Here is a 922,746-nt window from a genome sequence, read left to right as displayed (position 1 = left end):
AGCTGGTCGAAGGCGGTGGGGCCCGGGCCGAGGATGCCGACCAGGGGTTCGAGCAGCGAGAGGTCGATGACCTGCCCTTGCCCGTTTCCTTCGGGGCTGTTGCGGTGCAGCAGTGCCGTGACCACGCCGAAGGCGCCGGTGATGCCGGCGACACCGTCGGCGAGACCGAACGGGGGCAGCGTCGGCGGTCCGTCCTCCTCACCGGTCTGGTGTGCGAATCCGCTCATCGCCTCGGCGAGGGTACCGAAGGCGCGACGTTGGGCGTAGGGTCCGTCCTGCCCGAAGCCGGTGACCCGCAACGCGATCAAGCCTGGATTGAGCAGCATCAGCCGGTCGGGTCCGAGTCCCCACTTCTCCAGCACTCCGGGTCGGAAGTTCTCCACGAGCACATCGACGTCGACGACCAGATCCCGCAGGATCTGCTGGCCCTCGGGGGTGCCGAGGTCGAGGGTGATGCACTTCTTGTTGCGCGCAATGACTTTCCACCACAGTCCGTGGCCGTCCTTGTTCGCCCCATGAGATCGGGCGGGGTCGCCCGTCGGGTGCTCGACCTTGATCACCTCGGCTCCGAAGTCGCCGAGCAGCATCGCGGTGATCGGTGCGGCGTACACGGTGCTGATGTCGAGAACTCGAACTCCGTGCAGCGGGCCGCGGTTCGCCTCCCTCGGCGAACTCGCGGTCGGGGTGTCATCGTGTGGATTCACGCTCATGGGCAGTCCTCGGCATTGTCGAGAGGCGATTGAAGCGGGACGGTGGTGATGGCGCCTGCGTGGAAGTCGGGCGGCACGTTTCCCGCGTGTGCGGACTCCAATCTGTCACTCGCCCGAGTGAAGTACAATCGCGAGTATCTTGACTCCCTTTAAATTCTTCTAAAGGCAGGTGGCCGAAGTGCTCGACACGACGCGGATGTTCACGCTGTGCGAGGTCGCGAAGCACGGCTCCATCACCGCGGCTGCGGCGGCGCTCGGGTACACCACTTCGGCGGTTTCGCAGCAGATCGCCAAGCTCGAGAAGGAGGCCGGGCAACCGCTGCTGGAACGGCATGCCCGCGGCATCATGCTCACCGACGCCGGCCGCTCCATCGTCAAACACACCGAACGGATCCTCATCGAACTCGAGGCCGCGGACGCCGAACTCGCGGAGATCCAGGGACTACGTGCGGGAGAACTGGCGATCGGAACCTTCCCCACGGCCGGATCCTCGCTGCTGCCACTGGTGATCAAGGAATTCAAGACCCACCACCCCGGCATCGACCTGCGCGTCCTCAGTGGACGATTCGCCCAGCTCGTCGATTCGCTTCGCCGCCGGGAGACGGAGCTGTCCCTGTTGTGGGACTACGAGTGGAACCGGATCGACGACCCACTGCTGACGTACCACCACCTGATGAACGATCCGACGCTGCTCCTGGTGTCGGAGAAACACCGCCTCGCCGACCGGGAGTCGATCAGGATCACCGAACTCCGCGACGAGTCGTGGGTGGTGCGCGCCGACGATCACCCGGTTGCCCACACCCTCGAACGGCTCTGTCAGCAAGGCGGATTCACGCCCCGGACAAGTTTCCTCGCCCACGATTACGGGGAGGTTCAGGCCATGGTGGGGGTCGAGTTGGGGGTGTCGATCGCGCCGCGGCTGGCGGTCCTCAATCCCCGCCCCGACGTCCGGTCCATCCCGCTCGCCACCCGCTCGCCGCAGCGCCGGATCCTCGTCGCACACCTGACCGAGCGCCGGCTGAGCCCGGCCGCTCAAGCGGCCATCACGCTGTGCATGGCGGCAGCGCGGCGCCTCGAGGAAGGTTTCGCCGACACGTAGGCTCAGGTCGACACGATGATCGCCGGCTACGAGGGGCAGCTGGTGAAGGCGTCGGCGAGATGTGCGATCTTCTCGGCCCTACCGAGCCGCGGCAGGTCGCTGCCGTCCCGGATGACCCGACCGCGCGCATCGAAGTCGGCGAGAAATTCGCGCGCCCAGATGACGTCGGACGGTGCCGGGCTGATGGCCTCGTTGATCACGGGCAGCTGCCCGGTGTCCAGGCACAGTTTGCCGGTCAGACCGAGGGATACCGCGACCGCGGACTGCTCGCGCAGAACGGTGTGGCTGTTGCTGACAGTCGGTCCGTCGATCGGTCCCGGGAGGTCCCCGACCCGGCTCGCGACGACGAGCCGCGATCGCGGATAGACCATGGCGAGATCGTCCGCGCTGGTGCCGGTGTCGCGGCGGTAATCGCCGCTTCCGAAGGCGAGCCGGAAGGCGCCGCGGGCGCGGGCGATGGCGGGCGCTTCCTCGATGCCCACGGCCGATTCGACGAGGGCGAGGACCGGAACGGTGCCGCCCAGTCGATCGAAGGTGTCGGTGACGTGGCCGGCCGCCTCGGTCTTGGCGAGCATCACCCCGGCCAGTCCGGGAAGTCCCGCGAGGCGGTCGACGTCGTCCGACCAGTAGGGGGTGGTGTGATCGTTGATCCGGACCCAGGCCGAATGCTCCTCCAGCCACGTCGCGACGCCCTCGCGGGCGTGCGGTTTCCGTTTCGGGTCCACGGCGTCCTCGATGTCGAGGACGATCTGGTCCGCGGGAGATTGGCGGGCCTGCTCGAAGGTCTCGACGCGGGTCCCGTTCACCAGCAGCCACGAACGCGCGATCCCCGCGAGGTGCTGTGGCCGGGTCACCGTGCGGATCCCGCCAGCACGGCGGCCGGGGAGGCGACGAACAGTTCGGCGGCCGCGATGCGCCGTGCCGCGCGGTGCAGTGAGACCGTCTCGATCACCCCGTCGGGGGAGGTGGTGAGGTCGATGTCGAGGACACCAGCGGCCGTTCCCAGTCGCAGCGAGCCGGGCCACCGCACCCGGGCGTTGTCGGCCACCACTCCCCCTTTCACCGTGGCGGCCGCGGCGACGGCGACGGCCGATGTCAGGCCGATCGCCGGATGCGGGGCGAGCATGGACAGCATGCGGACCGAGACGTCGTAGTCCGCACCGGCGATGTCGATGCCCGCGCTGGTGCGATAGTCCCGCGGTGGGCCGATCACACCGACCTTCGGAATGGCATGCGAGATGGGGTCACCAGGCTTGCTCAGTCCCATCCGCAGCGACGATTCGCGCCGCAAGGCCACGAGAACGGAGAGGTGGTCGGCGATCACCGAATTGTCCTCCGCCCCACTCAAGCCCAGATCGGCGGCGTCGAACAACGCAGCCGGTGCCCCGGCAGCCACCATCGTGCCCCGGTAGCGGCAATCACCGAGCGTGATCGAATCGGACGCCGAGCCGGTGGGCAGGATCGCCGTGCCGGAGGCCAGGCCGGTGAAGGTCAGGGCGACCGGAACGCCGAGCGCACTGGTCCCCGGCACGGCGGCATCTCCCTCGGTGGGGATCACCCCGCCCGGGGTGGCGATCTCGGCGGTGAGGATCGCACCGGTGTTGGTGTTGCGCATCCGCACGATCGTCGTCGCACTGTCGACCGCGACGAGTCCGGACTGCAGCGCATACAACCCGATCCCGGTGGCGCAGTTTCCGCAGTTGCTGCCCCACTCGACCCGGCGATCACCGATCGCGACCTGCGCGAACAGGTATTCGACGTCGATGCCCGGCTCGGCGGATCGGCGCACGATCGCGGCCTTGGATGTTGTCGAGCTGCCACCGCCCACGCCGTCGAGCTGACGGGGATCACCCGACCCGAAGGCCGAGGTGAGTATGGCGTCGAGCCCGCCCGCCTGCTCGACCAGAGGGTCGACATCAACCGCGTTGAAGAGCCAGCACTTGCTGGTGCCCCCTCGCATCCAGGATCCACGGAGTGTGAACACCGCCCGGCCGCCTTTCGTTCGTGACGAAGTCTGAGGCACCGCCGAAGGCTCTGATCGGGGTAAGGGAACTGAATCTCCAGCGGTGACACCATCAACCCTGCGCCCCACCTGGGTGGAGCACAATTTCGAATATGAGGACGACCCTTAAGAGTGGCTTACATTGCCGGGTCGAGCGCCTTCGTAGGACGGCGCACCCACCCACCGGCGGCGCGGTGTGACCTCGGGCGCCACCGTTCGTCGAGGTCGACGACCCACAGCGACGCCACCAGCACGACGATCACCTGGGCACGAAGCCGTCGGCATGACTTAAGCAGAACTGAACCCCCGGGTAGAAACGTGACATTGTTCTGAACATCTGTCGTCTCTAACGTGATGTAGGACATGATCGACGAGAGGATGTGACATGCGAACCACGAGCCCGCTACCCCCAAGCGAAGACGTTCCCGCCGACCGGGACCGGGCCTGGAAGCTGTCCACCGAACTGGTCGATTCCACCGCGCCCGTTCTGACCCCGCACCGTGACCCCGTCACAAGTCGGGAGACGCCGCACACGCACCCCCTGGCACCGCCATTCAGTGCCCTCGGACGCGTCGAGGCCCCCATTGTTCACGCAACCGGAACAGCCGACGACCAGGCAGGCGACCCTGCCGGACAGCAAGCGAAAGAACGACCATGACCTCCATCGAAATACTCCCCCTGATCGCCTTGGTCGCGATGTTCGTGATCGCCACCATCTTCCCCATCAACATCGGCATCCTGGGCTTCATCGGAGCCTTCCTCGTCGGCGCCTTCGCCCTCGGATACGACGACAAGGAAATCCTCGCCGCATTCCCGAGTTCGATCGTGCTGACGATCATCGGCGTCACCTACTTCTTCGGCATGGCCAAGAGGAACGGCACCATCGACCTCCTCGTCAACGCCTGCATCCGCGCCGTCGGCGGCCGGACGGTGATCGTTCCCTGGGTGTTCTTCTTCTCCGCCTCGGTGCTGACGGCACTGGGCACCTTCAGCCCCGCAGCGGTCGCGCTGATCTCGCCCGCGGCGATGTCCTTCGCCGCGCGCACCCGGATGAGTCCGCTCGTGATGGGCATCATGACGATCAACGGCGCCCATGCCGGCGCGTTCTCGCCGATCTCGGTCTCCGGTGTCCTCGTCACCGACATCGTCAACTCCAGCGGCCTGACCATCGCACCCTGGACACTGTTCTTCGCCAGCTACGGCATCAACCTGCTGCTGTCGGTACTGACCGTGGTCGGCTACTCGGTCCTCGCCCGAGTCCGCGACCTCGAGTACACCGCCACCGGGACCAGCGACGAAACCGGCAGCGGTACACCGCGTCCCGCCGCCGTTGGGGCACCGGATCGGACGCCGACCACCGGCGGTGCAGGCTCGTCGGGCGGGACGCAGGTACTCACTCGCGCGCAGACGGCGACCAGCGTCGTGCCCGACGCACACCCCGTGACCCGGGTCCAGAAGCTCACCCTGTTCCTCATCGCCACCGTGCTCGTACTCGTGCTGGTGCTGCATCTGCCGATCAGCTTCGTCGCCATCGCCGCCGGCGCGGTCCTCGCCTTCACCGATCTGTCGAAGCAGAACGAAGCCATCGCCGGCATCAGCTGGTCCACCGTCCTACTCGTCGCCGGCATGGTCACCTACATCTCGATCATGGAGGAAATGGGCACCATCGACCACCTCGCCGAAATGGCCATCACCGTCGGCGCACCACTGCTGGTCGCGTTCGTCCTGTGCTACGTCATCGGCGTCACGTCCGCGTTCGCATCCTCGACCGCACTGCTCACCGCGATCATCCCGCTCGCCCTGCCCCTGCTGCAGACCGGCGCACTCCCCGTCGTCGGAGTCGTCGCGGCGCTGGCGATCTCGGCGACCGTCGTCGACGTGTCCCCGTTCTCCACGAACGGCGCCCTCGTCCTCGCCAACGCACAGAACATCGAACGCCCCGCGTTCTACCGCCAGCTTCTCCTCAACGCAGGCATCGTCGTCGCAGTCGCACCTGCACTGTGCTGGTTCATCCTGGTAGCCGCCCCCGCACTGTTCTGAGCACGCCAGACAAGGGCCGCGACCGCCACCTCATCCGAGGTGGCGGTCGCGCTCGTAGCACCCGCGTGCCGGCGGCCACCTCGGCAGCCCCGGTCACCGGCCTGTCGGACTGAATGGTGCTGTACACACTTCAGCCACATCCTCGCCGGTGGGTCCAGGTACTGACCGGCTCCCGAGCACTCCCTACCCCTGCGCGCACAGGGCGGCGATGATCGTTCGCGTCATCCAGTCCGAGTATCGGTCGAGTGTCCATCCCCGTTCCAGGACGAGTCGCTCGTAAGTGTCTATCGCGAGGTAGTTCCACAGCACGTCGCGTACCTCGTCGAGTTCGATGCCGGCACGAAGTTGGCCTGTCCCCGCGAGGTGGCCTCCGATCATCGTCATCGCAGTCAATCCCTCCTCGCTCAGTTGCCGCCAGACCGGGATGAGCGAGTCGTCCACGTGCCGTCCGTCGCGAATGAGAATTTGCACCTTGGCCGACCCTTGCTGCCGCCGCGCCAGTGCGTGGATGAACATCTCGATCTTGCGGCGCACGTCCGGCTCGTCGAGCATCGCCCGCTGCTCCGGGCGGTCGGCGACCGACACCGGCTCGTCGTCACCGGCGATCACGAAATCGAACACCGCCTTCGCCAGGGCCGCCTTGCTACCGAAACTCTTGTACAGGCCCTTCACCGAGACACCGCCCCGATCGGCGACCGCCGCGAGTGTCGTGGCCCGGAAGCCGTCGCGCTCGAACAACTCCTTCGCAGCCACGACCACGGCACGCCGTCTCGCGCGCGCCCGCTCCTGCCTGCCGGACACGTCGTAGCGCCTCTTGACTTCGACCATCGCCGCTCCGATAATTTAAGTACAACCTGATTGAACCCAATGTATCAGGGCTGACGCCACAGCACCGCAGTCGCAACCGGGTGCACAGCAGGCGGCCGAATCGGGACGGATATGCGACATACCTGTCGGCCGAATCGAGAGAGTGCGTCCAGCCCTGTCGAAACCGCGTAAGTCGTTGGTCGGCAAAACGATGCGGTACAACGTGATCGCGCGGTGCGGACGAGGGAAGGGAAAGGGACATGGAAAACCTGCATGAGCCCGCCGATACACGAAGCATGGGGATCGTCCACAGCGCTCTGCGCCGTGACTTGGAACGAACCCGATTGGTGCTCGCGTCTCCGCCGTATCCGGACGGCAGACGTCGTCGAGCGCTCGCAGGGCACGTCGTGTGGATGATGCACGTCCTGCACATGCACCACACCGCCGAGGACGCCGGACTCTGGCCACTGATCCGGGCCAGGAATCCGTCTGCGAGTGGCCTGCTCGACCAGATGGATGCCGACCACCAGCGGATCGCCCCAGCCATCACCACCGTCGAGGAGGCCGCACGAGCCTACCGTCACAGTGAGTGCGCACGTGAACGGTTGCGCAATGCGATCGCTGGACTCAACGACGTCTTGTTGCCGCACCTGCAGCGTGAAGAATTTGAGATGATGCCGGTCGTCGGCGCTACCATCACCACCGCCGAGTACCTCGCCGTCGAGAACGAGTACTTCGTCAAACCAAAGAGTTTCACCGAGCTGGGCGCCGAGGGACCGTGGATCATCGATGGGGCTTGCCCCGACGACCGCGACGTGATCTTGCATGTGATTCCTGCGGTCCCACGTTTCGTACTTCTGCACACCTTCGGCCGGAGCTACCGCCGTAAGGCCACCCTATTGTGGGAGGACGGGCCGGCCGCTGCTGTACCGCCGCTGAAAGCCTCCGTGAGGGACGCGGGTATCCCACCAGCCGAGCCCACCACGAGACGGAACCAGGCGGATCGGTATCCACAGATTGGACCTGCGCCAATGTGAAGCTGGGCCTACCTACCGATGGAGCCGGGACTTAGGGTTGACATGAAACAACCATGCGGTCTGTAAATCCGAGGAGGGCGCGGTGACCTGTCGTGGTGGTGCTCGTATGACTTGTTGCGGTGACCGGCGCAGACCGAAGTGGTTCCTCCGTCATCGTTGATGCCCAGGTCGAGAAATTGAGATAACCCATGTCCGAGGACGACCCGCTGGCAACCCAGCGTGATCCCGTTTCGGGGTTCACGGCCGACTTGGTTGCAGACGGGTTCACAGATGCAATCGAGATCGGACGGGGTGGCTTCGGCATCGTGTATCGGTGCCGGCAGCCTTCTCTGGACCGCATGGTCGCGATCAAGGTGTTCACCGCCGACGTAGATCCGGACGACCGCGAGAGGTTTATCCGCGAACAGCATGCGATGGGCAAACTGTCGGGCCACCCGAACATCGTCGACATCTATCAGGTCGGGGCTACCCGGAGCGGCCGACCCTACATCGTGATGCAGTACCACCCCGGCGGTTCGGTAGAGGAGAGAATCCAGCAGGTCGGCCCGTTCGAGTGGGGTGATGCGATGGGCCTCGGGATCAAGCTGGCCGGTGCACTCGAGGCTGCGCACCGGAACGGGATACTCCACCGCGACGTCAAGCCCGCAAATATCCTGCTCACCGACTACGAAGAACCACAGTTGACCGACTTCGGTATCGCGCGCATCGCCGGAGGCTTCGAGACGTCCACCGGCACGGTCACGGGTTCGCCCGCATTCACAGCCCCGGAGCTACTCGAGGGTGAGCCGTCCACACCGTCATCGGACGTCTACGGACTGGGCGCGACGTTGTTCTGCGCAATCACAGGTCACGCCGCTTTCGAACGCCGGAGCGGCGAGCAGTTGATTGCCCAGTTCCTGAGAATCACCACGCAGCCGATTCCAGACATTCGTGTGGCGGGTATTCCGCCGAAGATGTGCGCTGCCATCGAACGGGCCATGGCCACCAGTCCCGTCGATCGTCCCGACACTGCCGCTGAGTTCGGGGCCGAACTCCAAGAGATTCAGCGTGGGTGCGGGCTCAACGTCGACAAGATGATCGTGCCCGGCACAACTGCTACTCCTTCGCCCGCAGGTGAGGTCCTTCGACGGGCGACGCCCTCGGGCGACACGCGGTGCCGTCGCGCGGTCGACGACCTGGAACGCGGTCGAGCAGCCTACCGAGCACAGGTGTGGGACGAGGCGTATTCGCGGCTCAGCCGCGCAGACGAAACGGCGGCCTTGGATCCGGACGATCTCGAGGCCCTCGCCGAGGCCGCCCACCTCACCGGCCGGCCCGAGAGCAGCGTCGAGGCACGGAGCCGGATCTACACCTACCGGGTGGACAACGGCGACAACCCCGGCGCCGCCATGTGCGCGATCCGAATCCACCTGGTATCGATGCTGCACGGCGACATATCCCCGGCCATGGGATGGCTCTCCCGTGCACAACGGCTGCTGCAACGGGAGCCGGAGTGCGCGGTGCACGGCTATCTGTCCCTAGCTCAGGCCGAGGGTGCGTTCCATACCGGCAACCCGGACAGTTCACTCGAGCTGGCGTGCCGCGCAACGACAATCGGCACACAGTTCACCGATCCCGATCTGGTCAACGTCGGCCTGCACCAGGCAGGTCGCGCCCTCGTCGCGCTCGGTGACATCTCAGGAGGCACCGCACTACTGGACGAGGCCATGATCGCCGTGGCCGGCCACGAGGTGAAACCAGTGAGCTCCTGGTGGATCTACTGCAGCTCGATCAACACCGCCGAATACATGTCGGACTTCGGCCGCGCCAGCACGTGGACATCCGCATTCGAGAAATGGCTGGGAACCCAGCACGGTGCCACGGCCGTCTCCGGCTCGTGCCGGATGCACCGATCCCGGATCCTGCGCCTGCACGGATCCTGGGCCGACGCCGAACACGAAGCACGGCAGGCCTGCGCGGAGCAGAACGGAACCGTCGCCATGGATGCGGGCCAGGCCTGGTACCAGATCGGCGAGATCCGGCGGTTGGTCGGTGACCTCACCGCAGCGGAGGAAGCGTTCGGGCACGCCGGCGCCTACGGCTGGGACGTGCAGCCCGGCATGGCACTGCTGCGAGCCGCGCAGGGCCGCACCGACGCAGCCGCCGCCGGTCTCGCCCGTGCATTGGTCGAACATCCCTCGGACCGCCTCGCGAGGGCGAAACTGCTCCCCGCACAAGCAGAGATCGCGATCTCTGCGGGCGACCTCGACCGCGCACGCGCCACCGCGGAGGAACTTGCCGCCCTGGCGGACGGCGCCCCGCCAGCCGTCCGCGCCGCAGCAGAACAGGTTGTCGGTGCCGTCCGCCTCGCCGACGGCGACCCAGCGGGTGCTCTACCCGAGTTGCGCGGCGCCGTGCAGATCTGGGCGGACCTCGACATGCCCTACGAGGCCGCACGCAGCCACCGGCTGATCGGACTCGCGTGCGGCGCAATCGGCGACGAGGACACTGCACGACTCGAATGGGACGCCTGTCGTGCGGTGTTCGACCGCCTCGGTGCGATGCCGGATCTTCAGCGCACCGACGAACTGCTCGGGTCGGCGCCACCACCGGCACAACTCCCCGACGGTCTCAGCGCGCGAGAGGTCGAGGTGCTACGACTAGTCGCGTCCGGAATGACTAATCAAGATGTGGCAGAACACCTGTCGCTGAGCAAGAAGACCGTCGCACGGCACTTGAGCAACATCTTCGCCAAGATCGGCGTCACCTCACGCGCCGCCGCGACCGCCTACGCATACCAACACGGCCTGAACTAAGGGATCGCGAGGAATTAACGTCGCTTTTAATGATGATGGCGTTACCGTTGTGGCATGGCGGATGCGGCAGAGGCGCTGGGATGGCGTTACGAGACTATTCGTGGGCACTTGAACGAGCGCCAACGTCGGGTGTGGCTGGGGGTCGAGGCCGCGCAGCTCGGTCCCGGTGGTGTGGCGATCGTGGCCTCCGCGACGGGTGTGGCCGCCGATACCGTGCGCCGTGGCCGCGCGGAAGCCGAGGAGGTGACATCCGCGGTGCCGGTGGAACGTTCACGTAAACCCGGCGGCGGCCGTAAACGTGCGGAGGCCCATGAGCCCGAGTTGGTGGCCACGCTGGAGGCGCTGATCGATCCCGACACCCGTGGCGACCCGGAGTCACCGCTGCGGTGGACCTGCAAGTCAACCCGTGCCCTCGCGCGAGCGCTGACCGAAAATGGCTATCAAGTCAGCGATTTCGTGGTTCGGCGACTGCTCAAGGAACTCGGCTACAGCCTGCAGGCCAACGCCAAGACCACTGAGGGCCGCCAGCATCCCGACCGCGACGCCCAGTTCCGGTATCTGCACGAGCGGACCGAAGAGCACATGGCGTCGGGGGATCCCGTGATCAGCGTGGACACCAAAAAGAAGGAGCTGGTCGGCAGCTACAAGAACGGCGGCCGGGAATGGGCCGCGGCCGGGCAACCCGAGCACGTCAAGGTTCACGACTTCGTCGATCCCGCACTGGGCAAGGCCAACCCGTACGGTGTCTACGACCTCGCCGCCGACGCCGGATGGGTGTCGGTCGGCACCGATCACGACACCGCCGCGTTCGCGGTCGCGACCATCGGCCGTTGGTGGGACGCGGTCGGCTCGGGCACCTACCCGCACGCCGGTCGTCTGCTGATCTGCGCCGACGGCGGCGGATCCAACGGCTACCGCACCCGGGCGTGGAAGACCGAGCTGGCCGCGCTCGCCGCCCGCACCGGACTGACGATCACCGTCTCTCACCTGCCGCCCGGCACCAGCAAATGGAACAAGATCGAGCACCGGCTGTTCTCCCACATCTCGATGAACTGGCGCGGACGCCCACTGGAGAGTCACGAGGTCATTGTCGAGACCATCGCAGCCACCACCACCCGCACCGGCCTGCGCGTGCGCGCCGAACTGGACACCGCCGAATATCCCACCGGCGTCAAGATTCCCGACCGCGACATGGCCGCCCTCACCGACACCGGAACCCTCACCCGCCACGACTTCCACGGCGAATGGAACTACACCCTCCACCCGAACCCCGACACGCCCGAACCTGACTAAGTTAATTCATCGCAGGCCCTAACCCAGTCGCGATTCATGTTCGTGCCGGAAGCAGACCGGTACTTCCTGTTGTCCGGACGGCACTCCATGTCCGATGCCTGATCGAGCGCGCCAATGGGTCGAAATGCCCATCGGGGCGGATTCGCGCGACACCGAATACAGCGAACGCCCGATGCGGTGGTGGCGACGCACGAACTAGCCTCAAACCAGTTGCCTGACAGCGAGGCAACGATGACGGACAAGGGCACCACGATGGCCGACCTCGACTTCGCGCCACGAGACATTCTCATCACGAGTCGCGCCGGAATGCGCGCAGGCAAGACGTCAGTTCCGGGGCGATGAGCCGGCCCAGCCCCGGGATCGTGCGTCCGGACTGGCAGTTCGAAGCGTCCTCATGGAGGAGGAACTCATGAATAACGACAAGCACCTCCAGCACCTCGGCGAGCTGGCGGTGGCAGTGGGCATCGGGCTTGCGGTCGGAGCGCCGGCCGGCATGGCGGTGGCAGCACCGTCCGTCGGCGACTCGTCCACGTCGTCCGGTTCCGATTCGTCCGACCGGACATCGTCCGACCAGGGATCCACGGACCGTTCCACGGACAGGACTTCGTCGGACCGGACGTCATCCGATACATCGGGTACCGACTCGGACTCGTCGAGCGACAGATCCGGATCGTCGACGACCGGCGACTCGAACACGGATTCACAATCCACGTCCGGCACGGATTCACAATCCACGTCCAGCACGGATTCACAATCCACGTCCAGCACGGATTCGCAATCCACCTCCGGCACCGACACCCAATCCACTACGGGCACCGAATCCACGTCCTCGGACAACGACGTGAACGGGTCCGACGTGACGACTCCCGACCCCGCCACGGCACCCGACCCCACGGCACCCGACAGTTCGTCAACTGTGAGCCGCGGTGGCGTGCCGGATTCGGGCACGGCAGCAGACGAGCCCGGTGCCGCGACAGCGCCGGCCGGCCGGCCTCCGGAACGAGCAGTCACCGAGCGATCGGATTCGCCGGTGTCCTCGACATCCTCGCAGGGTGACGACCGCGCACCTGCGGGCGACGCCAGTGTGCCGAACCTGTCGACAGCACCGGCGACGGACGGATCCGGCGCGGCCCTCGACCCGGCCGCCGCGGCCAAGGCCGCGGCAGTGCGCGAACTCGTCCCGGACTTGCCGGCAGCAGTTGCGGCAGCGATTCCGGAAGCAGTGCCGGCGACGGCTCCCGCGATCACCACGATCGACGGGACGGCAGCCCTGACGCGTGCCGATGCGCCGCAGATCGGGACGCAGGCATCGGGACCGTCTCTCCCCGCCCCGGCGGTAGAAGTTGCATCCAGCGTCGTGTCGAAGGTGCTCGGCGCCCTCGGGCTACGCCCGTTCCTGTCGAATGACCCACAGGTACCGATCGAGTCGCCGACGTTCTGGGCGCTGGCCGCGGCATGGTGCCGTCGACAGGAGAAGGCAGTCATCACCGACGCGAGCCGGGCGCTGGCTGCCGCCCCCGTCACGACCAGCGAGCCGATCGAATCGTTCGCCGGAGCACGAACATCCCCCGTCGCGACCAGCGAGCCGATCGGATCGTTCGCCGCCGCGAGCACCACATCCACCGCCGCACTCTCTGCATCCACTGCCGGGCCGACCGTCGGTGTGCCCGACCGCAGCACCGGTGCGGTGCTCGGCTCGATCAACGCGTCCGGAACCCAACTCCAGTACCCGGTCACCACACCGCCGAGCCGCGGCACGGTCACCGTCGACACGACCGGCGGCTTCACCTACACCCCCACCCAGGTAGAGCGCCAACGGGCCGCGCTGAACCCGGACGCCGATTACGACTCGTTCACCGTGACGGTGACCTCCGGGCAGTCCAGCACCCCGGTGACCGTGCAGGTGCCGGTGTCGGCGGCACGGATGCAGCTCGCGCAGTCCACCACTGTCGGGTCCAACCCATCGGGTGTGGTGTTCGCCGGCACCAGAACCTATGTGGCAAACCAGGGTTCGAAGAGCGTCTCCGTGCTCGACGCAAACAACGCCGTCGTCGGATCGGTGACCGTCGGCACGTCGCCGACCGGCGTCGCGGCCAACCCGGCCGGCACCCGGGTGTATGTCACCAACAGCGGCAGCGGCAATGTGTCGGTGATCGACACCGCCACGAACACGGTCGTCGCCACCGTCAAGACCGGCACGACTCCCAGCGCCGTCGCCGTCAACCCCGCCGGCACCCGCGCGTACGTCACCAACAGCGGCAGCGGCAACGTGTCGGTGATCAACACGGCTACCAATACGGTCGTCGCCACCGTCAAGACCGGCATCACGCCCAACGCCGTCGCTGTCGCCGACACCCCCACCGGCACCCGCGCGTACGTCACCAACCGCAGCAGCAATACCGTCTCGGTGATCGACACCGCCACCAACACGGTCGTCGCCACCGTCAAGACCGGCACCACGCCCACCGCCGTCGCCGTCAACCCCGCCGGCACCCGCGCGTACGTCACCAACCGCGCCAACAACACCGTCTCGGTGATCGACACCGCCACCAACACCGTCGTCGCCACCGTCGCCGTCGGTTCCCAGCCGACCGCCGTGCGCGTCACCCCCGACGGAAGCGCAGCCTACGTCGTCTCCAATCCGGACACACTGACCGTCGTCGACACGCGCACCAACACCGTCGTGTCCACCCTCTCCCTCGACTCGCCCGCCGAGTCCGGCGACCACTCCATCGCGCTCAGTGCCGACGGTTCCCGGATGCTCGTCACCGATGCGGCCGACGGGCGGGTCCGAGCCCTGACGCTCACCTACGTGAACTCCGCGCCCACAGCGACCTGGACGGCCGGCACACCTCGGGCGTCCGACGGCGCGGTCGTCGTCACCCTCGTCGACCCCAGAGACCCGGACGGCGACCCGGTGACCTTCACGAACACCGCGCCCGGGTCCGGATCGGTCCTCTCCGACGGCGTGACCTTCACCTACATCCCGACCGCCGCCGCACGCGACCTCGCCCTGCAAACACCGATTGAAGACGCCGACCACTTCACCATCGCCCTCACCGACGGCCACGCCGTGACGAACATCCCTGTCACCGTTTCCGTTTCGCCGACCCCCCTCCAGGTCGTCTTCGACGTCGAGTCGACGGAGATCACGGTGGGGTACCCGACCGACGCGGTCGTCGTCGACGACCGGCTCTACGTCGTCAGCGAGGACGGCTACGTGCGGGTCATCGACGCAGATGGGACCGTCGGGACGCCGATCGCGGTCGACTGGGCGTCGTCGAACATCGCGGCCGCCCCGGACGTGGACCGGGTGTACGTCAACAGCCCCTATACCGGCACCATCTCGGTGATCGACACGACCACCGGCACCGTCATCGAGACGATCTGGCTGCCCACCTCCCCCGACTTTCAGGGCTATTCCCTGGCGCAGGAGTTGGCCGTCAGCCCCGACGGGACGCGCCTCTACGCCAGCGGTGAGGACGGCACGGTGTCGGTGGTCGATACCGCCACGAACGCCGTCGTGGCTTCGCAGCCGCTCGGCTCCTACGGCAGCCTGGAAGTCAGTGCGGACGGCCGCTACCTGTTCGGCGCGAACGGGTCGACTGTCAGTATCATCGACACCGAGTCCCTGACCACGGTCGGCTCCATCACGGTCGGGCCCACGTGGGACCACACCAGGACGAGCAGCGAATTCACCGACGTTTCGCACAGCCTCACCGTCGTGAACGGGAACCGGCTGTACGTCACCCAGCACGTCAGCACCGTGGAACTCGCCTCCGGCGGCTTCTCCAACGGACAGTTCATCGTCGACAACACCGGACGGCTGTGGCGCGTGACGGGCGGATACGGACTGGTCTCCGTGATCGACATCGATCCGGCGAGTGCCACGTACGGCACCACGCTCGAGAACGTGCGACTGACCGGCGACGCGCAGGACCTGGCGCTGAGCCACGACGGCAGCCGGGCATTCGTCACCGTCGGGGATGGACGAACCGTCGCGGTGATCGACACCGCCACGAACACCGTCGTCGGAACCTTCGTCACCGACGAGGACGGCGCGGTCACCGGGCCCTACGGTCCGCTCCGGAACGTGCTGCTCGCGGGCGACACGCTGTACGTCACCGACTACCGCGACGGCGCGGTGTACGCGGTCTCCGGCCTGACGATCGGCGCGCCCGCCGCCCAGAGCGTGTGAACACCCGGCGGCCGAACGCCTGAATGGCCCGAAGACGATCCGGCGCCGAACAAATGCTCAATTCTCCGCGCATGACCGCGCGCGAAACTCACACGAGCGGTGTCGATTTGGGACCGGTCACGTCGCCCCAATACGTCTTCTGGCCCGCCACCGGATGCGTGATGTCAGCACGGGGAAGTCGAGCATGTGTTCACAGAGCCGTCCCGCTCGACGGCGTCCGGAAAAAGTTCCATCGCCGTGGTTTTCGGCCCCGGGCGGTCTCGACCCGCCGGAATCCGACCAAGCCGGACTTCGTCACGACCGTGCACTGTGAGCACCCTCGGCGGCGACGGTTGGCGGTCGACCACACGGGTGCCGGTCGCTTGACGGCGCCTCGCGCGGAAGCTGAAGTTGAAGTCGAACTTCAGGCCCCGGTGGCGATAATCCCAACAGAAGGTCAAGCCCAGCAAAAATAGCGATTCAATGTCAGGCGCTGGGCGCGTAATCTACTACATGAGGCTTCTCGGCGCTTCCTAGCGCTTCTCGGTGCTACCTGCCGCCCGGTGCCGCGCCATACAAACCCGAAGATTGGAGCAGAGATGCGTATCTTGCGTGCGTTTGTAGGAGGGATCGCCGGGGCGATCATTCTGGTTCTGGGACTATCTCTTCACGCGCCCGTGCCGACTGCTCAGGCCGAGTGTCTGAGAATGCCGTACTTCACGCCGTTTGGATATGCCAACTTCGATTTTCCCCCGCGAATCGTTGCGCTGATGAACGACAACGAGATCGCGGTCGAAGGCATCACGCCGTTCGAGGCCAAGCCCGCGAAGACCGGTCTCTATCTGCCAATCGGCTCGCACACCAATTACATCGACGCATGCCAGGGCGTGTACTACCCCGGCGGTCCGAGATTGATCAGCAAGACTGGGAATTCTGTTGCGGTCGAGAATATCTGGCTGCGAATGGACGGCGCCTACGGAGCTGTGACGATCAACGGAGTTCCTCAGGGCGAGAGGATGGTCGCCACCTACAACGTGGGTGAAATGATGCCGACGCTCATGACGCCCCACGGCGGCGGGATAGGACCCACATATTGGCCGTTCCGTTTCTCCCCATATTTCGCGCAGGTTTTCAACGACACCGCCGGCGCCAACCTCGTCCAGCCGGGTGAGGTGTTCGCCAACCTCGACGCCGTCGGGAAGTTTGCGCCCTGATCTGACACGAATTCAGATGAAGGCCCGGATCGAGTTCGACTGCGAGATCCCCCGCGAGCACCGAGTTCGTCTCGGCCACCGCGGTTCCCGAACAGGGATTATCCGTTCGTCGACAGCTTGCGTCGGATGATCAATCCGTGATCGCGAGCTAGCGACGACGAGCGATACCGACGACACGGGTTTTGGCATTGAAGGCCGCCTTCAACGCGCGATCCGCAATCGAACCGTCGGGCGGTAGCAACTTGTTCTGGCGGGCGAACTCCATTTGGTCGTAGCGCACCGTATTGGTGACGACCTTTCCGTCGGCGATGACGAAATGGTCGAATCCCTCGAATTCGATTCGCCGGCCGGTGGCGGCGACGCCGACGAAGGTGCCGACGTGCCGCCCGGTCAGGCGCCAGTGGACGAGGACGTCGTTGCCGGCCTCGGCCATCGCGACGATCTCGAAGGCGAAGTCGGAGACGGCGGCGAAGACCTGGTCGAAGTAGACGGCGATCTCGTCGCTCCCGCGACATGTCCCGGTCGGGAAGTGCACGGTGGAATCGGAGGTCCAGAAACTTCGCAGGCTGCCGACGTCCTTGGCGTTGATCCGCTCGAAAGCCCACCGGACGAGTAGCGCATTGGAGACGTCGTTCGGGGGAGGAAAAGTTGTCGAGGTCGGGCTGCGATCAGACATCTCTACTCCATGCAGGTTGACGCGAGGCAGGCTGGCACGCTGGCACGCAGCCTCGGCCCCTGCGGAACGAGACTCTGACACAACACGACCCCGGCCGACTCCAGCTGCCGGGGCCGGTCGGTTCCCATTGTCCTCCGCGCCGCTTGCGATGTCATCGATGATTCGCTTGGGGAAATACCCCCCGACTACGCGTCGGACGCGCCGCCGAGTTCGACGTGTTCGAGCCAGATTCTCCGTTCGATGCCACCGCGGGTGGCGCGTTTGCGGTCGGCCGCTTGTTTCACTTCGGCCTCGGTGATCCCCAGCGCCGCTATCAGGGCGGTGGTGACTTCGAGAAGGTCGGCGAGTTCGTCGACCCGCTCGTCCGGCGATGCGTCCTGAAGTTCTTTCGCCTCCTCCACGACCTTGGTGTGGAGGGCCGCCAGGTATTCCGGCGCACGCGGGCCGGCCCCTCGCCGCGGAAGCCGCCCCATTGCAATCCGCTGCAACCTTTAGTGCGCACGTCATATCTCCCTACATTCATGACCCGGGTTACACGAGGCACGAACCGTTCCGGCGCCGCATCGCGATCGGAGGTCGGCCCCGACGTAGCCGGCGACAACGGAGAAACCAAGGGAGTGCAATGGCGCTGAACAAGAATTCGTTACTGAGCGCGTATCGGAAGATGTCCGAGATCCGAGCGTTCGAAGACCGCCTTCACGAGGAGAACGCCACCGGCGACATTCCCGGCTTCATCCACCTGTACTCCGGTCAGGAAGCCATTGCCGTCGGCGTGTGCGAGAACCTGCAGGACAGCGATTACATCGGGTCCACCCACCGCGGTCACGGGCACTGCATCGCCAAGGGGTGCGACCTCCACGGGATGATGGCGGAGATCTTCGGGAAGGACGACGGCCTCTGCCACGGCAAGGGCGGTTCGATGCACATCGCCGACCTGTCGGTGGGCATGCTCGGCGCGAACGCCATCGTCGGCGGGGCACCCTCCCTCGCCATCGGTGCGGCGCTCAGCGCGAAGACACTGCGCAACGGCGGCGTCGCCGCCTCGTTCACCGGCGACGGCGGCTCCAACCAGGGAACGGTCTTCGAAGCCATGAACATGGCCGTCGTGCTCGACCTTCCCATCGTCTTCGTCACCGAGAACAACGGTTTCGGCGAGGCCACCGGCCGGGACTACGCCGTCGGCGCACCCAGTATCGCTTCCCGTGCGGCTTCGTTCGGCATGCCTGCCGTGACCGTCGACGGAACCGACTTCTTCGCCGTGTACGAGGCGACCCGTGACGCCGTCGAACGTGCGCGCATGGGAGGCGGGCCGACGTCGATCGAGGCGATCGCGTACCGCTGGCACGGACACTTCGAAGGTGACGCGCAGCTGTACCGCACCGCGGATCAGGTCGCGGAACTGCGCAAGACGAAAGACCCGCTGCTGAACTTCCGCAACCACCCGGACAGCAAGAAGGTGTCCGCGAAGGAACTCGACGCGGTCGACGCCGACGCGCGGGCCCGGGTCGACGACGCCGTGGCGAAGGCCCGGCAGGCCGAGTATCCGCCGTTGGCAAACCTTCTGACCGACGTCTACGTGTCGTACTGAGAGTGAGAACAGAAATGACAACGTCGAAGACGACGTACCGCGAAGCGATCAAGGCCGCGCTCGCCCAGGAGATGGAACGCGACGCGACGGTTGTGCAGATCGGTGAAGACCTACGTGGCGGTCAGGCGGGTACCAATCCGGACCTCGAGTCCGGAAAACTCGAGGCGTTCGGTGGGGTGCTGGGTGTGACGAAGGGCCTGTGGACCGAATTCGGTTCCGACCGGGTCATCGACACCCCGATCACCGAGTCCGCGATCATCGGCATGGCAGCCGGCGCCGCATTGACCGGGCTGCGTCCGGTCGCCGAACTGATGTTCATGGACTTCTTCGGAGTCTGCTACGACGCCCTGTACAACCAGGCGGCGAAGTTTCGCTACATGTTCGGCGGCAAGGCCCGCACCCCGCTCGTGGTGCGCGGCATGATCGGTGCCGGATTCTCGGCGGCGGCGCAGCATTCGCAGTCCCCGTACAACGTGTTCGCCGCGGTCCCGGGCCTCAAGGTGGTGGCCCCGTCCAACGCGTATGACGCCAAAGGTCTTCTCATCCAGTCCATTCGCGATGACGACCCGGTGGTGTTCTGCGAGCACAAGACCCTGTACGACCTGAAGGGCGAGGTTCCCGACGAGCCGTACACGATCCCGTTCGGGGTCGCCAACTACACCCGGGAAGGTACGGACGTCACGATCATCGCGCTCTCGGCGATGGTGAACGCCGCCAACACGGCCGCCGACAAACTTGCCACCGAGGGCATCTCCGTCGAGGTGGTCGACCCGCGGACCGTCTCGCCCCTCGACGAGGAAGGCATCCTCGAATCCGTCGCGTCCACCGGACGGGTTGTGATCGTCGACGAGTCCGCGGCGCGTTGCGGATTCGGCCACGACGTCGCCGCACTGATCGCCACCAAGGCGTTCGGTTCGCTGAAGGCACCGATCGAACTGGTCACCCCACCGCACACCCCGGTGCCGTTCTCCCCCGTGCTCGAACAGGCATGGCTTCCCAACGCGGCGCGCATCGAGGCCGCGGTACGCAAGGTGGTGACTGCCTGACCATGAGCGACATCAAGCTGATCGAAGTTCCCAAATGGGGCCTGTCCATGGACGAGGGCACCGTCACCGCGTGGTTGATCGACGAAGGAACGCCCTTCGCAAAAGGCGATCTGATCTGCGAGATCGAGACCAGCAAGATCACCAATGAGTTGGAGGCGCCGTTCGACGGCGCACTGCGGCGCATCGTCGCCAAGCCGGGTGCCACGCTGCCGGTGGGTGCGGTCCTGGCGGTGTCGGCGGACGCGGCCGTCTCCGATGCCGATATCGAGGAGTTCCTGACCGGAATCGGAGCGGATCACGTCCCCGCGCCCGAGCCGGAGCGGGCACCGGGCGGGCAGCCCACGCCCGCAGAGCCGCGCGTGACTACTACCCCGACCGCTCCGGCGGCCCAGGAATCGGCGCGGCCATCCGGCACCACCGCCGTCCCGGATTCGCTACGGGGACAGACGAATGTCGACGTCTTCGCAACGCCGCACTCCCTGCGGTTGGCCGAGAAACTGTCGATCGACCTGGGCCGGGTGGCCGGGACCGGCCGCGACGGCCGGATCTCGGTCGCTGACGTCCACGACGCGATTCGCTCGGCAGGCGGAACCGTCGCAGAGGCACCGTCGCCGACTCGCTCAGGTGTGCCCGGACGCTCCGCCGAGGACGACGGCGCGGTCGATGCGACGCCGGTGGCACGTCGACTGGCGAAATCTCTGGGCATCAACCTGCACGACTGCCGGGCCACCGGTTCGCGGGGGCGCGTCTGCGAGGCGGACGTCCGGGAAGCCGAAAGGACGTTCCGACTGGTTCCCGAACCGACACCCACGCCCGCCGGCGGTGCGGCCACCCCGCACGCGATACCCGAGTTCGAGACGATCCCGTTCAACTCGATGCGCAAGGCGATCGGTCAGCGCCTGCAGGAATCGAAGCGCAACGCCCCACACTTCCGGCTCACCGCGGACCTCGAGATCGACAATCTCCTCGCACTCCGCACGGAGATCAACGCAACGGTGCCGGCAGTCAAGCTGTCGGTCAACGACTTCGTGGTCAAGGCCTGCGCTGCGGCGCTCCGCAAGGTCCCGGACGTCAACGTCCAGTTCGACGAAGCGGCGCAATCGGTGCTGAGATTCTCCGCCGCCGACATCTCGGTGGCCGTCGCCTTGCCGTCGGGCCTGATCACGCCCATCGTTCGCGGAGCGGAGAGCAAGAGCCTGGCCGAGATTTCCGGTGAGGTCCACACATTGGTGACCAGGGCCAAGACCGGCAAGTTGACGCCGGAGCAGTTCCAGGGCGGCACGTTCACCATCTCGAACCTCGGTATGTTCGGCGTGCGCGAATTCGACGCGATCATCAACCCACCGCAGGGCGCCATCCTCGCCGTCGGTGCGGGGCAGCAACGACCGATCGTCGTGGACGGTCGGATGGAGGTCCGTACGATGCTGACCGTCACGCTGTCGTGCGACCACCGCGTGATCGACGGCGCCCTCGGCGCGACGTTCCTGCAGGAACTGCGGCGCTTCGTCGAATCACCCGCGTTGATGCTGGTCTAGGGAGTGTTGATGACTGACAAATACGACGTTCTGGTGATCGGAAGCGGACCCGGCGGCTACGTCGCCGCCATCCGCGCCGCCCAACACGGACTCCGCACTGCGGTGATCGAACGGGACCGGCTCGGCGGAATCTGCCTGAACTGGGGTTGCATTCCCACCAAGGCCCTGCTCCACGGCGCCGACGTGGCGCACACGCTGGAGAATCTGCGCCCCCTCGGATTCTCCACCAGCGGTGTCGAATTCGACATGGCGCAACTGGTCGAGTTCAGCCGTGGGGTGTCGGGGCGGTTGTCCGACGGCATCGGGTACCTGATGAAGAAGAACGGCATCGACGTGATCAGCGGCACCGCGCGACTGGCCGGAAAGGGTGTGGTGGGTGTTCGGGAGGACGGTGACTCGGCGTCGCCGCTCACCGAGTACCGGGCCGACCACATCATCCTCGCCACGGGTGCGCGTCCCCGTTCGGTGCCCGGGGTGACACCGGACGGCGATCGGGTGTGGACCTACTTCGACGCGCTGGTACCCCGGGAACTTCCGAAGTCGCTGCTGGTCATCGGTTCCGGTGCCATCGGCGTCGAGTTCGCGAGCCTCTACCACGATTTGGGTAGTGCGGTCACCCTCGTCGAACTGGCACCGCAGATCATGCCCGTCGAGGATGCCTCGGTGGCCGGCCACGTGCGCCTGCAGTTCGAGAAGCGCGGGATCGAGATCCACACCGGCGCCTCGGTGTCCGAACTCACCGTCGGCGCGGGTTCCGTCGCCGTGACGGTGAAATGCGCGGACGGATCCCTCGAAGAACGGGTCGTGGAGCGGATTCTGGTCGCCGCCGGCGTCCAGGGCAACGTCGAGAATCTCGGGCTCGAGGACGTCGGCGTCGAGGTGGACCGCGGGTTCGTCACCACCGACGAGTGGTGCCGCACCACCGCATTCGGGATCTACGCCATCGGCGACGTCGCCGGCGCCCCGTGCCTCGCCCACAAAGCGAGTCACGAAGGCGTGCTGTGTGTCGACAAGCTGGCGGGAGCCCCACACGTGACACCGTTGGACAAGGACTATGTCCCCGGATGCACGTACTCGAGACCCCAGGTCGCCAGCCTCGGCCTCACCGAGGACCAGGCGCGGGCAACCGGACGTTCCCTGCAGATCGGACAGTTCGATCTGCAGGCGTCCGGCAAGGCACTCGCCATCGGTGAAGCCGAAGGCTTCGTCAAGACCATCTTCGACGCCGACAGCGGTGAACTGCTGGGCGCCCACATGGTCGGGCCCGAAGTCACCGAGCAGATCCAGGGATTCGGCATCGCACGATCCCTGGAGGCCACCGGTGACGATCTCGCGGACGTGGTCTTCGCGCACCCGACGCTGTCCGAGGCCATGCACGAATCGGTCCTGTCGGCGCTCGGCCGCCCGATCAACATGTAGCGCTCCCCGCCGAACCGTGGTTGCCCTCCGGCACCGCGGTTCGGTGGGAACCACCACCCAGGAATCGACACGTGACTGCCACACCACGAACACCGTCCCGGGCCGTGCAGGCCCCGCCCGGCCGCAAGCTGCTCCGCCTCGAGATCCGAAACGCGGAGACTCCGATCGAACGCAAACCCAACTGGATCAAGACGAGAGCGAAGATGGGCCCGGAATACTCCGAGCTCGAGGGCCTCGTCACACGCGAGGGTTTGCACACCGTCTGCGAAGAAGCCGGCTGCCCCAACATCTACGAATGCTGGGAAGACCGCGAGGCGACCTTCCTCATCGGCGGCCAGCAATGCACCCGCCGCTGCGACTTCTGCCAGATCGACACCGGCAAACCCACGGACCTCGACCGCGACGAACCCCGCCGCGTCGCCGAATCCGTCCAGGCGATGGGACTGCGGTACTCCACCATCACCGGTGTCGCCCGCGACGACCTCCCCGACGGCGGCGCCTGGCTCTACGCCGAAACGGTCCGCCAAATCCACGCCCTGAACCCCGGCACCGGCGTCGAGAACCTCATCCCCGACTTTGGCGGCAAGCCGGACCTGCTCGCCGAGGTCTTCGACTCCCGCCCCGAGGTCCTCGCCCACAACCTCGAGACCGTGCCCCGGATCTTCAAGCGGATCCGGCCCGCGTTCCGCTACGAACGCTCCCTCGGCGTGATCACCGCCGCCCGCGACTTCGGGCTGGTCACCAAGTCCAACCTCATCCTCGGCATGGGCGAGACCCCCGACGAGGTCCACCAGGCGATGGAACACCTGCACGCCGCGGGCTGCGACATCCTCACCATCACCCAGTACCTGCGCCCCTCCCCCCGGCACCACCCCGTCGAGCGGTGGGTCAAGCCCGAAGAGTTCGTCGAGCACTCCACGGTCGCCGAGGAGATCGGGTTCGCCGGCGTCATGGCCGGACCGCTCGTCCGCTCGTCGTACCGCGCCGGCCGCCTCTACGCGCAGGCGAAAGCGATTAGGGAGAAGCCTCTTTCGCCGACCGGAGAGGCCTCCTGACACTCAACCGACCACATGCACGTCGACACCGTCGGCGAAACGGTACGGATGGGTGGACAGAACGGGGCCGAGACTTTTTCGGAGACGGGAGATCTCGGCGCGCACGGCCACCACGTGGTCGCGGTCACCGAACAACGACACGCTCAGCGACGCAGCATCGATTCCAGCGGAACCACTTTCGGTCAGCACTCGCAATATCTGCGCATGGCGCGGTGAGAGCGCCCGGGTCCAACTCGTATCGCCCCGCACCGTTGCTCGCGGGGACTCACCGAGATCGAGTTCCACTCCGATGGTCGTCGGCCTGCCTTCGCGTCGCACCAGCCAGCCGTCACCGAGCGGTTCCGGCACACACAGCCCCAACCCGGGCACCAACAGCGGCGTGCCGGGGCACGGAGGTGACACCCGGTCGGGGGCGGCGAGCCCCCGGGCGTCGGCGACCCAGCCGTGCCGGTCCACCACGAGGGCCGGACCCGCGGTTGCCCCGAGCACCGGCGCCGCATGACCGCGAAGCTTCTCCAGGTTGATCGTGTGCTCCTGCCACAATGTGGCCTCGGCCAACCGCACCGCCGTCTGCACCAGCGCCACCGTCGTCGGATGAACCGACATCGCCGAGCCACTGATGTCGACGACGCCGAGCACTTCGCCACTCCGGGGATCGTGCACCGGAGAGCCTGTGCACGACCAGCCACGATGCGACCGTGCGTAATGCTCCGCCGAGAACAGTTGCACAGGAGCATCTTCCACCAACGCCGTCCCGATGGAGTTCGTACCCACCGAACTCTCGGACCATCGGGCCCCCTCCATGAATCCCAGGGCATCGGCGGCCTTCCGCAGGCCACGGGACCCTTCCCGCCACAGGACCACCCCGTCGGAGTCTGCGATCACCACGATGAAATTCGCGTCCTCCGCCACCTGAGTCAACGTGCTGCGAAGCTCCGGAAGAACCGCACGCAGGGCGGTACGCGTCCGCCGGGCTTCGACCTCGGCGCAGTCGGCCAGCACCACGTCCTCACAACTGTCGGGACTCACCCCGTCCGCTTGTAGCCGCGACCACGACCTGCCGACGATCTCGCGCGGCTGCGCCGGTGGTCGCCGACCCGACAGCACCGCGTCGTGAACTTGACTCAACAACCGTGCGTGCCGGGGAAGATCCACCCCCGAGCCGACAGCGGGAAGGCGGTGCCGAACCGAACCGGTAGTACTCACACCTCCGAGCCTACCGGGAATGTGAGCGCCGAACCATGGCCGGGCTCGGCACATTTTCATTGGGAGAGAACGCAATCGGTTCAAAACTCGTCACAATGCAATCGGCTGCAACCCTTGAACAGTCACGGCAGACGATGCTTGGCTCCCCTGTGAGGACGATCACATCGGAGAGGAGCTAGGAATGAGCATCGAGGGCAAAGTCGCGTTGATCACCGGCGCGGGCCAGGGCATCGGACGCGCGATCGCGTTGCGGCTGGCGTCGGACGGCGCCGACCTCTCGCTCGTCGACGTCAACGCCGACCGGATCAACGCGGTGGCCGACGAGGTCCGGGCGGCGGGTTCGAAGGCCATCTCGTTGGTCGCCGACGTGACGGACCGCGATCAGGTCCGGTCCGCCGTCGACCGAACCGAGCGTGAACTGGGCGGCTTCGACATCATCGTGAACAACGCGGGCATCGCCCAGGTCGACCCGATCGCCGACGCGACACCGGAGGACGTGTCGCGGATCCTGGCCGTCAACGTCGAAGGTGTGCTGTGGGGCATCCAGGCCGGGGCGGCCAAGTTCCGGGCGCGGGGGCACGGCGGCAAGATCATCAACGCGTCGTCGATCGCCGGCCACGAGGGATTCGCGATGCTCGGCGTGTACTCGGCGACGAAGTTCGCGGTCCGCGCACTCACCCAGGCCGCGGCGAAGGAGTACGCATCCGACGGCATTACCGTCAACGCCTACTGCCCCGGTGTCGTCGGCACCGACATGTGGATCACCATCGACGAGCGCTTCTCGGCCCTCACCGGCGCGCCGAAGGGTGCGACGTTCGAGAAGTTCGTCGGCGGCATCGCCCTCGGCCGTGCACAGACACCCGAGGACGTCGCGGCGTACGTGTCGTATCTGGCCGGACCGGACTCCGACTACATGACCGGGCAGGCCGGACTGATCGACGGCGGCCTCGTGTACCGGTAGGCAGGGCGTTCCAGGCCAAGGCTGGGCGGTGGTGGTTTCGCGGGGGCAGTCGCGGGTAGACGAGGTGGTGACGCGTCAGTGAGTTCGGGATGAAAGGGGGCAGCGATGAACGTCGGCGACCTCGTCGAACGCACCGCCCGGTTACGAGCCGATCTACAAACCCTCGAACACCGGATCAAGGAGTTGACCGACGAGTTCGACCTTCTCCACAGCACAGCCGACGGCGCTTCGCGTGAAGGCGTGATCGACAGCCTCAGCGACGCCCGGCTGGACCTGAGCACCGCGGACAGGCACCTCGAGACCGCGGTGCGAAACGCCGAGAAGCTGTCGATGGCCTGAACCCCGGCACCCCGCGAGCATCTGCTCGCGGGGTGCCGGGTCAGGTGACGGTTGGCCGGCCCGAAGCCGACCAACCACCGTGATCAGTCGAGGTCGAACCGGTCGAGGTTCATCACCTTGTCCCACGCGGAAACGAAGTCCTGCACGAACTTCTGCTGCGCGTCGTCGGTCGCGTAGACCTCGGCGAGGGAACGCAGTTGCGAGTTCGAACCGAACACGAGATCGACGGCTGTGGCTGTCCACCTGGCGTCGCCCGTGACGCGGTCGCTGCCCTCGTAGACGTTCTCGGCGGAGGCTGCTCCCTTCCACACCGTCCCCATGTCGAGGAGGTTGACGAAGAAGTCGTTCGTCAGCACCTCGGGCCGGTCGGTGAAGACGCCGTGCGCCGTCTGCCCGAAGTTGGCGTTCAGCGCACGGAGGCCGCCGATCAGGACCGTCAACTCCGGGGCGGTCAGGTTCAGCATGTAGGCCCGCTCGACCAGAAGTGCCTCGGCAGGCAACTTCTCTCCCGGCCGGAGGTAGTTGCGGAACCCGTCGGCCCTCGGTTCGAGCACCGCGAACGACTCGACGTCGGTCTGCTCCTGCGACGCGTCGGTGCGCCCCGGCGTGAACGGAACCGTAATGTCCTGGCCGGCGTCCTTCGCCGCCTTCTCGACCGCCGCGGCACCGGCCAGAACGATCAGATCCGCGAGCGAGACCTTCACACCTCCGGACTGCGACGAGTTGAAGTCCTGCTGGATCTGTTCGAGCGTCTGCAGAACCTTGGACAGCTCGGCCGGGCTGTTGATCTCCCAATCCTTCTGCGGCGCAAGGCGGATCCGCGCCCCGTTGGCGCCGCCCCGCATGTCGGTGCCACGGAACGTGGCTGCCGACGCCCAGGCGGTGGACACCAGCTGGGAGATGGACAGCCCCGAGTCGAGGATCTTGCCCTTCAGGGCGGCGATCTCGCTGTCCCCGATCAACTGGTGATCGACGGCGGGGACCGGGTCCTGCCACAGCTGCGCCTCCGGGACCCACGGGCCGAGGTAGCGCGTGACCGGTCCCATGTCGCGGTGCAGCAGCTTGTACCACGCCTTGGCGAACGCGTCGGCGAACTCCTCCGGGTGGTCGAGCCAGCGCCGGGTGATCTTCTCGTAGGCCGGGTCGATGCGCAGCGAGAGGTCCGTGGTCAGCATCGTGGGGGCGCGGCCGGCCGACGAATCGAAGGGGTCGGGAATCGTGCCCGCGCCCGCGCCGTCCTTCGCGGTCCACTGCCAGGCACCGGCGGGGCTCTTGGTCAGCTCCCACTCGTAGCCGTACAGGACCTCGAGGAAGCTGTTGTCCCACTTCGTCGGTGTAGGAGTCCACACGACCTCGAGACCGCTGGTGATCGCGTCCTTGCCGACGCCGGTGCCGTAGGCACTCTTCCAGCCCAGGCCCTGCTGCTCGATCGGGGCGGCTTCCGGCTCCGGACCGACCAGGTCGGCGTCGCCTGCACCGTGGGTCTTGCCGAACGTGTGGCCGCCGGCGATCAGCGCGGCGGTCTCCTCGTCGTTCATCGCCATGCGGGCGAACGTCTCCCGGATGTCGCGGGCGGCGGCGAGGGGATCGGGCTGGCCGTTGGGCCCCTCCGGGTTCACGTAGATGAGACCCATCTGCACGGCCCCGAGCGGACCCGAGAGGTCACGATCACCGCTGTAGCGTTCGTCGCCCAGCCAGGTGTCCTCGGGACCCCAGTAGATCTCCTCGGGCTCCCAGATGTCGTCGCGTCCGAATCCGAACCCGAAGGTCTTGAATCCCATCGACTCCAGGGCGCAGTTGCCGGCGAAGACGAGGAGGTCGGACCACGAGATCTGCTTGCCGTACTTCTGTTTCACGGGCCAGAGCAACCGGCGGGCCTTGTCGAGGCTCGCGTTGTCGGGCCAGCTGTTGAGGGGCGCGAAACGCTGGGCGCCCTGACCGCCGCCGCCGCGGCCGTCGGCGATGCGGTACGTGCCTGCGGCGTGCCAGCTCATCCGGATGAAGAGGCCGCCGTAGTGGCCGAAGTCGGCAGGCCACCAGTCCTGCGAATCCGTCATCAGATCGATGACGTCGCGCTTGAGTGCTTCGACGTCGAGCTTCGCAAACTCCGCTGCGTAGTCGAAGTTCTCACCCATCGGGTTGGACTTGGACGAATGGGCGTGCAGGACCGACAACTCCGGCTGGTTCGGCCACCAGTCGCGGTTCGTCCTCGGGCGGTGCGCCGTCGGAGTGGGGGACGGGATTGCGGGGTTTTCACTTTCACTGGTGCTCTGAGTGTTTCCCTCGTGAGCGACCGGGCAGCTATCGGACACAACATTCCTTCCGGGAGAGACCAATTTGGGCTGTTGGTCAGGGTTTCGATCGAGAAGTCTGTGTTGTCGAGCAGTCGGGGCACAGACCCCAGTAGATGACCTCGGCCTCCTCGACGAGGAAACCGTTGTCGTCGGACGCGGTCAGGCAGGGCGCCTCGCCGACGGCGCAGTCGACGTCCGCAATGGCCCCACACGACCGGCAGATCACGTGGTGGTGATTGTCTCCGACCCGCGACTCGTAACGAGCCACGGAGCCGGCCGGCTGTATCCGGCGCACCAATCCCACCGCGGTCACTGCGTGCAGCACGTCGTACACGGCCTGCCGGGACACCCCGTCCAGAACCGTCCGCACCGCTCCGAAAATCGTCTCCGTATCGGCGTGCGGACGTGCGTGCACCGCCTCCAACACCGCGACCCGCGGGCGGGTCACGCGAAGCTCAGCCCCGCGCAGTAACGCTGCGTAATCCGGCATCGACGGCACCCACTCACTATGGACTACTTTTCTGGACTCAGTAAAGAGTTTGCGGAAACAATTTGCCGTGACTTCCATTTACATACAAAAGATCGTCGGTGGCCGGAGAGTGCACCGACAGCCCGTCGAGGAAGCTCGAAGGCGATCACTCCCGTGCATCGACTGTGCCTGCGCGCGACTGTCCACTCGCGACGCTTCGATGCGGAACGGCCACAACGTGACTGGCGGGGTCGACCCCTCAGTACCAGTACTTACGTCCGCCCACCTTGCGGCCCAGCAACCCGAGGAGCAGGAGGAGAAGGCCGACGGCGCCGACTATGAGGCCCGCGATCCACAAGGACGAGATCTTGACGACCAAGCCGACGACGATGAGCACCACACCGATTGCGATCATGGCCAATTCCTCTGTGAGAGTGGCTCGGGCTTTTATGCGCATCCTAGGCGCAGGAATCCGTCGGCGTCAGGGAACCGCAGCGGCTGATCACCCCGCCGGCCCTCGGTCCGGACCGGTGTCGCCCGGCGAGACGATGCCGTGATCGAACGCGTACACGATGGCGGCCGCGCGATCGCGGAGATCGAGTTTGAGGAAGATGTGCCCGACGTGACTCTTCACGGTCACACCCGAGATGCCCAGCTCACGACCGATCTCGCCGTTGCTGTGGCCGCGCCCGATCAGCGCGAGCACGTCGAGTTCCCGCGCGGTCAACTCGGTGAGGCGGTTGCCGTCCCCGTCGGACGACGGCGCGACGGTGCGGTACGTGGCGAGAACCCGTCCGGTCACGGCCGGGTCGAGGCAGGCGCCGCCCTCGGCGACGGTGCGCACGGCGCGAATCAGATCCTCGGCCGGCGAATCCTTCAGGATGAACCCCGCCGCACCCGCGCGGAGCGATCCGGACAGCAGATCGTCGTCGTCGAACGTGGTGAGCACCAGCACCGGCGGCGGCTGCGCGGCCGACCGGAGGTCGCGGGTGGCCCGGATGCCGTCGACCTTCTTCATCCGCAGGTCCATGAGCACGACGTCCGGGGTGTGCTCCGCGACCGCGTCCGGCACCTCCGAGCCGTCGGCGCATTCGCCGACGATCACGAAGCCGTCCTTGCGCCGAAGGATCCGGCGCAGCCCCGACCGCACCAGTTCCTGGTCGTCGACCAGCAGCACCCTGATCTCCGGGCCCGTCACGACAGTCCCGGAATGTGACGGAGGATCGCCGGCCGGCACGAGTCGCGGGGCAGCGGGACCGCGGCGCGCACCGACCACCGCCTGCCGTCCGGGCCGGCGCGGAGCGTGCCACCGAGCAACGCGGCGCGCTCGCGCATACCCCGCAGCCCGGAACCGCGCGAGCTGTCCGGTGCCGACACCCGGCCCCGGATCGGGTTGCGAATCTCCAGGGACACACGTTCCGGCTCGATCGTGAGCCGCACGTCGGCGCCGACGCCGGGCGCATGTTTGGCGACGTTCGCCAGTGACTCCTGCGTGATGCGGTACAGGCCGAGACCGACTGTCCCGGTCACCGCGGAGAGGTCTCCGTGCAGGTCGAAGTCCACCGGGAGGCCCGCGCGGCGGAAGTCGTCGATCAGATCGGGAAGATCCGCGACCCCGGGTTCCGGGCGGGTACCCGCCGGGCCCGCGTCGAGCAACCCGACGGTGCGGCGGATGTCGGCCATCGCCTGCCGCCCGAGCCGCTCGGCGTCGGAGAGCGCATCCACGGCGTCGTCGATGTCGCGGTCCAGCTCGAGCGCGCGGCGGGCCGCGGTCAGATGCAGCAGCGTGATGCTCAGCGAGTGGGCGATGACATCGTGCACCTCGCGGGCGATCCGCTGGCGCTCTCGGGTGGCGGCCTGCTCCGACTGGATCGCCTTCGACGCGCGCTCCTGATGCAGGAGACGCAACTGGGTGAGCATCAGATACCCGAACGCCCACCCCAGCACGACGCCGGCGAGGGCGTAGGGCGCGCCGTCGAGTCGCCCCGCCACGGCGAACACCGACAGGACCGCCATCGAGCTGAACAGGGTGGCGAGACCGACCCCCAGCGACGCCGTTGCCGCGACCTCGCCGGTCAGGATCACCAGGATGAGCGGCGAGAAGTCGAACGCGGTGTCGGGTTGCTGCAGGAGCAACAGAGTGGCCGCCGCGATGACGACGACGGCCAGGTACGGCCGGGGAAGCACCCACCCCGGCGGCACGAAGCCGTCGCGTTGCGCGACAGCGGCACCGGCGATGGCGGCGATGTGCGCGAACACCGGCACGGCGAAACCGCCTCCGCGGATCCGTAGCGTTGCGGGCTTGACGTCCTCTCGGCCGTGAACGACCGAGATTCCCCCCGGGACTCGCGCCCCGAGGTTCCTGTTTCACCGACAGTCGCCACCCCGCACGTTATGTGCGAGGTGGTCTCACACCATCTCCGCAGGCTGTCACCGTCAGTCCGACGGCCAAAATATTCTTCGCCGCATTCACATCCCGGTCGTGGACGGCGCCACATGGGCATGTCCACTCCCGTACGTCCAGCGGCATCGTCGAGGCGACCGCCCCGCACACCGAGCAGGTCTTCGACGACGGACAGAACCGGTCGACCGCCACCAGCCGGCGCCCGTACCAGTCGGCCTTGTACTCGAGCATCGACCGGAACTCGGACCACCCCGCATCCGAGATCGCCCGAGACAACGACCGATTCTTGACCATATTCCGCACACTCAGATCCTCGACGGCGACCACTTGGTTTTCGCGCACCAGCCGAGTGGAGAGTGTGTGCAGATAATCGCGCCGCCGATCGGCGATCCGGCCATGAATCTTCGCGACCTTCAATCGGGCCTTGGCCCGGTTCCGGGACCCCTTCTCCTTCCTGGCCAGCACATGCCTTCGCCAACCGCGCACGATCCCTGCGCTCATGGCGCGGGTTGGTGATCTTCTCCCCCGTCGACAGCGTGTACAGGCTGGTGATCCCGGCGTCGAGCCCGACCACCCGATCGACCGGCTCGAGCTCGGAAATCGTGTCCTCGACGAGGATCGAAATATTGTACTGCCCGCGAGCATTACGCGACACCGTCACCTGCGACGGTGTCACCCCCTCCGGTAGCGGCCTCGACCACCGAATATCCAGCGGTTCGGACTGCTTGGCCAACCGGATCTGCCCACCCCGGTAGGTGAAGCAGTTCGAGAAGTAGGTCGCCGACTCCTTCGACCGCCCCTTCCTCTTGAATTGCGGGTAGCCGGCCTGCTTGCGCCAGAACCTCTCGAACGCGCCCTGCAACTGCCGCAGCGACTCCTGCAACGGCCCCTTCGACGGCTCCGCCAACCACTCCGTCTCAGCATCCCGCTTCCACCCGGTGAGCATCGTCGAGGTGTCGCTATAGGTGACCCGCCGCTGCTCCTGCGACCACGCCCGCGACCGCTCGGCCAACGCCCGGTTGTAGACATACCGGGTACACCCGAACATTCGAGCAAGCTGTTCCGCCTGCACCGCAGTCGGATAGAAACGAAACTTGAACGCCCGCCTCACCACCCTCCCCACCATGACCCAGACACTAGCCACACAGTCCGACACAAACAGATCGGCTCACCCGGACCTGAAGGACCGGGTATATGCCGAAAGACTCACGGATCAACGGAACCACGGAGGTGGCCGAGATGTCGTGGAACGATTTCCGTGCACGCCGGGCGGTACTGGAAGAGGTCCTGGCGCGGGCGCACGTCGACCCCGCAGTGGCGCTGCGGTTCGACGAAGTGCCCGGCGCGATCCAGCTTTTCGGCTCGGCGGACAACATCCTGCTCGCCCTGCAGCACCGGTGGAGCAACCATCTCGCCGCCCGCCTCGACCAGGCCGTCGAGGACGGCACACCCGTGAACGCGGCGTGGCGTGCACTGGCGAGTGAGCAGCCGGCATTGCGCGCGCTGCTCGACGCCGCGGCCGCCTCGTCCGTGCCGTTGCGCGGCTCCCAACGCGACGAGCAACGGATGATCGAGGCCCACACCACGGGACGTGTGTCCGGCCACCGGAGCGACCGGCGGACAACCGTGCTGAGCGGCGGGTCGTCACGGTGACGAGGTGGGCTGCTCCGACTCGGAGGGCGAAGATGAGGGCAACGCGGGGTCGTCGAGGTCCGGAGCCGGTTCGCTCGGCGCGTCCGTGAGGGGCGGCTCGACAGGCGACGTCGTCGGGTCGGGTCCGACGGTGGGCGCCGGCGTGGACTCGGTGGGCGCCGGAGTGGACTCGGTGGGATCCGGCGGAGTCGAGGTCGCCACCGGAGCGCTCGTGGGCGCGAACACCACCGGTGTCACCGCGGAGATTCGTGGCGCAGATGTGGATGCCGTTGGGAGAGGCTCGGCTTCGACGGTGAATTCGACGCTCGGTTCGATCAGCGGAGGATGCGCGTGAATCGATACCAGCCGGGGAACCCACGATCTCGACCCGGCTGGGGTAACTGCCACAGCCGGCGCGGCCTGGGGAACCGCCACCGCGGACACGGCCGGGCTCGAGGCTGTGGTTCTCGCGGCCGGGATTCGCGGCGGCCCTGGTTGTTCGATCAACTCGAACGCGTGTGCGGTGACGGACGAACCCGCCCCCGGCTCCCGTATCGAGGTCATGTCGCGGGCAAGCCACGGGACGGCGATCATCGCCGCGGCGGCGGTCGCGGCTGCGGTAACGCGCAGGGCCCGTCGTCCAACCGACGCCGGATGCGCGGATGCTGTTGCTGCAGTACCGGACCTGGTTGCCGCCGCGAGAACGGCTGCCCCACAGGCCGATGCGTGGCCGGGCGCCGGCTCGCACACCACCGGCGCGCCCAGCGCCCCGGACAGCACTTCCTCGACGACGGGATCGGTCGCCGCGGCACCGGTCACGATGACTACGTCGAGATCGGTGACGTTCACGCGAGCGACACGAAGACAGTCCGCGACGAGTTCGAGACTCCCCGAGACCGTGTCGTCGATCGAGTCCTCCCCCACCCCGGCGAGGTGACGCCCGCGGAACTCCGTCGAACGGAGTGGCCGCCCCACTATCGGATCGGAACCGCTCGCGGCACCGAACGCCACGACAGTGAGGTCGAGATTGTCGGCGCCGAACTCGCAGACGAGCGCGAGTCCCTCGCCGAGCGGACCGTGTTCGGACTCGAGCCAGGCGACGGCGGCGACGGGCGAGGCGACCAGACCCACCCTGCCGAGACCCGCACGATCGAGCGCTTCCCGTTGTGCGTTCACGACCCGGGGCAGGTGAACGGCCGGGTGGGCGAGCACGATCGGCGGGTCGTCCGGCTGGTCGGCTTCCACGATCAGGCAGTGCGCGGCGGCGGCGACCAGATCCTGTCCGGAGTAGCGGAGACCGTCGCCCGTGACGACGGCCTCTCCGATCCGATCCGCGAAGCCCGCCACCACACCCGTGTCGCCCGGTTGGTCGCCCAACCGCACGGTCGACGACGGGCCGAACGTCAGCGTGGAACGGCGGGTCAGCACGTCGTCGACGCCGACCGCACCGGCAACCGCTGCGACGGCGCACGCCGTTCCGACGCTCAGCCCGAGTCCGTGGGTATTGGTGTCGTCCATGTCAGTTGGCCGCGCGCAGGCGGCCGAAGACGCCATCCGTCTCGTCCGCGGGACCGGCCGTGAAGTAGAGCGAACTGCTGTCGCCGAGGCTCTCCCCATTGCCGAACAACAGTCCCCACAGGCCCTCCACGGCGAGGACGGCACCGGACTCGTCACGTACGTAGTCGATGAAGGCGCCGGTCTCGTCGTCGAATGCGGCGATCCGGCCCGCACCCCCGAAATTGCCGACGAGGATCGCGCCGGCGAGCGCACCGAAATCGGCGGGTGCGACAGCGATACCCCACGGGGCGTTGAGGCGGCCCTGGTCGTCGAGGACACGGACCAGATTGCCCGCGGCGTCGAACTCGGCGACCTTGCCGCGGTCGGGGCGGTCGCCGCTCGCGGTCTCCTGTTCGGCGTCGAGTGAGTCCTCCTCGCCCGCGTCGAATCCCGTGCCGTTCTCGGCAGCCTTGGTCGTCGCATACGTGACGAAGACCCGGTCACCGGCCGTGACGATGTTGAACGGGGCCGGATCGCCGGGGCGGGTGTGCTTGCCACCGTTCGGGTCGGCGGGGTCGAGCGGGTCTCCGGTCGCGAACGGATTGGCGAAACCGTGCGTGGCGACGGGCTGCCAGGTCTTGTCGAACTGCCGGATCTGCGGCTCCGCACCGAAATCGGCGGCCCACAAAGTGTCGTCTCGGCCGGGTGCGAGTGCCAGCCCGAAGAAGCTCATCCCCGCGGACTCACCGTTGAACATCTCCTTCGCGGGGCCGTCGTGCCGGACGATACGTCCGTCGGCCCCCTGCTCGGTCCAACCGGAGATGCGGCCGGAATCGGTGGCGAAGAGGAATCGGGACGACCCACCGAGCATCTCCTGTCGCCCGTCCACCATCACGGGTTGCCCGGCGACGGCGAAGCTGTCGGAGGTCAGGGGTGCGGGGTTGAACACGACACCGGTGGTCTTTCCGAGGCCGGCCTCGGAGGTGTCCGCATCCGCGCCGGGCACACTGACCTCGTGCAGCGCGTCCTGGTGCAGTGTGCGCAGTGCGGGGTCGGGCGACGCCGTCACGTCGCCGACGAACTCGAAGGAGTTTCCGCCCGCTCCGACCCAGAAGTGGCCGCCTTCGCCCTGCGGGCGGATGGCCACGCCCCATGCGTTCACCATTGCGGGAACGGTGGTCGCGGCGGCGGCGTCGGCACTGCTCGCGACGAGAGCGGTTCGAGCGTAACGGTTGCCGGGAAGATCCTGGAGTGCGTGCGATGACGCGGCCGGTGCACATCCGGTCGCCGACGCCGCCGCCGTGACGAGCAGCGCGGCCCACGACAGCGTCGTGCGGGTGTTCTTCATCGATCTATGCCTCTCTCAGGGGTACGGGAAGATCAGTGCTCGGCGTTCCAGAAGCCGATCCACACGGCACCCCACCAGCACAGCTGGGAGATGAGTGCGGTCGCCGCGCCCCACAGCGTCAGCCGGGTCGGAAGATGCGTCGCATCGCTGTGCGCGATCCGCCTGCCCAGTATCAGCGCCTGAAGTCCGTTGACGGTCAGGAGTAACACGAGGACCAGCTTGGTCCGGGTGAGCGTGGAGGCCAGATTGGGTTCGAGGAGTGCGCCGCTGGCCACGAGGCCGGCGAGGCCGGCCCAGATGGGCAGGTGTAGGCGTTCCGCGCCGCGGATGGCCTCGGCGAGGGTCGACCGGCCGGAGATCCACAGCAGCACCAGGTAGTCCGCGATGAGGACACCCCCGAAGCCGAGCACCAGCGACGCGAGGTGCACGAAGAGGGCCGCGGTGTGCAGCACGGGATCCACCCGGACGTGCACGGAGATCCACAGGACCCCGGCGAGCGCCAGTGCGGCCAGGAGCGCGGCGGCGAGCACGATGAACCAAGAATCATGAAGTGCAAGTGGGCGTTCCGGCTCTCCCGGCGGAACGGGCAGCACACGCTTCCGGCCGTTGCGTGGCGGCCTGCCTGCGTGGACCGGACCCCACGACACGGCGTCGGCACGAACCTGTCGTGGCGCGAGGGGCGTGACGGGGGAGATCAGAGTAGGTGGCCCGACCTCGGGTTCGGGGCGCGTCACGGGACGCTCCGGACGACGACGGGCGCGTGCTCGGGCGTACGGGTACAGCAGGGATGCATGGGCGAACCGGTCCTGAGTGAGAAGTGCGCGAACGGAGTCCACACAAGTCGACGGGTGCGTGTCGGCGCGCGCTGTCCCGGACGCCAGTCTGCGGAGCCTGTCAGCTCCTGAAGCCGGTGCCGTTCGAGAGGAGGCGGCATGCTTGCGTGGTCACGAACGGTCCCCTCTCGAATCTGCTCACAGCTTACTCACAGGATATAGCTAAGCCTGCCCTTTGTTTGCGGGCTGCTCAAGTAAAAATGTTTGGCGCCCCTAAGTCAATCTATGTGTCGGCAATCACACACCGGCGGAATCCTCACAATCGGCGTGATCCGAGTGTGCGCAGGGAGTTGCCGCCGTCGGCTGGGGATCGAGAGCCCGCTCCAGGCCGGCGCAGCCTTCGCCTTCTCCGGAATGGTTGCCCGACTATTTGTTTCACATGCGCATTATCGGCGAGATGACCGGACCCGATCTCGGCGAAGTGGCGGTCCTGTTGGTCGAATGCGGTGAGGGTGCCGGATTCGGCCGCGACATAGAGACGGTGGGCGCCCTGGTCGTAGGCGAGCACGTCGGGGCCAGCGCCGACGGATTCGTTGTGGTCCACACCGCACCGCGTGTCGGGTCGTATGCGATCCCGTCCGGATCGCGACCGGTCGGGCCGCGGGCGAGGTCGGTGCCGGTGTCCGTCGAACCGGGACCCGTTGCCGGGCAGAGCGATTTACCCTACCGGGTGCAGCGGCAACGGCCCGGTGTCAGCGGAGTGTCCAGACGCTAGCCGTGCGCGAAGGCCGCCTCGAACGCGTCGAGCGCGTCGTCCGGATCGTTCTTCGCCCAGCCTTCGAGTCCGACGACGCCGGTATAGCCGATGTCTCGAAGGGCGGCGGCGATCGCCGGGTAGTGGATTTCGCCGGTTCCGGGTTCACAGCGTCCGGGGACGTCGGCGACCTGGATCTCACCGATGTAGGGCAGCGCTTTCCGGACGAGTTCGATGAGGTTTCCCTCGCCGATCTGGGCGTGATACAGATCGAGATTCATCCGCAGATGAGGGCTGTCGACCGCCCGGACGAGAGCGAGGGTGTCGGCTGCGGTCGCGAACGGGGTGCCGGGATGGTCGACGGCGAGGTTGAGGTTCTCGAGGGTGAACACGCGCCCCGCCTGTTCACCGAGTTCGGCGACCTTCCGCAGGGTGTCGGCGGCAGTGAGCCACATTGCGGGCGTGACCGTTTCGACGGGACGAACGGGCAGACCCCGGTTGTCGAGTCCGGTTCCGTGCAGGTTCAACCTCGGGCAGTCGAGCCGTTTCGCGACGTCGAGGGATTGGCGTGCGGTGGTGAGCAGCGCCTCGATGCTGTCGGGCTCGGTGAGGTTACCCTCCAGATAGCCCGTCATCGAGGAGAATTCGGCGCCGCTCGCGACGAGCGCGTCGACGTTCTTGGTGGACCAGTCCCAGATCTCCACCTGGAGTCCGCGTTCGGCGATGCGCTGGACACGGTCCGCGAACGGCAGGTCGAGGTAGAGCATTTCGGCGCTGGCGGCGAGCGTGTACGTCATCGGGGTCACCGGTCCAGATCGACGGCGGCGCCGGTCTCGACGCTGCGGATCGCGGCGAGTGCGATCGACAGCGCGGTGCGGGCATCCTCGCCCGTGACCACGGCCGGTGTGTGGGCGCGGATCGCGCCGACGAAGGCGGTCAGTTCGCCCACGTAGGCGGTGTGGAGCAGGTCGGTGTCGCGGCGCGCGGTGTCGGTGTGTTGCCCGTCGGGGCCGTAGTAGGTCATGTCGGTGCTGAGCCCGCTGCCCGCGGTGACCATGCCGCCGGAGCCGAACACCTCGGCGCGCACGTCGTATCCGTACAACGCGCTGAAACTCGCCTCCGCCGTCGCGATGGCGCCGTTGTCGAATTGCACGGTGACGACCGCGGTGTCGAGGTGGCCCGTGCTCTTGGCGTCCGGTCGCACCAGGGCGTCGGCGATCGCGTGCACCCGCACCGGTCGCGCACCCGGGTTGAGGAAGCACAGGGTGTCGAAGTCGTGAATGAGCGTTTCGAGGAAGATGGTCCACTGCGGGATGCGCGCCGGATCGGCGGTGAACGGGCCGGGGTCGCGGGTCAGCGAACGCAGCAGATGCGGAGTGCCGACCTTCTGCGCGTCGATCGCCGCGCGGGCGGCGGCGAACCCGGGAGCGAACCGGCGATTGAACCCGACCTGCAGGACGATGCCTGCGTCCGTGGCCGCCGCGATGGCGCGGTCGGCGTCCTCGAGGGTGACCGCCATCGGCTTCTCGACGAACACATGTTTGCCGGCCGCCGCGGCCGCGACCACCAGGTCCGTGTGACTCCGCGCGGGGGCGGTGATCAGCACCGCATCGACCTCGTCGCTGGTGAGGACGTCGTCCACGGACGTGGTGGCGAACGGTGCGCCCAGCGCCGCGGCGAGACGTTGCGCGGACTCGCCGACCGGGTCGCTGACCGCGACGAGCGAAGCCCCGGGGACCAGGCGGGCCACGATCTCCGCGTGATTCGAGCCGATGCGTCCGGCGCCGATCGTCGCGATGCGGACCGGATGGGAAGCGGCCGTCGTCGAGCGGACGGGTGCGGCTTCGGTGAGTGACATGAATGCGCTCCAGTGCGGTGAAGGGTGGAGGTAGAGGCGAACTAGTACGTTCTAGTTCTAGACCGTAGAACTCGTGAGATCATTGGTCAAGAGCGGCCCCGATCGCGGGCCCGGGAGACAGGAGTCGTGCACGTGGCCGAACCGGTGGCGGGATCGACCGGTGGCGCCCGTCCGACGATGGGCGACGTCGCGCGAGCGGCAGGAGTCTCCACGGCGCTCGTCTCGATCGTGATGCGCGGGGTCCCCGGCGCCAGCGAGGCGACCCGTCAGCGGGTGCTCGAGATCGCCGACGGGATGGGCTACGTGCCGGACCGTCGCGCACAGAAACTGCGCCAGGCCAGTTCCCGGCTCCTCGGCGTCGTGTTCGAACTGCAGCAACCGTTCCACGGCGACCTCGTCGAACAGATCTACGCGGCGGCCACCCGCCGGGGTTACGACGTGATGCTCAGCGCGGTCGCCCCGAGTCGCGCCGAGCAGGTCGCGGTCCAGGCGCTGATGCGGGAACGCTGCGAGGCCGCGATCCTCCTCGGCTCGCGGTTCGACACCGACGAACTCGGCGCGCTGGCCGACCGCCTGCCCGCCCTCGTCGTGGCGCGCGCCAGCGGACTGCCCGGGGTCGGCGCCGTGCGGGGCGACGACGTCGCAGGCATCACCCTGGCCGTCGACCACCTCACCGAACTCGGGCACCGGAACATCGCCCACATCGACGGCGCCGACGCCCCCGGCGGCGCCGACCGGCGGGCCGGCTTCCTGGCCGCGATGGACCGGCACGGACTGTCGGATTCGGCCACGGTCGTGGCCGGTGGTCCGACGGAAACCGAAGGCGCACAGGGCATGCACGAGCTTCTCGCGTTGCCCACTCCCCCGACCGCGGTCGTCGCGTTCAACGACCGGTGCGCCACCGGCGTACTCGACCTACTGGTCCGCCGCGGCCGGGACGTGCCCGCGGACATCTCCGTCGTCGGCTACGACGACTCCCGCCTGGCGAGGATTCCGCACGTGCAGATGACGACGATCTCGCAGGACGCCACACACATGGCCGACGCCGCCGTCGACGCGGCGCTGGCTCAGATCGCCGGGGGCGCGGCCGTCGACCTCGTGCTCGCCCCGCACCTGGTCCGGCGCGCGACCACCGGCCCTGTCGCACAACACGACTAGCTCCGGCCGGCGAGGAGGGCGTGCACGAAACCGCGGGTGCTCGCTGTCTGGGGACGGCCGGCGACCTGGACGAGCGAGATGGTGCGTTCGACTCTCGGCCGCAGGGGTATGTGGACGAGACCGGCGAACGAGATCATGGGAAGCACGAGTGCGGGAACCGCGGTGACACCGAGCCCGGCGGCCGCCAAACCCGCTACCGCGCCGATGTTCTGCGCTTGCATGACGGGTCCGAGTTCGATGCGAGCGTCCTCGACGGCCCGGCGCACGGGCGCCGCGATACTGCTCTCGGGGCCGAACGCGATGAACGGCTGCCCGGCGAGATCCGACCACTGCAGCACCGGCCGTTCGGCGAACGGGTGCGTCGGCGGGACCGCACAATAGAAGGAGTCGCTCGTCAGGACGTCCTGTTGCAGGCCGGGCAGAATCCCCGAGGTGGTGACCAGGGCGAGGTCGACCGTCCCCGAGTACACGGCGTCGAGGACCTCCTGACGCAGCCCGTCGCGGATCTGGAGCCGCACGTGAGGGTGCCGCTCGCGGAAGTCCACCACGTACGGGGGAAGGAACGTGGCCGCGAGCGAGGGCAGGCACGCCACCGTCACGATTCCGCGGTCACCGGTGACGAATCGTTCGATCTGTGTGAGCCCGTCGTCGAAGTCGTGGAGCATCCGCCGGGCGTGCTCGATGATCTCGTGCCCGTGCGTGGTCAGTTCGACGCGGCGGGTGGTGCGCTCGAACAGCGTGACGTCGAGTCTGCGCTCGGCCTCGGCGACCGAGCGGCTCAGGGAGGACTGGGACACGCCGAGGGCGTGAGCAGCCGAGGTGAAGCTCTCGTAGTCGGCGATCGCGACGATGCTCCTCAGGTGCGAGATCCCCAGATTGATGCTCATGTGCATCAGTATGGCCGCTATTCATGCGCCGAGGCGCTACGTTGCCCGTCCCATCTGCGCGACTCATTCATGAGCAAAAATCATGAATCAATCATGCATTGATATTTGACGCGCAATTGTGAGGCGCGCGACACTGGGACTCCGATTCGAAGGAGGTCACATGGTTGCCGCACTCGGGTTCGCCACGATCGCGTGTTTCCTGGCGCTGGCGTTCAGCCGCCGGGTCTCGGTGCTCGTCGCGCTGATCCTCGTTCCCATCGCGTTCGCGATCCTGGGAGGGTGGGCACCCGACCTCGGGGAGATGGTGGGCGACGGCCTCCTGAAGGTCGCGCCCGTCGCCATCATGATCGCCTTCGCGGTGCTGTACTTCAGCCTGATGGTCGACGTGGGACTGTTCGATCCGGCGATCCGCCGGATCGTCCGGTGGGCAGGCGGCAATCCCACCAAGATCGCCGTCGGCACCGCGGTGCTGACCCTGCTCGTCGCGCTCGACGGCGACGGAACCTCCACCTTCCTGATCACCATCTCGGCGCTGCTGCCCATCTACCAGCGGCTCGGGATGCGCCCGGTCGTCCTGACCGGCATCGTCTGCCTGGCCGCCGGTCTGATGAACATGATTCCGTGGGGCGGCCCGACCGTCCGCGCCATGGCCGCGCTCGACCTGACCAGCGCCGACATCTTCACGCCGGTCCTCCCCGCGATGGGCGTCGGGGTCCTGTGGGTCCTGTTCGCCGCGTACATGATCGGCCGCACGGAACGGAAACGGCTCGGTGTGTCCGAACTCGTGTCTCCCGGCGAGGGTGGTCCCGGCACCCCGCACGTCTCCGACCCGCCGATGCGTACCCGCCGCCACCGGGCGGTGATGGCATTCAACACGGTGCTCACCCTCGTCCTGATCGTGATCCTGCTGTTCCAACTCGTGCCGCTGGAGGTGGCGTTCGCCATCGCCTTCGCGCTCGCGCTCGCCGTCAATCGCCCGAAGTGGGCGGATCAGCAGGCCCTGTTCGCGAAGCACGGCGGCAACGTCACCATGGTGGTGGTGATGATCCTCGCGGCAGGTGTGCTCACGGGAATCCTCAACGGCACCGGCATGATCACCGCGATGGCGCAGACGTTCGTCTCCTGGATTCCGCAGTCCGCCGGGTCCCTGATCCCCGTCATCACCGCGGTCACGTCGATGCCGCTCAGCCTGGTCTTCACCCCGGACGCCTACTACTTCGGCGTCGTACCGGTGCTCGCGGAGACCACCGCCTCGTTCGGCGGCGACCCCGCCGAGATCGGCCGCGCCGCCATCCTCGGCCAGATGACCACCGGGTTCCCGCTCAGCCCGCTGACCGCCGCGACGTTCATCCTGATCGGACTGAGCAAGGTGGACCTCGGCAAGCACCAGCGGTTCATCTTCGGCTGGGCCTTCGGGACCACGATCGTGATGACCGTCGTAGCGCTGCTCACCGGTGCCCTCTCGCTGTAATCGTCCCCGACACCGCCGCATCCGTCGAACCAGCAAAGGACTTCGAAACCGTGACACCATCGAGCACCCGTGGCAGCACCGCGTGGAGCGTGCGACTCGGCGCGGGATCCGGGTTCTCCGGGGATCGCATCGACCCCGCCGAGAAACTCGCCCGGCACGCCGACCTCGACTACCTGATCTTCGAATGCCTCGGCGAACGCACCGTCGCCGCCGGAAACGCTCGCCGGCTGGAGAACCCGGACGAAGGTTACGATCCGCTGCTCGCCGCACGCATGCGCGCGGTGCTCCCGCACACCCTCGCGTCCGGGACCACGGTGATCACCAACGCCGGCGCCGCCAACCCGCTCGCCGCCGCGGAACTGGTCTCCGGCATCGCATCCCGGTCCGCCGACCGTCCGGTGCGCATCGCCGCGGTCACGGGCGACGCGGTGCTCGAGCAGGTGCTGCGCCACGACCCCGTCGTGTGGGAAACCGGGAAACGCCTGTCGGAGCACGAAGACGTGCTCGTCTCCGCGAACGCGTACATCGGTGCGGAGGCCGTGCTCCCCGCGCTCGAACTGGACGCCGACGTCGTCGTCACCGGCCGCCTGGCCGACCCGTCGCTCTACGTCGCCCCGCTCGCCCACCACTTCGGGTGGGACCTCGCCGATCACGAAACCATCGGCGCCGCAACTGCGATCGGGCATCTACTCGAGTGCGCCGGGCAACTCACGGGCGGGTACTACGCCGATCCGGTCACCAAACCGGTGAAGGGCATGGCCGATCTCGGCTTCCCGTTCGCCGACGTCCTCGCCGACGGATCGGCGACGTTCGGCAAGCTCGACGGATCGGGCGGCATCCTCACCGAACGAACCTGCGCCGAGCAACTCCTGTACGAGGTGGGTGATCCCACTTCGTACCTGACCCCCGATGTCACCGCGGACTTCGGCAACGTGTCGTTCGGCAGCGTCGGGCCCGACCGCGTCGCCATCACCGGTGCAACCGGACGCCCCCGCCCGCGGGAACTGAAGGTGACCCTCGGCTTCCGCGGCGGCTGGCTCGGCGAGGGGCAGATCAGCTACGCGGGACCCCGCGCCTACCCCCGCGCCCGGCTCGCCGCCGACATCGTCACCGAACGACTCGTCGACGTGCACGGTTTTAGCGAGGACGCCGTCTCCGTCGAATACATCGGCGCCGGTGCTTCTTTCCGCGGACTCGACACGGACGAGGATGCCCGCGAGGTTCGCGTGCGAGTGACGGCCCGGGCACGAACTCGCGAGGAAGCCGACCTCGTCGGCTGGGAGGTGGAAAGCCTGTACACCAACGGACCGGCAGGCGGCGGCGGTGCCCGGCGCTCCTCGACGGAGGTGCTCGCGATCCGCTCGTGCACCCTCCCCCGCGAACTCGTGCCCACCCGCGTCCATCTCACGGAGGTGTCGAAATGACCACGCCCGCCACCGTTCAGCGCATCGACGCACTCGCGGACGTCCGCGCCGGCGACAAGGGCGACACGCTCATCGTCGCCGTCCTGGCCCGGGACCGCGCCGCCTACGGCCTGCTCGAGCGGAGACTGACCGACGACGTCGTCGCCGCCCACTACGGTGAACTGATCACCGGACCGGCCCGGCGCACCTGCCAGCCCAATCTGCTGGCGATGGTGTTCGAACTGCCCGACGTCCTCGGCGGCGGCGTCACGGGTTCACCCGCGCTCGACGGGCACGGCAAGACGCTGAGCTACCACCTGCTGAGCCTCGAAATCCGAGACGTCTAACCGGGATTCGGGTTCCGCGAGTCGGCCAGGGTGGCGGCGAGTGCGGGACGATCGAGCTTGCCGCGCGGCGTGCGCGGCAGGCTGTCCACCACGAGGACCTGAACCGGCATGCTGGGGCTGGGGAGGGTCGCGCGCAGATGCCGCCAGATCTCGGCGGTGCTCGGGGCGTCGCCGTGCACGACGATCGCGGCGGCGGGCGCCTCCCCCATCCGCGCGTCGGGAACCCCGATGCACGCGGCCTCCGAGACCCCGGGCAGCGCGGTCAGCGCCGCTTCGACGGCCGCGGGTTCGACATTGAGTCCCGCCCGGATCACCGTGTCGCTGTCGCGGCCGAACAACTGCAGGCTGCTGCCCACCACCCGGCCGCGGTCGCCCACCGTCATCCACCCGTCGTCGGGGCCGTTCACCACACCGTCCTCGGTGAGGTACCCGTCGAACAGCATGTCGCTGCGCACGTGCACCAGGCCCTCGCGGATCTCGGCGTCGACGCCGTCGAACAGTTCGCCCGCCGAATGCTCGTCGGCGGCACCGAGACCCCGGTCGTAGGACACGAAACTCAGTTCGGAGGCTCCGTAGAAATGCACGAGCGACGCATTCGGCAGGACGCCCTGCAACGCCTCACGCCCCGTGCGCGGCCACCGGGCCGCCGAGGACAGCACCTCCCGGACGCTGTCGACGGTGCCGATCCCCGACCGCACGACGTCCCAGGCGATGGTCGGTACCGAGTACAGGTGGGTGGCCGCGTCGCCCAGCGACTGCGTGACCGGCCGCAGGTCCACGGTCGCGCCGCGGCTGAGTCCGTGGATCGCGCCGTACAGGAAATGCGTGTGGTCGAGGACCCCGGGCACCGACACGCGGTCGCCGCCGCCGATGTCGAACGTCGTGTCGGAGCGGTCGAGAGTCGTGGCCCACGATCGCTGGTTGCGCACGAACAACTTCGGTTCACCGGTGGTGCCGGAGGTGATGCCGACCAGCAGTTCGGCGCCGGGGTGTGCCCGGCCCGCGGTGCCGTCGGATTGCAGGGTGTCGGCCGTCTCGACGGTCCCGTCGAATCCCAGCCTCCGCAGCCGGCGGTGCTGGTGCGGCGCCGCGACGACGGCACCGGGTTTCGCGAGTTCGAGCACCCGCGTCAGCTGCGCGGGCAGCAGGTGCCGGTGCAGCAGGACGACGCTGACGCCCGCGTGCATCGCGGCCGTCACGACGACCAGCGACCCGACGTCCGAGGTCGGCAGCACGGCGACCCGGTCCATGCCGTCGAGCCCGGCCGCGGTCCGAGCGACGCGCGACCAGAACCGGCCGTAGTCGACGGTCTCGCGGGCGGAGACGATCGCTACCGCCCCCGGGTTCTCGGCGGCGCGTCGGGCGATGCGTTCAGCGGGCAGCAGCTCAGTCATCGTCCACTCCCCGTGCGACGAGGGCCTCGCCCATCGCATCCGCGGTCCGGAGGGCACGCACCAGAACCGGTGTGGCCAGCGCTGTCATCGACCATTGCAATCCTCGCGCCTTCCGCGCCTGCGCCACCTCCTGCACGATCCCGGTGAGCAGCGGGATACACCGGATCGCCAGCGCGAGCAGGAGCCCGATCCGGTCCGGGTCGACCCCGACTCTCCGCAGCGGCCCGAGCGCGCGCGACACGGTGTCGAGCATGTCGGTGACCCGGGTAGTGAGCGTGACCAACGCGGCGAGCGCCACCGAGATCAGCAGCACCCCGCACACGACGACCGCCCGCGACGGCGACGTGATCAGCACCTGGAACACCGCGATGATCAACAACATCCACACCACCGGGCGCAGTTGCGCCACGGCCACCCGCCACGGAATGGACGCCACCACGAACAGCAGTCCTACCAGAACGACGACGACGCCGACCTCGAGTGGGGTGCGCACGAACACGGTGGCCGCGACGATCGACAGAATCAACAGCAGCAGTTTCAGCCCGGCGGGCATCCGGTGCAGCAGCGAGTCGCCGGGGCGGTACAGCCCGATCATTCGACCAGCTGCCGGTACGCGGGGACGGCGTCGTCCGGGGTGCCGTCGAACGCGACGAGCCCGTCGTCGATGACGATGACCCGTTCGAAACTCTCCAGCAACGCCAGTTGGTGGGTCACGACGATCACCTGCTGGTCCATCGAATCGAGGGCCTCGGAGACGACGCGCGCGTTCCGCAGATCCAGCAGCGTGGTCGGCTCGTCGGCGATGACCACCTCGGGCCTGCGGATGAGGACGGCGCCGATGGCGAGCAACTGCTTCTGGCCCCCGGACAGCAGGTGCGCGGGATGCTCGGCGTGCTTGTCGAGCCGGAACCGCACCAGGATCTCCTCGACGCGGGTCGCGATCTCCTCTTTGCTCAGACCGGACCGGCGCAGCGAGAACGCCAGATCCTCGGACACGGTGGGCATGACGATCTGGGTGTCGGGGTCGGTGAACACGAATCCGACCTTCCGCCGCACCTGCGCGCCCTTCCGGGCGGCGTCGACGCCGTCGACCGTGACGGTGCCGGAGGTGGGTTTCAGCAACCCGTTGATCATCCGCGCCAGCGTCGACTTGCCGGAACCGTTGGATCCGATGATGCCGACGCGACGCTCGGCGAAACGCAGGTCGACGCCGCGCAGTACCTTGCGGTCGCCGAAGGCGTGACTCACCGAGTCGAAGACGATCTCACTCACGACACACGCTCCACGAGCACGGCGATGCCCTGTCCGCCGCCGATGGCGCAGGCGGCGAGTCCGAGCGCGGGCCCGTCCTCGCGCAGCATCTGACTTGCCAAGCGCACCAGCAGGATTGCGCCCGACGCCCCCCATGGGTGTCCCATGGCGATGGCGCCGCCCTGCGGGCAGATCACGGATTCGTCCAGGCCGAGTTCGTCCGACACCGCCAGCACCACCGACGCGAACGCCTCGGTGATCTCGACAACGCCCAGATCCGCCACGTCGTGCCCGGTTCGCTTCAGGAGTTTGCGGATCGCCGGAACCGGTCCGAGCCCGGGCAACGCGGGGTCCGATCCCGCGACCGCGGAGCCGAGCACCCGCAGCGCAGGCAGTCCGGCGGCCAGCGTCTCGGTGGTCACGGCCAGCACTGCAGCGCCGTCGGAGATGCCGCACGAATTCCCGGCGGTGGCCGTTCCGCCGGCACCGAAACTGGGGCGCAGACGCGCGAGCCTTGCCTCCGTCAGGCCTGCGCGAATGCGCTGGTCCTTCGCGATGTCGCCGATCGGCACGATCTCCGACGAGAAGTCGGCGGCCGCCGCCAGGGTGTGCGACCGCGCCGCGTACGCGTCCTGCCGCTCACGGCTGATGCCGCGCACCCGGGCGAGATCGTCGGCGGCCACACCCATGTCGGGGTCGGGAAAGCCGTGCGGCGCAAAGGGAGCACGGGTGTAGCGCACCGGGTCGGCGCCGGGCACCGGCGGCCAGAACCGCCACGGCGCGGTGCTCGCCGATTCGACGCCGCCCGCCAGGATCAGCTCGTCGGCGCCGCTGCGGACGCGCAGCGCGGCCTGCATCACCGCGTCGAGACCGGAACCGCACTGCCGGTCGACGGTGACCCCGGGAACCTCCGCACCCAGCCCCGCCCGCAGGGCAGCGACCCGCGCCGGGTCGCCGCCCGGCCCGAGGCAGTTGCCGAGCACGACGTCGTCGACCTCGGCGTCGAGGCCCGACCCGCGCAGCGAGTCCAGGACCTCGCGCAGCACGGGGGCGGCCAGATCGGTGGTGGTCAGATCGGCGAACCCGTGCCCGGCATTGCCGATCGGCGTCCGGCGCGGCGCGACCAGTACAGGGACAGAGCTCATGCCAGCCAGTCTCTCACTCGGCCTCGGGCGACCTTGCCACTGGCGGTCCGCGGCAGCGCCTCGATCGGCACCCAGCGGCGGGGCATGGCTTCCTTCGTCAGCGCCCGGCGCGCGTGCGCACGGATCTCGGCGATCTCCGCGGTGCCGTCGAGCTCCACCACCGCGGTGACGGTCTCGCCGAGCACCGGGTGCGGCGATCCGACGACGGCGACCGCGTCGATGCCATCGAGCGTCTCGAGGATGCGCTCGACGTCCTCGGCGACCACCGTGGTGCCGCCGACGTTGATCGCGGAGTCGCCCCGGCCGCGGACGGTCAGTTCCCCGTTGTCGCCGAGTTCCGCCAGGTCACCGACGCCGAACCAGTCCGGGGCCCCGATCACGCTGTACGGCGAGCGGACGTACAGCAGTCCGTCGCGGATGTCGGCGTCGACACCATCCAGCAGCCGCAGCGGTTCGGGGACCTTCCGCGCCGCGACGAGGGACAGTTCCGCGGCGCCGTAGTACTCGACGATCTCGATCCCGTCCGCCACCGCGCGGGCGCCGTCGTCGAGGGCGGTGCCTGCGACGATCGCGGTGCGCAGCTTCGGGGCCTTCCCCACCACGTCACGGAGAACGGCGGGGACGGCGTGCACCACCGTCGCCCGCGACGGATCGTCGGTGACGCACGCGCCGCGCCACAGCGCGTGCACCGCACCGAACAGGTGCATCGTGGCGTGCAGCGGCCCGGTGATCAGCACGTGGTCCGTGGCGTCGATTCCGGTGATCGCGGTGAAGGCGGGAAAGCTGTCGAACCAGGATGCCGCGGTGCGGGCGAGCGGTCGGGGCCTGCCGGTGGAACCGGACGTGGCCACCAGCAGGAACGCCGACGGCGGAATCGCGGGCCGGTCGGGACGGGCGTCGGGGTTCTCGACGATCACCGCGGTCCCCCGCCGCGCGCCGGCGCAGACGCAGATCAACGCGTCTGCAACCGGCAACTCCGACGCGTCGTGGACGGACGCGTCGGAGCCGTGCTCGTCGATCCACCGGTCGATCGCCCGGTCGAGTTGGGCGTAGGTGTACGTGCGGCCGTCGACGTCGAGAGCAGGCTGATCGCCGGCGCCGCCGAGTACGGCAATCACGTACGGATGAGGCCGGGGTACGCGCGGTGCACACTCTTGGCGACGACGGTGGCGACGACGACCTTCAGCGCGTCGCCGGGGATGAACGCGAAGTTGGTGGTGATGGCGGCCCCGACCCCGAGGTCGGTGCGCAGCAGCAGCCCGATGGTGCCGAACAGGTAGATGATCACGATCCCGCCGAGGGCGTTGATCAGCAGACCGAGAGCGATCGGGTACTTCGGCAGGATCCGCGCGGTGAGGAGGCCGATGACCAGCGTCGCGGGAAGCCACCCGATGAGGTATCCGGCGCTGGGACCGGCGAGCGCCGTCAGTCCGGTGCGGCCACCGGACAGCAGTGGAAGTCCGATCAGGGTCAGTGCGAGGAAGACCGCGACGGCGGCGGTGCCCTTGCGTGCCCCGAGCACGGCGCCCGCGAGGATGACCCCGAGGGTCTGCAGCGTGATCGGCACGCCGCTGAAGCCGACCGTGATGGCGCCGGGCAGACCCAGCGCGGCGATCAGTGCGGCGAACACCGCGATCTGCGCCATGTCCCGCGCTGAAATACCGAGCCTCGACACCCGAGCACTCCCGACTTCTGTCATGACGACTCCTCTTGCTTCAAACTTGAACGACGTTCAAGGTAGCAGGTCGGCGCCGCCAACGGTGCGGCAGACTCCGGCACCTCGTCCTCGTCGGGCGACGTGCGCGCCCCGGCCCGCGCTGCGCCGATCCCCGCCGCGACGACGAAACAGATCCCGGCCACCGCCGCGTGGTCCGGTACCTGATGCAGCACGACGAGCCCGATGATCAACGCGAACGCCGGTTCCAGACTCATCAGCGTCCCGAACGCCGCCGTGTTCAGCCGGCGCAAGGCGAGCATCTCCAGCGTGAACGGCACTACCGGCAGCAGTATCGCCAATCCCAGCCCGATGATCAACAGGTCCGGCGTCATCTTCGCGAGCATCGACGGCCCGCCCACGACGGTCGCGACCAATCCGGCGACCGGCATGGACACCGCGAGACCGTTGATTCCCGCCACCTCGTCCCCCACACGCTGAGTGAGCACGATGTAGAGCGCCCAGCACGCGGCCGCGCCCAGGGCGAACAGGATTCCCACCGGGTCGACGCCGCCGACCCAGGGTTGCGTCAGCAGCAGCACCCCCACGGCCGCCAGCGCCGGCCACCGGAGGCGGCCCCGCCCGTGCACGACCGCGACGCCGAGGGGTCCCAGAAACTCCAGCGCACTCGCGGTTCCCAGCGGGATCCGGTCGACCGCGGCCATGAACAGCAGGGTGACCGCGGCCGTCACCACCCCGAGCAGGATGCACGCGACGAGGGAGGAACGCGTGAACGCCTTCGGACGGGGCCGCACGATCACCGCCAGCAGCACCCCGGCCCAGGCCAGGCGCAACCACGCGGCACCCTCGGCGCCGACGCGTTCGGAGACGCCGACGGAGATCGCGAGTCCGGTCTGCACGCACAGCATCGAGGTCAGCGCCATCGTCGCGCCGACGTGGGTCGGGTTCCTGGTCATGCCTGTATTCAAGGACACCTCGACCGTTCACGTCCACGTGTCTTTCATGGACAAACCGTTCGGATATCGCGAACAATGTGGGTGTGGATACTCGACGCCTGCATCTCCTGCTCGAGCTCTCCCGCCTCGGCTCGATGCGTGAGGTCGCCGAGACACACCGGCTGACCACCTCGACCGTCTCCCAGCAGATCGCCGCACTGGCGAAGGAGACGGGTGCGCAGCTCGTCGAACCGATCGGCCGCCGGGTACGCCTTACGCCAGCCGGTCGCCGGCTCGCCGATCACGCCGTCACCATCCTGGCGGCCGTCGACGCCGCCCGGCTCGACCTCGACCCCCACGCCGAGCCGGTCGGCACCCTGCGCGTCGGGGGTTTCGCGACGGGCATCCGGGTGTCGCTGCTCCCCGTCGTCGCCGAACTGGCGCACACCCACGCGCAGGTGGATGTGGTGATCAGCGAATACGAGCCGGTCGAGGCGTTCGCGTTGCTCGCCGACGACGAACTCGATCTCGCCCTGACCTACGACTACAACCTGGCTCCGGCGTCACCCGGCGCGGCGCTCGAGGCCGTCCCGTTGTGGTCGACGGCCTGGGGACTCGGCGTCCCCGCACCCGCCGCGGTCGAACCCGCCGACGTCGCGGCATACACCGATTCGCCGTGGATCGTGAATTCCCGCAACACCGCCGACGAGGACGCCGTCCGCACGCTGGCCTCGCTCGCGGGTTTCACACCGCGGATCGCCCACCAAATCGACAGCCTCGACCTCGTCGAGGACCTCATCACCGCCGGCTACGGCGTGGGCCTGCTGCCGGCCGACCGTCCCACCCGCGAAGAGGTCACCGTCCTGCCGCTCGGCAACCCGAAGGTGGTGCTGACGGCGTACGCCGTGACCCGCCGAGGCAGGTCCACCTGGCCGCCGCTGCGACTGGTCCTCGACCGTCTGGCGGCGCACCGCACAAAACTCCCCACCCGCGCGGACGCGGGTGGGGAGTCGGGGGTCCTAGCGTGATGCAACGGCGGACGCGGCGTCCTTCAACGTGCGGGCAGCGACCTGCAACCCTTCGAGCTGTCCGAGTTCGACATCCTCGTGCTCGATGTTGACGGCCATGTCGGGGTCGACGCGCTGCAGCGCCGCGAGGAACCGCGACCAGAAGTCGACGTCGTGGCCGCGGCCGACGGCGACGAAGTCCCATGCCGAGTCCTCGGGCCACTTGTTGACCACGTGCTTGCCGCCGAGCCCGGTGGGGTTCTGGTCGGCGGGGATCCGGGTGAACCGGTCGTCGAGGACGCCGTAGATCTTGCAGTTCTCGTTGATCCGGGTGTCCTTCGCCGCCGCGTGGAAGACGAGGTCACCGAGCCAGTCGACGGCGGCGACCGGGTCGATGCCCTGCCAGAACAGGTGCGACGGGTCCATCTCGGCACCGACGTTCGTCGCACCGGTCTTCTCGACCAGACGCTTCAGTGTCGGCGGGTTGAACACCAGGTTCTGCGGGTGCATCTCGATCGCGACCTTGACCCCGTTCTCGCGGGCGAGCGCGTCGATCTCCTTCCAGAACGGCACCGCGACCTGATCCCACTGGTAGTCGAGGGAGTCGAGATAGCCGCTGTCCCAGGTGTTCACGTGCCATGCCGGCCACTGGCCGCCCGCGTGCGCGGCGGGCAGCCCGGACATGGTGACCACCCGGTCGACACCGAGCAGGCCGGCGACGCGGATGGCGTTGCGCAGGTCCTCGGCGTCCTCGACGCCGACCTCGGGGTCGGCGTGCAGGGGGTTGCCGTTGCAGTTCAGGCCGGCGATGGCGACACCGGTCTCGTCGAACACCTTCAGGTACTCCTGCGGCGACACCTCGCCGGAGAGGAGTTCCTTGACGGGCAGGTGCGGGGTGGGCAGGAATCCGCCCGCGTTGATCTCCGCGCCCTCGAGTCCGAGGGACGCGATGGTCTCCAGGGCCTCGCGCAGGCTGCGGTCGTGCAGGATGGCGGTGTAGACACCGAGCTTCATGAGTGGTCCTTGGTGGTGAGAAGAGTGTGGGTCGGGCGAGGGGGCCGGGTCAGCCGATCTTGACGGCTGCCCCGTGAGAGCGGGCGGACTCGGCGACGGCGGTGACGATCTGCATGCCGCGCAGGGCGTGGGCGAACGTCGGCAGCGGTCCCAGGCTGTCGATGCCGGCGATCTGGTCGAGGAAGGCGCGGGCCTGGTAGGCGAAGAACTCGGCCTTGCCGTGTCCGACGCCGCCCGCGTCCATCGGCAGGCCACCCTGGATGTACGGGTGCTGCGGTCCGATGATCACCCGTCGCTGACCGTTGACGGCGGGGTCGATGCCCTCGCTGGACACCGAGAATTCCGCGGCGCGAGCCAGATCGAAGGCGGCGGACCCGGACGTCCCGAACAACTCGAATCCGAGTCCGTCCGGAAGCTGGTGCGCGACACGGGAAGCGGAGAACGTGCCGACCGCGCCGCTCTGGAAGCGCGCGGTGAACGTCGCGAGGTCCTCGTTCTCGACAGGAGCCATCTCGCCGGTGGTCTCGGCCTTGGTGTGGCCGTAAGTGACTCCGGCGGGCACGGGACGTTCCGTGATCACCGTGGTGAAGGTCGCGCCGCTGATCTCGACGATGGGACCACACACGAACTCGGCCATGTCGAGCAGGTGGCTGCCGACGTCCGCGAGCGCGCCGGTGCCGGGACCGCCGCGGTGCCGCCAGGTGATCGGCGAGGCGGGGTCGAGGCCATAGTCGCACCAGTAGTGCCCGTTGAAGTGGATGATCTCGCCGAGACGCCCGGTCGCGAGTTCGTCCCGGATCGCCTGAATCGCGGGTGAGCGGCGGTAGGTGTATCCGACGGTTGCGATCGTGTCGGCGTCCGCCGCCGCGGCGACCATCGACTCGGCGTCCGCGATCGACCCGGCCAGCGGCTTCTCGCACAGTACGTGCTTCCCGGCGGCGAGGAGTCCTTCGACGATCTCCCGGTGCAGCTGGTTGGCGACGACGACGCTCACCGCGTCGATGTCCGGGGATTCGGCGATCGCCTGCCAGCTGTACTCGGCCCGCTCGTAGCCGTACCGCTTCGCGGTGTCGTCGGCGACGGCCTCGTTGGTGTCGGCGATCGCGACGAGACGCACGTCCGGCCGGTCGGTCCCGAACAGGGTCGACGCCATGCGATATCCGGCGGCGTGTGCTCGTCCGGCCATGCCGCCGCCGATGACGGCGACACCGATCGAGTTGGAGGTCATGAGTGAAGCCTTTCGAGAGGGTGAAGAAACCGGCGGGTGTCCTGTCCGACTAGTTCGGTCTATTTGACCGGTCTAGTAAGACTACTATGAGCTGAATCACGCCGCGGTGTCAAGCCCAGCGCCGAGCGACACGCACCTACGCGTCGGAGCAGACAGGAACACCCGCCGGGCGGTCTGCAGCCTCGGCGGGTGGGATTATGAAAATTATTGCGTCAGTGCACGTTCCCGATCAGGACACGTCGGACCGGGATCCTTCCACCGGCGCGGGCGCCGGTCCGGTGGTCCGGCGCGTGACGAGCCGGGGCCGGAGAACGGTCGCGATCGATTCGGTCCTGCCGCGGTCCAGCCGCTCGATGACCGCGTCGACCGCCGTGGCGGCCTGCTCCCGCGGTTGCTGATTGACCGACGTCAGATCGATGTGCGCGAGCTGAGCCAGGAGGCTGTCGTCGTATCCGGCGACGGAGACGTCCTCCGGGATCCTCACGCCCCGGCTCCGCAGTTCGCTGATCAGCCCGATGGCACTGCGGTCGTTCGCCGCGATCACCGCGGTGGGCAGCTGGGACCGCTCGAGCAGAGTGTGCGCCGCGACCGTCCCGGCACTGTCGGTGAAGTCACCCTCGACGACGTCGACGTCGAGGCCGTGGCGACGCATGGCGCGGCTGTAGCCCGATCTCCGGTCGGCCGCAATCGTGCCCGCACCGCCACTGAGGTGCGTGATCTGCCGATGACCCAGTTCCACGAGATGATCGACGACGGTGCCGATGCCCTTGCCGTCCGCAGTGCGCACGACGTCCACCGAGCTGTCACCGACGCGGCGGCCGACCACGACCACCGGCAGCCGCTCCCCCAGCACGTCGAGGACGTCGGTGTCGAGTTCGGTGCCGAGCAGGATCAGCGCCTCGCAGCGGAAATCGAGCAGCGTGTCGACCACCTTCTGTTCGGCGTGGGTGGGAGTGAGCGCACCGAGCACCACCTCGTACCCGTTCGCGTCGGCGGCGGCGACGAGGTACTCGACCATCTCGGCGTGGAAGCTGTTGCGGATGTCGGCCATCACGCCGACGAGGTGGGTGCGTCGAAGCGACATCAGTGCGGCGGTCCGGTTCGGCCGGTAGCCGAGCTCGTCCGCGACCTCGAGGACGCGTTTCCGCGTCTCGGCGCTCGGTCCGGCGACGCGCCGAAACACCATGGAGACCAATGCCTTCGACACACCCACTCGATCGGCGATGTCCTGCATCGTGACGGCCTGCCGGGGCATCTGAACGGAACCGCCGCTCCGGGAATCGTCGTCGCTTCGCATGTGCGGACCCTTTCGCTCGCCGGGCACGAGGCACACCCAGGGTATCCGACACGGACCGAAGTACTAGACCGGGCTACCTCCCCGAACAGTCCGGGTGCCACGACGAGAAGCATCGGGCCGGGCGCGGGATCGTCGGCCCGTTCACGCGGGACGGGGAAGGAGTGTGGCGAGGTGTTCGTTCACCCGGGTCAGCCGCTGGGTGAGGACGTCGCGGTGGTCCGGGTGGGCCCGGTTCCGCACGCGTTCGAGCAATGTCTGGATGCGGATGAGGACACTGGGTGTGGTCGCCGCCGCGGGGATGAGGTCGTCGAGGCTGGTCCGGACGAAGTCGTCCCAGCCCGGTCGTGCGATCACCAGGCGCAGAGCGTTGTTGCGGTCGGTGACGCACCGGGATTCGATCGGTGCCGCGGCGGCCCGGGCGAGCAGGTCCTCGAGGTAGTCGAGGGCCTGGACCGCCGTCGCGGGGTCGTTCGGCCGCAGCGCGCGTAGCGCGATGTCGGTCAGGAGCCTGAAGGCCAACAGCGGGTCTTGTTCGAATGTCCGCTCGCTGCCGACAACCAGCCCGCCGAGGACGATCGACGGTGCCAGTTCCCCATGGATGTCGGCGACCGTGGTGCCGCACTGCAGGGTGGTGCCCGGGGCTGCGCGCAGGACGATGACGGCGTTCGCGGTCTGGGCGGCGCCGACGAGGCGGTCCACCAGAATTCTTTGCAGCACGGCAGGTGATGTCGGCCAGGTGACCATGGTGCGAGGCTCGGGCAGGGGGGCTGCGGGTGACCCAACGGTGCTCGCGGCTGTGGGGCTCGCGGCGTCGAGGACGTCGCGGCCGCGGGCAGCGATGGAGGTCAGGACGGGCGAGAGTTGGATGGAGGTTGCCGCTGTCACCTGGAGGGTCCGCAGCAGCACGGCCATCACGGCCAGCAAGACGATGGCGATGATCAGGACGGCCATCGAGACCCGGGCGCGGGGGCCGGTGGCGAAGGCCGCGGAGATGCAGAAGACGGCCACGCCGAGGGCGAACGCGAAGGTCTGCCGCAGAATCGGGGTGTCACGGAATTGGGTCAGGCGCGGGCTGTAGTTCGAGGCCACCCACCGCACGACCAGAATCCCCAGTGAGTAGATGACGGCGACCAGGCCGAGCACACCGAGTCCGATCGTGGTCAGGACACCGATCACCTGCTGAGCCGGCACTTCGGGTCCGCGCCGGATCCTCGGGACGGTCAGCCCCAGGCCCAGCCCGACGAGGATGTACAGCACCATTGTGAGTTCGGCGTACAGGATGCGCCGACGACGGTAGGCATCACCGGCGGGCGCTGTGCTCATGGTCCTCCCTCCCGCGGCCGGACCGATTGTCGGTGATCGGTGGCGAGGATGTACACGCTGACCGCCAGCACCCACGCCGGGAAGACCAGCGCCACCCAGAGACTGAAGCTGACGATGACCAGCAGCACCACCGCGAACAGGTAGGTGGTGATCACCAGCGGCTTCGGCATCAGCCGGGTCCGCCACCACATCGTGGCCAGGGAGATCATGAACACCGCGGCCATCCGCACGGCGTAGACGTTGGTGACGTGCAGCATCACCTCCCGCCCGAAGTACACGATGTCGTTCTCCGGGGCGTTCGCGTTCCGGGAGACGGCGAGCAGTGCCCCCGCGAGCGCCGTCGACACGAACGTCATGGCGAGGAACAGCAGCCCGCTGCCCACGAAGACGGTCGAGAAGAAGCGGTCCTCGAGGTCGCCGAACCGGTCGCGCAGGACCCCGATGAACCAGAGGAACGCGATGCCCGCGATCGGGGCGAGGAACAAGGCGGTGGTGATCTGCGATCCACCCCGCGCCCAGGGCGCGCTTGCGGTGGCCGGCATCGCCGCGGCCAGCAGGGCAACGCAGGTGGCGAAGAGCACACCGAAGACGATGCCCGCGATCGCCGCGGAACGCGGTGTCCGCAGACGATGGAACTGGGCCTCGCTGCGCGGATCGGCCATGGGTTCAATCATGGCCGAAGTCGGGTGTGGGAACCAGCAGGCAACCGATCTGCTGCACCGCGGGTGAATAACGCCGCCGCGGCTTGCGCGTGCCGGGGGTAGACGCCCCGTCGCCGCACCGACAACGATGAAAAGGCGGGGTTCCCGCATGCCGAAAAGTGCGCAGCGGACCGTCGACCGGAGGAGCGACGCCATGGCCACCAACCGTAAGGGCAAGATCGCCGTCGATATTCGAGATTCGGTTCCGGACTGGTCACCGTACCTGCCCGCCGCGGCCCCCGAGGGCGCCCCGAACGTGCTGATCATCGCATGGGACGATGTGGGTTACGGCAGCATGGACGTCTTCGGCGGTCCCATCGAGACGCCCACCATGCGGCGCATCGCCGACTCGGGTGTGCGGTACTCGAACTTCCACACCACGGCGCTGTGCTCGCCCACCCGCGCCTCGCTGCTGACCGGCCGCAACGCCACCTCCAACGGGATGGCCACCGTCGCCGAGATGAGCTCCGGGTTCCCCGGCATCTCGACGCACATCCCCTTCGAGAACGGATTCATCTCCGAGGTGCTGGCCGAACGCGGCTGGAACACCTACTGCCTCGGCAAATGGCACCTGACCCCGAGCGAGGAATGCAACATGTCGGCGGTCAAGACCCGGTGGCCGCTCGGCCGCGGGTTCGAACGCTTCTACGGCTTCCTCGGCGGCGAGTCGAACAGCTGGTACCCGGACCTCGTCTACGACAACCACCCGATCGAGGCACCCGGAACCCCCGAGGACGGCTATCACCTGTCGAAGGACCTGTCCGACAAGGCGATCGAGTTCATCCGCGACGCCAAAGCCGTCGACCCGGACAAACCGTTCTTCATGTACCTGGCCCCGCAGGCCGGGCACGCCCCGCACCACGTCCCCCCGGAATGGGCAGACCGATACAGGGGCACGTTCGACCAGGGCTACGAGGCCATCCGCACCGAAATCCTGGCCCGGCAGAAGGAACTGGGCCTGTTGCCGAGGGGCACCGAGCTGTCGCCGATCAACCCGCACGGAGAGCCGAACACCACCGGCCCGGACGGTCAACTCTGGCCGATCCTCGACACCGTCCGCCCGTGGGACTCGCTCACCGCCGACGAGCAGCGCCTGTTCATCCGGATGGCCGAGGTATTCGCCGGATTCATCTCCTACGCCGACGATCAGCTCGGCCGGGTGATCGACTTCCTCACCGAATCAGGTCAACTCGACAACACTCTGCTCATCGTGATCTCCGACAACGGCGCCAGCGGCGAGGGCGGACCGAACGGTTCCTTCAACGAATGGCGGTTCTTCAACGGCGTCGCCGACACCACCGAGGTGACACTGCCGCACCTGCACGAACTCGGCGGCCCCGCCTCGTACAACCACTACAACACCGGATGGGCCTGGGCGTTCGACACCCCGTTCCCGTACTGGAAGAGGTGGGCCGGGTACGAGGGCGGCATCGCCGACATGTGCATGGTCTCCTGGCCCGCCAGGCTGCAACCCCGCACCGAACCGCTGCACCAGTACATTCACGCGGTCGACGTCGTGCCCACCATCTACGAACTCCTCGACATCGAACCGCCCGCGGTGCTCAAGGGCTACACACAGAGCCCGATCGAGGGCGAGAGCTTCGCGGCCACATTGACCGACCCCACCGCCCCGGGGAAACAGACCCAGTTCTACGCAATGCTCGGGCAACGTTCCCTGTACCACGAGGGATGGCTCGCGTGTTCGCTGCACCCGCCGATCTCCGGGTGGGGCAACTTCGGCCACGACGTCTGGGAGCTCTACCATTTGGACGAGGACCGAGCCCAACTCCACAACCTCGCCGACACCGAACCGGACCGCCTCGCCGAGATGAAGGAACTCTGGTTCTACTACGCCGGCATCTTCAACGGCCTCCCGCTCGACGACCGCAGCGCCCTCGAACAGGTCCTCGCCGACCGCCCCCACCCCGGCAAACCCCGCGACCGCTACGTCTACTACCCGAACTGCGCGGACGTCCCGGAAAGCGCCGGTGCCCCGATCACCGGCCGCTCGTACACCATCGCGGCCGGCGTCCACGTGGACACTTCCGACGCCGAGGGTGTCCTCTTCGCGCACGGCGGCGTCGCGGGCGGGCACAGCCTGTACGTCAAAGACCACCGACTCCACTACACGTTCAACTGGCTCGGCACCCGAATCGAAGACGTGGCCGCCGACCGCGACATCACCCCCGGCGGGCACGTGTGCACCGCCGAATTCACCGTGAAAGGCAAGAACGACGACCCGGCCATGCCCGGGTTCGCCGGCACCCTCGACCTCTACCTCGACGAGCAGCAGGTGGCCAGCAGCGAAATCGTCACCCAACCCGGAGTGTTCTGCCTCGTCGGAGACGGAATCTGCGTCGGACGCGACAGTGCCTCCCCGGTCACCGCCGACTACACCGCACCGTTCCCGTTCACCGGTGGCACCATCGACAAGGTCGTCGTCGACGTCTCCGGGGAACACTACGTAGACCACGAGGCACAGGTCCGGGGCTGGTTCATGATCGACTAGCGCCGCTCACCGGAGCAGCCGCACCAGCCTCGATTTTCCGTCCGCGGCATCTGCCCGCCGTGCCGGGATTCGTGCGGGGCGCTGATCTCGATCAGTAGGGACTTCTCCGCCGGTCAGGGCAGAGTGTGGGCATGGATTCACGGGAGAGCGGCGACGCGCTGGGGATACTCGCCGACGCGATGGTCGGCGAACTGACCGTGGACTCGGCCGCGGTCCGTGAGGCGCTCGACCGGATTGCTGCCGGCCCGGCCGGCGGGGCGGCGTTCGCGGAGAAGGTGCGCAGGCACCAGGCCGAGCTGACGCGTTTGCGGCGACGGGAACGCGAACTCGGGGTGTTGTTCTCGAGTGCCCGCGAACTCGCCGAACTCCGCGACATCGACGCCCTCCTCGGACGGTTGGTGAGCCGCGCCCACGAGATGATGGGCACCGACGTCACCTACCTGTCCGAGTTCGATCCGGCGACCCGGGAGCTGAACGTCCGCAAGACCGCCGGCTCGGTGACACCGCAGTTCCAGCACCTGCGCGTTCCCCCGGGAATGGGCCTGGCCAGCCAGATCGCCGATTCTCGTGCCGCGCAATGGGTTCTGCGTTATCAGGACTACGCGGAGGGGCCGCACGAGGAACTCATCGACGACGCGGTCGCAGCGGAAGGGATCGTGTCGATTCTCGGGGTGCCGATGTTGTCGGACGGTCAGGTGCTCGGCGTGCTGTTCGCCGCCACCCGCCAGGAGTACGCCTTCACGCCGGACGAGATCGCCGTGCTGTCCGCGCTCGCCGATCACGCGTCGGTGGTGCTGCAGACCGCCAGCACCCTCGAACAGGTGCGCAGGTCCGAGGACGAGGCACGCACGGCACTCGATCGGCTGACCGAGTATCTGCAGGTCCGCGACCGGTCCACGGTCGTGCACCAGGAACTCATCGAGGCAGTGCTGGTCGGAGGCGGATTCGAGCAGGTGGCCGGCACCCTCTCCACCGCACTCGGCCGCACAGTCACGATCGTCGACCGGGATCTGCACGCCGTCGCCTCCCACCCCACGCCGGCCGGGCAGGTGTCCGCCCAGTTGCCGCCGCTGGTGCGGGATGCCATCACGTCGAGCCGGACCACCGGCCACTGCGTTCGCGTCGACGACCCCGGGACGCCGATCGTGGCCGCTGTCATCGCGGGTGAGTTGTATTTCGGCGCGGTACTGGTCGGGTCCGGGGACCTCGAACTAGGACCGGTCGACGAGCGCACCATCGAACGCGCCGCGCAGGTCGGCGCACTGCTGGTGCTGCAGCAGAATGCGATGGCCGACGCAGACCTGCGGGCCCGCGTCGAGTTGGTCGCGGACCTGCTCGACCCCGCACCGGAGCGGCGCCGCGATCTGGAACGTCGAGTGCGCGCCCAGCGAGTCGCCCTCGCAGACCTCGACACCGTCGTACTGGTCTCGGTCCCGGCCGAGGACCGCGCTACCGCCGCTCGTGCGGCCACCGCATTCGTCGGTGATCACGGCCTCGTCGGGGAACATGCGGGCATGGTCGCGGTGGTTCTCACCGCTACCGCCCCGCCCGAGTTCACCTTGGACCTGCGCAACCACCTGCGCCAGACATTGCACGGTTCGGTGCTGGCGATCACGACCCCCCGAGCGGAGTCGCCGGATGCGCTCCCCGCACGATTCGAGTCCGGTCTGCGCACCTCCCGACTACTCGCCGCGCTCGGCACCACCGACGCCGCGGTCAGCACCGACGCGTATCTGCCCTACGCGCTGCTGTTCGACACCGATGCACGGACGTTGAACGCGTTCATCGACGAGACGATCGGGCCGGTGCGCGCCTACGACGACGGCAAGGGAACGGACCTCCTCGCCACGTTGCGTGCATTCGTCCGCAACGAGGCAAGCCCGACGAAGACGGCGCGGGCCCTCAACTACCACACCAACACGATTCTGCAGCGACTCCACCGACTGGAGATGCTGCTGGGGCCCGAGTGGCGGGGCGACGAACACCTGTTCCGAATCTCGGCTGCGGTCCGCCTCGACGAACTCCGGGGGCAGTGATAGTCACACATTCCTGAAGGAAATACATGTGTGATCGATACATGTCGAGGTCGGCGGAATGCCCCTACCGTGTGAACCGAAGCACAGAACAGGGTTGCCGTCGGGGCTCACCACACGCCCCCGCCCGTGAGTACGTGGAGGAACACAGTGCCCGTCAACAGCCGCATCCCCGGTCTCAAGGATTCCAGCGCGCAGCAGCGCCGCACTGTGATCGCCGAGAGGACCGGCCTGTCCGAACTCGACGTCGCCGTGTTCGATCCCGGGCAGGGTCTCGGCATCGATCAGGCCGATCACATGATCGAGAACGTCGTCGGGGTCATGGCGATCCCGGTAGGTGTCGCAACCAACTTCACCGTCAACGGGCGCGACTACCTCGTCCCGATGGCTACCGAGGAGCCGTCCGTGGTTGCCGCCGCCAGCAACGCCGCCCGGATGGCGCGGGTGCACGGCGGCTTCCACACCTCCAGCACCGATCCGGTGATGCAGGCCCAGATCCAGATCCTCGACTGCCCCGACCCCGAGACGTCCCGGCTGCGGGTGCTCGAGGCACGCGCGGAGATCATGGAACTGGCCAATGCCCAGGATCCGATGCTGGTCCGATTCGGCGGCGGCGCACGCGACCTCACGGTGCGACTCGTCCCGACGCGCACCGGCGTGCACGTGGTGGTGCACATCCACATCGACGTGCGAGATGCCATGGGCGCCAATGCCGTCAACACCATGGCCGAGGCGATCGCCCCGAGGCTCGCCGAAATCTCCGGCGGGCGTTCGTTGCTGCGGATCCTGACGAACAAGGCGGACCTGCGGATCACCCGGGCCCGGGCCGTGTTCGACAAGGATCTGCTCGGTGGCGACGAGGTGGTCGACAACATCGTGCACGCCTCCGCGCTCGCCGAATCCGACCCCTACCGCGCCGCGACCCACAACAAGGGCATCATGAACGGCATCACCGCCGCCGTCCTGGCCACCGGCAACGACACCCGCGCGGTCGAGGCCGGTTGCCACTCGCATGCGGTCGCCGCGGACGGCCGGTACACGGCGCTCTCGCACTTCGAGAAGACCGCGGACGGTCACCTCTCCGGCACCCTCGAGGTGCCGATGGCCGTCGGACTGGTCGGCGGCGCCACCAAAGTCCACCCCGTCGCGCAGGCGGCGGTGAAGATGCTCGGCGTCTCCACGGCCTCGGAGTTGGCGGACGTGATCGTCGCGGTGGGGCTCGCGCAGAACCTGGGCGCCTGCCGGGCGCTGGCCGCCGAGGGAATCCAGCGCGGCCACATGAGTCTGCACGCCCGCACCATCGCCGCCTCCGCCGGCGCCACCGGCGACGAACTCGATCTGGTGGTCACGCGGCTCATCGACGACCAGCGCATCCGGGTCGAGCACGCGGAAAAGGTGCTCGCCGACCTTCGTTCCGGACACTGACATGACCACCCCCGCGAATCCCGAACCAGTGTGGCGTCCGGCGCCCCACGCGTTCGCCGACCCGTCGCTGCCGTCCGCGGTCCGCATCTACGAAGTCGGACCGCGTGACGGGCTCCAGGCGGAGTCGGCGCTCGTCCCCACCGCGGTCAAGGCGGAGTTCTGCCGTCGGCTCGTGTCCGCCGGCGTCAGATCGCTCGAAGTGACGAGTTTCGTTTCCCCGAAATGGATTCCGCAACTCGCCGACGCCGAGTCGCTCATGGCCGAACTCGACCTTCCCGACGACGTCCGCCAGGTCGTGCTGGTCCCCAACGAGCGGGGGCTGGGTCGGGCACTTGCCGCGGGCGCCCGGGAGATCGCCGTTTTCGTCAGCGCCACCGAGACATTCGCCCGGAAAAACCTGAACACCTCCGTCGCCAGGGCGCTCGACAACGCCCGGCCGGTGGTCGCGGGTGCGCGCGCCGAAGGAATCGGCACCCGTGGCTACATCTCGATGTGCTTCGGCGATCCGTGGGAGGGACGGGTCGATCCCGGCCGTGTCGCCGACATCGCCGCGGAACTGGCGGGCATGGGATGCACGTCGATCTCGCTCGGTGACACCATCGGCGTCGCCACCCCCGGCCACGTCCGCGCTGTGCTCGACGCCGTCGTGGCCGCCGGTGTGCCGGTCGACTCCATCGCCGGACACTTCCACGACACGTACGGTCAGGCGCTCGCCAACGTGCACGCCGCACTGATCGCGGGAGTTACCGAATTCGACACCGCAGCAGGAGGTCTCGGCAGATGCCCCTACGCGAAGGGTGCCACCGGGAATCTCGCTACCGAGGACCTGGTGTGGATGCTGCACGGCCTCGGCATCCACACAGGCATCGACCTCGATACCCTGACCGACACCTCCCGCTGGATGGCCGGGCACATCGGCCATCCCAGCCCGTCTCGGGTGGCGACGGCCCTGACCGCCGCACTCTCCTAGCGCACGACACCCCTCACACGGAAGTACAGACGATGTCCATCGAAAGCCAGCCCGCCTCGCAGGCGCCCCCGCCCACCGACGATCAGATGCCTCGGCCTCGTTACCTCGAGGTGTGGGGCGACACGGTGGCCGGGCGAGATCTCGCCGTCTCCGTCGTCATCGGTATCGTCGTGAGCGTCTGCGCGCTCCTCGGCGCCACCGCGTTCTTCAACTCCTTCGTCACGAATTCGTCTCTGGCGGACGCGTATGCGCTTCTGGTCGGCATCGCCGCATGCCTCGTCGCGGGCGTCGTCAGCGGGAAACTGTTCCGCCCCAAGCGGAACATCGCCGTCGACTCGTCCGAGGGCGACAAGGTCGGCGACGTGATCCGGGTGCTGCAGGAGGAACGTCAGGGGCTGGGGTCGGTGTCCGACCTCCCCGCCCAGACGGTCCGGGAGTTGAAGGATCTCGACCTCTACGACCGGTTCGCCGAGGCGGAGACACACGGGACGGGCGGACGATCATGAGCGTGCTGTTCACCAACGACGTCCTCGTCGCGATCGCGCTCGGCGTCATCGGCGCCATCGTGTTCTCCCTGATCGGGCTGGTGTCCGGGACCGACGAGACGGCCACCATCGCCCCGCTGACGCTGCTGGTCATCCTGCTCGGCGCCCCGCCCGCGGCGGTGTTCACGTTCTTCCTCGCCGGCGCCGTCGCCAAGCACATGACCCACGCGGTGCCCACCACGTTGCTCGGCATCCCCGGCGACACGATGGCCGTGCCGCTGATGCGTGAGGCGCGGCTGCTGCGCAGCCTCGGTGTGCCGCACATCGCCCTGCGCAAGGCGATCTCGGGTGCGATCATCTCCGCGTTCATCGCCGTCCCCGTGGCGGTGCTGTTCGCCACACTGCTCGCCCCGGTGGCGGACACCGTCCAGTCCGTGGCACCGTGGTTGTTCCTCGTCGCCGCCGTCGCGATCGCCTACACGTCGCCGGGCAAATGGTCCGGGGTGGCCGCGCTCGTGCCGTTCGTCGTCCTCGTCCTCGCGCTCAAATCGCTGACGAAGAGCTACGACGTCTCCCTGAACATCAGCTACTTCCTCGGCATTGCGGTCGGTCCCCTCATCGCGGATCTGTTCCTCGTGCTGGGTGCGTCGGGACGGAAGGACATGGCCCGGAAGGAACCGGCGACGGTGTGGCTCGCCCCGGAGATCAAGGGGTGGAACGGGTATTTCCCGAACCCGTTCCGGATGCTCGACCGCAAGCAGACGGCGCACGTCGCCGCGACCGCGACCGTCTCCAGCGCCACGTTCGTCTTCAGCCCGGTCGCCATGACCGTGCTCATGGGCGAGGTCGTCGGATCCCGGGTCAAGCACGGCTACCACCGGCTGACCTCGGTGATCGCCGCCCGCAACGGGACCACCGAATCGACGTACATCGCCGAAGCGCTCATTCCGCTCATCGCGTTCGGTCTGCCGCTCAGCCCGGTCGCGGCAGGGCCGGCCGCTCCCCTGTTCAACGCGCCACCGGTCTTCACCACCGACGACGGCACCGGGCAGATCCGCAACCTGTCCACGGCACTGACCAACTGGGAGTTCCTGCTCTACGGTCTCGGTGCCGTGGTGATCGCCGCGATCATCGCGTACCCGTTCGCGATGAACTTCGCCCACCGCGCGGCCACCCTGGTCGTCCGGTTCGTCAGCCACGAAGCGATCATCGCCACGTTCACCGGACTGGTCGTCGTCATCAGCGTCTGGGAGGGCGGCATCCTCGGGCTCGCCGTCACCCTCACGGTCGGACTCGTCGGCGGTCTGCTGTCGAGGGCGTTCAAGATCCACGCCGGTGTCCTGTTCATGGGGTACTACGTGGCGGTCCTCAGCGTCCCCGCCATCCTCGCGCTCTGACCGCCCCGGCTACGCGGTGACCAGGTCGATGGAGACACCGGATCCCTGTGGATCGACCACCGCCGCGAGAATGGTCCGCTGCGTCTGCGCCAGGTGCTCGGCGCAGGCTGCGGCAGCGGCCGCCCCGTCGCCGGAGAGGATCGCACGGCACATCGACAGATGCTCGGCCAGCGAGACGTCCAGGCGGCCGGGGCGGGAGTGGGCGATGTTGCGCAGCCGCTCGGTGTGCGGCCGGAGTTCGGCGATCGAGCGGGCCAGCTGCGCGTTCCGGGTACGCGCGATGACCGCCTGGTCGTAGGTTTCCGTGAGTTCGTAGTAGCGATCGCGCCGGTCATCGGACGCACCCTCCTCGGAGATCGCCTCGAGTGCTTCCGCCACCTCTTCGAACTGCTGCCGGGCCGCGGAGTCCCGGGCGACGGTCTCGGCGACCATACGCGCCGCGGCCGCCTCGAGCAGGATGCGTAATTCGAAGAGGTCGCGGACGCTCTTGATCGAGATGGGAGAGACCCGTGCGCCCTGCCGGTCGACGAGCGAGACCAGCCCCTCCGCCTCGAGTCGCAGGAAGGCCTGACGGACTGGGGTACGAGACGCCGCGTACCGCGAGCCGACGTCGAGAGCACTCAGCGATTGCCCCGGCGACAGAACCCCGTTCAGGATATCCGCCCTGAGCTGCCCGTATACCTGTTCGCTCTTGCTCTCGCCCGCCATGCATACATTCTAACGTTCGCAATGGCATCGGCTAAGGTATACGTTAATGCACACCATGGAAGAACAGCATCCCGAAAAAGGCGCCCGATCGTGACCGACGTGCACACCCCCGAACGGACCGTGCCGACGCGCGCATCCCGACTGCGTCGCCACGGACTCCGATGGGCTGCACTGATCGCACTCTCGGCCGGCGGCTGGGCGCTCGGCGAGAGCATCGGACTCACGGCGGCCGGCCTTTTCGCGGCCCTGATAGTCGCGGCGGCCCTGGCCGTCACCGGTTGGGGCCCGTCGCGTGTGCCCCACCCGCTGGGCAAGCTTGCCCAGGGCGTGCTGGCCAGTGCGGTCGGGCTGATGGTGCACCGGGAGACGATCGCCGCCCTGGGCTCGCTGTGGGTGCCGGTGGTCTCGATCGCAGCCGCGACCCTGGTGATCAGCGTGGCGGCCGGCGCCCTCCTCGCGCTGCATCGTGACGTGGACGCGGTGACCGGATCTCTGGCCATGACGGCGGGCGGCGCCACCGGACTCGTCGCGATGGCCCGCGAACTCGGCGGCGACGACCGCATCGTCGCGGTGGTGCAATATCTGAGGGTGGCGCTCGTCGTGGTGTCGATGCCGATGATCGTCACGTTCGGGTTCCGCGCGGATACCGGTACGGGAACGGCGACGGCCACCGACGGCGGCGCCGAATGGTATGTGGCACTGCCATTCCTGGCGCTGTTCATCGTGGGCGGCACCGCTGTGGCGTCCCTTCTGCGACTGCCCGCCCCCGCGACGCTGGGGCCGCTGGCGGTGAGCGCCGGATTCGAACTCGGCGGCTGGAGCGACGCGGTCTCGGTCCCGCCGATACTGATGACCGCCGCGTTGATCCTCATCGGCTGGCAGGCCGGGCTCGCATTCGACCGGGCGAGCCTGCGGGCGATCGGACGGATCCTGCCGTACGCCGCGCTGCTCACCCTCCTGGTCGGGGCGGCGTGCGCAGGCCTGGGCATCCTTCTCGCCCACCTCACCGGCGCGAGCCTCCTCGAGGCCTATCTCGCCACCACCCCCGGCGGTCTGGCGGCGGTGCTGGCCGTGTCGGCCTCCACCTCCTCCAACGTCACGTTCGTCGCGGCCGCTCAGGTGCTGCGGCTGGTCATCATGCTCATCACCACCCCGATCATGGCGAAGGCATTCGCCCACTTCAGTTCTCGGCGACGGCGAGCGTAGCGGGATCCTCTCCGGACGAGGCGGTCCGGTCACGTCCGGGCCGTCTCGACCGGAGAGGAATCCCACACACCCCGGGTTCGGTTGCAGTGTCTCCGAACTCGGGGTGTGCCGGAGAGTGGTTTCTCGAATGTCGGCGCATGGCATCTACCTCTCATTCTCTTCGGCAGCCACCGGGCTGCAGGTTGGTGTGTCGGGGTTCGATCAGCCGTAGACGCGCGCGATGAAGGCGTCGAGGTTGTCGCGAACCCGCGCGATCCTCTCCTCCGGTTCGAGATCCTCGCGGTACTGCCTGCCGAGCGCAGGCGACTTCTTCCGGCGCGCGTACAGCGAGCAGGCGAGGTCGGCGCACATGTACGTGCCGATCGAGTTACCCCGGCGCCCGGACTCCCCCGACTTACGCGCGGTCATCAGCGAGACGCCGCCACTGGCATGCGTGGTCATACAGACCGTGCACATCTGCGCGCGGCGGTAACCGCCCGTCTCGTAGCGCAGCGCGACGCCGACCAGACGATCCTCCCGCGGTACGACGACATAACAGCGGCCGGGAAACGACGGGTCGCTCCAGCCGAGGAAGTCGAGATCCTCCCACGGCCGATCGTCCAGGTCACGAGGGACCGGTAGGCGCTTGGCGTCGCCCTTGGAGCAATTGATGAAGGACGACCTGATGTCGTGTTCGGTGACGGGTTCCATGACGAAGTGAACTCCTTCTGTCGACGGGTGGACAAAGCCACGTGACGATACGGACCGCGGCGGCGTCGGGCAACGGATTTCCGACGATCCAGAGTTCTGACGCTGCGTGTATCGTGCTGTTTCCGGCTTCGAGGGGATGGGAATGACGGCAGGCACACGGGTCGGCTCGCAGTTCGGGCATTACCATCTCAGGGCTCTGCTCGGCCGAGGCGGAATGGGTGAGGTGTACGAGGCGTACGACACCACCAAGGATCGCACCGTCGCACTCAAGATCCTCGACGTCGACCTCGCGAAAGACCCCACCTACCAGCAGCGGTTCCGCCGCGAATCGCATGCCGCGGCCCGGCTGCAGGAGCCGCACGTCATCCCCATCCACGACTGGGGCGAGATCGACGGTGTGCTCTACATCGACATGCGTCTGGTCGTCGGGCAGGATCTGCGGGCGCTGCTCCGCTCGCGTGGCCCGATGGGCCCCGCACATGCGGTCGCGGTCGTCGACCAGATCGCGGCGGCGCTCGACGCCGCCCACGCCGACGGTCTCATCCACCGCGACGTCAAGCCGGAGAACATCCTCGTCACGGCCGGTGAATTCGCGTACCTCGTCGACTTCGGTATCGCGCACTCGAGTTCCGATCTCCGCCTGACCACCCTCGGCAGCGCTGTCGGCTCCTACGCGTACATGGCGCCCGAGCGGTTCGACAACGCACCGGTCGATGCCCGCGCGGACGTCTATTCGCTGGCGTGCGTCCTCTACGAATGCCTCACGGGGTCCATTCCGTTCCCGTCCAACAGCATCAGCAGCGCGATCCGCGCGCACCTCACCACGCCGGTGCCCAGCCCCAGCTCGATCCGGCCCGAAGTGCCCGCCACGTTCGACGAGGTGATCGCCCGGGGTCTGGCCAAGGCTCCCCGCGATCGGTACCGGACGGCAGGCGACTTCGCGGCGGCAGCCCGCTCCGCGTTGACCGCTCGCGAGCGGAAGACCGAAACCGACATCGCGACCCGCCCGGAACCGTCGCCGGGCATGCGGTCCGAGCCGACCCGGGTCGACGACCGCGGGCGTCCACCAGTCTACCCGCCGACCGCGTTCCACAGCGGTCCGCCCGCTCCACCTCCGCCCTATTACCCGCCCACTCCCTACACCGCCCCGCCGCCTGCGCGACGGTCGGTGGCCGTGCCGGTGACGGTGACCGTGCTGGTGATCGCGTTGCTGGCACTCGCCGGGGTGGTCGGATGGCTCGTGCTGGACCGGAACAATCCGGACGACCCCGCGGTCACCGCGGCCGGCAGCAGTCAGGTGCGCCTTCCCGTCACGGAAGACGTCCCCGTCGCGACCACGAAGGCGGCTCCGGCGACGGTCCCGCCCGCCGCGACTCCGCCGAGAACGACGACGAGAACGACGACGGCGCCCGCGCCGCCGATCGTCGGCGAGGTGTCGGGCGCCGATCGGCAGGGCTTCCTGCCCCCGTCCGATGCACGATGCAACTACACCAACCCGGCGGTGTTCATCGGTCGCACCACGAAGTCCCTGGTCGTGGTCTGCGAGACGGGCGTGGGACGCTATTACTACCAGGGCGTGCGCATCAGTGACGGCGCCGCGATCTCCGTCGACGACCCGAGCCCCAACGGTTCCGGCTTCGTCGCCACCGGCGACGGCGGCACCGAGTACCGGCTCACCCCGTCCGCCCTGACCATCGTCGGCGGCGACGGCAAGGTCCTCGCGACCGAACCGATGATCGAGTCCGCATACCGCTGAATCGCCCTCCGCCGGATCCGAATGTCCTCCGAAGAATCGCCGTCTGCGGCGACAACGGGACGGGCGGTCGGAATCGGTGAGAGTATAGGTCTGTGAGCGCAGAGGCAGATCATGAGGAGAGACGTCGCCCGATCCCGGACACCCCGTTGGGCTACCTCGAGCAGCTACCCGCCCTCGTCCTGCTCGAGCGCCTCCCGGTTCCCGTCCTGGCGGTCGAGGACGACGGCACGGTCGTCCACGCGAACAGTGCGTTCGAGAGGATGCTGGGGCACCCCGTCGCGTCACTGCGCGGGCGTCCGGTGTCCGAACTCCTCGACCTGGACGAGACGTCGACGGGCGCCGCGGCCGTCGAACACCTCCGTGAGTCGGCGACCACCCCCGTCGACCTCGCACATCAGGACGGATCCCGGGTCCGCGCCCTCGTCAGCAGGCCCATCCTCCGCCGGCAGGACGACCCGGTGACCCTCGTCTGCTTCCACGACGTCACCGAACAACTGTGGAACGGCGGCCGGGCCCCGGGGTTCTGACCCGCGCCACAGTTGCACAGGCATGTGCCGGAATCCCGCGCAATTGCGCCCGCATCCGGCAAATCGCTGTGTACACACCGCGACGAGGATGGCCGCGAAACCACCCGGGCCCGATCTGCCGCGGGTTAGGTTGGCTGCATGGCGACCGGTAAGGACAAGTCACCCGCTGTCGAACTGGAGGTCGGCGACCGGACCGTGCGGATCTCGCACCCGGAGCGCGTCTACTTCCCCGCCACCGGCGCCACGAAACTGGACCTCGCGAACTACTACCTGAGCGTCGGCGACGGGATCGTGCGCGCACTGCGCGAACGCCCCTGCATGATGCACCGCTTCCCGGACGGTCTGAGCGGCGAGAAGGTGCACCAGAAGCGGTTGCCGCACGGTGCGCCGGACTGGGTGCAGACGGTCCGCGTGACGTTTCCGCGGTACAACCGCCACGCCGACGAACTGTGCGTCACGCACCCGGCGGACGTGATCTGGGCGGTGCAGATGTCCACGGTCGAGTTCCATCCGTGGAACTCGCGCCGCGCGGACGTCGAACGACCCGACGAGTGGCGGATCGACCTCGATCCGATGCCCGACTGCGGGTTCGACACGGTGCGGCGCGTCGCCGGGGTGGTGCACGAGGTGCTCGACGAATTGGGTGCGACGGGGTGGCCGAAGACGTCCGGCGGCAGCGGCATGCACGTCTACGTCCGGATCCGGCCCGACTGGGGATTCGGCGAAGTCCGTCGGGCCGCGCTGGCCTTCGCCCGCGAGGTGGAGCGCAGGGCACCGAAGGACGTGACCACCACCTGGTGGCGGAAGGACCGGGACCCGCGCAAGTTGTTCGTCGACTACAACCAGAACGCCCGCGACCACACCATCGCCAGTGCGTATTCGGTGCGGGGTGTGCCCGACGCGACGGTGTCCACCCCGGTGACGTGGGACGAGATCGACGACGTGGACCCGCACGAGTTCACGATCGCCACCGTCCCCGAGCGGTTCGCGACACTCGGTGATCTGCACGCGGGAATCGACGACGCCGTGTTCTCACTCGAGCCGCTGCTGGAGTGGGCGGACCGCGACGAGGCCGAGGGCGAGTCGGATCCCGGTGGCGCGGAGGACTAGTCGGCGCTACAGGTCCAGCACCACGTCGTCCGCCGGTGTGGTGCAGCAGATGAGGGTGTTCCCGTCCGCGGCCGGTTCGATCGGTTCCGGGTCGTAGTCGACGGCCCCGGACAGCAGCACCGTTTCACAGGTGTGGCAGACCCCGGTGCGACAGGACCAGCGTGTCGGCACGTCACACGCCTCGGCGAAGTCGAGGAGGGTTCCCCGCCCCGGGTCCCACGGCACGGTGAGCCCGCTGCGCGCGAACGAGACGGACGGACCCGCACCCGGCGGTCCGGACGGCGGATGGGGTGCCCGCGACGAATCCTGAACCACACCGGGATTGAGAGCTCCTTCCGCACCGAACGTTTCGATGTGAATCCGCGCGGGGTCGAGTCCGGCGGCGGCGAGCGCGGACCCGAGATCGGCCATGAACGATGCGGGCCCGCACAGATAGGCATCCGCGTCCGCGGGCAGACCGAGACTCGCAATCAGTTCCCCCGTGAGCCGGCCTGCCGTGGTGTAGTCGCCGTCCCTGCTGTCGGTTTCGGCAGGCCTGCTGTAGGCGATGTGCGAACGACTGCCCGGCAACCGGTCCAGGAGGTCGCGGCTCTCCTCGGCGAAGGGATGCTCGGATCCGTCACGGGCACCGTGCACCCACCACACCTGCCGCGGCGAACCCGCTTCCACGAGTGCGTACAACATCGACAGCAGAGGTGTGACCCCCACGCCCGCGGACACGAGCACCACCGGCCTCGCCTCGCCGTCCAGGAAGAACGTCCCTCGCGGGGCCGCCACCTCGAGGGTGTCACCGAGGCGCACACGCGAGTGGACGTACCGGCCTGCGACGCCGTGCGGTTCCCGTTTCACACTGATCCGGTAGTCGGCGGCGCCGGGGCGATTGGACAGCGAATAGCTGCGGATCACCGGGCCCTGCACGTCGTCGGGGTGCAGGCGCAGTGTGATCGACTGCCCCGCCTGCCAGGACGGCAACGCCGATCCGTCGGGTGCGGCCAACGACAACGACAGGACGCGGCGGCTCTCCTCGTGAATCCCGGTCACCGTGAGCGAGCGGAACCCGGGCCACGCCGGCGGCGGGCTGCCTGCGGTCTTCGTCAGCCCGACGTTTCCGCCGGCACCCGAATCGACTCGGTCCAGAATGCTCTGCAGCGACTCCTTCCATCCGGGACTCAACGCCGGGATCCGCAACGCCCGTTCGAGTGCGTCGCGGGGGTGGCCGGGCAGGTACAGGAGCGCGTCGATCTCCGCGACGGGCACCGCTTCCGGGCCCGCGGCGACCTTCACGATGTCCTGCCCGGCCTCGACCTCTCCTTCCTCGATCACCCGGAGGTAGAAGCCTGGCCTGCGGTGGGACACGAGCAACGCCGCCATCTGCGGTTCGTTCATGCGCATACCCACCCGGTAGCACGTCACGCGGGGCTGGGTGACCTCGAAGACCGCGGTTCCGATCCGGTAGCGATCACCGATGCAGACCTCGTCGTCGGGCAGACCGTCGACGGTGAAGTTCTCGCCGAAATGCCCGGGTTCGAGATCGTCACGGCGGAGGTATTCGCGCCAGTGACGGTAGGACTCGGTCTGATAGACGAGCACGGCGCGGATCTCACCACCGTGTCCCCCGAGGTCGCCCTGGCCGTCACCGTCGATGTTGAGCCTCCGGACCGTCCGTGGGCCGTCCACGGGGCGCTTCCACACGCCGGTGTGGACCGTCCGTCCCCGCCAGGACACGTCCCGGGGCAACCCGACATTCAGTGAACTGAGCGTAGCCACGGCATTCGCCTCTTCTGGTCGGTACGACACGCGATCGGCCCCCGATCGATCATCTGTCATCCCATCCCGCGGATCAACGACTCGGCGTGCGACCGCAACGAGACACGCGCCCCGACCGTGCGGCCGGGGCGCGTGTCTCGCATGCCGAACCCTTCCCTACCGGGGCGGCGGGGGCGGTGGCGGCGGAGGCGGTGGGGGGTTGGGGTTGCAGAGTTGGCAGCCGTCGACCGGAGGTTTGGGAACGGGTGCGTGACAATCGTTCTGACAGGGTCTGGCGCCGGCGAACTCGGCGGTTCCCACCAACGAGATCGACAGGGCCGCGAGGATCGCCCCGATGGCCGCCACGATCCTGGCGGAAGTTCTGGTAGTCGACATTGTTCCTCCTGTGAGCTGAAGCGCGGTGTGCAGCACCGTCGTTCGAGCATCCGGGAAGGACGCCACGACTGCCAGGCACCCTGGGGGTGGAGTCGGGCCACCCGCTCAGCCGAGGCGGCCGATCACGTCCAGCACGTCGCGCAGCGCGGACAGCGAATGCGCGGGGAGGAACGCGTCGCAGAACGGCAGCGCGGCCGCCATCGAACCGGCGAGCGGCCGGAAGCCGGGGTCACCGGCGCGGGGGTTGAGCCACACCAGGCGATGGGCGCGACGACGCACCCGGGTGAGGGCGTGCGCCAGGCGCTCCGGGTCGTCGCTGTCCCAGCCGTCGGACGCGATGACGACGAGTGCGCCGCGCAGCGCGTTGCCGTGCGGGGACGCGAGCAGTTCACTCACACTGCCCGCGATGTGGGTGCCCCCGAATCTGTCGACCACCTTCTCGTTCGCCCTGCGGACCGCGGTCTCGGCGCTGCGGTGGGCGAGCACGGGGGTCAGCCTCGTCAGCGACGTGGAGAACGCGAACACCTCCGGCCTGCCCGCGGTCTGCCGTTGCACCGCCGCCCGCATCAGATGGAGGTAGATCGCGGCGTACGGCTGCATCGACCGGCTCACGTCACACAGCATGACGATGCGGCGCGGGCGGTCCCGGGCGCGGCTCCGCGCGAGCACCACCGGCTCCCAGCCCGTCGCCCTCGACCGGTTCATGGTGGCCCGCAGGTCGATACGCCTGCCGCGGCGATGCACTTCGCGACGCCGGGTGCGGCGGGACGGCCACGCCGCGGTGGCCTGTTCCAGCCAGGCTCCGAGGAGCCGGAGATCGCGGGCGTCGAATCGGGCGAAGGGTTCGTCGGCGCGGGCCACGAGCCTGCTGGGCAGGGTGTCCGGCACCGCGGTGAGCGCGTCGTGAAGGCCGTCCTCGGCGTTGTCGACGCCGCCGGTCATCAGCGGTCGGGTAATCCACGGCACGCCCTCGACGTCCTGCGGGTCGCCGGGCCGGTCGCGGCCGTCGCGGACGGCGGCGAGGGCCGACTCCCGCCCGGCGGCGGTGCGCCGCGCATGCGGGTCCACCGACAGCAGCGCGTCCTCGAAGACCGCGGCGAACACCGCGTCGAACGACGCGAGGTCGTCGACGCGGTTGACGAGCGTCAGACGCGCCGACCAGTACAGCCGCGAACGTGAACCCGGCGGCGACAGGTGCAGCGCCTGCACGAACACCGCGGGGCCGCTCGCCGAGACCACGACGCCGCGGGCCCGCAACCGGGCCACGAGTGCCACGGCGAACGCGGCGAGATCGACACCCCGCAGGATGCCCGACGCGGTCATCGCCTGCGGCGGCCCACCACGAGGACGACCACGATTCCCGCGAGGACGGCAGCGAGGATCGGGGCGTACCGTTTCCACGCACCCGCACCGGACAGCGCCAGCAGGTCCAGCGGCGCCGGTTCGGCGGCGGGCCGTGCCACGGACAGCGCCGTGGTGCCGGCGGAGTCGGTGGCGGAACCCACTGATTCGGGTTCGGCCGCGGGCTGGTCGGCAGGCCCTCCGGAGAGTTTCGCTTCCAGCGATTCCGCGAACTGCCCCATGAGTTTCTCCGACACCTGCTGGATCATCCCGCTGCCGAACTGCGCCAGTTTGCCGACGATCTTCATGTCGGTGTCCACGGTGACGCGGGTGCCGTCGCCCGCCTCGTGCAACTGGGCGGTGATCGTCGCGGACGCGTTGCCGGAACCACGCGAGTCCCGGCCGCGGGCGTCGATCACGGCGCGGTGCTCCTGCGCGTCGCGTTCGACGAACGTGGCCTTGCCCTTGAACTCACTCGTCACCGGGCCGACCTTGACCTTCACCTTCCCCAGGTAGTCGTCGCCCTCCCGCCCGGTCATCTGCGCGCCGGGCAGCAGGGGGGCAACCTCCTCGAGGTCGCTGAGCACCTCCCACGCCTGCTCGATCGGGGCGCTGACGGTGAACTCGTTGGCGATCTTCATGGCGGAACCCTCTCATCCGGTGGCCAGGCCGCGCGCGTAGTCGACGAATGCGTCCTGAACCATTGTGCGGTCGTCCGGGGTCTTTGCGAGTGCACTCAGGCTCGAGATCGCGTCTTCGCGAACCAGATCGGCCACACCCAGCGCCGCGAGCGCGGACACCCAGTCGATCGTCTCCGCGATTCCGGGAGGCTTGTCGAGATCGAGGTCGCGGGCACGGCCGACGAATCGGGTGGCGTGCTCGATGAGGAGTTCGGACGCCACGGACACCGTGCGGCGCACGATCGCGGCCGCCCGCGCCGGCTCCGGATAGTCGATCCAGTGGTAGAGGCACCGCCTGCGCAGCGCGTCGTGGAGATCGCGGCTGCGGTTGGACGTCAGCACGACGACGGGATGATGTTCGGCCGTGAACGTTCCCAGTTCCGGAACGGTCACCGACGCCTCCCCCAGGAACTCGAGGAGCAGGGCCTCGAACTCGTCGTCGGCCCGGTCGATCTCGTCGATCAGCAGCACGGGCGGGGTCGGTCCCCGATATCTCACACAGTGCAGGATCGGACGTTCCAGCAGGAACTCCTCGGTGAACAGATCGTCCTCGGTCAGGCCGTCGCCTCGCGACTCGGCCAGCCGGATGGTGAGCAGCTGCCGCTGATAGTTCCAGTCGTAGAGCGCCTCGTTCGCGGTGAGGCCTTCGTAGCACTGCAACCGGATCAGCGGCGCACCGAGAACGGTCGCCAGAGCCTTCGCCGCGGTGGTCTTGCCGACTCCGGGTTCGCCTTCGAGCAGCAGCGGACGGCGCAGGACCGCCCCGAGGTACAGCGCCGACGCGGTTCCGAGGTCCAGGAGATAGTCCTCGGCGTCGAACCGCCGGACCACGTCCGCCACATCCTCGAACCCCTCCGTCATACCGCTCCCGTCTCCTGCGCGAACGACGCCCGGCACCCCGGCCCGCAGAACCAGAAGTCGTGGCCGTCGCGCCGGAGGTGGACGGTGTCCGGTCCCACCACGACGCGCATCCCGCACACCGGATCGACCGCCTCCGCCACCGCCGCCCGCGAGGCCGAACCGTCCTCCGGCGCCCGCAGTCCCGCTCTCCGCAGCTGCTGCACCAACTCGGCCGCGATCGACACGGCGATCTCCGCCGACGTCCGCGCCCCGATGTCGAGGCCGACCGGGGTGTGCACCCGCGCCCGCTCGGACTCGGTGAGGCCCAGCATGTCGAGGATGGCTCCCCCGCGGGTCCGGCTGGCGACGAGCCCGACGTACCCGACGCCGGCGTCGAGCGCCGCGCGGATGACCTCCGCTTCGGGTCCGCCGTGGCCGGCGAGCACCACGGCCGTGGTGCCGGAGAACTGCCCGGCGTCGTCGTGCTCGACGGTGAATCCCAGCAGTTCCGCTATGCCCGCCAGACACTGCGCGATCGGTGTGGTGCCGCAGATCCTGACGAGCGGCGGCGGCACCTGCGGCTCCAGGAAGATCTCCATGGCGCCGCCGGACAGGCACGGATTCACCACGACGGACGCGCCCGGGGTCTCCGGGAACTGCACGGCCCCGTCGGGCAGGACCCGCAACAGCACGCTCTCGTTGCGCTCGAGCACACCCAGCGCGGCCGTGCGCACCGAGTTCTGCGCGCACTGCCCGCCGACGAAACCCTCGATCGTCCCGTCCTGCAGGAGGATCGCCTCGTCGCCGGTGTGACTGGACGTCGGCGGTTGTGCCCGCACCACCGTCGCGTGGACGAACGGCCTGCGGTCGCGCACCAGTTGCGCCGCACGCTCTTTCAGATCCATCGGGCCTCCTCGCAGCCGACGGGGGCGACACTCAGATCGGGGGTGTCGCGCGGCCCTGCATGGCCTCCCACACCCGGGACGGGGTGAGCGGCATGTCGGCGTGCCGCACCCCGAACGGGGCGAGCGCGTCCACCACCGCGTTCACCACGGCCGCGGGCGATCCGACCGTCGCCGATTCGCCGATGCCCTTGGCGCCGATCGGGTGATGCGGCGACGGGGTGACGGTGAAGCCGGTCTCGAGTTTCGGAACCTCGAGCGCGGTGGGGATCAGGTAGTCCATCAGCGACCCGCCGAGGCAGTTGCCGTCCTCGTCGAATTCGATGATCTCCATCAGCGCCATGCCGATGCCGTCGACGATGCCGCCGTGGACCTGCCCCTCGATGATCATCGGGTTGATGCGGGTGCCGCAGTCGTCGACGGCGAGGAACCGCCGTACCTTCACCACGGCGGTGCCGGGATCGACGTCGACGACGCAGAAGTACGCGCCGTACGGGTACGTCAGATTCTCGGGGTTGTAGCAGATCTGCGCCTCGAGTCCGCCTTCGATGCCCTCCGGCAGGTCGCCTGCGCCGTGTGCCCGCATCGCGATGTCCTGGATGGTCACCTTCGCCGACGGATCGCCCTTCACATGGAATTCGCCCTTCTCCCACTCCAGATCCGCGACCGAGGCCTCGAGCATCCCGGACGCGATGATCTTCGCCTTGTCCCGCACCTTGCGGGCGACCAGCGCGGCCGCCGCCCCGGACACCGGCGTCGACCTGCTGCCGTACGTGCCGAGCCCGAACGGCGTGTTGTCGGTGTCGCCGTGCACCACGTCGATGTCGTCCGGCGGGATGCCGAGTTCCTCCGCCACGATCTGCGCGAACGTCGTCTCGTGGCCCTGCCCCTGGGTCTGCACCGACAACCGGACGACGGCCTTCCCCGTGGGATGGACCCGCAGTTCGCACCCGTCGGCCATGCCCAGACCCAGGATGTCCATGTCCTTGCGGGGGCCGGCACCGACGGCTTCGGTGAAGAACGCCATGCCGATTCCCATCAGCTCACCACGGTCGCGGCGTTCCTTCTGCTCCTCCCGCAGATGGTCGTAGCCGATCATGTCCATGGCCTTGCGCATGGTGGTCTCGTAGTCGCCCGAGTCGTACACCCAGCCCGTCTTACTGGTGTACGGGAACTGTTCCGGCCTCAGCAGATTCTTCAGCCGCAGTTCCGCCGGATCCATCTTCAGGTCGAATGCCAGGCAGTCGACGAGCCGCTCGACCAGATACACGGCCTCGGTGATGCGGAACGAGCAGGCGTACGCCACGCCGCCGGGCGCCTTGTTCGTGTAGACCGCCGTCATCGCGCAGTGCGCGGCCTCGATGTCGTAGCTGCCGGTGAAGACGCCGAAGAAACCGGCCGGGTATTTGATGGGCGCCGCCGTGCCGTTGAACGCCCCGTGGTCGGCCAGCACCTTCGTGCGGATCGCGAGCATCTTGCCCTCCGCGGTGGCCGCGATCTCGCCGACCATGATGTAGTCGCGGGCGAACCCGGTGCTCATCAGGTTCTCGCTACGATCCTCCATCCATTTCACCGGTTTGCCCGTCACGAGCGACGCGACGATCGCGCACACGTATCCCGGGTAGATCGGCACCTTGTTGCCGAATCCGCCGCCGATGTCCGGGGACACCACCCGGATCTTGTGCTCCGGGATTCCCGAGACGAGGGCGTAGACCGTCCGGTGCGCGTGCGGGGCCTGTGAGGTGGTGTACAGGGTGAGCTTGCCGGACACCCGGTCGATGTCGGCGATCGCACCGCACGTCTCCATCGGCGCCGGATGCACCCGGGGATAGACGATCTCCTGCTTCACCACCACGTCCGCCTTCGCGAACACGGCCTCGGTCGCGGCGGCATCGCCTGTCTCCCAGTCGAAGCAGTGATTGTCCGTCTTGCCGTCGAGGTCGTCGCGGATCACCGGCGCATCGGGCGACAGCGCCGCGCGGGCGTCGACGACGGGATCGAGCATGTCGTATTCGACGTCGATCAGTTCCAGCGCGTCCCGGGCCGAATAGCGGTCCTCGGCGATGACGAACGCGACCTCCTGGCCCTGGAAACGCACCTTGTCGGTGGCCAGCACGGCCTGCACGTCGTTGGACAGCGTCGGCATCCACGCGAGATTCTTCGCCGCGAGGTCGGCGCCCGTCACCACCGCCGTCACCTTCGGATGTTCCTGCGCCGCAGTGGTATCGATGCTCACGATCCGCGCGTGCGCGACCGGCGACCGCAGGATCGCCAGGTGCAGCATGCCGGGGAGGGTGATGTCGTCGACGTAATTTCCGAGCCCCCGGATGAAGCGGGGGTCCTCCTTGCGAAGCATGCGACCGTGGCCGCACGGTTTCTTGTCGTTGTCCACGACGGCGTCGCCCGAGGGCGGACGCGATTCGACGGTGGTCATGACGCACTTCCCACATGCTCTTCGACTGTCTTCGGCGTGCCCTCGGCGCCCCGCGTCGTGTCCTCCTGGACGTCCGCGTCGAAGTCGCCTGCCGGTTCGGGCTCGGCGGCCTCACCGGCCCGGTGGTCCGCCGCCCACTGGATCGAGCGCACGATCGTGGTGTACCCGGTGCAGCGGCAGATCTGCCCGGAAATCGCTTCCCGGATGGTGGCCTCGTCCGGGCTCTCCTCGCGGTCGAGCAAGGCCCGCGCCGTCATCATCATGCCGGGCGTGCAGAACCCGCACTGCAGTCCGTGACACTGCATGAAGCCCTGCTGGACGGGATCGAGTTCGCCGTCGTGCTCGAGGCCCTCGACCGTGCGGACGTCGTGCCCGCCGGCCATCGCGGCGAGCATCGTGCACGACTTCACCGGATCGCCGTCGACGGTGACGACGCACGTGCCGCAGTTGCTGGTGTCGCAGCCCCAGTGGGTCCCGGTCAGGCCCAGTTGGTCGCGGAGGAAGTGGACGAGCAGCATGCGCGGTTCCACCTCGGCGGTCACTGCTTCACCGTTGACGGTCATGTTCACCTGCATGGCTATGCCTCTTCTCCGGTCGGCTCGTGCTCCACGTCGCTGCGGAGCACCCGGTCGACCGCTGTACGGAGTGTGCGGATCGTGAGTTCGGATGCGAGATGACGTTTGTAGTCGACGGTGCCGCGGGCGTCGCCGACCGGCGAGCAGACCTGCGCGGCCATCCGCCCGGCCTGGGCGAACGCCTCCTCGGACGGGGGGCGTCCGGTCAGGTAGTCGGCGATGTCCGCGAGCCCGGAGGGGTCGGGGTCGACCGCGGTCAGGCCAACGGCGGCCCGGGCGATCTCGCCGCCCTCCACGGTGACGGCCGCTCCTGCCGCGGTGACCGCCCAATCGCCGGTTCGCCGTTCGACCTTGGCGTAGGCGCTGGAGCTGTGGCCGTGGACGGGTATCACGATCTCGATGAGCATCTCGTTGTGCGCGAGCGCCGTCTCGTACGGTCCGACCATGAACTCGGACATGGGGATCTCGCGGCGTCCGCCGGGTCCCTGCACCACGCACGTGGCGCCGAGGACACCGCAGACCGTCGTGAGGTCCTCGGCCGGGTCCGCCTGGCACAGCGATCCGCCGATGGTTCCGCGGTTGCGGACCACCGGGTCTGCGATCACCTTCTCCGCGTCGCGGAAGAGGGGAAACGCCGCCGCGAGTTCGTCCGATTCGAGAAGCCGGCGATGCCGGGTCATCGAACCGATCCGCAGCCTCGACCGCTCGGTCGTGATGTATCCGAGTTCGCCCTCGAGGTCGTTGATGTCGATGAGGTACTCGGGATTGGCGAGACGAAGTTTCATCATGGGGAGCAGGCTGTGGCCGCCTGCCACGAGGCGGGCTTCGTCGCCCAGCCGGTCGAGCAGGGCGATCGCGTCGTCGACGCCCGTTGCACGCTCGTATTCGAAGGATCCTGGTACTTGCATTGTGACCTACCTCACAAATGTGGATCCTTTCAGCCTCCGCAAGAACCGGTGGTCCGTCAACCCCGGTGAACCGCCCTATTCGACGAGGGAATCCACCGGTTCCTCGTGGTGGATGCGGCCGCTCGACTCCGCCAGCGGGCGCCCCGTGCCACCCCACCGGCAGGCGATGATCTCGGCGGCGATGGACACCGCCGTCTCCTCCGGGGTGCGGGCGCCGATGTCCAGGCCGATGGGGCTCGACAGCCGGTCGAGTTCGGTGTCGGTCAGACCCGCCTCGCGGAGGCGTTCGCGCCGGTCCAGGTCGGTTCTGCGTGATCCCATGGCACCGATGAACGCGACGTCCGGGAGGCGCAGCGCCGCCTCGAGGAGAGGGACGTCGAACTTCGGGTCGTGGGTGAGTACGCAGATCACGGTCCGGCCGTCGATGGCACCGGCCTCGGCCTGGCCGGCCAGGTACCGGTGCGGCCAGTCCACCACCACCTCGTCCGCGGTCGGGAACCGCGCGTGCGTCGCGAACACCGGCCGGGCGTCGCAGACCGTCACCCGGTATCCCATGAAGGCGCCCTGCCGGGCCACCGCGGCGGCGAAGTCGATGGCCCCGAACACGAGCATGCGCGGCCGCGGCGCATAGCTGGCGACGAACACCTCCATTCCCTCGCCACGACGCTGACCGTCGGTGCCGTACGTCAGCACCGTGCTGCCGCCGGCCGCGAGGAGACCCCGGGCGTCGTCGGTGACAGCGGAATCGGCGCGGTCCGAACCGAGGGCACCGCTCACGTCCTCGGGCCGGACGATCAGCCGGCGACCCACCCGGGTGGCATCGGGATGCGCCACGACGGTGGCGACCGCGACCGGCCGGTGGTTCTCGATGTCCCGGACGATCTCACCGAGTTCCGGAAAATTGTCCCGCGAGACGGGCTCGACGAAGATGTCGATGATTCCACCGCAGGTGAGACCCACCTCGAACGCATTCTCGTCGCTGATCCCGTACCGCTGCAGCACCGGCGTCCCCGTCGCCGCGACCTCGGTCGCGAGTTCGTAGACCGCCCCCTCGACGCATCCGCCCGACACCGAACCGGACGCGCTGCCGTCGGGAGCCACGACCATGGACGCCCCCGCCGGCCGCGGTGCGGAGCGGAACGTGCGGACCACCGTTCCGACGCCCGCCGTTCCGCCGACCGTCCACACCGCCATCAGGTCTGCCAGCACGTCGCGCATCAGCACCCTTCCCGCTCGAGTCCGATTCGCTTCCAGACTATTCCGCCGACGCGAGTTTGGCCGCGGAGACGGGAACCTCGACGTCGACCGGTGCCAGCGAGAATGGCGGCGTCCCGACTCCGGCGATCCGGAAGTGGCCCCACGGGTCGCGCTCGGCGAGGGCGGCGGGTGCCTCGCGACCGTCGCCGATGGTGAGGAACAGCGGGGTGCGGTTGCGCTGCTTCGCCGCGTCGACGCCGTCGCCGACGACGCGGCCGTACCAGTGGTACAGACCGTCCAGCGGTTCGAGGTGACCGTTCAGGAAGACCTCGACGGCCACGGTCAGGTCGCCGGACGTGAGCACCCCCGGCCCCCGGTACTCGGTGTCGTCCTCGCGTTCGGTGAGTGAACTCAGCTCGAAGTGCCGGTCGTCGGGGGTACGCAGGCGCCGCCAGTACGATGCGCTCGAACCCGGCCACGCCGCCCGGTTGCGGCCGGCGGAATCGAGGTACCAGCTGTCGCAACCACCCGAATTCCACACCGAGCCCTCGAGTTTGCGGTGGATCACCCGGTTGAATTCACGCTGCGCGCCTGCCCGCACCTCGATCCGCGTTGCGTCCCGTTTCTGCATCAGCGCCAGGCAGCGGGTGATGTAGTGTGCCTGGGCCTCGATGACGAAGACGATCGACTGATTGCCGCCTCCGGAGTTCGGCCCCATCATGAGGAAGAAGTTCGGGAACCCCGTCACCGCGACACCGAGGTACGCCTCCATGCCGTCGCGCCAGGCCCGCTGGATCGTGAGCCCGCGCCGACCCACGATGTGCTCGTTCTCGAATCGGTCGCCGACCGCGAATCCCGTGCCGTAGACGATGACGTCCGCGTCGTGCATGCGCCCGTCCTCGGTGCGGATCCCGCGCTCGGTGACCTCCGAGATGCCCGACGTGACGAGGTCGACGTTATCTCGTTGCAGGGCCGGGTAGAAGTTGCTGGACACCAGGATTCGCTTGCATCCGATCGTGTAACCGGGGGTCAGGGCGGCACGCAGGGCGGGGTCGTGCACCTGCCTCCGCAACAGTCCCCGGGCGGCCGATTCCAGCACCGTCATCAGTCGTGGGTGCAGGAACCCGGCGATCAGCGATTCGTGGCTCCAGTAGATCGCGTGGCGGTAGGTCTTCTGCGCGCCGGGAACAGCCTTGAACACTGCCTTCTCGCCGGCGGTGATCGGGCGGTCCAGCTTCGGCAGGATCCAGTGCGGCGTCCGCTGGAAGACGTCGACGTGTGCGGCCGTCTTCGCGACCTCGGGCACGAACTGCACGGCACTGGCTCCCGTGCCGACGACCGCGACCCGCTTACCCGTCAGGTCGACCGAGTGATCCCATTCGGCGGAGTGGAATACTTTTCCCCGAAACGACTCTCGTCCGGCGAACGCGGGAACGCTGGGTTTGTGCAGCGGCCCCGGGCCCGCGACGACGATCCGCGCGTGGAACACGGAACCCGAGCGGGTCTCGACCCGCCACCGGTCCGTGGTCTCGTCGAAGTCGTAGGCGATCACCTCGGCACCGAACCGAAGGTGGGGCGCCAGGTCGTAGTCGCGGACCACGCGCTCGATGTAGTCGAGAATCTCGGGCTGCCGCGCGTACATCCGGGTCCATTTCCGGTTGGGCGCGAAGGAGAACGAGTACATCAGCGACATCACGTCACAGCCGCACCCCGGATACGTGTTCTCCCGCCACGTTCCGCCCACGCGATCGGCCTTCTCGAGGACGACGAAGTTTTCCTGCCCCGCCTCCTTCAGCTTGATCGCCATGCACAATCCGGCGAATCCGGTACCGACGACGAGGACGTCCGGCTCGGCGAATTTGTCGGTCACAGGAATCCCCCGCGCCGCCACAGCGCGCGGGAGGTCGCTCGCATGAGGCCGTTCTCCTCGAGGAACGCTGCCAGCGATTCGAACCCGCGGCGTTGATTCTCGCGAAAGTTCGGATTTGCCAGCGCCTGTCGGCGCGCCTCCTTCGGATCGAGTCCGGCCCGCTCGTACATGACCGGGTTGGTGAACAGCCGCTGGAACAGCGGGCCGCCGATCCCCTGCAGCGTGCCGACCCACATCCGGTCGATCCGGTGGCCTTCCGCGACACGGCGACGCACCCCCTCGCGCGCGAAGCGGATGTGCCGGGACTCCTCGGTGACGTGGATCCGCATCAGCCGGGAGATCATCGGCTGCAATTGCGGGTCTTCGAGGACGCGCCGCTGCGTGGCGTCGAAGATCTCCTCGCCGATCAGCGCGGCCACCCAGAGCATGGTTCCGCGAAATGTCCTGGGCAGCACGTTGACCACGACGGCCTGGTACCACCGGAGCTGGAAGGGCTTGGCGCCCATCTGCTCGATGGCGCGGCCGAACATCGTCATGTGCCTGCACTCGTCGCCCATCTCGGTGAGCATGTACCGGGTGTGCAGCGAACTCGGATCGTTGTGCAGCAGCGCGCGCAGCAGGGCCTGGTTGAGGATGTTCTCGAACCAGATTCCGACGCTGAGGATGTTCGCCGATTCCTGCCGGGACAGTTCGATGCGCTGCGCCTCGCTCATCGCGTCCCACATCTCCGTTCCCCACAGGGACAGGACCTGCGGCGGCAGGAAGTACTTGCCGTCCTCGAGCGGCGCGTCCCAGTCGATGTCGACGACGGGAGCGTACGAGCGTTTGACGGAACCCGCGAGGAGTCTGCCGGCGACTTCCTCCCGGTCGATCGTGTGTGAACGCTGAGACATCGCTGATCCCTTCGTCGAGAGCGATTCCCTCTCGTTGCCGTTTATAGGTAAAACGTAAACCCGGGTGTGACCCAGGTCAATGGTTGTCTGTAACTCGAGTTCACATTTGCACTTCCGGTTTGCACCCACCCCACCCGACCAGCACAATCAGGCCGTGAGGACGCGGCCGACGACACCGACCCCGAGCGAACTCCGGGAAAAGATCCTCGACGCGGCCGAACAGTGCCTGATCGAACTCGGGTACAGCACCCGGCTTCACGCGGTCATCGCCGAGCGCGCGGGACTGTCGCGGCCCACGCTCTACAAGCACGTCGGCGATCAGTCCGCCATCCTCGAGGCCCTCTTCCAGCGGGAGATCTCCCGCTTCTTCGTCGTGCTCGACCCGATACTGCGGGGACGGCAGAGCCAACTCCAGGTGCGATTCGTCGACGCCGTCGTGTTCGCCGTCCAGTACGCCCGCGGACACCGGTTGCTGCAGAAGGGATTGCGCGACGACCCCGAGGTGGTGCTCCCCTGGTTCACGGTGAAGGCGAAGCCGATGATCGAACTCGGGGCGCAACTGCTGACCCCCCACTTCGAGCGCCTGTTCACGCCCGAGCAACTGTTCGGGGTGAGTCCCGCCGCCATCTCCGAGTGGGCGTTCCGGATCATCGGTTCCCTCGTCATCACGGAGGGAATCGTGGACACATCCGACGAGCAGGCATTGCGCGGGTTCGTCCGGTCCCTGCTGTCGATCGCGTTCATCCCGCAACCGGACGTGCATATTCCTTGACGCGTATATACGCGTAGGGGCCAGCAGCGCATCTACAGCGTCTGCATAGATCTCATGCTTCCTACCACTGACGTGGCTGGCGTGGGAGATGTATGTACTTCACGGCTACCCGTACCCTGCGGTGTTACGGGTTGTACCGTGTCCCACACCGACGCTTGTGGCGCAGGAACAGTCTTTGTCTGGTTCACCCCCACCGGTGGTGTCGCGGCGGGAGCACTGTGACGGACACGGCGATGCCGCGGCCGGCTCGGAGTGGGACACATTTTGTCGCGGCATCGGCGCACCGGCGCATGCTCGACCACCCGGATCTGCGGATTCCGGCCGCGCTTCCGAACGGCTTTTCCGCGTCCCAGCAATGCTCGTTTGGCCAGGTTCACGGCGGCCACATGGTCACGGTTTCCGCCAATTTTGCACCCCGAACACCATGCGGTGTGGTATCCGCCGGGGCGAGAGAGTGGTTCGTTGCAGCCCGGACACTGCGCGGAGGATCCGCGTGCCGGTACGGACACCACCACCGCACCGACACCGGCGGTGGTGTGCGTGAGGGCGTCGACGGCTTGGCGGCGGGCCGATTGCGCGGCCCGATTGATGTTGACGCGCCCGTGCCCGCGGGTTTCGAGGGTGGTGAGGTCTTCCACCGCGATCACCGTCGCGCCCGCCGCGGCAGCGAAGTCGGTAACCTGGGAGCTGAAGTGAAACGCCATTTCCCGGTTGATCTTCCCCCGCTTGATGCCCACCGCCTCGCGGTGGGCATCGAGGACGGCGATCTTCGCATCGAGTTGTGCTCGGACCTCGGGGGGAGCGGTCGCGGCGAGCCGGCGCAGGCGAGCAGCTTTGCGGTGCAGCAGTTGACCCTCGGTTTGCAGGCGCGCCAGTTTGATCCCAAGGCCGCGATCGTCGTAGGTCCAGCCCTGGTAATCAGACACCAGCCCGTCCGGGGTTTCGGTGGTGATGGCGGCGGCGCCGAGAGTGGCCGGGGACCAGTCCACGCCCACCGCGCAAGTTCCCGAGGTCACATCAGCGGCGGGGACCGTCTCGGTGGCCGCGCACCGCAACAGCAGACCTCGGTGGTCGAGATGAAGGGTCGGGAGATGCCACTCGCTGATCGGCCGCCCGTGCAGGTGCGGTGGGATCGCGGCGGTCAACCGGACTCGTCGCCACTGCGCGCGTCCCGTCGGAGCGACGGTGGTGGGGAGTTTCACCGTCAACGTCATGACGGTGTCTGTGACGGTGAGGTGTGCGAGTTGTCGATCCGCTGCGGACAGCCGAGCCATCGCCGAGGTCTTCGGTGGTGCCTGCATGTCGGTGATCCGCAACCGGCCGGCGAGTGCCCCGCCCTCGCGGCGGGCGCGCGCGGTGAGCTGCCGCACCACGCCTCGGACGAATCCGGCCGGGAGGTACTCCGCCGCAGTGGTGGGTGCGGCGAGGCGGCTGGTGGCCGGGTCGAACCGGGCCGACAGCGACGCGATGGCGGTGTCTCGGTATGCCAGGGTCCGCAGCCTCGCCACCGCTTGTGCGGTCACCACCCGCGTGACACGCGACGGGACGTAGACCCCGTCCGGGTAATGCGGGGTCCAGCCCAGACGCGCAGCAGCGACATGACCCTGTATCGGGAGCTTGCGGCCCTGGCGGTCCACGCCGGCGGCCAGGACATCGAAGGTGGCCGGTTGCCACAGCCGCGACAGCATCTGCGCTTCGGCGCCCGAGATCAGGTCGAGCAACCACCCCACCCGGGTGTCGACATCGTCGAGCCCGATCGGCTCACCGGTGATGTCATCGACCGCCAGGTAGGGGCGGGTGGTGAACGAGAACTTCCGCAGCGCAGTGTATCCGGCGTTGGCCATCAGTTAGTCCTCTCCAACCGCGCTGCCGCATCGCCGACGAAGTCGACGTTGATTCCGCTTCGACCGCAATTGGTAGTAGCGGCCGGAAAACGAGGCGAGCAATGCCATGAAGTCGTCCATCAGCTCCTCTACCAGCGCCTTGTCCCCATGTTCACGCAGGACCTCGACCTTAACGCCGACCACCGACAGGTAACGTTCGATCCATGCCACCGGAGAATCGCGCCAACCGATCTCGCCACACCACTCGCACCACCGTGAACCGGCCCTTGGCTGTGTCGTCGAGCATCCGATTCAGTCCCGCTCGGGTCTCCCGCAGACCGGAACCACGATCCTTGTAGACCCTGTACACGGTGCCGGTGGCACTCTCACGAAGCACCTTCTCTTGATTGGCAAGCGAGGATTCCTGCAGGTAGAGCCGGACACCCGGCCATACAATGCTTCCGCCCTGTCGGCCCGAACGCTCTCCGGTGTAGGTCGACCCAGGTAGATGTCGAGATCCTCCCGATCGAATACTCGCTGATCGGAACTTGTACGCCGAGACGGAAACCGGCCGTCCGACGCGGCCTTCCGGACCCCCACCACCGACATGTTCAGGTATGCCACCGCCTCGCCGATGCGCATGATCCAATAGTGACAGGAAGGACTAGGAAGTTTTAGGTATTGCGGTAACAGTTGAGAGCCTGCACCGCGAACCGTTCGACGAGTTCGAACGGTGGTTGCAGCCCTACCGCCGGCTGTGGACACACCACCTCGACGCCCTCGAGCGGCACCTCGATTCGAAGGAGACCTCGTCATGACCGAGTCGGACGCACGACGCGACTATCGCCCCGGCCCACTCCGGCACGCCGAAGCACGACCCGACGGCACCCGATGGGCATTGACCTTCGTCCGCGAGTTCACGCACTCGCCTGCCGCTCTGTGGACAGCACTCACCGACCCCGGCGAACTGCCGCAGTGGGCGCCGTACACCGCGGACCGGGACCTCGGCACGGTCGGTCCCGCCACCCTGACCATGGTCGACGGGCCGGACCGCATCGAACTCGACGGCACCGTGACACGGGCCGAGGCGCCGCACGTTCTCGAACACGCCTGGGGTGACGACGTTCTGCTGTGGACGATCGAGGAATCCGGCGAGGGAACGCGACTGACTTTGCGCCACACGCTCGACGACCAGCGCACCGCGGCGATGACGGCCGCCGGGTGGCACATGTGCCTGGACGTCGCCGAGGCCCTGCTCGACGGCAACCCGATCGGACCGATCGTCGGCGCCGACGCGATGAATTACGGCTGGCGCGCACTCAACGAGCAGTTACTCCGAACGCCTCGGCGTCGAACCGATCGATCCGACGCTGCCGTGAATCGGCGACGGCCGTCCGCCGCTCCCCGGTACCGTTGACGCATGGGCCTGCAATGGGAAGCCGTGGTGGTCAACGCCGTCGATCCGACAGCCCTCGGACGCTGGTGGGCCGAGGCCCTGGGCTGGGGCGCCGTGACCGACGCCGACGGCGACGTCCACATCCGGCCCCGGGCCGACAGCCACCCGGAGATCCTGTTCGTCGCCGTTCCGGACCGCAAGCAGATCCCGAACCGGCTCCACCTCGACTTCCGGCCCGACGATCAGCAGGCCGAGGTCGAACGGCTACTCGCACTCGGCGCCCGGCACGCGGATGTCGGTCAGGGCGAGCAGAGTTGGGTGGTGCTCGCCGATCCGGAGGGCAACGAGTTCTGCGTACTCTCCGGCCGGCCCTGACGCGATCAGGCCACCTTCGCCCGCAGAGCTCGCAGCGCCTCGTGCTGCACGACCAGAACCCGGCCCACCGGGAGGCCGAGGACGCCCGCGGTGTCGTGCGCGGACAGTCCGTCGATGACCCGCAGCAGCACGATCTCCCGCGCGGTGGGGTCGAGTCCGTGCAGTAATCGGGCCACTTCCGCCGGGAGGTCGGGGCTTCCGGAACCGCCCTGCGCGTCCGCGACGGTCCGGCTCACGACGCGGTACACCTCACGGACCGGATGATCACTGCGGGCGAGGGACGGAAGCTGCCGCGCCACCGCGAGCAGCGCCTGCTGCGCCACCTCGTCCGCGGGCCGCGTGACCTGCGTGGAATTCCCCACGCGGGTACGGCAATACCGCACCACCTGCGGCCACAGCGTCGCCGTCATCCGCTGCACGGCCTCGCGATCCCCCGCCGCGGCGGCTGACGCCGCCGAATGTAATTCCTCGTCAAGCACACTCATGCTGCCCTCGATCCCCCGACCTCGCCGTCTCCGGTCATCCGTGACGGCGCTTCCGTACTCATCTTCCGACACACGAGGGGGCAACACATCCGGGAAGTTCCCCATTTCCCGGTGCGTGAAACCACCTACATGTCCGGCTTCCTGCGCAAGTTCTTGGTCTGGCCGCGTTGCTTCTTGGCGTCGAGTCTTCGCCGGTGTGAACCCTTGGTCGCCTTGGTCGGACGCCGGGTCCGCGTCTCGGCCAGGACGGCCGCGCGCAGCAGCGCAGCCATCCGGGCCCGTGCCGCGCGCCGATTGCGCAGTTGCGAACGGGTTTCGGACGCCGTCACGCTGACCACACCGTCAACGAGCCTGTGTCCCAGCTGAACCTGCATGCGGTCGAGCTGGGCGGGAGACAGGGTCGACAACGTCCACAGGTTCACCCGGAGTTCCACCCGCGAGTCCGTGGTGTTCACTCCCTGGCCGCCGGGACCACCGGCGCGGGAGAACCGCCACTGCAACTCGGCGGCCGGGACGACGAGCGAACGGGTGATCTCCAGGTCGTCGGTGACCTCGCCGCCGGGAAACACCGGTGGAACTTCGCTCACACTCCCAGCGCCCGAGCCAGCACCGGCCAGGAATCGTGAAGGTCGTCCTGCCAGTATCCCCACGAGTGTGTCCCGGAGTTACGGAAACTCGCGGTTGCAGGTATTCCCAGTTCTCCCAGACGATCCGTGAATCGATGTGTGCAGTAGTTGGTCACCGCTTCGATCGGACCACCCGCGTAGATCTGCCGCGCGAGCACCCCGACGTTCCCCTCGATACCGGGGCCGCCGAGGGTCTCGTAGCGCCCCGGTAGACCGTTGCCGTTGGAGAGGAACAGTTCCGTGCCGCGCAATTCGGCGGCATGCACGAACGGGTCGTTCGCCGACCACGCCGGATCGTCCGGCTCGCCGTACATGTTGGCCGGGTCGCCGTAACCGTAATTGTCCATGGTGATCTTGATGAGCAGCTGACCGAGCGGATCACTGGTCAGAGCGCAGCCGCTGTAGGCGGCGACACCACGGAACAGGCCGGGGGCGGCGATCGCCAACTGCAGTGCCGCGGTGCCGACCCGGGACATGCCGGCGAGCGCGTTGACTCCGTTGGTTCCGAGGGCCGCGTCGACGACCGGCGGAAGCTCCTGAGTCATAAAGGTCTTCCACTTGTTCACCCCCATGACCGGGTCGGGGCTCTTCCAGTCCGTCCAATACGCGTTCTCGCCGCCGGACGGGCTGACGACGTTCACGTTCTGGTCGGCCAGAAACTCTTCGACATCGGTCTTCTCCCGGCGGATCTGGCCGTCGAGGAAGTACAGCGTCGGCCGCGGCGCGCTCGTATCGGCGGGCCGCTGCACGTACACCGGCACGACGCGTTGCATCGACGCCGAGAAGACCTGCAGCGTCAAATGTCTCGGATCGATCACGGTGACGTGGTCGAGCTTCGAACCATTCGGCGCCGCCACGGAACCGAGCGCCCGACCGGTGTCGACGACCGGATCGGCGGCCGCCACAGTGCCGCCGAGACAGAGGGACATCACGGTCACGGCCGTCACGGCCGCTGTGCGCAATTTCCCCCGTAAGACATGTCGTGTCACGACCGTAGTACCGCCCTCCACCCGCACGAATTCCGGTCCCGGGGCATGCTAACAGTTCCCGCGATGTGCCGAGTAACGGAAGAGACCTTCCGTGCGATGAACATCCGACCCCCCACGTTCATTGAAGGACCGGCATGACGTCTCCCCTGCCCACATCATCTGCCGCTCGCAAGAAGTGGCCCTGGATTACCGGCGGGATCGTCGTAGCCGTCGCCGCGGTCGCGTGCAGCAGCCCCGGACAGGACGACCAATCGGCCCAGGCCACAGCGGTATCCGTGTCCGCGACCCCCGCGGCCGCCGCTTCGACGGTAGCGGCTGCCACGTCGAGTTCTTCGACACCGGTGCCGGTTTCGTCTGCGCTGGCACTCTCACCGGTCACACCCGCCGTGGTCGGCGGCGCCGACGCGACCGCCGCGCTGCAGCAGCTCGCCGGCCTCGAGATCAAGGGCCGCGCACCGAAGACCGGATACGACCGGGATCTGTTCGGCCAGGCGTGGACCGACGACGTCACGGTCGAGGGCGGCCACAACGGGTGCGACACCCGCAACGACATCCTCGGGCGCGACCTCGTCCAGATCGTGTTCAAGCCGGGCACCCGCGACTGCGCGGTGCAGACCGGAACCCTGCACGACCCCTACACCGGCACCACCATCTCCTTCATCCGCGGAGAGGGCACGTCGAGCGCCGTGCAGATCGATCACGTCGTCGCGCTGTCCGACGCCTGGCAGAAGGGCGCGCAGCAACTCGACACCGCGACCCGGGTGAACTTCGCGAACGATCCGCGGAACCTGAAGGCCGTGGACGGCCCGGCCAACCAGCAGAAGTCGGACGGCGACGCCGCAACCTGGCTGCCCCCGAACAAGAGCTACCGGTGCACGTACGTGGCGGATCAGGTGGCGGTGAAGGCCGCGTACGGGCTGTGGGTGACGCAGGCCGAGCACGATGCGATCGCCCGGGTCCTCTTGGACTGCGGGGCGGCGGCGACGCCTGCCGCGGCGCCCGCCCCGACCACCGACCCGGCCCCGGCCGTGGTGCCTGCACCGGCCCCCGTTCCCGCTCCCGCCCCGGCGCCCGCACCCGCCCCGTTCGTGGACACGGCGGGGCCGAGCGACGTCTATTACAAGAACTGTTCGGCGGCCAAGGCCGCCGGTGCCGCACCGGTCCACCGCGGCGAACCAGGCTACGGCACACACCTGGACCGCGACGGCGACGGTGTCGGCTGTGAGAGCTGAACCGGGCCTGCCGAGACACGCACCGCCACCACCAGTTAACCTGAACTGCCTGCAGGGACGTCGGGTACCTGTAGTCATTTCTGTACATGTCAGAAAGATGAGACCGGCATGACCACTGCACCCGACGCACTCGGGCACCCCCCACATACGGACGAACCGCCAGTCGCCCGCGTCTTGGAGAAGCCGGCGTTGTCGGCGCGCGAGATCGAGGTTCTCCGCCACTGGCTGCGCGGCGACTCCAAGCTCGCCGTCGCCGCCGACCTCCACATCGCCCTCGGCACGGTCAACACCCACCTGACCCGCATCCGCGAGAAGTACGCACTCGTGGGGCGTGACGCGTCCACCAAGACGACACTGCTGGTGCGGGCCCTGCAGGACGGCATCATCACCATCGCCGAACTCTGAGGGCCTATGCCCTGCGCAGGGCCTCCCGGTCGATCTCGGCCACCGACGTCAGACCACTGAGACCCATCGTGAGGTCGAACTCGGCGATCACGTTGGCGGTGGCATCGCGCGCACCGGCCTGACCCGCGAGGGCCAGGCCGTACAGGTGGGGCCTGCCGAGTGTCACGGCGTCGGCACCGAGCGCGAGCGCCTTGAAGACGTCTGCTCCGGTGCGGATTCCGCTGTCGAGGAGCAGCGTCAGCCTGCCGTCGACGACGGGCGCGATGTCCACGAGAGCGTCCAGCGACGACACACTGCCGTCCACCTGCCGCCCACCGTGATTCGACACGACGATCCCGTCCACCCCGGCATCGAGCGCACGCCGGGCGTCGTCCGGGTGGAGCACGCCCTTGAGGAGGATCGGCAGCGATGTCCGACTGCGGAGGGTCTCGATGTCGGCCCAGCTCAGCGACGGCCGGGAGTAGATGTCGAGGAACGTCTCCACAGCGGCCCGCGGTTCCGGCGACCGCAGGTTGTCGAGGAAGCGGCCCGGGAAGCGCCGGGTCATCGACACCAGCGACCGGATGGCGCCGAGCGTCACCTCGACGTCCGGCTTCTTCGCCGCCGCCTTGATCCGGTCGTGCACGATCCGGCGGAATACCGGATCGGACGTGTACTGCGCGATGCCCTGCCCCTGCGCGAACGGCAGCGAACCGAGGTTGAGGTCTTCCGGCCGCCAGCCGAGCATCGTCGTGTCGAGGGTGACGACGACGGCGTCCGCCCGGATGTTCGCCGCCCGCTGCAGCAGGCTGTCGACGAGGTCGTCGTCGGTGCTCCAGTACAGCTGGAACCATCGGGGCGCGTCGCCCATCGCCGCCGCGCTCTCCTCCATCGGGGCGCAGCCCTGGTTGGAGAAGATGTACGGCACACCCAGTTCGGCGGCGGCAGCGGCGATGGCGACATCGGCCTCCGGCCTGGCCAGTTCGGCGGCGCCGACCGGAGCGAGCAGCACCGGCGCCGGAATGCGGCGCCCGAACAGTTCGACTCCGATGTCGCGCTTCGAGACGTCGCGCAGCACCCGGGGAACGATCTGCCACTTGTCGAACGCGTCGCGGTTGGCCTGCATCGTGCGGCCCAGCCCGGCGCCGCCGTGAACGTACGCCCAGCCCTTCGCGCTCATCTTCCGCCGCGCGCGCCGCTCGAGGGTGTCGAAGTCGGTGGGAACGGAGGGGGTGCGGCCGAGGACGCCGTCGCGGTAGATCAGATTCTGGCGGGCCCGGCCCGGGCTGTCCTGGTTCTCGCTCGCAGACATGCGCCGAGTCTTCCACAGCACATCGCGAACCGGCGCCGGGTCGCGCGGACGCGTAGGTTTGTGACCGGCACCACACCGTGCGCTGCCTCGAACCCCCTGACGTCCTAGGAGACCGCGATGCCCGACCGTCCGTCCCTCACCGGCGCTCCCTGCTGGATCGATCTCACCAGTTCCGACCCGCAACAGGTCATTCCGTTCTACACCGGACTGTTCGGGTGGAGGTCCGACACCAGCGAGGATCCGCAGTACGGCGGCTACTCGATCTTCAGCATGAACGGCAAACCCATTGCGGGCCTTGGCCCCCAACAGCAGGGCAACCCGTACGGCAACGTGTGGACCACGTACCTCGCGTCCGAGGACGCCGCGGCCACCGCGGCGACGGCCGCCGAGGCGGGCGGCCAGGTGATGATGCCCGCGATGGCCGTGGGCGACCAGGGCACGATCGCCATCCTCGGCGATCCCGCCGGCGCCGTCATCGGCGTGTGGCAGGCCGACCAGCACACCGGCTTCGGCCTCGTCGACGAACCCGGCGCGCCGGTCTGGCACGAAACGCTGTCGCGCAACTACGCGGCCGCGCTCCCCTTCTACGCGGACGTGTTCGGCTGGACGTATCAGACCCTCGGCGACACAGACGAATTCCGGTACTCCCAGGCCAACATCGGCGACCGCACCGTGGCAGGCATCATGGACGCCGACTCGTTCCTGCCCGACGGCGTCCCCTCGTTCTGGCAGTTCTACATCGGTGTCGGCGACACCGATGCGGCGGTCGCGAAGGTGACCGAACTCGGCGGCAGCGTCCGGCGCGAACCGGAGGACACCCCGTTCGGGCGGCTCGCCTCCGTCGCCGACCCCCTCGGCGCCACCTTCCAGATCACCACCCTGCAGTCCTGACCTCGAGACGGTGGCGCGCGGGCCGCGCCACCGTCACACCGGGCCGAACGGCGCCTGCGCCTCCTTGGCGTCCCAGATGTCGAGGAGCGAGCGGAGAATTTCCTCCGACATGCCCAGGCCGCCGAGATGGCTTTCCCCGTGCATCGTGTGGAACTCGGCGTCGGGCAGCAGCGACACCATGTGCTGCCCGTGCCGGAGCGGGATGATGTGGTCGCAGTCGCCGTGCCACCACCGCACCGGGGTCTTCACCGCGTTCACCCGGAATCCCCAGTCCCGCGCGAACAGGACGAGGTCGGCGAACGGGGCACTGAGTTGTTTGCTGCCGCCGTTGAGCAGATCGTCGAGGAACATCGCCTTGAACTCCGGCCGCGCGAGGAGACGGCGATCGCCTTCCGGGGACATCCGCCCGTACAGGTCGATGATCGGCGACGCGAACGGCCTCGCCAGCCTGATGACCGAACTCGCCGCCAGCCCGACCGGGACGCCGCCCGCCGACAGCACCGGTGCGGCCAGCACCGCGAGATCCATCAACCCGCTGCGGATCGCGTCGGGACCCTTCGTCGGCGCGACACCCCCGAGGATGCCGGTCGCGACCACGCGGTCGGGCATCGCGTACGCCGCGGCGAGTGTGTAGGGACCGCCGCCGGACAGGCCGATCACGGCCATCTGGTCGATGCCGAGCGTGTCGGCGACCGTGCGCAGGTCCTCCGCGAAGTCGATCACCGCGCCGTAGCGGTGCGGGGTCGACGACCCGACCCCCGGCCGGTCGATCCCGATCAGCCGGACGTGCTCGCGTTCGGCGAACGCCCGGGCCTCCATCGGCACCTGACGCCGCGCGCCGGGTGTGCCGTGCAACCAGAACACCGCCCTGCCCTGTGCCGAACCGAACTCCGCGAAGCCGAGCCGACGCCCCTCGCCTACCGCGACCGTGCCCTCCAACTGCGGGCGTGCGATATCCACCATGCCCACAGCTTCGCACGTGACGGTCGTCACGTTTCCGGCCGGGACCCGCTCAGCGGTGTGCGGTGGACGTGAACTGGTAGGTCGCGGCGTCGACGATCTGCTCGGGAGACACCTCGATCTCACCGTTCAGCCACGCCGTCATGAGTTCGGCGAGCCCGCCCACGAACAGCAGCGCGGTGATCTCGTCCTGCGGCGACGACCACGCCCGGTCGCCGTAGAGTTCCCTCGCCTGCTCCGCCACCAGCAGCGCGAACGCCCGCAGCAGTTCACGTCTTCGCGTCCGCAGCGGTTCGGCGCCCGCCGATTCGATGATCGACACCCGCCCCTTCCGCGGGTCGGCCGTCAGGATGTCGACGAACGCCGCGATCGCCGCCCGCACCCGCACCTCCGGGTCGCCCGTCACGGTCCGGAGCGTGACCCTCGCAGCCTCGCCGATCTCCGCGGCGATCCCCTCGATCACCTGCACCAGCAGGTCGTCCCGGCCGCGGAAGCTCTCGTAGAAATAGCGTTCCGTCAGTTTCGCCTCGGCGCAGATGGCGGTCATGGTCGCCTTGTCGCCGCCGACGGTCCCGAAGACCTGCAGCCCCGCTTCGAGAAGTCGCGCACGACGTTCGGCCGCGCGCTCCTCCGAACTTCTCCCGCGGTACTGCCGCGCCGGCTGGCTCATGACTCGATGTTGACAGACCACCTGGTGTGACGCACACTACAGACATCTGACATGGCGTCCTGTCACATACCCGACGAGGGAGTGCCCGTGCCCAAAGTTCTCGCTGCTCCGCCGCAGGAAAGCACGCTCAGTCCCATCTCGGGGAATGCCGGATTCCCCGTCATCGGACACTCCCTGGAGTACTTCCGCGACCCGATGGGACTGCTCCAGAGCCGCTGGGACCGCTACGGCCCCGTGTCCTGGCTGAGCATGGCCGGCAAGAGATGGGTCACCGTGCTCGGCCCCGACGGCTGCCAGACCGTGCTGCAGAACAAGGACCGCGCCTTCGTCAACAGCGACGGGTGGAGCGTGCTGATCGGACCGTTCTTCCACCGGGGGCTCATGCTCCTCGACGGCGACGAACACCTCGTCCACCGGCGAATCATGCAGCAGGCCTTCACCCGGGACCGACTGTCGCGCTACACCGAGGCACTGCATCCGGCCGTCGAGAAGGGGCTCGACACCTGGCGGCCCACCCCGGGTTTCGCCGTGTACCCGGCGCTGAAGGAACTGACGCTCGATCTCGCCACGAGCATCTTCATGGGCGGCGCCGAGGGGTCGACGCCACGGGAGATGGCCGAGGTCAACAAGGCCTTCATCGACTGCGTGCAGGCCGCCACGTCGGTGGTGCGGTACCCGCTGCCCGGAACGCGGTGGAAGCGTGGCATCGACGGACGCCGCCGACTCGAGGAGTTCTTCCGCCGGTACCTGCCGGCCCGTCGCGCAGGTGCGGGCGAAGATCTGTTCTCCGCCCTGTGCCACATCGAATCCGAAGACGGACAACGGTTCAGCGACGACGACGTCATCAACCACATGATCTTCCTGCTGATGGCGGCGCACGACACGTCCACCATCACGCTGTCGACGATGATGCAGTACCTCGGCCAGCATCCCGAATGGCAGGAACGCTGCAGGCGGCAGTCCGCGGCGCTCGGCACGTCCACCCCGGGCTACGCCGAACTCGAAGAACTGACCGACCTCGACCTCGTCATGAAGGAATGCATGCGCCTCGTTCCACCGGTCCCGGTGGTCGCGCGGCGAGCGGTCCGGGACACCGAGGTGCTCGGCCACTACATCCCGAAGGGCACGTACATGTCGGTGGTTGTGCACTTCACCCACCACATGCCCGAGTACTGGCCCGACCCGGAGAGGTTCGACCCCGAGCGGTTCGCACCCGAACGCCGCGAGGACAGGGTTCACCGGTTCGCGTGGGAGCCGTTCGGCGGCGGCGTGCACAAATGCCTGGGGATGCACTTCGCGGGCGCCGAGATCAAGACGGTCATGCACCACCTGCTGCAGCGATTCGACTGGCAGGTGAGCCCCGGCTACGTCGCCCCGCTCAACTACACCTCGCTGCCGTTCCCCTCCGACGGCCAGCCGGTGGACCTGTACTGAGCCGACTCCGTAGTGCAGCCTCGACCGATCCACCATAGTGGGAGTCATGACCGTTACGGCGCCCCCGCTCGACGTGTATTCACAGCCCACGCTGTCCAACCTCATGCCGTCCGTCCTCGCTTCGCTGGGTGTCGCCGGCGAGCCGAACCGGCTGCACCTACCGGACAGCAGGCACACCGTCGTGATACTGATCGACGGCCTCGGCTGGAGCCTGCTGCGTCGTCACCGCGAGCGCGCCCCGTTTCTCGACAGCCTGACCGGACGGCCGATCCGGGCGGGGTTCCCCACCACGACCGCCACCAGCATCGCGTCGTTCGGCACGGGACTGCCGTCCGGCGGTCACGGCATCACGGGCTACCAGTCATACGTTCGTGAGGTCCGCGGCACGATCAACTGGTTGTCGTGGCGCGCAGGCCACAAGGGCGACGAACTCACCCGGCTGGTCCCCGAGGTCCTGCAGCCCGCACCGACCGTGTTCGAGCGTGCCGCGGCAGCCGGTATCGCTTGCACCACCGTGGTTCCGGCGAAGTTCGACGGGTCCGGGCTCACCCGTGCCGTCCTCCGCGGCGGGAAGTTCGCCGGAATACACGCGTACGGTGACCTGATCGCACACGTCGTCACCGCGGCCCGATCCGGCGAACGGACGCTCACCTACTGCTATCTCAGCGAAATCGACACCCTCGGGCACATCTACGGTCCGGGATCCGCACCGTGGCTGCACCAACTCGACCTCGTCGACCGGCTCGTCGAGAGACTCGCCGCGGAACTCGCGATCGCGCAACCGGGCGCCGCCCTCCACGTCACCGCCGACCACGGCATGGCCACCGTCGACGACGCCGACAAAATCGACTTCGACGACACACCCGCGCTCTCCGACGGCGTGGTGGCGCTCGCAGGCGAACCGCGGTGCAGGCACGTCCACGCGCGAGCCGGAGCCGCGCACGACGTCGCCGCCCGGTGGAGGGGCGAACTGGGACACCGCATGTGGATCGGCACCAGAGACGAGGCCGTCACCGCGGGACTGTTCGGTCCCGCCGTGCGGTCCGAAGTGCAGGGCCGCATCGGAGACGTCGTCGCCATCGCGCAGGGCGGTGTCGCGGTGGTCCGGCGCAAGGCGGAGTCGCGGCTGTCCGCCCTGCCCGGGCAGCACGGCGCGCTCACCGACGACGAGTTGCTGATTCCGCTGCTGCTGGGCGCCGCCACGTAAACCCGGGTCGTTCACCGGTTTGCCGGGTCACTCCTGATAGAAATGACGAACAGCGTTGATTTCAGGAGAGATTCATGCCCCGCTCTGCGGTACCGAACACCGGCTCCATCATCACGACCATCAGAACCAAGTGGCCCTGGATCCTCGCCGGCCTGCTCGTCGTCGTGCTCGTCACGATGCTCTCACCGGATCCCGACGACACCCTCGCCTCCGGAACCGGACCGGCCGCGCCGGCGGAAGCCACTGACGCACAACAGATCCAGGTGGCCTTCACCCAGCTGTCCACCCTCGAGGTGAAGGGCAGGGCACCGAAGACGGGGTACGACCGGGAGCTGTTCGGCCCCAGCTGGACCGACAACGTGTCGGTCGCGCTCGGACGCAACGGCTGCGACACCCGCAACGACATCCTGCGCCGCGACCTCGTCGACATCACGTCGCGGGACCGCACCCGCGACTGCGTGGTGCAGGCGGGTACGTTGCGGGATCTCTACACGGGCAACATCATTGCGTTCACCCGCGGCACGAAGACGTCGGACGCCGTGCAGATCGATCACGTGGTGGCGCTGTCGGACGCGTGGCAGAAGGGCGCTCAGCTCCTCGACGCGCAGACGCGGGCCGACCTCGCGAACGATCCCCGCAATCTGCAGGCGGTGGACGGACCCACCAATCAGCGCAAGAGCGATGCCGACGCGTCGACGTGGCTGCCCCCGCTGGCGGCGTACCGCTGCACCTACGTGGCACGGCAGGTGGAAGTGAAAGTGGCGTACCGACTCTGGGTGACGCCGCCCGAACGCGATACGATGGCCGCGGTGCTCACCGGGTGCGGCGCGCGGTGATCACGCTCCGGGCGGCGTGAGCCGGTTCTCGGAGCCGCTGTCGACCGCCGGGGCGGTCGCACCGGAGTCCCAGTCGACGGAGTTGTTGAAACCGGTCACTTCGAGGGAGTCGAGGGACACCGCGCGCACGAAGTTGTCGTTGCCACTCACCGTCATCGCACCGGCGTCGTCGACGTTCAGGGAGTTCCCGCTTCCGGTGACCGAGATCCGCTCCGCCTGCTTGCCGAGCACGGTCACGGCGTTGCCCTGAAGTTCGATCGATTCGACGACGTCGATGGTGGAACTGTTGCTGCGCCCCGAGATGGTGAGCGTTCCGGTCTGCCCGCCGACGACGCTGGTGTCCTGACCGCGCACGACGACCGCGTTCGACGTGGCGACGGTCGCCGAGACACCGTTGGCCTCGATGGTGACGGTGCCGCACTCGCCCTCGAGGACGACCCCGGCACCGTCCCGGTTGACGATCACGTCGCGGCCCGCGCAGTCACCGCCCGAGTTCAGTTCCACCGCAGAGCCGGACACCGTCGAGGTGCCGGCCCCACCGGTGCTCCCGCCGCCGCAGCCCGCGAGGGCCACGGCGGAGGACATCAGCACCGCGACGGCGACCGACTGCCGGGTGACACCCATCGATCCCTGCTTTCCTGCCCCTGACGGGACCGGGTCAGTTCTTCGCGAGTACCGGCATCGTCACGACCTGGGCCGCGTAGGACAGCCCGGCGCCGAAGGCGAGCAGCAGGGCGGTGTCGCCGGGCTTGGTGGCGCCGGACTGCAGCATCTCCTCCATGGCGAGCGGCACCGATGCCGCCGACGTGTTGCCGCTCTCGGCGATGTCGTCGGACACGGGCACGCCCTCGGGAAGCTTCATGCTGCGCGCGATCACCTCGGTGATCCGCGAGTTGGCCTGGTGCGGGACGAACGCGTCGAGATCGTCGACCGACATGCCGGCCTTCTCGACCGCCCGCAGCGCGACCTTGCCCATCTCGAAGGCGGCCCAGCGGAACACGGCGGTACCGGCCATCTTGATGTACGGACGCGTGGCACCCGGTGTCGTGATGTATTCGTACCAGTCCAGGTCCTGCACGATGGCGTCGGCCTGGGAGCCGTCCGAACCCCACTCCACCGGTCCGATGCCTGCGACGTCGCTCTTGCCGACGACCACGGCCCCGGCGCCGTCACCGAAGATGAAGCGCGTCGAGCGGTCGGTCGGGTCGGTGGTGATGCTCATCTTCTCGACACCCACCACGAGGGCGTAGTCGACGGATCCGCCGCGAACCAGGTCGGACGCCACGGTCAGCGCCGTGCAGAAGCCCGCACATCCACCGCCCAGGTCGAACGCTCCCGGCCCGTTGGTGCCGAGGGCGTCGGCCACCAGCGCGGCAGCAGGCGGTGTCAGCAGCAGGTACGTCGAGGTGGCGACAATGACGCACCCGATCTGCTCGGGGTCGATCCCGCTCGCCTCGATCGCCTTGCGCCCCGCCTCGATGGACATCGTGACGACGTTCTCGTCCTCCGCCGCGAACCGCCGGTTGCGGATGCCCGAGCGCGACTGGATCCACTCGTCGTTCGAGTCGATCAGTTCACAGATCTCGTCGTTGGTGACGACCCGTTCGGGCCGGTACACGCCGAGCCCGAGAAGGGCGGACTGCCGACCTCCAGCCACGGTGGCAATCTGCTTTCCCATCGATCGATCTCCTCATCAGGTCCCGCGTGGTTACGCGCAGTGTGGACTTGTCGCCAGCACACGTTACGTCGGCAGCCGCCCTGCGGGTAGCACCGGTTCCTGTTACTCGCGGGTAACATCGGATCCGCAGGGGCACGGATGAAACGAACAGGGCGGTCAAATCGACACTTTCGGAAGAACAGACTTGTTAGACTTCTCGCGATTTCCAGCAGTTGATCACCGGTAGGGGGAGTGGTCTCTTCAGGCCACGCAGTGCCGCCTGCTGCTAGAGATGGAGTGACCTTCGTGAAGCGAACCAGAGCTCTTGCAGCAGCCTCGCTCGTCGGCGCGGCCATGACGTTGATCGCATTCGCGGGCCCGGCCGCCGCGAACCCCAACGCCATCAATCCGATCCCCGGACTCAACGGCACCAACGGGATTCCGCACCTCACCGGACGCACCCAGGCGGTCGCTCAACAGACCGGCATGCTGAGTCCCAACCGCACCCAGGACGCCAACGTCCTCGGCACCGACCTCGGCGTCATGTGGGACAACGGCCAGGGCCAGGTCCTCACGGCGTTCGGCGACTCCGCCGGGCTCGGACTGCCCAACCTGCTGTCGGGCAGCCTGTGGGCCTGGCGCAGCAGCACACTCTTCCGCAGCTCGGACGGCATCCTGTCCGACGGGATGAACTTCGACAGCTCACCCCGCGACATCTTCGGCCAGTCCAAGGAGCTCGTCCCCAGCCCGAAGATCCCGTTCGTCGAGATCAGCCGCATCCCCACCGCGGGCGTCGCCGTCGGCAACACCCAGGTGCTGAGCATGATGTCGGTGAAGAACTGGGGTCCGGCGGGCACGTGGGACACCAACTACTCCGGCCTCGTCTACTCGCAGGACAACGGCGAGAACTGGACCGTCGCCCCCGAGACGCAGCGCCCGAACGTCGGGGGCAACGCCAACTTCCAGATGAGCGCGTTCGTCAAGGCCGACGGCTTCGTCTACCAGTACGGCACACCCGCCGGGCGCGGCGGACTTGTCCACATCGCCCGCGTCCCGGAACCCCAGATCATGGACCTCGGCGCGTACGAGTACTTCGACGGCGCCAAGTGGATCAAGGGCAACCCCGACGTCGCCAGGCCGATCATGCCGGGCGGCGTCGGCGAATTGTCCGTCGCGTACAACGAATACCTCGGGCAGTACCTGATGCTGACCACCGATCAGTTCAACTCGGTGGTCATGCGCCGCGCACCGTCGGTGACCGGACCGTGGGGCCCACCCGAGGTACTCGTCGACACCCGGGAACTGCCCACCGCATACGGCGCCTACATCCACCCGTGGTCGTCGGGACGCGACCTCTACTTCCTCACGACGGTGCACAACAACTACAACGTTCTCCTGATGCGCACCACGCTCACTCCGTAGCGGTCGTACTAGCGTCGGGGCATGGATGCAGCTGCCTGGGACGAACGGTATTCACAGAGCGAACTGGTGTGGGGCGCGCCACCCAACGCCGTCGTGGTCGAGCAGGTCACCGCGCTCCCCCGCGGTCGCGCACTCGACCTCGCGTGCGGGGAGGGCCGCAACGCGCACTGGCTCGCCACCCGCGGCTGGGAGGTGACGGGGCTCGACTACTCGGCCGTCGCCCTCGACAAGGCCCGCCGGGTGGCCGCCGAGGCGCCCCGCTCGGTCCGGGAACGGCTCGAGTACCGCGTCGCCGACGTCACCGGTTCGGACCTCGGCGGCGAGTACGACCTGGTGCTCATGATCTACCTCCATCTCGCTCCCGAGGAGCGTCTGGAGGTTGTGAACCGCGCCATATCCGCGCTGAAACCTGACGGAATCCTCATGATTTTGGGGCATGACGCCGTTAACTTGTCGCAGGGAGTCGGGGGTCCCCAGGACATCGAAATCCTCTACACACCAGACGATTTGGTGACCATGCTCGACGGTCGCCTGAACGTGGACGTCGCCGAACGGCGATTCCGCGAGACGGACGCGGGAACGGCGATCGACGCACTCCTCGTCGCACGCCGCCCGAGTCTTGGCAGTCCGGTAAATGGCGCGTAATATCGCTGATGTTACCGACGAGTAATAACTTGGGCGGTACTAACAGATAGACCGCACCATCTCACTGGGAGAGACAGAAGACATGGGCCATTACAAGAGCAACGTCCGCGACCTGGAGTTCAACCTCTTCGAGGTACTCGGTCTCGAGCAGCCGCTGAGTGACGGCGTGTGGGGCGATCTCGACGCCGACACCGTCCGCAACATGCTCAGTGAAGTTGCCCGCCTCGCCGAGGGACCGCTGGGCGAGTCCTTCGCCGACGCCGACCGCAACCCTCCGGTCTTCGACCCCGAGAATCACACCGTCACCCTGCCGGAATCCTTCAAGAAGTCGTTCCGCGCACTGTGGGACGCCGAGTGGTACCGCATGGGACTCTCCGAAGAGATCGGCGGCGTCCCCGTCCCCCGGTCCGTCGTGTGGGCCATCGGTGAGCTGATCCTCGGCGCCCAGCCGGCCGCGCACATGTACCAGGCCGGACCCGCGTTCGCGGACGTGCTGTTCCACAACGGCACCGACGAGCAGAAGAAGTGGGCCGCCACCTGCGTCGAGCGCGGCTGGGGTGCCACCATGGTCCTCACCGAACCCGATGCCGGTTCCGACGTCGGCGCAGGCCGCACCAAGGCCATCCAGCAGGACGACGGCTCCTGGCACATCGAGGGCGTCAAGCGGTTCATCACGTCCGCCGACTCCGACGACCTGTTCGAGAACATCTTCCACCTCGTCCTGGCCCGCCCCGAGGGCGCAGGCCCCGGCACCAAGGGACTGTCGCTGTTCTTCGTCCCGAAGACGCACTTCAACTTCGAGACCAACGAATTGGGCGAGCGTAACGGCGCCTTCGTCACCAACGTCGAGCACAAGATGGGCCTGAAGGTCTCCGCGACGTGCGAGGTGACCTTCGGCGGCCACGGCATTCCCGCCCAGGGCTGGCTCGTCGGCGAGGTCCACAACGGCATCGCGCAGATGTTCGACGTCATCGAGCACGCCCGGATGATGGTCGGCACCAAGGCTATCGCCACCCTCTCCACCGGCTACCTCAACGCCCTCGACTACGCGAAGGAACGCGTCCAGGGCGCCGACCTCACGCAGATGACGGACAAGGCCGCCCCGCGCGTCACCATCACGCACCACCCCGACGTCCGTCGCGCCCTCGCCATGCAGAAGGCGTACGCCGAGGGCCTGCGCGCCGTGTACCTGTACACCGCGGCGCACCAGGACGAGGCCACCGCCAAGCTGGTGTCCGGCGCCGACAAGGACCTCGCGTTCCGCGTCAACGACCTGCTGCTCCCGATCGTCAAGGGTGTCGGCTCCGAGCGGGCCTACCAGTACCTGACGGACAGCCTGCAGACCTTCGGCGGTTCCGGCTTCCTGCAGGACTACCCGATCGAGCAGTACATCCGCGACGCCAAGATCGACTCGCTGTACGAGGGCACCACCGCCATCCAGGCGCAGGACTTCTTCTTCCGCAAGATCGCCCGCGACCGCGGCGTGGCACTCGCCCACGTCGCAGGCGAGGTCAAGAAGTTCATCGACACCGAGGCCGGCAACGGTCGCCTCAAGGCCGAGCGCGCCCTGCTCGCCACCGCCCTCGAGGACGTCCAGACCATGGCCGCCACCCTCACCGGGTACCTCATGGGCGCACAGGAGCAGCCGTCCGAGCTGTACAAGGTCGGTCTCGGCTCCGTCCGGTTCCTGATGTCCGTCGGCGACCTCCTCATCGGCTGGCAGCTCCTGCGCCAGTCCGAGATCGCGATCAAGGCCCTCGACGAAGGTGCCTCCGACAAGGACAAGGCGTTCTACGAGGGCAAGGTCGCCATCGCGTCCTTCTTCGCGAAGAACGTGCTGCCCGAGCTGACCGCCACCCGCGGCATCGTCGCGAACCTCGACAACGACATCATGGAGCTCGACGAAGCAGCGTTCTGATCGGCTTCACAGGGCTTTGTGGACTCCGGCACTCCTTCTCGGTCGACGCATACCTTCTCTGACCCCACAGCCAGTGCGCGGGCAGAGAAGGAGTGCGGGAGTTGTCCACAACCCTCGGGTCATCCACAGCCCGGTCCGCCGAGCCGGATTCGCGGCGTCGCCCGGCGCGAATCGTTCCCATGGAACACGACCCGGGGGCGATGCTGCGACGCCAGGAAGCGTTGGGCCGCGGCTACAGCGACGACGAGATCCGACGCCTCTACACGCGCGGTGAGTGGCAACGCATCGGCCGCGGCGCGTACCTCTCCGCGGCGGTGTGCTCGGCGCTCGGCGACGAGGAACGTCATCGCTTCCTGATCGATTCGACACTTCACGCCCTCTCGGACGACGCGGTACTCAGCCACCAGTCCGCGGCCGTCGTGTACGGACTGCCGCTGTGGCGAACGGCCCTCGATCGCGTTCACGTCACCAGAAACCGGCGGGGAGGCGGCCGGGTCAAGCGACGGATCACGGTGCACTGCGCCCCGATCGGAGAACGGGTGGCAGTGGTGGACGGACACTCGCTGACCCTCCCGGCGCGGACCGTCGTCGACCTCGCGAGGACGCTGCCGTTCGAGCAGGCCGCCGTGGCCGGTGACGCGGCGGTCCGCACGTTCGGCATCAGCCGCGACGAACTGGACGCAGAACTCGCCCTCGCCGCGCGGCGGCACGGAATCGACGCGGCGCGCAGGGTCGTCCACTTCGTGAGCGGGCACAGCGAAAGTGTCGGGGAATCGCGGAGCCGGGTGATGTTGGCGCGGGCCGGGCTCGCCGTTCCCTCCCAGCAGGGTGAGGTGTTCGACCCCGGCGGGCGCCGTGTCGGGCGCGTCGACTTCCACTTCGACGGCATCGTGCTCGGGGAGTTCGACGGACGCGTCAAGTACGGACGGCTGCTGAAACCGGGGTAATCACCCGGCGACGCAGTATTCGCCGAGAAACAACGCGAAGATGCACTGCGCGACCTCGGATACCAGGTGGTGCGGTGGACCTGGGAAGACCTCGAGTCGCCTTCACAGGCGGTGGACCGGGTCCGCCGCGCGATCGCCCGGGCCGAATCGCCGCGAGGACGGGTTGTCCAGGCGCCGCTGCCGTCCGCCCAGCCGCTCACGGTGCGGTCGCTGTAGCCGCACCCTTTCTCGGTTCGCGCGCAGCTCTTCTTCCTCGAAAGGGTGTGCAAACCGAGAAGTGGTGCGTCTATTCGCCGTCGTTCGGCTTCGGCTTCGGGGTGGCGGTCGGGCTCTCCGCCGGAGCGGACGGGGCCGGCGCCGCGGCGGGGGTGCGCTCGTCAGGCTTGGGAGCGCCGGGTTCCTCGCACTTCACGATCGGGACGGGGTCGTAGCGGACGGTCCTGGTGTCCCGGGAGATCTCCTGGCCGGTGGCGTGATCGGAGATCACCCGGGTGTCGCTGGCGGTGAACCCCGGTGCGCCGCTGGAGGCGATGCAGTGGTCACCGGCGGGCAGGGTGACCGTGTCGGGCTGCGTCGGCTTGGTGCGGTTGCCGGTGATCGACTCGACGTCGACCGACTTGGTACCCCAGAACCGGATGGTCAGATCCGAGGCGCCGCCGATGGCCTGGATCATCACACCCGTCTTTCCGGTGTTCCGGAACTGCAGGTCGATGGCGCCCTCGAAGACGGTGGCCTCCCGCGCCTCGGGGTACCGCGAGATGTAGTACGAGTGCTCGGTGTGCGCGACGTCCTCCATGCCGGCGAAATACGCGGCGTTGTAGAGCGTCGTCGCCACCTGGCTCACACCGCCACCGACGGCGGTGTCCGGGCGGCCGTTGTTGATGATGCCCGACTCCACATAGCCCTGAGCGGTACCGCGCGGACCCGTGTACCCGTTGAGCGAGAACGTGTCGCCCGGCTTGATCAGTGCCCCGTTGATCTCGCTGGCAGCGAGCCGGATGTTCGTCCCGGACGCCGCCGAGAAACCGCCGGTCGTGAACTCGCCGACCACTTCCTTCACACCCAGCGCCTGCGCGGCCTCCGTCGTGAGGGCGGGCGGAATCGGTCCGTACACCGCAGCGGTGGTGTGAGAACCGTTGCCGCGCAACACCTCGGGCAGTGTCTCCAACGTCTTGGGCCACTGCACCAGATCGCCGACAACGGCGGGGACGACGGTCGGTGATCCCCCGTCGAGCGTGATCTTCGCGTCCTTCGGAACGATCTCCGTCGACACGAGCTGCGGGGCGAGGATGCCGGTCGCGGCCTCGACGTTGTACGTCGGTTTCAACCCGCCGTTGCCGTCCGGTTCGAATCCGACGATGGCGCCGATCTGCTGACGCGGCGCGGTCGCGACCTTGCCGTCACGACCGGTGACCACCAGATCGGCGGACGCCGCCGGCACCGCAACATCGTTGAGCGCCCGCTGGACACCCTCCTGCGTCACCGACACGGGCACGACGTCGACGGGCAGATCCACCGTCCGGCCGAACGCCCACTTCTCGATCAACGCCGCCTCGGCACCCTCACCGTTCAGGTTCTGCCCGGTCGACGGATCCACCGGCACGGGGGTCGCGCCCTCGAACACGACGGTCCCCTCGCGGGACGCGCGGTCGGTCTCACTGCGAAGGCCGTCGACGGCGGACGCCAGCGCCGCCTCGTCGCGAGTCGACACCACCCCGATCTCGTCGGTGGTGAAGAACGACGCCACCCTGGTGAACGGGTTGAGCGGCTGCGAATGGGCCCGGTCGAGGGTGGCTTCCCAGTCGACCCCGAGCCCGGCCGCTGACGGAACGAGTTCCGTCGACACGTCGCCGGCCTGCACCGTCAGCGGCTGACCGACGCGCGGGCCGACCTGCGCCTGCAACGTGGCCTCCGCCTCCTCGCGGGTCGAGCCACCCACGTCGACGCCCGCCACGGTTACCCCGCGCGGCACGTTTCCCGAGGACACCGCTAGGTCCGCGGCGTAGGCGATGCCGATCAGGGCGATCACACCCCCGGTGACCGCTGCGATCTTCACCCAGGGAGCACGGGTTGTCGATTCCGTGGACGGCTTGGCAGGCGCGGAAGGTTCCGGTTCCGGCTGCGGCGGGACCGGAGCCGCGGCGGCCGGTGCAACCACGGTCGGCTCGTCGGCCGGCGTGGTGTACGCCTGCGTCGGCCCGGGAACGGGGCCCGGCGGAATCGCGGGAATCACCTGCGTGACGTCCTCGTTCGCCGGCGGCTCCACCCACAACGGGGCCTCGGGAGGCTGCTCCTCGGACCGTTCCCCCAGTTCACCGAGGTCCAACTGCGTTGTCGGGGCCTCGTCGGCACTCGGCTGCGTGGTCGGGGCCTCGTCGGCACTCGGCTGCGTTGTCGGGGCCTCCTCCGCTTCCGAAGCAGGCTCGTTGGCCGCGTTCTCGGGTTCGACGCTGTCGGGCGTCGTGGAAGGGTCCGGCGTCGACCGTTCGGGTGCAGTGCTCCCCTTGTCGCCGTCTTCGTGGTTCACCGTGGCCCTCTCACCGAGTCGTCCTTCGTGCGGGCCTCAGCTTGCCGTCGGTGCTCGTTGCATTTCAAGCGCGATCCGATCCGAGCGAGGCCCGGTCGAGACCCCCACGTCAGCCTACCGGCCGCCGGAAATGCAAGAGCCCCGCGCTGCTGCCAGGTCGGGGGTCAGGCAGCAACACGGGGCTGACAGGGATATCGCCAGCTAATCTCCAGCGTTACACCTGTCGGAAAAGTTTTCGGGGATCCGGCCACCCCTCGTTGCCGGATCCCCGCTCGCACCGCGCACACGCTGGCCTTTCCGGTCTCCCAGCTACCGGAAAGGCCAGTCGGTTCACGCCTCTATGATTGCCGTCACACCCTGGCCGCCGGCGGCGCAGATGGAGATCAGGCCGCGGCCCGAACCCTTCTCCGCGAGCATCTTGGCGAGCGAGGCGACGATGCGCCCGCCGGTCGCGGCGAACGGGTGGCCCGCCGCCAGCGACGAGCCGTTGACGTTGAGCTTGCTGCGGTCGATGGAGCCGAGTGCGCCGTCGAGCCCCAGGCGTTCCTTGCAGTACTCGTCGGATTCGAATGCCTGCAGCGTCGCGAGCACGACGGACGCGAACGCCTCGTGGATCTCGTAGAAGTCGAAGTCCTGCAGGGTGAGGCCGTTGCGGGCCAGCAGGCGCGGGATGGCGTACGTGGGCGCCATGAGCAGCCCGTCCTTGCCGTGGATGTAGTCGACGGCCGCGGTCTCGGAATCGACGAGGTGCGCGAGGACCGGAAGCTTGCGCTCGGCGGCCCATTCGTCCGTGGAGAGCAGGACCGCGGACGCACCGTCGGTGAGCGGAGTGGAGTTGCCCGCCGTCATGGTGGCGTCGCCCGCCTTCACCCCGAAGACCGGCTTCAGCTTGGCGAGCTTCTCGGCGGTGGAATCGGGACGCAGGTTGTCGTCGCGGGTGAGCCCGAGGAACGGGGTGACCAGGTCGTCGAAGAATCCGCGGTCGTAGGCGGCGGCCATGTTCTGGTGGCTGGCGGCGGCCAGTGCGTCCTGGTCCTCGCGGCGGACACCGAACTCCTTGGCGGTGATGGCGGCGTGCTCGCCCATGGACAGGCCGGTGCGGGGTTCGCCGTTGCGGGGGATCTCGATGCCGAGCATGGACGGGCGGACGTTGCCGAGCAGCTTGATGCGGTCGCCGGTGCTCTTCGCGCGGTTCAGCGACAGCAGGAACTCGCGGAGTTCGTCGTTGACGCCGATCGGGGCGTCCGACGTGGTGTCGACGCCGCCGCCGACACCGGCGTCGATGCGGCCGGCCGCGATCGCGTCACCGACCGCGACGATCGACTGCAGTCCGGTGCCGCAGGCCTGCTGCAGGTCGAAGGCCGGGGTGTAGGGGCTGAGGGCGCTGCCGAGGACGCATTCGCGCATCAGGTTGAAGTCGCGGCTGTGCTTGAGGACGGCGCCGCCCGCGACGAGGCCCAGCTTCTCGCCCTGGAGGTTGAAGCGGCTCACCAGTCCGTCGAGGGTGGCGGTGAACATGTCCTGGTTGGACGCCTGCGCGTACTTTCGGTCGGAGCGGGCGAACGGGATCCGGTTTCCGCCGACGATCGCGACGGGACGCTGCTGCTTTCCGCCCGGCTTCGGGGCCGCAGCGGAGTTCGAGTTGGTGCGAGCTTTGCTGGTCACTGACGTCTCCAAGGATCTGGTGCGATTACCTGTTGGCTACTATTCTTACTCAGGAGTAAGTTACTTGTCGACACCGCACTCCACTCGGTGCTCGGTGACTGACCGCCGAACGACGACAGAAGGTAGGACCGTGGCAGCCAGCAAGGGAGCTCCCGACCTCTATTCCCAGTTCCTCTCATCCGCACCCGGCGCGTTCATCGCGGCGAAGGCGGGACTGCCGCGGCCCGAGAACCTGCGGCGATACAAGCACGGCGAGCCGGCGCTCGCCGGCCCGGTCCTGATCGGCGGCAAGGGCCGCCTCGTCGAGCCGCTGCGCGAACTCCTGTCCGACTACCCCGCCGCGGGTGCGGGCGACGACCGGTACGGCGCCCTGGTGTTCGACGCCACAGGCATCGGCTCGGTCACCGAGCTCGAGCAGCTGTTCGAGTTCTTCCAGCCGGTCATCCGCAACCTCGCACCGTCCGCGCGCGTCGTCGTCATCGGAACCACCCCCGAGGAGGCGTCCGACGTCGACGAGCACATCGCCCAGCGTGCGCTCGAGGGCTTCACCCGCAGCGTCGGCAAGGAGGTCAAGCGCGGCGCCACCGCTCAGCTCGTCTACGTCTCGCCGAATGCCGCCACCGGACTGTCGGGTCTCGAATCCACGCTGCGCTTCCTGCTGTCGGCCAAGTCCGCGTTCGTCAGCGGCCAGGTCATCCGCGTCGGGTCCGAGGATTCCGTCGCACCCGCCGACTGGGACAAGCCGCTCGACGGGAAGGTCGCCGTCGTCACCGGTGCGGCCCGCGGCATCGGCGCGACCATCGCCGAGGTCCTCTCCCGCGACGGCGCGCACGTCATCTGCGCAGACATCCCGGCCGCCGGTGAGGCGCTGTCCGAGACCGCCAACAAGGTCGGCGGCACCTCCCTCGCCCTGGACGTGACCGCGGACGACGCCGCCGACAAGCTCGCCGAGTTCGTCCTCGAACGGCACGGCGGCGCAGACATCATCGTCCACAACGCCGGCATCACCCGCGACAAGACGCTCGCCAACATGGACGAGGGCCGCTGGAACATGGTGCTCGGCGTGAACCTCCTTGCGCCGCAGCGCATCACCGACGTCCTCGTCGCCAAAGGTGCACTGAAGGAAGGCGGCCGCGTGATCGACGTCTCCTCCATCGCCGGTATCGCGGGCAACCGGGGCCAGACCAACTACGGCACATCCAAGGCCGGTGTCATCGGACTCGTGCAGGCGTCCGCGCCGGTGCTCGCGAAGAAGAAGATCACCATCAACGCCGTCGCCCCCGGCTTCATCGAGACCGCGATGACGGCGGCGATCCCCTTCGCGACGCGCGAGGCCGGACGCCGCATGAGTTCGCTGCTGCAGGGCGGCGAGACCGTCGACGTCGCCGAGACCGTCGCGTACTTCGCGAGCCCCGCGTCGAACGCCGTCACCGGGCAGATCGTCCGCGTCTGCGGCCAGAGCCTGCTGGGGGCCTGATGTCGGGCAAGGTCGTGCAACTCACGGAGAAGCCGGGCACGCTCGACATCTACACCCGCGCCGTGCGCAGCGCGCTGCCGGTCATCGGTGCGAGCGGGAACAGCGCCCCGGACACGACGCTCGTCCTGAACGGCGTGCGCGTGGATCCCGACAACCTGGCGGCGTACGACCGAGTGACGGGGCTTCGCTTCGGCGACACCCTGCCGCTCACATACCCGTTCACCTTGGTGTTCCCGGTGGTGATGAAGCTGATGGTGTCCGAGGGTTTCCCCTTCCCCGCCATCGGTTCCGTGCACGCGGAGAACGTCATCGAGCAGTTCCGCCCGATCTCGGTGGTCGAACCCCTCGACGTGTCGGTGCACGCGGAGAATCTGCGTGAGCACCGCAAGGGGCTGCTCATCGACGTGATCAGCGAGATCAGGGTCGGACGCGAGTTGGTGTGGAAGCAGACGTCGACGTTCCTGCGTCAGCAGAAGACGTCGCTGTCCGGTCAGCCCGGCCCCGAGCCGAAGGCCGAGGAGGAGCCGCCGCGCCCGCTGCGGACGCTGCGGGTCGATCAGAAGACGATCGGCAAGTACGCGGCGGTGTCCGGCGACCGGAATCCGATTCACGTGTCGACGTTGGGCGCCAAGGCTTTCGGGTTCCCGAAGACCATCGCGCACGGCATGTGGAGTGCGGCCGCGGTCCTGGGTTCGGTGGAGGGCCGGATCCCGGACGCCGTCACCTACAGCGTGCGCTTCGGCAAGCCGATCCTGCTGCCGTCCACGCTGAACGTGTACGCCGATCGGACCGCCGACGGCTGGGATCTGTCGATCAAACACCCGAAGAAGGGGTACCCGCACCTCACCGCGACGCTGCGCTGACGGGGACGAACGGGACGCTCGTTCGATCTGATCGAACGAGCGTCCCGTTCACTCCGGCTTCTTCTTGCCCGCGAGGCCGCGCCACGCCAGGGACTCCAGCAGGTCGGCGGCGGCGTCGACCTCGATCTCGCCGCCGGCGACCCGGTCGGCCACGGCCTCACCGGCCCCGACCAGGGCGATGGCGATCAGTTCGAAATCCTGGCCCGGCTCCGGATCCTTCGTGCTGGACTCGAGCAGGTGTGCGGTGAGTTCGATCAGCCGGTCGCGGCTCGACTGCACCGACCCCACGAACGCCTGCTGCCCCATCGCCTGGCGGTACAGCACCATCCACGACTTGCGATGTTTGCCCACGAACCCGAGGAACCCCTCGAGCGCGCGGCGCAGCTGTTCACGCGGGCTCAGCCCGGGATCGCCGGCCGGTGCGAGCGCCTCGACGAAGCGCAGCCCCTCCCGCTGGATGCAGGCCGCGAACAGTTCGTCCTTGGAGCCGTAGTAGAGGTACAGCATCGGCTTCGAGATTTCCGCCCTGGCCGCGATCGCGTCCATCGACGTCTCGTGAAAACCCCTGTCGGAGAAGACGTCGACGGCAGCGTCGAGCATCTGCTGCTCGCGCACTGCGCGCGGCAGTCGCTTGGTGCCGCCGGCCATTCGTCCTCCATCATCGTCGAACCCGCTATCTTACTCTACGGTAAGAACCCGGGCTCGACCGGCGGACGAGAAGAATACCAGCACCCCGTCCCCACACCACGCACTAGCAGGCCAGAGCGCCCTTCGCCCGCGCGACCGTCAGCACCGCCTCGTCGACCCGCTGCTGCGGCAGCTTGCCCGAGGCCACGACGCCTTCGAGGTGGTCGAGGACCCGCGGGACGTCGTCGGTGGTGAGCCACAGCGCGACGTCGACACCGGACTCCAGTGCCGTCTCGACGGCCTCGGTGATGTCGTAGCGGTCGGTGATCGCCTGCATGCCGCTGAGGTCGTCGGTGAAGATCGGGCCGGTGAACGGCGGCGCGCCGTAGCCGGTGCCGCCGCGCAGCAGCGCCACGGCGTCGGGGCTGATGCTGGCGGGGATTCCGGGCGCCGTCAGGCCGGGCACCTCGAGGTGGCCGAGCATGACGCCGACCCCGGTGGAGACCAGATTCCGGAACGGGACGAGGTCCTTGGTCTGCAACTGCTCGAGCGGTGGGGTGGTGACAGCCCCGGTGTGGGAGTCGCCGGACGCGGATCCGTGACCGGGGAAATGCTTGATCACCGGAAGGATTCCCGCGTCCCGCATGCCGCGCGCGTAGGCGTCGGCGTAGCGGGTGACGACGGCGGGATCGTCGGAGTAGGAGCGGTCGCCGATGACGCTGTCGTCGGGCTGGCTGCTGACGTCGACGTCGGGCGCGAAATTGACGGTGACCCCGAGGTCCTTCAGTCCGCGCCCGCGCTCGAGCGCCATCTGATACGTCTGCTCCTCCGTCATCGTGGCCGCGGTCTGCCGGGCGGAGGGATCGGCGCCGAGCAGGTTCTCGACGCGCGACACCCGCCCACCCTCCTCGTCGATCGTCACCATCAGCGGCAGCGACGACGCCGAGGCCACCTGGGGAACCTCGCGATTCGCGAGCATGGTCTCGTCGGTCCAGCTTCCGATGAAGATGCCACCGACCTGCTCGTTCCGGACCACCTGGGCGGCATCCGCGGTGCCGGTCACACCCACGTTCAGCAGCTGAGCGAGCTTGCGCCGCAACGGCAACGACTGCAGGAACTGCGTCTCGCACGACACCGGCGCTGCGGCGGGCGCGGCGGTGCCGGTGTGCGACGCGGGCTCGACGGAAGACGGGGAGGGCGTCGCCGAGGACGACTCCGCGACCGTCTCGCCACCACCCGACGAACATCCGGCGACGAGGCCGGTACAGGCTGCGAGCGCGAGGGCATACTTGATCCGCATGGGTTCGACGGTAGCCCAGTTGACCGCCGATGCTCCCGCAGCAGGCCCCGAATCGACGACCGCTGCCGCCCGTCTTGCTAATCTGGACACAGAGGAAACCCGTACTCAGGAGGTCGTGGTGCCCGGTGGTTTGATGTTGATCGCCTACGACGGATCCGACAACGCGAAGCGCGCCGTGGAGTGCGCCGGACGCTTTCTCGCCTCCAATCGCGCTGTGCTGGTGACGGTGTGGGAGCCGATGGTCCGTCAGGCCGCGCGCATGTCGGGACTGTCCGGGGTGATGCAACCCGAGTGGGTGCCCGACGAGGAGACCGAGGACGTCGCGTTCTCCGACGCCAAGGTCACCAACGAGGAGGGCATCCTGCTCGCCGAGGCGGCCGGGCTCACCACCGAGGGTCGGTGCATCGAGTGCACCAGCACGATCTGGACGGCGATCGTCGAGACGTCGGACGAACTGGCGGTCGACATCATCGTCACCGGCACCCGGGGCACCACCGGTCTGCGGTCGCTGCTGCAGAGCAGCGTCGCCGACCACGTGTTGCGGCACAGTCACCGCCCGGTGCTGATCGTGCCTCCCGGGAAGTAGTCCGGACGCCCGACTACTGTCGGGTGCACCATGGACGGCTTCCTTCTCTCCCGCGCCGAACGGACGCTGCGCACATCCGGGGTGCGGCACGGGTACGACACCGCGGCCGCTGCCGCGTCCGCCCTCACGAACGGTGACACCGGGCTGATCGTCGGGGCGCTGCCGTTCGATCCCGAACGTCCCGCCGCGCTGACCGCCCCGGAATCGTGGGAGTTCACGGACGGCCCGTGGCGGCCCGGCACCGTCGCCGCACTCCCCTCCGTCCGCGTCGTTCGGCAGGTCCCCGAACCGACCGAGCACGTGGCCCGCGTCCGGTCCCTCGTCGAGCGACTGCGCGAGGGTGCCCTCGGCAAGGTGGTGGCCGCGCGCAGCGTCACCCTCCGCGCGGACGCCCCCATCTCCGCAGAATCGTTGGCCGCACGGATGATCCACCAGAATCCGACCGCCAACGGGTTCGCCGTCGACCTGTCCGCGGCCGGCGACGGCTTCCGCGGCCGCAGCCTCGTCGGGGCCAGCCCCGAAGTCCTGCTCAGCAGGCGCGGCCGACGCGTCACCTGCCGCCCTCTCGCCGGAACCGCCCCGCGGCGCGCCGATCCGGAGGCCGACGAGAAAGAAGGCCGGGGCCTGCTGGAGTCGACGAAGAACCTGGCCGAGCACGCGTTCGTGACGGCGTGGATCAGGGACGTCCTGGCGCCGCTCTGCACGGAGTTGACGGTCCCGGCTTCCCCGGTGCTGACGAGCACGCACGAGGTGTGGCATCTCGCGACTCCCATCGAGGGCGTGCTGCGCGAGCAGTCGACGAGCGCCCTGAGCCTGGCGGTGCTGCTGCACCCGACGCCCGCGGTGTGCGGCACCCCCACCGACGCGGCTCTGGCGACCATCCGGGACGTCGAGGACGATCGGCGGTTCTACGGCGGTGCCGTCGGATGGTGCGACGGCGACGGTGACGGCGACTGGGTGGTGGCCATCCGCTGCGCCGAGATCGCCGCCGACGGGCTCGAGGCCCTCGCGACCGCGGGCGGGGGCATCGTCGCCGAGTCCGACCCGGAGTCCGAGCTCGACGAGACGACCACCAAACTGCGCACGCTGCTCCGGGCGCTGGGTGTGCAGCAGAGCCCGTGAACTGCGGAAACGGCGGTCCCCGAGCACCAATCAGCAGTTCGGCGGCCCTCGGGTGATACCTTGACCCGAGCAATTCGTACGCGGGAGTAGCCGTGTGCGTCGATGGCACGACGGTGGGAGATGTCTGATGGGGAAGTTCCTTGTGCCCGGTGTGGTCAGCGCCGTGGTCGGTGTCGCTCTCGGCACCGTGGCGACGCTCGGCATCACCGCAGCCGCACAGGACAACACGCGTCCCGAGGTCGACCGGAGCGGCAACGCGGATTCCTCACTCCTGAACCAGGTTGAGTACGGCAGCCGCTGAGAGCGCCGGCTCGACAACTTCCCGCACTTCCCCCGAGTCGGCGGCCATGGCGCCCTCGGCGGAGCCTCTGTCGCGGCGGTGGCTGTTCGGCGCCTCTGTCGTAGCGTTCCTTCTCGCGTTCCTCCAAACCCCCGGCCGGCTCGCCGCCGACACCAAGTACGACCTGTCCCAGAATCCGATCGGATTCCTGGAACGGGCGTCCCATCAGTGGAGCAGCCAGGCCCCCATGGGCCAGGTGCAGAACCAGGCCTACGGATACTTCTTCCCGCACGGAGCGTTCTTCGCGCTCGGCGACGTCCTGAGCGTCCCGGCGTGGATCACCCAGCGGGTGTGGTGGGCACTGCTGCTCGTCGCCGGATTCTGGGGCATCGTCCGCCTCGCCGAGGCGCTCGGCGCCGGTAGCCGCTCGTCCCGCGTCATCGCCGGTATCGCGTTCGCATTCTCCCCCCGCGTCCTCACCACCCTGGGTTCGATCTCGTCGGAAACCCTCCCGATGATGCTGGCGCCGTGGGTCCTTCTGCCCGTCGTCGTCGCCCTCTCCCACGTGAGCGGCAAAGCGTCCCGGGACGCACATTGGCGCTCACCTGCACGGCTGGCGGCCCAATCGGCGCTGGCCGTCGCGCTGATGGGTGCGGTCAACGCCGTCGCGACCGTGGCCGCGTGCCTCGTCGCAGGCCTGTGGTGGATCTCCCACCGCCCCAACCGGCGGTGGTGGACGTTCACCGCGTGGTGGTTCCCGTTCCTGGCGCTGGCCACGCTGTGGTGGATCGTGCCGCTGCTGCTGCTCGGCAAGGTGAGCCCGCCGTTCCTCGACTACATCGAATCGTCCGGGGTGACGACGCAGTGGACGTCCCTCGCCGAAATCCTCCGCGGCACCGACAGCTGGACACCGTTCGTCTCCCCCGAACGCATCGCAGGCGCGGTCCTCGTCACCCAGCCCGCCGCGGTCGCCGCGACCGGGCTCATCGCCGCCGCCGGTCTCGCGGGACTGTGCATGCGGTCGATGCCGGCCCGCGGTCGTCTCACCCTGATCCTGTTCGTCGGGGTCGCCGGACTCGCCGCCGGGTACATCGGCGAACTGGGTTCCCCGTTCGCCGAGCAGGTGCGACTGTTCCTCGACTCCACCGGGGCGCCCCTGCGGAACGTGCACAAACTCGAGCCGCTCGTCCGGCTCCCGCTCGTGCTCGGGCTGGCGCATCTCCTGGCGAAGGTGCCGCTGCCCGGGTCCGTGCCGTTCGCGCGGTGGCGCAGCGCGGTGGCGCATCCCGAGCGTGAACCGATGGTCGCGGTGACCAGCCTGGTGCTGGTCGCCCTCACCCTCGCGACGTCGCTGGCGTGGACGGGCAAGCTCGCACCGCGGGGCACGTACACCGACGTCCCCGACTACTGGCAGCAGGCCGCGTCGTGGCTGGAGGACAACGCCGGGGGCACCAGCCCCGACGGTTCGGACGCGGAGCGCGCGCTCGTGGTGCCCGGCGCACCGTTCGGCAGCCAGCTCTGGGGTCTCACCCGCGACGAGCCGATGCAGGCTCTGGCGTCCACGCCGTGGGCGTCCCGCGACGCCGTCCCGCTCACCCCGCCCGGCACCATCCGGGCGATGGACTCGATCCAGCGGTTGATCGCCGACGGCCGGCCCTCGGACGGCATGGCGCAGACCCTGCTCGGCCAGGGCATCCACTACCTCGTCCTCCGCAACGACCTCGACCCGGAGACGTCGCGGTCGACGCGCCCACTGCTCGCGCACCAGGCCGTCACCGGATCTCCCGGATTCACCCGGGTCGCGGAGTTCGGCGAGGACATCGGCCCCGGCGACGTCGAGGGCCTCGTCATCGACAGCGACCTGCGGCCGCGATATCCGGCCATCGAGATCTTCGAGGTGTCGACACCGGACGGATCGCCCGCAATGAGCGGCCCCTACACGGCGAACGTCGACGGCATCCCCCGCGTGCAGGGCGGTCCGGAATCGCTGCAGCGCCTGCGGGAGAACGGCACCCTGCCCGGAACCGGACCTGTCCTGCTGGCCGCGGACGCGAAGCGCGCCGGACTGCCCGTCGACGACGTCACGGTCACGGACACGCCCCGGGACCGCGAAACCGACTACGGCCAGGTCGACAATCACAGTTCGGCGCTGCGGACCCCGGACGATGCGCGCCGCACGTTCAATCACGTCCCCGACTACCCCGTGGCGGACACCCCGCTGGTCGAGGGCCAGTGGGAGGGCGCGACGCTGAGCGTGTCGAGTGCGGCGTCCGACGCCACCCAACTCGGCGGCTCCTCGCCCGCCAGCAGTGCCGCCGCAACCGTCGACGGCGACCCGGCGACGGGCTGGTTCAGCAACGGCATCGAGCGGGCGCTGGGTCAGTGGCTCCAGATCGACTTCGACACCCCGCTCACCAGTTCGCTGCTGCACATCACGACGAGCCCGGCCGCGATCGGCGCGCCCGTCCGCTGGATGGAGGTGTCGACGCCCAACGGCAGCACGGCCGTGAAGGTGGACGCCCCGGGCAAACCGATCGCCGTGTCCGTTCCCGGTGGTGTCACCCCGTGGGTGCGGATCACCGCGACCCGCACCGAGAACGGTTCCCCGGGAACGCAGTTCGGTATCAGCGAGGTATCGGTCGAGGACTTCGCCCAGCGTGACGCCCCGGTCACCGTGCCGATCCGGTACCGGACGGTGCTGCCTCCCACCCCCGAGGGCGCGTCCGTGTCGGGTTGGGACCTCAGCCAGGAGCTCCCCGGCCGCAACGCGTGCGCGGAGGCCCCGGACCGGGTGCGGTGCAGCAACGCCTTCGTCCTGCCCCCCGAGGAGGTCGGCGCGTTCGAGCGAACGTTGTCGGTGCCCGAACCGACCGCGGTGACGCCGCAGCTCACACTGCGGGCCCGGCAGGGCGCACCGCTGGAGGATGTTCTCACGCAACGGGATCGGCCGTCCGCCCACGGAACCAGCAACATCACCGACCTTCGCGGCTCGGCGTTCGCCGCCACCGACAACGATCCACGCACCAGCTGGTCGGCGAAACAGGACACCACCAGCGGCAAGGGCGCGAAACCGACCCTCACGATCGATCTTCCCGAACCCACGCTCGTCACCGGCCTGCAGCTGACGCCCAGCCTGGGTGCCCTGCCCGCCGCCCCCGACCGGGTCGCCGTCGACCTCGGGAACGGACCGCAGGTGCGCGACGTGAACGAGGACGACGGGACCGTCACGGTCGACCCCCGGGTGACCGACCGGATCGTGCTCAGCCTCGTGTCCTGGAAAAGCACCCTCGACCAGAACGCTCTCGGGTTCGCCCAGCTGCAGCCCGCCGGACTCGCCGAGGTCGGGGTGCTGGGCGAGGACGGCGTCCTGCTGCCCGGCTCGGGTCCGGTCGACGACGCCGGCGACCGCCCGGTCACGGTGCCCTGCGAGGAGGGGCCGGTCGTGTCGATCGGCGGGCAGCCGGTGCGCACGAGCGTCACCGCGACCGCCGGGCAATTGCTCTCCGGCGACCCGGTTCCCGCGACGCTCTGCGACGGTCCCGGCCCCGTCCCGCTGGCGGCGGGATCACAGGACGTGACGGTCGACCCGGGGTCGGCGTTCTTCGTCGACAGTCTGCGCCTCGACGCCGGACCGCAGGCACAGGCCGTTCCGGCCGAGCAGGTGTCGACCATCGCGTGGACGGAGAACCACCGGGAACTCACGGTGCCCCGCTCTGACACCGAGCGCCTCGTCGTCGTCCCCGAGAGCACCAACGTCGGCTGGGTGGCCACCGCCCCGGACGGCGGCGAACTGACGCCGGTCGTCGTCGACGGCTGGCAGCAGGGATGGATCCTGCCCGCGGGAACCGAGGGGACGGTGACCCTCGACTTCCCCACCGACCACTGGTATCGGCTGGGGATCTTCGGCGGCCTGCTGCTGCTGATCCCGTTGCTCGCCGCCGCGCTGTGGCCGCGTCGCGCCCGTGAGCGCGAACCCGGCCCGGCACCCCGGACCTGGGGTAGCGCAACGGCCGGGTGGCTGGGAATCCTCGCCGCCGCCACCGTGATCGGCGGTCCCGTCGGCGCGGTGACGACGGTCGTGGCGACGCTGCTGGCCGTGGTCTTGATCCGGCTGCGCGGAACCGCCACCACCGCGCGCGTGCTGGTCGGGGTCGCCGGAGCGTCGACGATGCTCGGCATGGCGATGCTCTCGACCGGGCCGTGGCGTGCGCCCGGCGGATACGTCGGGCACTCGTTCCTCGTTCAGTTCCCGCTGCTGCTCGCGCTCGTCGCGACGGGGCTGGCCGTGCTGCCGCTCGGACGTTCGGCGTTGCTCGCGCGCGCCTCCCAGCGTTTGACGGCGCGGCGCGCCGGTTCCTCCACCAACGCGTAACTGGCCGACGCGACCGCGACGCTCAGCACCGTCGTCAGGAACAGGATGTAGACGAAGTGGCCGGAGAACGGGACGAGCCCGAACACCGGGAAGACGATGGACAGCACCGCGAGGTGCCAGATGAAGATGCCGTACGACCAGCGGCCCACCGCGAGAGCGAGCGGGCTCGCGAGGTAACGGTGGGTGGACCTGTCGGACAGCACCAGCGGTGCCATCAACGCGAAACTGATGACGGCGCCGAGCGCCATCTTGACGGCGTACTGCCAGGGTTCGGGACGCACCAGCCCCTCCGGCCCGGCGAGGTCGGTCGCCGTGAGCGCGAATGCCACTGCGGCGACGAGGAACATCCGGACGCGGTGATGCGCCCAGCGGTGCATCCGCCCGGGCGGGCTCACCGCCAGTTCGGCCAGCAACATCCCAGCTCCGAACCAGGGCAGGTATCCGGGCAGCCAGTTGTCGTGGTGGATGCCGCCCGGCGTCGAGACCGGTACGAATGCCCACGTCAGGCTCACCGCGATCAACGCGAGGATCGCCGGAACACGCAGCCGCGCAGCCGGACCCCGTAGCCGGACCAGTGCGAGGGCCAGCAGCGGAAGCACCAGATAGAAGGCCACCTCCACCGACAGACTCCACATCTGGGTCAGACCGTCGGTGAGAGTGAGTGGCACGAACACTTGCACGAGACCGAGATTCGCCCACCACGTGCGGTAACTCGCGTTGGCGGTGGGCAGGAACGTCAACACCACGGCCACGGCGACCCAGTACGCGGGCAGGATGCGCGTCGCCCGCGAAATCCAGTACCGGACGACGCCGGGGGCGGAACCCATCCCCCGCGCAGCCCCGGCATGGCTGCGCCACAGCAGGAATCCCGACAGCGCGAAGAAGACCGCCACCGCCAGATCGAATCGTCCCCAGATGCGGCCGAGGACCGGCACGTGCGTCGCGCCCGTCTGGAAAGCGACGTGCGTCACGAGCACCCCCAGCGCCGCGAGACCGCGCATCCCCTCCAGTGCGGGAATGAAACTGCGCGGAGTAGCGGTCGCCGCGGGCGCGGGCGAGATCGTGGCCGGGGTGCTCATCACCAACAGTGTGCCTGGTCCGGGCCCTGTGACGGAAAACTCCGTCCCGGTCACTTCGCTGCGGAACGGCCGGTGCGTTTACTATCCGATGGGGCAAATGCGCATTCGAGACTGTTAGTGTTTTGCCTCACGTGGTGTCGATGTGGGCTCCATGCGATCCGTGCAGCCGTGCTGCCGGTGGGGGAATCTCAATCGACAGAATTGGGTTAGGAGAGAAAGCATGGCGGAGCGCTCAGGGCCGAGCCGGATACTTGCTTGCATTCTGGTGGGCCTCGGTGCCTTCCTCTTGGCCGTCGCCATTCTCATTCCCACCTACACGGTGGGCAAGTTGGCGAAGACGCCCTTGGACCTCGAAGTGACCACGATCGCCGAAGGTTCCGGCAGCGTGCTCAACTCGCAGGCTCTTCTCGCAGGCAAGACCGAAGTCAACACGAACGTTCCACTGGTGTCACAGCGTTACGTCACCACCGAGGACCCGGCGAACGCGGACGTCGTCACTCTCCAGGCGGGGCAGACGCTGCGGCGCACCGACAAGCAGGGCGACACCGGACTGCTGTCCGCGATCGTCGACCGCAACACCGTCGACCGCAAGACCTCGATGCCGACCAACGACCCGGTGGGCACCATCCAGACGCAACCCAACCAGCCTGCCGAGGAAGTTCCGCGCGACGGACTGCAGTACAAGTTCCCGTTCGACTCGGAGAAGAAGAGCTACCCCTACTTCGATCTGAACGCGCGCGCCACCCAGGACATCGACTTCGTCGAGGAGACGGAGATCAACGGTCTGAAGGTGTACCACTACAGCCAGACGATCGCGCCGGTCGACCTGTCCAAGGTCGTCAACTCGCCCACCAACAAGCTGACACTGCCCGCCGAGACGTGGGGCGTCCCCGGCGGCACCCTCCCCGTCACGATGACCCGCTGGTACACCAACGTGCGTGACGTGTGGGTCGAGCCCGAGACCGGTGTCGTCGTCAAGGGCCAGGAGCAGCTGCACCAGTACTACGCCCGCAACAAGGACAAGCCGGAGATCGACGTCCTGAAGGTGGAACTGCCGTTCAACGAGCAGACCATCGAGTACCAGGTCCAGCAGGCCAAGGACGGCATGGACAAGCTCAGCACGTTCGGTCGCACCGTGCCGATCATCGCCGGCATCCTCGGTCTCATCGCCCTGATCGCAGGACTGTTCCTGGCGCTGCGCGGCGGCAAGGGCAAGCAGCCCGCACCGGCCGACGGTGGTGACGTCCCGCAGAGCGGTGGTGGACGCCACGTCGACCTGGGCAAGTCGGAGGCTCCCACGGAGCAGCACGACTGGACCACGGACAAGACGGAGGAGATTCCCGTCGCAGATCCGCGCCGATACGACGAGCGGTAGAGCGCGACAACCGGACGCCACGTAGTCCGGTGCGAAGGGGACCTCGGTTTTTCACCGAGGTCCCCTTCGTCGTGTCAGGGCTGTCGTGTCGGGGGGCCTGTCGAACCGGGCCGATGTCAGATCGCGGGTGCGTCACGTCGCGCGCTGCGCACGGCGAAGAGACTCGCGACCAGGGCGGTGCTCGACGCGACCGTCACGGCGACGGTGATGAACTGCCCGATCGTGGACGCGAGGGTCAGCATGGCGGTCATCTCGACGGCGAGGCCGATCCAGGCGATGACGGCGAGGTACGTCCGCTCCCCCGCGATGGCGGACAGCAGGGCGCCCTGCAGGACGGCCAGGCAGGCGCCGTGGAGCGCGAACAGCCACAGCAGCGACTGCACGGGGCGGTACGCGTCCCCGACGAGGAGCGGGACGAGGGGGGCGGCCACCGCGACACCCGCGACGAGCACTGCGCCCAGTCCGACGAGGACGGCGAGCGCCGAGCGGATCGCTTGCGCGGAGTGCGCGGGATTCGCCATCCGCGGGTACAGCACCACCCCGACGGCCTGCGGCAGCCAGAACGCGGCCTTGGTGGCGACGGCACCCAGCGCGTACAGGCCTGCGTCGTCGTTGCTGAGCACGATGCGGGCGATCACGAGGTCCATCGACGACAGCGCGATCAGCGCCAACTGCACCTGCGACGCCTTCAGCACGGCCGCGACGCCGATCCGGGTGCTCGATTCCCCGGTGATCCCGGAGTCTGCGAACAGTCGGGCGCACAGGGCCACCAGGCCGGTGCCGACCGCGCTGGCGGCGAGGGCGAGTCCCGGCCCGGCGCCGACGGCGAGCACCACGACCGCGGGAACGACCTTTGCGATTCCGGCTCCGGCGAGGACGACGCTGAGCGGGCCGAACCGCGCCGAACCCTGCAGCAGTCCCTGTTCGGTGGCGAGCAGGACGAGGACGGGCGCTGTGACGAGCGCCGAGAACGTGGCGAGCATCCCGGTGTCGAGGGCGAACGACACGAGGGGCGCGAGCAGCGTCGCCGCGACCGCGACGATCAGCGCACAGCGGTACCCCAGCAGCCGGAGCGCGTGTGCACCCTTGCCCCGGACCGCCTCGCGGGCGACGACGGTCTGCAGTGCGAGCGCGGGGACGGCGAGGACGAGTTGGGCGGCGAGCAGACTCGCGAACTCCCCGTAACCCGCCGGGCCGAGCCAGGCGCTCGCCGCCCAGGCAAGCAGGTAGGACGCGATATTCGCGGTCATCGAGCCGGCCGTCACCATCGTCACCCCGGCGACCGCCGAGCTGGTGAGGGTCTGGCGTGGCATTCGCCCATGATGCACTACGTGCCGTGCGGGCCGGGTCGATGCACCACGTATCGTGACGGCCCATGACCGTCCGGCGCCGAGCACCGTTCGTGGCGGCGGTCTACAGCCTCGTCCTGGCGTTACTCGTCCTCGGTCCGCTGCTCGGTCCCGGCTATCTGCTGTTGCGTGACGCGGTGAGCACTCCCCGGTCGTATCGCACGGACTCGGCGCTCGGTCTCACCGACGCCGCCGCGCGGGCGGTGCCGCAGGACGCTCTCCTGGCCGCGCTGAGTGCGTTCGTCGACGGCGGACTGGTGGTGAAGGCGATCCTGCTGCTCGCCCTGTGGGCGGCGGGCTGGGGCGCGGCCCGCATGGTCCGGACCGTCCTGCCGACCGCCGGGCTCGGGCCGCAACTCGTGGCCGCGACGGTGACGGTGTGGAACCCGTACGTCGCCGAGCGACTGCTGCAGGGTCACTGGAGTCTGCTGACGGGGTATGCAGCGCTGCCGTGGACGGTGTGCGCGGCCGTCGCTATCCGGCGCGGTCGGCGACAGGGGTGGTTCGCCCTCGCGGCCTGCCTCGCCGCGGCCGGTCTGACACCGACCGGGGTGTTGCTCGCGGCGGTGACGGCGCTGGCCGTCCTCGCCTGCCCGGGTGGACGCTCCGCCCGAGGGCTCCGCCTGACAGGTGCGCTGGGCCTGTTCTTCGCCGCGAGCGCGCCGTGGCTGGTGGCCACGGCTCTGTCCGGCGGCGGCGGGGACGGTTCCGATCCCGCCGGGGTCGCGGCGTTCGCGGCCCGCGCCGAACCGGGTCTGGCGACGCCCGGCAGTCTCGCCGGGCTCGGCGGCGTCTGGAACGAGACCGCCGTCCCGCAGACCCGGACCACCCTGTTCGCCCTGGTCGGAACGGCCCTGCTGCTCGGTGTCGTGCTGTGCGGCCTCCCTGCGCTGTGGCGGCGTCGACGGCATCCCGCAGTCGCCGCGCTGACCGTGCTCGCACTGCTCGCGGTGCTGCTGCCGACGCTCGGCGCGACGGCGTGGGGTCTCGACGCCGGCCGCTGGTCGGTGCAGCACGTCCCCGGCGCGGGGTTGCTCCGGGACGCGCAGAAGTGGGTGGCGCTTGCGGCCCCGCTGTATGCGCTCGCCGCCGCGGCCGCCGTGCTGCGGCGCCCGGTCACCTGGTCAGTCTCGGCCGTCCTGATCGTGCTGCTCGCCCTCCCCGACCTCGCGTGGGGCGTCGGGGGCTCCCTGCGCCCGGTCCACTATCCGCCGTCGTGGCGGCAGCTGGCCGCCGAACTGGACGACGACCCGACCAGCGGGGACGTCGCCGTCCTGCCCACCGGCATGTTCCGCAAGTTCCCCTACAGCAGTTCCGCTCCCGTCCTGGACCCCGCCCCGAGAATGCTGCCGGAGGACGTCCTGCAGACCGGCGAGCTGGTGGTGGCCGGCGGCAGCGTCGGGGGCGAGGGGTCCCGGGCGCAGCAGGTCGAACGGGTGCTGCTCACCGGCGGTTCCGCCGCCGATCTCGCGTCGCTGGGCGTCCGATGGGTTCTGGTCGAGCGCGACACGCCCGGACCCCGCGGCGAATCCGCGACCACCCTGTCCGGGCTGGAGCGACAGTTCTCGGACGAGCATCTGGAGCTGTACCGCGTCGACGGCGACGTCGCGCCGTACGAGGCGACCCGACGGGCGCGCGCGACCGTGATCGCGGCCCACGTGCTGTGGGCGATGCTGTTGGCCGGTGGTCTACTCGGCGCGGGCGTGCTCGAGGCCCGGACGCGCCAGCGCCGGCGACACCAGCCCTGACGTGCGCAGGCCCGCGGCCGTGCCGGCCAGCACCTCGTGGACGCCGTTCCCGGTGTGCTTCCAGGAGAATTCACCCGCCCGGACGCGTGCCTTCTCACCGAGCACCGTGCGGGTCTCGGGCTCGAGCAGGAGCGTCTTGACCGCCGCGGTCAGGTCGGCGACGTCGGCCGTCGCCGACTCCGCCTTGCCGACCAGAACGCCGGTCACGCCGTCGACGACCGAATCCGTGAGGCCCTTGGAGCTGCGGTAGCCGACGGTCGGGACGCCGTGCTGCGCTGCCTCGATGACGGCGAGACCCCAGCCCTCCTTGCGGGACGGCATCACGTGCACCCAGGACTGCGACAGCAACTGGTGTTTGCGGGTCTCGTCGACGTGCCCGTGGAACGTGACGGCGTCGCCGATGCCCAGCTCGTGCGCGCGGTCGCGGAGGTTCTGCTCCCACCAGCCGCCACCGATGACGTCGAGGTGCACGTCGGCGATCGTGGGGCGCAGGGCGGCGACGGCCTCGAGGGCGTCCTCGATCTGTTTGTGCGGCACGAGCCGTGACAGCACGCACACACTGGGGTGCGCGGTCCTCGTGTCGGCGCCGCCGATGTCCACGCCGAGGGGGATGTCGTCGGCGCCGTTGCGCACCACCGCGATCCGCTCGCGCTCCACTCCCAGTTCGACGAGTTCGTCGGCGGACGGCAGTGACACGGTGAGGTACTGGTCGTCCCGGTGGGTGCGCGGCGACAGCCGGGATTCCACCCACCAGCCGATCTTGCCCATCAACCGGCCCGCCACCGGCCACTGCTCGCGGTGGCAGTGATGGACGAGCAGCGTGACCGGTGCGCCTGCGACGACGCGGGAGAAGAACGGGATGCCGTTCTGGGTGTCGATGACGGCGTCGGGCCGGATGCCGCGGAGCGGCCCGAACCCGAGCCGGCCGGCGGCGATCGCGGCGAGGGCGCGGGGGTAGACGCTGTACCGTCCGCCTGCCCGGCTGATCTCGATGCCGTCGACGGTCTCCTTCTTGGCGGCGCCGCGGTAACCGGCGGTACGGAGGGTGACCTTGATTCCCCGCGCCGCGAGCTGGGCGCCGACCTCCTCGAGGTACCGCTCACTGCCGCCACCCTGCGGGTGACCGGTGTCGCGCCAGCAGAGCAGCAGAACCTCTCGCACGTTCATATACTCCTGTGGTCGGTGCGGTACTCGTGGTCTCGGGGCGGGACGTTCGCCGCTGTAGTCCCCGAACACCCTATCGGTCGTATTCCACCCGATGTTGCAGCCACCGCGAACGGATTGCCGTCCCGGCGGCTCCACTCGCTAAGGTTCAGTCTCGTGACGACGCCTCCCGTGACCCGGCGATTCGGTCGACGGGCAACCCTGAAGAGGTCGTTCGGCCTGCTCAGCGACTTCCGGCACGAACAGACCGCGCCCGACCTGTTCTACGGCGCCCTCGCCCGCGACTCCGTCGAACTGATCGGCGACCTGTGGGGCGGTCTGACCGACGCGGATCTCACCGGCACGACGGTCCTCGACGTCGGCGGCGGCCCCGGCTACTTCGCGGACGTGTTCCAGCAGGCCGGCGCCCGGTACGTTCCCGTGGAACCGGATCCGTCCGAGATGCACGCCGCGGGGCTCGCGGTGGGCGGCGCCGTCCGTGGGTCGGGGCTGGCACTGCCGTTCCGGACGTCGTCGGTGGACATCTGCTTCTCGTCCAACGTCGCCGAGCACGTCAGCGAACCGTGGGCAATGGCGGAGGAGATGATCCGCGTGACGAAACCCGGCGGCCTGATGGTGCTGTCGTACACGTTGTGGTGGGGCCCGTTCGGCGGTCACGAGACCGGACCGTGGCATGCATTGGGCGGCGAGTACGCCGCCCGGCGTTACCTGCGCAGGAACGGCCGGGAACCCAAGAACCGCTACGGTGTGTCGCTGTTCAAAGTGGGTGCGGCCGAAGGACTTCGGTGGGCCCGGCGCACCCCGGGCGCAGAGTTGCTGGCCGCCTTCCCCCGCTATCACCCGCGTTGGGCGTGGTGGATGGTGCGCGTCCCCGGACTGCGGGAGTTCCTGGTGAGCAACCTCGTTCTCGTGATGCGAAAGCGCTGACCGTGGTCGCGCTGGCACTCGACATCGGTGGCACCAAGATCGCCGCCGGGATCGTCGGCGATGACGGCGCGGTGCCGCACCCCGTGACCACTCCCACGCCGGCGGCCGGAGTCGCGGACGCGTGCGCCGCCCTTCTGCGCGAGGTCGCGGGAAGCGCGAAGATCACGTCGGTCGGCATCGCCTGCGCCGGACCGGTCGACACAGTCGCCGGCACCGTGTCGCCCATCAACATCGAGGAGTGGGCGGGCGGATTCGGCCTGGTCGGCGCCGTGCAGGACCTCTTCCCCGGCGTCCCTGCGCGACTGGCCATGGACGGCGCCGCGGCCGCACTCGGCGAGCATCACCACGGAGCCGGTCGCGGCGCCCCCGACCTGCTGAGCCTCGTCGTGTCCACCGGCATCGGCGGCGGGGTGATCCTCGGCGGTCGCATCGCCACCGGCCGGACCGGCAACGCGGGACACATCGGCCACATGGTGGTTCCCGGCGGGACCGACCCGTGCACGTGCGGCGGGGTCGGGTGCCTGGAGACGGTCGCCAGCGGACCGTCGTCCGTGCGCTGGGCCCGCTCCCGCGGATGGCGCGGAACGACGGGCGTCGAATTGGCGCGGGCCGCCGCGGACGGTGACGAGGTCGCGGTGGCCGCCCTCGACCGCGCGGGGACCGCACTGGGGCAGGCGATCGCGTCGGCCGCGGCTCTGCTCGACGTCGATCTCGCGGTGATTGGCGGCGGATTCGCGCAGGCAGGGCCGCCGTTGTGGGACCCGATGCGCCGGGCCGCGGCCCGTCACGCCCAGTTGTCCTTCGTCGCCGATCTGCGCGTGGTGCCCGCGGAACTCGGCGCCTCGGGCACTCTCGTCGGGGCGGCAGTCCTGGCCGCCGGCGAGGGCTGACACAGCGGAATCTCCTCACCTGTTCCGAAATTCTGTAACGTGTTCTAGTGTTCAGGGTCACACCACGTTCAGGAGAGGAGGTGACCGTGAGCACGAGCGCAACCCGATCTGCCGACGACTCCGATCACCAATCCGAAGTTGCCAGGCCCAGTGACTCCCGTCGCGATCCGGAGGTGCTGCGGGAGGCGCTCCAACGCTGGCTCGCCGCGCAATTGCCCTCCGACGCCGCACCCGAGGTCACCCACGTCCATCTCCCCGACGCCAACGGCATGTCGAGCGAGACCATCCTGTTCGACGCCACCTGGTCGGGCGAGGTGCACCCGCTGGTCGCACGCGTCGCGCCCGCCGACACGACGATGCCCGTCTTCCCCGACTACGACCTCGACGGACAGTTCCAGGCGATGACGCAGGTCCGGGAACACTCTTCCGTCCCGGTCCCGGTCGTCTACTGGTCCGAGCCCGATCCCGGGCCGCTGGGCGCCCCGTTCTTCGTCATGGCCCGCGTCTCCGGGCAGGTTCCGCCGGACGTGATGCCCTACAACTTCGGGTCGTGGGTGACGGAGGCGACCGAGGAGCAGCGTGCACTGCTGCAGCACAGTGCCGTGAATGTGCTTGCGCAACTGCACGACATCGACCGGCCGTGGGAGCGGTTCGCGTTCCTGCGGCTGCCCGGCGCCGGCCCCACCGTCTCCGAGGCGCTCGCCGCGCACATCCGGCAGCAACGTGACTACTACGAATGGACGACCCGGTCCGGCCCCCGGTCCCCGCTCATCGAACGCGGCTTCGCGTGGATGGAGGAGAACCTCCCGGACGACTCCTCCCCCGCCGTCTTCTGCTGGGGTGACGCCCGCATCGGCAACATGATGTTCGAGGACTTCCGGCCGGTGGCCGTACTCGACTGGGAGATGGCCACGCTCGGGCCCCGCGAACTCGACCTGGGCTGGATGACATACCTGCACCGGTTCTTCGAGGACATCGCCGCGGCCGCCGGACTCGACGGGATGCCCGGCTTCCTGCGCCTCGACGACCTCGCCGCCCTGTACGAGGAACTGACGGGCCACGCGCCCCGCGATCTCGAGTACTACACCGCCTACGCGGCCCTGCGGCAGGCGACGATCATGCTGCGAATTCAGGAGCGCGCCATCCACTTCGGTCAGGCCGTCGCCCCCGAGGATCCGGACGACATGATCATGCACCGCGCCTCGCTCGAGGCGATGCTCGACGGCACGTACTGGGAGAAGATCCGATGACCGCCGACTACGCCGGAAACCCGCTGTCCCCGATGGACGACTACCCCATCCATCAGGTGGCCGAGCCCATCCGGCGGGTCGCGACGTCCGACCGCAACTTCTACGACCGCTACTACTTCAACTGCTATCCCTCGGCCGAGTCCGACCTGTTCCTCATCATCGGTCTCGGCCAGTACCCCAACCTCGGGGTCACGGACGCGTTCGCGGTGCTCCGCCGCGGCGACGACCACATCGTCGTCCGCGGGTCGGCGGCGCTGGGCCACGACCGCTCCGAGAGCACCGTCGGACCATTCCGGGTCGAGGTCCTCGAGGGGCTGCAGCGCCTGCGCGTGGTGCTCGCACCGGGCGATTACGACCTCTCCTTCGACCTCACCTTCGACGGCGCGATCCCCGCGACGCTCGAGCCCCGCCACTTCCGCAGGCAACTCGAGCGGGTCACGTTCGATACGAGCCGCTTCGTCCAGACCGGCACCTGGGCAGGCGAACTCACGATCGACGGGCAGAGCCGCCCCGTCACCCCCGACACCTGGCGCGGCAACCGCGACCGGTCGTGGGGAGTGCGCCCCGTCGGCGAGTCCGAGCCTCCCGGACGGCGGGCGGTCGACGGGATCCAGAACTTCTTCTGGATCTACTCGGTGATGCAGTTCGAGGACTACGCCGTCTCCGTCGTCCTGCAGGAGGACGAACTCGGCAGGCGCATCGTCGAGGAGGCCGTCCGCATCTGGCCGGACGCCGACCACGAACCCGAATGGCTGGGCCGACCCGAACACGAGCTGAAATTCGAGCCCGGGACGCGCGACGTCACGTCGGCGTCGCTGAGTTTCCACCGGCCGACCGGCGAGGTCGTCACCGTCACCTGCGACCTGCTGGTTCCCAACTACATCGGTATCGGAACCGGCTACGGACTCGAGGCCGACTGGCGTCACGGCATGTGGCAGGGCGAACTCGTGGTGCAGGGACTGCGCAAACGGGCGTCCGAGATCGAGCCGGGACTCCGGATGTTCTGCCCCGTCGACAATCTCACCCGATTCCGACTCGAGGACGGCGGCGAGACCGTAGTCGGGACCGGGCTGTTCGAGGTCGCGGCGATCGGGCCACACGCACGATACGGATTCGACAGTTTCACCGACACCGCCTCCTGACCGGGGGAACGACACGAGGAATGGACTCATGACCGACTACGACAAGCTCTACATCGGCGGCAAGTGGGTGGCCCCGGCCACCGACCAGGTGCTCGAAGTGTTCTCCCCGGCCACCGAGGAACGCGTCGGCAGCTGTCCCGTCGCGTCGCCTGCCGACATCGACGACGCCGTCGCCGTCGCCAGGCGGGCGTTCGACGAAGGTCCGTGGCCGCAGACCACTCCCGCGGAGCGCGGAGAGATCCTCGCGAAGGCGGCGAAGCTCATCGAGGAGCGCGGCGAGACCCTCAACGCGCTGATCTCGTCGGAGATGGGTCAGCCGCCCGCGATGGTCGGGATGATGCAGCAGACGCCGTCGCTCGCGACGCTGAACTTCTACGCCGGTCTCGCGAACGAATTCGAGTGGGAGCAGACCCGCACCGGCGTGTTCGGCCAGACGAAGGTGCTGCGGGAGCCGGTCGGTGTGGTGGCCGCGGTCCTCGCCTGGAACGTCCCACTGTTCCTGGCCGTCAACAAACTGTCCCCGGCGCTGCTCGCCGGCTGCACCGTGCTGCTGAAGCCGGCACCCGAATCCCCGCTCTCCACACACGTTCTCGCCGAGATCTTCGCCGAGGCCGGGGTCCCCGAGGGCGTCATCTCCGTTCTGCCCGGCGGCGCCGAGACCGGTGAATACCTGGTCTCGCATCCCGGCATCGACAAGATCACGTTCACCGGCAGCAGTCCCGTCGGCCGCAAGATCGGGGCCATCGCCGCGCAGAACCTCAAGCGCTGCTCCCTCGAACTGGGCGGCAAGTCGGCGGCCATCATCCTCGAGGACGCCGACCTCGCGTCCACGATGCCGATGCTGGTGATGTCCGGGCTGATGAACACCGGGCAGGCGTGCGTCGCGCAGACCCGGATCCTCGCCCCGCGGTCCCGCTACGACGAAGTGCTGGACGCCCTCGTCGCGGGTGCCGGATTCATGGCCGTCGGCGATCCGTCCGACCCGGCCGCGCAACTCGGGCCACTGATCTCCGAGAAGCAGCGCGACCGCGTCGAGGGGTACATCGCCAAGGGCAAGGAACAGGGTGCCCGCGTGGTGCTCGGCGGCGGCCGCCCGGAGGGCCTCGACAAGGGCTGGTACGTGGAGCCGACCATCTTCGCGGACGTCGACAACTCGATGACGATCGCCCGCGAGGAAATCTTCGGGCCCGTCCTCTCCGTGATCCCCTACGACTCCGAGGACGAGGCGATCAAGATCGCCAACGACTCCGACTACGGACTCGCCGGCTCGGTGTACACCACCGACATCGACCACGGACTCGCCGTCGCGAAGCAGATCCGCACCGGCACGTACGCCATCAACTGGTACGCATTCGATCCGGGATCACCGTTCGGCGGCTACAAGGCCTCCGGCATCGGCCGCGAGAACGGACCGGAAGGGCTCGAGGCGTTCTGCGAGACCAAGTCCGTCCTCATGCCGCCCGGCTACACGGGGTAGGCGGCTCCGCCGCCCGTGAGTGGTTGACGAGTCCAGAGACTCCTCAACCACTCACGGGCGCGAAGCGCCTAGCTGCCGAACTGGACCCCACCGAGCGGGCCGCCGACGAGGACGATCTGCGGCATCGTGGTCTGGGGATTGGCGACGGTGGTCAGCGACAGGCATTCGCCGAGGACCGCGTAGGCGCCGTCCGGAAGTTCCGGAGTGGTGAACGTCTTGACGGCGTCGCCCGTGGCGTTCGCGAGAACGCGTTCGATCGGGTTGGTGGCCCACGCGACGAATCCCGGTTCGAGAACGACGGTCGGGTCCGCGAGTACCGCGGGCAGCTTGGTGGCGTCGAATGCCACGGCGCCGCAGGACTGGGCGTCCAGCAGATTCAGGACGTTGGGGTTGGTGACGGTGATGTCGAGGGTGCTTCCGTCGACCGCGGTCACCACGGTGGGAGGCTGCACTTCCGTCGCTGCGGAAGCGGTCGCCGGCATGGTCATGGTTACGGTGGCGGCGGCTGCGGCAGCGAGTGCGGCCCCTCCGGCGAGTCGTTTCATGCCCCTGCTGGTCCCTGTCTGCATCTGCAATCCTTTCGTCGCGTGCGAGCTTCGAGAATCGAGGCTTTTACAAACCGAATGGTATGCGTTTACTGCAGAGACCTCCCCCGAAACGACGAATGTCACAGTGGTTCAGGCGAACTGAACCACTGTGACATTCGGTCACCGGGGAGGGACTAGCCCAGGCGCTGCTTCAGGGCCTCGAACTCGTCACGGATGCCGGAGGGCACCTTCTCGCCGAGGAACTCGAACCATTCCTCGATGAGCGGCAGCTCCTGCTTCCACTCGTCGACGTCGACCTTGAGCGCCTCGTCGACGTCGTTGCCGTTGACGTCCAGGCCGCCGAGCTCCAGATCGGCTGCGGTCGGAACGAATCCGATCGGGGTGGACTCGGCGCCGGCCTTGTGCTCGATGCGGTCGACGATCCACTTCAGCACGCGGGAGTTCTCGCCGAAACCGGGCCACAGGAAGCGGCCGTCTTCGCCGCGACGGAACCAGTTGACGTAGAAGATCTTCGGCAGCTTCTCGGAATCCGCGTGCTTGCCGAGGTTGATCCAGTGGTTCAGGTAGTCGCCGGCGTTGTAGCCGATGAACGGGATCATGGCCATCGGGTCGCGGCGGACGGTGCCCACGGCGCCCTCGGCGGCAGCGGTCTGCTCGGACGACAGCGTCGCACCGAGGAACGTGCCGTGCTGCCAGTCGAAGGACTCGCTGACCAGCGGAACCGTGGTCTTACGGCGTCCACCGAACAGGATCGCGGAGATCGGCACACCCTGCGGGTCGTCCCACTCGGGGGCGAGGATCGGGCACTGCGACATCGGGGTGCAGTAACGCGAGTTCGGGTGCGCGGCCTTCTCGTCCGACTCGGGCGTCCACTCGTTGCCCTTCCAGTCGACGAGGTGCTGCGGGTCTCCCTCGAGGCCCTCCCACCAGACGTCGCCGTCGTCGGTCTGCGCGACGTTCGTGTACAGCGAGTTGCCGGCCTCGAGCGTCTTCATCGCGTTCGGGTTCGACCCGTAGTTGGTGCCCGGCGCGACGCCGAAGAACCCATACTCCGGGTTGACGGCGTACAGGCGGCCGTCCTCACCGAAGCGCATCCACGCGATGTCGTCACCGAGGGTCTCGGCGCGCCATCCGGGGATGGTGGGCTGGATCATCGCGAGGTTGGTCTTACCGCAGGCGCTCGGGAACGCGGCCGCGATGTAGTACGGCTTGTCCTCCGGGGAGATCAGCTTGAGGATCAGCATGTGCTCGGCCAGCCAGCCCTCGTCGTGGGCCATCGCCGACGCGATGCGCAGCGAGTAGCACTTCTTGCCGAGCAGAGCGTTTCCGCCGTAGCCGGAACCGTAGCTCCAGATCTCGCGGTCCTCGGGGAAGTGGGTGATGTACTTGGTGTCGTTGCACGGCCACGGGACGTCGGCCTGACCCTCGGCGAGAGGTGCGCCGACCGAGTGCAGCGCCTTCACGAACGGCTTGTCCTTGCCTAGCTTCTCCATCGCGGCCGTGCCCATGCGCGTCATGATGCGCATGGAGACGACGACGTACTCGGAGTCGGTGATCTCGACACCCAGCTTCGGGTCGTCGGCCCCGAGCGGACCCATGCAGAACGGCACCACGTACATGGTGCGTCCGCGCATGCTGCCGCGGTAGAGGTCGGTCATGAGCGACCGCATCTCCGTCGGGTCCATCCAGTTGTTGGTGGGCCCGGCGTCGATCTCCTCCCGCGAGCAGATGTAGGTGCGGGACTCGACGCGTGCGACGTCCGACGGGTCCGAGTTGCCGACGAACGAATTCGGCTTCTTCTCGTCGTTGAGTCGCGTGAACGTGCCGGCCGCGACGAGCTGCTCGGTCAGTCGATCCCATTCTGCGTCCGAGCCGTCGGCGAAGACGACGCGGTCGGGCTGAGTGAGTTCGGCAACCTCTCGAACCCAGGCGAGCAGCTCACTGTGCTCCGTGGGGGGCGTGCCGTCAGTTCCGTTCAGACCGGGAATGGTCGCTGAGGTCATCAAACTCTCCTGGGGTGAGCCGGAACCGGACCATCTGCCGTCCGCTGAGAGAGCCTCGCAGCGTGTGCCAGACGGTCCGATTTCCCCTCTCGGCGGGGTCCAGCCAGGCCGTCCATGCCACATGGAAGACGCGGGCGCCGGGTGTCCTATCCCTAGAGGTTAACGCCGCGAGTCCCGTCTCGGGGAATCGGGTGCGGTTGGAATGGTCACAGAAACGATTCAGTAGCCCTGTCAGGAGCCTTTCCCGCGTCTGGAGTGCGGATTTCGGGGATGGTCAGCCGATACCGAGAGTCCCACCATCGGTCTGCTCCCAGTGCACGACGCCGTCGCCGTCGCGGTGAAACTCCCACGACGCGTAGTCGCCGTCCTCGTGGATCAACGTCAGATGGTCTGCGTCGCCGTCCGAGTCGAGGTCGGAGGCGATGACGACGGCATCGCCCGCGTCGAAGGTCTGTGTGTCGAGGACGCCGTCGCCGTCGATGTCGTGGGTGGGATCGGTGAGCGCGACCGGCCCGGAATCGTGGCCGAACGTGTTCGGATCGAGGTCCGGCACGTCCGGGACCAGAAAACTCTCAGTCGTCGCCACCGCGGTCTCCCTTCGTATTTCGGACCGGTTTCCCGCCCAAAACAAGACATATCAAGATAATTCAACACGATCCCACATAAAAACGGGCGAACATCGGTCGGGCACCTATGTATTCAGACGTTCGCCGCGCCGATTCGGTTCCCCGGCCGGCCTGCGGACCTCCTGCAGTCCCCGGTCGACCGCCGCGAGGTCGCGTTCGCACGACGACAACTGCCCGCTGCGTCGCGCGGCCAGCCGGCGGAGTTCACCGTCGATCCGGGCGACCCGCTCGTCCACCTCCCGGGCGGCGACCCTGCTCTCGGCGATGACCGCCTCACTCACCCGGGTCTCCGCCGCCAGCAACCGGGCGAGGACGAACTGCTCCCACTGCGACCGCACGTGCACCAGCGCCTCGGTCGCCCACTGCCGCACGTGGGCACGCTCGGCGACGTGCGCGCGCGACCGCGTCAGCCACCACGCCGCGACCGCGCCCAGCGCGAGGGTGAGCGGGATGGTCGCGATGTCGAGGGCGGGCACCATCGACAGCGGCGAGACCACCAGCCTGCCCAGACCGAGCCCGGCGGACGCACCGATCAGGATCGTCATCCGGTCTTCCAGTCCGCGGTGCCGCGGTTCGGGCCCTTCCGGCACCACCGGTTCCGCCAGCGGAGCGGCGGCCTCGGGATCGGAGACGGCGACGCCGGCACGCGACCGCAGGTCGTCGAGGCGCCCGGTCACCGCGGTGTCGACCGCACCGCTTCTCTCTCGCACGATCTCGGCCAGCCGGCCGGGATAGTCCGCAAGGGTCCCGCGGCCTGCGCGGTCGATCTCGGAACGCGCCGACGTTCCGGCCGCGCGGACCTGGGATGCCACCTCGTGCAGCAACTCGACCTTCGCGAGCTGGACTTGACCGCGGAGCTGGGCGACCCGTTCCGTGCGTCCGCCGTCGCGCAGCGTCAGCGCGCGAACCCGCTCGGCGCGCAGTTCCGCGCCGGGCTCGGTCTCCCGCACGGACCGGGCGGTGGCCGCGATCATCCGCCGGGTCTGCTCGAGCACCGCCTCGGCGGCGGGGCGCGAGTCGCGAACCTCGTCCCGGGTGGCCCTCAGGAGTGCCGCGAGCACCGCCTCCACCCCGGATCCGCCGGCCGCGACCGGGTGGATCTCCGCGTCGGCGAAACGCGCCGCGTGCCGGGCGAGCAGGGTCCGGTTGCGTTCGCGCACGCCCGCCCAGTCCCGGTGGAGATCGGTCTTGGTGAGCGCGAAGACCACGGGGCACGCCGGTCGCGCGACGACGTCGAGAACGGACAGCTCTTCCCGTCCGAGTGGTGCCGACGCGTCGAGCACCATCAGAACCACCCCGGCGTCGAGCGGATCCTCCACGAATGCGAGCGCGGGCGCGTCGAGCGCGCGGAGCCGGCGCACGAGAGTGGTCTTGCCTGCGCGCCGCGGCCCCGCCACGAGGACACCTCGCTGCGCGGGTCCCCCGGACTTCAGCCGGGCGACGGCGTCCGGGTTCCATCGCGCCACCACGTCGACGGTCTCGGCGGGCAGATCGGACAACTGCGGTGTCGTCACGTTCCGGGGCTGCCGCTCAGCTGCCGTCCGACGCGAACGTAGTGGCGCCGGATGTCGACGACCGCCCGGCGCCTGCGGGCCGTCGGCTGGCGGGCGAGTTGCGCCTGCCACCAGTCCGCGCACCGGCCGGCGTCCGCGGCGGTGCGCGGCGGTTCCGGCTCGTCCGCGATGCAGTCGGCGAGGTGGAGCCGGGCCGCGGCGGCGCCGAGAGCAACCGCGTGGTCGCCGGCGAGGTACCGCTCCAGCACGTCGCGGGACGCGAGGCTGCGCGCGGCCTGCGACCGCAGCATGTTCAGCAGGATCTCACCGCGGTGCGCCCGGACTCGTGCGACCCGGTCGGCGACCGCGGCCGACACCGCACCGATCCCGGACTCCGAGGACGTCCCCGCGGTCGCGAGCGTGCCGATCAACGGCAGAGCCGGGAGGCCGCCCTCGTCCGAGCATTCGGCAGCCCGCGCGGTCGCCGTCGCCCAGGCGTCGGCGGGCACTCGCGACGCGCCCACCGTGTCCGCCTTGTTGAGGACGAACAGGGCCTGCGCCGGGTCCAGGTTCCGCACGGCGTCCCGGTCGGCGTCGCGCACCGCTTCGACGAGGACGTAGACCACGACGTCGCCGTCCAGCACCGGGTCGGGAGCGCCCGGCACGTCGACGGCGTCCGATTCCTCCACGACCGCGCCGTCGATGCCACCGGCGGTCAGCGCGGCGGCCACGGTCGACCTGCCCACACCCGCCCGACCGGCGGTCTGAACCCGGACAGGCGCCCGAAACGCCGCGACGGCGGCGCGCACCCGGTCGCCGCCGGCCTCGTCCAGTGCCGCTACTTCTGCGGCGAGATCCGTCAGTATTCCGCCCCCGGCATCTGCAGTGCCCATGACGCAGTCACCCCCCCTTCGTCCCGCGCCGATTCTGTCAGACTCGCCCCGAATCGGCGTGGGCAACCGTGCAGGCTGGGCACCGGATTACCGAAAAAGTCTCAAGGTGAACTTCAGACCCGTATGCCAGAAACGCCCCTCATGCGTGACAATGGTCCGGTGAACCACGCTGATCAGGATGCACCCGCCGTCCCCGAGGAGGGGCAGACGAAGGACTCGAAGGGGTCCCGTCTCCACCCGAGGGTGACAAGTTTCCGCTCGCGCAGGGGCGCCCTGACCGCCGCCCAGCAGGAGTCGTGGGACCGGCAGTGGCCCGTGATCGGCGCCGACGTCTCGGACAATCGCCTGGACGCGCCGTCGTGGTTCGGCAGGGACGCGCCCCTGATCCTCGAGATCGGCTCGGGCACGGGTACCGCCACCGCGGCGATGGCGAAGGCCGAACCGCACGTGAACCTCGTGGCCGTCGAGGTCTACCGGCCCGGGCTCGCACAGTTGATTCAACAGATCGAACGGGACGAGATCCCGAACATCCGGGTCCTGCGCGGCGACGCCATGGATGTCCTGGAGAACATGATCGAACCGGAATCGCTCACCGGAGTCCGTGTCTTCTTCCCGGATCCGTGGCCGAAGGCCCGCCATCACAAGCGGCGCCTGCTGCAGGCCCCCACTTTCGCCCTGATCGCGAGCAGGTTGAAAGCCGGCGGTGTGTTGCATGTCGCAACAGATCACGCCGAGTACGCCGAGGCCATCGCCGAGGCAGGCAACGCGGAACCCCTCCTGACCTCCCTCGACTGGGAATCACCCATGACGCACGAGCGTCCGGTGACGAAGTTCGAAGACAAGGCCCACCAGGTCGGCAGTGCGATCACCGAGTTGATTTGGGGGAAGATCAGGTCATGAGCGTCAGCGAGCAGTACACCGACACAGCCGGCACCGCCCCGGCAGGCACCGCAGTGTCGTCAGGATCTCCCGCGGTGGGTGCACGTGACGGGCGCCACCAGAAGCGGGTCCTTCTCGTCTGGGACGCACCCAACCTCGACATGGGTCTCGGCGCCATCCTCGGCGGCAGGCCCACGGCCGCCTACCGGCCACGATTCGACGCACTCGGCCGCTGGTTGCTCTCCCGGACCGCGGAACTGTCCGCGTCCGGCACCGACACACTCGAACCCGAGGCAACGGTCTTCACCAACATCGCGGCTGGCAGCGCCGATGTCGTGAGACCGTGGGTCGAAGCCTTGCGTAATGTGGGATTCGCGGTGTTCGCCAAGCCGAAGATCGATGAGGACAGCGACGTCGACTCCGACATGCTGGACCACATCGCGCTTCGTCACGGCGAGGGGCTGGCCGGTGTCATGGTCGCCTCCGCCGACGGTCAAGCATTTCGCGAACCGTTGGAGGACATCGCCGCGACCGGCATTCCGGTCCAGATACTCGGGTTCCGCGAGCACGCCAGCTGGGCGGTCGCGTCCGACCTTCTGGACTTCGTCGATCTCGAGGACATCCCCGGCGTGTTCCGGGAGCCACTGCCTCGGGTCAGCCTCGACACACTGCCCGACGAGGGTGCCTGGTTGCAGCCGTTCCGACCGCTTTCCGCCCTGCTCGTCGGGCGGAAGAGTGCTGCCGAGTAGGAGTTGATCTGTGTTCGCGAGCTGGGGAAGCGTCGTCTACCGGGCCCGATTCACCGTCATCGGCATCATGGTTGCCTTGTTGCTCGGTTCGGCCGCGTACGGCCTGGGCCTCGAGAAGCATCTCAGCCAGAGCGGCTGGGACGATCCGGGCTCGGAGTCGGTCGCCGCGGCCAAGCTGGCTGACGGCACCTTCGGCCGCGACACCAACAGCGACGTCGTCGCGCTCTATACGGCGCCCGAGGGCAAGACGATCGAGGACCCCGAGTTCCAGGCGAAGGTCGTCGCGAACCTCGAGCGTCTGGCCGCGGAACACCCGGACAAGATCCTCAAGATCAACGGCGGCTATTTCAAGGTCGGCACCGCACCGCAGCTGGCGTCCGCCGCGGACGCCGACAAGCAGCACGCGATCGAGAGCGTCGCGATCGTCGGCGACAACGACACCGAGGTCACGGCCAATTTCCGCGACGTCAAGGACGAGTTCTACATCGACGGCGTCGACGTGCAACTCGCCGGTCTCCAGCCCGTGTCGGGTGCGCTCAACGACACGATGGCCACGGACATCCGGCGGATGGAGCTCCTCGCGATCCCGGCCGTGGGTGTGCTGCTGTTCTTCGTGTTCGGTGGTGTCATCGCGGCGGCGCTGCCGCTGATCATCGGTGGCCTGACCGTGGTCGGCGCCAACGGCATCGTCCGTCTGATCACCAACTTCACCGAGGTCAACTCGTTCGTCGCGCCCGTGGTCTCCCTCGTGGGGCTGGGCCTGGCCATCGACTACGGGTTGTTCATCGTCAGCCGGTTCCGAGAAGAGATGGCGGAGGGGTACGACACCCGCGCCGCCGTCCGCAGAACGGTGATGACCTCGGGCCGCACCGTGGTCTTCTCGGCGACGATGATCGTCGCCAGCCTCGGCGGACTGCTGCTGTTCCCGCAGGGCTTCCTGAAATCCGTCGCCTACGGCGCCATCGCGACCGTCGGCCTCGCCGCCCTGACGTCGATCACGATCCTGCCCGCGATCCTCGGCATCCTCGGCAAGCGCGTCGACGCCCTCAGCCTCGACCGTTTCCGTCAGACCAAGAACACCGAAGAGATCGAGGCGAGCATCTGGGGCCGGCTCACCCGCTGGGTGATGCGCAACCCGCTCAAGGTCACCATTCCGATCGTCGTCGGCCTGCTCCTGCTGATCGTGCCGCTGACGGGCATCAAGTTCGGTGGCATCAACGAGACCTACCTGCCCCCGGACAGCACGACCCGCGCCGCGCAGGAACAGTTCGACGAGATCTTCCCGAACCTGCGCACCGAACCGGTCAAGCTCGTGGTGTCCGACGCCGACAACAAGGCGCTCGGCCAGATCATCAAGGAAGCCAGTGGCGCGCCGGGTCTGATCGAGCGGTTCACCCCGGAGGGCGCGGCCAAGGACGGGGTGGTTGTCCTCAAGGCGGGTCTCGTCGACCGCAACGAGTCCAAGCCGACCATCGACTATCTGCGTGCCATGGACAGTCCGGACGGCGTGCAAGTGCTGGTGGGCGGCACCCCGGCGATCGAACAGGACAGTATCTCCGCGCTGCTCGACCACCTGCCCACGATGGTGATCTCCGTCCTCTTCCTGACGACGTTGCTGATGTTCCTGACGTTCGGCTCGCTGGTGCTGCCGATCAAGGCGGCGTTGATGAGCGCGCTGGGCCTCGGGTCCACCCTGGGCATCCTGACGTGGATCTTCATCGACGGTCACGGTTCGGAGTGGCTGAACTTCACCCCCGGACCGATCATGTCGCCGGTGCTGGTGCTGATCATCGCGATCGTCTACGGCCTGTCCACCGACTACGAGGTGTTCCTGCTCTCCCGCATGGTGGAGGCGCGGGCGCAGGGGGCCAGTACGACGGAGTCGATCCGCATCGGCACCGCGCACACGGGCCGCATCATCACGGCGGCCGCGCTCATCCTCATCGTCGTCACCGGCGCGTTCGGGTTCTCCGAACTCGTGATGATGAAATACATCTCCTACGGCATGATCGCCGCGCTCATCATCGACGCGACCCTCATCCGCATGTTCCTCGTCCCCGCCACGATGAAGCTGCTCGGCGACGACTGCTGGTGGGCGCCGGCGTGGATGAAGCGGATCCAGGAGAAGACGGGCCTCGGTGAGCCCATCCTCGACAACGAGCTGATGCCCACCGACGTCCCGGAGCTCACTCCGATCGGTGCCGTTCCGCCGCAGCGCAAGCTCGCGGCGCCGCCCGCACCCCGGAAACCGGAACCGCTCACCGAGCCGATCCCGCTGGTGACCGCGCGGGCGCTGGCCGCAAAGATGTCCGAGGACGACGCGAAGGCGCGCAGGGCACAGGACGAGGCCCGGCGGTCGGCGACCGGCCGACCGGCCCGGCCGCCGGTGGAGATCGAGGAGCCGCCCGCGGAACCGCAGACCACCGCGCTGCCGCAGCCTGCTGCGCCGCGTCCGGCCCCCACGCAGTCCCGTCCCGCGCCGGCGCCGGCGCCGCGCCCCGCACCGCAATCGCGTCCCGCTCCCCGGCCCCGCCCGGCGGCGGCCCCCGCCCCGGGTCCGGCCACCGAGTCGCGTCCCATCGAGAGCTGGCTCGCCGACCTCCGGTCGACGTCGGCCGCCGAACCGCGGCCGATCTCCTCGCCTGCCGAACCGCGACCGAGCGCGTCGGCGCCGTCACTGCCCACGCGGTCGCCGCGCTCGGTGCCGGCACCGTACGAGCAGGAGACCCCCCAGTCGTCTCCTGCCCGCCCGGTGCCGCCGATCCCGTCCCGGCGTCGCGCCGCCGAGCCTGCGGAACCGGTGAACGGCAGGCGCACCAACGGCGCGCCTGCCAACGGGAGCCCGGCCAACGGTGCCCCGGCCAACGGCTCGCGCCGCCGCGCCGAGGAGCCGCCCGTCGATCCGGACGACGCCTCGAGCGGCAGGCACCGCGCGGACGACGGCAACGCCGTCAGCGTCAGCGAACTCATCGCTCGGCAGAACCGGCGCTGACGGAGCCGTTCGGCGTTCCCCGCCCGGCCTCCCGCTCCGCGAATTCACGCGCGTAGCGGGTGCCGGCGAGGAGCAGCAGCAGGCCCACCACCAGGAACGCGAGGACGCGGAACAGCCCGTCGAGGGTGGCCAGGTCGAACAGGAACAGTTTGGCCAGCGCCGCGGCGGTCAGCCCCAGTCCGACGCCGAGCGCGGTGTGGGCGTAGTCGCGGCGGGCCAGTCCGAACACCAGGGCGGCCGTCGCCGCCGCCATCCACGCGATGGTCGCGGCGCAGTGTCCGGCGATGAAGCCTGCGGACGTCCCGGTGAGCGCCGTCCCCGCGGACACCGTCGCGGTGGTGACGGCGTACAGGATCACCAGGCCGGCGAGCACCCACCACGGCTGGGCGTCGGCGGTGCTCAGCAGCTTCAGTGTGTGCGCGTACCAGACGAACAGGAAGACCGTTCCCGCGAGCACCAGCGACGACAGCACCGTGGTCACCCCGAGCGCGTCGAGCGCGCGGTACTCGTCGACGAGGACGAACGGCGGCGCGGCGATCGCGAAGGCAAGCCCGCCCACGACGGTGAAGACGGCACCGACGGCGTATGCGATCCGTGACTCCGCCTGCCCGCCCACGGTGAGGAACAGTGCCGCCACCCCGAGCAGGACGAGCGGTGCGAGGTCTTCGCTCGACCCGAGAAGGCAGGCTTCGAGCAGCGCGAGGGTACCCACGCCGGCGAGCGCGATCCGGGCATGGTTCGGCAACGACCGGGCCACGGCGAACGCGGCGAACATCGCGGCGGCCAGTGCCAGCGCGATCAGCGTGGACCCGAGCCGGTCGAAGAGGTGACCGATCACCAGCGTCGGGACGGCCGTCGTGACGATCATCGCGGTCGCGGTGACGTCGCGAGAGTTGCTGCGCAGCAGGATGATCGACGACACGAGCCCGACGAGGGCAACCAGTGCGGCGGAGGCCAGCAGCCAGAACCGTTCCGGCCGGTCGTAGAGTCCGGTATTCGCGATCGCGATCACCAGTGCGATCACCACCGGGCACGTCCTCGCGATCGCCAGGTACAGCCAGTCGCGACCGAGTTGCGCCGGGAAGCTCGCGACCTGGATCACGAACAGGAACCCGATCAGGGTGAGCGTGATGCCGTCGGTGAGCACGGGCGCGAGCACGGCGGCCCCGGTCACCACGAGCAGGGCGAGGGGTTGCGAATCCCACCTGACCGCCAGTGCGACACCGGCTCCCGCGATCCCGAGCGCCACGACCATCGCGAGCACCGGCAGCAGCCAGTGATAGACGACCGCCACGGCCACGACGTCCAGGTAGGCGCCGGCGATACCCGTTGCCGCGAGCGCGATCCCGCCGACCCGGCCGCCGGGACGTCCGAAGACGCGGGCACCGGCGACGACGAGACCGACCGAGAACAGCCCGCCCGCCACCACCCGCAGTTCCGGGCCGAAGAACCCGGCCTGCGCCGCCAGCACGAGCAGCATCACCACACCGATCAGGGTGACGGCGACACCCGCGACGGCGAGGACGCGGCTGATCATCCCGTCGCGCTGCCACCAGGGTTCGCGAACCACCCGGGGCCGCGGCACGGGTGGTGGTGCGGGCCGGTACGGGGCGGCCGGTGCGGGCGGCGGAGGTGCCGGGGCAGTCTGCGGCACCGGTGGCCGGTACATCGGCTGCGGCACGGGCTGGGGTTGGGGCTGGGGCCGCGGGACGCTCGCGAGTTGCGCCTGCAGGACGGCGAGGTTCTCACCCACGTGACGCATCTGCTGACCGAGCGCCGAGAAGTCGCCGGACAGCTGCGCGACGAGCCGGGGGTCGACCGAAGGAATACCAGGTGTGGACATGGATCAATCGTCCTGCGGCGACGGCACCCACACATGAGTAGGCCTACTCGAGAGACCTGCGTCGAGCTACCCGAACATGCGGCGGATCGACGTACCGAAAGGGTGTTTGGCGGTCACGTTCCCGAACCTGACCTTGCCCCGGACGACGAGGTGCAGCGGGCCGATGGGAGGGCCGGTCCGCACCTTGTTGGTCGCGGAACCACCGACCGTTTCGACGCCGTTGAGGTCGACCGTCGCCTCTTCCGGCACGACCAGCGAGATCGTGCTCGCGTAGTCGTCGATCGTCACGTGCACCACCTGCGTGGCCATGACGGCCCGCGTGAAGTCGAGCGTCACCGTCGACAGCCGGGTGTTCACCTCGAGGGCGGGGGGAACGTTCCACGAGCCGGTGCGGCTGACCGACGACATCCGGCCGCGGACGACGTCACCCGGCGGCGGCGCGGGCGGCCGGTGCACGGTCGGCGGAACCGGCGGCGCCGGGCGGGACACGTACGGCTGGTCGGGGTACGGCGGCGGCGTGAACTCGGAGATCAACTGGATTCCCGGCAGATCCACCAGGACGACGTTCAGCTCCGCGCGCGTCTTCGCGGCGAGTGCCGTGTCCATCCGTTCGGTGAACTCCCCGAGCGAGAGCATCCCCTGGCCCACCGCCCGCTGCAGCAGTTCGCCGACGTGTTCCCGTTCCGCATCCGATACGCGTAGGTCCCGTGCCTCCATACCGACCAGGCTAGCGCCCGTGAGTATTTGTTAACCGCCGGACGTTAACAAGTACTCACGGCTACTCGAGGCCCTGCTCGATGGCGTACCTGGTCAGCTCGACGCGGTTGGCCAACTGCAGCTTGCGTAGCGTGGCCTGGACGTGGTTCTCCACGGTGCGGTGACTCAGCGACAGCTTGTTCGCGATCTGCTTGGCGCTGAGCCCTTTCGCGACGAACCGCAGCACCTCGGTCTCCCGCTCCGTCAGTTTGGGGACCGCGGGGCCCTGCTCGTCGGCGGGCGCACTCGACATTCGGCGGTACTCCCCCAGCACGAGTCCCGCGAGCCCCGGCGTGAACACCGCCTGCCCGGCCGCGGTGGCCCGCACCGCGTCCAGCAGTTCCTTCACGGACGCGCTCTTCACGAGGTACCCGGACGCGCCTGCCTTGACGGCGTCGAGGACGTCGTCACGCTCCGACGAGGCGGACAGCACCAGCACCCGGCTGTCCGGCGACACGTCCAGGACGGCGGCGGTGGCCGCGGCGCCGTTACCGTCCGGCAGTTGCATGTCCATGAGGACGACAGCGGGACGGGTCGCCGCCGCCCGGCGTCCCGCGGCCGCGACGCCGTCCGCCGTGGCGACCACGGTGAACCCGGCGCCGTCGAGGTCGCGGGCCACGGCGTCCCGCCACATCGGGTGGTCGTCGACGACCATCACGGTGATCTGTTCGCCGGTCTCCGTGTCACTCATGCGTTTCGTCTCCCTTCGGCACGCGGATCTCCCATTCGGTGCCCTGGCCGGGTTCGGTGTCGAGTGCGGCGGTGCCGCCGAGCGCACCGACGCGGCCCAGAATGGATTTCGATACTCCCATGCGACCCTCGGCCTCCGCTTCGGCCAGCCGTCCCGGGGCGATGCCGCTGCCGTCGTCGCGGACGCTGACGACCACCTCGGCGCCCAGATCCTCCAGCAAGACGTATGCCCTGGCGCCGGACCCCGCGTGCAACGCGACGTTGGACAGTGCCGTGTCGACGATCGCGACGAGTTCGGTCGCCCGTCCGCGCTCGATCGTCACCGGATCCGCCGGAGTCGACACGGACACCGTGGTGCTCGCCCGCGTGCCCAGCAGCAGTCGCACGTCGATCGCGCTCCCACCCAGATCCGACGCGACACCCGCGCCCTGCTCGGAGATCAGCATGCGCAGCGCCACCTCCTGCTCGCCGGCGAGCTCCGCGAGTTCGGCTGCGGGCCCGCCGATCTCGTTGCCCCTGCGACGGACGAGCGCGAGCACCTGCAGGACGCCGTCATGCACCTCACGGGCGAGTCGTTCCCGTTCCTCGGTGGCGGCGGCCAACCGCACCGCCTGCTCCAGCTGGGCCTGCGCGCGCCTCGCGGTGGTGGTGGCGAGCCCGAGCGCCAACCCCACCGACACCAGGACTGGTGCCGTCGCGTCCTTCCACAGGTCGAGGTTGACCTGGTCGCGCACCACCGCGCTCACGGCCGCCATGAGCACCCCGGACGCCATGCCGAGCCACGGCCCCCCGAAGACGGCGGCGGAGATCACCGCGTTGGTGACCCACAGCGTCGTCGGCAGCGTCTGATGGTGGCTGTACCAATCGTGATCGGAGACGAGGCGCGTCGACGCCATCAGCGCGATGGCGATCACCTGGTCGGCGATCACGACCTGGTAGCGCGGAACCTTCCCGTGGGACAGCAGGACCGCCGACAGTCCCGACCACACCGCCATAAGGGCGACGAAGAACCAGCTCAGCCGCTGATGGGTGTAGTACTGCACCGACACGATCTGGTAGCTGATCGCGTACACGAGCGTGACGAGCCGGAACGCCTGCGCCGCACGCCACAGCGGGGCATCCGGCTGGGTGTCGAGTTCGGTCGCGGCTCTCGGCCGGTAGTGCAGGCGGGTGCGGTGTTCACTCTCGTCGGTCATGGGTCTGCGCCGGGTTCTCCAAGTGCGGGTCGTCGTGGTGAGGCGGTGTGTCGGCCTCGGCCGGATAGAGCGGGACCGACGGGTCGTCGACCTCGAGTGCGTCGTAGGTGGCTTCGGGATCCGCGGACAGCAGTGACCGCACCGCCGTGTTCAGCAGCGCGACGATCGGCACCGCCAGCAGACCGCCGACGATCCCGGCGAGGACGATGCCGGTGGTGATGGCCAGCACCACCGCGAGCGGGTGCAACCGGACCGCGCGGCCGAGCAGCAGCGGTTGCAGCACGTGGGCCTCGAGTTGCATCACCCCGATGATGATGCCGAGCACGATCAGCGCGGTGAGGAATCCTTTGGTGACCAGGGCCACGAGCACCGCGAGGAACCCGGTGAGGAACGCACCGACGATCGGGATGAACGCGCCGATGAACACGAGCGACGCCAGCGGCAGGGCGAGCGGAACCCCCAGGATCGCGAGTCCCGCCCCGATCCCGATGGCGTCCGCGGCCGCCACCGCCACGGTGGCCCGGACGTACCCGATCAGCGAGCCGAACCCCTCGCTCCCCGCCAGCCGGACCCGCCGCCGGGACGCGGACGGGACGAGGCGGGTGACGAACTCCCAGATCTGGGAGCCGCCGTAGAGGAAGAAGATGAGAGTGAACAGCGTCAGCAGGGCGCCGGTGAAGATCTCGCCGACGACCGTGGCAGTCGTCAGTGCGCCACTCGTCAGCTGTTGCCGGTTCTCCTGGATCGACTTGACCACCGAATCGCCGGCCTGCCGGATCTGATCCTCGCTGAAGTGGAACGGGCCGTCCGTGAGCCACCCCTGGATCTGTGTGATGCTCGCCTCGAATTGTTCGGTGAGGCCGGGGAGACCTTCGATGAACTGCTCGACGACGAACGTCATGATCCCGGCGACGATGCCGATCGAACCGATGAGGACGACGAGGACGGCGGCCGACCGCGGCACCCCCTTGCCCTGCAGCCAGTCGACGAGGGGCACCAGCAGCGCCGACGCCAGGAGCGCCAGACCCACCGGGATCAGGACGGTGTCGAGCCTGGTCACGATGTATCCGAGGGTCAGCAGGCCGGCGAAGATGACCAGTAGCCGCCACGTCCACTCGGCCGCCACCCGCACCACCGGGTGCACCGACGCCGAGGGGTGACCCCCGCCCTGTGTTACCGCGGCAGTGTCCGAGCGTTGCTCGTTCGCGTTCACCTGCGGAGCGTATCGAGGTTCGGGCGGCGCCGGGTGCTTCGCGCGGGAAACACGTGCGCAGGGCACGCATATGCGCCGTTTAGGGGACGTGTCCTACGCCACCCGGTACACCCCCCGCTAAATTGAACGGCGTGCGGAAATCCTATAGAGCGATCGCGGCGACGGTCCGCAGCAGATGGCCGCTCTATATGATTTCGATGCTCCTCGCCAATTTCATCGGCGCCATCCTCGTGTTCGCCTTCGTGCGGTACGGGGTGCCGATCCCCGAATCGGCAGCCATCATGGCCGACCGGGTGCGCAACGTCGCGATCTTCGGCGGCTATCTCGCGTTCGCCGCCGTGGTGAGTCTCACGGCCGCCGCGATGATGCTGCGGTCGGTCGTCCGCTGGCAGTTGCGGGGCGGTCCGCCGACGCGCAGCGAACAGATGTCGGCGCTGCACGCGCCGCTGCGGCAGGCGATCGTGCACCTGGTGTTGTGGATCCTCGGCGGCATCATCTTCGTGCTGCTCACCATCACCGAGATGCCGGAACTGGCGGTCGCGGTGATCGTCACCGTCTGCATGGCCGCGACCACCACGTTCGGCTTCACGTACATGCTCGGCGAACGCATCCTGCGACCGGTGGCCGCCCGCGCGCTCAGCGAGGGCGAGTTCGACCGGACCATGGCCCCCGGCGTCGGCACCCGGATGGCGATGACGTGGGGCCTCGGAACGCTGATGCCCGTCATCGGCATCATCCTGCTGTGCGTGACGCAGATAACCACCGACCTCGTGTTCTCCCCCGACGCGCTCGCGTGGGCGATCATGCTGCTGTCGATCATCGCGATCGCGCAGGCGTTCGCGCTGTCGATGCTGACGGCCAGCCAGATCTCCGACCCGATCAAGCAGCTGCGACGGGCCATCGAACGCGTCCAGCGCGGCGCCACCGACGTCCGGGTCGAAGTGTTCGACGGCAGCGAGGTCGGGCGACTGCAGGTCGGGTTCAACCGCATGATGCGCGAGTCGGACGAGCGGCGGCTGCTGCGTGAACTGTTCGGCCAGCACGTCGGTGAAGACGTGGCACGGCGGGCACTGCAGTTCGGCACCGAACTCGGCGGCGAGACGAGGTTCGTCGCAGTGCTGTTCGTCGACATGGTCGGGTCCACCGGCGCCGCCGCGGAGCGTCCCCCCGGCGAGGTCGTGAACCTGCTCAACGAGTTCTTCCGCGTCGTCGTCGACGTGATCGACCGGCACCACGGCTTCGTCAACAAGTTCATGGGTGACGCGGCGCTCGCGATCTTCGGCGCCCCACTCGACCGCCCCGACGCACCGACGGCGGCGCTGGCCGCGGCCCGGGAGCTGCGGTTCGCGTTGAACGAGATCACCGGCCTCGACGTCGGCATCGGCGTCTCCGCGGGCCTCGCCGTCGCCGGCAACATCGGCGCCGCCGAACGCTTCGAATACACGGTGATCGGAGACCCCGTCAACGAGGCGTCGCGGCTCACCGAACTCGCCAAGCTGCACCCCAGCCGCGTGCTCGCGTCGACGAGTGCCCTGTATTTCGCGGACGACGACGAACAGGCGCACTGGGAACTCGGCGAACAGGTCCAGCTGCGGGGCCGTCGCCGCAACACCCATCTGGCTTGGCCGGAGGACTATCCGGAGTAATCCGCTACCCGTTGGTTACGCTGGCCAGGTGGCACAGCCTCGATCCGACCCGCCCACTGCCGAGCCTCCTCGGCAGCGAAGCCGATACTGGTGGATCAAATGGCTACTCGGCGCCGGCCTCCTGGCCCTGCTGACCGTCGAGGGAATCTATCTGTGGCCCACACTCAGCGACTCGTGGAAAGCGCTCACCGAGATTCACTGGGGGTGGGTCGCCGCCTGCATCGCAGCCCAGGCCGTGTCCCTGAGCGGGTACGGAGCAGTCCAGCAGCGGCTGCTGCAGGCGGGCGGAGTCGTCGTCAGCCAGCTGAAGTCGGTGTCCGTGATCTACGCGAGCACCGCGATGGCCGTGAGCCTGCCCGCCGGTCAGGTGTTCTCCACCGCCTTCACCTACAAGCAGACCCGCAAGTGGGGTGCCACCCCCATCGTGGCGTCCTGGCAGCTGGCGATCTCCGGCGTGATCGCCGCGGGCAGCCTCGCGCTTCTCGGCGCCGCGGGCGCATTCGCGGTGGGCACCAAGGTGAGTCCGGTCACTCTGGTGCTGTCGCTGGTGGCCGCGTTCGGCTTGTTCTACGCACTGCGATACATCTCACGTAACCCCGACTCCATCGAGTCGATCGGGCTGTGGGTGCTCGCCCGGTACAACAAGTTCCGCAAGAATCCCCCCGAAGCCGGCGCCGAGCGGTGGCGGGAGATCCTGAGCCAGCTCGATTCGGTCGAGCTGAGGCGCAAGGATTCGATCATCACGTTCGGGTGGTCGGCGGTCCACCGGCTCGCCGACGTCGCGTGCCTCGGTTTCGCGTGCTGGGCGGTGGGCGCGGAACCGTCGTTCGCGGGTCTGCTGATCGCGTTCGCCGCGGCCAAGGCCGTGGGCAGCATCCCCCTCGCGCCGGGCGGGCTGGGGTTCGTCGACGGCACACTGATCGCCACACTGACCGCGGCGGGGGCCACCGCATCGCAGGCTCTCGCGGCCGTGTTCGTCTACCGCGTCGTGAGCTACATCCTCGTCGCACTGGTCGGCTGGGTGGTGTTCCTCATCCTCTTCCGGCACAACCAGCACGAGGACCTGGAGATGGACCTCGAATTCGAACGCCGGGAGCAGTCGACCCCGACCACCAACCGGACGCAGCACTCCACGGAGTCCGAGCCCGACTCTCAGCCGTGAGTACTTGTTAACGTCCGGGGGGATGTTGCGGAATTGAGTGAGGGTGGTGTGGCCCTCTCGTGGCTTGTGGCGGGTGCCGGTGCGGGCGGGGGTGGCCCCGCCTGGTCAGGTGGTGGCCGGGAGGGTGTGTCCTGCGGTCAGGTGGGTGAGGATCTTGCCGATGTTGTGGACCGCGGCGTGGAAGGCCCATTCGCTGCGGGCCCGGTCGAGGCCGCGGCTGGTGAACCGGCGGAATCCGAGGTTGTGTTTGGCGTGCCCGAACACGGTTTCGGCGATGGGTGAGCGTTGGCGGTAGGTGGCGATGCCGGCCTCGGTGCGCAGTCGGTGGGTCATCGCTGCGATCGGATCGGCGTGTGGTGGTGGGGATCCGGTGACCGGGTTCTCGGCCGCCGCGGTTTCGAGGTCACGGGCTTTGCCGGTGGCGATCAACCGGTCCGGGCCCGGGGCGGTCAGATTCTCGCGGGAGCAGTAGCCGGCGTCGAAGAGCATCACCCCGATCAACTCCTCCGGAGCCGGAGCCGGAGCGGGGGCGGGGTTCGGGTTGGTGTGGCGGCGGGTGGTGTCGATCAGTTGCGCGGCCTTACCGGCCTTGTCGACCATCTCGGGGAAGTAGTCGTAGTCGGCGGGGCCGGTCCCGACCCCGGTGGCCAGGATCACCCCGTCCACGCTGGTGAAGGCCTGGCAGTTGTAGCCCTGCAGCCAGCCGCCGCCGCGTAGCGGCTGCAGCCGCGAGTCGGGGTCGGTGGTGTTGCGGCGACGCTGCCCGGCGGTGGCATCGCGTGCGGCCTGCTTGCGCAGGGCGGTGTCGAGTTCGGTGCGCCGCCGCCGGACCAGGTGGTGCTCGTCGACCGGTTTCGGGACGAACCCGCCCCGGGCCCCGGACGCGGTGCGCTCCTCGAATCGGTCGAGCACCGCCTGCTGGGCGGTGACCGCCGCGTCCAGCCGCCGGCGTGCGGCGGCGACCTCGGCCCCGACCGGGACCCGGCCCATCACCGTCTGGCCGGCGTCGAGCCGGGCCAGGTAGTGCCGTGACTTCCCGTCCCGCTCGGCCTGCTCGGCCCGCTTGTCCGCGTCGAGCTGCGCCAACGCCTCCGCGATCCGCGCCGACCGGGTGCCCGGATCGGCCAACTCCGCCGGCACCTGGCCCGGGCCCGGATCGTCCTCGCCGTAGAGGTCGTCCTCGGCATCATCGGTGGCCGCGTGCGCCGCCGCGGCGGCCGCGGCGATCCGCGCGGCCTCGGCGGCGGCGGCCTTGCGGAGCCCGGCCTCGGTGCGGTTGGCGTCCTTCGAGGCGTTCGAGGCGATCTTCGCCCCGTCCAACGCGATCGTTTCGAGCCGCCCCAACCCCAGCGACGCCGCCAGGATCAGGACCTGCGTGAACAGGTCCTGACAGGCGGTGTGATTGTCCTTGCGGAACCGGGAGATCGTCACGTGGTCGGGGGTGTCACCGGCGCAGATCACCCGGTAGGACACCACCTCGGTGCAGGCCCGCTCGATCTGCCGGGAGGACCGCATCCCCCGCGACCACGCCCAGATCAGCAGGGTCACCAGCATGTCCGGGTCGTACCCGGCCCGGCCCGCGCCCCCGGTGCGACGAGAAGCGTGGAACGCCGAGGTGTCGAGGTGCTCGTCGACGATCTCGATCACCGTCCACACCGGATGCGTGGGCGGCACCCACTCCCGCATGTCCGGCGGCAACAGGAACTGCTGATCACGATTCACCGGTCGATATCCCTTGGCCACCAACACATTATCCAGGAACCCCAGGTCAGACCATGGTGACACGCGGACACCCCGACCCGGAATTTTGCAACAGCCCCCCGGCGGTTAAGAAGTACTCACGGGTGGCGAAGCCGCAAAGGCCCGGATCGCCTCCGCCACCACGTCCGGTCGGTCCTCGGGCATCAACGTGTAGCTGTCCGCGACCTCCCGCAGTCGGGCGTGCGGGTACAGCTCGGCCAGTCGCCGACCGTGGTCGCGGGGCATCACCTTGTCCTCGACCGCCCACAGCACGAGGACCGGCCGGTCGAAGCGCCGGTTCGCCTCCGCCCATTCGCGCAGCGTCGACTTGGGCGGCAGCGACGTCGTGTACTTGCGCAGGTCCCGGCGTACCCGGCGATCGGTGGTCGCGGGGCGGAACCAGCCGTCCATCACCGGTTTCGGCACCGGACGCTTGCTCATCCATCCCCACGCCGCGGGAGCCCGGCGCATCGCCCGGAATCGCAGCGCCTGCATGGTCAGGGCGAGGCCACCGGGGACTGCCACCGCGAGACCGATCGCGCGACCGGGAATTCCCGGTGGGTAGTTGTCGAACGCCTCGCACGGCGTGAGGACGAGGGCCCCGACGCGACTGGTGTCGCCGAGCGCGATCAGCACCTGCGCGCCGCCCCAGTCGTTCTGCACGAGCGTGACGTCCGTCAGGTCGAGTTTCTCGAGGAACTCGCCGATGAGCAGTCCGAGACCGCGCAACGAGAGGTCGGCGTCGGCCCGCATCGGGATGCGGTGCGCGCCGAGCGGGAGGGTGGGGAGAATGCAGCGGAAGTCCGGGACGAGTCGCTCGACCACGTGCCGCCACACGGTGCCGTCGATCGTCAGGCCGGAGACGAACACGAGGACGGGGCCGTCTCCTCCGGTGTCGTCGTACTCGACGGTGCCTGCGGAGAGTTCGATCTGCTTCATGGCGCTCACTCCATTTGATAGATCGTTCTACTGAGAACCAGGTTACGATGGGGTGCGCACCGAGCGCAACGGTCGGAGGCAGAAAAAGTGAACGACACCAAGGCCCGGATCCTCGGCACCAGCAGCGACCTCTTCCGCCGCAACGGCTACACGGGGACCGGACTCAAGCAGGTCGCAACGGAGGCCCGCGCCCCGTTCGGGTCGATCTACCACTTCTTCCCGGGCGGAAAGCAGCAGCTCGGCGAGGAAGTCATTCGAACGTCGGGCGAGGAGTACGCGCGGCTGGTGTTCTCCATCCTCGACGCGCATTCCGACATCCTCGAGGGGATCGAGGTCGGGTTCCGGCTGGCGGGCGAGACCCTGGTGGCCACCGATTACGCGGACGCCTGCCCCATCGCCACGGTCGCACTCGAGGTCGCGAGCACCAACGAGGTGCTCCGCGTCGCCACGGCGGACGTGTTCACGAGCTGGATCGACTCCGGCAGCGCGCTGCTGCGGGCCCGCGGGTTCGGCGAGGCCGATGCGAGGCGCCTGATCCTGGGGTTCGTGACCAGCCTCGAGGGCGCGTTCGTCCTCGCCCGCGCGCTCCGCAGCACCGAACCGCTCGACGCGGCCGGGGCCACCGTGCTCGCCGCCGCGCGCGCCTGCCTCCCCCCACGTGAGTGAGAAAGCGTCCCCGGACACGCTTTGCCACTCACGGGCCGGGTCGCTGAACCGATCGGGCGGAACGCCGCGTCGACACCACCTCTAGGCTGGCCGTGTGAAGAAGTACCTCCCCGCGCTCGCCCTGGACGTCGTCCTCGTCATCGTGTTCTGCGCCATCGGCCGCCGCAGTCACGACGAAGCCAATGCCCTGACGGGCCTGGCGACCACGGCCTGGCCATTCCTGTCCGGTCTGGCCGTCGGCTGGCTCGCGACCGTCGCGCTCTACCGCGACAAGTTCGACGCGTTCCTCATCGTCCCGACGGGCATCGTGGTGTGGCTGTCGACGCTCGTGGTGGGCATGCTGTTACGCGTGGTGAGCGGCCAGGGAACGGCGTTCAGTTTCATCATCGTGGCGGGCACGGTTCTCGCTGTGTTCCTCCTCGGCTGGCGCGCAGTCGCGAAGATCGTGACGAAGGCCCGCGCCACCACCTGATACCGGCGAATCCGCCCCGACGGCACACGAACTTCCGCTCGAGGTGAGACAGTTTTCCCATGAGTGACACCATCGATCCGGCCCGGGACGAGCGGCGGTCCGACCGCGGTTTCTTCGGCCAGCCGTTCGCCCTCGCGAACCTGTTCGGCGTCGAGATGTGGGAGCGATTCTCCTTTTACGGGATGCAGGGCATCCTGATCTATTACCTCTACTATTCGGCCTCCGAAGGTGGCCTCGGAATCGCCGAATCGTCCGCAACCAGCATCGTCGGCGCCTACGGCGGCACGGTGTATCTGTCGACCATTCTCGGCGCGTGGATCGCCGACCGGCTCCTCGGCTCCGAGCGAACCCTGTTCTACAGCGCCATCCTCGTCATGCTCGGCCACATCGCCCTGGCGGTGTTCCCCGGCCTGTGGGGTGTGGGCATCGGTCTGGTCTGTGTCGCGTTCGGCAGCGGTGGGCTCAAGGCCAACGCCACCTCCCTGGTCGGCGATCTGTACGACGAGCACGACGAGCGCCGCGACGCCGGATTCTCCATCTTCTACATGGGCATCAACATCGGCGCGCTCGTCGGCCCACTGCTGACGGGCTGGGCCCAGGACGCCATCGGCTTCCATGCCGGCTTCGCGCTCGCCGCGATCGGTATGGCGCTCGGATTGATCCAGTACACACTCGGCCGCAAGCGCCTCCGGGGCATCGGGGCGGAACCGCCCAATCCCCTTCCCCGCGCCCAGCGGCCCAAGTGGATCGCGATCGGCGCCGCCGCGATCGTGGTGATTGCGGCCCTGTCCCTGACCGGGGTGATCACCGCGGCCAACATGTCGGACATCGTGGTCGGCCTCACCATCGTTGCGGCGATCGGCTACTTCGCGATCATGTTGTCGAGCCGCCGCATCACGGCCGTCGAGCGCAGCCGCGTCTACGCGTTCATCCCGATGTTCATCGCCAGCGCGGTGTTCTGGTCGCTGTTCCAGCAGCAGTTCACCACCGTTGCGGTCTACTCCGACAAACGACTCGACCGCAACCTGTTCGGCTGGGACTTCCCGCCGTCGTGGGTGCAGTCCATCAACCCGGTCTTCATCATCATCTTCGCGGGTGTCTTCGCTGCCGCGTGGACGAAACTCGGCCCCCGTCAGCCGTCGTCGCCGATCAAGTTCGCGGCAGGCACGATCATCATGGGTCTCGCGTTCCTGGCGTTCATCCCGATGTCGGGTGGCGGCGCCAACAGCGCACCGCTGCTGGGTCTGGCCGGCATCCTGCTGCTGTTCACGTTCGCGGAACTGCTGCTGTCGCCGGTGGGACTGTCGCTGTCGACCAAGCTGGCACCCGAGGCGTTCCACACCCAGATGGTGGCGTTGTTCTTCCTGTCCGTCGCCCTGGGCACCGCGATGGCGGGCACGCTGGCCAAGTACTACGACGAGAACAACGAGGTCCCGTACTTCACCGCGGTCGGGCTCGGCTCGATCGCCGTGGGTGTGCTCCTCGCTATCGGGGCACCGTGGATCAAGCGTCTGATGAAGGGCGTGCACTAACACCCGCTGCGCTGAGAAACGGTCTCAGCGCACCCACAACCACACGGCCAAACCGAATCCCGCCATCGCGATGACGACGCGGAGGACGGACGGCGGTATCCGCCTGACCACGGGTGGGCCGCACCATCCACCGGCCAGGGCGCCGATCGCCATCGCGGCGGCGGCGCCCCAGTGGACGGGGCCGAAGGCCGCGAACCCGATCGCGGCGACGAGGTTCGCGACGCCGAGGAGAAAGCTCTTCAGAATGGTCGCGCGCCAGATCTTCTCCGAGGTGAGGATCAGGGCGATCGCCAGGAAGATGACACCGGCACCCGCACCGAAGTACCCGCCGTAGATGGCGACGACGAACAGCGACACCGAATAGGTGCGGGGCATGTCCCGCCCGCCGGCCAGCGCCCGCAGCCGGGGTTGCAGCAGCAGTGCCAGCGCGGCGAACGCGACCATGAACGGGACGATCGCCTCGAACGACCCCGCGGGCGCCAACAGCAGGATTCCCGCGCCGACCAGGCCGCCCGCCGCCGAGTACAGCGCCCACCGCCACAGCTTGGGACCGGTGTCGGCGACCTCCCGCGTGGAGTTGGACAGCGCGCCGACGCCGACCGCCACCATCGCGACCGTGTTGGTGACGTTGGCGGTCACGGGCGGCAGACCGACGGCGAGGAGTGCGGGATACGACACGATGGACGCCAGGCCGGTGACGAACCCGACCAGTCCCGCGAAGAACCCCGCTACGACGAGAAGACCGATATCAAGCAGGGACACAAGGTAGAAACTTACCCTTGCTCACTTACTCCCTCAGCGCGGACGGTCCGCCCCTCAGCGCGGACGGTCCCCGTCGTTGTCAGTTCGCCGGCTTCGCCATTTCACGGAAGAGCATGTCGGTCATCTTCACCGCGCGGTCGCCACCGTCGGCGTCGGCGACGAAGACCGCGAAGGCCAGGTCGCCGCGTGAGCCGTAGAACCAGCGGTCGTCGCCGCTCGCACCATTCATGCCCATGAGGTCCGGGTAGCCGTTGAGGTACGACGCACCGCCCCGCACCACGTTGTCGCGCATCATGCCCCGCAACTGGTCGTTGATGTTCGCCGGAAGCGGCTGAGCGGCCACGTCGGTGGTGCCCGGCTGTCCCTGGACGATCATCGGCGCCGGCGCGCTGCCCCGTGCGATCGACGCTGCCAGCATGGCCAATCCGAACGGCGTGACGGCGGGCAGGTCGCTGTCCTTGCGGTTCATCACCTGGTTCATGCCCGACTGGTCGGCGGTGAAGACGGCGGTCTGATGGTCGAGGCCCGGGATGTTGTAGTTCATGCCGAGCCCGAGCTGATTGCCCGCCTTCTCGATGTCCTCGATCGACAGCGAGGACGGGTCGACGCCCTTCTGCAGTCCAGCGGCCCTCTTCACGAGATCGAGGTTCGATCCGGCGGGGTAGAGACCCTGGAACGCGATCGGCCCCTGCTCCATCGCCTGGTTGTTCTGCGCGGCGGCGAGCACGGCGCCGGAGGACGGCTGGATCGCGACGATCGCCGCGGGGGTTCCGACGCTGACCACGGCTTCCTCTGCTGCCAGTTGCAGGTGGGAGTCCACCGTCGCGACGATGTCCGGCCCGGGCGGGCCCTGGAAACCGGCCTGCGGAATGAGTGTGCCGTCGGGGTCGACGAGGTGGACGGCCCAGCCGGCCGTCGCGTCCCGGTTGGCCTGCCACACCTTGCGCAGCGGATCCAGCAACGGTGTCGTGATGCGCCGATCCGACGTGATGAGCTTCGGCGTCTTGATGGTGACGACGCCGGGGATCGCGAGGTCCTCCTCGAGGAATTGCCAGTCCTGGTCGCGCAACAGCACGGCGGTGACCTGCTGGCCAGGCTTCTCGGCCATCTCCGCCATCATCGAGTCGGCCGTCACGAGGGGAGCCACCGGCTCGAGGACCTCCGCCAGACGCCGGGTGGTCGCGACGGGATCGGGCATCGTCGCGGGATCGAGGGTGACCGAGTTGATGGTCTGCTCGTTCATGAGCAGCCCGCCGACGGCGTCGAAGACGCGCGGCGGTGCGGCGTCCGTCCGGTCGTAGCGGACGACGCGCCCGTTGCCCATGTCGGGCGCGAGGATCGACGGATCCCAGGAGATGCGCCAGCCGACGGACAGGTTCCGCACGCCACCCTGAACCTGGTAGCTCCAATCCTTGCCTTCACCGAAATGCCAAGCGGCACCGACGGTGAAGAAGCCGGAATCCGAGCCGAGATCCATGAACTGGGTCACGTCGAACTTGGCGTCCTCGGGATGGAGGCCGTCGAACATCTGCTGAATCGCCGTCTCCGCGGCGTTGGGATAGGAGGTCTGCGCTGCAGCGGCAGCGGCATCGCCCTCGTTCAGTGCGTTGACGAAGTCGTCGACGACCGACTGCGCGGTCGCCTCCTCTTTCGACAGCACGCACGACGCCAGAATTACCGCCAGAACGACAGCCGACGTCAGGGCGATCACGTATCTGTTGCGGCGGCCAAGCGATCGTCCATTCCCCATGTCCACCATCTTGCTTTCAGTCACATGCGTAACAAGCACCATTTGCCTACGAAGGAGTTACGGTTGAGCCACAACTTATCCCCGAACAGCAACGCGTGAACGGGTTTATCGAAGAAAACGCCCCGCAGCCTGCACAGCAGGGGCCGAACTGTCACCTGTTGCAATAAAGACGGCAAATGCTAGGTCGTCCTTGATTCCGACGAACCAGCCGTGAGCGGGACCACTTCCGGACTCGGCCGTGCCAGTTTTTCCGAGCAGCCCCGGAATGTCCTGCAGCGCAGTAGCGGTACCTCCCGTCACAGTTTCGCGCATCATCGTCCGGAGGTCGGCGGTGACGTTCGCGGGCACGGCGGGCGCCGTCGTGTCGGCGGTCCCGGGTTGTCCCCGCACGATCATCGGCGCCGGCGTGGAACCGTCCGCGATCGATGCGGCCACCATAGCCATGCCGAACGGCGACGCAGTGACCTGCCCCTGTCCGATCGCGGACTCGACCCGGGCGGCGGGACTGTCGGCGATCGGCACGTTGCCGGTGACGGTGGTCAGTCCGGGCGTGACGTAGTCGACGCCGAGCCCGAACTGCAGCGCAGCCTTCTGCAGGGCGTCGGGCGGCAACCCGACCGCCAGCCGTCCCATGGTGGTGTTGCAGGACCGGGCGAACGCGGTGTGCAACGGGACCGCGCCGAGGTCGAATTCGTCGTCGTTGGGGATCTGCCTGCCCTCGATGTTCTCGGTGCCGGGGCAGGGCAGGACGGTGTCCGGGGTGGCGGCACCGGCCTGCAGCGCGGCGGACGTCGTCACCGTCTTGAACGTCGATCCCGGCGGGTAGAGGCCGGTGAGCGCGATCGGGCCGAGCGCGTCGGCGGGGGCGTTCTGCGCGACCGCGAGCACCTCACCCGTGGAGGGTCGCAGGGCGACGATCGCGGCCTGCTGCGGCACGTCGGCGAGCGCCCGCTCGGCGGCCATCTGCATCGGGAGGTCGAGGGTCGTCGCGATGTCGGGGGCGTCGGGGCCCTGCTCGCCGGCGACGGTCTTCGCCGAACCGTCCTGACCGACCAGTTGCACTGCCCAGCCCGCGGACGCGTCCTGCCCCTGCTGCCACAGGTCGCCGAGCCCGGCCAGGGTGGGCGAGGCCAGCGCCTTGTCCGTGCTGAGCAACCTGGTCTGCGGGGCGAGCGTGACTCCGGCGAGTTGCCGCAATTGCGGTTCGATCGGCGCCAGGTCCTCGGCCCGCAGCGAGATGGCCGTGACCGGCTTGCCCTGGGCGCCTGCCAGATCCTGCTGGAGCGTGGCCGCGGTGATGGTCGGTGCGATGGGCGACAGCAACGACGCAACCGCCACCGTGTCGGCGCCCTGGTCGAGGTTGACCAGCGTGACGACCTGTTGCTCGAGGATCGGCGCGCCATCCGCGGCGAGGACCTTCGGCGGTGTTCCCGTCGTGGTGGTGTACCGGACGGTGGTGTCGTCGGTGAGTCCGGGTGCGAGCACGGCCGGGTCCCAGACGATCTTCCAGTCGTCGCCTTCCTTGGTGGCGTTGCCGGTGGTGCTGTACTTCCATTCCTGCCCCGGGGCGAACGGCCAGGACACGTCCATCCTGAACGTTCCGCCGTTGTCGCCCGACTCCTGCACGTCGGTGCGGGTGTACGTGCCGTCCCGGTTCCCGAGCCCGTCGTACATGGCCGTGATCGCGGCGGTGGCGGCGGCCGGGTCGGTGGTGAGCGCGGCGGCAGCCTGCACGTCGTCGCTGTTCAGGGCGTCGGCGAACTGCTGCGACACGGTGTCGGGCTGGTCCGGTCCGAAGAGTCCGCAGGCGGAGAGCACCATCGCGAGGACGGCGATTCCGGCGGTGGCCTTCCGGGTGGGGGTGGGACGGATGGGGCTGTGACGAACGGTTGAGGTGCGCACGGACTCGATCATGCCTGACGTGGTGGCGCGCTTCGAATAATCGGTGTAATTATGTAATCAGTGCTGCATCACGGTGATCGTGGCACCCGGCTCCCAGGAGGACGCCATGAGAAACGCACAAGGTCCGGGCTCCCGCCGCTTCGGCCGCCCCGGTGGATGGCAGCAGGCGGACGTCCCCGACGCGAGCGACGCGGCCGAGTGGTTCGCCGGCCGCCTTCCCGACGACTGGTTCACCGGCCCCGCGACCGTCGAGGTCGACCGCGAGGAGATCGTGGTGGTCGGCGAATTGCCGCCCGTCGAGTCCGCCGACTCCGGTTCGGAGGCCGCGATCGACGGACGCATTTCCCGGTTCCGCGAAACCACCCGGGGCGATCGAATGCGCATCGCCGACGAGGCCGAACGGCGCTACGGACGCAAGGTCGCGTGGGGCGTCGGCCTCGACGGCCACAAGACGCTGTTCACCCACCTCGCGGTTCCGGTGATGACCCGGCTCCGCCAGCCCGAACGCAAGGTTCTCGACACGCTGGTCGACGCCGGTGTGGCGCGGTCGCGGTCGGACGCCCTGATGTGGACGGTGCGCCTGGCGGGCCAGCACAGCGAACAGTGGCTCACCGAACTCCGTGAAGCCATGGCGAAGGTGGACGACCTCCGCGCCGAAGGTCCCCAGATTTAATTCGATTGCACGGGTATCGGTGGCGTCCTATCGTGAACGTCACCGATGCGCACCGGGCGCGTCAGACAGAGGGGAACGGTCCATTGCTCCTGACGAGGTAGTCACGCGAGTCTTCATCCGCACACACCTCGGGAGTACCCCATGGCCCAGTCATATCTGTCCCTGTCCGACCTCACGTTCACCTGGCCCGACGGCGAGCCTGTCTTCGACGGCCTCGACGCCGTCTTCGGCCCCGGACGCACCGGCCTGGTCGGTCTCAACGGTTCCGGAAAATCCACGCTGCTCCGGCTGATCGCCGGGCGCCTGCGTCCCGACCGCGGGTCGGTGACGGCACAGGGCGAGGTGGCGTACCTGCCGCAGGACATCACGCTCGACCCCACGCTGAAGATCGACCGGATCCTCGGCATCGACGATCTTCGGGCGGCGTTGCACCGCATCGAGTCCGGCGACGGCACGCCCGAGGATTTCGATGCCGCGACCGGCCGCTGGGACATCGAGGAGCGGGCCGTGTCGACCCTGCACCGGCTCGGTCTCGAGCGGGTGCTCGGCAGCACGTCCGACCTCGACCGCACCGTCGGCACCCTGTCCGGTGGCGAGACCGTGCTGCTCGGTCTCACCGCGCAACTGCTGAGGGAACCGGAGGTGCTACTACTCGACGAGCCCACCAACAACCTCGACGGCGCGTCCCGCAGCAAGCTCTACGAGGTGGTGCAACAGTTTCCGGGCACGCTGCTGGTGGTCAGCCACGACCGTGCCCTGCTCGACCTCATGACGTCCATCGCGGAACTGCGCGCCGGCGAGATCCGCATGTTCGGCGGGAACTTCAGCGCGTACCGGGAGATCGTCGAGGCGGAGCAGGCGGCCGCCCGGGCCGCGGTGCGCGACGCCCGCAGCGACGTGCAGAAGCAGAAGCGGGAACTCGTCGAGGCCCGCATCAAGATCGACCGTCGTAAGCGGTACGGGCAGAAGATGTTCGAGAACAAACGCGAGCCGAAGATCGTGATGGGACTGAGGAAGCGGCAGGCGCAGGAGTCGGCGGGAAAGCTGCGGAACAATCACATCGCGAAGGTCGACGAGGCGCGGGATTCGCTGACGGAAGCGGAGAGCGCCCTGCGGGACGACCGCGAGGTGCGCATCGACCTGCCCGACACGGAGGTGTACTCGGGTCAGGAGGTGGTCTCCGTCCGGGACCTGAGCCTGCGCAGCGGACAGCAGGTGTCGCTGGACGTGGTCGGCCCCGAGCGGATCGCGCTCGTCGGACGCAACGGCGTCGGGAAGACGACCCTGCTCGACGCCGTCGTGGCAGCGGGACCGCGGGTGCCGTTCAAGGCCCTGCCGCAGCGACTCGACGTGTTCGACGAGTCGCTGACGGTCGCCGAGAACGTGGCCGCGGCAGCGCCGCACGCGTCGCAGGAACAGATCCGCGCCCAGCTGGCCCGGTTCCTGTTCCGGGGCAACGATTCCGATGTTCTCGCGTCGGCGTTGTCGGGCGGGGAACGGTTGCGGGCCGCCCTCGCGACCATCCTGCTGGCCGAACCCGCCCCGCGACTGCTGCTGATGGACGAGCCGACGAACAACCTCGACCTGCCGAGCCTCGCGCACCTCACGCAGGCGCTGCGCAGTTACCGCGGTGCACTGATCGTGGTCAGCCACGACCGGCAGTTCCTCCACGACATCGGTGTCACCCGGTGGCTGGAAATGACGGGAGAGGGCCTCCGGCCCTGTGCGCCTTTCGGGTAGTCCCGGCTACCACAAAGGCGCACGGGCGAAGCTCATTCGGCGACGCCGATGTCTTCGTGCCACAGTGCGGGCCTGCGCTCGATGAATTCGGCCATGAGGTCGATGCAGTGCTGATCGCGCAGGACGGTGACGTCGACGCCGTTCTCGCGGAGCCATTCGTGACCGCCGGTGAACGTGACGCTCTCCCCCACGACGATCGCGCCGATGTTGAACTGCCGGACCAGTCCGCTGCAGTACCAGCACGGCGACAGAGTGGTCACCATGATCGTCGAGCGGTAGTCACGCTGGCGCCCGGCGGCGCGGAACGCGTCCGTCTCGCCGTGGACGGACGGGTCGCCGTGCTGGACCCGCCGGTTGCGGCCGCGGCCCAGCAGGGTTCCGTCGCCGGCGAACAGCGCGGCCCCGATCGGGATTCCGCCCTCACGTTTGCCGAGTTCCGCCTCGGCGATCGCCACGGCCAGCAGTTCCTCGGGGTCGAGCGCGGGGTTCGGGGGAATCGGCATGCCACCAGTATCGCCCCCGACCTGTGCGCCCGAGTGCAGTCCGCGAGTCGGCCGCGACGCGCGTGCTGCAGACTGGGCGGGTGCAGCACGCTACCAATCCCGTCGACGGCGTCCGGATCGCGTACCAGACCGTCGGCGACGGGGAACCGCTCGTCCTCGTCCACGGCACGGCTCTCTCCCACGCGATCTGGCGCGGATTCGGCTACGTCGCCGCGCTGCGTGATCGGTACCGGCTGATCCTGGTCGATCTGCGGGGCCACGGGCGCAGCGACAAGCCGCACGACGAGGACGCGTACGCGATGGATCTGCTCAGCGGCGACGTCCTGGCGGTCCTCGACCACCTGGAGCTTCCCAGCGCGCACGTGCTGGGGTATTCGCTCGGCGGCCGGGTCGCGCTGGTGTTGGCGGTCGGCGTGCCCGAACGTCTGGAGAGCCTGATCGTCGGCGGTGGCAGCAGCCTCCCGCAGGCAGGCGCGTTCGACCGGCTGTTCTTCCCGGGCTGCATCGACGTCCTCGAGCGGGACGGTATGGAGGCGTTCCTGGGGCAGTGGAATGCCCGGCGCGGGTGGCCGATCGACGCCGGGACGCGGGCGGCGTTCATGGCGAACGACGCGAAGGCGCTCGCCGCGTACATGCGGCGTTCCGGTGTGGAGCCGGGAGTCGACGACGACGTCCTGCGCCGGATCGCCGTCCCCACCCTGCTGTTCGTCGGCTCGAACGACGCCGAGCGGATCGGCGACACCCGGCGGGTGGCGGCGCTGATTCCCGGTGCGTCGCTGACGATCCTGCCCGGTTTCGACCATTCGACGGCGGTGGCCGCGAGCACCGAGGTGCTCGCGGCCGTCGAGCCGTTTCTCGCGGCGGTGTGACCGCTACACCCATTCGACCAACTGGATGATCACCCCGTTCGGGTCGCTCATCTGGAAGTAGCGTTCGCCCCACGGCTCGGTTTCGATGGGCGTCACGATCGGGACGCCCTCCGCCTGCAGTCGCTCGTATTCGCCGTCGATGCCGTCGACGACGAGTGCGATCAGCAGCCCCTGGCCGGCGTCACCGGCGATCCGCGCGGGTTTGAACGTCTCCAGTCCGGTCTTCAGGAAGACCAGATTGAAGCCGACGTCCGCACGCTTCAGCGACACGAAGCCCTCGGCGGCCATCTCCTCGACGAAGCCCAGGTGGGACTTGGCGAATTCGGCCGACGCGACGGGGTCTGCGACGTTCAGCGACAGTGCGCTCGCGGTGACCTTCACGGTGGTGTCCTTTCGTTGACGACACCCCACTAACGTACGCCGTACGACAATTGTTCCCGGGGCGGACCTCACATCGCCAGCAGGCCCTTCGCGATGTGCGTCACCTGGATCTCGTTGCTGCCGGCGTAGATCATCAGCGACTTCGCATCGCGCGCGAGCTGCTCGACCCGGTACTCGGCCATGTAGCCATTGCCGCCGAACAGCTGCACCGCCTCCATCGCCACCTCGGTGGCGGCCCGCGAGGAGTAGAGCTTCATCGCCGACGCCTCCGCGAGACTCACCCGATCCCCCGCCGCCGTGCGCTCGATGGCGTTGAAGACCATGTTCTGCACGTTGATGCGCGCGATCTCCATCTCGGCGAGCTTGAGCTGGACGAGCTGGAACTGGGCGATCTCCTTGCCCCACAGCTTGCGGGACTTGGCGTAGTCGACGCAGAGCCGGTGGCACTCGTTGATGATGCCGAGGGACAGCGATGCGATACCGATCCGTTCGGCCGCGAAGTTCTCCTTCGCGCTGGACTTGCCGTCCGACTTGCCGCCGTCCTCCGTCTCGCCGAGCAGACGGTCTCGGGTGAGGTGCACGTTGTCGAAGAACAGTTCCCCGGTAGGCGAGGAGTTCATGCCCATCTTCTTGAACGGCGCCCCCTGGGTGAGCCCCTCCATGCCCGTGTCGAGGACGAAGGCGAGGACCTTCCGGTCGCGGCGGTCGACGGACGAGTCCCCCTCGTCGAGTTTCGCGTAGACGACGATGACGTCGGCGTAGGGACCGTTGGTGATGAACGTCTTCTGCCCGTTGAGGATGTAGTCGTCGCCGTCGCGGCGGACGTAGGACTTCATGCCGCCGAACGCGTCCGAGCCGGAGTCGGGCTCGGTGATCGCCCACGCTCCGACCTTCTCGAACGTGACCAGACCGGGCAGCCAGCGCTCCTTCTGCGCCAGCGTCCCGCGACTGCGGATGGTGCCCGCCGCCAGCCCGAGGCTCACCCCGAGCGAGGCGACGAGCCCGAGGCTGACGCCCGCCAGTTCGGCGTTCATGATGACGCCCATGCTGCCCGCGCCGCCGAGGCCGCCGGATTTCTCCTCCTTCGCGCCGGATGCCGCGTCGCCGCTGCGTTCGCGGTCCAGGGACTTCGTGAGCGCCTCCCGGGCCATCTCGTCCAGGCCGAAGGTGGCGAAGAGCTTGCGGATGATGTCGAACGGAGGCAGCTCGCCGGTCTCCAGCTTGTCGACGTGCGGTCGAATCTCCTTGTCGATGAAGCCGCGGATCGCGTCGCGGAACATCAGGTCGGTATCTGACCACTCATACATGCCGGGCACTCCAGTCGCCGAGAGACAAAGGGTTGCCGCAAATATAGAACACGTTCCTATTATTCGACAGGTGTCATGGCGAGCCACCGTCCGTTCCACCGATCCCGAGCCACTTCGACCGCAGCCGGTCGAGGGTGCCGTCCGCGGCCAGGGCGCGCTGCGCCGACTCGATGCGGTCACGCAGCGCGCGATCACCGGTGCGGACGGCGACGGCGATCTCCTCCCGGGAGATCCCCCGTTCGACCACCTCGACGTGCGGGCGGTCCCGGACCAGCCAGGTGAGGACCGGCGCGAGTTTCATGACGGCGTCGCACCCGCCCGAGGACAGGTCGTCGAGGGCCTGTCCGATCCGGTCGTACGCGTACACCCGGATCGCGCCCACGCGGCCCTCCGCGACCAGGCGATCGACGATCGGCTGACTGGTGTTGCCGTGCTGGACACCGACGGTCAGGCCGCGCAGGTCGTCGACCCCGCGCACGCCCGGATGCCGGGACGTGTCGACGGCCAGGGACTGACCCGACACGAGGTACGGGGCGCAGAAATCGGCACGCGTCCGCCGCTCCGGCGTCACGGTGGTTCCCGAGGCGATGCAGTCGAATTCGCCGTCCGCCAGTGCGTCGAAGATGCCGTTGAAGTCGGTGCCGCGGTACGGGACGAGCGACCAGTCGAGGCCGAGTTCCTGCGCGAGCGCCCGGGTGAACTCGACGTCGAAACCCGCAGGCGCCTCGCCGTCCCGGAACTCGAACGGCGGGTCGGGCAGGGCCGAACCCACCCGCAGTACGCGCGCTGCCGCCGTCATGTCGCCCCTCTCCGGCCGTGGCGGGTGCCTACGAACCGATCAGCCCCAACCGCTGTGCCAGCCAGGGCATTTCCTTCTCCAGCCCGGCGGACCACACGGCGAAGCTGTGCCCGCCAGGCACTTCCACGTACTGCACGTCCATTCCGGCGTTCTTCGCGGCCTGATAGACCTTCTGCGCTCCCGGCTTGTAGGCATCGTCGTCGCTGCCGATCACGAAGACCCCGGCCGAGTCCGGGTATTTGTTCGCCGCCATCAGGTCAAGCGGGTTGACCCTCTTGAACGCCGCCTCGTCACCGCCGAAGCCGTCGTCGAGGGTGCGCTGGTGGTCGCCGAGCGTGGGCGCCTCCTGACCCGAGATGTCGAGGAACGTCGGATACACGTCGGGATAGTTCGTGGCCATCTGCAGCGAACAGGTGCCGCCGTAGGACAGGCCGCCGATGGCCCACGCCTTGGGGTCCGGGTTCACCTGCAGGTTCGACTTCACCCACGACGGAACGTCCTTCGCCAGATACGTGGCCACGTTGCCCAGCTTCGAATCGGTGCACAGGGGGTTCGCGATCTGCGAACCGGTGCCGTCCGCCACCACCACGATCGGGGCCAGTCCGTCGTGTTTCGCGGCGAACTCGTTCATCGTGGTGGCGAGCTTGCCTCCGGCGAACCAGTCCTCCGGCGAGCCGGGCTGGCCGGCCAGCATCACGAGCACGGGCAGCAGCGGGCGCGGGTTGGCGAAGTAGGCGGGCGGCAGGTAGATCTCGGCGTCGCGGGCGGCGAACCCCGACGCCGTCCCGGGAACGGCCGCCGTCAGCACCCGTCCCTCGCTGGGCATCCCGGGCGGGGCCGTCCACGACGCGTCGAGCGGCGTTCCCGTCACGACGTTCTCGGTGGAGCTGCCGAGGTCGTTCATCTGGACGCGGTCGAACGGCTCCGCCCCGAATGCCGTGCCCACCGTGGGATAGGCGTCGAACACCCAATTGATCTGCGTCGCGGACGCGAGAAGCACGGCGAGGACCGCGAGAACCGACCCGACGGCGGCTTTCACTGTCCGGCCCGCACGGATCCGCGGCACGAGCAGGATGATCGCGAAGAGCCCCAGACCGATCCACACGTAGATGGACATCTCGATGGGGTCGGGGAACGGCCGGAGAACCTTTTCGACCATTACGTACAGGACGACGGTGACGACCACCGACACGGCCAGGCAGATCGGAACGGCTTTCGTGCGGTACCAGGGGGCGCGGGCGGCGAGCAACCACACGCCGCCGAGCGCGCCGATCCCCGTGAGGATCCAGGGCAGAGGCCCTGAGATCACACTGAGGTCGCTGAGCCATTCCACGTTCCGAAGCCTAGAGCGCGAACCCGCACCGCGTCGGCGACTCGGAGCGACCGGTAAAATTGCGGGGGTGACATTCATCAAGGTGTGCGGTCTGCGCGACGAGGCCTCCGTCGATCTGGCCGTGCGCCTCGGCGTCGACGCCGTGGGTTTCGTGTTCGCCGACAGCGTCCGCCGGATCTCCCCTGACGACGCCGCGCCGCTGGTCCGCCGGGTCACCGGTCACACGGTCGCGGTGGGCGTGTTCAAGGGGAGTTCCGTGCCGGAAATGATCGAGATCGCCGCCGCGGCAGGTCTCGGCACCGTCCAGGTGCACGACCTGACCTCCGCCGACGACGTCACCCAGTTGCGGGAGGCGGGGCTCGGCGTGATCCGTGCCGTCGTCGCCGGTGACACCTCGGGCGATTTCGGAGCCGACCGCATCCTCGTCGACGGGGCCACCGCCGGGGCAGGCGTGCCCTGGGACTGGGCGAACCAGAGCCGGCCCGACGGCGAATGGATCCTCGCGGGCGGGCTTCATCCGGGCAATGTGCGGGCCGCCGTCGACGCGACCGGCGCGTGGGGTGTCGACGTGTCGAGCGGCGTCGAATCGTCCCGCGGGGTGAAGGATGCGGCGCTGATCGAGCAGTTCGTCGCCGCCGTGCGGACCGGCGACTGAGTCAGTTGAGTCAGCCCGGCATGCCAGCCACCGAATCCTCCACGTCCCACGACGCGAGCACCGTCCGGATACCGACGACCAGCGCGAGCGGCTGATCGATCATCACGTGGTGTCCGGCGTCGGGGATCCCGACGACCACCGCGGTCGGCCCGAATCGGGTGCGCATGCTGTCCATCATGGCGTCGGTGACGATGCCGTTCTCGGCGCGGAAGTAGGCGAGGCGGCAGCGCGGGTCGGACGCACCCAGATGGCCGCTGCCCTCGCGGGAGAAGAACGAGGAATCGAACTTCCACGACCACCCGCCGTCCACCTCCTCCATCGAGGTCTCCGCGACGTGGCGCAGGACGGCGGGCACCGCGGTGTCCTGCGGCGGGACGAACCGGAACCGCTGCAGCGCCACCTCCCGGGACGGGTAGACCTTCTTCGGACCGAAGGCCCGCTGCTTCCGCGCTTCTTCCTCTTCCGGTGTGCGCGCGAGGACGGGCGAATCGATCAGCTGGACACCGGCCAGGTCCTCGCCGAACAGTTGCGCTGCCACGTACGACACCATTCCGCCCATGCTGTGCCCGACCAGCACCGGCGCGCCCGAGATGCCCGCCGGTTTGGCGACGGCGAGGGCTTCCTCCGCCCACCGTTCCAGTCCGTACTCCTGGCGGCGGTCGCTGTCTCCGTGCCCGGTCAGGTCGAGTGCGACGACGCGGCGGCCCGTGGCCAGCATGGGTGCCACATGGTCCCACCATCGGCTGTGGGCGGCGCCGCCGTGGACGAGAACGAGTCCGGGCGTGCCCGTCGGGCCCCACGCGCGGTAGTGGACCTCCGCACCGGCGACGTCCACCCGGCCGATGTCGACCGGGGCCGCCACTGCCGTGGTGAACCAATGGGGCGCGTCCGACTGCTCGTTGCTCATTCACCGAACATACCGACCACGGGCGGACGCTCTCGGCCGCCCTAGAGAAGGTCCAGCATGGCCGCGACCGTGCGTTCGACCACCGGGAACCTGTCCGGGGCCAGATCGTGCCGGGCGCCCTCGAGTTCGACGAGCGTCGTCGGAGCGGGGATCAGTGCGAGTGCCGACCGCATTTCGTCGGGGGTCGCGAACGGGTCCTTCGACCCGTGCACCACCACGGCCGGGGTGCGGAGGCCGGGCAGGTGCTCGGTGCGGAGCTTCTCCGGCTTGGCCGGTGGATGCAGCGGGTACGACAGCAAGAGCAGGGCGTCGACGAGACCCGGACGCTCCGAGGCGAGCATGGACGCCTGACGCCCGCCGTACGAGTGCCCGCCCGCCCACACCGGCGCCGGCACCAACTCCCGCATCACGGCCACCGCGGCCGCGATGCCCTCCCGGTCCTCCGCCGCCTTCGACGGGTGTGGCGGACCCGACGCGCGGCGCTGCCGGAACGGGAGGTCGAACCGCAGGACCGCCACCCCCCGCTGCACGAACCCCTCGGTCACGGCCCGCAACAGCTTTGTGTCGCAGTCACTTCCCGCCCCGTGCGTCAGGACCAGCCCGGCCGACGCGTCTCCCGCGGGGCGGTGGAGACGTCCGCGCACGCCGTCGCGTTCCAGCAACTCGCTCATGCGGTTCACGGTAGTGGAATGCCGGGCTGTTCCAGTACTCCGGCTGCTGGACCTACCTGCCCGTTGATTGCGATTGGCTCACGGTCTGTTTGCCGGGTTTGCGGGCTGGGTACTTTAACAACACGACTGCTGGGAGTAGCCAATGGACACCATGACCATCATCTGGATCATCGTCGCGATCGTCGTCGTACTCGCCGTGGCCGCGCTGCTCATTGCGGCGTCACGCAAGCGCAACGAGCGCCGCCACCGGGAGGCCGACAGCATCCGCGCGAAGGCGCAGGAGCAGACGTCCGTCGTCGAGAAGCGCGAAGCGCTGGCGGAGGAGACTGCGGCCAATGCACGGAAGGCCCAGGCGGAGGCGGAGGCGAAGGCCGCCGAGGCCAAGCGACTACAGGTCGATGCGCAGACTCACCAGAACACGGCGACCACGTCTCGTGACGACCTGAAGCAGGAGTGGAAGAGGGCGGACGAGCTCGATCCCGAGGTCAAGACGACGGGTGCCGCCTCGAACGACGCCCGCACCACCGACGCCCGCACCACCGACGCCCGCACCACCGACGCCAGGGCCGCGGACGCCCGCACCACCGACGTCGGACCGGCCAACGCCCGGACCGACGGCACGAGCTCCACGAATACCCATGGAGCACACGCGAAGCCGACCGACACGTCGGCGACATAGCGTTCGGGTACGACAGGTTCACCGGCCCGGTGCCGGTGCCCACACGGGAGGTCGGAAATGCGTATCGGACGGCTCCTGTCGCTGATCGTGATCATCTGGCTGATCATCGGCGCCATCGCCGTGTTCCAGCGCGGCTATTTCAAGGACGCGCAGGCCGATTGCGCCAGCGCGGGAACGATCGCCGTCACCGTGATCGCCGGGCCGCTCAACTATGCGGGTGTCAACCCGAAGATCGATTGTGAAGTGCCGCAACCGAGTCAGTAGTTCCAAGCAGTCAACCGAAAGAGGGAAGACCGTGATCGTTCTCGGACTCATCCTGCTCGTCATCGGCCTCGTCACGGGGATCTCGATTCTCACGACGATCGGAATCATCCTCCTCGTCGTCGGCCTCGTACTTCTGCTGCTGGGCACGACGGGCCGCGCGGTCGGCGGGCGGAAGTACTGGTATTGACGTCGGCGACCGTCCCTAATCATTGACATTATCAATGATTGATAGATAGGTTCCTTTCGGGCATGCAGGCGTGCAATGCGCGCCTGCCGACGAAAGGAACCTTGCATGTCTCCGGTTGCACTGGAACGGACCATCTTCGACGCCGATCACGATGCGTTCCGGGACACGGTGCGCCGATTCGCCGAACGTGACGTCGCCCCACGCCTTCGCGAATGGGCCGATGCGGGGCAGGTCGATCGGGACGTCTACCGTCAGGCAGGCAAGCTCGGGCTCCTCGGGATCAATGTCGAGGAGCGATTCGCCGGTGGCGGAACCGACGACTTCCGTTTCAATGCCATCGTCATCGAGGAACTCTGCCGCGTCGGGGCGCCCGCCGTCGTGATGGGCCTGGCCGGCATCAACGACCTCGTCACGCCCTACCTCGCCTCGCTCGCGAACGAGGAGCAGAAGCACCGATTCCTGACACCCCTGTGCACCGGCGAGAAGATCGGGGCGATCGCCATGACCGAGCCGGGCGCGGGTAGCGACCTGGCCGCGATCTCCACGACCGCCGTCGTCGACGGCGACAACCTGGTCCTGAACGGGACCAAGATCTTCATCAGCAACGGCATGCTCGCCGACTTCGTGATCGTCGTGGCCAAGACGGATCCGGCCGCGGGCAAGAAGGGCATGAGCCTGCTGGTGGTCGAAGCCGGAATGGACGGATTCACCCGCAACGGCCCGCTGCACAAGGTCGGGCTGAGCGCCCAGGACACCGCCGAGCTCGTGTTCGACGACGTCCTCGTCCCCCGTGAGAACGTCCTCGGCGAACCGAACGCCGGCTTCGGCCACCTGCGCCACAATCTGCCTCAGGAGCGTCTCAGCGTGGCCGTCACGTCCATGGCGTCGATGCGCCGCACGTTCGACCAGGCCCTGACGTACAGCTGCGACCGCACGGCGTTCGGCCGGAGGGTGGCCGACTTCCAGGCCAACCGCTTCTACCTCGCGGAACTCGCCACCGAGATCGAGATCGCGCAGTGCTTCACGGACCGCTGCATCCTCGACGCCGCGCACGGCGCGCTCGACGAAGTGACCGCCGCGATGGCGAAATGGTGGATCACCGAGCTGCAGCAGCGGGTCGTCCAGCGGGCGGTCCAACTACACGGCGGCTACGGGTACATGCGCGAGTACGACGTCGCGCAGGACTACCTCGACTGCCGCGGCGGGCCGATCTACGCCGGCACCACCGAGATCATGAAGGAGATCATCGGGCGCAGGCTCACACGGTCCTGACGGGTCCGATTGCCCGCGTGAATGATTCACGCGAGCCGCGGCCCCGGCGGCCGTCTGCGACCACGACCCCCGAAGCGTTGGCAATCTCTTCCATTGACAACTTCAATGATTAATGTTTAATTGTGATCCGCGCTACACATGCGCTCCGCTCTGTTGTCCCACGCTCGGCCAAGGAGTATCGATGACGGTCACCGCCACCGCCGGCACCATGTCGGCCACCCGACGCAAGAAGGAAGTTCGCAGGGTGATCCTGTCGAGCTACCTGGGCAGCACCATCGAGTTCTACGACTTCCTGCTCTACGCCACCGCGGCGTCCCTCGTCTTCGGCCCGGTGTTCTTCGCCGGCCTGGACCCGCTCGCCGCGACCATCGCGTCGATGGGAACATTCGCCGCCGGCTACGTCGCACGCCCGCTGGGCGGAATCCTCTTCGGCCACTTCGGCGACACCGTCGGCCGGAAGGCGATGCTGCTGATCTCCATGACCGTCATGGGGATCGCCTCGTTCGCGATCGGGCTCATCCCCCCGCCGGAGATGATCGGATCCTGGGCGGCGGTGCTTCTCGTCCTCCTCCGCGTCTGCCAGGGACTCGCAGTCGGCGGCGAATGGGGTGGCGCAGCGCTGATGTCGCTCGAGCACGCCGAATCCGGCAAACGCGGCTTCGCCGCGGCGTTCACCAACGCGGGTGCGCCGACCGGTGCACTGCTCGGCACCCTCGCCCTGGCCGCCGTGTCCCTACTGCCCGACGAGCAGTTCCTGACGTGGGGCTGGCGCATCCCGTTCCTCATCTCGGCGCTCATGCTGGCCCTCGGCCTGTTCGTCCGGTCCAAGGTGTCGGAGAGCCCGCTGTTCACGGCGGCGCTGAAGGAATCGGCCCAGAAGGACACCACCCCGCCCATCGTCACCATCTTGAAGCGGCCACGCGCGGTCGTCGTGGCGTCGATGAGCTGCATCGCGAGCTTCGGAATGCAGACCGCGTTCACCACTTTCGCCATCACGTACGCCGTGTCGAGCGGCGCCCCGCGGTCCGACGCGCTACTGGCGTTCTCCTTCTGCCAGTTCTGTGCGATCTTCCTGGTTCTCGGATCGGCGCGGCTGTCCGACCGGATCGGCCGCCGACCGGTCATGCTCGCCGGTCTCGCGGCGATGATCCTCAGCGTCTACCCACTGTTCCTGCTGCTGGGCACGGGACAGTTCCCGTTCATCGCGCTCGCATTCGTCGGGTACACCCTCTGCCACTCGGCCACCTACGGGCCGATGGCCGCATTCATCTCCGAGCAGTTCGGCACCCGCGCGCGCTACACCGGGGCGTCGCTCGGATACCAGCTGGCCACGCTCGTCGGCGCGGGATTCACCCCCGTCATCCTGGCGTCACTGTTTGCGTCGTCCGGCAAGTCGATCGTCCCGGTCGGGCTGTTCGTCATCGCACTGTGCGTGGTCAGCGCCGTCTTCCTTGTCGCGACGAAGGAAAGCAAGGACAACGACCTGAGCGCAGACACCCCGTCTGCCTGACACGAGCCCGAGAGTAGTTTCGAAGAGAACGAGGAGTCACCATGGACAACGAAGGCATCGGCTCGTGGCTCGAGCGCCGCATCATCATGACGCCGGGGAACGAGGCGCTCGTCTTCGACGGACGAGCCGTCACCTACGAGGAGATGGCCCTGCGGACCCGCCGGCTCGCCCACGGCCTGCGCGCCCTCGGCGTCGGGAAGGGTGACTGCGTAGGCTTCTTCGGGTTCAACGACCCCGCGGCGCTCGAGGTGATGTTCGCGGCCGGGCTGCTCGGCGCCACGTATCTCCCACTCAATGCTCGTCTCACCGCCGAGGAAGCGCGCTACGTTCTCGGCGATTCACGCTGCACCACCGTGATCTTCGGAGATCAGCAGGCCGACGTCGCGCAGGAACTGGCGCAGTCGGAGTCCCCGGTCACCACCTGGATCGGGCTGACCGACTCGTGGTCCGCCCACACCTACGAGAGTGTGCGCGCCGGGCAGCCAGACACCCGCATCGACGAGCAGGTGGGTCTCGACGACCTGTCGGTGCTCATGTACTCGTCGGGCACCACCGGCGCACCGAAGGGCGTCATGCTCAGCCACGGAAACATGCTGTGGAACGCCATGAACCAGCTTCTCGCCCAGGACATGACGTCCAAGGAACGCACGCTGTCGGTGGCGCCGCTGTTCCACATCGGCGGTATCGGCGGAGCCGTCACACCGACCCTGCTGTCCGGGGGCACCGTCGTGCTGCTGCGCAAGTTCGACGCCGGCGCCGTCCTCGACACGATCGAGAAGGAACGCATCACCACGTTCTTCGCGGTCCCCACGATGATCCAGGAACTCTGGCACCACCCCCGGTTCGCGGGCGCCGACCTGTCCAGCCTGCGGGCCATCTGCGTCGCCGGGGCTCCCCTGCCCGAAGCGCTGATCTCGCCGTGGCAGGAACGCGGCGTCGCGATCGCGCAGGCGTACGGTCTGACGGAAACCGCGCCGTCGGTGACCATGCTGTCGGGGGACGACGTCCGCGCGAAGGTCGGATCGGCAGGCAAGCGAACGTTCTTCACCGACGTCGACGTCGTCCGCCCCGACGGGTCGAGCGCCGAACCGAACGAGATCGGTGAGATCGTCGCGAAGGGGCCGAACGTGATGCTCGGCTACCTGAATCAGCCCGAGGCGACCGACCGCACCATCGTGAACGGCTGGCTGCACACCGGCGACGCCGGCTACTTCGACGACGACGGCTTCCTCTTCATCTGCGACCGCTACAAGGACATGTACATCTCGGGCGGCGAGAACGTCTACCCCGCCGAGGTCGAGGCGGCGCTGCTGAAGCTGGACGGCGTCCGGGAGGCGGCGGTGATCGGCGTCCCGCACGAGAAGTGGGGCGAGACCGGCATGGCCTTCGTCGTCGCCGCCGACGGCACCGCCCTCGACGAGGACACGGTGCGCGCCCTGCTGCGAGAAAAGCTCGCGGGGTTCAAGATTCCCACGTTCATCCGGATCGCGGAGGGACTCCCCCGCACCGCGACGGGCAAGATCCGCAAACCCGACCTGCGAACCTCCGCCCGTGAGTACTTGTTAACGTCCCGCGGTTGACAAGTACTCACGGGCGGTAGCATTTCAGGGTGAAGCACATCGGGATCGTGTTGTTCGACGGCGTCGAGGAATTGGACGCCGTCGGACCGTGGGAGGTGCTGTCCGCGTGGACGCGGATGTACCCGGACGACGGCTACGCGGTGTTCTGCCTGTCCGCATCGGGTGGGAGTGTGCAGTGCGCCAAGGGGCTCGTCCTGGGCGCGCATCATTCCTACGCCGACGCCCCGCCGCTCGACGTCCTGATCCACCCGGGCGGCCAGGGCACGCGTCCGCAGCTGCTCGACGACGCCCATCTCGGCTGGGTCCGCAGGCTGCGCGCCGAGGTTCCGTTGATGGCCAGCGTGTGCACGGGTTCCCTGGTCTACGCGAAAGCCGGCCTGCTGAACGGCAGGCCGGCGACGACGCATTGGGCGTCACTGGGTTTGCTGGCGGAGATCGACCCGAGCATCGTCGTGCGGCCGGACGACCGGTTCGTCGACGACGGCGACGTGATCACCTCGGCCGGTGTGTCCGCGGGCATCGACATGGCTTTGCACCTCGTCGCCCGCTTCGCCGGAGCGGAGCGGGCGCGCGAGGTGCGTCGCTACATCCAGTATGAGCCGTGAGTACTTGTCAACGTCCCGCGGTTGACAAGTACTCACGGGTGCGTCAGCGCACGACCGGCAGCGACACCCTGCTGGGGTACCGTGCCCCGGTGTGCACGCGCTGGTGGGCGACCACGAATTCCGCTGATTCGTAGGCGGATTCGCCGGTGTTGAGGTTGCGGTCCCACCGCGGATGGTTGCTGGACGTCACCTGGACGCGGATCCGCTCACCGGGCTGGAACGTGACGGCCGTGGACCACAGGTCGATCGCGTACTCGTACACCTCCCCGGGCTCGAGCAGGCTCTGCTCGGCGGACGTGTACGCCCCAGGGGTTCGGTAGGAGTCGCGGTAGCGGGCCCGCACGATGCCGTCGGTGAGGGTGATCGACGTCCCGTCCGTCGTGACGCGGCACAGCCTGACGACGAAGTCGGTGTCGACGGCACTCGACGACGCGAACAGTGTCGCGGACACCCGGCCGATCACGGTCAACGGCTCGGTGAGGACCTCGCCGGTGAACACGAGGACGTCGTCGCGGGATTCGACCCGGCTCTGTTCCAGTGCGCCGGGTGCGAACGTTCCCGGCATCATCGTCGCCCCACCGACCGTCGGTACCGGATCCGCCGGGTCGTAGTCGTAGTCGACGCGACCTTCCATCTGCTCTGCTTCCGCGGCGAGGGTTCCACCGGGAGCGAGGAACAGGTCCGCGGTGCGGGTGGGCTCCGGGAAGCGGTCGTACGTCCGCCACCGGTTCTCCCCCATCACGAATATCCGGACCCGCGGCAGGTCGGGTTCCTCGTCGCCAAGCACCGCCGCGTACCACTGCGCGTGCACCGACGACAGGTCCTGACCCGAGTCGAGCACCGCCTGGTTGGCAGGACTGCCGAACACCACCGACCCACCCAGCCCGGAGAAGTTGGTGTGACTCCACGGACCCAGAATCAGGTACGGCGCGGGAGCCGCACCGGAATCGCTGTGGGCGAGTTGGCCGAAGTACTGGTCGAGGGTGCTGTTGACGAAGATGTCGTACCAGCCGCCGATGTGCAGCGTGGGGAGGTCGACGGCCCGGTCGCCGGCGCTGTCCCACAGGTCGCGGCTGGGGTGGTCGATCGGGAATCCGAGCGATTCGACGATCGGCGACGCGAAGAACGCGGGGGCATCGGCAGCCAGGTCGCGCAGGGGCAGGGCGTCGAAGTACGCGTCCTCGGACATCGCCCGATCGATCCGCGCCCACGACGCCCATTCGCGTTCTGCGCGTGCCGGATCCGTGCGGGACAGTTTCGCGATCTCGGCCGGCCCTGCCGACAGGTGCCCCCATCCGAGCCGGGCGCCGAATTCGACCGCGCCCCCGCGCACGAGCCCGCCGGACCGCGCGTTGCCGCCTGCCGAGATTCCCGGGGCGATGCCGCGCAGGGCGGGTGGCTTCTCCTGGCCTGCGCGCCACTGCGTTTCGGCGAAGTACGACCTTCCCCACATGCCGACGGCTCCGGTCGAGTACGGCAGTTCGGCGGCCCACTGCACGGTGTCGTAGCCGTCCGGGCCTTCGTTCTCGGACGGCACGAACTCACCGTCGGAGCCGAACCGGCCGCGGACGTCCTGCATGATCACCACGAATCCGCCGGCCGCGACCGTGGTGGGGTTGAGGTAGCCGGAGTTGACGGACAGGTCGCGGCCGTACGGGGTGCGGGTGAGCAGCACCGGGAAGCTGCCGCTGGTATTCGGGCGGTAGACGGTCGAGCGCAGGACGACGCCGTCCCGCATCGTCGCCTCGACATCGTTCTCGATCAGTACATCGTGTTTCACAGGTTCGGTCGCTTTCGACGGGAGGTGGGTCATTTGCCGAGGTCGGTGGTGCTGGTCCGGTAGGTTTCGCGGACCGTGAGGGTGGTGAGCGCGCTGACCAGGCAGCAGCCCGCGGTGAACGCGGCCACCGGTATCCAGCCGTCCGGTCCTGGCCGGACGAGGGTCGCGGCGATGGTGGGGGCGAATCCGGTGGCCACCAGGGCCAGCTGTCCGGAGATCGCCATGCCCGAGTACCGGATGCGCGTCTCGAACATCTCGGCGTACAGGGCGGGGCCGATGGCATTGACGAGCGAGTAGCCGACCACCATCACGATGCACGCGGTGATCAGGATCAGGACGGTCGAACGCTGGCTGATCGCCCAGAAGAACCCGGAGATGGAGACTGCGCAGACGAGGTTGCCGGTGATGAAGACCGGTTTGCGTCCGATCCGGTCGGCGAGGATCCCGGCGGCGGGTTGCGCGACGAGGGCGAGCGCGGCGGTGAGGACGGTGGCTCCCACCATGACGGTCCGGGACACACCGGCCTCGTGGGTGCCCCACGCGAGGGCGAAGGCGCTGAAGATGGTGGACACCACCGCGAACAGTCCGCAGCCCACGACCCGCAGCACGCTCGGCCAGTGGTCGCGGAAGATCACCTTCGCCGGCATCTCCGTCGGCCCGTCGGTGGACACGGCCTCCTCGAACACCTCGCTCTCGGGCAGCATCCGGCGGATCACGAGGCCGGCGAGTGCGACGAACATGCTGAGCAGGAACGGGATACGCCATCCCCAGTCGAGGAAGGCGTCCTCGGGCAGTCCGGAGAACACGAGGACCACCAGCGATGCCAGCAGCATGCCGGCGGCCGCACCGGTGTTCACCCAGCTCGCCGCGAGCGCGCGGCGGCCTGCGGGTGCGTGTTCGAGGGCCAGGGACGCCGCTCCCGCCGACTCGCCGGCCGCCGACGCGCCCTGGACGGCCCGGAGCAGGACCAGCAGGATCGGCGCCGCGACGCCGATCGCCCCGTAGGTGGGTAGGCAACCGATGAGGGACGTGGCCACGCCCATCATCACGAGCGTCACCACCAGCATCCGCTTGCGTCCGAGCGTGTCCCCGAAGTGCCCGAAGACGAGGGCCGCGAGCGGCCGGACGACGTACCCGATCCCGATGGTCGCCATCGACACGATGGTCCCCCAGAACGAACCGAGATCCGGGAAGAACAGGGTGTTGAACGCGAGCGCGGAGAAGGAGGCGTAGATGAAGAAGTCGTAGTACTCGAGTGTGCTGCCCACGAAGGAGGCCAGGGCGGCCCGGCGCGCGTGGGGCGACCGGGCGCTCGTGTCGGCGCGTGCGACGCGGCCGTCGAATGTGGAAGTCATGTGGTTCCTACCTGAAAGTGAAGGGCTTCCGGGAGTTCGGAGAGGCCTCGAGGTGGGGGCGACACCGGGGATCGGAAGTTGTCCAGGTCACATCCGTTGCCGCCGAGGGAGACTCTGCCAAAGAAACCGATCACCGTCCAAGAGCAGTATCGGCAGTGATTGATAACCGATCTTTATTACTCGTCGGAGACGGCGCCCGGCGTCGGCAGCACCTCGGCGGCGAGGTCGAGAACCGTCTGCACGACGGGCGACACGGGACGGTCCGACCAGGCCAGCGCCGCCCGGACTTCGAATCGACCGGCGTCGAGGGGGATCAGCACCACCCGGTTGGGATACGTCTGCACGTCACCGGGCACGAGCGCGACGCCGACCCCCGCCGCGACGAGGGCGGTCAGGACGATGCCGTCGGTGGTCTCCTGCACGATGTTCGGGGTGAACCCGGCATCCCGGCACGCGGCGAGCAGATCCCGGCGGAGCGTGGATCCGGTGGCGGCGGGATTCGCGACGAACGCCTCCTCGCGCAGTTCCGCGAGATCGATCGACTCCCGTTCGGCGAGTGGGTGATCGCTCGGGAGCAGCGCACTGAGGTACTCCACCGAGATCTGCCGCGTGAGCACGTGGGGGTGCGAGACCGCGTCCGACACGATCCCGAGGTCCAGTTGCCCCTCCCAGATCTCGTCGAGGATCTGCCCGCTCACCGTCGCCCCCTCGAGGACGAGGTCGATCAGGGGATACCGTCGGCGCACCGACCTTGCCAGAGAGGACAATTCGGTCTGCCCATAGGCCCCGCTGAAGCCGACCCGGACGCGGCCCTCGACCTTCGGATCCGCGATCACCGCGGCATCGACGGCGCGGTCGATGCCGGCGAGGGCGTCCTTGCACGGTTGCAGGAATCGCTCGCCCGCCGCGGTGAGCCGGACCGAGCGCGTGGTGCGGTCGAACAGTTTCACACCGAGACGCTTCTCGAGTTGCTGCACCTGCTGGCTCACCGCCGGTTGCGCAATGTGCAGCACCTCGGCGGCCCGGCCGTAGTTGAGTTCCTCGGCGACCGCCACGAACGACTTCATCCAGCGGATTTCCACGGCAGGTCAGTCCACCACGAACACCGTGAGACGGACCTCGCCGGGCAGTCGTTCGCCGGTGCCGACGAGGATCCGCGAGCGCAGCCACGACCACCGGCCCTCGGCGGCGGCGAGCCGCGGCGTGCAGCGGAAGTAGACACGCTCGGGCGGCACGGGCTCACCCGCGACCAGCCGGGCGATGTCTTCCGGGGTGCCCGAGCGAAGGCCGAAGTTGGTGACGTAGATCCGGTCGCCGTCGTCGGTCTCGATCGCGTACTTGGCCTCGAGTTCGGTGAGCGTGGGCGAGCTGAGCACCTGGAAGTCCGCCCCGACCGGCAACACGGTGCCGCGGAGTTCGGGGCCCTCGACGCGTCCCCCGACTATGGGGATGATGCGGCGGGTGCCTTCGGGTGTGGATCCGATCTCCACCGGATCGGCGACCTGCACGACAAACGTGGCGAGGAACGACAGGCCGGGCGGGGCCGGGGCGAGCAGGTCGGTCATCGTGCCCTACTCGGGATGTGCGGGAAAGGCGATGCTCTGCAATGTATCCCGCATCTGATTCACGACCGATTCGGGGATGCCCTCGAAATAGCGTCCGTGGGCGGCGTCGACGCGGGCCTTGGCATCGTCGCGGAGCCGCCTGCCCTCGTCGGTCGCGGCGATCAGTTTGTTGCGGCGGTCGGAGGGGTCGAGGGTGCGCACGACGAGTCCGCGTTCCTCGAGTTCGTCGACGAGCCCCACGATCTGGCTGGGGTCGAGGCCCATGGTGGCGGCCACTCCGCGCTGGTTGACGCCCTCGGCCTGCTCACACGCGAGCACCAGGACCGAATAGGACCGCACCCGCAGCCCCGTGGGAACGAGAGCCTTGTTCACCGAGCCCAGCACCATTCCGCCGACGCGCGAGAGCAGGAACCCGATGTCGTCCGATAACGCCTGCGCCTCTGCCATGCGACGACCCCCTTCCGATGAGTGTCGCTAGAGTAGCAGATCTTAATGATTGACTTTCTCAATCATCAATGATTACGTGTGATTCAGCGAACACGACCTTAGGAGAATCACGACATGGACCTCACCGACAAAGTCGCCGTCGTCACCGGCAGCGGACAGGGCCTCGGACTGGCCTACGCCAAGGACCTGGCACGCCACGGCGCCGCGGTCGTGATCAACGACGTCAACCAGGCCACCGCCGACGCCGCCGTCGCCGAGATCACCGCCGCGGGCGGGCGGGCCGTCGCCGTCGTCGCCCCGGTCGGCAGCACCGAGACCGCCCGGGCCCTCGTCACGGGCGCGGTCGACGCGTTCGGCCGCCTCGACGTCATGGTCACCAACGCCGGCATCCTCCGCGACAAGGTGCTGTGGAAGATGACCGACGACGACTTCGACGCCGTGGTGGGCGTGCACCTGCGCGGCACCTTCACGTGCGTCCGCGAGGCCGTCCTGAAGTTCCGCGAACAGTGCGACGGTGGTCGCATCATCTGCATCGGCTCCCCCGCCGGCCAGCGCGGCAACTTCGGGCAGACCAACTACTCCGGCGCCAAATCCGGCATCGTCGGCATGGTCCGCACGTGGGCGCTCGAACTGCAGCGCGCCGGCATCACCGCCAACGCCGTCTGCCCGGTCGCCGCGACCGCGATGACCGAGACCGTCCCGTTCCTCGCGCCCTACATCGAGGGCATGAAGAACGGTGAGCCGCTGCCCGACATCATCCGCCGCGAGGTGGGCATGGGCAGCCCCGACGACGCCGCGGGCATCATCTCGTTCCTCGCGTCCGACGCGGCAGCCGAGATCACCGGACAGGCGTTCGCCGTCGGTGGCGACCGCCTCGCACTGTGGTCGCACCCCGAACTCACCGCGGTCGAGTACCACGACGGTGGCTGGTCGGCCGACGACATCGCCGCACAGTGGACGGCCACGTTCGGCGAGTCCGTGCAGTCCGTCGGCGAGGAATTCCCCGAGGAGTTGATGGCCAAGTGAGCCGCTACGAGTACGGCATCGACTTCGACACGATCGACGCCATCGACATCCACACCCACGTCGAGATCGACGGCTGCGGACACCGGTCCCTCGACGACGAACTGATGGCCGCGTCCGAGAAATACTTCAAGTCCGGCGAGGAACGCACCCCGTCCATCGACGCGATCGCCGACCACTACCGGGCCCGCAACATGGCGGCGGTCGTGTTCACCGTCGACGCGGCTTCCGCCAGCGGACACGCCGCGAACTCCGTCGAGGAGATCGCCGAGGGCGCCGCCCGCCACAACGACGTCCTCATCCCGTTCGGCTCCGTCGACCCCTGGCAAGGCAAGGCCGCCGTCCGCCGCGTCCACCGCCTCGTCGACGACTTCGGCGTCAAGGGCTTCAAATTCCACCCCAGCATGCAGGGATTCGAGCCGAACGACCGCCGGTTCTACCCGCTCTACGACGCCATCACCGAGGCCGGGGTCCCCGCCCTGTTCCACACCGGCCAGACCGGCATCGGCGCCGGACTGCCCGGCGGCCACGGCATCAAACTGCGCTACTCCGACCCGATGCTCCTCGACGACGTCGCCGCCGACTTCCCCGACCTCACCGTGATCATGGCCCACCCGTCGGTGCCGTGGGTCGACGCGCAGATCTCCATCGCCACCCACAAGGCCAACGTCTTCATCGACCTGTCCGGATGGTCGCCGAAATACTTCCCGCCGCAGCTGGTCAAGGCCGCCAACAGCATGCTCCGCGGCAAGGTGCTGTTCGGGTCCGACTTCCCCGTCATCCAGGTCGACCGCTGGATCAAGGACTTCGAGAACCTCGACATCAAACCGGAGGTCGCACCGCTGATCTTCAAGCAGAACGCCCTGCGTGTTCTCGGTATCAAAGACTAGGAGCCCTGACATGAGCACCACCGCCGCCACCACCACCCGGGTCGCCACCCTCGCAGACCTCGCCGCACTCGAGGGCACGTCGCTGGGCACCAGCTCGTGGATCGACATCCCGCAGCAGCGAATCGACACGTTCGCCGACGCCACCGACGACCACCAGTGGATCCACGTCGACCCCGAACGCGCCCGGGCCGAGAGCCCGTTCGGCGGACCCATCGCCCACGGGTACCTCACGTTGTCGCTGATCATCCCCATGTGGGACGAGATCCTGACCGTCGACAGCGTCACCATGGCCGTCAACTACGGGCTGAACAAGGTCCGGTTCACCAACCCCGTGCCCGCCGAGGGACGCGTCCGGCTCAGCGCGGCGCTGCAGTCCCTCGAGGAACTGCCCAAGGGCGGCGTCCAGGTGACGGTCGCGGGGCAGATCGAACTCGAGGGCAGCGAGCGTCCCGCGGTAGTCGTCGAGGCCGTGTACCGCTTCTTCGAGTAGACCACCTGTGAGTACTTATTAACCGCCCGCGGTTAATAAGTACTCACAGGCGCCGAAGGCGCACCACCACTACTCGGGCGCCTGGTCGTCGGGCTCGACCTGCTCCGCCTGCTCGCGCTCGGACGCGTTGCCCGCGATTCCCTTCGCCTCGCGTTCGGCCGCGAGCCGGTCTTCCATGTCGTCGACGAGGTCTGCGATCCGCTGGTGTTCGGGGAGCTGATCGTGTCGATCCGGATTCGCCTTCATCACGCTCCTTCCGCCGGGTGCGACGTGCCGGAATCCTGCGACTCCTGGACGCACAATTCGAACTGTACGCCGCGGGCCCGGCAGAAGCGGGCATTCGTGGTGGTACAAACTGGACGGCCGTCTTTCACACTTTCCGGCCGTCGGCGAAACCCGTTGCCGAACAGCACCTTACGGAGCGTCGATCCTCCAATACCGCACTGCGCAACATCATTTCGGGATCGACTCGGGCACCTCCACCGCGACGAGCAGGCGATGAATTCGATGCACAATCGACACCGTCTCGCGAGTACCCGCAGCCGGCACCTCGTACTCTGGACCGGGTACCACCCGAAGGAGGACCGATATGCCAGCAGTCACCACACCTCACGTCTACGTTCATCGCGCCGGCGATCGGCTGAAAACCAAGATTTCCTGGTTGGATTCGAAGCACTCGTTCTCCTTCGGCCAGCACTACGACCCCGACAACACGCACCACGGACTGCTCCTCGTCAACAACGACGACACGGTGCTCCCCGGTCAGGGATTCGACACCCATCCACACAAGGACATGGAGATCGTCACCTGGGTGCTGCGCGGCTCGCTCGTCCACCAGGACTCGATCGGCCACTCCGGCATCATCTATCCCGGCCTTGCGCAACGCATGAGCGCAGGCAAGGGCATCATGCATTCCGAGAAGAACGACAGCTGGCGCCTCGCCGGCGAGCAGCACCACGAGCCGGTGCATTTCGTCCAGATGTGGGTGGTACCCGACGAACCCGGGCTCGCCCCGAGTTACGAGCAACTCGAGATCGAGGACGAAATCCTCAAAGGCGGGCTGGTGCCCGTTGCGTCCGGAATGCCGGAATACAAGGACAATTCGGCGATCCGGATCAACAACAAGCACGCGGCGCTGCACGTCGCGCGACTCTTCCCCGGCGCACCGGTGACCCTTCCCGAAGCGCCGTTCCTGCACGTGTTCGTCGCCCGGGGCACCGCGGAGATGGAGGGTGTCGGCACCCTGTACGAGGGCGACGCCGTCCGGTTGAGCGCCTCCGGTGGCCAGCAGATCTCCTCACACTCCGGCGCCGAGGTGCTCGTCTGGGAGATGCACGCCCGCCTCGGCGGCTGAGTTCCCAGCAAGTTCACAGCCGGGCGGAACGCCACGCGCAGGTTCGTGCGCCACGATCGAGGCACAGCCCGATCATGGAGAGGTACCCACAGTGAACAAGGACGTCGAGAAGAGCCGACTGCGCATCAGCCGCCGCCGCGCATTTGCGGTCGGGGGGACAGTGAGTCTGGGTGGGCTCATCGCCGCCTGCACCGGGAACGGGAGCAGCGGCACGTCGGCGTCGGCCACGCCGACCACGGCCGCGTCGAGTGCGACGACGACGAGCGGCGACGCGGTGACGGCCCTGCTCGACCAGGCGCCGCAGTGCGTGATGGCCGTCGAGGAGACGCAGGGACCGTACTGGTTCGACGTCGACTCCATCCGCAGCGACATCCGCGAAGACCGGCCGGGGACGAACCTGCAGCTCGCACTGCGGGTGCAGGACCTGACGAACTGTTCCGCGGACGGCTCCGCCGCGGTGGTGAGCAACGCCGTCGTGGAGATCTGGCACTGCGACGCGGGCGGCGTGTACTCCGGCTTCGAGTCGGGTTCGAAGGCCGCGGACCTCGGCGGCAACGGCGCGCCCGCCGGAGCACCGCCGGCAGGCGGGCCCGGCGACGGCGGCCAGCCCCCGGCCGGAGGTCCCGATGGACCCGGCGGCCCCGGCGGCGACATGTCCGGCGGTTCGGGTGAGACGTCCGACGGGTCCTACAGCGTCGGCGACAGCGAGGCCACCACCACGGACGACGGCACCTACCTGCGCGGCGCTCAGACGACGGACGCGAACGGCATCGCCCAGTTCACGACAATCTTCCCCGGCTGGTACACCGGCCGGACCACGCACATCCACCTCAAGGTGCACATCGACAAGAAGACGGTGCTCACCACCCAGCTGTACTTCGACGAGGCCCTGCTCGACGAGGTGTACGCGACGGCGCCGTACTCCGACCACACCGGACGGGAGAACAACGTGACCAACGCCACGGACGGCATCTACGACGACGCAGGCCTGCTGACGGTCGCCACGCAGTCGGACGGCTACCTCGCGGCGATCAACCTCGGCATCGACGTCTGACCGCTCCCCGGTCCTTTGTTTCGCCCTGAGCGCAGTGGTGGACCTGTCGGCGCGGAACGGTGTAAGGATGGAACGCATGACCACGGCTCAGCGCTCCGGCATCGACCTCACCCACCTCGACAGTGACACCCGCGCCCAGGACGACCTGTTCGTCCACGTGAACGGCAAGTGGATCGACGACTACGAGATTCCCGCGGATCGGGCGATCGACGGCGCGTTCCGCACGCTGTACGACAAGGCCGAGGTCGACGTCCAGAACATCATCGAGGAGGCGGCGGCCTCCGGCGCGGCCCCGGGGACCGACGCGCAGCGCATCGGCGATCTGTACGGCAGCTTCATGGACGCGGACGTCGTCGAGGCCGCGGGGCTCGCCCCGATCGCCGGCGAGCTCGCCGACGTGGCCTCGGCCGCCGACCTCTCCGCGCTCGCCGTCGTCATCGGCCGCCTGCAGCGCACGGGGGTCGGCGGCGCCGTCGGTCACTACGTCGACACGGACGCCAAGAACTCCGCGCGCTACCTCGTCCACTTCAGTCAGTCGGGCATCGGCCTGCCCGACGAGTCGTATTACCGCCAGGACGAGCACGCGGAGATTCGCGCGGCGTACGTGAAGCACATCGCGAAGATGTTCGCCCTCGCCCGTGTCGACTACGACGCGCAGCGCGTGTTCGACCTGGAAACCAAGATCGCGGCAGGTCATTGGGACGTCGTGAAGCGTCGCGACGCCGAACTGAGCTACAACCTGCTCACCCTCGACCAGCTGCCCGCCGGGTTGGACTGGTCTTCGTGGATCGGCGCGCTCGGCGGTACGTCCAAGCAGTTCGCCGAGATCGTGGTCCGCCAGCCCGACTACCTCACCACCCTGACCGGGCTGTGGACGTCCGAGGACCTCGACGACTGGAAGGCGTGGGCGACGTGGAACGTCATCCGCTCCCGCGCCCCGTACCTCACGCAGGCGCTGGTCGAGGAGAATTTCGCGTTCTACGGAAAGACGCTGACCGGTGCCGAGGAGATTCGTGAGCGCTGGAAGCGCGGCGTGTCCCTGGTCCAGGATCTGCTGGGCGAGGCCGTCGGCAAGCTGTACGTCGAGCGGCACTTCCCGGCGGACGCGAAGGCCCGCATGCAGGAACTCGTCGCGAATCTGCAGGAGGCGTACCGGCGCAACATCTCCGACCTGGACTGGATGAGCCCGGAGACCCGGCAGGCGGCGCTCCGCAAGCTGGAGAAGTTCACGCCGAAGATCGGGTACCCCGACAAGTGGCGCGACTACTCGGCCGTCACCATCTCCCGCGACGACCTGGTCGGCAACTACCGCAGCGGCTTTGCGGCGGAGTACGACCGCGATCTCGCGAAACTCGGCGGCCCGGTCGACCGCGACGAGTGGTTCATGACACCGCAGACGGTCAACGCCTACTACAACCCGGGCATGAACGAAATCGTCTTTCCCGCAGCCATTCTGCAGCCGCCGTTCTTCGACGCCGCAGCCGACGACGCCGCCAACTACGGTGGGATCGGCGCCGTCATCGGTCACGAGATCGGCCACGGCTTCGACGATCAGGGCGCCAAGTACGACGGCGACGGCAACATGATCGACTGGTGGACCGACGACGACCGGACCGAGTTCGGCAAGCGCACGAAGGCGCTGATCGAGCAGTACAACGCGTTCGAGCCGAAGGCGCTGCCCGGGCACACGGTGAACGGTGAGTTCACGATCGGGGAGAACATCGGCGACCTCGGTGGCCTGTCCATCGCCATCGCCGCGTACCGGATCGCGACGGACGGGTCCGAGCCGGAGGTCCTCGACGGCCTGACCGGGATCCAGCGGGTGTTCTTCGGCTGGGCGCAGGTGTGGCGCACCAAGGCCCGGGACGCGGAGGCGCTCCGCCGGCTCGCCGTCGACCCGCACTCGCCGCCGGAGTTCCGCTGCAACGGCGTGATCCGCAACCTGGACACGTTCCACGACGCGTTCGACGTCCAGCCCGGTGACGCCCTGTATCTGGATCCGGAGGAGCGCGTCAAGATCTGGTAGCGCGGCTACCGCAGACGGTCGCCCGTCGCCGCGGAGAAGAAGTACACCTCGCCGGGCTTCGGCTGCAGGTGCAACCTCTCCCCCGCGGCGACGGTGCGGGTGCGGTCGACCCGCACCACCACCTTCCCGGACGTGCCGGACGCGTACACGAACGACTCGGCGCCGAGTTCCTCGAGCAGGTCGGTCTCCACGGTGTACGAGTCCTTGCGCCACGACCCGACCAGCGTCCACGACTCCGGGCGCACTCCGACGATCACGGAGCCGTCCCCGATCGCCGAGTGCGGCACGGGAATACGCAGGTCGCCCAGTTCGGCGACGCCGTCCCGGATCGGGGTGTCCATGAGGTTCATGCCCGGGGAGCCGATGAACCCGGCGACGAACGTGTTGACCGGGTTGTCGTACAGATCGCGTGGCCGGGCGACCTGCTGGAGGCGGCCGGCCTGCATGACCGCCACCCGGTCGCCCATCGTCATGGCCTCCACCTGGTCGTGGGTGACGTACACGGTGGTCGTGCCGAGCCTGCGCTGCAGCCCCGCGATCTGCGAGCGGGTACTCACCCGCAGCGTGGCGTCGAGGTTGCTCAGCGGTTCGTCCATGCAGAACACCTTGGGGTGCCGCACGATGGCGCGGCCCATCGCGACCCGTTGACGTTGCCCGCCGGACAGTTTCGCCGGTTTGCGACCGAGCAGCGGTTCGAGTTCGAGCATCCGCGCCGCTTCCAGCACCCGCGCGGTGCGTTCCACCTTTCCGACGCCGGCGTTGCGGAGCGCGAACCCCATGTTGTCGGCGACGGTCATGTTCGGGTACAGCGCGTAACTCTGGAACACCATGGCTACGTCCCGCGCCCGCGGCGGCAGCGCGGTGACGTCGGCGCCGCCGATCTCGATGCGGCCGGCCTCGACGGCCTCGAGGCCGGCCAGCATCCGCAGGCTCGTCGACTTACCGCACCCGGACGGACCCACGAGAACGAGGAACTCGCCGTCCGCGATGTCGAGGTCCAGCCGATCGACCGCGGGTCGGTCGGCTCCGGAATAGCGGTGGGTGACACCCGCGAACTGCACGTTGGCCATGGATGTTCCTTCTCCTCCTACTGGGGCAGTTTGGGGGTGATCTGGCGGTCGACGATCTGCTGGAGTTGCTCCCCGACACCGGCGAAGGTCGTCGCCACGTCCGCGTTCTGCAGCGCGATCTGTTCGAGTCCGGTGCCGATGATCTGATCGCCGCCGGGCACGAACACCCGGGCGTAGTCCTGCGACCGGGTCTTCGCGAGCTGGTCGACGGCGGTGCGCGCGTTGGGGTTCGCGTCCAGGTACGCCTTCATGGCCGGGTCCTCGACCGCGGATTTGCGGACGGGCATGTACCCGACGTTCTGCGAGAAGTACGCGGTGTTCTCGCCGTTGGTCACGAAGTCGATGAACGTGAGCGCATTCTTCTTCCGCTCGTCGGAGATTCGCGCCGGAATCGCGAGACCCGCGCCGCCGGTCGGGCAGCCCGGCGCGCCCGACGCGGGGAGGAAGGCGGTGCCGAAGTCGAATGCGGCCGACTTGGTGATCCCCGACAGGTCACCGGTCGAGGCGATCGTCGATGCGAGGATGCCCGCCCCGAACTCGTTGGCGATGTCGCTCGACACCGCCGCGTATTTCTTCGTGTGGATCATGTCCTTCAGGAAGGTCCCCGCGGCGAGGGTCTTCTCGTCGCCGAACTTCAGGTCCCACTGGTCCGAGTACGCCCCGCCGAACGTCCAGACCGGTCCCTCGAACGTCCAGCCGAGGTAGTTCTTGGCGTCGCCCCAGCCGTGGGCCAGCTTGCCGCCGCCGATCACCCGCTGCAGTTCGGGACCCCACTCGTCGAACTCCTGCCAGGTGGCGGGACCGCGGTCGGGCAGGCCTGCCTGCGCCCAGACCTGCTTGTTGTAGTAGAACAGCGGCGTCGACCGCGCGTACGGGAGGGCGTAGTGCTTCCCCTGGAACAGGTAGTCGGCGAGCAGCGAGTCGACGTAGTCGGAGGTGTCGACCCCCACGTCACCGAACAGCCCGTCGAGCGGTTCGACGGCACCGGTCAGGGCGTAGTTGAACCACCACACGTCCGACAACACCACGACGTCGGGCAGTGCGCCGCCCGACAGTGCCGCGTTGAACTTCTGCGACACCTCCTCGTAGTTCTTCCCGGCGTCCACGAGATCGACGGTGAGGCCGGGGTGTGTCGCCTGGAAACGGTTGATCAGTTCACGTTCGACGTCCTGGGACTTGCCCGGGTGGTTGGACCAGAACGTGATGGTGTTCGGGTCCCCCGCCGCCCCGGACGCCGCCGACGAGCCCGAACCCGAGCCCGCGCAGGCCGTGAGCGCGGCACCGGCGGCCACCGTGCCCGCGAGCCCGAGGAATCCCCGGCGATTCATCCGATTCATGTCTCTCCTCGTGTCCGCTATCCCTTGACCGCACCCGACGTGAGGCCCTTGATCATGTGCCGTTGCAGCACAAGGAAAACCGCGAGGATCGGTAGCATCGTGAGCACCGTCCCCGCCATGACCGGACCCCAGTCGGTGAGCCCGTCGTTGTTCTGCAGCTGGGTCAGCCCGATCGGCAGCGGCGCGACGGACGCGTCGTCGGCCATCAGGAACGGCCACAGGTATTCGTTCCATTCGGTGACGACGGTGATGATCGCGAACGCCACCATGGTGGGGCCGGACACCGGCAGGACCACCCGCCACAGCAACCGGGCATGGCCGGCGCCGTCCATCCGGGCGGCCTCGATGATCTCGGTGGGTATCGACAGGAAGTGGTTGCGCATCAGGAACGTTCCGAACGCAACTCCCGCGAGCGGAACGATGATGCCGTGGAAACTGTTCCGCCAACCCCATTCGGCGACGAGGGCGTAATTCGAGATGACGGTGATCTGGTTGGGCACCATCAACGCGGCGATGATACCGAGGAATACGAAGTTCTTGCCCGGGAACCGCAGGAACACCAGACCGTAGGCGCTGAGGACGCCGAGTGTGAACTTCACGGCGGACAGCACTCCGGTGATGATCACCGAGTTGCGCAGGAACGTCCAGAACGGCACCGACGTGGTGGCCTCCGCATAGTTCTCGGGGTGAAAGGTCCCGGGCCACCACGTGACCGGAAGGGTGTAGATGTCGGGGCGATCCTTGAACGACGTCATCACGATCCAGTACAGCGGCAGGGCAACCGTCACCAGCACGGCCACCATCGCGGCGTAGCCCAGCGCCGTCACGAGCGCTTCCCGCCGGCGGTGGTCGCGGGCCGCGTCCGCCGTCGCCGGCACCTCCGTGCTGCGCCGCTCGCGCACGGCTCCCGCGGTCACCGGCCGTCCCCGCGATCCATGATCCGCACCTGGTAGACGGTGATTCCGAGCAGCACCAGGAACATGATCGTGGCGACGGTGGCCCCGTACCCGGCCCGGAAGTTGCGGAACGACTCGTTGTAGACCTGGTAGACCATCGTGGTGGTGCCGGTGCCGAGCGGACCGCCCCTGGTCATCACGTTGATGATGTCGAACACCTGAAGCGAGCCCAGCATCACCGTGATCGAGAGGAAGTAGGTGGTCGGACGCAACTGCGGGAGAACGACCCGGCGGAACGTCGTCCACCCGCTCGCCCCATCGATCTCCGCGGCCTCCGCCAGTTCGCGTCGCGTACCCTGCAGTGCCGCAAGGTAGATCACGAACGTGTAGCCGAGGTTCTTCCACATGTAGGTGACCGTGACCATGACCAGCGCCCAGTGCGGATCCTGGTAGAAGTCGGGCACGGAGTCGACCCCGACGCGGTGCAGGAGGTCCTGGATCAGCCCGAACCGGGGGTCGAACACGAACTGGAACGCTACCCCGATCGCGGCGCCGGAGATGACGAACGGCGCGAAGATGGCGGATCGAACAAGGTTGCGCCCGTTCAACTTACGGTCCAGCAGCACGGCGAGCGCGAGACCGGCGACCATCGATCCCACCACGGTCGCGGTCGTGAACACGACGGTATTGCCGACGATCTGCCAGGTGTCGGGGCGGCTCCACCACTCGCGGTAGTTGCCCAGGCCGACGAACGTGGCGGCGGGGTCGGCGATGTTCCAGTCGAAGAACGACAGCCGGATGTTGTCGACCAGCGGGCGGTAGGTGAACAGGACGAGCAGAACCAGATTGGGGCCCACCAGCGCCGCGAACAGCGCGTAGTCCCGCCACGGACGCCCGAGGAACCCCTGCTTTCCCGGCGACGGCAGGGTTCGTTCCGGACTCGATCTCACTGCGGCAGTCTGACGACCGATTACGAATAGCCGGTAAATTGCCGTAGCCCGCACATTGAACTGTGCGGGCTACGGGAAGAACTGGTCGGAGCAGGGTCAGCGGTTCCAGTCGCCGAGACCGTCGGAGCCGCTCAGCGTGCCGCCCGCGGTGTTCTGCACGACGACGGCGTCACCCTTCTTCGAGTTCTCGTAGAACCACTTGGCGTCCTCGGTGCTCACGTTGAGGCAGCCGTGGCTGACGTTCGTGTTGCCCTGGGCGTTCACCGACCACGGCGCGGCGTGAACGAAGATGCCGCTGTACGACATGCGGGTGGCGTACTCGACGTACGTGCGGTAGCCCTCGGCGGAGTCGACCGGGACCCCGTACGTGGAGGAGTCCATGTACATGTCACGGAACTTGTCGCCGATGATGTACGTGCCGTTCGGCGTCTCGTGATCGACCTTGCCCATCGACGTCGGCATAGTCTTGACCACCTCGCCGTTGCGGGTGACGGTGATCTGCTTGGTGTTGTCGTCGGCGGTCGCGACGAACGCGTCACCGATGGTGAACGTGGAGTGCGCGTCGCCGGCGTCCACGGTGACCTCGGTGTTCGCGGGCCAGAACTCGGTGGGCTTCCAGCGCACCTGGCTGTCGTTGATCCAGTAGAAGCCGCCCTCGACCGGCTGGCTGGTGGTGACCTTGATGGCCTTCTCGGCGGCGGCGCGGTCGCCGATGGCCTCGTTGAAGCGGATGATCACCGGTTGCGCGACGCCCACGACCTCGCCCGCACCCGGGTTGAGGGACGGGGCCGAGAAGTTCGCAGGCGCCGGCGCCGGTTCGGGCAGCGGGAGCTGCGGCGCGCCGGGCAGACCGGGCAGGGTGGGAAGACTCGGAATCTCCGGTCCACCGGGAAAGAGCGGTGCGGCCTGTGCGGCCCCGACCAGCGCAGTTCCGGAGACGACGGCCCCGGTCAGTGCGACAGCGACCCGTGACGACCAGTGCTTGTTCCTGGAAGAACCGATTCCTGACTTGCCCATATGACCACTCTCGTTCGACGACGTGTACACCGCGCGTCCCCGACGGACCTATCAATCGCGCACTGCCATTAACACACATCATCCGGCCGCGAGCAATTTGCCCGCAATCGTTGCCGCTCCGCGGCCTGCGGGCGGTCGGTGTCACCGAGTGGTCAAGAAGCGCTCACGATCAGGTCTCGGCGCGGGCGGCGGCGAGCATGCTCTCGATGGTGATCAACTTGGTGCGCGGCCGGCCGGCCGCCCTGCCCCCGGCACGTTCGGTCTTGTCGATCCGCTGCCAGCCCTGGAAGTCGACCGCGTCGGGCGCGCGCTCGGCGATCAGCCGGTCGAGAGCCTCACGGTCGGCGGGCGCGTCGAGCCGCCCGGCGGAGAAGTCGTCGATCAGCATCCTGACCGTCTCCGCGGAGCAGTACTTGTTGGTGCCGATCACGCCCGTCGGCCCGCGCTTGATCCAGCCGGCCACGTACACGCCGGGGACCGGTGCGCCGGTCTCCGGATCGATCACCCGGCCGTTCTCGTTGGGGATGACGCCGCGCCGGTCGTCGAACGGGATACCGGCCACCGGCTGCCCGCGGTAGCCGATCGAGCGCAGCACCAGGCCGGTGTCCAGCGTCGAGGTGTCGTCGGACGGTTTGGCGCTGAGCCTGCCGGACGCGTCCGCGACCATCTCGTTCTTCGCGATGCGCACCGATTCGACGGCGTCGGTGCCCAGAATTTCCACTGGCGAGGTCAGGAAGCGCAGCACGATCCGCTTCTTGGCCGGGTCGGCGGTGCGCCGGGCGAACTCCTCGACCTGGCGCACCTTGTGGCGCTGCCACGGCTCCGCTTCGTCGCCGTCGACGAATGCGCGGCTCGCCGGGTCGAGCACGGCTTCCTCCGGGTCGACGACGACGTCCACGTTCGGCATGCGCCCGAGCGCCAGGAGTTCGGGGTTGGTGTAGGCGGCCTGGGCGGGGCCCCGGCGGCCGAGGATGACGACCTCACGGATGTTGCTCGCCCGCAGCGCCTCGAGGGCGTGGTCGGCGAGATCCGTCGTGGCCAGGATCTCCGGGTCGGTGACGAGGATGCGGGCCACGTCGAGTGCCACGTTGCCGTTGCCGACGATGACGGCCCGCTCCCCCGACAGGTCGAACGTGCGGTCGGCGTAGTCGGGGTGCCCGTTGTACCAGGCCACGAACTCGGTGGCGGCGTGGCTGCCGGCGAGATTCTCGCCGGGAATGCCCAGTTCGCGGTCGCCTGCCGCACCGACCGCGTAGATGACGGCGTGGTGGTGCGCGAGCAGTTCCTCGTGGGTCACGTCCGTGCCCACGTTCACGTTGAAGTGGCAGTGCACCGTCCGCTTGCCGACGACAGAGCGGAACTGGTCCGTGACGCCCTTGGTGCCCGGATGATCCGGGGCGACGCCTGCGCGCACCAGCCCGTACGGGGTGGGCAGACGGTCGAAGATGTCGATCTCGACGCGGGGCTTCGCGGTCAGTTCCATCGCGGCGTAGCAGGCGGCCGGACCCGACCCGACGACCGCGACGTGGAGCGTGCCGAGGGCTGCGTCGATCTGCGGCAGCTTGAGCGGCTCGGGCCAGTCGGGGCCGATCGGGTGCTTGGTGTAGTACTGCGCGTTGATGTCGAGGTACGGCTCGTCGACCTCGTCGAGGTCGTTCTCCGCGTAGATGGCCTCCACCGGGCACTCCTCGACGCAGGCCCCGCAGTCGATGCAGGTGTCCGGGTCGATGTACAGCATTTCCGTGCTCGCGAACGGCTTCTCGTCCGGTGTGGGATGGATGCAGTTGACCGGACAGACGTCGACGCACGACGCGTCGTTGCAGCACGGCTGCGTGATCACATATGCCACGGTTCTCCCCTACCTGAGTACGCGCAGTCCGAAGTCGAGATATGACCCCAGACTATAACGTGTTCCACTTTTGTGCGAGAACCGTGCGCGAGGTCAGACCGCGTCGCCCGGCTCTACCCGGAATCCGACCTTCACCGTGACCTGGTAGTGCGCGATGGCGCCGTTTTCGACGTGGCCCCTGGTCTCGACGACCTCGAACCACTCGACGTTCCGCACGGTGTCGTTGGTCCGCGCGATCGCGTTCTTGATGGCTTGATCGGTGCTGTCGCTCGACGAACCGACGACCTCGACAACTCGGTACACGTGATCACTCATCGGGATTCCTTTCGTGGGTTACTTGCCGTTCCGGACGATCGCCTGTGCCTCGACACCGAGCCGGGCCAGACGAAGATCACCGAGAGCCGTGAGGGAACTGCCGAGGCGGTTGGTGACGAACCCCAGCGACAGTCCGCTGTCGAGGTCCGCGTAGGCGCCGGACCCGCCGACCCCGTAGTGTCCGATCGCGTTCCGTGGTTGTTCCCGGGACGCGAAGATCGGCCGGTGGTAGCCGAGCGACCACAGCGGCCGGATACCGAGGACGTAGTCGCGGTCGCGGGTCTGCACCTCCGACATCCGCGCGATGGTCGACTTGCGCAGGAACCGGCGTCCGTCCAGCCTGCCCCCGTTCGCGATGGCGCCGTACATCCGCGCGAGCGCCCGCGCACTGAACACACCGTTCCAGCCGGGCATCACCGCGTCGTGCACCGCCGGGTTCCGCACCAGCGCGTCGAATCCCTGCGGCATCGCCGCCTCGGCCAGCCCGCGGGTAGGGCCGACGAGCGAGAGCACATTCGAGGTGAGCTCCCAGTTGAGTCCGGCCGGGTTGATGTGCGGGAACAGCTTCGCGATCCGTGGACGGTGCTGTCCGGGAACCTGATACCAGAAGTCGTCGACACCGAGCGGTCCCGCGATCTCGTCCTGCACGACCTGGACGAACGGTTTTCCGGTGACGCGGGCGATCAGCTCGGCCACCAGCCACCCGTAGGTGACGGCGTGATACCCGGGGCCGCGCAGCCTGCGCGGATCCGCCGGGGCCGCCGCGAGGGCCTCCACGACGGCGTCGTATTCGAGGAGATCGAGCGGGCTCCGCATCAGCCCCCGGACCTTGTGCAGTCCGGCCCGGTGGGTGAGGACGTCGCGGACGGTGATGTCGCCCTTGCCTGCCGCACCGAATTCGGGCCAGTAGCGTGCCACGGGCGCGTCGTAGTCGATCAGCCGGCGTTCGGCGAGCCGGTGGACGACCGTGCTGGCCACGCCTTTTCCGGTCGAGAACGACAGTGCGACGGTGTCGCGGTCCCAGCGGCGGTCGCGGTCTGCCCAGCCCGCCCAGATGTCGAGGACCTTCTCGCCCCGGAAGTACGCGGTGAGTGCCCCGCCGCCGTGCTGAGGTTGCCGGTACATCGCGAAGAACCGGTCGGCGAGCGGCAGGAACCGCGGATCGACGTGCAGTTCCGTCCGTGGCACGGACGCGGGCCGGGATACTCGAACGCTGGTCGTCATCGACCACCTCCGATCTCGCTGCCGTAAGTCCTACGGCAGTGCGTCAGCCCATTGTGACTACCGTCACCATACGACGCGGACCGGGGTGCCGTTCAGGGAAGCCGCCACACAGTTATGCCGTCGCTCAGACATGCTTGACCTGCAAGGAAATTGATGGCCAGCGAGGGACCGGCCGCGCACACCACGCCTTTGGCCGGATCCGCGACGAGCGCCTGCCCACCGGGACCGCTCAGCACCAGCGCCGGGCCGACGCTGTCGACCGTTCCGATTGCGACGCTCTCGGGCCCGACCGCGACCGCCGCGACGACACCGCGGCGTGCCTCTGCCGCGCCGACACCGCCGCCCAGTCCGGCGCCGAGCGCCGCTCCCGCGTGGGCCGCGTCGGCGAAACCGACACCGTCGGTGCCGAAGGCCGCCGAATTGCTGCTGGTGTCGGCATTGGCCCCGCACGCGGTGCGGTCGACGACCGTCGTGTGACCCCTGCCCGGTGGTGACACACAGGAGAGGGAGACGGCCGACGCGGTGGCCGGCGCGATCAGCAGAGTCCCGAATGCCGTCGCGACGACACCGAGGACGATTCCGGCAGTACGAACCGTCTTACGTTCCATGGCGACCTCACATTGTTCCCGACCCGACCGTCCCGAGCCTACGTGAGCGCCGGCTATTTGCGGTCTCGGTCCCGACTCGGTTGTACCCGCTTGGGTTCCCCCGGCATTTTGGGGTAATTGGGTGGGTACGGGAGATCGCCGAGACCGTTCGCGGTGTCCCGTTCCGCCATCTCCAGCAGCACGTCGAGCGATTGCGCCACGTCACCCATGGTCGCCATCGGGTCGCCACGTTTCTCGAGCAGCGCGGGCACGGTCGCGATGGTGAAGTCGTCGGGGTGGACGTCGACGAGTTCCTCCCAGGTGACCGGCGTCGACACGGTCGCGATCGGCGTCTTGCGGGCCGAATAGGCGGATGCGATCGTCTTGTCCCGGGCGTTCTGGTTGAAGTCGAGGAAGATGCGTTCGCCGCGTTCCTCCTTCCACCAGGACGTGGTGGCCCGGTCGCCGCTGCGCCGCTCGATCTCCCGGGCCAGGGCGATGCCCGCGCGCCGCACCTCGATGAAATCCCAGCGCGGCTCGATGTTGAGATACACGTGCAGGCCGCGTCCGCCCGAGGTCTTGGGGTAGCCGATCAGACCGAGTTCGTCCAGCAGCGGCCGGAGCACGTCCAGCGCGACCGCCCGGGCGTCGTCGAATCCGGTCCCCGGCTGCGGGTCCAGGTCGATGCGCAGTTCGTCGGGGTGATCGACGTCGGGGCACCGCACCGCCCACGGGTGGAACGTGATGTTGCCGAGGTTCGCCGCCCACACGATGTTCGCGGCGCTGCGCACCCGGAGCACGTCCGCCTTGCGGCCGGACGGGAACGTGACCTCGCACGAGTCGACGTGGTCGGGGCGCTTCGCGGGCACCCGCTTCTGGTAGATCTCCTCGCCCTCGACCCCGTCCGGGAACCGTTGCAGGTGCGTCGGCCGATCGAACAGGGCGCCCAGCAGCGCACCGCCCAGCGCCACCGTCCGGTAGTACTCCACCAGGTGCCGCTTCGTGCCGCCGTCGGCACCGAGTTTCGGGTAGTAGATCTTGTCGGGACTCGACAGCCGCACGGCGACGCCGTCGACGTCGAGTTCTTCGGCAGGACTCGCCATCTAGGAACCTCCGGCCAGGACGTCGGCAAGGTCGTATCGCACCGGGACCTCCAATTGTTGGAACGTGCACTCGTCGGGCGTCCGGTCCGGGCGCCAGCGCAGGAACCGCGCGGCGTGCCGGAACCGAGCACCCTCCATCTGGTCGTACGCCACCTCGACGACGCGTTCGGGGCGCAGCGGCACCCAGGTCCGGTCGTTGCCCGACTGCCACCGCGTCGGTGCCCCGTCCGCGACGACGTCGTCGCCGACGCGCAGTTCGTCGAGTTCGGCGAGCAGTTCGATCCGCCGCGCGGCCGTGAACGCCGACGCCCCACCGACCATCGCCATCTGCTCGCCGTCGTACAGTCCGAGCAGCATGGACCCGATCCCCGGCTGACTCTTGTGCGGCCGGTATCCGATGACGACGCAGTCGGCGGTGCGGGCGTGCTTCACCTTCACCATCTCCCGCTTGTTCGGCAGGTACGGGCCCACCAGCTTCTTCGCCACCACCCCGTCGAGGCCGGCCCCCTCGAACGCCTCGAACCACTCGGTGGCCGTCGCACTGGATTCGGTGGCCGCGGTGACGTGGCAGGAGGACCCGCCGCCGACGGAGTCGACGAGTTGCGCGCGGCGCACCGAGAAGTCCTCCCGGCTGAGGTCGCGGTCGCCCAGGGCCAGCAGATCGAACGCGACGAACTGGGCCGGGGTCTTCTCCGCCAGCATCGTCACCCGGCTCTCCGCGGGATGAATGCGCTCCGACAACGACTCCCAGTCGAGCCGGGTGCGGCCGTCGATGTTGCGCGGGACGACGAGTTCGCCGTCCACCACGCACCGCTCGGGCAGTTCGTCCTTCACGGCGCGGACGAGTTCGGGAAAGTACCGGGCCAAGTCTTTTCCGCCGCGGGAACCGAGCACCACCTCGTCGCCGTCCCGGAAGACGAGGGTGCGGAACCCGTCCCATTTGGGTTCGTACAACCAGACGGGCCCGGACTCCGGTTGCGCCGGAACGGACGACGCAGCCTTCGCGAGCATCGGCTGTAACGGAGGCATCACGGGGAGGTCCACCCGTCCATACTGTCATCACAATTGGCAAATCGGACAGCGATGTAATCAAATAATGCGCGACACGGCAATCGCGGTGGACACGGTCGAGGTGGCAACGGTCATCTCAGAGGCACGGGTGGCGGGACGTCACCCGACGGAGGGGTCAGACATGACAGGGTTAGTTCGGCGGGTGTGTACCGCGGTCGTCGCGTTGTCGGCGACGGCAGTTCTGGTGGCAGGGTGCGGTTCGGACACGACGCCCACCGCGGTGCCGGAGTCGGGTGCCTCCGCGGCCACCTCGTCGACCACCGTGATCGACGGACAGGAAGGCGAGGACTCGGGCGGCGACGTCGACTTCGAGGTCGCGATCGGTGAGTGCGTGAAACTCGGCGGCACCGTCACCGACGCCGAGATCGACAAGGCGGTGTGCGGCAGCCCCGATTCGAACTACAAGGTGATCGCGAAGGCCGCGAAGAACAGCCAGTGCATCAGCGACGCCGACTCGTACTACTACGAAACCCTCGGCGGCATCGAGCAGGGCGCGATCTGCCTCGACGTGGACTGGGTGATCGGCGGCTGCATGGACGTCGGTGGCGAGGACCCCGCACGCATCGAGTGCGGTGACACGACGGCCGTCGACGGGGTGAAAGTGACGGAGATCGTGCAGGGCGCCACGTCCGTGGACTCGTGCAGCACGTCGTCCAACGGCTACGAATACTCCGAACGCAAGTTCGTCGTCTGCGTCGACGAACTCTGACGGCGGGCGCAGGCCGGCCGCGGGTCCCGCCCGCGGCCGGCCTCGCTCACAACCAGCCCCGGCGTTTGAAGATCGTGTACAGCCCGGCGCAGGTGAGCATCATCAGCGACAGCGCGAACGGATACCCGCCGGCCCAGTGCAGTTCGGGCATGTGGTCGAAGTTCATGCCGTACACGGTTCCGATCAGAGTGGGCGCGAAGAGGATCGCCGCCCACGCCGACACCTTCTTGATCTCCTCGTTCTGCGCGTAACTGGCCTGGGTCAGGTTGCGCATCTCCTCGTTCTGCTCCTGCGACACCAGGGTGGCGTTGACGGTGAGGATGTTGCCGAGCAACTGACGGAACCCGTCCGCCCGCTCCACGACGACCGTCGCGTGGTCGGTGACGTCACGCAGGTAACGCTGCAACTCCTCGTCGGTGTTGTACTTCTCGAAACCCTGCGACAACCCCCGCAGCATTCCGAGCAGCGGCCGTGTGGCCCTCTGGAATTCGATGACCTCACGGGTGAGTTCGTAGATGCGACGCGACACTCCCGGCGCCCCGCTGAACACCTCGGTCTCGATCTCGTCGATGTCGTTCTGCAACCCGGCCACCACCGGCGCGTACCCGTCGACCACGGCGTCGAGGATGGCGTAGAGCACGGCCTCGGGTCCGAGCCGGAGCAGGTCCGGGTTGCTCTCCATCCGCCTGCGGACCGCCGACAGGTCGGGGGATTCGCTGTGCCGGACCGTGAGCACGAACGTCGGACCGCAGAAGACGTGCAGCTCACCGAATTCGACGCGCTCGGTCTCGTCGCAGTACCGCGCGGCGCGGAGCACCACGAACAGCGTCTTGCCGTAACGCTCCAGCTTGGGCCGCTGGTGGGCGACGATGGCGTCCTCGACGGCCAGCTCGTGCAGGTCGAATTGCTTTGCCGCCGCATACAACTGGGCGTCGTTGGGCCGGTACATCCCGATCCACGCCATCGACGCCGCATCCGGCAGGCTCGCGAGCGCCTCCGACAGCGTGGCCGGAGTGGCCGTCTTCCGGCCGTCGCGGTAGACGGCGCTGTTGACCACCGTTTCCTCCGCCGGCGTCGGCTCGACGGGGCGCCGCGTGACGGCGTGACCGGCGTTCGCGTCGGACACACCGGCGGAGCGGCTGGGCAGGAGGGAACGGATCGGGCGCAACTGAGGCATGGCACGGGGCTTTCGAGGGAAAAGGGCAGCGCGGGACGGCGCTGAGGAACACGGACCGTGAAACCGCGCACCTACCGGTGGAACGGTTTCAGTTGGTACTGGGAGGTTGGCTTCTCATCGGATGCCACACCTCCTTACCCTCTCGCACTCTTCCCTCGAAAGAACGCTCTCTCGAGATAACACAGTTCACGACCTCGGCGAACTGCAGACCGCAGGACACGATACCCCCGGCGACCGGCCACGACAACCTGGGATCCCCGCCGTGTCGGTCCCGGATCCGGCGCCTCCCTCGGCAGATACTGGGCGCGCACCGAATCACCACCGAGAGGCCCCCATGACCAGCTGGTCGGACAGACCGATCTGCGCGTTCGATCTGGAGACGACGGGGCCCGACCCCACCGACGCCCGCATCGTCTCCGCGTGCATCGCCGTCGTCGACGCTCACCACTTCGAGTCGCGCACCTGGTTGCTCGACCCCGAGGTTCCCATCCCGCAGGGCGCGACGGACGTGCACGGCATCTCCACGGAGTACGCCCGGGCCCGCGGGCAGGACTACGCCACCGGGTACGGCGAGATCCGCGACGCCCTGTACGACGCGTGGACCCTGGACCACGCCGTCGTCGCGTTCAACGCGTCCTACGACCTGACCGTCATGCACACCGAGGGTCTGCGGCTCGGGCTGCCCGAACTCGTCACCGGCACCGTGGTCGACCCCTACGTCATCGACCGCGAGATGGATCGGTACCGGAAGGGCAGGCGCACCCTGGGCGCGGTGTGCGAGCACTACGGCATCGCGCTGGAGGACGCTCACGAGGCGGAGGCCGACGCGCTCGCCGCCGCACATCTCGCCCGGACGCTGGCGCAGCAGTTCCCGAATCTACGGGCCCTCGACATCATGACCCATCAGGCCGATTGGCACGCGGAACGGCAGCGCGACTTCGCCGACTACCTCGTCCGGCAGGGGCGCGATGCGTCGGATGTCAACGGCGAGTGGCCGATTCGCGGACTCACCCCGTTCCTCATCGCCTGACCCGGGTCACGAGCGGTCGGAGAGCACGCGCGAGAGCACCGGCCCGATGACGGCGAGGGACTGCGGCTCGATCATGGCGTTGTGCCCGCAGTCCACGGGCTGCTCGTCGATCCGGCCGGTGACGAGCGGCCGCCATTCGTCCGCCGAGTGCGCAGGGCCGGTCCCGTCCCCGTCGCGGGTGGCGTGGAAGACGAGCAGGTCCCCGTCGTAGGCCCGGGGCACGAAGTGATGCGCGAGCCACCGGGAGTTCTCGTAGCCGGCGGAGATCCGTTCGAGGTCGCGTCCCCGCACGCCGGTCTCGGCGCCGAACGACTCGTCGATCAACCGGGCCGCGTGCTCGTAGGTCATCTCGGCGTCCGGGTCGGCCTGCAGTCCCAGCCCACGCAGGAGTTCCCGGACGTCCAGCCTGCCGGACGGCGGCTCCTCGCCACCCACGGGGTAGCTGTCCATGACGGCCAGGGTGCCGACCTCCTCGCCCGCCGTCTGCAGTTCGACGGCCATGGCGTGTGCGATGACGCCGCCGAGCGACCAGCCGAGCAGGTCGTACGGGCCGGTGGGCTGGATGGCCCGCATCTCCTCGATGTAGCGGTGCGCCAGCTGCTCGATCGTCCGGTAGTCGCGGTCGCCGCTGATCGTGGGCAGTTGCAGCCCGTACGCGGGCCGGTCCGGCGGGAGGTACTGCACCAGACCGGCGTACCCCCAGGACAGCCCGATTCCCGGATGCACGCAGAACAGCGGCCTGCCGCTGCCCTGCGCTCGCAGCGGAATCACTACGGCGAGCGCCTCTTCCAGACCGGCGCTCCGGTGCGGAAGGTCGAGTCGGCCTGCGATCCCCGCCGGGGTCGGGTCGAGGAACATCCATTGCAGCGGAACCCGCCGATCCAGTTCGGCCTGCAGTGCGCTGACGATCCGGGTGGCGAGGAGGGAGTTTCCGCCGAGATCGAAGAAGCTGTCGGCGGTGCCCACCCGGTCCACCCCGAGAACCGACGCGAAGACGTCCACGACGATGCGTTCGGTGTCCGTGGCCGGGGCCCGGAACGCGGCGCCGGTCGAACCGAACTCGGGGGCAGGCAACGCCTTCCGGTCGAGCTTGCCCACCGGGGTCATCGGTATCCGATCGAGTACGACCACCGCGGACGGCACCATGTGAGCGGGCAGGCGCTCGGACGCGTAGGTGCGCAGTCCGGCGGGCTCGACCTCCTGTCCGTCCTGAACCCGCACATACGAGGCGAGCACGGTGTCGCCGGACGGGCCGGTGTGACCGACGGTGGCGGCGAACGCCACCGCCGGGTGCCTGCCGAGCACGGCGTCGATCTCCCCGAGTTCGATGCGGAAGCCACGGACCTTGACCTGGAAGTCGCTGCGGCCCAGGTACTCCAGGGTGTGGTCACGTCTCCAGCGCACCACGTCGCCGGTCCGATACATCCGGCACCCCGGCTCCCCGAAATTGCAGGCCACGAATCGTTCCGAGGTGAGCGCAGGCCGGTCGTGGTACCCGCGCGCCATGCCCGGCCCCCCGATGTACAACTCGCCGGGCACCCCGGCAGGCACGGGCTGCAGCCGCTCGTCGAGAACGAGGAACGCGAATCCCACTGCGGGCGAACCGATGTTCACACCCTCGCCGGGACGCATCGGGGCGCTGACACTCGCCTGGATGGTGGTCTCCGTGGGTCCGTACCCGCTGTGCAGGCTCCGGCCCGGCGCCCACCGCGCGACCACCTCCGGCGGGCACGCCTCGCCCACCAGGTCGAGGACGCGGAGCGAATCGAGTCCGTCGTTGTCGAGCGCCGCCAGCGCGGTCGGGGTGATGGTCGCGTGGGTCACGCGCTCGCGACGGAACAGGTCCGCCAACTCGCTGCCCCCGAGGACGGCGGGCGGCACGATCACAACCTGCGCCGACGCGCTGAACGCCATCATCAGTTCGAACACGGAGGCGTCGAAACTCGGGGACGCCAGTTGCGACACCCGGGACTCGTGGGTGACCTGGAACCGTTCGTGCGTCTCCGCGGTGAAGTCGGCCATCCCCCGGTGGGTGACGGTGACGCCCTTCGGTCGTCCGGTCGACCCCGACGTGTAGATGAGATAGGCCGGGTGCGCGAGGTGCAACGGACTCGTCCGATCCTCGTCGGTGACCGGTGCGGGTGACACCGCTGCCACCTGCGCAGCGGCCTCCTCGTCGTCGAGGATCAGCCACGGGACGGTGTCCGGCAGGTCGCCGCGGCGACTTCTCACGGTGAGGCCGAGTGCGGCCCGGCAATCGGTGAGCATGTAGTCGATGCGCTCGCGCGGATACGTGGGGTCGACGGGCACGAACGCCGCACCGGCCTTGGTGATCGACCAGATCGCGACCACCGACTCGATCGAGCGGGGCATTCCGACGGCCACGAACGTCTCCGGCCCCACCCCACGGCCGCGCAGGACCCGCGCCCACCGATTGGACCACTCGTCGAGTTCGCGGTACCTGACCCGCCGGTCCTCGTAGGACAGGGCCACCGAATCGGGGTCGAATGCGGCGGCCGCCGTCAGCAGGTCGGGCCACAACTGCGCTCGCACGTCCGGCTCGCCGCGGGCAGGCGCCATTGCCTTCAGCTCCGCCTCGTCGAGCAGCGGGAGGTCGCCGACCGGCCGGTCGGGGTTCGCCGTGACGGCGTCGAGGATCCGCACGAACCGGTCGGCGAACCCGCGGACGGTGCCTGCGTCGAAGAGGTCGGTGGCGAAATCGACGGCGCCGGTCATCCCCGCCGGCGCACCGTCCGCGTCGAACTCCTCCGCCAGCAGGAATTCGAGATCCACCTTGACGACGGCGAGCCCGGAGTCGATGCCGCGGACGTCCAGCCCCGGCAGCGTCAGGACCGGTCGCTCGTTGTTCTGAAATTCCAGCGAGACCTGGACGAGCGGCGCGTACGCCGTCGAGCGGGTCGGCCCGACCGCGTCCACCACCCGCTCGAACGGAACGTCGGCATGTGCGAACGCCCCGAGGTCGACATCGCGGCAGTGCGCGGCCAGGGCAGTGAACGACGCGGCCGCGTCCACCCGGGTGCGGAGCGCGAGCGTGCCCACGAACATGCCGATCAGACCGTCGACGGCGGGGTCTCCCCGGCCGGCGATCGGGGTGCCGACGGCGACGTCCGCGGTACCGCCGAGCCGACTGAACAACACCGCCAGGGCGGCGTGCACGGTCATGAACTCGGTGGAGCCGAGGCGTCGAGACAGCTCCCGGATGCGTCGATGCAGGTCGGTGTCGACGGAGAAGTGGATGCGCGCACCGCGGAAGGACTGCTGCGACGGCCGATCCCGATCGGTGGGCAGTTCCAGGAGGTCGGGGGTACCCGCCAGCGCGGTCGTCCAGTAGTCGAGCTGCCTCGACAGCAGCGACTCGGGGTCATCGTCCGAACCGAGGAGTTCCCGCTGCCACAGGGCGTAATCGGCGTACTGCACCGGAAGCGGTGTCCAGTCGGGCGCGCCGCCGGACACGCGGGCGCCGTACGCCGCCATCACGTCGCGCACCAGCGGCCCCATCGAGAACCCGTCCGCCGAGATGTGGTGCACCACCACGGCGAGGACGTGCTCGGTAGTGCTCAGCGAATACAGCCCGGCCCGCAGCGGAAGCTCCACGGTCACATCGAAACCCGCCGAGACGAGCCGGGACACCTCGTCCCGCAGGTGCTCTTCCGCGACGGGGGCGGGGACCAGCGGGGGCACCGCACCGGCGGCGGGCAGGATCTGCTGAACCGGCCAGTCCCCGCGGACCGGGAACATCGTGCGCAGCGACTCGTGCCGGACGAGGACGTCGGTGAGCGCCGAGTTCAGCGCTCCCACATCGAGATCCCCACTCAATGTCACCACGATCGGGATATTGTAGGCGGCCGAGGTGGTGTCGAGCTGGTTGACGAACCACATCCGCTGCTGCGCGAACGACAGCGGAATGTCGTCGGGCCGCGTGCGGGCCCCGAGTACCGGGCGGCCGGCCGTCTCCGCCCCGGACTGCTCGATCCGGGCCGCCAGCGCCGCGACCGTGGGCGCCTCGAACAGGTCCCGCACACCACAGTCGGTGCCGAGCAGCGCGCGCAACCGCGCCGTGACCCGGGTGGCGCTCAGGGAGTTGCCGCCGAGGTCGAAGAAATCGGCGTCGGCGCCGACCCGCCCCAGCGCGAGCACGTCCGCGAAGACACCCGCCACCGTTTCCTCGATCGGGCCGGCCGGGACCCGGTAGTGCCCTGCCCCGGACAGCAGGTCGGGCTCCGGCAGCGCCGAGCGGTCCAGCTTGCCGACAGCCGTCAGCGGAATGCGCTCCAGCACCGTGATCGAGGTGGGCACCATGTGCGGCGGCAATCGGTCCGCCACGTGCCGGGTGAGTTCGGCGGTGTCGAGGGAGCCGCCCGACGACGGTACGACGTAGGACACCAGCAGAGTGTCGCCCGCGGGCCCGCGGTGCGCGAGCGTGGCCGCGAATCCGACGTTCGGCTCCGACATCAGCGTGGCGTCGATCTCGCCGAGTTCGATGCGGAAGCCGCGGACCTTGACCTGGAAGTCAGTGCGGCCCACGTACTCGATGCTGTGGTCCGGCGTCCACCGCACGATGTCGCCGGTGCGGTACATCCGCTCACCGGGCCGGAACGGGTCGGCGACGAACCGTTCGGCGGTCAGTGCCTGCCTGCGGTGGTAGCCGCGGGCCAGACCCGCCCCGGCGAGGTACAACTCGCCGGCAACACCGACGGGGACCGGTTGCAGCCGGGTGTCGAGCACCAGTTCCGTCACGCCGCGGATCGGCCCGCCGATGGTGATCGGTTCCCCCGGGACCATCGGTGCGCTGATGTTGGACATGATCGTGGTCTCGGTCGGCCCGTACGCGTTGTACAGGCGGCGGCCGGGCGCCCAGCGGGCGACGAGTTCGGGTGGGCACGCCTCCCCGCCGAACACCAGGTCCGTCAGGTGCGTCAGCCCGGCAGGGTCGAGCGACGCCAGCGCGGCCGTGGTGATGAAGGCGTGGGTGACGTTCCGGTCGGCCAGCAGCCGCGCGAGTTCGTCGCCGCCGAACACGGTGGGCGGCGCGATCACCATCGTCGCACCGGCGCCGAACGCCTGGAGGTACTCGAACACCGACCCGTCGAAGCTCGGCGTGGAGAAGTGCAGTGTCCGGGATTGCGTTGTCGCACGGAAACGTTCGAGTTGGCCGTGGGCGAAATTGTCCAGACCGCGGTGGGTGACCACCACACCCTTCGGCAGGCCCGTGGACCCCGACGTGTAGACGGCGTACGCGGCGGTGTCCAGCGTGACCGGACCGCTCCGGTCGGCGTCGGTCACGGGTGCCCCCGGACGCTCGGCGCATTCGACCGCGAAGCCGGGTTCGTCGAGCAGCAGCCACTGCGCGTCCCCCGGGAGCCGGTCTCGGTGCCCGGTCGTGGTCAGGCCGAGCGTGACTCCGGAATCGACGAGCATGTGGGTGATGCGCTCGTCGGGGTAGTTCGGGTCGATCGGCACGAACGCCGCACCGGTCTTCGCCACCGCCCACACCGACAGCACCGAGTCGAGGGACCGCGGAATCCCGATGGCCACGAACGTTTCCGGGCCCGCCCCGCGTGCGATGAGGGCGCGGGCCAGACGGTTCGATTGCTCGTCCAGCTCACCGTACGTCACGTCGACGTCCTCGTAGGACAGGGCGACCGCGTGCGGGTCGAGCGCGGCGCCCTCCTCGAGGATGTGCGGCAGTGTGCGGATCGATCCGCCCGGCCGGCCGCGGACCGGCACGAGTTCTGCGCGCTCCCGGTCCGTCAGCAGCGACAGTGCGGCCAGCGGCCGGTCCGGACGGGTGCAGGCATCGAGCACCCGGAGCACCCGCCCTGCGACGTCGGCGACGGTGTCCGCGTCGAACAGGTCCGGGAGGTACTCGAATTTCAGGTGCAGCCGGGCGTCGACCGACGCCACCAGGCTGAGTGGGTAGTGGGCGGCGTCTCGCGCGTCCACCCCGGTGACGCGCAGGCCTGCGATGTCGGTGTCGGTGGTGAGCCCGGCGCGGTCGACGGGGTACGACTCGAACACGGTCAACGTGTCGAACCCCACTTCCGGCCCCGCCGCGCCCTGAATCTCGGACAGGCCCAGGTAATGGTGATCCAGCAGCGCCGCCTGCTCGGCCTGCACGCGCTCCAGCAGTGCGCCGACGGTGTCGCCGGGACGCAACCTGATCCGGACGGGGAGTGTGTTGATGAACAGCCCGACCATCGTCTCGATGCCCGCCAACTCGGGCGGCCGCCCCGACACGGTGGCACCGAACAGCACGTCCTCGCGGGCGGTCAACGCACCCAGCACGATCCCCCACGCCACCTGGACGAGGGTGTTGACGGTCAGCCCTCGCGAACGCGCGACGTCCCGCAACAGGGCGGTGCGCTCCTCGTCGAGGTCGAAGGCGAACTCGTCGGACATCGTGGACAGCCGTCGTCCCGGATCCGAGCGGGCCAGCAACGTCGGCCCCTCCACGCCGGCGAGAGCCCGGGCCCAGACTTCCCGGGAGGCGTCCTGATCGCGGCGGGTCATCCACGCCAGATAGTCGCGGTATGCGCGCACACGAGGTAGCGGCGACGCGTCCCCGTCGGTGGCGTACAGCGTCAGCAACTCCCGGACCAGCAACGGCATCGACCAGCCGTCGAGCAGGATGTGATGGTTCGTCGACACCAGCCGGTACCGGTTCGGCCCGGTCGCGATCAGCATGAACCGGATCAGCGGGGCGCGCGTCATGTCGAACGGGCGCACCCGGTCCTCGGCCAGCAACCTCGTGATCTCGGACTCGGCGGCGTCCTCGCCCAGAGCCGTCAGATCGACCTCGTGCCAGGGCGCCTGCACCCGTCGCCGGATCACGTGCACGGCGTTGCCCTCGGCGTCGCGGAGGAAGCCGGCGCGCAGGTTGTCGTGCCGGGCCAGCAGCGCATCGGCAGCGCGGCGCAGTCGACGCGGATCCACGGCGCCGTCGAGTTGGAGGCTCACCTGCACCAGGTAGGCGTCGAGAGAGTCATCGGCGAGTTCGGCGTGGAAGAGCATGCCTGACTGCAGCGGCGACAACGGCCATACGTCCGTCACGTCCGGGCAACGGCTTTCGAGCGACTCGATCGCGTCCTGCCGCAGTGCGACGAGTTCGAGGTCCGACGGCGTGAACCCGGTGCCGCCCGACTCCGCGTGGGTTCCGAGGGCGGCGAGGGCCTGCAGCCACAGCTGCGCGAGTTCCTCGACCTCCTCACGGGTGAGGACCTCCGGCGGGTAGGTCCACGTGGAACTCAGCCGGGGGCCGTCGCCCGAGTCGACGGTCATTGCATTGATGTCGACGACGGCCGCGACCGGGACGGCCGGGTTCTCGCGCAGTCCGGGTTCGTCGACCGGCACCCACCCCTCCGCGGTCTCCGTGGCGGTTCCGCCCATTCTGCCGTGGTAGTTGAAGCTGACCTGGGGAGTCGGCAGCGGCGAAAGAGACTGCGCCGTCTCGTCGTTCAGGTACCGGAGAAGCCCGAACCCGATGCCGTGGTCGGGAACGGCACGGAGTTGCTCCTTCACGGACTTGAGCGCGGCGCCCGCGGACGGACCCGCGCCGAACGCGTCGTCGAGGTCGACCCCGGCGAGATCGAGTCGCACGGGGAAGATCGTGGTGAACCAGCCGATGGTGCGCGCGAGATCGGCGCCGGGCACCACCTGCTCTTCACGACCGTGGCCTTCGAGCCCGACCAGCGCGCCGGGAAGGTCGATGCCGCGGTGTCGCCGCCATCGCGTCAGCGCCATCGTCAGCGCGGTCAGCAGGGCATCGGCGACGCTGCCGTGGAACGCCCGCGCCACGGTCGTCGACAACGTCTCGGTCAGCGAGGCAGGAACACGCACCGCGAGGTCCGCGGCGGTGGCGGCGGTGTCCGACGCGGTCAACGGACGCGACCCCAGCAACGGGTCGGGTGCGTCCAGCATCGCGCGCCACACGTCGAGTTCGGCGGCGCGCCGGGGCTCACGCGCGGCGTCGGCGAGCCCGTGCGCCCACCGGCGCATCGACGTCCCCGGCCGCTCCAGCGCCGGTGGGCTGCCGGACTGCAGTTGCGCGCACGCCGCAGCGAGGTCGGGGATCAGGATCCGCCAGGACACCCCGTCCATCGCCAGATGATGCACGGTGATCAGCACGCGCCCCGGGCGTTCGGCCTCGTCGAACCAGACCGCCTGGATCATCACGCCCGACTCCGGGTCGAGCCGATCGAGAGCGCTGTCGAATTCGGCGCCGATCTCGTCCGCCCGGCCCCGGCGCAGCACGGTCGCCGCCCGCACCGACCCTTCCCCCTGTACCTCCATCGACCATCCCGGTTCGGCGCTGGACGTGCGGTACAACCGCGCCCGCAAGACATCGTGCCTGTCCAGCACGGCCTGCAGGGCGCGCGTCAGGGTGTCTTCGGTCATCGTCGCCGGGAGCGTGAACAGCACGGACTGCGCGTAACGGCGGAAATCCCCGCCCCTGGCAAGCATCCACCGCACGATCGGCGTCAGCACGATCTCGCCGATCCCGCCCCCGGGCAATTCGTCGAGAACCACCGCCTCGTCGTCCGTGCCGGCCGTCGCGGCAAGCCCGGCAACGGTTTTGCGCTCGAATACGTCCCGCGGCGAGATCAGTACCCCTGCAGCCTTGGCGCGGGTAACCAGCTGGATCGACATGATCGAGTCGCCACCGAGTGCGAAGAACGAGTCGTCGACACCGAGGGCGAAGGACGAGTCGTCGACACCCACCGAGTCGAGGCCCAGGACCTCCGCGAACAGGCCGGCAAGGATCCGTTCGGTCTCGGTGACCGGTCCGCGACCCGCGGTCACTCGCTGCCCGAAGTCCGGTTCGGGCAGCGCTTTCCGATCGAGTTTGCCGTTCACCGTCAGCGGCATTGCATCGAGCACCATCACTGCGGCCGGCACCATGTGCGAGGCCAATCGCTCCGCGACCGCGTCGACGATCAGGGCCGCGTCGATCACGACGCCGGCCTCCGGCACCACGTACCCCACCAACCGGTCGCCGCGCGCCGTCACCGCCGCCTGCGCCACCCCCTCGCTCGCGAGCAGGGCCGACTCCACCTCCCCGAGTTCGATCCGATAGCCCTTCACCTGCACCTGGAGGTCGTTGCGGCCGAGGTACTCGAGTTGTCCGTGCGCGTTCCACCTGCCCAGATCGCCGGACCGGTACATCCGGGCCCCGGGCACGAACGGGTCGGGAACGAATCGGCCGGACGTGAGGGCGGGCCTGCCGAGGTAGCCGCGCGAGACCTGCGCCCCGGAGACGTACATCTCCCCCGCCACTCCCGGCGGCACCGGGTGGAGCCGTCCGTCGAGCACGTACACGTGCAGTCCGGGCACACCCCGGCCGATCACAGACCCGGACGCGTCCCCGACGAGGTCCCGGTCGATCGGCAGGTGGGTGACGTGCACGGTCGTTTCCGTGATGCCGTACATGTTCGCCAGGACCGGCGCGGTGTCTCCCCGGCGGGCGTACCAGCGCCGCAGTTGCCCGAAGTCGAGGGCCTCCCCGCCGAAGATCACGTACCGCAGCGACAGCGCGAGTCCGCCGGCGAGGCGATCCGCCTCCGCCAATTGGTAGAAGGCGGTGGGAGTTTGATTGACCACCGTGACATGTTCTTCGCGCAGAAGTTCGAGGAACATCTCGGGTGAGCGGGCCGTGAAGTAGTCCACCAGCACCAGCCGGCCGCTGTGGGCGAGCGCTCCCCACATCTCCCACACCGAGAAGTCGAATGCGGCGGAATGGAACATGGTCCACACGTCGGCCGGTCCGAATCCGAACAGCGTCTGCGTGTTTGCCACCAGCGTGACGACGTTGCGGTGCGAGACCTGCACGCCCTTCGGCTGCCCGGTGGAACCGGAGGTGTAGATCACGTAGGCCACGGAGTCCAGATGCAGCGGAGTGCGGCGGTCGTCGTCGGTCACCGGAAGGGGCGACAGCTGCTGCAGTGCAGTCACGGTCGCGGGGTCGTCCACCGCGACCACCGGCACCCCGGAGCCTCGGAAGGTCTCGGCGTCCGCGGTGGTGGTGAGCACACACTTCGGCCGGGCGTCGCCGAGCAGGAAGGCCAACCGCTCGGCAGGAGAGGTCACATCCACCGGGAGGTAGCCCGCGCCCGCCTTCACCACCGCCACCAGCGCCACGACGAGGTCGATCGACCGCGTCATCCCCACCGCCACCAGTGTTTCCGCGCCCGCTCCCCGCGCCACCAGCAGTCGGGCGAGCCGGTTGGCCCGCTCGTCGAGTTCCCGGTACGTCACCGACGAGCCTTCGCAGCGCACCGCGACGGCCTCGCCGGCGGACGCCACCGCCCGATCGAACAGATCGACCAGTGACAGCGGTGCGACGTCGGTCCCCGGCCGATACGCGGCGGCGAGCACGAGTTCGCGTTCGGGCGCATCCAGGATGTCGACGTCCCCGACGGGCGCGGCCGGGTCGGTGGTCACGGCCTCGATCACCCGCACGAAGCGCTCCGCGAAACCCTCCACCGACGCACGATCGAAGACGTCCGTCGCGTAGCGGACACCGGCGCTGATCCCGACGGGCACGCCCTGCTCGTCGACGCGCTCCACCAGGCTCAACTGCAGATCGAATTTCGCGACGTCCAGATCGACGTCGAGCGACCGGGCGGTCAGCCCTGGCAGTTCCAGGTGTGTGCGGGTGGCGTTCTGGAATTCGAGCAACACCTGGAACAGCGGTGAGTGCGCGGTGGACCGCTCGGGTGCGAGTTCGTCGACCAGCCTCTCGAAGGGCAGGTCTGCGTGCTCGAACGCACCGAGGTCCACCGACCGCACGTCGGTGAGCAACTCGGCGAACGACGTTCCCGCGGGCACCGGGGTGCGGAGTACCAGCGTGTTGACGAACATCCCCACGACGTCGTCGAGTGCGGCGTGGCCGCGGCCCGCGATCGGGGTACCCACCACCACGTCTTCCGATCCCGACACCCTCGTCAGCAGCACGGCCAAGGCCGCGTGCACCACCATGAACAGCGTCGAATTGCTTCGGTGCGCAATATCGGCCAGGGTCTGGTGGACGTCCGGTGGGATGTCGAACGGAACGACGGCCCCGACCTGGGACCGCTGCGCGGGTCGTGGCCGGTCCAGTGGTAGCGGCAGCACGTCCGGGATGCCCGACAACGTCCGGGTCCAATAGTCGAGCAGGCCGGACAGCATCGAATCGGGCTGCTTGTCGGTGCCCAGAGTCTCGCGCTGCCACAGGCTGTAGTCGGCGTACTGCACGGGCAGCGGCACCCAGCCGGGTGCCTGCTGCTGCGCGCGTGCCGTGTAGGCGAGCATCACGTCCCGCGCCAGGGGGGCCATCGAGAAGCCGTCGGCCGCGATGTGGTGCACGACGAGGGCGAGAACGTGCCGCTCGGGCGCGACTCGCAACAGCCGCACGCGAAGCGGAAGGTCCTCGGTGACATCGAATCCCACGCCGAAGAGCGCGGCGAGGGAGTCCCGGAGCGCACCTTCGGAAACCGGGATCGGATCGAGGTCGGGGGTGACGAGTGCGGAATAGGCGATCATCTGCCGGGGTCCGTCCGCGGAACCGGGAAACACGGTGCGCAGCGATTCGTGTCGCTCCAGGACGTCGCCGAGTGCCGCTTGCAGTGCACCCAGATCGAGCGCCCCGTCCAGTTGCAGCGCGACCGGGATGTTGTAGGCCGCCGAGGCGGTGTCGAACTGGTTGACGAACCACATCCGTTGCTGCGCGAGGGACAGCGGAATCCGCTCGGGCCGCGGCCTCGCGGTGAGCGCCGGAGAGACGGAACTCGTCATCATCTCCGAGTCGATCCGGACGGCGAGATCGGACACCACCGGTGCGTCGAACAGCGCCGCGACACCGACGTCGGTGTCCAGCGCGCTGTTGATGCGCCCCACCGCCCGGGTGGCACTGAGCGAATCTCCGCCGAGGTCGAGGAAGCTGTCGTCGGCGCCGACGCGGTCGATTCCGAGGACGGCGGCGAAGGCCGACGCGACCGCCTCCTCCGCGGGTGTCGTCGGCGCGCGGTATCCGCGGGTGGTCGTGCCGAAGTCGGGTGTCGGCAACGCCTTCCGATCGAGTTTGCCGTTCGCCGTCACCGGCAACTCCGGCAACACCACCACCACCGACGGCACCATGAACCCCGGCAACACCGTCGCCGCCGACTCCCGCACCGCCCGCTCGTCCACCACCATGCCGACCACCGGCACCACATACCCCGCCAAATACTCCCCCGCCGCACCGTCCCCGCGCAGCACCACCACCGCCTGCGCCACCTCCACCCGGCGCAGCAACACCGCCTCGACCTCACCCAGCTCGACCCGCTGACCCCGCAACTTCACCTGAAAATCCGTACGCCCCAGATACTCCAACTCCCCCGACCGCAACCACCGAACCCGATCGCCCGTCCGATACAAGCGCGTACCTCGCTCATCCCCAAACCCGAAGGGGTTCGCCACGAACCGATCCGCCGTCAACTCCGCCCGCCCCGCATACCCCCGCGCCAACTGCACACCCCCGAGATACAACTCCCCCGCCACCCCCACCGGCACCGGCCGCAACCGCCCATCCAACACGAACGTCTGCGTATTCCACACCGGCACCCCGATCGGCACCACCACCCGATCCGCCCCCGTGACCTCGTGGAACGTCACATCCACCGCAGCCTCCGTCGGGCCGTACAAGTTGTGCAGCTCCGCCCCGCTCACCCCGCGCAACCGTGCCGCCGTCGCCGACGGCAACGCCTCACCGCTGGTGAACACCCGGCGCAACGCGCCGCACCCCTCCACGTTCGCGCCCGCAAGGAACACCTCGAGCATCGACGGCACGAAATGCACCGTCGTGACCGACTCCTCGCGGATCACCCGTTCGAGGTACGCCGGATCACGATGCCCGTCCGGGGCGGCGATCACCAACCGCGCCCCACACAGCAACGGCCAGAACAACTCCCACACCGACACATCGAACGTCACCGGCGTCTTCTGCAACACCACATCATCGGATTGCAACGGATACCGATCCTGCATCCACAACAACCGATTCACAATCCCCCCATGCGGAACCGACACCCCCTTCGGCCGACCCGTCGACCCCGACGTGAACATCACATACCCCGGATGACCCGGCCGCAGCCGCGACAACCGCTCGCCCACCCCCACCGGACCCGCCGGCAACCCCGACACATCCATCGTGTCCACCGCCACCACCCGAACCGACCCCGCGAACACCCCCACATCCGCCGCCGTCGTCAACACCACCACCGGAGCAACCGTGCCGAGGACGTATCCGATCCGCTCCGAAGGCTGATCCGGATCGATCGGCACATACGCCCCACCCGCCACCAGCACCGCATAAATCCCCACCACCATGTCCACCGAACGCCGCACCGCCACACCCACCGACGACTCCGGACCCACCCCCTCCCCGATCAACCACCGCGCCAACCGATGCACCCGCGCAGCAAACTCCCCATACGACAACACCCCACCCTCGAACACCACCGCCGGCGCACCCGGAGACCGCACCACCTGCGCCTCGAACAACTCCACAACAGTGGTAGCCGGCACCACATGCGACGTCGCATTCCACGCCCCGACCACCAACCCCCGCTCCCCCGCCCCCAGAACCTCCACATCCCCCACCACGGTGCCCGGATCACCAGCGATCGTCTCGAGAATCCGGACCAGGCGGTCGGCGAGCGGGGCGACGGTGGCCCGGTCGAGGATCGCCGGTTGGTAGCGCAGACTCAGTCGCAGTCTCGGTTCGACGATCGTCAGCAGCGTGACCGGGTAGTGCGTGGCGTCGCGGGCATCGAGACCGGTCACCCGCACGCCGACGATGTCGGTGTTCTCGTCCAGTCCGGACGTGTCGATCGGGTACGACTCGAACACCGACAGCGTGTCGAACAGGTTGCCCAGGCCCACCCGCGACTGGATGTCGCCGAGGCCGAGGTGATGGTGGTCGAGCAGGGACATCTGCTCGTCCTGCAGGCGGGCGAGCAGTCCCGCGACGGTCTCGTCCGGGTCCACCCGCACTCGCACCGGCACCGTGTTGATGAACAGGCCCAGCATGGTCTCGACACCGGACAGTTGCGGCGGACGACCGGACACGGTGGCGCCGAAGATCACGTCTTCGCGGGAGACCAACCGGGACAACAGCACACCCCACGCTGCCTGGATCACCGTATTCATGGTGACGCCGATGCCTGCGGCTGTGGCGGCGAGTCCGTCGAGAATCCCGGCGGGCAGGTCGACGTCGAGTTCGTGGGGCACACCGTAGAGCGCCGCGGACGCGTGCGGCGCGACCAGCGTCGGCTCCTCGACACCGTCGAGTGCTCGTTCCCAGGCCCGGGCCGACGCTTCCGCGTCCCGGTTCGCCAGCCATTCCAGGTACGTGCGGTACGAGGGCGGCTCCGGTAGCCCGGCCGGGTCGCCGTCGGCGGCATACCGGACCAGCAGTTCCCGCACCAGCAACGGCATCGACCAGCCGTCGAGAATGATGTGGTGGTTCGTGATCGAGAGGACGAATCTGCCTGGTGCGGTGTGGAACAGCGTCAGCCGGAGCAGGGGCGGCCGGGCGAGATCGAATCGAGCACTGCGGTCCTCGTCGAGCAGTCGCGCGAGTTCCGTCTCAGTCCCGGCAGTGGTGAGATCGACCTCCCGCCACGGCACCTCCACTGCGTCGAGAACGACCTGCGCGGGTACCCCGTCGTCGTACACGAACGCGGTCCGCAGATTCGCGTGGCGAGCCAACAGAGCGGCGGCGGCCGCACGGAGGCGCGCCGCGTCGACCTCGCCTTCGAAGTCGATCCGCAGTTGCGCCGTGTAGACGTCCATCGACTCCGCGGCCAGCGAGGCATGGAACAGCAACCCCGACTGCAGCGGAGACAGCGACCACACGTCCTGCAGTGCCGGGAACCGCTGCTCCCAGCGTTCGATCTGCTTCTGGCTCGCCGGCACCAGCGGAAGGTCGGACGGTGTCAGCCCGCCCGCATCGGGTCGTGCCGTGTGCGCGGCGAGACCCTCCAGTGCACGGCGCCACAGATCCGCGAACGCTGCGACCTCGGTCTCGTGGAGGACGCCGGCCGGGAACGCGAACGACGCCCGTAGCCGGGGCCCCTCGGGGGTGTCGGAGACGAAGGCGTTGATGTCGATCACGGATTCGACGGGCATGTCGGGGTTCCTGGTGCCGCCGAGTGTGCTCGCCACCGGCAGCCAGTCCTCGCCTCCGCCGGTGACGGTCACCCGGCCCAGGTAGTTGAAACCGACTTGCGGAGACCGGAATCGGCGGAGTGTCTCCGACGTCTCGTCGTCCAGGTAGCGCAACAGTCCGAAGCCGATGCCGTGGTCCGGGATCGCGAGCAACTGTTCCTTGACGGCCTTGACCGCCCGCCCCGCCGCGGCGCCGCCTGCCAGGGCGTCGTCGACATCGATTCCGGTGAGATCCAACCGCGCCGGATACACGGTGGTGAACCACCCGACGGTGCGGGAGAGGTCAGCGCCCGGGACGATCTGCTCCTCGCGGCCGTGGCCCTCGAGGGTGAGCAGGGTGTCCGGCACGGCGGCGCCGCGTTCCCGTCGCCAGGCGATCAGTGCCAGGGCGACCGCGGTGAGCAACCCGTCGCCCACAGTCCCGTGGAATGCGTCCGGCAGCGTGGTGAGCAGGGCGTCGGTCACCGCCGACGGCACGTCGGCCGTGACGGTGCCGACCGTCGCGGCGACGTCGATCGCGGGATCCAGGGGGCGCGAACCGATCAGCGGATCGGGGCCGTCGAGGATCTTCTCCCACGACGCGAGTTCGCCCGTCCGGGTCCGCACGGCGTCGGCCAGTCCGTGCAACCAGCGCCGCATCGACGTTCCGACTGCCGGCAACGCCGGTGTGAGACCGGCCTGGAGTCGGCCGGCGGCCGACGCGAGGTCCGCCACGAGAATCCGCCAGGAGACACCGTCGATCACGAGGTGGTGCACCACGACGAGCAGTCGCCCGACGTCGTCCGGGACGTCGAACCAGACCACCCGCACCATGCGGGCGGCGGCCGGGTCCAGGTGGTCGGCCGCGGCATCGAGTTCGGCGCCGGCGAGTGCGGTGAAGTCTTCGCCCCGCACCGCGTCGACTGGCACCCGGCGGACGTCCGCCCGTACCGAACCCGCAGGCAGCACGTCCATGCCGTCCGCGCACACCCGCGCCCGGAGCATGTCGTGCCGGTCCAGTACCGCCTCGACGGCGCCGACGAGCACCTCGTGAGTGAGACCGGCGGGGGCCGCCAGCAGCAGCGCCTGCGAGAACCGGTCGAGCCGTCCGCCGCTGCGCTCGAACATCCACCGCGCGACGGGTGTCAGCGGCAGGGGGCCGACGCCACCGCCCGGCAACTCGCCGAGAGCGACCGTGCCGTCGCGGTCGAATCGAGCGGCAGCGGCGAGGCCGGTGACGGTTCGGTGGTCGAATACGTCTCGGGGAGAGAGGATCACACCGGCCGCCCGGGCTCGGGCCACCAACTGGATGGACAGGATGCTGTCGCCGCCGAGGGAGAAGAACGAATCGTCCCCGCCGACCGAATCGAGTCCGAGCACGTCCTCGAACAGTCCGGCGAGAAGTTCCTCGGTCTCGGTCTGCGGCGGCCGGCTTCCGGATCCGGTGAAGTCGGGTGCCGGAAGCGCTGTGCGGTCGAGTTTTCCGTGGACCGTCAGAGGAAGGGAGTCGAGTACCACCAGCGCGGCCGGGACCATGTACGACGCCAACCGGCCGGCGACGAAGTCGAGGACTACCCGCGAATCGATCGTCGCACCGGATTCGGGCACCACGTACCCGATCAGCCGGTCGCCTCCGCCGTCGGCGTTCCACACGCTCGCCGCCGCGTGGGCGACGGAGTCGTGGGTGAGCAGCGCCGACTCGACTTCGCCGAGTTCGATCCGGAAGCCCCGGATCTTCACCTGGGTATCGGTCCGCCCGAGGTACTCCAACTGGCCGTCGGGAAGCCAGCGCGCCCGGTCCCCGGTGCGATACATCCGGCTTCCCGGTGGCCCGAACGGATCGGCGACGAAACGTTCGGCGGTCAGCGGGAACCGCCGGCGGTATCCGCGCGCGAGGGCTGGACCTGCGAGATACAACTCGCCCGCGACACCGGCAGGCACCGGGTGCAGTCGTGAGTCCAGCACGGTCTCGGCGAAACCGCGGGTGGGTGTGCCGATGGTGACCGGTTCGCCCGGCACCAGTTGGTCGCTGATACTCGACACGACCGTCGTCTCGGTCGGCCCGTACGCGTTGAACATGCGCCTGCCCGGCGCCCACCGGGCGACCAGTTCGGGCGGACAGGCCTCCCCGCCCGTCACGACGCACCCGAGGGCGGTCAGACCCGCGGGGTCGACCGACGCGAGCGCCGCCGGAGTGACGAAGCAGTGCGTGACCCGCTCGGATTCCAGCAACTGCGCCAATTCGGCGCCCCCGTAGACGGACGGCGGTGCGATCACCATCGTCGCTGCCGCGCCGACCGCCAGCAGTAGTTCGAGGACGGACGCATCGAAACTCGGTGATGCGAAGTGCAGGGTCCGGGATTCGGGCGTCGTGCCGAACGTCTCCCTCTCCTGGGCCGCGAAGGCGGCGAGACCGCGGTGGGTCGTGATCACGCCCTTGGGTATGCCGGTCGACCCCGACGTGTAGATGAGGTACGCCGGATTGTCGGCCCGGATGGGCGCGATCCGGTCGTCGTCGGTGATCGCCGGCGCCGGATAGTGCGACAGATCGTCGCCGACATCCGGGTCGTCCAGCACCAGCCACGGCACGACGTCGGGCAGTACGACACGTTGCGCGGATCCCGTCAGCCCGCACACGGCACCGGAGTCGGTGAGCATGTACTCGATCCGCGCCGGCGGGTGGTTCGGGTCCACGGGGAGGAAGGCCGCCCCCGACTTCGCGATCGCCCAGACGGCCGCCACCGATTCGACGGACCGCGGCACGCACAGTGCGACCACCGACTCGGGTCCGATGCCGCGCTCGATCAGCATGCGAGCCAAGCGGTTCGAACGCCGGTCGAGTTCTGCGTACCGAACCGAACTCCCGGCGAAGATCAGCGCCGTGGCCTCCGGATCGTGCGCGACCGCGTCGGCCATCAGGTCCGGCAGCGTCCGCGGCGCGACCGCCGCACCACCCGGCACCGGGGTGAGCAGGGCACGCTCCAGGGATCCAAGGATGTCGATGTCGCCGACCCGGGCGCCGGGGTCGGCCGTGACCGCCGCGAGGATACGCACGAGTCGTTCCGCGAATCCGATCGCCGTGTCCTCGTCGAAGAGGTCGGTCGCGTAGCCGAGACCCGCGGCGATGCCTGCCGGGTTGCCGTTCTCGTCGAACTTCTCGGCCAGGGTCCACTGCAGATCGAAGTTGGCGGTGTCGATCTCGAAGTCGATGTTCCGGACCTGCAGATCCGGCAATTCCAGCGTGGGGCGCTCGATGTCCTGGAACTCGAGCATCACCTGGAACAGCGGCGCGTACGCCGTCACCCGGGACGGGCTCAGGACCTCCACCACCCGCTCGAACGGAACCTCCGCGTGCGTGAAGGCACCCAGATCGGTTTCCCTGACACGGCCGAGGAACTCGGCGAAGGTAGCGCCGCCGTCGACGTGGGTACGCAGGACGAGGGTGTTGACGAACATGCCGACCACGTCGTCGAGTTCGCGTTCGCCGCGACCGGCGATCGGCGTCCCGACGGCGATGTCGTCCGCGCCGCTCACGCGTGCCAGCACGACCGCCAGCGCGGCATGCAACGTCATGAACACCGTGGTGGTCTGTTCCCGCGCCAACCTCACGACGCCCGCATGAATGTCCGGGTCGATCAGGAATTCGACGTGGCCACCGCGAAGTGACCGGACGGCGGGCCGGGGACGGTCGGTGGGCAACTCCAGCAGTTCGGGCAGGTCCGACAGCGTCGTGGTCCAGTAGGCGAGCTGCCGCGAAATGGGCGACTTGCCATCGGATTCCGATCCCAGCCACTCCCGCTGCCACAGCGCGTAGTCGGCGTACTGCACGTCCAGGGGCGCCCAGTCCGGGGCAGAACCGTTCGCTCGGGACGCGTACGCGACCATGACGTCCCGGGCCAGCGGTGCCATCGAGAAGCCGTCGGCGGCGATGTGATGCACCACCACCGCGAGCACGTGCACGTTCTCGTCGAGCCGGAACAGTCGCGCGCGCAGCGGCACCTGCGTGGTGACGTCGAATCCGGCGGACAGCAGTGTCAGCGATAGTTCGCGGAGGTCCGCTTCACTCGACACAGTAACCGGTGTGAGGTCGGGCACCGCACTCGCCGCGGGCAGGATCACCTGGCGGGGGCCGTCGTCGGTGAGGGGGAAGACAGTGCGCACGGCCTCGTGCCGTTCGATGACGTCGGCGACCGCCGCCTGCAGCGCGGGCACGTCGAGCCGGCCCTCGAGTCTCAGCGCGAACGCGACGTTGTAGGCGGAGGAGGAGGTGTCGAACTGGTTGATGAACCACATGCGCTGCTGGGCCGGCGACACGGGAACTTCCGCGGTGCCCTCCCTCGGTTTCAGCGGGGGGCGGGCCTCGAGCCCTTCCTGCGACTCGGCCAGCAGCGCCAGACCCGCGACGGTGGGGGCGTCGAACACGTCGCGCAGTCCGATCCGGTCCCCGACGACCGCATTGATCCGGGCCACCAACCGGGTGGCGATCAGCGAGTTCCCGCCGAGGTCGAAGAAGCTGTCGTGCGCGCCCACCCTGTCGAGTCCGAGCAGATCGGCGCAGACGGCGGCCACGATCTCTTCGATCGGGGTTCGGGGGGCCACGAAACCGGCAGCCGGGCTGCCGAAGTCGGGTGTCGGCAACGCCTTCCGATCGAGTTTGCCGTTCACCGTCACCGGCAACTCCGGCAACACCACCACCACCGACGGCACCATGAACCCCGGCAACACCGTCGCCGCCGACTCCCGCACCACCCACTCGTCCACCACCATGCCGACCACCGGCACCACATACCCCGCCAAATACTCCCCCGCCGCACCGTCCCCGCGCAGCACCACCACCGCCTGCGCCACCTCCACCCGGCGCAGCAACACCGCCTCGACCTCACCCAGCTCGACCCGCTGACCCCGCAACTTCACCTGAAAATCCGTACGCCCCAGATACTCCAACTCCCCCGACCGCAACCACCGAACCCGATCGCCCGTCCGATACAAGCGCGTACCTCGCTCATCCCCAAACCCGAAGGGGTTCGCCACGAACCGATCCGCCGTCAACTCCGCCCGCCCCGCATACCCCCGCGCCAACTGCACACCCCCGAGATACAACTCCCCCGCCACCCCCACCGGCACCGGCCGCAACCGCCCATCCAACACGAACGTCTGCGTATTCCACACCGGCACCCCGATCGGCACCACCACCCGATCCGCCCCCGTGACCTCGTGGAACGTCACATCCACCGCAGCCTCCGTCGGGCCGTACAAGTTGTGGATGCGGGCCTCGGGGATCAGTGCCCGCATCCTCGACGCCGTCGGCGCGGGCAGCGCCTCACCCGAGGCGAACACCTGCCGCAGGCTCGTGCAGCGCGCCGCGGCCGGCTCGGCGGTGAACACCGCCAGCATGGAGGGAACGAAATGCACTGTGGTCACGTGGTGTTCGACGATCAGTCCGGAAAGATATGCCGGATCACGGTGACCGTCCGGGGCGGCGATCACCAACCGCGCCCCACACAGCAACGGCCAGAACAACTCCCACACCGACACATCGAACGTCACCGGCGTCTTCTGCAACACCACATCATCGGATTGCAACGGATACCGATCCTGCATCCACAACAACCGATTCACAATCCCCCCATGCGGAACCGACACCCCCTTCGGCCGACCCGTCGACCCCGACGTGAACATCACATACCCCGGATGACCCGGCCGCAGCCGCGACAACCGCTCGCCCACCCCCACCGGACCCGCCGGCAACCCCGACACATCCATCGTGTCCACCGCCACCACCCGAACCGACCCCGCGAACACCCCCACATCCGCCGCCGTCGTCAACACCACCACCGGAGCAACCGTGCCGAGGACGTATCCGATCCGCTCCGAAGGCTGATCCGGATCGATCGGCACATACGCCCCACCCGCCACCAGCACCGCATAAATCCCCACCACCATGTCCACCGAACGCCGCACCGCCACACCCACCGACGACTCCGGACCCACCCCCTCCCCGATCAACCACCGCGCCAACCGATGCACCCGCGCAGCAAACTCCCCATACGACAACACCCCACCCTCGAACACCACCGCCGGCGCACCCGGAGACCGCACCACCTGCGCCTCGAACAACTCCACAACAGTGGTAGCCGGCACCACATGCGACGTCGCATTCCACGCCCCGACCACCAACCCCCGCTCCCCCGCCCCCAGAACCTCCACATCCCCCACCACGGTGCCCGGATCACCAGCGATCGTCTCGAGAATCCGGACGAACCGCTCCCCGAACCCCACCACCGTCGCCCGGTCGAACACGTCGGATGCGAACGTGAACGAAGCGTCGATGCCCGCTGCGGTCCCCGTCGCGTCGTACTTCTCGGTGAGCGTCAACTGCAGGTCGAACTTGGAGACACCGGGTTCGACGTCGACGGTTTCCACCGTCAGTCCCGGCAGGGTCACGTGGACCGGGGCGGTGTTCTGGAACTCGAGCAAGATCTGGAACAGCGGTGAGTACGCGGTCGAGCGGGTCGGCGCGACCGCGTCCACCACACTCTCGAAAGGCACGTCCGCGTGTCCGAACGCCGCCAGATCCGCCTCCCGCACCCGGGACAGCAGGTCGGCGAACGCCGCTGCGGGGTCGACGGCTGTGCGCAGGACCAGGGTGTTGACGAGCATCCCCACGACGTCGTCGAGTGCTTCTTCGCCACGCCCGGCGATCGGCGTCCCGATCGCGACGTCTCCGGACCCGCTCAACCGGGCCGTCAGCACCGCGAGCGCCGCGTGCGTCACCATGAACATCGTCGAATCGTGTTGCCGCGCCAGGGCGAGAAGCGCCCGGTGGTCGTCCTCGGGCACGGTGAACCGGACGGTCCCGCCGCGGAGCGCCCTGTCGGTGGGCCTCGGTCGATCCAATGGAAGGTCGATCGCGTCGGGCAGACCGGACAGCGTCTGCTTCCAGTACGCCCCTTGCGCCGACATCACACTGCCGGGATTGTCTTCGCTGCCGAGGGCCGCCCTCTGCCAGAGGCTGTAGTCGGCGTACTGCACCGGCAGTGGTCGCCAGTCCGGCGGCTGTTGCTGCACCCGCGCCGAGTACGCGACCATCAGATCGCGGGCGAGCGGAGCCAGCGACGCTCCGTCCGCCGAGATGTGGTGCACCACGAGCACGAGAACGTGGTCGTTCCGGCCGGCGCGGAACAGGGCGCCCCGCACGGGCACGTCGGTGCTCACGTCGAATCCCCGCGCGGTCAACTCGGCCATTCGCGCACGCAACGCCGCCTCGTCCTCGACGGTTCTCGGCTCCAGATCCGGAATCATCTCGCCCAGCGGCTGAATCACCTGATGCGGTCCGTCGACCGACGCCGGATACACGGTGCGCAGCGATTCGTGTCGTTCGAGGATGTCCCCGACCGCGGTTCGGAGCGCGTCCACGTCGAGGGTTCCGTTGAGGCGCAGCGCCATCGGGATGTTGTAGGCGGGCGAGGAGGTGTCGTACTGATTGACGAACCACAGGCGTTGCTGGGCAAGCGAGAGAGGGATCCGGTCGGGGCGCTGCTGCGCGACGAGGTCCGGGCGGCCGGAGGGCCGCGCGTGCGCACTCCCGATGCGTTCCGCCAATGCCTCCACCGTCGGCGCCTCGAACAGAGTCCGCACCACGAGTTCGACGCCGAGTGCGGCATTCACACGTGCGACGACCCTCGTCGCGACGAGCGAATTCCCGCCGAGGTCGAAGAAGCTGTCGTCGAGGCCGATTCGCTCCACGCCGAGGACGTCCGCGAACACCCGCGCCACCGCCTGCTCCTCCGTGGTGGCAGGAGCGCGGAATTCGGCGGTCGTGGACAGGAATTCCGGCGCGGGCAATGCCGCACGATCGAGCTTTCCGCCCGGGGTCAAAGGGAACTCGTCCAGTATCACGATCGCCGCAGGCACCATGTACGTCGGCAGTCGCCGTGCGGCGTGGTCCGTCAACTCGGTCGCTGTGAGCCGCTGCCCGGCGGCGGACAGCACGTACGACACGAGCACCGTGTCTCCGGACGGTGCCGTGCGCTGCATCGTCACCGCGGTCCGCACGTGTGGATGGGTGTGGAGGATCGTGTCGATCTCGCCGAGTTCGATGCGGAAGCCGCGCACCTTCACCTGGAAATCGCTGCGGCCCAAGTACTCCAGCGTGCGGTCGGGCCGCCACCGCACCACGTCGCCGGTGCGGTACATCCGGTCGCCGGGGTCGCCGAACGGGTCGGCCACGAACCGTTCCGCCGTGAGCGCCGACCTGCCGTGGTAGCCGCGGGCGAGGGCGTCGCCGGCGATGTACAACTCTCCGGCCACGCCGACGGGCACCGGTGTCAGCCGTTCGTCGAGCACGACCTCGCGGAAACCGCGGAGCGGGCCGCCCAGCGTGACGGCGCCGTCCGCGGACAGCGGCGCGCTGATGTTCGACATGACGGTGGCCTCGGTGGGCCCGTACGCATTGGACAGCCGGCGGCCGGGCGCCCACCGCTGCACCAGTTCCGGGGAGCACGCCTCGCCGCCGAACACCACGTCCCGGAAGTCGGAGAGTCCGTCCGGCTCGATGGTGCCGAGCGCCGCGGTGGTGACGAATCCGTGAGTGACCCTCTCCGACTGCAGGAACCGGGACAGTTCCTCGCCGCCGTAGATCGCGGGCGGCACGATCACCATGGTCGCCGCGGCGGCGAACACGTGCAGGTACTCGGAGACGGACGCGTCGAAACTCGGTGTGGAGAAGTGCAAAATCCGGGAGGCCTGCGTCGCACCGGATCGGGTGCGTTGCTCGGCCGCGAAGTTGTCCAGGCCGCTGTGGGTGACCACGACCCCCTTGGGCTTGCCCGTCGAACCGGACGTGTAGATCACGTAGGCCGGATTCTCCGGGCGGAGGGGCCGAACCCGGTCGGCGTCGGTGACGGCCGAGGCCGGCCGACTCGCACAGTGCGACCGGAACGCGTCCTCGTCGAGCACCAGCAACGGCACCGATCCTGCTAGCCGGGACCGCACGGCCGACACCGTCACACAAAGCGCGGCGCCCGAATCGTGGAGCATGTGCTCGATCCGTTCGGCCGGATAGTTCGGGTCGGCGGGCAGGAACGCCGCACCCGACTTGGCAACCGCCAGCATCGACAGCACCGACTCGATCGAGCGGGTCATGCCCAGCGCCACGACGTTCTCCGGCCCGATTCCGTGTTCGATCAGGACGCGGGCCAGTTGGTTGGAGCGCTCGTCCAATTCCCGGTACGTCACGTCGATTCCGAGATACGAGAGCGCGGCACCGGTGGGGTTGGCTTCGGCTGCCGCCGAGAACAATTCGGGTAGCGTGCACCCCGGCCGTCCGGGCGAGCCGGGCACCGGGACGAGGGTGGCGTGTTCGGTGTCGGACAGGATGTCGATGTCGCCGACGACGGAATCGGGGTCGCCGGTGGCCGCCTGCAGGATTCGGCTCAATCGTTCGCCGAGTCGACGAACAGTGCCGGGGTCGAACAGATCGGTGGCGAACGCGAGGGTCACCGTGATGCCGGTCGGGATGCCGTCGGCGTCGAACGTCTCCGCCGCGGTCACCCGGAGGTCGAATCTGCCGATCACGGCCGTTTCGGCCGCGTCCCCGCCGTCGAACAGCACCTGGACGATCGGCGAGTATGCGGGCGACTCGCGGACCGTGAGCGCCCGGACCACCTGCTCGAACGGGACGTCGGGGTGGTCGAACGCCTCCCGGTCGACGTCGCGAACGTGACGGAGGTGCTGTGTGAAGGTCGCGTCCGGTTCGGCGCGGGTCCGGAGAACGACGAGGTTCTGCCCCCGGTCCAGTGTGGCCGTCGTTCCGACCGCGACCTCCGACGCACCGGAGAGCCGGCTCAGCAGCACGGCCGCGGCCGCGTGCAGAACGGTGAACGCGGTGGTGCCGTGTTCGTCTGCCAGTGCCCGCACCCCGCGGTGGGTCCGGGCTCCGATCGGGACGTCGACGCGGTCGGTGTTCCCGGACTGCGCGGGCGGCCGGGCCCGATCGGACGGCAGGTTCAGCACTTCGGGCATCCCCGACAGCCGATCGGTCCAGTACGCGAGGTGGTGCGCCTCGCGGCGCCGCCGCTCGCCTTCGCGAGCGGTCGCCTCGTGAACGGTCGCGAGCCGGGCCTGTGGATCCGCCGAGACGAATTCTTCCAGCAGTTCGACGAAGTACCGGTGGTGCCGGCGCAGCGCCGCATCCTCGTACCGGTTCGGGTTGGCCCGGAAATCGACGAAGATCTCCGCCGGCGTCCCGCTCGGATACACGTTGACCAGGAGGTCTTCCACCGGGCCCGAGGTGACGATGTGGTATTCGCCGACCAGGGGGCCGAGCACCACCTCCTGGTGGAACAGCATGACGTTGACCATGGGTCCGTGCAGTTCCGCGACACCGCCCGCGCCGACGTCGCGGCGGATGTCCTCGACGCTGCACCGCTGATGCCGCAACGCGCCCATCAGCTCTCGCCTGACCTGCGACACGAGTTCCGCGACCGTTGCGCTCTCGTCGACGGTGATCGGCAGCGGTGCGACGCTGACCGTCATCCCGCCGGAATTGCGCAGCAGCGACGTGGTCCGCCCGGACATCGGAACGTTCACGAGGACTTCGGTTTTCGCCGTGGCCCGCGACAGGTAGCAGGCGAAGGCCGCGATGATCGTCACGGCCGCCGCGGCGGTCGCCTGGCTGTCGGAACTCTGGATGCCGGACGCGGCCGCCTCGGACAGCAGCACGCTCTCGACCGTGCTCCTGGCGAGTGCGGGTGCGGGCGCGTCGGCCAACGTCGACCCGCCGATTCCCTCGACTCGCTCGGCCCAGTACTCCCGATCGGCCACGAAGCGATCGGACGCCCGGTAGAGGGCGTCGACGTCGTACAGTGCGCGCAGCGTCGCGGCGCGGCTCGGATCCGGTTCACGACCCGCGACCGTGGCCGAATACCGGTGCGCGATGCGGTTGATCAGCGTCATGGCACCGTAGCCGTCGAGCGCGACGTGGTGAATGCGGCTGTACCACAGGTAATGCGCCTCGCCCACGCACAGGATCGACGTCTCGAACAGCCGATCGGCGTCGAGATCGAGTGGGGCCTGGTAGTCCCGGTCCATCCATTCGTGCGCGGCGGCGACCGGGTCGTCGTCGCCGCGAAAGTCGACGAACTCGATGGACGTGTCGGTGGTGTGGTCGACGTACTGCATCGGCCTGCCGTCGACCTCGACGACCTTGAGGAACGGCGACTGGAACTCGCGGGCAACCACGATGGTCTCGCGTCGCAGCAGGTCGATGTCGAGGTTGCCGTGCAACTCCACGTAGTGCGCCACCGAGATGGGCACCGCCGGGTCGAGTTGCTGCGCGAACCACGTGGCACGCTGCGCCGCGGACAGCGGGAATGCGTCCGCGTCCGAATTCTGTGTAGCCGGCTTCCGCGTGTCTGGGGCCTTCACGGTGGGTCCTCCCCGTACGGTATCCCCGACCGTCGACGTCGTGAGCGCGTCCGGATCCTGACTCGCGAATGCGGGAGGCGGTAGTTCTTCCCCGTCCCCCAGGTCGTTCGTTCGCCATCCACAGGGCGCACAGACCCCATAGTCGCACAGCGGCGTGGCCGCATTCAGCCGATTCGGTCGTCGTGGCGCGGGGTGCGATCGGCGCCCAGATACCTCGACAGCACCGGCCCGATGACGGCGAGGGACTGCGGCTCGATCATGTCGTTGTGCCCGCAGTCCACCGGATACTCCGCGATCCGGCCGGTCACCAGCGGTCGCCACTCGTCCACCGACCGGGCGCGGGTGGTGCCGTCGTCTTCGCCGGTCGCGGGGAAGATCAGCAGGTCGCCGTCGTAGACCTGCGGCTCGAACCGATGGACGAGTTCCCGCGAATTCTCGTATCCGGCGTTGATCCGCTCGAGGTGTTCTCCGCGCAGCCCGGAGTCGCTACCCCACGATTCGTTGAGCAGTTGCGCTGCGCGTTCGTACGTGACTTCGCCGTCGGTGGCGACGACGAGGCCCAGCCCGCGGAGCAGATCCCGCATGTCGAGTTTCCCGAACAGCGGGTCCTCGCCGTTGTCGGGATAGCTGTCCATGACGGCGAGGGTCGCGACGTTTTCGCCTGCCCGCTGGAGTTCGACGGCCATCGCGTGGGCGATGACCCCGCCCAGCGACCAACCGAGCAGGTCGTACGGTCCCTCCGGCTGAATGGCCTTCATCTCCTCGACGTACCGGTGCGCGAGTTGCTCGATCGACCGGTACTCACCGTCCCCGCTGATCGTGGGCAATTGCAGACCGTACGCGCGGCGGTCGGCGGGCAGATACCGGACGAGGCCCGCATACCCCCAGGACAGCCCGATTCCCGGGTGGACGCAGAACAGCGGTCGTCCGGTGCCTTCGGTGCGCAGCGGAATCACCACCGCCAGCGCCTCCGTCACTGCGCCCTCCGCCGACGGCAGTGCGATCCTGCGGGCGAGGCCGGACGGTGTGGGATCGAGGAACATCCACTGCAACGGGATCTTCCGGTCGAGTCGCTCCTGCAAGGCGGCGACCGCCTTCGTGGCCAGCAGAGAGTTGCCGCTCCTCTCGAAGAAGTTGTCGTCGGCCCCGACCCGGTCCACACCGAGCACCTCGGCGAACACGTCCACGACCGCCGCCTCGAGGTCGGTGGCGGGCGGCCGGAAGCGGGTGCCCGACAGGAACTCGGGAGCGGGCAGCGCGGCGCGATCCAGCTTGCCCACCGGCGTCAACGGGATCCGGTCGAGCACGACGATCGCGGCGGGCACCATGTGGGACGGCAGCCGCTCGGCGACGAGGCGGGACAGTTCCGCGGTGTCGACGTCCGCGCCGCCGACCGGCCGCACATAGGAGACCAGGAGCGGTTCCCCGGCCGGCCCGTCCCGGCCGATCGTGACGGCGAACCCGACGTCGGGGTGGGCGGTCAGTGCGGCGTCGATCTCGCCGGGCTCGATGCGGAACCCGCGGATCTTCACCTGGAAATCGCTGCGCCCGACGTATTCGAGGGTGCCGTCGCGGCGCCACCGCACCACGTCGCCCGTGCGGTACATCCGGTCGCCGGGGGCGCCCCAGGGGGCGGCCACGAAACGGGACGCCGTCAGGCCGGACCGGCGGTGATACCCGGAGGCCAGGGCGCGTCCCGAGACGTACAGCTCACCGACCACACCGACCGGCACCGGGCGCAGCCGGGAATCGAGCACGACCTCCGCGACGCCGCGGGTGGGTGCGCCGAGTGTGATCGGGTCGCCCGGCACCAGCGGGTCGCTGATGTTCGACATGATCGTCGTCTCGGTCGGCCCGTAGGCGTTGAACATCCGGCGGCCCGGCGCCCACCGGGCGACGAGTTCGGGTGGGCAGGCCTCACCGGCCACGACCAGAGTCCGCAGCGACTCGAAGCCCAGCGGGTCCATCGACGCCAGCGCGGTGGGGGTGACGAATCCGTGGGACACCCGCTCGTCGCTCAGCAGCGCGGCCAGTTCGGTGCCGCCGTAGATCGTGGGCGGTGCGATCACCAGCGTCGCACCCGCGCAGAACGCCATGACGAGTTCGAAGACGGATGCGTCGAAACTCGGCGACGCGAAGTGCAGCACCCGCGAGCCTCGGGTGACGGCGAGACGGTCCCGCTCCTCCGCGGCGAGGTTCGCCAGGCCGCGGTGCGTGACGGCCACACCCTTGGGGACGCCTGTGGATCCGGACGTGTAGATGAGATACGCGGGATGCGATTCGTGCAGCGGTGCGGTCCGGTCCGCGTCGGTGACCGGGCCGGGCGACTGCGTCCTGATCCGGTCGGCATCCCGGACGTCGTCGAGCACGATCCAGGTCACCGCGGCGGGCAGCCGATCTCGGTGTTCCCGGACCGTCACCCCCGACACGGCACCCGAGTCGGTGAGCATGTGCTCGATCCGGTCGAGCGGATACCCGGGGTCGACCGGCAGGAACGCGGCGCCCGTGCGGGCGACGGCCCACACCGACAGCACCGATTCGATCGACCTCGACAGGCTCAGCGCGACAGTGGTTCCCGGACCGGCACCCGACTCGATCAGGCGGCGCGCCAGCCGGTTCGAGGTTTCGTCGAGTTCGCGGTACGTGACCGCCCGGCCCCGGTACGACAGCGCGTCGGCGTCCGGGTCGAGTCGGACCGCGGCCGTCAGCAGGTCCGGCAGCAGGACGTTCGGTGCGTCGGGTGCTCCGCGCGCCGGGGTGAGCGCCGCGACCTCGTCGGTGCCGAGGATCTCGATGTCGCCGACCGGGATTCCGGGTTGGGCGGTGACGGAGTCGAGGATGCGCACGAACCGTTCCGCGAAACCCAGCACCGTGTCGGCGTCGAACAGATCGGTCGCGTAGTCGATCGCCCCCGTCATGCCGGCCGGGGTGCCGTCGGTGTCGAATCGCTCGTCGAGGATGACCTCGAGGTCCACCTTGACGACGGCGAGGTCGGGATCGAGTCCCTCGACGCTCAGCCCGGGCAACCGCAGCGCGGGATTCTCGGTGTTCTGGAATTCGAGCGACACCTGGAAGAGCGGCGAGTGGGCGGTCGAGCGCACCGGGCCGACGGCGTCCACCACCCGTTCGAAGGGCAGGTCGGCGTGCGCGAAGGCACCGAGATCGGCGTCGCGGACCTGCGCGAGGAGGTCGCGGAACGGCTGCCCCGCCTCGATCGCGGTGCGCAGGGCCAGCGTGCCGACGAACATGCCGACGAGGTCGTCGAGCGCCGCCTCGCCGCGGCCGGCGATCGGGGTGCCGATCGCCACGTCGCCCGTGCCGCCGAGCCGCCCGAGCAGGACGGCGAGTGCGGCGTGCACGATCATGAACTCGGTGGACCGGTGCTCGCGCGCCGCCGCCCGGATCCGCTCGTGCAGCCCCGCGTCGATCGTGAAGCCCACCCGGTCGCCGTGGAACGACTGTTGTGCGGGACGCCGGCGGTCGGTGGGCAGTTCGAGGAGTTCCGGCAGCCCGGCCAGCGCGGACTCCCAGTAGGACAGCTGCCGCGAGATCAGCGACCCGGGGTCGTCCTCCGAACCCAGCAGCCTGCGCTGCCACAGTGTGTAGTCGGCATACTGGACCGGTAGCGGCGTCCACGCGGGAACGCGACCGTGGGCGCGGGATTCGTACGCGACCATCACATCCCGCACCAGCGGTGCCATCGAGAAGCCGTCGGCCGAGATGTGGTGCACCACGACGGCGAGCACATGGGTCCTGGTGTCGAGGGAGACCGTGCCGAGAGAGACGGTGTCGAGGGAGAACAGGGCGATGCGCAGTGGGACGGCGGCGGCGACGTCGAAGCCGGCCGACACCAGCCGGGTGAGTTCCTCCCGGAGCCTGCCGTCGTCCGCGACCGCGGTCGGCGGGGGCATCGGCGCCGGCGGCGGGAGGATCTCCTGCACCGGTTCGCCGTCACGGAGCGGGAAGCGGGTGCGCAGCGACTCGTGCCTGGTCACGACGTCCGTGACCGCCAGCCTCAGCGCATCCACGTCGAGGTCGCCGGTGAGCCGCACCACCATCGGGATGTTGTAGGCGGGCGAACTCGTGTCGAACTGGTTGATGAACCACATGCGCTGCTGCGCGTAGGACAGCGGGATGCGGGCGGGGCGGTCCCCGGCGGTCAGGGCGGGACGGCCGGACGGACCCGCTTCCGCATGCTCGATGCGCGCGGCGAACGCCTCCACCGTGGGCGCCTCGAACAACGCCCGCACGCCGATGTCGGTGTCGAGCGCGGCGCGCAGGCGGGCGACGGCGCGGGTGGCGCTCAGCGAGTTGCCGCCGAGATCGAAGAATCCCGCATCCGCGCTCACCCGGTCCAGTCCGAGTACCTCCGCGAAGACGCCGGCCACCGTCTCCTGCACCGGGTCGGCCGGTGCCCGGTATTCGGCGGTGCCGACGTCGAATTCGGGGGTGGGCAGGGCCTTGCGGTCGAACTTGCCGACGGCGTTCAGCGGGATCTCGTCCAGCACGGTGATCGACGACGGAATCATGTGGGCGGGCAGTCTGCTCGCGAGACCGCGGGTGAGGTCGCCGGTGTCGAGGGTGTGCCCGGGGGCGGGTACGACGTAGGACGCGAGGAGCGTGTCGCCGGCCGGGCCGAGGTAGGCGACCGTGACCGCGAACCGGACGCCGGGGACCGCCGCGAGTGTCGTGTCGATCTCGCCGAGTTCGATGCGGAACCCGCGGACCTTGACCTGGAAATCGCTGCGGCCCAAGTATTCGATGGTGAGTCCGGGGGTCCAGCGCACGACGTCGCCGGTGCGGTACATCCGCTCACCGGGCCGGCACGGGTCGGCCACGAACCGGGTGGCGGTGAGCCCGGGGCGGCGGTGGTAGCCGCGCGCCAGTCCCGCTCCTGCGAGGTACAACTCGCCCGGAACCCCGGCCGGGACCGGCTGCAACCGGGAATTCAGCACCAGTTCCGTGACACCGCGGATCGGTCCGCCGATGGTGATGCGCTCCCCCGGGGTCTGGGGATCGCTGATGTTGGACATGATGGTGGTCTCGGTCGGCCCGTACGCGTTGTACAACCGGCGTCCCGGCGCCCACCGGGACACGAGTTCGGGTGGGCAGGCCTCGCCGCCGACCGCGACGTCCGCGAACAGATCCAGCCCCGCGGGGTCGAGGGATGCGAGCGCCGCGGTGGTGACGAACGCGTGCGTGACCCGCCGGTCGCGGATCAGCTGGGCGAGTTCGTCGCCGCCGAACACGGTGGGCGGCGCGATCACCATCGTCGCCGCGGCACCGAACGCCTGCAGGTATTCGAACACGGATCCGTCGAAGCTCGGGGTCGAGAAGTGCAGCGTCCGGGACTCCGAGTCCGCCCCGAAACGGGCGAGTTGGTCTTTGGCGAAGTTGTCCAGGCCGCGGTGCGTCACGGTGACGCCCTTCGGCATTCCGGTCGAGCCCGACGTGTAGACGACGTACGCGGCCGAGTCGAGAGTGACCGGTGCCGTGCGGTCGCCGTCGTCGACCGGTGCCGCGGAACCGGCCGCGCACTCGGCGCCGAACTCGGGATCGTCGAGGACGAGCCAGCGCGTGCTCCCGGCCAGCCGGGCACGATGCTCGGACGTCGTCAGTCCGAGAGCGCATTCCGAGTCGGTGAGCATGTGCGCGATGCGTTCGTCGGGATAGTTCGGGTCGACGGGCACGAACACTGCCCCGGCCTTGGCCACCGCCCACACGCACAGCACCGACTCGATCGAACGCGGAACACCCACGGCCACCGACATTTCCGGACCGAGACCGCGGCCGATCAGAACGCGAGCGAGCCGGGTGGACCGCTCGTCCAGCTCCCGGTACGACACCTCGACGTCGCCGGACGACAGGGCGACCGCATCCGGGTCGACCGCGGCGGCGTCGGTGAAGATCTGCGCGAGTGTGCGGACGGACGCGGCCGGGCCACCGCGGACCGGTACCAGTTCCTCGCGTTCCCGCTCGGTGAGCAGCGACAACCGGGCCAGTGGCACGTCGGGTCCGGCGCAGGCGTCGAGCACCCGCACCACCCGGTCGGCGATGTCCTCGACCTCTCCGGGGGCGAACAGGTCGGGGATGTACTCGAACTTCAGGTGCAGGCTCGCCGCCGCCGACGCGACGAGGCTCAGCGGGTAGTGGGCGGCGTCGCGGGCGTCGACGCCGGTGACGCGGAGCCCGGCGATGTCGGTGTCTTCCGACAGCCCGGCCCGGTCCACCGGGTACGACTCGAACACGGTGAGGGTGTCGAACCCGACGCCGGGGCCCGCGGCGTCCCGGATCTCGGCGAGACCGGTGTAGTGGTGGTCGAGCATCGCCGCCTGCTCGGCCTGCACCCGCTCCAGCAACGCGCCGAGCATCTCGTCCGGGCGCAGCGTGACCCGCACCGGCACGCTGTTGATGAACAGCCCGACCATCGTCTCGATGCCGGCGAGTTCCGGCGGCCTGCCGGACACGGTGGCGCCGAACACGACGTCGTCGCGTCCGGTGAGCATTCCCAGCACGACGCCCCACGCCGTCTGCAGAATGCTGTTGAGCGTGAGCCCACGGGTGCGCGCGGATTCGCGCAGCCGGTCGGTCCGGTCCTCGTCGAGGTCGAACACCCATTCCCGCGACACGGTCGACAGTTGCCGCGCCCGGTCCGCGGGGATCAGCAGCGTCGGTTCCTCGACGCCGTCCAGAGTGTCCGCCCAGGCCCGCGCGGACATGCCCCTGTCGCGCCCGCTCATCCACGCCAGGTAGTCGCGGTAATCCCGCACGCGGGGCAGTGGCGAGGGGTCGGCGTCCGTGGCGTACAGCGTGAGCAGTTCCCGGATCATCAGCGGCATCGACCAGCCGTCGAGCAGGATGTGGTGGTTCGTCGACACCAGTCGGCAGTGGCCGCCCGCCGTCCACACGAGCAGGAACCGGATCAGCGGTGCGGTGGCCATGTCGAAGGGGGTGGTCCGGTCGGCGGCCAGCAGTCGCTCGATCTCGGCTTCCGACGCGTCCGCGTCCAGTCCGCTCACGTCGATCTCCCGCCAGGGCACGGTGACCCGGCCCGAGACGACCTGCACGGCCCCGCCGTCGGCGTCGTGGCAGAACGCGCTGCGAAGGTTCGGGTGACGGTCGAGGAGCGCGCCTGCGGCCCGGCGCAACCGTGCCGCGTCGACGTCGCCGGCGAGGTCCAGAATCAGCTGGACGAGGTAGGCGTCCACCGACTCGTCGGCCAGTTCGGCATGGAACAGCATGCCCGCCTGCAACGGCGACAACGGCCAGACGTCGGTCATCGCCGGGTACCGGCGTTCGAGGTCGTCGATCGCGCTCTGGCCGAGTCGGACGAGGTTCAGGTCGGACGGGGTGAAGCCGCCGCCACCCGATCTTGTGTGCTCGGACAGGGCCTCCAGCGCCCGCACCCACAGTCGCGCGAGTTCGCCGACGTCCTCCGCCGCGATCACCCTGACGGGGAACGACCACGTCGCGGTGAGTACCGGGCCGGCGGCGGTGTCGGTGGTTCTGGCGTTCACGTCGACGACGGCCGCCGCGGGCAACCCGGAGTGCGCGGCGGCGGCGAGTCCCGCATCGGAGACCGGCATCCAGTCGCCGCCGGGGGCGGTGCCCGCCCCGAGCCTGCCGAGGTAGTTGAAACTCACCTGCGGACTCGCCTGCGCCGACAGTTCCCGGGCCGTGTCGTCGTCGAGGTACCGGAGAAGCCCGAACCCGATGCCGTGGTCGGGGATCGAGTGCAGCCGCTCCTTCACCGCCTTGACCGCATCGCCGCCGGCGGGGCCCGATGCGAACGCCTCCTCGACGTCCACACCGTCGAGGTCGAGGCCCACCGGGAAGATCGTGGTGAACCAGCCGACCGTGCGGGCCAGATCGGCGCCGGGGACCACGTGTTCCTCACGACCGTGCCCTTCGAGATTCACGAGCGCGGCGGAAGACTCGATCCCGCGGCGTCGGCGCCACCGGACGAGCGCCAACGCCAGCGCCGTCAGCAACCCGTCTGCCACGTTCCCGTGGAACGCCTGCGGGAGCGACGTCAACAGCGTCTCCGTGACGGCGACGGGAAGCTGGACATCGACGTCGGAGGTCTGGACGTCGGCCGGGGTCAGCGGCCGCGACCCCAGCGGCGGGTCGGGGGTGTCGAGCATGTGCCGCCACAGGCCGAGTTCGGCTGTGCGAGATGGTTCCTGCGCCACGTCGGTTAGTGCGTGCGCCCACGTGCGCATCGACGTTCCGGTGGCGGGCAGGGCGGTTGCCTCACCGGACAGCACCCGGGCGCAGGCGAGGGCGAGATCGGGGACGAGGATGCGCCACGACACGCCGTCGACCACCACGTGATGGGCGACGATCAGCAACCGTCCCGCCGTGGCGGGTTCCTCGGTGCTCGCGAACCACACCGCCTGCACCATCACGCCCGACTCGGGGTCCAAGCGGCCTGCGGCGGAGTCCAATTCGCGGGACGCGGCGTCGGTGAACGAGTCCGCGGCGCCGATCGGCACCGTGCGCACCACGTCGGCCGCCCGCACCCACCCGGGCGGCGCGGTCGCCATCGTCCAGTTGGGCTGCGCCGCCGTCCAACCGACCCGGTCGCTGCGGTACAGGCGGGCGCGCAGCATGTCGTGCCGGTCCAGGACGGCCTGCATCGCCGCCGTCAGCGTGTCGTGGTCCAGTTCGGCGGGGGTCGTGAACAGCGCCGCCTGCGAGTACCGCCGGAAGTCGCCGTCCCGGCCCAGCATCCAGCGCACGATCGGGGTCAGCGGGAACTCGCCGACACCGCCGCCGGGCAACTCTTCGAGGGTGATCGTCTCCTCCCCCGATGTGGCGACCTCCGCGAGCGCGGCAACCGTCTTGCGTTCGAACACGTCCCGCGGGGTGATCACCACCCCGGACGCCTTCGCCCGGGTGACCAGCTGGATCGACATGATCGAGTCGCCGCCGACCGCGAAGAACGAATCGTCGACGCCCACCGTGTCGAGACCGAGGACCTCGGCGAACAGGCCGGCGAGGATCCGTTCCGTCTCCGTCGCCGGTGCGCGGCCGAGCGACACCTGCCGGCCGTAGTCCGGTTCGGGCAGCGCCCGGCGGTCGAGTTTGCCGTTCACGGTGAGGGGCAGGGCGTCGAGCACCACCACGGCGGCGGGCACCATGTGCGCCGCCAGCCGGCCCCCGACCGTGTCGACGATCCCGGCGGGGTCCAGCACCCGGCCCGCCTCGGGCACCACGTAGCCCACCAGGCGCTCGTTCCGCACCAGCACCACCGACTGCGCCACACCGTCGCAGGCGAGGAGCGCCGATTCCACCTCGCCGAGTTCGATGCGGAACCCCTTGACCTGCACCTGGAAGTCGTTGCGGCCCAAATAGTCCAGCTGCCCGTCTCTGTTCCACCGGCCGAGGTCGCCGGACCGGTACATCCGGGATCCGGGTGTGTACGGGTCGGCCACGAACCGCGTCGACGTGAGCGTGCACCGGCCCAGGTATCCGCGGGACACCTGCGCGCCGGACACGTAGAGTTCCCCGACCACGCCCGGCGGCACCGGGTGCAGGCGGGAGTCGAGCACGTGCACGCGCAGTCCGGGCAGGGCCCGGCCGATCACGGACGCCGACGCGGACGCGGCGAGTTCCCCGTCCAGCGGCAGGTGGCTGACGTGCACGGTGGTTTCGGTGATGCCGTACATGTTCACGAGCGCCGGGACGGTGTCTCCGTGTCGCGTGTACCAGCGTGTGAGCTGCCCCAGGTCGAGTGCCTCGCCGCCGAACACCACCACGCGGAGCGCCAGTTCGGTGCCGCCGGACACCCGGTCCGCCTCGGCGAGTTGGTAGAAGGCGGTGGGGGTCTGATTCAGGACGGTGACGTTCTCGTCCCGCAGCAGTCGCAGGAACGCGTCGGGTGAGCGGGTGGTGAAGTAGTCGACCACCACCAGCCTGCCGCCGTGGAGCAGCGCACCCCACAACTCCCAGACGGAGAAGTCGAACGCGGCCGAGTGGAACATCGTCCACACGTCGGCGGCGTCGAAACAGAACAGCGGCTGCGTGTGCGCGAACAGGGTGGCGACGTTGCGGTGCGACACCTGAACGCCTTTCGGCTGTCCCGTCGAGCCGGAGGTGTAGATGACGTACGCCACCGCGTCGGGGTGCAGGGGTCCCCGCCGGTCCTGGTCGGTCACCGGCAGCGGCGACGTGCGGCCCAGTTCGGCCACCGTCTCCGGGCCGTCGACGAGGACAGCCGGGACGCCGCTCGCGCGGACCGCGCCGGATTCGTCCTCGGTGGTCAGCACGCATACCGGCCGGGCGTCGGCGAACACGAACGCGAGTCGCTCCGCCGGATACGTGACGTCGACCGGTACGTATCCGGCCCCCGACTTCACCACCGCGAGCAGCGCTACCACCAGGTCCACCGACCGTGCGGCGGCGACGGCCACCAGGGTCTCGGGGCCCGCGCCGCGCGCGATCAGCAACCGCGCCAGGCGATTCGCCCGGGTGTCCAGTTCTTCGTACGTGAGCGACGCGCCCTCGCAGACGACAGCGGTCGCGTCGCGGGACCGCTCCGCGGCCCGCTCGAAGAGTTCCACCAGCGTCGCGTGCGCCCCGATCGGTTCGGCGAGCGCGGGCAGCACCGACTCCCGCTCCGCCGGGTCCAGGATGTCGATGTCCCCCACCGGGAGCGCCCCGGCCGCGGCGATCGATTCGAGCACCCGCAGGAACCGTTCCCCGAACCGCGTCACCGTGTCGCGGTCGAGCACGTCCGTCGCGAACCGCAGCCCGGCGGCGAGTCCGGCGGGTGCGCCGTCCTCGTCGACCTGCTCGGCGACGCTCAGTTCCAGGTCGAACTTCGCGACACGAAGATCCACGTCGAGCGAGTCGACGGTGAGTCCCGGCAGCTCGAGGTGGGTGCCCTCCGCGTTCCGGAATTCGATGAGGACCTGGAACAGCGGGGTGTGCGACGTGGACCGCTCGGGGGCGAGGTGGTCGACGAGCCGCTCGAACGGGATGTCCGCGTGCTCGAACGCCCCGAGATCCACGGCCCGGACCGCGGTCAGGACCTCACCGAACGACGCCCGCGGGTCCACCACCGTCCGCAGGACGAGCGTGTTGACGAACATGCCGACCACGTCGTCGAGTACCGCCTGCCCGCGGCCGGCGACCGGCGTTCCCATCGTGACGTCGCCGGTGCCCGACAACCGCGACAGCAGCACGGCGAACGCCGCGTGCACGGCCATGAACAGCGTCGAATTGTGCTGGGCCGCGATCGTGTTCAGCGCCCGGTGCATCCGCGCCGGCACGTCGAACTCGACGACGTCCCCGCGATACGACCGCTGGGCGGGGCGCGGCCGGTCGACCGGGATCTGCAGCACCTCGGGTGCACCGGACAGCGTGTCCGCCCAGTAGCCCAGTTGCCTGGACATCACCGAGTCGGGATCGTCCACCGCGCCGAGGACGTCCCGCTGCCACACGCTGTAGTCGGCGTACTGCACCGCCAGCGGCGTCCAGCCGGGTGTCTCCCCCACGGTCCGGGCGGTGTACGCGAGCATGACGTCGCGGGCCAGCGGCATCATCGAGAACCCGTCGGCGGCGATGTGGTGCACGACGATGGCGAGGACGTGCTGCTCGGGATCCAATTCGAACAGCCGTGCGCGGAAGGGGATCTCGTCGCTCACGTCGAAACCCGTCCCGACCAGTGCCGCGACGGCGTCCCGCAGCGCACGGTCACCGGACACGGGCACCGGGTCGAGGCCGGGGGTCGCCGGCCCGGGATCGACGATCACCTGGTGCGGTCCGTCGACCGACCCGGGGAACACGGTGCGCAGCGACTCGTGCCGCTCCACGACGTCGCCGACCGCCGCGTGCAGGGCGGGGCGGTCGAGGGCGCCGCTCAGCCGCAGGGCGATCGGGATGTTGTAGGCGGGCGAGGACGTGTCGAACTGGTTGACGAACCACATCCGCTGCTGCGCCAGCGACAGCGGTATCCGGTCGGGGCGCGGCCCGGCGGAGAGCGCCACCGACGGCGTCCTCGCCGACGCGGCCGAATCGATCCGGACCGCCAGATCGGCCACCACGGGCGCATCGAACAGGATGGCCACCCCGATCCCGGCGTCGAGGGCGGAGTTGATGCGCGCGACGGCCCGGGTGGCGCTGAGCGAGTCGCCGCCGAGGTCGAAGAAGCTGTCGTCCGCACCGACGCGCGGGGCGCCGAGCACCTCGGCGAACACGTCCGCGACGGCCTCCTCGACCGGAGTGGTGGGTGCCCGGTAACCGAGGGTCGCCGTTACGAATTCCGGCGCGGGCAGCGCCTTCCGGTCCAGTTTGCCGACCGGGGTCAGCGGGATCTCGTCGAGAACCACCACGGCCGCGGGCACCATGTACTTCGGCAGGATGCGGCCCGCGAACGCGAGCACGTCCGGCGCCGCCACCTCCTCGCCGTCGTGCGGCAGGACGTACGACACGAGCGCCGTGTCGCCCAGCGGCCCCGGCCTGCCGAGGGTCGCGGCGAAGTCGAGGTGCGGGTGGGTGGTGAGCACGGAATCGATCTCCCCCAGTTCCACACGCTGGCCGCGGATCTTCACCTGGAAGTCGCTGCGCCCGAGGTACTCGAGGGTGTGGTCGCGACGCCACCGCACGACGTCGCCCGTGCGGTACATCCGGCCACGGCCGTAGGGGTTGGCGACGAACCGCTCCGCGGTGAGCGCCGCGCGCCGGTGGTACCCGCGGGCCAGAGCCGTTCCCGCGATGTACAACTCGCCGGGCACCCCGGCCGGGACGGGCTGCAGCCGGGCGTCGAGGACGGACAGTGCGATGCCGCGGACGGGGCTCCCGATCGTGACCGGTTCTCCCGGCGCCATCGGTGCGCTGAAGGTGGTGAGGACGGTCGCCTCGGTGGGGCCGTAGCCGTTGAACATCGCCCGGTCCGCGCCCCACGTGGCCACCAGTTCGTCGCCGACGGCGTCGCCGGCCACGACGAGCGCCTCGAGGTGCTCGATGCCGTCGCGCTCCACGGTGGCCAGGACGGCCGGGGTGATGCAGGCGTGGGTGACCCGTTCGCGGCGCAGCAGGTCCGCGAGTTCCGCACCGCCGTAGACGTCGGGGGGCGCGATCACGAGCGTCGCCCCCGCCGCGCACGACTGGACGAGTTCGAGGATCGCCACGTCGAAACTGGGTGAACAGATGTGCAGGCACCGGGAATCCGGCGACACGGTGTAGTGCTCGGTCTGCTCGGTGAGCAGGTTCGCCAGACCGCGGTGGGTGACGACGACACCCTTCGGTCTGCCGGTGGACCCGGACGTGTAGATCGCGTAGGCGGCGTGGTCGACGTCGAGCACCGACCGGCGGTCCAGGTCGGTGACGCGGGCCGGGGAGGCGGCGGACCAGGTGCGCTCGAAGTCCGGATCGTCCAGCACCAGCCACGGCACGGAGCCGGGCAGCCGGTGCCGGTGCGCCGACGTCGTCACCCCCAGTGCCGCACCGGAATCGGCCAGCATGTTCTCGATGCGATCGGCAGGATAGGTCGGGTCGACGGGCACGAACGCGGCTCCGGTCTTGGCGACCGCCCACACCGCGGGCACCGATTCCGGTGATCGGGGCAGCCCGAGCGCCACGAACGTCTCCGGCCCGGCACCCCGTTCGATCAGCACGCGGGCCAGCGCGCTCGACCGCTCGTCGAGTTCCCGGTAGCTCGTCCCCTGTCCGTCGAAGACGAACGCGGACGCGTCCGGCCGGTTCCCGGCAGAGGCCGTGAGAAGCTCGGGCAGCGTCCTCGGCGGCCCGGCGGGGGCACCGCACACCGCGGTGTACTCCTGCAGTTCGGCCTCCGACAGCAGGGTCAGGTGCGCGAGCGGGGTGTCGATATCGGACAGCAGGATCTGCACGACACGTGCGACGCGGGCGGCCACCGACTCCGCGAACTCGCTGCCGAAGACGTTCGGCTGGTACCGCAGTCGCAGGTGCAGTGCCGTGTCGACGTGCGCCATCAGGGTGAACGGATAGTGGGTGGAGTCGATCCCCTCGATCGCGGCGACGTGCATGCCGCCGATGTCGGTGTCTTCCGACAGCCCCATCCGGTCCACCGGATACGACTCGAACACGGTGAGTGTGTCGAACGCGGCACCCTCCCCGACGGCGCGCTGGATCTCGGTGAGTCCCAGGTAGTGGTGATCGAGCAGGGCCGATTGTTCGCGTTGGAAGCGCTGCAGCAGTTCGGCGAGCGTCTCCTCCCTGCGCAGGCGCAGCCGGACGGGCACCGTGTTGATGAACAGCCCGACCATCGACTCGATCCCCGCGACCGCCGGTGGGCGGCCGGACACGGTGGCGCCGAACGTCACGTCTTCCCGGGTGCCGAGCGTGGTCAGCACCAGCCCCCACGCCACCTGGACGAGGGTGTTCATCGTCAGCCCGCGCTCGCGTGCGAGGGACTCGAGCGCGCGGGTCTTCTCCTCGCCCACCTCGAGGCGCACGTCCTCAGGTTCGGCGAAGGACTGTTCGCCGTGCGCCGCGGGCGCCACGAACGTCGGCTCGTCCGCGCCGGCGAGGGCGGACACCCAGGCGGCCGTGGACCGTTCGTGGTCCTGCCTGCCGATCCACTGCAGGTAGTCGCGGTAGGGCGTGACGCGGGGCAGGGCGGTCGCGTCGCCGTCCGTGGCGTACAGAACGAGCAGGTCCTTGATCACCAGCGGCGTCGACCAGCCGTCGAGGAGGATGTGGTGATGGGTGAGCACCAGCCGGTACCGGTCGGGTGCGGTGCGCAGCAACGTGAATCGGAGCAGCGGGGCCTCGGACATCTCGAACGGGACGGCGCGGTCGGCGGCGAGGAACGCGCTGTCGTCGAGGTCTGAGAGATCGACGTCGGTCCACGGCGCGGTCGCCGAATCGAGTACCACCTGCACCGGTCCGTTGCCGGTGTCGGCGAACGCCACGCGGAGATTCGCGTGCCGGTCGAGCAGGCCCTGCGCGGCACGGCGCAGCCTCGCCGGGTCGACGGTGCCGCGCAGGTCGAGGACCAACTGCACCTGATAGGCGTCAAGTCGATGCTCGGACAGCTGGGCGTGGAACAGCAGACCCGCCTGCAGCGGGGACAGCGGCCAGATGTCGGCGAGGTCCGGGTAGGTGCGCCCCAGCCGGTCGATGTCGGTCTGCCCGACGGACACCAGGTCGAGGTCGGACGGGGTCAACCCGCCCGCGCCGGGCCGGTTCGCGTACTCGGCGAGTGCTGTGAGCGCCCGCACCCACAGCGCGGAGAGCTCCTCCACGTCCTCGGCGGCGAGCACACCGGTGGGGTACGACCACGTCGCCGTCAGCACCGGCGCCCCGTCGCGGACCGTGGTCGCGGCGTTGATATCCACGACCCAAGCAGCGGGCATCTCGTGGTTCTGGGTTCCGCCGAGGTCCCCGCTGTCCGCGACCGGCAGCCAGGGCACGTCGCCTGCGCTCGTCGCCACCCGGCCGAGGTAGTTGAAACTCAGCTGCGGCGGCCGGAATCGGCGCAGTCCCGCGGAGTCGCCGGGGTCCAGGTACCGCAGCATGCCGTACCCGATGCCGTGATCGGGAATGGCGAGGAGTTGTTCCTTGACCGCCTTGATCGCGGCCCCGGCCGCGTCGTCGGCGGTCGCGGCCCCGGCCGCGTCGTCGGCGGCGAGTGCGGCTTCGACGTCGATGCCGGTGAGGTCGAGTCGCACGGGGAACAGTGTGGTGAACCATCCGACGGTGCGGGACAGGTCGGCGCCCGGCACGACGTGGTCTTCGCGGCCGTGGCCCTCGAGGTTGATCAGCACGTCGGCCGTGTCGACCCCGCGGTGCCGCCGCCACCGGATCATCGCCAGTGCGAGGGCGGCGAGGAGGCCGTCGCCGACGGCGCCGTGGAACGCGGCGGGAAGGGTGGTGAGGAGTGCGTCGGTGACGCCGGTGGGCACGTCGACGACGACGCGGCCCGTCGTGGCGTCGACGTCGACGTCCGGATTCAGCGGCCGGGAGCCGAGAAGCGGATCGGGGCCGTCCAGGATCGACTGCCACAGTGCGCCTTCGGCGCGCCGGGACCGCACGGCATCGGTGAGCCCGTGCGACCATCGCCGCATCGACGTCCCGACCGCCGGCAGTGCGGCGGGCAGACCCTCGGCGACGCGGGAATGGGCGGCCGCGAGATCCGCGATCAGGATCCGCCAGGACACGCCGTCGACGACGAGATGATGCGCGACCAGCAGCAGACGCCCCTGCCCGTCCGGGCCGTCGAACCAGAGCACCTGCACCATGCTGGCCGCGGCCGGGTCCAGGCGGTCTGCCGCCGCGTTCAGTTCCACTCTCGCGACCGCGGCGAAGTCGCCGACGTCGAACGACGTCACGGGCACGCGGTGGATCAGCGCGTCGGCGCGCACCGATCCGGTCGGCAGCACCGTCATCGCCCACCGCCCCGCCTCGTCGGCGGAAAGGCGCGCGCGGAGCATGTCGTGGCGGTCCAGCACGGCGTCGACGGCGGCGGCGAGATCCTCGCGGGTGAGGCCGCGTGGTGCGGTGACCGGCACAGACTGGGAGAACCGCTCCAGCCTGCCGCCGCTGCGGTCGAGCATCCACGCGACGACGGGGGTCAGCGGCACCGGGCCGACTCCGCCGCCGGGCAGTTCCTCCAGCACCACGGCATCAGCGCGTTCGTGGTGGGCCACCTCGGCGAGACCGGCGACGGTCCGGCGCTCGAACACGTCCCGCGGGGAGAGGATCAGTCCCGCGGCTTTCGCGCGGGCCACCAGCTGGATCGACATGATGCTGTCGCCGCCCAGCGCGAAGAACGAGTCGTCCACGCCCACCGAGACGAGTCCCAGCACATCCCGGAACAGGCCGGCGAGCAGCGCCTCCGTCTCGGTGCGCGGCGGCCGGCTGTCGGTGACGACGACACCGAAGTCCGGTTCCGGCAACGCCTTCCGATCGATCTTGCCGTGCACCGTCACCGGGAGCGCCGCGATCACCAGAACGGCGGCGGGCACCATGTACGACGCGAGCCGCGTGCCCGCGAACTGCAGGACCTCGCCTGGATCGACGGCCGCACCGGGTTCGGGGACGACGTACCCGATCAGCCGGTCGCCGGACCGTTTGTCCCGCCGCACGTCGGCGACTGCCGCCGCCACGTTCTCGTGGGCGAGCAGCGCCGACTCCACCTCGCCGAGTTCGATGCGGAATCCGCGGATCTTCACCTGGAAGTCGGTGCGCCCGAGGTAGTCGAGTTGCCCGTCCGCCGTCCAGCTCACGAGGTCGCCGGTCCGGTACATCCGGCTGCCCGGCGGCCCGAACGGGTTGGCCACGAAGCGTTCCGCGGTGAGGCCGTGCCGGCCGTGATAGCCGCGGGCGAGCGCGGGGCCCGCGAGGTACAGCTCCCCGGCCACGCCTGCCGGCACCGGATGCAGTCGCTGATCGAGGACGGTCTCGGTGAACCCGAGCGTCGGCGCGCCGATCGTGACCGGCTCGCCCGGCGCCAGCGGCGTGCTGATGCTCGACACGACCGTCGCCTCGGTCGGACCGTACGCGTCGAACATGGCCCGGCCCGGCGCCCACCGTGCCACCAGTTCCGGCGGGCATGCCTCGCCGCCGGTCACCACGCACCGCACGCCCTCGAGGCCGGCGGGATCGACCGAGGCGAGCGCCGCCGGCGTGACGAAGCAATGCGTGACCCGCTCACGCCGCAGCAGGTCCGCCAAATCGTCGCCGCCGTAGACGGACGGGGACGCGATCACCATCGTCGCGCCCGGTCCGACCGCCAGCATCAGCTCGAGCACCGAGGCGTCGAAGCTCGGCGACGCGAAGTGCAGGGTCCGGGACCCCGTGGTCGTGCCGAACGTGTCCCGCTCCGTCGCAGCGAAATTCGCCAGCCCGCGGTGTGTGGTCACCACACCCTTCGGCCTGCCGGTCGATCCCGACGTGTAGATCACATACGCGGGGTGGTCGACGTGCAACGCGGACGCACGGTCGGTGTCGGTCACCGCCGTCGCCGGAAACAGCGACAGCTCGGCGTCGGTCCCGGGGTCACCGAGATCCAGCCACGGGATCGACGCCGGCAGGGCGGACCGCAGCCCGGCCGTGGTGAGACCGGTGACGGCGCCCGAATCGCCGAGCATGTACTCGATGCGCTCGGCCGGATGGTTCGGGTCGACCGGCAGGAACGCGGCCCCGGTCTTGGCCACCGACCAGACGGCGAGGACGGATTCGATGGACCGCGGCAAGGCCAGCGCCACCACCTGTTCCGGGCCGATGCCCCGCCCGATCAGGAGCCGGGCGAGCCGGTCCGACCGCTCGTCGAGGTCCCGGTAGGACACCCGGCGTCCGTCGAAGACCAGTGCCGCGGCATCCGGGTCCACGGCGGCGGCGGCCGTCAGCAACTGCGGCAGCGTCCGCGCCGGCACGCCGGGCCCCCCGCTCACCGGTGTCAGTGCGGCCCGCTCGCCGGCGCCGAGGACGTCGACGTCGCCGACCGGGACGTCCGGCGAGTCGGTGACGGCGCCGAGGATCCGGACCAGCCGCTCGGCAAACGCGGCCACCGTGTCCTCGTCGAAGATGTCGGTCGCGTAGCCCAGCGCCGCGCTGATCCCCGCGGGACGACCGTCGGCGTCGACGTTCTCCCGCAGCGTCAGCTGGAGGTCGAAGTTGATCGTGTCGAACTCGAGCTCGAGGGGTTCGACGTGGAGGCCGGGCAGTTCCAGCTCGGGGCGCTCGGTGTTCTGGAATTCGAGCATCACCTGGAACAGCGGTGAGTACTCCGTCGAACGGGAGGGTCGCAGACTCTCCACGACGCGTTCGAACGGCACGTCCGCGTGCGTGAACGCCCCGAGATCGGCCTCACGGACCTGCGCGAGCAGTTCGGCGAACGTGCGGGCGCCGTCGACGGGGGTGCGGAGCACGAGGGTGTTCACGAACATCCCGACCAGGTCGTCGAGTTCGGCCTCGCCGCGACCGGCGATCGGTGTGCCCACGGCGACGTCGTCCGACGCGCTCAGCCGCGACAGCAGGACCGCCAGCGCGGCGTGCAGCGCCATGAACACGGTCGACCCGTACCTGCGCGCGACCTGCACGACACCCTGGTGGAGGTCCGGGCCGATCCCGAACTCAATGCGGCCCGCGCCGAGGGTGCGGGCGGCCGGGCGGGGCCGGTCCGTGGGCAGTTCCAGCACGTCGGGGATGTCGGCGAGCGCCGCCGTCCAGTAGTGGAGTTGGCGGGCGAGCGGCGACTCCTCGTCGTGTTCGTCGCCGAGCCGGTCCCGTTGCCAGAGTGTGTAATCGGCGTACTGGACAGGCAGCGGAGTCCAGTCGGGTGCCACGCCGCGGGCGCGGGCCGTGTACGCCGATAGGACGTCGCGGGCGAGCGGGACCATCGAGAAGCCGTCCGCCGCGATGTGATGCACCACCACCGCCAGCACGTGCTCGGCCTCGCCTGCCGCGAACAGCCGGGCCCGCAGCGGCGCCTCCGTCGTCACGTCGAATCCCGTGGAGAGCAGGCGGTGGAGTTCCGCGTCGACATCCGACGGCGCGACGGCGTGCGGTGTGAGATCGGGCGCCACGGTCTCCGGTGGGAGGATCACCTGCCGCGGGCCGCTGTCGGTGAGGGGGAAGACGGTGCGGAGGGATTCGTGGCGTTCGACGACGTCGGTGACGGCCGCCTGCAGCGCAGTCACGTCGAGAGTCCCTGTGAGGCGGAGTGCGATCGCGACGTTGTATGCCGCACTGGCCGTGTCGAACTGGTTGGCGAACCACATCCGCTGCTGCGCCAGCGAGACGGGGACCTCCCGCGACGGATCCCGCGGGGCGGGCGCAGGCCGGGATTCCGCCCGGGATTCCCCGGCCTCGGCGCGGGCGGCCAGCCCGGCGACGGTCGGGGCGTCGAACACGTCCCGCACGCCCAGTCGGTCGCCGACCGCCGCGTTGACGCGGGCGACGAGCCGGGTCGCGGTCAGCGAGTTCCCGCCGAGCGCGAAGAAGCTGTCGTTCGCCCCCACCCGGACGATGCCGAGGAGGTCGGCGAACACGGCGGCGACGATCTCCTCCACCGGGTTGCGTGGGGCGACGAATCCCACCGTCGCCGTGCCGAAGTCGGCATCCGGCAGCGACTTCCGGTCGAGCTTGCCGTTGACCGTCAGGGGCAGGGCGTCGATCACCACCACCGCCGCCGGCACCATGTACGACGGCACGCTCGCCCCGACCGCGGCGAGAACCGCCGCCGCGTCGACGTCGGCGCCCGCCTCCGGGACCACGTAGCCCACCAGCCGGTCGCCGTCCCGCTCGTCGCCGCGCATCACGACCACCGACTGCGCCACCCCGGCGCACGCGCCGAGGGCGGCCTCCACCTCGCCGAGTTCCACCCGGAATCCGCGCAGCTGCACCTGGAAGTCGCTGCGCCCCACATACTCGAGCCGCCCGCCCGCACCCCACTTCACGACGTCGCCCGACCGGTACATGCGCGTCCCGGCCCGGCGGTGGTCGAACGGGTCGGCGACGAACCGCGTCGCGGTCAGCCCCTGCCGCCCGATGTAGCCGCGGGTCACCTGGTCTCCGGACACGTACAGCTCTCCCACCACCCCGGGGGGTACCGGATGCAGCCGGCCGTCGAGGACGTAGACGCGCAGTCCGGGGAGTCCGCCGCCGATCACCGAGCCGGGTACGGAGGCCGCCAGCGCCCGGTCGAGGGCGAGGTAGCTGACGTGCACGGTGGTCTCGGTGATGCCGTACATGTTCACCAGCACGGGGGCGCGGTCGTCGTGCCGGGTGTACCACCGCTCCAGTTGCCCGACGTCGAGGGCTTCGCCACCGAAGATCACGTGCCGCAACGACAGTGGCGTTGCGTCGCCGTCCTCGACGGCGCTCGCTGCACGATCGGCCTCCGTCAGCTGATAGAACGCGGTCGGCGTCTGGTTCAGCACCGTCACCCGTTCCCGGCGGAGCAGTTCGAGGAACGTGTCCGGCGACCGCGCGGTGAAGTAGTCGACCAGCACCAGCCGGCCGCCGTGGACGAGCGCACCCCACAGTTCCCAGACGGAGAAGTCGAAAGCGTACGAGTGGAACAGCGTCCACACGTCGGACGAGTCGAACCCGAAAAGCTTTCGGGTGTTGGCGAGCAGGGTGACGACACACCGATGCGACACCTGGACGCCCTTCGGCCGCCCCGTCGATCCCGACGTGAAGATGACGTACGCGACGGCGTCGGCCCACAGCGGCTGCAACCGGTCCGAGTCGGTGACCGGCAGCCCGGACAGTTCGGCCACCGCACCCACCGTGTCCGGATCGTCGATCGCCACCACCGGAATTCCGGCCGGCGCCAGCGACGCGAATTCCGCGCTCACCACGGCGCACACGGGTCGCGCGTCCTCGAACATCGCTGCCACCCGCTCGGCGGGATAGCTGGTGTCGACCGGCACGTACCCGCCACCGGCGGCGAGCACCGCCAGCAACGTCACCACGAGGGCAGGTGTGCGATCGACCATCACCGCGACCAGCGACTCGGTTCCCACACCCTCGGCGATCAGCAACCGGGCCAACCGGTTCGCCCGCTCGTCCAGTTCGCCGTAGGTCAGCGTCTCGTCGCCGCACACGATCGCGGTGGCGTCCGGGGTCGCCGAGGCCACCCGCGCGAACAACTCGACCACGGTCTGCGCGTCGGCGGCGACACCCTCACGGTTCCAGCGGTCCAGCACCAGCTCGCGCTCGACCGCACCGAGAACCGGGATGTCCCCCACCACCACCGCCGGGTCGTCGACCACCGCCCGCAGCACCCGGACGAAGCGTTCCCCGAACCCCTCCACCGACGACCGGTCGAACACGTCCGTCGCGTACAGGAAGGCGGCGGACATCCCCGCGGCGGCGCCCTTCTCGTCGTGGTACTCGGCGAGCGACAGCTGGAGGTCGAATTTGGCAACCCCCGGGTCGACGTCGACCGCCTCCACGGTCAGGCCCGGCAGTTCGAGGTGGGCACGCACGGTGTTCTGGAATTCGAGCAGCACCTGGAACAGCGGCGAGTGGGACGTCGACCGGCCCGGAGCGAGCTCGTCGACGACGCTCTCGAACGGGACGTCCGTATGCCCGAACGCGCCCAGATCCGTGTCGCGGGCCCGGGCCAGCACGTCGGTGAACACGTCACCCGATTCCACCGGAGTCCGCAGCACCAGCGTGTTGACGAACATCCCGACGAGGTCGTCCAGCGCCGCCTCACCGCGACCCGCGATCGGGGTGCCGATGGCGACGTCACCCGACCCGGTCATCCTCGAGAGCAGCACGGCGAGCGCCGCGTGCATCACCATGAACAGCGTCGCGTTGTGTTCGCGTGCGAGGAGGAGCAGTTTCCGGTGCAGGCCGGCATCGATCGGGAACGCCGCGGTCGCACCCGCGAGCGAGCGGGTGACCGGCCGGTTCCGGTCGAGCGGGAGGGCACTGACCTCCGGGAGGTCGGCCAGCACATCGCGCCAGTACTGCAGTTGCCGGGACATGAGGCTGTCCGGGTCCTCGGCACTGCCGAGCAGTCGACGCTGCCACATGCTGAAGTCGGCGTACTGCACGGGCAGCGGTTCCCAGCTCGGCAGGGTCCCGGACCGGCGCGCCGAGTAGGCGACGATCAGGTCTCGGGCCAGCGGCGCGAGCGACGCCCCGTCGGCAGCGATGTGGTGCACCACGATCACGAGCACGTGCTCGTCCGGACCGGTCCACAACAGGGCCCCGCGCAGCGGGACCTTCGTGCTCACGTCGAACCCACCGGTGAGGAGCGTCCCGATCCGGTCGTGCAGCGACTCGTCGCCGTCGACGTGCGGGGTGAGGTCCGGGGCGACCTCCGCGGTGTCGACCACCACCTGGTAGGGGCCGTCCTCCGATGCCGGATACACGGTGCGCAACGACTCGTGCCGCTCGATCACGTCCCCGACCGCGGCCCGCAACGTGTCCGCGTCCAGAGGTCCGGTAAGGCGCACTGCCATCGGAATGTTGTACGCCGCCGACGACGTGTCGAACTGGTTGAGGAACCACATCCGCTGCTGCGCCAGCGACAACGGGATCCGATCGGGCCGATCCCCGACGGTCAGGGGCGGCCGGTCCACGAATTCGGTGCCTGCCCGGCGGACGTACGCCGCCAGCAGTTCGACGGTGGGCGCCTCGAACAACGCCCGCACCCCGACGTCCGATCCGAGTGCCGCGTTGACCCGGGCGATCACCCGCGTCGCGACGAGCGAGTTACCGCCGAGGTCGAAGAAGCTGTCGTCGACACTGATCCGTTCGACGCCGAGGACGTCGGTGAAGACCTCGGCGATCGACTCCTCGACCGGGTCGGCAGGCGCCTTGAACTCGGCGGCCGCGGACAGGAACCGCGGTTCCGGCAGCGCCGCGCGGTCCAGCTTCCCGACCGGGTTCAGCGGGATCTCGTCCAGCACCACGATCACCGAGGGAACCATGTACGCCGGCAACCGGTTCCGCACCTGCCGCAGTAGTTCCGACGTCACGATCGGCCTGCCCGGAGCCGGGACGACGTAGGACACCAGGACCGTGTCCCCGGACGGTCCCGGCCTGCCGATGGTGACGGCCAGTCGCACGTCCGGATGCGTCTGCAGCATCGCGTCGATCTCACCGAGCTCGATGCGGAACCCTCGGACCTTCACCTGGAAATCGCTGCGCCGCAGGTACTCGAGCGTGTGATCGGGCCGCCACCGCACCACGTCGCCGGTGCGGTACATCCGGCCCCGGCCGTACGGGTCGGCGACGAACCGCGCCGCGGTGAGACCCGGGCGGCGGTGATAGCCCCGCGCCACCCCGGCACCGGCGATGTACAGCTCACCCGGTACCCCGACGGGTACCGGATGGAGCCGGGCGTCGAGCACCATTTCCTCGACGCCCCGGAGCGGCCCACCCAGCGTGATGGGGTCACCGGGGGTCATCGGTGCGCTGATGTTCGCCATGATCGTGGTCTCGGTCGGACCGTACGCGTTGTGCAGCCGGCGGTCCGGCGCCCACCGGGCGACGAGGTCGGGCGGGCAGGCCTCGCCGCCCACGACCACGTCGAGGAAGTCGCCCAGCGAATCGGGCGGGATCGTTCCCAGCGCCGCGGTGGTGACGAAGCCGTGCGTGACGCGCTCCGACCGCAGCAGGTCGGCCAGTTCGGCGCCGCCGTACGCGGTCGGCGGCACCACCACCATGGTCGCGCCCACTCCGAAGGCCTGCAGGTACTCGAACACGGATGCGTCGAAGCTGGGGGTCGAGAAATGCAGCGTTCGAGACGATCTGGTGGCGCCGAACCGCTCCTGCTGATCGGCGGCGAAGTTGTCCAGCCCGCGGTGGGTGACGGTGACGCCCTTCGGCTGCCCCGTCGAACCGGACGTGTAGATCAGGTACGCGGCATTGTCGAGGTGCAGGGGCCGAATGCGGTCCGAGTCGGTCAGCGGATTGTCCGGGCGGACGGCGCACTCGGCTTGGAAGTCCGGATCGTCCAGCACGCACCACGGAATCGAATCGTGCAGGCGGCCACGCACCGACTGCTCCGTCAGACCGAGCACCACACCCGAATCGGCAAGCATGTAGTCGATCCGGTCGGCCGGGTAGTTCGGGTCCACCGGCACGAACGCCGCCCCCGTCTTCGCGACCGCCCAGACGGACGCCACCGACCGGAACGACCGCGGCAACGCCAGCGCGACGAACGATTCCGGTCCCACACCCTGGTCGATCAGCACGCGCGCGACCTGCGTCGACCACCGGTCCAGCTCGCGGTAGGACAATTCTTCGCCCTGCCGGGTCAGGGCCGTTGCTGCCGGATCCAGTGCCGCGGCATCGGCGAACAGGCCGGGCAGGGTGCGCTCTGACCGGGCAGGCAGGCCCCGGACCGGTGTCAACGCGGAACGTTCGGCCACGGACAGGATCTCGATGTCACCGACCGGAACGTCCGGATCGGCCGCCATCGCACCGAGGATGCGCAGGTACCGTTCGGCCGCCACCCGGATGGTGTGGGCGTCGAACAGGTCTGCGGCGAAACCGAATTCGACGGTGGCCCCGGCCAGTCCCCCCGACTCGCCGACCGCTTCCGTCACGGACACGCACAGGTCGAGGCCGGGGAATTCCGCATCCGGGGAGCCGGGGGGCCTGGTGTCGAGCAGCACCTGGACGATCGGTGCGTACGCCTCCGACACCGACACGCCGAGCTCCTGCACCAGACGGTCGAACGGAACCCCGGTGTGCGACAACGCCTCCGCGGCGACGTCTCGGACGTGGGCCAGGTAGTCGCGGCACGACACCTCGCCCGCGTACCGCGAACGCACCACCACGGTGTCCGTGCGGTCGCCCACGTCCACTGCCGTCCCGACGGCGATGTCGCTGCTCCCGGTGACCCGGCCGAGCAGGATCGACAGGGCGGTGAGGAACACCGTGCGGCCGGCGGTGCCCGCGTCTTCGGCCAGCGCGCCCACCCGGCGGTGCAACTCCGCAGACACCACCACGGTGACCCGGTCGCTCTCCGGCGACAGCCTGGCGGGCCGGCGCCGGTCGGTGGGCAACGGCAGGAGGTCGGGCAACCCATCCAGTCGCCGGCGCCAGTACTCGACTTCCCGGGCCTCGCCCAGCAACCGTTCCCCGATGCGGGCGCTTTCCTCGTGGATGTCGCCCACCCGGGACGCCGGGTTCGCGGTGGCCAGTTCCGCGAGCAACTCCACGAACTGCCGATGGTGTTCCCGCAGTTCGCCACGCTCGTAGCGGCTGGGGTTCGCACGGAAGTCGACGAAGATCCTGGTGGGCGTGCCGCTCTGGTACACGTTGATCAGCAGGTCCTCCACCGGACCCGAGGTGACGATGTGGAAATCGCCCACCAGCGAACCCAGCGCCACCTCCTGGCGGAACAACATGACGTTCACCATCGGCCCGTACAATTCCGTCGACGCGGTGTCGCCGGCGTCACGTCGGATGTCGTCGAGGCTGCACCGCTGGTGCCGCAGTGCCGCGACCAGCTCACGCTGGACCTGCTCGATCAGGTCCGCGACGGTGTCCTCGGCCCGGACGCGGACGGGCATCGGGGCCACGTTGACGAGCATGCCGCCGGAATTGCGCAGCACCGCCGTCGTGCGCGCCGACACCGGGATGGTCACCAGCACATCGGTTCTGCCGGTGCGCCGCGCCAGGTAGCACGCCGCGGCCGCGATGATGGTCGCCGCCGACGGGCTGTCGCGGGAATCGAGAACGGCCACGACGTCGTTGGAGAGGACCGCACTCTCCACCGTGCTGGCGGCGGACACGTGTCCCACCGTCCGCGCCAATGTGGTGCCCTCGACCCCGGCGACCCGCTCCGCCCAGTACTCGCGGTCGGTCAGGAAACGGTCCGAGGCGCGGTACCGGCTGTCGATGTCGTACAACTGCCGCAAGCTGACCGCCCTGTTCGGATCCGGTTCGCGGCCCGCAACTTTCGCGGAGTACCGGTGCGCGATGCGGCGCAGCATCGTCATCGCACCGTAGCCGTCGAGGGCGACGTGGTGAATCCTGCTGTACCACAGGAAGTGCGCGTCCCCGGTCTGCAGGATCGACGTCTCCACCAGCCGGTCTGCGCTCAGGTCGATCGGCGTGACGTAGTCACGCTCCATCCATTCGTGCGCCGCCGACATCGGATCCTCTTCGGCGCGGAAGTCGACGTACGCGATCGACGTGTCCGTCCGATGGTCCACGTACTGCAGCGGGCGGCCGTCGACGTCGTAGACCTTGAGGAACGGCGATTCGAATTCGCGGGCCGCCTCCACTGTCTCCTGCCGCAACAGGTCCATGTCCAGCGCACCGCGGAACTCGACGTACTGGGCGATGAAGATCGGGACCCGCGGTTCCAGTTGCTGAGCGAACCACGTGGCCCGCTGCGCCGCCGACAGCGGAATCGGTTCACCGCCGCCCGGGGCGGAACCGTCCGATCGCTGTCCCGGGACGCGCAGGTCCGCGGGGCGGCGCGGATCCCCCGCCCCCGGAACGGGTCCTTCACCTTGTCCAGGGCACACTAGAACTCGACCTCGCCCCGCCCAACCAGGACGGACGCACTCTTTCGAGTATCCGCCCGCGCGGCGTTCCGGGTCCAGGGCACTGCGGGTCCAATGCCGCCGATGGATACTGGGCCTCATGACCGAGCGCGTCGACACACCCGGCATCGATCCCGCGGACTTCCGCGTCCACGTGGTGGCGCAGGCCATCCGGCTGTTCTCCGAGAACGGGTACGAGGCGACGACCGTCGAGCAGATCGCGTCGGCCGCCGGGGTGTCCCGGCGGACGTTCTTCCGCCAGTTCCGCTCCAAGGAGGACGTGATCTTCGCCGATCACGAATCACTGTTGCAGCAGGCAGAGGACCATCTGACCACGGAAACCGACGACCCGTGGGCGGCGGTCTGCAGGACAGCGGGCCTGGTCTTCGACAGGTTCCGGGAGAACCGGGAACTGGCGGTGCGCCGGTACCAGGTGGTCCAGAGGGTTCCCGCGCTCCGCGACCGGGAGATCGTCACCGGCGTCCGCTACGAGCGGTTGTTCGTCGACTACCTGCGCGGCGTAGTGCCCACCCAACCGGTCCTTAAGGTCATCGGATTCGCGGCCGCTGTCACCGCGTGCCACAACTTTCTGCTTCGGAACATGATCAAGGGCGACCCGGACGCCACCGCGGAAGAACTCGAGCGGGCCCTGCTCGACGTGCGCCGGACGTTCGGCGTCGCCCCGGGGGCATCCACGCAGGAAGAGGACGCCGTACTGGTGGTCTCGTACCCGCCGGGGACTCCCGTGGAGGAGATCACCGGGCGCATCCGGACGCAGTTGTCCCGGCGCCGGGGCTGAGCGGCCGAAGGTGACGACACCCACCCTTGACTGGCACTCAGTGCCGTGGTTGACTGCACTCCAGTGGCAGTAGTTTGCCGACCACGAACGTTGCGGCCCACCTGAACGGAAATAGACCTGGCACGGAGTGCCGCTCAGACTCGGTGCCGTCGAGACTCAGCAAGGAGCGCCCCCATGGCCGGAAATCCGGACTTCGATCTGTTCAAGCTCGGTGAAGAGCACGACGAACTGCGGTCCGCGATCCGCGCGCTCTCCGAGAAGGAGATCGCACCCCACGCGAAGGAAGTCGACGAGGATTCGCGCTTCCCCGAAGAGGCGCTGCAGGCCCTCGTGAACTCCGGCTTCAACGCCATCCACGTCCCCGAGCAGTACGACGGGCAGGGCGCCGACTCCGTCGCCACCTGCATCGTCATCGAAGAGGTCGCCCGCGTCTGCGGCTCCTCCTCCCTGATCCCCGCCGTCAACAAGCTCGGCACCATGGGCCTGATCCTCAACGGCTCCGAGGAACTCAAGCAACAGGTCCTGCCGCAGCTCGCGTCCGGCGAGGCGATGGCGTCGTACGCGTTGTCCGAGCGCGAGGCCGGTTCGGACGCCGCGAGCATGCGCACCCGCGCCAAGGCCGACGGCGACGACTGGATCCTCAACGGGTCCAAGTGCTGGATCACGAACGGTGGCAAGTCCAGCTGGTACACCGTCATGGCCGTCACCGACGCCGACAAGGGCGCCAACGGCATCTCCGCGTTCATGGTCCACAAGGACGACGAAGGATTCGTCGTCGGACCGAAGGAGAAGAAGCTCGGCATCAAGGGTTCGCCCACCACCGAGCTCTATTTCGAGAACTGCAAGATTCCCGGCGACCGCATCATCGGCGAGCCCGGCACCGGTTTCAAGACGGCGCTGCAGACCCTCGACCACACCCGTCCCACCATCGGCGCGCAGGCAGTCGGCCTCGCACAGGGCGCCCTCGACGCCGCCCTCGCCTACACCAAGGACCGCAAGCAGTTCGGCAAGTCGATCAGCGACTTCCAGGCCGTGCAGTTCATGCTCGCCAACATGGCGATGAAGGTCGAGGCCGCGCGCCTCATGGTCTACACCTCCGCGGCCCGCGCCGAGCGCGGCGAGAAGAACCTCGGTTTCATCTCCGCGGCCGCCAAATGCTTCGCCTCCGACGTCGCGATGGAGGTCACCACGGACGCCGTCCAGCTGTTCGGTGGCGCCGGCTACACCACCGACTTCCCCGTCGAGCGGATGATGCGTGATGCGAAGATCACCCAGATCTACGAAGGCACCAACCAGATCCAGCGCGTCGTGATGTCGCGTGCACTGTTGAAGTAGGCGGCTACGCCGCCCGTGCGTGGTTAACGAGTCTCTGGACTCGCTAACCACGCACGGGCATATCTAAGGAGAATTTGTGGAACTAGTAGGCGTGATCGGCGGCGGCACCATGGGTGCCGGCATCGCCGAGGTATGTATCAAGGCCGGCAGCTCGGTTCTCATCCTCGAGACGAAGCCGGAGTTCGCCGAGGCCGCGCAGGCCCGGATCGAGAAGTCCCTCGCCCGCGGGGTCAAGGCGGGCAAGCTCGACCAGGAGGCCGCGGACGCCGCGCTCGCCCGGGTGCGGGTCACCCTCGACATCGACGACTTCGCCGACCGCGACCTCGTCATCGAGGCGGCGCCGGAGATCGAATCCCTCAAGGTCGACATCTTCCAGAAGCTCGACAAGGTCGTGAAGCCGTCCGGCATCCTCGCGTCCAACACGTCGTCCATTCCGCTGATCAAGATGGCCAACGCCACGCAGCGTCCCGGGCAGGTCGTGGGTGTCCATTTCTTCAACCCGGTGCCGGTGATGCCGCTGGTGGAGATCGTGGTCAGCCTCGTCACGTCGGAGGAGACCGTCACCGCGGTCACCGACTACGCGAAGAACACGCTGCGCAAGAAGACGGTGCGAGCCGGTGACCGCGCGGGATTCATCGTGAACGCGCTGCTCATCCCGTACCTCACGTCGGCGGTCCGGATGCTCGAGTCGGGTTACGCCACCGCCGAGGACATCGACGAGGCCATGAAGGGCGGCTGCGGGTACCCGATGGGTCCGCTGACGCTGATCGACACCGTCGGTCTCGACATCACGCTCGCCGCCGCGGAGTCGCTGTACGCGGAGTTCGCCGAGCCGCACTACGCTCCCCCGACGCTGCTCAAGCGCAAGGTGGATGCCGGGCACCTCGGCAAGAAGAGCGGCAAGGGCTTCTACGACTACAGCTGATCGCGCCCGTCCGGGAGCCCGTCGCGTTGTCGCGGCGGGCTTTCGCCGTTCGCGACGGCGTATCCCATGTACGAGATGGCCGTGCTCCGGATCTGCCCGAAGTCGAGGCGGCGGCTCAACTCCCCGTAGCTGAGCCGGGTTCCGCCCGCCCGGGCGAGGTCGAGGAGCCGGAGAGGATTCTTCGACCGCGGCCCGAGCCCGACGATCTCGCCGAGCCGCAGATCGCGGCGCTCCAGGATCGCCGTCAGCTCCGCGGGACGGATGCACATCGACCAGTCGTGGATGGGGGTGTCGAACATCCGCGTCATCCGCCACTCCTGCATGATCTTGATGGCGACGAGCTTGCTGACGAATGTGCGGTTGATGGTGTCGAACAGGTACAGGCCGCCGGGTTTCAGCACGCGGGACGTCTCGGCGATCACTTCGCCCAGATCCGACACGTGCTCGAGGACGTCGCAGCAGTAGACGACGTCGAACGTGGAGTCCGGCACGGGGAGTCGCTCGCCCGACCCGATGCGGTACTCGATGTCGAGTTCCGCGCGGTCGGCGTGACGGCGGGCGGTGTCGATCGACACCGGGGACGGATCGATTCCCGTCACGCGGAATCCGATCCGGGTGAACTCCTCCGCGAGGAACCCTCCACCCGACCCGACGTCGAGGGCACGCAGACCGCGATAGTCAGGACCGATCGTCTGGCCGAGCACCTTGCGGAAGTAGGCGAATCGTCCCGGCGTCAGGCTTCCGTGCAGCAGGTTGAGCGGGTTGTCCTCCTCCCACCACGACTCCCCCACCCGGTTGTAGACGTCGTTGTCGATGACCACACGGACCACCCCTTCTCTGCCGAGCGCACTTCGACGACTCCAGCCTTCCCCTGCGCGTCGGTCACTTCAAGGCCGACACCCGTACGCGATGCTCGGAGGATGACTTTCCGGATCTCGCACGTGTGCCTGCTGCTGGGCGGGTTCGTCGCGGGAATTGCGTTGACGTCCACCGGGTCCGGTGGGTTCGTGTTCGTCGTGGGCCGTGAGGTCCTGGACGCGTCGTATCTCGATCCCGCCGCCGGTGCCACCCTCGCCGCGGTCGTCGCAGTCCTGGTGACGGTGCTGGTTCGGGCCCGCCGGGGCCTGTCGGCGCTGTCGTTCGCCGGCCTCGCACTGCTGGGCGTCGCCCGTTCGATCGGGCCGTGGGACTTCGAGATGTTCCTCGGCGGCGTCGCTGCGGGACTTCTCCTCGGCGGTCTCGTCGGACTGTGCGCCACCGCCGACCTCGAGTGGTTGCAGACCGCACTCGCGGCGGGTGTCCTCACCGGGGTCCTCCTCGACGGACCGATCGAGCATCTCCGGATATCCCTCCCCCGGCGCTACGCGGACTACCTTCCCGGACACACCGTCGATGCGGCCGCGCTGGCCGTCCTCGCGCTCACGGCCGTGGTTCTGGCTGTGGCGTTGTGGTCCGGCGACTTCGGCGAGCGGGCGGACCTCGCGGTGAGCAGGCGCGCCGTCGTCGCGGGGATCGTGGTGCCGCTGGTCGGGCTGGTGCTGTGCTGGTGGTTCGTTCACCAGGCGTGGGACGTGGACTCCGACGGCGGGATGCAGGGCCGGTGGGTGTTCGGGATCGTTCTCGTCGCGGTGGTGATCGCCGCCGCGCTGTGGCTGGAGGGCCGCACCGGGATCGTGTTGCTCGCCGCGATGGCGCTCGTCGCCACGGGCGGCATCGGCAGGTCCGCGTTCCCGGATTCGTGGCCGTGGCTGCTGTTGCCCGCGGCACTGTCACTCGCGGGTGCCGTGCTCGGACGGCGTTTCCCCCAGCCGGTTCTCGGCATCGCGGCGCTGGCGGTGGTCGCCGCGTCGGCAGTGTTCGAGCACCCGCCGTGGGACAACCTGCAACTCGGCGCGATGTGGCTGCTCCTTCCGCTCGCGGCCACGTACACGTTCGCGTCGAGCGTGCCGTCGAGCGGACCGGTCACCGCGGCGGCGCTGGCGATCCCCGCCGCGCTCACCGTCCCCCTGGTCGTCGACTACGGGTGGACGGCGTACACGCCGCTCACCACATCGGGGACCACGCCGTGGCCGGACTCGTGGGGGTGGACGTCCACGGGAGTGTCGGTGGCCGCCGTGGTCGCGTACGGCCTCACCGCGGCCTACCTCGGAAAACGCCCCTCCTGACCAATATGCAGGATACATATGTTGTGCACCATGCATAGACTGTGTAGGGTGCACAAATTGTGTTTCGCAACGTCAAGGAGATTCGTGTGGACAGTCCGACGCCCGTCGTCCGCCCGGGCGGCCTCGTCGCCGTGCTGGCATTCACCGGCATCGTCGCCGCACTCATGCAGACCCTCGTGGTGCCGCTGATCGGTGACCTGCCCCGACTCCTCGGCACGACCGCCTCCAACGCATCCTGGGTGATCACCGCGACGCTGCTCGCCGGCGCGGTGGCTACCCCGGTCACGGGACGTCTCGGCGACCTCTACGGCAAGCGTCGAATGATGCTGATCTGCACGGTGCCGCTCGTCCTGGGCTCGGTGGTCTGCGCACTCGCGACGACCCTGGCCCCGATGGTGATCGGCCGGGGACTGCAGGGCGTCGGGGTGGGCCTGATCCCGCTGGGAATCAGCGCCTTGCGGGACCTGCTGCCGCCCGAGCGCCTGCACTCCTCCATCGCCCTGATGAGCTCGTCGATGGGCATCGGCGGTGCCCTCGGCCTGCCGCTCGCCGCGACGGTCGCCGAGAACGCCTCATGGCGGGTGCTGTTCTGGGGCGCCGCCGGGCTCAGCGCGGTGATCGCCGTACTGCTCTGGTACTTCGTGCCCGCCACCCCGGTGCACGGCACCCGGGGCCGCTTCGATCCCGTCGGGGCGGTCGGGCTCGGCGTCGGACTGGTGTGCCTGCTGCTGGCCGTGTCCAAGGGCGCCGACTGGAGCTGGACGAGCGGCACCACCCTCGGCCTGTTCGCGGCCACGATCATCGTGTTGACGGCGTGGGGCCGGTGGGAACTCCGCACTCCGCAGCCCCTCGTCGACCTGCGGGTCATCGCCGGACGTCAGGTGCTGCTGACCAACGCCGCGTCCGTCGTCGTCGGCTTCGCGATGTACGCCCAGTCGCTGATCGTTCCGCAACTCCTGCAGTTGCCCGCGTCGACGGGATACGGCCTGGGACAGTCGATGCTGGCGATGGGTCTGTGGATGGCCCCGTCGGGCCTGATGATGATGGCGGTGTCCCCGTTCGGCGCCAAGCTGTCGTCGACCCGCGGACCGAAGGTCACGCTGCTCGTCGGCAGCCTCGTCATCGCCCTCGGCTACGGGTCGTCGATGTTCCTGATGGGGTCGACGTGGGGTCTGGTCGTGGTGACCTGCATCTGCGGCGCGGGCGTCGGTCTCGCCTACGGCGCGATGCCCGCCCTCGTGATGAGCGCCGTGCCGCAGTCCGCGACGGCGTCCGCGAACAGCGTGAACTCCCTGATGCGTTCGGTGGGCACGTCGGTGTCCGCGGCCGTCGTCGGCGTGGTCCTGGCGCAGATGAGCGTGCAGGTCGCGGGCCACACCCTGCCCACCGAGGGCGGATTCCGGACCGGTCTGCTGATCGGTTGCGGTGTCGCGCTCGTCGCCGCGGCCATCACCGTGGCAATTCCCACCCGACGTGCACCCACACCGCCGAACACGGCTCCCACCGAACCGCTCGCGTCGTCGAAGGCATAGCCGTCGACCGCCCTACTTGTGCAGGGCGTATCCGGCCACGGGGTTGCCGTTGATGTAAACGGTGCCCTCGTAGGTCCCGTCCGGCCTCGGGGTGATCCGGTCGGTGAGGAAATTCAGGCCGGACGGGCTGTAGTCGGTGACGAGGGAGCCGCCCGGTTCCGGGGTGGTCATGCCGAAGATGTAGGGGAAGAACACCCCGAAGTTGTCCATGACCCATCCGGGTCCGAACGTCTTGCCCTTCCAGATCAGGTCGCCACCGAGAACGTTGGTGGTGCCGAGGTACGTGCCGGCAGGCAACGGGACCGGCATGGGCGCGGGGAGCGGCGGCGGCATGGGCGCCGGTACCGGGTCTGCAGCGGCCGTCCCCGCAGCGAAGAAAGACAGGCCGGCCACCGCGACGGCCCCGACCGCGACCTTGCGCATGATGTCCATGAGTTCTCCGTATATCGAGGTGCGTGGCGGAAAGTGTCGCACGTACACAGCCGTCACAGGGCGAGTGTGAAGAAGATGCTGTTCGGATCGTTGTCGTAGTCCCCGAACGGGGGACATTCGGTGAAGCCGTGCTCGGTGTACAGCCGCCTGGCCGGGGCGAAGAAGTCCTCGGTGCCGGTCTCGAGGCTGAGCCGGACGTACCCGCGTGCCCGCGCCTCGTCGACCAGGTGCGTGAGGAGCCGGGTGGCCACACCCCGCCCGCGCGCCTCCGTGGCCGTCCGCATCGACTTGATCTCACCTTCGGCCGCCGAGAGCTCACGCAGAGCCACGGTTCCCAGCACGGCCTCCTCGTCCCACAACGTCCACACGGTGACCGAGGGGTCCCGCAAACCGGACAGATCGAGGGCGTGAACGCTCTCGGGCGGCGACGTGGCACGCATGTCCGCCAGGTGCTCGGCCAGCAGTCCGTGCACGTCCTCGCGGGACAGGTCGTCGACTTCGATATACACGTGCAGGCTCTCGACTTTCGGTTTCCGACCGGGCAACGCTGTCGAGTATGCCGAAGCCGGCGCGAGAAATCGCAACGAGTACCGCACTGCCTGGACCGCAGCGCACCATGGGGAGATGACCGAGACAGTTCTGCGCCTGAGCACCCGCCAGGGGCGGTGGGTGGTCACCGCCACCGTTCTCGGCTCGAGCCTCGCGCTACTGGACGGCACGGTGGTGAACATCGCCCTGCCCCACATCGGCGAGGACCTCGGGTCGGATGTCGCGGGAATGCAGTGGGTACTGAGCGGCTACACCCTCGCCCTGGCGTCGCTGATCCTGCTGGGCGGGGCGCTCGGGGATCGCTGGGGCAGGCGCCGCGTCTTCGTCTGGGGGACGGTGTGGTTCGCGGCGGCGTCCCTGTTGTGCGGCATCGCGCCCGACATCACTTTCCTCGTGATCGCCCGGATTCTGCAGGGTGTCGGGGCCGCAATGCTGACCCCCGGCAGCCTCGCACTGATTTCGGCGTCGATCCACGAGGACGACCGGGGCGCCGCGATCGGACTGTGGTCGGGGCTCGGCGGGGTGGCGGGGGCCATCGGACCTCTGCTGGGCGGCTGGTTGGTGGAGGTGGCCGGCTGGCGGTCGGTGTTCCTGCTCAATCTTCCGCTCGCCGCGCTCGTCGTGTGGGCGTCGATGCGGCACGTCCCGGAGAGCCGGGACCCGCACCCGCCCGATCACCTCGACGTACTCGGTTCGGCGTGCGCGGTGATCGGCCTGGGCGCCCTCACCTACGGTCTGATCGAGATGAACCTGATCGCCGGGGTGGTGGGCGCCGTCGTGCTGATCGCGTTCGTCGTCGTGGAGGTGCGTTCACCGAACGCGCTGGTGCCGCCGAGCCTGTTCGCGTCGCGGATGTTCGTGGCGGCGAACCTGGTGACGCTCGCCGTGTACGCCGCGCTCGGCGGCGTCTTCTTCCTGCTGGTGTTGCAGCTGCAGTTGGTGGCCGGGTACTCGCCGCTCGAGGCCGGGCTGGCCACCATCCCGATCACACTGGCGATGCTGGCGTTCTCCTCCCGCGCCGGCAGCTACGCCCAGACCCACGGCCCGCGACTGCCGATGACCGTCGGGCCCGCCCTCGCAGCGGTCGGGCTGCTGTTGATGACGCGGATCGGGCCGGACGCGAGCTATTGGACGGTGGTGCTCCCCGGCGTCGTCGTGTTCGGTCTCGGATTGTCCGCCATGGTCGCGCCGCTGACCGCGGCCGTGCTCGGATCGGTCCCGGTGGAACAGTCGGGCATCGCGTCCGGGGTGAACAACGCGGTCGCACGCACCAGCCAGCTGCTGGCGGTGGCCGCGCTCCCCGGGATCGCCGGGATCGACGCCGAGAGCATGCTCGACCCCACCAGCTTCTCGGACGGCTTCCGCATCGCGATGTTCGTCTGCATCGCACTGCTGCTCGTCGGGGCGGCCATCGCCGCGGCCCTGATCCGGGCGCCCGCCGCGCCCGCTCCCGCCCCGCTCGGTCCCGTTCCGGAGTCGATCGCGTGCAAACCGCATTGCGACATCACCGGTCCGGCGGTGCAACCGGCCCTCGCGCGGCCCGGCCCCACCCCGCCGGAGGGGTGACGCGACTGCGGGCATGCTTTTCGTATCCTGGTCGGGTGGCGATTTCCGGTACCGACCCGTCGAGCGTCCGGGTCGACAGCTGGACCTGGGCGGTCCGGCTGTTCAAGACGCGTTCCGCGGCGGCGGCGGCGTGCAGGTCGGGGCATGTGCGGGTCAACGGCAGCACCGCGAAACCCGCGCAGCCGGTGAAGGCCGGTGACGAGGTCCGCATTCGCGCGGCCGGTGTCGAACGGATCGTCGAGGTGATCCGGCCGATCACCAAACGGGTGGGCGCGGTGGTGGCCGTCGAGTGCTACACCGACAACACACCACCACCCCCACCGCGCGAGGTCCTCGCGTCCATCCCGCAGCGCGACCGCGGCGCGGGCAGGCCGACCAAACGCGAACGCCGCGAGATGGACCGGTTGCGCGGGCTGTGACCGCTCAGGCCGGGGTGTGGCTGAGGATCCGCAGCGCGGCAGGCACCGCCTCGATGGTGACCGGCAGCGGGCCGACGCGGTCGCCGTCCGCGTAGGCCGTGATGCCGTCGCACTGCAGTCGCACCGTCCGCGAGTGGTAGGTCTGCACGTCGGGGAGTTCCACGTGGGTGCCCTTGTACACGCGGGGGAACAGCCGGACCAGCCTCGACCGGCGGCCGTAGTCGACGACGGTGACGTCGAGCAGTCCGTCGGTCTTGTCCGCGTTCGGGCAGATCTGCATCCCGCCGCCGTAGGAGCGGCCGTTGCCGACGGCGACCAGTGTCGCGTCGACCTCGAAGGTCTGGTCGTCGAGTGCGATGCGGTAGTGCAGCGGGCGGAGTTGCGTCAGTTCGGCGAGCATCGCCAGGTTGTACCGCATCGGGCCCTTCGGCCAGGACATCCGGTTGGCGCGGTCGGTGACGAGTGAGTCGAAACCGCTCGCGACGATCGTGCCCGCCCACACGACCGCACCGCCGTCGAGGGTGATCCTGGCGAGGTCGGATTCCTGCACCTCGCCGTCGGCGATGACGTCGGCGGCCGCGACGGGGTCGCCGACGGGGATGCCGAATTCGCGCGCATGGTCGTTGCCGGTGCCTGCCGGGATCAGGCCGACCGGTGTCCCGGACTGCGCCGCCGCCTGCAACCCGATGCTGATGGCGCCGTCTCCCCCGACGACGACGAGTGCGTCGGTGCCGCCGTCGATGGCCCGGCGGGCCAGCGTGCGCGCGTGATCGGCGTCCGTACCGATGATTTCGGTGACGGCGACGCCGCGTTCCCGCAGGCGCGCGACCCCCTTGCGCCCGGCGACCGGCGCGTGGCCGTGCCCGGCGAGCGGGTTGACGAGGACGGTGACCTTCTCGATCACCTGCTGCGTGCTCACGGAATCAGCTTGCCGGGGTTGAGGATTCCCGCGGGATCGACGGCGTCCTTGACGGCCCGCAGAATCGTGACGCCCAGATCGCCGATCTCGTCCCGCATCCACGGGCGGTGGTCGACGCCGACCGCGTGGTGGTGCGTGATGGTTCCGCCGGCGGCGACGATCGCGTCCCCGGCGGCGGTCTTGGCCCGCCGCCACTGCTCGATCGGGTCGTCCGCCTGCGCCGACACGACGGTGAAATACAGCGAGGCGCCCGTCGGGTACGTGTGCGAGATGTGGCAGAGGACAAGCGGCGGGGTGCCCTGCGCCGACAGCGATTCCGTCAGCGCGGTGGTGACGCCCGCGCGGAGCGCGGCGAGGTTGCCCCACGTGGTCGCGGTTTCCAGCGTCTCGCACAACGCTCCCGCGTCGAGCAGCGAGTCGCGCAGGTACGGTGCGTCGAAACGGCCGTGCTCCCAGCCGTTTCCGGGTTCCTCGCCCAGGGACGTGCCGCCGCGCGCCTGCAGCACCGCGCGGGCCTCCGCCGTCCGTTCCGCGGTGTGCTCCGCGGTGCCCTCGAACGTGGTGATCGCCAGGCAGCCGCCGGTGACGGTCTCCTCGCCGATCTTGTCGGTGGTCGCCAGGTTCACCGCCGTCTCGGCCTCGTCGGACAGTCGCAGCACGGTCGGGACCGCACCCTCCTGCCGCAGCGCGCGCAGCGCGGCCGCGCCGGTCTCGAAGTCGGGGAAACGCCAGCCCTCCCGCACGGTGGTGGCCGGGACCGCGTGCACGCGGACCCGCACCCGGGTGATGACGCCGAGCGTGCCCTCCGACCCGACGAACAGTTCGCCGAGGTCCGGGCCTGCCGCGGACGCCGGGGCACGCCCCGTGTCGAGGGTTCCGGTGGGGGTCACCACTCGCAGTCCCTGCACCATGTCCTCGAACCGGCCGTACCCCGCGGACGCCTGCCCCGACGACCGGGTGGCCGCGAAACCGCCGATGGTCGCGAACATGAAACTCTGCGGGAAGTGCCCGAGCGAGAAGCCGTGCGCGCCGAGCAGTTCCTCGGCGAGCGGACCGGTCACACCCGCTCCGAGCGTCGCGATGCCGGAGTCGGTGTCGAGGTCGATCAGCGAGTCGAACCGGCGCAGGTCCAGCGAGACGACGGCGTCGAATCGGTCGCGCACCGGGTCGAGCCCGCCGACGACGCTGGTTCCGCCGCCGAACGGGACCACGGCGATGCCGTTGGCGGCGCAGTACCGGAGCACGTCGGCGACCTCGGCGTCGGTGCCGGGGGTGACGACGGCGTCGGGCGCGTTCTGGGGTTCGGTGCTGCGGCGGCGCAGCAGGTCGAGCGTGCTCTTGCCGCCGGAACGCAGCAACCGGTCGGTGTGTGCGGTACTGGCGAACTGCTCTCCGACGATGCCCGCGAGCGCGGTGACGTGCTGGTCGGAGAGTGCGCTCGGAGCGAGGACGGCGTCGTCGGCCGCCCGGCCGGAGGGTTCCCTGATGGTGACGCCGAGGGCCTGCTGCAGCAGTCCCTTGATGCCGTCCGAGAGGACCTTGTGCTTCTCGGGCGCGCCCCAGGCGTCCCACTGCATCGGGGGTGCCGTCAGGACGGCGTGATCTTCCGAACGCTCATTGCTCATGCGTTATAGTGTTACACATCATGTAAGAGTGTAACTAGCCCTTCGGGCGATCGCCCCGCTCCCGCCACACCTGCCGGATCGGCCGCAGCACCAGTCCCATCTGCTTCCGCGTCTTCCCCCGCGTCACCAGAACCCCGGTGATCGCCACGATCCAGACGGGATACTGCACGAGCCAGGCCACCCGGAAACTGTCGAACGAGTACCCGCCCATCGCGTCGAGGATGAGCCCCATCGCCTGGATGACCAGCAACGAGGCCAGGAAGCCGCCGATGTTGACCATTCCCTGCGCGGTTCCCATGCTGGTACTGGGGTTGAACATGCGGGCGTAGTCGAAGCCGATCATCGAACCGGGGCCGCCCACCGAGATCACCATCACCAGAAGTGCCAGCAACCAGATCGGCGCCGGGCCCGGCAGTGCCAGCACGACGGTCCACATCGCCGCGTTGCTGATCATGATCGCCAGCACCAGATACGAGCGGCGCATCGGGAACCGGCCGCTGAGGATGCCGATGATCGGCCCGGCCACGATCGCCGAGATCACCGACAGCGTGAGCAGCGAACCGGCCTCGGCCGCCGACAACCCCTGCGCCGACCTCAGGTACGGCACACCCCACAGCAGGGCGAACGTCGTCATCGAGAACTGCGTGCCCATGTGGGTGAAGAAGCCCAGCCGGGTGCCGTGCCGCCGCCACACCGCGCGGATCTGCGTTCCCACCTCCCGCAGTCCGGCGGGTGCGGCCACCACCTCGAGACCGGGCGGGGCGTTGCGGATGACGGACACTGCCAGCACGAAGGACAGCAACCCGAGCGACGCCGCCGTGCCGTACGCGAAACTCCAGCCCGGCCCGTTCAGCAGCAGCATCAACGGCAGCGCCGACAGGATCTGACCGATCTGACCGAAGATGCCCGTCAGCTGGGACACGAGCGGGACCCGCCGCGGCGCGAACCATTGCGGCACCAGGCGCAGCACGGAGATGAACGTCATCGCATCGCCGACGCCGACGAACACGCGCGCGGCGACGGCAAGCGGCAGCGATTCGGTGAGCGCGAGCAACATCTGCGCCGACGCCATGATGAGCGCGCCGGCGGCGATCATGACCCGCGACCCGTACCGGTCGAGGAGCACACCGGCCGGGATCTGCATCCCCGCGTACACCACGATCTGGAGTACGACGAAACTCGACAGCACACTCGGACTGATCGAAAATCGTTCCGACGCCGCGAGGCCCGACACACCGAACGAGGTTCGATGCAGGACGGCGACGATATATGCGACAACCCCGACGCCCCACACCAACCACACTCTGCTCATCGCAGATCAAACTACCCGCCAGCAGGTATTACCCGCTGGGTGAAGTCACTCGCGGCCCAGCGACACCCAGGTCGGATCGGCCGTGCGCTCGCCGACGGTGAGGTCCGCGAGCAGGTCCAGACGGGCGATCTGCCCCTCGGTCAGGGTGAGCGCGACCGCACCTGCGTTCTCCGTCACACGGGCCGCGAACCGGGTGCCGGGAATCGACACGGACGGCAACCCGAACTCGCGGCCCTTCGCGTCCAGCCACGCCAGCGACACCTGGGCGGGCGTCGCGTCGAGCTCGGCGGCCACCTCGCGGACGACGTCGAGCACCTTCAGGTTCGACGGCAGCGCGTCGTCCCCGAAACGCGGGAACCGGCGACGCAGGTCCTTGTCGCCCAGCACGGCCGGGTCGTACGTTCCGGTGAGGAAGCCCCGGCCCACGGGCGAGTACGGCACGAAGCCGATGCCCAGTTCCGCCGCGGCGGGAACCACGTGCTTCTCGACGTCGCGACTCCAGATGCTCCACTCGCTCTGGATCGCGGCGATGGGGTGCACCCGCGACGCGCGACGGAGTTCGTCGCCGGTCGCCTCCGACAGTCCGATGTGGCGGACCTTCCCCGCCTTCACCTGTTCCGCGATCGCGCCGACGGTGTCCTCGATGGGCACCTCGGGGTCGACGCGGTGCAGGTAGTACAGGTCGACGGTGTCGACACCTAGCCTGCTCAGCGATTCGTCGAGGGCCTGCCCCACGTACTCGGGCTTGCCGTTGATGCTGCGCCTGCCGTTCGCGATGTTGCCGACGAGACCGAACTTGGTGGCCAACTGCACCTCGTCGCGGCGTTCCTTCAGCACCGTGCCCACCGCGATCTCGCTCGCGCCGTCGCCGTACACATTGGCCGTGTCGATGAACGTCACTCCGATGTCGATGGCGTGGTGGAGGGTCGCGAGCGCCTCCGCGGGATCGACGGGCCCGTAGACGGGAGCGACGGACATGGCGCCGTAGCCCTGCGCACTGACGGTGAGGCCTTCGGACAACTGCACGGTGGGGATGTTGGTCATGCGCCCCATCCTTCCCGAGCACCCCGACAGGTGCATCGTTTGGAATCGCGCTGATCGTGACCCGGCTGCCTCTACCCTGAAGGCATGGCATTCGACTGGTTCGAACTCGCCCGCATCGCCCACCGCGAGTTCGGTGCGCGGGTCACCGCGATCACCGACTGGTCGGCGCCCACCCCGGACCGCGAATGGGACGTCACCCACCTGGTGCGGCACGTCATCGAGGAACAGCAGTGGGTTCCCCCGTTGCTCGCCGGGAAGACGGTCGGCGAGGCGACCCCGGACATCGAACCCCTGCACGGCGACATGCGGGCGGAATGGCAGCGCTATTCGGACGCGGCCATCCGCGCGTGGTCGTCGACCGACCCGCAGACGCACGTGCATCTGTCCTACGGCACGGTGCCGCTGGAGCCGTATCTGAGGCAGCAGACCGCCGACGTCACCATCCACGCCTGGGACCTCGCCAAGGCCACCGGATCCGACGACACGCTCGACCCGCAACTCGTCGCCGGGGTCTGGTCGGACCTCGACGGCCAGCGCGAGATGCTCTCCGAGAGCGGACTGTTCGCCGACCCCGTCGACGTACCCGGCGACGCGCCGCTGCAGGATCGCCTGATCGCCCTGACCGGTCGCGATCCCCGGCAACGCATTTAACCAACCGCGCCCGAGGGTCCCGCCTACGCTGGGATGCATGAGTACTCCGGATCCGAAACCCCGCAGCCGCGACGTCACCGACGGACTGGAGAAGACCGCAGCACGCGGCATGCTCCGTGCGGTGGGCATGGGCGACGACGACTGGGGAAAATCCCAGATCGGCGTGGCGTCGTCGTGGAACGAGATCACCCCCTGCAACCTGTCGCTCGACCGGCTCGCGAAGGCCGTCAAGGACGGCGTCCACGCCGCGGGCGGGTATCCCCTCGAGTTCGGCACCATCTCCGTGTCCGACGGCATCTCGATGGGACACGAGGGCATGCACTTCTCCCTCGTGTCCCGTGAGGTGATCGCCGACAGTGTGGAAACGGTGATGCAGGCCGAACGCCTCGACGGATCGGTGCTGCTCGCCGGTTGCGACAAGTCGCTGCCCGGCATGCTGATGGCCGCGGCCCGCCTCGACCTCGCGAGCGTGTTCCTCTACGCGGGTTCGATCCTGCCGGGGGTCGCCAAGCTGTCCGACGGCACCGAACTCGATGTCACCATCATCGACGCGTTCGAGGCGGTCGGCGCCTGTTCGCGCGGACTGATGAGCCGCGAGGACGTCGACGCCATCGAGCGCGCCATCTGCCCCGGCGAGGGCGCGTGCGGCGGAATGTACACCGCGAACACGATGGCCAGTGCCGCCGAGGCACTCGGCATGTCGCTGCCCGGCAGCGCCTCCCCGCCCGCCACCGACCGTCGTCGCGACGGGTTCGCGAGGCGCAGCGGTGAGGCCGTCGTCGAACTGCTCCGCCGCGGCATCACCGCCAGGGACATCCTCACCAAGGAGGCGTTCGAGAACGCCATCGCCGTGGTCATGGCGTTCGGCGGTTCCACGAACGCCGTCCTGCACCTGCTGGCGATCGCGAGCGAAGCGGATGTCGAACTGACCCTCGACGACTTCTCCCGCGTCGGCGCGCGCGTCCCGCACCTCGCGGACGTCAAACCGTTCGGCAAGCACGTGATGAAGGACGTCGACCACATCGGCGGTGTCCCCGTCATCATGAAGGCCCTGCTCGACGCCGGGATGCTGCACGGCGACTGCCTGACCGTCACTGGCCGGACGATGGCCGAGAACCTGGCCGACATCGCGCCGCCCGACCCGGACGGCAAGGTGCTGCGGGCGATGAGCTCGCCCATCCACCCGACCGGCGGGATCACGATCCTCAAGGGTTCCCTCGCCCCGGGCGGCGCGGTGGTGAAGTCGGCCGGGTTCGACTCCGACGTCTTCACCGGCACCGCCCGAGTCTTCGAACGGGAGCGGGCCGCGATGGATGCTCTGGAGGACGGCACGATCACGAACGGCGACGTCGTGGTCATCCGCTACGAGGGACCCAAGGGCGGTCCCGGCATGCGCGAGATGCTCGCGATCACCGGCGCCATCAAGGGCGCAGGCCTGGGCAAGGACGTCCTGCTGCTCACCGACGGCCGATTCTCCGGCGGCACCACCGGCCTGTGCGTCGGGCACGTGGCACCGGAGGCCGTCGACGGCGGTCCGATCGCGTTCGTCCGCGACGGCGACCAGATCCGCCTGGACGTCGGAAAGGGCACGCTGGAATTGCTCGTCGACGAGAAGGAACTCGCCGGCCGCAAGAGCGAGTGGGAACCCCTGCCCCCGCGCTATACCCGCGGGGTCCTGGCCAAGTACACGAAGCTCGTCGGTTCCGCCTCGGGCGGCGCCGTCTGCGGATAGAGGCTTCGCGCCCGTGCGCCTTTCTGGTTGTCCTGGCTACCAAAAAGGCGCACGGGCCCGAAGGGCCTAGATGGGCCGGAACCCGGCGCCGGGACCGGCGTTCGCGTTCATGTCGGCGACGATCGAGTTGAGGTTGGTGCCGATCTCCGGGCCGATGCACGGTGCCGCGAGGTAGGCGTTGACCATGGCGACGAGGGTGGTGCCGACGACCATCGGTGCGCCCGAGTCACCTTCGATCACGCAGGCCTGGGTCCACGTCTCCCCCGTCTGCATGAGGTCGCCGTAGACGATGCCGCACGTGTTGCCCGTGGTTCGACCTTCCTTGCACGCCACCTGCGGGAACGCTGCCGGGGCGCCGATCCGGGTGATGGTGACGCCGCCGACCCGGTTGACCGGGACGACCTTCGCCGGATCGAACTGGATCACCGCGTAGTCGAGCGCGGGGTTGGAGATGACGAACGTCCCGATGATGCCGCTGTCCTGACTGGCCTCGGGCACCACGTACGAGCCGACCTCACCGCAGTGGCCCGCCGTCAGGCCGACGAGCCTGCCCGCATTGTCGTGCCCGATGGTGGTGAGTGAACAGACCAGTTCGTCGTTCACCACGATCCCCGAACCGCCCCCCATGACGGCGGCCGGAGCTGCTGTCGCGGTCCCTGCCGCAACGAATCCCAGAATTCCCGCTGTCGCCGCAACAACCGCCGCGAATCGTTTCAACATTTTTCGAACCTTCCCGGATGAGCCCCGACGGCCGCGTGTCTCTCCATAAGAATCCCACCCCGCACAAGACCTGCGTGGGGGAATGCCGATGTAGAGACCGCGGCCGCTACTCGCTCCGGTACTACTCGCCGGCGCCGAGTGCCTCCAGCGCTTTCCGGGCGTCCTCGAGTTGCCGGCTCAGCTCGTCGACCCGGGCGGCGGCGAGGTTGCGGGCCGCCACGATGATCGACTCGACGGCCTCGATCGCCGTCTCCTCGCCGAGTTCCCGGACGGCACGCTCGACGGCGTCCGGTGACACGGGGACGGCCTTACCGGGACGCTTGGCTCCGTGCGCGACGGTGACGCTCCAGTCGTTGTCGGCGCCGGCATGGATGGTGACGCTGACTCCGGCCGGCACCCTCTTGGCGGTGCGTTTGGCCGGTGCCGCGGCGGGTTTCGGGACCGCGGCGGCGGCCGGTTGCGGCACCGCGACGGTCTTCGCCGCGGGCGTCTTGGGGGCGGGCGGCGGACCCGGTTCGATCTCCTGGTGCACGACCGGCGCTGCGGGGGCGGACTTGGCGGCGGGCGCCGGCTTGGGCGCCGGAATTCGTCTCATCAGAAGCTCCTCGGCTTCGAAGGGGAGCTCGTCGTCGACACCCTTGGGGCGGATCAAGACCGTATTGCCTTGCACGGAGATGACTTTGGCCGAGTCTCCGGCCTCGAGCCCGAGGCTGGGCATCGCCTCGCGCAGATACACGGTGGCCCGCTTGCCTTCCGCGATCGCGGCAGCGAGGGTCTCGAGATTCTCCGCGGTCAGGTGATCCGGTGCGGCGGCGCCGGAACGTCTACGGGGCGGCATGCGCTGTCCTTTCTGGTCTGTCTCCTGGTTACGCTCGTGAGCACCGCAACTCTTGCACACACCACCGACGGTTCCGCATCGGACGGGCTCGCACAGTGGCAGATTGAGGGCGATGGTCGCACGAGCGACAGCGCGTGCGCATCGAAGATATCGAGAGGAACGACGTGACCTCGGAAGCACCGGAAAACGGCGACGAGACGGCAGCGCCGACGGAGATCTCACCGACCCTGCTCCGCGACGTCCAGGCCGATCTCGAGGAGTCGCTGCTGGGTGGGCCCCGCCGGTACACGCGGGCCGAGATCGCCGATATCGCGGGCGTATCGGTCGAGCGAGCGGACCGCCTGTGGGTGTCGATGGGGTTCGCGGTCGACATCGACCCGGACAGCGTCATGTTCACCGAGGGGGACGCCGCCGCGCTGAGGACCATCGCGTCACTCGTCGACCGGGGGATCATCTCACCGGAACGCGAAGTGGCGGCGGCCCGCGCTCTGGGCCAGTCGTTGTCGCGGCTCGCCGAATGGCAGGTGTCGCTGATCAGCACGCACATCGTCGATCAGCTCGCGGGCTCGGCGGGCAGCGACGAGCAGGCGATCCGGGAGCAGGTGCGGGGACTCACCGCCGAGATCCTTCCGGCGGTCGAGTCGCTGCAGGCGTACGTGTGGCGCAGGCACGTCGCCTCGACCACGGGCCGCAACGTGGGCAATCCCGGTGAGGAGGTCGCGAGCCGGACCCTGGTGGTCGGATTCGCGGACATCGTCGGATATACGTCCCTGACGCGTCAGCTCGGTGCCCGGGATCTCGCGGACCTGCTGGAACGCTTCGAGTCGGCCTCGACGACGGTGATCGGCGGGCATCAGGGGTGGGTGGTGAAAACGGTCGGCGACGAGGTGATGTTCGCCGTCGAATCGCCGGCCGATGCGGCGGAAATCGCCCTGCAACTCCAGGAGCGGGTCCTGCCGGACGAGACGGACCCCGAACTGCGGGTCGGTCTGGCGATGGGTCCGGTTCTCGTCCGGTTCGGCGACCTCTACGGTTCCGTCGTCAACACCGCGGCGCGACTCACCGGTTCGGCGCGTCCCGGCACGGTGCTGATCGACGAGGAACTCGCCCACGAACTCGACGGCGCTCCCGGTTACTACCTCAAACAGCTACGCCCACGACGCGTTCGAGGGATACGCAGGCTCGAGCAGTTCGTGCTGCGCCGGAACCGGGACGCCTGACGAGCGTCAGCTTCCGAAGGGAAGGGTTCCGGGCGGGATGGAGTATCCGCTGCTGCCGGCGGCGACGCCGCCCCACGCACCGAGGAGCCAGTTGAGTGCATCAGTGATCATCGAAAAACCTTCCCACACCATTCATCAGACAGGCGCGGCGTCGGGTGCCGCGCGCACTGCCACGGTAATGACGACAGCCTGAGCTGTCGACGTCATAATGCCTGAGCAGGCGGTATCTCGTGCAGCGCCGGCGGCCGGGCACCGGCTTCGACCTGCGCGGCGCGTGCCGCGAGGAAGTCGTCGACGATCTGCTCACACGCGGTGCGTCCGAGCGGGGTGAGGGTGGCGAGCCGGGTGAAGACGAGCGGTCCGAGGAGCTGGGCGAGGGCGAGGTCGTAGTCGAATTTTCCGAGGCGTTCCGCCGCCTCGGGTGTGCCGAAGACCTGGTCGAACGCCGCCCGGTACTGCGCGACGATCGTCTGCCGGAGCGTCCGCAGTTCCGGTTTGTCCGACTGGGCGGCGTCCGCGCTCGAGTAGTCGTCCAGCGCGGGGCCCATGCCCAGCCAGCACATCGCCGTCACGTTCATGGGGGCACTCTCGATGAGTTTCGCCTGACTGACCATCAACTCGACCAGCCGGTCGCGGAGGTCGCCTTCGGCGGGCACCGTCGGGGCCGGCGGAATCAGCCGCCCGAACGCCGCGGCCACCAGTTCGGTGCCGTTGTCGAAATGCCGGTAGAGCGTGGCACGAGCCACCTTCGCCAGCGTGGTGACGGCGTCGATGGTGACGGCGTCCGTGCCGCCCTTCGCGAGGAGAGTTGTCGCGGCGTCGAGAAGTCGCGCACGCGAGCGCTGCCTGCGGGGATCCTGCTCGGTCATCTGCACCGCCCGTTCCTGCCACTGCCCGACCTCTTGTGAACTGTCAGTCTACCAACGATACTGACAGTCTTATTTCTATCGGGAGGAGTGTCGTGCACGCTCGGAACGAGGCATCGCAGGAACAGCAGGAACAACCGGAGAACGCCGGCTGGACCCTGCGGCAGATATGGATGCTCACGGTCTCGTGCTGCGCCGTCGCCCTCGTCGTCGCGGCGATGGCGGCCCTCAACACCGCGCTCCCCGACCTCGCCCGCGACACGGGTGCGACGCAGAGTCAGCTGACGTGGATCGTCGACGGCTACACCCTGACCCTGGCCGCCCTGCTGCTTCCGGCGGGCGCGCTCGGCGACCGGTACGGCAGGCGTGGGCTGCTCATGGTCGGACTGTTGATCTTCGGCGCGTCCACCGCGATCCCCCTCGTCAACGACGCACCCGAGTGGATCATCGGCTCCCGGGCGATGGCGGGCGTCGGCGCCGCCCTCGTCATGCCCGCCACACTGTCGCTGCTCACGTCGGGTTTTCCGCCGGCACACCGGGGCCGGGCCGTGGGCATCTGGTCGGGTGTCGCCGGTTCCGGCGCGATCGCCGGCCTGCTGGTCTCCGGATTCCTGCTCGAGAAGTGGTCGTGGCACGCCATCTTCATCGGCCTCACCGTGGTGTCCGCGTTGATCTTCGTCACGGGCTTCACCATCTCGTCGTCCCGGGAGTCGCAGCGCCCACCGCTGGACCTGCCCGGCACCGGCCTGATCGCCGCCGCGGTCGGCCTGTTCGTCCTGGGAACCATCGAGGCGCCGCAGCGCGGCTGGCTGGATCCCGTCGTGCTCGGACTGCTCGTCGGCGGACTCGCCGCCGCGGCCGCGTTCGCCCTCGTGGAACTCCGCAGAAAACATCCCCTGCTCGACGTCCGGCTGTTCGCCAACCGCGCGTTCGGCTCGGGGTCGATGTCGCTTCTGCTGCAGTTCCTCGCCTCACTCGGCCTGTTCTTCCTGCTCGTCCAGTATCTGCAACTGGTGCTGGACTACTCGCCTCTGCAGTCGGCGCTCGCGCTCGCTCCCCTCGCCGTGCCGGTGGTGGCGATGTCCGCGGTCATGCCGATGCTCGTCCCGCACGTCGGGCTGCGGCCGCTACTCGCGTCCGGCTCCGCGCTGCTCGGCCTGGGCATTCTCCTGCTGGTGCGGCTCGACGCGCATTCGAGTTACGCGGAGGTGTGCGCCCCGCTCATCGTGGCCGCTTTCGGGATAGGACTGTGCACGGCGCCCGCGACGGCGGCCATCGTGCAGAACACTCCCGACGAGAAGCAGGGTGTCGCATCGGCCGTCAACGACACGGCGCGTGAGATCGGTTCGGCCATCGGGGTCGCGCTCGCGGGCAGCGTCCTGGCCGCTGGTTACGGCAGGCATGTGCAGCCGGCGGTCGACGCCGTTCCGGAGGCCGCGAAGGAGCCGGTGTCGAGTTCGCTGGCGGCGGCGCTGCAGGTCGCCGACGTCGCCGGCCCGCAGGGTGAGCAACTGGCGACGTTCGCCCGGGATTCGTTCCTGAAGGGTTTCGACGAGTCGTCCATCGTTCTGGCCTGCGTGCTGTTCTGCGCATCATTGCTGCTCTCGGTGTGGGCGCCCGGGCGGAAGGGGTCCGCACCGAGGGCTGAATCGCCGCAGGAACTGGCCGAGATCGACTGAGCGGACGTTGCCCTTGTGACCGCCGTCGCTGTATCGTTCAGTATCAGTAACTGAATGTCACAGTTAGTTGACCGCCCAAATCACAGATCAACTAGTCACAGATCAAGGGGTAGTGATGGCCGCATCGATCGTCGTCTCCGACCGCGAAGAGACCGCCCAGCGCTTGCTGGCGTCGTCGGCACGCAAGTCCTACGACCCGATGGTCGAGGTCGACTGGGAAGCACCGATCCCCGAAGACAAGTTCGGTCTCACCCCCGAGTGGAGCACGCTCTACGGCACGGCCCTCTGGGACGAGATGACCGACGAGCAGAAGATCGAACTCACCAAGCACGAGGCCGCCAGCGTCTCCAGCGTCGGACTGTGGTTCGAGATCCTTCTCATGCAGATGCTCCTGCGCGACGTGTACGGCCGCGACAAGCACTCGCGGCACGTCCAGTTCGCCCTCACCGAGGTCGCGGACGAGTGCCGCCACTCGGTGATGTTCGCCCGCGCGGGCGAACGCCTGAACATGCCGAGCTACGGCCCCCATCCGGTGATCCACAAGCTCGGGCGTATCTGGGGTGGCTTCTTCCGGGGCGCCAACGCGTATGCCAGCGTGATGGCCGCCGAGGAGATCCTCGACATGATGCAGCGCGACTTCATGAAGGACGAGCGCGTGCAGCCCGTCACCCGCACGGTGAGCAAGATCCACGTCCTCGAAGAGGCCCGCCACATCCGCTTCGCCCGCGAGGAGGTCGGACGACGCATCCAGGGCGCCAGCTGGGCCCGCCTCCAGATCGAGCGGCTCAACACCGCCGCGGTCGTGTACTTCGTGATGAAGAGCATGATCCGCAAGGAGGTCTACGAGAACGCCGGCCTCGACCCGAAGCGGGCCGCCGCCGAGGCCAGGAGCAACCAGCACTACAAGGACACCGTCCGGACGTCCGGTTCCAAGTTGATGCAGTTCCTCGATGGCGTCGGCCTCGTCGGCGGCCCGTCGAAGCGCCTCTACAAGAGGGTCCATCTCCTCTGAATCATGTCGGCACGTGGTCCAGGTAGGACACACCGGTCGAGGTGATCTCGAGTACGCGCGCGGACGGAATGTCGAAGAACATTCCCGCGACGCGTACTCGGCCCTCGGCCGCCGCCGCGCCGACGAGGGGATGGCGCCCGAGGGTTTGCACCTGGACCGCCACGTTCACCATGCCCAGCTGGTCGACTTCGTCGAATCCCAGTTCGGCCGCTGCACGCGCCACCGGGTGACCGCCGAGGAACGCCTTGCGGCTCGGCTGCGCGAACGTCAGCCACTGCTCGACGGCCCCCTCGGATCCGTCCGTGTCTGCCTGCGCCTCTGCCAGGACGGCCTTCATCGCGCCGCAGCCGGAGTGGCCGCACACGATCACCGAGCTGACCTCGAGTTCGTCGAGCGCGAAGGCCAGGCCCGCTTCGACGGACACGTCCTGCTTCCCGGTCGGGACGAGGTTGCCCACGTTGCGCACCGTGAACAGGTCGCCGGGACCGCTGCTGGTGATCACGTTCGGCACGATGCGTGAATCGGAGCAGGTGAGGAACAGCGAGTCGGGGCGCTGCCCGTCCCGCAGGTCGTCGAGGTGCGGCTGCAATTGCGCCGCGTTGCGCCGGTGGTACTCCGACACTCCCGCGAGGACGGGTCGCAGCGCCGCCGGTGTGGTGGTCTCCGCGGTGTCGTGGTGCCGCGGCTGCCAGCTCTTCCACGGGGCGAACCCGCGGGGACTCGCCACGCCGACGCCGCGCCGGGGCGGCGACGCACCCACGGCGTTCATGTCGACGGGACCGAGCGCGTCGATCACGACGGTTCCGCCGTTGTTCTCGTAGTGCCGCTTCCAGTCGTCGATCGCTTCGAACATGGCGTGGTCGAGGAAGTCGACCGCCAGTTCCACGGTGACGTGTGCGCCCGCGGGAACCTTCGCGAGTAGCCCGGTCAGTGCGGGCATGGACAGGAAGCTGCACGACCCCTCGACGGTCACGCGCCACCGCCCGGAGTCCTCGGATCCGATGGGTTCGGCGCGCATCCTGGGGTGGATGACCCGCCACAGCAGCAGGACCACCGCGAGTGCGAGACCGATGATCACACCCTCGAGCAGGTTCAGGAAGACCACACCGGCCACGGTCACGCCGTACACCCACAGGTCGCCGGTGCGTCGCGCGGTACGCAGATGCGCCATCTTGACGAGCTGGATGCCGATCACGATGAGCAGTCCGGCGAGCGCGGCCATCGGGATCTGCTCGACCAGCGCGGTGAGCAGTGCGGCGAAGACGAGGATCCAGACGCCGTGCAGGACGGCGGACGCCCGGGTCTTCGCCCCGGCTGCGACGTTGGTGGAGCTGCGCACGATGACACCGGTGACCGGCAGGCCGCCGATGAGACCCGAGATCATGTTGGCCGAGCCTTGCCCGACGAGTTCCCGATTGAACTCCGACCGGGTCCCGCCGTGCATCTTGTCGACGGCCACCGCGGAGAGCAGGCTCTCGACGCTGGCGATCAGCGCGACCGTCAGCACACCGGTGGCCACGGCGAGCCACGGACCTTCCGGCATCGAGGGCAGCGCCACGGCGTCGAAAAGGGAGCCGTCCAACGTGATTCGATCGAGGTCGAACGGGAGAACCAGGGACAGAACGGTGGCGGCGACGACGGCGACCAGCGGCCCCGGGAGCACCTTCAGCTTGCCGGGAATCTTCTTCCAGAACAGCAGGACGGCGATGACCACCGCTCCCACGAGGACGTCGCCGTACCGGGCGGACGTCAGCTGTCCGGGCAGCTGGGTGATGTTCTCGACGGTCGAGCTGTGCGAGCTGCCGCCGAGGAGGACGTGAATCTGCTGGAGGGCGATCGTGATTCCGATGCCGGCCAGCATGGCGTGGACGACGACCGGCGCGATGGCCAGGGCGGCACGGGCAATTCTACTGAGCCCGAAGATGATTTGAAGGAATCCGGCGGCGACGGTGATCGCACAGGTCGCCTTCCAGCCGAAGGTGGCGACCAATTCTGCTACCACCACGGTCAATCCGGCGGCGGGACCACTGACCTGGAGCGGTGAGCCACCGACGGAACCCGCCACCACACCGCCGACGATCGCGGCGATGAGACCCGCCATGATCGGGGCGTCGGACGCGATGGCGATGCCGAGCGACAGGGGCAGGGCGACGAGGAAGACGACGAGCGACGCGGGTAGGTCGTATCGCGCGTTATTTCGCCACCTTTCGCCGCGGGTCGGTCCGGGGGCGGGGGCACCGGATGGGGGTGCTTTCTCGTTCTCGAGGATCGACGACATGTCGACACCCTACGGGCGGAGACCGACGAAACGCCCGAAACGGACGTGATCCTGTGGCATGTGTCACTGTGGCAGCACTATTCGCTCAGTTGAATCGAAAACTATTGGACAACAGTTCATTACATGAAGATTAAAGTACGTAAAGTTCACACCGGGCGGCCTCGTACCGTGAGAAGTGCCGGTCACCGCCCCGAAGACGGCGACCGGCACTGCCCGGAAGAGCTACACGGACGTCGGCACGACGACCAGCGCCCAGACGAACATCGGGGCCGACAGCACGATCAGGCCGCAATAGGCGAGCATCTTGCGCTGGAACCGCGCCTTGTCCTCGACCTGTGCGTTGGCGAGCACCATCACGCCGTTCGTCGAGAACGGGCTGACGTCGACCACTGTCGCGGAGAACGCCAGGGCGGCGACGAATCCCACGGCGCCCACCTCCCCCATCGCGAGCATCGGCGCGGCGAGGGGCAGTGCGATGCCGAGCGTGCCGATCGACGATCCGAACGCGGAGATGATCGCGACCGCGTAGCAGAGGATCAACGCGGTCAGCAACGGCGAACCGAGAGCCGACGCCGCGTCACCGAGGAAGTCGAGCGTGCCGTTCTGCGTCATGACCGCCATGTAGGTGAGCATCCCGCACACGAGCACCACGGCGGGCCATGCCACGTTGTCGACGACCTTGGGGTGCGACTTGGGCGCCATCAACAGCAGGACCGCGCTGATGCAGATCGCGCTGACGCCTACGTCGATTCCGAACGCGACCGACCCGACGACGAGGAACCCGATGCCCGCGAGCGTCGCGAACCGGTACCTGTCCATCTTCACCGGCTTCATGCCCTCGTGACTCAGCGCTTCCTCGATGACCTCGCGATCGGTGAGCGTCGCGGTGTTCCCGCCCGGACCGCCGGCGGGGGCGCCACCACCGGACGACCGGCGCGAGGAACCGCCGAATCCGCCGCCGTCGGAGGTCTCCCCGACCGGGCGCGGGGTGCGGCGCCCGATCAGGTCGAGGCCGTAGATCAGGAACAGCACGATCGCGATGGCCAGGTTGAGGACGAACGGCAGGGCGAACAGGACCAGCGGGTTCGCCCCCACGCCGGTGGAGTCCATCAGTCCGTTGATGAACGCGCCGTAGAGGTTGATGGGCGAGAACGCGCAGGCCAGGGCGCCGTGGCTGATCACCATGCCCATGAGGAACGGATTGATCTTGTTCTTCGCCGCGAGGGGCATCGCGATGGGGGCGAGCATCCCGACCGCGAGCACGGACCCGAGTGCCATCAGCAGCCCGGACAGCAGGAACATCATCCACAGGATCGCCCACCGCCTGCCGCGCACGAGGCGCAGCGAGGCCTCGATGACGAGGTCGATGGTCCCGTTCGTCTTCGCGATGGCGAACAGCAGCGTGATGCCGCCGACGATGATGAACGTGCTGCCGGGGAAGGCGTCGATGATGTCCTCGACCGGGATCCCGGACACCCAGCCGCCGATGACGAATGCTCCGGCGAACGCGAGGATGCCCATGTTGATCGGGGTGAGTGTCGCCACGGTGAAGATCGCGATCAGAGCGACGATGGAGATTGCGTAGACCATGGTCGGCCTTTCGGGGTGAGTGCGCAGTTCACACTGCGGAGAGGGGCCGAGCTTGTGCCAGAGCAAGTTTCACGGTGCCGACGGCGAGGCCGAGGGCCTGCTGATCGATCCCCGTGTCGATGTCGTGCGCGTGGAGGTGCGCTACCAGTTCCTCAGTGGCGAGATTGCCGTGGGCGCCCGGGGCGAACGGGCAGCCGCCGTACCCTCCGATGGCGCTGTCGAAGTGCGTGATGCCGAGGTGCCGGTGCGCGGCGATCACGGTGCCGAGGGCCTGCCCGTGCGCGTTGTGGAGGTGCAGGCTCAGTTCGATGTCGGGGAGGGCGTCGCGCACCGCCCCGACCGATGCGAGCACCTGCTCGGTGGTGGCCGTTCCCAGGGTGTCGGCCAGCCCGAGCCTGCGTACACCCATCGCGGCCATCGCGCGCGCCACCCGCACCAGCGCGGCGGGGGCGATGATGCCCTCGAACGGGCAGACGAACGCGGTCGACACACCTCCGAGGAAACTCCGGTCCGGGTACTTCTGCAATGCCTCGGCGAGTCCGGTCAGCGCCTCGTCCGGATTCCGGCCCGTGTTCGCGGTGCTGTGCCCGGCGCTGGCGGACGTCACGACCTGGATCTCGTCGATGCCGGTCGCGGCGGCGCGGTGCACCCCACGCGGGTTGAGTGCGAGTGCGCTGTAGGTGACCGACGGATCGGTGCGGGGCAGCCGGGCGATGACGTCGTCGGCGTCCGCCATCTGCGGGACGCGTGTGGGCGAAACGAACGATGCCGCCTCGATGTGCTTCACGCCTGCGGCGACGAGTGCGTCCGCGACGGCGATCTTGCGGTCGGTGGAGACGACCGCGTTCTCGTCCTGCAGTCCGTCCCGCAGTACGACATCCGTTATGGTGACTGTCATTTCACTTCTCCGATTCAGACGATGTCGCGGGCGCGGTAGTCGTCGAGCTGATCGCCCGACAGGTTCAGCAATCCGCCGAGGATCTCGTCGGTGTGCTCACCCAGCTCGGGGCCGGCCCAGCGGATCTGGGTGGGTTCGCCGTCGAGCTGCGGGACGACTCCGGGAAAGCGCACCTCTTCGGGTTCCCCGTCGACGGACACCTTCAGGCTCTGCAGCATGCCGCGGGCGTTGTAGTGCTCGTCGTCCGCAATCTGGACCGCGTCGTACACCTCGCCCACCGGCACGCCTGCGGCGCCGAGTTCGGCGACGACGTCACGGGGACGCCGCTGCGACGTCCACGAGGAGATCGCGTCGTCGAGTTCGGCTTCACGCCGGAATCGCTGATCCCCGTCGGCCAGTTCGGGATCGTCGGCGAGATCGCCCCGTCCCACGGCCTGCATCAGCCGGCCGAACACGCCGCTCGAGTTACCGGCGATCATCACGGAGCCGCCGTCGCACGGATAGACACCGCTCGGCACCACGCCGGGCAGGTTGCCCGCGGTCCGTTCGCGCACCATGCCATACGCGTCGTAATCGGGAACGAGGGACTCCATCGCCATGAACACCGATTCGTACAGGGCCACGTCCGCCACCCGCGGGGTCGAGTGATCGCCCTGTCTCGCCTTGGCCAGCAACATCATCAGGGCGCCGATCGCGCCGTGCAGCCCGGCGAGGGTGTCGGCGATGGGGGCGGCCGCCCGGACGGATGGGCGGTCCGGGTAGCCGGTGACGTGCCGCAGCCCGCCGAAGGCCTCGGCGACACCGCCGAATCCGGTGCGCTCCCGGTACGGGCCGGTCTGCCCGTAGCCGGAGATCCGCACGAGGACGATGTCGGGGTTGGCGGCCGTCAGCTGGTCGGGACCGATGCCCCACCGCTCGAGCGTTCCCGGCCGGAAGTTCTCGATGACGACGTCCGACTTGGCGGCGAGGTCGAGGATGATGGCGCGGCCCTCGTCCGTCCGGAGGTCGAGCGTGACGGACCGCTTGTTGCGGGCGATGGTGCGGAACATCATCGACGTCGCGCCGCGACGGCGGCGCCAGCCCCGCAGTTCGTCGCCGACGCCCGGCCGTTCGATCTTGACGACCTCGGCGCCGAAGTCGGCGAAGATGCGGCTCGCCATGGGGGCCGCGATGAAGTTGCCGAGTTCCAGCACACGGATGCCGTGCAGTGGGCCGTTCTCTGGGACCTGCATGTGAGAGTTCTCCCTCGTCGATCTGTACCGGATGGCGACTGGGGTCCTACCTGCTGATTCTCATTATTTGGCAGTTGGATTCCTGTCTGATAAGAATGACGGTAGTGGTAGCAGTCACAATTGGCAATGCCCGGAGTCCGCGCCACACGACAATGGACGACGGAACGCTGCGAGATGCAGCGCGAATCCGCTGCTCGACAGGAGGAGAACACGGTGAGAGAACCACACGTCGTTGCGATCAACGGACGGTCGCCGCGCGCGGAGAAGACCGCGTGGGTCGCGCCGACCGCGGCGGTGATCGGCGCCGCGACCCTCGGCGCGGAGACCAGCGTCTGGTACGGCGCGGTGCTGCGGGCCGATTGCGATTCCATCACCCTCGGCGAGGGCAGCAACATCCAGGACGGAGTGGCCGTTCACGTCGACCCGGGGTTTCCCGTCGTCGTCGGCCGGGACGTCAGTGTGGGGCACAACGCCGTGCTGCACGGCTGCACCGTGGGGGACGGCGCACTCGTGGGTATGGGGGCCACCGTTCTCAACGGCGCGGTGATCGGCGAGAAGTCGCTGATCGCGGCCGGCGCACTGGTGCTCGAAGGCTCGCAGATTCCGCCGCGCTCACTCGTCGCCGGTGTGCCCGCGAAGGTCCGCCGGGAACTGACCGACGACGAGGTGGCCCACAACGCCGCCAACGCCGCGGTCTACCGTCAACTGGCGCAGCAACATCGGTCGGCCGACGTCACCACGTTCGACATCGCCTGAACGAGTCAGTCGCCCGGCACCGACTTCTCGATCTGCCGCGCAGCAGCGACGACTGCGTGGCCCATCCGGGCGCCCAGATCCTCCCCCATGCGCCCCTCCGGACCGGACACGCACACGGCGGCCACGATCTCGCCGTGCCTGCGAACGGGTGCGCTGATGGAGGCGGATCCCGGCGTCCGTTCCGAAACCGACACCCACCAACCCGATTTCACCGCCTCGGGGTCGGTCTCCCAGTCTCCGGACAGCACGTGCCCACTCGACCCCTGAGGAAGCGGCACCAGTGTTCCGACGGGCAGCGCGACCCGCAATTCGTGCTGCGAGTCGACGCTGGCCGCGCACAGCCGCGATTCGCCCCGCCGCACCCATAGCTGTGCGGATTCGCCTGTCATCTCCGCCAATTCGCGCAGCGCTGGGATGGCGAGGTCGCTCAGCGCCGTCGTGACGAAACGCTGACCGAGGTAGAAACGGCCTTCCTGATCCTTCCGGAGGAGGCCGTGCTTGACCATGTCCGTGGCCAGCCGGTACGTGGTCGACAGGGACAGGTCCAATTCGCGGGCGAGGTCGCTCGCACCCATCGGGCTCGCCTCCACGACGTCGAGGATCGCCACCGCGCGTGCGAGCACTCCGACGCCGATCTCACTCCGCGCAACCATCGCAGTCCATTTCTATTGCCCCATTGAAGTATTCAGATTGTATAGGAAAGCGGGGGCGGGGCTGCTCTCATCCGTCGATGCGGCTAGATGTGCGGGACTCGGTTGACGACCGGGCCGGCGGCCGGTTACCTCTGTGTCAGGCATTCGCCACTCCCCCGGTGCGCAGTCGCACTCACCTTCTCCGTACCCGAAAACCGTTGCAAGGAAAGGCACCATCATGACGATCGAGCAGACTCTCACCGACAAGGAACGCCTGGCAGGTCTCGACCTCGGCCAGCTCGAGCAGCTGGTCGGGCTCGTCGAATACGACGGCACCCGCGACCCGTTCCCGGTCAGCGGCTGGGACGCCGTCGTCTGGGTGGTCGGCAACGCCACCCAGACCGCCCACTACTTCCAGTCCGCGTTCGGGATGACCCTCGTCGCCTACTCCGGACCGACCACCGGCAACCGCGACCACCACAGCTTCGTCCTCGAATCCGGCGCCGTCCGGTTCGTCATCAAGGGCGCCGTGAACCCCGGCAGCCCGCTGATCGAGCACCACCGCGCCCACGGCGACGGCGTCGTCGACATCGCCCTCGCCGTCCCCGACGTCGACAAATGCATCGCCCACGCCCGCGCCCAGGGCGCCACCGTCCTCGACGAACCCCACGACGTGACCGACGAACACGGCACCGTCCGGATCGCCGCGATCGCCACCTACGGCGACACCCGCCACACCCTCGTCGACCGCAGCCACTACACCGGCCCCTACCTGCCCGGCTACCTCGCCCGGACGTCGTCGCACACCCGACGGGACGGCGCCCCCAAGCGCCTGTTCCAGGCCCTCGACCACGTCGTCGGCAACGTCGAACTCGGCAGGATGGACCACTGGGTCGACTTCTACAACCGGGTCATGGGCTTCACGAACATGGCCGAATTCGTCGGCGAGGACATCGCCACCGACTACTCCGCGCTGATGTCGAAGGTCGTCTCCAACGGCAACCACCGCGTGAAGTTCCCGCTCAACGAGCCCGCCATCGCCAAGAAACGGTCGCAGATCGACGAGTACCTCGACTTCTACGGCGGCCCCGGCGCCCAGCACCTGGCGCTGGCCACCAATGACATTCTCACCGCCGTGGACCGGCTCACCGCCGAGGGTGTGGAGTTCCTGGCCACCCCGGACTCCTACTACCAGGATCCCGAACTGCGGGCCCGGATCGGCAACGTCCGCGCCCCGATCGAGGAGTTGCAGAAACGCGGCATCCTCGTCGACCGCGACGAGGACGGCTACCTGCTGCAGATCTTCACCAAACCCCTCGTCGACCGGCCCACCGTGTTCTTCGAACTCATCGAACGCCACGGCTCCCTCGGCTTCGGCATCGGCAACTTCAAAGCCCTCTTCGAAGCCATCGAACGCGAACAAGCCGCCCGCGGAAACTTCTGAGGGGTTAGCGCACTCGCGGGATCTTGCGGGTGCTGACGGCGATGCGATTCCACGCGTTGATCGTGAGCACCAGCGAGATGAGCTGGGCCAGTTCGGTCTCGTCGAAATGTTCCGCCGCCTCCTCGTACACCGAGTCCGGGACGAAGCCGTCGGTCAGCACGGTGATCGACTCGGCGAGGGCGAGCGCGGCGCGCTCCTTGTCGGTGTACAGGCCGTGCATTTCCTCCCACGCGCCGAGCAGGAACAGTTTCTGTTCGCTGATGCCGATCTTGCGGGCATCGGCGGTGTGCATGTCGATGCACCACGCGCAGTGATTGATCTGGGAGCAACGGGTGAGCACCAACTCGACGAGTTCCGGGTCGAGGCCCTGCCGGGCGGCGGCGTCGAGGGCGATCATCGCCTTGTAGACGGCGGGGGCCTTGCGTGCGAGGTCGACTCGGGTCTTGCGCTCTGTTGTGGTCATAGGAGAACAGTAAGCGCGAAATAGCCCATCTCCATGGTTCAATTCGAGCATGAAATCTTGGGCCAATTCTGGTCTGGGCCGCGACCTCCATCTCGACCTCGCCGCACCCGCCGGTGGACGGACTTCCGGGGTGCGCGCCGCTCTGGTGTCCGCGCTGCGCGAGTCGATCCGCTCGGGACGGCTCGTCGCAGGCACCACCCTCCCGCCCTCCCGCGCGCTGGCCCTCGACCTCGGCGTCGCCCGCAACACCGTCGCCGAGGCGTACTCCGAACTCGTCGCGGAGGGGTGGCTCACGGCACGGCAGGGATCGGGGACCCGGGTCGCCGATCGGGCACGCGAGACCGCCCACCGCGCGCAGACCCGCTCCGCCTCCGCACCCCGGCCCGCGTGGAGCCTGCTGCCCGGTTCGCCCGACGTCGCGGAGTTTCCCCGTGCCGCCTGGATGGCGTCGGCGCGCCGGGCGCTCACCGCGGCACCCCACGACGCGTTCGGTCCGGGCGATCCGCGGGGCCGCCCCGAACTGCGCCGCGCCGTCGCCGAATACCTGGCCCGGGCACGAGGGGTCCGCACCGATCCCGATCGGATTGTGGTCAGCGCGAGTTCGGGGCATGGACTGTGGCTCCTCGCCCGCGCCGTGCAGGGACCGGTCGCCGTCGAAGGGTACGGGCTGCATTTCCATCGCGAACTGCTCGGCGACGCCGGGGCCGTCACCGTGCCCCTGCACCTCGACGCCCACGGCGCCCAGCCCCCGGACGCGACGGGTACGCGGCTGTCCGCGGCACTGCTCACCCCGGCCCACCAATTCCCCACCGGAGGTCCGCTCCACCCCAGCAGGAGAACGGCTTTCGTGGAATGGGCGCGCACGACCGGTGGGATCGTGATCGAGGACGATTACGACGGAGAGTTCCGGTACGACCGCCAACCCGTCGGCGCCCTGCAGGGTCTGGCCCCGGAACAGGTGGCGTACCTGGGCACCGTGAGCAAGACCCTGTCTCCCGCGATCCGTGTGGGGTGGATGGTGTTGCCGGAACACGTGATCGACGACGTCCTGGCGGTCAAGGGCGTGTACGAGAGGTGGGTCAGCGCGACGGACCAGCTGACCCTGGCGGACTTCATCGAACGGGGCGCGTTCGACCGGCACGTCCGCAGGATGCGCACCCTGTACCGCCGCCGGCGCGACACCCTCGTCGAGACGCTCGCCGCGCGGTCACCGCACGTGCACGTCACCGGCATCGCGGCCGGCCTGCACGCCGTCCTCGAACTTCCGGCCGGGACCGAGGCGGCCACCGTCGGCCGGGCCGCGGGCCTCGGTCTCGCGGTGGAGGGTCTGCGCACGTTCCGTCATCCGGACGGTCCCGCGGACCGGCCGGACGGGCTCGTCGTCGGCTACAGCACGCCGTCGTCCGCCCGCTTCGCCGCCACGCTCGACGCCCTGTGCCGCGCGCTGCCCACTCCGTGAGCAGAATTTCCTATGGGACTGGTCGGAATGCGTGTCGTGCGGTTACAGTCTGATCCGTGACCGAATCCGGTGTGATCGACTCAGGCGAGCTGCTGACGCGGCGCCGCCATGTCGATTTCGCACTGGTGTGTACCTCGAGGTGTCCGATCTCCTGATCGGACCCGTCCCGGCGTGATGTTCTCCCACGCCGGGTTCTCTCTGCACACCCACGTTTTCGAAGGATTCGTCACTCGTGACCACTGCATCCGTTTCACATCTCACGTCCGTCATCAGCGCCACCCGCGACGCCGTGTCGCAGGATTCCGCGAACGCGCACGTCGTCTTCACCGCCTCCGCGCAGGCCCACGACGCCGTCGCGAGCACCGTCTCGCTCGGCAAGTACAGCGTCGAGGTGGACGAGCCGCCCGCGCTCGGCGGTGAGCACTCCGCCGCCAATCCCGTGGAGTACTACCTCGCTTCGCTGCTTTCCTGCCAGGTGGTGACGTACCGCTTCTGGGCCGAGAAGCTCGGTGTCCGTGTCGACGACATCTCGGCACGCGCGGAGGGAGACCTCGACGTGCGCGGGTTCTTCGGCTTCGACGACGCCGTCCGCCCCGGGTTCGGAGAGGTGCGCGTCGTCGTGACACTCACCGGTCCGGAATCGCGGGAGCGCTACCTCGAACTGCAGGAAGCGGTCGACGCGCACTGCCCCGTCCTCGACCTGACCCGCAATCCGACCCCGGTCCACACCGTGGTCGAAACAGCTACCGGCGACAACTGATTCATCACATCCACTGCACCGAATCCGGAGGACTCCACTCGTGACCGAGAGCATCGATCCCACCGCCAACTGGTCGTTCGAGACCAAGCAGATCCACGCCGGGCAGACGTCCGACGCGACCACGAAGGCGCGGGCGCTGCCGATCTACCAGACCACCTCGTACACGTTCGACAGCACCGATCACGCTGCCGCGCTGTTCGGTCTGGCCGAGCCCGGCAACATCTACACCCGCATCATGAATCCCACCCAGGACGCGGTCGAGCAGCGCATCGCCGCCCTCGAAGGCGGCGTCGCCGCCCTCCTGCTGTCGTCCGGGCAGGCCGCGGAAACCTTTGCGGTGCTGAATCTCGCGGAGGCAGGCGATCACATCGTCTCCAGCCCGTACCTGTACGGGGGCACGTACAACCTCTTCCACTACACGCTGCCCAAGCTCGGCATCGAGGTCTCGTTCGTCGAAGACCCGGACGACCTCGAGCAGTGGCGCAGCGCCGTCCGCCCGAACACGAAGGCGTTCTACGGTGAGACGATCGCCAACCCGAAGAACCACATCCTGGACATCCCGGGAATCTCGAAGGTCGGTCACGACAACGGGATCCCGCTGATCGTCGACAACACGGTGGCCACACCGTATCTGCTGCAGCCGCTGAAGCACGGCGCGGACATCGTGGTGCACTCGGCCACCAAGTACCTCGGCGGCCACGGCACGGCCATCGCGGGCGTCATCGTCGACGGCGGCACGTTCGACTGGACCCAGGGCAGGCACGGCAACTTCACCACCCCTGACCCGAGCTACCACGGCGTCGTGTTCGCGAACCTCGGCGCCCCGGCGTACGCGTTGAAGGCGCGCGTGCAGTTGCTGCGCGACCTCGGTTCCGCGGTCGCCCCGTTCAACGCGTTCCTCATCGCCCAGGGCATCGAGACCCTCAGCCTGCGGGTGGAGCGGCACGTCGCCAACGCGCAGAAGGTCGCCGAGTTCCTCGAGGCACACACGGACGTCACATCCGTGGCGTACGCGGGTCTGCCGTCCTCGCCGTGGCACGAGCGCGCACGGCAGCTCACCCCGAAGGGTCCGGGTGCGATCGTGACGTTCGAACTGGCAGGCGGTGTCGATGCCGGCAAGAAGTTCGTCAACGCGCTCACCCTCCACAGCCACGTCGCGAACATCGGCGACGTGCGCTCGCTGGTGATCCACCCGGCGTCGACGACGCACTCGCAGCTCACCCCGGAGGAGCAGCTCGCTGCCGGCGTGACGCCCGGACTGGTCCGTCTCGCCGTCGGCATCGAGGGAATCGACGACATCCTCGCCGACCTCGAGACCGGATTCGCCGCGGCCGCAGTCTGATCCGATGCCGGGGGCCGAGACTCGGCCCCCGGCGTTCAGATCATCGCGCGCATCATTCCCTGCGGTTCGCCGCCGAGCTGGGTGAGCGCGCTCGCGTGGTTGGTGGGTCCGGGCACGTGGACGGCGTGAGCGAGACCGGCGTGCGCGTCCCGCCAGAACCGTTGCATCGGCGTCTTGTAGTGCAGCGCGCCACCGCCGGCGCGCGCGAAGATCTCGTCCACCGCACGCACCGCACGCCAGGCCGCGGCGATCTGGGTGCGGCGTCCGATTGCACGCTCCTCGAACGTGACCTCCTTGCCCGCGTCGACCTTGTCGTAGAACCGGTCCGCGGTCTCGATGAGGGAAACCCGGGACGCATTGATCTCGGCGGCGGATTCCCCGATCGCGCTGAGGACGTAGGGGTCCTCCTTGATCTTCTGGCCCGTGATGGCGACGCGGTCCTTCTGCACCGCGATGTGACAGGCCAGCGCGCCCTCGGTGATGCCGATGACGGCGGCGGTGATGCCGAGCGGGAACATGCAGGAGTAGGGCATGTTGAACAGTGGTTCGGGTCTGCCCGCCTCCTTCTGCGCCCGCCCGTCCATCACCTTCGACGCGTTCAACGTCCGGTATCCGGGGACGAAGGCACCGTCGACGATCAGGTCCTTGCTTCCCGTTCCGCGCAGTCCGATGACGTCCCACGTGTCCTCGACGATCTGATAGTCGGTGCGCGGCAGAATCACGTGCAGCGACGACGGCGGCAGCGCGATACCGCCGTCGCCGTCGCCGACCATCGCCCCGAGGAAGGCCCACCGACAGTGGTCGGTTCCGGACGAGAACGACCACCGACCGTTCAGGAGGTAACCGCCGTCGACCGGTGTCGCGATGCCCATGGGCGCGTACGGCGACGCCATCCACGTGTCGTTGTCCTCGCCCCAGATTTCCTCCTGCACCTGCGGGGCGGCGAACGCCAGTTCCCACGGGTGCACGCCGACGACCCCGGCGACCCATCCGCTCGCACCGTCGAGTGAGGCAATAGCCATGACGGTCTCGGCAAATTCGCGGGGGTGGACCTCGTAGCCGCCGTACAGCTTGGGCTGCAGCAACCGGATCGCCCCGGAGTCGCGGATGAGGCCGGCTGCGGTGTCGGTGAGCCGGCAGTCCGCCTCCGACCGGACGGCCTGCCCGCGAATCTCCTCGGCGACGCCTTCGATTCTGTCGAGAACCTGACCCATCGGGACTCCCCTTCCGCAGTCAGTAGAACGAGTCGTGAGTAGAACACGTTCTAGTAAATATAGCCCGGCGTGCCGGTTTTCGAGCCGATCCGCACTCCACACTTGAAAGTTCGTATCACCTAAATCTATAGTGCGGAGATACGAATCAGCAGGTAGATCTACGCGACGAAAATCAGGAGCTCCGTGAGCATCGAGGCCCCCCGCCCTCTCCTCCCGCGCCGCGCACCCCGCCGCAAGGGCAGCCTCCGAACGGTCGCGCTCCTCGGGCCAGCGTTCGTGGCGGCCATCGCGTACGTCGACCCCGGAAACGTGGCCGCCAACCTCACCGCGGGCGCGAAGTACGGATACCTGCTCGTCTGGGTCCTCGTGCTCGCCAATGCCATGGCTGTGCTGGTGCAGTACCTGTCCGCCAAGCTCGGGCTGGTCACCGGCAAATCGCTGCCGGAGATGCTGGGGACCCGACTCCGGACCGGCAACCGTCGTGCGTTCTGGTTGCAGGCGGAGGCGATGGCGATCGCCACCGATCTCGCCGAGGTAATCGGCGGGGCGATCGCGCTCAACCTCCTGTTCGGCGTTCCCCTGTTCGTCGGCGGCCTGATCACGGGTGTCGTGTCGATGGGCATCCTGTCGATCCAGAGCCGCCGCGGTCAGCGGACGTTCGAGTTCGTCGTGATGGGACTCCTCACGATCATCACCGTCGGGTTCCTCACCGGACTCGCGTTCACCGACGTGTCGGGCCCGGACGCACTCGCCGGTCTCGTGCCGCGGTTCGAAGGCACCGAGACGGTGCTGCTCGCCGCGAGCATGCTCGGCGCCACCGTGATGCCGCATGCGATCTACCTCCATTCCGCTCTCGCCCGCGACCGGCACGGGAACGACCTCGAAGGCCCGCGCCTCGCGCGACTGCTGCGGGTGACGAAGTGGGACGTGGTCGGTGCGCTGATCGTGGCGGGTGCGGTGAACATCGGCATGCTGCTCCTCGCCGCCTCGGCCCTGCGCGGCATTCCCGGCACCGATTCGATCGACGGTGCGCACGCCGCCATCCAGAGTTCACTCGGCCCCACCGTCGCCGTCATCTTCGCCGTCGGGCTGCTGGCCTCCGGTCTGGCCTCCACCTCGATCGGCTGCGCCGCCGGATCCGAGATCATGTACGGCCTGCTGTCGATGCGCATCCCGCTGCTGCTGCGCCGGGTCGTCACCCTGATTCCCGCACTGGTCGTGCTGGCGGTCGGCGTCGATCCCACCTTCGCGCTCGTCCTCAGCCAGGTCGTTCTGAGCCTGTGCATCCCGTTCGCGGTGGTCCCCCTCGTGCGGATGACGTCGAGCCGCGACCTGATGGGTGTCCACCGCAACGCGACGGCCACCACGGTCGCCGCCTGGGTGGCGGCGTCGCTGATCGTCGTGCTCAACGTGTCGCTGCTGTGGCTGACGTTCACCGGTTCGAACTGATCACTCGTGCCGCGGCGCACCGGACACGACACGCTGCAGCGCCTGCAGGTCCTCCGACAGCATCCGGAACATCCAGTAGGCCCCGACGAACGCGACGACGCTGCCGACGCACAGGACGCGGAGCGCGACGATGACGCGGGGCAGGTCCTCCGGGGGAATGAACGTGGCCCCCGCGACGCCGAGCAGCGGCACGGCGGCGGCCGCGGCGAGGAAGAACGTGCTGCGCCGTCCCAACCGCTTCAGCATCCGGGCGTCCGAGGCACTGATCTCGCCGTGCCGCAGGAAGACCGGGTACAGGCAGCGCACGGCAAAGAAGTTCACGAAGAAGAACGGGTAGACCACGGCGATCGCTCCGCAGACGAGCTGGGACGCGGTGAAGTGGACGACGGTGTTCCACGGAACCTCACTGCCGCTCACCTCCAGCGTGATCGGCACGATGATGCCGGTGACCACCCACAGCCCGAGACACAGCAGTGCACACCGCTGGCCGAGCAGCAGGGTGTCCTTGCGGGCGCGGGCGAGTTGGGCGCCGGTGTACACCCTCCCGCGGCGCAGACCGCCGGCCACCGCCGTCAAGTAGAGCACCATCGACAGCGTGCCCACGGTCCCGATCAGGAACGCGATCGTATAGTCGATCCGGGTGATCCGCTCGAAGCTGTCCTGCGCGCCGGGCGGAAGCTTGCTGATGATCAGCGTGGTGTTGTGGTGGTAGCTGTACAGGATGGCCAGCAGATTGGGAACTGCGATGGCCAGGAACATGATCGGGTGCGTCCACCGGCGCATCCGCAGGCGCCGGCTCCCCGGCGGCGGATCGACCAGATCCCGGGCGTGCGCGTCGAGGCAGACATCGAGTTGCTGGGCGAGTTCGCCCCCGGACGAGAACCGGTCCTTCGGTTCCGGCGCCAGCGATTTCAGCAACACTCGCCGCAGCGCATTCGGACAGTCGGCGGGCAGCTCGGCGACGGCCGGTTCGTCGTGCCCCCGCCGCCGCGCGAGCATCGCGTCGAGGGTGGTGCGGTCGCCGGGCGGGTGGGAGTGGAGCTCGGCGTCACTGTCGTCGAAAGGTCTTGCGCCGGTCAGCAACTCCCACAGGACGACGGCGAGCGAGTACAGGTCGCTGCGGGTGTCGAGATCGGCGGGTGTGCCCGGCCGGTCCGGGTGGATTGCCTCGAGCTGTTCCGGTGACATGTAGGCCAGCGAGCCGCCGAAGTACGCGACCGGACTCGCGCCCGCGAGGTTGCCGCTGAAACTGATGTTGAAGTCGGCGAGCTTCGGGACGCCCTCGGCCGTCAGCAGCACGTTTGCCGGTTTGACGTCGCGGTGCAGAACGCCGTGCGCGCCCGCGTAGTCGAGCGCCTGCGCCAGCCTCCGGCCGAGCCAGGCCACCGTCTCGGGCCACGTCAGCGTCGCGATCTCCTGGCGCACACGAGATTCGCTGGGCCGGATCTCGCCCCTGCCGACCAGGGCGCGGTCGATCGCGTCCAGCAGCACGGCGCCGCTGCGCGATTCCGGCGGCGTCTCCCGCACCCGCCCGACCACGTCGAGCAGCGTTCCCCCCGGCACGTACTGCATGTACAGCAGGCGCAGGTCGCGGCCCGCGAGAAGTCGCTGATCGAAGACCCGGACGATGTAGTCGTGGTCGAACTGGGCCAGGGTCTGCGGCTCGGTGCCGCGGTCCTGAGAGATCTTCACCGCGACCAGTCGCTGCAGCGACCGCTGCCGGGCGAGGAACACCCGCGCGAACGCGCCCCGGCCGAGAACGGTCATCAGGTCGAAGTCGTCGATGCGCCTGCCTACCTCGAGGTCGTCGAGCGAGCCGGGGCTCGCCGACTGGGTCATCTCCCCGTGATGGAGCGAGGTGCTCTGATATTCGCCGGTGCCGAGCAGTTCGCCGAGTTCGCCCGCCTGCCCCGGAAAGCTCAGCGTGTACTCGTTCGCCTCGACCGACTCGCCGCTGCGCCGCCGGATGTGGAACTCCTCGTACAGCAGGTCCGGCGGCAGCGGCCACCGCCGCAGTTCGGGCAGCTCCTCGCAGTATTGCGCCAGCCGTTTCGGGTGGTCGCCGCGCAGCCAGCGGTTCTCCAGGTCGACCTTGATCAGTTCGATGAGCGTGACCCGGCGAAGTGCCGGCGACGCGGGCAGATAGGCGACCAGATCGGGCGCGGACGACGAGGACTCCCAGGCGCTGGCGAAGCGCGCGACGGCGTCGCCGACCGCCGTGTCCGACACCCGGGCCTGCTCGGAAGCGGCCGGTGAACCTCGCCGGAAGGGCATGAAAGCCATGGTAGCTGGCCACACCCGTCCGCCTACTGCAGTTCCGACACCGGGGTCGACGGGTCGATGGTCACGCCGATCCGCGTCAGATTGCCGTGCAGCACTTGCCAGATCGACACCTCCAGGAACTCGGCGAGGTCGTCGCTGCCGAGCGCCGACTGCGGGTTGCTCAGCCACCGGTTGACGCTGGCGTCGACGAGTCCCACCAACCCGAAGGCCAGCGACTCGGCCAGGTCGGAGTTGCCGGCGACCGCGTCGAGGACCGTCGCGAGCAGGCCCGACAGCTGGAGCGCGATCGCGGTCTTCGTGCCCGTCACCACGCGCGAGCCGGTGGTGCGCCTGCTCGGCGACCCGGTGCCGAGGAACTGGTGGAGTCGCGGGAATTCCACGATCCACCGCAGATACGTCTCGACCGCGCGCGCGATCGCCTCGCCGACGGTCCCCTCGGGCGTCAACGTGGGCGCGAGGTCCGCCATCAGCCGTTCGATGATACGGCCGCGCAACTGCTCGTCGAGGTCGCCGCGATCGGTGAAGATCCGGTAGACCACCGACCGCGGCACGTCGGCGCAGTTCGCGATCTGCTGGACGCCCACGTCGGGGCCGTCCTCGTTGATGGCCTCCATCGCGGCGTCGAGAATCCGGCTGCGGCGTTCCGCCTTGTGGTCCTCCCAGCGCGTGGCGCGGCCGTCACCCTGGGGCGACGCGGCGGTTTCCACTTTGTCCGGCATCGCCCATACGTTACCCATCCGACTGTTGACTGGACAGGATGTCTCACATACTTTGGTGAGACAGGGTGTCGTACACATATTTTTCCGGACTCGGGGATCCGCAATGGGCACTCGAATTTCGTCATCCCGACGCCGACGTCCGCTGGGCCGTAGTCGATTCCGCCAACGTCACCGTCACGCTACAGGACAGCACCGACGTGCTCCGCGGTTCGGCACGGATCACGGTCGCCGGCGTCCGGGTGGGCGCCGATCGGATCCTCGACGGGCTCACCGAGTAGCGCGTCCGGTCCGTGGCCACCGTCATTCTCGGCGCGGAGGCGCTCGGCGTGATGTCCTGGTGCGTGTCCACCGCGTCCGAGTACGCGAAAACCCGCGTGCAGTTCGGGCGTCCGATCGGCCAGTTCCAGGGTGTCGAGCACAAGTGCGCGCACATGGGCATCGCTGGACATGTCGACGCCGGGCGTGACCGTCGGGCCGCTGCGCGAGATGACCGGGTCGGTCCTGTTCAACGAGGTCTTCCTCGACGACGTGTTCATCCCCTACGCGAACGTGGTCAGGAACATGAACGACGGCTGGAACGTGGCGCGCACGACGCTGGCCGGCGAGCGGGTGGCGCTGAGCCAGAAGATGGAGGCCTATGTGCCACCCCGGGGGGCCGAGCGACAAGGCGATGGAGCTGTTGATCGCCGGCCGCGCCACCACCATCTACGGCGGCACCACCAAGGTGCAGCTCAACGTGATCGCCGAACGCATGCTCGGACCGCCGCGCGAGTAGTGCCTGCAGAGCGCCGGTGCCGCCGAGTGCACCGGCGAGCAACAGCAGCAACTGGACCACGTTGGTATTCACGTCAGGTGTCCTCTCGCGCCATGATCGTCCGAACCGCCGTTCGACCACTGAGCGGGTGCTCGAACAGCGGCCTAATCGGACGGTTAGTTACGTCCCACGTGTTCCCCGACCTGCGAGGGAAGCAGATCGCGCACGTAGAGACCGGGTGCGTCGCCCAGGACGGTGTGCTCGTCGCTGCCCAGACGTGTGCTGGCGGCGATTCGCTCGCCGGCCCGCTCGGAGACCCAGTCGGCCCACGGTTCCCACCAGCTGCCGGTCTTCCTCGTCGCCGCATCGAGCCACGCCTCGGGATCGGATCCCGGCTCGCCGCCTTCCCAGTAGTGAGACTTCGGGTTGCCGGGCGGGTTGACGAGGCTGGCGATGTGCCCGGAGAAGCTGAGCACGAACTTGCTGTCGCCCGACAGCAGCTGGGTTGTGCGATAGCAGTTCTTCCACGACGTGAGGTGGTCGGCGATCGCGCCGGAGACGAAGGTGGGCACGGTGATCCTGCCGAGGTCGACGGGTGTGCCGAGCGACGTCATCGCTCCCGGCGTTGCGAGGGAGTTGTCCTCGAAGATGTCGAGGAACTCGACGTGCAGGGCCCCGGGCAGGTTGGTGCCGTCGGCGTTCCAGGCGAGGATGTCGAAGGCCGGTGGCGTGCGTCCCATGAGGTAGTTGTTGACCACGTAGTTGAAGACGAGATCGTTCGGGCGCATCCAGGTGAAGGCACTACCCATGTCGCGGGCGGAGATGATGCCGTTCCGCCGGGACCGACTCTTCACCAACTTCAGCAGACTCGGTCCCGAGAACGCCGCGAGCCCCGCCGGGTCCGCGAAATCGAGCATCGTCACGGCGTACGACATGCTGTGCACGCGGGTGTCCCCGGTGGCTGCGAGATGGTTGAGCAGGGCGGTGGTGATGAGGCCGCCGGCGCAGAACCCGATCACGTTGACGTCGTCGCTGCCGGTGATCTCCCGGACCTCGTCGATCGCGTCCGACACGCGTTGCGCGTATGTATCGAGATCCCAATCGCCCTGTTCTGCTTGCGGATTACGCCACGCCAGCATGAACGTCCGCAGACCCCGGGACACCGCGTGCTCGACGAAGCTGCGTCCGGGACGCAGGTCGAGGAAGTAGAAGCGGCCGATCGGCGGCGGCACCACGAGCACCGGCCGCTCGTACACGGTCTCCGTGGTCGGCGTGTATTGCAACACCTCGGCGACCTCGTCGCGGGCGACGACGGCTCCCGGCGTCACGGCCAGATCGACGCCGACGGTGAAGGCATCAGGATCGACCATCTGCGGCATCCCACCGTTACGGCGCAGGTCGGACACGTAGTTGCGGGCGCCGCGCACCAGGCTCATGCCGCCGGTGTCGAATGCCTCCTTCACGGCCGCCGGGTTGGTGGGCAAGTAGTTCGTCGGCGCGAGCGCGCTGGTGAGGACGGCCGACACGAACGCCGCTTCCTGCGCGCGACGGTGGTCGACCCGTCGGCCCCACTCCTCGACGACGCCGTCGATCGCGTCGACGGAAGCAAGGTAGGTCTGTTGCACGCGGTGGTAGAGGGGATTGCTCGTCCACGCCTGGTCGGTGAACCGCCGATCGCCGCCGTGCGGAGCCACCTCCGAGCGGCCCACCGCGATCTTCGTCAGTTCGCGCCCGAGGCGAAGGGACTCGTCGAGGACCACCCGGCCCTGCCCGAAGGCACCCGCCACCGCGCTCACCGCGCTCCGCACGCCGAACCCGCCGGCGCGGTCCTGTCCATCGGGGGTGGCATCGGGTGTCACGAGTGCCACCTTCGTCTCCGCTGTCTTGGTCAACGGTTCTCCTCTGTCTGCACCTGGACCTGTCACCCCGTCGCGGGGATTCGTCCGGCGTAGACCGGATCATAAACACCAAAAATAGTTACCCGCGCGTAATGAAAAATTTCGAGCAAGATCATCTTCGACATTCTTGGGACATATGTCGAAAATGGAAACACGAGCCAAATTCTTGATCGAAATTCCGTCAGCGGTAACTGTTTTGGCGTCGCGGTCCGCAGGCATGCGACACCGTGCGGGCACGGGAAAGAGTGTGGGATCAATTCGCGCGAAGCCGGCGTGTGCGTTACTGTCCGATCTCCGCGGGTGAGCCGGAAGAAATTCACCCATTCATCGACGGGGATCCATGAACACATCCACTTCGGCAGCGGGTGCCACCACCCACACACCGGCACGCAGTGTCACGATGGCGGAGCTGCCGGCGTTGGTCGGTACCCGGCTGGGTTCGTCCGGGACGATGGTGGTCACGCAGGATCGCATCGACACCTTCGCCGAGGCCACGGACGACCGTCAGTGGATTCACGTCGACCACGATCGTGCGCGGACCGGCCCGTTCGGCACCACGATCGCGCACGGGTACCTCACGCTCTCGCTCGCGGTCCCCCTGCTGTGGGAGATCTTCGAGGTGTCCGACTGCGACCAGGTCGTCAACTACGGGCTGAACAAGGTGCGGTTTCCGGCACCCGTTCCGGTGGATTCGATGCTGAGCGCGGTCGCAGACCTCGTGGCTGTCGAGCCGTGCACCGGCGGATATCAGGCCACCATCGCCCTCACCTTCGACGTGGAGGGCGGAAGCCGTCCGGTGTGCATCGCGGAGATGCTGCTTCGATTCCTCGCCGGTTAACCTGATGGAGTGGTCGACGAGGAAGCACGCTATCGCACTCTGGGGGAACTGATCAGGCGACAGCGGGAGCTGGCCGAGCTCCCGATGCGGCAGTTCGCCGCGATGGTCGGCATCTCCAATCCATATCTCTCCCAGATCGAGCGCAACCTCCGCGAGCCGAGCGAGCGGGTGCTCGACGCGATCGCCGAGCATCTGCAGATGTCGACCGACATGCTGCTCGGGCAGCTCCGGAACGAACCTCGAGCCGTGTCCGGGGTCGTCACCGCGATCGATCAGGACCCCGACCTGACCAACGCACAGCGCAAGGCCCTCGTGGAGATGTACGAGACGTTCCGTGAGGTCACCCGCGGCAAGCGCAAGCGGGGACGGCCGGCGGCGGGCGACGACTCAGGCGTCGCCGACTGACAGGTCCCCCGCCGTCGACGGATTCTCGCTTTCAACCGTGGCGACGCCGTCGACGATACGACATGTCATGAGCGTGGGGATGGACCGGACGGCGATCGCCCACGGCGTCCGTCGGGGGAACGGCCGTGGGCGCTCGGGATCGCGGCTTACTTCAGCAGTTCACGGGCCGCGGACGTCGCCGCGGCGCTGACCTCCCGCACGAGCGTGGCCTGGGCGCGGGTGACGGTACCGATCCACTCGAAGCTGCTCGCGTCGGCGAGGTTGGTGTGGAAGTCGAGGCTGCTGTCGAGAGCCTTCTCGTATGTGTCCAGCGACAGGTTGCCTGCCTTCTTGGCGGCGTCGACGAACTGCGAGCCGACGGACTTGGCCTCCGTCTTCGCGTTGGTGGACTTGGGATTCGGGGTGGGGGTGGTCATGGCGGTCTCCTTCGCGACTGGGTCGTTAGCAAAATAGCACAGTGATTGCTAACGAACCGGAGTGCGGCGACGGGACCTATCCGCGATCGGTGCCCGGAGGGAAACCACCGGTCGCGATGGGTCCCCACTCGTCGATGGTGATCCGGATGAGGCTCTTGTTCTGCTTCCGCATGGCGTCCCGGTACTCGTCCCAGTCGGGATGCTCGCCGGAGATGCCGCGGAAGTACTCCACCAGCGGTTCGAGCGCGTCGGGCAGGTCGAGGACCTCGGCGGTGCCGTCGATCTGCACGTAGGCGCCGTTGAACTCGTCGGACAGCACGCACACGCTCACGGCGGGGTCGTGCCGCACGTTCGCGGCCTTGGCGCGCTGCGGGTAGGTGGAGACGACGATCCGGCCCTCCGAGTCGAGTCCCGACGTGACCGGGGAGATCTGCAGGCCGCCCGAGCGTTTCCGGGTGATCAGCACGCTGCGATGGCGCGGGCGGACGAAGTCGAGCAACTCTTCCCTCGTGACACGGTCTGCGGTGGCGACGGCCATTGTGCACCTCTCCTCTGCTGCGGTGGTTCTTCCCGGACTCACCTTAGGCCCGGGGGAGTCCTCAGACGTCTGAGGACTGTGCTAGCGTCGGCGCATGGCCGGACGTCCCACCCTCCGCAGCGGACCGCTGGTCCCCCAACTCGAGGAACTCCTCACCGCCCGGATCCGGGACGGCGAGTGGACACTCGGCAGCCGCATCCCCAGTGAGGCCGAACTGGCCACCGAACTGGGCGTCGGCCGGTCCTCCGTCCGCGAGGCCGTTCGGCTGCTCGCCCGCGACGGTCTGCTCGACGTGCGGCACGGCGTCGGCACGTTCGTCGCACAGCCCCCCACGAGCGGTGCGGGACTCGGGAAGCTGCTGCGCCGTGCCCGCCTGCTCGAGGTGTACGAGGTGCGGCGCGCCCTCGAGATCGAGGCCGCCCGGCTCGCCGCGGAACGCGTGCGCCCCGAGGACCTCCGGCGGCTTCGAGAGCAGCTGTCCACCCGGCATGACAGCACCACCGCGTCGACCGCCGTGTTCGTCGCGGCCGACCTCGACTTCCACGCCGCGATCCTGGAGATCGCAGGCAACTCGATCCTGTCCGCCCTGTTCGATTCGATCCGGCCGCTCCTCGTCGACGCGCTGGCCGAACTCGTCGACCACGAACCGGGGCGGCCCGACACCAGCTGCGCCCACGACGATCTGGTGCGCGCACTGGAAGCCGGCGACGCCGCGGCGGCCGTCGCCGCCACCGCCGCCAACCTCGACCCGACCATGTCGATTCTGCGGAAAGGCGGAAATCAGTGACCACTCCGGATTCGGTCGTCAGCATCGAGCACGTCGACCTCGTGCGGAGCGGACGGTATCTGCTCAGCGACATCAGCCTCCGCATCGAACGCGGGCAGCACTGGGTGCTGCTCGGCGCGAACGGCGCAGGTAAGAGCACGATGCTGAGCATGCTCGGCGCGGTCGCGCACCCGACGCGCGGCACCGTCCGCGTCCTCGGCCACCAGCTGGGCCGGGTCGACATGCGCGAGTTGCGCGCCCACATCGGGCACGTGAACCCGCGATACCGGATCGACGCGCCCCTGGCGGTGCGCGACGTCGTGCTCACCGGCCTCACCAACACACCCGATTTCGTGCCGCGATGGTCGCCGTCCGCGGAGCAGATCGCCCGCGCCGACGAACTGATCGCCTCCCTCGGCATGCAGAAGCACTCGGACGCCCTGTGGCCCAACCTTTCCCAGGGTGAGCGCGGCCGCGCCCTCATCGCACGGGCCCTGATGGCGGAACCGCAACTCCTCCTGCTCGACGAGCCCGCCACCGGACTCGATCTCGCGGCGCGCGAACAACTCCTCACCGCACTCGACGAACTGCGCGAACGCTACCCGAGCCTCGCCAGCATCCTCGTCACCCACCACCTCGAGGAAATCCCCACCACCACGACCCACGCCGTCCTCATCCGCGACGGCCGCGTGATCGCACAGGGTGACGTGGCGGACGTCCTCACCACCGCCACCATCAGCGAATGCTTCGACCACCCCATCGAGATCCACCGGCAACGCGGACGGTGGATCGCGCAGACGCGGGTGCCCGAGCCGGTCGGTTAGCCGCTCCCGGGCCGTACTCGCCACAGCCGCACACGGATTGGTCGGATTCCCGCGCAATTGCGCATGATTCCAGCGAATCGGTGGGCAAACAGCGCGCGGCGTCTCGGCTACGAGCCCGACCGCTCACACGAGCCGACGGGATGCGCGGCCAGCAGTTCCTTCGCGCGACTGCGGGCCGCGTTGTACTCGTACCACTCCGAGTCGCCCCTGACTTCCCGGTCGAGTCGGTACAGGGCGCAGGACCGTTTCGGTTCGGGCAGCCGATCGAGGGCGGGGACGGCGTCGACGGACAGCGAACCGAGGTAGCTCACGTCGATTCGCCCGGTGTCGCCGAACCGCTCCACGTTCTTCCTGGCAACGTATGCGTCCGGGTCGATCGCGGCGACCAGCAGCACGCCGCCCACCGCGGAGGCCAGGACGGCGCGCGGCAGCCACCGCCCCGACAACCGCACGCCCGCCGCGATCAGCAGCACGAAAACCAAGCCCAGCCACAGTTCCGTCACCAGGACCGTCACCCGCAGCCGCGTGTACCCGTACTGGCTCTCGTACAACGACATCCGGTGGATCGCCGACGCGACGACGACGAGCGACAAACCGCACAGCAGTCCGAGCAGCACCCGCACGAGCACCCGGTCCGCGACCTCCACCCGCGACGCCTTCCGCACCGCGACCGCGATCACCAGCAGTGTCAGCGCGGTCACCGCCAGCAACTGCCAGAAACCCTGTCGCGCATATTCGGCGTACGTCAGGTCCGCCGTGGTCAGCACGTGCGTGTTCCCCCCGAACAGCACCGTCAGCTGCACCGCGACGAATCCGAGGAACAGCAGATCCAGCAGGGCCAGCGGAATCGCCCACTCCCACCGGGCAACCGGGTGCCCCGGCCGCGGGGCCAGCGCGTCGACGCGGGGTGTGCGCCGCAGCAGGTACGCGGCGCCCAGGGTCCCGCCGCACACCAGAACGCCGAGCACGAACCGCCCGAACGGATTCGACACGTGGACGGTCGGTGCGGCCCGGCCGAGCAGTGCGGCGAAACCCGCGTCCGCGCCGGCGAACAGCGAACCGAACACCAGCAGCAGTATGGCGGTCACGGCGGCGACCCCGAACACCCGGCCCACCGGCACCGTCCCGGTCGCGTGCCACCGTCGTGCGCCCCGGCGCGTCCACCGCACCACCCGCAGCGGGGTGAACCACAACGCGAACGACCCTGCGGCCAGCCCCGTCCACGTGCGTCCGCCGACGAGGGCGAACGATCCGACTACCCAGCTCAGCGCCACACAGACCGCGGCGAGCCACCCGGCACCGCGCACACTGAGCACCGCCAGCAGCGCGAGGGCGCCGAGGATCGCAGCGGCCTGCGCGGCTGTCGGCATCGTTCTGCGCGTCGCGAACACGGCGGCCGCCACCGCGGCACCGGTCAGGACGTACCCGAGACCGACCACCGTGACCTGCAGGGTCAGGGCCGCGACGACGCCCGTCGCCACTGCCGCGAGAACGATCGGGCGCGGCGCGATCGACGTCCGATCGCGGCGCCAGGCCCGTCTCGGCCAGAAGTCGCGTCGGGTGGGCGCTGCGGGTTGCGGGGGTGCGATGGTCATAATTCCCTCCCTGGTTATCGCTGCCGGATGAAGGCAGGCGTCATCGCGGGACGTCGCGTCCCGGTTGTGAAGCTGTGGTCAGGCGGCGGGCAGACTCACCCGGATGCAGCAGCCCTCGGCCGTGTCGAGAACCTCGATGTGGCCGTCGTGGAGATCCACCGCCCAGCGGGCGATGGCGAGGCCGAGTCCGGTCCCGCCGTCGGTGGAGCCGCCGCGGGTGAACCGCTCGAACACCCGGGACCGCTCGCCGGGTGCGATACCGGGGCCGTCGTCCTCCACTTCGAGAACCACGCCGCCGGCGTCCGGCCGGGCACGGACCACCACCTCGGTCCTGGCGGGGCCGTGCCGGAACGCGTTGTCCACGAGGTTCGCCACCACCTGGTGCAGTCGTGCGGTGTCCGCGTCGGCGCGCAGGTGCGGCGGCTGAACGTCGACGGTCACCCGCCGGGGGTCCTCCGACTGCCGCACTACGTCGTCGAGGAACTCGCGGACCGGGAAGATCTCCCGCTCGAGTTGCACCGCACCGCCTTCCACCCTCGACAGGTCCAGCAATTCGGCGACGAGGCGGCCGAGCCGCTCGGTCTGATCGAGCGCCACCCGCATCCGGGCCGGGTCGGGCTCCTCCACGCCGTCGACGACATTCTCGAGCAGTGCCTGCAGAGCGGAGATCGGGGTGCGCAGTTCGTGCGACACGTTGCCGATCAATTCGCGGCGATACCGGTCGGCGGCCTCGAGATCCTCGGCCATCTGGTTGAACGCGCGGGCCAGTTCCCCGATCTCGTCCCGCGACGTCGACCGCACGCGGCGCGAATAGTCGCCGGTCGCCATCGCACGGGCGGCGGCCGTCATCGACCGGAGCGGAGACGTCATGCCGTGCGCGAGGATCTGGGTCACGGCCAACGACACCAGCAACGCCAGGAGCCGTGCGTACCGGAACGGCCAGCGGGCGGTGACCCAGAACGTCAGTGAAGCGAAGAACAGCGCGGCGACGACGAGAAGACCGGTCTTCACCTTGAACGAGCGCAGCGGGTCGAGAGGTCGGGGCATCCTGTCCAGGATCCGGCCCGCTGTCATCGCTGCACGTCCAGGGCGTAGCCGACGCCGTGCACGGTGCGGATCAGGTCGCCGCCGAGTTTTCGGCGCAGTGCCTTCACGTGACTGTCGACGGTCCGGCTACCCGCGCCGTCGCCCCACCCCCATACCTCGGCGAGAAGCGATTCCCGGGCAATCGCCGCCCGCGGCCGGGAAGCGAAATAGGCGAGCAGGTCGAATTCTGTTCGTGTCAGATGAATTTCGTCGGCTCCGCGCCGGACGCGACGCTCGACGAGGTCCACCTCGAGGTCGCCGACCGCCAGTCCAGCCGGTTCGGCGGGCACGGTCTCGTGGGCGCGATCGGCCCGTCGCAGCAGTGCGTGCACCCGCGCCACCAGCACCCGCATGCTGAACGGTTTGCTCAGGTAGTCGTCGGCGCCCACGCCGAGCCCGATCAGCATGTCGGTCTCGTCGGCGCGCGCGGTGAGCATCAGCACCGGCACGGGCCGCGACGTCTGGACGCGCCGGCAGACCTCGAGACCGTCGAAACCCGGCAGCATCACGTCCAGCACCAGCACGTCGGGCGACGAGGCCTCACACACCGCGACAGCGGCAGGACCGTCGGACGCCGTCACGACATCGAAGCCTTCCGCACGCAACCGCGCCGCGACCGCCTCGCAGATCGTCGCCTCGTCGTCGACGACGAGCACTCTTCGCTGGCTCATTCCCCGACTGTATTGCGCGCACGTGTGGATCCCGGTCAGAGCCTGTGAAGATTCTGTGCAGGTTTGCCCGCGGTTCCGCGGCGGGGTGAGAGATGCGCACCCTGGGGTGCCTGTCGAAAGTCTCCCGTCCGGCGCAAGGTTGGTCTATCGGCCCAGCTAGACACCCCAATCCATCGGAGGTACCCCATCGTCCACACCGCAGCCCGCATCGCGATCGGCGCAACCGCCGCCCTCACGTTCTCCGTCGCAGGAGCCGCAGTGATCGTTCTTGCCGGTGGACATACCGAGGGGGCTCCGACCCCGAGCTCGGAGGGCGCCGTCTCGCAGCAGCAACCGGCTCCGGCGATCGCACCGGCCCCGAGTCGGATCGTCGTCGCAGACCCCGGCTACTCCGTAGAACCAATGGACCCCGGGTACTCGGCGGAGCCCGGCGATTCGGTCGACACCGAAACGCTCGCACCGGGACCGGGTGTCGTTCCGCCCATCGTGGCGGCACCGCCCATCGTCCGAGCACCGATCGCCCAGCAGCCGGTTGCCCAGCAGCCCATCGCCCAGCCGCCCGTCGTCGCAGACCCGCCCGTCGTCGCAGACCCGCCCGTGGTCGTCGATCCGCCCGTCGTGGTCGACCCCGTTCGCCCGCCGAAGGGTCCGTTCGAAGGTCCTGGCCAGGTCGAGCCGGGCGTGCTCGAACCCGAAACCGATCCGTTCCCCGTCGGCGGCGGCCCGAAGCCTGCCCCGCCCGCTGCCCCGCAGTCGCCCGGCGGAGTCGGCCCCGTCGACGGCGGAACCGTCGTTGGTCCCTAGATCACCGGAGGAATTTCACACCATGTCCCACATCCAGACCCGCATCGCGATCGGCGCAGGCGCGGCGTTCGTCCTCTCCGTCGTCGGCGCGGCCGGGATCGCGGTGGCAGGCGGAACTGCGCCTCCGGCCGCCGACGTGAGTGTCACCGAACAGCACCGTGACGTGGACACGGAGTCCACACCCCTCCCGGTCTTCACTCCCCCGGCGCTGAACACCCCGACGCAGGAATCGCCCGGATCGTTCGACACCGCGGCGGTGGACCCGTTCGAGCCGGCCCCCTGGCGGTATTAGGACTCCACCTCGACGTCTCCGGGTGACTTGTCGTCCCTGAGCCCACGCCAGCTGGGGTGCCGCAGTCTTCGCGAGCCGGTCCAATCCATGAACCGCACCTCCGCGACGAGGGTGGGGGTCACCCACACGGCACCCTTGCGGTCGGCGGTGGGCAGGTCTTCGACAAACGGGCTGGTGTCGGTTTCGAGCGGTCCCAGGGTGGAGGCGAGTTCCTGCAGATCCCGTTCGCTGAACCCGGTCCCGACGCGCCCGATGTAGCGCAGCCCGTCGTCTTCGGGGACGCCGAGCAGCACCGAGCCGATCCCGCTGGACCGCCCGCCCTGACCGCGGCGCCACCCGCCGATCACGGCTTCCTGTGTGCGCCAGTTCTTCACCTTGATCCAGCTCGACCCCCGCTTGCCCGGCAGGTACACGGATTCGCGGCGTTTGGCCACCACACCTTCCCACCCCTTGCCGCGGCTCTCGTCCAGGGCTTCCTGCGCGGACCCGTGCAGTTGTGGCGGAACCACCAGGTCGTCCACCTTGGCCGCCAGCGCTTCGAGGACGCGGCGCCGATCGGTGTACTTCTTGCGCAGCAACGACACTCCGTCGAGGTACAGCACGTCGAACGCGAGGAAGTGCGGCTCGTTGCCCTGCTGCAGCAGACCGAAGTTCGCGACACCCCGCTCGTCGAACGCGACCACTTCGCCGTCGAGTACCACCTCGTGGTCTTCGAGAGAGTCTGCCAGCCAACCCAATTGCGCATAGTCCTGGGTCTTGTCGTTGCCCGCGCGGCTCGTCATCTTCAGCTCGCCGCCACTGATCTCGGCGATCACCCTGATGCCGTCCCACTTCCCCTCGAACGCCCACTCGTCGGCGTCGAGGCCGTCGAGGGTGCCGGGGCTCGCGAGCATCGGCGACAACCCGCGCGGCAGCTCCGACGACCGCGACCCGCCCGGGGTCTGGTCCTTCATCAGGTGCATCAGCCACTGGTCGCCCTTCGTGCGGATCAGCGCGAACCGGCCCTCCACCTGCTCACCGTGCAACTGGACGATCACCTCGTCGTCCCGCCACTTCTCGGTGTCGTACGTCCCCGTGTCCCAGATCGTCATCTGACCGCCCCCGTACTCGCCCTTCGGGATGCTCCCGGAGAACGTGAGGTATTCGAGCGGATGGTCCTCGGTGTGCACGGCCAGGCGATTCTCCCCCGTCGTCGTCGGCACGTTCTTCGGCACCGCCCACGACACGAGAACCCCGTCCCGTTCGAGCCGCAGGTCGTAGTGGAGACGCCGCGCGTGATGTTCCTGGATGACGAAACTGTTGCCCTCCCCCGGCCGCACCGTGTCCGGCATCGGCTCCGGTGTCCGCCCGGGATCACGCTTGCGGCGGTACTCGGCGAGGGCGGCGTCGTCCTCGAGCGGCGGATCGAGTCCGGCGAGCAGGTCGCCGTCCGACTCCCACCGTTCGAGCACCTCCTCGAACCGCAGCTGTCGTAGGTCGGGGTCGTCGAGTTCGTCCCAGCTGCGCGGCGCCGCGACGTACGGCTGGGACCGCCCGCGCAGCGAGTACGGGGCGATGGTGGTCTTGGACGGATTGTTCTGGCTCCAGTCGACGAATACCTTGCCCGCGCGCACCGCCTTGGCCATGGTGGCGGTGACGAGTTCGGGGCGCAGTTTCTCCAGTCCCGTCGCCACCTGCTTCGCGACGGTCGACGCGCCCGAACCGTCCAGCTTCCGGTCCAGCGGCACGTACAGGTGAATGCCCTTGCTGCCACTGGTGACCGGGTACGCCGTCCATCCGAGGTTCGCGACCAGGTCGCGCACGGCCCGTGCCACCTCCGCACATTCAGCGAGTCCCACCCCGGGGCCGGGGTCGAGATCGAAGACGATGCGGGTCGCCGGACCTCGATGTGAGCCGTCGAACCGCCACTGCGGCACGTGCAGTTCGAGTGCGGCCTGCTGTCCCGCCCACACGAGGGCGGCGACCGAGTTCAGCAGCGGGTAGTGCACGGAACGGTCCGAGTGCGCGAGTGCACGGCGCTCCAGCCACCCCGGTGCGGAGGCCGCGAGGTTCTTCTCGAAGAACGGCTCGCTGTCCACCCCGTTGGGCCAGCGTTTGCGGGTGGCGGGACGGTCCACGACGTGCGGGAGCATGGCGGGCGCGATCCGCGTGTAATAGTCGATGACCTCGCCCTTCGTCGTGCCCGACTCCGGGTAGAGGACCTTGCCGAGGTTGGTCAGGGACAGGCGATGTCCGTCGACCGTCAGTTGCCGAGTTCCCGCCGTGACCACGCGCACCTCCCTCCGCCAATACATACATATTGTGCGCCGCGCGGCCGCTTCGCTGGCCGGATCGCTACCCGGCAGGCAAGATGACGGGGTGCACCGAGGACCTAAGACAGCCGTCGCCGCCATATCCGCTGCACTGACATTGCTCGCCGGATCCTGCTCCACCGACACCCCGTCGGAGGTCGACGCCCGGGCCGAAGCCTCGTCGATTCCCGAAGCGTTCACCAAACTTCCGTCCACGCGGGCGGTCGGCGACTGCGCCCCGGGGAGCGGGGTCACCACGCACGACGGCGTCGTCACCATCGCCACCGACAGCCCGTCGTACCGGCCGTGGTTCGTCGACGGCGACCCGTCCAACGGCAAGGGCTACGAGGGCGCCGTGGCGCGGGAAGTGGTCGAAAAGCTCGGATACAGTCCGGACCAGGTGCAGTTCGAGACCGTCGGGTTCAACGACGCGCTGGCGCCCGGCGAGAAGAACTTCGATTTCGCGATCGACCAGTTCACGATCGTCGACACCCGGCGTGAGACGGTCGATTTCAGTTCGCCCTATTACGCCGTCACGCAGTCGGTGCTGGCGCTGAAGAACTCTCCCGCGGCGCGAGCCAAGTCGCTGGCCGACCTCGCGCCGTTCCGCCTCGGGGCGCAGGTGGGATCCACGAGTTTCGACGCCATCACCCAGACCGTGCAGCCCCGCCAGGCGCCGGTCAGTTTCACCACCACCGACGACGCCAAGGCCGCCCTGGCCGCGGGCACCATCGACGCGCTCGTGGTGGACATCCCGACCGGATTTCAGATCACCGCCAACGAAGTGAAGGACAGTGTCCTCGTCGGGCAGTTCCCGCGCCCGAACGCCGTCACCGAATTCTTCGGCCTCGTACTGGAGAAGAACAGTCCGCTCACCGCGTGCGTCTCGGCGGCCGTCGATTCGCTCTACGCCGACGGGACGCTGGACGCCCTTGCCGCCGAGTGGATCACCGACACCGGCGGCGCGCACGTCCTCGATTGATCAGGCGTACAGCTCGACGAATGTCTGCAGGGACTTCTCGATGTCGCCCTTCAACGCCTTCGCGACACCCGAGCCGATCGGTCCGAACAGCGGTGCACCACCGAGTTCGATGGTGAACGCCACCTCGGACGCGCCGCCCTTCGCCTGGACGTCGAGCACCAGTCCGAGCTTCACGCCACCCTTGCCGTCACCCTTCAGAACGATGCGGTGAGGGGCGTCGTACTCCTTGATCGTCCACTTCACCCGATTGCGGAGCCCCTTCACCGTGACGACGGAACTGATCTCGGTTCCGGCCGTGAGTGTCTCGGGCAGTTCGCCGCGCCAGCCGTCGTGGACCACGAACCACTTGTCGAAGTCCCGCAGATTCGAGGCCTTGTCCCAGGTGTCCTGGGGGCTGAGGGGAACGTCGGTCTTGACCGTGAGTTTCGCCATTGGGGCAGCCTAACGGCCCGTGAGTACTTGTTAACCGCGGGCGGTTAACAAGTACTCACGGGGCCGAAGGCCCTAGTGCGAGACGGCCTTCTCCACACCGACACCGGTGAGCGAGCGGACCTCCATCTCGGCCTGCTTGGCGGGATCCTCCGCCTTGCCGCGACCGATGTAGGTACCGGCGATGCCGAGCACGAACGCCAGCGGGATGGAGACGATGCCCGGGTTGGCGAGCGGGAAGAAGTCGAAGTCGGCGGTCGGGAACATCGACGACGGCTTACCGGACACGGCCGGGGAGAACACGATCAGCAGGAGGCAGCTGATCAGGCCGCCGTAGATGCTGAACAGGGCGCCGGTGGTGTTGAACTTCTTCCAGAACAGCGAGTACAGCAGCGTCGGCAGGTTGGCCGACGCGGCCACCGCGAAGGCGAGCGCCACCAGGAATGCGATGTTCTGGCCCATGGCGAGGATGCCGAGGACGATCGACACGAGGCCGATCACGACGACCGTGATCCGGGAGACCCGCACCTGGGACTCCTCCGACGCATGTCCGCGCTTGATGACGCTGGCGTAGATGTCGTGAGCGAACGACGCGGACGCCGTGATCGCCAGCCCCGCCACTACCGCGAGGATGGTCGCGAACGCCACCGCGGAGATGATCGCGAGGAAGATGGTGCCGCCCAGTTCGAACGCGAGCAGCGGTGCCGCCGCGTTCTCCTTGCCGGGTGCGGCGAGGATGACATCGGGGCCGACCATCTTGGCGGCGCCGTAGCCGAGGACGAGCGTGAACAGGTAGAACGCGCCGATCAGTCCGATCGCCCAGGTGACCGAGCGGCGGGCTTCCTTGGCGGTGGGGACGGTGTAGAACCGCATCAGGACGTGCGGCAGGCCGGCGGTGCCGAGGACCAGCGCGATGCCGAGCGAGATGAAGTCGAGCTTGCTCATCGAACTGATGCCGTATTTGGCGCCGGGCGCGAGGATGTCGCGACCTGCGATCGCCTCGTTCGTGGAGCCGGCGACCGTCGCCTGGGCGTCGGCGAGCAGCTGGGAGAAGTTGCCGCGCACCGCGAACAGCACGAGGAAGAACATGACGCCTGCGCCCGCGACCAGCAGCACCGCCTTGACCATCTGCACGTAGGTGGTGCCCTTCATGCCACCGACCAGTACGTAGACGATCATCAGCACACCGACGACCGCGACGACGATTGCCTGACCGACCTTGCCGTCGATGTTCAGCAGCAGCGCGACGAGCCCGCCCGCGCCCGCCATCTGCGCAAGCAGGTAGAACAGCGAGACCACCAGAGTGGACAGCGCCGCCGCCATCCGTACGGGACGCTGCTTGAGCCGGAAGCTCAGCACGTCGGCCATCGTGAATCGGCCGGTGTTGCGCAGCAGTTCCGCGACCAGCAGCAGGGCCACCAGCCACGCGACGAGGAAGCCGACGGAGTACAGGAAGCCGTCGTAGCCGTATACCGCGATGGCGCCGGCGATGCCGAGGAACGACGCCGCCGACAGGTAGTCGCCGGCGATGGCGAAGCCGTTCTGCGGTCCGGAGAACTGGCCGCCGCCGGTGTAGAAGTCCGAGGCCTTCTTGGTGGTGCGGCTCGCGCGGATCACGATGGTCATCGTGATCACGACGAACGCCACGAAGATGGCGATGTTGAGGAGCGGGTTGCCGACGTCGGTGGCTGCGGCGAGTGTGGTGATCACTTGAGCGGTCCTTCCAGCTCTTCGCGGATCGCGGCGGAGCGGGGATCGAGTTCCCGGTTGGCGAACTTCACGTACAGCGCGGTGATCACGAACGTGGTCACGAACTGGCCGAGACCGAGGATGATGCCGAGGTTGACGTTGCCGATCACCTTGGTGGCCATGAACTCGGGGGCGTACGTGGCCAGCAGGACGTAGGCCGCGTACCAGGCGAGGAAGAATGCCGTCATCGGGAAGACGAAACTGCGCAGACGGTGTCGCAACTCCTGGAACTCCGGGCTCGCCTGCATGTCTACGAAGGCTTGCGCATCAGGGGTGCGCCGCTTCTGCGGTGCGCCCTCACTGAGGTCGGCTGTGGTCACTGCAGACTCCTTGGTCGTGTGAAGTGAACTGGGTGCCGACGTTAGTGAGAGGTGAGTCACAGAAACAGGCTGTGGCGGCTGTCACACGGCGAGCTGCCGGACTGTGCGGCGAGCGGTCACCCGGCCGCGACAAGCGGCTCCGCCGCCCGTGCGCCTTTCTGGTTGCGGGAGCTACCAAAAAGGCTCACGGGGAGCGGAGCTCCCTCTCGCGGTCGGAGCCCACATCGAGCCGCTCGGGGGCGTGCATGCGGGTGAAGATCCGACTGAGGTCGACGGGTATCTGACGCTTCGTCACCTTGCTGACCAGCACCATCGTGACGAAGGCCAGCGGGACGCTGACCGCCGCCGGGTAGGCGACCATCGCGGCGGGCCAGCCGTTCCAGGCGTCGACGGTGAGACCGCCGAACACCGACACTCCGGCCGCGCACCCGGCGACGAGCCCGCCCGTCACCATCCCGGCACCGGCCCCGACGGCGGTGAGTCCACGCCACCAGATGCCGAGGACGAGCAGCGGGCAGAGGGTCGACGCCGCGACCGCGAACACCAGCCCCACGGTGCGCGACAGGTCCAGCGACGTCACCGCCAGCGACAGCGCCAGCGGCACCGCCCCGGCCAGGACGGCGGCGATCCGGAAGTCCCGGATCCGGCCGCGCAGGACGTCGGTGCTCAGGACCCCGGCGATGCTGACGAGCAGGCCGGACGACGTGGACAGGAACGCGGCGATCGCACCGGACGCGACCAGCGCGGCGAGGAGTTGCCCGGCCCACCCGGAGAAGACGGAGCCGGGCAGCAGCAGGACCGCGGCGTCGGACGTGCCGGTGATGAGCAGTTGCGGCACGTACAGCCGCGCGAACACCCCGAGCAGTGTCGGGAACAGGTAGAAGACGCCGAGCAACCCGACCACGGCCAGCGACGTCAGCCGGGCGGCCCGCCCGTCGGGGTTGGTGTAGAACCGGACCAGCACGTGCGGCAGCCCGAGGGTGCCGAGGAAGGTGGCGAGGATCAGCGAGTACACCTGGTACATGGGGTGGTCGCCGCCGAATCCCCAGCCGGGGGCGATCCAGTCGGAGTTGTCGGCGGGTGCGCCCGCGACCACGGGAACGGGTGCCCCGGCTTCGAGGGTCATCGTGGTGCCCTCGCCGAGGTGGTGTTCGCCCGGTTCGAGCCGGATGTCGCCGGTCGCCGCGACGCCGTCGATCGTCCCCGACCCGCCGACAGTCACCGGTTCCGACACCTGCACGACGACGTCGGTGGTGATGTCGACGGTGGTCTGCTCGCTGACGGTGGGTGGTGCGGCGGCGCCCAGTTCGTGGTGGTCGGCGAAGAAGTACACCGACAGCACCAGCGCCGGGATCGCGACCGCGGTGAGTTTCAGCCAGTACTGGAAGGCCTGGACGAACGTGATGGACCGCATGCCGCCGCCGACGACGTTGGCGATGACGATGACCCCGACGACGACGGCCCCGACCCAGCTGGGCACGCCGAGCAGGATGTTCAGCGTCAGTCCTGCGCCCTGGAGTTGCGGGACGAGGTACAGGGCGCAGACGGCGGCGACGACGAGCATCGACAGGGTGCGGAGCCGGCGCGACCCGAGCCGGAACTCGGCGAAGTCGGGCACCGTGTAGGCGCCGGACCGTCGCAGCGGTGCGGCGACGAACAGCAGCAGCCCGAGGTAGCCGGCGGTGAATCCGATCGGGTACCAGAGGGCGTCCGCGCCGTATTTCGCGATCAGGCCTGCGACGCCGAGAAAGGATGCGGCGGACAGGTACTCGCCGGATATGGCGGCGGCGTTCCACCGCGGTCCGACGCTGCGGGACGCGACGAGGAAGTCGGAGGTGGTGCGCGCCAACCGCACTCCGTAGATGCCGATGGCCACCGTCGCGACCGCGGCGGCCGCGAGACCTGCCAGGGTCAGCCAGGGAATGGGTTGGTCGGTGGGCACGGGACGCTCAGTCGTCCACCAGGTCGGTGAATTCCTGCTCGTTGCGCTCGGCCTGCCGCACGTAGATCCAGCCGGTGGTGAGCAGCACCGGGTACACGAGCGCGCCGAGCACCACCCACGGCAGCCGGATTCCCAGCACCGACACGTTCGACAACGCCGGGAACAGGAACATCACGAGCGGCACCGCGCACAGCAGGCACGCCGCGAGGAGCGCCAGCCGGATCGCGAGCACGAGCTGGGTGCGGACGAGCCCGCGGATCATCGCGTCCCCGACCGCCGTCTGTTCCTGCACCTCGACGCGGGTGCGGACGATGCGCGCGCCGCGACGCTGGGCGAGGACGACCCGCACCCGCTCGGGCGAGCTCATCGCGCGGTCCACGTCTGTTTCGGCGCCCGGACCAGCCGGTCCTTGAGCATCCGGGTGTGCCTGCGGCTGACCGGCAGTTCGACGGGCGGGTGGTCGCCGTGGGCGCGGAGGCACACGACCAGACCCGTGCCGACGGTCCGGATCCCCGTGACCCGCGGCAGCGCGACGAGGTACGAGCGGTGCACCCGCAGGAACCCGGCGTCCGCCCACCGTGTCTCCAGCGCCGAGATGGGGATGCGGACGAGGTGGGAGCCGTCCGCGGTGTGCAGGCGCGCGTAGTCGCCGTCCGCTTCGACCCATTCGACGGAGGACCGGTGCACGAGGGTGGTGATGCCGCCGAGTTCGACGGGGATCACCTCGTCGGTGGGGGCGGGAGGCCCGGCGTCGATGCGCCTGCGACGCCCCTCGACGATGCGGCGCACGGACTCCGCCAGCCGCTCCTCGCGCAACGGTTTGAGGAGGTAGTCCACGGCGCCGAGGTCGAAGGCGGCGACGGCCCGGTCGTCGTGGGCGGTCACGAACACCACCTGCGGCGGGGACGCGAAGTTCGCGAGGATCCCGGCCAGCTCGAGACCGTCGAGTCCGGGCATGTTGATGTCGAGGAAGACGGCGTCGATGTCGCCGTCCCGGAGGATGCGCAACGCCGTGGTGGCGTCGCCCGCGGTCCGGATGTCGCCGACGGCGTCCTGGGCGCGCAGCAGGAACGCCAGCTCGTCGAGGGCGGGTTTCTCGTCGTCGACGGCCAGCACGGTGAGGGGTGCGTCCGGAGACCTGTCGTCAGTGTGGTTCACAACGACAGCAATCGTCGCACGGACGCTTCCCGTTCACGTCGAGATCCCCCGCCGGAACTTCGGGACGCGCATGCTCACCTTGGTGCCCGCGCCGGGCGCGGTCTCTACCACCAGTCCGTAGTCGTTGCCGAACGCGGCGCGCAGGCGGTCGTCGACGTTGGCGAGCCCGACGTGCGCCGCCTCCTTGACCCCGGAGGACTCGGCCACCGCGTCCAGCGACCCCGACCGCAGCAGTTCCGGGTCCATGCCGACGCCGTCGTCCTCGACACTGATCACGCAGTCGGTGCCCTCGTCGGCGGCGACGATGCTGACGGTGCCGCCGTCCGGTTTGGCGGCGATGCCGTGCCGCACCGCGTTCTCGACCAGCGGTTGCAGGGCGAGGAACGGCAGCACCACGTTCAGCACCTCGGGCGCCACCTGCAGTTTCACGGCGAGGGCGTCGCCGAACCGGGCGCGCTCGAGGGTGAGGTACCGGTCGATGTTGCGCAGTTCGTCGGCCAGCAGCGTGAACTCGCCCGCCGACCGGAACGAGTACCGGGTGAAGTCGGCGAATTCGAGGATCAGTTCCCGGGCGCGGTCGGGGTCGGTGCGGACGAACGACGCCACCGTGTTCAACGCGTTGTAGATGAAATGGGGGCTGATCTGCGCGCGGAGCGCCCGCACCTCGGCGCGGTCGAGGCGGGCGCGGGACGCGTCGAGGTCGGCGAGTTCGATCTGGCTGCACGCGTACCGGGCGACCTCGGTGACGGCGCCGAGCATGCCCGGTCCGGGGTCTTCGGTGGTGACGATGCCGAGCACGCCGACCACCCCGGTGGCCTCGATGAGCAGCGGCTGGGCGATCATCGCCCGCACCGCATTGTCGCCGGTGCCCCGGACGAGGCCGCCGTAGGCGACGAGCACCCGGCGTTCCCCGTCGACGGCGCGGGCCGCCGCGTCGCGTAGTTGTTCGGTCATGGCCTCGTGCGGTCCGCTCCACGCGAGCAGGTCACCGGCGGCGTCGAAGACACCCAGCGCCTGCGCCCCGGTCAGCTGACGCAGATGCGGGGCGGCCTCGTCCGCCGACGTCTCGTCGAGCCCCCGCCGCAACGGGCGCGCCGCCAGCGACGCGGTATGCAGGGTCGTGTGGACGGCCCGCTCGGTGGGTGTCGTCAACTCGCGCCGGGCGCGCAGCCACACGGCCGTGAACGTGACGAGAGGAACGAGGACGAGCAACGCCACCACGGCGACGACGGATCCCGTCATTCGCCGGCGTCCAGTCGGGCGGTCACGGTGTTCCTCCCTCGGCGCACGTGTCCGGTGCGGGCACGCCGGCGAAGCGGTCGGCGATCCACTGCACCGCCCCGGGGACGGATCTCCCGTCCGCGTGGCCCTCCCCGGGCCGGGTGTCGAACTCGACGACGTCGCCGAGCGTGCACGCTTGGTCGACGGCCTGCGAAGTCCATTGCGGCAGAATGAGGTTGTCCCGATCCCCCACCACGACGAGCATCGGTCCGCCCGCACCGGTCCTCGGCAGGGCGATGTCCTGCAGCCACCCGCGCATGCGCTCGGCGTCGGCCGCCGTCCGCGGGCCCGTGTCGGCCGGGGTGAGCTGGGTCGCCACCGTCCACTTCTCCTGGAGTTTCGCGGCGACGCACGACAGCGTGACGTCGGGGCTGGCGGCGAGGGCGCCGCGCATGTAGTCGTCCGGGTTCAGCTCCGGGTGGATCACTTTCAGTCCCTCGAGGAGGTACGGCAGGAACATCTTCTGCGGCAACGACAGTGGTTCGACGGTCCCGTCGGCGACGATCCCCGACAGGTCGGCAGCGGGTGACAGGTTCGCCGCGCCGACGAATTCGAGGCCGTCGCCGTAGTCGCCGGCGTGCTCGGCCGCGGACCACGACGCCTGCCCGCCCTGCGACACTCCGAGCGCCGCCCAGCGCGCCGACGCGTCCGGCACCACGTTGCGCGCAGCCCGGACCGCGTCGATCAGGTCGTAGGCGGCGGTGTCCGGTTCGAGGTAGGGGTGCGGGCCGTCGGTGCCGAGGCCTTGATAGTCGGTGACGGTCACGACGTACCCCCGCTGCAGCAGCGGGCGGACGAGGTTCGTGGTGCCCAGCAGCGTCGGCGAGGACGAGGGGGCGCATTCGTCGGTGACGCCCGTGGTGCCGTGCCCGACCGTCACGACGGGCCTGCCACCGTCCGGTGCGGGGCCGCCGGGAGTGAAGACCGTGCCCACCACCTCCGCGCCGCCGCCGTCGACGCCGGACGTCGACCGGTAGACGACGCGGGTGGCCGTGGCACCGAGTGCGGTGATCGCCGGATCGATGTCGGGCACCGGCTGCCGGCTGATCAGCGCGCCCCGCTGGTCGCCCGTCGGCGCCGGGGAAATGGACGGAGAAGCGGGTGCGGCCACCGACGTCGTGGGGGGCGGGGCCGGGGAGGCCGCGTCCGTGGCGCAGGCGGTCAGCGTCAGGGGAACAGTCAGCGCCAGGGCACCGGCCAGCGCGACCACGGCGGTTCGCACCGGACGCACACCCACCTCGCACCTCATTCGCGACGTCTCCGCACCCGCTCCTCGGCTGCGGCCTCCTCCACATCGAGGCCTTCCAACACGCTACGCATCACTTCGTCGTCGAGTGTGCCCGCATCGCGGGCGGCGATGAGCGCCTCCCGCTGCGCGCGCAGGGCGGCGCGGCGGTAGTGGTCGAACAGTGCGCCTGCCCGCTGCTTCTCGGCGGCGTCCTCCGCCTCCTCGGCCTGCAGACGGGCCCGCATCGACCGCCGCACCCGGTCGAGGATGTCGGTGACCGACGCGCGGTCGACTCCCGCGGGCGGGTTCGCGGCGAATTCGACGAGCGCCCGTTCGCCCGCGTCACGTGAGATGGCGCGGGCCAGCGTCACCTGTTCCTCCTCACGCCTGCGTTCGTCGGGATCCGCAAGATCGAGGGTCCGGATCAGCAGCGGCATGGTGGCGCCCTGGATCAGCAGTGTGCCGACGGCCACGACGAACGCGATCGCCTGGATCACCTCGCGTCCCGGGAACGGCTGCCCGCTCGCGATCACCACGGGCACACCGGACGCGGCGGCGAGCGTGACCACCCCGCGCATTCCCGCCCAGGACACGACGACGCTCTCCCGCCACCCCAGTTCCACCGAGCCGCCCGGCGCTGTGATCGCCAGCCCGAGCCGGCGGCGGAGCCAGTGCAGCAGGATCCACGCCGGGCGGATCGCCATGACCACGGCGAGGACCGCGAAGCCGTAGAAGAAGACGTGGTGCACCGGTAGGCCCTGGTCGCGGACGTCGTCGATGACGAACTTCAGTTGCAGTCCCATGTAGGCGAACACGAACATCTCGAGCAGGAGGTCGACGCTCTCCCACAGCGACCGCTCCTGGATTCGGGTGGCCACGGAGGCGTCGGTGGCCTTGTGCCCCATCAGGAACCCCGCGGCGACCACCGACAGCACACCGGACGCGTGTACCTCCTCGGCGACGAGGTACGCGACGAACGGGAGCATCAGCCCCAGCACCGTTTCCAGCGGTGAGTCGTACATGCGGTGACGCACCCACTCGACGATCTTCGCTAGTACCAGTCCGATGAGCACCCCGCCGACCACCTCGTAGCCGAAGAACACCACGGGAGGGACCGGGATCGTCGCCCCGACGACTGCGGAGACGGCGACGGTGAACAGGGTCAGCGCGGTCGCGTCGTTGACGAGCCCCTCGCCGGTGAGGATCGCAATCACCCGGTTCGGCAGGCCGAGCCTGCGGCCGACCGCGACGGCACTGACCGCGTCCGTCGGCGCGACGACGGCGCCGAGGACCAGCGCCGCGCCGAGCGTGAATTCGGGGACCAGCCAGTTGGCGAAGAAGGCCACCCCGACGGCGGTCACGAGAACGGTGAAGATCCCCAGCCGGAGAATCGGTGCAAGGTGGCGCCGGAACGTGGCCACCGAGAACTTCAGCGCCGCGGAATACAGCAGCGGCGGCAGCACCACACCGAGGATGGCGTCCGGGTCCAGTTCGAGCCGCGGCATCCCGGGGATGAACGACGCCACCGACCCGATGGTCACGAGCACCAGCGGCGCCTGCAGATCGCGGCGCTTCGCGAAACTCGTCACGGCGATGGCCGCGATGATGACGAGGAGCACGAGGACGCCGTTCACGACACCGATTCTGCCGCGCCCGCCCACGATGCGCGGGTCATCTCCGAAGACCCGTGCGGGCCCCGGTCCGAGAACCGGGGCCCGCACGGGTGTGTCTGGGAAGGGTTCACTCCTTCGGGGGAACAGCCTTCTTCGCCGCGTCGGCGGCCTTGTCGATCTTGTCGCTGTACTTGCCCCCGGTCTTGCTGTCCGCGACGTCGGCGGCCTTGTCGATGGCGCCGTGAACCTTGTCCGCGTTCTGCGAAGCGGCTTCCTTCCCCTTGCCCAGCAGGCCCTTCAGTGTGTCGACGAAACTCATCGTTCTTCCTCCTTGTGCATGCGCACGCAGTGTCCGCGCGAGTTCGATCACCCGCCGTGCACCCAGTCTCACAGCATTGACTCGGCGACGCCAACCGTTCGGATCGTCGCGAGCGGTACTCCGGTCAGTGCACGCCCGGAAGATCTTCCGGGGCCGCGAAGAGGCGGCGGTGCTCACCGTGCAGCCGGCCCGTGACCCACCATCCGATTTCGACGAGAACCACTCCCACGAGCCCGCACACGAGAGCGGAGGTGGTGGCGGCGACGTTGGTCGGATCGAGTTTGAAGAACTCCCGCGTGAACGGCAACGCGAACAGGATGAGGTATCCCGCTACGGATCCGAAGATCAGCACCAGCTTCCACCACACGTACGGCCGGGCGACGACGGCCAGCACCCACAGGGCGATCATGATGAGGGTGATGAGCGCCGACGTGCCTGCCTGAATCTTCTGCGTCTCCGTCTGATCCGGGCCCGCGTACACGAGAAGGTACGAAATGAACGTCGTGACACCGATGATCACACCGGACGGCACGGCGAGACGCATCACACGCGGCACGAACCCGGAGCGCGCCCGTTCGTTGTTCGGGGCCAGCGACAGGATGAACGCGGGAATGCCGATGGTGAACCAGGCGGCGATCGTGACGTGCCGCGGCAGGAACGGATACGGCACCGGCTCGAAATGGAAGATCTGCGACAGCACACCGGTGAGTCCGATGAGGAACGCCAGCAACACCGAGTACACGGTCTTGGTGAGGAACAGGTTCGAGACGCGTTCGATGTTGCCGATCACCCGGCGACCCTCGCCCACCACGTACGGCAGGGTGGCGAACTTGTTGTCCAGCAACACGATCTGCGCGACCGCGCGGGTGGCGGGGCTGCCCGAGCCCATCGACACCCCGATGTCGGCATCTTTGAGGGCCAGCACGTCGTTGACGCCGTCGCCCGTCATCGCGACGGTGTGACCGCGAGACTGCAGCGCCCCCACCATCTCCCGCTTCTGGTCTGGGCGCACCCGGCCGAACGTCGTCGCCGTTTCCAGGGTCTCGGCGAGGGCGTCGCGGTCGGCGGGCAGTTCGCGGGCGTCGACGGGACGGTCGCCGCCGGGCAGTCCGAGCGAGCCGGCCACGGCGCCGACCGACACGGCGTTGTCACCGGAGATGACCTTCACGGTGACGTTCTGGCTCGCGAAGTACTCGAGGGTGCCGCGAGCGTCGGGACGCACGCGCTGTTCCAGGATCACCAGCGCGCGCGGCGTGATCGCACCCGGCGCCGCGGGGTGGTCCACCGGGACGTCGCAACTGCCGAGCAGGAGCACCCGCAGTCCCGAGGAGCCGACTTCCTCGGCCTGCCGGGCCATGTCGCTGCCGGGGTCGAGCAGCACATCCGGTGCGCCCAGGACCCAGTTGCCGTGGGCACCGTACGACTGGCCGCTCCACTTCTTGGCCGAGGAGAACGGGGCCTCCGCGGTGGCGTCGCCCCAGCCGGGGGCGTCGGGGAAGGCTTCCGCGATGGCGAGGACACTGGCGTTCGGCCGCGGGTCGGACGCCGCCATCGCGGCGAGCGCCGCGCGGGACGGTTCGGCGTCGGACGGGTCGGCGCAGCGCAGTTCGGACAGCCGCATGCCGTTCTCGGTGAGAGTGCCGGTCTTGTCGGCGCACACCACGTCGACGCGGGCGAGGCCTTCGATGGCGGGCAACTCCTGCACGAGGCACTGCCGCTGACCGAGCCGGACCACCCCGACCGCGAACGCGATCGACGTCATCAGCACCAGTCCCTCGGGCACCATCGGGACCAGCGCGGCCACCATCCCGCTCAGCGCCGGCCGGATCGACTCGCCGCTCGAGAACAACTGGTTGTAGATGATCAGCAGGCCCGCCGGAATCATCAGGTACGTGATGAACTTCAGGATCTTGTCGATGCCGCTGCGCAACTCCGAGTGCACGAGCGTGAACTTGCTGGCCTCGTCCGCGAGTTTGGCGGCGTACGCGTCGCTTCCGACCTTCGTGGCGCGGTAACAGCCGCTGCCCGACGCGACGAAACTCCCCGACAGCACCTGCTGACCGATGTCCTTGTGCACGGGGTCGGCCTCACCGGTGAGGAGGGACTCGTCGATGTCGAGGGACGCCGCCTCCACCACGACCCCGTCGACGACGATCTGGTCGCCGGCGCCGAGTTCGATGATGTCGTCGAGCACGACCTCCCGCGGTGCCATCGCGACGGCGACGCCGTCGCGGCGCACCACCGGTTTGGTCTGGCTGACGATCGCCAGCTTGTCGAGGGTCCGTTTGGCCCGCACTTCCTGGATGATGCCGATCCCGCTGTTGGCGATGATCAGCAGGCCGAACATGCCGTCGATGATCGAACCGGTGGCCAGCACGATGATCAGCAGCACCCCGAGGATCGCGTTGATCCGGGTGAACACGTTGGCGCGCACGATGTCGCGCACCGACCGGCTGGCCCGATCCGGGACGTCGTTGGTCTTGCCGGCCGCCACCCGCTCCGCAACCTGGGCGGCCGTCAGCCCCTCCACCGCGACGACTGCAACGCTGTCGGTGCCGGTTTCGTCGTATGCCATGGTCAAAGGCTACGCAACGACGCTCGGCTCCGAGGGGATGCGCGCCGGACTCAGCCGAGTGCGGTCCACCACGGGGTCTGGGCGGCCGGCTTCAGTGCGTCGACGCGCTGCCCGGGCATCGGCACGGCCACCGGGGTGCCCGCCTCCTGCGCGGCCGCGAGCAGCCGGACGATCGGCTCGGACCAGGTGTGGAACGCGAGGTTGAACGTGGCCCAGTGCACCGGCACCAGCAGTCCACGGGTCGCGTCGCCGGCGTTGAGGTCGGCGTGCGTCTGCACCGCCTCCTCGGGGTTCATGTGGATGTCCGCCCACCTGGTGTCGTAGGCGCCGACGGGCAGCAGCGTGAGATCGAACGGTCCGTACCGGCGGCCCAGGTCGGCGAACCGCGTCGTGTATCCGCTGTCGCCGCCGAAGAACACTTTCCGGCTCGGGCCTGCGAGCACCCACGACGCCCACTGGGTGGTGTTGCGCACCAGGCCCCGGCCGGAGAAGTGCCGGGCCTCGGTGCACGTGAGCGTGAGTTCACCGAGTGTCGTCGACTCGTCCCAGTCGAGTTCCACGATCCTCTCCTCCGGCACCCGCCACTGACGCAGGTGCGCACCGAGCCCGACCGGAACGACGAACGGCGCCTTCTGGGTGGCGGCGAGTTGCTGCACGGTGGCCATGTCGAGGTGGTCGTAGTGGTCGTGCGAGATGACGATGGCGTCGAGGACGGGCAGGTCGGCCAGCGGCACCGGGGTCGGGTGCATGCGGGACGGACCGAGAAGCGCGGACGGCGACACCCGATTGCTCCACACCGGGTCGGCCAGCACCCGGTAGCCGTCGACCTCGACGAGCACACTCGAATGGCCGTACCAGGTGACGGCGACGTCGGCCGCCTCGACGGGCGCGAGGGGCGTCGCGAGCGGGATCGGCCTGCGCGGGCGTCCCGCCTTGCCCCGCGTGATCAGCGCCTTGAGAATCCCGGTCTCCGAACCGGGCAGCATCATGCTGCTCGGATCGGTGTTGTGGAACTGACGGTCGCGGTACCGCGGCGACGTCGCGGCGTACGGGCGCACCTTGGCACGCGACGCGCCCATCTGAGACGGAAGGCCCCACGCGGCGCGTGTCAGCCACCCGAGGGCGGCGGTGGCCAGAACAGTCGTCACGGCGTTCTTCGCTTTCACCCCGACAACTGTAACCACGCGTGCGGGAAAGGTGCGGCCGACGGCTACTGACCGCGGAACACCGGGGGACGCTTCTCGGCGCGGGCGGCCCGCGCCTCCTGCGCGTCGTAGCTCTTCCACGCCGCATGCAACGCCGCGAGCTGCTCGGGCGGCGGCGGACTCTGGGTGCCGTCGTCGTTGAGCACCATCTTGAGGTGTTGCAGCGACAGCGGCGCCAGGCGTGCGATCGAGTGCGCCCACTGCTGCGCGACGGCGAGGTCGCCGCGCTTGTTGGCGAGGCCGTGCGCCAGCGCCTCGTCGGCCCCGACCTCTTCCGCGCCGAGCAGGATCGTTCGTGCCGGTCCGCCGCCGATCAGGGCGGCCAGCCGGTGCACGGTCCACCGGTCCACGGAGATCCCGAGCTTGGCGGCGGGGATGGCGAAGCGCGCCTCGGGTGCGACCACCCGCAGGTCCGCGGCGAGCGCCAGCTGGCTGCCCGCGCCGATCGCGGGACCGTTGATCGCGGCGATGACGGGGACGGGGACCGAGTCGATGGTGTGCAGCATCTCGAGCAGGGTGTCGGTGAACCCGTCGGCGTACACGTCGCCCGACAGGTCGGCGCCCGCGCAGAACGCGCTGCCCTGCCCTGTGAGGACGATCACCCGCGCGCCGTCGGTGACGGACTTCTCCGTCTCCTCGCGCAGCAGTTCGCAGATCTCGGTGTTCAACGCATTGCGACGGTCGGGTCGTTGCAGTTCGAGGGTGAAGACGTCGCCGTCACGACTCGTCCCGATCATGTCCACTCGCTTTCTTCGTGATTGCTGTCCACTGACAATTTTCTCCCCGCCCACCCGACTGGACATCCGTCACCCAACCACAGTCGAATCGACCGGAACACACGAGCCTCTCCGGTAGTTGTGAGGATGGAGGTGAGGACCGACATGAACAGTGAAGTGGACGTCGCCGTGATCGGCGCGGGGCAGGCGGGGCTGTCCGCCGCCTACTATCTGCGCAGGTTCGGAGTGGAACCGGAGTCCGGTTTCGTCGTGCTCGATCACGCCCCGGGGCCCGGCGGCGCGTGGCAGTTCCGGTGGCCGTCCCTGACGCTGAGCACCGTCAACGGTGTTCACGACCTGCCCGGGCTCGGCTTCGCCGAGACGGTCGGCGTGGACCCGCACGACCCCGAGGCCGCGCTGGTGCACGCGTCGAGCGCGGTTCCCCAGTACTTCGCGACGTACGAGAAACAGTTCGAGTTGCCGGTGCACCGTCCTGTGCACACCCGGGTGGTGTGCGCCCGCGGCGAGCGTCTGCGGATCGAGACCGACAGCGGCGTGGTGTCGGCCCGCGGTCTGATCAACGCGACGGGAACGTGGGAGCGCCCCTTCATTCCCCGCTACCCCGGCGCGGAGTCGTTCACCGGCAGCCAGGTGCACACCAGGGACTACTCCTCGGCGCAGGACTTCGCGGGGCAGCATGTCCTCGTCGTCGGCGGCGGCATCTCGGCGGTGCAGTTGCTGGACGAGATCTCCCGGGTCACCACCACGACGTGGGTGACGCGCCGCCCGCCGGAGTTCCGGGACGAGCCGTTCACGCCCGAGATCGGCCGCGCCGCAGTCGCTCTGGTCGAGGACCGGGTTCGCCGCGGGCTGCCGCCGGGCTCGGTGGTGTCGGTGACGGGGCTGCCCGTGACGCCCGCGATCCGTGCCGCCCGCGAACGCGGGGTGCTGGCGCGGCAGCCGATGTTCAGCGAGATCACCGAGGACGGTGTCCGCTGGGCCGACGGCCACGAGGAAAAGGTCGATGTGATCCTGTGGTGCACCGGTTTCCGCAGTTCACTCGATCACCTCGCACCGCTGCGGCTGCGCGGTCCGGGCGGCGGCATCACGATGACCGGACGCCTGGCCACCCAGGTGGCGTCGGATCCGCGGATCCATCTGGTGGGCTATGGACCGTCGTCGTCGACGATCGGCGCGAACCGGGCCGGGCAGGCCGCGGCCCGTGAGCTCACCCGGCACCTCGGCCTGCCGGCCGGATCAGAGCGCCCTACCTGATCAGCGAGGCGACGAACGAGGCCTGGTCGGGTCCCGCCTGGTACATGCTGCCGAAGTGACCACCCGAGTACACCCGGTAGTCGAGAGTCGTTCCGGCCGTGCGCATCTCGGACACGAGTTTCTCCGTCAGCGGCAGCGGCACCGACGCGTCGGTGACCCCCTGCACGAGCAGCAGCGGACGGTCGTACCCCGTGACCGGGACCTCGAGGTATTCGCGCAACGCGTCCTGTAGCGCGGGCACGTCGAGCGCCCGCGACAGCATCTGCGCCACCGACACGTTCCCGGTCATGGCCGCGAACTGCCGGAACGGCACCTCGGGGGCCGCGTCCACGAACTGCTTCCCGACCGGGGTCAGATAGCTGTCGACGTCCAGTTCCGGGTACGCGTCCCGGACCCCGGCGATCAGGTACGACATGTACACGGTGAGACCGGCGAGGCCCTGCGGCGGAAACGACGGGCCGCTCCAGTTCGACACCGTCTCGATGTTCGACGGCACCCCGTTCGCGACGGCCCCGCGGTAGTCGAGTTCCGGCGCGTACGACGTGGCTGCGTGTGCGGCGAACACCGCGGCCTGACCGCCCTGGGACAGTCCGACGGCCATCCACGTGGCGGAGAGGTCGGCGTCGACCTCCCGTGCGGCGCGCACGGCGTCGATCACGCTGCGGCCTGCGACCTTCCCGTCGAGGTAGGGCGGCACCCCGGGAGTGCCCAGGCCCACGTAGTCGGTGGCGGCCACGGCGTAGCCGAGTTGCAGCCAGCTGCTCACGTACTCCGAGGATTGCGGGTCGACGCCCGTGCCCGAGGGTGCGTCGGCGTCGGAGTCCCCCACGGTTCCGTGTGCCCACGCGATGACGGGCCATCCCCCGGCGGGCGGCGTCCCGGGCGGCACGAACACCATCCCGGTGCAGGGGGTGATGCCGTGACGGTCGGTGGTCAGGTACGTCATCCGGTACGCACTTCCGGTTCCGCGGAGCCAGAGTTCGGCAGGCAACTCGGACGAGGCGACGACGGTGCCGGGGCTCGATCCGGCCCGCAGGGGATCCGCACCGACAGTTGGTGCCCACAGCACGCTGACCAGTGCGAGCAACGCCACGATGCGCCACCATCTCCGCACCTCTCAACGGTAGCTGCGCGGGGGCGGCACAGTACTGTGAATCGTCCACTCGCGGGGAAGCGGGACGCACGAGACCGGGAGAGCGGAAGAGACATGAGTGACGACAGCCCGATCCTGACTCCCGGCGACACTTGCTGGCAGGTTGCCCGCGCCGATCGTCTCGCGTGCATCGTCGACGCGGCGGACTACTTCCGTCACGCCAAGTCCGCGATGCTGCAGGCGCGCAGGCGGATCGTCCTCATCGGCTGGGACTTCGACACGAGGATCGAGTTCGAACCGGACGAGAAGACGCTCGACGGGCCCAATCAGCTCGGCCGGTTCCTGGCCTGGCTGACGCGCGAACGTCCGGATCTCGACATCTACCTGCTCAAATGGAATATCGGGGCCTTCACCGCGATCGGACGCGGGATGACCCCGATCTTCGTGGTCAACTGGGTGACGGACCGCCGCCTGCACTTCGAACTCGACGCCGCCCACCCGATCGGTTCGGCGCACCACCAGAAGATCGTCGTCATCGACGACGCGCTCGCGTTCTGCGGCGGCATCGACATGACCGTCGACCGGTGGGACACCCCCGAACATCGGGACCGCAACCATTACCGGACGCAGCCGAACGGCAAGCGGTACGGGCCGTGGCACGACGCGACGACCGCCGTCGACGGGGACGCGGCGAAGGCCATCGGCGAACTGGCCCGCACCCGGTGGAAGGCGGCCACGGGGCAGGATCTGGCGGCGGTCGACGAGATCGTGGGACGGACGCCGTGGCCGGAGGGGCTGGAGCCGACGATGCGGGCCGTCGACGTGGGCGTCGCACGCACGCTGCCGGAGCTGGACGACCGGGACGAGGTCCGGGAGATCGAGGCCCTGTACCTGGCCGCGATCGCCGGCGCCGAGCGGTCGCTGTACATCGAGAGTCAGTACCTGGCGTCGCGCACCCTCGCCGAGGCGATCGCCGCGCGACTCCGCGAACCGGACGGGCCGGAGATCGTGCTGGTGCTGCCGCGCAACGCCGACGGCTGGCTCGAGCAGAAGGCGATGGACGGCGCCCGCCGCCGGTTGCTGCACCTGCTCTGGCGGGCCGACACCGGGAACCGGCTGGGCGTCTACTACCCCGTCACGGCGGGCGGTGAGCCGATCTACGTCCACGCCAAGGTGCTGGTGATGGACGACCGTCTCCTGCGGGTGGGTTCGTCGAACCTCAACAACCGGTCGATGGGATTCGACTCCGAATGCGATCTCGCGGTCGAGGTCACCGCGGACACGGCGAACGGGGACGAACTGCGGGCGACCATCCTCGGCATTCGCCGTCAGCTCGTCTGCGAGCACCTGGGTGTCCCGGCCGGGCTGTTCGAGGACACGCTGACCGAGACGTCGTCGCTCCTGGGCACGGTCGAGGCGCTGCGCGGGGGTGGCCGGACCCTGGAGAAGTTCGAGCCGGACACGGTCGAGGACGAGGACAGCCCGCTGGCCGAGAACGAACTGATGGATCCCGAGCGCACCCCGCCGAGCTTCTGGGAACGAACCAGCCGGGGCCGGTTGCGGCGCAGGGTGATCCGGCGTCAGAAGGCGGCCGGTTCGGTGCGGTAGATACGCCGGTAGTCCTTGCGGAACGCCCGCCGCCCCAGGATCGACCATGCCATCCTGGCGGCGAAGGGCATCTCCGACAGGAATATTCGGCGTTCCTCGGGTGTCGCCCCCTGAAGGATGAAGCCGAGGAACACCAGCAGCCGGTCCTTGGGGATCGACGCGCGGCCGCGGTCACCCATCTCCTGCCACTCGGCGAGCGTCATGAACTGCTCCGCCATCGGGAGGATGTGCCGCTCCTCCTCGTCAAGGTGCTCGCCCAGCGCCGCGGACAGCGCGGTCAGCGTCTTCGCCAGCGGTTCGCCGTCCACCGCATCCGCCGTGAACGCGGCGCCCTGCGACTGCGCCAGCGACAGCAGTTCGGAGATGCGTTCGTGCTGCTCCTCCATCCGCAGTACCAGCGCCGCGTCGGTGGGCGCGCGGTCGAGCAGTCTCGGCCACAGCAGGTCGTCCTCACTCGAATGATGGTGGTGGAGGGCGGTGGCGAGTTCCTCGAAGAACGCCACCACCTCCCCGGCCCGGGCGGCGTCGCCGGCGGGAACCCGGCGGACGAGCGCGGGCAGCGCGGCGAACTGGCGGCGGAAGCAGTTGTGGACCACCACCATCTCGCGGGTGTCGGGGCGGGTCGTGTGAGCAGTCGGAGTCGTCATGCGATCAAGGGTCGGTTCGGCGTCTTGGAGAGCACTTGGAGGCCACTAGTGCTTACGCTTGGCACGATGGTGCGGATTCGAGTACTCGGGACGCTCGAGGCGGAGGACGAATCGGGGGCAGTCGACCTCGGCGGCCCCCGCCAGCGGGCCGTGCTCGCCCTGCTGCTCGTCGCGCGCGGCGAGGTGGTTCCGGTGGATAGGCTCGTCGACGACCTCTGGCACGGTGCTCCCCCGGCGCGGGCCGTCGGCGCACTTCAGGCTTACATTTCGAATCTGCGGCGGGCGCTGGAGCCGCGCCGCGCGCCGCGGGCGGACTCGACCGTCCTGGTGAGCCGAGCCCCCGGTTATGCGCTCACCCTGCCCTCGTCCGCGGTCGACGCGTGGGAGTTCGAGAGCCTGGTCCGCTCCGCCGCGGGCACCGGGCGGGCCGACCTGGAGCGGGCGCTGGGCCTGTGGCGGGGGCCGGCGTTCGCCGAGGTAGCCGGTGAGCACTGGGCGCTCGCCGAGATCGCCCGGCTCGAGGAACTGCGGGTGGTGGCGCGCGAACGGGCGGTGGCCGCCGCCGTCGCGTCCGGCGACGCCGCGGGCGCGGTACTCGACGCGCAGTCCCTCACCCGGGACCATCCGCTCCGGGAAGAGGGGTGGCGGTTGCTCGCCCTGGCGCTGCACCGCAGCGGGCGACAGGCCGACGCCCTGGCCGCGTTGCGGGAGGCCCGCGGCAGGCTGGCGAACGAACTCGGCCTCGACCCCGGTCCCGGTCTGACGGAACTCGAACGCCGGATCCTCACGGGCACCGTCCCGTCCGCACCGGCACCCACCCCGGTGCCCGTCGACACCGCCCCGGCCCCCTGGTTCCTCGGCCGCGCCGCGGAATTGGCGACCCTGACCGACCTGATGAGCGATCCCGGCACCCCCGTGGTCCTCCTCGGCGGCGACGCCGGATCGGGGAAGTCGTCCCTGCTGCGCCGGTTCCGTCGCACCCTGCACGCCGCCGGGTGGCAGGTGGCGGTGGGTCGCTGCCCCGAGGTGGACGGCGCCCCGCCCGCCTGGGCGTGGGTGGAAATCCTGCGGGCACTGCACGAGACGGTCGACCCCGGTGCCGAGGCGGACGCGCTGGCGCCCCTGCTCGCCGACGACCGTTCGCACGCGGCGCGGCCGGACGACCCGAGCGGACGGTTCCTGCTGCACCGTGCCGTCGCCGACTACCTCGGGACCGTCCGCGATCACGGCCCGCTCGCCGTCGTCCTCGACGACGTCCACCGCGCCGACGAGGACACCCTGTCGATCCTCGTGCGGCTCGCCCAGCAGCGGTCGCCGATCCTGCTGATACTCGCGTTCCGCCCGGACGAGGTCGACGCGAACCTGGAGAACTGCTTCGCCGACCTCGCGTCGCTGCAACCGACACGCATCCGCCTCGGCGGACTCGGACCCGAGGAGTCGGCGGAGCTGATCCGGCACGTGTCGAGCCGCGACCCCGACCCCGATATCCTCCGCGCGCTCGCCGACCGGACCGGCGGAAACCCGTTCTACCTGCAGGAAAGCGCCCGGCTCCTGGACAGTGAAGGCGAACTGGTGGCCACGTCGGAGGTGCCCGAGGGGGTCCGGGACGTACTCCGCAGGCGGATCGCCCGCCTCCCCGAACTGACCGTGTCCGTCCTGCGACTGGCCGCGGTGGTGGGCCGCGAATCCGACGTCGACGTCCTCACCCGAGCCGCCGAAGTCGGCGAGGACGCCGTGTTCGACGCACTCGAATCGGGCGTGATCGCCGGACTGCTCGGCGAGCCGCGCGCCGGGACCGTCCGCTTCACGCACGCGCTCGTCCGCGACACGCTCTACTCCGACCTCACCCGCCTGCGCAGGAGCCGCTGGCACGCCCGGGTCGGGTCGGCGCTCGAGGAGTTGCGACCGCACGACGTCGCGGCGCTCGCGCACCATTTCACCGAGGCGCTGTCCGCCGCGACCGCACGGCAGGCCCTCGACCACAATGTCGCGGCCGCGGCGCAGGCGGCCGACCGCTACGCCCACGACGCCGAGATCGGCTTCCTGAACGACGCCCTCCGCGCGGCCGACCGGTTGCCGCCCGACGCCGCCGCGTCCGTGGACGAGCGCGTCGACATCCTCACCGAGCTCAGCCGCACCCAACTCGCCGCCGGCATCGGACTGGACGGGGCCCGTTCGCGGAAGCGGGCCCTCGAGCTCGCCCGGGACGCGGGCCGCACCGATCTGGCGATCCGGGTGCTCGCGTTCGTCGACACCCCGACGCCGTGGATCAACCGGCGCTACGGCGAAGTGGACACGGCCGTCGTGGACCTGATCGAGGCGCTGCTGCGGGACGAGGAACCGGAGCCGGCGGTGCGGTGCCGGCTGCTGGTCACGCTGGTCCACGAGATCGGGGCGGAGGATCACGAGCGCACCGGGTCCGCGGTCCGGGAGGCCGAGGTCCTCGCCCGCGACCTGGACGATCCGGTGCTGCTCGGGCTGGTGCTCTGCGCCGTCCACGCCGGCACCGGCTCGCCGACCAGCACACTCGGCGACCAGGTCATCGGCGACGAACTGCTCCGGATCGGTGACCGGACGCAGCTACCGGTGTTCACCATGCTCGGCCATCACCTGCTGGCCGAGATCGCGTCCGGCAACGGTGACATCCCGGCGATCGAACATCACATGGGCCTGCAGTCGGCACTGGCGGACCGGTACCGGTTCCAGCAGGCGCAGGCGACCCGCCAGATGAACCGCGGGATGGTCGCGCACCTCACCGGCGACCTGGCCGCGGCGGAACGCCACTACGAGCGGGGCCACGAGTTGATGGTCCGGGCCGGACTCGACGCGGACAGCGTCTTCGCCCTCGCGGTGTTCACGCTGCGGCTCACCGAGGGCCGGGCCGGCGAATTCGAGGCCGTGATCGCGACGGTCGACAGTGCAGCGACGGACGTGCTCGCCGATCTGCACGCCCTCGCCCTTCTCGGCAACGGCAAACCGGAGCAGGCGCGTCAGGTCAGGCGCCACCTCCGCCCCGTCCGCCGCGACTTCTTCCATTCCCTCATGATGTCGCTGCGCGGCGTCGTCGTCGCCGGGCTTGGCGAGCGGGACGAGGCGGCGGCGGTGCACGCGGAACTGAGCCCCTACAGCGGCCAGATCGGGGGCGGCGACACGGCGGCGTTCGCGGTCGGGCCCGTCGATACCATCCTCGGCGACCTCGAGATGCTCCTCGGCAGGACCGGGGCGGCACGCACGCACTACGCCGCGGCGCTCGCACTGGCCGAACGCTGCGGCTGCCCGGCCTGGATCGACGCCGCCCGCACCCGGGTGACCACCCAGCCAAGCGAGTTCCAAGTGGGTCACTAGCGGCCGGGCGCACAGTCGGAGGTGACCGAACCATCCGGCTTTCCTGGAGGCTTCCCCATGAGTTCCCTGCTCGCCCGCGTCGGCGCGGCCGCCGCGACCCGTCCCTGGCGGGTGATCGCCGCGTGGCTGACGCTGCTCGTCCTGGTGTTCGCCGCCGCGTCCGCGTTCGGCGGTACCAACCACGACGACTACAACGTGCCCGGTCTGCCGTCGCAGGAGGGGACGAATCTGCTGAGCGAACGGTTCCCGGAGATGTCGGGGGCGGACGCCCGGGTGGTCGTGCACTCCGACACGGGCCCGCTCGCCCCCGAGGTCCTCACCGATCTCGGCAGCAGGCTGGCGGACGTGAACGGGGTGAGTGCCGTGTCGCCGCCCCGCCTGTCCCAGGATTCCGACACGGCGGTGATCAGCCTCAACTACCGCATCCCGGTCACGGACTTCCAGGGCAGCGAGGGCGTCGACGCACTCGAGGCCGCGGTCGCCGGCACCCGGACGCAGGGACTGGAGGTGGAACTGGGCGGGCAGGTGCCCGAGAACATCTCCAAGCCGTCGGGCACCGCCGAGGCGGTGGGCATGATCCTGGCGCTGATCATCCTGGTGTTCGCGTTCGGTTCCGTGGTGGCCGCGGGACTGCCCCTGGCCGTCGCGCTCGTCGGGGTGGGCATCGGGTCCGGCCTCATCACGATCATGGCCGGATTCACCGGCATCAGCACCATCGCACCGACCATCGCGACGATGGTCGGTATCGGCGTCGGAATCGACTACGCGCTGCTGCTCGTCACCCGGTACACCGAGGGCCTGCGGTCCGGGATGCCGGTCCGGGACGCCGTCGCGGCCGCCAACTCCACGGCCGGGACGTCGGTGATCTTCGCCGGGACCACAGTCCTCGTCTCCCTGTTCGGGTTGCGGCTGTCCGGGCTGCCGATGTACGCGTCGTTCGGCTACGCCACGTTCGCGATGGTCGGCATCGTCATGCTCACCTCCGTCACGCTGGTGCCCGCACTGTGCGGGCTGGCGGGCACGCGGGTGCTCGGCACACGGTCCCGTGCCCGGGCCGAACGTCGCACGACGTCGCCGCTGACCGAACGGTGGGCGATCCGGGTGAGCCGCCGCCCGTGGCTGTGGGCGCTGACGGCGCTCGGCGTGCTGCTGCTCCTGGCCGCGCCGGTGCTGGGCATGCGGACGTGGCCGCAGGACGCGGGCAGCGCACCGGCCGCCAACACGATCCGTCAGGCCTACGACCTGATCGACTCCGAGTTCGGGCCCGGCGCCAACGGGCCGCTGATGGTGGCGGTCGACCTGAACAAGGTTCCGGCAGCCGAGCTTCCGTCGATCGTGCGTGACCTCGCGGCCGAACCCGGGGTGGCGTCCGTGACGCCCGTCCTGATGAACGCCGATTCGACGGCCGCACTCGTCTCGGTGCAGCCGACCACCGGTCCCAGCGATCCCCGCAGCACCGAACTGCTCGATAGGATCCGGTCCGACGCCGCCGACGGCGTCCACGTCACCGGACTCACCGCCGTGTTCGCCGACATCTCGGCCCGCCTCGCCGAACGGCTGTGGCTGGTGATCGCGTTCGTCGTCGCGCTGTCGGTGGTGCTGCTCACGTTCGTGTTCCGCGCGCCGGTGGTCGCGGTGAAGGCGGCCGCCATGAACCTGCTGTCGGTGGCCGCGGCCTATGGCGTCATGGTGATGGTGTTCCAATGGGGTTGGGGTGCACAGCTGCTCGGGCTCCCCCATGCGCTTCCGGTGTCGAGTTGGGTGCCGATCCTCATGTTCACCATCCTGTTCGGACTGTCGATGGACTACGAGGTGTTCCTGCTCTCCCGGGTCCGTGAACGCTGGCTCGCCACGGGCGACTCGCACCGCAGCGTCGTCGAGGGACTGGCGTCGACGGGCCGGGTCATCACGAGCGCGGCGGCGATCATGGTCGCGGTGTTCGCCGGGTTCGCGCTCGACGGCGACGTCACCGTGAAGATGATGGGCGTCGGCCTCGCGACCGCGGTCCTCATCGACGCGACGATCGTGCGGATGGTGCTGGTGCCCGCGACCATGTACCTGCTGGGCGACGCCAACTGGTGGCGGCCGGGCGGACGCCGCGCGGCGGCAGCCGGCGGGGACGGGGGCGGGGCGGCTACGCCCGCAGGCGCTCCACTTCCGCTTCGAGCGCGATGACCCGCCGGTACAGGGCCTGGATGCTCGCCATGCACACCCCGTTCGCGTCGACCATGGCGATGCGACGGTCGTTGGAACCGAGCCCGAACGCGGTGGCGAAATCCTGCGCCATCGGGCCCAGGTGCCGCACCGACTCGTGATCGAAACCGTAGGTCCAGACGCTGACCGGCATCTCGGCGAGGCGGTCGAGCACCTCGCTCGCACTGGCAGGCGGCGCCTGGACGGCAACCCCGCGCTTGCGGGTCAGAACGGAGTGAAACCACGCCAACGGGTGGCGGGTACGGGCCGCTGTTCGCGCCCGCACCCGCCCCCGACTGGTGTCGACCCACACGGAGTCAGTCCGGGAGTTCGCCGACATCGTGCTTGATCGTCGCGTCACTGAGGAGCAGGCCGACCCCGAGGGCCATGACGCCGATTCCGAGTCCGATTGCGGCTCCGCCCAATCCGAGCATGATTCCGAGCATGTTGTCTCCTGTCGTCGATGGTGTACGGGATGTCGTGCCCCCGCTTTGTGAACACCTACGACTCTCGCTGCTCCCGGCCCTCGAGATAAGACACCTCAGGGGTGGTACAACCCCACCCCCGGACGCTGCGCCGGGCGGCACAATGGCGGCCATGACGGAATTACCGGAGTGGGCCCGAACCCTCGGCCTTGCCCCGCACCCCGAAGGCGGCTGGTACCGCGAGACGTGGCGCAGCGCCGTCACCATCCCGGAGGCGAGCCTGCCGGACGACTATCCGGGGCCGCGGTCGGCGGGTACCGCGATCCTGTTCCTGCTCATGCCCGGACAGCAGTCGGCATGGCACAGCGTGCGCAGCGCCGAGATCTGGATGTACCACCGGGGCAGCCCCCTGCGGCTCGAACTCGGCGGCGACGGAAGCGAACCCGCGGCCCCCGACGCGCTGATCCTCGGCGCGGACGTCGCGGCGGGTCAGCAACCGCAACTGCTCGTCCCGCCGCGGCACTGGCAGCGCGCGAAGCCCGAGGGCGACGAACCGACCCTCGTCAGTTGCGTCGTCACCCCGGGCTTCGACTTCGCGGACTTCCAGCTCTAGGCGCTTCGCGCTCGTGCGCCTTTCTGGTTGCTCCAGCTACCAGAAAGGCGCACGGGTGCTACGCGCCGAACGCGTCCGGGTCGGGCCCGATGCGGCCGTCGGTCCGGGTCAGCGAACCGATCGTGTTGATCTCGTCGGGGGTCAACTCGAAGTCGAAGACGTCGAAGTTGGCGGCGATGCGCTCCGGCGTCACCGACTTGGGGATGACGACGTTGCCGATCTGCAGGTGCCAGCGGATGATCACCTGCGCGGTCGTCTTACCGTGCGCGGCAGCGATCTTCGCGATGGACTCGTCCTCGAGGACGGTGCCCTGCCCCAGCGGGCTCCACGCCTCGGTCGCGATGCCCTTACCGGTGTGGAAGGCACGCAGGTCGGCCTGGTTGAACCGCGGATGCAGCTCCACCTGGTTAACCGCGGGCACCTCGCCGGTCTCGGCGATCAGACGGTCGAGGGTCTGCGGGGTGAAGTTGGAGACACCGATCGACCGCGCACGCCCGTCGGCCTTGATCTTCTGGAAGGCCCTGAATGTGTCGACGTAGCGGTCCGCGGACGGCACCGGCCAGTGGATGAGGTACAGGTCGACGTAGTCGAGGCCGAGCCGGTTCAGGCTGTCGTCGAACGCGCGGAGCGTGGAGTCGTAACCCTGGTCGTCGTTCCACAGCTTGGTGGTGACGAACAACTCGTCACGGGCGATGCCGGAGTCCGCGAGCGCGCGGCCCACTCCGGTCTCGTTCTCGTAGATCTTGGCGGTGTCGATGCTGCGGTACCCGGCCTTCAGTGCCTCGGTGACCGCGGCGTAACTCTCGTCGTCGGGCACCTGCCACACGCCGAAGCCGAGCGCAGGAATGCTGTTCCCGTCGTTGAGCGTGACCGTAGGTACAGGACTCTGTGCATTGTTGAAACCCATGGGACTGTCCAACCGGGCACCCGGACCGGATGTTCCCGGCGTCTCAGAATGTGGACTTTCGCGTGTCGTTTCGGTATCACCGGGTAATCCGACGGCATCGGCGTTCAGGTGGTGACGCGCCCGGTGAAAGGGGCGGACATGGGCCTCGGATACACATTGGCCTATCGGTTCAAGATCACGCCCTGGGTGAAGGCGGGCCGGGTCTTCGGGAACCAGATCGAGACGTTGATCGATCCCTTCGACGCACCACCGGGCGAGGTCCTCGACATCGGATGCGGCACCGGTGACCACGCCATCGAAATGGCCCGGCGGGGGTGGCAGGTGACGGGGATCGACACCGTCCAGCTGGCCCTCGACAAGGCGCGGTCCAAGGCACGGAAGGCGGGCGTCGACGTGCGGTTCATGCACGCGGACGCCACCGACCTCGAGCACGCCGTCGGTCGCGGGTACCACCTGATCCTGGACGTGGGGTGCTACCACGGGCTCAGCGACCACGCCCGGGTCGCGTACGCCGAGAACGTCACGACGGTGACCGAACCGCACGCCACGCTGTTGATGTTCGCGTTCGGGCCGGGACATCGCGGCCCGCTGCCGCGGGGTGTGTCCCGCTCCGACGTGGAGCGCACGTTCGAGAAGTGGAAACTCGTGTCGGACGTCGACGCCGACACGACCGGCATGCCGGGACCGCTCAAGAAGGCCGACCCGCGCTGGTTCCGCCTCGTCAAGCGCTGACGCGCCCGTGAGTACTTGTTAACCGCCCGCGGTTAATAAGTACTCACGGGTGGGGGGATAATCTCCAGGTGACTGCAACACTGCGCATCAGCGGACTGTCGGCTTCGCGCGGTGAGCGCACCCTCTTCGCCGGCCTCGACCTGACCGTCGCCCCCGGCGACGTGACCGGACTCGTCGGGGCGAACGGGGCGGGCAAGTCGACGCTGCTGACCACGCTCGCGGGGGTCGGCTCGGCGGACGTGGACGGCAGCATCGTGCTGAGCCCGCCCGACGCCGCCGTCGGCTACCTCGCCCAGGAGCCCGATCGAATCGTCGGCGAGACGGTCCTCGACTTCCTCGGCCGCAGGACCGGGGTCACCGAGGCCGAGCACACCATGAACGCGGCCGCCGAAACGCTCGGCGAGTCGGACGAGGATCTCTACTCCCCCGCCCTCGAACGCTGGCTGGCACTGGGCGGCGCCGACCTCGCCGAGCGCGCGGAGAAGGTCGTGAGCGAACTCGGGCTGGGGGTGCCGCTCGACGCGCACATGACGTCGCTGTCCGGCGGGCAGGCCGCGCGCGCCGGGTTGGCGTCGCTGCTGCTGTCCCGGTACGACGTGCTGCTGCTCGACGAGCCGACCAACGACCTCGACCTCGTGGGGCTCGAACAGCTCGAGCGTTTCGTCGCCGAGAGCCGGGCAGCCATGGTGGTGGTGAGTCATGATCGAGAATTCCTGGCGCGCACCGTGACCGGCATCGTGGAACTCGACCTCGCGCAGCAGCAGATCGCGGTCTACGACGGCAGCTACGACTCGTATCTCGCCGAACGGGAGATCGCACGCAGGCATGCCCGGGAGGCGTACGAGGAGTACGCCGGAACCCGTTCGGATCTCGAGGACCGCGCGCAGATGCAGCGGAACTGGATGGAGCACGGAGTCCGGAACGCGCGCCGCAAGGCGAAGGACAACGACAAGATCGGCAAGGGGCTGCGCACCGAGTCCACCGAGAAGCAGGCCGCGAAGGCCCGGCAGACGCAACGCCGGATCGAGCGGCTCGAGGTGGTCGAGGAGCCGCGCAAGGAGTGGGAACTGCGGATGGAGATCGCCGCCGCCCCGCGCAGCGGTTCGGTCGTGGCGACGGCGAACGGCGCCACCGTCGCGTGGGGCGGGGACCGCGAGTTCACGTTCGGCCCGGTCACCACTCAGGTGGACTGGGGTGACCGGATCATCGTCACCGGCGCCAACGGCTCCGGGAAGACGACCCTGCTGAAGGTGCTGCTCGGCAAGGTCGCCCTGGACGCGGGCACCGCCTCACTCGGTTCGGGTGTGGCGATCGGCGAGATCGATCAGGCCCGCGGCCTGTTCGAGGGCGCCGAGAAGGTGTCCGACGCGTTCGCGGCGCAGGTCCCGGACTGGCCGGATGCCGACGTGCGGACGCTGCTCGCGAAGTTCGGCCTCAAGGGACACCACGTGCTGCGGCCCGCGGCGTCGCTGTCGCCCGGCGAACGCACCCGCGCCGCCCTCGCCCTGCTGCAGGCGCGGGGCGTGAACCTGCTGGTGCTCGACGAGCCCACCAACCACCTGGACCTCCCGGCGATCGAACAGCTCGAGCAGGCGATGGAGAACTTCGACGGCACGCTGCTGCTCGTCACCCACGACCGGCGGATGCTGGATTCGACGCGCAGCACCCGCCGCTGGCGGATGGACGGCGGCCGGCTGTCCGAGGAGTAGTCAGTCGCCCTCGGCCATGGGCGGCAGCGCCTTGACGAACGGCGGGTCGTAGTCGACCTTCCCGAGCTTCGCGGCGCCACCGGGCGATCCGAGGTCGTCGAAGAAGTCGGCGTTCGCCTTGGTGTACTCGACCCACTGGTCCGGGACGTCGTCCTCGTAGAAGATCGCCTCGACGGGGCAGACGGGCTCACAGGCACCGCAGTCGACGCATTCGTCGGGGTGGATGTAGAGCATCCGACCGCCTTCGTAGATGCAGTCGACGGGACATTCTTCGATGCATGCCTTGTCCAGAACGTCGACACAGGGCTCCGCGATGGTGTACGTCACGTCTGTAATCCTGTCCTTTCCTGCCGTCCTGCGCGAATCGCCTCTACTCTGCCACTCAATTCCCCAGGGTCAACCTGTCATTTCGGCGCCCGGGCCTGTTGCCCACGGTTGACAAACTGTTGGGTTTTCCCAACACTTTGTTGCATGAGCCCAGTACGGCGCGGGGACTCCCTGCCCATCTACAACCGCATCGGCGTCCTGCGCGCCGAACGCGGGATGAGCCGGGCTCAGCTGGCGGGACTCATCGACGTCAACCCCCAGACCGTCGGCGCACTCGAACGGGGCGACCACTACCCCAGCCTCGACCTGGCGTTCCGTATCTCGTGGGTGTTCGAACTGCCGGTGGAGGCCATCTTCTCCCGCACCGAGTTCGGGCCCCTGTCCACCGAGCTGTACCGCACCGACCGACCGCCGTCCACGACAGGAAGCGGGGAGAGTTCCCATGCCTGAGACCAATCTGATCGAGAGGTACCAGGGGTTCCGGACGCGCAGATTCCTCCAGAACGAAAGCCGTTACCGCACCTGGCTGCCGCGGTGGCGGACGCGCAGCCGCAGGCGAATCCTGGTGGTCGCCCTCGCGGTGACGTTTGTGTTCATGACCGCCGTCGGGATCGTGTGTCATGTCGACATGACGGTCGGTCCGCTGCTCTGGCTGCCCGCGTGCCTGTTGTTCTTCCCGCTGTGGACGATGCTCCAGATCGTGTCCGGACGGCAGGGGGACGCGCCGCGCGACGCTCTCGACGAGTGGGAGATCCAGCAGCGCAACAGTGCCCGCTCGATCGGACTCACGGTCACCCAGCTGCTGACGCTGCTTCCGGCGATGTACCTGATCTTCGTCGGTGCGCTGGACGTCGATCACAGCAACGTGCCGTACGCCGCGGGACTGCTCGTCGTCACCGCGCTGATGGTCGGGGGTTGCACGCCGGCCATGATCCTCGGCTGGACCCGACCCGACCTCGAGCCCGACGACCCGGCCTCGTAGGAACATCCGCCTCCAGATGGGAAGGACCCATGTCTCACACCCTCACGATCGACGGCATCTCCAAACGGTACGGTGACGTCGTCGCACTCGACGACCTGTCCTTCGAGGTCCGCCCCGGTGAGATCTTCGGTTTCGTCGGCAGCAACGGCGCGGGCAAGACCACCACCATGCGCATCGCGCTGGGCGTCCTGTCCGCCGATTCCGGCGAGGTCCGGCTGGGCGGCAAACCGGTCGACCTGGACGTGCGGCGCACCATCGGCTACATGCCGGAGGAACGCGGGCTGTACCCGAAGATGAAGGTGGGCAAGCAACTCGCCTACCTCGCCGAGTTGCACGGCATCTCCCGCTCCGCGGCGCGGGACGCCGTCGCCCGCTGGACCGAGCGCCTCGGCATCGCGGACCGTGTCGGCGACACCGTCGACGCACTCTCGCTCGGCAATCAGCAACGCGTCCAACTGGCCGCCGCGCTGGTCCACGACCCCGCGGTGCTGGTTCTCGACGAACCCTTCTCCGGGCTCGACCCCGTCGCGGTGGACGTCATGAGCGACGTACTGGTGGAGAAGGCGAACACCGGAGTGCCGGTGATTTTCTCGAGCCATCAGCTCGAACTCGTCCAGCGCCTGTGCCACCGCGTGGGCATCATCAGCCACGGCCGGATGCGTGCCGTCGGCACCGTCGACGAACTGCGCGGCGGCGGCAACGCCCGACTCGAAGTCCACGCACCGGAGGCGCCGGTCGGGTGGGCCCATCACCTCGACGGGGTCACCACGATCAGTCACCTCGACGGCCGCACGCTGCTGTCGCTCGACGATCACGTGGACGATCAGCTGGTCCTGCACACCGCCCTGAAGACCGGTCCGGTGCACGAGTTCTCGCTGCACAGGCCCACTCTGACCGATCTGTTCCGAGAGGTGGTCACCGCATGAGCGCCCCCGTGAGTCCCGCCCGCGCGATCGGCCTCGTCGCCCGCCGCGAATTCCTGACCCAGGTGGCGAAGAAGAGCTTCGTCATCAGCAACGTGATCATCCTGCTGGCCATCGTGGGCGGCATCGTCGCGTATTCGCTGTTCTCGGGCGGCGACGAAGACCGGGCCACCGTGGGTCTCGTCGGCGACCAGTCGCTCGCGGCCGTTCTCGTCGCCACCGGTGACGCGACCGGCACCCCGGTCGACGTCGTCCCGGCGGCCGACGAACAGGCCGCACGGGACCAGGTGGGCAGCGGTGACCTCGACGTCGCGCTGATTCCGGGCACCGGCGGATCGGTCACGGCCGTCACCGAATCCGAGCTGAGCTCCGGGCTTCGCACCGTGATCGACGCGGCCATGATGCAGCAGGCTCAGGCCGGCGCCCTCGCCGCGCAGGGTGTGGACCCCGCGGAACTCGCCGCCGCGACCGGCGGGGCGGTCGTCACCGTCGACGCTCTCGACCCGCCCGACCCGGAGAAGGGTCAGCGCGTGGCCCTCTCCGTCGCCGTGGTCGTCCTGCTGTACATGCAGATCATGATGTTCGGCATGTACGTGGCGATGGGTGTGGTCGAGGAGAAGTCGAGCCGCGTCGTGGAACTGCTCCTGTCGACGCTGCGACCGCTGCAACTGCTGTGGGGCAAGGTGATCGGCATCGGCGCGGTCGGACTCGTCCAGTTGACCGCCTACGGTGTGGCCGGGGTCGCGGCCGGACTCGCGACGGGCGTGCTCACCGTGACCGGGACGGCGCTCGGGGTGCTGGCCGGAACGCTCGGCTGGTTCGTGCTCGGATTCGCGTTCTTCGCCGTCCTCTATGCCGCGGCCGGGTCGATGGTGTCGCGGCAGGAGGATGTCAACGCCACCGCGTCACCGCTGATGGTGCTGATCGTCATCATGTTCTTCAGCGCCTTCTCGTCGGTGAGCAACCCGGACGGCACCCTGAGCAACGTCCTCAGTTGGATTCCGCCGTTCTCGGCGATCCTGATGCCGCTGCGCATCGCCGCCGGCGTGGCGTCCCCGGTCCAGGTGGTCGTCACCATCGCCCTGATGCTCGCGGTGACCGCCGCGCTCAGCGTGCTGGCCGCGAAGATCTACCAGCGCTCGATCCTGCGGATCGGCAAGGTCGTGTCGTGGAGGGAGGCGCTGGGGAGGTCGTGAATTCCCGGTGCCCGCCCAAGTTCCCCGGGTAGTCTTCGAATCGTCGATCGATGCTGCTCAGCTGCCGTCGTGGAACGGGGAACACCATGGTCGTCCGTCGCCGGAAGCCGATCGTCGCCCTCGCCGTCGCCGTGGTCGCGTGCGTGACGTTGCTGCTGACGGCATGCACGTCCGACGAGCCGACCACTGCGGGCGGTGGCAACGCCGGCCCCGACGGCACCCCGGTCGCCTACACGGAGCCGGTCAAGCTGTCGAGCGAGAACGGGGTGCTCGAGGTCCGGCTGTCGGCCCATCAGGGCACGGTCGACCTCGACACCGTCTCGGAACCGGTGTCCAACTTCCTGGTCTTCGGGTACGAGGTTCTGCAGGGCACCAGTTCGAACGGCTCGACCACGGGCGACGACGTCTACCCGGCACCGACGTTGCGCGTCGATCCGGGTGAGCGCCTGATCATCCACTACGACAACGATCTCCGGAACCTGACGATCGAGGACTTCTACGACCCCGCGTTCACGCCGGCGGGCGGGGAGGTCCCGATCTATCCGCCGGCCCTCGAGTCCGCGCCGCTGAACCTGCACACCCACGGGTTGCACGTGAGCCCGGACGGCAACGCCGACAACGTGCTGCTCGACATCCCCGCCGGGATGGGCAACGTGTACGACTACGCGGTGCCGAAGGACATGCCGAACGGCATGTACTGGTACCACAGCCACCGTCACACGATGACCGCGCAGCAGACGTACGCGGGGCTCGCGGGACTGCTGGAGATCGGCAGGCCCGACGGCAACCTTCCCCTGGTGACGCAGAACGACGTTCCCATCCGCGACATGGCGCTGCAGTACAACTTCGTCTTCGACCGTAAAGGCAACGGCCACCAGCTGAACGACCCGAACTGGCCTCAGTTCGTGAGCACGCTGAAGCCCCCGGAGGGATCCCAGCTGGCCGACGGCACGTACTCGCCGAGCCTCGCCCCGGTGAACTTCGCCGACACGACGGAGGGGGCCCAGTACGTCACCAACTGGTATGCCGGTCCGCTGTCCCCGGCGAATCACCGCGGTCAGAACCAGTTCGTGCCGGGCAATCTGCAGAGTTTCCGCAGTGATTCGACGAACGTGCCCGCCGATCCCTCGCTACCCGACAACGAGCGCGACGTGCAGTACACGATCAACGGGCAGTTCCAGCCGGAGTTGAAGCTGAAGCCGGGCCAGACGGAGATCTGGGTGCTGGCCAACATCAGCGACTTCGCGTACATGCCGCTGCGGCTCACCGAGACCGCGACGGGCGAGCATCCCCAGTTCTCGATCGTCGGCCAGGACGGCAACCCCTTCACCCAGGTGCAGCGGCCGGTCGGCGGTGACGGAACCCGGCTCGTCATTCCGCCGGGGTCGCGGTACGCGATCGCCGTGACGATGCCGGACACCGGCGATCTGGTGCTCGACATGCCGCCGCTGGACGGCGCGAAACCCGTCACCAATCCCGGCGTGCTCTACACGAACAACGGCACCGGCAACCCGCCGGCCGAACTGGGCACGGTGACCGTCGACCCGTCGGTCATCAGCTACGCCGACGGCTTCTTCACCTTCCCCACCCAGACTCTCGTGCACGTCACCCCCGACAGCGGCGAAGGCCGGACCACACCGTTCGAGCCCGGCCAGAACCTCGACGCCTATACGTCGTTCGTGGACACGTCGGTGATGACACCCGACGTGAAGCGCACGCTCACGGTGTCGGGCGGGTTCGGCAACGAGAAGGCCAGCAACAGCGACCCGAAGGCGTTCACGTACGAGTTCGACGACAACACGTTCCCGAACATCCCGTTGATCCAGCCGCGCCTCAATTCGGTCGAGGAATGGTCGATCACGAACCTCAACAACGACGAGCATCCGATGCACATCCACGTCAACGACTTCCAGGTGATGGAAATCGTCGATCCGATCGCGGGCACCAGGACCGGGGTGCAGCCGTGGGGTGAGGACAACGTCAACGTGCCCGCGCCCGTCACGGACGCGAACGAGAATCCGCTGGTGCCCGCATCGGTGACGCTGCGCACCAAATTCACCGAGTACACCGGCACTTTCGTGATCCACTGCCACCGCCTCAACCACGAGGACAACGGGCTGATGGCCACCGTCAACGTGATCCCCGAGGTGTCGACGTACGCGGTGGCGGTGCCGGGTTCGGCGGGCACCCCCGCCACCGTGCAGGTCCACGACGGCAACGGCGACAAGGTGATCGCCGCGGTCACCCCGTTCCCGGCGTTCGAGGGCACCCCGACGGTGGCGATGGCCGACGTCAACGGCGACATGATCCTCGACCTCGTCGCCGGGACCGGTGCGGGCGTGGCACCGGAGGTCGTCGCGTACGACGGCAACGATGTGGGCTCCGGCCCGTTCACCGCCGAGCTGACCAGGTTCGCCCCGTTCGACGCCGGCTTCCGCGGGGGCGTGAACGTCGCGGGTGCGGACATCGACGGAAACGCGCTGGCCGACAACATCATCGTCGGCACCGGGCCCGGCACCGAGACGCAGGTGAAGGTGTTCTCGTCCACCCTGCCCACGGACGAGGGCGCGGCACCCGAGACCTTCTCGACGTTCACCCCCTACCCCGGTTCGCAGTCCGGGGTGACCGTCGCGACGGGCCTGGTCGACACCGCCTCGGGCCGGGCGAGCATCGTCACCGCCCCGGGGCCGGGTGAAGCGCCTCGCGTGAAGACGTTCCGGTACGACCTGTTCGAGCCCACCGCCGCTGCGCAGGCCGACGGCACCGCGGACGAGCACGCCGGCCACACCGGCGGACCGAGGGCGACGTCGGAGTTCCTGGCCTTCGACGAGAACTACCTTGGCGGTGTCTCCCTCTCGACGGGGTGGGTGGCCGGCGCCGAGGGCGGAGCCAAGAGCATCGTCACCGGCATGCTGGGCGGCGACGGCACCGTCCGGGTGTGGTCGAGTGGGTCACGCCTCGACGGTGAGCCGGGCATGTATCTCGAGAGCCCGGACCACCACTCCGGCGACGTCGTGTTCACCCAGATCGCGTCGTTCGCACCGTTCGCCGGCGGCACTCCGGGCACGGGCGTGCGGGTCGCCACGACCAGCACCACCACGGGTGCCGACCTGCTCGTCAGCGGCGCCGGGCCGGGCGGGGCCGAGGTGCGCAAGTTCGGGCTGGGACGCCCCGACCCGCAGGCCACGACGCTGGTACCACTCCCGTTGGGCGCCCTGCCCGCGCTGCCCGCAGCGCCTGGGTCCGTGCCGCTGGGCGGTCGGTAGATCAGGCTTCTCGGCCGGCCCGCTTCTCGGCGGCGTCGGCGATGTCGTCGAGATCCTGCCGGATCATCTTGGTGGTGGCCTTCAGCGCGAAGGAGCCGAACACCTTCATCAGGAATCGCGAAAAGGCACCCATACCGGTTGCTTCCGCCGAGAAGTGAAACGTCAGGGTGGTGCCGTCGCCGGCAGGCGTCAGGGTGAACACCGTCGTGTAGTCGGCGCCGCGGGACGACGCCTTCACCACGGTGCGCTTCTCCGGGTCGATCTCCGTGACCCACATCTCCTCGGACGACGACTTGCCGAACAGCACCCGGGTCTCACGCCACCGCGTGCCGACCTCGTATTTCGTCGAGTCCAGCCGCTCGAGCTTCTCCACCCCGCTCAGAACCGACTCCGCGTTGTCCAGGTCGGTGAGGACATTCCAGACCGCGCTCGCGGGCGCGTCGATCGTTCGGCTCACTCGGATTTCCGAGGCTGACATGTGGCACCCGTTTCTCTCGGTGTCAGGGCAGGGTCCAGAACTGGGTGGTCACCAGATAGAAGACGACGACCCAGAACACCATAGCCCCGGCGACGACGGCGAGCCCTCGACGGTTCGTCCTTGCTTCGGGAACACCCGGGGCCGGCCGCAGCCAGTGCCCCAGTATCCGGTTCACGTAGTACGGCATCGTCACGAAGCTCATGATGAAGCTGGACAGCAGGTTTCCGACGAGCAGGCCGAGCCACAGCGGCATCTTCAGCGGCGACAGCGCGAGGGTGAGGATCACGACGGTCGGATAGAGGCCGACCCACACCGCGATCGAGGTCTTGGTCTCGGACGGCGGCGGCGCCTCGTGGCCGTTCTCGTCGAACGCGAACCAGCTGCCGAACGAGTTGTCGATGGTGCGCAATTCGAAGTCGTGGAACTTCTCCCCCTCCGCGAGCAGCTCCTGACGTGTCGCCGAGGTGAGCCACGTGTCGAGGTCGGCCGCGTTGTCGTAGCGGTACAGCGCGGTCCACTCGTCCTGGACACCTTCGACGGGGCGGAACAGTTCGCTCCCGCGGAATCCGTCGAACCTGCTCTCCTCCAGGCGCAGTCGGTCCTGCCACGCGAGGAAGTCGTCGACGTGTTCGGGGCGGACACGGTGCGTCACGACGACCGTCACGAGCGGATCCGCTTCCCGCACGCCGCCACCGGTGATGACCTGCTGGGTGGCGGGGCCGTCGAAGTACGGCTGCCCCGCGTCCAGCCGCTCCTGCCGGGTGGCGCTGTTGATCCACGCCTGCACGTGGGCGACGGAATCGAAGCGGTAGACCACCACCCAGTCGGGTTGCACGGCGGTGGGTGCGGAGATCTCGGCGCCCAGAAAACCGGGGTAGCGGGACGCGGCCGCGTTCATGTCCCGCTGCCAGGCCTCGAAGGCCTCCTCGGAACCGGCACGCACCTTCTGGCCGATGATGACCGTCGCGGCGTTGCCGGCGACTTTCTCGGTGGGCTTCTCGGTGTCCATCGCCCTCTCCTCACGGCTCAGGTCGTCGGAACCGATCGGTTCTCGCCGATACGGCTGTAGATGCGCTCGGGGGTGAGCGGCAACTCGCGGAAGCGCACGCCCGTCGCGTCTTCCAGCGCGTTGGCCAGTGCAGGCGCCACCGGGTTGATGCAGCACTCCGCCATTCCCTTCGCGCGCATCGGCCCGACGGAGTCCGAAGAATCGACCAGCAGCACTTCGGTCCGGGGGACGTCGGCGAAGGTGGGGATGCGGTAGTTGCGCAGGTTGGGGTTGGTCATCACACCGTTGTCGTCGACGTGGAAGTTCTCGGTCAACACGAATCCGATGCCCTGGGCGACGCCGCCCTCGATCTGGCCGCGCACTTGCACCGGGTTGATGATGACCCCGGCGTCCGTGGCCTGGACGCTGTCGAGGATGCGGATCTCGCCCGTCACCCGATGGACGGCGATGCGGAAACCGTGGGCGTTGGAGACGACGCTGCGCGGCGACCCGTACGCCTTGCGCGCCTCCGTGAACCGGATGCCGCGGGGGCGGGCGGCGTCGAGGAGTTCGGTCAACGGCACGCGTGTGCCGTCGCAGAGCACCCCGTCGTCGTCCATCGAGCAGGACGCGACATCGACCCCGGTGTGCGCGGCGGCGAACGCCAGGATGCGGGTGCGCAGCGCCTCCGACGCCTGCGACACGGCGTTACCCGCGACGAAGAGCCCCGCACTGGCGAATGCCCCCGTGTCGAAACCCGTGCGGTCGGTGTCGGACTGCACGAGACGCACCCGCGACGGCGTGGTGCCGAGCTGGGTGGCCGCGATCTGCACGTGTGCCGTCGACGTCCCCTCACCGAATTCGACGGTGCCGACGGCGAGTTCGTACACGCCGTCCTCGCCGAGCGTCGCCCACGCCTCGGAGATGTGCTCGGTCGGGGGCGCGGTCTCGTGAAGGCCACACGCGGTGCCCACGCCGACGAGCCAATCCTCGCCCAGCACCTGCCCGTTCCCGGTCCGTCCCAATGCGGCGTCCACGAGGTCGATGCACTGCCCGAGCCCGTCCTCCCCGAACACGACGTCGTCGGGCCCGTCCTCGATCGCCACGAGTGAGTCGCCGGGACGGACGATGTTGCGGCGCCGCAACTCGACGGCGTCGATGCCGAGCGCGACCGCCAACTCGGTGATGGCGGACTCGACCGCGAACGCGGGCTGCGTCATGCCGTACCCGCGCAGCGCCCCGCTGGGCACGGTGTTCGTGTAGACGGAGTACGCGTCGAACTTCTTGTTGAGGCACCGGTACGTCGAGATCGCTGCCCCGGCGGCGAACAACGTCTCGCCCCCGTGGTTGCCGTACGCGCCCGTGTTCGACACGTTGCGCACCTGGAACGCCGTGAGCGTGCCGTCGGATCGGGCGCCGAGCTTGACCGTCAGCTTCATCGGGTGCCGCGGCGACGCCGTCGTGAACTCTTCTTCCCGGGTGAACTCGAGGGAGACCGGCCGGCCCGTGTCGAGGGTGGCGAGCGCAACCAGATCCTCCGTGATCACCTCCTGCTTGCCGCCGAACGCGCCACCGACCCGCTCGCAGAACACCCGCAGCTGGTCGGGACGCAGGTCGAACAGGTGAGCCAGCTTGACCTTCGCGATCGACGGCGACTGCGAACTCGTGCGCACGTGCAGGCGGCCGTCCTCCATCCAGGCGATCGACCCGTGCGTCTCGAGATGCGCGTGCTGCACACGCGGCGTGAAGTACGTGCCCTCGTGGATCACGTCGGCCTCGGCGAACCCGGCCTCGATGTCCCCCACCTCACCGTGCAGCTCGAGCAGAATGTTGCGCACGGGGTCCTGGACGAACGGGTCGTCCGAACCGTGCAACTGCGGTGCGCCGTCGGCCATCGCCTCCTCCGGGTCGAACACCGCGGGCAGCACGTCGTACTCGACGACCACTCTGCGGCAGCCCTCCTCCGCGGCGCCGACCGTGTCCGCCACCACCGCGACCACACGCTGTCCGACGAAGCGGACCGTGTCGTCGAGGATGTACGTGTCGTCGGGGTCGACGAGGTGATCGGTGTGGATCGCGGTCGTGTACAGCTTCCGGGGCACGTCCTCCCACGTGTACACGCGGTGCACTCCGGGGACGGCGAGCGCCGCCGCCGTGTCGATCGAGACGATGCGGGCATGGGCGTGCGGGGAATGCAGCACCTTCATGTGCAGCAGGCCCTCGATGTCGGTGTCCATCGTGAATCGGGCGCGGCCCGTGACGACGTCGGTGGCCGCGGGCGCCCCGACGCTGGTGCCGACGGCCCGGCCCGGTTCGGCGACCTCGATCGCGGCGACACCGTTCACCGCGTCCTCGATCGCGCGGTAGCCGGTGCAGCGGCACAGATTGCCCTTCAGTGCGCGGGGCAGGTCGGCTTTCTGCGCGTCGGTGAACGTCGCCGAGGTCATGATCATCCCCGCGGTGCAGAATCCGCACTGGAACCCGGGGGCGTCCCGGAACTGCCGCTGCAACGGATGCAGGTCGTCCGGTGAACCGAGGCCCTCGATGGTGGTCACCTCGCGTCCCTCGGCCCGGAACGCGGGTGTGATGCAACTGTGCACCGGATCGCCGTCGAGCCACACCGTGCACGCTCCGCAATCGCCTGCGTCGCAACCCTTCTTGACGCCGTGATGACCGAGCGAACGCACGAACGTCCGCAGGCACTGTCCGGGATTCGGCTCCTCGTCGAACGTCCTGCCGTTGACGGTGTACGTCATCGCCGACCTCCTGCCGCGAGTTCGGTCCGGATCTCCTCGGCGTAATGCTTCGCGAGGTGACGACGATGGTCGGGGGTGCCGTTGGGGTCGTCGAACCACACGTCCTCGGGCAAAGCGTCGATGCTCTGCTGCAGCGTCTCGGCGCCGGGCACGGCGTCGAACGCGAACCGGATCGGACGCGTGGTGCCCGCCGTGATCGTGAGCAGCAGGTCGTCGGCATCGGGCGACCGGGTGCCGATCATGAACAGTGTCGACCGGCCCAGGTGTGTCAGCGTGAAGCGGCGGTGCGCGTGACGCTTGCGCAGGGCGCCGGCCGGGATGTCGATGCGCCGCAGGATCTCACCCGGCGAGAGAATGTTCTCGTGGTTGCCCGTGACGAAGTCGGCGGCGTCCACGGTGCGCTCGGACCCGTCGGCCGCCCACAGGGTGTACGTCGCCTCGAGTGCGACGGCCATCGTGATCATCGGGCCCGCGGGCAGCGACATGCAGATGTTGCCGCCCACCGTCGCCGAATTCCAGACCTTGAACGACGCCAGGAACGCCTCACAACTCGTTGCGAACAGCGAGCCGGCGAGCCAGTCGCCCGGCGGCGCAAAGGCATACAGTTCACGCACCGTGCACGTCGCCCCGATCTCCAGACCCGCATCGCCCGGCACCAGCGAATCCCAGCCGAGCGCCGTCAGATCGACGAGCCTGCTCAGGCCGGGTTGTGGCTCCGAGAACAACCACGTTCCCCCGGCCAGCCACGCGTCGCCGTCCCGCCACTGCGCACCCGGCCGGTCGGGTGGGCGCCGCACGACATCGGTGATGGTGTTGAGGTCCATATGACTGCTCCACTCGGGGAATGTGTCGTCGTTCTCGTACCCGGCCTGCGTCAACTCACCTGACTCTAGACACCGCGACAGCCGTACCGGCGTTTTTTGCCTTGTTCCACCCGCGCTTGCGACCGTCACCCGTCGTAGCAGACATCTACCGCCCCGGCCCGACCGTTACTCTCAGGTCCATGGCCGCCAAGATCTCCGCCCACGACGTGCTCGAGTTGGTACTGGACGCAGGCAGCTTCGTCTCCTGGGACACCACGCCCGTCGACGCGCGGCCGAACGAGAAGTACCAGGCAGACCTGCAGAAGGCCGCCGAGAAGTCGGGCGTCGACGAATCGGTGATCACCGGCGTCGGCACCGTCCGCGGTCGGCCGGTCGCCGTCATCGCCTGCGAGTTCGCGTTCCTGGCCGGTTCGATCGGCGTGGCCGCCGCCGAGCGGATCGTCTCCGCCATCGAACGCGCCACCCGCGAGGGCCTCCCCCTGCTCGCCTCCCCGACGTCGGGCGGCACTCGCATGCAGGAGGGCACCGTCGCCTTCGTGCAGATGGTGAAGATCGCGGCGGCCGTCGCCACCCACAAGGCCGCCCACCTCCCCTATCTGGTGTATCTGCGGAACCCGACCACCGGCGGCGTGTTCGCGTCCTGGGGTTCCCTCGGGCACATCACGGTGGCCGAACCCGGTGCGCTCGTCGGGTTCCTCGGGCCCCGCGTCTACGAGGCGCTGTACGGCGAGAAGTTCCCCGAAGGCGTGCAGACGTCCGAGAACCTGTACCGCAACGGCGTCATCGACGGCGTCGTCCCCGCCACACGCCTGCGCCGGCTCGTTCATCGGGCGTTGCGGGTGCTGATCGATTCGCCGACGCCGGCCGCCGCCACCGAACCGGTGCCGGACGTCGACATCCCCGACGTTCCCGCCTGGCAGTCGGTGATGCTGTCGCGGCGCGCCGACCGGCCCGGCATCCGCCACCTGCTACGGCACGCGGCCACCGAGCAGGTGCCCCTCAGCGGCACCGGTCAGGGCGAGACCGAGGGGACGGTGCTGTTGTCGCTGGCCCGTTTTCGCGGCGCGCCGTGCGTGCTGCTGGGCCAGGATCGCGCCGGCCAGTCGGCGCTGAACACGATGGGGCCCGCCGCCCTCCGCGAGGCGCGCCGCGGCATGCGGTTGGCCGAGGAGTTGCAGATCCCCCTCGTCCTGGTGATCGACACCCTCGGTGCGGCGCTGTCGCAGGAGGCGGAGGAGCGTGGGCTGGCCCCCGAGATCGCGCGCTGCATCTCCGACCTCGTGACGTTGAAGACTCCGACCGTGTCCGTTCTGCTCGGTCAGGGCACGGGCGGCGGGGCGCTGGCCTTCCTCCCGGCCGACCGTGTGCTCGCCGCGCAGAACGGGTGGCTGGCCCCGCTGCCGCCCGAAGGTGCCAGCGCCATCGTGCACCGCGATACCACCCACGCACCCGAGATGGCCGCCGCCCAGGGCATCCGTTCCCTCGACCTGCTGCGGGACGGCGTCATCGACGCCATCATTCCCGAGCATCCGGACGCCGCTGACGAGGCCGTCGACTTCTCCAAGCGGGTCGGCGAGGCCATCTCCCGGGAACTCCGCGCCCTGACCGGGGTTCCGGAGAGCGAACGCTTCGCGGCCCGGCTCGCCCGCTACCGGAACCTCGGCCTCGGCTAGGACAGTTTGATGGTCGGCTTGTACATGTCCATCCACAGTGCGAGGTCGAGGGTGCGCTCGAGTCCGCGACGCGACACCTGAGTGATCTGCGGGGTGTCGACGGACACCGCCCGCGACAGCCAGTCAGCGCTGACCAGCCCGAACACCGGGTGCGAGGGGTCGCCGAGCAGATCTTTGCCGTGCTGCTGCAACGCCACCGCGTACTTCGGGTCCTGGGTGGACGGGTACGGCGACTTCACCCGGTCGATCACCGACTGCGGCAGCACATCCCTGGTCGCGGCCCGCAGCAACGACTTCTCCTTGCCGTCGAACGTCTTCAGCGACCACGGCGTGTTGTACACGTACTCGACCAGCCGGTGATCGCAGAACGGCACCCGCACCTCGAGTCCGACGGCCATGCTCGCGCGGTCCTTGCGGTCGAGGAGGACCCGGACGAACCGTGTCAGATGCAGGTAGCAGATCTTGCGCATCCGCCATTCGAAGTCGGATTCGCCGTCCAGCCGGTCGATCCCGGATATCGCCGCGTCGTACGAATCCTGCACGTAGTCGTCGATGTGCAGCCCCGCCGTCACGTCCGGGGTGAAGATGTTGCTCTCGTCGCCGAAGTGCTCGGCGAACTGCACGAGCCACGGGAAGGTGTTCGCCTGTTGCGCCTTCGGGTCGAAGAACTGCTTGTAGCCGCCGAACACCTCGTCGGCCGACTCACCGGACAGCGCCACGGTGGAGTGCTGACGGATCGCCTTGAACAGCAGATACAGCGACGCGTCCATGTCGCCGAGGCCCATGGGAATGTCGCGTGCCCGGATGACCTTCGCGCGCACCGCGGGATCGGCGAGGTCGTCGGAGTCCAGGACGATGTCCTGGTGCGCGGTCCCGGACCTGCGGGCCACGTCGTGCACGTACGGAGTGTCCGGGGTGCCCCGCAGTTCGTCTGCGACGAAATGTTCGGTCTGCCCGACGAAGTCGACGGCGAACGTGCGGACCGTCTCCCCCACCTCGGCGAGTTGCCCGGCGGCGATGCCCGTCATCGCCGAGGAGTCGAGACCACCGGACAGCAGAGTGCAGCGAGGCACGTCGGCGACCAGTTGCCTGCGCACGATGTCGTCGAGAAGTTCGCGGACGTGCGCGACGGACGTGTCCCGATCGTCCGTGTGCGGGCGGGTCTGCAGGGTCCAGTACCGGTGCGTCCGCAGTCCGGCACGCGAGACGGTGACCGCCGTGCCGGGCTCCACCTCACGCATGCCCTCCCACACGGCGTGGCACGGCGTCTTCACGAACGCGAACAGCTCACGGATCCCGTCCATTGTGACGGTCGACTCGGCGATCGGATTGGCAAGGATCGCTTTGGGTTCCGAACCGAACAGCACACCGTCGGGGGTCTCGTAGTAGTAGAACGGCTTGATACCCATGCGGTCGCGGATCATCACCAGGGTATCGGTCCGCGAATCCCACACGGCGAACGCGTACATGCCGTTGAGCCGCTCCGCGACGGCCTCTCCCCACTCCAGATATCCGTGGAGCACCACCTCGGTGTCGGAGTCCGTGGCGAACCGGTGACCGCGCCCGTACAGTTCCTCGCGCAGTTCACCGAAGTTGTACACCTCCCCGGAGTAGACCATCGCCACGGTCCCGCCGGGGGTGTCCACACTCATCGGCTGATGACCGCCCGGCAGGTCGATGATCGCGAGCCGTCGATGCCCGAGCGCCGCATGTTCGGCGACCCACGTACCGCGATCGTCCGGCCCCCGGCAGTTCATCGTCTCGGCCATGGCATCCACGGTGGACTGTTCGACGCGTAGATCACGGTCGAACGAGATCCATCCGGTGATTCCGCACATTTGTTCCTCCGGCTGTCGCTGGCGCTCTTCCTTCGGCGCATGGTCAGTTGCGAGGCGGCGAACCGAGTCCGAACCGTAGCAATCGCATTGACAGTTTTTTACTCTTGCTAACCACCTATAGTCCACGGTAACCCTTTTCGGCGCACAGGCGGTGAGCCCGCAATCACCGCCGGTCAGAACGGTGCGGGCTCGTCGGTCGCGTGCCATCGGCGGCGCTCGGCCCGGATCCGTGCGGCATCGTTCTGCGCACGGGTGCGACGGCGGGTGGCGGGGTCAACGATGCGATCACGCCCGCGTGCGCCCAGGATTCCGGCGGACCTCGGACGGTATCGGTGACCGGTGGGCGCGACCAACTCGATCCCGCCGTCGGCGTTCACCTGCCAGTGACCGGAATGTTTGAGCCGGTGATGATTTCGGCAGTAGGCGGTGAGGTTCCCCGCCGCCGTCAGCCCTCCGGCGGCGGGATCGGAATGGTCGAACGGCCGATGATGATCGAGGTCCGTGTTCCAGGCGGCCACATCGCAGTGCAGCCATTCGCATCCGCCGGCCAGCACCCGCATCCACGTGTCGAGCACGGTGCCGGGACGGTACGTGGTCGGGGTTTCAGAGTTCGGAACCCGCACCGGTTCGACGTCCGCGTCGGCGGCGATGTCGCGTGCGTGCGCCGCGTCGACGACATGAAAGGGGTCCATACACTGACGAGCCCGCGGGACATGATCCTCTGCGGCGGCACGGAAGGCGGGAGAGCCGTCCATCGACACCACCTGCACCTTGTCGCGCTCCTTCGCCGACTGTTGCTCGAAGAACTCCGAAAACGAGTCTCGGCCTCGGCCCTCGGTGATGTAGACGACCTTGCCGGTGTCGTGATCGCCGACGATGGTGAGGTACTTGTGCGGATGCCGGTAGCAGATTTCGTCGACTCCGATTCGATACAAATTCTCGAGCCTGCGCGAGTCGATCAACGCATCGACTGCCCGCGTGACGATGGAGGTGACCGTCCGCCATGCACAGCGCATCAAGGTCGACACCGAGGTCCGATCGGTGCGGGTGACCAACCACAGCACCATGTCCTCGAAGTCGCGTGTATGCCGTGCTGTCGGGCGCGCCCACGGAAATGTCCTCGGTCCGGACGCCGCAGGTCGGGCACTCGATCCGTCGGATCGGATACTTCAACCACACCTTGTGGCGGCCGAAGTCGAGATGGCGCCAGCGCCGCGGCGCGTGGTCGTAGGCAGCGGCGCTCGTGTAGCCGCATGGGCACTTCACACGGCGTGCTGCGAGCCTGACGGTGACCTCGACGGAGTCGTCTGTGATCGACACATCCGACACCGATGCACCGGGGATTTGAAGCAGACGGTTAAATGCAGTACTGACGCGCACGTGCAGCGGTCCTCCGGGTTGAGGTTGGTGTAGGAACCCCGAAATCTAGAGACCCAACACGTGCGCGTCCCTCATTTCACCGGCAACTCGCCGAACACTGCGTCCAACAACCCACCCTGAACAGTAGAAATGACGCCCACACAAACCTCAGGAGCGCCACATGTGTTCTACACTAGCGAAAACCCTTGCGCTCCAAAATACCCCGACGGAACCCGCCCCTAGCCACTCCCTGCCACGATGACGGGGACGGTGGCGGCGACGATGATGGCGGCATTGAGGGCGTCGACGGATGCGCGCACGGCCTTGCCTGCCCAGTCGCCTTCGGCGATGTCCTTCGCCCGCTTCTTCACAGCGCGACGGTCGGCGTCCGGGAACAGCTTCGGGGCGGCGTCGACGGCGGAGAGGAGCGAGACCAGAGCGGCGGTGCGCGGAGTGGGCGTGACCCCGTCGAGGAGCGCGGCGCTCAGTTCGTTCCGCACCGCACGTTCGTGGCTGCCGTCGACCTCGGGCCACCGCGTGGCGGGGAAGATGCCGAGCACCTTGCTCTTCTCCTCGCGGACCCATCCCGCGGCGACGATGCGCCCGGCGAGTTCTTCGCGCAGATTCTTGGTGAGCTTCTCGATCGCTGCTTCCGGTTTCAGCGGCTTCGACCTACCGATGAGATCGACTGCCCGCGCGAGCAGCGGATCCTGCGGCCACGCGCCGACCCGGACGACGAGGCGACCCTTCTTCACGTCCTCACCGGGTTCGGCGGGCGTGACGACGTCGCCGAGGGCCAGTTCCAGGAGAACGGCGCCTGCGAGGACGCGCGGCAACCTCGTCCCGTCGACGACGGGCTTGCCCGAAGCGTCGTCGAGCAGCAGCAACAGCAGGTCTTCGGCGAGCAGCGTCATGCTTCCACGATAGGGGGACGGCGACGCGAAGTCCGGTGTCCGTTCAGCCGCCCCGGGGAATGTTTGCCGGTTACCGTGAAGGGGGAATGTTTCCGGGTATCAGCGGACGGTTGTCGGGCACCGCAGTCAAGCACGAGGAGCGGCTATGAGCGCGATCGGACACTGTCGGGCACTCCTGGCGGTCGCCGTCATTGCCTCGTCTGCCATGTTCGGTCAGATGGCGACGGCGTCTGCGGACGTGTGGCGGGCCCTTCCCGCCGACAAGCCGGCCTCGGCGGACGGTTCGGTCCTCGACCACATCGAGGAGATCGACGACCGCCAGCTGAACATGTTCGTCTACTCGGCGGCGATGGAGAAGGTGATCCTCCTCGAGGTCATCCGCCCCGCCGACACGAGCGTTCCCCGGCCGACCCTGTACCTGCTCAACGGTGCCGGTGGCGGCGAGGATTCGGCGACGTGGCAGGCGCGGACGGACGTGGTCAGCTTCTTCGCCGACAAGAACGTCAACGTCGTCACTCCCGTCGGCGGGGCGTACAGCTACTACACCGACTGGGAGAAGCCCGATCCCGTCCTCGGCGTGAACAAGTGGACGACTTTTCTCACCGAGGAACTTCCCCCGATCGTCGACGCCGCACTCGGAGCGAACGGCGAGAATGCCATCGCGGGTCTGTCGATGTCGGGCACATCCGTCCTGAGCCTGGCCGAGGCCGCCCCCTCGCTGTATCGCGCCGTCGGCGCGTTCAGCGGGTGCGCCCAGACGAGCACCAAACCGGGCCGGGACTACGTCACCTTCGTCGTCAGCTTCCGCGGCGGAGACGTCGAGAACATGTGGGGACCGCCCGACGACCCCGCCTGGGTGGCCAACGACCCCGTCGTCAACGCCGAGAAGCTGCGCGGCATCGACTTGTACATCAGCAATGCCACCGGGCTGCCCGGCATCCACGAGAACCTCAACGGCCCGGACATCAACGGAGATGTGGGTGTCCTCGCCAATCAGGTGATCATCGGCGGCATCATCGAGGCGGGTACCAACGAGTGCACCCATCAGCTGGCCGACAGGCTGAACGCGCTGGGAATCCCGGCCACGTACGACTTCCGGCCCACCGGCACCCACTCGTGGGGCTACTGGCAGGACGACCTGCACAACTCCTGGCCGATGATCGCCGGTTCCCTCGGCGTCTGACCGGGCGCACCCGACGTCGCATAGGGTGTTTCGGGTCACAGGACGACGAGAGGACGTGCATCGATGAGTTCCCCGGGAACTGCGCCTTCGAGCGACAACCATGGCCAGAGCTACGCCGAGGTCTACCACCGGAGCGCCGACAGTCCCGAGGAGTTCTGGCTGGCCGCCGCCGGTGCCGTGGAGTGGGAGCAGCCGCCGACGCGGGCGCTCGACGACTCGGCCGCCCCGATGTACCGGTGGTTCCCGGATGCGTCGCTGAATACCTGCTTCAACGCCCTGGACCGGCACGTGCGCGACGGCGACGGGGACCGGGCTGCGTTGATCTACGACTCGGCGATGGTCCCCGACGCGTCCCGCACCTACACCTACGCAGAACTTCTCGACGAGGTGTCCCGGTTTGCCGGCGTCCTGAAGGACCAGGGCGTGGTGGCCGGGGACCGGGTGATCGTCTACATGCCGATGATCCCCGAAGCGGCGATCGCGATGCTGGCCTGCGCCCGCATCGGCGCCGTGCACTCGGTGGTGTTCGGGGGTTTCGCCGCGAAGGAACTCGCGACCCGCATCGACGACGCCGGACCGGTGGTCCTGGTGACGGCGTCGGGCGGCCTCGAACCGGGGCGCACCGTCGAATACCTCCCGATGGTGGCGAAGGCGCTGGAGTTGTCCGCCGCCCCTCCGCACACGGTGATCGTCAAGGACCGCGAGCAGGTCCCCGGTTCGGCCGCCGACTATCAGGGCGGCGAGACGGCGTGGTTCGACTGGGACGCACTGGTAGCGGATGCCGCACCCGCGGAGCCGGTTCCGGTGGCCGCGACGGACCCGCTGTACATCCTGTACACGTCCGGCACCACCGGGAAGCCGAAGGGCGTGATCCGCGACAACGGCGGGCACGCGGTCGCGCTGACGTGGTCGATGCGCAACATCTACGACATCGGCCCGGGTGACGTGTGGTGGACCGCGTCCGACGTCGGCTGGGTGGTCGGCCACTCGTACATCGTCTACGGGCCGCTCCTCGCCGGTGCCACGTCCGTGCTCTACGAGGGCAAGCCGGTCGGGACCCCGGACGCGGGGGCGTTCTGGCGGGTGATCTCCGATCACGGGGTGTCGGCCCTGTTCACGGCACCGACCGCGATCCGCGCGGTGCGCAAGGCCGATCCCGACGCGAAGGAGATCGAGAAGTACGACATCTCCTCACTGAAGACGCTGTTCGCGGCGGGCGAGCGCCTCGACCCCGACACGTACGCGTGGGCGACCCGCGTCCTGGGCCGTCCCGTCGTCGACCACTGGTGGCAGACCGAGACGGGCTGGGCGATCTGTTCCAACCTGCGCGGGCTCGAACCGATGCCGCTGAAGGCCGGATCCCCCACCGTCCCGGTTCCCGGGTACCGGGTGCAGGTCGTCGACCGCGAGGGGAACGTGGTTCCGGCCGGGGCCGAGGGCAACATCGTGATCGGCCTGCCCCTGCCTCCGGGGACCCTGGCCGGGTTGTGGCGCGACCCGGAGCGGTACGTGAAGTCGTATCTCGCCACGTTCGAGGGCTACTACCTCACCGGCGACTCCGGGTACATCGACGAGGACGGGTACGTGTTCGTCCTCGGGCGTAGCGACGACGTCATCAATGTTGCCGGACATCGCCTTTCGACCGGAAGCATGGAGGCCGTGGTCGCGGGACACTCCGCGGTGGCCGAGTGCGCGGTGGTCGGGATCCGCGACGAACTCAAGGGCCAGCGGCCCAGCGGCTACGTGGTGCTCAAAGCCGGCGTCGACATCGACCCCGAGACACTCCGCACCGAACTGGTCGCAATGGTGCGTGAACAGATCGGGGCCGTCGCCACGTTCCGCGACGTGACGGTCGTGCAGGCGCTGCCCAAGACCCGCTCCGGCAAGATCCTGCGCAAGACGATGCGGCAGATCGCCGACCACGAGGAGTACACGGTGCCCTCCACCATCGAGGACGTCGCCGTCCTCGACGCGCTGAAGAAGCAGTTGGGCGGCTGACCACTCAGACCCGGACGGCCGCGTCGAGTGCCTGATCCACCAGCACCTCGACGCGGTCCGTTTCGAGTGGGTCGAGGTCGAACAGGATGCGGTAGATGATCGGCGCCACCACGTGGTCGATCACGTGCTCGACCGCGCCCTGGACACCCGAGGCGACCGGCTCCCCGCGTCCGACGATCGTCTCGATCTGGGTGCGGCAGAACGTCGCGCACTGGAGCGGATTGGTCTCGCCGCTCATCACGACGTCGCGCAGCGCCGCCCGCCCCACCGGCGAGGACATCTCCTCGAGGTACTCCTGCGCCCAGGCGACGAGGTCGCCTCGCACACTGCCGGTTTCGCGCGGAGGCGCATCGGGACGCAGTCGCTCGATCGCGACGTCCGCGAACACCTCGGTGATGTCACCCCAACGCCGGTAGATGGTCGACGGAGTGATCCCGGCGTCGGCGGCGATCATCGGGACCGTGATGTCTGCTCGGTCGCGCTCGTCGAGGAGCTTGCGGGTGGACGCGTGCACCGCCTGCTGGATGCGGGCGCTGCGCCCGCCGGGGCGTGGACCTGGAGCCGGACTCATGACCCCATGCTAACGCAAAGATGTTGCATTAAGAATGGCTGCGGCGTAGCGTCCGTTAACGCAAACCTTTTGCTTTAACGTTCTCCGGGAGTAGCCCATGCCGACCCTTGCACCCGAAGCACCACCGACCTCTCGGCCCGCGCTGCGCCGCCGCGCCGCATTCACGCTCGTCGCGGTCGTGATCGCCACCCTGCTCGGCGCGTCCGCCGCCCCGACACCGCTGTACGAGCTGTACCAGTCGAACTGGGGCTTCTCCTCGCTGCAGTCGACGCTCGTCTTCGGCATCTACGCGCTGAGCCTGCTGCTCGCACTGCTCACCGTGGGGTCCCTGTCGGACTACGTCGGCCGGCGCCCCGTGCTGATCACGGCGCTCGCGTTCGAGGCCGTCTCGATGATCATGTTCGCGACCGCCGAAGGCATCGGACTGCTGCTGCTCGCCCGGGTGGTGCAGGGATTCGCGACCGGCGCCGCGATCAGCGCCCTCGGCTCCACCCTCCTCGACCTCGAACGCACACCGGGACGCGGCGCCACCGTCAACAGCATCGCGCCCACCGCCGGTCTCGCGCTGGGCGCCATCGGATCGAGCCTCATCAGCGAGCACCTTCCCCGGCCAACCAGCACCGTGTTCCTGGTGCTCCTCGCGCTGTTCGTCGCCGAGATCCTCGGCATCTGGGCCGCACCCGAGACGGCGGTCCGGCAGAAGGGTGCGCTGGCGTCGATGCGGCCGGCGCTCGCGGTCCCGGCCACCGCACGGAGAATGCTCGTCGCCACGGGCCCCTGTCTGATCGCCGTGTGGGCACTCGGCGGATTCTACCTGTCGCTCGGACCGTCACTCGCCCGCAACGCGCTCGACGTGCACACGTCGCTGATCGGCGCAGTCATGGTCGCGACGCTCACCGGGACCGGCGCACTCGCGGTGTTCCTGCTGCGCAACGTCGCGGCACGGCGCATCCTCGCAGTCGGAGCGTCGGCCCTCGTCGCCGGCGTCGCCGTCACCCTGGTCGGCGCCGAAACATCCTCGGCACCCTTGATTCTCGCGGGAACCGCGGTGGCGGGCATCGGGTTCGGCGCGGGCTTCCAGGGCACCATCCGCACCGTCATGCCGCTCGCCGAACCGCACGAGCGGGCGGGTCTGCTGTCGAGCATCTACGTGATCGCCTACCTCGCCAACAGCGTTCCGGCGCTGGTCGCCGGATACCTCGTCGGGCAGGTCGGACTCGTCGACACCACCCGCATCTACGGCGGACTCGTCATCGTCCTCGCCGCGGCGGCCCTCCTGCGCAAAGCGCCCGTGAGTACTTCTTAACCGCCCGCGGTTAACAAGTACTCACGGGGTCTTGATCTCGCCGTACCGGGCCAGGGCCTCCTGCCGTTCGTGGGCGTGGTCGACGATCGGCGGCGGATAGTCCTCGGGGCGGCCGTCTTTCAGGGCGTGGACGGCCTTCCCGGAGATGCCGCGCAGTTCGGGCACCCACCGCCGCACGTATTCGCCGTCGGGGTCGAACTTCTCACCCTGGGTCGTCGGGTTGAACACCCGGAAGTACGGCGACGCGTCCGTCCCCGACCCCGCCGTCCACTGCCAGCCGTGCTGGTTGTTCGCCAGATCGCCGTCGACGAGCTGGTTCATGAAGAAGCGGGCGCCCCGCCACCACGGCAGGTGCAGATCCTTGACGAAGAACGACGCGACGATCATCCGCACCCGGTTGTGCATCCAGCCTTCGGCTTTCAGCTGACGCATCCCGGCATCGACGATCGGGAATCCCGTCCGGCCCTCGCACCACGCCGTGTACGCCTCCTCGGCGTCGGGCCCGCTGTCGTAGCGGATGTGGTCGAAGCGGCGGTCGTAGTTTCCCCGTGCGCTGTCGGGGCGCTGGAAGAGGATGTCGGCGTAGAAGTCCCGCCACGCGAGCTGCCGCCGGTATTGCTCGGCACTCTTGCTGCGGCGGCGGGCGAGATCGCGGAGCATCGTCCGCGGATGAATGTTGCCGTACTTCAGGTACACCGACATCCGGCTGGTCGCGTCGAGCCCGGGACGATCCCGCGCGTCCTCGTACCCGGCGAGGTCGTCCTCGCAGAACTCCGCCCACCGTTCCAGAGCCGCCGCCTCACCGGCGGCGTACCCGTCGGATTCGGGTTCGGGGATCGTCACCCGCCGCGTCTTCACGTCGTCCGGGTCCATCCACTCCACCGTCGCGGGCCCGGTGTCGATCGGCGCGCGCCACCCGTGCTCGAGCCACTGCCGGAAGTACGGGGTGAACACACGGTACGATTCCCCGTCCGCCTTGGTCACCCGGCCGGGCGCCACGGCGTACGGCGAACCGGTGGCCACCAGATCGACGTGCTCGGCGACGGCGGCATCCCGCTCGCGACCGTAGGGTCCGTAGTCGGCGCTGACATGCACTTCTCCGGCCGCGACCTTCTTCGCCACCCGCGGAACCACGTCGACGGGATCGCCTTTCACCACCAGCAGCCGGCCGTCGAGCCGGTCGTCCAGTGCGGCGAGGCTGCGGAACAGGAAGTCCCGGCGGGCGCCGCCCGACGTGGTCAGCAACCGGTCGTCGAGAACGAACAGGCCGAGCGCACGCGCCCCCGACTCGGCGACCGTGTGGAGCGTCGGCAGGTCACCGAGCCGGAGGTCGCGGCGGAACCAGACGAGTGCGGTGTCCATGTCTGCCACGGTAACGAAATGCGGGCCGCTCAGTTGGTGGAGCGAGCCGAAGACAGCACCGACAGGTACGGGGCGTCGATGTCGTAGTGCGTGAACGCCGACAACGCCGCGCGGGCGAACGTCCGCTGCACCGCCCACTGCCTGCCGGGCTTGGTTCGCGCGGTGATCCGCAGCGTGACCGATTCCGCGGTCACCGAGTTCACGCCCAGCAGTTCCGGGGGTTCGAGCACGTCCGCCGCGATCGCGTCGCCCTTGGCCGCCTCGGTGACGGCCTCCAGCGCCACCTCGCACGCCCGTTGCACGTTGGCGGCGTGCGCGATCGGCAGATCGACCACCGCGACCGCGTACCCCTGACTCATGTTGCCGACCCGCACGATCTCACCGTTGCGGCAGTACCAGAGGGTGCCGTTGACGTCGCGGATCGTGGTGACCCGCAGACCCACCGTCTCGACCGTTCCCACGGCCTCGCCGAGGTCGACGACGTCGCCGACCCCGTACTGATCCTCGAGCAGCATGAAGATGCCCGACAGGAAGTCCCGGACGAGGTTCTGCGCACCGAAACCGAGTGCGACACCGATCACACCGGCGGACGCGATGAACGGCGCGACGTTGACGCCGAGGACGGCGAGCACCTGGAGCACCACCCAGATGAGCACCACGATCGACACAGTCGATTTGAGCACCGACCCGATGGTCCGGGCGCGTTGCGCGCGACGCTCGTTGACCATGGCTTCCTTGACACCGCGCGGGGCGCGTTCCCGCAGGGGACGGAGCATGGCCGGTTTGTCCGAGGGCTCCCGGGGACGCGTCATCCGGTCGATCATCCGGTGCAACGCGAATCGCAGTACGAGCGCCAGGACGACGTAGGTCGCGATCTCGGCCGGCCGGTGAATCAGCCAGTCACGGTTGGTTTCGGTCAGTTCGAAGGCCTGCAGCGAAGGAAACATCCTCAACGAGTGTACGGACGAGACACGCTCTCACAACTGCCATCCGCACGCTCTGTGGTCGCGCCCACGGCACAATGCAGGGGTGACCGTCACAGACTCAGCCAGTGTCCTCGTGGTCGACGACGACGAGGACGTGCGGACGTCCCTCGAACGCGGCCTGCGCCTGTCCGGATTCACCGTCCTCACCGCCGTCGACGGCGCCGACGCACTGCGGGTGGTCAGCGAGCAGCGCCCGGACGCGATGGTCCTCGACATGAACATGCCGGTCATCGACGGCACCGGCGTGGTGACCGCGCTGCGCGCGATGAGCAACGACATCCCGATCTGTGTGCTCAGCGCCCGCGACACCGTCGACGACCGCATCTCCGGTCTGGAGTCGGGCGCCGACGACTACCTGGTCAAGCCGTTCGTCCTCGCCGAACTGATCGCGCGGATCCGGGCGATGCTGCGCCGGCACGGAACGACCACCGCCGCGCCCACCGACTCGCCCGCGACCCCGCCGATCCGGATCGGTGCGCTCGAGATCCGCATGTCCGCACGCCGGGTCTTCATGGCGGGCGAGGAGGTGACGCTGACCAAGCGGGAATTCGAACTGCTCGAGATTCTCGCCCGCAACGTCGGCATCGTGCTGAGCCGCGAGCGGCTCCTCGAACTGGTGTGGGGGTACGACTTCGTCGCCGACACCAACGTGGTCGACGTCTTCGTCGGCTACCTGCGGCGCAAGTTCGAGGTCGGTGGTCAGCCGCGCCTCCTGCACACGGTCCGCGGAGTGGGGTTCGTGCTGCGGGAACCGTCGTGAAACGGTCGTTCTCCCTCCGGACCCGTGTGGCCGCCGCGACGGCGCTCGGCGCGACGATCATCGTCGTCGCGCTCGGCATCCTGGTGTCGCTGGCGATCAACCGGAACAACCTGTCGCAGCTCGACCGGCGGCTGGAGACGGCGTCGGATGTCCTCGTGCCCAACGCCGCCACCGCCGGGCTGTTCCTCGGGGCGCTCGGCGACAAGGGCGCGTTCGCGATCACGATCCGTTCGGCCGACGGCAACACCGTGCTGGTCAGCACCCCCACCCAGCTGCCCGAACTCGATCCGGGCACACAGACCGTCGAGGTCGGTGACACGCAGTACCGGGCGTACACCGCCACCGTGCCGCTCCTCGGCACCCGGATCTCCCTGGCCGTGCCGTACGCCGAAGCGCAGGACGTGACGTCCGAGCAGCAACGGCAGGTGGCCCTCGTGGGGGTCCTCGCCGTCGCCGCCGCCAGCGGCCTCGGGTGGCTGTTCGGCGGTCGTGCGGTGCGACCCCTGGTCGACCTGACCGGCCGCATCGTGCGCCGCGAACCGAAACTGACACCCACGTCCTCGGGGGTGCGGGAGGCCGACGAACTGGCGTCCGCCGCCGAGTCGATGCTGCGCGACGTCGCCGAGGCGCAGGCCGCGACCACCGCCGCACTCGCCACCGCCCGCGATTTCGCCGCCGTGTCGGCGCACGAACTGCGCACGCCGCTCACCGCTATGCGCACCGACCTCGAGGTCCTCGCCACCCACGACCTGACTCAGCCGCAGAGGGACGAGATCCTTCACGACCTCGCCCGGGCGCAGGGGCGGGTGGAGTCGACGCTGTCCGACCTCGAGCGCCTCGCCCGGGGCGAGCTGTCCACCGACAAGGACTTCGTGGATTGCGACCTCGTCGACATCAGCGACCTCGCCGCGGAGGAGGCGATGCGTCACAACCCCGGCCTGCAGGTGACCGTCTACGCGGCCCCGGTGACGGTCCGCGGCATGCCCGGCGGACTGCGCCTCACCCTGGACAACGCCATCAAGAACGCGGTACGGCACGGCGGCGCCACCGCGGTGACGATCACACTGAGAGCGGCCGACGGCATCACCACCGTCGTCGTCGACGACAACGGTTCCGGGGTGCCCGAGGCCGAGCGGACCGCCGTGTTCGAACGGTTCCACCGCGGTTCCAACGCGACGAAGAGCGGATCGGGCCTGGGCCTCGCGCTCGTCGCCCAGCAGGCCGCATTGCACAACGGCAGCGCACGTTTCGAGGTCAGCCCGCTCGGCGGCGCACGGCTCGTCGTGGAATTGCACACCGACACGACCCGGAAAGCGGAAAGCCCCGCTTCACCGTGAGGTGATGCGGGGCCTTCGGACCGTGGAGACTATTCCTTCACGTCCAGCAGGTCGATCATGAACACCAGCGTCTTGCCGGACAGCTGGTGTCCGGCGCCGGCGGGACCGTAGGCGAGCTCCGGCGGGATGGTGAGCTGACGACGTCCGCCCACCTTCATGCCGGGGATGCCGTCCTGCCAGCCCTTGATGAGGCCACGCAGCGGGAACTGGATGGACTCGCCGCGGCTCCAGGAGGAGTCGAACTCCTCGCCGGACTCGAACTCGACGCCGACGTAGTGCACCTCGACGGTGCCACCGGGGACGGCCTCGGCGCCCTCTCCGACGACCACGTCCTTGACGACCAGGTCGGTCGGGGCGGGTCCCTCTTGGAACTCGATCTCGGGCTTGGTCATGTGTCCTCCTCGATGAGGGCTCTATGGTTCGGCACAGGTGTTCGCGATCAGCGACCTGTGACGTCCTTGTAGTCACGCTCGGTGTAGCCGGTGTAGATCTGGCGCGGACGGCCGATCTTCGTAGCGGGATCTTCGTGCATCTCGCGCCAGTGTGCAATCCACCCGGGCAAGCGGCCCATGGCGAAGAGAACGGTGAACATGCGCGTGGGGAAGCCCATGGCGCGGTAGATCAGACCCGTGTAGAAGTCGACGTTCGGGTACAGCTTGCGCTCGACGAAGTAGTCGTCGGTCAGCGCCGCCTCTTCGAGGGCCATCGCGATCTCGAGCAGTTCGTCGTCGCCGCCGAGCTTGTCGAGGATGGTGTGTGCCGTCTGCTTGACGATCGCGGCGCGCGGGTCGTAGTTGCGGTAGACGCGGTGCCCGAAGCCCATGAGCTTCACGCCGTCTTCCTTGTTCTTGACCTTGCGGACGAAGTCGCCTGCGTTGCTGCCGCTGGCCTTGATCTCGTCGAGCATCTCCAGCACCGCCTGGTTGGCGCCGCCGTGCAGCGGGCCCCAGAGTGCGTTGATGCCACCGGAAATCGAGGTGAACAGGTTGGCGTCGGAGGAGCCGACCAGGCGGACCGTCGACGTGGAGCAGTTCTGCTCGTGGTCGGCGTGCAGGATCAGCAGCATGTCGAGTGCCTTGGCGATCTCGGGATCGATCTCGTAGGGCTCCGCGGGGAAGCCGAACGTCATCCGGAGGAAGTTCTCGACGAGGTTCAGGGAGTTGTCCGGGTACAGGAACGGCTGCCCGACGGACTTCTTGTACGCGTAGGCGGCGATGGTCGGCAGCTTCGCGAGAAGACGGATGGTCGACAGTTCGACCTGTTCCGGGTCGGCCGGGTCCAGGGAGTCCTGGTAGTACGCGGACAGCGCGTTGACGGCGCTGGACAGCACCGGCATCGGGTGCGCGTTCCGGGGGAACCCGTCGAAGAACCTCTTCAGGTCCTCGTGCAGCAGCGTGTGGCGCCGGATCCGGTCGGTGAACGACTCCAGCTGCGCCGGAGTGGGCAGCTCACCGTAGATCAGCAGGTAGCTGACCTCGATGAAAGTCGACTTCTCGGCCAGCTGTTCGATCGGGTATCCGCGGTAACGGAGGATCCCCTTCTCACCGTCGATATAGGTGATCGCGGAGCTGGTGGAGGCGGTATTGACGAAACCCGGGTCCAGGGTGGTGTACCCGGTGCTGGCGAGCAGCTTGCCCAGTTCGATACCGTCATTGCCCTCGGTTGCCCTGGCAATGGACATCGTGTGCTCACCACCAGGGTAGGTAAGCGTGGGCTTTGTGTCATTGTCAGGCACGAAGCATCCCTCTCAAGCTCAAACCAATGAGTAACAACTTCATTCAGGTAGAAACTAGCCCCACTCTGGCCTGCCTGCCGAAGGCGGGTCCGCTCAGGGGCCGTGACGCGGCCTCCCCGCGGGATGCGTGGCGACCTCGGGGAAGGGTCGGCGAACGGGTTGGTCGAGTGTCCGATTTGCCCGCACGGCGCGGGAGCGGAATCCGTGAGGGCCAGTTGCCCGGGACTGGACTGGCCTCGTTACCTGCGCCGATGCCGAGGACGGCGAAGAACGCACGCCGTGGCACCCGGTGCAGTGAGGGAAGTACAGAGGCTGGCACAAAGACCGTCGGCCGCGACGGAAGAACCCCCGCCGGACGTATCGGCCGGACCGCGACCGGTGTTACACCGTCTCACCAAGTGGGCACCCGGCGGTCGAAAATCGAACCGCTACGACCCCCGCGCCGACATGCCCCACACACCGGTCCACTGCTGTCCCGGAGCGAGCACCAATTGATCGATTCCGGAGTTGAACGCATCCGGCGGGCACGTCATCGGTTCCAGGGCCAGCGCCCGGCCGCGGCCCGGGTACGACTTGCCCGCGTCGGGATCCGCGACGAACGCCTGCAGCCAGCCGAACTCCCGGGCCGCCCACAGGACCGTTCCGGTGCCGTCCGGTGCGCGCAATTCGTGCCGCGACCTGCCGTCCACGTCCACATCCAGTGCGCTGAACGGGGTGTCGAGGGCCACACCCGCCAGCGTCCGGGGGCTGGTGAAGTCGTAGTCGGTGCCCGCGACGGCCTGCGAACCGCCGCTGGGCAGCATCCGCTCGTCGAGCGGCAGCCGGGTGCCTGCCGACAGGCGCAGCGTGCACTCGTCGAGGGGAAAGTCGCCGGCGCGGACGTAAGAGTGGAAACCCATCCCGAACGGCGCCGGGATGGCCCCCGTGTTGGTGGCGGTGTGCGTCACGGTCAGACCGTCGTCGCCCAGGACGTAGTCGACGGTGAGCCGCAGCGGGTACGGCCACCCCTTGTGGAGGCCGACGTCGATCGACAACTCGATGCGGTCGTCGGCGTGATTGACGACACGCCAGTCCCGGCGACGGACGAATCCGTGGCTCGCGTTGGCGAACCCCGGCTCCGTGATCTCGAGCTGATGGTCGATGCCGTCGAAGGCGAACCGGCCGTCGCGGATCCGGTTGGGCCACGGCGCGAGGATCAGCCCGGCCGACAGCGGGGGCCGGGTGCCGAGGTCCCACGTCTCGGTGAGCGCCGTCGGCCCGTCCGGACCGTCCCGTTCGAGTAGCCGGAGTCCGGCACCGGTGGCCGCGATACCGGCCCGGTAGCCGCCGCCCCGGATCTCGAATCCAGCCGCGGCAGGCCTGTCCGTCTTCGACGACTGTGATTCACCCATGCATTTCAGTGTGCACGAGATCTACACGAGATATGTGATGGCGCACGGGAACCTAACGCGTGACCTTGTACCGCATCAGCGCCGGGAACGCGAGCGCGGCGATCACCACGCCGATGACGACGAGGACGCCGCCACCGGCCGCGGCGACGCTCGTTCCGACCGCCGCGGCCGCTGCGCCGTGCAGGACGTCGCCGATCCGCGGACCCCCGGCGACGACGACGATGAAGACGCCCTGGAGTCGTCCGCGCATCTCGTCCGTGGCGACCTGCTGGAGCATGGTGCTGCGGAACGCCGCGGAGACCATGTCGACGGCGCCGCCGAACGCGAGGAACGCCAGAGCGATCCACAACAGGGCGGGACTGCCGCCGGGTGAGGCGAGTCCCACGACGACGCCGAAGCCCACCATCGCCAGACCCCACAGCGCGATGCACACGATCACGGCGCGGCCCTGACGCCGGACCCTCGGCAGCCAGCCGGAGAACACGCCGCCGGCCACCGCACCGACGGACATCGCCGCGAACAGCAGGCCGAGCGCCACACCGCCGGAGGCCGGGTCGCCGAACGTGTCGTGCGCGATCTGCGGGAACAACGCCCGCGGCATACCGAACACCATCGCGATGATGTCGACGACGAACGACGCGAGCAGCACCTTCTGGGTGGCGAGGTAAGCGAACCCGTCGAACACCTCGCGCAGCCCGGCGCGCCGGGACTCCCCCGTCGGCGGGATGGCCGGCAGCCGGAGTACCGCCCACAGGGTGGCCAGGAGGGCGATCGAATCGACGAGATACAGCGTCGACAGCCCGACCACCGGAATCATGACCCCGGCGAGCAACGGTCCGGCGATGGCGCCGAACTGCATGACCGTCATGTTGAGCGAGTTGGCCGCGGGCAGCTGTTCCACCGGGATGAGCCGCGGGATGATCGCGCTGCGGGTCGGCTGGTTGACCGCGAAGAATGCCTGCTGCAGACCCAGCAGTCCGAGCACCAGCCACACGTTGTTCAGGCCGAGCGCCGCCTGCACCCAGAACAGCACCGCCGTGACACCGAGTCCGACGGTGGTGATCGTCAGCAGTTTCCGCCGGTCCATGACGTCGGCGAGCGCGCCGCCCCACAGTCCGAACACGACCAGCGGTACCAGCGCGAAGACACCGGTCAGTCCCACGTACGCCGAGCTACGGGTGATCTCGTACACCTGCTGCGGCACGGCGACGACGCTGAGCTGTCCGCCGATCACCGTCACGATCCCGGCCGCCCACAGGCGCCGGTAGTCCCGGTTCTGCAGCGGCGCCGTGTCGGCGAGCAGCCGCCGCTTCCTCTTCTCGGTGACGGTGTCGGTCATTCTTCCCTTAGCTCGTTTCCCATGCTCACTATTCCCCGGTCGTCACGGCTGCAGCCGCTCCACCGTCCACGAGCCGTCGACCAGCGACGTCCGGATGCGGTTGTGCATCCGGTTGGCGCGGCCCTGCCAGAACTCCACGACAGCGGGGCGGATCAGGATTCCGCCCCAGTCCGGCCGCACCGGGATGTCGACGTCGACGGGGAAACGCTCCGCCGCGTGCAGCAGCGCGGCGTCCAGTTCGGCCCGTGAACCGATCGGTCGCGACTGCTCGGACGCCCACGCCCCCAGCCGGGATCCGCGGGGCCTGCTGTGCCAGTACTCGTCCGTGACCTCGGCACTCACGCGCTCGACCGGGCCGCGGACGGTGATCTGCCGGGCGACGGGCACCCAGGTGAACGTCACCGACGCGTACGGCACCGACTCCAGCTGGCGGCCCTTGTCCGAGTCGTAGTTGGTGAAGAACAGCACACCGTCGGCACTCAGTCCCTTGCAGAGGACGGTGCGGGTGCACGGGTGTCCGTGCTCGTCGACGGTTCCGAGGGTCATCGCGTTGGGTTCGGGGACCCCGGACTCCACAGCGTCCTCGAGCCACCCGCGCATCAGGGGAAGCCAGCCGTCGCTCAGCTGGTCGGCGTCCAGATCGGAGTCGATATACGCTCCGTCGGCGCCCTGGTGTGCGTAACCGACGCGCATGGCCGCGAGGTCCTTGTTCACCGGTTTCGGGTGTTCTGCATCTGGAGACACAGCCGAGAACGCTACTCCCGGGTATGCACTGATCAACTCTCCGGTGACACCGGCTAAAGTTTTGGGGACCGAACCCGTCCCCTCGGATTGCAGCCGCGATCGTGCGATGCCCGGGGACGGCAAGTCGATTGCGCGGACGAGGGTGCCTGCCCATCCCGCATGCACGCCCAGCGCAATTGTCGAACGCCGAGACAGTGCCGCTCTGACCGGGGGCACTCGAACGAGGAGAGTCCACGAGCTATGTCAGCTAGCGCGGCAATACCGGACGATTTCGTCAGCGGACTGGAAGGCGTGGTCGCGTTCACCAGCGACATCGCCGAACCCGACAAGGACGGCGGCGCCCTGCGCTACCGCGGCGTCGACATCGAAGAACTCGTCTCCAAGCACGTCACCTTCGGCAACGTGTGGGCCCTGCTCGTCGACGGCCGCTTCGGCCCCGGACTGCCCCCGGCCGAACCCTTCCCCCTCCCCGTGCACACCGGCGACGTCCGCGTCGACGTCCAGGCCGGCCTCGCGATGCTCGCCCCCATCTGGGGATACCAGCCCCTCCTCGACATCGACGACGACACCGCCCGCGAACAACTCGCCCGCGCCTCCGTCATGGCCCTGTCCTACGTCGCCCAGTCCGCCCGCGGCATCTACCAGCCCGCCGTCCCGCAGAGACGGATCGACGAGGCGAAAACCGTCACCGAACGGTTCATGGTCCGCTGGAAGGGCGACCCCGACCCCGCCCACGTCGCCGCCATCGACGCCTACTGGGTCTCCGCCGCCGAACACGGCATGAACGCCTCCACGTTCACCGCCCGCGTCATCGCCTCCACCGGCGCCGACGTCGCCGCCTCCCTGTCCGGGGCCATCGGCGCCATGTCCGGCCCGCTGCACGGCGGCGCCCCCGCCCGCGTCCTGCCGATGATCGAGGACACCGAGAAGTCCGGCGACGCCCGCGCCCTGGTCAAGGGCATCCTCGACCGCAAGGAAAAGCTGATGGGCTTCGGGCACCGCGTCTACCGCGCCGAAGACCCCCGCGCCCGGGTGCTGCGCGCCACCGCCAAGCGCCTGAACGCACCCCGCTACGAGGCGGCCGCCGCCCTCGAGCAGGCCGCCCTCGCGGAACTGCGCGAACGCCGCCCCGACCGGGCCATCGAGACGAACGTCGAATTCTGGGCCGCGGTCATCCTCGACTTCGCCGAGGTCCCGGCGCACATGATGCCCGCGATGTTCACCTGCGGCCGCACCGCCGGCTGGTGCGCCCACATCCTCGAGCAGAAACGCCTCGGCAAACTCGTCCGCCCCGCCGCCATCTACACCGGGCCCGCACCCCGCACCCCCGAGTCCGTCGAGGGCTGGGACCAGATCGCCCACACCAGCTGACCGTCTCCCCCGCCTGAATCAGTAAGGAACAGAAAGTAGCGATGACCTCCACACCGATCATCCCCGCAGACCTCCTGCCCGCCGACGGACGGTTCGGCTGCGGACCGTCCAAGGTTCGCCCCGAACAGCTGCAGTCGCTGGTCGAGGTGGGCGCCTCGGTGTTCGGCACCAGCCACCGCCAGAAGCCCGTGAAGGACGTCGTCGCCAGCGTGCGGTCCGGCCTCGCCGACCTGTTCTCCCTGCCCGAGGGTTACGAGGTGGTGCTCGGCAACGGTGGCACCACCGCGTTCTGGGATGCGGCCGCATTCGGCCTGATCCGGGAGAAGTCGCTGCACCTCACGAACGGCGAGTTCAGCTCCAAGTTCGCGTCGGTCGCGAAGAACAACCCGTTCATCGGTGACCCGATCGTCGTCTCCGCCGACCCGGGCAGCGCGCCCGAACCGGTCTCCGATCCGTCCGTCGACCTCATCGGCTGGGCGCACAACGAGACGTCCACGGGTGTCGCGATCCCCGTCTCGCGTCCCGCGGGCTCGGAGAACGCGCTCATCGCCATCGACGCCACCTCCGGCGCCGGCGGTCTGCCGGTGAACGTCGCCGACGCCGACGTGTACTACTTCGCGCCGCAGAAGTGCTTCGCCGCCGACGGTGGCCTGTGGATCGCGCTGATGAGCCCGAAGGCGCTCGAGCGGGTCGCGGAGATCAAGGATTCGGGTCGCTGGACCCCCGACTTCCTGTCGCTGCCCATCGCCGTGGACAACAGCTCCAAGGACCAGACGTACAACACGCCCGCGGTCGCGACGCTGCTGCTGCTCGCCAACCAGATCGACTGGCTGAACGGCAACGGCGGCCTCGACTGGGCCACGTCGCGTACCGCCGATTCGTCCTCGCGCCTGTACCAGTGGGCCGAGGCCAGCGACTACGCCACACCGTTCGTCACCGATCCCGCGCACCGCTCGCAGGTCGTCGGCACCATCGACTTCGACGACAAGATCGACGCCGCCCAGGTGGCGAAGATCCTGCGGGCCAACGGCGTCGTCGACACCGAGCCGTACCGCAAGCTGGGCCGCAACCAGCTGCGTGTCGGCATGTTCCCGGCGATCGATCCCGAGGACGTCTCGCAGCTCACGAAGAGCATCGACTGGGTCGTCTCGCAGCTCGGCTGAGACCCGGCACCTGCACCCGTCAGCCCCCGGCACCGAAGTGCCGGGGGCTGACGGCGTCTCGGGGTCAGTCCGTGTCGAGGAAGCGGTGGAACGGCGCGAGCGCCTCGTCGCCGAGATGCGGCCCGCTCACCTGGATCTCGACGCTCGCCGCATCGAGCACGTCGGCGCAGCCCAGCGTGAACCGCGGTCCGTCGGGGAGAATCCGGGAGAAGTCCGCGGACGAGGCCGCGTAGACCACCCGCGTGATCCCGGCCCACACCATCGCCGCACTGCACATCGGGCACGGCTCACCACTCGCGTACATGGTGGCGCCGACCAGGTCGCCCGTTCGGCCTTCACCGCAGGCGGTGGTGATCGCGTCGAGTTCCGCGTGCTCGGTGACGTCGGCGGACGTCGCCACGGAGTTGGCGCCCTCACTGATCACGTGACCGTCGGCGCCGACCGCGACCGCACCGAACGGCCTGTTGCCCGCGTCCCCCGTCTCGTCGGCGAGTTCGATGGCCCGCCGCAGGTGGGCAAGGTCCACGTCGTCGACATCGCTCTGGCTCATCGACTCAGATCCACTTCTGTTCCGACGCCCCGTTGCCGGGCTGTGTCGATCAGTATGCGCGCCGCGGCGAGGTCCTGGAGGCCGATCCCGACGGAGTTCTCCAGCGTGATCGCCCCCGTCCAGGTCACCCGCACGAGGCAGCGCGCACCCCGCAGGACGGATCGATCGGGAAACGAGGAAGCGTAGCGCGCACCCGACGCCGGAACGGGATTTACCCGCGCGTGTCCTGCCGCGCGGGCTGTCACGAATGAATTACAGTTGCCGGGGCGCAGAGTCGCGAGCCGGCGCGATAAGGAGGTCAACGTGCGAGAGCTTCGAGTGATCGGTCTCGAGCCCGATGGTTCGCACGTCGTGTGCGCAGATGCCAGTACCGGCGAAAAATTCCGGCTTCCCGCCGATGACAAACTCCGCGCTGCATCCCGCGGGGACATCGCTCGACTCGGCCAGATTGAGATCGAAATGGACAGTCAGCTCAGGCCCCGCGAAATCCAGGCCCGCATCCGTGCCGGCGCCTCCGTCGAACAGGTTGCCGACGAGGCCGGTATCCCCCTGGCGAAGGTGGAGCGCTTCGCGTATCCCGTTCTGCTCGAACGTTCCCGTGCGGCCGAGATGGCGCAGGGCGGACACCCGGTGCGCGACAACGGCCCCGCCGTTCCCACTCTCGCCGAGATCGTCACGCAGGCGTTCCGCGCGCGGGGACACAACATCGACGACGCCGCGTGGGACGCGTGGCGCGACGAGGACAATCACTGGGTCGCCCAGCTGCAGTGGCAGGCCGGGCGGACCACCAACGCGGCGCACTGGCGGTATCAACCGGACGCGCACGGTGGCACCATCGTCGCCCTCGACGACACCGCCTTCGACCTGATCGACCCCGACTTCGGCCGTCCGCTGCGCGGATTGGCGCCGGTGGCGTCCGACGAACCGGAACAGCTCGAACTCGCCGAGTTCCCCACCGAGGTGGAGGTGCCGACGATCGAGCCCGAGGAGATCATCGAGGCCGACGTCACCGAGGAGCCCGAGGACGAGCCCGCTTCGCCCGAGGAGCCGGCCGCACCCAAGATCGCCCCGCACCAGACGAACAACAAGGACAAGCGCGGCAAACCCGCACTCCCCTCTTGGGACGACGTCCTGCTCGGTGTCCGCAGCAGCGGACGCTGACCGTCGGCGCGGTAAGCAGGCCGGGAACCCGGTCGGGGTCGTACTCTTTCAGGAAGACTTCGGAAGAGGGGATGACCGTGGGGGCCAAGGTATCAACGATCTGGTACGTCGACGTCCCCGACCCTGCGGCTGTTCTGAGACATCACCCCGAGCCTGACCTCGCTGCGGCGCGGCGACTCGCCGCCCGCCTCTATCCCGACCTGGCGGCCACCCCCACCGGCCCGGTTCCGCTGGCCGAGGCCGCGCGACTCGACGCCGCGGGGACCGTGCACATCGGTTCCTACCCCGGCATCACCGTCGTGTGCGGGCCCGATCTGGCCGTTCCCCGGCCGTCGACCCTGCCCGGAACACGCGTCCGGCCCACCGAATCCGCGAAGACGTACTACATCGCATCCAAGCCCGACATCGCGTGGGGCTCGTTCGCGATGTGGGAGGACGGGCACCTCACCCGCGCGTTCAGCGCCACGCCGGTCCACATTCACGAGGACCTCGGCATCCCCCTGGTGTGGGAGAGACCGTTCTGGGCGGGCGACTTCCCGCTCGAACATCCGCCGGGCGTGCTGCCCGACCCACAGTCGCTGCCGTTCCACCCGCAGCAGTTCGCCGAGGGTGCCAACCGGGAATGGCTGAACTTCCGGTACACGGGCGCCCCCCAGGGCACCGAGATCGACCCGAAAAAGATCACCGTACTCGGTTTCACCGTCCACCCGCCCGGCGAAGGTCCGGCGGTCGAGCCTCCCGCCGAGGTAAAACAACCCGCCGAGGTGGAACACCCCGCCCCCGAACCCGTTACCACGCCCGCTCCGCCGCCGGCCGCCCGCAAGGGCGGACTGCTCCGCCGCTACTTCGGCTTCTGACGCCCGCGGGAGTCAGGCGGCACCGACGAGCAGCGCCGACCAGCCCGCGAGAACTCCGGCCGCGGCGCCGTACACCAGCCACCGCCACACCGGTGCCCGGCGCAGTCGCCACACCGACGGCGCGACCCCGGCCACCACGACGAGTTCGAGGAACACCGCGAGCGCGGGATTGATCCGGGCGAGCTGCGAGCCGAACGCCATGATCGCGACGGCCACCACCGCCGCGGCGAACGCTGCCACGAGAAGTCCGGTGAACCACGGTGTTCCCGTCGGCGGCGGATACGGGGAATGAGGGTCCAGGATTCTCACCGGCCCGTGCGGACGCGCTCGTAGAACGCCATCGCCGCCGCCGTCGCGACATTGAGTGAGTCCGTTCCGGGTGCCATCGGGATGCGGGCACGAATGTCCGTGGCGCGCATGGCGTGTTCGGTGAGGCCCGGCCCTTCCGCGCCCAGCAGCAGCGCCACCTTCTCCCCTGTCATCGCCTCCGCCAGCGTCACCGCCTCAGGGTTCGGGGTCAGCGAGATCAGCTGGAACCCCCGCTCCCGCAACGCTTCCAGATCGTGCGGCCACTTCGTCACGTGCGCGAACGGAACCCGGAGGACGTGCCCCATCGACACCCGGACCGCCCGGCGGTACAGCGGGTCGGCACACCCCTTGCCGAACACCACGGCGTCGACGCCGAGCCCCGCGGCGTTGCGGAACATCGAGCCCAGGTTCTCGTGATCGTTCACACCCTCGAGCACCGCGACCGTCTGGGAGTGCTCGAGCACATCCGCCAGTTCGAGGGGTGCCGGGCGACGCGCCGCCGCGAGCACACCCCGGTTGAGGTGGAACCCGACGACCTCGGCCATGACGTCCGCCGTCGTCCGATAGAACGGCACGTCCACGCCGTCGAGGTCGTCGGCCAGTTCCTCCAGCCGCCGATCGACGCCGAGCAGCGCGATCGGGTCGAACCGGGACGCCAGCAGTCGCTGCGCCACCAGCACACCCTCCGCGATCACCAGGCCCTTACCCTCGGGGAGATCGGGCCGCCGGTCCGAGGAGTTGAGATCGCGGAAGTCGTCCAGCCTGGTATCGGCCGGATCTGTTATGTCGATGACGTGAACCACCGGTCCATATTGCCGTATGCGCGGCGTCACAGCGTTGACTCCCCTCCGCGGGGCGCGAAAGCTCGAAGGAATGAAGCACCTGCACGGACGCACGGCTCTGGTGACCGGCGCCTCCGGCGGTCTCGGTCGCGTCGTCGCCCGGGCCCTGGCGCGCGAGGGTGTCGCCGTCGCCGTGTCCGGCCGGCGTGAGGACCGACTCGCGGAACTCGTGGTGGAACTGCGTGCGCTCGGTGTGCGCGCCGAGGCCGTGCCCGGAGACCTGAATCGACTGGACCTGCTCGATGCGCTGATCGAGCGCGCCGAGGCGGCGGTCGGCCCCCTCGACGTCCTGGTGAACAACGCCGGAGTGGAGAACGTCTCGGCGTTCACCCGGCTCGACCACGCCGAGCTCACCGCCATGGTCGACGTAAACCTCACCGCACCACTGCTTCTCACTCGCCGGGCGCTTCCCGGGATGCTCGACCGCGGTCGCGGTCACGTGGTGTTCGTGTCGTCGCTGGCAGCGAAGATCGGTCCGGCGTACTGCGCGCCGTACGCCGCGACGAAGGCCGGCCTGATCGGTCTCACCCAGTCGCTGCGCGCGGAATATGCGGGCGCACCGGTCGGCTTCTCCGTCGTGTGCCCCGGGTTCATCGCGGGCGACGGCATGTACCAGCGGATGACCGAACGCGGAATCAGGGCCGGCCGGATGGCCGGCGAGACCAGCACCGACAAGGTCGCCGCCACCGTGATCCGGGCGATTCGGCGGGACCTGCCCGAGGTCGTCGAGAGCGGAGCACCGATCCGCCCCCTGCTCGCCCTGGCGCAGATCGCGCCGGGACTCGCCGAGCGGGTGGCCGCGAGATTCGGCGCCACCGCGATGTTCCGGCGGTTGAGCGAGGACCGCGGCCGAGTGGAGCCGGATGGTTGACGGCGTGCACCGTTGCCCGAGTCGGGTACCGGGGCGTGGGCACTGATCTAGGCTCGCGGACGTGAGTGATTCCACGCCGACGGTCGGTTCGCCCGCGGAACTGGCGCGGGCGCTGGGCGCCACCGGGTACCTCGCCGACGACGGCGTCGCGATGGCCGCGTTCCTCGCGATACGTATGGGACGGCCCCTGTTCTGCGAGGGCGAACCCGGCACCGGCAAGACGTCGCTCGCGGCCGCGCTGTCGGAGGCGTTCGGCCTGCCGCTGATCCGGCTGCAGTGCCATGAGGGAATCGACGCCGCGCAGGCGCTCTACGACTGGGACTTCCCGCGGCAGCTGCTGCACCTGCGGACGCTGGAGGCGGCGAGCGACGGATCCCTCGAGGCCGACGCCGTCGAACGCTCCCTGTACACCGAGCGGTTCCTGCTGGCGCGCCCCCTGCTGCGGGCCCTCACCGAAGCCCCGTGTGTGTTGCTCGTCGACGAGATCGACCGCGCCGACGACGAGTTCGAGGCGTTCCTGCTGCAGGTCCTCGACGAGAACGCCGTCACCATCCCCGAACTCGGCGAGGTGCGGGCAGCGACACCGCCGCTGGTGGTGCTCACGTCCAACCGCACCCGCGAGGTGCACGACGCCCTCAAACGCCGCTGCCTGTACCACTGGCTCGAACACCCGGATCTGGCGCGGGAGGTCGAGATCCTGCGCCGCCGCATCCCCGGCATCGGGGCCGAACTCGCCGGCCAGGTCGCGCACGCCGTCCACTCCCTGCGTGAGATGGAACTGCTCAAGCCGCCGGGGGTGGCCGAGTCGCTGGACTGGGCGCGCGCACTGCAGGAACTCGATCGGGACGTGCTGGACGCGGAAACCGCAGCCGCGACGCTCGGCGCCGTCCTCAAGTACCGCGAGGACCTCGAACGCGTGGCCCGGGCGGGACTGGACCGGCTCCTGGCGGGGTGAGCACCGTGCCCGCGACCCCGGACGCCGGCGACCCGCTGGTGGGGTTCGCCGGGTTCTCGCACGCCCTCGCGGCGGCGGGACTGCCGGTCGCGTCGGACGCCGTCGCCGCGTTCATCCGGGCCCTCCGCCAGGTGGATGTAAGCGATCCGAGTCAGGTGTACTGGGCGGGGCGCGCGACCCTGTGCCGCGGTCCCGACGACATCCCGCGGTACGACTCGGCGTTCGAGGGCTGGTTCGGCGGTACCGTCCCGCTGCACACGCCGCGGTCCGGGGAGCAGCCGCGCCGGGCCAGGTCCGCCGCCCTGACTTCGACGGACGGCGGCGACGCCGGTGGGGACGCGCCGCGGCTGCGGGTCGCGGCCGACGACGCCGAGGTGTTGCGCCACCGGGACATCGCCGACCTCACCGCGGCCGAGCGCGCGCACCTCGCCGAGTTGATCGCCACCCTGCGCCCGCGGCCCCCGACCCGCCCGGCCATCCGGATGCGTCCCGCCCGCCGGGGCGCCGTCGATCCGCGCCGGACGGTGCGGGGCATGCTCGCGGCGGGCGGCGAAGCGGTGCGGCCGAGCCACCACCGCAAGGCCACCCGGCCGCGCCGGATGGTACTGCTGATCGACGTGTCCGGATCGATGAGCCCGTACGCCGACGCGCTCCTGCGGTTCGGTCACGTCGTCGCGCGGAGCAATCCGGCGGGCACCGAGGTGTTCTCGCTGGGCACCCGGATGACCCGGCTGTCCCGGGCGCTGCGGGTCCGCGACCCGGAAGTGGCACTGGCCGCCGCGAGCCGGGCCGTGCCCGACTGGGCGGGCGGCACCCGCCTCGGCGAGACGCTGCGCGCATTCCTGGACCGCTGGGGGCGCCGCGGCGTGGCCCGCGGCGCCGTCGTGGTGATCTTCTCCGACGGCTGGGAGCGCGGCGACCCGACCCTGCTCGCGGAGCAGATGGCTCAGCTGCGCCGGCTTGCCCACGCCGTGCTGTGGGTGAATCCGCACGCCGGCGCGGACGGGTACGAACCGGTGCAGTCCGGGATCGTCGCCGCGCTGCCGTATATCGACCGGCTCCTCGCCGGCCACAGTCTCGCGACGCTGCAGGAACTGCTCGAGGTGGCGCGCCGGACGTGACCGATCCGGAAGCGGTTCCCCGATTCCGGGTGTTGTTCGGGCCCGGTCGGCGCAGAGTAGGACGTATCACCTGAGGCTCTCGGCTTTGGAGGCGCGATGCGCATCACCGTCACCGTCGACGGAACGGCATACACGGACGACGTGGAACCACGACTACTCCTCGTCCATTATCTTCGGGACCGGCTCGGCAAGGTCGGCACCGTCATCGGCTGCGACACCGGGAACTGCGGGGCGTGCACCGTTCATCTGAACGGTCACAGCGTCAAGTCCTGCTCGGTGCTCGCCGTGCAGGCCGACGGCGGCGACATCCTCACCATCGAGGGCCTGTCCCGCAACGGGAAATTGCACCCCGTACAGCAGGCGTTTCGCGACAACCACGCCCTGCAGTGCGGCTACTGCACACCCGGCATGATCATGCAGACCCTCGACCTGCTCGCCGAGGAACCCGACCCGGACGAGCGGACGGTGCGGCTGGGGTTGGAAGGCAACCTGTGCCGCTGCACCGGATACCAGAACATCGTCAGCGCGGTCCAGGACGCGGCGCAGCGGTTGCGCGGCGGCAGCACCGCCGAGACACCGAAGGACGCGAAGACCGACACCGCGCAGGGAGGTGTGCGATGACCGCCACCGCCGAACCGGAAATCGGCAAGGCCCGCACACGCAAGGAAGACGAACACCTGATCACGGGTCGCACTCGATGGACCGACAACCTGGTGCTGCCCGGCATGCAGCACCTGGCGATCCTGCGCAGCCCGTTCGCGCACGCCCGCATCACCGGTGTGGACGCCTCCGCCGCCCGCGAGATGCCCGGCATCGTCGCGGTCTTCACCGGCGCCGACCTCGCCGACGAGCAGGGCAGCCTGCCGTGCGCCTGGCCGATCACCCCGGACATGAAGTCGCCGCCCGCCCCGTCTGTGGCGGTCGACCGGGTGAACTTCGCAGGCGAGGCCGTCGCGGTCGTGGTGGCGCGCAGCGCCTACGAGGCGCACGACGCACTCGAGGCGATCGACGTCGAGTACGACGACCTGCCGGTCGTGCTGGACCTCGCGTCCGCGGCCGCCGACGGCGCCGAACTCGTGCACCCCGATCTCGAGACGAACGTCAGCGCCATCTGGACGTTCGATTCCGCGGAGGCCGGCACCGGCGGCGACGTCGAACAGGCGATCCGCGACGCCGAGGTACTCGTCGAACGCACGTTCCGGCAGCAGCGGCTCATCCCGGCGTTCATGGAACCCCGCTCGGTGGTGGTCGACCCGACCGGCGCCCAGATCACCATGTGGTCGGCCACGCAGATCCCCCACATCCTGCGGCTCATGCTCGCGATGACGCTCGACATCCCGGAGCACAAACTGCGCGTCGTCGCACCGGACGTCGGCGGCGGTTTCGGCGGCAAACTGCAGGTGACGCCCGAGGAAGTCATCGCGCTTCTCGTCGCGCGGCGACTCGGCAAGCCGGTCAAGTACACCGAGTCCCGCAGCGAATCGATGCTCGCGGCCCATCACGGTCGCGACCAGATCCAGAAGCTGACGCTGGCCGCCCGCCGCGACGGCACCGTCACCGGCATGAAGGTGGAACTGCTCGCCGACATGGGCGCGTACCTGCGGCTGGTGACGTCGGGGGTGCCGATCCTGGGCGCGTTCATGTTCAACGGCATCTACAAGTTCCCGGCGTATCACTTCACGTGCACCAACGTGTTCACGAACAAGGTGCCCACCGACGCGTACCGCGGGGCGGGGCGACCGGAGGCGACGTTCGCGATCGAACGGATGATGGACGAACTCGCGACCGAGTTGTCGCTCGACCCACTGGAATTGCGGGCGAAGAACTGGATCACCCACGAGGAGTTCCCGTTCGACACCGTCGCGGGCCTGACGTACGACTCCGGCAACTACGAGGCCGCCACCGCGCAGGCACGGGAGTTGTTCGACTACGACGGGCTGCGCCGCGAACAGGCGGAGCGCCGCGAGCGGAAGGACCCGGTGCAACTGGGCATCGGGGTGTCCACGTTCACCGAGATGTGCGGTCTGGCGCCGTCGCGCACGCTCGGCGCGCTGGCCTACGGGGCCGGCGGGTGGGAACACGCGGCGATCCGGATGCTGCCCACCGGCAAGGTCGAGGTGGTCACCGGTTCCTCCGCCCACGGCCAGGGCCACGAGACCGCGTGGAGCCAGGTGGTCGCGGATCAGCTCGGGGTTCCGTTCGAGGACGTCGAGGTGCTGCACGGCGACACCCAGACGTCGCCGCGTGGGATGGACACGTACGGATCCCGGTCGCTGGCGGTCGGTGCGATCGCGGTGGTGAAAGCCGCCGAGAAGGTGATCGCCAAGGCCAGACCCATCGCGGCGCACCTGATGGAATGCGCCGAGGACGATCTCGAGTTCACCGAGGGCCGGTTCCGGGTGAAGGGCACCGAGAAGGCGGTCGGCATCGCCGACGTCGCGCTCGCGGTGTTCGCCGCGCACGATCTACCCGACGGTGTGGAGCCGAACCTGGACTCCGAGGCGGCGTACGACCCGGAGAACTTCTCGTTCCCGCACGGCACGCACCTGTGCGCGGTGGAGGTCGACACCGAGACCGGGAAGGTCGGCATCCGCTCCTACGTGTGCGTCGACGACATCGGGCACGTGGTCAACCCGCTGATCGTGGAGGGGCAGGTGCACGGCGGGCTCGCGCAGGGCATCGCGCAAGCCCTGTACGAGGAGGCGGTGTACGACGAGTCCGGCACCCTGCTGTCGGGTTCGTTCGCCGAGTACTCGGTTCCGTCGGCAGCGGATCTGCCGTCGTTCACCACGGGCCGCACCGAGACCCCCGCCACCGGTAACCCGCTGGGCGTCAAGGGGGTCGGCGAGGCGGGGACGATCGCGTCCACCCCGGCCGTCGTCAACGCCGCCCTCGACGCGGTCCGGCAGTTCGGGGTGCGTGACATCGAGATGCCCTTGACGCCGATGCGGGTCTGGCGTGCCGTCCACACCGCCCAGGGAGGTGCCCGATGATTCCGTCGAGCTTCGATTACGTCGCCCCGACCTCCGTCGACCAGGCGGTGGCCGCGCTCGCCGAGGCCGGCGAGGACGCCAAGATCCTCGCCGGCGGGCAGAGTCTGCTGCCGGTCCTGCGGCTGCGGTTGTCCTCGCCGAGCACCCTCGTCGACCTGGGACGGATCGGCGAGTTGCGCGGCGTGCGCGAGGACGGGGACAGCGTCGTGATCGGCGCGATGACCACGTACTACGACGTGATCCGCAACCCGCTCGTCCAGGAGCACGCGCTGCTGCTCGTCGAGGCGAGCCGCACCGTCGCCGATCCGCAGATCCGGCACCGCGGCACGCTGGGCGGCGCTCTCGCGCATGCCGATCCGGCGGGTGACCTGTGCGGACCCGCGCTGGCCCTCGACGCCACCCTCACCGTGGTGGGCCCCGCGGGCAGACGGACCATTCCGGTCGCCGATTTCTTCGAGGGTTACTACACCACCACGTTGCGACCGGACGAGATCCTCGTGGACGTGCGGATCCCGAAGCACACCGGCTGGGAGGCGCGGTACGAGAAGTTCAACACGGTGGCGGAGGCCTGGTCGATCGTGGGGGTGGCCGCGACGATCCAGGTGGACGGCGGCACGATCCGGCAGGCGCGGGTGGCGCTGACCAACATGGGGTCGGTTCCGGTGCGCGCTCGCGGCGTCGAGGACGCGCTCGTCGGCAAGGCCGCGGACCCGGAGTCGATCCGGGCGGCGGCCGAGCACGCCGCCGAGGGCACCGACCCCGTCACCGACGGCAACGCCGACGCCGAGTACCGCACCCACCTCGCGAGAGTGCTGACCCGGCGGGCCGTGGCGACGGCGGTCGGCGTCTGAACGGCCCGGGCCGTCAGGACCGCGGGTCGCGGCTGGCCTCCACGGCCTGTTCGGTGGCGTCGCAGACCACGACGGGGCGCGGTTCGAGCACGTTGCGCAGTTCGATCACCGGGAGGTGGCGGCCGGCGTCCGGTCTGCGCACCGTGATCCACACCCGCTGGTGCCGCATCAGGTACAGAGCCGCGCCGATGCCGCTGACCAGGGAGATCGCGCCGCCGATCACGAGCGGTGCGCGGGGGTCGAGGACGTCGGCCAGCCACCCCAGAACGGGACTGCCCAGCGGGGTGCCGCCGAGGAAACAGAGCATGTAGATACCCATCACCCGGCCGCGCATCTCGGACGGCACGGACATCTGCAGGATGTTCATCGCCGCCGTCGTGAACGTCAGGGTCAACGCACCGGTCGGGACGAGCATGATCGCCACCAGCGCATAGGTGGGCATCACCCCGACCAGGATCTCGAACGCCCCGAATGCGGCGGCGGCCCCGAGGAACGTGCGCAGCCGGGGCGGGGTCGTGCGTTTCGCGGCGATCGTGGCGCCGGCCAGCGTGCCCACGGCGAGCGTAGTCGACAGCAGTCCGTAGGCGTCCGCACCGCGATCGAACGTGTTGCGGGCGAGAACGGCGAGACTGATCGGGAAGTTCAGACCGAACGTGGACACCATGAAGATCGCCACCATCAGCACCCGCAGGTCGGCGCGACTCCACACGTAGCGGAAACCCTCCCGGACCTGCCCCTTCCCGCGTTCCGCCTGGGGTGCCGTGAACAGGTCGCGGGCGTTCATCATCAGCAGTGCGATCAGCACACCGGTGAACGTGCCCACGTTGAGCAGGAACACCCAGCCCGTGCCGATGAGGGTGATGAGCACACCGGAGATCGCCGGGCCGATGATGCGGGCCGTGTTGAACGTCATGGAGTTCAGCGCGATGGCGTTGGGCAGCGAGTCCTTGCCGACCATCTCGATCGTGAACGACTGCCGCGCCGGCGCGTCGATCGCGGACGCGCAGCCCATCAGGAACGCGATGAGATAGACGTGCCACAGGGCGACCAGTCCGCCGACGTCGAGCAGGCCGAGCACCAGCGCGCACAACGCCATCGACACCTGTGTCGCGATGAGGATGCGCCGCTTGTCGTACCGGTCGGCGAGGACGCCGCCCCACACGGACAGGAACAGGGTCGGGCCGAACTGCAGTGCCATCACGATCCCGACCGCGAGGGCGTTGCCGTTCGACAACGTCAGGACCAGCCAGTCCTGCGCCACCCGCTGCATCCACGTGCCGACGAGGGAGACGATCTGCCCCGACGCCCACAACCGGTAGTTCCGGGTGCGGAGTGCGGCGAACATGCCGGTCTTCGGCTGGTCTGGGGCGGTGGTCTCGGGTTCGGGCGGCACCCTTCCATCTTGCTCCCGCCACCGGAACGCCTTCGACCTGCCCCTGTGCGCGCCTCGGTGGCCGGACCGCCGGGGATTCCGATTGCGTTCTCCGGCAGATGATTTGCTCCGCGATATCGCGGGAACGGATACCTACCCAGGTTCCGGGGAGCCGAATGCCGTTGTACTGCTGGGCAGCTGCCGATCAGCTGTGGCGGTTCACTCCGAGTCGGCGACGATGGACGTGATGATGCCTACCGCGTCGCGGAGAGTCTTCAGCTGAGACTCGTCGAGCCCGGACAGCCGCTCGTTCATCCACGCCTCGCGGGCGTGCGTCTCGTCGGCGATCAGCGCGTGACCGGCGTCCGACAGCGTGACGATGATCTGGCGTCCGTCGGTGGGATGCGGTGCCCGCTCGACCAGTCCCAGTTCGACCAGCGACGCGATGACCCTGGTCATCGACGGCGGCTGCACCTTCTCGCGGGCCGCGAGATTGCCCGGCGTCATGGCGCCGTCGCGGGCGAGGGTGGCCAGTGCCGACAGCTGGGTCAGCGATACCTGGGCGTCGACGCGGCGCCCACGCAGGTGACGCGTGAGGCGCACGACAGCCAGGGAGAGGTCGCTGGCGAGTGCTCGCGTATCCGTGGTCACGGGAATGACAATACGGGACCGATCGGCCGCCGTTTACGTTACTGCGTCGGTGATCGGACCGACCGCGAAGTAGGCCACGAACAGAAGCGCCACCACCCACATCAACGGGTGAATCTTCTTGATACCACCGCTCGCAGCATTGAGCACGACCCACGAGACGAATCCGACGCCGATGCCGTTGGCGATCGAGTACGTGAACGGCATGACGATGATGGTGAGGAACGCGGGCAACGCGATCGAGAACTTCGTGAAGTCGATGTCCCGGACCTGGCCGATCATCATCGCGCCGACGACGACCAGCGCGGGCGCGGCCGCCTCGATCGGCACCACCGAATACAGCGGGGTCAGGAACATCGCGGCCAGGAACAGCAGTCCCGTCACCACATTCGCGAGTCCGGTGCGGGCGCCCTCGGCGATACCCGAAGCGGATTCCACGAAGACCGTGTTGGACGACGCGGAGGCCCCGCCGCCGACGATCGCGCCGGTGCCCTCGACGACGAGGGCCCGTCCGATGTTGGGAAGGTTGCCGTCCTCGTCGGTCAGGCCTGCCTCCTTGCCGAGCCCGGTCATCGTGCCCATGGCGTCGAAGAAGTTGGCGAGCACGAGCGTGAACACCAGCAGGCTGGCCGCGAGCACGCCGATGCGGGTGAACGCCCCGAAGATGCTGACGTCGCCGACGAGGCTGAGATCCGGAAGTTCCGCCAGCACATCGGGAGCGGCCGGAACGCTGAGATTCCAGCCGTAGGGGTTCACGCCCAGCGACGGTCCGACGCCCGCGACGGCCTCGACGATCGCGGCCAGCACGGTGGTGACGACGATGCCGATCAGCAGTCCTCCGCGCACCTTGCGCACCACCAGGACACCCATCAGCAGCACACCGAACACGAACGTCACGGTCGGCCAGGACGAGATCGATCCGTTGATGCCCAGGCCGACGGGGACGGTGGTGCCCGCGACGTCGGGGATGCGCCGCACGAACCCGGCGTCGACGAGACCGATGAACGCGATGAACATGCCGATACCGGCGGCGATGGCGGATTTCAGCTCGGCGGGAATGGCATTGAAGACGGCCGTCCGGAAACCGGTGAGCGCCAACACGACGATGATGACACCGTCGATCACGACGAGACCCATCGCCTCGGGCCAGGTGACCTGCGGCGCGATGGTGACGGCGAGGAGACTGTTGATGCCGAGGCCCGCCGCGATCGCGAAGGGGTAGTTGGCGACGACCCCGAACACGATGCTCATCAGTCCCGCCACCAGGGCTGTGACCGCGGCCACCTGGTTCACGGGGAGGATGTTGCCGAGGACGTCCGTCTTGGCGACGGCGTCGTCCGGGGAGAAGCTGCCGAGGATGAGAGGGTTCAGCACCACGATGTACGCCATCGCGACGAACGTCACCACGCCGCCGCGAATCTCCGCGCCTACCGTCGAACCACGCTCGGTGATCTTGAAGTAGTTGTCGAGCAGTTTCGGAGCAGCACCCATTGTTCAGTCCCCATCGCCAGAAGTCGCGCGTCGCCCTTGGAGATTAGGGCACCACGGCGAGGGTAGCGTTCATTCGGTGAACGAAACCGCAGATCGCCGACCCCTCACTCAGCGCCTCGCCGACCCGCGACCTGCGCTGATTCTGGGAACCACTCTGTGGGCGGTCGCGATGGTCGTGGTGATCGTCACGGGCGACCGGTGGTCGGATGCGCTTCCGACGTGTATAGCCGGTGTCGTCGTCGGATTCCTCGGGTACGGATTGTTCGCGTTGCAGCGGCGGGCCGCGCGGCGCGGCAGCCGCGGGGCACAGCAGGGACTGCTCGAGTGATGCAGCAGGGACTGCTCGAGTGATGCAGTCCTAGGCCTGGCTGCGGCGGGGCCGGGTGCGGGTCAGCAGGATCCAGAATGCCGCCCACAGCGCGCCGAAGGCCCACCCGGCGAGGACGTCGGTCATCCAGTGCGCGCCGAGGTAGACGCGCGACAGCCCCACCGCCAGCGGGTACAGCACCAGCAGGAAGACGAGCGTGATCCGGACGTGCCGCACCAGCACGTCCCGGAGCACGACGGCAACGAGCACGCTTGCGAGAATCGCGGTCATCATCGCGTGACCGGACGGGAACGAGAACGACGAGATCTCCACCAGCCGATCCGGCAGTGGGGGACGCTGCCGCTCGAACAGATTCTTGAGCGCGGTCATCACGGCCAGACCGGACAGCATCGCGCCGGCGACGAGGACGGCTTCCCGACGACGGTCCTGCAGCAGGAGGGCCACTGTCAGGACGGTGGACACGATCCAGGCGGCGACCGTTCCGCCGCTGTGCGTGATGACGGTGACGACGTCGACAAGCCAGGGTGTGCGCTCCTCGACCGCGCTGTCGAGGATGCTCTGGTCAAACGACACCGGCGGCGCCCCACGTGCCCTCGGCCCACGACTCGGAACAATGGGTTGTGCCCTGCTCGTCCACCCACCACGGAACCGCGATCTCGGCGTCGACGGCACCCGTGAGCTTCACCGTGAGCCGGGGATGGACGACGACGGGCCCGCGGGGCAGGTCGCGGCCGAGTGCGGCGAAGGCGAGGACTGCGGCGGGTTCGCGATCCCACGTGGATTCCCGTCCGGAGCCGGTGACGGTGCCGCGGATCGCGGTGGAGGCGAGCGGGACGTCCAGCAGATCGGCGAGGGACTCGGCGGTGTCCAGGCTCCCGACCACCAGGCGCTCGCGCGGCACCGCGGCGGCCAGCCACGGTTCGTCCAGCACCAGCGCGTCGGCGGGGTCGACCAGGGCGCCCGTCAGTCCGCGCACGTGTTCGGGCAGGTGAAGGTCCTCGAGGTCGAGGAGGTGCCCGGCCGCGGCCGCCGCGAGCAGGCTGTGGGCCCGCGCGATCACCGCCGGGGACGGTTCGCGATCCGGGTCGGCCAGCCGGTCCAGGAGTAGCTGCGCGAGTTCCGGAGAGTCGACCGTCGCGGGGGCCAGTGCGGCGGCGAACACGGCGGATTCCGGGTGCTCGACGGGGTCGAGCAGTCCGGCGAACGTCTCGTCGGCGGGGTCGCGGAGCAGACCGAGCACCTGGCCGTCCGACTCGGCGTTGTGACGCAGCCACCAGGCCGTGTACCCGGCGCGGTCGGCGAGCAACGGACGCGTCGCCGGGTCCCGGGCGAGCATCGTCAGCGCCTGCGGCCAGCGGTCCTCGTCCACCAGATCCAGGTCGCGCACCGCCCCCATCACGTCGGGGTCGTCGTCGAGCGTGTCCCACCAGCGGTCCTCGTCGTCGAGGTCGTGGTCGGGTCCGGTGGGGAGTTCGGCGCGCAGCACGGTGAAGCCCCAGCCGACACCCACGGCGCGGAGAGCGTCCTCCCCTACCCGCTCCGCGAACGCGGAGTCCACGCACGCGAACGGCGAGTCGTCCACCAGGACCTCGGCGAGTGGCGCGCCGGGCAACAGCAATTCGTCCGCACCGCGCAACTCCCCGTCGACGTCCGGCAGGGGCAGCAGGCCGAGCCACGACGGCAGGACGCCCGGGTCGACGCGGCCTGCGAGCGCGAGCACCGCGGCCGACAGTTCCTCGGCCGCCGCCGCGTCGTCGGGATCGAGGTCCTCGATCTCGGCGCGCAACGCCGGATCCGAGAGCAGGTCGACGGCCGTGGCGGTCTTCGCGCCGAGCCGCGACAGCAGCGGGTGCGCGGCGTCGGGGTGGACGAGCCTCGTCCAGTCGACACCCAGCACTCCGTCGATGTCGTGACCCAGCAACACCGTTCGCGGGCCGGTCACCGTGCGGCCGTCGGACAGCGGAACCGGGATCGACGCCAGTTCCTCCGCCGCGAGGGCGTCGACGGCCAGCGGTTCGAGCGCCGCGTACAGGCGCTGCCACCAGGACGGTGCCCGTTCGACGCCGCTGAGCAGTTCGGTGAGGCGGGCCAGGCCGAGGCGGTGGGCGTCGACGGCGGCGAGCGCAGGCGCCCAGCGGGGGCCGGACAGATCCGGGACGACCAGGCCGTCGACGATCTCGGCGAGCAGTTCCGCGAGTTCCTCGGTCAGCCCGGGAACCACCGACGCCCGGCCCGGGGCCTTGTCCTTGCCGTCGACGGTCGGCAGCCAGGGGTGCTCGCGGAGTTCGGCGACGAGGTGGTCGCGCAACGCCGAGTCCACCTCGCTGCGTGCGAACGCGGGGACGGGGACCAGCGACAGTCGCTGTTCGGGCGGCACCGCGGCCACGAACTCGGCGTATCCGGTGGCCAACTCGGCGATCGCGGCGCCGGGCAGGATGCGCCTGCGGTCGGGTTGCATGGCGACGTCGGCGACGAGGATCGCCGGTACCGACAGTTCCTCGTCCGACCGGGTGGGGGCGCGCAGCACATCCTCGGTCACGGGTGCGACGACGCCGTCCCGGACCGGGACGAGCCAGCGGGCCCGCCCGGACTCGTACTGCCACCAGCGGTCGTCGCCGATCGCGACCTCGGTCAACCCGGAATCGAGTGGTCGTTCGCGTCGGCGGAACTGCTTGTCGCCCACGGTGATCGAGACGAGCGCCGGGAGTTCGAGCAGAAGGTCGGGGGCTTCGCGGGCCATGTAGGCGAGCAGCGACTCGGCGTCCACGTCCTCGCGCAGCGTGAGCACGACTTCCGACTCCGCACCGGCGGCCGGGCGGTTCTGGGTGGGCCACGCCAGCCGGAGGGCAGGCACACCCGCGCCGGGGTCGGCGCCGTCGAGGTCCCGCAGTTCCGCCCTGGTGCGGTCCGCGGAGAACAGCACCGAACCGGACGTCGACCGCAGTTCGACCTCGTCGCTCACCGACAGCACCGCCGTGAAGCCAACGCCGTAACGGCCGACGGTGGCCCCGGACTTGTTCGACGCCCGCAGCGCGACCAGCGCCTGCACTCCCGGCTCGTCCAGCGGTGTGCCCGTGTTGGACACGCTCAGGACCCGTCCGTCGAGGTGCACGGACAGCTCTCCGGGCACTTCGGCTCGGGCCGCGGCGTCGGCCGCGTTCTGCGCCAGCTCGGTGAGGAGCCGGTCGCGGTAGCCGGCGCGGGCCAGATCGGATTCGGCCGCGGCGTCCTCCCGCAGGCGGGTGGGCGACGTGCGCCACGCGAGGAGCGTCGAATCCCTCAGGGCGGCGGTGCCGAAAGGATCGGCTAGCTGGTCGATGCGGATTCCTCGGCCTCGGTGACCGCGGCAGCCTCGGACTCGGTGCCAGCCCCCGTCTCGGTTGCGGACCGCTCGACGACCTCGACGGCGCCGTCGTCGTACGCGTCGTACTGCGGCGAACCGGCGCCCGTGGGCAGCAGGGTGTCGGAGTGGGCGCCGCACCCGTACGTCACGTCGACGACGTGCCCGTCGGCGGCCATCTCGTTGCCGCACACGCCGAACTCCCCGTGCAGGGACCCGGCGAGCGGGAGGTAGAAACCGCACAGCCCGCACGTCGACGGCGCAGCCTTGGCCATCTCGGAATCGGGGCCGTAGTCGCCGTCGTGCCAGCGCTGGGCGGCGTCGAGGCGACCCTCGAGGCTCAACACCTGCTTGCGGCCCAGGCCCAGTTCGCGGGCGGCGTCGTCGATCTCGGGGTCACCCGTCGCGACATAGCCGGGCACGAGGCGGGGGTCACCGGCCGGCGGTGCCAGCAGATCGCCCGCGGACAGGTCTCCGGGGCGAATCCGCTGGTCCCACGGGATCCAGTCGGGTGCGACCAGCGCATCGGGTCCGGGGAGGAGGGCGAGTTCGCTGACGGTGGCACGGTCCGACTCGGGATCGGCGGCCACCACCACCGCCCACTGCCAGCCCCGGTAGCCAGGAAGGTCCGCAACGAAACGGTGAGTCGCGGCGCACTCGTCCTCGGACGTGACGCCCAGATAGTCGCCGACTCCCCCTTCCTGCAGTTCGACCACTGCGGTCCGGGCGAGCTCGACGGCGTCGGTCAGTACGGGACGCGCCACTGCGCGCTCGTCGGAAGAAGCAACACTCACACCACCAGTTTGCCGCACCACCGCAAGTGCGTGCCCACCTGGGCTGTCATGCTGGTCCGATGACCGGCCGGAGGCACCTCGTCCCAGCCCTGCTCGCGGTGGCGTGGATGGTCGCCGCATGCTCCCCGCAGAGCCCCGTGGCGTCGGGCGCGCCCGGCGCGGACCTTCGCGCGGAGATCGTCCGCACCGCCGACCACGACCCGAATGCGTTCACCCAGGGACTCGAGATCGACGGCACCGAACTGCTCGAGGGCACCGGCCGCCCCGGCGAATCCTGGGTGCAGGCCACCGACCTCGACAGCGGCACCGTCCGGGTGCGCGCCGAACTGCCGTCTCCGCTGTTCGGCGAGGGCATCACGGTGAGCGGTGACACGATCTGGCAGCTGACGTGGCGGGACGGGGTCGCCGTCGTCCGGGATCGCGCGACGCTCGCCGAACAGCGGCGGGTCCCGTTCGACGGCGAGGGGTGGGGCATCTGCGCAATGCCCGGCGCTCTGGTCACGAGCGACGGCTCCCCCACCCTCACGTTCCGCGACCCGGTCACGTTCGAGCCCCGGCGCACCGTGCAGGCGGTGCAGGACGGAAACCCCGTCTCCCGGCTCAACGAACTCGAATGCGCCGACGACGGCGCGATCTACGCGAACGTCTGGACCACCGACACCCTCGTCCGCATCGATCCGTCGGACGGGCGGGTCACCGAGGAGATCGACGCCTCCGCCGTCCGCGACGCGCTTCCGGCCGGCCCTCGGGACGTCGACGTCCTCAACGGCATCGCCCAGATCCCGGGAACGGACCGGTTCCTCGTCACCGGAAAGTACTGGCCGGCCATGTTCGAGGTGCGGTTCGTTCCCTGACAGGCCGATCTGACCAGCATTGCCCGGGGTTGCTGTGGTCGCATGTCTCCCGACTAGGACAGAATTAGGGAGTGACCGGACCGCGCGAACCCTACGAGCCTGACGGCGGTCGGGCTCCTGACGAGAATCCCGGGCCCCCCGCTCATCCCGGCTACGACAAATACCCGCCCGCGGCACGTCCCGGAGGGCGGCGCACGCCGCTGCCGCCCCTGCATCCGGTCGGCGGCGGGCAGCGTCCCCGATCCGACGAGGAGCGGGCGGACGCCCCCAAGGCGCCACCGATGCCGCGCAAGCTCACCGTCACCCGGGTGGCGGCGATGCGCAGCCGGGAACTCACCAACAAGGGCATCGCGACGTTCCACCGTGCCGCCAAGGCGGACGGTGCGGACAAGTCGGGTCTCACCGCGCTCACCTACGCGGTGATGGCCAACAACGCGACCGACGCGGCCATCGCCGTCGCGCTGGCGAACACGCTGTTCTTCTCGGCCGCGACGGGCGAGGACAAGACGAAGGTCGCGCTGTACCTGCTGATCACGATCGCCCCGTTCGCCGTCATCGCTCCCCTGATCGGTCCGATGCTCGACCGACTCCAGCACGGCCGCCGCGTCGCACTGGCCACGTCGTTCGGACTCCGGACGATGCTGGCGATCGTTCTCGTCTTCAACTTCGACAGCTGGGTGCTGTATCCGGCGGCGCTCGGAATGATGGTGCTCAGCAAGTCGTTCTCGGTGCTCAAGAGTGCGGTCACCCCACGGGTGCTGCCACCGGAGATCGACCTCGTGCGCGTCAACTCCCGGCTCACCGTGTTCGGGCTCCTCGGCGGAACCATCGGCGCGGGCGCCCTCGCGGGTGGTCTCGCCATGGCCACCGGTTCCGTCGGCGCGCTGTGGCTGGCGGCCGTCATCACCGCCCTCGGCGCGTACCTCTCCATGCGGATCCCGTCGTGGGTCGAGGTCACCGAAGGCGAGGTCCCCGCGACCCTCACCTACCACGGCGACGAACACCCGACCGAGGTGATCGGACGCACCCGCGTGCTGCAGCCCGAGGCCCCGGCCACCGCGAAGACCGGCAAACGCAGGCAACCGCTGGGCCGCGCGGTCATCACCGGGTTGTGGGGCAACAGCACCATCCGCGTGCTCACCGGGTTCCTCACCCTGTACATCGCGTTCGTCGCGAAGTCGAAGACCGACCACGAGCCGCTGGTGCAGGCCGCCATGCTCGGCCTGGTCGGCGCGGCCGCCGGTATCGGCAACTTCGCGGGCAACGCCGCGGGCGCCCGGATCAAGCTGGGCCGCCCCGCCCTCATCGTGCTGCGCTGCACGGGCGCCGTGTGGATCATCGCCGTCCTCGCGGCGATCACCGACAATCTCCTGACCGCCGCCCTCGCCACGCTCGTCGCCTCGGCGGCCAGCGCCCTGGCCAAGGTGTCGCTGGACGCGTCACTGCAGCACGACCTGCCCGAGGAGTCGATCGCGTCCGGATTCGGACGTTCGGAGACCGTTCTACAGCTGAGCTGGGTCGTGGGCGGGGCGCTGGGTGTCCTGCTGCCCACCGAATACTGGATCGGGTTCTCGGTGGTCTCCGCCGTCATGACCGTGGGGCTCGTCCAGACCGTCCTCACGTACCGCGGCAGCACCCTCCTGCCAGGGCTCGGAGGAAAACGCCCCGACCTGGCCGAACAAGAAGTGACCACCGAGCACCACTCGACCCACCGGGCCGACCGATCGACGGGAAATGTGAAGTAAGTGAGAATGCAGGCGCGAACCAAGAAGATCCTGGCACTGATTGCAGTGGGCCTGATAGTGGTCCTGGTGGCCTTCGTCGGAGTCGTCTACACACTGGTCCGCAACTCCTCGCCCCGCCTGCCCGAGATCACGGCCTTCGCGCACGACCGGGCCGAGCAGGTCGCCCCGCTCGGCTACTGCAACCTGTACCTCGAGGACTGCCAGACCGGCGACATCGCCGAACTCGACGTACCCCCCGGCTCGTCGCTGCAGCTGTCGTTGCCGCAGGAGATCGTCGACGCGCCGTGGCGCATGCTCATCGTGTACCAGGATCCTTCGGGCCAGCTCCTCGTCCAGGAACAGGCGCACCGCGCCGGTGAGACCCGCGCCGTGACCGTGCCCTCCTCGGAAGACCTGCAACTGGCCGGCGTCGAGATCCAGCTGCCGTCCGCCGTCGTCGACGAGCAGGGGCTCACGCAGGCCCGGGCCGCCTGGTCGATCAAGACCGCCTAGAACGACACGCTCACGAAAAAGGGCCCCGCGCTGTCACAGCGCGGGGCCCTTCTCGTCGGAGAAATCAGCTGTCGAGTTCGCGTGCGACGGCGCGGACCACCTCGGAGATGCGCTGGGCGGTCTTGCGGTCGGGGTACTTGCCCTTGCGCAGGTCCGGCTGGACCTTCGCCTCGAGCAGCGTGATCATGTCCTCGACCATGCCGTGCAGTTCGTCCGGCGTGTGCTTCTTGGCGGACGGCTCCTTGCGCGCGGCGTTCTGACGCAGCGACGGCGCAGGGTCGAGCACCTTCAGGCTCAGCGCCTGGGGTCCGCGTCGACCGGCGGCCATGCCGAACTCCACACGCTGACCGGCCTTGAGGCCCTCGACGCCCTCGGGAAGAGCGGACGAACGCACATAGACGTCCTCCCCCTCCTCCTGCGACAGAAAGCCGAAGCCCTTTTCGACGTCGTACCACTTCACCTTGCCGGTCGGCACCGCGTTCACCCGCTCATCACTTGGAGTGCAGTTGGTTGCACTTGGTATTTGTTGCACTTGGTATGCAAAACAGCGCGCCCCACCTCTGGTGCGGGACGCGCAGTGCCCACAGTCTACCTTGCAGACACCCCCTCCGGCATTCGGGTTTCCAGGCACTATCGTTGCTGGTGTGGCCCACGAATCGACTCCTTCGAGCACACCTCACACACCCCGGAGGGGCGACGGACTCCTGCGGGTCGCGCTCGCTCTCTTCGCGATCGGCTTCGTCGCGATCGTGGCGATCTTCCTGACCCCGGTGCTCTCCGATTCCGAACCGGGTCTCGTTCTCTACCTCATCGCCCTCGCCTGCCCGATCGGATTCCTGCTCGGAATCGTCGCGGCACTGAGGCAGGGCAGACGCTCGCGCTGACACACCCGATCACCGAGGCATTCCCAACCACCGAGGGGACGATCATGAGAATTCTGCTCAACATCATCTGGCTGGTCTTCGGCGGTCTGTGGCTGGCGCTGGGGTACTTCGTCGCCGGAATCCTGTGCTTCATCCTGATCATCACGATCCCGTTCGGCATCGCGTCGTTCCGCGTCGGCGTCTACGCGCTGTGGCCGTTCGGGAAGACCGTGATCGACAAGCCGACGGCCGGTGTGGCCTCGCTGATCGGCAACGTCATCTGGTTCATCATCGCTGGTCTGTGGCTCGCGATCGGGCACGTCGTGACGGCAATCGCCATGGCGATCACGATCATCGGGATCCCGCTCGCCGTCGCGAACATCAAGATGATTCCCATCTCGCTGATGCCCCTCGGCAAGGACATCGTCGACGCACCGCAGTGATGTGAGCTTCCTCACATAACGACCCGGTAACGGAAGGGCAACGGGACGGCGATACGCACGTCTCGTCGCCACTAGCTGGGAAGAGTCCCGGCGCGCCCAATGAGGCCCCGCAACAGGCGAAGACACTCCGCGTTATCAAATGGTGACACTGCGGCCTCGGCCCGTTACCGTCGTCACCGGCCGATGAAACATCGGCCACGTCCGGCCCGCCGCGCCAAACCTCGTCCCGCGGGTACCGGAGTCCCGACGAAGCATTCCAGGGACGAGGACGGGGGACCCAAAGTCCTCCAGGGAACGCAAGTTTCCAGACGGACACCGGTCCGAATGTGCCTCGCACAGTCGGATCTTGGGGTGAAGCCAGACCCTCTCCAGCCAGGAGAGGCGAGGCCGGGCGACCTCTCAGCCCGAACCCGACAGCTGACCTCGCAGGCGCGTGTGGAGAGGATCTCTACCACTATGAGCGGACGCCATCGCAAGCCCACCACCACCGGCCGCACCGTCGCCAAGGTCGCCGTCACCGGCGCCATCATGGGCGTCGCCGGAGCAGCCTTCTCGGGCACCGCGAACGCGGCACCCGACTCCGACTGGGACCGCCTCGCGCAGTGCGAGTCCGGCGGAAACTGGGGCATCAACACCGGAAACGGCTTCCAGGGCGGACTCCAGTTCTCCCCGAGCACCTGGAACGCACACGGTGGAACCCAGTACGCAGCCACCGCCAACCAGGCCTCGCGTGAACAGCAGATCGTCGTCGCCGAGAAGGTCCTCGACTCCCAGGGCTGGGGCGCATGGCCGTCCTGCTCCTCGAGCCTCGGCCTGAGCAGCGCACCCACCCAGCGCACCACCCCCGCCACCGTGCCCGAGGCGCCCGCGGCGCCTGCCCTCCCCGACATCACGGGCGGCGTCCCCAGCACCAGCGGCACCTCGCAGTACGCCGGCGCCGTCGACAGCGCGATCGAGGCCGTCAAGGCCCAGGGCATCGCGATCGATCCCCAGATCCTGCAGCTCATCGACGCGAACAAGGGACTGCTCCCGCAGTAATCCCCGCAACTCACAGAAGAGGGGCCCTGCACCGATCCGGTGCAGGGCCCCTCTTCTGTCGCATGGTCAGCGGTTGATCACCGTGTGCGGGTGCGCGTACGGCAACGACTCCGCCGGCAACGGGAACTCGGTGTCCTCGCCGAACGGGGACAATCCGCCCGCACGGGTCGACGACAGTTCGGTCACGGCGTGATCTCCATCGGCGGTTTCGGGCCACCCTGGATCCACATACTGCTTCTTCGAATTGTTAGCCACGGTGCCATTTTGACAGGAGCATTCGGCGACGTACAGCCCAGGTCTCTAATCTGATAGTCGATGACCGACACCGACGACACCATCGCGAGCACCAACGGCACCGCAGTCTCCCCCCGCGGCGCCGCGACGCTCGCGGACTGGCTGGCCGCGCGCAGCGACGCAGAACTGACGGATCTGCTCCGCAGGCGCCCCGATCTCGCGGTCCCGCCGCCGGCCACGATCGTCGTCCTCGCCGGCCGCGCCGAGCAACGGGCCTCGGTCGCCCGGGCGGCCGACAACCTCACGTCCCTGGACTTCGGTGTCCTCGAACTCCTGGCGCTCGAGCGCGCCGACGAGGTGCCCGTGCCCCGGGCCACCCTGCAGGAGGCGGTGGGGTCGCGGGCGACGAAGAAGACCGTCGACGCCACCCTCGACGGCCTGCGGTCCGTCGGGATCGTCTGGGGCGACAAGACGACGCTGCGGATCGTTCCCGCCGTCGTGGCCACCATCCCGTGGCGCGTCGGACGAAGCGCCGAACCCGTCGAGACGCTCGACGAGGCCGGGATCACGGCGGCGCTGGCGGGACTGCAGACCGCCGAACGGGACATCCTCGAGACCCTGGCGAAGTCGAGTTCGATCGGGCGGACCCGGGACGCGGCTCCCGGGACACCCCCCGACCGTCCCGTTCAGCGGCTCCTCGCCGCCGGGCTGCTGCGGTGGATCGACGACGAGACCGTCGAATTGCCGTTCCAGGTGCGGCAGGTCCTGCGTGGGGAGGCCGTCTTCGACCCCACCTCGCTGGCCGCACCCGGTGTGACGGGCCGCAAACACAAGCCGGCCGACATCAACGCCGCCGCCGCGGGTGAGGCTCTCGAACTGGTCCGCCACTGCGAGGACGTCGTCAAGGCGCTCGGCGAGATCCCGGCACCGGCTCTGCGGGCGGGTGGTCTCGGGGTCCGGGAACTGCGACGGATCGCCAAGACGTCCGGCATCGACGAGAACCGGCTGAGCCTGCTCGTCGAACTGCTGTCGGCCGCGGGACTGATCGCGAGCGGCACCCCGGACCCGGCGCCGACGTCCGACACCGGGGAGAACTACTGGGCCCCGACCACCGTGGTCGACAACTGGCTGACCTCCCCGGTCGCCCGGCGGTGGCACGCCCTGGCCGCGGCGTGGCTGGAACTGCCGCGCATGGCGTGGTTCATCGGCATGCGCGACGCCAACGACAAACCGGTCGCCGCGCTGTCCGAGGAAGTGCGCGCGCCGTCCGCGCCGCGGGACCGGCAGGCGATCCTGGGGCTGCTGGCGGAACTGGGCAGCGGGCACTCGGCCGACCCCGCCGAGGTCAGTCGCCTCCTGGCCTGGCGCCGCCCCCGCTGGGGCGCCCGGCTGCGGGTCCACGCGGTGGAACGCACCCTCGAGGAAGCCGCGACACTCGGCCTCGTCGCCCGCGGCGCGCTCAGCTCCCCCGGACGTGCGCTGCTTCACGGCGGCGACGCCGAGGCCGAGATGCACGCGTCACTGCCCGAACCCGTCGACCATGTTCTCGTCCAGGCCGACCTCACCGTCGTCGCCCCGGGACCGCTGACCCCCGACCTGCTGGAGCAGATCACCCTCGTCGCGGACATCGAGTCCGCCGGTGCGGCGTCGATGTACCGGATCAGCGAGGACAGCGTCCGGCGCGCCCTCGACGTCGGGATGACGGCGGCGGAACTGCACAGCCTCTTCGCAACCCGGTCGCGCACGCCCGTCCCGCAGTCGCTGTCGTATCTGATCGACGACGTCGCGCGGCGGCACGGCCGGCTCCGGGCCGGTGTCGCGGCGTCGTTCGTCCGCTGCGAGGACCCGACGCTGCTCGCGGAGGTCCTGGCGTCGCCGGTGGCCGCCGCCCTGGCCCTGCGCGCGCTGGCGCCGACGGTGGCGGTGTCGCAGGCGCCGCTGCGGGAAGTGCTGGGCGAATTGCGGGCCGCCGGGTTCGCGCCGGCAGGCGAGGACTCGTCCGGTGCCCTCGTCGATCTGCGCCCACGCGGCGCCCGCGTCCTGACCCGGCGCAAGGCGCCCGCGAGCCGCCTCCCGGCCGTCGCGACGGACGCCCAGCTCGACGCGGTCGTCCGGACGCTGCGCGCCGGTGACCTGGCGGCGTCGGCCAAGGGTTCCGGCAGCATCCGGTCCGACGGGTCGCGGGCCAGCAGCGCCGCGACCATCGCCCTGCTCAACGCCGCGGCGCGCGAACGCTCCAGCGTGACGATCGGTTACGTCGACGCGCAGGGCGTGGCGACGCACCGCATCGTCGATCCCGTCAGCGTCGGCGGCGGCCAACTCGACGCCTTCGATCCGGCGAGCGGCGCGGTCCGCCGGTTCACCCTGCACCGCATCACGTCGGTCGCCAGGGTCGACTGACCCGTGAGTACTTGTTAACCGCGGGACGTTAACAAGTACTCACAGGTCGCATAACGATTCTGCGCAAACGCCGAGGAATTCCGGGCCGCGCAATACCGTGTTGCTGGTATGTACCTGGCCGGGGACGACTTACCAGGAGGCAGAACCATGAGTGTCACAGCAACGAAGCCGTTACACGGTTGGTTACGAGGCGTCGTCCGGCTGATGATTGCGGTGGTGGTCCTGCCTCTCGCGTTCGTCCTCGTCGGCGGCGGGACGGCGTCCGCGGACCCGTACAGCCGGCTGCGCGAACACTGGGTCGACGCACCCGGCGGGGTCGGGCAGATCAAGATCCGCATGTGGCTCGCGAACAACGGCAGCAACAAGGCCCTCTACCTCCTCGACGGCCTCCGCGCGACCGACGACGTCAGCGGCTGGGAGCACGAGACCAACGCCGCGTGGCTGTCCGATCACGGGATCACCGTGGTCGAGCCGGTCGGCGGGCAGTCCAGTTTCTACACGGACTGGTACGCACCCAGCAACACCAACAACCAGCCGTACACGTACAAGTGGGAGTCGTTTCTCACCCAGAACCTGCCCGACTTCCTGGCGAACAATTACGGCATCAGCCGCACCAGCAACGCCATCGCCGGACTGTCGATGGGTGGCAACGCGTCGCTGATCCTCGCCGCCTACCATCGCGACCAGTTCACGTTCGCCGGGTCGATGTCGGGGTATCTGAACCTGTCGGCGCCGGGCATGCGTGAGGCGATCCGTATCGCGATGCTCGACGCCGGCGGCTACAACGCCGACTGCATGTGGGGCCCGCCGTGGGATCCCGCCTGGCTGCGGAACGACCCGTTCGTCGCGGCACCCCTCATGCGCGGGCTTCCGATGTGGATCTCGGCGGGCGCCGGCCTTCCCGGCCCGCACGATCAGCCGCAGTCCGCGATCGATGTCTTCAACGTCGGCACCGGCATGGGTCTGGAGGCCATCGCGCTGGCCCAGAACCGGGCCTTCCAGGTGCGACTCGACACCCTCGGAATCCCCGCGCACTACGACTTCCCGGCGACGGGAACCCACAGCTGGGGCTACTGGCAGGACCAGCTGTGGGCGATGCTGCCGATGATGAAGGCGTCGATCGGCGCCTGAGCGGGCCCCACAGGTACCACCTAGTATCGCGGACGTGGAGAAACATCAGATCAGTCTCGGAGCAATCAATCTCGAGGCCGCGCACCCCGCAGCGCTCGCCGCGTTCTGGGCCGGTGTCACCGGTGCCACGCCGCTCCCGGGCGGTGACAGCGTCTATCTGCCACCGGCCGACCCGGACGGGTTCGCGATGTTCTTCCAGCCGCTCACCGGCGCCCGTCCCGAGCGCCAAGCCATCCACCTGGACCTCACCGTTCCGTGGGGTTCACGGCAACGCGAGGTCGAGCGGCTACTGGCGCTCGGGGCAACGCACCGGTGGGACGTCCTCGACGAGCACCCCCACGTGCAGTGGACGACGCTGGCCGACCCGGAGGGCAATCTCTTCTGCGTGGCGGAGCATCCCCCGGTCGTGGCCTCCGCCCCGTGAGTACTTCATAACGTCCCGCGGTTAATAAGTACTCACGGGTGGCGAAGCCGCATAAGCCTCCCAGAGTTCCCGGTAGACGCCGCCCCGGTCCAGCAACTCGTCGTGCGTTCCGACTTCCGCGACCCGGCCGTCGTCGAGGACCACCACCCGGTCGGCTCGCGCGGCGGTGCTCAGCCGGTGCGCCACGACGACGGTGGTGCGCCGCCGGGACAGGTTCTCGGTCGCGCGGCGCACCCGGTCCTCCGTGGCCAGGTCCAGTGAGGCGGTGGCCTCGTCGAGCAGCAGGATGTCGGGGTCCACCAGTTCGGCGCGGGCCAGTGCCAGCAACTGGCGTTGTCCGGCGGACAGGTTGCGCCCGTGTTCCCCGATCGGTTGCAGGTATCCGAGGGCGAGCCCGGACACCATGTCGTGGGCGCCGACGGCCCTGCTGGCGGCCTCGACCTCCGCGTCCGTCGCGTCGGGGCGCCCGTAGGCGACGGCGTCGCGGACGGTGGCGCCGAACAGGTGCGGCTCCTGCGGGACGACGCCGAGTCGCTGCCGGAACGACGCGAGGTCCAGGGCGCGGGTGTCGATGCCGTCGACGCGCACCGCCCCCGCGGTGGGGTCGTAGAAGCGGGCGAGCAACTTGAGCACCGTCGACTTTCCCGCGCCGGTCTGGCCGACGAGGGCGATCGTCTCGCCCGGTTCGATGTGAAGCTCCACCCCTCGCAGCGCCTCACCCTTGCCGGATTCGTACGCGAAGTGGACGTCGTCGAACACGATGCCACCGCTGATGCGGTCGAGGACGATCGGTTCGCCTGCCTGCGGTGTGGTGGTCGGCGTCCGCATCAGCCCCCGCAGCCGTCCAAGCCCGATGACCGCCTGCTGGTAGCCGTCGAACACCTGCGAAAGCTGTTGCACGGGAGCGAAGAACAGTTCGACGTACAGCACGAACGCGATCAGTGTGCCGACGGTGAGGGTTCCGGTATGGATCCGCGCGGTCCCCGCCGCGAGCACGAGCCCGGTCGCGACCACGGACAGGAATTCGACGAACGGGAAGTACAACGCCATGTATCGCTGGGCCCGGAGCCGCGACCCCCGGAAGTCCCAGGCCCGCCGGGCGAACTGGGCCGCGTTGTAGTCCTCGCGCCGAAATGCCTGTGTGACACGAATGTTCGTCACGTTCTCCTGCAGGTAGGCGTTGACGATTCCGACGCGGTCGCGGGCCTCGGCGTAGGCGGGCACCGACTTCCGGCGGAACACGACGGTGGCCGCGACGAGGACGGGCACCACGAGTACCAGCACGAGGGCAAGTTCCGCGTCGATCACCAGCAGTGCCACCAGCACACCGGAGATGGTCAGCCCGCTGACGACCGCGGTGGCCAGACCCGTCTGCAGGAAGTTGGACAGGCTGTCGACGTCGGTGGTCATGCGGGTCATGATCCGGCCGGCCAGTTCCCGCTCGTAGTACTGCAGACCGAGCCGCTGCAGTTGTGCGAACGTCTTGACCCGCAACGTGTACAGCAGCCGTTCGCCGGTACGTCCGGTCACCCGGGTCTGGGCGACGTTGACGGCCCAGTCGAGCAGCACCACGACCACGGTCGCGGCCGCCGCGAGCAGCAGCAGGTCGCGGGCGCCCTGCAGCACTCCCCGATCCACGCCGGTACGGACCAGGACCGGCACCGCGATCTGCGCGACGGCGTCCAATCCGACCAGCACCAGTCCCGCGACCAGCGGCAGCAGGAGGGGCCGCAGCAGTGAGCCGAGCCCGAACGCGGGGTCGGCGGCCCGGGCCTCGTCGGCGGCGACGTCCGGGTCTCCGGTGAGCGGTGGCAGGTCGTCGAGTCGGGCCATCACGTCGGGTCCGGGTGGTGCCGACGACAGGATTCCCCCTGCCGCGCCGCCGCGCGAGGGTCCGCTGGCACCGGCCGCCGCGGTCGCGAAAGCCGCTGCGGCCCTGGCGTCGAACACCCCGGACGCCTCGTCACCGTCCTCCCGGCGCCACAGCTCGGCGGTGACGCCGTCGACGTCCGGCAGCGGCGGCGACGGGTCCGGGGCGGCGACGTCGTCCGCACTCGACAGCAGCGCACGGAACAGCGGGCAGCGTTCGTCGAGTTCGGCGCTCGTCCCCACGTCGACGATGCGGCCGTCCGCCAGCACGGCGATGCGGTCGGCCAGGGCGAGCGTCGACCGGCGGTGCGCGATGATCAATGTGGTCCGCTCCCGGGTGGCGACGCGCAGTTCGTGATGGACGGCGGCCTCGACCCGGGCGTCGACCGCCGAGGTCGCGTCGTCGAGCACCAGGATCCGCGGATCGGTGACCAGTGCCCGGGCGAGGGCGATGCGCTGCCGCTGACCACCCGACAACGTCACCCCCTGCTCCCCCACGACGGTGTCGAGGCCGTCCGGCAGCGCGTCGACGAATTCCTCCGCCTGCACCACGCGCAGTGCCTCACGCACCGTTGCCTCGTCGACGTCCGGCCTGCCGTACGAGACGTTCGCGCGAATGGTCTCGGACATCAGGTAGCTGTCTTCGAAGACGACGCCGAGCGCGGAGCGCAGCGATTCGAGCGACAGCCTGCGGGTGTCGATCCCCCCGACGGTGACCGCACCCGCATCGACGTCGTAGAGCCGCGGAACGAGCATGGCCAGAGTCGATTTGCCCGATCCGGCGGCTCCGACCACCGCCACGGTTTCGCCGGGTGCGATTCGCAGCGACAGTCCGTCGAGCAGCCGGTTCGACGGGTCGTAGCCGAAAGCCACGTCGTCGAATTCCACCGCGAGGGGGCCGTCCGGCAGGTCCACGGCGCCGGGCGCGGTGGTGACGGCCGGCGCGTTGTCGATCACCTCGCGTACGCGTTCGACGCTCGCGCGCCCCTGCTGGCTCACGGTCAGCAGGGTGGCGAGTTGACGGACGGGCGAAGCGAACGCCGCCAGGTACGTGGTGAAGGCGACGAACGTGCCCAGCGACAGTGTGCCGTGCAGAGCCAGCCACCCACCGAGGGCCAGCACGAGGGCCTGCCCGAGCATCGGGACCGCCTGCAGTGCCGGGTTGTACCGGCTGGTCAGCCGCGCGACGCGCAGCCGGGACCGGAACAGCTCACCTGCCCGCTTCTCGAGGTCTTCGAGTTCGCGGTGCTCCTGGCCGAATCCCTTGACGACGCGCACCCCGGTGACGGCGGCTTCCACCCCGCCCGCCACGACGGCCGCCTGTTCCTGCGCATGCCAGTTGGCGGGGAACAGGTCGACGCGGCTGCGCAGGGAGATGAACCACAGCGCGGGCAGCACGGCGAGGGCGACGAGGGTGAGGATCGGCGACAGCACGGCCATCACGGCCAGCGAGATCACGAACATCAGCAGGTTCCCCGCCATGTGCGGCAGCAACTGCAGGAGCATCTGGATCAGCGTGATGTCCGAGATCGACCGGCTCACCACCTGTCCCGTCTGCAGCCCGTCCTGTTTGACGCCGTCCAGCCGCAGCAGGGATCGGAAGGCGTCGCCCCGCAGGTCGTACTGCACGCCGAGGGACAGCTGCCCGGAGCGGTACCGCCGCGTGTAGGCGGCGGCGAAGCGGATGGCCGCGAGGACGACGAGCACCGCGATCCAGGGCGCCAGCGAATGATTCGTGTCGACCGCGGCGTTGTCGATCACGTGCCGGACGGCCAGCGGGATGGTGGCGGTGGCCGCGGCCGCCACCGCTGCCGCGCCGTACGCGAGAACGAGATTGCGGCGCTGGCGCAGACAGTAACCGAACAGATACCGCAGCCAGCCGGCGTTCTCCGGAGTTGCCGTCGTCACTGCGCAGACACCAGCGTGGAATCCTTCTCGACCGCAAACTGATTCGCGGGCCGCGGCAGACCGTAGTGCCCCCGCAGCGTGGTCTCGGTGTAGTCGGTGCGGAACAGTCCGCGTTCCTGCAGGATCGGGACCACGGAGTCGACGAACTTCTCCAGCCCGGACGGCAGGACGGCGGGCATGATGTTGAACCCGTCGGCGGCGCCGTTGCGGAACCAGTGCTCGATAGTGTCGGCCACCTGGAGTGGGGTGCCCGCGAACGTGCGGTGACCGCGACCGCCACCGAGTCGCCCGATCAGTTGCCTGACGGTGAGCCTTTCCCGGCGGGCGAGGTCCACGATCAGCGTGTACCGGCTCTTCGCGCCCTCGATCTCGTCCTCGGACGGCAGGTCGTCGGGCAGTTCCTCGTCGAGCGGGAGTTGCTCGGGTTCGAGATTGAACCGCTGCGCCAACTGCTTCCGGGCGTATTCCGGCGAGATCAGCCGCTCCAGTTCGGCCTCGAGTTCACGGGCCTCCTCCTCCGTGTCCGCGATGACCGGCACGATGCCGGGCAGGATCAGCACCTGCTCCGGGTCCCTTCCCACTGCCGCGACGCGGTCCTTGACGTCGGCGTAGAACGCCTTCCCTTCGTCCAGGGTGGGCTGGGCGGTGAAGATGGCCTCCGAGTAGCGGGCGGCGAAATCCTTTCCGTCCTCGGACGATCCCGCCTGCACGAGCAGCGGGTATCCCTGCGGCGACCGCGGCACGTTGAGCGGTCCCCGCACCTTGAAGAACCGGCCCTCGTGCTCGATGACGTGGACCTTGGCGGAGTCGGCGTGGATCGCGACGTCCTTGTCCGCGACGATGGCGTCGTCCTCCCAGCTGTCCCACAACTTGGTGGACACCTCGACGAATTCCGCGGCCCGCTCGTAGCGGCTGCGGTGTGCGGGGGTGTCGTCGAGCCCGAAGTTCTGCGCGGCGTCGGCGCCGGCGGTGGTGACGATGTTCCAGCCGGCGCGGCCGCTGCTGACGAAGTCGAGGGACGCGAACCGCCGCGCCAGGTTGTACGGCTCGTTGTAACTGGTCGACGCGGTCGCGATCAGGCCGATCTTCTCGGTGGCCGCGGAGATCGCAGTGAGGATGATGGTCGGCTCCAGCTTGCCGCTCGGCCTGCGTTCCGGATTGCTGAACAGCACCGGGCTGTCGGCGAGGAACACCGAGTCGAACTTTCCGCGCTCGGCGGTCTGCGCCAGCGAGATGTAGTGCTTGATGTCGAGGTTGGCGTTCGGGTCGCTCTCGGGCAGGCGCCAGGCCGCCTCGTGGTGTCCGATCGCCATCAGGAATGCGTTGAGATGCAGCCGGCGCTGTGGTGACGAACTCATGGTGTAACTCCTCACTGTGCCGCTACCTCGACGCCGAGGGCGCCGAGCAGCGTATTGCGAAACTCGTGGAACTTGCTGTCGCCGAGCGCTCTCGGCCTCGGAATGTCGACGATCTCGTCGACGACGATCTGCCCGCGGTCGAGGACGAGCACCCGGTCGGCGAGCGCGATCGCCTCGTCGACGTCGTGGGTGACGAGCAGGACGGTCGGGCGGTGGCGGCGGATCAACTCCTGCAGCAGCGCGTGCATCTTGATCCGGGTCAGCGCGTCGAGGGCGCCGAACGGCTCGTCCGCGAGGAACAGCTGAGGCTCGCGGACCAGCGCCCGCGCCAGCGCCACCCGCTGCTGTTCACCGCCGGACAATTCACTGGGCCATGCCTTCTCGCGGCCGGCGAGCCCCACCTCCGCGAGGGCGGAGGCGCCCCTGCTCGTGCCGGTGCGGCCCAGCCCGAGCGTCACGTTGTCGAGCACCCGCAGCCACGGCAACAGCCGTGAGTCCTGGAAAGCCACCGACACTTCCGCGGGCACGGTGAGCGTTCCGCCGCGGCCCTCGACGTCGTAGTCGAGGCCCGCGAGCGCGCGCAGCAGTGTGCTCTTGCCGGACCCGCTCTTGCCGAGCAGGGCCACGAACTGGCCTTCGGGAATGTCGAGGTCCAGGTGGTCGAGGACGGTCTTGTCGCCGAATCCGCGAACGAGGGACCGCACCTGCACGGCGGCGGGTTCTAGCCTGCGAGCGTCTTGCGCCATGACAGCGACCGCCTTTCGATGTAGCGGAGGACGGCGTCGGACAGCAGACCGAAGATGCCGTAGACGGCGAGCCCCACCAGAATCACGTCGGACTGGCCGTAGTTCTGCGCGTTGTACATCATCTTCCCCAGACCGGTCACCGCGTTGATTCCCTCGACGACGATGAGGGTGAGCCAGGCGCCGGTCACCGAGAGACGCAGTCCGAGAAAGAATCCCGGCATCGCACCCGGCAGCACCACCTTACGGATGAACGTGGCCCGGGACAGCCCGAGGACCTCGGCGAGTTCGACGTACCGGTTGTCGATCGACGTCAGCGAGTTGTGGGTCTGGATGTACATGTGGACGACGACACCGAGCGCGATGATCACGATCTTGAACGTCTCGCCGATGCCGAGCCAGAGGATCAGCAGCGGGATCAGGCCGAGCGTCGGGATGGCCCGTTTGAGCTGGATCGGCCCGTCGATCAGGGCGTCACCGGAACGCGTCAGTCCGGCGACGACGGCCAGCGCCGTCCCGATCACCACGCCGAACGCGAACCCGACGGCGGCGCGGCTCAACGACGCGGCGATGTGCTCCTGCAGGATGCCGGTGGAGATCAGGTCGACGGCCGTGGTCACCACCGTCCACGGCGCGGACAGCTTCCGCGGGTCGATGAGGCCCGCCACGCTGCCCACCGCCCACACCGCGAGGAGGAGCAGCACCCCGGCCAGCCTGGAGAACGGGAAACCCTTGCGCAGGCCGAGTCGCCGGATCGGCCGCTCGGCGGCGCCGGACCCGGACCTGTCGGCACCGGCGGCGGTCGTGCGCGCCGGTACTGCTGCGGGCGCGGAGAGAATACTGGTCATCGCTGCACACCGCCTCGGTACTCGGCCGGCACGGCGTCGGCGGCGATGTTTTCGAATCGGCGGTCGAACAGCTCGTTGGCGTCGAATTCGCTGAAGTACCCGGCGTCGGAGAGCAATTGGACGGTGTCCTGCGTCCACTCGACCGCCGCGTCCCAGTTGACCGGGTACGACGGCCGCTGCCCGACGGAGGCGACGATGCGCTTGCCGTCCTCGGCCGACACCTGTTCGCTCTCCACGTAGTACTTCTGGATCCACGCGTCCTGGTTCTCCCACGCCCAGATCTCCCCGCGCGCCCAGAACGGAATGAACGCCTTGATCGCCGCAGCCTTGGCCGGATCCTGCAGGACCTCCACCGGCGCCCAGAGCACGGTGAGCGCGTCCACGGCGTCGGTCTGCAACGCCTTCGCTCCGTCCGGACCGTACTGGTTCAGGTACTTCGTCACCGTCGGCTCCGACAGCGGCGCGACGTCCACCTGCTTCGACTGCAGCGCGGTGAGGAACTGCGGGCTGGGCAGCTCGACGAGCTGGACGTCTTTCGTGGTCAGGCCCTGCGCCTTCAGCGTTCGCAGGATCACCACACCCTGCGCCTGCCCGGGCGAGAACGCGATCTTCTTGCCCCGCAGGTCCGGCAGTGCCGCGATGTCCGAGCCGGGGGCGGTGGCCAGCACGTACTGCGGCTGTTCCTTCTCCCGGACCGCGACGATCTTCGCGTCCAGCCCCGTGGCGTGCGCCTGGATCGGCGGGATCGCGGCGTTGGTGGCCAGGTCGACCGCGTTGCCGCGGAAGGCCTGGATCACGTCGGGACCGGCACTGACGTCCGGCCAGTCCGACACGGTGAACGGGAGATCGGCGATCTGGTCGGTCGCCTCGAGCTGCAGCCGGGTGGTCTTGATCGACACACTGAGCGAGGTTCCCTCCGGAACCTGATCGGGCACAGCATCATCGAGCGCGAGCCCGCCGGAGGAACCGGAGGAGCAGGACGCGAGCCCGAGCGCCACGACGCCGGCGAAGGCGGCGCGCGTGAGGCGCCGGTACCCGGCGGAAGACACGAGTGAACTGGACATGATTGATCCTTCGAAGGATGCGGTCTCCGATGGGCACCCCGGACGCAGAAGGTCGGGTGCCGTGCAGGAGCGAGAAAGGAAGAACGGAACGGTGTTTCGGGGCGTCCGCGGCGTCAGGCCGGAAACGTCAGACGCGACCCCATCGCGTGCGGCGACAACAGGACCCGGGGCGACACGAGGTGGTACGCACGCTGTCCGCCGTAGAGGTGTTCACACCAATATCCTTGCGATCCAGCGCAATCCCCGTCAACATTGCTTCCCACCGAATTAACTCCGATGCTGTGATACACGTCACGAAATTCCGGCCAGTGGGCGCACGAAGCTGGTGAGCGGCGCGCGGTAGAGCTCCGCGAGGATCACGGCACCGGCGGACACCGGCAGCGCCCGTCCCGGAAAGCTGGTGGACAGCACGGACCACGACGGATCGTCACACGTCGCCGACGACTCCGCGACCGCACGCCGGACCGTGTCCAGACACCCGGGAATCCCGCTCACACTCTGGTCGCAGACGATGAGGACCTCCGGATTGAACAGATCCAGCAGACGCGCCGCCACCACCCCGACGCCGTGCGCGCGTTCCGTGAACAGTGCCAGCGCCTCCGGGTGCCTGTTACGGCCCGCGTCGAGGAGATCGCGGAAGATCGGCCGCTCGATGATGCCCAGCTCCATCGCCCTGCGCACCAGCACAAGATCCGACAGGGTGGCCTGCACACATCCGGTGCGCCCGCAGGCGCACTCCTCGACACTGTTCTCGACGGGCACGTGCGCCACCGCGCCCGCCGCCGCGCGAGGGCCGTGGTGGACCACGCCGCCGGTCGCGAACGCGGCGTCCACCACGTTCCCGACGAAGAGTTGCACCACACTCTCCCGCGCCCTCGGCTCCCCGAACAACACCTCCGCGTCGATGAGAGCGCGCGCGTGCGAATCCATCCGGACGTCCAGACCCGTGCGGTGCTCGAGATCCGCGCGGACCGGGTACCCGTTCCATCCCGGGATCGGATGCTCGCGCACCACACCCGATTCGGAGTCGATCCAGCCGCCCGCCGCGAAACCGACACCGATCGGAACCGAAGGCTCACCGTGCTGGACGGCCAGCGCCTCCAGGGTCGTCACGGCGTTCCGCAGGATCTCGGCCGGTCCCAGCCCGTAGTGCGGATCGCGGGACCGTGCCAGCACCCGCCCGCGCAGGTCGAGCAACGCGGTGGTCACATGCGTGATGGCCAGATGGATCCCGTACACGACGTACCGGCTGTCGTCGACGTCCACCGGCACGTGTGGCCGTCCCAGTCCGGTTGGGCCCGCGATCTCCGGCAGTTCCCGCAGCAGGCCGTGGTCGACGAGCTGCGCGCTGGCCGTGGTCACCGTCGCGGGTGAGAGCCCGGTGATGCGGGCGATGGTGCTGCGTGCGATCGGCCCGCTGTCGAGGACCGTGCGCAGCACCGTGCCCGCGCTGGCGCCGGAACGTCCGGCGCCGCGCCGGGTGACGGGCTGCGTTCGCGCCATCGTTCCCCCTTCGCCGCGCGCAGTGATGTGGCCTGACCTCGAACGCTAGCGAAGGGGAACGTGCAGTTCAACGGACTCGATTCCCGTGAATTTAACTCCCTGTGAGTACTTCTCAACGTCCCGCGGTCAACAAGTACTCACGGGGCGCTAGCCACCCAGATTGACCTCGATGCAGTAGGTGCGCTGGGGTTCGGAGAAGGCGATGGGGAAGGCGGTGTCGAACTCGTTGCACAGGGTTTCGTCGTCCTGGCCGTCCGCGCGTCTGACGACCTTGACGGTCTGCATGTCGGAGCAGTCGGACGGCACGATCCGGCCGTCGTCCTCGAGCAGGTAGCAGGAGTCCTCGATCATGTTCGGGACGAGGCACAGCGTGGTCTGCACGTCCTTGTCCTCGCCGACGAGGGTGTAGGAGAAGTAGTCCTCCCCGCACTGGACGTCGCCGTCGTTCTTCTGCGCCACCTCGTACGTGGCCTCGCTGTCGGAGCAGTCCCGCTTCTCGTGCGAGGTGTCGGCCGCGGTGGTCGACGCGGACTCGAAGAACAGGCAGTCGCCGACGTCGAGGGCGTTCTCGTCGGCGCTCTTCACCGCGTACACACCGAACGCGGCGACGGCGGCGAGGATCACGACGGCGAGGACGCCGAGAGTGATGAACAACCCTTTCCGCGACTTCTTCGGCTGCGGTGGGTACTGACCGGGCGGGTACTGGCCGGGCTGCTGCCCGTACTGGCCCGGCGGATACTGGCCGGGCTGCTGGGCGTACTGACCCTGTTGGTAGGGCTGCTGCGGGTACTGACCCTGCGGGTACGGCTGCTGCGGCCCACCCTGCGGGTACGGTTGCTGCGGGTTGTTCGGCGGTTCGCCGGGGACGCTCGGATCGGGGCGGTTCGGGTCGTCGGGGGGCTGGGTCATCGCGAGCCTCGTCTCTGGGTCGATCCATCCGGCTGCCCCTCAATTTAGGCCCCGACCGCCCCGGATGTGCAGGTATCGGCCCTGCCGGGGGCCGCGACGTGGCGCGCCGCCGCCCGGATCAGGACAATGGACAGGCTGGCTACATCCGGCACCGCATTTTCGAGGAGGCTTCCGTGACCGACGGACCGTTGATCGTCCAATCCGACAAGACCCTGCTGTTGGAGGTCGATCACGAACGCGCGAACGACGCCCGCCAGGCGATCGCGCCGTTCGCGGAACTCGAGCGCGCGCCCGAACACGTCCACACGTACCGCATCACTCCGCTGGCGCTGTGGAACGCGCGCGCCGCCGGGCACGATGCCGAGCAGGTGGTCGATGCCCTCGTCAACTTCTCCCGGTACGCGGTGCCGCAGCCGCTGCTGGTCGACATCGTCGACACGATGGCCCGGTACGGGCGCCTGCAGCTGGTGAAAAACCCGGCCCACGGTCTGACGCTGGTCAGCCTGGACCGCGCGGTCCTCACCGAGGTGACCCGGCACAAGAAGATCGCCCCGATGCTCGGCGCGCGCGTCGACGACGACACGGTGGTGGTGCACCCGAGCGAGCGCGGCCGCCTCAAGCAGTTGCTGCTCAAGGTCGGCTGGCCGGCGGAGGACCTCGCCGGATACGTCGACGGCGAGGCGCACGCCATCGATCTGGACTTCGACGGCACCTCCCCCGGGTCCGCGGACGGCCAGTGGCACCTGCGCGACTATCAGGAGATGGCCGCCGACTCGTTCTGGGCCGGCGGGTCCGGCGTCGTCGTCCTGCCCTGCGGTGCGGGTAAGACGATGGTCGGTGCGGCCGCGATGGCCAAGGCGAAGGCGACCACGTTGATCCTGGTGACGAACACGGTCGCGGGACGGCAGTGGAAGCGTGAGCTGATCGCGCGCACGTCGCTCACCGAGGAGGAGATCGGCGAGTACTCCGGCGAGCGCAAGGAGATCCGTCCGGTCACCATCGCCACGTACCAGGTGATCACCCGGCGCACCAAGGGCGAATACAAGCATCTGGAACTCTTCGATTCCCGCGACTGGGGTCTCGTGATCTACGACGAGGTGCACCTGCTGCCCGCCCCGGTGTTCCGCATGACCGCCGACCTGCAGTCCCGCCGGCGCCTCGGCCTCACCGCCACCCTGGTGCGCGAGGACGGCCGCGAGGGCGACGTGTTCTCGCTGATCGGACCCAAGCGGTACGACGCGCCGTGGAAGGACATCGAGGCGCAGGGGTGGATCGCACCCGCCGACTGCGTCGAGGTGCGGGTGACGCTGACGGACGCCGAACGGATGTCCTACGCCGTCGCCGAACCGGACGAGCGGTACAAGCTGTGTTCCACGGCGCACACCAAGATCGCGGTGGTGAAGTCGATCCTGGAGCGGCACACCGACGCACCGACGTTGATCATCGGCGCGTACCTCGACCAGCTCGACGAACTGGGTGAGGCGTTGAACGCCCCGGTCATCAAGGGGTCGACCAAGAACAAGGAGCGGGAGGAACTGTTCGACCGTTTCCGGGCGGGCGAAATCCAGACGCTGGTCGTCAGCAAGGTCGCGAACTTCTCGATCGACCTTCCGGAAGCGTCTGTCGCCGTGCAGGTTTCGGGTACGTTCGGGTCCCGTCAAGAGGAGGCTCAGCGGCTGGGCCGCCTGCTGCGACCGAAGCACGACGGCGGCCAGGCCCACTTCTACTCGGTGGTGGCGCGGGACACGCTCGACGCCGAGTACGCCGCCCACCGGCAGCGGTTCCTCGCCGAGCAGGGTTACGCGTACCGGATCACCGACGCCGACGACCTGCTGGGCCCGGCCATCGGGTAACCGCCTGCCGCCGGAGCCGGGCCTCTAAGCTGGGGCCGTGCGACATTTCGAGTTCACCGTCGACCGGCCCTACGCGAAGTCCGTCAATCAGACGTTCGCCGACATGCGACGCCTGCAGGTGTCGGCGATCGTGGTGGCGCTGCTGTTCGCGGCCGCCGCTGTCGGTCTGATCCTGCTCGCCCACCCCTGGTCGATCATCCTGGGGGCCGTCGTGGCGATCGCCGCGCTGACGTCCGTGTGGGTGGCGTTCTGGGTGCCGAAGAAGGTCGGCAGCATCGAGGACCTGTACGCGAAGAGCCCGCTGGTGCCCGCTGTCGTCTCGGAGGTCCACCCCCGCGCGCTGACCCTGCTGTCGCTGATCGACGTCGCGAAGCCGTCCGCGGTCCACCCGTCGTACGCGCTCGTCACCCGCAACGTTCCGATCCGCACCGGCCAGAAGCAGCGGGTGGGTGACCGAGTGCCGTCCGTCGCACTGCTGAACGACCGCAGCACGCACAGCATGTCCGACACCTGGGAGATGGTCAGCCCGATGCCGATCGCGTGGGGCACCCGCGACGCGGCCGTGCGGTCCCGCGCGGAGGACGCGATCGATCAGGTCGAGTGGGATTTCCTGCAGAGCCGGATCGCCGAGTCGGAGCAGATCCGGACCAGCCCCGACCAGCGGGTCACGGTGTCCGAGCACGACCTTCCGGAGAGTTTGCGCTGACCGGCCGCTAGCCGGGCCAGCCCTCGGCCGGCTGCCGCGGGTCGCCGGCCAGCAGGGCGGCCGCCCACGAATCGCGCCGGACGCCGCGCTGCACCAGTCCTGCGCGCTGGAGTCCCTCGAACCGGAAGCCCACCCGGCGGGCGACGGCCGCCGAATCCAGGTTGCCGACGAACGCGCGCCATTCGATGCGTTCGAGGCCCATCCCGTCCGTCCGAAACGCGAAATCGCACACCAGGTTCACCGCCGTCGTCATCAGTCCCCGCGAGCGGGCGGACGGTGACAGCCAGTACCCGATCTCCGCTGCCGTCATGTCCCGCGCCATCAGGCCGATCATCCCCAGCACCGGGCCGTTCTCGCGTTCGCGCAGCGCCCAGGTGGGGCTGCGGTCGGCCCAGCCGGTCGGCACCGTCTGCCGGACGAACTGCTCGGCGTCCGAGCGTGCGTACGGGGCGGGCATCGTCGTCCACTCGGCGATCGACGCGTCGCCGCACGCCGAGCAGATCGCGTCGATGTCGGTGACGACCGGCGGGCTCAGCCACACGTTGTCGGCGGCGAGGGTGACGACGAGCATGCCCGCCACTCTATGCCCGGTGCGGCGGTCTGCTGATCAACACGTCCGGCCGACGGGCCGGCCATCAGCACGTCCGGCCGACGGGCCGGCCCTCAGCGCAGCGCCGGCAGGACCTCCTTCTCGAAGAGCTCGATGCCCGAGGTGTCGTAGGCGGCTTCGGGGAAGTAGAAGATGCCGTAGGACATGCCGAGTTCCTTCAGCGCCGACAGTTTCTCGACGATCTGTTCCGGCGTTCCCACGCCGGGCATGCCGCGGAATGCTCCGAGCGCACCCTCGGCGGCGTCGGCGCCGACGTGGGGGGTGAGCCGGTCCTTCAGGGTGAGCAACCGCTGCTCGACCTCCGCCTCGGTGGTGCCGATCGCGACGTTGTAGTTGGCCGAGCGGGTGATGGCGTCGAAGTCGGTGCCGACGGTGTCGCAGTGCTTGCGCAGGATCTCGGACTTCTGTGCGAATCCGTCGGGTGTGCCGTCGAAGTTGGTGTATTGCGCGTACTTTGCCGCGATCTTCAACGTCACCTTCTCGCCGCCGCCTGCGATCCACAGCGGAATACCGCCGTCCTGCAGCGGAAGTGGGCGGACGATGGCGCCGTCGACCTGGTAGTGCTTGCCTTCGAGGGTCGCGGTGCCGTTGGTCCAGGCCTGGCGCATGATCTGCACGCCCTCGTCGAGGCGGCCGAGACGCGTACCGGCGGAGGGGAATCCGTACCCGTATGCCTGCCATTCGTGCTCGTACCAGCCGCCGCCGATGCCCATCTCGATGCGTCCGCCGGAGATGAGGTCGGTGGTGGCGGCGACCTTGGCGAGGTAGGCGGGGTTGCGGTAGCTCATCGCCGTACACATCTGGCCGAGACGCACCCGCGACGTGACGGCCGCGAACGCGGACATGAGGGTCCACGCCTCGTGCGTGGCCTCCTCGGTCGGTGCCGGGACGGTGTGGAAGTGGTCGTAGACCCACAGTGAATCCCAGGAGGAACCCTGGTCGGCGCGCAACGCGAAGTCGCGCATCACCGACCATTGATCCGCGGGATCGATTCCGACGAGATCCAGACGCCAACCTTGAGGAACGAACAATCCGAAGCGCATGAAACGAATGTACCTATGCTTCCTGTTTTTCGAGCGGTGAGGAATCCGGCTCCGCCGCGGGCGGCGGTGGCCAGGGGGAATAGATCGGGATGAACCGGAACAGGAGTCCGGCGCCGACCAGCGCCGCTCCCCCGATCGCGGCGACGGCGGCGCCGAGCGGGACCACCGCGGCGAGCGCGCCGACCCCGAACGGTCCTGCGAACATCCCGGTGTCGTGGGTGAGCCGCCACGCTGCGAGGAATTCGGCGCGGGTGGCCGGTGGCGCGATGTCGGCGCCGAGCGTCATGATGACGCCGTTGCCGAGGCCGTTGCCGATTCCCATCACGACGGCGACGATCCCGATCGACCACAGGTCGTGCGAGAACGGCAACGCCAGGTAGGACGCGCCGATCACCAGCAGCGACGGCACCGCGATGAACCTGCGGCCGTAGCGGTCCATGAAATGTCCGGCCGGATACGAGCACAGCAGGTCGACGGCGGCACCGACACCGAAGACGAGGCTGACCTGGGCGGCGTCGAGTCCGAGGTGGGCGGCCCACAGTGGGAGCACCGCCTCCCGGGAGGCGCGGGCCGCGCCCATCATGAGCGACCCGGCTCCGAGTGTGGCCAGCAGTTTCCGGTGGCGACGCAAGATCGACGGCAGCGTCGCGTGCCCGCCCACGGCGGCTGCACTGCGGCGCGGCGGGTCGGGGACCCGCGACATCAGCCACCCGGACAGCACGACGCCGACGAACTGCACCATGAACCCGCCCCGCGCGCCGACCACCAGGATCACGGCGGCACCGAGCAGCGGGCCCACGAAGAAGCCGAGCCGCCACATCGCCGCGAACGACGACATCGCCCGGGCCCGCAACCCGATCGGCACGGCATCGGCCAGATAGCTCTGGCGGGCCAGCCCCCACACGGCGTTCGCGAGCCCGGTCAGCAGTGCGCCGACACCGAGCATCCAGGGTGACTGCGCGAGGAGACAGACCAGCACTCCGGTGGCGCCGACGGCACTGCCGCCGATGATGGACCGCCGCTCCCCGAACCTCGCCACGATCCGGCCCGCGGGCAGGTCGCCGAGGACGGCGCCGAGCCCGACGACCGCGACGATCAGCCCGGACACGGCAACCGACGCACCCAGTTCGCGGGCCGTCAGCGCCATGACCGGGGCGGCGGCCCCCTGGCCGATGCCGAAGATCGCTGCTGGGACGAAGACGGTGGTGACGAGAGGCTTCAGACCGGTCTCGCCGCTCATGCGCTCGCTTCGTCGACCGCACCCGCGAACCGGTTGTCGACGTCCGCGAGACCGTAGTGACCACGCAGGGTGGTCGCCGTGTACTCCGTGCGGAACAGTCCCCGCTGCTGCAGGATCGGGACGACCCGGTCGACGAAGTCGTCGAGTCCGCCGGGCAGGTACGGCGGCATGATGTTGAAACCGTCGGCCGCGCCCTGCTCGAACCACGTCTGCAGTTCGTCCGCCACCTGTTCCGGAGTGCCGGCGAACGTGCGGTGCCCGCGTCCGCCGCCGAGCAGCCCGATCAGCTGCCGGACGGTGAGCGATCCGTCCTCCGCGAGATCCTTCACCAGCTGGTACCGGCTCTTGTTGCCCTGGATCTCGTCGAGCGGGGGAAGCGGCGGCAGCGGCGTGTCGAGGGAATGCATCGTGAGATCGACACCGAGCATCGTCGACAGCTGCCGCAGCGAGTACTCGGGCGAGATCAGATCGGTGAACGACTGCTCGAGCGCCTTCGCCTCCTCCTCGGTGTCGGCGATGAACGGCACGATGCCGGGCAGCACCTTCAGGTCGCGGGCAGTGCGGCCGTGCTTCACGACCCGCGCCTTGAGATCGCGGTAGAACTCCTGCCCCTGCTCGAGGGTGCGCTGCGCGGTGAACACCGCCTCGGCGTACCTCGCCGCGAACTCCTTGCCGCTCTCCGACGATCCGGCCTGCACCAGCAGCGGCCGCCCCTGAGCGGATCTCGGCGAGTTGAGCGGGCCCTTGATCCGGAACCGCGGTCCGTCGTGGTCGATGGTGTGGACCTTGTCGGGGTCGGCGAACACGCCCGTCTCCGGGTCCAGCACCACCGCGCCGTCCTCCCAGCTGTCCCACAGGGCCAGCGTGACGTCGACGAATTCCTCTGCGCGCTCGTATCGTCCGCTGTGCGCGGGGATGCCGTCGACACCGAAGTTGGCCGCCTCGTCAGCGCCTGCCGAGGTCACGATGTTCCACCCGGCCCGGCCGCTGCTGATGTGGTCGAGCGACGTGAACTTGCGGGCCAGGGTGTACGGGTCGGAGTAGCTCGTGGACGCCGTGGCGATCAGCCCGACGTTTTCGGTGGCGACGGCGATCGCCGACAGCAGCGTGACGGGCTCGAAGATCGCCTGCGTGTTGTGCTTGATCCGCGGCCCGACGGCGAGACCGTCGGCGAAGAACACCGAATCGAGTTTGCCCCGCTCCGCGATCCGGCCGAGTTCCTGGAAGTGCGCGACGTCCAGTACGCGGTGCGCCTCGGTGCGGGGGTGGCGCCACGCCGCCTCGTGATGTCCCACGCCCATGAGGAACGCGTTGAGGTGGAACTGTGAATCCTGTGACATGTAGGTTTTCTTTTCCGGTAAGGACTAGACCCGCCAGCGGGACAGCCTGCGTTCGATCAGTACGAGAACGGCGTTGATCGTCAGGCCGAGAACCGAGATGGCGACGATGCCCGCGTACATGTTGGGGATCTGGAAGTTGAACTGGGAGGCCGTGATCAGGTAGCCGAGCCCGGCCTTGGCCCCGACCATCTCGGCGGCGATCAGCACGAGGATCGACGACGCGGCGGCCATGCGGATTCCGGTGAAGATGGTGGGAACGGCGGCGGGCAGCACCACCTTCTGGAACAGGCGCACCGGCGACAGTCCCAGCGAGGACGCCGACTTGATCAGCAGCGGGTCGACGGTGCGGACACCGGAGATCGTGTTCAGCAGGATCGGGAAGGTGCACGCGTAGATCACCAGGGCGATCTTGGACTCCTCACCGATGCCGAGGATCAGGATGAACACGGGGAGCAGTGCCAGCGCCGCCGTGTTGCGGAACAGCTCCAGGATCGGGTTCAGGAAGTCCGACACGGGCCGGTACCAGGCGATGGCGATGCCCAGCGGGATCGCGATCACGACGGCCACGAAGAAACCGATCAGCGCGCGAGAGAGGCTGGCGGACACGTGCTGCCACAGCTCACCGCTCTGGAGCAGGTCGAAGAACGCCTCGATCACCGTGCTGAACGGGGGCAGGAACACTTCGTCGACGAGACCGACGCGGGGTGCGATCTCCCACAGCGCCAGGAACGCGACGATCGCGACGGACGGCTTCAGGATCCGCCACGCGAGCGGACGCAGCGCCGCGCCGGCACGCTGGACGGCACCCGGCTCGGGCGGGGTGGAAGCGGGCGTCGGAGCCGCGGTCCGGGTCGGATCGGCGGCGACGGGAACTTCCGGTGTCGCGAGTGCGCTAGACATGTGCTTCCTCCTTCTCGATTACCTGTGCACGCTCCACTTCGCCGTGCAGCAGCGTCCAGATGCGGTGTCGGTAGTGCCGGAACTGCTCGTTGGACCGGACGTCCTCGCCGCTGCGGTCGATGTCGATGTCCACGAACGTCTTCACCCGGCCGGGGCGTGACGTCAGGACGGCGACCCGCTGCCCGAGGTAGATGGCCTCGTCGATGCCGTGGGTGATGAACAGGATGGTCTTGCCGGTGGCCTTCCAGATGCGCAGCAGTTCGTCCTGCAGCGACTCGCGGGTCTGCGCGTCGAGCGCGGCGAACGGCTCGTCCATCAGCAGCACCTCGGGGTCGAACGCCAGGCTCCGGGCGATCGCGACGCGCTGCTTCATACCACCCGACAGTTCGTGCGGGTAGCGGTCGCCGAATCCCTTCAGGCCGACGAGTTCGAGGTAGTGCTCGGCGAGTTCGCGCCGTTCCTTCCTGGGCAGTCCCTTGGCCTCGAGCCCGAACTCGATGTTGTGCCGTGCCGTCCGCCACGGCAGGAGCGCGTACTGCTGGAAGACGATGCCGCGGTCGAGACCCGGCCCGGTCACCGGCTGCCCGTCGAGCAGGATCCGGCCGGACGTGGGGGTGCTGAGCCCGCCGAGCAGGTCGAGCAGCGTGGACTTCCCGCAACCGCTCGGCCCCACGAGGACGAGGAATTCGCCGTCCGCGAGATCGATGTCGATGTCTTCGATCGCGGTGAACTTGTCCTTCGACCCGCGCACGTCGAACTGCTTGGTGACGTGCTCGAGGCGGAGCTTGGGCGTCTGAACCCGGTCGGGATTCGAGGCGGTGGTGCTCATTTCTGTCCTTCCAGTACTTCTCCGTCGGGCCCGCTCTCGGCGGGGAACGTGCCGTTGGCGTACGGGTTGAATTCGTTGGTGTACAGGTCGGTCGCGGTCAGCTTGCCCTCGTCGAGCTCACCGTTCCGGACGAGCCAGTCGATCCAGGTCTGCAGCTCCTTCTCCTGGATCACGGCCCCGGCGATGGGAATTCCGGAGCTGCGCCAGTAGTCGATGGCCTCGTCGCTCTCGTTGCGGCCACGCCTGTCGATGATGTTCTTCAGCCGTGCGACCACCTCCTCGCGCGGGGTCACCTGGGTCCAGCGGATGGCCCGGGCCGTGCCCTGCACGAAGTCCGCGACGGCGTCCTCGTTCTTGGCCAGGAAGTCGTCCCGCACCACGTATGTGCCGTAGCTGAACGCGCCGAAGAGATCCCGGTCCGTGAACAGCGGCCGGATTCCGCCACGCTCCTGGGCTGTTTCACGGTAGATGCCGTTGATGGCGGCCACGTCGATCTGGCCTTCGCGTAGCGCCTGTTCGTTGTTCACCGGCGGAACGACGATCAGTTCCACCTGCTTGATCTCGTCCGGGGACAGGCCCTGCTGGGCCAGCCACTCCCGGACGAGGAACTCGTGGTGCGCGCCGAGCGTGTTCATCCCGACCTTCTTGCCGATCAGGTCACGCGCCGAGCGAATGGGGCTGCCGTCCAGCACGAAGTATCCGGTGAACTCGCCGGCATCCGCGCCGTAGGAACTCAGCACCGACGTGATCGGCGCCCCCGCGGCGTTGAGTTTGACGACGGCTCCGTTGAAGGCCGAACCGAATTCGACGTCACCGGTGGCCGCCGACTGGATGTCCTGCGGGCCGCTGGTCGTGTCGCCGACCCATTCGAGTGTGACCTTGTCGTAGTACCCCAGGTCCTCGGCGAGTTCGTGGAAACCCACGTCTCCGGCCCACCCCTGGTATCGCAGGACCGTCTTCCCGTCCTCGGTGGTGGCGGTGTCCGACGAGCCGGCACATCCCGCCACTCCCGAGGCCAACGTGAACAGTGCTGCGGTCGCCGCGAGTGCGCGCACGGCGCCTCGCCGGAACCGGGAGTGGGACATCGACTTCACTTTCTTCTCGTGAGGACCTGGGGTGGAATTCACTTGGCGGCCAGCGCTTGTCCGTCGGGGCCGCTGTCGGCGGGGTAGGTGCCGTTGGCATACGGGTTGTACTCGTTGGTGTAGACGTCGGCGGGCGTGAGCTTGCCGTCCTCGAGTTCCCCGTTACGCACGAGCCAGTCGATCCAGGTCTGGATCTCCTGGTCGGTGAGCACGCCACCGGGGCCTGCGACACCCGGCGACTTCCAGTAGCCGACGAGATCGGTGGTCTCGTTGCGACCGCGCTTGGTGATGATCTCCTTGTACTTCGCGATCACCTCGTCGCGGGGCGTCACCTGCGTCCAGCGGATGGCGCGGGCCGTGCCCTGCACGAAGTCGGCGACGGCGTCCTTGTTCTTCGCGATGAAGTCGTCGCGGAAGATCAGCGAACCGTAGGTGAAGGAACCGAAGATGGACTCGTCGGTGAACAGCGGACGGATGCCGCCGCGCTCGACTGCCTTGTCGCGGAACACGCTTCCGAGCGTGCCGACGTCGATCTGCCCCTGCCGCAGCGCCTGCTCGGTGTTCACCGGCGGCACGACGGTCAGCTCGACCTGCTTGATCTCGTCCGGGGTCAGCCCCTCCCGAGCCAGCCACTCACGGACCAGGAACTCGTGGTGCGCGCCGAGCGTGTTCATGCCGACCTTCTTGCCGATCAGGTCACGTGCCGACGTGATCGGGCTTCCGTCGAGCACGTAGTACCCGTTGAACGTCTCCTTGTCGGAGCCGTAGTAGCCGATGACGGACGTGATGGGAGAATCGGCCGCGGCCAGCTTCAGGACCGCTCCGTTGAACGCCCCACCGAAGTCGGTCTGGCCCGTGGCGGCGTTCTGAATGCTCTGCGGCCCACTGGTGGTGTCGCCGATCCAGTTCAGTTCGACCTTCTGGTAGTAGCCCAGGTCGGCCGCGAGTTCCGGGAACGAGACCTGGCCCGTGGTGCCCTCGTAGCGCAGCACGGTCTTGCCGTCGGCGGTCGTGGTGGTTTCGGATTTGGAGCAGGCAACAGCGAGACTGGTGAGGGAGAGCAGGGCGGCAGCGGCCGCCAGAGTCCGCGCGAAACGGGGACGAATCATCGAAGGTCTTCCTAGTGTGTGATGCCCGCAAACGACGAAGCAGCGGGCCGTGCGAACGCACTCCGGCCGGCCCGGCGGTCGCCGGAGGGGGGGTTGGCAGGACGTGCAGAAGAAAAGGGGTGCGGAAAAGCCAGGTCAGCTACGACAGCCGAAACACTGGAACATGGCAGACTCCCTGGACGTGGTGTGGTCGCCACACCATACGTCCGGACCCACCACCAGGGTCAACGGTTACGCACACGACGGATTTTATGTCTGGACCGCACGTAGGATATCGGCATGCCCACTGCGACGCTGGTAGACGAATTCGAGTCCCACCGGCGGCATCTGCTCTCGGTAGCGTACCGGCTGACCGGAAGTGTCAGCGACGCCGAGGACGCGGTGCAGGAGTCGTGGCTGCGACTCGACGACGCGAACGCCGCGACCATCCGCGACCTCGGGGCCTGGCTGACCACGGTAGTCGGGCGGATCTGCCTCGACCGGTTGCGTTCGGCCGCGGTGCGGCGGGAACAGTATGTCGGCCAATGGCTTCCGGAACCGGTCGTCACCGGGCTGTCACCGTCCGCCGAGCCGGACCCCTTGGAGGCGGTCGTCCGGGACGAAGACAACCGTCTCGCGGCGCTGATCGTGCTCGACACCCTCACCCCGGCGCAACGGGTCGCGCTCGTGCTGCACGACGGTTTCGGGGTGCCGTTCGACGAGGTGGCGGCGATTCTCGGTATCGAGACACCCGCGGCGCGCCAGCTCGCGTCGAGAGCCCGCAAGGCGGCTGCCACAACGACACCCGCGGTTCCCGACGAGGAGCATGCTCTCGCCGTGCAGCGGCTGCTCGAGGCACTCGCCGGCGGCGACCTCGACGCGGTGGTCGCGGCCCTGCACCCGGACGCCCTCGTCATCGGCGACGCCAACGGCACCACGAGCACGGCCGTCAACGTCATCCGCGGCGCCGACAAGTTCGCCAGATTCTTCCTCGGCCTCGTCCAGCGGTACGGGCCGGAGGTGTTCACCGCCATGGAGCTGGTTCTGGTCAACGGCCAGCTCGGCTACTTCACCGCCGGTTTCACCGGAGACGATGCCCACCGCAGCTCGCCTGCGCGAGTGGGTGGGTTCACCGTCCGCGACGGTCTCGTCTACGCGGCGTACGACATCGCCAACCCGGAGAAGTTCGCCGGGATCATGCTCCCGGACCGTCCGTCGTGACGGCGGCGTCGTCGGCCCACGGCACCCTGCACGAATCGGTGCCGAAACCCTGTTCGGTGATACCCAGCGCCGAGTACATCCGGGCGCGCATGTTCTCGATACCGATCTGATAGGACAGTTCGACGACGCCTGCCCGGCCGAACCGGCGCTCGAGGTCCGCGACCTGCTCGTCGGTGACGGTGGTGGGCGTCGCCGTCATCGCGTCGGCGTACGCGATGGCCGCGCGTTCGTCCTCGCTGTACGCGGGCGAGTCGGCGTAGTCGGCGATGTGCTTCAGCCGCTCCACGTCCAGGCCGTCGAGGCGTTGCAGCATCGTGCCGAAGTCCACGCACCACGAGCAGCCGATCGTCCAGGCCACGCGGAAGACGGCGATCTCCCGCGCGTTCGCCGGGAGGACGGTCGACGCCTTCTGCACCGCCATCTCGTGCCGGGCCGAGGCGACGAACAGTTTGCGGTGATGGGCGAGCACGGCGAACGGCTCGGGCACCTCGTCGAACTTGTGGGCAGCATATTTGTAGGCGACCTTCACCAGCGGGCTCGCGTCCGCGGGGGCCACTGCGGGAATGCGGGGCATTGCGTCCTCCATCGTCACCGGGCGCCCTTCGCGCGCCGTCTACAGAGAAGACGAGACAGCCCCGCAGAACGTGACGCGGCCCTGTGCAACCGGCGCCATCACACCGACTACGCTGCAGTAATGCCCGCAACGCCGCGCAACCGCACCGTCCAGCGCTTGCAGCCGTTCGCGTCCACCATCTTTGCCGAGATGACCGCGCTCGCCGTGCGTCACGACGCGATCAACCTCGGTCAGGGTTTCCCCGACACCGACGGTCCCGCGTCCATGCTCGACACCGCGCGGCAAGCGATCGCGGACGGGCTCAACCAGTACCCACCCGGCCCCGGCATGCCCGTGCTCCGGCAGGCGGTCGCCGCCGACCGTCTGGCCCGGTACGGGCTCGACCACGACCCCGACTCGGAGGTGCTGATCACCGTCGGCGCCACCGAGGCCATCAGCGCCGCCATCCTGGGTCTGGTCGAACCGGGTGAGGAGGTGGTGCTGATCGAGCCGTACTACGACTCCTACGCCGCCTCGGTCGCCTTGGCGGGTGCGGTGCGGCGCAGCGTGCCGCTCGCCCGCTCCGGCCAGGACTTCGTGGTCGACCTCGACGCGCTGCGGGCCGCGATCACACCGAAGACCCGGATGCTGGTGATCAACACCCCGCACAATCCGACGGGCACCGTGTTCACCCCGGACGAGGTCGCCGCGGTCGCGGAACTGGCCTGCGAGCACGATCTGCTGGTGCTGAGCGACGAGGTGTACGAGCACCTGGTCTTCGACGGCCGCACGCACACCGCCCTGGCCACCCTCCCGGGAATGTACGAACGGACCGTTTCGGTGTCGAGTGCCGCCAAGACGTTCAACGTCACCGGGTGGAAGATCGGCTGGGCGTGCGGTCCGGCGGAACTGATCGACGCGGTCCGCACCGCGAAGCAGTACATGTCGTTCGTCGGCGGCGGACCGTTCCAGCCCGCGGTGGCGCATGCGCTGAGCCACGAGCAGCAGTGGGTGAAGGAACTGCGGGACAGTCTCCAGGCCAAGCGGGACGTGCTGTACGACGCGCTCGTCGCGTCCGGTCTCGAGGTCCATTCGGGCGGCGGCACGTACTACCTGTGCGCCGACATCACCGCGATCGGCGAACACGACGGCATCGACTTCTGCCGCACTCTGCCGGAGCGCATCGGCGTGGCCGCGGTGCCGGTCAGCGTGTTCACCGACCATCCGCAGCCGTGGAACCCGCTGGTGCGGTTCGCGTTCTGCAAACAGGATCACGTGCTCGCGGAGGCCGCGCGGCGGCTACGGACCCTCGGGGAGCCCGGATCGTGACTGCCCGCACCATCCCCGCCGACTTCGTGCGGCGGGCGCTCGACCTGTCGGCGCGCAGCGGCGTCGACCTCTCCCCCGCGCTGTCGGCGGCGGGAATCACGACGGCGTCGCTGGGGGATCCGCTGGCCCGGTTGACGCCGACCCAGGTCACCGCGTTCACCCAGGCCGTCTGGCAGATCACGGGCGACGAATTGTTCGGCCTCGGGCCGGCACCGGTTCCCCGCGGCACGTTCCGGCTCGTGTGCCTCGCCCTGATCCACACCGCGGATCTGTCCGCCGCGCTCGAACGGATGGCCGACATCCTGCGCGCCCTGCCGTCACTGCCCGCCCTGCACATCGGCCCCGGTGCCCACGGCGGAACCCGGATGACCATCGACATCCGCTCAGCCGCGGCCGAACGGTCCACCGAGGAAGTGCAGATATCCATCGAGGTGACGCGGGTCGTCACGGACTTCCTGCTGATCCTGCTTCATCGTTTCGCAGCGTGGCTCGTGGGCAAGAGAGTCCGGTTGCTGGCGGTGGAACTTCCGTATCCGGCGCCGCTGCCGCAGCTCGCCGAGAACTACGATCACATCTTCGGTGTCCCCGTGACATTCGATTCCGACATTCCCGCAATCGAATTCGACAACTCCGTGATGCGGGCGCCCATCATCCAGACCGAGGAGACGCTCGCTGACTATCTCCGGGAGTCACCGACTCTGCTGATGTCGGAGCGCGACTACGACAGTACGGCGTCCGCGCAGGTACGCCGGGTTCTCGAGCACGGCATGAAGGGCCGCACCTCGACGGCCGAGGACATCGCGGAGATGCTGTCGATCAGCGTCCCCCACCTGCGCCGGCTGCTCCGGCAGGAGGGGACGTCGCTGAACCAGCTGCGTGAGGAAGTGCTCCGCGACGCCGCCGTCGCCGGGCTCCGGCGCGGCGAATCCGTGGAGGATTTGTCGGCGCGGCTCGGCTTCTCCGAGCCCAGCGCGTTCCGTCGCGCCTTCAAGCGCTGGACCGGCAGCACCCCGAGTTCCTACCGCTGAGTGGCAGCGCGTCAGCTGACGCAGAATTCGTTGCCCTCCGGGTCGGTCATCGTGACCCACTCGCTCGGCCCCTGGCGGCCCCGGTGGAGCACGGTGGCGCCGGCCTGCTCCAGCTTCTCGGCGACCTCGTAGCGGGCGTCCCCGACCCTGATGTCCAGGTGGAGCCGGTTCTTCACCGTCTTCCGTTCGGGAACCAGCTGGAACAGCACGCGGGGGCGCTCGGGGTGCTCCGGATCGCGGATGGCCTGGCCCTCACGCCAGACCAGGACACCCTCGAATTCGATGGTGTCGGACTCCTGCGCGTGGCCGGCCTGCACGAGCCCGCGGATGAACTCCTCATCGCTCGGCTCCACCTCCCAGCCGAGCGCCTGAGCCCACCATTTGGCCAGGGTATGCGGGTTCTCCGAGTCCACTGTGACTTGAAATTCATATCCCATGGCCCGACGGTACAGCGGGGCACCGACAGGTCCCGGTGATCCACGTCCCGCGTCAGGGTTTGACCAGGATCCGGATGGGATCTCCCTCGTGGTTCGCGAGCTTCTCGATGCCCTTCGCGACGTCCTCGAGCGGGACGATCTCGCTGATCGACCGCGACAGGTCGAGGCGGCCGCGCGACACCAGTTCGGCGAGGGTTTCGATGTCGACATTCTTGTACCCCAGATGGCCGAGTACCTGCTTCTGCGACAGCCCGAACTGCGCGGTGGTCCCCACCGACGCCTCCTGCGCGCTCAGCGTCTACGTAGATCTCATACTGTCTGCCACTTGCGTGGCGGGCGTTGGAGATGGACGTGTGTCACGGCTACCCGCATCACCGTGAGGTGGTGCGGGTTCGACCGTGTCCCACACCGACGCTCGTAGTGCAGGAACATATCTGTTCGGAGTCACCCCCGCCCGCGGTGTCACGGTGGGCAGGCTGCGGCGGACCCGGCGATGCCGCGACCGTCGCGGGGTGGGACCGCTTTTGTCGCGGCACCGGCGCACCGGCGCGTGCTCGGCGACCCCGATCGCGGGCATCTGCCCCCGCCGCCGGGTCACCTTGTGTTTGCCGAGCAGGGCGCGTTTGGCCAGGTTCACCCCCGCGATATGGTCCCGGTTGCCGCCGACCCCGCAACCCGAACACCACGCAGTGTGATAGCCGCCGGGGCGTGCCAGTGGTGCGTCGCAGCCCGGACACAACGCGGACGATCCGCGTGCCGACACCGACACCACCGTGACACCGACACCGGCGGCGGTGTGGGCGAGGGCGGCGACCGCCTTTCGGCGGGCGGACTGCGCGGCCCGATTGTTGTTGACCCGGCCGTGCCCGCGGGCCTCGAGGGTGGTCAGGTCCTCGACCGCGATTACCTGCGCGCCCGCGGCGGTGGCGTAGTCGGTGACCTGGCGGGCGAAGTGGAAGGCCAGTTCTCGGTTAATCTTTCCCCGCTTGACGCCCACCGCCTCCCGGTGCTCGTCGAGGACGGCGATCTTCTCCTCCAGCCGGGTGCGGACCTCGGGTGGGGCGGTGGCGGCCAATCGCGTCAGCCGGGCGGCCTTGCGGTGCAGCATCTGGCCTTCGGTCTGTAGGCGGGCCAGTTTGATCCCGAGGCCGCGGTCGTCGTAGGTCCAGCCCTGGTAATCAGACACCAGCCCGTCCGGGGTTTCGGTGGTGATGGCGGCGGCGCCGAGAGTGGCCGGGGACCAGTCCACGCCCACCGCGCAAGTTCCCGAGGTCACATCAGCGGCGGGGACCGTCTCGGTGGCCGCGCACCGCAACAGCAGACCTCGGTGGTCGAGATGAAGGGTCGGGAGATGCCACTCGCTGATCGGCCGCCCGTGCAGGTGCGGTGGGATCGCGGCGGTCAACCGGACTCGTCGCCACTGCGCGCGTCCCGTCGGGGCGACGGTGGTGGGGAGTTTCACCGTCAACGTCATGACGGCGTCTGTGACGGTGAGGTGTGCGAGTTGTCGATCCGCTGCGGACAGCCGAGCCATCGCCGAGGTCTTCGGTGGTGCCTGCATGTCGGTGATCCGCAACCGGCCGGCGAGTGCCCCGCCCTCGCGGCGGGCGCGCGCGGTGAGCTGCCGCACCACGCCTCGGACGAATCCGGCCGGGAGGTACTCCGCCGCAGTGGTGGGTGCGGCGAGGCGGCTGGTGGCCGGGTCGAACCGGGCCGACAGCGACGCGATGGCGGTGTCTCGGTATGCCAGGGTCCGCAGCGTCGCCACCGCTTGTGCGGTCACCACCCGCGTGACACGCGACGGGACGTAGACCCCGTCCGGGTAATGCGGGGTCCAGCCCAGACGCGCAGCAGCGACATGACCCTGTATCGGGAGCTTGCGGCCCTGGCGGTCCACGCCGGCGGCCAGGACATCGAAGGTGGCCGGTTGCCACAGCCGCGCCAGCATCTGCGCTTCGGCGCCCGAGATCAGGTCGAGCAACCACCCCACCCGGGTGTCGACATCGTCGAGCCCGATCGGCTCACCGATGCCGTCATCGACCGCCAGGTAGGGGCGGGTAGTGAACGAGAACTGCCGCAGCGCAGGCAATCCGGTATCGGCCATCAGCGAGCCCACCTCAACGCCATGACCGGCTTCCATCAGCTCCCCCACCCGAGACTGTGTCCCCATCCCCACCGACGGTCTCGACCCTAACGCCGACCACCGACACGTCACGCTCGATCCACGCCACCCCGAAACCCGCGCCAACCGATCCCGCCACCACTGGCACCACCGCGAACTGGCGGATGGCTGCGTCGTCACGCTGCGCCCGCTCGAGTCTCTCCCGTAGACCGGAACCACGATGCTGGTAGGCCCGGTACACGGTGCCGGTGGCACGCTCACGCAACGCCATTTCCTGATCGGCGAGCGGGGGTTCCTGGCCGGTCGAGCCGGACACCCGGCAGTACAACTGCTTCCGCCCTGTCGGCCCGAACACTCTCCGGTGCAGGTCGACCCAGATTGACGTCGCGATCCTCCCGATCGAAAACTCGCCGACCGGAACCTGTCGCCGAGACGGTAACCGGTCCTCCGACGCGGCCCTCTAGACCCCCACCACGGACATGCTCAGGTTTCCGCCGCCTCGCCGATGCGCATGAACCGACAGCGATAGGAAGTATCTAGACACTACGTCAACAGTTGAGAGCCCGACCGCGACGAGGCGGCCGCCGACCGTCAGGCAGTCGAGTGCCTGCTCGAACGTCACCTTCAGTCCGGCCGCGTCGAACGCCACGTCCAGCATCCGGCCGCCCGTGGCCTCCGCGACCTTCTCCTTCAGATCCTCGTCCCGGGAGTCGAACGCGTAGTCGGCCCCGAGTTCCAGAGCACGTTCCCGCACAGCGGGATTGATGTCGAACGCGATCACGGGGACGGCGCCGACCAGACGCGCCAGCTGCACGATGTGGGTGCCGACGCCGCCCACACCCCACACTCCGACGGTCTCCCCGACCACGACCTTGCCGGTGCGCACGACCGCGCCGAACGGCGTCGACACCGCATCGGCGAGGATGGCCGCCTGCTCGAACGGAACGTTGTCCGGGATGCGCGTCAGTCCCCCGGCCTGCGCGACGGTGTACTCGGCCCACGCGCCGTCGTAGGCGAAAGCCATGAGCTGGATGTTCAGGCAGTTCGTGAGGTCCCCGCGCCGGCAGTTGCGGCACGCGAAGCAGGGCCTGCCCGCGGACGGCACGACACGGTCGCCCTCGGCCCAGCCGGTCACTCCGGCACCGACTTTCGCGATGGTGCCCGACGCCTCGTGGCCCTGGGTCACCTCGGGCAGCAGCGCGGGGAACGTCCCGTCGATCAGGCTCAGGTCGGAATGGCAGATACCGCAGAACTCCACCTTGACGAGCACTTCACCGGGGCCGGGCCCCGGGATCGGAATATCCTCCACAGCAATTGTTTTCGTATCGGCGTGGAATCGTTCCGCCCGCATGGTCCCGGCCATCGCTCGCCCCTTCGTCGTCGTTGCCTCGACGGTACCCGCGAAGAATGCCCGGGTGCGCATGATTCAGGCCACTCGGGCTGCGGCCGACTCAGACGACCGCAGGCCGGGCCCGGTCCAGCGCGAGGTGGATGGCGAGACCGCCGAGGACGCTTCCCATCACGAACTTCTGCGCCCGCAGCCACACCGGGCGCCCGGACAGGAATGTCGCGACAGTTCCTGCGACGCAGACGATCAGCGCGTTCACGGTGAGCGCGACCACGATCTGCACACTGCCCAGCAGCAGACTCTGCAACCAGACCGGCCCGGCGCCGGGGTGCACGAACTGCGGGATCAGCGCCAGGTACATCACCGCGATCTTCGGATTGAGCAGATTCGTCGTGAGACCCATCAGGAACAGCCGGGCGGACGAATCCCGCGGCAGGACGCGTGACGGAGCGAACGGCGCACTACCGCCGGGCCGCAACGCCTGCCACGCCAGCCATCCCAGGTAGCACGCGCCCGCCAGCTTCAGTGCGGTGTACGCCTGCGGGACGGCGGAGAATACCGCCGAAATGCCCAGTGCCGCAGCGGCGAGATAGCACAGGAACCCGAGAGCGACACCGGCCAGCGAGACCAGGCCCGCCGCCCTGCCCTGAGTGACGCTGCGCGAGACCAGATACAGCATGTTGGGTCCCGGCGTGAGAACCATGCCGAGCGCGATCGCCGCCACCCCGAGTACCGCCACCGAATCGATCATGTTTGTGACGATCCCACCGCGGCGACGCGCCGTCGCGGTCCAGTCCAGCCTCGGTGGACCTGTGTCCGGGTTGCATTCGTCGACGACCAGTGAGAACGTCGGAAGAGTAAAGCGTTGTCCAATCCGAAAGGGTGAAACACGAGTTATGCGTACGGCAGTAGCCGACAACTACCCCACGAGGGACCGCGACGAGTGCACGATGACCGTCCGTCAGGACCCGGTCACCTGGTTCGATCCGAAAAGGGGTGATACCCGGTCCGGTCCGCTCACTGCGAGTCAGATTGCCGACTACGACAAGCGCGGATATCACTGCGCCGACGCGATCATCCCGCCGCGCGACGTGTTCGACCTGGTCGACGAGATGACCCGCCTCGCCGACACCGACACTCTCCGCGGCGACAACCGCATCGTGCGGGAGAACAGCGACGGCGCCGTCCGTTCCGTGTTCGACGTGCACCGTCTCAGCGACGTCGTCGACGAGATCATCCGGCGCCCCGAGGTGGTGGGTATCGCCCGCCAGATCCTCGGTTCGGACGTCTACGTCCACCAGTCGCGGCTCAATTTCAAACCGGGTTTCACCGGTGGCCCGTTCTACTGGCACTCCGACTTCGAGACCTGGCACGCCGAGGACGGGATGCCTGCTCCCCGCGCCGCGAGCATCTCGATCGCGCTGACCGAGAACTACGGACACAACGGCGGGCTGATGATCATGCCCGGATCGCACCGCGCGTTCGTCTCGTGCGCCGGCGAGACCCCCGAGGACTACTACAAGGAATCGCTGGTCAGCTACGTTCCGCCCACCGGCTCGCCCGATCAGCCGACGCTCACCCGGATGGCGAACGAGTACGGCATCGACATGATGACCGGACCGGCGGGCTCCGCCACCGTGTTCGATTCCAACTGCATACACGGCTCGAACGGCAACATCACGCCGTTCGCGCGGTCCAACCTCTTCATCGTGTTCAACAGTGTCGAGAACACGCTGACGGACCCGTTCTCGGCGCCCGCGCCGCGCCCCGACTACCTCGGCAGCCGGGATTTCACCCCCTTGCGGTAACGAGCACCATGACGTACCGCGGCCCCGCTCCCTGACGTCGGAGCGGGGCCGCGGTCTGTCGATACCGCGAAACCCGTAGCCTTCGCGACGCCGTGCATGCGACGATGGCTTGGCAACGGTTCGACCGCCCGGCCCCGGGCGCCGGCCGAACCTTCATCTCCCGGAACGGGGAATGATGTTTGCCTACATCGCGCGCACCGTCGTCGCACACCCGTGGCAGGTCATCGCGGCCTGGGTGGTCGCGGCCGTTGCCGTCATTCTGTTCGCACCCAGCCTCGATGACTACACCACCGGCAATCAGCAGACGTTCCTGCCCAGTTCATTCGAGTCGTCCGAGGCGCAGGCCGCCGGCAACCAGTATTTCCCCAGCCTGTCGGGCGCAACCGGCAGCCTGGTGGTCGTCCGCGCCGACGACGCGCCACTGTCACCCGCCGACCAGCAGATGGCACTGAATCTCGCGACCTCGCTGCAGAATTCGGCGATCCCGGGAGTCGTGAGCGTACAGGGGTCGCCTGCTTCGCTGTCCGCCGACGGGAAGGCCGCCGCACTGCAGGTGGTATTCAACGGACAACCCGGCGACGACCAGGTCAACAACGCCGTACCGGTCATCCGGGGCGACGCCGAGCAGCAACTGAACGGCACCGGACTGGTGAGCGGGCTGACCGGTAACGCGGCCATTCAGGTCGACACGACCGCCGCCTACGACAACGCCGACAAGATCATCACGATCGCCACCGTCATCGTCATCCTCGCCCTGCTCGGCCTGATCTTCCGCAGTCCCGTCATCGCCGTCCTGCCGGTCGCCGTGATCGGCGTGGTGCTCGCCGTGGTCACCGGCCTGACCGCCGTCCTCGCCGACCTGTTCGACTTCCAGGTCAGCACGTCGCTGCAATCGATACTCGTGGTCGTCCTGTTCGGCGTCGGCACCGACTACATCGTCTTCCTGCTGTTCCGCTATCGCGAACGGCTGCGGCAACAGGCCGCCGCGGGGTCCACCACCGACACGCATCGCGAAGCGCTCGTCTTCTCCACCGACGTCGTCGGGCGCGTCGTCGCGTCGTCCGCGCTCACCGTCATCGTCGCGTTCGCCGCACTGCTGCTGGCGAAACTCGGGTCGCTCACCACGCTCGCACCCGGTCTGATCGTCGCCGTGGCCGTCATGCTGGTGACGGCGTTGACGCTCATCCCCGCCGTGTTCACCGTTTTGGGCCGCCACCTGTTCTGGCCGCTCGGGCCGGGGCACGACAGCCCGCACACGCCGTTCGCCTCGATCGGCACCGCGATCGGGCGTCGCCCGGCCGTGTTCGCCGTCGTGATCGGCGTCGTGCTGATCGCGCTCGCCTCCTTCGCGTCCGGCTACAAGTCGACGTACAACACGCTGGGCGAACTGCCCTCCGACACGCCGTCACAGCAGGCATTCGACACCCTCGACCGGTCCTTCCCCGCGGGCGCGCTCAGCCCGACCCAGGTGTACGTCGTGGCACCCGGACCACTCGATCCCGCGTCGCTGACCCCGCTCGTCACTGCCCTGACGCAAGTGCAAGGCGTGTCCTCCGTCGCGCCGCCGCGACCGAGCCAGGACGGTCGCGCCGCGCTCGTCAACGTCGTGCTCGCCGACGACCCGTATTCGAACGCATCCCTCGATCTCGTCGAGGGCCCGATCCGCGATGCGGCCCACGGTGCCGTCCCCGGCTCGGAAGTCGTTGTGGGAGGGCAGACGTCCACGTTCGTCGACGTCCGCGCGCAGCTCGCGGCGGATACCCGCCGAGTGTTCCCCGTCGCCGCGGTCGCGATCGCACTGATTCTCGCCGTGCTCCTGCTCGCCGTCCTCGCCCCGCTCAACCTGCTGGTGTGCGTGGCACTCACGTTCGTCGCCACCCTCGGCGCCGTGGTGCTCCTGTTCCTGCACGGCCTCGGCTACGACGGGATCGACTTCTCCATTCCGATCGTGCTCTACCTGTTCGTCGTCGCGATCGGCACCGACTACAACATCCTTCTCGCCTCTCGTCTGCGCGAGGAATTCCGCAACGGCTACGCGCCTCGCGACGCGGCACGGATCGCCGTCGCCAACGACGCCCCCACCGTCGCCGCCGCCGGTCTGATCCTGGCGCTGACCTTCGCGTCCCTGACTCTCACCGGACTGGCCAACCTCGCCGAGCTCGGCTTCGGCGTCGCGATCGGTGTCGCCATCGCCGCCTTCGCCATGGCCCCGATGCTCGTGCCCAGCCTGTCGGCACTCGAAGGTCGCGCCTTCTGGTGGCCGAGCAGGCAGAAGGCGACCATCGACACCGGCGACGACCGCGAGCCCGCGGTGCCGCGGTAACCGCCGCCGTCGGGGAAACATGGGAACATACGTTCGACTACCGGTGTAGCATGACCGCATGACCTCCGCGGATGCGCGGTATGCGCTGCAGGCTTCGCTGTTCGACGACGCGTCGTTCGGTGTAGAGCTGGGCGAGCTCGGGCCGGCGGTGCAGCGCCGCACGCTGACGGCCGGGGCGTGGGTCGACGTGCGACCGGGGTGGATGACCGGCTCCGACGAGCTCTTCACGACGCTCGCGGAGACGGTGCCGTGGAAGGCGGAGCGGCGCCAGATGTACGACCGGGTGGTCGACGTCCCACGCCTCGTCCGGTTCTACCCGGAAGGCGAGCCGCTCCCCGACCCGCTGCTGGTTACGGCACGCGACGCCCTGAGCAGGCATTACCTGCCCGAACTCGGCGAGAAGTTCGCCACGTCCGGACTGTGCTTCTACCGCGACGGGTCCGACAGCGTCGCCTGGCACGGCGACGACACCGGTCGCAGCCGGACCGAAGACACGATGGTCGCGATCCTCTCGCTCGGCGCCGCGCGTCCGCTGCTGCTGCGTCCGCGCGGCGGCGGGCACTCGATCCGGTACTCCCTCGGCCACGGTGACCTGCTGGTGATGGGTGGTTCCTGCCAGCGCACCTGGGAGCATTGTGTACCGAAGAGCACCCGCCCGCTCGGACCGCGCATCAGCGTGCAATTCCGCACGAGAGGCGTGCGGTGATCACTTCCGGCGTGCGGCGACTGCCTGGGCGAGACGGTCCAACTGTGCCGCCGTGGTGTTCCAGTCGATGCAGGCGTCGGTGATCGACTGACCGTACGTGAGCTCCTCGGACTTTCCGAGGGTGAGGTCCTGGCGTCCGGCCTCGATGAAGCTCTCCACCATCACACCGACGATCCCCTTCTCGCCTGCCTCGAGACGGGCGGCGATGTCGTCCAGCACGTCGACCTGCTTCTCGTGGTTCTTGCTGCTGTTGCCGTGGCTGGCGTCGATGACGACCCGCTCCGGCAGACCGGACTTGTTCAGCCGGGCGAGGGTGTCCGCGACCGTCTCGGTGTCGTAGTTCGGTCCGTCGCTGCCGCCGCGGAGGATGACGTGGCAGTCGGGGTTGCCGACCGTGCGGATCAGCGCGGCCTGCCCGTCGAGGTCGGTGCCGGGGAACACGTGGCTCGCCGCGGCGGCGCGGGTGCCGTCCACGGCCACCTGCACGTCGCCTTCCGTCGAGTTCTTGATTCCGACGGGCATCGACAGTGCGCTGCACAGCTGCCGGTGCACCTGGCTGGCGGCGGTGCGGGCGCCGATCGCGCCGTAGGTGACGAGGTCGGCGATGTACTGCGGCATGATCGGGTCGAGGAACTCGCAGCCGACCGGCAGGCCGAGCGAGGACACGTCGAGCAGCAGCTTGCGGCCCATGCGGATCCCGGTGTCGATGTCGAACGTGCCGTCCAGGTGGGGGTCGTTGAGCAGACCCTTCCAGCCCAGCGTGGTGCGCGGCTTCTCGAAGTAGACCCGCATCACGATGTGCAGGTCGTCGCGCAGTTCCTCGGCCTTGGCGGCGAGCCTGCGGGCGTAGTCCATGGCGGCGACGGGATCGTGCACGGAGCACGGGCCGACCACGACGAGCAGGCGGTCGTCGTCGCCGTTCAGCACGTTCACCGTGTCGGCACGGCCCGAGCGGACGGTCGCGGACGCGACGTCGTCGGGGGCGTGTTCGCGGCGCACGACGGATGGCGCCACCAGCGGGCTGATGCTCACGGTGCGCTGGGCGTCCAGGCGATCACTGCTGGTAGTGGTGTCGAGAGTGACAGTCATGGGTTCGGGTTCCTGTTCTCAGGCCGGCCCTCGAAGACTGTGGAGATTCCCGCGAGCCGGTCTGTAATCCGGCTCTGGGGTGGAGGAGGTCAGCGCGTGGTTACGCCGACCGGCCCACCCGGGGCCGGCCTGCTAAACCAGAAATATGCGCGCTGCATGACGGCCACAGTAACGGCTGACCCGGATCGGCGCCACACCGACCCCGGGCCTGACATTTGTCACGGTGAGGTCGTGACGGAGGTGTGAGGGTCGCCGGCCGTGCGGATCGCACGCTGAATGCATGACATCGACAGAACCCCGTACCTCCGCGAAGGCGTCCGCATCGCAGGTTCCGGCAGTCAGCCTGCGCGGCGTCCACAAGCACTTCGGTGACGTTCACGCCGTGCGCGGGCTGGACCTCGAGATCCGGCCCGGTGAGATCGTCGCGTTCCTCGGCCCGAACGGCGCAGGCAAGACCACCACCGTCGACATGGTCCTCGGCCTGTCCCGACCCACAGCGGGCGAGGTGTCCGTCTTCGGCACGGATCCGCGCACCGCGATCGCGAAGGGCCTCGTCTCCGCGGTCATGCAGACGGGCGGGCTGCTGAAGGAGCTGACGGTCGAGGAGACCGTCCGGCTCACCGCGAGCCTGTTCGCCGACACCCGGCCCGTCGACGAGGTCCTCACCCGGGCCGGCATCGCCGATCTCGGAAACCGGTTGGTGGGCAAGTGTTCCGGCGGGCAGCAGCAGCGACTGCGGTTCGCGATGGCACTGCTGTCCGATCCGGAGCTGCTGATCCTCGACGAGCCGACCACCGGCATGGACGTCGAGGGCAGGCGGGACTTCTGGTCGGCGATCCGCGCCGACGCGGACAGCGGCCGGACGGTCGTCTTCGCGACGCACTACCTCGAGGAGGCCGACGCGTACGCCGACCGGATCGTGCTGGTGCGCAAGGGGAAAGTCGTCGCGGACGGCACCGCGGCCGAGGTGAAGGCGCTGGCCGCGGGACGCACGGTCCGCGCCCACTTCCCGGGCGCGGACCGGGAACAGCTGTTCGCGATTCCCGGCGCCGACAGCATCGAGGTGCGCGGCGACAGCGTCCTGATCCACTCGGCGGACACCGACGCTGTGGCCCGCCATCTGCTCACCCGGACACCCGCCAGCGACCTTGAAATCGTCTCCCGAGGCCTCGAAGACGCGTTCATCGCGCTCACCTCCGACGACGCTGCCACGGAAGGATCGAACTGATGACCACTCTCGCCGCCCACCGCCGGGTTCCCCCGCTCGGCGGGCTCAACACCACCCTCCTCGGACTCGAACTGCTTCGCCTGCTGCGCAATCGGCGCACGATGATCATCACTCTCGTCATGCCCGTCGTCTTCTTCCTCATCTTCGGGCTGAATCCGAGCTATTCGGGGGAGAGTGCGGGCAACGGGAACGTCTCGGCGTACGTGATGATCAGCATGGCACTGTACGGCGCGATGATCGCGACGACGAGCGGCGGCGCGATGGTGTCGGTGGAACGCGCGTCCGGGTGGAGCAGGCAACTGCGGCTCACCCCGTTGTCCCCAGGGGTCTACATCTTCGTCAAGGTGCTGGTCGCGATGATGCTCGGGCTCGCGGCCGTCGGCGTCGTCTATCTCGTGGGCGCGTTCACGTCCGTCCGGATGGACACGTCCCTGTGGTTCACGACGGCCCTGATCACGTGGCTGGGCTCCGCCGTGTTCGCGGCCTTCGGCCTGTTCATGGGGTACCTGCTGCCCAGCGAGAACGTCATGCAGATCCTCGGCCCCGGGCTCGCCGTGCTCGGCTTCGCGGGCGGGCTGTTCATGCCGCTGCAGGACGGCTCCGTCTGGGCGTCGATCGCACAGTTCATGCCCACGTACGGGCTCAGCCAACTCGTGCACGCACCGCTCACCGGCGACGCGATGCAGTGGACGTGGCTCCTGAACGTCGCGGTGTGGCTGGCGATCTTCGTCGGCGGCGCGGTGTGGCGGTTCCAGCGCGACACCGAGCGAGTGTGACGGCGGTATCGTGACTTCCGTGACCACCCCCGACGGCCCCGTCGTGACCAGACGATGGGGCCGTTTCGGATTCATCTTCGCCGCCGCGTGGACGGTATTCCTGTTCCAGCCGTTCCTCGACGGCTGGGCCGACCGCGGTCACGTCCGCGGCTGGATCGGGATGATCGCCACGCTCGCGTTCGCGGTGACGTACCTCGCGATGTTCCGGTGGTCGCATACCCGGCGCGCGCACAACGAGTTTCGGCCGCCGCTGAACCAGGCACTACCGGTCATGGTGGCGCTGTGCACGCTCGCGGCGATCATGGCGCTGGCCGTGGGGCCGTCGGGGTTGTCCGCCGCCGTCTTCCTCGCGGTGTCGGCGATCATCCTGCTGCCCGCCTGGCTCGGCGGCATCACCGCCCTCACGATCGCAGTGCTCGTGGAGGTGATCTCCACGGCCATGGGCTGGGGGTCGGGCACCGGGCTGTCGCTGGGTGTGTGCGCGGCGGCGTTCGCGATGTTCGGGGTGACCAAGCTGATCAACCGCAACATCGAACTGGTCCGGGAACGGGAGGAGAGCGAACGGCTCGCGGTGCAGGAGGAACGCACCCGGATGGCCCGCGACCTCCACGACATCCTCGGGCACTCCCTCACCGTCATCACCGTCAAGGCCGAACTCGTGGGCCGGCTCCTCGACATCGACGTCGACCGGGCCCGCACGGAAGTGGCAGACCTGGAACGTCTTTCCCGCGACGCGCTCGCGGACGTCCGGCAGGCCGTGCAGGGAATCCGGGGGCTGTCGCTGCCGATGGAGATCGCCCGCGCCAGGGAGGCGTTGCGGGCCGCCGGGATCGAGGCCGAGCTACCGGGCAGCACCGAGTCGGTGCCCACCGGGTTGCGCGAGTTGTTCGCGTGGTCCGTCCGCGAGGGTGTCACGAACGTGGTCCGGCACAGCGGCGCGACGCACTGCACGGTCACGGTGGGTGAACGCGAAGTGACTGTCGTCGACAACGGTTCCGGCTGCGGCGAATGTGCGCACGGCAACGGGCTCGTCGGCCTCCGGGAGCGCGCCGCCGCGGCCGGAGCACGGATCGTGATCACCCATCCGCAACCCGGCGGATTCTCGTTGCACGTGCTGAAGGAAGAGGTCCCGTGACGATCCGACTGCTGCTCGCCGACGACCAGGCACTCGTCCGCGGCGCCCTCGCCGCCCTGCTCGACCTGGAGGCGGACCTGACGGTGGTCGCGGAGGTCGGGCGCGGCGACGAGGTGGTCGCCGCGGCCCGCGAGCACTCCCCCGACGTCGCGCTCCTCGACGTCGAGATGCCCGGCCTGGACGGGATCGCCGCCGCGGCGGCACTGCGCGCCGCGATGCCGCGGACCCGCGTCCTGATCGTGACGACGTTCGGTCGTCCTGGCTACCTGCGCAAGGCGCTGCAGGCGGGGGCGTCGGGATTCGTCGTGAAGGACACCCCGGCCCGCCAACTCGCCGACGCCGTGCGCCGGGTCCATGCGGGACTGCGCGTCGTCGATCCCACCCTCGCCGCCGACAGCCTCGTCAGCGGGGAATCGCCGCTCACCGACCGGGAGACCGACGTGCTGCGGGCGGCGCGGGACGGAGCGCCGGTCGCCTCGATCGCGGCCGCACTGTTCCTCTCCGCGGGCACGGTGCGCAACCATCTGTCCTCGGCGATCGGCAAGACCGGCGCCAGCACCCGCGCCGAGGCCGTCCGCGCGGCGGAGTCGAACGGCTGGCTGTAGGCGCTCCGCGCCCGTGCGTGGTTACGGAGTCCCTGGACTCGTCAGCCACTCACGGGGCCGGAGGCCCTGGTCTGCGACGGATTCTCACCGAACCGCCGCCGGTAGGACGCCGCGAACAGGCCGAGGTTGACGTATCCCCACGCGCCGGCGATCGAGGCGACGGTCTCCCCGGTAGGTGCGGTGAGCAGTTCCTCCCGGATGCCCCGAAGCCGCTGCTCACGCACGTACTCGGCCGGGGTGGTGTCCAGGTATTTCCGGAACGATCCGGACAGGGTCCGGACGCTGACCCCCACCGCGTCGGCGATGTCGGAGGCCGTCGGCAGTTCGCGAGCGCACTCCCGGATGTACTGGACGGCGTGCCGCACGTAGCCCGGTGCCGCCGGTCCGGTGGTCCTGTCGGGGTCGACTCCCGCGCGAGCCGCCCACTCGGTGAGCAGGTGGCCGACGAGCAACTCCTGCAGGTTGAGCCCGATGCGCCCGTTCGTGGCGTGCCCCGGTAACTCCCCCGTCGTCCGCATCGCGTACCCGAGCAGCGCCTGCCAGCCGGACCCACCGCCCCCGATGGCGCATTTGCGTTGCCAGAGAACGTCTCCCGGATCGAATCCCCACCAGCGCACCGCCGTGTCGGCGAGCACGCGGTGCGGAATCGTGAGATTGAGTTGCACGTGGTCCGGGGAGAACTCCACGAGGTAGTCGACTCGGCTGCAGTCGGCGACGAACGTGTCCCCGGCCGGTGTGTCCGCGGTGGCGTCGTGGTCGACGTGGTGCCGGGCGTTCCCGCGGATGGTCGTGAGGACGAGCGCGTTTCCGGCGTCGGGCGAGAAGTCGCCGACCGAGACGGGGATGCCGTAGGAGAACCGCGTGACCGTGATGTCGCCGATCTTCGTGGAATACATGCTCGACCTCGGCGCCAGCCCGACCCCGAGCGGACGCACGACATAGGGCATGTAGACGCGGTCGGACCAGTGCCGGATCTCGTCCCAGTCGTCCGACGCCCTGCGCTCGGCAGCCGGTGGTCGTCCCACCGCAAACGGATCCAGCGCGACCATGCGTCGAGTATCCCACCCAGGGGCCTCCGGCCCCTGTGCGCCTTTTTGGTAGCGGGAACAACCAGAAAGGCGCACGGGGCGGCATTGCTTATATCGTGAGTTTGTGCTCATAATATGGGTGTACCTGTGACACCAGTCACTGCCCGCCTCCTCGAAGGACGCGCACATGTCAGACGTAGGAATCCTGATCAACACCACGGTCGCCGTCGCGGCGGTCGTGCTGATGATCGTGCGTTTCAAGTTCAACCCCGTGGTGTCGCTGGTCGTCGGATCCGCATACCTCGGACTCACGACGGGACTCGGCACGGCCGAGACGGTGAAGGTCATCAGCACCGGTTTCGGCGACATCATGGCCGAAGTGGGACTACTGATCGCCTTCGGCGTCCTGATGGGCGCCATGCTGAAAGAAATGGGCGCCATTCAGCGCCTGGTCGGAACGCTTCTCCGGGTGTTCGGGCCGAAACGAATGCCCTATGCGCTGTCGCTGACGATCGCGACGTTGCTGCAGTCCATCTTCCTCGACGTCCTGCTCGTCATCTCCGCTCCGCTCGCCCGCAACCTCGCACCGAAGGTCGGCCGGGTCGGGACAGCCCGCATGGCCACCGCCCTCGCCATCGGCCTCGAGTGCGGCATCGTGCTCATGGTCCCGGGTGTGGGCGCTCTCGCCCTGGCCGGACTGCTCGGTGTGCCGCTCGGCAAGATGCTGATCTTCGGGCTGATCCTGGTGATCCCGACCGTCGCGATCTCGGTCGCGATCATGTCGTTCCTGTTCACCCGCGGTTGGTGGAATCCGGAGAAGGACGAGGAGCACTTCCATCAGACGGTCGTCGACGACGAAGAAGAGGACTGGACCGACGGCGGCAGCGGTGGCAGCGCCCCTCGGCCGGACGCAGGCGGAGGTGTCGCCCAGGCGCAACGCGCCGCGACCGTCACCACCGAGCGCGCCAAGCACGACCGTCCGCTGATCCTGCTCCTCGCTCCGCTGCTCCTCTCCCTGCTGCTCATCGCGACCGGCGCGATCCTGGACATCGCCGAAATCAGCAACCCCGTCGTCTCGTTCGTGTCGGAACCGCTCATCGCGTTGCTGATCGGACTGATCGGCACCAGCTTCGTCGGACGCCTCAGCATCGGCCAGCACCGCGTCCAGAAGGCGATCGCCAGCGGATTCAGCGAGAGCGGCCAGATCCTCATCCTCACCGGTGTCGGCGGGTCCCTCGCCGCGACCATCGCCGCGGCCGGCCTCGGCGACATCCTCGGCAAGTACTTCACCGCCAATCACGCGGCTCCGCTGCTGATGGTGTGGCTGATCGCCGCCGTCCTGCACGTCGCCGTCGGCTCGGTGACGATCTCGGCCATCACCGCCGCGGGCGTCCTCGCACCCATCGCCCCCACCCTGGGTCTGGACCCTGTCCTCATCGCTCTCGCGGCGGGCGCCGGCTCCCTGTTCGCGGTGCACGTCACGAGCAACACCTTCTGGTTGCTGCAGTCCTTGATGGGTCAGACCACACGAGGCACGCTGAAGACGTGTTCGGTGGGAGTATCGGTGGCATCGGTCGTCGCAATACTGCTCGTCCTGCCCATGAGCCTCGTTCTCTGAGCGTCACTATCAGTTAAGGATCACCATGTTCTCCGACAACACCATTCGGCCACTCGACGGCGTTCGGGTACTCGAGCTGGGCAATTACATCGCCGCACCGACGGCGGGCCGGATGCTCGCCGACTTCGGGGCCGAGGTCATCAAGGTGGAGCGCCCGAAGACCGGCGACGAACTGCGTAACTGGCGCCTCTACTCCGGCGACACCTCGATGCTGTACCGCACGATCAACCGGAACAAGAAGTCGATCGTGCTGGACCTGCGCACCGAGGAGGGCAGGCAACTCGTCCTCGACCTCGCCGCCCACTGCGACATCCTGCTGGAGAACTTCCGGCCCGGCACCCTGGAGAAGTGGGGTATCGGACCGGACGCGTTGAACGAGGCCAATCCGGACCTGGTGATCACAAGGATCTCGGCGTTCGGGCAGACCGGCCCGATGTCGCAGCGGCCGGGTTTCGCCGCGGTCGCGGAGGCCGCCGGCGGGTTCCGTGAACTCGTCGGCGACCCGGACCGGCCGCCGGTGCGGGTGGGGGTGTCGATCGGTGATTCGATCGCCGGCCTCTACGCGGCGTTCGGGGCGGTGATGGCGCTGTTCCAACGCGAGGCCGCGAAGGTCGCCGGGACGCAGGGCCCGTCCCTGCCGCATCGGATCATCGACGTCGCGCTCAACGAATCGATCCTGTCGATGATGGAGTCGCTGATCCCCGACTACCTGGCGTACGGCATCAAACGCGAACGCGTCGGCGGCCGGATGGAGGGCATCGCCCCGTCGAACGCGTACACCTGCAACGACGGCAACAGCATCATCATCGCCGGCAACGGGGACGCCATCTTCCAGCGCTACATGGACACCATCGGCCGCCCCGACCTCGGCGCCGACCCGGACCTGTCCACCAACGCCGGACGGTGGGCGCGCCGCGACGAACTCGACGCCGCGATCGGTGAGTGGACGATCCAGTACTCCCGCGACGACGCGCTGAAGATCCTCGACACCGCCGGGGTGCCGTCGGGTCCGATCAACACCGCCGCCGACATCTGCAGCGACGACCAGTACGCGGCCCGCAACATGATTCAGCAGTTCACCGTCGACACCGGTGAGGCCGAACCGAAGCAGGTCGGGTTCCCCGGCATCGTCCCGGTGATCGGCGGCAAGTCGCTGCCCATCCGGAACGTCGGACCGGACCTCGGCGAGCACACCCGGGAGGTCCTCGAAACTTTGCTCGGCAAGACCCCGGAACAGATCGACTCCCTCGTCAACGACACGGTAGGTGACCTCTCATGACGCAATCCTTCGAATCACGCGCCCTGCTCCGCGACGTCACCCTGCGCGACGGACTGCAGCTGACCGGCAAGATGCTGCCCACCGCCCGCAAGCTCGAGATCGCGCGCCGGCTTCTCGAACTCGGCGTGCCCGCGCTCGAGATCGGGTCGATGGCCCGCCCCGACCTCGTCCCGCCGATGGCGAACACCGTCGAGGTGATCTCGGAGCTGACCCCGGAGGAACTCGAGCACTGCTGGGTGTGGGTGGCGACGCCCCGGCACGTGGAGAAGGCGGCCGCCGCCGGCGCGCGCCATTTCCAGTACTGCTTCTCCGCGTCCGATTCCCACAACCAGGCGAACATCGGCCGTTCCACCGAGGACAGCCTCGCCGCGATGCCCGCCGCGATCGAACTCGCGCAGGACGTCGGGGGCAGCATCCAACTGTGCATCGCGACGTCGTTCACCTGCCCGTTCGAGGGCCGGGTGCCGGAGCAGCGGGTGATCGACATCGCCAACGACCCGCGTGCCCACGGGGCCGTCGACGTCGTCGTCTGCGACACCCTCGGCCAGGCCGTCCCCGCCGAGGTGTACTCCCTCGTCTCCCGGGTACGGCTCGAGACCCCGCAGCGCGGCATCGTCTTCCACGGTCACGACACCTGGGGCCTGGGGGTCGCGAACAGTCTCGCCGCGGTCGCGGCAGGCGCGATGACCATCGACGGCGCCCTCGGCGGGCTCGGCGGCTGCCCGTTCGCGCCCGGCGCCAGCGGCAACACCGCCAGCGAGGACCTGCTGTTCGCCACCCGCCCGGACTGGCTGAACCCCACCACGTTCGGCTCGCTGGTGGAACTGTCCGAGAAGACCCTCGCCGAACTCGGCGAAGCCAATCGATCCAAGGCCGCGCAGGGCGCGCGCTCCAACGCTTCCGCGTTCGAGTGGGTCATCGGCGGCGGCCGATGAGCGGCGCCCGGTTCTACGTCACCACCCCGATCCCCGAACCCGCCCTCACGCTGCTGCGCGCCGCGGGCAGCGTCGAAGTGCCCGAAGAGCTTCCGGACGCCGCCCGACTGCGGGAGGTCTGTGTGTCCGGCGACTACGACGTGGTGGTGTCCCAACTACGCGACACGTTCGATTCGGACCTCCTGGCCGCCGCGAAGATCCGTGGGATCTCCAACTACGCGGTCGGGTTCAACAACGTCGACATCGGTGCGGCCACCGCCAACAAGATCCTCGTCGGCAACACCCCGGGGGTGCTCACCGACGCCACCGCCGACGTCGCGATGCTGCTGATCATGGCCACCGCGCGCCGGGCGGTGGAGGCCGACACGTTCGTCCGCTCCGGGAAGTTCACCGGGTGGGAACCGAACCTACTACTCGGCCAAGATGTTTCGGGGAGCACCCTCGGGCTCGCCGGGTTCGGTCGGATCGCCCGCGCCACCGCCCGCCGGGCACTGGCCTTCGGCATGCAGGTGCTGTTCTGCCCGCGGCCTCCCGGCGACCGGCCGGTGCCGGACGCCGAACTCGGCGAGTTCGCCGGACTCGTCACCCACACCGACTGGGACACCCTCGTCACCACCAGCGACTTCCTGTCCCTGCATGTTCCGCTGAACGAGCAGACCCGGCACCTGGTGGACGCGGACGTGCTCCACGCGATGAAGCCGACGGCGATCCTCGTCAACACCGCGCGCGGACCCGTCGTCGACGAGACTGCCCTCGTTGCCGCCCTGAAATCCGGGGAGATCGCCGGGGCCGGACTGGACGTCTACGAGGACGAGCCCGCGCTCGCACCGGGGCTGGCGGAACTGCCGAACACCGTGCTGCTCCCGCACGTCGGCAGCGCCACCGTCGCCGTACGGTCCGAGATGGCGCGGCTGTGCGCCGACAACGCGGTGGCCATGGCGCAGAACCGGATCCCGCCGCACCCGGTCAACCCGGAGGCGTGGACGTCGTGACGGACGCTGCGACCCGTTGTGAAGCGCGAGCACGCCTCAGGACGGGTAGCGGCCGCCCAGCGTCCTGGTGACCTGCTCGGCGCTGCCGACGAGCAGATCCACCCACTTCTCGCACTGCTCGCGGGGCATACGGAGGGTCGGCCCGCTGATCGCCAGCGCGCCGAGCACGTCGGCGGACGAATCGAACACGGGCGCAGCCAATCCCGACGCGCTGTCCTCCCGCTCCCCCGCCGTGATGGCGTACCCGTCGGCGCGCGCCTGGTGGATCAGTTCGCGCAGCACCGCGGTGTCGGTGACGGTGCCCTCCGTCATCGGTTCGATGGGTCCGGCGAGGACCTGCTCGGTGAGGTCCGGGTTCCAGGCGAGCAGCACCCGACCAGCCGACCCGGCGGGCAGCGGGACGATCTTTCCGACGTACATGTTCCGTCGCAGGGCGTGCTCGGTCTCCGCGATGGCCACGCACACGCGGTAGCCCTGCTCGACCCGGAAGAAGCTGGCGGTCTCACCGGTGGCGTCGCGGATCTCCTTCAGCACCGGCGTGACGACGGCCAGCACGTCCAGTCCCTTGGTGGCCGTCGCCGCCCAGAACGCCATCTTCACGCCGATCCGGATCTGGTCGCCGGACCGGTCGAGGAATTCCTGCGCCACCAGGTTGCTGACCAGCCGTTGGACCGTCGACGTCGGCAGACCCGTGGCCTGGTGGATCTCGCCCAGCGTCATCGACGGACGCGACAGGCTGAAGGCATCGAGGATCTCCGTGATCTTGCTCAGCACCAGCAACGGCTGGTGTTTGGAGGTCAATTCGCCGTCTTCCGCTCGCATACCCACGACGATAGTCGCCCCCACCAGCACGTGAGTGCCGAAGGAGGGCGGAACACACTTCGGCACTCACGTGGGGTGAACCGACTGTCGCCACACGTGCGGGGATCTCGCGCGGCGGATCCGGGACATCGATCTGCAAGTGCAGAAGGAGAATTGGTTACAGGTGACGGTGCACACCTCATCACCGGGTGCTGATCGGGAACGGCGAGGGCGGGCAAGGGGCTACCCACACACGTGAGTGGCAGAGCGTGCGGAAGCACACTCTGCCACTCACGTCGGGGATCAGCCGACCACGAGGTCCAGCTCGTCGCCGGTCACGCCGACCGCGATGCTGCCACCCTCGACCAGGACGTCGTCGAGCAGCAGATCGGCGATCCGATCGTCGACGGCCCGCTGGATCGACCGGCGCAACGGGCGTGCCCCGAACTCGGGCTGGTGTCCGTGCTCGGCGATCCAATCGACTGCGGCGTCGCTGAACGAGATCTCGATACCCTTGGACTGCAGTCGCTTCCGGCTGTCGTCCAACAGCAGGTCGGTGATCCGGTGCAGCTGATCGGTGTCGAGCTTGCGGAAGATCACGATCTCGTCGATCCGGTTCAGGAACTCCGGACGCATCGACTCGCGCAGCCGGCCCATCACCCGATCCCGCAGCGGCTTCTCCGACGCCTCCGCGTCACCGGTGCTGAAGCCCAGCGCACCCGACTTGCTGGAGATGATGTCGGACCCCAGGTTGCTGGTCATGATCAGCACGGTGTTCTTGAAATCCACCGTCCGGCCCTGACCGTCCGTGAGCCGACCGTCGTCGAGCACCTGCAGCAGCGTGTTGAACACGTCGGGGTGCGCCTTCTCGATCTCGTCGAGCAGAATCACCGAGTACGGGTTCCGGCGGACCTGCTCGGTGAGCTGCCCCGCCTCCCCGTACCCGACGTAGCCGGGAGGAGCACCGACGAGCCGGCTGACCGTGTGACGTTCACCGAACTCGCTCATGTCGAGCCGCAGCATCTTGTTCTCGTCACCGAACAGCGTGGCGGCCAGCGCCTTCGCCAGTTCGGTCTTGCCGACACCCGTCGGTCCGAGGAACAGGAAGCTGCCCACGGGACGGTCCGGATCGTTCATGCCGGTGCGGCTGCGGCGCACGGCCCGGGCGATGGCCTTCACGGCGTCGTCCTGGCCGACGACTCGGCGGTGCAGTTCGTCCTCGAGCCGGCGGAGACGTTCCTTCTCCTCCTCCGTCATCTGGCTGGCCGGGATCCCGGTGGCCCGCGACACGACCTCGGCGATCTGCTCGGCAGTCACCTCGGGCGTGGCGTCGGAGACTCCGACGGCCTTCCCGTCGATCCGGGCCTGGACCTCCATGGCCTCGTCGCGCAGTCCGGAGGCCTTCTCGTACTGCTCGTCGGCGACGGCCTGCTCCTTGGCCTGTTCGAGTTCCGCGAGCTTCGCCCGCAGGGCCTCGACGTCGACGCTCGGCATCCGCAGCCGCAACCGGGCTCCGGCCTGATCGATCAGGTCGATCGCCTTGTCCGGCAGGAAGCGGTCGCCGATGTAGCGGGCCGACAGTTCGACGGCGGCCGTGATCGCCTCGTCGGTGTAGCGGACGCCGTGGTGCTCCTCGTACCGGTCACGGAGACCGGACAGGATCGCCACCGCATCGTCGACGCTTGGCTCCGCCACCGTTACCGGCTGGAAGCGGCGCTCGAGCGCCGGGTCCTTCTCGATGTGCTTGCGGTACTCGTCGAGCGTCGTCGCACCGACGATGTGCAGCTCACCGCGGGCCAGCTTCGGCTTGAGGATGTTGCCCGCGTCCATCGCGCCGTCGGCGCCGCCACCGGCACCGGCGATGGAGTGGACCTCGTCGATGAAGACGATCAGCTCGTCCGAGTGGGCCGAGATCTCGTCGATCACCTTGTTGAGGCGTTCCTCGAAATCGCCGCGGTACCGGGTGCCCGACACCATGCTCGACAGGTCGAGTTGCACGATGCGCTTACCCGTCAGACGGTCGGGTACGTCGCCGTCGACGATCCGCTGGGCCAGGCCCTCGACGACCGCCGTCTTACCGACGCCGGCCTCACCGACCAGTACCGGGTTGTTCTTGGTGCGGCGCGACAGGATCTCGATGGTCTGCTCGATCTCGTCGGCGCGCCCGATCACCGGGTCGACTCCGCCGCCGCGTGCGCGTTCGGTGAGGTCGAAGCCGTATTTGTCGAGCGTGGGGGTCTCGGAGTCCGAGGACTCCTCCACCGATCCGCCCTGCACCGCGGTCTGCAGGCGTTCCGGGGTGATGCCTTCGGACGCGAGCAGGCGTCCGGCGGCGTGGTCCTGATCGGCGGCGAGCGCCAGGAAGAGATGCTCGGGATCGATGTACGTGGAACCGAGAGCGCGCGCGAGCTGGTGTGCCTCGAGCAGCGCGGTCTTCAGCGCACCGCTCAGTGCGGGTGTCGTGAAGCCGGACGTGTCGCGGCCCTGAGGCAGTCGCAGTTCGACGGCATCGGCGACGGCCGACGTGTCGGCGCCTGCGCGGCGCATCAGAGAGGTGACGGGGTCGTGTTCTGTCATGACGCGCAGAACGTGGAGTGCATCGAGTTCCGCGTCGCCACGACCTGCGGCGAAGCGGGCAGCAGCAGCCATGAGCTCCTGGGTGGAGCGACTCATGAGCCGACTGATGTCGATGCGACCTGGGCCCTCCGGCCCGAAGAATGCTGGCATTCCTCAGCCTCCTATAAGTTGAGCGTTACTCACTCAACTAACGTGCCAACCCTGCGATCAATTCCCGTGAGGGAGGAGTGGGCGAGCGCGGGCCCGGGGCCATGAGTCCGGCCGGCGGCGCACACCCCGCTGAACAGCGGGTATTGCCGGACCGGGAGCTCGCGCCTTCGCGGGTGTGAGCCCCGTCACCAGGCCTGTCGGTGAACGATGCGACTCAGCCGAGGCGGCATTCGAGGGCATCGATGAGGAGCCCGAGCCCGAAGTCGAACTCCTGCTCGTGGTCGCACTTCGCGAGGTGCGGCGCAGCCGCCCGTACGCTCGGCAGCTCGACCGCCTCCAGTGTCCGCTGTCGCTCCGTCGCCATGTCCGGATCGCTCAGCGCGAGAGTAAAGGCCGCTTCCGCCTCACGCAGCAGCGTGCCGGTGATGAAAGCGAGCATCGTGCGAAGGCAGTGCACGGCAACCTCGGGCGATGCCCCTGCGCGCAGAAACGCGGCGAGCGCCACCTCCAACGGTTCGAGGGTGATGAGCGATTCCACCGGACGCGTCAGCACGAGCCTCGCTGCGCGCGGGTGTTCGGCGAGGGCAGCACCGCGGAAGGCCCGGGCGATGGCGGTGAGGTCTTCGCGCAGATCGCCGCAGGAATCCGGAACCACCATCCGGGACAGGATGAGCCCGGCGATTCCGTCAAGCAGAGCGTCCTTGTTCTCGACGTGGTTGTAGAGGCTCTTGGGGTCGACCCCGAGCACACGCGCCACGGTGCGCATGCTGACCGCCTCGACGCCTTTGCCGTCGACGACATCCATCGCGGCCCCGAGGATCGCCTGCCGGGACAGGGTCGATTGGCCGGCCGGCGGCCGGCCGCGGCGAGTCTCCGGTCGTATCGCGTGGCTCATGGATCCCATCCTCGCATCCCTTGACATTTAAATCCACATCGTGGGTAAATGGATGAAACCCACGGTATGGGTTTTTGGAGCGAGAGGAACCGACCATGGTGTTGCAGTGGAGTACCGACGACCTCGTCGACCTGACCGGTGTCGGAGACGCCGTCGAGGTGCTCGATCGCAAGATCGAGGGCGGACCCGGTGCCCGGCTACGCGACCTACGGACGCGCGGCGCGGACTTCCGCCGGGAGTTCGCCGGAACGGGGGTGCCACTGCGCGTCGATACCTGCGACCTCGTCACACTGCCCTACCCGACGCGATTCGGACTGTTCCGGGCATCGCGGGCGATCGCACCGTTCCTGTCCATCACCAACCGGATGCTGGTGATCCGGTGGAACGACAGCGACGGCCGTCCGCGGGTGCTGCTCTTCGAACCGAGCGACGTGAAACTCGGGCGTAATACGCCGTACTTCGCCGAGCTCGCCCGGCGTACGCCGGCACCCATCATCAAGCGAATGGTGGTCGAGCACGGCACTGTGCTCGACCACCTCGCGCACCTGCGGATCACGCCGGACGAGGTCGACTACATCGTCTTCGATCATCTGCACACCCAGGATCTGCGACGCTGGGTGGGGACGACCGCGTACCAGCCCGATCTGGGCGAACGGCCGGCCCCGACCTTCCCGAATGCCAAGGTGATCGTCCAGCGGGACGAGCTGACCGCGATGTCGGACCTGCACCCGCTACAAACCCCGTGGTATCAACCACAGACGTACCGCGACATCCCCGTGGATGCGTTTGCACCGATCGACGGCTCGGTTGTGCTCGGCCCCGGCGTCGCCGTGATCAAGACGCCCGGGCACGTGTTCGGCAACCAGAGCCTTGCGCTCAACACCTCGACCGGAATCTGGGTGAGCAGCGAAAACGTCATCGCCGCCGAATGTCTCACACCGGAACACTCCGGGCTGCCGGGCCTGGCCCGCTGGTCGGCCTCCTGGCAGCAGGAGGTCGTGCTCAACGCCAACACGATCGAAACCACGGCCGACCAATACAACTCGATCGTCCTGGAGAAGTCGATCGTCGACCGCAGCCAGACCGACTCCCGCTTCCTGCAGTTCTTCCCCTCCAGCGAGCTGACCCCGATGTGGACCAACCCGGGCACAAAGCCCACCTTCAGCCACCACGCCATCACCCATCAGTCCTGAGCGCCGCACCCCGAGGAGACCGCAATGTCGCGCCACACCATCCCCACCGAGGACGTCCTGCGGGCACGGGAGAAGCTCGTGCTCGACCACTTTCACGACGAAGTCCGCCAAGACTGGGACGACGTGCTCGACACGTTCCCGCACCCGCACTACGAACTCATCGCGAGCATGACCGTCCACGACGGCGACGGCCCCGTTCGCGGGTACTACCACGACACCCGGGTCGCCTTCCCCGACCAGGACCACGAGATCATCGCCCTGCGCCACAGTGCGGATGCGGTGATCGTCGAATTCTGGCTCATGGGAACTCATCTCGGTCCGCTCGGCAAGATCCCGCCGACCGGCGGCCGGCATCGCACCCGGATGACCGCCTACTTCATCTTCGACGAGGACGAAAACCTCGTCACCGAACGAATCTACTTCGACCAGCTCACCATCCTCTCGCAACTGCTCGGCAGCCTCGACAAGAAGAATCCGCGCGACCTGCTCACCCTCGGCCGCGCCGTCGTCGGATTGCTGGCCATGGCCGGCAGCGAACCCGATCCCCGACTGCTCGACACCACCGCCCCCGACCTGACCCACTGACCCTCGTCCTACAAGGAGAAACCATCATGCGTGCTCTCATCGGCGGCCTCGAACCGGACTGGGTCGCCAAGGACGACACCGCGATACCTGCCATGAAACTCGGCGCCCTGCGCGTGCGGGTCATCGCCGCGGCCCTCAACCGGGCCGACCTGTACATGCTCGAGGGCACCTACAGCCCGAACCTGAAACCCGGCGACGTCTACCCGGCCGGTATGGAGTTCGCCGGCGTCGTGGAGACCTCGAGCCCGCTGGCCCCGCAGTACCCGGTCGGCACCCGGGTCATGGGCGTGACCATGGGCGCGTTCGCCGACTACGCACTGTGCGACCCGCGCATGGTCCTGCCGATTCCCGAGAGCATGTCGTTCGAGGAAGCCGCGACCCTGCCCGTCGCCCTGGCCACCGAGAACGACGCGCTCACCCAAGCCGGATTCACCTCCGGCGACAGCGTCCTGATCGTCGGCGGCACCACCTCCATCGGCCTCATCTCCATTGCGCTGGCCAAGGCACTCGGCGCGGGCACGGTCATCGCGACCACCACCAGCGCCGACAAGAAGCAGGCCCTGATCGACGCCGGTGCCGACGTCACGATCGACACCACCACCGAAGACCTGCCCGCCGCCGTCCTCGCCGCGACCGGCGGTCGGGGAGTCGACGTCACCCTCGACCACATCGGTGGCGCACTCTTCGCCCACCTCCCCGCCGCCACCCGGATCGGCGGCACCATCGTCAACATCGGCCGCCTCGCCGGCCCCGGCACCAGCCTCGACCTCGACCAGCTGGCGTTCCGGCGGCAGCGCCTCATCGGCACCACCTTCAGCGTGCGCACCCCCGACGAACTCGGCGAGGTCTGCGGCGCACTACACGCCGCCGTCCTCCCCGCCGTCGCCGCGGGCCGCATCCAGCCCCGGATCGACAAGATCTTCCCGTTCGAGCGGGCCATCGACGCCGCCGAGCGACTGCGCTCCAACGAGGCGCTCGGCAAGATCCTGCTGTCGTTCGCCGACGGCCCCGCCGAGGAGCCCGCCGACCGGGCCCCCGTCGCCAACTTCTTCGGCAGCATCACCCAGCTCGGGTACGTCGTCCACGACATCGACGCCTCCATCGAGGGTTTCGTCAAGTGCGGCATCGGACCGTGGTTCCTGCTGCGCAACGTGCAACCCGAGAACTTCACCTACCGAGGCCGACCCTCCGGCATGGCAATGGACGTCGCGGTCGCCAACAGCGGCAACATCCAGATCGAGATCATCACCCCCGTCAACGACGAACCGTCGATGTACCGGGACTTCCTGCACGCGGGCAACGAGGGTCTGCAACATTTCGCCTACTGGTCCACCGACTACCAGGACCTGTACGACCGGGCGCTCGCCGCAGGATTCACCGTCGGCCAGGAAGGACAACTCGGCGGCCCCACCGGACGCTTCGCGTACCTGCAGACCGAGCACCACCCCGGCACCTGCATCGAGATCTCGGACCTCGGCGGCGCCAAGGCGCAGCTCTTCGAGTACGTGAAGCTGGCCGCCGAGAACTGGGCCGGGACACATCCGGTGCAGGTCATCGACCCCGCAATGCTTGCGGCCGGCTGATGCGGGTCCACCACCTCAACTGCGGCACCATGCGACCGCCCGGGACACCTGACGGGCTGGTGTGTCATGTCCTGCTCCTCGAGACCGACGCCGGCCTCGTCCTCGTCGACTCCGGCCTCGGCCTGCGCGATCCCCACGACCGCGCGAACCGGTTCGGCCCGGCCAGGTTCTACGTCCGGCCCGCCTACGATCCCGACGAGAGCGCCTGCCGCCAGATCACCCGACTCGGATTCGATCCGGAGGACGTGCGGCACATCGTGCTCACCCACTTCGACGCCGATCACGTCGGCGGCCTGGCCGACTTCCCGTGGGCACGGATTCACCTGACCGCCGCCGAAGCGTTCGCGGCACTGCACCCCCGGGGCGTGACGGAAAAGCAGCGATACCTACCCGCCGAGCGAGACCACCACCCCGTACTCGTCGAACACACCCCCTCCGCATCGGAGGCCTGGCGCGGCTTCCCCGGCGCCCAGGAACTCACCGGCATCGCCCCCGGCATCGTCCTGATCAACCTGCCCGGCCACAGCCGCGGCCACGCAGCGGTCGCCGTCGACGCGGGCGACCGGTGGATCCTCCACGTCGGCGACTCCTTCTACCACCACGGCCAGATCGACGGCACCACCAAGGCGCCCAGAGGGCTACGCGCGATGGAACGCCTCATCGCCCACGACTGGGCCACGGTGCAGGCCAACCACGCGCGGCTCACCGAACTGTGGGCTGCGGCCGAACCCGACCTGCTGCTCGTCAACGCCCACGACCCGCACTTGCTGCGCGAGGCGCAGCGACGCAACCGAAAGGACCCTTCCCCATGAAGCTCGCACTGATCGGCGCCACCGGCGGCACCGGACTCCAGATCATCGACCAAGCAATCGACCGCGGCCATCACGTCGTGGCCTACTGCCGCCGCCCCGACGCCCTGACCCCGCGACCCGGACTCACCATCGTCGGCGGCCACCTCGACGACCGCGACGCGCTCGCAGCGGCACTGTCCGGCGCGGACGCCGTCCTGTGCACGATCGGCCCGAAGGCCGGACTGGCCGGCATGTTCGGCGTCACGGTGATGCAGGACAACCTGCCGCTCATCACCTCCGCCATGCGCGACGCCCACATCGACCGGCTGATACTGCTGTCGGCCTACGGCGTCGGTGACACCGCGCGCACCGCCTCACCCCTGGCCCGGTTCGCTTACAAGACACTGGTCGCCTCCGCGTACCGGGACAAGGAAATCTCCGAAACCGCCTTGGCCGCTGCCGGCCTGGACGTCACTCGCGTGCTTCCGGTCATCCTCGACGACGGACCGCTCAACCCCCATGCCACGGTCCGGCCCATGTCGACAGTCAGAAAAGTGTCGGGCCTGCCCAAGGTCTCCCGCGCCACCGTCGCCGCTGCCATCCTCGACGCCGCCGAGAGCGGCGCCACCACCGGGGAACGGCTGCTCGTGTCCGCTCCTGGCACCATATCGGGCTGACCGGACGAACGCCGTTCCTGCTAGTCCCCCGACCACGGCACGATCTGCATGGGCAGTTCGTCCTCGTCGAACACCCGGCCCATGCGTTTGCGGACGCCGAGAACGAGGCACCGGTCGAGGATGCGGACCGCGGGCAGTTTCTGCTCGACGACGGCTTCGAGCCCTTCGACGTCGGAGAGTCCACGCAACCACACCGACACCAGAAGATTGGCAGGCCCGGCCACCGACAACACCGTCCGCACCGCGGGCAGCCCGCTCAGGTTGGCGCCGACCCTGGCCATCTGGGCGGCGGGAACGCGGAGGAAGTACCACGCGCAGACGGGATACCCCGAGGCCCAGCGCGGCATGTCCGTGCGGAATTCGAAAGCGCCCGACGCGAGTGTCGCGCTCAGCCGTTCGCGCGCCCGCCGTGTGGAGGTCCCGAGGGCCTCCGCGACAGTCCGTGTGTTCGCACGACCGTCGCGGGACAGGATGGAGATGATGTCGCGTTCGGCGACCGGCGGACGGGCGAACATCGCCGAGAGCCGGGCGTCGTCCCGGCGCCGGGCAGCGTCGATCGCGCTCGACTCGTCGGCGTCGAGGGCGCGCAGACGCCACTGCGATGCCCCGGAGATCGCGGTGATCACCGGGTGCGTGCGGACGGTGCGGACGTCGGGGATGCCCGCGACGCGGGACACGACGTACCGGTTGAACGCTGTCGGGTCGGGGCAGCCGACGGTGAGGATCAGGTCGCGACCACCCGAGGCGACGTCGACGGACATGCACTCGGTGTCCTGGGACAACTCGGTGATCACCGCGTCGATCGACCCGGCAACGCACTCGACCTCGACGATCGCGCCGCGCGCGGCATCGGACATCGGCGGCTGGGCCGTCACCCAGGCCATGCCCCGTTCGCTCAGCCCGGACCACCGTCGCGCGAGAGTCACCGGGTCGGCCCCGAGGATCGGCCCGAGTTGCGACCACGGCACCCGCGGCCACACCTGCAACGCGTGGATAAGTCGAAGTTCGTCCTCCGTGGGCGTCTTCTCCTGCATATCAGCACCTCTTCAGCGTCAACTTCTGCGCATTTACACCGCAGAAACTCACTCACCCGACACTCGGACGCATCGACTCGGTCGTTTCGCTCATATTGTCATGTCGCCTCTCGGGGCGACCTGCACCATTGGAGGTCACACATGGGAGCACTCCGATCCCCCATCCCCACCGGCTCCGGTTCCGACCGGCGTCTCGGCGCCGCGGCCGGCTTCGTCGGGTTCCTCTTCGCCATGGAACTGTCGAGCGGATTCCTCCAGGCCTGGTTCAGTCCGGTCCTCTCGGCGATCGGTGAGAAGTACTCGGTCGGTCCCGCCGACCTGAACTGGGTGCAAACGAGTTATCTGCTCGCGACCGCGGTCCTCGTGCCGGTGCTCGCCAAGATGGGCGACCAGTACGGACACAAGCGAATGCTCGTCGTCGCGACGGCGATGGTCACGGTCGGCAGTGTCGTGTCGGCGCTCGCCCCGACGTACGGCATCTTCATCCTGGGCCGGGCGATCACCGGCGCACTCGCGGCGTTCCTGCCGCTCGAGTTCGCGATCGTGCGTGAGCGCGCCGGGGAGCAGTCCGGGAAAGCGATCGGTTTGCTGGTCGGCGGGCTCACGCTCGGCGCCAGCGTCGGCGTGGTCCTGTCCGGGGTACTCGCATCGTTCCTGAATCTCACTGTGCTGCTTCTCGTTCCGGCGGCGCTCATGGCGATCGCGCTCGTCGTCGTGGTGTTCTTCGTCCCCGAAACGACGGCGCGCACGTCGGGCCGCCTCGACTGGGCCGGGGCGATTCTCCTGGGGGCGGGACTGGCGTTCGCGTTGTTCGCGATCAGCACGGGCAACAGGTTCGGGTGGACGTCGGGGCCGGTGCTGGGCGGGCTCCTGCTCGGCGGCACGCTTCTCGCCCTGTGGGTGGTGCTCGAGCGGCGGGTGTCCTCGCCGCTGGTGGATTTCGCGATGCTCTCCGGCCGTGCCGGTGTCGGGCTGCCGATCCTGCTCGCGGCCCTGTTCGGTGCCCAGTTGTTCGGCAGCCAGACCCCGATCGCGCTCTTCGTCGGCACCGACCCGGCAGCGGCCGGATTCGGGCTCGGACTGTCGTCGTCGCTGATCGGGCTGGTCCTCGTGTTCGCGTCGATCGCGGCGTTCGCCGGCACGTTCGCCGGACCGCGGCTCGGTGCGCGGGTGGGCGATGTCACGGCCGTCATCGTCGGCGCTGTCACCGCCGCACTGGGGTACGCCCTGCTCACAGTGCTGCACTCGGACACCGTCAGCGTCCTCGTGTGGCTCGTCGTGTCCGGTCTCGGCAACGGCATCATCATTTCCGCGCTCCCCAACGTGGTGGTGGCACGGGCGCCGCGGGACTCGGTCGGCATCGCATCGGGCCTCTACAACAGTGCCCGCACCGTCGCCGGTGCCATCGCCGGCGCCAGCTTCACGGCGGTGATGTCCGGGTTCACCGCGACGCTCGACGGCGGTTCCGTGATCACGAGTGAGGCGGGGTACCAAGCCGTGTGGGTGATCTGCGGGCTGCTCTCGCTCGCCGTCGCCGGCCTCGCGGTGGTGACCCGCGGACCCGCCGCCGACCGCACTGCCCCCACCGTCACTGCCGTCGCGCCCGCCGAGGCGTGATGACCGTTCCCTCCAGAAAGGAAAGTTCATGACCGACAACGCAATTGCCGGCGACATCGACGTCTCCGGCGGCCCGAACGCAGCAGCCGAGGAATTGAAGCGACGTGTGGAGGACACCGTCCTCGAATGGCGCGACCGCCTCGTCGCCACGAGCCACGACCTGCACGCCCATCCGGAACTCGCGTTCGAGGAACATCGTTCGGCGGCGCTCGTCGCCGACCTGCTCCGCGATGCCGGTTTCGCGGTGGAAGTGGGTGTGTGGGGGCAGGACACCGCTCTCGAGGCCGTGTACGGCAGCGGTGAACTGACGGTCGTGGTGTGCGCCGAGTACGACGCCCTCCCCGGCATCGGGCACGCGTGCGGCCACAACATCATCGCGACTGCCGGGGCGGGGGCGGCGATCGCGTTGTCCCGGGTGGCGGACGAACTCGGCATCCGGGTCAAGCTTCTCGGGACGCCGGCCGAGGAGAAGGGTGCGGGCAAGGCCCACATGCTCGAAGCCGGCGCCTGGGAGGACGCGACGGTGTCGCTGATGGTTCACCCCGGTCCCGGCATCGTCGTGCCCACGGCGGGGAGCACGTCGCAGTCCCGCGACCGGTTCCGGGTCGAGTTCACCGGGCGGGCGTCGCACGCGGCCGCCGCACCGAGCGTCGGGATCAACGCGGGCGACGCAGCGACGGTGATGCAGGTGGCGGTGGGGCTGCTGCGGCAGCACCTGCCCGACACCGTGCGCGTCAGCGCCGTCACGCTGTCCGGTGGCGACGTCTCCAACATCATTCCGGCGACCGCGGTCGTCGAGGCCGAGGTGCGATCGTTCGACCTCGCGGAGACCGCCGAACTGAAGAAGAAGGTGCTCGCCTGCGTGGACGGCGCCGCGACGGCCACCGGATGCAGCTACGCCGTCACCCCCGTCGACCCGATCTACGAGCCTCTCGTCCAGCACCCGTTCCTCGCCGACCGTTTCGACGCGGCCCTCGGGCATCGGGGCCGGGTGATGACACCACGGGACGGCGGCGTACTCGGCGGCGGATCGACCGACATGGGCAACGTCTCCCAGGCCCTCCCGTCGATCCACCCGTTGATCGGAGTGATGGGTTCGACGGCCGCGCCGCACACCGCGGTGTTCGCGGCCGACGCGATCTCGCCGGGCGCCGACGACGCCATCGTCGACGGGGCCTACGCCCTGGCCGCGGCGATCGTCGACCTCGCCACCGACGACGAGGCGCGGGCCGAGGTTCTGGGGCGCCAGCGCACCCGGGCCGCCGGCGCCACACGCCGGCCTGCGTACGTGTAACCCTCCGGCGGGGTGCGGCGCGGCCTGAGAGCGAAAACCCGCGCTGCACCCCGCCGCGGTTCTACGCTGAACTGGTGGTGGCTCTCGTTCGAGCGGTCCGGCGGCTGGCTCTGGGACGCCCGCTGCGCAGTGACGATCTCGGGGAGCAGTTGCTGACCAAGCGTCTGGCGCTGCCGATCTTCGCGTCCGACCCGCTGTCGTCCGTCGCGTATGCGACGCAAGAGATCCTGCTGATCTTGTCCCTGGGCGGTCTCGCGTACTTCTATCTGACACCGTATCTGGCGGTCGGGGTGGTGGTGCTTCTCGCCGTCGTCGCCCTGTCGTACCGCCAGGTGGTGTACGCCTATCCCAGCGGGGGCGGCTCGTACGAGGTGGCCACCAAGAATCTCGGCCCGTCCGCGGGCCTGACGGTGGCGTCCGCGCTGCTCATCGATTACGTGATGACGGTGGCGGTGTCGGTCTCGGCGGGCGTCGACAATCTGATCTCGGCGGTGCCCGCGCTGAACACGCACCGGGTGACGCTGGCCGTGGCGTTCGTGGTGCTGCTGACGGTGATGAACCTGCGCGGGATCCGCGAATCGGGGACCACGTTCGCCTTCCCGACGTACGGGTTCATCGCCGGTGTGATGATCCTGATCGTGACGGGGTTCATCCGCGTCGCGGCCGGTTCGACGCCCGTCGCCGAAAGTGCCGGCTACACCATCGAACCGGAACTGTCCGGGCTGACCGGTCTGGCCCTCGTGTTCTTCGCGCTGCGCGCGTTCTCGTCCGGATGTACCGCGCTGACGGGGGTCGAGGCCATCTCCAACGGGGTGCCCGCGTTCCGTAAACCGAAGAGCGCCAACGCCGCGAAGACCCTCATGGCGATGGCGGCGACGGCGATCGTGATGTTCGCGGGAATCACCGCGCTGGCCATCGTCACCAAGGTGCACGTCGCGGTGAACCCGTGCGATCTGATCGGGTTCGCCGGAAACTGCGAGACCGACCCGCAGCGCACCGTCATCGCCCAGATCGCGGCCGCGGTGTTCGGCGGCACCACCAACTTCGGCTTCTTCTACGTGCAGGCCGCGACCGTGCTGATCCTCGTGCTCGCCGCGAACACCGCATACAACGGCTTCCCGCTGCTCGCGTCGGTGCTCGGCCGCGACCGTTACCTTCCCGTCCAACTCAACACCCGCGGCGACCGGTTGGCGTTCAGCAACGGCATCGTGCTCCTCGCGGTGACGGCGGGCGGACTGATCGTGCTGTTCCACGCGTCCGTCACCCACCTCATCCAGCTGTACATCCTCGGTGTGTTCACGTCCTTCACCCTCAGCCAGGCGGGCATGGTCCGGCACTGGAACGGTGTGCTGGCAACCGAATCCGACTCCCGCGAACGGCGACGCATCCACGGCAGGCGGGCGCTCAACGGCTCCGGCGCAATCCTCACCGGCACCGTCCTGGTCATCGTCACGATCACGAAGTTCACCCAGGGCGCCTACCTGGTGGTCATCGCGATGCCGATCCTGTTCTTCCTGATGCGCGGGGTGCGGCGGCACTACGACCGGATCGCGGAACTCCTCGTCGTCGACGAGGACAGCTTCACCCTCCCCTCCGATGTGCACACCATCGTGCTGGTGTCCGTGCTCAACAAGCCCACCGCCCGCGCCCTGGCGTACGCCCGCGCCACCCATCCGACGACCCTGGAAGCCGTCACCGTACTGGGCGCCGACACCACGAAACTGCAGCGGGAGTGGCACAAATACGAGATTCCGGTGCCGCTGAAGGTCCTCGAATCGCCCTACCGGGAAGTCACCGGCCCCATCGTGGGATATGTGAAATCCGTCCGGAAACGGATTCCCGGCGGAGTCGTCACCATCTTCATCCCCGAGTACGTGGTGGGTCACTGGTGGGAACACCTGCTGCACAACCAGAATGCGCTGCGCCTCAAGGGCCGGTTGCTGTTCACGTCCGGGGTGATGGTCACGAGCGTGCCGTGGCTGCTCGATTCGGCGACCCGGGCCGGGGCACCGCTCGGCAAGCCCGCGCCGGGTGACATCCGGCGCGGCCTGCCCACCACCGTCGAACTCAGCGGAAAGTCGGCTTCAGATACCCGGTGAGACCGTCGACGGCGACCGGACTCTGCCGGAATCCCAGATAGCCGTCCGGACGGATGACGAACGCGGCGGCACCCTCGGCACCGTAGGCGCGGGCGAACTCGCCGTCGCGGTCCCGGATCAGCGGCAGCACCGTTTCCCCGACCTCGGCGGCAGGCGACGCGACGAGGTACGTGTCGACGAGTCCGCCGGTCGCCGCGTCCACCGACGTCGCGGCGGCCTCGAGCAGTTCGAGCCCGCGCGCGTCGACCGAGTCGTCGGCGTACAGCAGCAGCGTGTGGTTCGGTCCCGCGAGGAGCGTGAACAGCCGGAGGGGAAACGCGACCGTGATGCGGGTCAGCCCGCGGGCGTCCGGCGCCCGGCTGCCGGGCGCAAGGCCCGCATTCGACGCCGGTTGGCCGACGATCGGACTGTCCGCATAGCTGATGAGGAGTTGCGCCTCGCGGCGGATCACGTAATCGGGATCCGACGACCCCGCCCCGATCCCCTCCCGGGCGCTGCGCACCGTGCGTCCCACCACCTCCTCCCCGACGGGCCGCCGTTCGGCGTCGTAGCTGTCCAGCAGATCGGGGGCCGCGGCACCGGACACCGCCAGCGCGACCTTCCACGCCAGGTTGTGGGCGTCCTGGATGCCGGTGTTCATGCCCTGCGCACCGGTCGGCGGATGAATGTGAGCGGCGTCGCCCGCGACGAACACCCGGCCGCGCCCGTACGAGTCGACGATGCGGTGGCTGATCCGGAAGATAGAGGACCAGCGAAGGTTCGACGCCCGGGTCGGCTGGGGCGACAGCCGGTCGAGCACGGCCTGGATGTGGCTCAGCTCGGGTGCCGGTCCCGCCTCGAATCCGTGCGCGATCTTGTCGGCCGCGGGAGTTCCGGTGCCGGCGAGATCGCTGGGCACCAGCATCGACATCCGGTAGCGGCGGCGCCCGGGCAGCGGAATGCACACGAGCAGGTCGTCGGTCTCGCCGTCCGTCTGATGCATCGACCGGATTCCGTAGCCGCGCGGCATCGCCCAGTCGACCTCGACGTCGCCGAGCATGTACTGCTCGACGAACGCGCCGCCCTCGAAGGTGAGGCCGAGCCCCTTGCGGACCACGCTGTGGGCGCCGTCGCAGCCGAAAAGGTACTGGGATCGGACGGTTTCGTCGCCGTCCGCCCCGGTGACCGTGGCGACGACGCCGTCGTCGTCCTGCTCGAACGCCGTCAACCTGGTTCCGCGTTCGATCGTGGTGCCGAACGTGGCCAGGTGACCGGTGAGGATGCGTTCGGTCGCGTACTGGGGCAGCCCGATGAATTCGAACGGGATGTCCGCCGGGAGCGACAGGTCCAGCCGGGCGACCTCGTCGCCGTTGACGTACACGATCTGCCCGAGCATCTCGATCGACGCGTCCAGGATGTTCCGCAGCACACCCATGCTCTCGAACACCTCGAGGGTGCGCGGCTGGATTCCCACCGCCTTCGCGTACTGCGGGGGCTCGAGCAGCGGATCGATGATGCGGCAGGCGACGCCGCGCCTGCGCAGTTCGATCGCCGCCGTCAGACCGACGGGACCCGCTCCGACCACCAATACCTCGGGATGCACCACACGACACCACCTCGTCAGCAGGGACCGACCACCGCCCAGTATGCGGGACCGGCCACGGGATCGACCGGCGTTCGGGCCAGACAGAGGCAGTAGCCGGAGATTTCAGGTGGGCACGGCGTGCGCTCGCGGCCGGCGGACGGCCTCCCTGGCCACCAGTTCGATCGTCACGGCCACCGCGCAGGTCTGCGCGAGCAGCAGCCCCACCAGTACGAGGATCTGGACGGCGCCGGCCTGAACGGCGGACCCGCTCGCGAGCAGCACCCCGACGAACGCCCCCGGCAGGGTGACCAGCCCGACGGTCCGGGTCTGGTCCAGCCCCGGAAGCAACGCGTCCGAGGCGGCGGACCGGACCACTTCCAGGCGGGCGTCGCGGACGCTGAGTCCGAGACTGAGCCCCGCCTCCACCTCACCCCACCGCTGTTCGACCGCATCGAGCCCGCGCCGCGCCGCGAGGGAGGTGGCCGTCATCGCGCCGCCGAGCACGATCCCGCCGACCGGAACGAGAGCGACACCCTCGAGCGGAACCACCCCGCTCACCAGCATCAACGGCAGAACGGTGCCCACTCCCGCCGCGAGCGCCAGCGCCAGCCACCAGGCGGACCGCCCGGCCTTCGCGCGCCGAGCGGACGTCGCCACCGCCGCCGCGAACATGACGACCAGCACGAGGACCGAGGACCAGAGCTGAGCGAGAGCGGCGGCCAGGATCAGGGACACCGCGGCGAGCTGGGCGGCGCCCCGGATCGCCGCGGCGGGCACGACCAGTGGACTACCGAGTCGAGTGAAGCGGTAGACCACGGCCGCGCACACGACCATCACCGTGCACAGCACGGCCAGTCCGACACCGGGATTCGCCAGGGACGTACTCACCCGGCCCAGTGTTCCTCACTCGCGGCCCCGGTTCGGGAGTACCCGTTCTGCCCACGCGGCCGGGGGAGTGCGTGCGACCATGGAGGAGTCGACGCTCTACGCCCGATGACGCTGACCGGAGGCCGTGGCGATGGACGACCGGGCGAACACAGCTCACCCGCGGGTCGTGGTCGAGACCCAACACGGCCGCACGAGCCACAGCGCGGGCAAAACCGTACGCATCGGCCGAGATCCGCAGCTGGAGGTCACGATCGTCGACCCCGTGGTGTCGCGCGAACATGCGCAGCTCACCTGGGACGACGGCTGGCAGCTCGTCGACTCCGGCAGCAAGAACGGGATCTACGTCGACGGTGAGCGCCGCGAGAACGTCCCCGTCACGAGTCCCGTCCGCGTCCGCCTGGGTGATGCGACCGACGGTCCGGTCGTGCGGCTCTCGGTCGAGGATCCGGACGCGACGCGACAGGACGTGGGCGCCCGATGGGACGAGTCGACGATCAGCGTCGGGACACCCCGCCCCCCGGCCGAGGCACCGCACGAGGAGACTCCGGCGGGATCACTCACGGTGGGGCGGTCACCCGACAACGACATCGTCGTCCGGGACGTGCTGGCCTCACGCCATCACGCCATCGTCCACCACGTGCCGTCCGGCCTCGAGATCGACGACCTGGGGAGCGTCAACGGAACGTTCGTCGGCGGCGCCCGGGTGTCGCGCGCGCACTTGACCGACGGCGACGTCGTCACGATCGGCAACACCGATTTCGGCGTCCGGGAAGGGCGACTCGTTCCCCGGCGGGTGGTGGCCCCGACCGCGGGTGGTCTGCGCGTGGACGGCGTCGGACTCACCATCGAAGGCGGGCGGCGCCTGCTCGAGGACGTCACGTTCACTGCCCAGCCTGGCAGTCTCACCGCGGTGATCGGCCCCTCCGGCGCGGGTAAGACGACGGTGGCCACCATCATCTCCGGTTCGGAACGTCCGACGGAAGGCGTGGTCGAGTTCGAGGGACGCAGCGTGCACGCCGAATACCAGGTGCTGCGCTCCCGCATCGGGATGGTCCCCCAGGACGACGTCGTGCACCGCCAGTTGACCATCCGTCAGGCACTCGGCTACGCGGCGGAGCTGAGACTGCCGCCGGACACCAGCCGAGAGGACCGCGAGGAGGTGATCGCGACGGTCCTCGACGAACTGCAACTGTCCGAACACGCCGACACGAGAGTCGACCGGCTGTCCGGCGGACAACGCAAACGCGCGTCCGTCGCGATGGAGTTGCTCACCGGCCCGTCCCTGCTGATCCTCGACGAACCGACGTCGGGCCTCGACCCCGCGCTCGACCGGCAGATCATGGCGACGTTGCGCCGGCTGGCCGACTCGGGCCGCGTCGTCGTCATCGTCACCCATTCGCTGTCGTACCTCGAGATGTGCGATCAGGTGCTGCTCCTCGCACCGGGCGGCAAGACCGCCTACGTGGGCCCGCCGGACCGGGTCGGGGCCGCGCTCGGCAGCACCGACTGGGCCGACATCTTCGCCCGGGTCGCGGCCGACCCGGACGGGGTGTTCGCCGACTACCGCGCCACCCGCCCGTCGGTGGAGGTGCCGGCCCCGAGCCCGCCGGGACCGCTCGGCAGTCCGGCGCACACCTCGCGGCGCAAGCAATTGAGCACCGTCGCCCGCCGCCAGGTGCGGCTGATCCGCGCCGACCGCGGGTACCTGATCTTCCTGTCCCTGCTGCCGTTCGTGCTCGGCGGGCTGGCCGTGCTCGTGCCCGGCGACACCGGGTTCGGCCCGTCCGGCCTCGACGAATCCGGCGAACTCACCCAGATCCTGGTCGTGCTGATCCTCGGCGCCGCCTTCATGGGATGCTCACTGACCATCCGTGACCTGGTCGGCGAGCGCATGATCTATCACCGCGAACGTGCCGCCGGGCTGCTACCGTCCGCCTACCTGACAGCGAAGATCGTCGTGTTCTGCGCCGCCGCGATCGTGCAGTCGGTGATCATGGTGGTGATCGTGTTCGTGGGCAAGGGTTTTCCGGGCCGGGGCAGCCTGATTCCCTCCGGCTCCGTCGAACTGATCGTGGACATCGCCGTCACCACCTGCTCCTGCGTCCTCGTCGGTTTGGCGTTGTCTTCGGTGGCGCGTTCCAACGAGCAGGTGATGCCGATGCTGGTGGTCACGATCATGGTGCAGCTGGTGATGTGCGGAGGATTGATCACCATCACCGGACGCAAAGTCCTCGAACAGCTGTCGTGGCTCTTCCCGTCCCGCTGGGGGTTCGCGGCCGCCGCCTCGACGGTGGACCTGCGCACCAACGCCACCGGCACCGAGCCCGACACACTGTGGCAGCACGCCGCGTCGTGGTGGCTGCTCAGCATCGCCATGCTGGTGCTCATCAGTTGCGTGCTCGGGGTCGTCACCTACGCCCGGCTGCGGTTGCGCCGTTCCCGCCGTGCCGGCTAGCTCAGTTCGACGACTGTCCCCAGGTCGTGCACGTGCTCCCGGTCCGAATGTTCGGGGTCCGGCGTGATGTCGCCGCGCGCCGTGTGAGCCATCGTTCTCGCCTCGCCCGCGACGAAGGCGACCGGCACGGCCACGGCAACGGACAGGAGGGCGGCTCCAGCGTCGAACGCCAGCCGCGCGACGCCGAGGGCACAGTTCGCGGTTTGTCGGATCGTCATCGTCCGCCTTCCTCCATCCCAGCCCACAGGACGCAGCGGACCACTCCTCTTTGCGTAAGCATTACCTGTTCGACGTTAATTGGGGGCATGCACTACTCGCGAGTACCAAACCGACCAGATCGCATAATTTTGTCGCCGGACCTCGAACCCGGCGACAAATGAACGGAAGACAGGCACATATCCGGGTAATTCGGCCGGTGCGTCCGGCCCGTGTCGGGGCCACCCTGTAATCAGAGCGCGCCCCGCAGACGCGACACCACACCGAGCGCACTGGAGTACCGACGGCATGAACCCCCACACCGGAAACCACGGACTTCACCTGGTTCAGACGTTTCGCGCCGATCCGGTCCGGCCGGGACGCCACGCCCTGCGCGCCGCCACCACCAGAATCGGCATCGCCTGCACCCGCGGCGCCGGCGACCACCGCGCCTTCGACAGCTCCGGCCTCGTCCAGTGGGCGTACAAACAGGCGGGCGTATCGGTTCCGCGCACCACCCACGAGCAACTCCTGCACGGAACCGCCGTCGACCGGGACGACCTGCAGCCCGGTGACGTCGTCCTCTTCTACGGTGGCGGCCATGCCGGGATCTACGCGGGCAACGACACCGTCGTCCACGCCCCCGCCCCGGGACGACCGGTCACGCGAGTGGCCTTGAACTCCATGTCGTTTCACGCAGCGCGACGGTACTGACGGCTGCGTCCGAAGACCGCCCCCAGCCGGCCCGGTCGGGGGCGGCTGGGGGCGTCGTTCGACCACCCGCGACGACGCGGTCTCAGTGCGCCGCGTTGTACGCTTCCTCGATCTGGGCGGGAATACGTCCGCGCGCGGACAACTCATAGCCCTGCGCCGTCGCCCATTCCCGGATTTCCTTCGCCTGCCCGCGCCCCTGCGACGGATCCACCGCAGTGGTCGACCGGCGCTTCCTTCCCCCGACCCGAGTCGCATGCTCGATGTAGAAGTCGAGAGTCTTGTGGAATTCCCTGGCGTTCTTGAGCTTCAGATCGATCTCGTAGTCGACGCCGTCGACTGAGAACGGAATGGTCTCCCCCTTACCGCTCTTGATCGGAGTTCCGTCGATGTCGTCGATGCGTTCGACAACAACTTTGCGCGCCACAGTTCCACTCCTTCATCGTCGATAACCCGGGGAACACTACGTCGAAGTATTGTTCACCTGCCAATCCCCGACAGAGTTTTCGACGTGCAGACCCGCGAGCGTCTGATTGGCGCACCCCGGAGTCGGGGTATCCGTCGGACATGACACCGAAGGACGATTCCGGACCGAAGACCACGAGCACCGACAGCGGCGCCCCCGGCGCGGACAAGGACGTGATGTCCGATCCGGCCGAGGACGACAAGGGTTCCGGCGCCGACTGGAGCGGCGAAGGTGGCGCAACCCCCGAGGGGCCCGCCACCGACACCGACACCGCCGACTAGGTCACCGGGGGACGACTAGGTCACCAGGGGATCTGCCCGAGGACCACACCGACCACCAGCATCGACAGCGACACCAGCGCCGCGCGCCACAGCACCTTCTTGTGATGGTCCGCCAGCGGGACACCCGCCAGGGTCACGAGCAGGAGGATGGCCGGGACGAGGGGGCTCTGCATGTGGAACGTCTGGCCGGTGATGGAGGCGCGGGCCATCTCGACCGGCTCGATGCCGTACGTGGACGCCGTTTCGGCGAGCACCGGCATGACGCCGAAGTAGAAGGCGTCGTTGCTCATGAAGAACGTGAACGGCAGGCTCAGGATGCCGGTGATGACGGCCAGGTGCGGTCCGAGCGCGGCGGGGATGATCTCGAGCAGCCACTGCGCCATCGCCTCGACCATTCCGGTGCCCTGGAACACGCCGGTGAGCACGGCCGCGGCGAACACCATCGCGACGACGGAGACGATGCTCGACGAGTGCCGGGTGATCGCTTCCTGCTGCTCCTTGACCCGCGGGAAGTTGACGGTCAGCGCGATCGACGCGGCCACCATGAACAGCACCGGAATCGGCAGCACGTCCATCACGAGCACGACAAGCAGCGCCACGGTCACGAGCATGTTGAACCACAACAGCTTCGGTCGCAGCGTGGGCCGCTCGGGGTCGAGGCCGTCGACGAAGCCCTGGCCGTCGTCCGAACCGGCGTCGCCGGAACCGCCACCCGTCCGGGGTGCGTCACCGCTGCCCCCGGAGCCCGAGCCCGAGGCGGAGCGGCGGAGGCCGGAGCCGGCGGAGACGAGGAGACGCTCGTCGGTGAGTTCGAGTGTGCCGATGCGGCGGCGTTCGCTGTAGCCGAGCTGCACGGCGAACAGCAAGACGACGACGAGACCGACCACCAGCGACGGGATCATCGGGACGAACACGTCGGACGGCGAAATGCCCAGCGCCGAGGCGGCCCGGACCGTCGGCCCACCCCACGGGACGATGTTCATCGCGCCGTTGGCCAGGCCGGCGACCACCGTGAGCACGACGGGGCTGACCTTCAGCTTCATGTACAGCGGCAACAGCGCGGACGTGACGATGATGAACGTCGTGGATCCGTCACCGTCCAGCGACACCACCATCGCGAGGACCGCGGTGCCGACGACGAGCCGCATGGGGTCGTTGCGGACGAGCCGGAGGATGAGTTTCACCAGCGGGTCGAACAGGCCGACGTCGATCATGATCCCGAAGAAGATGATCGCGAAGAACAGCAACGCGGCCGTGGGGGCCAGCGATTTGATCCCGTCGGTGATCATGTCGCCGATGCCGAGACCCGCCCCGGCCGCGATGCCGAATGCGACCGGGACGGCGATCAGCCCGACCACGGGAGTGGCCCGTTTGGACATGATCAAGAACATGAACACGGCCACCATCAGAAAGCCGAGTGCTACCAGCATTGCCACTCCTCGTCCGAGCTTGCACCGCGATGTGATCGCGATAACAGCCAGTGTCGGGGGGAGGGACGCTCACAGTCACTGTTGCGTACTTAGAGAAGGTTGTGTTCTTTGTGGTGGCAACTACCGGCGACCCCGGAGATGGCCGCGCAGGGTCGCTGTCTCATACTCCGCGCGGAACAGCCCGCGCCTCTGCAGGACGGGGACGACCTCGTCGACGAAGTCCGCGAGCCCGTGCGGGTACAGCGGCGGCATCAGGTTGAAGCCGTCGGCGCCGCCGCCGCGGAACCACACCTCGATCTCGTCGGCGATCGACTCCGGGGTGCCGATCATGGTGCAGTGCCCGCCGCCTGCCGCCAGCGTGCCCAGCAGCGACCGCACGGTGGGACGGTCCTTCTCGATGATCCGCAGGATCGTGTCGTACCGGCCCTGCGGTCCGGTGAACTCCGACAGCGGCGGCAGCGCCGGAACGGGTGCGTCCAATTCCCATGCGCTGCAATCCTGCTGGACGAACATCGACAACTGCGCCAGCGACTGTTCGACGGGCAGGAGCGCGTCGAGTTCCGCCTTCTTCCGGCGCGCCTCCTCGGCGGTCGAGCCCACGTAGGTGACGAGACCGGGCATCACGGTCACCGCGTCGGCGTCGCGGCCCGCGGCGCGGATGCGACGCTTCACGTCGCCGTAGTAACTCTGCGCGGCCGTGAGGTCGTAGGCGACTGCGTAGATGCCCTCGGCGCACCGGGCGGCCAGGTCGCGGCCCTGGTCGGACGCGCCCGCCTGGAACAGCACGGGGCGCCCCTGCGGCGAGTGCGGCACGGTCAACGGGCCGTCGACGAGGAAATGCTTGCCCCGATGCCCGATCGGGTTCACCTTGGCCGGATCCGCGAAGATGCCCTCCCGGTCGAGGACGAGCGCGTCGGGCTCCCACGAATCCCACAGCGCGAGTGCCACGTCGACGAATTCCGCGGCCCGCGAGTAGCGGTCGTCGTGCGGCGGCATCTCCTCGAGACCGTGATTGCGGGCCTCGGCGTCGAACATCGACGTCACCACGTTCCAGCCGACGCGGCCGCCGCTGATGTGGTCGAGCGACGCCAGCATCCGCGCGGCGTGGAACGGGGTGTAGAAGGTGGTGGACACGGTCGTCACGAGACCGACCCGCTCGGTTGCCCGTGCCATCGCGGACAGCGCGGTGAGCGGTTCGAGGAACCACATGCCCCCGGACGCGGGGTCGCGCACCGAATGCCCGTCGGCGAAGAACACCGCATCGAGGCAGCCCCGCTCCGCGGTCTGCGCCAGTGCCTCGTAGTAGGCGATGTCGCTGAGCCGCTCCACCTGCGAGGAGGGGTGCCTCCACGCGGCACCGTGGTGCCCGCAGCCGAACAGGAACGCGTTGAAGTGCAGTTGCCGGGCGTCGCTCATGTCAGTCCTTGACCAGTCCGCCGTCGACGACGAGGTTCTGGCCGGTCACCGAACGCGACCACGGGGACGCGAAGAACAGGACCGCGTCGGCGAACTCGTCCGGGGTCGTGACCCGCTGCAGCGGAGTGCTCGCCGCGATGAGGTCGAACACCTCGTCGGGGGTGGCGGCGCTCGCGTCGGTGGTGCGGAGCAACCCGCCCGAGACCATGTTGACGGTGATGCCGTCGGGTCCGAGGTCGGCGGCGAGCGTGCGGGTCAGCGACAGCGCCGCGGCCTTGGCGGCCGTGTAGTCGTGGTACGGGACGACGGGATTCTGGAACAGGTTGGTCCCGATGTTCACGATGCGGCCGAACCCGAGCGCGCGCATGCCCGGCAGCGCGGCCTGCGTAGTGTTCAGGGTCGCCTGCACGCTGCCGCGCAATTGCGAGTCGAAGGCCTCCCACGTGATGACGTCCGCCTTCTCGCGTGCGTCGCCGTTGAAGGAGAAGTCGGCGAGGGCGTTGTTGATCACCGTGGTCACCGGCGATCCGAAGTGCTCTTCCGCGGCGGCGAACAGCGCCGCCACCTGCGCGGCATCGGTGACGTCGGCCCCGAGGGCGACCGCGCGGTCCGCGCCCAGGGATGCCGCGAGTTCCTCCGCCGCATCCCGGCTGTTGCGGTAGTTCACGACCACCCGCGCGTCCTGCGCCGCGAACGAGCGCACGATGGCGGAACCGAGTCCCCGGCCACCGCCGGTCACCAGGACGATCTGCTTGTCGAGCTGCATTGCTGTCACCTTCCGTTCGGTCGGCGACGAGACATCGGATGAGCGCATACGGCCGTCTCCGCGACATCCCTTCGCCGGCATTACCCAGTTCAGGTTCGACGGGTGTCTTCTCAGCCGCCCGGATCTTCGCCGGGCAGCACCCCGTGTCACTGGCCAACAGTGTAGGGCAACCACCGGTATCGACCTGTTGATTGTGCACAACCTAGTTGTGTGCAACTATTCATGGGTGACCGACAACCTCGCCCTCGACCGCCAGGTGTGCTTCGCGCTGTACTCGGCCTCCCGGGCGATGACGGCGAGATACCGGTCGATGCTCGACTCGCTGGGAGTGACCTACCCGCAGTACCTCGTGCTGCTGGTGCTCTGGGAACAGGACGGCCGCGGGGTGCGTGAGATCTGCGACGCCCTCGATCTCGACACCGGCACCCTGTCGCCACTGCTCAAGCGGCTCGACGCGCTGGGCCTGGTCGAACGAAGGCGTTCGTCGGCCGACGAACGCCGGGTCGGGATCCACCTCACCGAGAAGGGCGCGGGCCTCCGCACCGCCGCGGAGGGCATCCCCACCGAACTCGCCCGCTCCACGGGCATGGGCGTCGGCGAACTCGTCGCCCTGCGCGACACCCTGTCGCGCCTCACCGAATCGCTCCACAGTTTCGAAACCCCTACAGGAGAGAAGTAACCATGAAGATCGTCTACACCGCCGAAGCCCTCGCAACCGGGGAAGGCCGCAACGGCCACGCCCGCACGTCCGACGGCCGGCTCGACCTGAACCTCGCCATCCCCACCGAGATGGGCGGGTCCGGCGACGGCACCAACCCCGAGCAGCTGTTCGCCGCCGGATACGCGGCCTGCTTCCACTCCGCGCTCCAGCTCGTCGGCCGTCAGGCCGGGGCCAACATCGCCGACTCGGCCGTCGGCGCCCGCGTCGGGATCGGCTCCACGGACGGCGGCGGATTCGGCCTCGCCGTCACCCTCGAGGTGTCCCTCCCCCACCTGCCGCGCGCGGAGGCACTCGAACTGACGGAGAAGGCGCATCAGGTGTGCCCGTACTCCAACGCCACCCGCGGCAACGTCGACGTCACCCTCGAGGTCACCGAAGACTGAGCCATGCTGCGCGGGCGTCGGGTCACCCGAACTTGTACTCGACGCCCGTCAGGTCCTCCGACAGCGACCACAGCCCCTTCGCGGTCTGCTCGTCCCGCGACTTCTTGTTGGAGCCCACCACCTTCGGGTGGCCACGCTGCTCGAACAGGCCGTCCGGCCCGATGTAACTTCCGCCGATCACGCCGGGGGCGGTGGCCGCGAACAACATCGGCAGCGCCCCCATCTCCGCCGACTGCGCGAAGATCCGGTTGCCGACCGCCATCAGCTTGTCCTGCACCGACTCGGTGTGCGCCTGCAGATTGGTCGACGCGTAGCCGGGGTGCGCGGCCACCGCTGTGACGGGAGACCCCGCCGCGGCGAGCCTGCGCTGCAATTCGTACGTGAACAGCAGATTCGCGAGTTTCGACTGCCCGTACGCGCTCCAGCGGTTGTACTTGCGGTGTTCCCAGTTGAGATCGTCGAGATGTATCGTTCCCGCCTGATGTGCCGCACTCGACATCGTGGCGACCCGATCGGTGATCTTGCCGAGCAGCAGTCCGGTCAACGCGAAATGCCCGAGATGATTTGTGCCGATCTGCATTTCGAATCCGTCGGCCGTCTTTCGCTGCGGAACCGCCATCACCCCGGCGTTGTTCACGAGCACGTCGACGGAATCGACGCCGGCGGCGAACTCGCGCACCGATGCGAGGTCGGACAGGTCGAGACGGCGCACCTCGGCGTTGTCGCCGATCGACCGCGCGACCACCTCACCCTTGTGGGTGTTGCGGCAGGCCAGCACGACGTGGGCTCCCGCCTTGGCCAGGGCCCGCGCGGCCACCTCCCCCAGACCACTGTTGGCGCCCGTGACGACGAACGTACGGCCGCTCTGATCGACGATGTCCGAAGCTGTCCACTTGGTCATGCCGTCAACCCTACGGATCTCGGGACGCGTCGTGAACCCGTCACCACGTCTGCGCCCCGACCAGCGGCAGATTGAGGAAGCTCGGCCGGTCCGGCGACAACGCCACGTGCTGCGGCTTCAGCTGACTGTCGGCCAGAATCGGTCCGAGCGGCAGGTACCGGGGAACGCTGCCCGCGTACACGTCGACGCGCAACCGGTGCCCCGGCGCGAGGACCGCGTCGGTGGGCACGAAGTTGATGTCGACCGGCGTCACTTCACCCGGAACCAGCGGCTGCCGCGCGGCCACCGTCAGAGAGTGGTGCGGTTCGGTGTAGTCGCCGTTCGCCGACTTGGTGCTCTTCGAATCGTCCACCGCCCGCATCGAAGCGGTGAGCGCACCGTTGGTGAGCGGGGTCGACGTGCCGTCCGGCGCGACGTCGTTCAGCGTCACCGCCCAGAATCCGTCCGGCGCGTCGAGCACGGTTTCGAGGTGCAGGTTGACCGGACCCGACAGTTCCGTCGGCTGCGTGACGGGGGCACTGGTGAACGCCAGGCCCTCGGCCTCGTTGAAGCGGGAGTCCTTGCTGCACACCGATCCGAAGACGACGGCCGCGCCGGCGGTGCCCTGCGTTCCGTCGCGGGAGCAGAGCCCGCGGAGTCCGGGTGCGACGGTGAGTTGCGCCGTGTCGCCGGGTTTCGCCGGCACCAGGCTGCCGTCGTGGGCGGCGTGCCCGGCGGTGCCGCTCGGGGCACCCGACAGGTACATCCGCTGGTAGTCGACACCGGCCCGCGGGAACTGATCGGTGGTGGTCCAGCCGTTGCCCTGCTGGTACAGCGTGACCGGGCCGTACTCGTCGATGCCGTTGTCGATGCCCTTCAGCCACTTGTCGAACCACGCCCGTTCGAGGACGTCGAGTCGCGGCGGCGCACCCGGCTCGCCGAAGCCGCCCCCGAACGAGACGTGGTAGGCGTCGCTCATGATCAGCTGCTTCTCCCCGGCGGGCAGCGGAATGTCGTTGTAGACCCGCGGTTCGCTGTTCGCGAAGATGTCGTGCCAGGCGCCGTAGAGCATCGTCGGCACGTCGACGTTCCCCGCCTGCGCCTTCCGCTCCTCGTAGAACTGGCCGTCCTGCGCCACCCGCAGCGTGCCGGGGTCGAGATCGCCGATCTGCGTCGCGGTCATCGCCCGGATGAGCGCCGGGAAAAGGGTCAGCGGATCGCGCAACCGGTCCTGCAGCCACCGCTCGTCGAAGTTCCCCTGAGCCAGCGCCTGGACGTCGGGAACGAACTTGAGACCGTTGACGAGTGACAGCCACAGCGGCATGAATCCCACGCCGAGGCCACCGCCCGTCCCGACGATGTCGCGGAGCAGGTCGTTGCCCGGTTCGGTGGGGAAGATCGCCTTCAACGCCGGTGGCCGATGCCCCGCGGCCTGCAGCGAGTTGATTCCCGAGTAGGACACGCCCGCCATCCCGACCTTGCCGTCGGACCACCCCTGCCTGCTCATCCAGTCGATGATCTCGACGGAGTCCTGCTGCTCGAGCGGACCGAGCGCCTGCCATTCGCCCTGGGAGAAGCCGGTGCCGCGCGCATCGACCACCACCTGGGTGTATCCGTTCCGGACGAGGTCGCGGTTGACGCCGAACACGCGCATGCCGCCGCCGGTGAGCACCTTCGCCAGTTCCCCGACGCCGTCGAGCGGCGTTCCGGCGAGATCGAAGGAGTTCACCAGATCGACGACCGTGTCCTCGAGCCCCGGCACCGCCAGCACGGAATCGACGAGGTTGCCGACCAGCTTCGTGTACGGCGTGACATTGAGGACCGACGGCATCTTCGTGTCGATCGGCGTGCCCGAGGCGTCCGCGGGGCGATAGACGTTGGCCTTCAACACCGTTCCGTCGGTCATCGTGATGGGGACGTCCCAGTCGATCGCGATCACCGGATATTCGGGCGGGGCGTCGACCGCGGCGTTCCACGCGGCGCCCGCGACTCCCCCCGTCGGATCCGCCGACGCCGTCACCGCCGGAACGACAGCGAGACCCACCGCCATCGCAAGAGCAACTGCCACCGCACCCGGACGAAACGCCCGTCGACGCACGATCACCACGACCCCCGTGAAAATCTTCCGATGACGCGCCTCAGCGACCATCAGGGTGGCCCGCGTCACAAACTTACCGGATAGTAACCATGAGTCCCCCCGCGGTCAACGACGGGTTTTGCCCGCCACTCGACTACCGTGACGAACGTGCCCGACGCCCCACTTCCCGTCCGCGACGGCCTCAACCCGACGCGGCTGAGGATGCCGGACACCGGCACGTGGGCCACCGTGCTCGAATACCTCGTCGCACGTTTTCCGCACGACGAGACCCGCCTGCGCGAGAAGGTCGACACGGCCGAAGTCGTCGACGAGCGCGGGCAGCCGATCACCGAGTCCACGCCGTTCGCGCCCCGCCGATTCGTGTACCTGTACCGGGATCCGCCGGTCGAGAAGCGGGTGCCGTTCGAGATCGAGATCCTCCACCGCGACGAGAATCTCCTCGTCGTGGACAAACCCCACTTCCTGGCCAGCACCCCGCGCGGCGCGTACGTCGCCGAGTCGGCGCTGGTCCGGTTGCGTCGAGACCTCGACCTCCCGGAACTGACACCCGCGCACCGGCTCGACCGGTTGACCGCCGGGGTACTCATCTTCACGGTGCGGCGCGAGGTCCGGCGCGACTACCAGTCGCTGTTCGATCAGCGCCGGGTGACCAAGGAGTACGAGGCCGTTGCCCGCTACGACCCCGATCTCCCGCTGCCCGCCACGGTCCGCAGTCGAATCGTCAAGGAACGCGGGGTCCTGAAGGCGTACGAGGTGGACGGTCCCGCCAACAGCGAGAGCCGGATCGAACTGCTCGAGGTCCACGGCGACGCGGCCCGGTACCGGCTGCTTCCGCACACCGGCAAGACGCACCAGTTGCGGGTGCACATGAGTTCGCTCGGCATCCCGATCCACGGCGACAACTTCTATCCCGATTTCTACGACGTTGCCGCCGACGACTATTCGACGCCGCTGCGGCTGCTGTCCCGTTCCGTCGAGTTCGTCGACCCCTGCTCCGGCGTCACACGACGCTTCGCGAGCCTCCGGAGCCTCGACTGGCCGCTGTGACCTCGGCTTCTTTCGCCCGGCCCGCTCAGCCGGAAGGATGGTGACATGAGTACCGCGACGTCCGTCTCCGAAGTGGAACGCAAGTACGAAGCGACATCCGAGCAGCAGCTCCCGGCGCTGTCGGGGCTTCCGGGCGTCGACGGTGAACCCCGGCGCGACACCGTCCAGCTGTCCGCCCTGTACTACGACACGGGTGAACTGCTGTTGCTCCGCTCCGGAATCACGCTCCGCCGCCGGGAAGGCGGCGACGACGCCGGCTGGCATCTGAAGATCCCGGCAGGCGCGGACGAGCGGACCGAGCTGCAGCTGGCACCCGACCCCGAGCACCCCGAAACGGAGGTGCCCCGCGAGTTCGCGGAACTGCTCACGGCCTTCACCCGGGGCGCCGCCCTGAACCCGGTCGCGCTCATCAGCACCGACCGCGAGCGGCAACGGCTCGTGGACGCGGCGGGCACGACGCTCGCCGAGGTCGTGTCGGATGTCGTGATCGCCGCCGTCCCCGAGACGGGCACCGGAACCGACGAGCGGGTGTGGCGGGAGATCGAAGTCGAACTCGCGGCTGGCGACCGAAAGCTGTTCGACGCCATAGACTCCCGACTGACCGATGCCGGAATCACCCGCTCGGACGCGCCGTCCAAGTTGCGGCGGGCACTCGGCGACGCGGTGGGCGGCACCCCGGCCCCCGTGCGCGGGAAGAAGCGGTCCGCGCCGCGGACGCTGCTGCTGGAGTATCTGGCCGAGCAGAAGGATTCTCTCGTGACGGCCGACCTCGGCGTGAGGCGCGACCTCGAGGAGTCCGTCCACGACCTCCGCGTCTCGGCCCGGCGGATCCGGAGTGTCCTCCAGGTGTACGGGTCCAGCCTGCGCGACCAGGAGACGGTCGACGAGTTGATCGCCGAACTCCGCTGGGTCGGCCAGGCCCTCGGCCCGGCGCGGGACACCGAGGTGCAGTGGAGCCGGCTCGTGGATCGGCTGGGTGACGCCGAGGAGATACCCGACCGCGAGGTCGTGCGGGCGCGTCTCGACGAATACTTCTCGGGACTCGCCGCGGCGGCCCGGCCCGGGGCGCTGGCCGCCCTGAACTCGCAGCGTTACCTCGACCTGCTCGCCGGGCTCGACACGTTCCTCGCCGCCGTCGGGTCGTCGGCGGGCTCGGGTCCGTCGAAGAAGACCGTCGCGAAAACCCTGCGCACGTTGTCGAAGTCCGTCCACGGGCGCGTGGGGAAGGCGGCGGCCGCGACCACCCGGGCCGAGCGCGACGAACTGACGCACCGAGCGCGTAAGCGCGCCAAACGATTGCGCTATGCGATCGAGTCGACGCGGTCACTGACACCGAAGGCGTCCGCCCGCGCGCAGAAGAAGTTCAAGGGCTTTCAGGACGTACTCGGCGACTACCAGGACGCCGTCGTCGCACGGGAGCACATCCTCGCGGCCGTCGCGGAGGATCAGCACTCCGCCGAGTCGAGCCTGGGCCTCGGAATGCTGCTGCAGCGTGAACTCGACCGCGGCGACGCACTGGCAGCCGATCTGAAACCGGAGTGGAAGAGCGCGAAGAAGGTGGCCCGAAAAGTCTGGAAGTAGGGCACAGTCGGGGAGTACCCACCAGCGTGAGCGAAGGGATCCGGACGTGAGCACACCCGCCAGTCATTCCGTCGTCGTCGGCCTGGACGGATCCGACGCCTCCACCGCCGCCGCCCTGTGGGGTGCCTCAGTCGCGTCGAAGTGGGGTGCCACGCTGTCGCTCGTGCACGCACTGCCGCAGGACGGTCCGCTGTACAGCCCGGCGGCGATCATGCTGGAATCGCAGTTCCTCAGTCAGCTGCGCGAGGACGGCGAAGCCATCATCGGGACGGCGAAGAGGCTGCTGGGGCCGAAGTTCCCCGGTCTCGAGATCGAGACGACCATCAGTCCCGGTCCGGCAGGCACCGCGCTGCTCGAGGCCGCCGACTGGGCGCGGTTGATCGTGCTCGGGTCCACGGGAGCGGGCGCGTTCCGTTCGGTGCTGGTCGGTTCGACGGCGCTGCACGTGGCCAACCGCGCGCCGTGCCCGGTGACCGTCCTCCGGGGCGAGGTCACCGCGCCGGACCAGCGTCCCGTGGTGGTCGGGGTCGACGGAAGCGACCTCAGCGGTGACGCGGTGGCCCACGCTTTCGAGTTCGCGTCGTTCTTCGAGACGCCCCTGAGCGCCGTCCACACCTGGCAGGGCTCCCCCGGTGCGGGCGGCACCGGCCTGCTCGTCGACTGGGATGCCGTGCAACAGGAGGAGCAGGCCCTGCTCTCCGAGGGCCTCGCGGGCGAGGCGGAACGATACCCGGACGTGTCCGTGACCAGGGTGGCCGAGCAGGGCGCCGCCGCGGACGTCATCCTGCGGCACTCGGCCGACGCCCAGCTGATCGTCGTCGGCAGCCACGGCCGGGGACCGCTGCTCGGCGCGCTGATGGGCTCGACGAGTCAGAATCTGCTCCACCACGCCACCTGCCCGGTCATGATCTGCCGGAACGAGTGATGGTCGCCGAGGCTAGGAGATGCTCGTCCCCACCAGCTGACCGATCCCGTAGGTGACGATCATCGCGAGCGCCCCACCCAGCACGACGCGGAGTACCGCCCTGGTGCGCCGGGCGCCGCCGAGGGTCGCGCTGACGGTGCCCGTGAGGACGAGCGCGACCAGCACTGCGACGAACGCCACCGGAATCCGCAGGTGCACAGGCGGTAAGAGGATCGCGAGCAGCGGGACGAATGCGCCGAGCGTGAACGAGAGCGCCGAGGATCCCGCAGCCTGCCAGGGGTTGGTCAGATCGTTCGGATCGATGCCCAGTTCGACGTCCACGTGGGCGGCGAACGCATCGTGATCGGTGAGTTCGCGGGCGACCGTCCGGGCGGTCTCGTCCCGCAGCCCCTTGTCCTCGTACATCTCGACGAGTTCCTCGAACTCGGCGTCGGGGGTCTCGGCGAGTTCGCGACGCTCCTTCGACAGCAGCGCACGTTCGGTGTCACGCTGGGTGCTCACCGAGACGTACTCGCCGAGCGCCATCGACACCGCCCCGGCCGCGAGACCGGCGAATCCGGCGGTGAAGATCGCCGATCGCTCGGTGGTGGCCGCCGCCACCCCGACCACCAGACCGGCCGTCGACACGATGCCGTCGTTGGCGCCGAGGACACCGGCCCGCAACCAGTTGAGGCGGCTCGCCAGACTGGGTGCGTGCGGCTCGTCGGGGTGCCGCGAGGGCTCGGCCCGCTCGGCGTTCTGCGCTGACATGCGTTCAGGCTAAGACGAAAAGGCCTGGTCGGATAGCCAGGCAAGGCTGCGCTCGGCTTCGGTGCACGGTTCCCCGCACACCGAAACCAAGCAGTTGCTAGGTTAGGGACGCGATTCCCTCACACGCTTGGAGTTCCTCATGGCGACACCCGCCACCAGCACCCCTCGAAATCGCTGCGCCGCACTGGTCACGGGCGGCACCGGCGGCATCGGCTCCGCCATCGCACGGCAACTCGCGACCCTCGGCCACGACGTGGCCATCACCTACCGGTCCAATGCCGACGTCGCCGCGGACCTCGTCGGCGAACTGGAAGGCAGCGGCGTCGCCGCACAGGCGTTCTCCGCCGACCTCACGGACCAGCCGCGCGTCGCGAGCGTCGTGAAGCAGACCGTCGAACACTTCGGCGGCCTCGGCATCCTGGTACACGCCGCCGGACCGCACGTCCCGATGATCCACCTGTCCGAGGTCGCTCCCCGGGACTACGCCGAACACCTCGAGCAGGAGGCGGTCGCGTTCTTCACCGTCGTCAAGGCCGCCCTGCCCGCGCTGCGGGACGCCTCCGGTTCCGTCGTCGCCGTCACGACCGCGGCCACCAGCCGCTTCCCGGTGCGCGACGGCCTTTCCCCGGGAACCAAGGGCGCGATCGAACAACTGGTCAAGGGATTCGCCGCCGAGGAAGGCCGCTACGGCGTCCGCTTCAACTCGGTGGGCCCGGGGATGCTCACCGACGGCATGGCCGAGCGGCTGATCACCTCCGAAGAACTCGATCAACGCGCACTCGACGCCGCGATGAGCCGGATACCGCTACGCCGGTTCGGCACCGCCGCCGACGTCGCCGAGGCCGTCTGCTTCCTCGCGGGCGACCGGGCCGGTTTCGTCACCGGGCAGAAGCTCGACGTCGACGGCGGATACACGGTCTGATCACCCGCCATGTGTAATGGACGCGTATGACTGACGCCGAAGACACCCGCCCGACGCCCCGCAGGCGTCGTGTCGAATGGGTGATCGGCGGCCTGCTCGTCGTGGTGCTCGCGGTGGAGATCGTCCTGATCTGGCCGGACCTGTCCGAGAGCGTCCAGAACCTCGGCGACCTGAAATGGGGTTGGGTGGCCGCGGCCGGCGTGGCGTCGCTGGCGTCGATGTCGAGCTTCGCCCGGGTGCAGCGCTGCCTGCTGGGGGTCGCGGGTGTGCACATCAGGCAGCGGCAGTCGCTGGCGGTGACGTTCGCGTCCAACTCGATGAGCGTGACGCTGCCGGGCGGCCCGGTGCTCGCGACGACGTTCACGTACCGGCAGACGCGGCTCTGGGGTGCGTCGCCGGTGATCGCGACGTGGCAACTGGTGATGGCCGGCGTCCTTCAGGCGATCGGCCTGGCGCTCGTCGGACTCGCGGGCGCACTGCTCGTCGGAGCCAAGACCAACCCGTTCTCGCTGATCTTCACGTTCGGCGGCCTGTGCGCCTTCCTCGTCGTGGCCCAGTACGCCGCGTCACGACCCGACGCACTCGAGGGCGTGGGCATCACCGCGCTGCGCGGCGTCAACGCGCTGCGAAAGAAGCCTCCGCTGACCGGGGTTCGCCAGTGGAAGCACATCGTCGACCAGATGAGCGCCGTCCGGATGGATCGCCGCGACACGGCCCGCGCGTTCGGGTGGTCGCTGTTCAACTGGATCGCAGACGCCTCGTGCCTCGCGTTCGCGTGCTACGCGGTCGGCGCCCATCCCGGATTCGCCGGGCTCGCCGTCGCGTACGCGGCGGGCAACGCCGCGGGTTCGGCCATCCCACTCCTGCCCGCCGGGCTCGGTGTCATGGACGCCGTGCTGGTGCCCGCCCTGACCGCCAGCGGAATGGCCGGCTCCGAAGCGGTGTCCGCAATCGTCGTGTACCGGCTGGTCAGCTTCCTGCTGATGGCCGCCATCGGCTGGATCGTCTTCGCGGTGCGCTTCCGGGGTGCGCAGCAGGGCGAGGAGGGCCCCGACCTCGAACCACTGTGGGGTCGCGGCACGTGAATCCCTCCCGCTGAGCGAGAGGGCCGGGCTGAGGCCGCCGTCGACGGTCCTACCGTCGAGCCGTGACGGAACCGGAATCAGATGAGAAGCAGGTTGTCGTCGTCACCGGCGCGGCCTCGGGAATCGGTGCGGGGATCGCCCGGCATGCGCACGCCCGCGGCATGGCCGTGGTGCTCGCCGACATCGACGCGGCCGCACTGGACCGTGCGTCCGCGGACCTGGGCGGCGCCCTCACCTGCGTCACCGACGTGTCCGACTCCCGATCCGTCCACGCCCTGGCCGAACTCGCGTTCGACTCGTTCGGCCGGGTGGACCTGCTCTTCAACAACGCCGGCATCATGCGGGCCGGATTCCTCTGGCAACTCGGCGAATCCGACTGGGACGCCGCACTCGGCGTCAACATCACGGGCGTCGTCAACGGAATCCGCGCGTTCGTTCCACGGATGCTCGATCAGGGCGGCGCCGGCCGCGTCGTCAACACGGCGTCGGTCGGCGGTTTCGCGCCCGGTCCGATGATGTCGCCGTACAGCGCATCGAAATTCGCGGTCGTCGCGATCACCGAATGCCTGCAGATGGAGTTGAGCATGATCGACGCCCCGGTGTCCGCGAGCGTGCTCGCACCCGGGCCCGTCGTCACATCCGTCTTCGACAACCCGTTCGGGACAGTCTCCCATCCGGCCGTCGATCGGATGGTCACGCAGATGCGCGAACTGCTCGACACCGACGGACTCGACGCAGACACGTTCGCGGAGTTGGTCTTCGCGGGCATCGACCGCGGCGACTTCTGGCTCGCACCGCAGGGTGAGCACCTCGACACGATGGTCCGGCAGCACACCGCCACCATCCTCGAACGGCGAGAACCGGTGATCCGGCAGTCGTTTCGCTGAGTTCGGCACGTTCCGGGCGAAATCCTCCCGCCGAGTGAGACATTCCGCGGACATCGACCGTTAGTTCTGCTACCTTTTGCCGAACCAAGCACTTGCTTGCTTACGCTAAAGGGGCGCCCATGCGAATTCGATCCTCAGCTCTCACAGCGGCGCTCGCCGCGACCACACTCGCGCTCACCGGGTGTTCCGGGGCGGGCGCAGACGACGCCGACGCCGCCGGCGGACCGTATCGGGTGCTCGTGACCGGCGGAATCAGCGGGCAGGGCGCGCTCGCCGCGAACGCGCAGACGTCCGTGCTCGCGGCGAAGGCGAGCGCCGAGGCCGTGAACCGAGCAGGCGGCGTCGGCGGACGCCAAGTGGAGATCACCGTCGTCGATGACGCCGGCGACGCCACCACGGCCGTGTCCAAACTGCGGGAGGCCATCGCGTCGGGAAAGAAGCCCGACCTCTTCCTCAATTCCGGTCCGTCGACCATCACCACCGCGACACTGCCGATCCTCGCGCAGAACAAGATTCTCTCGTTCAACATCGGACCCACCGAGGATTCGGCGAATCCGGAGAAGTACCCGCTCAACTTCGACCTCGCCTCGGGACCGGCCGAGAACGCCGAGACCATCGCGCGATACATCAAGGGCAAGGGATACCAGTCCGTCGGCGTCGTCCACGGGAGTAGTGCCTACGGCGAAGTGTTCGGACAGGCGATGGAAGACGCGCTGAGCGAAGCAGGGGTGAGCAGCACCGGATCCGAGGAGTACGACACCGCGGCACTCGACATGACGGCACAACTGCAATCGCTCAAGAACCGGGGCACGCAGGCGCTCGTCGTGGACGCCTACGGGGCACCACTCGGATACCTCCTCGCGAGCCTTCAGCGGCTCGACTGGAACATCCCGCTCGTCGGAAACACGTCGGTCGCGGGAACGTCGCTGGTCTCGAAGGCTGCACCGGAAGGCGTGCTCGGCACTCCGGCCACGGCGAACCTGGTCATGCACGTGCTGTCGAGCACGGTCTACGACGCGAACGACACCGCCGTCAACACGATGGTCGACAACATGAAGGCGATGGGCGACATCCCGTCGACGCTGATCCTCGCCGACAATTACGACGCACTGCCCCTCGTCGTGGCCGCCGCGAACATGGCCGGCTCCTCGTCCGATCCCGAAGCCCTCGCCGAGGCGCTCGAGAACCAGGAAGTCCTCGACGGCGCCGAGACCGCGTTTTCGCCGTCCTATCACTTCTCGGCAGACTCGCACGCGTCGAAACCGGGAGACGAAGCGTACAAGTTCGTGCCGCCGAGCCCACTCCTGAACGGCCAGTACGGAAACCCGAGCGCGTGACACCCACCCACAGGAGATATCGGTGACCATAGTCTGGTCTGGCCTCGCGCTCGGGGCGGTCTACACGCTCGTCGCGATCGGCTACAACATCGTCTTCATCTCGTCCCACACGTTCAACTTCGCTCAGGCCCAGCTGATGATGGTCGGCACCTTCGTCGCCTACACCGGCCTGGTCACCCTGAAGTTGCCCATCCTCGTCGTCGCGGTGACGGCCACGGTCGCCGTGATGATCCTGGCCGGGATCGAGGAGATCGTCGCGGTCCGGCCGGTCCGCGATCACCAGAATCAGCTCGTCACCACGCTCGGCGCCGCGACGCTGATCAACGGTGCGACGCAGCTGATCTGGGGAAGCGAACCGCTCACCGTCCCGTTCTTCGGCTCGAACGACCCGATCACGGTCCTCGGCGGCCGCACATATCCGGTCGAGATCGTGCTGCTGATTCTGGCGGTCGTGCTGGTGGTCGTCCTCGGACGGGTCGGCACCCGGACCATGACCGGTCTCGCCCTCCTGGGCATCTCCGAGGACCGCGAAGCCGCCCTGTTGCGCGGTGTCAACGTCCGGGCGCTGGCCCTCGGTGCGTTCGCCTTCTCCGGAGCGCTCGCCGGTTTCCTCGGGCTCTTCGTGGGTCCCAAGACGTTCGCGGTGGCCACCCTGGGTTCGGCCCTGGCGATCAAGGGCTTCGTCGCCCTGGCGATCGGCGGATTCGGCTCGCTCCCCGGCGCATTGGTCGGCGGCCTGACCGTCGGACTCGTCGAGTCGTTCGCCGCTCTCGACCTGGGCAGCCAGTACAGCAACATCGCGGTCTTCGTCGTCCTCATCGCGATCCTCATGGTGCGTCCGGCCGGACTGTTCGGCCGGACGCGGGAACGGGTGGTGTGAACAATGGCTCTGTGGCGCCTGATTCGATCGGCCCCCGGTTGGCTCTTCCCGCTCGCCGTCGGCCTCCTCGTGCTGTTCCTGCCGGAGTTCGGTCTGGGCTTCGCGCTGTCCCGGCAGGTGCAACTCGCCTGCATCCTCGCGCTGGTCGTCAGCGGCCTCAATCTCAGCCTCGGCTACGCGGGGGAACTCGCGCTCGGCCAGGCCGCGATGTACGCGGCCGGGGCGTACACCGCCGGGCTCATGTCGATCGCCGGATACACGGACATCGTGCTGCAGTTGGCCGCCTCGGGGCTGGTGGCGCTCGCGGTGGGCATCGTCACCGGAATCCCGGGATTGCGGCTCGGCAGTTGGTCATTGGCGATGACGTCGTTCTTCCTCGTTCTCCTCGTGCCGGACATCATCGCCGTCTTCGGCGACACCACCGGCGGCCGCAACGGACTCAGCGGGATCGAACCGGCCACCCTGTTCGGTGAGGCGATCGACGCCGACCGGTTCTACATGGTGGTCGTCATCGTCGCGATCCTCTGGTTCGCGGTCCTGCGCAACCTGGTGGCCTCCCGGCACGGCATTGCGTTCCGCACCCTCAAACAGAGCCCCGTCCTCGCGTCCTCGGTGGGCATCTCGGTGTTCCGGATGAAGCTTCTCGGCTATGCGATCGGCGCGTTCCCCGCCGGCCTCGCGGGCGCCCTGTTCGCGAACATCGACATGTACGTCTCCCCCGAAGCGTTCGGATTCACGTTCGCGACAGCAGTTCTCGCGGCGTGCATCCTCGGGGGCGCGACGAGCGTCTACGGCGCGGCGGTCGGGGCGGCGATCATGCAACTCGGCCCGAACCAGTCGTCCGAGTTCCAGCAGTACGCCCTCGTCTTCTACGGCGGATTCCTGATCCTCGGCGGCGTCCTCCTCAGTGGTGGCCTCGCGAAGGTCGCCAAGCAGGCCGCGGCACGGTTGGACCGCGCGGCGGGCCTGACCGGCCGTGGAACACACGCCCGCCCCGGAGGCACGGATCGATCGGCGATGGACCCGATGCCGGGTCGGGTGCTCGTGGTCGACGGCATCTCGAAGGCCTTCGGCGGCAACCAGGCACTCGACGACGCATCGCTGCGAGCGGAACCGGGCAGCATCACCGCACTGATCGGACCGAACGGCTCGGGCAAGACCACGATGCTGAACATGATCTGCGGGTTCTACCGCCCCGACAGCGGTCGAATCCTGATCGGTGACACCGAGGTCCAGGGCAAGGCGCCGGAACGGGTCGCCGGATGCGGCGTGGCCCGAACGTTCCAGACACCCGACATCCCCGACGGTGTCACCGTCCTCGAGGCGGTGGCCTCCGGTCGGTACAGCACCGACCGGGTTTCGATGCTCTCGACCGTCCTGCGGCTTCCCCGTCATCACAGGGTCTGCGCCGCCGACATCGCCGAGGCGGAACGCGCACTCGACGTCGTGGGGCTGTCGCACCTGCGCGACGAGACCGCAACCGCACTCCCCCTGGGAATGCGGAGGCTGCTCGAGGTCGCCCGGTCGGTGGTCGCCGCACCGCGGGTCCTGCTGCTCGACGAGGTGGCGTCCGGCCTCGACGAGGACGAAGTGGAGCGCCTTGCCGGCCTGATCCGTCAACTCAGCGACGCAGGCTGCACGATCGTGCTGGTCGAGCACAACTTCCGCCTGGTACTGGCACTCGCCGACACCATCGTCGTGCTCGCTCAGGGCCGCGTGATCGCCGAAGGTCCACCGTCCGAGATCGAACACAACCCTCGCGTACTCAGCGAATACCTCGGCGTCGTCGCCGAGGACACGGAACTGGCCGGAGAGGCGACCTCATGAGCGTTCAGACTGCGACACCGCTGTTGAGCCTGCGGAACGTGCAATCCGGATACGGCGACCTGCGGGTGGTGTGGGACGTCTCGCTCGACGTGTGGCCCGGCAAGGTCACCGCACTGCTCGGCCGGAACGGTGCGGGGAAGACCAGCACCCTGCGTGCCATCTCGGGGCTGAACAGGGTGTCCGCCGGGACGATCGAGTTCGACGGCCGCGACATCGCGAAGGTGGCGCCGCACCGGCGGGTCCGCCAGGGAATGGCCTACGTGCAGGAGGGGAAGCGGGTCTTCCACCGGCAGACCGTGGAACAGAACCTGATTCTCGGCGGGTACGTCCGCAGGATGAGACGGTCGGCCGTCCGCGAGGAGGTGGAACGGATCTACGACCTGTTCCCCGTCCTCGGCGCGAAACGCGGCCTGCTCGCCGGTGCGATGTCCGGCGGGCAGCAGCAGATGCTGGCGATCGGGCAGGCGCTGATGGCGAAACCCACCCTGCTACTGCTCGACGAGCCGTCCGGCGGGCTGGCGCCCGTGATCGTCGGCGAGGTCATGGAACGCGTGAACACCCTCAAGGAGGCCGGGCTGGCGGTGCTCCTCGTCGAGCAGGCCGTCGACGCCGCGATGAGCGTGGCCGACCACGTCACCGTCCTCGACGTCGGACGCGTCGTCATGGACGCGGATGCGGGCGAGATCGACGACAGGGCGGTGATTCGCGACGCCTACTTCGGGCGCGTCGGCTGACGACTAGCCGCCGAGGCGGCGGAACACGAGACGAACCGCGAGCCCCAGGTGCGCCATCACCTCGTCCACCGAGATGCGGCCGGCCACCCAGGACACCAGGCTCGACATCCAGACGTCGCCGATCACGCGGATGGCGTTCAACTGGTCGTCGGAGATCTGCTCGACACCGATGGTCTTGGCGAACATCTCCGTCATCAGGGCGCCGAACGCATCCAGTTCGGCCGAGGCCGATGCGTCCGCGAACATGAACGCACGCACCAGGGCCTCGTACCGCGGCCGGTCCTTCTCGAGGACCTCGGTGTTCTTCCGGAGCACGAACAGGATCCGCTCCGACGGGGTGTCGCCGGGGATGGTGACGTTCTCGAACCGGGACCGCATGCCCTCGAACACCATCAGGAGGCCCATCACCAGCATGTGGTTCTTCGACGGGAAGTACCGGTACACGGTGCCCAGCGCGACGCCCGCCCGATCCGCGATGGCGCGCATCTGCACGGCGTCGTACCCGCCCTCGGAGGCGAGTTCCATCGCCGCGGCGACGATCCGCTGGTAACGCTCCCGCTGCGGGGCCTTGGCCCCGCGCGAGGGCAGCTGCCCGTTGCGGAGCAACGACAACAGCCCGTCGCGGCCCGCCGTCAGCGGCTCTTCAGCAGTGCTCATGGACGTCAGCCTAGCGACAGTCACTTCGCCGGCGTCGCGCGACGGTAGCCCCACGTGAGTGCCAAAGTGTGTTCCCCCACACTTTGGCACTCACGTGGGGTGGGAACGAAAAAACTCCGCTGTCGACGTTCTCGACAACGGAGTTTCTGTGAATCGTGGTGGCCAGGGCCGGGATCGAACCGGCGACCTTCCGCTTTTCAGGCGGACGCTCGTACCAACTGAGCTACCTGGCCGGACGGCACCCGAACCGAATGCCTATCGCATTGTGTTGCCGATACCGTGTATCGGCAACACACTTGCGACCCTGACGGGACTCGAACCCGCGACCTCCGCCGTGACAGGGCGGCGCGCTAACCAACTGCGCCACAGGGCCTTGCTTGTCCTGCTGTGCTCTACAAGTGTAGAGCGTTACTGCGTGTCACTTTACTGCCGTCGAACCATACCGCATGCTCGACACCGGTCAAACGTACCCCCTACGGGATTCGAACCCGCGCTACCGCCTTGAAAGGGCGGCGTCCTAGGCCGCTAGACGAAGGGGGCCCGTCGGATTTCTCCGAACCAGTACCTCAACGGCGTTCCGTTGGGAGCTTGGATAGCTTAGGACACGGATCGAGAATTTCCCAAATCGCCAGGTCAGACTACGAATCGGGCAGTTCTGACCCGGAATCCGGCCATCCGTCCCGCGCAAACTTCTCCAGCCATTCGGGTGAAGCCATCGCCGCGAGGATCACTTCGAGCGATTCGACGAACCGTGTACCGAGGTCGCCCTCCAGCGCGGTCATGTCGGACATGTACCGCTGGCCGGCGAGAGAGGCCGCCAGGACCCGGGTGAACTTCTCCGGGTCGGCATCGGCGCGCAGCGACCCGTCCCGCTGGGCGCGGATCGCGAACGCGTGCGCGGTGCGCCCCCACACCTGCGAGCCACCGGACTGCACGTCCGGGTAGAACTCGGGTTCGACGATCAGCCGGAACTCGGCCCGCACGATGACGCTCGAATGAAACAGCTTCGCCAGGTCGATCACGAAACCGTGCAGCGCCTCGAAGGGCCCGATGTCCGTGCGACTCGTCCACCTGTCGGTCAGGGCGGTGAATTGCTCCACCCCGGACTGGAGGACGGCGCGGGCGAGTTCTTCCTTCGACTGGAAGTGGAAGTACATCGCCCCCTTGGTGGCGTTCGAGCCCTCGAGGATCGTGTTGACCGACGCCGCCGCATAGCCGCGCTTCGCGAACTCGATCGCGGCCGACTCCACCAGTGCAGCGCGAGTGCGTCGCGCACGCTCCTGCTGACGTGCCATGACGGTGAATCCCTCTCCCAAATGTAGTAACCCCCGCTTTTCGCCCTGCAGGGGCGAGCTTGGAGCCATACATAACAGTATCCCCGTTTTGAAAGAACCAACAGAGCAGTCTTTAGATCATGAAAACTTCCCTAAAACAAACCTTGCGCCCGTTATTGACCCGAAATCGGACCGCCGCCGAAAACACACCAAGTGGTATAATTTGGGTCGGCTCGGGTGCGCTGCAGGGGGTGCGCACCCGAGCCGACCACTTCCATCCCCCGGCACGGCGCGCCGTGCCGGGGGTGCTGTTCTCTCGGTCACCGTCTGCGCACTAGACTCTGGCCCCGCGCCCCTATAGCTCAGTTGGTAGAGCTACGGACTTTTAATCCGCAGGTCGTAGGTTCGAGCCCTACTGGGGGCACCGTCCTGACCGGTTCATCCTGGTCAGGTAGTGCGATAGACGCGTTCGGAGCGGCGGAGTGGTCACCATGTGACCACCCGTCGACCCGGCGACGTGCTCACCTTGGTCGCGGGATGTCGAGAATCCGCGGCCGGCTCCGTCCCCGCAGTGAACACGGCCACAATGGGCCGTACCTCACCAAGGAGGTTCGCCAGTGGACGAGGCGGCACTGCGCACCCTCACCCCCGCTGTGATCGGGATCCTCGTCCGCCGCGGAGCCGACTTCGCGGAGGCCGAGGATGCCGTGCAGGACGCCCTGGTCGAGGCCGTGCGCGTGTGGCCGGACGACCCGCCGCGGGATCCCAAGGGCTGGCTGGTCACCGTGGCCTGGCGGAAGTTCCTCGACACCGCCCGCGCCCACTCCTCCCGCAGGCAGCGCGAGGAACGCATCGAGGCCGAGCCGGTGCCCGGACCGGCCGAGGCGGTCGACGACACGCTCCAGCTGTACTTCCTGTGCGCGCACCCGTCCCTGACACCGGCATCGTCCGTCGCGCTCACGCTGCGCGCGGTCGGCGGCCTGACGACGCGTCAGATCGCGCAGGCCTACCTGGTTCCGGAGGCGACGATGGCCCAGCGCATCAGCCGGGCCAAGCGGACCGTCTCGGGCGTCCGGTTCAACCAGCCCGGCGATGTCGCCACGGTGCTGCGGGTGCTCTACCTGGTGTTCAACGAGGGGTATTCCGGCGAGGTCGACCTCGCCGCCGAGGCGATCCGGCTCACCCGTCAGCTCGCGGCCGCGATCGACCATCCGGAGGTCGCGGGTCTGCTCGCGCTCATGCTGCTTCACCACGCGCGGCGCCCGGCACGGACCGGCCCCGACGGCAGCCTCGTACCCCTCGCCGAGCAGGACCGCAGCCTGTGGGACACCCGTCTGATCGCCGAGGGCGTCGACATCCTCCAGGCGGCCCTGGCCCGCGACCGCCTGGGCGAATTCCAGGCCCAGGCCGCCATCGCCGCGCTCCACGCCGACGCCCGGACGGCCGAGGAGACCGATTGGGTGCAGATCGTCGAGTGGTACGACGAACTGGTGCACCTCACCGACAGCCCGGTGGCCCGCCTCAACCGGGCCGTCGCGGTCGGCGAGGCCGACGGCCCGCGCGCCGGGCTGGCCGCACTCGCGGCGCTGGACGACGCACTGCCCCGTCACACCGCGGTCGCGGCGTATCTCCGCGAGCGGGACGGCGACCTGGCAACGGCGGCACGGCTCTACGCGGAGGCGGCCGACAAGGCGCCCAATCTCCCCGAACGAGACCACCTCACGCGTCAGGCCGCCCGCCTCAACGCGCTACTGCGGAGCTGAGCGGCACTCACCCGCGGCGCGGCGCGTCCTCCACCGAGGACACCCGGATCAACCGCCGAACGGCCTCGACGGCGGTCTGCCGCCGCTGCGCCACCGTGCGTTCCCCTGACTTCTTGCCGCCCGGCGCGGTGGCCAGCGATCGGACGACGTCGGTGATCACGAGCAGTAGTTCGCCTGCGTTCCACGACGGATCGACGAACCCCTCCTGCTGCCCTCGGCGAATCTCGGCGGCCTTGGGCCGCAGGGTGACGATCCGCGCGTCGCTGTCCGCGATCTGTTCCCGCATCTCGAGGTCGGCCCACTCCTGCAGCCGTGCGTTCTCGGGGTGCGCCACGTAGTCGTCGAACAAGCGGCCCGCATACCCCGGCAGATCGTCGCCCCGCAGTGCCGTCTGCTCCGTCGTCTCCACGATCCATTGCTGGATGACGGCGTCGAACAGCGCTTCCTTGCTGTCGAAGTACGCGTACAGGCGGTCCTTGCTCGCCCGGGCCGCCTCCGCGATGCGGTTGATCCGGGCCCCGGCGACTCCGTAGCGGGCGAATTCGTCCTTGGCCGCGGCGAGGATCCGGTCGCGCGTGGCTTCTCCCGCTGATCGCATGCCGACATCCTAAATTGCCCGTTGCCGAACCATTTGGTTCGGCGTAGCCTGCGCAGTTGACGAACAATCTGGTTCGGAAACTCTTCGACCTTCCCGTCCGCACGAGAACCCGAGGTACGACCATGAACATCGATCAGGCCCGCAGCACGTTCCACGAGCTTCGACAGCGCGACGCCGGCGTCTCCCCCGACGAACTCGACGCCGTGTGGGCGGCACTCGACACCGTGCGGGCCGAGGACATCCTCGGCAGCTGGAAGGGCGACGACTTCGCCACCGGGCACCGCCTGCACGACAAGCTGGTCGCGAGCCGCTGGCACGGAAAGACGTTCCACTCCCTCGAGGACGCGAAACCGTTGATCTGCCGGGACGCAGACGGGAACCTCTATTCCGACGTCGAGGGCGGCAACGGCGAGGCCAGTCTGTGGAACATCGAGTTCCGGGGCGAGGTCACCGCCACCATGGTGTACGACGGCGCCCCCATCTTCGATCACTTCAAGAAGGTCGACGACTCGACCCTCATGGGCATCATGAACGGCAAGTCCGCACTGGTCCTCGACGGCGGCAGGCACTACTACTTCCTGCTCGAAAGAGACTGAGCCCCAATGCAGGTCACCGCAGCACTCTCCCTCGGTCCCGAGTCTCCGTTCACGCTGGAGACGGTCGAACTCGACGAGCCCCGCGCGGACGAGGTTCTGGTGCGGGTCGTCGCCACCGGCCTGTGCCACACGGACCTCGTCACCAAGGCGGCACTCCCCACCGTCGCCGGTCCGGCCGTCCTCGGGCACGAAGGCGCCGGGATCGTGGTCGACGTCGGGGCACGCGTGAGCGGGATAGCGCCCGGCGATCATGTGATTCTCAGCTACCGCCACTGCGGTGACTGCGACCAATGCCGAAGTGCGGGTCCGGCGTACTGCGTCGACGCGCACCGCTTGAACAGTTCGGGCAGGCGTGTGGACGGTTCGGCCACCGTCACCCGGAACGGCGAACCGGTGCGCGCCGCCTTCTTCGGCCAGTCCAGCTTCGCCGACCACGTTCTCGCGACGGCCGACAACATCGTCGTCGTCGACGAGTCCGTCGACCTGGCCGCCGCGGCGCCGCTCGGCTGCGGGTTCCAGACGGGTGCCGGTGCGGTACTGAACGTGCTCCGCCCAGGCAGCGATTCGAGTGTGGTCGTCTTCGGCGCGGGCAGCGTCGGGTTCGCCGCCCTGCTCGCCGCCCGAACAGTGTGCGTTGCAACGCTTTTCGTGGTCGATCCGGTGCCCGCGCGGCGTGCGCTCGCGGCGGAGTTCGGTGCGGTCGCGCTCGATCCCGGGACGCAGGACGTCGTCGCGGCGATCCGCGCGGGGACCGGCGGCGGCGCCACCCACACCCTGGACACGACGGGGATCCCCGCCGTCATCGGTCAGGCGCTGTCGTCGCTGCGGGCGCGAGGCAGCGCGGTGGTCGTCGGACTGGGCACACCCGAAGTGGCGGTGAACATTCAGGACCTGATGCTGAACGGCAAGACCCTCCGCGGCTGCGTCGAGGGCGATTCGTCCGTGCAGCAGTTCATTCCGCAGTTGCTGGCGTTGCACGCCGAGGGGAGGTTCCCGTTCGACCGTCTCGTCACCGAGTACCGGTTCGAGGACATCAACCGCGCCGTCGCCGATCAGGCTGCGGGGACGGTGATCAAACCCGTGCTCGTGTGGTGAATTGTCAGGGCGCGGCGGGTGACGGCCCGTCGCCGACCTGCCCGTCTTTCGCTTTCGTGTCCCCGCGCATCTCGGCGAGATCCTCACCGCGCTTGCGGTACGTGAAGCTGACTCCGGCGACGCCGAGGAACAGCACCACCCCGATGATGGCGCCGGCGAGCGACGCACCGCGGAATCCGGGCGCGTCGACGTCCATGATCCGTTCGCCGGCGTGCGCCGCGCTGTTGCCGCCGAGCACCACGCTGAGCGTCAGCAGATTGGGCAGCACCACAAGGACTCCGAGGATCAGCAACACGATCTGCACGGGCTTGAACCGGCGCTTGCGGAACAACCGCCACGCCCCGCGGAACAGCAGCAGGGGCAGCAGCGTGCACAGGGTGCCGAACAAGAGTCCCCACAGGATGCCGCCGCCGAAGCTGCCATCCGCCATCCCGCCCACGTTCTGCGCCCACGCCCGCGGGAGGTACGCCGCGAGGATGAAATACGCGATGACCAGCACCACCAGGAGGACGGCGATCCCGATGGCCTTCTTGGCCCACGACGGCAGTCCCGACTTCGCCGGCGTGGTGGTGGATGCGCTGTTGTCGGTCGTCATGACTGGTCTCCCTGCGTCGGCAACGGTTCTTCGTCCAGCACCTGCTTCGCCAGTCGCTTCGGCGCGACGAGCGTGTACGACGTCCTGATCCACTCACGCAGCTGTTCCCACCGGGGCCCGTCCGCGTCCGCGACGTCCACTGCGATCCAGCCGTGTCTACCGAGACCGTATCCCGCGGGCTCAGCCCCCGGTTCCGTCGCGACCACCGCTTCTGCCTCGTCGACGGTGAGCTTCACCGTCAACCGGGTGGCGTCCACGTCGCTGAACACGAAGTTCTTGCCCCGCACCCGGAACGTCGGGTGCCCGTCCCACTGGGCGATGTCCACCCGTACGGCTTCGGGCAATTCGGCGGCGATCTGTTCGAGGCGGCTCATGTTGTTGCCCATGTGACGATTGTCGGCAGCACCCCGACCGACCGCAACAGGCATATCGGACATACGGGATTCACTAATGTCGGAAGTCCGGGGGTTTCGACGAAGAGCCCCATGACGAGGCAGGCATCCATGGCATCGATCGACGACCTTCTGTCCCAGATTCCGATCAACCAGATCGCCCGGCAACTCGGCGTCGACGAGGCCACCGCCGAGACCGCGGTGAAGTCGGCGCTGCCGACGCTCGTCGGCGGGCTCGGCGCCAACGCCGAGGACCCGGACGGCGCCGCGTCCCTGCAGAGCGCGCTGCACGATCACCGCGGCACGACGCTGCTGGACGGCGGAATCGACATCGACCAGGTCGACACGGACGACGGCGACAAGATCGTGTCCAACATCTTCGGCGGCGAACGTGACCAGGTGGCGAGCACACTCGGCGGGGTCGGCGGCGGCAGCGGAGTGGGCAGCGACCTCATGAAGCAGTTGCTGCCGATCCTCGCGCCGATCGTGCTGGCGTACATCGCCAAGCAGGTGACGGGCGGCGGTTCCGCTCCGCAGGCGCAGCCGCAAGGTGCAGGCCAGGCAGGCGGAGGTCTCGGGGACGTACTGGGCGGACTCCTCGGAGGCGGCGGCGGTTCCGGCGGGCTCGGCGGGGTTCTCGGTGGCCTGCTCGGGAAGGGTGCGGGCGGCGGACTGGGCGACATGCTCGGCGGACTGCTCGGCGGCGGAAAGAAGTAGCGAGACGGGGCGGCGGGTCACCGCCGTCCCGCAGGGTGTCGATATTCACACCTGGGGTGGATCGAATTCCCAGGAGACTCGGAGCCGGACGAAGCGCCTCCTACGCAACCGTCGACACGGCTCGAGTTAGGGCGGGGAATCTGTGGAGACCCACAAATCTGTGATCGTCCACAACTGCCCGCGCGTCGCTGTGATGATCTCTCCCTGGGATGATTACGCTGGTCACCGCACACGCAACCTCATCAGTACACTGTCATGTAACGGTTCGCCGCGTGGCGGCGACACATCCCGGAAGGTCCATTACGGATCGGTAACTTCGACGGTTCCCGGGCCGCCGACGGCGTTTACCAACCTACTTACGGTGCCGTAGGCTGAACAAAGTCAAATTTGAGCTACTGGAGGCATTACACATGGCGAGGGACCTGACCCAACTCGAACTGCTGCAGGAGTTGTCGCCGGTTGCAGAAGAGAACGTCAACCGCCACCTCTCCATGGCCAAGGAATGGCACCCCCACGACTATGTTCCGTGGGACGAGGGACGCAACTTCGCCGCGATGGGCGGCACCGATTGGGACCCCGAGCAGTCGCAGCTCGACGAGGTCGCCAAGGCCGCGATGATCACGAACCTCCTCACCGAGGACAACCTGCCGTCGTACCACCGCGAGATCGCCGAGAACTTTTCCCAGGACGGCGCGTGGGGAACATGGGTCGGTCGCTGGACCGCCGAGGAGAACCGTCACGGGATCGTGATGCGCGATTACCTCGTCGTGACCCGCGCCGTCGACCCCGTCCAGCTCGAGCAGTTCCGCATGGAGCACATGACGAACGGCTTCGCCTCCCCCGCCGACGTCGACGCAGGCTTCCTCCACTCCGTCGCGTACGTCACGTTCCAGGAACTCGCCACCCGTGTGAGCCACCGCAACACCGGCAAGGCGTGCAAGGACCCGATCGCCGACAAGATGCTGCAGCGCATCGCGGCCGACGAGAATCTGCATATGATCTTCTACCGCAACATGTGTGGTGCGGCCCTCGACCTCGCGCCCGACCAGGCGCTCGAGGCCGTCAACATGATCGTCCAGAACTTCCAGATGCCGGGCGCCGGTATGCCGAACTTCCGGCGCAACGGTGTGCTCATGGCCAAGCACGGCATCTACGACTTGCGTCAGCACCTCGAAGAGGTCGTGATGCCCGTCCTGCGCAAGTGGAACATCTTCGAGCGGAACGATTTCACCGCCCGCGGCGAGGAGATCCGCGAGAGCCTCGGCAAGTTCCTCGAGAACCTCGAGGGCCAGGCCACCAAGTTCGAGGAGCAGCGCGACCGCATGCTGGCCCGCGAGGCCAAGAAGCGCGAGCAGAAGGCTTCCTGACGTAAACAGTTATCCTGTGCCCGGTACCGGATTCGGTACCGGGCACAGTTTTTTCCAGCACTTTCCCAGAGGTCGTCAATGTCATCCCTTCGTATCGGATCGCTCGAGCTGCGCAGTCCGGTGGTTCTGGCCCCCATGGCCGGGATCACCAACGTCGCCTTCCGCACGCTGTGCCGTGAGCTCGAGACGGAACGCGCGGGCAGCACGTCCGGCCTGTACGTCTGCGAGATGGTGACCGCGCGTGCGCTGGTCGAGCGGCAGCCCGCGACCCTGCACATGACGACGTTCGGCCCGACCGAGACGCCACGGTCCCTGCAGCTGTACACCGTCGACCCGGACACCACGTACGCGGCGGCCAAGATGATCGTGGACGAGAACATGGCCGACCACATCGACATGAACTTCGGCTGCCCCGTCCCCAAGGTGACCCGCAAGGGTGGCGGTGCGGCGCTGCCGTACAAGCGCACGCTGTTCGGCCGGATCGTCGCGGCGGCCGTGAAGGCGACCGAGGGCACCAACGTCCCGGTGACCGTCAAGTTCCGCGTCGGCATCGACGCCGAGCATCACACGCATCTCGACGCCGGCCGGATCGCCGCCGGCGAGGGTGCTGCCGCCGTCGCGCTGCACGCGCGTACCGCGTCGCAGCGGTACTCCGGCACGGCCGATTGGAACGAGATCGCCCGGCTCAAGGAACACGTCACGGACGTGCCCGTCCTCGGGAACGGCGACATCTTCGCGGCCGAGGACGCGGCCCGCATGATGGAGCAGACCGGGTGCGACGGCGTCGTCGTCGGACGCGGGTGCCTCGGCAGGCCGTGGCTGTTCGCGGAGCTGAGCGCGGCACTGAACGGAAAGCCGCAGCCCACTCCGCCCAACCTCGGCGAGGTGGCCACGATCATCCGCAGGCACGCGGAACTCCTCGCCGATCACCACGGCGAGGACAAGGGCCTGCGCGAACTGCGCAAGCACGTGTCCTGGTACCTGCGGGGCTTCCCCGCCGGGTCCGAACTGCGGGTCGCGATGGCCCTCGTGAGCAAACTCACCGAACTCGACGACCTCCTCGTCCAGCTCGATCCGACCATCCCGTTCCCCAAGGACGCCGAGGGTCCGCGCGGGCGGCAGGGATCGCCCGGCACGGTCGCCCTCCCCGAGGGGTGGCTCGACGACCCCGACGACTGCCTGGTGCCCGCCGGCGCCGACCTCATGCATTCCGGTGGTTAGCAGCGCGAACGCGCGTCACCTCGCTACTTGTGGGGAGCCTCGACGTTCGATAAGTACTATGGCTGGAATCCGTCGGGGCCGACGGAGGTCCGAGTCGGCGGAGAGGTCAGGTTGCATCGGTGGGTGATGATCACAGTGCGGACTCACCGACTCCCGAATCCCGCGCCCCCTGGGAGCGTCCTCTAGCGGATCCCAGCTACCGGGAAGCCCAGTCGGGGCGGCCGCGGCGACTCCCACCGCGACAGCCACCTCCCGAACGGCGGCCTCCCGAACCGCCCGCAGCCCCCGAGCACCGTGCACCGGTGGAACGCACCGAACCGTCCCGCCACGACAGCGGCCGGATCGGCCGCCGGGCCGCGGGCGGACCCACCGAGGCGCTCTCCGTCGCCGACCTGGTGAAGAAGGTCGCCGAGGACGACGCGAGCGATCCGGAGAAGACGGAGACGATTCCCCCGATCGACGAGCGGCAGCCGCCGCCTCCCGGGGTTCCGCCGCGCAAGACCCCACCGGCAGCGCCGCCGGCAGCCCCGCCGTCGGAGCCGCCGCAGAGCACGCCCGAACCCGAATGGGTCGCAGATTCCGCCGAGACCACCGCGGTACCGCAGGTGGTCGGCAACCCGGGCACCACACGCCTGGCCCTCAACAAGACCCGCAAACGCAAGCGTCTGCGCGCAGCGGGACGCGCCGTCGTCGCGCTCGTCGCGGTGGTCGCACTCGCCGGAACCGGCATCGTCTGGGGCTACCTGCGCTCCACCGAGGGCAAGTTCGACCAGATCGCGGCACTCGACACCGAGTCGACCGACATCGTCGACGCCGTCGGGCAGACCGGTGACGAGACCTACCTCATCGTCGGCACCGACACCCGCGCCGGCGCGAGCGGCGAGGTCGGCGCCGGAACCATCGACGACGCCGAGGGCTCCCGCGCCGACACGGTGATGCTCGTCAACATCCCCGCCGACCGGAGCCGGGTGGTCGCGGTGTCGTTCCCCCGCGACCTCGACGTCGAGCGACCCGTCTGCCAGGGCTGGGACAACGACAGCGGCAGCTACACCGGCGAGACCTTCCCCGCCGCCGACGGCGACAAACTCAACGCCACGTACGCTCTCGGCGGACCGAAATGCCTGGTGAAGGTGATCCAGAAGATGTCGGGTCTGAAAATCGGCCACTTCGTCGGCATGGACTTCGCCGGCTTCGAGTCGATGGTCAACGAGATCGGCGGGGTCAAGGTCTGTACCACCCAGCCGCTCGAGGACGACGTACTCGGCACCGTTCTGCCGCAGGCGGGCACCCAGATGCTCGACGGCAAGACGGCACTGAACTTCGTCCGCGCCAGACACGTCGAGGCGGAGGGCAACGGCGACTACGGGCGCATCAACCGGCAGCAGAGATTCCTCTCCGCCCTGCTGAGGGGCGCCCTGTCCAGTCAGGTGCTGCTCAATCCCGGCAAACTGAACGGTTTCATCAACGCGTTCACCCGCGACACGTTCGTGGAGAACATCGACACGAAGTCGCTGGTCACGCTCGGGCGCTCACTGCAGAACGTCGACGCGGGCGCGGTCACCTTCCTGACCGTGCCCACGGCGGGCACCACCGAGTGGGGCAACGAGATTCCCCGCACCGACGACATCAAGGCCATCTTCCGGGCCATCATCGACGACGAGGCGCTGCCCGGCGAGAAGCGGGCGGAACCGTTGCCCTCGAACGCCCCCGAACCGCAGGCCGCGCCGCCCGCCCCGGAGACGGTCCAGGCCGTCGACCCGTCCAGCGTGACCGTGCAGGTGTCGAACGCATCGGGTGAGTCGGGGCTGGCCGCGACCGTCGCCGACAATCTCGCCGCCGAGGGCTTCCAGATCTACAACGTCGGCAACTACACGGGCACCAGCAGCGAGACCGTCATCCGGTTCTCGCCGGGCCACGAGGCCGAGGCGGCGACCCTGGCGTCGTCGTTCCCGGGTGCGGTGCTCGAGGCGACCACCGGACTCGGAACGGTCGTGGAGGTCGCGCTCGGTTCGAGCTTCTCCGGGACCGTGCAGACACCGAGTCCGATCGACACTCCGCTGAACGTGTCGGACGTGCGAATCGGCCAGCCGGAGGACGCGGAAATCCCCGCGGACCTGGCGGTTGTGAACGCAGGCGACACGTCCTGCGATTGAGCGCACGCTCAGCAGCGTCGTTCACCCTGCGTTCACCGTGTGATCGTGACTTGGTTTCCCGTGCACCGTAGGCTGTGACCTCATGCGCGTGGCTTACAACGAACAGATGACCGAGCTTGCCGACCTGCTCGGTGAGATGGCGGGGCTTGCGGGGGTCGCCATGGAGCGAGCCACCCAGTCGCTGCTCCAGGCCGACCTCTCGCTCGCCGAGCAGGTCATCGGCGAGCACGACAAGATCACCGAGCTCAGCACCATCTGCGAGGAGCGGGCGTTCGCCCTCCTCGCCCTGCAGGCACCGGTCGCCGGCGACCTCCGCTCCGTCGTCAGCGGAATCCAGATCGTCGCCGACATCGACCGGATGGGTGCGCTGGCGCTCCACGTCGCCAAGATCGCGCGCCGCCGACATCCCAACCACGTGCTCCCCGAAGAGGTCAACGGCTACTTCGCCGAGATGGGGCGCATCGCCGTCTCCATCGGCGCCGCCGCCCGCGAAGTCCTCGAGACGCGCGACCCCGAGCGTGCCGCGCGCCTGCGCGAAGAGGACGAGGCGATGGACGACCTCCACCGGCACCTGTTCACCGTGCTCATGGACCGCGAGTGGAAACACGGCGTGGCCGCCGCCGTCGACGTCACCCTGCTCGGCCGCTTCTACGAGCGTTTTGCCGACCACGCCGTCGAGGTGGGCCGCCGGGTGATCTTCCTGGTCACCGGCAAGCTGCCCGACGACACCGAGACCGCCGTGAAAGACGCCGACAACCTCACGTCCTACCCGGAACTGTAGAACTCCCCCAACACTTTTCGAACGAACGGGACGCTCGTACGGTCTGACCGTACGAGCGTCCCGTTCGTTCGCTGGAAGTCGTCCATACGATAAGAACGCCCCGGCCGAAGATCCGGCCGGGGCGTTCTCCTCGGTGTGCGTTATCCGAAGCGGCCCGAGATGTAGTCCTCGGTGGCCTTCTGCGTCGGGTTGGAGAAGATCTTCTCGGTGTCGTCGATCTCGACGAGACGTCCCGGCTTGCCGGTGGCCTCGAGGTTGAAGAACGCGGTCTGGTCACTCACACGCGCGGCCTGCTGCATGTTGTGGGTGACGATCACGATGGTGAAGTCCTTCTTCAGCTCCGTGATGAGGTCCTCGATCGCGAGGGTCGAAATGGGGTCGAGCGCCGAGCAGGGCTCGTCCATCAGCAGGACATCGGGCGAGACGGCGATGGCCCGGGCGATGCACAGACGCTGCTGCTGACCGCCGGAGAGTCCGCCACCGGGCTTGTCGAGACGGTCCTTGACCTCGTTCCACAGGTTCGCGCCGCGCAGCGACCGCTCGGCCACCTCGTCGAGACGCTTCTTGCTGCGCTCGCCCTGCAACTTGAGGCCGGCCACCACGTTGTCCTTGATGGACATCGTCGGGAACGGGTTGGGACGCTGGAACACCATACCGATCGTCTTGCGGACGCCGACCGGGTCGATGCCGGAACCGTAGATGTCCTCACCGTCGAGGAGGATCGAACCCTCCACGCGCGCACCGGGAGTCACCTCGTGCATGCGGTTCAGCGAACGCAGGACGGTCGACTTGCCGCAACCGGACGGACCGATGAACGCGGTCACGTTCCGCGGGGGGACCGACAGCCCGACATCGGCGACGGCGTGGAACTTGCCGTAGTAGATGTTGACGTCCTTGAGATCCAGACGCTTGGCCATTACCGGCTCCCTACTGATTGATGTACGAACTCGAGTGTATGTGTCACTTGCTGCGGACCTGTGAGAAGTGGCCGACGACCTTGGCCGCGATGTTGAGGACGGCGATCAGGAGGATCAGCGTCAGCGCCGCGCCCCAGATGCGGTTGGTACCGGCATCGGTCGGGTTGTTCATCTCGGCGACCATGACGCCGGGCAGGGTGCCCATCTCGCCGCCGAACAGGTTGAAGTTGATGAACGGTGCGTACCCCACCAGGATCAGCAGCGGAGCAGTCTCGCCCATCACGCGGGCCAGCGCCAGCATGACGCCGGTGATGATGCCCGGCAGCGCGGTGGGCAGCACGATCTTGGCGATCGTCTTCCACTTCGGAACGCCCAGCGCATACGACGCCTCGCGCAGGTCCTGTGGCACGATGCGGAGCATCTCCTCCGTGCTGCGGACGACGACGGGCACCATCAGCAGGACCAGGGCGAGCGCCACCGCGAACCCGGACTTCGGGAAGCCGAACGTCGCGATCCACAGGGCATAGATGAACAGGGCGGCCACGATCGACGGGACACCGCTGAGGATGTCGACCATGAACGTGGTCAGCTTCGCCAGCCGCGACTTCCGGTCGGCGTACTCGACGAGGTAGATCGCGACGAACAGTCCGAGCGGGATGGACAGCACCGCGCAGACGAGTCCCTGCAGGATCGTGCCGATCAGCGCGTGGTAGATACCGCCGCCCTCGGCCGACGACGTGAGTCCGCTGAGCGAGTGGGTGAACCAGGTGGCCGACGTCAGGGCGGGAATACCCTTGACGACGGCGGTGATCAGGACCCACACCAGCGGAACCAGGGCGACGAGCACTGCCAGCGTCACGAGAACGGTGGCGGTGATATCGGTGATGCGCCGCCGGGTACCGACACCCCGGAAGGTGGGTGCCTTGACCGGCTTGTCGAGTGTCGCGGTCATGGGTCAGTCCTTCTTTCCTGCGATCACGGCGCGGGCCGCGGCGTTCACGACGAACGTGAGTACGAAGAGCACCAGACCTGCGGCGATGTACGCGCCAGCCTGGATGTTGTTGTTGAACTCCGCGTAGCCGAGGGCGATCTTGGACGCGATGGTGGCGCCGCCGTCGAACAGCGACCATCCGAAGGGCTGCGACGTGGTGCGCAGGATCAGGTACAGCGCCATGGTCTCACCGAGGGCGCGACCGAGGCCCAGCATCGAACCACTGATGTAGCCGGACTTACCGAACGGAATGATCGTGGTACGCACCACTTCCCACCGGGTGGCGCCCAGGGCGAGCGCCGCCTCGATATGGGACGTCGGTGTCTGGACGAACACTTCGCGGGTCACGGCGGTGATGACGGGAAGGATCATCACGGCGAGGACGATGCCGGCCGTGAAGATGGTGCCGCCGCCGGTGATCGAACCGCTGCCCGTCGCGAACAGCGGGAACCAGCCGAGGGTCTCATTGAGCCACACCGCAAGCGGCCTGATTGCCGGCGCGAACACCAGCAGACCCCAGAGGCCGTAGACGATCGACGGCACCGCGGCCAGCAGGTCGATGACGTACGCCAGCGGACGCTTGAGCCAGCTCGGCGAATATTCGGTGAGGAAGATCGCGATACCCAGCGCAACCGGCATCGCGAGCACGAGCGCGAACAGCGACACCAGAACCGTCACCTGGAAGAGGTCGAGCACACCGAACGCCATCGCGTTGATGTCCTGGGTGACCCACTCGCGGCTGGTGAGGAAGTTGACCTGGTTCCGGCTCAGCGCGGGAACGGCACGCCAGACGAGGAAGATGCCGATCGCGGCGATGAGGATGGAGATGACGATCGCCGACGTGGTCGCGAGGGACTTGAAGATCCGGTCTCCCGGCCTCGCGACGGCCTTGCCGCGAGGTGTATCGGTCGGGGTCGGGGTTTCGGCCTTGGTGGAACTCAACTCGGCCTCCGGAGTGCCGTTCGGACCGCCCACCCCGGCCCCGCCGGAAGCGGAGCCGGAGGCGCGAGGTGCTGATTCGGTGTGCGCTTCACTCATCTGCGCTCCCAATCTTTCATCGTCAGAATATCGAGTCATGGGCGGGTCCGAACGACTTACCGTGTGAATCAGCCGATTGCGGCGACCGACGCGTTCAGCTTCTCCTTCATGGAGTCGGGCAGCGGCACGTAGCCCTGCGCGGCCAGGTTGTCCTGGCCCTCGTTGGCGGCGCTGGTCAGGAACGACTTGACCGCTGCGGAGGTGTCGGCGTCGTAGCCCTTCGAGCACACGATCTCGTAGGTGGCGAGCACCAGCGGGTACGCGCCGGCTTCCTTGGTGCCGAAGATCGAGGCGAGGTCGAGGGTCAGGTCGCCCTCGCCCGCACCCTTGAACTGCGCACCCTCGATGGCCTTCGCCGCGGACTCGTCGGACAGCGCGACGGGGCCCGAGCCGGTGTCGATCTGCGCTGCCGACAGCTTGTTCTGGTCTGCGTACGACTTCTCGACGTAGGTGATCGAGCCGGGGGCGGAGGCCACTGCCTGCGCGACACCGGCCGAACCCTTGGCGCCCTCACCGATGCCGCCGGTGAAGTCGGAGCCGGCACCGGTGGTCCAGGCGCCGTTCGAGGCGGCGGTGAGGTACTGCTGGAAGTTGTCGGTGGTTCCCGAGGAGTCCGAGCGGATGATCGCGGTGATGTCCTGGTCCGGCAGGGTGGCGCCCGGGTTGAGGGCGGCGATGGCCGGGTCGTTCCACTTCTTGATGGTGCCGTTGAAGATCTTGGCGGTCACTTCACCGTTCAGCACCAGGTCCTCGACACCGTCGAGGTTGTAGGCGACCGCGACGGGCCCGAAGACGAGGGGAAGGTTCCACGCCTCGCCGCCGACGCAACGCGCCTTGGCCTGCTCGGCCTGCTCGGTCTTGATCGCCGAGTCGGAACCGGCGAAGTCGACCTGACCCGCGATGAACTGGGTACGTCCGTCACCGGAACCGCTGGGGTTGTACGCCAGGTTGACGGTCTTGCCCTTCTCCTGGCACACGGAGATGTAGGTGGAGACGAACTGGTCCATGGCGTTCTTCTGCGCCGAGGAACCGGCCGAGGAGAGGTTGGCCTTGCCCTCGCACGTCGCGCTCGAGGCGGCTACGTCGACGCCGCTCGACGCGGCGTTGTTGTCGCTGCCACACGCGGCCAAGGTCATGGCACCCAGGGCCACTGCACCGAGCAGGGCGCCATTGCGCTTGAGATTCACCTAGTCCTCCGGAAATACCGTCTCGCCCTGGATCGGGCGGCGACATGAGGCGCGGACCGGGAGGATCCTGCACCAGGCAGCACGGCGCTGCCCACGGAGAAACCTAGGGGTAGCTAATGTCCAGTTGGACCACGATCGGTGAACGGAAAGTGAACAGACCGAGCATTTGCCCATATTTCCGAGACGAACGACGGGTGCCGAAGTAAGAGGAGCGCCTCAGGCTCGCGCGTACGCGACGTCGGTGTGGAACCGCTCGAACCCGAGCCGGTCGTAGGTGTGCAGCGCCGACGTGTTGTCGCCCTCGACGTAGAGCAGCACCGCACCGAGCCCGCGGTCACGCAGGTAGTGCAGTCCGGCGAGTGTGAGCAACCGGCCGAGACCGCGCCCCTGGGCGTCGGGTCCGATGGCCACCACGTAGACCTCACCGATGGCCGGCTCGTCGCCCTGCTGCGGGTGCACCTTGGTCCAGTGGAATCCGAGCAGCCGCTTCTCGTCCGCCGTGCCGTACGCCATGAACAGCCCGGCCGGATCGAACCAGGCCTCCGCGCGGCGTTCGGCCATTTCCCGTTCGGTCCACGACCCCTGCTCGGGGTGCCAGGCGAAGGCGGCGGCGTTGACCCGCAGCACCTCGGGATCATCCTCGACGCCCCGATACACGCGAAGCGAAATATCCTCCGGCACAACGATTTCCGGAAGCTCCGCACCCTCGAGTGGACGCCGGAGCTGCAGCAGTTCGCGTGCACCGCTCAGCCCGAGGCGGTGCGCCACCGCCTGCGCCGCGGGCAGGTTGCCGTGCGCCCACACCCGGGTGTCCGGACCACCCTCGGACAGGACCTCGGTAACCAGCCGGCTACCGATCCCCCGGCCGCGCGCCTCGGGATCGACCGCGAGTTCGGCCATCGCGGGGTGCTCGCCGTGACCCGGCTGCAGCTGCGCGTACCCGACGATCCGATGGGCGTCGGTCTCCACGAGATGACGGACACCGTCGCCGCCGGCACCGGACACGGCGTGCACGCCCTGCTCCGACACGGGCGCGGTTCCGTCCGCTGCCGTCGCGCGGTCGAGCAGTGCGGACACGTCCGCGGCCTGCTTGCCGTCGAGTCGATCGGTCCAGGACTGCACCGAAGCGCTCACTGGATCACAGGTCCTTCCGCGGATTCGAAGTCTGCATCTTCGGCATCGAGGTCGTCGACCGGCGGCACCGGCGCACCCGACTTGCTGCGGGTGGGACGGACGGCCTTGTATCCGACGTTGCGGACTGTACCGATCAAGGATTCGTACTCGCTGCCCAGCTTGGCGCGCAGACGACGCACGTGGACGTCCACCGTGCGGGTACCACCGAAGAAGTCGTATCCCCACACCTCCTGCAGCAACTGCGCGCGGGTGAAGACGCGACCCGCGTGCTGCGCCAGGTACTTGAGGAGTTCGAACTCCTTGTAGGTGAGGTCGAGGGGGCGGCCACGCAGCCGGGCCGTGTACGTACCCTCGTCGATGACCAGTTCGCCGAGCGTGATCTTGCCCGACGCCTCCGGACTGGCGACGCCGCCGGCGCGTCCGACCAGCAGTCGGAGGCGGGCGTCCACCTCGGCCGGACCGGTGCCCGGGAGCAGGATGTCGTCGAGACCCCAGTCGGAATTGACCGCCACCAGGCCACCCTCGGTGAGCACCGCCACCACGGGGACCGCGGAACCCGTGCTGCCCAGCAGCCGGCAGAGGCCGCGGGCCGCCGCGAGATCGGTGCGCGCATCCACCAGGGCGATGTCGGCGGAGCTCGCTTCCAGGAGAGAGGACACCTCCGTCGGGGCAGGCCGCACCGAATGCGCCAGCAGGGCGAGGGCAGGCAGAACTGCCTCGGGGTTCGGGTCGGAGGTAAGAAGCAGTAGCTCCACACAGCCTCCCATCTCGTCGCCGTCGTACCCGGCCGGCCGACGGATGGTTCGTCCGCCGGTCCAGGTAGATCGACACTGAAGGTATCGACACTTTTGTCGGTGACAGAGTAGCGCGCCGCCGTCAAGGTCCGTCGCACCGAACCCCGGCAACCGGCGCGAAGGTTGCACCGGCACCGTGTCCGTCACAATGGGGCCGTGCGGAAACTCATCATCGGAATCATCTTCCTCGTGGCACTCGGTCTCGTCGTCGACTTCGGTTCGGCGGCGTACGCGGAATACCGGGTGTCGCGGGAACTGCGGGCGGGCGCGTCCCTCACCGCGGATCCCGAGGTGACGGTGCACGGCTTCCCCTTCCTCACCCAGGCGTGGGCCGGGAAGTACGAGAACATCGAGATCCGCGCCCAGGGAGTACAGAGCGACGTGGTCGGTGAGGTGACGATCGAGTCCACCCTCCTGGGCGTGTCCGCGCCGCTGTCCGACCTCGTCGACGGCTCCGTCACGAGCCTTCCGGTCGACCACCTCTCCGGCCGCATGCTCATCGACGCCACCGACCTCGGCCGCTTCCTCGACATCCCCGACCTGCAGGTTTCGGCCCCGCCGGCCAGCAAGTCGGACGGGACCGGCGGCTCCGGCGGCTCCGGAATGACGACCGCGGGCGGCGTCGTCCTCACCGGCACCGTCCCCGTCGGCCCGCTCGAGACCACCGTCAGCGTGCAGGCCGACCTGGTCCTCGACGGCGATCAGGTGAAGATCGTCGCCAGCGACTTCTACTTCGGGCCCGAGGGCCACGCCGACTTCACCATCCCCGAGCCGCTCGCCCCCGCGATCCTCGGCCTCTTCACCCGGACCATCGACCCCCGGGAACTGCCGTTCGGCGTCCAGCCGACGGAGGTGTACGCGGAGGGCTCGCAGATCGTCATCGAGGGCGTCGGCGACAACGTCACGATCGACCTGAACGAACTGCAGAGCCGATGACCGGAATCACACTGTTACTGATCGCACTGTTCGCGGCCCTCGCGTTCGGGCTCGTCTGGCAGCGCCGCCAGGGGAAGGTCCGGACCACCGGCGAGACGACCGCGGCCGTGACCGACGAGCGACGCCTGCTCCTCGAGGCGGCGGGCGTCGGGTCGGGTTCGGGGCACGGGCGACCGGCCACCGTTCTCCACTTCTCCGCCGACTGGTGCGGACCCTGCGCAGCGGTGCGCAGGGTCGTCGGACAGGTCGTCGCCGACCTCACCGGCGAGCCGGAACCTCCCGTCGAGGTGGAAGTCGACATCGACGAGTATCCCGCTCTCGCCAAGGAACTCGGCGTTCTGTCGTTGCCGACGACGTTCATTCTCGACGCCGACCTGCAGCAACGCTTCCGGGTGTCCGGGGTACCCTCGGCGTCCGACCTGAGGGCGGCGCTCGGACCCCTCACCCGGCCCCCGGCTTCAAATTCCTGAAGAACCGGGTAAACTCGTCGTCGTGCAATCCAGCCACGAGCTCATGCTCACCCGACGCCGCACGGTAGACCTGTGCCGCCTCGGGGCTTGTTGCTGTACCTGTTGCTGATCACCAGGGCTGTCGCTTTCTGCTGACACCGCGGACTCCGCGCACGTGATCGAAACCCGATGACGACGTCGTCCGTCGTTGCTCGGCGCCAGGCAAGCATTCAGGACTCAACGCAGGAGCACTTCTCATGTCCACAACACTCGAGGTCGAGCAGGTCGACGTTCGTGGCCCCCGGTTCGCCGCCTGGGTCACCACCGCAGTCCTCGTCGCCGTCCTCGTCGTGTCGACGTTCTCGCTGGTCGCAGCAGGAATTCTGCTGGCACTGCAGGCGGTCGTCTTCGCGGCAGGCGCGGCCTCCGGGCCGCGGCGCAGCCCGTACGGCCGGATCTTCGGCAGCCTCGTCGCGCCGCGACTCACTCCGGTGAGCGAACGCGAACCCGCCGCACCGCTGCGGTTCGCGCAGCTCGTCGGCTTCGTCTTCGCCGCCGTCGGCACCGTCGGCTTCCTCGCCGGCTCCGGCCTCGTCGGCGCCGTGGCCACCGCATTCGCCCTGTTCGCGGCGTTCCTCAACGCCGCATTCGGGTTCTGTCTCGGCTGCCAGATCTATCCACTCGTCGCACGCCTCCGGCCCGCGGCCTGAAAGTTTCACATCGAGAACCACTGCACGATCCACCCGACACAAGTAAGAACACATCGAAAGGAACACCATGGCTCGCTCCGATGTCCTAGTCTCCGCCGACTGGGCTGAGCAGAACCTCAACGCCCCCAAGACCGTTTTCGTCGAGGTGGATGAGGACACCAGCGCATACGACGGCGGCCACATCGAAGGCGCCATCCGCCTCGACTGGCGGAAGGACCTGCAGGACGGGGTCCGTCGTGACTTCCTGAACCAGCAGCAGTTCTCCGACCTCCTGTCCGCCAAGGGTGTCGCCAACGACGACACCATCGTTCTCTACGGTGGCAACAACAACTGGTTCGCGGCGTACGCGTACTGGTACTTCAAGCTGTACGGCCACCAGGACGTCAAGCTGATCGACGGCGGCCGCAAGAAGTGGGAGCTCGACGGACGCCCCCTCTCCAAGGAGACCGTCTCCCGCGAGGCCACCCAGTACAAGGCCGACGCACCCGACCTGACGATCCGCGCGTTCCGCGACGAGGTCATCGACGCCATCGGCAACAAGAACCTCGTCGACGTGCGTTCGCCCGACGAGTTCTCCGGCAAGATCCTCGCCCCCGCGCACCTGCCGCAGGAGCAGGCGCAGCAGCGTGGACACGTCCCCACGGCCATCAACATCCCGTGGAGCACCACCGCAAACGAGGACGGCACCTTCAAGTCGGACGACGACCTGGAGAAGCTGTACTCGGAGAAGGGCTACGACGAGTCGAAGCCCACCATCGCGTACTGCCGTATCGGCGAGCGCTCCAGCCACACCTGGTTCGTGCTCAAGGAGATCCTCGGCAAGTCCGATGTCAAGAACTACGACGGCAGCTGGGTCGAATACGGCTCACTCGTCGGCGCACCCATCGAGTTGGAGGTTCACTGAGCCATGTGTGGAGCACCTGTACAGACCCAGACCCTGCCCGCGGGCGTCGACGTCGAGAAGGAAACGGTCATCACCGGCCGCGTTCTCGCCGCTGACGGCCAGCCGATCGGTGGAGCGTTCGTGCGTCTCCTCGACGGCGGCGGAGAGTTCACCGCCGAGGTCGTCGCCTCGGGCACCGGAGACTTCCGCTTCTTCGCCGCTCCCGGCGACTGGACCGTGCGTGCACTGTCCAGCTCCGGCAACGGCACCGCCACGGTGAGCCCGACGAGCGCAGGCGTGCACAACGTCGACGTCACGGTCGGCGAGTAAGACTCAGCACCAACGCAGGAAGGCCCCGCTCCGGCATTCGGAGCGGGGCCTTCTTCGTGCGGCTCCGCCGCTCGTGCGCCTTTCTGGTTGCTCCCGCGACCACAAAGGCGCACGAGCGCGGAGCGTCTACTGCTTCTGCGCGAGCGCGGTGATCCAGTCGACGATCTTCTCGCTCTCCCAGTACCAGGGGTCGTTCGGGTTGTTGTTCCAGTAGAACAGGTGCTGGATGAAGCCGAGGAAGATGTACGGCTTGATCACGAGTTCGAAGACGTCCCGGTTGTCCTCGACGAACCCGGGGCCCTCTTTCGCGAGCTTCGCCTTCACGACCTCGGAACCGGGGCCCATCGCCCAGTTCAGCGCCTCGACCATCTGCTCCTGCGACACCTGCGTGTTCCGGTCCGGTCCGTCGGGGTCGTAGGTCCGGTCGGCCACCTTGCGCAGGACGTCGAGGAAGGACTCGTCGGAGGCGAACCAGTCGTCGTGGGTGACGATGTGCACGATCGACCGTGCCGCCATGTTCGTCACCGCATTCGCGAAGTCGGAGACGGTCTGGCCGGGGTTCAGCAGGGTGAAGTGCAGCTGTCCCAGCACCCCGAGCGCCAGCTCGAGGACGGCGATCTCCTGCGGCGCGTCGCACGCGATGTCGTAGGGGCGGCACGCGTAGGTGATCTTGCCGTCGAGAGCGCCGTAGTCGGCCGGCTCGGAAGACATGAATCCGCCTCCGGGTGGGCCGGGTTCGCCCATCGAGGGGGTGCCCGCCGGACGGTACGGGTCGCCGATCAATGCGACGCCGGCGATGTCGTCGGCGGTAACCAGAGCGTTGCTGTCGCGGTGGCCGAGTTCGCGCGCCACCCGTTCGACGACCTCGGCGCCGACGCTGTATCCAAGCAGCACGTACTTGGTGCCGTCGCCACACTTCGCCTTGTTCTCGTCGAGGATCCTGTTCGTCGACGCGACACCGGCGGCCATCGAATCCTGGTATGTCGGAACAGGTTGCAGCAGACTCAGGCCGTACGTGGACGGGTACGGCACGTACATCCACCCCACCGTTCCCGGCTCGTCCTTGTTCGCCTCGCCGGTCGGCACCGTCACGTTGCCCACCCAGTTCGACCACACCTCGCCACTCTCCGCGAGGGGGTTGCGGTCTTCTTCCGAATCCGTCGCGCCCGAGACCGCGACGATGAGAATGTCCGGGCAGTCGGCGGCGTAGTTGTTCGGATCGACGCGGTCGGTGTCGTCGCTCCCCGAACCGGCGCTTCCCGACCCTGCACTGCCGGAGTCCGGGGCCGCGACGGCCAGGCCGGGAGCGCCGAACGCGGACACGGTGAGCAGCAGAACCGTCGCCGTGATCGCGGCTCGCGCCAGGCCGGGGAGGGCGGGGCTGGATCGAAGCATGGGACCTCCGGGAGGAGCGGGAGACGAGACGACGGCATGAGGATATCCGGAACCGACCGGGTGGTCGCCTTCGAAAAACCGTAGCCGCAGTGACGGTAAGCCGCCTCCCGTTTCGACCGTTCGACGGGTTCGGTTTAGGATGTCACCGTGGTTATCTTCTTCGAGGTACTTCTTGTCCTTGCCGCCGTGTTGATCACGTGGTTCTCCCTCTACACGATCTACCGCCTGGTCACCGACGAGTCGTGAGTCAAACTCCGGACGCAGGCGCAGATCCGCCTTCCGTGCACCCGACTACGAGCGCGCCCGCTGGGGACTCCCCCACCGTGCGTCGTGGTAGCGGTGACGCAGCCGTCGCGGACGCCATCGAGCGTTCCAAGACGACGGCGTCGAGGAACATCCCGCAGCTTCCGGACCTTCCGCTGCCCGAGGACACCGCGAATCTGCGCCTCGGCCCGGATCTGAACAACGAACTCCTCGCGGTACTGCCGCTCGTGGGCGTCTGGCGCGGTGAAGGGGAAGGCCACGACCCCGCCACCGGCGACTACCGCTTCGGGCAGCAGATCATCGTCTCCCACAACGGGGGCAACTACCTCGAGTGGAGATCCCAGACCTGGGTTCTGGGCACCGACGGCGAGTACGTGCGCCCCGATCTCCACGAGACCGGCTTCTGGCGGATCAGCGGAGACGGCATTCCCGGCAGCACCAACGAGGAAGTCGTCGAACTTCTCCTCGCCCACAGCTCCGGCATCGTCGAACTGTTCTACGGCCGGGCCCTCACCCAGTCGTCGTGGGAACTCGCGACCGACGTCGTGATCCGCAGCACCTCCGGTGTTCTCGTCGGCGGCGCCAAGCGCCTCTACGGCATCGTCGAGGGCGGCGACCTCGCGTACGTCGAGGAACGCATCATCGCGGACGGGGAACTGCGCCCCCACCTCTCCGCGCGGCTGTCCCGCTACGTTGGCTGACGCCCCGTGAGTACTTGTTAACCACGGGCGGTTAGCAAGTACTCACGGCTGGGGTTATCCACAACCTGCCGTTCATCCACAGGCCAGTTGAAATCGGCCCTTCTCGGGCCATTCCTGTCGGCCGGGTTCCGCACCGTCGCGTCCATGACACCTGCGACGATCGACTTCAAGCCCGAATTCCAACGTGTCCTCGACCACCAGCACGGCCTCGTCACGGCCCGGCAACTGCGCGGGCTGGGCATCTCCACCCGGCAGATTCAGCACATGGTGGAGTCCGGCCAATGGTCGGCGGTTCTGCACGGCGTCTACGCCGTCACCAACGGTCCCCTCGATCGGCCGATGATGCTGTGGGCGGCGCTGCTGTTCGGTGGTCCCCGTGCGATTCTCAGCCACCGGACCGCGGCCGAGGAGTGGTCGCTGGTGCGTGTCGATCCCGAGGGTCCGATCCACGTCACCGTGCCCTACAGATTGTCTGCGGAGCACCAGGGGCCGACGTCTCGCAAGGTCGGCCGGCGATCCGACCGTCCCGTTCCGCGCGAGGGCGATCTTCTCCACCCGGGGGTCGTGGTGCACCGCTCCCGGGCGCACGCCCACATCCTCGTCCCGACGCTCCTGCCGCGAACGTCCCTGGCCGACACCGTCGTCGATCTGGCCGTCGAGGAGCCGTCGGCGCCGGCGGCCGCGCGGGTCGTCGTGTCGGCGGTCACCGGCACCAGTGTGTCGGTCCACACGCTCCTTCGACGGATCGAGCAGCGTCCGCCGCGCAGATACCGCAGGGCACTGACCGACGCGCTGACATTCGTCTCCAGCGGAGTCCAGTCGATTCTGGAGCACCGGTACGCCGTCGACGTCGAACTCGCCCACGGACTGCCGGCCGCCCGGCGACAGTCGCCTGTGCTCGTCGACGGGAAGACTTTGTACGAGGACGTGGACTACTCGGACAGCGGTGTTCCGCTCCTTGTGCGGCTGGACGGGCTGCGGTACCACTCGTCGCGGTCGGTGGCGCTGCGCGACCGGCGTCGCGGCAACGCGGCGGAACTCGCGGGGAAGGCGGCGCTGGTGTACGGCTGGGAGGAGGTGACGCAACGCTCGTGTGAGGTCGCGGCCGAGGTGCGCACGGTGCTCGAGCGGGGCGGCTGGAGTGGGTCGAACCCGTGCCCGCGATGCCGTGAGTACTTATTAACGTCGGGCGGTTAACAAGTACTCACGGGCGCGAAGCGCACAACGGCCCCCGAGCCTTCCGGTGCTTGTGCACCGGTCCCGATCTTGGACCAGACCGGGGGCTCGGGGGCCGGGTAGCTGCCTGGGATTCGCTCGCCGCTCGCGCGGTCAGTGAATTCCGTCAGCGGTAGCGGCTAGCTGGCAGCCACCTCACGTGTCCGTCTGTCATTCAATTTCAGACCACCTCCTTCCTCGTGTACACAAGAACGTACGCCGCACTCACGGAGTCGGCAACGCATTTTCGCTCTCAGCTTTCTCCACCCGTATCACCAGGTCAGCGCTGGTATCCTGCGGAAGCTGGTGGGTGACCACCACAACTGTGCGCTGCGCAGACACCAATCCGCCGTCGCGTGCGAGCAGTCTCCGCAGCAGGTCGGCGCCCGCGTCGGCGTCGAGGTGTTCGGTCGGTTCGTCCAGCAACAGCACCCGGTCGGGCGACAGCAACGCCCTGGCGAGGAGCAGCCGGCGACGCTGCCCGCCGGACACCGCTCTGGCACCGCCGGCGAGGGTCGTGTGCACTCCCTCTGGAAGCCCCGCCACCCATCCCCCGAGCCCGACGGACTCCAGGACGGTCACCGCCGCCTCGGCATCCAGGTCGCCGCGCGCGACGCGCAGATTCTCGAGCACCGACGTATCGAAGAGGTGCGCGTCCTCCGCGAAGAACCCGACGTTCCGGCGCACCGCCTCGGACTTGATTTGGTGGAGGTCGATCCCGTCGATCCGGACCGTCCCCGAGACGGGGGGGAGCAACCCGGCGAGAGTCATCAGGGTGGTCGTCTTCCCCGACCCGCTGCCCCCGACGATCGCGACCCGGGCACCCGGCCGCAGGTCGAGGTCGAGCGGGGCGGTGATCTGCCCGCCGGGCCAGCCGCACCGCAGGTCCTTCGCGACCACTTCCGCCGGTCCGTCGAGGTCCCGGTCTCCGGGGTGCGGATCCGCGACTGCGGCGTCGAGCACGGCGAGGATGCGGCGGGACGCGATGCGGGCGCGGGTCAGCGCGACCGCTGCGGCGGGCAGTGCCGCGGTGGCCTCGAACGCGGACAGCGGCAGGAGCACGAGGATGCCCATCGCCATCGGGCTCATGGTCCCCGACGAGTACAGGTCCATGCCGATGAGCAGCGACGCGATCACGCTCACCCCCACTGCCAGCGGTGTGGCGGCGTCCGCGAACGCGCTGGGTGCGGCGGCGCGGTCGGTGGCCGAGACCGCGGCGTGCTCGGCGTCGACGGCCCGAGACACGGCGCGGTCGAGGCGACCCGCGACGCGCAGTTCCGCGGCGTGATCGAGGGCGGTGACGGCGTCCGCGCTGAACCGGGCGCGCGCCTGCGCTCCGGACGTCTCGGCGAGGCGGGCGGCCCGCGCGGACAACCAGGGCGCCGCGACCCCCGACACCGCGAGCGCCACTGCGAGCACGAGCGCCGCGGCCGGCGAGATCACCGCGAGGATGCCGACGGCGGCCACGGCCAGGACGACGGCCACGGCGATCGGAACGAGCGCGCGGACCACGACGTCACCGAGGGTGTCGACGTCGGCACCGGTGCGCGCGAGGAGTTCGCCACGGCGCAGTCCGGCCGCGGCCGCGGGGTTACCGTCGGAGAGCCGCTGGTACAGCCGGGTGCGGGCGGACGTGGTGCCGCGCAGGGCGGTGTCGTGGGTGGCCAGCCGCTCGAGGTAGCGGAAGACGCCGCGGGAGATGCCCAGGGCCCGCACCGCCACGACGGCCACGCTGAGGTCCAGGACGGGCGGCATCTGCCATGCCCTCGTGATCAACCAGGCCGACAGCGCCGCCAGCGCGAGGGCACTGCCCAGGGTGGCGACTCCGGCCGCGACGGCCCGTGCGACCCGTCCTGGTTTCAGGTCGAGAAGCGGCAGCGCCCGGAGCAGCGGGTCACGCGACATCGGCGCTCACCTCGATCACCCGGTCGGCGGCCGCGAGCACGGTCGGCCGGTGCCCCACCACCACGACCGTCCGGCCGGCGGCGGCCAGGCCGCGCACGGAATCGAGCACGGTCCGCTCCGATGCGTCGTCGAGGTGTGCGGTGGGTTCGTCGAGCACCAGGACCGGACGCCGGGTGGCCAGCACCCGGGTCAGCGCGAGCCGCTGCCGCTGTCCGAGCGACAGTCCCGTTCCCCCGGATCCGACGCGCGTGTTCCAGCCGTCGGGGAGTTCGGCGAGGACCTGATCGAAACCCGTAGCCGCGCAGGCCTGTTCGAGGTCAACGACGTCGCCGATGAGCCGGAGGTTCTCGTCCAGGGTGCCGGGAACGAGGACGGGGTGCTGCGGCAGCCACGCCACCTGCGCCCACCACGCGGACCGGTCGAGCGAACTCACGGGGACGCCCGCCACCCGCACCTGTCCGCCCTCGGGTGCGACGAGGCCGAGGAGTGCATGCACCGCAGTCGATTTCCCGGCGCCGTTGGGTCCGGTCAGCACGGTCACCGCGCCGGGTTCGAGGGTCCCGGACAGTCCGCGCGGCGCCCGGCCGCGGCGCGATGCGACGTCCACGTCGTCGAATTCGAGACGCGCCCCGGTGGCGTCCACCACCCCACCGTCAGAATCGACCGGCTCGTCCGAATCGACCGGCTCGTCGGCATCGATGACGGCGAAGGCGCTACTCGCGGCGGCCATCCCGTCCTCGGCGGCGTGGAACTGGGTGCCGACCATCCGCAGCGGGAGGTACACCTCGGGGGCGAGGATCAGTGCGACGATCCCCGCCTCGAGTCCCATGCCCCCGTAGACCAGCCGCAGTCCGATGCTCACGGCGACGAGTGCGACGCAGAGAGTGGCCAGCAGTTCCAGCACCATCGACGAGAGGAACGCCACCCGCAGCGCCGACATCGTGGTGCGGCGGTGGGCGTCGCCGAGTTCGCGCACCCGCGTCGCGGGCCCCTGTTCGCGGCCCAGCGCGCGGAGTGTGGGCAGTCCGGCGAGGAGGTCGAGCAGTTGCGAGGACAGTGTGGTCATCGCGGTCAGCGTCTTGGCGGCCTTGCCCCTGGTGAGCAGGCCGATGAGGATCATGAAGACCGGGATGAGCGGCAGCGTCACGAAGATGATGGCCGCCGACGTCAGATCCTGGAATGCGATGACCGCCAACGTCGCCGGCGTGAGCGTTCCCGCGAGGACCAGGGCGGGGAGGTACCCGGTGAGGTACGGCACGAGTCCGTCGATGCCACGGGTGAGCACGGTCGCGATCTCGTCCCGCCGCGGATCGAGTGCGCGCGGCCGCATCCGCGTGGCGACGCCGAGCACCTCGCCCTTCAGTTCCGCCACGACCCGCGACGCGGACCGGTGCGCGAACCGGGACTGGATCCAGGTGCCGAGGACGCGGATCCCCACCGCGGCCGCGAGGACCGTCAGTTCGGTGGACCACCGCCCGAGGTCGGTGGCGTCGTCGACGATGACGCCACCGAGCACACGGCCGATCATGAGCGCCGACACGATGACCATCGCGACGTTGACGATCGACAGCCCGACCGTGAGGACGAGATACCCGCGGGCTGCCGCGGAGTACCGCCACAGGCGGGGATCGACGGGGCGCCGGGAACCTCGCTCCCCGGCGGGGCGGGGTGCGTCGCCGACCGCTGTGCTCATCTGCGCTCGAGCGGGAGACCGATCGACGGCGGGATGTGCTTGGTCGAGATCCGTTGACGGAACACCCAGTACGTCCAGCCCTGGTAGATCAGCACCACCGGGGTGAGGAACGCGGCGGCCCACGTCATCACCTTCAGCGTGTACGGACTCGACGACGCGTTGTCGATGGTGAGGCTGTACGCGGCGTCCAGTGTGGACGGCATGACGTTGGGGAACAGCGAGCCGAACAGCAGGGCCACGGTGGCGATCACCGCGATCGACGTGAGCGCGAATGCCCAGCCCTCACGTTCGGCGCGGGTGAGCGCGACCACCCCCAGGAGTGCGGCGGCGGCGATCGCGACGAGGATCCACGTCCAGCCCTTGCCGTGCGCCAACTGCGTCCACAGCACGAACGCGCCTGCCACCGGAACGGCCGGGATTGCCAGCCGCGACGCAAGTTCGACGGCGTCCGTGCGGACCTCGTCGGCCGTCTTCAGGGCGAGGAACACCGCGCCGTGCAGGGCGAACACGAGCGCCGTCGTCAGACCGCCCAGCAGCGCATACGGATTGAGCAGATCGAAGAGGTTCGAGGTGACCTGCTTGTCGGCGTCGATGTCGACGCCGCGCACGATGTTCGCGAACGCGACACCCCACAGCACGGCAGGAACCCAGGATCCGAAGACGATGCCCCAGTCGCACCGTCGGCGCCAGGTGTCGTCGTCGATCTTGCCGCGGTACTCGATGGCGCAGATCCGGACGATCAGCGCGACGAGGATGATCAGCAGCGGCAGATAGAAACCGGAGAACAAGGTGGCATACCACTCGGGAAACGCCGCGAACAACGCGCCGCCGCCGGTGATCAGCCACACCTCGTTGCCGTCCCATACGGGGCCGATCGTGTTGAGCACCACCCGCCGTCGGGTGTCCCCGTTCGGGTCCTTGCGCCTGCCGAGCACCGGCATCAGCATGCCGACACCGAAATCGAATCCCTCGAGGACGAAGTACCCGATGAAGAGCACCGCGATCAGGATGAACCACACTTCTTGAAGTCCCATGACCGTCTCCCCTAGTACGCGAACGAGAGTTGCTCGGGCTTGCCCGGTTCTTCGGGCTCGTCGTGGTCGTCACCCGGTGGGTGCGCGTCGTGTTCGAGCGGTCCCTCCACCGTGTATCGGCGGATCAGCGTGAACCACACGACCGCCAGCGACCCGTAGACCACGGTGAACGTGATGAGCGAGACCCAGACGGTCCACGGGGAGTGATTCGAGACGCCTTGGTCGACAGTCAGTCTGATCATGTCGACACCGGTCGGGTTGGGTGCCACGACCCACGGTTGGCGGCCCATCTCGGTGAACACCCAGCCCGCGCTGTTGCCGAGGAACGGCGTCGGGATGACCGCGATCGACAGCCAGCCGAACCACTTCTTGTCCGGGACGCGGCCGCCGCGGGTCATCCACAGGCCGACGACGGCGAGCAGCGCCGACCCGGCCGCCCAGCCGATCATCGCGCGGAACGTCCAGTAGGTGACGAACAGGTTGGGCTTGTAGTTGCCCGGCCCGTACATCTCCTCGTAGCGGGCCTGGATCTCGGTGACGCCCTCGACGGTGGAGTCGAAGCTGCCGTCCGCGAGGAACGAGGTGAGCCCGGGGATCTTGATGAGCTGGGTGATGCTGTCGCAGTTGTTCTGGGTGCCGACGGTGAGGATCGAGAAGTCGGCGCCGGTTTCGGTGTGGCACAGCGATTCGGCCGACGCCATCTTCATGGGTTGCTGTTCGAACATCAGCTTGCCCTGGATGTCGCCGGTGATCGCGAGTCCGACACCCGCGGCGACCATCACCCACAGCGCGAGGATCGTGACCGGACGGAACATCGTCCTGGCGGTCTCCTCGTGCTTCTTCGCGACCTCCGGTTCGGTGGCTTCCTTCGACCTGCGCATGCTGCGCACCATCCACCAGCCGCCGACGCCTGCCACGAATGTGCCCGCCGTGAGGAATGCTCCGGCGACGACGTGAGGGAAGGCCGCGAGGGCGGTGTTGTTGGTGAGCAGTTCCCAGATACTGGTGAGTTCCGCGCGCCCGGTCTCGGGGTTGTAGACGGCCCCCACCGGGTGCTGCATGAACGAGTTCGCGGTGATGATGAAGTACGCGGACGCGTTGACACCGATCGCGACGAGCCAGATGGTGGCCAGGTGGACGAGCTTGGGCAGCCTGCCCCAGCCGAAGATCCAGAGTCCGAGGAACGTCGACTCGAGGAAGAACGCCACCAGTCCCTCGAGGGCGAGGGGCGCGCCGAACACATCGCCGACGAAGCGTGAGTACTCGCTCCAGTTCATGCCGAACTGGAACTCCTGCACGATGCCGGTGGCGACGCCGAGCGCGAAGTTGATCAGGAAGAGTTTCCCGAAGAACTTGGTGAGCCGATACCAGTGGTCCTTTCCGGTGACCACCCACATCGTCTGCATGACGGCGATCAGCGGGGCGAGCCCGATCGTCAGCGGTACGAGGATGAAGTGATAGACGGTGGTTATGCCGAACTGCCACCGGGAGACATCCAAGGCATCCATGGCTACTCCGAAACTGGGCCCGTAGGACAGGCTTCAGGGCCGGAGCGTGGGCTTCCGCCCGACCCTTGAAAACAACGTACTGCGGGGCCGTTTCCCCCGCAGGACTTTGCTACTACGAAATGTAGTAGACCTGTCAAGCCTCCGCGGACTCGGCACCCGACGTCTCGACCGCGAGGTCGACCAGCTCCACGATCTCGTCGGCGAGGGGCGCGTCCGGCAGGGCGAGGCCGTCGATCTTGCACACCCGCGCGGCCATGGTGATGCTGGAGATGAGCCAAACACCTTCCGCCGTAATGAGATCCGCCGGGCGCAGTGCCGCGTACTCGCAGCGGAACCCCTTGCCGGACGCCACCTCGTAGAGGGCCTGCTGCGTGGTGCCCGGCAGAATTCCGTGCTCCGGCGGCGGCGTGAGGAGCGTCTTCTCGCGGGCGATGACCACCGTGGAACGTGGCCCTTCCAACACATTGCCCTCACTACTGACGAAGATCACATCGTCGGCCCCGAACGTGGCCGCGTACCGCAGGGCGGCCATGTTCGTGGCATACGACAAGGTCTTCGCCCCGAGCAGCTGCCACGGCGCGCTCGCCGACAGATCCACCGAATAGCCCCGGGCCAGTGTGAGTACCGACACCCCGTCGCGGCGCGCGTCCAGGATCCGATCGGAGACCGGCCCGACGGTGACGAATGCAGTCGCGTCGCCACCGGACTCCCGGCCGCGGCTGAGCACGAGGCGCATCGCGCCCTCCCGCTCGGACCCCCACTCCTCGACGGCCAACTCCAGCGCCAGCCGCCAGTCGTCCAGGTCCTGCACCGGCAGACCGAGGGCCCGCGCCGACGCGACCAGTCGAGTGAGGTGCGGCTCCACCTTCAGTGCGCGACCGCCGCGCACCAACAGCGTCTCGAAGACACCGTCGCCGCGCACCACCGCCAGATCGTCCGCGTGCAGCAGCGGGGCATCCGCGTCGCGCACCTCGTGGTCCAGCGTCACCAGCACTCGATCAGACATGAGACCCAGCCTATCGACCCTGCTGACCGCCACCCGAGGTCCATGGTCCCTAGACTGGGTCCGTGGTCGACAAACTGCCCGTCTCACCCAGTCCACTCGTCACGGCCCCGGGCGCGGTCCCTGCGCCCGAAGGCTCCCCCGACGCCGGCGTCGCCTGGCACCACGGCGATCCGCTCGGCGAACAACGCAGCGCCGAGCGTTCCGCGGTGGTCGTCGACCGCTCCCACCGGTTCGTCATCGCGATCAGCGGACCCGAACGACTCACCTGGCTGCACACCATCTCCAGCCAGCACGTCGCCGCACTCCCCGACGGCTCGAGCGCCGAGAACCTCAGCCTCGACGTCAACGGCCGCGTCGAACACCACTTCGTCCAGACCGACCTCGACGGCGTCACCTGGATCGACACCGAAGCCGACCGCGGATCCGACCTTCTCTCGTTCCTCACCAAGATGGTGTTCTGGTCCAAGGCCGAGCCCCGCGACGGCAACGAACTCGCCGTCCTCAGTGTGATCGGCCCCGACGCCGCGGCGGTCCTCGACGCCGCCGGGGTCGCCGTGCCCGCCGAGCCGTACGCCGCGGCCGTGGTGGCCGGGGGCGGTTTCGTCCGCCGCATGCCGTGGCCGACCGCCGACTCCTTCGACCTGCTGGTCCCGCGGGAAGGACTCGCGACGTGGTGGGGCCGGCTCACCGCCGCCGGCGCCGCCCCCGCCGGAACGTGGGCGTTCGAGGCCCTCCGGGTGGCCGCCGTGCGTCCGCGGATCGGGCTCGACACCGACGACCGCACCATCCCGCACGAGGTCCGCTGGATCGGCGGTCCCGCCGAGCACGGCGCCGTCCACCTCGAGAAGGGCTGCTACCGCGGCCAGGAGACGGTCGCCCGCGTCCACAACCTCGGCAAGCCGCCGCGACACCTGGTCCTGCTGCACCTCGACGGCAGCGCCGAGGGCAGGCCGGAACCCGGTGACCCGGTGACGGCGGGCGGCCGCGCGGTCGGACGGATCGGCACGGTGATCGACCATCACGAACTCGGCCCCATCGCGCTGGCCCTCGTCAAACGGTCCATCCCCACCGACACCGAATTGGTGGTCGGCTCCTGCGCCGCGTCCATCGACCCCGACTCGGTGCCCGCGGACGACGCGGTCCAGGCCGGCCGCGCCGCCGTCGACCGGCTCCGGGGCCGATGAGCGGGGCCACCGCAGCGGCCGGCGAGGTGCTGGCCGTCTGCGTGCTGCACACCGAACGCGACAGCGGCACCCGGCGGGTGACCCGCACGGCGATCGACAAGCGGCCCGTCGACGGCCCGGTGTCCGTCACGACCGCCGGACTGGCCGGCGACCGCGTCTGCGACACCGAATACCACGGCGGGCCGTTCAAGGCCGTCTACGCGTACCAGGAGGACGAGGCGCAGCGCTGGGCGACGGAACTCGGCCGCGCACTGCCCCCGGGATGGTTCGGCGAGAACCTCCGCCTGGACGGCATCGCCGCGAGCGACGCCGTGATCGGCGAGCGCTGGCGGATCGGCACCACCGAACTGGAGGTGGCAGGCCCGCGGACGCCGTGCGGCACGTTCGGCGTATGGGCCGCCGAGCCGAGGTGGGTCAAGCGGTTCTCCGAACGCGGCGACACGGGTGCGTACCTGCGGGTGGTGACCGAGGGGTCGATCACCGCTGGCGACGCCGTCCACCGCATCCACGTGCCCGGGCACGGCGTCACCGTGCGCGATCTGTTCACCGGCCGCGACCCGGAACGGTTCGTGGCGCTGCTCGAACAGCAGGAGAACCTCGCTCCGACCGTCGCGGACAAGGCCCGCCGGCGGATCGCCGGACTGGAAGTGCAGGTCACGTATTGAGCATCGAACTGGTCGAGGTCGTCCGCTCCGGATTCCGTGAGTGCGTCCACCGTGGTTCCGCGGTGATCCTCAGCGCGGACGGCGAGATCGCGCTCGCCCTCGGCGAGGTGCACACACCGATCTATCCGCGATCGTCGAACAAGCCGTGGCAGGCCGTGACGATGCTGCGGAACGGCTTCGAACCGACCAGTTCGGAAGAGCTTGCGATCGCGACCGCATCCCACGAGGGCGAGTCGGACCAAGTCGAACTCGTCGAGCGGCTTCTCGCCCGGTACGGCCTCGACGAGGATCAGCTCCGCTGCCCCGCGGATCTGCCCTCCAACGAGCTCGCGCGGGCCGAACTGCTGGCCGCCGGGGAGCTCCCCCGCCCGGTGTACATGAACTGCTCGGGCAAGCACGCGGCGATGCTCGCGACGTGCCTGGCCAACGACTGGCCGCTGGACAGTTACCTGGAGCCGACGCATCCCCTGCAACTCGCGGTCGTCGAGACGCTCGGCTCGATCAGCGGCGACGTCGACGCCGAACTCGGCATCGACGGATGCGGGCTGCCGATCGTCCCGCTGTCGCTGACGCATCTGGCGCGGGCGTTCGCGCGGCTCGTCACCGCCGAGCCCGGCTCCCCCGAGCTCGCCGTCGCCGACGCCGTCCGCGAGCACCCGTATCTCGTCTCGGGTACCGGCAAGGACGACGCGCGCCTGATGCCGGTCGTTCCCGGGCTGATGACGAAGGCCGGCGCCGACGGGGTCTACGCGGGCGCGCTCCCCGACGGCTCGGCGTTCGCGCTGAAGATCGACGACGGTCACGAACGGGCCCGGTTGCCCCTCGCCGCAGCGCTTCTCCACCGGATGGGCGCCGAATGGACCGAGGACCTGGCCGCCCTCGCATCGCAGCCCGTGCTCGGCGGCGGCGTCCGGGTGGGGACGGTCCGGGCAATTCCGGGAGTCTTCTGAAGTCGAAATGCCCGCATCGGGGCAGCTCGCGACCTCGATGAGACTAAACAGACACCGGTTCGGGGTGTGGATGGAAGCGCGAGGGACTTTTCCACGCTAGAGTGTGGGGCAGGAACTTACACACTCAAACGGGGCCGCCAAATTCCCCAGGCCGCCCCGCGAAAGCGCGAGGGGGTCAGCCATGGGCCGCGGCCGGGCTAAGGCAAAGCAGACCAAGGTTGCACGCGAGCTGAAGTACAGCGTACCGACCACGGATTTTGACAGCCTGCAAAGAGAGCTCTCAGGTGGGTCGTCCAACTCGCATCGGGACGAGGTCTTCGCTGACCAGCGTGCCGACAGGGAGGGTCACTCCCGGGAGGACGACGACGACTGGCGGCGCTGAGATCTGAAGACACAGAAATGAGGGGGAGCCGGTACCGGCTCCCCCTCATTTCCACATCTTCAGCCGGTCGGGGCCACTAGCTCGCCCCGCTCCGACAGACGGCGTCCGACCCTAGAACCTCGGGTGGTCGCCGGCGAGAATCGCGCGCTCGGCGGACACGTCGTGCGACTTCTTGATGCTGCCCAGCGTCCAGCAGTCGATGTGCCGCGCCGTCAGGACGGCCAGCGCACGATCGACGTCCTCGGGCGCCACGATCGCGACCATGCCGACGCCCATGTTGAACGTCTGCTCCATCTCGGCCCGCTCCACGCGTCCGCGCTGCGCGATCATCGCGAAGATCGGAGCGGGGCTCCAGGTGCCGCGGTCGAGTTCGGCAACCAGACCCTTCGGCATGACCCGCGCGAGGTTGTTGGCCAGTCCACCACCGGTGACGTGGCAGAACGTGCGCACGTCGGTCTCGGCGGCGAGCGCCAGGCAGTCCTTGGCGTAGATCTTCGTGGGCTCGAGCATCTCCTCGCCCAGCGTGCGGCCGAACTCGTCGACGTGCGCCGTCAGGCTCATGTGATCGATCTCGAGCAGCACCTTGCGGGCCAGCGAGTAACCGTTGGAATGCAGTCCGGACGAACCCATCGCGATCACGACGTCGCCGGGGCGGACCCGGTCGGGGCCCAGCACCTGATCGGCCTCGACCACACCGACACCGGTCGCGGACAGGTCGTAGTCGCCGTCCGCCATCACACCGGGATGCTCGGCCGTCTCGCCACCGAGCAGCGCGCAACCGGCCTGGATGCAGCCTTCGGCGATGCCGCTGACGAGTTCCGCGACCCGCTCCGGGACGACGCGCCCGACGGCGATGTAGTCCTGCAGGAACAGCGGCTCGGCGCCGCAGACGACGAGGTCGTCGACGACCATCGCGACCAGGTCGAGGCCCACGGTGTCGTGCTTGTCGAGCGCCTGGGCGACGGCGAGCTTGGTGCCCACACCGTCCGTGGACGCCGCGAGCAGCGGCTCCTTGTAGTCACCCTTGAGCGAGAACAGTCCCGCGAATCCACCGAGACCACCGAGAACCTCGGGACGGCTGGCGCGCTTGGCCAAGGGAGCGAAGAGTTCCACCGCCCGATCGCCTGCGGCGATGTCCACTCCTGCGGCGGCGTAGGACGCGCCAGGGCGACTTGTCGGATCCTCGGTCATGTGGTTGTTACTCCAGCCTTTTGTTGCTCGTCAAAATCGTGTCGGTCGGGCAATCGAGTGCTGTGATTGCGTCCTTACGGTACCGGAGTACGTTCTCCGGCCGGCTCCCGATGTACCGGCCTACGGCCGACTGAGGGCGTTCGCGTTGTCGTTCTCCCGCGTCGCGGGACCGCCTGCCGCGCTCTCGAGCATTCCCTCGAGAACGTTCTTTCCGATCGACGTCTCCGTGGGGAGCGCGATGGGGTACGTGCCATCGAAGCAGGCCGCGCACAGTCGCGACGCCGGCTGCTCGGTGGCCGCGATCATGCCTTCGGTGGAGATGTAACCGAGGGTGTCGGCGCCGATGGAGCGGCGCACCCCTTCGAGCATCTCGTCGAAGCTGCCGGGCTCGCCGCTGCCACCCGCACCGTTGGCGATCAACTCGGCCGGGGAGGCGAAGTCGATGCCGTAGAAGCAGGGCCACTTGACCGGCGGCGACGCGATCCGGACGTGGATCTCCAGGGCGCCTGCCTCGCGGAGCATCCGGATGAGCGCGCGCTGGGTGTTGCCGCGGACGATCGAATCGTCCACCACCACGAGGCGCTTACCGCGGATGACTTCCTTCAGCGGGTTGAGTTTGAGGCGGATACCGAGCTGGCGGATCGTCTGCGAGGGCTGGATGAAGGTGCGGCCCACGTAGGCGTTCTTCATCAGACCCTGGCCGTACGGAATGCCCGACCCCTGCGCGTACCCGACCGCGGCGGGAGTGCCCGATTCGGGGACCGGGATGACGAGGTCGCCCTCGGCGGGGTGCTCGGTGGCGAGGCGACGACCGATCTCGACGCGGGTCGAGTGCACCGAACGTCCGCCGATGACACTGTCCGGACGAGCCAGGTACACGTACTCGAACACGCAGCCCTTGGGCTCGGGGTTCGCGAAGCGGGAGGAGCGGACGCCGTCGGCGTCGATGGCGAGGAGTTCGCCTGGCTCGATGTCGCGGACGAACGACGCGCCGACGATGTCGAGTGCGGCCGTCTCGCTGGCCACCACCCAGCCGCGGTCCAGTCGTCCGAGGCACAGGGGGCGGATGCCGTGCGGGTCACGCGCCGCGTAGAGCGTGTGCTCGTCCATGAACGTGAGGCAGAACGCGCCGCGCAGCGTCGGCAGCAGCGTCATGGCCGCCTGCTCGATGGTGCTGTCCGCGGCGGCGTGCGCGAGGAGGGCGCCGACGACGTCCGAGTCGGACGTGGCGCCGCCGGGGCGCTTGTCGTTGACGAGGCCCGCCGCACGGGCGCGCTGCGCCAGTTCCGCCGTGTTGACGAGGTTGCCGTTGTGGCCGAGGGCGATGCCGCTGCCCGCCGCGGTGGTGCGGAAGATCGGTTGCGCGTTCTCCCACGTGGTCGAGCCCGTGGTGGAGTAGCGACAGTGACCGACGGCGACGTGGCCCGGCATCGCTGCCAGAGTCTGCTCGTCGAACACCTGGCTGACCAACCCGAGGTCCTTGAAGACCAGCACCTGCGAACCGTCGGCGACGGCGATGCCCGCCGCTTCCTGACCACGGTGCTGCAGAGCATAAAGCCCGTAGTAGGTGAGTTTCGCCACATCCTCTCCCGGCGCCCAGACGCCGAAGACTCCGCATTCTTCGCGGGGCTCGTTCTCGTCCTCGTCGGACGGGTTCGAAGAGAGAAGATTAGGACTGTGGACCGACAGATCGGCTCTGGTCACCGGGGTGCTCCCTGGGGATGGGCGTGTGAGGGGCAAGGTCAGTCTACGTGCCCCGCGCCGCCGCTTCTCCCACGGTGCCCATCGAACCGGCCCGACTCCCGGACGACGGGACGAAAATAGATTGGTTTCGGTATCGATCAGCATCCTCGAACCACAGAGCGGGGGCTGTTCCGATGAACGTCCGCAGCACGGCTCCGACCGCCGCAGAACGTCTGCTGAGCGCCTTCGAAGGTGCGATGGGCATCCCCCTTCCCGTACACGTCTGCCGCAAGCTCGGACTCCAGTCGGGCATGCGACTGCTGGGCGTGGGCTGCGGGTGGGGTTCGATGGCGATCCACGCCGCCGAGAAGTACGACGTGTCCGTCGTCGGGATCACCCTCAGCCACGAACAGGCCGAATGGGCGCGGGCCCGCACCTGGTTGCTGTATCTCGCGGCCAGCGCCCTGGGGTTCGAGGAGAAGGGTCGCCTGACGATCCATCAGGTCCTCGCCGTGCGCCCGTCCGACACCGGATCGAGCGGCCGGCCGCGCACCCTGGCGCTGTGGCTGGGGTGACTACACGCGCAGCAGCGGCAGCCAGTGGGCGATCTCCCCGGCACGACTCCCCGACACCGACACCTCGCCGCCGGACGTCGCGCCGTCGAAATCCAGCAGTCCCGTCACCAGCAGCAGCCACGTCCGCGGATCGGTCTCCACGACGTTGGGCGGGGTGCCGCGGGTGTGCCGGGGACCCTCGATGCACTGGACCGCGACGAACGGGGGAACCCGCACCTCCACGCTCGACCCGGGTGCCACCTGCTCGAGCGTGCGTGCGCTGAGCCGGACCGCCGCGGCCAGCTGGGTGCGGGACGGCTTCTCCTCGGTGTCGCCGCGCAGCCACGGACCGACCTCGAGTACGGCGGCCCTCAGTTCGGCGGGATCTACGGCTCGACGCGACGGCATGGGCTCAATCTACTGTGCGGGCCCGCACGGCTTCGGCGGCCACCACCCCGCCGACGTTGACCGAAAGATGCAGTAGAGCAGGGGCTACGACGCTGCCGCTGCGCCGTCGCAACCACTCGAACAGCACTGCAGAGGAACCGGTGAGCAGCACGCTCGCGCCGATCGGGTCACCGGCGATCCGGGCCGCGCGCACGTGCCACAGCCCGAACGTCAGCGCGTGCAGGGCGTACGCCGTGGTGGGTGTCCAGCCCCGTCGCAGCATCGCGGACAGGACGCTGCGGAACAGCAGTTCCTCGTGCGCGACGGTCCCCACGGGGATCCGGAACCCCACCCAGCGGGCGACATCGGTGGCGCGGTCGCCGGTCGGCACCCGCCTGCGCGCGGCGGGCACGCTCAGCGCGATCGCGTATCCGGCGAGCGGGATCACCGACGCCACGGCGCCGTACCGCAGCCCGGACCGGAGCGCCGACGCGGACAGCCCGAGTTCGTCGACGCCGTACCCGGCGGCCCGGGCGACTCCCACCACCGACAGTCCGAGCGCGCCGCCCGCGACGGCCCGCCCGTACGGGCCGAGTCCCGAACCGGGCAGCACCACGTTGTTCCACAGCACGGCCGCCGCCCCACCGGCCACGGAGGCGAGCCTGGTCACTTCTCCGGACCCTCTGTCCCGGCGAGGGATTCGAGGGTGGACCTGACACGTTCGGTGTCGGCGGGCGTCCACCCCTCGGGCTGCGCGACGGTGATCCAGCCGTCGAGGACGAGGGTTCCGTAATTGTGGCCGTGCCCGTCGGGCACCCCGGCGGCGTTCGTGAGGTCGGCGGACACCTGCCAGAACGTCACGAACGGAAACCATTTCATCGACGGCGAGCGATCGTCGCCCGGCGGTTCCTTCAACCAGTCGGGCCGGGTGAACGCGAGGTCGGGCGACCACCACACGACGGGATCGGACGGATGCTGGACGTACAGGATGCGCGGCGACAACCACTCCCCCGGGTCTTCGACCATGTCGGCGGAGTCGTCGGCGAACCGCACCACCAGACCCGCCGAGTACTCGGGGTCGACCTCGGGAGTGCCCGGGTCGCGGCGCTGAACCAGCTGCCCCCACAGCCGGTTCGAGTTGGGCGGCCCGACCCACAGCACACCGTCGACGGTCTGCCGGATGTCGCTCAGCGTGTCGAAGGCGCCCTCCCCTGCCTGGGTGCCGAGACTTTCGCCGTAGACGAGCAGCTTGGGGCGGGTCGCCTCGGGTTCCTGCAACCACCGTTCGTGCACCCGGTCGATCAGCATCTTTCCCGCCTCGGCGGCCTTCTCCCGGTCGGCGAGGAACGAGATCCAGCTCGGCAGGAACGAGTACTGGCCGGCGACCAGCGCCGTGTCGCCGTTGTGGACCAACTCGATCGCCTGCGCCGCAGTCGGATTGACCCAGCCCGTACCGGTGGTGGGGATGACGACGAGGACCTTGCGCGCGAACGCGCCGGTCCGCTCGAGTTCGTCGATGACGATGTCCATGCGTTCGTCGGGGTCCTCGGCGGTCTCGAGTCCTGCGTAGACCCGGATCGGATCCTTGGCCGGGGTGCCGTTGGCCGCCGTCAGTTCGTCGGCGTCGAGGCCGCGGGACACGAAGTTCCGGCCCTCGTACCCGAGGGTGTCCCAGGGCGCCAGTGACTCCGGGCTGCCCGACTTCTCGGGATCGAGCGGCTGCTCGACGCCGTCGCGAGTGGTCGAATTCTGCAGGCTGAACGCCGCATTCGTGGCGGCGTAGACGCCGCGCATCAGAACGCCGTCGACGAGCAGGAAGAACAACACCGTCACGATGAGGATGCCGACGGTGGTGGCCGTCGGGATCGCGAGGTGCCACCGCCGGATGAGTCGCGCCGCGATCCACCGCACCAGTTCGCGCAACAGCCGCCACACGGAGATGATCGCGGCACCCACGAGCAGGCTCAGACCGCCCGTGCGGATGTAGCCGGTGGTGGTGGTGCCCTCCGCCCCCATCAGCGCGGCGAGCTCACGCTGCCACGCCGCGGAGTACGCGAGCATCACGAGACTCACCGACACGCACGTCACCGTCACGAGCACGCGCAGGCCGGTGGACCACGGTTCCGGCAGCGGCCACCACGACCGGTGCCGCAGGAAGTAGCGGCGGACCAGCCAGCCGATCGCCGTTCCCACCGTGTAGCCGATCGCGGCGTTGATGCCGCCGATCAGCCCCTGGAACAGCCAGTCGCGGGGCAGCAGCGACGGCGTCAGCGACCAGCAGAAGAACAGCGTCGCGAACGCGATGCCGGTGAAGTCGAGCCGAAGGAAACGCCAGGTCCGGTCGAGTCGGGGACCGTGGAGGAGTGCAGGATCAACCAGCCGCGAGAGTTCCCGCGGCCCCCTGTCAACCCTCTCCAATGCCCCCGATTCGACCATTCATCACCCGAACAATGCCGGCAGAGTTCCCTCGAACGTCGTGCGCAGCTCGGCCAGCGAGACCGAGAACTGGCCCTGGACCTCGACGGAATCGGACCCCTCGTCCACCACACCGATGCGCACCCACGGCAGATTACGGGCCGTGCACATACCGGTAAAGCGAGTTTCCTCGGTGCGCGGGACCGCGACGAGCACGCGGCCCGACGACTCGGAGAACAGGGTGACGAACGGATCGGCGTCGTCGGGAAGCAGGATGCGGCAGCCCGTCTCCCCGGCCAGCGCGGCCTCGACTACGGTCTGCGCGAGACCACCTTCGGACAGGTCGTGCGCCGCCGACACCAGTCCGTCGCGGGACGCCGCGAGGAGGATGTCGGCCAGCAACTGCTCCCGCTCGAGGTCGACCTTCGGCGGCACGCCGCCGAGGTGGCCGTGCTCGACCTGTGACCAGATGGACCCGTCGAACTCGTCGCGGGTGTCGCCGAGCAGGATCAGCGTCTCGCCCGGTTCCAGTCCGAGACCGGTGGGGATGCGACGGTGCACGTCGTCGATGACACCGAGCACGGCCACCACCGGGGTGGGCAGGATCGGGGTCGAGCCGGTCTGGTTGTAGAAGCTGACGTTGCCGCCGGTGACGGGGATGCCGAGCTTCGCGCAGCCGTCCGCCAGACCGCGGACGGCCTGCTGGAACTGCCACATGACGCCCGGATCCTCGGGGGACCCGAAGTTCAGGCAGTTGCTGACGGCCTTGGGGGTGGCGCCGGTGACGGCGACGTTGCGGAACGCCTCCGCGAGTGCCAACTGCGCACCGGTGTACGGGTCCAGCGCGGTGTAGCGGCCGGACGCGTCGGTGGCGAGCGCGATGCCGCGGCCCGTCTTCTCGTCGACGCGGATCACACCGGAGTCGGCGTTCTCGGCCAGGACGGTGTTGCCGCGCACGTAGCGGTCGTACTGCTCGGTGATCCACTTGCGGCTGCACAGCGCCGGGGACGCGAGCATCTTCAGCAGGGTCGCCTTCAGCTCGTCGGCCGACTCCGGGCGCGTCAGGCCGGCGGTGGTGTTGGCGACCAGGGCGTCCTGGCTCGCGGGACGCTGCACGGGGCGCTCGTACACCGGGCCCTCGTGGGCAACGGTGCGCGGCGGCACGTCGACGACGGTCTCGCCGTGCCAGGAGATGGTCAGGCGCTCGCCGTCGGTGACCTCACCGATGACGGTGGCCAGGACGTCCCACTTCTTGCAGACCTCCATGAACGCGTCGACGTTCTCGGGGGTGACGACCGCGCACATGCGTTCCTGCGACTCGCTGGAGAGCACCTCGGCGGCGGTCATGCCGGTGGCCCGCATCGGGACCTGCTCGAGGTTGATGTGCATGCCGCCGTCGCCGGCCGCGGCCAGCTCGGACGTCGCGCAGGACAGCCCGGCGCCGCCGAGGTCCTGGATACCGACCACCAGCTTCGCGGCGTACAGCTCGAGACAGCACTCGATGAGCACCTTCTCGGTGAACGGGTCACCCACCTGCACCGCCGGTAGCTTCTTCCGGCCGGTACCTGATTCGTCGCCGTCGAACGTCTCGGACGCCAGCACGGACACGCCGCCGATGCCGTCGAGGCCGGTCCGCGCACCGAACAGGATGATCTTGTTGCCGGCGCCGGACGCGAACGCCAGGTGCAGGTCCTCGACCCGCATCGTGCCGGCACAGAGGGCGTTGACCAGGGGGTTACCGGCGTACGACTCGTCGAAGACGGTCTCGCCGCCGATGTTGGGCAGACCCAGCGAGTTGCCGTAGCCGCCGACGCCGCGCACCACACCGTCGACGACGCGGCGGGTGTCGGGGGCGTCCGCCGCACCGAAACGCAGCTGGTCCATCACCGCGATGGGACGGGCGCCCATGGCCATGATGTCGCGGACGATGCCGCCGACGCCGGTGGCCGCGCCCTGGTAGGGCTCCACGTAGGAGGGGTGGTTGTGGCTCTCGACCTTGAACGTGACCGCCCAGCCGTCGCCGATGTCGACGACGCCGGCGTTCTCGCCGATGCCCGCGAGCATCGAGGACCGCATCTCGTCGGTCGTGGTCTCACCGAAGTACCTCAGGTGCACCTTGGACGACTTGTAGGAGCAGTGCTCACTCCACATCACCGAGTACATCGCGAGCTCGGCCTCGGTGGGGCGCCGGCCCAGGATCTCCTTGATGCGGGCGTACTCGTCGTCCTTGAGACCCAGCTCCTTGAAAGGCTGTGCGACGTCGGGGGTCGCGGTGGCGGCGGTGACGGTATCGACCGGGTGTGCTGACACTGGAGGTGGGGTCCCTTCCCTACGGGAGTCAAGAGAGGCAAGCCGGGAGTCACGGTCGGCGCAAGCCGGGTGGCGACGAGCCGTACGTCAGTCTATCCGGCGGCTCGTTCCGGCACCGACCTGGCGCTCCTCGCCCCTCCCCGTCACGCCGTCGGTGTGAGGAAGGCCGCAAGGGCGTCGGAATAGGCGCGCACGTCACGGGCACCCATCAGCTCCCGCGAGGAATGCATTCCGAGCTGCGCGGCGCCGACGTCGACGGTGCTCAGCCCCGTCCTGGACGCGGTGATCGGGCCGATGGTCGAACCGCACGGCAGATCGGCCCGGTGCACGTACCGCTGCAGCGGCACACCGGCCTGGTCGCAGGCGAGCGCGAACGCACCGGCCCCGGCCGCGTCGGTGGCGTAGCGCAGGTTCTGGTTGACCTTGAGCACCGGTCCCCCGTTGACGGCGATGTGGTGGGCGGGCTCGTGCCGGTCCGGGTAATTCGGGTGGGTCGCGTGCGCCATGTCCCCGGACGCGCAGATCGACCCGGCCATCGTCTGCAGGAATTCTTCGCGACCGCCGCCGCGGCCGAGGACGATGCGCTCGAGGACGGTGCTCAGGAGATCGGAGAACGCGCCCCGATCGGACATGCTCCCCACCTCCTCGTGGTCGAACAGCGCGAGCACCGGCACCTGATCCCCGGGATGTTCGGCCGCCGACAGCAACGCCTGGGTGCCCGCGTAGCAGGTGCCCTGGTTGTCGAGCCGCGGCGCGCTGACGAGGTCCTGTTCGGTTCCGACCAGGGCGCTGGGCGCGAGATCGTGGGTCATCAGTTCCCACCCGAGCACCGCGTCGGCGGGCACCTCCGCCCGCTCGGCGACGAAGTCGATGAACGACCGGCGTTCGGTACCCACGCCCCACACGCCGTTGAGGTGGCGCTGCGGATCGAGGTGCACGCCCTTGCGGTCCTCGGACAGGTGGATCGCCAGTTGCGGGACGCGCAGGATCGGTTCGTCGACGCGGACGAGCTTCTCCTGCACCGTGTTGCCGACCCGCACGCTCAGCCGCCCGGAGATGCCCAGGTCGCGGTCGAGCCACGAGTTGAGCCACGCGCCGCCGTACGGTTCGAGACCCACCAGCTGCCACCCCGCCGACGAGAGGTCGGGGTGCTGCTTGACGCGCAGGTTCGGGCTGTCGGTGTGCCCGCCGACGATGCGGAACGGCGCCGTCCGGCCCACCCCCTCGGTGCTCCATGCGATGAGGGATCCGCCGCGCACCAGGAAGTACCGGCCGGGCTCGCCGGGCCACGAGTCGGTCTCGTGCAACTCGGTGAAACCGTTGCCGGTCAGCAACATCGACACCGTCGCGCACACATGGAACGGCGACGGTGAGGCATCGACGAAGGTGCAGAGTCCCTGGGCGTCGGCCCACGTAGTGGAAGGCATGGGGTCAATCATGCAGGACCCGCTGTCACGGGTGGGGACCCGAGACACAGAACTGGTTGCCGTCCGGATCGGCGAGCGTGACCCATCGGAAACCGCCCATCTCGTGCCGCCCGACCTCCGTCGCGCCGTCGGCACTCAGCCTGCCGACCTCGCCGTCGAGGTCTTCGGAGGCAAGGTCGAGGTGGATGCGGTTCTTCCCCGGAGTGGGATCGTCGACCTTCTGGAACGCCAGCTTCTGCGCGGAATCAGGGAGGGCGACGACGTAGAACCAGCCGTCGTTCTCCTGCTCGACCGTGCCCGCCGTCTGCTTCGCCCACCAGTTCGCGAGCGGCCCCGGATCGGTGGTGTCGAACGTGATCATGCCGAGTGTGAGTGCCATGCCCGCACAGTAGCCGTGACCACCGACACGTTTCGCAGCTTCACAGGAACTCCTCGATGACCCGGACGGCAGCGTCCACGCCACCGGCAGAACGCAACTCGGCGGCGAGCTCCGCACTGCGGCGACGGACCGGCTCGGCGTCGACCCAGGTGAGCGCGTCCCGCAGTCCGGCTGCCGACACATCCGAACTGTCCACGCGCACCGCCACTCCCGCGGCGACGAGCGCGTCGGCATTCTCGAACTGGTCGGTGGCCTGCGGCGCGGCGATCATCGGGGTCCCCGTGAACATGCCCTCGCTGGACCCGCCCATGCCGGCGTGGGTGAGGAACGCGTCGGCCTGCCCCAGGATGTCGAACTGCGGCACCCAGCGGTAGACCTCCACGTTGCCGGGCACGGCGCCGAGTTCGTCGACGTCGACGTGCTGCCCGATCTGCAGGACGACGTGCCAGCCGTCGAGGTCGCCGAATGCCTCGATGCAGCGGCGGTAGAAGTCGGCGTGATCGGTGAACGCGGTGCCGAGCGAGACGAGCAGCACCTTGCCCGCGCCTGCCGGACGCTCCCACCGGCCATCGGCGGGCCGCCGGGTGGGCAGCGCAGGTCCGACGAACGTATAGACGTCCTCGTTCACGCGGTCGGCGTTGGGCTGCATCGATTTCGCGATCAGCACCACCGCCCGGGCCGGGCGCCCGTAGAACTCGTCCGGGTCGGTCTCGACACCGTTGTCCCGCAGCAGTTTCCCCTGCCGCTCGTACAGTGCGGCGCCGCGCGGGTCGGCACGCATGGTGTCCACGAACGATTTCATGTCGTCCTCGTAGCCCTCCCAGGCCACGTACGTCGGCGACAGTTGCACGATCGGCACGCCCCATCCCTCGGCGAGGACGCGGGCGGGACCCCCCGCAATGTCGTAGAGGAACAGGTCGGGGCGGTCGTCCTCGTACAGCCTCCGCAACTGCGGCAGCATCGACTCGTACTCGGCCTGAAACAGGGTGAGGTGATCGATGGTGTCGCCGTCCCAGGACTTCCCGGACTCGTCCGCCGCGCCTGCGGTGTTCACGCGCGGCAACGTCGAGGCGTACTCCTTGAATTCCGCTCCGGTGCTCTGGACGACGTCCTTCACGGCGGCGTCGTTGGCGTACGTCACGCGGTGCCCGCGCGCGACGAGTTCTCGGAGAATCTCCAGGCTGGGGTTGACGTGCCCGGGCGCCGGGATGCTGACCATGGCGATGTGTGAACGGGTCATCTTCATCCTTTCCGAGACGAAACGGTCCGTCTCGATACATGGTGGCATCCGGCCGCGGACGAGTCAAGACGATACGTCTCGTCTGGTCTAGGATCCGTTCATGCCGTCCGCCGACAATCCCCGCCGATCCGAACGGTCCCGCGCCGCGATCCTGCAGGCCACGCAGGAGCTGATCCGCGAACAGCCCTACGGGAAGATCAGCATCGAGGGCATTGCCGCACGCGCCAAGGTCGGGAAGCAGACCATCTACCGCTGGTGGCGGTCCAAGGGCGCACTCGTCGTGGACGCCCTGCACGAACAGAACGCGGCCGGCGCCCAGGAGGCCCTGGCCCTGCCCGACACCGGCGACCTCGCCGCCGACATGAGGCTGGTGCTGCGGGCCACGGTCGACGAGTTCACGTCCCCCGATTTCGAACCGCTGTTCCGGGCGCTGTCCATCGAATCGCTGCAGGACCCGGCCCTGAGGGAACAGATCGTCGAACGGATCTACCAGCCGCAGTTCGAGTTCGTCGCCACGCGGTTCCGCTCGGCGCAGGACGCCGGGCAGGTGCGACCCGACGTCGACCTCGCTCTCGCGTTCGAGTTGTTCATGGCGCCGATGTTCTACCGCTGGCAGTCCGGAGCCCATCCCCTCACCCACGAGCACGCGGACGCCGTCGTCGACCTGGCGATGCGCGCCCTCGCGCCCTAAGCGCGGGTTGCGTCCTCGACGAACCCGAAATCGCCGTGCGTGAGGTCCTCGACGTGGACCGCGCGCCCGGACGCGTCGGCGAGGGGAATCTTCCAGTTCGAATACTGGGTCTCGTCGGTGCCCGGCTGATTCTGGATGCGGTACTCCCCCACCAGGTCGGCCAGTGCGACACCCGACAGCAGCGACGGGCTCCGGGCGATCAGCCGGTACAGCGCCTTCACGGTGTCGGGTATCGACGCGTCGTCCGCCAGCAACCCGCGGTCGCGCGCTAATTGGAGCACGGCCTCACGCTGCTGGGCGTCGTGTTCCTTCTCGAGTTCGAGATCCCGTTCGAGGAGCCCGAGCCGCGACCGCAATTCGATGTGTTCGCCGGCGAGGTATCCGGCGGTCGGCGGAAGATCGTGCGTGGTCACGGATGTCAGGCACAGGGTCCGGTAATGCTCCGGCGGTGTCGGCCGCTCGCCGTCGTGCTCGAACCACAGGATCGAGGTCCCCAGGATGCCGCGCTCGGCGAGGTAGTCCTGCACCGCGGGCTCGAACACCCCGAGGTCCTCGCCGATCACCACGGCGCCCGCCCGCTCGGCCTCGAGCGCGAGGATCCCGATGAGCGCCTCGTGGTCGTAGGTGACGTACGTTCCGTCGGCAGGCGTCTGCGCGTCGGCGGGGATCCACCACAGCCGGAACAGTCCCAGGATGTGGTCGACCCGCAGCCCGCCCGCGTGCTTCAGGACGGTGCGCAGCATGTCGCGGTACGGGGCGTACCCCAGTTCCGCCAGCCGATCCGGCCGCCACGGCGGCTGATTCCACTGCTGGCCCTGCTGATTGAAGTCGTCGGGAGGAGCGCCGACGGTAATGCCCTCCGCCAGAGCCGTTCCCAGCGACCACGCGTCCGCACCCCCGCGCTGGACCCCGACAGCCAGGTCGTGCACGATCCCGATGTTCATGCCCGCCGCGCGCGCAGCGTCCTGTGCGGCGGAAAGCTGCTCGTCGCACACCCATTGCAGCCACGAGTAGAACTGGATTCGCGGCGTCAGCTTGCGCCGCTGTGCCTGCACCCAGTCGCTGTCGGGCGCACCGGCCTTCGTCGTCCATCGCGGGTCGTCGGGCGGCAGTTTCTCGGTGAGTGCGCACCAGGTCGCGAAGTCCCGCAGCCCGTCCCCCTCGACGCGGCAGAACTCCTCGAACGCGTGCTGCCTGCTCGGGCTGCGCTCGATCCGGAAGACCCGTTCGAGCACCCGGAGTTTCGCCCGGTACGACGGGTTGCGGTCGATCCGGTCGGACCGGTCGTTCGCCCGCTCGAATCGCGCTGCGGCGTCGCGCATCCGCGCATGGCGTCGCGTCGAGAGGTACGCCGTCTCCGGGATATTCTCGACGCGGATGTACAGCGGGTTGACGTAGCGGCGGGTGGTCGGCAGGTACGGCGACGCCTCGATCGGCGGTCGGGGCTGCGCGGCATGCAGTGGATTGACCAGAACGTAGTCGGCGCCGTGGACGGAACCGAAGATCGACGCGAGATCCGCAAGGTCGCCGAAATCCCCCACACCCCAGGACCGACGCGACCGGATCGAGTACAACTGCGTGAGCACACCCCAGCGCCTGCGGTCGCGCAGTGCGTCCGAAGTGGTCAACCGCGCCGGTGTCACCACGAGCGTGCACGACGAGGAGGTGCCCGAGGTGGACGCCTGGACCGTGTGCCACCCGCACGGAACGTCGGAGGGCACGGCGAACGTCGCGCGCCCCACGAGAACACCGTCGACCTCTCGCGGATCGACCCACACCTGGAGTTGGCGTGCCGGGACCGTCGCGCCCGACTCCGTGTCGATCGTGACGTCCACCGCCTCGCCGTGCGGAACGTGGACCACGAAACGGGTCTCGGATCCGTTCCTGCCGACGACGACGGGCGGCAGCATCCGACGCCACGGCGCCACGTCGCACTCGGACAGGGCGCGCCGCACCTCGTCCTCCGTTCCGGCGGTGACGTCGAGCGCTGCGAGGACGCTGCGGAGCGTGTCGTCGCCCACGTCGTGACGCCGCTGGTCCCAACCCTGATACGACGTCGCAACCCCGTGCCGGGCCGCGAGATCACGCAACTGCTCGGTGTACGTCACCCGTCGATCGTGCCAGTTCGCCTCGGGTTCCGCGCGTCTTCCGGATCGCCGCCACGGCCGTCGGACCCGCCGGCGTGATTGGCCCCGCGGCGAGTGGGGTAACTGTTCGGTAATCAGACGCACGGCGTCCACGGCGAGCGCCCGGTGGCACTCGGTTGGCGTACGCCGATGCGCCCGGCAACCGAGGAGTCTTCGATGCTGCTACGTCTTCCCGGAGTCTATCGCCCGCAACACGATACGCAGTTGCTGGCCGGTGTCCTGGCGGCGGAGCGACTCGGTCCCCACTCCCGGGTACTCGATCTGTGTGCCGGGACGGGCGCGCTGAGCATGGCCGCCGCGGCCGCCGGTGCGGGCCGGGTGACCGCGGTGGACGTGTCGAGGCGGGCGGCGATCAGCATTCGGCTCAATGCGCTCGCCCGCGGGCACCGGATCCGGGTGATCCACGGAGACCTCACCGAACACGTCCGCCAAGAGCGGTTCGAGCTCGTCGTTTCCAATCCGCCGTACGTCCCGGCATCCGTCGACACCGTGCCCGACCGCGGTCCGGCGCGCGCCTGGGATGCGGGAAAGAACGGTCGCGCACTGCTCGACCGGATCTGCTGCCAGGCCCCCGACCTTCTCGTCGACGGCGGGGTTCTGCTGCTGGCGCAGTCCGGCCTGAGCGGAGTCGAGAAGACACTGACGATGCTCGAGGAGCAGAATATGACGGTCGACGTCGCCGCGACGGCCGAGATCCCGTTCGGACCCGTCCTCGTCGAACGGCGGGAGATGCTCGAGCGGCGAGGGCTCATCGAGGTCGGTCAGACCCTCGAGGAAATCGTGGTGATCCGCGCCGTCAAATAGACATGGCCTGATGGCGCCGTGCGTGGCCGAGGCCCGCACGGCGCCGGTCGGATCAGGCGGAGATGACGCTGTCGAGCACGGAGTAGAACATGCCGAGCCCGTCGTCACTGGGGCCGGTGAGGGCCTCGGTGGCGTGCTCGGGGTGCGGCATGAGGCCCACCACGCGGCCGTTGGCCGAGGAGATGCCCGCGATGCCGCGCTGCGAACCGTTCGGGTTGTCGCCGGCGTAGCGGAACACCACGCGGCCCTCACCCTCGAGTTCGTCGAGAACGTTCTCCGACGCCTGGTAGCGGCCCTCGCCGGACTTGAGCGGGACGAGAATCTCGGCACCCGTCTCGTAGCGGGACGTCCACGCCGTCGACGTGGCCTCGACCTTCAGCCACTCGTCGCGGCAGATGAAGTGCAGGCCCTCGTTCCGGGTGAGCGCGCCGGGCAGGAGGCCCGCTTCACACAGCACCTGGAAACCGTTGCAGATACCGAGGACGGGCATACCGCCCTGCGCGGCCTGCACGACCTTGCCCATGACGGGCGCGAACCGGGCGATGGCGCCGCACCGCAGGTAGTCGCCGTACGAGAAGCCACCGGGGACGATGACGGCGTCGACACCCTTGAGGTCGGCGTCGCCGTGCCACAGGCTCACGGCCTCGCCGCCGGCGAGGGTCACCGCGCGGGCAGCGTCGACGTCGTCGAGGGTGCCGGGGAAAGTGATGACTCCGACGCGGGCGCTCATGCTTCGACGCGCCTCACGGTCCAGTCCTCGATCACCGTGTTGGCCAGCAGGGCCTCGGCGATCTTCTCGAGCTGAGCGTCGTCGACACTGCCGTCGACCTCAAGCTCGAACCGCTTGCCCTGACGGACATCGGAAACTCCAGCGAAGCCGAGCCGCGGCAGCGCTCCGACAATGGCCTGCCCCTGGGGGTCGAGAATCTCGGCCTTGGGCATGACTTCGACGACGACACGGGCCACGTGCTGCTCCTTGTTGTTGTGCGCGAGCCCAGAGTGGAACACCGGGCACCCGGAAGTTTACCGGGCTACCTGCCTGCGGTTCGCATCGGACGAAGGGACGAGCCATGCACGCAAGCGCATACTCGAATTCATGCGACTGACTCACTTCGGCCACAGCTGCGTCCTCGTCGAGTTGAACGGTTCCACCATCCTCTTCGATCCGGGCAACTTCTCGCACGGATTCGAGGGCATCACCGGACTGGACGCGATCCTCGTGACCCACCAGCACCCCGACCACGTCGACCAGCAGCGACTGCCCGCCCTCGTCGAGGCGAACCCCGGCGCGGCGCTGTACTCCGACCCGCAGACCGCCGCCCAGCTCGGCGGCGCGTGGACGGGAGTGCACGCCGGCGACGAGTTCGACATCGGCGACGTGCACGTCACCGGCACCGGCGGCAGGCACGCGGTGATCCACCCCGACATCCCCGTGATCGACAACACGGCGTTCCTTCTCGGCGACGCCGGCAACCCCGCCCGGTTGATGCACCCCGGCGACTCCCTGTTCGTCCCCGAGCAGAAGGTCGACGTGCTGGCGCTGCCCGCCGCGGCGCCGTGGCTGAAGATCTCCGAGGCCATCGACTACCTGCGGGCCGTCGCGCCGCGGGTCGCGGTGCCCATCCACCAGGCGATCATCGCGAACGAGGCCACCGGCATCTTCTACGGCCGCTACTCGGACATGGCGCCCGAGGGCACCGAGTTCCGCACGATGCCGAGCGAGTCGAGCGTCGAGGTGGCCTGACGCCCCCGTGGGTCAGGCGGCACCGATCTGCGAAATCCGCCGCTCCCAGCGGTACACGCCGGGCCGCGCGTCGTGGAAGAGCGCGAGGTCGACGGCGTCGAGCATCGCCTGCCGCGGTCCCGACGTGCCCAGCTGCTTGGCGGTGACGGCGAGGCGCACCACGCCCCCGCGTTTGGCGGTGCGTCCCGAGCCGAGGACGAGGGCCCGGCACCACCACGGTTCGGCCCGGAACCCCTCCCCGATCCCCAGCACCCGCGACCGCACCGACGTCCCGCGTTCGAGGTCGTGGATGGCGGTCATCCCGGCGAGCAGCCGGAACCCGGCGGACGGCAGTGCCGCGACGGCGCCCTGCGACGCCAGCCAGCGGGGCGGGGCGAACAGTCTGGTGCGCAGCCCGGTCTGTTCCATCACCCGGTCGGCCGCGAGCAGTCGCAGCCGCGCCTCGTGCTCGGGCAGCGCGGCGAACTCGGCCCGACGGCGCTTGGTGGCGGCCTGGTCGTATCCGTGCAGGACGACGGCGTCGCCGCGGGATCGGCGCGCGCGGAGCCAGTCCTGCGTCGCGGGGTCGTTGACCAGGCGGTACTTGTCTTTCAGACGCGGGGCGACGAGCAGCGACAGCGGCACGCCGCGCGCATCCATCTCCTCGGCGAACACGGCGGCGAAGTCGCGCGTCTCGTCCTTGATCCCCGACACCGACACGATCAGCTGTCTGGTCATGGGCCCCAGCGTGACAGGTGAACGTGAACACGAGGCAAAGCTCGTGCGCCTTTCTGGTAGTCGGAGCTACCAGAAAGGCGCACGGGCGGCGAAGCCGCCTACTTCGGCAGGACCGCCTCGATGGCCTCGACGACCTCGGGCGCCTCGGGCTCGGTGCGGGGACGGAACCGCTTGACGACGGTGCCGTCGGGTGCGACGAGGAACTTCTCGAAGTTCCACTGGATGTCGCCCGCGGCGCCCTCGGCGTCGGCGGCCTTGGTCAGTTCCTCGTACAGCGGGTGCCGGTTCTCACCGTTCACCTCGATCTTCTCGAGCAGCGGGAACGTGACGCCGTAGGTGGTGGAGCAGAAGGTCTCGATCTCTTCGGCGGTGCCGGGCTCTTGCCCCATGAACTGGTTGCACGGGACGCCGATCACGGTCAGGCCGCGGTCGGCGTAGTCGGTGGCGAGCTTCTCGAGGCCCTTGTACTGCGGGGTCAGTCCACACTTCGAGGCGACGTTCACCACGAGGACGGCGCGACCGTCGTATTCGCCGAGGGAGGTCGGGGTGCCGCCGAGTGTGTTGATACCGATGTTCTGAACAGGTGTCGTCATGCGCACCAACGTAGCCAACAAACCTCTGTGCGCCCAGGCTTCGAATCGCCCGGGCGCACAGAGGTTTACTTCGGAGTGGGTGTCAGCTCTTCACGAGTACCTTCGGCTCGTCGGCGGCAGGGGTCTCCGTGGCCTGCTCTTCGACGACCTCGCCGTGGCCATCGTCGACCATCGTCGACTCGTCGAAGGGGAGCTTGCCGTCGAGGACGGTGCGGACGCGGTCGTTGTCGATCGTGTTCGTCCAGGAACCGACGAGCAGGGTGGCGACGGCGTTGCCGGAGAAGTTTGTGACCGCGCGGGCCTCGGACATGAACCGGTCGATACCGACGATGAGGCCGACGCCGTCGAGCAGTTCGGGACGGTGGCTCTGCAGGCCGCCGGCGAGGGTGGCGAGCCCGGCGCCGCTGACTCCGGCAGCACCCTTGGACGCGATGATCATAAACACCAGCAGCGACAGCTGCTCGGGGAAGGACAGCGGCTGGCCCATTGCGTCGGCGATGAAGATCGACGCCATGGTCAGGTAGATCGCCGTGCCGTCGAGGTTGAACGAGTAGCCGGTGGGGACGACGACACCGACGGTGGTGCGCTCGACGCCGACGTGTTCCATCTTCGCGATCAGGCGGGGCAGGGCCGACTCGGAGGAGGACGTGGCGAAGATCAGCAGGTACTCCCGGGCCAGGTACCGGACCAGCTTGAAGATCGAGACGCCTGCGACGACGCGGAGCACGGATCCGAGGACACCGAACACGAAGATCAGGCAGGTGAGGTAGAAGCCGAGCATGAGCGTGGCGAGCTGGACGACGGCGCCGAGGCCGGTCTGGCCGACGACGTTCGCGATGGCACCGAACGCACCGATCGGGGCGAGCCACAGGATCATCGACAGGATCTTGAAGACGAGCTTCTGGACGGAGCCGACTGCACGCAGGATCGGCTCACCCTGCTTGCCCAGGGCCTGCAGTCCGAAGCCGACGAGCAGCGCGACGAACAGGGTCTGCAGGACGCTTCCCTCGGTCAGCGCGGACATCAGCGACGTGGGGATGATCGACTGGAGGAAGTCCATGGTGCCGCCGGCTCCGTGGGCCTTCTCGGCGAGCGCCGCACCCGTGCTTGCGGTGTCGGCGCTGATGTTCAGGCCGGTGCCCGGGTCGAGCAGGTTGCCGACCAGCAGACCGATGCCGAGCGCGACCGTGGACATGCCGATGAAGTAAGTGAGGGCGAGTCCGCCGACCTTGCCCACCTTGGCGGCGGCCTTCACCGATCCGATGCCGAGCACGATCGTGCAGAAGATGACCGGGCTGATCATCATCTTGATCAGATCGACGAACATCGTGCCGAGCACGCCGAGCGACTTGCCGACTCCCGGAGCCAGCCACCCGACGAGGATGCCCGCGACGACGGCGACGATGACCCCCATGTACAACCAGTGTGTCCGGTCGCGCTTCTTGGTCTTCCCTGTCGCAGTACTCATGGGATTGTCCTCCAATTCGAGTGGCAAGCTGATCGGTGAGGCCGGTGAGTGACCGCGATCACGTCTTGGAAGAATCTTCTAAGCGATCGCTTGGCTGGAGAAGTTTGTGTTCATTACGTTCAGGAGAAATGCATTGCCGCACCATCCGCCGAGACGGCCCATGAGCGTCGCGAGGCAGCTCTTCCTCCTGCAGCTCGTCGTGTTGGTGCTGGTCATCGGCGCCGGGACCGCGCTGGCCATCGTCGACCAGCGTCGCGACAGCGACGAGACCACCCGGCGCGCCGTCACGGCCGTCGCGACCACACTCGCGCTGTCGGACGGCACCGTCGAGGCATTGCGGTCCCCCGACCCGACGGCCGTTCTCCAGCCTCAGACCGAGCAGATCCGCGCCGCGACCGGCACCGATTTCATCGTCGTGATGACGCCCGCGGGCATCCGCTTCACCCACACCAACCCGGAGCTGATCGGCGGCGTGTTCTCCGGGAACATCGAGCGCGCGCTCCGCGGGGAGACGTTCACGGAGACGTACGCCGGTTCGCTGGGACCATCGATCCGGGCGGTGACACCGGTGTACGACGGCGACCGGATCGCGGGCCTGGTGTCCGTCGGCGTCACCCGGGCGAAGATCGGCGACCAGTTCGCCGCGAGCCTGCCGACCATCTTCGCGGTCGCCGCGATCGGTCTGGCGGTGTCGGCGGCAGGTTCGTTCCTGCTGAGCAGGCGCCTGCGCCGTCAGACGCTGGGGATGGCCCCGGACGAGCTGCGGCAGATGTACGAGCATCACGACGCCGTCCTGCACTCGATCGGTGAGGGCCTGGTGGTGCTCGGCCGCGACAGCGGTGACACCGCGAATGCCGAAGTGGTGAACGACGAAGCGCGCCGCCTCCTCGATCTCCCCGAGGGCCCCGTCCCGCTGGCCGCGCTGCCGGAGTCGCTGCGGCAGTCGCAGGACGACGATTCCCGGGACGAGGTGCACGTGACCCCCGACCGCGTGCTGCTCGTCAGCCGGGAACCCGTGACGTGGGAGGGGCAGCGTCTCGGGACCGTGCTGACACTGCGTGATCGCACGGAATTGCAAAGCATCATGGGCGAACTCGACTCCGTGCGCGGCTTCGCGGAATCGCTGCGGTCACAGGCGCACGAATCGGCAAACCGACTGCACACGATCATCACGATGGTCGAACTGGGCCGCTACGACGACGCGATCGCGTTCGCCACCGAGGATCTGCGGTTGTCGCAGGAACTGATCGACCGCTTGATGACGGCGGTGCACGAACCCGCCCTGGCCGCACTGCTGCTCGGCAAGGTTGGGGTGGCCGCCGAGCGGGGAGTCGACCTGACCGTCACCGAGGACACCGCTCTCGGGCCCGTGGCGCCGCTCAGTGCGCGTGAACTCGTGACGCTGGTGGGTAATCTCGTGGACAACGCGATCGACGCCGCCCGCGGCGCGATGGAATCCCCCGGAGAGGATGCGTGGGTGGAAGTGACCGTCCGTCAAGAGGATTCGACGATGGTGGTGCGGGTGGCCGACAGCGGACCCGGCATTCCCGCCGACGAACTCGACAAGGCGGTCACGCGCGGCTACTCCACCAAGTCGGGTCAGCGCGGGCTCGGACTGGCGTTGGTGGCCCAGGTGGTGGCCCGGCACGGCGGGACGATCCACACGGAGCCGTCACTCGGATCGATGGTCGTCGTCGAGATCCCGATCGGGGGGGCCGCCTCGTGATCCGCGTGATGATCGTCGAGGACGAACCACTCATCGCCGAGGCCCATCGGGCGTATGTGGAACGCATTCCGGGCTTTTCGGTGCACACCGTCGTTCACGACGGCAACGGCGCCATGCGGGCGGTCGCCGCGGCGAACGGCAGCGACGACCCCATCGACCTCGTCCTCCTCGACATCGGCCTGCCGGATGCCAGCGGCCTCGACGTCGCGGCGGCACTGAGCGGCGTGCGACCGAGTCCCGACGTGATCGCCGTGACCTCGGCCCGCGACCTGGAGATGGTCCGCACCGCCGTGGCGCGCGGAATCGCGTTGTATCTCCTGAAGCCGTTCACGTTCGCGGCGTTCCGCGACAAACTCGAGCGGTACCGGGAATTCCGCGACGCCCTGCCTGCCGGAAGCAACGCACTGAGTCAGCACGACATCGATCGGGCGATGTCCGCGCTACGCACCTCCGACGAGCGCGCTGCATCCCCGAAAGGCGTTGCACCACAGACGCTCGACCACGTTTCGGCGTGCGTCCGTGACGCTGCCGGACCGCTGACGGCGGCCGAGGTGGCGGCCAGCATCGGGGTCTCCCGGGTGACGGCCTGGCGGTATCTCGAACGTCTCGCCGACGACGGGGTGCTCACCCGGCACACCGAGTACGGCAGGGCCGGCCGTCCGCAGATCCGGTACGAGCTGCGCTGAAGTACGAACCGGGGTTGTGACCTAGATCACATCGGTGGACGATTGTAGAGGAGTCACCTCCGGCTCGCAGTAACTCAGTCAAGGACCTTCACAATGTCTAGCAGAATTGCCACCACACTCGCCGCAATCGCATTGACCCTGTCGCTCGGTACTCTGGCTGCTCCCGCAGCTGTCGCGGCGCCGGCCGCGCCGTCACCGACCCCGGCAGTCGGTTCGATCGCCGTCTGCCTTAACCTGCCACTGGGGTCGGCCAGCATCAGTTTCTGCATCTGAGCAGTGCGGGGGGCGAACTCGAACGCTACATCTGTGCATGTCTCGTAGCGTCCGTCGACGCCGTCGTGCCCTGGGCCCGCCAGACCGGTGCGAACCTGCGTTCGAATCGTCAGTCCCGCTGCTCGTCGCCGGGCCGGTGATCGACGGACGCGCCCGATCGGGGGCGAGTCCACGCGTGCCGCGTCCGCTGCTCGAAATCCTTCGCCATATCGAGCAATTGGTCCTCCGCGCGGTGTCGCCCGACCAGCTGGATCCCCAGTGGTGTCCCCGCTTCGCTGAAGCCCGCCGGTAGAGAGATGACCGGGTGGCCGGTCACGGTGACGTGGCACGCGGACTCCATCCAGCCGAGGTAATCCGGTTGCTGTACGCCACACACCGAGGCGGGATACTGCAGGTCGACGTCGAACGCCGGGAGGGGCGACACCGGGAGAAGCAGACCGTCGTACGTTTCCAGAAACTCTCGCATGCGATGGAAGAGTTCCGTCCTGAGCCGCGCAGCGCGACCGACGTCTCGACCGGAGAGTCGTCGCCCGGCAAGCATGTTCTCGTACAGGCTGGGCCGAACCCACTCCCGATTCGCGTCGAACAGATCACCCAGCGCAGCTTCGAACTGCCACGCACGCAGAGTCCTGAAGCACTCGCCCGCGCCGTCGAAGCTGATGCATGCTTCCTCGACGATCGCGCCTGCCTCCCGGCACGTGTGCGCAGCGCGTTCGACGACTCGGCGAACCTCCGGGTCCACCGGAATGGTTCCGCCAAGATCGACGGAAAATGCGATTCTTCGACCTCGAAGGCCGTCTGCGGCGACAGTTGCAAATCGGGATCCGGGCTCCTCCAGGCTGAGGGGAGACCGGCCATCCGGACCGGCCATCACCGACAGCAGCAGCGCAACGTCGTCGACGCAGCGTGCCATCGGCCCTTGAACGGACAGCCCGCACCAGCCGTCGGACGCAGGGTAGGTGGGCACCCGCCCGGCACTCGGGCGTAATCCGACGACATTGCAGTACCCAGCCGGGAGTCGAAGCGACCCGCCCATGTCGTTGCCGTCCGCGATGGGGTGCATGCCGGCGGCGAGAGCTGCGGCAGCACCTCCCGATGAACCGCCCGCGGTCACGGCGAGGTCGTAGGGATTGCGCGTCGCACCGAAAAGGTCGTTGAAGGTATGACCACCTGCGACGAACTCGGGAACATTGGTCTTGCCCAGCGTGACGACGCCCGCGGCCTTCATCCGTTCCACGACGAGATCGTCGAGTTCGGGCACGTAGTGCTCGTGGATCCGGGAACCGAAGGTTGTCCGGACTCCCATGGTGAGGTGGTTATCTTTGTGGGCGACGGGAATTCCGTGGAGCGGGCCGTCCCACCCGCCGGATGCAAACCGTTGATCGGCGGCTGCCGCCTGCTCCATCGCAGCTTCCGGAAGGTACGTCACGATGGCGTTGACGTCGGGGTTGACCTCATCGATGCGCTCGAGATGCGCCGACACGGTTTCTCGCGCCGAGAGCTCTCCTGCACGCATCAGCTGAGACAGCTCCGTCGCGCTGCGGTAGTACAGCGGCTCCGCCATGGACGACCTTCCTTCGTGAATGGACATGCATCGGGTGTTGTGAGTATCGGGACGATCGGCCGGACGGAGCCGCGAGTTCGTCCGCCCCGGAGTCAGCGGTAGCCGTACCGAAGCCGATCATCGTCTGCCACGACACTCTCGCCACTCGGCCTCGGAATCCGCAGATTCCGCATCAAGACGTACGCGTCCCGGGGCAGCTGCCCACCGGCGCCCTGCTGGTCCGGAAGTTCGAACCACAACTGCAGACTTCCCTGCTCCACGATCAACTGATACGCCCTGCTTCGATCCGGAGCAGGCGAATTCCGATCACTCCGATCGACGAAACCTGCGTTCCGCGCGGCATCGCGGGAGGGGAGGTACCGCGCGATCCGAGAACCTCGAGCCCATCCGGGCAGATCGTCGCGGTCCAGTTCGTCCGCGATCATCGCGGCGATCCTGCCCGTCGATGGTCGCACCGCTGGTGCGCCAACCGGTCGCAGCCGGTCCTCGAGATTGTCCGCCGTGACACGCAGAACCCACGCTGTCCCGATCCTGGTCGGAGTGTGCAATCGAAATCCTGGCCAATCCGAATGGGCGATCGACTGCAGCACCGTGCGGCCGTCGCATCCCAGCCGGGTCAGCGACCTTCGTGAATAGGCAATCCCGCGTGCCACCGGATCGCTCAGACCCAGCTCGCTGAGCAGGGAGAAGGCACGTCCCGGGGCCGCTCCGCCGTATCCGACCTCGACGTCGTCGATCGCGACGACGTCGCCATTGCTCATGTCCCACAACATGTGGGGCACGACCAGAGATCCCGCCGAATTGGTGGGGAACCTTCTCGGATCACAACCGGACGACCAGAAGACGTCGCTTGCAGCGAATCCCGCGACGATGCGAGTGACTCGCGCGTCGAGCTTCTCGACGTGGCGCAGAGCGTTGGCAGGCCTCGCCCAGATCATTCACCCCACCGGCTTCCCGCTGACGTCAGCCAATCGCCTGCTCCCAGATCCAGCAAGGCGTTGTGCGCGGCTACGAACGGCTCTATGGGGAGCCTGGTGATTCCCGCGCCGACCTGTCCGATCCCCGCATCTCGGTGAGCGAATCCGTTGTTGACCACCGGGGAAATTCCCGTACGCGCTACCGCTTCGACGTCGATTCCCATCGGTGTGCCACGGAAGCCCTCGCCGGGAATCAGGAACCGACTACTACCCCCTCGGGTGATCTGACGCATCTCGGACACATAGTCCTGGAGCACGCTGGGGCTTCCCCCGATATAGGAACTGATGGCGGGGGCCGCCGACAGAGCGAAGGCGCCGAGCCCGATCACCTCGGTCACGAGCGAATCACCCATCATCGGGCAGGCATCGTCGACGGTATAGCCCTCGAACAGCTTCGGATCTCCTACGGGCGCGGATGCCGTGATCCACGAGTCGAGGCCACTGACGCGAATCCCCATCCGCCGGCCGTTTCCCGCGATCGCTGTCACCAACCCCCGGGTTCCACAGCGGTGGGCGGCATCCGCGACGAGCTTCGCTGCCGCCATCGAGAAAGACAGGAAGGTGTGGGGATTGCCGGCGAGGAAATCGAGGATTGCCGCGGCGGTCCCCGAGTCCGGGGCGTGCTCGACCACGGCGGGCGCGAGCCTGATGGTCAGCGCCGCCGTCGACGCCACGTTCCGATTGTGGCATTCGTCGCCGCGCCGAAGGCCTTCCGACTGCAATGCGGTGATGTCGATACCGTCCACCGCCCGCAACGCGTCGTCGAGAACCGGCGTCATGACGGTACTCATCCACCGCAGCCGCTCGAGCACAGCGGCATCGTTGGCACCGAACCGGAGTGCTCGACCGAGCCCTTCGTTCAACGGCGCGAACGCGTTGTGCCCGTCGTCTCCCTCCACCACCACCACGGGAGTGCTGGGAGAAATGACGCCTGCCATCGCCCCGACAGCGGATGCCGAGTGACACGGCCGCAGATCGATCTTCCCCGCGTCGAACAATTCACCGGCGGCCGCGAGATCGGGAGCCTCACCCTCGAGCACCAGTGCCCCGAGAATCGCACCTCTCATCGGACCCACTACCTCGCCGGGCTCCACCTGCGGGCCGGCGTGCAGGTACGAGCGGCGATCCACCGTGTCGATGACATCTCCCGCCCGTCTGACACCGACCGCGGTCGCGGACGTGGTGTCCAGTACCGCCCAACCATCCCTTACAGTCATGACAACTCCATCGAAAGTCGGATAGGACGTGTCCGGCCGGCTGGAAGAAGCGGGCCACGGACGACATCTTCGGATTGTTGCGGGCAGCGGTACCGATCGGCCCGCTCGGCAATCCCAAAGATACCGAGGCACAGCCGCTTTAGCGAGATCGTGCTGGTCACGTCTTGCCGATGAGAGGTATCATTTCGACTGATGATCGACCGCCGGCGACGTCCGGAGAGGTGACGAGAGATGCGAATGAAACTGAACCGAATTGATCTGAACCTTCTCGTCGGCCTGGACGCCCTCCTGTCGGAGAGGAGCGTCTCTCGCGCTGCGAAGCAACTCTCGGTCGGGCAACCGGCGATGAGTGGCACATTGTCGCGATTGCGAAAACTCTTCAACGATCCCCTGCTCGTCCGCGACGGGTCGTCGATGACGCTGACACCGCTCGCGGAGTCCCTCACGTACCTGGTCCACGACATACTCGGATCGATCGAGACGCTGGTGACCGTGCGTGCACCGTTCGACGCGGCGAGTGACACCCGCACGTTCACCATCCACGCGAGTGACTATGTCACGCTCGTCCTACTCCGCTCGTTCGTCAGGGCGGCTGCCGGCGAAGCGCCGAACGTGCGGATCAATATCGCTCCGCCACAAACGAATTACTTCGATCCGCTGCTCGAGGCGCGGGCTGATCTCGTGATCATCCCACGCGAGATCGTGGGACACGTCGGAACCGCTTACGCCAGCGCCCCCCTCTTCATGGACCGGCACGTCTGTGTGGTCGCCGCGGACCATCCCGTTGTGGGCGAGACGATGTCGCGGGAGCAGTTCAGCGCGTTTCCGCACCTGTCCGCCACCGGCGGAATCCCGCCGTCCTTCGCCGAGACCCAGTTCGACGAAATCTCATTGCCCTTTCGCATCGAAGCGTCGACGACCAGTTACGTCGCCGCCCCATTCCTGCTGGAAGGAACGGAGATGGTGGCGGTGCTGTACGAGCGCCTGGCGCGAGCACTTCACCGCAGCGCCGGCATTCGACTGCTCGAGCCGCCGGTTTCGTTGGCCCCGATCACCGAGATGATGTACTGGCATCCGCGCCATTCCGACGATCCCGGTCACCGATGGCTTCGCCACGGCATTCGCCGGCTGGCCGAGCAACTGTGACGGTAATGCAGCGAATAACTTACCGGCCGCAAGGTTCCGGGTACTCACGACATTTGTCCGGGAAAGTATATCGCCGGCGTCCGGCCCCGAATATGCGGTCTCCGTGGACGCCGCCCATTCAATATTCCTTTTCCGGATGGATTCGATATCCTCCGGAGACACCGCGCTCAGTCCGGTCGGAATCCGACTTCCGACCGCCCACCGTCCCGACACGATCTCGCCCTCGAACCGGTCGACGACCTGGTCGACCCCTTACGGACTACCGGCTTCAATTCTTCGCCCCTTTCCTCGCGTACAGCGCCGCGCTTCATGGGGATAATTCACGAGGTCGAATAATCCCTGTCTGGTTGAACCGGAATCCATTTCGAAAACGGGCCGTGGTATATTTTGGGCGTGAGCAGCGCGCACGAGCCCGAGAAAAAGTCCGAGATTTCCACGATGCAGAGCATGGATCGTGGAATGCACATGCTCGAATTGCTCGCGGAACAGCCGATGCGCGCGAAAGAACTAGCCGAAGCCACCGGAGCGAAATGGGCAACTGCGCACCGCACACTGACCTACCTTCGTGACAAGGGCTTCGTCAGGCGCGACGACACAACCGGACTGCACTACGTCGGTCGCCGGATGTTCGCCATCGGCTCCGCCTACCTCGGCGATCATCCCCTTTTCACGACGAGCGAACCGTTGATGCGGACGGCCGCCGACCGGATCAACGGATTCGTTCAGATCGCCGAGCGTGACGGGCATTCGTCGGTGGCCATTGCCAGCGTCGAGCCCCGCATTCCCGTTCCCACCCTGTCCTATGCGAATACGTACCGCGCCTATCCCCTCCACACGGGAGCCCGCGGATTGGTGCTGCTCGCATACTGCCCCGACGAGTTCATCGACACCTATGTCCAGGAGCCGCTGCGTTCGTTCACCGAGTACACGATCACGGAACCCGCCGAGTTGCGGGCCAAGCTGAAGCAGATCGTGGCCGATGGCTACGCCACCAGCGACCGGGATGTCACCACTGCTACATGTGGGATTGCAGCGCCGATCCGGAACGCCGCAGGCGAGGTGACGGCATCGGTATCGATCGCCAATTACCGCGAACAGATGCCGCCGCGGGATCTCGTTCTTCACGAGGTCCTCGGACTCGCCCAATCGCTTTCCCAGCTGATGGGCTGGCGAAACCGGTAGGTCTTCTCCTCGGCGCCGAGGAGAAGGCCTACCGGCAGCCTCTAGCTCTTGACGGCAATCGCCTCGAACTCGATCAGCATCCGGGGATCCACGAGACCGGCTACGTACACGAACGTCGACGGCGGACGGTTCGGAATCCACTTGTCGCGGACAGTACGAATCTCCGGGAGGGACTCCGGGTCGGTCAGGTACCCGGTGATCTTGACGATGCGGTCCATCGAACTGCCCGCAGCCTGCAGGGCACGCTCGAGGTTCGCGAACGCCCGGTCCGCCTGTGCCCCAGCCGAGAGGTCCTCACCGATGTCACCGGACTCGTCGTGCGGCACCGCTCCCGAGGTGAACACCAGATTCCCGGCTTCCGCTGCCCAGTGCCAGGCGGCATCGGCCTGCAGGCCGGGAACGGTCACGTACTTCACATCTTCGCCGACAGTGGTCATTGGTCAGTCCTCGTCGACGATGGCGACGGCCCGGACGAATCCGGCTGTGCCGCCGGCGATCTTGATGGGCAGCGCGATGACCTTGAAACCGTGCGGGGGCAGCTGGTCGAGGTTGGCGAGCTTCTCGATGTGCGCGTATTCGATTTCGAGGCCGAGGAGGTGGCAGGGCCACAGGTACTTCGGGTCTTTGCCGTGCTTGTGGTAGTCGGCGGCCCATGCGGCGTACGGACGGTCGTAGCTCCAGGCGTCCGTTCCCACGACCGTCACGCCCTGTTCGAGGATCCATTTGAGCGCCTCACGGCTGGGTCCGCCACCACGGGTGGTGTACTCCGGCTTCCCCCAGTACTTGTCGTTTCCGGTCATCGTGAGGACGATGTCGCCCGGCTTGATGGTGTAGTTCATGTCCTTCAGCTTCTGCTGAATTTCCTCGAGGGAGACCTCCGCGCCGTCTTCGGCATCACTGATGTCGATGACGACTCCGTCACCCATGCATCGCTCGATGGGCCACTCTTCGATGGTCTTCGGCTTCGACCCGTCCGCCATCACCGGGCCGAAGTGCCACGGTGCGTCCATGTGCGTGCCGGTGTGCGAGTTCATGTCGATATGTTCGACCGCGAACGCGGCACCGGGCGTGGGCCAGTGATTCGGGTCGATGTCGTAGTTTTCCTGGTTCCATTCGGCGCCGAGCGAGTGCGGCTCGAAGATGACGCCTTTGCCCTCGAGGGTGGGGTCACCGTCGGTGACCATGGAGATGTCGATGATTCTGCTCATCTGCTTACTTCCTCATTTCTTTCGGTCGGTCGCACTCTGGATCTCACAGCGCGACAGGGGATGTGGTAGGTGCACAGTCAGCCGACTGTGAGTTTGCGGTCTTCGTCGACCGGCTCGGCGGCTCGCTTCCTGCCCAGCAGACCCACGAGGGCGGTGAGCACCGAGATCGCCGCGACAGCAATCCAACCGGCCGCGAAACCGTGATCGGGGACGATGTGCCCGAAGACCACGGGGACGATGAATCCGCCGACCGCCGCGAGGGTGAGCATCACGCCGACCGCGGTGCCGACCTGTTCGGGATCGATCTTCGACAGGTCCGCGGGCACACCCAGCCAGGCCGGGTAGCTGAAGACGAAAAGGAATCCGATCGCGAAGGAGATGAACCACAGCAGGGCATCGGGGGCGACGGGGATCGCGGCGATCAGTGCCCCCATCAGCAGGAGGGGAACGACGATGACGGATCGGTAGTTGCGGACCAGGTCCGCGACCTTGCCACCGACCAGGCTGCCGGGGATTCCCGCGAGGGCCAGGATCGCGCCGAGCATACCGCCCTGGCCGGGTGTGAAGCCGCGTTGCGCGACCGCGTACTCGCTGAACAGCTGCGATGCGGTGAAGTAGGCGCCGTACACGCCGAGCATGGCGATGCCGTAGATCCACAGCTGCTTGTCGACCAGTGCCCGGATCAGGCCGGCGCGGCTGATCCGGCCGCCGTGGAGTCCGCTGACGCCGCGCGGGGTGTGGAACCACACGGCCACCGCCGCCGCCAAGACGATATTGACGATGCCGCAGATCGCGAGCATGCCGCGCCATCCCGCGAGGTCGGTCACGTAGATGCACGCATACAGACCCAGCGCGACACCGGTACTGAATGCGGCACCGCACGCGATGCCCAGCGCGAGGTTGATCTCGTGATCACGAAACCACACACTGACCGCGGCGACGGCGACGGCGATGAAGATGGACGCGCCGACGCCGGCGATCACTCGGTACAGGGCGAGGTCGAGGAAGCCGACCGCGACGCCGGACAGCGCCGCACCGGCCCCTTGGAGCACCATCCCGAGGACGAGAGTGCGCTTCATCCCGAGTCGGGCCGCGATGATGCCGCCCGGGACGTGGGCGACCCCGTAGCCGAGCACGAACAGCGCGATCAGCATGGCGAGCTGCTCGAAGCTCACGCCGAGGTCCTCGCTGATGGGGGTGAAGGCCGACGCGATGTTGAACCAGTTCAACGTCAGGCTGACGTAGCCGAGGACGAGCAGAGCGAGCATTCGCCATCTGGCCTGGTAGACGTCGCCGTCTCTACCGTCAATAGTCGACAATGGGGTTCCTTCCATCGGGCACATTGCCTTCGAGGCAACCGCGGGTGAGATTGGGAGAGAGCGCAATACGATACGAAGCTCTCGCTTGGTGACAGTTCGGCAATTACGGCGACCCGAGAGTCAGATCCTGTGACCCAGGTCTCTGCCGGCATCCCGAATCTATCCGCCTCCACGACAATTGGGGAGATGGATGGGTTCAACGCGTCCCGATGGCCACTATCATTTTCAGTGATGGTCTAGGCCGAGCCGATTGCCTCGGACCACGACGCTCGGGCGGTGACGAGGTGCTGGTACTTGCTCAGGCCTCGAGGCGAGTTGAACGACACGACACCCGTCACCCGGTCGTCGCGGCCGTACAGTGCGACAAACCTCTCCTCCCCCGGCGCCCCGCTCATGAAGCGCACCTGATCCGTGGGGAGAGGGCAGCCCACCATCTGAGTGCGCTTGCGAAACTGGTCGGACCAGAAACTGGGGACAGCAGACAGCGTCGACCGTTTCGTTCCGGCGATGAGATTCTCCGCGACGACCGTCGCCTGCAGCGTGGCGTTGTTCCAGTGCTCGCTGCGCACCTGCGCACCGAAGTAGTCCGAGTACCAACGGGCGGCGTCACCGACAGCGTAGATGCCGGGCACGTTGGTGTGCCCGCCGTCGTCGCAGAGAACCCCGTTGTCGACCTCCACGCCTGAACCGTCGAGCCATTCGGTCACCGGAGCACCGCCGACCCCGACCACGACCAGATCGGCGGGGAGAATTCGTCCGTCGGTGAGCCTGACCCCGTTGACCCGCCCGTCTCCCATGAGTTCCTGGACGCCCACCCCGAGTTCGAGGTCGGTGCCGTGACTCGTGTGCAGATCCGCGAAGTGAGAGCCGACGATTGCCCCGAGGACGGTTCCCAAGGGGGTCGGTTGCGGATCGACCAGGGTCACCGACTGTCCGCGGGTGCGCACGCTCGCCGCCACCTCGGCACCGATGAACCCGGCACCGACGACGACAACGTCTCGGGCACTGTTCAACTCGGTTCTGAGTGCGAGGGCGTCCGGCAGCGTCCGGAGAACGTGGACACCCGCGAGGTGCCCCATGAAGGCGGGGCGCCGAGCCCGCGAGCCGGTGGCCACGACCAGCGCGTCGAATTCGAGAACCGTGCCGTCGTCGAGCGTGACAGTGTGCCGCGACGGGTCGAGCGACAGCGACGTCGCCCGGCGGCCCAGGCGAAGATCGAGGTCGAGTTCGTCGATCTCCTCCTCGGTCAGCAAGTAGAGATCGTCCGGATCACTCGAGCCGGTGAGCAACTTCTTCGAGAGTTCGGTGCGGTCGTAGGGTGATCGCACCTTCTCTTCGCCAATGAGGGTGATGCCGCCGGAGTTTCCCAGGCGCCGCAATTCCTGGATCACGTTCATGCCGGCGAGGGAACCGCCGACCACGACGATCCGCTCGAACCTACTCATCACGGGTTCCCAACGCCTTGGCGGGGCAGGATCGAATCGCCCTGTCGGTCTTCGTATGCAAGGACTCGGGCGGGCTTTCCTGCAGCAGGATCACCTTGTTCTCGTCTTCGTCCAGATCGAAGACCTCGGGGGCTTCGAGCATGCAGCTACCGTAACCACGGCACCTGCCGGCATCTGCGGTGACATGCATGACTACACCTCACTGTTGGTGTCGTCCGCGACTGCTCGCGGTTGAAAATTGTTTGGTGACAACATTGTTCGTTCTTTCTCGAGTGGTGCGCCCGGCACGGCACAGCGGCCGGTCAGCCGACGAGGTATCCGCCGTCGATCGGCAGGACGACACCGGTGATGTAGCCGGCTGCGGCGGAGGCGAGGAACGACACTCCGGCCGCGACCTCCTGTGCATCTCCGGGTCGGTTCATCGGGATGTTCCCCCCGACGGGTGAGGGGTCGTCGGGGACGGATCCCCCGGCTCGCCGCAGTGCTGCCGCGCTGGTGGTGAACAGGTCGGTGGGAATCCACCCAGGAGCGACGGCATTGACACGCACCCCGCGACCGGCGTACTCCGCAGCGATTTTCAGGGTCAGGCCGACGACCGCGTATTTCGAGGCGATGTAGGCGGACCCGCCGCCGCGGGGCACGAGCCCGGCCGACGAGGCGATGTTGACGATCGCGCCGCGGCCGCGTTCGACCATGAGCGTTCCGACCTCCCGCATCACATTCGCGGTACCCAGGACGTTGACGCGCAGGACCCGTTCCCAGGTGGCGGAGGTGAGCTCGTCGAAATCCAGGTTCTGGTCGAAGATGCCGGCGGCATTGACCAGGACGTCGATCTCTCCCAGGTCGGACGTGATCTCGCCGACCACCGTGCGGACACGCTCCTCGTCGGTGATATCCGCCGCGTAGGCGGTGCTGCGCCCGCCCGTCCCGGAGACGATCTCGGCCGTACGCTTGGCGCCCACGTCGTTGGCGTCGATCACCGCGACCGCGTATCCGTCGTCGGCCAGACGGGTGGCGACAGCGCGTCCGATTCCGCTGCCGCCACCGGTCACGACCGCCACTCGCTCGGCCCAATTCGCCACGGTGCTCACGCCCCCGCGGGCTTCTTGGTGCGCAGCAGGTCCACCGACGTCCCGATTCCGTTCTGCACGGCCCTGTCGTAGATCACCTTGGCCGCGACCAGGTCCTGCAAGGCGGTGCCGACCGACTTGAACACGGTGATCGCGTCTGCGTCGTGGGCGGGCACATTGCCGATGGCGAGGTCCGCGAGTGTCACGATCTTGCCGTCGAGGAGCCCCTTCTCGTCGGCCGCGAGCAGATCCCCGGACTCCATACGGGCCTGTTCGGGAGCGTCGCTGACCACGAGTGCGGCCCGGTCGACGACGTCGGTGTCGATCTCCCGCAACGAGGGCATGGTGGAACCGATCGACAGCACCGTGGTCCCGGGCGCGAGCCACTTGCCCTCGAGGGCGATACGTCCTGTTCCGGCACCGGTGTTGGTGGCGACCACGACGACCGGTGCGGCGGCGGCCTCGGCCGGATCGGATACCGGGACGACCTCCACGTCGAGGCGTGCGGCCATCCGCTCGACGAATGCATTCCGCCGCTGCGGGTTCGGGCTGAAGACCCGTACCCGTTTCACCTCGAGGGCGGCGAACACGCCCTCGAGGTTCGTCTCGGCCTCCAACCCGGATCCGATGACCCCGATCTCGACGGCGGTCCGCGGCGCGAGAAGACCGGCGGCCACGCCCGTGGTCGCGCCGGTCCGGGCAGCGGTGAGGTATGCCCCGTCCAGTTGAGCGAGCAACTCACCGGTCAGCTCGTCGAACAGGCCGATCAGGTACTGGACCCCACCTTCGGAGACCTGGTTGAAAACCTTGAATCCCATCAAGCCGGTGCCGGCCGATACGCCCGGCATCAGCCGGAAGAATCCGGGCGTCGACTCCAGGTTGATGCGATCCGGCAGTTGCGCACCGCCGCGGGCCTGCGTGCGGTAGCCCTCGCGGATGGCGCTGACGAGGTCGGACATCTGCGTGAGGCTTCGCACATGCTCGTCGGTCAGTAGCAGCATTGGTCGTTACTCTCTTCCGATTTCGGTGGTCGGGGGATCCTCGGGGCCGAACGGCTGGTCGAGGTAGGCGGAGATCGTTTCTTCGTTCTGCCAGCTCAGCCCTTCGAGCGCGAGGGCATCGAGGCGGATGTGGTGGTCGAGTCGGAGCGAGGTGATCTCGAGCCGTTGCCCGTTGCGGGTCAGGATCTTCCGCACCCGTACGGCGGTGAACTCGTTGACGACGGTGAACTCGGCATCGACGGTTCCGTCGCCACCGTGCGGGGCGAGCGAGTCGTCCGTCGGGCGCGTCCGGGGAGTTGACATCAGATCACCATTCGCAGGTGCGGCAGTCTGACGACGCTCTCGTCGAGATGGACCGTCCGTTCCACGAGACCCCAGCCGTCGCCGCGACGACGCAGGATGTCATGCCGTCCGGCCGCGGTCATCACCACCGGATCCGATTGGTGGACAACGGCCACCAGCACGTTCGACGTGACGGACACCTCGTCGGCGCGCCCGGTGTCGGCGACGGACAGAACCGAGACGAATCGCCGCACCCGTTGGAGTGGGACCTCCCCCCAGGAGAAGTCGATGTGGTCGGGTTCGAGGCGCCTCGCCCAGAGATTGGCCAGGGAGTCGCGGGATTCGTCGAGCAGGTACGCACCCGCCACGAAGGGTGACTGCGACGGGTCGTCGCGTGTCACGGTGACGGGGATCCGGTAGACGAACTCGGGTTCGAGCAGCGGAATCCACCGCGCGTAGTCGTGCGCGTCGAGCAACGCCGTCTCACGGCCGTAGAACCTGCTCACGTTGGCGAACGTCGCATCGTCCGCGGCGACATCGATCCGTTCCGCGCTCAGCATTGGTCGGCCTTCCCGGTCGTGCGTGTGCAGATGCTGTCGTCGTCGAGCAGTTCGGACCACCTGCGGAACATCTCCCGCTGGTTGACCTCCGAGTGATCGACGTCGTAGACGGCTCCGGGCCAGCCGACATCGTCGGCCGGTTTGATACCGACACCGCCGGCGTAGACGAAATCGGTGGACTGCGACACCCGGCCGCGGCTCATGTCGGCGACGCTCGTCCAGTTCTGGAAGTCGTCGGTGTCGAAGATCCCGGCGAGACCGACCATGCGGAGGTTCGCGCGCTGCGAGTGCGCGCGTTGCTCCTCGTCGTACCACCGCGGCACCAACGCGAACATGATCAGTTCGCAGTGCATCTCGTCGACCGGTTGCCACTGCCGGAGTTGGACGTACGACACGGCCGGGGTGTCGTCCCCGGAATAGAGGGCCGCGGCATCGATGAAGGACAAGTTGGGAAAGACATTTCCGTGTAGGACAGAGATTCTCGACATCAGGTCCGCCTGTCTCGGGTCGAGACCACTCGCGATGTCGGCCCAGCGCTCCTCCGGGTATCCGAGAAACACCGGTTCATCGGTTTCCAGGCCGTAGTGCTGGACCCGGAGGGTATGCCCGTTGCCGGCGACGATGCATCGCCCACGCATCGCATCCATCGAGACGTCGTCCAGCTGCGGAAAGGCCTCAGTGTTCAGATACGTGCCCAGGTCTATCGGACTCTTGTGCGTCGTTCCCAGGTGATAACCGTCGCCGGCGAAGTTCTCCGCGCCCAGCTTCCAGTTGGTTCGCACCAGGGCGCGCGCCGGCGGACCGACGACCTGCAGGTCACCGGCCTTGTCGAGCACGGCTTCGAGATACCAGGCCATGTCGCCGAGTTCGTCGAGCAGCGAAGGAGCCTCGGGGTCCCAGCTCGCAAAGATCAGCCCGTGGAAGACGTCGACGTTCGGCGGCCCGACGAGGTTGTACTTGCTCTTGTCGAAGTCCGCGTCGAAGACCTGCTTGCGCTCGGGCACTCCACGCAACGTGCCCTTGTTGGAGAAGGTCCAGCCGTGGTAGCTGCACCGAAAGTGCGATGAGTTGCCCATGTCGGCACGACACAGTTGGTTGCCTCGATGCGTGCACGAATTCAGGAGGATGCGGACGTCGCCGGTCTCGTCGCGGACGACGATGACGTCCTCGCCTCCCAGCTTCCTGGTGACGTAATCGCCCGGCGACGGAATTTCGCTCTCGTGGGCGGCGAACAGCCAGCACCGGCCGAAGACTCGTTCCATCTCGGAATCGAATTCGTCTCGGCCCCAGTAGGAACGGCGGCTCACGCGAGTGACGTCCGCGGTAACACGTGTCATCTGGATGACCCCTATCAGGAGTGGATTGATACACCAGGCCGTATGTCCAAATAATGGATACAGGGTCCGTCTGGTGGATGTGATGACGGTAACAACGTTTTGCCGCAGATGTCAAAGGGTCGACCGAGCTGCGCGGCCTCACCCCATCCACCTCACTCGCGGCCAGTCGAGAACGTCGACCGGAGAAATCGTTGACGGCGGACGACAGCCGGTGTTAGCGTCCACACATCCACATACCGGTCTGCATATCCATTATTTGGATATCGGTAAGAGGGTTGATCACCTACCTGCGCGCCGACATCACAGTCCGGCCGGGTACGGGCCGGCCGAAACCGCCCCTGCCTGCGCACCGCAAGAATCCGACGAACGGAGTTCCATTCATGAGCTATTCCCGGTCCGACGCCCGCTCCTGGGCCCAGGCGAACATGAAGGGCATCTGCGGATGCCTCCTGCCCACCTTCACCAGCGATCTGAAGGGAATCAACGAGCGCGCAATCCGGCACGACATCGCCCGAGAGAAGGAGCTGGGGATCTCGGGTGCACTACTCGTCGCCGAATGTGGAACCACTTTCGACGAGCTACTTCAGGTCACCGAAATCGCTGTCGACGAAGCCGCCGGCGGGCTCCAGACCGTGGTGCACGCTGTCCTGCCGACACTCGAAGACAACATCGCACTCGTGCGCGAGTCCGAGCGTCTGGGCGCGGACGTCGTCCTGGTCTCCTACCCGCTCACCTACTACCCGAAGTCCGAAGAGGAAGTCTTCGAGTACACCCGCGCGATCGCCGAGAGCACCAATCTGGGCATCATCGTGTTCGCGATGCACCTGTGGAACTTCCGCCGATTCCACCCGAGCCACTTCTCGCCGGACCTCATCGGCCGGATGATCAACGAGATTCCGAACGTCGTGGCCGTCAAGACGGAGGTCGGCGGTCCCGGCGTCGGCGGCATCGCGCAGATCTTCGAGCGCTACCGAAATGACGTGATCGTCATGGACCCGATCGAGTCGAACTCGCCCGCCTGGCACGCCGCGTACGGCATGCAGTGGATGGGCACGTCGAACTACGAGGCCTACGGCCCGTGGGTCGCCCGCTACTTCGACCTGATGCGCGACGGCAAGTTCGAGGACGCCATGGAGATCTACTGGAAACTCCACCCGATCCGGGAATCCGACGCGGTGGTGGTCGGGCAGGCACTCGCAGGGACCGCGATGGTGCCGCGGTACCTGTGGAAGTACCAGGGGTGGCTCAACGGATTCAACGGTGGTCCGCTGCGAGCCCCTCAGGCGCGCATCAACGACGGGCAGATGAAGCAGTTGCGGGCCGGGGCGGTCGCGGCCGGCCTCGACGTCACCACCTCGCTCGACGAGGAATTCCTGGTGGGCCGCAACCCGGCCTGATTCTCGTCGATCCATCCCACGACAGCCACCAGACTCTGGCCGGACCCAGAAAAGAAGGAAATTTCATGTCGCTCAACTCCGCCACCCTGCCCCGGGAGTTGGTCATCGGCGCACACCCGATCGAACGCACCCGGGAGTCGATCGACGTCCTGAATCCGTCCACCGGTGCGCTGATCGCCACGGTTCCCGACGGCACCGTCGAGGACGGACTGGACGCGGTCGGCGCCGCAGCGGCTGCGCTGCCCGCCTGGCGCGCCACCAGTCCGCGCGAACGCGCGGAAATACTCCGCCGGTGCTGGGAACTGATGACCGACCGCGCCGAGCGCATCGCCGAACTGATCTCCACCGAAAACGGGAAGACGCTCGCCGATTCGCGGGCCGAAACCGCATACGCGGCCGAATTCTTCCGGTGGTACTCGGAGGAAGCGGTCCGCGCGGTGGGACAACTCAGCACCTCTCCGAACGGTGCCAACCGCATATTGGTCGAGTACGAGCCGATCGGCGTCGCCGTGCTCGTCACCCCATGGAACTTTCCGGCCGCGATGGCGACACGCAAGATCGCGCCCGCCCTCGCTGCCGGTTGCACCGTAGTACTCAAACCCGCGACCGAGACTCCTCTCACCAGCCTGCTCATCGCCCAGATCTGCCGTGAGGCAGGCGTTCCGGACGGCGTGATCAATGTGGTGACCACCTCACGCGCGGGTCAGGTCGTCTCCGCCATGCTCCACGACTCACGCGTACGGGCGTTGTCGTTCACCGGCTCCACCGAAGTCGGGCGCACGCTGCTGCGCGAATCGTCGGATTCGATTCTCAAGACGGCCATGGAACTCGGGGGCAACGCGCCGTTCCTCATTCTCGAGGATGCCGACATCGACGAGGCCGTCACCGGCCTCATGATCGCCAAAATGCGGAACGGCGGCCAGGCGTGCACCGCGGCCAACCGCATCTACGTTCACAGGTCGATCATCAACGACGTGGCCGGGCTCCTCGGACAACGGATGGGCACACTGCGCGTCGGCGCCGGCACCAATGAGCGTTCGGAGTGCGGACCACTGATCAACGACAAGGCAGTCGACAAGGTGGAGCAGCTCGTCGACGCTGCCGTCGCCGACGGTGCGTCGGTGCTGACCGGCGGCCAGCGGCCGATCTCGAGGGGCTCCTTCTACTCTCCCACCGTCCTGGTGGGTGTCGACCCGCAATCTGCGATCGTGCGCGAGGAGATCTTCGGACCGGTCGCATCGTTGATCGCGTTCGACACCGACGACGAGGCTGTCGCCGCGGCCAACAGCACCGACCTCGGGCTCGCGGCCTATGTCTACAGCGGCAATCTGCAGCGCGCTCTGTCCGTGGCGAGCCGGTTGGAGGCCGGCATGGTCGCCGTCAATCGGGGTTTGGTGTCCGACCCCGCAGCACCGTTCGGCGGCGTCAAGCAGAGCGGACTCGGCCGCGAGGGCGCGCATGAGGGTCTGCTCGAGTTCATGGAAGCGAAGTACATCGCCACCAACTGGTGACGACGCCGCTCATTTCCCAGTTCAGCTCCAGGAGAAGACATGCCCTTTCCCTCAGTCCATCCCATCACCCACGTCCGCTCGGTCACCATCGCCGTCGAAGAACTCGCCACCGCAACCAACTTCTACCGCGACCTGTGGCAACTCGACCTCGTCACGAAAGATGACGGCAAGGCCTACTTCGGAACCGGATGCGCCGACAACTACGCCATCAAGCTCCGCGAAAACGATGTCGCCGGAATCGAACTGACCACGTTCGATGTGACCGACCGCGCCGGCGTCGACTTCCTCGCCAAGCGGGTCGCCGACAGCGGAGCCCGGATCATCCGCGAACCCGGTGATCGCAGCGACTTCGGCGGCGGCTACTCATGCATCTTCTTCGACTGCGACGGGCGCGCCATCGAACTCGCCGCCGAGATCGACCAGCGAATCTTCCGCGAAGTCGAAGCCGGAGAGTCCCGTCCGAAGTTCATCAGCCACGTCGTATTCAACACCGCCAACCTGCAGAAGACGATCAGATGGTACGGCGAGGTCCTCGGCTTCAAGATCTCGGACTGGCTCCAGGACTTCTTCTGCTTCATGCGCACCGGGCGCTGGCACCACATCATCGCCTTCGCCCAGTCGAAGAACACCAGCCTGAACCACGTCTCGTTCGAACTGTACGGAATCGACGAGTTCATGCGCGGCACCGGCCGCATGATGCGGGCCGGACACCAGCCCCTGTGGGGCCCCGGCCGCCACGGCGCCGGTGACAACACGTACTCGTATTTCCAGGAGCCGTCGAGTGGCTTCGTCATGGAGTACACGACTGCCCTTCAAGTCATCGACGAAGAGCACGGCTGGACTCCGAAGGTGTGGGGCACCAGCCTCGAGGAGCAGGATCAGTGGGGTACTGCCAACGTCTTCGACGAGGTGATCCTCGCAAAGATGGCGCCATCGGACGATCCCGTGCTGTGGACGCCGCCGCAACTGTAGTTCGCCCCGGCCCGCATCACGTGGCGGTGACGACAGCGTTCAGGAACCCGGGCGGAACAGCCGGCCATTCCGCCCGCCATCGGCCGGCTAGTTGCTCCTCCCGAAGTCCGGAGGCAACCGCGACAACCGACGGTCCGGCATCACACACGAGTCGAATGAGGTTCAACTCGGCGCATGTCGCAGCAAGTGGGGCGAGTTCTTCCATGGCTTCGGCCTTTCTGCCCGATGCAGACAAGCAGGCGGTCAGCAGAAGTCTCGCGTGCAACAACGCCCGCGGTCGATTCTGAGCCGCAACTGCGTGCACCAGGTCGTGAGCCCTGGTGCACGCAGAGCCGGCCTGACCCGGCGACCGTTCGGCGAGTAGTCGCCGGATGGCGCCGGACTCCCTCAGCTGCACCGTGATTGTTTCGATACCGGTGGCAGGCGCCTGATCCATCGCCCCCGGCGAAGGTGGCGCGCCCGTCTCCAGGCCTCGTCGTGGTTGTCGTACGCCGGATGGCAGGACGAGCCCGAACCGGATCCTCTCGTCGTCGATCCGCGCCGCCAATCGCGGCAGCGCCATTACCTGCGCAATCCTGTCGCCCTCGTTCAACAGTGTTGTCGCAGATTCCCTGTCACCCGCCAGGGCTTTGACCCGCGCCCCGGTCGCATAGATCGCGATCATGAAGTCGACCAAACCGATCTCCGAACCGAGCGCCCGGCTTTCATCGAGAAGCCGTTCGGCTTCCTCGAGGTTGTTCTGCTCGTACATCATGTCGCCGAGTAGGGCACTGGCCATGCGTGCAGCGTGGGAGTGGATCCCCATCGATTCACGCGCAACCTGCACAGCCTTTCGATAGGTTTCCTCGGCAGCCACGACATCCAACTGCTCATTGGCGGCCAAGCCCGCGTAGCAGTATCCGTACACCGCACTGAACGGGCCGCTGGATTGTTCGTGATACCTGGCGGCCCAATCCTGGATATTTCGAGCCGCATCGAATTCGAACCGGCACATCCCCGCGAAAGAGGCCAGATTCGCCGCCACCGATACGCACCACGGACTCATTGTGTCCGGCTCGGCCAGACAACCCGCCACGAGTTCGTCCACCCTGTCGACGCGATCGGCGGTGACGTCGAGGAGCGCACGGACGAGATCGGATTCCAGCTCCGGGTCGTCGTCAGGCATGGGAATCGATTTCTGTGCGCGTAAGTACTCGGCACGATTCAACGCCGACTCCGCATCCTCGGAGTGGTGCAGGGAAACGTTGGCCCAAGCGAGGGCAATCTGCAATCGCGGGCGTTCCAGGACCGCGGTCGGCGGAAGCTTCGCGACCAGGCCGAGGAGCGTGGCCAGCTGTCCGTGCGAGACCAGGGACATTCCATGGGTCTCCACGAGTTCGACCGCTTCGTCGACCTGGGCGGCGGCAAGGGCGTGATCGACCGCCTCGCTGAGCAATTCGTGGCCGGCGAACCAGCGGAAGGCGATCGTGTGAAGACCTTTCACCCGATCGGGTCGGTCCCGTTCGAGCCGGGCACGGAGAAACTCCGCGAAGACACTACTGAATCGGTACCAGTCCCCCTCGTCGTCGACCCGGTACAGGAACAGGTCCCTGCTCTCGACCTCCTCCAACATCGCGCGACCATCGTCGCTGTGGACGAGCGACGACGCGAGATCCCCGCACATTCGTTCGGGCAGACAGATCGACAGTAGGAAGTTCACGATCTTCGGCTCGAGCGAATCCAGGACATTCGCCACGAGATATTCCCCGAGCGCGCGGTGCCGCCCCGACAGCTTCTCGATGAATGTCGCTGGGTCGCCACGGCCGCGTAACGAGAGCGACACCAGTTGAAGCGCGGCCACCCATCCATCGGTCGATCCCACAATCGAGGCGACCTGTGCGTTCCCGAGCGCCAGCCCTCTCGACTCCACGAGAAACTCGGTCGACTCCCTGATATCGAATCTCAAGTCATGGAAGTCGATTTCGACCAATTCGTCGCGAACTCGGGCCCGACTCATCGGGAGCCCGGACTTGTTCCTGCTCGTCACGATGAGCTGCAGATGGTGGCAGCCGTTGTCGATCAGGTATTCCACTGCGGCAACGGAGGCGGTGTCCGTCACTCGATGCCAGTCATCGATCACGATTGCCAGACGCTCGCCCCCCTCGTGTATCTCGTCGATCAACGACGCGAGGACGAACCGTTCGACATCGTCACCGTGTTCTTCCAGCACTCGCACCAACTCTTCGGCGACGTTCGACCGGACCTGCCTGATCGCCTCGATCAGGTGGGCGAGGAACCAGTCCACGTTGTTGTCGTCGTGGTCGATCGCGAGCCACGCGACCGCGATTCCTTCCGCAATCAATTGGTTTCGCCATTGGGCGGCCAACGTGGTCTTGCCGAATCCTGCGGGACCGTGGATCACCGTCAGTCGTCGCCCCTGGCCCGCGCGAAGAATCCCGACCAACCGGCTGCGGTCGACCAACGGGTGGACGGCGGTCGGCGGCCGGTACTTGGTACGCGGCGTGGGCGGAGTCGACCGTGGCGGGCGCTCTGCTCTGCTCCCCTGCTCACCCGGCAGAGCCATGTCGTCGATGGTGAGCGAGTGCCTGCTCTGGACGAGGCGGAGCTCGTTGCCGAATTCGACAGCGGTTCCGGGGCGGTCGGCCGGATCCTGCTCCATCGCGTGCTCGATCGCAGCGCAGAGATCATCCGGAATGTCGTCGTATCGCAGGTCCGGGACCGGTTGGCGCACAATGCGAAGGAATTGGGCAACCACACTTTCGCCGGATCGGCGTTCGAATGCGGCGTGGCCGGTGAGGAGGCAGAACAGTGTCGCTCCGAGCGAGTAGACGTCCGATGCAGCGGTGGGCGCCTGCCCCTGGAGCAACTCGGGAGCAGTGAACGCAGGTGAGGCGGTGATGATGCTTTCGGACGTCTCGAACCCACCCTCGATCCGCGCGATCCCGAAATCGGTCAGCGCCGGCTCGTCGTAATCGGTGAGCAGGACATTGGACGGTTTGATGTCACGGTGGAGAATGCCGAACCGGTGGGCAACTTCGAGAGCACCTGCCAGTCTGACGGCGATGCTGACCGCTGCTCGCCAGTCGAGGGGCCCGTCGCCTCGAATCCGCGCATCGAGCGAACCTCTCGCGTGGTACGGCATCACGAGGTAGGGATGCCCGGACGTTGTGACCCCGCTGTGGAGGATGGCGACGATGTTCGGATGCCCGGACAACGCCCCCATGGCCCGCTGCTCGCGAAGGAAGCGCTCGCGGTTGTCGCGATCGACGTCCGACTGCAGGACCTTGATCGCGACGACGCGGTTCAGGTTGCGCTGGTCGAGCCGGTACACCGTGCCGAACCCGCCTCGCCCCACTACCCGGGCATTGTCGAACCCCTCGGCCTCCAGTTCGGCCGCGATATCCACGGCAGCATCCCGCTGAGTCGCTAGCGGATCGAACTCGACCATCGCCGGCCTCGACTTCCGGATCGGCTGATCACACCGTAGCGTCAGCATAGTGCCTGGTGAGCGGCGAAACTACTCGCACAGTCTCGACTCGGCACATCCCGGTGAGCGAGTACGGTTACTCGAAGATCCCGTGAGAGGAAAGCGACAGTTGTCATGTCCGCCGCACAACGCAAGTTGGGAAACGTGCCGTGTGAGCTGACCAGCTTCGTCGGTCGGCGCCGTGAAGCGGCGGAGACGAAACGGTTGCTGTCCGTGTCGAGACTGTTGACGCTGACCGGTATCGGCGGTGTAGGTAAGACTCGACTCGCGCTCCGGGTCGCCGACGACGCTCGCCGCGCGTTCGCCAACGGAGTGTGGCTTGTGGGGTTCGGTGAACTGCAGGCTCCGGAACTGGTCGAAGAAGCCGTTGCGAGCGCGCTCGGCGTGCGGGAACAGTCGGCATCGGGAACTTCGTCGATCCTGCAGAGGCATCTTCACGATCAGCAGTTACTGCTGGTGCTGGACAACTGCGAGCACCTGGTGGATGCGGTCGCGGCGCTGGCCGAGTCACTCCTGAAGACGTGCCCGAAGCTCCGGATCCTCGCGACCAGCCGCGAGCCACTCGGCATCGATGGCGAGGCCACCCTCCGGGTCCCGCCGCTGCCGTTTCCGGATTCGAGTCGACCGTCCCCTCCCGCGGGGCTCGCCCGTTACGACTCCGTTGCCCTCTTCGCTGAACGCGCCTCCAGGGCCTTACCCGGCTTCGCCATCACCGACGACAACGGCTCGACGATTGCCAGAATCTGTGAGCGTCTGGACGGACTGCCGCTGCCGATCGAGTTGGCGACAGCTCGGCTGCGGGCGATGACTGCGCAACAGATCCTCGACCGGCTCACCGACCGGTACACGTTGCTCACCTCAAGCACCCGAGGCGCTCCCTCTCGCCAGCAAACGCTACGTCTGTGCGTCGATTGGAGTTATGACCTGTGCACCCCGGACGAACGGGCACTGTGGGGTCGGCTGGCGGTCTTCGCCGGTGGGTTCGAGCTGGATTCGGCTGAAGGAATCTGCGCGGGCGATCTCGCCCCGGACGACGTGCTCGACGTGGTCGCGTCGCTGGTCGACAAATCGATCCTGATACGGGAAGAGGCCGGTGATGTCGTCCGCTTTCGATTACTCGACACACTTCGCGACTACGGCCTGGAAAGACTGCGCGAATCAGGTGAATACGACAGCGTGAGACGAAAGCACCGCGACTGGTTCGAGCGTCTGGCGTCGGACGCTCGATCCGGATGGATCGGCCCGAGACAGCTGGAGTGGGTTGCCCGGCTGAATCGTGAACAACCGAATCTTCGTGAGGCACTCGAATTCTCCGTGCGGCAGCCCACCGAGAACGAGTCCGCCCTTCGTATCGCCAACGCCCTGTATCTGTTCTGGCGCTCGTTCGGTCTGCTGAACGAAGGTAGGCACTGGTTCGATCGTGCGCTGACTCCGGCGCCTACGGCAGACACCGCCGAGAGGATCACCGCCTTGCACGCCGCCGGTATGCTGGCCGGGGCTCAGGGGGATCTCGAGGTTGCTCGTGCGTTCGTGGAGGAGGGACGAGTCCTCGCCGACCGGTCCGGGGACACGTCGATGCGGGCGCTCGTCACGTCTGCCGAGGGATTCATATCCCTGTTCCGTGGTGACGACCTCGCGTACGCGCTCGCGTGCTTCGAGAGCGCTCGGGAAGTCTTCCACACGGAAGGCGATTCACTCCAAGAAATTTGGGCACTCCTCGGACTCGGCCTGGCGAGCGCGCACCTCGGAGACGTGACCCGAGCTGTCGATTACCAGCGGAAGATTCAGGAGATCACCGAAGCACACGGCGAGTCGGTGTACCGCGGGTGGTCGCTGTGGACCGCGGCGCTGGCAATGTGGCAACGCGGCGAGCACGAACGGGCCAACGATTTCCTGCAGGACGGATTGCGCCAGACACGTCGGGCGGACGACCGCATCAACTCCGCGTGGTGCATGCAGATCCTGGCCTGGATCGCCGCCGACGATCACTCACCGGAACGCGCCGCGACCCTCATGGGTGCCGCCGAAGCGCTGTGGCAGGGTGTGGGCAGCCCGGCAGAGGTCTTTCCGCAGCTCGCAGGCCACCAGGACGAGCGCGAACGTCGAACCCGCCGTGACCTGGGCGGAAAGGCATTCGACACCGCCTTCCGGCATGGATCGAGCCTCAGCTTCGGGGACGCCGTCGCGTTCGCCTTGAACGAGCGGCCACGACCGATCGCGCAGTCACACAGCGACAATCCTTCCCTGAGCCGACGCGAGCGGCAGGTCGCCGAACTCGTCGCAGAGGGACTCACCAACAAGGCGATCGCGACCACTCTGGTCATCTCGCAACGCACCGCGCAGGGCCACGTCGAGCACATACTCGTCAAGCTCGGGTTCAGCTCTCGCGCCCAGATCGCCGCCTGGGTGGTCGAGCAGGGTCAGAGCGACCAGATCTGATCAGACCTTGCCGATCGTGTCGAGCACCCAGGCGAATTCGAACGCTACTTCCTTCCACTTCTCGTAACGTCCGCTGACGCCGCCGTGCCCGGCGCTCATCTCCGTCTTGAGTAGCAGCGGCGAGTCGCCCGTCTTGGTGGCGCGCAGTTTGGCGACCCACTTCGCCGGTTCGACGTAGAGCACCCTGGTGTCGTTGATGCTGGTGATCGCGAGGATCGCCGGGTAGTCCTTGGCCTCGACGTTCTCGTACGGACTGTACGAGCGCATGTATTCGTAGACCTCGGCATTCTCCAGCGGGTTGCCCCACTCGTCCCATTCGATGACGGTCAGCGGCAGCGAGGGGTCGAGGATCGACGTCAGCGGGTCCACGAAGGGGACGTTGGCGAGGATGCCGGCGAACAGTTCGGGAGCCAGGTTGGCCACCGCACCCATCAGCAGGCCGCCCGCGCTGCCGCCGTCGGCGACCAACTGCGGTGGCGTGGTGCGTCCGGTGTCGATCAAATGCCGTGCGCTCGCGACGAAATCGGTGAAGGTGTTCTTCTTCGTGAGCGTCTTGCCGGTCTCGTACCAGTGCCTGCCCATCTCGCCGCCGCCGCGCACGTGCGCGACCACGAACACCACGCCGCGATCGAGCAGCGACAGCCGGGCGACCGAGAACGCGGGATCCATGCTGGCCTCGTACGAGCCGTACCCATAGAGGAGCGTGGGGGCGGGGTCGTCGGTGCCGTTCGTCTTCCGCCGGACGATCGAGAGCGGGATGCGCGTCCCGTCCTCGGCGACGGCCCAGTCGCGTTGCTGCTCGTAGTTGCCGGCGTCGAAATCGCCGAGCACGGGTTGCGACTTGCGCAGCGCGAGTTCACCCGTCGACAGCACGTAGTCGTAGACCTGACCGGGCGTGATGAACGACGTGAACGCCATCCGCAGTGTCGGCTGCCGCCATTCCGGGTTTGCCCCGAGCCCGACGCTGAAGAGTTCCTCGTCGAATGCGATTTCGGTGAACTCGCCGTAGCCGCCCTCGCCGAGCGGCCAGATGGCCAGCCGGGTCAACGCTTCCCTGCGGTACCCGAGCACCAGGTGATCGGCGAACGCGTCGACCTCCTCCAACCGCACGTCGGAGCGGTGCGGAATGAGGATGGTCAGCGACGTCGGGTCGGACACCGGCGCCTCGGCGAGCACGAAGTTCTCGGCCTTCTCACCGTCGACGACGTCGTTGTGCATGATCAGGAAGCGGTCTTCGCCGGCGACGACGGCGTGTTCGACGCCGTACTCGACGCCCTCGCGCCGCGGCAGCACCACCCGGAACTCGCCCTCCGGATTCTCCGATTCGAGCACCCAGCCTTCGCTGGTGATCTTCGACCCCACCCAGATCACGAGGTACTTCTCGCTCCGGGTGGACCCGACCGACACCCAGAACCGTTCGTCCGGCTCGTGGAACACGGTGACGTCCTGTGCGCGGTCGGTACCGAGCTTGTGCCGCCACACGGTGTCGGGGCGCCAGGAGTCGTCGACAGTGAGATAGAAGACGTGACTGTGGTCGATCGCCCAGGTGACGCCGGGCGCGGTGTCGGGGATCTCGTCGGGCAGCAGTTCCCCGGTCTCGAGGTTCTTGAAGCGCAGCGTGTAGCGCTCGTCGCCGACCACGTCGACCGAGTACGCGAGGAGCGTGCCGTCGTGGCTGAGGGAGAAGGCGCCGACGGAGAAGAAGTCGTGGCCCTCGGCCTCGGCGTTGCCGTCGAGCAGAACCTGCTCACCGGGCAGTTCGACGCCCGGGGCCAGTTCCGGCGGGGTCCAGTCGTCGGCGCCCGCGATCGGGGCCCGGCACTGGACGCCGTACTGCTTGCCCTCGATGGTGCGGGCGTAGTACCACCAGTCGCCCATCCGGGTGGGAACCGACATGTCGGTTTCCTGCGTGCGGGACTTGATCTCCTGGAAGATCTGGTCCCGCAACGGCGCGAGATGCGCGGTCTGCTGCTCGGTGTACGCGTTCTCGGACTCGAGGTACGCGACGACCTCGGCATCTTCCTTGGCCCGCAGCCACTCGTACTCGTCGACGAATGTGTGACCGTGGTGGACGCGTTCGGTGGCGACCTTCTTCGCGACCGGCGGGGTGAGTTTCGCGCCTTCGGAGGTCATGTCTCAGCCCACCCAGTCCGCGAACGACAGACCCGAGATCCGCTCGTACGCCTCGATGTACCGCTCACGGGTCGCCTCCACGATCTCCGCGGGCAGCGGCGGCGGCGGAGTGTCTGATGCCCGGTCCCAGCCCGATTCGGGTCCGGTGAGCCAGTTGCGGACGAACTGCTTGTCGAAGCTCGGCTGCACCTTCCCGGCCTCGTAGCCGTCGGCCGGCCAGTACCGGGACGAGTCGGGGGTGAGGACCTCGTCGGCGAGAATCAGGTTGCCCTTCGGGTCCAGTCCGAATTCGAGTTTGGTGTCGGCGAGGATGATGCCCCGGTCGGCGGCGAAGTTGGACGCCCGGCCGTAGACGTCGAGGGTGTCGTCGCGCAGCTTCACGGCCAGATCCTGGCCCACCTTGTCGACCACGGCCTCGAAGCTGATGTTCTCGTCGTGCTCGCCCAGCTCGGCCTTGCTGGCGGGCGTGAAGATCGGGTCGGGAAGCTGACTCGCCTCCACCAGCCCCTCGGGCAGTGCGACTCCGCACACCGCGCCGGTCTCGTTGTAGTCGATCAGCCCGGATCCGGTGAGGTACCCGCGGGCGACGCACTCGACGGGAACCATCTTCAGCTTCCGGACCACCAGCGCGCGGCCGAGGACCTCTTCGGGGATCCGGCTGTCGTCGGGTTCACCGGCCAGGTGGTTGTTGCCGCCGAGGACGCCGAAGAAGAAGACGCTCATCGCGGTGAGCACCCGCCCCTTGTCCGGGATCGGGGTGCTGAGGACGTGGTCGTAGGCGGAGATCCGGTCGCTCGCGACCAACAGGAGGTGCTCGTCGTCGATCGTGTAGAGGTCGCGGACCTTGCCACCGGCCAGATGGGCGTATGAATCGAGTGAGGGGCGCACGGTGATCCAGCCTATCGGTCGGGCACCGACCGCCGGCCGCTGACCTTCGAGCTGGGGAGACGCCCCGCGGTCGACTTCCCCGTCATCTCGTCGTCCTCGACGAGCACGTCGAACTTCAGGTGCAGTCGCAGCGGCTTGGTGATGGACTGCGTCCAGGTGAGCCGGTTCCCGTCGAGGACAGGATCGGTGAGCGGCACTTCTTCGGCGTCGCCGCGGGCGATCCCGCGGAGTTCGCCGTCCTCGGTGAAGAAGGTCAGCTCGACCCGTTGCTTCCCGATGGGGGGTGGCGATCACGACGTTCCAGGTGCCTTCGACAGACATGGCTGTGCTCCTCAGATGGTGGTGGGTTCGAGCCCGCGGGGCCGCCAGACGGTGCCGCGGCGTTCGTGGGCGAACATCTGCTCGACGGCGTGCGCGATGCGCGGTCCCAGCTCCCGCTCGAGCAGATACAGGCCGAGGTCGAGCCCGGAGGTGACGCCGGCCGCGGTGACGAGGTCGCCGTCGTCGACGACCCGGGCGTCGACGGCGACCACCCCGGTGGCGTCGAGCAGATCCATCCCCAGATGATGGGTGACGGCGTGGCGGCCCTCGATCAAGCCGGCCATCGCGAGCACCAGCGATCCGCCGCAGACGGTGGCGACGATCAGTTCCGGGTCGGTGCAGGCCTCCCGCAGCACGTCGGGGAGCCGTGTCTCGAGGGTCCGCCCGAGAATTTTCGGGATGGTGTCGTCGCCCTCGTTACGCTCCTCCACGCGCCCCGACGCGCCCGGCACGAGGATCACATCGGCCCGGGACGTGTCGAGCACCTCGGTGGCGCGCAGGCTCAGCGACCCCGTTCCGCTGGGAACGTCGCGTGCACCCTCGACCGACGCCAATGCGACGGTCACCGCGCCTGCGGCGAACAGCCCACCCGCGTGGAGCACCTCGAAGGGAGCGATGACGTCGAGCGGGTCGAAGCCGTCGAACAGCGCGATCTGGACATGCATCGGTGGACCTTTCATGGCGTGCCCCCTGCCGAATGCCGGGGCCGTGATGACGCTAGCCACCCGGCCGATCCCGGAGAACTGGCATTTCTGCCACGATGCAACGGATTTTCGCCAGCCGATATCTCGCGATTACGACGGGCCGGGTCCTGAATTTCCCACGCTTTACATGCGGTTGGCGAGAACTCGTCGACTGCGTAGGTTGTAGCCATGCACACCGTGGCGGTTCTGGCGCTCGACGGGGTGATCGCGTTCGACCTCGCCACCCCGGTCGAGGTGTTCGGCCGCACCCGGTTGCCGGACGGACGCGCCGCCTACCGGGTGAAGGTGTGCGCACCGGACGGGGATGTGGACGCCGGCGCGTTCACGCTCCGCGCACCCTGGGATCTGCGCGCCCTGGACACGGCAGACACGATCATCCTGCCGGGACTGGCCGACCCCACCGCCCCACTCCCATCCGGCGTGCTCGAGGCGCTGCGCCGGGCCGCCGGCAGCGGCACCCGGATCGCGTCGATCTGCGTGGGAGCGTTCACCCTGGCGGCGACCGGACTGCTCGACGGCCGCCGGGCGACGACGCACTGGGCGGCGGCCGACCTCCTCGCCGCGCGCCACCCCCTCGTCGACGTGGACCCGGCCGTGCTCTACGTCGACAACGGCCAGTTCCTGACGTCGGCCGGTGCGGCGGCGGGCCTCGACCTGTGCCTGCACATGATCCGCTCCGATCACGGATCCGCCGTCGCCGCCGACGCCGCCCGGCTGTCGGTGATGCCGCTGGAACGCGAAGGCGGGCAGGCGCAGTTCATCGTCCACGACCGTCCCCCGTCCGCGGAACTGTCCAGCCTGGATCCGCTGCTCCGGTGGATGCACGAGAACAGCCGCGAAGACCTGACGCTCGACGAACTTGCCCGGCGGGCCGGGATGAGCGCCCGCACCCTGAACCGGAGGTTCCGCGAGCAGACCGGCACCACACCGTTGCAGTGGCTCCACCGCATCCGGATCCATCAGGCGCAGTATCTGCTCGAGACCACCTCGCACTCCGTCGACCGCATCGCCGTGCAGGTGGGGTTCGGTTCGCCGACCGCGTTCCGCGAGCGGTTCAAGCGCGTCGTCGGGACGAGCCCCCACTCCTACCGCGCGGCGTTCCGCGGATCCTCCGCCACCGCGTAGCCGCCCCGCGGGCACGGCCGTGGAACACATCGCCGCCCGGTGTCGTTACCGTTGTTCAGGAACTCTTGTGAGCGCGGTAACGGGAAAGGTGGCTAATGGCGACGGACACGGCCCGGGTGGACGTCGGATTCCGTTCGGAACGCGGACCGATTCTCGTGTCGCTGATGCTCACGACGTCACTGGTCGCGCTCGACGCGACCATCATCTCGACCGCGGTGTTCACCATCGTCGGGGATCTCGGCGGGTTCACGCAGTTCCCGTGGCTGTTCTCGATCTACCTGCTCACCCAGGCCGTGTCGGTGCCGATCTACGGCAAACTGGCGGACATCTTCGGCCGGAAACCGGTGATGCTCCTCGGCATCGCCCTGTTCGGCGTCGGCTCGGTGCTGTGCGGGATTGCGTGGAGCATGCCCGCGCTCATCGCGTTCCGCGCGGTGCAGGGACTCGGCGCCGGAGCGGTTCAGCCGATGAGCATGACCATCGCCGGAGACATCTACACCCTCGCCGAACGCGCCAAGGCCCAGGGCTACCTGGCCAGCGTGTGGGGCATGTCGGCGGTGGTCGGCCCGACCCTCGGCGGCCTGTTCTCCGAGTACCTGTCGTGGCGGTGGATCTTCTTCGTCAACATTCCCCTGTGTCTGCTCGCGGCCGTGATGCTGATCCGCAACTTCGACGAGAAGCGGGTGCGCACCCAGCGGTCCGTCGACTACGCAGGCGCCGGCATCCTGGCCATCGGGGCGACGCTGCTCATCCTGGGACTCCTGGAAGGCGGCCAGGCCTGGGCGTGGAGTTCACCGGTCAGCCTCGGAATCTTCGCCGCGGGATTCGTGTTCCTCATCGCGTTCGTCCTCGTGGAACGACGCGCCGCCGAACCGGTCCTGCCGCTGTGGGTGTTCACCCGCAGGGTTCTCGCAGCCAGCAATCTCGTCTCCCTGCTGGTCGGGGCCATCGTCCTCGGCCTGACCACCTACGTCCCCACGTTCACCCAGGGTGTGCTCGGGACGGGCGCACTCGTGGCCGGGTTCGCGCTGGCCACGCTGACCATCGGCTGGCCGATCGCCGCATCGCAGTCCGGTCGGGTGTACCTGCGCTTCGGCTTCCGAGTCACGGCCACCGCGGGCAGCCTGCTGGTCGTCGCGGGCACCGCACTTACCCTGGCCCTGTCCATCGAGTCGGCGGTGTGGCAGGTGGCGATCTGCTGCTTCGTCATCGGCGGCGGCATGGGTCTCGTCGCGAGCCCCACTCTCATCGCCGCGCAGTCGAGCGTCGACTGGTCGGAGCGCGGCGTCGTCACGTCGACCAACATGTTCGCCCGGTCTATCGGCAGCGCCGTGGGGGTCGCCCTGTTCGGCGCCCTCGTCAATGCGCGGCTGGGCGGCGACGACCACCCGGCGCCGGTCGATCTGGCCGGCGCCCTGCACCTGGTGTTCCTGGCCGCTCTCGGCGCGGCCGTCGTGCTCGTCGTCGCCGCGGCGGCGATGCCGAAATCCGCCGCCGCACCGGAGGTCGAGCCGAGCGCAGCGACGTCCAACCGTCAGCACTGAAGGAGACACCGTGCCCGACCCGTGCGTCGACGTGCTCGTCGCGTCGTATCTCGAGCAGGACCTGGTCGACAGGATCGCAGGCAGCGACCCGCGGATCCGGGTGTCGTACGCCCCCGAACTGCTCCCCCGGCCCCGGTGGCACAGCGATCACGTCGGGGTGCCGCGCGAACTGACGGCCGGCGAGCACGACCGGTGGACGTCGATGCTGCGGACCGCCGACATCATGTTCGATTTCGACTGGCGCCACCCCGAACGCACGCTCGAACAGTCGCCGAATCTGCACTGGATTCAGGCGACGTCCGCGGGCGCCGGACAGCTCATCGAGAAATTCGGGCTGTCGCACGCCCCACTGACGGTGACGACCGCCGCGGGCGTCCACGCCGATCCCCTGGCGGAGTTCGCGCTCGCCGGCATTCTGCATTTCGCGCGCGGACTCCCCCGGCTCATCGCCGACCGGCGCGACCGGACGTGGCGCAAACAGGCGACGACAGAACTCGCGGGACGTCACGCGCTGATCGTGGGCGCAGGCAAGATCGGCTCGCGCACAGCGGAACTGCTCCGCTGCTTCGCCGTCACCGCCACCGGCGTCGCCCGCACGCCGCGACCCGCCGGCGGACCCTTCGACGTCATGACCACCACCGACCGGATCGCCGAGCATCTGCCCACCGCAGACATTCTCGTGATCTCCTGTGCCCTCACCGAGCACACGCGCGGCCTGATCGGACAGCTGGAACTCGCCGCCCTCCCCGAGGGCGCACTGGTCGTCAACCTCGGCCGGGGGCCGATCATCGACGAAGACGCCCTCGCGGAAGCACTGTCGGCAGGGCGCCTCGGCGGGGCGGTCCTGGACGTCACGTCCACCGAACCGCTGCGGGAGGACTCGCCGCTGTGGACGGCCGACAACGTCATCCTCAGCCCGCACAGCGCATCCAACGTGCCGTCGGAGAACGGGAAGATCGCCGATCTGTTCGTCGAGAATCTCGGACGCTACCTGTCGGGTGACGCCGCCCTGATCAACGAGTTCGACTTCGACGCGGGTTACTGACGTCCGCCGCCGACCGGTTCTTCGTCAGGCAGAATTCGAGCCCCCGAATGCCAGTCGGCGGAGCCGGACCCAGTCCACCGGCCGGGCCGGCGGGCGGACACCGGGACGGTTGCGTGGAACCCGTACCCGCAGCGCCCCGGGCGTGACGGTGCACCGTACGGGCGTCGGGATCACGAGGGCTTCGCCGTCGATCCCGGCGGGAATCGAGGGCGCGTCTGCGGTGATGACGACCTCGCGACCGGAATGCTGGATCAGCCCCTCCTGGCGCGCACGACGAAGCAGAGCCACGGCCTGCCGGGTGCTGCTCACCGAGATCGTCACCACGCCGAGGGTGCCGCGGTCGAGTCGCGGGCGGCGTCCGAGACCGGCCAGATCGTAGATCTCGTACGGCCCGTTGCTCACCAGAACGGCCTGGGGTCCCTCGACCTTCCTGTCCCCTAACCGGGCGAGGAGGCGTGCCCCGCGCTGCCCCTCGATCAGATCGGGAAGCATCCGCAGGGTCGTGCCGGTCTTGTCGTCCCGATAGGCGGGGCTCTGTACCACCTCGGCGTAGGCGCCGAACGAGGCATTGTTGACGAAGGTTCGTTCGCCGACCTTGCCGAGGTCGATGCGCAGTTCGATCCCGTCCGTCAGCGCGTCGAGGCAGCGGGACGGATCCTCACGGTCCAATCCGAGATCCAACGCGAAGTGGTTGCGGGTGCCCGCGCTGATCACCAGGAACGGGAGGTCGTGCTCGGCGGCGATGCCGGCGACCAGCGCCTGTGTGCCGTCGCCGCCGGCCACGCCGAGCAGGTCGGCGCCGCGTGCCACCGCGTCCCTGGCCAGTGCTTCGACGTCCACCGTCCCCGGTCCTTCGAGCAGGGCCACCTCGGCGCCGAGTGCCTCGGCTCGTTTCTTCAGATCGAACTTCCCGACCTTCCCGCCACCCGAGTGCGGATTCATCACCAGGAAGGCGCGTTTCGGCGGCACGGCCGGATGCTCGGGCATCACCCAGTCCGAGCGATCCCGGCCGAGGGCGGCGCGGGCGCACACGACGGCGAGCGCGGCGAGCGCCGCGGCGAGCAACACCACCCACAACAGCCGGGCGCTGACCAGAAGCCAGAGCACGACGATCGGAGTCAGAATGAGCACGACCAGCGATACCCAGCGGAGCGCGCCGCGGCTCGTGAGGAACCAGAACAGCGCCGCGACCTCCACCACCGCAGCGCCGACGGCCACGATCAGCAGCGTCAGGGTGTGCAATCCGGCGAACACCAGCAGCACGGCAACCGAGGCGAAGATCGCCAGGTAGGCGGCCCGGGCCAGCCAACGTCGGCGCCCGCTCGCAGGATCCGCAGATTCTGCCGAGTCCCTCTCGTGGAGTGCCATCGCCACCACCTCGCCATTTCCGGGCGTCCCCTTTCAGTATCCATCACGTGTGCGCTCCGTCGCGGGCACTTCCCACGCAGAGGGTGTTCGCGCCGCGTACTGTCGCGCCTCGTCCATGAGCGTCCGCGCGGGTGGCGTGAGGTGGCTCTGCCGGCAGACGGCGGCGACGTGGAGGTAGGACTCGGGGACGATGCGGTGCACGGTGGCGCCCGCCTGCCGGGCCGACGGCGCCCAGGACGACGGCATGACGGCCTGGCCGAATCCGCTGAGCACCATCGGCAGGATCGACGTGCGGTGCGCGACCTCGGCGACGATGGTGGCCGCGACGCCGCTGGCGAGCACCTCGTCGACGAGGGTCCGCATCAACGACCCCCGCTGCGACACGATCAACCGGAATCCGGACAGTTCCGATCTCCGAATCTCCGGGCGCTCCGGCGTTTCGGCGCCCGGCCCGGAGATGAGGATCAGCGGCTGGCTTTCCAGCGCGACGACGTCGAGTTCGGGGGCGCGCACCGCGGCGGGGGAACCGAGGATCCCGACCTCGCAGACGCCGGTGCGCACGGCGTGCAGAACCTCCTCGGGTGTGAACGCCGCCTCGGCGTTGACGGTGACCGACGGATAGGTGCGGCTGAAACTGGTGAGGATCGTGGTGAGGGGTTCGATCCCGGGTGACGGCATCGTGATCAGGTCGACGCGGCCGGCGCGCAGCCCCTTCAGCGCATCGACGGACGCCTTCGCGTCCTCGAGGTCGCGCAGCACCACACGGGCCGGGCCGACGAGTGTTTCGCCGGCGTCGCTGAGTACCAGCCTGCGGCCGACGCGGTGGAAGAGCGGCACCCCGAGTTCCCGTTCGAGCGCGGATATCGACTGCGAGAGCGACGGCTGCGCGATCAGCAGTGTTTCCGCCGCGCGGTTGATGCCACCCTGATCGACCACCGCCAGGAAGTACCGCAACTGCCGCGCGTCCACCGGCTCACCTCGTTTCCGTTCACGTCGCGCCGAACCGCTGTCCGGGCCACTCACTCTACCTGCGGAAACAGCCGCCGATTAGGTGAAACCTATAAGCCGAATCACTTCTTGGTCATGGACGCTGCGCGAGTGTGACGGGTTAATGAATGCATCACACACTGTGACGAGCACAACACGATGGAGGCAACGACATGGCACCGCAGACGTTCAAGATTGCATCGATCCCCGCCGACGGCGTCGGCAAGGAGGTCGTCGCTGCCGGACGGCGCGTGCTCGACGTCCTCGCAGAACAGTCCGGTGGGCGTTTCGCCTTCGAGTGGGAAGAGTTCCCCTGGGGCTGCGGGTACTACGAGCAGACCGGGAAGATGATGGCCGACGACGGCCTCGACACCCTGAAGGCCTTCGACGCCATCTACTTCGGTGCGGTCGGCTGGGAGAACGTCCCCGATCACATCAGCCTCTGGGGGCTGCGGCTCAACATCACCCAGAACTTCGACCAGTGGGCGAACGTGCGACCGGTGAAGTTCCTCACCGGCGTGCAGTCCCCGCTGCGCAAGGCGGACGACACCGAACTCGACTGGGTCGTCGTCCGGGAGAACAGCGAAGGCGAATACGCCGGCCTCGGCGGACGTAACCTCAGCGGCCGCGGACCGGGCAACGAGGTCGCCCTGCAGACCGCGCTGTTCACCGAGAAGGGATGCGAGCGCATCATGCGCTTCGCGTTCGACCTGGCCCGCACCCGCACGGTGAAGAAGGTCTCCAGCGTCACCAAGTCCAACGCCCAGCAGTACGGCATGGTCCTGTGGGACGACGTCTTCAAGCGCGTTTCCCTCGACTACCCGGACGTCGCGACCGAAAGCGTCCTCGTCGACGCGATGAGCGCGAAGTTCATCCTGCACCCGGAGGACCTGTCCGTGGTGGTGGCGTCGAACCTCAACGCCGACATCCTCTCCGACCTCGGCTCCGCGCTCGCGGGAAGCCTCGGGGTTGCGGCGAGCGCGAACCTCAACCCGGAGCGCCGCTTCCCCAGCATGTTCGAACCCGTCCACGGTTCCGCCCCCGACATCGCGGGCCAGGGCATCAGCAACCCGATCGGCGCGATCGCCAGCGCCGCCCTGATGCTCGACCACTTCGGCCTGCACGACGAGGCCCGCCGCGTCGAAGCCGCCATCGAGGCCGCCACCGCGAGCGGCGCACTGACCCGCGACATCGGCGGCTCGTCGGACACCGCGGCCGTCACCGAAGCGATCGTGCACGCCCTGCAGACCGCACTGACCCCTGCCTGACCGACCCACACACCGCCGGCCCGACTCGGCATGATCTGCCGGGTCGGGTCGTCACTGCTCGAACGGTCGGTAACTCTCGGCCACCCCGTCTTCATACCTGAACACTCTCACCCGAGGTGAATGTCATGGAAACACTCAGCAGCGCAGCGAGTTACCCGCCGGCGACGGTGAAGAAACCCTGGTACAGGCAACTGTACTTCTGGGTCCTGATCGCGATCGTGCTCGGCATCCTCGTCGGGTGGCTCTGGCCCGACACCGGCGAGGCGATGGAGCCGATCGGCACCACCTTCATCACGGCGATGAAGATGCTGATCTGCCCGATCGTGTTCCTGACGATCGTCGGCGGGATCGCGAGTGTCGCGGATCTGAAGAAGGTCGGGCTGACCGGAATCAAGGCGCTGACCTACTTCCAGGTCGGAACGATCCTCGCGCTGCTGACCGGACTCGTCGCGATCAACCTCTTCCGCCTCGGGGACGGGGTGAATGCCGACGCATCCTCCCTCGAAACCACCGAATCCGCCGGCAAACTCATCAAGGCCGGCGAGGAGAAGGAGTGGTGGGAGTTCATCACCCACCTGGTCCCGGACAGCGTGTTCGGACCGTTCGTCGAGGGCGACATCCTGCAGGTCATCTTCCTCGCCGTCATCTTCGGTGTGGCCATCAACGCGGTGGGACAGATCGCCGCGCCGATCCGGGACGCCGTCGAACGCCTCACCGCAGTGGTGTTCAAGGTCCTGAGTTTCATCATGAAACTCGCACCGCTCGGCGCGTTCGGCGCCATGGCCTTCGCCATCGGCAAGTACGGTGTCTCCACCCTCACCAGCCTCGGCAGCCTGATCCTGCTGTTCTACGCCACCTCCGCGTTCTTCGTCGTCGTGGTCCTCGGATCCGTCATGGCGTATTTGCGGCTCAACATCTTCCGCATGCTCGGCTTCTTCAAGGAAGAACTGCTGCTCATTCTCGGCACCTCCACCGCCGAGCCCGCGCTGCCCGGTTTGATGCGCAAACTGGAGTACGCCGGAGTCAAGAAGCCCACAGTGGGTCTCGTCGTGCCCACCGGCTACAGTTTCAACCTCGACGGCGCCGCCATCTATCTCTCCCTCGCCGCGCTGTACATCGCCCAGGCCACCAACACCGACCTGTCGATCCCTCAGCAACTCGGCCTGCTCGGGGTCATGCTGCTGACCTCGAAGGGCGCCGCAGGTGTCGCCGGCGGCGGATTCATCGCCCTGACAGCCACGTTGAGCACCCTCGGCACCATCCCCGCGGCCGGCATCATGCTCATCTTCGGCATCGACAAGTTCATGTCCGAATGCCGCGCCCTGGTGAACTTCATCGGCAACGCCGTCGCCACCCTGTTCGTCGCCAAATGGAACCACGAACTCGACGTCGACCGCGCCCGCCGCGTCTTCGCCGGCGAGGTCCTTCCCGCACCCGAGGGTGAGGTCGAGAACGACTTCGACCTGGAGGTGCTTGAACAGGAACCACGACCGGAACGCATCGACCACGAACGGCTCGATCCCGCGGCGGCGCCCGCGCACTCCGCACAGCGATAACCGCAGTCGCACTGCACACGAGAGAGGAAGGCCGATGAGGGTTCTGGTTGTCCCGGACAAATTCCAGGGCTCGCTCTCCGCGGCCGATGTCGCGGAACATCTCTCGGCCGGACTCGCCTCGGCGGGCATCACGAGCAGGCAACGTCCTCTCGGGATGCTCGCCGCCCTCGGGTTCACCTTTTCCGACACCTCGGGACGACCCTGCGGGCGTGCGGGCGAACCCTTCCCGACGTCGCGACGATCGACTCCGCCCGCGCAGCGCACCTGTCCGGAATCGAGATCAGCCACATCGGGCGCGAAATCGGCCAGACCTACTCCTGACTCGGCTCGATCCGGTCGCTCAGTCCGGCGGCGAGATGGTCGACGAGAGCGCGGATACGACGGGGCACGTGCGACGTGGCGGAGTACAGCGCGTTGATGTCGGCGGAGGGCGTGGGGAAGTCGGACAACACCTGCACGAGTGCCCCCTCACGAAGAAGCGGAGCCACGTGCCACAGGGAACGCATGATCAAGCCGTGTCCTTCCACGCACCAGCGCGTGGTGACGTCCCCGTCGTTGCACAGAAGGTTTCCGGCCACTCGAATGGCGATCTCGTCGTTCGCCGGCCCGAACCGCCACAGTGCGTAGTCGCCTTCGTTCTCACGCAACACGATGCAGTTGTGGTGTTCGAGGTCTTTGGGCTGTGTGGGCGTTCCATGCCGTTCGAGATAGCCCGGAGCGGCACACACCACGCGGCGGTTCCGGCTCAGGCGTTTGGCGGTCAACCTCGAGTCCTGCAACGACCCGACACGGATGCCGACGTCGAACGTGGTCCCGGCGATGTTGAGCGGGAGCGGCGAGAGGTCGAGTTCGATCTGCACACGAGGATGCTCGTCGAGGAACTGTCCGACCAGCGGCGCTATGTGCGCTCGGCCCAGGCCCAAAGTGGCATGCACCCGGACGCGGCCGACGAGTTCGGCGTGCTGCTCGGAGATCGATTCCTCGAGTTCGGTCACTTCTGCGGCGATGACCGCCGCCCCCGCCGCGTAGCGCTCACCCTCCGAGGTGAGCGTGAGCCGGCGAGTCGTTCGCTGGATCAACCGGACCCCTAGCCGCTTCTCGATTCGACTCAGCCTCTTACTCACCGACGAGACCGACACGCCGAACTCGCGGGCCGCTTCGGTCAGGCTCGACGACCGCGCGACGACGTCGAAGAACAGTACGTCCTCGGCCGATGCATCACTTGTCATAGGTCCATTCTTTCCCTCGAGGAAAAACTGTCTTGCGTATTCACCGCTTTTCTATCCGATTGTTGCCCAATAGGCTGTGATCAGTCCCACAGTAGTTGGCATCGCGCAGTCCGGTCACTCCGCTTTCCGCGGAATACGCCGCGTGCCAGACTTTCTCACCCCAGTAAGGAGCACACGCATCATGGGCGCAACGCATCGGATAGCAGTCATTCCCGGCGACGGAATCGGCACGGAGGTCGTCCCCGAGGGTCTGCGGGTCCTCGACGCCGCGGCGTCGGCGTTCGACTTCCAACTCGACTACGAGCAGTTCGACTACGCGAGCGCCGACTACTACACCACGACGGGCACGATGCTGCCCGACGGCTGGTTCGATCAGCTCAGCCGCTTCGACTCGATCTTCTTCGGCGCCGTCGGCTGGCCGGACGTCGTCCCCGACCACATCAGCCTGTGGGGAAGCCTGCTGCAGTTCCGCCGCCACTTCGACCAGTACGTGAGCCTGCGCCCGGTCAAACTCCTCCCCGGCATCACCAGCCCGCTCGCCGGACGCGAACCCGGTGACGTCGACTTCTACGTCGTGCGGGAAAACACCGAGGGCGAATACTCGAGCATCGGCGGCAAGATCTTCGAAGGCACCGACCGCGAAACCGTCATCCAGGAAACGGTCATGACGCGAACCGGTGTGGACCGAATCCTGAAGTACGCCTTCGATCTCGCCCAGTCCCGGCCGAAGAAGCATCTGACCTCCGCGACGAAGAGCAACGGCATCTCCATCTCGATGCCGTACTGGGACCAGCGCGTCGAAGCGATGGCCCAGAACTTCGCGGACGTCGCGGTGGACAAGTACCACATCGACATCCTCACCGCGAACTTCGTCCTGCACCCGGACTGGTTCGACGTCGTCGTAGCCAGCAACCTGTTCGGGGACATCCTCTCCGACCTCGGCCCGGCCTGCACCGGCACCATCGGCGTGGCCCCGAGCGGAAACATCAACCCCGAGCGCAAGTTCCCGAGCCTGTTCGAGCCGGTCCACGGGTCGGCCCCCGACATCGCGGGCAAGGGAATCGCCAACCCGATCGGGCAGATCTGGAGCGCAAGCATGATGCTCGAGCACCTCGGCGAGACCGAGGCCGCCGCCGCCGTCATGACCGCTGTCGAGGACGTCCTCGCGGTCGGCGGTAACACGCTCACACCCGACATGGGCGGCTCCGCCACCACCGTCTCGCTCGGTGAAGCGGTCACCCGGCAGTTCGAGACCAACACCAGCCTCCGACTGGTCCGTTCCTGACGCATTCCCGCCGGCCGCGCCCTGCGCACCCATCGAGCGTGACCACCTCCGCTCCCTCCACCTGCGGCTTGCGAGGCCGCCACACCCCCCGAGGGGAAAACCCATGAGCATCGAGACTCGACCAGAGATTGCTTCACCCTTCCGCCGAGCCAAGCTCGACGGCGTGCCGCTGATCATTCCCATCGCACTGACCGCCGTTGTGATGGTCGCCGGCCTGTTCAACTCCATTCCCAAGAACATGATCGGCGGTCTCGCGGTGATCGTCGGATTGGGAATGCTGCTCGGACCGTTGGGTAATCGACTTCCGATCATCTCCAAGATCGGCGGTGGCGCACTCGTCTGCCTGATGACCCCGTCCATCCTGGTCTACTTCGGGGTCTTCAACGACAACACACTCGACGCCGTGCACTCATTGATGAAAGAAGCCAACTTCCTCTATTTCGTCATCTGCACACTGGTGGTCGGCAGCATCCTGGGCATGAGCCGCAAGGTCATGATCGGCGGCCTCGTCAAGATCTTCCCGCCGCTGTTCGTCGGCACCGCCGTCGCCGTCTCGGTCGGCATCGGCGTTGCGATGCTCTTCGGCTACGACTTCCACCGCGCGCTGTTCTTCATCGTCGTCCCCATCCTCGGCGGCGGAATCGGCGAGGGAGTCATCCCGCTCTCGGCGGCGTACGCCTCGGCGATGGGCGGCGAATCGTCCACCTACATCTCGCAGCTCATCCCCGCCGCGATCATCGGCAACATCGTCGCCATCATCAGCGCCGGCGTCCTACGCCGGATCGGTGACCGCAAACCCCACCTCGACGGCGGAGGCCAGCTGGTCAAGACCGGCGACACCGACGACCTGCTCGCCCCCTCGGACGAGGCCGCCGAACGCGAATCGAGCACATCACCCAACTACGCGATGGGTGTGCTGACGATCTGCAGTCTGTTCGTCCTGGGCACCTTGCTCGAGCATTTCGTCCACCTGCCGGCACCGGTTCTCGTCATCCTCATCTCGGTGATCTGCAAGCTGTTCAACGTCTTCCCGCAGAGCGTCGAGGACAGCGCCCGGGGCGTCTACAAGATCATCTCCGGATACTTCATCTACCCCGTCATGATCGGTCTCGGGATGCTCTACGTCCCGCTGGCCGATGTCATCGATGTCGTCTCCATCGGATACGTGATCACCTGCACCGCCGTGGTGCTCTCGATGGTGCTCGTCGGGTTCTACGTGGGCAAGGCGATCGGCATGTACCCGGTCGACGCGTCCCTGGTGACCGTCTGCCACAGCGGCCTCGGCGGAACCGGCGACGTTGCGATCCTGTCTGCGTCCCAACGCATGAACCTCATGCCCTTCGCCCAGATCTCGACCCGGCTCGGCGGTGTCACCACGGTCATCTCCGCCGCCTCTCTCATCCGGATCCTCGGCTGACTCCCGACACGGCCGTGGTCGAGGTCGCCGACACCTGCGGCCAGGCCACTCTCCTGAGCGGCCGGCTCTCCCCCGCACACCGTCGGATCCACCAACCTCATCCACGTCCACCGGGTCGGCGACGACGACTTCACGACGGGATGGACGCTGCTGCCGTCTCGAGCAGGTGCGGGCGAACGGCTCCGACCGGGTTGAGCTGCTCGTAGGCCCGGGCAACGTCGAGCAGGAACAGGTCGTTGCCCGGGGCGGCGACGATCTGCACGCCGACCGGCAGACCCTCGGCGCTGAACCCGGCGGGGACGGAGATCGCGGGGCACCCCAGCACCGTCACGGTCAGCGCCGACGTCATCCAGTCGAGGTAGTCGTCGCAGCGGCGGCCGTCGACCGCCGCCGGGTACTCGAGTTCGGCGTCGAACGGCAGCACCTGGGACACGGGCATCACCAGGACGTCGTGGCGGGAGAAGAATTCGACGGCGCGAGCCTGGATCTCCGCCTGGGCCACCATGGCTTTCGCGATGTCGTCTGCGGAGAGCCGGTCCGCCTGCCGGATGTTGTCGAGCAGCGACGGCTTCAGCAGTTCGGGGGTGGCGTCGGCGCGGTCACCGAGGTCGATCTTGAACCGCCACGCCCGCAGGGTGCGGAACACCCACTCGGCGTCGGGAATCGACGGTGCGTCCTCGGCCACCACCGCACCCGCGGCGGCGAAGATCGACGACTGACGGTCGTGGATCTCGCGGACCGGCGCGTCCACCGGGAAGAGGCCGTTCAGATCCGCGGACACCGCGACACGCAGACCCTGCAGGCCGGCGACACCGTGCCGGGGCGCGAGCGCATCGGCACCGAGCGAGCTGCGGATCCGCGCGTCGGGTCCGGAGATCACCGACAGCAGCAGTTCCAGGTCGTCGACGTTGCGGGCCATCGGCCCCTGCGTCACCAGCGCGTCCCAGGGCGCGCTGTTGGGCCAGCACGGCACGCGGCCGGGCGTGGGGCGCAGTCCGACGACGTTGCAGAACGACGCCGGGTTGCGCAGCGAACCGCCCATGTCGCTGCCGTCGGCGAGCGGAATCAGTCCCGCGCCCAGTGCGGCTGCGGCGCCGCCGCTCGAGCCACCCGCGCTCCTGGTGGGGTCGTACGGGTTGGTGGTGGTCCCGAAGACGGGGTTGAACGTGTGCGATCCGGCGGCGAACTCGGGAACGTTGGTCTTGCCGATCGTGACGGCGCCGGCCGCGGTGACGCGTTCGGCGATCAGCTCACTGGTCTGGGGCACGTTGTCGACGAGCAGGGGCGAACCGGCGACCGTGGGGAATCCGGCGACGTCGTGAGTGTCCTTGAATGCGAACGGAAGTCCGTGCAGCGGACCCACAGGGTCGCCGGCGGCCGTCTGCGCGTCGGCGGCGGCGGCGGTGGCGTGCGCGCGGTCCAGGTCGAGGCTGACGAGCGCGTTGACCGTCGGATTCACCTGTGCGATCCGGTCCGTGTGCAGGGCGAGTAGCTCGCGGGCCGAGATGTCCCTGCTGCGGAGTGCGGTGAGCATCTCACGCGCGGTCGAGTAGTGGTCGAGCGTCATTTCGAGGTCTCCAGGATCGGGGCGGTGGCCGGACGGTCTTCCGACGGCGCGGGGGTCGGGGGGCGGGGACGGGCGAGGCGAACCACGGTCTCGACCGCGGCGATCACCGCGAGGTTGAGGACCAGGCCGCAGATGCCCGCGTCGATGTTGGCGAGGTTGAGGTCGAACACGGTCATCACGATGACGGTGAGCATTCCCACGAGCAGACCGGCGAACACGGATTGCTTGGCGAGCAGCGGCTTCTCGGGCAGGGCGAGCGCCAGGCCGGGGGCGAGCTGGCTGAGACCGCCGAACGTGAGCAGCAGCAGATTGGCCAGCAGGTCGGGGCGGGTCAGGCCGAGCACCAGAGCCATGGTGGCGGCGGCGATCACGACGAGGTGGTTGAACCGGAGCTTCGTGCGCTCGCTCTCGATCTTCACCAGGTTGTGCGAGGCCAGGGTGGAGATGCCGATGCAGATGGCGCCGGCGGGCAGCATCGCGGCGGAGGCGGCGGCGATCGCGATCAGGCCGAGCGCCCAGTTCGGCAGCGCTCCCCCGGCCAGCGTGAGCAGGACGGCGTTGCTGCTGGTGTTCGGATTCAGTGCGAGGATCCCGACGAAACCCAGCATGATCGGGAGGATCATGACCACCTGGTACATCGGCAGAAAAGTGTTGTTGGAGCGGATCACCCGGCCGTTCTTCGCGGCGAGCAGCGGCGGCCACAGGTGCGGGGTGGTGAGGAAGCCGCAGCCGATCGCGGAGATGAGCAGGCTGGTGGTCCACCAGACCTTGTCGTAGTCGCCGGGGTTCACGGTCAGCATCTCGCTGTGGGTCTGCGCGATCTGGCCGAACACGTCGCCGATGCCACCGGCGAAGTGCAGCGGGATCACGATGGACAGCACCACGACGGCGAGCAGGATCAGGACGTCCTTGACGTAGGCGGTGCGCGCCAGGCCGTGGATGCCCGCCCACAGCACGAACCCGACGACGAGGACGGTCGCGACGATCATGCTCAGCGTGCCCGAACTCGCGCTGCCCGTGACGAGGCGGACGATGAGGCCGAGTCCGGTGATCTGCAACTGCAGATACGGCAGCAGGAAGATGATGCCGCACAACGCGACCAGCCGGCCGAGGAGCGGGCTGCGGTAGCGGTCGGCGAAGAAGTCGGCCTGGGTGATGTACCCGCGATCCTTGCTGAGCTTCCAGATCCGCGGTCCGATGAAATACAGGGCCACGTAGCCGAGCGGGATGTACGGGATGGCGTAGGTGGCGCCGATGCCCGCGGTGAACGCGATACCGGCGACGCCGAGGAACGTGAACGTGGTGAACGATTCACCGGCCTGCAGGAAGAAGCTGGTGACCACACCGAAGTTCCGCTTGCCGACCGTCCACTCGCTCAGGCTCTGAGCGCGTGTCCGGTGTCCGCCGACGGCGATCACGGCGAGACCGATCATGCCTGCCAGGGTGATCCACAGAGCCGAGTTCGTCATCGGAGACTCGCTTCCTCGAGGCGGAGGCCGTCCTCGAACGGCCGGACGAGGCCGAACTCCACCGCCGCCAGCGCGGGCAGCAGCAGGAGCACCCACGCCGAGCACCAGACGAGCAGCCGGGGCATGCCCAGCCACAGATCGGCCGTGTTCACAAACGGCAGCCACACGGCGGTGACGAGCGCGAGCACCGGGGCGACCGGGACGAGCAGCAGCCAGCGGCGCTGCGGCGAATCCTCGATCGCCCCGAGAATGGCTTCTCGTTGCATGCTGTTCCTTCTTCCATCCAGGGAGTAGAGGAAGCATGCGTGGTGCGGATCACAGCACTCAACCGCTGAGGGAGGTTCGGCGAAATCGGCCACCCACCTGTCGGAGATCGCAATCAGACGCGTCGGAGGGGCCGTCTGATGTCGAAATCCGTCACATCACCCTGCCGCTGCGCTTGACCGCCTGCACCACCATGTTGGTTTCCAGCGCCAGCGCGTCCGCCACCCACGGGGCGGTGGTGATGTAGTCGTAGAGCACCGACTCGTCGGGTGCGGCGATGTTCGCGACCACCTGGTACTCGCCGGCCGTGCCCGCGGCGTACCGCACGTAGGGCATCTCGAGCATTCCCCGCACCAGCGGTTCGATCCGGTTGCGCTGGGTCTTGATGAACAGCATCGCCTCGGCCCGCAGCCCGAACAGTGCCGGATCCACCACCACCCGGAGACTGATCGCCCCCTCGGTGAGCAGCGACTGGACGCGTCGCCGCGCCGTCGCCTCGGACACCCCCGCGGTCCGGGCGAGGGCCGTGGTGCCCACCCGCCCGTTCTGCATGAGTTCGCGGATGATGGTGCGGTCGATGGGATCCCGGGTTCCGCGTTCCAGGTCGGTGAGGAACGACGCCGGAGGCGCGACCCCGCCGATCGATTCCTTCTCGGCGGGGGTCAGCACCCCGGCCTCCCATTCACGGACCGTGCGGAAGTACCGCAGCACGGGGTCCGTCCAGCTCCGGACGACGCCCATCGTCGCGGGCAGTTCGTCCATGACGAGTTTCGGCAGGCGGTCCCGCGACACGTGGATCTCGGCCACGCAGTCGGCGGTGCCGGTGAGGATGTACACGAAGATGCAGTCACTGCGCTGGGCGAGGGCGCTCGCCGCCACCCGCACCGTTCCCGGGGAGCACTGGAGACGGACGATCGCGGTGCCGCCGCTGTTCGCGACGGCGGTGACGGCCACCCGGCCGGACTCGAGGAGCGCGATGCCGTGCCGGGTCACGTTCCGCTCGGGTTCGCCGAGCGCCTGGGCGATCCGACTCCACGAGCACCGCCCGTCGACCTGGAGGGCGGCGACGATCCGCTGATCGAGCGAGAACCTGCGTTCGGTCATTGCAGAAGCCTGCCCTCCATGCCACGTGTGCATGCGATGTTAGGCCAGTCGTTGACGTCGAGAACTCCGATCCGGTCGCGGACCGAATCGCACCCGCGCATGAAGGATCGAAACCGCTGGACTGCAGGGCAATACGCCCCGGTCTCGGACCGCCGGCCGAGAAGGTGAGCCGCCAAAGGTTAGGCTAACCGTATATGGTCGGGGTGTAACGGTACGCATCGCGACGCGCGCCGCAGTTGTCCACTACGAAAGGTGATCGCACATGCAGTCGACGGCCGTTGCCGGGTCCGCAGAGACTTCGGCGGACCTTCCGCCGGGCGCGCCGTTCGTCCTCTCCCGCCCGCACGGCACCGTGATCGCCGACGGCATCCGCACCGGTTTCGACTCCGCCCGCGACGCCGCCGCGGCCCTGAAGAGCGGCACCGTGACCTCGGTGGCCGGGGCACTCGCCTTCGACCCGTCCCACCCCGCCGCGCTGGTCGCGCCGCAGACGCTGCGTCATCACCCGGGAAGCTGGGCTCCTCGCCTGCAGACGATTCCGCACGTGCGCGCCGGAGCGTCGGTCCCCCCGGAGGACGAGCACCTCGCCCGCGTCGCCGCCGCGATCCACGTGCTGCGCGAACCCGAGGCCGCACTGCACAAGGTGGTGCTCGCCCGATCGGTCGTCCTGCACGCCGAAGAACCGTTGCACCCGCACACGCTGCTCGCCCGGCTCGTCGCGAACGACCTCGGCGGCAACGGCTTCAGCGTCGACCTGGGCTCCGCGGGCACCGGATGGTCGGGACGGCACCTCGTCGGCTCGAGCCCGGAGGTACTCATCCGCCGCCGCGGCGACACCGTGACCTGCCATCCTCTCGCCGGCTCGGCTCCCCGGCACGCCGACCCCGAGATCGACCGGCAGACAGCGGAGAACCTCGCGTCCTCGGAGAAGAACCTGCGTGAGCACGCCCTCGTCGTCGACGCGCTGCGCGCGAGCCTCGAACCGTTCTGCACCGAACTCGACATCCCCGACCGGCCCACCCTCACCAGCACACCGCAACTGTGGCACCTCGGCACACCCGTGGCGGGACGGCTGCGGGACCGCTCGGTGACCGCGCTGGACCTCGCCGTCGCCGTGCACCCGACACCGGCCGTGTGCGGCACCCCCACCGACGCCGCGCGTACGCTGATCGGCGAACTCGAGGGCGACCGCGGCTTCTACGCCGGCGCCGTGGGCTGGGCCGACGCCGACGGTGACGGCGAATGGATGGTCACCATCCGGTGCGCGCAGATCGACGCCGACGGCACCACCGTCACGGCGTACGCGGGCGGCGGCATCGTCGCCGCGTCCGAACCGGACGACGAACTCGCCGAGACCACAACCAAACTGGGCACCGTCCTCGCGGCACTGGGACTTCCCCGATGAGCGGCACGACACTGGTCGTCGGGGCGGCGCAGGGCATCGGGCGGGCCACCGCCGTCACCCTGTCGCGGTCCGGTCACCGCCTGGTACTGCTCGATCGGGACGCCGACGGCCTCGCCGCCACCGCCGCACTGCTCGACGCCCCTCCGCTCGGCACCGCCGTCACCGACATCCGCGACACCGCCGCGGTCACGGACACGGTTCGCCGGATCGAGGACGAGCACGGTCCCGTCACCGCCCTCGCGCACGTGGCCGGGGTACTCGAAACCGGGTCGGTGCTCGACGCCGATCCCGCGAGCTGGCAGCGCGTGTTCGACGTCAACGTCACCGGCCTCGTCAACGTGTTGCGGGCCGTCGGCACCGGAATGCGGGACCGCTCAGCCGGTTCCATCGTCGTGGTCGGCTCCAACGCCGCGGGCGTCCCCCGCACCGGGATGGGCGCGTACGGCGCGTCCAAGGCCGCCGTCGCGATGATCGTCCGGGTACTCGGCCTCGAGCTGGCCGAATACGGGATCCGCGCCAACATCGTCGCCCCCGGCTCGACGGACACCGCGATGCAGCGGTCACTGTGGTCGGACCCCGACGACGACACCGGGGCGCGCGGCGCGATCGACGGCGACCTGGGCTCGTTCAAGGTCGGCATCCCGCTGGGTCGCATCGCCGACGCCGCCGACATCGCCGACTCCGTCGAGTTCCTCCTGTCGGATCGCGCGCGGCATATCACCATGCAGGCGCTCTACGTCGACGGCGGCGCTACCCTCCAAGCCTGACCGCCCCGAACAGCCGTGCCCGTGAAAGGACTTTCGATGACCACGAGCGTTCGCGCTCCCCTGGAGACCACCACCGGCTATCCCGCCGAACTCGTCGCACGGTACCGTGCCGCCGGGTACTGGACGGACGAGACGTTCCAGCAGTTCCTGGGCGCCCGCGCGGAGCGATTCGGGGACGCGATCGCCGTGACCGGACCGGACGCGTCCGGGACCGACCGCGCCCTCACCTACCGGGAACTGTCCGACCGCGCCGACCGGCTCGCCGCCGGGCTGCAGTCGTCGGGGGTGCAGCCCGGCGATCGGGTGGTGGTGCAACTGCCGAACATCGTCGAGTACGTCGAGGTGATCTTCGCGGTCTTCCGGCTCGGCGCCCTGCCGGTGTTCGCGTTGCCCGCGCACCGCTCCCAGGAGATCTCCTACTTCTGCAGTTTCGCCGACGCCGCGGCCTACGTCGTCACCGACACGCACGCCGGTTTCGACTATCGCACGCTCGCCCGCGACGTGGTGGCGTCGGCGGAGAACCCGCCGACAGTCTTCGTGGCCGGGGACGCGGAGGAGTTCACCTCCCTCGACGAACTGCGCACGGCGGACCCGATCTCGGACGAGCCGGCGGCAGGTCCGGAATCCGTGGCATTCCTGCAGCTCTCCGGCGGAACGACCGGGGTGTCGAAGCTGATCCCGCGCACCCACACCGACTACCTGTACTCGGTGCGTGAGTCGGACCGCATCTGCGGCATCGACGAGAACACCCGCCTGCTGGTCGTTCTCCCTGCGGCGCACAACTTCCCGATGAGCTCCCCCGGCATCCTCGGCGTGCTGCACGCCGGTGGCCGCGTGGTGCTCGCACCAGATCCGAGTCCCGACACCGCGTTCGCGCTCATCGAGCGGGAGGGCGTCACGATCGCGTCGCTGGTGCCGCCGCTCGCGTTGGCGTGGCTGTCCGCCGCCGCCCGCTCGGAACGGGACATCTCGAGTCTCGAGGTGCTGCAGGTCGGTGGCGCGAAGTTCAGCGCCGAGGCCGCCAAGCGGGTGCGGCCCGAACTCGAGTGCACGCTGCAGCAGGTCTTCGGGATGGCCGAGGGACTGGTCAACTACACCCGGCTCGACGACCCGGAAGACACGATCGTCACCACCCAGGGCCGGCCGATCAGCCCCGACGACGAGGTGCGGGTCGTCGACGACCACGGCGAACCCGTCCCGAGCGGCACGTCCGGTCATCTGCTCACCCGCGGCCCCTACACCATCCGCGGGTACTACCGGGCCCCCGAACACAATTCGACGGCGTTCACCGAGGACGGCTTCTACCGCACCGGCGACATCGTCCGCCTCACCGACGACGGCTATCTCGTCGTCGAGGGCCGCGCGAAGGACCAGATCAACCGCGGCGGCGAGAAGGTGGCCGCGGAAGAGGTCGAGAACCATCTGCTCGTGCACCCCGCCGTCGCCGACGTCGCGGTCGTGTCGATGCCCGACCAGTACCTCGGCGAACGCAGTTGCGCGTTCGTCGTCGTCCAGGGCGAGCAGCCGAAGGCCGTGGAACTCAAGAAGTTCGTCCGCGGCCGCGGACTCGCCGACTACAAGGTGCCCGACAAGGTGGTGTTCGTCGACGAGTTCCCGGTCACCGGTATCGGCAAGATCAGCAAGTCGGAACTGCGCCGGGCACTGGAGAAGACGTTCGTCACGTCGTGACCCGGCCGGCTACCGGGACAGTCTCCCCAGCAGCGCGGACGCGACGGCGATCCCGAGCACCGCGGCTGCCACGAGCACCCCGAAATCGAGCCAGTAGTTGGTCGGCTGGCCGATGAGCAGCCCCCTGAGCGCGGACACCTCGTAGCTCAGCGGGTTGACCCGGCTGATCGCCTGGACCCATCCCGGCATGAGTTCCACCGGATACAGCGCGTTCGACGCGAAGAACAGCGGCATGGTGATCGCCTGCCCGATCCCCATCAGCCGGTCACGTTTGAGCACCACCCCCGCGATCGCCACCGACAGGCACGAGAAGAACGCCGCTCCCAGCACCACCACCACGACGACGCCCAGGAGGCGCAGCGGGTTCCACGTCATCGCGACGCCGAGCAGCGCCGCCACGACCACCACGACCACGGCCTGGGCCACCGCGCGGACACCGGCCGCGAACGCCTTGCCCGTCACGAGAGCCGCACGCGGAGTGGGTGTCACGAGCAATTTGGTGAGGACACCGGCGTCGCGTTCCCAGATGATCTGGATGCCGTAGAAGATCGCGACGAACAGCGCCGACTGCGCGATGATGCCCGGCGCCAGGTAGTCCAGATAGGGGACGTCGCCGGTCGGGATCGCACGGATGCGGCTGAACGTCTCCCCGAAGATGACGAGCCACAGGATCGGCTGGATCGCACGGGTCACCAACTCCGTTCGGTCGTGACGGAGTTTCTGCAACTCGACCAGACAGAACGTGGCGATCCGCGAGATCAGCCGGAGCACACCCCGGGTCGGCGGTTCACCCCAGACGACGCGCGGTGCGGCGGGCGCTACGGACATCCCGGAGCCCTCCCTTCTCGTCGGCGGTGAGACTGTCACCGGTGTAGTGGCGGAAGACGTCGTCGAGCGTCGCGTCCGGCCCGAGTGCGGCGACGAGTCCGGCCGGCGAACCGACCGCGCGCAGTTCGCCCCGGTGCATCAGCGCGATCCGATCACACAGCGCCTCGGCCTCTTCCATGTAGTGGGTGGTGAGCAGCACCGTCATCCCGTACTGCTTCTGCATCTCGGTGACGCGGGTCCACACCGAATCCCGCGCGACCGGATCGAGCCCGACCGTCGGTTCGTCGAGCACCAGCAGCGACGGCCGGTTGACCAGCGCCTGCGCGAGTTCGAGGCGCCGGACCATGCCGCCGGAGAAACTCGACGCCACCCGATCGGCGACGTCGGCGAGATCCACCATCTCCAGCACCTCGTTCACCCGGCCGCGGCGTTCGGACCGCGGGACGTCGTAGAGGCGGGCGAACCAGGACACGTTCTCCCGGGCGGTGAGCGCGCCTTCGATCGACAACTGCTGCGGCACATACCCCAGCAGCCGTCGAACGGACATCGCCTGAGAGCGCACGTCGTATCCGAAGATGCCGACGTCACCGTCCTGCAGCGGAAGAAGCGTGTTGAGCAGCCGGATCGTCGTGGTCTTCCCCGCGCCGTTCGGGCCGAGAAGGCCGAAACACTCGCCCGCCTCGATCACGAGGCTCAGGTCGTTCACCGCGGTGTAGTCGCCGAACCGGTAGGTCACGTGCGACAGTTCCAGCGCGTGGTGGGACGGCCGCGCTCGTGCGGCGGCCTTCTCCCTGCGAAATATCATCGGGCGACCTCCTGATCGCTGTCCTCGGCGCGATCCGGATGGAGCGCTCCGGCGAGGCGGATGAGGGCGGGAATGGCGGATTCGATGGCCGCCCTGTCCTCGGCGCTCAGTCCGTCGAATGCGGCCGCGACCTCGAGATTGCGGCGGTCGCGCCAGCGCTCGACCTGCGACCGCGCCGCGCCGGTGAGCGCCAGGCGGGCGACGCGGCGGTCGGACTCGTCCCGCACCCGTTCGATCAGCCCGGCGTCCGTGAGTTGCCGCACGAGGGTGGAGACGGTGTTCGCCGCGAGACCCAGTGCCGCCGCGGCCTCCGCGACGGAGGTCCCGGGCCTGCGGCGGAGCAGTCGCACCAACTCCACCTGCGACCCGGTCAGCGGCGTCTCCGGCCACGGCCGGCCGACGCGTCGGCGGGTGTGCCTGCGAAACAATCCGATTGCGGCGAAGAGTTGCTCGGCAGGCGCCAACCCGGAGTGGTCGGGAGCCTCGTTCTGTGCCATACCCACAATATAGCTCTGTTTCAGAGGTATTACGAGGGCGGCTACGCTCGGGCCTGCAACCGTGTAACCGAGGGTGACGAGGAGACGTCCGTATGTGCCTGGTTCTGTTCGCCTGGCATACCCGCCCCGATCTCCCCCTCGTCGTCGCGGCCAACCGCGACGAGTTCTACGCCCGCCCCACCGAACCGCTGCGCCGATGGGAGGACGGCTTCGTCGCGGGCCGCGATCTGCTCGCAGGCGGAACGTGGATGGGCATCTCCGACGCCCTGCGGTTCGCGGCCGTCACCAACGTCCGCGACGGCGCCCCCGCGACCGGGGCCCGGTCCCGCGGAGACCTGCCCGTCGACTACCTCCGCGGCCTGCTCTCACCCGCCGACCACGCCGAACAGGTGGCCGCGACCGGCGCCGAGTACGGCAGCTTCAACCTGCTCGTCGGCGACGCCGCGGAACTGTGGTGGGTCACCAACCGGCCCCACGGTCGCAGGCAGCGCGTCGAACCCGGCGTCCACGGCCTGTCCAACGCCGAACTCGACACCCCGTGGCCGAAGGTGACGGGCGGCAAACAGGCGTTCGCCGCCGCGCTCGCCGCGGACGACGGCAGCCCCGACGCGGATCCGGGGGCGTACTTCGACGTGCTCGCCGACAGCGACCCGGCACCGTGGGACGCGCTGCCCGACACGGGCGTCGCACCCGAACTCGAACGCGCCCTGTCGTCCCGGTTCATCCGCCACGGCGAGTACGGGACGCGGGCGTCGACCCTGCTGCGGGTCCGGGCGGACGGCACCTACGACATCACCGAGCGACGCTTCGACGAGAACGGCCCCCTCCCCACGTGAGCGGCAAAGTGTGCTCCCGCACGCTTTGCCACTCACCTCAGAGGGAGGACCGGATGACCCCCGCCGTCTGATCGAGCGCGATCCGGCTCGGCGACTTCGGCATTCCGCGCAACCCGAACCCGTCACCGGCAGTCCGCGGAACGACGTGCAGGTGGACGTGGAAGACCTCCTGGCCGGCGGCGATCCCGTCGGCCAGGAACAGGTTGACGCCCTGAGCCCGCATCGGCCCGTGCCGCAGCGCGGTCGCGAGACGCTGCCCCACCGCGAACACCGCCGCGCCGTCGCCCGGGTCGAGGTCGGCGAGCCCGCTCGCATGCCGCTTCGGGACCACCAGCAGATGTCCGGACGTCCACGGCCGGATGTCCATGAACGCCATCACGTTCTCGTCCTCGTACACGACGCTGGCATCGGAACGGCCGGACACGATCTCGCAGAAAATGCAGTTCACGTAGGCACCTCCGGTGCTTGTGCGCCTTTTTGGTAGTCCCAGCAACCAGAAAGGCGCACGGGCGGCGGAGCCGCCTACAGGATCGGGGACGGCTGGTAGGCGGCCGCCTCGGGGTTGGCGTCGACGAGCTTCTGCACCTGCGCCACGACCGTGGCGACCTGCGCCTCGGCGGCACCGATGAACGCCTTCTTGTCGGCGAGAGCCTGGTCGAGGGCGGCCCGGTCGAGGGGCAGGCGGTCGTCGGCGGCGAGCCGGTCGAGGAGGTCGGGCTCCTTGCCCTGCTCACGCATCGCCAGCGCGACGGCGACGGCGTGTTCCTTGATGACCTCGTGCGCGGTCTCCCGGCCCACTCCGGCCCGCACCAGCGCCATCAGGACCTTGGTGGTGGCGAGGAACGGCAGGTACCGGGTGAGTTCCTTCTCGATGACGGCGGGGTAGGCGCCGAATTCGGCGAGTACCGTCAGGAACGTCTCGATCAGTCCGTCGATGGCGAAGAACGCGTCGGGCAGCGCGACGCGGCGCACCACCGAGCAGAACACGTCACCCTCGTTCCACTGCGCGCCCGCCAGTTCGGCGGCCATCGACGCGTATCCGCGCAGCACGACCTGCAGTCCGTTGACGCGCTCGCAGGAGCGGGTGTTCATCTTGTGTGGCATCGCCGACGACCCGACCTGCCCGGGCTGGAAGCCCTCGGTGACCAGTTCGTGGCCCGCCATCAGGCGGATGGTGTGCGCGAACGACGACGGCCCCGCCGCCACCTGCACCAGCGCGGACAGCACGTCGTGGTCCAGCGACCGCGGGTACACCTGGCCGACGCTCGTGAACACGTGGGAGAAGCCGAGATGCTCGGCGACCTTCTGCTCCAGCGCCTCCAGCTTGGACGAGTCACCGTCGAGGAGGTCGAGCATGTCCTGCGCGGTGCCCATGGGGCCCTTGATGCCGCGCAGCGGGTAGCGGTCGATCAGCTCACGCAGCCGGGTGAGCGCGACGAGCAGTTCGTCGGCGGCGGACGCGAACCGCTTGCCCAGGGTGGTGGCCTGCGCCGCGACGTTGTGCGAGCGGCCTGCCATGACGAGGCTGCTGTACTCGGCGGCCCGCTCGGCCAGCCGGGCCGCGACCGCGACACCGTGTGCGTGGACGTGCTCGAGCGACCGCAGGATCTGCAACTGCTCGACGTTCTCGGTGAGGTCGCGGCTGGTCAGCCCCTTGTGGACCTGCTCGTGGCCGGCGAGGGCGTTGAACTCCTCGATGCGGGCCTTCACGTCGTGGCGGGTGACGCGCTCGCGGTCGGCGATGGAGTCGAGGTCCACCTGCTCGAGCACGCGTTCGTAGTCGGCGAGCGCCTCGGCCGGCACGTCGATCCCGAGTTCCGCCTGAGCCCGCAGCACGGCGAGCCACAGCTGACGCTCGAGGACGATCTTGTGCTCGGGCGACCACAACTCGACGAGTTCGGGGCTGGCGTAACGGTTGGCAAGGACGTTCGGGATGCGGCTCACGAGTCCTCAGTTTACGGCGGCGCTACAGCTCGACGTGGTCCGGCCGGTCGAGGGCGGGCGCGACGACGTCGACGACGTCGAGCAGCATCGCCCGGGCGAGGGCCCGCAGGTCGGGGTCGTGCTCGCCGAGCGCGGTGACCACGGCTCCGTCGACGACGGCGACGAGCCGCCGGAGTTGCTCCTGCCGGACGTCGCGGTCGGAGCGCCGCAGCGCCTCGGTCAGGACGTCGTCCAGTTGCGCGCGCAACCGCAACTGGACTTCGCGCAGTTCGGGGCGGCGCGCGCAGGCCGTGAACCGCTCGTACCGGGAGATCAGCCTCTCGCGGCAGTCCTCACTGATCAGGGCCGGTCCGACGAGCAGGTCGAGGAGGAGGTCGACGGTGGACTCGCGGCCGCGGCGCCGGTGCGTCACGTCCTCGACGCGGCCGCGCATGACCGCGAGGTCGCGGTTGCCGTTGCATTCGACTGCCTTCGCGATCAGGTCGTCCAGCGACTCGAAGTAGTAGGTGGTCGACGCGAGCGGAAGGTCGGCGCGGGTGGCCACCGAGCGGTGCCGGACCGCGTCGAATCCACCCTCGAGGAGCAGATCGGCGGCAGCCTCGACCAGCGCCTGTCGGCGCCGTTCGCCCTTCGGAGTTGCCGCGGATGACACCAATTCATCCTGCCAGCCGCGGATGCCGCACCAGGGCAGATTGGGCGACAGACCGCGAAGTATGTGGGTGGTGCCGCGCACCGGCGTAGCGTCGGAACGATGCGGGTGTCGGTGCGGATGCTGGCCCTGGGATGCGCGGCGACGGCGCCGATGGTCCTGGCGTCGGCGTGCGGGTCCGCCGGCGATCCGGCACCCGATCCGGCGGCCGTCTTCACCGCCGCCGCATGCCCGTCGCCGAACGTCCCCGGACTGCCGCAACTGGACCTCGGCGCCGAGTTCAGCTGCGGCACGTTGACCGTTCCGGAGGACCGCTCCCGTCCGGACGGACGACGCATCGAACTGGCCGTGACGCGGCTCGGTGCCACGTCCGCGACCCCGCGACCCGACCCTCTCGTCTATCTCACGGGAGGTCCGGGCGGGCCCGCGCCGGCGAGTGCCGCCCAGGTCGCGCCGCTCGGGCTGAACCGGGATCGCGACGTCCTGTTCCTCGGCCAGCGCGGCACCATGCATTCCGACCCCTTCCTGGCATGCCCCGAGATCGACGAGTTCCAGGCGGCGCAGACGGCTCTGAGCCCGCTCGATCCGGCGACCGCACCCCTCGACGTCGAGGCCACTCGGACCTGCCGCGACCGGGTCACCGGGGGCGGTTACGACCTCGGCGCCTACGACACCGCGGAGAACGCCGCCGACGTCGCGGATCTGCGGGTGGCGCTCGGCCTCGACGAGTGGAACGTCTACGGCGTCTCGTACGGCACCGACCTCGCACTCACCGTGCTCCGCGACCACCCGGACGGCATCCGCAGCGTGGTGCTGGACTCGGTCGTGCCGACGCAGAACAACATCATCGAGGGCTTCTGGCCGGGCGCCGCCGCGGGCTACCGAGCACTGTTCGACGCGTGCGCGGCGCAGCCGGCGTGCGCCGAGGCCTACCCGGGCCTCGAGGACGAATTCACCGCGACCGTGAACCGCCTGGCCGTCGCTCCGCTGACCGTCGACCTGTCCGGCAGACGCGTCGTGCTCGACGGGTACACGTTCGCGAATCTGGTCATCCAGCAGAGCCTCGCGCCGGGCAACTACGCCGGACTCCCCGCGCTCGTCCACGCGACCGCCACCGGCGACGGCGTCCCGGCCGCGACCGCACTGCTCGGCACGGTGACGCCGCCCGGCCTCATCGGCTACGGACTGACGTTCGGGGTGTTCTGCGGTGAGCAGACGGCGTTCACCGACCGTGGGCAGGTTGCCGCCACCGCGAAGCAGGTGCTCCCGGACTTCCCGGACGCGGTGCTGTCGCTGGTGCCGCAGGCCGCCCGGATCTTCGACGACTGCGACGTCTGGGACGTGCCCGCGTCCGACGTCCGCGTGCACGAGCCGACGGGAAGCAACGTGCCGACCCTGCTCCTCACCGGATCGCTCGACGCCGTTACTCCGCCGTCGCAGGCGCGCACCGCTGCCGCCACCCTGTCGCGGTCCGAGGTGCTCGAGTTTCCCGGACTCGGCCACGACGTGCTGCAGTCCTCGGACTGCGCCCCGGCCGTCACGATCGGCTTCCTCGAGCAGCCGACCGGCGGCTACGACACGAGTTGCCTCACGCGAGTGCAGATGCCGGTGTTCACGACCGGGTGAGAGCCGGAGGCCGGCAGGCGAGGCGACGGAGCCGCAGCGCGATCGCCACCAGCGCCGGGAACGTGACGGCGAGAACTGTCATGCGCTGGAGGAGCCCGGCGACCTCGTGCAACGGTGCGCCGCCCGGCATCGCGAACCGGCCGAGCAACACGAAACAGCCCAGACCGAGAATTCCGGCGACCCCGACGTACCGCGCCAGGCCGCGCCACCGCGGATCGGCGGCGAACCGGCGCGACAGCACCACCAGGGCGAGGGCGCTGCACGAGAAGAACGTGACCCCCGCGATCACGTGGTGGCCCGGGTCGTAGGGCTCCCCTGCCGGATCTTCGCGCAACGGAAACACTGCGGCGAGTATCAGCCCCACCGCCGCCACGCCGAGCAGAGCGGGCCCTGCCCAGCCGTACCGCGTTTTCGCGATGCCGCGATGGAGTCCGATCGCGAAGATCGTCAGCAGCACGGCGAAGGCCACGAAATTCAGCTGTTGGATCCATCCGCGTGGGTCCGCCTCGAGAGCACTGATCGGGTCGGCGATCCGGCTGTAGTCGCCTTGGCGAAATGCCTCCTGGACGAAAAATCCCGCGGTGAACAACACCGGACCCGCGACGCCCGCGCGGGCCGCCCACCGCTGGAAGTCGGGGCGTGACACGCGAACTGACGTGGTGACCATGACCACGACGCTAGGGCGACGTCACCGTCCGGGCATCGGGTAACTTACCCATCTTCCCGAGACGGTCATCTGAGTCGTTCTACCCACTGCGGTCAGTTGTCGGGGAGGACGGCCCCGGTCGCCTCGTCGACGTTGACGTCGTAGTCCCAGCCCTTGGCGTCGCGGATGTGAATGTGCCACACCGGCTTACCGTCCCGCTGCTGCTGCTCCGAATTCGCGACCGTGCCGCCCGGGACCGTTGCCAGGGCGATCTGCTCCGCCTGCTGCTGGGTCACCGCGCCGGCGGGCGGTGCGGGTGCGGCCGCCGTGGCGGTCTGCCCGTCCTGGCTGTCGGACACCACGGTGCCGGTCGCCGCGTCGACGTTCACGTCGTAGTCGTAGCCCCGTGTGTCGCGGATGTGGACGTGCCACACCGGCTTACCGTCCCGCTGCTGCTGCTCCGAGTTCACGACCGTGCCGCCCGGGACCGTCGCGACAGCGGTCTGCTCCGCCTGTTCCTTGGTGACCGCCGCGGCCCCTGCCGCGCTCGTGGCGGTCGGCGACGTCATCGCAGCGGAGGCCGACGCCGTGGCACTGGCGGAGGTCGACGGGGTGTCACCGCTGTCGGAACCGCATCCGCCCAGCAGCAGCGCGGAGGCCGCGACTACCGGGATCAGGCTCGCACAGCGCACAATTCTGCTGGTCATCGTGGCTCCTCGATCGCTCGACGGCGTCAAACCTGCCTGTCAGAGTACGGGAGCCACAACCGACCTCGCGGTAGTTTTCGCCAGTTCTCGGCCCGAGTCAGACCCTCACCACGCCCGACACGACCCCCGCCCGAAGCTGCGCCGGGCGAGCACGAGCCACACGATGGGCAGGAAGACGAGCGGGGGGACGCGGACCAACGCGACCCACAGGATCGCGGCGAGGATGGCCACCACGAACACGAGTACCCGCAGCGCCGCCGCCTCCCGCCCGGGGTCGCGTCGCACGCGCACCCGTTCGGGTTCGGGCGTGAAGCGCTGCTTGTCCGGAAGATCCGCGAACAGCGGCACGAGGTCGCCGGCGGTCTTGGCGAGGTACGCCGCCCGCACCCGGGCGTCGAACTCGTCGGTCTCGAGCCGTCCGGCTGCGAAATGTTCGGCGAGTGCCGCCGCTGCTTGCTCCCGCTCCACGGTCCCGATGCGGACTCCGCCAGGAAGGGGTGGCTGTGGATGACTGATGTCGCTCATGTCGTCGCCTCGCGCCTGGTTTGTAACACTGTAATCCTAGCCACAGTGTAGGCCTTCTATTCCTGGTCGCGCCCGTGGAAACCTTGCCGGCGCTGTTCCTCCGCGCGTTCCCGGCACCGCCGCACGAACTCGGCTTCCTCCGGATCGGCGGGCAGCCGATCGCGCGGAATCTTCTGCGGCCGCCCGGCCACGAGCCACAGCACCGAGCCGACGAGCGGAAGCAGCAGCACGATCACCAGCCACCCCTCCTTCGAGAGGTTCCGGAACTGGTCGTCGTCGGTGGTGACGGCGTCGGCGAAGCACAGGACCCACAACACGAATGCGAGCAACGCGACGTACAGCATCGTCGTTCTCCTTGCCTGGCGCGCCCGAACACGCGGTGCGCCCAAGTCCATCGAACAACTGCTGCGGCATCGCCGCAAGAGTGAACCGCGGCTACAGCCAGCGGCCCAGTCGCACCAGGGATTCCCGGACCTCGGCCGTGGACCCGGCGAACGACAGCCGGACGGTCTTGTCTCCGTGGACGGTGTCGAAATCGATGCCGGGGGCCAGCGCAAGACCGGTGTCCTGCAGCAGCCGCGAGCACCATTCCGTCGACGTCGCGCCGTGGGATCCGCCGAGCAGGTGCCCGATGTCGGCGTAGACGTAGAACGCCCCGTCGGCGGGTGCCAGGTCGGTGATGCCCAGCTCGGGAAGTCCGGTGAGCAGCAACTCCCGGTTGACGGCGTAGCGCTGGACGTGGCCGTCGAGTTCGGCCCTCGATTCCTCGGTGAACGCCGCGATCGCCGCGTACTGGGAGATGGCGGGCGGGCACACCGTCATGTTCGACGCCAGCCGCTGCAACGGCCGGCGCAGCCCCTCGGGGACCAGCATCCAGCCCAGCCGCCAGCCCGTCATCGAGAAGTACTTGGACACCGAGCCGACGACGACGGATTCGCGGGACGTCTCCCACGAGCTGGTCATCGCCTGATCGCCGTATCCGATGCCGTGATAGATCTCGTCGGAGATCAGCAGCGTCCCGTGGGCGTCGCACCAGCGGGCGAGGGCGGCCAGTTCGCCGGGGTCGATGACGGTGCCGGTGGGGTTGGCGGGGCTCGCGACGATCAGTCCGGCGGGCGGCTCGGGCAGGGCGTCGAGCATCGCGACCGTCGGCTGGAACCGGGTGTCGGCTCCGCAGTCGATCTCGATGACGTTGCAGCCGAGCGCGGCGAGCGTGTTCCGGTAGGCCGGGTAGCCGGGGCGGGCCACCACGACGGTGTCGCCGACGTCGAAGGCGGCGAGGAACAGCAGCGTGAATGCGCCGGAGGAACCGGTGGTCACGACGACGTCCTCGGCGTCGACGTCGATCCCGGACTTGCCGGCGTGATATCCGGCGATCGCCTCCCGCAGCGGCAGGATCCCGAACGTCTCGGTGTAGCCGAGCAGGTGCCCGTCGAGCACTTCCCGCGTCGCGCGGAGCACCGGCTGCGGCGCGGGCGTGGACGGCTGCCCGGCCGCGAGGGTCAGCACGTCGCCGTGGGTGCGCTGACGTTCGGTGGCGGCCTTCCACACGTCCATCACGTGGAAGGTCTGGATGTTGGACCGCTGGGATTCGGGACGCACCCCATGACGCTAGCGTGACGCGCTCACTCCCCCGCCAACGCGTCCCGCTGCGATTCCACCGTCTCCCGGATCGCCCCCACCACCGCCGCGACCTCCGGTCGTCGCAGCGACTCGGGCCGCGCCACGAGCCAGTACGCCAGCGTGGCCTCGACCTGCCCGGGCAGCACCCGCACGAGGTCGTCGTGGCGGTCGGCCATGAAGCACGGCAGCAGCCCGATGCCAGCCGACGCCCGGGTGGCCTCGACGTGCACGAACACGTTGGTGGACGTCACCGATTCGCGCATCGAGACGGTGAGGCGGCGCGCCAGGTCGAGTTCGTCGACCTGCAGCATCGAGTCGATGAAGTAGACGAGTGAATGATCGGCCAGATCATTCACTCGGGTCGGGGTGCCGTGTTCGGACAGATACGACCGCGCCCCGTACAGGCCGAGGGTGTAGTCGGCCAGCCACAGCGCCTCCGCCCGGTGCACCTGCGGTTTGCCCACGACGATCTCGATGTCGAGTCCCGAGCGATGCTGCGAGGCCCGGCGGGTGATCGCGACGATCTCCACGGACACGTCGGGGTGCCTGCTGCGGATCAGCGCGCCTGCGGGCGCCGCGATGTAGGCGCTGAACCCGTCGGTCGCCGACACCCGGACCACTCCCTTCAGGTGGTCGGCGCCGCCGGGTTCGGCGACGAGTCCGTGGACGGCGGCCTCCACGCGTTCGGCCGCGGTCAGCGCCTGCCGCCCGAGGTCGGTGAGTTCCCATCCGCCCGCGGCCTTCACGAGCACCCGGCCGCCGAGGCTTTTCTCCAGACTCGCGATCCGGCGCGAGATGGTCGTGTGGTTGACACCCAGGTCGTCGGCGGCCGTATTGAAGCGGCCGGTTCGCCCCACTGCCAGCAGAACGAGGAGGTCGTCGGGGCTGGGCATGGCTGTTCCGGGCGTCACTTCTGCATATTTGCACATGCGGGTTGCAGGTTGCGTCATTGTGTGCGCACAAATATGCATCAATACTCGGCAGGACCAATGAACTGTGCCCCCAGTCACAACAGGGTGCGGAGTGTGAAGAGGAGCGACAGATGAGCGTCGACGATACAGCGCACGTGAAGGAAGCCCCGCCGTCCGGGCTGAAGAAGGTGGTCGGCGCATCCATGGCCGGCACCGTCGTCGAGTGGTACGAGTTCTTCCTCTACGGGACCGCGGCGACGCTCGTGTTCAGCAAGGTCTTCTTCGCGGCCGGGGGCAACGAACTCGACGCGATCATCGCGGCGTTCGTGACCTACGCCGTGGGCTTCGTCGCCCGGCCGCTCGGCGGCATCGTCTTCGGTCACTTCGGCGACAAGTTCGGCCGCAAGCAGTTACTGCAGTTCAGCCTCCTGCTCGTCGGCACGGCCACGTTCCTGATGGGCTGCCTGCCCACCTACGGCCAGATCGGGTACTGGGCCCCCGCCCTGCTCGTCACGCTCCGCTTCATCCAGGGATTCGCCGTCGGCGGCGAGTGGGGCGGCGCGGTGCTGCTGGTGGCCGAGCACAGCCCCAGCAAATCCCGCGGCTTCTGGGCGTCGTGGCCGCAGGCCGGTGTGCCCGCGGGCAACCTCGTCGCGACCGTGGTCCTGCTGATCCTCACGACGACGCTGTCCGACGAGTCCTTCCTCAGCTGGGGCTGGCGTGTGGCGTTCTGGTTGTCCGCCGTCATCGTCCTCGTCGGCTACTACATCCGCACGAAGGTGACGGACGCGCCGATCTTCATCCAGGCGCAGAAGGAAGCGGAGCACATCAAGGAGACGTCGTTCAGCGTCTTCGAGGTGCTCAAGCGTTACCCCCGCGGCGTGCTGACGGCGATGGGCCTGCGCTTCGGTGAGAACGTCATGTACTACCTGGTGGTCACGTTCTCGATCACGTACCTCAAGGTGGTCGTCCACACGGACACCGCGCAGATCCTCTGGTGGATGCTGATCGCCCATGCCGTGCACTTCGCGGCGATCCCGCTCGTCGGGCGGCTCTCCGACATCATCGGCCGTCGTCCCGTCTACATGATCGGTGCGCTGACCGCGGGCACGTGGGGCTTCTTCGCCTTCCCGATGATGAACAGCGGGCACAACGCCGTCATCCTTGCGGCGATCATCATCGGACTGGTGTTCCACGCGTTCATGTACGCCGGTCAGCCGGCGATCATGGCCGAGATGTTCCCGACCCGCATGCGGTACTCGGGTGTCTCCCTCGGCTACCAGGTGACGTCGATCGTGGCGGGTTCGCTGGCGCCGATCATCGCGGCCAGCCTGCTCAGCAAGTACGACTCGGCCGTTCCGATCGCGATCTACCTGGCGATCGCCTGCCTGATCACCGCCGTCGCCGTCGTCGTCGCCCGGGAGACCAAGGGCATCTCGCTCGAGTCGATCGACGCGGCGGACGCGCAGATCCTCGCCGACGAGAAGGCCGCAGGCGCGAAGAACGAGGTCCCGGCATGACCGAGCAGAACCTGAGCGGGCGCACCGCGCTCGTCACCGGCGGCGCCAGCGGCATCGGCGCGGCCTGCGCCCGGGCGCTCGCCGCGCGCGGAGCCCACGTCACCGTCGCCGATGTCGACGACGTGGCCGCCAAGAGCCTCGCCGACGACATCGACGGAACGGCGTGGCACGTCGACCTCCTCGACACCGATCCGCTCACCGAGTTGCGGCTCGAGACGGACATCCTCGTCAACAACGCCGGGATCCAAACCATCAGTCCCATCGAGGAATTCCGCCCCGAGGACTTCCGGCGCATCCAGACTCTGATGGTCGAGGCGCCGTTCCTGCTGATCCGTGCCGCCCTGCCGCACATGTATGCGACGGGTTTCGGGCGCATCGTCAACGTCTCGTCGGTGCACGGACTCCGCGCGTCGGCGTTCAAGGCCGCGTACGTCACCGCCAAGCACGGGCTCGAGGGACTGTCGAAGGTGACGGCCCTCGAGGGCGGTCCGCACGGCGTCACCAGCAACTGCGTCAACCCCGGATACGTCCTGACGCCGTTGGTGCAGAAGCAGATCGCGGATCAGGCGCAGGTGCACGGCATCAGCGAGTCCGAGGTGATCGAGAAGGTGATGCTCACCGAGAGTGCGATCAAGCGACTGGTGGAACCGTCGGAGGTCGCTTCCCTCGTCGCGTGGCTCGCGTCCGCCGACGCAGGCATGGTCACCGGCGCCTCCTACACGATCGACGGAGGCTGGACCGCCCGATGACCTGGTGACGAAGCAGGCGTGCACCCCCGGATACTCCGGGGGTGCACGCCTGCTTCTACAGTGCTTCGACCTCAGGGAATGGCGATGCGGCCCTCGACCGCGGCCAGCCCGATGTCCTTCCGGAAGTGGCTTCCCGGCAGCTTGATCGCGGAGATCTTGGAGTACGCGTCGGCGCGCGCCGCGTCGAGGTCGGCTCCGACGCCGACCACGCTGAGCACGCGTCCGCCTGCGGAGACCACCTGGTCGTCGACGAGCTTCGTGCCTGCGTGCAGGACGCCGTCACCGTCGGCGCCGGTGATCACGTCGCCGGTACGCGGGGTCGCCGGGTAGTGCTCGGCCGCGACCACGACAGTCACCGCCGAGCCGTCCTGCCATTCGAGCGGCGCGACCCGGTCGAGCGTTCCGGTGGCCGCCGCGTTCAGCAGCTCCCCGAGCGGGCTCTTCAGCAGCGCGAGAACCGCCTGGGTCTCGGGGTCACCGAAACGGCAGTTGAACTCGACGACGGCCGGGCCGTCCTTGCCGATCGCCAGCCCGGCGTACAGCAGACCGCTGAAGGCGCTGCCGCGGGCGACGAGCTCGGCGGCCACCGGCTTCACGACGTCGTCGACGATCTGGGTCACGGTCTGCTCCGGCAGCCACGGGAGCGGCGTGTAGGCGCCCATGCCGCCGGTGTTGGGTCCGGTGTCGCCGTCGCCGACCCGCTTGTGGTCCTGGGCCGGCAGCAGCGGCACGACGGTCTCACCGTCGACGACGCAGAACAGCGACACCTCGGGACCGTCGAGGAAGGATTCGAGGAGGACGGGGTGGCCGTTCTCGAGCAGTTCGGCCGCGTGGTCGCGGGCGGCGTCCCGATCGGTGGTGACCACGACACCCTTGCCCGCCGCGAGGCCGTCGTCCTTGACCACCCAGTTGGGCCCGAAGCGGTCCAGTGCCTCGTCCAGCTTGGCGGGCGAGTCGACGATCTCGCTGTGCGCGGTCTTCACGCCGGCGGCGGCCATGACGTCCTTCGCGAACGCCTTGGAACCCTCGATACGCGCGGCGTCGGCCGACGGGCCGAAGCAGGCGATGCCTGCCGCGCGGACGGCGTCCGCGACACCGAGCACCAGCGGGACCTCGGGGCCCACCACGACGAGGTCGGCGTCCAGCTTCTTCGCGAGGGCCGACACCGCCTCCCCGGACGCGATGTCGACCGAGTGCTGCTCGGCGATCTTGCCGATCCCGGCATTGCCGGGCGCGCACATCAGGGCACTGACACCCGGATCGCGAGCAAGGGCGAGAAGGAGGGCATGTTCACGGGCTCCGGAGCCGATAACGAGTACGCGCACGGGTGTCAGCCTACGGGCCGCGCCAGGCTGCGGCTCCGCCACCCGTGAGTACTTGTTAACCGCCGGCGGTTGACAATTACTCACGGGCGTCAGCAAGCTGCTCGATCCGCGGCGGCCAAGCCGAACACCAGAGCAGGTGCGATACCTCCGGTGTATGCGCGGTTGTAGAGTCCGCCGGTGTCCGATCCGGCGGCAAACAGTCCACTGATCGTGCCGCCCGCCGAATCGAGGACACGGCCGTGCTCGTCGATGCGGATGCCGTGGAACGGGAACGTCAGAGCCGGGCATGCCTCGACGAGGTAGTACGGACCCTCGTCGAGCGGGGACGAGTCGAACCTCCGCGGAGGCTGCCCGTCCGCACCCGCCGCGTTGAGAGAGCGGATCTGATGTGCGATCGCAGCGCCGTCGTAGCCCCACTCCTCGGGAAGGTAGGCGAACTCGTCCAGGTTCTCGGCGATTCCACACCGCCCACCCCGGCGCTGCGCGAGGTCGAACTTGTCGAGAGACGCGGCGCCTTCCACGTAGCTGCCGGTGATCCAGTCGCGGTAGACCCGCGCATCGGCAACGAGCAACCCTCGCGACTCGGGCTGCTCCAGCAGGTCCATCGTGGTCAGATGGTCCCCGACGGTCTCATCCGTGAAACGGCGGTTGTCGAGGTTGAACAACAGCGCGTGCTCGCTGTAGTAGAGCGAGAGTGCGACGAAATCGGACGGGTCGCGGAAGCGCACGCCCGTCGGTACGAGGTGGCCGTAGAAGCCGGACCGATCCGTCCCGGTCGCCGCGCCGACGGCCTCGGCCAGGCGAAGTCCGTCTCCCGCACTGGTGGGATTGGAACGCAGTTGCATCTCGCTCGCCGCGGGGTGGATGTGCGCGGAGGCCAACTCGGGATTCGCCTGGAATCCGCCCGTCGCAAGAATCGTCGCCGGGGAATGTATTTCACATTCGGTGCCGTCCGCGAGCTGGACACGCGCACCGGCGACTCCACCGTCCAGCGGGAGCAGCGCGAGAGTCTCTGCCCCTGTGTGCACCTCACCGCCGTGACTTCGGATTCGGCGACGACACTCGTCGATGTACCGGTTGGTGTCGAACTGATGCCCGGTGCCGTAGCGGAGTACGGTGACCGCGTCCGCGCAGTCGACGCCGAGGGACCGGATCCAGTCGATTCCGTCGGAGAACCCGTCGACCAGCGCTCGCCGCAATTCCGGATCACCGTCCGGGTTGACCTCGTCCATGACCTCGTGCGAAGGCGCGGTCCATGCGTATCCGGCGAACTGCGCGGACCCGCCGATCGCCGCGGACTTCTCGACGACGACAACCGATTTTCCGCTGGTCGCCGCCCGCGCGGCCGCAGTCAACCCGGCCATCCCGGCGCCGATCACAAGTACGTCGGTTTCGATTTCTGCCATCCAATGCTCCTCATCGCATGTGACCGAGCCGTTGTGTTACCACCGACACACTAACTCTTTAACTGAAGTCAGTTCAATAGTTCGGGAGATTGCCGAGCCGCGCGGCTCCGCGTCGTGCACGAATGTGATTGCCGACACACGAGTTCCCCTATAACATCCATTGAACTGAACTCGATTCAAGGAGTGGATGTGCGGAAAATTCTTCTCACGGTCGGCGTGGTTCTCGCCACAACCTTGACCGCCTGCGGAACGCATGCCGGCGACGGCGATGCGGGTGGCCCGATCAAACTCGGTGCGTGGCTTCCCCTCTCGGGGCCACAGGCGTCGGGCGGTCTTCCGCAGGAGGCGGGCACCCAAGCGTTCTTCGATCAGCTCAATGCGGCAGGGGGGATCCACGGACGCCCCGTCGAGTGGACGCCGGTCGACAATGCCTTCGATCCGCAGCAGACGATTCAGGTGGCGCGACAGTTGGTCTCTCGCGACCGGGTTGTCGCGATTGTCGGCGCCAACGGCACGGCCACCACGGAAGCAACGTTTCCGTTCGTCCTCGAACAGAACAAGATCCCCGTGTTCGGGACCTACGGCGGCTCCGCCGCCTGGTACGACCCGCCGCGGGACGGGTTGTTCGGCAGCCAGACGCTCTACGAGAACCAGGCGCGCGCTGCCGCGCAGTGGGCACTCGACGAGGGTGCCAAGAAGGTCACGATCATCCGCAACGATCCGGCCGCGTTCGTGAATGTGGGCGCAGTCGCCACGACCGAGCTCGAGAAGGCCGGTGCGGAGGTTTCGACGGTGGAGGTCAAGCTCGGTACCACGGACTACAGCCCGTTCGTGTCCCAGATCCGTGCGGCCGCACCCGACGCGGTCCTCACGATTCTGCCGATCCAGGAGGCCGCCGCCTACCTCAACGAGATGGCGCTGCAGGGTGTGAAGATTCCCAGCTACGGCTACTCCCCTACGGTCGGCAACAGCCTGCTCGACCTGGCAGGTAAGAATGCGGACGGATTCCGCGCCGTGTCACTCACGCTGCCTCCCACCGCCGACACCCCGGAGGTCGAGGAATACCGTCAGGCACTGGCGAAGTACAAGCCCGGCGAGAAGCCCGATTTCTACTCGCTGGCAACCTACGGTTCGGCCAAAGCGTTCGCCCAGGTTCTCGCGACCATCGACGGCGAGATCACGTCCGAGTCCATCACCGACGCGATAGTCGCGAGCGGCACCCTCGACACAGGCGTCATGCCTCCGCTCACGTTCAGCGCCGACGAGCATGTCGGCACCCGCAGCGTGGTCCGGGTCCAGGTCGAGGACGGCAAGTTCGTCCCCATCGGCGACTTCGTGTCGCCGCAGTAGCACCGCAGTAGCACTGTGTCCCGCCCCTGAATTCAGGGGCGGGACACAGTTGTCGGTGGGGGTGGAGCTCAGACGGTGAATCGCCCACGGTTGCTGAGCAACACCGCACCGACGACGTTCCTGGCCTGTTCCGAGGCGAGGAACAGCACGTTGTCCGCGATCTCGTCCGGTGTCGCGTACGGCACCGGTGTGTTGTTGACCCACTGCATTTTCAGTTCTTCCGGTGTGCGAGCGGACATGCCGGTCTCCGTCGGTCCGGGAGCGACGAGGTTGAGCCGGATGCCGAAGGCCACGACCTCCTTGGCGACGGCCTGGCAGAAAGCATGGACGGCCGCTTTGGACGCCGCGTAGTGCGGGTACCCCGTCAAGGTGTCGAATGCCGAGGACGAGCCGATCACGACGATCGCGCCACCTTTCGGCTTCATTTCCCGCACTGCGGAGCGCACCACGTGAAATGTTCCGTCCAGGTTGACCGACATCACACGACGCCACCGTGCATCGGTGAGGTTCGCCGTCAGGTCGATCGGGGTGCCCGCGGCAGTCGCCTCCGTGATGATCTTCTTGGACTCAGGGTCGTCCACACCGGCGGCGTGCACGACGACGTCGAGCCGGCCCTCGGCGGCGACGACCTCCGCCATGGCGGCGTCGACGGCCGCCGGGTCCGAGACATCGACCACTCGGACGATCGTCTTCGGATCGTCGCCGTACCGACGGCGCAGCTCGTCGACCACGATGTCGACCACGTAGACGCGGGCAGCACCCTCGTCGACGAGCTGCGCGACAACGGCTGCTCCGATTCCTGATCCGCCTCCGGTTACCAGGGCTACTGCGCCGTCGAATCTGCCGTGTCCTGCCGTCCGAGACTTGTTCATCTTCTCCGTTCTCCTTTTCTCCGAGCCTGATCGATCCGGACGGCGATTCAGCTTCGCGGAACGCCCACGGCCGTCACGGCTTTGGTACGAACACTTCCCCGATGTGCGCGGGGATCTCGGTACCGAAGTACGCCGCCTCCGCGATCTGACCGAATCCCGGCGTGCCGCTGTTGCCGCGCGCGACGACCTCACCTTGACGGAGAACAACGATCTCACTGCAGGATTCGAGCGCGCGGGCGAGGGACTGGTCGAGCAGGATGGTCGTGATGCCGCGACGCGCCAGAGCATTGACCTGCGAGTAGACCTCGTCGACCATGGCCGGGGACAGACCCAGCGCAGGTTCGTCGAGGATCAGAACCTCGGGGTCGGCCATCAGCGCACGGGCGATGGCGACCAGTTGTTGTTCGCCGCCGGACAGCGAGCCTGCCGGGATGTTCATGCGGGTGCGGACACGTTCGGGGAGTCCGTGCTGCAACTCTTCGAGCCGAGTGCGCAACCGGCGGCCGGAGATTCCTGCGGCGTACGCCGCGACCTCGAGGTTCTCGCGCACCGACAGGGTGCGGAACAAGGCACGCCCCTCGGGAACCAGGCTGAGCCGCAGCGCATCTGTGCCAGTGACCGTCCGGGTGCCGCCGGTCGAGTGCAGGTCGCCGTGCAGGATCCGGCCCAGGGTGCTCTTGCCGGCGCCGTTCGCGCCCACGATGCCGAGGATGCCGCCCGCGTGGACGTCGAGATCGATGCCGGACAACGCACGTACACCCGCGTAGTGGTGCTCGACCCCCCGCACGGAGATCAACGGCGTCGCCGCTCGGTCGATGTCGGGTGCGATCAGTGTGGTGTCGATGTTTCCGAGATACGAGTCGCGGACCGTTTGGTTCTGGAGAACGGTATCCGGGGTTCCATCGGCGATCAGCTCACCGAAGTCGAACGCCACCACCCGATCCGCGACGGCGAACAGATCGTCGAGGACGTGGTCGATGATGACCACCGAGGTACCGGAATCCGAGAGCCGGCGGATGTGTTCTGCGAGGGTCCGACGTTCGTCCGCGTCGAGGCCACCGAACGGCTCGTCGAGAACCATCAATCGCGGGTTGTCGGCCAGCGCCGCGACCGCACGGGCCAGATCGACCCGCTTCTGCAGCCCGAACGGCAGTTCTCCGGGGAGTCGGTGCACGTGGTCGGCCAACCCGACACTTGCGAGTACCTGCAACGCAGAGTCGCGATCGGCACGGCGCTCCCAACGGTTGACGACACTGACATTCTCGAGAACGGTCAGTTCCGCGAAAAGTTCGGCATGCTGAAATGTCCGGCCGAGGCCGAGCGAACGTCGACGAGTCGCCCGCACGCCGTTCAGCGGTCGGCCACCGAGTTCCATCGTCCCCTCGAGTTCACCGCCACCGATCAGGCCACACAGGGCGTTGACGAACGTGGTCTTGCCGGCCCCGTTCGGCCCGATGATCGCGAGCACCTCACCCGCACCGACGCGGAGATCGATATCGTGCACGGCCTGAAGACCACCGAATCGGACACCGAGTGCCTCCGTCCTCAGCACGGCCGCCTCGGCGGCATCGGCCCGCAGGTTCGCGCCCGATCCCGCAGTGTCGACGAGATCGGGTCCCGAGAGGGACGGCGCCGGGCGGCCGAGTGCCCGGGTGACCGGGACGAATCGGCGCAACAGCTTCCCGGCCGTCGGGACGATTCCATCGGCGAGAAACAGCAGGGTGAGAATCAGGACACCCCCGATCAGGTAGGGCTGGTCGATCGACAGGGACGACGCCAAGGTCGGTGCGGACGCCAGGAACGCGCCGCCGAGAACGGCACCGATCACACTGCCGGTCCCGCCGAGGACGGTCGCGGCAATCAGGTTGACCGCGAACACCATCGAGAACCCCTCCGGGCTGATGAAGCCCGACAGCAAGGCGAGTAGCACACCGGACAGGCCCGCGACACCCGCACTGATCGCGAAGCCGAGGCTCGACTGCAATTCGGGAGCGATACCGATCGACCTGCCCGCCAGGGGGTGCGTCTTGGCGGCGACCATACGCATACGGATGGTCGTGCGGCGCAGGAACACCGACACCGCGATCGCGAGACCGAGAATTCCGACGGCCAGGTAGGTGACTTCGTCGGACGACGGAACGAGGTCGCCGAGCGCGGTCTCGAACGTCTCGACCGGCACTCCCTGGTCGCCGCCGGTGACGCTCTTCCACGCACCGATGATCTCGAGGATCACCAAGGTGAACGCCAACGTCAGAAGGGCGACGTACAGCACGGAGAAGCGGGAGCCGGCGAAACCGAGGAAGCCTCCCAGCAGTGCGCACAAGACAACGGCGACAACGGAGGTGAAGGCAAGTCCCCAACCGTGACTGCTGCCGTAGGCGGTTGCATACGCGCCGATCGCAACCATTGCGGGGTGCCCGATCGACCAGATACCCGTCCACCCGGCGAGCAGCGAGATGGACAGGACGATCAGTCCGTACACGGCAGCGAGTCCGACCGTGTACATCTGGTAGCCCGGTACGAGTCCGGAAGACAGCACCACCAGCGTGAGGAGCGCGGCAGCCGGGCCTCCGAGGAGCTGACCGGCGCTGTACAGCCGCTGGGCGGTGCGTCCGGTGGGCTGGGCCGAGATGTCTTTTGTGACCATGGATATCAGACCCTCTCGAAGGTTTGGCGGCCGAAGATGCCCTGGGGACGAATGAGCAGCACGAGCACCGCCACACAGAAGACGAACGTGTCGCGGAAGCTGGCGGAGATATAGGCTGCAGCGAGGTTGTCCAGGACACCGATGATGAGCCCACCGATGACGGCGCCGTACATGCTGGTGAGGCCACCGAGCAGGATGCCTGCGAAAGCACGGAACAACACGGGGGCGAGGATCACCGGCGACACCCCGGTTTTCGGGGCGTACAGGAAGACTCCCAGCACCGCCAGCGCCATGCCGAGAGCCCAGGCGGTCCGCGCGACCTTGTGCGCGTTGATGCCCATGATCTCGGCGGTCTCGGCAGATTCGGCGACCGCGCGCATCGCAGATCCGAGCGGCGTACGCGTGAAGAGGTACGCAATGGCCGACACGGCCAGCGCGGCGAGGACGATCGTGGCGATGTCCTGCAGCATCAGATTCGAGTTGCCGATCGAGATCGTGCCGTCGATGAGCTGCGGGAAGCGTCGCGGCTGCTCTCCCCAGTACTGGCCGATCAGATGCTCGACAATGATCGACAAGCCCATCGTGACGACGAGCGCGGCGAAGAGCTTTCCCTGCCCCAGTGGACGGATCAGCGCTTCCCGCACCACGACTCCGCTGAGGGCTCCGAAAACGACCGCGACGACCAGTGCGACGACGATGCCCACGCCGGCCCCGTATGCACTGAGAGCAACATAGATGGCGAGAGTGGACAGCGATGCCATTGCGAAATTCATGACGTCGGTCGATCGGAAGATGATGACCAATCCGAGTCCGATGAGACCGTACACGGCACCGTTGGCGATGCCGGTGGTCAAGGTGATGAACAACTGATCCACGATGCCTCCGAGGGCGGCCGATTCGAATTGAGTTGACTTCAGTTCAGTAACCTAAGGGACCGCGAGTGTGAGCGCAACCACACCGCTGCCCCCGTGAGTACTTGTTAACCGCCGGCGGTTAACAAGTACTCACGGGCGACAGCATGGCCTTCGGCGACGGCGTGTGCGACCTTGCGTGGGACGAGCGCATCGCCGATGACGTGTACGCGTGGGTTGTCGGGCGCGAGGAGCGACCAGTCGGCCGAGCGCCGCTCGCCGGCGACGACGACCCGGTCGGCGTGGAGGCGGGTCCTCGCCCCCGACAGCGTGCTCTCGAACTCGACCGAGCCGTCGGAGACCGAGACGATCGACGACAGCACGCGCACGTCGACCGGTTGGCCCGACAGCCGGCGCAGATACTGCACGCGCCCCTCTGCGGGAAGGCCCGACGCGAAGGCCGCGGCCGGCGTCAGGACCGTCACGAGGTCGGCGCCGGCGGCGAGTGCGGCTTCGACCGAACTCGCCGCGGGCCAGAGCCCGAATCCGTCGTCGACCACGACGACATGGCCGGCGCCGCGCAGGGGCTCCCCTCCCCCGGCCAGTGCCTGCGACGTGAGCAGCGACGTCGTTCCTGCCGCTTCACGGGGCAGCGTCTCCTCGGCCCCGACCGCCAGGACCACGTCGTCGAAGCCCTCCAGCTCGGCGGCACTCACCCGGTGGCCCAGCCGGATCGTCACCCCCGACAGGTTGTCGGAGTAGTAGTCGAGGAGGCGACGCCAGCCGCTGCGGTGTGGTGCGCCCGCGGCAATCGCGAGCTGGCCCCCGATCCGGTCGCGACCGTCGAAGAGGGTGACGTCGTGGTCGGGTCCGAGCCGCGTCGCGCACTCGAGCCCGGCCGGGCCCGCACCGACGACGGCGATCCGGCGCCGGTCCGTGGACCGGCGCGTCGGGCCGAGGGTCAGCGGGTACGCCGGGCGTGCGGACTCGCCCGGCGGAGCGAGTTCCGGATTGACCGAGCAGAGCAGGACCGGGTCGAACGCCCGGCAGTCCTCGTTGCAGGACACGCACGGGCGGATCGAGGATTCCCGGCCGGTCAGCATCTTCCGCGGGAAGTGCGGGTCCGCGATCAGCGGTCGTGCCACGCCGACGAGGTCGGCACCCGACCGCAGGGCGGTGTCGATGGACGCACCGGTGCGGAAGGACTGTGACACGAGCAGCGGTGTCGCGGTGGCCGCGCGCAGCCGTCCGACCGCATCGAGCAGCGGCGGGTCGGTGACGGCCATGTCCCGGACGTAGGTGGTGCGGACGCCGACAGTGACGTTGACGTAGTCGAAGCCGGAGAGGTACGGAAGGAGCTCACACAGCCCGTCCATGCCGAGGCCGGCTTCTTCGCCCCCTTCTGCGGAGACGCGCACACCGAGGACGAGACCGGGACACGCGTCGCGGACCGCGGCCGCGATGCGGTCGAGGATCCGCACCCGCTGCGAGACCGTCGTGGCGTCGGGGCCGAAGTTGGTGACCGGCGAGAGGAACTGCGCCAGCAGGTATCCGTGGGCTGCGTGCAGTTCGACGACGGGGAATCCGGCGGACCACGCGTGAACAGCGGATGTGCGGAAGGCGTCGACGATCCCGTCGACTTCGGCGGGCCCGAGTGCGCGGGGACGCGTCGGTTCGCGAGGCGAGCGGACGACGGTCGGCCCCACGGGATGGCTCCACAGTTCGGCGCCGAGCGTTTCACGACCGAGGTGGACCAGTTGGCACGCCGCCACGGCCCCCTCCTCCGTGATCGCCCGTGCCCGGGCCTCGAGGCCTGCGACGATTTCCGGACGCCAGGCCTCGGTGATGTTGCCGTTGCGGTTGGCCGAGTTCGGTGACACCACGGTGCCGCCGACGATCAGCATCGCGGCCCCGCCCGCTGCCCGGCGGCGCCAGTAGTCTGCGTCGCCGGGCGACGGGACACCGCCGGCGACCGCTCCCGAGGCGTGCGCCGTCCCGACGAGTCGGTTCGCCAACCGAAGCGGGCCGAGCTGCAGCGGCCGAGCAGCACGTGGAGACGTCATGAATGCTCCTAACTGAACTGGATTCACTTCACGCTAGCAGGTGATTGACATCACACGGTAACTTCTTTAGATTCAAACTGATATCAGTTCAATTTGAGGGGAATCATGTCGTTCGTTCTCATCCATGGCGCAGGAATGGGCGCCTCCTGCTGGGACCCACTCCTGCCGTTGCTCGAAGGCGACACTCTCGCAGTCGATCTCCCCGGACGGGGTAGACGCCGGTCCGCCGACCCGCGGTCCGTCACCCTCGCCGACTGCACCGCGGCCGTCGTCGAGGATGTGGAGGCGGCGAACCTCGAGGACATCGTTCTGGTCGCACATTCATTCGCCGGAGTGACGGCCACGCCGGCCATGCCGGCGCTCGCGGGCCGACTGCGGCACGTCGTCTTCCTCTCCGCCGTCGTCCCGGCCGACGGCACGCGAGTGCTCGACCAGATCGACCCGGACGTCCGCGCCACAGTGGAAGAGTCGGTACAAGGCGGTGTCTATCGCCAGGATCCCGGGGGCGCCACAGCGATGCTCTGCAACGACATGGACGCCGAGCAGACCGGCTGGATGATCGACCAGCTGGTCGACGACTCCGCCGCGTTACTCACCGAGTCCGTCGATCTGTCCGGCCTTCGGGCCGACATACCCCGCACATACGTACGGTTGACGAAGGACGCCTGCTATCCGCCCGAACTGCAGGAGCGATCGGCCGCCGTCGTCGGCGGCGATACCGTCTTTCTCGAATCCGGCCACATGGCCATGGTGACGATTCCCGATCAGGTCGCCGCGCTGCTTCACAGGCTCTCGTCGTAGGCCGTCGCCGCGCATTCGATCCCTCGCTCCGCAAAACAAATACACGGTTTCGCATCCGGCGAACCGATTCCGGAAGGACGTTCATGCCATGAGAAGTGTGCCGATAAAGCTGATGGCGGTCGCGGTGGTCGCCGCGTTCGCTTCCGCCGCCTGCGGATCCGGCGGGTCCGGTGTCAGTCAACCAGTGTCGGGGACGTGGGACGACGTCGTCGCGGCAGCCAAGAGCGAAGGCAGCGTACTGCTGTACTCGAGCCAGAATCCCGCCAATCTCGAGGCGCTCAAAGTGGCGTTCGAGCAGGAGTATCCCGAGATCTCCCTCGAATACGTCCGGGGAACGGACGCCGACATCAACCCGAAGGTCGAGGTCGAGAATCAGACGAAACGCGGCACGGCCGACGTCCACATGCTCACCGACTCCGCCTGGATCGAGACGGCCGCGGAGTCGGGCACGTACTCGGCCGACCTCGTCGGCCCGGCGTTCGACGCGCCGGAGTACGAACCACAGAAGAGCATCATCTCCGACAAGTTCTTCCTGACCAGCGCGGCGGTGTTCTCCCTCGGATGGAACACGACAGCACTTCCCGGCGGTCTGCAGAAGCCGGAAGACCTCCTCGACCCGGCGTTGAAGGGCAAGATCGGCATCGTCAACCCGTCCGGTATCGCCTCCTATGTCGACTTCTACCGCTTCTTCGAAAAGAACTTCGGCCCCGGCTATCTCCAGAAACTCGCCGAACTGAAACCGCGCATCTACCCGAGCGCGCTGGGAGTCGCCCAGGCCTTGACGTCCGGCGAGATCGTCGCCACCCCGGTGGTGCAACCCCTGGTGCGGGAGAAGGAATCGGGTGCGCCCGTCGACTGGGCTCTGCCCACGCCGCCGTGGGGAACACCCTGGTTCACGCATGCCCTGTCCGCGGCGCCGCACCCGAATGCGGCTCAGGTACTGGCGAACTTCATGGTCACCCCGGCCGGCCAGAAGGCGCTGTCGCTCGGCTATGCGAGCGCCCTTCCCGGCATCGAAGGCAGCGTCGCGCGGGCCCAGGACATCGCACTGCCCAACCCGTCCGATCTGACGCCCGAATCGCTCACCGAATACCAGGCCGACTGGGAAAAGCGATTCATCCAGTGACTTCAGACGATGCGCGACTGCGTGACACCTGCGCTCTCGTCACCGGTGCGGCACGAGGAATCGGCGCCGCGACCGCGGAACTCTTCCATGCGCACGGCGCGACGGTGTACCTGTGCGACGTCGACGACGACCTGGGCAACAGTGTCGCGGCGAAACTCGGTGCGAGAGCCCATTATCGGCATCTGGACGTGACCGACGAAGCTGACTGGTCACGGGTGACCGCCGAGATGGCGGACCGCGGCCACCCGCTGCGTATTCTCGTCAACTCGGCCGGCGCCGCGTCCAAGGCGTCGATCATGGACACCTCGCTCGCCGAGTTGCGACGCATGATCGATCTCAACCTGGTGGGCACGTTCCTCGGACTGCAGGCCGCGGGCGCCGCGATGACCGCAGGCGGGTCGGTGGTCAACCTGTCCTCGCTGCGCGGTGTCCTCGCGACCGCCGAACTCGGTGCGTACGGCGCGTCGAAGTTCGGCGTTCGCGCCCTGACCCGCGTTGCGGCGCTGGAGTTCGCGGAGAAGAACATCCGGGTCAACGCGGTGTGCCCGGGCAGTATCGACACGGCCATCACCGCGGGCGCAGGTTTCGCCGACGACGACATGGATGCGTATGTGAAAAGCATTCCGATGCAGCGCCGGGGTCTGCCGCTCGAGGTGGCGAAGGCCATCCTGTTCCTCGCGGGCGACGAGAGCAGCTACGTCACCGGCACCGACCTCATGATCGACGGTGGAACGTCGGCGGGCGCCAGGACTCCCAAGCTCTCGTCGTCGTGACGGCCCGGCCGGGCAACTCCTTGCCCGCCGGGCTTCCCACCGCTACGCTGAAATGAACTGAATTCATTTTATCTCCGACCGGCGCTCCGAACCCGGGAGCCGGACGGACGCCCTCCAAGACAAACCACTCGCAACCAAGCAGGTGCCAGGTGACATCGCAATTCAGGGTTTCCAACCTGACCAAGACCTTCGGGTCCAACACCATCGTCGACCAGCTCGACCTCGACATCGAGGACGGTGAATTCCTCGTCCTGCTCGGCCCGAGCGGTTGTGGGAAGACGACCACGCTCCGCTGCATCGCCGGCCTCGAGACACCCGAGGGCGGGTCGATCACGTTCAAGGACCACACCGTCTTCGACGCATCGGCCCGGATCAATGTTCCGGCGTACAAACGCAACATCGGCATGGTCTTCCAGTCCTACGCGCTGTGGCCGAACATGACGGTGCGGGAGAACATCCGGTACCCGTTGAAGGTCCGCCGGATGAAGAGCGCCATGGCGTCCGGCCAGGTCGAAACCGCTGCGGGAATGGTGGACTGCGGGGCCCTGCTCGACCGGTATCCCTCCCAGCTCAGCGGTGGGCAGCAACAGCGGGTGGCGGTGGCGCGCGGATTGGTCGCACAACCCGACCTGGTGCTGTTCGACGAACCCCTGAGCAATCTCGATGCGCGACTGCGCGATCAGGTGCGGTCCCAGATCCATCAGCTCCACCAACGTCTCGGCTTCACAGCCGTCTTCGTCACCCACGATCAGGCCGAGGCGTTCGCGCTCGGAGACCGGCTCGCCATCATGAAGGCGGGCAAGATCGAGCAGTACGACACCCCGGAGCGGGTCTACGAGACGCCGTCCTCCGACTATGTCGCCGCCTTCATCGGCATGGCCAACCGACTCGAGCTCGTCCGGCGGCACGAGGGCTGGACGACGCGCGCGGGCACCCCGGTAGATCTCGATGCGGCCGGCATCCAGGGCGGACACATCGGCGGCGACGCGGCCCTGGGAAGAATGCGCCCCGACGACCTCGCACTGCACCGTTCGCTCGACGAGGTCGCCCCGGGCGATGTCGGCCTGACCGGTGAACTCGTCACCTCCGAGTACGGCGGCCGCTACTTCGACGTGACGGTCGACGCCGGCGGTGAGCGGTTGTACCTGCGCGCGGATGCGGGACGGCACGGGTCCTGGCTGCGCGGCGCCGCCACGGGATCTCCTCTGGTGGTCAGCTTCTCCCCCAGCGCACTACGGGTGTTCCCGCACCCCGACGGGCACGTCGATCTGCACGCTCCCGAGCTCGCTCGGGCCGCAGCCCGATCGGAGGCATGATGGCTACCGTCGCCGTGAGCCGTAGCGCGCGGCCGCTCGTCGTCAGCGCGGTGTGGCGGACCCGGCTCGGGTACGGCGCGCTGCTGGCGTTTCTCGCGTACCTCGTCGTGCTCCCGCTGTTCCGGCTGCAGTCGCTGGCGTTCCAAGACGGCGCTCGCGGATATCAGGCCCAGTACGGGCGGTACGACATCGGTCAGACCATCCGGACGACCATCGCCCTCGCCGTCACGTCGCTCGCCATCGCGATGGTGCTGGGAACGGTGCTCGCGTTCGCGGCCACCAGGCTGCCACGCCGGCTGAGCTTTCTCCGGATCGTCCCCATCCTGCCTATCGTGATGCCCGCGGTTGCCAACGTGGTCGGGTGGGCATTCCTCCTCTCTCCGGGGCCGGGGTACCTGAACGCACTCCTGCGCAAGCTTCCCTGGTGGAACACCGTGGATTCCGGACCGATCGACGTCTACAGCACGCCGTGGATCATCATTCTCACCGGTTTCGGACTCACGTCGTTCGTATACCTGTTCGTGAGCGCGGGAATGCAGAACATCAGTTCGGAGCACCTCGAGGCCGCACAGATCAGCGGTTCGTCGACGCTCGGGGTGTTCTTTCGCGTCGTGCTTCCGCTGCTCCGCCCGTCCCTGGTGTACGGCGGCGGAATCGCGCTGCTTCTCGGACTGGGCCAGTTCACGGGGCCGCTCCTGCTGGGGCAGAACGCGGGTGTGAAGGTGCTCACCACCGAAATGTACCGCCGTGTGTCGGAGTCGCCTGCGGATTTCGCGGCCGCGGCGGCCGCGGGGTCACCGCTCGTCATCTTCGGAATCGTTGTCGTGCTCGCGCAGAAGATGCTTCTCGGCAATCAGAAGCGCTTCGTCACCCACGGCGGAAAAGCGTTCGCACCGAACACCGGTCGCTCGGTCTGGGCCGCCGCCGCGATCTCCGTGTACGCGATTCTCGCACTCGTCGTTCCGCTGATCGGGCTCGCCATCGTGGCGGTGTCTCCGTACTGGTCGGAATCGCTGTCCTGGAATCTGTTCACGCTCGACAACTTCCGGGCACTCTTCCAGACGGCGAGCATCGTCGACTCGGTGTTCACCAGTCTTCTCACCTCCGTCGTCGCAGTGGCGATCTGCGTGCCGATCGGCTATCTCACCGCCACTCTGCTCGTGCGAGGCCGCAAGCACCGGGTCCTGGGGACCATCGGTGACGTGATCACGGCTCTCCCCCTGGGCATTCCGGCGGTGATCTTCGGTGTCGGGTTCTTGCTGACCTACACGCAGCCTCCGCTGATCCTCTACGGCACCAAAGCGGTCATCATCCTCGTGTACGTCGTGCTCATGGTGCCGTTCTCCACCCGGATGCAGATGACGGCGATGCTGTCGCTCGGGGAGACCTACGCCGAGGCCTCGGCGACCAGTGGCGCGAGCCCGTTCGTCACCAATCTCCGGGTGATCCTGCCGCTGATGAGACCGACCGTGCTCAGTGCCGTCGCCTTGATGTTCATCCTGCTGACCCACGAGTTCGCCGCCTCGCTGCTCGTCCGTGCCGCCACGACACAGGTGATGGGCACGCTGCTGTTCGACCTGTGGGAGAACGGTTCGTACCCGCTGGTGGCGGCGATGGCGCTGCTCATGACGGCCGTGACCAGCATCGGCGTCGTGTTCGCGATGCTCGTCGGTGGCCGGAACGTGTTGAGCAACCTGTGATATCGGTATGTCCTGCCCGATCCGAACGAATGACGAGGAGTACAGATGAGTGTGGGACCTGACCGGCTTCGCGACAAGGTCGTCCTGCTGACGGGTGCGACCGGTGGAATCGGCGTCGAGATAGTCCGCAGGCTTGCCGACGAAGGCGCCCACGTCGTCGTCACCGATCTCGACGAATCGGCCTGCCACGACCTGCTCCGCACTCTCGCCCAGCCCGAGCGACATGCCGCGCACGCCCTGGACGTCTCCTCCGAGGAGCAGTGGGAGGCGGTCGTCGCGGCAGTCGAGGGAAAGTTCGGCGCTGTGCACGCCCTGGTCAACAACGCTGCCATCGGCAGTGTCGCAACAGCCGAGGACGAAACCCGAGCGCACTGGGATCGTGTGATCGGGATCGGCCAGACCGGCACGTGGCTGGGCATGAAACATGCCGGCCCCCTGATCGAACGCAGCGGCGGCGGTTCCATCGTGAACATGTGCTCGATCCTGGGAACCGTGGGTGGCCTGGGCAACAGTGTCGCCTATGCGGCCGCCAAGGGCGCCGTCCGCACGATGACGAAGAACGCTGCCCTGCACTGGGCGAAAGCGGGCGTGCGGGTCAACTCGCTGCACCCGGGATTCATCGCGACGCCACCGCTGCTCGAACGGTGGGAGGGCACCGAGCGTCACCGCGAGATGCTCGCCGGCACGCCGATGGGCCGGCTCGGGCGCGGTGAGGAGATCGCGGCCGCGGTCGCCTTCCTCGCCGGCGACGACTCCACCTTCATCACGGGATCGGAGATCTACGCCGACGGCGGGTGGACGGCTGCCTGAACCCCGGCACACGAACATGGCCTCCGCGCGATGCGGAGGCCATGTTTGCTGTGGCCAGGTTTGCTGTGTGGCTGGGTCGTCACCGCAGACGGCACAGCGTCTTTCCCACGGTGCGGCCGCGCAGCATCGCAACGATCGCGTCCGGCGCCGACTCGAGACCGTCGAACACGGTCTCCTCGGCCACGAGCCGCCCGTCGCGGAGATAGGCCCCGACCTCGGCTCGCATGTCGCCGAGCAGGTGGTCGTAGGCACCGGCCCGGAAACCCTTCACCGTGAGGCTCTTCGACACGATCTGAAAGAGGTTGTCCGGACCTGCTGCCGCCGTCTCGGCGTCGTAGGACGCGACGGCGCCGGCCATGGCCACTCGGCCTCCCGGCCGAAGGCGATGCAGGGCGGCCCCGAGATGCGTTCCGCCCACGTTATCGAAATACAGATCGATGCCGTCGGGTGCCGCACTGTCGAGGGCCCGCGTCAGGTCCGGCGTGTGGTAATCGAACGCGGCATCGAGATTCAGTTCTTCCAGCAGGAACCGGACCTTTTCGGTGGATCCCGTGCTGCCGACCACGTAGTGACCTCGGAGCTTGGCAATCTGGGCGGCGAGGCTGCCGACCGCTCCGGCCGCCGACGAGATCCACACGACGTCTCCGCCTGCGAGTTCACCGATGCAGTGCAATCCCACGTACGCGGTGAGCCCGGCGCTGCCCAGCGCTCCGAGATATGCCTGCGGCGGGTGCTCGCCGATGTCGAGTCGCGTCACACCACCGGCCCCGGCGAGGGTGTCACCGTCCTGCCGGATCACGGCGAACTCACGAAAACCGTTGATGTGCAGCACCGTGTCGCCCGGCGCGAAGCCGGGGGCACGGGACCGGAGCACCTCCCCGACGGCCAACCCGGTCAGCGTCTCCCCGATGCGGAACGGCGGCAGGTAGCCGGCGGGGCCGGTGGGGCCGAGTCGCATCCTGACGGACGGGTCGATCGACGACCACGAGTTGCGCACGAGAATGTCACCGGGCCCGAGTTCTTCGGGAACCGTCACCACGTCGAGGCGGAAGTCCGACGGTCGAACCCTCCCCTGGGGATGGTGTGCCAGTGTGAGCTCACGACTCTGCACGGGAATCCTTTCCACTCAGACCACGGAGACGACGTCGACTCAGACGACGGAGAAGACGTCGTGGCCGTCTCGTTTTCGGACGGTGAGCCGGCCGCGGTCGACCAGGGTGTCGAGGTGCGCGAGGGTCTCACAGGTGGCGATCATCTGATTGAACGGGTCGAGCGTGGTGAACGGCCTTTCGCGACGAGTCCACGTGACCACGTGTGCCACGGCGGTCGCGGTCCCCTGCCCGAGAGAGATCAGCGCGTTGCGCATGGCATCGAATCGCTGGTCGTGGTGCGCGAGAAGCTCTTCTACTCGACGGTGCACGCTCGGTGTCGGATCTCCGTGTGCCGGCAGAAGTTGCGAATCGGGGCGGTCGAGCAACCGGGACAGCGAGTCGAGGTAGCGCCCCAGCGGCAGGTCCCACTCGCCCAACTCGAAGCCGATCGACGGCGTGATCGAGGGCAGGACATGGTCGCCGCTGAACAGCAGCCCCTGATCCACGTCGTGAAACACCATGTGTCCCTTGGTGTGGCCCGGGGTGTGCACGACGTCGAGGGCGTGCCGGCCGATCGGAAGTGGACCCGCGGCGAGCCAGTGGTCGGGTTCTTCCCAGTCCGCGGGGTAGAACGGTTCCGCGGCGGTCAGGGCCTCGACGGTGTCTGCCAGGACGGGGGCTCCCGCGCGGCGGAGTTCGTTCAGCGAATCCGTCGGAACGTTGCTGCCGAGGGCGCCGACCGCTGCCAGACCGTCCGCCTCCGCGACTCCGAGGTGGACGCGTGAACCGTGACGGCGGCGGAGTTCGACGGCGAACGTGTAGTGGTCGCGGTGCACGTGGGTGACGTAGATGTCGTGAATCTGCTCGGTGCCGTGGCCGATCCGGAGCAGTGCCCGCTCCATCTCCTCGAACGTCGTGCCGACTCGCCAGCCACCGTCGACGAGGGCCAGACCGTCCGGGGTCTCGAGGGCGTAGACGTTCACGGCCCCGAGACCGTCACCGGGCATCTGGAGGGGTATTCGATGCACACCGGGCGCCACCTCGTAGCAGCCCGGCTCCATCCACCCCGCCCTCATGATGTTGCGCTGTCCACTTCGACCATCGTCTTCTCCTCGCCCATGACGAGGATGCGCTTTCCGCGCATCTTGCCGACGTTCTCCACTGCGGCTTGCCATTCCGGGCTGGCCAGCGCGGCGTCGAGGTCCTCGCGGGAGTCGAAGCTCAGGATCGACACACCGTCCCACTCCCGGGACCTGTCGTCCATCGCGTCCAGCACTTCGGTGTGCTGCCAGCGTCGCAGGCCGGGAAGCGGATAGGTCACGTCGGCGTGCTCACCGCGCCACCACTGGATGAACTGCTCGTGGCTCCAGTCGTGCGGACGGGCGGCCAGGACGATCAAGTTGTACATCATCTCTCCATTACTGACATGAATTAGGTTCAATTATCGAGGGTGTGCAAAAGCCACTCTCCGATCTCCGCGGGTCACGCGCGGACGATACGCAGAGTGGCGTCGCGAACGTGCCGGTTGAGCTGGTCGAGTGTCATGTCGCCGTCGGGCCGGTACCAGCGCCACACGCTGACGACGAGTCCGAGGACGAGCCGGGCCATCAAACGCGCATCGGCATCGGCGAAGGCCCCGGCGCCCATCCCCTTCGCGATGAGGAGAGACCATGCCTCTTCGATCGAATTCACCAGCGCCCGTGACGTCTGGCGCTCGGCTTCTTCTTTCTCGGACTGACGGGGCGTGGCCAGCAGATCCATGTGGCTCTGGAGGATCCGACGCTGCAGGGCGTCGCGGGGGGTCGCTTCCAGGGCGCTGGTGATGGCGGCGCTCAACGCCTCGACCGGGTCGTCGATGCCCTCGATCGCGGTCGTGAATCGCTCGAGCGACTGCGCCAGTTCGAGACGCATGATCGTCAGCAGGCAGTGTGCCTTGGATTCGAAGTAGTGGTAGAGCGCGGTCTGGCCGATACCGACCTCGTCGGCGATCGACGCCCACTTCGTGTGCTCGAAGCCCACTTCCCCGAAGCGCTCGATTGCGGCCGTAAGGATGAGCCCGCGCTTGGAACGCGGACCATCGCGGAGCGTCATGGCTTCTACGGACACGGGATCCCCATCCATTTGTCGTCGGGTCGGTATCGGTAAGACTACCTGAACTGAGGTCAGGTCGGGTGGAGATCAGGTGGTCTCGCTACCGGCGAGCAGGCGTGTTGCGAGGTCCACCGCATCCGGTCGAGACAGTTTGCCGACCCGGTTCTGCGGCAGATCGTCGATCGTGAATACGAACTCCGGCCACTTGAACTTGGGGAAGTCGATGTCACCGAGGTGCGCAACCACCTCACCGAGGGTAATTGCTGCACCCGTGCTCACGACGAGGGCCGCGGCGCGTTCACCGAGCAGTTCGTCCGGCACCGGTACCACGCACACCTGGGACACGGTCGGGATGCGAGCGATGGCGGCTTCGACCTCGTTGATGTCGATGTTGCGGCCCCCGCGGATGATGATCTGCTTCTGCCGCCCCATCACCCGGATGCTCCCGTCGTCCGCGATCTCGACGAGGTCGCCGGTGGGCAGGAACCCGTCCGCGGTGAGTCCGGGCGGCGCGGGAACCCCGGCTCGGGCATAACCGACGAAGAGGGAGGGCCCATTGACCTGAGCGTCGCCCACCCGCCCCGGTGGCAGCGGAGCGCCGTGCTCGTCGACGGCTCGGACAACGGTGCCGGGGAACGGCCTGCCGTCCCGTCCGAGGCGTATGTCCGGCGCGTCCGACGGCAGCGGGGTGGTGTGCCCGAGGCACTCGGACATCCCGAACACCCGCAGGAACGTCGTCCCGAGAATCTGCTCGGCGCGACCGAGCGCACCGGCGTCCATCGGGCCGCCGCCCACGGTCATCGCCCGCAGCGAGGTCAGCGCGCCCGCCGCGTCGGGCGCGACAGCCAGCTGAAGCGCCATGGTCGGGACGAGCATCGTCCAGGCAACCTGGTGTTTCCTGACCACCTCGAGGGCGGTTGCAGGCTTCCAGCCGTCCATGCAGACCATCGGCGCGGCGAGCATCGTGGGGAGGTAGAGACCGAAGCAGAATGCGGCCACCGACGACAGCGGAACGAACGCGGCGACCGGGTCTCCGGGTTCGAGGCCGACGGCGTCGATCGTGCAGCGGCAGGCGTAACGGATCGCGGATTCCGACTGCACGACGCACTTGGGGTGTCCGGTGGACCCGGACGTCATCGCGATCGCGATTCCGCCGTTCCACCGTGCGACGTCGCTGACCGGTGTCCGCGACCAGCGCATCGACCAGCCGTCCAGCGCGGTCGCCTCTTCGCTGAAGTGGTCGTCCGACGCGCCCCAGTGCGCAAGGGACCCGGGGTCGGCGATCACCACGTCGGGTGCGATGTCGTGCAGGGCCACGGCGAACTCCGACGGGGTGGCGTGCCTGCTGAACACTGCGACGACGCCGCCTCGCAGACCGACGGCGAGTGCGGCAGTCAGCGTCCGCCAGCTGTTGTCCGCTTGGACGAGCACGGTGGGCGAACCCCCGCGAGCGGTGTCCAGAAGTGCGGCAAGTTCTGTCGCCGCCGCGGCGATGCGCGCGGCGGTGTACTCGCCCGAGGCGTCGACGACCACGATCTCATCGGGCGAATTCTTTGCGCGAGCAACGAATTCGCGAGCCAACTCCCACATCCCGCAATCCTCCTGTTCAGCGAACCACTGTCATTCTCGGTCATCATGCGCGGTATTGCGCAGACGTCGTCGGTCACGGCACGAGGACGGCGCGCCCGCGAATCGCTCCGCGGCGCAGCCGGTCGTACACGTCGACGGCGTCGTCCAATCGGTAAGACGTCGATTCGACGCTCAGCAGACCTCGTTGCGCGAGATCGACCACCGCCTCGAGGTCGGCGCGGGTTCCCCAGAACGGGGCGCTGACCTGCCAGCCGCCCGGCAGTCCGAGGTCCTTGCCGACCGTGAGCCGGCCGCCCCCGCTGCCCACGGTCACCAGGCGGCCACCGGGGCCGAGCAACTGCGCCGCCGATTCCATCGTGGCCGGTGATCCCACGAAATCGAACACCACGTCGGCGAAGCGAGGCTCTGTGCCGGAATCGGCCACCTCGCACACCGCCCGGTCCGCCCCCAACCGGAGGGCGAGGTCGCGCGAGTCCTCGCGTGGATCGACCGCGATGATCGTGCCGGCGCCGAGAGCGCGAAGGATCTGGACAGCGAGATGGCCCAGCCCCCCGACACCGACCACGACGGTGACCGAGTGGCCGTCGACGAGGTCCCGGTTCGTTCGGATCGCGTGGTAGGCGGTCAGGGCGGCATCGGCGAGCGGGGCGGCACTCTCGGGAGCGAGCCCCCGGGTGCGCACCACGAACCGTTCCGAGGGAACGATCATGGCCTCGGCGAGGCCGCCGTCGTGTCCGAGACCGTTGCCGATCGCCGCGAGCCTGCCGTCCGCCCGCGGACGCAGGTCGTGACAGTAGTTCTCCCGGCCCCGCCTGCAGTTGCGGCACTCCCCGCAGGACCACACACCGTGGACCACCACGGACTCGCCGATCCACGACCTGTCGGCGTCCGGTCCCGCGCCGACCACGGTTCCGGCCACCTCGTGCCCGAGTGTGAGCGGGAGCGGGTAGTCGAACGCACCTGCGGGTGCGTCCATGACGTGCAGGTCGGATCGGCAGAGCCCGGCGGCCCGGACCTCGATCAGCAGTTCGGCGCCCCGCGGTTCGGGGACTGGGACGCGCTGGACCTCCACCGGTTGGCCCCAGGTGGTCAGGCGCACTGCACGCATCATCTCGATGTCCATGGTCCTGTCGCCTACCTGGCTGCCCAGCCGCCGTCGACGACGAGCGTCTGTCCGGTGACATACGAAGAAGCATCCGATGCGAGGAACAGCACGGCGCCGTCCACCTCGCCCGCCCGGCCACCGCGGCCGAGCATCGTATTGCGGCGCACCCAGTCGGCCGAGCGCTGGTTGCCGAACAGTCCGTCCGTCATTTCGGTATCGAACCACCCGGGCACGACGGCGTTGACACGGGCGCCCCGCCTGCCCCACTGACCCGCCAACTCGCGGGTCAGCCCGAGAATGCCCGCCTTCGACGCCGCGTAGCTCGCACCGCCGATGGGAGCGGTGGACACCAGACCGATCACCGACGAGATGTTGATGATCGAGATCCCCGCGCCCTCCGGAACGGTCGACGTGGCATACGTGGCCAGATGGAAACCCGCCGCGAGGTTGACGTCGAGGATCGACGAGAACCCGTCGGCGGTTTCGTCCTCCGCGTTCGGAGGTCCGGGCTTGCCGGCATTGTTGACCAGGACGTCGACGTGGCCGGTTCGCTCGCGGGCGCGGTCGACGAGGCGGCGGCGGTCGGCGTCGACGGTGATGTCGCATTCGACCGGGACCACGGTGTCGACCTCCGCTGCCAGTGCCTCGAGCCGATCGATGCGGCGGGCGGCCGCGTAGACGGTGGCGCCTGCCGCGGCCAGCGTCCGCGCGAATCCCATCCCCAGTCCGGACGACGCACCCGTGACGACGGCGACGCGACCGCTCAGCTGGAACAGCTCGGGTACCTGCATGTGGTTGGCTCCTACTCCTGTTCGTGGCACGCGCGTCAGTAGACGGCGGTGCGTCCGCCGTCTACCGGGATCACGGCCCCTGTTGTGTAGCCGGCACGGTCCCCGGCCAGATGCACGACGAGGCCGGCGATTTCATCCGGATGCCCCAGCCGTCCGGCGGGCAGCCGGTCGACGATCTTGCCGACGAACTCGTCGTCCCAGTCGGCCGCCATGTCGGTCGCGAATCCGCCCGGCATGATGCAGTTCACCCGCACCCGGGGCGCGTATTCCTGCGCGAACGCCATCGTCAGCGCGTTGAGGCCGTTCTTCGACGCCGCATACATCGCCTCGGGCGGGCTGGGCCGCACCGCGCCGATGCTCGAGATGTTGATGATCGAACCGCCTCCGGCCGCGCTCATCCTGGCGCCGGCCACCGCCATCAGCCGGAACGGTCCCTTGAGGTTGACTTCGATCGTCTTGTCGAAGAGCGACTCGGACACCGACTCCAGTGTCGGTGACAGGGGTGCGATGCCGGCGTTGTTCACGACGACGTCGAGCTTCCCGAATCGGGTGACGATGTGGTCGACCGCGGTTTCGATCGCGTCCCACTTCCCGACGTGCAGTGCGAGCGGTTCGGCGATTCCACCGGTGTCCCGGACGATCGCACGGGCCGCGGAGACGCACGCCTCCTCCTTGCGGCTCGACACGATCACGGTGGCTCCCGCGGCGGCAAGGCCGCCGGCGATGGCGTATCCGAGCCCGCGGGTCGCGCCCGTGACCAGTGCGACCTTGCCCGTCAACTCCTGTGTCGTGTTCATGCGTACTTCTTCAGTTCGAGGCGCGCGATCGTGCGCAGATGGACTTCGTTCGGGCCGTCGGCGATCTGCAGTGCCCGGGTGATCGCGTACAGCCGGGCCAGGATCGTGTCGTCACTCACGCCCGCGGCGCCGTGCGCCTGGACGGCGTGGTCGACCACTCGATGCGCAACCTCCATCGCCGCCACCTTGATCGCGGCGACCTCCGAGCGGGCCGCGGCATTGCCGCGGGTGTCCATCAGCCACGACGACTGCAGAACCAGCAGCCGGATCTGGTCGATCTCCATCCGGCTCCGCGCAATCCACTCACGCACCACACCGCGATCGGCGAGGGGTCCCCCGAACGCGGTGCGCTGCAGGACCCGTCGGCACATCAGCTCGAGGGCGCGTTCGGCCATGCCGATCGCCCGCATCGCGTAGTGCATGCGCCCCGGCCCGAGTCGGCCCTGCGCGATCGCGAACCCGTCGCCCTCGGCGCCGAGCATGTGGTCGGCGGGCACCCGCACGTCCGTGAACTGGACCTCGCCGTGGCCGAGCCGGTCCCGGTAGCCGAACATCGGCAGATCGCGGAGCACCTCGATGCCGGGAGCATCCGCCGGCACCAGGATCATGCTCTGCTGCCGGTACGTCGGGGCGTCGGAATCGGACTTGCCCATGAAGATGACGAGCTTGCAGTCGGGATCGAGAATGCCCGAGGTGTACCACTTCCGGCCGTTCAGGACGTACTCGTCGCCGTCGCGGCGGATGGTCGAGGTGATGTTGGTGGCGTCCGAACTCGCCACCTCCGGTTCCGTCATCGCGAACGCCGACCTGATCGTGCAGTCCAGGAGCGGCGCGAGCCAGCGTGACTGCTGCTGCGGGGTGCCGTACATGGCGAGGATTTCCATGTTGCCGGTGTCGGGTGCCGAGCAGTTGATCGCTTCGTTGCCGATCACCGATCGTCCGACCATCTCGGCAAGAGGGGCGTACTCGAGGTTGGTGAGCCCGGCGCCCCATTCGCCGTGCGTCATGAAGAGGTTCCACAGTCCGAGTTCCCGTGCCTTCGCCTGCAGGTCCAGCATGACCTTCGGCTGTTCGTGCGGGTTGTCGTTCGACCTGATCTCCTCGTCGTACACGGCCTCGGCCGGATAGACGTGCTCTTCCATGAAGGTCCGCAGTTGCTCGAGCAGTCGCTCGGTGCGTGCGGAGTATCCGAAGTCCACGTGTCGTCCTTTCTGTTCCTGTCAGCGCCTCGAGCGGTGCGCGAAAGAGTGGTCAGGCAAGTAGTGCGGTGCCGCTGCGAATGAGCTGCGAGATGGTGTCGGGCAGCCGTTCCTGATCGGGGTCGTGGTGGCGGCCCTCTCGGTGCCTGCGCAGGTTGTGGCCCATGATCGCCGCCATCTTCAGACGGCCGAGTGCGTTGAACCAGTTCATGTCCGGCAGTGCCGGGGCGTCCCCGGTGTAGAGGTCGATCAGCTCGTCCTCGCTCGGCAGGTTCGGCACCGCGCGCCCCACACCGGGGAAGTTCACACCGTCGGCGAAGACGAGGAACCAGCCGAGCTCGACCCGCGGATCGCCCAGGCTCCAGATCTCCCAGTCGATCAATGCCGCCGGCTCCGTGCCCCGCGCGATGATGTTGCCGAGCCGGTAGTCGCCGTGCACCAACGTGGGCGCCATCCCGTCCGGGACATCGGCGGCGAGCAGACGCAGCAACTCCTCGCCCCCGCTCACGAGTTCGGGGGGAACGGCGCCGAGGGTGCGTTGCCACCGCGCCAGCTCGGCGGCCGGCGACAACGGATCACCGGCGGCCGGGATCGTGTCGAGGGGCACCGCGTGCAGCAGCGGGAGCACCTCGGCGGCCCGGCGCATCCGCGCGGCAGCGACGGCCGGTTCGACCGCCGGTGTATCGAGCACCGGCTCGAGGGATTCCCCGGCGACGCACTCCATCGCGAACCACGCCGGACCGTCCTCGTCGACGGTGACGATGCGGGGCACGGGAACCGCTGTGGCGCCGAGCGTTTCCATGATCCTCGCCTGGCGCACCATGTCGTGCCGCCCGATGGGACGCTGCCCCTCGGGCACAGCCTTGACGACGAGGTCGCCCCCACCGGTCCGGACCTTGTAGGTCAGTCCGGAGTGCCCGCCGGGCAGCGGCTCGAGCGGGCCGACGTCCAGGCCCGGGTTCTGCTCGCGCAGGCGACGCGCCACACGGTCGTCGAGGGTGATCGTTGCACTCACGGGCGGGGCTCCCTCGGCAGGCCGAGCACGCGCTCGGCGAGGATGTTGCGCTGGATCTCGTCGGTGCCGCCTGCGATGCGGTAGCCGGGTGCGCCGAGCACGTGCTCGGTCCACGCGAACGTTCCCCACTCGCCCGAGTCGGCGATCAGGTCGCGCCCCAGCAGCATCCGGACGACCTCCGAGGTGCGCGCCATGGTGTCGGTGGCGAGCAACTTGCCCACCGACGCCTCCGGGCCGGGGTCCTTGTCGGCGACGACGGCGGCGGCCACCCGCATTCCCGTCACCCGCTGGACATAGCTGCGCGTCACCAGATCCGCGACCTTGTCGCGCTCGATCTCGGACAGCTCCCGGCCCAGGTGGCGGGCGAGTTCGACGGCCTGGTCCGCGTTGGCCAGGCCGAGGTTACCGGCGTCGAGGCGCTCGGCGGCCAGCACGGTCAATGCGACCGGCCAGCCCTGCCCCACCGGCCCCAGCCGGTGGTCGTCCGAGAGTTCGACGCCGTCGAGATACACCTCGTTGAAGGAACTGCCCCCGGTCATCTGGCGGATCGGCCGGACGGTGACGCCGGGAGCGTCCATCGGGACCAGGAAGACGGTGAGGCCCTTGTGTTTGGGCGCGTCGGGGTCGGTGCGGCACACCGCGACCCCGACGTCGGCGACCCGGGCGCCGGACGTCCAGACCTTGTGCCCGGTGATCGTCCACCGGCCGTCCCGCTCGACCGCTCTCGTCCGGACCGCCGCCAGGTCGGATCCGGCTTCGGTTTCCGAGAACAGCTGACAGGCGATGATGTCGGTGCGAAGCATCGCCCGCACATACCGATCGCACTGCTCGGGCGTTCCCCACTGGGCGATGGCCGGTGCGACCAGTTGCTGAGTGACCGAGAACATTTCGGTTCGGCGGGGCACGTCGAAACAGTTCTCCTCCCGCCGGAAGGCGAGCACATAGGACATCGGCAGTCCGCGTCCGCCGAATTCGACCGGCCAGTTCATCGAACCCCAGCCGGCGTCGAACTTCGTCTGCTCGTACGCCCGGATGTGGTCGGTCTCTTCGCGTTCCTGCGCAGCGGTCCAGTTCTCGAAGACGGCGACCGAGTCGGGTCCCACCCCCCATTTGATCTGGGTGCGCGGTTCGGCGACCGTTCGCAGCCACGCGCGGGCGCCGTCCACGAACTGGTCCAGGCCGGGCATCGTTGCTTGATTCATGGCTCTTCCTCAGACTGACAGGACGGTGCAGGCGCTGATCCCGGGCGCACCGTAGACGTGGGTGAATCCGATGCGCGGGTTTCCGGGGACCTGCCGGGCACCGGCCTCACCGCGCAATTGCGTGACGATCTCGTGTATCTGCCGGAGGCCGGACGCGCCGATCGGTTCCCCGTTCGCGATGCAACCGCCGTCGGTGTTGACCGGGATCCGCCCGCCGATTTCCGTCTCCCCTGCGGCGATCAGCTTTTCCTGCTCGCCGTGCTCGCAGAATCCGCATTCGGCCATGTGCATGATCTCGGCGCCGCTCTCCGTGTCCTGGAGTTGCGCGACGTCCACGTCGGAAGGTCCGAGTCCGGCCTGCTCGAATGCGGCCGCCGCGGTGGACGTGCTCACGCTCGACGGGGTACCCGCGCCCTGTATCGACGGGCCGAACACCTCGAACGAGCCGAACCGGCGGGTGCCCGCCGAAATGCCCCGCAGGTGCACCGGTCGTCCGCCGAGTCGCCGGACGGCGGTCTCGCTCGCCACGACGACGGCCGCACCGCCCTCGCCGGGTGAGCAGAACATGTACCTGGTCAGGGGGTCGTTGACCATGTCCGCGGCGGCGATCGTCTCGGCGGACATGGGTTCACGCCGCCAGGCATTCGGGTTCAGGGAGCCGTTGCGATACGCCTTCTCCGCGACGGCGGCCAGTGTGGGGGCGCTGATTCCGTGTTCGCGCATGTACCGCGCGATCTTGATGCCGAAGAACTGGGTGGTGACCATGAGACCCGCCTCGCCGTAGCCGACGGGCAGACCCCAGTCCTGTGGCGCCGGGTCGAACGCACCGCGCGGGTGCTTGTCGAAGCCGACCGCGAGCGCGATGTCGGCGGCGCCGGCACGAATGGCGTTGACGGCCGACACCAGAGCGCTACCCCCTGTCGCGCAACCGTTCTTGACGTTGGTGAACGGGATTCCGGTGAGTCCGAGTTCGGACACCAGGGTGTCGGCGAGCCCGGAGCCGTCACTGCCACCGAACGCGACCTGAACGTCGGTCCACGCGATGCCGGCGTCGGCCAGGGCGGACGCGATCGCGTCCAGGGCGAGCCCGCGGCCGGTCTTGTCCTGTTGGCGCCCGAATTTCGACAGTCCGGCCCCGATGATCGACACGGTGGACATCAGCGGGTCTCCTTCAGATATGCGTCGGTGGCAAACCGGGGCACCGGTGCCGTGGCGACCAAGGTCACCGGCGCCCCGTCGTCCAACTCGTCGAAGTCGTGGCAGTCGAGCACGGCTTCGACCCTGATTCCCTCGGGGAGTTCGACGTAGCCGACCGCGAACGGCGAGAACCCGTCCGGCGGCGGAACATACGGCGGCGATTTCGGGGCGAACCGCTGAACCGTGTACGCCCAGACCGTTCCGCGTGTGCTCAGCGCAACCGGCGACATCGCCGGTCGTGAGCACTGCGAGCACAGGCTGGTGGCCGGGAACGCCACCGTCGAGCAGTGGGAGCACCGGCTCGCGCCGAGTGCCGGCGCGGTATGTGTCTCGCCCATCGTCAATCTCTCCTCGGGATTCGTCGGCGGCGTTCGGGTCAGCGACCGACCCAGACCGGGTCACGCTTTTCGAGGAACGCGTTCACGCCTTCGCGTGCGTCCTCGGACTGCAGCGCGTTGCCGACGGCGAGGTGCTCCATCACCATGAGCGACTGGATGTCCGCGTCGAGACCGCGGTCGATGCACATCTTGGTGAGCTTCATCATGAACGGACTCTTGTCCACGATCGGCGCGATGAACTCGGCGACGAGCTTGTCGAGGTCTTCGGCCGGCACCGAAGCGTTGATCAGGTCGAAGGCCTCCGCCTCCTTGCCGGTGAGGAGCTTGCCGGTGAGCATGAGCTCCTTGGTCTTCCGAATGCCGATCATCCGCGGGAGCCGGTAGATCGGGCCCGCACCACCGAACAGCGCGCGGCGAATGTGGAAGTCGCCGATACGAGCGTCCTCGGCCGCGATGGCGAAGTCGCAGGAGATCATCAGCTCGAAACCGCCCGCGGTGACGAAGCCTTCGAGGACCGCGACGGACGGCGTGTTCATCGAGTACAGGCGGTCGCACACCCGGGCCGACAGCACCGCGACATCCATCGCGGTGGTGGAGCCGACGTACTTCTCCCGCAGTTCGTCGAGATCGAATCCCGAGCAGAACGTGCCGTCGCGTCCACGCAGGACCAGCACTTTGAGTTCGGGGTCGTTGTCGACCTCGACGATGATCTCGTCGAGGCGGTGCAGCAACTCGACGGTGACCGCGTTCTTCTTGTGCGGGCGGTTGAGCCACACGCGGGCGACGTCGCCGTCCTTCTCGAGAACGATGTGATCGGTGTCCACCATGTCGGGGTCCTTTCGAGGGATGAAAACTGAACTGGATTCACTTCAGTTCTACTGGGTGGGAGGTGTTCCGTCAATAGCGGGGTCGAAGAGCGTCGGATTCGGCCGGCAGCAGCCGGCCCGATGTCAGAGTCCGACGAGATCCGCGATCCGCCCGCGGTGCGCCCGCGAATCCCCCAGCAGCGGTTCGTCTCCGAGCGCGCGGCGAACATAGGAGTGCGTCGCATGTTCCCAGGTGAAGCCGACTCCCCCGTGAAGTTGCACGGCCTCCATCGCGGTGGCGATCACGGCCTCGGTGCAGACCGCACCCGCGACAGCGGCCGGAAGCGCCGCGGCGCCCGGGTCTTCCGCGAACACCGCGGCCGCGTACCGCGCCGCCGATCGCGCCTTCTCGAGCTCGACGAGAGTGTTCGCCAGTCGATGCTTGACAGCCTGGAAGGAGCCGATCGCCCGCCCGAACTGGCGGCGCTGCATGGTGTATTCCCGTGTACTGTCCAGTAATCGGTCGATCACGCCGACGTGCTCGCAGGCCAGTCCGATCACTCCGAGGCTCTGCAACGATTCGACCGCGCGCGGTGCGTCACCGGGTCCGGCGAGCCGCACCGCCTCCGCGTCGTCGAAGAGCAGATTCGCCTGCCGTCGACTGGGGTCGACCACCGGAAGTTCTGTTCGCCGCACCGTCGCGGTCCGCAGATCGACCGCATAGAGGCCGGGTCCGTCGTCGGCGTGCGCGAGCAGCACGACGACATCGGCGGCGCCGCCCTGCACGACATTCGTCGCGCGACCGGACAGCGACCATCGGTCGCCGGCGCGCGCGGCGTCGACGAAATCGGTCTGCCCACTCAGGGCCGTCACCGTCGCGACGAGTTCGCCCCGGACGACCTGGTCGAGCAGTTCGTCTACTGTTTGCGACCTTTCGGCCGCGAGTAGGGCGTGCACTCCCAGCGTGGCGGACGTGAGCACCGGTTCGCAGACCAGCGCGCGCCCGCATTCTTCGAGAACGATGCCGAGTTCGACCACGCTGTATCCGAGGCCGCCGCGATCCTCCGGCACCGTCAGGGCCGCGACGTTCATCTCCTCGACGAGCAGCGACCACAACTCGGGGGAATAGCCGACCGGGGACCGGGCGGCGAGTCGGCCGTCCTCGAGGGTCGAGTGGCGGTCGAGCAGGCGGCGTATGACGTCGCGGATGTCTTCGTGCTCGGCGACGGGGGTCATCGCCGCGGGTTCGGTCTCGGGCCAAGGGCTGGAATGGGAGGACTGCATTGAACTCTCCTATAAATTGACGTGAGTTCAGTTTAGTTTCGCAGAAGACGAGACGGCAAGGACTCTCGACAGACCCACCCATGTTGAACTAAGTTCATTTCATGACCGATGCACTCGTGATCGAGCAGTACTACGCGATCCTCGACAGCGGCCGGATCGAAGACGCGGTTGCCCTGCTCGACGAATCGATCGAGTTCGCCATAGTTCTTCCCGGTACCGTCCGTCGCGGCCACACCCGCGCCGACATGCTCGACTACCTCCGGGGACGACCCCCGGTCGACCGGCGGCACGTGCTGCTCCGGACGAGCAGCGCCGGCGACGTCCAGTTCGCCTACGGCTCCGTCGTCGAGAACGAGACGAAGACGACCGGCTACTTCCTCGCCGCCATGCACCTCGACGCCGACGGCACCATCGACGCATATGAAGTGTCCTTCGACACGGAATTCAGCATTCTCACAAGGGAGTTGGCACATGACAAGCGCGACTGACCTGAATCCGAGGACGTCACCGACGCCCGTGCTGGTCGCATGGTTCGCGTTCATGGATTCGGACGATCCCGACCGCGTCCTGACGATGATCACCGACGACTTCCGGATGTCGATCCAGTTCTCCACCGGCGGCGGGAAGGCAGCCGAATTCGTCGGCGATCGCGCAGGTCTCGTCGGGTACTTGCAGCAACGCGAGAAGAGCGTGCTGGTACACGAGATCCTCGCGGGCTCGCGGGTGGGTGACGTCGAACTGGCACTGGGACGCACCACCCGGAACGGCGAATTCGAGGCGTCGTTCAACACCTCGGCACAGCTCGACGAGTCCGGGCTCGTGCGGAGGTTGCTCATCTGCCGCACGCCCGAGATCTCGTTCCCCCTCTGACACACCTGTGAGTACTTGTTAACCGCGGGCGGTTAACAAGTACTCACAGGGGGTTTCGGTCAGGACGTGAGGTCGTACAGGGTCACGCCGTCCACGGTGACTGCGGTGAAGTTCGCCTGCACCCAGGTGGAGATCTCCGACGCGGTGCCGTCGCCACCCATTCCGCCGCCCCGGCCGCCGGCGATGAAGTAGTGGATCTTCCCGTCCGCCACGTACTGCTGGAACTGCTCCAGCGTGGGTGACGGATCGCTGCCGTTGAACCCGCCGATCGGCATGACCGGGTCCTCGGTGGCCAGCTGGTAACCGGACGCACTGTTGGATCCGATGGCCGCGGCCACCCAGGTGTAGTTGCCGGCATCCTGCTCCAGCAACGACACCAGTTCCTCGCCGGGGTTGCTGCCGGAGAGGAGTCCCCCGGCAGCGCCGCCCATGGCTCCCATGCCGCCCATGCCGTCGGCGGCGCCTGCCGTTGCGCCGTCGGTGGCACCGGGAGCCGCACCGCCCGGCATCGTGGGCGCGGCGCCGCCGTCGGTGCGCCCGCCCATGCGTCCGGCACCGTCCATGCCACCGGGGCCACCCATTCCGCCGAAGCCACCGCGACCGCCTTCGACGGTGGGTCCGGCCGAGACGATCGAACCGGTGTGCGGCGTCGCGATCGTGTCGACGGCGTACGCCGTCGGTCCGGCGAGCCCAGTGAACAGCGCGGCCAGCGTGACGACGGCCGCGATCCGTCCCCTGGTCAGCGCCGGGATCAGCACGGCCACCGCGGCGAGAACACCGGCGACGACCACGGCCCACTTCAGCCACGGCACGAACGACGCACTGCGCCCGAGCAGAACCCAGGACATGGCCGCTGTGGCCAGCAGTGTCACCGCAAGAACAGCACGCATCCACAGGGTGTCGCGTCGACGCCACAGCGTCACAGAACCGATCGCCACCAGCGCGGCCACGGCCGGTGCGAGCGCGACGGTGTAGTACGCGTGGAAGATTCCGGCCATGAAGCTGAACGTCAGCCCGGTGACGAGCAGCCACAGGCCCCACACGACGAACGACGCACGTTGCGTGTCGGTGCGTGGCGCCCTGCCACGCACTACGAGACCGGCGACGAGCAGAATCAGAGCGGCCGGGATCAGCCAGGCGATCTGACCGCCCTGAGCCGACTCGAACATGCGCGTGATGCCGGTGCTGCCCCACATTCCGCCGCCACCGCCGGGGCCGCCTCCGGGGAAGCCCCCGCCTGCCATGGCGTCACCCATTGCTGCTCCGGCTTCGCCACGCGCGCCGCCACCGGGCGTGACGCTGCCCGTCTCCTCACCGTTCAACCGGCCGAGACCGTTGTAGCCCAGGGTGAGTTCGAGGATCGAGTTGTTCTGCGAACCGCCGATCCAGGGCCGCGACGACGCCGGCCACAGCTCGACGGTCAGCAACCACCAGCCCGCGGAGACGATCATCGCGCCGAGCGCGGCGAAGCACTGGGCGAGGCGTTTGCCGAACTTCGGTGGTCCCGCGAAGAGGTAGGTCAGGGCGAGCGGCGGAACGACGAGCATCACCTGAAGCTGCTTGGTCAGGAACCCCAGCCCGACGAACACGCCGGTCAGCACCATCCACCGGGTGCGTCCGTCCTCCACGGCACGCAGCATCGCCCACACGGACGCGATCATCAGCAGCACCAGCAGCGCGTCGGGGTTGTTGAACCGGAACATGAGCACCGCGATCGGCGTCAGTGCGAGCACCAGACCGGCGAGCAGACCGGCCGGGGCCCCGAACCACCGCTTCACCGTCGCGTACAGCAGCGCGACGGAACCGACGCCGAGCAGGGCCTGCGGCACCAGCATCGCCCACGAGCTGAGGCCGAAGATCCGGACCGACAGCGACATCAGCCACAGCGACATCGGCGGCTTGTCGACGGTGATGGAGTTGGCGGCGTCGGAGGACCCGAAGAAGAACGCCTTCCACGACTCCGAACCGGCCTGCACCGCGGCGGCATAGAACGAGTTGGCCCAGCCGGAAGCGCCGAGCCCCCAGATGTACGCGACCGCCGTCCCGACGAGCAGTGCGGCGAGCGCCCAGGGCTCCCACCTCCGCCGGGCCGGAGGAGGTTCGGGCGTTTCGACCTTCGGTTGTTCGAGGGTCGTCGTCATGCGTGAACTCCTTCGGGGCGAGCGTTCCGGAACACCCAGCGAAGGGCTATGAAACGACTGATGGTGGCAACGAGATTGGCGAGTACGAGGACGGCGAGTTCGACGTGCTTGGACGCGTCCGGGGCCGCCGAGTGCAGGACGAACAGGGAACCGCTGGTGAGCAGCAGTCCGAAGGCGAACACGAGCAGACCCTGCATCTGATGCCGGGCGGCGCCTTCGGATCCGCGCACCCCGAACGTGAACGCGCGGTTCGCGGCCGTGTTGAGCACGGCCGTGACCAGCAGTGAGACGGCGTTGGCCCACTGCGCGCCCAGGACCGGATGCAGAACCAGGTAGAGCAGCGCGTACGCGACGGTGGACGCGACACCGATCACCGCGAACCGGGCCAACTGCCCGACCATGCCGCGGGGAACCCCGGGCACCAGCGGCTCGCGTCCGAAGCTGTCCCGCAAGCTGCCGATCGGCAGCGATCCGGTGGACAGCGCCCGGCCCACCCGCCACACGCCCTTGAGGTCGGCGACAGCGGTCGCGACGATGTCGACGCGACTATCCGGGTCGTCGACCCAGTCCACGGGGACCTCGTGGATGCGCAGGCCTGCGCGTTCCGCGAGCACCAGCAGCTCGGTGTCGAAGAACCATCCGGTGTCCTCGACCAGCGGCAGCAGACGCTGCGCGACGTCCGCCCGCATCGCCTTGAACCCGCACTGCGCGTCGGAGAACCGCGCGTGCAGCGCGCTGCGGAGGATGAGGTTGTAGCTGCGGGAGATGAACTCACGCTTCGGGCCCCGGACCACCCGCGAGGAGCGGGCGAGCCGGGAGCCGATCGCGAGGTCCGAATGCCCCGACAGCAGCGGTGCGATCAGCGGCATCAGGGCGTTGAGGTCCGTCGACAGATCGACGTCCATGTACGCCACCACCTCGGCGTCGGAGGCACTCCACACCGCGCGCAGGGCGCGGCCGCGTCCCTTCTCGTCGAGGTGCACGACGCGGACGCCGTCGATCTCGGCGGCCAGTCGGTGGGCCACGGCGAGGGTGGCGTCGACGCTGGCGTTGTCGGCGATGGTGATGCGGGCGGTGTAGGGAACGTTCTCGTCGAGGTGCCGCCGCAGCCGGCGCACGCAACGTTCGAGTCCGGCTTCCTCGTTGTAGACCGGCACGACAACGTCGAGCACGGGCGCGGTCTCGGAGGTTCCGGAGGTCTCGAGTCGTCCCATGGCGCCCGGTGCTCGGGAGAGGGAATTCGTCGTCATGCGTCCAAGGTTCGGCCCGGACGCTGCGATCACTCTGGACGGAGGCTGGGAGTTTCCTGTGCGCTTCGCGCCCGTGAGTACTTATTAACCGCGGAAGGTTAATAAGTACTCACGGGTGGCGAAGCCGCATAATGGCGGCCATGGGATCTGTATTCAGCGCCATCATCAACGGAGATCTGCCGGGACGGTTCGTGTGGGAGGACGAGGACGTCGTCGCGTTCCTCACGATCGCCCCCGTGACCCAGGGCCACACCCTCGTCGTGCCGCGCGAGGAGGTGGACCAGTGGCAGGACGTCGACGGTGAGGTCTGGAACAAGGTCATGGACGTGGCCCGCACGATCGGGCAGGCCGTCCGCCCGGCGTTCGACGCACCGCGGGCGGGACTGCTGATCGCCGGCCTCGAGGTGCCCCACCTGCACCTGCACGTCTTCCCCGCCTACGATCTCGGCGATTTCAACATCAGCAACGCCGAGCAGAATCCGTCCCAGGAATCGCTCGAGGAGGCGCAGGCGAAGATCAAGGCGGCGCTGCGCGAACTCGGCCACGGGGCCAACGTCCCCGACTGACGGTCAGCTCGACCGCGGCAGTTCCACCCGGAACGTGGCACCTTCGCCGGGCCGGCTGTCGACGGTTACCGACCCTCGGTGGGCGGCGACCAGGGCCGCGACGATCGACAGGCCGAGCCCGCTGCCGCCGCTCTCCCGGGTGCGGGACGCGTCGGTGCGGTAGAACCTCTCGAACACCCGGGCCGCGTCTTCCTCGGTCAGTCCGGGTCCGGTGTCGGCCACCTCGAGCACGACGCTGTGCTCGGTGGTGCCGAGCCGGACCGTCACGTCCGCGGTGGCGGGGGTGTGTTTGACGGCGTTGGCGAGCAGGTTGCCGAGGACCTGCCGCAGCCGGGCCTCGTCGCCGATCACCTCCGGTGTCCCGGGTCCGGGGCGGACGTCGAGGGCGATGGACCGCTCGGGGGCGACGGCGCGCGCCCCGTGCACGGCGTCGGATGCCACCGACAGCAGGTCGACGGGCCGGGTCTCGAGGGGTCGCTGGGCATCGAGCCGGGCGAGCATCAGCAGGTCTTCCACCAGGAGACCCATCCGCGACGCTTCCCCTTCGATGCGGCTCATCAGGGTTTCGGTGTCGGTCATCGCGCCCTGTCGATACAGTTCGGCGAAGCCGCGGATCGTGGTGAGCGGGGTGCGCAGTTCGTGGCTCGCGTCGGCGACGAATCGCCGCATCTTCTCCTCGGACCGCCGCGCCGACTCCTCCGACGCCTCGGTGGCGGCGAACGCGTGCTGGATCTGCGCGAGCATTCCGTTGAGCGCCACAGACAGTCGCCCGATCTCGGTACGGTCGTCCCGTTCCGGGACGCGTCGGTGCAGGTCTCCCGCCGCGATCGCCGCGGCGGTCTCCTCCACTTCGACGAGGGGACGCAGACTGCGCCGGACCACGAAATACGCGACCACTCCGAGCACGATCAGCACCACCACACCGATGATGAGTTGCAGCACGGCCAGCCGGTTCACGGTTTCGTCGTTCTCGGTGAGCGTCATCGCGACCGTCGTCTCGATGCCGTCCGGCGCGGTGGTGGTCAGCACCCGCCACCGCACGTCGGAACCGTCGGTCGAGCCGACCGTCACGGGCACGGAGGCGGGGTCTTCCGGCAGTGCGGGCGAGACGGATTCGTCGTTGATCTCACGCAGCACGGTGCCGTTGGCCAATGTCGTGCGGACGTAGAACGGGCTCGGCGGACGTCCGGGATTCGGTTCGTCGGGCGGCGGCAGCGGACGCGACTTGCCGGGCTTCGCCCACCCCTGAGCGGCCTCGTGGAGTTGGTGATCGACGCGGTTGGTCAGCGAATTCTCGAGCGCCGACGTCACCGCGACACCGGACGCGAGAAGCCCGAGCGCAGCGAGCAGGAGCACGGCGCCGACGAGCGTGATGCGCAGTGGCATCGCCCGGATCCACCGTCGCGCAGGCCTGTTCGGGACGGTGGCGACCACCTCGGCCGACTCCCGGGGAGCCGCGGGCGCGGTCATCGCCGCGGTTCGCGCATCACGTAGCCGACGCCGCGGAGGGTGTGGATCAGCGGGGTCTCGCCGGTGTCGACCTTCCGGCGCAGGTACGACACGTACGACTCGACCACGCCGACCTCACCGCCGAAGTCGTAGTTCCAGACGTGGTCGAGGATCCGCGGCTTGCTCAGCACCGTGCCGGCGTTGACCATGAAGTACCGCAGCAGCGTGAACTCCGTCGGAGAGAGCGACACCAGGTCGCCCGCCTTCCAGACCTCCCGCGTGTCGTCGTCGAGTTCGATGTCGGCGAACTTGATGCGGGCCGACTGCTCCTCCACCGACACCTTGCCCGCCCGCCGGAGGATGACGCGAAGCCGGGTCACCACTTCTTCGAGGCTGAACGGCTTGGTGACGTAGTCGTCCGCGCCGAGGGTCAGGCCGCTGATCTTGTCCTCCACCGCATCCTTCGCGGTGAGGAACAGCACCGGCGCGTCCACACCGTCGGCGCGCAACCGCTTGAGCAGGCCGAACCCGTCCATTCCCGGCATCATGACGTCGAGAATGACGGCGTCCGGGCGGAAGGTGCGCGCCGTGTCGAGTCCCTCGGCCCCGGTCGACGCCGTCGCCACCTCGAATCCCTGGAATCGGAGACTCACGGAGAGCAACTCGAGGATGTTCGGTTCGTCGTCGACGACGAGGACGCGGGCTTCGACAGGCTTATCATTCACGCAACCCATCATCACTCGTGACGCTGGATCGTCGCTGTAGGTTTCCTGGGAGGTTCCTGTGAGCCGGTGCGGCCGGCCCTGGCCGGACGGATTCCGATCGTCAGTTGACGACGATATTGAGGTTGAACACTACCCCGCCGAACGTCAGGATCGTGTTGGCCAATCCGAGTGTGACACCACTGTTGAGCGCCCCGAGCAGTCCCAGCATCATGACCTCCATCGTCGCCCCGGTGAAGGGGTGTTTGCGCGCTGTCCGTACGCGTTGCGGATGACACTAAGTCACGTTCGACAAATTCGTGGCGACACGCGCACGCAATTTCCCTGAATAAAATCACCCATTCTTCTCGAGCGAAAAAGGATGAAATTCCGGGCGCATGAGCGAGGATGGGACAGTTGCTCTCCCGCGCCCCGGCGCTCACGGTCGCCGCACAACGCGACAACCCCGCCGTCGAGCCGACGGCGGGGTTGCGACCGGAGTTGTCTTGACAGGCAGGAAGTTCAGGCGACGACGTTCAGGTTGAGCACCACTCCGCCGAACGTGCCGATCGTGTTGGCGAGTCCGAGGGTGAAAGCGCTGTTGATTGCGGCGAGCAGTCCGAGCATCATGATGTTCCTCGTTATCTTCCGTGGTATACGCACAGAATTCACTGTCGCGCTCGACAATAAGTCAGCAGGTCTCGATCTGCGAGATATTCGGTGCATTCCCGCGCCGTGCGCGCGGAGCGAGCCTGTGGAGTCGCTCACCACTCACGGGCGCGGAGCGCGTCTTTGGGTACCGTGGAATTCGTCGACACGACATCCGGACGAGCGCACCGTACCCGGCCAGCGACAAGACGGTGCCCGGAGGTTTGTCATGGCGTGGATCGTGCTCGTGCTGTCGGGGGTTCTGGAGGCTGTCTGGGCCACCGCCCTCGGCCGGTCGGAGGGATTCAGCAAGCTCGGGCCCAGCATCGTCTTCGGCGTCGCCCTGGTCTTCAGCATGGCGGGTCTGGCCTACGCGATGCGCAGTCTCCCCACCGGAACGTCGTACGCGGTGTGGGTCGGCATCGGCGCGGCGCTGACGGTCGGGTTCGCGATGCTGACGGGCGCCGAGAGTGCCACGCCGGTGAAGATTCTGCTGATCCTGGGCATCGTGGGATGCGTCGTCGGACTGAAGGCTCTGCACTGACCTGATCGACACGCTCGATGATTGTGTGTCGCGGGTTACAGTAACTCCATGAACCTGGTGTCGTTGATGACCCTCCCGGTGCGTGCCGGTCTCGCGGCGGCCGATGTCGGTCTCGGTATCGCCGAGGCCGCCCTCGTGTCGGTGCGGACCGCGGTCGCCGGGACCGGCGTGGTCACGGGAATGAGCACCCAGGGGAGCCCGCTGCAGGTGATCAGCCAACTGTCGTCGCTGGCGGCCAACGACCGGCCGCTCGGGCAGGCCCTCCAGCCGGGCGGTCCGCTCGATCGTCTCCTCGCCCCGGGCGGCCCCGTCGACCGTCTCACGTCGGAGGGCGGCACCCTCGAACGACTGCTCGAGCCGGGTGGGCCGCTCGAGCGGGTCCTCGCCAAGGACGGCCCGCTCGACCGGGTCCTCGCCGAGGACGGCACCCTGGAGCGACTGCTCGCGAAAGACGGCCTGCTCGACCGTCTCACCGCCGAGCAGGGACCCCTCGAACGGCTGACTGCGCAGGACGGCGCGGTCGAACGGCTCACGGCGCCGGGCGGACTGGTGGATCGGGCGCTCGCCGAGAACGGCATCCTCGACACACTGCTGTCAGAGGGCGGCGCGTTCGAACGCCTCATCGCCGAGGGCGGCCCGCTCGATCAGATCGTGGCACTGTCCGAGACGTTGACGGCGCTGGCGCCCAACCTCGAGCGGATGAGCGCGAGCGTCGACCTGCTGCAGGAGACGGTGGGGGTTCTCAGCGCCGCCGTCGGGCCGCTCGGTGAACTGGCGGGCAAGTTGCCGGGGCGCTGGCTCAACAAGGGCAAGGGCGACCGTCCGGGCGTCGACTACACCCTCGGCCCCGCCTGACGCTGTCCGCTCGGGACGGCCTGGGAGCGACCGGCCGACACTGACCGACACCTGCCTCTGGTATGTATTTCGCATGACACGAACCATCGTTGCGCTGTTGATCCCGGCCGCCCTGCTGCTCGGGGCGTGCAGTTCCGAATCGACCACCACCGACGCCGAGTCCACGGCGAGCGCAACGACCGAGGCCACCGAGGCGTCCTCCGCAGGCCTGCCCGCCGTCGCGGACCTGTGCAAAGGCCTCCTCCAGTACGCGAAGGGCGCCGAGGCCCGCGCGCAGCAGAGCGGCGAGACGTTCGACCGCACGAAGGCCCTCGACGACCTCTTCACCCAGTCGGCCGAGACGGCGGAGTGGAAGGACGCTCCGCAGGAGCGCAAGGATCAGATGATCCAGGCCTACGACGCCGCCAAGACCGGGGCCTGCTGACCCGTCCCTCGATCAAGGACCGGAACTGTCCTCAATCCTTCGTAGCGTGGTCTGCATGACCGACACGACGAAGTCCATCCGACCGTTTCGCATCGACATCGCGCAGGCGCAACTCGACGATCTCGCCGCACGACTCGCGCGGACCCGGTTCGGCACCCCGCTCCCGGGTGACGACTGGAAAACCGGGGTGCCCACGTCCTACCTGGTCGAACTCGTCGCGTACTGGCGCGACGAGTTCGACTGGCGGGCACAGGAGAAATCGCTCAACACCTTCCCGCAGTTCGTGACCGAGATCGACGGGCAGAACATCCACTTTCTGCACGTCCGCTCACCCGAACCGGACGCACTGCCCCTGGTCCTCACCCACGGCTGGCCGGGTTCGTTCGTCGAGTTCCTCGACGTGATCGGGCCCCTCACCGACCCCGTGGCGCACGGTGGCAACCCCGCGGACGCATTCCACGTGGTGGTGCCGTCGCTGCCCGGATTCGGATTCTCGGGACCGGTCCGCGAATCGGGCTGGAACATCCACCGGATCGCCGGGGCGTGGGCGGAGCTGATGAGCCGGCTCGGATACGACCGTTACGGGGTCCAGGGCGGCGACATCGGCGCGGGCGTCTCGCCCGAGGTCGCCCGCATCGCCCGGGACGCGGTGGCCGGGGTGCACCTCAACGGCAACATCGGGGTTCCCGTCCACGACGTGGACGAGGCGGAGCGGGCGAGCCTGACACCGCTGGAGCGGGACCGCCTGGACCGGGTGTTGCGGTTCCTGACCGACGAGTTCGGCTACATCTCCATCCAGTCGACGCGACCTGCGACGCTCGGTGCCGCGCTCGCCGATTCACCGGTCGGTCAGCTCGCTTGGATCGTCGACAAGTTCCGCGAGTGGACGCATCCGCGGGAGGCGCTCCCCCACGACGTCGTCGGCATCGACCGCCTGCTCACCAACGTCATGTTGTACTGGCTGACCGACACCGCGTCCTCGGCCGCGTACGTCGGCTACATGCAGGAATCTTCTTGGGGCACCGCCAATTCCGTGTCCGGCATCCCGACCGCCGTCATCGTCTTCGCCCACGACGTCGGCATCCGCCGCTACGCGGAGCGGGAGCATGCGATCACGCGGTGGACCGACGTCGAGGATCGCGGCGGCCACTTCGCCGCACTCGAGGAGCCCGCGACCCTGACTGCGGACATCCGGGACTTCTTCGCCGGACTTCGCTGAGCGGATCCGGAGCGGTCAGATCAGGCTCGAGATGAGGAAGGCGGCAAGCAGCACGCCGACGAGAACGGATCCGGCGGTGGCGGCCGCGAGGACCACCGAACCGGTCACGGCCATTGCCGGCGCCGCCGCGACGAGGGCGGCGACGAGCGCGGTTCCGAGCGAGAAGCGGCGGTCGGGCTCTGCCTGCCGGTCCTTCGCGTGCCGGGCACTGTGCGTGCGGAATGCATTGTGGGCCGTGAGGGTCATGATTCTTTGTCCCGTCTGGAGTCGAATGCGGGGCCAGAGTCGGAGCCCTGGCGGGTACAGAGTTCACCTCCCCGGCGCAGTGGTGGATCACTATCCGGGCGTGCGGCCCGGCCCGTCCAGCCGGGACGCCAGTTCGGCGTTCTCGGATTCGAGCGCGAGGATGCGCCGAATGCCGGCGACGTTCACACCGTCGTCCATGAGCTGAGCGATGCGTGCCAGCCTGATCAGGTCGTCGTCGCTGTATCTGCGGGTGCCGCCGCTGGTCCGGGCGGGGGTGAGCAACCCCCGCCGCTCGTACAGGCGGAGAGTCTGCGGGCCGATGCCCGTCAACTCCGACGTCACCGCAATTCCGTAGACCCCGCGACGTGAGCGGGGCAGGACGTCGATGGTCATAACAGGCTCCCTTCTGCTTAAGGAACACCTGATATTAACACGCAAATGAAATGAATCTGCATTCGTAAATACAGATTTTGCATCTCGGACCCGTCATGCCTGGCCGGCGGCCGCCAAGACGACCATCGGGTCACGTAATCTCGGACCCGAACCGAACACGAACCGCCACCGACCCCGGACGGATTCGTCGAGGTGTCGTGGCCGTGAGCGCCGCGGCCTCTGTGCGAGAGACGAGAAGACGGTGCCCCGTACTCAGGAACACGCAGATCGCTACCGCGACGCCCTCACGGCGCTCGCCGCGGCCACGCAGCGACCGGCCAACGTGGTCAACACCGGTGCGGGCTACGCGATCCGGGTCGACTTCGAGTTCAACCGGTACCTTCTCGCGTCGAATGCCACCGACGGACTGACCGACGCCGTCGAGGACGCGTCCGAGTGGAGGGTCAGCCTGTTCCAGGGCGCCGCCGACGGCACGTCCGACGAATTGCTGGCCACCGCCGGGCACGCGTGGCTGGTCGACGCATTCGACCTCGCGTTCGCCGACATCCGGGCCGAAGGTAAATGGCAGTCGGCCGACGCGTCGTTCGACGAGTTCAACCCCACGAACGACCAGTCTGCGAGCTGATCCGGCGCCGCTCAGGCGCGGTCCGGGACCTCGGATCGGACGAGTTGCTCGAGTTCGGCGTTCCGCGCCGCGAGGACCGCGTTCTCGGCCTCGAGCCGAAGGATCTGGCCGATGCCGATGAGATTGACTCCTGCGGCGACGAGTTCGGTGATCTTCTGGAGGCGCGCGACATCGTCCTCGCTGTACCGGCGTGTGCCACCGCCCGTGCGAGTCGGTGTGATCAACCCGCGCCGCTCGTACAGGCGCAGCGTCTGTGGTCCGATACCCGTCAGTTCCGACGTTACCGAGATCCCGTATACACCCCGCTGCGAACGAAGCGGCATATGAGAGGACGTCACCGGGTCTCCCTTCTTCTCAGGGCACATCAACCTTAGCAAGCGCCGGTGGACACAATATGCCGCGGGGCGCGCAGGTTCGCTCCGGAATGCCCACACCCCCGCGGGGCTGGACCAGCAATCTTGCCGATTCGGCTTGAACTTCCCGTCCGACCGCTGTAGAACAAATCTATATTCTTCAACGCAGATTAGTTCTCACGACGAGGCCGCACGAAGGAGAACCGCAGATGACCACCCACGACCCTCAGAGCACTCCCCACGACGGGGAGGTCCTCGTTCTCGGTGCAGGCAGCGGCGGAGCGATCGCCGGCGGCCTGATCGCCACGCTGGCGCTCAGCGCGCTCACTCTCCTCTCGTCCCTGCCGACGTGACCGGACACCCCGACACCCGCACCCGTTCGACACCGACACAGACCCAGACACAGACTCTTCGCACACGACAGGACGCAGCCCTCATGCCCGCCAGCTCCGCATTCCACGCTTCCGCCACCAGCACCACGCGCGGCGGAGCCACGATGAGCACCGAGGAAATCAAGGCCCGGATCGAGGCGATGTTCGCCGACGAGGCCGCAGACACGTCCCCCGCACTCGTCGAATAGCGACGCCATCGCCGATGCCGGCAGGTCAGAGAAGGGCAGAGCCATGAAAGTGTCCACCCCGCTCGTCGAACCATCGCTCGAAATCCGACGCATCCCCACGCGGTCGAAGCCGGTGCATCGCACGAAGTCCGCAGCCGACGCCGACGCCGCACGAGTAGAGCTACGGCAGGCCCGAAACGAGACCGCGCGCCGCGAGCGTGACCAGTATCGTGACGTGCCCGCGCAGTGCGAGGCCATCGGCCGGCTCGCCGCCTCCGACCCCCGCCGCGAACTGCTGCGACAGCGACTGATCGAGCGGTGCCTGCCGCTCGCCGAACACATCGCCCGGCGTTTCCTCGGTCGCGGAGAACCCCTCGACGACCTGATCCAGGTCGCCCGCATCGGTCTGGTCAAGGCAGTCGACCGTTTCGACGCCCGCTGCGGGGCGAACTTCGTGTCGTACGCCGTCCCGACGATCACCGGCGAAGTCCGCAGGCACTTCCGCGACACGGGATGGGCGATGCGCGTCCCGCGCAGCATGCAGGAACTGCACCTTTCCCTCACGACCGCGACGACCGAACTGACCACCACACTCGGACGCGCCCCGACGGCGAGCGAATTGGCCGAGGCCCTCGGGATCGACAAGGAGGAGGTGGTCCGGGGCCTCCGGGTTGCCGACGCCTACAGCACCCTGTCCGTCGATTTCCCGCTCGGCGAGGACGAGCGCCCGCTGTCGGAGACGATCGGCGACGTCGACCCGTCCCTCGCACACGTCGAGGACCACGTGGTTCTCGAGCCGCTGCTGGGATCCCTTCCCGACCTCGAACGCACCGTCCTCGTTCTGCGGTTCTTCGGCAACATGACCCAGTCGCAGATCGCCGCTCGGGTGGGCGTCTCGCAGATGCAGGTGTCCCGGCTGCTGAACAAAACCCTGGCGGACCTGCGCGGGAAACTCGCCGACGCCAGCGGTCAGATGCCCGGGTAGGCGGCCAGGAAGTCCTCCCACGTCCGCTTGCCCGTCGCCGCCTCGCGCGACAGGTTGACGCCGTCCCGGTACGCGCGGCCGGCCTTGCCCGGCATCCGGACCGGCATCGTCAGCCGGTGCCTGCCGGTCGCCTGCAGGTAACTGCGCGCCAGATCGCCCATCCCGTACACCGTCGGCCCGGGCAGGTCGGGAACCAGGCCTGCCGGGGCGCCGAGCGTCAGTTCCACCAGACGCGCCGCCACCTCCCCCGAGTCGACCGGCTGGAAGCGCAGTCCGCCCGGGACCGGGATCACCGGCAGTTTCGCCATCTTCTGCAGCATGCTCAGCACCAGTTCGTGAAACTGGGCTGCGCGCAACGTCGTCCACGGCAGGCCCGAGTCGGCCACCGCTCGCTCCGCGGCCAGCTTGAATATCAACTACCCGGTCCTGAAGGACGCGGGTTTGCTGCTCACGTTCTCACTGGCTGTGAGAGGGGTGGCTGCTTTAGGCACGGTTGATTGGGCGGCCCGGTAGTTGGTGTGTCCGAGTGCGGCAATGTTGGCGGCGGCGTTATGGTCCGCGTGACCGGTCCATCCGCAGCCGCGGCACCGGAACAGTGCTTGACTGTGCCTGTTCGCGGTGTCGCAGTGCCCGCAGAGGTGGCACGTCTTACTGGTATTGCGAGGGTTGATCACCTGCACCGGCACTCCTGCGGCGTGCGCCTTATAGGTGATCTGGTCGCGCAGTTGCGCGTATGCCCAGGAGTGCAATTGTTGCCGTTGTCTGCGTGCGAGCCGTACCCGGTCCCGGATTCCCGACAGGTCTTCTACCGCGATTCCTTGACCGGTGCGTTGCGCCTGGGCAACAATCGTTTTCGAGAGTTGATGATTGATGTCGGTGGCGTACCGAGTCTCCTTCCTCCGCCGATTCTTCAGTTTCCGCTTCGCGGACCTGGTCCCCACCTTCTGCAGCGCGGACCGGATGGTTCCGTTCTTTTTCCGGCGGGCGGTGACCGCACCACCGGACCACCGGACGTCGAGTTCGGCCGGGTCGTCTGCGGTGGTCACAGCCAGGTTCACGATCCCCAAGTCCACACCCAGCCACCCGGCGGGGTCGTCGGCGGGGACCAGCTGCTGCGGTGCGCCGGTGTCGACGGTTGCATGCAGGTAGAAACATCCGTCCCGGAAAATCAGATCCGACTCGCCTGTGCGGTCGGCGAGCATTGTCCGCTGCCACGGCGCGCACACGAATCCGACGTTGCGCATCCGGCCCGCGCTCGTCCAGATCGACACCGTCGATCGATCGATCTGCCACGACAAGCACCGATCGTCGAACGGTTGGCCCGCGTCCTGACGGAACACGACCGCCTTACCCGCAACCTTCGCATACCGTGTCGATCCCGGCGTGCCGTAATTCCCGTTACGCAGGTTCGCTGTCCGGGTCGCGTACGCATCCGCCACCTTCTTGATGACCCGGATCGCCGGTTGCGCCGACAACCCGCACGCTTTGAGCTGGGCAGAGACCTGCTTTTGCAGCGCGAACGGGCGCCGATCAGCGGCGGTGTGCGCGAGCTGCGCAACCATGTTCGCCCCCGCATTGCACAACTCCAGTGTCGATTTCAGCGCCACATACTGCTCCGGGGTGGGAGCCAGCTTCACGACAACGATCCGCTTCACACCCTGCGCCTTTCCCTGATCGTCGCGGTGCGTTCACCGACCCGATGCTGACCCGATGCGGGCAATCATGGCAGAGGTGTGTGACAAGTTCGGCGCACGTTGACCGAGTTCAACGGAGACACCGACCACGTCCACCTAGTGATCCACTACCCACCTACCGTGCAACTCTCCACCCTGGTCAACAGCCTCAAGGGCGTCTCCGCTCGATACCTGCGCCAAGAGTTCCCCGACCACATCCAGAAATACCTGTGGGGCAATCACTTCTGGTCACCGTCCTACTTCGCCGCCTCCGCAGGCGGAGCCCCACTCGCCATCGTCGCCGAGTACATCACCAACCAAAAACGACCCGAACCCACACCAGAAAGCGACCCCGCTACGCGCGATCGCGCAGTACAGAATCAGCTTCCTCCCGGCCCTGAAGGGCCAGGCTTCCTCTGATTAATCCGGTGAACCAGCCGAGCGGAACCCGGTCGGCCCCGATCACCGAGATGTAGACGAGATGCTGCACCCCGGCGCGCGAGGCGGCCTCGACCAGGTTCCGGGTCGCCACCTCGTCGCCCTTGGGGCCACCCGCCAGGTGCAGAACGGTCTCGACCCCGTCCAGTGCGGCTTCAATTCCCTTGCCCTCGAACAGGTCGCCGATCATGTACTCGACGCCGTCGCCGGGGTCTCGGCCGTGCCGGCTGACGACCCGCACGTCCCGCCCCGCCGCCCGCAGCAGTGGGACGACCTGACGTCCGAGCGTGCCGGTACCGCCGGTGATGAGAATGGGTGATGTCATGATCTGTCCAGATTCTTCGGACTGCTGATTTCGGTGGGTCTACCCGTGAGACACGCCGCGAGGAAGGAATGTGACACGGTGGACGACCGCGATCGGCTGACCGAGCGTTTCGAGGAACACCGGCCGCGGCTGCGGGCCGTCGCCTACCGGATGCTGGGCTCGGTGAGCGAGGCCGACGACGCCGTCCAGGAAGCGTGGTTGCGCACGATTCGCGCGGACACCGGCGAGGTGGAGAACCTCGGGGCGTGGCTGATCACGGTGGTGTCGCGGGTGTGCCTGAACGTGCTGCGCTCACGCGAGCAGCGGCGCGAGGAACCTCTCGACGTGCAGGCACACGATCCGGCCGTCGGCCACGACGACGGTGGCGACCCCGAACACGAAGCGATGCTGGCCGACTCGGTCGGGCTGGCGCTGCTGGTCGTGCTCGACACGCTGACCCCGGCCGAGCGGCTCGCGTTCGTGCTGCACGACATGTTCGACGTGCCGTTCGACGACGTCGCCCCCATCGTGGGCCGCTCCTCCCAGGCGGTGCGGCAACTCGCCAGCCGCGCCCGCCGGCGGGTGAAGGGCGCGGCGCCGGCACCGGACTCCGCCGACCTGGACCGCAGGCGAGCTGTCGTCGACGCCTATCTGGCCGCCACCCGCGGCGGCGACTTCGACGCGCTGGTCGCCCTGCTCGATCCGGAGGTGGTGCTCCGGGCCGATCCGGCTGTCGGACCCACCCCGGGACCGCTCGTGATCCGGGGCGCCCGCGTCGTGGCCAAGGGCGCGCTCGCATCCGCGGAACGGGCCCGGGTCACCCAGGTGGCCCTGGTGAACGGGGCGGCCGGGCTCGTGATGGCTCCCCGAGGGCGGCCGCCCCTGGTGCTGGCGTTCACGATCGTGGACGGGACGATCACCGAGATCGACGTCATCGCGGAGCCGGATCGCGTCCGCCGGCTCGATCTCGCCGTCCTCGGGGACTGACCGGTCACCCGATCCGGGTGATGACCGTCGGCGCCGAGACCCCGCAGCATGGAGGGAGCCGACACCCGGGGAGAGGGGCGCGAACGTGACTACTGCCTCGGACGACGATGCCCCACCCCGGAGCGCGGCCGCGCCGTCGCCGTTCCCGCCGATCGCGGACTACGCCTTCCTCTCGAACTGCCACACCGGGGCGCTGATCGCGCCGGACGGTTCCGTCGACTGGCTGTGCGTGCCCCGGTTCGATTCGCCCAGCGTGTTCGGTTCCCTCCTCGACCGTGAGGCCGGGATGTTCCGGATCGGCCCGTTCGGGCTCAACGTTCCGGCGTCCCGCCAGTACGAGCCGGGCACCAACATCATCTCGGCGGTGTGGAACACCCCGACCGGGTGGGTGAACGTGCGCAGTGCGCTGACGATGAGCCCGACCCGCGGTGAGGACACCGTCACTCCCCACACGAGGCCGCCGGCGGACGAGGATGCCGACCACATGCTGGTCCGCACGGTCACGTGCCTCGACGGCAGCGTGGAGGTGGAGTTGGTGTGCGAGCCCGTGTTCGACTACGGACGCGCACCGGCGGAGTGGGTTCTCGTGAACGGTGATCGGCACACCGCCGACGCGAGCGGTGCGGGGCTCACGCTGCGCCTGCAGACGGACATGGCGCTCGGCATCGAGGGCGGACGGGTTCGCGCGCGCCACATGCTCGAGAAGGGCGAAACCCTGTACTGCGCGCTGACCTGGGCCGCGGAACTCGCCGCGCCGGGAACGGTGGAAGAGGCTGTCGCGCAACTCGATGCGACCGCGACGTTCTGGCGGCGCTGGTTCAGTCACGCCCGCTTCCCAGACCATCGGTGGCGTGAGGCGATCCAGAGGTCCGCCCTGACCATCAAGGGCCTCACGTACATGCCGACCGGCGCCACCGTCGCAGCCCTCACAACTTCCCTGCCGGAAACCCCTGGTGGCGAACGCAATTGGGACTATCGCTACACGTGGATGCGGGATTCCACGTTCACGCTGCAGGCCCTGCACTACCTGAACCTGGACTGGGAGGCCGACGAGTTCATGCAGTTCATCGCCGACCTCGAGTCGAACGGTGACGGCGCACTGCAGATCATGTACGGAATCGACGGCACCCGCGACCTCACCGAGTCGACCCGCGACGACCTGTCCGGCTATGCGGGCGCGCGCCCGGTGCGGATCGGTAACGGCGCGTTCGACCAGCGGCAGAACGACGTGTTCGGCGCCGTCCTCGACTCGATCCTGCTGCACACGGTGCGCAGCAAGCGACTTCCCCGCCGGTTGTGGCCGCTAGTGCAGCAGCAGGCGGCGTGCGCCTCGGCGGTGTGGCGCGACCCCGATCAGGGGATCTGGGAGGCGCGCGGCGCACCGCAGCACTATGTGTCGTCGAAGCTGATGTGCTGGGTGGCGCTCGACCGGGCGTCGAAGATCGCGGGCATCCGCGGCGATCGGGCGGCAGAGGACACCTGGCGTGCCACAGCCGAGGAGATCCGCGCCGACATCCTCGCGCACGGCGTGAAGAAGGGGGTGCTGCGACAGCACTACGACACCGAGGCGCTGGACGCGTCGACGCTGCTCGCCGCGGTCTTCGGGTTCCTACCCCGCGGGGACGTCCGGCTGCGCGCCACCGTCGACGCCATCGCGAGCGATCTCACCGAGGACGGATTCGTCCTGCGCTACCGCACCGGCGAAACCGACGACGGATTGTCGGGCAAGGAAGGCAGTTTCCTGATCTGCTCGTTCTGGCTGGTGTCGGCCCTGACCGTGGTCGATCAGGTGCAGGAGGCCACCGATTTGATGGAGCGACTGGTCAGCGTGTCGTCTCCCCTGGGCCTGTACGCGGAAGAATTCGACACGAGCACGGGCCGTCACCTCGGCAATTTTCCGCAGGCGTTCTCCCACCTCGCGCTGATCGAGGCCGCGGGGCGCATCATCCTGCACGAGCGGATGCGGGAACTGATGTGAGCCGAGGCCGGGCCCGACACGTCCGCCGCGCGGGCGACGGCCTCGCTGTGTCCGCCACCGTAGGCTGATCATGTGTCCCGAGCCGAATCGAGTCGGACGTACAGCGGCCAACCGGTCGCCGAACGTCGCGTAGCCCGCCGGGCACGGTTCCTCGACTCGGCCCTGTCGGTCTTCGCGGAGAAGACGTACGCCCACAGTTCGATCAGCGACATCTGCGCCGACGCGGGACTGTCGCGGCGCCAGTTCTACGAGGAGTTCGGCAGCCGCGAGGACATCCTCCTGGCCGTCTACGACACGATTCAGGACGACGCCCGGGACGCCGTGCTCGCCGCGAACGAGGCGGCCCCCTCGCGCGATCCGCGGACCGTAGCCGGCACCGTGATGACGGCCTACATCGAATCGGTCGGCACCGACGAGCGGCGCGCCAGGATCATCTTCGTGGAGGTGGTCGGGGCGGGCCCCCGGGTCGAGCAGTACCGCCTCGAGCGCCGCGCACAGTGGGCGCAACTCTTCGAGGCGGTCACCCGCACGATCGACGGTGGCGTCGTCGACCCACCCGAACGGTTCGCGATGGTGTCGATCGCCTTCATCGGGGCGGTCAACGACCTCGCCCACCACTGGAGCACCGCCTCACCCCGGCCGTCCGCGTCGGTCCTGGTGGACGTCCTGAGCACGATGCTCATCGCGCTGGTCACCGATCAGGCCTGACCGGAACTTACTCGCGAGTATTGCGATACCCGTCACACCTGATCTGGCACTCAAAGTGAGACATGGACGTCTCACTTCGGCCCGGGGAGGACCACATGATCAGATCGAGAGCGCTGCGACACCGAATACTGCTGGTGGGAGCGATGGTGGTGGGTGCACAGCTCGCCGTCGCCGCACCGTCGGTCGGGGCGCCCACCGACGGCGGGACGGCGGTGGACGTGCAGCCGGCCCCGGCCGTTCCCGCCTGGCCCGAGGCCGACCGGGGCTTCTACGAGCCGCCTGCGGACGTGGTCGCGGCGGCCGAGCCGGGCGAGATCATCGCCGCCCGCGAAGTCCATCTGGCGAACCTGTCGGCGGTTCCGGTGAACGTCGACGCGTGGCAGCTGTCGTATCGCTCCAACAATTCGCGGGACGAGGCGATCCCGGCGGTCGCGACGGTCGTCAAACCGCGGGGCACGATCGACGGCGTCCGCAATCTGCTGTCGCTCCAGCCGGCGGAAGACTCGCTCGGCCAGTACTGCGCCGCCTCGTACGCGCTGCAGCAGTGGTCCGTTCCCGCGCCGCTGACCGGTCAGGTCCGCGCCGCTGCAGTTCCTCGAGGCCCAGGCCGCGCTCGCCCAGGGATGGGCCGTCGTGCTGCCGGACCATCAGGGCCCGAACGCCGCCTACGCGGCCGGGCCCCTCGCGGGCCGCATCACCCTGGACGGAATCCGGGCGGCGGAGAACTTCGACCCCCTGGAGCTGTCCGGCAGGCAGACCCCGGTCGGACTGATGGGGTACTCGGGTGGCGCGATCGCGACGGGGCATGCCGCCGAACTCCACGAGAGCTACGCGCCGGACCTGAACATCGTCGGCGCGGCCGAGGGCGGTATCCCGGCCGATCTCGGCGCCCTGGTCGATCTCGCGGACAACAACCTGGGCGCGGGGATCGTGCTGGGCGGGGTGTTCGGGGTGAGCCGGGACTACCCCGAACTCGCGGAGTATCTCGACACCCACCTGAACCCCCTCGGCAAGCAGCTCCTCGCCGCCAAGGGCAACCTGTGCGTCAGTTATCAGTCCGCGCTGCTGCCGTTCGCGAACCTGCGGGGCCTGTTCGACAGCCCCAGCGGCGACCCGCTGCGCGATCCGGTGGTCGAATCGGTACTCGACCGGACGAGGATGGGCCATCGGGTGCCGGACGTCCCCATGTTCATGTATCAGGCGAACCCGGACTGGCTGGTGCCGGTCGGGCCCGTCGACCGGCTCGTCGACACGTACTGCCAGGACCCGGACGCCCGGGTGACGTACATCCGCGACCACGCCAGCGAGCACCTGTCCCTCGAGCCGGTCGCGGCCGCGAGCGCCCTGATGTGGTTGCGGGACCGTTTCGACGGGGTCCCGGCCGGCGCCGGGTGCGCCACCCACGACGTGGGGTCGATGGCCCTCGACGAGAAGACGTGGCCGGTGTGGTCGTCGATCGTCGGCGACACACTCGCGAGCCTGCTCGGTCAGCCGATCGGGACGTGACGGTTCACAGCCCGCCGACACCGGCGAGCAGGGTGCGCGAGCCCTCGTGGAGCCGGTCCCGGACGACGTCGACGGTGGTCTTCATCGTCGCCGCCACCTCGTCGCAGGACATTCCCCGGTAGAACACGAGGGCGAGTGTCTCCCTTTCGAGGGCGGGCAGCGCGTCGACCGCGTCCAATACCGCCGACCTGCACGAATTCACTTGCATGTACCCATCGTCAATGACCGGCGGGGTCGGAGACAGGGACCCCAGGGTGACGAACTGCCCACCCAGGGGTGAGCGTGCGGAAAAGACAGAGGGCCACCTTCCCCCGGGGGAAGGTGGCCCTCTGTGTGCGGAGGCAATTCCGCGGTGGAGCCTCCTGTCAGGATTGAACTGACGACCGCTCGCTTACAAGGCGAGTGCTCTACCACTGAGCTAAGGAGGCGGACACGCGCGCCCATCATATCCATTGCAGGAACGTCGGCCACTTCCGCCCACATTGGATAGCGTTGGAGCCATGAGTACCTCGGAGATCGCCACCGTCCTCGCTTGGCACGACGCCCTCAACTCCGGCGACATCGACACTCTGCTGTCGCTGTCGAGCGACGACATCGAGATGGGTGGACCGAAAGGCGCCACTCAGGGCCTGGCGCCGCTGCGGGAATGGGCGTCCACCGCGGGCATCACGCTGAATCCGAAGCGAATGTATTACTACGACGGAGTGCTGGTGGTCGAACAGCAGGCCACGTGGGCCACGGACCCGGAAGAGACGCGTATCCTGGCCTCTGCATTCCGTGTCGTCCACGATCAGGTCATCTCCACGTTCCGCCACGAGACACTCGAGTCTGCACTCTCCGCTACCGATCTGACCGAGAAAGACCTTGTCTCCGACACGTAGTATGTCCAAGCTCACAGAATCCCTCCAACGTCTCACAGGCGACCGTCGCGCAACGGTCGATGCGGTCACCGCTGCACCCACCCCGCTGCAGCCGATCGACCTCACCGACGATGCGGTCGTCGCCGAAGTACTCGACCTCGCCGTGCGAGTCGGTGAAGTCCTCCTCGCGTCCGGCACCGGTGCGATGGACACCGCCGAACAGGTGCAGTTCATCGCCGCCACGTACGGCCTCGCCCAGTGCGATGTGGATGTCACGTACAACTCCATCGTGCTGTCGGCGTACCGCGGGCCCACCCTCCCGCCGGCGAGCACCATGCGGATCGTGCACTACCGCTCGATGGACTTCACCCGGCTCGCGGCGGTCGACCGGCTCACCCGGCGCATCCGCCGGGAAGCGGTCACCCCCGGCGAGGCGCATGAGGCCCTGACCGCGGTCACCACGGCGCCGCACCCGTACAACCGCTGGATCGCGACGCTCGCCTGGGCGTCGATGGCCGCGTCGGTGTCCGTGTTGATGGGTGGTGGGGTGCTGGTCGCGTCCGTCGCCTTCCTGACGACGATGGTGATCTACCGGGTCAACCGCGTCCTCAACCGCATCGGTCTGCCGTTCTTCTTCCAGCAGGTGGCGGGCGGCCTGGTGGCCGCGACCCCGGCGGCGACGCTCTACACGTTCCAGGATCAGCTGGGTGTCGAGATCAGACCGTCGCAGATCATTTCGGCCGGTGTGGTGGTGCTGTTGTCCGGGCTGTCACTGGTCGGTTCCGTACAGGACGCCATCACGGGAGCACCGATCACGGCGGCGGCGCGATTCTTCGAAGTGGTCATGATGACCGGCGGCATCATCGCCGGTGTGGCCATCTCGTTGCGTCTGACCGGCGTGCTGGGTTCGACCCTGCCCCCGGTCAACGTCGAGATCACCGAACTCGTGCAACTCCCCGTGCTGGTGATGTCGGGCGCTTTCGCGTCGATGTTCTATGCACTGGCCTGTTACGCCGAGCAACGGGCCCTGACGGCCGCGTGGTTCGGTGGCGCGGCCGGCGCGCTCGTGTACATGGTGGCGCACCAGTTCGGCATCGGCCCGATCATCGGTTCGGCACTCGCCGCCACCGTGGTCGGCTTCGCCGGTGGTCTGATGGCCCGCCGCGCGCTCACGCCGCCGTTGGTCGTCGTGGTGGCGGGTATCACGCCGCTGCTGCCGGGTCTGTCCCTGTACCGGGGTCTGTACGCCCTGCTCAACAACGAGGTGGTGATCGGACTGGGCTCGCTGCTGGCGGCGTTCGGTATCGGTTGCGCGCTCGCGGCCGGCGTCACACTCGGCGAATGGATCGCCCGGACCCTGCGGAGGCCGCGCATCCTGCGCCGCACAGACGACATCCGCCGCCCCGTCTTCAAGACGAGGCGGCGGAAGCCGGTCGAAACACACACACAGAAGGCGGCCTGAGGCAGTTTCAGGTGACGGCCTCTCGGCCGTCGGCCGGGCGCGACCGCCGGAATCTCACCGGACGGTCGTCCCGGCCCACAACGTCGCCGAAACGCGGGCGACGAGGAGGTCAGCTCTTGTCGACGCTGTGCCGTCCGCCCGACTTCTCGTCGGCCTCCATGGCCTCACGCAGGCTCTTCGGCCGCATGTCGGTCCAGTTCTTCTCCACGTACTCGAGGCAGGCTGCCCGGCTTTCCTCGCCGAAAACCACGCGCCAGCCTGCCGGCACCTCAGAGAACGTGGGCCACAGTGAGTGCTGGTCCTCGTCGTTCACCAGCACGTAGAAGCGGCCTTCTTCGTCATCGAATGGATTGGTGCTCATCTCGCCTCGCTTGTCGCATACGTGTCCTGTGCGTTCACACTAGCAAGCGTGCCGTTGCTGCCACGCCTTGTTACGACAGATGTAACGATCTCTCCCGCCCGCACGGCAACGTTCGACAGGAGCGACGACGTGATTCCGTGCGTTTTCTCCGTGCCGCCCTGCAGATAGATTCCCGCTGTGACGTCCGGCGAAACCGCCAATCGGTAATCTCGGCCGACTTCCCGGGGCGGGTGGGTTTTCGGCGCCAGTTCGCCGAGCAGCGGCTCGAGGGGAGCGGGGGTGAAACCGGTGGCCAGAATCAGTGCGTCGCAAGCAAGAGTGTCGGTGAGGCCGTCCACACCGCTGCGCACCGCCACCTCGATTCCGTCCGAAGTCTCGTCGACGGCAATGATCTCCGACGCGCGGCGCATGAACAGCCGGCGGCGCCCGCGCACGCGTTCCTGGTACTCGGTCGCGTACAGCTCGTTGATGAGCTCGATGTCGACCACCGAATAGTTAGTACTCCTATGGACATCCAGCAATCGCAGACGCTCCCCCTCCGGGGCGCCGTGCAGGTCGTCCACGGCCTCCGGATCGAAGATGCGGTTGGCGTACGGACTGTCGTCGGCCGGGCTGTAGCCGTAACGCGAGAAGACGCTGTGGACTTCGGCTTCGGGGTAGTTTCCGTGCAGGTACTGGACGATCTCGGCGGCGCTCTGACCCGCTCCGAGGACGACGAACCGCTGGTGAACCGGGGCCGGCATCTCGCCGAGCCGGAACAGGAATTGATGGTTGTGGAAGCACCGCGCAGAGGGGTTGGCCCACTCGGGGATTCGTTCCCGCAGACCCGCGCCGACCACGACGTTGCGTGCGATCACCGTGGAGCCGTCGGCGGCACGGACCTCGAAACGGTCGATCACCCCGTCGTCGCCGCGGATTCCGCGTACCGCCTCCACCGTGGTGCCGTACCGCACGTCGGCGTCCACTCGGCGTGCCGCCCACTGCAGGTAGTCGTGGAACTCGTGACGAGTCGGGAAGAACGTCTGGTGATTGACGAAGTCGACGAGGCGACCCTGATCGAAGAGGTAATTGAAGAAGGTGAATGCGCTGCGCGGATTCCGGAACGTCACCAGATCCTTGGGAAACGCGATCTGCATGGTGGCGCCGTCGAGCAGCATTCCGGGATGCCACCCGAATCGATCCTGCTTCTCGAAGAATTGCGCGCTGATCCGCTCGCGCGGGGGGCACTCCGCGTTGTGTTCCTCGATGGCAATGGCCAGTGCGAGGTTGGCGGGACCGAATCCGACACCCACGACATCTCGCACCGGGAGATCTGTACCGACCGTTTCCGGCGATTCACTCATAGCTCGTTGTCCGTCCTCGACGCCGCGCCGCACCCGACCCAGCCGCCGTCTGTCTTCCGGCAAGATAGTGAAGCCTATCCTTATTTCGAGCACAGTACCAAGCACTTCCGGCCCCCGAGGCGGCGAAGTCCGCCCCAGAACTGCGATCTAGATCACTCTTGATCATCGGACGCCTTGCGCCCATGCGGTGACCAGCGCCGACAACTCCGACGCCCAGCCACGGACCTCCTCGGCATCCAGCACATCCGAGGAGAAAGAGAAATATGCGTGGACGGGTCCGCCGCCGATCGGCTCGTAGAAGCTCAGCGTCAGATCCGAATCCGGCACACCCACCGGCACCGGCATGAAGCCGCCCAGCGCGTCGAGGTGACCGAGCCTGGCCTGCTCGTGATGAACGATCATGACCTGCGGACGAAGCACCGGCGTGTCGCCGAGCGCCTCCACCACGTCGGCGAAGGCCACGTCCTGGTTGTCCAGCGCGTCGAGATTTCCAGCGCGGATACGCTGCAGCAACTCCACGGGATCGGGATCACCACTCGTATCCGTTCGCAGCAGAACGATATTGAAGAAGCAGCCGACGAGCGCGTCCAGCGTCTCCTCGGTGCGTCCCGCGACGAGCGACCCCAGCGGGATGTCCGTGCCGGCGCCGTGCCGGGTCAGCACGGTCGCGAGCGCCGCCTGCAACACCATGAACAGGCTGGTGCCCGTGTCGCTCGCGAACTTCGTGACCGCGCTGTGCAGTTCCGCGTCGATCTCGACGGGCACGATCTCCGCCGTCCGCGGTCCGCGAATGCCCGGGGCGGGAAGTTCGAGCCGGGACGGCATCCCGTCCAGCGTCTCGCGCCAGTACGCGAGCTGACGGGACCGGCGGCTGTCCGGGTCCCCGGGATCGCCGGCGAGTGCCTGCGACCACACCACGTAGTCGGCGTATCCGACGGGCAGCGGGTCCCATTCGGGTTCGCCGCCGTGTGAGCGGGCGGCGTATGCGCCCATCAGGTCACCGAGCAACGGCACCACGGACCATTCATCGACGGCGATGTAGTGCATCGCGAGGAGCAGCGCCTGGGTGCCGTCCGCACCGGTCACCAGATGCACCCGCAGCGGTGCGTGCTCGGTGAGGTCGAGGGGTGCCTGCGCCAACTCGAAGACCGTGCGGTGCACGTCCCCGTCGTCGACGTCGACGAGTTCGAGGGCGGGCCGCACCGCCTCCTGGGCGAACACGGTGTCCCCGACCTCGACGTACACGGTGCGCAGCGGTTCGTGCCGCGTCGTGACGTCGTCGAGAGCCTGCGCCAGGATCTCGGGGTCGACGGTGTCGCGAAGCTGCAGCGACAGTGCGTGACTGGCGCGGGCGTCGGCGCCCGCCGCCCGGAACTGCTTCCAGAACCTGCGTTGCGGCCCGGACAGCGGAAGCGTCTCGGGCCGGGGGTCCGACGCCGTCAGCACCGGCCTGCCGGTGGACGCGGCCGCCGCGACGATCGCGGAGAGTTCGGCCACCGTGGAACTGTCGAACACGTCCCGGATGCCGATGTCGACGGCGAACCGCCCACGGATCCGGCCCACCAGCCGCATCGACGCCATGGAGTTACCACCGAGGTCGAAGAAGTTGTCGTGGATGCCGACCGACGGCAGGTGCAGGATCTCGGCGAACGCTGCGGCGATCTCCTTCTGCTCCGGCGTCTGCGGAGTGCCGTCCCCGGTCAGGGCCGACCAGTCCGGCAGCGGCAGCGCCTTGCGGTCGAGTTTCCCGTTGGGGGTCAACGGAAGTTCGCCGTCCAGCACGACCACGAGAGTCGGCACCATGTAGTCGGGCAAGCGCGCGGCGGCGTGTTCCCGCACTGCTTGCGGATCGATCTGCCCGGCCCCGTGCCCGTCGGCCGGGGTGACGTAGCCGACGAGGCGGACGATGTCGCCGGACCGATCGGCGACGACCGCCGACTGCTTCACGGCCGGATGGCTTCCGAGGGCCGCGATGATCTCGCCGAGTTCGATGCGGAACCCACGGATCTTCACCTGGTCGTCGACGCGTCCGAGGAAGTCGATGTTGCCGTCGGCCCGCCAGCGCGCCCGGTCACCGGTCCGGTACATGCGGGTGCCCGCGTCGCCGAAGGGGCTGGGCACGAACCGGACCGACGTGAGGTCGGGCCTGCCGAGATATCCGCGCGCCAGTCCGCGGCCGGCGATGTACAACTCGCCCGCCACCCCCGGCGGCACCGGCTGCAGGCGGTCGTCGAGGACGTACGCCTGTTCGTTGGGGTCCGGGATGCCGATCGGCACAGCGGAGTTCCACCCGGGCTCCGCCTGCCACAACGTGTTGTTGACGGTGGCCTCGGTGAGACCGTAGGCGGCCAGCAGGTTGAGCCGCTCCGCCCACCGTCCGATCAGTTCCGGCGGCACGGTCTCCGTGCCCACCAGCACGGTACATCCCTCGGGGACGTCGCATCCGGACGGCAGCGCCGCCAGCAGGGACGGCGGAATGATCGCGTGCGTCACGGAATGCGCGGCCATGAAATCGGTGAGTTCCGGTCCGGCGACGCGGGACTCGTCGGGCACGATCACCACACGGGAGCCCGTGCAGAGCGCCATCGACAACTCGAAGACCGCCACGTCGAATCCGATCGACGCGAACTGCATCACCACCGAGCCCGGGACGAGTTTCATCCGCTGTTCGGCGGTGGCGACGAGGCTGGAGATCCCGTCGTGAGTGAGGATCGCGCCCTTGGGTTTACCGGTGGAGCCCGACGTGTAGATGACGTACGCGGCATGGTTCAGGCCCCGCGGGGGCTGCGGCACCGGTCCGTCGAACCCGGCCTCGAGCTCCGTGACGACGGACTCGTCGTCGAGCAGAACGCGAACGAGGCCGTCGGCCTCCGCGATGCGCGGGCTCTCCCCCACCGTGGTCGCCAGCACCCGCGCCGCGGAGTCGGCGAGCATGTAGGAGATGCGGTCGGACGGGTGGTTCAGGTCGAGCGGCAGGTACGCCGCCCCGAGCTTCAGCACCCCGAGCACGACCGCCACCATCTGCGAAGACCTCGGGACCGCGAGACCCACAACGTCTTCGGCCGAGACGCCGCGGCGATGCAGCAGCGCGGCGATCCGGTCGGCGCGGGCACTCAGCTCCGCATACGTCACCTCGCCCGCGGCGTCGACGACGGCCACAGCGTCGGGGGTCGCGGCGACGTGGCGCGCGAACGCCTCGTAGAACGTCTCCTCCGCCACCGGCTGTGCGGTGTCGTTGAACCCGTGCACCACCAGTTCACGTTCGTCGCCGAGGAACACGTCGAGGTCGCCGATGGCGCGCCCCGAGTCGGACGCGACGGCGCCGAGCACCTCGACCTGCCTGCGCGCGATCTTCTCCGCGGTGGCCTTGTCGAACAGGTCCGAACCGTATTCGAGGCGCAGTTCGACCCGGTCGTCGTCGAGGTACTCGGTGAAGTTGAACACCAGGTCGAACTTGGCCGTGCGTTCCTCGAACACCACCGGGGTGAGGGCCGATCCGGCGGCCTGCGCCGAATCGGACGTCCGGCTGTGGTAGCCGACCATCACCTGGAACAGCGGGTTCCGGGCCAGCGTCCGCGCCGGATTCACCTTCTCCACAACGGTTTCGAACGGAACGTCCGAGTGCGAGAAGGCCGCCAGGTCGGTGTCGCGGACCCGGGCCAGCAGCTGGTCGAACGTGGGGTTGCCCGACACGTCCGTCCGCAGCACCACGGTGTTGACGAAGAACCCGATCAGGTCGTCGAGGCCCTGTTCGCTGCGGCCGGCGACCGGTGCCCCGATCGGCAGATCGTCGCCCGCGCCGAGACGGTGCAGCAACGCCGCCGACGCCGCGTGCAGCACCATGAACATGCTGGTCCCCGACGTCCGCGCGAGCGAACGGAGCGCCCGCGTCGTCGCGGCGTCGAGCGTCGCCTCGATGGCGCCGCCCGCGAAGCTGGGCCGCGCCGGCCGGGTGCGGTCGGCGGGGAGCACCAACTCCTCCGGCGCCCCGTCGAGGGTCTTCGCCCAGTAGTCGAGTTGACGGCTGACGAGGCTGGACTTCTCCTGCGGGTCACCCAGGACGTCGCGCTGCCACAGCGTGTAATCGGCGTACTGGACGTCGAGCGGCTCCCAGCCCGGTGCCGAACCCTGCGCGCGAGCGGCGTACGCCGTCATCAGGTCCCGCAGGAACGGCCGGTCCGACCACTCGTCGGTTGCGATGTGGTGCAGCACGATCGCCAGCACCTGCTCGTCGCCGACCCGGATGAGGCTCGCGCGCACCGGGATCTCGGTGGCCAGGTCGAACGGCCGGCCGACGGTCTCGGTGACGAGCCGGACCAGATCGGCCCCGGTGCCGTCCACGACCGCGACGTCGGGGCGGACGTCGTCCAGGATCACCTGCACGGGTTCCCCGTCGTGCTCCCCGAACACGGTGCGCAGCGACTCGTGCCGCGACACCACGTCGGTCAGCGCCTGCTCGAACACCTCCGGGTCGAGTGCGTCCCGCAGTCGCAGGACGATCGGGAAGTTGTAGGCGACGGCGGGGCCCGCCCCATCCTGAACCGACGCCCCTTCCATCTGCTGCAGGAGCCAGAGGCGTTGCTGCGCAGCGGAGAGCGGCAGATGCTCGGGCCGTGGCCTGGCCGCCAGCACCGGACGCGTCGACGCGGTGTCGTCGCCGATCCGGGTGGCGAGTTCGGCCACCGTCGGCGCCTCGAACAGGTCGCGCATGGTGAGGTCGGTGTCGAGCGCGGCCCGTGCCCGGCTGATCAGCCTGGTGGCGAGCAGCGAGTGACCGCCGAGGTCGAAGAAGTCGTCGTCGACCCCGGGGGCGGGAACGCCGAGGATCTCGCCGAACAATTCGGACAGCACCCGTTCGGTGTCGGTGCGGGGTTCGGTGCGCGCACCGCCGCTCCGGCCGAGCACGTCGTCCGCGGACGGCAGCGCCTTGACGTCGAGTTTGCCGTTGACCGTCATCGGCAGCCTGTCGACCTCGATGACCGCGGCGGGCACCATGTAGTCCGGCAACGTTGCGCGCAGCGCCTGTGAGTACTTGTTAACGTCCGGCGGTTGATAAGTACTCACGGGTACGGCGTAGCCGACGAGCCGCTTGAACCCGCCCGGCCCCGAGTCGACGACGACCGCCGCCTGGCGCACGCCGTCCAGCGCTTCGAGCGCCGAGGCGATTTCGCCGAGTTCCACCCGGTGACCGCGGATCTTCACCTGATCGTCCGTGCGGCCCAGGAAGTCGAGGTTCCCGTCGTCACGCCGGCGCACGAGGTCACCCGTCCGATACATACGTACGGATTGACGGAACGGGTCGGCGACGAAACGCTCCGCCGTCAACGCGAACCGGTCGAGGTAGCCGCGGGCCAACCCCACCCCGGAGATGTACAGCTCACCGGGAACGCCGTCCGGAACCGGACGCAACCAGGCGTCCAGCACATAGGCGGACGTGTTCCAGATCGGTGTGCCGACGGTGGGCGTCGCGCTGTCGGCGGTGCCGGCACCGAGCGTGTTGATGGTGTACTCGGTGGGACCGTACAGGTTGTACCCGCACGTTCCGTCCGTGTCGCGCAACCGGTTCCACACCGAATCCGGCACCGCCTCGCCGCCGAGGAGTACGAGCGGCGGCCGGTGCCGCCCCGGACCGTCGTCGAGCAGACCCTCCTCGATCAGGTGCTGCGCGTACGTCGGTGTCACGTTGACGACGTCGATTTCGTGGGTGTCGCAGTAGGCGACGAGCGCCTCCGCGTCACGCCGCAGGTTCTCGTCGCAGATGTGGACCTCGTGTCCTTCGACCAGCCACAGCAGTTCCTCCCACGACATGTCGAACGCGAACGACACGGTGTGCGCGATCCGCAGTCGCCGACCGCCCGCCGCGGCGACGACCGGTTCGAAGATCGCCTCGCGATGGTTGAACTGCATGTTGGTCAGTCCGCGGTACGGGGTGACGACGCCCTTCGGCTTGCCCGTGGACCCGGACGTGTAGATGACGTACGCCGGATGGTCCAGGCGCCCCGGGGTTCCGGGCGCGAAACCGCCGAGTTCGGCCTCCGACAGCGGTGCGGACGCGACCGCGCCGAAGTCGAGGGTGTCGACGGCCAGCGTGTCGACGGTGGCCGCGGCGAGCGTCCCGGCGACGTCCGACGTGGTGACCATGACCGTCGGCCGGGCGTCGTCGAGCATCGCGACGAGGCGCTCGGCCGGATGGTCCAGTTCGAGCGGCAGGTACGCGGATCCGGTGCGCAGGACGGCGAACAGCGCCACCACCATCTCCACCGTCCGCGGCAGTGCGAGCGCGACGATCCGTTCCGGTCCCGCGCCGCGGCCCAGCAGCAGCCGGGCCATCCGGTTCACGTCGGCGTCGAGTTCGGCGTAGCTCACGGCGCGGTCCCCGAACACGAGGGCCGTCTCGTCGGGACGGACGAGCGCCGCGTCGGCGAACAGGTCGGCGATGGTCGCGTCGGGCAGGGCTTTCGGCTGGATCGGCACGGGTGTTGCGGCACCGGCGATTCCGCCGACCATGCCCGACAGGTCCGTGGACCACTCCTCGAGCACGGTCACGTACCGCGACAGCATGCGTTCGACCCGCGACTCCGAGATCTTCTCCGGGTGGAACTCGAACTTCACCTTCACGCTCACGCCGGGTGTCACGACGACCGTGACCGGGTAGTGCGTGTGGTCGATGCTGTCGCCACCGCTGATGTCGTGCGCCGCGTTGAGCGCCGACACCTGCTTCTCGTCCACGAAGTTCTGCAGCACGTAGAGCACGTCGAACAGTTGCCGGTGCTCGGAGACCCGCTGGATGGAGGCGAGCCCGAGGTAGTCGTACGGGGTCAGCGCCAACCGCTCGGACTGGATTCGCCGCAGCAGGTCGGCGACGGTCTCGTCGGCGCGCAGTGTCGTCCGGACGGGGACGGTGTTGAGGAACATGCCCGTCACCGCGTCGATGCCCGGGACCTCCGGTGGCCGTCCGGCCACGGTGGTGCCGAACACGAGGTCGCGGCGTCCCGTCTCGATGCCGAGTACGACCGCCAGCGCGGCGTTCAGCACCGCGTTGAACGTGACACCGGCGCCGCGGGCACCGGCCCGGAGCCGTTCGCTCAGGTCCTCGGACAGCACCGCGTCCCGGCGCTGCGGTGGCTCCGGCTCCCCGGTGATCGTCGCGGCGAGCAGTGTCGGCTCGTCGAGCCCGGCGAGGGCGTCGGTCCACGCCGACTGTGCGGCGTCCGCGTCCCGGGTGGCCAGCCACTGCAGGTAGTCCTCGAAGGACCCTTCCGGGGCGGCGAACCCGGTGTCGTCGCCGCCCGATTCGTACAGGGCGAGCAGCTGGCTGACGACGAGACCGTTGGACCATCCGTCCCACAGCAGGAACTGCCGGTTGATCACCAGTCGGTCGTGGGAATCACCGAGTCGCAACACCATTGCCCGCCACAGCGGCGGGGCGGTCAGGTCGAACGGTGTCAGCCGGTCCTGCGCCGTCAATTGTGCGGCGTAGGAGTCGCGTTCGGTCTCGTCGAGTTCGCGCAGGTCGAACTCGGCGACGGGCACGTCCAGTCCGGTGCCGAAGAACTGCACCGGCGCGGGCAGGCCCGCGCTGACGAATCCCGCTCGCAGCGTGGGGTTGCGGCGCTGCAGGGTCCGCAGCGCGGCGGCGAGCCGATCGGTGTCGAGGCGGTGCTCGAAGTCGAGGGAGAACTGTGCCGTGTAGATGTCGGTGCCGGAGTCGAACCCGGCCTGGAAGTACAGGCCCTCCTGCAGTGGCGACAGCGGCAGCACCGTGTCGACCCCGCTCGGGCTCGTCTGGACGATCCGGTCGATCTCGTCCTGCGTCAGCGTCACGAGCGGCAGGTCGGACGGCGTGAGCATCGCCGGTCCGTCGTGTGCTGCGGCGGCGTCGGCGAGTTCACGAAGGGCGGCCACCCAGCCGTCGCTCAACGCGACGGTGTCGACCTCGCTCAGGTCGGCGTCCGACCAGGCGAACACGGCCTGCAGTTCGGTGCCCTCTGCGGATTCCTCGCACAGCGCGTTGATCACCAGCCGGTACGGACCGCCGAGGTCGGCGTCGGGATCGGTTGCCAGGAAAACGGATTCGACCGCGGGAGTCCAGGGCCCGGGCGCGACGTGCGGCATGCGGCCCAGGTAGTTGAACAGCACCTGCGATTCGGACCGTGCCGCGAGGAGACCGGCGGTGCGCGCGTTGACGTACCGCAGCATGCCGTAGCCGATGCCGCCGTCGGGCGCGCCGCGCAACTGTTCCTTGACGTCCTTGAGCGTGTCGAATGCGCCCGTCCGGCTGCGCAACCGGACGGGGGTGACGTTAGTGAGCCAGCCGACCGTGCGGGAGAGATCAACGCCTTCGGCGAGTTCTTCGCGCCCGTGCCGCTCGAGGTCGACCAGCAGGTCGTTCTCGCGTCCGCGCTCGGCGAGCCAACGGTCGGCCGACAGTCGCAGCGCCGCGAGCAGCACGTCGGTGACGTCCGCGCCGACGACGGCGGGCACGGTGGTCAGCAGGGCCGTCGTCAGTTGCCGGTCCAGGCGGACCGTCCGCCGGGCGCCGCTGCTCACGACGGCATGCCCGTCGGTGCCGGGCACCAGGTCGGCGCCGGGTTCGGTGACCCGCAGCCAGTGGTCGAGTTCGGCCAGGCGGGCCGGTTCCTGCGCCTGCTCGGTAACGATGCGGGCGAATCCGCGCAGCGACGTGGGCACCGGGTCGAGTGCCGCGTTCTCGCCGCTGTCGGCGGCCACCCACGCCATGGCGAGGTCCTCGATCAGGGTCCGCCACGACACCCCGTCGATCACCAGGTGGTGCGCGACGAGCAGCAGCCTGCCCAGTTCCTGCGGGCCGGCGTCGAACCACACCGCCGACAGCATGGTGCCGTCGTCGGGGTTCAACCGGTCGGTGGCGGCGTCGGATTCGCCTGCCACCGTCTCGCGCAGCGCGTCGGCGTCGAGTCCGGTGACGTCGACGCGGCGCAATGTCACCTCGGCGGTGGCGGCGATCTCGAGCGACCACACGCCCGGTGCGTGCCGGGTGAGCGTCTGCCGCAGGCCGTCGTGGTGAGCGATCACCGAATTCAGGGCCGACGTGAGGACGGCACCGGTGGTACCGGCCGGTGTGTGCAGCAGAACTGCCTGGTTGAAGCGGTTCTTGCTGCCACTCCACTCGGACAGCCGGTGGACGACGGGCAGCGGCGGCAGAACGCCGATGCCCGACTCCTCCACCCGCGGCGTCTGCGGGACGGCCGTGGCCGCGACCAGTCGCGCGAGCGCGGCCGGCGTCCGTTCTTCGAAAATCTGCCGTGGGGTGACGGTGATCCCCTCCCGGCGAGCGAGATTCACCAGGCGGATGGCGAGGATGCTGTCTCCGCCGAGAGCGAAGAAGTCGTCGTCCACGCCGACGGTCCCGAGACCGAGAACCTCGGCGTAGTGGGCGGCGAGCACAGCCGCTGAGCCGCTCGCCACGACCGGCCCGGAGCTCGCCTGCGCCGAAGTCATGTGCGCGGAGAAGTCCGGTGCGGGAAGGGCTTTGCGGTTCAGCTTGCCGCTGGGGCCGAGCGGGAATTCCGCCACGTTCACGAACGCGACGGGCACCATGAACTCCGGCAGCGCCGAGGCCAGGCGCGCACGGACGTCGTCGAGATCGGCGTCCCCGACGACGTACCCGACCAGCTGTTGCCGACCGGGCCGGTCCGAGCGCACGACGGCGGCGGCCTGCCGCACGCCGGGGCAGGCGGCCATCTGGGCTTCGATCTCGCCCAGTTCGATCCGGAAGCCGCGAAGCTTCACCTGATCGTCGATCCGGCCGAGGTACTCGACGGCACCGTCCGCGTCGACCCGTGCGACGTCACCGGTCCGGTACATGCGGGTCCCGGCGCGGGAGAACGGGTCGGCGACGAAGCGCTCCGCGCTCAACCCGGGCCTGCCCAGGTAGCCGCGGGCCAGCTGCGGCCCGGACAGATAGAGCTCACCGGCGGCGCCCGCGGGCACGGGCTGCAGGTACCGGTCGAGCACGTAGAGTCCGGTGTTGGACGTCGGCAGACCGATCGGCACGGACGGCGCGGCCGCGTCGATTCCTTGAACGGACGCGGCATAGCTGACGTCGACCGACGCCTCGGTGGGACCGTAGAGGTTGTCGAGTTCCACCCCGGGCAGGAGTTCGGCGACGCGCCGCGCGGACGCCACGGGCAGCGCCTCACCGCTGCACGAGATGATCCGCAGACCGGTGCACCGGGCGGCGGCCGGCTCGGCGAGGAACACCTCGAGCATCGAGGGCACGAAGTGCACGCGCGTGATCGACTGCCGCACGATGACGTCGGCGAGGTACGCCGGATCCTTGTGACCGTCCGGCCGGGCCAGCACGAGCGTCGCCCCGGCGAGGAGTGGTCCGAAGAATTCCAGCACCGACACGTCGAAGCTGGACGGTGTCTTCTGGAACACGTTGTCCGAAGAGGTGATCGGGCGGAACCGCTGAACCCACAGCAGGCGGTTGACGATGCCGGCGTGCGGCACGACGACCCCCTTGGGCCGTCCCGTCGAGCCCGACGTGTAGATCACGTAGGCCGGGTGCCGCGGTGCGAGCGGGACACCGGTCAGCGGCTCGGGCGAGTACCGGTCGGCGTCGGACACCCAGACCTCCGGGACGCCGGACCCGGCAAACGCCACGGTGCCGTCCGTGAGCACGCACACCGGCTGCGCGTCGGCCAGCATGTACGTCAGCCGGTCCGCGGGGTACCCGGTGTCGAGCGGAACGTACGCGCCGCCCGCCTTCCCGACCGCGAGCAGCGCCACCATCAGATCCAGCGAACGCGGCAGTGCCACTGCGACCTTCGACTCGGGCGCCACCCCACGCTCGACGAGCAGCCGGGCGAGGCGGTTGGCGCGCGCGTGCAGTTCCGCGTACGTGAGGTGGTCGTCCTCGAACACGACGGCGACCGCGTCCGGTGTGCGCTCGGCCTGCTCCTCGAGCAGGGCCGTCACCGTCGTGTCGGGGAACTCCACGTCGACGTCGCGCAGTGCGGCCGCGATCGGCTCCCGCGACGCCAGCGGGACGGCGGACACGGTCTGGTCGACGTCCCGGGTCAGCTCGGCGAGATAGGCGATCGTCGACTCCGCGAACCGGGTGGCGGTCGCCGCATCGACGCGGGCGGCGTCGTACTTCAGCTCGAGCGTCAGCGCGTCACCGGGCACCACGATCAGCGTCATCGCGTACGGCGGATGCTCGTCGAAACGGATGCCGGTCAACTGCACCGCACCCGTGGGATCCGCGACCGCGCCGTCGCCGAGCGGATAGTTCTCGAACACGACCAGCGTCTCGAACAGGTTCTGCAGTCCCGCTTCCCGGCGCAGCTCGGCCAGTCCGAGGTACTGGTGGTCGAGCAGCGTCGACTGCTCGTGCTGCCACCGGGCGAGGGTCCCGGCCACCGTGTCGGTGGCCCGGTACCGCAGCCGGGTGGGAACGGTGTTGATGAACAGGCCGACCATGGTCTCGATGCCGGGCAGGTCGCCGCCGCGGCCCGACACCGTCGAACCGAACAGCACGTCCTCGCGGCCGGTGAGGCGGCCGAGGACCAGGCCCCACGTGCCGTGCACCAGCGTGCTGAGCGTCAGTCCGCGGGCCCGGCCCACCGCGGTGAGGGCGGCGGTGTCTTCCGACGGCAGCGCCACCCGGACACTGCGGATCCCGGACTCCCCCTTCGTCGTGGACGTCGGGAGTTCCACCGGCTCGGGAGCGTCTGCGAGCGCCTCCCGCCACACCGCGAGCGACGCCTGACGGTCCCGCGTCCCCAGCCATTCGAGGTAGTTCCGGTAGGGCGTCGGCATCGGCAGCGCCTGCGGCGTCCCCTCGACGCTGTACAGCGCCATCAGCTCCCGCAACATCACCGGCACCGACCACCCGTCGGCGACGATGTGGTGAATCGACTGCAGCAGAAGAAACTTCTGCGGCACATCCCCCGTCGCTTCGCTCGCCCCGGGTTCCACCCGCGCGAGCGTGTAGCGCAGCAGGGGTCCGCGGGCGAAGTCGAAGCCCCGCGCCCGGTCCGCCGCCAGCACCTCTTCCACGCGCGGCGCCGGATCCGCGACGCCGGTGAGATCGAGTACCTCCATCGGCACCCGGACGTCGTCGCAGACCACCTGGACCACCCGGCCGTCCGACACCGCCCGCACACCGACGCGCAGGGCCGCGTGCCGGTCGACGACCGCCTGCAGTCCGCGGTGCAGCGCCGCGGCGTCGACGGGCCCGGTCAGTTCGATCACCTGCTGCACCACGTAGGGGTCCGTGCCGGTGTCCTCGAAAGCCGACTGGAAGTAGATGCCCTCCTGCAGCGGTGTCAGCGGCAGCACGTCGGCCGCCCCCGCCAGCGCGTCCACATCCGACTGGGCCAGCGAGACGAGCGGGAAGTCCGAAGGCGTGTGACCGCCGAGGCCATCGACCCCGGCGAGCACCCGCAGCACCGCGGTCCACTCGTCGGCGAGGGCCCGGACGGCGTCGCGGGTGAGCACACCGGGAGCCCACGTCAGCGTCGTACGCAGCACCGGACCGTCGGCGCCGTCCTCGGCGATCACGTCGAACGCGAGGGCATGTCCGAGCGGCGTCCGTGGGTCTTCGGCGCCGCCCATCGCCCGCGGCAGCCAATCGGCGCCGTCGGCGGACGTCACCCGTCCGAGGTAGTTGAACAGCACCTGGGGTGTCGGCGCCTGCCCGAGTTCCGGTTTCGGCACGCCGAGGTAGCGCAGGGCGCCGTAACCGAACCCGGCACCCGGGATGCGGCGCAACTGGTCCTTCACCGCCTTCAGTGCGTCGGCGATGCCCGCCTCGTCCGCGGCCGCACCGGGGTCGAGCACCACCGGGTAGACGGTGGTGAACCAGCCGACGGTCCGGGAGAGGTCGAGGGCGGGTCCGTCGGTGCGGCGCACGAGGTCTTCCTCGCGTCCGTGCCCTTCGACGTCGAGGAGCAGGGGGCCGGGTTCGCCGTCCCGCCACCTCTGCAGCGCCACCGCGAAACCGGTGAGGAGCGCGTCGTTGACGTGGCCGTGGAACGCTGCGGGCACGGTGGAGAGCAGCGGCCCGGTGAACTCCGGAGACAATGTCACCGTGAGGGTGTCGGCGTCACCGGCGAGGTCGAGGGCCGGATCGAGCGCACGCGATCCGAGGAGCGGGTCTGCAGTGGCCGCGACGTCCGCCCAGAACGGCAGTTCGTGGTCGAACGCGCCCGACTTCGCGTGCTCGTCCAGCAATTCGGACCAGCGGCGCAGCGACGTCCCGACCGGAGGCAGTTCGGGGACGCCCCCGGCCGCCGCGGCGGTGCCCGCGCGGGCGAGGTCTTCGAGGATGATGCGCCAGGACACCCCGTCGACCACGAGGTGGTGCCCGATCAGCAGCAACCGGCCGGACCCCTCGGCGGCGGAGAAGAGGACGGCCTGCAGCATCGTGCCCGCGTCCGGGTCGAGCCGTGCGACGGCCGCCCTGGTCTCGCTGTCGAGTTGCTCGGCGCTGCCGTCGAATTCGACGACCCGGAGGATTCCGTCGACCGCCGCCGGGGACGGTTCGGGCACGGAGAGTGTCCAGCGGTTACCCCCGCGGCGGAGGCCGCTTCCGCTACCACGGACCAGCGTCGCGCGCAGGGCGTCGTGCCGCTCGAGCACCGCCGCCAGAGCCGCCCTCGCGGCAGGTTCGTCGAGGGCCGCCGGAGTCTGCACCAGCACCGACTGGTGGAACGCGGCGATCTCGCCGCCCCTCTCGGCGGTGCGCGCGACGATCGGGGTGCTGCGGACGTCACCGACGGCGACGTCGTCGGAGTCCACGGCGGCCGCGGTCCGGCCGTCCTGGACCCGGGCGAGCGCCTCGGCGGTGCGGAGCTGGAAGATCTCCCGTGGGCTGATCGAAAGCCCTTCCCGCCGAGCATGGTTGACCAGCTGGATCGCGACGATGCTGTCGCCGCCCAACGCGAAGAAGTCGTCGGTGACGCCCACCGATTCCACCCCGAGGACACCGGCCATCAGCGCACACAGGGTTTTCTCGGCGGCGGTGCGGGGCGCGACGTTCTCGCCTGCCGCGCCGAGGTCCGGCTCGGGCAGCGCCCGCCGGTCCAATTTTCCGTTGGGGGTGAGCGGGAACCGATCGAGGACGACGAACGCCGACGGCACCATATACTCCGGCAGCTTCGACGACGCCCAGACCCGCAGTTCCGCGACGTCCGGCACCGAATCCTGCTTCGCCACGACGTAGGCCGCGAGATACCGTGCACCCGACGGTGTTTGCCGCACGACGACGGCGCTGTGCCGGACGGCGGGATGCGACACGATGCCCGCCTCGACGTCCTCGAGTTCGAGCCGCATGCCCCGGATCTTCACCTGGTTGTCGGCGCGGCCGAGGAAGTCGAGGGTGCCGTCCGGCGCCCACCGGGCGAGGTCGCCGGTCCGATACAGCCGGGAACCGTCGTCCGCGAACGGGTTGGCGACGAAGCGGGACGCCGTCAGCTCCGGTGCGTCCACATAGCCGCGCCCGAGGAGGAATCCGCCTGCGTACAGTTCACCGCCGGTGCCGAGCGGCACCGGGTTCAGGTGGTCGTCCAGCACGTACAGCTGGGTGTTGGGGTTCGGGCGCCCGATCGACGTCGCTATCCGCGCGGCGTCCTCCCGGTAGATCACGTGCGATACCCCGATCGTCGCCTCCGCCGGACCGTAGCCGTGGTACATCGTGATGGCCAGTTGCGCTCGGAACCTCTCGAACAGCCGGGGTGTGAGAACCTCACCGCCGCACCACACGTGCTTCAGCGCCGACATCCGGTCCGTGCCCCGGGACAGGTCGAGCAGCACGTCCAGCATCGACGACACGAGGTAGACGAACGTCACCGACTCGCGCGCGATCAGGTCCAGGAGATACTGCGGGTCCCGTTCCCCGCCGGGCTCGGCCACCACCAGCCTGGCACCCGCCACCAGCGGCAGCAGGATCTCGTTCACGGAGATGTCGAAAGACAGCGGCGCCTTGAACAGCGACGCGTCCGAAGGCCCGAATCCCAGGATCTCGTCGCGCTGCCACAGCAGTCGCGCGCAGACGGCCTCGTGCCGGATCATGGCCCCCTTGGGCCTGCCCGTCGAACCCGACGTGAAGATGACGTACGCCAGCCGCGCACCCTGCACGGTCACGGCGGGCGGTTCGGTCGGCTGCCCGGCGTGCGCCCACGCCACGAGGTCGACGGGCACGGCCCGCTCCCCCGCGTCGGTGACCCCGCCGGGGCCGGTGAGAACGAGGGCGGCCCCGGCGTCGGCGAGCACCGACGTCCGGCGGTCCTCCGGCCACGACGGGTCCAGGGGCACGAACGCCCCACCCGAGCACATGACGGCGAGCAGTCCGATCACCATTTCCGTGGAGCGCGGAAGGCCGATCGCCACAACAGTTTCCGACCCGACACCGCGGTCCAGGAGGTGGTGGGACAGCTGCGCCACCCGCTCCCCGAGCTCCCGGTAGGTGAGCCGGACGTCGCCGGCGATCAGGGCCTCGGCATCAGGCGTCCGCGCCACCTGGGCGTGGAACAGTTCGGGGACCGTCACGGATTCCTGCGGGGACGCGGTGTCGTTGAACTCCACCAGCAACTGCCGGCGCTCGGCCGCGGTCATCGGATCGAGCGACGCGATGGGCTGCGCCGGGTCGGCGACGATCTGCCCGACGAAGTGCTCGAGCCGACGGTGGTGTTCCTCGAGTTCGGCCCCGAGACCGGCCGGGGCCCGGAGGTCGATCTGGATGGGCTCCGAATCCTGCCCACCGCGGATCGAGAAGTCGAGGTCGCGGACCGGTCCGGTCGCCGAACCGCGCACCCACGCCGGGAATCCGCCGAACGTCAGCGAATGCTCGAACATCATGGAATTGATTCCGGGACCGAAGATCTGGCGGTCCGGGTCGATCGACCGCAGTTCGCGGGCGAGGTCCTCACCGCGGTAACGCCCGTGCCGCAGCACCGAGATCAGCGTCGTGTCGATGCGGGTGGCGAGCTCACCCACCGTCATCTCGGGATCCACCTGCACCCGGAGCGGCAGGATCGTCGAGCACATCCCCGGGATGCGGCGCAGTTCGCGCCCGACCCGCGCCGTCATCGGCAGCGACAACGTGAGGTCGCGGCGGCCGGTGAGCCGGTGGATGTATGCCACGACCGCGGCGAGCGGCAGCCGGGTGCGCCGGATCCCGGCATCGGAGGCGAAGGCGTAGAGCGCGTCGGCGTCGTCCCCGTCGATCTCGACGAGGGCGGAGATCGGCGTCCCGGAGTGGTCGACGACCTGCGGGAGCAGGCGGGGCGGTTCCGGCGCGTCGACGACCTGCCGGATCCAGAAGTCGCGGTCGGATTCGAAACGCTCCGAGGCGCGGTAGTCGCGATCGGACGCCACGAGGGAGTCGAGCGGCCACGGCGCCGTGGACGTCTCGAGTTCCGGATGGTCGTATCGATGGACGACGTCCGCCACGAGCAGGGTGATGCCGTACCCGTCGATGAGGCTGTGGTGGTAGCGCTGGTACCAGATCACCGACTCGTCTCCGGTGCGCAGCAGGGCGTGTCGGAACAGCGGTTCGTCGCCCTCGATGTCGACGACCGTCTCCATGTCGCGGTCCATCCACGCGCGCGCACTCGCTTCGGGATCCTCTTCGCGGCGCAGGTCGACGACGCTCAGGGTCCACTCGCCGGGCGCTGTCGGCACCTGGAGCAATTCGTTGCCTTCACCGCGCTCGAAGCGCACGTGCAGGGCGTCGGCCCGTGCGACGGTCTTCCGAATCGCCGCGACCGTCCGGTCCAGATCGATCGGGCCCGCGACCTCCACGACGAGCGAGAGGTTGTAGACCGGGCTGCGCGGGTTCAGCTGCTGCCCGACCCACACCTCGGACTGCGCGGCCGTCACCGGCAACGCGACAGGCGTCGAACTGGCGCCCATCGAGGAAGAAGCGCTCTCAGCCGAAAGATGCTGAAGGCGAGCAGCCGCCGAGTGGTCCGGAGACATGGGTGATCCGATCGTCCGTCGAGAGCGCCCGTCCAACGACGGGCACCCGAGGAAGTTTAGGTTAGGCTACCCACCAGCAACAAGCCGGTTGCCAGCAAGTTCACAGGCGATGGTTATCACGGCGGCAGTTTCGGTTCAATCTCCCCGGCCGCGTGTCCCCCGCACTGCCAACAGAATTCCCCGCGCCAAAGCGGTCACTACGTCGGGTTTTGCCCCATAAACATACCGTGCGTTCGTTCACTCGGGAGGCCCGGGCGATGCCGGTTTCCGGGGGCAGCCGTCCAGCAACCGCAGCCGCCCGGCAAACCTATTCGTGCCAGACCGCGGTGTTCCCGCCCCGGCGCTTGGCGGCGTAGAGGGCGATATCGGCGTGATGGAGCAACTCGTCGACCGTGCGAGCCGACGTACTGCGCGCCATCCCCACACTGATCGTCACGACGAGCAGTTCGTCGCCGACGTCGATCGGCGTCATGATCGAGGCGAGCATCCGGTCGACCACGTCGTCGGCGTCCAGTTCGTCGATGTCCGGAAGGATCGCGACGAACTCGTCGCCGCCGAGTCTGCCCACCGCGGACGGCGTCCGCATCGCGTGCCGCAGATGCTCGGACACCGCCTGCAGGATGGAATCGCCGACGCGATGGCCCCGGGTGTCGTTGACTTCCTTGAACCCGTCCACGTCGAGGAACAACGCGACCGCCGGACCCACGCCGGGCTCGAACAAGCGCTGCAGATGCTCCGTGATGGCGGCGCGATTGAGCAGCCCGGTGAGACTGTCGTGCGTGGCCTCGTGCAGAAGCAGCGCATGCGCCTCCTCCGCCTGCTTCTGGGCGGTGACTTCCGCGGTGACATCCCGGAAATGCACGACCAGCGCGCCGGCGTCGGCCGCGGCGGTCACCTCGATCGTCGCCCCGGGCCGATACAACGAATCCACCCGGGTCTGCTGCTGAGTCCCGGTGGCGAGAACCTTGCGGCACAGTGCGTCGAAGTAGCTGCCCTGCGTTTCGGGGAGAACCTCGGTGACGACGCGGCCGAGCAACTCCTCCCGCGACCGTCGTACGTGCCGCAGGCAGACGGAGTTGACGTAGATGATCCGAAGGTCCTCGTCGAGCGCCAAGAACCCCAGGCCCACCCGGTCGAGCAGAGACGCGAGCTGGGCGTCCCGGCCGGCGACGTGTCCGAGTTCGATGACGACCCCCGTCAACTCGACGGGATCCCCGGACGCATCGGTGGTGACGTCGATGCTGCGGGTGAGGATGTACCGGGTCGACCGATCCGTCAGCACGATACGGAACACGCATTCCGCGCCGACCGAGCCGGCCGTGTCTTCGAACATCCGGCGCACCGTGCCGATGTCCTCGGAATGGACGCGCTCCCGCCACAATTCGAGCGGCGGCAGGGAACCGTCGTCCCCGAAGATGGCGGCGGCCTTCTCGTCCCACCACAAGGTGCCGTTCACGACGTCGTACCGGACGATGCCCACCCCGAGGCGCGGAATGCCCAACGCCATCAGGTCCTCGCCGTCACCGTGATCGCCCCCCAGCCACTCGAAGATCCACCCTACTCACAACGGTGGCGGCAGCCACCGGTCAGTTGGCGAGGAACTCGAGCAGTACCTTGTTCACCACTTCGGGCTGTTCGAGGTAGCCGTAGTGCCCCACGTCGGGGATCTCGTAGTACCGGGCCGACGGGATCGCCTCGGCGACCTCACGCGAGAGGTACGGCGGAATCATCCTGTCGTCGGCGAAACCGACGGACAGGCACGGCGCGGTGATCGCCCGGTAGGCCTGCCTGCGGTCGAAGCTGCGGTCCATCTCCATCTGCGCGCGCACACCGTCCGACGTCCGGCCGCCGCTGAACTCGAACAGGTCGAGCCAGTCGCGGGCCGTGTGCGGGTCGACGAGCGACGCGGGCGACAGGTTCATCACGGCGGTCACCGCGGCCCGGTACTTGGCGGGGAGTTCGACCCCGCTGTCGTGGAGGGCGCGCTCGCCCTCGGTGAGGGTCTGCTGGAAGTAGTCCATGCGGGCGTGGCCGGCGAGGAAGGCCGCCTTGAGCACGAGATCAGGGCGGGACAGTGCCAGTTCCTGCGCGACACGGGCGCCCATCGAGGTGCCGACGACACGGGCCGGTCCGCCACCGAGGTGCTCGATCAGTCCCGCGGTGTCCGCGACGAGGTCGTCCATGGTGATCCCATCGACGCTCTCACCGGACGGCGCGATGCCCCGGTTGTCGAACGTGCAGACGCGGTAGCCGGCGTCGACGAGCGCGGGGGTCTGATGCAGATCCCACACCCGCCCCGGGCTTCCGGTTCCCATGATGAGCACCACTAAATCGCCGGATCCCTTGACCTGGTAATTCAGGGGGATCCCGTTGATCGTGGCGATCGTCATCTTGCCTTCCTTCCCTGGGCGGTCTCACCGAACTAGATTGGATAGCCTAAGCTGGCTTCGCCGCCGCTCAAAAGCGGCGCTGACCGACAAGCTCGTCCAGGAGGACCGCGTTGAGAGTCGCCACACTCGGATATCAAACCTGGGGTCACCGTACCCTGCAGGCCCTGCTCCAGTCCGACCATGAGGTCGTCCTCGCGATCACCCACCCCAAGAGCGATCACGTCTACGAACAGATGTGGGCGGACTCCGTCGCCGACCTGGCCACCGAGCACGGGGTGCCCGTGCACATCGCCACCAAGCCGGACGAAAACTTCAAGGCCGCCCTGAAGCAGGCCGACCCGGACATCGTCGTCGCCAACAACTGGCGCACGTGGCTGCCGCGGGACGTCTTCGACTCTCCCCGCTACGGCACCCTCAACATTCACGATTCGCTCCTGCCCAAGTACACAGGATTCTCCCCGCTCATCTGGGCGCTCATCAACGGCGAGGAAGAAGTCGGCCTCACCGCGCACCTGATGGACGAGGAACTCGACGCCGGCGACATCGTTTTGCAGAGGTCGACGCGGGTCGGGCCGACGGACACCGTCACCGATCTGTTCCACCGCACCGTCGACATGATCGGCCCGATCACGCTCGACGCGCTCGCACTGATCGAGTCCGGTCGCACGGACTGGACGCCGCAGGACCGCTCGCAGGCCACGTTCTTCCACAAGCGTGCCCCCGAGGACAGCCTCATCGACTGGACGTGGCCCGCCGACGCCATCGAACGCCTCGTCCGCGCGCAGTCCGACCCGTACCCGAACGCCTTCACCCATTTCAAGGGTCAGCGTGTCCGGGTTCTGAAGGCCGCCGTATCCGAGGGAAATTACGGTGGAACGCCCGGGCGTGTCTTCATCCACGAAGGCGACGGAATGGTCATCGTCGCCGGACCCGACGCCCGCACCGGACAGAACAAGGGCCTGAAGATCCAGCGCGTCCGCCTCGACGACGGCACCGAACTCGCCGGGACCGACTTCTTCCCCCACGGCGGCGGCTACCTCAGCTGACGCCCGTGCGCCTTTCTGGTAGTGGGTGCTACCAGAAAGGCGCACGGGGCGGAACGCCCTACCGCCCCTCCCACGCCGACCACAGCTCGGCGTAGCGTCCGCCGGCCTCGACGAGCCGGGTGTGCGGACCTTCCTCGACGATCCGGCCGTGTTCCAGGACGACGACCCGGTCTGCGGCAGCCGCCTGCGTCAGCCGGTGGGCGACCACCAGCGTCGTGCGACCGCGGGTCGCGGCCTCCGCCGACGCCTCGAGTTCCCGGGCACCCGCGCTGCCCGCTTCGGCCGTCGCCTCGTCCAGGATCGCGACCGCCGGGTTCGCGAGGACGAGTCGCGCCAGGGCCAGCTGCTGCGCCTGGGCGGCGGTCAACTCGTGTCCGCCCTCCCCGACCACGGTGTGGACCCCGTCGTCCAGAGCGGTCACCCAGCCGTCGGCGCCGACGGCCTTCAATGCCATCGCCGCGTCCTCCTCGGACGCGTCGGGTGCCGCGAGCCGCAGGTCGTCGATCAGCGGTCCGGCGAACACGTGGACTTCCTGGCTGACGATCGCGACCCGGCGACGGAGGCCACCCGGCTCGAGGTCCGCCAGCGCGGTTCCGCCGATCCGCACCGAACCGGCCGTCGGGACGATCGACCCGGCCGCGATCGCCGCGACCGTCGTCTTGCCCGCCCCGGTCGAGCCGACGAGGGCGACACGTTCACCCGACTTCACGTGCAGGCTGATGCCGTGCACCACTTCGTGGCTGCCGTCGTAGGTGTGGCGGACGCCGTCGAGTTCGAGCGTCGCGTCCGTGTTCTCCCCGGCGGCGGCGGTCCCGGCGGAGGATTCGTCGTCGAGGTCGACGACGCCGACGAGCCGCGCCAGGCTCGCACCGGCAGACTGCACCTCGTCGAACGTGTACATCAGCATGCCGATCGGATTGAACAACCGGTGGAAGAGCAGCGCCGCGGTCGTGGTCTGGCCGACTGTCACGATGTCCGCGTTCACCAGGGCGAATCCGGCGGCGAGGATGGTGGCCAGCCCCACGAACTCGGCCCGGTTGCCGCGTCCCGCGAACCGGGTGAACAGTGCGAAGACGCCGACGGACAGGTCGCGGGCCTTCTCCGACGCGCCGTTGATCTGACCCAGGTGGCTGTTTTCCAGGCCGTAGGCGCGCACCGTCCGGGCACCCTGCATGCTGCTGATCAGGGCCTGCGAACGCTCCCCCATCGCGACGCGTTCGGCGGCGTACACCGGCGCCGACCGCGGCAGGTACCAGCGCATCGCCAGCGCGTACATCGGCAGCGCCACCATGCCCGCGAGCCCGAGCCGCCAGTCGATGCCGAGCATCGTGACCATGCTCAGCACCACCAGCAGGACCGCCGTGACGAGATTGGGGACCACGTCGGTGACGGCCTTGCCGATCACCGCGACGTCGTCGCCGACGCGCGACAGCAGGTCGCCCTTGCCGACCCGTTCGATCGTCTGGATCGGCAGCCGGAGCGCCCGGTCGACGGTCCGCTCGCGCAGGTCCGCCAGGATTCCCTCGCCGAGACTGCGGATCAGGTACGACGCGAACCCGGCGCACAGTCCGCCGATCACCGCGGCGGACGCGATCACCGCGACCACCCAGCCGACGGTGGACGGCGGCGCACCGTCCTGGACGCGGTCGACGAGGACGCCGAAGACGTAGACGGGGACCAGCGCCATGCCGGCCGCGACAGCCGCCACCAGCAGCGTGAAGACGCTCCGGCCGCGGCGCTGTCCCAGCTCGTACCTCAGCCACGCCCACGTGTCGCGCGCGTTCGCGATGGGAAGCAGTTCACTCATCGCAGGACCGCCTGACTGTAGTTCGCGTTCTCGGTGGCCAGTTGCGAGTGGGTGCCCTCACCGGCCACCGTTCCGTCGTCGAGCACGACGACGCGGTCGGTGACGGACAGCAGCGCGGGGCTGCTCGTGATGAGGATCGTGGTCTGGCGATCCGGGGAGCCGCGATGCCGGAGGTCCGCGATTCCGCCCGCGATCGTGTGTTCGGTGACGGCGTCCACCGCCGTCGTCGGATCGTGCAGCACCATCACCGGCGACTGCGCCACGAGTGCGCGTGCCAGGGCGACGCGCTGTCGTTGACCACCGGACAGCGAGGACCCGCGGTCGGCGACCTCGTGGTCGAGCCCCTCGGGGTGCGCTTCGACGACGTCGACCGCCGCGGACGCGGACAGCGCCGCGTGTACCTCGGACGCCGTCGCGCCGGGCCTGCCCGCGGTCACGTTCGAGGCGACGGTTCCGGAGAACAGGTCGCCGTTGTGCGGTTCGACGAGCAGCGTCCGGCGGGCGTGCGAAAGATCCGCGTCCGACAGCCGGACCCCGCCCACCGTCAGTTCGCCGTCGTAGCGGTCGGGCGGAACCTGCCCGGACAGCAGCGCGGCCAGCGCCTCCGCGTCCTGGGGGCGGTACGCGACGACGCCGAGCAGTTCGCCGGGGGTGACCCGGAGGTCCAGTCCGCTCAGGGACCGGTAGGACACGCCGGTGAGGCTGAGTTCGCTGCCGTCGAGTGTCCGGCCCGACCCGGCGGGCAGCAGGGGTTCCGCGTCCAGTACGAGTGCGAGGCGGTCCGCCGACGCGCGGGCGAGGGCGAGGAACCCGGGCAGGCCGGCGAGAACGCCGAGCGGTTCGATGAAGAACTGGGACAGTCCGACGACGGTGATCAGTTCGCCGATAGTGATGCGGCCCTCGAGCGCGAACCAGCCCGCGAAACCCGCGACCCCGACGGCGAGGAGTGCGCTGACGGTCATCGACACCCCGGCGAACACGGCGGAACTCTTCGCCGTGTGCAGGGTGGCGCCGAGTGCGTCGCGGCTGGCCGCCCGGTACCGGCGCGACGCCGACACCTCGGCGCCGATCCCGCGCAGGGGGCGGAGCCCGCTCACGAGGTCGGTGGCCATCGCGGACGCCCGCGCGACCGCCGCCTGCTGGTCGGTGGCGCGGCGGGTGATCAGCGGTGCCGCGAGTTGGAGAAGTCCGAGGATGACGGGGGTGCCGATCAGGACGGCGAGGCCGAGGGGCACGTCGATCAGCAGCAGGGCGATCGCGGATCCGATCGCCGCGGTGAGGGCCGCGGCGGCGCGCGGGGTGATGTCCGCGATCCAGGCCGCGCGGTCGGCGTCCGACGTCGACACGGACAGCAGCTCACCGGCGCGCAGCTCGGTGCGCACCCCCCGCGGGTCGAGGATGCGGTGCGCGACCTCCATCCGCAGCTGGTGGGCCTCGTTCTGCATCGCCACGACGATGAAACGCGCACCGTAGCGCCAGGCCGCGGTGAGCACCAGGAACAGCAGTGCGAGGGCGCACAGCCACACCGTGAGCGCGAACACGTCGCCGGTCGCGACGGCCCGGTCGACGATCACACCGATCGAGATCGGGACCAGCGTCTCGGCTACCTGATGCAAGCAGACGAGTACGGTGCCGATGCCCAGCCGTCCCCGATTCCGCACCAGGGTGCGACGCAGAATTGCGGTGCCACCAGTCTTCACGCGCGTAACTCCCAACGCCGACGCTTCCCCACCCACCACAAAGTAAGCGGACCCTAACTAGATGAACCCTAATCGATGGGCAACTAGCGTTGACATGCCCGGTTCTCATAGAGTCGCCGATACGAACTACTGCGCGTGACGCAGCAGCAAGCCCGAGAGGACAAAGATGGCCGCGAAGACGACCGCCGAAAACGACATCGCGGACGAGGATCTCGAACCCCTAGCCGACGAGACCGCTCGCCAGGCGCAGCGTGTTGTCGCTGCATACGCCGAAGATGCCGACGAGTGCAGGATGCTGCTCTCGATGCTGGGAATCGGACCCACCTCCAAGCTCGACTGAGAATTTCATCCACTTCGACTGCGAAGGAAGCCCGTGGCTGCCAGTTCGGAATCGTCAGCATCGTCATCACGCTCGACTTCTGATCCGGTTTCCGGGCAAGCCGACTTCGTCGTCGTCGCGAACCGACTCCCCGTCGATCTCGAACGCCTTCCGGACGGCACCACCCGCTGGAAGCGCAGCCCCGGTGGCCTCGTCACCGCGCTCGAGCCGATCCTGCGCCGCAACAAGGGCGCATGGGTCGGCTGGGCGGGGGTCCCGGACGCGGAACTCGATCCCGTCGTGGAGGACGATCTCGAGCTGTACCCGGTTCCGCTGAGCGCCGCGGAGATCGCCGATTACTACGAGGGCTTCTCCAACGCCACCCTGTGGCCGCTGTACCACGACGTCATCGTCAAGCCCGAGTACAACCGCGCCTGGTGGAACGCCTACGTCGAGGTCAACCGCCGTTTCGCGGAGGCCACGTCGAAGGCTGCCGCGCAGGGCGCCACCGTGTGGATCCAGGACTACCAGCTGCAGCTCGTTCCGAAGATGCTGCGCATGCTCCGACCCGACCTCACCATCGGGTTCTTCCTGCACATTCCGTTCCCGCCGGTGGAACTGTTCATGCAGATGCCGTGGCGCACCGAGATCATCGAGGGCCTGCTCGGCGCCGATCTGATCGGGTTCCACCTCCCGGGCGGTGCCCAGAACTTCCTCTACCTGGCCCGCAAGCTCGCCGGCCAGCAGACGTCCCGCGGCAACGTGGGCGTCCGCTCCAAGCTGGGCGTCGTGCAGGTAGGTTTCCGCACGGTCCGCGTCGGCGCGTTCCCGATCTCCATCGACTCGGGGCAGTTGGACGAGCAGTCCCGGTCCAAGTCCATCCGGGACCGCGCCAGGAAGATCCGCAAGGAACTGGGCAATCCCAAACACATCATGCTCGGCGTCGACCGCCTCGATTACACGAAGGGCATCGACGTCCGCCTCGCCGCGTTGCACGAACTGCTCGACGAGAACCGCGTCGACCCCGCCGACACCGTGCTCGTGCAACTCGCGACACCCAGCCGCGAGCGCGTCGAGAGCTACGTCCACATGCGCGGCGAGATCGAGCAGTCGGTGTCGCGGATCAACGGCGAGTACGGCGAGGTCGGCAGGCCCGTGGTGCACTACATCCACCGGCCCATCCCCCGCGACGAACTGATCGCGTTCTTCGTCGCCGCCGACGTGATGCTGGTGACCCCGCTGCGGGACGGCATGAACCTGGTCGCCAAGGAGTACGTGGCGTGCCGGAGTGATCTCGGCGGCGCGCTGCTGCTCAGCGAGTTCACCGGTGCGGCCGCCGAACTGCGTCAGGCGTTCCTGTGCAATCCGCACGATCTCGACAGCGTCAAGGACGCGATGGAGCAGGCCCTGAACCAGCCGAAGGAGGACGGCCGACGCCACATGCGGGCCCTGCGCAGGCAGGTCCTCGCACACGACGTCGACCGGTGGGCCCGGTCCTTCCTCGACGCCCTCGCACACGGCGGCGCCGCGGGCCCCGCGCTGATCGCTCCCGCCGAGGCTTCCGAGTCCGACTACACCGAAGACGCGACCGGGAACAGCTGACCTCCCCGGCTCAGCTGACCGGACGTCACCAGGAAGGCGACGAAGTCGCGGATCGTCTCGTCGGCGGGACGTGGGGCGTAACCGAGTTCGGACCGCGCCTTGCCACCGTCGACGACCGGCGCCGCGAGCAGCGCCGACATCGCCGACCGCGACAGCACGTCCGACCCGAAGCGGGTCCCGATCGGTTCGGCGATCGGCAGCACGCGTTCGATGACACTGAGCGGGAACGAGTACAGCGGCCCCCGACGGCCCGCCGCACGCGCTGCCCTCCTCACGACATCATGCATGCCGAGCATGTGCCCCGAGATCAGGTAGTTCTCACCGGTCCGGCCCTTCTCGCCTGCGGCGATCAGTCCGGCGGCGACGTCGCGGACGTCGACGAAGTCGAACCCGCCCTGCACCGCCGCGGGCACCCGGCCACGAGCGGCGTTGCGCAGCAACGCGTTCACCCGCGACAGTCCGTAGTCGGCGGGCCCGTACACCCCGGTGGGGTTGCAGATCACCGCGTCGAGGCCGGCGTCGACCACCTCGCGGAGTTCGATCTCGCCTGCCCATTTCGACCTGTCGTACACGGGGATCGACGCGTCGACGGACCTCGGCGAGTACTCGTCGAGCGTTCCGCCGCAACTGCTCTGGTCGAAGGAGTGCACAGAACTGCAATGCACCATCCGCCGAACTCCCACCGCGAGAGCGGCTTCGGCGACGGTGCGAACACCCTTGGTGTTGACGGTCCACGCCAGGTCGTCCTTCTGGGCGAGGGTGATCATCGCGACCAGGTGGTAGACCACCTCGGCGCCGTCCAGCGCCTGCTTCATGGATTCGACGTCGAGCACGTCGGCGTTCACCCAGGTGACCCCGTATTCGGGTGCGTACCGGGAACGGACGCGGTCGATGGCAGTCACCTCATGCCCTGCCTCGACCAACAGATTCAGCAGATTGTTGCCCACGAATCCCGCGGCGCCGGTTACTGCAACCTTCATCGACGACTCCCCGTTCGGTTGTGGCCGTGCGACACAGCGTCGTGCGTCGGCACCCGGCCAGGAAACCCCGAGACTACTAGAACTTGTTTCATTTTGTGAAGGGGGTGGCTCCGCCCCGTGAGTACTTCTTAACCGCCCGACGTTAATAAGTACTCACGGGCAGCGCAGCTACACCGGGGTCAGCTGATCGACGAGCCAGCGGTCGTCGACCTTCTGCAGCGACACCCGCACCCGGCTGCCCGACGTTCGGGCGTCGGGGGCGTCGGCGCTCGTCGTCGTCTGGTTCAGGTACAGCAGAACCACCGCCTCGTCGGGTGTGGTCGACACCGGCGCGGCGGCCTGCACCGACACCTGCACGGTGAGTTGCTTCTGCTTGGCGCCCGGTGCGATGGTCTCCTGGACGAGCGTGGTGTAGTCGTCACGGAACGAACCGGTGAGTCCGTCTGCGGCAGAGGCCAACTGGTTGTCGACGTCGGCGAAGTCGTACGCCAGCATCGCGACGGCCTGCTTGCCCGCGGCGTCGACGGCGTCGATGCGCGCCTGCTCGGAGAGTTGATCCTGCCGGTGGCCGTACCAGAGGAAGCCCACCCCGACGGCGAGCGCGACCACCACGACCGCGGCCGCGATCTTCAGCGCTGCGCCCTTGGTGATTGCGAACTTTCGCTTGCCTTCGTTGTTGTCGCTCATGGGACGAACTCCACCTTCGATGCGGTCAACTTGCCGTCGACGTCGCTGATCGTCACCCGCATCCGGAAGTCGCGCGGTGAGGGTTCCGGCTGTTCCTTGCTGCTCACCATCGTCCGCGCGGCCACCAGGACGTTCGCCGAGATCGACGTCTCGGTACCGTTCTCGATGCCGGCCTCGATGACCTCGCCCTCGGTGGTCACGTTCGCGTCCTGCACGACACCGACGAACGGATCCTCCCGGCCCTGGAACTCTTCGAGGAACTGGCCGGAAGCACCGGCGACGATTCGGGCGACGTCGTCCTTCGCGGTCTCGGGGTGGATGGTCGTCAGGTTGAGCACCGTCTGCCGGGCCGTGTCGACGAAGGCTTGACGGCGGTCGTCCCGTTCGCGCGCGGACAGCTGGTCGAGCAGCAGGACTACCGCCGCGACGACCAGTGCGACAATCACCACCGCCGTAACGCCCCACGCGAGCAACGACTTCAGGGACCGACCCTGCTTCGGCGCCTCGATCGGCGGCGCCTCGGACGCCTGTGGTGCGGACGTCGTCGTGGAGACCTTCTCCGCCTCGGGAGTGGCCTGCGCGACCGCCGGCTTGGCGAGGACCACCGGCTTCGGGGCCTCGGTCTCCCCCACCGGCGGGCCGGCGTGCCGGACGGCCCGGCGTCTCGTCCGGTCCGTCGATGCGGGTGTCTGCTGCGCCTGATCCGCGGAGTCGGTCACGCGCTCGTCCGTGCCGGAACTCAAATCTGCTGACCTGTCATCATCGTCTGCCACGTCGAGTCCTTTCCCTGCACCGCCAGATCCGGTTGGGTGTACGTCTTTCCATCCGAACCAATGAAGCTACCGGTGGCCGGGTCGTAGGGCACGGCCGCGACCGGTGCACCCGCGGAGCCTTCGTAGGAACTCGGAACGGCTGTGTACGAGGGTACATCCGGCGGCATGATCGGCCCGTACGGCGGGTTGTTGCCCGACGCCTCCCAGCCCTCGCGGCATGCCTCGACCGTCGGTGCGCGGCGTCCGGGGAACTCCATGCACGGGAGGTTCCGCGCGCCGCGCACGACGGACGGGTCGTCCGGAGCGGCCTTGCAGTACAGGTCGTTCGGTGTCGCGATCGGGTCGGTCTGATCTCCCGACCGGCGTTGGTCGGGGGGCAGGAATCCCGTCGTACACGCCGGGGGGTCGTGCAGTTGCAGGGCGAAGTCGACGATCGCGCCGTCCTCCACGGGCCCGCCGGTCGCCGCCGTCACGAGCGCCGCGGTCAGCGGCGGGTAGATGACCAGCACCTGCTCGATGCTCTTGTTGTAGATCACCCCGACCTGCCCGACGCTCACCAGATTCCGCAGCAGGATCGGCAGCGTCGGCTGCAGGTCCTGGAACAGCTGGGTGGCTTCCTGCGCCGCGCCGGGACCCTTCTCCAGCACCGACCGCAGGCTCGGGTCGCTCGCCCGCAACTGGTCGGTGAACGTCACGAGGTCCTGGGTCCACGAGCGGATGGCGTCGCTGCTGACCGTCTGGGTGTCGAGCAGCGGACCGACCTGGTCGATCAGGGCCTTTGTCGCGTCGCTGTTCGCGTCGGCCTCCTCGACGAACAGGCGGGCCGAGTCGATGAGCCGCTGCAGGTCGGGACCGGATCCGTTGAACGCCGTGAACGCCTCGTCGATCACCGTCTGCAGCCTGGTGTCCGAAATGCTGGCGAGCAGTTCGTCGGCCTGGTCGAGCATCTCGCCGACGTCCTGCGGGATGGTCGCCCGATCCTCCGGGATCACATCGCCGTTCGCGAGGTACGGGCCGTCGGCTGTGCCTTCCCGCGGGATCAGGTCGACGTACTGCTCGCCGACCGCCGACACGCTCTTGACCGCCGCGTCGACGTCGGCCGGGATCTTGTAGTCGCTGTCGAGCGACATCTTCGCCTCCACACCCTCGCCGGTGAGCGTCACGTTCTCGACGACACCGATGTTGGTGCCGCGGTACGCGACATTGGCGTGGGAGTAGAGCCCGCCGGTGGACGGCAGCCGGACGCTCACCTCGTAGCGTCCGATGCCGAACAGCACCGGCACCTTGATGTACTGGATCGACATCACGACGAGCCCGATGACGGTGAGGATCGAGAAGATGATCAGCTGAATACGAACGAATCTCGTCATTCTCATGGTGTCGGCGCCCCTCCCAGTTGCGGCGGAAGGCCCGGTATCTGCGGCAGTCCGGGTATCTGCGGGAGCCCGGGAATCACCGGCGGCGCCGGTGCCGGTTTCGGCGCCGGCTGCAGCGGCGCCTGCAGCGGATCGCCGGACTGTCCGGCCACCCCGGCGAGCGATCCCACGGCGCCCTCCACGCCGCCGAGTGATCCGCCGAGCCCGGTTCCGGTCAGGAAGTTGCTGTCGACGCGTTCGTTGGTCATGTCGATCGTCATCATGAGGTTCGCGTAGTCGCCCTGAATCGCCTTGTCCATCGTCTTCATCGGGAAGGGGTACGTGAGCATCAGGGTCAGCACCTCGGTCAGCGCGCTCCCCGAGTTGGCGAGTTCACGCAGCACCGGGGTGAGGTTGCGCAGGTTCGCCTTCAGGTCCTCGCCGCTGCTCTCGACGAGACGGGAGGCGGTGTCGCTGAGCTTGCCCACCTCGACCAGAGCGGTGGTGAGATTCTGCCGTTGGGTGACGAGCACGTCCAGCGCGGGCGGGATGCCGTCCAGCGCCGCGTCCAGGGTGGCCTTCTGCTCGTTGACGGTGCCCGACAACCGGTCGAGCCCCTCCATCGCACCGATGATGTCGCCGCGCTGCCGGTCGAGGCTCGTGACGAGCTGGTCGAGTTGCGGAAGGAGGTCGCGGATGGACTCCTCCCGTCCGCCCAGCGCGGCGTTGAGTTCCTGGGTGATGTCGCGGATCTGGGCGATGCCGCCGCCGTTGAGCACCACCGACAGCGACGACAGCGTCTGCTCGGTGGTCGGGTAGGCGCCCGCCCGCTCGATCGGGATGACGTCGCCGTCCTCGAGTTTGCCTTCGGGCTCGACGTCGCTCGGCGGAGCCAGCTCGAGGTGCTGCGAGCCGAGGAGGCTGGTCTGGCCGATCTTGGCGGTCGCATTGGCGGGCAACTGGACGTCGCCGTTGATCGACACGGTGACCAGGGCGTGCCAGTCCTGCACCTCGATGCCCGTCACCGAACCCACCGTCACGTCGTTCACCCGGACGGGCGAGTTCTGCGACAGCGTCGTCACATTGGGCATCTGGATCTCGACGGTGTAGGCGTCGTCGCCCTGCCCCTCGGTCCCCGGCAGGGGAAGCGAATTCAGCCCTTCCCACTCGCATCCGGTCAGGGTCAGCGTCAGTGTGATCGCCACCGCGGCGATGCCACCGCGACGCATCCGTGCGTGCTTCGTCATCGCCCACCTCCCGGCTGCAGCAGATCGTTCAGGTCTCTGGGCACGTCCACCGTCGGCATCCCGGCGAGGGTGCCGGTCACCGGGGGCGCGGACCGCGGCGGCACGGAGGCCTCGAGACTCGGCGGGGTGTACTCGATCTGATCCGGGAACGCATTCACTCCCGTGGTCGGGTTGGTGAGGACGGGCAGATAGTTCATCGTCAGCGAGTTCAGGACCGGCGACAGGTACTGGGTGCACAGGTCGGCACTGCGATTCGCCTCGTTGGCCTGCAGGCTCTGGATGGCGCCGCACATGAAGTTCACGGGGTTCCCGAGGTTCGCAAACGCGACCGCACCGACCAGTGACCCCTGCGCCGGCTTGTAGATGTTGCTGAAGTTCGCCAGCGCCGTGGGCGCCACGTGGAGCACCTGCTCGATCTGGGGCCTCTTGTCGGCGAGCACCTGGGTGGCGTCCGCCAGACGGCCGACCTGCTCACTGAGGGCGGCGCGGTTCTCCGCCACGAACCGGTTGACGTCGCCGAGCGCCAGGTCGAGGTCGTTCAGGGCGGTTCCGAGTTCGTCGGAGTTGGTGGCGAGCATGTTCGACACCGACGCGAGCCTGCCCTCGAACTGGACGATCTGCTCGTTGCTCGACGACAGCGCCGCCACGAACGTCTGCAGGTTGCGGATGGTCGAGAACAGGTCGGTGCGGCCGTCGGACAGGGTCCGCATGGTCTCCGACAGTTCCCGCAACGTGTTGCGCAGCGACTCGCCGTTCCCGTCGAGATTGGCGGCGGCGGTGTCGATGAACGTGCCGAGCGAGCCCTGCGGGTCGGCGCCCTGCGGTCCGAGCGCCTCCGACAGCTTGTTCAGCTCAGTCTTGATCTCGTCCCATTCCACCGGGACGGCGGTGTGCTCCACCGGGATGCTCGCGCCGTCGCCCATCGTCGGCCCACCCGCGTACACGGGTGTCAGCTGGACGAACCGTCCCGACACCAGGCTGGGCGCGACAATGACGGCCTTCGCGTCGGCCGGAATCTTCACGCTCTTGTTCACGTTCATCGTCACCCGCGCGAAGTCGGCGCCGGGCTCGATCGAATCGATCGTCCCCACCTTCACACCGAGGACGCGGACGTCGTCGCCCGAATACAGCCCGGTGGTCGCCGGGAAGTAGGCGGTGATCGTGTTCTGGAACAGCTTGGGCACGAACATCACTGCGGCGCCGACGATCAGCACCACCACGACCGCGGCGACGCCGCCGCGGATCAGCCACTTCTTCCGCGTGTTGGTGATTTCCGGGTTCGTCGTCATCGCGGCGGTTCCCTCAGCTCGATGGACGGACCCGTCTGCAGGTACGCCTGGAGGTCGTTGGGCAGATGCTCCGGCCACGTCACCGCGTCGCTGAGCCCCTGGAACAGGTTGCCGATGCCGATGTTGTAGACGTACGCCATGAAGAACGGGCCGCTACCCACCGACTCGCCGAGCTGAGTGGCGTACGGCGCGAGGCCGTCGAGAGCCTGTGAGATGTTGTCCTTGTTGCGCTGCAGGACGTCGACCACCGAGTTCAGCTTGTCGAGCGTCGGTTTCATCTGCTCCTCGTTGTCCTGGACCAGCCCGGTGAGCTGCCGGGACACCTCGGAGATGTTCACGATCAGCTGGCTGATCGCCGCGCGGCGACGGTCGAGCTCACCGAACAGCTCGTTTCCGTCGACGATCAGCGAGTTGATCTGCCCGCTGCGCTCGGCGAGGATTCCGGTCACGTTCTCGGCCCGCGAGAGCAGCTGCCGCAGGCTCTCGTCCCGCGAGTTGATGCTCTCCGACAACCGGGTCAGGCCGTCCAGTGCGGTGCGCAGCTCGGGCGGCGTGTTCTCGAGAGCGCCGGACATCGCGTTCAACGCGTTGTTGACCTCGTCGGTGTCGAGTTCGGAGACGGTGGTCGACAGATCGCCGAGTGCGTCGTTGAGCGAGTACGGAGAGTTGGTGCGCTCCAACGGAATAGTCGATCCCACCCGCATCGTGTCGTGCCCGAGCGGGGTGACGGCGAGGGACTTGCGCCCGAGAACGGTGTTGGTCTTGATGTTCGCCTCGGTGGCGTCGCCGAGGGCGATGCCGTCCTGGATGGTGAACGTGACGAGCACCTTCTGGTCGTCGAGTTCCACCTCGGCGACCTTCCCGACGTCGACACCGGCGAGGGTCACCGTGTCGCCGGTCATCAGCCCACCCGCGTCCTCGAAATAGGCGGAGTACTGCGTGCCGCCCGACAGGAATTGCAGCTGATCGTATTGCAGGGTCGCGATCACGATCATGCTCGCGACGGCGACACCGATGAGTCCCACCTGTACGGGATTGCGTTCACTCTTCATGGCTACGGTGCACACCTCCCTGCCGTCTGACCGCCCGGCATGTTCAGGAGCAGATCCGATCCGTCCGGGCCGGAGAACTTGAACTTGACCGTGCAGACGTACATCTGGAAGAAGCTGCCGTACGTGCCGATGCGGATGAGCCTGCGGTACGCGTCGGGCAGATTCTGGAACACCCAGTCGAGGTCGTCCTCGCCCGCCTGGAGTTGAGTCGCGGTGCGGTTGGCCTCCGCGATCGTGCTCTGCAGGGGCGGCCGCGCACCTTCGAGCAGATGTGCGAGATCGCCCGTCGCCCCGGCGATGCGGGGAATGGCGTCACCGATCTGATCGCGGTCCTGGGAGAGCCCGCTCACCAACTGCTGCAACCGGTCGAGCGTCGACCGGAACTGGTCGCCGCGGTCGTTGATGGTCCCGAGCACCTGGTTGAGGTTCGTGATCACCTCGCCGATCAACTGGTCCCGGTCGGCGAGGGTGTTCGTGAACGAACTCGTGCTGCCGAGGAGCGAGACGAGCGTGCCGCCCTGCCCCTGGAACACCTGGACCAGCGCCTGCGACAGGTCGTTGACCTGCTGCGGGTCCAGCGCCCGGAGCAGCGGCTTGAACCCGCCCAGCAGAAGGTCGAGATCGAGTGCGGGAGAGGTGTTCTCGACGGGGATCGAACCACCGTCCGGCAGTGGTTCCACCGATCCGGCGCCTTCGAGGAGTTCCATGTACCGGTCGCCGACGAGGTTCTCGTACCGCACCGTCGCCTTGGTCCCGTCGAACAGCGAGTACTTGGTGTCGACGGTGAAGTCGACGTCGGCCAGGTTGTCGTCGTCGATGCCCACCTTCTCGACGGCGCCGACGGGAACGCCGGCGATGCGGACCTTGTCGCCGGGCTTGAGCCCGGACACGTCGGTGAACGTAGCGTGGTAGCCGTCGGAACTACTGAATCGGTACTGGCTGAACACCAGGGCGAGCCCGGCGAAGATCACCGACATCACCGTCGCGAAGATCAGCAGCTTGACCGTGGTCGCTCGCACAGTCACTGCCCACCCTGCCCGGGGAACACGCCCGCGAACAACAGTTGGAACACCTTCGGCAGATGTACCTGGACTTCCGTCGACGGCACGAACGGCACCGTGCCGGTGTCGGCCACGACGAAGTTCGCGTGCTTGCTGAGATCGGGGTTGGGAAGACCGTGGCAGTTCGGCCCACCTGTCGCGTTCACTTTCGGCAGGTCCTTCGGATAGGTGTACGGCTCCTGCCCGTACATGAAGCTGGCACTCAGCGCGATACCCGGCTGATTGCCGCCGATGAGCTGTTCGGCGAGGGGGATCACGTTGTTCAGGCCGACGATGAAGCAGGAGATCTCGGGCGAGTACTCGGCCAGCAGATCCGTCGTCGGGAGCAGCAGGCCGAGAGCGGAGTCCAGGTTCTGCTCGTTCTCGGTCAGGACGGTGTTCGCCGTGTCGGCCAGCCCGGTGACGTTGAGCAGCACGGCGTCCAGGTTGTCCTGTTCGTCGACGACGGTGCCGCTGGTGGCCGTCGCGTTGTCGAGCACCCGGAGCAGGTCGGGCGCGGTGTCGGCATACACGTCGGTGACCTGCGCCGCCTTCGCCAGATCTTCCTGCAACTGGGGCAGACTCGGGTTCATCTCCGCCAGGTAGCTGTCGCTCTGCTCGAGCAGGGCGCCGAGTTCGTCACCCCGCCCGTGCAGCGCCGAGGAGATGGCACCGAGGGTGGCGTTGAGCTTCTCCGGCTGCACCTTGGCCAACACGTCGGACAGGTGCTGGAAGACCGTGTTGAATTCGACGGTGACGTTGTCGGATGCGATGACGTCCCCCGACTGGAGAGGGGTGGACGACGGGTTCTCCGGCATCACGAAGTTGACGTACTTGGCGCCGAACACGGTGGTGGACTTGATTTCCACAGTCGCGTTGGACGGAATCAGCGACATCATGTCGGGGTACATCGCCAGTTTCAGCTCGGCGCCGTCGGTCACGTGCTCGATGGCGGCGACGCGGCCGACCTGGACACCGAGGAGCTTGACCTTGGCGTCGGGTTCCATCACCAGTCCGGAGCGATCCGACGTCACGGTGACGGGCGTGGTCTCGTTGAACGTGCCGTTGAACATGGCCAGTGACACACCGATGATCGCGAGAAGACTCACCACGAGTACGAGTGCCGCGAGCTTCTTCTTCCCACTCGAATCAGTCATCTACCGGCACTCCTATCCCGAAAGGTTGAAGTTGCCGGACCCGCCGTAGATGGCGAGCGAGATGAGCAGGGTGACGGTGACGACGGCGATCAGCGAGGAGCGCACCGCGTTGCCGACGGCCACACCGACGCCGACCGGGCCGCCCGAGGCGTTGAAGCCGTAGTAGGTGTGGATGAGCATGATCGCGATCGCCATGACGATGGCCTGGGCGAACGACCACAGGATGTCCGTGGGTATCAGGAACGTCGAGAAGTAGTGGTCGTAGACGCCGGACGACTGGTCGTACAGCACGACGGTCGCGAACCGGCTCGCCATGAAGGACGCGATCACCGCCAGGGCGTACAGCGGGATGATCGCGATCATGCCCGCCATCACGCGGGTGCTGACCAGGTACGGGATCGACGGGATCGCCATCGTCTCGAGTGCGTCGATCTCCTCCGAGACGCGCATCGCGCCGAGTTGGGCAGTGGAGCCGGCGCCGATGGTGGCCGCCAGCCCGATGCCCGCGATGACCGGCGCCGCGATGCGCACGTTGATGAATGCCGCGAAGAAGCCGGTGAGTGCCTCGACACCGATGTTGCCGAGCGAGCTGTACCCCTGCACGGCGATGGTGCCGCCGGTGAACAGAGTCAGGAAGCCGACGATGACGACCGTTCCGCCGATCACCGCGAGCGCACCGGTGCCCATGCTGATCTCGGCGATCAGCCGCAGCGTCTCCCTCGGGTAGTGCATCAGGGCGCGGGGCGCCGAGCCGATGGCCCGCGCGAAGAACAGTGCCTGCTCACCGAGCCGGTCGATCGAGCGGGACGCCGACGCGAACCGTCTGCGAGTTCGGGGAAAGCGCCCGGCCGCCGCTAGTGCCATCTACTCCACCACCAAGTCGATCACCCTGCCGTCAGTTTGATGCCGACGGCGGTGACGAGAACGTTGACCACGAAGAGGGCCATGAACGAGAACACGACGGTCTGGTTGACGGCGTCACCGACGCTCTTCGCGCCACCCTTGACGTTCAGGCCGAGGTAGGCGGCGACGAGGCCGGCGATCATGCCGAACAGACCTGCTTTGACTTCCGAGATCACGAGTTCCCCGAAACCGGTGAGCAGCGTGATGCCATTGACGAAGGCACCCGGGTTGACGTCCTGGATGTAGACCGAGAAGACGAAACCGCCGAGGATGCCGATGGTGCAGACCAGCCCGTTGAGCAGGAGCGCCACGACGGTCGAGGCCAGCACGCGCGGCACGACCAGGCGGTGGATCGGGTTGATGCCCAGCACGCGCATCGCGTCGATCTCTTCGCGGATGGTGCGGGCGGAGAGGTCTGCGCAGATGGCGGTGGCGCCTGCACCCGCCACGATGAGCACGGTGACGATGGGGCCGACCTGGGTGACGGTGCCGAGAGCGGCGCCGGCGCCACTGAGGTCGGCGGCGCCGATCTCACGGAGGAGGATGTTGATCGTGAAGCTCACCAGCACGGTGAACGGAATGGCCACCAGCACGGTGGGCACCATCGAGACCCGGGCGACGAACCACGCCTGGTCGACGAACTCGCGACGCTGGAAGGGCCTCGAAAAGACTGCCCTCAACGTTTCGCCCGACATCGTGAAGAACCCGCCGACCGCACGCAACGGCACCTCGAGGAGGTCTACCATCCGTCCTCCTCGTCCATGATCTCGCCCAGCACCGACTGTCAGTTCGAGCCCAGCCCCCCAACGGTCTGTGACTCAGGTCATATTAACTAGAACGTGTTCACCTGTCAAAGGTGGCCGCTCATCAGCAAGAATCGTCCCATATTCAGCACGCTCCGAGGGTCGGATTCGACCGAAAATCAGGGCGTGTCACCCCGCGATCGGACCTGGAAGTTGGTGCCAGCCGGAAACACAAAGCGTTGGCGCTAAGTTGTTATAGCACAAGACCTTTGAATAAATATCATCGCGCACGGGCGAGCGCGGAAATCGCCTTTGCGTCCGATTCCGGCGACCGGGCGCGCCCGCCGGGCACCAGCGCTTCGGGAGTGTCGCAGGCAAGGGTGATCGAACCGGTCGACGGCGGAAAACTAGAACACGATCTAGTCAAATCCGGCACGTGTTCCACACCCCCTCCACCGTCACCCGGCCCCGCTCCGCAGCTGTTCAGTTGCCTTCAGTATCGCCCATCGCGGACGCATTACCTGCGGAAACGATACGCAAACCCGGGTCGTGTCGATTCCTCGACCCGCAGGACGCGGATCAGCCCAGTTCGCGCAGCGCCGCGGAGGCCGAGAACATCGCGGCCGGATCCCGGTCCTCGAAGTAGGTCCCGAGCTCCTCCGCGAGCGCACCGGGTGTCCAGCGGCCGTCCACGGCGTCGAAGCGCCGCTCGACGACCGGCGCCGCCATCAACGCCACCATCGGGCCGTAGACGACGAAGACCTGGCCGTTCACGGAGTCGGCGGCGGGAGATGCGAGGTAGGCGACCAGCGCGGCCACATGCTCGGGCGACAACGGATCGACTCCCTCGGCGGGAGCCTCCCCGAAGACGCTCTCCGTCATCGACGTGCGGGCCCGAGGGCAGATCGCGTTGGCCCGGACGCCGTACCGGGAGAGCCCACGGGCCGCCGACAGCGTGAGCGCCGTGATGCCCGCCTTGGCGGCACCGTAGTTCGCCTGCCCCTCGGGTCCGAGCAGTCCCGCCTCGGACGAGGTGTTGACGATCCGCCCGTACACGGGCGCGCCGGCCTCCTTCGACCTGCCCCGCCAATACGACGCGGCGGAACGGCACAGCAGGAAGTGGCCGCGCAGATGCACTTTCAGCACCAGGTCCCAGTCCTCGTCGGACATGTTGAACAGCATGCGATCCCGCGTGATGCCCGCATTGTTCACCAGGATGTCGAGGCTGCCGAGCCGGCTCTGCGCCGCCTCCATGATCGCGTCGGCCGTGGACCGTTCGCCGATGTCGCCTGCCACGAACTCGACCTTTGCGCCCAGGCCCCGGATTTCCTCCAGAGTTTCCTCGACGGCCTCGTTCGCGGCCAGGTCGTTGACGACGACGGACGCACCCGCACGGGCCAGTGCGATCGCCTCGAACTTTCCGAGGCCGGATCCGGCACCGGTCACGACGGCGACCTTGCCGTCCACGTTCACTTCGCGGTCAGCCACAGCATTCATGAACACGCTCTCCTGGTTCTGTGCGCTCGCCGCAGGTCGTGAACCACGGCGCGGCGGTAGGTCGACGCCACTCTAGAACGTGTTCTCATTCCGGGCAACAATCCTCAGGGGTGCTCGGTGAGTGCGGCCCTCGGACACTGGGCGATCGCCGTACGCACGTCTTCCTCCCGGTCAGCGGGAGGAACGGCACTCGTGATGTGCAGCTGATCGTCGTCGTCGAGCTCGAAGATGTCGGGTGCGATCCCCACGCACACACCATTGGCCTCGCAACGGTCGAAATCGACTCTGACCTCCATGGCAACCCTCACTTCTTCTCGTCTCGTCACTCGCGGATCCGGGTGCAGCCGGGCTGTGGCGCACGCCGTTCCTGCGATAACACTAGAACCTGTTCCAGTCGTGTGCAATGATTCGTTCCACGACTGCGGGCACGCCTACCGGGCACGCTCCGGGGCCGGCCTGAGCCGACTCCGCCGATGCACCGCAGAGACTGGAACCTGTGCCAGATATCAGCTGATTTCGCTCTCGGACCGGAGAGGTATTTCGATGCACATCACGTACACACCGCAGCAGCAACAGCTGCGGGAAGAGCTGCGCGCGTACTTCGCGAAGCTGATGACGCCGGAGCGTCGAGAGGCACTGGCCGCCACCACCGGCGAATACGGCGAGGGCAACGTCTACCGCGACGTCGTCGCCCAGATGGGCAGGGACGGCTGGCTGACACTCGGGTGGCCCAGGGAGTACGGCGGCCAGGAACGATCCGCCATGGATCAGCTGATCTTCACCGACGAGGCAGCCATCGCAGGCGCGCCCGTCCCCTTCCTCACGATCAACTCGGTCGCGCCGACGATCATGCATTTCGGCACCCCCGAGCAGAAATCGTTCTTCCTGCCCAAGATCTCGGCCGGCGAACTGCACTTCTCGATCGGCTACTCCGAGCCCGAAGCGGGGACCGACCTCGCCAGCCTCCGCACCACCGCGGTCAAGGACGGCGACGACTACGTCATCAACGGCCAGAAGATGTGGACGAGTCTGATCGCGTACGCCGACTACGTGTGGCTGGCGTGCCGCACCGATCCCGAAGCGAAGAAGCACAAGGGCATCAGCATGCTGATCGTCCCGACCACCGCCGAAGGCTTCTCGTACACCCCCGTGCACACGATGGCGGGCCCGGACACCAGCGCCACCTACTACCAGGACGTGCGGGTGCCCTCGTCCGCGCTCGTCGGCCCCGAACACGGCGGCTGGGCGCTGATCACCAACCAGCTCAATCACGAACGCGTCGCCCTGACGTCCGCCGGGCCGGTCCTCACCGCCCAGCGGGAGGTGCGCGAATGGGCGCAGAACACCAAGCTGCCGGACGGTCGCCGCGTCATCGACCAGGAATGGGTGCAGATCAATCTCGCGCGCGTCCACGCGAAGGCCGAGTACCTGAAGCTCATGAACTGGGAGATCGCCTCGTCGACCGGGGCGAGCGAAGCGACGGGGGATGATTCAGCGCACGCCCCCGGCCCGGAGGCGGCGTCGGCGAACAAGGTGTACGGCACGGAGTTCGCCACCGAGGCGTACCGGCTGCTGATGGAGATCCTCGGACCGTCGGCCACGCTGCGGCAGAACTCCCCGGGCGTCCTGCTGCGCGGGCGGCTCGAGCGGATGCACCGGTCGTCGCTGATCCTCACGTTCGGCGGCGGAACCAACGAGGTGCAGCGCGACATCATCGCCATGACCGCCCTCGGCCTGCCCCCCGCGACGCGTTAGGACTATCACCATGGACTTCACTCCCACCGAGGCCCAGCAGGATCTTGCCGGGCTCACCCGAGGAATCGTCTCGGATCTCGTCACCAACGACCGGCTGCGCGAACTCGACGCGGCGGAAGACCGTCTCGATCGCCGGCTCTGGTCCGCGCTCGCGTCGTCCGACGTGCTGAGCGCCGCACTGCCGGAGTCGGTGGGCGGCGATGGTTTCGGCGTCCTCGAGCAGTGCAGCATTCTCGTCGAACTGGGCCGTGCCGTGGCAGCGGTCCCCTACCTGTCGTCGATCGTGATGGCGGCTGGGGCGATCGCGCAGTACGGAAGCGAACAGCAGCGTGCCGATTGGGGCACTCCGGCCGCGAGGGGCGAGAAGATCCTCACCGTGGCGCTCGACGAGGAACTGGGCGACAACCCGGCCGCGCCGACGACCCGTGCCGAACCCGGCGCGGACGGCTGGACGCTCGACGGCATCAAGATCGTGGTCGACGCGGCACCGTCCGCGGACCTCTTCCTGGTCCCGGCAACCACCCCGGACGGGGTCGCGGTCTTCCTCGTCCGCCCGGACGACGCCGGGGTGACCGTCACCCGCCAGCAGACCGTCGACCTGGCCAGCGTCGGTGAGGTGACCCTCCGCGGAGTGTCACTGGCCGGGGACCGCATTCTCGGCAGCGTCGAGCGGGGCCACGAGATCGTCGACTGGATCGTCGAGCGCGGCACGCTCGGCGCGTGCGCGTATCAGTACGGCGTCCTCGACGAATCCTTGAAACTCACCGCGGCCTACGCCCGGGAGCGGGTGCAGTTCGGCCGGCCCATCGGCAGCTTCCAGGCCGTAGCCCAGCGACTCGCCGACGGCTACATCGACGTGAAGGGCGTCCGGCTCACACTGTGGCAGGCGGCGTGGCGGCTCAGTGAGGGACTGCCCAGTGAAGGCGATGTCCAGACCGCCAACTTCTGGGCGTCCGACGCCGGACACCGGGTGTCCCACACCCTCGTCCACGTCCACGGTGGCGTCGGACTCGACGAGGACCACCCCGTGCACCGGTACTTCCTCGCCGCCAAGGCGCTCGAGTTCCGGCTCGGTTCGGCCACGCAGCAGTTGCGGGTCCTCGGCGCCGAACTGGCCACCGTCCCGGCATGACCGCCACGCTCGCCCGCACGGTATCGGACCTGCTGCTCGGTGTCGCGCACTCCGGCGCGCAGGGGCTGTACTTCGAGGACCGGTTCGTGTCGTGGTCCGAACACGTGCGGGCGAGCCTGCGCCGCGCCGCGATTCTCGACCACCTCCTCGACGCGCAGCGGCCCCGGCACTTCGGGGTTCTGATGGACAACGTCCCCGAGTTCTCCCTGCTCGCCGGGGCGGCGGCGCTGTCCGGCGCCGTACTCGTGGGGCTCAACACCACTCGGCGCGGGGAGGCGCTGACCCGCGACATCGTGCTGGCCGACTGCCAGGTGGTCTTCACCGAATCCGGCCGGTCCGCCCTGCTGGACGGTGTCGACCCCGGTGTTCCCGTCGTCGACGTGGATTCACCGGCATGGTCCGATCTGCTCGCCGAGGAGCGCCCCGATTTCACCCCGAAGGCCGCCGCGCCCGAAGACCTGTTCATGCTCATCTTCACGTCGGGCACGAGCGGCGACCCGAAGGCGGTGCGCTGCACGCACGCGAAGATCACCGGCCCCGGCGTCATGCTTGCCGAGCGCTTCGCGCTGTCCCCGGACGACGTCGTGTACATGTCGATGCCGATGTTCCATTCGAACGCCATGATGGCGGCGTGGTCCGTGGCGCTCGCGGGGCACAGCTCGATTGCGCTGCGGCGCAGGTTCTCCGCGTCGAACTTCCTGCCCGACGTGCGGAGATTCGGCGTCACGTACGCCAACTACGTCGGAAAGCCGCTGTCGTATGTGCTGGCGACTCCCGACATGCCCGACGACGCCGACAACACCCTGCGGGTGATGTACGGCAACGAGGGGTCCGCTCCCGCGGTCGCGGCGTTCGCGCGCCGCTTCGGCACCGCGGTGATCGACGGGTTCGGCTCCACCGAGGGCGGCATCGCCATCTCCTCGGCACCCGGGGCACCGCCGGGTTCTCTGGGCAGGCTCCCCGAGGGCGTCGCGATCCTCGACCCCGAGACCGGAGATCCCTGCCCGCCAGCCGAATTCGATGCGGCCGGCCGGGTCGTCAACGCCGAGGCCGCAACGGGTGAACTCGTCAATGTCGCGGGGTCGGGGGCGTTCGCGGGCTACTACAACAATCCCGAGGCCGACGCTGAACGGATCCGCGACGGTCGGTACTGGAGTGGCGACCTCGCCTACCGGGACGCCGAGGGATTCGTCTACTTCGCGGGCCGCAGTTCCGGGTGGCTGCGCGTCGACGGCGAGAACCTCGGTTCGGCGCCCATCGAGCGCATCCTCCTGCGGTACGACGGCTTCGCCCAGGTGACGGTGTACGGGGTGCCCGACGTCGAGGTCGGGGACCGGGTGATGGCAGCCGTCGTACCGACCCGGGAGTTCGATCCCGTGGCCTTCGCGGACTTCCTCGACGCGCAATCCGATCTGGGTCCGAAGCAGCGCCCGAGTCTGATCCGGGTGTGTGCCGAGTTCCCGCGGACGGCCACGTTCAAGGTGCTCACCCGCGCGCTGAGCGCCGAGGCCACGCAGTGCGCCGATCCGGTGTGGGTCCGCGACGGAGACCGCTACTCCCCCAGGTGAGTGGCAAAGTGTGCTGGCGCACGCTTTGCCACTCACCTGGGCTAGCGGAAGCTGTCGAGGCGGGACACCGCCGAGTCGAAGCCCTTGACCAGTTCGTCCATCACCTCGGCCACCGGCCGGATCTCGTTCATCCGCCCGACGATCTGCCCCACCGGCATCGCCACGACATCCGGGTTCTCGGACGCGGCGATGCGCTGATGCGCCTCGCTGACCAGCAGATTCTGCAGCGGCATCGGCAGCGGCGCGGGCGCGTCCGGCTTCGACCACGCGTCGGTCCACTTGGTCTTGAGCAGGCGCGCGGGTTTGCCCGAGTAGATCCGGGACCGCACCGTGTCCGCCGACGTCGCCCCGAGGAGGGCGCGCTGGATCGCGGACGGACCCTCCGCCGACGCGCTGCCCAGTTTGTACTCGGACGTGGTGAGCCAGTACGACCCCATCCACACCCCCGCCGCCCCCAGCGACAGCGCCGCGGCCACCTGGCGTCCGCTGCCGATACCACCGGCCGCGAGTACGGCGGCGGAATCCCCGATGGCGTCGACGATCTCGGGAACCAGCACCATCGACGCGATCTCCCCAGTGTGCCCACCGGCCTCGTACCCCTGCGCGATGACGATGTCGACACCGTTCGCGACGTGCCTGCGCGCGTGCTCCACGGCGCCGGCCAGCGCGGCCACCGGAACCCCCTTCTCGTGGGCCTGGTCGATGACGTCCTTCGGGGGTGAACCGAGGGCGTTGGCGATCAACGCAATTCGATGATTCAGAGCGACGTCCACGTGCGACCGCGCCACTGAATGCAGCCAGCCGAGCACACCGGTCGCGTGCTCGGCACCCGAATCCAGCGGCGGCACCCCCAGTTCGGACAGGGTCCGGTCGACGAACGCGCGGTGTTCCGCGGGGATCAGCGACTCCAGGTCCACCGACGTGCCCTCGGTGGGCACCTTCGCGGGCATCACGATGTCGACGCCGTACGGCTTGCCGTCGGTGTTCTCGTCCATCCACGCCAGGACGGCCTCGAGTTCCTCGGGATCGTTGAACCGGACGCAGCCGAGCACACCCAGGCCGCCGGCCCGGGAGATCGCCGCGGCCACGTGTTCGGACGGCGTGAACCCGAACACCGGGTACTCGATGCCGAACTTCTCACTCAAACTCGTATGCATTTACGCGCCTTTGCTTTCGGGCGAACCGTTGCCGTTGTGGTCGTCGGCCGGCCGGGTCTCGGTCTGTTCCTTGGCCCAGCGGTAGTCGGGTTTGCCCGCAGGCGAGCGCTTGATCTCGTCGACGAACCAGAGGCTGCGCGGAACCTTGTATCCCGCGATCTCCTTGCGTGCCGCGTCGGCGATCTCGTGCAGGCTCGGACGCACCCCACGACGGGTCTGAATGACGGCGGCCACCCGCTGGCCGAAACGTTCGTCGGGAATGCCGACCACGAGGGCGTCGAAGACGTCGGGATGCGACTTGAGTGCGCCCTCGACCTCCTCGGGGAAGATCTTCTCGCCGCCGCTGTTGATGGACACCGAACCGCGGCCCAGCATCGTCACCGTGCCGTCCGCCTCCACCTGCGCGAAGTCGCCGGGGATGGAGTAGCGGATGCCGTTGATCTCCTTGAACGTGGCCTTGGTCTTCTCTTCGTCCTTGTAGTAGCCGATCGGGATGTGCCCCCTGCGCGCCAGGATGCCGACGACCCCGGAGCCGGGTTCGACCGGGTTGCCGTCCTCGCCGAGGACGGAGGTGGACGCGTCGATCTTCACCGTCGGGCCGCCACCGTGCGAGTCGCCCTTCGCGACCACGCTGAGGCCGCCGAAACCCGTCTCGGACGAACCGATGGAGTCGGTGATCATCCGGTTCGGCAGCAGTTCGAGGTACTTCTCCTTGATGCTGGGCGAGAACAGCGCCGCCGAACTCGCCATCAGGAACAGCGAAGACAGGTCGTAGGGTTCACCGCTTGCCTCGTTGCCCTCCACCAGCGCGTCGAGCATCGGGCGCGCCATCGCGTCGCCGGTGATGAAGATCAGGTTGACCTTGTGCTGGTCGACGATCCGCCACACGTCGTGGCCGTCGAATTCGGGGTGCATCACGCACTTTCCGCCGCCGAACAGACTCTGGAACACCGCCCACTGGCTGCCGCCGTGGATCATCGGGGGGATCGGGAAGCGCGTCATGCCGGGGCTCTCGGCACCCAGCTTCGCGAGATCCCACTCGTCCTCGACGTATTCACCGGTCATGAAGTTGATGCCGCCGCCGAGCACCCGCCAGACGTCCTCGTGACGCCACATCACGCCCTTCGGCTTTCCGGTGGTGCCACCGGTATAGAGCATGTACAGGTCGTCATTGCTGCGCTCGCCGAAGTCGCGGTCGGGGGAACCCTGCGCCAGCGCCGCCTCGTATTCGACCCCCTCGTAGTCGAGATCGGTGCCGTCCTCGACCACCACGGTGGTCTTCAGGAGCGGCGTCTCGGGGAGCACATTCGCCACCTTGTCGGAGTACCGGCGTTCGTGGACGAGCGCGACCATGTCCGAATTGTCGAAGATGTATTGCAACTCGTTCTCGATGTACCGGTAGTTGACGTTCACCATCACCGCACGAATCTTGAAGACCGCCACCATGGCCTCGATGGCCTCGATGGTGTTGCGGCAGTAGATGCCCACCTTGTCACCGGGCCGGACACCCTGTTCACGCAGGTAGTGGCCGAGGCGATTGGCCCTCTCCTCCATCTGCGCGTACGTCACTTCCCGGTCGTCGGACACCAACGCGACGCGGTCCGGAACGAGGTCGATTGCGTGCTCTACGAGGTCTGCGATATTAAGGGCCACGTCAACAAAGTAGAACGTGTTACCGTTTCTGGCAAGACCTAATTTGAGAGCCAGCTCACACACCCTTCGGGAGACTTCAGTGTCCTCTACAACGACCGAGAAATCCGACATTTCGGCACAGTCGCCGCACTGCCTCGTCGAGAAACGCGGGCACGTCCTGATCGTCACGATGAACCGCCCCGAGGCGAAGAACGCGCTGTCCGGCGAAATGATGACGATCATGCGGGACGCGTGGGATCAGGTCGACTCCGACCCGGACATCCGGGTCGCCATCCTCACCGGCGCCGGCGGTGCCTTCTGCGCCGGCGCCGACCTCAAGGCCATGACGTCGCAGCACCCCGGCGACTCCTTCTCCGGCGCGGGCGAGCGGAGCGAGGGGAAAAATTCGGGCTGGGACCTGTCCAAGATCGAGGCGCTGCTGAAGGGACGGCGCCTCACCAAACCTCTCATCGCCGCAGTCGAGGGTCCCGCCATCGCCGGCGGCACCGAGATCCTGCAGGGCACCGACATCCGCGTCGCCGGCGAGAGCGCCAAATTCGGTGTCTCCGAAGCGAAATGGGGACTATTCCCCCTCGGCGGCTCCGCCGTACGCCTCGTCCGGCAGATCCCGTACACCGTCGCAGCCGACATCCTGCTCACCGGACGTCACATCAAGGCCCCCGAGGCCAAGGAAATCGGCCTCATCGGGCACGTCGTCCCCGACGGCCAGGCCCTCGACAAGGCCCTCGAACTCGCCGACCTCATCTCCGCCAACGGTCCCCTCGCCGTCCGGGCGATCCTGAAGACCATCCGCGACACCGAAGGCATGCACGAGGAAGAGGCCTTTCAGATCGACGCCGCCCTCGGCACCGAGGTCTTCAAGAGCGCCGACGCGAAGGAAGGTCCGCGCGCCTTTTCCGAAAAGCGCGCGCCGAAGTTCGAGGGCCGCTGACCGCCTCCTTCCTGGACGAACGGGACGCTCGTTGCGTTAGATCGAACGAACGTCCCGTTCGTCCCGCGGGCGGGGGCGGCTAGGGCGCGGCTAGGGCAACATCCGAACGCTCGGCCGCGGACGCGACGCGGCAAGTTCGAAGTGAGCCCTCAGGTCGGCGATCACCTGCTCGGGCTGGTCGCGGACAGCGCTCGGCAAGGTCGGCAGCACGATGATGCCGGCGTTCTGCATGCGCGTCCGCCGCTCCACGGTGTGCTTGTACTGCCGAGGTGCGAGGTGCCAATCGAGCGAGTCGATGTCCCACGCGAGCGCGACCTCGTCGATCCAACCGTCCGGCATCGCGATGAACCGTCCGTCGATATCGACGATCTTCCTGTTGAACACCATCTCGGGAAGCCCACTGCGCAGCCACAACCGCCGCGCGTGGGCCTCGGCGACCGAGTGGACATTGTCCTTCATTTCCCGCAGAACAATTCGCGGGATGGCGGATCCACGACCACTTCCCGCGTCGAGTTCGACGGCGAGCTCTTCCGCCGTGACCGCTCCGCGCTGGACGACTTCCGCGATCGTCGCGCGCGCCGCGTCCAGCGTCATGCACCTGCGCGCGGCGTCGAGCAGGGCCCTCGGCAACGGTGCGCAGGCGACGTTTCCGCGCAGCTCGGCCTCAGGCATGCGCGACGTGCGTTCGACCTTGACGAAACCCGTGGACTGCACCCGACGGTCGACCGCGACGAGAACATCCACGTCGGCGGAGTAACTCCCGAAACCGTGACACCGCAGGGCCGAACGTCCCGTGACGAGCGAGTTCCGGCCGCAGAACAGAAGAGCTGCGAGCACTCTGTGCTGGAACGACGGCTGCCCGTTCTGGAGGAGCACGATTCCCGGCAGGAGGCGCTGCCACGGTCCACCGGACCGACACCGCGCCGAGATCGTCGATCGAGCCAATCCGAGGCGTTCGAGTTCCGACGTCCGGACGACGCCGGCCACTCCCACCTGATCGAGCAAATCCGGCTGCTGTCCCCAAATCCCCCGTCGCATCAACTCATGCTGCCAGCGGACGGCGCGTCACGACAGGCCGAATCTGCGCCCTGTGGATAACCCACGTTCCCGGCTCGGACGAACGGGAGGCTCGTTCGATCTGACGCAACGAGCGTCCCGTTCGTCCGAAGACCAAGACCCGGGGGCGGAGGCGGTCAGAGGGCAGGCAGCCGGGTGCGCGGAGGACAGTCAGCCGAGGACCGCGGCGGAGAGTTCGCGGACGTGGTCGGCGTCGCGGCAGGAGACGAGGAGCATGGTGACGCCGGCGTCGGCCCAGCGTTTGACGTCGGCGCGGACTTCGTCGACGTTGCCGATGATCATGGTTTCGGTGACCATTTCGTCGGGGACGACGGCGGCGGCTTCGTCCTTGCGGCCGGCGCGGAAGAGGCGTCCGATTTCGTCGACCTGTTCGCCGTAACCCATGCGGGTGTAAACCTGGGCGTGGAAGTTGAGTTCGGGGGCGCCCATGCCGCCGACGTACAGGGCGGTGACGGGTTTGAGGCCGGCGATGGCGGCGGCGCGGTCGTCGGTGACGATGACCTGGCAGGTGGCCGCGACTTCGAATTCTTCGCGGCTGCGACGGGCGCCGGGGCGGGCGAAGCCTTCGTCGAGCCATTCGTTGTACATGGGCGCGAGGCGGGGTGAGTAGTAGATGGCGAGCCAGCCGTCGGCGATCTCGGCGGTGAGCGCGACGTTCTTCGGACCTTCGGCGCCGAGCCAGATCGGGATGTCGGCGCGGAGGGGGTGGGTGATCGGCTTGAGCGGCTTCCCGAGTCCGGTGCTGCCGGGACCGGTGTAGGGCAGCGGGAAGTGCGGGCCGTCGCTGGTGACGGGTTCCTCCCGCGCCAGCACCTTCCGGACGATGGAGACGTATTCGCGGGTGCGGGCGAGCGGTTTCGTGAACGGCTGCCCGTACCACCCCTCGACGACCTGCGGCCCGGACACGCCGAGCCCGAGGATCGCCCGGCCGCCGCTGAGGTGGTCGAGGGTGAGTGCGTGCATCGCGGTGCTGGTGGGTGTGCGCGCGGAGATCTGCACGACGGACGTGCCCAGGCGGACGCGGTCGGTGCTCGAACCCCACCAGGCGAGGGGGGTGAAGGCGTCGGATCCCCACGATTCGGCGGCGAAGACGGCGTCGAATCCCTCGGCTTCTGCCGCGACGATCAACTCCGGGACATTCGCCGGCGGCTGTGCGCCCCAGTATCCGAGTTGCAACCCGAGCTTCATCGTGTGCCTCCGCATCGACCGTCGTCAGAAGTGACCCTTGCCACAAACACTAGAACCTGTTCTACTCGAAGTTGTGAGCATGGGAAAGAGCGCGGTGGCCGAAAAATTCTCGAACGAACCGTTGAGCGCCCCGCTGAAACTTCAATTCGACTACACCCGATCGGTGGGCCCGACCATCGGCGCCTTCGTGACCGCGCTGCGCGACCGCAAGGTCATCGGCGCCCGCGGCTCGGACGGACGCGTCTACGTCCCACCGCCCGAATTCGACCCGGACACCGCCGAACCACTCACCGACTTCGTCGGGGTGTCCGACGCAGGCACCGTGGTGAGCTGGACGTGGATGCCGGAACCCATTGCCGGGCAACCTCTCACCACCCCGTTCGCGTGGGCGTTGATCAAGCTGGACGGCGCCGACACGTCGCTGGTGCATGCCGTGGACGTCGCCTCCCCTGCCGGAATGAGCACGGGCATGCGGGTGCGGGCACGGTGGGCGCAGGAACGCGTCGGGCGGATCCAGGACATCGTGTGCTTCGAACCCGGCGAGTCGACGGGCGAACCCGGACCGGCCTCGGAGTCGGAACCGGTCACGATGGTCACGACGCCGATCGATCTCGACTACCTGCATTCCGCGTCCGCCGAGGAGAGCTTCTACCTCCGAGGGTTGAAGGAGGGCAAGCTGATCGGTGGCCGCACCGGCCCGGGCGGCAAGGTGTACATCCCGCCGCGCAGCGCCAACCCCACCGACGGCATCCCGACGAAGGAGCAGGTGGAACTGCCGGACCGGGGCATCGTCACGACGTTCTGCATCGTGAACGTCCCCTTCCTCGGGCAGCGGATCAAGCCGCCGTACGTCGCCGCCTACGTGCTGCTCGACGGCGCGGACATCGCGTTCCTGCACCTGATCCTCGACTGCGATGCCGCCGACGTGCGGATGGGCATGCGAGTGGAGGCCAAGTGGAAGCCACGCGAGGAGTGGGACTACACGCTCGAGAACATCGAGTACTTCAGGCCGACGGGCGAGCCCGACGCCGAGTACGACACCTACAAACACCACCTGTGAGGGCGCGGCACAATGACAGATATCGCAGTCGTCGGGTTCGCGCACGCACCGCACGTGCGTGAGACCACCGGCACCACCAACGGCGTCGAGATGCTGGTTCCCTGCTTCCAGCAGCTGTACGAGGATCTCGGGATCACCAAGTCCGACATCGGTTTCTGGTGTTCGGGATCCTCGGACTACCTGGCCGGCCGTGCGTTCTCCTTCATCTCGGCGGTCGACTCGATCGGCGCGGTACCCCCGATCAACGAGTCGCACGTGGAGATGGACGCCGCCTGGGCGTTCTACGAGGCCTGGATCAAGATCATGACCGGCGAGGTCGACACGGCCCTGGTGTACGGGTTCGGGAAGTCCTCGGCCGGCAATCTCCGCAAGGTCCTGTCCATGCAACTCGACCCCTACTTGGTCGCGCCACTGGCCCTGGACTCGGTGTCGCTCGCCGGACTGCAGGCGCGTCTCGGACTCGACGCCGGGAAGTGGACGTCCGAGGAGATGGCGGCGGTGGCCGCGCGCAGCCGGGCCGCGGCCGAGAGCAACCCGAACACCCAGTTGTCGGGGCACGTCGACATCAACGAACTGCTCGCGAGACCGTTCGTCGCGGATCCGTTGCGCGCCCACGACTGCGCGCCGATCACGGACGGCGCCGCTGCCGTCGTTCTCGCTTCCGGAGACCGTGCCCGAGAGCTGTGCGAGCGACCGGCGTGGATCACCGGGATCGAGCATCGGATCGACTCCCCGAACTTCGGCGCCCGTGACCTGACGGTCTCGCCGTCGACGACGGCGTCGGCGCGGGCGGCCACCGGCGGGGACGTCGGCGGTATCGACGTGGCCGAACTGCACGGACCGTTCACCCATCAGGAACTGATCCTCCGCGAGGCCATCGGGCTGTCCGATGCGACGACGATCAACCCGTCGGGCGGCCCGCTGAGCGGGAACCCGATGTTCTCCGCGGGTCTGGAACGCATAGGTTACGCAGCCAAGGCCATCATGGACGGCAACGCCGGGCGCACGCTGGCGCACGCCACGAGTGGTGCTGTGCTGCAACAGAATCTGGTCGCAGTCTTGGAGGGAGGCAACTGATGGCGAATCAATTGGCCGCCGTACTGGGCACCGGTCAGACCCATTACGTGGCGAAACGGCACGACGTGTCCATGGCCGGGCTGGTGCGCGAGGCGATCGACCGCGCGATGGAAGACGCGCGGGTGGGCTGGGACGACATCGACGCCGTCGTGATCGGCAAGGCCCCCGACCTGTTCGAGGGGTCGATGATGCCGGAGCTCGCGATGTCGGACGCACTGGGCGCCAACGGCAAACCGCTTCTGCGTGTGCACACCGCGGGCTCGGTCGGCGGTTCGACCGCGTGCGTGGCGGCGAGCCTCGTGAAGTCGGGGGTGCACAAGCGGGTGCTGACGGTGGCGTGGGAAAAGCAGTCCGAGTCGAACGCCATGTGGGCGCTGTCCACACCGATTCCGTTCCACATGCCGGTCGGCGCGGGCGCGGGCGGGTACTTCGCCCCGCACGTCCGCTCGTACATCCGGCGGTCCGGCGCACCCGATCACATCGGCGCGATGGTGGCGGTGAAGGACCGGCTGAACGGCAGCCTCAACCCGTACGCCCACCTCAAGCAGCCCGACATCACGCTCGAATCGGTGCAGGCCTCGCAGATGCTGTGGGATCCCATCCGCTACGACGAGACCTGTCCGTCCTCGGACGGCGCCTGCGCGCTGGTGATCGGCAACGAGGAGGCCGCCGAGCAGGTCGTCGCGGACGGCCGTGAGGTGGCCTGGATACACGCGACCGCGATGCGCACCGAGCCCACCACGTTCGCCGGACGCGACCAGGTGAATCCGCAGGCCGGACGGGACGCGTCGGCCGCACTGTGGAAGGCCGCGGGCATCAAGGATCCGCTCGACGAGATCGACGTGGCCGAAATCTACGTCCCCTTCTCCTGGTTCGAACCGATGTGGCTCGAGAATCTCGGCTTCGTCGCCGAGGGCGAGGGCTGGAAGCTCACCGAGGCGGGCGAGACGGCCATCGGCGGCCGGCTCCCGCTCAACGCGTCGGGCGGCGTCCTGTCGTCCAACCCGATCGGCGCCTCCGGGATGATCCGGTTCGCAGAGGCGGCGATGCAGGTGATGCACCGCGCCGGCGACCACCAGGTGAAGGACGCGCGCAAGGCACTCGGCCACGCCTACGGCGGCGGTTCGCAGTACTTCTCGATGTGGGTGGTCGGTTCCGACCGGCCGAACAACTAGTAGTAGGGACGTCACCAGTGAAATTCACCGTCGGCATCGCCATGAATCCCCTCGATCAGTTGCCGGCTCTCGCGAAAACAGCTGAGGAGTGCGGGTTCTCGTCGATTGCACTCCCCGACTCGCTGTTCTTCATGGAGAAGCAGAGCGCGGACTACCCGTACACACCGGACGGCTCCCGGATGTGGACCGAGGAGACGCCGTGGGTGGATCCGCTGATCGCGGCGGCCGCCATGGGTGCGGTGACGTCGAAGATCGAGTTCTACACCCAGGTCCTCAAGCTGGGGTCCCGCAATCCGGTGCTCCTGGCCCGCCAGGTGGGATCGGTGGCCAACCTGATCGGCAACCGGTTCGGTTTCGGTGTCGGGATCGGCTGGGCACCCGAGGAATTCGAATGGTGCGGCGTGCCGTACGCGAAACGCGGCGCCCGCGTCGACGAGATGATCGACGTCATCAAACTGATCCTCGGCGGCGGGATGGTCGAGTATCACGGTGAGTTCTACGACTTCGACCGCCTGCAGATGAGCCCGGCCCCGACGAAGCCGGTGCCGTTCTACGTCGGCGGCCACACCGACGTCGCACTCCGGCGCGCCGCCCGGGTCGGTGACGGCTGGACGTCGGCGATGATCAAGTTCGACGATCTCGTCCAGGTCATCGCGCGACTGCGGGAATTGCGGCAGGAGTACGGCCGGGCCGATCTGCCGTACGAGATCCAGACCGTCTGCATCGACCGTTTCGGCAAGGACGGCTACGCCGAACTCGCGGACGCCGGGGTGACCGACACGATCGTCGTCCCGTGGGTGTTCGACGGCATCGGCTTCGACGGACCGCTCGACGCCAAGCAGGAGTCGCTGCGCAAGTTCGCCGATCAGTACATCGGATAGGAGTGTGGACATGACGACGACCGACCATCCTGCCCGCCTCGCCGGACAGGCGTCCCGCGCGGCGGCCAGCGGCAGGCGCAAGGAGGAGTGGCTGGCCCTGTTCGCCGAGGACGCATGTGTCGAAGATCCCGTCGGCCCTTCGGGTTTCGACCCCGAAGGGAACGGGCACCACGGCCTCGATGCGATCTCCCGGTTCTACGACATGACGATCGCGACCACCGAATCGCTCGAATTCCTCATCACCGATTCACTGGTGTGCGGCAACGAGAACGTGAACATCGGGACCATCCGGTCGACGGTGGCGGGATCGCAGATCGACGCCGAGGGCGTGTTCGTCTACCGCGTGGACGACGAAGGCAAGATCACGTCGCTGCGGGCCTTCTGGGAGGTCGAGCGGGCGATGAAGACGCTGCGCAAGGTCTGAGGATTCGGATCACCCGGCGGCCTCGTCGAGGTGCCGGACGAAGAGGACGGCATCGAGTTCGCCGAGGCACGCGGGGTCGAGCGGGAAGTACGTGGAGTTGCTCGACGGGTCGGCGCGCTTCTGTGCGCCGCGGACGGCGTCCGCCATCGCCGCGGCAGGCACGAGACAACTCTCGCCGACCGCGAAGAGCAGATCCTCGAGGGTGCCCGGTGGCGGCTGTCCGATGCCGTGACCGGGCGCCTCACCGACCGCGGAACCGATGACCGTGTACGCGTCGCCGAACCGCAGGTCCAGGTGGGCGCCGGCGCACCACCAGTGCAGGTGCATTCCGGCGAGATCCCAGTGGGTTTCGCCCTTCAGCAGATGGCCGTTGTGGGCGAAGACGAATGTCGGCCCCCGATCCGCCTCCCTCCGCACCAGCGCGGACAGGTTGTCCGCCATGAGGGTGTCGCGGATCCCCAGAAGGCGGGCAATGCGGCGTGGGGAGTTCTCTGCCATTCCGGCGTGATAGCTGAGCAGGCGGGTGGCGACGCGACCGTGCAGTTCGGCCTCCCACCATTCGTCTCGCGTGCCCGCAGCGACGAGGCGAGGCGCCTCCGAGGCCAGCAGCGTCATCAGGTCGTCGGCGATCAGACGCAACTGTCCGGCCTCGGCGGTGGCACCGACGGATCGGGCCGGGTCCATGGCGACGGCCGGGTCGCTCCAGCGGTCGTCGTCGCCGATCAGGGCGGAGATCCGGTCCGGAGTGCAGGGCAGATCCCGCTCGTCGAGGTGGGTCCGCAGGTAGGTGTCGAGGAAGGTCAGGGCCTGCCGGGGGCTGTCGGCGGACGTCATCTCGATGGGGGCGTCGAAACCGAAGAACCGCACGTGCTCGCCCGCTTCGCGTCGGCTGTTGTGGTCGGCCATCCATCGGATAAGGTCGCGGTTGGCCCGGGACTCTCCGAAGCCGTGGCTGAAACCGTGTTCCATGACGTCGTCGAGTGGCACGCCGTTCGTGCCCCGCACGAAGGAGTCGACGAGTATCCCTTTCAGGCAACTGCTTTCGATCGCGATGGATCGATAGCCCTCGTGTTCGACGAGGTATCGGAACATCTGATTGCGGAGCAGCAGAAAGCTCTCCTCCCCGTGCATGGGCTCGCCGAACCCGAGCAGGCGAGGAGCGGCGTCCAGGCGGCGAAGGAACGCGTCGAGGGCGGCAGTGACGCTCGGATCTCCCGGCGCCGAGAAACCGGCACCCGGGTCGTGGACGATGGACCGCACAGTCATGACCTGCTCCCACCCTCCTCGGACAGAAAGGGAACAGCGGCGTCGGAGAGGATGAGGGTGCCCTCCGACGCCGCTGAATCAGTGGGGTCAGTGCCTGACCGGGCAACCGCCTGACGCAGTCTTGTAATCGACCTGAAACTCCTTGATACCGTTGAGCCAGCCCGAGCGCAACCGCCGCGGATCTCCCAGCTTACTGATATCCGGCAGGTGATCCGCAATCGCATTGAAGATCAGGTCGATTTCGAGGCGGGCGAGGTTGGCTCCGAGGCAGAAGTGCGCGCCCGTACCGCCGAACCCGACGTGCGGGTTGTTCTCCCGCAGGATGTCGAACTTCTCGGGATTCTCGAATGCGTCCTCGTCGAAATTCGCAGAGCCGTACAGCATTACGACCCTCTGCCCCTTCTTGATGTGCACGCCGCCGAGCTCGGTGTCTTCCAGTGCGGTGCGCTGGAACGAGTTGACCGGTGTCGCCCACCGGACGATCTCGTCCGCCGCCGTCTTGGGACGCTCCTTCTTGTAGAGCTCCCACTGATCGGGATGGTCGAGGAACGCCATCATGCCGTGTGTGATGGCATTGCGGGTGGTCTCGTTGCCGGCGACCGCCAGCAGGATCACGAAGAAGCCGAATTCCTCGGGAGAGAGCTCATTTCCATCGATGTCCGCTTCGATCAGCGTCGTGACGATGTCGTCGGCGGGGCACTTCTTGCGCTCGTCCGCCATCTGGTACGCGTAGCCGAGGATCTCCATCGACGCGGCCTGTGGGTCGATGTCCAGTTCTGGGTCGTCGTAGCCCGTCATCTGGTTCGACCAGTCGAACACCTTCAGCCGATCCTCCTGCGGCACGCCGAGCAGTTCGGCGATCGCCTGCAGCGGAAGCTCACATGCCACCTGGGTGACGAAGTCGCCGGCCCCCGATTCGGCGGCCTCCTTCACGATCTTCTCGGCGCGCTCGGTGAGTTCTTCGCGCAGGCTGTTGATCGCGCGGGGTGTGAAGCCGCGGGAGACGAGTTTGCGGAGTTTCGTGTGCTCGGGAGCGTCTTTGTTGATGAGGATGAAGCGCTGCATCTCGATGTTCTCGCGCGGAATGTCGTCGGCGAAGCGCACGATCGCGGTGTTCTCGTGGGTGGAGAAGACGTCGCTGCGCCGCGACACCTCTTTGACGTCCTCGAGCTTGCTGACGACCCAGTAGCCGTCGTCGTGGAAGCCACCGATCTCCGGCGGCTGCGGGTTCCACCAGATCGGCGCAGTCTTCCGCAGTTCGGCGAACTCCTGGTAGGGGATGCGTTCTGCGTAGATGTCCGGGTCGGTGAAGTCGAAACCCTCTGGAAGATTGGGCTGCGCCACTGCTGTCTCCTGCCCTAAGCCATACACCACTCAGTGATGTGGAACACGTTCTACTAGCATTGAAGCACAAGCCGGGCGACTAGCAAAGGAAAGCTCAATCAGACCTTGCCCAGACAGCAGAACCTGTTCTATTTTCTGAGAACAAGGAAAGGAGCCCGCCGTGGGCACACCCGTCATCGTCGAGGCAGTTCGCACCCCCATAGGAAAGCGCGGTGGCTGGCTGTCCGGATTGCACGCCGCCGAGATCCTCGGCGCCGCTCAGCGGGGCATCCTCGACCGCTCCGGCATCGACCCCGACCTGGTGGAGCAGGTGATCGGTGGTTGCGTCACCCAGGCCGGTGCGCAATCGAACAACATCACCCGAACCGCGTGGCTGCACGCCGGACTGCCCTGGCAGGTCGGCGCCACCACGATCGACTGTCAGTGCGGCTCCGCGCAGCAGGCCAACCATCTGATCGCGGGCCTGATCGCCACGGACGCGATCGACGTCGGAATCGCCTGCGGCATCGAGGCCATGAGCCAGGTGCCGCTCGGGGCGAACGTCGGGGAGAACGCCGGCCCACGCAGGCCCGCCGACTGGGACATCGACATGCCCAATCAGTTCGAGGCCGCCGAGCGCATCGCCCGCCGCCGCGGAATCACCCGCGCCGACGTCGAAGCCCTCGGAGTGCGTTCGCAGGCCCGTGCCAAGCAGGCGTGGGACGAAGGACGCTTCGACCGGGAAGTGCTGCAGGTGGCGGCGCCCGTCGTCGACAAGGACGGCAACCTCACCGGGGAGACCCGGATCGTGACGCGCGATCAGGGTCTGCGCGACACTACCGCGGAATCGCTCGCCAGGCTGAAGCCCGTACTCGAGGGCGGCATCCACACGGCGGGCACCTCCTCGCAGATCTCCGACGGCGCCGCCGCCGTCATGCTCATGGACGAGGCCAGGGCGCGCGCCCTCGGCCTGAAACCGCGGGCCCGCATCATCTCCCAGGCGCTCGTCGGTTCCGAACCCGAATTCCACCTCGACGGACCTGTCCAGGCCACGGCGCGCGTCCTCGAACGCAGCGGCATGAAGATCGGCGACCTCGACCTGTTCGAGGTGAACGAGGCGTTCGCCTCGGTCCTGCTGTCGTGGGCGTCGGTGCACGAGCCCGACATGGACAGGGTGAACGTCAACGGCGGCGCGCTCGCACTCGGACATCCCGTGGGCAGCACCGGGTCCCGGCTCATCACGACGGCGCTGCACGAACTCGAGCGCACCGACGGGTCGACGGCCCTGATCACGATGTGCGCCGGCGGCGCACTGGCCACCGGCACCATCATCGAGCGGATCTAGGGCCGCCCGATGAATGCGCCCGCCCCCGCCCGACCCGAGCCAAATTCCCCTCGCTCCGCTCGACCGCCCGGTCTCGACTCGAAGTGGACGGCCTCCCTCATCAAGTGGATGTCGAAGATCAACGTCGTGCTGTACCGGCGGACGGGCGGGCGACTGGGCAGCAAATGGCGCGTCGGCAGCGCCTTCCCGCGCGGGTTGCCCGTCTGCCTGCTCACCACCACCGGCCGTAAGAGCGGCGAGCCCCGGATCAGCCCGCTGCTGTTCCTCGAGGACGGCGACCGCATCATCCTCGTCGCGTCGCAGGGCGGCCTCCCGAAGCACCCGATGTGGTACCTCAACCTGCGCGCGAACCCGCAGGTGACCGTCCAGGTGAAGTCGCGGATCCGGCCGATGACCGCCCAGGTGGCGGACCCCGGGGAACGCGCGCGGCTGTGGCCGCGGCTCGTCGACATGTACGCGGACTTCGACAACTACCAGGCCTGGACGGACCGCACGATCCCCGTCGTCGTCTGCACACCCCGATAGCAGTTGTATGTACCGTCGGGTAACGCGTGCCATGTCGGAGGACTTCTTGCAGTATTGACGCGTACAGACTTGTAGGACGGCCGAGGGCGAGGAATTGCAGATGAGTACACAGGTTCAAGATCGGATACACGACCGTCGAGAGCTCACCGCGGTCCTGCTGCGCGCACTGGAGCAGCGGCACGAGGTTCTCGACGCCGTCGTCGACAGTGAGGACCACGCCGAGGCCCTCACCACCGTCGCCGGGCTCCTCGAGACGACCGAGGCGTACGCGGAAGCCGTCCTCAACCTGACCTTTCGCCGTCTCACCAAGGTCGAGCGGCGCCGCATCCAGACGGAACTGAAGGACCTCGACGCCACGCTGGAGTGGACGTCGACGGACCGGCCTGCGAGCACCGGCCGGAACTTCCGCCTCCGCCCGTTCACCGAAACCGACGAGGACGCCGAACTGTTCCGGCGCCGCTGCGTCGAACAGGTCGACGACGCGGGCACGCAATGGTCCGAGGAGCGGGTCGAGAAGGAGCGCGCGGAGGGCCTGAGCCGGGTCGACGACGAGTCCGCCGCGTGGTTCGTGTGTGAGGACACCGAAGAGAACACGGCCGTCGGCATGGTGTTCGGCGAGTTGTCGGGACGCGAGGTCGACGTCGCGATCTGGATCTCCCCCGACGCCCGGAAGAAGGGCTACGGCACCGCGGCCGTGAAGCACAGCCGTCAGGAACTCGCCGCCGAGTTCCCGGGAACGGTCCTGGTCGTCCGCGCTCCCGCCTGACCCGTATGTGAGTGGCGAAGCGTGCGGGAGCACACTTCGCCACTCACGTGCGGTGGTCGGGGCCGCGCTGCTTGGTGACGCCCTGGGCCCAGCGGTAGTCGGGTTTGCCGCTCGGTGTGCGATGGACGGCGTCTTCCACCCACACCAGCCTCGGAATCTTGTAGCCGGCCAGGCTCTGCCGCACGTGCTGCTCGAGGCCGGCGAAGTCGACGCCCCGGCCGTCGCGCGCCTGCACAACCGCGGACACCCGGTGCCCCCACCGTTCGTCGGGAACGCCGACCACGATGGCGTCGTACACGTCGCGGTACGCCTTCACCGCGCTCTCGACCTCCTCGGCGAACACCTTCTCGCCGCCGGTGTTGATCACCATGTTGCCGCGACCGAGCAGCGTGATCGACCCGTCGGCCTCGATCCGCGCGCGGTCGCCGGTGACGACCACCGATCGTCCGTCGACCTCACGGAAGATCTCTCGGGTCTTCTCCGGGTCGTTGTAGTAGCCCAGCGGAACGTAGCCGCCCTTGGCGAACCAGCCGTCGACCCCGGAGCCCGGTTCGACGGGACGCCCCGCGTCGTCGATCACCAGCGCGTACCGCCCCGGCGGGACCCGGGGACCACCCACCTGCGTCTCCCCCTTGGTCGCGAAACCGATTCCGCCGAAACCGGTCTCGGACGCGCCGATCGAATCGGACACCAGCAGCCCGGGGAACGCCTCGAGGAATGCGTCCTTGATCACCGGGGAGAACAGCGCGGCTCCCGACGCGACCACACCGAGACTCGACGTGTCGGTCCGGGACGGGTCGAGGGCCTCGATCAGCGGCCGCCCCATCGCGTCGCCGGTGATGATGAGGATCTGCACCCGGTGCCGCTCGACGAGGTCCCACGTCCGGTCGGCGTCGAATTTCGATTCCAGCAGCACCGTGTTCCCGCTGAACAGCGCGGTGAACGTCGGCATCATCGCGGCGGCGTGGATCAGCGGCGGCAACGCGAACCACAGCGTCGGCTCCCCCTGCGATCCGACCCGCGACTGCTGGTGCTCGTCGTCGATCGCCTCACCGGTGTAGAAGTCGAGACCGCCGGCGAGGACGCGCCAGATGGCCTCGTGCGTCCACACCACACCCTTCGGACGTCCCGTGGTGCCGCCGGTGTACATGATGAACAGGTCTTCGGAACTGCGCTCGCCGAAGTCGCGGTCGCCGCTGCCGGACAGCGCCTCCTCGTACGGGACGGAGCCGCTGGGCAGACCGGCGCCGCCGAGATCGTCCTCGACGACGACGGTGTGCCGGATCCTCGGCAGCGAGGGCAGGACCTCCGCGATGCGCGGCGAGTAGATCCGATGGTGGACCACGGCGTCGAGTTCCGCGTTGCCGTACACGTAGGCGAGTTCATCGCTGGTGTACCGGTAGTTGATGTTCACCGGCACCGCGCGGATCTTGTACGCCGCCACCAGCGTCTCCATGGTCTCGATGGAGTTGTGCAGGTGCACGCCGATGTGCGAACCGGCGGTCAGTCCTGCGTCCAGGAAGTGGTGGGCCAACCGGTTGGCGCGGTCCTCCAGTTCCCGGTACGTGACGCGGCGAGCGCCGCAGATCAGCGCCACCCGCTCCGGCATCACGTCGACGGAGTGCTCGAACAGATCTGCCAGGTTGTAGGCCACGGGAGTGTCCTCTCAGACGACGGTGAGTGGGAGGGGAATCCCTCGATCGGTGAAGGCGAAATCGGCCCCGGTGCTGAACCGGGTGAGCGCGACTTCGGGTGCCTCCTTCGCCGGCGGTTCACCGGTCACGACCTCCACCGTCAGCGCCGTGTCCGTCTCCTCGACCACCTGCACGGCGAACTTCGGCGACACCCCGCGCACCAGGGCGGTCAACGGCGCGAGATGCTCACCGTCGATCATGGACGGCCACGCCCCGTCCTCCGACGCGCCGCACTCGCGGCCCAGGGTCAGCAGCAATCGGTCGCCGAGGGCGATCGTGACGTCCACGTACTGACGGGGATTCAGCGCCGGGTGCACGACGAGGACGACGGCCAGCCCCTCCAGATCCGCAGGCAGGCCCAGCGCGTTCCGGATCCGCTCCGACGTGAGGCCGGCGATTCCGGTGAGTTGTTTGCGGGCGATGTCGAGCGCGGCGCCGGCATCCGTGCGTGCCCGCACCGCGAGCAGGAAACCGAGCGTCAGCAGGTGCTGCTGCACGCACACCTCCTCCGCGATCCGGGTCAGCGCCGAATGGGAGAAGTCCGGGAACCGCAGGTCGGCGAGGAGCGCGCCCGCGTAGTCGTGCTGTCCCGGACCGCCGGTGTCGATCGGCGACAGCCCCACCGTCGCCGCCCGCGACTTCCCCACCGTCACCAGCCCTTCCGGGACCGGCGGTGGCTCGTTCGTGTCGTCGATGGTGACCGTCCAGAGGCAGTGCGGTGTCCGGTCCGCGGGCCGTCGCGGCGGACGGTGCACGGGCCGCACCTGCGCGTGCGGGTTGGTGGCCAGGGCGGTGGCGTCGAACGTCGGGTCCTCGATGTCGTGGCACATGGCCGTGACGTACTCGTCGCCCATCGGTTCGACGTCCATCAGCGCCCCGCAGTGATCCAGCCAGAATTCGCCGTGGTCGTGATCGGTGACGCGGTACCGGAAGTCCATGAACTGCGGCGGCGCACCGATGTCGAGTTGCAGGCCCTTGAAGATCGTCACGACGCCGTCGCCCTCGAACCCCAGCGCGCGTTGCATCCGCCGCGCGTAGATCGGGCTCGACGCCATCCATTCCTCGATCGCGACCTGCGTCATGCCCTCGCGGCCGAACGCCCCAATCAGGTGCGGCATCCCGGAGCGGTCGATGAGGTGACCACACAGCAGCAGTTCCGGCACGAGGATCGCCAGATCCTCGCGGGACAGATCCGCGAACGATGCCGGAACCTTCACCGTGCTCACCACAGCGAGACCGGGGCCTTCCCGACCGGGTACCACCCCGGCAGCCGACCGGACGTCGCGCGCTGGATCCGCGCGTTCATGCCGTCGGACATCGCGTTGTTCGTGATCATCTCGAGGAACAGGCTCGAGACGTTGCCGAAGTCGAAGAAGTCACGCTGCCAGGACCATTGGAAGTTGCCGCCGTACCGAAACCAGCTGCCGCCGATCCCGGTGACCTGATAGTGGGTGCCGTCGTCGCGGGTGCGTTCGGACACCTGCTTCCAGAATCCGATGACGTCGCCGCTGCTGTCGTCGATGACGAACTGCTGATACGGATATTCCCAGCCCTCGAGGCCGTCCATTTCCTGCCCGAGCGCCAGGTCGCGAATCTCGTCCCGGCCGACGGCCATGAAGTCGTCCTTCGGCCCGTAGTTCCACCCGTACGTGGCGTCCTCGGTGTACATCTCGGCCAGCGGCTTCCAGTCGCCGAGCGACTCGCACCGCTTGTTCTCGTCCACCCAGCGCTGCACCATCTCGTCGAGTTCGGCGCGGTCGAAAGGGGCCATCAGGATTCTCCTTCTGAGTCGGTGTCCGCGACGATCCGCAGGGCCTGGGTCGGGCAGAAACGCACGGCGCTCTCGACCTCCGCGCGCTGATTCTCGGGTGGGTTGCTGTCGAGGATCTCGACCTTGCCGTGTTTGGGGACGGCGAAGACGTCGGGTGCCTCCATCTCACACACGGCATGGCCCTGGCACAGGTCGAGATCGGCTTCGACTTTCATCACGTGCTTCGCTTCCGGTACCTCACGGTGCAGGGCTGCTGCAGCTGCACCACCATCTTGCTGTGATCGTTGCGGTACGTCTCGGACGGTTGCGCCATCTCGAACTCCCAGTCCTGCAGGAGGATCGAGAAGATCGCCTTCAGCTGCATCAGCGCGAACGCCGCTCCGACGCAGCGGTGCCTGCCCGCGCCGAACGGAATCCACGTCCAGCGGTTGACGATGTCTTCCTGGTTGGGGTCGATGTAGCGTTGCGGATCGAACGTGTCCGGGTTCGGGAAGTCCTCCGCGATCCGGTTGGAGATCGCCGGCGTCGCCGCCACCAGATCGTTCTCCGCGATCCGGTAGCCGCCGACCTCGAACTCGCCCCGCGCGACGCGCAGCAGGATGATCAGCGGAGGGTGCAGACGCAGCGTCTCCTTCAGGACCGCTTCGAGTTTCGGGATCTGCCTGAGCGCTCCGAAGCTGATGTCGGAGCCGTCCGAATAGAGGTCGTCGAGTTCCGCGACCACCTGCTTGGCGTAGTCCGGGTGCCGCAGCAGTTCGATCAGCGTCCAGGCCGCGGTGCCGGACGTCGTGTGATGCCCGGCGAACATCATCGAGATGAACATGCCGGTGATCTCGTCGGCGGTGAAACGCTCGTTGCCGTTCTCGTCCTTGATCGAGACGAGCACGTCGAGCATGTCCCTGTCCTCCTTGCCCTGCGGAGGGTTCTCGATGCGCCCGTTCATGATGTCCTGGACGAGGGCCACCAACTGCACCCGCGCCTCGTCCCGTCGGCGGAAGCTCTCGATGTCGGCGTACGCGTCGACGTAGGCGATGGGGTCGGTACCCTGCTCGAGTTCGTGGTACAGGTGCGCGAACCGGCCGTCGAGTTGTTCCCGGAACTTCGTGCCGATCAGACAGGCCGAGGACGTATAGATGGTCAACTCCGCGAAGAATTCGAGCAGATCGATCTCGCCCTCGTCGCCCCACTGCGCCACCATCCGGTCGACCTCGTGGGCGATCGTCGCGGCGTGCCCCTTCATCTGCTCACCACGCAGCGCCTGGTTGTGCAGCATCTCCTTGCGACGCTCGGGACTCGCGTCGAACACGACCCCCTCGCCGAAGATCGGCTTCATGAACGGGTAGGCGGCCTGCTGGTCGAGATCCTCGTCGGTGGAGCGGAAGAAGAACTCGTTGGCCTCGGCGCCGGACAGCAACACCACCTTCTTGTCCGCGAGCTGGAAGACGCCGACGTTTCCGCATTCCTCCCGGACGCGGCGCATCAGCGCGATCGGGTCGGTGCGCAGCTCGTCGAGATGTCCGTGCTCGTGCTCACCGCCGGACACACGTTGCGGGCTAGCCGGATTCATTCTCCATCCTTTCGCAGGGGCGCCTCGGGCTGCACCTCGATCAGCACCAGGTGTGCGCCGCGGGGCGCACTGACGGTGGCGACGACGGCGTCGGCGATCGCGGAGGCGCGCAGGAAGTACGAGTGCCGGGCGAATCCCCATTTCGCCCAGTCTTCGAGGACGGGTCCGATGACCTCCTCGGTGGTGTTCATCCCCATCGACGTCTGGGTGGGCCCCGGGCGCACAACCGAGGCCCGGACACCGGTGCCCTCCAGTTCCATCCGCATCTGCCTGCCCATCATTTCGACACCGGCCTTACCGGCGTTGTAGGCGCCCATCCGGGGCCGGGGCGAGTCCGCACAGTCGGATCCGATGAGGACGAAGTCTCCGCGCCGGCGTTCGATCATGCCGGGAAGGAGGCGGTGCGCGAGACGCTGCGCCCCGACGAGGTGGACGTTGACCTGGTCCAGAAACTGCTCCGGGTCCATCTCGTGTGCGACGGAGAACTCGAGGTCGCCGGCTCCCGACAACGCGATTTCGGTGGGGCCGAGCGCGTTCTCCGCCGCGGTGACGAAGTCGTCGACCGACGCGGTGTCGGTGACGTCGAGGAAGTGCGCGAACGCTTCTCCCCCGTTGCTGCGGATCTTCTCCGCGATCTCCTCGCACTCCGCGACCCGGCGGGCGCCGAGCGCGACGGGGTGGCCTGCCTCAGCGAGCGCGTAGGCCGTCGCCGTGCCGATGCCCGACGACGCCCCGGCGACGATCGACGGCCGGCGCTGCGGATTGGGTTCGAACCTAGGCATCGCGGACCTGCACTTTCAGGGGAAGGGTGGCGAAACCACGGACGTTGGTCGAGTGGACCCGCACGCTGTTTGCCTCGTCGACGTCGTAATCGTCTATGCGGGAAACGAGTTCGGTGAGCGCGATCCGTGCTTCGAGCCGAGCCATGTGGGCGCCGAGGCAGAAGTGGGTGCCGCCGCCGAAGCTCGCCAGCTTGTTGGATGTGTCCCGGCCGATCCGGTATTCGTCGGCGTCCTCGAATACCGCCGAGTCGCGGTTCGCTGAGCCGATGAGGATCAGCACCTTGTCGCCGGCGGGGATTGTCCGGTCGTGGAAGTCCAAGTCGACGGCCGCCGTCCGCGCGACCATCTGGCTGGATGTGTCGAAGCGGAGCGTCTCCTCCACCCAGTCCGGCACCCGGCTCGCGTCCTCGAACACCTGCCTGGCCTCGCCCGGATAGCGGAACCCCCAGTAAAGCGCATTGCCGAGCAGCTTGGTGGTGGTCTCGTTGCCCGCCACCACCATCAGGAACATGAACGCGATGATCTCGTCGTCGGTGAGCCGGTCGCCGTCGATCTCCGCCTCGAGCAGCGCGGACGTCAGATCCTCGGTCGGCTTCCTGCGCCGCTCCGCCAGCATGTCGGCGTAGTAGCCGACGAGGTAGAGCGACGCCTCCATCGCCGCGTGCGGCACGTCGAGGACGCCCTCCTCGCGATGCACCACCAGATCGGCGAGGCGGCGGAGTTCGACGCGATCGGCCTCCGGTACCCCCATCAGTTCCGAGATCACGTCCATCGGCAGTTTGCCCGCGAACTCGGCGATCCAGTCGAACTCGCCCACCTCGAGTGCCGGGTCGAGGTACTGCCGGGTCAGGTCCAGGATCCGCCCCTCGAGTTCGTTCACCCGCCTCGGGGTGAACCCGCGGGACACCAACTGACGCATCCGCATGTGCCGCGGATCATCCAGTGCAAGAAAGGACATCGTCTTGTGGGCGTGCGGACCGTAGGCCGCCGGGTCGAGCGACACCCCGTTCGCGCTCGACAGGCGCTGGTTGTCGCGGAAGGCCGCGACGACGTCCTCGTGCCGGGACAACGCCCAGAAGTCGAGTTCCTCGTTGTAGTAGGCCGGTGCTTCTTCCCGCAGTCTTCGATACGTGACGTACGGGTCTTCGTGAAAGCCATAGTCGTACGGATTGAACGTCACCGGATTGTGTGACACCCCGGGCATCGAGGCTGCGGTCATGGCATCTACTCCAGAATCAGCTTGGCGGAAGTTTCGAGTCGATCGGCGAATTGGGCGTAGGACCCGTATCCCATTCCCGCGCGGACCAGGCCGCCGGCGTACAGCAGCTCCAGCGCCTCGAGGACGTCGGGATCGTGGCCGTCGCCCAGTGCGGTGGCGAGGCGATCCCGGATCTCGAGCCCGATGCGGGCGCGGAGGTGCTCCACGTCGGGGTCGCGGCCGAGTAGCGCGTTGGTGACGGCTCCGGCGAGTTCGGGTTCGTCCGCCACCAGCAGGGCGATGTGGCGGAGCACGGCGACCACGCGTCCGGTGCGGTCGAGTCCCTCGTCCGCCGGCTGCGGTGCGGCGGCGAGACGCCGCCAGAAGACCTCGGCGACGAGGTGCTCCTTCGACGAGAAGTACGTGTAGGCCGTGGCGGGTGCGACCCCGGCGATCCCGGCCACCGAGCGGACGGTGAGCCCTGCGAAGCCCTCTTCACGCAGTACTTCGACGGCCGCCCGGGTGAGGCGGTCGACGGTGTCGGCCTGCTTCTCGGTCAGACGGCGGCGAGTGGACTCGAAATTCATACTACTGGACACGTGTCTGGACGCTACTACAGTTACCGCCGGGTGGCAACGAAAACCGGGGTCTCACACCGGACTGCGCGGGTGAATCCGCACGGGCATCGTCTTGATGCCGCTGATGAAATTCGACCGCAGCCGGGACACCGGCCCGGTGGGTTCCACGTGGTCAATCCGCGCGGCGAGGGTCTCGAACAGAATCCTCAGTTCGAGTCGCGCCAGGTGCGCACCGAGGCAGAAGTGCACCCCGCTTCCGCCGAACGCGATCTGCGGGTTGGGACTCCGGCCGATGTCGAACCGGTACGGTTCGTCGAATACCGCCTCATCCCGGTTCGCGCTCGGGTAGTAGATCACCACCTTGTCGCCGGCCCGAACCAACTGGTCGCCGATGTACGCGTCCCGGGTGGCGGTGCGCCGGAAATCCATCACCGGGGTCACCCACCGCAGGATCTCCTCCACCGCGCTCGCGACCAGTTCGGGCTCGGACTGCAGTCGCCGCCACTGATCGGGATGGTCGATGAACGCCTGCATCCCACCGGCGGTCGCGTTGCGCGTCGTCTCGTTCCCCGCCACCACGAGCAGGACGAAGAACATGTTGAATTCCATCTCGGTGAGCGTGTCGCCGTTCTCGTCCGGCTGCACGAGTGTGGTGACGATGTCGTCCCGCGGCTCGATGCGGCGTTGCGCGGCAAGCTCGTTCGCGTACAGGAAGATCTCGGCCGCAGCCATCTCCCCGTCGGCCTGGGTGGTGCCGTACTCGGGATCGTCGAAGCCGATCATCCGGTTGGACCAGTCGTACAGCCTGTCGACGTCCCCGGGCGGCGCACCCAGCAGTGCCGCGATGACCTCGAGCGGTAGCGGCGCCGCCGCCTCGGGGACGAAGTCGACGTCACGCGCCTCGAGGAGTCGGTCGACGATCCGGGTGCAGATGTCGCGGATGTGGCCCTCGAGCACCTTCACCGTGCGCGGGGTGAATCCGCGGCTGACCAGGTGCCGCAACCGGGTGTGGTCGGGCGGGTCGAGGTTGACGAGCATGGCGGCCTGCTTCGCGCGGGTCTGCTCGTCGAAGTCGTCGATCTGGGTGGTGCCCACCGCCGACGAGAAGGTCGCGCTGTCGCGGGACACGGCGACGACGTCGGCGTGCCTGGTCACCGCCCAGAATCCGGTGCCGTTCTCCTCGGGTTGCCAGTAGACGGGTTCGCTCGACCGCAGGTGGTCGAAGAACGCGTAGGGCACTCCCTCGGTGTAGACATCGGGGGATTTCAGATCAATCCGAGATGCGGTCATTCACTGCTCCTCGATCGATAAACGAATGTGATGCGTCTTAAACTACACACTTTCATTTAGAATGGAAGACCGTATGCTGAGGCCATGGCGAAAGGACAGAACGCACCGATCCGACGTCGCACCCTCACCCGAGACAAGGTCGTCGATGCCGCCATCGAGATCATCGACGAACTCGGCTGGGAGCAACTGTCGATGACGAGCCTCTCGGCCCGGCTGAACGTCGTCACCGCCTCGCTGTACAACCACGTCCGCAACCTCGACGACATCCGCGGCGCCGTTCAGGTGCGCACCATGACAGAACTCGGCGCGCACCTGCGCGAAATCGCCATGGGCCGAACCGGTCCCGACGGCCTCCGCGCCCTCGTCGACGCGCACCGCGCCTGGGCGACCGCACATCCGCACCGGTACCAGACACTCACCACCAGCCCCGTCGACCGGGACGCCTTCATCTCCGCCGCACTCGACGCCAACACGGCACTACGCACAATGCTGGCGTCGTGCGGACTGCCACCCGAAGACACCCTCGACGCCGCCGTCAGCGTCTTCGCCGCCATGCACGGCTTCGTGATGCTGGTGAACACCGACTTCCTCGGCAACGAACTGGATCTGGACGCGATCTACGAATCCGTACTGCGCGGAGCACTCTCCAGCGTCGGGTGGCCGGAGCGCACGTCCACACGGTCCTGACAGCAGCGCGCGAGCATGTCCACCGACCGGGAGTGCCCGCAATTCACCAAAACCATTCCGATCGGTCGCTTTTTGCTGCACCATTCACAGAGGACGACTCACGCCCCGACGAACAGGACACCAGGATGCGCACGATCACCCGCACCACCCTCCTCGCCGCAGCGACCATCCCCCTGGCCATCGCCGCAGCCCCGGCATCGGCCGCGGAAGCCACCGATGTCACCTACGCCTTCGGCGTCGACGGATCGACCGTCACCAACACGATCACCAACAACACCGGTGCCACCATCGGCTGCACGACCTCGCTCGCCCTCGCCCCCGACGGCGTGCTCCCACCGGTTGCCGAAGTCGTCGGCCCCGGACAGTCCCTCTACCAGCACGACGACATACCACCCGGGACCACCACCCAGTCGGTGCTCGACGTCCCCGACGGCTCCTATGTCGCACTCGCCTCCTGCGGGCGGGAGGGCAACGCCCCGGCCCTGTGGGTGTCCGACTACCCCGGCATCGAGCAATTCCTGGTCCAGTTCCCGATGACCGCCTACACCGTGGAGCAAGCATCCTCGGTGGTCACCGTGCCGAGCGTCGCCCCCGCGCCACCCGCCGCCGCCATCCCCGACGCGGGAGATCTGGGCAAAATCTTCGGCAGCTGACCGCATTTCGTCACTGGAAGACGGCACTCATCGTCCGCAGCGGAGGCAAGGAAGGGGGAGGGACCACGACCGGCCATTGCCCCGCAACCACGGCACAGGCATCGCTATCACTGAATTATGTTGTACGGGAACAGTTCCGATAAACCACGACACCCCCGGGTCCGACCCGGGGGTGTCGTGGTTCAGGCTCAGCTTTGCACGGCCTCCAGCGCGCTGTTCAACGTCGCGCTCGGACGCATCACAGCGGCGGTCTTGTCGCCGTCCAGCTTGTAGTAGCCGCCGATGTCGACCGCGGTTCCCTGCACCTCGATGAGCTCCCGCACGATGGTGTCTTCGTTCTCGTCCAGCGCCTGGGTGAGCGTGGCGAAGCGTTCCGCCAGTTCCTTGTCCTCGCTCTGCGCGGCAAGTTCCTGCGCCCAGTACTTCGCGAGGTAGAACTGGCTGCCCCGGTTGTCGAGCTCACCGGTCTTGCGCGACGGGTTCTTGTTCTCGTCGAGCAGCTTGCCGGTGGCCGCATCGAGCGTCTTCGCGAGGATCTTCGCGCGCTCGTTGTCGGTCTTGGTGCCGAGTTCTTCCAGGCTGACGGCCAACGCCAGGAACTCACCGAGCGAATCCCAGCGCAGGTGGTTCTCCTCCACCAGCTGCTTGACGTGCTTGGGCGCCGAGCCGCCGGCACCCGTCTCGTACATGCCGCCACCGGCCATCAGCGGCACGATGGACAGCATCTTCGCGCTGGTGCCGAGTTCCAGGATCGGGAACAGGTCGGTGAGGTAGTCGCGCAGAATGTTGCCGGTCGCGGCGATGGTGTCCAGCCCTCGGATCAGGCGTTCCAGGGTGTACCGCATCGAACGCACCTGCGACATGATCTGGATGTCGAGGCCCTCGGTGTCGTGATCCTTCAGGTACAGGTTGACCTTCTTGATCAGCTCGTTCTCGTGCGGGCGGTACGGGTCGAGCCAGAACAGGACCGGCATGCCGGAGTTGCGTGCCCGGGTGACGGCGAGCTTGACCCAGTCGCGGATCGGCGCGTCCTTGACGGTGCACATGCGCCAGATGTCGCCGGCCTCGACGTGCTGGGTGAGCAGCACCTCACCGGTCTCGACGTCCACGAAGTTGGCGTCGCCCTCCTCCGGAATCTCGAAGGTCTTGTCGTGCGAGCCGTACTCCTCGGCCTTCTGCGCCATGAGCCCGACGTTGGGGACGGTGCCCATGGTCGTCGGGTCGAATGCGCCGTTGGTCTTACAGAAGTTGATGATCTCCTGGTAGATGCGCGCGAACGTGGACTCCGGCATCACGGCCTTGGCGTCCTTGGGCCGTCCGTCCGCGCCGTACATCTTGCCGCCGGAGCGGATCATCGCGGGCATCGAGGCGTCCACGATCACATCGCTGGGCGAGTGGAAGTTCGAGATGCCACGGGCGGAGTCGACCATGGCCAACTCGGGACGGTGCTCATGGCAGTCGTGCAGGTCCTGGATGATCTCCTCGCGCTGCGTGCTGGGCAGCGTCTCGATCTTGTCGTAGAGGTCACCGAGGCCGTTGTTGACGTTGACGCCCAGTTCGTCGAACAGCGCCTGATGCTTGGCGAAGGCATCCTTGTAGAACGTCTTCACCGCGTGGCCGAAGACGATGGGGTGCGATACCTTCATCATCGTCGCCTTGACGTGGAGCGAGAACATGACGCCCGTCTTGCGCGCGTCCTCCATCTGCTCCTCGTAGAAGTCGAGCAACGCCTTCTTGCTCATGAACATGCTGTCCATGATGTCGCCCTCGCCCAGGTCCACCTCGGGCTTGAGGACGATCGTCTCGCCGGCCTTCGTGACCAGTTCCATCCGGACCTTGCGCGCCCGGTCCAGCGTCACCGACTTCTCGGAGTGGTAGAAGTCGCCGTGCCGCATGTGTGCGACGTGGCTGCGCGATGCCATCGACCACTCGTCCATGCTGTGCGGGTGCTTGCGGGCGTACTGCTTGACGGCCCGGGGTGCGCGACGGTCGGAGTTGCCCTCACGCAGGACCGGGTTTACGGCGCTGCCGAGGATCTTGCCGTAGCGCTGACGGATATCGCGCTCCTCGTCGGACTTGGGGTCGTCCGGGAAGTCGGGAATCTTGTAGCCCTTGCCCTGCAGTTCCTTGATGGCGGCCAGGAGTTGCGGCACGGACGCGCTGATGTTGGGCAGCTTGATGATGTTCGTCTCGGGCAGCTGCGTCAGGCGACCCAGCTCGGCGAGGTTGTCGGGGACGCGCTGCTCTTCGGTGAGGTTCTCGGGGAACTCGGCCAGGATCCGCGACGCCACGGAGATGTCGCTGGAGTCGATCTCGATGCCCGCGGCACCGGCGAAGGTCCGCACGATCGGCAGGAAGGCGTAGGTCGCGAGCAGCGGCGCCTCGTCGGTCAACGTGTAGATGATGGTCGGCGGCTTATGGGCGCTCATTGTTGTTGTTCTCCCGCGTCAGTTCGGTTAAATTTCACAGGTTCAGCGTGCAGCTATCGGATCGCGACGACTATCAGGTTACGTTGCGGCATCGCCGGCGACTTGTTCGAGCACCGCTACCCGCGAGTAACAAACCGCGCTACTGACGCGCGCTCTCACGCCGTGATTCGCGGCCTACTTCTCCAGCGCCTCGTCGATCAGCTTCCTCTGTTCCTGGGCGTGGCGTTTGCTCGAGCCCGTCGCCGGGGCGGCGGACGCCGGGCGCGACACGAGGCCGAGGCGACGCGAGCCGATGGTCCCGAGTTCGCTGAGGAGGAACGTCCAGGCACCCTGGTTTCTCGGCTCTTCCTGCACCCATACCAGTTCGGCGTTGGGGTAGGAGCCGACGACGTCGGCCAGCTCCGTTTCGGGCAGCGGGTAGAACTGTTCGATTCTCACCAGCGCGATCTGCGGATCCGGAGACGTGGCGAGCGTCTACGTAGATCTCATACTCTCTGCCACTGGTGTGGCGTGTGTTCGAGATGTACGTCTGTCACGGCTACCCGCATCACCGTGCGGTGGTGCGGGTTTGACCGTGCCCCACACCGACGCTTGTAGTGCAGGAACATGCTGTTTCGGAGTCACCCCCGACCGCGGCGTTGTGGTGGGCAGGCTGCGGCGGACCCGGCGATGCCGTGGCCTGCTCGGGGTCGGGCTGGTCTTGTCCCGGGACTTTCGGACCGGCGCGTGCTCGGCGACCCGGATCGCGGGCAGCTGCCCCCGCCGATGGGCGACCTTGCTTCTGCCGAGCAGCGCGCGTTTGGCGAGGTTCACCCCGGCGACGTGGTCGCGGTTGCCGCCGACCCGGCAGCGGGGACACCACGCGGTGTGGTAGCCGCCGGGGCGGGCGAGCGGTTCGTCGCAGCCCGGACACCGTGCGGAGGATCCGCGGGCGGGTACCGAGACCACCGCGATGCCCACACCGGCGGCGGTGTGCGCGAGGGCGGTGACCGCTTTACGGCGGGCGGACTGCGCGGCCCGGTTGTTGTTGACATGTCCGTGCCCGCGGGTCTCGAGGGTGGTGAGATCTTCCACCGCGATCACCGTCGCGCCCGCCGCCTCGGCGTAGTCGGTGACCTGGCGGGCGAAGTGGAATCCCAGTTCTCGGTTGATCCTGCCCCGCTTAACGCCGACAGCGGTGCGGTGCTCGTTGAGGACGGCGATCTTCTCCTCGAGTTGTGCGCGGACCTCGGGTGCGGCGGTGGCGGCCAGCCGCGTCAACCGGGCCGTCTTGCGGTGCAGCATCTGCCCCTCGGCCTGTAGGCGTGCGAGTTTGGTCCCGAGGCCGCGGTCGTCGTAGGTGAAGCCCCGGTAATCCGAGGACAGCCCGTCCGGGTTCTCGGTGGTGATGGCGGCGGCGCCGAGTGTGGATGGGGACCAGTCGACCCCCACCGCGACGGTGGCCGATCCCAGGTCACAGTCGGGGACGAGTTCGGTCGCGGCGCACCGCCACAACAGCCCCTTCCGGTCGAGGATCAGGGTCGGGAGATGCCAGTCGGTGATCGCCCGACCGTGCAGGTGCGCGGGGATGGTGGCGGTCAGCCGGACACTGCGCCACTGCGCCCGTCCCGCCGGGGCCGGGCAGGTCGGCAGTTTCACCGTCAACACCAGCTCGCGGTCTGTCGCGGTGATCTGTGCGAGCTGCCGGTCGGCGGCCGAGAGCCGTGCCATCGCCGCGACCCGCGGTGATTCCTGGACGTCGGTGATCCGCAACCGGGTCGAGGGCGCCCCGCCCTCGCGGCGGGCGCGTGCGATGAGCTGGCGACGCACGCCCCGAGCGAAACCGGGCGGCACCCATTCGCCCGGTTCGGTCGGCGGCGCCAGAGTGCCGGTGGCCGGGTCGAATCGCTGCGAGAGCGATGTGACCGCGGTGTCCCGGTAGGCCAGGGTCCGCAAGGTCGCCATCACCTGCGCCGTCACCACCCTGCTCACTCGTGAGGGCACGTACACCCCGTCCGGGTACTGCGGGTTCCAGCCGAGGCGGGCCGCGGCGACATGCCCCTGAGTAGGCAGCCTGCGGTCCTGGCGGTCCCGTCCGGCGGCGAGCACATCGAACGTGACCGGCTGCCACAGCCGCGACACCAACTCGCCGCCGGCCGCCACAATCAGGTCGAGCAGCCACCGCACCCGGGTGTCGACCTCGTCGAGTCCGATCGGTTCGCCGGTCGCGTCGTCGACCGCCACATGGGCACGGGTGGTGAACGCGAACTGCCGCGGCGCGGGCGATCCCGGCCCGGTCATGCCGGCCGACCCGGCGCCAGGCACAACCCGAATCAACCCGGGCTCATCGGTCTTCCGAGCAGAGTCGCCGCCGCCCGAAAAGCTCATCGATTGCCTCTTTCCCACCGTCTGGCACGCCACCTCTCGTAGGGCTTCGACTGTAACGCCGACCTCCGACAAGAACCGCTCGATCCGCGCCACCTGTGAACCGGGTCAATCGATCCCGCCACACCACCCCACACCACCGGGAGCCGGCCCCGGCCGCGTCGTCGAGCATCCGGCCACGCCCCGCACGCTGCTCCCCCCGGGACACGGGCCGCGATCCCGGCAGATCCGAAATCCTGCACCAATAGCGTTCTCCCGCAACATTGTTTCCTGATCGGCCGGCGACACGATCTGGGCACCGTTCGCGAAATCGCCGAACTGCGCCTCCCACAGAACCAGCGCGCCGGGCCGTTCCACCGAATAGCCGTATTCGAATCCCATTACGGCGTACTCACTGAGCAGCGAGTCGTAGATCCAGAACCGACCCTGGCCCTCGGCAATGTTGGTGAGCGGAAACCATTCCTGACCATTGTCGCGGGCGTGAAGCACGGCGAGGCGTTGGACGAACGTGCCGCGGCGACTGTCCTGACCGGTCAGCCGGACCGGTGTCCCCTCCACCAACAATGAGCCGAATGCCGCGGTGTGTCACTCGCACCCTCGGATGCGTTCGTGCCTGTTCGTCACGGACACCCCGACACCGGAACCGTGGGTGCGGGTTCCGGATCGGGGTGCTCGGCTGGATTCTCGCTAGTCGGTGACGCCTTCTGCGCGAGCAGCGGCGGCGACTGCCTCCGCGACAGCGGGGGCGACACGAGGATCGAGCGGGCTGGGAACGATCTTGTCCACAGCCAACTCGTCACCGACGACCGAGAGGATCGCCTCGGCGGCGGCGAGCTTCATGCCCTCGGTGATCCGGCGGGCACCGGCATCCAGGGCACCCTTGAACACACCGGGGAAGGCCAGCACATTGTTGATCTGGTTCGGGAAATCCGAGCGTCCGGTGGCGACGATCGCCGCGTGCTTGCGGGCGACGTCGGGGTGGATCTCCGGGTCCGGGTTCGACAGTGCGAACACGATGGAGTTCTCCGCCATGGTCGCGATGAGCTCCTCCGGCACGGTGCCCGCGGAGACACCGAGGAACACGTCCGCGCCGTCGAGGGCCTGGGCGACGCCACCGCGGCGACCGGCCGGGTTGGTGCGCGCGGCCAGATCCACCTTCACCGCGTTCAAATCCTGACGATCCACGGAGACGATGCCCTTCGAGTCGAGGACCGTCACGTCCGCGATCCCGGCGGCGAGCAGGATGTTCGCGCACGCCACACCGGCGGCGCCGGCACCGGAGATGACCACGCGCAACCCGCGCAGGTCCCGGTCCTGGACCTTGACCGCACCCTTCAGCGCAGCGAGGACGACGATGGCGGTGCCGTGCTGGTCGTCGTGCATGACCGGGCAGTCCAGGGCCTCGATGACGCGCTGTTCGATCTCGAAGCAACGCGGCGCGGAGATGTCCTCGAGGTTGACGGCACCGAAGCTCGGGCGCAGCCGGATCAGGGTCTCGACGATCTCGTCGGGGTCCTGGGTGTCGAGGACCAGCGGGATGGAGTTCAGGCCCGCGAAGTTCTTGAACAGGGCCGACTTGCCCTCCATCACCGGAAGGGAGGCACGCGGGCCGATATCCCCGAGACCGAGGACCGCGGAGCCGTCGGAGACGACGACCACCAGGCGGCTGGTCCAGGTGTAGCGGTCGGCGAGGGTCTCGTCGGCGGCGATGGCGCGGGAGACCTGCGCGACACCGGGGGTGTAGGCGATGGACAGGTCGCGCTGGCTGTCCAGCGGGGTCGTCAACTCCACGGACAGCTTTCCCCCGACGTGGCCGGCGAAAATCTCCTCGTCGGTCAGCTCGACCTTCTGCGATGCGGTGGGTTCGGACACGATGGTCATTCTCTACTCATTCCCTTTCGGTTTCGACGATCCACGTCAGCGTGTCGTCACAATCGATCAGCGTGTGCGTGCGCGGCGCAAGGAGCTCTCGCCTCGTTCAGGTGCCTCATGGTGTGTGGGTCATTTCTCGATGAGGGCGTCGCCGGGGTCGGTGGGCCGGCGGGGTGTGAGTGGTTCGAGGGGGTAGCCGACGGCGATCGCGCCGAGCGGCTGCCAGTCGTCGGGCAGGTCGAGGACACCGCGCACGGTGTCCGGGGCGAAGATCGTCGAACCGATCCAGCAGCTGCCGATCCCCTTGGTCGCCAGCGACACCAGCAGCCCCTGCACGGCCGCACCGACCGCGACGGTGAACATCGTCGCCTCCGCCGCCCGCCGACGCGGATCCGGGTAGGGGTGCGCGCCGTCGGGCACGCAGAACGGGACGATCACCTCCGGCGCGTCGAACAGGATGTTCCCCCGCGCCACCCGCGCCGCCACCGCCGCCCCGTCCATACCGTCCGCGGTCAGGTCGGTGCGCCACCGCTCCCGCATCGCGGTCAGCAACTCCTCGCGCACCGTGCGGGTGCGGACCCACACGAACCGCACCGGCCGGGTGTGATGCGGCGCCGGGGCGGTCAACGCCTCTCCGATCGCCGCCCGCACCGCACCCGGGTCGACCGGATCGTCGGCGAACTCCCGGACCGAGCGGCGCAGCAGCACCGCCTCCGCCCGCCCCCGCTCCACCGACTCGGCGGTACCGAGCCAGAACAGGTCCTCCTCACCGGCCCGGATCAGATCCCGCGCCCGCGACCCGTCGTCGGCCACACCCAGACCGCGGACCACCGCGACCGGCACCCCACCGAGCTTGCCCTTCACCAGATCCCCGGCCGCGGCGATCTCGTCGGCCACCGCGACCTCCGTCACCATGAGTTCGTTGCCCTGCGAGTCCCGGGCCCCGGCGTACCCGTGCAGCACCGGCACCCCGGCCGCACCGATCGCGGCGTCGATCTGGCCGTTGCGCCATGCCCGGCCCATGGTGTCGGTGACCACCACCGCGACGGTGACACCCAATGCACCCTTCACCGCATCGCGCAGGGTGCGGGCACTGGCGTCCGGATCTTCCGGCAGCAGAGCGAGTTCGGCGCCGTCGACGTTCGAGCCGTCGATCCCCGACGCCGCCTGGACGATCCCGAGCCGGTTCTCGGTGATCAGGATGGGGCCCCTGCGCGCTACGACCCGGACGGCTTCCTGTTCGACGAGGAGGCGCCGAGCGGCCTCACGGGCATCGGGATCGGAGGGAGAGGACTCGATCCGGCCCTCCACCTTGGACACCACCTTGCTGGTGACCACGAGGACGTCGTCGTCCTCGAGCCACGGCGCGGCGGCAACGATCGCGGCAGCCAGGTCGTCGCCCGGCCGGAACTCGGGCAGACCCGCGATGGGCCGGATTTCGATCGCGCCGCCTGGCGCATGATCGGCCGGTCTTTCCGGTTCGGTCATAGCAGGGCTCCCATCAGGTCGAATGCGGAGCGGACCATGTCCGCGGTGGCGTCCGGGTCGGACATCAGCAACGGCACACTGGCCACGGCCACCCCGGGGACGTCGGCGGTGTCGGTGTCGTGGACCAGCCACCCGTCGAGGATCCCCGTGCCACTGCGCGCCCCGTACCAGCGCCCGATCGCCTCCGCGGAGGTTTCCACCCCGATCACGTCCAAACATTCGTCGGCCATGCCGCGCAACGGTTTCCCGCCGACGATCGGCGACACCCCGACCACCCGCGCGGTGGTGGTGCGCAGCGCCCCCCGGATCCCCGGCACCGCCAGGATCGCGCCGACGCTGACCACCGGATTCGACGGCGCCAGCAACACGATGTCGGCGCCCTCGATCGCCTCCAGCACCCCCGGCGCCGGGGACGCCTGCTCGGCGCCGATGTGCGCGAAGCTGTGCGTCGGGACCTGCGCGCGGTGCCGAACCCACCACTCCTGGAAGTGGATCGCCCGCTGCTCCCCGTCCTCCGGGTCGGTGATCACCACGTGAGTCTCACTCCGATCGTCGGTGACCGGCAGCAACGTCACCCCCGGCCGCCACCGGTTGCACAACGCCTCGGTGACCGCCGACAACGGATACCCCGTCCGCAGCATCTGGGAGCGGATCAGATGCGTCGCGATGTCCCGGTCGCCGAGCCCGAACCACTCCGGCTTCGCCCCGTACGCGGCGAGTTCTTCCTTCGCGTTCCAGGTTTCACCCGCATGCCCCCACCCCCGGACGGTGTCGATACCCCCGCCGAGGGTGTACATGCAGGTGTCCAGATCCGGGCAGATCCGCAACCCGTGCATCCACACATCGTCACCGACATTGACCACCGCCGTGATCCGATGCGACGAACCCCCACCATCCGGCGCATCAACGCCGAGAAGCCGCCGCACCCCTTGCAGGAACCGGGCCCCACCGACCCCGCCAACCACTACAGTCACGTTCACTCAGACCTCGGCTGGAGTGCTCGCCGTAACGGTGGTGTGGTCCTTCTCGGCCTTGCGCGCCGCCAGCGCGACAGCGCAGAGCAGTGCGGCGAACACCCCGATCCCAGAGAGGACCGAGAAGATGACGATCGGCGGCCGGCCCGCGAGAAGGCCGCCCAGGATCGGTCCACAGACACCACCGATCCGGCCCACTCCGGCAACGAATCCGAGAACGCTGGTGCGGATGTCGACGGGGAAGTAGGTGGCCACGTAGCCGAAGACGATCGGCTGCGTTCCGCCCGTCCCCGCCCCGGCGAGGAACAGAAAGACGTAGAGAACGGGTGACGGCAGGTGTACCGCGAGGGTCATGACGGCGACCGCGCCGACTGTGAACGCGGCGAGAACTGCGCGACGTTCTCCGAACTTGTCCGCAATCCAGGAACCTCCGGACGCACCGGTGGCGGCTCCGAGGCTGAAGATCACCAGAAAGACCAATGCGGATCCGAGGGAGTAACCGCTGGCCTTCATGATCTGCGGCAACCAGGTGAGCAGTCCGTACCACTGGATCTGGCCGCAGAAGGTCAGCGCGGTGAACACTGCCAGCGCTCCCCATCCGGTCGGTCCGAGATTCTTGAAGACGACACGCAAGGTGCGGCGGTCGGCCGCGCCGTCCGAACGCAGAGCGTTCGGCGTGGGTACCCACCGCCGGAGCTTCACCGCGGCGATCGGTACCACGGTCAGCAGGGGAAAAGCGCCCCCGACGAAGAAGACGCCGCGCCAGCCCAGCACGTCGAGGAAGGCCAGGGCGGTGAGAGCGGCCAGGACGCCGCCAATGGGTATGCCGGCCAGGATCACGCCGTTGAGGAAGTTCTTCCGGTCTGCCGGTGCGACGCTCATCGTCACCGCGACCGCGGTGGGCACGACCCCGCCGAGGCCGAACCCTGCGAAGAACCGGGCGGCACCCAGCAGTTCGGCGGTGGGTGCCACGGCGCACAGCATCATGCCGACCGAGAACCAGCTGACGCAGAGCAGGAACAACCGCCGAACACCGTATCGGTCGGCGAGCACTCCGGCGGCGATGGATCCGATGCCCATCCCGAGGATCGCCGCACTGGCGATCACTCCGACCTGCGCGGTCGTCAGACCCCAATCTGCGTAGTGGAGTAGGTTCGGCGTCGCGGCACCGAAGATGGCGAGGTCGTAGCCGTCAGCGGCTATCGCGAGAAATGCCAGGGCGGCGACGCCCACATATGCAGGAAAGCTGAGCCGATTGTTCATGTGTCTCCTCGAAGAAAGTAAGGGAGCCGCTCTGAATACTGGTGGAGATGAAGAGAATCGACCATCGAGCACATTCCCACTCAGGCCGACCGAGAACACAGCGAGACACGCGATCGATGCTCGCGAGGTCACCGACAGGTCACCTCATCGAGCCGATCACCGCTTATAGGGATGAAAATCAGTGCGCCGAACCGAAAGTCAGGGCGCCACCGAGGAAGAGCCGGACCGCTGCCGCGCCGACATCCGATCGAACGGGTGACCCAGACTGCGCAGCACGGCGCCCAGCGCGGCACCGGGATGTCCCAGTGCGGCGTCCAGCAGGTCGTCGAGATCGTCGACGTCCCGCCGCAGGGACTCGATGTTCGGGTCGAGCGTCTCCACCGCCCCGGAGCCCAGGTGCGCCAGCCGCGAGCGCTCCCCGAATTCCGGATCGAGGTCGACGCCCTCGGAGGCCGTCAGAAGACTTGTCCCCTCGCGTCTTCGGTCCGCCACGAATGTGCGCTCGTGCCGCCCGGCCACCTTCAGCGCGACGTCCAGGTCCTCGCTGCGAAGGCTCGGAAGATCGGCGGGCAGTCCCGCCAGCCGGCAGCGCGGCCACCACTCGCGGGCCCGGCGCCCACCTTCGCGCAGGGCGGCGTTCATGCCCGGCGTGCCCGGCAATACGAGTGGGACGACACCCGGCGACCGCACGTGGGCCGCGTCCTGAATCCGGTCGACGACAACGAGCACCGCCTCCACCTGCGAGGCAGCCCGAACCGCAGAGACGGTGTCTCGGAACATTGCGCGAACCACCGCCTGCCGGGCCTCCGGCCGGAGCAGGAGCCGGGATTTCGCCGACGTGATGTCCCGCTGGGGAATCACGGCCACCCACGGCCCGCGGGGACCTCGACTGCGGGTTCCACCACTCTCGGGAGCTGGATGTGCGGTCACTGGCCGACCATCCCGACGGCGAGCGGCAGCACGGACCTCGCCCTGTCGTCGAACCGTTCGGCTGCGGCGGTTCGTTCGGCGTCGACGGCTTCGTATGTGGTGGTGCGCTGCCGGGCAGGTCGGCCTGCCGCCGCGGCCATGTTGGTGATGTCGGCGATGGTCTTCATCGATCCGTTGGTCGAACCGGCCATCCTGCTGATGGTTTCCTCCATCAGGGTGCCGCCGAGGTCGTTGACGCCACCGCGAAGCAGTTCCACGCATTCGTCCGGACCGAGCTTGACCCACGAGCACTGGATGTTGTCGATCTGACCGTGCAACATCAACCGCGCCAATGCGTGTACCGCGCGGTTGTCCCGTCGGGTCGGGCCCGGCCTCGCCAGACCTGCGAGGTAGATGGGTGAACTCTGGTGCACGAACGGCAGCGGAACGAACTCCGTGAAGCCGCCCGTCTCCCGCTGAATGTCCAGCAGCACGCGAAGGTGACCGACCCAGTGCCGGGGCTCGTCCACGTGCCCGTACATCATCGTCGCGGTGGTGCGGATCCCGAGCTCGTGCGCGGTCTTGACTACCCGAATCCACTCGGCCGCAGGCAGTTTGCCCTTGGTGAGCACCCACCGGATCTCGTCGTCCAGGATCTCGGCGGCGGTGCCCGGCACGGAATCGAGCCCGGCGTTGCGCGCCTCGGTCAGCCACTCGGCCACCGAGATGCCCATGCGCGACGCCCCGCTCACGATCTCCATCGGCGAGAACGCATGGAGGTGGATCTTCGGGGCCCGGCGTTTCGCCTCGGCGGCCAGGTCCAGATGAATGGTGCTGGGGAGACCGGGATCGATCCCGCCCTGCATGCAGATCTCGGTGGCGCCGACGTCCCAGGCCTGGGCGATCCGGTCCCCCACCTCGGAGACGGAGAGCCGGTACGAATCAGCGTCGCTGGCGCGCTGCGCGAACGCGCAGAATCGACAGCCGGTGTAGCAGACGTTACTGAAGTTGACGTTCCGGTTGACGACGTAGGTCACCGCGTCGCCCACCGTCGACTGCCGGACCTGGTCCGCCAAGGCGCACAAGGCATCCAGATCGGCGCCGTCGCAGTGGATGAGCGCCAGCGCCTCGTCGTCGCTGAGACCCGCGGGGTCCCGCTCGGCCGTGCGCAAGGCGGCGAGCACCTCACCGCCCAGGCGGGGATGGGCGCCGGCCGCCGCGCGTGCGTTCATCTCCTCGCCGAGTACCGTCCAGTCACCGAACGCGTTCGCGAAGTCGCTGCGGGTATCGGTACGACGCCCTTCCGCGTCGATCTCGAGGTGCAGATCGGTTCGGCCACTGGATTCTACGGGCGCGGCATCCTGCCACGGCCGGCCCTCCGGAAGCACGTCCGCGGCCAGACCGGTCTCCGGGTCGGCGAGCGCCAGCAGGTGCGGCCGGACCCGGGCGTCGATCCACGGATCTCCCGCGAGGACGTACTGCGGTTGGACGGCGAGGCGCTCCCGGAGCTCGAAACCGGCGGCAGCGCTCAGTTCACGGAGCCGGTCGATCTCCGGCCAGGGGCGTTCGGGGTTCACGTGGTCGGGGGTCAGCGGCGACACCCCACCCCAGTCGTCGATGCCCGCCGCCAACAGCCGGCGCAGCTCACCCGGCTCCGACAGATTGGGTGGGGCCTGCAGGCGCATCGAAGGTCCGAGGAGGATGCGTGCCACCGCGATCGTGGCCAGGTACTCCTCGTGGTCTGCATCGTTGGCGGACCGCATCGCGGTGTCGGGCTTGGCGCGGAAGTTCTGGACGATCACTTCCTGGATGGAGCCGTACTGCTTTGCGATCCGGCGGATCTGGAGGATGGACTCCACCCGATCGGCGTACGACTCGCCGATCCCCACCAGGATCCCGGTCGTGAAGGGGATGTTGGTGCGGGACGCGTCCTCGATGCAGGCCAGTCGGACGGCGGGATCCTTGTCCGGGGAGCCGTAGTGGCAGCCGCCGGGCTCTGCCCACAGCGAGCGGGCCGTGCTCTCGAGCATCAGTCCCATGGAACCGGCCACCGGCTTGAGGCGTTGGAGTTCCGCCCAGCTCATGACCCCCGGGTTCAGATGGGGCACCAGGCCGGTCTCCTCGAGGACCAGCACCGCCATGGCCCGCACGTAGGACAGTGTGTCGGCGTAGCCGCGCGACTCGAGCCAGTCGCGGGCGGCGTCCCACCGATCCTCGGGCCGGTCGCCCAGCGTGAAAAGCGCTTCCTTGCAGCCCATCCGGGCGCTCGCACGGGCGATCTCGAGCACCTGGTCGGGAGAGAGGAACGGCTCGTCGACCCGCCCGGGGGTCGTTGCGAAGGTGCAGTAGTGGCAGCGGTCGCGACACAGGCGGGTGAGCGGTATGAACACTTTCCGGCTGTAGGTCACCACCCCCGGGCGGCCTGCGTCGAACAGGCCCGCCGACCGGACGCCCGCGGCGACCTCGCACAGTCGGTCGAGGTCGGCGCCGCGCGCACCGAGGAGGGCCTCGGCTTCACCGGCGTCGATGGTCTTGCCGGCGCTCGCCCGCGCGAGTGCGCGCCTCAGACCTGTCACCTGCTCGCTCCTGTCCCCAAGCCCATCGACCGGGCGATGAAGTCGAGCTGCACCGAGGGCGGCCCCGCCACGACACGGGCGATGATCCCGTCGGAGTGGTGCATCGGCAGGGCATGGTCGCGCACGTAGCCGTAGGCGCCCTGGATCTGCATCGCCAGCGCGGAGGCCTCTGCGTAGAGCTGACCGGAGAGGAACTTCGCCATGGTGCTCTCCACCTCGCACGGCAGACCCGCGTCGAAGAGGTCGGCCGAACGGCGCACGGCGCATCGGGCCGCGTCGAGCCTGACGAACATCTCGGCGAGGGGCAAGGTCACGCCCTGGTAGGTCGACAGTGCCTTACCGAACTGCTCGCGCTCGTTGGCGTAGTGGACCGTCAGGTCGAGCACCGCGGCCACACTGCCCAGGAAGCCGGAGCTGATCATGATGCGTTCGAGCACCAGGCGTTCCTTGAGGATCTGCCATCCTTCACCGGGCTCACCCAGCACCGCCGTCGCCGGGAGCGCGACGTCGCGCAGGAAGACCTCGTAGATGCCGCTGATGTTCCGTCCCAGCGCCGGCATCCGGCGGACCTCGACACCCGGATGGTCGACCGGGACGAGGAATACGCCGAGCTGGTCGCGCTTACGGCCACCGCCGCCCACCCGGGCGACGAGTTCCATCACCGCGCCGGGCAGGCCCGCGCCTTCGCAGTAGGTCTTCTGACCGTTGAGGACCCAACCGTCCCCGACCTTCTCGGCGCGAGTGGCAACGCTCGCCGCGTCGGAGCCCACGTCGGGTTCGCTGACCGCGATCGACAGGCGCGCGTCGCCGGCCAGCACCGGCGCGCCGTACGTCTCCTGCTGCTCGGGCGTGCCCCAGCGGTGGATGTCGCGCAGCCCGCTGAGGTTCAGGTTGAACAGGGCCACGAGGTCGGAGCTCGCCTTGCCGATCTCCTCACAGAGCGTGATCAGCAGGCCGGCCGTACCGTCGACGTCCTCGTCTCCGGCCACCACGTCGTACCACCCCAGGCGGGCGATCTCGCGGAACAGGTGCTCGGGGTACGTCCCCGCCTCGTCCCAGATTCGCACGTCGAGCGCGGGAGCGTGCCGGGCCAGGAACGCCCGGGCCATGGTGCGCAGGTGCGCCTGCTCGTCGGTCTGGATGTGGATGCTGGTGGTCATGATTGCCTTTCGAGGGTGTTCGGTAGAGAGGTCCGCTTCCAGGCGGAGAGCCCTGTTTTGAGATCGCGCAACAGCTCGGGCGGAAGAATCGCGAGTCGGGCGGCCGTCTCGCGCGCCGTCACGTCGAGCGAATCCTCGGGAACGACGTCCACCAGACCGAGCCTGGCGAGGTCGTCGGCGACGAAGCGCTCGTTCAGGGCCAGGAGCCGCAGTGCCCGCGCCGGGCCGACGGCGGCCTCGAGTCGGCGCACCGTGCTGTCGGGCGGCGGGAACCCGAGTGGGAGCTCGGGGAATCGGAACGTAGCGGCAGGTGAGGCCAGGGTGATGTCCGCGGCCGCGGCTATGGCCCAGCCGGCGCCGACCGCGGCGCCCTGGACTGCGACCACTGCGGCCGGGTAGTCGCCGATCAGGTCGAGGCTTTCCTCGATCAGCCGGCGCCGGAGACCCGGGCGGCCCGGTCGCGGTGCCGTCGTCCGAACGCACGTCGGCTCCTGCACAGAACGCGGGTCCCTCCGCCCGCACGAGAAGGACATCGACGGCCGCGCGTTTTCCCTCGGCAAGTGCGGAGACGAACGCCTCGAGCAGGGGGACGTCGAGGGCGTTGCGTGCCTCGGGACGATTGAGTGTCAGGACGACCAGACCGTCGTGGTGCTCGGCCGGGCACAAGTCCAGGGCTACTTCCCTATTCGCGCTCATCGGAGCTCCGGCAGGACCTGGGAGGTGAGCAGCTCGACTGCCTCACGGGGATCGGGGCCGACCGGGGCACCGATGTAGGCCTCCGTGAATCCGGCGTCCTCCGCGTACTCGAGCAGCTCGGCCAGCGCCTCGATGCAGTCGCCCGGTGTGCCGGACACGACGAGCTGGTCCGCGACTTCCTGCGGGAGAAGGTCGGCAGCGGCGTCCACGCCGTCACCGGCTTTGAGCGCCGCTCGGGTGGCGGCGTAGTCGGACGGCTCGAAGCCCACCCGGTGCAGGTTCTCCGGAGGCTGCTGACTCACGATGAGTGTGGCCTGTCGCCGCGCCGCCGCGCAGGCGCTGTCCCGGTCCGCGGAGACGGACAGATTGACACCGTAGATCCGGGTGAACTCTCCCCGCTGGCTGCGCTGTCGTCCCCGGTCGAGCGAATCGAGGTTGCTCACCGCGTCGAACTGGCCGCTGCGGAAGGCCGCGAGGCTGTGCGCCGGGAAGTTGCTGGCGCAGATGACGCCGTCGGCAAGCTCGCCGGCCATCTCCAGTACTTTCGGTCCGGCGCCGGCGACCACGACGCGCACGTCGGGCTTGCTCGTCCAGGAGAACGACGCCCGAGCATCCTCACGCAATCCGAGGCCTGCGCAGATCTGGGGGTAGTCACCCATTCGGATCGCGTCGCCCTGCCAGAGAAGTCGGCACATCGCAATGAACTCGGCCACCCGCTCGATCGGATTCTGCAGCGACATGAGCGCACTCACCAACCCACCCCCGGTGCCGATTCCCATGCTGACCCGGCGTCCTTCGGGCATGAATTCCGCGAGGGTGGCCATGCTGGACGCCATCTCGAGCGGGTTGCGTCCGAAGGGGAACGTCACCGCCGTGCCGACGCCCGCGCCGGTGCGCGCAGCGATGGCGCCGAGGAGAACCGCAACGCCTCGGGACTGGAGTTGGTCACTGAGCCAGACGGTCTCGAAACTCCGAGCAGCGATCTCTGCCACTTCCACCATCTGTGGCCCGTCAGCCCAGCCGTGAAGCTGGATTCCTTTGATCATGGAACTTCTCTTCATGATATTGAACTCGAATCACTATATGGAACAGATTAGGGGCAGGATGCGGCGACGGTCAAGAGTCGGGCCCAACCTCTTCGGGCGCCGCTCAGGGCCGGGCGTACGCCGGAGTGACCAGGAACGTGCTTCGAATCTCCGAGATCAGCGGCCCGTCGCTCTCCGTGCGCGCCTTCACCGCGAGCCACCGAGGATCGGTCTGGAACCGTGCCCAGTGCGCGTCCGCGGCCTCGGCGTCGGGGAAGGCCACCAGGTACACGATCCGGCCGCGGTTGCCCGCCTCGTGCCAGAAGCCGTCGACCTGCAGCCCGAATTCCGCGAACAGGGCCAGGGTCTCGTCGGCGAACCTGCGATGAAGGTCGTCGGCGCGGCCCGGTAGAGCGATGTACTCACGCAGCTCGTGGATCATGAACAACCCCGTTCACAGCGAGACCCGAGTGCGTCTTGTAGCGCTTGTTGACGTTGATGAGAACGGCGGTCAGCGGTTCGAGCTGCCGCGCCACCCGCAGTACCCCGCCGTCGATGCCGGGCCGGCCCGTGATCGCGACTGCGAGCCGGGCCACCTCGTCCTTGGCGGTCCGGTCGTCGCCGCACACGAGCACATCCTCTTGGACGAGGCCTTCGTGCTCCCAGAGTGTGACCGCCGACAGGTGGTGGAACGCAGCCACGACGGTGGCGTCGGGCACCAGGTCCCGCAACTGCTCGGCAGCGCTGCCCTCCTCGACGTCCAGACCGTACGCCCCGGCCTTGTCGAAGCCGAGCGGGTTCACACAGCTGACCAGGAGCTTGCCCGCGAAAACGGGAGCCAACCCGGAGACCAGCTCACGATGGCCCTTGTACGGGACGGCCAACAGGACGATGGGACAGTCGGCGGCGGCCGACGCGTTGTCGGCAGCGCTGACCCGGGCGCCGTCACCGGCGCGTCTGCGCACCTCGGCGGCCGCTTCCTCGGCGCGTTCGATCGAACGCGATCCGATCACGACGTGTCTGCCGGCCGCTGCGAACCGGTACGCCAGCCCCTTTCCCTGGGGCCCGGTGCCGCCGACGACGGCGATCTTGTTGCTGGTCATCTATGTCTCCTACGAACAGTGGACGGGGATACCTCGGGCGCGTGGCACCCGGAGGTGGGCAGCCGACCATCGAGGGTCGACTCGGAGCGGCAGGCCCCGGGTGGGGTCGCCGCAGGAAAGAAAAAGTGCGGGTCGGTCAGCCGCGTCCGGCGTCGAGGTCCGGCGCCCCGGCGGGAGTCGGGTAGTCCGCGGGGATGTGTCCACCGATGCGCGAGCTGATCTCCCGTGACGCCGTGACGAGGTAGTCGGCGATGCCGGCCACGCCCTCGACCGTCAGGTCGTCACCCATGCCGAGCAGGGCAATGAACAGGCATGGCACGCCGTCCCGGTCGAATACCGGGACCCCCAGGACATTGAGTTCGGGGCGATACTCGCCGTAGACCGCGCCGTAGCCCTGCGCCCGGAGCTGCTCCAGTTCGGAGTCGGGGAACGAGACGGGCCCCGGGCGCCCCCGGCCCGGCCATGCTGCCGCCAATCGGCTGATCAACGGGGTAGTGCGGTCGAAGCGCGAACCGACCTCGATGGTGACCTTGACGGCTTTGCGGCTCTCGATCTTCGCGATCGCCGTGAAGTGACCGTCCGGCATCGGCTGGATGGCCAGGCAGGCCAGCTCGGTCCGCTCGGCCAACCATTCCATGTACGTCCGCGACGCGGCGACGGCCGACGTTCGCGCGATCGCCGCGACCCCGAATTCCACGAGCAGCGGACCGAGGTTGTACCGGCGCGTCTCCTGGTCGTACACGACGAGACCCTCGACCACCATGGTCCGGAGCAGGACCGACGCCGTGCTCTTCGCCAGGGCGCAGCGCTTGGCCAGCTCGGTGAGCGTGGCACCGGCAGACTGCTGGACCAGCGTCTCGAGCACGCGGGTGGCGCGTGAGACAGCGGGGACCAACTGTTCGCCGGTTTGCTCGCCCCGCTCGTCGGTCGTGCCGCTTCCCGGGACTTCTGCCTTGGTCAAGGGTTCCTACCTTCGTCGTGCGAATGCTGTCAGCCGACCGTAGCGGCCTGCCCCAGCAGTTCGGCGAAATGGAACAGTGTGCCGTCGGGATCGCGGGCGAAGAGCAGCCGCCAGCCGTTGACTCCGTCCGGACCCATGATGGTCTGCGGCGAGTGCAGGAACTCGACACCGTCGTCCGCCAGCCGTGCGTATTCGGCGTCGATGTCGTCGGTGAGGATCGAGAATCGGCACAGGCCGGGGTGTACGAGGTCGCTCTGCGCCCGCCCCTCGGAGCGTGCGTCCCGCCACTGGATGAGGTCGAGCATGGCCTCGTCCGGGGAGTTGTTCAGGCGCATGTGCGCGAAGCGGAGCTTGCTGGCCCCTTCGACCATGAATGCCCGCGCGAGGTTGCTGTCGTCGACCTCTTTGTCCTGCGCTACCTGGAAGCCGATTCGCCGGTAGAAGTCGATCGACTTGTCCATGTCGGTCACGTTGATGCCGACGTGCCAGAATTTTCGCATTGCTTCGTCCTTCGTGTTCGTCTAGCTGGGTCGATGGATGGCGCTCCGCGGGTTCGCGGGATTCGCCGAGTGCTCAAGCCGGGGGCCGCACCAACTCGCGACGCCGGACCTTTCCGGTCTCCGTGCGCGGCAACGTTGCGACTGCCTCTATCTCACGGGGCCGGGCGTGCGGACCCACCGCCGCCGTGACGAGTTCGCGGAGCTGTGCCGCGATCTCCTCCGTGAGCTCTCCGGCAGCGAGGTGCACGAACGCCTTGACCTGTTGGCCCATCTCCCGGTCGGGCAGCCCCACCGCTGCCGCGTCCAGGACCTGCGGATGACGCTTCAGGGCCTCTTCGATCTCGGCGGGGCCGATGCGGTAGCCGCGGCTCTTGATCACGTCGTCGGCGCGGCCCAGGTACTCCAGCCGGCGCCCGTGTGCGAGCCGCGCCAGATCGCCCGTCCGGTGCCAATCCCCCGGAGGGGGTACCGCCCGAGCCGAAGACGAGTCCCAATAGCCGAGGAGTGCAACCGGATCCGGCAGTTCGAGCGCGATCTCACCGACCTCACCGGGTGCGACGCGGACGCCGTCCTCGTCCAGAATTGCGATGCGGTGCCCGGGGTACGGGGCGCCCATGGTTGCGTCGTCGACCGATCCGAGAGCCGCGGAGTCGCCGATGAGGGCGTTGGCCTCGGTCTGGCCGTAGGCCTTGTTGACGCAGTCACTGAGGTGGCTGCGGGCCCAGCCGAGTTCCGCAGCACCGGCGGGCTCTCCCCCGGTCACGACCGCGCGGAGGCGTTGCCGTGCCGATTCCCCGTGCTCGGCGAACATCCGCAGCACCGACGCGGGCAGGAAGGCGGTGGTCACGCCGAAGCGGGCCATCATGTCCAGGGTGGCGGCGGCGTCGAAACGCTGTGGCCGATGAGCCACGACGGGGACGCCGAACGACCACGGGACCAGGAGCCCGAGCATCAGGCCGCCGATCCAACCCCAGTCCGCGGTGCCGAAATACACGTCCCCGGGCCTGAACAGCTCGAAGGCGTAATCGACGCCCGCGTGCCCGAGCAGGGCGCGGTGTCCGTGAACGATGCCTTTCGGTGGACCGCTGGTGCCCGATGTGTACATCAGCAGGGCCGGGTCCGAGGGCCGGCCGGGCACCGGGGCCAACGGGTCGACCCGGCGGGCGAGGTCCCCGAGCTTCGGACCACGCGCGCCGTCCACCGTGAGCACGTCGACGTCGCGCAGCGAGCACCCCGTCGACTCGAGCCGGTCGACGCCCGGACCGTCCGTGACCAGCACGGTCGCACCCGAGTCGGCGAGCCGGTGCCCCACCGAGTTGCCGGTGAGCAGTCGCGGGACCGGCACGAGCACGGCCCCGGCGACGAGCACCCCGAACACGACCTCGGCGGCCTCGACCGACGGGTCGAGGTACAGGACGACACGGTCACCGGGCTCGACCCCGCGGGCGCGGAGGACACCCGCGATGCGCACGGCGACGCGCTGCACCTGACCGAATGTCACCTTCTCGGGCGCGTGGGTCCCCTCGCGCAGCACGGCAACGGCGTCGGGATCGCGGGAGAAGAGGGCGTCCTCGGTGATCGTGTAGTCCGCCGCGGGCTCCCAGTCCTGAACGTGGCGGGCGTCGATCAGCCGTCCCACGATCTGTGGCCGGGACGGCCCGGAGGTCAATCCAGGCGTGCCCATATGCTCTTCTCCTTGGTGAAGCTCTCGATGGCGGCCTGGCCGAGGTCGCTGCCGTAGCCGCTCTGTCCGAAGCCGCGGTACGGCGACGCGGGGTTGAGCACTCCCCAGGTGTTGATCCACACGTTGCCGGCGTCGAGGGTCTGCGCGAACCTCAGTGCGCGGCCGACGTCGCGGGTGAACACGCCCGCGGCCAGCCCGTAAATGGTGTCGTTGGCGAGGGTGATCGCCTCGTCCTCGCCCTCGAACGGCAGGACCGACAGCACGGGTCCGAAGATCTCCTCCCGGGCGATGCGCATGTCCGCGGTGACTCCGGCGAACAGCGTCGGACGGTAGTAGAAGCCCTGCTCCGCGGCTCCGTTCGGTGACTGGCCGCCGCCGCTGATCAGCTTGGCGCCCTCCTCGGTCCCGGCCACGACGTACGAGTGGACCGATTCCCGTTGCGCGGCACTGACCAACGGGCCGATCTCCGTTTCGGGGTCGAGGGGATCGCCCACCCGGGCGGCCTCGACCCGCTTCTGGACGAGTTCGACCACCTCGTCGTAGATGGGCCGCTCGACGAGCAGCCGGCTCGCAGCCGTGCACGTCTCGCCCTGGTTGCCGTACATCGCCTGGAAGACCACGGCGGCGACCGCCTTCGGGGACGAGTCGCCGAACGCCACGAGCGCCGACTTGCCGCCGAGCTCGAGCGAGGTCGTGATGACGCGGTCGGCCGCCATCCGGCCGATCTGCTGGCCGACCTCGGTCGAGCCGGTGAACGTCACCTTGCCGACCAGCGGGTGCTGCACCAACGCGTTACCCGCCACCGAGCCCCGACCGGGCAGGACGTTGACCAGCCCCGGCGGCAACCCGGCCTGGAGGGCCAGCTCGCCGAGCGCCACGGGGACGAGCGGGGCGAGCTGCGCAGGCTTCAGCACGATGGCGTTGCCCATCGCGAGAGCCGGCGCGATCTTCCAGACCGCCTGCACTGCAGGGAAATTCCACGGTGTGATGGCACCCACCACGCCGATCGGCTCACGCAAGGTGTAGTTGAGGAACCGGCCGGGAGCCGGCGTCGTGCGACCCTCGATCTTCGTCACGAGGCCCGCGAAGTACTCGAGGGTCTCGATCATGATCGGAAGGTCGACGCCCAACGACTCTCGGATGGGCTTGCCCATGTCCCGGCTCTGCAGCTGGGCGAGCTCGATCTTGTGTTCCTCGATCAGCGCGGCGTAGCGGAACATGAGCCGGGTCCGCTGGGCGGGACGCATGCGCTGCCACGCCTTGGCCGCGACCTTCGCGGACTCGACGGCGCGCGCGACGTCCTGAACCGTCGCCTCGGCCACCGTGGCCAGGTGCGACCCGTCGGCCGGGTTGATCGAGTCGAAGGTCGCCCCTGTCGACGACGGGCTCAGTTGGTCGCCGATGACGAGGGGAACTGTCGAGGTGAGTGCCTGCACAATTCTCGTCCTTTCTTCCGCCGGGCCGTCAGGCCAGGTTGTGTGCGGTGGGGAGGACGGCGTCAGCGAGTTCCGCGAGCTCCTCCATGGTTGCTTCGAGGGTGTCGTGTTCGAACGACGTGTCGCAGATGAAGTGGGTGACACCGAGGTCGCCGTACGCTTCGATCGTCTCGGCGTTGTACGGCGCCGTCCGCAAAGGCCTTGCGGTGAGCGTGATTTCACTCATGTCGCGGCCCGCCTCCTCCACGTACTGCTGCAGGGTGGCCAGGTATCCGGCGTACTCGTCGGGCGCGATCGCAAGGGGGTGCCAGCCGTCGCCGATCGCGGCGATGCGGCGCAGCGAGGCGGTGCTGTATCCCGCGAACCAGACGGGGATCGTGCCACGCACCGGCTTCGGATACATCTTGAAGTCGTGGAGCTGGTAGAAATCGCCGTCGAAGTCGACCTCGTCTTCCTTCCACATGTGCCGCATCGCGTTGACCATCTCGGTGGTCCGCTTTCCGCGGTCCTTGAAGGGCGCTCCCAGCAGCTCGAACTGCTCCTTCATCCAGCCCACGCCGATGGCGACCGAAAGCCGCCCGCGCGACATCACGTCGATGCTCACCAGCGTCTTCGCGGTCTGGACGAGGGGACGCCACGGCAGGATCAGACACGACGTGCCGAGCTCGATCCGCTCGGTAGCCGCCGCCGCCCACGTCAACGACGTGAGGCAGTCGAGGTACGGCGTGGCGGGGTCCCACAGGAACTTGCCGTCCTCGGTGTACGGGTACGGCGTCTCGACTCGGGTCGGCAGCGCGACATGATCAGTCATCCAGAGGGAGTCGAAGCCGATCTTCTCCGCGTACCGCGAGACCTCCGTGATCGCCTCGGGCCCTGCCCACGGTCCCGCTCCCGGGATCCTGATTCCGACCTTCATTGATGCTTCCTTTCGCCGTGTTCGGTGGTCATCGGACGACGCTGTCGGCCCGGAGGGCCGCGATCCGGTCGTCCTGGTAGCCGAGATCCCGGAGAATCTCGGTGGTGTGTTCGCCCAGCGAAGTCGGTGGGCGATACACGTGACCCGGGGTGCCCGAGAGCTTGACCGGGAGGCCCGGGACCCGCAGCGGTCCGAGTTGGTCGTGGTCGATGTCGACAACGAGGTCCAGGGCCTGGATCTGGGGATGGGTGACGGCCTCGTCGTATGCGAGGACCGGGGCGCAGATGATGTCGTGAGCCGAGAGCAAGTCGACCACGTCGTCACGATCGCGGGCAGCGAACCAGGGCGCGAAGGCGGAGTCGAGGGCCTCGCGGTGCTCCAACCGGGACGCGGCGTCCGCGAAGCGCGGATCGTCGACGAGAGCCTCCACACCCATCGCCCGGGTCAGCTTGACGAAGTGGCGGTCGTTGAACGCGACCAGGTGGACCGCGCCGCCGTCACGGGTCGTATAGGCGTTGTACGGCGCGTAGAAATTGCTGCCGTTGCCTACCTTGCCCTGAATGTAATCGGCGAGGAGGTACTGCCCCAGCCACGGAGTCTGCAGATGGAACAACGCCCCGACCAGGGACACCGAGCCCGTTTGCCCCTCCCCCGTGCGCTGTTTCGCGAAGAGTGCGACGAGGGCGGCGATCGCGACCAGGTAGCCCGCGGCGCTGTCGGCGACGGGCGGCCCGGCCTTGAGCGGCTTCCCGGAGCGTTCCCCGGTGGCCTCCATGAGGCCGGTGAGCGCCTGAGCGACCGGGTCCATGGCAGGACGGCCCGCGAGGGGTCCGCTGTCGCCGTACCCGCTGACGTTGAGGCAGATCAGGTGAGGGTGCCGTTCGCGAAGCTCGGCGGCGGTCAGCCCGAATCGCTCACGAACCCCGGGCAGCATGTTCTCGATGAGCACGTCCGCCGTCGAGCAGAGCTCGTGGAACAGCTCGAGACCTGCCGCTGTACGAAGGTCGAGCGCGACAGCGCGCTTGTTTCGGTTGACGCCCGAGTAGACGCCACTCATGCCGTCGCGTCCCGGTCCGAACGTCCGCGACTCGTCACCACCGATCGGCTCGACCTTGATGACGTCGGCACCGAAGTCGGCGAGCAGCGATGCGCCCAACGGGCCGGCCACCATCGTCGCGGCGTCGATCACCTTGATGCCCGACAACGCTCCGCTATTTCCGGTGAACCCCATCACAAGCTCCGTTCATAATCCTGAACTAACATCATTATTTGGAACTCCACGGACGTTACGAGCACCGCCACCCGCTGTCAAGAGGGGATTTGCCGCCGATCGGCGGGCAGAGTGCGCGACTCGGCCCCAGGATGGCACCGCTGCCGGACCTCGCTGCGAAGACTTGCGAAGCGCGAGATACACGTTTGCCGACCACAGATTTTCATCCGTTCGACTAGAACGGACGTGCCTGCGTTCAGCCGCCGGTCTGCTCCACGACCCAGGCCGCGACCTGTGCTCGCGAGGTGAAGCCCAGTTTCGCCAAGATGTGCTCCACATGCCCCTGAGCGGTGCGCGGCGAGATCACCAGGCGGTCGGCGATGGCCTGATTGGTCAGCCCTTCGGCGATGAGGTCGGCGACTTGACGCTCCCTCTTGGTCAGACGCGTCGACGGGCCGGTGCCGTGCGCGGACGTGCCGGCCGGCTGTTCATGCAGGGCGTAGGCGATGGCCGCATCGAAGCCGAGCTGCTCACCTCTGCGGTGGGCAGCGTCGAACACCTTGCCTCCGAGTGCCTTCCGGCTCTTTTGTTTGCATTCTTCATGGTAGACAAGCAAATCGGAATAGATCACCGCAGCGCTTCCCACCGATCGCGCCAACCCTTCCGCTGCTCCGAGCAGCACCGCGGCCCTCGGTTCGTCGCGGAGCCCGCAGGCGATCCAGGCGAGTGCCTCGAGCCCCGACGCGGCGACGCGTGGGCCGTGCACCTGCCGGGTCAGCTCCAGCGACTGCTCGAGCACCCGGACCGCGCGATCGTCGTCGCCCTGTCGCCACACGGCAATCCCCAAGGCCCACAGCGAATGCGACCGATACATCTTCTCGCCGTGGTGTTCCGTGATCGCGAGAACACGCTCGAGGTATTCGATCGCCGGGTCCGTCAAGTCGCGGAGCCCGTACGCCAGCCCCAACGGGTACAGGACGGCGACTTCGAGCGTGCGATCGCCGCGTTCGGCGAACTCCGCGAGCGCCGTTTCCAGGTGCGAGGACGCAGATTCCAGTTCACCGCTGTAGAGGGCCAGCATGCCCTCGGCATAGGCAACGAGAGAGCGCATCATGGGATCGCTCGTGTGCGCGGAGAGAGTCCGAGCCTCCGCCACGAGTGCCGCCCCCGCCTGCAGGTCACCCTGCACATTGGCCATCATGCCGGCACGCTGGAGTGCCTTGACCCACTCGACTGTCGGCGGACCACTCTGCCGGGCGAGCAACTGCGCGAACCAGCGCCGCCCCTCGCCGTACAGACCCTGGGAGCCCCAGAACAGGAACAGTGCGGATGCGGTGCGCAGTGCTGCGGCGGGATCGTCGTCGGCACCGAATTCGAGGGCCTCCCGCAGGTTCGGTTGCTCGCGCTTCAACCTGCGGATCCAGTCCAACTGGTGGGCGCTGATCCACTCGGACTCCGCCTCGAGCGCCAGCGTCTCGTACCAATCACGGTGACGACGACGCAAAGTCACGGTCTCGCCGGTCTGCTCGAGCTTCTCGCAACCGTACTCGCGGAGGGTCTCGAGCATCCGGAACCGCACCACCGACCCGTGCCCCTCCCGGATCAGGATCGACTTCTCCACCAGGGAGGTCAGCGTGTCGAGCAATTCGTCCGGGCCCAGTCCGTCGCCGCACACCTGCTCGGCGGCATCGAGTTCGAAGCTCCCCGCGAAGACCGACAGCCGTCCCCACACCAATTGCTCACCGGCGGTGCATAATTCGAAACTCCAGTCCATGGACAACCGCAGGGTCTGCTGCCGCGTCGGCGCACCCCTGCTGCCGCGCGACAGCAGGGAATAGCGGTCGGTCAGACGGTGCAGGATCTGCTCGGGCGACATCGCCCGCAACCGAGCCGCGGCCAATTCGATCGGCAACGGCAACCCGTCGAGGCGATTACAGATCCCCGCCACCGCCGCCGCGTTGTCCTCCGTCAGCTCGAACCCGGGAACCGCGGCCGCGGCACGTTCGACGAACAACGACACCGCCTCGTATCTGCGCACACTCCGCAGGGACGGTTTCCGGTCAAGCTCCGGCACGGCCAGCGGCGGCACCCGCAACACCGCTTCCCCACCGATGACCAGGGGTTCGCGGCTGGTGGCCAGGATCCGCAGCGCCGGGCACACCCGCAACAGTGTCTCGGCCAGCTCCGCCACAGCGTCCACCAGGTGCTCACAGTTGTCGAGGACCAGCAGCAGTTCCCTGGAAGCGAGGAACTCGATCAACACCTCGCGTAGCGGCCGCGCCGAATGATCCCGCACACCCACCGCCGCGGCCACCGCGTCGACCAGCGAAGACTCCTCACGCACCTCGCCCAACTCGACCAGCCGCACGCCATCGCCGTAGTCCCGTTGCACCGCCGCGGCGACCCGCATCGCCAGCCGCGTCTTGCCGACCCCTCCGATCCCGGTCAACGTCACCAACCGCGACCCCGCGAGCAGATTCCTGGCCTCGGTGAGCTCGTTCCGGCGGCCGACGAAACTGGTGAGTTCCAGGGGGAGGTTCCGCCCGCCACTCCTCGCGGACGTACCGGTAGTGCCCGTGGATCGAAACCGGCCGGACACCGGCTGTCCGTCGTTCCCGTGCGCGTCGGATTCCATGCGGAGGGCCATGTCGTCGACCGGAAGACCGTGATCGACTTGGATCCGGCGCAGTTCCTCTCCGAAATCTGCCGCCGTCGCCGGACGTTCGCCGGGAGTACGGGACATCGCGCGCGCGATCGCGTCGGCCACGTCGTCGGGGATCCCGTGCTCCCGCAGGTCGGGCACGGGTTGCGTGGTGATCCTCAGGAACTGCGCGACCACCTGTTCCCCACTGCCGCGTTCGAACGCGGCATGACCGGTGAGAGCGCTGAACAGCGTGGCCCCGAGACCGTAGACGTCCGCGGCCGGGCTCGGCGGATCGCCCTCGAGGACCTCCGGTGCCGTATAGGCCGGCGACCCGGTGACGACACCGGTCGCGGTCTCGAAACCGCCGGAGATGTGCGCGATGCCAAAATCGGTCAGCGCCGGCTCGCCGTAATCGGTGAGCAGAATATTGGCGGGTTTCACGTCCCGGTGCAGGATCCCGAGCCGATGCGCGGTCTCGACCGCACCCGCCATCTTCACCCCCAGCCGCAATACTCTGTCCAGTTCGAGAGGGCCGTCCCGACGAACCCGGACCTCCAGCGAGTCCTGCGGGTGATACGGCATCACAATGTAGGGAAGGCCGCTGTCGGTGGCGCCGACCTGCAATACGCCGACGATGTTCGGGTGCCCGGTCAGCCGGCCCATCGCCCTCTGCTCCCGGAAGAACCGGGCCCGGTTCTCCTCGTCGAGATCGACGGTGAGCACCTTCACCGCGACCGTGCGATCCAGGTCCGCCTGAATGCAGCGGTACACCACCCCGAAGCCGCCGCGCCCGATCTCCCGGGCGTCGTCGAAACCCGCCGCACTCAGCTCCGAAGCCACGACGGGGACGACGTGCCGCTGCGTGTCGAGCGGATCGGCTTCACCCATCGGACGGTCTACTCACCCCGTCGGCTCATGGTCCCGAACACCGGTCCCGACGGCACGACCAGTGCAAGAACAATCGTGGGCTCCTCAGCCCTCGGTAGCGTGCATTCCAGGATATAGCCGCAGACCCTGCGCGCGGGAGCATCTGAACGTCGCCGACTCGAGTTCCGGACACCCCGGTCTTGCGCAGATCACAGTCCGCCGACGCACCCCGCGACGACGGTCGCACACGCCTCGGGTCGGCCACCTGATTTCACGAGCACGCTGAGTCCGATCACCGACGCGAGCAATTGACGCGCCGCAATGTCGGCAGGCCGGTCCGCTCCGAACTCCCCGGACTGCTGCCCCTGCTCGATCGCGTCCCTGAAGATGCCTTCGATCCGGGCGAACAGCTCGTCCGCGATGCGGTTCACCTCGTCGTCGACGGTGCCGAGCTCGGCCGCGGCATTGACCATGACGCACCCACGCCGGTGCTCGCCGACCCCGGCGAGTACCGCCATCGCCGTCTCGAGGCGGGGCCCGACCGGGCCGGGCGCGGCGAACAGATCGGCGAGGTATTCGAGCCGCATCGCGGTGTAACGCCGAAGCGCTCGCAGGAACAAGTCGTGCTTGCTCCCGAATGTGTTGTACAGGCTGCCCTTGCCGATCCCCATCTGACCGGCGAGTTCCTGGGGCGTCGTCGCGGCGTACCCCTGAAGCCAGAACAGGTCCATCGCCTTGTCGATCGCCGCATCCGTCTCGAACAGCCTCGGTCTAGCCACCGAAGTAGGTTACTCGCGATCGCTATTTGACCTCAAGGTCAAATAGCAATACGGTGACCCTCGCCCATATTAGACCTCTAGGTCAATAACGGAGTACGCCGTTTCGAGAAGGAAGGCATTTTCCTTGTCCAATCACCGCCCGAGCACTGCCCGTGAGTCACGCGTCCGCGCCCACCGACCGTTGAACCTGTTCGCGATCCCTCTGGGTCTCGCCGGACTGGCCCAGACCTGGTCGGTCGCCACGACCGCGCTCGGCACTCCGTTCGCGCTGACCCAGGCGTTCTGGCTGCTCGCAGCGCTCGCCTGGATCTGGACCGCCACCGCACACACGCATCGCGCCAGGCGCGCGGACCACGGGATTTCGCAACAGCTCACACACTTCGTCCACGGCCCACTCGCGGCGCTACTTCCAATCTCGGCGATGCTGCTCGGAGCAAACCTGCACCGCACATTTCCGATCGCCGGCACGGCTCTGACCCTGCTCGCCATCACGGCCGGGGCGGTATTCGGCGCATGGATGTTGAGCTTCTGGATGAGCGGAGAGATGGCGCTCGAATCCGTGCACGGCGGCTACTACCTCCCCCTCAGCGCAGCCGGCCTCGTCGGTGCGCTTGCCGCAGCCCAAATCGGTCTCGACTGGCTCGCCGTCGGAAGCTTCGCGGTCGGCCTGTTCTTCTGGGTGATCATTTCCGTGTTCTTGTTCCTCAGACTCGCGCTGCGCCCCACCATGCCCGCGCCCCTGACCCCGACACTCGCGATCATGATCGCTCCGCCGGCAGTCGGCTCGGCAGCATGGCTGACCATCTCGAACGGGCGACCCGACGCCCTGTTCGTGGCGCTCACCGCCGTCACGGCGTTCATGGTCATGGTCCAGGCGCCCTTGCTGACGCGCTACCGCGCCCTGACGTTCTCGCACGGCTTCTGGTCGTTCACCTTTCCGGTGGCGAGTGTCGTCGCCCTCACCATCACGTGGCTTCACCTCGTACAGCCACGTGCCTGGCAGCCCCTCACGGCCGGACTGCTCGGCGCCGCGACTCTCCTCGTGGTGACGATCGCGACGAAATCGATCCTGTTGACCTACAAGAGCGCTCAGAAGATTCGATGAGGGGTGCTTGACAGATTCCGGCGCGGATCATATGTTCGGCGTGTTCCAAATATCGTATCGGCTTCAGCATAATGAACACAGCGGCTGACCGAACTCGCCGAGTAAGGAACGGGAATGATTCTGCTGGGGTATCGCGATCACAACGTCCACGAACTGGTGTGCCACGAGATCGCCGCGCGAGCGGGCTACTACGACCGTCTGGGCATCGACGTGAAAGCGGTGTCCGGCCCAGACCATCCGGAGGCCGCCCTGTCTGCTGGGCTCGGCGGATCTCTGGTCGAAACCCTTCGGGGGCAACGTCGTTGGAAAGTTGCGCTCGTCCACACCCTCCACCCGCTGTTCTGGATCTGGACGCGAAAGGGTGACACACGATCAGCCGGGCCGACCGTCGTGGCCGGCCACCCGGAGGGATCGATCGTGTGCGCATTCACCCAGCGGATGCTGAGTTATCGCTGGGCAGGCCACGGCACCCCGTCGATGCTGCGCTTCCCCGCAGGAAGCGCAGGCGATCGGCAGCGACTGGAGGCACTGAGATCCGGAGAAGCCGACGCCGCGGTTCTGGGCTCCGCATTCGCTCCCGGCACCCTGTCACGGCTCGGGCTCGCCGAATCGTTGTTCTTCGGCGTCGCCCTGAGGTTCCCCACCGCAGGTGTCGCAGTCGACGTGGACAAGATCGGAATCGACCATCCGTCGGTACGAAAGGTCGTCGCCGCACAGACGGCGGCGATCGCCAAGGTCAGGAGCAGAGATCCTGTGGCGCTCGACGCCGTGGCGTCGCTGCTCCACGACGACAGCGGGACAGATGCGCAGCGCTTGCTGGCGGACTACCTGTCCCCTCAGTACGGTCCCGATCCACGTGACGTCCGAGCTGCCGGTGCGGATGCGATCGAATGGCTTGCAGACGTGTTGAATACAGGCGGGAACACCGCCGCAGAATTCTATGAGGCGGTTCGATGACTACTTCTCGACGTGAGCAACTGGTCGTGCACGCGCTGCCCGGAACCCACGGCACGACGGTCACCGCGCGCAGGCACGAGTTGACGATCGACGAAACCCAGCAGTACGGCGGGCACGATTCCGGCGCAAACCCGGTGGAGCACATGCTCGCCGGCATCGCGGCCGCCTCACTCGTGGTGCTTCGGCTCCTCGGCGAGGTTGCGATCGCCGAGTCCGCCGCGCTCACCGTGTCCGCGACCTTGAACGTCGATCGCGTCATGGGCACCGACGACGGCGCCGTCATCGAACTGATCCGGCTGGACTGGGAAGTGGCGAACGCTGCACACGCCGAGCGCCTGCGCGCCGCGCTTCCCGACCTCGCGACTCGCCGACCCGGACAGGCGCTGATCGACGCCGCAGCCGCCGTCACGGAAGAGGTATCGGTCCGCGCACCGGCGACCGCGGGCGTGTGACTGCCCGTCGGTTACGGGTGCTCGGTGGTGCGTCTGCCGATCGTGGTGGTCAGGGCGTCGAGTTCGGCGAGCACACCGGTGGCGGCCCAGATCTGGTTGCGCTTGCTCTCGGACAGCACCTCGAGCACCCCGGCCGCGGTGAGCCGGCCCAAGGCGCGGTATGTGCTGGCATCGGTGGTGCCGGTGATCCGCTGGGCGGTGTCGGCGCTGAAGATCGGCATGTCCAGGAGGGCGTCGATAATCTTCTCGTCGGCGGAATTGCTGCGCGGCCGCGCGATATCCCGCCAATAGCTGGGGAGTTCGGCCAGGGCGCGGGCAGAGTCCTGAGCGGCCTCGCTGGAGACGATCGCCGCGCGGGCGACGTACTCGACGAACTCGTCGGCCTCACCCGCACGGTAGCGGGTCAGCTGGTCGAAGTAGCGGCGCGTGTCCGCGAGCATCACCGGCGCCAACGGGACAGTGACGCGGCGCGTCAGGCCGCGGCGTCGAAGAATCGCGCTGATCAGGGCTCGGCCGATGCGGCCGTTGCCGTCGATGAACGGATGGATGGACTCGAACTGGGCGTGCGCGATCGCCGCTTGCGCGAGAATCGGCAGATCGGTGCGCTTCGCGAATTCCACTAGATCGGCCATCAGATCGTCAACCAGTTCCGGCGGCGGCGGCACGTAAAGCGCGTCGATCGGGGTGTAATCGCTGCCACCGACCCAGTGCTGCACGTCGCGGACCTTGCCGGAGTCGCGGGCGGTGTAGTAGTCCGGTGCCATCAACAGCCGGTGCGCACTCAGCAGAGTCTCGAGCGTGATCGGGCCACCGCCGGCGGCGTCGACCATCACAATCAATGCCTTGACCGCGGCGAGCTGAGACTTGGCCTCCTCATTCGCCTTACCGCCGGCCAGCGCCTTGCCGAACGCCCGCCAGCCCGCATCGATGTGCTCGATCTTCGACGACGCCACCGACTCGCTGCGCAGCAGAAAATCCGACAGCGGCACCAGGTGCTCGCCGAAACCAGCTTCGAGGCGGGCAACGGAGATGACCGCCTCCTCGTGCACGCGAGCGACAGCACCGACCAGGTCGCAGTGGAGGGAACCGATCATCGGCGGAATCGAAACGTCGACCGACTCCAGAGTGCGGTCGGCGCGCGAACCCTGCCGATGACGCGGGTTCCACTCTCGAGACTCTCTTCGATGCGGCGGCCAGATCACAACAATCTCCTCGTTCGAGGACGAACGTAAGATAACGGCTACCTTAACTTACTTTTAGCACCTCAAACGTAGTTATAGACATCGTTGGTATATCGAGCATCCTCGTAAGCCGGGTGATGCCGCACCCACCAGCTCCGCCAGTTCGTCGAGCGACCACGGCGGCTCTGTCGCGTGGCCGCGGTAGGCCAGCAGTGTCGGAGTCGGTCGGTCGAATCTACCGACGAAGCAAACTGATCCGGCGAAGATTCGCCCGGTGATGCCTGTGGCGAGGTCGCCGGCTCCCCACCCTTCCAGTCGCCTTTTCGCGCGCGCCGTCCTCGCACCTCCGGGAACTCGTCATTGCGGCATCCAGTTGTTCAAACTATAGTCCAGACACATGTCCAGTTTTCAGAGATCGCTGTGACACTTACCCGACTCGGAAGCGAAAATCGATGACTCTGCGCCCCACCGACAGCTCTGCTCTCCTGATCGACGGCAAACTGATTCCCGGTTCCGGCGGCACGTTCGAGGTGATCAACCCGGCCACCGAGGAAGTGCTGGGACGGGCCGCCGACGCAACCGACTCCGACATGGACGCCGCGATCGCCGCGGCCCGGCGAGCCTTCGACCACACCACGTGGTCCCGCGACCACGGCTTCCGCGCCCGCTGCCTGCGACAGCTGCGCGACGTACTGCAATCCCACATCGAGGAACTGCGCGACCTCACCATCGCGGAGGTCGGCGCCCCCGCCTTCCTCACCAGCGGACCGCAGCTCGAGGGCCCGGTCGCCGACCTCGGCTACTTCGCAGACCTCGCCGAAAGCTATTCCTGGGAACAGGATCTGGGCGTCGCCGAACCGATGGGCATCAGGACCCGCCGACGTGTCCTCAAGGAGGCCGTCGGGGTGGTCGGGGCCATCACACCGTGGAACTTCCCGCACCAGATCAACTTCGCCAAGATCGGCCCCGCGCTGGCGGCCGGCAACACGGTGGTGCTCAAACCCGCACCCGACACTCCCTGGTGCGCCGCCCTCGTCGGACACCTCATCGCTGAGGAGACCGATCTTCCGGCCGGTGTCGTCAACATCGTCACGTCGAGCGACCATGCCCTCGGCGCACAGCTCGCCACCGACCCCCGAGTCGACCTCGTATCGTTCACCGGTTCGAGCACCACGGGGAAAGCCGTCATGGCGGCGGCGTCCGAATCGTTGAAGAAGGTGTTCCTCGAACTCGGCGGCAAATCCGCGTTCATCGTGCTCGACGACGCCGACCTCGCCGGGGCGTGCGGGGTCGCCGCGTTCACCGTCTCCACCCACGCGGGACAGGGTTGCGCCATCACCACCCGGCTGCTCGTGCCCCGCGAGAAGTACGACCAGGCAGTCGAGGCGACGGCCCGCACACTCGGCGGACTGAGCGCAGGCGATCCTGCGAAACCCGGCACCATCTGCGGGCCGCTCATTTCCGCCCGGCAACGTGCCCGGGTCGAGGAGTACCTGCGACTCGCCCGGGAGGAGGGCGGCACGATCGTGGTCGGTGGCGGCCGCCCGGCCGATCGGGACCGCGGGTTCTTCGTCGAACCCACCTTGATCAGCGGCCTCGACAACACCGCGCGGGTGGCCCGGGAAGAGATCTTCGGACCGGTGCTGGTGATCATTCCGCACGACGGCGACGAGGACGCGATCAGCATCGCCAACGATTCGCCCTACGGGTTGTCCGGATCGGTGTGGGGCACGGATCCCGCACGGGTGCAGCGCGTGGTCGACGGCGTGCGCACGGGCACGCTCAGCGTCAACGGCGGCGTCTGGTATTCCGCCGACGCCCCGTTCGGCGGTTACAAGCAGTCCGGAATCGGCCGCGAGATGGGTGTGGCCGGTTTCGAGGAATACCTGGAAACCAAGCTGGTCGCGGAGCCGGCCCGATAATACGCCGGCGAGCCGGCCCGATAATACGCCGGCGAGCCGGCCCGATAATGCAGGGAGTCAATCGATATGGGACGTTTCGACGGTAAGACGGCCATCGTCACCGGCGCCGCACAGGGCATCGGCGAGGGGTACGCGCGTGCTCTTGCCCGCGAGGGCGCCAACGTGGTGGTGGCCGACCTCAACGCGGAACTCGGCGAGACCGTGGCCAAGCAGATCGCCGCCGACGGCGGGACCGCGGTGTTCAAGGACGTCGACGTCGCCGACGAGGCTTCGGCGCAGGAACTCGCGGCGTTCACCGTCGAGAAGTTCGGCGGCATCGATCATCTGGTGAACAACGCCGCGATCTACGGCGCCATGAAACTCGACCTGCTGATCACCGTGCCGTGGGACTACTACAAGAAGTTCATGGCCGTGAACTTCGACGGCGCCCTCAACGTGACGCGGGCCGTGTGGCCGGCGATGAACGAGCGCGGGGGCGGCTCCATCGTCAATCAGTCGTCGACGGCGGCGTGGCTGTACTCCGGCTTCTACGGGCTCGCGAAAGTCGGGATCAACGGACTCACCCAGCAGTTGGCCCACGAGGTGGGCGGCATGAACATCCGGGTCAACGCCATCGCGCCCGGACCGATCGATACCGAAGCCACCCGCACCGTGACACCGGGAAATATGGTGGCAGACATGGTCAAGACATTGCCACTGAAGCGGATGGGCACCCCCGACGACCTCGTCGGCGCCTGCCTGTTCCTGTTGTCCGACGAGGCGAGCTGGATCACCGGGCAGATCTTCAACGTCGATGGCGGACAGATCTTCCGATCATGACCACGACCGAGCAGGTGTCCGTCGGCTACATCGGCCTCGGCAACATGGGTGCGCCCATGGCCAAGCGGCTGCTGGCCCGGCCCGGCGGACTCATCGTGTGCGACACCCGGCCGGAGGCGCTGGAACCGTTCGGCAAGGCGGGCGCGAAGGTGACGTCGAGTCCGCGGGAGGTGGCAGAGAACGCGGACGTCATCTCCGTGACCGTGCTCAACGACGAGCAGGTGCGCGCAGTGGTCACCCAGATCCTCGAGGCCGCGCGGCCGGGCACCGTCGTGGCGGTGCACTCCACCATCAGCGACGTCACCGCCGTCGAGTTGGCCGACCGTTGCCGCGCGCACGGCGTCGATCTGATCGACGCGCCAGTCAGCGGCGGCGCACCCGGCGCGTACAAGGGGAAGCTGGCTGTGATGGTCGGAGCGAGCGAAGACGCGTTCGAGAAGGTGCGGGAGCCGTTCGGGCACTGGGCCGAACTGGTCGTGCACGCCGGAGACGTGGGCGCGGGCACGCGGATGAAGCTGGCCCGCAACCTGTTGCACTTCGTCTCGTTCACCGCCGCCGCTGAGGCGCAGCGGCTCGCCGAGGCCGCCGGTCTCGACATCACCGAACTCGGGAAGGTGGTGCGGCACACCGACGCGATCACCGGTGGCGCGGGCGCGATCATGCTCCGCGACACCACCGACGCTCTCGACGAGAACGACAACTGGTACCCGATCATGTCCCACGTCCGGGACCTCGGGGAGAAGGACCTGTCGCTGGCGATCGGGCTCGCCGAACGACTCGACGTCGCGCTGCCGCTCGCCCGGCTCGCGCTCTCGGGCCTGGGTCCGGGACTCGGCGTCGACAGCACCGTGGACAAGATCGTGGACAAGGAGGAGCAACCATGACCGACGACACCCGCACCCGTGGCCTGGCCATGATGGAGCAGGTCTACGGGTTCGAGATGCAGGACGGGCCCGGCGCGCATTTCGCCGTGACCGCCGACCACCTGTTCGCCGACATCTGGTCGCGGCCCGGGCTGAGCATCCGCGACCGCCGGCTTCTGCTCCTCGGGGCGCTCACCGCGCAGGGACTCGTCGACGTCGCCGAGATCCAGGTGGGGGCGGCCCTGCACAACGAGGAGCTGGACGAGGACCAACTCCGGGAGATCGCCCTGTTCCTGTGCCACTACGTGGGCTGGCCGTTGGGGACGAAACTCGACGCGATGATCGGCGGGGTGCTACACAAGCGGAAGAAAGCGGCCAGAGCGGCCGCCCCGGACGCAGAGGCCACATGAGCACCGAACATCTGACACCAGAGCTACTTCGACTCGCCGACTCCGTCCCCGGCTTCATGCCGGAGGACGAGGGGACGGCCCTGCACGAGGCCGCGATGCAGTACCTGACTCCCGGTGGGCTGGGCGTCGAGATCGGCACGTACTGCGGCCGCTCCACGATCTACCTCGGGGCGGCGGCCAGGGCGCGCGGCGCCCGCGTCGTCACCGTCGATCACCATCACGGTTCCGAGGAGCACCAGCCGGGCTGGGAGTATCACGAACCGGCGTTCGTCGACCCGCACACCGGTCTGCTCGACACAGTCGGCCGGTTCCGGCACACGATGGCGGATTCGGGGCTCGAGGAGTACGTGGTGGCGGTGCTGGGCCGGTCGTCGACGGTGGCGACGTTCTGGCGCACCCCCGTCGACTTCGTGTTCATCGACGGCGGCCACACGTCGGAGGCGGCGTCGGCGGATCTCGAGGGGTGGGCGCCGTGGGTGAACGTGGGCAGCGCCCTGGTGATCCACGACGTGTTTCCGGACCCCGCGGACGGTGGTCGGCCGCCGTTCGAGATCTACGAACGTGCCCTGGCGACAGGGCAATTCAAGGAGACGTCCGTCACCGGGTCGCTGCGCGTTCTCGAGCGGGTGGGCGGTCAGACCGGCGAACCGCTGGCGTGACAGTAGTCGCCGCAGCGGTCGAGACCGATCGGTAGTCCCACGGGCAGCGCCGCGTCCCGGAAGATTCCGTGTCCGGGCGTGGTGCGGGACAACGCGTCCGCAGCGAGGATCATCGCCCCGCCCGTCCACGTGGTCTGCTCGACCGGCCACCGCTTGCCGTCGCTGTAGACGAGGCCGGTCCAGTACGAGCCGTCCGGATCCCGCAGGTGCTGCATGGCGGTGAATTGCGCGAGCGCGCGGGCGTGCTCCCCCATCGCGTCGAGCGCCAGCACCAGTTCGCACGTTTCGGCGCCGGTCACCCACGGCCGGTGGTCCACGCAGCGGATGCCGAGTCCCTCGACCACGAAGTCGTCCCACCGCGAATCGATGCGATCCGACGCGGCCTCACCGCGGACGGCGCCCCCGAGGATCGGGTAGTACCAGTCCATGGAGTACTCGTCCTTGATCGCGAACGACTCCGGGTGCTGCCTGATCGCATGGCCCAGCGTGTATTTCGCGAACTCCCATTCCGGCTGCGGGTCGTCGACCAGCCGGGCGAGGAGCAGCCCGCAGTGCAGGCTGTGATGAATGCTGGAGTTCCCCGTCAGCAGCGCCTCGGGGCAGTCCTGACCGTTCTGACCGCGGGCCCACCAGATTTCGCCGCTCGACGACTGCATGTCGACGACGAGATCGAGACCGCCCTGCACCGACGGCCACAGGGTGTCGACGAAATTGCGGTCACCGGTGATCAGGTAGTGGTGCCACACCCCCACCGCGAGGTACGCGCAGAAGTTGCTGTCGGAATCGTGATTCTCCACGGTTCCGTCGCGGAACTTCATGGGCCACGACCCGTCCGGGCGTTGCGTCCGCCGCGACCACTCGTACGCGCCCTCCGCCTCCTCGATCAGGCCGGCCGCGGTGAGCGCCATGGCGGATTCGACGTGATCCCACGGGTCGGTGTGCCCACCGGCAAACCACGGCAGCGCCCCCGACGACTCCTGCGCTGCCGCGATCGACCGTGCCGTCAGCCGGACCTGGCTCTCCGACAGCACGTTCGGCACCGACGGGACGCCGGCGGCTCTCACCGCGGCGCCTTCACCACGCTCGGTTCCCTCGGCTTCTCGAGGTAGAACACGACGCTCTTGCCGACCACCGGGTTGAGGACCTTCTCGGCGGTCCGGGTGAGCCAGGGGGCTTTCATCATGTCCCACACCAGAACCTGGTGGTACGCCTTCGCGAGGGGATTGTCGTTGTTCTCCACCCCGACCGCGCACTTGAGCCACCAGTACGGGGAATGCAGGGCATGCGCGTGGTCCCGGCCCCGCACCTCCAGCCCGGCGGCGGTGAGCTTCTCTGCCAGTTCGTCGGCGCGGTAGATGCGGACGTGACCGCCCTCCACCTCGTGGTACGCGTCGGACAGCGCCCAGCAGATCTTCTCCGGCAGCCACCGCGGAACCGTCACCGCCGCAACACCACCCGGCTTGAGGATGCGGGTCAGTTCGGCGATGGCACGGCCGTCGCGGGGCACGTGTTCGAGGACCTCGGAGATGAGGACGACGTCGAACGTCGCATCCTCGTACGGGAGGTTCAGCGCGTCGCCGACCTCCACCCGAGCCGACGCGCCTGCGGGGACCTCACCGACCTCGGCCATCGCCACGAACATCTTCTCGACGTCCGCGAGTTCGTCGGCGTTCTGGTCGAAGGCGATGACGTCGGCGCCGCGTCGATACAGCTCGAACGAGTGCCGTCCGGCGCCCGCCCCGATGTCGATCACCTTGTCGCCGGGCTTCACACCCAGCCGGTCGAAGTCCACGGTCAGCACGGTCGGCCTCCTTCACGGGTCTGCGCTATCGCTTCGGCATAGGTCTGCGCGGTTCTCGCGGCCACGGCGGCCCAGCTGTAGCGCTCGAGGACGCGACGGCGGCCACCGTCGCCGAGCCGGGCGCGGCGCTGCGGGTCGTCGAGCAACGCACCCAGCACGTCCGCGAGTTCCTGCGGGTCGCCGGGCGTCACGAGCACACCCGCCTCCTCATCCGTTCCCACCACCTCGGGAATGGCGCCTGCGCGGCTCGCGACCAGTGGGGTACCGCACGCCATCGCCTCGACGGCAGGCAGCGAGAAGCCTTCGTACAGCGACGGCACGCACGCGACGTCGGCGGACGCCAGCAGCGCGGCCAGTTCGGCGTCGTCGATGCCCGACACCGTCCGGACGACGTCACCGATGGCCAATTCCTCGATGAGCTTCTCCGTGACTCCGCCGGGTGCCAGCTTGGTGACCAGCACCAGTTCGACGGCGCGCTCGGTGTGCACCTTCGCGACCGCTTCGAGGAGCGTCGACACCCCCTTGAGTGGCATGTCGGCGCTGGCGACGCACACGATGCGGCCCGGCACCCGCGCGGCGGACGGGAGCCGGAACACCTCGGTGTCCACCCCCAGCGGGACGGTCCGCAGGTTCGCGGCGGGAACGTCGAACGCGGCACCGATGTCGTCGGCGGACGACTGCGACACCGTCAGCAGCGCGGGGATGGCGCGCGCCACCCGTTTCTGCATGCGCAGGAAGCCGTACCAGCGGCGGACCGTCAGCTTGCGCCACCACTTCGCCGACGCCAGGTCCAGCTCGCGGTCGCGGGTGATCGGGTGGTGGATGGTGGCGACGACGGGGAGCCCGGCCTTCTGGAGTTGCAGCAGCCCGTAGCCGAGGCACTGGTTGTCGTGCACCACGTCGAACTCGTCGGCCCGCTCCTTCAGCAGTCGCGCGGCGCGGAGGCTGAACGTGAGCGGCTCCGGGAAACCGGCCGTCCACATGGTCGCGACCTCGAGCACGTCGACGGCGTCGCGGAACTCGCGGGGATGCGGCGTTCTGAACGGATCCGGCTCGCGGTACAGATCGAGGCTGGGGACCTTCGTCAGCGTCACCCGGGGGTCGACGTCCGGGTACGGCTGGCCCGAGAACACCTCCACCTGATGGCCGAGTTCGACCAGCTCACGGCTGAGATGGCGGACGTACACACCCTGCCCACCGCAGTGGGGCTTGCTTCGGTACGACAAGAGTGCGATGCGCACGGACTTCGGCCTCTCCTCGAGCAACTGGCAAGCAATACTAGAACACGTTCCTACTCGGGGTGTGTCCTCGTTCCATCCAACCGCACTCACTCACCCCACCGCGGTCGACTCGCGCAATCCCTCGAGTTTTCCCGCCAGGCGTCCGAGGTAGGCGAGGACCTCCTCCTCGCTGCGGTCGGGCACCCCGTACACGACCTCGGTGACGCCGAGGTCCTTCCACCGGCGCAACTTGTCCACGTCCGGTTTGCCGTCGAGCACGACGATCCGCGGTTCGCCGTCCCTGCCGGCCTCCCGCCACATCCGTCGCAGCGCGGCGACGCGGTCGTCGATGTCCTGCTCGATCGGGGTGGTCATCCAGCCGTCGGCGGATTTCACGATCCACTTGAAGTTCTTGTCGTTGCCGGCGGCGCCGACGACCACCGGAGGCACCCGCACCGGCTTGGGCCACGCCCAGCTCGGACCGAAGCTCACGAACTCGCCGTCGTAGGACGCCTCGTCCTGCGTCCACAACGCACGCATCGCCCCGAGGTACTCCCGCAGCATCGTCCGCCGCCGGCCCGGCGGGACGTTGTGGTCGGTGAGCTCGTCCAGATTCCACCCGTACCCCACGCCGAGGATCACCCGCCCGCCGCTGAGGTGGTCGAGCGAGGCGATCGTCTTGGCCAGCGTGATCGGATCGTGCTCGACGGGCAGCGCCACCGACGTGCCCAGTTCGATCCGCTCCGTGACCGCAGCCGCCGTGGCGAGGGCCACCCACGGGTCGAGGGTGCGCATGTACCGGTCGTCGGGCAGCGACGCGTCTCCCGTCTGAGGATGCGCCGCATCGCGTTTCACCGGAATGTGCGTGTGCTCGGGCACGTAGAACGAGTCGAATCCGTTGACCTCTGCACCCCTCGCAGCGGAGGCCGGCCCGATCCCGCGGTCACTCGTAAACAACGTAATGCCGAATTTCACGAATTCTCCTTGGCCGAGAGCCTTTTCCTTCAAGCACACTAACTTCTGGACACCTGTTTATCAATGTGTCCAAACAACTCTCCAGTTCTCCGCGCGGCCGGACGAACGGGACGCTCGTTCGATCTGAGGCAACGGGCGTCCCGTTCGTCCCGCCCAGGTGAGTGGCAATGCGTCCCCCAGCACACATCGCCACTCACCTGCTCAGGCGCCGTAGACCGGGACCGGGTCCTCCGCCTTCGCGAGCAGGTCCGCGACGACGGGCCCGATCTCCTTCGGCTCCCAGCGCGCGCCCTTGTCCTGGGCCGGGCCGTGCCGCCAGCCCTCGGCGACGGTGATCTTGCCTCCCTCGACCTCGAACACCCGCCCACTCACGTCCTTCGAGTCCACACTGCCCAGCCACACGACGAGCGGGGAGATGTTCTCCGGCGCCATCGCGTCGAAGCCCTCCTCGGGCGCGGCCATCGCCTCGGCCATCGCGCCGCCCGCGCCGACCGTCATCCGGGTTCGGGCGGCGGGCGCGATCGCGTTGACGGTGACGCCGTAGTTCTTCAACTCCGCGGCCGCCTGGATGGTCAGCTCCGCGATCCCCGCCTTCGCGGCGGCATAGTTGCCCTGCCCGATCGAGCCCTGCAGTCCGGCACCGGAACTGGTGTTGACGATCCGGGCGTCCACCGGATTGCCCGCCTTGGCCTCGGCCCGCCAGTACGCGGCGGCGTGCCGCAGCGTCGCGAAATGCCCCTTGAGATGCACGCGCACGACGGCGTCCCACTCCTGCTCGCTCATCCCGACGAGCATGCGGTCGCGCAGGAATCCGGCATTGTTCACCAGCACTTCGAGCCGCCCGTACGTGTCGATCGCCGTCCGGATCAGGTTCTCGGCCCCGGCCCAGTCCGCGACGTCGTCGCCGTTGACGACGGCCTCGCCGCCCGCGGCCACGATCTCCGCGACCACCTGCTCGGCGGGACTCTCCCCGGTCGCGGAACCGTCGAGTCCGGCCCCGATGTCGTTGACCACGACCTTCGCCCCCTCGGCGGCGAACGCCAGCGCATGGGCGCGTCCGATTCCGCGCCCGGCGCCCGTCACGATGACGACGCGACCGTCGACCACTCCACTCATGCCTTCTCCTCTGTAGATGCTGTAGCTGATGTAGATGCTGTAGCTGCCGCCAGGAAGGCGGGACGTTCCCCGCCGCCGTGGACGGTCAGTGTCGAACCGCTGACGTACGCCGCCAACGGTGAAGCCAGGAACACCGCGCAGTTGCCGACGTCCTCGGGGCAGGCCATCCGGCCCAGCGGGACCGTGTTCCCGACCGCCGCGATCCCCGCCTCGTCCCCGTAGTGCAGGTGCGCGAGTTCGGTGCGGACCAGGCCGACGACCACCGAGTTGACCCGCACCTTCGGCGCCCACTCGACCGCCAGGCTGGTGGTCAGGCTGTCGACGCCCGCCTTCGCCGCCCCGTACGCCGCGGTGCCGGGCGAGGGCCGCGACCCGCTGACGCTGGAGATGTTGACGATCGCGCCACCCGAATCCTGGGTCTGCATCTGAGCATTCGCGACCTGCGAGACGAGCAGCGGGGCAAGGAGGTTCAGCTCGACGATCTTCGAGTGAAACGTCGGGCTCGCGTCCGCCGCGAGGGCGAACGGCGCCCCGCCGGCATTGTTGACCAGGACGTCGAGGCGGCCGTGGCGCTCGACGATCCGGTCGACGAGACCCTGCACCTGCTCCGGGTCGCGGATGTCGCACGGCAGGAATTCGGCGGCGCGTCCGTCCACCTCCACGGGGTCGTCGCCCGGTCGGCGAGCGCAGGCGACCACCGTCGCACCCGCCCGCAGGAAGGTGCGGCTGATGCCCGCGCCCACCCCGCGAACTCCGCCGGTCACGAGCACGACACTTCCGGTCATGTTGGAACCTGTTTCCATCGTGCTACCCTACCAAGCAATTGCTTGGTGCGTGAAGTGCGGATCTGACGAGGAGAAAACAGTGGGAATTCGGAGCGAGACAGATCCGGGGGGCATCACCACGGTCACCGTCGACTACCCGCCCGTGAATGCCATCCCCTCCCGGGGCTGGTTCGAGTTGGCCGACGCCGTGCTCGACGCGGGCCGGAACCCGGACACCCACGTGGTGATCCTGCGAGCCGAGGGACGCGGGTTCAACGCCGGCGTCGACATCAAGGAAATGCAGGCCACCGAGGGGTACGGCGCGCTGGTCGACGCCAACCGGGGCTGCGCGGCCGCGTTCGCCGCCGTCTACGACTGCGCCGTGCCCGTGGTGGTCGCGGTCAACGGGTTCTGCGTCGGCGGCGGCATCGGGCTGGTCGGCAACGCCGACGTGATCGTGGCATCCGACGACGCCGTCTTCGGTCTCCCCGAGGTCGACCGCGGGGCGCTCGGCGCCGCAACCCATCTCGCCCGGCTCGTCCCGCAGCACATGATGCGCACCCTGTACTACACGGCGCAGAACGTCACCGCCCAGCAACTCCAGCATTTCGGGTCGGTGTACGAGGTGGTGCCGCGCGAGAAACTCGACGACACCGCCCGCGACATCGCCGCCAAGATCGCGGCCAAGGACACCCGGGTCATCCGCTGCGCCAAGGAGGCGATCAACGGCATCGACCCCGTCGACGTGAAGACCAGTTACCGCCTCGAGCAGGGCTACACCTTCGAACTCAACCTGGCAGGCGTCGCGGACGAGCACCGCGACGAGTTCGTTGAAACCGGCAAGCCCCGCTCCAACTCGAACAACAGGAAAGGCTGACATCGATGGCGAGCAAGCGCGACAAGAGGATGTCGCTCGACGACGCGGTCGGGGAACTGCGCAGCGGGATGACCATCGGCCTCGGCGGCTGGGGTTCGCGCCGTAAGCCGATGGCGCTGGTCCGGGCGCTGCTGCGCTCGGACGTCACCGACCTCACCGTCGTCACCTACGGCGGCCCCGACCTGGGGCTGCTCTGCTCGGCGGGCAAGGTGAAGAAGGCGTACTACGGGTTCGTGTCCCTCGATTCGGCCCCGTTCTACGACCCGTGGTTCGCGAAGGCGCGCACCGGCGGCGAGATCGAGGTCCGCGAAATGGACGAGGGCATGGTCAAGTGCGGACTCGAGGCCGCCGCCGCCCGGCTGCCGTTCCTGCCGATCCGCGCCGGACTCGGCTCCGACGTCCGGAACTTCTGGGGCGACGAACTGCGCACCGTCACCTCCCCCTACCCCGACGCGTCCGGCCGGTCGGAGACGCTGATTGCGATGCCGGCCCTGAATCTCGATGCGGCACTGGTGCATCTGAACCTGGGCGACAAGCACGGCAACGCCGCCTACACCGGCGTCGACCCCTATTTCGACGACCTGTACTGCGCGGCCGCCGAGAAGCGGTTCGTCTCCGTCGAACGCGTGGTGGAGACCGAGGAGCTGGTGAAAACCGTACCGCTGCAGAATCTGATCCTCAACCGCATGATGGTCGACGGCGTCGTCGAGGCGCCGAACGGCGCCCACTTCACCCTTGCAGGCGACAGCTACGGCCGCGACGAGAAGTTCCAGCGCCACTACGCCGAAGCGGCGAAGACCCCCGAGGGATGGCAGCAGTTCGTCGACACCTACCTGTCCGGCAGTGAGGACGACTACCAGGCGGCCGTGAAGCGATTTGCAGAGGAGTCCCAGGCATGACCGAGACCACCACCGGCGTCACCCGCGCCGAGTACTGCGCGATCGCGTGCGCCGAGATCTTTTCCGGCGCAGGCGAGATCATGGCCAGCCCGATGGCGACGCTGCCGCTGATCGGTGCCCGGCTCGCGCGACTGACCACCGAACCCGACCTGCTCATCACCGACGGCGAAGCACTGATCTTCGCCGACACCCCCGCCGTCGGTGCGAAGGCACCGGTCGAGGGCTGGATGCCGTTCCGGAAGGTATTCGGCGTCGTCGCGTCCGGTCGCCGCCACGTGGTGATGGGCGCCAACCAGATCGACCGGCACGGCAACCAGAACCTGTCGGCATTCGGCCCGCTGCAGCAGCCGACCCGGCAGATGTTCGGCGTCCGCGGCGCGCCCGGCAACACGATCAACCACCCCACCAGCTACTGGGTGGGCAAGCACACGTCGCGGGTGTTCTGCGACCAGGTCGACATCGTCTCCGGCGTCGGCTACGACCGGATCGACCCCGACAATCCGGCCTACCGGTTCCACCACCTGCACCGGGTGGTGACCAACCTCGGGGTGTTCGACTTCGGCGGACCCGGACACACGTTCCGGGCGCTGTCGCTGCACCCCGGCGTCACCGCCGAACAGGTCGCCGAGAACACCTCGTTCGAGGTGGCAGGGCTGGCCGACGCCGGCGTGACCCGCGAACCCACCGAAGAAGAACTGCGGCTGATCCGCGAGGTCCTCGACCCCCGCACCCTGCGCGACCGGGAGGTGTCGGTATGAGCACGCTCCGCACCGCACTGACCGACCTGGTCGGTGTGCAGCACCCGGTCGTGCAGACCGGAATGGGCTGGGTCGCGGGACCGCGCCTCGTCGCGGGCACCGCCAACGCCGGCGGTCTCGGCATCCTCGCGTCGGCCACGATGACGTACGACGAACTCGCCGCCGCGATCACGAAGACGAAGACGCTCACCGACAAGCCGTTCGGGGTGAACATCCGCGCCGACGCCACCGACGCCCCGCAACGCATCGACCTGCTCATCCGGGAGAACGTGCGCGTCGCGTCGTTCGCACTGGCCCCCAAGCAGGAACTGATCGCGAAGCTGAAAGCCGCAGGGGTGGTGGTCATTCCGTCGATCGGCGCCGCGAAACACGCCAAGAAGGTGGCGTCGTGGGGCGCCGACGCGGTGATCGTGCAGGGCGGCGAGGGCGGCGGTCACACCGGCCCCGTCGCCACCACCCTGCTGCTGCCGTCGGTGCTCGACGCCGTCGACATCCCCGTCGTCGCGGCGGGCGGCTTCTACGACGGCCGCGGGCTCGCCGCCGCCCTCGCGTACGGCGCCGCCGGCGTCGCGATGGGCACCCGCTTCCTGCTCACCCAGGAATCGACGGTCCCCGACTCGGTCAAACAGGAATACCTCGCCCGCGGACTGCAGGACACCACGGTCTCCCGCAAGGTCGACGGCATGCCCCACCGGGTCCTCAACACCGAACTCGTCGACAGCCTCGAACACTCCGGCAATGTGCGCGGGCTGGTCGCCGCCGCCCGCAACGCGTCGAAATTCAAGGCCATGACCGGCATGAAATGGTCGACGCTCGTCAAGGACGGTCTCGCCATGAAGAAGTCCGGCGACCGCACCTGGCAGCAGATCATCATGGCCGCCAACACCCCGATGCTGCTCAAGGCCGGGCTCGTCGACGGCAACACCCACGCCGGCGTCCTCGCCTCCGGTCAGGTCGTCGGACTGCTCGACGACCTGCCCACGTGCAAGGACCTCATCGACGGCATCGTCGCCGACGCGATCAAACGCATCGACGCACTCGGCGCCCTGCGCGCCTGAGACCGGACGAACGGGACGCTCGTTGGATCTGACGCAACGAGCGTCCCGTTCGTCCGGCTAGGAAGTGGCGGCCTTCGCCGCGCTCAGCTGGAGGACGCGGCCTTCGCCGCGATGCGCGCCCGGACCTCCGGCCGTCGCAGCGGGGGCACGGTCTGCGGGGGCTGCTTGCGCGCCGGCAGTGCCGCGAGGAGCTTCGTGGTGGCCTCGGTGACGACGGCAACCGCCTCCTCGAACGGTTCACGGTTGGCGTCGGAGAGCTTCTGGATTCCGCTGACCTTCCGGACATATTGACGCGCCGCCGCCTCGATCTCCTCCGCGGTGGCCGCCGGTTCGAGTCCGCGCAGCTCGGTGATGTTTCGGCACATGACTCGACGATAGCGCCGCCCCGCCCTCGGCGCGGCTCCTCGGCGCTGGGGCGAATGTACCCCTCGGCGCTGCCGAGGCGCCCGAAGGTACATTCGCCCGGCGGAAAAGCGGGTTGTCAGCTGCGGGCGGGCTCCAGAGCGCCTTCGTCGGCGGGCACCGCGTCGGTCTCGACGTCCGGGAGCGGGGTGCGGGACCGCGCGGCCACGACCGCGGCGCCGAGCAAGACCAGGGCGACGAGGCACTGCGAGCTGCCGATCACCTCACGGACGGCGGCCTCCACCCAGCCGGACGAGGACGACTGCAGCACGAAGTTGGGGCCGATCAGGAAGATCAGCGTTGCGGCGCCGACCACCGGCCGCCAGCTGCGGTACTGCGGTGCGATCAGGATCGGAATCAGCAGGATGCTGTACGCCCAGTGGTGGGTGACGGCGAACGGTGCCGCGAGCAGCGATGCCAGGGCCACGACAGACAGCGCGATCAGGTGTTCACCCGACCGGGTGAACCGGTACGCCGACCATGCGGCGGCGGAGACGATGACGGCCGCGCTGAGCACCCAGAGGACGCTGGCGAGCCTGCCCTCCGCCCCGAGCCGGGCGATGACGCCGGTGACGGCCTGGTTGCGGAAGAAGTCGGGCGCGCCCGCACGTCCGGTGGCGAAGAATTCGGTGGTCCAGAACCACACCGACGACTGCGGCAGCAGCCAGAAACCGAGTCCGACGGTGACGAGGATCGTGGCGAGCGACCGTCCGATCGAGCGGAAGTCGCGGCGGACGAACAGGACGAGCAGGAAGGCTGCGGGGGTGATCTTGATTGCGGCGGCGAGGCCGATCGCGATTCCGCGGAACCTCTTCGGGATTACTCCGGTGCAGTCGGCGACCACGAGCGCCATCAGGATGATGTTGATCTGACCGAAGTCGAAGTTCGAGCGCATCGGTTCGAGGAGCAGTACCGGGCCCATCGACAGCAGAGCGAGAAGTTCGGGGCGGCCGACGTCGAGTTTCGACAGCGCCACCTTGACCATCCACCACACGAGCCCGAGGTTGAGGGCGCACCACAGCGCCTGCAGGACCGCGGGGTCGATCTCGGCCATCGGCGCGAAGAGGATCGCCGCGAAGGGTGCGTAGATGAACCTGAACCCGGAACTGCTCGGGAAGTCCGCGGAGTAGAGCGGCAGCCCGCCGACGAAGGCGTGGCCGGCGTCGCGGAACACGGAGAGGTCCATCAGGTAGCCCGTTGCCGCATCGAACTCTCGGTAGGCCACCACCCCCACGGAGAGGACGCCCACGAGGAGCGCGACGGCATGGAGACGATAATCCCTGAACTTCGATTCACTCTGTAACAAGAATTTGTTCTTTCATGATCGGCGTCGTGGTCAACGGTCCACCGTAGCGGGCCGTGACCCAATCGTGACAAAGGCGAGGTCGTGGCGCCCGAACCGCGTGCTTCGTCCTAGTTTATTTAGACTGGTATATTTCGATCATGCCCGGACGCGTCCTCGACAATCCGCTCGTTCTGCCGGTGCTGGGCCTGCTCCTCGAATCGCCGATGCACCCCTACCAGGTGGAGGTCACGCTGCGTGAGCGCAGCGAGGACGGTCAGTGGCCGCTCAACCGCGGTTCACTGAACAACGTGATCGCCGCCCTCGCGGCGGCGGGCTGGATCGAGGAACACGAACGTGCGCAGCGGGAGGGTCGGCCCGTCCGCACCGTCTACGCCCTCACCGACGCCGGGCGCGCGGAATTGGTGAGCCGACTGGACATCCAGATCCGCAGCGCCGCAAGGGAATTCTCACCGTTCTTCGCCGCGATCAGCTATCTCGGCGCGCTGGGACGCGAGGGCGCCGTCGACGCGCTCACCGAACGCGCCCAACGACTTACCGCGAGAATCGAATCCGACCACACCAAGCTCACCCGCGCGCTCGGCGACGGAGTGCCTGCCCTGTTCGTCGTCGAGGCGGATTACGCACTCCACGAGGCACGGGCGGAGCTGGACTGGATCGCAACGACGATCGCGAGCATCCGCGACGGACGCCTCGCGTGGCCCGAACCGATCAGCCCGTCCCGAACGTCCCTTCGAGCCGGTTCCGCGAACCGGGATGGACGAGACGCGCGGCGCTGACGAGTCCTCGGGACGACCAGGTGCGGCGTCGGATCAGCAGGCAGGGTTCGGAACGCTCGATGTGGAGGAGCCGGCATTCCTCGGGCGATCCGAGGATCGCCTCGACGACGTGCTCACCCCTCGTCAGCGGGGCTTCCACGCTCAGATAGTGATTGGGCGTCTGCTGGGTGAAGTCCTGATCGAGATAGCCGGGCGCCTCGGCGGGATTGACGAACCGGTCTTCGAGCTGGATCGGTGTGTCGTCCTCGTAGTGGATCATCAGGGAGTGGAACACCTTGCCGCGGATCGAATCCCGGATGAAGGCGTTGGCCGGATCGGCGTCTTCCTCGCGCACGTACACCACTTCGGTTCGGTGGCGGTGTCCGCGTTGCTGGATCTCGTCCGCGATGTTCTTGACCTCGAACAGCGGCGACGCCGTCTTCGTGGCCGCCACGAACGTGCCCACCCCCATCAGGCGCACCACGAGGCCCTCGGCGCTGAGTTCGCGCAGCGCGCGGTTGATGGTCATGCGGGACAGCCCCAGAGCGCCGACGAGCTGATTCTCCGAGGGCAGTTGATCGCCCTCCTGCCAGCGGCCGGCGTTGATCTGCGACACGATCAGGTGCTTGACGCGTTCGTACGCCGGGGCCGACTCCGTCCCCGGTCCGTTGTACAACGCAGCAAGCTCCGCGTCGACTACTGCGATCTCTACCACTGACACCCATTCCTCTGCGGCACCGACGAACTTCCCGTGCAGTCGGCCGTCTGCAGTCTATCGGCCGACTGCACGGGTAAGCCGCAATCGCGCGGTGCGCCCGACGTCACCTCACCATGCTGCGGAGTTGCCTGGTCGCGACGGACAGGGCGGCCAGGTCGTGCTCACCCGATTCCGTGACGGCGTCGAGCGTGTGGCGGGCCCGCGCCAGCCGGGCGGCGTTGCGGTCCTCCCACTCCCCGATCTTCTGTTCCGCCGTGTCCGCGACTTCGCTGCCCGCGATCACGTCGAGGCACAGGGCCCGCACCGTGTCGTACAACTCGTCGCGCAAGGACAACCGGGCCAGCGCGTTCCACCGCGTACCCCGTCCCAGCTGCGAGACCCCGACCAGGAGGTGAACCAGGCCGAGGCACTCGCCGAGCCGGTAGTACACCTCGGCCACCTCGCGGGGGTCGCGTTGGGTGATGTCGGCGATCTCGACGATGTCGAGCAGCGCGAACCGGTCGAGCAGCAGTTGGACGCGCCCGGCCAGGTCGGCGGGGACACCGCGGGCCACCAGCGCCGCCGTGCGACTGCGGAGACTCTCCGCGTCCTCGCCGCACAGCCAGCCCGCGACGTGCGGTGTCAGGTCCGCGACCCGGTCACGGAATCGGCTGATCTCCGCCCCGACCGCCAGCGGCTGGGGCCTGCGGGTGAGCATCCACCGCGACGCCCGGTCGAGCAGCCGCCGGGTGAACAGCGTCAACTCGTCCGAGAGCGCGGCGTCGAGGTCGGCGTCCCGGATGTCGCGGCGCAGCGACGGCAGGTCGAACACCTCCGAGACCACCGCGAACGCGCGCACGGCGTCGGCGCCACTCGCACCGGCCTCCTCCCCCAGCCGGAAGGCGTACGTGATGCCGCCGTTGTCGACGACGTCGTTGGTGAGGACCGTCGCGACGATCTCCCGGCGCAGCGGGTGTTCGCCGATGGCGTCGCCGAACGATTCCCGGAGTCTGCGCGGGAAGTATCCGGCGAGGGCGTCCGCGAACGCCGGGCTGTCGGGCAGGTCGCCGGCGAGCAGGTCCGATTTCAGCGCCAGTTTGACGTGCGCCATGAGCGTCGCGAGTTCCGGCGAGGTGAGTCCCGCCTCCGCGCGTTCCCGGGCGGCGATCTCCTTTCGGGACGGCAGCACCTCGATGGCGCGGTCCAGACCGTAGCGGCCCTCCAGGTGGCCGATGAGCCGTCCGTGCACCGCGAGGGACGCGGCGGCGTCGGCCCGGCTCGTGCCGAGCACGTCGTTCTGGGCGACGTTGTCGGACAGCACGAGACGCGACACCTCCCCGGACATCTCGGCGAGCAGACCCGCGCGGTCCTCGGCGGCGAGACGGCCGCCGCTGACCAGGGCGTCGAGCAGGACCTTGATGTTGACCTCGTGGTCGGAGCAGTCCACACCCGCCGAGTTGTCGAGAGCGTCCGTGTTGATCCGCCCGCCGTTGCGGGAGAATTCGATGCGTCCCAGCTGGGTGAGGCCGAGGTTACCGCCCTCACCGATCACCCGCGCCCGGACGTCGGCGCCGTCCACCCGCACGCCGTCGTTGCCCTTGTCCCCCACGTCGAGGTGGGTTTCGGCGCCCGCCTTCACGTACGTCCCGATCCCGCCGTTCCACAGCAGGTCCACCGGCGCCCGCAGGATCGCGCGAACCAGGTCGGGTGGCGACAGTTCGGTGGTCCCGGGCGCCAGCCCGAGCGCGCGCCGCGCCTCCTCGCTGACCGGAACGCTCTTCCTCGACCGTTCCCACACACCGCCGCCCGCGCTGATCAGGTCGGGCGCATAGTCCGCCCACGACGACCGCGGCATCGCGAACAGGCGTTCCCGTTCCGCGAAGGAGGTGGCCGCGTCGGGGTTCGGGTCGAGGAACACGTGCCGGTGATCGAACGCGGCGACGAGCCGGATGTGCGGGCTGGCCAGCATTCCGTTGCCGAACACGTCGCCGCTCATGTCGCCGATCCCGACGGCGGTGAACTCCTCCGACTGGGTGTCGACCCCCATCTCCCGGAAGTGCCGTTTCACGCTCTCCCACGCGCCGCGGGCGGTGATGCCGAGCGCCTTGTGGTCGTAGCCGACGGATCCGCCGGACGCGAATGCGTCACCGAGCCAGAACCCGTACTGCGCCGCAACGTCGTTCGCGATGTCAGAGAACGTCGCGGTGCCCTTGTCCGCGGCGACGACGAGGTAGGTGTCGTCGCCGTCGTGCCGCACCACCCGGGGCGCCGGGATCACGGCGCCGCTCGCGAGGTCCACGTTGTCGGTGACGTCGAGCAGTCCGCTGATGAAGCTGCGGTAGCAGCGCACACCCTCGGCGCGCTGCGCGTCCCGATCCCGCGCCGGGTCGCCGGTGGGTGCCGGTGGGCGCGTGACGACGAACCCGCCCTTCGCGCCGACGGGCACGATCACCGAGTTCTTCACTGCCTGCGCCTTCACCAGGCCGAGCACCTCGGTGCGGAAATCCTCCTTGCGGTCGGACCACCGCAGGCCGCCTCGCGCGACGGCGCCGAACCGCATGTGCACACCCTCGACCCACGGCGAGTACACGTAGATCTCGAAGCGGGGCCGCGGCTGCGGCAATTCGGGGATCCGCTGCGGATCGAATTTGAACGACAGGACCTCCCGTTCCCGGCCCGTACGAACGTAGCGGTTGGTGCGCAGGGTCGCGAGGACCACGTTGAGGTAGGCGCGCAGGATGCGGTCGGCGTCGAGGCCGAGCACGTCGCCGATCGCCGTTTCCAGCGAGCCGACCAGTTCGCCGGACTCCTCCGCGGCGTCCGGATCGAACCTCGCGGCGAACAACCGGATCAGCGCCTGCGAGATCTCCGGGTGATCCCCGAGGACCGTCGCGATGTGGTTCTGGCTGTACGGGAACCCGCCCTGCCGGAGGTAACGCGCGTACGCCCGCAGCACCTCCACCTCCCGCCAATCCAGGCCCGCCCGGAGTACGAGTTCGTTGAAACTGTCGGTCTCCGCACGGGATTCCCAGGCCGCGGCGAACGTCTCCGTGAAGCGGTGCGGCAGTGCGTCGTCCACCGGCCCGGCCGCTGTGTGGCGAATCCCGAATTCGTACATCCAGCACACGGTTCCGCGGCTGTTCGCGACCGTGTACGGGCGCTCGTCGAGGACCGCGACGCCCATGCTCTGCAGGATCGGCAGCACGTCGCTGAGCGAGGCGGGGGCGCCGCCGACGAAGAAGGTGAAACGCCAGTCGGCGGCCTGCGTGTCGAGTCGCGTCTCGATCGCGCCGTCCGTCAGTGTCTCGAACACCGCGACGTCCGTCCGTGCGCGCCGGGCGTCGAAGTCGTGCTTGTACACCGCGGGGAAGTTCTCCGAATAGTGCGCGAGGAGTTCGCGTTCGAACGCGGCGCCGAGTTCGTCGTCGCCGCCCGTGCGGAATCGGTCTTCCCAGGTCCGGCAGGCCCGGGCGATCCGGCGCTGAATGTCCAGTCGCCGCGTGTCCGTCACCTCGGTGTCCGAAGGAACGCGCATCGTGAAATGCACCATCGCCAGCGGGTACTCGGACACGTTCGTGGTGTATTCGACAGCGGTGCCGTTCAACTCGTCCAGGAGGACCTGCTGGGCCACCAGGCGCGTCCGCGTGTTGTACCGGTCGCGAGGGATGAACACCAGCGCCGACATGCTGTCGCCGGGGACGTCCGTGCGCAGGAAGAGGTGGATGTGTTCGCGCGCGGTGATGCCGGCGACCTCGGTGAGGGCCGAATGCAGCGAGTCCGGGCTCGCTGCGAACAACTCGGTCAGCGGCAGCGCCTGCACGACCTGCAGCACGGCCTGTCCGGAGAAGGAATCGATGTCGAAGCCGGCGCGGTCGAGCAGGGCCCGCACCCGGCGGCCCGCACCCGGGATGTCCAGGACGTTCTCGTGCCTGCCCGCGGGCGTGAACACGCCGACGAAGCGGTGCTCCTCCCCTGCGGCCCGGACACCGACGAAGGACGGATACGACGAACGGTGCACGGACACCGGAAGCGCCGCCTGCCCGATCGCGAGGACGGGACCGGCATCGGTGGCCGGTGCACGGTCGCCCTCCCGGTCGTGGAGAACACCGAGACCTTCCCGGGGTGCGCCGTCGGCGTCGTACCGCGCGTATCCGAGGACGGTGAAGTTGCCCACTTCGCACCACCGCAGGAAGTCGGCGGCCTCCCGGAGTTCTTCGGACAGCGCGTCCTGGCCTGCCTGCGCGTCGAGTTGCCCGGACACCTGGGTCTGGAGTTCGCGCATGCGCGCCAGGTCCGTGTTGACCCGGCGCACGTCGGCGAGGACGGCGGTCAGGGATTCGACGAGTGCGGCGACGACCGTCTCGCCGGTGTCGGAGCGAAGTCCCACGTGGATCCAGGACTCCGCCGTCCCCGGTTCGGTGGCCGGACGCACGTCGGTGAGGGTGCCCGACTCCGTGCGGCGGGCGGCGACGACCGGGTGCAGTGCCTCCTCGATGGGGGCGCCGACCCTGGCCGCGGTGAGGAGTACCGATTCGACGAGCAGCGCCATGTCGTCGGTGACGATCTGCACGGCGGGTCCGATCCCGCTGGGGTCCGCGGCGTCGACTCCGCGCACGACCGCGGTCCCGGGGATCCGGTGCCGTCCCGTCTCGAGATGTGTGTTCGCGATCCGATCACGTGCCTCGGGATCCGCGTTGTCGGCGTAAGGGTGACCTGCGGTGCGGAGGTAGAGGTCGAGGAAGCGCTCGCGCGCCTCCTGGTCGGAAAACAGCTGCTCATCACGCTCGAGCGGATGTGAGGACGTCGAAATTACTCTCATGTCAGTACCTTCCGTCGGGAGCATCGGGACTCCCGGCTGGTGCAGTGGCGGGCCGGCACGCTTCTCGGCTGGGTCCTTGGAGAACGCTTGACAGGGGGTTGTCTATACAGGACTATACATCTAAGGCGATAAAAAACGTGAGTCAGAGCACACTGGATTCAGGACATGGGACAGAGCACCCGGGACCGACCAGAAGCTGCCGGACTCGTCACAGAGAGAACAGGCCTATGACACACGAGGGACCTCCCGAGATCAGCCTCGCGCCGGAGCGTCGCACCATCGACGTCGTTCCGGACGACGAGCGCCACGGATCTCCGCGCAGCCAGTTCACGCTCTGGTTCGGCGCCAACATGCAGATCACCGCGATCGTGGACGGCGCCCTGGCAGTCGTCTTCGGCGCGGACGCGCTGTGGGCAATCGTGGGCCTGCTGATCGGCAACGTCTTCGGCGGTGCCGTCATGGCGTTGCACTCCGCTCAGGGACCGCGCCTCGGCCTGCCGCAGATGATCTCGAGCCGGGCCCAGTTCGGCGTCCTCGGCGCCGTGCTCCCGCTCGTCCTGGTCGTCCTGATGTATCTTGGCTTCGCCGCGACCGGCAGCGTCCTCGCCGGTCAGGCCGTGAACGAGATCCTCCACATCGACAACGCCACCGTCGGCATCCTCATCTTCGGCGCGATGACCGCGTTCGTGGCGGTGACCGGGTACAAGCTCATCCACGTGGTCGGCAAGGTCGCGACCGTCGTCGGCATCATCGGCTTCACCTACCTGCTGATCCGCTTGTTCGCCGAGTACGACGTGGCCGCGTTCGTCGGGATCAAGGGCTTCGACATCGTCACGTTCCTCCTCGCGATCTCGCTCGGAGCCGGCTGGCAGTTGACGTTCGGACCGTACGTCGCGGACTACTCCCGCTACCTGCCGCGCTCGACGAGCGAGCGGAAGACCTTCTGGTCGACGTTCGCGGGCAGCGTGATCGGCTCGCAGTGGTCGATGACGCTGGGCGCGCTCGTCGCCGCCGTCGCCGGCGACGCGTTCCTCAGCGACCAGGTCGGCTTCATCGGCGAACTCGCCGGACCCGCCGTCATCGCCCTGATGATCTACCTGGTGATCCTGGTCGGGAAGCTCACCGTCAACTGCCTCAACGCGTACGGCGGATTCATGTCGATCCTCACCACCGTGACCGCGTTCAACGGGCAGTCGCGCATCTCGTCCCGGGCCCGCACCCTGTACATCATCGGGTTCGTCGCGGTGTCGATGCTGATCGCGATCGGTGCCAGCGCCGACTTCCTCAACAACTTCAAGAACTTCGTCCTCGTGCTGCTGATGGTCTTCACGCCCTGGAGCGCCATCAACCTGATCGACTACTACCTCATCTCCAAGGAGCGCGTGGACATCCCGGCCCTGTACGACCCGGCGGGCCGCTACGGCCGCTGGAACAAGACCGCGATGAGCTGCTACGCCATCGGCGTCGTCGCGCAGATCCCGTTCCTCGCGCAGAAGCTCTACACCGGCCCGGTGACGGACATGCTGGGCGGCGCGGACATCTCCTGGATCGTCGGCATCGTCTTCACCGCCGCGATCTACTACCCGCTCGCACGGCGCAGCAGCAACCCGCCCCCGGCCATGATCTACCCGGAACACACCGCCATGGCTGACACACGACAGTGAATCACGCTGACCCCCAAACTCTTCCACCTCTCTCGTTCGACCATCAAGGAGTACACGACATGACCACCACGACGCCTCCGGTTTCCGGACCCCGCCACGTGTCGGCGCCCCGCGGCACCGAACTGACGACCCTCGGCTGGCAGCAAGAAGGCGCCCTGCGCATGCTGATGAACAACCTCGACCCCGAGGTCGCCGAGCACCCCGACTCGCTCGTCGTCTACGGCGGCACCGGCAAGGCCGCGCGCAGCTGGGAAGCGTTCGACGCGATGGTCCGCACGCTGAAGACCCTGAAGTCGGACGAGACGATGCTGGTGCAGTCCGGCAAGCCGGTCGGTGTGTTCCGCACCAGCGAGTGGGCGCCCCGCGTCCTGCTCGCGAACTCGAACCTGGTGGGCGACTGGGCCAACTGGGAGGAGTTCCGCAAGCTCGACGCCCTCGGACTGATCATGTACGGGCAGATGACGGCCGGGTCGTGGATCTACATCGGCACGCAGGGCATCCTGCAGGGCACGTACGAGACGTTCGGCGCGGTCGGCCGGAAGCGCTTCGGCGGCTCGCTCGCCGGCACCATCACCCTGACCGCGGGCCTCGGCGGCATGGGCGGCGCCCAGCCCCTCGCCGTGACGATGAACGACGGCGTCGCGATCTGCGTCGACTGCGACGTCACCCGCATCGACCGCCGGATCGCGCACAAGTACCTCGACACCAAGGCCACCGACATCCACGACGCCCTGCGTCTGGCGATCGAGGCCCGCGACGCGAAGCGTCCGCTGTCCATCGGGCTCGAGGGCAACGCCGCCGAGATCTTCCCCGAACTGCTGGCCATGAACGCCCCCATCGACATCGTCACCGACCAGACGTCGGCACACGACCCGCTGTCGTACCTGCCGCTCGGCATCGACTTCGCCGACATGAAAGCGATGGCCGACAAGGACCCGGTGAAGTTCACCGAGGACTCCCGCGCGTCGATGGCCCGCCACGTCGCCGCGATGGTCGGCTTCCTCGACAAGGGCGCCGAGGTGTTCGACTACGGCAACTCCATCCGTGACGAGGCCCGCAAGGCCGGCTACAACCGCGCGTTCGACTTCCCCGGATTCGTGCCGGCCTACATCCGTCCGCTGTTCGAGGAGGGCCTCGGCCCGTTCCGCTGGGCCGCGCTGTCGGGCGACCCGAAGGACATCGAGGCCACCGACAAGGCGATCCTCGAACTGTTCCCCGAGAACGAGCACCTCAAGCGCTGGATCACGATGGCAGGCGAAAAGGTGGCGTTCGAGGGTCTGCCGGCCCGGATCTGCTGGCTCGGCTACGGCGAACGGCACAAGGCCGGCCTGAAGTTCAACGAGATGGTGGCGTCCGGTGAGCTGTCGGCGCCCGTCGCCATCGGTCGCGATCACCTCGATTCCGGATCCGTCGCGTCGCCGTACCGTGAGACCGAGTCGATGCTCGACGGCTCCGACGCGATCGCCGACTGGCCGCTGCTCAACGCGCTCGTCAACACCGCGTCGGGCGCGTCGTGGGTGTCCATCCACCAGGGCGGCGGGGTCGGCATGGGCCGGTCCATCCACGCCGGTCAGGTGTGCATCGCGGACGGCACCGACCTGGCCGCGGAGAAGTTGGAGCGGGTCCTGACCAACGACCCCGGCATGGGCGTCATCCGGCACGTCGACGCCGGCTACGACCACGCCGCCGACGTCGCCCGCGAGCGCGGCGTCCGCGTGCCGATGTCCGAGGGATGACCATCCGCCCGAGCGACCGAATCTTCGAACCACTGGAAGGAACAGCAGTGACAGCGAACACCTCCCGCTCCACAGCGCTGACCGGCATCGGCACCCTGGTGACCAACGACCCGACAGTGGGGGAAGGTCCGCTCGGGCTGATCCGCGACGCCGCCGTCGTCTTCGACGGCGGCGTGGTGGCCTGGGTCGGCAGCACCGATGCGGCGCCCGCCGCGGACGTCGGGCACGACCTCGACGGCCGGGCGGTGCTGCCGGGCTTCGTCGAAAGCCACTCGCACCTGGTGTTCGGCGGGGAACGCGCGGAGGAATTCGCCGCCCGCATGGCCGGGCAGCCGTACGCGGCGGGTGGCATCCGCAACACGATCGAGGCGACGCGGAACGCCACCGACGAAGAACTGCAGGCGAACACGCGGCGACTGCTGGACGAGTCGCTGCGGTCGGGCAGCACCACGGTGGAGTGCAAGACCGGCTACGGGCAGACGGTCGCGCACGAACTGCGCAGCACGCGGATTGCGGCGTCCCTCACCGACGAGGTGACGCTGCTCGCCGCTCACGTTCCGCCGCCGGAGTACGCGGGCCGCGCCGACGACTACGTCGCCATGGTGTGCTCGGAGATGATCGATGCCTGTGCACCGCAGGCGAAATGGATCGACGTGTTCTGCGAGACCGGCGCGTTCGACCGCGATCAGGCGCACGCCGTGCTCACCGCCGGAATGGCGAAGGGACTGATCCCCCGCGTCCACGGCAACCAGCTCCGCGAGGGGCCCGGAGTCCAGCTCGCCGTCGAACTCGGCGCCGCGTCCGTCGACCACGTCTGCTACACCACGCAGGCCGACATCGACGCGCTGGCGCAGAGTTCGACGGTGGCGACCCTCCTGCCCGGCGCGGATTTCTCGACCCGCAACAAGTACCCCGACGCCCGGGCCCTGCTCGACGCCGGGGTCACGGTCGCGCTGGGCGCGGACTGCAACCCCGGCACCAGCTACACCACCAGCCTGCCGTTCTGCATCGCGATCGCGGTGCGGGACATGCACATGACCCCGGACGAAGCGATCTGGGCGGCGACGGCGGGCGGCGCCCGCGCGCTGCAACGTGCCGACGTCGGGGTCCTGCGTCCCGGAGCGCGGGCCGATGCCCTCGCCCTCGACGCGCCGTCGTACCTGCACCTGGCCTACCGGCCCGGCGTCCCCCTGGTCAGCGATGTGTGGCGGGGCGGCGAACTCGCCTGGTCCGCGCACGTCGGTCACGAGAAAGCGAGGGCATTGCGATGATGGAGAACCTGTTGATACCGCCACCCCCTTGGGTCGGCAGGATGGACGGCACGTCGAGTCACCACCTCCGCTGGCACCAGGCGGTGACCCCGCTCCGGGACGGCGCCGAGCCGGGCGCCTGCGTGTTCATCGGATTCTCCAGCGACGAGGGCGTGGAACGGAACAAGGGTCGCCGCGGGGCGTCCCGCGGTCCGGACGCGCTGCGGAGCGCGCTGTCGTCGATGGCCCTCGCCGAGCCGCTCCGCGCGTATGACGCCGGCACCGTCGCGGTCACCGACAATCGCCTCGAAGCCGGGCAGGAGGCGCTGGGCGCGGTGGTTGCCGCGACGCTCGACGCCGGCCAGTTCCCGGTGGTCCTCGGCGGCGGCCACGAGGTGGCGTTCGGGACGTACCTCGGTCTGGCGCAGGCGGCGGTCCGGACCCCGCGCAAACGGGTCGGGATCCTGAACCTGGACGCGCACTTCGACCTGCGGTCCGATCCGGTGCCGAGTTCGGGCACACCGTTCCGGCAGATCCTCGAACGGGAACACGCGGCGGGCACCACCCTGCAATACTCCGTGCTCGGCATCAGCCAGCCCAGCAACACCACCGCGCTGTTCGACACCGCACGCGGGTACGACGTCCGGTACCTCCTGGACGACGAGTGCTCGGTCTCCGACCGGCACCGGGTGGCCGTGTTCGTCAGCGAGTTCCTGTCGGACGTCGATCTCGTCTACCTCACCATCGACCTCGACGTCCTCCCCGCCGCGGTCGCGCCGGGAGTGAGCGCTCCCGCAGCGTACGGGGTGCCCGCGGAGACGATTCAATTCGTGTGCGACGCGGTCGCCGCCAGCGGAAAGCTCGCGGTTGTCGATGTCGCCGAGCTCAATCCGTCGTTCGACATCGACAACCGCACCGCCCGCACCGCCGCCCGGTTCATCCACCGGATCGCCACGAAACGCATTCCGATCGTGGGCTGAGATCGCCCGGGGAGCCTGCGCTCAGCCCTCCCGCAGCACTGAGCGCAGGCGGGTGACGAACGCGGCCGGGTCGTGGGCGAAGCCGATGTGATCACCCGGGAACAGTGTGGGCTCGACGCCCAGTTCGGCGGCGAGCGCCCGCGACGTCCGGTCGCAGAGTTGACCTCCCGACTCCTCGCCGATCCCGACCACGACGCGGGCGGACGCCGAGCGCAGCGCGGCGACGTCCGGGCACCAGCGGGTGGTCGGGCGCAGCATGTGCGCGTGCTGGAAGTACTCGTCGGCCTCGGTCTGCTCGTCCCGCTCGCCCCCGACCATCTGCTGGAACACCTCCTCGGGCAGGTGGATGTTCGCCAGGTCCAGGAACTTCCTCCACGCCCCTGCGACGTCCCCGCCGAGGTGGGCGTCGATGATCTCGTCGGTCTTCACGCGCAGTTGCTCGCGGTCGTCGAGCAGTTCGTCCAGCGGCGGCTCGTGAGCCACCACGGTGTGCACCAGCTCGGGATGCGCCTGCACGAGCGCGAGCGCGCTGACGGCGCCGCCGCTGGAACCGAACACCACGGCGGGGCCTGCGTCGAGGTGCATCAGCAACCGGGCCAGGTCGTCGGCGCGCATCTCCGGGGTGGAATCGCGGTCGCGGTCGTCGACCGGGCTGCGGCGGATGCCCCGCGGGTCCGTCGTGAGCACGGTGTATCCGGCGGCCAGCAGATCGGCCGCGGGCGCGAAGGAGTCGGCGTCCATCGGGGCGCCGACGAGCACCACGACGGGACCCGAGCCCCGTACCTCGTAGTACAGCCTGGCACCGGGAACGTCGAGGGTCCGGGCGTGGGTGGTGGCGGTCGATGCGGAATTCATCGAGTTCTCCTCGTTGCAGGTGATCATCGGTCGCAGGTAGGACCGCCCCCGACGGGCAGAATCATCGGTTCGGTGGGGGAAATTTCTCGCCCATGACCTCCCCGGAGCCCAGGATCCGGAGGATTCGTGGGCCTACCACTGGAAGCACGCGCGGCTAGATGACAGGATGAGATTTACGCGAACGGGATCTCGATGTGAGATCCCGGGCGGCAACTCAGGGAGTGAACGGTATGGCGCAGGGTGTTGTGAAGTGGTTCAACAGCGAGAAGGGCTTCGGATTCATCGCGCCGGACGACGGTAGCGCGGACGTGTTCGTTCACTACTCCGAGATCTCGGGCAGCGGCTACAAGTCGCTGGAGGAGAACCAGCGGGTGGAGTTCGAGGTCGGACAGGGCCAGAAGGGCCCGCAGGCCCAGAACGTGCGGGCCGTCTGACCGACGCCCCGATGACACTGTGACGACGAGGTCGCACCCGCGCGGTGCGGCCTCGTTGTCGTAGCAGGCCCCGGGACAGCTATCTCGAGAGGCCGAAACTTCCCACCTGGCTGCCGCCCACGTAGACGGCCCCGGTGTAACTCCCGTCGGCGTTGGGGGAGATCCTGTCGGTCAGGAACCCCGGACCGCCTTCTCGTCGAACTGGGCCGCCGGCTGCTCCCGTGTCGCGTCCGGGTCCGCGCCCAGATGCCCCCACCGAATCCACGGCTTGAGTGAAAATTCCTGCAGTGCAGAACTGTTGAAGTTCTATGACTTTGCCACGGCGACCTCTCTTCAGGCGGCGCCGACGGCTGTCGACTGGGGCACAGCAGGAGCTGTGATCTTCTGGTTGATCAGCATGTTGAGCGACACGCCCTGCTCTTCCGCCTCGATCGCCAGGCTCCGGTGTACCTGCGGCGAGGTTCGCACCATGAACTTGCCGCTGTAGGGACGATCAGCGATCGGCACTGGTGGTTGCTCGCCGGTCACCGCCATGTCCTCGAGGACGTCGCGGACGACACCGATGACACCGTCGAGTGCCTCGGCCTGCGTTTCCGCCAGCCATGACAACGATGGGAATTCGGCGACGGCCCCGACGAACTCGCCGTCGTCTTCCGACCAGGTCACCCGATAGGTGTAGTGCGTTGCGTCAGCCATTGTCAGCCTCCTTCGTAAGCCTGCCGTAGGCGATGACGACTTGGCCGACCCGATAGGACTCGCCCTCATCCTCGCGACCAGCTTCGCCTGCTTCGACAGGCCAAGGTGATATCACCCGCGATACTACTTCATCGAGATGAACCCGAAGAAGGACAGCCGGCAGCATTCGCGGTCGCCGATCGCATCGGCATCCCCTGGACAAATTCGGCGTACTCCTTCATAGTCGGTATGCCACCAAGTGGCATTGCTATTTCACTAGATGGCAATTTCGATCTTCCGACAGGAGTTCCCGTGACCGATCAGCTGCTCGATGCCGCCGAGTTCCGCGGCGCAGTGCGCGCCTTCGCCAACCGTGAGATCCACCCCGGCGCGGCCTTCCGGGACGAGACGCGGGAGTTCCCGGCGGAACTGGTGAAGCGACTGGGCGAACAGGACCTCATGGGGATCTCGGTGCCCGAGGAATTCGGCGGACTGGGCATGTCCACCAAGACGCAGCTGATCGCCATCGAGGAGGTGGCCCGCACCGATGCCGCCCTCGCCTCGATCTACACCGCGCACTACCTGGGGCTCGAGCCGATCCTCGTCGGCGGCACCGAGGAGCAGAAGCGCCGGTGGCTGCCCCGCCTCGCGTCCGGCGAACTGCTCGCCGGGTTCGCCCTCACCGAACCGGACGCCGGCTCCGACATAGCGTCGATGCGCACGACGGCGCGGCGCGAGGACGACGGGTGGCACCTGTCGGGGTCGAAGACGTACATCTCCAACGCCAAGGAGGCCGACCTGGTCGTCCTCTTCGCCAAGACCGATCCGTCCGCCGGCTTCCGCGGCATCACCGCGTTCGTCCTGCCCCAGGGCACTCCCGGCGTGAGTTACTCGGAGCCGCAGGACAAGCTGGGCATCCGATCGGCGCCCACCTACACCGTGTACCTCGACGACGTGGTGCTGCCCCACGACGCGGTGGTGGGAACGGAGGGGCGCGGCGGCAACATCGCACTCACCGCCCTCAACCGCGCCCGCATCGACGTGGCCGCGATGGCGAACGGAATCGCGCTGCGTGCTTGGGAACTGGGCCGGTCCTACGCGGCCGAGCGCAAACAGTTCGGACACCCCATCGCCGAATTCCAGGCGATCCAGTTGCTGCTGGGTGCATGCGACGCACAACTCGTCGCATCCCGGGTCACCGCGGACTGGGCAGCGGACGTGAAGGACGCCGGAGCCGACCTGCGCCGCGCCGCGTCGGTGTCGAAGTACGTGGCGACGGAGGCCTGCTTCTCGATCGTCGACCAGACCGTGCAGATTCACGGCGGCGCCGGGTTCATGCGCGAATCCGAGATCGAACGCCTCTACCGCGACTGCCGGATCCTCCGGATCTTCGAGGGCACCTCGCAGATCCAGCTGCTCACCATCGCCGCCAACGCGCCGTCGCCGCGCTCGACCGAATTCTGAGAAGGGCCGTCATGCCTACCCTGCCTCCCCTCGACGGCATCCGCGTCGTCGATCTCTCCCGTGTTCTGGCCGGGCCGTACTGCACGGCGCTGCTCGCGGACGCCGGCGCCGACGTCGTCAAGATCGAGCCCGCCGCCGGCGAGGACTCGCGGCACCTGGGCCCGTTCCGCGACGGCGAGAGCATCTATTTCAACGTGCTGAACCGCGGAAAGCGCTCACTGGCACTCAATCTCAAGGACGAAGCGGATCGCACCGTCCTGCTCGATCTCCTCGACACGGCGGACGTCCTCGTCGAGAACTTCCGGCCCGGCGTGACCACAAGGCTCGGCATCGACTACGACACCGTCCACGCCCGCAACCCCCGGCTCGTGTACGCGTCCATCTCCGGTTTCGGGCAGGACGGGCCGCTCGCGGGTGCGGCCGCGTACGACCTCGTCGTGCAGGCGATGTCGGGGATCATGAGCATCACCGGTTCCCCCGAATCCGGGCCGACCCGGCTCGGCGAGTCGTTCGGCGACCTCGTCGCGGGTCTGTTCGCGGCGTGGGGCATCAGCTCCGCCCTGGTCGGCACCCGGGAATCGGGTGTGGGGCAACACCTCGACGTCGCCATGTTCGACAGCATGCTGGCCATGCTCCCCACCGCGCACAGCCAGTTGCAGGCATCCGGGGTCGCGCCGGCAGGCGTGGGAAATCGCCATCCCGTGTCCACCCCGTTCGACACGTACCGGGCGTCGGACGGCCTGTTCGTCCTCGCCGTCGCCAGCCAGTCCGGGTTCGAGAAGCTCGCGCACACCATGGATCGCGCAGACCTTCTCGGCGACAACCGGTTCGCCGACGACACCTCCCGCACCGATCACGAACCCGCCCTGCGCACCGAGATCGAGATCTGGGCGAAGGACAAGACGGTCGCCGAGGTGGTCGCGATCCTCGGCGCGGCCGGACTGGCGAGCTCCGAGATCTGGAACGTCGAACAGGCGTTGTCGTCCGAGCAGAGCAGGCACCGGGGACTCGTCGAATCGTTCGAGCATCCGGTCGCGGGAACCATCGACTACGTCCGGCAGCCGGTCGTGTTCGGCGACAGCGCACGCCCCGGGGTCCGCCGCAGCCCGCTGCTCGACGAACACCGGCAGCCCCTGCTGTCCGAGATCTCCTCACGGTAGATTCACGCCGACACCCGCGACCGTCAGGAGAGAACCCATGGCCCCCGGAGATGTGACCCGCAGCGCGAGCCGCACCTTCGAGCTGCTCGGCGCGATCACCGAGCAGGGCGGCCTGACGCTCGGCGACGCCGCGAAGGCCGCCGGCCTCGCCACGAGTACCGCGCTGCGCCTGATCCGCAGCATGGAGCAGAGCGAGTTCCTGGTCCGCGGCGACGACAACGTGTACCGGGCCGGGCCGCGACTTCTCCAGATCGGCGCCCGGGCGATCAGCGACAACCAGCTGCTGTCCCGGGCCCGGCCCGCGATGGTCGCGATCGCGGAGGGAACCCGCGAATCCACGTACCTGTCGACCCACGGCCCGAAGGGCACCGCCCTGTATCTCGCGCAGATCGAGGGCACCCACGCGATCCGGCACATGGGTTGGGTGGGGCAGACGGTGCCGCTCGTGGGCACGGCCGTCGGCGCCGCGCTGCGGGGCGACCTGCAGGGCGAGGGATACGCGATCGCCCACGACACCATCGAGGACCAGTCGACGGGTGTGGCGGCCCCGATCTACGACGCGGTCGGGCGGATCGTGGGTGCGCTCAGCGTCATCGGGCCGTCGTTCCGCCTCGACGACGCGCTGTGCGCGCAGCACGGTCTCGTCCTGGTCGAACATTGCCGTGCGCTGTCGGCGGAACTGGGCTCCCCCACCGAGTGAGCAACGGTCAGCTGTCCATGCTGGTCCGGACGAACTCGCGGAACGTGAGGACCATCGGTTCGCGGGCCCGCCCGCGCCGGTAGATCAGCGAGAACGGCGCCTGATAACCGAACGACGCCGGCAGGATCGGGCGCAGCCGGTTCCGGTCCACCCAGTACTCCGCGTAGTGCTCGGGCAGGTAGCCGATGTAGGCGCCGGACAGCACGAGGATGAGTTGCGCCTCCATGTTCTCCACCGTCGCCGAGGGTTGCGGGAATCCCTGGCGGGCGAGTTCCTGCTCGGACCAGTAGCCCCGGGTCACCATCCTCTGTTGCGTGATGACCTCGGGCGGCACCCGCTTCCTGCCGAACAGCGGATGCTTGTCGCTGCAGTACAGCCAGTGCTGTTCCCGGTGCAGCGCCTGGGAGACGAGGCCGTTCATCGGTGAGGCGAACGCGCCGACCGCGACGTCGATCCGGTCGTCGAGCACCCCGACCTGCAGCTCGTGCGGGGTCTGGATCTTCAGGTCGAGGTAGACGGCGGGATGGTCCTTGCTGAACACGCCGATCACGTCGGCGAGCGGCAGGGTGGCGTCGGTGACGGTGGAATCGAGAACCCCGATGGTGAGGGTGCCCCGGAGTTCTCCCTGCAGCGCGGCGCCGTAGCGTTCGAAGCCTTCGAGCTCCCCGAGGATGCGGAGGCATTCCTTGTGGTAGAGCTCGCCCTTGCTGGTCAGACCGAATCCGCCGCGGCCGCGGTGGCACAGCACGATGCCGAGGTGGCGTTCGAGCTGACTCATGTACGTGCTGATCGCCGACGCGGACAGACCGAGTTCTTGCTGCGCGGGTGCGAACCCCTGGTGCCGGACGACGGCCGCGAAGATCTGGAGGAGCTTCAGATCGGGCAGCGAGCTGCGCATCGTGCTCCTCCGGGAGGGTCGAAAACAGGGTGTGAGCTGGCTCGCACCATTACTTCACGATTTTCTGAAGTAATTATTTGTATCAAGTGATTTATTTCACGTCAATGTTCTCCTACCGTCTAGGGCAACGGTCTGACGAGACCGGCACCGACGGGACCCGCGCCCGTCATCACCGATCCGCTAGGACACGTGAAGGACGCACCATGGACATCACCATCATCCTGATCTACCTGGGCGCGATGCTCGCGTTCGGCTGGTGGGGCAAACGCCGGGCGAGCAACTCCAGCGAATACCTCGTCGCAGGCCGCCGCCTCGGCGGATTCCTCTACACCAGCACGATGGCGGCGGTCGTCATCGGCGGCGCCTCCACCGTCGGCGGCGTCGGCCTCGGCTACAAGTACGGCATCTCCGGAATGTGGCTGGTCGTGTCGATCGCCGCCGGCGTGCTGCTGCTCAGCCTGCTCTTCGCGGCGCGAATCCAGCGCCTGAAGGTCTACACCGTCTCCGGGATGCTGAAACTCCGGTACGGCATCGACGCCACCGGCGCGTCCGGTCTCGTGATGATGGCGTACACGCTCATGCTGACCGTCACGTCCACGATTGCCTACGCCACCATCTTCAACGTGCTGTTCGGCTTCGACCGGACGCTGTCGGTGGTCCTCGGCGGCCTCATCGTCGTGGCCTACTCCGCGATGGGGGGCATGTGGTCGATCACGCTCACCGACGTCGTCCAGTTCGTCATCAAGACCATCGGCGTCTTCGTCCTGCTGCTGCCGTTCACGTGGAGCAAGGCGGGCGGGTACGCCGGCATCAAGGAGCGCGTGGGCGAACAGGCACTCGGGCTCGGCACCATCGGCACCGGCACCATCATCACGTTCTTCGTCGTCTACACCCTCGGCATCCTCATCGGTCAGGACATCTGGCAGCGCGTGTTCACCGCGAAGTCGCCCGAGGTCGCACGGTGGGGCGGCGTCACCGCCGGCATCTACTGCCTGCTGTACGGCGTCGCGGGCGCGCTGATCGGTCTGGCCGCATCCGCCCTCATGCCCGACATCGGTTCGTCCGACGACGTGTACGCCGACGTCGCAGTCCACGTCCTGCCAGTCGGCCTCAGCGGCATCGTCCTCGCCGCCGCGGTGGCCGCGATGATGTCGACCGCGTCCGGCGCGCTGATCGCGACCGCCACGGTCGCCCGGCAGGACGTCCTTCCGCTGGTCGCCCAGATCTTCGGCCGTACCCGGCCCGAACTGGACACGTCCGACCCGGAAGCCGACGTGCGCGGCAACCGTCTCTACGTGATCGTGATCGGCCTCGTCAGCATCGTGATCGCCGCGCTCATCAACGACATCGTCTCCGCGCTGACGATCGCCTACGACATCCTGGTCGGCGGACTCCTCGTCCCCATCCTCGGCGGACTGGTCTGGAAGCGCGCCACGGGAACGGCCGCGATGGCGGCCATGGCGGTGGGCACCCTCGCGACCATCGCCACGATGTTCGTCGTCGGCGACGTCATGGCGAACGAACCGGTGTACGTCGGACTCGTCAGCGCCCTGGTGGTATTCGTCGCGACCAGCCTGTTCACCGAACCCACCCCGGCGAACGTGATGTCCGTGTGGAACGCGCGAGTGTCGGGAAAGGACGAGGAAGAGCCGGTTCCGGTCCCGGCACCGAGCGGTGCGAGCACATCGACACCGAGCGGTGCGAGCACATCGACACCGAGCGTCGCGAGCACATCGACACCGATAGCCTGAGGGACACCGGCGCACGAGGGTGAGTGCGCACGAGCGGGAGGAATGATCGTGCCGAAGATCGTCGACCACGACGAGCGGAGACAAACGCTCGCCGACGCCGTTCTCGCGTTGATCGCCAGGGAGGGAATCTCCGCCGTCACCACGCGGGCGGTGGCGGAGGAGAGCGGATGGTCGACCGGAGTGTTGAACCACTACTTCGGGTCCCGGCACGAACTGCTCCTCGGGGCGCTTCGCCGGGCCGGCGACATCCAGGGTGACCTGTACCGGACGATCCTCGAGGAGGAGGGCGCCGGTCCGATCGAGAAGCTGCGGAACATCACCGCCAGCATCCTGCCGCTCGACGAACGCCGACTCGCGATGACCCGCGTCTTCCTGTTCTTCTATGCGGAGGGGGCGGCCGAGGACACGGCCCGCGGTGAGATCGCGGGCTTCCTCGCCCGCTGGCGCGGCGTCGTGCGCGAGGCGGTCGTCGCCGCCCAGCGGGAGGGCATCGTCTCCGCCGACCTCGACGCGGACGCCGTCACCGTCGCGCTGGTGGCGCTGACCGACGGGCTTGCACTGCAGGCCATTCTGGATCCCGTTGTCATGGAAGCGATCAGCACCGGGGACGCGGCCGCCCGCTGCGTCGACGCCGCCGTGCGGCGGACCACCGAAGAAGCGGGAGCGGTGGGCACATGACCGACCGTGTCGTCGTCCTCGACGGCTTCATCCCGGCCGAAGTGCTGTCCGATTCTCTTGCCGCCGCGGGTATTTCCGCGGAGGTGATTCATCAGTCCGAGTTCCCGTCCGGACCGGGTGTCGTCGCCCTGCTGGTGGGTCCGGAAAACACCGGACTCGAGCCGCGTCACCTGTCGGCACTCCCGGACCTGCGACTACTGTCGGCCACCTCCGCCGGGTACGACCACCTGCCGGTGTCGGCGGCGCACGAACGCGGCCTGTGGGTCACGCGGGCAGTGGACTACTGCACCGAGGAGGTCGCGGACCACGCGTTCGCGCTCGCCCTCGGGCTGATCCGATCCACCCACACCCTCGACGGTTCCGTGCGCGCCGGCGGGTGGGACGTCACGGCCGCACCGCCGCGGCGCATCGCGGGAACCGTGCTGGGCCTCTACGGCTTCGGCCGGATCGCCGGCGCGCTCGCGGTGCGGGCCCGGACGGTGGGGATGACCGTGCTCGTCAGCGGTCGCGGGCTGAGCGACCGCACCGCGGAACTGGCGGCCGACGGCATCGAGGTGGTCGGGTTCGAGGAACTGCTGCGCCGCTCCGACGTATTGAGTCTGCACGTTCCCCTGACTCCCGAGACGCAGGGCCTGATCGACGAGCGCGCGCTGGCGACGATGCGGCGCGGCGGGTATCTGGTGAACGTCTCCCGCGGCGGACTCGTCGACCACGACGCGCTCGGAGCAGCACTGCGCAGCGGGCACCTGGCCGGTGCTGCCGTCGACGTTCTTCCGAACGAACCTCCCGCACAGGATGATCCGATCTTGCACATCCCGAATCTCGTGATCACCCCGCACGCCGCGTGGTACTCGCCGCAGGTCGCGCGCACGCTGGCGGAGCAGTCGGCGCGCAACGTCGCCGCGGTCCTGACGGGCGCATCCCCGGTGGGAGTCGTTGCCCCACCGGGGATGTGATTGCCCCTGTCAGTCCTTGTGGCGCTGTTCAGTCCTTGTACTCGGGGGCGGTCCGGTCCAGCATCCGCAGCAGCGCCGCCCACGCCATCTCGTAGGCCTGGTCGTCGGCGAAGTCGTCGGTGGCCTCGCCGGCGAACTGCCGCGCCGTATGCTCGGCGATCTCGGGCGATGGAACGCGCAGGTCGCCCGATGCCTGGGCGGCGATCTGGATGTCACACGCCTTCTCCAGGTAGAACATTCGCAGAAACGCCTCGGCGGCGGACTCGCCGACGGTGAGCAGTCCGTGATTGCGCAGGATCATCGCGGGGTGATCGCGCAGATCCTCGACCAACCGCACCCGCTCGGCCGTGTTGAGGGCGATGCCCTCGTAGTCGTGGTAGCCGACCCGGTTGTAGAACTCCATCGAGATCTGGTTCAGCGGCAGCAGGCCCTGCTCCTGCGCGGCCACCGCGCACCCGGCCTTCGTGTGGGTGTGCAGCACGCACTGCGCGTCCGTCCGGGCCTCGTGGATCGCGCCGTGGATCACGAATCCCGCAGGGTTGACGTGATATTCGGACGGTTCGACGAGTTCGCCGTCGAGTCCGATCTTCACCAGGTTGGAGGCGGTGATCTCCTCGAAGAGCAGGCCGTACGGGTTGATGAGGAAGTGATGTTCGGGCCCGGGAAGCCGGACCGAGACGTGCGTGAAGATCAGGTCGGTCATCTTGAAATGCGCGAGCAGCCGGTACACCGCCGCGAGTTCACGACGCAGTTCCGTCTCGGTCTTCACCGGACTCGTTCGGCCCTGCGACGTAACGGTGGGTGCACTCATGCGGGATCTCCTTGATCACGGAACGGATTTCGGCTTAAATATATCAACTGATTTATTTAAGTGCCAGTGTTTGGCTGCCCGTGATCGACATGTAGACGTCGTCGAGACGAGCGGCTCAGTCGAGCCGTCCACCCAGCATGCCCCGCAGCGAGCGGAGACAGAGTTCCCGTAGCTCGCTCTCGGCGATCGAGGGGTGGTCGAGCCAGTCCATGCAGACGGCGCGGACGAAGGCGATCCAGCCGCGCACGGCGACGCCGACGAGTTCGCGCTCGCCGGCGGGCGGATCGAGCGCGTCGACGATGCGGCGCTGCTGCGCGTCGAGTTCCCGGTCGACGATGGCCCGGATGTCGGCGTCGGCCGACAGCGCGCCGCGGTTGATGGCCCGGACTCCGTGCCGGTGGCTCGCGACGTGCTCGAAGTACGCGTCGAGTCCGGCCGCGACCTGTTCCTCGACGGGGAGTGTGGAGTCGGGGGCCGTCACGTCGAGGAGTCGTTCGGATTCGCGTTCGACGATCGCGGCGAAGAAATCCCGCTTCGTCGGGAAGTAGTGGTACATCAATCCGCGCGACACCTCGGCGAGTTCCGCGACCTCCTCGATCCAGACATCCTCGTAGGGGCGGTCCGCGAACAACCGCGCGCCGATGTCGAGCAACTGCGCGCGCCGCTGCTCCGGGGCGAGTCGACGGCGGGCGCTGGTCATGCCAGCCACCGTACTGCTTGACACCGGTTCAGTAAGGCGTACCTTGCGTACTAGACATCAATTCAGTAACGCGGGCCACATCGACACGGGGGTCGACAATGAGCGTCGGATCACTGCACAGCACAGCGGAGGCGACGATTCCGCATCCCCGATGGCGGCTTCCCGTCTTCGGCGACGTGTTCGGGATCAGCATCCGCACTCCCGTGCAGAATTCGATGGAGATCGGCAGAAAACTCGGGCCCATCTTCGAACGCGACATTCTCGGCAACCGGTTCGTGTTCGCCTCCGGCGCCGACATGGTCGCGGAACTCTCCGACGAATCCCGGTTCGCGAAGCACCTGGCGCCCGGCGTCGCGTCGCTGCGTGAGGTCGGCGGCGACGGGTTGTTCACCGCGTACAACCACGAGCCGAACTGGGGCAAGGCACACAACCTGCTCGCACCGGCGTTCACGAAATCCGCGATGCGCTCGTATCACCGCACGATGCTCGACGTTGCCGGCGAACTGACGGAGCACTGGGACGAGCGCGTGGGCGACTCCCCCGTCGACGTGTCGTCCGACATGACGAAGCTGACGCTCGAGACCATCGGCCGGACGGGGTTCAGCTATTCCTTCGATTCCTTCCGACGCGAGCGCCCGCACCCATTCGTGCAGGCAATGGTCGGCGCGCTCAGCCATTCGCAGCGCACCACGTTCGTGAAGTCGACGGCGCTCGGACGCCTGCTGGTCCGGCGGTCGGATCGCCGCAACGTCGCCAACCTGGAACACATGGCCGAGGTCGTCGACGAGGTGATCCGCGCCCGCCGCGACAGCGCCGAGGCCGGCCCCGAGGACCTGCTCGAACTCATGCTGCGGGCGGCCCGGGAGAACGACCCCCACCGGATCGACGAGTTGAATATCCGCCACCAGGTGGTGACGTTCCTGGTCGCGGGACACGAAACGACCTCCGGTGCACTGTCCTTCGCCCTGTACTACCTGTCGCGGCATCCCGACGTCCTCGCGAAGGCTCAGGCGGAGGTCGATGCGGTGTGGGGCGCCGAGGAACCCGCGTTCGAGCAGGTCGCCAAGCTCCGCTACGTGCGCCGGGTGCTGGACGAATCGTTGCGGCTGTGGCCGACGGCGCCCGCGTACGGCCGGGAGGCGACGGTCGACACGACCCTCGTCGGCAAGTACCCGATGAAGGTCGGCGACTGGGTCCTCGTCCTCATCCCCGCGCTGCACCGCGACCCCGTGTGGGGTGACGACCCGGAGGCGTTCGACCCCGACCATTTCCTGCCCGAGCGCATCCGGTCCCGTCCCGCGCACGTGTACAAGCCGTTCGGGACCGGCGAGCGCGCCTGCATCGGACGACAGTTCGCCCTCCACGAGGCGGTGCTGGTTCTCGGCACGATCCTGCGCCGGTACGACATCGCGGGCGACCCCGGCTACCGCCTGAAGGTCGCCGAGCGGCTCACCCTCATGCCGGAGGGATTCACGCTGCAGTTACGCCGACGCTGAGCACTGCCGCCCCTTGACAGCCACAAAGTGAGAGTTACTATCAAAATATAGTAACTTCCTTTCGAGTGGAGCTGTCATGAGTGAAACGACGGTCATCGAAGTCGCCTCCCGCCGCTGGTGGGCGCTCGGAGCCCTGTCCGTGGCCATGCTGACCATCGGTCTCGACATCACGGTCCTGACGGTGGCGCTGCCCACGCTGGCGGTCGATCTCGGAGCGGACAACTCGCAATTGCAGTGGTTCAGTTCCGCATACACGCTGGTCCTCGCCGCGGCTCTCCTGCCTGCCGGGGCACTCGGCGACCGGTACGGCCGCAAGAAACTGCTGCTCGGCGCACTCCTCTTGTTCGGTGCCGCGTCGCTGCTCTGCAGCTACGCGAACACGTCGGGCCAGCTGATCGCCGGACGCACTTTACTGGGACTGGGAGCCGCCGTGATGATGCCGCTGTCGATGGCCGTGCTGCCCGTCCTGTTCCCCGACGCGGACGAACGTTCGCGGGCACTGACCATCTGGGTGACGTCCACCGCGATCGGACTGCCCCTCGGCCCGATCCTCGGTGGCTGGCTGCTCGGGCACTTCTGGTGGGGATCCGTGTTCCTGATCAACGTGCCCCTGGTCGTCGTCGGCGCGATCGCCGTCGCAACCCTGGTGCCGGAATCGCGCAGCGAGGAGCGGTCGACCACCGACTACCTCGGCGCCGTGCTGTCGTCGCTCGGGTTGCTCAGCCTCACTTATGGTTTCATCAAGGCCGGCCAGGACGGCTGGGGCGACACACTGGCCTTGACGTCGATCGCGGCGTCCGTGGTCGTGCTCGGGCTGTTCGCGATGTGGGAACGGCGGTCACGGCATCCGCTGATCGACACGTCGTTGTTCGCCAGCCCAGGATTCCGCTGGGGCACGATCTTCACGACGCTCGTCAACTTCGGGATGTTCGGGCTGTTCTTCACGGTGCCGCAGTACTTTCAGGCCGTGCTCGGAGTGGACGCGCTGGGCAGCGGCCTCCGCCTGCTGCCGTTGATCGGCGGACTGCTGGTCGGCACCCGGCTCTGCGACCAACTGCTTCGGCGGGCCGGCGCCCGGCCGGTCATCGTCATCGGGTTCGCACTGCTCACCGCGGGTCTCGCGACCGGCGCCCTGACGTCCGCCGATTCCGCGTACTGGTTCACCGCGACATGGATCGCACTCGTCGGCGCGGGAATGGGTTTCGTGATGCCGGCGGCGATGGGTGCCGCCCTCGGGGCGTTGTCGGCCGAACGGTCCGGTTCCGGCTCGGCACTGATCCAGGCGCTGCGACAGGCGGGCGGCACGATCGGGGTCGCGGTGCTCGGCACCGTCCTCGCCACTCGGTACCGGTCCGAACTGGGCGAACTGGACGTGAATCCGGTCCGCGACGGCGTCAACGCCGGCGTCGCGGTGGCCAAGGCAACCGGCGACCCGTCGATGCTCGCGCACGTCCAGGCGTCGTTCGTCTCCGGGATGAGCCTCATGCTGTGGATCTGCGCGGGAATCTGCGCCGTCGCGGTCGTGCTCGCAGCGCGTTTCACGCCCCGCGATACCCCGGCCCCTGCGCAGGATGAGTCAGAATCGGTACATGTCCACTGATGCCCGACCAGGCCTCCGGGAGCGGAAGAAGGCGCGCACCCGGCTGACCATCCGCGCCGAGGCGTTTCGGCTGTTCCACGAACAGGGCTACGCCGACACCACGATCGAGCAGATCGCGGAGGCCGCGGACGTGTCGCCGAGCACGTTCTTCCGCTACTTCCCTACCAAGGAACAACTGGTCCTCGCCGACGATCTCGATCCGCCCATGATCGAGGCCATCGAGGCGCAACCGCCGGACGTCCCGCTGATCACCGCGTTCCGGAAGGCCGCCGAGTCCGTGTTCGCCGGTCTGTCCGAGGCGGACATGGAGTTCGAGCGGACGCGTCAGGAACTGATGTATTCGGTCCCGGAACTGCGCGGGGCCATCATGCAGGAGATGGTGCGCAGCATCGACATGATCGCGGGCGTCACGGCGCGCAGGGTCGGGCGCACCGCCGACGACTTCGAGGTCCGCGCGCTCGCCGGGGCCATCGTCGGCGTCGTCCTCGGTGTGGTCGATCTGCTGCCGGGGAATCTGCCGCTCGCCCTGCGCGCACTGGAATTCCTCGAGGACGGGCTGCCGCTCGGGCGGGACACCACGTCGTAGACCGTCACGTGGTCGTGCGTTCGAGAACTTCCGTCACGACGTGTTCGGCGATGGCGAGCGACGACGTCGCACCCGGGGAGGGCGCGTTCCGGACGTGGATCACGCGGTGCCCCCCGGTGATGACGAAGTCGTCCTCGAGGCTGCCGTCGGCGTTCATCGCCTGGGCGCGAATGCCCCGGGGGCCGCGGGTGACGTCGGAGCGGCGCAGGTCGGGCACATACTTCTGCGCCTCCTTCACGAACTGGCCCGTACTGAGGACGGTGCGGGCCTCGCGGACCGCCGCCGCGGTGTTGTGCGCGGCGAACCGCCAGAATCCGGGAAACCCGACCGCGGACACCACGTCCGATGCCGACCACCCCCGACGGTCGTACGCCTCCCGCCCGAGGGAGAGAAAAGCGTTCGGCCCGAGCATGATTCGCCCGTCGATCCGCTTGGTGAGGTGGACACCGAGGAACGGGTACCGAGGATCCGGGACCGGGTAGATCAGCCCCTTCACGAGTGAGGACCGCTCCGGCTCGAGCAGGAAGTAGTCGCCGAAGAACGGCACCACCCGGGGGGTTCGCGGTTCACCCGACAGCAGCGCCACCCGGTCGGACTGCAGTCCGGCGCACGTGACCACCAGGTCGAAGACCTCACTGCCGTGCCCGGTGGTGACCACCGTTTCCGACGCCCGGCTGTCCAGACCCACGACCTCCCGGCCGAGCAGCACGCGTCCCCCCGCCGCGGCGATGTCCGCGGCGAGGGCCTCCGCGATCGCCACGTAGTCGATGATCGCGGTGTGCGGCGAGTGCACGGCGGCGACCCCGCGGGCGTGCGGTTCGATCTCGGGGATCTCCGCCCCCGCGATCTTGCGGATACCGGGAACCCCGTTGGCCACCGCCCGGTCGAAGATGGCGTCCATCCGGCCCACTTCGGACGCGTCGTGGGCGACCACCACTTTGCCGCACTCCTCGTAGGCCACACCCTTGTCCTGCGCGTACTGCTGCAGGAGGGTGACGCCGCGGCGGCACAGGCGCGCCTTGAGGCTGCCCGGCGGGTAGTACAGACCGGCGTGGACGACGCCGCTGTTGTGCCCGGTCTGGTGGGCCGCGACCCGCGTTTCCTTCTCGAACAGCGTCACCTCGACGGCGTCCATCCGGTGCAGAAGTTCCCGGGCGACCGCCAGACCGATGATGCCGCCGCCGATGACGGCCGCACGAACCTTCGCCATGAGCACCCCTCCGTATACCGTTTTCGAGATACCATCGATGGTATGTCGACCACCCCTCGACGCACGTCTTTTCCCGGACTGGGGAACCTGTCCGATCGGCGTCGAGCGCTGCTGGACGAACTCGTCACCACCCGCCGCGAGCGGGGTCTGACGCAGACGGAGATCGCCGCCCACATGGGCACGTCGCAGTCGGCCGTGGCACGGCTCGAACGCGGCGACGTCGATCCCCGCCTGTCGACACTCGAACGGTATGCCGAGGCCGTGGGCGGGACGGTCGACTGGACGATCTCACCGCACCGGGAGTCACCATGATCTGGCCACCACCCACCCCACCGTCGGTCCCGCCTTTTCACACGCCCTGGCAGCCGGACCCCCGGTTACCGTCGGCACCGATGCCCGTCACGTCCGTCGGCGCTACCGGTGGTCCCGACTGGCTGGCCGAGCGCCTGTTCGACAAACGGATCGTCTCGCTCACCGGCCGGCTCGACGCGGAGGCCACGAACCGTGCGGCGGCGTCGCTGGCGCTGCTCGACGCGTCCGGCGACGACGAGGTCCAGTTGTGGCTGCACGGCGTCGACGCCGACGTCGACGCGGCCGCCACGCTCCTCGACACCCTGGACCTGATGGGCGTCCGGCTGCACGTGCACTGCCGCGGCGACGTCCGCGGAACGGCGATCGCTCTCCTCGCGCCTGCCGACCGCCGGACGGCGGCGGCGCACGCCACGTTCCACCTCCTCGAACCGCGGACGTCCTGCACCGGTCCGGCGTCGGACGTCGCCATCGCCGCGGAACAGCACGAGCAACAGCTGCGCAGACTCCAGCAGCGGATCGCCGACTCCTGCCGGCGTCCCGTCGACACGGTGATCGCAGACATGCGGGACCACCGGATCCTCACCGCCGACGAGGCCCGCGACTACGGGCTGATCGACACGATCACCGGTGCGCGCACCGTCGAAGGCGAGTGATCCGGCAGGCGGACCGCGGGCGCGGCTCTTGCGCCCCGCACCTCGGCGGGGGAATCATCCGAGGATGACGGTCGAACGATCGCGCATCACGGTCCACGGGGTCGTGCAGGGGGTCGGTTTCCGCCCGTTCGTCGCGCGACTGGCCGGTGACCTGGGGTTGCACGGCCACTGCGGCAACGACGACGTCAGCGTGTTCATCGAGATCGAGGGCAAGTCCGCGTCGGTGTCGGAGTTCGTGCGGCGGCTCCGCACGGACGCGCCGCCGATGGCCGTGATCGTGGACGCGACGGTCCAGCCCGTGCCGGTGCGCGGGGACGAGTCGTTCCGGATCATCGACAGCAGGCACGCCCCCGGCGCACGGACGCTGGTGTCGCCGGACGTAGCGACGTGCGCGGATTGCCTTCGCGAACTGGCCGATCCGCACGACCGCCGGTATCGGCACCCGTTCGTCAATTGCACCAACTGCGGGCCGCGGTTCACGGTGATCACCGACCTGCCCTACGACCGGCCGAACACCACGATGGCCGAGTTCCCGCTGTGCGCGGCGTGCCTGGCCGAGTACCGCGACCCTGCCGATCGCCGGTTCCACGCGCAACCGGTGTGCTGCCCCGACTGCGGTCCGCACCTGTTCGCCGAGATCGACGGTCGCCGGGTGGACGGGGACGACGCCGTGATCACCGCGGTGCAGGGGGCGTTGCGGGGCGGCCGGATCGTGGCGGTCAAGGGCCTCGGCGGGTTCCACCTCGTGTGCGACGCCGCCGACGCGTCCGCCGTGGCGACCCTCCGGGCACGCAAGCACCGCCCGGACAAGCCGTTCGCGGTGATGACGGCAGACCTGTCCATCGCCGCCGAACTGTGCGAGATCTCCGAACCCGAGAGCGCGCTGCTGCGGCACGCGGCCCGGCCGATCCTGTTGCTGCACAAGCGGAATACTGCCACGATTGCCGACGGAATCGCGCCCGGGATCGACGACCTCGGCGTGATGCTGCCGTACACCCCCCTGCATCACCTGCTCTTCACCCGGACCCCCGGCAGCGACGTCGACCCACCGCGGGTGCTGGTCATGACGTCGGGCAACCTCAGCGGCGAACCGCTGTGTTTCGACAACGACGACGCCCGTACCCGGCTGCGGGACATCGCCGACGTGTTCCTGATGCACGACCGCCGGATCGCGGTGCCGTGCGAGGATTCCGTGCTGGCGGTGGCGGATGCGGCGGTGCTGCCGATCCGGCGCTCGCGCGGGTTCGCGCCGCTGCCGGTGGTGCTGCCCGCGCACGGCCCGGAGATCCTGGCGGTGGGCGCGGAGATCAAGAACACCTTCTGCCTGACCCGGCAGGACTACGCGTTCTGTTCGGCGCACCTCGGAGACATGGGCAGCCTGGAGAGTCAGCGCGCCTTCGAGACGTCGGTGCGGCAGCTGACGCAGCTGCACGGCATCACCCCGGAGGCCGTGGTCGCCGACCGGCACCCCGGATATTCGACGCGCCACTGGGCCCGGCGCTACAGCGACAGCACCGGCGTCCCGCTGCTCACCGTGCAGCACCACCACGCGCACGTCGCATCGCTGATGGCCGAACACGGACTGGTCGGGACGACGGTGCTCGGTGTCGCGTTCGACGGGACCGGGTACGGCTGCGACACCACCGTGTGGGGCGGCGAACTCCTCCTCGTCGGCCCGGACATCCTCGACTCGCGGCGGGTCGGACACGTGCAGCCGTTCTCACTGCCGGGTGGCGACGCGGCCGTCCGGAATCCGGTGCGGGTGGCACTCGCGCTGCTGCACGAGTGCGGCATCACCGACGTCGGCGGACTGCCCTGCGTGACGGCGATCCCCGCCGCGGAACGCGCGGCCGTGGAATCGCAACTCGTCTCGGGTGTCGGATGCATCAGGACGACGAGCGCGGGCCGCCTGTTCGACGGCGTCGCGTCGCTGCTCGGGGTCCGGCACCGCGTCACGTACGAGGCGCAGGCGGCCATCGAACTCGAGGCCCTCGCCCGGACCGCCCCGCACCCCGCGCCCCTCACCATGCAGGTGGAGAACGACCAGCTCACTCTGCCTCTTCTGGTGTCCGGCATCGTCACAAGTCTGCGCGACGGAACCCCGCCCGCGGCGCTCGCGCTCGGCTTCCACCATGCCCTCGCGGGCGCGACGGCGGACCTCGTCGACCGGGCCGCCACCGCGACCGGTGCGTCGACGATCGGGCTGACCGGAGGAGTCTTTCAAAACCGTTTATTCCTCGCACTGGTGAGAGCACACTGGGAGAGCAGCGGTTATCGAGTCCTCACCCACCACCGGGTGCCTCCCAACGACGGAGGACTCTCCCTCGGCCAGGCGGTGATCGGTGCCGCGGCAACCATGCGCGGACCGTGACGTCGGCAGCCCCCGACCGGACGGCCCGGGACGGGAGCTAGTGAATGACCACCACCGCAGAGGCGGGCGGGCACCTCGTCGACACGGACCTGTCCGCGGATCTCGCCGCCGCGGCGTTGTCGCTCGCCCGCAAATTCCATGACGGGGCGACGCTCTGGGTGATCTCACCGCAGTGGGAACCGCACGCCCATCACGTCGCCGTCGAATTCGTCCATCCCGTGATCATGGGCAAACGGGCGCTGCCGTCGGTGGCCCTCGTCGAACCCGATCCGGTGGCGCAGGCCCGGGTGGCGAGCAGGCCCGGCGACATCCTGCTGGCGGTGGCGTCGGCGAACGAACCCGCCGTGGTCGACGCCATGCGCCGCGCACCGGCGTGGGGGGCGATGACGATGTGGATCGGGGCGGGCCCGCGGCCACCGGCCGGCGCGGCGAACCACATCCTCTGGGTCGACTCGGACGACCCGATGGTCCCCGCCACCGGACGGTTCGTCCTCATGTACCACCTGCTGTGGGAACTCACGCACGTCTGCTTCGAGCACTCGGGACTGCTGAAGCCTGACGCCGAGGAGTGCGACGAGACGGTCTGCGTCACGTGCAGCGACGAGGGCCGTCTCGGTGAAGTGGTGATCGAGCCCGCCGAACCCCTCGGCCCCGCCCTGGTCCGCACGGCCGCCGGCGAGGAATGGGTGGACGTCAGCGTCCTCGGCGACGTCCGGCCCAACGACCTCGTCCTGGTGCACGCGGGCGCGGCGATCACGCGACTCGACGACACGAGTCCGGAGGCGAACCGATGACCACCCACGACTCGGAGAGCACCAGCTTCCTCTACCCGTTCATCGACTCGGAGGAAACCGACGCCCAGAGCCTCCTCGACGACCTCGCCGCCTCCGCCCGTGGGAAGGCCGCCGAGAGCGCGCGTCTGCAGAAGGCGTCCCTCGACGAGTACGGGGACGGTCTCACGGCGGCCGGGATCGACATGGCCGACCGGTTCCGCCGCGGCGGCCGGCTCTACACGTTCGGCAACGGCGGCAGCTCCACCGACGCCGCCACGCTGGCGTCGCTGTTCAGCCGTCCCGCCCGCGGACGCCCGGTGGCGGCCTGGTCGCTCGCCGCCGATCAGGCCGTGGTGACGGCGCTCGGCAACGACGTCGGCTTCGATCTGATCTTCAAACGGCAGATCATCGCCCACGCCCGGGACCGCGACGTCGCGATCGCGCTGTCGACGTCGGGGAACTCGGACGACCTGATGACCGCGCTCACCGAGGCGAAGCAGCGGGGGCTGTTGACCATCGGGTTCGCCGGGCACGAGGGCGGCCGGATGGCGGCGATGGCGTCCGCAGGCGAACTCGATTTCTGCTACACCGTCCATTCGCAGAGCATCCACCGGATTCAGGAGAGCCACGCGATGCTCGGGTACCGGCTGTGGTCGGTGGCCCAGGAACACATGACGCGGCCCGCTCCCAACTCCGTGGAGGCTTCATGAGCACAACTGAACCGGCGACGTCGGCGGAACGCGAAGACCGGGTCCTCGAGCGGATCGACAAGTTCCGGCAACGCCGCCCCCGGCTGCTCGACGAGGTGGTGACACTCGCTCACGGTGCGGGCGGAAAGTCGTCGGCCGCGCTCGTCGACGCGGTGTTCGTGGAGGCGTTCCGCAACGAGGAACTCGAGCAACTCGGTGACGCGGCCGCGCTCACCATGCCGTCGGGTGAGCGGCTCGCGTTCTCCACCGACTCGTACGTGGTTCAGCCGCTGCGGTTTCCCGGCGGTTCCATCGGGCATCTCGCGGTGCACGGGACCGTCAACGATCTCGCCGTGTCCGGTGCGCGCCCCAAGTGGTTGTCAGCGGCGTTCGTCATCGAGGAGGGTTTCCCGATCGCCGAACTGCGGGAGATCGTCGCCGACATGAGCGAGGCGGCTGTCCTGTCGGGAGTGCAGATCGTCACCGGCGACACCAAGGTCGTCGGCAAGGGCGCCGCTGACGGGGTCTACATCTCCACCGCCGGCGTCGGTGTCATCCCGGAGGGCAGGCGGCTGTCGCCCGACCTCGTGCGCGCGGGCGACAAGGTGCTGCTGTCGGGCACGATCGGCGCACACGGGATGGCCGTGATGCTCGCCCGCGGCGACCTGGCCATCGAGGCCGACATCGCCTCCGACACGGCCCCCGTCAATTCTCTGGTGGAGACGCTGCTGGAGGCGGCCCCGTCGACGCGGTGGATGCGGGACGCCACCCGTGGCGGCGTCGGCACCGTGTGCAACGAACTGGCCCATGCCTGCCAGCTCGCCGTGATCATCGATGAGCAGTCGCTGCCCATCGAGCCTCAGGTGCTCGGTGCCTGCGACATGCTCGGCATCGACCCGCTGTACGTCGCGAACGAGGGCAAGTTCGTCGCCATCGTCGCGGCGGAGGAGGCGGACGCGGCCGTCGCGGCGCTGCGAGCCCACCCGCGGGGAGCCGACGCGACCGCGGTGGGCGAGATCCTGGCCGAACCGCCGGGCATCGTCGCACTGCGAACCTCGTTCGGCGGCAGCCGGATCGTCGACATGCTCGTCGGTGACCCGCTCCCCCGAATCTGCTGAAGAACAGCCCGAGAAGGAGAACCACGATGTGTCTGGGGATACCCGGTCAGGTGGTCGACATCGTCGACGCCGAACAGCATCTGGCCAAGGTGGACGTGAACGGCGTCCAGAGAACGATCAGTGTGCGACTGCTCGCCGAAGAGGGTCTCGTCGTCGGTGACTGGGTGCTCGTGCACGTCGGCTTCGCGATGGCGAAGATCGACGAGATCGAGGCGCAGCTGACGCTGGATCAGGTGCAGAAGATGGGCGCCGACTACGTGAACGAGATCGACGCGTTCAACTCGTCCGAAATCGCGTGACAACAGCAAGAACGAGGTAACAGGGATGAAGTTCGTCGACGAATTCCGGGACCCGGCGGCGGCGCGCGCCCTGGTCAAATCCATCACCGAACTGGCCCGCGGTGACGAGTTCAAGTTCATGGAGGTGTGCGGCGGGCACACCCACACCATCTACCGGCACGGCATCGAGCACCTGCTTCCGGAGTCCGTGGAGTTGGTGCACGGCCCCGGATGCCCGGTGTGCGTCATCCCGATGGGCCGAGTCGACGACGCCATGTGGCTGGCCGAGCAACCCGGCGTCATCTTCACGACGTTCGGCGACATGATGCGGGTGCCCGGATCCAAAGGAAACCTCATCGAGGCGAAGGCCCGCGGCGCGGACGTCCGCTTCGTGTACTCGCCGCTGGACGCGCTGAAGGTGGCCCTCGACAACCCCGACCACCAGGTGGTGTTCTTCGCCGTCGGGTTCGAGACCACCGCGCCGTCCACCGCGGTGACCCTGGTGCGCGCGCGGGCGCTGGGCGTGCAGAACTTCAGCGTGTTCTGCAACCACGTCACGATCGTTCCGCCGATCAAGGCCATCCTCGAATCCCCCGACCTGCGGTTGTCGGGTTTCCTCGGCCCGGGCCACGTGTCCACCGTGGTGGGGCTGCGGCCGTACCGGTTCGTGTCCGAGGTGTACGGGAAACCGATGGTGGTCGCGGGCTTCGAGCCTCTCGACATCCTCGCGTCGGTGCACATGCTGCTCCAGCAGATTCGCGAGGGCCGCTGTGAGATCGAGAACCAGTACAAGCGGGTGGTGCGCGCGGAGGGCAACGTGCAGGCACTGAAGCTGATGGCCGAGACGTTCGAACTGCGCCCGCACTTCGAATGGCGCGGACTCGGTTTCATCTCGCAGAGCGCGCTCAAGGTCCACCGGAACTACGCCGAGTTCGACGCCGAGGAGAAGTTCTCGATGCCGGGTGTGCGGGTGGCTGATCCGAAGGCCTGCCAGTGCGGCGAGGTCCTCAAGGGCGTCATCAAACCCTGGGAATGCAAGGTGTTCGGGACGGCGTGCACCCCGGAGACTCCGATCGGCACGTGCATGGTCTCCCCCGAGGGTGCGTGCGCCGCGTACTACAACTTCGGCCGGCTCCACCGCGAGACGGCGCAATTGCTCGGTCAGCGAGGCTGACCAGGTGATCCCTCCCGGGCACCGCGTGTTCGCGCAGTACGCGCACGCCCCGAATGCCCTGGGGTACTGCGGTCCTCCCGGCTCGGAGCGACTGCAGGCCGTCGCGTGCGGCGGCACGCCGGAGACCGATGTGGTGGCGATGGCGAGGCAGTTCAGCGGCGCGTGGCCGTACCAGGAGGTGATCGCCCGGCTCGCCGGAATCGCGGACCCATTGGACGAGAGGGTTGTCCGGGGGTACTGGATCGCGGACGAACTCTCCGACCACATCGACCGGGCCGAGTTCGGCTCCGCCCTGCTGTCCCGCCTCGCGTCGCAGGCCGGTCACTACTGGAAGCACCTCACCGCGGACCTGCTCGGGGAGGCGGCGCCCACCCACAACTTTCACGTGTTCGGGGTGTACCCGTGGTCGCGGCTGCTGGACACCGGAATGCCGCAGCCACTGCAGGTTCTCGACTCCTGCCGCATCCGCTGGGGTGAGGTGGTGGGGGTCGACGCCGATCGTGCGCTCGTCCGGTCGCGCCGACTGCACTGGGACGGAACCCGGCTGTCGCTCGGCCCCGAGCAGGACGACCCGGCCGACTACCGCGTGCCAGAGGGAACTTTCGTGCACGACCTCGCCGTGGGCGACCGGGTGGCGGTGCACTGGGATTTCGTGTGCGACCGCCTCGACCCGGACCAGGTCGAGCGGTTGGCCCGGCAGACGGAATGGCAACTTGCACAGACCAATCGACGACTCGATCGGGAGGTGACCATCACTTCACCGAAACGGACAGACCGGAACGTTTCCCGGTTACCATGACTACAACTCACGGCCTGTGGCCGGATCGGAGCCGACATGAAGAAGATTCTGAACTCCCTGTCCGAGGACGAGTTCGTGCTGATTCGCGAGACCAAGAAGGCGCAGATGGCCGGCTTGGACGAGGACAAGCTGATCAAGCTGCACACCCGCGTTCGCCGCGCCCGCAACAAGCACGTCAAGCTGTACCGCCAGGAAGGCGCAGCGAAGGTCGAGGACAAGGGAGCGCGTGCGGCCGGTAAGGCGGCCAACGTCCGCAACGCCGACAAGGCCGAAGTCTTCGAGGCAGCACTCAGCCGGGTGAGCCGCCAGTTGGCGACGGCGGCACGCGCCAGCGCTCAGGACTTGAAGGACGAACGACTCGCCCGTGCCCGCAGCGACTCCCCCTCCTTCAGCGAACTCGGCGACAGTGACGGCAAGGTCGGCTCGTCCGGCAAGGCCCGCGTCGACGCCACCCGGAAATCGTCCGGCCGCAAGAAATTCGAAGCCTCCACCATCGCCGCGGGCGCACGGAAACAAGCGAAGAAGGACAAGCGGTAAACCGGCGTCAGACGCGCACGACACGCATCCCTGCGGCTTCGAAGGACGCCGTCTCCCCGATGTCGGCGGAGTCGTCGGTGACGATGGTGGTTCCGGGTGGGATCGGCGCCCACGCATGGAACGGGCGCTGCCCGAGTTTTGCCGCGTGCGCCAGCACGTACACCTCGTCCGCGCGGGCGATCATGATTTCCTTGAGGCGCGTCTGCTCCAGTTCGGCTTCGCAGATGCCCAGATCCGCGGTGACGGCATCCGCCCCGAGGAACGCGCGATCGAACGTGACACGTTGGAGGGTGGCCTCCGCCAGCGGTCCGACGAACCCCTGACTGAGATGGCGGAGTGTTCCCCCGATGCACTCGACGCGCACGGAGTCGGCGTCGGCGAGCGATTCGAGGGCGGTCAGACCGGCCGCGATGACCGTGATGTCTTCGATGTCGCGCAGAAACTCCCCCATCGCACCCACCGTGGTGCCCGCGTCGAGCAGGATGGTCTCGCCCGGCCGGACCTGGCTGGCGGACCATTCCGCGATAGCGCGCTTCGCGTCGAAACCCTCGAGAGCGCGCTGGCGGAGTGACGATTCCTGCTGGGGGTCGAGCGCGATGGCGCCACCGTAGGTGCGGGCGATCAGCCCCTGGGAAGTGAGCTGGCTCAGGTCCCGCCGGATGGTGGAAGCGGTGACACCGAACTGTGCCGACAGGTCGTCGACGCTGGCCAGCCCGCTCGACCGGGCCAGCCGCACGATCTCGGATCGGCGTGCTTCCGACTCGCGAACCGCCATGTTTCGTCCCCCTACTTCACAACCGCTGTGCTGGTTGCCAATTCGGCAGCCTGACGAAGAGCTTCGACCATACTACCGGCCTCCGCAATACCCTTGCCTGCGATGTCGAAGGCGGTGCCGTGGTCGACGGACGTCCGGATGACGGGCAGCCCGACCGTGATGTTGACACCCGCCTCGATGCCGAGGACCTTCACCGGCCCGTGCCCCTGATCGTGGTACATCGCCACGATCAGGTCGTAGTCGCCGCGTCCCGCGAGGAAGAATGCGGTGTCGGCAGGCAGGGGTCCGTGGACGTCGATGCCGTCCGCCTTCAGCAGCTCGACCGCGGGAATGATCTTCTGCTCCTCCTCCCCGTAGCCGAACAGCCCGTGCTCGCCGGCGTGCGGGTTGATGCCGCACACCCCGATCTTCGGTTCCGGGATTCCGGAGCGCACGAGCGCCTCGTGCCCACGCCGGATCGTCCGCTCGACGAGTCCGGGTTCGATCTTCGCGACGGCGTCGAGCAGGCCGATGTGGGTGGTCACGTGGATCACCTTCAGCTTCGGCGTCGACAGCATCATGGACACCTCCTCGGTGCCGGTGAGGTGCGCGAGGAGTTCGGTGTGCCCCGGGAAGATGTGGCCTGCGGCGTGCAGGGCCTCCTTGTTGAGCGGGGCCGTGCAGATGGCCTGCACCTCACCGCGCACCGCGAGTTCGCTGGCGACGCGGATGTACTCGTACGCGGCGTGACCGGCGACCGGGGACAGTTCGCCCCACGCCAGGTCTTCGGGCAGGAGGTCGAGATCGATGACGTTGACGCGCCCGGGCACCGACTGCGCGTCGGCGATCGATTCGACGGTCACGATGTCGACGTCGATGCCGAGCACGTTCGCCGCGAGACGCAGCCGCTTCGCATCGCCGATGACGACGGGCTTGCACCAGGACAAGGTGGCCTCGTCCAGCAGGGCGGGGACGATCACCTCGGGGCCGATTCCGGCGCCGTCGCCCATGGTGACGGCGACGATGGGCAGGTTCGCGGTATCGGTTGACGCGCTCATGTGAGGTCCTCGCTGTGTGGGAGTGTGGGTGGGCGGCTCATGGCCGCACAGGTAGGCCGCGATCGCGGAGAGACTGGTCGAGTCGCCGAAACTGCCGGGCTTGGTGACGACGCGACGGCCGTCGGACGCGACGGAGGCGACGGCGCCGTGGTGCACCTCGTGGACCGGCCGGAGTGACGTGATGCCCAGCGCGTCGACGACGGCCCGCGCCGTCTCCCCGCCGGTGAGCACGAGATCGGAGCGGTGGCCGTTCTGCAGGGCGGCGACCAGTCGGCCGAGCGCCGCCGACAGCGTCCGCGCGTTCGACGGGTCGACGTCTCCGGTGACCGTCAGGACTGCGTGACCGCTGTCGAGTGCGCGGCGCAGGGGCCCGGTGTCGACGTCGCCGAGGAGAAGGTTGCGGGCGCCGACGGGGATGTGCCGGGCACCGTCGGCGACGAGTGATGCAACCTGTTGCACAGCAATGGGTTCCGCCGTTCCGACGACGGTCAGGACGGAGTCCGCGGGCGTGACCGCGGGAGCGGTGACGTCGCGTCGGGGCAGGGTGCGCGCCACGGCCGCGGCGAGGGCGGACGTCCCGGCCAGTCGCACTCCGGGAATGGTGCGGCAGGCCAGGACGATCGAGTCGAGGTCGGCCTCGGTCTCGACGTCGCAGATCGCGATGGCGCCGTCGGACGCCGCGCGGGCCAGCGCCTGGCCGACGCCGGGACCGCGGGGCACGCACCGCGTGGGACGGCCCGGGAAGAGTGCGGCCACCGAATCCGGGGGCGGGGTGGATTCCGCCGACCAGACGCCGGCGGCATGGAGTGGCGTCGAACCGACGTGCACGACGCCGCCGCGCACGGTCCGGTCGAGTGCGGGCAGGCCCGCCGCGAGAACCACCGGACCGCCGTCGGCGAGAATCCCCACCTCGGCCCCGATGTTCCCGCGCAGAAGTGAGTCGATCTTCTTCACCACGAGCGTGCCGGACGGAACGCCGTCGAGGGCACGGCGCATCGTCCGGGCCGCACCCTCGGCGCTCATCGACCGGGTGTCGAGATCCGCGATGACGACTCCGCCCGCCGCGTGCGCCTCGCCGGCGCCGAGAAGGAGCGACAGGGGCGCACTCCGGTCGAGAAAGGCGCTGGCCACTTCCGCCGCACCGGACAGGTCGTCGGCGAAGACCGCGACCGCCGGATCCGGTCCGATCGAGTTCGGTCTCATGACGCCGCCTTTGCCCGATTATGTGCGCGTTCCGTGCATCGAATGCTAGCAGTTATGCGCGTTGCGCGCAGCATGTTCACAGTGAAGCCCCCGCGCACTGCACGATCGCCTGACCCGTGATGCTCCCGCCGAGCGGTCCGACGAGGAAGCCGATCAGCCCCGCCACCTCCTCCGGCGCGATGAAACGGCCGAGCGGCGGAAGCTTCGGGGGCGTCGACGTGCGTGCCGGGTCGTTCAGCATCGGGGTGTCCGTCGGCCCCGGCGCGACCACGTTGACCGTGATCGCCCGGTGCACCAACTCGGCGGCCCAGGACCGCGACATCCCCACGAGGGCCGACTTGGTGGCGGCGTACTGACTCTTGCCCGCCGCCCCGGACATCGTGCGGCTCCCGACCAGGACTACCCGGCCACCGTCGCGCATCGACGGCACGAGCCCGTTGACGAGGACCTCGGCGGCCGCGACGTGGATACGCCACATGTCCAGGCCGTCCTCCACCCGGAGTTTCCCCAGGGGCGCCGAGGACTGCAGTCCGGCCGCATGGATGACGGCGTCCACCGGACCGACCGCCGTCGCCTCCGCGGACAACGCGTCGAGATCACCGAGATCGACGGCAACCCGGGCGAACCGATCGTGATCGATGCCGGGATCCCGCCTGCTGAATCCGGTGACCGACCACCCGTCGTCCAGAAGCCGGCGGGCGGTGGCGGCGCCGATGCCGGAGCTGACCCCGGTCACGACCGCCCGCTTCGCATCCCCCGTCACGACCGGCCCCCGTCGGCAATCCAGCCCGCCTCGAGTTCGACGTACTCGATCGCCTGACGGAACCGGGTGAACGCCACGTGCAGGTGACCGTCGTTCCCGGCGGTGATGCTGGGGTACGAGTACTCACGGTTCAGGCCGTCGCGGGAGTTGTTGGACAGGCAGTAGCCGTCGCCGACCTCGATGTCGCGGCGATGCGGCCACGTCCGGCCACCGTCCTCGGACATCGCCAGCGTCATCGGCGCGCGGGGGGCACCCCAGAACGCGCTGCGGCTGTCGCCGTCGTCGAGTGGTTCCGGTTCCGCGTCCGCCGCCGCGGGCGGTGCGTCGGCGAGTCCGTCGTCGTCGATCTCGTCGTACAGGGACGTCCGCCGCGCGGTGGCGTTCACGGCGCTGGACTCGTTGAACACCAGGGCGAGCCGGTCGTCGGACAGCACGACGAACTGGATGGACGAATTGTTGTTGGGCAGTTCGGTGGCCTCCGGCTCGGTCCAGGTGTCGCCGTCGTCCGTCGAGACGCTGCGGTAGATCGAGTCCGCCCAGCGGCTGCGGTAGAGGGCGACGAGGGTGCCGTTGGAGAGGCGTCCGATGTTCATGTGCACACAGCCGACGCTGCCCGGCACGACCACCTCCCGCCAGGACTCGCCGTCGTCGGAGATCATCACGCTGCTGTAGTCGCGATCGCCCACCCATTTGCGGCCCTCGATGCGGACGCAGTGGAACACGGGCAGCAGGAGCCGCCCGGTGGGGAGTGCGATGACCGGTTGCCGCACGAACACGCCGCCGGCGTCGGTCTCCGGCAGCAGGATGTGCGCCTCGCCCCACGTCCGGCCGCCGTCGGCGGAGATGCGCCGCATGACCCGCGCCGTGTCCTGGTTGCCGGCGTGCTGGGACGTCCACAGCAACCACACGGCGCCCGTCTTCGTCACGTGCAGAACGGGATTCTGCTCCGACCGCGTCGGATCATCGGACAGCTGCACCGGCCCGGACCACGCGCCCACGCCCGGGGCTAGCCGGGAGAACCAGACGCTGATGTCCGGCACGCCCTCCTGGGTGCCTGCGAACCACACGCACCCGAGGGACCCGTCGGGCAGGACCGTGAGATTGGCCGCGTGATTCTGTACCTGCGGCGCGGGGATCAGAGCGTCGCGTCGACCCGCCTCGGCGACGTCACGTAGGACGCCGTCGGTGGGCCGGGTATCGGTTGCGGGACTCGGTGTGGTCATCTGCGTCTCCAGTGCGTGGATGGTGGCGGGCGGGTTGTCGACGGCGGCGGTCGCGTCACGTCTAGGCATGCAGCGCCGCGACACTCAGGTCGTAGGAGTTCGTGGGCCGCAACGCGACACCGTCGATCCGCGAGCGGCGCGCGAGGACCGCTTTCGGGACGAACGACCACAGACACGGGCACGTGTCCCAGATCCGACGTTGCGCATCCGCGAGGAGTTCGCCGCGCCGGGTGGCGTCGGCCTCCTCGGAGGCCTGGGTGATGGTCTGGGTGATCTCGGGAAAGATGTACCCGTGGTAGGTGTCCCGGGTCGCTTCCTTCTCCGCGGTGCCGGCGTACATGCCCTGCATGATGGTCAGGGCCAGACCGGTCGGGCTCGGGAAGCCGTTGCCGAGGACGTCCCAGTCGCCGGCCTTGCCCTGACGCCACTGCGAGATGTCGCCGCCGGGTTCGAACTGCTGCAGGGTGGTTCGCACACCGACCGCGGACAGCATCTGCAGCACCGATTCCATGATGTCGGTGTCGGCGGCGAACTCGCCTGTCTCCCAGATGATCTTCAGCTCCAGGTCGCGGACCCCGAGGGCGTCGAGTTCGCCGCGGGCACGCGCCGGGTCGTAGCTGTATTCGCCGGTCTCGACAGCGCCGTCGAGGGTGAGGGGAATGACCCCGCGCGACTGGGTGGCGGAGCCCTGGAGAACCTGGTCGACGAGGGCTCGCCCGTCGATCGCGTAGGTCAGGGCCCTGCGCACCCGCGCGTCGGCCAGCGGATGCCCCTGCGGCTTCCGGAAATTGAAGAAGAGTTGATTCAGTCGCACGCCGTCGATCCGGTCGATCGAGACACCCGACAGTCCGGCGAGTTGGTCCGCCGCGTCCGGGGTGATGGAGTCGATGACGTCGACCTCGCCGCTCCGCAACGTCACGACGCGGTTCGACTCGTCCGGCACGAAGCGGACGCGCACCGATTCGATCTGCGCCGGCGTTCCCCAGTAGTTCTCGTTGCGCACCAGAGTGTAGTTGCCGGTGCCGCGGTCGCTTTCGGTCACGACATACGGTCCGGTTCCCACACCGGACTGCAGTTCCTCGGGAAGGTTCGCGGCCGCCGGGGTGACGAGAATGTTCGACATGAGGTAGTCGAGCACTGGGACGGGACGTTCGGTGTTGAGGGTGAAGCTGGTGTCGTCGATCTGGTCGACCGTGGGCCACTCGGGAAAGAATCCGCCGACGAAGGATCCGTCGACCTCGCTGTACATCTGCAGGGCCGTCGCGACGTCCTGCACCCGCACCGGCGTTCCGTCCGAATAGCGGATGCCGGGCCGCAGGTGCACGTACCACTGGGTGGGTGCGACGAGTTCGAACCGGTCGGCCAGAACGAGCCGGGGCCGCAGGTCGCGGTCGATTTCGGTGAGGGCTTGCCGCACCCCCCGCTGCACCGTCAGTGCGGCATCGAACTGGTTCAGCTTGTTGTCGAGGCTCACGAGCGATCGGTTCAGGGCCAGGCTCACGGTCCTCGGTCCGGGTGTTCCGGTCGGCGTCGCGCAGCCCGCTGCGGAACCGAGCGTGAGGCCGGCGCCGAGCAGGAGACCCGACCTGAGCAGCGTTCTCCTCGAAAAACGCTGTTCGAAAAGAGAATTGGTCATCGTCGACCTCTCGGGACTATGGGTGTGGGGCGCAGCGATCAGGCACGGCGCGAGGCGGTTGCCCACCAGGCGATGTGATCGCCGGCACATCCAAACTCTACTCAGAGTTGCTTGAGATGCGCAAGATGGCGAGCGGGACTTGCGCACAACGCGCATTAGTGCGATTGTGAGCTGAGTTACAAACGAAGCTGCTGTACCCGACACGCCGCGGTGTCGACACCCTCCATCGCCGGCGTTATCGAAAGGTCGACGATGACCCCTCACGCAGACCCCGAACGGCCGGTGACCTCATGACGCAGCACGCCGCCGACACGGCGCTTGCAGCCCAGCCCCCGGACTCGGCATCATCGGCTCCCCGCCGGACCCGGACCTCCCGCGCCCCGAGGGTGCTGACGGCGGCCATGCCCCGATACGTCGTCAAACGCCTCGGACAGAGCGCGCTGGCCGTCTTCCTGACACTGACCACCGTGTTCGTCCTCATCCGGATGGCGCCCGGCGACCCCGCCTACTCGATGGCCGGGCCGCTGGCCAGCACCGAGGACCTCGCCCGGATCAGGGCGGACATGGGCCTCGACCAGTCCGTGTTCACCCAGTACCTGCTGTATCTCCGCGGCCTTCTCCACCTCGATCTCGGCACCTCGTACACGTTCCAGGCACCCGCCTTCGACGTCGTCCTCGCCCGGCTGCCATACACGATCACCCTGTCCGTCGCGGCGATCGTGCTCACCACGCTGGTGGCCATCCCGCTGGGCGTGTGGATGGCGCGCCGCGCCGACACGAGGCGCGAACTCGGCGCCAACGTCGTCACGATCGCCGGCCAGTCCATGCCCGACTTCTGGACCGGGCTGATGCTCATCACCGTGTTCGCTGTCCTGATCCCGATCTTCCCCGCGGCCGGATTCACGACCTGGTCCAGCCTGGTGCTGCCCACCGTGACCGTGGCCGTCCTGCAGATTGCCCTGATCTCCCGCATGGTCCGCCGCGAGATGGTCGGCGCGTTCTCCTCGCCGTACATGACGGTGGCCCGCTCGCGGGGTGTCCCGGAGCGGGAGCTCATCTGGCGGTACGCGCTGCGGAACTCCGCGATCCCCGTGCTGACCGCTCTCGGCACCCGGTTCGCATCCATGCTCAACGGTGTCGTCGTGGTCGAGGTCGTCTTCGCGTGGCCCGGCGTCGGATCGCTGGTCGTACGGGCACTCGAGACGAGGGACTACCCCCTCATCCAGGCCACCGTCCTGGTGACCGCAGTACTCGCCGTTCTCGTCCAGCTTCTCGTCGACCTCTGCTATCCGCTCCTCGACCCGCGCGTCCGACTCGGAAAGGGAACGAGTAAATGACCACCATCGTCGATCCCCCGGCGCATGCGCGCCCGTCCACGGTCACCCGCCGCGACATCGCCCGGGCCGGTGCCACCCGAGTCGCTCGCGACAGCCGGGTGAAGATCTGGATCGGCAGCATCTGCGCCCTGGCCGTCATTCTGCCGGTCGCCTGCGCACAATTACTGCCCCTGCCGTCTCCGGACGCCACCGACCTCGCCCAGCGCCGGCTGCCACCGCTGACACCCGGGCACCTGTTCGGCACCGACCAACTCGGCCGCGACCTCCTCTCCCGCGTCCTCTACGGCGGGCAGGTATCGCTCACCGTCGGAATTCTCGCGGTGGTCGTGTCCGGACTGATCGGCCTGTGCCTCGGCGCACTCGCCGGCTACCTCGGCGGCTGGGCCGATACCGTTGTCAGCCGTCTCCTCGAAGCCCAGCTGTCGCTGCCGCTCCTCATGATGCTGCTGCTCGTCGTCGCCCTGTTCGGCCCGTCGATCCCGGTCATCACGTTCGTCATCGCCATTGCCCAGTGGCCGGAGATCGCCCGGCTGACCCGTTCACTCGTCCTCGTCGAACGCGAGAAACCGTATATCGCGGCGTCCCGCGTGCTCGGACTCGGACGCACCGCCATCCTGCTCCGCCACATCGTCCCCAACATCATCAAGCAGGCGTCCCTCGTCGTGCTGCTGCTGCTCGCGCAGGCCGTGCTCCTCGAGAGCGCGCTGAGCTACCTCGGTGCCGGACCGCAACGTCCATTCGCCACCTGGGGCCGGATCATCTCCGACGGGCAGGACTACATCACCACCTCGTGGTGGCTGGTGACCCTCCCCGGCCTCGTCATCGTGCTGCTCGTCGTCGGTGTCAACCTGCTCGGCGACGGGCTCCGGGATCGGCCGAAGTCGCTGCGACTGCAACCGGGCGTACTACAGCGACTCCGGGCGTGGAAGGGAATTGCGTGACATGACGAATCTGCTGCGAGTCGACGAACTGCAGATCGAACTCATCACCGCCCGGGGCGTCATCCGCGCAGTGGACGGCGTGTCGTTCAGCATCGACGCCGGCGAAACGGTGACGATCATCGGCGAATCGGGGTCGGGAAAATCGACCACGGCGATGGGCCTCCTCGGTCTGCTGCCCGACGACCTCGCCGTCCTCTCCGGCGCGGTGCGGTTCAAGGACTGCGACATCCTCGGGAAGCCGAAGGCGCTCGCGAAGGTCCGGGGCCGGCACATCGCCCTGATCCCGCAGGACCCGATGACGGCGCTGAGCCCGGTGCACACCGTCGGATCCCAGCTGCGGGAGGCGGTGCGCCACAGCGGCATCACCGGAAGGTCGAAGGAAACCGCGCGGGCCGTGGAACTGCTCGAGCAGGTACGGCTCCAGAATCCGGCGGGACAACTCGGGAAGTATCCGCACCAGTTGTCCGGTGGAATGCTGCAGCGTGTGCTGATCGCCTGCTCGCTCGCGTCGGGTCCCGAACTGATCGTCGCCGACGAACCCACCAGCGCCCTCGACGTGACCGTGCAGGCGAGCATCCTCGACCTGCTGCTCGAACTCCAGGAGCGCACCGGCGTCGGAATGCTCGTCATCACTCACGATCTCGGCGTCGCCCGCTTGATGTCGGACCGGATCTACGTCATGAAGGACGGCCGGTTCGTCGAGAACGGCGGAGCCGAGGATCTCGTTCTCCATCCTCGCAGCGCCTACACCAAGAAACTGCTCGACGCCGTGCCGCGGCTCGGCGACTTCACCACGACCGTAGGAGCGTCGACATGAATGCCCCTCTGCTGTCCGTCGAGGACCTCGTCGTCGAATACCCGGTCCCCGACGGTGTGTTCCGCGCCGTCGACACCGTCAGCTTCTCGGTGGACAAGGGCGCGACCCTCGCCGTCGTCGGTGAGTCGGGGTGCGGGAAATCGACTATCGCGAAATCGATCGTCCGGCTGCTCACCCCCACCTCCGGCCGGATCCTCGTCGACGGTGCCGACATCGCGCAGCTGTCGGAGAAGGCGCTGCGGCCCTTTAGGTCTCGCGTGCAGATGGTGTTCCAGGACCCGTACGGCTCACTGGACCCGCACCTGACGGCCGTCGACATCGTCGGCGAACCGCTCCGCCTGCAGGGCGTCCGGAGCAAGTCCGAGCGGGCGCGCAGAGCCGCGGAGCTGATCGACCGCGTCGGCCTGCCCGCCACGGCGCTTCATCGCCGCCCCGCCGAATTCTCGGGAGGTCAGCGGCAACGCATCGGCATTGCCCGGGCCCTGGCGAGCGGACCGGAACTCCTCGTGTGCGACGAGGCCACCAGCGCACTGGACGTGTCGGTGCAGGCTCAGGTGCTCGATCTGCTCCGCGAGATCCAGCACGACACCGGCCTGACCTACGTCTTCATCTCCCACAACCTCGGCGTCGTCCGCGAGATCAGCGACACCGTGATCGTCATGTCCCGCGGACAGGTGGTCGAAAGCGGTTCCACCACCGACGTTCTCGAACGTCCCGCCGAGCCGTACACCCAGGCCCTGCGCGCCGCCGCGCTCGACCCCACCACCATGGTCGGGATCAAACCCCGCCACCTCGTCTCGCGTTCACCCGGCGCGGCCGACGTTTCCCGCACCGCATCCCGAGGAGTAGCTTGATGCCCGAACTCGATCTGACCTCACTCGTTCTCGGCACGATGACGTTCGGCGACACCGTCGACTTCGACGGTGCCGCCGCGATGGTCGACGCCGCGCTCGACGCCGGCATCACCCACATCGACACCGCCAACGGCTACGCCGGCGGAGAGTCCGAACGCCTCCTCGCCCGACTGCTCGGCACGCGCCGCGACCGAATCACCCTCGCCACCAAGGCGGGAATGCCGCACCCCGACGCGGGCGACCACTCACCGCTGTCCCCCGCGGGCCTCCGGGCGAGCGTCGAGGCGAGCCTGAAGAGACTGGACACCGACTACGTCGATCTGTTCTATCTCCATCAGCCCGACCGGGCCACACCCCTCGCCGACACCCTCTCCACCGTCGCCGAACTCGTGTCGGAGGGCAAGATCCGCGCCCTCGGCGTCTCCAACTTCGCGGCCTGGCAGATCGCGGAACTGAACCACACCGCCGACGCCGTCGGCGCACCCCGCCCGATCGTCGCCCAGCAGCTCTACAACCTGCTGGCCCGGCGCATCGAGGAGGAGTACGTCGAATTCGCCGCGGTCACCGGACTGATCACGATGGTCTACAACCCGCTCGGCGGCGGCCTCCTCACCGGACGGCACTCGTTCGACACGAAGCCGGCGGACGGCCGCTTCGGTGATTCGCGGCTGGCGCAGATGTACAAGGACCGGTACTGGAACACCGCGATCTTCGATGCGATCACCCAGTTGTCCGTGATCGCCGACAAGGCCGGCATCCCGCTCACCGAACTCGCTCTGCGCTGGCTGGTGTCCAAGCCGGCGGCGGGGCCGATCCTCCTCGGCGGATCCAAGGTCGCGCACCTGCAGTCGAACATCGCCGCTGTCGCGAAGGGCACACTCGACGACGAACTGATCGACGCGTGCGACGAAGTGGGCAGCGCCCTGCGCGGACCCATGCCCAACTACAACCGCTAGGAGAAATCGCCCTCATGAGCGCCCAGGAATTCGCCGCCCGACTCCGCGGCCGGGAACGGATCGTCGGCTATTGGTCCGTGATCGACAGCCCGGTGTCGACAGAGTGGCTCGCCCACGTCGGCTGGGACTACATCGCCCTCGACCTCCAGCACGGCCTGATCGGATACTCCGGCATGGTCGCGGGGCTCACCGCCATCGATGCCTCCGGTTCCACGGTCGGCATGATCCGGGTCGAGTCGAACGACCCAACACCGATCGGCCGGGCACTCGACGCCGGCGCGGCGGGAGTGATCGTTCCGCTGGTGAACACGGCAGAGGAAGCTGCCCGCGCCGTTGCTGCCGCAACCTACCCGCCCGCCGGCGTGCGCTCGTACGGGCCGATGCGCTCGCAACTGCGGATCGGCCCGACCCCGTCGGATGCCAACCGCGACACGGTCGTCGTCGTGATGATCGAAACCCCGCAGGGGCTGGCGAACGTGGAGGAGATCTGCGCCGTCCCCGGACTCGACGGCGTCTACGTGGGGCCGTCCGACCTGCGCCTCGCCGTGGGTGGCGCGCACCCGAACGATCCGAGCGTCGACGACGAGTTCGAGGCGGCCGTGACCCGGGTCCGGGAGGCCGCCGCAGCGGCGGGCATCGCGGCGGGCATCCACACCCCCGACGGGTCGGTAGCAGCCCGCCGACTCGCGGAGGGATACACGTTCGCGACCGTCGCGTCGGATCTCACCCATCTCAAGGCGGCCTCTGCCGCGCATCTGAAGGCGGCGACCGGGGACTGACAGGCGCTCCGCGCCCGTGCGCCTTTTTGGTTGTTCGCGCTACCAAAAAGGCGCACGGGCGGTGAAGCCGCCTGAAGAGATGCAGGATCGAATCATGACCGACATCATCGAGTTGATTTTCGACGACCACGAGTGGTTCCGGCGGCAGTTCGCCGCACTGGACGAATTGAAGTCCCGGCGCCGGGTGGAGATCACGGCCGTGGAGGCGGTGTGGACGCCGTTGGCGAAACGCCTGGATCTGCACGCTGCAGCGGAAGAGGAAATCTTCTATCCCCAACTCCTTCGTGTCGGCGAGGACGCGGAGGCGGAAGCCGAGACCCTCGACGCGATCGGGGACCACAACGACATCCGCGACGGCGTCCGGGCGGCGGCGGGGAACCCCGTCCTCTCCGAGGAGTGGTGGGCGGCAGTCGGCCGGACGCGCCGGGCCAACGACGAACACATGGCCGAGGAGGAACGGGAGGGCCTGGCCGATTTCCGGACCGCACCGGATGATCTTCGCGAGTCGCTCGGGCGGCGGTTCGCCGAATACTTCCTCGTTCACCGCACCGTGTCGGAGGTGGACACCTCGGACAAGGACCCGAAGGAGTACGTCCGCGAGATCGAAGAGGACCTCGACGAGGACGACAACCCCGGATCGCTTCGAATCGGCAGCTTGAAGGGCCGGTAGCAACGCACTCCCCACATCACAGACCGCGCGGTCTGTGTTCTATAGTTCGGGCGGTCCGCGGCATCGGGCCGACCGGTTCTGTGGGGAGATGGGGTTGTGGCGCGAATTTCCCGTCCGGTACCCGATGCCCTTCCTCCGATGTCGTTCGAGCGGACCGTGCCCCGCAGGTACGTGCACCGCCAATCCGTGGCCGAGGTCTTCCTCACCGACTGCGTCTCGCTGCCTGCGCCGGATCGGTTCGTCGTCGCCGCGCAGTGGCCCCGCCTGCACGGCTTTTACCGCGCCCGAGACGGGCACTACGACACCATGCTGCTGGCGGAAACGCTCCGGCAGACCGCCATCTACCTGGGACACACCCGCTTCTCCGTCCCCCTGCCGAACCGGTTCGTCATGCAGCACCTCGAGGTGCATGCGGTACCCGGCGCGCTCGCGGTGGGTGCGGCGGCCGCGGATGTGGTCGTCGAGGTCACCGCGTCCCAGCACGTGTACCGCGGCGGGGCGCTGTCCGCGTTCCACGTCGACCTGCGGTTCCGGATCGCCGGACAGGATGCCGGCTCCGCGACGGGTCACGCGGTAGTTTTCCCTCCGGCCGCATACTCACGCGCCCGGTGGGGTGAGCGCGGCCCGCGGGCGATCGACGCGCCGTGGTGCCCGACTCCCGCCCCGGCTGCGCTGGTCGGTCACGTCGACGACGCGCACGTGGTCCTCGGTCCGCGACGCTCCGAGAGCGAGTGGGAGTTGCGGATCGACGACGCGCACCCCGTGCTGTTCGACCATCCGTGCGATCACATTCCCGGGATGCTGCTGCTCGAGGCGATGCGGCAGGCGGCCTGCGCCCGACTCGGCCTGCCGGACGCGCATCTCGCGTCCCTGGGCGCCACGTTCCACCGTTTCGCCGAACTCGACGAACGGACCACGATCCGGCTGGACGTAATGGACGACGGCGCGTTGTCCATCAGCGGGTCGATACGGCAGGGCGGTGTGGCGGTCGTGCGCGGAACCGCGGCGCTCGCACCTACCGCGGTGAGCGCATGCGCGTCCGGCTAGTCGGCGTCGTCCGGTACCCAGCGGGCCCGCCGGATCCGGGCGATGTCCTGATGCCGGGTCGCGGGCATGATCCCGGGGAGCAGGAACCCCCACATGTCGTCGACGCGCTGTTCGAGGTCCGTGCGCTGCGTCAACACCTGGGAGACGGTCTGGACGCCGGTGAAGGCGCCGATGACGAACCGCGCCAGCCTCGGCGGGTCGATGTCCGCGCGGAGATCCCCCTGCTCGACGGCCCGAGTGGCGAGCATCTCGCAACTGTTGATCCAGTCGAGATAGGGATCCGCGGGGCCCTGGTCGTCGGCACTGAGTTCGAGGGTGATCCGGATACCGGCTCGCACGATCGGGTCGTCCACGATCTGCCGAGCCATCTCGTGACAGAGCATCACGATCTGCTCGATCGCCGACACCTGCTCGCGGCCGATCGCCTCGACCGACGCGATGGAGATCCGGTGTTGCTCACCGATGATGAAACGCGCCAGATCCTCTTTCGAACGGAAATGGAAGTACAAGGCCCCCTTCGTGATTCCGGCGTTCTCGACGATGTTGCCGAGTCTGGCTCCTTCGAAACCCGACTTCTCGAACATCTCCGCCGCCCCGCGGACGATCTGCTGTCGAGTCGCCGCAGCACGCGCCTGCTGAACCACGTTCACACCTTTCCCTGCCGCACGAGAGAAGAACGATGACGATGAAAGCACGGAACACGCGCCCATTGCCCGGAGAGACGGTACCAGCGTCGACCGCGAGCGAGCGTGGTCGAAGACCCTCCGCGCCGGTACGTGTCGCGGTCGTGGGAGCGACGGGCTTCATCGGGTCCGCCACCGTGCGGGCCCTCGTATCGGCCGGGATTGCGTGCACCGCGGTCGCGCGCAGACCGTCGGACCAGGACATTCCGGGCGTGCCGTCCGCGCAGGCGGATCTGACCGATCCGGTGAGCCTCCGCAGGGCGCTCACCGGCGCCGACGTCGTGATCCACACCGCCTCCTACACCGGCAGCGACGCGGCGCACTGCATCGCGGTGAACGTCGACGGCACCGAGAATCTCCTTGCCGCCGCCGCCCGGAACGGCATCTGCCGGGTGCTCTACGTCAGCACCATCGGCGTGTACGGCCCCGGACCGCACAGCGGTATCGGTGAGTTCGACGCCACGCCCGCACCCGTTTCGGCGCTGAGCGCGAGCAGGCTGACCGCCGAACACCGCGTCCTCGCATCGGGCGGCTGCGTCGTCCGGCCGGGATTCGTCCACGGGCCCGGCGACCGCTGGTTCGTCCCCGGATTCATCCGGATCCTCGAGACGCTGGGCGCCTGGGTGGACGAGGGGCGGTCCCGGATCTCGGTCGTCGCGGTGACCGACCTCGCCCGGATTCTCGCGACCCTCGCCGCGCAGGCCCCGGCACATTCCGGCGACGTGTTCCACGCCTGCCATCCCGACCCTGTCACCGTCCGCGAACTCGGCCGGGCACTCGCGGACTCCGGACGCCTCCGAATGCCGGGCAGCTCTCTCACCTTCGACGACGCCGTCACCGCCGGAACCCGGCACGGCCTCACCGAACGGCACCTCGACCTGATCGGCCGCGACCACTGGTACGACCCCACCCGCCTACTGACCGCCACCGGCACGACCTTCGGCCACGGCCCCCTGGCCGGTCTCCCGGCGTGACGAGGTCCGGCAGGAAGTCGGTGGGCGGAACGTCGTTTGCGGTCCGCGGTCGGGGTGTATACCCGGATAGAGATCGATTTCCCCCACCTGACGGAGTGTCGAGATGGCCCTTCTCGCCGAAATCGTCGTGGACACCGAAGGCGACAGCCGGATAGTGGTCCTGTATCCCGTGATGTGGCTGTTCATCGCGGTTCTGGTGACGTTTGTGGTCACCCGGATCATCACCCGCCGTATCCGCTCGCAAACGGGAGCGGAACCCACGGACGACGCCGCGGACTCGGGGGGCGGTCTGATCGGTGACATCACCGTCGGCGGGGTGCACCTGCACCACCAGGTTTTCGGGATCCTGTTCATGACGCTGGCGGGGCTGGCACTGATCGCGACCACCCCGGAGGGCACGGCGCTCAACGTCTTCGCCGCGCTGTTCGGGGTCGGTCTCGCACTGACCTTCGACGAGTTCGCTCTGTGGGTACACCTCGACGACGTGTACTGGAGCACGTCCGGACGAAAGTCGGTGGACGCGATCTTCTGCGCGCTCATGATCACCGGTCTGATGATCGGGGGCGCCGAACTCGTGAGCGGGCAGATCGGCACCGCCCAGTGGTGGACGTCGATCGGCTATCTGCTCATCTCACTCGGCATCTCGTTGATCTGCCTGCTCAAGGGCAAGTTCGTCACGGGGATCGTGGGGATCGTGTTCCAGCCCGTCGCGATCGTCGGCGCGATCCGCCTGGCCAAGCCCGATTCCTGGTGGGCAGTGCGCCGCTACGGCACCCGACCGCGCCGGCTGGCACGCTCCCAGGCGCGGTTCGGGGAGCGTTACCACGCCCGCTGGAATCGGGCGCGCGACTTCGTCGCCGGACCGCCGGACCCCCGCCACGCCGGAACGCAGAGCTAGTCTTCGTCCGCCGTCCGCGAGCGTCCCATCATCTCCAGCCCCGCCATCGCCTTTTCGGCGCCTGCCTCGTCCACCTTCTCCATCGCGAATCCCATGTGGATGACGATCCAGTCGCCCGGTTCCAGGCTGACGTCCTCGGGCAGCATGCCGACGTTCACCTTGCGCTGTTCGCCGACGACGTCGACGAGCGCGAGTTGGTTGCCGTAGCCCTCCAGCATGCGCACCACCCGGCCGGGAATTCCGAGACACACGATTCAGCCCTCCGTCTTCTCCGGTTGCAGCGTCGCTGCGTGGGGCGCCAGCAGTTGGTCCACGATTTCGAAGACCGTGTCGACGGCCGGTGCGACGGCGGCGGCGACGCGCGGTGACAGCCCGATTCCCTCGTCGGTGTTGTCCACCTGGCAGCCGAGGACCACGGCGCGCGGCAGGGTTCCGCCAAGCGCGCGGAGACTGGCAAACACCGCCCCCGGATCCATGCTGTGCGCGTCGAGCGGCGCCGCGGGCACCGAATCGGGTCCCACCTCGAACGCCCTCAATGCCCCCGGCTCACCTCGATCGGGAACGGCGTCGACCAGCAGGAGTGCACCCCACCCGTCGAGCAGTTCGTACGCCAGATGTGTTCCACGGATGCCGAAATCGACGGCCCGGACTCCCGGCGGCAGCGACCTCGTCGCGACACCACGCAGCACCTCGGGACCGAATCCGTCGTCGCCGAAGAAGATGTTGCCCACACCGGCAACCAGCACCCGCCTGTCCGTCACGTGGCCTCACATCTTGCGCATACGCAGGTACCGCTTGATGTCGGGAAGCGAGAAGACGGCGACCGCCACACCGGCGACCGCCAGCAACGCCAGCGCGGCGGTGGTGGCCTCTCCGAGAATCTTCATGACTGTTCTTCCTTTCCGGTGTCTGCCGATACGGGCTCCACCTCGTCCGGGGCGAAGTACAGATACCTGCCGTACCACTCGTGCAACTCGGAAGCGGGATCGTCCATCAGCACGACGCCGACGTGGGTACCACCGTCGACGTCGGCGTGCACGGTCACCACCCGAGCGAGCTGTCCCGCGAAGAACAGGTCCTGGGCGTCGGCGCGCCGCGACGGATGGATCCGCACGACGGTGCCCTTCGCCACCCGGACGCCGTTCACGATCACACCGTCGACGTCGGGGCGCACGGCGGTGTCGGCGTCCGGATCCCACCACGGCACGTCGTCGGTCAGTTCCGGGACGAGACCCATGTCGGGGAGGCCGCGCTCGGCGTTACCTTGCTCCGGGATGTCGGGGCTCGGGAAATGCGGGTTTCGCAGGACGCCGTGCATCTGGGCGAGCGTCGCCGGCGACATCTGCTCGCAGCGGTCGATGATCTGGGCGGCGAGCGGGTCGGTGGCGCGCGCCTGACGCTTTTCCTCCTCGGTGAGCGTCATGACCCGCAGGGTGAGGATCTCGTCGATCTCGGTGGCGTCGAACAGGGCGCCGTCGCTCTGCTCGGCCACCTCCGGGTGGTCGTACAGGATGATCGGCGACACCAGGACGAGGTCCGTCTCCCCCGGCAGCCCGGCCAGCACGGGGTAGCAGCGTTCCTGATGGCAGGTCGACGCGAGCGGCGCGGCGTCGTCGGGCGGCTCGAGCAGCGAGACGAACTCGGCGTCCTCCGCAGCCAACATCAGGTGCGCCCCGATCAGCGAGTGCCTGATGGCCGAATCCTTCGACCACGTGCCGATCGCGTCGATCTTCACGTTCTCGATCGACACCCGCAGTAGGTCCAGTCCGTCGTGCCGGTCGCTGCCGACGCGGACGACGGCGCGCAGCGGCCACCTGGTCCGCACCACGCGCCCGGCGAGGGTGCCGTCGTCCTCGCGCAACTCCTCGACGTCCACTCCCCCCTCGACGTCCACGTCGAGCCGGCAGTCCTCGAGCTCCTCGGCCGGGAACACCGCGCCCAGGTCGATCTCGCGTTCCACCGCCTCGTCCCACGACAGCCAGCTGCGGCCGGCGACGGTGAGTTCCCCGACCGGCTCGAACCCGGACCCCGCGGCCTTCTCCACCTCACGCACCTGCAGTTGCAGGAACCGGACGGTCACCGACACGCCGGACCGCTGACCCGGACGGGGGCGCATCAGCGTCTGACAGGACAGGCGCGGTTCCTCGCCGACTCCCGATTCCGCCGCACCCGGCGGTCCGAGGACGCCGAACTGCCACCGGGATTGGTTCTTCGACGAACTCGCACGATACGGATACAGCAGGTAGCCCTCGTAGAGGACCGCGTCGGCCACGGCCCGTACTCGCTGCAGGGACGCCGGGGAGATCATGCGATCACCTCCCCGGCTCCCTGCAGCAGGTTTGCGATGGCGACGTCCAGTCCGAGCAGTCCGTGCGCCGCCTTGTATTTCGCCAGTGCCGCCAGCGTGTCGTGATCGAGGCGCACCCAGCCCGTATTCGGGTAGTGCGCCTGGACGAGTTCGCGCCACACCGCCACCGGCAAGTCGTACGTCGATTCGCGGTCCCACGGGATCCGTTCCACGCCGAACCCGGCGACCCCGCGCGTGAAGACCGTTCCGCTGAACAGGAACACCAGCGGCACCGTCGACCCGGCCTCATCCAGGGCGTGCAGGTACTTCGAGGCTGTCACCTCGAAGTCGTACGTGCACGGCAGCGGCAACTCCACCACGCTGGACCCGGTGAACCCCTGGGCCACGGTGCTGGTCTGCATCCACTGGAACGGCTTCAGCGTGGCCGTCCACCGCTCGCGGGGCCCGAACAGATCGAGCAGGCCCTCCACCTCGGTGTCCGTGTAGCGGCGGCGCTGCGGGTCGATGCGGACCTGGCACCGCACGGCCATCGCGTGCACGACGGCGCCGCTCGACTCCGTCACCTCCACCCGCGCAGTCAGATTCGGCGCAACCGCGAACGGTTCCGGGAACACGTCTTCCACACGGAACGTCAACTCGGTCACGTCGGCTCCTTCGCGACGCGACTGCGCGCCCGCACGTCGTCGAAGAACGTGTCGATGACCCGCCGTGCGTCCTGGCCGCCGTCGAATCCCCGCCACACCTGCCGCAACTGCCCCACCAACTGGTAGCAGGCGTCGATGGGTACGAGGTAGCACTCGGGGTCGCCCTCGCCGTGTTCGGGGACCCGCAGCAACAGGGCTTCCGTGTCGGCGGACAGCCGGCCGAGCGCGGGGTTCACCGCGAGCACACCGTCCCAGGCGTCGAGGGGCAGTTCCGATTCGGTCGCGCCCGCCGGACCGGGATAGAACGCGACGGTCTTGGCCAGCAGCGAATTCCGGAACACGAACGCGAGCCCGACGGGGATCTCCAGTTCGTCCCAGCGACCGGGGGCGAGTTCGAAGTTCGGAAACGACAGGTAGCGTTCCGGCACGGCCCGGAAGCGCAGTTCGGCGTTTTCGTCGGTGAACAGCAGGTAGCACCCGCGGCACACGCACATCAGTTGCCGGTCCTGCACGTTCACGACGTGCTGGTGGGCGTCGGCGATCGGCACGGCGCACATGTCGCACCGTTCCCCGACCACCGGTTTGGGCCGCTCGGACGCGATGCGCTGCAGAATGCGCAGCCCGTTCCCCGACGGGCTCATCACGCCACCTCCGCGGCGGGCACGGCCACGGAGACGACGCCGTCGCGCACGAGGACCGGGAGCGGCGAGAGCGTTTCGGCGTCCGCGTCGCCGTCCAGGCGCAGGCCCGCGCGACGCGGGTCGAAATGCGCCCGGCACGACGGGCAGCGCAGCACCGCGTCCCCCACCTGACCGCCCGCCTTCCGTTGCAGCGTGGCCCCGGCCAGCGAGTGGGTGCAGGCGGCGCACCGGTCGCGGTAGGCGAACAACTGCTCCCCGATCCGGCACACCAGGATCGGCAGCCCGGCGACGGAGAACCCGGCCACCTCCCCGGGTGTCAGTTCCTCGAGTTCGGGCACCGACACCCACGTCCCGGTGCCGCTCGACCCGTCCAATCCGTTCGGATGAACATGGGAGAACAGCGATTCCGCGGCGATCAGCCCGGAACCGGCGGCCGGGGTGGCGCCCACCACCTCGATGTCCACGGTCTCCGGCGCGGCCGCCAGCACGGCGTCCTTGACGGCGAGTTCCAACGTCACCGCAGACGACGGGCAGCTCTGACAACTGCCGGTCAGCCGCAACCGCACCACACCGTCCACCACGCCGAGCAATTCCACGTCACCGCCGTGGGAGCCCAGGTAGGGGCGCACGCTGTCGAGTGCGGAGGCAACCCTCGTCTCGACATCGTGCGGATGGAGTCCGTTCACGAGGAGCAGGCTGGCCACGAGTTCGTCGGCGGCGAGACGTTCTACGAGGTCGTCGTCGCGGTCACCGATGATGTCGAGGACACGCTGCAACCCGGCGCCGTAGAGTTCGACCACCTCCCGGACCAATTGCTCGGCGCGCTCGCGGGCCACCGAGCCACCTGTCGAACTCGCGTCCAACAGGCTGTCGATCCGTTCGCCGGCTGTCCGCCACCGATCGGGGTCGTCTGCTACTTCGTCACTCCCCCACGTCTCCGATCCGCCACTCTCCATGCGTACCCCGTCACTCGCCGGTCACGGACTGGGTGGGCGAATGCAGCTTCTCCAGCGTCTTTCCCTCACCGAGATACATGTGCACACCGCACGGCAGGCAGGGGTCGAAACTGCGGACGGTCCGCATGATGTCGATGCCCTTGAAGTGCTCCCGGTCGTTCTCCTCGAAGATCGGCTGGCCCTGCACCGCGTCCTCGTACGGCCCCGGTGTACCGAAGCTGTCGCGGGGGTTGGCGTTCCACGGCGTCGGCGGATACGGGTGATAGTTCGCGATCTTGCCGTCGCGAATCACCATGTGGTGCGACAGGACTCCGCGCACCGCCTCCGTGAAGCCGCAGCCGATCCCCTCGTCGGGGACGTCGAACTTCTCCCAGGTCTTCGTGTGCCCGGCCCGGATCTCGGCGAGCGCCTGCTCCGCGAAGTGCAGCGCGCACGCCGCCGCGTAGGCCTGGAAGTAGGTCCGCGCCCGGTCCCGCTCGATCGTGTTGCTGCCGTACTGCGGGATCTTCCATTCGAACTCGACCGGGCCCTTCAGCGCGGTCTTCGGCAGGTTGATCTTCACGCTGTGACCGGTCGACTGCACGTACCCGATGTCGACGAGGCCCGCGAGGGCGGTACTCCAGAGCCGGGCCAGTGGTCCGCCGCCGGTGTCCAGCGCGAGGTGGTCGGTGCCGTCGAACCACCGCGGCGACATCACCCAGCTGTACTTGTCCTCCATGTCGCGTTTCTGCGGGTGCGGGTTGGTGTGCTGGTTCCACGGATGCCTGCGGTCGACCTGGTTCCCGAGCGGATCGTTCCTCACGAACATCTCCTGGTCGGTCCAGTCGTCGTAATACGAACTGCCCAACAGGATTCGGATACCGAGGTTGATGTCGACGAGCGACGTCGTGACCAGTTTTCCGTCCACCACGACGCCGGGCGTCACGAACATCGCCCGACCCCACTTCTCCATGTCCTTGTAGGAGAAGTTGCACACCGCGGGATCCTGGAACGACCCCCAGCAGCCGAGGAGGGTCCGGCGCAGGCCGACCTTCTCGTAGCCGGGCATCGCCTCGTAGAAGAAGTCGAACAGGTCGTCGTGCATGGGGACGACCTTCTTCATGAACTCCACGTAGCGCATCAGACGCGTCGTGTAGTCGGTCATCAGCTGAATCGTCGCGACCGTTCCCACACCACCCGGGTACAGGGTGGACGGGTGCACGTGCCGACCCTCCATGAGACAGAACATCTCTCGGGTCCACCGGCTGACCTGCAACGCCTCCCGGTAGAACTCGCCGGTGAACGGGTTCAGCGACCGCATGATGTCGGCGATGGTCTTGTAGCCGTGCTCCCCGGCGTGCGGCGCCTCGGTCTTCTCGGCCTGCGCCAGCACCCCCGGATTCGTCTCGGAGACCATCTTCTCGCAGAAGTCCACACCGACGAGGTTCTCCTGAAAGATGTTGTGATCGAACATGTATTCCGCGGCCTCGCCGAGGTTGACGATCCACTCGCCGATGTTCGGGGGCTTCACACCGTAGGCCATGTTCTGGGTGTAGCACGAACACGTCGCGTGGTTGTCACCGCAGATGCCGCAGATCCGGCTCGTGATGAAGTGGGCGTCGCGGGGGTCCTTACCCTTCATGAAAATCGAATAGCCGCGGAAGATCGACGAAGTGCTGTGGCACTCTACGACTTCCTTCTGCTTGAAGTCGATCTTCGTATAGATGCCCAGGCTACCCACGATGCGCGTGATCGGATCCCACGCCATCTCGACCAGGCCGTCGGATTCCGACTTGTGCGAAGGTTCCGGAATGATCGTTGTCATCGACGTACCTCTCAGTGTTCGAGGCCGGCGGACCACCGCCCGAGACCCCGAGCGGGACTACCAGGTGCGTGTCGCGCCCGTGGTCAGTTTCGTACCGCGACTGCGCCAGTGCGGCTCTTTGTCCAACGTGTTCTTGGTGATCTTGCGCAAACTGCGAATGGCGGATCCGTACAGTCCGGACGCCGTGGTGGAGAGTTTGCCGCCCGGCGGTTCGTCCATGAACGGCATGAACTTGTCCGGGAAGCCCGGCATCGTGCACCCGATGCAGATACCACCCACATTCGGGCACCCACCCACACCGTTGATCCAGCCCCGCTTCGGGACGTTGCACTTGACGACAGGACCCCAGCACCCCAGCTTCACGATGCACTTCGGTGAGCCGTACTCGGTGGCGAAATCACCCTGCTCGTAGTAGCCGGCGCGGTCGCAGCCCTCGTGCACCGTGGCGCCGAACAGCCATTGCGGCCGCAGCGCGTCGTCGAGCGGAATCATGGGCGCCTGCTCGGTGGCCATGTAGAGGAGATACGTCAACGTCTCCGACAGATTGTCCGGCTGGATCGGGCAACCGGGAACGCAGACGATCGGAATGCCCGCCTTCGACTTCCAGTCCCAGCCGAGATAATCGGGAACACCCATCGCCCCGGTCGGGTTGCCCGCCATCGCGTGGATGCCGCCGTACGTCGCGCACGTGCCCGCCGCGACGATCGCCGTCGCCTTCGGAGCCAGACGATCGAGCCACTCACTCGTCGTCACCGGCTGACCGGTCTCGGGATTGTTGCCGAAGCCGCACCAGTAACCCTCGTCGTGAAGTTGCTCGTTCGGGATGGAACCCTCCACCACCAGCACGAAGGGTTCGAGTTCGCCGCGGTCCGCCTTCCAGAACCATTCCAGGAAGTCGTTGGCGCCGCCCTCCGGACCGTTGTCGAAGTCGATCAGCGGCCAGTGCACGGCCACTTTGGGCAGGCCCGGCAGGGCCCCCAGGGCAATCTCCTCGACACTGGGCTGCGTCGCAGCCGTCAAGGCCACCGAATCGCCGTCGCAACTGAGTCCCGCATTGATCCACAGCACGTGAATCAGGGTGTCCTCGGCGTTGATTGCTTCCTGTGTCGGCATATCAGGTCGCTTTCCGGAGTGAACACAACTCCTGTCGCCACCGGAGTCGACCGTCGGCCCACCTGCGTGGCGCTGATATTTATTTAGCTCCGCCGCCGAGCGGATGTCAACGGTCCCCGGCGCGTCGCGCCGCGTCGTCCGGCCCCGTCGTGTAGTGGCTTCATTGCTTCGCGATCCAGTCGTACCACTGCCGAATGCCCTGACCGGTCGTCGCCGACAATGTGATCATCTGCAGGTCCGGGTTTACCGACCGGGCGTACTTCGTGCAGAGGTCGACGTCGAAGTCCACGTACGGCAACAGGTCCGCCTTGTTCACGATCACCAGGTTCGCCGCCGCGAACATGTGCGGATACTTCAGCGGCTTGTCCGTCCCCTCGGTCACCGAGATCACCACCACCCGGCTCTTCTCACCGAGATCGAACAGTGCCGGACAGACGAGATTCCCCACGTTCTCGATGAACAGCAGCGAATTCGGCTCGGGGTCCAGGGCGGTCAGCGCGTCCCGCATCATCTCGGCGTCGAGATGACACCCGGCGCCCGTGTTCACCTGCACCACAGCACATCCCGTCGCCTTGATGCGGTTGGCGTCGAGCATCGTCTCCTGGTCGCCCTCCACCACCGAGACCCGACGCTGCCCACCGATGTCGGCGATGGTGCGTTCGAGCAGCGTCGTCTTCCCGGACCCGGGCGAACTCATCACGTTGAGGGCGAGTACCCCGCGCCCCGCCAGCCAGCCCCGGTTGCGCTCGGCCGTGAGGTCGTTCTTCGCCAGCACCTTCTGTTCGAGGGTGACCGTCTCGGTCGCGTGTTCGTGAGTGTGTGGGTGCTCGTCGTGGGGGTGTTCGTGGGTGTGCTCGTGTGCGTGGTCGTGCTCGTGTGCGTGGTCGTGGGGGTGCTCGTGGGGCACCGTGATCCTGGTCCCCGTCTCGTCTCCGCATCCACAGGTGGCACACATTTGCGTCAGCTCACTTCCATCGAGAGGATTCGTAGTTCCCGACCCGACGTGACCTCCACGTCCGCACTTCCGCACGGGCACAGCAACACCAGGTCCGTGAGCACGAAGTCGTCGCCGCATTCACGGCAGTGCGCACCGCCCGGCGTGTGGTCGATGTCGAGACGGGCACCGTGCGCGACGGTCCCTTCGGTGACCAGTTCGAAACAGAACTGCATCGAATCGGCGACCACCGCAGTCAGCGCCCCCACCTGCACCCGCACGCTGTGGACCGTCCGTCCCGCAGCGGTCTCGCAGACGGCGTCGACGACGCTCTGGGTGATTGCCAATTCGTGCATCACGGCCCCGTTCAGGACTCGTCACTATCCTGTTCGAGCGTAGCGCTTCGCACCCGTGAGTACTTGTTAACCGCCGGGGGGATGTTGCGGAATTGAGTGAGGGTGGTGTGGCCCTCTCGTGGCTTGTGGCGGGTGCCGGTGCGGGCGGGGGTGGCCCCGCCTGGTCAGGCGGTGGCCGGGAGGGTGTGTCCTGCGCTCAGGTGGGTGAGGATCTTGCCGATGTTGTGGACCGCGGCGTGGAAGGCCCATTCGCTGCGGGCCCGGTCGAGGCCGCGGCTGGTGAACCGGCGGAATCCGAGGTTGTGTTTGGCGTGCCCGAACACGGTTTCGGCGATGGGTGAGCGTTGGCGGTAGGTGGCGATGCCGGCCTCGGTGCGCAGTCGGTGGGTCATCGCTGCGATCGGATCGGCGTGTGGTGGTGGGGATCCGGTGACCGGGTTCTCGGCCGCCGCGGTTTCGAGGTCACGGGCTTTGCCGGTGGCGATCAACCGGTCCGGGCCCGGGGCGGTCAGATTCTCGCGGGAGCAGTAGCCGGCGTCGAAGAGCATCACCCCGATCAACTCCTCCGGAGCCGGAGCCGGAGCCGGAGCCGGGGCCGGAGCCGGGGCCGGAGCGGGGGCGGGGTTCGGGTTGGTGTGGCGGCGGGTGGTGTCGATCAGTTGCGCGGCCTTACCGGCCTTGTCGACCATCTCGGGGAAGTAGTCGTAGTCGGCGGGGCCGGTCCCGACCCCGGTGGCCAGGATCACCCCGTCCACGCTGGTGAAGGCCTGGCAGTTGTAGCCCTGCAGCCAGCCGCCGCCGCGTAGCGGCTGCAGCCGCGAGTCGGGGTCGGTGGTGTTGCGGCGACGCTGCCCGGCGGTGGCATCGCGTGCGGCCTGCTTGCGCAGGGCGGTGTCGAGTTCGGTGCGCCGCCGCCGGACCAGGTGGTGCTCGTCGACCGGTTTCGGGACGAACCCGCCCCGGGCCCCGGACGCGGTGCGCTCCTCGAATCGGTCGAGCACCGCCTGCTGGGCGGTGACCGCCGCGTCCAGCCGCCGGCGTGCGGCGGCGACCTCGGCCCCGACCGGGACCCGGCCCATCACCGTCTGGCCGGCGTCGAGCCGGGCCAGGTAGTGCCGTGACTTCCCGTCCCGCTCGGCCTGCTCGGCCCGCTTGTCCGCGTCGAGCTGCGCCAACGCCTCCGCGATCCGCGCCGACCGGGTGCCCGGATCGGCCAACTCCGCCGGCACCTGGCCCGGGCCCGGATCGTCCTCGCCGTAGAGGTCGTCCTCGGCATCATCGGTGGCCGCGTGCGCCGCCGCGGCGGCCGCGGCGATCCGCGCGGCCTCGGCGGCGGCGGCCTTGCGGAGCCCGGCCTCGGTGCGGTTGGCGTCCTTCGAGGCGTTCGAGGCGATCTTCACCCCGTCCAACGCGATCGTCTCGAGCCGCCCCAACCCCAGCGACGCCGCCAGGATCAGGACCTGCGTGAACAGGTCCTGACAGGCGGTGTGATTGTCCTTGCGGAACCGGGAGATCGTCACGTGGTCGGGGGTGTCACCGGCGCAGATCACCCGGTAGGACACCACCTCGGTGCAGGCCCGCTCGATCTGCCGGGAGGACCGCATCCCCCGCGACCACGCCCAGATCAGCAGGGTCACCAGCATGTCCGGGTCGTACCCGGCCCGGCCCGCGCCCCCGGTGCGACGAGAAGCGTGGAACGCCGAGGTGTCGAGGTGCTCGTCGACGATCTCGATCACCGTCCACACCGGATGCGTGGGCGGCACCCACTCCCGCATGTCCGGCGGCAACAGGAACTGCTGATCACGATTCACCGGTCGATATCCCTTGGCCACCAACACATTATCCAGGAACCCCAGGTCAGACCATGGTGACACGCGGACACCCCGACCCGGAATTTTGCAACAGCCCCCCGGCGGTTAAGAAGTACTCACAGGCGTTCGATGATGGTGACGTTCGCGGTGCCGCCGCCTTCGCAGATGGTCTGCAGACCGTAGCGGCCGCCGGTGCGTTCGAGTTCGTTGAGGAGCGTCGCCATCAGCTTGGTGCCGGTCGCGCCGAGTGGGTGGCCGAGGGCGATCGCGCCGCCGTTGACGTTGACCTTCGCCGGGTCGGCGCCGATCTCCGCGAGCCACGCGAGGACCACCGGCGCGAAGGCCTCGTTGATCTCGACCAGGTCGATGTCGTCGATGCTCAGGCCGGTCTTCTCCAGCGCGTAGCGGGTCGCGGGGATCGGCGCGCTGAGCATGAAGATCGGGTCGGCGCCGCGGGCGCTGAGGTGGTGGATGCGGGCGCGGGGCGTCAGGCCGTAACGCTCGACCGCTTCCGGTGAGGCCAGCAGCACCGCGCTCGCACCGTCGGAGATCTGGCTCGCGACCGCAGCCGTGAGACGTCCGCCGTCGGTGAGGGTCTTCAGGGCGGCCATCTTCTCGAGGCTGGTCTCGCGCGGACCCTCGTCCGTGGTGAAGTCGCCCACCGGCACGATCTCGCGGTCGAAGCGACCCTCGGCGATGGCGGTCCGCGCCCGCTCGTGGCTCTGCAGCGCCCAGCGTTCGAGTGCCTCGCGGCTGATGTCCCACTTGTCCGCGATCAGTTCGGCGCCGTGGAACTGCGACACCTCCTGGTCGCCGTAGCGTTCGGCCCAGCCCGTCGATCCGCCGAACGGGGTGTCGAATCCGTACTGCTGCCCGACCACCATCGCCGACGCGATCGGGATCTGGCTCATGTTCTGCACACCGCCCGCGACGATCAGGTCGGCGGTGCCGCTGAGGATCGCCTGCGCACCGAAGTGGACGGCCTGCTGGCTCGACCCGCACTGCCGGTCGACCGTGACCCCCGGGACCTCTTCCGGGTAGCCGGCGGCGAGCCACGCGGTGCGGGCGATGTTGCCTGCCTGTCCGCCGATCGCGTCGACACAACCGAAGACGACGTCGTCGACACCGGCCGGGTCGATGCCCGTGCGCTCGACGACGGCCTTGATGACGTGCGCACCCAGGTCGGCGGGATGCACGCCGGACAGGCCACCGTTCTTCTTGCCGATCGGGGTGCGAACGGCGTCGACGATGTAGGCCTCGGTCATGTGAAACTCCTAGTCAGTGTTGGGGACTCGCGAGTCCGTCCAGGACGATCGAGAGGTATTGCTTGGCCACGGTGTCGACCGTGACGGAACCGCCGGGCCGGTACCAGCGGACGGCGACCCAGGCGGTGTCGCGGAGGAAACGGAAGGCGAGTTCGACGTCGATGTCGGCCCGGAAGCTGCCGTCCTTCACCCCCGCCTCGAGCACACCCATCCATAGGTCGCGGAATTCGGTGTTCAGTTCGGACAGGTACGTGAAGCGCTCGTTGGCGACGAGATGCTTCACCTCGTCCTGGTAGATCGCGACCGCCGAATGCGACGCGTCGATCGCCTCGTAGGACGTGGTGACCAGCGCTTCGAGGGTCGCGCGACTGTCGAGTCCGGATGCGACGATCTCGCGGTACTTGCCGAACAGGTCGTCGAGGAAGCCCCGTAGGATTTCGTCGACCATCGACTCCTTGGAGTCGAAGTGGTGGTACAGGCTGCCCGACAGGATGCCTGCGGCGTCGGCGATGTCGCGCACGGTGGTGGCCCGCAGGCCGCGTTCGGCGAAGAGGGTGGCCGCGATGTCGAGGAGTTCGGCCCTGCGTCCGGTCTTGCCGGTCGTGTCGTCGGGGGGTGGAGTCATCGTCACATCCTATCAACCAAGCGCTTGCTAGGGCCTCCGGCCCCGTGCGCCTTTCTGGTTGTCGGAGCTACCAAAAAGGCGCACGGGGCGGCTACGCCCTCTGCGACGAGATCGACACGACCTCGCCGGTGAGGTAGGTGGTGTAGTCGCTGGCCAGCATGGCGATGGTGGCGGCGATTTCCCACACCTCAGCGGCGCGGCCGAAGGCCTCGTCGGATGCCAGTTTGTCGAGGAGTTCCTCGCTGGTGACCTTGGCGAGGAAGGCGTGCCGCGCGATGGACGGTGCGACGGCGTTGATCCGGACCCCGTATTCGGCGGCCTCGATCGCGCTGCACCGAGTGAGGGCCATGACGCCGGCCTTCGCCGCCGCGTAGTGGGCCTGCGAGTGCTGCGCGCGCCAGCCGAGGACGGACGCGTTGTTGACGAGCACTCCGTTGTGCTCGACGCCCTTGAAGTAGCGCAGCGCCGCGCGGGTGGCGCGGAACGTGCCGTTCAGGGTGATGTCGAGGACGCGGTCCCACTCCTCGTCGGTCATGTCGACGAGCGGCGTCTCACCGCCGAGTCCGGCGTTGTTGACGAGGACGTCGATCCGGCCGAGGGCGTCGGCCGCCCCGGAAATCAGGGCGTCCACCTGTTCGGTGCTCGACACGTCGCACGTCAGCGCCTCGACTACCTGCCCGGGAAATTCGGCGGCCAGTTTCTCCTTCGTCTCGGTGAGGCGGCGTTCGTGCCAGTCCGACACCAGGACGTCGGCGCCCTCGAGCAGGGCACGATGCGCGGACGCGTAGCCGATGCCGGTGCCCGCGGCGGCGGTGACGACGACCTTCTTTCCTTTCAGCAGGTCGTGGCCCGGCGTCTCGACGGGTGCGGTGGCGAGCGGTGCGGGTTTTGTCACGGTCGTGCCTCTCGGGGGAGTCCGAGCACGCGCTCGGAGATGATGTTGCGCTGGATCTCGTTGGATCCGCCATAGATGGTGTCGGCTCGGGTGAACAGGAACAGCCGCTGCCATTCGCCGAGTTCGAGATGTTCGGGATCGGTGATGTCGGACGTCGGGTCGACGGGGGCGAGGAGCGACGACGCACCCTGCACCTCCATCGCCAGCTGTCCGAGGTCGCGGTGCCAGTTGGCCCACAGCAGTTTCGCGACGGACGCCTCGGGCCCGGACGTTCCGGCGTCGACGGCCTCGAGGGTCCGCAGGGCGTGGGCGCGCATCACGCGCAGCCCCACCCAGGCGCGGGCGATCTTCTCGCGAATGTTCGGGTCGGACGCTGCGCCGGTGGTTTTCGCGAGGTCGACGACGCCCTGCAGTTCGCGGGCGAATCCGATCTGCTGCCCGAGCGTGGACACGCCGCGTTCGAAGGTGAGCAGCCCCATCGCGACCCGCCAGCCGTCGCCGGGTTCCCCGACCACCAGATCGGCGTCGGTGACGGCGTCGTCGAAGAACACCTCGTTGAACTCGGACGTGCCGGTGAGTTGCTGGATGGGCCGGACGGTGACGCCGGGCTGGTCCAGAGGCACGAGCAGGAAGCTCAGCCCCTGGTGCCGCTTCGACCCGGGTTCCGTGCGGCACAGCACGAACGCCCACTGCGCGACGTGCGCGAGCGACGTCCACACCTTCTGGCCGTTGATCACCCACTTGTCGCCGTCGAGTCGTGCGGTGGTCGCGACGTTGGCGAGGTCGGAGCCGGCACCGGGCTCGGAGTAGCCCTGCGCCCACAGTTCGGTGACGGTGTTGATCCCCGGCAGGAAGCGTCGTTTCTGCTCCTCGGTGCCGAACGCGATGAGCGTCGGTCCGAGCAATTCCTCGCCGACGTGACTGACGCGTGCCGGTGCCCCTGCCTTCGCGTATTCCTCGTGGAACACGACCTGCTGAGCCAGCGTCGCTCCGCGCCCGCCGTATTCCTTCGGCCAGCCGAGGCACGTCCATCCGGCGGCCGCCAGGTGCCGGTCCCAGGCGAGCCGTTCCTCGAAGAACTCGTGCTCGCTACCGGGGCCGCCCTTGCCCTTCAGCCGGGCGAAGTCGCCGGTCAGATTGTTTTTCAGCCACGTTCTGACGCTCTCGGCGAAGTCGTCGTCGGTGATCAGCCCGTCCGGGCTCTCGCTCTGGTCCACGTCTGTAAGATAACCTACCAAGCACTTGCTAGGTAGGTAGGGAGCCCAGTGACCGAACATCCGAGAACCATCCCGTCCGCCGTCATCCACGCCGCGCGTGCATACGGCGAGCTTCCGGCGGTGTCCGACGGCGACGTCCGTCTGACCTTCACACAACTGCACGACCGTGTCCGCGATTTCGCCGCCGCACTCTGCTCGCAGGACGTGCGGCCCGGCGACCACGTCGCGGTGTGGTCGCCCAACACGTATCACTGGGTGGTCGCCGCGCTCGGCATCCACTACGCCGGCGCGACGCTCGTCCCGATCAACACCCGGTACACCGCACCGGAGACCCTCGACATCCTCGAGCGCACCAAGACGACCGCACTCGTCGTCGCGGGCAACTTCCTCGGCACCGACCGGTACGCGTCGCTGCGCGACGAGTCGAGCACCCTCGACCTGCCGACGGTCGTCCGCGTGCCCGTCGACGGCGGCGACGCCCCGACCCCGGGTGTCGTCGACTTCGACGACTTCCTCGCCCTCGCCGACGAGGACACCCGCGCCGAGGCCGACGTCCGCGCGGCCGCCGTCTCCCCCGACGACGTCTCCGATGTCATGTTCACGTCGGGCACCACGGGCCGGAGCAAGGGGGTGATGAGCGCGCACCGGCAGTCGGTGGGCATCGCCCGGGCGTGGGGTGAGTGCGCGGAGGTGACGTCGGACGACAACTACCTCATCATCAACCCGTTCTTCCACACCTTCGGCTACAAGGCCGGGTTCCTGGTGTGCCTGCTGAACGGGGTCACCGTCGTGCCGATGGCCGTGTTCGACGTCCCCAAGGTGATGGCGACCGTGCACGACGAGCAGATCACGGTGCTGCCCGGCGCCCCCACGATCTTCCAGTCGATCCTCGACCACCCCGACCGCCCGAAGTACGACCTGTCCAGCCTGCGGGTCGCGATCACGGGCGCGGCCGCGGTGCCCGTCGCCCTGGTGGAACGCATGCAGTCGGAACTCAGCTTCGACGCCGTCCTCACCGCCTACGGCCAGACCGAGGCCGTGGTGGTCACGATGTGCCGGACCGACGACGACCCGGTGACCGTCTCGACCACGTCCGGTCGCGCGATCCCCGGGATGGAGGTCCGGATCGGCGATCACGGCGAGATCCTGGTGCGCGGCGAGAACGTGATGCTCGGTTACCTCGACGACCCGGAGGCCACCGCCAAGACCATCGACGCGGACGGCTGGCTGCACACCGGCGATGTCGGCACCCTCGACGACCGCGGATACGTCGACATCACCGACCGTCTCAAGGACATGTACATCTCCGGCGGGTTCAACGTGTATCCCGCTGAGGTGGAGAACGCCCTTGCCAGGCTCGACGGTGTCGCGGAGTCTGCCGTCATCGGTGTTTCCGACCAGCGGATGGGCGAGGTCGGGCGCGCGTTCGTCGTGGCGAAGGCGGGTACCGCGCTCGCCGAGGCCGACGTGATCGCGTTCTGCAAGGAGCGCCTCGCCAACTTCAAGGTGCCCCGCTCGGTGCGCTTCGTCGACTCCCTCCCCCGGAACCCCTCCGGGAAGGTCATGAAAAACGTTCTGCGTGAGGAGAAGAAATGACGGTTCCGGACGAGGGTGACGTCGTCACCTACGACGTGCGCGACGGTGTCGCATTCGTGACGCTCAACCGCCCCGATTACCGCAACGCCCAGAACTCGGTGATGACGTACGCGCTCGACGCCGCGTTCGAGCGGGCCGTCGAGGACGACGACGTGAAGGTGATCGTCCTCGCAGGCAACGGCAAGCACTTCAGCGCCGGGCACGACATCGGCACCCCGGGCCGCGACCATCACGTCCATTACGACAACAAGGCCGTGATGTGGTGGGACCACGTCGACAAGCCCGGCGGCGACCAGCGCTACGCCCGCGAGATGGAGGTGTATCTCGGGATGTGCCGTCGCTGGCGCGAGATCCCGAAGCCGACTGTCGCGATGATCCAGGGCGCCTGCATCGCCGGCGGTCTGATGCTGGCGTGGGTGTGCGACCTGATCGTCGCGTCGGACGACGCCTTCTTCTCCGATCCGGTCGTACGTATGGGCATCCCCGGAGTCGAGTACTTCGCGCACCCGTGGATGCTCGGACCGCGGTTTGCGAAGGAAATCCTCTTCACCGGCGACCGGTTCACCGCGCAGCGCGCGTACGAGGTGGGCATGGTCAACCGCGTCGTGCCGCGCGAGGACCTCGAGACGGAGACCCTGGCGATCGCCGGCCGCATCGCCGCGATGCCCCGGTTCGGTCTCGCGCTCACCAAGAAGGCCGTCAACCAGTGCGAAGACCAGATGGGCATGCGGAACGGCATGGACTCCGTCTTCGGCCTCCACCACTTCGCGCATGCGCACAACGCGGAGATCGACACCGATCCGCTCGGCGGCATGGACGCCAAGTCGATGGCCGCCAGCGCCCGCAACTCGAACGAAGGAGCCAAGTAAGTGGATCTCGAGTTCGACGACGCCACCGTCGCCTTCCGCGAGGAGGTGCGAACCTTTCTGCGCGACAACGTTCCCGCCGAGCCGCTACCGTCGATGGACACCGCGGAGGGTTTCGAGGCGCACCGCGCGTGGGAACGCACTCTCGCCGACGCCCGGCTGTCCGTGGTGTCGTGGCCGGAGGAACTGGGCGGACGCGACGCGTCGCTGCTGGAATGGGTGGTGTTCGAGGAGGAGTACTACCGCTCCGGTGCACCCGGACGCGTCAGCCAGAACGGCATCTTCCTGCTCGCCCCGACGCTGTTCGAGCACGCGAACGCCGAACAGCTGGCGCGCATCATGCCGCGGATGGCCCGCGCCGACGACATCTGGGCGCAGGCCTGGTCGGAACCGGAGTCGGGCAGTGATCTCGCGTCGCTCCGTTCCACGGCCCGCCGCGTCGACGGCGGCTGGGTGCTGAACGGGCAGAAGACGTGGAGTTCGCGCGCGAGTTTCGCGGACTGGGGTTTCGGGCTGTTCCGGTCCGACCCGGACGCCCAGCGGCACAAGGGCATCACGTACTTCATGTTCGACCTGCGGTCGCAGGGTGTCACCGTCCGCCCGATCGATCAGCTGGACGGCGAACCCGGGTTCGCGGAAATCTTCCTCGAGGACGTCTTCGTTCCGGACGACCCCGCGAACCCCGGCGAGTCAGGAGTGATCGGCGGTGTGAACGAGGGCTGGCGGGTCGCGATGAGCACCGCGTCCAACGAGCGCGGACTGTCGCTGCGCAGCCCGGGACGGTTCCTTGCCACGGTGGACCGGCTGGTCGCGCTGTTCGAGACCTCCGGACGCACCGACGACACCGCGCTGCGCGACCGGGTCGCCGACGCCTGGATCGGTGCCCGCGCGTACCAGCTGAACACGTTCGGCACCGTCACCCGGCTCGCGGACGGCGGCCAACTCGGGGCCGAGTCGTCGATCAACAAGGTGTTCTGGTCGGAGTGGGACATCACCACGCACGAGACTGCGCTCGAGCTGCAGGGCGCCTCGGCGGAGCTCGCCGACAACTGGACGGACGGCTACCTGTTCTCCCTGTCCGGCCCGATCTACGCCGGCACCAACGAGATTCAGAAGAACGTGATCGCCGAGCGCCTGCTCGGCCTACCGAAGGCGGATCGATGAGATTCACACTCGACTCCTCCCATCAGGACTTCGCGTCCAGCATCGACGCACTGCTGTCGAAGGCCGACATGCCGGCGGTGATCCGGTCGTGGAACACCGGCGACACAGGCCCGGGTCTGAAGGTGTGGCAGCGCCTCGCCGAGACGGGCGTGAACGGATTGCTGGTGTCCGAGGAACACGACGGTCTCGGCGCCGACGCCGTCGACCTCGTGGTGGCCGTCGAACAACTCGGACGCCACGCCGTTCCCGGCCCGGTGGCCGAGACCGTTGCTGTCGCGCCGGCGCTGCTCGCGCAGGCGGACCCGGACCGGTTGTCGGCGTTGGCTTCCGGTTTGCTCGCCACGGTTGCCGCGGCGCCGCATGTACCGTTCGCGGTGGACGCGGACTCGGCCGATCTGGTCCTGCTCGTCGACGGCACGACGCTGAACCTCGGACAGGCCGGGGCGGTGCAGAACTCGGTGGACCAGTCGCGACGGTTGTTCCCGCTGACCGCCGGCGAGACCCTCGGTGGCGTGGACTTCGGGCAGGCATTCGACCTCGGCGCACTCGCGACCGCGGCGCAACTGCAGGGACTCGGCCAGACCCTGCTCGACGTCACCACCGACTACGCCAAGCAGCGCAAGCAGTTCGGCAAGCCGATCGGACAGTTCCAGGCCATCAAGCATCACCTGGCGGAAGTGGCTGTCGGGCTGGAGATGTCGCGGCCGCTTCTGCACGGTGCGGCGCTGGCCGTGCGGGACGGGTCCGTCGACAGTTCCCGGGACGTCTCGGCGGCGAAGGTGGCGTGCGGGGATGCCGCGTACCGGGCCGCGCGGGCGGCGCTGCAGGTACACGGCGCCATCGGCTACACCCAGGAGCACGATCTGTCGCTGTGGCTCACCAAGGTCCGGGCACTGGTCACCGCCTGGGGCACGCCGGCGTTCCACCGCGGTCGTGTCGTCGACTCGCTGGTGGAGGCATCATGAGTTTCGACAACGAGGAACGCGCCGCGCTCCGGTCGTCGGTCCGGGACCTGCTCGGCAAGCACTCCGACTCCGCCGCCGTCCGCCGGGCGATCACCACCGGGCACGGCTACGACGACACCCTGTGGTCCAGATTGTGCGAGCAGATCGGTGTCGCCGCCCTCGCCGTCCCGGAGAAGTACGACGGCGTCGGGGCGTCGATGCTGGAAGTTCATGTGGTGCAAGAAGAACTGGGCCGCACGCTGACGCCGTCGCCGATGCTCGGCAGCGCCGTGCTGGCCGCGCAGGCGCTGGTGTTGTCGGGGGACGACGACGCGTGCGCCCGGCTGCTCCCCGGCATCGCGGCGGGTTCGGTGGCCGCGCTGTGCTGGGCGGGTACGGACGGCTGGTCTGGTTTCGGGGTCACCGCGTCGGGCGAGACGCTGTCGGGCACGGCGTCGTACGTCCTCGGCGGTGACGTAGCGGACGTGCTGCTGGTCCTCACATCCGAAGGCATGTTCGAGGTCGACCCGGCGGCGGACGGCGTCACCCGGCGTCGGGTGCCGGCGATGGACCCGACGCGCGCGCTGTCGGAGGTCGTGTTCGACGGCGTCGCGGCGCGTAGGCTCGTCTCCCCCACCGACCTCGTCGACCAGTTGCGCACCGTCGCGCTGGTCGCGCTGTCGGCGGAACAGGTCGGCGCGGCGTCCGCGGCGCTGGAACTGACGGTCGAATATGCGAAGTCGCGCAAGCAGTTCGGGCGCGCCATCGGATCCTTCCAGGCACTGAAACACCGCATGGCCGACATGTACGCGCTCGTCGAGACGGCCCGGTCGATGTCGTACGCGGCGGCGCTGTCGGGGACGCACGGCGATGCCGTCGTCGCGAAGGTGTACTGCTCGGAGGCCCTTCAGAACGTCGCGGCCGAGGCCATCCAGCTGCACGGCGGCATCGCCATCACCTGGGAGCACGACGCGCAGTTGTACTTCAAACGCGCGCACGGGAGCGCACAGCTCTTCGGGCAGCCGCGCGACTACCTCGCCGAGCTCGCTACCGCCGCCGGACTCTAGGCGGCTCCGCCACCCGTGCGTGGTTGACGAGTCTCTGCACTCGTTAACCACTCACGGGCGCAGCCCCTCCAGGTAGCTGGCGACCCCGTCCTCGTCGTTGCTGGGCAGGACGTGGTCGGCGAGGGCGAGAACTTCGGGCAGCGCGTTGGACGGGCACAGCGCCGTGCCCGCCCATGTCAGCATCGGGACGTCGTTGATGGCGTCCCCGGCGACGGCGACCTCGTCCGTCGAGATCCCGTCGACGGCGCACAGTTCGGCGAGCGCACTCGCCTTGGACACACCGGACGCCGCCATCTCGACGTACGGCGCACCGGAGTGCGTCAGTTCGACGCCGTCGACGCCGGCGGCCACCGCCGCGCGGTACAGGTCCGCGCTGGGAACCTCGGGGTGCCGGGCGACGATCTTCACCATCGGCTCGTCGATATCGGGCAGCAGTTCCGACAGCATCATCTCGTGCGGATGCCGGTGGTGGTCGGCGAACTCGCACAGTGCCGCGTACGCCGGTTCGGCGACGAAGCGCGTCGGGCCGATGTTCGCGAACACCACACCGGGCATCAGCGTCCGCACCCGGTCCATTGCCGCGGCGGCCGACGCCATCGCGATGGTCGTCGTCGCCGTGATCACCGGGGTCCCGTCGGCCAGGTCGAGGACGACAGCACCGTTCGCGCAGATCGCCTTGCCGCGGAATCCGCACGACTGCGCGAGTTCGTGCACCGAATGCCGGGCACGGGCCGTCGCCCACACCACTTCGACCCCCGACCGTCGCGCATCCTCCATCGCCTGCGCGGTGCGCGGGGAGATCGTGCGGTCCGATCGCAGCAGGGTGCCGTCGAGGTCCGTCGCCAATAGCCGAATTCGGGTCACCTCCGCATGATGCCAGGCGGCGCATGTACCCCTCACGACCCCATCGCAGTCGATAGCCTGGACAGCATGAGTCCTCGAGTACCCAGCATCGTGCTGAATTCCGGAACCATCGTCCCCCAGCTCGGCTTGGGGGTCTGGCAGGCCGACAACGACGAGACCGAACACGCCGTCGGATTCGCCCTGGACGAGGCGGGCTACCGGCACATCGACACGGCCGCCGCGTACGGCAACGAGGAGGGAGTCGGCCGCGGCATCGCGAACTCAGGCGTCGCCCGCGAGGACATCTTCCTCACCACCAAGTTGTGGAACTCGGACCAGGGCTACGAGCCGGCGCTGAAGGCGTTCGAAGCCAGCCTCGGACGCCTCGGCGTCGACTACGTCGACCTGTACCTGGTCCATTGGCCGCTGCAGGACGACGACCGCATCCTCCGCACGTGGGATGCGCTGGAGAAGATCGCCGAGTCCGGTCGCGCGAAGGCGATCGGTGTGTGCAATTTCGAACCGCGCCACCTGCAGTTGCTCATCGACCGGGGCGGCGTCGTTCCCGCGGTCGACCAGGTGGAGTTGCACCCGCATCTGGCTCAGCAGGAGATCCGGACGTACGCCGTCGAGCACGGCATCGCCGTCGAATCGTGGAGCCCGCTCGGCGGCACCAGCAACTCGGGCTGGGGCGACGACTCGAAGCCGAACATCCTGCTCACCGATCCGATCATCACCCGTATCGGCGACCGCCACAGTAAGAGCCCCGCCCAGGTGCTGATCCGCTGGCATCTGCAGAGCGGGCTGATCGTCATCCCCAAGTCGGTCCACGAGTCGCGGATCCGCGAGAACATCGACGTGTTCGATTTCGAACTCAGCGAGCAGGACCTCAGCGAGATCGAGACGATGGACGACGGCGCCCGCGTCGGCGCGCACCCAGACGAGTTGAACATCGACGCCCCGGAATAGGCGCTTCGCGCCCGTGCGCGGTTAGCGAGTCCAGAGACTCCTCAACCACTCACGGGCGCGAAGCGCCTACAGCTTGACCGGCATCTCCTCGAGCCCGGACACGAAGTTGGCAGGACGACGCCGCAGCGGGGTGTCGTCGACGAGCATCATGTCGGGTAGCCGCGACAGCAGTTGCTCGAACATGATCTTCGCTTCGAGCCGGGCGAGTTGGTTGCCGAGGCAAAAGTGGGTGCCGAAGCCGAATGCGACGTGCGGGTTCGGGGACCGTCCGATGTCGAACACGTCGGGGTTGTGGAATACCGCCTCGTCGAAGTTGGCGGATTCGAACAGCAGCATCATCTTCTCGCCCTCGCGGAGGGCGGTTCCGAAGAAGTCGACGTCGCGGGTGACGGTGCGGCACATGTTCTTGATCGGCGACGACCAGCGCAGCATCTCCTCGACCGCCGTCGGGATGCCGTCGGGGTCGTTCACGAGACGCGCCTGCTGTTCGGGGTGGCGCAGCAGTTGTTCCATGCCGCCGCTCAGGACGTGCCGGGTGGTCTCGTCGCCGCCGATGAGGATCAGCAGGGTTTCGCCGACGATGTCCGCGTCGCTCAGCCGGTGCCCGCCGATCTCGCTGTGCACGAGGATGCTGGTGAGGTCGTCCGTCGGGTTCTGCCGCCGTTCCTCGATGGTGCGGAGCGTGAATTCGTTGAACGCGAGGTAGGCGTTGGCCTGTGCCTGCAGTCCTTCCGGGGTGGCGTTGCTGCCGAGCGCATTCATCAGGTCGTCGGACCACTGCAGGAACAGGTCGCGTTCCTGGGGGCGCACGCCGAGCATGTCGCCGACGACGGCCATGGGCAGCGGCGCCGCCAGATCGCGCACGAAGTCCACTTCCTCCTTGTCGCACGCGGCGTCGATAAGGTGGTCGCAGATCTCGCGGATCCGGCCGACCTTCGCCTCCACCTGTTTGCGGGTGAAGCCGGCATTGACGAGTCGGCGATGCTGCAGGTGCTGGGGGTCGTCCATATCGATCATCTGGGGCAGCGGGCCCACCCCGGGCCGGATTCCGCCCGCGTTCGAGAACAACTCCGGATCGCGTTCGGCGGCCAGGACGGCCTCGTACGACGCGGCGCCGAGAATGCCGCCTGCCCGGTACACCGGTTCGTGGGCGCGCATCCAGGCGTATGCCTGCCGGGGGTCGCCGAGTTCGCCCGAGTAGAACCGTCCGTCGATGAGATCGAATTCCGGCCTGTCCGTCATCGAGACGCTCCTCCGCATTGAATCCCGCCGTTCGTGCCCCGATAATAGAACGTGTTCCTACTATGACGCGGAGGTATAGCGGCAGTTTTCACAGATCCACGGCTCGAGAATTGACACGAGTTCTATTACCTGGAGGTGTGCGTGGTTACCAACGACGGCAGCAGCGGGCTCGCGAAGACGTCCGTGCTCGTCACCGGCGGCGGCAGTGGCATCGGACTGGGCATCGCCACCGCACTGGCCGCCGAGGGCGTCCACGTCACGATCTGCGGTCGGAACGAGGAGAAGCTGGCACGCGCGGCGGAGCAGATCAGCGCCGACAACCCGACGGGGACGGTCGACGCGGTGACCGCCGACGTCACGAACGAGGACGACGTCGTCCGCGCGGTCACGAAGGCGTGCGAGCGCACCGGGCAACTCGACGGCGTCGTCACCTGCGCGGGCGGCAACGAGACGGTGGGGCCCGTGACCCAACTCGACGTCGACGCCTGGCGCAGAACCGTCGATCTCAATGTCACCGGCACGATGCTGACGATCAAGCATTCCGCCCGGGCACTGGTCGCCGGGGGCGGCGGTTCCATCGTCACCATCTCCTCGATCGCGAGCAGCAACACCCACCGCTGGTTCGGCGCGTACGGCCCGTCGAAGGCGGGCGTCGACAACCTGACGCGACTCGCCGCCGACGAACTCGGGGCCAGCAACGTCCGCGTCAACTGCATCCGCCCCGGACTCACCCGCACCGACCTCGTCGCGCTCATCACCGACGGCGGACCCGTCCTGGACGACTACCTGGCCAACACCCCGATCTCGCGGGTCGGCGAGGTCACCGACATCGCCGCGCTCGCCAAGTTCCTCCTCGGCCCCTACTCCACCTGGATCACGGGTCAGATCATCAACGTCGACGGCGGGCAGATGCTGCGGCGCGGCCCCGACTTCGGGTCGATGTTCGAGCCCATGTTCGGCGCCGACGGTCTGCGCGGGGTGGTCGCGCCGTGACGTCGCATCAGGTTCTGGGCAGGCAGGTCGACATGCCCGTGGAGATCCGGGCGGCGTCGGCGTTCACGGCGATGTATTCGGTGCCGACCGCCGCGGCCCAGTCGCTGATCGAGTACACCGGATTGGAGATCCTGCAGTTCCGGCCCGGGCGCGGTGTGTGCGTGCTGGTGTTCGTCGACTACGTGGACGGCGACCTCGGCCCGTACAACGAATTCGGGGTGTCGTTCCTCGTCCGCGACCACCGGGCCGCCGGGACCTCGGTCCCGCAGGATTTGAAGGCGCTGGCCCGGGGCCGGGCCGGGGCGCTGATCCACCACCTGCCGGTCGACGGTGACTTCACCCTGGCCGCCGGCCGCGGCATTTGGGGCTTCCCGAAGGTCCTCGCCCATTTCGACGTCGACCATTCCGGTTCCGTCAAACGCGGATCGGTGAGTCAGGGCGGCCGGCTGATCGCCCAGCTGAGTGTCAAACAGGGCATTCCGGTGCCGGGTTCGGGCGCGAGTACGTCGCTCGCCGCCTATTCGCACCTCGACGGACTCACCCGGTTCACCACCTGGGACATGAGCCCGACCGGCGTCCGCTCCCGGCCGGGAGGCGCGGAACTGAAACTGGGCAGCCATCCGATCGCCGACGAACTGCGGTCGCTGGGACTTCCGAAGCGGGCGCTCCTCACGTCGTCGATTCCCGAACTGAAGATGACGTTCGGGGACGCAGAGCCCGTCTGACCCACAGGTGAGTGGCAAAGTGTGCCCCGGCACGCTTTGTCGCTCACGTGGGGTTGCCGCCGAAAGGACGACCGGTAGTGCAGATCACACGACGCAGCGTGCTCGTGGGCGCGGCCCTGACTCCGGCGAATTCCTGGTCGGCGTCGGCATTTCCGACGCCACCGGGCCGGTCGCCGACGTCGGGATGATGGGCTACTCCGGCAGCGACGTCCCGCGCGGCCCGGCGCCCCGCGACCTGTCGCAGTTCCAGCCGTATTTCGGTCCCGGCGTCGACCACGACGAGCCACCCGCCGGCCGCGCCTTCGGCGACACACTCACCCAGCCGGCCGCGAAAACAGCTCCGGGCCAACAGGTCACCGTCGAGTTCGTCACCGGACACCCGCGCAACAACCCGCGCCGTGGGGGAACGTTCTTCGATATCCAGCGCCTGAGCGGAGACCACTGGCTCCGGCACGCCGACGACGGCGACTGGTCGACCAAGTACCACTGGACACGCACCGGGCCCCACCGGTCGGTCGCGCGCATCACGTGGGACGTTCCGGCCGGAACGCCCGCAGGCCGATACCGAGTGCAGCACTACGGCGACAGCCGGAACGCGGCGGGAGCGGTCACCTCGTTCACCGGGACATCGAACGACTTCGACGTCGAGTAGCCGCCCCGACGACCCCGGACCCCCGACAGCCCTGGACGCTAGGACAGGTCCAGCGCGGTCGCCACGTCGAGGAAGTGCCGGATCGCCGGGATCTGTTGCCGGTCGGCGCGATACGCGACCGACACCGTCGACACCGCCTGCGCGTCGGAGAGTGCGACGTACCGCAGGTCCGGGAGGTGCAGGGCCCGGAGGCTGGCCGGAACGATGGTGACGCCGGTGTTCGCCGCCACCAACCCGAGGAGGGTGGGAAACTGGACGGCCTCCTGCGCGGCCTCCAGCCGGAAACCCGCGTGATGGCACAGGGCGGCGATGTGGTCGTACAGTCGTGACACCTGGCCGCGCGGAAACGTGAGGAACCGTTCGTCGCGCAATTCCACGAGCCGCACCGACTCCCGGGCGGAGAAGGGGTGCGACGAGTGCATCGCCACCAGCAGAGGCTCGCGGGTCAGCGGCCGGACCACGATGCCGTCCGCGCGGTCGACTTCGCGGACCAGCCCGATGTCGAGGATGCCGTCCGCGATCGCCGACAGCTGGCGGTCGGTCGTCGACTCGGACAGTTCCACCTGAACTCCGGGCCACTCCTTCTGCAGGGCCAGCATGGTCGCGGGGACGATCCGCAGTGCCGCGGAACTGACGAAACCGATGCGGAGCAGCCCCACCTCCCCGTGGGCGACCTGTTCCACCGCGGCGAGCGCGTGATCGGCTTCCGCGAGGACACGCCTGCCCTCGTCCAGGAGTACCCGACCCGCGTCGGTGAGCTCGACGCGTCGCGTCGTCCGCTCGAACAGGGTGGTGCGCAGTTCTTTCTCGAACTTGCTGATCTGCTGACTGAGCGCGGGCTGCGCGATGTGCAGGCGTTCCGCGGCGCGCCTGAAGTTCATCTCCTCGGCCACCGTGACGAAGTATCGAAGCTGCCGCAGTTCCACCCGATTGATACTTGCAACTTATCAGTCGGTTGACAATAGGTACTTCTGCACGGTGGTCGCCGGGCCTAGCGTTGAGGGCACCGAATTACCAGCCCTTCGAGGAGTCAGCAGTGGAGCACCATCTCACCGCACCAGACACGGACACCCGTCTCCGCCACCTGATCGGCGGCGAGTGGGTGGACGGCGACGGTCCGGTCGCAGCGACGACGAACCCGGCCGACGAGACGGTCGTCGCGGAATACCATCCGGCCGACAGCCGGCTCCTCGACGCGGCGGTGGCTGCCGCGGTGTCGGCACGCCGCGAGTGGGACGACCGCGGAATCATCGCACGCGGACTCGTCCTCCGCCGGGCGGCCGAGATCCTCGCCGAGCGTGCCGACGCGGTCGCGGAACTCATGACCCGGGAGCAGGGCAAGACGCTCCCCGAATCGCGGGCCGAGGTGGGAGCCACCGTCGAGACCCTGCACTACCACGCGGCGCAGGCGCGCAACGCCGACGGCGCCACGTTCCCCTCCTCGCATCCCGAGGAGGTGATCCGCACGGTCCGCCGACCGCTCGGCGTGGTCGCCGCGATCACCCCGTGGAACTTCCCGCTGCAGATTCCGGCGTGGAAGCTCGCGCCGGCGCTGCTGTGGGGCAACACGGTGGTCTGGAAACCCGCCAGCGACACGGTCGCGGTCGCGGCAGTCTTCGCCGAAGTCCTTGCCGCAGCGGGTGTTCCGGCGGGTGTCCTCAACATGATCCTGGGCCCGGGGACGATCGGCGCCGAACTGGTGGCGCGGGAGGAGATCTCGGGAGTCACCTTCACCGGATCGGTTCCGGTGGGCAGGTCGATCCAGGCCGCCGCGGTGCCGCGCGGCGCGAAGGTGCAGATGGAACTCGGCGGGCACAACGCGGCAATCGTGCTCCCCGACGTCGATCCTAGGGAAGCAGCGGCGGTCCTGATCGCCGGGGCGATGGGTAGCAGTGGCCAGAAATGCACGGCGACGCGGAGGATCATCGCCGTCGGCGACGCTTATGACGACCTCGTGCCCGAACTCGTCGCACGGGTCGAGCAATTGGTCGTCGGCGACGGGCTTGCCCCGGAGTCGCAGATCGGCCCGCTCGTCTCCGCCCGCGCGGCAAAGGAAGTGACTGCCGCGATCGACCAGGCGCTGTCCGAGGGCGCGGAACTGCTGGGGTCTGCACCACTCCCCAAGTCGGGTGCGGCCTTCGTGGCCCCGACACTGCTCGCCGGCACGCCGGCGCTGACCATCAGCCGGGACGAGGTGTTCGGTCCGGTCACCCTCGTCCTGCGTGCGCGCCACCTCGACGAGGCCATCGCCCTCGCGAACGCGACGTCGTTCGGTCTCACCGCCGCGGTTTTCACGTGCGACGAGCGGGCCGTCCGCCGCTGCATCCGGGACCTCGACGCCGGCCTGATCAAGGTCAACGCACCCAACACCGGGTCCGAACTGCACGCTCCCTTCGGCGGACTCAAGGATTCGTCGTTCCCCGCTCCCCGAGAGCAGAATGCGGCGACGAGCGCCGAGTTCTTCACCTGGAGCAAGATCGCTTACTCCCGCACCGGAACACCGAGGAGCGAGGCATGAGACCGACCGAACTGCTGCGGCGGACGCAGACATCCGCCCGGTCACCCGAACAGGTCTGGACCCGGCCGACATGGGAGCCGCCCGCTACACCCGGCACAGCTTCGCCCGGTCCTTCCTCAGAACCGCGGCCGCCGAGAACTGGCGGGTCGAACGCGAGCGGTGGGACGTCGACGCCGACGGCCGCGGCGAGGTCGTCTACCGCGTCGGGATCGGCGCGCGGGAGGTGAGATTCGTCGTGTTCTCGACGACCCTCGCCGAGCGCGACCGAACTGACCGCGTCATCGCCAAGGCCTGGGACGTCACCGCAGCCCTGATCGAGGGGCCGCTCACCGAGAGTCGTTCGAGCGCACTGCGAATGCAGGTGCCGCGTCAGGAAGAAGGCCGGGCGGACGACGGCACCCTCATCTGGACCCGGGCGAATCGCAGCGCACGGTTCTTCGACTACGTCGCCGATCGCCTGTCCGCGGGCGGTCAACCGGACATAAAGACGATGGGCGACGCCGCCTACATCCTGCGGAGCACCGCGTTCTACAGCAACGGGAAGTTCGGGCTGGCAGATTTCGATCGGCTCGGTGCCGACCATCCCCTGCGACAGCCGTACCGGGCACACATGCTGACCGCCTGGTTGCTGCGTGAGTTCAGCTACGACCTGGTCGAGCACTGTGCCCGGGCCCGGAACCCGCGGGCGGCGCGGCTGTCCGGAGACTGGCGACGCTACCTCGGGCTCGGCAATGCGACCGGTCTCGGCATGGTGCCGTACGTCGTCAATCATCCGCAGGTGCTCGACGCCTGGTGCGCCACCCGCGAACTGCCTCTCGCGCATGCGCTGGCGCAGACGACCGCACCCGGCGGCCCGCGCATCCACCGCGGCCGTGACCTGCTCGACCGTGCCACGCTCTACTTCGGCGAGCGAGCAGACATGTCGACCGCGCCCTTTGTCACCTGCGGCGAGCTTGCCTCCCAACTCGCCGTGCTCCGGGACCTGCTGTCCGAGTACATCGGGTCGGGGACCGTCGGCGGGACGCCGACCGACCACGCCTGGCGGGCGCTGCACGACCGGGCCGCGTCGATCGGCGCGGAGGCCCGCGGAGTGATGGACTCCGTGATCGTCGAGGTCCATCCGGAACTCGACACCGAGGTCGAGGAATTGCTGTGCTGCGATCAGCGGCTGGCCGTCGAACCGGCGCAGACCTGCGCCGAACTCCGCGCCGTCCTCCGGGACCGTTACGCGTGGGTGCAGCGGTTCGACTTCGACGATCCCGACGAGCAGGCCCATTTCTGGTTCTCGTCCGAGAACAACGAGGAGCCGCGCCGGGGACGCCGCGGTGTCGATCCGGGCGAGCACGTCGAGCATCCGATCGATGTCGCCCGATCCGTGACCGCCCTGGAACGCGATCTGGCGTCCGCCCGCGACGAGACCACGGTCGCCGCGTTTCTCGTCGAACATCCGCCGTCGCCCGCGTGCAGACGCTCACCGGCGTCCCGTACGCGGAGGCCCACGACAACCTGCTCGCCCGGAACTTCCTGCCCCTGAATCTGCAGCGCTTCCAGCTGGCGATGTACGGGATGGACAACTACATGCCGCAATCGACCGACTGGCTCCGGGTGACCCTCTACTCGGGAGCCCCACGGGCCGAAGACGTCGCCGCCGGGGTGGACGACGACTGGATCTTCACCCGCAAGCCGCGAAAGGACGCCTAGTGCACACGCTCACACACTCCGACCTGCTGGTGGTGGACGGACTCCAGTTGACCTCCTCTCGGCAGTGAACGACCGAGATTCCCCTCGGAACTCACGTCCCGAGATTCCTGTTTCACCGACAGTCGCCGCCCCACACGTTATGTGCGAGGCGGTCTCACACCATCTCCGCAGGCTGCCACCGCCAGTCCGACGGCCAAAATATTCCTCGCCGCATTCACATCCCGATCATGGACGACGCCGCACCGGCACGCCCACACCCGCACATCCAGCGGCATCGCCGACGCGATCACCCCGCACACCGAGCAGGTCTTCGACGACGGACAGAACCGATCGACCGCCACCACCCGCCGCCCATACCACTCGGCCTTGTACTCGAGCATCGACCGGAACTCGGACCACCCCGCATCCGAGATCACCCGAGACAACGACCGATTCTTCACCATGTTCCGCACACTCAGATCCTCGATGGCGATCACTTGATTTTCGCGCACCAGCCGAGTGGAAAGTGTGTGCAGATAATCGCGACGCCGATCAGCGATCCGACCATGAATCTTCGCGACCTTCAGTCGGGCCTTGGCCCGATTACGCGATCCCTTCTCCTTCCTGGCCAGTGCCCGCTGCGCCTTCGCCAACCGCTCACGATCCGCGCGCTCATGGCGCGGGTTGGTGATCTTCTCCCCCGTCGAGAGCGTGTACAGGCTGGTGATCCCGGCATCGAGCCCGACCACCCGATCGACCGGCTCGAGTTCGGGAATGGTGTCCTCGACGAGGATCGAGATGTGGTACTGACCACGAGCATTGCGCGACACCGTCACCTGCGACGGCACGGCCCCCTCCGGTAAGGGCCTCGACCACCGAATGTCCAGGGGTTCGGACTGCTTGGCCAACCGGACCTGCCCATCCCTGAAAATGAAGCAGTTCGAGAAGTAGGTCGCCGAATCCTTCGACCGCCCCTTCCTCTTGAACTGCGGGTAGCCAGTCTGCGTGCGCCAGAACTTCTCGAACGCACCCTGCAACTGCCGCAGCGATTCCTGCAACGGCCCCTTCGACGGCTCCGCCAACCACTCCGTCTCGGGGTCCCGCTTCCATCCGGTGAGCATCTTCGAGGTGTCCGCGTAGGTGACCCGCCGCCGCTCCTGCGACCAGGCACGCGTCCGCTCGGCCAGTGCCCGGTTGTAGACATACCGGGTGCACCCGAACGTCCGAGCAAGCTGTTCGGCCTGCACCGCAGTCGGATAGAAACGGTACTTGAACGCCCGCTTCACCACCCTCCCCGCCATAACCCAGACACTAGCCACACCGTCCGACAAAACCAGATCGGCTACCCCGGCCCTGAAGGACCGGGCTTGCGCCGAAAGACTCACGGATCAACAACTGGGACCGGAAAGTCCTCGAAGAACTACGCGCCGGTGGGGTCACCGGCGTGAATGCCACCTGCGCGGTGTGGGACGGTCCGGCCGACACGCTCGGCGCCGTCGCACAGTGGTATCAGCTCGCCGCCGAGAACGACGACATCGTCACCCTCGCGGAAACCTCCGACGACATTCGCAACGCGAAGCGGGACAACCGGATCGCCGTGCTGCTCGGGTTCCAGAATTCCTCCCCGTTCGGGGACGACTATCGCATGGTGGAGATCTTCCACCGGCTGGGGGTGCGCGTCGCGCAGCTCACCTACAACATTCAGAACCTGGCGGGCGGCGCCTGCTACGACGAGCACGATTCTGGACTCACCGCGTTCGGACGCATCATGATTGCGGAGATGAATCGGGTCGGCATGCTCGTCGACCTCTCCCACGTCGGGAACCGCACCTGCCTGGACGCGATCGACGCATCGCGCACGCCCGTCGCGATCACCCATTCGAACCCGACCTGGTTCGTCGACAGTCCCCGCAACAAACCGGACGAGGTCATCGACGCGCTGGCCGCACGCGGCGGTGTGATCGGCTGCTGCCTCTACCCGAACGTCCTGGGTGGGGAAGCCACGTCCAGCGCTGATTTCGCGGTCATGGTCGCGCGGCTCGTCGACCAGATCGGTCCCGACCACGTCGCGATCGGTAGTGACTGCACCCGCAACTGGTCGGAGGACTACGTCGCGTGGTTGCGGAACGGTCGCTGGCGACCGCCCAGCCAGAATCCGGTCGAACCCGAGTGGCCGATGTGGCCGAACTGGTTCTCGGGCCCGGCGGACTTCCCGGTTCTCACCGAGTGCCTGCAGAAGGTCGGCCTCGACGACGCGACCATCGCGAAGATCCTCGGCGAGAACTGGTTGCGGATCTTCGACGACGTCTTCCCCGGACTGCCCGAATCACAGGAACGCCGATGACCGACATGCTCACCCACACCCTCGAAGACGTCACCGCTCTCCCGCCGGGAAACCGAATCAGGCTGGCGGTACGGGAGGTTCGCGAGACGGCATTCCGCGCCCTCTACGCCGCGGGCGTCAGCGCGGGCGAAGCCGGTGGCGCGGCCGACGTCGTGACGGCGATGCAACTTCACGCCCGCAACGGCATCGACACGCTCCTGGCGACGATCGCCGAACTCGAGTCACCGGCCGGGGCCGCCGACGTCACGCTGACGAGAGGTCCGGAAGTCGACATCGTCGACCGGTCACCGCGGAGTGCACTGCTCACGGGTCCGCCGGCGGTCGATCTGGCCCTGTCGCAGTCTCGTCCGGTTCTCCTGCCCCGGATCGTCGATCACGAGGCCGTCGCCTGGTACGCCCTGCACGCCGTCTCCCGGTCCGGTGCCACGCTGTGCCTGGTCACGCTCGACGACGGTGGGCACCCGGCCGACGCGACCGTCGTGACGGGAGCGGGCGACATGTACCGCGACGCCGCCGTCGCGGCGCTCACCACCGGAGTACCGGCCATCGGCGCGGGAACGCTCCTCCAGACCGCGCCGCTCGCTGCACACCTGTCCCGTCCCGTCCACACCGCCGCCGAACGGGAGACGCGTTACCGTCACGCCGTCTCCTACGGCGTGTTCGTCGATGTCGCGACGTGGTCGCGCGCCTACGAACTCGGCAGGCGATTCCTCGTCCCGGAGGCACATTCGTGACTGATCAGCGTGAACTCGTCCCACATCCCGCGGGCACCGAGCGACCGTACGCGCGGGCGGCGGTGTTCGCCGGCACCATCTGGGCCTGCGGGCAGATCCCCACCACCGCGGACGGACGGACCCCGGCCGCGATCGGCGACCAGGTCCGGGTCGCGCTCGACAATCTGGAGGCCACCCTCCACGCTGCGGGCGGTGGCCTGCACACCCTTCTGAAGGCCACGGTGTACCTGGCCGACCTGTCGGAATTCGACGAATACAACACCGCGTACCTGGCCCGGCTGGACGGCATTCCCCTGCCGCCGCGGACGACTGTCGAGGTTGCTCGGTTCCGCGGCGACAAGCGAATCGAGATCGACGGGATCGCGGCCGTCGACCCGGCGAATTGATAAGCACAGAGCATGAATTGGTAGGAGATTGGTAATTCCGCGCCGCGAATTCTCTTCCTACTGTGGCAGCAACCACATCACGTGGGGACACACCCTCAAGCCCACACCCCCGATGGGATTCCTCAGATGAACCTCGACACCACCGTCTCCGCCCGATCGGGCGTCACACTGGACAGCGCCAGACTCAACGGCTTTCACGCCAAGCTCGCCCTCTTCTCCTCGGGCGGCCCCTTCCTCGACGGCTACATCCTCAGCATCATCGGCATCGCGATGGTGCAGATCCAGGCACAGTGGGACATGAGCGCACTGTGGGCCGGCCTCATCGGATCCTCCGCGCTCATCGGGGTGTTCCTCGGTGGGGCCGTGTTCGGTGCGGTGACCGATCGGATCGGCCGGAAGTTGATGTACACCATCGACCTGATCGTGATCATCGTCTGCTCGGTACTGCAGTTCTTCGCCGCGGACGAGATGCAGTTGTTCATACTGCGCTTGATCATCGGCATCGCGGTCGGCGCCGACTATCCGATCGCCACCGCGCTGGTGACGGAATTCGCGCCGAAGGCGTGGCGCGCCAAACTCGTCGGCGGCCTCAACGCCATGTGGTTCGTCGGTGCAACGGCAGCCGCGTTCGTCGGATACCTGCTGCTCAGCAACCCCGACGGATGGAAGTGGATGCTGCTCTCCTCCGCGGTTCCCGCCACCCTGATCGTCGTCGCACGCACGAGCATCCCCGAGTCTCCCCGGTGGCTGCTGAGCAAGGGGCGGTCCGACGAGGCACTCACCGTGCTGCGAAAGACGATCGGGACGGATGCCACGCTGGACGACCTGCCCGACGAAGAGGGAAGCACGTCCATCCGCGGATTGATGCGCGGCGGATACCTGAAGCGCGTCGTGTTCATCTCGATCTTCTGGACGTGCACGATCGTGACGCTGTTCGCCATCTACGCTTTCGGCCCGCAGATCCTCGAACTCTTCAACCTCGGTTCCGGAAATCTCGCCCACATCGGATACGGCCTCATCAACCTGTTCTTCCTGATCGGCAATGTCGTCGCACTGCTCCTCGTCGATCGACTGGGGCGACGGCCGATCCTGATCTGGGGTTTCGTGCTCTCCGGTCTCGGACTGCTGTTCCTCGCGATCAAGCCGGACGCGGGCCTGTGGGTGATCGCATTCGCGTTCGCGATCTATGCGCTCTTCAACGGCGGACCCTCCATCCTCGAATGGATCTACCCCAACGAACTGTTCCCCACCGAGGTGCGGGCCACCGCCGTCGGCCTGTGCACGGGAATCAGCCGGATCGGTGCGGCGATCGGCACGTTCGCCACCCCGTGGGCGCTGTCCAACCTCGGACTCTCCGCAACGATGTACATCGCCGCGGGTATCGCCGGAGTGGGCGCACTCGTCAGCTTCCTCATGGCCCCGGAGACTCGGGGAACGGACCTGAGCGACGCGGCGTCACTGCGCTGAGTTCTCCCCGAACACGCCGCTGCTGCCGGGCGCCAGTCCCCGGCGGCAGCGGCGCTTCCATGTTCCCGCTCACACCGGCCGCGCGGTGTTTTCCGCACCACATGTCTGCCGCGCCACATGTCCGCTGCACGCCAACGTATTTCACGATGACCGTCACATCGCCGACCGTGCGAGGAAACCGCTTCGCAACACTGCGGGACGACAGTGGGTGCATGAACGATCCCGTGAGAGAACCCGGAGTTCACGTCAACGCGTGCGAGGCGTGCGGCCGGCTTCCGCATCCCCGCCGCGTTCGTCTGGCGCTGGCGAAGCTGTGCGCCATATTTCCCGTCGAGCTGTTGCTCCATGCCTTGGTCATTCATTTCCACGTCTCCTATCTGATCACTGTCGCGGTTCTCACCGTCACCACCACCGTGTTGGTCATTTGGGTGGTCGAGCCGTCGGCGATGCGGCTCCTCGGCGGGTGGCTGCACGGTCCCGCGGACGGTAAGCACGGCCACCTCGCGACCGGACAGTCGCTCTGGCGCATCCGTGTCCGGGTGAGCGATCGCCCGGGGCAGCTGGAATCGCTGGCCCGCAACCTCGCGGAGCTGGACGCCAACATCCTGACCGTGCACGTCCATCACCTGGACGGCGGTTCACTCGACGAATTGATCGTCGGAGCGTGCCGGGACACGTCGCCCGAGGCGCTGTCGAATGCCGTTCGCGCAGGCGGCGGTCACGATGTCGGCATCTGGCCGGCATCGGCGCTCGCCCTGATCGACGGCCAGACCAAGGCGTTGACGTTGGCGTCGCGGGTGGTGGCCGATCCGTCCGAACTTCCCCTGTCGATCGCGGAACTCCTCGGGGCCCAATACGTCGATACGCGCGTGAGCGACGTTCCCACCACGGCAGCGAGTGTCGAGATCCCGTCGGGTGATGAGCTGCTCATCTTCGTGCGGTCGGCGGACGAGCCGTTCACGCCGGCCGAGATCGCCCGGGCCCGGCGCCTCGGCGAGCTGGCGCAGAAGACACGGGAGATGGCGGTGTAACGCCCGCAAGGACGGTCATTCGCACACAATTGCACCCCAACACGAGCCGACTTCCGTGACAGATCGTCAATGTGTTTGACATACTTGAACTAATGACTACCCGGACAATGTTTCACGGCTCTCACAAGGATGCGATCTCGATGCGAGATAACCAGTCCGCAGCCTCCGCCTTGCAACTCTACTGCGCCTTTCGACACCAGCATCCGCGCAGCGTGATGCCCTCCGACTACGTCACCGACTGCGGTTTCCGACTCGGACGTTGGCAGGATCGCCAGCGCGTGGCCCGCATGCTGGGCACCCTGCCGCCCCAACGCATCCAGCAACTCGACGCGATCGGCTTCCTGTGGAGCGATGACGCCGTCCCGCTCCCGGCCGTGTCACCGGCCGACAGCAAGCGGCGACGAATGCTCACCGCCATCGCCGCCTACCGCGAAGAGCACGGCAACGCACTCGTTCCTGCGAACTACGTCACCGCCGACGGAGAACAGCTGGGCCAGTGGCTCTATCGAGCGGTGAAGAAGTGGCGGGCCGACGCGCTGCCGGACGAAGAGCGTCGCCCGCTCGTCGTGCTCGGTGTCTCCCCCGGTCCGCGCCCACGAGGGCCGCGGACCTCGGCTTCGCACGTCGGATAGGCATTCCGCCGTTCGAAATGGACGGAGGACCCCCGGGACAGTCACGGACCAGTCATGCTGTTTCCGTCGAATGGCAGGTTCACCCTTGGGTACTTGCAGTACTTGTCTCACGGTTCCGAACCCGTTCAGGTGGCGGGCTTCTCCCGATCGCGGCGTCGGCGCAGGGTGAGTTGCAACTCGAGGAGCAGGCGATCGGAGGCGTCCTGGAGATCCACCCCGACGATTTCCTCGACGCGGCGGATCCGGTACCGCAGGGTGTTCGGATGCACCTGCACGGCCGCCGCGGCGCTGCGGACGTCGCCGTAATGCGCGAGGTAGCTTTCAGCACTCTCGCTCAGGTTCGACGCGTGTGTGGTGTCGTACTCGAACAGAGCATCCAATCGTGGATCGTGAAGTTCGGGGTGCTGATCGACGAGGTCCAGGATCTCGCCGAGCAGCACCGCGGTGCGCGATTCGGCGAGGGTGGTCACCCGCCCCTCCGGGAAGGTGGCGGCGGTGCCGTCGAGGACCCGGTCGACCTCGGTCCGCGCGCCGGCGACGTGCCCGAGATCCATGACCGGGACGGCGATCGCCGCCCGGAGGACGATCGACCGTTTCGTTTCGAACTGGTCGACGAGTTGCCGGGTCCAAGCGGCGACGGTGTTCGCCGATTTGTAGCGCGGCAACAGCACATACGCGCGGTCGCCGATGATGGTGGCCACCGAGTCGCGGCTGAAGGAACTGGCGTGCAGGCGCAGCATGCTGCCCGATTCCGCGAAGTCGCCGATCGGCGCTGCCGTGTCCGTGGCGGTCGGAGCGAACCCGACGACGGCGGCCGGGCCGGTCACCGGCAGATTCAGGGCACTGGCCACCGACGGGACGTCCACCCCTCCCCCGCGCGCACCGAACAGCCGTTGGATCAGCAACGCCTCCGTGGACGGGGCGTTGAGGGTGCGTGAGATGATCCGTGCGGCAATCGCCGACGCGCCCCGCAGCACGTCGGCCGCGTCCGGCGTCAGTGGTGCGTCGCCCTGCTGCACCCAGATCGAGCCGAGCAGCCGGGACACACTCGCCCCTTCGGTGGTTTCCCGGATGCTGACCACCAGCCGCCGCTTGGTACCGAGCTTCGGGTGTGCCGGGACGTCGATGACCTCGTCGCTCTTGCGAAGCCGGTCGAACACGCCCCATTTCCGCAGCACGCGCAGATAGTCCCGCGGTCCCTCGCGGCCGAGGATCGACAGCATCCGCAGCTCGTCCGCCGACTCGTCGGACGACGAATACGCCAGCACGCGCGACTGCGCGTCCTCGATCGACACCATCCCGCCGGAGTTCTGGGCCACGATCTGGGCGAGTCCGAACAGGTCGGTGTCGGTGGCCAGCAGTTCCTGGTCTCCCAGACCGGTCTGCAGCCGACGGGAACGGTCCAGCATGCGCTGCACCAGGGGAAACACATGGTCCCACCGGGCCCTCGGGTGCACGGCCACCAGCGCGACACCGGCGCGGCGAGCCGCGGCCTGAAGTGCGCGCGGGTCGACTGCCGTTTTCGACATCACTGCGCGCGGTCGCTGTCCCGGTGGCCGCTGCGCAACGCGATCGAACCAGCGCACCGCCTCGGCCTTGCCGACCCCGACGTGCAACAGCAGGTCCGGCAGCGGAGATTGCGATTCGATCTCGGCGGCCAGATCGGTGCCGTCGACCAGGGCGACCGATTCGAGGACGACGTCGTCACCGGCGGGAGCCTCGACCAGTTCGACGACCGCGGTGTCGAGAGCACTGAGAAGCTCACGCAGAGTGATGATCTCGACCTCGTCCGGTTCCTTCTCCGGGATCGGAGATACGGGTCGATCGCGGCGGCTCATGGTGATGTCTCCAGTTCGGAAATCGAAAAGCAGCTTGGCCAAGCGTACAACTCAGTGAACCATAATTTGTTCGGCTGACTCATCAACCAGCGGCTTTTCCGGTGTTCACTGTGACTAGTTCGTTGCGGCGGTCCACTCGCCGCCACATCTCGTAGGAGGTTTCATGGACGCCGTCACCACCACCCCGCAGCCGGTCAACGAGCCGGTCGGCAGTTTCACGCCGGGCAGCCCCGAGCGGGCGCGGCTGCAGGCCAAGCTCGCCGAACTCGGATCGAACCCCACCGAGATCCACCACGTGATCGGCGGGCAGCACCGACGCGGCAACGGCCCGACGATCGACGTGGTGCAGCCGCACCGGCACGCCGCGGTGCTGGGCACCTTCACCAACGCCGGCGCCCGGGACATCCAGGACGCCGTCACCGCCGCCACCGCCGCCGCCCCGGCCTGGCGAGCCCTCTCCTTCGAGGACCGCGCCGCGGTGTTCCTGCGCGCCGCCGACCTGCTGTCCGGTCCGTGGCGCGAAACACTTTCCGCCGCAACCATGCTCGGCCAATCCAAGACCGCGTACCAGGCCGAGATCGACACCCCGTGCGAGCTGATCGACTTCTGGCGGTTCAACGTCCACTTCGCCCGGCAGATCCTCGCCGACCAACCCATCTCCTCCCCCGGCGTGTGGAACAAGGTCGAATACCGCCCCCTCGAGGGCTTCGTCTACGCCATCACCCCGTTCAACTTCACCGCCATCGCCGGCAACCTGCCCACCGCCCCCGCCCTGATGGGCAACACGGTGATCTGGAAGCCCTCCGAGACCCAGGCCGTGGCCGCGTACTGGACGATGAAACTCCTCGAGGCCGCCGGCCTGCCGCCCGGCGTGATCAACCTCGTCAACGGCCCCGGCGCCGCCGTCTCCGACGTCGTTTTGGCCGACCGTCGCCTGGCCGGGATCCACTTCACCGGCTCCACCGCCACGTTCCAGCACCTGTGGCGTCAGGTCGGCACCAACATCGCCCACTACGACTCCTACCCGCGCCTGGTCGGCGAAACCGGCGGCAAGGATTTCGTCCTCGCCCACAGCTCCGCCGACCCGGACACCCTCACCACCGCCCTGATCCGCGGCGCCTTCGACTACCAGGGGCAGAAGTGCTCCGCCGCCTCCCGCGCGTTCGTCCCGAAATCGGTGTGGGCGAAAATGGGCAACGACTTCATCGACAAGGTGTCCGACCTGAAATACGGCGACGTCACCGACTTCTCGAACTTCGGCGGCGCCGTCATCGACAAGCGGGCCTTCGACCGCAACGCCGACGCCCTCACCCGCGCCAAGGCCACCCCCAGCCTGACCATCGCCGCAGGCGGCCACGCCGACGACTCCGTCGGCTACTTCGTCGACCCCACCGTGCTGCTCGGTGACGACCCCACCGACGACGCGTTCCGCACCGAATACTTCGGGCCGATCCTGGCGGTACACGTCTACGACGACTCGGCCGCCGGATCCTTCGACACCGTGCTCGACCTGGTCGACAAGGGCTCGAAGTATGCGCTGACCGGTGCGGTCATCGCCGACGACCGCACCGCCGTCGCGAAAGCCACCGAGGACCTGCGATTCGCGGCCGGCAACTTCTACATCAACGACAAGCCCACCGGCGCCGTCGTCGGACAGCAACCCTTCGGAGGAGCCCGGGCGTCGGGCACCAACGACAAGGCCGGCTCCCCGCAGAACCTGCTGCGCTGGGCCTCCGCCCGCACCATCAAGGAAACGTTCGTCCCCGCCACCGACCACCACTACCCCCACCAGGACATCTGATGGCCGCCTCCGATCTGCTCCGTCCGGCGCTGCTCGCCGCCGCCCGCTCCCCCCGCATGGAACGCACCATCACCAAGATCCCGGTGACCCGCAACCTCGTCGACCGGTTCGTCGCCGGCGAAACCGAGGACCAGGCCGTCACCGCGTCCACGGGCATCCTCGATTCCGGCCGCTACATCACCATCGACTACCTCGGCGAAGACACCACCGACCTCGCCCAGGCGAACAGCACCGTCTCGCACTACCTCACGCTGCTGTCCTCGCTGGCGCAATTCGCACCCGCCGGTGCGCACACCGGTGAGCCACGCAACATCGAGGTCTCCCTGAAGCTGTCGGCACTCGGTCAGTTCCTGCCCCGGGACGGGCACAAGGTGGCGCTCGAGAACGCGCACAAGATCTGCGCCGCCGCCGAGGAAGCCGGGGCATGGGTCACCGTCGACGCCGAGGACCACACCACCACCGACTCGACCCTGTCCATCGTGCGCGAGCTGCGGCAGGACTTCCCGTCGCTGGGCACCGTACTGCAGGCCTACCTCAAGCGCACCGAGGCCGACTGCAAGGATCTTTCCGGCCCCGGATCCCGGATCCGGCTGTGCAAGGGCGCCTACAAAGAACCGGCCTCGGTCGCGTACCAGGGCAAGGCCGCCGTCGACGACGCCTATCTGCGGTGTCTGCAGATCCTGATGAACGGCCGTGGCTACCCGATGGTCGCCTCGCACGACCCCGCCATGATCAACGCCGCACTGCAGTATGCAGCGGCGAACGGCCGCGACGTCGACGAATTCGAACTCCAGATGCTCTACGGCATCCGGGACGCCGAACAACTGCGGCTCATCGGTGAGCAGCAGCACCTGCGGGTCTACCTCCCCTACGGCGAGCAGTGGTACGGCTACTTCATGCGCCGCCTCGCCGAACGCCCCGCCAACCTGGCGTTCTTCCTGCGCTCGCTGGCCTCGACGAAGTAGGCCGAGACCACACCAGTAAATTAGGTTAGGTTTACTTCGTGATAACGTTCACGCGCTTCCTCGCGTGCACGTGCTGATCGCTCTTTTCGTTCGACAGCCGGGATCGACGCCCGAGTGGGGCGCTGATCCTGGACGAACAGAAAGCATGACGAGCGTGAGAACATCCGTGGGCCGAATCGGCCTCGTGGCCATCACTGCAGTACTGGCGAGCACCCTGGCCGCCTGTGGGCAATCCGAAACCGTCGACGACTCCGGCGCCGCGTCGACCGGCGAGGGCAGCACGAGCTACCCCCTCGTCCTCGACAACTGCGGACAGCAGGTCACCGTCGACGCCGCGCCGCAGCGGGTGGTGTCACTGGACCAGGGTTCGACCGAAATCCTGCTGTCGCTCGGCCTCGCCGACCGGCTGGTGGGCACGGCGTCATGGACGGACCCGATCCGCGAGAACCTCGCGGTGGCCAACGCGTCGGTGCCGCGGCTCGCGGACAACGCCCCGACGTACGAGGTGGTCCTGGACGCCGATCCCGACTTCGTGACGGCGTCGTTCGGCCGGCATTTCAAGCAGGGTGGCGTGGCGGAGCGCGCCCGGTTCGCCGAGACCGGAGTCGAGTCGTACCTGTCTCCCACCGACTGCGACAACGGGGTCAGCATCAACGGCGGCGGCAAGCGCACGAACCCGCTGACGATGGACGCGCTGTACCAGGAAATCGGTGAGCTCGCCGCGGTGTTCGACGTGACCGAGCGCGGCACACAGCTGATCGACGAATTGAAAGAACGAGAAACCGCCGCACTGGCGTCCATCGAGAAGTCGACTGCGTCGACGGCATTCTGGTTCGCCGACACCAAGAGTCCGTACGTGGCCGGCGGTCTGGGGTCCGCGAGCCTCCTCGCCCGCTCCGTCGGTGCCACCAACGTGTTCTCCGATCTCACCGACGACTGGTCGCCCGTGGGCTGGGAGATCGTGGTGGAACGGAACCCGGATGTCCTGATTCTCGGCGACCTGCTCCGCAACCGCTTCCCCGGCGACCTGCTGGCGGACAAGATCGCGTTCCTCGAATCCGATCCGGTGACGCAGAACCTCGACGCGGTGCGCAACAAGCGGTACATCGCCCTGCACGGCGCCGAGATGAACCCGTCCATCCGCGCGGTCGACGGCCTCGAGAAGGTCGCTGCCGGCCTGCGCGATCAGAAGGTCCCGTCCTGACCGCCACCCTCGACCACGCCGACACCGGTGTCCCCGTACCGGTTCGGCGGCGGTGGGTGTTCGGGACCCTGATCGCGGCCGGCGGGATCGTCGCGCTCGGACTGTCGATTCTCGTCGCAGTCACGCTCGGACCGGCGGACGTCTCACTGGTCAACGTCCGCGACGTGCTGCTCAATCACACCGGGCTGGCGGATATTCCGGTGCGGCTGTCGAAGAACGCGATCGTGTGGGAGGAGCGCCTGCCCCGGGCACTGGTCGCCGCCGCGTGCGGCGCCGGACTCGGACTCTGCGGCGTCATCATGCAGTCACTGCTGCGCAATCCCCTCGCCGATCCATTTGTGCTGGGGATCTCGTCGGGTGCGTCGACCGGCGCGGTGGTGGTGGGTGTGCTCGGGGTCGGTGGCGCCGCGCTCGGACTGTCCGGAGGCGCATTCATCGGCGCACTGGTCGCGTTCGGGCTCGTGTTGCTGCTCGCCCACATCTCCGGCGGCAACAACGACCGTGTCATCCTCGCGGGCGTCGCGAGCACCCAATTGTTCTCGGCGCTCACGTCGTTCGTCATCTTCGCGTTCGCCGATTCCGACGAGACCCGCGGCGTGATGTTCTGGCTACTCGGCTCCCTCGAGGGCGTCCGCTGGGACGACGTGACCCTGTGCGCGATCGTCGTGTTCGCCGGCACCGCCCTGTGCCTGCGCTACGCGTACGTCCTCGACGCCTTCTCCTTCGGCGACGAGGTGGCAGCGTCGCTCGGCATCGCCGTCGGCAAGGTCTGCCTCCTGCTGCTGGTGGTCACGGCGATCATCACCGCGACCCTCGTCAGCGTCGCCGGGGCGATCGGCTTCGTCGGACTCGTACTCCCCCACGCCGCACGATTCCTCGTGGGCCCCACACACAGTCGGCTGATCCCGGCGACCGCGGTGATGGGCGCCGTCTTCATGGTGTGGGTGGACGCCGTCTCCCGGGTCGCGTTCGCACCCACACCGCTGCCGGTGGGTGTCGGCACCGCCCTCGTCGGCGTTCCCGCGTTCATCGTCATCCTGTCCCGGCGAAGGAGAGCCCAGTGACACTCCACGCAAACGGCGTCACCTGGAATCGTGGGGGCGCACTGGTCGTCGACGGTGTCACCGTCACACCGGCACAGGGTGCGACGGTGGGTCTGCTCGGACCCAACGGATCCGGCAAGTCCTCGCTCCTGCGCCTGCTGAACGGCGTCGTCCGCCCCACCTCGGGTGTCGTGACCCTCGACGGCAACGACCTCACCACCGTGCGTCGCAAGGACATTGCGCGCGCCGTCGCCGTCGTGAGCCAGCACGCCGACACCGACGTCGACATCAGTGTGCGCGACGTGGTGCGACTCGGACGCATCCCGCACCGCGGAACGTTCGGCGGCAACCCGGCCGCCGACGAGGCCGCCGTCGCCGCCGCTCTCGAGCACACCGGCCTCGCTGCGAAGGCGGATCGCCTCTGGCACAGACTGTCCGGCGGCGAGAAGCAACGAGTGCAGATCGCCCGTGCCCTGGCGCAACAACCGCGCGAGCTGCTCCTCGACGAGCCGACCAATCACCTCGACATCCATCACCAGTTGGAGTTGCTCTCGCTCGTCACGCGGCTGCCGGTCACGAGCGTGATCGCCCTGCACGACCTCAATCTCGCCGCCATGTTCTGCGACACCGTCATCGTGCTGAAGGAGGGTCGCGTCGTCGCCGGCGGAACCCCCGCCGACGTGCTGACGTCGGACCTGATCGCCCAGGTGTACAACGTCCGGGCCGAGGTACTCGTCGACGAGGCCAAGGGGCGGTTGTCCATCCTGTTCGAGCCGGGTCCGGTTCCCGTTCCCGTCCACTGAGGAACGACAACTCGTGACGGAGACGGACACCCGCCGGCGCTTCGTGGGTCGATGGTCGCTGCTGAGCAGTCTGGCCGCGGCGACCCCGGAGGTCCGGCTGCTCGTCCTCACCCAACTCGCGTTCAACGTCGGCTTCTTCATGGTGCTGCCCTACCTGTCGGTGTACCTGTTCGAGGATCTCGGTCTGCGGGCGGCGTTCGTCGGCGCCGTGCTCGGTCTCCGCACCTTCTCGCAGCAGGGGCTGTTCTTCGTCGGCGGTTCGCTCGCCGACCGCTGGGGCGTCAAACCGGTGGTCCTCACCGGTTGTGTCTGCCGCATCCTCGGTTTCGCCGGGTTGGCACTGTTCACGTCCGTGCCCGGGATCGTGGTCGCGACCGTCCTGACCGGGTTCGCGGGCGCGCTGTTCTCGCCCGCTGTCGAATCGGCGCTCGCCACGGCCGCCGGCGGAACCGAGGACGGGGGACGGTCCCGGGTGGACGCGTTCGCACTGTTCAACGTGTGCGGGCAGATCGGGTCGTTCGCCGGGCCGCTCGTCGGATCGGTCCTGCTGCTCGCCGACTTCTCGGCCGCGTGCCTCTCCGCAGCCGGGGTATTCGTCGCGATCCTGCTCGCGCACCTGCGGTGGCTGCCGTCCGGGCCCGGCGTCCACGCCACCGACAGTTGGCGCGACGGCTGGCGGGAAGTACTCGGAAACAGGCCGTTCCTCCTCTTCGCCGCGGCGATGAGCACGCAGTTGGTCGCGTACAACCAGCTGTACCTGCTGCTGCCGCTGGAGGTGGAGCGGGCCTGGGGCTCGCAATCCCCGCTCGGCTGGTTCTTCGCCCTGTCCTCGGTATTCGTCGTCGCCGCCCAACTCCCCATCACGAAACGGGCGCACACCCACGCCGCGCTTCCCCTCGGCCTCGCCGTCATGGCCGTCGGTTTCGCCGTCATGGCCGTCGCCGTCCCCGCGCAACCCCGCGGGATACCCGGACTGATTCCACCCGCCGCGTTCGTACTCCTGCTCGCACTCGGCCAGATGATCGCCATGCCCGTCGCACGAGATGCGATTGCCCGCATGGCCTCCGGCCGCCGGCTCGGAACGTACTACGGCGTGTTCGCCTCCATCGGTGGAGCCGCCGTCCTGCTGGGATCCGTCGCCGTCGGCGCCCTGATCGACGCCGTGCCGTCCACCGGGTGGCCCCTCGCCGCACCGTGGTGCGCTGTCGGAGCACTCCTCACCGGCAGCGCACTGACCGTTCGTGTCGTGTTTCCTGCTCGCCGACGGGACGAGGCCACCGACTGAATCCGGCGCCGATGTCGTCGGGAGCGGTGTCCTCGCCGAGTCGGGGGGCGGCGTCGAACTTCATCGCTTGTCCGGCGATGTCGTAGGTGGGCCAGCCGGGATCCCCGTGCGCTGCGAAGTCGAGCCAGGTTCGGTGCATCGCACGGGTGAGGGCGTCCGGAGCGTCGTCGCCGATGAGGCCGCGGCATGTCTGTGTGGTGTCGAAGACGAAGGGAACGTCGAGGCCGTGTGCTGCGCCGTGCAGTGGTGATCGCCATGCGAATTCGTAGACGTAAGCGGGGCCGGGGTGACGGTGCGCGGTGCGGCGGCTCGGCGACCGGAACATCAGGTCCGTGTAGGCGGCGGTGAGTGCCTGCGCGGGGGTCACGGCCGGGTCGTGGAGACGGTGTCGTTCCAGGAGCGCTTCGGCCTCGGGGTAGGTGGCGGCCAGTTCGGCGACCGCGTCGTCCGCGTCGAAGGCGGCGAACCCGTCGGCACCGAAACCGAGGTTGGCTTCCTCGAGTGTCGTGCCGATCAACAGCTCGCCGCCGCGCGCGTGGGTGCTCGGGACCCCGACCGGGTCGGGGAGGACGTCGTCCCCCGTGGTGGGGAGGAACAGTGCGCGTCCGTGGCCCGGGTCGAAACCGTTGTCGTCGCGCAGGTCTGGGCGGGGTGCGGTTCTGAGCAGGGCGCCCTGCGCGCGCAGCAGGTCGGGGGCAGAGCATGCTCGGAATGCGTCTGCGGTCGGGGAGGTTCCGAGCCGGGCGGCGACTGCCTTCGTCAGTTCTTCGGTGAGCGCGAGCGGGCGGGCCATCTCGTCGTGTCCGCTCTGGACGATCGCACGCCGGAACAGTCCGGTGGCCGGCGGGGAGTGCAGCAGGAACGCGACCGAGGTGCCGCCGGCCGATTCGCCGAAGACGGTGACGTTGTCCGGGTTCCCGCCGAACCCGGCGATGTTGTCGCGAACCCAGTGCAGTGCGGCGATCTGGTCGCGCAGTCCGATGTTCGTGATCTCACCGGGCAGCGCGAGGAAGCCCTCCGCGCCGAGTCGGTAGTTGACGGTGACCAGGACGACGCCGTCGCGCGCGAACGCGGTGCCGTCGAACGCCGGTGCGGCACCCGAGCCGATCATGAACCCGCCGCCGTGGAGGTAGACCATCACCGGGAGCCCGCTCGTGCCGGGGTCGGGTGTCCAGACGTTGAGATTGAGGTAGTTGCCGTCTCCGGTTACCCATCCGGGCCCGACCAGCGGCGCCAGACTCGCCTGAGTGGGATGCAATTGCGGCTGGGGTGCGGTCGCGCCGTATCCGGTGGCGGCCCTGGTCCCCGCCCATCGTTCGGCCGGGCTCGGCGGTGCGAATCGGCGTTCGCCCGCCGGGGCTGCCGCGTAGGGGATTCCCAGGAAGCGGGCGACCCCGTCGGTGTGGTCACCGGAGAGTCGCCCCGCCTCTGTGTGCACGGTACGGACGGTCATCAGCGACGTTCCCTTTCGTGTGGCCAGGCCGAGGGGGTCGTCCGAATCGGTTCCCCTCGGCCCAGCCTGCCACGGGGCTTCGATGCCGGCCGGAACTGTCAGGCCTCGAGGCCTGATCCACCGTGGCAGTCCGAGATGGTCGGCGGCGCGGACAGGAACGGTCGCAGCTCGAGCCATTCGTGGATCGGCTTCCCGCCCGCACCCGGCGCCGCCGACAGCTCCCCGGCCAGTTCGAGCGCCCGCTCGTGGGATTCGACGTCGATCACCATCCAGCCCGCGATGAGGTCCTTCGTCTCCGCGAACGGGCCGTCGGTGACCGGGGGCCGCCCCTCACCGTCATAGCGGACGAACGTCCCCTCCGGAGCAAGCGCCTGACCGTCGACGAACTCCCCGGTCCCCTCCAGCTTGGTCGCGAAATCCTGCATGTACTGCACGTGCGCCGAGATCTCCTCCGGCGTCCACTCCGCCATCGGCACGTCGTTGACCGCCGCAGGCGCGCCGCGGTAATGCTTGAGCAGAAGGTACTTGGCCATCATGTTCTCCTCGGTACGGGTGCGACCCATTCTGGCCGCATTCACCCCAGGGACGGAGCCGATCACCGGTTCTCGACATCGCCTCCGGAACTATTTCGATCGAGGCGATCGAGCCAGTCGACGAACAGCGCGGCGAGCAGTTCGGGCCGCTCGTGCACGAGCGCATGACCGGCGTCCTCGATGACAGCCAGGGCGGCCTGCGGATAGCGCTCGAGCAATTCGCACGCGTCGGCGTACCCGGCGACCGAATCGCGCCTGCCGGCCACGATCACCGTCGGCCCCGGGAACACACCCGACCCGACGTCGACCGCCCACCCGGCGAAGATGCGTCCGAGCGCCTCCTCGTCGGCGAGCGTCGAACCCGGCACCACATGGTCGCGGTAGCGGCGAGCGGTGACCCGGGTGCGCACGACGAAGTACTCGTCGAACCCCGCCCACAGCGCGCGGTCGAGTTCGTCGTAGGCATCGGCGTCCTGACGAACCACGGTGTGGTCGGGCACGTTCCGCGACCGGTCGCCGACCGGACACACCAACGCCAGACCGAGCACCACGTCTGGCCTCCGCGCGGCCACACCACGAGCCAGATAGGCGCCGTACGAATGCCCCACCAGCATCACCGGGCCCGCACCGAGGCCGTCGACGAAGTCGGCGAGCAGCGTCACCACATCGTCGTTGCAGGTCAGACCGTCCGCTGTCGAGAGGCCCATCCCCGGCAGATCCGGGTAGATCCGCCGGTACCCCGTGCCCGGGACGACGACCTCGATCGCCGCCTCGATCTCGCGATGGTCCACGCCGGCGCCGTGCAGGGCGACAATCGGCACACCACCGCCGTGCTCGACCCAATGGACCACGGCTTCGTCGATCCGGCGCTCCATGGCAACACCCTAACGATCCATGGCGTCCTCACCGATCCGCGCCGCCCACACGGGTCGCGCGGGAACCGGGGTGGAGAGATCCGCTAGCCGGTGACCGGTACCCGTGCGCCGAGGGTGGTGGCGGCGCGACGGACTTCGGGGATCAGGTGCGCGATCTGGGCGTCGTCGAGGGCGTCGGTGGGTCCGGTGACGCCGAGGACGGCGACGAGGGTGCCGTCGACGGCCCGGACGGGAGCGGTGACGGAGACGATGCCGAAGAGGCGTTCGCTGACCGAGACCGCGAAGCCGTCGCTGCGGATCTTGTCGAGTTGGGCGGGCAGTTCGTCCTTCCGCAGTGTGCCGCCGCCGGCGAGGGGGACGTCGCCGATGCCGGCGAGGATCGTCTCGAGTTCCTCGGAGCCGAGGTGGGCGAGGATGGTCTTGCCGGCGCCGCCGAGGTACAGCGGGAGGCGCTCGCCGACGGGAAGTATGTAGCTGAGCGGGTGTTCGCTTTCGACTCGGGCGATCAGGACTCGCGAGTTTTCGACCCGCACGTACATCGACGCGGTGAAACCGGTGTTGGCGGCGAGTTGTTGCAGTGTGGGCTGGGCGAGGACGCTGAGCGGGTTGGTGACCATGAATGCGTGGGCGACGGCCAGCGCGGCGGGGCCTGCGGTGTAGGTGTCACCGATCCGCGCTGCGTAGCCGCGGTCGAGGAGCACCCCGAGGATGCGCTGGACGGTGGCGACGTGCAGAGAGGCGTGCCGGGCGACCTCACTCAATCGCAGTGGCTGCTTGGCGTCCTGCAGGACGCCGAGGACGTCGAACGCGCGGTCCAGGGAACGCATGTTGTTGGTCGGCGCCGCCATTTGTCCTCCTCGATGGACCCACTTTCGATCGAACTTATCATTGTGCGAGAACGGTCAGCGGATGGCGGTCGCGTTGCACGGTGAACCCACGCCACCGACGAAGTTGAGCGGTTTCACGGTGACGAGGGCGTCCCAGGTACCGGTGCGGCGGCTGTCCTCGACGAGGGCCGTGAGGTTCCACAGTTCGCCGAGTGGGACGCCGAGTTTGCCGATCAGTTCCTGGTGCATCATGCCGGCGTCCTCGGGAGCGGACTCGGCGAAGGGGCTGCCGGGGAGGACGGGCAGGACCTCGACGGCGAAGGTGTCGGTGCCGAACAGGGCGATCTTGTTGTCCCACAACCATCGTGCGAGTTCGCGACTCTGCGCGAATCCGGTGGAGCGGCGCCCGGCGCGGACCTCGTTGCGCTGGTCGTCGGTGGCGGTCAGGTACCAGTGCGCCCAGCCGGTGTGGACGAGGATCAGATCTCCGTCCTGGATCCGGGCGTTCTGGCGGTCGAGGGCAGCGTCGAGGTCGGCAGCCTCGACTGCCGGTCCGCGAACGTGATCGAGTGGGGCGCCCCGGTCCGCGAACAGCCCCTCGAGGTCGAGGAGCAGTCCGCGGCCGACGATCGGGTTCTGTGACCAGGCCTGTATTCCGAGAGCGGGGGCGTTCTCGGTGACCTGGTCGTCCGGGGTGCCGTCGTAGAAGCCGTGCCCGGACACCCGTCGGTGCCGCAGCCCGTCGAGGTGACTACTGGCCTGCAGGTAGAAGCCGTCGAGGAGGTCGTCACGGGATTCGGCGTGCGCGGAGACGATGGTGTGCTTCGGCGCCGTGCGCGACCGCGCCATCGGCGGATCGAACGCGCCGAGCGGATGGTCGAGGGCGAACACGGCTCCGCGGCGGACGAGCTCCGCGGCGGCCCGGACCTGTTCGGGGCCGGCGAAATTCGCCGTCCCCCGGTCCGGGTCGTCGAAGACTCCCCAACTGGACCCCGCCGGTGCCCCGTCGGAGCGGGAACACAGGTCGGCGTAGGTGGAGTCGGCACCGATCGTGTCCACAGGACTGATCATCCGACGTGCTCGGCGGCGCGGGCGGGAGAGTCCTCGTTTCCGAGGGCGTCCTCCTCTCCGCCGTGGTGGAAGTACGACAGTACGAAGGCGAGTAATCCGGCGATGCCCGCGGCGCCGTAGGCGTAGGGGGCGAGCAGTTCCTCGACGTGGGTGACGATGTGGCCGTCACCGAGGATCAGGCCGACGGTCTGGCCGAGCACGATCGCCAGTCCGCCGAGCAGGAACGCGACGACGCTGATGCGGAAGAGGGTGGAGAAGCTTTTCTGGAACATGACGTGTCCTGTCGCGGGATCAGACGGGGAGGAGGCCGAGGGCGATGAGCACTCCGATGCCGAGGATCGGAACGCAGTAGTACTTCAGCAGCGGCATGAAGATCTTCGACGGGTCGATCCGGGCGATGCCGGAGGCGACGTAGATCGGGGCGCCGGACGGCGGGGAGGCGCCTTCGGTGGACGCGAACACCAGGACGGCGGCCGCGGCCACGGGGGCGGCGATGCCGGTGCCGACCAGTGCGGCGACGGCGACGGGGCCGACCGAGGCCATGGTGGCGGAGGCGGTCAGCGGGATCGCGATGATGACGATGATGATGCCGACGAGGATCGCCATCAACCAGGACGGTGCGCTGAGGCTTTCGAGCATCGCGGTCAGTTGCTGAGGCAGCTTCAGCTTGGCCAGCACCGCCGAAGCGGAGAACGCGGCGACGATGGTGATGCCGATGACGCCGAACTGGGGTGCCGCGTCGCCGAGGACCTTCCACCAGCCCGTGGTGGTCTTGGGCAGGTGCCGGCGGCCGAGGAAGAGCACCAGCAGGATCATCAGGACCGGGATCCAGGTGATCAGGCTCAGGGCACTCGACATCACCAGGTCGGTGTAGTGCGCGATGGGGGCGGCGATCGGCCCGCGGGTGAGCAGCAGCGGGATCACGATCGGGACGAACAGCAACAGCGAGGTCCAGCCGACGCGCAGACTCCGCTTGACCGGGATGCGGTCCTCGGGGGCGATGGGCTGCAGGCCGTTCTTGCGCACCAGGTAGTAGCTCAGCACCAGCCGGTAGCCGAGGCACCAGAGGCCGGCGATCGCGAGCGGGACGATGATGTCGTCGGCGGCCATCATGCCGGTGACGGTGCTCGATCCGACCAGGATGAACATGGTGGCACTGAACGGAAAGGTCACGCCCATGCCGGCGCAGCCGGCGACGACGGTGGCGGACAGTTCGCCACTGACACCGGAGCGTTTCATCCACGGCACGGTGACCGAGCCGACCGCTGCGGTGACCGAGGCCCCGACGTGGGCGATGGCACCGAACATGCCGCCCGCGACAGTGGAGGTGTAGATCGGGCCGCCGCGCAGCCGTCCCAGGAAGGAGTTGAGGATGTCGATGAGCCTGTCCAGCACCGGCGTCTTCGCGAGGATGAAGCTCATGAAGATGAACGCCAAACCGGCGAACGTCACTTCCTCCTGCATCGAATCGACGAAGCCGTCCCACATGTATTTCGGGGCGTCGCGACCGGCGAACGCACCGACGACGACGAACCCGACGATCATCGCCTCGCCGATGTTGCGTTTGAGGACCGCATTCCAGAAGACGATGGAGGCGATGAACGCCAGCAACGCCCAGATGGCGATCATGATGCGACCTTGCGCGCGGCGATGATCGCGGCGCGGCGCTGCGCCTCGTCGGCTTCGACCGCGCGGCCACCGGCGAGGCTGGTGAACGCCTCGGCGGCCGGGACGATGATGACGCCGTCGTCGTCGGCGACGACCAGATCGCCGGGGGCGCAGACGACACCGCCGACCGCGACCGGGACGTCGATCTTGCCGGGGCCGTCCTTGTAGGGGCCTGCCGGGTTGACCGCGCGGGCCCAGACGCCGAACCCGATTTCCTGCAGGACGTCGATGTCGCGGGCTGCGCCGTCGATGATCATGCCGACGCAGCCGCGGGAGCGGGCGCGTTCGGCGATCAGTTCACCCATCAGGGCCCGATTCTGGTCGCCCTGTCCGTTGATGACGATCACCTCACCCGGCTGCACCTTCGCCAGCGCCTCGTGCAGCGCCTTGTTGTCACCGGCGCGGGTCCACACCGTGCGGGCGCGACCGACGATACGTGCACCCTTCCACATTGCGTGGATACCCGAATCGACCATTCCCATGCGCTGGCGGGCGTCGCCGATGTTGGCGACCGGGAGCCCGGCGTAGGAGTCGAGCAGTTCGTCGGCGGCGCGGCCGTTCGCATCGGCCAGGGTGCGGTGCACCTGTGCCGTGGCGGACGCGAGGACCGGGCGCACATTGAGGGTGTCGAGAAGTTCCACCGAGGCCGCCGCCTCCACCGACCGGCGCGCGGCGTGCTTGCGGGTGCCGTCCCGCAACCGGTCGAGCGCGGAGAAACTGCCGGACAGCTCCTGGGCGATCTGGGCACGCACCCACTGCTCGGCGTCGGCGGCGATCCCGGCATCGACCGATTCGACGATCAACGCGCCGAGGCCCTTCATGAACGTGCTGCGCAGCAGCTTGCGGTTCGAGGCGTCCCCGGGGGCGCTGCCGATGTCCTCGACCGAGGCGCCGAGTTCCTCGAAATATGCTGTTGCCGATGCTGATCCGTCGCCGCTGATCACGAGCGCGGTGCGCGCCCCGTTGGCGGGAACCGAGCCGACGACTGCGACGTCGGCGAACGAGGCACCGGCTGCGGTGACCACGTGGGCGACCTGCGCCTTGATCTCGGCCGCAGCGGCATTCATGTCCGCAAAGCAGACGCCGTCCGACAGATGGGGGGCAGCGTCGGTGGCGGCCCGCACGGCCACCTTCGCACTGGTCAGGCTGAGCACCAGATCCGCGCCCCGGACGGCGTCGGCGACGGCGTCGAAGCGCAGCACCCCCGCCGGGGTGGCGGTGTCTGCGGGGTCGAAGCCGGTCACCTCCCAGCCCTTCGCGAGGAATCCCGACGAGTAGAGACTTCCGGCTTCACCGAGCCCGAGAACAGCGACCTTCATAATTTCCTCTCATACTGTGATAATGTCTATCACGTGATGGAGTAATCGTGGTCACAGAGGGCGGTGGTTGTCAAGGCGCCACAGCTCCCGAGAAGTCGGATGGAACAAGGCGCGGGCACCACAGGCCACGCGCCATTTCGGCATGTCAGCGATTGCGGGGAGACGGTCGTGAGACCCGACGGGCGGCCGGAAAATGGTTGGCGGGCACGACGCCCGCACTGCTAACGTTCGGAGGACCGTGACTTCGAGCGAGGAGGTGAGACCCATGAACGCAGTACGCAGGTGGGTGCTCCCCCTCTTCACGGCCGGGCGATCGACGTAGATGTCGCCGGGAGCGCCTCGACAACAAGGCAATCCCGAAAGGCAACACCATGCACTTCACCTCTGAGACATCGTCGAACGGTGTCATCGAACGCAACTTCACCCTGGGCGAGATCACCGGCGTGCTCTGGTCACCCGCATCCGGAACGGTCGGCGCACCGCTGCTGCTGTCGGGGCACAGCGGCGGCATGCACAAGAAGGCGCCCGGACTGGTGGCCGGCGCACTCCACTGCGTGAGCACCTACGGGTACACCGTCGCCGCCATCGACGCGCCCGGACACGGTGACCGGCCGCGGAGCCCTCAGGATCAGCGGTGGGGCGACGCGATCCATCAGGCCCGGGCGGCGGGCGAGCCGATCGCCCCGATCGTCATCGACTACAACACCTCGCTCGCGGAGCGTGCGGTGCCGGAATGGCAGGAAACCCTCGACGCACTGCAGGCGCTGCCCGAGATCGGCTCCGGAGCACCCCGTCGGCTACGGCGGCATGACGTTGGGTGTCGTGACCGGGCTGATGTTGGCGACGGTCGAACCCCGGATCGCTGCCCTGAGCATCGGTGCGGTCTTCGTGGACGACGCTCTGATCGAGACGGCACGAACGATCACCGTCCCGGTCGAGTACCGGATTCCGTGGGACGACGAATACATTGACCGCCGAGCCGGTCTCGCGTTGTTCGACGCCTTCGGCTCGAGGGAGAAGACACTGCACGCCCACCCGGGCGGGTACAACCAGGTGCCCGAGTACGAGCGTGACAGCTCGGCCCGGTTCTTCGCCCGCCACCTCCGCCGGGCCGGCGCGACATCGACCTGACGTGACCCATTGGGTACGCGAGATTGCCGGACAAAGAAGCGAATTCGACGCCACCATCACCGAGCAACACCCCGATGAACAGGTGGCGTGGAAATCCGATGTCGGCCCTCGGTGTCCTGACCCACCGGGTGAAGACCGACATGACCAAGTTCAAGGTGTTCATCGAAGCGCGCGGCACCGAAACCGGTGCCTGGCGCGGCGACATCGACCGCCCCGACCACGTCCTTCCCGACGAGACCTGACCACGCTCGCAGCCGCAGGACCTTGAACTGCAGCTCCAACATGGCGGGACGCCCCCCTTCGACGGGACACCGTCGAAGGGGGGCTTCACTCGCCCGGTTTCGGCCGGCGCCGACGACCCGATACAGCCACCCGGATGCGCCGAAGTCCACCATCCCCGACGGGACCGTTCCCGATCCCGATCCCGACGCACCGCACCGCATTGCCCACGCTCCTCAGCGCGCCGGCTTCCCCGCTGACCGATCGGAGGAGACCGTCGGGAGGACGCGGATCGGCATCGAAACGTCTCTCTCGGATCCGCACCGGACTGGCGGAATGAGGTGGTCCACAGCATTCGCCGGTGCCGCGGTCGCCGCGGTCGCCTCCTACGACCTGCTCCCCGCTACCGGTTCGGGCGCGACCGGATCCCCGCGGCCGCCGAAGAGATGCGGCACATCGCCGACCGTCTCGTCGACGTGCTCTGGCAGGACGCAGCGTTCGACTGAAGATTCCGTGGCCGAAAGATCCAGGCGCAGTGGCGGATCAATCGGCGATCATCATCTGCCCTCGTATCGATCCGCTCAATTCGTAGGTGAGAGCTCGCCAGGGATCCCCGCCTTGGTGGCGTGTTCGCCGGCCGCGATGAACGCCTCGACCTCCTCGTCCCCGACTTGCGGTCTCGGTACAGAAACGCCTGGCGGGCGTCGGCAATGTTTCGAGTACTCACACGGGAAGCGGTCGAGATCGGCGGCAACCTCGGCGATCCACGCCCACCCCGGCTGGCGGGTGATCACCCGGGACTTCTTGTGAAGGAGTGCATCCGAGAAAAGAGGGAAGCCGCCGGCACCTTCCCCGGTGTCAGCGGCTCCTCATCCCTGCCGGGAACGCTACGCACTGTAGGTCTTACCCGGTCCGGGGTGACAGTGACGCCATATCGCCTCTCGGCAAGTGGTCGCTCGCAGCGACTGTTCTGGTGTGGTACCCGGGGTATGCGCGCCACCGTCAGCGTGTGCAACAGCGGACCCTCCGCAGGTATTCCCCGGGCCGGGGGTTCGCCCAGAGTGGGCGATCCGACAGCGGGGTCACCCGTGGTCACCCGTGGTCAACCGTGACCGCCGCACTGCGGCAGGGCAGCCGATCTGCCCCAGCTGCCGCGCCCGCCAGCGCCCCACCCATGCCTACAGCCGCGCTGCGGCCACCGCCGTCCGCAAGTCGATGACGACGGCGCCGGGGGCCAGGTGCGCGGCTGCTCGGGCGAGAGCCAACCTATGCCTCAGCCCTGTCCCTCCGGCTTCGGGGCGACCACGAAGTCGTACGCCGCCTGCGGTCCGAGCAGCTTCATCTCCACCCGCCCGTCCCAGTCCTGGGCCAGCTCGCTGAGCACCTGTTCGAGCTCGTCCTGCCGCTCGACGTCGGCGAGGATCGCCACCTGCACGGCCTCCTCCTCATGCGTGGGTTCGCGCACGTTCACGGAAGCGGCGAGGTCATCGAGCGCCTCAACGACCCTGCGGGTGTCCCGTTCCCGCTTGGCGGCGATCGCGTTGCTCACCAGTTCTCCCAAGGCCATCCGCGCCTGCCGTCCCGCATCCTCCGACTTGTCGCGGATCTCCTCACGCAACGCCGCCGCCTGATCGTCCTCGTCGAGGATCTCCCGCAGGATCGCCTTCTCCACGTACCGGCCCTTCACGATGTACTGGGCCTTGCCCTCCAATTTCTCGAGAGCAGAACCGAACTCGTCCGCGTGCGCCGAGAGCAGTTCCTCCTGCACGGCGTCGGCGTCGCTGAGCACCGCGCCGAACCGCAGGGGCAGCACCGGCGCCACCCCGGCCACCCCATCCAGCAGGTCCGCATGCGCCCGCAGGTCCCCGGGTGCGCCGAGCGCCCGGTCCACCGACAGTCCGCTCACCAGGGCGGCAATGTCACCATGAGTGACCACCTCCACGGTGCCGTCCGCGACCCCGGTCGCATCCTCGGCGACCTCGACGCCGGCCGGGACGATGCCGTAGACATACACACCGGTCGCCTGCTTCGTCTGCTCCGAGGAGGCCATCACCGGTCACCTCGAGTCGATTTGCGAGACACTCGTTCCCGCTCAGGTTCTTCCTCTTCCTCCCCGCCCCCGAAAAGGCCGCCGAGCTTGTCGCCCGCCGATTCGAGCGCGCCCTTCGTCTTCGACTTGGCACCGCCCTCGGTGGCGCCCGAGACGATCTCGGACAGCCCCTTCGGTTCGCTGCCGATCTCGAGCCGGTTCACCGCCTCCGCGAACCGCAGGTAGGTGTCCACGCTCGCGACGACGACCCGGGCGTCGATGGTCAGCAATTCGATGCCGACCAGCGAAACCCGCACGTACGCGTCGATCACGAGGCCCTTGTCGAGGATGGTGTCGATGACGTCGGCGAGACTACTCGAGCTGGGTCCACCTGCCGTGGTCATGCGCGTGCTCCTGTCCTCCGCCTCGGCGTTGCCTTCTTCGCGGGGGCCTTCTTCGCGGGGGTCTTCTTCGCGGGGGTCTTCTTCGCTGCAGCCTTCCGAGGACGACGCCGCCGCGGCTCGGGCTCCTCCTCCGCCTCCGCGGTGTCCTCCTCCGGCTCCTCCTCAGGTTCTTCGCCCTCGTACTCGCCGGTCTCGTCCTCCGGCTCCTCCTCGGGTTCTTCGTCCTCGTACTCGCCGGCCTCGCCCTCCGGTTCCTCCTCCTCGTACTCGCCGGTCTCGTCGTCCTGGTCCTGCGACTCTTCGCCTTCGGCCGTCTCCTCGTCGGACCGGTCCTGCTCACCGGTGGCGTCGGCTGTCTCGTCGTCGGCCGGTTCCTCGTTGTTGTCCTCGGACTCCTCGGGTTCGACGACCTTGCCGTCCCGGATTTCTCCGCGCCACCCCTCTATCTCGTCGGGATGGAGAACGGACTGGGTCATGACGTGGCGTCCGAAGTGCTTCAACTCCAAGCGCGCTCGCCGACCCTGCGCCCGCCACAGGTTTCCCGTCTTCTCGAACAAGCCCTTCGGGTGATACTCGAGGATCAGAACGATGCGGGTGAGATCGGGAGTCACCTCGTGGAACGTCACCGCACCGTCGATGAAGCCCTTGGCGCCCTTCGACCGCCACACGATCCGCTCATCGGGAACCTGCTCGAGGATCGACGCTTCCCAGGTGCGATGCGACAGGAAGATCTGTGCCTTCCACTCGAGTTTCTCGTCCGCTTCCTGCTCCACTCGTTCGACCTTCTTCATGAAGGAAGGAAAGTCGGCGAATTGGGTCCATTGGTTATACGCCAGTTGGACCGGCACACCGACATCGATCGTTTCGACGATGTTGGTCAACTTGAGCTTCTTGCCCTTACCGCCACCACCACCGCCGCCGCCGGTGACCGCGTCCTTCAGATTCGACGCAGTGTCCTTCACCTTGTCGGTCAGCCCGGAGAACAGTGACTTGCCGTCGCCCTTCTCGTCACCGTTGCCGTTGCCGTTGCCGTTGCCGTTTCCGGTGACCGCGGACAGCAGGCTTCCACCGCCGCCCTCGGCGTAGTCGGTCAGCCGGCCGGTCGCGCCCTGCACCTTGTCGGAGACGGTGGATAACGCCTTGTCGGTCACGGTGCCGAGCAGGCCCTGCGCCGCCTTCTGCAGCGGTGACACCGATGCGGCCTTACCGGAGGCACCGGAGACGTTCTTACGCAGCTTCTTCGCCGCACTGTCAAGATTCGAGGTCATCACTGATCACTTCCGGGTGCGTCGTCGTACGGGTATGGAATCGGTTGTCGCCCTCGCCCGCGTCCTGCGGGCCCGGGCCAGGTCGTCGCCCTCGTCGTCGTCATCGCCATCCTTCGTCGACCGCGACCGGGACCGGGATTGAGTGGGCCGGGAACTACCGCCACTCGAGGACCGGCGGCGCGGAGCCGGCCGCCTGCGGGCGCGGGGCGTCTGTTCGGAATCGTCGTCACCGGTCTCGTCGTCGCCCTCGTCCTCGTCGTCCGCGTACTCCTCGTCCTCGTACTCGTCCTCGAGGTCCTCGTCACGGGAGCGCTTCGACTTGTTCTTGCCGCCGGCAGCCTTGCCGAGGCCGCCGAGGAGGTCCTCACCCGACTGCAGCCGGGTGTTGAGCGAGTCGATGCGCTGGCTGGCCGCGGTCACCGCGGCCGCCTTCGCGGCATTCATCAATTCCTTGCGCACCGTCGCACCGAGCTTGGCGACCTCGGGGGAATCGGCGAGCAGTTTGCGGCCCTCGTTGAGAACACCCAGCGACCCGCTGGGAAACCGTCTGCTGGCTCCGAACCCGGCGAGCATCAGCGCCAGCTTCATCTTGTGCGTGCGGCCCAGCATGTACCCGGCACCCACGGCCATAGCCATCTGGCCCTTGCTTGTCATCGCCCAAACCCCTTCATCGAGTGGATGTTGTGGTGCACCTCGGCGCCGGCGGCGGTCTGAAATCGGATCCTCACCCGGTGGGGGGCGCATTCCCGCCGACTACCCCGGGGCGGGGCCACTCAATCGGCCGCCCAACGCAACACCGCAGTTCGGCCGCGAAACGGTCCGACCGGTCGGCTCCGGCGGGCGACGACGACGTCGGAGGGCGCCATCGGCCCGAGGAGGCGCATGGTGACCGGGTTGTCCCAGCGTTCGGACAGCTCCCCGACTGCCTGTTCGAGTTCGTCCGCCGGTCGACCTCGAGTAGGACCGCGATCTGCACGGCGTCCTCGTCGTGGGTGGGGTCACGGACGGTGACGGTGTCGGTCAGCGGGGACAGTACGTCGATGGTGGTGCGGGTGTCAGCCTCTCGGGTGGTTTCGAGGATGTGGCCAATGATCTCTCCCAACGCCATTCGGGCGTCCCGAGCCAGTTCCTCGGGTTTGTCGCGGATCTCCTCGAGCAGTGCGGTGGCCTTGGGACTCTCGTCGACGATCTCGCGGAGGGGGTCTCCTGCACGTAGCGGCCCTGCACCAACTATTGGGCGCAGCCCTCGAGTTCGGTCAGGGCGGAGGTGAACTCGTCCTCGTGGTCGGCGAGCAGTTCGTGCGTTTGCAGGTCCGGGGTGCCCAGAGGTCTTTCTCCGGCGGGGTGCGGGTTCGCGTTCGCTGCCCGATCCGCCGAGCAGTTCACCGAGCGTCTCCCCCACGCCCTCGAGGACACCCCTGGTCTTGGATTTGGTGCTGCCGCTGCCCTTGACGTCGGAGACGAGATCGGCAGGCCCTTCGGTTCGCTGCCGATCGCGAGCCGGTTCGCCGCCTCGGCGAAGCGCAAGGTAGGTGTCGACGCTGGCAACCACGACGCGGGCGTCGATGGTGAGCAGTTCGATGCCGACGATCGAGACCCGGACGTAGGCATCGATGACCAGTCCCTTGTCCAAGATGGTGTCGATGTCGTCAGCGAGACTGCTGGAACTGGATCCGCCTGCCGCGGCCTACCCCGAACGGGCGGATTCAATCGGTCAAAGACGGGAGAGGACTGCGCAATTCGGGCCGAGGAAAAGTCCATCCGGTCGGATCCTCCGGCACCGTCCAAGAAAGGTGTGCCCGCGTTTCCGTGGACCGCGAAGAGGGTAAGCCCTTGGTATGGCGCGGGAAGGCATAGTCGGCCCGACCCTCGAGGGACGGACCGGCACAGGGCACGGGCCGGTGCGGGCATCGGGCGTGGTCGTCGTCGGGGCGCGTCGGACTCGGTGCTGGGGTTTGCGGCGCCGGCTGGTGTGTTCGCCGGTGCCTTCGGCCGCGACCAAGTTCCGCGGTCGGTCGACGAAGCCGTCCGATGGCTGAAAACCCACTTTCATCAATTCCTCGACAACCCTCTCCTCGACGAGGTCGAGGATCGAGGTGCCGCCGTGCGGAGGAGTCTCGACCACTGGCTGGACACCGTCGCCGAATCCGTCGTCCACGGTGGACCGAGCACCACTGCAGCCCTGCGGGCCATCGACGCCGTCCTGGACCGCAAGAACCTGGTGTGGGCGGCGATCAAGGGCATGGCATCCGGGTTGAGCCGCACCGTGCAGGTCGCCCTCGTCCTGCTCATCCTCCTCGGGCTGGTGCTGGGGCCGGTTCTGCTGGTGATCGCGCTGCTGGCCCTGCTCGTGGCCGGACTCGTCGCGGCCATCCGCGCCGCCACACGGTGACCGCTCCACTCGGGTCCATCCACGCAGGCCGGTGCATGCCCGGCGCGGCGTAAGGGGTGGGACTCGGCAGGTCCACCGAGACTCGCAGCGCGCACGGCCACATCGCGACGGCCGTGATCGCTCCCGCGATGGTCCTCCCGGCAGGGGCCGCGACGGCGGTGCCCGCGTTGAGCGTCGGGAGCCGTGACCGCCACGGTGTCTTCTGCTTCGGGGGCACCCCACGGTTCTTCTTCACCGGCAGCGTGACGGTGAAGTAGCCGGCCGACCGCCTCGGGGCCACAGGGACGAGGGGCACCGGGCTCGGATTTCGGGATGTGCTTGCTCTCGGACATCCGTCGGCGCCTTTCCGATCCGCCGCGCACCCGGATCATCAGCACACCGAGGCTCGGAGCTGCCACGCATTCCGGGGCCTGCAGGAATCCGGCGTAGCCAGCCCGGATCCGGGTACCCGCTCACTACGTTGTCCCGGGCCCGCGCACACCGGCCGGGGCAGCCAGCCCCGGCTTCGGTCGCCAACCCCTTCGGCCGCGGGGCGCCCTACGTCGTACGCGCCGAGGCCGGGTGTTCGCCCACCCCGCCTCGGCCGCGTGCGGCCCTTCCGCGAACCCATGAATCACTCCCACGCACACGTCTCACACGAGGAACAGGTCGACCTCATCAGGCCTGATGATCTGCGTACCGTGAATGGATGAAGACGAAATCACATCCGACCGAGCTCGCCCGCCGGCTGGCCGAGCGGGAAGAAGTGGAAGTCGGCATTCTCGAACTCGAGGGCCTGCTGGCGAAGGCCAGACGCCGCCTCGACGAGGTGTCCGCCGAGATCGACTCCCTCCAGCATCGAGCACCACCCAGGTAAGCGACGATCACACCACCCCAAAGCTCGGACCTCGCCACCCAGACCACCCCGCCGAAAACTGACGAGTCGTCTCCGGCGCGGCCTCTCGCTGCCCCCCCGTCGGCGGGTGCCCGAGCCGACCGAGCCCCCGCAACACCCATACTCATCCCGGAGAGGCGTTCGCACCGGGTCACGGCGGCCGCGTGGACGGTCCTCCGCACAGCGGCTTCCGATGGAGTTGCGATTGGGGACCGGGCGCACGGGGTAGTCACGGTATACGCCTCGCGCGCACCGACGCGCCCGAGTTTCACATGCTCCCGACGCCCGATGCACCGCGTGGCGCCGACACACAGCAAGTGGGTTCGATCATGAAAATCAAGAAAACCAAAACCAAAGTTGAGATTGCCACGGCGGTCGGCGCCGGATACCTACTGGGGCGCACACACCAGTTGAGGATGGCCGTGAAGATCGCTGGAGTGGGCGGGTCCCGCAAGGGGCCTGAGGAACTGCTCGCACAGGGATCCGAGTTCCTCGCCTCGTCTCCGGAGATCGCGGAACTCGGCGATTCCGTTCGGGACGACCTCCTCGACACGGCGGCCGCCACGGCCGAGGCCACCAGCGACCACGTCGATTCGTTCCGCGACCGCCTCCGGTCGCGCGGCGCACACGTCGTGGCCGGCGGCGGGCACCTGGTCGCCGGGGTGAAGAGGATCGGCCGCCGCGGGCACGCCCACCCGCGGGACCACGAGGATCCCACCGTCGACGAGAGTTCGAGCACGGAAACAACGTCGTCTCACGCGGTCCACGACGAACAACAGCCGAAGCCGCACAGACTGCGCAGACCACGGATCACGACGCCCAGTGACTCGTCGGCGCAGTCCCGCGACGAATCCGCACCGGAAGAACAACCGGACACCGCCGCACGCAGGAAGGGAACGGCCAAGGCGCACTAGTCCCCTCCCTCGCCGGCGGCCCGGAGCCCATCGATCAGCGCCGGGATTTGTGCGTGCCCGCGGTCGCGTTGTGGATGCTCGTGCCTATCGATTCGCTCTGATGGGAGCCGTAACCGCGCACCTCGTCTCATGCAGCAACTCCTCGCGGACAACGAACACTTCCTCACCATCGTGATGTGCGTGGTCGTGGTGGCGCTCGCCGCCGCGGTGTGGACGAGCTTCCGCTGACCGGACATGCCTCCGGGGGTCGCGGGGCGGATGAAGTGTCGGATTTCGATACCTACTGATGCGGGGGGCCGGCAGCGCCGGATCTCGCGCGAAGTGGGTGAGAGCTCAGCGGCCTGAGTCTGCGGGATCGGGACGGTGTAGTGCGTCTTTCGTCAGCCCTCCGGCTTCGGTCTCACCACAAAGTCGTAGGGGGCCATGGGGCCGAGGATGCGGATCGTCACCCTGTTGTCCCAGCGTTCTACCAGGTCTCCCACCGTCTGCTCGAGTGCGTCTTGCCGGTCGACCTCGAGGAGGATCGCGATCTGCATGGCGTCCTCGTCGTGGGTGGGTTCGAGGACGGTGACGGTGTCGGTCAGCGGCGACAACGCGTCCAGGGCGGTCCTCGTGTCCGTCTCCCGCTTGGCCTCGAGGGCCTGGCCGATGATCTCGCCCAAAGCCATCCGGGCGTCCCGGGTGAGCTCCTCGGGCTGGCCGCGGATCGACTCGAGCAGGGCGGTAGCCTTCGGGCTTTCGTCGACGATCTCCCGCACGATGCTCTCCTCGACGTAGCGGCCCTTGATCATGTACTGCGCGAAACCCTCGAGTTCGTCGAGAGCCGAGGCGAACTCGTCCTGGTGGTCGGCGAGCAACTCGTTGATCACCGCGTCGCGATCGGACACAACGGCACCGAACCGCAGCGGCAGCACCGGGGCCACGTGCGAGGTGCCGTCGAGGATGCGGGCGTGGGCCTGCAGATCCGCGGGGGTACCGAGTCGGTGGTCCGGGTCGATCTCGCTGACCAAGGCCGCGATGTCGCCGTGCGTGACGATCTCGATCGGGGCATCGTGAATACCGGTCGCATCCTCTTCCGGTTGCACGTCCGCGGGCACGATTGCATACACGTAGATCACGGACGCCGCAGCACCCTCGGTGTCGTCGGTGTCCTCCGGGGAGGTCATTTTTGTCTCCGCCGCGGTGCCGGTTCGCGTTCGCCGCCCGATGATCCGCCGAGCAGCTCACCGAGGGTCTCCCCCACCCCCTCGAGGACACCCTTGGTCTTCGACTTCGTGCTGCCGCTGCCCTTGACGTCGGAGACGAGATCGGTCAGGCCTTTCGGTTCGCTGCCGATCGCGAGTCGGTTCGCCGCCTCGGCGAAACGCAGGTAGGTGTCGACGCTGGCGACCACGACGCGGGCGTCGATGGTGAGTAGTTCGATGCCGACCAGCGAGACCCGGACGTAGGCGTCGATGACCAGTCCCTTGTCCAGGATGGTGTCGATGACATCGGCCAGACTGCTCGAACTCGGCCCACCCGCTGTGGTCATTGCATCGCTCCTCGCTCCCGGCCAACCCCGTCCCGGAACTTTCCGTCTGTGGTCCGCTCGGCGCCCCGTCCAGGCTCCCCCCGCGCGGGCATACCCCGAAACGGATGCCCGCGCGCGAACTACCGGACTACCCGCAACGGCCGAAATTCAATCAGTCAAAACCGCTGGAGGCTAGTCGATTCGGCCCGTACGAAACGGTCCGACCCCACCCGATCCTGTAGCCGTTGTCGATAACCGCGCCGCCGGGCGGGGTGTGGCGGTTGGAGGAAGCACCTCTTCCGGGTGTTCTCAGGGTGTGGGGCGGCGGTCCACGCCACCACGCCAGCCGCCGGTTTCAGCGCCGCGCTCTTCGATGAAGTGCTTGAACTTCTTCATGTCGGCCTTGACTCGGTGGCTGAGGACGCCGAGTCTGTCAGCGGCGTTCTCGGCGAACCCGTCCGGACCGGAACATCGACATCGACTTCTTCGGTGATTGTGCTCATGCCACCCACGTACCCGGGTGGCGCCGATCCCACACGAAAGACGAACCGACCGCGGGCCCTCGACGGCCTCCGTGCCGCGCCCTGGGATGCCCCCAGGATATGCGCCAACGGACGAATACCAGCGGGTCGGTCGCTCGGTCACCGGGCGGGGGCCGCGCCCCGTAGCGTGAACGTATCTTCGTCGCCGGTGGCATCGGCATCACCCCGATCCTGCCGATGATCGAGGACGCCGAGCGACGCGCAAAACCGTGGAAGCTGCTCTACGGCGGACGAACCCGATCATCGATGGCCTTCTTGTCCCACCTCGAACGCCACGGAGACAAGGTCCTCGTCAGCCCGCAGGACACCGACGGGCTTCTCGACCTCGAAGCGTTCCACGGTTCCGCGGATCCGGGCACGACAGTCCTGGCCTGTGGGCCCGCGCCGCTTCTCGACGCCCTCGCCACCGCGTGCAGCGCCGTAGACCTCACCCTTCAGACGGAACGTTTCAGCGCCCCAACCCAGCTGTGCGGCACCTGCGAAACGCCGGTCCTCGATGGCCGGCCCGAGCACCGCGACACCGTCCTGACCGACGACGAGCGCGAGCGCGGCGACACCAGGATGATCTGCGTATCGCAGTGCACATCCGACCGACTGGTCCTCGACCTGTGAATCGAAATGCCTCTGCCGGGCGGGAACCTCGCCCTAGACTCGGCCCATGGGAAGGACCGACCGCGCCGGCCGGGTGATCGCGGCATCACCGGCGACCGTGTACGACGCCCTGCTCGATCGGGAATCCGTCGAGGCCTGGTTGCCGCCGGAGGGCATGCGGGGTCGGATCGAGCAGTGGGACCCTCGGCCGGGTGGCGGGTTCCGGATGGTCCTCACCTACCTCGATCCCGCCGACAGCCTCGGCAAGAGTTCGGCTGCGACGGATGTCGTCGACGTCGGGTTTGCAGCCCTGGTGCCGCCGGAGCGGGTGGTGCAGCAGGCGGTGTTCGAGGCCGACGACCCGTCGTTCGCGGGCACCATGACGATGACCTGGCAACTCACCCCGACCAGTGGCGGGACCGAGGTGACCGTCACCGCCACGGACGTGCCACCGGGCATCAGCCAAGCGGACCACGAGGCCGGCATCGCGTCCTCGCTTGCCAACCTGGCGTCGTATGTCGAAACGTCAGGTCGCCAGTGAGGCGAGTTCACGCCGGTAACACGGAGCGAGCAGTTGACGGTAAAATGCCTCGTCGGGGTCGGTTTCCGGGCGGTCGCTGCGCTGCGAGCGCGCTGGAGGGTGTCGACGGCGAGGGCGACGGACTCGCACTGGCCGAGGGTGTAGTCCTCGTTCTCGATCGGGAGCGGTCCGGAATAGCCCGCGTCCCGGAGTGAACTGCTGGGCAATGCCGCGACCCGCCCCGATCAGGACGAGCCGTCGGATCCAGCGCACCCCCAGGTCGATGACGCCCGCGGTTTTCGCCTGCTCCTAAGTTGCCGGGGGCGATGATCCGGCAAGTGTGACGCATCGCAAGCCCGAGCGACCGCGGCGATGCAATTTTGCACATCCCCTGTGCAGGTTCGGTGATTCCGCGATCGTCCCCGCGCGGGCACACTCGAAACCGTTCCCGGCGGAGAGCGACGCACAGCGGCCCGCTTCCCGGGATTCACCCACGACCTGTTGTTCGGATCGATGCCCCGTGCGTGGAACGTCGGCAACCACAAGGAGTACAGATGAGCAAGATCGCTTTCCTCGGGCTCGGAAACATGGGCCTGGGTATGGCCACGAATCTGACGCGAGGCGGCCACACGGTCGTCGGATTCGATCCCTCCCCGGCAGCGGCGGAGAAGGCTCGCGCACACGGAATCGCCTCCGCTGACAGCGTTGTCGCCGCCGCCGAGGATGCCGACGTGATCATCACGATGCTGCCCAGCGGCAAGCACGTGCTCGACGTCTACACCGACCTGGTCCCGGCTGCACGGCCGGGAACCCTGTTCCTCGACTGCTCGACGATCGACGTCGCCGACGCGCGGGCCGCCGCCGAACTCGCCGTCGCCGCCGGGCACAGTGCCGTGGACGCCCCCGTCTCCGGCGGCACCGTCGGTGCGGACGGCGGAACCCTCACGTTCATGGTCGGTGGTCCGGCCGAGGCGGTGGACCAGGCCGCCACGTTCCTCGATGCCATGGGGTCCCGCATCGTCCGATGCGGCGACGCCGGGGCCGGTCAGGCCGCGAAGATCTGCAACAACATGATCCTGGGAATCTCCATGATCGCCGTCAGCGAAGCTTTCGCGCTGGGCGCCAAGCTGGGCCTGACCGACCAGGCACTGTTCGATGTCTCGTCGACCGCGTCCGGTCAGTGCTGGGCGTTGACGACCAACTGCCCGGTCCCCGGTCCGGTGCCGACCAGCCCCGCCAACCGCGACTACGCCGGCGGATTCGGGAGTGCGTTGATGCTCAAGGATCTTCGCCTCGCGCAGGCCGCCGCAACCGACAACGGGGTGGACACTTCGCTCGGACGGCGCGCGACCGAACTGTACGAACAGTTCGTCGCTCAGGACGGCCCGGGCCGTGACTTCTCCGCAATCGTGACGGCGATCCGTTCCGGCGCTCTCGACGCGCAGGCATAACCGTCGTAATCCCCGCTCGACGCGAAAGGAATTCGTTGTGCGCATCATCCTGACCGGACCGCCCGGAGCGGGCAAAGGAACTCAGGCGCAGTCGCTTTCGTCGGCACTGCAGCTCCCTCACATCTCGACCGGCGATCTGTTCCGTAGCCACATCGCGCAGGGCACGGAACTGGGCCGGCGAGCGAAGTCGTTCCTCGATGCGGGCGAACTGGTGCCGGACGAAGTCACCATCGGGATGGTGGTGGAGCGACTCGCCGACGACGACACGACCGCCGGGTTCATTCTGGACGGCTTCCCCCGCACCGTGGCTCAGGCGATCGCCCTCGACGAACTCCTGGGCGAGCAGCTGATCCAGATCAACGCTGTTCTGGACTTTTCGATCGCGGACGATGCGGTCGTCGAGCGGATGCTGGCCCGCGGACGCGCCGACGACACCGAGGACGTCATCCGTCGACGTCTGCGCGTCTATCACGACGAAACCCGCCCACTGCTCGACTACTACTCGGCACTTCTGCTGTCGGTCGATGCGGACGGTGAGGTCGACGACGTCTACACCCACGCGATCGACGCGCTGTCCGAGCGCGGCAGCGTCGCTCCATCCACCTAGCACTTTCCCTGCACCCCGGCAGACCTATCCGTATTTCAAGGAGATTCCGACATGACCTCCACACAGCCCACACTCGCCGATCTCGAGATTCCCGAAACCCGCGACTATCCCATGTTCGTCGACGGCAGTTGGGTGGAAGCCCGCTCCGGCGAATGGCGAGACGTGACGACCCCGATCCTGCGTGAGCACGTGATCGGCCGCGTCCCGTCCTCGAGCGTCGAGGACGTCGATCGGGCGGTCCGCGCGGCGAACAAGGCGTTCCCGCAGTGGCGTTCCCAGCACTTCACCGCACGAGCCCGGATCCTGGCGAAGATCGCCGACGCCATCGACGCCCGCTCCGAGGAACTCGCACGCCTCACCGCCCTCGACACCGGCAACGCGCTGCGCACCCAGGCCCGCCCCGAGGTCACCACCCTGGCGAACCTGTTCCGCTACTTCGCCGGCGTCGCCGGTGAGATCAAGGGCACCGTGCTGCCCGCAGGCGACGACCAGCTGCAGTACTCCCGGCAGGAACCGCTCGGTGTCATCGGCGCCATCCTGCCCTGGAACTCCCCGCTGATGATCGCCGGCTTCAAGATCCCCGCGGCCCTCGTCGCCGGCAACACCGTCGTCGTCAAGGCCGCCGAAGCCGCACCGCTCAGCGTCCTGCTGCTCGCCGAGATCTGCGCCGAATACCTGCCCGCCGGTGTCCTCAACGTCATCACCGGATCCGGGTCGGTGGCCGGTGAGGCGCTCGTGCAGCACCCGGACGTCCACAAGGTGTCGTTCACCGGTTCCACCGAGGTCGGCCGCCACGTGGCCCGCGAAGCCGGTGGCCGTCTGGCGCACGTCTCGCTCGAACTCGGCGGCAAGAACCCGTCCATCGTGTTCCCCGACGTCGACGTCGACGACGACTTCATCAACCAGCTGCTGCTCTCGACCCGGGTGCACCGGCAGGGCCAGAGCTGCACCGCCGGCTCCCGCCTGTTCCTGCACCAGGACATCTACGACCAGGTCCTCGACCGACTCGTCACCACCCTCGCCGGCCTGAAAGTCGGTAACCCACTGGACGAGTCGACGGACATGGGCGCCATCATCAACGACAAGCAGTTCGCCTCGGTGAACGGGTTCCTCCAGGACGGCCTGAGCTCGACGAAGGTCTCCACCGTCCTCGACGGCTCCCCCGACACGATCGGCAACACCGACGGCTACTACATGGGCCCGACCGTCTTCTCCGGCGCCGACAACACCTGGCGACTGTCGCGGGAGGAGATCTTCGGACCCGCCCTGGTCGCGATCCCGTGGAACGACCACGCCGACGTCGTCGCGATGGCCAACGACTCGCACTACGGTCTGGCCGCGTACGTGTGGACCCACAACCTCGACCTGGCCCTGTCCACGGCCCACGCCCTCGAAACCGGGTGGGTGCAGGTCAACCAGGGTGGCGGCCAGATGATCGGCCAGTCGTACGGCGGATACAAGCAGAGCGGCCTCGGCCGCGAGGTGTCCCTCGAGGGCATGATCGCCGGATTCACCCAGACCAAGCAGGTCAACGTGCGCCTGCGCACACTCTGAGGAGGGAACGCATCATGACTGTCGGACCTCTGAACGACATTCTCGTGCTCGACGTCTCCCGGGCACTGGCCGGGCCGATCGCCGCGATGATGCTCGGCGACCTCGGCGCCCGCGTGATCAAGGTCGAAGCCCCGGGCACCGGCGACGACTCCCGCACCTGGGGGCCGCCGTTCGTCGGGCCGCAGGACGACCCGCAGTCGTCGTACTTCATGTCGGCGAACCGGAACAAGGAATCGATCGTGCTGGATCTGAAATCCGAGCACGGCAAGGACGCGCTGCGTCGCCTCATCCGGCAGGCGGACGTGCTGATCGAGAACCTCCGGCCCGGCGCCTTCGACCGCCTCGGGTTTTCGCCGGAGGTGCTCGAAGAGCTCAACTCGCGGCTGATCACGTTGTCGATCACCGGGTTCGGGCACGACGGGCCGGAGGGATCCCGGGCGGGCTACGACCAGATCGCCCAGGGCGAGGCCGGACTGATGTCGGTGACCGGTGATCCCCACGGGGAACCGACGCGGATCGGAGTTCCGATGGCGGACGTGCTCGCGGGTGTCCACGGGACTGCCGGGGTGTCGGCGGCGCTGGCGGCCCGGGAGAAGACCGGCAAGGGCATGGTGGTCCGCACGTCGCTGTTGGCCGCCGCGGTCAGCGCGCACACCTTCCAGGGCACCAAGTGGACCGTCGGCGGTCAGGTCGCGCAGCGGTCCGGCAACCACCATCCGCAGATCGCCCCGTACGGCAGCTTCCGCTGCGCGGACGGCTACGTGCAGATCGCGGTCGGCAGCGAGGCGATCTGGGCGAAGTTCGCCCCGGTGGCCGGTCTGTCGGCAATTGATCCGCGGTTCGCGGTCAACCGTGACCGGGTCGCGGCCCGGGATGCCTTGATCGCCGCGATCGAGGCCGACTTCGCCGGCCGTACCCGGGTCGACGTGCTCGCCGCGCTCGAGGCCGCGGGTGTTCCCGCGGGATCGATCCGGACGATCGACGAGGTGTACGAGTGGGAGCAGACCCGCAGCCAGGGACTGCTACTCGAGGTCGAGCACCCGGTGGTGGGAACTGTGCAGTTGCCCGGTCCGTCCTTGCGGATGGAATCGGCCGGCGGCGACTCGTTGGTGCGCGCCGAGCATGCAGCACCACCGGTGCTCGGGCAGCACACCGAACAGATCCTCGACTGGCTCGATGCGGTGGACGCCGCCGATCCGCTCGACACCAAGGTGCCCGCGCAGGCGTGAATTCGGCAAGAGTCCGCCTGGCACACCGGTCAGCGGCGTTGCGGGAGTCTGCGTCCTGCAACGCCGCCCCGGGGACTACCGGGTCGGGACCAGTTCGTCTCGACGACTGAGCGCCTCTTCCTGGATCGCTTGCCGGACAGCCTGTACCGCAGGATTGGTCAGGCTTTCGCGGCGAGCGGCCAGGGAGAAGGCGAGCCGGACGTCGACGGTGTCGGGCAGGATCCGGCGCAGATCGGCGTGCTGGTCGGCCATGAACGCCGGCAGCAGTCCGATGCCGCCGCCGCACCGGGTGGCCGCGACGTGAGCGAAGATGTTGGTGGACATGAATTTTGCCGCGACCCCGGGCAGATGCCGGTTCAAGTCGAGATCCCCGACCTGCAGCAGGGAATCGACGAAGAAGACCAGCGGGTGCGCCGTCAGCTCCTCGATGCTGCCGGGTTCACCGTAGTCGCGGAAGTACTCTTCGCTGCCGTACAACCCGAGCGAGTACTGGCACACGCGTTCGGAAACCAGCCGACTGGTGATCGGTGTCCCCACCGCGACGGCCAGGTCGAACCCCGATTGATAGAGGTTGAGTTGCCTTGTATCGGTGACCAATTCGACGACGAGATGCGGATGATTCATTCTCAGCTTGGCCAGCGCCGGAGCGACGAACAACGAGCCGAATCCGTCCGGGGCGGTGATCCGGACCGTTCCGCGGAGTGGATTCTCACTGATGCCGAGGACCACGTCCGCAGCTTCCTGAACGGCTTCCTCGATCTGTTGCGCCTTCTCCGCGATCGATCGGCCGACATCGGTCAACTCCCACCCGTCGGCACTGCGCTGCAGCAGTCGGACGCCGAGGACCTTCTCGAGCGCGCGCACTCGCCGCGAGACGGTGGTGTGATCGACGCCCAGGTCCATCGCCGCGGATTGGCGACGACCGGTGCGCGCCACGGCGAGCAGGTACCGCAGATCATCCGAGCGAATGTTGCGTACGTCGATCACGGCCGACCCTCCGACATTTCGGCGGCCGCGGTCGATGCCCGCCGGGTTGCGGTGAGTAACTGTTGCAGACCCTCGTGGAGACGGTGCATGTCCTGCGGGTCCGCGAGAGCGACGCCGTCGAGGGCTCGGCTCGCCGAGGCCCCCACCTCGAGGCCCTTGTCGGTGACCGTGACGAGGGTCGAGCGACGATCGGAGCGATTGATCGTCCGCACGCACAGCCCTGCCTCTTCGAGGCCGTCGACGAGCGTTCCGATGGTGGTCGGGTGCCGGTCCAGGGCACGGACGATCCGCACCATCGGCAGGGGGCCGTTCGCGGCGACCATCATCGCCAGGACCTCGTACCGGGCGAAGGACAGGCCGAGTGGGCGCAGCGTGGAGTTGAGGTGATGGGTGATCAGCTTCTGCGTCTGCAGGACGGCGGCGATCAGCGCCGTGGCCGGCGCGACGGAATCGGCAGCGGGCGCCGGGTGGGGTGGTTGCGTAGTGGCCACCGGTAGCCTCCTCGTGGTTCGTACTCGGGCATCCAATGAACGACCACTTTCGGGTCACATCCCACTGGCAATTTACATGGATATCCAACTATAGTACTTCCAACTACCCGAACCTGAAAGGGTCGATTTGTATGTTCACCTTGACCGATGACGAGCGGGCGATCAGCGACACGGCCCGTGATTTCGCGGCCGAGCATCTCGCGCCGCATGCGGTGGAATGGGATCAGGCCAAGCATTTCCCCGTCGATGTGCTGCGGAAGGCGGCCTCGCTCGGGATGGGCGGGATCTACATCCGCGAGGACGTGGGCGGCTCCGAGCTGACCCGGGTCGATGCGGCCCGCATCTTCGAGCAGTTGGCGAAGGGCTGTCCGTCGATCGCCGCCTACATTTCCATCCACAACATGGTCACCTGGATGATCGACCGGTTCGGCACCGAGGAGCAGCGCCGCGCCTGGGTGCCGGGGTTGTGCGCGATGGATCAGCTGGGCAGTTACTGCCTCACCGAACCCGGCGCCGGCTCCGATGCGGCGGCGCTGAGCACCAGGGCGGTCCGCGACGGCGACGACTACGTGCTCAACGGGGTCAAGCAGTTCATTTCCGGGGCCGGCAACTCCGAGGTGTATGTGGTGATGGCCCGCACCGGGGAGGGCGGGCCGCGCGGGATCTCGGCGTTCATCGTCCCGAAGGACTCGGCCGGGCTGTCGTTCGGGCCGAACGAGGTGAAGATGGGCTGGAACGCCCAGCCGACCCGGCAGGTGATCTTCGAGGATGTGCGGGTGCCGGCGGGCAACCTGCTCGGCGACGAGGGCGGCGGGTTCCGGATCGCGATGGCCGGCCTGAACGGGGGCAGGCTCAACATCGCCGCCTGCTCGGTCGGCGGGGCGCAGACCGCGTTGGATAAGGCGGTGGCGTATCTGGCGGACCGGAAGGCGTTCGGGTCGTCGTTGCTCGACTCGCAGGCGTTGCAGTTCCAGCTGGCGGACATGCGCACGGAGCTGGAGGCGGCCCGCACCCTGTTGTGGCGGGCGGCGGCCGCCCTGGAGGAGGGTGCCCCGGACGTGGTGGAGTTGTGTGCGATGGCGAAGCGGTTCGCCACCGACACCGGGTTCGAGGTCGCGAACAAGGCGCTGCAGCTGCACGGCGGGTACGGCTATCTTGCCGAGTACGGGATCGAGAAGATCGTCCGCGACCTGCGGGTGCATCAGATCCTCGAGGGCAGCAACGAGATCATGCGGGTCGTGATTGCCCGCAGCGTCGTCGGAAACCGAGGAGTGGCATAAATGACCGAACCAATCACCGACCCCGAGGTACTCATCGACAAGCGCGACGGCCTCGGCCGGATCGTGCTCAACCGCCCCAAGGCGATCAACGCCCTCAACCACGCCATGGTGGCGCGGATCGCGGCGGCACTGTCGGAGTGGGCCGGGGACGACGAAGTGCGCGCGGTGCTGATCACCGGCGCCGGGGAACGCGGGCTGTGCGCGGGCGGGGACATCGTCTCGATCTACCACGACGCCAAGGAGGGTGGCACCGGGTCGCGGGAGTTCTGGCGCGACGAGTACATCCTCAACGCCGCCATTGCGAACTATCCGAAGCCGTATGTGGCGATCATGGACGGCATCGTGATGGGCGGCGGGGTCGGGGTGTCGGCGCACGGCAGTGTGCGGATCGTGACCGAGCGGTCGATGATCGGGATGCCCGAGACCGGGATCGGGTTCGTCCCCGACGTCGGCGGCACCTACCTGTTGGCCCGGTCCCCGGGAGAGTTGGGCACCCACATCGCGCTCACCACCGCCCGCCTCAGTGCCGGGGATGCGATCGCGTGCGGGTTCGCCGACCACTTCATCCCGTCCGCCAGGATCGAGCAGTTCGTCGAGGCTCTGTCGACCACAACGGTGGAGGCGGCGCTGGCCGCGTTCACCGAACCGGCCCCGGAATCGGACCTGCTGGCGCAGCAGGCGTGGATCGACGCCGCATATTCCGCGGACAGCGTCGCCGAGATCGTGGCCCGCCTGCAGGGCAGAGGGGTCCCCGAGGCGGCGAAGGCGGCCGAGCAGGTGCTGGCGAAGTCGCCGACCGCGTGCGCGGTCACGTTGGCGTCGCTGCGCCGGGCCCGGGTGGCGGGCAGCCTCGAAGAAGTGCTGAACGAGGAATTCCGGGTGTCCGTCGCCTGCCTGGGCTCGGCCGATCTGGTCGAGGGGATCCGGGCGCAGGTCGTCGACAAGGACCGCAACCCGCACTGGTCACCCGCCTCCCTCGACGACGTGACCGACGACGCCGTCGCAACATTCTTCACCCCCCTCGGCGACCTCGAACTCGGCCTCACGGCCCCTACGACAACCGGAGACCAGCAGTGACCGACTACGACACCATCCTCCTCGACCGCAAGGGCCGGGTCGGGATCATCACCCTCAACCGTCCGAAAGCGCTGAACGCGTTGAACTCCCAGCTTCTGCGCGAACTCGTCACGGCAATCGAGGAACTCGATGGCGACAGCGACATCGGCGCCATCCTCATCACCGGGTCCGACCGGGCGTTCGCCGCCGGCGCCGACATCAAGGAGATGCAAACCAAGTCCTACATGGACGTCTACCTCGACGACTTCTTCTCGATCGGCGACCGCATCGCCGCCGCCCGCAAACCCATCGTTGCCGCGGTGGCGGGATACGCCCTCGGCGGCGGGTGCGAACTGGCGATGATGTGCGACATCCTGCTCGCCGCCGACACCGCCAAGTTCGGTCAGCCCGAGATCAAACTCGGCGTCATCCCCGGAATCGGCGGCTCACAGCGCCTGACCCGCGCCGTCGGCAAGGCCAAGGCGATGGAACTGTGCCTGACGGGCCGGAACATGGACGCCGAGGAAGCCGAACGGGCCGGACTCGTCGCCCGCATCGTCCCGGCCGCCGACCTGTTCGACGAGGCGCTGCTCACGGCCACCACCGTCGCCGAGATGTCGCTGCCCGTCGCGATGATGGCGAAGGAAGCGGTCAACCGGTCCTTCGAGACCACCCTCGCCGAGGGAATCCGCTTCGAACGACGCGTATTCCACTCGACATTCGCCACCGAGGACCAGAAGGAAGGCATGGCCGCGTTCGTCGAAAAGCGGTCGCCGGCGTTCACCCACCGGTAGTCCCTCACCCGACCCGAACACCCCCGCAGCGAGCATCCGCAGCGGGGTGTTCGTGTTTGTGCCGTCCTCGACTTTCGCGAGCGGACAAACCGGCCGCGAAGCGCTATACCGGCACGACCACCGAATCGTTCTCCACCGGCTGATCTTTCGACCGCCGGTCGAGTGCGGTGGCGACGAGGAGAACGGCGAGCGCGGCCACGGTGAGTGCGGCACCCATCCAGATCGGGGACGTGAAGCCGAGTCCCGCGGCGATGGTGATGCCGCCGAGCCAGGCCCCGAGTGCGTTGCCCACGTTGAAGGCGGCGATGTTGGCGCCGGACGCCATGGTCGGCGCCTGCGCCGCGTAGTTCATGATGCGCATCTGCAGTCCGGGAACGGTCGCGAATCCGAAGAGCCCCATGAGGAACAGGGCGACGATCGTCATCGGCTTGCTGCCTGCGGTGAGGGCGAACACGACGAGCACGACGGCGAGCACGGCGAGGACCGTGGTCAGCGTGCGGGTGAGCGCCTTGTCGGCGGCGCGTCCGCCGAGGACGTTGCCGACGAACAGGCCGCCGCCGAAGAGCACGAGGAGCCACGGGACGCTGGTAGACGCGAATCCGCCGACCTCGGTGAGCGTGAACGCGATATAGGTGAACGCACCGAACATGCCGCCGAATCCGAGAATGGTGACGGCGATCGAGAACCACACCTGCGGATTCCGGAAGGCCCGCAGTTCGCTGCGCAGACCGGCAGGTTCCGGCGCGTCCGCCGCACGGGACACGGACGGCACCAGCGCGGTGATGCCGATCAAGGCCACGACGCCGATGACGGTGATGGCCCAGAACGTGGAGCGCCAGCCGAACTGCTGGCCGAGGAACGTGCCGAACGGGACACCGAGAACGTTGGCGATGGTCAATCCGGCGAACATCGTCGCGATGGCCGCGGCCCGCTTGCTCGCGGGCACGAGGTCCGCGGCGAGCACCGACCCGATGCCGAAGAATGCGCCGTGGCACAGGGCCGCGAGGACGCGTCCGCCCATCATGACCTCGTAGGTCGGGGCGAGCGCCGACAGGAGGTTGCCGCCGATGAACAGCACCATCAGCGCCTGGAGGACGCGCTTGCGGTCGAAGCGGGTGACCGCCGCGGTGATGACGATGGCTCCGACGGCGACGGAGAGGGCGTAGCCGGAGATGAGGTAGCCGGCCACGGACTCGCTCACCTGAAAGTCGGCCGACACCTCCGGCAGCAGTCCCATGATGACGAATTCGGTGAGACCGATCCCGAAGCCGCCCATTGCGAGGGCGAGCAGACCCAGTGGCATCGCAGCCACTCCTTTCGTACAGACTCGAGAGATAAGAGCGCTAGCTCGAATACCGCGTCTGCATTAGTTGCAGGCGCGTCATAAATAGTTGCACACGCCCGCTATGTGCGCAAGCTGGTATTCTGACCTGGCACTCGTATCCACAGGAGGTGGCCATGGCAGTCGCTGACGACGCCGTCGAGATCCGGTCGCAGGGATGGCGCACGCTCGCGGCCCTGCATGGTTTGCTCGAGGCGGAACTCGAACGCGCCCTGCAGCGGGGTCACGACCTCTCGGTGGTCGAGTACACGGTGCTCGACGCACTGAGTCGCCAGGACGGCTGGCACATGCGGATGGCGCAGCTCGCCCGCGCGGCCGCGCTGAGCAGCAGCGCCACCACCAGGCTGGTGAACCGATTGGAGAACCGTGGCCTGCTCACCCGGATTCTGTGCGACGACGACCGTCGCGGCATCTACACCGAACTCACACCCGCGGGCCGGGCGGCACTGGACGAGGCGCGTCCCACCCACGACGCCACGCTGGAAGCGGCGCTCGACCGGGCGGCCGAGGTTCCCGAACTCGCCCACCTCGCCCGCACCCTGCACGAGCTCCCCGCATAGGTGAGTGGCAAAGCGTGCGGGAGCACACTTTGCCACTCACGTCAGGACAGCGGTGTGAAGTCGCGCGACGCGATGTACTCCGGCCGTGGCCGCGGTGCGGCGAACGGCGCGACGAGCGTGTTCTCGACACTGTTGAACACGAGGAACAGATTCGACCGCGGGTAGGGCGTGATGTTGTTGCCCGACCCGTGCATGACGTTGGAGTCGAACCACAGCGCGGTGCCCGCCGCACCGGTGAACTGGTCGATCCCGAACTCCGCAGCCATCCGGGTCACGTCTTCCCGGCGCGGAACCCCGACCTCCTGCTCGACGAGCGAGGACGTGTAGTTGTCGTCGGGGGTGGCGCCGACGCACTGGACGAACCGCTTGTGCGAACCGGGCATCACCATCAGCGATCCGTTGAACGGGTAGTTCTCGGTGAGCGTGATCGAGCAACTGACGGCCCGCGGCACCGGGAGCCCGTCCTCGGCGTGCCAGGTCTCGAAGTCCGAGTGCCAGTAGAAGCCGGTGCCCTTGAAACCGGGCATGGAGTTGATCCGGCTCTGGTGGATGTAGACGTCGGAGCCGAGGAGTTGTCGCGCGCGGTCGAGAATCCTGCCGTCGCGGATCAGCGCGGCGACCACGTCGCTGCGCCGGTGGACGTCGAAGACGGACCGGACCTCGCCGGAACCGCGTTCGGTGATGACGCGACCGCTGTCGCGCATCGACGGGTCCCGGGACAGCCGGTCGAGTTCCTCCCGGCACGTCATCACTTCGCCGGTGTTCAGGACGTGGTCGACGATGGTGAAGCCGCGTGCCTCGTGTCCGGCGAGGGCGGCCGCGTCGAAGGGTCCGTCCGCGGGCGTTCCCCAGGCGGCAGGTTCGTTCCGTTGGAGCATCGACGGCTCGGAGGTGATCCGAGTGGGGTAGCGATCGTTGTGGTTGGTGAATCCCTGAACCTCAGCTACCTGAGTCATTGTCCCTCCTCGGCACTTACCTCTACTTCACTGTCGCTACGGCGACAGAGTCTTCTGATCGGCGCGGAGCCGCTGGACGGCGTCGTCCAGGTGTTCGGCGAGCAGTTTCTGCACCTCGTCAGCCGTGCCCGACCGGATCGCCTCGCGCAGGGTCGCGTGTTCCTGCGCCTGCTCGCGAATGTCGTCGTACGTGGTCTGCAGTGCACCCAGGCACATCCGGGTCTCGATCAGCAGCGTCCGCGCCGCGCGGATGAGCCGCGGGCTCTGCGCGCTCTCCACCAGGATCTGGTGGAACTGCTGATCTGCGTCCGACACGGCGGCGGCGTCGCCGCGCTCGGCCGCGGCCTGCATCACGAGCACGGTGGGTTCGAGCGCCAGGTAGGTGGCTTCCCGGCGACCGTCGGCGAGAATCATCTCGAGGGCCCCGCGCTCGATGACCGACCGGCTGCGGTACACGTCGACGACGTCGTCGAGGGTCAGTTCCGTCACGAAGATCCCGCGGTGACGGATGCTGTGCAGTATGCCCTCGGATACGAGCCTCTGCATGGCTTCGCGCAGGGGTCCGCGCGAGACCTGGAAATGCGCGGCCAGTTCCGCCTCGCCCAGCTGTGCACCCGGTTCGAGCGCACCCTTCATGATGGCGACCCGCAGGCGGTCCGCGATGAATTCGGCAGTCGATTGACGACTGACGGGTTCCAGGTCAGTCAGAGCCATGACTGTGGCCTTTCTCGAACAAGGTTCCTAACGACGGTTGCACCGCCGTGTGGCCTGCAAGACGCAGGCCTTCCCAGATGGTCACCTGGTTTGCCGTGAGGACCGGCTTGCCGAGGCGCTGCTCGAGAGTACTCAGCGCACCCAGCGTCCTCATGGCCGTGTCGGGGATGAGCAGGGCTTCGGCGTCCGGATGGTCGTTCTCCACCGCGAGTTCCACCACGGATTCGGGGCTGAGCAGACCGACCTCGGCAG

At 68.4% G+C, this 922,746-nt stretch carries 787 protein-coding genes, 5 tRNA genes, 21 pseudogenes and 3 riboswitches (2 of these 816 cut by a window edge); of the genes and pseudogenes, 370 read left to right on the top strand and 443 right to left on the bottom strand.

The window, feature by feature from the left end:
• On the bottom strand, nt 1–710 hold the 5' portion of the coding sequence (locus tag JWS14_RS29000) for a CaiB/BaiF CoA transferase family protein (protein WP_072946832.1). Its footprint begins 532 nt before the window's first position; the window shows 710 of its 1,242 coding nt (coding positions 1–710); it begins with the start codon at nt 708–710; its stop codon lies beyond the left edge, outside the window.
• A 178-nt stretch (nt 711–888) separates the two neighbouring features.
• Between JWS14_RS29000 and JWS14_RS28995 the strand changes: the two genes are divergently transcribed.
• Nucleotides 889–1,809, top strand: coding sequence for a LysR family transcriptional regulator (locus tag JWS14_RS28995; RefSeq protein ID WP_072946918.1), 921 nt, complete (start codon nt 889–891; stop codon nt 1,807–1,809).
• 26 nt (nt 1,810–1,835) lie between these two features.
• Here the strand turns inward: JWS14_RS28995 and JWS14_RS28990 are convergent, their stop codons facing one another.
• The 3 genes from JWS14_RS28990 to JWS14_RS51210 all read right to left on the bottom strand — a co-directional run bounded on the left by JWS14_RS28990 (nt 1,836) and on the right by JWS14_RS51210 (nt 4,074).
• On the bottom strand, nt 1,836–2,663 hold the full coding sequence (locus JWS14_RS28990) for an HpcH/HpaI aldolase/citrate lyase family protein (protein ID WP_206014962.1): 828 nt from the start codon (nt 2,661–2,663) through the stop codon (nt 1,836–1,838).
• Nucleotides 2,660–3,769 (bottom strand): PrpF domain-containing protein, encoded by a 1,110-nt coding sequence (locus tag JWS14_RS28985; RefSeq protein ID WP_174705545.1) that lies wholly within the window; start codon nt 3,767–3,769, stop codon nt 2,660–2,662. Before JWS14_RS28985 ends, JWS14_RS28990 begins: the two co-directional genes overlap by 4 nt.
• Before the next feature lie 179 nt (nt 3,770–3,948).
• Nucleotides 3,949–4,074, bottom strand: coding sequence for a hypothetical protein (locus JWS14_RS51210; RefSeq protein WP_259375893.1), 126 nt, complete (start codon nt 4,072–4,074; stop codon nt 3,949–3,951).
• 122 nt (nt 4,075–4,196) lie between these two features.
• On the opposite strand from JWS14_RS51210, the gene JWS14_RS28980 reads away from it, so the two are divergent.
• Nucleotides 4,197–4,469: a hypothetical protein gene (locus tag JWS14_RS28980; RefSeq protein WP_143051405.1), complete on the top strand. Its 273-nt coding sequence runs from the start codon at nt 4,197–4,199 to the stop codon at nt 4,467–4,469.
• Entirely contained in the window at nt 4,466–5,851 is a 1,386-nt protein-coding gene (locus JWS14_RS28975) for an SLC13 family permease (protein ID WP_206014961.1), read from the top strand. The genes JWS14_RS28980 and JWS14_RS28975 overlap by 4 nt, the downstream gene beginning before the upstream one ends.
• A gap of 183 nt (nt 5,852–6,034) precedes the next feature.
• On the opposite strand, the gene JWS14_RS28970 is transcribed toward JWS14_RS28975, so the two are convergent.
• On the bottom strand, nt 6,035–6,679 hold the full coding sequence (locus JWS14_RS28970) for a TetR/AcrR family transcriptional regulator (protein ID WP_206014960.1): 645 nt from the start codon (nt 6,677–6,679) through the stop codon (nt 6,035–6,037).
• A gap of 239 nt (nt 6,680–6,918) precedes the next feature.
• Between JWS14_RS28970 and JWS14_RS28965 the strand changes: the two genes are divergently transcribed.
• The 7 genes and pseudogenes from JWS14_RS28965 to JWS14_RS28945 all read left to right on the top strand — a co-directional run bounded on the left by JWS14_RS28965 (nt 6,919) and on the right by JWS14_RS28945 (nt 17,174).
• Nucleotides 6,919–7,695, top strand: coding sequence for a hemerythrin domain-containing protein (locus JWS14_RS28965; RefSeq protein ID WP_083395604.1), 777 nt, complete (start codon nt 6,919–6,921; stop codon nt 7,693–7,695).
• Between the two features lie 188 nt (nt 7,696–7,883).
• A pseudogene (locus JWS14_RS51815) lies at nt 7,884–8,834 on the top strand (serine/threonine-protein kinase); the annotation flags it as partial.
• A gap of 249 nt (nt 8,835–9,083) precedes the next feature.
• Nucleotides 9,084–10,490: a LuxR C-terminal-related transcriptional regulator gene (locus JWS14_RS51810; protein ID WP_420855146.1), complete on the top strand. Its 1,407-nt coding sequence runs from the start codon at nt 9,084–9,086 to the stop codon at nt 10,488–10,490.
• A 54-nt stretch (nt 10,491–10,544) separates the two neighbouring features.
• A pseudogene (locus tag JWS14_RS28955) lies at nt 10,545–11,762 on the top strand (ISAzo13 family transposase); the annotation flags it as partial.
• Nucleotides 11,763–11,993: 231 nt separating this feature from the next.
• Nucleotides 11,994–12,125 carry a hypothetical protein gene (locus JWS14_RS51200; RefSeq protein WP_255315017.1) on the top strand — a complete coding sequence of 44 codons (132 nt, stop codon included), beginning with the start codon at nt 11,994–11,996 and terminating at the stop codon, nt 12,123–12,125.
• 67 nt (nt 12,126–12,192) lie between these two features.
• The gene (locus JWS14_RS28950; RefSeq protein WP_206014958.1) at nt 12,193–15,981 is read left to right on the top strand and encodes a YncE family protein; all 3,789 of its coding nucleotides are present in this window, start codon (nt 12,193–12,195) and stop codon (nt 15,979–15,981) included.
• 578 nt (nt 15,982–16,559) lie between these two features.
• Nucleotides 16,560–17,174 (top strand): hypothetical protein, encoded by a 615-nt coding sequence (locus JWS14_RS28945; RefSeq protein ID WP_072946838.1) that lies wholly within the window; start codon nt 16,560–16,562, stop codon nt 17,172–17,174.
• Between the two features lie 148 nt (nt 17,175–17,322).
• On the opposite strand, the gene JWS14_RS28940 is transcribed toward JWS14_RS28945, so the two are convergent.
• Together JWS14_RS28940 and JWS14_RS28935 are read right to left on the bottom strand one after the other, a co-directional pair.
• Nucleotides 17,323–17,850, bottom strand: a complete 528-nt coding sequence (locus tag JWS14_RS28940) for an ester cyclase (protein ID WP_206014957.1) — start codon at nt 17,848–17,850, stop codon at nt 17,323–17,325.
• A 185-nt stretch (nt 17,851–18,035) separates the two neighbouring features.
• The gene (locus tag JWS14_RS28935) at nt 18,036–18,323 is read right to left on the bottom strand and encodes a nucleoside triphosphate pyrophosphohydrolase (protein WP_095863523.1); all 288 of its coding nucleotides are present in this window, start codon (nt 18,321–18,323) and stop codon (nt 18,036–18,038) included.
• A gap of 149 nt (nt 18,324–18,472) precedes the next feature.
• Between JWS14_RS28935 and JWS14_RS28930 the strand changes: the two genes are divergently transcribed.
• From JWS14_RS28930 to lipA, 5 genes are all read left to right on the top strand, one after another.
• Nucleotides 18,473–19,438, top strand: coding sequence for a thiamine pyrophosphate-dependent dehydrogenase E1 component subunit alpha (locus tag JWS14_RS28930; RefSeq protein ID WP_206014956.1), 966 nt, complete (start codon nt 18,473–18,475; stop codon nt 19,436–19,438).
• A 14-nt stretch (nt 19,439–19,452) separates the two neighbouring features.
• A complete protein-coding gene (locus JWS14_RS28925; protein ID WP_072946842.1) occupies nt 19,453–20,484 on the top strand; it encodes an alpha-ketoacid dehydrogenase subunit beta in 1,032 nt (343 codons plus the stop codon).
• Nucleotides 20,485–20,486: 2 nt separating this feature from the next.
• Complete coding sequence (locus JWS14_RS28920) at nt 20,487–22,019, top strand: 2-oxo acid dehydrogenase subunit E2 (protein ID WP_206014955.1); 1,533 nt, start codon at nt 20,487–20,489, stop codon at nt 22,017–22,019.
• A gap of 9 nt (nt 22,020–22,028) precedes the next feature.
• Nucleotides 22,029–23,438 (top strand): dihydrolipoyl dehydrogenase, encoded by a 1,410-nt coding sequence (gene lpdA / locus JWS14_RS28915; RefSeq protein WP_206014954.1) that lies wholly within the window; start codon nt 22,029–22,031, stop codon nt 23,436–23,438.
• Between the two features lie 71 nt (nt 23,439–23,509).
• Nucleotides 23,510–24,493: a lipoyl synthase gene (lipA, locus tag JWS14_RS28910; RefSeq protein ID WP_206014953.1), complete on the top strand. Its 984-nt coding sequence runs from the start codon at nt 23,510–23,512 to the stop codon at nt 24,491–24,493.
• Nucleotides 24,494–24,496: 3 nt separating this feature from the next.
• Here lipA and JWS14_RS28905 read toward each other — a convergent pair whose 3' ends face one another.
• The gene (locus JWS14_RS28905; RefSeq protein WP_387492050.1) at nt 24,497–25,753 is read right to left on the bottom strand and encodes a GAF domain-containing protein; all 1,257 of its coding nucleotides are present in this window, start codon (nt 25,751–25,753) and stop codon (nt 24,497–24,499) included.
• Nucleotides 25,754–25,880: 127 nt separating this feature from the next.
• On the opposite strand from JWS14_RS28905, the gene JWS14_RS28900 reads away from it, so the two are divergent.
• Both JWS14_RS28900 and JWS14_RS28895 read left to right on the top strand, forming a co-directional pair.
• On the top strand, nt 25,881–26,660 hold the full coding sequence (locus JWS14_RS28900; RefSeq protein ID WP_206014952.1) for an acetoin reductase: 780 nt from the start codon (nt 25,881–25,883) through the stop codon (nt 26,658–26,660).
• Nucleotides 26,661–26,765: 105 nt separating this feature from the next.
• Complete coding sequence (locus JWS14_RS28895; RefSeq protein WP_072946847.1) at nt 26,766–26,999, top strand: hypothetical protein; 234 nt, start codon at nt 26,766–26,768, stop codon at nt 26,997–26,999.
• Nucleotides 27,000–27,082: 83 nt separating this feature from the next.
• On the opposite strand, the gene katG is transcribed toward JWS14_RS28895, so the two are convergent.
• From katG to JWS14_RS51490, 6 genes and pseudogenes are all read right to left on the bottom strand, one after another.
• Complete coding sequence (gene katG / locus JWS14_RS28890) at nt 27,083–29,242, bottom strand: catalase/peroxidase HPI (protein ID WP_420855145.1); 2,160 nt, start codon at nt 29,240–29,242, stop codon at nt 27,083–27,085.
• 106 nt (nt 29,243–29,348) lie between these two features.
• A complete protein-coding gene (locus JWS14_RS28885; protein WP_087555081.1) occupies nt 29,349–29,792 on the bottom strand; it encodes a Fur family transcriptional regulator in 444 nt (147 codons plus the stop codon).
• A 229-nt stretch (nt 29,793–30,021) separates the two neighbouring features.
• Nucleotides 30,022–30,177, bottom strand: coding sequence for a hypothetical protein (locus tag JWS14_RS28880; RefSeq protein ID WP_167372170.1), 156 nt, complete (start codon nt 30,175–30,177; stop codon nt 30,022–30,024).
• An 87-nt stretch (nt 30,178–30,264) separates the two neighbouring features.
• A complete protein-coding gene (locus tag JWS14_RS28875; RefSeq protein ID WP_072946925.1) occupies nt 30,265–30,939 on the bottom strand; it encodes a response regulator in 675 nt (224 codons plus the stop codon).
• A 17-nt stretch (nt 30,940–30,956) separates the two neighbouring features.
• On the bottom strand, nt 30,957–32,048 hold the full coding sequence (locus tag JWS14_RS28870) for a sensor histidine kinase (protein WP_206016215.1): 1,092 nt from the start codon (nt 32,046–32,048) through the stop codon (nt 30,957–30,959).
• A gap of 106 nt (nt 32,049–32,154) precedes the next feature.
• Nucleotides 32,155–33,292: pseudogene (locus JWS14_RS51490) on the bottom strand (RNA-guided endonuclease TnpB family protein).
• A gap of 104 nt (nt 33,293–33,396) precedes the next feature.
• Between JWS14_RS51490 and JWS14_RS28860 the strand changes: the two are divergent.
• Nucleotides 33,397–33,819, top strand: a complete 423-nt coding sequence (locus JWS14_RS28860; protein ID WP_206016213.1) for a hypothetical protein — start codon at nt 33,397–33,399, stop codon at nt 33,817–33,819.
• Here the strand turns inward: JWS14_RS28860 and JWS14_RS28855 are convergent.
• From JWS14_RS28855 to JWS14_RS28845, 3 genes are read right to left on the bottom strand one after another with little or no spacing between them, the layout of a single operon-like run.
• Nucleotides 33,811–35,316, bottom strand: coding sequence for an Hsp70 family protein (locus JWS14_RS28855; protein ID WP_206014950.1), 1,506 nt, complete (start codon nt 35,314–35,316; stop codon nt 33,811–33,813). The genes JWS14_RS28860 and JWS14_RS28855 overlap by 9 nt on opposite strands.
• A 1-nt stretch (nt 35,317) precedes the next feature.
• Nucleotides 35,318–36,643: a TIGR03118 family protein gene (locus tag JWS14_RS28850; protein ID WP_206014949.1), complete on the bottom strand. Its 1,326-nt coding sequence runs from the start codon at nt 36,641–36,643 to the stop codon at nt 35,318–35,320.
• A 32-nt stretch (nt 36,644–36,675) separates the two neighbouring features.
• A complete protein-coding gene (locus tag JWS14_RS28845) occupies nt 36,676–37,377 on the bottom strand; it encodes a hypothetical protein (RefSeq protein ID WP_072946932.1) in 702 nt (233 codons plus the stop codon).
• A gap of 496 nt (nt 37,378–37,873) precedes the next feature.
• Here JWS14_RS28845 and JWS14_RS52240 point away from each other — a divergent pair, with 496 nt between their 5' ends.
• Nucleotides 37,874–38,191, top strand: coding sequence for a hypothetical protein (locus JWS14_RS52240; RefSeq protein ID WP_167372171.1), 318 nt, complete (start codon nt 37,874–37,876; stop codon nt 38,189–38,191).
• Here JWS14_RS52240 and JWS14_RS28835 read toward each other — a convergent pair.
• On the bottom strand, nt 38,188–38,967 hold the full coding sequence (locus JWS14_RS28835; RefSeq protein ID WP_206014948.1) for a TIM barrel protein: 780 nt from the start codon (nt 38,965–38,967) through the stop codon (nt 38,188–38,190). The two genes, JWS14_RS52240 and JWS14_RS28835, sit on opposite strands and share 4 nt — an antisense overlap.
• A 5-nt stretch (nt 38,968–38,972) precedes the next feature.
• Nucleotides 38,973–40,028 carry a Gfo/Idh/MocA family oxidoreductase gene (locus JWS14_RS28830; RefSeq protein WP_206014947.1) on the bottom strand — a complete coding sequence of 352 codons (1,056 nt, stop codon included), beginning with the start codon at nt 40,026–40,028 and terminating at the stop codon, nt 38,973–38,975.
• Between the two features lie 132 nt (nt 40,029–40,160).
• Here JWS14_RS28830 and JWS14_RS28825 point away from each other — a divergent pair, with 132 nt between their 5' ends.
• Nucleotides 40,161–41,186: a LacI family DNA-binding transcriptional regulator gene (locus JWS14_RS28825; protein ID WP_241031487.1), complete on the top strand. Its 1,026-nt coding sequence runs from the start codon at nt 40,161–40,163 to the stop codon at nt 41,184–41,186.
• Here the strand turns inward: JWS14_RS28825 and JWS14_RS28820 are convergent.
• On the bottom strand, nt 41,183–42,079 hold the full coding sequence (locus JWS14_RS28820; protein ID WP_206014946.1) for a LysR family transcriptional regulator: 897 nt from the start codon (nt 42,077–42,079) through the stop codon (nt 41,183–41,185). The genes JWS14_RS28825 and JWS14_RS28820 overlap by 4 nt on opposite strands.
• A 154-nt stretch (nt 42,080–42,233) precedes the next feature.
• On the opposite strand from JWS14_RS28820, the gene JWS14_RS28815 reads away from it, so the two are divergent.
• Genes JWS14_RS28815 through JWS14_RS28805 form a run of 3 tightly spaced genes read left to right on the top strand, consistent with a single transcriptional unit; the run spans nt 42,234 to nt 45,294 of the window.
• The gene (locus JWS14_RS28815) at nt 42,234–43,544 is read left to right on the top strand and encodes a CitMHS family transporter (protein ID WP_206014945.1); all 1,311 of its coding nucleotides are present in this window, start codon (nt 42,234–42,236) and stop codon (nt 43,542–43,544) included.
• Between the two features lie 50 nt (nt 43,545–43,594).
• A complete protein-coding gene (locus tag JWS14_RS28810; protein ID WP_206014944.1) occupies nt 43,595–44,968 on the top strand; it encodes an acyclic terpene utilization AtuA family protein in 1,374 nt (457 codons plus the stop codon).
• Nucleotides 44,965–45,294, top strand: coding sequence for an AtuA-related protein (locus JWS14_RS28805; RefSeq protein WP_206014943.1), 330 nt, complete (start codon nt 44,965–44,967; stop codon nt 45,292–45,294). Before JWS14_RS28810 ends, JWS14_RS28805 begins: the two co-directional genes overlap by 4 nt.
• Here the strand turns inward: JWS14_RS28805 and JWS14_RS28800 are convergent.
• Genes JWS14_RS28800 through JWS14_RS28770 form a run of 7 tightly spaced genes read right to left on the bottom strand, consistent with a single transcriptional unit; the run spans nt 45,291 to nt 51,715 of the window.
• Entirely contained in the window at nt 45,291–46,688 is a 1,398-nt protein-coding gene (locus tag JWS14_RS28800; protein WP_072946864.1) for an AMP-binding protein, read from the bottom strand. The two genes, JWS14_RS28805 and JWS14_RS28800, sit on opposite strands and share 4 nt — an antisense overlap.
• On the bottom strand, nt 46,681–47,283 hold the full coding sequence (locus tag JWS14_RS28795) for an energy-coupling factor transporter transmembrane component T family protein (RefSeq protein ID WP_206014942.1): 603 nt from the start codon (nt 47,281–47,283) through the stop codon (nt 46,681–46,683). The genes JWS14_RS28800 and JWS14_RS28795 overlap by 8 nt, the downstream gene beginning before the upstream one ends.
• A complete protein-coding gene (locus JWS14_RS28790; RefSeq protein WP_072946867.1) occupies nt 47,280–47,960 on the bottom strand; it encodes an energy-coupling factor ABC transporter ATP-binding protein in 681 nt (226 codons plus the stop codon). The genes JWS14_RS28795 and JWS14_RS28790 overlap by 4 nt, the downstream gene beginning before the upstream one ends.
• On the bottom strand, nt 47,957–49,084 hold the full coding sequence (locus JWS14_RS28785; RefSeq protein ID WP_206014941.1) for a thiolase family protein: 1,128 nt from the start codon (nt 49,082–49,084) through the stop codon (nt 47,957–47,959). The genes JWS14_RS28790 and JWS14_RS28785 overlap by 4 nt, the downstream gene beginning before the upstream one ends.
• Nucleotides 49,081–50,202, bottom strand: coding sequence for a class I adenylate-forming enzyme family protein (locus tag JWS14_RS28780; RefSeq protein ID WP_206014940.1), 1,122 nt, complete (start codon nt 50,200–50,202; stop codon nt 49,081–49,083). The genes JWS14_RS28785 and JWS14_RS28780 overlap by 4 nt, the downstream gene beginning before the upstream one ends.
• Nucleotides 50,199–50,783 carry a biotin transporter BioY gene (locus JWS14_RS28775; protein WP_083395608.1) on the bottom strand — a complete coding sequence of 195 codons (585 nt, stop codon included), beginning with the start codon at nt 50,781–50,783 and terminating at the stop codon, nt 50,199–50,201. The genes JWS14_RS28780 and JWS14_RS28775 overlap by 4 nt, the downstream gene beginning before the upstream one ends.
• Entirely contained in the window at nt 50,780–51,715 is a 936-nt protein-coding gene (locus JWS14_RS28770; protein ID WP_072946871.1) for an EamA family transporter, read from the bottom strand. The genes JWS14_RS28775 and JWS14_RS28770 overlap by 4 nt, the downstream gene beginning before the upstream one ends.
• 83 nt (nt 51,716–51,798) lie before the next feature.
• Between JWS14_RS28770 and JWS14_RS28765 the strand changes: the two genes are divergently transcribed.
• On the top strand, nt 51,799–52,722 hold the full coding sequence (locus tag JWS14_RS28765; protein WP_206014939.1) for a LysR family transcriptional regulator: 924 nt from the start codon (nt 51,799–51,801) through the stop codon (nt 52,720–52,722).
• Here JWS14_RS28765 and JWS14_RS28760 read toward each other — a convergent pair.
• From JWS14_RS28760 to JWS14_RS28740, 5 genes are all read right to left on the bottom strand, one after another.
• Nucleotides 52,714–53,715, bottom strand: a complete 1,002-nt coding sequence (locus JWS14_RS28760) for a sugar phosphate isomerase/epimerase family protein (protein WP_095863505.1) — start codon at nt 53,713–53,715, stop codon at nt 52,714–52,716. The two genes, JWS14_RS28765 and JWS14_RS28760, sit on opposite strands and share 9 nt — an antisense overlap.
• Before the next feature lie 49 nt (nt 53,716–53,764).
• Nucleotides 53,765–54,943 (bottom strand): Gfo/Idh/MocA family protein, encoded by a 1,179-nt coding sequence (locus JWS14_RS28755; protein ID WP_206014938.1) that lies wholly within the window; start codon nt 54,941–54,943, stop codon nt 53,765–53,767.
• A 229-nt stretch (nt 54,944–55,172) separates the two neighbouring features.
• Nucleotides 55,173–56,240 carry a LacI family DNA-binding transcriptional regulator gene (locus JWS14_RS28750; RefSeq protein WP_206014937.1) on the bottom strand — a complete coding sequence of 356 codons (1,068 nt, stop codon included), beginning with the start codon at nt 56,238–56,240 and terminating at the stop codon, nt 55,173–55,175.
• Nucleotides 56,241–56,381: 141 nt separating this feature from the next.
• A complete protein-coding gene (locus tag JWS14_RS28745; protein WP_206014936.1) occupies nt 56,382–57,563 on the bottom strand; it encodes a DUF2254 family protein in 1,182 nt (393 codons plus the stop codon).
• On the bottom strand, nt 57,560–58,225 hold the full coding sequence (locus tag JWS14_RS28740) for a hypothetical protein (protein WP_095863501.1): 666 nt from the start codon (nt 58,223–58,225) through the stop codon (nt 57,560–57,562). The genes JWS14_RS28745 and JWS14_RS28740 overlap by 4 nt, the downstream gene beginning before the upstream one ends.
• A gap of 193 nt (nt 58,226–58,418) precedes the next feature.
• Here JWS14_RS28740 and JWS14_RS28735 point away from each other — a divergent pair, with 193 nt between their 5' ends.
• The 6 genes from JWS14_RS28735 to JWS14_RS28710 all read left to right on the top strand — a co-directional run bounded on the left by JWS14_RS28735 (nt 58,419) and on the right by JWS14_RS28710 (nt 67,083).
• Nucleotides 58,419–60,773 (top strand): arylsulfatase, encoded by a 2,355-nt coding sequence (locus JWS14_RS28735; protein WP_206014935.1) that lies wholly within the window; start codon nt 58,419–58,421, stop codon nt 60,771–60,773.
• 131 nt (nt 60,774–60,904) lie between these two features.
• Nucleotides 60,905–62,809: a helix-turn-helix domain-containing protein gene (locus tag JWS14_RS28730; RefSeq protein WP_206014934.1), complete on the top strand. Its 1,905-nt coding sequence runs from the start codon at nt 60,905–60,907 to the stop codon at nt 62,807–62,809.
• A 147-nt stretch (nt 62,810–62,956) separates the two neighbouring features.
• A complete protein-coding gene (locus tag JWS14_RS28725; protein ID WP_206014933.1) occupies nt 62,957–64,231 on the top strand; it encodes a hydroxymethylglutaryl-CoA reductase, degradative in 1,275 nt (424 codons plus the stop codon).
• Nucleotide 64,232: 1 nt separating this feature from the next.
• Complete coding sequence (locus tag JWS14_RS28720) at nt 64,233–65,201, top strand: hydroxymethylglutaryl-CoA lyase (RefSeq protein WP_206014932.1); 969 nt, start codon at nt 64,233–64,235, stop codon at nt 65,199–65,201.
• 32 nt (nt 65,202–65,233) lie between these two features.
• Nucleotides 65,234–65,707 carry a hypothetical protein gene (locus tag JWS14_RS28715; RefSeq protein ID WP_206014931.1) on the top strand — a complete coding sequence of 158 codons (474 nt, stop codon included), beginning with the start codon at nt 65,234–65,236 and terminating at the stop codon, nt 65,705–65,707.
• On the top strand, nt 65,704–67,083 hold the full coding sequence (locus tag JWS14_RS28710) for a tripartite tricarboxylate transporter permease (RefSeq protein ID WP_072946882.1): 1,380 nt from the start codon (nt 65,704–65,706) through the stop codon (nt 67,081–67,083). Before JWS14_RS28715 ends, JWS14_RS28710 begins: the two co-directional genes overlap by 4 nt.
• A 9-nt stretch (nt 67,084–67,092) precedes the next feature.
• Here JWS14_RS28710 and JWS14_RS28705 read toward each other — a convergent pair whose 3' ends face one another.
• On the bottom strand, nt 67,093–67,791 hold the full coding sequence (locus JWS14_RS28705; protein ID WP_095863496.1) for a GntR family transcriptional regulator: 699 nt from the start codon (nt 67,789–67,791) through the stop codon (nt 67,093–67,095).
• A 90-nt stretch (nt 67,792–67,881) separates the two neighbouring features.
• Between JWS14_RS28705 and JWS14_RS28700 the strand changes: the two genes are divergently transcribed.
• Nucleotides 67,882–68,997, top strand: coding sequence for an AbrB family transcriptional regulator (locus tag JWS14_RS28700; protein ID WP_072946886.1), 1,116 nt, complete (start codon nt 67,882–67,884; stop codon nt 68,995–68,997).
• A gap of 201 nt (nt 68,998–69,198) precedes the next feature.
• On the opposite strand, the gene JWS14_RS28695 is transcribed toward JWS14_RS28700, so the two are convergent.
• On the bottom strand, nt 69,199–69,687 hold the full coding sequence (locus JWS14_RS28695; protein ID WP_095863494.1) for an FBP domain-containing protein: 489 nt from the start codon (nt 69,685–69,687) through the stop codon (nt 69,199–69,201).
• Nucleotides 69,688–69,829: 142 nt separating this feature from the next.
• Between JWS14_RS28695 and JWS14_RS28690 the strand changes: the two genes are divergently transcribed.
• From JWS14_RS28690 to ligD, 3 genes are all read left to right on the top strand, one after another.
• Nucleotides 69,830–71,443 carry a serine/threonine-protein kinase gene (locus JWS14_RS28690; RefSeq protein WP_206014930.1) on the top strand — a complete coding sequence of 538 codons (1,614 nt, stop codon included), beginning with the start codon at nt 69,830–69,832 and terminating at the stop codon, nt 71,441–71,443.
• 92 nt (nt 71,444–71,535) lie between these two features.
• Nucleotides 71,536–71,970 carry a PAS domain-containing protein gene (locus tag JWS14_RS28685; RefSeq protein ID WP_072946891.1) on the top strand — a complete coding sequence of 145 codons (435 nt, stop codon included), beginning with the start codon at nt 71,536–71,538 and terminating at the stop codon, nt 71,968–71,970.
• Between the two features lie 138 nt (nt 71,971–72,108).
• The gene (gene ligD / locus JWS14_RS28680) at nt 72,109–73,080 is read left to right on the top strand and encodes a non-homologous end-joining DNA ligase (RefSeq protein WP_206014929.1); all 972 of its coding nucleotides are present in this window, start codon (nt 72,109–72,111) and stop codon (nt 73,078–73,080) included.
• Between the two features lie 6 nt (nt 73,081–73,086).
• Here the strand turns inward: ligD and JWS14_RS28675 are convergent, their stop codons facing one another.
• From JWS14_RS28675 to JWS14_RS28625, 11 genes are all read right to left on the bottom strand, one after another.
• Entirely contained in the window at nt 73,087–74,847 is a 1,761-nt protein-coding gene (locus JWS14_RS28675; RefSeq protein WP_206014928.1) for an MOSC domain-containing protein, read from the bottom strand.
• 480 nt (nt 74,848–75,327) lie between these two features.
• Nucleotides 75,328–76,545 (bottom strand): vWA domain-containing protein, encoded by a 1,218-nt coding sequence (locus JWS14_RS28670; protein WP_206014927.1) that lies wholly within the window; start codon nt 76,543–76,545, stop codon nt 75,328–75,330.
• A complete protein-coding gene (locus JWS14_RS28665) occupies nt 76,542–77,204 on the bottom strand; it encodes an SRPBCC family protein (protein WP_095863490.1) in 663 nt (220 codons plus the stop codon). The genes JWS14_RS28670 and JWS14_RS28665 overlap by 4 nt, the downstream gene beginning before the upstream one ends.
• Before the next feature lie 12 nt (nt 77,205–77,216).
• Nucleotides 77,217–78,104, bottom strand: a complete 888-nt coding sequence (locus JWS14_RS28660) for an AAA family ATPase (protein ID WP_072946900.1) — start codon at nt 78,102–78,104, stop codon at nt 77,217–77,219.
• Entirely contained in the window at nt 78,101–78,988 is an 888-nt protein-coding gene (locus tag JWS14_RS28655; protein ID WP_206014926.1) for an XdhC family protein, read from the bottom strand. Before JWS14_RS28655 ends, JWS14_RS28660 begins: the two co-directional genes overlap by 4 nt.
• A gap of 31 nt (nt 78,989–79,019) precedes the next feature.
• Nucleotides 79,020–81,419 carry an aerobic carbon-monoxide dehydrogenase large subunit gene (locus JWS14_RS28650; protein ID WP_095863488.1) on the bottom strand — a complete coding sequence of 800 codons (2,400 nt, stop codon included), beginning with the start codon at nt 81,417–81,419 and terminating at the stop codon, nt 79,020–79,022.
• Nucleotides 81,416–81,994, bottom strand: coding sequence for a (2Fe-2S)-binding protein (locus JWS14_RS28645; protein WP_095863487.1), 579 nt, complete (start codon nt 81,992–81,994; stop codon nt 81,416–81,418). The genes JWS14_RS28650 and JWS14_RS28645 overlap by 4 nt, the downstream gene beginning before the upstream one ends.
• A 2-nt stretch (nt 81,995–81,996) precedes the next feature.
• Entirely contained in the window at nt 81,997–82,902 is a 906-nt protein-coding gene (locus JWS14_RS28640) for an FAD binding domain-containing protein (protein WP_095863486.1), read from the bottom strand.
• Between the two features lie 75 nt (nt 82,903–82,977).
• Entirely contained in the window at nt 82,978–84,120 is a 1,143-nt protein-coding gene (locus JWS14_RS28635) for an XdhC family protein (RefSeq protein ID WP_179377648.1), read from the bottom strand.
• A 37-nt stretch (nt 84,121–84,157) separates the two neighbouring features.
• Complete coding sequence (locus JWS14_RS28630) at nt 84,158–85,969, bottom strand: DUF4873 domain-containing protein (protein WP_206014925.1); 1,812 nt, start codon at nt 85,967–85,969, stop codon at nt 84,158–84,160.
• Nucleotides 85,966–86,862, bottom strand: a complete 897-nt coding sequence (locus JWS14_RS28625; protein WP_072946912.1) for an AurF N-oxygenase family protein — start codon at nt 86,860–86,862, stop codon at nt 85,966–85,968. Before JWS14_RS28625 ends, JWS14_RS28630 begins: the two co-directional genes overlap by 4 nt.
• Before the next feature lie 154 nt (nt 86,863–87,016).
• Between JWS14_RS28625 and JWS14_RS28620 the strand changes: the two genes are divergently transcribed.
• Complete coding sequence (locus tag JWS14_RS28620) at nt 87,017–87,634, top strand: TetR/AcrR family transcriptional regulator (RefSeq protein WP_206014924.1); 618 nt, start codon at nt 87,017–87,019, stop codon at nt 87,632–87,634.
• Between the two features lie 32 nt (nt 87,635–87,666).
• On the opposite strand, the gene JWS14_RS28615 is transcribed toward JWS14_RS28620, so the two are convergent.
• Genes JWS14_RS28615 through JWS14_RS50210 form a run of 3 tightly spaced genes read right to left on the bottom strand, consistent with a single transcriptional unit; the run spans nt 87,667 to nt 89,827 of the window.
• Nucleotides 87,667–89,478, bottom strand: a complete 1,812-nt coding sequence (locus JWS14_RS28615; RefSeq protein ID WP_206014923.1) for a zinc ribbon domain-containing protein — start codon at nt 89,476–89,478, stop codon at nt 87,667–87,669.
• Between the two features lie 3 nt (nt 89,479–89,481).
• Nucleotides 89,482–89,688 carry a recombinase family protein gene (locus tag JWS14_RS28610; RefSeq protein WP_241031721.1) on the bottom strand — a complete coding sequence of 69 codons (207 nt, stop codon included), beginning with the start codon at nt 89,686–89,688 and terminating at the stop codon, nt 89,482–89,484.
• Nucleotides 89,648–89,827: a recombinase family protein gene (locus JWS14_RS50210; RefSeq protein ID WP_241031691.1), complete on the bottom strand. Its 180-nt coding sequence runs from the start codon at nt 89,825–89,827 to the stop codon at nt 89,648–89,650. The genes JWS14_RS28610 and JWS14_RS50210 overlap by 41 nt, the downstream gene beginning before the upstream one ends.
• A gap of 444 nt (nt 89,828–90,271) precedes the next feature.
• Here JWS14_RS50210 and JWS14_RS28600 point away from each other — a divergent pair, with 444 nt between their 5' ends.
• Nucleotides 90,272–90,874: an SRPBCC family protein gene (locus JWS14_RS28600; protein WP_241031485.1), complete on the top strand. Its 603-nt coding sequence runs from the start codon at nt 90,272–90,274 to the stop codon at nt 90,872–90,874.
• A gap of 3 nt (nt 90,875–90,877) precedes the next feature.
• Nucleotides 90,878–91,228 (top strand): VOC family protein, encoded by a 351-nt coding sequence (locus JWS14_RS28595; protein WP_206014922.1) that lies wholly within the window; start codon nt 90,878–90,880, stop codon nt 91,226–91,228.
• Nucleotides 91,229–91,233: 5 nt separating this feature from the next.
• On the opposite strand, the gene JWS14_RS28590 is transcribed toward JWS14_RS28595, so the two are convergent.
• The 3 genes from JWS14_RS28590 to JWS14_RS28580 form a co-directional block, all read right to left on the bottom strand.
• Nucleotides 91,234–91,713 (bottom strand): sigma factor-like helix-turn-helix DNA-binding protein, encoded by a 480-nt coding sequence (locus JWS14_RS28590; RefSeq protein ID WP_206014921.1) that lies wholly within the window; start codon nt 91,711–91,713, stop codon nt 91,234–91,236.
• A 125-nt stretch (nt 91,714–91,838) separates the two neighbouring features.
• Entirely contained in the window at nt 91,839–92,300 is a 462-nt protein-coding gene (gene arfB, locus JWS14_RS28585; protein ID WP_378672696.1) for an alternative ribosome rescue aminoacyl-tRNA hydrolase ArfB, read from the bottom strand.
• A complete protein-coding gene (locus JWS14_RS28580; RefSeq protein ID WP_206014920.1) occupies nt 92,297–93,286 on the bottom strand; it encodes an alpha/beta hydrolase in 990 nt (329 codons plus the stop codon). The genes arfB and JWS14_RS28580 overlap by 4 nt, the downstream gene beginning before the upstream one ends.
• Before the next feature lie 176 nt (nt 93,287–93,462).
• Here JWS14_RS28580 and JWS14_RS28575 point away from each other — a divergent pair, with 176 nt between their 5' ends.
• Nucleotides 93,463–94,560, top strand: a complete 1,098-nt coding sequence (locus tag JWS14_RS28575; RefSeq protein ID WP_206014919.1) for a GmrSD restriction endonuclease domain-containing protein — start codon at nt 93,463–93,465, stop codon at nt 94,558–94,560.
• A gap of 108 nt (nt 94,561–94,668) precedes the next feature.
• Nucleotides 94,669–94,965 carry a response regulator transcription factor gene (locus tag JWS14_RS28570; RefSeq protein WP_072947495.1) on the top strand — a complete coding sequence of 99 codons (297 nt, stop codon included), beginning with the start codon at nt 94,669–94,671 and terminating at the stop codon, nt 94,963–94,965.
• 4 nt (nt 94,966–94,969) lie between these two features.
• Here JWS14_RS28570 and JWS14_RS28565 read toward each other — a convergent pair whose 3' ends face one another.
• The gene (locus tag JWS14_RS28565) at nt 94,970–96,256 is read right to left on the bottom strand and encodes an alpha-hydroxy-acid oxidizing protein (RefSeq protein ID WP_206014918.1); all 1,287 of its coding nucleotides are present in this window, start codon (nt 96,254–96,256) and stop codon (nt 94,970–94,972) included.
• Between the two features lie 117 nt (nt 96,257–96,373).
• Between JWS14_RS28565 and JWS14_RS28560 the strand changes: the two genes are divergently transcribed.
• Nucleotides 96,374–97,147, top strand: a complete 774-nt coding sequence (locus tag JWS14_RS28560; RefSeq protein WP_072947497.1) for a VOC family protein — start codon at nt 96,374–96,376, stop codon at nt 97,145–97,147.
• A gap of 33 nt (nt 97,148–97,180) precedes the next feature.
• Here the strand turns inward: JWS14_RS28560 and JWS14_RS28555 are convergent, their stop codons facing one another.
• A complete protein-coding gene (locus JWS14_RS28555) occupies nt 97,181–98,110 on the bottom strand; it encodes an alpha/beta fold hydrolase (protein ID WP_072947498.1) in 930 nt (309 codons plus the stop codon).
• Between the two features lie 49 nt (nt 98,111–98,159).
• Nucleotides 98,160–98,777, bottom strand: coding sequence for a TetR/AcrR family transcriptional regulator (locus tag JWS14_RS28550; RefSeq protein ID WP_072947499.1), 618 nt, complete (start codon nt 98,775–98,777; stop codon nt 98,160–98,162).
• A gap of 87 nt (nt 98,778–98,864) precedes the next feature.
• On the opposite strand from JWS14_RS28550, the gene JWS14_RS28545 reads away from it, so the two are divergent.
• From JWS14_RS28545 to JWS14_RS28535, 3 genes are all read left to right on the top strand, one after another.
• Nucleotides 98,865–100,211, top strand: coding sequence for a cytochrome P450 (locus JWS14_RS28545; protein WP_206014917.1), 1,347 nt, complete (start codon nt 98,865–98,867; stop codon nt 100,209–100,211).
• A gap of 46 nt (nt 100,212–100,257) precedes the next feature.
• Nucleotides 100,258–101,418, top strand: coding sequence for an alkaline phosphatase family protein (locus tag JWS14_RS28540; RefSeq protein WP_206014916.1), 1,161 nt, complete (start codon nt 100,258–100,260; stop codon nt 101,416–101,418).
• A gap of 74 nt (nt 101,419–101,492) precedes the next feature.
• Nucleotides 101,493–102,254 (top strand): HNH endonuclease family protein, encoded by a 762-nt coding sequence (locus JWS14_RS28535; RefSeq protein ID WP_206014915.1) that lies wholly within the window; start codon nt 101,493–101,495, stop codon nt 102,252–102,254.
• Here JWS14_RS28535 and JWS14_RS28530 read toward each other — a convergent pair whose 3' ends face one another.
• Nucleotides 102,255–102,878 carry a DUF3060 domain-containing protein gene (locus JWS14_RS28530; RefSeq protein WP_072947503.1) on the bottom strand — a complete coding sequence of 208 codons (624 nt, stop codon included), beginning with the start codon at nt 102,876–102,878 and terminating at the stop codon, nt 102,255–102,257. It abuts the gene before it with no gap.
• A gap of 34 nt (nt 102,879–102,912) precedes the next feature.
• Nucleotides 102,913–103,932, bottom strand: a complete 1,020-nt coding sequence (locus JWS14_RS28525) for a beta-ketoacyl-ACP synthase III (RefSeq protein ID WP_072947504.1) — start codon at nt 103,930–103,932, stop codon at nt 102,913–102,915.
• A 285-nt stretch (nt 103,933–104,217) separates the two neighbouring features.
• Here JWS14_RS28525 and JWS14_RS28520 point away from each other — a divergent pair, with 285 nt between their 5' ends.
• From JWS14_RS28520 to JWS14_RS28505, 4 genes are all read left to right on the top strand, one after another.
• Nucleotides 104,218–105,333: a DUF4185 domain-containing protein gene (locus JWS14_RS28520; protein ID WP_206014914.1), complete on the top strand. Its 1,116-nt coding sequence runs from the start codon at nt 104,218–104,220 to the stop codon at nt 105,331–105,333.
• A 21-nt stretch (nt 105,334–105,354) separates the two neighbouring features.
• A complete protein-coding gene (locus JWS14_RS28515) occupies nt 105,355–105,978 on the top strand; it encodes a class I SAM-dependent methyltransferase (RefSeq protein WP_072947506.1) in 624 nt (207 codons plus the stop codon).
• A gap of 82 nt (nt 105,979–106,060) precedes the next feature.
• Nucleotides 106,061–107,896 (top strand): acyl-CoA dehydrogenase, encoded by a 1,836-nt coding sequence (locus tag JWS14_RS28510; protein ID WP_206014913.1) that lies wholly within the window; start codon nt 106,061–106,063, stop codon nt 107,894–107,896.
• Between the two features lie 179 nt (nt 107,897–108,075).
• Nucleotides 108,076–108,843: a hypothetical protein gene (locus tag JWS14_RS28505; RefSeq protein ID WP_241031484.1), complete on the top strand. Its 768-nt coding sequence runs from the start codon at nt 108,076–108,078 to the stop codon at nt 108,841–108,843.
• Nucleotides 108,844–109,129: 286 nt separating this feature from the next.
• Here the strand turns inward: JWS14_RS28505 and JWS14_RS28500 are convergent, their stop codons facing one another.
• Together JWS14_RS28500 and JWS14_RS28495 are read right to left on the bottom strand one after the other, a co-directional pair.
• The gene (locus tag JWS14_RS28500; RefSeq protein WP_206014912.1) at nt 109,130–111,370 is read right to left on the bottom strand and encodes a VanW family protein; all 2,241 of its coding nucleotides are present in this window, start codon (nt 111,368–111,370) and stop codon (nt 109,130–109,132) included.
• Nucleotides 111,371–111,700: 330 nt separating this feature from the next.
• Complete coding sequence (locus JWS14_RS28495; RefSeq protein ID WP_206014911.1) at nt 111,701–113,035, bottom strand: acetyl-CoA C-acetyltransferase; 1,335 nt, start codon at nt 113,033–113,035, stop codon at nt 111,701–111,703.
• A 130-nt stretch (nt 113,036–113,165) separates the two neighbouring features.
• Between JWS14_RS28495 and JWS14_RS28490 the strand changes: the two genes are divergently transcribed.
• Complete coding sequence (locus tag JWS14_RS28490) at nt 113,166–114,512, top strand: 3-oxoacyl-ACP reductase (protein ID WP_206014910.1); 1,347 nt, start codon at nt 113,166–113,168, stop codon at nt 114,510–114,512.
• A complete protein-coding gene (locus tag JWS14_RS28485) occupies nt 114,512–115,375 on the top strand; it encodes a MaoC/PaaZ C-terminal domain-containing protein (protein WP_206014909.1) in 864 nt (287 codons plus the stop codon). Before JWS14_RS28490 ends, JWS14_RS28485 begins: the two co-directional genes overlap by 1 nt.
• Nucleotides 115,376–115,423: 48 nt before the next feature.
• On the opposite strand, the gene JWS14_RS28480 is transcribed toward JWS14_RS28485, so the two are convergent.
• Nucleotides 115,424–116,023 carry a TetR/AcrR family transcriptional regulator gene (locus tag JWS14_RS28480; protein WP_072947513.1) on the bottom strand — a complete coding sequence of 200 codons (600 nt, stop codon included), beginning with the start codon at nt 116,021–116,023 and terminating at the stop codon, nt 115,424–115,426.
• Nucleotides 116,024–116,126: 103 nt separating this feature from the next.
• Entirely contained in the window at nt 116,127–117,302 is a 1,176-nt protein-coding gene (locus JWS14_RS28475; RefSeq protein ID WP_072947514.1) for a glycoside hydrolase family 3 N-terminal domain-containing protein, read from the bottom strand.
• Nucleotides 117,303–117,420: 118 nt separating this feature from the next.
• On the opposite strand from JWS14_RS28475, the gene JWS14_RS28470 reads away from it, so the two are divergent.
• The 4 genes from JWS14_RS28470 to JWS14_RS51485 all read left to right on the top strand — a co-directional run bounded on the left by JWS14_RS28470 (nt 117,421) and on the right by JWS14_RS51485 (nt 123,662).
• Nucleotides 117,421–117,888 carry a universal stress protein gene (locus JWS14_RS28470; protein ID WP_072947517.1) on the top strand — a complete coding sequence of 156 codons (468 nt, stop codon included), beginning with the start codon at nt 117,421–117,423 and terminating at the stop codon, nt 117,886–117,888.
• 30 nt (nt 117,889–117,918) lie between these two features.
• The gene (locus JWS14_RS28465) at nt 117,919–119,010 is read left to right on the top strand and encodes an isochorismate synthase (protein ID WP_072947515.1); all 1,092 of its coding nucleotides are present in this window, start codon (nt 117,919–117,921) and stop codon (nt 119,008–119,010) included.
• A gap of 127 nt (nt 119,011–119,137) precedes the next feature.
• On the top strand, nt 119,138–119,311 hold the full coding sequence (locus JWS14_RS28460; RefSeq protein ID WP_072947516.1) for a DUF2613 domain-containing protein: 174 nt from the start codon (nt 119,138–119,140) through the stop codon (nt 119,309–119,311).
• Nucleotides 119,312–119,357: 46 nt separating this feature from the next.
• On the top strand, nt 119,358–123,662 hold the full coding sequence (locus JWS14_RS51485) for an alpha-(1->3)-arabinofuranosyltransferase (protein ID WP_074933769.1): 4,305 nt from the start codon (nt 119,358–119,360) through the stop codon (nt 123,660–123,662).
• A 23-nt stretch (nt 123,663–123,685) separates the two neighbouring features.
• On the opposite strand, the pseudogene JWS14_RS28450 reads toward JWS14_RS51485, so the two are convergent.
• A pseudogene (locus JWS14_RS28450) lies at nt 123,686–124,741 on the bottom strand (acyltransferase family protein); the annotation flags it as partial.
• 220 nt (nt 124,742–124,961) lie between these two features.
• Between JWS14_RS28450 and pgfA the strand changes: the two are divergent.
• A complete protein-coding gene (pgfA, locus tag JWS14_RS28445; protein WP_072947519.1) occupies nt 124,962–126,116 on the top strand; it encodes a cell envelope lipid trafficking protein PgfA in 1,155 nt (384 codons plus the stop codon).
• A 116-nt stretch (nt 126,117–126,232) separates the two neighbouring features.
• Here pgfA and JWS14_RS28440 read toward each other — a convergent pair whose 3' ends face one another.
• Nucleotides 126,233–127,429: a polysaccharide biosynthesis protein gene (locus tag JWS14_RS28440; protein ID WP_206014908.1), complete on the bottom strand. Its 1,197-nt coding sequence runs from the start codon at nt 127,427–127,429 to the stop codon at nt 126,233–126,235.
• Nucleotides 127,430–127,491: 62 nt separating this feature from the next.
• Between JWS14_RS28440 and JWS14_RS28435 the strand changes: the two genes are divergently transcribed.
• Nucleotides 127,492–129,213 carry an MmpA family trehalose lipid delivery protein gene (locus tag JWS14_RS28435; RefSeq protein WP_206014907.1) on the top strand — a complete coding sequence of 574 codons (1,722 nt, stop codon included), beginning with the start codon at nt 127,492–127,494 and terminating at the stop codon, nt 129,211–129,213.
• Here the strand turns inward: JWS14_RS28435 and JWS14_RS28430 are convergent.
• Nucleotides 129,154–130,374 (bottom strand): glycosyltransferase family 4 protein, encoded by a 1,221-nt coding sequence (locus JWS14_RS28430; RefSeq protein ID WP_206014906.1) that lies wholly within the window; start codon nt 130,372–130,374, stop codon nt 129,154–129,156. The two genes, JWS14_RS28435 and JWS14_RS28430, sit on opposite strands and share 60 nt — an antisense overlap.
• Nucleotides 130,375–130,548: 174 nt before the next feature.
• Here JWS14_RS28430 and JWS14_RS28425 point away from each other — a divergent pair, with 174 nt between their 5' ends.
• From JWS14_RS28425 to JWS14_RS28405, 5 genes are all read left to right on the top strand, one after another.
• Nucleotides 130,549–131,304, top strand: a complete 756-nt coding sequence (locus JWS14_RS28425) for a class I SAM-dependent methyltransferase (RefSeq protein WP_206016207.1) — start codon at nt 130,549–130,551, stop codon at nt 131,302–131,304.
• Nucleotides 131,305–131,306: 2 nt separating this feature from the next.
• A complete protein-coding gene (locus tag JWS14_RS28420) occupies nt 131,307–132,194 on the top strand; it encodes an ROK family protein (protein ID WP_206014905.1) in 888 nt (295 codons plus the stop codon).
• 80 nt (nt 132,195–132,274) lie between these two features.
• Nucleotides 132,275–133,444 carry a phosphotransferase family protein gene (locus JWS14_RS28415; RefSeq protein ID WP_206014904.1) on the top strand — a complete coding sequence of 390 codons (1,170 nt, stop codon included), beginning with the start codon at nt 132,275–132,277 and terminating at the stop codon, nt 133,442–133,444.
• Nucleotides 133,441–134,586, top strand: a complete 1,146-nt coding sequence (locus tag JWS14_RS28410; protein WP_095863466.1) for an Rv3169 family protein — start codon at nt 133,441–133,443, stop codon at nt 134,584–134,586. The genes JWS14_RS28415 and JWS14_RS28410 overlap by 4 nt, the downstream gene beginning before the upstream one ends.
• A 28-nt stretch (nt 134,587–134,614) precedes the next feature.
• Complete coding sequence (locus tag JWS14_RS28405) at nt 134,615–136,063, top strand: aldehyde dehydrogenase (RefSeq protein ID WP_072947526.1); 1,449 nt, start codon at nt 134,615–134,617, stop codon at nt 136,061–136,063.
• A gap of 68 nt (nt 136,064–136,131) precedes the next feature.
• Here the strand turns inward: JWS14_RS28405 and JWS14_RS28400 are convergent, their stop codons facing one another.
• The 5 genes from JWS14_RS28400 to JWS14_RS28380 all read right to left on the bottom strand — a co-directional run bounded on the left by JWS14_RS28400 (nt 136,132) and on the right by JWS14_RS28380 (nt 141,626).
• On the bottom strand, nt 136,132–136,632 hold the full coding sequence (locus tag JWS14_RS28400) for a hypothetical protein (RefSeq protein WP_241031483.1): 501 nt from the start codon (nt 136,630–136,632) through the stop codon (nt 136,132–136,134).
• A gap of 152 nt (nt 136,633–136,784) precedes the next feature.
• Nucleotides 136,785–138,614: a phosphoenolpyruvate carboxykinase (GTP) gene (locus JWS14_RS28395; RefSeq protein WP_072947528.1), complete on the bottom strand. Its 1,830-nt coding sequence runs from the start codon at nt 138,612–138,614 to the stop codon at nt 136,785–136,787.
• Nucleotides 138,615–138,888: 274 nt separating this feature from the next.
• The gene (locus JWS14_RS28390) at nt 138,889–139,200 is read right to left on the bottom strand and encodes a DUF6802 family protein (RefSeq protein ID WP_095863464.1); all 312 of its coding nucleotides are present in this window, start codon (nt 139,198–139,200) and stop codon (nt 138,889–138,891) included.
• A 105-nt stretch (nt 139,201–139,305) separates the two neighbouring features.
• Nucleotides 139,306–140,754: a GTPase Era family protein gene (locus tag JWS14_RS28385; protein WP_206014903.1), complete on the bottom strand. Its 1,449-nt coding sequence runs from the start codon at nt 140,752–140,754 to the stop codon at nt 139,306–139,308.
• On the bottom strand, nt 140,751–141,626 hold the full coding sequence (locus JWS14_RS28380; RefSeq protein ID WP_206014902.1) for a hypothetical protein: 876 nt from the start codon (nt 141,624–141,626) through the stop codon (nt 140,751–140,753). The genes JWS14_RS28385 and JWS14_RS28380 overlap by 4 nt, the downstream gene beginning before the upstream one ends.
• A gap of 123 nt (nt 141,627–141,749) precedes the next feature.
• On the opposite strand from JWS14_RS28380, the gene trmB reads away from it, so the two are divergent.
• Genes trmB through JWS14_RS28365 form a run of 3 tightly spaced genes read left to right on the top strand, consistent with a single transcriptional unit; the run spans nt 141,750 to nt 146,246 of the window.
• Nucleotides 141,750–142,526, top strand: a complete 777-nt coding sequence (trmB, locus tag JWS14_RS28375; protein ID WP_174705561.1) for a tRNA (guanosine(46)-N7)-methyltransferase TrmB — start codon at nt 141,750–141,752, stop codon at nt 142,524–142,526.
• Nucleotides 142,523–143,254 carry an NYN domain-containing protein gene (locus JWS14_RS28370; protein WP_072947533.1) on the top strand — a complete coding sequence of 244 codons (732 nt, stop codon included), beginning with the start codon at nt 142,523–142,525 and terminating at the stop codon, nt 143,252–143,254. The genes trmB and JWS14_RS28370 overlap by 4 nt, the downstream gene beginning before the upstream one ends.
• Before the next feature lie 10 nt (nt 143,255–143,264).
• Nucleotides 143,265–146,246 (top strand): MMPL family transporter, encoded by a 2,982-nt coding sequence (locus JWS14_RS28365; protein ID WP_206014901.1) that lies wholly within the window; start codon nt 143,265–143,267, stop codon nt 146,244–146,246.
• Here the strand turns inward: JWS14_RS28365 and JWS14_RS28360 are convergent.
• From JWS14_RS28360 to JWS14_RS28340, 5 genes are all read right to left on the bottom strand, one after another.
• Entirely contained in the window at nt 146,221–148,089 is a 1,869-nt protein-coding gene (locus JWS14_RS28360; RefSeq protein WP_206014900.1) for a DUF2339 domain-containing protein, read from the bottom strand. The genes JWS14_RS28365 and JWS14_RS28360 overlap by 26 nt on opposite strands.
• 66 nt (nt 148,090–148,155) lie before the next feature.
• Entirely contained in the window at nt 148,156–148,806 is a 651-nt protein-coding gene (locus JWS14_RS28355) for a DUF1707 SHOCT-like domain-containing protein (RefSeq protein ID WP_206014899.1), read from the bottom strand.
• A 61-nt stretch (nt 148,807–148,867) separates the two neighbouring features.
• Nucleotides 148,868–149,536, bottom strand: coding sequence for a response regulator (locus JWS14_RS28350; RefSeq protein ID WP_072947537.1), 669 nt, complete (start codon nt 149,534–149,536; stop codon nt 148,868–148,870).
• A complete protein-coding gene (gene macS / locus JWS14_RS28345; protein WP_206014898.1) occupies nt 149,529–150,731 on the bottom strand; it encodes a MacS family sensor histidine kinase in 1,203 nt (400 codons plus the stop codon). The genes JWS14_RS28350 and macS overlap by 8 nt, the downstream gene beginning before the upstream one ends.
• Entirely contained in the window at nt 150,715–151,944 is a 1,230-nt protein-coding gene (locus JWS14_RS28340; protein ID WP_072947539.1) for an AI-2E family transporter, read from the bottom strand. The genes macS and JWS14_RS28340 overlap by 17 nt, the downstream gene beginning before the upstream one ends.
• Nucleotides 151,945–152,132: 188 nt before the next feature.
• Here JWS14_RS28340 and JWS14_RS28335 point away from each other — a divergent pair, with 188 nt between their 5' ends.
• Both JWS14_RS28335 and JWS14_RS28330 read left to right on the top strand, forming a co-directional pair.
• On the top strand, nt 152,133–153,590 hold the full coding sequence (locus JWS14_RS28335) for an adenylate/guanylate cyclase domain-containing protein (RefSeq protein ID WP_072947540.1): 1,458 nt from the start codon (nt 152,133–152,135) through the stop codon (nt 153,588–153,590).
• A gap of 28 nt (nt 153,591–153,618) precedes the next feature.
• On the top strand, nt 153,619–154,752 hold the full coding sequence (locus JWS14_RS28330) for a lysylphosphatidylglycerol synthase transmembrane domain-containing protein (RefSeq protein WP_072947541.1): 1,134 nt from the start codon (nt 153,619–153,621) through the stop codon (nt 154,750–154,752).
• A gap of 105 nt (nt 154,753–154,857) precedes the next feature.
• Here JWS14_RS28330 and JWS14_RS28325 read toward each other — a convergent pair whose 3' ends face one another.
• On the bottom strand, nt 154,858–156,501 hold the full coding sequence (locus JWS14_RS28325; protein WP_420855144.1) for a transposase: 1,644 nt from the start codon (nt 156,499–156,501) through the stop codon (nt 154,858–154,860).
• A gap of 78 nt (nt 156,502–156,579) precedes the next feature.
• Complete coding sequence (locus tag JWS14_RS28320; protein ID WP_206014896.1) at nt 156,580–157,431, bottom strand: alpha/beta fold hydrolase; 852 nt, start codon at nt 157,429–157,431, stop codon at nt 156,580–156,582.
• Between the two features lie 87 nt (nt 157,432–157,518).
• Between JWS14_RS28320 and JWS14_RS28315 the strand changes: the two genes are divergently transcribed.
• The 3 genes from JWS14_RS28315 (at nt 157,519) to JWS14_RS28305 (ending at nt 160,101) form a co-directional block, all read left to right on the top strand.
• On the top strand, nt 157,519–158,097 hold the full coding sequence (locus JWS14_RS28315) for a TetR/AcrR family transcriptional regulator (RefSeq protein WP_206014895.1): 579 nt from the start codon (nt 157,519–157,521) through the stop codon (nt 158,095–158,097).
• A gap of 94 nt (nt 158,098–158,191) precedes the next feature.
• Nucleotides 158,192–158,569, top strand: a complete 378-nt coding sequence (locus JWS14_RS28310) for a DUF3054 domain-containing protein (protein WP_072947544.1) — start codon at nt 158,192–158,194, stop codon at nt 158,567–158,569.
• 59 nt (nt 158,570–158,628) lie between these two features.
• A complete protein-coding gene (locus JWS14_RS28305) occupies nt 158,629–160,101 on the top strand; it encodes a peptide MFS transporter (protein WP_072947545.1) in 1,473 nt (490 codons plus the stop codon).
• Between the two features lie 24 nt (nt 160,102–160,125).
• On the opposite strand, the gene JWS14_RS28300 is transcribed toward JWS14_RS28305, so the two are convergent.
• The 3 genes from JWS14_RS28300 to JWS14_RS28290 form a co-directional block, all read right to left on the bottom strand.
• Nucleotides 160,126–160,863: a sulfite exporter TauE/SafE family protein gene (locus JWS14_RS28300; RefSeq protein WP_072947546.1), complete on the bottom strand. Its 738-nt coding sequence runs from the start codon at nt 160,861–160,863 to the stop codon at nt 160,126–160,128.
• 79 nt (nt 160,864–160,942) lie between these two features.
• Nucleotides 160,943–162,622 carry an NTF2-like N-terminal transpeptidase domain-containing protein gene (locus JWS14_RS28295; protein ID WP_206016205.1) on the bottom strand — a complete coding sequence of 560 codons (1,680 nt, stop codon included), beginning with the start codon at nt 162,620–162,622 and terminating at the stop codon, nt 160,943–160,945.
• Nucleotides 162,623–162,718: 96 nt separating this feature from the next.
• Nucleotides 162,719–164,527 carry a penicillin-binding transpeptidase domain-containing protein gene (locus tag JWS14_RS28290; protein ID WP_072947547.1) on the bottom strand — a complete coding sequence of 603 codons (1,809 nt, stop codon included), beginning with the start codon at nt 164,525–164,527 and terminating at the stop codon, nt 162,719–162,721.
• Between the two features lie 94 nt (nt 164,528–164,621).
• On the opposite strand from JWS14_RS28290, the gene JWS14_RS28285 reads away from it, so the two are divergent.
• Both JWS14_RS28285 and JWS14_RS28280 read left to right on the top strand, forming a co-directional pair.
• Nucleotides 164,622–165,188 carry a hypothetical protein gene (locus JWS14_RS28285; RefSeq protein WP_206014894.1) on the top strand — a complete coding sequence of 189 codons (567 nt, stop codon included), beginning with the start codon at nt 164,622–164,624 and terminating at the stop codon, nt 165,186–165,188.
• 141 nt (nt 165,189–165,329) lie between these two features.
• On the top strand, nt 165,330–166,928 hold the full coding sequence (locus JWS14_RS28280) for an ABC-F family ATP-binding cassette domain-containing protein (RefSeq protein WP_072947549.1): 1,599 nt from the start codon (nt 165,330–165,332) through the stop codon (nt 166,926–166,928).
• 32 nt (nt 166,929–166,960) lie between these two features.
• Here the strand turns inward: JWS14_RS28280 and JWS14_RS28275 are convergent, their stop codons facing one another.
• Nucleotides 166,961–167,431, bottom strand: a complete 471-nt coding sequence (locus JWS14_RS28275) for a nucleoside deaminase (RefSeq protein WP_072947550.1) — start codon at nt 167,429–167,431, stop codon at nt 166,961–166,963.
• Between the two features lie 62 nt (nt 167,432–167,493).
• On the opposite strand from JWS14_RS28275, the gene JWS14_RS28270 reads away from it, so the two are divergent.
• The gene (locus tag JWS14_RS28270) at nt 167,494–168,300 is read left to right on the top strand and encodes an alpha/beta fold hydrolase (RefSeq protein ID WP_206016203.1); all 807 of its coding nucleotides are present in this window, start codon (nt 167,494–167,496) and stop codon (nt 168,298–168,300) included.
• Nucleotides 168,301–168,303: 3 nt separating this feature from the next.
• Here JWS14_RS28270 and JWS14_RS28265 read toward each other — a convergent pair whose 3' ends face one another.
• From JWS14_RS28265 to JWS14_RS28250, 4 genes are all read right to left on the bottom strand, one after another.
• A complete protein-coding gene (locus tag JWS14_RS28265; protein ID WP_072947554.1) occupies nt 168,304–168,681 on the bottom strand; it encodes a VOC family protein in 378 nt (125 codons plus the stop codon).
• A 68-nt stretch (nt 168,682–168,749) separates the two neighbouring features.
• A complete protein-coding gene (locus tag JWS14_RS28260) occupies nt 168,750–169,988 on the bottom strand; it encodes an acyl-CoA dehydrogenase family protein (RefSeq protein ID WP_206014893.1) in 1,239 nt (412 codons plus the stop codon).
• A 73-nt stretch (nt 169,989–170,061) separates the two neighbouring features.
• On the bottom strand, nt 170,062–170,787 hold the full coding sequence (locus JWS14_RS28255) for an ABC transporter substrate-binding protein (RefSeq protein WP_072947556.1): 726 nt from the start codon (nt 170,785–170,787) through the stop codon (nt 170,062–170,064).
• A 28-nt stretch (nt 170,788–170,815) separates the two neighbouring features.
• Nucleotides 170,816–172,120, bottom strand: coding sequence for an alpha/beta hydrolase (locus JWS14_RS28250; protein ID WP_206014892.1), 1,305 nt, complete (start codon nt 172,118–172,120; stop codon nt 170,816–170,818).
• Between the two features lie 67 nt (nt 172,121–172,187).
• On the opposite strand from JWS14_RS28250, the gene JWS14_RS28245 reads away from it, so the two are divergent.
• Nucleotides 172,188–172,775 (top strand): phosphoribosylanthranilate isomerase, encoded by a 588-nt coding sequence (locus tag JWS14_RS28245; RefSeq protein WP_206014891.1) that lies wholly within the window; start codon nt 172,188–172,190, stop codon nt 172,773–172,775.
• A 10-nt stretch (nt 172,776–172,785) separates the two neighbouring features.
• Here the strand turns inward: JWS14_RS28245 and JWS14_RS28240 are convergent, their stop codons facing one another.
• Both JWS14_RS28240 and JWS14_RS28235 read right to left on the bottom strand, forming a co-directional pair.
• The gene (locus tag JWS14_RS28240; protein WP_206014890.1) at nt 172,786–173,682 is read right to left on the bottom strand and encodes an alpha/beta fold hydrolase; all 897 of its coding nucleotides are present in this window, start codon (nt 173,680–173,682) and stop codon (nt 172,786–172,788) included.
• 41 nt (nt 173,683–173,723) lie between these two features.
• A complete protein-coding gene (locus JWS14_RS28235; RefSeq protein WP_373560158.1) occupies nt 173,724–174,353 on the bottom strand; it encodes an alpha/beta hydrolase family protein in 630 nt (209 codons plus the stop codon).
• Between the two features lie 142 nt (nt 174,354–174,495).
• Between JWS14_RS28235 and JWS14_RS28230 the strand changes: the two genes are divergently transcribed.
• From JWS14_RS28230 to JWS14_RS28200, 7 genes are all read left to right on the top strand, one after another.
• Nucleotides 174,496–175,032 (top strand): hypothetical protein, encoded by a 537-nt coding sequence (locus JWS14_RS28230; RefSeq protein ID WP_206014889.1) that lies wholly within the window; start codon nt 174,496–174,498, stop codon nt 175,030–175,032.
• 57 nt (nt 175,033–175,089) lie between these two features.
• On the top strand, nt 175,090–175,296 hold the full coding sequence (locus JWS14_RS28225) for a hypothetical protein (protein WP_072947562.1): 207 nt from the start codon (nt 175,090–175,092) through the stop codon (nt 175,294–175,296).
• A gap of 31 nt (nt 175,297–175,327) precedes the next feature.
• Entirely contained in the window at nt 175,328–175,483 is a 156-nt protein-coding gene (locus JWS14_RS28220; protein ID WP_095863450.1) for a DUF6131 family protein, read from the top strand.
• Between the two features lie 105 nt (nt 175,484–175,588).
• Entirely contained in the window at nt 175,589–176,755 is a 1,167-nt protein-coding gene (gene couH / locus JWS14_RS28215) for a dihydro-p-hydroxycinnamoy-CoA dehydrogenase (protein ID WP_095863449.1), read from the top strand.
• Between the two features lie 181 nt (nt 176,756–176,936).
• Nucleotides 176,937–178,265 (top strand): p-hydroxycinnamate MFS transporter, encoded by a 1,329-nt coding sequence (gene couT, locus JWS14_RS28210; protein ID WP_072947565.1) that lies wholly within the window; start codon nt 176,937–176,939, stop codon nt 178,263–178,265.
• Between the two features lie 41 nt (nt 178,266–178,306).
• Nucleotides 178,307–179,845, top strand: coding sequence for a p-hydroxycinnamoyl-CoA synthetase (gene couL / locus JWS14_RS28205; RefSeq protein ID WP_206014888.1), 1,539 nt, complete (start codon nt 178,307–178,309; stop codon nt 179,843–179,845).
• Nucleotides 179,846–179,874: 29 nt separating this feature from the next.
• A complete protein-coding gene (locus tag JWS14_RS28200) occupies nt 179,875–180,450 on the top strand; it encodes a DJ-1/PfpI family protein (RefSeq protein WP_072947570.1) in 576 nt (191 codons plus the stop codon).
• Between the two features lie 43 nt (nt 180,451–180,493).
• Here JWS14_RS28200 and JWS14_RS28195 read toward each other — a convergent pair whose 3' ends face one another.
• The 5 genes from JWS14_RS28195 to couR all read right to left on the bottom strand — a co-directional run bounded on the left by JWS14_RS28195 (nt 180,494) and on the right by couR (nt 185,597).
• Nucleotides 180,494–182,263, bottom strand: a complete 1,770-nt coding sequence (locus JWS14_RS28195; protein ID WP_206014887.1) for a CocE/NonD family hydrolase — start codon at nt 182,261–182,263, stop codon at nt 180,494–180,496.
• The gene (locus JWS14_RS28190; protein ID WP_072947575.1) at nt 182,260–183,585 is read right to left on the bottom strand and encodes an MFS transporter; all 1,326 of its coding nucleotides are present in this window, start codon (nt 183,583–183,585) and stop codon (nt 182,260–182,262) included. Before JWS14_RS28190 ends, JWS14_RS28195 begins: the two co-directional genes overlap by 4 nt.
• A 176-nt stretch (nt 183,586–183,761) precedes the next feature.
• A complete protein-coding gene (locus JWS14_RS28185) occupies nt 183,762–184,667 on the bottom strand; it encodes a LysR family transcriptional regulator (RefSeq protein ID WP_072947578.1) in 906 nt (301 codons plus the stop codon).
• Between the two features lie 6 nt (nt 184,668–184,673).
• Entirely contained in the window at nt 184,674–185,150 is a 477-nt protein-coding gene (locus JWS14_RS28180; protein ID WP_072947580.1) for a DUF3237 domain-containing protein, read from the bottom strand.
• 6 nt (nt 185,151–185,156) lie between these two features.
• Complete coding sequence (couR, locus tag JWS14_RS28175; protein WP_072947582.1) at nt 185,157–185,597, bottom strand: MarR family transcriptional repressor CouR; 441 nt, start codon at nt 185,595–185,597, stop codon at nt 185,157–185,159.
• Between the two features lie 114 nt (nt 185,598–185,711).
• Between couR and couN the strand changes: the two genes are divergently transcribed.
• From couN to couM, 3 genes are read left to right on the top strand one after another with little or no spacing between them, the layout of a single operon-like run.
• Nucleotides 185,712–186,623 (top strand): 4-hydroxyphenyl-beta-hydroxyacyl-CoA dehydrogenase, encoded by a 912-nt coding sequence (couN, locus tag JWS14_RS28170; protein ID WP_206014886.1) that lies wholly within the window; start codon nt 185,712–185,714, stop codon nt 186,621–186,623.
• Nucleotides 186,620–187,510 (top strand): 4-hydroxyphenyl-beta-ketoacyl-CoA hydrolase, encoded by an 891-nt coding sequence (couO, locus tag JWS14_RS28165; RefSeq protein ID WP_206014885.1) that lies wholly within the window; start codon nt 186,620–186,622, stop codon nt 187,508–187,510. Before couN ends, couO begins: the two co-directional genes overlap by 4 nt.
• Nucleotides 187,511–187,520: 10 nt before the next feature.
• The gene (gene couM / locus JWS14_RS28160) at nt 187,521–188,000 is read left to right on the top strand and encodes a p-hydroxycinnamoyl-CoA hydratase (RefSeq protein WP_206014884.1); all 480 of its coding nucleotides are present in this window, start codon (nt 187,521–187,523) and stop codon (nt 187,998–188,000) included.
• 69 nt (nt 188,001–188,069) lie between these two features.
• Here couM and JWS14_RS28155 read toward each other — a convergent pair whose 3' ends face one another.
• On the bottom strand, nt 188,070–188,246 hold the full coding sequence (locus JWS14_RS28155) for a hypothetical protein (RefSeq protein ID WP_167372172.1): 177 nt from the start codon (nt 188,244–188,246) through the stop codon (nt 188,070–188,072).
• Nucleotides 188,247–188,589: 343 nt separating this feature from the next.
• Here JWS14_RS28155 and JWS14_RS28150 point away from each other — a divergent pair, with 343 nt between their 5' ends.
• The 3 genes from JWS14_RS28150 to JWS14_RS28140 all read left to right on the top strand — a co-directional run bounded on the left by JWS14_RS28150 (nt 188,590) and on the right by JWS14_RS28140 (nt 192,434).
• Nucleotides 188,590–189,354: a pirin family protein gene (locus JWS14_RS28150; protein WP_072950414.1), complete on the top strand. Its 765-nt coding sequence runs from the start codon at nt 188,590–188,592 to the stop codon at nt 189,352–189,354.
• A gap of 91 nt (nt 189,355–189,445) precedes the next feature.
• Complete coding sequence (locus tag JWS14_RS28145) at nt 189,446–190,408, top strand: intradiol ring-cleavage dioxygenase (protein ID WP_206014883.1); 963 nt, start codon at nt 189,446–189,448, stop codon at nt 190,406–190,408.
• A gap of 76 nt (nt 190,409–190,484) precedes the next feature.
• Nucleotides 190,485–192,434 (top strand): M13 family metallopeptidase, encoded by a 1,950-nt coding sequence (locus tag JWS14_RS28140; RefSeq protein ID WP_206014882.1) that lies wholly within the window; start codon nt 190,485–190,487, stop codon nt 192,432–192,434.
• Between the two features lie 5 nt (nt 192,435–192,439).
• Here the strand turns inward: JWS14_RS28140 and JWS14_RS28135 are convergent, their stop codons facing one another.
• The 11 genes from JWS14_RS28135 to JWS14_RS28085 form a co-directional block, all read right to left on the bottom strand.
• Complete coding sequence (locus JWS14_RS28135) at nt 192,440–193,504, bottom strand: ABC transporter ATP-binding protein (protein ID WP_206014881.1); 1,065 nt, start codon at nt 193,502–193,504, stop codon at nt 192,440–192,442.
• Between the two features lie 17 nt (nt 193,505–193,521).
• The gene (locus tag JWS14_RS28130; RefSeq protein ID WP_206014880.1) at nt 193,522–194,841 is read right to left on the bottom strand and encodes an ABC transporter substrate-binding protein; all 1,320 of its coding nucleotides are present in this window, start codon (nt 194,839–194,841) and stop codon (nt 193,522–193,524) included.
• A 17-nt stretch (nt 194,842–194,858) separates the two neighbouring features.
• The gene (locus JWS14_RS28125) at nt 194,859–195,758 is read right to left on the bottom strand and encodes a carbohydrate ABC transporter permease (RefSeq protein ID WP_206014879.1); all 900 of its coding nucleotides are present in this window, start codon (nt 195,756–195,758) and stop codon (nt 194,859–194,861) included.
• Nucleotides 195,755–196,708 (bottom strand): carbohydrate ABC transporter permease, encoded by a 954-nt coding sequence (locus JWS14_RS28120; RefSeq protein WP_387495105.1) that lies wholly within the window; start codon nt 196,706–196,708, stop codon nt 195,755–195,757. The genes JWS14_RS28125 and JWS14_RS28120 overlap by 4 nt, the downstream gene beginning before the upstream one ends.
• A 75-nt stretch (nt 196,709–196,783) precedes the next feature.
• Nucleotides 196,784–197,704 carry a L,D-transpeptidase gene (locus JWS14_RS28115; RefSeq protein ID WP_087556816.1) on the bottom strand — a complete coding sequence of 307 codons (921 nt, stop codon included), beginning with the start codon at nt 197,702–197,704 and terminating at the stop codon, nt 196,784–196,786.
• Nucleotides 197,705–197,873: 169 nt separating this feature from the next.
• Entirely contained in the window at nt 197,874–199,553 is a 1,680-nt protein-coding gene (locus JWS14_RS28110) for an FAD-dependent oxidoreductase (RefSeq protein WP_206014878.1), read from the bottom strand.
• A gap of 93 nt (nt 199,554–199,646) precedes the next feature.
• Nucleotides 199,647–199,868 (bottom strand): dodecin, encoded by a 222-nt coding sequence (locus JWS14_RS28105; RefSeq protein WP_072950405.1) that lies wholly within the window; start codon nt 199,866–199,868, stop codon nt 199,647–199,649.
• Nucleotides 199,869–199,886: 18 nt separating this feature from the next.
• Nucleotides 199,887–201,092 (bottom strand): serine hydrolase domain-containing protein, encoded by a 1,206-nt coding sequence (locus tag JWS14_RS28100; RefSeq protein WP_072950404.1) that lies wholly within the window; start codon nt 201,090–201,092, stop codon nt 199,887–199,889.
• Nucleotides 201,093–201,184: 92 nt separating this feature from the next.
• Nucleotides 201,185–201,700, bottom strand: coding sequence for a DUF6764 family protein (locus JWS14_RS28095; protein ID WP_072950403.1), 516 nt, complete (start codon nt 201,698–201,700; stop codon nt 201,185–201,187).
• Between the two features lie 53 nt (nt 201,701–201,753).
• Complete coding sequence (locus tag JWS14_RS28090; protein WP_206014877.1) at nt 201,754–202,782, bottom strand: DNA polymerase domain-containing protein; 1,029 nt, start codon at nt 202,780–202,782, stop codon at nt 201,754–201,756.
• Entirely contained in the window at nt 202,783–203,826 is a 1,044-nt protein-coding gene (locus JWS14_RS28085; RefSeq protein ID WP_072950399.1) for an ATP-dependent DNA ligase, read from the bottom strand.
• A gap of 148 nt (nt 203,827–203,974) precedes the next feature.
• Here JWS14_RS28085 and lppU point away from each other — a divergent pair, with 148 nt between their 5' ends.
• The gene (gene lppU, locus JWS14_RS28080) at nt 203,975–204,562 is read left to right on the top strand and encodes an LppU family putative lipoprotein (protein ID WP_072950415.1); all 588 of its coding nucleotides are present in this window, start codon (nt 203,975–203,977) and stop codon (nt 204,560–204,562) included.
• A 46-nt stretch (nt 204,563–204,608) separates the two neighbouring features.
• Here the strand turns inward: lppU and JWS14_RS28075 are convergent, their stop codons facing one another.
• Nucleotides 204,609–205,739: a magnesium and cobalt transport protein CorA gene (locus tag JWS14_RS28075; protein WP_072950396.1), complete on the bottom strand. Its 1,131-nt coding sequence runs from the start codon at nt 205,737–205,739 to the stop codon at nt 204,609–204,611.
• Nucleotides 205,740–206,073: 334 nt separating this feature from the next.
• On the opposite strand from JWS14_RS28075, the gene JWS14_RS28070 reads away from it, so the two are divergent.
• The gene (locus tag JWS14_RS28070; RefSeq protein ID WP_206014876.1) at nt 206,074–206,769 is read left to right on the top strand and encodes a 3'-5' exonuclease; all 696 of its coding nucleotides are present in this window, start codon (nt 206,074–206,076) and stop codon (nt 206,767–206,769) included.
• A 6-nt stretch (nt 206,770–206,775) separates the two neighbouring features.
• Here JWS14_RS28070 and JWS14_RS28065 read toward each other — a convergent pair whose 3' ends face one another.
• Both JWS14_RS28065 and JWS14_RS28060 read right to left on the bottom strand, forming a co-directional pair.
• Nucleotides 206,776–233,379: a non-ribosomal peptide synthase/polyketide synthase gene (locus JWS14_RS28065; protein ID WP_206014875.1), complete on the bottom strand. Its 26,604-nt coding sequence runs from the start codon at nt 233,377–233,379 to the stop codon at nt 206,776–206,778.
• Between the two features lie 164 nt (nt 233,380–233,543).
• The gene (locus JWS14_RS28060) at nt 233,544–260,321 is read right to left on the bottom strand and encodes a non-ribosomal peptide synthase/polyketide synthase (RefSeq protein WP_206014874.1); all 26,778 of its coding nucleotides are present in this window, start codon (nt 260,319–260,321) and stop codon (nt 233,544–233,546) included.
• A 118-nt stretch (nt 260,322–260,439) separates the two neighbouring features.
• Here JWS14_RS28060 and JWS14_RS28055 point away from each other — a divergent pair, with 118 nt between their 5' ends.
• The 3 genes from JWS14_RS28055 (at nt 260,440) to JWS14_RS28045 (ending at nt 263,398) form a co-directional block, all read left to right on the top strand.
• Entirely contained in the window at nt 260,440–261,138 is a 699-nt protein-coding gene (locus JWS14_RS28055; RefSeq protein WP_206014873.1) for a TetR family transcriptional regulator, read from the top strand.
• A 174-nt stretch (nt 261,139–261,312) separates the two neighbouring features.
• Nucleotides 261,313–262,473, top strand: a complete 1,161-nt coding sequence (locus JWS14_RS28050) for an acyl-CoA dehydrogenase (RefSeq protein WP_206014872.1) — start codon at nt 261,313–261,315, stop codon at nt 262,471–262,473.
• 76 nt (nt 262,474–262,549) lie between these two features.
• Nucleotides 262,550–263,398, top strand: a complete 849-nt coding sequence (locus tag JWS14_RS28045) for a 3-hydroxybutyryl-CoA dehydrogenase (RefSeq protein WP_072944635.1) — start codon at nt 262,550–262,552, stop codon at nt 263,396–263,398.
• On the opposite strand, the gene ubiG is transcribed toward JWS14_RS28045, so the two are convergent.
• Nucleotides 263,389–264,228 carry a bifunctional 2-polyprenyl-6-hydroxyphenol methylase/3-demethylubiquinol 3-O-methyltransferase UbiG gene (gene ubiG / locus JWS14_RS28040; protein WP_072944637.1) on the bottom strand — a complete coding sequence of 280 codons (840 nt, stop codon included), beginning with the start codon at nt 264,226–264,228 and terminating at the stop codon, nt 263,389–263,391. The genes JWS14_RS28045 and ubiG overlap by 10 nt on opposite strands.
• A 90-nt stretch (nt 264,229–264,318) precedes the next feature.
• Here ubiG and JWS14_RS28035 point away from each other — a divergent pair, with 90 nt between their 5' ends.
• Complete coding sequence (locus JWS14_RS28035; RefSeq protein ID WP_072944639.1) at nt 264,319–265,563, top strand: hypothetical protein; 1,245 nt, start codon at nt 264,319–264,321, stop codon at nt 265,561–265,563.
• 86 nt (nt 265,564–265,649) lie between these two features.
• On the top strand, nt 265,650–267,095 hold the full coding sequence (locus JWS14_RS28030) for an MFS transporter (protein ID WP_072944641.1): 1,446 nt from the start codon (nt 265,650–265,652) through the stop codon (nt 267,093–267,095).
• Nucleotides 267,096–267,107: 12 nt separating this feature from the next.
• Here JWS14_RS28030 and JWS14_RS28025 read toward each other — a convergent pair whose 3' ends face one another.
• Nucleotides 267,108–267,527 (bottom strand): hypothetical protein, encoded by a 420-nt coding sequence (locus JWS14_RS28025; RefSeq protein ID WP_072944643.1) that lies wholly within the window; start codon nt 267,525–267,527, stop codon nt 267,108–267,110.
• Nucleotides 267,528–267,580: 53 nt separating this feature from the next.
• Nucleotides 267,581–268,036 (bottom strand): GNAT family N-acetyltransferase, encoded by a 456-nt coding sequence (locus tag JWS14_RS28020; protein ID WP_072944644.1) that lies wholly within the window; start codon nt 268,034–268,036, stop codon nt 267,581–267,583.
• 115 nt (nt 268,037–268,151) lie between these two features.
• Here JWS14_RS28020 and JWS14_RS28015 point away from each other — a divergent pair, with 115 nt between their 5' ends.
• A complete protein-coding gene (locus JWS14_RS28015; RefSeq protein WP_206014871.1) occupies nt 268,152–269,642 on the top strand; it encodes an MFS transporter in 1,491 nt (496 codons plus the stop codon).
• Nucleotides 269,643–269,677: 35 nt separating this feature from the next.
• On the top strand, nt 269,678–270,061 hold the full coding sequence (locus JWS14_RS28010; RefSeq protein WP_072944648.1) for an RNA-binding S4 domain-containing protein: 384 nt from the start codon (nt 269,678–269,680) through the stop codon (nt 270,059–270,061).
• 4 nt (nt 270,062–270,065) lie between these two features.
• Here the strand turns inward: JWS14_RS28010 and JWS14_RS28005 are convergent, their stop codons facing one another.
• The 4 genes from JWS14_RS28005 to JWS14_RS27990 form a co-directional block, all read right to left on the bottom strand.
• Nucleotides 270,066–270,980, bottom strand: a complete 915-nt coding sequence (locus JWS14_RS28005) for a diacylglycerol kinase (RefSeq protein WP_206014870.1) — start codon at nt 270,978–270,980, stop codon at nt 270,066–270,068.
• Nucleotides 270,977–272,557 (bottom strand): FAD-binding oxidoreductase, encoded by a 1,581-nt coding sequence (locus tag JWS14_RS28000; RefSeq protein WP_206016200.1) that lies wholly within the window; start codon nt 272,555–272,557, stop codon nt 270,977–270,979. Before JWS14_RS28000 ends, JWS14_RS28005 begins: the two co-directional genes overlap by 4 nt.
• Nucleotides 272,558–272,639: 82 nt before the next feature.
• Nucleotides 272,640–273,917, bottom strand: a complete 1,278-nt coding sequence (locus tag JWS14_RS27995) for an MFS transporter (RefSeq protein WP_206014869.1) — start codon at nt 273,915–273,917, stop codon at nt 272,640–272,642.
• 45 nt (nt 273,918–273,962) lie between these two features.
• A complete protein-coding gene (locus JWS14_RS27990; protein WP_095863426.1) occupies nt 273,963–274,961 on the bottom strand; it encodes an aldo/keto reductase in 999 nt (332 codons plus the stop codon).
• 84 nt (nt 274,962–275,045) lie between these two features.
• On the opposite strand from JWS14_RS27990, the gene JWS14_RS27985 reads away from it, so the two are divergent.
• Nucleotides 275,046–275,612, top strand: a complete 567-nt coding sequence (locus JWS14_RS27985; protein ID WP_206014868.1) for a TIGR03086 family metal-binding protein — start codon at nt 275,046–275,048, stop codon at nt 275,610–275,612.
• 37 nt (nt 275,613–275,649) lie between these two features.
• Nucleotides 275,650–277,344: a dihydroxy-acid dehydratase gene (ilvD, locus tag JWS14_RS27980; RefSeq protein WP_206014867.1), complete on the top strand. Its 1,695-nt coding sequence runs from the start codon at nt 275,650–275,652 to the stop codon at nt 277,342–277,344.
• Between the two features lie 66 nt (nt 277,345–277,410).
• Here the strand turns inward: ilvD and JWS14_RS27975 are convergent, their stop codons facing one another.
• Together JWS14_RS27975 and JWS14_RS27970 are read right to left on the bottom strand one after the other, a co-directional pair.
• Nucleotides 277,411–278,064, bottom strand: coding sequence for a S1 family peptidase (locus tag JWS14_RS27975; protein WP_072944659.1), 654 nt, complete (start codon nt 278,062–278,064; stop codon nt 277,411–277,413).
• 121 nt (nt 278,065–278,185) lie between these two features.
• Nucleotides 278,186–278,902 carry a DUF6319 family protein gene (locus JWS14_RS27970; protein ID WP_206014866.1) on the bottom strand — a complete coding sequence of 239 codons (717 nt, stop codon included), beginning with the start codon at nt 278,900–278,902 and terminating at the stop codon, nt 278,186–278,188.
• Nucleotides 278,903–279,066: 164 nt separating this feature from the next.
• Here JWS14_RS27970 and JWS14_RS27965 point away from each other — a divergent pair, with 164 nt between their 5' ends.
• On the top strand, nt 279,067–280,122 hold the full coding sequence (locus JWS14_RS27965) for an adenylate/guanylate cyclase domain-containing protein (protein ID WP_072944883.1): 1,056 nt from the start codon (nt 279,067–279,069) through the stop codon (nt 280,120–280,122).
• Nucleotides 280,123–280,325: 203 nt separating this feature from the next.
• On the opposite strand, the gene JWS14_RS27960 is transcribed toward JWS14_RS27965, so the two are convergent.
• Entirely contained in the window at nt 280,326–280,997 is a 672-nt protein-coding gene (locus JWS14_RS27960) for a TetR/AcrR family transcriptional regulator (RefSeq protein ID WP_083395614.1), read from the bottom strand.
• Between the two features lie 164 nt (nt 280,998–281,161).
• Between JWS14_RS27960 and JWS14_RS27955 the strand changes: the two genes are divergently transcribed.
• Nucleotides 281,162–282,667: an MFS transporter gene (locus JWS14_RS27955; RefSeq protein WP_241031690.1), complete on the top strand. Its 1,506-nt coding sequence runs from the start codon at nt 281,162–281,164 to the stop codon at nt 282,665–282,667.
• A 115-nt stretch (nt 282,668–282,782) separates the two neighbouring features.
• Nucleotides 282,783–283,679, top strand: a complete 897-nt coding sequence (locus JWS14_RS27950; protein WP_206014864.1) for an AurF N-oxygenase family protein — start codon at nt 282,783–282,785, stop codon at nt 283,677–283,679.
• Between the two features lies 1 nt (nt 283,680).
• On the opposite strand, the gene JWS14_RS27945 is transcribed toward JWS14_RS27950, so the two are convergent.
• The 4 genes from JWS14_RS27945 to JWS14_RS27930 all read right to left on the bottom strand — a co-directional run bounded on the left by JWS14_RS27945 (nt 283,681) and on the right by JWS14_RS27930 (nt 289,677).
• On the bottom strand, nt 283,681–285,957 hold the full coding sequence (locus JWS14_RS27945) for a SulP family inorganic anion transporter (protein WP_206014863.1): 2,277 nt from the start codon (nt 285,955–285,957) through the stop codon (nt 283,681–283,683).
• Between the two features lie 222 nt (nt 285,958–286,179).
• Nucleotides 286,180–287,547 (bottom strand): SLC13 family permease, encoded by a 1,368-nt coding sequence (locus JWS14_RS27940; protein ID WP_072944669.1) that lies wholly within the window; start codon nt 287,545–287,547, stop codon nt 286,180–286,182.
• Between the two features lie 28 nt (nt 287,548–287,575).
• Nucleotides 287,576–288,445: a hydroxymethylglutaryl-CoA lyase gene (locus JWS14_RS27935; protein ID WP_206014862.1), complete on the bottom strand. Its 870-nt coding sequence runs from the start codon at nt 288,443–288,445 to the stop codon at nt 287,576–287,578.
• A 14-nt stretch (nt 288,446–288,459) separates the two neighbouring features.
• Entirely contained in the window at nt 288,460–289,677 is a 1,218-nt protein-coding gene (locus tag JWS14_RS27930) for a CaiB/BaiF CoA transferase family protein (RefSeq protein ID WP_072944673.1), read from the bottom strand.
• Nucleotides 289,678–289,890: 213 nt separating this feature from the next.
• Here JWS14_RS27930 and JWS14_RS27925 point away from each other — a divergent pair, with 213 nt between their 5' ends.
• On the top strand, nt 289,891–290,433 hold the full coding sequence (locus JWS14_RS27925; protein WP_179377646.1) for a gamma carbonic anhydrase family protein: 543 nt from the start codon (nt 289,891–289,893) through the stop codon (nt 290,431–290,433).
• 5 nt (nt 290,434–290,438) lie between these two features.
• Here the strand turns inward: JWS14_RS27925 and JWS14_RS27920 are convergent, their stop codons facing one another.
• Nucleotides 290,439–291,086: an IclR family transcriptional regulator gene (locus tag JWS14_RS27920; protein WP_072944677.1), complete on the bottom strand. Its 648-nt coding sequence runs from the start codon at nt 291,084–291,086 to the stop codon at nt 290,439–290,441.
• Nucleotides 291,087–291,303: 217 nt separating this feature from the next.
• Between JWS14_RS27920 and hppD the strand changes: the two genes are divergently transcribed.
• Nucleotides 291,304–292,509 carry a 4-hydroxyphenylpyruvate dioxygenase gene (gene hppD, locus JWS14_RS27915; protein ID WP_072944679.1) on the top strand — a complete coding sequence of 402 codons (1,206 nt, stop codon included), beginning with the start codon at nt 291,304–291,306 and terminating at the stop codon, nt 292,507–292,509.
• Between the two features lie 4 nt (nt 292,510–292,513).
• Here hppD and JWS14_RS27910 read toward each other — a convergent pair whose 3' ends face one another.
• Nucleotides 292,514–292,972: a carboxymuconolactone decarboxylase family protein gene (locus JWS14_RS27910; RefSeq protein ID WP_072944681.1), complete on the bottom strand. Its 459-nt coding sequence runs from the start codon at nt 292,970–292,972 to the stop codon at nt 292,514–292,516.
• Nucleotides 292,973–293,021: 49 nt separating this feature from the next.
• Between JWS14_RS27910 and pdxR the strand changes: the two genes are divergently transcribed.
• From pdxR to JWS14_RS27895, 3 genes are all read left to right on the top strand, one after another.
• Nucleotides 293,022–294,431: a MocR-like pyridoxine biosynthesis transcription factor PdxR gene (gene pdxR, locus JWS14_RS27905; protein WP_072944683.1), complete on the top strand. Its 1,410-nt coding sequence runs from the start codon at nt 293,022–293,024 to the stop codon at nt 294,429–294,431.
• A gap of 232 nt (nt 294,432–294,663) precedes the next feature.
• Nucleotides 294,664–295,191 carry an OsmC family protein gene (locus JWS14_RS27900; protein WP_072944685.1) on the top strand — a complete coding sequence of 176 codons (528 nt, stop codon included), beginning with the start codon at nt 294,664–294,666 and terminating at the stop codon, nt 295,189–295,191.
• Nucleotides 295,192–295,231: 40 nt separating this feature from the next.
• On the top strand, nt 295,232–296,533 hold the full coding sequence (locus tag JWS14_RS27895) for a bifunctional o-acetylhomoserine/o-acetylserine sulfhydrylase (RefSeq protein ID WP_072944687.1): 1,302 nt from the start codon (nt 295,232–295,234) through the stop codon (nt 296,531–296,533).
• Nucleotides 296,534–296,568: 35 nt separating this feature from the next.
• On the opposite strand, the gene JWS14_RS27890 is transcribed toward JWS14_RS27895, so the two are convergent.
• On the bottom strand, nt 296,569–297,747 hold the full coding sequence (locus tag JWS14_RS27890; RefSeq protein ID WP_206014861.1) for an acyl-CoA dehydrogenase family protein: 1,179 nt from the start codon (nt 297,745–297,747) through the stop codon (nt 296,569–296,571).
• Nucleotides 297,748–297,930: 183 nt separating this feature from the next.
• Here JWS14_RS27890 and JWS14_RS27885 point away from each other — a divergent pair, with 183 nt between their 5' ends.
• On the top strand, nt 297,931–299,196 hold the full coding sequence (locus tag JWS14_RS27885) for an Nramp family divalent metal transporter (RefSeq protein WP_072944691.1): 1,266 nt from the start codon (nt 297,931–297,933) through the stop codon (nt 299,194–299,196).
• Here the strand turns inward: JWS14_RS27885 and JWS14_RS27880 are convergent, their stop codons facing one another.
• Nucleotides 299,197–301,479 carry a serine/threonine-protein kinase gene (locus JWS14_RS27880; RefSeq protein WP_241031480.1) on the bottom strand — a complete coding sequence of 761 codons (2,283 nt, stop codon included), beginning with the start codon at nt 301,477–301,479 and terminating at the stop codon, nt 299,197–299,199.
• Between the two features lie 23 nt (nt 301,480–301,502).
• A complete protein-coding gene (locus JWS14_RS27875) occupies nt 301,503–302,198 on the bottom strand; it encodes a TetR/AcrR family transcriptional regulator (RefSeq protein ID WP_072944693.1) in 696 nt (231 codons plus the stop codon).
• A gap of 65 nt (nt 302,199–302,263) precedes the next feature.
• On the opposite strand from JWS14_RS27875, the gene JWS14_RS51800 reads away from it, so the two are divergent.
• The 3 genes and pseudogenes from JWS14_RS51800 to JWS14_RS52230 all read left to right on the top strand — a co-directional run.
• Nucleotides 302,264–302,476: a hypothetical protein gene (locus JWS14_RS51800; RefSeq protein WP_072944694.1), complete on the top strand. Its 213-nt coding sequence runs from the start codon at nt 302,264–302,266 to the stop codon at nt 302,474–302,476.
• A gap of 51 nt (nt 302,477–302,527) precedes the next feature.
• Nucleotides 302,528–302,578 (top strand): annotated as a pseudogene (locus JWS14_RS52235) (hypothetical protein); the annotation flags it as partial.
• Between the two features lie 61 nt (nt 302,579–302,639).
• Nucleotides 302,640–302,973, top strand: a pseudogene (locus JWS14_RS52230) (hypothetical protein); the annotation flags it as partial.
• Between the two features lie 155 nt (nt 302,974–303,128).
• Here JWS14_RS52230 and JWS14_RS27865 read toward each other — a convergent pair.
• A complete protein-coding gene (locus tag JWS14_RS27865; protein ID WP_241031479.1) occupies nt 303,129–304,844 on the bottom strand; it encodes a PHA/PHB synthase family protein in 1,716 nt (571 codons plus the stop codon).
• A 346-nt stretch (nt 304,845–305,190) separates the two neighbouring features.
• Between JWS14_RS27865 and JWS14_RS27860 the strand changes: the two genes are divergently transcribed.
• Nucleotides 305,191–305,688: a MaoC family dehydratase gene (locus JWS14_RS27860; protein WP_072944699.1), complete on the top strand. Its 498-nt coding sequence runs from the start codon at nt 305,191–305,193 to the stop codon at nt 305,686–305,688.
• A 9-nt stretch (nt 305,689–305,697) separates the two neighbouring features.
• Nucleotides 305,698–306,093, top strand: coding sequence for a helix-turn-helix domain-containing protein (locus JWS14_RS27855; RefSeq protein ID WP_072944701.1), 396 nt, complete (start codon nt 305,698–305,700; stop codon nt 306,091–306,093).
• 146 nt (nt 306,094–306,239) lie between these two features.
• Here the strand turns inward: JWS14_RS27855 and JWS14_RS27850 are convergent, their stop codons facing one another.
• Both JWS14_RS27850 and JWS14_RS27845 read right to left on the bottom strand, forming a co-directional pair.
• A complete protein-coding gene (locus JWS14_RS27850; RefSeq protein ID WP_072944703.1) occupies nt 306,240–306,509 on the bottom strand; it encodes a hypothetical protein in 270 nt (89 codons plus the stop codon).
• 76 nt (nt 306,510–306,585) lie between these two features.
• Nucleotides 306,586–307,047 carry a PPOX class F420-dependent oxidoreductase gene (locus JWS14_RS27845; protein WP_072944705.1) on the bottom strand — a complete coding sequence of 154 codons (462 nt, stop codon included), beginning with the start codon at nt 307,045–307,047 and terminating at the stop codon, nt 306,586–306,588.
• A 94-nt stretch (nt 307,048–307,141) separates the two neighbouring features.
• On the opposite strand from JWS14_RS27845, the gene JWS14_RS27840 reads away from it, so the two are divergent.
• Nucleotides 307,142–307,834 (top strand): FadR/GntR family transcriptional regulator, encoded by a 693-nt coding sequence (locus tag JWS14_RS27840; protein WP_072944707.1) that lies wholly within the window; start codon nt 307,142–307,144, stop codon nt 307,832–307,834.
• On the top strand, nt 307,831–308,637 hold the full coding sequence (locus tag JWS14_RS27835; protein WP_072944709.1) for an ABC transporter ATP-binding protein: 807 nt from the start codon (nt 307,831–307,833) through the stop codon (nt 308,635–308,637). The genes JWS14_RS27840 and JWS14_RS27835 overlap by 4 nt, the downstream gene beginning before the upstream one ends.
• Before the next feature lie 107 nt (nt 308,638–308,744).
• Here JWS14_RS27835 and JWS14_RS27830 read toward each other — a convergent pair whose 3' ends face one another.
• From JWS14_RS27830 to JWS14_RS27820, 3 genes are all read right to left on the bottom strand, one after another.
• Nucleotides 308,745–310,232, bottom strand: coding sequence for a DUF4153 domain-containing protein (locus JWS14_RS27830; RefSeq protein ID WP_206014860.1), 1,488 nt, complete (start codon nt 310,230–310,232; stop codon nt 308,745–308,747).
• A 78-nt stretch (nt 310,233–310,310) separates the two neighbouring features.
• Nucleotides 310,311–311,306: a HAMP domain-containing sensor histidine kinase gene (locus tag JWS14_RS27825; RefSeq protein WP_206014859.1), complete on the bottom strand. Its 996-nt coding sequence runs from the start codon at nt 311,304–311,306 to the stop codon at nt 310,311–310,313.
• Complete coding sequence (locus tag JWS14_RS27820; protein ID WP_206014858.1) at nt 311,303–311,989, bottom strand: response regulator transcription factor; 687 nt, start codon at nt 311,987–311,989, stop codon at nt 311,303–311,305. The genes JWS14_RS27825 and JWS14_RS27820 overlap by 4 nt, the downstream gene beginning before the upstream one ends.
• A 258-nt stretch (nt 311,990–312,247) precedes the next feature.
• On the opposite strand from JWS14_RS27820, the gene JWS14_RS27815 reads away from it, so the two are divergent.
• Complete coding sequence (locus JWS14_RS27815) at nt 312,248–312,793, top strand: hypothetical protein (RefSeq protein ID WP_206014857.1); 546 nt, start codon at nt 312,248–312,250, stop codon at nt 312,791–312,793.
• A 22-nt stretch (nt 312,794–312,815) separates the two neighbouring features.
• Nucleotides 312,816–313,085, top strand: a complete 270-nt coding sequence (locus tag JWS14_RS27810) for a hypothetical protein (protein ID WP_072944717.1) — start codon at nt 312,816–312,818, stop codon at nt 313,083–313,085.
• Here JWS14_RS27810 and JWS14_RS27805 read toward each other — a convergent pair.
• Nucleotides 313,082–315,355 carry an ATP-dependent DNA ligase gene (locus JWS14_RS27805; RefSeq protein WP_476748560.1) on the bottom strand — a complete coding sequence of 758 codons (2,274 nt, stop codon included), beginning with the start codon at nt 315,353–315,355 and terminating at the stop codon, nt 313,082–313,084. The two genes, JWS14_RS27810 and JWS14_RS27805, sit on opposite strands and share 4 nt — an antisense overlap.
• A gap of 88 nt (nt 315,356–315,443) precedes the next feature.
• Between JWS14_RS27805 and JWS14_RS27800 the strand changes: the two genes are divergently transcribed.
• Nucleotides 315,444–316,358 carry an ABC transporter substrate-binding protein gene (locus JWS14_RS27800; protein WP_072944721.1) on the top strand — a complete coding sequence of 305 codons (915 nt, stop codon included), beginning with the start codon at nt 315,444–315,446 and terminating at the stop codon, nt 316,356–316,358.
• Here JWS14_RS27800 and JWS14_RS27795 read toward each other — a convergent pair whose 3' ends face one another.
• From JWS14_RS27795 to JWS14_RS27735, 13 genes are all read right to left on the bottom strand, one after another.
• On the bottom strand, nt 316,359–316,790 hold the full coding sequence (locus JWS14_RS27795; protein WP_072944723.1) for a type II toxin-antitoxin system Rv0910 family toxin: 432 nt from the start codon (nt 316,788–316,790) through the stop codon (nt 316,359–316,361).
• A gap of 72 nt (nt 316,791–316,862) precedes the next feature.
• Nucleotides 316,863–318,497, bottom strand: coding sequence for a solute symporter family protein (locus JWS14_RS27790; protein WP_072944725.1), 1,635 nt, complete (start codon nt 318,495–318,497; stop codon nt 316,863–316,865).
• Nucleotides 318,494–318,856 (bottom strand): DUF485 domain-containing protein, encoded by a 363-nt coding sequence (locus JWS14_RS27785; RefSeq protein ID WP_072944727.1) that lies wholly within the window; start codon nt 318,854–318,856, stop codon nt 318,494–318,496. Before JWS14_RS27785 ends, JWS14_RS27790 begins: the two co-directional genes overlap by 4 nt.
• 184 nt (nt 318,857–319,040) lie before the next feature.
• A complete protein-coding gene (locus JWS14_RS27780; RefSeq protein ID WP_072944729.1) occupies nt 319,041–320,798 on the bottom strand; it encodes a sodium/solute symporter in 1,758 nt (585 codons plus the stop codon).
• 7 nt (nt 320,799–320,805) lie between these two features.
• The gene (locus tag JWS14_RS27775; RefSeq protein ID WP_072944889.1) at nt 320,806–321,165 is read right to left on the bottom strand and encodes a cofactor assembly of complex C subunit B; all 360 of its coding nucleotides are present in this window, start codon (nt 321,163–321,165) and stop codon (nt 320,806–320,808) included.
• Complete coding sequence (locus tag JWS14_RS27770) at nt 321,162–321,956, bottom strand: LytR/AlgR family response regulator transcription factor (RefSeq protein WP_072944731.1); 795 nt, start codon at nt 321,954–321,956, stop codon at nt 321,162–321,164. Before JWS14_RS27770 ends, JWS14_RS27775 begins: the two co-directional genes overlap by 4 nt.
• A gap of 33 nt (nt 321,957–321,989) precedes the next feature.
• Nucleotides 321,990–323,198 carry a histidine kinase gene (locus JWS14_RS27765; RefSeq protein WP_206014855.1) on the bottom strand — a complete coding sequence of 403 codons (1,209 nt, stop codon included), beginning with the start codon at nt 323,196–323,198 and terminating at the stop codon, nt 321,990–321,992.
• 22 nt (nt 323,199–323,220) lie between these two features.
• Nucleotides 323,221–324,486 (bottom strand): lipase family protein, encoded by a 1,266-nt coding sequence (locus JWS14_RS27760; RefSeq protein WP_206014854.1) that lies wholly within the window; start codon nt 324,484–324,486, stop codon nt 323,221–323,223.
• Complete coding sequence (locus JWS14_RS27755) at nt 324,483–326,099, bottom strand: Na+/H+ antiporter (RefSeq protein WP_072944891.1); 1,617 nt, start codon at nt 326,097–326,099, stop codon at nt 324,483–324,485. Before JWS14_RS27755 ends, JWS14_RS27760 begins: the two co-directional genes overlap by 4 nt.
• Nucleotides 326,100–326,205: 106 nt before the next feature.
• The gene (locus tag JWS14_RS27750) at nt 326,206–326,397 is read right to left on the bottom strand and encodes an antitoxin (protein ID WP_015888853.1); all 192 of its coding nucleotides are present in this window, start codon (nt 326,395–326,397) and stop codon (nt 326,206–326,208) included.
• Nucleotides 326,398–326,521: 124 nt separating this feature from the next.
• Nucleotides 326,522–328,972, bottom strand: coding sequence for an HAD-IC family P-type ATPase (locus JWS14_RS27745; protein ID WP_072944737.1), 2,451 nt, complete (start codon nt 328,970–328,972; stop codon nt 326,522–326,524).
• Between the two features lie 50 nt (nt 328,973–329,022).
• Nucleotides 329,023–330,138, bottom strand: coding sequence for an MBL fold metallo-hydrolase (locus tag JWS14_RS27740; RefSeq protein WP_241031478.1), 1,116 nt, complete (start codon nt 330,136–330,138; stop codon nt 329,023–329,025).
• Between the two features lie 44 nt (nt 330,139–330,182).
• On the bottom strand, nt 330,183–330,914 hold the full coding sequence (locus tag JWS14_RS27735; protein WP_005244016.1) for an enoyl-CoA hydratase: 732 nt from the start codon (nt 330,912–330,914) through the stop codon (nt 330,183–330,185).
• A gap of 144 nt (nt 330,915–331,058) precedes the next feature.
• On the opposite strand from JWS14_RS27735, the gene JWS14_RS27730 reads away from it, so the two are divergent.
• Nucleotides 331,059–332,168, top strand: coding sequence for an NAD(P)-binding domain-containing protein (locus JWS14_RS27730; protein WP_206014853.1), 1,110 nt, complete (start codon nt 331,059–331,061; stop codon nt 332,166–332,168).
• Here the strand turns inward: JWS14_RS27730 and JWS14_RS27725 are convergent.
• Nucleotides 332,161–333,261 (bottom strand): lipase family protein, encoded by a 1,101-nt coding sequence (locus JWS14_RS27725; protein WP_206014852.1) that lies wholly within the window; start codon nt 333,259–333,261, stop codon nt 332,161–332,163. The genes JWS14_RS27730 and JWS14_RS27725 overlap by 8 nt on opposite strands.
• A 114-nt stretch (nt 333,262–333,375) precedes the next feature.
• Here JWS14_RS27725 and JWS14_RS27720 point away from each other — a divergent pair, with 114 nt between their 5' ends.
• Nucleotides 333,376–334,869 carry a phospholipase D-like domain-containing protein gene (locus JWS14_RS27720; protein ID WP_206014851.1) on the top strand — a complete coding sequence of 498 codons (1,494 nt, stop codon included), beginning with the start codon at nt 333,376–333,378 and terminating at the stop codon, nt 334,867–334,869.
• Here JWS14_RS27720 and JWS14_RS27715 read toward each other — a convergent pair.
• On the bottom strand, nt 334,842–335,516 hold the full coding sequence (locus tag JWS14_RS27715; protein ID WP_206014850.1) for a hemerythrin domain-containing protein: 675 nt from the start codon (nt 335,514–335,516) through the stop codon (nt 334,842–334,844). The two genes, JWS14_RS27720 and JWS14_RS27715, sit on opposite strands and share 28 nt — an antisense overlap.
• Before the next feature lie 66 nt (nt 335,517–335,582).
• Between JWS14_RS27715 and JWS14_RS27710 the strand changes: the two genes are divergently transcribed.
• Together JWS14_RS27710 and JWS14_RS27705 are read left to right on the top strand one after the other, a co-directional pair.
• Nucleotides 335,583–338,861: an ATP-binding protein gene (locus JWS14_RS27710; protein ID WP_206014849.1), complete on the top strand. Its 3,279-nt coding sequence runs from the start codon at nt 335,583–335,585 to the stop codon at nt 338,859–338,861.
• A gap of 57 nt (nt 338,862–338,918) precedes the next feature.
• Nucleotides 338,919–341,036, top strand: a complete 2,118-nt coding sequence (locus tag JWS14_RS27705; protein WP_206014848.1) for an MMPL family transporter — start codon at nt 338,919–338,921, stop codon at nt 341,034–341,036.
• On the opposite strand, the gene JWS14_RS27700 is transcribed toward JWS14_RS27705, so the two are convergent.
• Both JWS14_RS27700 and JWS14_RS51185 read right to left on the bottom strand, forming a co-directional pair.
• On the bottom strand, nt 340,996–341,367 hold the full coding sequence (locus tag JWS14_RS27700; RefSeq protein ID WP_072944749.1) for a hypothetical protein: 372 nt from the start codon (nt 341,365–341,367) through the stop codon (nt 340,996–340,998). The genes JWS14_RS27705 and JWS14_RS27700 overlap by 41 nt on opposite strands.
• A gap of 4 nt (nt 341,368–341,371) precedes the next feature.
• Nucleotides 341,372–341,500: a hypothetical protein gene (locus JWS14_RS51185; RefSeq protein ID WP_009478066.1), complete on the bottom strand. Its 129-nt coding sequence runs from the start codon at nt 341,498–341,500 to the stop codon at nt 341,372–341,374.
• Nucleotides 341,501–341,651: 151 nt separating this feature from the next.
• On the opposite strand from JWS14_RS51185, the gene JWS14_RS27695 reads away from it, so the two are divergent.
• Nucleotides 341,652–342,092 carry a cupin domain-containing protein gene (locus JWS14_RS27695; protein ID WP_206014847.1) on the top strand — a complete coding sequence of 147 codons (441 nt, stop codon included), beginning with the start codon at nt 341,652–341,654 and terminating at the stop codon, nt 342,090–342,092.
• A gap of 58 nt (nt 342,093–342,150) precedes the next feature.
• On the opposite strand, the gene JWS14_RS27690 is transcribed toward JWS14_RS27695, so the two are convergent.
• On the bottom strand, nt 342,151–342,999 hold the full coding sequence (locus tag JWS14_RS27690; protein WP_072944751.1) for an aldo/keto reductase: 849 nt from the start codon (nt 342,997–342,999) through the stop codon (nt 342,151–342,153).
• Nucleotides 343,000–343,137: 138 nt separating this feature from the next.
• Here JWS14_RS27690 and JWS14_RS27685 point away from each other — a divergent pair, with 138 nt between their 5' ends.
• Nucleotides 343,138–343,731 (top strand): class I SAM-dependent methyltransferase, encoded by a 594-nt coding sequence (locus JWS14_RS27685; protein ID WP_072944753.1) that lies wholly within the window; start codon nt 343,138–343,140, stop codon nt 343,729–343,731.
• A gap of 68 nt (nt 343,732–343,799) precedes the next feature.
• Complete coding sequence (locus JWS14_RS27680; protein ID WP_206014846.1) at nt 343,800–345,440, top strand: ABC-F family ATP-binding cassette domain-containing protein; 1,641 nt, start codon at nt 343,800–343,802, stop codon at nt 345,438–345,440.
• Here JWS14_RS27680 and fdxA read toward each other — a convergent pair whose 3' ends face one another.
• Nucleotides 345,441–345,767, bottom strand: coding sequence for a ferredoxin (gene fdxA, locus JWS14_RS27675; RefSeq protein WP_005244047.1), 327 nt, complete (start codon nt 345,765–345,767; stop codon nt 345,441–345,443).
• Between the two features lie 144 nt (nt 345,768–345,911).
• Here fdxA and JWS14_RS27670 point away from each other — a divergent pair, with 144 nt between their 5' ends.
• From JWS14_RS27670 to JWS14_RS27650, 5 genes are all read left to right on the top strand, one after another.
• The gene (locus JWS14_RS27670; protein WP_072944757.1) at nt 345,912–346,217 is read left to right on the top strand and encodes a helix-turn-helix transcriptional regulator; all 306 of its coding nucleotides are present in this window, start codon (nt 345,912–345,914) and stop codon (nt 346,215–346,217) included.
• A complete protein-coding gene (locus JWS14_RS27665) occupies nt 346,210–346,749 on the top strand; it encodes a hypothetical protein (protein WP_206014845.1) in 540 nt (179 codons plus the stop codon). Before JWS14_RS27670 ends, JWS14_RS27665 begins: the two co-directional genes overlap by 8 nt.
• Nucleotides 346,750–346,778: 29 nt before the next feature.
• Complete coding sequence (locus JWS14_RS27660; protein ID WP_095863392.1) at nt 346,779–347,675, top strand: ABC transporter ATP-binding protein; 897 nt, start codon at nt 346,779–346,781, stop codon at nt 347,673–347,675.
• Nucleotides 347,672–348,868, top strand: coding sequence for an ABC transporter permease (locus tag JWS14_RS27655; RefSeq protein ID WP_206014844.1), 1,197 nt, complete (start codon nt 347,672–347,674; stop codon nt 348,866–348,868). The genes JWS14_RS27660 and JWS14_RS27655 overlap by 4 nt, the downstream gene beginning before the upstream one ends.
• 86 nt (nt 348,869–348,954) lie before the next feature.
• Nucleotides 348,955–352,134 carry a multicopper oxidase family protein gene (locus JWS14_RS27650; protein WP_206014843.1) on the top strand — a complete coding sequence of 1,060 codons (3,180 nt, stop codon included), beginning with the start codon at nt 348,955–348,957 and terminating at the stop codon, nt 352,132–352,134.
• 1 nt (nt 352,135) lies between these two features.
• Here the strand turns inward: JWS14_RS27650 and JWS14_RS27645 are convergent, their stop codons facing one another.
• Genes JWS14_RS27645 through JWS14_RS27630 form a run of 4 tightly spaced genes read right to left on the bottom strand, consistent with a single transcriptional unit; the run spans nt 352,136 to nt 357,180 of the window.
• The gene (locus tag JWS14_RS27645) at nt 352,136–352,612 is read right to left on the bottom strand and encodes an SRPBCC family protein (protein ID WP_206014842.1); all 477 of its coding nucleotides are present in this window, start codon (nt 352,610–352,612) and stop codon (nt 352,136–352,138) included.
• 22 nt (nt 352,613–352,634) lie between these two features.
• Complete coding sequence (locus JWS14_RS27640) at nt 352,635–353,621, bottom strand: antibiotic biosynthesis monooxygenase (RefSeq protein WP_206014841.1); 987 nt, start codon at nt 353,619–353,621, stop codon at nt 352,635–352,637.
• A gap of 17 nt (nt 353,622–353,638) precedes the next feature.
• Nucleotides 353,639–356,356, bottom strand: coding sequence for a molybdopterin-dependent oxidoreductase (locus JWS14_RS27635; protein WP_072944769.1), 2,718 nt, complete (start codon nt 356,354–356,356; stop codon nt 353,639–353,641).
• Complete coding sequence (locus JWS14_RS27630; protein ID WP_206014840.1) at nt 356,353–357,180, bottom strand: FAD binding domain-containing protein; 828 nt, start codon at nt 357,178–357,180, stop codon at nt 356,353–356,355. Before JWS14_RS27630 ends, JWS14_RS27635 begins: the two co-directional genes overlap by 4 nt.
• Nucleotides 357,181–357,359: 179 nt before the next feature.
• On the opposite strand from JWS14_RS27630, the gene JWS14_RS27625 reads away from it, so the two are divergent.
• Nucleotides 357,360–358,853: an acetyl-coenzyme A carboxylase carboxyl transferase subunits beta/alpha gene (locus JWS14_RS27625; RefSeq protein ID WP_206014839.1), complete on the top strand. Its 1,494-nt coding sequence runs from the start codon at nt 357,360–357,362 to the stop codon at nt 358,851–358,853.
• Here the strand turns inward: JWS14_RS27625 and asnB are convergent.
• The 3 genes and pseudogenes from asnB to JWS14_RS27605 all read right to left on the bottom strand — a co-directional run bounded on the left by asnB (nt 358,850) and on the right by JWS14_RS27605 (nt 362,964).
• Nucleotides 358,850–360,691 (bottom strand): asparagine synthase (glutamine-hydrolyzing), encoded by a 1,842-nt coding sequence (asnB, locus tag JWS14_RS27620; RefSeq protein WP_206014838.1) that lies wholly within the window; start codon nt 360,689–360,691, stop codon nt 358,850–358,852. The genes JWS14_RS27625 and asnB overlap by 4 nt on opposite strands.
• 173 nt (nt 360,692–360,864) lie before the next feature.
• Nucleotides 360,865–362,071, bottom strand: a pseudogene (locus JWS14_RS50200) (ISL3 family transposase).
• A 218-nt stretch (nt 362,072–362,289) separates the two neighbouring features.
• Nucleotides 362,290–362,964, bottom strand: a complete 675-nt coding sequence (locus JWS14_RS27605; protein WP_206014837.1) for a GOLPH3/VPS74 family protein — start codon at nt 362,962–362,964, stop codon at nt 362,290–362,292.
• Between the two features lie 145 nt (nt 362,965–363,109).
• Here JWS14_RS27605 and JWS14_RS27600 point away from each other — a divergent pair, with 145 nt between their 5' ends.
• Together JWS14_RS27600 and JWS14_RS27595 are read left to right on the top strand one after the other, a co-directional pair.
• Nucleotides 363,110–364,147 (top strand): alpha/beta hydrolase, encoded by a 1,038-nt coding sequence (locus JWS14_RS27600; protein ID WP_095863386.1) that lies wholly within the window; start codon nt 363,110–363,112, stop codon nt 364,145–364,147.
• Between the two features lie 63 nt (nt 364,148–364,210).
• Entirely contained in the window at nt 364,211–366,145 is a 1,935-nt protein-coding gene (locus tag JWS14_RS27595) for a propionyl-CoA synthetase (RefSeq protein WP_206014836.1), read from the top strand.
• Between the two features lie 4 nt (nt 366,146–366,149).
• On the opposite strand, the gene JWS14_RS27590 is transcribed toward JWS14_RS27595, so the two are convergent.
• A complete protein-coding gene (locus tag JWS14_RS27590) occupies nt 366,150–366,716 on the bottom strand; it encodes a TetR/AcrR family transcriptional regulator (RefSeq protein WP_206014835.1) in 567 nt (188 codons plus the stop codon).
• A 97-nt stretch (nt 366,717–366,813) separates the two neighbouring features.
• Between JWS14_RS27590 and JWS14_RS27585 the strand changes: the two genes are divergently transcribed.
• Nucleotides 366,814–368,022: an MFS transporter gene (locus JWS14_RS27585; protein ID WP_206014834.1), complete on the top strand. Its 1,209-nt coding sequence runs from the start codon at nt 366,814–366,816 to the stop codon at nt 368,020–368,022.
• A gap of 21 nt (nt 368,023–368,043) precedes the next feature.
• Here JWS14_RS27585 and JWS14_RS27580 read toward each other — a convergent pair whose 3' ends face one another.
• The gene (locus JWS14_RS27580; RefSeq protein WP_095863383.1) at nt 368,044–369,384 is read right to left on the bottom strand and encodes a cryptochrome/photolyase family protein; all 1,341 of its coding nucleotides are present in this window, start codon (nt 369,382–369,384) and stop codon (nt 368,044–368,046) included.
• Between the two features lie 29 nt (nt 369,385–369,413).
• Complete coding sequence (locus tag JWS14_RS27575; RefSeq protein ID WP_072944788.1) at nt 369,414–370,331, bottom strand: mechanosensitive ion channel family protein; 918 nt, start codon at nt 370,329–370,331, stop codon at nt 369,414–369,416.
• An 82-nt stretch (nt 370,332–370,413) separates the two neighbouring features.
• On the opposite strand from JWS14_RS27575, the gene JWS14_RS27570 reads away from it, so the two are divergent.
• Nucleotides 370,414–371,130 (top strand): response regulator transcription factor, encoded by a 717-nt coding sequence (locus tag JWS14_RS27570; RefSeq protein ID WP_095863382.1) that lies wholly within the window; start codon nt 370,414–370,416, stop codon nt 371,128–371,130.
• The gene (locus JWS14_RS27565; RefSeq protein ID WP_095863381.1) at nt 371,127–372,467 is read left to right on the top strand and encodes a sensor histidine kinase; all 1,341 of its coding nucleotides are present in this window, start codon (nt 371,127–371,129) and stop codon (nt 372,465–372,467) included. Before JWS14_RS27570 ends, JWS14_RS27565 begins: the two co-directional genes overlap by 4 nt.
• A gap of 29 nt (nt 372,468–372,496) precedes the next feature.
• Here JWS14_RS27565 and JWS14_RS27560 read toward each other — a convergent pair whose 3' ends face one another.
• From JWS14_RS27560 to pdxH, 5 genes are all read right to left on the bottom strand, one after another.
• The gene (locus tag JWS14_RS27560) at nt 372,497–372,859 is read right to left on the bottom strand and encodes an FKBP-type peptidyl-prolyl cis-trans isomerase (protein WP_072944793.1); all 363 of its coding nucleotides are present in this window, start codon (nt 372,857–372,859) and stop codon (nt 372,497–372,499) included.
• A gap of 47 nt (nt 372,860–372,906) precedes the next feature.
• Nucleotides 372,907–374,202: a citrate synthase gene (locus tag JWS14_RS27555; protein WP_072944795.1), complete on the bottom strand. Its 1,296-nt coding sequence runs from the start codon at nt 374,200–374,202 to the stop codon at nt 372,907–372,909.
• Between the two features lie 428 nt (nt 374,203–374,630).
• Complete coding sequence (locus tag JWS14_RS27550; protein ID WP_072944797.1) at nt 374,631–375,593, bottom strand: aldose 1-epimerase family protein; 963 nt, start codon at nt 375,591–375,593, stop codon at nt 374,631–374,633.
• 52 nt (nt 375,594–375,645) lie between these two features.
• The gene (locus JWS14_RS27545) at nt 375,646–376,932 is read right to left on the bottom strand and encodes an MFS transporter (protein WP_072944798.1); all 1,287 of its coding nucleotides are present in this window, start codon (nt 376,930–376,932) and stop codon (nt 375,646–375,648) included.
• A 42-nt stretch (nt 376,933–376,974) separates the two neighbouring features.
• Entirely contained in the window at nt 376,975–377,646 is a 672-nt protein-coding gene (gene pdxH / locus JWS14_RS27540; RefSeq protein WP_083395616.1) for a pyridoxamine 5'-phosphate oxidase, read from the bottom strand.
• Nucleotides 377,647–377,916: 270 nt separating this feature from the next.
• On the opposite strand from pdxH, the gene JWS14_RS27535 reads away from it, so the two are divergent.
• Both JWS14_RS27535 and serC read left to right on the top strand, forming a co-directional pair.
• Nucleotides 377,917–379,047 carry a citrate synthase 2 gene (locus JWS14_RS27535; RefSeq protein WP_005244097.1) on the top strand — a complete coding sequence of 377 codons (1,131 nt, stop codon included), beginning with the start codon at nt 377,917–377,919 and terminating at the stop codon, nt 379,045–379,047.
• Nucleotides 379,048–379,088: 41 nt separating this feature from the next.
• Entirely contained in the window at nt 379,089–380,210 is a 1,122-nt protein-coding gene (gene serC, locus JWS14_RS27530; protein WP_072944802.1) for a phosphoserine transaminase, read from the top strand.
• 64 nt (nt 380,211–380,274) lie between these two features.
• Here the strand turns inward: serC and JWS14_RS27525 are convergent, their stop codons facing one another.
• Nucleotides 380,275–380,760, bottom strand: a complete 486-nt coding sequence (locus tag JWS14_RS27525) for a nucleoside deaminase (RefSeq protein WP_015888807.1) — start codon at nt 380,758–380,760, stop codon at nt 380,275–380,277.
• 303 nt (nt 380,761–381,063) lie between these two features.
• Between JWS14_RS27525 and sepH the strand changes: the two genes are divergently transcribed.
• Together sepH and JWS14_RS27515 are read left to right on the top strand one after the other, a co-directional pair.
• Entirely contained in the window at nt 381,064–381,921 is an 858-nt protein-coding gene (gene sepH, locus JWS14_RS27520; RefSeq protein WP_072944804.1) for a septation protein SepH, read from the top strand.
• Nucleotides 381,922–381,992: 71 nt separating this feature from the next.
• Nucleotides 381,993–382,778: a DUF6928 family protein gene (locus JWS14_RS27515; RefSeq protein WP_083395617.1), complete on the top strand. Its 786-nt coding sequence runs from the start codon at nt 381,993–381,995 to the stop codon at nt 382,776–382,778.
• 12 nt (nt 382,779–382,790) lie between these two features.
• On the opposite strand, the gene JWS14_RS27510 is transcribed toward JWS14_RS27515, so the two are convergent.
• Nucleotides 382,791–383,081, bottom strand: coding sequence for a DUF2537 domain-containing protein (locus tag JWS14_RS27510; protein WP_095863628.1), 291 nt, complete (start codon nt 383,079–383,081; stop codon nt 382,791–382,793).
• Between the two features lie 2 nt (nt 383,082–383,083).
• Nucleotides 383,084–383,890 carry a TrmH family RNA methyltransferase gene (locus tag JWS14_RS27505; RefSeq protein WP_072944806.1) on the bottom strand — a complete coding sequence of 269 codons (807 nt, stop codon included), beginning with the start codon at nt 383,888–383,890 and terminating at the stop codon, nt 383,084–383,086.
• 70 nt (nt 383,891–383,960) lie between these two features.
• On the opposite strand from JWS14_RS27505, the gene JWS14_RS27500 reads away from it, so the two are divergent.
• From JWS14_RS27500 to JWS14_RS27475, 6 genes are all read left to right on the top strand, one after another.
• Nucleotides 383,961–384,800, top strand: a complete 840-nt coding sequence (locus JWS14_RS27500; protein ID WP_095863378.1) for an SDR family NAD(P)-dependent oxidoreductase — start codon at nt 383,961–383,963, stop codon at nt 384,798–384,800.
• 61 nt (nt 384,801–384,861) lie between these two features.
• Entirely contained in the window at nt 384,862–385,755 is an 894-nt protein-coding gene (locus JWS14_RS27495; RefSeq protein WP_072944809.1) for an AAA family ATPase, read from the top strand.
• Between the two features lie 5 nt (nt 385,756–385,760).
• Entirely contained in the window at nt 385,761–386,876 is a 1,116-nt protein-coding gene (locus JWS14_RS27490; protein WP_095863627.1) for a vWA domain-containing protein, read from the top strand.
• A gap of 96 nt (nt 386,877–386,972) precedes the next feature.
• Nucleotides 386,973–387,497: a (2Fe-2S)-binding protein gene (locus JWS14_RS27485; protein ID WP_072944810.1), complete on the top strand. Its 525-nt coding sequence runs from the start codon at nt 386,973–386,975 to the stop codon at nt 387,495–387,497.
• Nucleotides 387,494–389,869: a xanthine dehydrogenase family protein molybdopterin-binding subunit gene (locus JWS14_RS27480; protein ID WP_206014833.1), complete on the top strand. Its 2,376-nt coding sequence runs from the start codon at nt 387,494–387,496 to the stop codon at nt 389,867–389,869. The genes JWS14_RS27485 and JWS14_RS27480 overlap by 4 nt, the downstream gene beginning before the upstream one ends.
• Entirely contained in the window at nt 389,866–390,720 is an 855-nt protein-coding gene (locus JWS14_RS27475) for an FAD binding domain-containing protein (RefSeq protein ID WP_072944814.1), read from the top strand. The genes JWS14_RS27480 and JWS14_RS27475 overlap by 4 nt, the downstream gene beginning before the upstream one ends.
• A 13-nt stretch (nt 390,721–390,733) precedes the next feature.
• Here the strand turns inward: JWS14_RS27475 and JWS14_RS27470 are convergent, their stop codons facing one another.
• The 3 genes from JWS14_RS27470 to JWS14_RS27460 all read right to left on the bottom strand — a co-directional run bounded on the left by JWS14_RS27470 (nt 390,734) and on the right by JWS14_RS27460 (nt 394,231).
• A complete protein-coding gene (locus JWS14_RS27470; RefSeq protein ID WP_095863626.1) occupies nt 390,734–392,065 on the bottom strand; it encodes an MFS transporter in 1,332 nt (443 codons plus the stop codon).
• Nucleotides 392,066–392,311: 246 nt separating this feature from the next.
• Complete coding sequence (locus tag JWS14_RS27465) at nt 392,312–392,743, bottom strand: Rv0880 family HTH-type transcriptional regulator (RefSeq protein WP_072944816.1); 432 nt, start codon at nt 392,741–392,743, stop codon at nt 392,312–392,314.
• Nucleotides 392,744–392,776: 33 nt separating this feature from the next.
• Nucleotides 392,777–394,231: an NCS2 family permease gene (locus tag JWS14_RS27460; protein ID WP_095863375.1), complete on the bottom strand. Its 1,455-nt coding sequence runs from the start codon at nt 394,229–394,231 to the stop codon at nt 392,777–392,779.
• Between the two features lie 76 nt (nt 394,232–394,307).
• On the opposite strand from JWS14_RS27460, the gene JWS14_RS27455 reads away from it, so the two are divergent.
• A complete protein-coding gene (locus tag JWS14_RS27455; RefSeq protein ID WP_072944820.1) occupies nt 394,308–394,559 on the top strand; it encodes a DUF2530 domain-containing protein in 252 nt (83 codons plus the stop codon).
• 30 nt (nt 394,560–394,589) lie between these two features.
• Here JWS14_RS27455 and JWS14_RS27450 read toward each other — a convergent pair whose 3' ends face one another.
• Nucleotides 394,590–395,132, bottom strand: a complete 543-nt coding sequence (locus JWS14_RS27450; RefSeq protein ID WP_072944822.1) for a phosphatase PAP2 family protein — start codon at nt 395,130–395,132, stop codon at nt 394,590–394,592.
• On the bottom strand, nt 395,122–397,689 hold the full coding sequence (locus JWS14_RS27445) for an ATP-binding protein (RefSeq protein ID WP_206014832.1): 2,568 nt from the start codon (nt 397,687–397,689) through the stop codon (nt 395,122–395,124). The genes JWS14_RS27450 and JWS14_RS27445 overlap by 11 nt, the downstream gene beginning before the upstream one ends.
• Here JWS14_RS27445 and JWS14_RS27440 point away from each other — a divergent pair.
• Complete coding sequence (locus tag JWS14_RS27440; RefSeq protein ID WP_072944825.1) at nt 397,666–397,869, top strand: hypothetical protein; 204 nt, start codon at nt 397,666–397,668, stop codon at nt 397,867–397,869. The two genes, JWS14_RS27445 and JWS14_RS27440, sit on opposite strands and share 24 nt — an antisense overlap.
• On the opposite strand, the gene JWS14_RS27435 is transcribed toward JWS14_RS27440, so the two are convergent.
• Nucleotides 397,866–398,714, bottom strand: coding sequence for a DUF3027 domain-containing protein (locus tag JWS14_RS27435; protein ID WP_206014831.1), 849 nt, complete (start codon nt 398,712–398,714; stop codon nt 397,866–397,868). The two genes, JWS14_RS27440 and JWS14_RS27435, sit on opposite strands and share 4 nt — an antisense overlap.
• 38 nt (nt 398,715–398,752) lie before the next feature.
• On the opposite strand from JWS14_RS27435, the gene JWS14_RS27430 reads away from it, so the two are divergent.
• The 3 genes from JWS14_RS27430 (at nt 398,753) to JWS14_RS27420 (ending at nt 401,784) form a co-directional block, all read left to right on the top strand.
• Nucleotides 398,753–399,547 carry a glutaminyl-peptide cyclotransferase gene (locus JWS14_RS27430; RefSeq protein ID WP_206014830.1) on the top strand — a complete coding sequence of 265 codons (795 nt, stop codon included), beginning with the start codon at nt 398,753–398,755 and terminating at the stop codon, nt 399,545–399,547.
• A gap of 71 nt (nt 399,548–399,618) precedes the next feature.
• A complete protein-coding gene (locus JWS14_RS27425; RefSeq protein WP_072944831.1) occupies nt 399,619–401,292 on the top strand; it encodes an MFS transporter in 1,674 nt (557 codons plus the stop codon).
• 6 nt (nt 401,293–401,298) lie between these two features.
• On the top strand, nt 401,299–401,784 hold the full coding sequence (locus tag JWS14_RS27420) for a DUF2771 domain-containing protein (RefSeq protein WP_072944833.1): 486 nt from the start codon (nt 401,299–401,301) through the stop codon (nt 401,782–401,784).
• 64 nt (nt 401,785–401,848) lie between these two features.
• Here JWS14_RS27420 and JWS14_RS27415 read toward each other — a convergent pair whose 3' ends face one another.
• On the bottom strand, nt 401,849–402,259 hold the full coding sequence (locus tag JWS14_RS27415; protein ID WP_005255275.1) for a cold-shock protein: 411 nt from the start codon (nt 402,257–402,259) through the stop codon (nt 401,849–401,851).
• Between the two features lie 169 nt (nt 402,260–402,428).
• Between JWS14_RS27415 and JWS14_RS27410 the strand changes: the two genes are divergently transcribed.
• The 3 genes from JWS14_RS27410 to JWS14_RS27400 all read left to right on the top strand — a co-directional run bounded on the left by JWS14_RS27410 (nt 402,429) and on the right by JWS14_RS27400 (nt 404,128).
• Nucleotides 402,429–402,668 (top strand): hypothetical protein, encoded by a 240-nt coding sequence (locus JWS14_RS27410; RefSeq protein WP_072944834.1) that lies wholly within the window; start codon nt 402,429–402,431, stop codon nt 402,666–402,668.
• A 44-nt stretch (nt 402,669–402,712) separates the two neighbouring features.
• Nucleotides 402,713–403,090: a YccF domain-containing protein gene (locus JWS14_RS27405; RefSeq protein WP_072944836.1), complete on the top strand. Its 378-nt coding sequence runs from the start codon at nt 402,713–402,715 to the stop codon at nt 403,088–403,090.
• 234 nt (nt 403,091–403,324) lie between these two features.
• A riboswitch (cyclic di-AMP (ydaO/yuaA leader) is annotated at nt 403,325–403,538 on the top strand.
• A gap of 8 nt (nt 403,539–403,546) precedes the next feature.
• A complete protein-coding gene (locus tag JWS14_RS27400) occupies nt 403,547–404,128 on the top strand; it encodes a transglycosylase family protein (protein WP_206014829.1) in 582 nt (193 codons plus the stop codon).
• 66 nt (nt 404,129–404,194) lie between these two features.
• On the opposite strand, the gene JWS14_RS27395 is transcribed toward JWS14_RS27400, so the two are convergent.
• Nucleotides 404,195–404,383: a hypothetical protein gene (locus tag JWS14_RS27395; RefSeq protein WP_015888783.1), complete on the bottom strand. Its 189-nt coding sequence runs from the start codon at nt 404,381–404,383 to the stop codon at nt 404,195–404,197.
• A gap of 60 nt (nt 404,384–404,443) precedes the next feature.
• Between JWS14_RS27395 and JWS14_RS27390 the strand changes: the two genes are divergently transcribed.
• From JWS14_RS27390 to JWS14_RS27380, 3 genes are all read left to right on the top strand, one after another.
• Nucleotides 404,444–406,762 carry a helicase-associated domain-containing protein gene (locus JWS14_RS27390; RefSeq protein ID WP_206014828.1) on the top strand — a complete coding sequence of 773 codons (2,319 nt, stop codon included), beginning with the start codon at nt 404,444–404,446 and terminating at the stop codon, nt 406,760–406,762.
• 147 nt (nt 406,763–406,909) lie between these two features.
• Nucleotides 406,910–407,893 carry an alpha/beta hydrolase gene (locus tag JWS14_RS27385; RefSeq protein ID WP_174705523.1) on the top strand — a complete coding sequence of 328 codons (984 nt, stop codon included), beginning with the start codon at nt 406,910–406,912 and terminating at the stop codon, nt 407,891–407,893.
• 34 nt (nt 407,894–407,927) lie between these two features.
• The gene (locus JWS14_RS27380; RefSeq protein ID WP_072944843.1) at nt 407,928–408,317 is read left to right on the top strand and encodes a VOC family protein; all 390 of its coding nucleotides are present in this window, start codon (nt 407,928–407,930) and stop codon (nt 408,315–408,317) included.
• 21 nt (nt 408,318–408,338) lie between these two features.
• On the opposite strand, the gene JWS14_RS27375 is transcribed toward JWS14_RS27380, so the two are convergent.
• The 7 genes from JWS14_RS27375 to JWS14_RS27345 form a co-directional block, all read right to left on the bottom strand.
• Complete coding sequence (locus JWS14_RS27375) at nt 408,339–412,094, bottom strand: ABC transporter ATP-binding protein (protein ID WP_206014827.1); 3,756 nt, start codon at nt 412,092–412,094, stop codon at nt 408,339–408,341.
• Complete coding sequence (locus JWS14_RS27370; protein WP_206014826.1) at nt 412,091–413,452, bottom strand: LLM class flavin-dependent oxidoreductase; 1,362 nt, start codon at nt 413,450–413,452, stop codon at nt 412,091–412,093. Before JWS14_RS27370 ends, JWS14_RS27375 begins: the two co-directional genes overlap by 4 nt.
• A gap of 11 nt (nt 413,453–413,463) precedes the next feature.
• A complete protein-coding gene (locus JWS14_RS27365) occupies nt 413,464–414,198 on the bottom strand; it encodes an ABC transporter ATP-binding protein (protein ID WP_072944848.1) in 735 nt (244 codons plus the stop codon).
• The gene (locus JWS14_RS27360; protein ID WP_206014825.1) at nt 414,174–415,043 is read right to left on the bottom strand and encodes an ABC transporter permease; all 870 of its coding nucleotides are present in this window, start codon (nt 415,041–415,043) and stop codon (nt 414,174–414,176) included. The genes JWS14_RS27365 and JWS14_RS27360 overlap by 25 nt, the downstream gene beginning before the upstream one ends.
• A complete protein-coding gene (locus JWS14_RS27355) occupies nt 415,040–416,107 on the bottom strand; it encodes a PhnD/SsuA/transferrin family substrate-binding protein (RefSeq protein ID WP_072944852.1) in 1,068 nt (355 codons plus the stop codon). Before JWS14_RS27355 ends, JWS14_RS27360 begins: the two co-directional genes overlap by 4 nt.
• Before the next feature lie 291 nt (nt 416,108–416,398).
• Nucleotides 416,399–417,610 carry an ROK family transcriptional regulator gene (locus tag JWS14_RS27350; protein ID WP_206014824.1) on the bottom strand — a complete coding sequence of 404 codons (1,212 nt, stop codon included), beginning with the start codon at nt 417,608–417,610 and terminating at the stop codon, nt 416,399–416,401.
• A gap of 147 nt (nt 417,611–417,757) precedes the next feature.
• Nucleotides 417,758–418,519, bottom strand: coding sequence for an LppU/SCO3897 family protein (locus JWS14_RS27345; protein WP_095863366.1), 762 nt, complete (start codon nt 418,517–418,519; stop codon nt 417,758–417,760).
• Nucleotides 418,520–418,692: 173 nt separating this feature from the next.
• On the opposite strand from JWS14_RS27345, the gene JWS14_RS27340 reads away from it, so the two are divergent.
• Both JWS14_RS27340 and JWS14_RS27335 read left to right on the top strand, forming a co-directional pair.
• Nucleotides 418,693–420,372 carry a DNA repair helicase XPB gene (locus JWS14_RS27340; protein ID WP_005244182.1) on the top strand — a complete coding sequence of 560 codons (1,680 nt, stop codon included), beginning with the start codon at nt 418,693–418,695 and terminating at the stop codon, nt 420,370–420,372.
• Nucleotides 420,373–420,409: 37 nt separating this feature from the next.
• Entirely contained in the window at nt 420,410–421,078 is a 669-nt protein-coding gene (locus JWS14_RS27335) for a DUF3239 domain-containing protein (RefSeq protein ID WP_072944858.1), read from the top strand.
• Nucleotides 421,079–421,085: 7 nt separating this feature from the next.
• Here JWS14_RS27335 and JWS14_RS27330 read toward each other — a convergent pair whose 3' ends face one another.
• The 8 genes from JWS14_RS27330 to JWS14_RS27295 all read right to left on the bottom strand — a co-directional run bounded on the left by JWS14_RS27330 (nt 421,086) and on the right by JWS14_RS27295 (nt 429,234).
• Nucleotides 421,086–421,649, bottom strand: a complete 564-nt coding sequence (locus tag JWS14_RS27330) for a GNAT family N-acetyltransferase (protein ID WP_072944909.1) — start codon at nt 421,647–421,649, stop codon at nt 421,086–421,088.
• 92 nt (nt 421,650–421,741) lie between these two features.
• Nucleotides 421,742–422,731 carry an LLM class F420-dependent oxidoreductase gene (locus JWS14_RS27325; RefSeq protein ID WP_206014823.1) on the bottom strand — a complete coding sequence of 330 codons (990 nt, stop codon included), beginning with the start codon at nt 422,729–422,731 and terminating at the stop codon, nt 421,742–421,744.
• Between the two features lie 13 nt (nt 422,732–422,744).
• Nucleotides 422,745–423,971, bottom strand: coding sequence for an MFS transporter (locus JWS14_RS27320; RefSeq protein ID WP_206014822.1), 1,227 nt, complete (start codon nt 423,969–423,971; stop codon nt 422,745–422,747).
• A complete protein-coding gene (locus JWS14_RS27315) occupies nt 423,968–425,311 on the bottom strand; it encodes an LLM class flavin-dependent oxidoreductase (RefSeq protein WP_206014821.1) in 1,344 nt (447 codons plus the stop codon). Before JWS14_RS27315 ends, JWS14_RS27320 begins: the two co-directional genes overlap by 4 nt.
• A 24-nt stretch (nt 425,312–425,335) precedes the next feature.
• A complete protein-coding gene (locus JWS14_RS27310; protein ID WP_072944866.1) occupies nt 425,336–426,211 on the bottom strand; it encodes an ABC transporter permease in 876 nt (291 codons plus the stop codon).
• Nucleotides 426,204–427,040: an ABC transporter ATP-binding protein gene (locus JWS14_RS27305; protein ID WP_072944868.1), complete on the bottom strand. Its 837-nt coding sequence runs from the start codon at nt 427,038–427,040 to the stop codon at nt 426,204–426,206. The genes JWS14_RS27310 and JWS14_RS27305 overlap by 8 nt, the downstream gene beginning before the upstream one ends.
• Nucleotides 427,037–428,125: an ABC transporter substrate-binding protein gene (locus JWS14_RS27300; protein WP_206014820.1), complete on the bottom strand. Its 1,089-nt coding sequence runs from the start codon at nt 428,123–428,125 to the stop codon at nt 427,037–427,039. The genes JWS14_RS27305 and JWS14_RS27300 overlap by 4 nt, the downstream gene beginning before the upstream one ends.
• A gap of 38 nt (nt 428,126–428,163) precedes the next feature.
• Nucleotides 428,164–429,234 carry an ABC transporter substrate-binding protein gene (locus tag JWS14_RS27295; RefSeq protein ID WP_206014819.1) on the bottom strand — a complete coding sequence of 357 codons (1,071 nt, stop codon included), beginning with the start codon at nt 429,232–429,234 and terminating at the stop codon, nt 428,164–428,166.
• Nucleotides 429,235–429,513: 279 nt separating this feature from the next.
• Here JWS14_RS27295 and JWS14_RS27290 point away from each other — a divergent pair, with 279 nt between their 5' ends.
• On the top strand, nt 429,514–430,434 hold the full coding sequence (locus JWS14_RS27290; protein WP_206014818.1) for a sigma-70 family RNA polymerase sigma factor: 921 nt from the start codon (nt 429,514–429,516) through the stop codon (nt 430,432–430,434).
• On the opposite strand, the gene JWS14_RS27285 is transcribed toward JWS14_RS27290, so the two are convergent.
• Nucleotides 430,409–431,008, bottom strand: a complete 600-nt coding sequence (locus JWS14_RS27285) for a carboxymuconolactone decarboxylase family protein (RefSeq protein ID WP_206014817.1) — start codon at nt 431,006–431,008, stop codon at nt 430,409–430,411. The genes JWS14_RS27290 and JWS14_RS27285 overlap by 26 nt on opposite strands.
• A gap of 120 nt (nt 431,009–431,128) precedes the next feature.
• Here JWS14_RS27285 and JWS14_RS27280 point away from each other — a divergent pair, with 120 nt between their 5' ends.
• Both JWS14_RS27280 and JWS14_RS27275 read left to right on the top strand, forming a co-directional pair.
• Nucleotides 431,129–432,316 carry a pyridoxal phosphate-dependent aminotransferase gene (locus tag JWS14_RS27280; RefSeq protein ID WP_206014816.1) on the top strand — a complete coding sequence of 396 codons (1,188 nt, stop codon included), beginning with the start codon at nt 431,129–431,131 and terminating at the stop codon, nt 432,314–432,316.
• The gene (locus tag JWS14_RS27275) at nt 432,313–433,344 is read left to right on the top strand and encodes an AraC family transcriptional regulator (protein WP_206014815.1); all 1,032 of its coding nucleotides are present in this window, start codon (nt 432,313–432,315) and stop codon (nt 433,342–433,344) included. Before JWS14_RS27280 ends, JWS14_RS27275 begins: the two co-directional genes overlap by 4 nt.
• Nucleotides 433,345–433,355: 11 nt before the next feature.
• On the opposite strand, the gene JWS14_RS27270 is transcribed toward JWS14_RS27275, so the two are convergent.
• The 5 genes and pseudogenes from JWS14_RS27270 to JWS14_RS27245 all read right to left on the bottom strand — a co-directional run bounded on the left by JWS14_RS27270 (nt 433,356) and on the right by JWS14_RS27245 (nt 438,002).
• Nucleotides 433,356–433,781, bottom strand: coding sequence for a VOC family protein (locus tag JWS14_RS27270; protein WP_072944880.1), 426 nt, complete (start codon nt 433,779–433,781; stop codon nt 433,356–433,358).
• A 52-nt stretch (nt 433,782–433,833) separates the two neighbouring features.
• Nucleotides 433,834–434,076, bottom strand: a pseudogene (locus tag JWS14_RS27265) (zinc-binding dehydrogenase); the annotation flags it as partial.
• Nucleotides 434,077–434,079: 3 nt separating this feature from the next.
• A complete protein-coding gene (locus JWS14_RS27260; RefSeq protein ID WP_206016194.1) occupies nt 434,080–435,885 on the bottom strand; it encodes a zinc ribbon domain-containing protein in 1,806 nt (601 codons plus the stop codon).
• Between the two features lie 559 nt (nt 435,886–436,444).
• A pseudogene (locus tag JWS14_RS27250) lies at nt 436,445–437,266 on the bottom strand (zinc-binding dehydrogenase); the annotation flags it as partial.
• 88 nt (nt 437,267–437,354) lie between these two features.
• Nucleotides 437,355–438,002, bottom strand: coding sequence for a LysE family translocator (locus JWS14_RS27245; protein ID WP_072943148.1), 648 nt, complete (start codon nt 438,000–438,002; stop codon nt 437,355–437,357).
• 145 nt (nt 438,003–438,147) lie between these two features.
• Here JWS14_RS27245 and thpD (JWS14_RS27240) point away from each other — a divergent pair, with 145 nt between their 5' ends.
• From thpD (JWS14_RS27240) to JWS14_RS27230, 3 genes are all read left to right on the top strand, one after another.
• Nucleotides 438,148–439,059: an ectoine hydroxylase gene (gene thpD, locus JWS14_RS27240; protein ID WP_206014814.1), complete on the top strand. Its 912-nt coding sequence runs from the start codon at nt 438,148–438,150 to the stop codon at nt 439,057–439,059.
• Between the two features lie 172 nt (nt 439,060–439,231).
• Nucleotides 439,232–441,382, top strand: coding sequence for an MMPL family transporter (locus JWS14_RS27235; RefSeq protein WP_206014813.1), 2,151 nt, complete (start codon nt 439,232–439,234; stop codon nt 441,380–441,382).
• 58 nt (nt 441,383–441,440) lie between these two features.
• Nucleotides 441,441–442,088 (top strand): alpha-ketoglutarate-dependent dioxygenase AlkB, encoded by a 648-nt coding sequence (locus tag JWS14_RS27230; protein ID WP_095863357.1) that lies wholly within the window; start codon nt 441,441–441,443, stop codon nt 442,086–442,088.
• Here the strand turns inward: JWS14_RS27230 and JWS14_RS27225 are convergent, their stop codons facing one another.
• Nucleotides 442,089–443,177 (bottom strand): 3-deoxy-7-phosphoheptulonate synthase, encoded by a 1,089-nt coding sequence (locus tag JWS14_RS27225; RefSeq protein ID WP_095863356.1) that lies wholly within the window; start codon nt 443,175–443,177, stop codon nt 442,089–442,091. It abuts the gene before it with no gap.
• A 280-nt stretch (nt 443,178–443,457) separates the two neighbouring features.
• Between JWS14_RS27225 and JWS14_RS27220 the strand changes: the two genes are divergently transcribed.
• Genes JWS14_RS27220 through JWS14_RS27205 form a run of 4 tightly spaced genes read left to right on the top strand, consistent with a single transcriptional unit; the run spans nt 443,458 to nt 446,921 of the window.
• A complete protein-coding gene (locus JWS14_RS27220) occupies nt 443,458–444,405 on the top strand; it encodes an ABC transporter ATP-binding protein (RefSeq protein WP_095863355.1) in 948 nt (315 codons plus the stop codon).
• Entirely contained in the window at nt 444,405–445,181 is a 777-nt protein-coding gene (locus JWS14_RS27215; RefSeq protein ID WP_206014812.1) for an ABC transporter permease, read from the top strand. Before JWS14_RS27220 ends, JWS14_RS27215 begins: the two co-directional genes overlap by 1 nt.
• A 19-nt stretch (nt 445,182–445,200) precedes the next feature.
• Nucleotides 445,201–446,316, top strand: a complete 1,116-nt coding sequence (locus tag JWS14_RS27210) for a sensor histidine kinase (RefSeq protein WP_241031475.1) — start codon at nt 445,201–445,203, stop codon at nt 446,314–446,316.
• Nucleotides 446,313–446,921, top strand: coding sequence for a response regulator transcription factor (locus tag JWS14_RS27205; RefSeq protein ID WP_072943134.1), 609 nt, complete (start codon nt 446,313–446,315; stop codon nt 446,919–446,921). Before JWS14_RS27210 ends, JWS14_RS27205 begins: the two co-directional genes overlap by 4 nt.
• Before the next feature lie 41 nt (nt 446,922–446,962).
• On the opposite strand, the gene JWS14_RS27200 is transcribed toward JWS14_RS27205, so the two are convergent.
• Nucleotides 446,963–447,970, bottom strand: a complete 1,008-nt coding sequence (locus tag JWS14_RS27200; protein WP_206014810.1) for a helix-turn-helix transcriptional regulator — start codon at nt 447,968–447,970, stop codon at nt 446,963–446,965.
• Between the two features lie 166 nt (nt 447,971–448,136).
• Between JWS14_RS27200 and JWS14_RS27195 the strand changes: the two genes are divergently transcribed.
• From JWS14_RS27195 to JWS14_RS27180, 4 genes are read left to right on the top strand one after another with little or no spacing between them, the layout of a single operon-like run.
• The gene (locus tag JWS14_RS27195; protein ID WP_072943131.1) at nt 448,137–449,567 is read left to right on the top strand and encodes a GntP family permease; all 1,431 of its coding nucleotides are present in this window, start codon (nt 448,137–448,139) and stop codon (nt 449,565–449,567) included.
• A 25-nt stretch (nt 449,568–449,592) separates the two neighbouring features.
• Nucleotides 449,593–450,846, top strand: coding sequence for a CaiB/BaiF CoA transferase family protein (locus JWS14_RS27190; protein ID WP_072943129.1), 1,254 nt, complete (start codon nt 449,593–449,595; stop codon nt 450,844–450,846).
• Entirely contained in the window at nt 450,843–451,781 is a 939-nt protein-coding gene (locus tag JWS14_RS27185) for a hydroxymethylglutaryl-CoA lyase (protein ID WP_072943127.1), read from the top strand. The genes JWS14_RS27190 and JWS14_RS27185 overlap by 4 nt, the downstream gene beginning before the upstream one ends.
• Entirely contained in the window at nt 451,778–452,773 is a 996-nt protein-coding gene (locus tag JWS14_RS27180) for a 2-hydroxyacid dehydrogenase (protein ID WP_206014809.1), read from the top strand. Before JWS14_RS27185 ends, JWS14_RS27180 begins: the two co-directional genes overlap by 4 nt.
• Before the next feature lie 36 nt (nt 452,774–452,809).
• Here the strand turns inward: JWS14_RS27180 and JWS14_RS27175 are convergent, their stop codons facing one another.
• From JWS14_RS27175 to JWS14_RS27165, 3 genes are all read right to left on the bottom strand, one after another.
• Nucleotides 452,810–453,595: an IclR family transcriptional regulator gene (locus tag JWS14_RS27175; protein WP_072943123.1), complete on the bottom strand. Its 786-nt coding sequence runs from the start codon at nt 453,593–453,595 to the stop codon at nt 452,810–452,812.
• A gap of 282 nt (nt 453,596–453,877) precedes the next feature.
• A complete protein-coding gene (locus tag JWS14_RS27170; protein WP_206014808.1) occupies nt 453,878–456,301 on the bottom strand; it encodes an ATP-dependent Clp protease ATP-binding subunit in 2,424 nt (807 codons plus the stop codon).
• A 214-nt stretch (nt 456,302–456,515) separates the two neighbouring features.
• Entirely contained in the window at nt 456,516–457,196 is a 681-nt protein-coding gene (locus JWS14_RS27165) for a TetR/AcrR family transcriptional regulator C-terminal domain-containing protein (RefSeq protein ID WP_095863623.1), read from the bottom strand.
• 95 nt (nt 457,197–457,291) lie between these two features.
• On the opposite strand from JWS14_RS27165, the gene JWS14_RS27160 reads away from it, so the two are divergent.
• Genes JWS14_RS27160 through JWS14_RS27140 form a run of 5 tightly spaced genes read left to right on the top strand, consistent with a single transcriptional unit; the run spans nt 457,292 to nt 462,025 of the window.
• A complete protein-coding gene (locus JWS14_RS27160) occupies nt 457,292–458,389 on the top strand; it encodes an MBL fold metallo-hydrolase (protein WP_072943120.1) in 1,098 nt (365 codons plus the stop codon).
• A 24-nt stretch (nt 458,390–458,413) separates the two neighbouring features.
• Complete coding sequence (locus JWS14_RS27155) at nt 458,414–458,974, top strand: ester cyclase (RefSeq protein ID WP_072943118.1); 561 nt, start codon at nt 458,414–458,416, stop codon at nt 458,972–458,974.
• A gap of 26 nt (nt 458,975–459,000) precedes the next feature.
• The gene (locus JWS14_RS27150) at nt 459,001–460,557 is read left to right on the top strand and encodes a zinc-binding dehydrogenase (protein ID WP_206014807.1); all 1,557 of its coding nucleotides are present in this window, start codon (nt 459,001–459,003) and stop codon (nt 460,555–460,557) included.
• Nucleotides 460,557–461,369, top strand: coding sequence for an MBL fold metallo-hydrolase (locus JWS14_RS27145; RefSeq protein WP_206014806.1), 813 nt, complete (start codon nt 460,557–460,559; stop codon nt 461,367–461,369). Before JWS14_RS27150 ends, JWS14_RS27145 begins: the two co-directional genes overlap by 1 nt.
• A complete protein-coding gene (locus tag JWS14_RS27140; RefSeq protein WP_095863347.1) occupies nt 461,366–462,025 on the top strand; it encodes an NAD(P)-dependent oxidoreductase in 660 nt (219 codons plus the stop codon). Before JWS14_RS27145 ends, JWS14_RS27140 begins: the two co-directional genes overlap by 4 nt.
• Nucleotides 462,026–462,045: 20 nt before the next feature.
• Here JWS14_RS27140 and JWS14_RS27135 read toward each other — a convergent pair whose 3' ends face one another.
• Entirely contained in the window at nt 462,046–463,059 is a 1,014-nt protein-coding gene (locus JWS14_RS27135) for an Lrp/AsnC family transcriptional regulator (protein ID WP_072943110.1), read from the bottom strand.
• 141 nt (nt 463,060–463,200) lie between these two features.
• Between JWS14_RS27135 and JWS14_RS27130 the strand changes: the two genes are divergently transcribed.
• From JWS14_RS27130 to JWS14_RS27120, 3 genes are all read left to right on the top strand, one after another.
• Nucleotides 463,201–464,676 carry an MFS transporter gene (locus tag JWS14_RS27130; protein ID WP_072943108.1) on the top strand — a complete coding sequence of 492 codons (1,476 nt, stop codon included), beginning with the start codon at nt 463,201–463,203 and terminating at the stop codon, nt 464,674–464,676.
• A 28-nt stretch (nt 464,677–464,704) separates the two neighbouring features.
• Complete coding sequence (locus JWS14_RS27125) at nt 464,705–465,970, top strand: amidohydrolase (protein ID WP_206014805.1); 1,266 nt, start codon at nt 464,705–464,707, stop codon at nt 465,968–465,970.
• A 74-nt stretch (nt 465,971–466,044) separates the two neighbouring features.
• On the top strand, nt 466,045–468,069 hold the full coding sequence (locus tag JWS14_RS27120; RefSeq protein WP_206014804.1) for an APC family permease: 2,025 nt from the start codon (nt 466,045–466,047) through the stop codon (nt 468,067–468,069).
• On the opposite strand, the gene JWS14_RS27115 is transcribed toward JWS14_RS27120, so the two are convergent.
• Nucleotides 468,038–469,654, bottom strand: a complete 1,617-nt coding sequence (locus JWS14_RS27115; RefSeq protein WP_206014803.1) for an FAD-dependent monooxygenase — start codon at nt 469,652–469,654, stop codon at nt 468,038–468,040. The genes JWS14_RS27120 and JWS14_RS27115 overlap by 32 nt on opposite strands.
• Nucleotides 469,655–469,756: 102 nt before the next feature.
• Nucleotides 469,757–470,521: an ABC transporter permease gene (locus JWS14_RS27110; protein WP_095863342.1), complete on the bottom strand. Its 765-nt coding sequence runs from the start codon at nt 470,519–470,521 to the stop codon at nt 469,757–469,759.
• A 130-nt stretch (nt 470,522–470,651) separates the two neighbouring features.
• On the opposite strand from JWS14_RS27110, the gene JWS14_RS27105 reads away from it, so the two are divergent.
• Nucleotides 470,652–472,976 carry an ATP-binding cassette domain-containing protein gene (locus JWS14_RS27105; RefSeq protein WP_206014802.1) on the top strand — a complete coding sequence of 775 codons (2,325 nt, stop codon included), beginning with the start codon at nt 470,652–470,654 and terminating at the stop codon, nt 472,974–472,976.
• Here the strand turns inward: JWS14_RS27105 and JWS14_RS27100 are convergent.
• Entirely contained in the window at nt 472,973–473,194 is a 222-nt protein-coding gene (locus tag JWS14_RS27100; protein WP_072943100.1) for a hypothetical protein, read from the bottom strand. The two genes, JWS14_RS27105 and JWS14_RS27100, sit on opposite strands and share 4 nt — an antisense overlap.
• Nucleotides 473,195–473,480: 286 nt before the next feature.
• Between JWS14_RS27100 and JWS14_RS27095 the strand changes: the two genes are divergently transcribed.
• Nucleotides 473,481–473,885, top strand: coding sequence for a C40 family peptidase (locus JWS14_RS27095; protein ID WP_072943098.1), 405 nt, complete (start codon nt 473,481–473,483; stop codon nt 473,883–473,885).
• Between the two features lie 82 nt (nt 473,886–473,967).
• Here JWS14_RS27095 and JWS14_RS27090 read toward each other — a convergent pair whose 3' ends face one another.
• Nucleotides 473,968–474,309 carry a histone-like nucleoid-structuring protein Lsr2 gene (locus tag JWS14_RS27090; RefSeq protein ID WP_015888735.1) on the bottom strand — a complete coding sequence of 114 codons (342 nt, stop codon included), beginning with the start codon at nt 474,307–474,309 and terminating at the stop codon, nt 473,968–473,970.
• Between the two features lie 140 nt (nt 474,310–474,449).
• Here JWS14_RS27090 and JWS14_RS27085 point away from each other — a divergent pair, with 140 nt between their 5' ends.
• Entirely contained in the window at nt 474,450–474,629 is a 180-nt protein-coding gene (locus tag JWS14_RS27085) for a hypothetical protein (protein ID WP_206014801.1), read from the top strand.
• A 20-nt stretch (nt 474,630–474,649) separates the two neighbouring features.
• Here JWS14_RS27085 and JWS14_RS27080 read toward each other — a convergent pair whose 3' ends face one another.
• From JWS14_RS27080 to JWS14_RS27070, 3 genes are all read right to left on the bottom strand, one after another.
• Nucleotides 474,650–476,095 (bottom strand): CitMHS family transporter, encoded by a 1,446-nt coding sequence (locus JWS14_RS27080; RefSeq protein WP_338051557.1) that lies wholly within the window; start codon nt 476,093–476,095, stop codon nt 474,650–474,652.
• A gap of 84 nt (nt 476,096–476,179) precedes the next feature.
• Nucleotides 476,180–477,475: an LLM class flavin-dependent oxidoreductase gene (locus tag JWS14_RS27075; protein WP_206014800.1), complete on the bottom strand. Its 1,296-nt coding sequence runs from the start codon at nt 477,473–477,475 to the stop codon at nt 476,180–476,182.
• Nucleotide 477,476: 1 nt separating this feature from the next.
• The gene (locus JWS14_RS27070; RefSeq protein ID WP_072943172.1) at nt 477,477–478,241 is read right to left on the bottom strand and encodes a 3-oxoacyl-ACP reductase; all 765 of its coding nucleotides are present in this window, start codon (nt 478,239–478,241) and stop codon (nt 477,477–477,479) included.
• Between the two features lie 49 nt (nt 478,242–478,290).
• Nucleotides 478,291–478,395: riboswitch (TPP riboswitch) on the bottom strand.
• Between the two features lie 72 nt (nt 478,396–478,467).
• On the opposite strand from JWS14_RS27070, the gene JWS14_RS27065 reads away from it, so the two are divergent.
• Together JWS14_RS27065 and JWS14_RS27060 are read left to right on the top strand one after the other, a co-directional pair.
• Nucleotides 478,468–478,920 carry a MarR family winged helix-turn-helix transcriptional regulator gene (locus tag JWS14_RS27065; protein WP_072943171.1) on the top strand — a complete coding sequence of 151 codons (453 nt, stop codon included), beginning with the start codon at nt 478,468–478,470 and terminating at the stop codon, nt 478,918–478,920.
• A gap of 2 nt (nt 478,921–478,922) precedes the next feature.
• Nucleotides 478,923–479,345: an organic hydroperoxide resistance protein gene (locus JWS14_RS27060; RefSeq protein WP_072943091.1), complete on the top strand. Its 423-nt coding sequence runs from the start codon at nt 478,923–478,925 to the stop codon at nt 479,343–479,345.
• 22 nt (nt 479,346–479,367) lie between these two features.
• Here JWS14_RS27060 and JWS14_RS27055 read toward each other — a convergent pair whose 3' ends face one another.
• On the bottom strand, nt 479,368–480,246 hold the full coding sequence (locus tag JWS14_RS27055) for an oxidoreductase (RefSeq protein ID WP_095863340.1): 879 nt from the start codon (nt 480,244–480,246) through the stop codon (nt 479,368–479,370).
• Between the two features lie 40 nt (nt 480,247–480,286).
• A complete protein-coding gene (locus tag JWS14_RS27050) occupies nt 480,287–482,275 on the bottom strand; it encodes a CocE/NonD family hydrolase (RefSeq protein ID WP_206016192.1) in 1,989 nt (662 codons plus the stop codon).
• Between the two features lie 195 nt (nt 482,276–482,470).
• Between JWS14_RS27050 and JWS14_RS27045 the strand changes: the two genes are divergently transcribed.
• Genes JWS14_RS27045 through JWS14_RS27035 form a run of 3 tightly spaced genes read left to right on the top strand, consistent with a single transcriptional unit; the run spans nt 482,471 to nt 485,876 of the window.
• Nucleotides 482,471–483,370 (top strand): pseudouridine synthase, encoded by a 900-nt coding sequence (locus JWS14_RS27045; RefSeq protein ID WP_072943167.1) that lies wholly within the window; start codon nt 482,471–482,473, stop codon nt 483,368–483,370.
• Nucleotides 483,371–483,415: 45 nt separating this feature from the next.
• Nucleotides 483,416–484,951, top strand: coding sequence for a CYTH and CHAD domain-containing protein (locus JWS14_RS27040; RefSeq protein ID WP_206014799.1), 1,536 nt, complete (start codon nt 483,416–483,418; stop codon nt 484,949–484,951).
• Between the two features lie 46 nt (nt 484,952–484,997).
• Nucleotides 484,998–485,876, top strand: coding sequence for a universal stress protein (locus tag JWS14_RS27035; RefSeq protein ID WP_206014798.1), 879 nt, complete (start codon nt 484,998–485,000; stop codon nt 485,874–485,876).
• A gap of 12 nt (nt 485,877–485,888) precedes the next feature.
• Here the strand turns inward: JWS14_RS27035 and JWS14_RS27030 are convergent, their stop codons facing one another.
• A complete protein-coding gene (locus JWS14_RS27030; RefSeq protein ID WP_206014797.1) occupies nt 485,889–486,626 on the bottom strand; it encodes a VIT1/CCC1 transporter family protein in 738 nt (245 codons plus the stop codon).
• 139 nt (nt 486,627–486,765) lie between these two features.
• Between JWS14_RS27030 and JWS14_RS27025 the strand changes: the two genes are divergently transcribed.
• The 7 genes from JWS14_RS27025 (at nt 486,766) to JWS14_RS26995 (ending at nt 494,298) form a co-directional block, all read left to right on the top strand.
• Nucleotides 486,766–487,548, top strand: coding sequence for an SDR family NAD(P)-dependent oxidoreductase (locus JWS14_RS27025; RefSeq protein WP_095863338.1), 783 nt, complete (start codon nt 486,766–486,768; stop codon nt 487,546–487,548).
• A gap of 26 nt (nt 487,549–487,574) precedes the next feature.
• Nucleotides 487,575–488,633, top strand: a complete 1,059-nt coding sequence (locus JWS14_RS27020) for a lysylphosphatidylglycerol synthase transmembrane domain-containing protein (RefSeq protein ID WP_206014796.1) — start codon at nt 487,575–487,577, stop codon at nt 488,631–488,633.
• Nucleotides 488,634–488,695: 62 nt separating this feature from the next.
• Nucleotides 488,696–489,520: an SDR family NAD(P)-dependent oxidoreductase gene (locus tag JWS14_RS27015; RefSeq protein ID WP_072943079.1), complete on the top strand. Its 825-nt coding sequence runs from the start codon at nt 488,696–488,698 to the stop codon at nt 489,518–489,520.
• A gap of 119 nt (nt 489,521–489,639) precedes the next feature.
• Nucleotides 489,640–490,857, top strand: a complete 1,218-nt coding sequence (locus JWS14_RS27010; RefSeq protein ID WP_095863335.1) for an ABC transporter substrate-binding protein — start codon at nt 489,640–489,642, stop codon at nt 490,855–490,857.
• Between the two features lie 22 nt (nt 490,858–490,879).
• Complete coding sequence (locus JWS14_RS27005) at nt 490,880–491,737, top strand: branched-chain amino acid ABC transporter permease (RefSeq protein WP_206014795.1); 858 nt, start codon at nt 490,880–490,882, stop codon at nt 491,735–491,737.
• Nucleotides 491,738–491,740: 3 nt separating this feature from the next.
• Nucleotides 491,741–493,564, top strand: coding sequence for a branched-chain amino acid ABC transporter ATP-binding protein/permease (locus JWS14_RS27000; protein WP_072943074.1), 1,824 nt, complete (start codon nt 491,741–491,743; stop codon nt 493,562–493,564).
• A complete protein-coding gene (locus tag JWS14_RS26995; RefSeq protein ID WP_206014794.1) occupies nt 493,561–494,298 on the top strand; it encodes an ABC transporter ATP-binding protein in 738 nt (245 codons plus the stop codon). The genes JWS14_RS27000 and JWS14_RS26995 overlap by 4 nt, the downstream gene beginning before the upstream one ends.
• 3 nt (nt 494,299–494,301) lie before the next feature.
• Here JWS14_RS26995 and JWS14_RS26990 read toward each other — a convergent pair whose 3' ends face one another.
• From JWS14_RS26990 to JWS14_RS26970, 5 genes are all read right to left on the bottom strand, one after another.
• Complete coding sequence (locus tag JWS14_RS26990) at nt 494,302–494,955, bottom strand: TetR family transcriptional regulator (RefSeq protein WP_072943071.1); 654 nt, start codon at nt 494,953–494,955, stop codon at nt 494,302–494,304.
• A gap of 156 nt (nt 494,956–495,111) precedes the next feature.
• Nucleotides 495,112–495,188: transfer RNA gene (locus JWS14_RS26985), tRNA-Phe, on the bottom strand.
• Between the two features lie 66 nt (nt 495,189–495,254).
• Nucleotides 495,255–495,328, bottom strand: a tRNA-Asp gene (locus JWS14_RS26980).
• Between the two features lie 94 nt (nt 495,329–495,422).
• A tRNA-Glu gene (locus JWS14_RS26975) sits at nt 495,423–495,495 on the bottom strand.
• Nucleotides 495,496–495,593: 98 nt separating this feature from the next.
• Nucleotides 495,594–496,250 carry a TetR/AcrR family transcriptional regulator gene (locus tag JWS14_RS26970; RefSeq protein ID WP_095863331.1) on the bottom strand — a complete coding sequence of 219 codons (657 nt, stop codon included), beginning with the start codon at nt 496,248–496,250 and terminating at the stop codon, nt 495,594–495,596.
• Nucleotides 496,251–496,580: 330 nt separating this feature from the next.
• On the opposite strand from JWS14_RS26970, the gene JWS14_RS26965 reads away from it, so the two are divergent.
• Both JWS14_RS26965 and JWS14_RS26960 read left to right on the top strand, forming a co-directional pair.
• Nucleotides 496,581–496,653, top strand: a tRNA-Lys gene (locus JWS14_RS26965).
• Nucleotides 496,654–496,846: 193 nt separating this feature from the next.
• Entirely contained in the window at nt 496,847–497,992 is a 1,146-nt protein-coding gene (locus JWS14_RS26960) for an RNA polymerase sigma factor (RefSeq protein ID WP_072943067.1), read from the top strand.
• A 7-nt stretch (nt 497,993–497,999) separates the two neighbouring features.
• Here the strand turns inward: JWS14_RS26960 and JWS14_RS26955 are convergent, their stop codons facing one another.
• Nucleotides 498,000–498,590: a TetR family transcriptional regulator gene (locus tag JWS14_RS26955; RefSeq protein WP_095863330.1), complete on the bottom strand. Its 591-nt coding sequence runs from the start codon at nt 498,588–498,590 to the stop codon at nt 498,000–498,002.
• A 122-nt stretch (nt 498,591–498,712) separates the two neighbouring features.
• On the opposite strand from JWS14_RS26955, the gene JWS14_RS26950 reads away from it, so the two are divergent.
• Together JWS14_RS26950 and JWS14_RS26945 are read left to right on the top strand one after the other, a co-directional pair.
• On the top strand, nt 498,713–499,186 hold the full coding sequence (locus tag JWS14_RS26950; protein ID WP_095863329.1) for a DUF4334 domain-containing protein: 474 nt from the start codon (nt 498,713–498,715) through the stop codon (nt 499,184–499,186).
• A gap of 6 nt (nt 499,187–499,192) precedes the next feature.
• Nucleotides 499,193–500,281, top strand: coding sequence for an NAD(P)-dependent alcohol dehydrogenase (locus JWS14_RS26945; protein ID WP_206014793.1), 1,089 nt, complete (start codon nt 499,193–499,195; stop codon nt 500,279–500,281).
• A gap of 4 nt (nt 500,282–500,285) precedes the next feature.
• On the opposite strand, the gene JWS14_RS26940 is transcribed toward JWS14_RS26945, so the two are convergent.
• Entirely contained in the window at nt 500,286–500,876 is a 591-nt protein-coding gene (locus JWS14_RS26940) for a hypothetical protein (RefSeq protein WP_072943059.1), read from the bottom strand.
• The gene (locus JWS14_RS26935; protein WP_083395621.1) at nt 500,873–501,313 is read right to left on the bottom strand and encodes an MmcQ/YjbR family DNA-binding protein; all 441 of its coding nucleotides are present in this window, start codon (nt 501,311–501,313) and stop codon (nt 500,873–500,875) included. The genes JWS14_RS26940 and JWS14_RS26935 overlap by 4 nt, the downstream gene beginning before the upstream one ends.
• 66 nt (nt 501,314–501,379) lie before the next feature.
• Between JWS14_RS26935 and JWS14_RS26930 the strand changes: the two genes are divergently transcribed.
• The 5 genes from JWS14_RS26930 (at nt 501,380) to phoU (ending at nt 507,507) form a co-directional block, all read left to right on the top strand.
• On the top strand, nt 501,380–501,985 hold the full coding sequence (locus JWS14_RS26930; RefSeq protein WP_206016191.1) for a DUF937 domain-containing protein: 606 nt from the start codon (nt 501,380–501,382) through the stop codon (nt 501,983–501,985).
• 410 nt (nt 501,986–502,395) lie between these two features.
• On the top strand, nt 502,396–503,352 hold the full coding sequence (locus JWS14_RS26925; RefSeq protein ID WP_072943056.1) for an acyl-ACP desaturase: 957 nt from the start codon (nt 502,396–502,398) through the stop codon (nt 503,350–503,352).
• Nucleotides 503,353–503,430: 78 nt separating this feature from the next.
• Entirely contained in the window at nt 503,431–504,573 is a 1,143-nt protein-coding gene (dusB, locus tag JWS14_RS26920; RefSeq protein WP_206014792.1) for a tRNA dihydrouridine synthase DusB, read from the top strand.
• A 119-nt stretch (nt 504,574–504,692) separates the two neighbouring features.
• Nucleotides 504,693–506,726, top strand: a complete 2,034-nt coding sequence (locus tag JWS14_RS26915) for an LCP family protein (protein ID WP_206014791.1) — start codon at nt 504,693–504,695, stop codon at nt 506,724–506,726.
• Between the two features lie 82 nt (nt 506,727–506,808).
• Nucleotides 506,809–507,507 carry a phosphate signaling complex protein PhoU gene (gene phoU / locus JWS14_RS26910; protein WP_015888704.1) on the top strand — a complete coding sequence of 233 codons (699 nt, stop codon included), beginning with the start codon at nt 506,809–506,811 and terminating at the stop codon, nt 507,505–507,507.
• Between the two features lie 140 nt (nt 507,508–507,647).
• Here phoU and pstB read toward each other — a convergent pair whose 3' ends face one another.
• From pstB to JWS14_RS26880, 6 genes are all read right to left on the bottom strand, one after another.
• A complete protein-coding gene (gene pstB, locus JWS14_RS26905) occupies nt 507,648–508,424 on the bottom strand; it encodes a phosphate ABC transporter ATP-binding protein PstB (protein WP_015888703.1) in 777 nt (258 codons plus the stop codon).
• 43 nt (nt 508,425–508,467) lie between these two features.
• Entirely contained in the window at nt 508,468–509,376 is a 909-nt protein-coding gene (pstA, locus tag JWS14_RS26900; protein ID WP_072943053.1) for a phosphate ABC transporter permease PstA, read from the bottom strand.
• Between the two features lie 3 nt (nt 509,377–509,379).
• Complete coding sequence (gene pstC, locus JWS14_RS26895) at nt 509,380–510,453, bottom strand: phosphate ABC transporter permease subunit PstC (protein WP_072943052.1); 1,074 nt, start codon at nt 510,451–510,453, stop codon at nt 509,380–509,382.
• A 68-nt stretch (nt 510,454–510,521) separates the two neighbouring features.
• Nucleotides 510,522–511,640 (bottom strand): phosphate ABC transporter substrate-binding protein PstS, encoded by a 1,119-nt coding sequence (pstS, locus tag JWS14_RS26890; RefSeq protein ID WP_072943051.1) that lies wholly within the window; start codon nt 511,638–511,640, stop codon nt 510,522–510,524.
• A 216-nt stretch (nt 511,641–511,856) separates the two neighbouring features.
• A complete protein-coding gene (gene mshD, locus JWS14_RS26885; protein WP_206014790.1) occupies nt 511,857–512,774 on the bottom strand; it encodes a mycothiol synthase in 918 nt (305 codons plus the stop codon).
• Complete coding sequence (locus JWS14_RS26880; RefSeq protein WP_072943049.1) at nt 512,771–513,529, bottom strand: winged helix-turn-helix transcriptional regulator; 759 nt, start codon at nt 513,527–513,529, stop codon at nt 512,771–512,773. Before JWS14_RS26880 ends, mshD begins: the two co-directional genes overlap by 4 nt.
• Before the next feature lie 195 nt (nt 513,530–513,724).
• On the opposite strand from JWS14_RS26880, the gene JWS14_RS26875 reads away from it, so the two are divergent.
• The 5 genes from JWS14_RS26875 to JWS14_RS26855 all read left to right on the top strand — a co-directional run bounded on the left by JWS14_RS26875 (nt 513,725) and on the right by JWS14_RS26855 (nt 516,876).
• Entirely contained in the window at nt 513,725–514,504 is a 780-nt protein-coding gene (locus tag JWS14_RS26875) for an LmeA family phospholipid-binding protein (RefSeq protein ID WP_072943048.1), read from the top strand.
• Entirely contained in the window at nt 514,501–514,974 is a 474-nt protein-coding gene (locus tag JWS14_RS26870) for a thioredoxin family protein (protein ID WP_072943047.1), read from the top strand. The genes JWS14_RS26875 and JWS14_RS26870 overlap by 4 nt, the downstream gene beginning before the upstream one ends.
• Before the next feature lie 236 nt (nt 514,975–515,210).
• Nucleotides 515,211–515,663, top strand: coding sequence for a DUF4395 domain-containing protein (locus JWS14_RS26865; protein ID WP_072943046.1), 453 nt, complete (start codon nt 515,211–515,213; stop codon nt 515,661–515,663).
• A gap of 67 nt (nt 515,664–515,730) precedes the next feature.
• Complete coding sequence (locus JWS14_RS26860; protein ID WP_015888694.1) at nt 515,731–516,567, top strand: sulfurtransferase; 837 nt, start codon at nt 515,731–515,733, stop codon at nt 516,565–516,567.
• Nucleotides 516,568–516,570: 3 nt separating this feature from the next.
• Nucleotides 516,571–516,876, top strand: a complete 306-nt coding sequence (locus JWS14_RS26855) for a DUF1416 domain-containing protein (RefSeq protein WP_072943045.1) — start codon at nt 516,571–516,573, stop codon at nt 516,874–516,876.
• Nucleotides 516,877–517,002: 126 nt separating this feature from the next.
• On the opposite strand, the gene JWS14_RS26850 is transcribed toward JWS14_RS26855, so the two are convergent.
• The gene (locus JWS14_RS26850) at nt 517,003–518,271 is read right to left on the bottom strand and encodes a cutinase family protein (RefSeq protein WP_095863323.1); all 1,269 of its coding nucleotides are present in this window, start codon (nt 518,269–518,271) and stop codon (nt 517,003–517,005) included.
• 242 nt (nt 518,272–518,513) lie between these two features.
• On the opposite strand from JWS14_RS26850, the gene JWS14_RS26845 reads away from it, so the two are divergent.
• Nucleotides 518,514–519,236, top strand: a complete 723-nt coding sequence (locus JWS14_RS26845) for a heme-binding beta-barrel domain-containing protein (RefSeq protein WP_241031474.1) — start codon at nt 518,514–518,516, stop codon at nt 519,234–519,236.
• Nucleotides 519,237–519,323: 87 nt separating this feature from the next.
• Entirely contained in the window at nt 519,324–520,433 is a 1,110-nt protein-coding gene (locus JWS14_RS26840) for a type IV toxin-antitoxin system AbiEi family antitoxin domain-containing protein (RefSeq protein ID WP_206014789.1), read from the top strand.
• Between the two features lie 243 nt (nt 520,434–520,676).
• On the opposite strand, the gene cydC is transcribed toward JWS14_RS26840, so the two are convergent.
• From cydC to JWS14_RS26815, 5 genes are all read right to left on the bottom strand, one after another.
• Nucleotides 520,677–522,356 (bottom strand): thiol reductant ABC exporter subunit CydC, encoded by a 1,680-nt coding sequence (gene cydC, locus JWS14_RS26835; protein WP_206014788.1) that lies wholly within the window; start codon nt 522,354–522,356, stop codon nt 520,677–520,679.
• Nucleotides 522,346–524,049: a thiol reductant ABC exporter subunit CydD gene (gene cydD, locus JWS14_RS26830; RefSeq protein ID WP_206014787.1), complete on the bottom strand. Its 1,704-nt coding sequence runs from the start codon at nt 524,047–524,049 to the stop codon at nt 522,346–522,348. The genes cydC and cydD overlap by 11 nt, the downstream gene beginning before the upstream one ends.
• Nucleotides 524,046–525,083, bottom strand: a complete 1,038-nt coding sequence (gene cydB, locus JWS14_RS26825; RefSeq protein WP_095863320.1) for a cytochrome d ubiquinol oxidase subunit II — start codon at nt 525,081–525,083, stop codon at nt 524,046–524,048. The genes cydD and cydB overlap by 4 nt, the downstream gene beginning before the upstream one ends.
• Nucleotides 525,084–525,094: 11 nt before the next feature.
• Complete coding sequence (locus JWS14_RS26820; protein ID WP_206014786.1) at nt 525,095–526,591, bottom strand: cytochrome ubiquinol oxidase subunit I; 1,497 nt, start codon at nt 526,589–526,591, stop codon at nt 525,095–525,097.
• A gap of 133 nt (nt 526,592–526,724) precedes the next feature.
• The gene (locus tag JWS14_RS26815; protein WP_095863318.1) at nt 526,725–527,597 is read right to left on the bottom strand and encodes an aminodeoxychorismate lyase; all 873 of its coding nucleotides are present in this window, start codon (nt 527,595–527,597) and stop codon (nt 526,725–526,727) included.
• Nucleotides 527,598–527,659: 62 nt separating this feature from the next.
• On the opposite strand from JWS14_RS26815, the gene ygfZ reads away from it, so the two are divergent.
• The 4 genes from ygfZ to JWS14_RS26795 all read left to right on the top strand — a co-directional run bounded on the left by ygfZ (nt 527,660) and on the right by JWS14_RS26795 (nt 530,778).
• A complete protein-coding gene (gene ygfZ / locus JWS14_RS26810; RefSeq protein ID WP_072943031.1) occupies nt 527,660–528,781 on the top strand; it encodes a CAF17-like 4Fe-4S cluster assembly/insertion protein YgfZ in 1,122 nt (373 codons plus the stop codon).
• Complete coding sequence (locus JWS14_RS26805; RefSeq protein ID WP_072943029.1) at nt 528,778–529,446, top strand: MOSC domain-containing protein; 669 nt, start codon at nt 528,778–528,780, stop codon at nt 529,444–529,446. Before ygfZ ends, JWS14_RS26805 begins: the two co-directional genes overlap by 4 nt.
• Nucleotides 529,443–530,396: an asparaginase gene (locus tag JWS14_RS26800; protein WP_206014785.1), complete on the top strand. Its 954-nt coding sequence runs from the start codon at nt 529,443–529,445 to the stop codon at nt 530,394–530,396. Before JWS14_RS26805 ends, JWS14_RS26800 begins: the two co-directional genes overlap by 4 nt.
• A 181-nt stretch (nt 530,397–530,577) precedes the next feature.
• Complete coding sequence (locus JWS14_RS26795; protein WP_005244376.1) at nt 530,578–530,778, top strand: DUF3073 domain-containing protein; 201 nt, start codon at nt 530,578–530,580, stop codon at nt 530,776–530,778.
• Between the two features lie 111 nt (nt 530,779–530,889).
• Here the strand turns inward: JWS14_RS26795 and purM are convergent, their stop codons facing one another.
• Nucleotides 530,890–531,969 (bottom strand): phosphoribosylformylglycinamidine cyclo-ligase, encoded by a 1,080-nt coding sequence (purM, locus tag JWS14_RS26790; RefSeq protein WP_005244377.1) that lies wholly within the window; start codon nt 531,967–531,969, stop codon nt 530,890–530,892.
• Between the two features lie 120 nt (nt 531,970–532,089).
• Nucleotides 532,090–533,673 (bottom strand): amidophosphoribosyltransferase, encoded by a 1,584-nt coding sequence (gene purF, locus JWS14_RS26785; RefSeq protein WP_206014784.1) that lies wholly within the window; start codon nt 533,671–533,673, stop codon nt 532,090–532,092.
• A 173-nt stretch (nt 533,674–533,846) separates the two neighbouring features.
• On the opposite strand from purF, the gene JWS14_RS51405 reads away from it, so the two are divergent.
• A complete protein-coding gene (locus JWS14_RS51405) occupies nt 533,847–534,227 on the top strand; it encodes a class I SAM-dependent methyltransferase (protein ID WP_275957895.1) in 381 nt (126 codons plus the stop codon).
• On the opposite strand, the gene JWS14_RS26775 is transcribed toward JWS14_RS51405, so the two are convergent.
• The 7 genes from JWS14_RS26775 to JWS14_RS26745 all read right to left on the bottom strand — a co-directional run bounded on the left by JWS14_RS26775 (nt 534,228) and on the right by JWS14_RS26745 (nt 542,412).
• On the bottom strand, nt 534,228–534,614 hold the full coding sequence (locus JWS14_RS26775) for a sterol carrier family protein (protein WP_072943024.1): 387 nt from the start codon (nt 534,612–534,614) through the stop codon (nt 534,228–534,230). It lies immediately after the preceding gene.
• 4 nt (nt 534,615–534,618) lie between these two features.
• Nucleotides 534,619–535,263 carry a CPBP family intramembrane glutamic endopeptidase gene (locus tag JWS14_RS26770; protein WP_206014783.1) on the bottom strand — a complete coding sequence of 215 codons (645 nt, stop codon included), beginning with the start codon at nt 535,261–535,263 and terminating at the stop codon, nt 534,619–534,621.
• Nucleotides 535,260–537,029: an alpha/beta hydrolase gene (locus JWS14_RS26765; protein WP_072943020.1), complete on the bottom strand. Its 1,770-nt coding sequence runs from the start codon at nt 537,027–537,029 to the stop codon at nt 535,260–535,262. The genes JWS14_RS26770 and JWS14_RS26765 overlap by 4 nt, the downstream gene beginning before the upstream one ends.
• A gap of 3 nt (nt 537,030–537,032) precedes the next feature.
• On the bottom strand, nt 537,033–539,318 hold the full coding sequence (gene purL, locus JWS14_RS26760; RefSeq protein WP_072943018.1) for a phosphoribosylformylglycinamidine synthase subunit PurL: 2,286 nt from the start codon (nt 539,316–539,318) through the stop codon (nt 537,033–537,035).
• A 143-nt stretch (nt 539,319–539,461) separates the two neighbouring features.
• Nucleotides 539,462–540,745, bottom strand: a complete 1,284-nt coding sequence (locus JWS14_RS26755; protein ID WP_206014782.1) for a M18 family aminopeptidase — start codon at nt 540,743–540,745, stop codon at nt 539,462–539,464.
• Between the two features lie 25 nt (nt 540,746–540,770).
• Complete coding sequence (locus JWS14_RS26750) at nt 540,771–541,124, bottom strand: VOC family protein (RefSeq protein ID WP_095863618.1); 354 nt, start codon at nt 541,122–541,124, stop codon at nt 540,771–540,773.
• Between the two features lie 40 nt (nt 541,125–541,164).
• A complete protein-coding gene (locus JWS14_RS26745; RefSeq protein ID WP_420855123.1) occupies nt 541,165–542,412 on the bottom strand; it encodes a macrolide family glycosyltransferase in 1,248 nt (415 codons plus the stop codon).
• A 52-nt stretch (nt 542,413–542,464) separates the two neighbouring features.
• Here JWS14_RS26745 and JWS14_RS26740 point away from each other — a divergent pair, with 52 nt between their 5' ends.
• Nucleotides 542,465–543,055, top strand: coding sequence for a TetR/AcrR family transcriptional regulator (locus tag JWS14_RS26740; protein WP_095863311.1), 591 nt, complete (start codon nt 542,465–542,467; stop codon nt 543,053–543,055).
• Here the strand turns inward: JWS14_RS26740 and malQ are convergent.
• Complete coding sequence (malQ, locus tag JWS14_RS26735) at nt 543,052–545,163, bottom strand: 4-alpha-glucanotransferase (protein WP_206014780.1); 2,112 nt, start codon at nt 545,161–545,163, stop codon at nt 543,052–543,054. The two genes, JWS14_RS26740 and malQ, sit on opposite strands and share 4 nt — an antisense overlap.
• A 195-nt stretch (nt 545,164–545,358) precedes the next feature.
• Between malQ and JWS14_RS26730 the strand changes: the two genes are divergently transcribed.
• Nucleotides 545,359–546,006, top strand: a complete 648-nt coding sequence (locus JWS14_RS26730; protein ID WP_206014779.1) for a HemK2/MTQ2 family protein methyltransferase — start codon at nt 545,359–545,361, stop codon at nt 546,004–546,006.
• Nucleotides 546,007–546,058: 52 nt separating this feature from the next.
• On the opposite strand, the gene purQ is transcribed toward JWS14_RS26730, so the two are convergent.
• Both purQ and purS read right to left on the bottom strand, forming a co-directional pair.
• Nucleotides 546,059–546,736: a phosphoribosylformylglycinamidine synthase subunit PurQ gene (gene purQ, locus JWS14_RS26725; protein WP_072943009.1), complete on the bottom strand. Its 678-nt coding sequence runs from the start codon at nt 546,734–546,736 to the stop codon at nt 546,059–546,061.
• Nucleotides 546,733–546,972: a phosphoribosylformylglycinamidine synthase subunit PurS gene (gene purS, locus JWS14_RS26720; RefSeq protein ID WP_005244409.1), complete on the bottom strand. Its 240-nt coding sequence runs from the start codon at nt 546,970–546,972 to the stop codon at nt 546,733–546,735. The genes purQ and purS overlap by 4 nt, the downstream gene beginning before the upstream one ends.
• Before the next feature lie 130 nt (nt 546,973–547,102).
• Here purS and JWS14_RS26715 point away from each other — a divergent pair, with 130 nt between their 5' ends.
• The gene (locus JWS14_RS26715) at nt 547,103–547,750 is read left to right on the top strand and encodes an MBL fold metallo-hydrolase (protein WP_005244410.1); all 648 of its coding nucleotides are present in this window, start codon (nt 547,103–547,105) and stop codon (nt 547,748–547,750) included.
• 12 nt (nt 547,751–547,762) lie between these two features.
• On the opposite strand, the gene JWS14_RS26710 is transcribed toward JWS14_RS26715, so the two are convergent.
• From JWS14_RS26710 to JWS14_RS26700, 3 genes are all read right to left on the bottom strand, one after another.
• On the bottom strand, nt 547,763–548,467 hold the full coding sequence (locus JWS14_RS26710; protein ID WP_206014778.1) for a DUF2334 domain-containing protein: 705 nt from the start codon (nt 548,465–548,467) through the stop codon (nt 547,763–547,765).
• Nucleotides 548,468–548,565: 98 nt separating this feature from the next.
• Nucleotides 548,566–549,060, bottom strand: coding sequence for a glutathione peroxidase (locus JWS14_RS26705; protein WP_072943166.1), 495 nt, complete (start codon nt 549,058–549,060; stop codon nt 548,566–548,568).
• Nucleotides 549,061–549,142: 82 nt separating this feature from the next.
• Nucleotides 549,143–550,528, bottom strand: a complete 1,386-nt coding sequence (locus tag JWS14_RS26700) for a cation:dicarboxylate symporter family transporter (RefSeq protein ID WP_072943006.1) — start codon at nt 550,526–550,528, stop codon at nt 549,143–549,145.
• Nucleotides 550,529–550,688: 160 nt separating this feature from the next.
• Between JWS14_RS26700 and JWS14_RS26695 the strand changes: the two genes are divergently transcribed.
• The 3 genes from JWS14_RS26695 to JWS14_RS26685 all read left to right on the top strand — a co-directional run bounded on the left by JWS14_RS26695 (nt 550,689) and on the right by JWS14_RS26685 (nt 553,213).
• Nucleotides 550,689–552,254 carry a sensor histidine kinase gene (locus JWS14_RS26695; RefSeq protein ID WP_206014777.1) on the top strand — a complete coding sequence of 522 codons (1,566 nt, stop codon included), beginning with the start codon at nt 550,689–550,691 and terminating at the stop codon, nt 552,252–552,254.
• Nucleotides 552,251–552,940, top strand: a complete 690-nt coding sequence (locus JWS14_RS26690; RefSeq protein ID WP_095863306.1) for a response regulator — start codon at nt 552,251–552,253, stop codon at nt 552,938–552,940. Before JWS14_RS26695 ends, JWS14_RS26690 begins: the two co-directional genes overlap by 4 nt.
• Before the next feature lie 93 nt (nt 552,941–553,033).
• On the top strand, nt 553,034–553,213 hold the full coding sequence (locus JWS14_RS26685; protein ID WP_015888663.1) for a hypothetical protein: 180 nt from the start codon (nt 553,034–553,036) through the stop codon (nt 553,211–553,213).
• A 109-nt stretch (nt 553,214–553,322) separates the two neighbouring features.
• Here the strand turns inward: JWS14_RS26685 and JWS14_RS26680 are convergent, their stop codons facing one another.
• The 3 genes from JWS14_RS26680 to JWS14_RS26670 form a co-directional block, all read right to left on the bottom strand.
• Entirely contained in the window at nt 553,323–554,777 is a 1,455-nt protein-coding gene (locus JWS14_RS26680) for an amidase (protein WP_206014776.1), read from the bottom strand.
• 92 nt (nt 554,778–554,869) lie between these two features.
• Complete coding sequence (locus JWS14_RS26675; protein ID WP_206014775.1) at nt 554,870–555,538, bottom strand: hypothetical protein; 669 nt, start codon at nt 555,536–555,538, stop codon at nt 554,870–554,872.
• Nucleotides 555,539–555,711: 173 nt separating this feature from the next.
• On the bottom strand, nt 555,712–556,971 hold the full coding sequence (locus JWS14_RS26670) for a YlbE family protein (RefSeq protein ID WP_206014774.1): 1,260 nt from the start codon (nt 556,969–556,971) through the stop codon (nt 555,712–555,714).
• Nucleotides 556,972–557,202: 231 nt separating this feature from the next.
• Here JWS14_RS26670 and JWS14_RS26665 point away from each other — a divergent pair, with 231 nt between their 5' ends.
• Together JWS14_RS26665 and JWS14_RS26660 are read left to right on the top strand one after the other, a co-directional pair.
• Nucleotides 557,203–558,117, top strand: a complete 915-nt coding sequence (locus JWS14_RS26665; RefSeq protein ID WP_206014773.1) for a LysR family transcriptional regulator — start codon at nt 557,203–557,205, stop codon at nt 558,115–558,117.
• A gap of 393 nt (nt 558,118–558,510) precedes the next feature.
• Complete coding sequence (locus JWS14_RS26660; RefSeq protein ID WP_072942995.1) at nt 558,511–559,299, top strand: IclR family transcriptional regulator; 789 nt, start codon at nt 558,511–558,513, stop codon at nt 559,297–559,299.
• A 41-nt stretch (nt 559,300–559,340) separates the two neighbouring features.
• Here JWS14_RS26660 and JWS14_RS26655 read toward each other — a convergent pair whose 3' ends face one another.
• From JWS14_RS26655 to JWS14_RS26610, 10 genes are all read right to left on the bottom strand, one after another.
• Entirely contained in the window at nt 559,341–559,736 is a 396-nt protein-coding gene (locus JWS14_RS26655) for a RidA family protein (protein WP_072942993.1), read from the bottom strand.
• Between the two features lie 3 nt (nt 559,737–559,739).
• Nucleotides 559,740–560,507, bottom strand: coding sequence for a cyclase family protein (locus tag JWS14_RS26650; RefSeq protein WP_095863300.1), 768 nt, complete (start codon nt 560,505–560,507; stop codon nt 559,740–559,742).
• 77 nt (nt 560,508–560,584) lie between these two features.
• On the bottom strand, nt 560,585–561,826 hold the full coding sequence (locus JWS14_RS26645; RefSeq protein ID WP_167372174.1) for an MFS transporter: 1,242 nt from the start codon (nt 561,824–561,826) through the stop codon (nt 560,585–560,587).
• 236 nt (nt 561,827–562,062) lie between these two features.
• Complete coding sequence (locus tag JWS14_RS26640) at nt 562,063–563,271, bottom strand: NAD(P)/FAD-dependent oxidoreductase (protein ID WP_072942989.1); 1,209 nt, start codon at nt 563,269–563,271, stop codon at nt 562,063–562,065.
• On the bottom strand, nt 563,264–563,461 hold the full coding sequence (locus tag JWS14_RS26635; protein WP_072942987.1) for a ferredoxin: 198 nt from the start codon (nt 563,459–563,461) through the stop codon (nt 563,264–563,266). Before JWS14_RS26635 ends, JWS14_RS26640 begins: the two co-directional genes overlap by 8 nt.
• A 112-nt stretch (nt 563,462–563,573) precedes the next feature.
• Nucleotides 563,574–564,362, bottom strand: coding sequence for an SDR family NAD(P)-dependent oxidoreductase (locus JWS14_RS26630; protein WP_095863299.1), 789 nt, complete (start codon nt 564,360–564,362; stop codon nt 563,574–563,576).
• On the bottom strand, nt 564,359–565,342 hold the full coding sequence (locus JWS14_RS26625) for an ornithine cyclodeaminase family protein (protein ID WP_206014772.1): 984 nt from the start codon (nt 565,340–565,342) through the stop codon (nt 564,359–564,361). The genes JWS14_RS26630 and JWS14_RS26625 overlap by 4 nt, the downstream gene beginning before the upstream one ends.
• 6 nt (nt 565,343–565,348) lie before the next feature.
• Nucleotides 565,349–565,645: a dihydrodiol dehydrogenase gene (locus tag JWS14_RS50185; RefSeq protein WP_241031472.1), complete on the bottom strand. Its 297-nt coding sequence runs from the start codon at nt 565,643–565,645 to the stop codon at nt 565,349–565,351.
• Nucleotides 565,645–566,184, bottom strand: coding sequence for an aromatic-ring-hydroxylating dioxygenase subunit beta (locus tag JWS14_RS26615; RefSeq protein WP_072942985.1), 540 nt, complete (start codon nt 566,182–566,184; stop codon nt 565,645–565,647). The genes JWS14_RS50185 and JWS14_RS26615 overlap by 1 nt, the downstream gene beginning before the upstream one ends.
• The gene (locus JWS14_RS26610) at nt 566,178–567,446 is read right to left on the bottom strand and encodes an aromatic ring-hydroxylating oxygenase subunit alpha (protein WP_206014771.1); all 1,269 of its coding nucleotides are present in this window, start codon (nt 567,444–567,446) and stop codon (nt 566,178–566,180) included. The genes JWS14_RS26615 and JWS14_RS26610 overlap by 7 nt, the downstream gene beginning before the upstream one ends.
• Before the next feature lie 455 nt (nt 567,447–567,901).
• Between JWS14_RS26610 and JWS14_RS26605 the strand changes: the two genes are divergently transcribed.
• From JWS14_RS26605 to JWS14_RS26595, 3 genes are all read left to right on the top strand, one after another.
• On the top strand, nt 567,902–568,918 hold the full coding sequence (locus JWS14_RS26605) for a dihydrodipicolinate synthase family protein (protein WP_072943161.1): 1,017 nt from the start codon (nt 567,902–567,904) through the stop codon (nt 568,916–568,918).
• Nucleotides 568,919–568,983: 65 nt separating this feature from the next.
• Nucleotides 568,984–570,429 carry an NAD-dependent succinate-semialdehyde dehydrogenase gene (locus JWS14_RS26600; protein ID WP_095863298.1) on the top strand — a complete coding sequence of 482 codons (1,446 nt, stop codon included), beginning with the start codon at nt 568,984–568,986 and terminating at the stop codon, nt 570,427–570,429.
• Between the two features lie 39 nt (nt 570,430–570,468).
• Nucleotides 570,469–571,401, top strand: coding sequence for a VOC family protein (locus JWS14_RS26595; RefSeq protein ID WP_206014770.1), 933 nt, complete (start codon nt 570,469–570,471; stop codon nt 571,399–571,401).
• 16 nt (nt 571,402–571,417) lie between these two features.
• Here the strand turns inward: JWS14_RS26595 and JWS14_RS26590 are convergent, their stop codons facing one another.
• Nucleotides 571,418–574,849 (bottom strand): serine/threonine-protein kinase, encoded by a 3,432-nt coding sequence (locus JWS14_RS26590; RefSeq protein WP_206014769.1) that lies wholly within the window; start codon nt 574,847–574,849, stop codon nt 571,418–571,420.
• Between the two features lie 153 nt (nt 574,850–575,002).
• Between JWS14_RS26590 and JWS14_RS26585 the strand changes: the two genes are divergently transcribed.
• Nucleotides 575,003–577,327, top strand: a complete 2,325-nt coding sequence (locus tag JWS14_RS26585; protein WP_072942980.1) for an ATP-binding protein — start codon at nt 575,003–575,005, stop codon at nt 577,325–577,327.
• Here the strand turns inward: JWS14_RS26585 and JWS14_RS26580 are convergent, their stop codons facing one another.
• From JWS14_RS26580 to JWS14_RS26565, 4 genes and pseudogenes are all read right to left on the bottom strand, one after another.
• A complete protein-coding gene (locus tag JWS14_RS26580) occupies nt 577,328–579,460 on the bottom strand; it encodes a S9 family peptidase (RefSeq protein ID WP_072942979.1) in 2,133 nt (710 codons plus the stop codon).
• Between the two features lie 3 nt (nt 579,461–579,463).
• Nucleotides 579,464–580,348 carry a phosphoribosylaminoimidazolesuccinocarboxamide synthase gene (locus tag JWS14_RS26575; protein WP_072942978.1) on the bottom strand — a complete coding sequence of 295 codons (885 nt, stop codon included), beginning with the start codon at nt 580,346–580,348 and terminating at the stop codon, nt 579,464–579,466.
• An 11-nt stretch (nt 580,349–580,359) separates the two neighbouring features.
• Nucleotides 580,360–580,669, bottom strand: a pseudogene (locus JWS14_RS26570) (hypothetical protein).
• 11 nt (nt 580,670–580,680) lie between these two features.
• Nucleotides 580,681–581,334: a DJ-1/PfpI family protein gene (locus JWS14_RS26565; RefSeq protein WP_072942975.1), complete on the bottom strand. Its 654-nt coding sequence runs from the start codon at nt 581,332–581,334 to the stop codon at nt 580,681–580,683.
• 207 nt (nt 581,335–581,541) lie between these two features.
• Between JWS14_RS26565 and JWS14_RS26560 the strand changes: the two genes are divergently transcribed.
• The 3 genes from JWS14_RS26560 to JWS14_RS26550 all read left to right on the top strand — a co-directional run bounded on the left by JWS14_RS26560 (nt 581,542) and on the right by JWS14_RS26550 (nt 585,087).
• On the top strand, nt 581,542–582,498 hold the full coding sequence (locus JWS14_RS26560; RefSeq protein ID WP_072942973.1) for a GlxA family transcriptional regulator: 957 nt from the start codon (nt 581,542–581,544) through the stop codon (nt 582,496–582,498).
• A 95-nt stretch (nt 582,499–582,593) separates the two neighbouring features.
• Nucleotides 582,594–584,042: an MDR family MFS transporter gene (locus JWS14_RS26555; protein WP_206014768.1), complete on the top strand. Its 1,449-nt coding sequence runs from the start codon at nt 582,594–582,596 to the stop codon at nt 584,040–584,042.
• Nucleotides 584,043–584,052: 10 nt separating this feature from the next.
• Nucleotides 584,053–585,087, top strand: a complete 1,035-nt coding sequence (locus tag JWS14_RS26550; protein ID WP_206014767.1) for a D-2-hydroxyacid dehydrogenase — start codon at nt 584,053–584,055, stop codon at nt 585,085–585,087.
• A 24-nt stretch (nt 585,088–585,111) separates the two neighbouring features.
• Here JWS14_RS26550 and JWS14_RS26545 read toward each other — a convergent pair whose 3' ends face one another.
• Both JWS14_RS26545 and JWS14_RS26540 read right to left on the bottom strand, forming a co-directional pair.
• A complete protein-coding gene (locus JWS14_RS26545) occupies nt 585,112–586,455 on the bottom strand; it encodes a diacylglycerol/lipid kinase family protein (RefSeq protein ID WP_206014766.1) in 1,344 nt (447 codons plus the stop codon).
• 33 nt (nt 586,456–586,488) lie between these two features.
• Nucleotides 586,489–587,424, bottom strand: a complete 936-nt coding sequence (locus tag JWS14_RS26540; RefSeq protein WP_072942969.1) for a LysR family transcriptional regulator — start codon at nt 587,422–587,424, stop codon at nt 586,489–586,491.
• A gap of 191 nt (nt 587,425–587,615) precedes the next feature.
• On the opposite strand from JWS14_RS26540, the gene JWS14_RS26535 reads away from it, so the two are divergent.
• Together JWS14_RS26535 and dctA are read left to right on the top strand one after the other, a co-directional pair.
• Nucleotides 587,616–588,710 (top strand): tartrate dehydrogenase, encoded by a 1,095-nt coding sequence (locus tag JWS14_RS26535; protein ID WP_206014765.1) that lies wholly within the window; start codon nt 587,616–587,618, stop codon nt 588,708–588,710.
• 125 nt (nt 588,711–588,835) lie between these two features.
• Entirely contained in the window at nt 588,836–590,266 is a 1,431-nt protein-coding gene (dctA, locus tag JWS14_RS26530) for a C4-dicarboxylate transporter DctA (RefSeq protein WP_206014764.1), read from the top strand.
• Between the two features lie 311 nt (nt 590,267–590,577).
• Here dctA and JWS14_RS26525 read toward each other — a convergent pair whose 3' ends face one another.
• Nucleotides 590,578–591,495 carry a LysR family transcriptional regulator gene (locus tag JWS14_RS26525; RefSeq protein ID WP_072942964.1) on the bottom strand — a complete coding sequence of 306 codons (918 nt, stop codon included), beginning with the start codon at nt 591,493–591,495 and terminating at the stop codon, nt 590,578–590,580.
• 181 nt (nt 591,496–591,676) lie between these two features.
• Here JWS14_RS26525 and JWS14_RS26520 point away from each other — a divergent pair, with 181 nt between their 5' ends.
• Together JWS14_RS26520 and JWS14_RS26515 are read left to right on the top strand one after the other, a co-directional pair.
• Complete coding sequence (locus JWS14_RS26520) at nt 591,677–592,780, top strand: tartrate dehydrogenase (protein ID WP_095863288.1); 1,104 nt, start codon at nt 591,677–591,679, stop codon at nt 592,778–592,780.
• Nucleotides 592,781–592,883: 103 nt separating this feature from the next.
• Entirely contained in the window at nt 592,884–594,197 is a 1,314-nt protein-coding gene (locus JWS14_RS26515) for a 2-hydroxycarboxylate transporter family protein (protein WP_206014763.1), read from the top strand.
• A gap of 130 nt (nt 594,198–594,327) precedes the next feature.
• Here JWS14_RS26515 and JWS14_RS26510 read toward each other — a convergent pair whose 3' ends face one another.
• The 4 genes from JWS14_RS26510 to JWS14_RS26495 form a co-directional block, all read right to left on the bottom strand.
• Nucleotides 594,328–595,764 carry an amidase family protein gene (locus tag JWS14_RS26510; protein ID WP_206014762.1) on the bottom strand — a complete coding sequence of 479 codons (1,437 nt, stop codon included), beginning with the start codon at nt 595,762–595,764 and terminating at the stop codon, nt 594,328–594,330.
• The gene (locus JWS14_RS26505) at nt 595,761–597,233 is read right to left on the bottom strand and encodes a sodium:solute symporter family protein (protein WP_206014761.1); all 1,473 of its coding nucleotides are present in this window, start codon (nt 597,231–597,233) and stop codon (nt 595,761–595,763) included. The genes JWS14_RS26510 and JWS14_RS26505 overlap by 4 nt, the downstream gene beginning before the upstream one ends.
• A complete protein-coding gene (locus JWS14_RS26500) occupies nt 597,230–597,499 on the bottom strand; it encodes a hypothetical protein (protein ID WP_072942956.1) in 270 nt (89 codons plus the stop codon). Before JWS14_RS26500 ends, JWS14_RS26505 begins: the two co-directional genes overlap by 4 nt.
• A gap of 151 nt (nt 597,500–597,650) precedes the next feature.
• Nucleotides 597,651–598,601, bottom strand: a complete 951-nt coding sequence (locus tag JWS14_RS26495; protein ID WP_072942954.1) for an Lrp/AsnC family transcriptional regulator — start codon at nt 598,599–598,601, stop codon at nt 597,651–597,653.
• Nucleotides 598,602–598,863: 262 nt separating this feature from the next.
• Here JWS14_RS26495 and JWS14_RS26490 point away from each other — a divergent pair, with 262 nt between their 5' ends.
• From JWS14_RS26490 to JWS14_RS26480, 3 genes are read left to right on the top strand one after another with little or no spacing between them, the layout of a single operon-like run.
• Nucleotides 598,864–600,006, top strand: a complete 1,143-nt coding sequence (locus tag JWS14_RS26490) for an isochorismate synthase (RefSeq protein ID WP_206014760.1) — start codon at nt 598,864–598,866, stop codon at nt 600,004–600,006.
• Nucleotides 600,003–600,773: an SDR family oxidoreductase gene (locus JWS14_RS26485; protein ID WP_072942950.1), complete on the top strand. Its 771-nt coding sequence runs from the start codon at nt 600,003–600,005 to the stop codon at nt 600,771–600,773. Before JWS14_RS26490 ends, JWS14_RS26485 begins: the two co-directional genes overlap by 4 nt.
• 36 nt (nt 600,774–600,809) lie before the next feature.
• Nucleotides 600,810–602,462 carry a (2,3-dihydroxybenzoyl)adenylate synthase gene (locus JWS14_RS26480; RefSeq protein WP_206014759.1) on the top strand — a complete coding sequence of 551 codons (1,653 nt, stop codon included), beginning with the start codon at nt 600,810–600,812 and terminating at the stop codon, nt 602,460–602,462.
• 9 nt (nt 602,463–602,471) lie between these two features.
• Here JWS14_RS26480 and JWS14_RS26475 read toward each other — a convergent pair whose 3' ends face one another.
• The 3 genes from JWS14_RS26475 to JWS14_RS26465 are packed head-to-tail and all read right to left on the bottom strand — an operon-like array spanning nt 602,472 to nt 604,592.
• Entirely contained in the window at nt 602,472–603,290 is an 819-nt protein-coding gene (locus JWS14_RS26475; RefSeq protein ID WP_072942946.1) for an ABC transporter permease, read from the bottom strand.
• Entirely contained in the window at nt 603,250–604,095 is an 846-nt protein-coding gene (locus JWS14_RS26470) for an ABC transporter ATP-binding protein (protein ID WP_206014758.1), read from the bottom strand. Before JWS14_RS26470 ends, JWS14_RS26475 begins: the two co-directional genes overlap by 41 nt.
• Nucleotides 604,092–604,592 (bottom strand): MarR family winged helix-turn-helix transcriptional regulator, encoded by a 501-nt coding sequence (locus tag JWS14_RS26465; protein WP_206014757.1) that lies wholly within the window; start codon nt 604,590–604,592, stop codon nt 604,092–604,094. Before JWS14_RS26465 ends, JWS14_RS26470 begins: the two co-directional genes overlap by 4 nt.
• A 92-nt stretch (nt 604,593–604,684) precedes the next feature.
• Here JWS14_RS26465 and JWS14_RS26460 point away from each other — a divergent pair, with 92 nt between their 5' ends.
• Nucleotides 604,685–605,428 carry an NRDE family protein gene (locus JWS14_RS26460; RefSeq protein ID WP_206014756.1) on the top strand — a complete coding sequence of 248 codons (744 nt, stop codon included), beginning with the start codon at nt 604,685–604,687 and terminating at the stop codon, nt 605,426–605,428.
• Between the two features lie 37 nt (nt 605,429–605,465).
• Here JWS14_RS26460 and JWS14_RS26455 read toward each other — a convergent pair whose 3' ends face one another.
• The 3 genes from JWS14_RS26455 to JWS14_RS26445 all read right to left on the bottom strand — a co-directional run bounded on the left by JWS14_RS26455 (nt 605,466) and on the right by JWS14_RS26445 (nt 608,024).
• Entirely contained in the window at nt 605,466–605,876 is a 411-nt protein-coding gene (locus JWS14_RS26455; RefSeq protein WP_095863278.1) for an HIT family protein, read from the bottom strand.
• A gap of 74 nt (nt 605,877–605,950) precedes the next feature.
• Entirely contained in the window at nt 605,951–607,372 is a 1,422-nt protein-coding gene (gene purB / locus JWS14_RS26450; RefSeq protein ID WP_072942936.1) for an adenylosuccinate lyase, read from the bottom strand.
• A gap of 22 nt (nt 607,373–607,394) precedes the next feature.
• Nucleotides 607,395–608,024, bottom strand: coding sequence for a TetR/AcrR family transcriptional regulator (locus JWS14_RS26445; RefSeq protein ID WP_015888636.1), 630 nt, complete (start codon nt 608,022–608,024; stop codon nt 607,395–607,397).
• A gap of 99 nt (nt 608,025–608,123) precedes the next feature.
• Here JWS14_RS26445 and JWS14_RS26440 point away from each other — a divergent pair, with 99 nt between their 5' ends.
• Nucleotides 608,124–609,647 carry an alpha/beta fold hydrolase gene (locus JWS14_RS26440; RefSeq protein WP_095863277.1) on the top strand — a complete coding sequence of 508 codons (1,524 nt, stop codon included), beginning with the start codon at nt 608,124–608,126 and terminating at the stop codon, nt 609,645–609,647.
• Here the strand turns inward: JWS14_RS26440 and JWS14_RS26435 are convergent.
• The 6 genes from JWS14_RS26435 to JWS14_RS26410 form a co-directional block, all read right to left on the bottom strand.
• Nucleotides 609,634–610,314: a DUF998 domain-containing protein gene (locus JWS14_RS26435; RefSeq protein WP_095863617.1), complete on the bottom strand. Its 681-nt coding sequence runs from the start codon at nt 610,312–610,314 to the stop codon at nt 609,634–609,636. The two genes, JWS14_RS26440 and JWS14_RS26435, sit on opposite strands and share 14 nt — an antisense overlap.
• A gap of 92 nt (nt 610,315–610,406) precedes the next feature.
• Nucleotides 610,407–611,000, bottom strand: a complete 594-nt coding sequence (locus JWS14_RS26430) for a PepSY domain-containing protein (protein WP_095863276.1) — start codon at nt 610,998–611,000, stop codon at nt 610,407–610,409.
• A 105-nt stretch (nt 611,001–611,105) separates the two neighbouring features.
• The gene (locus tag JWS14_RS26425; RefSeq protein WP_072942927.1) at nt 611,106–611,525 is read right to left on the bottom strand and encodes a DUF1707 SHOCT-like domain-containing protein; all 420 of its coding nucleotides are present in this window, start codon (nt 611,523–611,525) and stop codon (nt 611,106–611,108) included.
• Nucleotides 611,526–611,581: 56 nt separating this feature from the next.
• Complete coding sequence (locus JWS14_RS26420) at nt 611,582–611,869, bottom strand: PLDc N-terminal domain-containing protein (RefSeq protein ID WP_072942926.1); 288 nt, start codon at nt 611,867–611,869, stop codon at nt 611,582–611,584.
• 91 nt (nt 611,870–611,960) lie between these two features.
• Nucleotides 611,961–613,127, bottom strand: a complete 1,167-nt coding sequence (locus tag JWS14_RS26415) for a pyridoxal phosphate-dependent aminotransferase (RefSeq protein WP_072942924.1) — start codon at nt 613,125–613,127, stop codon at nt 611,961–611,963.
• 23 nt (nt 613,128–613,150) lie between these two features.
• Nucleotides 613,151–614,077 (bottom strand): LysR family transcriptional regulator, encoded by a 927-nt coding sequence (locus JWS14_RS26410; protein ID WP_095863275.1) that lies wholly within the window; start codon nt 614,075–614,077, stop codon nt 613,151–613,153.
• Nucleotides 614,078–614,190: 113 nt separating this feature from the next.
• Here JWS14_RS26410 and JWS14_RS26405 point away from each other — a divergent pair, with 113 nt between their 5' ends.
• Together JWS14_RS26405 and JWS14_RS26400 are read left to right on the top strand one after the other, a co-directional pair.
• On the top strand, nt 614,191–615,579 hold the full coding sequence (locus tag JWS14_RS26405; protein WP_095863274.1) for an MFS transporter: 1,389 nt from the start codon (nt 614,191–614,193) through the stop codon (nt 615,577–615,579).
• Nucleotides 615,576–616,328 (top strand): 3-hydroxybutyrate dehydrogenase, encoded by a 753-nt coding sequence (locus JWS14_RS26400; RefSeq protein ID WP_072942918.1) that lies wholly within the window; start codon nt 615,576–615,578, stop codon nt 616,326–616,328. Before JWS14_RS26405 ends, JWS14_RS26400 begins: the two co-directional genes overlap by 4 nt.
• 71 nt (nt 616,329–616,399) lie before the next feature.
• On the opposite strand, the gene purD is transcribed toward JWS14_RS26400, so the two are convergent.
• Both purD and JWS14_RS26390 read right to left on the bottom strand, forming a co-directional pair.
• Nucleotides 616,400–617,653: a phosphoribosylamine--glycine ligase gene (gene purD, locus JWS14_RS26395; protein ID WP_095863273.1), complete on the bottom strand. Its 1,254-nt coding sequence runs from the start codon at nt 617,651–617,653 to the stop codon at nt 616,400–616,402.
• An 89-nt stretch (nt 617,654–617,742) separates the two neighbouring features.
• Nucleotides 617,743–619,059 carry an FAD-dependent oxidoreductase gene (locus JWS14_RS26390; RefSeq protein WP_095863272.1) on the bottom strand — a complete coding sequence of 439 codons (1,317 nt, stop codon included), beginning with the start codon at nt 619,057–619,059 and terminating at the stop codon, nt 617,743–617,745.
• Nucleotides 619,060–619,248: 189 nt separating this feature from the next.
• Here JWS14_RS26390 and JWS14_RS26385 point away from each other — a divergent pair, with 189 nt between their 5' ends.
• Nucleotides 619,249–620,409: an ABC transporter substrate-binding protein gene (locus JWS14_RS26385; protein ID WP_072943157.1), complete on the top strand. Its 1,161-nt coding sequence runs from the start codon at nt 619,249–619,251 to the stop codon at nt 620,407–620,409.
• Nucleotides 620,410–620,477: 68 nt separating this feature from the next.
• On the opposite strand, the gene JWS14_RS26380 is transcribed toward JWS14_RS26385, so the two are convergent.
• The 4 genes from JWS14_RS26380 to JWS14_RS26365 form a co-directional block, all read right to left on the bottom strand.
• Nucleotides 620,478–621,281, bottom strand: a complete 804-nt coding sequence (locus JWS14_RS26380; RefSeq protein ID WP_072942912.1) for an SDR family NAD(P)-dependent oxidoreductase — start codon at nt 621,279–621,281, stop codon at nt 620,478–620,480.
• Between the two features lie 73 nt (nt 621,282–621,354).
• Nucleotides 621,355–623,928, bottom strand: a complete 2,574-nt coding sequence (locus tag JWS14_RS26375; RefSeq protein ID WP_095863271.1) for a branched-chain amino acid ABC transporter ATP-binding protein/permease — start codon at nt 623,926–623,928, stop codon at nt 621,355–621,357.
• A gap of 5 nt (nt 623,929–623,933) precedes the next feature.
• Complete coding sequence (locus JWS14_RS26370) at nt 623,934–624,803, bottom strand: branched-chain amino acid ABC transporter permease (RefSeq protein ID WP_072942908.1); 870 nt, start codon at nt 624,801–624,803, stop codon at nt 623,934–623,936.
• 104 nt (nt 624,804–624,907) lie between these two features.
• A complete protein-coding gene (locus JWS14_RS26365; RefSeq protein WP_095863270.1) occupies nt 624,908–626,842 on the bottom strand; it encodes an oxidoreductase in 1,935 nt (644 codons plus the stop codon).
• A gap of 105 nt (nt 626,843–626,947) precedes the next feature.
• Between JWS14_RS26365 and JWS14_RS26360 the strand changes: the two genes are divergently transcribed.
• The 6 genes from JWS14_RS26360 (at nt 626,948) to JWS14_RS26335 (ending at nt 633,368) form a co-directional block, all read left to right on the top strand.
• Nucleotides 626,948–627,643: an alpha/beta fold hydrolase gene (locus JWS14_RS26360; RefSeq protein ID WP_072942904.1), complete on the top strand. Its 696-nt coding sequence runs from the start codon at nt 626,948–626,950 to the stop codon at nt 627,641–627,643.
• An 88-nt stretch (nt 627,644–627,731) separates the two neighbouring features.
• Complete coding sequence (locus tag JWS14_RS26355; RefSeq protein ID WP_095863269.1) at nt 627,732–628,769, top strand: ABC transporter substrate-binding protein; 1,038 nt, start codon at nt 627,732–627,734, stop codon at nt 628,767–628,769.
• Nucleotides 628,766–629,542, top strand: a complete 777-nt coding sequence (locus JWS14_RS26350) for an SDR family NAD(P)-dependent oxidoreductase (protein WP_095863268.1) — start codon at nt 628,766–628,768, stop codon at nt 629,540–629,542. Before JWS14_RS26355 ends, JWS14_RS26350 begins: the two co-directional genes overlap by 4 nt.
• A gap of 149 nt (nt 629,543–629,691) precedes the next feature.
• Entirely contained in the window at nt 629,692–630,858 is a 1,167-nt protein-coding gene (locus JWS14_RS26345; RefSeq protein ID WP_095863267.1) for an ABC transporter ATP-binding protein, read from the top strand.
• Nucleotides 630,858–632,558: an ABC transporter permease gene (locus tag JWS14_RS26340; RefSeq protein WP_072942897.1), complete on the top strand. Its 1,701-nt coding sequence runs from the start codon at nt 630,858–630,860 to the stop codon at nt 632,556–632,558. Before JWS14_RS26345 ends, JWS14_RS26340 begins: the two co-directional genes overlap by 1 nt.
• Before the next feature lie 45 nt (nt 632,559–632,603).
• The gene (locus JWS14_RS26335) at nt 632,604–633,368 is read left to right on the top strand and encodes an SDR family NAD(P)-dependent oxidoreductase (RefSeq protein WP_095863266.1); all 765 of its coding nucleotides are present in this window, start codon (nt 632,604–632,606) and stop codon (nt 633,366–633,368) included.
• Nucleotides 633,369–633,447: 79 nt separating this feature from the next.
• On the opposite strand, the gene JWS14_RS26330 is transcribed toward JWS14_RS26335, so the two are convergent.
• The 15 genes from JWS14_RS26330 to JWS14_RS26260 all read right to left on the bottom strand — a co-directional run bounded on the left by JWS14_RS26330 (nt 633,448) and on the right by JWS14_RS26260 (nt 647,874).
• Nucleotides 633,448–634,479 carry an NADP-dependent oxidoreductase gene (locus JWS14_RS26330; protein ID WP_095863265.1) on the bottom strand — a complete coding sequence of 344 codons (1,032 nt, stop codon included), beginning with the start codon at nt 634,477–634,479 and terminating at the stop codon, nt 633,448–633,450.
• 39 nt (nt 634,480–634,518) lie between these two features.
• The gene (locus tag JWS14_RS26325) at nt 634,519–635,520 is read right to left on the bottom strand and encodes an MBL fold metallo-hydrolase (RefSeq protein ID WP_095863264.1); all 1,002 of its coding nucleotides are present in this window, start codon (nt 635,518–635,520) and stop codon (nt 634,519–634,521) included.
• A gap of 11 nt (nt 635,521–635,531) precedes the next feature.
• The gene (locus JWS14_RS26320) at nt 635,532–635,867 is read right to left on the bottom strand and encodes an EthD family reductase (protein ID WP_174705508.1); all 336 of its coding nucleotides are present in this window, start codon (nt 635,865–635,867) and stop codon (nt 635,532–635,534) included.
• Between the two features lie 74 nt (nt 635,868–635,941).
• Nucleotides 635,942–636,550, bottom strand: a complete 609-nt coding sequence (locus JWS14_RS26315) for a TetR/AcrR family transcriptional regulator (RefSeq protein WP_083395629.1) — start codon at nt 636,548–636,550, stop codon at nt 635,942–635,944.
• Nucleotides 636,551–636,637: 87 nt separating this feature from the next.
• Nucleotides 636,638–638,140, bottom strand: coding sequence for a class I adenylate-forming enzyme family protein (locus JWS14_RS26310; protein WP_072942888.1), 1,503 nt, complete (start codon nt 638,138–638,140; stop codon nt 636,638–636,640).
• Nucleotides 638,141–638,213: 73 nt separating this feature from the next.
• Nucleotides 638,214–639,263, bottom strand: coding sequence for an NAD(P)-dependent alcohol dehydrogenase (locus tag JWS14_RS26305; RefSeq protein ID WP_095863263.1), 1,050 nt, complete (start codon nt 639,261–639,263; stop codon nt 638,214–638,216).
• A gap of 11 nt (nt 639,264–639,274) precedes the next feature.
• A complete protein-coding gene (locus tag JWS14_RS26300) occupies nt 639,275–640,036 on the bottom strand; it encodes an SDR family NAD(P)-dependent oxidoreductase (RefSeq protein WP_095863262.1) in 762 nt (253 codons plus the stop codon).
• 35 nt (nt 640,037–640,071) lie between these two features.
• Nucleotides 640,072–640,833, bottom strand: coding sequence for an SDR family NAD(P)-dependent oxidoreductase (locus JWS14_RS26295; RefSeq protein ID WP_072942883.1), 762 nt, complete (start codon nt 640,831–640,833; stop codon nt 640,072–640,074).
• Nucleotides 640,830–642,032, bottom strand: a complete 1,203-nt coding sequence (locus JWS14_RS26290; protein ID WP_206014754.1) for an acyl-CoA dehydrogenase family protein — start codon at nt 642,030–642,032, stop codon at nt 640,830–640,832. The genes JWS14_RS26295 and JWS14_RS26290 overlap by 4 nt, the downstream gene beginning before the upstream one ends.
• A 52-nt stretch (nt 642,033–642,084) precedes the next feature.
• Complete coding sequence (locus tag JWS14_RS26285) at nt 642,085–643,047, bottom strand: phosphotransferase family protein (RefSeq protein WP_072942880.1); 963 nt, start codon at nt 643,045–643,047, stop codon at nt 642,085–642,087.
• Nucleotides 643,044–644,249 carry an acyl-CoA dehydrogenase family protein gene (locus JWS14_RS26280; protein WP_241031471.1) on the bottom strand — a complete coding sequence of 402 codons (1,206 nt, stop codon included), beginning with the start codon at nt 644,247–644,249 and terminating at the stop codon, nt 643,044–643,046. The genes JWS14_RS26285 and JWS14_RS26280 overlap by 4 nt, the downstream gene beginning before the upstream one ends.
• A gap of 9 nt (nt 644,250–644,258) precedes the next feature.
• On the bottom strand, nt 644,259–645,407 hold the full coding sequence (locus JWS14_RS26275; RefSeq protein WP_095863261.1) for a thiolase family protein: 1,149 nt from the start codon (nt 645,405–645,407) through the stop codon (nt 644,259–644,261).
• Nucleotides 645,407–645,784 (bottom strand): Zn-ribbon domain-containing OB-fold protein, encoded by a 378-nt coding sequence (locus JWS14_RS26270; RefSeq protein ID WP_072942877.1) that lies wholly within the window; start codon nt 645,782–645,784, stop codon nt 645,407–645,409. The genes JWS14_RS26275 and JWS14_RS26270 overlap by 1 nt, the downstream gene beginning before the upstream one ends.
• Before the next feature lie 38 nt (nt 645,785–645,822).
• Nucleotides 645,823–646,611 carry an enoyl-CoA hydratase/isomerase family protein gene (locus JWS14_RS26265; RefSeq protein WP_072942876.1) on the bottom strand — a complete coding sequence of 263 codons (789 nt, stop codon included), beginning with the start codon at nt 646,609–646,611 and terminating at the stop codon, nt 645,823–645,825.
• A gap of 123 nt (nt 646,612–646,734) precedes the next feature.
• Nucleotides 646,735–647,874 (bottom strand): acyl-CoA dehydrogenase family protein, encoded by a 1,140-nt coding sequence (locus JWS14_RS26260; protein WP_179377640.1) that lies wholly within the window; start codon nt 647,872–647,874, stop codon nt 646,735–646,737.
• A gap of 101 nt (nt 647,875–647,975) precedes the next feature.
• Between JWS14_RS26260 and JWS14_RS26255 the strand changes: the two genes are divergently transcribed.
• Both JWS14_RS26255 and JWS14_RS26250 read left to right on the top strand, forming a co-directional pair.
• The gene (locus tag JWS14_RS26255) at nt 647,976–648,362 is read left to right on the top strand and encodes a hypothetical protein (protein WP_095863259.1); all 387 of its coding nucleotides are present in this window, start codon (nt 647,976–647,978) and stop codon (nt 648,360–648,362) included.
• Nucleotides 648,346–648,744, top strand: a complete 399-nt coding sequence (locus tag JWS14_RS26250) for a hypothetical protein (RefSeq protein WP_095863258.1) — start codon at nt 648,346–648,348, stop codon at nt 648,742–648,744. The genes JWS14_RS26255 and JWS14_RS26250 overlap by 17 nt, the downstream gene beginning before the upstream one ends.
• Nucleotides 648,745–648,803: 59 nt before the next feature.
• On the opposite strand, the gene JWS14_RS26245 is transcribed toward JWS14_RS26250, so the two are convergent.
• Nucleotides 648,804–650,885 carry an ArnT family glycosyltransferase gene (locus JWS14_RS26245; RefSeq protein ID WP_095863257.1) on the bottom strand — a complete coding sequence of 694 codons (2,082 nt, stop codon included), beginning with the start codon at nt 650,883–650,885 and terminating at the stop codon, nt 648,804–648,806.
• On the bottom strand, nt 650,882–652,135 hold the full coding sequence (locus JWS14_RS26240; RefSeq protein WP_095863256.1) for a bifunctional glycosyltransferase family 2/GtrA family protein: 1,254 nt from the start codon (nt 652,133–652,135) through the stop codon (nt 650,882–650,884). Before JWS14_RS26240 ends, JWS14_RS26245 begins: the two co-directional genes overlap by 4 nt.
• A 140-nt stretch (nt 652,136–652,275) precedes the next feature.
• Here JWS14_RS26240 and JWS14_RS26235 point away from each other — a divergent pair, with 140 nt between their 5' ends.
• A complete protein-coding gene (locus JWS14_RS26235; RefSeq protein ID WP_174705505.1) occupies nt 652,276–652,701 on the top strand; it encodes an HIT family protein in 426 nt (141 codons plus the stop codon).
• Between the two features lie 3 nt (nt 652,702–652,704).
• On the opposite strand, the gene JWS14_RS26230 is transcribed toward JWS14_RS26235, so the two are convergent.
• Together JWS14_RS26230 and JWS14_RS26225 are read right to left on the bottom strand one after the other, a co-directional pair.
• A complete protein-coding gene (locus tag JWS14_RS26230) occupies nt 652,705–654,087 on the bottom strand; it encodes a sensor histidine kinase (RefSeq protein WP_072943153.1) in 1,383 nt (460 codons plus the stop codon).
• An 80-nt stretch (nt 654,088–654,167) separates the two neighbouring features.
• Entirely contained in the window at nt 654,168–654,884 is a 717-nt protein-coding gene (locus tag JWS14_RS26225; RefSeq protein ID WP_167372175.1) for a response regulator transcription factor, read from the bottom strand.
• Nucleotides 654,885–655,656: 772 nt separating this feature from the next.
• Nucleotides 655,657–655,718: riboswitch (guanidine-III (ykkC-III) riboswitch) on the top strand.
• Nucleotides 655,719–655,728: 10 nt separating this feature from the next.
• Here JWS14_RS26225 and JWS14_RS26220 point away from each other — a divergent pair.
• From JWS14_RS26220 to JWS14_RS26205, 4 genes are all read left to right on the top strand, one after another.
• Nucleotides 655,729–656,043: a DMT family transporter gene (locus JWS14_RS26220; protein ID WP_072942865.1), complete on the top strand. Its 315-nt coding sequence runs from the start codon at nt 655,729–655,731 to the stop codon at nt 656,041–656,043.
• A 48-nt stretch (nt 656,044–656,091) separates the two neighbouring features.
• Entirely contained in the window at nt 656,092–656,898 is an 807-nt protein-coding gene (locus tag JWS14_RS26215) for an ABC transporter (RefSeq protein ID WP_072942863.1), read from the top strand.
• Nucleotides 656,899–656,971: 73 nt separating this feature from the next.
• Nucleotides 656,972–657,322, top strand: a complete 351-nt coding sequence (locus JWS14_RS26210) for a hypothetical protein (RefSeq protein WP_072942861.1) — start codon at nt 656,972–656,974, stop codon at nt 657,320–657,322.
• 55 nt (nt 657,323–657,377) lie between these two features.
• Entirely contained in the window at nt 657,378–658,541 is a 1,164-nt protein-coding gene (locus JWS14_RS26205; protein WP_072942859.1) for an epoxide hydrolase family protein, read from the top strand.
• A gap of 15 nt (nt 658,542–658,556) precedes the next feature.
• Here the strand turns inward: JWS14_RS26205 and JWS14_RS26200 are convergent, their stop codons facing one another.
• Together JWS14_RS26200 and JWS14_RS26195 are read right to left on the bottom strand one after the other, a co-directional pair.
• Nucleotides 658,557–658,787 carry a hypothetical protein gene (locus tag JWS14_RS26200; RefSeq protein WP_072942857.1) on the bottom strand — a complete coding sequence of 77 codons (231 nt, stop codon included), beginning with the start codon at nt 658,785–658,787 and terminating at the stop codon, nt 658,557–658,559.
• Between the two features lie 90 nt (nt 658,788–658,877).
• Entirely contained in the window at nt 658,878–659,180 is a 303-nt protein-coding gene (locus tag JWS14_RS26195) for a MerR family transcriptional regulator (protein ID WP_072942855.1), read from the bottom strand.
• Between the two features lie 241 nt (nt 659,181–659,421).
• On the opposite strand from JWS14_RS26195, the gene JWS14_RS26190 reads away from it, so the two are divergent.
• A complete protein-coding gene (locus JWS14_RS26190) occupies nt 659,422–659,805 on the top strand; it encodes a hypothetical protein (protein WP_072942853.1) in 384 nt (127 codons plus the stop codon).
• A gap of 11 nt (nt 659,806–659,816) precedes the next feature.
• Here the strand turns inward: JWS14_RS26190 and JWS14_RS26185 are convergent, their stop codons facing one another.
• Complete coding sequence (locus JWS14_RS26185) at nt 659,817–660,143, bottom strand: MerR family transcriptional regulator (RefSeq protein WP_083395631.1); 327 nt, start codon at nt 660,141–660,143, stop codon at nt 659,817–659,819.
• 224 nt (nt 660,144–660,367) lie between these two features.
• Between JWS14_RS26185 and JWS14_RS26180 the strand changes: the two genes are divergently transcribed.
• From JWS14_RS26180 to JWS14_RS26170, 3 genes are all read left to right on the top strand, one after another.
• Entirely contained in the window at nt 660,368–660,511 is a 144-nt protein-coding gene (locus JWS14_RS26180) for a hypothetical protein (RefSeq protein WP_167372176.1), read from the top strand.
• Nucleotides 660,512–660,594: 83 nt separating this feature from the next.
• On the top strand, nt 660,595–660,738 hold the full coding sequence (locus tag JWS14_RS26175) for a hypothetical protein (RefSeq protein ID WP_167372177.1): 144 nt from the start codon (nt 660,595–660,597) through the stop codon (nt 660,736–660,738).
• Nucleotides 660,739–660,781: 43 nt separating this feature from the next.
• On the top strand, nt 660,782–661,702 hold the full coding sequence (locus JWS14_RS26170; RefSeq protein WP_095863254.1) for a SigB/SigF/SigG family RNA polymerase sigma factor: 921 nt from the start codon (nt 660,782–660,784) through the stop codon (nt 661,700–661,702).
• Here the strand turns inward: JWS14_RS26170 and JWS14_RS26165 are convergent.
• Both JWS14_RS26165 and JWS14_RS26160 read right to left on the bottom strand, forming a co-directional pair.
• Entirely contained in the window at nt 661,687–662,118 is a 432-nt protein-coding gene (locus JWS14_RS26165; RefSeq protein WP_241031470.1) for an SDR family oxidoreductase, read from the bottom strand. The genes JWS14_RS26170 and JWS14_RS26165 overlap by 16 nt on opposite strands.
• The gene (locus JWS14_RS26160) at nt 662,119–663,357 is read right to left on the bottom strand and encodes an RNA-guided endonuclease InsQ/TnpB family protein (RefSeq protein ID WP_095863253.1); all 1,239 of its coding nucleotides are present in this window, start codon (nt 663,355–663,357) and stop codon (nt 662,119–662,121) included.
• A gap of 20 nt (nt 663,358–663,377) precedes the next feature.
• Here JWS14_RS26160 and tnpA point away from each other — a divergent pair.
• Nucleotides 663,378–663,714, top strand: a pseudogene (tnpA, locus tag JWS14_RS26155) (IS200/IS605 family transposase); the annotation flags it as partial.
• Between the two features lie 37 nt (nt 663,715–663,751).
• Here tnpA and JWS14_RS26150 read toward each other — a convergent pair.
• Nucleotides 663,752–664,138: pseudogene (locus JWS14_RS26150) on the bottom strand (SDR family oxidoreductase); the annotation flags it as partial.
• Nucleotides 664,139–664,216: 78 nt separating this feature from the next.
• Between JWS14_RS26150 and JWS14_RS26145 the strand changes: the two are divergent.
• The 4 genes and pseudogenes from JWS14_RS26145 to JWS14_RS26130 all read left to right on the top strand — a co-directional run bounded on the left by JWS14_RS26145 (nt 664,217) and on the right by JWS14_RS26130 (nt 669,296).
• Nucleotides 664,217–665,104 carry a sigma-70 family RNA polymerase sigma factor gene (locus JWS14_RS26145; protein ID WP_095863252.1) on the top strand — a complete coding sequence of 296 codons (888 nt, stop codon included), beginning with the start codon at nt 664,217–664,219 and terminating at the stop codon, nt 665,102–665,104.
• 85 nt (nt 665,105–665,189) lie between these two features.
• Nucleotides 665,190–667,082 carry a glycoside hydrolase family 15 protein gene (locus tag JWS14_RS26140; protein WP_095863251.1) on the top strand — a complete coding sequence of 631 codons (1,893 nt, stop codon included), beginning with the start codon at nt 665,190–665,192 and terminating at the stop codon, nt 667,080–667,082.
• A 72-nt stretch (nt 667,083–667,154) separates the two neighbouring features.
• Nucleotides 667,155–667,790: a TetR/AcrR family transcriptional regulator gene (locus tag JWS14_RS26135; RefSeq protein WP_095863250.1), complete on the top strand. Its 636-nt coding sequence runs from the start codon at nt 667,155–667,157 to the stop codon at nt 667,788–667,790.
• Between the two features lie 95 nt (nt 667,791–667,885).
• Nucleotides 667,886–669,296: pseudogene (locus tag JWS14_RS26130) on the top strand (lipase family protein).
• 4 nt (nt 669,297–669,300) lie between these two features.
• On the opposite strand, the gene JWS14_RS26125 reads toward JWS14_RS26130, so the two are convergent.
• Together JWS14_RS26125 and JWS14_RS26120 are read right to left on the bottom strand one after the other, a co-directional pair.
• Nucleotides 669,301–669,504, bottom strand: coding sequence for an RNA polymerase sigma factor (locus tag JWS14_RS26125; RefSeq protein WP_095863249.1), 204 nt, complete (start codon nt 669,502–669,504; stop codon nt 669,301–669,303).
• Between the two features lie 145 nt (nt 669,505–669,649).
• A tRNA-Thr gene (locus tag JWS14_RS26120) sits at nt 669,650–669,724 on the bottom strand.
• 72 nt (nt 669,725–669,796) lie between these two features.
• On the opposite strand from JWS14_RS26120, the gene JWS14_RS26115 reads away from it, so the two are divergent.
• Together JWS14_RS26115 and JWS14_RS26110 are read left to right on the top strand one after the other, a co-directional pair.
• Nucleotides 669,797–670,177 carry a nuclear transport factor 2 family protein gene (locus JWS14_RS26115; protein ID WP_095863248.1) on the top strand — a complete coding sequence of 127 codons (381 nt, stop codon included), beginning with the start codon at nt 669,797–669,799 and terminating at the stop codon, nt 670,175–670,177.
• A gap of 1 nt (nt 670,178) precedes the next feature.
• The gene (locus JWS14_RS26110; RefSeq protein WP_072947937.1) at nt 670,179–671,618 is read left to right on the top strand and encodes a threonine/serine exporter family protein; all 1,440 of its coding nucleotides are present in this window, start codon (nt 670,179–670,181) and stop codon (nt 671,616–671,618) included.
• A 109-nt stretch (nt 671,619–671,727) separates the two neighbouring features.
• On the opposite strand, the gene JWS14_RS26105 is transcribed toward JWS14_RS26110, so the two are convergent.
• The 5 genes from JWS14_RS26105 to JWS14_RS26085 all read right to left on the bottom strand — a co-directional run bounded on the left by JWS14_RS26105 (nt 671,728) and on the right by JWS14_RS26085 (nt 692,680).
• On the bottom strand, nt 671,728–671,979 hold the full coding sequence (locus tag JWS14_RS26105; RefSeq protein WP_005244517.1) for an MbtH family protein: 252 nt from the start codon (nt 671,977–671,979) through the stop codon (nt 671,728–671,730).
• Nucleotides 671,976–673,322: a lysine N(6)-hydroxylase/L-ornithine N(5)-oxygenase family protein gene (locus JWS14_RS26100; RefSeq protein WP_095863247.1), complete on the bottom strand. Its 1,347-nt coding sequence runs from the start codon at nt 673,320–673,322 to the stop codon at nt 671,976–671,978. Before JWS14_RS26100 ends, JWS14_RS26105 begins: the two co-directional genes overlap by 4 nt.
• 162 nt (nt 673,323–673,484) lie before the next feature.
• Nucleotides 673,485–690,290 carry a non-ribosomal peptide synthetase gene (locus JWS14_RS26095; protein WP_095863246.1) on the bottom strand — a complete coding sequence of 5,602 codons (16,806 nt, stop codon included), beginning with the start codon at nt 690,288–690,290 and terminating at the stop codon, nt 673,485–673,487.
• A 307-nt stretch (nt 690,291–690,597) separates the two neighbouring features.
• Nucleotides 690,598–691,797, bottom strand: a complete 1,200-nt coding sequence (locus tag JWS14_RS26090; RefSeq protein WP_095863245.1) for a sensor domain-containing diguanylate cyclase — start codon at nt 691,795–691,797, stop codon at nt 690,598–690,600.
• Nucleotides 691,798–691,876: 79 nt separating this feature from the next.
• The gene (locus tag JWS14_RS26085; protein WP_015888572.1) at nt 691,877–692,680 is read right to left on the bottom strand and encodes an alpha/beta fold hydrolase; all 804 of its coding nucleotides are present in this window, start codon (nt 692,678–692,680) and stop codon (nt 691,877–691,879) included.
• A gap of 110 nt (nt 692,681–692,790) precedes the next feature.
• Between JWS14_RS26085 and JWS14_RS26080 the strand changes: the two genes are divergently transcribed.
• Nucleotides 692,791–693,726, top strand: coding sequence for a methionyl-tRNA formyltransferase (locus JWS14_RS26080; RefSeq protein ID WP_072947926.1), 936 nt, complete (start codon nt 692,791–692,793; stop codon nt 693,724–693,726).
• Between the two features lie 58 nt (nt 693,727–693,784).
• On the opposite strand, the gene JWS14_RS26075 is transcribed toward JWS14_RS26080, so the two are convergent.
• Together JWS14_RS26075 and JWS14_RS26070 are read right to left on the bottom strand one after the other, a co-directional pair.
• On the bottom strand, nt 693,785–695,533 hold the full coding sequence (locus JWS14_RS26075; protein WP_095863244.1) for an ABC transporter ATP-binding protein: 1,749 nt from the start codon (nt 695,531–695,533) through the stop codon (nt 693,785–693,787).
• Nucleotides 695,530–697,233 carry an ABC transporter ATP-binding protein gene (locus JWS14_RS26070; RefSeq protein ID WP_095863243.1) on the bottom strand — a complete coding sequence of 568 codons (1,704 nt, stop codon included), beginning with the start codon at nt 697,231–697,233 and terminating at the stop codon, nt 695,530–695,532. The genes JWS14_RS26075 and JWS14_RS26070 overlap by 4 nt, the downstream gene beginning before the upstream one ends.
• A 166-nt stretch (nt 697,234–697,399) precedes the next feature.
• Between JWS14_RS26070 and JWS14_RS26065 the strand changes: the two genes are divergently transcribed.
• Nucleotides 697,400–697,573 carry a hypothetical protein gene (locus JWS14_RS26065; RefSeq protein WP_005262874.1) on the top strand — a complete coding sequence of 58 codons (174 nt, stop codon included), beginning with the start codon at nt 697,400–697,402 and terminating at the stop codon, nt 697,571–697,573.
• A 33-nt stretch (nt 697,574–697,606) separates the two neighbouring features.
• Nucleotides 697,607–699,154, top strand: a complete 1,548-nt coding sequence (locus tag JWS14_RS26060) for an alpha,alpha-trehalose-phosphate synthase (UDP-forming) (RefSeq protein ID WP_072947918.1) — start codon at nt 697,607–697,609, stop codon at nt 699,152–699,154.
• Here JWS14_RS26060 and JWS14_RS26055 read toward each other — a convergent pair.
• From JWS14_RS26055 to JWS14_RS25995, 13 genes are all read right to left on the bottom strand, one after another.
• On the bottom strand, nt 699,124–700,134 hold the full coding sequence (locus JWS14_RS26055) for an NAD-dependent epimerase/dehydratase family protein (protein ID WP_095863242.1): 1,011 nt from the start codon (nt 700,132–700,134) through the stop codon (nt 699,124–699,126). The two genes, JWS14_RS26060 and JWS14_RS26055, sit on opposite strands and share 31 nt — an antisense overlap.
• Nucleotides 700,135–700,302: 168 nt before the next feature.
• Nucleotides 700,303–700,821: a h domain protein gene (locus JWS14_RS26050; protein ID WP_072947914.1), complete on the bottom strand. Its 519-nt coding sequence runs from the start codon at nt 700,819–700,821 to the stop codon at nt 700,303–700,305.
• A complete protein-coding gene (locus JWS14_RS26045; protein ID WP_095863241.1) occupies nt 700,818–701,564 on the bottom strand; it encodes a hypothetical protein in 747 nt (248 codons plus the stop codon). Before JWS14_RS26045 ends, JWS14_RS26050 begins: the two co-directional genes overlap by 4 nt.
• The gene (locus JWS14_RS26040) at nt 701,561–702,970 is read right to left on the bottom strand and encodes an MCE family protein (RefSeq protein WP_095863240.1); all 1,410 of its coding nucleotides are present in this window, start codon (nt 702,968–702,970) and stop codon (nt 701,561–701,563) included. Before JWS14_RS26040 ends, JWS14_RS26045 begins: the two co-directional genes overlap by 4 nt.
• Nucleotides 702,967–704,196 carry an MCE family protein gene (locus tag JWS14_RS26035; protein WP_072947906.1) on the bottom strand — a complete coding sequence of 410 codons (1,230 nt, stop codon included), beginning with the start codon at nt 704,194–704,196 and terminating at the stop codon, nt 702,967–702,969. The genes JWS14_RS26040 and JWS14_RS26035 overlap by 4 nt, the downstream gene beginning before the upstream one ends.
• Nucleotides 704,193–705,485 (bottom strand): MCE family protein, encoded by a 1,293-nt coding sequence (locus JWS14_RS26030; protein ID WP_072947903.1) that lies wholly within the window; start codon nt 705,483–705,485, stop codon nt 704,193–704,195. Before JWS14_RS26030 ends, JWS14_RS26035 begins: the two co-directional genes overlap by 4 nt.
• Nucleotides 705,482–706,537 carry an MCE family protein gene (locus JWS14_RS26025; protein ID WP_072947901.1) on the bottom strand — a complete coding sequence of 352 codons (1,056 nt, stop codon included), beginning with the start codon at nt 706,535–706,537 and terminating at the stop codon, nt 705,482–705,484. The genes JWS14_RS26030 and JWS14_RS26025 overlap by 4 nt, the downstream gene beginning before the upstream one ends.
• A 2-nt stretch (nt 706,538–706,539) precedes the next feature.
• Nucleotides 706,540–707,562, bottom strand: a complete 1,023-nt coding sequence (locus JWS14_RS26020) for an MCE family protein (protein WP_095863239.1) — start codon at nt 707,560–707,562, stop codon at nt 706,540–706,542.
• Nucleotides 707,559–708,734: an MCE family protein gene (locus tag JWS14_RS26015; RefSeq protein WP_095863238.1), complete on the bottom strand. Its 1,176-nt coding sequence runs from the start codon at nt 708,732–708,734 to the stop codon at nt 707,559–707,561. Before JWS14_RS26015 ends, JWS14_RS26020 begins: the two co-directional genes overlap by 4 nt.
• 12 nt (nt 708,735–708,746) lie before the next feature.
• Entirely contained in the window at nt 708,747–709,598 is an 852-nt protein-coding gene (locus tag JWS14_RS26010; RefSeq protein ID WP_072947894.1) for an MlaE family ABC transporter permease, read from the bottom strand.
• Nucleotides 709,599–709,618: 20 nt separating this feature from the next.
• On the bottom strand, nt 709,619–710,383 hold the full coding sequence (locus JWS14_RS26005; RefSeq protein WP_015888557.1) for an MlaE family ABC transporter permease: 765 nt from the start codon (nt 710,381–710,383) through the stop codon (nt 709,619–709,621).
• Nucleotides 710,384–710,959: 576 nt separating this feature from the next.
• Nucleotides 710,960–711,877 (bottom strand): 3-oxoacyl-ACP reductase, encoded by a 918-nt coding sequence (locus JWS14_RS26000; protein WP_072947892.1) that lies wholly within the window; start codon nt 711,875–711,877, stop codon nt 710,960–710,962.
• 104 nt (nt 711,878–711,981) lie between these two features.
• Nucleotides 711,982–712,173, bottom strand: a complete 192-nt coding sequence (locus tag JWS14_RS25995) for a ferredoxin (RefSeq protein WP_072947890.1) — start codon at nt 712,171–712,173, stop codon at nt 711,982–711,984.
• Between the two features lie 247 nt (nt 712,174–712,420).
• On the opposite strand from JWS14_RS25995, the gene JWS14_RS25990 reads away from it, so the two are divergent.
• From JWS14_RS25990 to JWS14_RS25980, 3 genes are read left to right on the top strand one after another with little or no spacing between them, the layout of a single operon-like run.
• The gene (locus tag JWS14_RS25990) at nt 712,421–713,632 is read left to right on the top strand and encodes an acyl-CoA dehydrogenase family protein (RefSeq protein ID WP_095863237.1); all 1,212 of its coding nucleotides are present in this window, start codon (nt 712,421–712,423) and stop codon (nt 713,630–713,632) included.
• 10 nt (nt 713,633–713,642) lie between these two features.
• The gene (locus JWS14_RS25985; RefSeq protein ID WP_095863236.1) at nt 713,643–714,764 is read left to right on the top strand and encodes an acyl-CoA dehydrogenase family protein; all 1,122 of its coding nucleotides are present in this window, start codon (nt 713,643–713,645) and stop codon (nt 714,762–714,764) included.
• A complete protein-coding gene (locus JWS14_RS25980; protein WP_095863235.1) occupies nt 714,761–716,332 on the top strand; it encodes a long-chain-fatty-acid--CoA ligase in 1,572 nt (523 codons plus the stop codon). Before JWS14_RS25985 ends, JWS14_RS25980 begins: the two co-directional genes overlap by 4 nt.
• 41 nt (nt 716,333–716,373) lie before the next feature.
• On the opposite strand, the gene JWS14_RS25975 is transcribed toward JWS14_RS25980, so the two are convergent.
• Together JWS14_RS25975 and JWS14_RS25970 are read right to left on the bottom strand one after the other, a co-directional pair.
• On the bottom strand, nt 716,374–717,489 hold the full coding sequence (locus JWS14_RS25975; protein WP_206014752.1) for an NAD(P)H-dependent flavin oxidoreductase: 1,116 nt from the start codon (nt 717,487–717,489) through the stop codon (nt 716,374–716,376).
• Nucleotides 717,490–719,142, bottom strand: coding sequence for an acyl-CoA synthetase (locus JWS14_RS25970; RefSeq protein WP_072947876.1), 1,653 nt, complete (start codon nt 719,140–719,142; stop codon nt 717,490–717,492).
• 79 nt (nt 719,143–719,221) lie between these two features.
• Between JWS14_RS25970 and JWS14_RS25965 the strand changes: the two genes are divergently transcribed.
• The gene (locus JWS14_RS25965; protein WP_206014750.1) at nt 719,222–720,073 is read left to right on the top strand and encodes a crotonase/enoyl-CoA hydratase family protein; all 852 of its coding nucleotides are present in this window, start codon (nt 719,222–719,224) and stop codon (nt 720,071–720,073) included.
• Nucleotides 720,074–720,163: 90 nt separating this feature from the next.
• On the opposite strand, the gene JWS14_RS25960 is transcribed toward JWS14_RS25965, so the two are convergent.
• Nucleotides 720,164–721,111 (bottom strand): hypothetical protein, encoded by a 948-nt coding sequence (locus JWS14_RS25960; RefSeq protein ID WP_206014748.1) that lies wholly within the window; start codon nt 721,109–721,111, stop codon nt 720,164–720,166.
• A 189-nt stretch (nt 721,112–721,300) separates the two neighbouring features.
• On the bottom strand, nt 721,301–722,338 hold the full coding sequence (locus tag JWS14_RS25955) for an LLM class F420-dependent oxidoreductase (protein ID WP_206014747.1): 1,038 nt from the start codon (nt 722,336–722,338) through the stop codon (nt 721,301–721,303).
• Between the two features lie 79 nt (nt 722,339–722,417).
• Between JWS14_RS25955 and JWS14_RS25950 the strand changes: the two genes are divergently transcribed.
• From JWS14_RS25950 to JWS14_RS25930, 5 genes are read left to right on the top strand one after another with little or no spacing between them, the layout of a single operon-like run.
• Complete coding sequence (locus JWS14_RS25950) at nt 722,418–723,398, top strand: Zn-ribbon domain-containing OB-fold protein (protein WP_072947869.1); 981 nt, start codon at nt 722,418–722,420, stop codon at nt 723,396–723,398.
• A 12-nt stretch (nt 723,399–723,410) separates the two neighbouring features.
• Nucleotides 723,411–724,475 carry a thiolase domain-containing protein gene (locus JWS14_RS25945; RefSeq protein WP_206014745.1) on the top strand — a complete coding sequence of 355 codons (1,065 nt, stop codon included), beginning with the start codon at nt 723,411–723,413 and terminating at the stop codon, nt 724,473–724,475.
• A complete protein-coding gene (locus JWS14_RS25940) occupies nt 724,475–725,650 on the top strand; it encodes a thiolase domain-containing protein (protein WP_095863230.1) in 1,176 nt (391 codons plus the stop codon). Before JWS14_RS25945 ends, JWS14_RS25940 begins: the two co-directional genes overlap by 1 nt.
• A 17-nt stretch (nt 725,651–725,667) precedes the next feature.
• Nucleotides 725,668–726,531, top strand: a complete 864-nt coding sequence (locus JWS14_RS25935; protein ID WP_206014743.1) for a TIGR03619 family F420-dependent LLM class oxidoreductase — start codon at nt 725,668–725,670, stop codon at nt 726,529–726,531.
• A gap of 10 nt (nt 726,532–726,541) precedes the next feature.
• Nucleotides 726,542–726,955: a nuclear transport factor 2 family protein gene (locus JWS14_RS25930; protein WP_206014741.1), complete on the top strand. Its 414-nt coding sequence runs from the start codon at nt 726,542–726,544 to the stop codon at nt 726,953–726,955.
• 9 nt (nt 726,956–726,964) lie between these two features.
• Here JWS14_RS25930 and JWS14_RS25925 read toward each other — a convergent pair whose 3' ends face one another.
• A complete protein-coding gene (locus tag JWS14_RS25925) occupies nt 726,965–728,221 on the bottom strand; it encodes an erythromycin esterase family protein (protein WP_095863229.1) in 1,257 nt (418 codons plus the stop codon).
• Nucleotides 728,222–728,308: 87 nt separating this feature from the next.
• Complete coding sequence (locus tag JWS14_RS25920; RefSeq protein WP_206014740.1) at nt 728,309–729,565, bottom strand: cytochrome P450; 1,257 nt, start codon at nt 729,563–729,565, stop codon at nt 728,309–728,311.
• A 160-nt stretch (nt 729,566–729,725) separates the two neighbouring features.
• On the opposite strand from JWS14_RS25920, the gene JWS14_RS25915 reads away from it, so the two are divergent.
• From JWS14_RS25915 to JWS14_RS25905, 3 genes are all read left to right on the top strand, one after another.
• Entirely contained in the window at nt 729,726–730,889 is a 1,164-nt protein-coding gene (locus JWS14_RS25915) for a steroid 3-ketoacyl-CoA thiolase (RefSeq protein WP_072947852.1), read from the top strand.
• A gap of 9 nt (nt 730,890–730,898) precedes the next feature.
• The gene (locus tag JWS14_RS25910) at nt 730,899–731,414 is read left to right on the top strand and encodes a nitroreductase family deazaflavin-dependent oxidoreductase (protein WP_072947849.1); all 516 of its coding nucleotides are present in this window, start codon (nt 730,899–730,901) and stop codon (nt 731,412–731,414) included.
• A 100-nt stretch (nt 731,415–731,514) separates the two neighbouring features.
• Nucleotides 731,515–732,180: a GNAT family N-acetyltransferase gene (locus tag JWS14_RS25905; RefSeq protein ID WP_206014739.1), complete on the top strand. Its 666-nt coding sequence runs from the start codon at nt 731,515–731,517 to the stop codon at nt 732,178–732,180.
• Nucleotides 732,181–732,223: 43 nt separating this feature from the next.
• Here the strand turns inward: JWS14_RS25905 and JWS14_RS25900 are convergent, their stop codons facing one another.
• The 9 genes from JWS14_RS25900 to JWS14_RS25860 form a co-directional block, all read right to left on the bottom strand.
• Nucleotides 732,224–733,834 (bottom strand): acyl-CoA synthetase, encoded by a 1,611-nt coding sequence (locus JWS14_RS25900; protein ID WP_206014738.1) that lies wholly within the window; start codon nt 733,832–733,834, stop codon nt 732,224–732,226.
• A gap of 12 nt (nt 733,835–733,846) precedes the next feature.
• Nucleotides 733,847–735,103 carry a hypothetical protein gene (locus tag JWS14_RS25895; protein WP_206014737.1) on the bottom strand — a complete coding sequence of 419 codons (1,257 nt, stop codon included), beginning with the start codon at nt 735,101–735,103 and terminating at the stop codon, nt 733,847–733,849.
• A complete protein-coding gene (locus tag JWS14_RS25890; RefSeq protein WP_206014735.1) occupies nt 735,097–735,645 on the bottom strand; it encodes a Cif family virulence factor in 549 nt (182 codons plus the stop codon). Before JWS14_RS25890 ends, JWS14_RS25895 begins: the two co-directional genes overlap by 7 nt.
• Nucleotides 735,645–735,860 (bottom strand): ferredoxin, encoded by a 216-nt coding sequence (locus tag JWS14_RS25885; protein ID WP_206014734.1) that lies wholly within the window; start codon nt 735,858–735,860, stop codon nt 735,645–735,647. The genes JWS14_RS25890 and JWS14_RS25885 overlap by 1 nt, the downstream gene beginning before the upstream one ends.
• Nucleotides 735,860–737,212, bottom strand: a complete 1,353-nt coding sequence (locus JWS14_RS25880; protein WP_206014733.1) for a cytochrome P450 — start codon at nt 737,210–737,212, stop codon at nt 735,860–735,862. The genes JWS14_RS25885 and JWS14_RS25880 overlap by 1 nt, the downstream gene beginning before the upstream one ends.
• On the bottom strand, nt 737,209–737,994 hold the full coding sequence (locus tag JWS14_RS25875) for an SDR family oxidoreductase (protein ID WP_206014732.1): 786 nt from the start codon (nt 737,992–737,994) through the stop codon (nt 737,209–737,211). The genes JWS14_RS25880 and JWS14_RS25875 overlap by 4 nt, the downstream gene beginning before the upstream one ends.
• The gene (locus JWS14_RS25870; RefSeq protein WP_072947828.1) at nt 737,987–739,213 is read right to left on the bottom strand and encodes a cytochrome P450; all 1,227 of its coding nucleotides are present in this window, start codon (nt 739,211–739,213) and stop codon (nt 737,987–737,989) included. Before JWS14_RS25870 ends, JWS14_RS25875 begins: the two co-directional genes overlap by 8 nt.
• Nucleotides 739,214–739,218: 5 nt before the next feature.
• Entirely contained in the window at nt 739,219–739,779 is a 561-nt protein-coding gene (locus JWS14_RS25865) for a TetR/AcrR family transcriptional regulator (protein ID WP_072947826.1), read from the bottom strand.
• 63 nt (nt 739,780–739,842) lie between these two features.
• Complete coding sequence (locus JWS14_RS25860; RefSeq protein ID WP_074933788.1) at nt 739,843–741,060, bottom strand: cytochrome P450; 1,218 nt, start codon at nt 741,058–741,060, stop codon at nt 739,843–739,845.
• Between the two features lie 84 nt (nt 741,061–741,144).
• Between JWS14_RS25860 and JWS14_RS25855 the strand changes: the two genes are divergently transcribed.
• Both JWS14_RS25855 and JWS14_RS25850 read left to right on the top strand, forming a co-directional pair.
• Nucleotides 741,145–741,747 carry a TetR/AcrR family transcriptional regulator gene (locus tag JWS14_RS25855; RefSeq protein WP_072947822.1) on the top strand — a complete coding sequence of 201 codons (603 nt, stop codon included), beginning with the start codon at nt 741,145–741,147 and terminating at the stop codon, nt 741,745–741,747.
• Between the two features lie 125 nt (nt 741,748–741,872).
• Nucleotides 741,873–742,400, top strand: a complete 528-nt coding sequence (locus JWS14_RS25850) for a hypothetical protein (protein WP_206014731.1) — start codon at nt 741,873–741,875, stop codon at nt 742,398–742,400.
• Between the two features lie 188 nt (nt 742,401–742,588).
• On the opposite strand, the gene JWS14_RS25845 is transcribed toward JWS14_RS25850, so the two are convergent.
• The 24 genes and pseudogenes from JWS14_RS25845 to JWS14_RS25735 all read right to left on the bottom strand — a co-directional run bounded on the left by JWS14_RS25845 (nt 742,589) and on the right by JWS14_RS25735 (nt 771,256).
• The gene (locus JWS14_RS25845; protein ID WP_072947817.1) at nt 742,589–744,829 is read right to left on the bottom strand and encodes an NADP-dependent isocitrate dehydrogenase; all 2,241 of its coding nucleotides are present in this window, start codon (nt 744,827–744,829) and stop codon (nt 742,589–742,591) included.
• 174 nt (nt 744,830–745,003) lie between these two features.
• Complete coding sequence (locus JWS14_RS25840) at nt 745,004–745,270, bottom strand: hypothetical protein (protein ID WP_255315029.1); 267 nt, start codon at nt 745,268–745,270, stop codon at nt 745,004–745,006.
• A 33-nt stretch (nt 745,271–745,303) separates the two neighbouring features.
• On the bottom strand, nt 745,304–747,109 hold the full coding sequence (locus tag JWS14_RS25835) for a zinc ribbon domain-containing protein (protein ID WP_072947815.1): 1,806 nt from the start codon (nt 747,107–747,109) through the stop codon (nt 745,304–745,306).
• A 369-nt stretch (nt 747,110–747,478) separates the two neighbouring features.
• Nucleotides 747,479–747,769 (bottom strand): annotated as a pseudogene (locus JWS14_RS50175) (hypothetical protein); the annotation flags it as partial.
• Between the two features lie 111 nt (nt 747,770–747,880).
• Nucleotides 747,881–749,074: an NAD(P)-dependent malic enzyme gene (locus JWS14_RS25825; RefSeq protein ID WP_206014727.1), complete on the bottom strand. Its 1,194-nt coding sequence runs from the start codon at nt 749,072–749,074 to the stop codon at nt 747,881–747,883.
• 120 nt (nt 749,075–749,194) lie between these two features.
• Nucleotides 749,195–750,553, bottom strand: a complete 1,359-nt coding sequence (locus JWS14_RS25820; RefSeq protein ID WP_206014726.1) for a coenzyme F420-0:L-glutamate ligase — start codon at nt 750,551–750,553, stop codon at nt 749,195–749,197.
• Entirely contained in the window at nt 750,550–751,533 is a 984-nt protein-coding gene (gene cofD, locus JWS14_RS25815; protein WP_074933790.1) for a 2-phospho-L-lactate transferase, read from the bottom strand. The genes JWS14_RS25820 and cofD overlap by 4 nt, the downstream gene beginning before the upstream one ends.
• The gene (locus JWS14_RS25810) at nt 751,534–752,790 is read right to left on the bottom strand and encodes an MFS transporter (protein ID WP_072938765.1); all 1,257 of its coding nucleotides are present in this window, start codon (nt 752,788–752,790) and stop codon (nt 751,534–751,536) included.
• Between the two features lie 198 nt (nt 752,791–752,988).
• On the bottom strand, nt 752,989–753,720 hold the full coding sequence (gene cofC, locus JWS14_RS25805) for a 2-phospho-L-lactate guanylyltransferase (protein WP_083395635.1): 732 nt from the start codon (nt 753,718–753,720) through the stop codon (nt 752,989–752,991).
• Nucleotides 753,717–756,275, bottom strand: a complete 2,559-nt coding sequence (locus tag JWS14_RS25800) for a bifunctional FO biosynthesis protein CofGH (RefSeq protein WP_174705464.1) — start codon at nt 756,273–756,275, stop codon at nt 753,717–753,719. The genes cofC and JWS14_RS25800 overlap by 4 nt, the downstream gene beginning before the upstream one ends.
• Nucleotides 756,272–757,435 (bottom strand): acyl-CoA dehydrogenase family protein, encoded by a 1,164-nt coding sequence (locus JWS14_RS25795; protein WP_206014725.1) that lies wholly within the window; start codon nt 757,433–757,435, stop codon nt 756,272–756,274. Before JWS14_RS25795 ends, JWS14_RS25800 begins: the two co-directional genes overlap by 4 nt.
• Nucleotides 757,432–757,932 (bottom strand): enoyl-CoA hydratase/isomerase family protein, encoded by a 501-nt coding sequence (locus JWS14_RS25790; protein ID WP_241031688.1) that lies wholly within the window; start codon nt 757,930–757,932, stop codon nt 757,432–757,434. The genes JWS14_RS25795 and JWS14_RS25790 overlap by 4 nt, the downstream gene beginning before the upstream one ends.
• A gap of 37 nt (nt 757,933–757,969) precedes the next feature.
• A pseudogene (locus JWS14_RS50170) lies at nt 757,970–758,131 on the bottom strand (enoyl-CoA hydratase/isomerase family protein); the annotation flags it as partial.
• Nucleotides 758,128–759,177: an LLM class flavin-dependent oxidoreductase gene (locus JWS14_RS25785; RefSeq protein WP_072938773.1), complete on the bottom strand. Its 1,050-nt coding sequence runs from the start codon at nt 759,175–759,177 to the stop codon at nt 758,128–758,130. The gene JWS14_RS25785 and the pseudogene JWS14_RS50170, both read right to left, overlap by 4 nt.
• A gap of 103 nt (nt 759,178–759,280) precedes the next feature.
• On the bottom strand, nt 759,281–759,598 hold the full coding sequence (locus tag JWS14_RS25780; RefSeq protein ID WP_072938775.1) for an NIPSNAP family protein: 318 nt from the start codon (nt 759,596–759,598) through the stop codon (nt 759,281–759,283).
• Entirely contained in the window at nt 759,579–760,259 is a 681-nt protein-coding gene (npdG, locus tag JWS14_RS25775; protein ID WP_072938776.1) for an NADPH-dependent F420 reductase, read from the bottom strand. Before npdG ends, JWS14_RS25780 begins: the two co-directional genes overlap by 20 nt.
• Nucleotides 760,260–760,395: 136 nt before the next feature.
• Nucleotides 760,396–761,220, bottom strand: a complete 825-nt coding sequence (locus JWS14_RS25770; RefSeq protein WP_206014724.1) for an IclR family transcriptional regulator — start codon at nt 761,218–761,220, stop codon at nt 760,396–760,398.
• Nucleotides 761,221–761,249: 29 nt separating this feature from the next.
• Nucleotides 761,250–761,720, bottom strand: a complete 471-nt coding sequence (locus tag JWS14_RS25765; protein WP_072938780.1) for a VOC family protein — start codon at nt 761,718–761,720, stop codon at nt 761,250–761,252.
• A 73-nt stretch (nt 761,721–761,793) separates the two neighbouring features.
• Nucleotides 761,794–763,404: an AMP-binding protein gene (locus JWS14_RS25760; protein WP_072938783.1), complete on the bottom strand. Its 1,611-nt coding sequence runs from the start codon at nt 763,402–763,404 to the stop codon at nt 761,794–761,796.
• Nucleotides 763,386–764,840, bottom strand: coding sequence for an aldehyde dehydrogenase family protein (locus JWS14_RS25755; RefSeq protein WP_206014723.1), 1,455 nt, complete (start codon nt 764,838–764,840; stop codon nt 763,386–763,388). Before JWS14_RS25755 ends, JWS14_RS25760 begins: the two co-directional genes overlap by 19 nt.
• Nucleotides 764,841–764,868: 28 nt before the next feature.
• Nucleotides 764,869–765,756 (bottom strand): LLM class F420-dependent oxidoreductase, encoded by an 888-nt coding sequence (locus JWS14_RS25750; RefSeq protein WP_072938786.1) that lies wholly within the window; start codon nt 765,754–765,756, stop codon nt 764,869–764,871.
• A gap of 28 nt (nt 765,757–765,784) precedes the next feature.
• On the bottom strand, nt 765,785–766,987 hold the full coding sequence (locus JWS14_RS25745; protein ID WP_206014722.1) for a CaiB/BaiF CoA transferase family protein: 1,203 nt from the start codon (nt 766,985–766,987) through the stop codon (nt 765,785–765,787).
• A 235-nt stretch (nt 766,988–767,222) separates the two neighbouring features.
• Complete coding sequence (locus tag JWS14_RS25740; RefSeq protein WP_206014721.1) at nt 767,223–770,498, bottom strand: protein kinase domain-containing protein; 3,276 nt, start codon at nt 770,496–770,498, stop codon at nt 767,223–767,225.
• Between the two features lie 188 nt (nt 770,499–770,686).
• A complete protein-coding gene (locus JWS14_RS25735; protein WP_072938795.1) occupies nt 770,687–771,256 on the bottom strand; it encodes a TetR/AcrR family transcriptional regulator in 570 nt (189 codons plus the stop codon).
• A 124-nt stretch (nt 771,257–771,380) separates the two neighbouring features.
• Between JWS14_RS25735 and JWS14_RS25730 the strand changes: the two genes are divergently transcribed.
• From JWS14_RS25730 to JWS14_RS25720, 3 genes are all read left to right on the top strand, one after another.
• A complete protein-coding gene (locus tag JWS14_RS25730; protein WP_206014720.1) occupies nt 771,381–772,361 on the top strand; it encodes an SLAC1 family transporter in 981 nt (326 codons plus the stop codon).
• 114 nt (nt 772,362–772,475) lie between these two features.
• Complete coding sequence (locus JWS14_RS25725) at nt 772,476–773,318, top strand: substrate-binding domain-containing protein (protein ID WP_206014719.1); 843 nt, start codon at nt 772,476–772,478, stop codon at nt 773,316–773,318.
• Nucleotides 773,315–773,770: an OsmC family protein gene (locus JWS14_RS25720; RefSeq protein ID WP_206014718.1), complete on the top strand. Its 456-nt coding sequence runs from the start codon at nt 773,315–773,317 to the stop codon at nt 773,768–773,770. The genes JWS14_RS25725 and JWS14_RS25720 overlap by 4 nt, the downstream gene beginning before the upstream one ends.
• Before the next feature lie 11 nt (nt 773,771–773,781).
• Here the strand turns inward: JWS14_RS25720 and JWS14_RS25715 are convergent, their stop codons facing one another.
• Nucleotides 773,782–774,972 (bottom strand): Fic family protein, encoded by a 1,191-nt coding sequence (locus tag JWS14_RS25715; RefSeq protein WP_206014717.1) that lies wholly within the window; start codon nt 774,970–774,972, stop codon nt 773,782–773,784.
• A 431-nt stretch (nt 774,973–775,403) separates the two neighbouring features.
• Here JWS14_RS25715 and JWS14_RS25710 point away from each other — a divergent pair, with 431 nt between their 5' ends.
• From JWS14_RS25710 to JWS14_RS25690, 5 genes are all read left to right on the top strand, one after another.
• The gene (locus JWS14_RS25710; RefSeq protein WP_074933793.1) at nt 775,404–776,873 is read left to right on the top strand and encodes an aldehyde dehydrogenase; all 1,470 of its coding nucleotides are present in this window, start codon (nt 775,404–775,406) and stop codon (nt 776,871–776,873) included.
• A gap of 66 nt (nt 776,874–776,939) precedes the next feature.
• Nucleotides 776,940–777,692, top strand: a complete 753-nt coding sequence (locus JWS14_RS25705; RefSeq protein WP_072938818.1) for an SDR family oxidoreductase — start codon at nt 776,940–776,942, stop codon at nt 777,690–777,692.
• Entirely contained in the window at nt 777,689–778,576 is an 888-nt protein-coding gene (locus tag JWS14_RS25700; protein ID WP_072938821.1) for an NAD(P)-dependent oxidoreductase, read from the top strand. The genes JWS14_RS25705 and JWS14_RS25700 overlap by 4 nt, the downstream gene beginning before the upstream one ends.
• A complete protein-coding gene (locus JWS14_RS25695) occupies nt 778,573–778,965 on the top strand; it encodes a carboxymuconolactone decarboxylase family protein (protein ID WP_072938824.1) in 393 nt (130 codons plus the stop codon). The genes JWS14_RS25700 and JWS14_RS25695 overlap by 4 nt, the downstream gene beginning before the upstream one ends.
• A complete protein-coding gene (locus tag JWS14_RS25690) occupies nt 778,962–779,624 on the top strand; it encodes a class I SAM-dependent methyltransferase (RefSeq protein WP_095863209.1) in 663 nt (220 codons plus the stop codon). The genes JWS14_RS25695 and JWS14_RS25690 overlap by 4 nt, the downstream gene beginning before the upstream one ends.
• On the opposite strand, the gene JWS14_RS25685 is transcribed toward JWS14_RS25690, so the two are convergent.
• The 6 genes from JWS14_RS25685 to JWS14_RS25660 form a co-directional block, all read right to left on the bottom strand.
• The gene (locus JWS14_RS25685) at nt 779,600–780,688 is read right to left on the bottom strand and encodes a prenyltransferase (protein WP_095863208.1); all 1,089 of its coding nucleotides are present in this window, start codon (nt 780,686–780,688) and stop codon (nt 779,600–779,602) included. The two genes, JWS14_RS25690 and JWS14_RS25685, sit on opposite strands and share 25 nt — an antisense overlap.
• Complete coding sequence (locus JWS14_RS25680) at nt 780,685–781,425, bottom strand: class I SAM-dependent methyltransferase (RefSeq protein WP_011597010.1); 741 nt, start codon at nt 781,423–781,425, stop codon at nt 780,685–780,687. The genes JWS14_RS25685 and JWS14_RS25680 overlap by 4 nt, the downstream gene beginning before the upstream one ends.
• The gene (locus JWS14_RS25675) at nt 781,419–782,666 is read right to left on the bottom strand and encodes a glycosyltransferase family 4 protein (protein ID WP_206014716.1); all 1,248 of its coding nucleotides are present in this window, start codon (nt 782,664–782,666) and stop codon (nt 781,419–781,421) included. Before JWS14_RS25675 ends, JWS14_RS25680 begins: the two co-directional genes overlap by 7 nt.
• 90 nt (nt 782,667–782,756) lie before the next feature.
• A complete protein-coding gene (locus JWS14_RS25670) occupies nt 782,757–783,620 on the bottom strand; it encodes a TIGR03619 family F420-dependent LLM class oxidoreductase (RefSeq protein ID WP_206014715.1) in 864 nt (287 codons plus the stop codon).
• A gap of 201 nt (nt 783,621–783,821) precedes the next feature.
• A complete protein-coding gene (locus JWS14_RS25665) occupies nt 783,822–784,736 on the bottom strand; it encodes an SDR family oxidoreductase (protein ID WP_206014714.1) in 915 nt (304 codons plus the stop codon).
• Nucleotides 784,733–785,539 carry an SDR family oxidoreductase gene (locus tag JWS14_RS25660; protein WP_206014713.1) on the bottom strand — a complete coding sequence of 269 codons (807 nt, stop codon included), beginning with the start codon at nt 785,537–785,539 and terminating at the stop codon, nt 784,733–784,735. The genes JWS14_RS25665 and JWS14_RS25660 overlap by 4 nt, the downstream gene beginning before the upstream one ends.
• Nucleotides 785,540–785,600: 61 nt before the next feature.
• On the opposite strand from JWS14_RS25660, the gene echA20 reads away from it, so the two are divergent.
• From echA20 to ipdC, 4 genes are read left to right on the top strand one after another with little or no spacing between them, the layout of a single operon-like run.
• Nucleotides 785,601–786,377: a (7aS)-7a-methyl-1,5-dioxo-2,3,5,6,7,7a-hexahydro-1H-indene-carboxyl-CoA hydrolase gene (echA20, locus tag JWS14_RS25655; protein ID WP_072938840.1), complete on the top strand. Its 777-nt coding sequence runs from the start codon at nt 785,601–785,603 to the stop codon at nt 786,375–786,377.
• Nucleotides 786,378–786,382: 5 nt separating this feature from the next.
• The gene (gene ipdA / locus JWS14_RS25650) at nt 786,383–787,276 is read left to right on the top strand and encodes a cholesterol ring-cleaving hydrolase subunit IpdA (protein WP_072938843.1); all 894 of its coding nucleotides are present in this window, start codon (nt 786,383–786,385) and stop codon (nt 787,274–787,276) included.
• Nucleotides 787,273–788,034 carry a cholesterol ring-cleaving hydrolase subunit IpdB gene (gene ipdB, locus JWS14_RS25645; protein ID WP_206014712.1) on the top strand — a complete coding sequence of 254 codons (762 nt, stop codon included), beginning with the start codon at nt 787,273–787,275 and terminating at the stop codon, nt 788,032–788,034. The genes ipdA and ipdB overlap by 4 nt, the downstream gene beginning before the upstream one ends.
• On the top strand, nt 788,031–789,092 hold the full coding sequence (gene ipdC / locus JWS14_RS25640) for a (3aS,4S,5R,7aS)-5-hydroxy-7a-methyl-1-oxo-octahydro-1H-indene-4-carboxyl-CoA dehydrogenase (RefSeq protein ID WP_206014711.1): 1,062 nt from the start codon (nt 788,031–788,033) through the stop codon (nt 789,090–789,092). The genes ipdB and ipdC overlap by 4 nt, the downstream gene beginning before the upstream one ends.
• Before the next feature lie 83 nt (nt 789,093–789,175).
• Here ipdC and JWS14_RS25635 read toward each other — a convergent pair whose 3' ends face one another.
• Nucleotides 789,176–789,457 carry a DUF2277 domain-containing protein gene (locus JWS14_RS25635; protein ID WP_072938852.1) on the bottom strand — a complete coding sequence of 94 codons (282 nt, stop codon included), beginning with the start codon at nt 789,455–789,457 and terminating at the stop codon, nt 789,176–789,178.
• A 116-nt stretch (nt 789,458–789,573) separates the two neighbouring features.
• The gene (locus JWS14_RS25630; protein ID WP_206014710.1) at nt 789,574–790,800 is read right to left on the bottom strand and encodes a glycosyltransferase family 87 protein; all 1,227 of its coding nucleotides are present in this window, start codon (nt 790,798–790,800) and stop codon (nt 789,574–789,576) included.
• A gap of 137 nt (nt 790,801–790,937) precedes the next feature.
• On the opposite strand from JWS14_RS25630, the gene JWS14_RS25625 reads away from it, so the two are divergent.
• The gene (locus tag JWS14_RS25625) at nt 790,938–791,576 is read left to right on the top strand and encodes a PadR family transcriptional regulator (protein ID WP_206014709.1); all 639 of its coding nucleotides are present in this window, start codon (nt 790,938–790,940) and stop codon (nt 791,574–791,576) included.
• Here the strand turns inward: JWS14_RS25625 and hutC are convergent.
• On the bottom strand, nt 791,509–792,276 hold the full coding sequence (gene hutC / locus JWS14_RS25620; RefSeq protein ID WP_072938860.1) for a histidine utilization repressor: 768 nt from the start codon (nt 792,274–792,276) through the stop codon (nt 791,509–791,511). The genes JWS14_RS25625 and hutC overlap by 68 nt on opposite strands.
• Nucleotides 792,277–792,376: 100 nt before the next feature.
• Entirely contained in the window at nt 792,377–797,071 is a 4,695-nt protein-coding gene (locus JWS14_RS25615; RefSeq protein WP_206014708.1) for an NAD-glutamate dehydrogenase, read from the bottom strand.
• A 227-nt stretch (nt 797,072–797,298) separates the two neighbouring features.
• On the opposite strand from JWS14_RS25615, the gene JWS14_RS25610 reads away from it, so the two are divergent.
• The 4 genes from JWS14_RS25610 to hutG are packed head-to-tail and all read left to right on the top strand — an operon-like array spanning nt 797,299 to nt 802,701.
• Nucleotides 797,299–798,735 (top strand): purine-cytosine permease family protein, encoded by a 1,437-nt coding sequence (locus JWS14_RS25610; protein ID WP_095863202.1) that lies wholly within the window; start codon nt 797,299–797,301, stop codon nt 798,733–798,735.
• Between the two features lie 59 nt (nt 798,736–798,794).
• Nucleotides 798,795–800,471 carry a urocanate hydratase gene (gene hutU / locus JWS14_RS25605; protein ID WP_072938868.1) on the top strand — a complete coding sequence of 559 codons (1,677 nt, stop codon included), beginning with the start codon at nt 798,795–798,797 and terminating at the stop codon, nt 800,469–800,471.
• Nucleotides 800,472–800,518: 47 nt separating this feature from the next.
• Nucleotides 800,519–801,742, top strand: coding sequence for an imidazolonepropionase (gene hutI, locus JWS14_RS25600; RefSeq protein WP_124390169.1), 1,224 nt, complete (start codon nt 800,519–800,521; stop codon nt 801,740–801,742).
• Nucleotides 801,739–802,701, top strand: a complete 963-nt coding sequence (hutG, locus tag JWS14_RS25595) for a formimidoylglutamase (protein WP_072938871.1) — start codon at nt 801,739–801,741, stop codon at nt 802,699–802,701. Before hutI ends, hutG begins: the two co-directional genes overlap by 4 nt.
• 21 nt (nt 802,702–802,722) lie before the next feature.
• Here hutG and JWS14_RS25590 read toward each other — a convergent pair whose 3' ends face one another.
• Nucleotides 802,723–803,556 carry an alpha/beta fold hydrolase gene (locus JWS14_RS25590; RefSeq protein WP_206014707.1) on the bottom strand — a complete coding sequence of 278 codons (834 nt, stop codon included), beginning with the start codon at nt 803,554–803,556 and terminating at the stop codon, nt 802,723–802,725.
• Between the two features lie 230 nt (nt 803,557–803,786).
• Between JWS14_RS25590 and cspE the strand changes: the two genes are divergently transcribed.
• A complete protein-coding gene (cspE, locus tag JWS14_RS25585; RefSeq protein ID WP_005244612.1) occupies nt 803,787–803,990 on the top strand; it encodes a transcription antiterminator/RNA stability regulator CspE in 204 nt (67 codons plus the stop codon).
• 333 nt (nt 803,991–804,323) lie between these two features.
• Here the strand turns inward: cspE and JWS14_RS25580 are convergent, their stop codons facing one another.
• Nucleotides 804,324–804,686 (bottom strand): type II toxin-antitoxin system HicB family antitoxin, encoded by a 363-nt coding sequence (locus JWS14_RS25580; RefSeq protein ID WP_095863199.1) that lies wholly within the window; start codon nt 804,684–804,686, stop codon nt 804,324–804,326.
• A 291-nt stretch (nt 804,687–804,977) separates the two neighbouring features.
• On the opposite strand from JWS14_RS25580, the gene JWS14_RS25575 reads away from it, so the two are divergent.
• Genes JWS14_RS25575 through JWS14_RS25565 form a run of 3 tightly spaced genes read left to right on the top strand, consistent with a single transcriptional unit; the run spans nt 804,978 to nt 807,989 of the window.
• Nucleotides 804,978–806,129 carry an acyl-CoA dehydrogenase family protein gene (locus JWS14_RS25575; protein WP_206014706.1) on the top strand — a complete coding sequence of 384 codons (1,152 nt, stop codon included), beginning with the start codon at nt 804,978–804,980 and terminating at the stop codon, nt 806,127–806,129.
• An 11-nt stretch (nt 806,130–806,140) separates the two neighbouring features.
• Nucleotides 806,141–807,289: a CaiB/BaiF CoA transferase family protein gene (locus tag JWS14_RS25570; RefSeq protein ID WP_206014705.1), complete on the top strand. Its 1,149-nt coding sequence runs from the start codon at nt 806,141–806,143 to the stop codon at nt 807,287–807,289.
• A 37-nt stretch (nt 807,290–807,326) separates the two neighbouring features.
• Nucleotides 807,327–807,989 carry an IclR family transcriptional regulator gene (locus tag JWS14_RS25565; protein WP_206014704.1) on the top strand — a complete coding sequence of 221 codons (663 nt, stop codon included), beginning with the start codon at nt 807,327–807,329 and terminating at the stop codon, nt 807,987–807,989.
• Nucleotides 807,990–807,996: 7 nt separating this feature from the next.
• Here the strand turns inward: JWS14_RS25565 and JWS14_RS25560 are convergent, their stop codons facing one another.
• On the bottom strand, nt 807,997–808,887 hold the full coding sequence (locus JWS14_RS25560) for a LysR family transcriptional regulator (protein WP_072938885.1): 891 nt from the start codon (nt 808,885–808,887) through the stop codon (nt 807,997–807,999).
• A 203-nt stretch (nt 808,888–809,090) separates the two neighbouring features.
• Here JWS14_RS25560 and JWS14_RS25555 point away from each other — a divergent pair.
• The 3 genes and pseudogenes from JWS14_RS25555 to JWS14_RS25545 all read left to right on the top strand — a co-directional run.
• Nucleotides 809,091–810,557: pseudogene (locus JWS14_RS25555) on the top strand (sodium:solute symporter family protein); the annotation flags it as partial.
• 123 nt (nt 810,558–810,680) lie between these two features.
• Nucleotides 810,681–811,316: a TetR/AcrR family transcriptional regulator gene (locus JWS14_RS25550; RefSeq protein WP_206014703.1), complete on the top strand. Its 636-nt coding sequence runs from the start codon at nt 810,681–810,683 to the stop codon at nt 811,314–811,316.
• A complete protein-coding gene (locus JWS14_RS25545) occupies nt 811,313–812,272 on the top strand; it encodes a C-terminal binding protein (RefSeq protein ID WP_206014702.1) in 960 nt (319 codons plus the stop codon). The genes JWS14_RS25550 and JWS14_RS25545 overlap by 4 nt, the downstream gene beginning before the upstream one ends.
• Before the next feature lie 28 nt (nt 812,273–812,300).
• Here the strand turns inward: JWS14_RS25545 and JWS14_RS25540 are convergent, their stop codons facing one another.
• Together JWS14_RS25540 and JWS14_RS25535 are read right to left on the bottom strand one after the other, a co-directional pair.
• Nucleotides 812,301–813,083: a class II aldolase/adducin family protein gene (locus JWS14_RS25540; protein WP_206014701.1), complete on the bottom strand. Its 783-nt coding sequence runs from the start codon at nt 813,081–813,083 to the stop codon at nt 812,301–812,303.
• Nucleotides 813,084–813,198: 115 nt separating this feature from the next.
• The gene (locus tag JWS14_RS25535) at nt 813,199–813,783 is read right to left on the bottom strand and encodes a TetR/AcrR family transcriptional regulator (RefSeq protein WP_206014700.1); all 585 of its coding nucleotides are present in this window, start codon (nt 813,781–813,783) and stop codon (nt 813,199–813,201) included.
• Nucleotides 813,784–813,881: 98 nt separating this feature from the next.
• Here JWS14_RS25535 and JWS14_RS25530 point away from each other — a divergent pair, with 98 nt between their 5' ends.
• From JWS14_RS25530 to JWS14_RS25520, 3 genes are all read left to right on the top strand, one after another.
• Complete coding sequence (locus JWS14_RS25530; RefSeq protein ID WP_206014699.1) at nt 813,882–815,279, top strand: cytochrome P450; 1,398 nt, start codon at nt 813,882–813,884, stop codon at nt 815,277–815,279.
• Nucleotides 815,280–815,355: 76 nt separating this feature from the next.
• The gene (locus tag JWS14_RS25525; protein WP_206014698.1) at nt 815,356–816,879 is read left to right on the top strand and encodes an MFS transporter; all 1,524 of its coding nucleotides are present in this window, start codon (nt 815,356–815,358) and stop codon (nt 816,877–816,879) included.
• The gene (locus JWS14_RS25520; RefSeq protein ID WP_072938902.1) at nt 816,869–817,465 is read left to right on the top strand and encodes an acyl-CoA-like ligand-binding transcription factor; all 597 of its coding nucleotides are present in this window, start codon (nt 816,869–816,871) and stop codon (nt 817,463–817,465) included. Before JWS14_RS25525 ends, JWS14_RS25520 begins: the two co-directional genes overlap by 11 nt.
• A gap of 4 nt (nt 817,466–817,469) precedes the next feature.
• Here JWS14_RS25520 and lhgO read toward each other — a convergent pair whose 3' ends face one another.
• The gene (gene lhgO / locus JWS14_RS25515; protein ID WP_072938905.1) at nt 817,470–818,675 is read right to left on the bottom strand and encodes an L-2-hydroxyglutarate oxidase; all 1,206 of its coding nucleotides are present in this window, start codon (nt 818,673–818,675) and stop codon (nt 817,470–817,472) included.
• A 42-nt stretch (nt 818,676–818,717) separates the two neighbouring features.
• On the opposite strand from lhgO, the gene JWS14_RS25510 reads away from it, so the two are divergent.
• From JWS14_RS25510 to JWS14_RS25465, 10 genes are all read left to right on the top strand, one after another.
• Nucleotides 818,718–818,987, top strand: coding sequence for a helix-turn-helix domain-containing protein (locus JWS14_RS25510; RefSeq protein ID WP_072938908.1), 270 nt, complete (start codon nt 818,718–818,720; stop codon nt 818,985–818,987).
• An 80-nt stretch (nt 818,988–819,067) separates the two neighbouring features.
• Complete coding sequence (locus JWS14_RS25505) at nt 819,068–819,640, top strand: ATP-dependent Clp protease proteolytic subunit (RefSeq protein WP_095863192.1); 573 nt, start codon at nt 819,068–819,070, stop codon at nt 819,638–819,640.
• A gap of 64 nt (nt 819,641–819,704) precedes the next feature.
• Nucleotides 819,705–822,011: a carbamoyltransferase HypF gene (gene hypF / locus JWS14_RS25500; protein ID WP_206014697.1), complete on the top strand. Its 2,307-nt coding sequence runs from the start codon at nt 819,705–819,707 to the stop codon at nt 822,009–822,011.
• A 44-nt stretch (nt 822,012–822,055) separates the two neighbouring features.
• A complete protein-coding gene (locus JWS14_RS25495) occupies nt 822,056–822,805 on the top strand; it encodes a hydrogenase assembly protein HupF (protein ID WP_072938914.1) in 750 nt (249 codons plus the stop codon).
• Nucleotides 822,802–823,494, top strand: coding sequence for a D-sedoheptulose-7-phosphate isomerase (locus tag JWS14_RS25490; RefSeq protein WP_072938917.1), 693 nt, complete (start codon nt 822,802–822,804; stop codon nt 823,492–823,494). Before JWS14_RS25495 ends, JWS14_RS25490 begins: the two co-directional genes overlap by 4 nt.
• Nucleotides 823,491–824,591 carry a hydrogenase expression/formation protein HypE gene (hypE, locus tag JWS14_RS25485; RefSeq protein WP_095863188.1) on the top strand — a complete coding sequence of 367 codons (1,101 nt, stop codon included), beginning with the start codon at nt 823,491–823,493 and terminating at the stop codon, nt 824,589–824,591. Before JWS14_RS25490 ends, hypE begins: the two co-directional genes overlap by 4 nt.
• Before the next feature lie 26 nt (nt 824,592–824,617).
• Nucleotides 824,618–824,890: a HypC/HybG/HupF family hydrogenase formation chaperone gene (locus JWS14_RS25480; RefSeq protein ID WP_005244643.1), complete on the top strand. Its 273-nt coding sequence runs from the start codon at nt 824,618–824,620 to the stop codon at nt 824,888–824,890.
• A gap of 25 nt (nt 824,891–824,915) precedes the next feature.
• Nucleotides 824,916–826,043, top strand: a complete 1,128-nt coding sequence (gene hypD / locus JWS14_RS25475) for a hydrogenase formation protein HypD (RefSeq protein WP_095863187.1) — start codon at nt 824,916–824,918, stop codon at nt 826,041–826,043.
• Between the two features lie 7 nt (nt 826,044–826,050).
• Entirely contained in the window at nt 826,051–826,842 is a 792-nt protein-coding gene (locus tag JWS14_RS25470; protein WP_206016189.1) for a DUF6390 family protein, read from the top strand.
• A 36-nt stretch (nt 826,843–826,878) separates the two neighbouring features.
• Nucleotides 826,879–827,379, top strand: coding sequence for a hypothetical protein (locus JWS14_RS25465; RefSeq protein ID WP_095863186.1), 501 nt, complete (start codon nt 826,879–826,881; stop codon nt 827,377–827,379).
• 7 nt (nt 827,380–827,386) lie between these two features.
• Here JWS14_RS25465 and JWS14_RS25460 read toward each other — a convergent pair whose 3' ends face one another.
• The 5 genes from JWS14_RS25460 to JWS14_RS25440 all read right to left on the bottom strand — a co-directional run bounded on the left by JWS14_RS25460 (nt 827,387) and on the right by JWS14_RS25440 (nt 834,016).
• Nucleotides 827,387–828,154 (bottom strand): DeoR/GlpR family DNA-binding transcription regulator, encoded by a 768-nt coding sequence (locus JWS14_RS25460; RefSeq protein ID WP_072938927.1) that lies wholly within the window; start codon nt 828,152–828,154, stop codon nt 827,387–827,389.
• 11 nt (nt 828,155–828,165) lie between these two features.
• Nucleotides 828,166–830,394: a 4-hydroxythreonine-4-phosphate dehydrogenase PdxA gene (gene pdxA, locus JWS14_RS25455; RefSeq protein ID WP_206014696.1), complete on the bottom strand. Its 2,229-nt coding sequence runs from the start codon at nt 830,392–830,394 to the stop codon at nt 828,166–828,168.
• A gap of 76 nt (nt 830,395–830,470) precedes the next feature.
• Complete coding sequence (locus JWS14_RS25450; RefSeq protein ID WP_072938933.1) at nt 830,471–831,157, bottom strand: SDR family NAD(P)-dependent oxidoreductase; 687 nt, start codon at nt 831,155–831,157, stop codon at nt 830,471–830,473.
• Entirely contained in the window at nt 831,154–832,449 is a 1,296-nt protein-coding gene (locus JWS14_RS25445; protein WP_241031466.1) for a sialidase family protein, read from the bottom strand. The genes JWS14_RS25450 and JWS14_RS25445 overlap by 4 nt, the downstream gene beginning before the upstream one ends.
• Nucleotides 832,442–834,016: an ABC transporter substrate-binding protein gene (locus tag JWS14_RS25440; protein WP_206014695.1), complete on the bottom strand. Its 1,575-nt coding sequence runs from the start codon at nt 834,014–834,016 to the stop codon at nt 832,442–832,444. The genes JWS14_RS25445 and JWS14_RS25440 overlap by 8 nt, the downstream gene beginning before the upstream one ends.
• A gap of 401 nt (nt 834,017–834,417) precedes the next feature.
• On the opposite strand from JWS14_RS25440, the gene JWS14_RS25435 reads away from it, so the two are divergent.
• From JWS14_RS25435 to JWS14_RS25400, 8 genes are all read left to right on the top strand, one after another.
• Nucleotides 834,418–835,353: an ABC transporter permease gene (locus tag JWS14_RS25435; protein WP_206016184.1), complete on the top strand. Its 936-nt coding sequence runs from the start codon at nt 834,418–834,420 to the stop codon at nt 835,351–835,353.
• Nucleotides 835,350–836,294 (top strand): ABC transporter permease, encoded by a 945-nt coding sequence (locus JWS14_RS25430; RefSeq protein WP_072938942.1) that lies wholly within the window; start codon nt 835,350–835,352, stop codon nt 836,292–836,294. Before JWS14_RS25435 ends, JWS14_RS25430 begins: the two co-directional genes overlap by 4 nt.
• A 1-nt stretch (nt 836,295) precedes the next feature.
• Nucleotides 836,296–837,111: an ABC transporter ATP-binding protein gene (locus tag JWS14_RS25425; RefSeq protein ID WP_206014694.1), complete on the top strand. Its 816-nt coding sequence runs from the start codon at nt 836,296–836,298 to the stop codon at nt 837,109–837,111.
• Nucleotides 837,108–837,965, top strand: a complete 858-nt coding sequence (locus tag JWS14_RS25420) for an ATP-binding cassette domain-containing protein (protein ID WP_206014693.1) — start codon at nt 837,108–837,110, stop codon at nt 837,963–837,965. Before JWS14_RS25425 ends, JWS14_RS25420 begins: the two co-directional genes overlap by 4 nt.
• The gene (locus JWS14_RS25415; RefSeq protein ID WP_206014692.1) at nt 837,965–838,921 is read left to right on the top strand and encodes an aldo/keto reductase; all 957 of its coding nucleotides are present in this window, start codon (nt 837,965–837,967) and stop codon (nt 838,919–838,921) included. The genes JWS14_RS25420 and JWS14_RS25415 overlap by 1 nt, the downstream gene beginning before the upstream one ends.
• A gap of 14 nt (nt 838,922–838,935) precedes the next feature.
• Complete coding sequence (locus JWS14_RS25410; protein WP_095863179.1) at nt 838,936–839,700, top strand: HpcH/HpaI aldolase family protein; 765 nt, start codon at nt 838,936–838,938, stop codon at nt 839,698–839,700.
• Between the two features lie 94 nt (nt 839,701–839,794).
• Entirely contained in the window at nt 839,795–840,370 is a 576-nt protein-coding gene (locus JWS14_RS25405) for a hemerythrin domain-containing protein (RefSeq protein WP_072938956.1), read from the top strand.
• A 96-nt stretch (nt 840,371–840,466) separates the two neighbouring features.
• Nucleotides 840,467–841,417 carry a ScbA/BarX family gamma-butyrolactone biosynthesis protein gene (locus JWS14_RS25400; protein WP_206014691.1) on the top strand — a complete coding sequence of 317 codons (951 nt, stop codon included), beginning with the start codon at nt 840,467–840,469 and terminating at the stop codon, nt 841,415–841,417.
• On the opposite strand, the gene JWS14_RS25395 is transcribed toward JWS14_RS25400, so the two are convergent.
• On the bottom strand, nt 841,414–842,061 hold the full coding sequence (locus JWS14_RS25395; protein ID WP_206014690.1) for a ScbR family autoregulator-binding transcription factor: 648 nt from the start codon (nt 842,059–842,061) through the stop codon (nt 841,414–841,416). The two genes, JWS14_RS25400 and JWS14_RS25395, sit on opposite strands and share 4 nt — an antisense overlap.
• A gap of 35 nt (nt 842,062–842,096) precedes the next feature.
• Here JWS14_RS25395 and JWS14_RS25390 point away from each other — a divergent pair, with 35 nt between their 5' ends.
• Both JWS14_RS25390 and JWS14_RS25385 read left to right on the top strand, forming a co-directional pair.
• Nucleotides 842,097–843,074, top strand: a complete 978-nt coding sequence (locus JWS14_RS25390; protein ID WP_206014689.1) for an NAD-dependent epimerase/dehydratase family protein — start codon at nt 842,097–842,099, stop codon at nt 843,072–843,074.
• 103 nt (nt 843,075–843,177) lie between these two features.
• A complete protein-coding gene (locus JWS14_RS25385; RefSeq protein WP_072938965.1) occupies nt 843,178–843,972 on the top strand; it encodes a hypothetical protein in 795 nt (264 codons plus the stop codon).
• On the opposite strand, the gene JWS14_RS25380 is transcribed toward JWS14_RS25385, so the two are convergent.
• The 16 genes from JWS14_RS25380 to JWS14_RS25310 all read right to left on the bottom strand — a co-directional run bounded on the left by JWS14_RS25380 (nt 843,969) and on the right by JWS14_RS25310 (nt 858,541).
• Nucleotides 843,969–844,223 (bottom strand): HypC/HybG/HupF family hydrogenase formation chaperone, encoded by a 255-nt coding sequence (locus JWS14_RS25380; RefSeq protein WP_072938967.1) that lies wholly within the window; start codon nt 844,221–844,223, stop codon nt 843,969–843,971. The two genes, JWS14_RS25385 and JWS14_RS25380, sit on opposite strands and share 4 nt — an antisense overlap.
• Before the next feature lie 3 nt (nt 844,224–844,226).
• Entirely contained in the window at nt 844,227–844,733 is a 507-nt protein-coding gene (locus JWS14_RS25375) for a hydrogenase maturation protease (RefSeq protein ID WP_072938970.1), read from the bottom strand.
• Nucleotides 844,734–844,739: 6 nt separating this feature from the next.
• A complete protein-coding gene (locus tag JWS14_RS51790; protein WP_371851542.1) occupies nt 844,740–844,859 on the bottom strand; it encodes a DUF6893 family small protein in 120 nt (39 codons plus the stop codon).
• The gene (locus tag JWS14_RS25370; RefSeq protein WP_206014688.1) at nt 844,856–846,280 is read right to left on the bottom strand and encodes a hypothetical protein; all 1,425 of its coding nucleotides are present in this window, start codon (nt 846,278–846,280) and stop codon (nt 844,856–844,858) included. Before JWS14_RS25370 ends, JWS14_RS51790 begins: the two co-directional genes overlap by 4 nt.
• Nucleotides 846,277–846,924, bottom strand: a complete 648-nt coding sequence (locus tag JWS14_RS25365; RefSeq protein ID WP_206014687.1) for a DUF6084 family protein — start codon at nt 846,922–846,924, stop codon at nt 846,277–846,279. Before JWS14_RS25365 ends, JWS14_RS25370 begins: the two co-directional genes overlap by 4 nt.
• On the bottom strand, nt 846,921–847,565 hold the full coding sequence (locus tag JWS14_RS25360) for a DUF5947 family protein (protein ID WP_072938979.1): 645 nt from the start codon (nt 847,563–847,565) through the stop codon (nt 846,921–846,923). The genes JWS14_RS25365 and JWS14_RS25360 overlap by 4 nt, the downstream gene beginning before the upstream one ends.
• Nucleotides 847,565–848,521 carry a NifU family protein gene (locus tag JWS14_RS25355; RefSeq protein WP_072938981.1) on the bottom strand — a complete coding sequence of 319 codons (957 nt, stop codon included), beginning with the start codon at nt 848,519–848,521 and terminating at the stop codon, nt 847,565–847,567. The genes JWS14_RS25360 and JWS14_RS25355 overlap by 1 nt, the downstream gene beginning before the upstream one ends.
• Before the next feature lie 10 nt (nt 848,522–848,531).
• A complete protein-coding gene (locus JWS14_RS25350) occupies nt 848,532–850,325 on the bottom strand; it encodes a nickel-dependent hydrogenase large subunit (protein WP_072938983.1) in 1,794 nt (597 codons plus the stop codon).
• Between the two features lie 57 nt (nt 850,326–850,382).
• Nucleotides 850,383–851,438, bottom strand: coding sequence for an NADH-quinone oxidoreductase subunit B family protein (locus JWS14_RS25345; protein WP_072938985.1), 1,056 nt, complete (start codon nt 851,436–851,438; stop codon nt 850,383–850,385).
• A 160-nt stretch (nt 851,439–851,598) separates the two neighbouring features.
• A complete protein-coding gene (gene hypB / locus JWS14_RS25340; RefSeq protein WP_206014686.1) occupies nt 851,599–852,393 on the bottom strand; it encodes a hydrogenase nickel incorporation protein HypB in 795 nt (264 codons plus the stop codon).
• A gap of 5 nt (nt 852,394–852,398) precedes the next feature.
• Complete coding sequence (locus tag JWS14_RS25335) at nt 852,399–852,728, bottom strand: hydrogenase maturation nickel metallochaperone HypA/HybF (protein WP_072938989.1); 330 nt, start codon at nt 852,726–852,728, stop codon at nt 852,399–852,401.
• Nucleotides 852,729–852,892: 164 nt separating this feature from the next.
• A complete protein-coding gene (locus tag JWS14_RS25330) occupies nt 852,893–854,566 on the bottom strand; it encodes a transposase (RefSeq protein ID WP_420855142.1) in 1,674 nt (557 codons plus the stop codon).
• A gap of 89 nt (nt 854,567–854,655) precedes the next feature.
• A complete protein-coding gene (locus tag JWS14_RS25325) occupies nt 854,656–855,804 on the bottom strand; it encodes an acetyl-CoA C-acetyltransferase (RefSeq protein WP_072938991.1) in 1,149 nt (382 codons plus the stop codon).
• 13 nt (nt 855,805–855,817) lie between these two features.
• Complete coding sequence (locus tag JWS14_RS25320; RefSeq protein WP_206014684.1) at nt 855,818–856,429, bottom strand: TetR/AcrR family transcriptional regulator; 612 nt, start codon at nt 856,427–856,429, stop codon at nt 855,818–855,820.
• 91 nt (nt 856,430–856,520) lie between these two features.
• Entirely contained in the window at nt 856,521–857,324 is an 804-nt protein-coding gene (locus JWS14_RS25315) for an SDR family oxidoreductase (protein ID WP_206014683.1), read from the bottom strand.
• Entirely contained in the window at nt 857,321–858,541 is a 1,221-nt protein-coding gene (locus JWS14_RS25310; protein ID WP_095863169.1) for an acyl-CoA dehydrogenase family protein, read from the bottom strand. Before JWS14_RS25310 ends, JWS14_RS25315 begins: the two co-directional genes overlap by 4 nt.
• Nucleotides 858,542–858,589: 48 nt before the next feature.
• On the opposite strand from JWS14_RS25310, the gene fadD3 reads away from it, so the two are divergent.
• The 5 genes from fadD3 to JWS14_RS25285 are packed head-to-tail and all read left to right on the top strand — an operon-like array spanning nt 858,590 to nt 864,178.
• The gene (gene fadD3, locus JWS14_RS25305; RefSeq protein WP_206014682.1) at nt 858,590–860,137 is read left to right on the top strand and encodes a 3-[(3aS,4S,7aS)-7a-methyl-1,5-dioxo-octahydro-1H-inden-4-yl]propanoyl:CoA ligase; all 1,548 of its coding nucleotides are present in this window, start codon (nt 858,590–858,592) and stop codon (nt 860,135–860,137) included.
• Nucleotides 860,134–861,006 carry an enoyl-CoA hydratase gene (locus tag JWS14_RS25300; protein ID WP_206014681.1) on the top strand — a complete coding sequence of 291 codons (873 nt, stop codon included), beginning with the start codon at nt 860,134–860,136 and terminating at the stop codon, nt 861,004–861,006. The genes fadD3 and JWS14_RS25300 overlap by 4 nt, the downstream gene beginning before the upstream one ends.
• Nucleotides 861,007–862,167: an acyl-CoA dehydrogenase family protein gene (locus tag JWS14_RS25295; protein ID WP_072939003.1), complete on the top strand. Its 1,161-nt coding sequence runs from the start codon at nt 861,007–861,009 to the stop codon at nt 862,165–862,167. It begins immediately after the preceding gene.
• Complete coding sequence (locus JWS14_RS25290; RefSeq protein ID WP_206014680.1) at nt 862,164–863,132, top strand: acyl-CoA dehydrogenase family protein; 969 nt, start codon at nt 862,164–862,166, stop codon at nt 863,130–863,132. Before JWS14_RS25295 ends, JWS14_RS25290 begins: the two co-directional genes overlap by 4 nt.
• Nucleotides 863,129–864,178, top strand: a complete 1,050-nt coding sequence (locus JWS14_RS25285; protein ID WP_206014679.1) for an acyl-CoA dehydrogenase family protein — start codon at nt 863,129–863,131, stop codon at nt 864,176–864,178. The genes JWS14_RS25290 and JWS14_RS25285 overlap by 4 nt, the downstream gene beginning before the upstream one ends.
• Before the next feature lie 51 nt (nt 864,179–864,229).
• Here the strand turns inward: JWS14_RS25285 and JWS14_RS25280 are convergent, their stop codons facing one another.
• Entirely contained in the window at nt 864,230–865,042 is an 813-nt protein-coding gene (locus tag JWS14_RS25280) for an HAD family hydrolase (protein WP_072939011.1), read from the bottom strand.
• A gap of 66 nt (nt 865,043–865,108) precedes the next feature.
• On the opposite strand from JWS14_RS25280, the gene JWS14_RS25275 reads away from it, so the two are divergent.
• On the top strand, nt 865,109–865,990 hold the full coding sequence (locus tag JWS14_RS25275; protein ID WP_206014678.1) for an aldo/keto reductase: 882 nt from the start codon (nt 865,109–865,111) through the stop codon (nt 865,988–865,990).
• Between the two features lie 66 nt (nt 865,991–866,056).
• Here JWS14_RS25275 and JWS14_RS25270 read toward each other — a convergent pair whose 3' ends face one another.
• Nucleotides 866,057–867,232: a cytochrome P450 gene (locus JWS14_RS25270; RefSeq protein ID WP_206014677.1), complete on the bottom strand. Its 1,176-nt coding sequence runs from the start codon at nt 867,230–867,232 to the stop codon at nt 866,057–866,059.
• A gap of 141 nt (nt 867,233–867,373) precedes the next feature.
• Between JWS14_RS25270 and JWS14_RS25265 the strand changes: the two genes are divergently transcribed.
• From JWS14_RS25265 to JWS14_RS25255, 3 genes and pseudogenes are all read left to right on the top strand, one after another.
• A complete protein-coding gene (locus tag JWS14_RS25265; RefSeq protein ID WP_206014676.1) occupies nt 867,374–868,225 on the top strand; it encodes an SDR family oxidoreductase in 852 nt (283 codons plus the stop codon).
• Entirely contained in the window at nt 868,222–868,950 is a 729-nt protein-coding gene (locus JWS14_RS25260; RefSeq protein WP_206014675.1) for an acetoacetate decarboxylase family protein, read from the top strand. The genes JWS14_RS25265 and JWS14_RS25260 overlap by 4 nt, the downstream gene beginning before the upstream one ends.
• 196 nt (nt 868,951–869,146) lie before the next feature.
• Nucleotides 869,147–869,602 (top strand): annotated as a pseudogene (locus JWS14_RS25255) (neutral/alkaline non-lysosomal ceramidase C-terminal domain-containing protein); the annotation flags it as partial.
• A gap of 38 nt (nt 869,603–869,640) precedes the next feature.
• Here JWS14_RS25255 and JWS14_RS25250 read toward each other — a convergent pair.
• Nucleotides 869,641–870,528 carry a LysR family transcriptional regulator gene (locus tag JWS14_RS25250; protein ID WP_206014674.1) on the bottom strand — a complete coding sequence of 296 codons (888 nt, stop codon included), beginning with the start codon at nt 870,526–870,528 and terminating at the stop codon, nt 869,641–869,643.
• 110 nt (nt 870,529–870,638) lie between these two features.
• On the opposite strand from JWS14_RS25250, the gene JWS14_RS25245 reads away from it, so the two are divergent.
• From JWS14_RS25245 to JWS14_RS50165, 3 genes are all read left to right on the top strand, one after another.
• Nucleotides 870,639–872,120, top strand: a complete 1,482-nt coding sequence (locus JWS14_RS25245; protein ID WP_206014673.1) for an aldehyde dehydrogenase family protein — start codon at nt 870,639–870,641, stop codon at nt 872,118–872,120.
• A 70-nt stretch (nt 872,121–872,190) separates the two neighbouring features.
• On the top strand, nt 872,191–873,654 hold the full coding sequence (locus tag JWS14_RS25240; protein ID WP_241031464.1) for a hypothetical protein: 1,464 nt from the start codon (nt 872,191–872,193) through the stop codon (nt 873,652–873,654).
• Nucleotides 873,582–873,821 (top strand): hypothetical protein, encoded by a 240-nt coding sequence (locus JWS14_RS50165; RefSeq protein ID WP_241031463.1) that lies wholly within the window; start codon nt 873,582–873,584, stop codon nt 873,819–873,821. Before JWS14_RS25240 ends, JWS14_RS50165 begins: the two co-directional genes overlap by 73 nt.
• Nucleotides 873,822–873,958: 137 nt before the next feature.
• On the opposite strand, the gene JWS14_RS25235 is transcribed toward JWS14_RS50165, so the two are convergent.
• The gene (locus tag JWS14_RS25235) at nt 873,959–875,101 is read right to left on the bottom strand and encodes an RNA-guided endonuclease InsQ/TnpB family protein (RefSeq protein WP_206014672.1); all 1,143 of its coding nucleotides are present in this window, start codon (nt 875,099–875,101) and stop codon (nt 873,959–873,961) included.
• Between the two features lie 86 nt (nt 875,102–875,187).
• Here JWS14_RS25235 and JWS14_RS25230 point away from each other — a divergent pair, with 86 nt between their 5' ends.
• The 6 genes from JWS14_RS25230 to JWS14_RS25205 all read left to right on the top strand — a co-directional run bounded on the left by JWS14_RS25230 (nt 875,188) and on the right by JWS14_RS25205 (nt 880,394).
• Nucleotides 875,188–876,144 (top strand): membrane dipeptidase, encoded by a 957-nt coding sequence (locus JWS14_RS25230; protein WP_095863158.1) that lies wholly within the window; start codon nt 875,188–875,190, stop codon nt 876,142–876,144.
• Nucleotides 876,141–876,878: a hypothetical protein gene (locus JWS14_RS25225; protein ID WP_206014671.1), complete on the top strand. Its 738-nt coding sequence runs from the start codon at nt 876,141–876,143 to the stop codon at nt 876,876–876,878. Before JWS14_RS25230 ends, JWS14_RS25225 begins: the two co-directional genes overlap by 4 nt.
• Complete coding sequence (locus tag JWS14_RS25220) at nt 876,875–877,264, top strand: RidA family protein (protein WP_206014670.1); 390 nt, start codon at nt 876,875–876,877, stop codon at nt 877,262–877,264. Before JWS14_RS25225 ends, JWS14_RS25220 begins: the two co-directional genes overlap by 4 nt.
• Nucleotides 877,265–877,390: 126 nt before the next feature.
• On the top strand, nt 877,391–878,731 hold the full coding sequence (locus JWS14_RS25215; protein WP_206014669.1) for an MFS transporter: 1,341 nt from the start codon (nt 877,391–877,393) through the stop codon (nt 878,729–878,731).
• A gap of 212 nt (nt 878,732–878,943) precedes the next feature.
• Nucleotides 878,944–879,762 (top strand): ACT domain-containing protein, encoded by an 819-nt coding sequence (locus tag JWS14_RS25210; protein ID WP_072939536.1) that lies wholly within the window; start codon nt 878,944–878,946, stop codon nt 879,760–879,762.
• Between the two features lie 140 nt (nt 879,763–879,902).
• Nucleotides 879,903–880,394 (top strand): helicase associated domain-containing protein, encoded by a 492-nt coding sequence (locus JWS14_RS25205; RefSeq protein WP_206014668.1) that lies wholly within the window; start codon nt 879,903–879,905, stop codon nt 880,392–880,394.
• Nucleotides 880,395–880,519: 125 nt separating this feature from the next.
• Here JWS14_RS25205 and JWS14_RS25200 read toward each other — a convergent pair whose 3' ends face one another.
• Entirely contained in the window at nt 880,520–882,232 is a 1,713-nt protein-coding gene (locus tag JWS14_RS25200) for a PucR family transcriptional regulator (RefSeq protein WP_206014667.1), read from the bottom strand.
• A 163-nt stretch (nt 882,233–882,395) separates the two neighbouring features.
• Between JWS14_RS25200 and pruA the strand changes: the two genes are divergently transcribed.
• The 6 genes from pruA (at nt 882,396) to JWS14_RS25170 (ending at nt 889,333) form a co-directional block, all read left to right on the top strand.
• On the top strand, nt 882,396–884,033 hold the full coding sequence (pruA, locus tag JWS14_RS25195) for an L-glutamate gamma-semialdehyde dehydrogenase (protein WP_206014666.1): 1,638 nt from the start codon (nt 882,396–882,398) through the stop codon (nt 884,031–884,033).
• Entirely contained in the window at nt 884,033–884,998 is a 966-nt protein-coding gene (locus JWS14_RS25190; RefSeq protein ID WP_206014665.1) for a proline dehydrogenase family protein, read from the top strand. Before pruA ends, JWS14_RS25190 begins: the two co-directional genes overlap by 1 nt.
• Before the next feature lie 154 nt (nt 884,999–885,152).
• A complete protein-coding gene (locus JWS14_RS25185) occupies nt 885,153–886,202 on the top strand; it encodes an ABC transporter substrate-binding protein (protein ID WP_206014664.1) in 1,050 nt (349 codons plus the stop codon).
• Between the two features lie 56 nt (nt 886,203–886,258).
• A complete protein-coding gene (locus JWS14_RS25180; RefSeq protein WP_206014663.1) occupies nt 886,259–887,266 on the top strand; it encodes a FecCD family ABC transporter permease in 1,008 nt (335 codons plus the stop codon).
• A complete protein-coding gene (locus JWS14_RS25175; protein WP_206014662.1) occupies nt 887,263–888,048 on the top strand; it encodes an ABC transporter ATP-binding protein in 786 nt (261 codons plus the stop codon). Before JWS14_RS25180 ends, JWS14_RS25175 begins: the two co-directional genes overlap by 4 nt.
• A gap of 13 nt (nt 888,049–888,061) precedes the next feature.
• Nucleotides 888,062–889,333 carry an MDR family MFS transporter gene (locus JWS14_RS25170; RefSeq protein WP_241031461.1) on the top strand — a complete coding sequence of 424 codons (1,272 nt, stop codon included), beginning with the start codon at nt 888,062–888,064 and terminating at the stop codon, nt 889,331–889,333.
• Here the strand turns inward: JWS14_RS25170 and JWS14_RS25165 are convergent.
• The 8 genes from JWS14_RS25165 to JWS14_RS25130 all read right to left on the bottom strand — a co-directional run bounded on the left by JWS14_RS25165 (nt 889,266) and on the right by JWS14_RS25130 (nt 897,079).
• A complete protein-coding gene (locus JWS14_RS25165; RefSeq protein WP_206014661.1) occupies nt 889,266–890,786 on the bottom strand; it encodes a carboxylesterase/lipase family protein in 1,521 nt (506 codons plus the stop codon). The two genes, JWS14_RS25170 and JWS14_RS25165, sit on opposite strands and share 68 nt — an antisense overlap.
• A 98-nt stretch (nt 890,787–890,884) precedes the next feature.
• Nucleotides 890,885–891,319 carry a YciI family protein gene (locus tag JWS14_RS25160; RefSeq protein ID WP_206016180.1) on the bottom strand — a complete coding sequence of 145 codons (435 nt, stop codon included), beginning with the start codon at nt 891,317–891,319 and terminating at the stop codon, nt 890,885–890,887.
• A 62-nt stretch (nt 891,320–891,381) separates the two neighbouring features.
• Nucleotides 891,382–892,194 carry an alpha/beta fold hydrolase gene (locus JWS14_RS25155; protein ID WP_206014660.1) on the bottom strand — a complete coding sequence of 271 codons (813 nt, stop codon included), beginning with the start codon at nt 892,192–892,194 and terminating at the stop codon, nt 891,382–891,384.
• An 83-nt stretch (nt 892,195–892,277) separates the two neighbouring features.
• Nucleotides 892,278–893,042, bottom strand: a complete 765-nt coding sequence (locus tag JWS14_RS25150) for an IclR family transcriptional regulator (RefSeq protein WP_206014659.1) — start codon at nt 893,040–893,042, stop codon at nt 892,278–892,280.
• Nucleotides 893,043–893,096: 54 nt separating this feature from the next.
• A complete protein-coding gene (locus JWS14_RS25145; RefSeq protein WP_241031460.1) occupies nt 893,097–894,080 on the bottom strand; it encodes a cyclase family protein in 984 nt (327 codons plus the stop codon).
• Between the two features lie 8 nt (nt 894,081–894,088).
• Entirely contained in the window at nt 894,089–894,364 is a 276-nt protein-coding gene (locus JWS14_RS25140; RefSeq protein WP_095863146.1) for a hypothetical protein, read from the bottom strand.
• A gap of 19 nt (nt 894,365–894,383) precedes the next feature.
• The gene (locus tag JWS14_RS25135; protein WP_072939070.1) at nt 894,384–895,721 is read right to left on the bottom strand and encodes a TRAP transporter large permease subunit; all 1,338 of its coding nucleotides are present in this window, start codon (nt 895,719–895,721) and stop codon (nt 894,384–894,386) included.
• On the bottom strand, nt 895,718–897,079 hold the full coding sequence (locus JWS14_RS25130) for an RraA family protein (protein ID WP_206014657.1): 1,362 nt from the start codon (nt 897,077–897,079) through the stop codon (nt 895,718–895,720). The genes JWS14_RS25135 and JWS14_RS25130 overlap by 4 nt, the downstream gene beginning before the upstream one ends.
• 371 nt (nt 897,080–897,450) lie before the next feature.
• Here JWS14_RS25130 and JWS14_RS25125 point away from each other — a divergent pair.
• The 3 genes and pseudogenes from JWS14_RS25125 (at nt 897,451) to JWS14_RS25115 (ending at nt 898,935) form a co-directional block, all read left to right on the top strand.
• Nucleotides 897,451–898,210, top strand: a pseudogene (locus tag JWS14_RS25125) (alpha/beta hydrolase family protein).
• 4 nt (nt 898,211–898,214) lie between these two features.
• Nucleotides 898,215–898,452: pseudogene (locus tag JWS14_RS25120) on the top strand (SRPBCC family protein); the annotation flags it as partial.
• A gap of 318 nt (nt 898,453–898,770) precedes the next feature.
• The gene (locus tag JWS14_RS25115) at nt 898,771–898,935 is read left to right on the top strand and encodes a hypothetical protein (protein ID WP_206014656.1); all 165 of its coding nucleotides are present in this window, start codon (nt 898,771–898,773) and stop codon (nt 898,933–898,935) included.
• Nucleotides 898,936–899,702: 767 nt separating this feature from the next.
• On the opposite strand, the gene JWS14_RS25110 is transcribed toward JWS14_RS25115, so the two are convergent.
• From JWS14_RS25110 to gvpJ (JWS14_RS25085), 6 genes and pseudogenes are all read right to left on the bottom strand, one after another.
• Nucleotides 899,703–900,479, bottom strand: coding sequence for a GvpL/GvpF family gas vesicle protein (locus tag JWS14_RS25110; protein ID WP_206014655.1), 777 nt, complete (start codon nt 900,477–900,479; stop codon nt 899,703–899,705).
• On the bottom strand, nt 900,479–900,862 hold the full coding sequence (gvpJ, locus tag JWS14_RS25105; RefSeq protein ID WP_074933515.1) for a gas vesicle protein GvpJ: 384 nt from the start codon (nt 900,860–900,862) through the stop codon (nt 900,479–900,481). The genes JWS14_RS25110 and gvpJ (JWS14_RS25105) overlap by 1 nt, the downstream gene beginning before the upstream one ends.
• Entirely contained in the window at nt 900,859–902,130 is a 1,272-nt protein-coding gene (locus JWS14_RS25100; RefSeq protein ID WP_206014654.1) for an SRPBCC family protein, read from the bottom strand. Before JWS14_RS25100 ends, gvpJ (JWS14_RS25105) begins: the two co-directional genes overlap by 4 nt.
• 6 nt (nt 902,131–902,136) lie before the next feature.
• Complete coding sequence (locus JWS14_RS25095) at nt 902,137–902,784, bottom strand: hypothetical protein (protein ID WP_206014653.1); 648 nt, start codon at nt 902,782–902,784, stop codon at nt 902,137–902,139.
• Between the two features lie 70 nt (nt 902,785–902,854).
• Nucleotides 902,855–903,268, bottom strand: a pseudogene (locus JWS14_RS50160) (hypothetical protein); the annotation flags it as partial.
• Between the two features lie 192 nt (nt 903,269–903,460).
• Nucleotides 903,461–903,811 (bottom strand): annotated as a pseudogene (gvpJ, locus tag JWS14_RS25085) (gas vesicle protein GvpJ); the annotation flags it as partial.
• 264 nt (nt 903,812–904,075) lie between these two features.
• On the opposite strand from gvpJ (JWS14_RS25085), the gene JWS14_RS25080 reads away from it, so the two are divergent.
• From JWS14_RS25080 to JWS14_RS25065, 4 genes are all read left to right on the top strand, one after another.
• Nucleotides 904,076–904,522: a hypothetical protein gene (locus JWS14_RS25080; RefSeq protein WP_241031459.1), complete on the top strand. Its 447-nt coding sequence runs from the start codon at nt 904,076–904,078 to the stop codon at nt 904,520–904,522.
• A gap of 56 nt (nt 904,523–904,578) precedes the next feature.
• Entirely contained in the window at nt 904,579–904,779 is a 201-nt protein-coding gene (locus JWS14_RS25075) for a hypothetical protein (RefSeq protein WP_206014652.1), read from the top strand.
• A gap of 431 nt (nt 904,780–905,210) precedes the next feature.
• Nucleotides 905,211–905,378 carry a hypothetical protein gene (locus tag JWS14_RS25070; protein ID WP_206014651.1) on the top strand — a complete coding sequence of 56 codons (168 nt, stop codon included), beginning with the start codon at nt 905,211–905,213 and terminating at the stop codon, nt 905,376–905,378.
• A gap of 434 nt (nt 905,379–905,812) precedes the next feature.
• Nucleotides 905,813–906,310 (top strand): hypothetical protein, encoded by a 498-nt coding sequence (locus JWS14_RS25065; RefSeq protein WP_241031686.1) that lies wholly within the window; start codon nt 905,813–905,815, stop codon nt 906,308–906,310.
• A gap of 380 nt (nt 906,311–906,690) precedes the next feature.
• Here the strand turns inward: JWS14_RS25065 and JWS14_RS25060 are convergent, their stop codons facing one another.
• Both JWS14_RS25060 and gvpJ (JWS14_RS25055) read right to left on the bottom strand, forming a co-directional pair.
• Nucleotides 906,691–907,476 (bottom strand): GvpL/GvpF family gas vesicle protein, encoded by a 786-nt coding sequence (locus tag JWS14_RS25060; RefSeq protein ID WP_206014649.1) that lies wholly within the window; start codon nt 907,474–907,476, stop codon nt 906,691–906,693.
• A complete protein-coding gene (gvpJ, locus tag JWS14_RS25055) occupies nt 907,473–907,841 on the bottom strand; it encodes a gas vesicle protein GvpJ (protein WP_206014648.1) in 369 nt (122 codons plus the stop codon). The genes JWS14_RS25060 and gvpJ (JWS14_RS25055) overlap by 4 nt, the downstream gene beginning before the upstream one ends.
• Before the next feature lie 698 nt (nt 907,842–908,539).
• Here gvpJ (JWS14_RS25055) and JWS14_RS25050 point away from each other — a divergent pair.
• The 6 genes from JWS14_RS25050 to JWS14_RS25020 all read left to right on the top strand — a co-directional run bounded on the left by JWS14_RS25050 (nt 908,540) and on the right by JWS14_RS25020 (nt 914,314).
• Nucleotides 908,540–908,974: a flavin reductase family protein gene (locus JWS14_RS25050; RefSeq protein ID WP_206014647.1), complete on the top strand. Its 435-nt coding sequence runs from the start codon at nt 908,540–908,542 to the stop codon at nt 908,972–908,974.
• 46 nt (nt 908,975–909,020) lie between these two features.
• Nucleotides 909,021–909,494, top strand: coding sequence for an SRPBCC family protein (locus tag JWS14_RS25045; RefSeq protein ID WP_206014646.1), 474 nt, complete (start codon nt 909,021–909,023; stop codon nt 909,492–909,494).
• Nucleotides 909,495–909,997: 503 nt separating this feature from the next.
• A complete protein-coding gene (gene mmsB, locus JWS14_RS25035; RefSeq protein WP_338051267.1) occupies nt 909,998–910,924 on the top strand; it encodes a 3-hydroxyisobutyrate dehydrogenase in 927 nt (308 codons plus the stop codon).
• A gap of 37 nt (nt 910,925–910,961) precedes the next feature.
• Nucleotides 910,962–911,531: an adenylate kinase gene (locus tag JWS14_RS25030; RefSeq protein ID WP_206014644.1), complete on the top strand. Its 570-nt coding sequence runs from the start codon at nt 910,962–910,964 to the stop codon at nt 911,529–911,531.
• A 51-nt stretch (nt 911,532–911,582) separates the two neighbouring features.
• Nucleotides 911,583–913,085 (top strand): aldehyde dehydrogenase family protein, encoded by a 1,503-nt coding sequence (locus JWS14_RS25025; RefSeq protein ID WP_072939121.1) that lies wholly within the window; start codon nt 911,583–911,585, stop codon nt 913,083–913,085.
• A 14-nt stretch (nt 913,086–913,099) separates the two neighbouring features.
• Nucleotides 913,100–914,314 (top strand): CaiB/BaiF CoA transferase family protein, encoded by a 1,215-nt coding sequence (locus JWS14_RS25020; protein ID WP_206014643.1) that lies wholly within the window; start codon nt 913,100–913,102, stop codon nt 914,312–914,314.
• A 75-nt stretch (nt 914,315–914,389) separates the two neighbouring features.
• Here JWS14_RS25020 and JWS14_RS25015 read toward each other — a convergent pair whose 3' ends face one another.
• Both JWS14_RS25015 and JWS14_RS25010 read right to left on the bottom strand, forming a co-directional pair.
• Nucleotides 914,390–915,301, bottom strand: a complete 912-nt coding sequence (locus JWS14_RS25015; RefSeq protein ID WP_095863134.1) for a LysR family transcriptional regulator — start codon at nt 915,299–915,301, stop codon at nt 914,390–914,392.
• The gene (locus JWS14_RS25010; protein WP_095863133.1) at nt 915,298–915,792 is read right to left on the bottom strand and encodes a MarR family winged helix-turn-helix transcriptional regulator; all 495 of its coding nucleotides are present in this window, start codon (nt 915,790–915,792) and stop codon (nt 915,298–915,300) included. The genes JWS14_RS25015 and JWS14_RS25010 overlap by 4 nt, the downstream gene beginning before the upstream one ends.
• 131 nt (nt 915,793–915,923) lie before the next feature.
• On the opposite strand from JWS14_RS25010, the gene JWS14_RS25005 reads away from it, so the two are divergent.
• Genes JWS14_RS25005 through JWS14_RS24995 form a run of 3 tightly spaced genes read left to right on the top strand, consistent with a single transcriptional unit; the run spans nt 915,924 to nt 918,922 of the window.
• A complete protein-coding gene (locus JWS14_RS25005) occupies nt 915,924–917,072 on the top strand; it encodes an isobutyryl-CoA dehydrogenase (protein ID WP_206014642.1) in 1,149 nt (382 codons plus the stop codon).
• Nucleotides 917,073–918,149 (top strand): enoyl-CoA hydratase/isomerase family protein, encoded by a 1,077-nt coding sequence (locus JWS14_RS25000; protein ID WP_206014641.1) that lies wholly within the window; start codon nt 917,073–917,075, stop codon nt 918,147–918,149.
• Nucleotides 918,146–918,922 (top strand): enoyl-CoA hydratase, encoded by a 777-nt coding sequence (locus JWS14_RS24995; RefSeq protein WP_206014640.1) that lies wholly within the window; start codon nt 918,146–918,148, stop codon nt 918,920–918,922. The genes JWS14_RS25000 and JWS14_RS24995 overlap by 4 nt, the downstream gene beginning before the upstream one ends.
• 103 nt (nt 918,923–919,025) lie before the next feature.
• Here the strand turns inward: JWS14_RS24995 and JWS14_RS24990 are convergent, their stop codons facing one another.
• The gene (locus tag JWS14_RS24990) at nt 919,026–920,225 is read right to left on the bottom strand and encodes an MFS transporter (RefSeq protein ID WP_206014639.1); all 1,200 of its coding nucleotides are present in this window, start codon (nt 920,223–920,225) and stop codon (nt 919,026–919,028) included.
• Nucleotides 920,226–920,380: 155 nt separating this feature from the next.
• Here JWS14_RS24990 and JWS14_RS24985 point away from each other — a divergent pair, with 155 nt between their 5' ends.
• Nucleotides 920,381–920,824 carry a MarR family winged helix-turn-helix transcriptional regulator gene (locus JWS14_RS24985; protein WP_072939140.1) on the top strand — a complete coding sequence of 148 codons (444 nt, stop codon included), beginning with the start codon at nt 920,381–920,383 and terminating at the stop codon, nt 920,822–920,824.
• Between the two features lie 41 nt (nt 920,825–920,865).
• On the opposite strand, the gene thpD (JWS14_RS24980) is transcribed toward JWS14_RS24985, so the two are convergent.
• The 3 genes in view from thpD (JWS14_RS24980) to JWS14_RS24970 are tightly spaced (at most 36 nt apart) and all read right to left on the bottom strand, a layout consistent with a single transcriptional unit that may run on beyond the window.
• A complete protein-coding gene (gene thpD / locus JWS14_RS24980) occupies nt 920,866–921,780 on the bottom strand; it encodes an ectoine hydroxylase (protein WP_072939143.1) in 915 nt (304 codons plus the stop codon).
• Between the two features lie 36 nt (nt 921,781–921,816).
• Nucleotides 921,817–922,494 carry a GntR family transcriptional regulator gene (locus tag JWS14_RS24975; protein WP_072939146.1) on the bottom strand — a complete coding sequence of 226 codons (678 nt, stop codon included), beginning with the start codon at nt 922,492–922,494 and terminating at the stop codon, nt 921,817–921,819.
• Nucleotides 922,481–922,746, bottom strand: partial view of a maleate cis-trans isomerase family protein gene (locus JWS14_RS24970; RefSeq protein WP_206014638.1) — the end only. Its footprint extends 475 nt past the window's final position; only the last 266 of its 741 coding nucleotides appear in the window; its start codon lies off the right edge, out of view; the stop codon is at nt 922,481–922,483. Before JWS14_RS24970 ends, JWS14_RS24975 begins: the two co-directional genes overlap by 14 nt.

Origin of the sequence: Rhodococcus koreensis, assembly GCF_017068375.1 — a bacterium.
GTDB lineage: Bacteria > Actinomycetota > Actinomycetes > Mycobacteriales > Mycobacteriaceae > Rhodococcus_F > Rhodococcus_F koreensis.
The sequence above is the reverse complement of the archived record's forward strand: the minus strand, read 5'-3'. Positions and strand labels throughout refer to the sequence as shown.

Bases quoted from the DNA above. Each gene is read 5' to 3' on its own strand.
- JWS14_RS28985 (WP_174705545.1), bottom strand. From the start codon at position 3,769: ATGCGAGGGGGCACCAGCAAGTGCTGGCTCTTCAACGCGGTTGATGTC.
- JWS14_RS28980 (WP_143051405.1), top strand. From the start codon at position 4,197: ATGCGAACCACGAGCCCGCTACCCCCAAGCGAAGACGTTCCCGCCGAC.
- JWS14_RS28975 (WP_206014961.1), top strand. From the start codon at position 4,466: ATGACCTCCATCGAAATACTCCCCCTGATCGCCTTGGTCGCGATGTTC.
- JWS14_RS28970 (WP_206014960.1), bottom strand. From the start codon at position 6,679: ATGGTCGAAGTCAAGAGGCGCTACGACGTGTCCGGCAGGCAGGAGCGG.
- JWS14_RS28965 (WP_083395604.1), top strand. From the start codon at position 6,919: ATGGAAAACCTGCATGAGCCCGCCGATACACGAAGCATGGGGATCGTC.
- JWS14_RS51810 (WP_420855146.1), top strand. From the start codon at position 9,084: ATGTGCGCGATCCGAATCCACCTGGTATCGATGCTGCACGGCGACATA.
- JWS14_RS28950 (WP_206014958.1), top strand. From the start codon at position 12,193: ATGAATAACGACAAGCACCTCCAGCACCTCGGCGAGCTGGCGGTGGCA.
- JWS14_RS28945 (WP_072946838.1), top strand. From the start codon at position 16,560: ATGCGTATCTTGCGTGCGTTTGTAGGAGGGATCGCCGGGGCGATCATT.
- JWS14_RS28940 (WP_206014957.1), bottom strand. From the start codon at position 17,850: ATGTCTGATCGCAGCCCGACCTCGACAACTTTTCCTCCCCCGAACGAC.
- JWS14_RS28935 (WP_095863523.1), bottom strand. From the start codon at position 18,323: ATGGGGCGGCTTCCGCGGCGAGGGGCCGGCCCGCGTGCGCCGGAATAC.
- JWS14_RS28930 (WP_206014956.1), top strand. From the start codon at position 18,473: ATGGCGCTGAACAAGAATTCGTTACTGAGCGCGTATCGGAAGATGTCC.
- JWS14_RS28925 (WP_072946842.1), top strand. From the start codon at position 19,453: ATGACAACGTCGAAGACGACGTACCGCGAAGCGATCAAGGCCGCGCTC.
- JWS14_RS28920 (WP_206014955.1), top strand. From the start codon at position 20,487: ATGAGCGACATCAAGCTGATCGAAGTTCCCAAATGGGGCCTGTCCATG.
- lpdA (WP_206014954.1), top strand. From the start codon at position 22,029: ATGACTGACAAATACGACGTTCTGGTGATCGGAAGCGGACCCGGCGGC.
- JWS14_RS28905 (WP_387492050.1), bottom strand. From the start codon at position 25,753: ATGTGCCGAGCCCGGCCATGGTTCGGCGCTCACATTCCCGGTAGGCTC.
- JWS14_RS28900 (WP_206014952.1), top strand. From the start codon at position 25,881: ATGAGCATCGAGGGCAAAGTCGCGTTGATCACCGGCGCGGGCCAGGGC.
- JWS14_RS28895 (WP_072946847.1), top strand. From the start codon at position 26,766: ATGAACGTCGGCGACCTCGTCGAACGCACCGCCCGGTTACGAGCCGAT.
- JWS14_RS28880 (WP_167372170.1), bottom strand. From the start codon at position 30,177: ATGATCGCAATCGGTGTGGTGCTCATCGTCGTCGGCTTGGTCGTCAAG.
- JWS14_RS28855 (WP_206014950.1), bottom strand. From the start codon at position 35,316: ATGGACGACACCAATACCCACGGACTCGGGCTGAGCGTCGGAACGGCG.
- JWS14_RS28850 (WP_206014949.1), bottom strand. From the start codon at position 36,643: ATGAAGAACACCCGCACGACGCTGTCGTGGGCCGCGCTGCTCGTCACG.
- JWS14_RS52240 (WP_167372171.1), top strand. From the start codon at position 37,874: ATGACCGGACCCGATCTCGGCGAAGTGGCGGTCCTGTTGGTCGAATGC.
- JWS14_RS28835 (WP_206014948.1), bottom strand. From the start codon at position 38,967: ATGACGTACACGCTCGCCGCCAGCGCCGAAATGCTCTACCTCGACCTG.
- JWS14_RS28830 (WP_206014947.1), bottom strand. From the start codon at position 40,028: ATGTCACTCACCGAAGCCGCACCCGTCCGCTCGACGACGGCCGCTTCC.
- JWS14_RS28820 (WP_206014946.1), bottom strand. From the start codon at position 42,079: ATGCACATGAGCATCAATCTGGGGATCTCGCACCTGAGGAGCATCGTC.
- JWS14_RS28815 (WP_206014945.1), top strand. From the start codon at position 42,234: ATGGTTGCCGCACTCGGGTTCGCCACGATCGCGTGTTTCCTGGCGCTG.
- JWS14_RS28805 (WP_206014943.1), top strand. From the start codon at position 44,965: ATGACCACGCCCGCCACCGTTCAGCGCATCGACGCACTCGCGGACGTC.
- JWS14_RS28800 (WP_072946864.1), bottom strand. From the start codon at position 46,688: ATGACTGAGCTGCTGCCCGCTGAACGCATCGCCCGACGCGCCGCCGAG.
- JWS14_RS28795 (WP_206014942.1), bottom strand. From the start codon at position 47,283: ATGATCGGGCTGTACCGCCCCGGCGACTCGCTGCTGCACCGGATGCCC.
- JWS14_RS28785 (WP_206014941.1), bottom strand. From the start codon at position 49,084: ATGAGCTCTGTCCCTGTACTGGTCGCGCCGCGCCGGACGCCGATCGGC.
- JWS14_RS28775 (WP_083395608.1), bottom strand. From the start codon at position 50,783: ATGACAGAAGTCGGGAGTGCTCGGGTGTCGAGGCTCGGTATTTCAGCG.
- JWS14_RS28770 (WP_072946871.1), bottom strand. From the start codon at position 51,715: ATGACCAGGAACCCGACCCACGTCGGCGCGACGATGGCGCTGACCTCG.
- JWS14_RS28760 (WP_095863505.1), bottom strand. From the start codon at position 53,715: ATGAAGCTCGGTGTCTACACCGCCATCCTGCACGACCGCAGCCTGCGC.
- JWS14_RS28755 (WP_206014938.1), bottom strand. From the start codon at position 54,943: ATGACCTCCAACTCGATCGGTGTCGCCGTCATCGGCGGCGGCATGGCC.
- JWS14_RS28750 (WP_206014937.1), bottom strand. From the start codon at position 56,240: ATGCGAAGCGACGACGATTCCCGGAGCGGCGGTTCCGTTCAGATGCCC.
- JWS14_RS28745 (WP_206014936.1), bottom strand. From the start codon at position 57,563: ATGAGCACAGCGCCCGCCGGTGATGCCTACCGTCGTCGGCGCATCCTG.
- JWS14_RS28740 (WP_095863501.1), bottom strand. From the start codon at position 58,225: ATGGCCGATCCGCGCAGCGAGGCCCAGTTCCATCGTCTGCGGACACCG.
- JWS14_RS28735 (WP_206014935.1), top strand. From the start codon at position 58,419: ATGGCCACCAACCGTAAGGGCAAGATCGCCGTCGATATTCGAGATTCG.
- JWS14_RS28730 (WP_206014934.1), top strand. From the start codon at position 60,905: ATGGATTCACGGGAGAGCGGCGACGCGCTGGGGATACTCGCCGACGCG.
- JWS14_RS28720 (WP_206014932.1), top strand. From the start codon at position 64,233: ATGACCACCCCCGCGAATCCCGAACCAGTGTGGCGTCCGGCGCCCCAC.
- JWS14_RS28715 (WP_206014931.1), top strand. From the start codon at position 65,234: ATGTCCATCGAAAGCCAGCCCGCCTCGCAGGCGCCCCCGCCCACCGAC.
- JWS14_RS28710 (WP_072946882.1), top strand. From the start codon at position 65,704: ATGAGCGTGCTGTTCACCAACGACGTCCTCGTCGCGATCGCGCTCGGC.
- JWS14_RS28705 (WP_095863496.1), bottom strand. From the start codon at position 67,791: ATGGCGGGCGAGAGCAAGAGCGAACAGGTATACGGGCAGCTCAGGGCG.
- JWS14_RS28695 (WP_095863494.1), bottom strand. From the start codon at position 69,687: ATGGAACCCGTCACCGAACACGACATCAGGTCGTCCTTCATCAATTGC.
- JWS14_RS28690 (WP_206014930.1), top strand. From the start codon at position 69,830: ATGACGGCAGGCACACGGGTCGGCTCGCAGTTCGGGCATTACCATCTC.
- ligD (WP_206014929.1), top strand. From the start codon at position 72,109: ATGGCGACCGGTAAGGACAAGTCACCCGCTGTCGAACTGGAGGTCGGC.
- JWS14_RS28670 (WP_206014927.1), bottom strand. From the start codon at position 76,545: ATGACCGCGTCGGGCATCCTGCGGGGTGTCGATCTCGCCGCGTTCGCC.
- JWS14_RS28665 (WP_095863490.1), bottom strand. From the start codon at position 77,204: ATGAAGATCGCCAACGAGTTCACCGTCAGCGCCCCGATCGAGCAGGCG.
- JWS14_RS28660 (WP_072946900.1), bottom strand. From the start codon at position 78,104: ATGACGGAGGGGTTCGAGGATGTGGCGGACGTGGTCCGGCGGTTCGAC.
- JWS14_RS28655 (WP_206014926.1), bottom strand. From the start codon at position 78,988: ATGGATCTGAAAGAGCGTGCGGCGCAACTGGTGCGCGACCGCAGGCCG.
- JWS14_RS28650 (WP_095863488.1), bottom strand. From the start codon at position 81,419: ATGACCACCGTCGAATCGCGTCCGCCCTCGGGCGACGCCGTCGTGGAC.
- JWS14_RS28645 (WP_095863487.1), bottom strand. From the start codon at position 81,994: ATGCAGGTGAACATGACCGTCAACGGTGAAGCAGTGACCGCCGAGGTG.
- JWS14_RS28640 (WP_095863486.1), bottom strand. From the start codon at position 82,902: ATGCAAGTACCAGGATCCTTCGAATACGAGCGTGCAACGGGCGTCGAC.
- JWS14_RS28635 (WP_179377648.1), bottom strand. From the start codon at position 84,120: ATGCGCGACGTGCTGGCAGACCTGATGGCGGTGTGGACGGTCGGCGGA.
- JWS14_RS28625 (WP_072946912.1), bottom strand. From the start codon at position 86,862: ATGTCTCAGCGTTCACACACGATCGACCGGGAGGAAGTCGCCGGCAGA.
- JWS14_RS28615 (WP_206014923.1), bottom strand. From the start codon at position 89,478: ATGGCCAACGCCGGATACACTGCGCTGCGGAAGTTCTCGTTCACCACC.
- JWS14_RS28600 (WP_241031485.1), top strand. From the start codon at position 90,272: ATGACCGAGTCGGACGCACGACGCGACTATCGCCCCGGCCCACTCCGG.
- JWS14_RS28595 (WP_206014922.1), top strand. From the start codon at position 90,878: ATGGGCCTGCAATGGGAAGCCGTGGTGGTCAACGCCGTCGATCCGACA.
- JWS14_RS28590 (WP_206014921.1), bottom strand. From the start codon at position 91,713: ATGAGTGTGCTTGACGAGGAATTACATTCGGCGGCGTCAGCCGCCGCG.
- JWS14_RS28575 (WP_206014919.1), top strand. From the start codon at position 93,463: ATGACGTCTCCCCTGCCCACATCATCTGCCGCTCGCAAGAAGTGGCCC.
- JWS14_RS28570 (WP_072947495.1), top strand. From the start codon at position 94,669: ATGACCACTGCACCCGACGCACTCGGGCACCCCCCACATACGGACGAA.
- JWS14_RS28565 (WP_206014918.1), bottom strand. From the start codon at position 96,256: ATGTCTGCGAGCGAGAACCAGGACAGCCCGGGCCGGGCCCGCCAGAAT.
- JWS14_RS28560 (WP_072947497.1), top strand. From the start codon at position 96,374: ATGCCCGACCGTCCGTCCCTCACCGGCGCTCCCTGCTGGATCGATCTC.
- JWS14_RS28555 (WP_072947498.1), bottom strand. From the start codon at position 98,110: ATGGTGGATATCGCACGCCCGCAGTTGGAGGGCACGGTCGCGGTAGGC.
- JWS14_RS28550 (WP_072947499.1), bottom strand. From the start codon at position 98,777: ATGAGCCAGCCGGCGCGGCAGTACCGCGGGAGAAGTTCGGAGGAGCGC.
- JWS14_RS28540 (WP_206014916.1), top strand. From the start codon at position 100,258: ATGACCGTTACGGCGCCCCCGCTCGACGTGTATTCACAGCCCACGCTG.
- JWS14_RS28535 (WP_206014915.1), top strand. From the start codon at position 101,493: ATGCCCCGCTCTGCGGTACCGAACACCGGCTCCATCATCACGACCATC.
- JWS14_RS28530 (WP_072947503.1), bottom strand. From the start codon at position 102,878: ATGGGTGTCACCCGGCAGTCGGTCGCCGTCGCGGTGCTGATGTCCTCC.
- JWS14_RS28525 (WP_072947504.1), bottom strand. From the start codon at position 103,932: ATGGGAAAGCAGATTGCCACCGTGGCTGGAGGTCGGCAGTCCGCCCTT.
- JWS14_RS28515 (WP_072947506.1), top strand. From the start codon at position 105,355: ATGGATGCAGCTGCCTGGGACGAACGGTATTCACAGAGCGAACTGGTG.
- JWS14_RS28510 (WP_206014913.1), top strand. From the start codon at position 106,061: ATGGGCCATTACAAGAGCAACGTCCGCGACCTGGAGTTCAACCTCTTC.
- JWS14_RS28505 (WP_241031484.1), top strand. From the start codon at position 108,076: ATGGAACACGACCCGGGGGCGATGCTGCGACGCCAGGAAGCGTTGGGC.
- JWS14_RS28485 (WP_206014909.1), top strand. From the start codon at position 114,512: ATGTCGGGCAAGGTCGTGCAACTCACGGAGAAGCCGGGCACGCTCGAC.
- JWS14_RS28480 (WP_072947513.1), bottom strand. From the start codon at position 116,023: ATGGCCGGCGGCACCAAGCGACTGCCGCGCGCAGTGCGCGAGCAGCAG.
- JWS14_RS28475 (WP_072947514.1), bottom strand. From the start codon at position 117,302: ATGCGGATCAAGTATGCCCTCGCGCTCGCAGCCTGTACCGGCCTCGTC.
- JWS14_RS28465 (WP_072947515.1), top strand. From the start codon at position 117,919: ATGGACGGCTTCCTTCTCTCCCGCGCCGAACGGACGCTGCGCACATCC.
- JWS14_RS28460 (WP_072947516.1), top strand. From the start codon at position 119,138: ATGGGGAAGTTCCTTGTGCCCGGTGTGGTCAGCGCCGTGGTCGGTGTC.
- JWS14_RS51485 (WP_074933769.1), top strand. From the start codon at position 119,358: ATGGCGCCCTCGGCGGAGCCTCTGTCGCGGCGGTGGCTGTTCGGCGCC.
- pgfA (WP_072947519.1), top strand. From the start codon at position 124,962: ATGGCGGAGCGCTCAGGGCCGAGCCGGATACTTGCTTGCATTCTGGTG.
- JWS14_RS28440 (WP_206014908.1), bottom strand. From the start codon at position 127,429: ATGCCACGCCAGACCCTCACCAGCTCGGCGGTCGCCGGGGTGACGATG.
- JWS14_RS28435 (WP_206014907.1), top strand. From the start codon at position 127,492: ATGACCGTCCGGCGCCGAGCACCGTTCGTGGCGGCGGTCTACAGCCTC.
- JWS14_RS28410 (WP_095863466.1), top strand. From the start codon at position 133,441: ATGACCGCCGACTACGCCGGAAACCCGCTGTCCCCGATGGACGACTAC.
- JWS14_RS28405 (WP_072947526.1), top strand. From the start codon at position 134,615: ATGACCGACTACGACAAGCTCTACATCGGCGGCAAGTGGGTGGCCCCG.
- JWS14_RS28400 (WP_241031483.1), bottom strand. From the start codon at position 136,632: ATGCAGACAGGGACCAGCAGGGGCATGAAACGACTCGCCGGAGGGGCC.
- JWS14_RS28395 (WP_072947528.1), bottom strand. From the start codon at position 138,614: ATGACCTCAGCGACCATTCCCGGTCTGAACGGAACTGACGGCACGCCC.
- JWS14_RS28380 (WP_206014902.1), bottom strand. From the start codon at position 141,626: ATGGGCACTGCAGATGCCGGGGGCGGAATACTGACGGATCTCGCCGCA.
- trmB (WP_174705561.1), top strand. From the start codon at position 141,750: ATGCCAGAAACGCCCCTCATGCGTGACAATGGTCCGGTGAACCACGCT.
- JWS14_RS28370 (WP_072947533.1), top strand. From the start codon at position 142,523: ATGAGCGTCAGCGAGCAGTACACCGACACAGCCGGCACCGCCCCGGCA.
- JWS14_RS28360 (WP_206014900.1), bottom strand. From the start codon at position 148,089: ATGTCCACACCTGGTATTCCTTCGGTCGACCCCCGGCTCGTCGCGCAG.
- JWS14_RS28355 (WP_206014899.1), bottom strand. From the start codon at position 148,806: ATGGAGGCACGGGACCTACGCGTATCGGATGCGGAACGGGAACACGTC.
- JWS14_RS28350 (WP_072947537.1), bottom strand. From the start codon at position 149,536: ATGAGTGACACGGAGACCGGCGAACAGATCACCGTGATGGTCGTCGAC.
- macS (WP_206014898.1), bottom strand. From the start codon at position 150,731: ATGACCGACGAGAGTGAACACCGCACCCGCCTGCACTACCGGCCGAGA.
- JWS14_RS28335 (WP_072947540.1), top strand. From the start codon at position 152,133: ATGATTTCGATGCTCCTCGCCAATTTCATCGGCGCCATCCTCGTGTTC.
- JWS14_RS28320 (WP_206014896.1), bottom strand. From the start codon at position 157,431: ATGAAGCAGATCGAACTCTCCGCAGGCACCGTCGAGTACGACGACACC.
- JWS14_RS28305 (WP_072947545.1), top strand. From the start codon at position 158,629: ATGAGTGACACCATCGATCCGGCCCGGGACGAGCGGCGGTCCGACCGC.
- JWS14_RS28295 (WP_206016205.1), bottom strand. From the start codon at position 162,622: ATGGTGGACATGGGGAATGGACGATCGCTTGGCCGCCGCAACAGATAC.
- JWS14_RS28290 (WP_072947547.1), bottom strand. From the start codon at position 164,527: ATGATCGAGTCCGTGCGCACCTCAACCGTTCGTCACAGCCCCATCCGT.
- JWS14_RS28285 (WP_206014894.1), top strand. From the start codon at position 164,622: ATGAGAAACGCACAAGGTCCGGGCTCCCGCCGCTTCGGCCGCCCCGGT.
- JWS14_RS28280 (WP_072947549.1), top strand. From the start codon at position 165,330: ATGGCCCAGTCATATCTGTCCCTGTCCGACCTCACGTTCACCTGGCCC.
- JWS14_RS28275 (WP_072947550.1), bottom strand. From the start codon at position 167,431: ATGCCGATTCCCCCGAACCCCGCGCTCGACCCCGAGGAACTGCTGGCC.
- JWS14_RS28260 (WP_206014893.1), bottom strand. From the start codon at position 169,988: ATGTATGAGTGGTCAGATACCGACCTGATGTTCCGCGACGCGATCCGC.
- JWS14_RS28255 (WP_072947556.1), bottom strand. From the start codon at position 170,787: ATGACGGCGGCAGCGCGCGTACTGCGGGTGGGTTCGGCCCTGCCCGAC.
- JWS14_RS28240 (WP_206014890.1), bottom strand. From the start codon at position 173,682: ATGAGCAACGAGCAGTCGGACGCGCCCCATTGGTTCACCACGGCAGTG.
- JWS14_RS28235 (WP_373560158.1), bottom strand. From the start codon at position 174,353: ATGAGCGAGTTGCTGGAACGCGACGGCGTGCGCGGACGTCTCCACCGC.
- JWS14_RS28230 (WP_206014889.1), top strand. From the start codon at position 174,496: ATGGACACCATGACCATCATCTGGATCATCGTCGCGATCGTCGTCGTA.
- JWS14_RS28225 (WP_072947562.1), top strand. From the start codon at position 175,090: ATGCGTATCGGACGGCTCCTGTCGCTGATCGTGATCATCTGGCTGATC.
- couH (WP_095863449.1), top strand. From the start codon at position 175,589: ATGTCTCCGGTTGCACTGGAACGGACCATCTTCGACGCCGATCACGAT.
- couT (WP_072947565.1), top strand. From the start codon at position 176,937: ATGACGGTCACCGCCACCGCCGGCACCATGTCGGCCACCCGACGCAAG.
- couL (WP_206014888.1), top strand. From the start codon at position 178,307: ATGGACAACGAAGGCATCGGCTCGTGGCTCGAGCGCCGCATCATCATG.
- JWS14_RS28195 (WP_206014887.1), bottom strand. From the start codon at position 182,263: ATGACCCACCTCCCGTCGAAAGCGACCGAACCTGTGAAACACGATGTA.
- JWS14_RS28190 (WP_072947575.1), bottom strand. From the start codon at position 183,585: ATGACTTCCACATTCGACGGCCGCGTCGCACGCGCCGACACGAGCGCC.
- JWS14_RS28180 (WP_072947580.1), bottom strand. From the start codon at position 185,150: ATGACCGACCTGCTCGCCCCGGCCCCGCCCGGCCTGTCGTTCCTCGCC.
- couR (WP_072947582.1), bottom strand. From the start codon at position 185,597: ATGGCAGAGGCGCAGGCGTTATCGGACGACATCGGGTTCCTGCTCTCG.
- couN (WP_206014886.1), top strand. From the start codon at position 185,712: ATGGACCTCACCGACAAAGTCGCCGTCGTCACCGGCAGCGGACAGGGC.
- couM (WP_206014884.1), top strand. From the start codon at position 187,521: ATGAGCACCACCGCCGCCACCACCACCCGGGTCGCCACCCTCGCAGAC.
- JWS14_RS28155 (WP_167372172.1), bottom strand. From the start codon at position 188,246: ATGAAGGCGAATCCGGATCGACACGATCAGCTCCCCGAACACCAGCGG.
- JWS14_RS28150 (WP_072950414.1), top strand. From the start codon at position 188,590: ATGCCAGCAGTCACCACACCTCACGTCTACGTTCATCGCGCCGGCGAT.
- JWS14_RS28140 (WP_206014882.1), top strand. From the start codon at position 190,485: ATGACCACGGCTCAGCGCTCCGGCATCGACCTCACCCACCTCGACAGT.
- JWS14_RS28135 (WP_206014881.1), bottom strand. From the start codon at position 193,504: ATGGCCAACGTGCAGTTCGCGGGTGTCACCCACCGCTATTCCGGAGCC.
- JWS14_RS28130 (WP_206014880.1), bottom strand. From the start codon at position 194,841: ATGAATCGGATGAATCGCCGGGGATTCCTCGGGCTCGCGGGCACGGTG.
- JWS14_RS28115 (WP_087556816.1), bottom strand. From the start codon at position 197,704: ATGGGCAAGTCAGGAATCGGTTCTTCCAGGAACAAGCACTGGTCGTCA.
- JWS14_RS28105 (WP_072950405.1), bottom strand. From the start codon at position 199,868: ATGAGTGATCACGTGTACCGAGTTGTCGAGGTCGTCGGTTCGTCGAGC.
- JWS14_RS28100 (WP_072950404.1), bottom strand. From the start codon at position 201,092: ATGACGACCAGCGTTCGAGTATCCCGGCCCGCGTCCGTGCCACGGACG.
- JWS14_RS28095 (WP_072950403.1), bottom strand. From the start codon at position 201,700: ATGGAACGTAAGACGGTTCGTACTGCCGGAATCGTCCTCGGTGTCGTC.
- JWS14_RS28090 (WP_206014877.1), bottom strand. From the start codon at position 202,782: ATGGCGAGTCCTGCCGAAGAACTCGACGTCGACGGCGTCGCCGTGCGG.
- lppU (WP_072950415.1), top strand. From the start codon at position 203,975: ATGACAGGGTTAGTTCGGCGGGTGTGTACCGCGGTCGTCGCGTTGTCG.
- JWS14_RS28075 (WP_072950396.1), bottom strand. From the start codon at position 205,739: ATGCCTCAGTTGCGCCCGATCCGTTCCCTCCTGCCCAGCCGCTCCGCC.
- JWS14_RS28070 (WP_206014876.1), top strand. From the start codon at position 206,074: ATGACCAGCTGGTCGGACAGACCGATCTGCGCGTTCGATCTGGAGACG.
- JWS14_RS28055 (WP_206014873.1), top strand. From the start codon at position 260,440: ATGACCGAGCGCGTCGACACACCCGGCATCGATCCCGCGGACTTCCGC.
- JWS14_RS28050 (WP_206014872.1), top strand. From the start codon at position 261,313: ATGGCCGGAAATCCGGACTTCGATCTGTTCAAGCTCGGTGAAGAGCAC.
- JWS14_RS28035 (WP_072944639.1), top strand. From the start codon at position 264,319: ATGACTTTCCGGATCTCGCACGTGTGCCTGCTGCTGGGCGGGTTCGTC.
- JWS14_RS28025 (WP_072944643.1), bottom strand. From the start codon at position 267,527: ATGGACATCATGCGCAAGGTCGCGGTCGGGGCCGTCGCGGTGGCCGGC.
- JWS14_RS28015 (WP_206014871.1), top strand. From the start codon at position 268,152: ATGACCGAGACAGTTCTGCGCCTGAGCACCCGCCAGGGGCGGTGGGTG.
- JWS14_RS28000 (WP_206016200.1), bottom strand. From the start codon at position 272,557: ATGCAGTGGGACGCCTGGGGCGCGCCCGAGAAGCACAAGGTCCTCTCG.
- JWS14_RS27995 (WP_206014869.1), bottom strand. From the start codon at position 273,917: ATGAGCAGAGTGTGGTTGGTGTGGGGCGTCGGGGTTGTCGCATATATC.
- JWS14_RS27990 (WP_095863426.1), bottom strand. From the start codon at position 274,961: ATGACCAACATCCCCACCGTGCAGTTGTCCGAAGGCCTCACCGTCAGT.
- JWS14_RS27985 (WP_206014868.1), top strand. From the start codon at position 275,046: ATGGCATTCGACTGGTTCGAACTCGCCCGCATCGCCCACCGCGAGTTC.
- ilvD (WP_206014867.1), top strand. From the start codon at position 275,650: ATGAGTACTCCGGATCCGAAACCCCGCAGCCGCGACGTCACCGACGGA.
- JWS14_RS27975 (WP_072944659.1), bottom strand. From the start codon at position 278,064: ATGTTGAAACGATTCGCGGCGGTTGTTGCGGCGACAGCGGGAATTCTG.
- JWS14_RS27970 (WP_206014866.1), bottom strand. From the start codon at position 278,902: ATGCCGCCCCGTAGACGTTCCGGCGCCGCCGCACCGGATCACCTGACC.
- JWS14_RS27955 (WP_241031690.1), top strand. From the start codon at position 281,162: ATGCTCACGGTCTCGTGCTGCGCCGTCGCCCTCGTCGTCGCGGCGATG.
- JWS14_RS27950 (WP_206014864.1), top strand. From the start codon at position 282,783: ATGGCCGCATCGATCGTCGTCTCCGACCGCGAAGAGACCGCCCAGCGC.
- JWS14_RS27945 (WP_206014863.1), bottom strand. From the start codon at position 285,957: ATGTCGTCGATCCTCGAGAACGAGAAAGCACCCCCATCCGGTGCCCCC.
- JWS14_RS27940 (WP_072944669.1), bottom strand. From the start codon at position 287,547: ATGGTCTACGCAATCTCCATCGTCGCTCTGATCGCGATCTTCACCGTG.
- JWS14_RS27935 (WP_206014862.1), bottom strand. From the start codon at position 288,445: ATGACAGTCACCATAACGGATGTCGTACTGCGGGACGGACTGCAGGAC.
- JWS14_RS27930 (WP_072944673.1), bottom strand. From the start codon at position 289,677: ATGCAGGTCCCAGAGAACGGCCCACTGCACGGCATCCGTGTGCTGGAA.
- JWS14_RS27920 (WP_072944677.1), bottom strand. From the start codon at position 291,086: ATGGTTGCGCGGAGTGAGATCGGCGTCGGAGTGCTCGCACGCGCGGTG.
- hppD (WP_072944679.1), top strand. From the start codon at position 291,304: ATGACGATCGAGCAGACTCTCACCGACAAGGAACGCCTGGCAGGTCTC.
- JWS14_RS27910 (WP_072944681.1), bottom strand. From the start codon at position 292,972: ATGACCACAACAGAGCGCAAGACCCGAGTCGACCTCGCACGCAAGGCC.
- pdxR (WP_072944683.1), top strand. From the start codon at position 293,022: ATGAAATCTTGGGCCAATTCTGGTCTGGGCCGCGACCTCCATCTCGAC.
- JWS14_RS27890 (WP_206014861.1), bottom strand. From the start codon at position 297,747: ATGGGTCAGGTTCTCGACAGAATCGAAGGCGTCGCCGAGGAGATTCGC.
- JWS14_RS27880 (WP_241031480.1), bottom strand. From the start codon at position 301,479: ATGGCTTTCATGCCCTTCCGGCGAGGTTCACCGGCCGCTTCCGAGCAG.
- JWS14_RS27875 (WP_072944693.1), bottom strand. From the start codon at position 302,198: ATGCCGGACAAAGTGGAAACCGCCGCGTCGCCCCAGGGTGACGGCCGC.
- JWS14_RS27860 (WP_072944699.1), top strand. From the start codon at position 305,191: ATGAACACATCCACTTCGGCAGCGGGTGCCACCACCCACACACCGGCA.
- JWS14_RS27850 (WP_072944703.1), bottom strand. From the start codon at position 306,509: ATGACCACCCCCACCCCGAATCCCAAGTCCACCAACGCGAAGACGGAG.
- JWS14_RS27845 (WP_072944705.1), bottom strand. From the start codon at position 307,047: ATGGCCGTCGCCACCGCAGACCGTGTCACGAGGGAAGAGTTGCTCGAC.
- JWS14_RS27840 (WP_072944707.1), top strand. From the start codon at position 307,142: ATGGCCGGACGTCCCACCCTCCGCAGCGGACCGCTGGTCCCCCAACTC.
- JWS14_RS27830 (WP_206014860.1), bottom strand. From the start codon at position 310,232: ATGACCATCGCACCCCCGCAACCCGCAGCGCCCACCCGACGCGACTTC.
- JWS14_RS27825 (WP_206014859.1), bottom strand. From the start codon at position 311,306: ATGACAGCGGGCCGGATCCTGGACAGGATGCCCCGACCTCTCGACCCG.
- JWS14_RS27820 (WP_206014858.1), bottom strand. From the start codon at position 311,989: ATGAGCCAGCGAAGAGTGCTCGTCGTCGACGACGAGGCGACGATCTGC.
- JWS14_RS27810 (WP_072944717.1), top strand. From the start codon at position 312,816: ATGTCCCACATCCAGACCCGCATCGCGATCGGCGCAGGCGCGGCGTTC.
- JWS14_RS27795 (WP_072944723.1), bottom strand. From the start codon at position 316,790: ATGGCGAAACTCACGGTCAAGACCGACGTTCCCCTCAGCCCCCAGGAC.
- JWS14_RS27775 (WP_072944889.1), bottom strand. From the start codon at position 321,165: ATGAGCTCGCCCGAGCGGGTGCGGGTCGTCCTCGCCCAGCGTCGCGGC.
- JWS14_RS27765 (WP_206014855.1), bottom strand. From the start codon at position 323,198: ATGACGGGATCCGTCGTCGCCGTGGTGGCGTTGCTCGTCCTCGTTCCT.
- JWS14_RS27760 (WP_206014854.1), bottom strand. From the start codon at position 324,486: ATGAGGTGCGAGGTGGGTGTGCGTCCGGTGCGAACCGCCGTGGTCGCG.
- JWS14_RS27750 (WP_015888853.1), bottom strand. From the start codon at position 326,397: ATGAGTTTCGTCGACACACTGAAGGGCCTGCTGGGCAAGGGGAAGGAA.
- JWS14_RS27745 (WP_072944737.1), bottom strand. From the start codon at position 328,972: ATGGCATACGACGAAACCGGCACCGACAGCGTTGCAGTCGTCGCGGTG.
- JWS14_RS27735 (WP_005244016.1), bottom strand. From the start codon at position 330,914: ATGATCGGGACGAGTCGTGACGGCGACGTCTTCACCCTCGAACTGCAA.
- JWS14_RS27730 (WP_206014853.1), top strand. From the start codon at position 331,059: ATGAACAGTGAAGTGGACGTCGCCGTGATCGGCGCGGGGCAGGCGGGG.
- JWS14_RS27720 (WP_206014851.1), top strand. From the start codon at position 333,376: ATGAGTGACGACAGCCCGATCCTGACTCCCGGCGACACTTGCTGGCAG.
- JWS14_RS27715 (WP_206014850.1), bottom strand. From the start codon at position 335,516: ATGACGACTCCGACTGCTCACACGACCCGCCCCGACACCCGCGAGATG.
- JWS14_RS27710 (WP_206014849.1), top strand. From the start codon at position 335,583: ATGGTGCGGATTCGAGTACTCGGGACGCTCGAGGCGGAGGACGAATCG.
- JWS14_RS27705 (WP_206014848.1), top strand. From the start codon at position 338,919: ATGAGTTCCCTGCTCGCCCGCGTCGGCGCGGCCGCCGCGACCCGTCCC.
- JWS14_RS51185 (WP_009478066.1), bottom strand. From the start codon at position 341,500: ATGCTCGGAATCATGCTCGGATTGGGCGGAGCCGCAATCGGACTCGGA.
- JWS14_RS27695 (WP_206014847.1), top strand. From the start codon at position 341,652: ATGACGGAATTACCGGAGTGGGCCCGAACCCTCGGCCTTGCCCCGCAC.
- JWS14_RS27690 (WP_072944751.1), bottom strand. From the start codon at position 342,999: ATGGGTTTCAACAATGCACAGAGTCCTGTACCTACGGTCACGCTCAAC.
- JWS14_RS27685 (WP_072944753.1), top strand. From the start codon at position 343,138: ATGGGCCTCGGATACACATTGGCCTATCGGTTCAAGATCACGCCCTGG.
- JWS14_RS27670 (WP_072944757.1), top strand. From the start codon at position 345,912: ATGAGCCCAGTACGGCGCGGGGACTCCCTGCCCATCTACAACCGCATC.
- JWS14_RS27665 (WP_206014845.1), top strand. From the start codon at position 346,210: ATGCCTGAGACCAATCTGATCGAGAGGTACCAGGGGTTCCGGACGCGC.
- JWS14_RS27660 (WP_095863392.1), top strand. From the start codon at position 346,779: ATGTCTCACACCCTCACGATCGACGGCATCTCCAAACGGTACGGTGAC.
- JWS14_RS27655 (WP_206014844.1), top strand. From the start codon at position 347,672: ATGAGCGCCCCCGTGAGTCCCGCCCGCGCGATCGGCCTCGTCGCCCGC.
- JWS14_RS27650 (WP_206014843.1), top strand. From the start codon at position 348,955: ATGGTCGTCCGTCGCCGGAAGCCGATCGTCGCCCTCGCCGTCGCCGTG.
- JWS14_RS27645 (WP_206014842.1), bottom strand. From the start codon at position 352,612: ATGTCAGCCTCGGAAATCCGAGTGAGCCGAACGATCGACGCGCCCGCG.
- JWS14_RS27640 (WP_206014841.1), bottom strand. From the start codon at position 353,621: ATGGACACCGAGAAGCCCACCGAGAAAGTCGCCGGCAACGCCGCGACG.
- JWS14_RS27635 (WP_072944769.1), bottom strand. From the start codon at position 356,356: ATGACGTACACCGTCAACGGCAGGACGTTCGACGAGGAGCCGAATCCC.
- JWS14_RS27630 (WP_206014840.1), bottom strand. From the start codon at position 357,180: ATGGACCTCAACACCATCACCGATGTCGTGCGGCGCCCACCCGACCGG.
- JWS14_RS27625 (WP_206014839.1), top strand. From the start codon at position 357,360: ATGGCCGCCAAGATCTCCGCCCACGACGTGCTCGAGTTGGTACTGGAC.
- asnB (WP_206014838.1), bottom strand. From the start codon at position 360,691: ATGTGCGGAATCACCGGATGGATCTCGTTCGACCGTGATCTACGCGTC.
- JWS14_RS27605 (WP_206014837.1), bottom strand. From the start codon at position 362,964: ATGACGCTGCTCGCCGAAGACCTGCTGTTGCTGCTGCTCGACGACGCT.
- JWS14_RS27600 (WP_095863386.1), top strand. From the start codon at position 363,110: ATGAGCGCGATCGGACACTGTCGGGCACTCCTGGCGGTCGCCGTCATT.
- JWS14_RS27595 (WP_206014836.1), top strand. From the start codon at position 364,211: ATGAGTTCCCCGGGAACTGCGCCTTCGAGCGACAACCATGGCCAGAGC.
- JWS14_RS27590 (WP_206014835.1), bottom strand. From the start codon at position 366,716: ATGAGTCCGGCTCCAGGTCCACGCCCCGGCGGGCGCAGCGCCCGCATC.
- JWS14_RS27585 (WP_206014834.1), top strand. From the start codon at position 366,814: ATGCCGACCCTTGCACCCGAAGCACCACCGACCTCTCGGCCCGCGCTG.
- JWS14_RS27580 (WP_095863383.1), bottom strand. From the start codon at position 369,384: ATGGACACCGCACTCGTCTGGTTCCGCCGCGACCTCCGGCTCGGTGAC.
- JWS14_RS27575 (WP_072944788.1), bottom strand. From the start codon at position 370,331: ATGTTTCCTTCGCTGCAGGCCTTCGAACTGACCGAAACCAACCGTGAC.
- JWS14_RS27560 (WP_072944793.1), bottom strand. From the start codon at position 372,859: ATGACCAAGCCCGAGATCGAGTTCCAAGAGGGACCCGCCCCGACCGAC.
- JWS14_RS27550 (WP_072944797.1), bottom strand. From the start codon at position 375,593: ATGGGTGAATCACAGTCGTCGAAGACGGACAGGCCTGCCGCGGCTGGA.
- JWS14_RS27545 (WP_072944798.1), bottom strand. From the start codon at position 376,932: ATGACCGACACCGTCACCGAGAAGAGGAAGCGGCGGCTGCTCGCCGAC.
- JWS14_RS27535 (WP_005244097.1), top strand. From the start codon at position 377,917: ATGTCAGCTAGCGCGGCAATACCGGACGATTTCGTCAGCGGACTGGAA.
- serC (WP_072944802.1), top strand. From the start codon at position 379,089: ATGACCTCCACACCGATCATCCCCGCAGACCTCCTGCCCGCCGACGGA.
- JWS14_RS27525 (WP_015888807.1), bottom strand. From the start codon at position 380,760: ATGAGCCAGAGCGATGTCGACGACGTGGACCTTGCCCACCTGCGGCGG.
- JWS14_RS27515 (WP_083395617.1), top strand. From the start codon at position 381,993: ATGACCGTGGGGGCCAAGGTATCAACGATCTGGTACGTCGACGTCCCC.
- JWS14_RS27500 (WP_095863378.1), top strand. From the start codon at position 383,961: ATGAAGCACCTGCACGGACGCACGGCTCTGGTGACCGGCGCCTCCGGC.
- JWS14_RS27485 (WP_072944810.1), top strand. From the start codon at position 386,973: ATGCGCATCACCGTCACCGTCGACGGAACGGCATACACGGACGACGTG.
- JWS14_RS27480 (WP_206014833.1), top strand. From the start codon at position 387,494: ATGACCGCCACCGCCGAACCGGAAATCGGCAAGGCCCGCACACGCAAG.
- JWS14_RS27475 (WP_072944814.1), top strand. From the start codon at position 389,866: ATGATTCCGTCGAGCTTCGATTACGTCGCCCCGACCTCCGTCGACCAG.
- JWS14_RS27470 (WP_095863626.1), bottom strand. From the start codon at position 392,065: ATGTTCGCCGCACTCCGCACCCGGAACTACCGGTTGTGGGCGTCGGGG.
- JWS14_RS27460 (WP_095863375.1), bottom strand. From the start codon at position 394,231: ATGGGTGCTGCTCCGAAACTGCTCGACAACTACTTCAAGATCACCGAG.
- JWS14_RS27430 (WP_206014830.1), top strand. From the start codon at position 398,753: ATGACCGGCCGGAGGCACCTCGTCCCAGCCCTGCTCGCGGTGGCGTGG.
- JWS14_RS27420 (WP_072944833.1), top strand. From the start codon at position 401,299: ATGCAGGCGCGAACCAAGAAGATCCTGGCACTGATTGCAGTGGGCCTG.
- JWS14_RS27405 (WP_072944836.1), top strand. From the start codon at position 402,713: ATGAGAATTCTGCTCAACATCATCTGGCTGGTCTTCGGCGGTCTGTGG.
- JWS14_RS27400 (WP_206014829.1), top strand. From the start codon at position 403,547: ATGAGCGGACGCCATCGCAAGCCCACCACCACCGGCCGCACCGTCGCC.
- JWS14_RS27390 (WP_206014828.1), top strand. From the start codon at position 404,444: ATGACCGACACCGACGACACCATCGCGAGCACCAACGGCACCGCAGTC.
- JWS14_RS27385 (WP_174705523.1), top strand. From the start codon at position 406,910: ATGAGTGTCACAGCAACGAAGCCGTTACACGGTTGGTTACGAGGCGTC.
- JWS14_RS27370 (WP_206014826.1), bottom strand. From the start codon at position 413,452: ATGAGTTCGTCACCACAGCGCCGGCTGCATCTCAACGCATTCCTGATG.
- JWS14_RS27365 (WP_072944848.1), bottom strand. From the start codon at position 414,198: ATGGCGCAAGACGCTCGCAGGCTAGAACCCGCCGCCGTGCAGGTGCGG.
- JWS14_RS27360 (WP_206014825.1), bottom strand. From the start codon at position 415,043: ATGACCAGTATTCTCTCCGCGCCCGCAGCAGTACCGGCGCGCACGACC.
- JWS14_RS27355 (WP_072944852.1), bottom strand. From the start codon at position 416,107: ATGTCCAGTTCACTCGTGTCTTCCGCCGGGTACCGGCGCCTCACGCGC.
- JWS14_RS27350 (WP_206014824.1), bottom strand. From the start codon at position 417,610: ATGGCGCGAACGCAGCCCGTCACCCGGCGCGGCGCCGGACGTTCCGGC.
- JWS14_RS27345 (WP_095863366.1), bottom strand. From the start codon at position 418,519: ATGACCCAGCCCCCCGACGACCCGAACCGCCCCGATCCGAGCGTCCCC.
- JWS14_RS27330 (WP_072944909.1), bottom strand. From the start codon at position 421,649: ATGCTCGTCGTCACCCTCGCCGCCGACAACGTGTGGCTGAGCCCGCCG.
- JWS14_RS27325 (WP_206014823.1), bottom strand. From the start codon at position 422,731: ATGCGCTTCGGATTGTTCGTTCCTCAAGGTTGGCGTCTGGATCTCGTC.
- JWS14_RS27320 (WP_206014822.1), bottom strand. From the start codon at position 423,971: ATGAGCGGCGAGACCGGTCTGAAGCCTCTCGTCACCACCGTCTTCGTC.
- JWS14_RS27315 (WP_206014821.1), bottom strand. From the start codon at position 425,311: ATGTCACAGGATTCACAGTTCCACCTCAACGCGTTCCTCATGGGCGTG.
- JWS14_RS27310 (WP_072944866.1), bottom strand. From the start codon at position 426,211: ATGTCTAGCGCACTCGCGACACCGGAAGTTCCCGTCGCCGCCGATCCG.
- JWS14_RS27305 (WP_072944868.1), bottom strand. From the start codon at position 427,040: ATGAGCACCACCGCCTCGAATCCCGACCGGGTTCAGACGCCCAAGCTC.
- JWS14_RS27300 (WP_206014820.1), bottom strand. From the start codon at position 428,125: ATGTCCCACTCCCGGTTCCGGCGAGGCGCCGTGCGCGCACTCGCGGCG.
- JWS14_RS27295 (WP_206014819.1), bottom strand. From the start codon at position 429,234: ATGATTCGTCCCCGTTTCGCGCGGACTCTGGCGGCCGCTGCCGCCCTG.
- JWS14_RS27290 (WP_206014818.1), top strand. From the start codon at position 429,514: ATGCCCACTGCGACGCTGGTAGACGAATTCGAGTCCCACCGGCGGCAT.
- JWS14_RS27285 (WP_206014817.1), bottom strand. From the start codon at position 431,008: ATGCCCCGCATTCCCGCAGTGGCCCCCGCGGACGCGAGCCCGCTGGTG.
- JWS14_RS27280 (WP_206014816.1), top strand. From the start codon at position 431,129: ATGCCCGCAACGCCGCGCAACCGCACCGTCCAGCGCTTGCAGCCGTTC.
- JWS14_RS27270 (WP_072944880.1), bottom strand. From the start codon at position 433,781: ATGGGATATGAATTTCAAGTCACAGTGGACTCGGAGAACCCGCATACC.
- JWS14_RS27260 (WP_206016194.1), bottom strand. From the start codon at position 435,885: ATGGCCGATACCGGATTGCCTGCGCTGCGGCAGTTCTCGTTCACTACC.
- JWS14_RS27245 (WP_072943148.1), bottom strand. From the start codon at position 438,002: ATGATCGATTCGGTGGCGGTACTCGGGGTGGCGGCGATCGCGCTCGGC.
- thpD (WP_206014814.1), top strand. From the start codon at position 438,148: ATGCGTACGGCAGTAGCCGACAACTACCCCACGAGGGACCGCGACGAG.
- JWS14_RS27235 (WP_206014813.1), top strand. From the start codon at position 439,232: ATGATGTTTGCCTACATCGCGCGCACCGTCGTCGCACACCCGTGGCAG.
- JWS14_RS27230 (WP_095863357.1), top strand. From the start codon at position 441,441: ATGACCTCCGCGGATGCGCGGTATGCGCTGCAGGCTTCGCTGTTCGAC.
- JWS14_RS27225 (WP_095863356.1), bottom strand. From the start codon at position 443,177: ATGACTGTCACTCTCGACACCACTACCAGCAGTGATCGCCTGGACGCC.
- JWS14_RS27220 (WP_095863355.1), top strand. From the start codon at position 443,458: ATGACATCGACAGAACCCCGTACCTCCGCGAAGGCGTCCGCATCGCAG.
- JWS14_RS27215 (WP_206014812.1), top strand. From the start codon at position 444,405: ATGACCACTCTCGCCGCCCACCGCCGGGTTCCCCCGCTCGGCGGGCTC.
- JWS14_RS27200 (WP_206014810.1), bottom strand. From the start codon at position 447,970: ATGGTCGCGCTGGATCCGTTTGCGGTGGGACGACCACCGGCTGCCGAG.
- JWS14_RS27195 (WP_072943131.1), top strand. From the start codon at position 448,137: ATGTCAGACGTAGGAATCCTGATCAACACCACGGTCGCCGTCGCGGCG.
- JWS14_RS27190 (WP_072943129.1), top strand. From the start codon at position 449,593: ATGTTCTCCGACAACACCATTCGGCCACTCGACGGCGTTCGGGTACTC.
- JWS14_RS27185 (WP_072943127.1), top strand. From the start codon at position 450,843: ATGACGCAATCCTTCGAATCACGCGCCCTGCTCCGCGACGTCACCCTG.
- JWS14_RS27180 (WP_206014809.1), top strand. From the start codon at position 451,778: ATGAGCGGCGCCCGGTTCTACGTCACCACCCCGATCCCCGAACCCGCC.
- JWS14_RS27175 (WP_072943123.1), bottom strand. From the start codon at position 453,595: ATGCGAGCGGAAGACGGCGAATTGACCTCCAAACACCAGCCGTTGCTG.
- JWS14_RS27170 (WP_206014808.1), bottom strand. From the start codon at position 456,301: ATGCCAGCATTCTTCGGGCCGGAGGGCCCAGGTCGCATCGACATCAGT.
- JWS14_RS27165 (WP_095863623.1), bottom strand. From the start codon at position 457,196: ATGAGCCACGCGATACGACCGGAGACTCGCCGCGGCCGGCCGCCGGCC.
- JWS14_RS27160 (WP_072943120.1), top strand. From the start codon at position 457,292: ATGGTGTTGCAGTGGAGTACCGACGACCTCGTCGACCTGACCGGTGTC.
- JWS14_RS27155 (WP_072943118.1), top strand. From the start codon at position 458,414: ATGTCGCGCCACACCATCCCCACCGAGGACGTCCTGCGGGCACGGGAG.
- JWS14_RS27150 (WP_206014807.1), top strand. From the start codon at position 459,001: ATGCGTGCTCTCATCGGCGGCCTCGAACCGGACTGGGTCGCCAAGGAC.
- JWS14_RS27145 (WP_206014806.1), top strand. From the start codon at position 460,557: ATGCGGGTCCACCACCTCAACTGCGGCACCATGCGACCGCCCGGGACA.
- JWS14_RS27140 (WP_095863347.1), top strand. From the start codon at position 461,366: ATGAAGCTCGCACTGATCGGCGCCACCGGCGGCACCGGACTCCAGATC.
- JWS14_RS27135 (WP_072943110.1), bottom strand. From the start codon at position 463,059: ATGCAGGAGAAGACGCCCACGGAGGACGAACTTCGACTTATCCACGCG.
- JWS14_RS27130 (WP_072943108.1), top strand. From the start codon at position 463,201: ATGGGAGCACTCCGATCCCCCATCCCCACCGGCTCCGGTTCCGACCGG.
- JWS14_RS27125 (WP_206014805.1), top strand. From the start codon at position 464,705: ATGACCGACAACGCAATTGCCGGCGACATCGACGTCTCCGGCGGCCCG.
- JWS14_RS27105 (WP_206014802.1), top strand. From the start codon at position 470,652: ATGGACGACCGGGCGAACACAGCTCACCCGCGGGTCGTGGTCGAGACC.
- JWS14_RS27100 (WP_072943100.1), bottom strand. From the start codon at position 473,194: ATGACGATCCGACAAACCGCGAACTGTGCCCTCGGCGTCGCGCGGCTG.
- JWS14_RS27095 (WP_072943098.1), top strand. From the start codon at position 473,481: ATGAACCCCCACACCGGAAACCACGGACTTCACCTGGTTCAGACGTTT.
- JWS14_RS27085 (WP_206014801.1), top strand. From the start codon at position 474,450: ATGACACCGAAGGACGATTCCGGACCGAAGACCACGAGCACCGACAGC.
- JWS14_RS27075 (WP_206014800.1), bottom strand. From the start codon at position 477,475: ATGAGCGACGCCCGGCAACTGCACTTCAACGCGTTCCTGTTCGGCTGC.
- JWS14_RS27070 (WP_072943172.1), bottom strand. From the start codon at position 478,241: ATGCAGCTCGACAAGCAGATCGTCCTGGTGACCGGCGGTGGCCGGGGA.
- JWS14_RS27060 (WP_072943091.1), top strand. From the start codon at position 478,923: ATGAAGATCGTCTACACCGCCGAAGCCCTCGCAACCGGGGAAGGCCGC.
- JWS14_RS27055 (WP_095863340.1), bottom strand. From the start codon at position 480,246: ATGACCAAGTGGACAGCTTCGGACATCGTCGATCAGAGCGGCCGTACG.
- JWS14_RS27050 (WP_206016192.1), bottom strand. From the start codon at position 482,275: ATGGCGGTGGGTCTCGCTGTCGTTCCGGCGGTGACGGCGTCGGCGGAT.
- JWS14_RS27040 (WP_206014799.1), top strand. From the start codon at position 483,416: ATGAGTACCGCGACGTCCGTCTCCGAAGTGGAACGCAAGTACGAAGCG.
- JWS14_RS27030 (WP_206014797.1), bottom strand. From the start codon at position 486,626: ATGTCAGCGCAGAACGCCGAGCGGGCCGAGCCCTCGCGGCACCCCGAC.
- JWS14_RS27025 (WP_095863338.1), top strand. From the start codon at position 486,766: ATGGCGACACCCGCCACCAGCACCCCTCGAAATCGCTGCGCCGCACTG.
- JWS14_RS27020 (WP_206014796.1), top strand. From the start codon at position 487,575: ATGACTGACGCCGAAGACACCCGCCCGACGCCCCGCAGGCGTCGTGTC.
- JWS14_RS27010 (WP_095863335.1), top strand. From the start codon at position 489,640: ATGCGAATTCGATCCTCAGCTCTCACAGCGGCGCTCGCCGCGACCACA.
- JWS14_RS27000 (WP_072943074.1), top strand. From the start codon at position 491,741: ATGGCTCTGTGGCGCCTGATTCGATCGGCCCCCGGTTGGCTCTTCCCG.
- JWS14_RS26995 (WP_206014794.1), top strand. From the start codon at position 493,561: ATGAGCGTTCAGACTGCGACACCGCTGTTGAGCCTGCGGAACGTGCAA.
- JWS14_RS26990 (WP_072943071.1), bottom strand. From the start codon at position 494,955: ATGAGCACTGCTGAAGAGCCGCTGACGGCGGGCCGCGACGGGCTGTTG.
- JWS14_RS26970 (WP_095863331.1), bottom strand. From the start codon at position 496,250: ATGGCACGTCAGCAGGAGCGTGCGCGACGCACTCGCGCTGCACTGGTG.
- JWS14_RS26955 (WP_095863330.1), bottom strand. From the start codon at position 498,590: ATGCGATCAGCGGGAGAAGCCACGCGCGACCGGATCCTCGCCGCGGCC.
- JWS14_RS26950 (WP_095863329.1), top strand. From the start codon at position 498,713: ATGAACATCGATCAGGCCCGCAGCACGTTCCACGAGCTTCGACAGCGC.
- JWS14_RS26945 (WP_206014793.1), top strand. From the start codon at position 499,193: ATGCAGGTCACCGCAGCACTCTCCCTCGGTCCCGAGTCTCCGTTCACG.
- JWS14_RS26940 (WP_072943059.1), bottom strand. From the start codon at position 500,876: ATGACGACCGACAACAGCGCATCCACCACCACGCCGGCGAAGTCGGGA.
- JWS14_RS26935 (WP_083395621.1), bottom strand. From the start codon at position 501,313: ATGTCCGATATGCCTGTTGCGGTCGGTCGGGGTGCTGCCGACAATCGT.
- JWS14_RS26930 (WP_206016191.1), top strand. From the start codon at position 501,380: ATGGCATCGATCGACGACCTTCTGTCCCAGATTCCGATCAACCAGATC.
- JWS14_RS26925 (WP_072943056.1), top strand. From the start codon at position 502,396: ATGGCGAGGGACCTGACCCAACTCGAACTGCTGCAGGAGTTGTCGCCG.
- dusB (WP_206014792.1), top strand. From the start codon at position 503,431: ATGTCATCCCTTCGTATCGGATCGCTCGAGCTGCGCAGTCCGGTGGTT.
- phoU (WP_015888704.1), top strand. From the start codon at position 506,809: ATGCGCGTGGCTTACAACGAACAGATGACCGAGCTTGCCGACCTGCTC.
- pstB (WP_015888703.1), bottom strand. From the start codon at position 508,424: ATGGCCAAGCGTCTGGATCTCAAGGACGTCAACATCTACTACGGCAAG.
- pstA (WP_072943053.1), bottom strand. From the start codon at position 509,376: ATGACCGCGACACTCGACAAGCCGGTCAAGGCACCCACCTTCCGGGGT.
- pstC (WP_072943052.1), bottom strand. From the start codon at position 510,453: ATGAGTGAAGCGCACACCGAATCAGCACCTCGCGCCTCCGGCTCCGCT.
- JWS14_RS26870 (WP_072943047.1), top strand. From the start codon at position 514,501: ATGACCGGAATCACACTGTTACTGATCGCACTGTTCGCGGCCCTCGCG.
- JWS14_RS26865 (WP_072943046.1), top strand. From the start codon at position 515,211: ATGTCCACAACACTCGAGGTCGAGCAGGTCGACGTTCGTGGCCCCCGG.
- JWS14_RS26860 (WP_015888694.1), top strand. From the start codon at position 515,731: ATGGCTCGCTCCGATGTCCTAGTCTCCGCCGACTGGGCTGAGCAGAAC.
- JWS14_RS26855 (WP_072943045.1), top strand. From the start codon at position 516,571: ATGTGTGGAGCACCTGTACAGACCCAGACCCTGCCCGCGGGCGTCGAC.
- JWS14_RS26850 (WP_095863323.1), bottom strand. From the start codon at position 518,271: ATGCTTCGATCCAGCCCCGCCCTCCCCGGCCTGGCGCGAGCCGCGATC.
- cydC (WP_206014788.1), bottom strand. From the start codon at position 522,356: ATGTCGCGTGACCCGCTGCTCCGGGCGCTGCCGCTTCTCGACCTGAAA.
- cydD (WP_206014787.1), bottom strand. From the start codon at position 524,049: ATGAGCACAGCGGTCGGCGACGCACCCCGCCCCGCCGGGGAGCGAGGT.
- cydB (WP_095863320.1), bottom strand. From the start codon at position 525,083: ATGGGACTTCAAGAAGTGTGGTTCATCCTGATCGCGGTGCTCTTCATC.
- JWS14_RS26820 (WP_206014786.1), bottom strand. From the start codon at position 526,591: ATGGATGCCTTGGATGTCTCCCGGTGGCAGTTCGGCATAACCACCGTC.
- JWS14_RS26815 (WP_095863318.1), bottom strand. From the start codon at position 527,597: ATGTCTGATCGAGTGCTGGTGACGCTGGACCACGAGGTGCGCGACGCG.
- JWS14_RS26805 (WP_072943029.1), top strand. From the start codon at position 528,778: ATGAGCGGGGCCACCGCAGCGGCCGGCGAGGTGCTGGCCGTCTGCGTG.
- JWS14_RS26795 (WP_005244376.1), top strand. From the start codon at position 530,578: ATGGGCCGCGGCCGGGCTAAGGCAAAGCAGACCAAGGTTGCACGCGAG.
- purM (WP_005244377.1), bottom strand. From the start codon at position 531,969: ATGACCGAGGATCCGACAAGTCGCCCTGGCGCGTCCTACGCCGCCGCA.
- JWS14_RS51405 (WP_275957895.1), top strand. From the start codon at position 533,847: ATGAACGTCCGCAGCACGGCTCCGACCGCCGCAGAACGTCTGCTGAGC.
- JWS14_RS26775 (WP_072943024.1), bottom strand. From the start codon at position 534,614: ATGCCGTCGCGTCGAGCCGTAGATCCCGCCGAACTGAGGGCCGCCGTA.
- JWS14_RS26765 (WP_072943020.1), bottom strand. From the start codon at position 537,029: ATGGTCGAATCGGGGGCATTGGAGAGGGTTGACAGGGGGCCGCGGGAA.
- JWS14_RS26755 (WP_206014782.1), bottom strand. From the start codon at position 540,745: ATGCCTTCCACTACGTGGGCCGACGCCCAGGGACTCTGCACCTTCGTC.
- JWS14_RS26750 (WP_095863618.1), bottom strand. From the start codon at position 541,124: ATGGCACTCACACTCGGCATGATCACGTTCGACACCACCGATCCGGGG.
- JWS14_RS26745 (WP_420855123.1), bottom strand. From the start codon at position 542,412: ATGCCACCATGTATCGAGACGGACCGTTTCGTCTCGGAAAGGATGAAG.
- JWS14_RS26740 (WP_095863311.1), top strand. From the start codon at position 542,465: ATGCCGTCCGCCGACAATCCCCGCCGATCCGAACGGTCCCGCGCCGCG.
- JWS14_RS26730 (WP_206014779.1), top strand. From the start codon at position 545,359: ATGCTGCTACGTCTTCCCGGAGTCTATCGCCCGCAACACGATACGCAG.
- purQ (WP_072943009.1), bottom strand. From the start codon at position 546,736: ATGAGCGCCCGCGTCGGAGTCATCACTTTCCCCGGCACCCTCGACGAC.
- JWS14_RS26715 (WP_005244410.1), top strand. From the start codon at position 547,103: ATGCGACTGACTCACTTCGGCCACAGCTGCGTCCTCGTCGAGTTGAAC.
- JWS14_RS26710 (WP_206014778.1), bottom strand. From the start codon at position 548,467: ATGACCAGACAGCTGATCGTGTCGGTGTCGGGGATCAAGGACGAGACG.
- JWS14_RS26705 (WP_072943166.1), bottom strand. From the start codon at position 549,060: ATGACGACACCTGTTCAGAACATCGGTATCAACACACTCGGCGGCACC.
- JWS14_RS26700 (WP_072943006.1), bottom strand. From the start codon at position 550,528: ATGAGTACTGCGACAGGGAAGACCAAGAAGCGCGACCGGACACACTGG.
- JWS14_RS26695 (WP_206014777.1), top strand. From the start codon at position 550,689: ATGAGCGTCGCGAGGCAGCTCTTCCTCCTGCAGCTCGTCGTGTTGGTG.
- JWS14_RS26685 (WP_015888663.1), top strand. From the start codon at position 553,034: ATGTCTAGCAGAATTGCCACCACACTCGCCGCAATCGCATTGACCCTG.
- JWS14_RS26680 (WP_206014776.1), bottom strand. From the start codon at position 554,777: ATGGCGGAGCCGCTGTACTACCGCAGCGCGACGGAGCTGTCTCAGCTG.
- JWS14_RS26675 (WP_206014775.1), bottom strand. From the start codon at position 555,538: ATGAGCAATGGCGACGTCGTCGCGATCGACGACGTCGAGGTCGGATAC.
- JWS14_RS26670 (WP_206014774.1), bottom strand. From the start codon at position 556,971: ATGACTGTAAGGGATGGTTGGGCGGTACTGGACACCACGTCCGCGACC.
- JWS14_RS26665 (WP_206014773.1), top strand. From the start codon at position 557,203: ATGCGAATGAAACTGAACCGAATTGATCTGAACCTTCTCGTCGGCCTG.
- JWS14_RS26655 (WP_072942993.1), bottom strand. From the start codon at position 559,736: ATGACCACTGTCGGCGAAGATGTGAAGTACGTGACCGTTCCCGGCCTG.
- JWS14_RS26650 (WP_095863300.1), bottom strand. From the start codon at position 560,507: ATGAGCAGAATCATCGACATCTCCATGGTCACCGACGGTGACCCCACC.
- JWS14_RS26640 (WP_072942989.1), bottom strand. From the start codon at position 563,271: ATGAGTAGGTTCGAGCGGATCGTCGTGGTCGGCGGTTCCCTCGCCGGC.
- JWS14_RS26635 (WP_072942987.1), bottom strand. From the start codon at position 563,461: ATGCATGTCACCGCAGATGCCGGCAGGTGCCGTGGTTACGGTAGCTGC.
- JWS14_RS26625 (WP_206014772.1), bottom strand. From the start codon at position 565,342: ATGCTGCTACTGACCGACGAGCATGTGCGAAGCCTCACGCAGATGTCC.
- JWS14_RS50185 (WP_241031472.1), bottom strand. From the start codon at position 565,645: ATGTCAACTCCCCGGACGCGCCCGACGGACGACTCGCTCGCCCCGCAC.
- JWS14_RS26615 (WP_072942985.1), bottom strand. From the start codon at position 566,184: ATGCTGAGCGCGGAACGGATCGATGTCGCCGCGGACGATGCGACGTTC.
- JWS14_RS26610 (WP_206014771.1), bottom strand. From the start codon at position 567,446: ATGGAACGAGTCTTCGGCCGGTGCTGGCTGTTCGCCGCCCACGAGAGC.
- JWS14_RS26605 (WP_072943161.1), top strand. From the start codon at position 567,902: ATGAGCTATTCCCGGTCCGACGCCCGCTCCTGGGCCCAGGCGAACATG.
- JWS14_RS26600 (WP_095863298.1), top strand. From the start codon at position 568,984: ATGTCGCTCAACTCCGCCACCCTGCCCCGGGAGTTGGTCATCGGCGCA.
- JWS14_RS26595 (WP_206014770.1), top strand. From the start codon at position 570,469: ATGCCCTTTCCCTCAGTCCATCCCATCACCCACGTCCGCTCGGTCACC.
- JWS14_RS26590 (WP_206014769.1), bottom strand. From the start codon at position 574,849: ATGGTCGAGTTCGATCCGCTAGCGACTCAGCGGGATGCTGCCGTGGAT.
- JWS14_RS26585 (WP_072942980.1), top strand. From the start codon at position 575,003: ATGTCCGCCGCACAACGCAAGTTGGGAAACGTGCCGTGTGAGCTGACC.
- JWS14_RS26580 (WP_072942979.1), bottom strand. From the start codon at position 579,460: ATGACCTCCGAAGGCGCGAAACTCACCCCGCCGGTCGCGAAGAAGGTC.
- JWS14_RS26565 (WP_072942975.1), bottom strand. From the start codon at position 581,334: ATGCATGTCCAGATCGCGCTGTTCGACGGCTTCGACCCGCTCGACGTC.
- JWS14_RS26560 (WP_072942973.1), top strand. From the start codon at position 581,542: ATGCACACCGTGGCGGTTCTGGCGCTCGACGGGGTGATCGCGTTCGAC.
- JWS14_RS26555 (WP_206014768.1), top strand. From the start codon at position 582,594: ATGGCGACGGACACGGCCCGGGTGGACGTCGGATTCCGTTCGGAACGC.
- JWS14_RS26545 (WP_206014766.1), bottom strand. From the start codon at position 586,455: ATGGCACTCCACGAGAGGGACTCGGCAGAATCTGCGGATCCTGCGAGC.
- JWS14_RS26535 (WP_206014765.1), top strand. From the start codon at position 587,616: ATGGCACCGCAGACGTTCAAGATTGCATCGATCCCCGCCGACGGCGTC.
- dctA (WP_206014764.1), top strand. From the start codon at position 588,836: ATGGAAACACTCAGCAGCGCAGCGAGTTACCCGCCGGCGACGGTGAAG.
- JWS14_RS26525 (WP_072942964.1), bottom strand. From the start codon at position 591,495: ATGACAAGTGATGCATCGGCCGAGGACGTACTGTTCTTCGACGTCGTC.
- JWS14_RS26520 (WP_095863288.1), top strand. From the start codon at position 591,677: ATGGGCGCAACGCATCGGATAGCAGTCATTCCCGGCGACGGAATCGGC.
- JWS14_RS26515 (WP_206014763.1), top strand. From the start codon at position 592,884: ATGAGCATCGAGACTCGACCAGAGATTGCTTCACCCTTCCGCCGAGCC.
- JWS14_RS26510 (WP_206014762.1), bottom strand. From the start codon at position 595,764: ATGACGCTCGACCACTACTCGACCGCGCGTGAGATGCTCACCGCACTC.
- JWS14_RS26505 (WP_206014761.1), bottom strand. From the start codon at position 597,233: ATGACGAACTCGGCTCTGTGGATCACCCTGGCAGGCATGATCGGTCTC.
- JWS14_RS26500 (WP_072942956.1), bottom strand. From the start codon at position 597,499: ATGCAACGAGAAGCCATTCTCGGGGCGATCGAGGATTCGCCGCAGCGC.
- JWS14_RS26495 (WP_072942954.1), bottom strand. From the start codon at position 598,601: ATGACCGAACGCAGGTTCTCGCTCGATCAGCGGATCGTCGCCGCCCTC.
- JWS14_RS26490 (WP_206014760.1), top strand. From the start codon at position 598,864: ATGCAGTCGACGGCCGTTGCCGGGTCCGCAGAGACTTCGGCGGACCTT.
- JWS14_RS26485 (WP_072942950.1), top strand. From the start codon at position 600,003: ATGAGCGGCACGACACTGGTCGTCGGGGCGGCGCAGGGCATCGGGCGG.
- JWS14_RS26480 (WP_206014759.1), top strand. From the start codon at position 600,810: ATGACCACGAGCGTTCGCGCTCCCCTGGAGACCACCACCGGCTATCCC.
- JWS14_RS26475 (WP_072942946.1), bottom strand. From the start codon at position 603,290: ATGTCCGTAGCGCCCGCCGCACCGCGCGTCGTCTGGGGTGAACCGCCG.
- JWS14_RS26470 (WP_206014758.1), bottom strand. From the start codon at position 604,095: ATGATATTTCGCAGGGAGAAGGCCGCCGCACGAGCGCGGCCGTCCCAC.
- JWS14_RS26465 (WP_206014757.1), bottom strand. From the start codon at position 604,592: ATGGCACAGAACGAGGCTCCCGACCACTCCGGGTTGGCGCCTGCCGAG.
- JWS14_RS26460 (WP_206014756.1), top strand. From the start codon at position 604,685: ATGTGCCTGGTTCTGTTCGCCTGGCATACCCGCCCCGATCTCCCCCTC.
- JWS14_RS26440 (WP_095863277.1), top strand. From the start codon at position 608,124: ATGCGGGTGTCGGTGCGGATGCTGGCCCTGGGATGCGCGGCGACGGCG.
- JWS14_RS26435 (WP_095863617.1), bottom strand. From the start codon at position 610,314: ATGGTCACCACGTCAGTTCGCGTGTCACGCCCCGACTTCCAGCGGTGG.
- JWS14_RS26430 (WP_095863276.1), bottom strand. From the start codon at position 611,000: ATGACCAGCAGAATTGTGCGCTGTGCGAGCCTGATCCCGGTAGTCGCG.
- JWS14_RS26425 (WP_072942927.1), bottom strand. From the start codon at position 611,525: ATGAGCGACATCAGTCATCCACAGCCACCCCTTCCTGGCGGAGTCCGC.
- JWS14_RS26420 (WP_072942926.1), bottom strand. From the start codon at position 611,869: ATGCTGTACGTCGCGTTGCTCGCATTCGTGTTGTGGGTCCTGTGCTTC.
- JWS14_RS26410 (WP_095863275.1), bottom strand. From the start codon at position 614,077: ATGTGCAAATATGCAGAAGTGACGCCCGGAACAGCCATGCCCAGCCCC.
- JWS14_RS26405 (WP_095863274.1), top strand. From the start codon at position 614,191: ATGAGCGTCGACGATACAGCGCACGTGAAGGAAGCCCCGCCGTCCGGG.
- JWS14_RS26400 (WP_072942918.1), top strand. From the start codon at position 615,576: ATGACCGAGCAGAACCTGAGCGGGCGCACCGCGCTCGTCACCGGCGGC.
- JWS14_RS26390 (WP_095863272.1), bottom strand. From the start codon at position 619,059: ATGGCAGAAATCGAAACCGACGTACTTGTGATCGGCGCCGGGATGGCC.
- JWS14_RS26380 (WP_072942912.1), bottom strand. From the start codon at position 621,281: ATGAACAAGTCTCGGACGGCAGGACACGGCAGATTCGACGGCGCAGTA.
- JWS14_RS26375 (WP_095863271.1), bottom strand. From the start codon at position 623,928: ATGGTCACAAAAGACATCTCGGCCCAGCCCACCGGACGCACCGCCCAG.
- JWS14_RS26365 (WP_095863270.1), bottom strand. From the start codon at position 626,842: ATGACGTCTCCACGTGCTGCTCGGCCGCTGCAGCTCGGCCCGCTTCGG.
- JWS14_RS26360 (WP_072942904.1), top strand. From the start codon at position 626,948: ATGTCGTTCGTTCTCATCCATGGCGCAGGAATGGGCGCCTCCTGCTGG.
- JWS14_RS26355 (WP_095863269.1), top strand. From the start codon at position 627,732: ATGAGAAGTGTGCCGATAAAGCTGATGGCGGTCGCGGTGGTCGCCGCG.
- JWS14_RS26340 (WP_072942897.1), top strand. From the start codon at position 630,858: ATGGCTACCGTCGCCGTGAGCCGTAGCGCGCGGCCGCTCGTCGTCAGC.
- JWS14_RS26335 (WP_095863266.1), top strand. From the start codon at position 632,604: ATGAGTGTGGGACCTGACCGGCTTCGCGACAAGGTCGTCCTGCTGACG.
- JWS14_RS26325 (WP_095863264.1), bottom strand. From the start codon at position 635,520: ATGGAGCCGGGCTGCTACGAGGTGGCGCCCGGTGTGCATCGAATACCC.
- JWS14_RS26320 (WP_174705508.1), bottom strand. From the start codon at position 635,867: ATGTACAACTTGATCGTCCTGGCCGCCCGTCCGCACGACTGGAGCCAC.
- JWS14_RS26315 (WP_083395629.1), bottom strand. From the start codon at position 636,550: ATGACGCTCCGCGATGGTCCGCGTTCCAAGCGCGGGCTCATCCTTACG.
- JWS14_RS26310 (WP_072942888.1), bottom strand. From the start codon at position 638,140: ATGTGGGAGTTGGCTCGCGAATTCGTTGCTCGCGCAAAGAATTCGCCC.
- JWS14_RS26305 (WP_095863263.1), bottom strand. From the start codon at position 639,263: ATGGACATCGAGATGATGCGTGCAGTGCGCCTGACCACCTGGGGCCAA.
- JWS14_RS26300 (WP_095863262.1), bottom strand. From the start codon at position 640,036: ATGCAGGTACCCGAGCTGTTCCAGCTGAGCGGTCGCGTCGCCGTCGTC.
- JWS14_RS26295 (WP_072942883.1), bottom strand. From the start codon at position 640,833: ATGAACACGACACAGGAGTTGACGGGCAAGGTCGCACTGGTCACGGGC.
- JWS14_RS26280 (WP_241031471.1), bottom strand. From the start codon at position 644,249: ATGAATCAAGCAACGATGCCCGGCCTGGACCAGTTCGTGGACGGCGCC.
- JWS14_RS26275 (WP_095863261.1), bottom strand. From the start codon at position 645,407: ATGTCCACCGTGTCGATCATCGGGGCCGGACTGTCGAAATTCGGGCGC.
- JWS14_RS26270 (WP_072942877.1), bottom strand. From the start codon at position 645,784: ATGGGCGAGACACATACCGCGCCGGCACTCGGCGCGAGCCGGTGCTCC.
- JWS14_RS26265 (WP_072942876.1), bottom strand. From the start codon at position 646,611: ATGGTGGACACCGATCACATCGTTCTCGAGAAGGACGGCGACGTCGCC.
- JWS14_RS26260 (WP_179377640.1), bottom strand. From the start codon at position 647,874: ATGCAGTCCTCCCATTCCAGCCCTTGGCCCGAGACCGAACCCGCGGCG.
- JWS14_RS26255 (WP_095863259.1), top strand. From the start codon at position 647,976: ATGACCGATGCACTCGTGATCGAGCAGTACTACGCGATCCTCGACAGC.
- JWS14_RS26250 (WP_095863258.1), top strand. From the start codon at position 648,346: ATGACAAGCGCGACTGACCTGAATCCGAGGACGTCACCGACGCCCGTG.
- JWS14_RS26245 (WP_095863257.1), bottom strand. From the start codon at position 650,885: ATGACGACGACCCTCGAACAACCGAAGGTCGAAACGCCCGAACCTCCT.
- JWS14_RS26240 (WP_095863256.1), bottom strand. From the start codon at position 652,135: ATGACGACGAATTCCCTCTCCCGAGCACCGGGCGCCATGGGACGACTC.
- JWS14_RS26235 (WP_174705505.1), top strand. From the start codon at position 652,276: ATGGGATCTGTATTCAGCGCCATCATCAACGGAGATCTGCCGGGACGG.
- JWS14_RS26230 (WP_072943153.1), bottom strand. From the start codon at position 654,087: ATGCCACTGCGCATCACGCTCGTCGGCGCCGTGCTCCTGCTCGCTGCG.
- JWS14_RS26225 (WP_167372175.1), bottom strand. From the start codon at position 654,884: ATGGGTTGCGTGAATGATAAGCCTGTCGAAGCCCGCGTCCTCGTCGTC.
- JWS14_RS26220 (WP_072942865.1), top strand. From the start codon at position 655,729: ATGGCGTGGATCGTGCTCGTGCTGTCGGGGGTTCTGGAGGCTGTCTGG.
- JWS14_RS26215 (WP_072942863.1), top strand. From the start codon at position 656,092: ATGAACCTGGTGTCGTTGATGACCCTCCCGGTGCGTGCCGGTCTCGCG.
- JWS14_RS26210 (WP_072942861.1), top strand. From the start codon at position 656,972: ATGACACGAACCATCGTTGCGCTGTTGATCCCGGCCGCCCTGCTGCTC.
- JWS14_RS26205 (WP_072942859.1), top strand. From the start codon at position 657,378: ATGACCGACACGACGAAGTCCATCCGACCGTTTCGCATCGACATCGCG.
- JWS14_RS26200 (WP_072942857.1), bottom strand. From the start codon at position 658,787: ATGACCCTCACGGCCCACAATGCATTCCGCACGCACAGTGCCCGGCAC.
- JWS14_RS26195 (WP_072942855.1), bottom strand. From the start codon at position 659,180: ATGACCATCGACGTCCTGCCCCGCTCACGTCGCGGGGTCTACGGAATT.
- JWS14_RS26180 (WP_167372176.1), top strand. From the start codon at position 660,368: ATGACCACCCACGACCCTCAGAGCACTCCCCACGACGGGGAGGTCCTC.
- JWS14_RS26175 (WP_167372177.1), top strand. From the start codon at position 660,595: ATGCCCGCCAGCTCCGCATTCCACGCTTCCGCCACCAGCACCACGCGC.
- JWS14_RS26170 (WP_095863254.1), top strand. From the start codon at position 660,782: ATGAAAGTGTCCACCCCGCTCGTCGAACCATCGCTCGAAATCCGACGC.
- JWS14_RS26125 (WP_095863249.1), bottom strand. From the start codon at position 669,504: ATGCAAGTGAATTCGTGCAGGTCGGCGGTATTGGACGCGGTCGACGCG.
- JWS14_RS26115 (WP_095863248.1), top strand. From the start codon at position 669,797: ATGAGTACCTCGGAGATCGCCACCGTCCTCGCTTGGCACGACGCCCTC.
- JWS14_RS26110 (WP_072947937.1), top strand. From the start codon at position 670,179: ATGTCCAAGCTCACAGAATCCCTCCAACGTCTCACAGGCGACCGTCGC.
- JWS14_RS26105 (WP_005244517.1), bottom strand. From the start codon at position 671,979: ATGAGCACCAATCCATTCGATGACGAAGAAGGCCGCTTCTACGTGCTG.
- JWS14_RS26100 (WP_095863247.1), bottom strand. From the start codon at position 673,322: ATGAGTGAATCGCCGGAAACGGTCGGTACAGATCTCCCGGTGCGAGAT.
- JWS14_RS26095 (WP_095863246.1), bottom strand. From the start codon at position 690,290: ATGTCTCCGGACCACTCGGCGGCTGCTCGCCTTCAGCATCTTTCGGCT.
- JWS14_RS26090 (WP_095863245.1), bottom strand. From the start codon at position 691,797: ATGGCGTTGGGCATTCCGCGCCTCGGGGTGGGCATCGTCCGGTACGAC.
- JWS14_RS26085 (WP_015888572.1), bottom strand. From the start codon at position 692,680: ATGACGATCGCCACGATCAACGGGATCCCCCTGAATTACCAGGTCAAG.
- JWS14_RS26075 (WP_095863244.1), bottom strand. From the start codon at position 695,533: ATGAGTGAACTGCTTCCCATCGCGAACGCGCGCGACACGTGGGCGTGG.
- JWS14_RS26065 (WP_005262874.1), top strand. From the start codon at position 697,400: ATGGCCGCGAAGACGACCGCCGAAAACGACATCGCGGACGAGGATCTC.
- JWS14_RS26055 (WP_095863242.1), bottom strand. From the start codon at position 700,134: ATGAAGGTTGCAGTAACCGGCGCCGCGGGATTCGTGGGCAACAATCTG.
- JWS14_RS26050 (WP_072947914.1), bottom strand. From the start codon at position 700,821: ATGAGCGACAACAACGAAGGCAAGCGAAAGTTCGCAATCACCAAGGGC.
- JWS14_RS26040 (WP_095863240.1), bottom strand. From the start codon at position 702,970: ATGAGAATGACGAGATTCGTTCGTATTCAGCTGATCATCTTCTCGATC.
- JWS14_RS26035 (WP_072947906.1), bottom strand. From the start codon at position 704,196: ATGACGAAGCACGCACGGATGCGTCGCGGTGGCATCGCCGCGGTGGCG.
- JWS14_RS26030 (WP_072947903.1), bottom strand. From the start codon at position 705,485: ATGACGACGAACCCGGAAATCACCAACACGCGGAAGAAGTGGCTGATC.
- JWS14_RS26025 (WP_072947901.1), bottom strand. From the start codon at position 706,537: ATGAAGAGTGAACGCAATCCCGTACAGGTGGGACTCATCGGTGTCGCC.
- JWS14_RS26015 (WP_095863238.1), bottom strand. From the start codon at position 708,734: ATGACTGATTCGAGTGGGAAGAAGAAGCTCGCGGCACTCGTACTCGTG.
- JWS14_RS26010 (WP_072947894.1), bottom strand. From the start codon at position 709,598: ATGGCACTAGCGGCGGCCGGGCGCTTTCCCCGAACTCGCAGACGGTTC.
- JWS14_RS26005 (WP_015888557.1), bottom strand. From the start codon at position 710,383: ATGGTAGACCTCCTCGAGGTGCCGTTGCGTGCGGTCGGCGGGTTCTTC.
- JWS14_RS26000 (WP_072947892.1), bottom strand. From the start codon at position 711,877: ATGAATGCTGTGGCTGACCGCGAAGTGAACGTGGACGGCAAGGTCGCC.
- JWS14_RS25995 (WP_072947890.1), bottom strand. From the start codon at position 712,173: ATGGAGGTCAGAGTCGATTTCGACCGTTGCGAGGCCAATGGTGTGTGC.
- JWS14_RS25990 (WP_095863237.1), top strand. From the start codon at position 712,421: ATGCACATCACGTACACACCGCAGCAGCAACAGCTGCGGGAAGAGCTG.
- JWS14_RS25985 (WP_095863236.1), top strand. From the start codon at position 713,643: ATGGACTTCACTCCCACCGAGGCCCAGCAGGATCTTGCCGGGCTCACC.
- JWS14_RS25980 (WP_095863235.1), top strand. From the start codon at position 714,761: ATGACCGCCACGCTCGCCCGCACGGTATCGGACCTGCTGCTCGGTGTC.
- JWS14_RS25975 (WP_206014752.1), bottom strand. From the start codon at position 717,489: ATGCATACGAGTTTGAGTGAGAAGTTCGGCATCGAGTACCCGGTGTTC.
- JWS14_RS25960 (WP_206014748.1), bottom strand. From the start codon at position 721,111: ATGCGACGGGGGATTTGGGGACAGCAGCCGGATTTGCTCGATCAGGTG.
- JWS14_RS25955 (WP_206014747.1), bottom strand. From the start codon at position 722,338: ATGAAGCTCGGGTTGCAACTCGGATACTGGGGCGCACAGCCGCCGGCG.
- JWS14_RS25950 (WP_072947869.1), top strand. From the start codon at position 722,418: ATGGGAAAGAGCGCGGTGGCCGAAAAATTCTCGAACGAACCGTTGAGC.
- JWS14_RS25945 (WP_206014745.1), top strand. From the start codon at position 723,411: ATGACAGATATCGCAGTCGTCGGGTTCGCGCACGCACCGCACGTGCGT.
- JWS14_RS25940 (WP_095863230.1), top strand. From the start codon at position 724,475: ATGGCGAATCAATTGGCCGCCGTACTGGGCACCGGTCAGACCCATTAC.
- JWS14_RS25930 (WP_206014741.1), top strand. From the start codon at position 726,542: ATGACGACGACCGACCATCCTGCCCGCCTCGCCGGACAGGCGTCCCGC.
- JWS14_RS25925 (WP_095863229.1), bottom strand. From the start codon at position 728,221: ATGACTGTGCGGTCCATCGTCCACGACCCGGGTGCCGGTTTCTCGGCG.
- JWS14_RS25910 (WP_072947849.1), top strand. From the start codon at position 730,899: ATGAATGCGCCCGCCCCCGCCCGACCCGAGCCAAATTCCCCTCGCTCC.
- JWS14_RS25905 (WP_206014739.1), top strand. From the start codon at position 731,515: ATGAGTACACAGGTTCAAGATCGGATACACGACCGTCGAGAGCTCACC.
- JWS14_RS25890 (WP_206014735.1), bottom strand. From the start codon at position 735,645: ATGGCCCCTTTCGACCGCGCCGAACTCGACGAGATGGTGCAGCGCTGG.
- JWS14_RS25885 (WP_206014734.1), bottom strand. From the start codon at position 735,860: ATGAAAGTCGAAGCCGATCTCGACCTGTGCCAGGGCCATGCCGTGTGT.
- JWS14_RS25880 (WP_206014733.1), bottom strand. From the start codon at position 737,212: ATGAATCCGGCTAGCCCGCAACGTGTGTCCGGCGGTGAGCACGAGCAC.
- JWS14_RS25875 (WP_206014732.1), bottom strand. From the start codon at position 737,994: ATGCCTAGGTTCGAACCCAATCCGCAGCGCCGGCCGTCGATCGTCGCC.
- JWS14_RS25870 (WP_072947828.1), bottom strand. From the start codon at position 739,213: ATGACCGCAGCCTCGATGCCCGGGGTGTCACACAATCCGGTGACGTTC.
- JWS14_RS25865 (WP_072947826.1), bottom strand. From the start codon at position 739,779: ATGAATTTCGAGTCCACTCGCCGCCGTCTGACCGAGAAGCAGGCCGAC.
- JWS14_RS25860 (WP_074933788.1), bottom strand. From the start codon at position 741,060: ATGACCGCATCTCGGATTGATCTGAAATCCCCCGATGTCTACACCGAG.
- JWS14_RS25855 (WP_072947822.1), top strand. From the start codon at position 741,145: ATGGCGAAAGGACAGAACGCACCGATCCGACGTCGCACCCTCACCCGA.
- JWS14_RS25850 (WP_206014731.1), top strand. From the start codon at position 741,873: ATGCGCACGATCACCCGCACCACCCTCCTCGCCGCAGCGACCATCCCC.
- JWS14_RS25845 (WP_072947817.1), bottom strand. From the start codon at position 744,829: ATGAGCGCCCATAAGCCGCCGACCATCATCTACACGTTGACCGACGAG.
- JWS14_RS25835 (WP_072947815.1), bottom strand. From the start codon at position 747,109: ATGACCGGGCCGGGATCGCCCGCGCCGCGGCAGTTCGCGTTCACCACC.
- JWS14_RS25825 (WP_206014727.1), bottom strand. From the start codon at position 749,074: ATGACCATCGTGTCCGAACCCACCGCATCGCAGAAGGTCGAGCTGACC.
- JWS14_RS25820 (WP_206014726.1), bottom strand. From the start codon at position 750,553: ATGACCGAACCGGAAAGACCGGCCGATCATGCGCCAGGCGGCGCGATC.
- JWS14_RS25810 (WP_072938765.1), bottom strand. From the start codon at position 752,790: ATGAACAATCGGCTCAGCTTTCCTGCATATGTGGGCGTCGCCGCCCTG.
- JWS14_RS25795 (WP_206014725.1), bottom strand. From the start codon at position 757,435: ATGACCACCAGCATCCACATCCAGACCGACGAGCAGGCGCACCTGCGC.
- JWS14_RS25785 (WP_072938773.1), bottom strand. From the start codon at position 759,177: ATGATCAAAGGAATCCAGCTTCACGGCTGGGCTGACGGGCCACAGATG.
- JWS14_RS25780 (WP_072938775.1), bottom strand. From the start codon at position 759,598: ATGATCCACGAGCTGCGTGAGTACATCGCTCTACCGGGCCGCGCCGAC.
- npdG (WP_072938776.1), bottom strand. From the start codon at position 760,259: ATGACCAGCAACAAGATCGCCGTCGTCGGCGGCACCGGGCCCCAGGGA.
- JWS14_RS25765 (WP_072938780.1), bottom strand. From the start codon at position 761,720: ATGCGAAAATTCTGGCACGTCGGCATCAACGTGACCGACATGGACAAG.
- JWS14_RS25760 (WP_072938783.1), bottom strand. From the start codon at position 763,404: ATGGGCACGCCTGGATTGACCTCCGGGCCGTCCCGGCCACAGATCGTG.
- JWS14_RS25750 (WP_072938786.1), bottom strand. From the start codon at position 765,756: ATGAAGGTCGGAATCAGGATCCCGGGAGCGGGACCGTGGGCAGGGCCC.
- JWS14_RS25745 (WP_206014722.1), bottom strand. From the start codon at position 766,987: ATGGGGTTCACCGGAAATAGCGGAGCGTTGTCGGGCATCAAGGTGATC.
- JWS14_RS25740 (WP_206014721.1), bottom strand. From the start codon at position 770,498: ATGGGTGAAGCCGATCCGCTCGACACGCAGCGGCACGTCGTCCCCGTC.
- JWS14_RS25725 (WP_206014719.1), top strand. From the start codon at position 772,476: ATGATTCTGCTGGGGTATCGCGATCACAACGTCCACGAACTGGTGTGC.
- JWS14_RS25720 (WP_206014718.1), top strand. From the start codon at position 773,315: ATGACTACTTCTCGACGTGAGCAACTGGTCGTGCACGCGCTGCCCGGA.
- JWS14_RS25710 (WP_074933793.1), top strand. From the start codon at position 775,404: ATGACTCTGCGCCCCACCGACAGCTCTGCTCTCCTGATCGACGGCAAA.
- JWS14_RS25705 (WP_072938818.1), top strand. From the start codon at position 776,940: ATGGGACGTTTCGACGGTAAGACGGCCATCGTCACCGGCGCCGCACAG.
- JWS14_RS25700 (WP_072938821.1), top strand. From the start codon at position 777,689: ATGACCACGACCGAGCAGGTGTCCGTCGGCTACATCGGCCTCGGCAAC.
- JWS14_RS25695 (WP_072938824.1), top strand. From the start codon at position 778,573: ATGACCGACGACACCCGCACCCGTGGCCTGGCCATGATGGAGCAGGTC.
- JWS14_RS25690 (WP_095863209.1), top strand. From the start codon at position 778,962: ATGAGCACCGAACATCTGACACCAGAGCTACTTCGACTCGCCGACTCC.
- JWS14_RS25665 (WP_206014714.1), bottom strand. From the start codon at position 784,736: ATGAGTGGAGTGGTCGACGGTCGCGTCGTCATCGTGACGGGCGCCGGG.
- JWS14_RS25660 (WP_206014713.1), bottom strand. From the start codon at position 785,539: ATGGAAACAGGTTCCAACATGACCGGAAGTGTCGTGCTCGTGACCGGC.
- ipdA (WP_072938843.1), top strand. From the start codon at position 786,383: ATGGCGAGCAAGCGCGACAAGAGGATGTCGCTCGACGACGCGGTCGGG.
- ipdB (WP_206014712.1), top strand. From the start codon at position 787,273: ATGACCGAGACCACCACCGGCGTCACCCGCGCCGAGTACTGCGCGATC.
- ipdC (WP_206014711.1), top strand. From the start codon at position 788,031: ATGAGCACGCTCCGCACCGCACTGACCGACCTGGTCGGTGTGCAGCAC.
- JWS14_RS25635 (WP_072938852.1), bottom strand. From the start codon at position 789,457: ATGTGCCGAAACATCACCGAGCTGCGCGGACTCGAACCGGCGGCCACC.
- JWS14_RS25625 (WP_206014709.1), top strand. From the start codon at position 790,938: ATGCCCGGACGCGTCCTCGACAATCCGCTCGTTCTGCCGGTGCTGGGC.
- JWS14_RS25615 (WP_206014708.1), bottom strand. From the start codon at position 797,071: ATGAGAGTAATTTCGACGTCCTCACATCCGCTCGAGCGTGATGAGCAG.
- JWS14_RS25610 (WP_095863202.1), top strand. From the start codon at position 797,299: ATGACACACGAGGGACCTCCCGAGATCAGCCTCGCGCCGGAGCGTCGC.
- hutU (WP_072938868.1), top strand. From the start codon at position 798,795: ATGACCACCACGACGCCTCCGGTTTCCGGACCCCGCCACGTGTCGGCG.
- hutG (WP_072938871.1), top strand. From the start codon at position 801,739: ATGATGGAGAACCTGTTGATACCGCCACCCCCTTGGGTCGGCAGGATG.
- JWS14_RS25590 (WP_206014707.1), bottom strand. From the start codon at position 803,556: ATGAATTCCGCATCGACCGCCACCACCCACGCCCGGACCCTCGACGTT.
- cspE (WP_005244612.1), top strand. From the start codon at position 803,787: ATGGCGCAGGGTGTTGTGAAGTGGTTCAACAGCGAGAAGGGCTTCGGA.
- JWS14_RS25580 (WP_095863199.1), bottom strand. From the start codon at position 804,686: ATGGCTGACGCAACGCACTACACCTATCGGGTGACCTGGTCGGAAGAC.
- JWS14_RS25570 (WP_206014705.1), top strand. From the start codon at position 806,141: ATGCCTACCCTGCCTCCCCTCGACGGCATCCGCGTCGTCGATCTCTCC.
- JWS14_RS25565 (WP_206014704.1), top strand. From the start codon at position 807,327: ATGGCCCCCGGAGATGTGACCCGCAGCGCGAGCCGCACCTTCGAGCTG.
- JWS14_RS25560 (WP_072938885.1), bottom strand. From the start codon at position 808,887: ATGCGCAGCTCGCTGCCCGATCTGAAGCTCCTCCAGATCTTCGCGGCC.
- JWS14_RS25550 (WP_206014703.1), top strand. From the start codon at position 810,681: ATGATCGTGCCGAAGATCGTCGACCACGACGAGCGGAGACAAACGCTC.
- JWS14_RS25545 (WP_206014702.1), top strand. From the start codon at position 811,313: ATGACCGACCGTGTCGTCGTCCTCGACGGCTTCATCCCGGCCGAAGTG.
- JWS14_RS25540 (WP_206014701.1), bottom strand. From the start codon at position 813,083: ATGAGTGCACCCACCGTTACGTCGCAGGGCCGAACGAGTCCGGTGAAG.
- JWS14_RS25535 (WP_206014700.1), bottom strand. From the start codon at position 813,783: ATGACCAGCGCCCGCCGTCGACTCGCCCCGGAGCAGCGGCGCGCGCAG.
- JWS14_RS25530 (WP_206014699.1), top strand. From the start codon at position 813,882: ATGAGCGTCGGATCACTGCACAGCACAGCGGAGGCGACGATTCCGCAT.
- JWS14_RS25525 (WP_206014698.1), top strand. From the start codon at position 815,356: ATGAGTGAAACGACGGTCATCGAAGTCGCCTCCCGCCGCTGGTGGGCG.
- JWS14_RS25520 (WP_072938902.1), top strand. From the start codon at position 816,869: ATGTCCACTGATGCCCGACCAGGCCTCCGGGAGCGGAAGAAGGCGCGC.
- lhgO (WP_072938905.1), bottom strand. From the start codon at position 818,675: ATGGCGAAGGTTCGTGCGGCCGTCATCGGCGGCGGCATCATCGGTCTG.
- JWS14_RS25510 (WP_072938908.1), top strand. From the start codon at position 818,718: ATGTCGACCACCCCTCGACGCACGTCTTTTCCCGGACTGGGGAACCTG.
- JWS14_RS25505 (WP_095863192.1), top strand. From the start codon at position 819,068: ATGCCCGTCACGTCCGTCGGCGCTACCGGTGGTCCCGACTGGCTGGCC.
- hypF (WP_206014697.1), top strand. From the start codon at position 819,705: ATGACGGTCGAACGATCGCGCATCACGGTCCACGGGGTCGTGCAGGGG.
- JWS14_RS25495 (WP_072938914.1), top strand. From the start codon at position 822,056: ATGACCACCACCGCAGAGGCGGGCGGGCACCTCGTCGACACGGACCTG.
- JWS14_RS25490 (WP_072938917.1), top strand. From the start codon at position 822,802: ATGACCACCCACGACTCGGAGAGCACCAGCTTCCTCTACCCGTTCATC.
- hypE (WP_095863188.1), top strand. From the start codon at position 823,491: ATGAGCACAACTGAACCGGCGACGTCGGCGGAACGCGAAGACCGGGTC.
- JWS14_RS25480 (WP_005244643.1), top strand. From the start codon at position 824,618: ATGTGTCTGGGGATACCCGGTCAGGTGGTCGACATCGTCGACGCCGAA.
- hypD (WP_095863187.1), top strand. From the start codon at position 824,916: ATGAAGTTCGTCGACGAATTCCGGGACCCGGCGGCGGCGCGCGCCCTG.
- JWS14_RS25465 (WP_095863186.1), top strand. From the start codon at position 826,879: ATGAAGAAGATTCTGAACTCCCTGTCCGAGGACGAGTTCGTGCTGATT.
- JWS14_RS25460 (WP_072938927.1), bottom strand. From the start codon at position 828,154: ATGGCGGTTCGCGAGTCGGAAGCACGCCGATCCGAGATCGTGCGGCTG.
- pdxA (WP_206014696.1), bottom strand. From the start codon at position 830,394: ATGAGACCGAACTCGATCGGACCGGATCCGGCGGTCGCGGTCTTCGCC.
- JWS14_RS25445 (WP_241031466.1), bottom strand. From the start codon at position 832,449: ATGCCTAGACGTGACGCGACCGCCGCCGTCGACAACCCGCCCGCCACC.
- JWS14_RS25440 (WP_206014695.1), bottom strand. From the start codon at position 834,016: ATGACCAATTCTCTTTTCGAACAGCGTTTTTCGAGGAGAACGCTGCTC.
- JWS14_RS25435 (WP_206016184.1), top strand. From the start codon at position 834,418: ATGCCCCGATACGTCGTCAAACGCCTCGGACAGAGCGCGCTGGCCGTC.
- JWS14_RS25430 (WP_072938942.1), top strand. From the start codon at position 835,350: ATGACCACCATCGTCGATCCCCCGGCGCATGCGCGCCCGTCCACGGTC.
- JWS14_RS25425 (WP_206014694.1), top strand. From the start codon at position 836,296: ATGACGAATCTGCTGCGAGTCGACGAACTGCAGATCGAACTCATCACC.
- JWS14_RS25420 (WP_206014693.1), top strand. From the start codon at position 837,108: ATGAATGCCCCTCTGCTGTCCGTCGAGGACCTCGTCGTCGAATACCCG.
- JWS14_RS25415 (WP_206014692.1), top strand. From the start codon at position 837,965: ATGCCCGAACTCGATCTGACCTCACTCGTTCTCGGCACGATGACGTTC.
- JWS14_RS25410 (WP_095863179.1), top strand. From the start codon at position 838,936: ATGAGCGCCCAGGAATTCGCCGCCCGACTCCGCGGCCGGGAACGGATC.
- JWS14_RS25405 (WP_072938956.1), top strand. From the start codon at position 839,795: ATGACCGACATCATCGAGTTGATTTTCGACGACCACGAGTGGTTCCGG.
- JWS14_RS25390 (WP_206014689.1), top strand. From the start codon at position 842,097: ATGACGATGAAAGCACGGAACACGCGCCCATTGCCCGGAGAGACGGTA.
- JWS14_RS25385 (WP_072938965.1), top strand. From the start codon at position 843,178: ATGGCCCTTCTCGCCGAAATCGTCGTGGACACCGAAGGCGACAGCCGG.
- JWS14_RS51790 (WP_371851542.1), bottom strand. From the start codon at position 844,859: ATGAAGATTCTCGGAGAGGCCACCACCGCCGCGCTGGCGTTGCTGGCG.
- JWS14_RS25370 (WP_206014688.1), bottom strand. From the start codon at position 846,280: ATGATCTCCCCGGCGTCCCTGCAGCGAGTACGGGCCGTGGCCGACGCG.
- JWS14_RS25360 (WP_072938979.1), bottom strand. From the start codon at position 847,565: ATGAGCCCGTCGGGGAACGGGCTGCGCATTCTGCAGCGCATCGCGTCC.
- JWS14_RS25355 (WP_072938981.1), bottom strand. From the start codon at position 848,521: ATGGAGAGTGGCGGATCGGAGACGTGGGGGAGTGACGAAGTAGCAGAC.
- JWS14_RS25350 (WP_072938983.1), bottom strand. From the start codon at position 850,325: ATGACAACGATCATTCCGGAACCTTCGCACAAGTCGGAATCCGACGGC.
- JWS14_RS25345 (WP_072938985.1), bottom strand. From the start codon at position 851,438: ATGCCGACACAGGAAGCAATCAACGCCGAGGACACCCTGATTCACGTG.
- hypB (WP_206014686.1), bottom strand. From the start codon at position 852,393: ATGTGTGCCACCTGTGGATGCGGAGACGAGACGGGGACCAGGATCACG.
- JWS14_RS25335 (WP_072938989.1), bottom strand. From the start codon at position 852,728: ATGCACGAATTGGCAATCACCCAGAGCGTCGTCGACGCCGTCTGCGAG.
- JWS14_RS25325 (WP_072938991.1), bottom strand. From the start codon at position 855,804: ATGACCGAGGCCTACATCGTCGACGCCGTTCGCACCCCGATCGGCAAG.
- JWS14_RS25320 (WP_206014684.1), bottom strand. From the start codon at position 856,429: ATGACTCCACCCCCCGACGACACGACCGGCAAGACCGGACGCAGGGCC.
- JWS14_RS25300 (WP_206014681.1), top strand. From the start codon at position 860,134: ATGACGGTTCCGGACGAGGGTGACGTCGTCACCTACGACGTGCGCGAC.
- JWS14_RS25290 (WP_206014680.1), top strand. From the start codon at position 862,164: ATGAGATTCACACTCGACTCCTCCCATCAGGACTTCGCGTCCAGCATC.
- JWS14_RS25285 (WP_206014679.1), top strand. From the start codon at position 863,129: ATGAGTTTCGACAACGAGGAACGCGCCGCGCTCCGGTCGTCGGTCCGG.
- JWS14_RS25275 (WP_206014678.1), top strand. From the start codon at position 865,109: ATGAGTCCTCGAGTACCCAGCATCGTGCTGAATTCCGGAACCATCGTC.
- JWS14_RS25270 (WP_206014677.1), bottom strand. From the start codon at position 867,232: ATGACGGACAGGCCGGAATTCGATCTCATCGACGGACGGTTCTACTCG.
- JWS14_RS25240 (WP_241031464.1), top strand. From the start codon at position 872,191: ATGGGAGCCGCCCGCTACACCCGGCACAGCTTCGCCCGGTCCTTCCTC.
- JWS14_RS25235 (WP_206014672.1), bottom strand. From the start codon at position 875,101: ATGGCGGGGAGGGTGGTGAAGCGGGCGTTCAAGTACCGTTTCTATCCG.
- JWS14_RS25225 (WP_206014671.1), top strand. From the start codon at position 876,141: ATGACCGACATGCTCACCCACACCCTCGAAGACGTCACCGCTCTCCCG.
- JWS14_RS25215 (WP_206014669.1), top strand. From the start codon at position 877,391: ATGAACCTCGACACCACCGTCTCCGCCCGATCGGGCGTCACACTGGAC.
- JWS14_RS25210 (WP_072939536.1), top strand. From the start codon at position 878,944: ATGAACGATCCCGTGAGAGAACCCGGAGTTCACGTCAACGCGTGCGAG.
- JWS14_RS25205 (WP_206014668.1), top strand. From the start codon at position 879,903: ATGCGAGATAACCAGTCCGCAGCCTCCGCCTTGCAACTCTACTGCGCC.
- JWS14_RS25200 (WP_206014667.1), bottom strand. From the start codon at position 882,232: ATGAGCCGCCGCGATCGACCCGTATCTCCGATCCCGGAGAAGGAACCG.
- pruA (WP_206014666.1), top strand. From the start codon at position 882,396: ATGGACGCCGTCACCACCACCCCGCAGCCGGTCAACGAGCCGGTCGGC.
- JWS14_RS25190 (WP_206014665.1), top strand. From the start codon at position 884,033: ATGGCCGCCTCCGATCTGCTCCGTCCGGCGCTGCTCGCCGCCGCCCGC.
- JWS14_RS25165 (WP_206014661.1), bottom strand. From the start codon at position 890,786: ATGACCGTCCGTACCGTGCACACAGAGGCGGGGCGACTCTCCGGTGAC.
- JWS14_RS25160 (WP_206016180.1), bottom strand. From the start codon at position 891,319: ATGGCCAAGTACCTTCTGCTCAAGCATTACCGCGGCGCGCCTGCGGCG.
- JWS14_RS25155 (WP_206014660.1), bottom strand. From the start codon at position 892,194: ATGGAGCGCCGGATCGACGAAGCCGTGGTCCATTGGGTCGAGCACGGC.
- JWS14_RS25150 (WP_206014659.1), bottom strand. From the start codon at position 893,042: ATGGCGGCGCCGACCAACAACATGCGTTCCCTGGACCGCGCGTTCGAC.
- JWS14_RS25140 (WP_095863146.1), bottom strand. From the start codon at position 894,364: ATGTTCCAGAAAAGCTTCTCCACCCTCTTCCGCATCAGCGTCGTCGCG.
- JWS14_RS25135 (WP_072939070.1), bottom strand. From the start codon at position 895,721: ATGATCGCCATCTGGGCGTTGCTGGCGTTCATCGCCTCCATCGTCTTC.
- JWS14_RS25130 (WP_206014657.1), bottom strand. From the start codon at position 897,079: ATGAAGGTCGCTGTTCTCGGGCTCGGTGAAGCCGGAAGTCTCTACTCG.
- JWS14_RS25110 (WP_206014655.1), bottom strand. From the start codon at position 900,479: ATGGCCTCCTCGGAGCAGACGAAGCAGGCGACCGGTGTGTATGTCTAC.
- gvpJ (WP_074933515.1), bottom strand. From the start codon at position 900,862: ATGACCACGGCAGGTGGACCCAGCTCGAGTAGTCTCGCCGACGTCATC.
- JWS14_RS25100 (WP_206014654.1), bottom strand. From the start codon at position 902,130: ATGACCTCGAATCTTGACAGTGCGGCGAAGAAGCTGCGTAAGAACGTC.
- JWS14_RS25095 (WP_206014653.1), bottom strand. From the start codon at position 902,784: ATGACAAGCAAGGGCCAGATGGCTATGGCCGTGGGTGCCGGGTACATG.
- JWS14_RS25070 (WP_206014651.1), top strand. From the start codon at position 905,211: ATGAAGACGAAATCACATCCGACCGAGCTCGCCCGCCGGCTGGCCGAG.
- JWS14_RS25065 (WP_241031686.1), top strand. From the start codon at position 905,813: ATGGCCGTGAAGATCGCTGGAGTGGGCGGGTCCCGCAAGGGGCCTGAG.
- JWS14_RS25060 (WP_206014649.1), bottom strand. From the start codon at position 907,476: ATGACCTCCCCGGAGGACACCGACGACACCGAGGGTGCTGCGGCGTCC.
- gvpJ (WP_206014648.1), bottom strand. From the start codon at position 907,841: ATGACCACAGCGGGTGGGCCGAGTTCGAGCAGTCTGGCCGATGTCATC.
- JWS14_RS25050 (WP_206014647.1), top strand. From the start codon at position 908,540: ATGATCGAGGACGCCGAGCGACGCGCAAAACCGTGGAAGCTGCTCTAC.
- JWS14_RS25045 (WP_206014646.1), top strand. From the start codon at position 909,021: ATGGGAAGGACCGACCGCGCCGGCCGGGTGATCGCGGCATCACCGGCG.
- JWS14_RS25025 (WP_072939121.1), top strand. From the start codon at position 911,583: ATGACCTCCACACAGCCCACACTCGCCGATCTCGAGATTCCCGAAACC.
- JWS14_RS25020 (WP_206014643.1), top strand. From the start codon at position 913,100: ATGACTGTCGGACCTCTGAACGACATTCTCGTGCTCGACGTCTCCCGG.
- JWS14_RS25005 (WP_206014642.1), top strand. From the start codon at position 915,924: ATGTTCACCTTGACCGATGACGAGCGGGCGATCAGCGACACGGCCCGT.
- JWS14_RS25000 (WP_206014641.1), top strand. From the start codon at position 917,073: ATGACCGAACCAATCACCGACCCCGAGGTACTCATCGACAAGCGCGAC.
- JWS14_RS24990 (WP_206014639.1), bottom strand. From the start codon at position 920,225: ATGCCACTGGGTCTGCTCGCCCTCGCAATGGGCGGCTTCGGGATCGGT.
- JWS14_RS24985 (WP_072939140.1), top strand. From the start codon at position 920,381: ATGGCAGTCGCTGACGACGCCGTCGAGATCCGGTCGCAGGGATGGCGC.
- thpD (WP_072939143.1), bottom strand. From the start codon at position 921,780: ATGACTCAGGTAGCTGAGGTTCAGGGATTCACCAACCACAACGATCGC.
- JWS14_RS24975 (WP_072939146.1), bottom strand. From the start codon at position 922,494: ATGGCTCTGACTGACCTGGAACCCGTCAGTCGTCAATCGACTGCCGAA.